At 67.1% G+C, this 907,066-nt stretch carries 834 protein-coding genes, 22 tRNA genes, 1 other RNA gene, 2 pseudogenes and 5 riboswitches (1 of these 864 cut by a window edge); of the genes and pseudogenes, 521 read left to right on the forward strand and 338 right to left on the reverse strand.

The annotated features are described in order from the left end of the window. The 3 genes from uraH to OHZ10_RS04530 form a co-directional block, all read left to right on the forward strand. On the forward strand, positions 1–253 hold the 3' portion of the coding sequence (gene uraH / locus OHZ10_RS04520; protein ID WP_059235698.1) for a hydroxyisourate hydrolase. 83 nt of this gene lie to the left of the window's left edge; 253 of the gene's 336 nt are visible here — the last part of the coding sequence; the start codon falls outside the window, past its left edge; its stop codon occupies positions 251–253. Between the two features lie 23 nt (positions 254–276). Then, complete coding sequence (locus tag OHZ10_RS04525; protein ID WP_059235696.1) at positions 277–744, forward strand: nucleoside deaminase; 468 nt, start codon at positions 277–279, stop codon at positions 742–744. A 367-nt stretch (positions 745–1,111) separates the two neighbouring features. Then, entirely contained in the window at positions 1,112–1,444 is a 333-nt protein-coding gene (locus OHZ10_RS04530) for a hypothetical protein (protein WP_059235694.1), read from the forward strand. 243 nt (positions 1,445–1,687) lie between these two features. On the opposite strand, the gene OHZ10_RS04535 is transcribed toward OHZ10_RS04530, so the two are convergent. Next, positions 1,688–1,762: transfer RNA gene (locus tag OHZ10_RS04535), tRNA-Gly, on the reverse strand. Between the two features lie 300 nt (positions 1,763–2,062). Here OHZ10_RS04535 and OHZ10_RS04540 point away from each other — a divergent pair. Both OHZ10_RS04540 and OHZ10_RS04545 read left to right on the forward strand, forming a co-directional pair. Next, entirely contained in the window at positions 2,063–2,407 is a 345-nt protein-coding gene (locus tag OHZ10_RS04540) for a cupin domain-containing protein (protein WP_059235692.1), read from the forward strand. A gap of 283 nt (positions 2,408–2,690) precedes the next feature. Beyond that, positions 2,691–3,857: an enolase C-terminal domain-like protein gene (locus OHZ10_RS04545; protein ID WP_059235690.1), complete on the forward strand. Its 1,167-nt coding sequence runs from the start codon at positions 2,691–2,693 to the stop codon at positions 3,855–3,857. Positions 3,858–3,860: 3 nt separating this feature from the next. On the opposite strand, the gene OHZ10_RS04550 is transcribed toward OHZ10_RS04545, so the two are convergent. The 3 genes from OHZ10_RS04550 to OHZ10_RS04560 form a co-directional block, all read right to left on the reverse strand. Beyond that, complete coding sequence (locus OHZ10_RS04550) at positions 3,861–4,490, reverse strand: LysE/ArgO family amino acid transporter (protein WP_340623878.1); 630 nt, start codon at positions 4,488–4,490, stop codon at positions 3,861–3,863. A gap of 107 nt (positions 4,491–4,597) precedes the next feature. Continuing rightward, positions 4,598–4,939 carry a DMT family transporter gene (locus OHZ10_RS04555; protein WP_342703765.1) on the reverse strand — a complete coding sequence of 114 codons (342 nt, stop codon included), beginning with the start codon at positions 4,937–4,939 and terminating at the stop codon, positions 4,598–4,600. Between the two features lie 122 nt (positions 4,940–5,061). Beyond that, the gene (locus OHZ10_RS04560) at positions 5,062–5,991 is read right to left on the reverse strand and encodes a LysR substrate-binding domain-containing protein (RefSeq protein ID WP_059235685.1); all 930 of its coding nucleotides are present in this window, start codon (positions 5,989–5,991) and stop codon (positions 5,062–5,064) included. A 170-nt stretch (positions 5,992–6,161) separates the two neighbouring features. Here OHZ10_RS04560 and OHZ10_RS04565 point away from each other — a divergent pair, with 170 nt between their 5' ends. The 3 genes from OHZ10_RS04565 (at position 6,162) to scpB (OHZ10_RS04575) (ending at position 9,575) form a co-directional block, all read left to right on the forward strand. After that, positions 6,162–7,484, forward strand: a complete 1,323-nt coding sequence (locus tag OHZ10_RS04565; protein WP_059235683.1) for an MFS transporter — start codon at positions 6,162–6,164, stop codon at positions 7,482–7,484. Positions 7,485–7,545: 61 nt separating this feature from the next. Then, on the forward strand, positions 7,546–8,769 hold the full coding sequence (locus OHZ10_RS04570) for a CaiB/BaiF CoA-transferase family protein (protein ID WP_342703768.1): 1,224 nt from the start codon (positions 7,546–7,548) through the stop codon (positions 8,767–8,769). Further along, the gene (gene scpB, locus OHZ10_RS04575; RefSeq protein WP_342703770.1) at positions 8,766–9,575 is read left to right on the forward strand and encodes a methylmalonyl-CoA decarboxylase; all 810 of its coding nucleotides are present in this window, start codon (positions 8,766–8,768) and stop codon (positions 9,573–9,575) included. The genes OHZ10_RS04570 and scpB (OHZ10_RS04575) overlap by 4 nt, the downstream gene beginning before the upstream one ends. A 32-nt stretch (positions 9,576–9,607) precedes the next feature. Here the strand turns inward: scpB (OHZ10_RS04575) and OHZ10_RS04580 are convergent, their stop codons facing one another. The 3 genes from OHZ10_RS04580 to OHZ10_RS04590 form a co-directional block, all read right to left on the reverse strand. Next, entirely contained in the window at positions 9,608–10,150 is a 543-nt protein-coding gene (locus tag OHZ10_RS04580) for a chromate transporter (protein WP_340623880.1), read from the reverse strand. Further along, positions 10,147–10,758, reverse strand: a complete 612-nt coding sequence (locus OHZ10_RS04585; RefSeq protein WP_256085654.1) for a chromate transporter — start codon at positions 10,756–10,758, stop codon at positions 10,147–10,149. Before OHZ10_RS04585 ends, OHZ10_RS04580 begins: the two co-directional genes overlap by 4 nt. Positions 10,759–10,872: 114 nt before the next feature. Next, on the reverse strand, positions 10,873–11,628 hold the full coding sequence (locus OHZ10_RS04590) for a DeoR/GlpR family DNA-binding transcription regulator (RefSeq protein ID WP_342703774.1): 756 nt from the start codon (positions 11,626–11,628) through the stop codon (positions 10,873–10,875). 81 nt (positions 11,629–11,709) lie between these two features. On the opposite strand from OHZ10_RS04590, the gene OHZ10_RS04595 reads away from it, so the two are divergent. The 3 genes from OHZ10_RS04595 to OHZ10_RS04605 all read left to right on the forward strand — a co-directional run bounded on the left by OHZ10_RS04595 (position 11,710) and on the right by OHZ10_RS04605 (position 13,795). Continuing rightward, on the forward strand, positions 11,710–12,309 hold the full coding sequence (locus tag OHZ10_RS04595; RefSeq protein WP_174994310.1) for an NUDIX domain-containing protein: 600 nt from the start codon (positions 11,710–11,712) through the stop codon (positions 12,307–12,309). Then, the gene (locus tag OHZ10_RS04600; RefSeq protein ID WP_342703776.1) at positions 12,306–12,686 is read left to right on the forward strand and encodes a DUF4406 domain-containing protein; all 381 of its coding nucleotides are present in this window, start codon (positions 12,306–12,308) and stop codon (positions 12,684–12,686) included. Before OHZ10_RS04595 ends, OHZ10_RS04600 begins: the two co-directional genes overlap by 4 nt. 185 nt (positions 12,687–12,871) lie before the next feature. Further along, positions 12,872–13,795, forward strand: a complete 924-nt coding sequence (locus OHZ10_RS04605; RefSeq protein ID WP_342703777.1) for an SIR2 family NAD-dependent protein deacylase — start codon at positions 12,872–12,874, stop codon at positions 13,793–13,795. A gap of 37 nt (positions 13,796–13,832) precedes the next feature. On the opposite strand, the gene OHZ10_RS04610 is transcribed toward OHZ10_RS04605, so the two are convergent. Further along, a complete protein-coding gene (locus OHZ10_RS04610) occupies positions 13,833–15,044 on the reverse strand; it encodes a S53 family peptidase (RefSeq protein ID WP_342703779.1) in 1,212 nt (403 codons plus the stop codon). Positions 15,045–15,446: 402 nt separating this feature from the next. Here OHZ10_RS04610 and crcB point away from each other — a divergent pair, with 402 nt between their 5' ends. Then, positions 15,447–15,833, forward strand: coding sequence for a fluoride efflux transporter CrcB (gene crcB / locus OHZ10_RS04615; RefSeq protein WP_059235665.1), 387 nt, complete (start codon positions 15,447–15,449; stop codon positions 15,831–15,833). A gap of 23 nt (positions 15,834–15,856) precedes the next feature. Continuing rightward, a complete protein-coding gene (locus OHZ10_RS04620) occupies positions 15,857–16,207 on the forward strand; it encodes a DUF190 domain-containing protein (protein WP_059236869.1) in 351 nt (116 codons plus the stop codon). 10 nt (positions 16,208–16,217) lie between these two features. Here the strand turns inward: OHZ10_RS04620 and OHZ10_RS04625 are convergent, their stop codons facing one another. Together OHZ10_RS04625 and OHZ10_RS04630 are read right to left on the reverse strand one after the other, a co-directional pair. Further along, positions 16,218–16,781 (reverse strand): YggT family protein, encoded by a 564-nt coding sequence (locus tag OHZ10_RS04625; protein WP_059235663.1) that lies wholly within the window; start codon positions 16,779–16,781, stop codon positions 16,218–16,220. Positions 16,782–16,856: 75 nt separating this feature from the next. Continuing rightward, complete coding sequence (locus tag OHZ10_RS04630) at positions 16,857–17,786, reverse strand: Rossmann-like and DUF2520 domain-containing protein (protein ID WP_256085658.1); 930 nt, start codon at positions 17,784–17,786, stop codon at positions 16,857–16,859. Positions 17,787–18,300: 514 nt separating this feature from the next. Here OHZ10_RS04630 and OHZ10_RS04635 point away from each other — a divergent pair. Beyond that, positions 18,301–18,609, forward strand: coding sequence for a hypothetical protein (locus OHZ10_RS04635; RefSeq protein ID WP_050011620.1), 309 nt, complete (start codon positions 18,301–18,303; stop codon positions 18,607–18,609). A 118-nt stretch (positions 18,610–18,727) separates the two neighbouring features. Here OHZ10_RS04635 and OHZ10_RS04640 read toward each other — a convergent pair whose 3' ends face one another. Next, complete coding sequence (locus OHZ10_RS04640) at positions 18,728–19,396, reverse strand: LysE family translocator (protein ID WP_174994313.1); 669 nt, start codon at positions 19,394–19,396, stop codon at positions 18,728–18,730. Positions 19,397–19,454: 58 nt separating this feature from the next. Next, a complete protein-coding gene (locus OHZ10_RS04645; RefSeq protein WP_256085659.1) occupies positions 19,455–21,011 on the reverse strand; it encodes a UbiD family decarboxylase in 1,557 nt (518 codons plus the stop codon). Between the two features lie 596 nt (positions 21,012–21,607). Between OHZ10_RS04645 and OHZ10_RS04650 the strand changes: the two genes are divergently transcribed. Continuing rightward, positions 21,608–22,735 (forward strand): transglycosylase SLT domain-containing protein, encoded by a 1,128-nt coding sequence (locus OHZ10_RS04650; protein WP_059235653.1) that lies wholly within the window; start codon positions 21,608–21,610, stop codon positions 22,733–22,735. A gap of 108 nt (positions 22,736–22,843) precedes the next feature. Here the strand turns inward: OHZ10_RS04650 and OHZ10_RS04655 are convergent, their stop codons facing one another. The 5 genes from OHZ10_RS04655 to OHZ10_RS04675 form a co-directional block, all read right to left on the reverse strand. After that, on the reverse strand, positions 22,844–24,040 hold the full coding sequence (locus OHZ10_RS04655; RefSeq protein WP_059235652.1) for a pyridoxal phosphate-dependent aminotransferase: 1,197 nt from the start codon (positions 24,038–24,040) through the stop codon (positions 22,844–22,846). Positions 24,041–24,110: 70 nt separating this feature from the next. Continuing rightward, the gene (nusB, locus tag OHZ10_RS04660) at positions 24,111–24,548 is read right to left on the reverse strand and encodes a transcription antitermination factor NusB (RefSeq protein ID WP_021157083.1); all 438 of its coding nucleotides are present in this window, start codon (positions 24,546–24,548) and stop codon (positions 24,111–24,113) included. Next, entirely contained in the window at positions 24,545–25,063 is a 519-nt protein-coding gene (gene ribH / locus OHZ10_RS04665; RefSeq protein ID WP_011351235.1) for a 6,7-dimethyl-8-ribityllumazine synthase, read from the reverse strand. Before ribH ends, nusB begins: the two co-directional genes overlap by 4 nt. A 53-nt stretch (positions 25,064–25,116) precedes the next feature. Next, positions 25,117–26,259 (reverse strand): bifunctional 3,4-dihydroxy-2-butanone-4-phosphate synthase/GTP cyclohydrolase II, encoded by a 1,143-nt coding sequence (gene ribBA, locus OHZ10_RS04670; RefSeq protein WP_059235650.1) that lies wholly within the window; start codon positions 26,257–26,259, stop codon positions 25,117–25,119. Positions 26,260–26,451: 192 nt separating this feature from the next. Then, complete coding sequence (locus OHZ10_RS04675; protein WP_059235648.1) at positions 26,452–26,970, reverse strand: DUF1993 domain-containing protein; 519 nt, start codon at positions 26,968–26,970, stop codon at positions 26,452–26,454. A gap of 272 nt (positions 26,971–27,242) precedes the next feature. Between OHZ10_RS04675 and OHZ10_RS04680 the strand changes: the two genes are divergently transcribed. Next, entirely contained in the window at positions 27,243–27,845 is a 603-nt protein-coding gene (locus OHZ10_RS04680) for an O-methyltransferase (protein WP_256085661.1), read from the forward strand. Then, positions 27,842–28,525, forward strand: a complete 684-nt coding sequence (locus tag OHZ10_RS04685; protein WP_256085662.1) for a GntR family transcriptional regulator — start codon at positions 27,842–27,844, stop codon at positions 28,523–28,525. The genes OHZ10_RS04680 and OHZ10_RS04685 overlap by 4 nt, the downstream gene beginning before the upstream one ends. Before the next feature lie 93 nt (positions 28,526–28,618). On the opposite strand, the gene OHZ10_RS04690 is transcribed toward OHZ10_RS04685, so the two are convergent. The 4 genes from OHZ10_RS04690 to OHZ10_RS04705 form a co-directional block, all read right to left on the reverse strand. After that, positions 28,619–29,248, reverse strand: coding sequence for a riboflavin synthase (locus OHZ10_RS04690; protein WP_059235644.1), 630 nt, complete (start codon positions 29,246–29,248; stop codon positions 28,619–28,621). A gap of 14 nt (positions 29,249–29,262) precedes the next feature. Further along, a complete protein-coding gene (gene ribD, locus OHZ10_RS04695; protein ID WP_174994315.1) occupies positions 29,263–30,384 on the reverse strand; it encodes a bifunctional diaminohydroxyphosphoribosylaminopyrimidine deaminase/5-amino-6-(5-phosphoribosylamino)uracil reductase RibD in 1,122 nt (373 codons plus the stop codon). A gap of 15 nt (positions 30,385–30,399) precedes the next feature. Further along, positions 30,400–31,683, reverse strand: a complete 1,284-nt coding sequence (hemL, locus tag OHZ10_RS04700; RefSeq protein ID WP_014897811.1) for a glutamate-1-semialdehyde 2,1-aminomutase — start codon at positions 31,681–31,683, stop codon at positions 30,400–30,402. Between the two features lie 185 nt (positions 31,684–31,868). Continuing rightward, the gene (locus OHZ10_RS04705) at positions 31,869–32,321 is read right to left on the reverse strand and encodes a hypothetical protein (protein ID WP_342703793.1); all 453 of its coding nucleotides are present in this window, start codon (positions 32,319–32,321) and stop codon (positions 31,869–31,871) included. A gap of 248 nt (positions 32,322–32,569) precedes the next feature. On the opposite strand from OHZ10_RS04705, the gene OHZ10_RS04710 reads away from it, so the two are divergent. Continuing rightward, positions 32,570–33,787, forward strand: coding sequence for a Bcr/CflA family multidrug efflux MFS transporter (locus OHZ10_RS04710; RefSeq protein WP_059235637.1), 1,218 nt, complete (start codon positions 32,570–32,572; stop codon positions 33,785–33,787). Between the two features lie 99 nt (positions 33,788–33,886). Here OHZ10_RS04710 and OHZ10_RS04715 read toward each other — a convergent pair whose 3' ends face one another. The 3 genes from OHZ10_RS04715 to zwf all read right to left on the reverse strand — a co-directional run bounded on the left by OHZ10_RS04715 (position 33,887) and on the right by zwf (position 38,031). Further along, complete coding sequence (locus tag OHZ10_RS04715) at positions 33,887–35,815, reverse strand: bifunctional transcriptional regulator/glucokinase (protein ID WP_059235635.1); 1,929 nt, start codon at positions 35,813–35,815, stop codon at positions 33,887–33,889. Next, positions 35,793–36,473: a 6-phosphogluconolactonase gene (gene pgl, locus OHZ10_RS04720; RefSeq protein ID WP_059235633.1), complete on the reverse strand. Its 681-nt coding sequence runs from the start codon at positions 36,471–36,473 to the stop codon at positions 35,793–35,795. Before pgl ends, OHZ10_RS04715 begins: the two co-directional genes overlap by 23 nt. An 88-nt stretch (positions 36,474–36,561) precedes the next feature. Further along, the gene (zwf, locus tag OHZ10_RS04725) at positions 36,562–38,031 is read right to left on the reverse strand and encodes a glucose-6-phosphate dehydrogenase (RefSeq protein ID WP_256085667.1); all 1,470 of its coding nucleotides are present in this window, start codon (positions 38,029–38,031) and stop codon (positions 36,562–36,564) included. 430 nt (positions 38,032–38,461) lie between these two features. Here zwf and OHZ10_RS04730 point away from each other — a divergent pair, with 430 nt between their 5' ends. The 4 genes from OHZ10_RS04730 (at position 38,462) to OHZ10_RS04745 (ending at position 42,864) form a co-directional block, all read left to right on the forward strand. Further along, entirely contained in the window at positions 38,462–39,709 is a 1,248-nt protein-coding gene (locus OHZ10_RS04730) for an ABC transporter substrate-binding protein (protein ID WP_059235629.1), read from the forward strand. A 138-nt stretch (positions 39,710–39,847) separates the two neighbouring features. Then, positions 39,848–40,786 carry a carbohydrate ABC transporter permease gene (locus OHZ10_RS04735; protein WP_174994316.1) on the forward strand — a complete coding sequence of 313 codons (939 nt, stop codon included), beginning with the start codon at positions 39,848–39,850 and terminating at the stop codon, positions 40,784–40,786. Continuing rightward, complete coding sequence (locus OHZ10_RS04740) at positions 40,776–41,633, forward strand: carbohydrate ABC transporter permease (protein WP_043181722.1); 858 nt, start codon at positions 40,776–40,778, stop codon at positions 41,631–41,633. Before OHZ10_RS04735 ends, OHZ10_RS04740 begins: the two co-directional genes overlap by 11 nt. A gap of 112 nt (positions 41,634–41,745) precedes the next feature. Next, positions 41,746–42,864 (forward strand): ABC transporter ATP-binding protein, encoded by a 1,119-nt coding sequence (locus tag OHZ10_RS04745; RefSeq protein WP_059235625.1) that lies wholly within the window; start codon positions 41,746–41,748, stop codon positions 42,862–42,864. A 95-nt stretch (positions 42,865–42,959) separates the two neighbouring features. Here OHZ10_RS04745 and OHZ10_RS04750 read toward each other — a convergent pair whose 3' ends face one another. The 3 genes from OHZ10_RS04750 to trxB all read right to left on the reverse strand — a co-directional run bounded on the left by OHZ10_RS04750 (position 42,960) and on the right by trxB (position 45,447). Further along, positions 42,960–43,610: a trimeric intracellular cation channel family protein gene (locus OHZ10_RS04750; RefSeq protein WP_049030589.1), complete on the reverse strand. Its 651-nt coding sequence runs from the start codon at positions 43,608–43,610 to the stop codon at positions 42,960–42,962. Continuing rightward, on the reverse strand, positions 43,570–44,349 hold the full coding sequence (locus tag OHZ10_RS04755; RefSeq protein WP_340623889.1) for a Smr/MutS family protein: 780 nt from the start codon (positions 44,347–44,349) through the stop codon (positions 43,570–43,572). The genes OHZ10_RS04750 and OHZ10_RS04755 overlap by 41 nt, the downstream gene beginning before the upstream one ends. A 135-nt stretch (positions 44,350–44,484) precedes the next feature. Then, on the reverse strand, positions 44,485–45,447 hold the full coding sequence (trxB, locus tag OHZ10_RS04760) for a thioredoxin-disulfide reductase (protein WP_340623890.1): 963 nt from the start codon (positions 45,445–45,447) through the stop codon (positions 44,485–44,487). A 439-nt stretch (positions 45,448–45,886) separates the two neighbouring features. Between trxB and OHZ10_RS04765 the strand changes: the two genes are divergently transcribed. The 3 genes from OHZ10_RS04765 to OHZ10_RS04775 all read left to right on the forward strand — a co-directional run bounded on the left by OHZ10_RS04765 (position 45,887) and on the right by OHZ10_RS04775 (position 50,406). Beyond that, positions 45,887–48,196 carry a DNA translocase FtsK gene (locus OHZ10_RS04765; RefSeq protein ID WP_059235616.1) on the forward strand — a complete coding sequence of 770 codons (2,310 nt, stop codon included), beginning with the start codon at positions 45,887–45,889 and terminating at the stop codon, positions 48,194–48,196. 46 nt (positions 48,197–48,242) lie between these two features. Continuing rightward, the gene (lolA, locus tag OHZ10_RS04770) at positions 48,243–48,932 is read left to right on the forward strand and encodes an outer membrane lipoprotein chaperone LolA (RefSeq protein WP_174994317.1); all 690 of its coding nucleotides are present in this window, start codon (positions 48,243–48,245) and stop codon (positions 48,930–48,932) included. 163 nt (positions 48,933–49,095) lie between these two features. Further along, positions 49,096–50,406, forward strand: a complete 1,311-nt coding sequence (locus OHZ10_RS04775; protein WP_174994318.1) for a replication-associated recombination protein A — start codon at positions 49,096–49,098, stop codon at positions 50,404–50,406. Positions 50,407–50,451: 45 nt separating this feature from the next. On the opposite strand, the gene OHZ10_RS04780 is transcribed toward OHZ10_RS04775, so the two are convergent. After that, a complete protein-coding gene (locus tag OHZ10_RS04780) occupies positions 50,452–50,721 on the reverse strand; it encodes a DUF2164 domain-containing protein (protein ID WP_059235611.1) in 270 nt (89 codons plus the stop codon). A 250-nt stretch (positions 50,722–50,971) separates the two neighbouring features. On the opposite strand from OHZ10_RS04780, the gene serS reads away from it, so the two are divergent. From serS to OHZ10_RS04800, 4 genes are all read left to right on the forward strand, one after another. Beyond that, entirely contained in the window at positions 50,972–52,273 is a 1,302-nt protein-coding gene (gene serS, locus OHZ10_RS04785) for a serine--tRNA ligase (RefSeq protein WP_256085668.1), read from the forward strand. Positions 52,274–52,390: 117 nt separating this feature from the next. Beyond that, positions 52,391–52,481: transfer RNA gene (locus OHZ10_RS04790), tRNA-Ser, on the forward strand. A gap of 198 nt (positions 52,482–52,679) precedes the next feature. Beyond that, positions 52,680–53,624, forward strand: coding sequence for a phosphatase PAP2 family protein (locus OHZ10_RS04795; RefSeq protein WP_063805258.1), 945 nt, complete (start codon positions 52,680–52,682; stop codon positions 53,622–53,624). Positions 53,625–53,753: 129 nt separating this feature from the next. Beyond that, complete coding sequence (locus OHZ10_RS04800) at positions 53,754–55,289, forward strand: methyl-accepting chemotaxis protein (protein WP_342703804.1); 1,536 nt, start codon at positions 53,754–53,756, stop codon at positions 55,287–55,289. 63 nt (positions 55,290–55,352) lie between these two features. Here OHZ10_RS04800 and OHZ10_RS04805 read toward each other — a convergent pair whose 3' ends face one another. Beyond that, on the reverse strand, positions 55,353–56,513 hold the full coding sequence (locus tag OHZ10_RS04805) for an alkane 1-monooxygenase (RefSeq protein ID WP_059235603.1): 1,161 nt from the start codon (positions 56,511–56,513) through the stop codon (positions 55,353–55,355). Between the two features lie 558 nt (positions 56,514–57,071). On the opposite strand from OHZ10_RS04805, the gene OHZ10_RS04810 reads away from it, so the two are divergent. The 5 genes from OHZ10_RS04810 to OHZ10_RS04830 all read left to right on the forward strand — a co-directional run bounded on the left by OHZ10_RS04810 (position 57,072) and on the right by OHZ10_RS04830 (position 60,355). Then, entirely contained in the window at positions 57,072–57,695 is a 624-nt protein-coding gene (locus tag OHZ10_RS04810; RefSeq protein ID WP_233464347.1) for a GNAT family N-acetyltransferase, read from the forward strand. A gap of 169 nt (positions 57,696–57,864) precedes the next feature. Next, entirely contained in the window at positions 57,865–58,650 is a 786-nt protein-coding gene (minC, locus tag OHZ10_RS04815; protein ID WP_059235601.1) for a septum site-determining protein MinC, read from the forward strand. Between the two features lie 60 nt (positions 58,651–58,710). After that, the gene (gene minD / locus OHZ10_RS04820) at positions 58,711–59,526 is read left to right on the forward strand and encodes a septum site-determining protein MinD (RefSeq protein WP_059235599.1); all 816 of its coding nucleotides are present in this window, start codon (positions 58,711–58,713) and stop codon (positions 59,524–59,526) included. 12 nt (positions 59,527–59,538) lie between these two features. Then, positions 59,539–59,793, forward strand: a complete 255-nt coding sequence (gene minE, locus OHZ10_RS04825) for a cell division topological specificity factor MinE (protein ID WP_006476634.1) — start codon at positions 59,539–59,541, stop codon at positions 59,791–59,793. A gap of 160 nt (positions 59,794–59,953) precedes the next feature. Beyond that, a complete protein-coding gene (locus tag OHZ10_RS04830; protein ID WP_256085672.1) occupies positions 59,954–60,355 on the forward strand; it encodes a YXWGXW repeat-containing protein in 402 nt (133 codons plus the stop codon). Positions 60,356–60,471: 116 nt separating this feature from the next. On the opposite strand, the gene OHZ10_RS04835 is transcribed toward OHZ10_RS04830, so the two are convergent. Continuing rightward, entirely contained in the window at positions 60,472–62,040 is a 1,569-nt protein-coding gene (locus OHZ10_RS04835) for a chloride channel protein (RefSeq protein ID WP_256085673.1), read from the reverse strand. A gap of 171 nt (positions 62,041–62,211) precedes the next feature. Here OHZ10_RS04835 and waaC point away from each other — a divergent pair, with 171 nt between their 5' ends. After that, a complete protein-coding gene (gene waaC / locus OHZ10_RS04840; RefSeq protein ID WP_342703807.1) occupies positions 62,212–63,210 on the forward strand; it encodes a lipopolysaccharide heptosyltransferase I in 999 nt (332 codons plus the stop codon). 27 nt (positions 63,211–63,237) lie between these two features. Here waaC and OHZ10_RS04845 read toward each other — a convergent pair whose 3' ends face one another. From OHZ10_RS04845 to rph, 9 genes are all read right to left on the reverse strand, one after another. Then, positions 63,238–63,417 carry a hypothetical protein gene (locus OHZ10_RS04845; RefSeq protein ID WP_059235594.1) on the reverse strand — a complete coding sequence of 60 codons (180 nt, stop codon included), beginning with the start codon at positions 63,415–63,417 and terminating at the stop codon, positions 63,238–63,240. A gap of 104 nt (positions 63,418–63,521) precedes the next feature. Further along, positions 63,522–64,832: an MFS transporter gene (locus OHZ10_RS04850; protein WP_174994324.1), complete on the reverse strand. Its 1,311-nt coding sequence runs from the start codon at positions 64,830–64,832 to the stop codon at positions 63,522–63,524. A gap of 302 nt (positions 64,833–65,134) precedes the next feature. Beyond that, positions 65,135–65,626, reverse strand: coding sequence for an energy transducer TonB family protein (locus tag OHZ10_RS04855; RefSeq protein WP_174994325.1), 492 nt, complete (start codon positions 65,624–65,626; stop codon positions 65,135–65,137). 299 nt (positions 65,627–65,925) lie between these two features. Beyond that, positions 65,926–66,219: a hypothetical protein gene (locus OHZ10_RS04860; RefSeq protein ID WP_059235588.1), complete on the reverse strand. Its 294-nt coding sequence runs from the start codon at positions 66,217–66,219 to the stop codon at positions 65,926–65,928. A 171-nt stretch (positions 66,220–66,390) separates the two neighbouring features. Beyond that, the gene (locus OHZ10_RS04865) at positions 66,391–66,786 is read right to left on the reverse strand and encodes a hypothetical protein (RefSeq protein WP_059235586.1); all 396 of its coding nucleotides are present in this window, start codon (positions 66,784–66,786) and stop codon (positions 66,391–66,393) included. Between the two features lie 139 nt (positions 66,787–66,925). Continuing rightward, positions 66,926–67,013: transfer RNA gene (locus tag OHZ10_RS04870), tRNA-Ser, on the reverse strand. A 44-nt stretch (positions 67,014–67,057) separates the two neighbouring features. Beyond that, positions 67,058–68,272, reverse strand: coding sequence for a radical SAM family heme chaperone HemW (gene hemW, locus OHZ10_RS04875; protein WP_059235584.1), 1,215 nt, complete (start codon positions 68,270–68,272; stop codon positions 67,058–67,060). A 34-nt stretch (positions 68,273–68,306) separates the two neighbouring features. Further along, positions 68,307–68,933, reverse strand: coding sequence for an RdgB/HAM1 family non-canonical purine NTP pyrophosphatase (gene rdgB, locus OHZ10_RS04880; protein ID WP_059236860.1), 627 nt, complete (start codon positions 68,931–68,933; stop codon positions 68,307–68,309). Further along, a complete protein-coding gene (gene rph, locus OHZ10_RS04885; protein ID WP_059235582.1) occupies positions 68,926–69,666 on the reverse strand; it encodes a ribonuclease PH in 741 nt (246 codons plus the stop codon). The genes rdgB and rph overlap by 8 nt, the downstream gene beginning before the upstream one ends. 173 nt (positions 69,667–69,839) lie before the next feature. Between rph and OHZ10_RS04890 the strand changes: the two genes are divergently transcribed. The 4 genes from OHZ10_RS04890 (at position 69,840) to OHZ10_RS04905 (ending at position 74,145) form a co-directional block, all read left to right on the forward strand. Next, positions 69,840–70,763 carry a YicC/YloC family endoribonuclease gene (locus tag OHZ10_RS04890; protein WP_059235579.1) on the forward strand — a complete coding sequence of 308 codons (924 nt, stop codon included), beginning with the start codon at positions 69,840–69,842 and terminating at the stop codon, positions 70,761–70,763. 6 nt (positions 70,764–70,769) lie between these two features. Further along, on the forward strand, positions 70,770–71,453 hold the full coding sequence (gmk, locus tag OHZ10_RS04895) for a guanylate kinase (protein ID WP_059235577.1): 684 nt from the start codon (positions 70,770–70,772) through the stop codon (positions 71,451–71,453). Positions 71,454–71,511: 58 nt separating this feature from the next. Continuing rightward, positions 71,512–71,715, forward strand: a complete 204-nt coding sequence (rpoZ, locus tag OHZ10_RS04900) for a DNA-directed RNA polymerase subunit omega (RefSeq protein WP_006025620.1) — start codon at positions 71,512–71,514, stop codon at positions 71,713–71,715. Positions 71,716–71,778: 63 nt separating this feature from the next. Then, positions 71,779–74,145, forward strand: a complete 2,367-nt coding sequence (locus OHZ10_RS04905) for a RelA/SpoT family protein (RefSeq protein WP_059235575.1) — start codon at positions 71,779–71,781, stop codon at positions 74,143–74,145. 163 nt (positions 74,146–74,308) lie between these two features. Here OHZ10_RS04905 and OHZ10_RS04910 read toward each other — a convergent pair. The 3 genes from OHZ10_RS04910 to OHZ10_RS04920 all read right to left on the reverse strand — a co-directional run bounded on the left by OHZ10_RS04910 (position 74,309) and on the right by OHZ10_RS04920 (position 74,668). Next, a tRNA-Arg gene (locus OHZ10_RS04910) sits at positions 74,309–74,385 on the reverse strand. A gap of 61 nt (positions 74,386–74,446) precedes the next feature. After that, positions 74,447–74,523 (reverse strand) — tRNA-Arg (locus OHZ10_RS04915). Positions 74,524–74,591: 68 nt separating this feature from the next. Continuing rightward, positions 74,592–74,668 (reverse strand) — tRNA-Arg (locus tag OHZ10_RS04920). A gap of 129 nt (positions 74,669–74,797) precedes the next feature. Here OHZ10_RS04920 and greB point away from each other — a divergent pair. Further along, positions 74,798–75,361, forward strand: coding sequence for a transcription elongation factor GreB (gene greB / locus OHZ10_RS04925; RefSeq protein WP_059235573.1), 564 nt, complete (start codon positions 74,798–74,800; stop codon positions 75,359–75,361). An 88-nt stretch (positions 75,362–75,449) separates the two neighbouring features. Here the strand turns inward: greB and OHZ10_RS04930 are convergent, their stop codons facing one another. After that, positions 75,450–76,601 (reverse strand): porin, encoded by a 1,152-nt coding sequence (locus tag OHZ10_RS04930; RefSeq protein WP_059235572.1) that lies wholly within the window; start codon positions 76,599–76,601, stop codon positions 75,450–75,452. 501 nt (positions 76,602–77,102) lie between these two features. After that, the gene (locus OHZ10_RS04935) at positions 77,103–77,369 is read right to left on the reverse strand and encodes a hypothetical protein (RefSeq protein ID WP_256085677.1); all 267 of its coding nucleotides are present in this window, start codon (positions 77,367–77,369) and stop codon (positions 77,103–77,105) included. A 393-nt stretch (positions 77,370–77,762) separates the two neighbouring features. Between OHZ10_RS04935 and OHZ10_RS04940 the strand changes: the two genes are divergently transcribed. Both OHZ10_RS04940 and OHZ10_RS04945 read left to right on the forward strand, forming a co-directional pair. Beyond that, positions 77,763–77,966, forward strand: a complete 204-nt coding sequence (locus OHZ10_RS04940; protein ID WP_006476615.1) for a cold-shock protein — start codon at positions 77,763–77,765, stop codon at positions 77,964–77,966. Positions 77,967–78,107: 141 nt separating this feature from the next. Then, on the forward strand, positions 78,108–79,235 hold the full coding sequence (locus tag OHZ10_RS04945; RefSeq protein WP_342703816.1) for an exonuclease domain-containing protein: 1,128 nt from the start codon (positions 78,108–78,110) through the stop codon (positions 79,233–79,235). Positions 79,236–79,263: 28 nt separating this feature from the next. On the opposite strand, the gene OHZ10_RS04950 is transcribed toward OHZ10_RS04945, so the two are convergent. Beyond that, a complete protein-coding gene (locus tag OHZ10_RS04950) occupies positions 79,264–79,857 on the reverse strand; it encodes a chorismate mutase (protein ID WP_174993453.1) in 594 nt (197 codons plus the stop codon). A 223-nt stretch (positions 79,858–80,080) separates the two neighbouring features. Continuing rightward, positions 80,081–80,227: a hypothetical protein gene (locus OHZ10_RS04955; RefSeq protein WP_009690993.1), complete on the reverse strand. Its 147-nt coding sequence runs from the start codon at positions 80,225–80,227 to the stop codon at positions 80,081–80,083. A gap of 198 nt (positions 80,228–80,425) precedes the next feature. Between OHZ10_RS04955 and OHZ10_RS04960 the strand changes: the two genes are divergently transcribed. From OHZ10_RS04960 to OHZ10_RS04975, 4 genes are all read left to right on the forward strand, one after another. Further along, positions 80,426–80,815, forward strand: a complete 390-nt coding sequence (locus OHZ10_RS04960) for a DUF2946 domain-containing protein (RefSeq protein WP_059235564.1) — start codon at positions 80,426–80,428, stop codon at positions 80,813–80,815. Positions 80,816–80,940: 125 nt separating this feature from the next. Continuing rightward, positions 80,941–83,286, forward strand: a complete 2,346-nt coding sequence (locus OHZ10_RS04965; RefSeq protein WP_342703819.1) for a TonB-dependent receptor — start codon at positions 80,941–80,943, stop codon at positions 83,284–83,286. Further along, a complete protein-coding gene (locus tag OHZ10_RS04970; RefSeq protein ID WP_342703820.1) occupies positions 83,274–84,551 on the forward strand; it encodes a sialidase family protein in 1,278 nt (425 codons plus the stop codon). Before OHZ10_RS04965 ends, OHZ10_RS04970 begins: the two co-directional genes overlap by 13 nt. Beyond that, complete coding sequence (locus tag OHZ10_RS04975) at positions 84,548–85,030, forward strand: TlpA disulfide reductase family protein (RefSeq protein ID WP_340623897.1); 483 nt, start codon at positions 84,548–84,550, stop codon at positions 85,028–85,030. The genes OHZ10_RS04970 and OHZ10_RS04975 overlap by 4 nt, the downstream gene beginning before the upstream one ends. Positions 85,031–85,109: 79 nt before the next feature. Here the strand turns inward: OHZ10_RS04975 and OHZ10_RS04980 are convergent, their stop codons facing one another. The 7 genes from OHZ10_RS04980 to pepN all read right to left on the reverse strand — a co-directional run bounded on the left by OHZ10_RS04980 (position 85,110) and on the right by pepN (position 92,989). Next, positions 85,110–85,364: a GlsB/YeaQ/YmgE family stress response membrane protein gene (locus tag OHZ10_RS04980; protein WP_059235555.1), complete on the reverse strand. Its 255-nt coding sequence runs from the start codon at positions 85,362–85,364 to the stop codon at positions 85,110–85,112. Positions 85,365–85,617: 253 nt separating this feature from the next. Next, entirely contained in the window at positions 85,618–85,839 is a 222-nt protein-coding gene (locus tag OHZ10_RS04985; protein WP_256085679.1) for a hypothetical protein, read from the reverse strand. Next, positions 85,836–87,581, reverse strand: a complete 1,746-nt coding sequence (locus tag OHZ10_RS04990; RefSeq protein WP_256085680.1) for an FAD-dependent oxidoreductase — start codon at positions 87,579–87,581, stop codon at positions 85,836–85,838. The genes OHZ10_RS04985 and OHZ10_RS04990 overlap by 4 nt, the downstream gene beginning before the upstream one ends. Positions 87,582–87,743: 162 nt before the next feature. Further along, the gene (locus tag OHZ10_RS04995; RefSeq protein WP_174993456.1) at positions 87,744–88,553 is read right to left on the reverse strand and encodes a helix-turn-helix transcriptional regulator; all 810 of its coding nucleotides are present in this window, start codon (positions 88,551–88,553) and stop codon (positions 87,744–87,746) included. Between the two features lie 165 nt (positions 88,554–88,718). Beyond that, positions 88,719–88,794: transfer RNA gene (locus OHZ10_RS05000), tRNA-Thr, on the reverse strand. Positions 88,795–89,000: 206 nt separating this feature from the next. Continuing rightward, on the reverse strand, positions 89,001–90,014 hold the full coding sequence (locus OHZ10_RS05005) for a class 1 fructose-bisphosphatase (RefSeq protein ID WP_006485729.1): 1,014 nt from the start codon (positions 90,012–90,014) through the stop codon (positions 89,001–89,003). 281 nt (positions 90,015–90,295) lie between these two features. Beyond that, a complete protein-coding gene (gene pepN / locus OHZ10_RS05010; protein ID WP_256085681.1) occupies positions 90,296–92,989 on the reverse strand; it encodes an aminopeptidase N in 2,694 nt (897 codons plus the stop codon). A gap of 187 nt (positions 92,990–93,176) precedes the next feature. On the opposite strand from pepN, the gene OHZ10_RS05015 reads away from it, so the two are divergent. Continuing rightward, on the forward strand, positions 93,177–93,875 hold the full coding sequence (locus tag OHZ10_RS05015; RefSeq protein ID WP_342703826.1) for a DUF4136 domain-containing protein: 699 nt from the start codon (positions 93,177–93,179) through the stop codon (positions 93,873–93,875). Between the two features lie 52 nt (positions 93,876–93,927). On the opposite strand, the gene OHZ10_RS05020 is transcribed toward OHZ10_RS05015, so the two are convergent. The 7 genes from OHZ10_RS05020 to OHZ10_RS05050 form a co-directional block, all read right to left on the reverse strand. After that, positions 93,928–94,500, reverse strand: coding sequence for a TMEM165/GDT1 family protein (locus tag OHZ10_RS05020; RefSeq protein WP_174993458.1), 573 nt, complete (start codon positions 94,498–94,500; stop codon positions 93,928–93,930). A 94-nt stretch (positions 94,501–94,594) separates the two neighbouring features. Continuing rightward, a riboswitch (yybP-ykoY riboswitch) is annotated at positions 94,595–94,716 on the reverse strand. Positions 94,717–94,858: 142 nt separating this feature from the next. Continuing rightward, positions 94,859–96,178 (reverse strand): guanine deaminase, encoded by a 1,320-nt coding sequence (gene guaD, locus OHZ10_RS05025; RefSeq protein WP_059235542.1) that lies wholly within the window; start codon positions 96,176–96,178, stop codon positions 94,859–94,861. A 371-nt stretch (positions 96,179–96,549) separates the two neighbouring features. Continuing rightward, entirely contained in the window at positions 96,550–97,575 is a 1,026-nt protein-coding gene (locus tag OHZ10_RS05030; protein WP_059235539.1) for an adenosine deaminase, read from the reverse strand. Between the two features lie 18 nt (positions 97,576–97,593). After that, positions 97,594–98,598 (reverse strand): xanthine dehydrogenase accessory protein XdhC, encoded by a 1,005-nt coding sequence (gene xdhC, locus OHZ10_RS05035; RefSeq protein ID WP_342703830.1) that lies wholly within the window; start codon positions 98,596–98,598, stop codon positions 97,594–97,596. Positions 98,599–99,210: 612 nt separating this feature from the next. Then, positions 99,211–99,723 (reverse strand): disulfide bond formation protein B, encoded by a 513-nt coding sequence (locus tag OHZ10_RS05040; RefSeq protein WP_059235535.1) that lies wholly within the window; start codon positions 99,721–99,723, stop codon positions 99,211–99,213. A gap of 138 nt (positions 99,724–99,861) precedes the next feature. Next, positions 99,862–101,238 carry an amidase gene (locus OHZ10_RS05045; RefSeq protein WP_342703831.1) on the reverse strand — a complete coding sequence of 459 codons (1,377 nt, stop codon included), beginning with the start codon at positions 101,236–101,238 and terminating at the stop codon, positions 99,862–99,864. A gap of 7 nt (positions 101,239–101,245) precedes the next feature. Further along, positions 101,246–101,926 (reverse strand): GntR family transcriptional regulator, encoded by a 681-nt coding sequence (locus OHZ10_RS05050; protein WP_059235531.1) that lies wholly within the window; start codon positions 101,924–101,926, stop codon positions 101,246–101,248. Between the two features lie 278 nt (positions 101,927–102,204). Here OHZ10_RS05050 and OHZ10_RS05055 point away from each other — a divergent pair, with 278 nt between their 5' ends. Both OHZ10_RS05055 and OHZ10_RS05060 read left to right on the forward strand, forming a co-directional pair. Next, positions 102,205–103,395: a gamma-glutamyl-gamma-aminobutyrate hydrolase family protein gene (locus OHZ10_RS05055; protein WP_059235529.1), complete on the forward strand. Its 1,191-nt coding sequence runs from the start codon at positions 102,205–102,207 to the stop codon at positions 103,393–103,395. 115 nt (positions 103,396–103,510) lie between these two features. Beyond that, positions 103,511–104,200: a DUF2968 domain-containing protein gene (locus OHZ10_RS05060; RefSeq protein ID WP_342703833.1), complete on the forward strand. Its 690-nt coding sequence runs from the start codon at positions 103,511–103,513 to the stop codon at positions 104,198–104,200. 76 nt (positions 104,201–104,276) lie between these two features. Here OHZ10_RS05060 and OHZ10_RS05065 read toward each other — a convergent pair whose 3' ends face one another. Then, the gene (locus tag OHZ10_RS05065; RefSeq protein WP_342703834.1) at positions 104,277–105,212 is read right to left on the reverse strand and encodes a hypothetical protein; all 936 of its coding nucleotides are present in this window, start codon (positions 105,210–105,212) and stop codon (positions 104,277–104,279) included. A 206-nt stretch (positions 105,213–105,418) separates the two neighbouring features. Beyond that, positions 105,419–105,565 (reverse strand): hypothetical protein, encoded by a 147-nt coding sequence (locus OHZ10_RS05070; RefSeq protein WP_155627165.1) that lies wholly within the window; start codon positions 105,563–105,565, stop codon positions 105,419–105,421. Between OHZ10_RS05070 and OHZ10_RS05075 the strand changes: the two genes are divergently transcribed. Next, on the forward strand, positions 105,564–106,859 hold the full coding sequence (locus OHZ10_RS05075; RefSeq protein ID WP_059235522.1) for an MFS transporter: 1,296 nt from the start codon (positions 105,564–105,566) through the stop codon (positions 106,857–106,859). The two genes, OHZ10_RS05070 and OHZ10_RS05075, sit on opposite strands and share 2 nt — an antisense overlap. 82 nt (positions 106,860–106,941) lie before the next feature. On the opposite strand, the gene OHZ10_RS05080 is transcribed toward OHZ10_RS05075, so the two are convergent. Continuing rightward, complete coding sequence (locus OHZ10_RS05080) at positions 106,942–108,780, reverse strand: tetratricopeptide repeat protein (protein ID WP_425394776.1); 1,839 nt, start codon at positions 108,778–108,780, stop codon at positions 106,942–106,944. Positions 108,781–108,910: 130 nt separating this feature from the next. Between OHZ10_RS05080 and OHZ10_RS05085 the strand changes: the two genes are divergently transcribed. Continuing rightward, positions 108,911–110,557 carry an FAD-dependent monooxygenase gene (locus tag OHZ10_RS05085; RefSeq protein WP_059235519.1) on the forward strand — a complete coding sequence of 549 codons (1,647 nt, stop codon included), beginning with the start codon at positions 108,911–108,913 and terminating at the stop codon, positions 110,555–110,557. Between the two features lie 8 nt (positions 110,558–110,565). On the opposite strand, the gene OHZ10_RS05090 is transcribed toward OHZ10_RS05085, so the two are convergent. The 4 genes from OHZ10_RS05090 to OHZ10_RS05105 are packed head-to-tail and all read right to left on the reverse strand — an operon-like array spanning position 110,566 to position 115,865. Continuing rightward, positions 110,566–110,817 carry a formate dehydrogenase subunit delta gene (locus tag OHZ10_RS05090; protein ID WP_059235517.1) on the reverse strand — a complete coding sequence of 84 codons (252 nt, stop codon included), beginning with the start codon at positions 110,815–110,817 and terminating at the stop codon, positions 110,566–110,568. Between the two features lie 7 nt (positions 110,818–110,824). After that, a complete protein-coding gene (gene fdhF / locus OHZ10_RS05095) occupies positions 110,825–113,776 on the reverse strand; it encodes a formate dehydrogenase subunit alpha (RefSeq protein ID WP_059235514.1) in 2,952 nt (983 codons plus the stop codon). Positions 113,777–113,793: 17 nt separating this feature from the next. Further along, positions 113,794–115,368, reverse strand: a complete 1,575-nt coding sequence (locus tag OHZ10_RS05100) for a formate dehydrogenase beta subunit (RefSeq protein ID WP_342703838.1) — start codon at positions 115,366–115,368, stop codon at positions 113,794–113,796. Next, complete coding sequence (locus tag OHZ10_RS05105; protein WP_059235511.1) at positions 115,365–115,865, reverse strand: NAD(P)H-dependent oxidoreductase subunit E; 501 nt, start codon at positions 115,863–115,865, stop codon at positions 115,365–115,367. Before OHZ10_RS05105 ends, OHZ10_RS05100 begins: the two co-directional genes overlap by 4 nt. A 131-nt stretch (positions 115,866–115,996) precedes the next feature. Here OHZ10_RS05105 and OHZ10_RS05110 point away from each other — a divergent pair, with 131 nt between their 5' ends. The 3 genes from OHZ10_RS05110 (at position 115,997) to OHZ10_RS05120 (ending at position 118,187) form a co-directional block, all read left to right on the forward strand. Then, positions 115,997–117,103, forward strand: a complete 1,107-nt coding sequence (locus OHZ10_RS05110) for a substrate-binding domain-containing protein (protein ID WP_342703840.1) — start codon at positions 115,997–115,999, stop codon at positions 117,101–117,103. A 101-nt stretch (positions 117,104–117,204) separates the two neighbouring features. Continuing rightward, on the forward strand, positions 117,205–117,474 hold the full coding sequence (locus OHZ10_RS05115; protein ID WP_059235507.1) for a hypothetical protein: 270 nt from the start codon (positions 117,205–117,207) through the stop codon (positions 117,472–117,474). Between the two features lie 362 nt (positions 117,475–117,836). Continuing rightward, the gene (locus OHZ10_RS05120) at positions 117,837–118,187 is read left to right on the forward strand and encodes a DUF4148 domain-containing protein (RefSeq protein ID WP_059235505.1); all 351 of its coding nucleotides are present in this window, start codon (positions 117,837–117,839) and stop codon (positions 118,185–118,187) included. A 277-nt stretch (positions 118,188–118,464) separates the two neighbouring features. Here the strand turns inward: OHZ10_RS05120 and ssrA are convergent. From ssrA to ompA, 4 genes are all read right to left on the reverse strand, one after another. After that, positions 118,465–118,834, reverse strand: a transfer-messenger RNA (tmRNA) gene (ssrA, locus tag OHZ10_RS05125). A gap of 17 nt (positions 118,835–118,851) precedes the next feature. Next, positions 118,852–119,565, reverse strand: a complete 714-nt coding sequence (gene gph / locus OHZ10_RS05130) for a phosphoglycolate phosphatase (RefSeq protein ID WP_059235503.1) — start codon at positions 119,563–119,565, stop codon at positions 118,852–118,854. A 13-nt stretch (positions 119,566–119,578) separates the two neighbouring features. Continuing rightward, positions 119,579–120,277 (reverse strand): bifunctional 2-polyprenyl-6-hydroxyphenol methylase/3-demethylubiquinol 3-O-methyltransferase UbiG, encoded by a 699-nt coding sequence (gene ubiG / locus OHZ10_RS05135; protein WP_059235501.1) that lies wholly within the window; start codon positions 120,275–120,277, stop codon positions 119,579–119,581. Positions 120,278–120,431: 154 nt separating this feature from the next. After that, the gene (gene ompA, locus OHZ10_RS05140; protein WP_006476579.1) at positions 120,432–121,100 is read right to left on the reverse strand and encodes an outer membrane protein OmpA; all 669 of its coding nucleotides are present in this window, start codon (positions 121,098–121,100) and stop codon (positions 120,432–120,434) included. 549 nt (positions 121,101–121,649) lie between these two features. Between ompA and gyrA the strand changes: the two genes are divergently transcribed. From gyrA to cysM, 16 genes are all read left to right on the forward strand, one after another. After that, positions 121,650–124,253 (forward strand): DNA gyrase subunit A, encoded by a 2,604-nt coding sequence (gene gyrA / locus OHZ10_RS05145; protein ID WP_059235499.1) that lies wholly within the window; start codon positions 121,650–121,652, stop codon positions 124,251–124,253. 83 nt (positions 124,254–124,336) lie between these two features. After that, positions 124,337–124,936 carry a DUF2059 domain-containing protein gene (locus tag OHZ10_RS05150; protein WP_059236858.1) on the forward strand — a complete coding sequence of 200 codons (600 nt, stop codon included), beginning with the start codon at positions 124,337–124,339 and terminating at the stop codon, positions 124,934–124,936. A gap of 155 nt (positions 124,937–125,091) precedes the next feature. Beyond that, on the forward strand, positions 125,092–126,174 hold the full coding sequence (gene serC / locus OHZ10_RS05155; RefSeq protein ID WP_059235497.1) for a 3-phosphoserine/phosphohydroxythreonine transaminase: 1,083 nt from the start codon (positions 125,092–125,094) through the stop codon (positions 126,172–126,174). Positions 126,175–126,207: 33 nt separating this feature from the next. Beyond that, positions 126,208–127,290 carry a prephenate dehydratase gene (pheA, locus tag OHZ10_RS05160; RefSeq protein ID WP_059235495.1) on the forward strand — a complete coding sequence of 361 codons (1,083 nt, stop codon included), beginning with the start codon at positions 126,208–126,210 and terminating at the stop codon, positions 127,288–127,290. Positions 127,291–127,474: 184 nt separating this feature from the next. Further along, complete coding sequence (locus OHZ10_RS05165) at positions 127,475–128,401, forward strand: prephenate dehydrogenase (protein ID WP_256085707.1); 927 nt, start codon at positions 127,475–127,477, stop codon at positions 128,399–128,401. Positions 128,402–128,414: 13 nt separating this feature from the next. Then, positions 128,415–129,719 carry a 3-phosphoshikimate 1-carboxyvinyltransferase gene (gene aroA / locus OHZ10_RS05170; protein ID WP_059235492.1) on the forward strand — a complete coding sequence of 435 codons (1,305 nt, stop codon included), beginning with the start codon at positions 128,415–128,417 and terminating at the stop codon, positions 129,717–129,719. 13 nt (positions 129,720–129,732) lie between these two features. Next, complete coding sequence (gene cmk, locus OHZ10_RS05175; RefSeq protein ID WP_059235490.1) at positions 129,733–130,419, forward strand: (d)CMP kinase; 687 nt, start codon at positions 129,733–129,735, stop codon at positions 130,417–130,419. Positions 130,420–130,561: 142 nt separating this feature from the next. Next, positions 130,562–132,274, forward strand: coding sequence for a 30S ribosomal protein S1 (gene rpsA / locus OHZ10_RS05180; protein WP_059236854.1), 1,713 nt, complete (start codon positions 130,562–130,564; stop codon positions 132,272–132,274). Between the two features lie 22 nt (positions 132,275–132,296). Further along, a complete protein-coding gene (locus OHZ10_RS05185; RefSeq protein WP_006486894.1) occupies positions 132,297–132,620 on the forward strand; it encodes an integration host factor subunit beta in 324 nt (107 codons plus the stop codon). 208 nt (positions 132,621–132,828) lie between these two features. Next, positions 132,829–133,122 (forward strand): lipopolysaccharide assembly protein LapA domain-containing protein, encoded by a 294-nt coding sequence (locus tag OHZ10_RS05190; protein WP_059235488.1) that lies wholly within the window; start codon positions 132,829–132,831, stop codon positions 133,120–133,122. A 53-nt stretch (positions 133,123–133,175) separates the two neighbouring features. After that, on the forward strand, positions 133,176–134,348 hold the full coding sequence (gene lapB / locus OHZ10_RS05195) for a lipopolysaccharide assembly protein LapB (RefSeq protein WP_059235486.1): 1,173 nt from the start codon (positions 133,176–133,178) through the stop codon (positions 134,346–134,348). 90 nt (positions 134,349–134,438) lie between these two features. Continuing rightward, positions 134,439–135,839, forward strand: coding sequence for a UDP-glucose dehydrogenase family protein (locus tag OHZ10_RS05200; protein WP_256085708.1), 1,401 nt, complete (start codon positions 134,439–134,441; stop codon positions 135,837–135,839). A gap of 7 nt (positions 135,840–135,846) precedes the next feature. Then, positions 135,847–136,797 (forward strand): D-glycero-beta-D-manno-heptose-7-phosphate kinase, encoded by a 951-nt coding sequence (gene rfaE1, locus OHZ10_RS05205; RefSeq protein ID WP_342703852.1) that lies wholly within the window; start codon positions 135,847–135,849, stop codon positions 136,795–136,797. A 64-nt stretch (positions 136,798–136,861) separates the two neighbouring features. Next, positions 136,862–137,854, forward strand: a complete 993-nt coding sequence (gene rfaD / locus OHZ10_RS05210; RefSeq protein WP_059235479.1) for an ADP-glyceromanno-heptose 6-epimerase — start codon at positions 136,862–136,864, stop codon at positions 137,852–137,854. A gap of 73 nt (positions 137,855–137,927) precedes the next feature. Further along, positions 137,928–138,272 carry a ComEA family DNA-binding protein gene (locus OHZ10_RS05215; protein WP_059235478.1) on the forward strand — a complete coding sequence of 115 codons (345 nt, stop codon included), beginning with the start codon at positions 137,928–137,930 and terminating at the stop codon, positions 138,270–138,272. A gap of 213 nt (positions 138,273–138,485) precedes the next feature. Continuing rightward, the gene (gene cysM, locus OHZ10_RS05220) at positions 138,486–139,388 is read left to right on the forward strand and encodes a cysteine synthase CysM (protein WP_059235476.1); all 903 of its coding nucleotides are present in this window, start codon (positions 138,486–138,488) and stop codon (positions 139,386–139,388) included. A 76-nt stretch (positions 139,389–139,464) separates the two neighbouring features. On the opposite strand, the gene mltB is transcribed toward cysM, so the two are convergent. Further along, a complete protein-coding gene (mltB, locus tag OHZ10_RS05225; RefSeq protein ID WP_342703855.1) occupies positions 139,465–140,808 on the reverse strand; it encodes a lytic murein transglycosylase B in 1,344 nt (447 codons plus the stop codon). 43 nt (positions 140,809–140,851) lie between these two features. Here mltB and OHZ10_RS05230 point away from each other — a divergent pair, with 43 nt between their 5' ends. Then, complete coding sequence (locus OHZ10_RS05230; RefSeq protein ID WP_342703857.1) at positions 140,852–141,775, forward strand: histone deacetylase family protein; 924 nt, start codon at positions 140,852–140,854, stop codon at positions 141,773–141,775. A 29-nt stretch (positions 141,776–141,804) separates the two neighbouring features. Here OHZ10_RS05230 and OHZ10_RS05235 read toward each other — a convergent pair whose 3' ends face one another. Then, entirely contained in the window at positions 141,805–142,725 is a 921-nt protein-coding gene (locus OHZ10_RS05235; protein ID WP_342703859.1) for a lysophospholipase, read from the reverse strand. Between the two features lie 216 nt (positions 142,726–142,941). Between OHZ10_RS05235 and OHZ10_RS05240 the strand changes: the two genes are divergently transcribed. The 7 genes and pseudogenes from OHZ10_RS05240 to OHZ10_RS05270 all read left to right on the forward strand — a co-directional run. Beyond that, entirely contained in the window at positions 142,942–143,976 is a 1,035-nt protein-coding gene (locus tag OHZ10_RS05240; protein WP_059235467.1) for a methionine ABC transporter ATP-binding protein, read from the forward strand. Continuing rightward, entirely contained in the window at positions 143,966–144,619 is a 654-nt protein-coding gene (locus OHZ10_RS05245; RefSeq protein ID WP_059235465.1) for a methionine ABC transporter permease, read from the forward strand. The genes OHZ10_RS05240 and OHZ10_RS05245 overlap by 11 nt, the downstream gene beginning before the upstream one ends. 29 nt (positions 144,620–144,648) lie before the next feature. Then, complete coding sequence (locus tag OHZ10_RS05250; RefSeq protein ID WP_059235463.1) at positions 144,649–145,443, forward strand: MetQ/NlpA family ABC transporter substrate-binding protein; 795 nt, start codon at positions 144,649–144,651, stop codon at positions 145,441–145,443. Positions 145,444–145,670: 227 nt separating this feature from the next. Then, on the forward strand, positions 145,671–146,420 hold the full coding sequence (locus OHZ10_RS05255) for an electron transfer flavoprotein subunit beta/FixA family protein (protein WP_174993472.1): 750 nt from the start codon (positions 145,671–145,673) through the stop codon (positions 146,418–146,420). 16 nt (positions 146,421–146,436) lie between these two features. Further along, positions 146,437–147,372, forward strand: coding sequence for an electron transfer flavoprotein subunit alpha/FixB family protein (locus OHZ10_RS05260; RefSeq protein WP_059235460.1), 936 nt, complete (start codon positions 146,437–146,439; stop codon positions 147,370–147,372). Positions 147,373–147,517: 145 nt separating this feature from the next. Then, positions 147,518–148,738: an ISL3 family transposase gene (locus OHZ10_RS05265; RefSeq protein WP_059233026.1), complete on the forward strand. Its 1,221-nt coding sequence runs from the start codon at positions 147,518–147,520 to the stop codon at positions 148,736–148,738. A 74-nt stretch (positions 148,739–148,812) separates the two neighbouring features. Then, positions 148,813–148,920: pseudogene (locus OHZ10_RS05270) on the forward strand (acyl-CoA dehydrogenase N-terminal domain-containing protein); the annotation flags it as partial. A 191-nt stretch (positions 148,921–149,111) separates the two neighbouring features. Here OHZ10_RS05270 and OHZ10_RS05275 read toward each other — a convergent pair. Continuing rightward, positions 149,112–150,398, reverse strand: a complete 1,287-nt coding sequence (locus tag OHZ10_RS05275) for a D-amino acid dehydrogenase (protein WP_059235458.1) — start codon at positions 150,396–150,398, stop codon at positions 149,112–149,114. Positions 150,399–150,543: 145 nt separating this feature from the next. Between OHZ10_RS05275 and OHZ10_RS05280 the strand changes: the two genes are divergently transcribed. Continuing rightward, a complete protein-coding gene (locus OHZ10_RS05280) occupies positions 150,544–151,032 on the forward strand; it encodes an Lrp/AsnC ligand binding domain-containing protein (RefSeq protein ID WP_012492860.1) in 489 nt (162 codons plus the stop codon). A gap of 102 nt (positions 151,033–151,134) precedes the next feature. Continuing rightward, positions 151,135–152,301, forward strand: coding sequence for a PA0069 family radical SAM protein (locus tag OHZ10_RS05285; RefSeq protein ID WP_342703863.1), 1,167 nt, complete (start codon positions 151,135–151,137; stop codon positions 152,299–152,301). A gap of 51 nt (positions 152,302–152,352) precedes the next feature. Here OHZ10_RS05285 and OHZ10_RS05290 read toward each other — a convergent pair whose 3' ends face one another. Both OHZ10_RS05290 and OHZ10_RS05295 read right to left on the reverse strand, forming a co-directional pair. Continuing rightward, the gene (locus OHZ10_RS05290) at positions 152,353–152,820 is read right to left on the reverse strand and encodes an NINE protein (protein WP_059236852.1); all 468 of its coding nucleotides are present in this window, start codon (positions 152,818–152,820) and stop codon (positions 152,353–152,355) included. Positions 152,821–152,929: 109 nt separating this feature from the next. Next, positions 152,930–154,069, reverse strand: coding sequence for a PQQ-dependent sugar dehydrogenase (locus tag OHZ10_RS05295; protein ID WP_059235454.1), 1,140 nt, complete (start codon positions 154,067–154,069; stop codon positions 152,930–152,932). Positions 154,070–154,221: 152 nt separating this feature from the next. Between OHZ10_RS05295 and rpsP the strand changes: the two genes are divergently transcribed. The 6 genes from rpsP to OHZ10_RS05325 all read left to right on the forward strand — a co-directional run bounded on the left by rpsP (position 154,222) and on the right by OHZ10_RS05325 (position 158,351). After that, positions 154,222–154,476, forward strand: a complete 255-nt coding sequence (gene rpsP, locus OHZ10_RS05300) for a 30S ribosomal protein S16 (protein WP_006476550.1) — start codon at positions 154,222–154,224, stop codon at positions 154,474–154,476. 42 nt (positions 154,477–154,518) lie between these two features. Continuing rightward, positions 154,519–155,196, forward strand: coding sequence for a ribosome maturation factor RimM (gene rimM, locus OHZ10_RS05305; protein ID WP_342703865.1), 678 nt, complete (start codon positions 154,519–154,521; stop codon positions 155,194–155,196). Position 155,197: 1 nt separating this feature from the next. Next, positions 155,198–155,992, forward strand: a complete 795-nt coding sequence (gene trmD, locus OHZ10_RS05310) for a tRNA (guanosine(37)-N1)-methyltransferase TrmD (protein ID WP_043181891.1) — start codon at positions 155,198–155,200, stop codon at positions 155,990–155,992. A 133-nt stretch (positions 155,993–156,125) separates the two neighbouring features. Continuing rightward, positions 156,126–156,518: a 50S ribosomal protein L19 gene (gene rplS, locus OHZ10_RS05315; RefSeq protein WP_059235450.1), complete on the forward strand. Its 393-nt coding sequence runs from the start codon at positions 156,126–156,128 to the stop codon at positions 156,516–156,518. Between the two features lie 87 nt (positions 156,519–156,605). Continuing rightward, entirely contained in the window at positions 156,606–157,292 is a 687-nt protein-coding gene (locus OHZ10_RS05320; protein WP_059235448.1) for a CoA pyrophosphatase, read from the forward strand. Positions 157,293–157,412: 120 nt separating this feature from the next. Further along, positions 157,413–158,351 (forward strand): CobD/CbiB family protein, encoded by a 939-nt coding sequence (locus tag OHZ10_RS05325; protein WP_059236850.1) that lies wholly within the window; start codon positions 157,413–157,415, stop codon positions 158,349–158,351. Between the two features lie 64 nt (positions 158,352–158,415). Here the strand turns inward: OHZ10_RS05325 and OHZ10_RS05330 are convergent, their stop codons facing one another. The 3 genes from OHZ10_RS05330 to OHZ10_RS05340 form a co-directional block, all read right to left on the reverse strand. Continuing rightward, positions 158,416–158,733 (reverse strand): putative signal transducing protein, encoded by a 318-nt coding sequence (locus tag OHZ10_RS05330; protein WP_011351362.1) that lies wholly within the window; start codon positions 158,731–158,733, stop codon positions 158,416–158,418. 65 nt (positions 158,734–158,798) lie between these two features. Further along, positions 158,799–159,740, reverse strand: coding sequence for a ribosome small subunit-dependent GTPase A (gene rsgA / locus OHZ10_RS05335; protein WP_059235446.1), 942 nt, complete (start codon positions 159,738–159,740; stop codon positions 158,799–158,801). After that, entirely contained in the window at positions 159,737–160,996 is a 1,260-nt protein-coding gene (locus OHZ10_RS05340) for a M48 family metallopeptidase (protein WP_059235444.1), read from the reverse strand. Before OHZ10_RS05340 ends, rsgA begins: the two co-directional genes overlap by 4 nt. Positions 160,997–161,113: 117 nt before the next feature. Here OHZ10_RS05340 and orn point away from each other — a divergent pair, with 117 nt between their 5' ends. Beyond that, positions 161,114–161,734 (forward strand): oligoribonuclease, encoded by a 621-nt coding sequence (gene orn, locus OHZ10_RS05345; protein ID WP_049030222.1) that lies wholly within the window; start codon positions 161,114–161,116, stop codon positions 161,732–161,734. A 16-nt stretch (positions 161,735–161,750) separates the two neighbouring features. On the opposite strand, the gene mog is transcribed toward orn, so the two are convergent. Continuing rightward, positions 161,751–162,368 (reverse strand): molybdopterin adenylyltransferase, encoded by a 618-nt coding sequence (mog, locus tag OHZ10_RS05350; protein ID WP_174993476.1) that lies wholly within the window; start codon positions 162,366–162,368, stop codon positions 161,751–161,753. Beyond that, positions 162,352–162,954, reverse strand: a complete 603-nt coding sequence (gene yjgA, locus OHZ10_RS05355) for a ribosome biogenesis factor YjgA (protein WP_320205732.1) — start codon at positions 162,952–162,954, stop codon at positions 162,352–162,354. The genes mog and yjgA overlap by 17 nt, the downstream gene beginning before the upstream one ends. A 127-nt stretch (positions 162,955–163,081) precedes the next feature. Between yjgA and pmbA the strand changes: the two genes are divergently transcribed. After that, a complete protein-coding gene (pmbA, locus tag OHZ10_RS05360; RefSeq protein WP_059235437.1) occupies positions 163,082–164,452 on the forward strand; it encodes a metalloprotease PmbA in 1,371 nt (456 codons plus the stop codon). 91 nt (positions 164,453–164,543) lie between these two features. Here the strand turns inward: pmbA and OHZ10_RS05365 are convergent, their stop codons facing one another. Both OHZ10_RS05365 and OHZ10_RS05370 read right to left on the reverse strand, forming a co-directional pair. Continuing rightward, positions 164,544–165,044: a dihydrofolate reductase gene (locus OHZ10_RS05365; protein WP_059235435.1), complete on the reverse strand. Its 501-nt coding sequence runs from the start codon at positions 165,042–165,044 to the stop codon at positions 164,544–164,546. A gap of 281 nt (positions 165,045–165,325) precedes the next feature. Then, positions 165,326–165,652: a hypothetical protein gene (locus tag OHZ10_RS05370; protein WP_174993478.1), complete on the reverse strand. Its 327-nt coding sequence runs from the start codon at positions 165,650–165,652 to the stop codon at positions 165,326–165,328. 501 nt (positions 165,653–166,153) lie between these two features. Between OHZ10_RS05370 and OHZ10_RS05375 the strand changes: the two genes are divergently transcribed. Beyond that, on the forward strand, positions 166,154–167,551 hold the full coding sequence (locus OHZ10_RS05375) for a sigma-54 dependent transcriptional regulator (RefSeq protein WP_059235431.1): 1,398 nt from the start codon (positions 166,154–166,156) through the stop codon (positions 167,549–167,551). A 41-nt stretch (positions 167,552–167,592) separates the two neighbouring features. Further along, positions 167,593–168,564 carry a thymidylate synthase gene (locus OHZ10_RS05380; protein WP_342703869.1) on the forward strand — a complete coding sequence of 324 codons (972 nt, stop codon included), beginning with the start codon at positions 167,593–167,595 and terminating at the stop codon, positions 168,562–168,564. A 100-nt stretch (positions 168,565–168,664) separates the two neighbouring features. Here OHZ10_RS05380 and OHZ10_RS05385 read toward each other — a convergent pair whose 3' ends face one another. Further along, positions 168,665–171,238 (reverse strand): DUF6600 domain-containing protein, encoded by a 2,574-nt coding sequence (locus tag OHZ10_RS05385; RefSeq protein WP_342703870.1) that lies wholly within the window; start codon positions 171,236–171,238, stop codon positions 168,665–168,667. Positions 171,239–171,400: 162 nt separating this feature from the next. Beyond that, complete coding sequence (locus tag OHZ10_RS05390) at positions 171,401–172,108, reverse strand: ArsR/SmtB family transcription factor (RefSeq protein ID WP_059235428.1); 708 nt, start codon at positions 172,106–172,108, stop codon at positions 171,401–171,403. A 189-nt stretch (positions 172,109–172,297) separates the two neighbouring features. Here OHZ10_RS05390 and OHZ10_RS05395 point away from each other — a divergent pair, with 189 nt between their 5' ends. Together OHZ10_RS05395 and OHZ10_RS05400 are read left to right on the forward strand one after the other, a co-directional pair. Further along, positions 172,298–172,438: a hypothetical protein gene (locus OHZ10_RS05395; protein WP_174993482.1), complete on the forward strand. Its 141-nt coding sequence runs from the start codon at positions 172,298–172,300 to the stop codon at positions 172,436–172,438. 131 nt (positions 172,439–172,569) lie between these two features. Next, complete coding sequence (locus OHZ10_RS05400) at positions 172,570–173,082, forward strand: acyl-CoA thioesterase (RefSeq protein ID WP_012328135.1); 513 nt, start codon at positions 172,570–172,572, stop codon at positions 173,080–173,082. A 46-nt stretch (positions 173,083–173,128) separates the two neighbouring features. On the opposite strand, the gene fumC is transcribed toward OHZ10_RS05400, so the two are convergent. The 3 genes from fumC to OHZ10_RS05415 form a co-directional block, all read right to left on the reverse strand. Then, positions 173,129–174,523, reverse strand: a complete 1,395-nt coding sequence (gene fumC / locus OHZ10_RS05405) for a class II fumarate hydratase (RefSeq protein ID WP_059235426.1) — start codon at positions 174,521–174,523, stop codon at positions 173,129–173,131. A 145-nt stretch (positions 174,524–174,668) separates the two neighbouring features. Continuing rightward, a complete protein-coding gene (norM, locus tag OHZ10_RS05410; protein ID WP_059235424.1) occupies positions 174,669–176,057 on the reverse strand; it encodes a multidrug efflux MATE transporter NorM in 1,389 nt (462 codons plus the stop codon). 137 nt (positions 176,058–176,194) lie between these two features. After that, positions 176,195–176,413: an RNA-binding S4 domain-containing protein gene (locus tag OHZ10_RS05415; RefSeq protein ID WP_006486208.1), complete on the reverse strand. Its 219-nt coding sequence runs from the start codon at positions 176,411–176,413 to the stop codon at positions 176,195–176,197. Positions 176,414–176,681: 268 nt separating this feature from the next. Between OHZ10_RS05415 and OHZ10_RS05420 the strand changes: the two genes are divergently transcribed. Beyond that, positions 176,682–177,083, forward strand: a complete 402-nt coding sequence (locus tag OHZ10_RS05420) for a hypothetical protein (RefSeq protein ID WP_059235422.1) — start codon at positions 176,682–176,684, stop codon at positions 177,081–177,083. 131 nt (positions 177,084–177,214) lie between these two features. Here the strand turns inward: OHZ10_RS05420 and OHZ10_RS05425 are convergent, their stop codons facing one another. From OHZ10_RS05425 to fdxA, 8 genes are all read right to left on the reverse strand, one after another. Next, positions 177,215–177,997 (reverse strand): DUF4088 family protein, encoded by a 783-nt coding sequence (locus tag OHZ10_RS05425; RefSeq protein ID WP_059235420.1) that lies wholly within the window; start codon positions 177,995–177,997, stop codon positions 177,215–177,217. A gap of 161 nt (positions 177,998–178,158) precedes the next feature. Then, the gene (locus tag OHZ10_RS05430; RefSeq protein ID WP_174993483.1) at positions 178,159–178,497 is read right to left on the reverse strand and encodes an AzlD domain-containing protein; all 339 of its coding nucleotides are present in this window, start codon (positions 178,495–178,497) and stop codon (positions 178,159–178,161) included. Then, positions 178,494–179,261: an AzlC family ABC transporter permease gene (locus OHZ10_RS05435; RefSeq protein ID WP_059235416.1), complete on the reverse strand. Its 768-nt coding sequence runs from the start codon at positions 179,259–179,261 to the stop codon at positions 178,494–178,496. The genes OHZ10_RS05430 and OHZ10_RS05435 overlap by 4 nt, the downstream gene beginning before the upstream one ends. Before the next feature lie 127 nt (positions 179,262–179,388). After that, positions 179,389–180,294, reverse strand: coding sequence for an AraC family transcriptional regulator (locus OHZ10_RS05440; RefSeq protein ID WP_059235415.1), 906 nt, complete (start codon positions 180,292–180,294; stop codon positions 179,389–179,391). 62 nt (positions 180,295–180,356) lie between these two features. Beyond that, the gene (locus tag OHZ10_RS05445) at positions 180,357–180,842 is read right to left on the reverse strand and encodes a CreA family protein (RefSeq protein WP_059235413.1); all 486 of its coding nucleotides are present in this window, start codon (positions 180,840–180,842) and stop codon (positions 180,357–180,359) included. A 126-nt stretch (positions 180,843–180,968) separates the two neighbouring features. Further along, positions 180,969–181,044, reverse strand: a tRNA-Asn gene (locus OHZ10_RS05450). A gap of 71 nt (positions 181,045–181,115) precedes the next feature. Beyond that, positions 181,116–181,191, reverse strand: a tRNA-Asn gene (locus tag OHZ10_RS05455). A 110-nt stretch (positions 181,192–181,301) separates the two neighbouring features. Continuing rightward, on the reverse strand, positions 181,302–181,625 hold the full coding sequence (gene fdxA, locus OHZ10_RS05460) for a ferredoxin FdxA (protein WP_059235411.1): 324 nt from the start codon (positions 181,623–181,625) through the stop codon (positions 181,302–181,304). Between the two features lie 287 nt (positions 181,626–181,912). Here fdxA and pncB point away from each other — a divergent pair, with 287 nt between their 5' ends. The 5 genes from pncB (at position 181,913) to rmuC (ending at position 187,883) form a co-directional block, all read left to right on the forward strand. Further along, on the forward strand, positions 181,913–183,112 hold the full coding sequence (gene pncB / locus OHZ10_RS05465) for a nicotinate phosphoribosyltransferase (protein ID WP_059235408.1): 1,200 nt from the start codon (positions 181,913–181,915) through the stop codon (positions 183,110–183,112). Between the two features lie 88 nt (positions 183,113–183,200). Continuing rightward, on the forward strand, positions 183,201–183,863 hold the full coding sequence (locus OHZ10_RS05470) for a LutC/YkgG family protein (RefSeq protein WP_059235406.1): 663 nt from the start codon (positions 183,201–183,203) through the stop codon (positions 183,861–183,863). A gap of 43 nt (positions 183,864–183,906) precedes the next feature. Next, positions 183,907–185,337, forward strand: coding sequence for a sodium:proton antiporter (locus OHZ10_RS05475; protein WP_059235404.1), 1,431 nt, complete (start codon positions 183,907–183,909; stop codon positions 185,335–185,337). 81 nt (positions 185,338–185,418) lie between these two features. After that, entirely contained in the window at positions 185,419–186,408 is a 990-nt protein-coding gene (locus OHZ10_RS05480) for a D-glycerate dehydrogenase (RefSeq protein WP_342703878.1), read from the forward strand. Then, complete coding sequence (gene rmuC, locus OHZ10_RS05485) at positions 186,405–187,883, forward strand: DNA recombination protein RmuC (RefSeq protein WP_059235401.1); 1,479 nt, start codon at positions 186,405–186,407, stop codon at positions 187,881–187,883. Before OHZ10_RS05480 ends, rmuC begins: the two co-directional genes overlap by 4 nt. 104 nt (positions 187,884–187,987) lie before the next feature. On the opposite strand, the gene OHZ10_RS05490 is transcribed toward rmuC, so the two are convergent. The 6 genes from OHZ10_RS05490 to OHZ10_RS05515 all read right to left on the reverse strand — a co-directional run bounded on the left by OHZ10_RS05490 (position 187,988) and on the right by OHZ10_RS05515 (position 195,244). Then, the gene (locus tag OHZ10_RS05490; RefSeq protein ID WP_174993488.1) at positions 187,988–188,473 is read right to left on the reverse strand and encodes a GNAT family N-acetyltransferase; all 486 of its coding nucleotides are present in this window, start codon (positions 188,471–188,473) and stop codon (positions 187,988–187,990) included. Continuing rightward, entirely contained in the window at positions 188,470–188,745 is a 276-nt protein-coding gene (locus OHZ10_RS05495) for a hypothetical protein (RefSeq protein ID WP_006476519.1), read from the reverse strand. The genes OHZ10_RS05490 and OHZ10_RS05495 overlap by 4 nt, the downstream gene beginning before the upstream one ends. A 39-nt stretch (positions 188,746–188,784) precedes the next feature. Beyond that, positions 188,785–190,080 carry a gephyrin-like molybdotransferase Glp gene (glp, locus tag OHZ10_RS05500; protein WP_174993489.1) on the reverse strand — a complete coding sequence of 432 codons (1,296 nt, stop codon included), beginning with the start codon at positions 190,078–190,080 and terminating at the stop codon, positions 188,785–188,787. A 110-nt stretch (positions 190,081–190,190) separates the two neighbouring features. Next, the gene (mobA, locus tag OHZ10_RS05505) at positions 190,191–190,808 is read right to left on the reverse strand and encodes a molybdenum cofactor guanylyltransferase MobA (RefSeq protein WP_174993490.1); all 618 of its coding nucleotides are present in this window, start codon (positions 190,806–190,808) and stop codon (positions 190,191–190,193) included. A 28-nt stretch (positions 190,809–190,836) separates the two neighbouring features. Further along, positions 190,837–191,949, reverse strand: coding sequence for a GTP 3',8-cyclase MoaA (gene moaA / locus OHZ10_RS05510; RefSeq protein WP_342703881.1), 1,113 nt, complete (start codon positions 191,947–191,949; stop codon positions 190,837–190,839). A 130-nt stretch (positions 191,950–192,079) separates the two neighbouring features. Next, positions 192,080–195,244 carry an Rne/Rng family ribonuclease gene (locus OHZ10_RS05515; protein ID WP_340623914.1) on the reverse strand — a complete coding sequence of 1,055 codons (3,165 nt, stop codon included), beginning with the start codon at positions 195,242–195,244 and terminating at the stop codon, positions 192,080–192,082. Positions 195,245–195,966: 722 nt separating this feature from the next. Here OHZ10_RS05515 and OHZ10_RS05520 point away from each other — a divergent pair. From OHZ10_RS05520 to OHZ10_RS05535, 4 genes are read left to right on the forward strand one after another with little or no spacing between them, the layout of a single operon-like run. Then, entirely contained in the window at positions 195,967–196,971 is a 1,005-nt protein-coding gene (locus tag OHZ10_RS05520; protein WP_059235388.1) for an RluA family pseudouridine synthase, read from the forward strand. Positions 196,972–196,976: 5 nt separating this feature from the next. Continuing rightward, the gene (locus OHZ10_RS05525; RefSeq protein ID WP_059235386.1) at positions 196,977–197,636 is read left to right on the forward strand and encodes an HAD-IA family hydrolase; all 660 of its coding nucleotides are present in this window, start codon (positions 196,977–196,979) and stop codon (positions 197,634–197,636) included. Next, on the forward strand, positions 197,633–198,034 hold the full coding sequence (locus OHZ10_RS05530) for a Rieske (2Fe-2S) protein (protein ID WP_059235383.1): 402 nt from the start codon (positions 197,633–197,635) through the stop codon (positions 198,032–198,034). The genes OHZ10_RS05525 and OHZ10_RS05530 overlap by 4 nt, the downstream gene beginning before the upstream one ends. Positions 198,035–198,046: 12 nt before the next feature. Further along, positions 198,047–199,039, forward strand: coding sequence for a S49 family peptidase (locus tag OHZ10_RS05535; protein WP_059235382.1), 993 nt, complete (start codon positions 198,047–198,049; stop codon positions 199,037–199,039). Between the two features lie 58 nt (positions 199,040–199,097). Here OHZ10_RS05535 and OHZ10_RS05540 read toward each other — a convergent pair whose 3' ends face one another. Both OHZ10_RS05540 and OHZ10_RS05545 read right to left on the reverse strand, forming a co-directional pair. After that, on the reverse strand, positions 199,098–199,820 hold the full coding sequence (locus OHZ10_RS05540) for an SAM-dependent methyltransferase (RefSeq protein WP_059235380.1): 723 nt from the start codon (positions 199,818–199,820) through the stop codon (positions 199,098–199,100). Continuing rightward, positions 199,817–200,449 (reverse strand): Maf-like protein, encoded by a 633-nt coding sequence (locus OHZ10_RS05545; RefSeq protein WP_059235378.1) that lies wholly within the window; start codon positions 200,447–200,449, stop codon positions 199,817–199,819. The genes OHZ10_RS05540 and OHZ10_RS05545 overlap by 4 nt, the downstream gene beginning before the upstream one ends. 230 nt (positions 200,450–200,679) lie before the next feature. Between OHZ10_RS05545 and OHZ10_RS05550 the strand changes: the two genes are divergently transcribed. The 22 genes from OHZ10_RS05550 (at position 200,680) to nagZ (ending at position 220,444) form a co-directional block, all read left to right on the forward strand. Further along, positions 200,680–201,315: a DUF177 domain-containing protein gene (locus OHZ10_RS05550; RefSeq protein ID WP_059235376.1), complete on the forward strand. Its 636-nt coding sequence runs from the start codon at positions 200,680–200,682 to the stop codon at positions 201,313–201,315. Between the two features lie 98 nt (positions 201,316–201,413). Next, entirely contained in the window at positions 201,414–201,593 is a 180-nt protein-coding gene (gene rpmF, locus OHZ10_RS05555; RefSeq protein ID WP_006051932.1) for a 50S ribosomal protein L32, read from the forward strand. Positions 201,594–201,722: 129 nt separating this feature from the next. Next, positions 201,723–202,829 carry a phosphate acyltransferase PlsX gene (gene plsX / locus OHZ10_RS05560; protein WP_006476507.1) on the forward strand — a complete coding sequence of 369 codons (1,107 nt, stop codon included), beginning with the start codon at positions 201,723–201,725 and terminating at the stop codon, positions 202,827–202,829. Beyond that, positions 202,830–203,819 (forward strand): beta-ketoacyl-ACP synthase III, encoded by a 990-nt coding sequence (locus OHZ10_RS05565; protein WP_034186497.1) that lies wholly within the window; start codon positions 202,830–202,832, stop codon positions 203,817–203,819. It begins immediately after the preceding gene. An 84-nt stretch (positions 203,820–203,903) separates the two neighbouring features. Then, positions 203,904–204,836, forward strand: coding sequence for an ACP S-malonyltransferase (gene fabD / locus OHZ10_RS05570; RefSeq protein ID WP_342703883.1), 933 nt, complete (start codon positions 203,904–203,906; stop codon positions 204,834–204,836). Between the two features lie 36 nt (positions 204,837–204,872). Continuing rightward, a complete protein-coding gene (gene fabG, locus OHZ10_RS05575; RefSeq protein WP_034183095.1) occupies positions 204,873–205,622 on the forward strand; it encodes a 3-oxoacyl-ACP reductase FabG in 750 nt (249 codons plus the stop codon). Between the two features lie 144 nt (positions 205,623–205,766). Then, positions 205,767–206,006, forward strand: a complete 240-nt coding sequence (gene acpP / locus OHZ10_RS05580; protein ID WP_004197638.1) for an acyl carrier protein — start codon at positions 205,767–205,769, stop codon at positions 206,004–206,006. 164 nt (positions 206,007–206,170) lie between these two features. Next, a complete protein-coding gene (gene fabF / locus OHZ10_RS05585) occupies positions 206,171–207,403 on the forward strand; it encodes a beta-ketoacyl-ACP synthase II (protein WP_059235373.1) in 1,233 nt (410 codons plus the stop codon). An 11-nt stretch (positions 207,404–207,414) separates the two neighbouring features. Continuing rightward, entirely contained in the window at positions 207,415–207,879 is a 465-nt protein-coding gene (locus OHZ10_RS05590) for a hypothetical protein (RefSeq protein ID WP_059235371.1), read from the forward strand. 91 nt (positions 207,880–207,970) lie between these two features. Next, entirely contained in the window at positions 207,971–208,570 is a 600-nt protein-coding gene (rpoE, locus tag OHZ10_RS05595) for an RNA polymerase sigma factor RpoE (RefSeq protein ID WP_006490873.1), read from the forward strand. A gap of 86 nt (positions 208,571–208,656) precedes the next feature. Further along, positions 208,657–209,280 carry a sigma-E factor negative regulatory protein gene (locus tag OHZ10_RS05600; RefSeq protein WP_174993494.1) on the forward strand — a complete coding sequence of 208 codons (624 nt, stop codon included), beginning with the start codon at positions 208,657–208,659 and terminating at the stop codon, positions 209,278–209,280. Between the two features lie 5 nt (positions 209,281–209,285). Next, complete coding sequence (locus tag OHZ10_RS05605; RefSeq protein ID WP_174993495.1) at positions 209,286–210,338, forward strand: MucB/RseB C-terminal domain-containing protein; 1,053 nt, start codon at positions 209,286–209,288, stop codon at positions 210,336–210,338. Positions 210,339–210,354: 16 nt separating this feature from the next. Further along, on the forward strand, positions 210,355–211,854 hold the full coding sequence (locus tag OHZ10_RS05610; RefSeq protein ID WP_059235364.1) for a DegQ family serine endoprotease: 1,500 nt from the start codon (positions 210,355–210,357) through the stop codon (positions 211,852–211,854). Between the two features lie 7 nt (positions 211,855–211,861). Further along, on the forward strand, positions 211,862–212,098 hold the full coding sequence (locus tag OHZ10_RS05615) for a glutaredoxin family protein (RefSeq protein WP_059235362.1): 237 nt from the start codon (positions 211,862–211,864) through the stop codon (positions 212,096–212,098). Between the two features lie 196 nt (positions 212,099–212,294). After that, the gene (lepA, locus tag OHZ10_RS05620) at positions 212,295–214,088 is read left to right on the forward strand and encodes a translation elongation factor 4 (protein WP_059235360.1); all 1,794 of its coding nucleotides are present in this window, start codon (positions 212,295–212,297) and stop codon (positions 214,086–214,088) included. A gap of 16 nt (positions 214,089–214,104) precedes the next feature. Continuing rightward, the gene (gene lepB / locus OHZ10_RS05625; protein WP_011544943.1) at positions 214,105–214,998 is read left to right on the forward strand and encodes a signal peptidase I; all 894 of its coding nucleotides are present in this window, start codon (positions 214,105–214,107) and stop codon (positions 214,996–214,998) included. A gap of 153 nt (positions 214,999–215,151) precedes the next feature. Beyond that, positions 215,152–216,375 (forward strand): ribonuclease III, encoded by a 1,224-nt coding sequence (gene rnc, locus OHZ10_RS05630; RefSeq protein ID WP_059235358.1) that lies wholly within the window; start codon positions 215,152–215,154, stop codon positions 216,373–216,375. A gap of 60 nt (positions 216,376–216,435) precedes the next feature. Next, on the forward strand, positions 216,436–217,335 hold the full coding sequence (gene era / locus OHZ10_RS05635; protein WP_059235356.1) for a GTPase Era: 900 nt from the start codon (positions 216,436–216,438) through the stop codon (positions 217,333–217,335). Then, the gene (gene recO / locus OHZ10_RS05640) at positions 217,322–218,158 is read left to right on the forward strand and encodes a DNA repair protein RecO (RefSeq protein ID WP_059235354.1); all 837 of its coding nucleotides are present in this window, start codon (positions 217,322–217,324) and stop codon (positions 218,156–218,158) included. Before era ends, recO begins: the two co-directional genes overlap by 14 nt. After that, complete coding sequence (gene pdxJ, locus OHZ10_RS05645; RefSeq protein WP_031400031.1) at positions 218,155–218,931, forward strand: pyridoxine 5'-phosphate synthase; 777 nt, start codon at positions 218,155–218,157, stop codon at positions 218,929–218,931. The genes recO and pdxJ overlap by 4 nt, the downstream gene beginning before the upstream one ends. Before the next feature lie 33 nt (positions 218,932–218,964). Further along, entirely contained in the window at positions 218,965–219,399 is a 435-nt protein-coding gene (acpS, locus tag OHZ10_RS05650) for a holo-ACP synthase (protein ID WP_059235352.1), read from the forward strand. Positions 219,400–219,415: 16 nt separating this feature from the next. Beyond that, complete coding sequence (gene nagZ / locus OHZ10_RS05655; RefSeq protein WP_342703892.1) at positions 219,416–220,444, forward strand: beta-N-acetylhexosaminidase; 1,029 nt, start codon at positions 219,416–219,418, stop codon at positions 220,442–220,444. Positions 220,445–220,615: 171 nt separating this feature from the next. Here nagZ and OHZ10_RS05660 read toward each other — a convergent pair whose 3' ends face one another. From OHZ10_RS05660 to earP, 3 genes are all read right to left on the reverse strand, one after another. Then, positions 220,616–222,001 carry a sigma-54-dependent transcriptional regulator gene (locus OHZ10_RS05660; protein WP_059235348.1) on the reverse strand — a complete coding sequence of 462 codons (1,386 nt, stop codon included), beginning with the start codon at positions 221,999–222,001 and terminating at the stop codon, positions 220,616–220,618. A 268-nt stretch (positions 222,002–222,269) separates the two neighbouring features. Beyond that, the gene (efp, locus tag OHZ10_RS05665) at positions 222,270–222,827 is read right to left on the reverse strand and encodes an elongation factor P (RefSeq protein ID WP_047900193.1); all 558 of its coding nucleotides are present in this window, start codon (positions 222,825–222,827) and stop codon (positions 222,270–222,272) included. A 126-nt stretch (positions 222,828–222,953) separates the two neighbouring features. Next, a complete protein-coding gene (earP, locus tag OHZ10_RS05670) occupies positions 222,954–224,147 on the reverse strand; it encodes an elongation factor P maturation arginine rhamnosyltransferase EarP (protein ID WP_342703894.1) in 1,194 nt (397 codons plus the stop codon). Positions 224,148–224,223: 76 nt separating this feature from the next. Between earP and uvrC the strand changes: the two genes are divergently transcribed. The 7 genes from uvrC to OHZ10_RS05705 all read left to right on the forward strand — a co-directional run bounded on the left by uvrC (position 224,224) and on the right by OHZ10_RS05705 (position 228,274). After that, the gene (gene uvrC / locus OHZ10_RS05675; protein ID WP_059235344.1) at positions 224,224–226,281 is read left to right on the forward strand and encodes an excinuclease ABC subunit UvrC; all 2,058 of its coding nucleotides are present in this window, start codon (positions 224,224–224,226) and stop codon (positions 226,279–226,281) included. Positions 226,282–226,379: 98 nt separating this feature from the next. Next, positions 226,380–226,967 carry a CDP-diacylglycerol--glycerol-3-phosphate 3-phosphatidyltransferase gene (gene pgsA / locus OHZ10_RS05680; protein WP_011544951.1) on the forward strand — a complete coding sequence of 196 codons (588 nt, stop codon included), beginning with the start codon at positions 226,380–226,382 and terminating at the stop codon, positions 226,965–226,967. A 146-nt stretch (positions 226,968–227,113) separates the two neighbouring features. Continuing rightward, positions 227,114–227,189 (forward strand) — tRNA-Gly (locus tag OHZ10_RS05685). A 53-nt stretch (positions 227,190–227,242) separates the two neighbouring features. After that, positions 227,243–227,318, forward strand: a tRNA-Gly gene (locus OHZ10_RS05690). A 51-nt stretch (positions 227,319–227,369) separates the two neighbouring features. Then, positions 227,370–227,445: transfer RNA gene (locus OHZ10_RS05695), tRNA-Gly, on the forward strand. Between the two features lie 99 nt (positions 227,446–227,544). After that, positions 227,545–227,618: transfer RNA gene (locus OHZ10_RS05700), tRNA-Cys, on the forward strand. A gap of 137 nt (positions 227,619–227,755) precedes the next feature. Next, positions 227,756–228,274, forward strand: coding sequence for a GNAT family N-acetyltransferase (locus tag OHZ10_RS05705; RefSeq protein WP_342703897.1), 519 nt, complete (start codon positions 227,756–227,758; stop codon positions 228,272–228,274). A gap of 43 nt (positions 228,275–228,317) precedes the next feature. Here OHZ10_RS05705 and OHZ10_RS05710 read toward each other — a convergent pair whose 3' ends face one another. Together OHZ10_RS05710 and OHZ10_RS05715 are read right to left on the reverse strand one after the other, a co-directional pair. Continuing rightward, on the reverse strand, positions 228,318–228,866 hold the full coding sequence (locus OHZ10_RS05710) for a GNAT family N-acetyltransferase (protein ID WP_256085726.1): 549 nt from the start codon (positions 228,864–228,866) through the stop codon (positions 228,318–228,320). A gap of 50 nt (positions 228,867–228,916) precedes the next feature. Further along, complete coding sequence (locus tag OHZ10_RS05715; protein WP_340623919.1) at positions 228,917–229,540, reverse strand: helix-turn-helix domain-containing protein; 624 nt, start codon at positions 229,538–229,540, stop codon at positions 228,917–228,919. Positions 229,541–229,687: 147 nt separating this feature from the next. Between OHZ10_RS05715 and OHZ10_RS05720 the strand changes: the two genes are divergently transcribed. Continuing rightward, positions 229,688–229,924 (forward strand): ParD-like family protein, encoded by a 237-nt coding sequence (locus tag OHZ10_RS05720; RefSeq protein WP_027783949.1) that lies wholly within the window; start codon positions 229,688–229,690, stop codon positions 229,922–229,924. Then, on the forward strand, positions 229,924–230,730 hold the full coding sequence (gene map / locus OHZ10_RS05725; RefSeq protein ID WP_059235336.1) for a type I methionyl aminopeptidase: 807 nt from the start codon (positions 229,924–229,926) through the stop codon (positions 230,728–230,730). Before OHZ10_RS05720 ends, map begins: the two co-directional genes overlap by 1 nt. Before the next feature lie 91 nt (positions 230,731–230,821). Here the strand turns inward: map and OHZ10_RS05730 are convergent, their stop codons facing one another. Together OHZ10_RS05730 and OHZ10_RS05735 are read right to left on the reverse strand one after the other, a co-directional pair. After that, positions 230,822–231,325: a GAF domain-containing protein gene (locus tag OHZ10_RS05730; protein WP_059235333.1), complete on the reverse strand. Its 504-nt coding sequence runs from the start codon at positions 231,323–231,325 to the stop codon at positions 230,822–230,824. A gap of 79 nt (positions 231,326–231,404) precedes the next feature. Further along, on the reverse strand, positions 231,405–232,322 hold the full coding sequence (locus OHZ10_RS05735; RefSeq protein WP_059235332.1) for a LysR family transcriptional regulator: 918 nt from the start codon (positions 232,320–232,322) through the stop codon (positions 231,405–231,407). A gap of 111 nt (positions 232,323–232,433) precedes the next feature. On the opposite strand from OHZ10_RS05735, the gene OHZ10_RS05740 reads away from it, so the two are divergent. Both OHZ10_RS05740 and OHZ10_RS05745 read left to right on the forward strand, forming a co-directional pair. Then, positions 232,434–233,300, forward strand: coding sequence for a pirin family protein (locus OHZ10_RS05740; protein WP_174991999.1), 867 nt, complete (start codon positions 232,434–232,436; stop codon positions 233,298–233,300). Positions 233,301–233,444: 144 nt separating this feature from the next. Beyond that, positions 233,445–233,930 carry a GNAT family N-acetyltransferase gene (locus OHZ10_RS05745; RefSeq protein ID WP_059235328.1) on the forward strand — a complete coding sequence of 162 codons (486 nt, stop codon included), beginning with the start codon at positions 233,445–233,447 and terminating at the stop codon, positions 233,928–233,930. Between the two features lie 22 nt (positions 233,931–233,952). Here the strand turns inward: OHZ10_RS05745 and OHZ10_RS05750 are convergent, their stop codons facing one another. The 3 genes from OHZ10_RS05750 to OHZ10_RS05760 are packed head-to-tail and all read right to left on the reverse strand — an operon-like array spanning position 233,953 to position 235,923. Continuing rightward, positions 233,953–234,822, reverse strand: a complete 870-nt coding sequence (locus OHZ10_RS05750; RefSeq protein ID WP_059235326.1) for a cytochrome c oxidase assembly protein — start codon at positions 234,820–234,822, stop codon at positions 233,953–233,955. A gap of 10 nt (positions 234,823–234,832) precedes the next feature. Continuing rightward, positions 234,833–235,279: a copper chaperone PCu(A)C gene (locus tag OHZ10_RS05755; RefSeq protein WP_059235324.1), complete on the reverse strand. Its 447-nt coding sequence runs from the start codon at positions 235,277–235,279 to the stop codon at positions 234,833–234,835. Between the two features lie 8 nt (positions 235,280–235,287). After that, the gene (locus OHZ10_RS05760) at positions 235,288–235,923 is read right to left on the reverse strand and encodes an SCO family protein (RefSeq protein ID WP_226196946.1); all 636 of its coding nucleotides are present in this window, start codon (positions 235,921–235,923) and stop codon (positions 235,288–235,290) included. Positions 235,924–236,204: 281 nt separating this feature from the next. Here OHZ10_RS05760 and otsB point away from each other — a divergent pair, with 281 nt between their 5' ends. After that, complete coding sequence (gene otsB, locus OHZ10_RS05765; RefSeq protein WP_059235321.1) at positions 236,205–236,957, forward strand: trehalose-phosphatase; 753 nt, start codon at positions 236,205–236,207, stop codon at positions 236,955–236,957. Continuing rightward, on the forward strand, positions 236,954–238,339 hold the full coding sequence (gene otsA, locus OHZ10_RS05770) for an alpha,alpha-trehalose-phosphate synthase (UDP-forming) (RefSeq protein WP_342703902.1): 1,386 nt from the start codon (positions 236,954–236,956) through the stop codon (positions 238,337–238,339). Before otsB ends, otsA begins: the two co-directional genes overlap by 4 nt. 78 nt (positions 238,340–238,417) lie before the next feature. Here the strand turns inward: otsA and OHZ10_RS05775 are convergent, their stop codons facing one another. Next, positions 238,418–240,250: an ABC transporter ATP-binding protein gene (locus OHZ10_RS05775; RefSeq protein ID WP_059235317.1), complete on the reverse strand. Its 1,833-nt coding sequence runs from the start codon at positions 240,248–240,250 to the stop codon at positions 238,418–238,420. Between the two features lie 566 nt (positions 240,251–240,816). Here OHZ10_RS05775 and OHZ10_RS05780 point away from each other — a divergent pair. The 3 genes from OHZ10_RS05780 (at position 240,817) to OHZ10_RS05790 (ending at position 243,431) form a co-directional block, all read left to right on the forward strand. Continuing rightward, the gene (locus tag OHZ10_RS05780) at positions 240,817–241,881 is read left to right on the forward strand and encodes a glycosyltransferase family 4 protein (RefSeq protein WP_059235315.1); all 1,065 of its coding nucleotides are present in this window, start codon (positions 240,817–240,819) and stop codon (positions 241,879–241,881) included. Positions 241,882–242,117: 236 nt separating this feature from the next. Next, positions 242,118–242,927, forward strand: coding sequence for a hypothetical protein (locus OHZ10_RS05785; protein WP_059235312.1), 810 nt, complete (start codon positions 242,118–242,120; stop codon positions 242,925–242,927). 39 nt (positions 242,928–242,966) lie between these two features. Beyond that, entirely contained in the window at positions 242,967–243,431 is a 465-nt protein-coding gene (locus OHZ10_RS05790) for a DUF2214 family protein (protein ID WP_059235310.1), read from the forward strand. A 91-nt stretch (positions 243,432–243,522) separates the two neighbouring features. Here the strand turns inward: OHZ10_RS05790 and gudD are convergent, their stop codons facing one another. Beyond that, the gene (gudD, locus tag OHZ10_RS05795) at positions 243,523–244,875 is read right to left on the reverse strand and encodes a glucarate dehydratase (RefSeq protein WP_059235308.1); all 1,353 of its coding nucleotides are present in this window, start codon (positions 244,873–244,875) and stop codon (positions 243,523–243,525) included. Between the two features lie 359 nt (positions 244,876–245,234). Between gudD and OHZ10_RS05800 the strand changes: the two genes are divergently transcribed. After that, positions 245,235–245,984 (forward strand): FadR/GntR family transcriptional regulator, encoded by a 750-nt coding sequence (locus OHZ10_RS05800; protein ID WP_059235306.1) that lies wholly within the window; start codon positions 245,235–245,237, stop codon positions 245,982–245,984. Positions 245,985–246,120: 136 nt separating this feature from the next. On the opposite strand, the gene OHZ10_RS05805 is transcribed toward OHZ10_RS05800, so the two are convergent. The 3 genes from OHZ10_RS05805 to pdxY form a co-directional block, all read right to left on the reverse strand. Next, entirely contained in the window at positions 246,121–247,269 is a 1,149-nt protein-coding gene (locus OHZ10_RS05805; protein ID WP_174992006.1) for a branched-chain amino acid ABC transporter substrate-binding protein, read from the reverse strand. A 637-nt stretch (positions 247,270–247,906) separates the two neighbouring features. Beyond that, complete coding sequence (locus tag OHZ10_RS05810; protein ID WP_174992007.1) at positions 247,907–250,051, reverse strand: phosphocholine-specific phospholipase C; 2,145 nt, start codon at positions 250,049–250,051, stop codon at positions 247,907–247,909. A gap of 267 nt (positions 250,052–250,318) precedes the next feature. Beyond that, positions 250,319–251,179, reverse strand: coding sequence for a pyridoxal kinase PdxY (pdxY, locus tag OHZ10_RS05815; RefSeq protein ID WP_041492785.1), 861 nt, complete (start codon positions 251,177–251,179; stop codon positions 250,319–250,321). A gap of 173 nt (positions 251,180–251,352) precedes the next feature. Between pdxY and OHZ10_RS05820 the strand changes: the two genes are divergently transcribed. Then, entirely contained in the window at positions 251,353–252,414 is a 1,062-nt protein-coding gene (locus OHZ10_RS05820) for an alpha/beta fold hydrolase (protein WP_174992008.1), read from the forward strand. Positions 252,415–252,450: 36 nt separating this feature from the next. On the opposite strand, the gene OHZ10_RS05825 is transcribed toward OHZ10_RS05820, so the two are convergent. Next, positions 252,451–253,449: an LLM class flavin-dependent oxidoreductase gene (locus OHZ10_RS05825; RefSeq protein WP_342703909.1), complete on the reverse strand. Its 999-nt coding sequence runs from the start codon at positions 253,447–253,449 to the stop codon at positions 252,451–252,453. Positions 253,450–254,090: 641 nt separating this feature from the next. On the opposite strand from OHZ10_RS05825, the gene hpnI reads away from it, so the two are divergent. The 5 genes from hpnI to OHZ10_RS05850 all read left to right on the forward strand — a co-directional run bounded on the left by hpnI (position 254,091) and on the right by OHZ10_RS05850 (position 259,422). Then, positions 254,091–255,266, forward strand: coding sequence for a bacteriohopanetetrol glucosamine biosynthesis glycosyltransferase HpnI (hpnI, locus tag OHZ10_RS05830; protein ID WP_059235302.1), 1,176 nt, complete (start codon positions 254,091–254,093; stop codon positions 255,264–255,266). Positions 255,267–255,400: 134 nt separating this feature from the next. Continuing rightward, entirely contained in the window at positions 255,401–256,843 is a 1,443-nt protein-coding gene (hpnJ, locus tag OHZ10_RS05835) for a hopanoid biosynthesis associated radical SAM protein HpnJ (protein WP_338083541.1), read from the forward strand. Between the two features lie 3 nt (positions 256,844–256,846). Then, positions 256,847–257,731, forward strand: coding sequence for a hopanoid biosynthesis-associated protein HpnK (hpnK, locus tag OHZ10_RS05840; RefSeq protein ID WP_059235298.1), 885 nt, complete (start codon positions 256,847–256,849; stop codon positions 257,729–257,731). Further along, entirely contained in the window at positions 257,728–258,777 is a 1,050-nt protein-coding gene (locus tag OHZ10_RS05845; protein ID WP_342703912.1) for an HpnL family protein, read from the forward strand. The genes hpnK and OHZ10_RS05845 overlap by 4 nt, the downstream gene beginning before the upstream one ends. An 87-nt stretch (positions 258,778–258,864) precedes the next feature. Beyond that, positions 258,865–259,422, forward strand: a complete 558-nt coding sequence (locus tag OHZ10_RS05850) for a hypothetical protein (protein WP_059235294.1) — start codon at positions 258,865–258,867, stop codon at positions 259,420–259,422. Positions 259,423–259,425: 3 nt separating this feature from the next. Here the strand turns inward: OHZ10_RS05850 and OHZ10_RS05855 are convergent, their stop codons facing one another. Then, a complete protein-coding gene (locus OHZ10_RS05855) occupies positions 259,426–259,722 on the reverse strand; it encodes a BrnA antitoxin family protein (RefSeq protein WP_342703914.1) in 297 nt (98 codons plus the stop codon). Beyond that, on the reverse strand, positions 259,706–260,002 hold the full coding sequence (locus OHZ10_RS05860; RefSeq protein WP_342703916.1) for a BrnT family toxin: 297 nt from the start codon (positions 260,000–260,002) through the stop codon (positions 259,706–259,708). Before OHZ10_RS05860 ends, OHZ10_RS05855 begins: the two co-directional genes overlap by 17 nt. 398 nt (positions 260,003–260,400) lie before the next feature. Here OHZ10_RS05860 and OHZ10_RS05865 point away from each other — a divergent pair, with 398 nt between their 5' ends. The 11 genes from OHZ10_RS05865 to OHZ10_RS05915 all read left to right on the forward strand — a co-directional run bounded on the left by OHZ10_RS05865 (position 260,401) and on the right by OHZ10_RS05915 (position 273,047). After that, positions 260,401–261,090: an ABC transporter permease gene (locus OHZ10_RS05865; protein ID WP_059235291.1), complete on the forward strand. Its 690-nt coding sequence runs from the start codon at positions 260,401–260,403 to the stop codon at positions 261,088–261,090. Next, entirely contained in the window at positions 261,087–261,800 is a 714-nt protein-coding gene (locus tag OHZ10_RS05870; protein WP_059235289.1) for an ABC transporter permease, read from the forward strand. The genes OHZ10_RS05865 and OHZ10_RS05870 overlap by 4 nt, the downstream gene beginning before the upstream one ends. Before the next feature lie 20 nt (positions 261,801–261,820). After that, the gene (locus OHZ10_RS05875; protein ID WP_059235287.1) at positions 261,821–262,615 is read left to right on the forward strand and encodes an ABC transporter ATP-binding protein; all 795 of its coding nucleotides are present in this window, start codon (positions 261,821–261,823) and stop codon (positions 262,613–262,615) included. Positions 262,616–262,637: 22 nt separating this feature from the next. Further along, on the forward strand, positions 262,638–263,678 hold the full coding sequence (locus OHZ10_RS05880) for a GlxA family transcriptional regulator (RefSeq protein ID WP_059235285.1): 1,041 nt from the start codon (positions 262,638–262,640) through the stop codon (positions 263,676–263,678). 1,073 nt (positions 263,679–264,751) lie between these two features. Then, positions 264,752–265,984 carry an aspartate aminotransferase family protein gene (locus OHZ10_RS05885; protein ID WP_043182068.1) on the forward strand — a complete coding sequence of 411 codons (1,233 nt, stop codon included), beginning with the start codon at positions 264,752–264,754 and terminating at the stop codon, positions 265,982–265,984. Between the two features lie 30 nt (positions 265,985–266,014). Beyond that, positions 266,015–267,067 (forward strand): arginine/ornithine succinyltransferase subunit alpha, encoded by a 1,053-nt coding sequence (aruF, locus tag OHZ10_RS05890; protein ID WP_059235281.1) that lies wholly within the window; start codon positions 266,015–266,017, stop codon positions 267,065–267,067. Further along, positions 267,064–268,095, forward strand: coding sequence for an arginine N-succinyltransferase (gene astA / locus OHZ10_RS05895; protein WP_059235279.1), 1,032 nt, complete (start codon positions 267,064–267,066; stop codon positions 268,093–268,095). Before aruF ends, astA begins: the two co-directional genes overlap by 4 nt. A gap of 7 nt (positions 268,096–268,102) precedes the next feature. Next, positions 268,103–269,566, forward strand: a complete 1,464-nt coding sequence (gene astD / locus OHZ10_RS05900; protein ID WP_059235277.1) for a succinylglutamate-semialdehyde dehydrogenase — start codon at positions 268,103–268,105, stop codon at positions 269,564–269,566. A 14-nt stretch (positions 269,567–269,580) separates the two neighbouring features. Then, positions 269,581–270,921: an N-succinylarginine dihydrolase gene (gene astB, locus OHZ10_RS05905; protein WP_174992012.1), complete on the forward strand. Its 1,341-nt coding sequence runs from the start codon at positions 269,581–269,583 to the stop codon at positions 270,919–270,921. 7 nt (positions 270,922–270,928) lie between these two features. Further along, the gene (gene astE, locus OHZ10_RS05910) at positions 270,929–271,972 is read left to right on the forward strand and encodes a succinylglutamate desuccinylase (protein WP_174992106.1); all 1,044 of its coding nucleotides are present in this window, start codon (positions 270,929–270,931) and stop codon (positions 271,970–271,972) included. Positions 271,973–272,252: 280 nt separating this feature from the next. Continuing rightward, the gene (locus tag OHZ10_RS05915) at positions 272,253–273,047 is read left to right on the forward strand and encodes an ABC transporter substrate-binding protein (protein ID WP_059235270.1); all 795 of its coding nucleotides are present in this window, start codon (positions 272,253–272,255) and stop codon (positions 273,045–273,047) included. A 92-nt stretch (positions 273,048–273,139) separates the two neighbouring features. Here OHZ10_RS05915 and OHZ10_RS05920 read toward each other — a convergent pair whose 3' ends face one another. Beyond that, complete coding sequence (locus OHZ10_RS05920; RefSeq protein WP_059235268.1) at positions 273,140–274,630, reverse strand: HDOD domain-containing protein; 1,491 nt, start codon at positions 274,628–274,630, stop codon at positions 273,140–273,142. A 25-nt stretch (positions 274,631–274,655) separates the two neighbouring features. Then, the gene (gene cdpA, locus OHZ10_RS05925) at positions 274,656–276,398 is read right to left on the reverse strand and encodes a cyclic di-GMP phosphodiesterase CdpA (RefSeq protein WP_196486604.1); all 1,743 of its coding nucleotides are present in this window, start codon (positions 276,396–276,398) and stop codon (positions 274,656–274,658) included. A gap of 279 nt (positions 276,399–276,677) precedes the next feature. Between cdpA and OHZ10_RS05930 the strand changes: the two genes are divergently transcribed. Continuing rightward, positions 276,678–277,226: a peroxiredoxin gene (locus OHZ10_RS05930; RefSeq protein WP_059235263.1), complete on the forward strand. Its 549-nt coding sequence runs from the start codon at positions 276,678–276,680 to the stop codon at positions 277,224–277,226. Positions 277,227–277,313: 87 nt separating this feature from the next. On the opposite strand, the gene OHZ10_RS05935 is transcribed toward OHZ10_RS05930, so the two are convergent. Further along, entirely contained in the window at positions 277,314–277,943 is a 630-nt protein-coding gene (locus OHZ10_RS05935; protein WP_059235261.1) for an NAD(P)H-binding protein, read from the reverse strand. 329 nt (positions 277,944–278,272) lie between these two features. Here OHZ10_RS05935 and OHZ10_RS05940 point away from each other — a divergent pair, with 329 nt between their 5' ends. Then, entirely contained in the window at positions 278,273–279,733 is a 1,461-nt protein-coding gene (locus tag OHZ10_RS05940; protein ID WP_342703922.1) for an NYN domain-containing protein, read from the forward strand. A 75-nt stretch (positions 279,734–279,808) separates the two neighbouring features. Here the strand turns inward: OHZ10_RS05940 and OHZ10_RS05945 are convergent, their stop codons facing one another. The 8 genes from OHZ10_RS05945 to OHZ10_RS05980 all read right to left on the reverse strand — a co-directional run bounded on the left by OHZ10_RS05945 (position 279,809) and on the right by OHZ10_RS05980 (position 293,825). Further along, positions 279,809–280,192: a VOC family protein gene (locus OHZ10_RS05945; RefSeq protein WP_059235257.1), complete on the reverse strand. Its 384-nt coding sequence runs from the start codon at positions 280,190–280,192 to the stop codon at positions 279,809–279,811. Between the two features lie 106 nt (positions 280,193–280,298). Then, positions 280,299–283,607 (reverse strand): efflux RND transporter permease subunit, encoded by a 3,309-nt coding sequence (locus OHZ10_RS05950; RefSeq protein WP_059235255.1) that lies wholly within the window; start codon positions 283,605–283,607, stop codon positions 280,299–280,301. A 104-nt stretch (positions 283,608–283,711) separates the two neighbouring features. Next, entirely contained in the window at positions 283,712–286,825 is a 3,114-nt protein-coding gene (locus OHZ10_RS05955) for an MdtB/MuxB family multidrug efflux RND transporter permease subunit (RefSeq protein ID WP_059235253.1), read from the reverse strand. 15 nt (positions 286,826–286,840) lie between these two features. Beyond that, positions 286,841–288,202, reverse strand: a complete 1,362-nt coding sequence (locus OHZ10_RS05960; protein WP_340623930.1) for an MdtA/MuxA family multidrug efflux RND transporter periplasmic adaptor subunit — start codon at positions 288,200–288,202, stop codon at positions 286,841–286,843. A gap of 255 nt (positions 288,203–288,457) precedes the next feature. Next, positions 288,458–289,282: an IclR family transcriptional regulator gene (locus OHZ10_RS05965; protein WP_059235249.1), complete on the reverse strand. Its 825-nt coding sequence runs from the start codon at positions 289,280–289,282 to the stop codon at positions 288,458–288,460. Between the two features lie 625 nt (positions 289,283–289,907). Continuing rightward, complete coding sequence (locus OHZ10_RS05970; RefSeq protein ID WP_059235248.1) at positions 289,908–291,872, reverse strand: PhoX family protein; 1,965 nt, start codon at positions 291,870–291,872, stop codon at positions 289,908–289,910. Between the two features lie 159 nt (positions 291,873–292,031). After that, positions 292,032–293,225: an ammonium transporter gene (locus OHZ10_RS05975; RefSeq protein WP_059235246.1), complete on the reverse strand. Its 1,194-nt coding sequence runs from the start codon at positions 293,223–293,225 to the stop codon at positions 292,032–292,034. A gap of 264 nt (positions 293,226–293,489) precedes the next feature. Beyond that, positions 293,490–293,825 carry a hypothetical protein gene (locus OHZ10_RS05980; protein WP_174992017.1) on the reverse strand — a complete coding sequence of 112 codons (336 nt, stop codon included), beginning with the start codon at positions 293,823–293,825 and terminating at the stop codon, positions 293,490–293,492. A 193-nt stretch (positions 293,826–294,018) separates the two neighbouring features. Here OHZ10_RS05980 and OHZ10_RS05985 point away from each other — a divergent pair, with 193 nt between their 5' ends. The 4 genes from OHZ10_RS05985 (at position 294,019) to OHZ10_RS06000 (ending at position 296,484) form a co-directional block, all read left to right on the forward strand. Then, positions 294,019–294,447 carry a hypothetical protein gene (locus OHZ10_RS05985; protein WP_059235242.1) on the forward strand — a complete coding sequence of 143 codons (429 nt, stop codon included), beginning with the start codon at positions 294,019–294,021 and terminating at the stop codon, positions 294,445–294,447. Between the two features lie 90 nt (positions 294,448–294,537). After that, a complete protein-coding gene (locus OHZ10_RS05990) occupies positions 294,538–294,993 on the forward strand; it encodes an Rrf2 family transcriptional regulator (RefSeq protein ID WP_059235240.1) in 456 nt (151 codons plus the stop codon). A 139-nt stretch (positions 294,994–295,132) separates the two neighbouring features. Further along, complete coding sequence (locus tag OHZ10_RS05995) at positions 295,133–295,774, forward strand: NAD(P)-dependent oxidoreductase (protein WP_342703925.1); 642 nt, start codon at positions 295,133–295,135, stop codon at positions 295,772–295,774. A gap of 239 nt (positions 295,775–296,013) precedes the next feature. Further along, positions 296,014–296,484: an Lrp/AsnC family transcriptional regulator gene (locus OHZ10_RS06000; RefSeq protein ID WP_059235236.1), complete on the forward strand. Its 471-nt coding sequence runs from the start codon at positions 296,014–296,016 to the stop codon at positions 296,482–296,484. Between the two features lie 39 nt (positions 296,485–296,523). Here the strand turns inward: OHZ10_RS06000 and OHZ10_RS06005 are convergent, their stop codons facing one another. Genes OHZ10_RS06005 through OHZ10_RS06015 form a run of 3 tightly spaced genes read right to left on the reverse strand, consistent with a single transcriptional unit; the run spans position 296,524 to position 300,023 of the window. After that, positions 296,524–297,255: an ABC transporter ATP-binding protein gene (locus OHZ10_RS06005; protein ID WP_155627193.1), complete on the reverse strand. Its 732-nt coding sequence runs from the start codon at positions 297,253–297,255 to the stop codon at positions 296,524–296,526. Positions 297,256–297,301: 46 nt separating this feature from the next. Further along, complete coding sequence (locus OHZ10_RS06010) at positions 297,302–298,990, reverse strand: ABC transporter permease (protein WP_174992019.1); 1,689 nt, start codon at positions 298,988–298,990, stop codon at positions 297,302–297,304. Then, a complete protein-coding gene (locus tag OHZ10_RS06015; protein WP_342703927.1) occupies positions 298,980–300,023 on the reverse strand; it encodes a Fe(3+) ABC transporter substrate-binding protein in 1,044 nt (347 codons plus the stop codon). The genes OHZ10_RS06010 and OHZ10_RS06015 overlap by 11 nt, the downstream gene beginning before the upstream one ends. Before the next feature lie 242 nt (positions 300,024–300,265). On the opposite strand from OHZ10_RS06015, the gene OHZ10_RS06020 reads away from it, so the two are divergent. After that, positions 300,266–300,427: a hypothetical protein gene (locus tag OHZ10_RS06020; RefSeq protein ID WP_009688068.1), complete on the forward strand. Its 162-nt coding sequence runs from the start codon at positions 300,266–300,268 to the stop codon at positions 300,425–300,427. 147 nt (positions 300,428–300,574) lie between these two features. Here the strand turns inward: OHZ10_RS06020 and OHZ10_RS06025 are convergent, their stop codons facing one another. Together OHZ10_RS06025 and OHZ10_RS06030 are read right to left on the reverse strand one after the other, a co-directional pair. Continuing rightward, entirely contained in the window at positions 300,575–301,942 is a 1,368-nt protein-coding gene (locus tag OHZ10_RS06025) for an amino acid permease (protein WP_059235229.1), read from the reverse strand. 291 nt (positions 301,943–302,233) lie between these two features. Next, positions 302,234–304,525 carry an FUSC family protein gene (locus tag OHZ10_RS06030; RefSeq protein ID WP_256085740.1) on the reverse strand — a complete coding sequence of 764 codons (2,292 nt, stop codon included), beginning with the start codon at positions 304,523–304,525 and terminating at the stop codon, positions 302,234–302,236. Between the two features lie 182 nt (positions 304,526–304,707). On the opposite strand from OHZ10_RS06030, the gene recC reads away from it, so the two are divergent. From recC to arfB, 4 genes are read left to right on the forward strand one after another with little or no spacing between them, the layout of a single operon-like run. After that, positions 304,708–308,046 (forward strand): exodeoxyribonuclease V subunit gamma, encoded by a 3,339-nt coding sequence (gene recC / locus OHZ10_RS06035; RefSeq protein WP_342703929.1) that lies wholly within the window; start codon positions 304,708–304,710, stop codon positions 308,044–308,046. Next, complete coding sequence (gene recB, locus OHZ10_RS06040) at positions 308,043–311,753, forward strand: exodeoxyribonuclease V subunit beta (RefSeq protein WP_342703931.1); 3,711 nt, start codon at positions 308,043–308,045, stop codon at positions 311,751–311,753. Before recC ends, recB begins: the two co-directional genes overlap by 4 nt. Continuing rightward, on the forward strand, positions 311,750–314,068 hold the full coding sequence (locus OHZ10_RS06045; RefSeq protein WP_342703932.1) for an AAA family ATPase: 2,319 nt from the start codon (positions 311,750–311,752) through the stop codon (positions 314,066–314,068). The genes recB and OHZ10_RS06045 overlap by 4 nt, the downstream gene beginning before the upstream one ends. Next, a complete protein-coding gene (gene arfB, locus OHZ10_RS06050; protein ID WP_059235220.1) occupies positions 314,065–314,469 on the forward strand; it encodes an alternative ribosome rescue aminoacyl-tRNA hydrolase ArfB in 405 nt (134 codons plus the stop codon). The genes OHZ10_RS06045 and arfB overlap by 4 nt, the downstream gene beginning before the upstream one ends. Positions 314,470–314,519: 50 nt before the next feature. On the opposite strand, the gene OHZ10_RS06055 is transcribed toward arfB, so the two are convergent. The 5 genes from OHZ10_RS06055 to thiC form a co-directional block, all read right to left on the reverse strand. Further along, positions 314,520–315,800, reverse strand: coding sequence for an EAL domain-containing protein (locus OHZ10_RS06055; RefSeq protein ID WP_059236838.1), 1,281 nt, complete (start codon positions 315,798–315,800; stop codon positions 314,520–314,522). Between the two features lie 466 nt (positions 315,801–316,266). Further along, positions 316,267–317,193 (reverse strand): DMT family transporter, encoded by a 927-nt coding sequence (locus OHZ10_RS06060; RefSeq protein WP_059235218.1) that lies wholly within the window; start codon positions 317,191–317,193, stop codon positions 316,267–316,269. A 143-nt stretch (positions 317,194–317,336) separates the two neighbouring features. After that, on the reverse strand, positions 317,337–317,591 hold the full coding sequence (locus tag OHZ10_RS06065; RefSeq protein WP_059235216.1) for a hypothetical protein: 255 nt from the start codon (positions 317,589–317,591) through the stop codon (positions 317,337–317,339). A 211-nt stretch (positions 317,592–317,802) separates the two neighbouring features. Continuing rightward, complete coding sequence (locus tag OHZ10_RS06070) at positions 317,803–318,015, reverse strand: glycine zipper 2TM domain-containing protein (RefSeq protein WP_059235214.1); 213 nt, start codon at positions 318,013–318,015, stop codon at positions 317,803–317,805. 233 nt (positions 318,016–318,248) lie between these two features. After that, positions 318,249–320,180 (reverse strand): phosphomethylpyrimidine synthase ThiC, encoded by a 1,932-nt coding sequence (thiC, locus tag OHZ10_RS06075; RefSeq protein ID WP_059235212.1) that lies wholly within the window; start codon positions 320,178–320,180, stop codon positions 318,249–318,251. Between the two features lie 124 nt (positions 320,181–320,304). Next, positions 320,305–320,421: riboswitch (TPP riboswitch) on the reverse strand. 270 nt (positions 320,422–320,691) lie between these two features. Between thiC and OHZ10_RS06080 the strand changes: the two genes are divergently transcribed. The 3 genes from OHZ10_RS06080 (at position 320,692) to OHZ10_RS06090 (ending at position 322,490) form a co-directional block, all read left to right on the forward strand. Further along, the gene (locus OHZ10_RS06080; protein WP_059235209.1) at positions 320,692–320,964 is read left to right on the forward strand and encodes a pentapeptide MXKDX repeat protein; all 273 of its coding nucleotides are present in this window, start codon (positions 320,692–320,694) and stop codon (positions 320,962–320,964) included. A 75-nt stretch (positions 320,965–321,039) separates the two neighbouring features. Continuing rightward, complete coding sequence (locus tag OHZ10_RS06085) at positions 321,040–321,672, forward strand: cytochrome b/b6 domain-containing protein (RefSeq protein ID WP_059235208.1); 633 nt, start codon at positions 321,040–321,042, stop codon at positions 321,670–321,672. 29 nt (positions 321,673–321,701) lie between these two features. Next, positions 321,702–322,490, forward strand: a complete 789-nt coding sequence (locus tag OHZ10_RS06090; protein WP_059235206.1) for a molybdopterin-dependent oxidoreductase — start codon at positions 321,702–321,704, stop codon at positions 322,488–322,490. A gap of 25 nt (positions 322,491–322,515) precedes the next feature. On the opposite strand, the gene OHZ10_RS06095 is transcribed toward OHZ10_RS06090, so the two are convergent. Together OHZ10_RS06095 and OHZ10_RS06100 are read right to left on the reverse strand one after the other, a co-directional pair. Further along, positions 322,516–322,797, reverse strand: a complete 282-nt coding sequence (locus OHZ10_RS06095) for a helix-turn-helix domain-containing protein (RefSeq protein ID WP_059235204.1) — start codon at positions 322,795–322,797, stop codon at positions 322,516–322,518. Next, entirely contained in the window at positions 322,794–323,147 is a 354-nt protein-coding gene (locus tag OHZ10_RS06100) for a type II toxin-antitoxin system RelE/ParE family toxin (protein WP_256085745.1), read from the reverse strand. The genes OHZ10_RS06095 and OHZ10_RS06100 overlap by 4 nt, the downstream gene beginning before the upstream one ends. 525 nt (positions 323,148–323,672) lie before the next feature. On the opposite strand from OHZ10_RS06100, the gene OHZ10_RS06105 reads away from it, so the two are divergent. Further along, positions 323,673–324,836, forward strand: a complete 1,164-nt coding sequence (locus OHZ10_RS06105) for an EamA family transporter (RefSeq protein ID WP_342703936.1) — start codon at positions 323,673–323,675, stop codon at positions 324,834–324,836. Between the two features lie 21 nt (positions 324,837–324,857). Here the strand turns inward: OHZ10_RS06105 and OHZ10_RS06110 are convergent, their stop codons facing one another. The 9 genes from OHZ10_RS06110 to OHZ10_RS06155 form a co-directional block, all read right to left on the reverse strand. After that, entirely contained in the window at positions 324,858–326,057 is a 1,200-nt protein-coding gene (locus OHZ10_RS06110; protein WP_342703938.1) for an MFS transporter, read from the reverse strand. A 506-nt stretch (positions 326,058–326,563) separates the two neighbouring features. Beyond that, positions 326,564–327,388 carry a phosphodiesterase gene (locus OHZ10_RS06115; protein WP_342703939.1) on the reverse strand — a complete coding sequence of 275 codons (825 nt, stop codon included), beginning with the start codon at positions 327,386–327,388 and terminating at the stop codon, positions 326,564–326,566. 87 nt (positions 327,389–327,475) lie between these two features. Continuing rightward, positions 327,476–328,507, reverse strand: a complete 1,032-nt coding sequence (locus OHZ10_RS06120) for an ABC transporter ATP-binding protein (RefSeq protein ID WP_342703940.1) — start codon at positions 328,505–328,507, stop codon at positions 327,476–327,478. A 13-nt stretch (positions 328,508–328,520) separates the two neighbouring features. Further along, positions 328,521–329,417, reverse strand: a complete 897-nt coding sequence (locus tag OHZ10_RS06125; RefSeq protein ID WP_342703942.1) for an ABC transporter permease — start codon at positions 329,415–329,417, stop codon at positions 328,521–328,523. Between the two features lie 10 nt (positions 329,418–329,427). Then, the gene (locus OHZ10_RS06130; protein WP_059235192.1) at positions 329,428–330,252 is read right to left on the reverse strand and encodes an ABC transporter permease; all 825 of its coding nucleotides are present in this window, start codon (positions 330,250–330,252) and stop codon (positions 329,428–329,430) included. Positions 330,253–330,269: 17 nt separating this feature from the next. Next, complete coding sequence (locus OHZ10_RS06135) at positions 330,270–331,298, reverse strand: ABC transporter substrate-binding protein (RefSeq protein WP_174992029.1); 1,029 nt, start codon at positions 331,296–331,298, stop codon at positions 330,270–330,272. A gap of 77 nt (positions 331,299–331,375) precedes the next feature. Next, positions 331,376–332,401, reverse strand: coding sequence for a substrate-binding domain-containing protein (locus tag OHZ10_RS06140; protein ID WP_059235187.1), 1,026 nt, complete (start codon positions 332,399–332,401; stop codon positions 331,376–331,378). Between the two features lie 1,095 nt (positions 332,402–333,496). Beyond that, positions 333,497–335,140 carry a serine hydrolase domain-containing protein gene (locus OHZ10_RS06150; protein ID WP_342703944.1) on the reverse strand — a complete coding sequence of 548 codons (1,644 nt, stop codon included), beginning with the start codon at positions 335,138–335,140 and terminating at the stop codon, positions 333,497–333,499. Positions 335,141–335,159: 19 nt separating this feature from the next. Further along, positions 335,160–337,538: a TonB-dependent receptor gene (locus tag OHZ10_RS06155; protein ID WP_342703946.1), complete on the reverse strand. Its 2,379-nt coding sequence runs from the start codon at positions 337,536–337,538 to the stop codon at positions 335,160–335,162. 262 nt (positions 337,539–337,800) lie between these two features. Between OHZ10_RS06155 and OHZ10_RS06160 the strand changes: the two genes are divergently transcribed. Together OHZ10_RS06160 and OHZ10_RS06165 are read left to right on the forward strand one after the other, a co-directional pair. Continuing rightward, a complete protein-coding gene (locus tag OHZ10_RS06160) occupies positions 337,801–338,793 on the forward strand; it encodes an ATP-binding protein (RefSeq protein WP_059235160.1) in 993 nt (330 codons plus the stop codon). 126 nt (positions 338,794–338,919) lie between these two features. Then, positions 338,920–340,386, forward strand: a complete 1,467-nt coding sequence (locus OHZ10_RS06165) for a M81 family metallopeptidase (protein ID WP_059235158.1) — start codon at positions 338,920–338,922, stop codon at positions 340,384–340,386. Positions 340,387–340,419: 33 nt separating this feature from the next. On the opposite strand, the gene OHZ10_RS06170 is transcribed toward OHZ10_RS06165, so the two are convergent. From OHZ10_RS06170 to OHZ10_RS06200, 7 genes are all read right to left on the reverse strand, one after another. Further along, on the reverse strand, positions 340,420–342,081 hold the full coding sequence (locus tag OHZ10_RS06170) for a serine hydrolase domain-containing protein (protein WP_174992032.1): 1,662 nt from the start codon (positions 342,079–342,081) through the stop codon (positions 340,420–340,422). 9 nt (positions 342,082–342,090) lie between these two features. Further along, entirely contained in the window at positions 342,091–343,140 is a 1,050-nt protein-coding gene (locus OHZ10_RS06175; RefSeq protein ID WP_342703950.1) for a dipeptide epimerase, read from the reverse strand. Continuing rightward, positions 343,133–344,356 carry an MFS transporter gene (locus OHZ10_RS06180; RefSeq protein ID WP_342703951.1) on the reverse strand — a complete coding sequence of 408 codons (1,224 nt, stop codon included), beginning with the start codon at positions 344,354–344,356 and terminating at the stop codon, positions 343,133–343,135. The genes OHZ10_RS06175 and OHZ10_RS06180 overlap by 8 nt, the downstream gene beginning before the upstream one ends. A gap of 162 nt (positions 344,357–344,518) precedes the next feature. After that, positions 344,519–344,947, reverse strand: a complete 429-nt coding sequence (locus OHZ10_RS06185) for an ExbD/TolR family protein (RefSeq protein WP_059235150.1) — start codon at positions 344,945–344,947, stop codon at positions 344,519–344,521. A gap of 28 nt (positions 344,948–344,975) precedes the next feature. Next, positions 344,976–345,407 carry an ExbD/TolR family protein gene (locus OHZ10_RS06190; protein ID WP_059235148.1) on the reverse strand — a complete coding sequence of 144 codons (432 nt, stop codon included), beginning with the start codon at positions 345,405–345,407 and terminating at the stop codon, positions 344,976–344,978. A gap of 3 nt (positions 345,408–345,410) precedes the next feature. Then, positions 345,411–346,199: a MotA/TolQ/ExbB proton channel family protein gene (locus OHZ10_RS06195; protein WP_059235145.1), complete on the reverse strand. Its 789-nt coding sequence runs from the start codon at positions 346,197–346,199 to the stop codon at positions 345,411–345,413. A 55-nt stretch (positions 346,200–346,254) separates the two neighbouring features. Then, positions 346,255–346,890, reverse strand: a complete 636-nt coding sequence (locus OHZ10_RS06200) for an energy transducer TonB (protein WP_059235143.1) — start codon at positions 346,888–346,890, stop codon at positions 346,255–346,257. 326 nt (positions 346,891–347,216) lie between these two features. On the opposite strand from OHZ10_RS06200, the gene OHZ10_RS06205 reads away from it, so the two are divergent. Then, a complete protein-coding gene (locus tag OHZ10_RS06205) occupies positions 347,217–347,975 on the forward strand; it encodes a response regulator transcription factor (protein ID WP_342703952.1) in 759 nt (252 codons plus the stop codon). Between the two features lie 13 nt (positions 347,976–347,988). Here OHZ10_RS06205 and OHZ10_RS06210 read toward each other — a convergent pair whose 3' ends face one another. After that, positions 347,989–349,323, reverse strand: coding sequence for a LysR family transcriptional regulator (locus OHZ10_RS06210; protein WP_342703953.1), 1,335 nt, complete (start codon positions 349,321–349,323; stop codon positions 347,989–347,991). On the opposite strand from OHZ10_RS06210, the gene OHZ10_RS06215 reads away from it, so the two are divergent. The 6 genes from OHZ10_RS06215 (at position 349,213) to OHZ10_RS06240 (ending at position 356,291) form a co-directional block, all read left to right on the forward strand. Then, complete coding sequence (locus OHZ10_RS06215) at positions 349,213–350,130, forward strand: alcohol dehydrogenase catalytic domain-containing protein (RefSeq protein ID WP_342703955.1); 918 nt, start codon at positions 349,213–349,215, stop codon at positions 350,128–350,130. The genes OHZ10_RS06210 and OHZ10_RS06215 overlap by 111 nt on opposite strands. Positions 350,131–350,604: 474 nt before the next feature. After that, positions 350,605–351,837: a 3-methyl-2-oxobutanoate dehydrogenase (2-methylpropanoyl-transferring) subunit alpha gene (locus tag OHZ10_RS06220; RefSeq protein WP_124454032.1), complete on the forward strand. Its 1,233-nt coding sequence runs from the start codon at positions 350,605–350,607 to the stop codon at positions 351,835–351,837. 2 nt (positions 351,838–351,839) lie between these two features. Continuing rightward, positions 351,840–352,880, forward strand: coding sequence for an alpha-ketoacid dehydrogenase subunit beta (locus OHZ10_RS06225; RefSeq protein ID WP_059235136.1), 1,041 nt, complete (start codon positions 351,840–351,842; stop codon positions 352,878–352,880). A 1-nt stretch (position 352,881) separates the two neighbouring features. Then, complete coding sequence (locus OHZ10_RS06230) at positions 352,882–354,192, forward strand: dihydrolipoamide acetyltransferase family protein (protein ID WP_342703958.1); 1,311 nt, start codon at positions 352,882–352,884, stop codon at positions 354,190–354,192. 5 nt (positions 354,193–354,197) lie between these two features. Beyond that, the gene (gene lpdA / locus OHZ10_RS06235) at positions 354,198–355,589 is read left to right on the forward strand and encodes a dihydrolipoyl dehydrogenase (protein ID WP_059236832.1); all 1,392 of its coding nucleotides are present in this window, start codon (positions 354,198–354,200) and stop codon (positions 355,587–355,589) included. 36 nt (positions 355,590–355,625) lie between these two features. Further along, the gene (locus tag OHZ10_RS06240; protein WP_342703959.1) at positions 355,626–356,291 is read left to right on the forward strand and encodes an AraC family transcriptional regulator ligand-binding domain-containing protein; all 666 of its coding nucleotides are present in this window, start codon (positions 355,626–355,628) and stop codon (positions 356,289–356,291) included. Here the strand turns inward: OHZ10_RS06240 and OHZ10_RS06245 are convergent. After that, positions 356,263–359,853 carry an ESPR-type extended signal peptide-containing protein gene (locus OHZ10_RS06245; RefSeq protein WP_342703961.1) on the reverse strand — a complete coding sequence of 1,197 codons (3,591 nt, stop codon included), beginning with the start codon at positions 359,851–359,853 and terminating at the stop codon, positions 356,263–356,265. The two genes, OHZ10_RS06240 and OHZ10_RS06245, sit on opposite strands and share 29 nt — an antisense overlap. A gap of 457 nt (positions 359,854–360,310) precedes the next feature. Between OHZ10_RS06245 and OHZ10_RS06250 the strand changes: the two genes are divergently transcribed. Next, a complete protein-coding gene (locus OHZ10_RS06250; RefSeq protein WP_342703962.1) occupies positions 360,311–360,940 on the forward strand; it encodes an NAD(P)H-binding protein in 630 nt (209 codons plus the stop codon). A gap of 27 nt (positions 360,941–360,967) precedes the next feature. Here the strand turns inward: OHZ10_RS06250 and OHZ10_RS06255 are convergent, their stop codons facing one another. Continuing rightward, positions 360,968–361,885: a LysR family transcriptional regulator gene (locus OHZ10_RS06255; protein ID WP_059235127.1), complete on the reverse strand. Its 918-nt coding sequence runs from the start codon at positions 361,883–361,885 to the stop codon at positions 360,968–360,970. A gap of 129 nt (positions 361,886–362,014) precedes the next feature. On the opposite strand from OHZ10_RS06255, the gene speB reads away from it, so the two are divergent. The 5 genes from speB (at position 362,015) to OHZ10_RS06280 (ending at position 367,210) form a co-directional block, all read left to right on the forward strand. After that, a complete protein-coding gene (speB, locus tag OHZ10_RS06260; RefSeq protein ID WP_059235125.1) occupies positions 362,015–362,983 on the forward strand; it encodes an agmatinase in 969 nt (322 codons plus the stop codon). Continuing rightward, positions 362,976–363,440 (forward strand): GNAT family N-acetyltransferase, encoded by a 465-nt coding sequence (locus OHZ10_RS06265; protein ID WP_059235123.1) that lies wholly within the window; start codon positions 362,976–362,978, stop codon positions 363,438–363,440. Before speB ends, OHZ10_RS06265 begins: the two co-directional genes overlap by 8 nt. Positions 363,441–363,570: 130 nt before the next feature. Beyond that, a complete protein-coding gene (locus OHZ10_RS06270) occupies positions 363,571–364,248 on the forward strand; it encodes an SOS response-associated peptidase family protein (protein WP_059236830.1) in 678 nt (225 codons plus the stop codon). A gap of 302 nt (positions 364,249–364,550) precedes the next feature. Then, entirely contained in the window at positions 364,551–365,981 is a 1,431-nt protein-coding gene (locus OHZ10_RS06275; protein WP_059235121.1) for a purine-cytosine permease family protein, read from the forward strand. Between the two features lie 158 nt (positions 365,982–366,139). Beyond that, a complete protein-coding gene (locus OHZ10_RS06280) occupies positions 366,140–367,210 on the forward strand; it encodes a porin (RefSeq protein ID WP_342703963.1) in 1,071 nt (356 codons plus the stop codon). A 58-nt stretch (positions 367,211–367,268) separates the two neighbouring features. On the opposite strand, the gene OHZ10_RS06285 is transcribed toward OHZ10_RS06280, so the two are convergent. After that, the gene (locus OHZ10_RS06285; RefSeq protein ID WP_059235116.1) at positions 367,269–368,225 is read right to left on the reverse strand and encodes a LysR family transcriptional regulator; all 957 of its coding nucleotides are present in this window, start codon (positions 368,223–368,225) and stop codon (positions 367,269–367,271) included. A gap of 189 nt (positions 368,226–368,414) precedes the next feature. On the opposite strand from OHZ10_RS06285, the gene OHZ10_RS06290 reads away from it, so the two are divergent. The 4 genes from OHZ10_RS06290 (at position 368,415) to OHZ10_RS06305 (ending at position 372,468) form a co-directional block, all read left to right on the forward strand. After that, positions 368,415–369,725, forward strand: a complete 1,311-nt coding sequence (locus OHZ10_RS06290; protein WP_174992041.1) for an MFS transporter — start codon at positions 368,415–368,417, stop codon at positions 369,723–369,725. Between the two features lie 31 nt (positions 369,726–369,756). Beyond that, positions 369,757–371,028 (forward strand): Zn-dependent hydrolase, encoded by a 1,272-nt coding sequence (locus OHZ10_RS06295; protein ID WP_342703964.1) that lies wholly within the window; start codon positions 369,757–369,759, stop codon positions 371,026–371,028. Positions 371,029–371,053: 25 nt separating this feature from the next. Continuing rightward, on the forward strand, positions 371,054–372,076 hold the full coding sequence (locus OHZ10_RS06300) for a histone deacetylase family protein (RefSeq protein ID WP_059235110.1): 1,023 nt from the start codon (positions 371,054–371,056) through the stop codon (positions 372,074–372,076). Positions 372,077–372,180: 104 nt separating this feature from the next. Next, the gene (locus OHZ10_RS06305; protein ID WP_340623955.1) at positions 372,181–372,468 is read left to right on the forward strand and encodes a hypothetical protein; all 288 of its coding nucleotides are present in this window, start codon (positions 372,181–372,183) and stop codon (positions 372,466–372,468) included. Between the two features lie 16 nt (positions 372,469–372,484). Here OHZ10_RS06305 and OHZ10_RS06310 read toward each other — a convergent pair whose 3' ends face one another. From OHZ10_RS06310 to OHZ10_RS06335, 6 genes are all read right to left on the reverse strand, one after another. Continuing rightward, positions 372,485–373,447 carry a spore coat U domain-containing protein gene (locus OHZ10_RS06310; protein ID WP_340623956.1) on the reverse strand — a complete coding sequence of 321 codons (963 nt, stop codon included), beginning with the start codon at positions 373,445–373,447 and terminating at the stop codon, positions 372,485–372,487. Beyond that, complete coding sequence (locus OHZ10_RS06315; RefSeq protein WP_342703966.1) at positions 373,444–375,741, reverse strand: fimbria/pilus outer membrane usher protein; 2,298 nt, start codon at positions 375,739–375,741, stop codon at positions 373,444–373,446. The genes OHZ10_RS06310 and OHZ10_RS06315 overlap by 4 nt, the downstream gene beginning before the upstream one ends. A gap of 94 nt (positions 375,742–375,835) precedes the next feature. Then, positions 375,836–376,555, reverse strand: a complete 720-nt coding sequence (locus OHZ10_RS06320; RefSeq protein ID WP_059235102.1) for a fimbrial biogenesis chaperone — start codon at positions 376,553–376,555, stop codon at positions 375,836–375,838. Positions 376,556–376,570: 15 nt separating this feature from the next. After that, positions 376,571–377,068: a Csu type fimbrial protein gene (locus OHZ10_RS06325; protein ID WP_081051856.1), complete on the reverse strand. Its 498-nt coding sequence runs from the start codon at positions 377,066–377,068 to the stop codon at positions 376,571–376,573. A 563-nt stretch (positions 377,069–377,631) separates the two neighbouring features. Next, complete coding sequence (locus tag OHZ10_RS06330; protein WP_340623959.1) at positions 377,632–378,837, reverse strand: MFS transporter; 1,206 nt, start codon at positions 378,835–378,837, stop codon at positions 377,632–377,634. Between the two features lie 755 nt (positions 378,838–379,592). After that, positions 379,593–380,504, reverse strand: coding sequence for a LysR family transcriptional regulator (locus tag OHZ10_RS06335; RefSeq protein WP_059235096.1), 912 nt, complete (start codon positions 380,502–380,504; stop codon positions 379,593–379,595). Positions 380,505–380,666: 162 nt separating this feature from the next. On the opposite strand from OHZ10_RS06335, the gene OHZ10_RS06340 reads away from it, so the two are divergent. Beyond that, the gene (locus OHZ10_RS06340; RefSeq protein WP_059235094.1) at positions 380,667–381,587 is read left to right on the forward strand and encodes a pyridoxal-phosphate dependent enzyme; all 921 of its coding nucleotides are present in this window, start codon (positions 380,667–380,669) and stop codon (positions 381,585–381,587) included. Between the two features lie 340 nt (positions 381,588–381,927). On the opposite strand, the gene OHZ10_RS06345 is transcribed toward OHZ10_RS06340, so the two are convergent. Further along, positions 381,928–383,172 carry a DUF2242 domain-containing protein gene (locus OHZ10_RS06345; protein ID WP_342703971.1) on the reverse strand — a complete coding sequence of 415 codons (1,245 nt, stop codon included), beginning with the start codon at positions 383,170–383,172 and terminating at the stop codon, positions 381,928–381,930. Positions 383,173–383,288: 116 nt separating this feature from the next. Next, positions 383,289–384,182 carry a LysR family transcriptional regulator gene (locus OHZ10_RS06350; protein WP_256085769.1) on the reverse strand — a complete coding sequence of 298 codons (894 nt, stop codon included), beginning with the start codon at positions 384,180–384,182 and terminating at the stop codon, positions 383,289–383,291. Between the two features lie 108 nt (positions 384,183–384,290). Between OHZ10_RS06350 and OHZ10_RS06355 the strand changes: the two genes are divergently transcribed. Next, entirely contained in the window at positions 384,291–385,043 is a 753-nt protein-coding gene (locus tag OHZ10_RS06355) for a TerC family protein (protein ID WP_059235088.1), read from the forward strand. Positions 385,044–385,133: 90 nt separating this feature from the next. Then, positions 385,134–385,454, forward strand: coding sequence for a zf-TFIIB domain-containing protein (locus tag OHZ10_RS06360; protein WP_174992049.1), 321 nt, complete (start codon positions 385,134–385,136; stop codon positions 385,452–385,454). 120 nt (positions 385,455–385,574) lie between these two features. Here the strand turns inward: OHZ10_RS06360 and OHZ10_RS06365 are convergent, their stop codons facing one another. Both OHZ10_RS06365 and OHZ10_RS06370 read right to left on the reverse strand, forming a co-directional pair. Beyond that, positions 385,575–385,985, reverse strand: coding sequence for an Hsp20/alpha crystallin family protein (locus OHZ10_RS06365; RefSeq protein ID WP_256085771.1), 411 nt, complete (start codon positions 385,983–385,985; stop codon positions 385,575–385,577). Positions 385,986–386,001: 16 nt separating this feature from the next. Then, complete coding sequence (locus tag OHZ10_RS06370; protein WP_059235082.1) at positions 386,002–386,442, reverse strand: Hsp20/alpha crystallin family protein; 441 nt, start codon at positions 386,440–386,442, stop codon at positions 386,002–386,004. A 246-nt stretch (positions 386,443–386,688) separates the two neighbouring features. Here OHZ10_RS06370 and OHZ10_RS06375 point away from each other — a divergent pair, with 246 nt between their 5' ends. After that, the gene (locus OHZ10_RS06375; RefSeq protein WP_059235080.1) at positions 386,689–387,606 is read left to right on the forward strand and encodes a 3-hydroxyacyl-CoA dehydrogenase NAD-binding domain-containing protein; all 918 of its coding nucleotides are present in this window, start codon (positions 386,689–386,691) and stop codon (positions 387,604–387,606) included. 25 nt (positions 387,607–387,631) lie between these two features. Here OHZ10_RS06375 and OHZ10_RS06380 read toward each other — a convergent pair whose 3' ends face one another. Next, the gene (locus OHZ10_RS06380; protein WP_059235078.1) at positions 387,632–387,910 is read right to left on the reverse strand and encodes a DUF4148 domain-containing protein; all 279 of its coding nucleotides are present in this window, start codon (positions 387,908–387,910) and stop codon (positions 387,632–387,634) included. 165 nt (positions 387,911–388,075) lie between these two features. Beyond that, positions 388,076–388,924, reverse strand: coding sequence for a LysR substrate-binding domain-containing protein (locus OHZ10_RS06385; RefSeq protein WP_059235076.1), 849 nt, complete (start codon positions 388,922–388,924; stop codon positions 388,076–388,078). Between the two features lie 328 nt (positions 388,925–389,252). Between OHZ10_RS06385 and madL the strand changes: the two genes are divergently transcribed. From madL to OHZ10_RS06440, 11 genes are all read left to right on the forward strand, one after another. Then, complete coding sequence (madL, locus tag OHZ10_RS06390) at positions 389,253–389,648, forward strand: malonate transporter subunit MadL (RefSeq protein ID WP_059235074.1); 396 nt, start codon at positions 389,253–389,255, stop codon at positions 389,646–389,648. Between the two features lie 11 nt (positions 389,649–389,659). Then, positions 389,660–390,427, forward strand: a complete 768-nt coding sequence (gene madM / locus OHZ10_RS06395; protein ID WP_342703975.1) for a malonate transporter subunit MadM — start codon at positions 389,660–389,662, stop codon at positions 390,425–390,427. A 134-nt stretch (positions 390,428–390,561) separates the two neighbouring features. Further along, the gene (gene mdcA / locus OHZ10_RS06400; protein WP_059235071.1) at positions 390,562–392,208 is read left to right on the forward strand and encodes a malonate decarboxylase subunit alpha; all 1,647 of its coding nucleotides are present in this window, start codon (positions 390,562–390,564) and stop codon (positions 392,206–392,208) included. A 10-nt stretch (positions 392,209–392,218) separates the two neighbouring features. After that, a complete protein-coding gene (gene mdcC / locus OHZ10_RS06405) occupies positions 392,219–392,533 on the forward strand; it encodes a malonate decarboxylase acyl carrier protein (protein ID WP_174992053.1) in 315 nt (104 codons plus the stop codon). Continuing rightward, on the forward strand, positions 392,530–393,465 hold the full coding sequence (locus OHZ10_RS06410; protein WP_059235067.1) for a biotin-independent malonate decarboxylase subunit beta: 936 nt from the start codon (positions 392,530–392,532) through the stop codon (positions 393,463–393,465). Before mdcC ends, OHZ10_RS06410 begins: the two co-directional genes overlap by 4 nt. Beyond that, entirely contained in the window at positions 393,452–394,159 is a 708-nt protein-coding gene (gene mdcE / locus OHZ10_RS06415) for a biotin-independent malonate decarboxylase subunit gamma (protein WP_256085774.1), read from the forward strand. Before OHZ10_RS06410 ends, mdcE begins: the two co-directional genes overlap by 14 nt. After that, positions 394,146–394,814 (forward strand): malonate decarboxylase holo-[acyl-carrier-protein] synthase, encoded by a 669-nt coding sequence (gene mdcG / locus OHZ10_RS06420; RefSeq protein ID WP_174992055.1) that lies wholly within the window; start codon positions 394,146–394,148, stop codon positions 394,812–394,814. Before mdcE ends, mdcG begins: the two co-directional genes overlap by 14 nt. Continuing rightward, positions 394,811–395,677 (forward strand): triphosphoribosyl-dephospho-CoA synthase MdcB, encoded by an 867-nt coding sequence (gene mdcB / locus OHZ10_RS06425; RefSeq protein WP_340623970.1) that lies wholly within the window; start codon positions 394,811–394,813, stop codon positions 395,675–395,677. Before mdcG ends, mdcB begins: the two co-directional genes overlap by 4 nt. Further along, positions 395,674–396,606 carry an acyltransferase domain-containing protein gene (locus OHZ10_RS06430; RefSeq protein WP_342703980.1) on the forward strand — a complete coding sequence of 311 codons (933 nt, stop codon included), beginning with the start codon at positions 395,674–395,676 and terminating at the stop codon, positions 396,604–396,606. Before mdcB ends, OHZ10_RS06430 begins: the two co-directional genes overlap by 4 nt. A gap of 117 nt (positions 396,607–396,723) precedes the next feature. After that, entirely contained in the window at positions 396,724–397,245 is a 522-nt protein-coding gene (locus tag OHZ10_RS06435; protein ID WP_059235059.1) for a phospholipase D-like domain-containing protein, read from the forward strand. Between the two features lie 125 nt (positions 397,246–397,370). Then, positions 397,371–398,015 carry a phosphoribosyltransferase gene (locus OHZ10_RS06440; RefSeq protein WP_059235057.1) on the forward strand — a complete coding sequence of 215 codons (645 nt, stop codon included), beginning with the start codon at positions 397,371–397,373 and terminating at the stop codon, positions 398,013–398,015. 7 nt (positions 398,016–398,022) lie between these two features. Here the strand turns inward: OHZ10_RS06440 and OHZ10_RS06445 are convergent, their stop codons facing one another. Further along, positions 398,023–399,240, reverse strand: a complete 1,218-nt coding sequence (locus tag OHZ10_RS06445) for a polyhydroxyalkanoate depolymerase (protein ID WP_059235055.1) — start codon at positions 399,238–399,240, stop codon at positions 398,023–398,025. Positions 399,241–399,381: 141 nt separating this feature from the next. Here OHZ10_RS06445 and OHZ10_RS06450 point away from each other — a divergent pair, with 141 nt between their 5' ends. Both OHZ10_RS06450 and OHZ10_RS06455 read left to right on the forward strand, forming a co-directional pair. After that, entirely contained in the window at positions 399,382–400,011 is a 630-nt protein-coding gene (locus OHZ10_RS06450; protein WP_059235052.1) for a glutathione S-transferase family protein, read from the forward strand. 173 nt (positions 400,012–400,184) lie between these two features. Next, entirely contained in the window at positions 400,185–400,391 is a 207-nt protein-coding gene (locus tag OHZ10_RS06455) for a hypothetical protein (RefSeq protein WP_059235050.1), read from the forward strand. A gap of 110 nt (positions 400,392–400,501) precedes the next feature. Here OHZ10_RS06455 and proP read toward each other — a convergent pair whose 3' ends face one another. Further along, a complete protein-coding gene (gene proP / locus OHZ10_RS06460; RefSeq protein WP_059235048.1) occupies positions 400,502–401,992 on the reverse strand; it encodes a glycine betaine/L-proline transporter ProP in 1,491 nt (496 codons plus the stop codon). Between the two features lie 541 nt (positions 401,993–402,533). Between proP and OHZ10_RS06465 the strand changes: the two genes are divergently transcribed. Beyond that, a complete protein-coding gene (locus OHZ10_RS06465; protein ID WP_059235046.1) occupies positions 402,534–402,866 on the forward strand; it encodes a YnfA family protein in 333 nt (110 codons plus the stop codon). 27 nt (positions 402,867–402,893) lie between these two features. Here the strand turns inward: OHZ10_RS06465 and dnaQ are convergent, their stop codons facing one another. The 3 genes from dnaQ to OHZ10_RS06480 are packed head-to-tail and all read right to left on the reverse strand — an operon-like array spanning position 402,894 to position 404,919. Beyond that, a complete protein-coding gene (gene dnaQ / locus OHZ10_RS06470; protein ID WP_059235044.1) occupies positions 402,894–403,628 on the reverse strand; it encodes a DNA polymerase III subunit epsilon in 735 nt (244 codons plus the stop codon). 38 nt (positions 403,629–403,666) lie between these two features. Further along, positions 403,667–404,110: a ribonuclease HI gene (gene rnhA, locus OHZ10_RS06475; RefSeq protein ID WP_059235042.1), complete on the reverse strand. Its 444-nt coding sequence runs from the start codon at positions 404,108–404,110 to the stop codon at positions 403,667–403,669. Further along, positions 404,107–404,919: a class I SAM-dependent methyltransferase gene (locus tag OHZ10_RS06480; protein ID WP_059235039.1), complete on the reverse strand. Its 813-nt coding sequence runs from the start codon at positions 404,917–404,919 to the stop codon at positions 404,107–404,109. Before OHZ10_RS06480 ends, rnhA begins: the two co-directional genes overlap by 4 nt. 18 nt (positions 404,920–404,937) lie before the next feature. On the opposite strand from OHZ10_RS06480, the gene gloB reads away from it, so the two are divergent. From gloB to OHZ10_RS06520, 8 genes are all read left to right on the forward strand, one after another. Further along, a complete protein-coding gene (gloB, locus tag OHZ10_RS06485; RefSeq protein ID WP_256085778.1) occupies positions 404,938–405,744 on the forward strand; it encodes a hydroxyacylglutathione hydrolase in 807 nt (268 codons plus the stop codon). Positions 405,745–405,895: 151 nt separating this feature from the next. Next, entirely contained in the window at positions 405,896–407,455 is a 1,560-nt protein-coding gene (locus OHZ10_RS06490) for a transglycosylase SLT domain-containing protein (RefSeq protein ID WP_342703983.1), read from the forward strand. Between the two features lie 158 nt (positions 407,456–407,613). Next, a complete protein-coding gene (locus tag OHZ10_RS06495) occupies positions 407,614–408,831 on the forward strand; it encodes an MFS transporter (RefSeq protein ID WP_342703984.1) in 1,218 nt (405 codons plus the stop codon). Between the two features lie 355 nt (positions 408,832–409,186). Further along, positions 409,187–410,332, forward strand: coding sequence for a glutamine-hydrolyzing carbamoyl-phosphate synthase small subunit (carA, locus tag OHZ10_RS06500; protein ID WP_059235031.1), 1,146 nt, complete (start codon positions 409,187–409,189; stop codon positions 410,330–410,332). A 36-nt stretch (positions 410,333–410,368) separates the two neighbouring features. Then, a complete protein-coding gene (gene leuE / locus OHZ10_RS06505) occupies positions 410,369–411,028 on the forward strand; it encodes a leucine efflux protein LeuE (RefSeq protein WP_059235029.1) in 660 nt (219 codons plus the stop codon). A gap of 49 nt (positions 411,029–411,077) precedes the next feature. Then, positions 411,078–414,332 carry a carbamoyl-phosphate synthase large subunit gene (gene carB / locus OHZ10_RS06510; RefSeq protein ID WP_059235027.1) on the forward strand — a complete coding sequence of 1,085 codons (3,255 nt, stop codon included), beginning with the start codon at positions 411,078–411,080 and terminating at the stop codon, positions 414,330–414,332. Positions 414,333–414,450: 118 nt separating this feature from the next. Continuing rightward, positions 414,451–414,927 carry a transcription elongation factor GreA gene (gene greA, locus OHZ10_RS06515; RefSeq protein WP_059235025.1) on the forward strand — a complete coding sequence of 159 codons (477 nt, stop codon included), beginning with the start codon at positions 414,451–414,453 and terminating at the stop codon, positions 414,925–414,927. 14 nt (positions 414,928–414,941) lie between these two features. Beyond that, on the forward strand, positions 414,942–415,400 hold the full coding sequence (locus OHZ10_RS06520; RefSeq protein WP_021163361.1) for a DUF4149 domain-containing protein: 459 nt from the start codon (positions 414,942–414,944) through the stop codon (positions 415,398–415,400). A gap of 48 nt (positions 415,401–415,448) precedes the next feature. Here the strand turns inward: OHZ10_RS06520 and OHZ10_RS06525 are convergent, their stop codons facing one another. Further along, positions 415,449–415,976, reverse strand: coding sequence for a YhbY family RNA-binding protein (locus OHZ10_RS06525; protein ID WP_059235023.1), 528 nt, complete (start codon positions 415,974–415,976; stop codon positions 415,449–415,451). Positions 415,977–416,169: 193 nt separating this feature from the next. Between OHZ10_RS06525 and OHZ10_RS06530 the strand changes: the two genes are divergently transcribed. The 11 genes from OHZ10_RS06530 to phoR all read left to right on the forward strand — a co-directional run bounded on the left by OHZ10_RS06530 (position 416,170) and on the right by phoR (position 428,407). Then, positions 416,170–416,832 carry an RlmE family RNA methyltransferase gene (locus OHZ10_RS06530; protein WP_059235021.1) on the forward strand — a complete coding sequence of 221 codons (663 nt, stop codon included), beginning with the start codon at positions 416,170–416,172 and terminating at the stop codon, positions 416,830–416,832. Positions 416,833–416,998: 166 nt separating this feature from the next. Further along, positions 416,999–418,897, forward strand: a complete 1,899-nt coding sequence (gene ftsH / locus OHZ10_RS06535; RefSeq protein ID WP_059235018.1) for an ATP-dependent zinc metalloprotease FtsH — start codon at positions 416,999–417,001, stop codon at positions 418,895–418,897. 30 nt (positions 418,898–418,927) lie between these two features. Next, a complete protein-coding gene (folP, locus tag OHZ10_RS06540; RefSeq protein WP_059235016.1) occupies positions 418,928–419,869 on the forward strand; it encodes a dihydropteroate synthase in 942 nt (313 codons plus the stop codon). Between the two features lie 27 nt (positions 419,870–419,896). After that, positions 419,897–421,252: a phosphoglucosamine mutase gene (gene glmM / locus OHZ10_RS06545; RefSeq protein ID WP_059235014.1), complete on the forward strand. Its 1,356-nt coding sequence runs from the start codon at positions 419,897–419,899 to the stop codon at positions 421,250–421,252. Positions 421,253–421,706: 454 nt separating this feature from the next. Beyond that, complete coding sequence (gene pstS / locus OHZ10_RS06550; RefSeq protein ID WP_256085780.1) at positions 421,707–422,741, forward strand: phosphate ABC transporter substrate-binding protein PstS; 1,035 nt, start codon at positions 421,707–421,709, stop codon at positions 422,739–422,741. Positions 422,742–422,835: 94 nt separating this feature from the next. Continuing rightward, complete coding sequence (gene pstC, locus OHZ10_RS06555; RefSeq protein ID WP_059235009.1) at positions 422,836–423,819, forward strand: phosphate ABC transporter permease PstC; 984 nt, start codon at positions 422,836–422,838, stop codon at positions 423,817–423,819. After that, positions 423,816–424,709, forward strand: a complete 894-nt coding sequence (gene pstA, locus OHZ10_RS06560) for a phosphate ABC transporter permease PstA (protein WP_059235007.1) — start codon at positions 423,816–423,818, stop codon at positions 424,707–424,709. Before pstC ends, pstA begins: the two co-directional genes overlap by 4 nt. A gap of 15 nt (positions 424,710–424,724) precedes the next feature. Further along, complete coding sequence (gene pstB / locus OHZ10_RS06565; protein WP_034186662.1) at positions 424,725–425,573, forward strand: phosphate ABC transporter ATP-binding protein PstB; 849 nt, start codon at positions 424,725–424,727, stop codon at positions 425,571–425,573. Between the two features lie 18 nt (positions 425,574–425,591). Beyond that, positions 425,592–426,296, forward strand: a complete 705-nt coding sequence (gene phoU / locus OHZ10_RS06570; RefSeq protein WP_059235005.1) for a phosphate signaling complex protein PhoU — start codon at positions 425,592–425,594, stop codon at positions 426,294–426,296. A 32-nt stretch (positions 426,297–426,328) separates the two neighbouring features. Then, complete coding sequence (gene phoB / locus OHZ10_RS06575) at positions 426,329–427,030, forward strand: phosphate regulon transcriptional regulator PhoB (RefSeq protein WP_006750313.1); 702 nt, start codon at positions 426,329–426,331, stop codon at positions 427,028–427,030. A gap of 57 nt (positions 427,031–427,087) precedes the next feature. Further along, a complete protein-coding gene (phoR, locus tag OHZ10_RS06580; protein WP_059235003.1) occupies positions 427,088–428,407 on the forward strand; it encodes a phosphate regulon sensor histidine kinase PhoR in 1,320 nt (439 codons plus the stop codon). A 100-nt stretch (positions 428,408–428,507) separates the two neighbouring features. On the opposite strand, the gene ppk1 is transcribed toward phoR, so the two are convergent. Next, the gene (ppk1, locus tag OHZ10_RS06585; protein WP_059235001.1) at positions 428,508–430,571 is read right to left on the reverse strand and encodes a polyphosphate kinase 1; all 2,064 of its coding nucleotides are present in this window, start codon (positions 430,569–430,571) and stop codon (positions 428,508–428,510) included. 279 nt (positions 430,572–430,850) lie between these two features. Here ppk1 and ppx point away from each other — a divergent pair, with 279 nt between their 5' ends. Beyond that, positions 430,851–432,362 carry an exopolyphosphatase gene (ppx, locus tag OHZ10_RS06590; RefSeq protein WP_059234999.1) on the forward strand — a complete coding sequence of 504 codons (1,512 nt, stop codon included), beginning with the start codon at positions 430,851–430,853 and terminating at the stop codon, positions 432,360–432,362. A 90-nt stretch (positions 432,363–432,452) separates the two neighbouring features. On the opposite strand, the gene OHZ10_RS06595 is transcribed toward ppx, so the two are convergent. Together OHZ10_RS06595 and OHZ10_RS06600 are read right to left on the reverse strand one after the other, a co-directional pair. After that, positions 432,453–432,887, reverse strand: coding sequence for a hypothetical protein (locus OHZ10_RS06595; RefSeq protein WP_059236827.1), 435 nt, complete (start codon positions 432,885–432,887; stop codon positions 432,453–432,455). Between the two features lie 209 nt (positions 432,888–433,096). Continuing rightward, a tRNA-Pro gene (locus OHZ10_RS06600) sits at positions 433,097–433,173 on the reverse strand. 172 nt (positions 433,174–433,345) lie between these two features. Here OHZ10_RS06600 and sixA point away from each other — a divergent pair. Together sixA and OHZ10_RS06610 are read left to right on the forward strand one after the other, a co-directional pair. Beyond that, a complete protein-coding gene (gene sixA, locus OHZ10_RS06605) occupies positions 433,346–433,807 on the forward strand; it encodes a phosphohistidine phosphatase SixA (RefSeq protein WP_174992063.1) in 462 nt (153 codons plus the stop codon). A gap of 170 nt (positions 433,808–433,977) precedes the next feature. After that, positions 433,978–434,784: a GNAT family N-acetyltransferase gene (locus OHZ10_RS06610; RefSeq protein ID WP_034206968.1), complete on the forward strand. Its 807-nt coding sequence runs from the start codon at positions 433,978–433,980 to the stop codon at positions 434,782–434,784. Positions 434,785–434,987: 203 nt separating this feature from the next. Here OHZ10_RS06610 and OHZ10_RS06615 read toward each other — a convergent pair whose 3' ends face one another. Further along, positions 434,988–435,158: a hypothetical protein gene (locus tag OHZ10_RS06615; RefSeq protein WP_174380017.1), complete on the reverse strand. Its 171-nt coding sequence runs from the start codon at positions 435,156–435,158 to the stop codon at positions 434,988–434,990. A 136-nt stretch (positions 435,159–435,294) separates the two neighbouring features. Here OHZ10_RS06615 and OHZ10_RS06620 point away from each other — a divergent pair, with 136 nt between their 5' ends. Beyond that, entirely contained in the window at positions 435,295–435,471 is a 177-nt protein-coding gene (locus tag OHZ10_RS06620) for a hypothetical protein (RefSeq protein ID WP_174992064.1), read from the forward strand. 18 nt (positions 435,472–435,489) lie between these two features. On the opposite strand, the gene OHZ10_RS06625 is transcribed toward OHZ10_RS06620, so the two are convergent. The 5 genes from OHZ10_RS06625 to OHZ10_RS06645 form a co-directional block, all read right to left on the reverse strand. Further along, positions 435,490–436,869 (reverse strand): MATE family efflux transporter, encoded by a 1,380-nt coding sequence (locus OHZ10_RS06625; protein ID WP_174992065.1) that lies wholly within the window; start codon positions 436,867–436,869, stop codon positions 435,490–435,492. 10 nt (positions 436,870–436,879) lie between these two features. Further along, positions 436,880–437,203 (reverse strand): DUF2288 domain-containing protein, encoded by a 324-nt coding sequence (locus OHZ10_RS06630; RefSeq protein ID WP_342703994.1) that lies wholly within the window; start codon positions 437,201–437,203, stop codon positions 436,880–436,882. Between the two features lie 73 nt (positions 437,204–437,276). Next, entirely contained in the window at positions 437,277–438,896 is a 1,620-nt protein-coding gene (locus OHZ10_RS06635; protein WP_342703996.1) for an acyl-CoA synthetase, read from the reverse strand. 369 nt (positions 438,897–439,265) lie between these two features. Next, positions 439,266–439,967 carry a peptidoglycan DD-metalloendopeptidase family protein gene (locus OHZ10_RS06640; RefSeq protein ID WP_059234987.1) on the reverse strand — a complete coding sequence of 234 codons (702 nt, stop codon included), beginning with the start codon at positions 439,965–439,967 and terminating at the stop codon, positions 439,266–439,268. Between the two features lie 132 nt (positions 439,968–440,099). Then, complete coding sequence (locus OHZ10_RS06645; protein ID WP_256085784.1) at positions 440,100–441,011, reverse strand: aldose epimerase; 912 nt, start codon at positions 441,009–441,011, stop codon at positions 440,100–440,102. A gap of 479 nt (positions 441,012–441,490) precedes the next feature. Between OHZ10_RS06645 and OHZ10_RS06650 the strand changes: the two genes are divergently transcribed. Both OHZ10_RS06650 and OHZ10_RS06655 read left to right on the forward strand, forming a co-directional pair. Continuing rightward, positions 441,491–442,321 (forward strand): undecaprenyl-diphosphate phosphatase, encoded by an 831-nt coding sequence (locus tag OHZ10_RS06650; protein ID WP_059234982.1) that lies wholly within the window; start codon positions 441,491–441,493, stop codon positions 442,319–442,321. Between the two features lie 180 nt (positions 442,322–442,501). Then, a tRNA-Arg gene (locus tag OHZ10_RS06655) sits at positions 442,502–442,578 on the forward strand. Between the two features lie 50 nt (positions 442,579–442,628). On the opposite strand, the gene glmS is transcribed toward OHZ10_RS06655, so the two are convergent. From glmS to OHZ10_RS06690, 7 genes are all read right to left on the reverse strand, one after another. Further along, positions 442,629–444,446 carry a glutamine--fructose-6-phosphate transaminase (isomerizing) gene (gene glmS / locus OHZ10_RS06660; RefSeq protein WP_059234976.1) on the reverse strand — a complete coding sequence of 606 codons (1,818 nt, stop codon included), beginning with the start codon at positions 444,444–444,446 and terminating at the stop codon, positions 442,629–442,631. 48 nt (positions 444,447–444,494) lie between these two features. Beyond that, entirely contained in the window at positions 444,495–445,583 is a 1,089-nt protein-coding gene (locus OHZ10_RS06665) for a hypothetical protein (RefSeq protein ID WP_342703999.1), read from the reverse strand. Between the two features lie 92 nt (positions 445,584–445,675). Continuing rightward, positions 445,676–447,826: a polysaccharide deacetylase family protein gene (locus OHZ10_RS06670; RefSeq protein ID WP_342704001.1), complete on the reverse strand. Its 2,151-nt coding sequence runs from the start codon at positions 447,824–447,826 to the stop codon at positions 445,676–445,678. Between the two features lie 335 nt (positions 447,827–448,161). Continuing rightward, complete coding sequence (locus tag OHZ10_RS06675; RefSeq protein WP_059234970.1) at positions 448,162–448,932, reverse strand: hypothetical protein; 771 nt, start codon at positions 448,930–448,932, stop codon at positions 448,162–448,164. A gap of 13 nt (positions 448,933–448,945) precedes the next feature. Beyond that, positions 448,946–449,959, reverse strand: coding sequence for a YaiO family outer membrane beta-barrel protein (locus tag OHZ10_RS06680; protein ID WP_174992070.1), 1,014 nt, complete (start codon positions 449,957–449,959; stop codon positions 448,946–448,948). A gap of 11 nt (positions 449,960–449,970) precedes the next feature. After that, on the reverse strand, positions 449,971–450,966 hold the full coding sequence (locus OHZ10_RS06685; RefSeq protein ID WP_059234966.1) for a polymer-forming cytoskeletal protein: 996 nt from the start codon (positions 450,964–450,966) through the stop codon (positions 449,971–449,973). A 3-nt stretch (positions 450,967–450,969) separates the two neighbouring features. Further along, a complete protein-coding gene (locus tag OHZ10_RS06690; RefSeq protein ID WP_059234964.1) occupies positions 450,970–452,514 on the reverse strand; it encodes a glycosyltransferase family 2 protein in 1,545 nt (514 codons plus the stop codon). Between the two features lie 1,195 nt (positions 452,515–453,709). Between OHZ10_RS06690 and wecB the strand changes: the two genes are divergently transcribed. The 7 genes from wecB (at position 453,710) to OHZ10_RS06725 (ending at position 463,416) form a co-directional block, all read left to right on the forward strand. Next, positions 453,710–454,927 carry a non-hydrolyzing UDP-N-acetylglucosamine 2-epimerase gene (wecB, locus tag OHZ10_RS06695; RefSeq protein WP_059234962.1) on the forward strand — a complete coding sequence of 406 codons (1,218 nt, stop codon included), beginning with the start codon at positions 453,710–453,712 and terminating at the stop codon, positions 454,925–454,927. A gap of 340 nt (positions 454,928–455,267) precedes the next feature. Next, positions 455,268–456,278, forward strand: a complete 1,011-nt coding sequence (locus OHZ10_RS06700; protein WP_342704005.1) for a zinc-binding dehydrogenase — start codon at positions 455,268–455,270, stop codon at positions 456,276–456,278. Positions 456,279–456,725: 447 nt separating this feature from the next. Beyond that, positions 456,726–457,187, forward strand: a complete 462-nt coding sequence (locus OHZ10_RS06705; RefSeq protein ID WP_059234957.1) for a (2Fe-2S)-binding protein — start codon at positions 456,726–456,728, stop codon at positions 457,185–457,187. Then, on the forward strand, positions 457,184–459,508 hold the full coding sequence (locus tag OHZ10_RS06710; protein WP_342704007.1) for a xanthine dehydrogenase family protein molybdopterin-binding subunit: 2,325 nt from the start codon (positions 457,184–457,186) through the stop codon (positions 459,506–459,508). Before OHZ10_RS06705 ends, OHZ10_RS06710 begins: the two co-directional genes overlap by 4 nt. A 72-nt stretch (positions 459,509–459,580) precedes the next feature. Then, the gene (locus OHZ10_RS06715; RefSeq protein WP_174992072.1) at positions 459,581–460,348 is read left to right on the forward strand and encodes a class II aldolase/adducin family protein; all 768 of its coding nucleotides are present in this window, start codon (positions 459,581–459,583) and stop codon (positions 460,346–460,348) included. Between the two features lie 109 nt (positions 460,349–460,457). Then, positions 460,458–462,287, forward strand: a complete 1,830-nt coding sequence (locus OHZ10_RS06720; protein ID WP_342704009.1) for an acyl-CoA dehydrogenase — start codon at positions 460,458–460,460, stop codon at positions 462,285–462,287. 148 nt (positions 462,288–462,435) lie between these two features. Next, the gene (locus OHZ10_RS06725; RefSeq protein WP_256085801.1) at positions 462,436–463,416 is read left to right on the forward strand and encodes an NADPH:quinone oxidoreductase family protein; all 981 of its coding nucleotides are present in this window, start codon (positions 462,436–462,438) and stop codon (positions 463,414–463,416) included. Between the two features lie 91 nt (positions 463,417–463,507). Here OHZ10_RS06725 and OHZ10_RS06730 read toward each other — a convergent pair whose 3' ends face one another. Continuing rightward, positions 463,508–464,425: a LysR substrate-binding domain-containing protein gene (locus tag OHZ10_RS06730; protein WP_342704378.1), complete on the reverse strand. Its 918-nt coding sequence runs from the start codon at positions 464,423–464,425 to the stop codon at positions 463,508–463,510. Between the two features lie 179 nt (positions 464,426–464,604). Between OHZ10_RS06730 and OHZ10_RS06735 the strand changes: the two genes are divergently transcribed. Together OHZ10_RS06735 and OHZ10_RS06740 are read left to right on the forward strand one after the other, a co-directional pair. Beyond that, on the forward strand, positions 464,605–465,303 hold the full coding sequence (locus OHZ10_RS06735; RefSeq protein WP_059234947.1) for a pirin family protein: 699 nt from the start codon (positions 464,605–464,607) through the stop codon (positions 465,301–465,303). Between the two features lie 50 nt (positions 465,304–465,353). Further along, positions 465,354–465,770: a DoxX family protein gene (locus OHZ10_RS06740; protein ID WP_059234945.1), complete on the forward strand. Its 417-nt coding sequence runs from the start codon at positions 465,354–465,356 to the stop codon at positions 465,768–465,770. A gap of 104 nt (positions 465,771–465,874) precedes the next feature. Here OHZ10_RS06740 and OHZ10_RS06745 read toward each other — a convergent pair whose 3' ends face one another. Continuing rightward, positions 465,875–466,411 carry a PadR family transcriptional regulator gene (locus tag OHZ10_RS06745; RefSeq protein ID WP_059234943.1) on the reverse strand — a complete coding sequence of 179 codons (537 nt, stop codon included), beginning with the start codon at positions 466,409–466,411 and terminating at the stop codon, positions 465,875–465,877. Between the two features lie 151 nt (positions 466,412–466,562). Here OHZ10_RS06745 and OHZ10_RS06750 point away from each other — a divergent pair, with 151 nt between their 5' ends. After that, positions 466,563–468,587 carry an NADPH-dependent 2,4-dienoyl-CoA reductase gene (locus tag OHZ10_RS06750; protein ID WP_342704013.1) on the forward strand — a complete coding sequence of 675 codons (2,025 nt, stop codon included), beginning with the start codon at positions 466,563–466,565 and terminating at the stop codon, positions 468,585–468,587. A 42-nt stretch (positions 468,588–468,629) separates the two neighbouring features. Then, a complete protein-coding gene (locus OHZ10_RS06755; RefSeq protein WP_059234939.1) occupies positions 468,630–469,070 on the forward strand; it encodes a nuclear transport factor 2 family protein in 441 nt (146 codons plus the stop codon). A gap of 45 nt (positions 469,071–469,115) precedes the next feature. Here OHZ10_RS06755 and OHZ10_RS06760 read toward each other — a convergent pair whose 3' ends face one another. The 5 genes from OHZ10_RS06760 to OHZ10_RS06780 are packed head-to-tail and all read right to left on the reverse strand — an operon-like array spanning position 469,116 to position 474,161. Next, entirely contained in the window at positions 469,116–470,183 is a 1,068-nt protein-coding gene (locus tag OHZ10_RS06760; protein WP_342704014.1) for an alpha/beta hydrolase family protein, read from the reverse strand. A 13-nt stretch (positions 470,184–470,196) separates the two neighbouring features. Continuing rightward, positions 470,197–471,855, reverse strand: a complete 1,659-nt coding sequence (locus OHZ10_RS06765; RefSeq protein ID WP_342704015.1) for a bifunctional 3-(3-hydroxy-phenyl)propionate/3-hydroxycinnamic acid hydroxylase — start codon at positions 471,853–471,855, stop codon at positions 470,197–470,199. Positions 471,856–471,905: 50 nt separating this feature from the next. Beyond that, the gene (locus OHZ10_RS06770; RefSeq protein ID WP_342704016.1) at positions 471,906–472,973 is read right to left on the reverse strand and encodes a maleylacetate reductase; all 1,068 of its coding nucleotides are present in this window, start codon (positions 472,971–472,973) and stop codon (positions 471,906–471,908) included. Positions 472,974–472,980: 7 nt separating this feature from the next. Beyond that, a complete protein-coding gene (locus OHZ10_RS06775; RefSeq protein ID WP_059234932.1) occupies positions 472,981–473,283 on the reverse strand; it encodes a Dabb family protein in 303 nt (100 codons plus the stop codon). Continuing rightward, entirely contained in the window at positions 473,280–474,161 is an 882-nt protein-coding gene (locus OHZ10_RS06780; protein ID WP_342704017.1) for an intradiol ring-cleavage dioxygenase, read from the reverse strand. Before OHZ10_RS06780 ends, OHZ10_RS06775 begins: the two co-directional genes overlap by 4 nt. A gap of 118 nt (positions 474,162–474,279) precedes the next feature. On the opposite strand from OHZ10_RS06780, the gene OHZ10_RS06785 reads away from it, so the two are divergent. The 6 genes from OHZ10_RS06785 to OHZ10_RS06810 all read left to right on the forward strand — a co-directional run bounded on the left by OHZ10_RS06785 (position 474,280) and on the right by OHZ10_RS06810 (position 481,420). Next, complete coding sequence (locus tag OHZ10_RS06785) at positions 474,280–475,203, forward strand: LysR family transcriptional regulator (RefSeq protein WP_059234929.1); 924 nt, start codon at positions 474,280–474,282, stop codon at positions 475,201–475,203. Between the two features lie 161 nt (positions 475,204–475,364). Next, positions 475,365–476,273 carry a SphA family protein gene (locus OHZ10_RS06790; RefSeq protein WP_059234928.1) on the forward strand — a complete coding sequence of 303 codons (909 nt, stop codon included), beginning with the start codon at positions 475,365–475,367 and terminating at the stop codon, positions 476,271–476,273. A 236-nt stretch (positions 476,274–476,509) separates the two neighbouring features. Next, the gene (locus OHZ10_RS06795; RefSeq protein WP_174992112.1) at positions 476,510–478,600 is read left to right on the forward strand and encodes a TonB-dependent receptor; all 2,091 of its coding nucleotides are present in this window, start codon (positions 476,510–476,512) and stop codon (positions 478,598–478,600) included. Further along, positions 478,600–479,397, forward strand: a complete 798-nt coding sequence (locus OHZ10_RS06800) for an ABC transporter ATP-binding protein (RefSeq protein WP_059234926.1) — start codon at positions 478,600–478,602, stop codon at positions 479,395–479,397. The genes OHZ10_RS06795 and OHZ10_RS06800 overlap by 1 nt, the downstream gene beginning before the upstream one ends. Then, positions 479,394–480,383, forward strand: coding sequence for an ABC transporter substrate-binding protein (locus tag OHZ10_RS06805; protein ID WP_340623997.1), 990 nt, complete (start codon positions 479,394–479,396; stop codon positions 480,381–480,383). The genes OHZ10_RS06800 and OHZ10_RS06805 overlap by 4 nt, the downstream gene beginning before the upstream one ends. Continuing rightward, on the forward strand, positions 480,380–481,420 hold the full coding sequence (locus OHZ10_RS06810; RefSeq protein ID WP_059234922.1) for a FecCD family ABC transporter permease: 1,041 nt from the start codon (positions 480,380–480,382) through the stop codon (positions 481,418–481,420). Before OHZ10_RS06805 ends, OHZ10_RS06810 begins: the two co-directional genes overlap by 4 nt. Positions 481,421–481,478: 58 nt before the next feature. On the opposite strand, the gene OHZ10_RS06815 is transcribed toward OHZ10_RS06810, so the two are convergent. After that, positions 481,479–482,855, reverse strand: a complete 1,377-nt coding sequence (locus OHZ10_RS06815; RefSeq protein ID WP_059234921.1) for an ATP-binding protein — start codon at positions 482,853–482,855, stop codon at positions 481,479–481,481. Next, positions 482,856–483,581 carry a response regulator gene (locus OHZ10_RS06820; RefSeq protein ID WP_059234919.1) on the reverse strand — a complete coding sequence of 242 codons (726 nt, stop codon included), beginning with the start codon at positions 483,579–483,581 and terminating at the stop codon, positions 482,856–482,858. 245 nt (positions 483,582–483,826) lie between these two features. On the opposite strand from OHZ10_RS06820, the gene OHZ10_RS06825 reads away from it, so the two are divergent. The 3 genes from OHZ10_RS06825 to OHZ10_RS06835 all read left to right on the forward strand — a co-directional run bounded on the left by OHZ10_RS06825 (position 483,827) and on the right by OHZ10_RS06835 (position 485,734). Further along, a complete protein-coding gene (locus OHZ10_RS06825; RefSeq protein ID WP_174992113.1) occupies positions 483,827–484,573 on the forward strand; it encodes a MipA/OmpV family protein in 747 nt (248 codons plus the stop codon). A 269-nt stretch (positions 484,574–484,842) separates the two neighbouring features. Beyond that, the gene (locus OHZ10_RS06830; protein WP_059236824.1) at positions 484,843–485,172 is read left to right on the forward strand and encodes a hypothetical protein; all 330 of its coding nucleotides are present in this window, start codon (positions 484,843–484,845) and stop codon (positions 485,170–485,172) included. An 82-nt stretch (positions 485,173–485,254) separates the two neighbouring features. Then, positions 485,255–485,734, forward strand: a complete 480-nt coding sequence (locus OHZ10_RS06835; RefSeq protein WP_342704021.1) for a hypothetical protein — start codon at positions 485,255–485,257, stop codon at positions 485,732–485,734. A gap of 31 nt (positions 485,735–485,765) precedes the next feature. Here OHZ10_RS06835 and OHZ10_RS06840 read toward each other — a convergent pair whose 3' ends face one another. The 3 genes from OHZ10_RS06840 to OHZ10_RS06850 form a co-directional block, all read right to left on the reverse strand. Next, on the reverse strand, positions 485,766–486,983 hold the full coding sequence (locus OHZ10_RS06840; protein ID WP_342704022.1) for a transglycosylase SLT domain-containing protein: 1,218 nt from the start codon (positions 486,981–486,983) through the stop codon (positions 485,766–485,768). Positions 486,984–487,380: 397 nt separating this feature from the next. Further along, positions 487,381–488,541 (reverse strand): porin, encoded by a 1,161-nt coding sequence (locus OHZ10_RS06845; RefSeq protein WP_059234912.1) that lies wholly within the window; start codon positions 488,539–488,541, stop codon positions 487,381–487,383. Between the two features lie 260 nt (positions 488,542–488,801). Beyond that, entirely contained in the window at positions 488,802–488,984 is a 183-nt protein-coding gene (locus tag OHZ10_RS06850) for a hypothetical protein (protein WP_155627158.1), read from the reverse strand. Between the two features lie 40 nt (positions 488,985–489,024). Between OHZ10_RS06850 and OHZ10_RS06855 the strand changes: the two genes are divergently transcribed. The 4 genes from OHZ10_RS06855 to OHZ10_RS06870 are packed head-to-tail and all read left to right on the forward strand — an operon-like array spanning position 489,025 to position 493,975. Continuing rightward, positions 489,025–489,534, forward strand: a complete 510-nt coding sequence (locus OHZ10_RS06855; RefSeq protein WP_059234910.1) for a sigma-70 family RNA polymerase sigma factor — start codon at positions 489,025–489,027, stop codon at positions 489,532–489,534. 3 nt (positions 489,535–489,537) lie between these two features. Beyond that, positions 489,538–490,524, forward strand: a complete 987-nt coding sequence (locus tag OHZ10_RS06860) for a FecR domain-containing protein (protein ID WP_256085866.1) — start codon at positions 489,538–489,540, stop codon at positions 490,522–490,524. Between the two features lie 54 nt (positions 490,525–490,578). Beyond that, entirely contained in the window at positions 490,579–493,146 is a 2,568-nt protein-coding gene (locus OHZ10_RS06865) for a TonB-dependent receptor (RefSeq protein ID WP_342704025.1), read from the forward strand. Positions 493,147–493,201: 55 nt separating this feature from the next. Continuing rightward, positions 493,202–493,975, forward strand: a complete 774-nt coding sequence (locus OHZ10_RS06870; RefSeq protein WP_342704027.1) for a hypothetical protein — start codon at positions 493,202–493,204, stop codon at positions 493,973–493,975. A gap of 15 nt (positions 493,976–493,990) precedes the next feature. On the opposite strand, the gene OHZ10_RS06875 is transcribed toward OHZ10_RS06870, so the two are convergent. Continuing rightward, complete coding sequence (locus OHZ10_RS06875) at positions 493,991–494,881, reverse strand: LysR family transcriptional regulator (protein ID WP_342704029.1); 891 nt, start codon at positions 494,879–494,881, stop codon at positions 493,991–493,993. Positions 494,882–494,993: 112 nt separating this feature from the next. Between OHZ10_RS06875 and OHZ10_RS06880 the strand changes: the two genes are divergently transcribed. Continuing rightward, positions 494,994–495,419: a VOC family protein gene (locus OHZ10_RS06880; protein WP_059234901.1), complete on the forward strand. Its 426-nt coding sequence runs from the start codon at positions 494,994–494,996 to the stop codon at positions 495,417–495,419. A gap of 130 nt (positions 495,420–495,549) precedes the next feature. Continuing rightward, positions 495,550–496,134: a flavin reductase family protein gene (locus OHZ10_RS06885; RefSeq protein ID WP_342704031.1), complete on the forward strand. Its 585-nt coding sequence runs from the start codon at positions 495,550–495,552 to the stop codon at positions 496,132–496,134. Positions 496,135–496,173: 39 nt separating this feature from the next. Here the strand turns inward: OHZ10_RS06885 and OHZ10_RS06890 are convergent, their stop codons facing one another. Continuing rightward, positions 496,174–497,070 (reverse strand): LysR family transcriptional regulator, encoded by an 897-nt coding sequence (locus OHZ10_RS06890; RefSeq protein WP_342704032.1) that lies wholly within the window; start codon positions 497,068–497,070, stop codon positions 496,174–496,176. A gap of 97 nt (positions 497,071–497,167) precedes the next feature. Between OHZ10_RS06890 and OHZ10_RS06895 the strand changes: the two genes are divergently transcribed. Genes OHZ10_RS06895 through OHZ10_RS06905 form a run of 3 tightly spaced genes read left to right on the forward strand, consistent with a single transcriptional unit; the run spans position 497,168 to position 500,176 of the window. Continuing rightward, positions 497,168–498,466: a citrate:proton symporter gene (locus OHZ10_RS06895; protein WP_342704034.1), complete on the forward strand. Its 1,299-nt coding sequence runs from the start codon at positions 497,168–497,170 to the stop codon at positions 498,464–498,466. 40 nt (positions 498,467–498,506) lie between these two features. Beyond that, positions 498,507–499,865, forward strand: coding sequence for an acyclic terpene utilization AtuA family protein (locus OHZ10_RS06900; RefSeq protein WP_342704035.1), 1,359 nt, complete (start codon positions 498,507–498,509; stop codon positions 499,863–499,865). Further along, positions 499,865–500,176, forward strand: coding sequence for an AtuA-related protein (locus OHZ10_RS06905; RefSeq protein ID WP_059236821.1), 312 nt, complete (start codon positions 499,865–499,867; stop codon positions 500,174–500,176). Before OHZ10_RS06900 ends, OHZ10_RS06905 begins: the two co-directional genes overlap by 1 nt. Positions 500,177–500,212: 36 nt before the next feature. On the opposite strand, the gene OHZ10_RS06910 is transcribed toward OHZ10_RS06905, so the two are convergent. The 3 genes from OHZ10_RS06910 to OHZ10_RS06920 all read right to left on the reverse strand — a co-directional run bounded on the left by OHZ10_RS06910 (position 500,213) and on the right by OHZ10_RS06920 (position 503,039). Next, on the reverse strand, positions 500,213–501,034 hold the full coding sequence (locus OHZ10_RS06910) for a carbon-nitrogen hydrolase family protein (protein WP_059234891.1): 822 nt from the start codon (positions 501,032–501,034) through the stop codon (positions 500,213–500,215). 266 nt (positions 501,035–501,300) lie between these two features. Further along, the gene (locus OHZ10_RS06915) at positions 501,301–502,128 is read right to left on the reverse strand and encodes a helix-turn-helix transcriptional regulator (RefSeq protein WP_342704036.1); all 828 of its coding nucleotides are present in this window, start codon (positions 502,126–502,128) and stop codon (positions 501,301–501,303) included. Between the two features lie 107 nt (positions 502,129–502,235). Continuing rightward, positions 502,236–503,039, reverse strand: coding sequence for a LuxR C-terminal-related transcriptional regulator (locus OHZ10_RS06920; RefSeq protein WP_342704038.1), 804 nt, complete (start codon positions 503,037–503,039; stop codon positions 502,236–502,238). A 106-nt stretch (positions 503,040–503,145) separates the two neighbouring features. Here OHZ10_RS06920 and OHZ10_RS06925 point away from each other — a divergent pair, with 106 nt between their 5' ends. Both OHZ10_RS06925 and OHZ10_RS06930 read left to right on the forward strand, forming a co-directional pair. Continuing rightward, a complete protein-coding gene (locus OHZ10_RS06925; protein WP_174992096.1) occupies positions 503,146–503,901 on the forward strand; it encodes a hypothetical protein in 756 nt (251 codons plus the stop codon). Between the two features lie 56 nt (positions 503,902–503,957). Continuing rightward, positions 503,958–504,782, forward strand: coding sequence for a hypothetical protein (locus OHZ10_RS06930; protein WP_059234887.1), 825 nt, complete (start codon positions 503,958–503,960; stop codon positions 504,780–504,782). Between the two features lie 42 nt (positions 504,783–504,824). Here OHZ10_RS06930 and OHZ10_RS06935 read toward each other — a convergent pair whose 3' ends face one another. Together OHZ10_RS06935 and OHZ10_RS06940 are read right to left on the reverse strand one after the other, a co-directional pair. After that, the gene (locus OHZ10_RS06935; RefSeq protein WP_059234885.1) at positions 504,825–505,754 is read right to left on the reverse strand and encodes a phosphatidate cytidylyltransferase; all 930 of its coding nucleotides are present in this window, start codon (positions 505,752–505,754) and stop codon (positions 504,825–504,827) included. 41 nt (positions 505,755–505,795) lie between these two features. Then, a complete protein-coding gene (locus tag OHZ10_RS06940) occupies positions 505,796–506,428 on the reverse strand; it encodes a lysophospholipid acyltransferase family protein (RefSeq protein WP_174992097.1) in 633 nt (210 codons plus the stop codon). 457 nt (positions 506,429–506,885) lie between these two features. On the opposite strand from OHZ10_RS06940, the gene OHZ10_RS06945 reads away from it, so the two are divergent. The 4 genes from OHZ10_RS06945 to OHZ10_RS06960 are packed head-to-tail and all read left to right on the forward strand — an operon-like array spanning position 506,886 to position 511,169. Further along, positions 506,886–507,491 carry a CDP-alcohol phosphatidyltransferase family protein gene (locus tag OHZ10_RS06945; RefSeq protein ID WP_059234883.1) on the forward strand — a complete coding sequence of 202 codons (606 nt, stop codon included), beginning with the start codon at positions 506,886–506,888 and terminating at the stop codon, positions 507,489–507,491. A 59-nt stretch (positions 507,492–507,550) separates the two neighbouring features. Beyond that, positions 507,551–509,320, forward strand: a complete 1,770-nt coding sequence (locus OHZ10_RS06950; protein WP_342704040.1) for a bifunctional alpha/beta hydrolase/class I SAM-dependent methyltransferase — start codon at positions 507,551–507,553, stop codon at positions 509,318–509,320. After that, on the forward strand, positions 509,317–510,717 hold the full coding sequence (locus OHZ10_RS06955) for a phosphatase PAP2/dual specificity phosphatase family protein (RefSeq protein ID WP_342704041.1): 1,401 nt from the start codon (positions 509,317–509,319) through the stop codon (positions 510,715–510,717). The genes OHZ10_RS06950 and OHZ10_RS06955 overlap by 4 nt, the downstream gene beginning before the upstream one ends. After that, the gene (locus tag OHZ10_RS06960) at positions 510,717–511,169 is read left to right on the forward strand and encodes a hypothetical protein (protein ID WP_174992100.1); all 453 of its coding nucleotides are present in this window, start codon (positions 510,717–510,719) and stop codon (positions 511,167–511,169) included. Before OHZ10_RS06955 ends, OHZ10_RS06960 begins: the two co-directional genes overlap by 1 nt. A 16-nt stretch (positions 511,170–511,185) precedes the next feature. On the opposite strand, the gene OHZ10_RS06965 is transcribed toward OHZ10_RS06960, so the two are convergent. Next, positions 511,186–512,208 carry a sensor domain-containing diguanylate cyclase gene (locus OHZ10_RS06965; RefSeq protein WP_407045092.1) on the reverse strand — a complete coding sequence of 341 codons (1,023 nt, stop codon included), beginning with the start codon at positions 512,206–512,208 and terminating at the stop codon, positions 511,186–511,188. 464 nt (positions 512,209–512,672) lie between these two features. On the opposite strand from OHZ10_RS06965, the gene bcsB reads away from it, so the two are divergent. The 9 genes from bcsB (at position 512,673) to OHZ10_RS07010 (ending at position 527,673) form a co-directional block, all read left to right on the forward strand. Next, positions 512,673–515,006: a cellulose biosynthesis cyclic di-GMP-binding regulatory protein BcsB gene (gene bcsB / locus OHZ10_RS06970; protein ID WP_342704044.1), complete on the forward strand. Its 2,334-nt coding sequence runs from the start codon at positions 512,673–512,675 to the stop codon at positions 515,004–515,006. A 3-nt stretch (positions 515,007–515,009) separates the two neighbouring features. Then, complete coding sequence (bcsZ, locus tag OHZ10_RS06975; protein ID WP_342704045.1) at positions 515,010–516,230, forward strand: cellulose synthase complex periplasmic endoglucanase BcsZ; 1,221 nt, start codon at positions 515,010–515,012, stop codon at positions 516,228–516,230. Continuing rightward, complete coding sequence (locus OHZ10_RS06980) at positions 516,215–520,126, forward strand: cellulose synthase subunit BcsC-related outer membrane protein (RefSeq protein WP_342704046.1); 3,912 nt, start codon at positions 516,215–516,217, stop codon at positions 520,124–520,126. The genes bcsZ and OHZ10_RS06980 overlap by 16 nt, the downstream gene beginning before the upstream one ends. A 321-nt stretch (positions 520,127–520,447) precedes the next feature. Next, entirely contained in the window at positions 520,448–522,397 is a 1,950-nt protein-coding gene (gene bcsE, locus OHZ10_RS06985; protein WP_342704048.1) for a cellulose biosynthesis protein BcsE, read from the forward strand. After that, positions 522,394–522,600 carry a hypothetical protein gene (locus OHZ10_RS06990; protein ID WP_059234863.1) on the forward strand — a complete coding sequence of 69 codons (207 nt, stop codon included), beginning with the start codon at positions 522,394–522,396 and terminating at the stop codon, positions 522,598–522,600. The genes bcsE and OHZ10_RS06990 overlap by 4 nt, the downstream gene beginning before the upstream one ends. Next, the gene (gene bcsQ, locus OHZ10_RS06995) at positions 522,597–523,376 is read left to right on the forward strand and encodes a cellulose biosynthesis protein BcsQ (protein ID WP_059234861.1); all 780 of its coding nucleotides are present in this window, start codon (positions 522,597–522,599) and stop codon (positions 523,374–523,376) included. Before OHZ10_RS06990 ends, bcsQ begins: the two co-directional genes overlap by 4 nt. After that, a complete protein-coding gene (bcsA, locus tag OHZ10_RS07000) occupies positions 523,373–525,910 on the forward strand; it encodes a UDP-forming cellulose synthase catalytic subunit (RefSeq protein ID WP_342704049.1) in 2,538 nt (845 codons plus the stop codon). The genes bcsQ and bcsA overlap by 4 nt, the downstream gene beginning before the upstream one ends. Before the next feature lie 27 nt (positions 525,911–525,937). After that, complete coding sequence (gene bcsG / locus OHZ10_RS07005) at positions 525,938–527,494, forward strand: cellulose biosynthesis protein BcsG (protein ID WP_342704051.1); 1,557 nt, start codon at positions 525,938–525,940, stop codon at positions 527,492–527,494. Next, entirely contained in the window at positions 527,476–527,673 is a 198-nt protein-coding gene (locus tag OHZ10_RS07010) for a hypothetical protein (protein ID WP_059234857.1), read from the forward strand. Before bcsG ends, OHZ10_RS07010 begins: the two co-directional genes overlap by 19 nt. A gap of 55 nt (positions 527,674–527,728) precedes the next feature. On the opposite strand, the gene OHZ10_RS07015 is transcribed toward OHZ10_RS07010, so the two are convergent. The 4 genes from OHZ10_RS07015 to OHZ10_RS07030 are packed head-to-tail and all read right to left on the reverse strand — an operon-like array spanning position 527,729 to position 530,952. Continuing rightward, positions 527,729–528,613 carry a pirin family protein gene (locus OHZ10_RS07015; RefSeq protein ID WP_059234856.1) on the reverse strand — a complete coding sequence of 295 codons (885 nt, stop codon included), beginning with the start codon at positions 528,611–528,613 and terminating at the stop codon, positions 527,729–527,731. A gap of 31 nt (positions 528,614–528,644) precedes the next feature. Next, complete coding sequence (locus tag OHZ10_RS07020; protein WP_342704052.1) at positions 528,645–529,037, reverse strand: OsmC family protein; 393 nt, start codon at positions 529,035–529,037, stop codon at positions 528,645–528,647. Between the two features lie 48 nt (positions 529,038–529,085). Continuing rightward, a complete protein-coding gene (locus OHZ10_RS07025; protein WP_174994395.1) occupies positions 529,086–530,666 on the reverse strand; it encodes a cation:proton antiporter in 1,581 nt (526 codons plus the stop codon). Positions 530,667–530,691: 25 nt separating this feature from the next. Continuing rightward, positions 530,692–530,952: a XapX domain-containing protein gene (locus OHZ10_RS07030; RefSeq protein WP_034186741.1), complete on the reverse strand. Its 261-nt coding sequence runs from the start codon at positions 530,950–530,952 to the stop codon at positions 530,692–530,694. 275 nt (positions 530,953–531,227) lie between these two features. Here OHZ10_RS07030 and OHZ10_RS07035 point away from each other — a divergent pair, with 275 nt between their 5' ends. Further along, on the forward strand, positions 531,228–531,914 hold the full coding sequence (locus OHZ10_RS07035; protein ID WP_342704054.1) for a hydrolase: 687 nt from the start codon (positions 531,228–531,230) through the stop codon (positions 531,912–531,914). A gap of 63 nt (positions 531,915–531,977) precedes the next feature. On the opposite strand, the gene OHZ10_RS07040 is transcribed toward OHZ10_RS07035, so the two are convergent. After that, on the reverse strand, positions 531,978–532,901 hold the full coding sequence (locus tag OHZ10_RS07040; protein WP_174994397.1) for a LysR family transcriptional regulator: 924 nt from the start codon (positions 532,899–532,901) through the stop codon (positions 531,978–531,980). A 98-nt stretch (positions 532,902–532,999) separates the two neighbouring features. Between OHZ10_RS07040 and OHZ10_RS07045 the strand changes: the two genes are divergently transcribed. From OHZ10_RS07045 to OHZ10_RS07070, 6 genes are read left to right on the forward strand one after another with little or no spacing between them, the layout of a single operon-like run. Continuing rightward, positions 533,000–533,167, forward strand: coding sequence for a DUF1427 family protein (locus OHZ10_RS07045; protein ID WP_048244185.1), 168 nt, complete (start codon positions 533,000–533,002; stop codon positions 533,165–533,167). Positions 533,168–533,185: 18 nt separating this feature from the next. Then, a complete protein-coding gene (locus OHZ10_RS07050; protein WP_342704057.1) occupies positions 533,186–535,078 on the forward strand; it encodes an amidohydrolase in 1,893 nt (630 codons plus the stop codon). A 1-nt stretch (position 535,079) separates the two neighbouring features. Continuing rightward, a complete protein-coding gene (locus OHZ10_RS07055; protein WP_342704059.1) occupies positions 535,080–535,541 on the forward strand; it encodes a DoxX family protein in 462 nt (153 codons plus the stop codon). 26 nt (positions 535,542–535,567) lie between these two features. Continuing rightward, positions 535,568–536,485 (forward strand): glyoxalase, encoded by a 918-nt coding sequence (locus OHZ10_RS07060; RefSeq protein WP_059234842.1) that lies wholly within the window; start codon positions 535,568–535,570, stop codon positions 536,483–536,485. After that, positions 536,482–537,177 (forward strand): YoaK family protein, encoded by a 696-nt coding sequence (locus OHZ10_RS07065; RefSeq protein ID WP_059234840.1) that lies wholly within the window; start codon positions 536,482–536,484, stop codon positions 537,175–537,177. Before OHZ10_RS07060 ends, OHZ10_RS07065 begins: the two co-directional genes overlap by 4 nt. Continuing rightward, positions 537,174–538,718 carry an alginate export family protein gene (locus OHZ10_RS07070; RefSeq protein WP_342704061.1) on the forward strand — a complete coding sequence of 515 codons (1,545 nt, stop codon included), beginning with the start codon at positions 537,174–537,176 and terminating at the stop codon, positions 538,716–538,718. Before OHZ10_RS07065 ends, OHZ10_RS07070 begins: the two co-directional genes overlap by 4 nt. Positions 538,719–538,810: 92 nt before the next feature. Here OHZ10_RS07070 and OHZ10_RS07075 read toward each other — a convergent pair whose 3' ends face one another. Beyond that, positions 538,811–540,397 carry an acid phosphatase gene (locus tag OHZ10_RS07075; RefSeq protein ID WP_059234837.1) on the reverse strand — a complete coding sequence of 529 codons (1,587 nt, stop codon included), beginning with the start codon at positions 540,395–540,397 and terminating at the stop codon, positions 538,811–538,813. 224 nt (positions 540,398–540,621) lie between these two features. On the opposite strand from OHZ10_RS07075, the gene OHZ10_RS07080 reads away from it, so the two are divergent. The 3 genes from OHZ10_RS07080 to OHZ10_RS07090 all read left to right on the forward strand — a co-directional run bounded on the left by OHZ10_RS07080 (position 540,622) and on the right by OHZ10_RS07090 (position 542,978). Next, positions 540,622–542,007 carry a cytochrome-c peroxidase gene (locus tag OHZ10_RS07080; protein WP_256085888.1) on the forward strand — a complete coding sequence of 462 codons (1,386 nt, stop codon included), beginning with the start codon at positions 540,622–540,624 and terminating at the stop codon, positions 542,005–542,007. Between the two features lie 102 nt (positions 542,008–542,109). Next, positions 542,110–542,496: a hypothetical protein gene (locus OHZ10_RS07085; protein WP_059236811.1), complete on the forward strand. Its 387-nt coding sequence runs from the start codon at positions 542,110–542,112 to the stop codon at positions 542,494–542,496. 11 nt (positions 542,497–542,507) lie between these two features. Continuing rightward, a complete protein-coding gene (locus OHZ10_RS07090; protein ID WP_256086040.1) occupies positions 542,508–542,978 on the forward strand; it encodes an NUDIX hydrolase in 471 nt (156 codons plus the stop codon). A gap of 107 nt (positions 542,979–543,085) precedes the next feature. On the opposite strand, the gene OHZ10_RS07095 is transcribed toward OHZ10_RS07090, so the two are convergent. Further along, positions 543,086–544,795, reverse strand: a complete 1,710-nt coding sequence (locus OHZ10_RS07095) for a glutamine--tRNA ligase/YqeY domain fusion protein (RefSeq protein WP_059234830.1) — start codon at positions 544,793–544,795, stop codon at positions 543,086–543,088. 253 nt (positions 544,796–545,048) lie between these two features. Here OHZ10_RS07095 and OHZ10_RS07100 point away from each other — a divergent pair, with 253 nt between their 5' ends. Beyond that, complete coding sequence (locus OHZ10_RS07100; protein ID WP_006497729.1) at positions 545,049–545,258, forward strand: ornithine acetyltransferase; 210 nt, start codon at positions 545,049–545,051, stop codon at positions 545,256–545,258. 190 nt (positions 545,259–545,448) lie between these two features. Further along, complete coding sequence (locus tag OHZ10_RS07105) at positions 545,449–545,997, forward strand: RBBP9/YdeN family alpha/beta hydrolase (protein ID WP_059234828.1); 549 nt, start codon at positions 545,449–545,451, stop codon at positions 545,995–545,997. A gap of 33 nt (positions 545,998–546,030) precedes the next feature. Here OHZ10_RS07105 and OHZ10_RS07110 read toward each other — a convergent pair whose 3' ends face one another. Beyond that, positions 546,031–547,251 carry a CaiB/BaiF CoA-transferase family protein gene (locus OHZ10_RS07110; protein ID WP_342704078.1) on the reverse strand — a complete coding sequence of 407 codons (1,221 nt, stop codon included), beginning with the start codon at positions 547,249–547,251 and terminating at the stop codon, positions 546,031–546,033. Between the two features lie 253 nt (positions 547,252–547,504). Here OHZ10_RS07110 and alaS point away from each other — a divergent pair, with 253 nt between their 5' ends. Further along, on the forward strand, positions 547,505–550,129 hold the full coding sequence (gene alaS, locus OHZ10_RS07115; RefSeq protein ID WP_174994405.1) for an alanine--tRNA ligase: 2,625 nt from the start codon (positions 547,505–547,507) through the stop codon (positions 550,127–550,129). 131 nt (positions 550,130–550,260) lie between these two features. Here alaS and OHZ10_RS07120 read toward each other — a convergent pair whose 3' ends face one another. Continuing rightward, the gene (locus tag OHZ10_RS07120; protein WP_174994406.1) at positions 550,261–551,175 is read right to left on the reverse strand and encodes a LysR family transcriptional regulator; all 915 of its coding nucleotides are present in this window, start codon (positions 551,173–551,175) and stop codon (positions 550,261–550,263) included. Positions 551,176–551,298: 123 nt separating this feature from the next. Between OHZ10_RS07120 and OHZ10_RS07125 the strand changes: the two genes are divergently transcribed. From OHZ10_RS07125 to OHZ10_RS07160, 8 genes are all read left to right on the forward strand, one after another. Then, positions 551,299–552,567, forward strand: a complete 1,269-nt coding sequence (locus OHZ10_RS07125; protein ID WP_342704081.1) for a YbfB/YjiJ family MFS transporter — start codon at positions 551,299–551,301, stop codon at positions 552,565–552,567. A 121-nt stretch (positions 552,568–552,688) separates the two neighbouring features. Next, positions 552,689–553,225 (forward strand): NUDIX domain-containing protein, encoded by a 537-nt coding sequence (locus tag OHZ10_RS07130; protein WP_059234819.1) that lies wholly within the window; start codon positions 552,689–552,691, stop codon positions 553,223–553,225. Between the two features lie 139 nt (positions 553,226–553,364). Further along, positions 553,365–553,802 (forward strand): acyl-CoA thioesterase, encoded by a 438-nt coding sequence (locus OHZ10_RS07135; protein ID WP_059234817.1) that lies wholly within the window; start codon positions 553,365–553,367, stop codon positions 553,800–553,802. A 9-nt stretch (positions 553,803–553,811) separates the two neighbouring features. Then, positions 553,812–554,747 (forward strand): branched-chain amino acid ABC transporter permease, encoded by a 936-nt coding sequence (locus tag OHZ10_RS07140; RefSeq protein WP_059234815.1) that lies wholly within the window; start codon positions 553,812–553,814, stop codon positions 554,745–554,747. Next, on the forward strand, positions 554,740–555,969 hold the full coding sequence (locus tag OHZ10_RS07145; RefSeq protein WP_342704084.1) for a branched-chain amino acid ABC transporter permease: 1,230 nt from the start codon (positions 554,740–554,742) through the stop codon (positions 555,967–555,969). Before OHZ10_RS07140 ends, OHZ10_RS07145 begins: the two co-directional genes overlap by 8 nt. Next, the gene (locus OHZ10_RS07150; RefSeq protein WP_059234811.1) at positions 555,966–556,718 is read left to right on the forward strand and encodes an ABC transporter ATP-binding protein; all 753 of its coding nucleotides are present in this window, start codon (positions 555,966–555,968) and stop codon (positions 556,716–556,718) included. Before OHZ10_RS07145 ends, OHZ10_RS07150 begins: the two co-directional genes overlap by 4 nt. Beyond that, a complete protein-coding gene (locus OHZ10_RS07155; protein WP_342704086.1) occupies positions 556,715–557,401 on the forward strand; it encodes an ABC transporter ATP-binding protein in 687 nt (228 codons plus the stop codon). Before OHZ10_RS07150 ends, OHZ10_RS07155 begins: the two co-directional genes overlap by 4 nt. A gap of 168 nt (positions 557,402–557,569) precedes the next feature. After that, the gene (locus OHZ10_RS07160; RefSeq protein ID WP_342704088.1) at positions 557,570–558,316 is read left to right on the forward strand and encodes a glucose 1-dehydrogenase; all 747 of its coding nucleotides are present in this window, start codon (positions 557,570–557,572) and stop codon (positions 558,314–558,316) included. A gap of 44 nt (positions 558,317–558,360) precedes the next feature. On the opposite strand, the gene OHZ10_RS07165 is transcribed toward OHZ10_RS07160, so the two are convergent. From OHZ10_RS07165 to OHZ10_RS07185, 5 genes are all read right to left on the reverse strand, one after another. Then, on the reverse strand, positions 558,361–558,855 hold the full coding sequence (locus OHZ10_RS07165; RefSeq protein WP_174994411.1) for a heme-degrading domain-containing protein: 495 nt from the start codon (positions 558,853–558,855) through the stop codon (positions 558,361–558,363). Between the two features lie 98 nt (positions 558,856–558,953). Further along, entirely contained in the window at positions 558,954–559,772 is an 819-nt protein-coding gene (gene iolB / locus OHZ10_RS07170) for a 5-deoxy-glucuronate isomerase (RefSeq protein ID WP_059234804.1), read from the reverse strand. Positions 559,773–559,808: 36 nt separating this feature from the next. After that, entirely contained in the window at positions 559,809–560,738 is a 930-nt protein-coding gene (gene iolE / locus OHZ10_RS07175; protein WP_059234801.1) for a myo-inosose-2 dehydratase, read from the reverse strand. A 62-nt stretch (positions 560,739–560,800) separates the two neighbouring features. Next, positions 560,801–562,684 (reverse strand): 3D-(3,5/4)-trihydroxycyclohexane-1,2-dione acylhydrolase (decyclizing), encoded by a 1,884-nt coding sequence (gene iolD, locus OHZ10_RS07180; RefSeq protein WP_342704091.1) that lies wholly within the window; start codon positions 562,682–562,684, stop codon positions 560,801–560,803. A 46-nt stretch (positions 562,685–562,730) separates the two neighbouring features. Beyond that, the gene (locus OHZ10_RS07185; protein ID WP_059234798.1) at positions 562,731–564,689 is read right to left on the reverse strand and encodes a bifunctional 5-dehydro-2-deoxygluconokinase/5-dehydro-2-deoxyphosphogluconate aldolase; all 1,959 of its coding nucleotides are present in this window, start codon (positions 564,687–564,689) and stop codon (positions 562,731–562,733) included. 306 nt (positions 564,690–564,995) lie between these two features. Between OHZ10_RS07185 and OHZ10_RS07190 the strand changes: the two genes are divergently transcribed. From OHZ10_RS07190 to OHZ10_RS07225, 8 genes are all read left to right on the forward strand, one after another. Then, positions 564,996–565,922, forward strand: a complete 927-nt coding sequence (locus OHZ10_RS07190) for a sugar ABC transporter substrate-binding protein (protein WP_059234796.1) — start codon at positions 564,996–564,998, stop codon at positions 565,920–565,922. Between the two features lie 68 nt (positions 565,923–565,990). Next, on the forward strand, positions 565,991–567,574 hold the full coding sequence (locus OHZ10_RS07195) for a sugar ABC transporter ATP-binding protein (RefSeq protein WP_256085896.1): 1,584 nt from the start codon (positions 565,991–565,993) through the stop codon (positions 567,572–567,574). A 27-nt stretch (positions 567,575–567,601) separates the two neighbouring features. Then, positions 567,602–568,627, forward strand: a complete 1,026-nt coding sequence (locus tag OHZ10_RS07200; protein ID WP_059234792.1) for an ABC transporter permease — start codon at positions 567,602–567,604, stop codon at positions 568,625–568,627. 47 nt (positions 568,628–568,674) lie between these two features. Next, entirely contained in the window at positions 568,675–569,586 is a 912-nt protein-coding gene (locus tag OHZ10_RS07205) for a sugar phosphate isomerase/epimerase family protein (protein WP_059234791.1), read from the forward strand. A gap of 59 nt (positions 569,587–569,645) precedes the next feature. Further along, positions 569,646–570,659, forward strand: a complete 1,014-nt coding sequence (locus OHZ10_RS07210) for a Gfo/Idh/MocA family oxidoreductase (RefSeq protein ID WP_059234789.1) — start codon at positions 569,646–569,648, stop codon at positions 570,657–570,659. A 39-nt stretch (positions 570,660–570,698) separates the two neighbouring features. Further along, on the forward strand, positions 570,699–571,625 hold the full coding sequence (locus OHZ10_RS07215; RefSeq protein WP_059234786.1) for a TIM barrel protein: 927 nt from the start codon (positions 570,699–570,701) through the stop codon (positions 571,623–571,625). 31 nt (positions 571,626–571,656) lie between these two features. Then, positions 571,657–572,829 carry a Gfo/Idh/MocA family protein gene (locus OHZ10_RS07220; RefSeq protein WP_174994415.1) on the forward strand — a complete coding sequence of 391 codons (1,173 nt, stop codon included), beginning with the start codon at positions 571,657–571,659 and terminating at the stop codon, positions 572,827–572,829. A 279-nt stretch (positions 572,830–573,108) separates the two neighbouring features. Further along, entirely contained in the window at positions 573,109–573,993 is an 885-nt protein-coding gene (locus tag OHZ10_RS07225; RefSeq protein WP_059234782.1) for a MurR/RpiR family transcriptional regulator, read from the forward strand. A 57-nt stretch (positions 573,994–574,050) separates the two neighbouring features. Here the strand turns inward: OHZ10_RS07225 and OHZ10_RS07230 are convergent, their stop codons facing one another. Beyond that, positions 574,051–575,571 (reverse strand): CoA-acylating methylmalonate-semialdehyde dehydrogenase, encoded by a 1,521-nt coding sequence (locus tag OHZ10_RS07230; RefSeq protein WP_342704093.1) that lies wholly within the window; start codon positions 575,569–575,571, stop codon positions 574,051–574,053. 109 nt (positions 575,572–575,680) lie between these two features. Here OHZ10_RS07230 and OHZ10_RS07235 point away from each other — a divergent pair, with 109 nt between their 5' ends. The 7 genes from OHZ10_RS07235 (at position 575,681) to OHZ10_RS07265 (ending at position 582,979) form a co-directional block, all read left to right on the forward strand. After that, positions 575,681–576,616, forward strand: a complete 936-nt coding sequence (locus OHZ10_RS07235) for a LysR family transcriptional regulator (protein WP_059234778.1) — start codon at positions 575,681–575,683, stop codon at positions 576,614–576,616. Positions 576,617–576,740: 124 nt separating this feature from the next. Next, the gene (locus OHZ10_RS07240) at positions 576,741–576,968 is read left to right on the forward strand and encodes a sulfurtransferase TusA family protein (protein WP_006402122.1); all 228 of its coding nucleotides are present in this window, start codon (positions 576,741–576,743) and stop codon (positions 576,966–576,968) included. 195 nt (positions 576,969–577,163) lie between these two features. Next, positions 577,164–577,598, forward strand: coding sequence for a peptidase (locus OHZ10_RS07245; RefSeq protein WP_174994650.1), 435 nt, complete (start codon positions 577,164–577,166; stop codon positions 577,596–577,598). 268 nt (positions 577,599–577,866) lie between these two features. Next, complete coding sequence (locus OHZ10_RS07250) at positions 577,867–578,571, forward strand: response regulator transcription factor (protein ID WP_006490421.1); 705 nt, start codon at positions 577,867–577,869, stop codon at positions 578,569–578,571. After that, a complete protein-coding gene (locus tag OHZ10_RS07255) occupies positions 578,568–579,929 on the forward strand; it encodes a FecR family protein (protein ID WP_174994649.1) in 1,362 nt (453 codons plus the stop codon). Before OHZ10_RS07250 ends, OHZ10_RS07255 begins: the two co-directional genes overlap by 4 nt. Positions 579,930–579,939: 10 nt before the next feature. Continuing rightward, positions 579,940–582,327 (forward strand): CHASE2 domain-containing protein, encoded by a 2,388-nt coding sequence (locus OHZ10_RS07260; RefSeq protein ID WP_059234773.1) that lies wholly within the window; start codon positions 579,940–579,942, stop codon positions 582,325–582,327. A 37-nt stretch (positions 582,328–582,364) separates the two neighbouring features. Continuing rightward, on the forward strand, positions 582,365–582,979 hold the full coding sequence (locus OHZ10_RS07265) for a DUF4136 domain-containing protein (RefSeq protein WP_174994648.1): 615 nt from the start codon (positions 582,365–582,367) through the stop codon (positions 582,977–582,979). A 52-nt stretch (positions 582,980–583,031) separates the two neighbouring features. Here the strand turns inward: OHZ10_RS07265 and galU are convergent, their stop codons facing one another. Then, entirely contained in the window at positions 583,032–583,916 is an 885-nt protein-coding gene (gene galU / locus OHZ10_RS07270) for a UTP--glucose-1-phosphate uridylyltransferase GalU (RefSeq protein WP_059234769.1), read from the reverse strand. 87 nt (positions 583,917–584,003) lie between these two features. Then, the gene (locus OHZ10_RS07275; RefSeq protein WP_174994647.1) at positions 584,004–586,871 is read right to left on the reverse strand and encodes a valine--tRNA ligase; all 2,868 of its coding nucleotides are present in this window, start codon (positions 586,869–586,871) and stop codon (positions 584,004–584,006) included. 224 nt (positions 586,872–587,095) lie between these two features. Between OHZ10_RS07275 and OHZ10_RS07280 the strand changes: the two genes are divergently transcribed. Then, positions 587,096–589,459 carry a UvrD-helicase domain-containing protein gene (locus OHZ10_RS07280; RefSeq protein ID WP_174994646.1) on the forward strand — a complete coding sequence of 788 codons (2,364 nt, stop codon included), beginning with the start codon at positions 587,096–587,098 and terminating at the stop codon, positions 589,457–589,459. Next, a complete protein-coding gene (locus OHZ10_RS07285; RefSeq protein WP_342704138.1) occupies positions 589,456–590,253 on the forward strand; it encodes a 5'-methylthioadenosine/adenosylhomocysteine nucleosidase in 798 nt (265 codons plus the stop codon). The genes OHZ10_RS07280 and OHZ10_RS07285 overlap by 4 nt, the downstream gene beginning before the upstream one ends. 66 nt (positions 590,254–590,319) lie before the next feature. Here OHZ10_RS07285 and OHZ10_RS07290 read toward each other — a convergent pair whose 3' ends face one another. Further along, positions 590,320–591,558: an MFS transporter gene (locus OHZ10_RS07290; RefSeq protein ID WP_059234761.1), complete on the reverse strand. Its 1,239-nt coding sequence runs from the start codon at positions 591,556–591,558 to the stop codon at positions 590,320–590,322. Between the two features lie 402 nt (positions 591,559–591,960). Between OHZ10_RS07290 and OHZ10_RS07295 the strand changes: the two genes are divergently transcribed. After that, positions 591,961–593,634 (forward strand): methyl-accepting chemotaxis protein, encoded by a 1,674-nt coding sequence (locus tag OHZ10_RS07295; RefSeq protein ID WP_340624050.1) that lies wholly within the window; start codon positions 591,961–591,963, stop codon positions 593,632–593,634. Positions 593,635–593,859: 225 nt separating this feature from the next. Then, positions 593,860–594,852, forward strand: coding sequence for an EpsG family protein (locus OHZ10_RS07300; protein ID WP_342704140.1), 993 nt, complete (start codon positions 593,860–593,862; stop codon positions 594,850–594,852). A gap of 36 nt (positions 594,853–594,888) precedes the next feature. Here OHZ10_RS07300 and OHZ10_RS07305 read toward each other — a convergent pair whose 3' ends face one another. From OHZ10_RS07305 to OHZ10_RS07320, 4 genes are read right to left on the reverse strand one after another with little or no spacing between them, the layout of a single operon-like run. Beyond that, positions 594,889–595,764: an efflux RND transporter periplasmic adaptor subunit gene (locus tag OHZ10_RS07305; protein WP_014897260.1), complete on the reverse strand. Its 876-nt coding sequence runs from the start codon at positions 595,762–595,764 to the stop codon at positions 594,889–594,891. Between the two features lie 12 nt (positions 595,765–595,776). Continuing rightward, positions 595,777–595,980: a DUF1656 domain-containing protein gene (locus OHZ10_RS07310; RefSeq protein ID WP_011351756.1), complete on the reverse strand. Its 204-nt coding sequence runs from the start codon at positions 595,978–595,980 to the stop codon at positions 595,777–595,779. Beyond that, positions 595,977–598,181 (reverse strand): FUSC family protein, encoded by a 2,205-nt coding sequence (locus OHZ10_RS07315; RefSeq protein WP_342704141.1) that lies wholly within the window; start codon positions 598,179–598,181, stop codon positions 595,977–595,979. The genes OHZ10_RS07310 and OHZ10_RS07315 overlap by 4 nt, the downstream gene beginning before the upstream one ends. Before the next feature lie 14 nt (positions 598,182–598,195). Continuing rightward, a complete protein-coding gene (locus OHZ10_RS07320) occupies positions 598,196–599,770 on the reverse strand; it encodes an efflux transporter outer membrane subunit (RefSeq protein WP_342704143.1) in 1,575 nt (524 codons plus the stop codon). 157 nt (positions 599,771–599,927) lie between these two features. Here OHZ10_RS07320 and OHZ10_RS07325 point away from each other — a divergent pair, with 157 nt between their 5' ends. Both OHZ10_RS07325 and OHZ10_RS07330 read left to right on the forward strand, forming a co-directional pair. Continuing rightward, positions 599,928–600,869: a LysR family transcriptional regulator gene (locus OHZ10_RS07325; RefSeq protein ID WP_059234751.1), complete on the forward strand. Its 942-nt coding sequence runs from the start codon at positions 599,928–599,930 to the stop codon at positions 600,867–600,869. 117 nt (positions 600,870–600,986) lie between these two features. Continuing rightward, a complete protein-coding gene (locus OHZ10_RS07330) occupies positions 600,987–601,139 on the forward strand; it encodes a hypothetical protein (RefSeq protein WP_006476208.1) in 153 nt (50 codons plus the stop codon). Between the two features lie 58 nt (positions 601,140–601,197). Here the strand turns inward: OHZ10_RS07330 and OHZ10_RS07335 are convergent, their stop codons facing one another. From OHZ10_RS07335 to wrbA, 4 genes are read right to left on the reverse strand one after another with little or no spacing between them, the layout of a single operon-like run. Continuing rightward, on the reverse strand, positions 601,198–602,028 hold the full coding sequence (locus OHZ10_RS07335; protein ID WP_342704149.1) for a metallophosphoesterase: 831 nt from the start codon (positions 602,026–602,028) through the stop codon (positions 601,198–601,200). A 25-nt stretch (positions 602,029–602,053) separates the two neighbouring features. Continuing rightward, positions 602,054–603,475 carry an FAD-binding oxidoreductase gene (locus tag OHZ10_RS07340; RefSeq protein WP_059234747.1) on the reverse strand — a complete coding sequence of 474 codons (1,422 nt, stop codon included), beginning with the start codon at positions 603,473–603,475 and terminating at the stop codon, positions 602,054–602,056. An 18-nt stretch (positions 603,476–603,493) separates the two neighbouring features. Further along, on the reverse strand, positions 603,494–603,886 hold the full coding sequence (locus tag OHZ10_RS07345; protein WP_059234745.1) for a DUF2069 domain-containing protein: 393 nt from the start codon (positions 603,884–603,886) through the stop codon (positions 603,494–603,496). Further along, the gene (gene wrbA, locus OHZ10_RS07350) at positions 603,883–604,503 is read right to left on the reverse strand and encodes an NAD(P)H:quinone oxidoreductase (RefSeq protein ID WP_059234743.1); all 621 of its coding nucleotides are present in this window, start codon (positions 604,501–604,503) and stop codon (positions 603,883–603,885) included. Before wrbA ends, OHZ10_RS07345 begins: the two co-directional genes overlap by 4 nt. A gap of 145 nt (positions 604,504–604,648) precedes the next feature. Between wrbA and OHZ10_RS07355 the strand changes: the two genes are divergently transcribed. Then, positions 604,649–605,980 carry a YihY family inner membrane protein gene (locus OHZ10_RS07355; RefSeq protein WP_059234741.1) on the forward strand — a complete coding sequence of 444 codons (1,332 nt, stop codon included), beginning with the start codon at positions 604,649–604,651 and terminating at the stop codon, positions 605,978–605,980. Positions 605,981–605,996: 16 nt separating this feature from the next. On the opposite strand, the gene OHZ10_RS07360 is transcribed toward OHZ10_RS07355, so the two are convergent. Beyond that, entirely contained in the window at positions 605,997–606,314 is a 318-nt protein-coding gene (locus tag OHZ10_RS07360; RefSeq protein ID WP_059234740.1) for an Mpo1-like protein, read from the reverse strand. A gap of 157 nt (positions 606,315–606,471) precedes the next feature. Here OHZ10_RS07360 and OHZ10_RS07365 point away from each other — a divergent pair, with 157 nt between their 5' ends. From OHZ10_RS07365 to aroC, 3 genes are all read left to right on the forward strand, one after another. Further along, the gene (locus OHZ10_RS07365) at positions 606,472–606,933 is read left to right on the forward strand and encodes a CBS domain-containing protein (protein ID WP_059234738.1); all 462 of its coding nucleotides are present in this window, start codon (positions 606,472–606,474) and stop codon (positions 606,931–606,933) included. Between the two features lie 139 nt (positions 606,934–607,072). Then, positions 607,073–609,007: an MFS transporter gene (locus tag OHZ10_RS07370; protein ID WP_342704151.1), complete on the forward strand. Its 1,935-nt coding sequence runs from the start codon at positions 607,073–607,075 to the stop codon at positions 609,005–609,007. Between the two features lie 252 nt (positions 609,008–609,259). Continuing rightward, a complete protein-coding gene (gene aroC, locus OHZ10_RS07375) occupies positions 609,260–610,360 on the forward strand; it encodes a chorismate synthase (RefSeq protein ID WP_059234733.1) in 1,101 nt (366 codons plus the stop codon). A 147-nt stretch (positions 610,361–610,507) separates the two neighbouring features. On the opposite strand, the gene OHZ10_RS07380 is transcribed toward aroC, so the two are convergent. After that, complete coding sequence (locus tag OHZ10_RS07380) at positions 610,508–612,181, reverse strand: electron transfer flavoprotein-ubiquinone oxidoreductase (protein WP_059234730.1); 1,674 nt, start codon at positions 612,179–612,181, stop codon at positions 610,508–610,510. A 178-nt stretch (positions 612,182–612,359) separates the two neighbouring features. On the opposite strand from OHZ10_RS07380, the gene OHZ10_RS07385 reads away from it, so the two are divergent. Both OHZ10_RS07385 and OHZ10_RS07390 read left to right on the forward strand, forming a co-directional pair. Beyond that, positions 612,360–613,142 carry an SDR family oxidoreductase gene (locus OHZ10_RS07385; protein ID WP_059234728.1) on the forward strand — a complete coding sequence of 261 codons (783 nt, stop codon included), beginning with the start codon at positions 612,360–612,362 and terminating at the stop codon, positions 613,140–613,142. Between the two features lie 32 nt (positions 613,143–613,174). After that, positions 613,175–613,615: an acyl-CoA thioesterase gene (locus tag OHZ10_RS07390; protein ID WP_340624056.1), complete on the forward strand. Its 441-nt coding sequence runs from the start codon at positions 613,175–613,177 to the stop codon at positions 613,613–613,615. 114 nt (positions 613,616–613,729) lie between these two features. Here OHZ10_RS07390 and OHZ10_RS07395 read toward each other — a convergent pair whose 3' ends face one another. Further along, positions 613,730–614,275, reverse strand: coding sequence for a PAS and helix-turn-helix domain-containing protein (locus OHZ10_RS07395; RefSeq protein ID WP_174991402.1), 546 nt, complete (start codon positions 614,273–614,275; stop codon positions 613,730–613,732). A 223-nt stretch (positions 614,276–614,498) separates the two neighbouring features. On the opposite strand from OHZ10_RS07395, the gene OHZ10_RS07400 reads away from it, so the two are divergent. The 14 genes from OHZ10_RS07400 to OHZ10_RS07465 all read left to right on the forward strand — a co-directional run bounded on the left by OHZ10_RS07400 (position 614,499) and on the right by OHZ10_RS07465 (position 627,977). Further along, positions 614,499–615,203: a CoA transferase subunit A gene (locus OHZ10_RS07400; protein WP_012328363.1), complete on the forward strand. Its 705-nt coding sequence runs from the start codon at positions 614,499–614,501 to the stop codon at positions 615,201–615,203. Between the two features lies 1 nt (position 615,204). After that, positions 615,205–615,846, forward strand: a complete 642-nt coding sequence (locus OHZ10_RS07405; RefSeq protein ID WP_006476194.1) for a CoA transferase subunit B — start codon at positions 615,205–615,207, stop codon at positions 615,844–615,846. 201 nt (positions 615,847–616,047) lie between these two features. Next, a complete protein-coding gene (locus OHZ10_RS07410) occupies positions 616,048–616,944 on the forward strand; it encodes an alpha/beta fold hydrolase (RefSeq protein WP_059234722.1) in 897 nt (298 codons plus the stop codon). Positions 616,945–617,025: 81 nt separating this feature from the next. Continuing rightward, on the forward strand, positions 617,026–617,379 hold the full coding sequence (locus OHZ10_RS07415; RefSeq protein ID WP_021162422.1) for a RidA family protein: 354 nt from the start codon (positions 617,026–617,028) through the stop codon (positions 617,377–617,379). Between the two features lie 44 nt (positions 617,380–617,423). After that, positions 617,424–619,658, forward strand: a complete 2,235-nt coding sequence (locus OHZ10_RS07420; protein WP_342704157.1) for a bifunctional (p)ppGpp synthetase/guanosine-3',5'-bis(diphosphate) 3'-pyrophosphohydrolase — start codon at positions 617,424–617,426, stop codon at positions 619,656–619,658. A gap of 85 nt (positions 619,659–619,743) precedes the next feature. Further along, positions 619,744–619,820 (forward strand) — tRNA-Val (locus OHZ10_RS07425). Positions 619,821–620,091: 271 nt separating this feature from the next. Beyond that, positions 620,092–621,999: a threonine--tRNA ligase gene (gene thrS / locus OHZ10_RS07430; protein WP_340624057.1), complete on the forward strand. Its 1,908-nt coding sequence runs from the start codon at positions 620,092–620,094 to the stop codon at positions 621,997–621,999. Positions 622,000–622,048: 49 nt separating this feature from the next. Beyond that, complete coding sequence (gene infC / locus OHZ10_RS07435) at positions 622,049–622,573, forward strand: translation initiation factor IF-3 (protein ID WP_071734130.1); 525 nt, start codon at positions 622,049–622,051, stop codon at positions 622,571–622,573. 190 nt (positions 622,574–622,763) lie between these two features. After that, the gene (gene rpmI, locus OHZ10_RS07440) at positions 622,764–622,961 is read left to right on the forward strand and encodes a 50S ribosomal protein L35 (protein ID WP_004191477.1); all 198 of its coding nucleotides are present in this window, start codon (positions 622,764–622,766) and stop codon (positions 622,959–622,961) included. Between the two features lie 30 nt (positions 622,962–622,991). Next, on the forward strand, positions 622,992–623,351 hold the full coding sequence (gene rplT, locus OHZ10_RS07445) for a 50S ribosomal protein L20 (protein ID WP_004192938.1): 360 nt from the start codon (positions 622,992–622,994) through the stop codon (positions 623,349–623,351). Between the two features lie 149 nt (positions 623,352–623,500). Next, entirely contained in the window at positions 623,501–624,514 is a 1,014-nt protein-coding gene (pheS, locus tag OHZ10_RS07450) for a phenylalanine--tRNA ligase subunit alpha (RefSeq protein ID WP_059234715.1), read from the forward strand. Between the two features lie 96 nt (positions 624,515–624,610). Continuing rightward, complete coding sequence (pheT, locus tag OHZ10_RS07455; protein WP_342704161.1) at positions 624,611–627,040, forward strand: phenylalanine--tRNA ligase subunit beta; 2,430 nt, start codon at positions 624,611–624,613, stop codon at positions 627,038–627,040. 72 nt (positions 627,041–627,112) lie between these two features. Then, positions 627,113–627,499, forward strand: a complete 387-nt coding sequence (locus OHZ10_RS07460) for an integration host factor subunit alpha (RefSeq protein ID WP_046545481.1) — start codon at positions 627,113–627,115, stop codon at positions 627,497–627,499. 61 nt (positions 627,500–627,560) lie between these two features. Beyond that, a complete protein-coding gene (locus OHZ10_RS07465) occupies positions 627,561–627,977 on the forward strand; it encodes a MerR family transcriptional regulator (RefSeq protein WP_059234711.1) in 417 nt (138 codons plus the stop codon). A gap of 83 nt (positions 627,978–628,060) precedes the next feature. On the opposite strand, the gene OHZ10_RS07470 is transcribed toward OHZ10_RS07465, so the two are convergent. Beyond that, the gene (locus tag OHZ10_RS07470; RefSeq protein ID WP_342704163.1) at positions 628,061–630,271 is read right to left on the reverse strand and encodes a hypothetical protein; all 2,211 of its coding nucleotides are present in this window, start codon (positions 630,269–630,271) and stop codon (positions 628,061–628,063) included. Positions 630,272–630,565: 294 nt separating this feature from the next. After that, the gene (locus OHZ10_RS07475) at positions 630,566–631,558 is read right to left on the reverse strand and encodes a tyrosine-protein phosphatase (protein ID WP_226196594.1); all 993 of its coding nucleotides are present in this window, start codon (positions 631,556–631,558) and stop codon (positions 630,566–630,568) included. A gap of 216 nt (positions 631,559–631,774) precedes the next feature. Between OHZ10_RS07475 and OHZ10_RS07480 the strand changes: the two genes are divergently transcribed. From OHZ10_RS07480 to OHZ10_RS07495, 4 genes are all read left to right on the forward strand, one after another. Beyond that, positions 631,775–632,488 carry a class I SAM-dependent methyltransferase gene (locus OHZ10_RS07480; protein WP_059234707.1) on the forward strand — a complete coding sequence of 238 codons (714 nt, stop codon included), beginning with the start codon at positions 631,775–631,777 and terminating at the stop codon, positions 632,486–632,488. Between the two features lie 134 nt (positions 632,489–632,622). Then, positions 632,623–632,699 (forward strand) — tRNA-Pro (locus tag OHZ10_RS07485). Between the two features lie 141 nt (positions 632,700–632,840). Then, the gene (gene bamC, locus OHZ10_RS07490) at positions 632,841–634,049 is read left to right on the forward strand and encodes an outer membrane protein assembly factor BamC (protein ID WP_059234704.1); all 1,209 of its coding nucleotides are present in this window, start codon (positions 632,841–632,843) and stop codon (positions 634,047–634,049) included. 578 nt (positions 634,050–634,627) lie between these two features. After that, positions 634,628–634,918, forward strand: a complete 291-nt coding sequence (locus OHZ10_RS07495) for a putative quinol monooxygenase (RefSeq protein ID WP_059236805.1) — start codon at positions 634,628–634,630, stop codon at positions 634,916–634,918. A 42-nt stretch (positions 634,919–634,960) separates the two neighbouring features. Here the strand turns inward: OHZ10_RS07495 and OHZ10_RS07500 are convergent, their stop codons facing one another. The 3 genes from OHZ10_RS07500 to OHZ10_RS07510 form a co-directional block, all read right to left on the reverse strand. Beyond that, positions 634,961–635,218, reverse strand: a complete 258-nt coding sequence (locus OHZ10_RS07500; RefSeq protein ID WP_059234702.1) for a hypothetical protein — start codon at positions 635,216–635,218, stop codon at positions 634,961–634,963. A 136-nt stretch (positions 635,219–635,354) separates the two neighbouring features. Next, positions 635,355–635,633 carry a hypothetical protein gene (locus OHZ10_RS07505; protein WP_059234700.1) on the reverse strand — a complete coding sequence of 93 codons (279 nt, stop codon included), beginning with the start codon at positions 635,631–635,633 and terminating at the stop codon, positions 635,355–635,357. A 221-nt stretch (positions 635,634–635,854) separates the two neighbouring features. Then, positions 635,855–636,571: a YdcF family protein gene (locus OHZ10_RS07510; RefSeq protein WP_059234698.1), complete on the reverse strand. Its 717-nt coding sequence runs from the start codon at positions 636,569–636,571 to the stop codon at positions 635,855–635,857. A 160-nt stretch (positions 636,572–636,731) separates the two neighbouring features. Here OHZ10_RS07510 and OHZ10_RS07515 point away from each other — a divergent pair, with 160 nt between their 5' ends. Then, positions 636,732–637,049, forward strand: coding sequence for a hypothetical protein (locus tag OHZ10_RS07515; protein ID WP_059234696.1), 318 nt, complete (start codon positions 636,732–636,734; stop codon positions 637,047–637,049). A gap of 197 nt (positions 637,050–637,246) precedes the next feature. Here the strand turns inward: OHZ10_RS07515 and OHZ10_RS07520 are convergent, their stop codons facing one another. Both OHZ10_RS07520 and OHZ10_RS07525 read right to left on the reverse strand, forming a co-directional pair. Beyond that, on the reverse strand, positions 637,247–637,498 hold the full coding sequence (locus OHZ10_RS07520; protein WP_059234694.1) for a hypothetical protein: 252 nt from the start codon (positions 637,496–637,498) through the stop codon (positions 637,247–637,249). A gap of 201 nt (positions 637,499–637,699) precedes the next feature. Further along, positions 637,700–638,095, reverse strand: a pseudogene (locus OHZ10_RS07525) (transposase); the annotation flags it as partial. 431 nt (positions 638,096–638,526) lie between these two features. Between OHZ10_RS07525 and OHZ10_RS07530 the strand changes: the two are divergent. From OHZ10_RS07530 to truB, 9 genes are all read left to right on the forward strand, one after another. Further along, positions 638,527–639,429 carry a LysR family transcriptional regulator gene (locus tag OHZ10_RS07530; RefSeq protein ID WP_059234692.1) on the forward strand — a complete coding sequence of 301 codons (903 nt, stop codon included), beginning with the start codon at positions 638,527–638,529 and terminating at the stop codon, positions 639,427–639,429. A gap of 75 nt (positions 639,430–639,504) precedes the next feature. After that, positions 639,505–640,707, forward strand: a complete 1,203-nt coding sequence (locus OHZ10_RS07535) for a pyridoxal phosphate-dependent aminotransferase (RefSeq protein WP_342704168.1) — start codon at positions 639,505–639,507, stop codon at positions 640,705–640,707. Between the two features lie 272 nt (positions 640,708–640,979). Then, positions 640,980–642,020, forward strand: coding sequence for an SMC-Scp complex subunit ScpB (scpB, locus tag OHZ10_RS07540; protein ID WP_174991416.1), 1,041 nt, complete (start codon positions 640,980–640,982; stop codon positions 642,018–642,020). Between the two features lie 60 nt (positions 642,021–642,080). Beyond that, on the forward strand, positions 642,081–643,835 hold the full coding sequence (gene rluB / locus OHZ10_RS07545) for a 23S rRNA pseudouridine(2605) synthase RluB (RefSeq protein WP_059234687.1): 1,755 nt from the start codon (positions 642,081–642,083) through the stop codon (positions 643,833–643,835). Between the two features lie 456 nt (positions 643,836–644,291). Beyond that, on the forward strand, positions 644,292–644,750 hold the full coding sequence (gene rimP / locus OHZ10_RS07550) for a ribosome maturation factor RimP (RefSeq protein WP_011351796.1): 459 nt from the start codon (positions 644,292–644,294) through the stop codon (positions 644,748–644,750). Next, positions 644,750–646,225 carry a transcription termination factor NusA gene (gene nusA / locus OHZ10_RS07555; RefSeq protein WP_059234685.1) on the forward strand — a complete coding sequence of 492 codons (1,476 nt, stop codon included), beginning with the start codon at positions 644,750–644,752 and terminating at the stop codon, positions 646,223–646,225. The genes rimP and nusA overlap by 1 nt, the downstream gene beginning before the upstream one ends. A gap of 91 nt (positions 646,226–646,316) precedes the next feature. Beyond that, on the forward strand, positions 646,317–649,256 hold the full coding sequence (gene infB / locus OHZ10_RS07560) for a translation initiation factor IF-2 (RefSeq protein ID WP_342704172.1): 2,940 nt from the start codon (positions 646,317–646,319) through the stop codon (positions 649,254–649,256). A gap of 114 nt (positions 649,257–649,370) precedes the next feature. After that, on the forward strand, positions 649,371–649,769 hold the full coding sequence (gene rbfA, locus OHZ10_RS07565) for a 30S ribosome-binding factor RbfA (protein WP_034190142.1): 399 nt from the start codon (positions 649,371–649,373) through the stop codon (positions 649,767–649,769). 13 nt (positions 649,770–649,782) lie between these two features. Next, the gene (gene truB, locus OHZ10_RS07570) at positions 649,783–650,715 is read left to right on the forward strand and encodes a tRNA pseudouridine(55) synthase TruB (protein WP_342704175.1); all 933 of its coding nucleotides are present in this window, start codon (positions 649,783–649,785) and stop codon (positions 650,713–650,715) included. A 103-nt stretch (positions 650,716–650,818) separates the two neighbouring features. Here the strand turns inward: truB and OHZ10_RS07575 are convergent, their stop codons facing one another. From OHZ10_RS07575 to OHZ10_RS07590, 4 genes are all read right to left on the reverse strand, one after another. Next, entirely contained in the window at positions 650,819–652,378 is a 1,560-nt protein-coding gene (locus OHZ10_RS07575; protein WP_059234678.1) for a DHA2 family efflux MFS transporter permease subunit, read from the reverse strand. Between the two features lie 28 nt (positions 652,379–652,406). Beyond that, entirely contained in the window at positions 652,407–653,621 is a 1,215-nt protein-coding gene (locus tag OHZ10_RS07580) for an HlyD family secretion protein (protein WP_059234676.1), read from the reverse strand. Between the two features lie 52 nt (positions 653,622–653,673). Beyond that, the gene (locus OHZ10_RS07585; protein ID WP_059234673.1) at positions 653,674–655,170 is read right to left on the reverse strand and encodes an efflux transporter outer membrane subunit; all 1,497 of its coding nucleotides are present in this window, start codon (positions 655,168–655,170) and stop codon (positions 653,674–653,676) included. Between the two features lie 87 nt (positions 655,171–655,257). Next, complete coding sequence (locus OHZ10_RS07590; protein WP_174991418.1) at positions 655,258–655,749, reverse strand: MarR family winged helix-turn-helix transcriptional regulator; 492 nt, start codon at positions 655,747–655,749, stop codon at positions 655,258–655,260. 327 nt (positions 655,750–656,076) lie between these two features. Between OHZ10_RS07590 and typA the strand changes: the two genes are divergently transcribed. The 6 genes from typA (at position 656,077) to OHZ10_RS07620 (ending at position 665,759) form a co-directional block, all read left to right on the forward strand. After that, positions 656,077–657,903 (forward strand): translational GTPase TypA, encoded by a 1,827-nt coding sequence (gene typA, locus OHZ10_RS07595; protein WP_059234670.1) that lies wholly within the window; start codon positions 656,077–656,079, stop codon positions 657,901–657,903. Between the two features lie 318 nt (positions 657,904–658,221). Then, positions 658,222–661,086: a 2-oxoglutarate dehydrogenase E1 component gene (locus OHZ10_RS07600; RefSeq protein ID WP_059234668.1), complete on the forward strand. Its 2,865-nt coding sequence runs from the start codon at positions 658,222–658,224 to the stop codon at positions 661,084–661,086. Between the two features lie 135 nt (positions 661,087–661,221). Beyond that, positions 661,222–662,496, forward strand: coding sequence for a 2-oxoglutarate dehydrogenase complex dihydrolipoyllysine-residue succinyltransferase (gene odhB, locus OHZ10_RS07605; RefSeq protein WP_059234666.1), 1,275 nt, complete (start codon positions 661,222–661,224; stop codon positions 662,494–662,496). Between the two features lie 81 nt (positions 662,497–662,577). Next, positions 662,578–664,008 (forward strand): dihydrolipoyl dehydrogenase, encoded by a 1,431-nt coding sequence (lpdA, locus tag OHZ10_RS07610; RefSeq protein ID WP_059234664.1) that lies wholly within the window; start codon positions 662,578–662,580, stop codon positions 664,006–664,008. Positions 664,009–664,106: 98 nt separating this feature from the next. Beyond that, entirely contained in the window at positions 664,107–665,204 is a 1,098-nt protein-coding gene (gene zapE, locus OHZ10_RS07615) for a cell division protein ZapE (RefSeq protein WP_059234662.1), read from the forward strand. A 144-nt stretch (positions 665,205–665,348) separates the two neighbouring features. Further along, positions 665,349–665,759, forward strand: a complete 411-nt coding sequence (locus OHZ10_RS07620) for a transposase (protein ID WP_059234660.1) — start codon at positions 665,349–665,351, stop codon at positions 665,757–665,759. Positions 665,760–665,862: 103 nt separating this feature from the next. On the opposite strand, the gene OHZ10_RS07625 is transcribed toward OHZ10_RS07620, so the two are convergent. From OHZ10_RS07625 to OHZ10_RS07640, 4 genes are all read right to left on the reverse strand, one after another. Next, positions 665,863–666,324 carry a DUF2147 domain-containing protein gene (locus tag OHZ10_RS07625; RefSeq protein ID WP_059234658.1) on the reverse strand — a complete coding sequence of 154 codons (462 nt, stop codon included), beginning with the start codon at positions 666,322–666,324 and terminating at the stop codon, positions 665,863–665,865. Between the two features lie 166 nt (positions 666,325–666,490). Further along, positions 666,491–668,176, reverse strand: coding sequence for a ShlB/FhaC/HecB family hemolysin secretion/activation protein (locus tag OHZ10_RS07630; protein WP_059234656.1), 1,686 nt, complete (start codon positions 668,174–668,176; stop codon positions 666,491–666,493). A gap of 145 nt (positions 668,177–668,321) precedes the next feature. Further along, positions 668,322–669,737, reverse strand: coding sequence for a collagen-like triple helix repeat-containing protein (locus tag OHZ10_RS07635; RefSeq protein WP_059234653.1), 1,416 nt, complete (start codon positions 669,735–669,737; stop codon positions 668,322–668,324). Between the two features lie 40 nt (positions 669,738–669,777). After that, on the reverse strand, positions 669,778–671,523 hold the full coding sequence (locus OHZ10_RS07640; RefSeq protein ID WP_342704179.1) for a collagen-like triple helix repeat-containing protein: 1,746 nt from the start codon (positions 671,521–671,523) through the stop codon (positions 669,778–669,780). A gap of 676 nt (positions 671,524–672,199) precedes the next feature. Here OHZ10_RS07640 and OHZ10_RS07645 point away from each other — a divergent pair. The 14 genes from OHZ10_RS07645 to OHZ10_RS07710 all read left to right on the forward strand — a co-directional run bounded on the left by OHZ10_RS07645 (position 672,200) and on the right by OHZ10_RS07710 (position 685,663). Next, positions 672,200–672,370, forward strand: a complete 171-nt coding sequence (locus OHZ10_RS07645; protein WP_059234649.1) for a Flp family type IVb pilin — start codon at positions 672,200–672,202, stop codon at positions 672,368–672,370. Positions 672,371–672,456: 86 nt separating this feature from the next. Continuing rightward, positions 672,457–672,951: an A24 family peptidase gene (locus tag OHZ10_RS07650; RefSeq protein WP_059234647.1), complete on the forward strand. Its 495-nt coding sequence runs from the start codon at positions 672,457–672,459 to the stop codon at positions 672,949–672,951. Beyond that, complete coding sequence (locus tag OHZ10_RS07655) at positions 672,948–673,442, forward strand: TadE family protein (RefSeq protein WP_342704181.1); 495 nt, start codon at positions 672,948–672,950, stop codon at positions 673,440–673,442. Before OHZ10_RS07650 ends, OHZ10_RS07655 begins: the two co-directional genes overlap by 4 nt. Before the next feature lie 95 nt (positions 673,443–673,537). After that, positions 673,538–674,437 (forward strand): Flp pilus assembly protein CpaB, encoded by a 900-nt coding sequence (gene cpaB / locus OHZ10_RS07660; RefSeq protein WP_342704182.1) that lies wholly within the window; start codon positions 673,538–673,540, stop codon positions 674,435–674,437. Between the two features lie 53 nt (positions 674,438–674,490). Beyond that, complete coding sequence (locus OHZ10_RS07665; RefSeq protein ID WP_059234640.1) at positions 674,491–675,822, forward strand: type II and III secretion system protein family protein; 1,332 nt, start codon at positions 674,491–674,493, stop codon at positions 675,820–675,822. A gap of 75 nt (positions 675,823–675,897) precedes the next feature. Further along, entirely contained in the window at positions 675,898–677,136 is a 1,239-nt protein-coding gene (locus OHZ10_RS07670; protein WP_256085920.1) for a fimbrial protein, read from the forward strand. A 3-nt stretch (positions 677,137–677,139) separates the two neighbouring features. Then, positions 677,140–678,483 (forward strand): CpaF family protein, encoded by a 1,344-nt coding sequence (locus OHZ10_RS07675; protein ID WP_059234636.1) that lies wholly within the window; start codon positions 677,140–677,142, stop codon positions 678,481–678,483. After that, positions 678,476–679,456, forward strand: a complete 981-nt coding sequence (locus OHZ10_RS07680; protein ID WP_342704185.1) for a type II secretion system F family protein — start codon at positions 678,476–678,478, stop codon at positions 679,454–679,456. Before OHZ10_RS07675 ends, OHZ10_RS07680 begins: the two co-directional genes overlap by 8 nt. Before the next feature lie 4 nt (positions 679,457–679,460). Further along, positions 679,461–680,456: a type II secretion system F family protein gene (locus tag OHZ10_RS07685; protein ID WP_342704186.1), complete on the forward strand. Its 996-nt coding sequence runs from the start codon at positions 679,461–679,463 to the stop codon at positions 680,454–680,456. Positions 680,457–680,485: 29 nt separating this feature from the next. Then, a complete protein-coding gene (locus tag OHZ10_RS07690) occupies positions 680,486–681,313 on the forward strand; it encodes a pilus assembly protein (protein WP_059236803.1) in 828 nt (275 codons plus the stop codon). Positions 681,314–681,336: 23 nt separating this feature from the next. Beyond that, positions 681,337–681,672, forward strand: coding sequence for a DUF3613 domain-containing protein (locus OHZ10_RS07695; protein ID WP_342704187.1), 336 nt, complete (start codon positions 681,337–681,339; stop codon positions 681,670–681,672). Positions 681,673–681,684: 12 nt separating this feature from the next. Beyond that, positions 681,685–683,496: a TadG family pilus assembly protein gene (locus tag OHZ10_RS07700; RefSeq protein ID WP_059234628.1), complete on the forward strand. Its 1,812-nt coding sequence runs from the start codon at positions 681,685–681,687 to the stop codon at positions 683,494–683,496. 13 nt (positions 683,497–683,509) lie between these two features. Beyond that, entirely contained in the window at positions 683,510–684,901 is a 1,392-nt protein-coding gene (locus tag OHZ10_RS07705) for a sigma 54-interacting transcriptional regulator (RefSeq protein ID WP_059234627.1), read from the forward strand. Between the two features lie 54 nt (positions 684,902–684,955). Continuing rightward, positions 684,956–685,663 (forward strand): DUF2968 domain-containing protein, encoded by a 708-nt coding sequence (locus OHZ10_RS07710; RefSeq protein ID WP_059234625.1) that lies wholly within the window; start codon positions 684,956–684,958, stop codon positions 685,661–685,663. Positions 685,664–685,741: 78 nt separating this feature from the next. Here OHZ10_RS07710 and hfq read toward each other — a convergent pair whose 3' ends face one another. Continuing rightward, positions 685,742–686,320: an RNA chaperone Hfq gene (gene hfq, locus OHZ10_RS07715; RefSeq protein ID WP_059234622.1), complete on the reverse strand. Its 579-nt coding sequence runs from the start codon at positions 686,318–686,320 to the stop codon at positions 685,742–685,744. Positions 686,321–686,615: 295 nt separating this feature from the next. Here hfq and OHZ10_RS07720 point away from each other — a divergent pair, with 295 nt between their 5' ends. Continuing rightward, positions 686,616–686,897, forward strand: coding sequence for a PXPV repeat protein (locus OHZ10_RS07720; RefSeq protein WP_059234620.1), 282 nt, complete (start codon positions 686,616–686,618; stop codon positions 686,895–686,897). Positions 686,898–686,924: 27 nt separating this feature from the next. On the opposite strand, the gene OHZ10_RS07725 is transcribed toward OHZ10_RS07720, so the two are convergent. The 4 genes from OHZ10_RS07725 to OHZ10_RS07740 form a co-directional block, all read right to left on the reverse strand. Continuing rightward, positions 686,925–687,839, reverse strand: coding sequence for a DUF1571 domain-containing protein (locus tag OHZ10_RS07725; RefSeq protein WP_342704190.1), 915 nt, complete (start codon positions 687,837–687,839; stop codon positions 686,925–686,927). Between the two features lie 29 nt (positions 687,840–687,868). Next, positions 687,869–689,623 carry an AMP-binding protein gene (locus OHZ10_RS07730; RefSeq protein ID WP_340624071.1) on the reverse strand — a complete coding sequence of 585 codons (1,755 nt, stop codon included), beginning with the start codon at positions 689,621–689,623 and terminating at the stop codon, positions 687,869–687,871. Positions 689,624–689,784: 161 nt separating this feature from the next. Beyond that, positions 689,785–690,606 carry a TetR/AcrR family transcriptional regulator gene (locus OHZ10_RS07735; RefSeq protein ID WP_043182625.1) on the reverse strand — a complete coding sequence of 274 codons (822 nt, stop codon included), beginning with the start codon at positions 690,604–690,606 and terminating at the stop codon, positions 689,785–689,787. 215 nt (positions 690,607–690,821) lie between these two features. After that, positions 690,822–692,042 (reverse strand): MFS transporter, encoded by a 1,221-nt coding sequence (locus OHZ10_RS07740; protein WP_059236799.1) that lies wholly within the window; start codon positions 692,040–692,042, stop codon positions 690,822–690,824. A 294-nt stretch (positions 692,043–692,336) separates the two neighbouring features. Between OHZ10_RS07740 and OHZ10_RS07745 the strand changes: the two genes are divergently transcribed. The 3 genes from OHZ10_RS07745 (at position 692,337) to OHZ10_RS07755 (ending at position 695,385) form a co-directional block, all read left to right on the forward strand. Beyond that, the gene (locus OHZ10_RS07745; protein WP_340624072.1) at positions 692,337–692,879 is read left to right on the forward strand and encodes a GNAT family N-acetyltransferase; all 543 of its coding nucleotides are present in this window, start codon (positions 692,337–692,339) and stop codon (positions 692,877–692,879) included. Between the two features lie 125 nt (positions 692,880–693,004). Continuing rightward, positions 693,005–693,631 (forward strand): ParB-like protein, encoded by a 627-nt coding sequence (locus tag OHZ10_RS07750; protein WP_059234614.1) that lies wholly within the window; start codon positions 693,005–693,007, stop codon positions 693,629–693,631. Between the two features lie 23 nt (positions 693,632–693,654). Further along, positions 693,655–695,385: a SulP family inorganic anion transporter gene (locus OHZ10_RS07755; RefSeq protein WP_059234612.1), complete on the forward strand. Its 1,731-nt coding sequence runs from the start codon at positions 693,655–693,657 to the stop codon at positions 695,383–695,385. A 22-nt stretch (positions 695,386–695,407) separates the two neighbouring features. Here OHZ10_RS07755 and OHZ10_RS07760 read toward each other — a convergent pair whose 3' ends face one another. The 5 genes from OHZ10_RS07760 to OHZ10_RS07780 form a co-directional block, all read right to left on the reverse strand. Next, the gene (locus OHZ10_RS07760; RefSeq protein WP_342704194.1) at positions 695,408–696,346 is read right to left on the reverse strand and encodes a carbohydrate kinase; all 939 of its coding nucleotides are present in this window, start codon (positions 696,344–696,346) and stop codon (positions 695,408–695,410) included. A 131-nt stretch (positions 696,347–696,477) separates the two neighbouring features. Next, positions 696,478–697,422 carry an ABC transporter substrate-binding protein gene (locus OHZ10_RS07765; RefSeq protein WP_059234610.1) on the reverse strand — a complete coding sequence of 315 codons (945 nt, stop codon included), beginning with the start codon at positions 697,420–697,422 and terminating at the stop codon, positions 696,478–696,480. Between the two features lie 83 nt (positions 697,423–697,505). Next, on the reverse strand, positions 697,506–698,543 hold the full coding sequence (locus OHZ10_RS07770; RefSeq protein WP_059234608.1) for an ABC transporter permease subunit: 1,038 nt from the start codon (positions 698,541–698,543) through the stop codon (positions 697,506–697,508). Between the two features lie 40 nt (positions 698,544–698,583). Beyond that, a complete protein-coding gene (locus tag OHZ10_RS07775) occupies positions 698,584–700,137 on the reverse strand; it encodes a sugar ABC transporter ATP-binding protein (protein ID WP_256085927.1) in 1,554 nt (517 codons plus the stop codon). Then, positions 700,124–701,371: an ROK family protein gene (locus tag OHZ10_RS07780; protein WP_059236793.1), complete on the reverse strand. Its 1,248-nt coding sequence runs from the start codon at positions 701,369–701,371 to the stop codon at positions 700,124–700,126. Before OHZ10_RS07780 ends, OHZ10_RS07775 begins: the two co-directional genes overlap by 14 nt. A gap of 580 nt (positions 701,372–701,951) precedes the next feature. Here OHZ10_RS07780 and OHZ10_RS07785 point away from each other — a divergent pair. Then, positions 701,952–702,257: a hypothetical protein gene (locus OHZ10_RS07785; RefSeq protein ID WP_342704197.1), complete on the forward strand. Its 306-nt coding sequence runs from the start codon at positions 701,952–701,954 to the stop codon at positions 702,255–702,257. Positions 702,258–702,297: 40 nt separating this feature from the next. Here the strand turns inward: OHZ10_RS07785 and OHZ10_RS07790 are convergent. From OHZ10_RS07790 to OHZ10_RS07805, 4 genes are all read right to left on the reverse strand, one after another. Further along, positions 702,298–702,384: transfer RNA gene (locus OHZ10_RS07790), tRNA-Leu, on the reverse strand. Between the two features lie 243 nt (positions 702,385–702,627). After that, a tRNA-Leu gene (locus OHZ10_RS07795) sits at positions 702,628–702,714 on the reverse strand. A gap of 110 nt (positions 702,715–702,824) precedes the next feature. After that, positions 702,825–703,814: an aliphatic sulfonate ABC transporter substrate-binding protein gene (locus OHZ10_RS07800; protein ID WP_256085928.1), complete on the reverse strand. Its 990-nt coding sequence runs from the start codon at positions 703,812–703,814 to the stop codon at positions 702,825–702,827. Between the two features lie 188 nt (positions 703,815–704,002). Beyond that, a tRNA-Leu gene (locus OHZ10_RS07805) sits at positions 704,003–704,089 on the reverse strand. 250 nt (positions 704,090–704,339) lie between these two features. On the opposite strand from OHZ10_RS07805, the gene rnr reads away from it, so the two are divergent. The 6 genes from rnr (at position 704,340) to OHZ10_RS07835 (ending at position 711,565) form a co-directional block, all read left to right on the forward strand. Then, positions 704,340–706,832: a ribonuclease R gene (gene rnr, locus OHZ10_RS07810; RefSeq protein WP_059234602.1), complete on the forward strand. Its 2,493-nt coding sequence runs from the start codon at positions 704,340–704,342 to the stop codon at positions 706,830–706,832. 148 nt (positions 706,833–706,980) lie between these two features. Continuing rightward, positions 706,981–707,724, forward strand: a complete 744-nt coding sequence (gene rlmB, locus OHZ10_RS07815) for a 23S rRNA (guanosine(2251)-2'-O)-methyltransferase RlmB (protein WP_059234599.1) — start codon at positions 706,981–706,983, stop codon at positions 707,722–707,724. Between the two features lie 96 nt (positions 707,725–707,820). Beyond that, positions 707,821–708,693, forward strand: coding sequence for an N-acetylmuramoyl-L-alanine amidase (locus OHZ10_RS07820; RefSeq protein WP_059234597.1), 873 nt, complete (start codon positions 707,821–707,823; stop codon positions 708,691–708,693). 91 nt (positions 708,694–708,784) lie between these two features. Then, positions 708,785–709,480: a ribose-5-phosphate isomerase RpiA gene (gene rpiA / locus OHZ10_RS07825; protein WP_340624077.1), complete on the forward strand. Its 696-nt coding sequence runs from the start codon at positions 708,785–708,787 to the stop codon at positions 709,478–709,480. 280 nt (positions 709,481–709,760) lie between these two features. Further along, positions 709,761–710,477, forward strand: coding sequence for a FadR/GntR family transcriptional regulator (locus OHZ10_RS07830; RefSeq protein ID WP_059234593.1), 717 nt, complete (start codon positions 709,761–709,763; stop codon positions 710,475–710,477). Positions 710,478–710,578: 101 nt separating this feature from the next. Further along, positions 710,579–711,565, forward strand: coding sequence for a Gfo/Idh/MocA family protein (locus OHZ10_RS07835; protein WP_059234592.1), 987 nt, complete (start codon positions 710,579–710,581; stop codon positions 711,563–711,565). A 52-nt stretch (positions 711,566–711,617) separates the two neighbouring features. On the opposite strand, the gene OHZ10_RS07840 is transcribed toward OHZ10_RS07835, so the two are convergent. From OHZ10_RS07840 to OHZ10_RS07870, 7 genes are all read right to left on the reverse strand, one after another. Further along, positions 711,618–712,310, reverse strand: coding sequence for an amino acid ABC transporter permease (locus OHZ10_RS07840; protein WP_006484207.1), 693 nt, complete (start codon positions 712,308–712,310; stop codon positions 711,618–711,620). A 122-nt stretch (positions 712,311–712,432) separates the two neighbouring features. After that, positions 712,433–713,227, reverse strand: coding sequence for a cystine ABC transporter substrate-binding protein (locus OHZ10_RS07845; protein WP_059234590.1), 795 nt, complete (start codon positions 713,225–713,227; stop codon positions 712,433–712,435). Between the two features lie 100 nt (positions 713,228–713,327). Continuing rightward, a complete protein-coding gene (locus OHZ10_RS07850) occupies positions 713,328–714,365 on the reverse strand; it encodes a quinone-dependent dihydroorotate dehydrogenase (RefSeq protein WP_059234588.1) in 1,038 nt (345 codons plus the stop codon). Positions 714,366–714,463: 98 nt separating this feature from the next. After that, positions 714,464–715,294, reverse strand: a complete 831-nt coding sequence (locus OHZ10_RS07855; protein ID WP_059234587.1) for an arginyltransferase — start codon at positions 715,292–715,294, stop codon at positions 714,464–714,466. A 33-nt stretch (positions 715,295–715,327) separates the two neighbouring features. Beyond that, on the reverse strand, positions 715,328–716,092 hold the full coding sequence (aat, locus tag OHZ10_RS07860) for a leucyl/phenylalanyl-tRNA--protein transferase (RefSeq protein WP_059234585.1): 765 nt from the start codon (positions 716,090–716,092) through the stop codon (positions 715,328–715,330). An 11-nt stretch (positions 716,093–716,103) separates the two neighbouring features. After that, entirely contained in the window at positions 716,104–716,649 is a 546-nt protein-coding gene (locus OHZ10_RS07865) for an NUDIX hydrolase (RefSeq protein WP_011351855.1), read from the reverse strand. Between the two features lie 185 nt (positions 716,650–716,834). After that, positions 716,835–716,911 (reverse strand) — tRNA-Met (locus tag OHZ10_RS07870). A gap of 197 nt (positions 716,912–717,108) precedes the next feature. Between OHZ10_RS07870 and OHZ10_RS07875 the strand changes: the two genes are divergently transcribed. The 3 genes from OHZ10_RS07875 to OHZ10_RS07885 are packed head-to-tail and all read left to right on the forward strand — an operon-like array spanning position 717,109 to position 719,134. Next, the gene (locus tag OHZ10_RS07875) at positions 717,109–717,606 is read left to right on the forward strand and encodes a heme-degrading domain-containing protein (RefSeq protein WP_059234583.1); all 498 of its coding nucleotides are present in this window, start codon (positions 717,109–717,111) and stop codon (positions 717,604–717,606) included. 9 nt (positions 717,607–717,615) lie between these two features. Then, entirely contained in the window at positions 717,616–717,948 is a 333-nt protein-coding gene (locus tag OHZ10_RS07880; RefSeq protein WP_404823581.1) for a DMT family transporter, read from the forward strand. Between the two features lie 31 nt (positions 717,949–717,979). Further along, complete coding sequence (locus OHZ10_RS07885; protein ID WP_342704213.1) at positions 717,980–719,134, forward strand: enoyl-CoA hydratase/isomerase family protein; 1,155 nt, start codon at positions 717,980–717,982, stop codon at positions 719,132–719,134. A gap of 120 nt (positions 719,135–719,254) precedes the next feature. Here the strand turns inward: OHZ10_RS07885 and OHZ10_RS07890 are convergent, their stop codons facing one another. After that, on the reverse strand, positions 719,255–719,683 hold the full coding sequence (locus OHZ10_RS07890; protein ID WP_174386647.1) for a hypothetical protein: 429 nt from the start codon (positions 719,681–719,683) through the stop codon (positions 719,255–719,257). A gap of 341 nt (positions 719,684–720,024) precedes the next feature. Here OHZ10_RS07890 and ssuD point away from each other — a divergent pair, with 341 nt between their 5' ends. The 8 genes from ssuD (at position 720,025) to OHZ10_RS07930 (ending at position 725,131) form a co-directional block, all read left to right on the forward strand. Beyond that, positions 720,025–721,182 carry an FMNH2-dependent alkanesulfonate monooxygenase gene (gene ssuD, locus OHZ10_RS07895; protein ID WP_059234577.1) on the forward strand — a complete coding sequence of 386 codons (1,158 nt, stop codon included), beginning with the start codon at positions 720,025–720,027 and terminating at the stop codon, positions 721,180–721,182. 17 nt (positions 721,183–721,199) lie between these two features. Next, positions 721,200–722,012, forward strand: a complete 813-nt coding sequence (ssuC, locus tag OHZ10_RS07900; RefSeq protein ID WP_059234575.1) for an aliphatic sulfonate ABC transporter permease SsuC — start codon at positions 721,200–721,202, stop codon at positions 722,010–722,012. Then, positions 722,009–722,968 (forward strand): ATP-binding cassette domain-containing protein, encoded by a 960-nt coding sequence (locus OHZ10_RS07905; protein ID WP_256085932.1) that lies wholly within the window; start codon positions 722,009–722,011, stop codon positions 722,966–722,968. Before ssuC ends, OHZ10_RS07905 begins: the two co-directional genes overlap by 4 nt. A 57-nt stretch (positions 722,969–723,025) precedes the next feature. Next, positions 723,026–723,241 (forward strand): TOBE domain-containing protein, encoded by a 216-nt coding sequence (locus OHZ10_RS07910; RefSeq protein ID WP_006476104.1) that lies wholly within the window; start codon positions 723,026–723,028, stop codon positions 723,239–723,241. A gap of 144 nt (positions 723,242–723,385) precedes the next feature. Further along, positions 723,386–723,583 (forward strand): hypothetical protein, encoded by a 198-nt coding sequence (locus tag OHZ10_RS07915; RefSeq protein ID WP_059234572.1) that lies wholly within the window; start codon positions 723,386–723,388, stop codon positions 723,581–723,583. 55 nt (positions 723,584–723,638) lie between these two features. After that, positions 723,639–723,884, forward strand: a complete 246-nt coding sequence (locus OHZ10_RS07920) for a hypothetical protein (protein ID WP_174991443.1) — start codon at positions 723,639–723,641, stop codon at positions 723,882–723,884. Between the two features lie 130 nt (positions 723,885–724,014). Then, positions 724,015–725,001, forward strand: coding sequence for a tRNA dihydrouridine(20/20a) synthase DusA (gene dusA, locus OHZ10_RS07925; RefSeq protein ID WP_059234568.1), 987 nt, complete (start codon positions 724,015–724,017; stop codon positions 724,999–725,001). Positions 725,002–725,055: 54 nt separating this feature from the next. Further along, positions 725,056–725,131 (forward strand) — tRNA-His (locus OHZ10_RS07930). Positions 725,132–725,218: 87 nt separating this feature from the next. On the opposite strand, the gene OHZ10_RS07935 is transcribed toward OHZ10_RS07930, so the two are convergent. The 20 genes from OHZ10_RS07935 to OHZ10_RS08030 form a co-directional block, all read right to left on the reverse strand. Next, positions 725,219–726,259, reverse strand: coding sequence for a tyrosine-type recombinase/integrase (locus tag OHZ10_RS07935; RefSeq protein WP_342704222.1), 1,041 nt, complete (start codon positions 726,257–726,259; stop codon positions 725,219–725,221). Then, positions 726,241–726,447, reverse strand: a complete 207-nt coding sequence (locus tag OHZ10_RS07940; RefSeq protein WP_342704224.1) for a DUF4224 domain-containing protein — start codon at positions 726,445–726,447, stop codon at positions 726,241–726,243. The genes OHZ10_RS07935 and OHZ10_RS07940 overlap by 19 nt, the downstream gene beginning before the upstream one ends. Position 726,448: 1 nt before the next feature. Continuing rightward, entirely contained in the window at positions 726,449–727,042 is a 594-nt protein-coding gene (locus OHZ10_RS07945; RefSeq protein ID WP_342704225.1) for a hypothetical protein, read from the reverse strand. Between the two features lie 14 nt (positions 727,043–727,056). Next, positions 727,057–728,817, reverse strand: coding sequence for a DNA cytosine methyltransferase (locus OHZ10_RS07950; protein WP_342704226.1), 1,761 nt, complete (start codon positions 728,815–728,817; stop codon positions 727,057–727,059). Further along, positions 728,814–729,824 carry an RNA-directed DNA polymerase gene (locus tag OHZ10_RS07955; RefSeq protein ID WP_342704385.1) on the reverse strand — a complete coding sequence of 337 codons (1,011 nt, stop codon included), beginning with the start codon at positions 729,822–729,824 and terminating at the stop codon, positions 728,814–728,816. The genes OHZ10_RS07950 and OHZ10_RS07955 overlap by 4 nt, the downstream gene beginning before the upstream one ends. A gap of 343 nt (positions 729,825–730,167) precedes the next feature. Next, on the reverse strand, positions 730,168–730,524 hold the full coding sequence (locus tag OHZ10_RS07960) for a four helix bundle protein (RefSeq protein ID WP_124909499.1): 357 nt from the start codon (positions 730,522–730,524) through the stop codon (positions 730,168–730,170). A gap of 14 nt (positions 730,525–730,538) precedes the next feature. Further along, the gene (locus OHZ10_RS07965) at positions 730,539–731,003 is read right to left on the reverse strand and encodes a DUF1566 domain-containing protein (RefSeq protein WP_342704227.1); all 465 of its coding nucleotides are present in this window, start codon (positions 731,001–731,003) and stop codon (positions 730,539–730,541) included. 30 nt (positions 731,004–731,033) lie between these two features. Continuing rightward, the gene (locus OHZ10_RS07970; RefSeq protein WP_342704228.1) at positions 731,034–731,396 is read right to left on the reverse strand and encodes a DUF1566 domain-containing protein; all 363 of its coding nucleotides are present in this window, start codon (positions 731,394–731,396) and stop codon (positions 731,034–731,036) included. 89 nt (positions 731,397–731,485) lie between these two features. Beyond that, entirely contained in the window at positions 731,486–732,100 is a 615-nt protein-coding gene (locus OHZ10_RS07975; protein ID WP_342704229.1) for a 1-pyrroline-5-carboxylate dehydrogenase, read from the reverse strand. Then, complete coding sequence (locus OHZ10_RS07980) at positions 732,097–732,777, reverse strand: lambda exonuclease family protein (protein WP_342704230.1); 681 nt, start codon at positions 732,775–732,777, stop codon at positions 732,097–732,099. Before OHZ10_RS07980 ends, OHZ10_RS07975 begins: the two co-directional genes overlap by 4 nt. Then, the gene (locus OHZ10_RS07985) at positions 732,774–732,977 is read right to left on the reverse strand and encodes a hypothetical protein (RefSeq protein WP_342704231.1); all 204 of its coding nucleotides are present in this window, start codon (positions 732,975–732,977) and stop codon (positions 732,774–732,776) included. Before OHZ10_RS07985 ends, OHZ10_RS07980 begins: the two co-directional genes overlap by 4 nt. Continuing rightward, the gene (locus OHZ10_RS07990) at positions 732,970–733,944 is read right to left on the reverse strand and encodes a RecT family recombinase (RefSeq protein WP_342704232.1); all 975 of its coding nucleotides are present in this window, start codon (positions 733,942–733,944) and stop codon (positions 732,970–732,972) included. The genes OHZ10_RS07985 and OHZ10_RS07990 overlap by 8 nt, the downstream gene beginning before the upstream one ends. Positions 733,945–733,991: 47 nt before the next feature. Beyond that, positions 733,992–735,173, reverse strand: a complete 1,182-nt coding sequence (locus OHZ10_RS07995; RefSeq protein ID WP_342704233.1) for a hypothetical protein — start codon at positions 735,171–735,173, stop codon at positions 733,992–733,994. Further along, a complete protein-coding gene (locus OHZ10_RS08000) occupies positions 735,170–735,337 on the reverse strand; it encodes a hypothetical protein (RefSeq protein ID WP_342704235.1) in 168 nt (55 codons plus the stop codon). Before OHZ10_RS08000 ends, OHZ10_RS07995 begins: the two co-directional genes overlap by 4 nt. Next, positions 735,334–735,516, reverse strand: coding sequence for a hypothetical protein (locus tag OHZ10_RS08005; protein WP_342704237.1), 183 nt, complete (start codon positions 735,514–735,516; stop codon positions 735,334–735,336). The genes OHZ10_RS08000 and OHZ10_RS08005 overlap by 4 nt, the downstream gene beginning before the upstream one ends. Next, the gene (locus OHZ10_RS08010) at positions 735,516–735,839 is read right to left on the reverse strand and encodes a hypothetical protein (protein ID WP_342704239.1); all 324 of its coding nucleotides are present in this window, start codon (positions 735,837–735,839) and stop codon (positions 735,516–735,518) included. Before OHZ10_RS08010 ends, OHZ10_RS08005 begins: the two co-directional genes overlap by 1 nt. Positions 735,840–735,975: 136 nt before the next feature. Next, on the reverse strand, positions 735,976–736,401 hold the full coding sequence (locus OHZ10_RS08015; RefSeq protein ID WP_342704241.1) for a hypothetical protein: 426 nt from the start codon (positions 736,399–736,401) through the stop codon (positions 735,976–735,978). Between the two features lie 33 nt (positions 736,402–736,434). Then, positions 736,435–736,815: a DUF1566 domain-containing protein gene (locus OHZ10_RS08020; protein ID WP_342704242.1), complete on the reverse strand. Its 381-nt coding sequence runs from the start codon at positions 736,813–736,815 to the stop codon at positions 736,435–736,437. A 538-nt stretch (positions 736,816–737,353) separates the two neighbouring features. Beyond that, positions 737,354–737,554 carry a hypothetical protein gene (locus OHZ10_RS08025; protein ID WP_342704243.1) on the reverse strand — a complete coding sequence of 67 codons (201 nt, stop codon included), beginning with the start codon at positions 737,552–737,554 and terminating at the stop codon, positions 737,354–737,356. Positions 737,555–737,567: 13 nt separating this feature from the next. Then, the gene (locus tag OHZ10_RS08030; RefSeq protein ID WP_342704245.1) at positions 737,568–738,365 is read right to left on the reverse strand and encodes a S24 family peptidase; all 798 of its coding nucleotides are present in this window, start codon (positions 738,363–738,365) and stop codon (positions 737,568–737,570) included. Here OHZ10_RS08030 and OHZ10_RS08035 point away from each other — a divergent pair. The 42 genes from OHZ10_RS08035 to OHZ10_RS08240 all read left to right on the forward strand — a co-directional run bounded on the left by OHZ10_RS08035 (position 738,348) and on the right by OHZ10_RS08240 (position 770,091). Next, positions 738,348–738,722 (forward strand): hypothetical protein, encoded by a 375-nt coding sequence (locus tag OHZ10_RS08035; protein WP_342704246.1) that lies wholly within the window; start codon positions 738,348–738,350, stop codon positions 738,720–738,722. The two genes, OHZ10_RS08030 and OHZ10_RS08035, sit on opposite strands and share 18 nt — an antisense overlap. A gap of 135 nt (positions 738,723–738,857) precedes the next feature. Further along, positions 738,858–739,265: a hypothetical protein gene (locus OHZ10_RS08040; protein ID WP_342704247.1), complete on the forward strand. Its 408-nt coding sequence runs from the start codon at positions 738,858–738,860 to the stop codon at positions 739,263–739,265. 145 nt (positions 739,266–739,410) lie between these two features. Further along, the gene (locus OHZ10_RS08045) at positions 739,411–739,650 is read left to right on the forward strand and encodes a hypothetical protein (protein WP_342704248.1); all 240 of its coding nucleotides are present in this window, start codon (positions 739,411–739,413) and stop codon (positions 739,648–739,650) included. 85 nt (positions 739,651–739,735) lie between these two features. Beyond that, positions 739,736–739,894, forward strand: a complete 159-nt coding sequence (locus OHZ10_RS08050) for a hypothetical protein (RefSeq protein WP_342704249.1) — start codon at positions 739,736–739,738, stop codon at positions 739,892–739,894. Then, positions 739,891–740,841 (forward strand): hypothetical protein, encoded by a 951-nt coding sequence (locus OHZ10_RS08055; protein ID WP_342704251.1) that lies wholly within the window; start codon positions 739,891–739,893, stop codon positions 740,839–740,841. The genes OHZ10_RS08050 and OHZ10_RS08055 overlap by 4 nt, the downstream gene beginning before the upstream one ends. After that, positions 740,801–741,427: a hypothetical protein gene (locus OHZ10_RS08060; RefSeq protein WP_342704253.1), complete on the forward strand. Its 627-nt coding sequence runs from the start codon at positions 740,801–740,803 to the stop codon at positions 741,425–741,427. Before OHZ10_RS08055 ends, OHZ10_RS08060 begins: the two co-directional genes overlap by 41 nt. Further along, positions 741,424–741,963, forward strand: a complete 540-nt coding sequence (locus OHZ10_RS08065) for a hypothetical protein (RefSeq protein WP_342704254.1) — start codon at positions 741,424–741,426, stop codon at positions 741,961–741,963. The genes OHZ10_RS08060 and OHZ10_RS08065 overlap by 4 nt, the downstream gene beginning before the upstream one ends. Continuing rightward, positions 741,960–742,373 (forward strand): recombination protein NinB, encoded by a 414-nt coding sequence (locus OHZ10_RS08070; protein ID WP_342704256.1) that lies wholly within the window; start codon positions 741,960–741,962, stop codon positions 742,371–742,373. The genes OHZ10_RS08065 and OHZ10_RS08070 overlap by 4 nt, the downstream gene beginning before the upstream one ends. Continuing rightward, positions 742,373–742,954: a recombination protein NinG gene (locus tag OHZ10_RS08075; protein ID WP_342704257.1), complete on the forward strand. Its 582-nt coding sequence runs from the start codon at positions 742,373–742,375 to the stop codon at positions 742,952–742,954. Before OHZ10_RS08070 ends, OHZ10_RS08075 begins: the two co-directional genes overlap by 1 nt. Then, positions 742,951–743,370 carry a hypothetical protein gene (locus OHZ10_RS08080; protein ID WP_342704258.1) on the forward strand — a complete coding sequence of 140 codons (420 nt, stop codon included), beginning with the start codon at positions 742,951–742,953 and terminating at the stop codon, positions 743,368–743,370. The genes OHZ10_RS08075 and OHZ10_RS08080 overlap by 4 nt, the downstream gene beginning before the upstream one ends. Before the next feature lie 451 nt (positions 743,371–743,821). Next, on the forward strand, positions 743,822–744,496 hold the full coding sequence (locus OHZ10_RS08085; protein WP_342704260.1) for a hypothetical protein: 675 nt from the start codon (positions 743,822–743,824) through the stop codon (positions 744,494–744,496). Further along, the gene (locus OHZ10_RS08090; protein WP_342704261.1) at positions 744,451–745,809 is read left to right on the forward strand and encodes a hypothetical protein; all 1,359 of its coding nucleotides are present in this window, start codon (positions 744,451–744,453) and stop codon (positions 745,807–745,809) included. The genes OHZ10_RS08085 and OHZ10_RS08090 overlap by 46 nt, the downstream gene beginning before the upstream one ends. Further along, on the forward strand, positions 745,810–747,267 hold the full coding sequence (locus OHZ10_RS08095; RefSeq protein ID WP_342704262.1) for an anti-CBASS protein Acb1 family protein: 1,458 nt from the start codon (positions 745,810–745,812) through the stop codon (positions 747,265–747,267). 3 nt (positions 747,268–747,270) lie between these two features. Next, positions 747,271–748,107, forward strand: a complete 837-nt coding sequence (locus OHZ10_RS08100; RefSeq protein ID WP_342704263.1) for a hypothetical protein — start codon at positions 747,271–747,273, stop codon at positions 748,105–748,107. Between the two features lie 34 nt (positions 748,108–748,141). Next, entirely contained in the window at positions 748,142–749,977 is a 1,836-nt protein-coding gene (locus OHZ10_RS08105) for an NUDIX domain-containing protein (RefSeq protein ID WP_342704387.1), read from the forward strand. A 3-nt stretch (positions 749,978–749,980) separates the two neighbouring features. Continuing rightward, positions 749,981–750,577, forward strand: coding sequence for a hypothetical protein (locus OHZ10_RS08110; RefSeq protein ID WP_342704265.1), 597 nt, complete (start codon positions 749,981–749,983; stop codon positions 750,575–750,577). 12 nt (positions 750,578–750,589) lie between these two features. Further along, on the forward strand, positions 750,590–751,615 hold the full coding sequence (locus tag OHZ10_RS08115; RefSeq protein ID WP_342704267.1) for a DUF2184 domain-containing protein: 1,026 nt from the start codon (positions 750,590–750,592) through the stop codon (positions 751,613–751,615). Between the two features lie 79 nt (positions 751,616–751,694). Continuing rightward, positions 751,695–752,213 carry a hypothetical protein gene (locus tag OHZ10_RS08120; protein ID WP_342704269.1) on the forward strand — a complete coding sequence of 173 codons (519 nt, stop codon included), beginning with the start codon at positions 751,695–751,697 and terminating at the stop codon, positions 752,211–752,213. A gap of 1 nt (position 752,214) precedes the next feature. Then, a complete protein-coding gene (locus tag OHZ10_RS08125; RefSeq protein ID WP_342704270.1) occupies positions 752,215–752,673 on the forward strand; it encodes a hypothetical protein in 459 nt (152 codons plus the stop codon). Further along, positions 752,673–753,119: a hypothetical protein gene (locus OHZ10_RS08130; RefSeq protein WP_342704271.1), complete on the forward strand. Its 447-nt coding sequence runs from the start codon at positions 752,673–752,675 to the stop codon at positions 753,117–753,119. Before OHZ10_RS08125 ends, OHZ10_RS08130 begins: the two co-directional genes overlap by 1 nt. Then, the gene (locus OHZ10_RS08135; protein ID WP_342704272.1) at positions 753,103–754,062 is read left to right on the forward strand and encodes a hypothetical protein; all 960 of its coding nucleotides are present in this window, start codon (positions 753,103–753,105) and stop codon (positions 754,060–754,062) included. The genes OHZ10_RS08130 and OHZ10_RS08135 overlap by 17 nt, the downstream gene beginning before the upstream one ends. A gap of 5 nt (positions 754,063–754,067) precedes the next feature. After that, the gene (locus tag OHZ10_RS08140) at positions 754,068–754,376 is read left to right on the forward strand and encodes a hypothetical protein (RefSeq protein WP_342704274.1); all 309 of its coding nucleotides are present in this window, start codon (positions 754,068–754,070) and stop codon (positions 754,374–754,376) included. A gap of 18 nt (positions 754,377–754,394) precedes the next feature. Continuing rightward, entirely contained in the window at positions 754,395–755,717 is a 1,323-nt protein-coding gene (locus tag OHZ10_RS08145; protein ID WP_342704275.1) for a hypothetical protein, read from the forward strand. A 12-nt stretch (positions 755,718–755,729) separates the two neighbouring features. After that, entirely contained in the window at positions 755,730–756,176 is a 447-nt protein-coding gene (locus OHZ10_RS08150) for a hypothetical protein (protein ID WP_342704277.1), read from the forward strand. Beyond that, positions 756,173–756,784 carry a hypothetical protein gene (locus OHZ10_RS08155; RefSeq protein ID WP_342704278.1) on the forward strand — a complete coding sequence of 204 codons (612 nt, stop codon included), beginning with the start codon at positions 756,173–756,175 and terminating at the stop codon, positions 756,782–756,784. The genes OHZ10_RS08150 and OHZ10_RS08155 overlap by 4 nt, the downstream gene beginning before the upstream one ends. A gap of 120 nt (positions 756,785–756,904) precedes the next feature. Then, a complete protein-coding gene (locus OHZ10_RS08160) occupies positions 756,905–758,650 on the forward strand; it encodes a lytic transglycosylase domain-containing protein (RefSeq protein WP_342704280.1) in 1,746 nt (581 codons plus the stop codon). A 1-nt stretch (position 758,651) separates the two neighbouring features. Continuing rightward, positions 758,652–759,386 (forward strand): hypothetical protein, encoded by a 735-nt coding sequence (locus tag OHZ10_RS08165; protein WP_342704282.1) that lies wholly within the window; start codon positions 758,652–758,654, stop codon positions 759,384–759,386. Continuing rightward, a complete protein-coding gene (locus tag OHZ10_RS08170) occupies positions 759,383–759,661 on the forward strand; it encodes a phage baseplate plug family protein (protein WP_342704283.1) in 279 nt (92 codons plus the stop codon). The genes OHZ10_RS08165 and OHZ10_RS08170 overlap by 4 nt, the downstream gene beginning before the upstream one ends. 3 nt (positions 759,662–759,664) lie before the next feature. Next, complete coding sequence (locus OHZ10_RS08175) at positions 759,665–760,636, forward strand: hypothetical protein (protein ID WP_342704284.1); 972 nt, start codon at positions 759,665–759,667, stop codon at positions 760,634–760,636. Beyond that, entirely contained in the window at positions 760,629–761,282 is a 654-nt protein-coding gene (locus OHZ10_RS08180; RefSeq protein ID WP_342704285.1) for a hypothetical protein, read from the forward strand. The genes OHZ10_RS08175 and OHZ10_RS08180 overlap by 8 nt, the downstream gene beginning before the upstream one ends. Before the next feature lie 12 nt (positions 761,283–761,294). Then, positions 761,295–761,642 carry a hypothetical protein gene (locus OHZ10_RS08185; protein WP_342704287.1) on the forward strand — a complete coding sequence of 116 codons (348 nt, stop codon included), beginning with the start codon at positions 761,295–761,297 and terminating at the stop codon, positions 761,640–761,642. Positions 761,643–761,659: 17 nt separating this feature from the next. Further along, positions 761,660–763,054 (forward strand): baseplate J/gp47 family protein, encoded by a 1,395-nt coding sequence (locus OHZ10_RS08190; RefSeq protein ID WP_342704289.1) that lies wholly within the window; start codon positions 761,660–761,662, stop codon positions 763,052–763,054. 3 nt (positions 763,055–763,057) lie between these two features. Further along, on the forward strand, positions 763,058–763,957 hold the full coding sequence (locus tag OHZ10_RS08195; RefSeq protein ID WP_342704290.1) for a hypothetical protein: 900 nt from the start codon (positions 763,058–763,060) through the stop codon (positions 763,955–763,957). Between the two features lie 14 nt (positions 763,958–763,971). After that, positions 763,972–764,706 (forward strand): gp53-like domain-containing protein, encoded by a 735-nt coding sequence (locus OHZ10_RS08200; protein ID WP_342704291.1) that lies wholly within the window; start codon positions 763,972–763,974, stop codon positions 764,704–764,706. Continuing rightward, positions 764,675–765,307 (forward strand): hypothetical protein, encoded by a 633-nt coding sequence (locus OHZ10_RS08205; protein ID WP_342704293.1) that lies wholly within the window; start codon positions 764,675–764,677, stop codon positions 765,305–765,307. Before OHZ10_RS08200 ends, OHZ10_RS08205 begins: the two co-directional genes overlap by 32 nt. A gap of 40 nt (positions 765,308–765,347) precedes the next feature. Continuing rightward, a complete protein-coding gene (locus OHZ10_RS08210) occupies positions 765,348–767,168 on the forward strand; it encodes a NosD domain-containing protein (RefSeq protein WP_342704294.1) in 1,821 nt (606 codons plus the stop codon). A 22-nt stretch (positions 767,169–767,190) separates the two neighbouring features. Continuing rightward, the gene (locus OHZ10_RS08215; protein WP_342704295.1) at positions 767,191–767,559 is read left to right on the forward strand and encodes a hypothetical protein; all 369 of its coding nucleotides are present in this window, start codon (positions 767,191–767,193) and stop codon (positions 767,557–767,559) included. Continuing rightward, positions 767,556–768,173 carry a glycoside hydrolase family 19 protein gene (locus tag OHZ10_RS08220; protein ID WP_342704296.1) on the forward strand — a complete coding sequence of 206 codons (618 nt, stop codon included), beginning with the start codon at positions 767,556–767,558 and terminating at the stop codon, positions 768,171–768,173. The genes OHZ10_RS08215 and OHZ10_RS08220 overlap by 4 nt, the downstream gene beginning before the upstream one ends. A 60-nt stretch (positions 768,174–768,233) precedes the next feature. Continuing rightward, positions 768,234–768,785 (forward strand): hypothetical protein, encoded by a 552-nt coding sequence (locus OHZ10_RS08225; RefSeq protein WP_342704298.1) that lies wholly within the window; start codon positions 768,234–768,236, stop codon positions 768,783–768,785. A gap of 3 nt (positions 768,786–768,788) precedes the next feature. Continuing rightward, a complete protein-coding gene (locus tag OHZ10_RS08230; RefSeq protein ID WP_342704299.1) occupies positions 768,789–769,004 on the forward strand; it encodes a hypothetical protein in 216 nt (71 codons plus the stop codon). A gap of 41 nt (positions 769,005–769,045) precedes the next feature. Continuing rightward, on the forward strand, positions 769,046–769,513 hold the full coding sequence (locus OHZ10_RS08235; RefSeq protein ID WP_342704300.1) for a hypothetical protein: 468 nt from the start codon (positions 769,046–769,048) through the stop codon (positions 769,511–769,513). Then, positions 769,510–770,091, forward strand: coding sequence for a lipase family protein (locus OHZ10_RS08240; protein ID WP_342704301.1), 582 nt, complete (start codon positions 769,510–769,512; stop codon positions 770,089–770,091). The genes OHZ10_RS08235 and OHZ10_RS08240 overlap by 4 nt, the downstream gene beginning before the upstream one ends. A gap of 1 nt (position 770,092) precedes the next feature. Here the strand turns inward: OHZ10_RS08240 and OHZ10_RS08245 are convergent, their stop codons facing one another. Then, complete coding sequence (locus OHZ10_RS08245) at positions 770,093–771,280, reverse strand: acyltransferase (protein WP_342704302.1); 1,188 nt, start codon at positions 771,278–771,280, stop codon at positions 770,093–770,095. Positions 771,281–772,027: 747 nt separating this feature from the next. On the opposite strand from OHZ10_RS08245, the gene OHZ10_RS08250 reads away from it, so the two are divergent. Both OHZ10_RS08250 and OHZ10_RS08255 read left to right on the forward strand, forming a co-directional pair. Beyond that, positions 772,028–772,258 (forward strand): DUF6566 family protein, encoded by a 231-nt coding sequence (locus OHZ10_RS08250; protein ID WP_059234434.1) that lies wholly within the window; start codon positions 772,028–772,030, stop codon positions 772,256–772,258. Between the two features lie 532 nt (positions 772,259–772,790). Next, entirely contained in the window at positions 772,791–773,306 is a 516-nt protein-coding gene (locus OHZ10_RS08255) for a GNAT family N-acetyltransferase (protein WP_059234432.1), read from the forward strand. An 87-nt stretch (positions 773,307–773,393) separates the two neighbouring features. Here OHZ10_RS08255 and OHZ10_RS08260 read toward each other — a convergent pair whose 3' ends face one another. After that, on the reverse strand, positions 773,394–773,858 hold the full coding sequence (locus tag OHZ10_RS08260) for a plasmid fertility inhibition factor family protein (RefSeq protein WP_059234430.1): 465 nt from the start codon (positions 773,856–773,858) through the stop codon (positions 773,394–773,396). A gap of 301 nt (positions 773,859–774,159) precedes the next feature. On the opposite strand from OHZ10_RS08260, the gene OHZ10_RS08265 reads away from it, so the two are divergent. Next, complete coding sequence (locus tag OHZ10_RS08265; protein ID WP_059234429.1) at positions 774,160–774,555, forward strand: hypothetical protein; 396 nt, start codon at positions 774,160–774,162, stop codon at positions 774,553–774,555. A 707-nt stretch (positions 774,556–775,262) separates the two neighbouring features. Here the strand turns inward: OHZ10_RS08265 and OHZ10_RS08270 are convergent. Further along, on the reverse strand, positions 775,263–776,006 hold the full coding sequence (locus tag OHZ10_RS08270; protein WP_342704303.1) for a DUF695 domain-containing protein: 744 nt from the start codon (positions 776,004–776,006) through the stop codon (positions 775,263–775,265). A 184-nt stretch (positions 776,007–776,190) separates the two neighbouring features. On the opposite strand from OHZ10_RS08270, the gene OHZ10_RS08275 reads away from it, so the two are divergent. From OHZ10_RS08275 to OHZ10_RS08285, 3 genes are all read left to right on the forward strand, one after another. Beyond that, positions 776,191–776,499 carry a phosphatidylserine/phosphatidylglycerophosphate/cardiolipin synthase gene (locus tag OHZ10_RS08275; protein WP_059236776.1) on the forward strand — a complete coding sequence of 103 codons (309 nt, stop codon included), beginning with the start codon at positions 776,191–776,193 and terminating at the stop codon, positions 776,497–776,499. A 46-nt stretch (positions 776,500–776,545) separates the two neighbouring features. Then, positions 776,546–776,785, forward strand: a complete 240-nt coding sequence (locus OHZ10_RS08280; RefSeq protein ID WP_081051840.1) for a hypothetical protein — start codon at positions 776,546–776,548, stop codon at positions 776,783–776,785. A gap of 288 nt (positions 776,786–777,073) precedes the next feature. Continuing rightward, positions 777,074–777,547 carry a VOC family protein gene (locus OHZ10_RS08285; RefSeq protein WP_059234425.1) on the forward strand — a complete coding sequence of 158 codons (474 nt, stop codon included), beginning with the start codon at positions 777,074–777,076 and terminating at the stop codon, positions 777,545–777,547. A gap of 85 nt (positions 777,548–777,632) precedes the next feature. Here OHZ10_RS08285 and OHZ10_RS08290 read toward each other — a convergent pair whose 3' ends face one another. Further along, positions 777,633–778,604: a sensor domain-containing diguanylate cyclase gene (locus OHZ10_RS08290; protein ID WP_340624086.1), complete on the reverse strand. Its 972-nt coding sequence runs from the start codon at positions 778,602–778,604 to the stop codon at positions 777,633–777,635. Between the two features lie 43 nt (positions 778,605–778,647). Here OHZ10_RS08290 and OHZ10_RS08295 point away from each other — a divergent pair, with 43 nt between their 5' ends. Next, entirely contained in the window at positions 778,648–778,827 is a 180-nt protein-coding gene (locus OHZ10_RS08295) for a hypothetical protein (RefSeq protein ID WP_059234421.1), read from the forward strand. A 39-nt stretch (positions 778,828–778,866) separates the two neighbouring features. Then, positions 778,867–779,094, forward strand: a complete 228-nt coding sequence (locus tag OHZ10_RS08300; protein ID WP_059234419.1) for a hypothetical protein — start codon at positions 778,867–778,869, stop codon at positions 779,092–779,094. A gap of 149 nt (positions 779,095–779,243) precedes the next feature. On the opposite strand, the gene OHZ10_RS08305 is transcribed toward OHZ10_RS08300, so the two are convergent. Together OHZ10_RS08305 and OHZ10_RS08310 are read right to left on the reverse strand one after the other, a co-directional pair. After that, entirely contained in the window at positions 779,244–779,867 is a 624-nt protein-coding gene (locus OHZ10_RS08305; RefSeq protein ID WP_174991448.1) for a phospholipase D family protein, read from the reverse strand. Positions 779,868–780,203: 336 nt separating this feature from the next. Then, entirely contained in the window at positions 780,204–780,692 is a 489-nt protein-coding gene (locus OHZ10_RS08310) for a winged helix-turn-helix transcriptional regulator (RefSeq protein WP_059234416.1), read from the reverse strand. 187 nt (positions 780,693–780,879) lie between these two features. On the opposite strand from OHZ10_RS08310, the gene OHZ10_RS08315 reads away from it, so the two are divergent. Together OHZ10_RS08315 and OHZ10_RS08320 are read left to right on the forward strand one after the other, a co-directional pair. Further along, positions 780,880–781,317: a PaaI family thioesterase gene (locus OHZ10_RS08315; RefSeq protein ID WP_059234414.1), complete on the forward strand. Its 438-nt coding sequence runs from the start codon at positions 780,880–780,882 to the stop codon at positions 781,315–781,317. Positions 781,318–781,460: 143 nt separating this feature from the next. Continuing rightward, the gene (locus OHZ10_RS08320; protein ID WP_256086018.1) at positions 781,461–782,513 is read left to right on the forward strand and encodes an NADP(H)-dependent aldo-keto reductase; all 1,053 of its coding nucleotides are present in this window, start codon (positions 781,461–781,463) and stop codon (positions 782,511–782,513) included. 77 nt (positions 782,514–782,590) lie between these two features. Here OHZ10_RS08320 and OHZ10_RS08325 read toward each other — a convergent pair whose 3' ends face one another. Continuing rightward, complete coding sequence (locus OHZ10_RS08325; protein WP_059234410.1) at positions 782,591–783,877, reverse strand: MFS transporter; 1,287 nt, start codon at positions 783,875–783,877, stop codon at positions 782,591–782,593. Positions 783,878–783,912: 35 nt separating this feature from the next. Further along, positions 783,913–785,334 (reverse strand): M20 family metallopeptidase, encoded by a 1,422-nt coding sequence (locus OHZ10_RS08330; RefSeq protein WP_342704307.1) that lies wholly within the window; start codon positions 785,332–785,334, stop codon positions 783,913–783,915. A gap of 166 nt (positions 785,335–785,500) precedes the next feature. Between OHZ10_RS08330 and OHZ10_RS08335 the strand changes: the two genes are divergently transcribed. The 4 genes from OHZ10_RS08335 to OHZ10_RS08350 all read left to right on the forward strand — a co-directional run bounded on the left by OHZ10_RS08335 (position 785,501) and on the right by OHZ10_RS08350 (position 789,220). Next, positions 785,501–786,454 carry a LysR family transcriptional regulator gene (locus tag OHZ10_RS08335; RefSeq protein WP_059234407.1) on the forward strand — a complete coding sequence of 318 codons (954 nt, stop codon included), beginning with the start codon at positions 785,501–785,503 and terminating at the stop codon, positions 786,452–786,454. A 64-nt stretch (positions 786,455–786,518) separates the two neighbouring features. Beyond that, the gene (mnmH, locus tag OHZ10_RS08340; RefSeq protein WP_342704309.1) at positions 786,519–787,646 is read left to right on the forward strand and encodes a tRNA 2-selenouridine(34) synthase MnmH; all 1,128 of its coding nucleotides are present in this window, start codon (positions 786,519–786,521) and stop codon (positions 787,644–787,646) included. Continuing rightward, positions 787,643–788,701, forward strand: a complete 1,059-nt coding sequence (locus OHZ10_RS08345) for a permease (RefSeq protein WP_342704311.1) — start codon at positions 787,643–787,645, stop codon at positions 788,699–788,701. Before mnmH ends, OHZ10_RS08345 begins: the two co-directional genes overlap by 4 nt. A 96-nt stretch (positions 788,702–788,797) precedes the next feature. Further along, positions 788,798–789,220, forward strand: coding sequence for a hypothetical protein (locus tag OHZ10_RS08350; RefSeq protein WP_059234401.1), 423 nt, complete (start codon positions 788,798–788,800; stop codon positions 789,218–789,220). Between the two features lie 36 nt (positions 789,221–789,256). Here the strand turns inward: OHZ10_RS08350 and OHZ10_RS08355 are convergent, their stop codons facing one another. Together OHZ10_RS08355 and nodI are read right to left on the reverse strand one after the other, a co-directional pair. Then, positions 789,257–790,090, reverse strand: a complete 834-nt coding sequence (locus tag OHZ10_RS08355) for an ABC transporter permease (protein WP_174991453.1) — start codon at positions 790,088–790,090, stop codon at positions 789,257–789,259. A gap of 6 nt (positions 790,091–790,096) precedes the next feature. Then, on the reverse strand, positions 790,097–791,011 hold the full coding sequence (gene nodI, locus OHZ10_RS08360; RefSeq protein WP_059234397.1) for a nodulation factor ABC transporter ATP-binding protein NodI: 915 nt from the start codon (positions 791,009–791,011) through the stop codon (positions 790,097–790,099). A gap of 331 nt (positions 791,012–791,342) precedes the next feature. Here nodI and OHZ10_RS08365 point away from each other — a divergent pair, with 331 nt between their 5' ends. Beyond that, complete coding sequence (locus OHZ10_RS08365) at positions 791,343–791,840, forward strand: universal stress protein (RefSeq protein WP_059234395.1); 498 nt, start codon at positions 791,343–791,345, stop codon at positions 791,838–791,840. An 87-nt stretch (positions 791,841–791,927) separates the two neighbouring features. Here OHZ10_RS08365 and OHZ10_RS08370 read toward each other — a convergent pair whose 3' ends face one another. Genes OHZ10_RS08370 through lexA form a run of 3 tightly spaced genes read right to left on the reverse strand, consistent with a single transcriptional unit; the run spans position 791,928 to position 793,674 of the window. Then, on the reverse strand, positions 791,928–792,635 hold the full coding sequence (locus tag OHZ10_RS08370) for a DUF2939 domain-containing protein (RefSeq protein WP_059234394.1): 708 nt from the start codon (positions 792,633–792,635) through the stop codon (positions 791,928–791,930). 29 nt (positions 792,636–792,664) lie between these two features. Continuing rightward, entirely contained in the window at positions 792,665–793,000 is a 336-nt protein-coding gene (locus OHZ10_RS08375; protein WP_006476078.1) for a hypothetical protein, read from the reverse strand. Positions 793,001–793,026: 26 nt separating this feature from the next. Further along, positions 793,027–793,674, reverse strand: a complete 648-nt coding sequence (gene lexA, locus OHZ10_RS08380; RefSeq protein ID WP_006759459.1) for a transcriptional repressor LexA — start codon at positions 793,672–793,674, stop codon at positions 793,027–793,029. 264 nt (positions 793,675–793,938) lie between these two features. Between lexA and OHZ10_RS08390 the strand changes: the two genes are divergently transcribed. From OHZ10_RS08390 to OHZ10_RS08465, 16 genes are all read left to right on the forward strand, one after another. Next, positions 793,939–794,976, forward strand: coding sequence for a sulfate ABC transporter substrate-binding protein (locus tag OHZ10_RS08390; RefSeq protein ID WP_342704316.1), 1,038 nt, complete (start codon positions 793,939–793,941; stop codon positions 794,974–794,976). Positions 794,977–795,098: 122 nt separating this feature from the next. Next, positions 795,099–795,992 (forward strand): sulfate ABC transporter permease subunit CysT, encoded by an 894-nt coding sequence (cysT, locus tag OHZ10_RS08395; RefSeq protein ID WP_059234389.1) that lies wholly within the window; start codon positions 795,099–795,101, stop codon positions 795,990–795,992. Beyond that, positions 795,989–796,930 (forward strand): sulfate ABC transporter permease subunit CysW, encoded by a 942-nt coding sequence (gene cysW / locus OHZ10_RS08400; RefSeq protein WP_342704318.1) that lies wholly within the window; start codon positions 795,989–795,991, stop codon positions 796,928–796,930. Before cysT ends, cysW begins: the two co-directional genes overlap by 4 nt. Positions 796,931–796,943: 13 nt before the next feature. Further along, a complete protein-coding gene (locus OHZ10_RS08405) occupies positions 796,944–798,002 on the forward strand; it encodes a sulfate/molybdate ABC transporter ATP-binding protein (RefSeq protein WP_059234385.1) in 1,059 nt (352 codons plus the stop codon). A gap of 75 nt (positions 798,003–798,077) precedes the next feature. After that, complete coding sequence (locus OHZ10_RS08410) at positions 798,078–799,004, forward strand: CysB family HTH-type transcriptional regulator (RefSeq protein WP_059234383.1); 927 nt, start codon at positions 798,078–798,080, stop codon at positions 799,002–799,004. A 333-nt stretch (positions 799,005–799,337) separates the two neighbouring features. Next, positions 799,338–799,724 carry a DUF805 domain-containing protein gene (locus OHZ10_RS08415; protein ID WP_059234381.1) on the forward strand — a complete coding sequence of 129 codons (387 nt, stop codon included), beginning with the start codon at positions 799,338–799,340 and terminating at the stop codon, positions 799,722–799,724. Between the two features lie 324 nt (positions 799,725–800,048). Then, a complete protein-coding gene (locus OHZ10_RS08420) occupies positions 800,049–800,999 on the forward strand; it encodes a sugar ABC transporter substrate-binding protein (protein ID WP_059234379.1) in 951 nt (316 codons plus the stop codon). Positions 801,000–801,144: 145 nt separating this feature from the next. Beyond that, complete coding sequence (locus OHZ10_RS08425) at positions 801,145–802,758, forward strand: sugar ABC transporter ATP-binding protein (protein WP_059234377.1); 1,614 nt, start codon at positions 801,145–801,147, stop codon at positions 802,756–802,758. Beyond that, positions 802,755–803,774 (forward strand): ABC transporter permease, encoded by a 1,020-nt coding sequence (locus tag OHZ10_RS08430; protein ID WP_059234375.1) that lies wholly within the window; start codon positions 802,755–802,757, stop codon positions 803,772–803,774. Before OHZ10_RS08425 ends, OHZ10_RS08430 begins: the two co-directional genes overlap by 4 nt. Positions 803,775–803,809: 35 nt before the next feature. Continuing rightward, positions 803,810–804,841 (forward strand): LacI family DNA-binding transcriptional regulator, encoded by a 1,032-nt coding sequence (locus tag OHZ10_RS08435; RefSeq protein WP_059234373.1) that lies wholly within the window; start codon positions 803,810–803,812, stop codon positions 804,839–804,841. Beyond that, positions 804,838–805,767: a ribokinase gene (gene rbsK, locus OHZ10_RS08440; RefSeq protein ID WP_174991455.1), complete on the forward strand. Its 930-nt coding sequence runs from the start codon at positions 804,838–804,840 to the stop codon at positions 805,765–805,767. Before OHZ10_RS08435 ends, rbsK begins: the two co-directional genes overlap by 4 nt. Before the next feature lie 289 nt (positions 805,768–806,056). Next, positions 806,057–807,811: a methyl-accepting chemotaxis protein gene (locus OHZ10_RS08445; RefSeq protein WP_059234369.1), complete on the forward strand. Its 1,755-nt coding sequence runs from the start codon at positions 806,057–806,059 to the stop codon at positions 807,809–807,811. A 547-nt stretch (positions 807,812–808,358) separates the two neighbouring features. Next, a complete protein-coding gene (locus OHZ10_RS08450; protein ID WP_059234367.1) occupies positions 808,359–810,281 on the forward strand; it encodes a PrkA family serine protein kinase in 1,923 nt (640 codons plus the stop codon). A 125-nt stretch (positions 810,282–810,406) separates the two neighbouring features. Further along, positions 810,407–811,675, forward strand: coding sequence for a YeaH/YhbH family protein (locus OHZ10_RS08455; RefSeq protein WP_059234365.1), 1,269 nt, complete (start codon positions 810,407–810,409; stop codon positions 811,673–811,675). Further along, positions 811,672–813,351 (forward strand): SpoVR family protein, encoded by a 1,680-nt coding sequence (locus tag OHZ10_RS08460; protein WP_059234363.1) that lies wholly within the window; start codon positions 811,672–811,674, stop codon positions 813,349–813,351. The genes OHZ10_RS08455 and OHZ10_RS08460 overlap by 4 nt, the downstream gene beginning before the upstream one ends. Positions 813,352–813,584: 233 nt before the next feature. Then, a complete protein-coding gene (locus OHZ10_RS08465) occupies positions 813,585–814,889 on the forward strand; it encodes an MFS family transporter (RefSeq protein ID WP_059234361.1) in 1,305 nt (434 codons plus the stop codon). A gap of 75 nt (positions 814,890–814,964) precedes the next feature. On the opposite strand, the gene OHZ10_RS08470 is transcribed toward OHZ10_RS08465, so the two are convergent. Further along, complete coding sequence (locus OHZ10_RS08470) at positions 814,965–815,894, reverse strand: LysR family transcriptional regulator (RefSeq protein ID WP_059234359.1); 930 nt, start codon at positions 815,892–815,894, stop codon at positions 814,965–814,967. Positions 815,895–815,995: 101 nt separating this feature from the next. Between OHZ10_RS08470 and OHZ10_RS08475 the strand changes: the two genes are divergently transcribed. The 9 genes from OHZ10_RS08475 to OHZ10_RS08515 all read left to right on the forward strand — a co-directional run bounded on the left by OHZ10_RS08475 (position 815,996) and on the right by OHZ10_RS08515 (position 825,510). Further along, entirely contained in the window at positions 815,996–817,033 is a 1,038-nt protein-coding gene (locus tag OHZ10_RS08475) for an agmatine deiminase family protein (RefSeq protein WP_059234357.1), read from the forward strand. A 45-nt stretch (positions 817,034–817,078) separates the two neighbouring features. Then, positions 817,079–817,993 (forward strand): N-carbamoylputrescine amidase, encoded by a 915-nt coding sequence (gene aguB, locus OHZ10_RS08480; protein WP_059234355.1) that lies wholly within the window; start codon positions 817,079–817,081, stop codon positions 817,991–817,993. A 10-nt stretch (positions 817,994–818,003) separates the two neighbouring features. Continuing rightward, the gene (locus OHZ10_RS08485) at positions 818,004–819,116 is read left to right on the forward strand and encodes a polyamine ABC transporter substrate-binding protein (RefSeq protein WP_233464112.1); all 1,113 of its coding nucleotides are present in this window, start codon (positions 818,004–818,006) and stop codon (positions 819,114–819,116) included. Between the two features lie 50 nt (positions 819,117–819,166). Further along, positions 819,167–820,279 carry an agmatine deiminase family protein gene (locus OHZ10_RS08490; protein ID WP_059234351.1) on the forward strand — a complete coding sequence of 371 codons (1,113 nt, stop codon included), beginning with the start codon at positions 819,167–819,169 and terminating at the stop codon, positions 820,277–820,279. Between the two features lie 151 nt (positions 820,280–820,430). Then, entirely contained in the window at positions 820,431–821,954 is a 1,524-nt protein-coding gene (locus OHZ10_RS08495; RefSeq protein ID WP_342704325.1) for an agmatine deiminase family protein, read from the forward strand. 277 nt (positions 821,955–822,231) lie between these two features. Continuing rightward, on the forward strand, positions 822,232–822,924 hold the full coding sequence (locus OHZ10_RS08500; RefSeq protein WP_059234349.1) for an alpha/beta hydrolase: 693 nt from the start codon (positions 822,232–822,234) through the stop codon (positions 822,922–822,924). Positions 822,925–823,149: 225 nt separating this feature from the next. Next, positions 823,150–823,965: an ABC transporter substrate-binding protein gene (locus OHZ10_RS08505; RefSeq protein ID WP_059234347.1), complete on the forward strand. Its 816-nt coding sequence runs from the start codon at positions 823,150–823,152 to the stop codon at positions 823,963–823,965. Positions 823,966–824,059: 94 nt separating this feature from the next. Next, positions 824,060–824,782: an amino acid ABC transporter permease gene (locus OHZ10_RS08510; protein WP_059234345.1), complete on the forward strand. Its 723-nt coding sequence runs from the start codon at positions 824,060–824,062 to the stop codon at positions 824,780–824,782. A 2-nt stretch (positions 824,783–824,784) separates the two neighbouring features. Beyond that, positions 824,785–825,510, forward strand: coding sequence for an amino acid ABC transporter permease (locus OHZ10_RS08515; RefSeq protein ID WP_174991458.1), 726 nt, complete (start codon positions 824,785–824,787; stop codon positions 825,508–825,510). Positions 825,511–825,544: 34 nt separating this feature from the next. Here the strand turns inward: OHZ10_RS08515 and OHZ10_RS08520 are convergent, their stop codons facing one another. Continuing rightward, on the reverse strand, positions 825,545–826,807 hold the full coding sequence (locus tag OHZ10_RS08520) for a M23 family metallopeptidase (RefSeq protein WP_340624090.1): 1,263 nt from the start codon (positions 826,805–826,807) through the stop codon (positions 825,545–825,547). 338 nt (positions 826,808–827,145) lie between these two features. Then, the gene (locus OHZ10_RS08525) at positions 827,146–827,793 is read right to left on the reverse strand and encodes a TetR family transcriptional regulator (protein ID WP_174991460.1); all 648 of its coding nucleotides are present in this window, start codon (positions 827,791–827,793) and stop codon (positions 827,146–827,148) included. Positions 827,794–827,942: 149 nt separating this feature from the next. On the opposite strand from OHZ10_RS08525, the gene OHZ10_RS08530 reads away from it, so the two are divergent. The 8 genes from OHZ10_RS08530 to OHZ10_RS08565 all read left to right on the forward strand — a co-directional run bounded on the left by OHZ10_RS08530 (position 827,943) and on the right by OHZ10_RS08565 (position 840,869). Further along, positions 827,943–829,142, forward strand: coding sequence for a MexX/AxyX family multidrug efflux RND transporter periplasmic adaptor subunit (locus tag OHZ10_RS08530; RefSeq protein ID WP_059234296.1), 1,200 nt, complete (start codon positions 827,943–827,945; stop codon positions 829,140–829,142). A 14-nt stretch (positions 829,143–829,156) separates the two neighbouring features. After that, on the forward strand, positions 829,157–832,294 hold the full coding sequence (locus OHZ10_RS08535) for a multidrug efflux RND transporter permease subunit (RefSeq protein WP_340624092.1): 3,138 nt from the start codon (positions 829,157–829,159) through the stop codon (positions 832,292–832,294). Further along, the gene (locus OHZ10_RS08540; protein WP_342704331.1) at positions 832,291–833,754 is read left to right on the forward strand and encodes an efflux transporter outer membrane subunit; all 1,464 of its coding nucleotides are present in this window, start codon (positions 832,291–832,293) and stop codon (positions 833,752–833,754) included. The genes OHZ10_RS08535 and OHZ10_RS08540 overlap by 4 nt, the downstream gene beginning before the upstream one ends. A gap of 948 nt (positions 833,755–834,702) precedes the next feature. Next, complete coding sequence (locus OHZ10_RS08545; protein ID WP_059234292.1) at positions 834,703–835,215, forward strand: fimbrial protein; 513 nt, start codon at positions 834,703–834,705, stop codon at positions 835,213–835,215. Positions 835,216–835,338: 123 nt separating this feature from the next. Continuing rightward, a complete protein-coding gene (locus OHZ10_RS08550) occupies positions 835,339–837,792 on the forward strand; it encodes a fimbria/pilus outer membrane usher protein (protein WP_342704390.1) in 2,454 nt (817 codons plus the stop codon). A 16-nt stretch (positions 837,793–837,808) separates the two neighbouring features. Next, a complete protein-coding gene (locus tag OHZ10_RS08555; RefSeq protein WP_342704334.1) occupies positions 837,809–838,555 on the forward strand; it encodes a molecular chaperone in 747 nt (248 codons plus the stop codon). After that, a complete protein-coding gene (locus OHZ10_RS08560) occupies positions 838,552–839,574 on the forward strand; it encodes a fimbrial protein (RefSeq protein WP_059234287.1) in 1,023 nt (340 codons plus the stop codon). Before OHZ10_RS08555 ends, OHZ10_RS08560 begins: the two co-directional genes overlap by 4 nt. 107 nt (positions 839,575–839,681) lie before the next feature. After that, positions 839,682–840,869, forward strand: a complete 1,188-nt coding sequence (locus OHZ10_RS08565) for a calcium-binding protein (protein WP_174991462.1) — start codon at positions 839,682–839,684, stop codon at positions 840,867–840,869. Between the two features lie 114 nt (positions 840,870–840,983). Here the strand turns inward: OHZ10_RS08565 and OHZ10_RS08570 are convergent, their stop codons facing one another. Together OHZ10_RS08570 and OHZ10_RS08575 are read right to left on the reverse strand one after the other, a co-directional pair. Beyond that, complete coding sequence (locus OHZ10_RS08570; protein ID WP_256084830.1) at positions 840,984–841,715, reverse strand: class I SAM-dependent methyltransferase; 732 nt, start codon at positions 841,713–841,715, stop codon at positions 840,984–840,986. A gap of 45 nt (positions 841,716–841,760) precedes the next feature. Continuing rightward, on the reverse strand, positions 841,761–842,288 hold the full coding sequence (locus OHZ10_RS08575; protein ID WP_342704338.1) for a DedA family protein: 528 nt from the start codon (positions 842,286–842,288) through the stop codon (positions 841,761–841,763). A 284-nt stretch (positions 842,289–842,572) separates the two neighbouring features. On the opposite strand from OHZ10_RS08575, the gene OHZ10_RS08580 reads away from it, so the two are divergent. Further along, positions 842,573–843,238 carry a response regulator transcription factor gene (locus tag OHZ10_RS08580; protein ID WP_059234279.1) on the forward strand — a complete coding sequence of 222 codons (666 nt, stop codon included), beginning with the start codon at positions 842,573–842,575 and terminating at the stop codon, positions 843,236–843,238. Further along, positions 843,235–844,620, forward strand: coding sequence for an ATP-binding protein (locus OHZ10_RS08585; protein WP_342704339.1), 1,386 nt, complete (start codon positions 843,235–843,237; stop codon positions 844,618–844,620). The genes OHZ10_RS08580 and OHZ10_RS08585 overlap by 4 nt, the downstream gene beginning before the upstream one ends. An 82-nt stretch (positions 844,621–844,702) precedes the next feature. Here the strand turns inward: OHZ10_RS08585 and OHZ10_RS08590 are convergent, their stop codons facing one another. Together OHZ10_RS08590 and OHZ10_RS08595 are read right to left on the reverse strand one after the other, a co-directional pair. Beyond that, positions 844,703–844,840: an HHHH-motif protein gene (locus OHZ10_RS08590; protein WP_014897078.1), complete on the reverse strand. Its 138-nt coding sequence runs from the start codon at positions 844,838–844,840 to the stop codon at positions 844,703–844,705. A gap of 44 nt (positions 844,841–844,884) precedes the next feature. Beyond that, positions 844,885–845,136: a hypothetical protein gene (locus OHZ10_RS08595; RefSeq protein ID WP_059236765.1), complete on the reverse strand. Its 252-nt coding sequence runs from the start codon at positions 845,134–845,136 to the stop codon at positions 844,885–844,887. A 293-nt stretch (positions 845,137–845,429) separates the two neighbouring features. On the opposite strand from OHZ10_RS08595, the gene OHZ10_RS08600 reads away from it, so the two are divergent. From OHZ10_RS08600 to OHZ10_RS08630, 7 genes are all read left to right on the forward strand, one after another. Continuing rightward, positions 845,430–846,086 carry an RNA polymerase factor sigma-70 gene (locus OHZ10_RS08600; RefSeq protein WP_059234274.1) on the forward strand — a complete coding sequence of 219 codons (657 nt, stop codon included), beginning with the start codon at positions 845,430–845,432 and terminating at the stop codon, positions 846,084–846,086. 86 nt (positions 846,087–846,172) lie between these two features. Continuing rightward, positions 846,173–846,415, forward strand: a complete 243-nt coding sequence (locus OHZ10_RS08605; RefSeq protein ID WP_059234271.1) for an MbtH family protein — start codon at positions 846,173–846,175, stop codon at positions 846,413–846,415. A gap of 44 nt (positions 846,416–846,459) precedes the next feature. Next, a complete protein-coding gene (locus OHZ10_RS08610; protein WP_059234269.1) occupies positions 846,460–847,467 on the forward strand; it encodes a TauD/TfdA family dioxygenase in 1,008 nt (335 codons plus the stop codon). Next, complete coding sequence (locus tag OHZ10_RS08615) at positions 847,467–848,315, forward strand: ABC transporter ATP-binding protein (protein WP_342704341.1); 849 nt, start codon at positions 847,467–847,469, stop codon at positions 848,313–848,315. Before OHZ10_RS08610 ends, OHZ10_RS08615 begins: the two co-directional genes overlap by 1 nt. Next, complete coding sequence (gene fhuB / locus OHZ10_RS08620; RefSeq protein ID WP_342704343.1) at positions 848,312–850,402, forward strand: Fe(3+)-hydroxamate ABC transporter permease FhuB; 2,091 nt, start codon at positions 848,312–848,314, stop codon at positions 850,400–850,402. Before OHZ10_RS08615 ends, fhuB begins: the two co-directional genes overlap by 4 nt. Continuing rightward, positions 850,399–851,199: a siderophore-iron reductase FhuF gene (gene fhuF, locus OHZ10_RS08625; protein WP_342704344.1), complete on the forward strand. Its 801-nt coding sequence runs from the start codon at positions 850,399–850,401 to the stop codon at positions 851,197–851,199. The genes fhuB and fhuF overlap by 4 nt, the downstream gene beginning before the upstream one ends. Continuing rightward, positions 851,196–852,227 (forward strand): iron-siderophore ABC transporter substrate-binding protein, encoded by a 1,032-nt coding sequence (locus OHZ10_RS08630; RefSeq protein ID WP_342704345.1) that lies wholly within the window; start codon positions 851,196–851,198, stop codon positions 852,225–852,227. Before fhuF ends, OHZ10_RS08630 begins: the two co-directional genes overlap by 4 nt. A 112-nt stretch (positions 852,228–852,339) precedes the next feature. Here OHZ10_RS08630 and OHZ10_RS08635 read toward each other — a convergent pair whose 3' ends face one another. Next, positions 852,340–854,085 carry a cyclic peptide export ABC transporter gene (locus OHZ10_RS08635; protein ID WP_174991467.1) on the reverse strand — a complete coding sequence of 582 codons (1,746 nt, stop codon included), beginning with the start codon at positions 854,083–854,085 and terminating at the stop codon, positions 852,340–852,342. A gap of 272 nt (positions 854,086–854,357) precedes the next feature. On the opposite strand from OHZ10_RS08635, the gene OHZ10_RS08640 reads away from it, so the two are divergent. The 11 genes from OHZ10_RS08640 (at position 854,358) to bamE (ending at position 878,658) form a co-directional block, all read left to right on the forward strand. Further along, positions 854,358–864,032 (forward strand): amino acid adenylation domain-containing protein, encoded by a 9,675-nt coding sequence (locus tag OHZ10_RS08640; protein WP_342704347.1) that lies wholly within the window; start codon positions 854,358–854,360, stop codon positions 864,030–864,032. Positions 864,033–864,041: 9 nt separating this feature from the next. Beyond that, positions 864,042–869,027, forward strand: a complete 4,986-nt coding sequence (locus OHZ10_RS08645; protein ID WP_342702075.1) for an amino acid adenylation domain-containing protein — start codon at positions 864,042–864,044, stop codon at positions 869,025–869,027. Then, positions 869,017–870,048, forward strand: coding sequence for a GNAT family N-acetyltransferase (locus OHZ10_RS08650; protein ID WP_174991470.1), 1,032 nt, complete (start codon positions 869,017–869,019; stop codon positions 870,046–870,048). Before OHZ10_RS08645 ends, OHZ10_RS08650 begins: the two co-directional genes overlap by 11 nt. Positions 870,049–870,080: 32 nt before the next feature. Further along, a complete protein-coding gene (locus OHZ10_RS08655; RefSeq protein WP_059234253.1) occupies positions 870,081–871,457 on the forward strand; it encodes a lysine N(6)-hydroxylase/L-ornithine N(5)-oxygenase family protein in 1,377 nt (458 codons plus the stop codon). Between the two features lie 22 nt (positions 871,458–871,479). Next, positions 871,480–873,747: a TonB-dependent siderophore receptor gene (locus tag OHZ10_RS08660; RefSeq protein WP_342702080.1), complete on the forward strand. Its 2,268-nt coding sequence runs from the start codon at positions 871,480–871,482 to the stop codon at positions 873,745–873,747. 86 nt (positions 873,748–873,833) lie between these two features. Further along, positions 873,834–874,673, forward strand: a complete 840-nt coding sequence (locus OHZ10_RS08665; RefSeq protein WP_059234249.1) for a N(5)-hydroxyornithine transformylase PvdF — start codon at positions 873,834–873,836, stop codon at positions 874,671–874,673. Further along, on the forward strand, positions 874,673–875,689 hold the full coding sequence (locus tag OHZ10_RS08670; RefSeq protein WP_340624103.1) for a GNAT family N-acetyltransferase: 1,017 nt from the start codon (positions 874,673–874,675) through the stop codon (positions 875,687–875,689). Before OHZ10_RS08665 ends, OHZ10_RS08670 begins: the two co-directional genes overlap by 1 nt. A 250-nt stretch (positions 875,690–875,939) precedes the next feature. Beyond that, positions 875,940–876,200, forward strand: coding sequence for a type II toxin-antitoxin system VapB family antitoxin (vapB, locus tag OHZ10_RS08675; RefSeq protein ID WP_059234245.1), 261 nt, complete (start codon positions 875,940–875,942; stop codon positions 876,198–876,200). After that, positions 876,197–876,613, forward strand: coding sequence for a PIN domain-containing protein (locus tag OHZ10_RS08680; protein ID WP_340624105.1), 417 nt, complete (start codon positions 876,197–876,199; stop codon positions 876,611–876,613). Before vapB ends, OHZ10_RS08680 begins: the two co-directional genes overlap by 4 nt. Positions 876,614–876,789: 176 nt before the next feature. Beyond that, a complete protein-coding gene (locus OHZ10_RS08685) occupies positions 876,790–877,953 on the forward strand; it encodes a M20 aminoacylase family protein (protein ID WP_342702084.1) in 1,164 nt (387 codons plus the stop codon). Between the two features lie 165 nt (positions 877,954–878,118). Then, complete coding sequence (bamE, locus tag OHZ10_RS08690) at positions 878,119–878,658, forward strand: outer membrane protein assembly factor BamE domain-containing protein (RefSeq protein WP_342702086.1); 540 nt, start codon at positions 878,119–878,121, stop codon at positions 878,656–878,658. Between the two features lie 26 nt (positions 878,659–878,684). Here bamE and OHZ10_RS08695 read toward each other — a convergent pair whose 3' ends face one another. The 4 genes from OHZ10_RS08695 to cobA are packed head-to-tail and all read right to left on the reverse strand — an operon-like array spanning position 878,685 to position 881,812. Next, positions 878,685–879,989 carry a cobyrinate a,c-diamide synthase gene (locus OHZ10_RS08695; RefSeq protein WP_342702087.1) on the reverse strand — a complete coding sequence of 435 codons (1,305 nt, stop codon included), beginning with the start codon at positions 879,987–879,989 and terminating at the stop codon, positions 878,685–878,687. Positions 879,990–879,991: 2 nt separating this feature from the next. Beyond that, positions 879,992–880,594: a cob(I)yrinic acid a,c-diamide adenosyltransferase gene (gene cobO / locus OHZ10_RS08700; protein WP_342702088.1), complete on the reverse strand. Its 603-nt coding sequence runs from the start codon at positions 880,592–880,594 to the stop codon at positions 879,992–879,994. A 34-nt stretch (positions 880,595–880,628) separates the two neighbouring features. Beyond that, a complete protein-coding gene (locus OHZ10_RS08705) occupies positions 880,629–881,006 on the reverse strand; it encodes a cobalamin biosynthesis protein (RefSeq protein WP_059234232.1) in 378 nt (125 codons plus the stop codon). Beyond that, positions 881,003–881,812 carry a uroporphyrinogen-III C-methyltransferase gene (gene cobA, locus OHZ10_RS08710; protein ID WP_425394768.1) on the reverse strand — a complete coding sequence of 270 codons (810 nt, stop codon included), beginning with the start codon at positions 881,810–881,812 and terminating at the stop codon, positions 881,003–881,005. The genes OHZ10_RS08705 and cobA overlap by 4 nt, the downstream gene beginning before the upstream one ends. Before the next feature lie 110 nt (positions 881,813–881,922). Beyond that, a riboswitch (cobalamin riboswitch) is annotated at positions 881,923–882,158 on the reverse strand. Between the two features lie 113 nt (positions 882,159–882,271). After that, positions 882,272–882,535, forward strand: a riboswitch (cobalamin riboswitch). Positions 882,536–882,723: 188 nt separating this feature from the next. On the opposite strand from cobA, the gene OHZ10_RS08715 reads away from it, so the two are divergent. From OHZ10_RS08715 to OHZ10_RS08750, 8 genes are all read left to right on the forward strand, one after another. Then, complete coding sequence (locus tag OHZ10_RS08715; RefSeq protein WP_256084846.1) at positions 882,724–883,782, forward strand: HoxN/HupN/NixA family nickel/cobalt transporter; 1,059 nt, start codon at positions 882,724–882,726, stop codon at positions 883,780–883,782. Between the two features lie 26 nt (positions 883,783–883,808). Further along, a complete protein-coding gene (gene cobW / locus OHZ10_RS08720) occupies positions 883,809–884,897 on the forward strand; it encodes a cobalamin biosynthesis protein CobW (protein WP_174991483.1) in 1,089 nt (362 codons plus the stop codon). A gap of 6 nt (positions 884,898–884,903) precedes the next feature. Then, the gene (gene cobN / locus OHZ10_RS08725; RefSeq protein WP_342702092.1) at positions 884,904–888,713 is read left to right on the forward strand and encodes a cobaltochelatase subunit CobN; all 3,810 of its coding nucleotides are present in this window, start codon (positions 884,904–884,906) and stop codon (positions 888,711–888,713) included. Further along, complete coding sequence (locus OHZ10_RS08730) at positions 888,710–889,786, forward strand: ATP-binding protein (RefSeq protein WP_059234226.1); 1,077 nt, start codon at positions 888,710–888,712, stop codon at positions 889,784–889,786. Before cobN ends, OHZ10_RS08730 begins: the two co-directional genes overlap by 4 nt. Before the next feature lie 140 nt (positions 889,787–889,926). Continuing rightward, positions 889,927–890,463 carry a vWA domain-containing protein gene (locus OHZ10_RS08735; RefSeq protein ID WP_233464120.1) on the forward strand — a complete coding sequence of 179 codons (537 nt, stop codon included), beginning with the start codon at positions 889,927–889,929 and terminating at the stop codon, positions 890,461–890,463. Between the two features lie 55 nt (positions 890,464–890,518). Beyond that, a complete protein-coding gene (locus tag OHZ10_RS08740) occupies positions 890,519–890,971 on the forward strand; it encodes a YaiI/YqxD family protein (protein WP_011351963.1) in 453 nt (150 codons plus the stop codon). Positions 890,972–891,156: 185 nt separating this feature from the next. Next, a complete protein-coding gene (locus tag OHZ10_RS08745; RefSeq protein WP_196486574.1) occupies positions 891,157–891,729 on the forward strand; it encodes a DUF1993 domain-containing protein in 573 nt (190 codons plus the stop codon). Between the two features lie 31 nt (positions 891,730–891,760). Next, entirely contained in the window at positions 891,761–892,087 is a 327-nt protein-coding gene (locus tag OHZ10_RS08750; protein WP_059234220.1) for a low molecular weight protein tyrosine phosphatase family protein, read from the forward strand. Between the two features lie 21 nt (positions 892,088–892,108). On the opposite strand, the gene OHZ10_RS08755 is transcribed toward OHZ10_RS08750, so the two are convergent. Next, complete coding sequence (locus OHZ10_RS08755) at positions 892,109–892,531, reverse strand: NUDIX hydrolase (RefSeq protein WP_059234218.1); 423 nt, start codon at positions 892,529–892,531, stop codon at positions 892,109–892,111. A 150-nt stretch (positions 892,532–892,681) separates the two neighbouring features. Next, positions 892,682–892,939: a hypothetical protein gene (locus tag OHZ10_RS08760; protein ID WP_342704391.1), complete on the reverse strand. Its 258-nt coding sequence runs from the start codon at positions 892,937–892,939 to the stop codon at positions 892,682–892,684. A 279-nt stretch (positions 892,940–893,218) separates the two neighbouring features. Between OHZ10_RS08760 and OHZ10_RS08765 the strand changes: the two genes are divergently transcribed. From OHZ10_RS08765 to OHZ10_RS08780, 4 genes are all read left to right on the forward strand, one after another. Continuing rightward, the gene (locus OHZ10_RS08765; protein ID WP_174991487.1) at positions 893,219–894,379 is read left to right on the forward strand and encodes a CaiB/BaiF CoA transferase family protein; all 1,161 of its coding nucleotides are present in this window, start codon (positions 893,219–893,221) and stop codon (positions 894,377–894,379) included. Between the two features lie 126 nt (positions 894,380–894,505). After that, entirely contained in the window at positions 894,506–895,807 is a 1,302-nt protein-coding gene (locus tag OHZ10_RS08770) for a citrate:proton symporter (RefSeq protein ID WP_342702097.1), read from the forward strand. 142 nt (positions 895,808–895,949) lie between these two features. Continuing rightward, positions 895,950–897,116 (forward strand): acyl-CoA dehydrogenase family protein, encoded by a 1,167-nt coding sequence (locus OHZ10_RS08775; protein ID WP_340624112.1) that lies wholly within the window; start codon positions 895,950–895,952, stop codon positions 897,114–897,116. A 61-nt stretch (positions 897,117–897,177) separates the two neighbouring features. Beyond that, positions 897,178–897,921: an IclR family transcriptional regulator gene (locus OHZ10_RS08780; RefSeq protein WP_059234208.1), complete on the forward strand. Its 744-nt coding sequence runs from the start codon at positions 897,178–897,180 to the stop codon at positions 897,919–897,921. Between the two features lie 129 nt (positions 897,922–898,050). Here OHZ10_RS08780 and OHZ10_RS08785 read toward each other — a convergent pair whose 3' ends face one another. Beyond that, positions 898,051–899,406 carry a chitinase gene (locus OHZ10_RS08785; protein ID WP_059234205.1) on the reverse strand — a complete coding sequence of 452 codons (1,356 nt, stop codon included), beginning with the start codon at positions 899,404–899,406 and terminating at the stop codon, positions 898,051–898,053. Between the two features lie 250 nt (positions 899,407–899,656). Then, the gene (locus tag OHZ10_RS08790) at positions 899,657–900,559 is read right to left on the reverse strand and encodes a LysR substrate-binding domain-containing protein (protein ID WP_059234202.1); all 903 of its coding nucleotides are present in this window, start codon (positions 900,557–900,559) and stop codon (positions 899,657–899,659) included. A 94-nt stretch (positions 900,560–900,653) separates the two neighbouring features. On the opposite strand from OHZ10_RS08790, the gene OHZ10_RS08795 reads away from it, so the two are divergent. Further along, complete coding sequence (locus OHZ10_RS08795) at positions 900,654–901,859, forward strand: MFS transporter (protein WP_059236758.1); 1,206 nt, start codon at positions 900,654–900,656, stop codon at positions 901,857–901,859. A 6-nt stretch (positions 901,860–901,865) separates the two neighbouring features. On the opposite strand, the gene cobJ is transcribed toward OHZ10_RS08795, so the two are convergent. From cobJ to cobG, 4 genes are read right to left on the reverse strand one after another with little or no spacing between them, the layout of a single operon-like run. Next, positions 901,866–903,575 carry a precorrin-3B C(17)-methyltransferase gene (gene cobJ / locus OHZ10_RS08800; RefSeq protein ID WP_342702101.1) on the reverse strand — a complete coding sequence of 570 codons (1,710 nt, stop codon included), beginning with the start codon at positions 903,573–903,575 and terminating at the stop codon, positions 901,866–901,868. Then, a complete protein-coding gene (locus tag OHZ10_RS08805; RefSeq protein WP_059234199.1) occupies positions 903,572–904,306 on the reverse strand; it encodes a precorrin-2 C(20)-methyltransferase in 735 nt (244 codons plus the stop codon). Before OHZ10_RS08805 ends, cobJ begins: the two co-directional genes overlap by 4 nt. After that, entirely contained in the window at positions 904,303–904,929 is a 627-nt protein-coding gene (locus OHZ10_RS08810) for a precorrin-8X methylmutase (protein WP_174991495.1), read from the reverse strand. The genes OHZ10_RS08805 and OHZ10_RS08810 overlap by 4 nt, the downstream gene beginning before the upstream one ends. Next, positions 904,922–906,286, reverse strand: a complete 1,365-nt coding sequence (gene cobG, locus OHZ10_RS08815) for a precorrin-3B synthase (RefSeq protein ID WP_342704392.1) — start codon at positions 906,284–906,286, stop codon at positions 904,922–904,924. Before cobG ends, OHZ10_RS08810 begins: the two co-directional genes overlap by 8 nt. 107 nt (positions 906,287–906,393) lie before the next feature. After that, positions 906,394–906,584, reverse strand: a riboswitch (cobalamin riboswitch). 146 nt (positions 906,585–906,730) lie between these two features. Here cobG and OHZ10_RS08820 point away from each other — a divergent pair. After that, positions 906,731–907,027, forward strand: coding sequence for a hypothetical protein (locus OHZ10_RS08820; RefSeq protein WP_256084857.1), 297 nt, complete (start codon positions 906,731–906,733; stop codon positions 907,025–907,027). The last annotated feature ends 39 nt before the right edge of the window (positions 907,028–907,066 follow it).

Consider the following 907,066-nt stretch of genomic DNA (forward strand, 5'->3'; position numbering starts at 1 on the left):
CGTCACGCCGCCCAGGTTGCTGAACCGGACGGTCAGCAACGCGGACGGGCGCACCGACGCGCCGATGTTGCGCAGCGAAGCGGCGCGCGCCGGGCAGTTCGAGTTGCGTTTCTCGATCGGTGCGCACTTCAAGGACGCGAGCGCGCTGTCCGACGTCGTGCCGGTCCGCTTCACCGTATTCGATCCGGCACAGCACTATCACGTGCCGCTGCTCTGCTCGCCGTGGTCCTTCTCGACGTACCGCGGCAGTTGATCTCACCTGAATGGAGAAGTGCCATGTCTCAAACCGATACCTACCTCGTCGACTCGATCCGCCTCGCGATGGAGAACGTGCGCGAGCGCAAGACCTGGCCGTTCGGCGCCGTGCTCGTCCGTGACGGCAAGGTGCTCGCGCGTTCGGTCAATGAAGTGGAGGCGACGTGCGATCCGAGCGCGCATGCCGAGATGCAGGCCGTGCGTGCCGCGAGCAAGGCGCTCGGCAGCACGGATCTGGGCGGCTCGGTCATGTATGCGAGCGGGTATCCGTGCTCGATGTGCCTGTCGGCGATGTATCTGGCGGGCGTCAGCGAGGTGTATTACGCGTACTCGAACGAGGAAGGCGAGCCGTACGACCTGTCGGCCGCGCGCGGGTATGTGGAGATCGCGCGTCCGCTGGAAGAGCGCGAGATGAAGCTCGTCCATCGCCGTGCGCGCGATGAAGGGCCGGACCTGTACGAGGCCTGGCAAGCAGTGCACGGTCGCTGAAGGACGGGCTCGCACCACGCAAGGTTGATCGGTGCTGGCGCTAACGGCGCACTCCCCGGCACCGGTTTTGGGACATGCTTTCCTGGTGAGGGAAGGGGTGTCCTTTTTTTCTTTGGGCGGTTCGGGATTGTTCGGGCGATTGAGTAGAATCGCTGACGCAACCGGCATGACCGGATGCGCGAGACGCGTGCGCAACGTGATGACAATGAACAGTGCGCGTTTCGTTCGATTGCTCGCGGCCAGAATGACAAGAGGCGATGACGGCCGCCATGACGCTTCATGTTCCGCATGTGGTTGCTCCGGCAACGATGGTGAGAGATGACGCGTGGGCATGATCCACGACCAATGGCCTTTGGGGAGAAAAGCCATGAGTGAAACAACTTCCGGACGTCGCAAGATCGGTAGCGGCCCGGCGACGCTCGCGCTCGCCGAGTGTGCGATTGCCGGCATCGTCGGCATTTCGATCTTTAATAATCCGGATGCCTTTGCCGGGGCGTCGGGGTTCGGCGCGATCGGGACTGCGCTGGCTGTTGTCGTCCTGTGCTGCATCGTTTCGCTCGGCGGTCTCGTCTGGGCGATCGGTGCGCTGCTGAATGCCGATCGCGATGCCGGAGCGAGTGCGATGCCGGCGTATTGCGCGATCGTGCTTCATGGCCTGCTGTGCTTGCCCCTCCTCATCGTGATGTTGCGGGCGGCATGAGGTAGGCGTTGCGCGCACGGGGCGGCCTTCGCACGTCGTTGGACGAGGGAGGCTGGAGGTGTGTTGCGGATGGAGCAGCAGGCGCCGGACTTTCCATTGCGGGCTACCGATCCGCAGATCTTGCGACGGGCGCGCGAAGGAGATGCCCCCGTGGCACACATTCAGGATCGGTTAGCGCTGGAAGAGGGGCAGTGACTGCCGGAGAACCCTGCAAGCCTTGTGTGGCGAGGGTTTGAGATGGTGTGGAGCGGGCGATGGGAATCGAACCCACGTCATCAGCTTGGGAAGCTGAGGTAATGGCCATTATACGACGCCCGCAGAACGCGTAATTCTACAGGGTTTGGCCGCGGTGTTGCAAGTGAGGCGTGTTGGCGGCTGGAAAACGGCTTCGCGCCCCCCGATGGCGCGCCATCTCGATACGCCGGCTACACGAGGAGGGCGGCACTGAAACGCGAGGCGCCATCGCGACACCTAGGCCGAACGAAACGCACCGCCGGCACGTTAGCACGCAAGCCCGTGTCGAAAATAGACGAGTCGGTGTCGGAAGCATACAAGTCCCGGCAACGCTTTCGAACTAACGTGACAAGCCTCATTTACGATCGTTAGTCTGGAGCTGATATGTCCGATTTCATCACCGTTCTGCGCGAAACCTGCCCGACGCCGGTCCTTGATGCGACCAAGTGGAAGCGCATCGGCGGCGATCCGCACACCGTGAACCTCAACGCGTACCTCTCCAAGGACGGCAGCAAGATCATGGGCACGTGGATCTGCACGCCGGGCAAGTTCGAGGTGAACTACGAGAAATGGGAGTACTGCCACTTTCTCGATGGCTACTGCATCATCACGCCGGAAGGCGAGGCGTCGGTGCACCTGAAAGCCGGCGACGTGTTCGTCATTGAACCCGGCATGAAAGGGACGTGGGAAGTGGTGGAGACGGTGCGCAAGTACTTCGTCTTCGCGTGAGCGGGCCGGTAGAGTCGATCCACGCTTGTCTTGGTCACCCGACACCCGCCCGGTTCACGGAGCAGGGAGGCAAGCAGGGGATTCCGCCTCAGTAAAACCCGATCCGGTTCGAAAACAGCTCGCCGAGCGTGGTTGCACGCTCGGCCGGTTTCGCCCCCTCTCGCGATCGCGCCCGGTGCCTGCAAGACATCGCGCAAGCGCCTATGATGCGACGATCCGCCCGTCGCACCGGCCGTCGCGTGCATGGCCTGCGAGCACCGCATGTTTTCCCGGAACCCCGACCATGCGCATCACCGCGATCCACGAGCAAGCGATTCCCGTGTCCCGCTATGCCGACCCGGCGATTCCATCCGGGGGCCTGACGACGAGCGTCGTCGCGGTCGTCACCGACGTCGTGCGCGACGGCCGTCCGGTGACGGGTTACGGCTACGCATCGATCGGCCGCTTCGCGCAGGGCGGCCTGATCCGCGAACGGTTCGCGCCGCGCCTGCTGGCTGCGGCCGGCACGCTCGCAGACGAATCCGGCACGAACCTCGACCCGTTCCGCGCCTGGCGCGCGATGATGGCAGGAGAAAAGCCCGGTGGACATGGCGAACGCTGCGTCGCAGTCGGCACGCTCGACATGGCGATCTGGGACGCCGCCGCGAAAATCGCCGACCTGCCGCTCCATCGCTTGCTCGCCGACCGGCTCGAACGCGCCGCCGCACCGCGCGTGCGCGTGTACGCGGGCGGCGGCTATCGTTATCCGCATGACGATCTCGCGCGCCTGTCCGACGAGATGCGCCGTATCGTCGATCTCGGCTACACGCACGCGAAGATCAAGATCGGCGGCGCGGATCTCGACCAGGACCGGCGCCGCATCGAAGTTGCTGCCGCGCACCTTGCAGGGGCTTCGCATCTCGCGGTCGACGCGATGAACACGTACGACGCGATGACTGCCCGCACGGCCGCCGAGAGCCTCGCGCCCTTCGATCTCTGGTGGTTCGAGGACATCTGCGATCCGCTCGACCTGCCGCTTCAGGCGGACATCGCCACGCGATACGCTTCGCCGATCGCGGCCGGCGAAGCGCTGTTCTCGCTGGCGGAAGCAAAGCTGCTCGACCGCTACGGCGGGTTGCGTCACGACCGCGACATGCTCGTGTTCGATCCCGTGCATTGCTACGGACTGCCGGGCTATCTGCAGATCGTCGATCACTTCGTGTCGCGCGGCTGGCGGCGCGACGCGTTCTGGCCGCACGGCGGTCATCTGTTCTCGCTGCACGTCGTCGCGGCGCTCGGGCTCGGCGGCGCGGAAGTCAGTCCGTTCGCGTTCCATCCGTTCAGCGGACTGGCCGATGGCGAAGCCGTCGACGCGGGATACGCGCGCGTGCCGCAGGCGCCTGGCATCGGTTTCGAACTGCATGGCAATGCACACGACACGTTCCGCACGATGTCGATATCCGGCCGCTGACACCTAAAGCGCATCGATCGCGAATCGAATCGCGAAGCCGAGCATCATCACGGCAACAAAGCCGTCGAGCACCCGCCACGCGAGCGTGCGAGCGAACCACGCACGGCACGCGCGTGCGCCATAGGCGAGCATCAGGAACCATGCGAGCGACGCGGTCATCGCGCCGATCGCAAACGGCGCGCGCGTGGACGGCGTGTGACTCACGATCACGGTACCGAGCAGCAGCACGGTATCGATCCACGCATACGGATTGAGCAGCGAAACGGCTGCGGTTGCCAGCACCGTGCGTGACAGCGTGGGCTCGCCGCTGCCGGCGCGTGTACCGTCGACATGCCCGGGCTGCCGTCTCACGATCGCCGAGCGCAACGCGAGCAGGCCGTAGCCGGCGAGATACGCGATACCGGCCCACAGCGCGGCCGACACCACGGCGGGATGCCGCGACAGCAACGACGACAATCCCTGCGCGCCGAGCGCGATCAGCAGTGCGTCGCTGCCCGCGCAGACAAGGGCAATAGAGAGCAGATGGGGGCTCGAGATCGAGCGCTTGATGACGAAGGCGTCCTTGGGGCCGACCGACGTGAACAGTCCGGCGCCAAGCAGCAGGCCTTCGATGAAGGCAGAGGTGTCGAGCACGAGCGGGCCGACAACCTCTTAAGCTGAACCGGTGATGGTTACGATGGGAGCAACGTTAAGGGGCGCCGGGGGGCGTTGTCAATGCCCCGCCGGGCGCCTGCGCATCGCTATCGCGTTGCCGCATCGCCGAGGTTGAGCGTGACGAGCGCGCAGACGGTCAGCGCGATGCCGGCGAGCTTCAGCGACGACACCGATTCGTCGAAGCAGACGATGCCGATCACGGCGGTGGCCGCCGTGCTGGCAGCGGCCCAGCTTGCATAGGCGAGCCCCATTTCGAGCCGCTTCGTCGCGAGCGCCATCAGCCACACGGCGCACGCATAGCAGACGACCGTGATCGCGGACGGCAGCGGGCGGGAAAAGCCGGCCGACAATTTCAGGCCGACGGAGCCGAGCACTTCGGCGAGAACACTGACGCCCAGCAGAAGCCAGGCAGACTGGAGCGGGGACACGAACGGCCTCCTTCCCCCGACGCTTGTACCGAGCGGCGAAGAGAAGTGGCAGTGTCAGCGGTACCCAGGTGGAAGGAGCTTAGTACGCGCGGCGGGGCCGCACAAGGTACGGGCGGCGCCGGTCACGCGCGATCGCCATTGCCGGCCGCCCATTCGGGCCGCTGCCCGAGCGTGTCGAACAGCCGGACGATCTCGGCCTTCACTTTCTGCACCGCGTTGCTGACGAGCGCGGTGTCGTGCCAGCACAGCGACAGGTCGCGCGCGAACAGGCGGTGCGCGACCGTCGACAGCTTGAGCTTGCGCTCCTCGATCTCGACGTGCGCGGCCGTCCACGGCAGGATCGTCACGCCGAGTTGCGCCATCACGGCCGCGAACAGCAGCCCGGTCGAACTCGCCTCGAAGCTGATTTCGTACGACAGCCCGGCCTCGCGCATCGCCCAGTCGACGCGGTTGCGGATCGTGTTCGGCGCGCTCGGCAGCACGAGCGGCATTCGCGCGATCGCATCGAGCGGCACGGGATCGTCCGGCACCTGGAATCCGGGCCACGTGATCAGGTACAGCGTTTCGGTCAGCAGCCGGTGGATCGCGATGCCGCGCGTGTCGACCGCATCGACGACGATCGCGAGATCGAGCCGCGTGCGTTCGAGCAGCGTGTCGAGATCGGCGCTCGGCGCCTCGATCAGCTCCAGCATGATGCCCGGATAGCGGTCGCGCACGGCGCGGGCGAGCGGAATGGCCAGCACGCGCGCGGTGCTCGACGGCATCCCGACCGTCACGCGGCCTTGCGGCGTTTCGGCGTCGCGGCGCAGCAGCTCGCGCGTGCCGTCGGCCTGGCGCAGCAGTTCGAGCGCGTGCTGATACAGCGTGCGGCCGGCGGCGGTGGGTGCGACGCCGCGCACGCTCCGCTCGAGCAGCTGCATCCCGAGATCCTGTTCGAGATTGCGCATCTGCTGGCTCACCGCAGGCTGCGCGACATGCAGCGCCTCGCTCGCATGCGTGACGTTGCCGCATTCGACGACCTTCACGAAATAGCGCAACTGTCTCAAGTCCATCGCCGCCGTCTCCCGATTCAAGCCATAAGCCAATCCGATCGAGCAAGATGAATATCATATTTTTCCGCGATCGATGGTGTTTCTATACTCGTCTCACAAAAGAGCCCGACTGCCGGCCATCCCGGACCGGACGCGGCGAACGTGCCGGCCCCGCCGGCAAGGAGACGAAGATGTTCAAGGCGATCGACGCGCCGGCGGCCGGCGCGAAGCCGCGGCGTACGCCGCTCACGCGCGAGCAGGTGAAGGGTTTCTGGGCCGTGTACGCGGGCTGGGTGCTCGACGGCGTGGATTCGGTGATCTACGCGCTCGTGCTGATTCCCGCACTGACCGAATTGCTGCCGGCCTCCGGTATCGCGGCGACGCCCGCGAATCTGGGGATGTACGGCTCGATCCTGTTTGCGCTGTTCCTGATCGGCTGGGGCTTGTCGTTCATCTGGGGGCCGCTTGCCGACCGCTTCGGCCGCGTGCGCACGCTTGCCGCGAGCATCCTGATCTACTCGGTGTTCACCGGCGCGGCCGCGTTCGTGCACGACGTATGGGCGCTGGCCGCGTGCCGGCTGATCGCCGGGATCGGCGTCGGCGGCGAGTGGGCGCTCGCGGGCACCTACGTCGCCGAGAGCTGGCCCGAAGACCGTCGCAAGATGGGCGCCGGCTACCTGCAGACGGGCTACTACTTCGGCTTCTTCATCGCCGCCTGCCTGAACTACACGATCGGCGCGACCTACGGCTGGCGCGCGATGTTCCTGTGCGGTCTTGCGCCCGCCCTGCTCGCGGTGTTCACGGTGATGCGCGTGAAAGAGCCGGGGCAGTGGCGCCGGCACGACGCGCGCGATGGCGACGTGGCCGACGCGCGGCGTGCGCATCCGCTGCGCGAGATCTTCGCGCCCGCGTTCCTGCGCCGCACGCTGACGAGCGCGAGCCTCGTCGGCGTCGCAATCGTCGGGCTGTGGGCCGGCTCCGTCTACGAGGCGAGCGCGGTCAGCACGCTGGCGGCGCGGGCGGGCATCGATCACGTCGGCGCGCTGCGGCTCGCGTCCATCGGCGCGGCGATCCTGTCGTGCGCGACGATCGCGGGCTGCCTGGTTGCCCCGTGGCTGTCGGAACGGCTCGGCCGGCGCACCGCGCTCGGCGTGTATTTCGCGGGGATGGCCGCATCGATCGTGTTCGCGTTCGGCTGGGCGTTCTACCAGCCGAACGGGCTCACGGCCTTCATGGTGTCGCTCGCGTTCCTCGGTTTCTTCGGCGGCAACTTCGCGATCTTCTCGCTGTGGCTGCCCGAGCAGTACCCGACGCGCGTGCGGGCCACCGCGTTCGCATTCAACGCATCGGTCGGCCGCTTCATCGGTGCAGGCGTGAACTTCCTGCTCGGCGCCGCGATTCACGGCTACGGATCGCTCGGCGTGCCGGTCGCGTGGACCGCGGCCGTGTTCGGGCTCGGCATCCTGATCCTGCCGTTCGCGGTCGAGACGCGGCATCAGACGCTGCCCGAATGAACGGCGCACGTCCCGTGTTCATATCCACGCCATACCCAGTCATCAATATCAGGAGTCCGGAATGCAGGCATTGAAGGGAATCAAGGTCGTCGATCTGAGTCGCGCGCTGTCGGGGCCGTTCTGCTCGATGGTGCTCGCCGATCTCGGCGCCGACGTGATCAAGGTCGAGTCGGGGCCGCACGGCGACATGAGCCGCACCTGGGGGCCGTTCGATCGCGGCGTGAGTACGTACTACCTGTCCTGCAACCGCAACAAGCGCGGCATCTGCGTGGACTTCCGGCAGCCGGCCGGCCTCGACGTCGTGCGGCGCCTGATCGCACAGGCCGACGTCGTGATCGAGAATTTCAAGGCCGGCACGATGGACGCGATGGGGCTCGGTTATGCCGCGCTGAGCGCGCGCGATCCGCGGCTCGTGATGGGCAGCGTCACCGCATTCGGCCCGCGCGGCCCGCTGCGCGACTGGCCGGGTTTCGACCAGATCGCGCAGGGCTATGCAGGGCTGATGAGCCTGACCGGCTTCCCGGACGGCGAGCCGACCCGCACCGGCACCGCGATTGGCGATCTCAGCTCGGGGATGTGGGTGGCAACCGGCGTGATGGCCGCGCTGTTCGAGCGCGAGCGCACCGGGCGCGGCCAGCATGTCGGCACGTCGTTGCTGGAAAGCCTCGTGTCGCTGCTGAGCGTGCACGGGCAACGCTACCTGAGCCTCGGCGACGTGCCGCGCCGCACCGGCAATGCGCATGCGGTGATCGCGCCGTACGGCGTGTTCGAGACGGCCGACGGCCCGCTCAACCTCGCGCCGATCACGACCGACATGTGGCTGCGGCTGTGCCAGTTGCTGGATCTGCCCGAGCTGCCGAACGATCCGCGCTTCGCGACCAACGATGCGCGCGTCGCGCACCGTGACGAACTGAAGGCGTTGCTCGAAAGCCGGCTGCGCACGCGCGGCAAGCGCGAATGGACGCAGCGTTTCGTGGAAGCCGGTTTGCCGGCCGGGCCGATCAATACGCTCGACGAAGTGTTCGACGATCCGCAGCTCGCGCATTGCGGGCTGGTCGAGCCGGTCGCCCATCCGACGCTCGGCACGCTGCGCCAGGTCGTCACGCCGCTCGGCGGGATGGGCGACGACGTGCCGGCGCCGCGCACGCGCCATGCGCCGCCGCTGCTCGGCGAGCATACGGTCGACGTGCTGCGCGAAGCGGGCTACGGCGACGATGCGATCGACGAACTGCTGGCCGCGCGCGCGATTTTCCAGGCGGAAGCCGTGACGGAGACCGTGCAATGACCGACATGACGAAACACGACAGCGCGTCGGCCGTGACGGTCGAGATGGTCGGCGAGCGGATTGCGCGCGTGCGGTTCGCGAATCCGGCGCGGCGGCATGCGCTCGACGCACCGTTGCTCGATGCGCTGGTCGCGTGCCTCGACGCGCTCGCCGGACACCGTCCGCCGCCCGTCGTGATCCTGTCGAACGACGGCAGCGGCGACGTGTGGAGCGCGGGGCACGACCTGCGCGAACTGGCCGACGATCGCGATCCGCTCGCATATGGCAAGCCGCTTGAACGCGCGCTGCGGCGTGTACGGACCTATCCGGGGGCAGTGATCGCGGCGGTGGCCGGGTCGGCGTGGGGCGGGGCGGTCGATCTCGTGATGAGTTGCGATCTTGTCGTCGCGGCGCGCGATGCGTGTTTCGCGATGACGCCGGCGAACATCGGCCTGCCGTATTCGACGAGCGGCCTGCTGCGTTTCTACGACAACCTGCCGATTCACGTGCTGAAGGAAATGTTCTTCTGCGCGCAGCCGCTCGACGCGGAGCGCGCCGCGCATCACGGGCTCGTGAACCGGCTGGCCGAGCCGGGCGGTGTCGACGACGCGGCGCTCGACGTCGCACGCACGATTGCCGCGAAGGCGCCGCTGGCCGTGCATGCGGTGAAAGAGCAGTTGCGCGTGCTGCAGGACGCGCGGCCGCTGCCTGCCGATGCGTTCGAACGCATCGCCGAGTTGCGCCGGCAAGCGTGCGAAGGCGCCGATTTCGACGAAGGGCTGCGTGCGTTCGCGGAGCGTCGCGCGCCGCAGTTTCGCGGCGCCTAGGCGTACCGGTCGCGCTGCGACGGCGGTGTGCGCTACACGCCGCCGAGTGCGTGCATGCCGACGAGCAGCAGCGCGCCGATCGCGATCAGCAGCAGCGCATGAAGGCGCGTGTAGATCACGCACAGCGTCGATGCAACCGCGATCGCGCGCGCGCCCCAGCCGCCGTCGAGCGCCTGCAGCAGCACCCACACCGACGCGAGGATCATGCCGGCCGCGACCGGGCGCAGGCCGGTTTCGAGCGCAATCTGCCAGCGCGCGCCCTGGTGCCGCCGCCACAGATGCGCGACACCGTAGATCAGGAAAGCCGTCGGGCCGAACAGCGCGAGCGTCGCGATCACCGCGCCCCAGAAGCCGGCCACCTGCCAGCCGATCAGCGTCGCCAGCAGCGAGCCGGGGCCCGGCGCCATCCGCGCGATCGCGAAGTCGTTCACGAATTGCGTGGCGGTCATCCAGTGATGGACGTCGACGACCTGCCGCTGGATATCGGCAATGATGGCCTGCCCGCCGCCGATCGTCGCGATCGACAGCGGCGCGAATACGCCGAACAGGGCGGCATAGCGCGCAGACGCGTTCATCGTGCGTCGCGCTCGGCCGATGTAGCGGCCGCGCGGCGGTATTCGAGCGCGACGCTCAGCGTGCCGCCGATCAGCACGGTCCACACGAGCGGCCAGTGCAGCACCGCAACCGACACGAACGTGAGCGCCATCACGGCGAACGGCAGCACGCGACGCGGCAGCCGGCGCACGGCGGTGATCGCCATCGAGATCGACAGGCCGATCGCCGCGGCCGCCGCGCCGGCGAGCGCGACGTGCGTGAGCGGAAAGCGCGTGAGGGTCGAGAACGCGACGCCGAACAGCACGATCAGCACGGCCGGCGGCGCGATGATGCCGGTGAAGCCGGCCACCGCGCCGCGCCAGCCGGCGAGGCGGTAGCCGATCCAGATCGCGAGGTTCTTCACGTTGACGCCCGGCAACGCCTGCGACAGTGCGAGGCCGTTGAGGAACGCCTCTTCGTCGAGCCAGCGCCGTTCGTAGACGAAATCGCGCATCATCCGCCCGCTCAGTCCGCCGCCGAAGCTGGTCAGGCCGATTTGCGTGAACGCGATGAACAGCGCGAGGATGCCCGGCGGCGGTGCGTCGCCTGCGGGCGGTGCCGGTGGAGTCGTGGCGGAGGGCGGGAGCATCGGGCGGGGAGCACGTGGCGATCGGGCGATCGCCCATGTTAGCAAGGGCTGCCTGTCAGCACGCTGACATGGGCTGGGCGCCGGCGCGACGACACCCGCAACCGGTTCGACGCATTAGGCGCGCACGACCGTCACGCCTGCCGCCTCGATCGGCTTCGTCAGCGCGGCTTCGGTTTCCTTTTCGACGACGATCGTCTGCGCGAGCGTGATCTCGCCGATCACGAATTGCGACGCCGCGCGCAGTTTCGATTGCGACGCGAGCACGACCGTCTCGGCCGCGCGTTCGGCCAGCGCGCGCTTGATCGCCGCTTCCTCGAAGTCGCCGGTGCTCAACCCGGCGACCGGATGGGCGCCCGTGACGCCCATGAAGTACAGGTCCGCATGAATGCGCGCGATGCCTTCCATCGCCGCCGCGCCGACCGCGACGATCGAATGCTTGTACAGCCGCCCGCCGATCAGGATCACGTCGATCGACGGATGCGCGGCCAGCGCGACCGCGACGCTCGGGCTGTGCGTGACGATCGTCGCGCGCAGGTCGGCCGGCAGCTGGCTGACGAGCAGTGCCGAGGTCGTGCCGCCGTCGACGATCGCCACCTGGCCGGGCGCGATCATCTCCGCCGCGCGCCGCGCGATGCGCCGCTTTTCCGCCGTCTCGAGCGTCTCGCGCTGCGCGAACGGCGCGACGGCCGGCGACGCCGGCAGCGCGCCGCCATGCACGCGCTGCAGCAGACCTTCGGCCGCGAGTTCGCGCAGGTCGCGACGCACCGTGTCCTCGGACACGCCGAATTGCGCGCTCAGTTCGACGGCCAGTACCTGGCCGTCGCGTGCGAGCGCATCGAGGATCGCCTTCTTGCGTTGGGTCGTCAGCATCGTGGTTGCACGAAAATTCTTGAAGTTGCACGAATCTGCACGTTACCATGGGCGCCGTCTTTTGTCGAACGGGAGGCTGCAATGGCTGCAACGCGTGACCGGGTGCGCATCGTCGATACGACGGTGCTGTCCGATGACTGGTATGTGCTGAAGAAGGTGACCTTCGATTTCCTGCGCCGCGACGGAACGTGGCAGCGCCTGAGCCGCGAGACCTACGATCGCGGCAACGGCGCGACGATCCTGTTGCGCAATGCCGGCACGGGCGACGTGTTGCTGACGCGGCAGTTCCGGATGCCGGCGTTCGTGAGCGGGCACGACGGCATGCTGCTCGAAGCGGCGGCCGGCCTGCTCGACGATGAGACCCCCGAAGTGCGCATCCGTGCGGAGGCCGAGGAGGAGACCGGCTATCGCGTGCGCGGCGTGCGCAAGGTGTTCGAGGCGTTCATGAGCCCGGGTTCCGTCACGGAGAAGCTGCATTTCTTCGTCGGCGAATACGATGCGTCGCTGCGCACCGGCGACGGCGGCGGCGTCGCGGAAGAGGGCGAGGATCTCGAGGTCGTCGAGATGCCGCTGCGGGCCGCGCTGGATGCGGTCGAGCGCGGCGAGATCGTCGATGCGAAGACGATCATGCTGCTGCAGTACGTCGCGCTGCGGGAAACCGCCGGCGCGCGCGCCGCATGACGCCGCGGCTCGTGCTGGTCGCCGGCCCCTATCGCAGCGGCACCGACGGCGACCCCGCGCGCATCGCCGCGAACCTGCACCGGCTGGAAGCGGCGGCGCTGGCCGTGTATCGGCGCGGGCACGTGCCGATGATCGGCGAGTGGGTGTCGCTGCCGCTTGCGGCCGCGGCCGGGTCGACACAGGTCGGCGACGCGATCGGCGAGGCGTTCCTGTATCCGGCCGCACACCGGTTGCTGCGCCGCTGCGATGCGGTGCTGCGTATCGAGGGCGCGTCGCGCGGGGCCGACATGGACGTCGGTCTGGCGCGGCAGCTCGGCAAACCGGTCTATTTCACGGCCGACGAGATTCCGGTCGCGCGGGACGATCCGGATAGCTGACCAGGATGGGCGGCGCCGGGCCGGCGCACCGCAGGCCGCGTTGCTGTATCGGCCGCTTGTCTGCATGGCAGATGACCGGACGAGCACGGCGTCGTGCCGCTGCATCGCGCATGCGGCGCGGCGCCCGAACGGGCGTATGATCGCGACGCCACTCGCGCACCGTTCGACGCTACCGCCGCCCCATCATGCCGTTCTCCGATCCCGCCGATCCCGCCGATCCCGCCGATCCCGCCGATCCCGCCGATCCCGCCGATTCCGCCGACGCCACTGCCGCCACCGCCGCGCCACTGCCCGCCGATCTCGTCGCATCCGCCGTCGACGCGCTCGCGCGCGCCGACGCATTGCTCGTGACGGCCGGCGCGGGTATCGGCGTCGATTCCGGGTTGCCCGATTTTCGCGGGTCCGACGGCTTCTGGCGCGCGTATCCGGCGCTGCACCACGCGCGTTTCGAATTCCACGAGATTGCGTCGCCGCATGCATTCCGTGCACGTGCGCCGCTTGCGTGGGGGTTCTATGGGCACCGTCTCGCGCTCTACCGCGCGACGGTGCCGCATGCGGGTTTCGCGATCCTGCGCCGCTGGATCGACGCGATGCCGAACGGCGGCTTCGTGCTGACGAGCAACGTCGACGGCCAGTTCCAGAAAGCCGGCTTCGATCCGGCGCGCATCGTCGAGATCCACGGGTCGATTCATGCGCTGCAGTGCCTGCGGCCGTGCTCGGACGACACGTGGGATGCGGCGCCGTTCGTGCCCGATGTCGACGAAGCCACGTGCCGCCTGGTCGGCGACATGCCGCGCTGCCCGTACTGCGGCGGCCTCGCGCGGCCGAACATCCTGATGTTCGGCGACACCGGCTGGCTCGGCGAGCGCTATGACGCGCAGGAACGCGCGCTGGAAGACTGGATCGCGCAGGCCGGGCGCGTCGCCGTGGTCGAGATCGGCGCGGGCACCGCGATTCCGACCGTACGCCTGCTGAGCGAACGGCTCGGTGCGGACGTGATCCGCATCAACGCACGCGAAGCGCATGCGCGCCGTTCGGACGTGATCGGGCTGAAGGGGAGCGCGCTCGCGACGTTGACCGCGCTCGATCGCGCGTGGCGCGGCGGCTGAGTCCCGCGCCACGGGCCTGCCGGCGGCAAACGCCAGGTTACGGACGGGCGACGAGCGCCTGCACGAGCGCCGACGCGACGGGCGAACCGAGCCCCGTCACGTAGTCGTAGCCGCCCGCAGCGTTGCAGATGCTGCCGCAATTGCCGTTCGACCCGGTCGTCACGTCGTGAAAGTCGCTGCCGTATGCGTTTTTGCCGACCGTATAGAGCGCGTCGTAGGTGCCGCTCAACGACTTCTTGCCGGCCGCCGTGCGCAGCGAGTTCGCGATCGCGACGAGCGCCGACCATTGCGGCGCGCCCGCGCTCGTGCCGCCGACCTGGAACCAGCCGGCCTGCCCCTGATAGGTGACCGAGTCGTACACCGCGAAACCGCTGGACGGACTCGCGTCGTAGCTGACGTCGGGCACGCCGCGCTTGCCGGCCACCGGAATCGGCCAGGCGGTCTGGCCGGCCGGCTCGGCCTCGGTCGTGCTCACGCCGCCGCCGCTGCCGCTCCATGCCGCTTCGCCGACATAGCTGCCGGCCGAATCGGACGACAGCGTCGTGCCGCCGACCGACACCACGTAAGGCGACGCGGCCGGGTACTCGGTCCCGGTGCCGCTGTCGCCGGACGACGCGACGAAGGTGACGCCCGCGACGTTGAAGTGGCTGTCGAAGCCGGTCTCGGTGCTGAATTCGCTGCCGCCGAAACTCATCGACACGACCGACGCGCCGCGCTTGACCGCGACGTCGACCGCGGCCAGCAGGTCGCTGAAGCTGGCCGAAGCGGCCTCGACCAGCACGATCTTCGCCTTCGGCGCGATCGCGTGCACCCATTCGACGTCGAGCGACATCTCGAGCGACCAGCCCGAATCGGTCTTCGGCCGCGCGCCGTGTGCGTACACCTTGGTGAAACAGCCGTTCGACGACGTGCAGGCCGGCAGCGAGAATGCGTTGCTGAACACGCCGAGATCGGACTCGATCTTCGGGTCGTCGTACGCGTCGACGATCGCGACGGTCATCCCGTCGCCCTGGTTGGCGGTCGAATCGAATCCGTACGCGTGCCGCGTGAGCGCGGGCGTGAGGCCGGCGATCGTGGCCGTGCTCGCGCGCTGCTTCGTGTGGAACGGCGGGCGGGCGAATCCTTTCGGCGCGCGGTTGCCCTCGACGTAGGAGGGTGGCCCGTTGCCGTCGGCGAGCGCGACAGTCGATGCGAGCAACGACGCGCACAGCGCCGGAATCAACATGGATGACAGGCGGATATTGTTCATTTTTCGAGTCTCCATGTCGATGGAATAGCGTGGCGAATCAATTTTACGAAATCGGTGGAGTCGATTGAATCGAATATCGGCCGGATACGGGAATGTCTGATAAGGGAAAGTACGTGTAACCCTTGTGAGAAGGGTGTTTTGCAGGGTTGACCTGTGTCGGGGTGAATCGCATTCTCGATTTTAAAAAAGCCCATAAATAATCAGCCGATTCAAAATCAATTCGTAATGTCAGATGTAATTATTCGGAAATGATCGACGGCGATGCGCGCGTGGAAATAATGAAACGCATCGCGCGGTTGCCGTTCGATCGAGTGCGTGCCGGCATTGCCGCCGTCGCGCGATTCCGCATACAGTTCAGCGTAAGCCGCGCCCGCCGCGCAGCGGCATCAATGAGGGGTGTCCTTGTTCTATTCGATCGTCGCGATCTTCGTCGGCGCGGGGCTCGGCGCGTTGCTGCGCTGGTTCCTGAGCCTCGCGCTCAACGAATTCTTTCCGGCCGTGCCGCTTGGCACGCTCGCGTCGAACCTGATCGGCGGCTACGTGATCGGCGTGGCCGCCGTCGTGTTCACGGCGCGCGTCGGGTTGCCGCCCGAGTGGCGATTGTTCGTGATCACGGGCTTCCTCGGTGGCCTCACGACGTTCTCGACCTATTCGGTCGAAGTGATGACGCATGCGCTCGAGGGCGAATTCGGATGGGCGTTTGCGGTGGCTGCCCTACACTTGACTGGATCGTTCGCGCTCACGGCGCTCGGCATGTGGACCGCGCGCGCGTGGCTCGCGGCGGCCTGAGCGTGCCGCCACCGGAGGGTGCGATGGACAGGGTCTTCTTGCGCTTCTATGTGCACGAGCAGCACCGGCTGCACTGGAAGCCGCTGTGGGAATGGTTGCTGGAGGAGGCGAGCCGGATGGGCGTCGCGGGCGGGTCCGCGTTTCGCGCGATGGCCGGTTTCGGCCAGCATCGCGTGCTGCACGAGGACCGCTTCTTCGAACTGCAGGGATCGCTCGCGATCGAGGTCGAATTCATCGTCACCGAGGACGAAGCGCGGCGGTTGCTCGAGCGGCTGTCGCACGAGAAGGTGCGCGTGTGCTACGCGATGATGCCGGCGCAGTTCGGCGTGATCGATACGCTCGGCGCACCGCCGGCACCGGGGCCGGCGGCGTAGCGGAGCCGAATCAGATACCGAACATCGTCAGCGACACGGCAGCGCGCGTGACGATCATCAGCAGGACCTGCACGATCACGAACAGCAGGATCGGCGACAGGTCGATGCCGCCGAGGTTCGGGATCACCCGGCGCAGCGGGTTCAGGAACGGTGCGGTGAGCTGGAAGAGGATCGGCATCGCCGGCGAGCGCGGATTGAGCCACGACAGCAGCGCCATCAGGATCGTCATCCAGATGACGAGATTGAGCGCCCACTTCACGACGGTGAGCAGCGCGACCACGACGAGCGTCGCGATCACCGCGGCCGGATCGAAGCCGGCCATCACGACCATCAGCACGACGTACACGAGCGCGGTGAGCAGCGCGGCGGCGACGCTGGCCCAGTCGATGCCGCGTACGCCCGGGATCACGCGGCGCAGCGGCAGCACGAGCCAGTTGGTCGCCTGCAGCACGGCCTGCGTGACGGGGTTGTACGGCGGCACGCGGACGGCCTGCATCCAGACGCGCAGGATCAGCGCGGCGCCGAACAGCGTGAAGACGGTATTGAGCAGAAAACGGGCGATCTCGCCGAACATCGTTGGCATCCTTTTTATACAGTCAGTAGCGCGCGGCCGCCAACGCCGGTTGGCGGCGCATCGGCCGACACCTTATCACGCCTCGTCTTGCGACGGGGAGGGGTGCGCGGCCGCGCGCGCGAGCGACGTTTCGACGGCTTCGGCCAGCGCCGGCAACGACGCCGGCGGCGTGGCACGCTTCGCCGCGAGCGCGACCGCGCGGCGTGTCAGCAGGGCATACAGCGCCGCGTGATCGCCGCCGCGCGCTTCGAGCAGCGCGAGCTGGCGTTCGACGATGCCCGTATCGCCGCGCGACACCGGGCCGGACAGTGCATTCGCGAGCCCCTTGTCGCGCGCGGTCTCGATCGTGCCGGCGAGCATCGGCAGCAGCGCGCGCAGCGCGGCGTCCTCGTCGAAGCCGAGGCCGCGCCACAGCTCGACCGCTTCCGACAGCCCGCACAGCGCGAAGCTCGCCGCGTAGTGTGCGGCCGCGTGATAGAGCATCCGGCCACCGGCCGGAATCGACAGCGGATGACAGCCGAGCGCGGCAGCAAGTCGCAGCAGCGTCGCGTGCAGTGCACCGTCCGCTTCGATCGTGACCGAGCAGCCGTCGATGCGCGCGAGGTCGGCGTCGGTGCCGCCGAACAGGTACAGCGGATGGAAGCCGCCGGTGGCCGCGCCTTGCTGCTTCGCCGGATCGAGCAGCGCGACCGCCGATGCGCCGCTGCAATGAACGACCGCCTGGCCGGCGGCGCGCGATGCGTCGAAGCGGAGCGCCGCGGCGGTCGGGGCGAGATGGTCGTCGGGCACCGTCAGGAAGATCAGGTCGGCCGCATCGACAACCTGCTGCGGCGTGTCGACTGCCTGGCAGCCGTCGATGCGCGCGGCAAGGCCGGCGGCCGACGCAGGCGTGCGGCTCGCGATTGCCGCGACGGGGAAGCCGGCCTGCGCGAAGCGCTGCGCGACACAGCGTGCGAGGCGGCCGGCGCCGATGAAGCCGAGGCGGGGTGTGTCGGGAAGGGACATGGCAGCGCACGTAAGCAAAAACGAAGCAACCGCCAGTATCGCAGGAATGTCGGGTGGGTCGTGGAAGGGTGGTCGCCGTGCGCCGCAGGTATTCATTACCGACGTGCGGCCCGCTCCCCGTGCGGATCGGTGCCCGGCGTCACGGCCGGATCACGATCGTGGAATCCGACCCCGAAATAGCGCGTGCGCATATCCCGCTTGAAATGTCGGCATCTTGTCTCAAATTTGTAATCGTTCATTACGTACGCGAGCCCGCTGTGCGCGCCGTATCCGGTAAGACTGACCGGCCTTGATGTTGCAACCCGAGTCGTCGGACGGAATCGCGCGACCGGCAAGGGGCGCGGCCGGTTCCGGACGCCGCGCCGCAAGGCGGCTCCAGCCGCGTGCAATTGCAATTTGCAACAAATGCACGATACGCGAGGGGCGGGTTTTCGCTACATTGCTTCCATGCGACGTGCATGCCCGCCGTTGCCGACAGGAGCGCCTAAAATACCGCTCCAGCAGGAGAATCGAAGTGAAAAAGCTCATTCCGTTCATCGCCGCCGCCGCGCTGGGCCTGGGTGCCGCAAGCGCCGCGCAGGCTCACGTGTCGATCGGGGTCGGCATCGGTATCCCGGTCGCACCCGCGTACCCCGTCTATGCACCGCCGCCGCCCGTGTACTACGCGCCGCCGCCTCCGCCCGTCTACTACGCGCCGGCGCCGGCCTACTATGCGCCGCCGCCCGCCGTGGTCGTCGGCGGCTACGGTGGTGGTTACTACGGTCGCCCGTACTGGCGACATGGTTACGGCGGCTGGGGCCATCACGGCTACTGGCGTCGCTGATTCGTCCCGCGCGGCCTGACCGCGCGTGGCAAAACGGCGCATCGTCCCGCGAGGGGCGCTGCGCCGTTTTTCTTTTGGGGCTGCCGCTTGCTGCGCGGCCCGTGCGGGCCGGCTTCGCTTACACCGCGTGCACGATCAGGTCGCGGTAGCCGCCGACGATCACGCTATACGAGAAATACGCGAACAGCAGCGCCGACGCGATATGGCACGCGCGCATCAACCCGGCGCCCGCGCGCTTGCGGCCCTGGCTCGCGAGCGTGCACATGAAGAGCGTCCAGGCGAGGCCGCCGAGGAAGAAGCCCGACAGGAACACCGACGCGGTGACCGGCGTCGTCGCGCCGGCCTTCGCGATCAGTGCGCCGCCGACCGCCGCGAACCACAGGATCGCGCTCGGCGACGACATCGCGAGCAGCATTCCGCGCAGGAAGCTGCGCCGCGCGCTTGCCCGCGGCTGCGGGGCGTCGTCCGCATCGTCGTCGGCCGCGCGGGCCGGCGCCAGCGCTTCGCGCGCCATCTTCCACGTGAGAAACAGCAGCACCGCGCCGCCGCCGATCCACACGATCCAGCGCACCGGCTCGAACTGCAGCAGCACGGCCATCCCCGCGAGCGCGAGGGCCGCGTAGACGAGATCGCCGACGCACGAGCCGACGCCGAGCCAGAAGCCCGGCCGGAAGCCGTGCGACAGCGTCAGCGACAGCATCGCGACGTTCACGAGGCCGATGTCGAGACAGAGCGACAGCGACAGGAAGAAACCGTCGGACAGCATGGAGGCGGGCGGAAAGCTCATCTTCGTCGTGCTTGTGGCAATTGCGCGGCACGGGCCGGCGCGTGCCGGCCGCGTGGCTTCAGAGGCCGATCTCCTGCCAGAGCCGGTCGACGCGCGCCTTCACGGCCGCATCCATCTCGATCGGGCGGCCCCATTCGCGATTCGTCTCGCCGGGCCACTTGTTGGTCGCGTCGAGCCCCATCTTCGAGCCGAGTCCGGCCACCGGCGATGCGAAGTCGAGATAGTCGATCGGCGTGCTGTCGACCATCACCGTGTCGCGCACGGGGTCGACACGCGTCGTGATCGCCCAGATCACTTCCTTCCAGTCGCGGATGTTCACGTCCTCGTCGACGACCACGATGAACTTCGTATACATGAACTGCCGCAGGAAGCTCCACACGCCGAACATCACGCGCTTCGCGTGGCCTGCGTAGCTCTTCTTCATCTGGACGATCGCCATCCGGTAGCTGCAGCCTTCGGGCGGCAGATAGAAGTCGGTGATCTCGGAGAACTGCTTCTGCAGCAGCGGCACGAATACTTCGTTGAGCGCGACGCCGAGCACGGCCGGCTCGTCGGGCGGCTTGCCCGTGTAGGTCGAGTGGTAGATCGCGTCGCGGCGCATCGTGATGCGCTCGACGGTGAACACCGGGAACCACTCCTGCTCGTTGTAATAGCCGGTGTGGTCGCCGTACGGCCCTTCGAGCGCGTGCTCGTAGGCCGCCGACGCATTGCCGGCCGGCCGCGGCGGGGCGCCGGCCGGAGCAGGGGCAGGCGCGCCTTCCTGCGGGTAAATGAAGCCTTCGAGCACGATCTCCGCGCGCGCGGGCACCTGCAGCGTGTCGACGCCGGGCGTCAGGCACTTTGCGAGCTCCGTGCGGCTGCCGCGCAGCAGGCCGGCGAACTGGTATTCGGACAGCGAATCGGGCACGGGCGTCACCGCGCCGAGCGTCGTGGCGGGATCGGCGCCGAGCACGACCGCGACCGGATACGGCTTGCCGGGGTTCTGCAACGCGAACTCGCGAAAGTCGAGGGCGCCGCCGCGATGCGCGAGCCAGCGCATGATCAGCTTGTTGCGGCCGATCAGCTGCTGGCGGTAGATGCCGAGATTCTGGCGCGACTTGTTCGGCCCGCGCGTGACCGTCAGGCCCCACGTGACGAGCGGCCCCGCGTCGCCGGGCCAGCAGGTCTGGATCGGCAGCTTGTTCAGGTCGACGTCGTTGCCTTCCCAGACGATCTCCTGGCACGGTGGCGACGACACCGACTTGGGCGCCATGTCCCACACGGCCTTCGCGAGCGACAGCAGCTTGCCGGCGTCCTTCAGGCTCTTCGGCGGATCGGGTTCTTTCAGCGCGGACAGCAGCCGCCCGAGATCGCGCAGCGAATCGAGCGCGGCGTCGTCGCCCGCGTCGACGCCCATCCCGAGCGCGACGCGGCGCGGCGTACCGAACAGGTTGCCGAGCACCGGAAACGCATGGCCGGGCGGCGCGTTGAACAGCAGCGCAGGGCCGCCGGCGCGCAGCACGCGGTCGCACAGCTCGGTCATTTCGAGCACGGGCGACACGGGTTGCGTGACGCGCCGCAGTTCGCCGAGCGCCTCGAGGCGCTGGATGAAATCGCGTAAGTCTTTGTATTTCATGAAGAAGGTCCGGGCCACCCGCGTGGCGGGCAGCGATGGGCGGGCGCAGCGGCCGGCTGCGGCCCCGAATTGACCGACGATTCTACCCGGGCCGCCGCGCGGCCGCCCGGCGGAGAAAAAAGTCGACCGCGCGCAAACCCCCTACGGCACGGGACTTGCGATCTGAAGACCGTTCTTAAATTACTTTTTGTTATAATTTCGTAGTTTTATAGTGTTGACGATCTATAAAACCCTGCTAGAATCCGCTCACATTGGCTGCAGGGTAAAAGGCTTCGAGCCGCCAATCACCGATCTTTGACGCAGCGCGTCACCGTCCGCCGAATCCTGCACGGCGTATCCGACGGCCTTAGTCGTAGTCCTCGCCAGCGCTACCAGACGCTGGTTTTTTGCGTGGGTGCCACCGCGTATGCCCGCCTCGCCCAGTGTGCGAAGGCGCCGGCCCTCTTACACCGTGGCCTCGAACGGTACTTATACCGTTTCCCCGATGCTTGCGCGTCCCAACCAAGGCGTGCGGCGTCGTGATTCCGCGGCGCGTTTTCTGTCTCGCCATCGAGCTGAGCGAGCCGCACGAGTCATGTTCATGGGAGATGATCTGAATGAACGCTTGGTTATCGTGGCGTCCCAATGAGCAGCATGCGCAGATCGTGCGCAACATGCTGCGTCGCGGGACGCGTGTCAGTCACCATCTATTCAGCGTTGTCGGCTGTTTCGCTGTCGCGGTTGCGCTTGCACTGTGGCTGCTGCCAACCGTCCGCGGCACGCTTGCCGCGAAGCTGATGCCGGTCGTATCCGCGGCCGTGCAGGCCGGGCCAGCCCGTTTGCTGTCCGGTCATCCGCTGCCGAACTTCGCGCCTGCCGGTGCGCAGCCGCAGCAGGAAGAGACGCCTGAAACGGACGCGCTTGCGGTCGGCCTCGATGTCGCACCGGAAGCCGCCGCACAGGGTGCCCAAGGCGATGCGTCGGATCCGGCCCGCAATGGCCCGTCGCCGGTCGCACTGGCCAAACTGATTCCGACCCAGCGGGTGGCGGCCGATGCGCGCGACGATCGTGCGCTCGCGTCGAACCGCGAACAGGCACTCGTCGCGACCTATCTGTCGCGCCGTTACCGCGTCGCGCAGGAGCCGCTCGGCCAGCTCGTCAAGGCTGCGTTCCAGACCGGCCGCGATGTCGGACTCGATCCGCTGCTGCTGCTGTCCGTGATGGCGATCGAATCGGGCTTCAATCCGTATGCCGAAAGCGGCGTTGGTGCGAAGGGCCTGATGCAGGTCATGTCGAAGGTCCATTCCGACAAGTTCGAGTATTTCGGCGGCACCGACACCGCGCTGCAACCGCTCGCGAACCTGCAGGTCGGCGCACTCGTGCTGAAGGACTGCATCGCGCGCGGCGGCTCGCTGGCGAACGGCCTGCGCCTGTACAACGGTTCGACGAATCCCGACGACACCGCATACGGCTCGAAGGTGATGGCCGAACGTGGCCGGCTGCGCGACGTGTCGCACGGCCGCAGCGTGCCGGTCAACGCGCCGCAGGCGCCGGCGCAGCCGGCGAAGCCGATCGTCACGGCGGCCGTGACGGGCGCGGCAGGCGGCGCGAAGCGCGTGCATGCGACGCTCGACGGCGCGACGTCTGTCAAGGCGGCAGCGCCGAAGGAAACCGCACCGCAGGACGACGCGAGTGTCGATACCGCGAAGCAGTCGCACGGCGTTCATTCGGAGCTCGGCGCGTAACATTCCGCGTGCCGCCCGGCTCTGGCCGGCAGGCAATGAAAAAGGCACCCGATCCGGGTGCCTTTTCTTTTTGCGGCGTGTGAAACAGCCGGTGTGCCGGCTGCGGCGTCAGTGCTGCCCGAACAGGGTCGCGAGCCGGTCGACCGCCTCTTCGAGCCGCGAGTACGCCGTTGCATACGACAGGCGGATATAGTCGCGCGGCGCATGGACGCCAAAGTCCATGCCGGGCACCAGCACGACGCCGGCGTCATGCAGCATCGCCTGCGTGAGCGCGGCGCTGTCGCCGGCTGCCGGATGGGCGACGCCGCCGCAATGCGCATATACATAGAACGCGCCGTCCGGCATCACGGGCACCCTGAAGCCGAGCCGTTCGAGCGCCGGCGCGATGAAATCGCGGCGGCGCTTGAATTCGAGGCGGCGCGCTTCGTAGAGTTCGAGCGTGGCCGGTTCGAAGCACGCGAGTGCTGCGTGCTGCGCGAGCGCGGACGGGCAGATGAACAGGTTCTGCGACAGTTTTTCGAACGTGCCGACCAGCGCGGGCGGCACGACGAGCCAGCCGAGCCGCCAGCCCGTCATGCTGAAATATTTCGAGAAGCTGTTCACGGTGATGACGTCATCGCCGAACGACAGCGCCGATACGGGCGCCGCATCGTAGCTGAGCCCCTGGTAGATCTCGTCGACGATCGTGAAGCCGCCGCGGGCGCGCACGGCTTCGACGATCCGTTTCAGTTCGTCCGGTTCGAGCGACGTGCCGGTCGGGTTCGACGGCGACGCGAGCAGCACGCCGCGCGTGCGGTCGTTCCAGTGCGTGCGGACGTCGTCCTCGGTGAGCTGGAAGCGCGCGTCAGGGCCGCTCGGCACGAGCACCGCGCGGCCTTCGGCCGCCGCGACGAAATGCCGGTTGCACGGGTACGACGGGTCGGGCATCAGCACTTCGTCGTCACGACCGACGAGTGCGAGGCACGCGAGCAGCAGCGCGGCCGACGCGCCGGCCGTCACGACGATCCGCTCCGGGCTGATCGTGAGGCCATACGCGCGTGCATAGTGCGCGGCGATCGCCTCGCGCAGCGGGGCAATGCCGAGTGCGCTCGTGTACTGCGTGACGCCGCGGCGCAGCGCGGCCGCGGCGGCTTCGACGACCGGCTCCGGCGCGGTGAAATCCGGCTCGCCGATGCCCATGTGGATAACATCGCGCCCCAACGACTCGAGCCGCTGTGCCTCCTTCATCAGTTCCATCACATGGAAGGGCTGGATCGCGTCGACGCGTGCGGCGAGCGTGACGAGCGAATCGGCGGTGGTATTCATCGGCGGGCAGGGCGGGGGAGAGGAAGAATGAAAAACGGGCGCTCGCGCGCCCGTGGACAAACTAACGGTGTCAGCCGTTGCGGCGTGCCTGCGTTTCTGCAGGGCGCAGCTTCGCGGCGAGCTTGTCGAGCACGCCGTTCACGTACTTGTAGCCGTCGGAGCCGCCGAACGTCTTCGCGAGTTCGACAGCTTCGTTGATGATCACGCGGTACGGCGTTTCGACATGGTGCGTGAGCTCGAACGTCGCGATCAGCAGCACTGCGCGTTCGACCGGAGACAGCTGGTCGATCGGACGGTCCAGCGACGGTGTCAGCGCTTCGACGAGCGTGGCGTGCTCGCGGATCACGCCGTGCAGGATCGCGTCGAGCAGCTCCTTGTCAGCCTTGTCGTAACCGAGCGCGCCGCGCAGTTGCGCGTCGATCTCGCCGGAGGACGCGTTCGACAGCAGCCACTGGTAGAGGCCTTGCGTCGCCAGCTCGCGCGATTGTCGGCGGGCGCTCTTCTTCATGCGCGCTCCTCTTCGTCGTCTTCGTCTTCCTCTTCGTCCTCGTCGTCATCGCCGAGCTGGTCGAGGGCCATCGTCAGGTTGGCCATCTCGACGGCGACGCGTGCGGCGTCACGACCCTTTTCGGTCATGCGCGCGACGGCCTGCTCGTCGTTTTCGGTCGTGAGGACCGCGTTCGCGATCGGCAGGTTGAAGTCGAGGCCGATGCGGGTGATGCCCGCGCCGCTTTCGTTCGACACGAGTTCGAAGTGGTAGGTCTCGCCGCGGATCACCGCGCCGAGCGCGATCAGCGCGTCGAACTGGCCGCTTTCGGCGAGCTTCTGCAGCGCGAGCGGGATTTCCAGCGCGCCGGGCACCGACACGAGCAGCACGTCTTCACCGGTGACGCCGAGGCGTTCCAGTTCTTCGACGCACGCGTCGGCGAGGCCGTTGCACACGGGCTCGTTGAAACGCGATTGCACGATGCCGATACGCAGGCCGTCGCCTTCGAGATTCGGTTGGTATTGTCCGATTTCCATGATCTGGTCCGTGGTGTGGATGAACGGTTATAGGGCGAAAGCGCCGTGGCGGGTTACGCGTTGGACGCCGGGCAGGACTTGGCTTCGCCGCCGGGCATCGGAATGAAGCCCGTGACTTCGAGGCCGTAGCCGGACATGCTGCCCAGCTTGCGCGGATTCGACAGCACCTGCATCTTGCTGACGCCGACATCGCGCAGGATCTGCGCGCCGATGCCGAACGTCTTGAAATCGACCGGCCGGCGCTTGAGCGCAGCAGCCTTTTCTTCCTCGTCGAACGCCTTGAAGACGTCGATCAGGTGTTCCTTCGTGTCGCCGCAGTTGAGCAGCACGATTACGCCGAGGTCGCGCTCCGCGATCTCGCGCATGGCGGCGTCGAGCGTCCACGAGTGCGTCGACACGCTCGTCTCGAGCAAGTCGAGCACCGACAGCGGCTCGTGCACGCGCACCGGCGTATCGACGTCGGGCGACGGTGCGCCGCGCACCAGCGCGATGTGCGGCGAGCCGCTCGGCTGGTCGCGGTACAGCACCGCGCGGAACGTGCCGTGCGCGGTCTGCATCGTGCGCTCGGCGATCCGCTCGATGATCGATTCGGTGCGGCTGCGGTACTGGATCAGGTCGGCGATCGTGCCGATCTTCAGGTTGTGTTCCTTCGCGAATTCGATCAGGTCCGGCAGGCGCGCCATCGTGCCGTCGTCCTTGATGATCTCGCAGATCACCGCGGCCGGCGTGAGGCCCGCGAGCGCGGTGAAGTCGCAGCCGGCTTCGGTGTGGCCTGCGCGCACGAGCACGCCGCCCGGTTGCGCCATGATCGGGAACACGTGGCCCGGCTGCACGATGTGCTCGGGGCGCACGTCGTGAGCGACCGCCGTGGCGATCGTGTGCGCGCGGTCGGCGGCCGAGATGCCGGTCGTCACGCCCTCGGCCGCTTCGATGCTGACCGTGAACGCGGTGCCGTACTGCGTGCCGTTGCGGTAGGTCATCAGCGGCAGGTGCAGCTGCTTGCAGCGCTCCTGCGTCAACGTCAGACAAACCAGGCCGCGGCCGTACTTGGCCATGAAGTTGATCGCTTCCGGCGTGACGAATTCGGCGGCGATCACGAGGTCGCCCTCGTTTTCGCGGTCTTCTTCGTCGACCAGGATCACCATCCGGCCGGCTTTCAGCTCGGCGATGATGTCGAGCGTGGAGGCGAGCGTCATAAGGGGGCGAGAAAGAGGAAAGTGCGTATTTTACGCCAGCCGGGCGGCGTTTCGGCTGGCGCGGACCGCGCACGTCGGGCAAGCACGCCGGAAAGCGTTGCGGGCGGCCTGCGCGGCAGGCCCGGCGGCCCGCCGCGCGTGGCCAGCACGCGGGTGCGGACGGTTGCGGGCCGGGCGTTTCCCGGCCGCGCGTCACGCGTGCTGGTCGCGCCCGCCGAGGTAGTCGAGCTTGCCGAGTTCGACGCCGCTGTGGCGCAGGATGTCGTAGGCGGTCGTCACGTGGAAGAAGAAGTTGGGCAGCACGAAATTCAGCAGGTACGACTGGCCCGTGAATTCGATCGGGCCGACGCGCATCTTCAGCACGATCTGGCGCGCCTCGCTGCCGTCGATCTGTGCGGCGTCGAAGCTCTTCAGGTAATCGATTGTCTTCTGGATGCGCGCATGCAGTTCGTCGAAGGTTTGCTCGACGTCCGGGTAGCTCGGGATCTCGGCGCCGGCGAGCCGCGCGGCGCAGCCCTTCGCCGTGTCGGTCGCAATGTAGACCTGCCGGACGAGCGGCAGCATGTCCGGGTAGAGGCGTGCACCGATGAACACCGACGGATCGATCTGCTTCTCGGCCGCGTGCGCTTGCGCCTTGCCGAGGATGTGCTGCAGGTTGGTCAGGCCGCGGATCAGGACGGGCAGCGAAGCCTGGTGCATCGAGATGGACATGGGAACGACTCCTGTGGGAAGAGGGGTGGCCGGTGCGCGGCGCGTCGTGCGTTGTGGCGTTGAAACCGCCGTCGATGCATCTTAGCGCGACGGCATGACCCGTGCGCGCCGTTGGCCATTCGGCCGGGAATCGTTAGAGCAAACGGCCGCCAGCCGGGCCGGAGCGGTTTCAATCACGCCGGAACGGCGGTCCTCGTGGGCACCGGGCATCGATCCGAAAATCGTCGTATCATGAAACACGAAACACGAAATATGAAGCAATGGAGACCCGCATGATCGAACTCGACAGCGCCGCGTCGGCCGTCCTTGCCCGGCTGGCGTCCTTCGGCCAGGAAAACGATGCGCAGATGGCCGACCGCAGCCGCAAGATGCTCAATCTCGAGCTGCCCACAGCCGAGCTGCTGTACCTGCTCGTCACCGGCGCGCGGCGACGGCGCGTGCTCGAGATCGGCACGTCCAACGGCTACAGCGCGATCTGGCTTGCGCATGCCCTGCGCGAAACGGACGGGCAGCCGCTCGTCACCGTCGAGTTTTCGCCGGAGAAGGCCGAGCAGGCGAGGGGCAACCTGCGCGCGGCGTCGCTGCAGGACTGGGCGCAGGTGATCGAAGGCGAGGCGACGCAGGTCTGCGCGGCCGTGACGGGCCCGTTCGACTGCGTGTTCTTCGACGCCGATCGCGTGAGCGCGCCGCAGCAACTGGCGCACCTGTTGCCGAAGCTGACCGCCGACGCGCTGCTCGTCGCGGACAACGCGCTGTCCCATCCGGACGAGATCGCCGGCTATCTCGCCGCGGTCGACGCTACGCGCGAGTTCGACACGACGCTCGTGCCGGTCGGCAAAGGGCTTCACATTGCGCGTCGCCGGAGGCCGGCATGACGCGCGCCACGCTCGAACGGACGACGCTGGGGCGCGACGCGTACGGTGCGATCCGGGAGATGCTGGTCGACGAAGCGCGCTTCGCGGCGGGCGAGAAGATCAGCATCGAAGCGCTGTCGCGCGATCTCGGCATCAGCCGCTCGCCCGTGTGGGCGGCGGTCTCGCGCCTGGAAGCCGAGGGGCTGCTGCAGGTCGTGCCGCGCCAGGGCGTGTTCGTGATCGCGTTCGATCGCGCGCGGATCGTGGCCATCTTCGAGGCGCGGGAAGCGCTCGAAGGCATGGCGGCGCGTCTGGCGGCGCAACGCCTGACGCCCGACGATCGCGCGATGCTGGACGAAGCGCTGGTGCGGCAGGCGCGCGCGGTCGACGCGCGCGACGGCGATGCCTACCGCGTCGCGAATCTCGACTTCCACCATGGGCTGCTCGCCACCGCGCGCAACGCGACGATCGAGACGTCGCTCAGGGCGCTGTACGCGCAGGTGCAGACGATGTGTGCGGGCGGTGCGAGCCCGATGGACGACTGGACGCGGCTGGGCGGGAATGTCGCCGAACACCGGCAGGCGTTCGACATGATCGCGAAACGCGATGCGGATGGCGCCGAGCGCGCGGCACGCGAGCATGTCCGGCAACTGCTCGACACGATTCTGGCGCGGGCGGGCGGAGAAGGGACGGATGCCTGATCGCCGGCGGAACACCGGCGGGCGATGCGGGCAGGATGAGGAAAAGCGGCGACTGCCGATACCCGGACATCGAGCCGTCAGCCGTCGCTGCGATCAGTCCTGATGCGCGCCCTGCGACGACGACAGCATCCGTTCGACGTAGCGCGCGATCATGTCGACTTCGAGATTCACCTTGTCGCCGGCCTTCACGTGGCGCAGCGTCGTGACCTCGACCGTATGCGGAATCAGGTTGATCGAGAATTCGCAGCCGTCCGCGCGATCGTCGATCGTGTTGACGGTCAGGCTCACGCCGTTGACCGTGATCGACCCCTTGTACGCGAGATAGCGGCCAAGCTCGCGCGGCGCGACGATGCGCAGTTCGTGCGATTCGCCGACCGGCGCGAAGCGCGACACGGTGCCGAGGCCGTCGACGTGGCCCGACACGATGTGCCCGCCAAGACGGTCGTGCGCGCGCAGCGCCTTCTCGAGGTTCACTTCGCCGGGCTGCGCGAGACCGACTGTGCGGTTCAGGCTTTCGCGCGACACGTCGACGTCGAACGCGGTGTCGCGCTTCTCGATCACCGTCATGCACGCGCCCTGGATCGCGATGCTGTCGCCGAGTGCGACATCGGCGAGATCGAGCCCGCCCGCCTGCACGGTCAGGCGCACGCCTGCATCGGCCGACGTGCCGAGCGGCTCGATCGATTCGATGCGGCCGACGGCCGCGACGATTCCGGTGAACATCGTGACGATTCCGTTCAGTGTGGGGTGTCGGGCGGCGTGAACCGCGCGAGGATCCGCAGGTCGTCGCCGATCCGCTCGAACCCGTGGAACGACAGTCGCGTGCGAGCATCGAGATTCGCCGGCGCGGCGAGGTCGAACATGCCGGCCGCATCGGCGCCCAGCAGGCTCGGTGCGAGGTAGACCAGCAATTCGTCGACGCACCGTTCGCGCAGCAGCGAGCCGTTCAGCTTGTGGCCGGCCTCGACGTGCAGCTCGTTGACGCCGCGCGCGCCGAGTGCCGCCAGCATCGCGGGCAGGTCGACCTTGCCGTGCGCATTCGCGAGCGGCACGATTTCCGCGCCGCGCGACTTCAGCACGTTCGCACGCATTTCACCGCCGGCGTCGAGCCGTCCGCAGAAGATCAGCAGCGGGGCACCTTCGAGCAGCCGCGCGTCAAGCGGCAGGTCGAGGCGGCTGTCCACCAGGATGCGTTGCGGCTGGCGCGGCGTGTCGATGCCGCGCACCGTCAGCAACGGATTGTCCTCGCGCACGGTGCCGATGCCGGTGAGGATCGCGCACGCGCGGGCGCGCCACGCATGCCCGTCGAGGCGCGCGGCCTCGCCGGTGATCCACTGGCTTTCGCCGGACGGCAGCGCGGTGCGGCCGTCGAGCGACGCGGCCGTCTTCATCCGCACCCACGGGCGGCCGCGCGTCATCCGCGACACGAAACCGATGTTCAGCTCGCCGGCTTCATGCGCGAGCAGCCCGCAGCGCACGTCGATGCCCGCGTCGCGCAGCATCCCGAGGCCGCGCCCCGACACCTGCGGGTTAGGGTCTTCCATCGCGGCGACGACCTTCGCGACGCGCGCTTCGATCAGCGCGTTCGCGCACGGCGGCGTGCGGCCGAAATGGCTGCACGGCTCGAGCGTCACGTAGACGGTCGAACCCGCGACGTCGTAGCCGCGCGAGCGTGCATCCTTCAGCGCCTGCACTTCCGCGTGATCCTGGCCGGCTGGCTGCGTGAAGCCTTCGCCGATCACGTCGCCGTCCTTGACGATCACGCAGCCGACGCGCGGATTCGGCGCCGTCGTGTACATGCCGCGCGCCGCGAGCGCAAGCGCGCGCTCCATGTGGGCGAAATCGATATCCGAGAACATGCGCGCGGCCCCGGATCAGGCGGCGAGTGCCGCGAACGCGCGGCGCGCGGCCGCGAGCGTCGCGTCGATCACCGCGTCGTCGTGCGTGCTCGACACGAAACCGGCCTCGTAGGCCGACGGTGCGAAGTACACGCCCTCGTCGAGCATCAGGTGGAAGAAGCGGTTGAAGCGCTCGGTGTCGCTCTTCGTGACTTCCGCGAAGCTGGTCGGCACGCGCTCGGCGAAGTAGAGGCCGAACATCGCGCCGATCGAGTCGGCCGCGAACGGCACGCCGGCCGCGCGCGCTTCCGCCGCGAGGCCGTCGGCGAGCCGCTTCGTCTGCGCGGTGAGCGCGTCGTAGAAGCCCGGCGCCTGGATCAGCTGCAGCGTCTTCAGGCCCGCGGCGACCGCGATCGGGTTGCCCGACAGCGTGCCGGCCTGATACACGCCGCCGAGCGGCGCGAGGTGGGCCATGATGTCGCGGCGGCCGCCGAATGCAGCGGCCGGCATCCCGCCGCCGATCACCTTGCCGAGGCAGGTGAGGTCGGCCGTGATCCCGTAGTACGCCTGCGCGCCGCCGAGCGCGACGCGGAAACCGCACATCACTTCGTCGAAGATCAGCACGGCGCCGTGCTTCGTGCACAGCGCGCGCAGCGCGTTCAGGAATTCGGGCGTGCCGCGCACGAGGTTCATGTTGCCTGCGACGGGCTCGACGATCACCGCGGCAATCTCGTCGCCGAACGCGCCGAAGGCTTCCTCGAGCGCGGCGACGTTGTTGTACTCGAGGACGGTCGTGTGTTTCGCGATGTCGGCGGGCACGCCGGCCGACGTCGGGTTGCCGAACGTCAGCAGGCCCGAGCCGGCCTTGACCAGCAGGCTGTCCGCGTGGCCGTGGTAGCAGCCCTCGAACTTGACGATGCGGCTGCGGCCCGTGAAGCCGCGCGCGAGACGCAGCGCGCTCATCGTGGCCTCGGTGCCGCTCGACACCATCCGCACCTGCTCGATCGACGGCACGAGCTTGCAGATTTCCTCGGCGATCTCGATCTCGGCTTCGGTCGGCGCGCCGAACGAGAAGCCGTCGGCGAGCACGTTCTGCACGGCCGACAGCACTTCCGGATGGACGTGGCCGACGATCATCGGGCCCCACGAGCCGATGTAGTCGATGTACTGCTTGCCGTCGGCATCCCAGAAATACGGGCCTTGCGCGCGTGCGACGAAGCGCGGCGTGCCGCCGACCGAACGGAATGCGCGCACCGGCGAGTTGACGCCGCCGGGAATGGTCTTCTGGGCGCGTTCGAAGAGGATCTGATTGTTGGACATGAGCGAAACCTGCGAGAGAAGGGCGCGGGGGCCTGTGCACGGGCCGCGGCGCCTGGGCGGAACGATCGTCTGATTGTACCGGAGACGCGCGCGGCGGGCCCGTCAGCGCTTGTGCGGCCTTTCGGCGCGTGGAGAGCGGCATCGACCGGAAACGAGGGCCGGATTCGGTCCGGCACCCGGCCCGGCTAGCGCGGCGGCTTGCGCTTGCCGGTCAGCTCGGCCCAGCGTTTCTCGAGCGGACCTTCGACCATCGGCTTGATCGACGTGCCGGACGTCTGCGCATCCCAGGTCTGTACCGAATACGGGTGGACGCGCAGCGCGTTGCGCGCGATCACGACCTCCTGGTGCGCGTCGACCAGCCAGTCGTAGACGAAGTCGATGCACAGCCGGTAGCCGCGCTTCGTCGACGGATCGGGCACCTCGTACGGCGCGCGCGTCACGTAGCCGGAGCCGAACACGCCCTTGGGCTCCTTCGCGACGCGGTGCAGGAACACGCGGTCGCCCGGCAGGATGCTGCGCGCGAAGCCGCAGCCCCACACGTCATGCACGGCCTCGCCCGCCTTCACGCGCGCGGCGACGTCGGGCAGCTCGGGCCACGGCCATTTCTTGGGGCTCCAGATCAGCAGGAAGGCGGTCATCGGTTCGGTCGTACGTCGAATTGATCAGACGAGAAGGGCGGGAAGCCGCAAGCTTAATCGAATCCGCCCGCAATCCCGCGCGGCACATGCGTTGCGCCGGAGTTTCGCGGCGTGCCGCCGCACGCGGCCCAAGGCGCGCAAACAAGTTGCGCGTACAATCATGGGCCTGAACGCACCGCTTGCGGCGCGGCCTCCCGTCTTCACCGCCACGCGCGCCCCGATGCGCGCGGGCTCCATTCCGGATACCCATGTCTCACGTCGTCCGGCGCCGGCCCGATGCCCGGCTGATCCTGTTGCTCGGCGCGCTCGCGGCCTGCGGGCCGATCGCCACCGACATGTACCTGCCGAGCCTGCCGTCGATCGCCGACGGCTTTTCCGTCAGCCCCGGCGCCGCGCAGCGCACGCTGACGAGCTTCATGGCCGGCTTCTCGGTCGGCATGCTGCTGTACGGCCCGCTGTCCGATACGTGGGGCCGCCGCCCCGTGCTGCTCGGCGGCATCGCGCTGTTCACGCTCGCGAGCATCGGCTGCTTCGTGTCGGGCTCGATCGACATGCTGATCGTCGTGCGTTTCCTGCAGGCGCTCGGCGCCGGCGCCGCGTCGGTGCTCGCGCGCGCGATCGCACGCGACGCGCATGAGCCGAGCGACGCGGCGAAGGTGCTGTCGATGGTCGCGATCGTCACCGCGGTCGGGCCGCTGCTCGCGCCGCTGATCGGCGGCCAGATCCTGCGCTTTTCGGGCTGGCGCGGCGTGTTCGTCGTGCTGGCCGTGTTCGGTGCGATCTGCGCGGCGACTGCCTACCTGCGCGTGCCCGAAACCTGGCCGAAGGAGCGGCGCAAGAGCACGGCCGTGCTCGCGTCGTTCGCGTCGTACGGGCGCATCCTGTCGGACCCCGTCGCGTGGGGGCACATGCTGTGCGGCGGGATGGCGTTCGCGGCCATGTTCTCGTACATCACGGCGACGCCGTTCGTGTACATCGAGTATTTCCACGTATCGCCGCAGCACTACGGGCTGCTGTTCGGCCTGAACGTCGTCGGGATCATGATCGGCAACTTCGCGAACACGCGCCTCGTCGGCCGCATCGGCTCGCTGCGCATCATCGCTGCCGCATCGCTCGTGAGCGCCATCGCGTCGCTCGCGGTGGCGTTCGTCGCGCTGACCGGGTGGGGCGGGCTGTGGTCGATCGTCGTGTGCCTGTTCTTCGTCGTCGGCGTGGTCGGGATCCTGTCCGCGAACTGCACGACCGACCTCATGCACCGCTATCCGCACAACGCGGGCGCGTCGGCCGCCGTGTTCGGCGCGATGCAGCTCGCGCTCGGCGCGCTCGCGAGCGTCGCGATCGGCGCACTCGCGGACGGCACGCCGTTCGCGATGGGCGTGACGATCGGCGTGTCGGGCGTGCTGTGTTTCGGTGGCCGCTACCTCGTGCTGCGCTGGCACGGCCGGCCGGTGAAAGCGGGGGCTTGAAACGCCAGCCTCGCCACTCAAAGAAAAACGCCACCGGCGCATCGCGCGCGGTGGCGTTTTTCTTTGAGGCGCAGGAAGCGGCTGACGCCGCACCGCGCCTCAGTCCCGCGCGACGTCCTTCGCCGCCGGCGAGGCGCCGTGGCTCAGCCAGTCGAGCACGTCGGCCGTTTCGTCGTCGCTTGCGCGCGCCTTCGCTTGCGCAACCGCCTCGGGCACCTCGCCGTTCGTCGATGCGCGGCGGATCGCGACGCCAACCGCGAGGATGTCGATCATCAGCAGATGCAGGATCCGCGAGATCATCGACAGTTGCGACTCGCGCATCTCGATGTGGTCGGTTTCGAGCGCGACGGTTGCGCGCTTCGCGAGCGGCGTGTTGCTCGACGTGATCGCGATCACCTTCGCGCCGGCCTGCATCGCGACGTCGAGCACGCGCAGCAGCTCGGGCGCGCGCCCCGACTTCGACACCGCGACGATCACGTCACCCTTGCCGAGCAGCGCGGCCGATGCGGCCTGCATGTACAGGTCGCCGTACGCGATCGTCGGGATGCCGAAGCGGAAGAACTTGTAGTGCGCGTCCTGCGCGACGATGTTCGAGTTGCCGAGACCGTAAAACTCGATGCGCCGCGCGCCGTTCAGGATCTCGATCGCGTTCTCGACGTGCTCGAAATTCAGGTGCTCGCGCAACTGCAGGATCGCGGACACCGTGTTGTCGAGCACCTTCGCGCCGAAGTCGGTGGCCGTGTCGCCGAGATGCACCTGGCTGTGGCTCATCGGGATCGTGCCGGTCAGGCCGGTGGCGAGCTTCAGCTTGAAGTCCGACAGCCCCTGGCAGCCGAGCGAACGGCAGAAGCGGATCACGGTCGGCTGGCTCACGTCGGCCTTGCGCGCGATATCGACGATCGGGTCGTTGATGATCGAGCGCGGATGGTTCAGCGCGAGATCGGCCACGCGGCGCTCGGCCGGCGTCAGCGCGTCGCGCATCTGGCGGATCCGTTCGAACACGGCCGACGATGCCCCGCCCGAGCGGTTCGACAACTGCTCGGCGAGAATCGCCGACACGCCGAGGAACGCCGGGTATTCGGCGGTGATCAGGTAGGTCGGGATGTTCTCGAGGTAGTGCGTGAAGCGGCCCTTCGCCTCGAAGCGCGCGCGGAACGACGAGCGCGTGAACAGTTCGCCGAGCTTCAGCGCGACGCCGCCGCCGATGTACACGCCGCCGAGCGAGCCGAGCGTCAGCGCGACGCTGCCCGCGAACGCGCCGAGAATCCCGCAGAAGCATTCGACCGTCTCGAGCGCGAGGGCGTCGCCCGCATGCGCGCGCTCGACGATCTCGACCGTGTCGACGGTCGCGGCGACACGCTTCTTGTCGCGCGCGGCGAGCGCACGATAGATGATCTCCATGCCGGGGCCCGCGCACACGCGTTCGAACGACACGTGCGGAAACTTCTTGCGCGCGTACTGCAGCACCAGGTCCTCGCGCTCGTCCTGCGGCGCGAACGACGCGTGGCCGCCTTCGCTGCCGAGCGCGATCCAGCGGTCGTCGGCCGGAATCAGCCCCGATACACCGAGGCCGGTGCCGGGCCCGAGCAGCCCGATCACGCTGTTCTGGCGGCGCGTGCCGCCGCCGACCTGCACGCGCTGTGCGTCGGTCAGGCCCGGCAGCGCCATCGCGAGCGCGGTGAAATCGTTGACGACGAGCAGCGTGTCGAAGCCGAGCGCACGGCGCGTCGCCTCGATCGAAAAGCTCCAGTCGTGGTTGGTCATCGTGACCTGGTCGCCGTCGACCGGATTGGCGATTGCGATCGCCGCGTGGTTCACGCGGCTGATCTTCACGTCCTTCAGGTACTTGCGGATCGCGTCGGTGAGCGTCGGATAGTCGGCGCCGGGATACACGCGAATCTGCGTGATTTCGCCCGGGCCGGTTTCCAGCGCGAAGCGCGCGTTGGTGCCGCCGACGTCCGCGAGCAGGCGCGGACCGTCGGCATGCTGACCCGCGACGACCGCCTTACTTTGCGCACCAGTAGACATCGAGCTGGGTCCCCTTGTCGTTGGCCAGTTGGGAAATCGCGTTCTTCTGCAGCGACGCGGCCGCGGCGTCGAGCACCTCGCGCTTGCGAGCGCCCGCGATCAGCAGGAACAACCGGTCGACGCGCTTCAGCGCATCGAGCGAATAGCTCACGCGCGCATGCGGCGCGGCGCCCGGATGGACGGCGACGAAACGTGCTTGTGTCGCGATCGCGTGGTCCCATTCGGGCGCGTCGGCGAAGATCGACGCGGTGTGGCCGTCTTCGCCCATGCCGAGCACGGCGATGGTCGGCACGCGGTAGTCGGCGTTCGCGTTCAGCGCGGCGACATGCGCGTCGAGCGTGCTGCGCGTGTCGACGAGCGGCAGGAAGCGGGCAGGGGCCGCCGCGTGTTGCAGCAGCGTGTCGCGCACGAGCTGCGCGTTGCTGGCCGCGTCGTCCTCCGGCACCCAGCGGTCGTCGACCAGCGTGACGTCGACGCCGGCCCAGTCGAGCGCCGCGTGCGACAGCGTGTGCAGGAACGGGCGCGGGCTCGTGCCGCCGGACACCGCGAGCGTCGGGCGCGCGGGGCCGGCGAGCGCGGCGCGCAGCGCCTCGCCGACGGCGCGCGCGAGCGCTTCGCTTTGCGCTTCCTGGGTGTCGAAAGCGTGAATCTCGATCACATCTCCTCCGGACTGCTTTGTCTGTTCAAATCGTACGAATCGTGGGGCACGTTGCCGCGGACGGTGGCGCGCGCGGCAACGGTTTGCATCAGTTTTCTTCTTCGAGCCAGCAGGTGTCGTGCTGCGCGAGCATCGCGCTCGCCGCGGCCGGCCCCCAGGTGCCCGCCGCGTACGGCTTCGGCGGCTTCAGCGTGCGCGCCCATTCGTTCAGGATAGGCTCGACCCAGCGCCATGCGGCTTCCTGTTCGTCGCGTCGCACGAAGAGGGCGAGCCGGCCGTTGATCACGTCGAGCAGCAGGCGCTGGTACGCCTCCATCTGCCCTTCCTTGAAGAACTGGTCGAACGCGAGGTCGAGGTGCACGCTCGCGAGGTTCATCCCTTCGCCGGGCTGCTTCGCGAGGCAGTACAGGCGGATCGTCTCGTTCGGCTGCAGCCGGATCACGAGGCGGTTCGAGCCGGGGCGCAGCGCAGTGGGGCCCAGCGCCGAGTGCGGCACCGGGCGGAAATTGACGACGATCTCCGCGACGCGGTCGGCGAGACGCTTGCCGGTGCGCAGGAAGAACGGCACGCCGGCCCAGCGCCAGTTCTCGATCTCGACCTTCAGTGCGACGAAGGTTTCGGTCTGGCTGTCGGGCTTCACGCCCGGCTCGGTCGCGTAGGCCGGCACCTGCGCGCCCTTGATCACGCCCGCATGATACTGGCCGCGCACGGCCACCTTGCCGATATCGCGCGGATCGACGGGTTTCAGCGCGCGCAGCACGCGCAGCTTCTCGTCGCGCACCGAGTCGGAATCCATCGAATGCGGCGGCTCCATCGCGACGATCGACAGCAGTTGCAACAGGTGGTTCTGCACCATGTCGCGCAGCGCGCCGGTATTGTCGTAGAAATCGCCGCGCGCCTCGACGCCGAGCTCCTCGGCAATCGTGATCTGGATGCTCTCGACCCATTCGCGGCGCCACAGCGGCTCGAACAGCGCGTTGCCGAAGCGCAGCGCGAGCAGGTTCTGCACCGGCTCCTTGCCGAGGTAGTGGTCGATCCGGTAGATCTGGCCTTCCGCGAAGATCTCGCCCACCGCATCGTTGATCGCGTTCGACGATTTCAGGTCATAGCCGAGCGGCTTCTCGAGCACGATGCGCGCGCCTTCGTTCAGGCCGACCGACGCGAGTGCCTTGCAGATCGGCACGAACAGCGACGGACCCGTCGCCAGATAGAACACGCGGATGCCGGGCAGCGCCGCGATCGCGTCGCGCAGCACGACGTAGTCTTCCGCGCGGCCGAGGTCGAGCTTCACGTACTCGATGCGATCGAGGAAGGACTTCCACGCGGCGTCGTCGAACGCCTTACCGGAGGCCTTCGCCGCATGCGGCTTCACGTGCGTATCGACCCATTCGAGATAGGCCGCCCGATCCGATTCGTGCCGCGCCACGGCCACGATCCGGCCGCTCGCCGCGAGCATGTTCGCGCGGTGCGCTTCGAATAGCGCGGGCAGGATCTTGCGCATCGACAGATCGCCGGTGCCGCCGAAAAGTACGAAGGTAAAGCTGGAATCGGTATGCATGTGTCTCCGCCGTGTTGGGGGTGCTGGGAAGCGATCCGTAGTGCGATAAAAATATTTTTGACACTGAATTGTAGTTTAACTACAATCCGCCGCAAGGGGTAGCACCTGGGCGAAGAAAAAAAGATGTGCGGCCGATGAGCTGCGCGAGCTTCGCCTTCGGGAGCGCCTTGTGCCGAATGTTATCGGACATTGGCGGCGCGCATCGTCAGCGCGCCGTCGGCCCCGGGCTCGCGTCGCAGCATCGCGGCGGGCCAGAAACACAAAGAGGAGACACGCCGTTGAATCTCGATTCACGCTTTCTGTAAGAGCCCGGCCGGTCATCGGCCCGTACGCTGCATGCGTCCCGCGGCTCGATTTCCCCGTCGTTATCAAGAAGCCGGTTCCCGGTCAGGGAACCTCACGAGTTGATTCAGTCTGGAGGAGATAAGTAATGAAAGTTCGCTCGATCATGGGTGCGCTCTGCGCCGCGGGTCTGATGGCTGGCGCCGTGGCGGCGCAGGCAGCCGAGAATGTAACCGTGCTGCACTGGTGGACCTCGGGTGGCGAGTCGAAGGCCGTCGGCGTGCTGAAGGACGACGTGCAGAAGCAGGGCTACGTGTGGAAGGATTTCGCGGTCGCAGGCGGCGCCGGCGCCGCGGCGATGACGGCACTGAAGACCAAGGTGATCAGCGGCGACGCACCGTCGGCCGCGCAGATCAAGGGCCCGCTGATCCAGGACTGGGCCGACCAGGGCGTGCTCGTCAACATCGATTCCGCCGCCGGCGACTGGAAGCAGAACCTGCCGCCGGAAATCGACAAGATCATCAAGTACAAGGGCCATACCGTCGCCGCACCGTTCTCGGTGCACCGCGTGAACTGGCTGTACATCAACAAGGCCGCGCTCGACAAGGTCGGCGCGAAGGTGCCGACCACCTGGCCCGAATTCTTCGCGGTGGCCGACAAGCTGAAGGCCGCGGGCATCCAGCCGGTCGCGATGGGCGGCCAGCCGTGGCAGGACCTGACGCTGTGGGAAGACGTCGTGCTGTCGCAGGGCCCGGCGTTCTACAAGAAGGCGCTGGTCGACCTCGACCAGGCGACGCTGACGTCGCCGCAGATGCTGTCGGTGTTCGACACGGTGCGCAAGATCCAGGGCTACTTCGACACGGGCCGTAACGGCCGCGACTGGAACCTCGCGACCGCGATGGTCATCAACGGCAAGGCCGGCATGCAGTTCATGGGCGACTGGGCGAAGGGCGAGTTCGAGAACGCCGGCAAGAAGTCGGGCAAGGACTACATCTGCGCACCGGTGCCGGGCACGGCGAATGCGTACACGTTCAACGTCGATTCGTTCGTGTTCTTCCAGCAGAAGGGCGAGAAGGCGGCGACGCCGGGCCAGCTCGCGCTCGCGAAGACGATCATGACGCCGGACTTCCAGGAGCAGTTCAGCCTGCTGAAGGGTTCGGTGCCGGTGCGTCTCGGCGTGAAGATGGACAAGTTCGACGACTGCGCGAAGAAGTCGTATGCCGACGAGCAGACCGCGATCAAGTCGGGCGGCTTCGTCCCGTCGCTCGCGCACGGGATGGCGCAAAGCGACGCGACCGCCGGCGCGATCACGGACGTCGTGACGAAGTTCATGAACTCGCAGCAGGATTCGAAGAGCGCGGTCGCCGCGCTCGCGAAGGCCGCGAAGGTCAAGTAACGCGCGACAGGCGCCCGGCCGGAAGCGCTTCATCGGCCGGGCGTTTTTGCATGTGCAGCAAACGGGCTCGCCCGCGGGCCCGTGCCGTACCTGGCGCCGGCCCGGCCTGCGTCGCCCTCGTTCCAGGAGTCGAATCAAGTGGCTGCCCCTCTTAGCGGAAACGGATCCGGCGCTGCCGCCGCACGGCGTACGTCGCCGATGTCGGCCTTCGCCGATCGCTGGATCCCGAAGCTCGTGCTTGCGCCGAGCGTCGCGATCGCCGTGGTGTTCATCTACGGCTTCATTCTGATTACCGGCTATCTGTCGCTGACCAACTCGCGACTGTTGCCGAACTACGAATTCGACGGCTTCGGCCGTTACTCGGACCTGTTCCAGAACGACGTGTGGTGGACCTCCGCCGCGAACCTCGGCTGGTTCGGGATCCCGTTCATCGTGGTCTGCGTCTCGCTTGGGCTGTTCCTCGCGATCCTGCTCGACCAGCGAATCCGCAACGAAGGCGCGCTGCGCGCGATCTTCCTGTACCCGATGGCGCTGTCGTTCATCGTGACCGGCACCGCGTGGCAGTGGATCCTGAACCCGGGCCTCGGCCTCGAGAAGGTGATGCACGACTGGGGCTGGACGAGCTTCTCGTTCGGCTGGCTCGACGATCCGGACAAGGCGATCTTCTGCGTGGTGATCGCGGCCGTGTGGCAGTCGACCGGCTTCGTGATGGCGCTGTTCCTCGCGGGGTTGCGCGGTGTCGATGCGGAAATCTTCAAGGCCGCGCAGGTGGACGGCGCGACGCTGCCGACCATCTACCGCAAGATCGTGATCCCGAGCATGCGCCCGGTGTTCTTCTCGGTGCTGCTGATCCTCTGCCACATCACGATCAAGACCTTCGACCTCGTCGTTGCACTGACGGCAGGCGGCCCCGGCACGTCGTCGTCGCTGCCGGCCATGTTCATGTACACGTTTTCGTTCAACCGCGGCCAGCTCGGGCTCGGCGCGGCGTCCTCGGTGATGATGCTCGCGACCGTGGTCGCGGTGCTGGTGCCGCTGATGTATATGGAATCGAGGAGCACCCGCAATGCAGCCTAAGATGACGATCAGCCGGGCAGTGATCTATGCGGCACTGATCCTGTTCGCGCTGTATTTCCTGTTCCCGATCTACGTGATGCTGTCGACGTCGTTCAAGGATCTCGACCAGCTGCGCACCGGCAACCTGCTGACGCCGCCCACCACGTGGACCATCGACCCGTGGGTGAAGGCGTGGAGCGGCGCCTGTACCGGCGTGCGCTGCGACGGGATGAAGCCGTTCTTCCTGAACTCGCTGCAGATGGTGATCCCGGCCGTGCTGATCTCGTCGCTGATCGGCGCGTTCAACGGCTACGTGCTCACGCACTGGCGCTTTCGCGGCGCGGACGCGCTGTTCACGATGATGCTGGTCGGCTGCTTCATCCCGTTCCAGGTGATCCTGCTGCCGATGGCGCGCCTGCAGGGGATGCTGGGCCTCGCCAACACGATTCCGGGCCTCGTGTTCGTGCACGTCGTGTACGGGATCGCGTTCACGACGATGTTCTTCCGCAACTTCTACGTGAGCGTGCCGGCCGAACTCGTGAAGGCCGCGCGCATCGACGGCGCGGGCTTCTTCACGATCTTCACGAAGATCCTGCTGCCGGTGTCGCTGCCGATCTTCATGGTGTGCCTGATCTGGCAATTCACGCAGATCTGGAACGACTTCCTGTTCGGGATCGTGTTCTCCGGCGTCGATTCGATGCCGATCACGGTGGCGCTGAACAACCTCGTCAACACGTCGACGGGCGTGAAGGAGTACAACGTCGACATGGCCGGCGCGATCATCGCCGCACTGCCGACGCTGCTCGTCTACATCGTCGCCGGCCGCTACTTCGTGCGCGGGCTGACGGCGGGCGCGGTGAAGGGGTAAGCGCGGCTTTATCCGATACGACGAACCGGCCGCGCACGACGCGCGGCGCATCGAAACGAACCCGACGCGGCGCCCGAGTGCGCCGCGCGAGACGAGACAGAGGATTCACAGCATGGCAAGCCTTTCCATCCGTGACGTGTACAAGACCTACCCGAACGGGGTGCCGGTCCTGAAGGGTGTCGACATCGAGATCGAGGACGGACAGTTCCTGATCCTGGTCGGCGGGTCGGGCTGCGGGAAATCGACGCTGCTCAACATGATCGCCGGGCTCGAGACGGTCACGAGCGGCGAGATCTGCATCGACGGCAAGGTCGTCAACGACCTGTCGCCGAAGGATCGCGACATCGCGATGGTGTTCCAGTCGTACGCGCTGTATCCGTCGATGACGGTGCGCGAGAACATCTCGTTCGGCCTGAACATCCGCAAGGTGCCGAAGAACGAGCAGCAGCAGATCGTCGACCGCGTGTCGCAGATGCTGCAGATCCAGCACCTGCTCGACCGCAAGCCGGGCCAGCTGTCCGGCGGCCAGCGCCAGCGCGTCGCGATGGGCCGTGCGCTCGCGCGCGATCCGTCGCTGTTCCTGTTCGACGAGCCGCTGTCGAACCTCGACGCGAAGCTGCGCATCGAGATGCGCGCGGAAATCAAGCTGCTGCACCAGCGCCTCGGCACGACGATCGTCTACGTGACGCACGACCAGATCGAGGCGATGACGCTCGGCGACCGGATCGCGGTGATGAAGGACGGCGTAGTCCAGCAGTTCGGCGCGCCGCAGGAGATCTACGATTCGCCGTCGAACCTGTTCGTCGCGGGCTTCATCGGCGCGCCGCCGATGAACTTCATCAACGGCAAGCTGGTCGAGCAGGGCAGCGGGATCGCGCTCGAGATCGACACGGGCCTCGCGCGCAGCGCGCTGAACCTGCCGTTCGACGCGAAACGGATGAACGGCCACGTCGGCCGCGAGGTGATCCTCGGGCTGCGCCCGGAGCGCATCACCGACGCGCGCAACGCGCACCACGGCGAGGCGTCGAAGCTGCAGCCGATCGACGTGCGCGTCGACGTGACCGAGCCGACCGGGCCGGACACGCACGTGTTCGCACAGGTGAACGGCAAGCGGATCGTGAGCCGCGTGCATCCGGCCGCGAACCCGCAGCCGGGGCAGACGCAGTCGCTGCTGTTCGACGTGTCGAAGGCCGTGCTGTTCGATCCGGCGTCGGAAGAGCGGATCGCGTAAAGCGGCGGTTACGCCGAGCGTTGGAGAAAGGGGCCGTGTCGAACGGCCCCTTTTTTGTTTCGGCGATGCGGCTGACGTGGCCGCGGTCGTGGCGATCAGTGCGGCAACCGCACGTCGAACTTGAACGTCGCGAGCCGCGCGACGAGGATGAAGCCGGTCGCGAGCAGCACGCTGTATACCGAGTCGAACTGCAGCCACACGAGCAGCAGGTAGAACCAGCAGCCGACGAATGCGCAGGTCGCGTACGGCCGCGAATCGCGCAGGATCAGCGGGATGTCGTTGCACAGCACGTCGCGGACGATTCCGCCGACCACACCGGTGATCACGCCCATCATCACCGCGATGAAGCGCGGCATCTCGGCGTCGAGCGCGATCGCCGTGCCGGAGATGCTGAAGATGCCGAGCCCGATCGCATCGGCGATCAGCAGCAGCCGTTCGGCCGACAGCCGCGACAGCATTCGCAGCACGAACGGCGCGAACAGCGCGAGCACGAAGATCGCGATCACGTAGTCGTCGTGCACGACCCAGTAGAACGGCCGGCGCTCGAGCAGGATGTCGCGCAGCGTGCCGCCGCCGAACGCGGTCGCGAGCGCGACGACGAACGTGCCGACCGAATCGAGGCGGTTCTTGCGCGCCTCGATGAAACCCGAAATCGCGAAGGCCAGCGTGGCGATCGCCTCCAATACCGCGATCGCGAGCGTCAGCCTAGGATGCGGCACGCGGCCCCCGCTCGGCCGGCGCCGCATGCGGCTGCAGCAGCACGAGCACCGCGCCGGCACCGCCGTCGTTGCCGCGCGCTTCGCAGAACGCGATCACTTCTTCCTTCTGCACGAGCCACGCGCGCACCTTGCCTTTCAGCACGGGCTCCTTGCCGATCGAGCCGAGCCCCTTGCCGTGGATCACGCGCAGGCAGCGCAGCCCCTTCTTGCCGGCTTCGCGGATGAATTCGGCGAGCGCATCGCGTGCCTCGTCGCGCCGCATTCCGTGCAGGTCGATCTGCGCCTGCACGATCCACGCGCCGCTGCGCAGCTTGCGCACGACGTCGCGGCTGATGCCGGGGCGGTGGTAGTACAGCGAGTCGTCGCTGTCGAGCAGCGTCTCGGGATCGAATTCGTCGGACAGCGTCGCGTTCAGCACGGCTTCCTCGTCGCGCTGCGTCTGCTTCGGCACCGGGTCCGGCGGCGTGCGGCCCGCCGACGCGCGCGGCGGGGCGTTCAGCGGCCGGATCGAGCCGATTTCGTTGCGGAACAGGTTCGCGTCGGCTTCCGCCTTGCGCTCGGCTTTCGCGGTTTCGACGCGCACGCGTTCGCGGCGGTCGGCTTCGCCTTGCAGCGACTTGCGCAACGCGCCGAGGCCCGCGAGGCCCTGGCCGCGCAACGCGGCCGGATCGGGCGCGGGCGGCGGGGCGGCCGGCGCGGGGTTCGCGGGACGGGCAGCGATCTTCCGCTTCGCGGGATCGCTCGGATGGGGCTGGTTCTTCGCCATGATTCGGTAGCAGGGCAGGCGCGTTCGGGCGCGCGGGCAAAAAAAAGCCGCTGCACGGCGGCAGCGGCTTTCCGGTCGAGCCCGCTTCGCGGCAGCGGACGCCATTGTAGCGCCCGGCGCGGCAAGGCTCGCGGCTTACTTCTTGTCGTGCAGGCTTTCGAGGTAGCGTTGCGCGTCGAGTGCGGCCATGCAGCCCGTGCCTGCGCTCGTGATCGCCTGGCGATACACGTTGTCCTGCACGTCGCCTGCAGCGAACACGCCGGCGACGCTCGTCGACGTCGCGTTGCCGTGCAGGCCGCTCTTCGTCAGGATGTAGCCGTCCTTCATCTCGAGCTGGCCCTGGAACAGGTCGGTGTTCGGCTTGTGGCCGATCGCGACGAACACGCCCTGCACCGCGAGGTCTTCCGTCGTGCCGGTCTTCACGTTCTTGATGCGCAGGCCCGTGACGCCCGAATCCTCGCCCGTCACTTCGTCGAGCACGTGATCCCACTTGATGTCGACGACGCCTTCCTTTTCCTTCTCCAGCAGGCGGTCGATCAGGATCGGTTCCGCGCGGAACTTGTCGCGGCGATGGATCACCGTGACCTTCTTCGCGATGCCCGTCAGGTAGAGCGCTTCCTCGACGGCCGTGTTGCCGCCGCCGATCACCGCGACTTCCTGGCCGCGATAGAAGAAGCCGTCGCAGGTCGCGCAGGCCGACACGCCCTTGCCCATGAACAGTTCTTCGGACGGCAGGCCGAGATACTGGGCCGACGCGCCGGTCGCAATGATCAGCGAGTCGCACGTGTATTCGCCCGAGTCGCCGATCAGGCGGATCGGCTGCTCGTGCAGCTTCGCCGTGTGGATATGGTCGAAGACGATTTCGGTGTTGAAGCGCTCGGCGTGCTCGAGGAAGCGTGCCATCAGCTCCGGACCCTGCACGCCTTTTGCGTCAGCCGGCCAGTTTTCGACATCGGTCGTGGTCATCAGCTGGCCGCCCTGTGCGATGCCGGTGATCAGCACCGGGGACAGGTTGGCGCGTGCTGCATAGACGGCAGCCGTGTAGCCGGCGGGGCCGGAACCGAGAATCAGGACTTTGGCGTGTTTGGGCGTGGACATGTGCGAATCCGTAAAAGGCGGCCGCGGCGGGCGGGGTAGGGCTCGCCGTACGATCCGGAGTGACCGGGATGCCGTCATAGATGGGTATCAGACGCGCATTATAAAGGTCCCGTTGCTGCGTTGCCGAACGAGAGTTTCAATCGCGGCGATAGTGTCGCGCGGTGCAACGGCCGCGCATGCTGGGCGGGCAGGGCGCGCGGCGGCGCGTTGCCGCACGTGCACGGCGGGGCGCGGCGCCGAATCGCGGTGGCGGACCGGCGGCGCCCGACGGCCGGTCGGACCGGAGCGAAAGGGCGGCTGCGAAGCGCATCCGGCGCGCCGGCCTGACCCCGGCCCCGTTATGTAACCGTCATTTACACTTGGCGGCCCGGTGCAGCGCTTACAATATGCGGGATCGAACGACAGGCGGGCCCGCAGCCCGTCCTCTTTATACGGATTCATGGCAAAAGCTCCTTATTCCGCCCAGGCACAGGCGTTGCCGCACCGGATGTCGAAGCTCCTTACGGAGATCCGCTGGATTCTCCAGGTTGCGCTCTGTGCGTTTCTGGTGATGGCCCTGCTGAGCTACAGCCGGCGCGATCCGAGCTGGACGCACGCCGCCCAGGTCGATCACATCTCGAACTGGGCCGGCCGCGTCGGCGCGTGGACGGCCGACATCATCCTGCTGCTGTTCGGCCTGTCGGCCTACTGGCTGATCGTGCCGCTCGGGCGGCGCATCGCCGCGAACTACCGTCGCATCACGCGCCACGAGGCGATTCCCGACGAACCCGAGCGGCCGATCGGCTGGCTCACCGAAATCTTTGCGTTCGTGCTGGTCGTGCTCGCGTGCGACGGCATCGAGGCGCTGCGCATGTGGTCGCTGAAGGTGCAGTTGCCGCGCGCGCCGGGCGGCGTCGTCGGCGAGGCCGTCGCGGGCGCGATGTCGCATGCGTTCGGCTTCACGGGCGGCACGCTGCTGCTGCTGATCGCGCTCGCGATCGGCCTGTCGCTGTATTTCCGCTTCTCGTGGCTGTCGGTCGCCGAGCGCGTCGGCGGCGCGATCCTGTCCGCCGTCAACGTCGCGAAGCTGCGCCGCGAGGCCGAGCGCGACCGCAAGCTCGGCGAGGCCGCGGCCGTGCGCCGCGAAGGCAAGGTCGAAGAGGAGCGCGTGCGCATCGAGGATCACGAGCCGGTGACGATCGTGCCGCCGGTCGTCACGCCGGCGAAATCCGAGCGCGTCGAGCGCGAGCGCCAGGTGCCGCTGTTCACCGACCTGCCGGGCGATTCGACGCTGCCGCCGGTGTCGCTGCTCGACCCCGCGCCGAAGACGCAGGAAGCGATTTCCGCCGATACGCTCGAATTCACGTCGCGCCTGATCGAGAAGAAGCTGAAGGACTTCGGCGTCGAGGCGAGCGTCGTCGCCGCGTATCCGGGCCCGGTCGTCACGCGCTACGAGATCGAGCCGGCTACCGGCGTGAAGGGCAGCCAGATCGTCAACCTCGCGAAGGATCTCGCGCGCTCGCTGTCGCTCGTGTCGATCCGCGTCGTCGAGACGATCCCCGGCAAGAACTACATGGCGCTCGAGCTGCCGAACCAGCGCCGCCAGACCGTGCACCTGTCCGAGATCATCGGTTCCGAGGTGTACGCGGCCGCGTCGTCGGCGCTGACGCTGAGCCTCGGCAAGGACATCGGCGGCAAGCCGGTGTGCGCAGATCTCGCGAAGATGCCGCACCTGCTGGTGGCCGGCACGACCGGTTCGGGCAAGTCGGTCGGGATCAACGCGATGATCCTGTCGCTGCTGTACAAGGCCACCGCCGAACAGGTGCGCCTGATCCTGATCGATCCGAAGATGCTCGAAATGAGCGTCTACGAAGGCATTCCGCACCTGCTGTGCCCGGTCGTCACCGACATGCGCCAGGCCGGCCATGCGCTGAACTGGACGGTCGCGGAGATGGAGCGCCGCTACAAGCTGATGAGCAAGCTCGGCGTGCGTAACCTCGCCGGCTACAACAACAAGATCGACGACGCGGCGAAGCGCGAGGAGAAGATCCCGAATCCGTTCAGCCTGACGCCCGAGGATCCGGAGCCGCTCGGCCGCCTGCCGAACATCGTCGTCGTGATCGACGAGCTGGCCGACCTGATGATGGTCGTCGGCAAGAAGGTCGAGGAACTGATCGCGCGGATCGCGCAGAAGGCGCGCGCGGCCGGCATCCACCTGATCCTCGCGACGCAGCGTCCGTCCGTCGACGTGATCACGGGCCTGATCAAGGCGAACGTGCCGACGCGGATCGCGTTCCAGGTGTCGTCGAAGATCGACTCGCGCACGATTCTCGACCAGATGGGCGCCGAATCGCTGCTCGGGATGGGCGACATGCTGTATCTGGCGCCCGGCACCGGGCTGCCGGTGCGCGTGCACGGCGCGTTCGTCGCCGACGACGAAGTGCATCGCGTCGTCGAGAAGCTCAAGGAGCACGGCGAACCGAACTACGTCGAGGGCCTGCTCGAAGGCGGCACCGCCGACGGCGACGAGGGCTCGGCCGGCGCGGGAACCGGTGAAGGCGGCGACGAGTCTGATCCGCTGTACGACCAGGCAGTCGAGATCGTCATCAAGAACCGCCGCGCGTCGATCTCGCTCGTGCAGCGTCATCTGCGGATCGGCTACAACCGCGCGGCGCGGCTGCTCGAGCAGATGGAACAGTCGGGGCTCGTGTCGGCGATGTCGTCGAGCGGCAACCGCGAAATTCTTGTGCCGGCGCGCGACGCGGAATGAGTCCGCGGCGCCCGCAGCGCCGGCCACCCAGGGAGAAAACCGCATCATGCAGCAACTTTCGTTCGCCCCTTCCCTTCGTTCGACGCGGCGCTGGCTCGGCGCGGCGCTCGCCGGCGCATCGCTGATGCTCGCGGCGACGCACGCGTTCGCGGGCGGTACCGAGCAGCTGAAGGCCTTCGTGTCGCAGGTGCGTTCGGCGAAGGGCGATTTCACGCAGCAGATCGTCAAGGCGCCGGCCAAGGGCGCGAGCGCCGCGCAGGCCGCACCGAAGCCCACCGACAATTCGAGCGGCACGTTCGTGTTCGCGCGTCCCGGCAAGTTCATCTGGACGTACCAGAAGCCGTACCAGCAGGTGCTGCAGGCCGACGGCGACAAGCTCTACGTGTACGACCGCGACCTGAACCAGGTCACCGAGCGCAAGCTGAACGGCGCGCTGGGCGCGAGCCCCGCCGCGATCCTGTTCGGCAGCAACGATCTCGACAAGAACTACACGCTGCGCGATGCCGGCGAGAAGGGCGGCATCGAGTGGCTCGAGATGTTGCCGAAGGCGCAGGACACGCAGTTCCAGCGGATCGGCATCGGTTTCCGGAACGGCACGCTCGCCGCGATGGAACTGCACGACGTGTTCGGCAACGTCACGCTGCTGACCTTCACGAACATCCAGACGAACCCGCCGCTGAAGGGCGATACGTTCAAGTTCGTGGTGCCGAAGGGCGCCGACGTGATCACCGGCTGACCGGCGCCGCGCGCCGCTCTTGCGCAACGGGCCTGCCGGTGACGGCAGGCCCGTGTTGTTTCCGGGCGCGGGCACCGGGCGCGGCGGTGCCGTCGCGCGGCTGTCATAATGTCGGGTCCGGCGGCCGGTTCGGCCGCCATCGTTTGATGTGGAGCGAGGGTTCATGTCCGACCTGTTTCAAGTCGAGCCGCGCCGCCCGCTCGCCGAGGCGCTGCGGCCGAAGACGCTCGCCGAGGTGATCGGCCAGACGCATTTGCTGGGCGAAGGCAAGCCGCTGCGGCTCGCGTTCGAGTCGGGCAAGCCGCATTCGATGATCCTGTGGGGGCCGCCCGGCGTCGGCAAGACGACGCTCGCCCGGCTCACCGCGCTTGCGTTCGACTGCGAGTTCATTGCGCTGTCCGCGGTGCTCGGCGGCGTGAAGGACATCCGCGAGTCGATGGAGCAGGCGAGGGACACGCTGAACCGCACCGGCCGCCACACGATCCTGTTCGTCGACGAGATCCACCGCTTCAACAAGGGGCAGCAGGATGCGTTGCTGCCGTTCGTCGAGTCGGGGCTCGTGACCTTCATCGGCGCGACGACCGAGAATCCGAGCTTCGAGGTCAATTCGGCATTGCTGTCGCGGGCGCAGGTGTACGTGCTGAAGTCGCTGGACGACGACGAGATGCGCCAGTTGCTGAAGCGCGCGCAGGAAATCGCGCTCGACGGCCTGTCGTTCGACGACAAGGCGATCGATACGCTGGTCGGCTATGCGGACGGCGACGCGCGCCGCTTCCTGAACCTGCTCGAACAGGCGCAGACGGCGGCGACGTCGGCCGGCACCGCGACGATCGATGCCGAATTCGTCAGCAGCGCGATGACGCTGAACGCGCGGCGCTTCGACAAGGGCGGCGACAACTTCTACGACCAGATCTCGGCGCTGCACAAGTCGGTGCGCGGGTCGAGCCCGGACGGCGCGCTGTACTGGTTCTGCCGGATGATCGACGGCGGCGCCGATCCGAAGTATCTCGCGCGGCGCATCGTGCGGATGGCGTGGGAAGACATCGGCCTCGCCGATCCGCGCGCGCTGCAGATGGCGAACGACGCGGCCGAAACCTACGAGCGGCTCGGCTCGCCGGAAGGCGAACTCGCGCTCGGGCAGGCGGTGATCTATCTTGCGTGCGCGGCGAAGAGCAACGCCGGCTACAACGCGTTCAACCAGGCGATGGCGTTCGTGAAGCAGGACAAGTCGCGCGAGGTGCCCGTGCATCTGCGCAACGCGCCGACCAAGCTGATGAAGGAACTCGGCTACGGCCATGCGTACCGTTACGCGCACGACGAGCCGAACGCGTATGCCGCCGGCGAGACGTACCTGCCGGACGGAATGCGCGAGCCGCGCTGGTACCAGCCGGTGCCGCGCGGGCTCGAATCGAAGATCGCCGACAAGCTTGCGTGGCTGCGCGAACTCGACCGTGAGGCCGGCAAGAAGGACTGACGCGGCAACGCGTGGGCCGGTCGGGCCTGCGCGGCGGCCGCTGCGTCAGCGCTTGCGGCCCGGCTGCTGTTTCTTCCAGTATTCGAACGGCTCCTCGTGACATTCGATGTCGAGTTCGGCGACGCGCGCGTGCAGGCGTTCCTGCGCGTCGGCGATCGCGAGGTTGTAGATCGCCGGCGCGATGTCCTCGATGAAGAAATGCAGCAGTGCGCCGGCCTGGATGTTGCCGATCGGCTCGTCCATGTTTTCTGTGAAATAGCGTTGCAGCGACGCGACTGCGCGATCGCGGACATCCTTGTCGAGCTCGATGGCCATCGGGTTCCCCGGGGTTGCGGTGATGCGGAGCCGGCGCTTCGCGCGATCCCTTGCCGCCAGCCGGCACCGGCATTTGCGATCGGCAACCGTGCGACGCGCCGCGATTCGCCGGCAGCCGACGTTGCGGCCCGGCAAGGCCATACTGCCACGGCCGCCGCCCGTTTGCGGCATTGTCCGTCCGGCCAATGCCGTGGCGGCCGCGCGGTGCGTTAGAATTCCCGTCTTACACAACGATTTTCCAAGTCCTCCCATGCTCGACATCCAGTTGCTGCGCAAAGACCTCGACGGCGTCGCGAAGCGCCTCGCCGATCGCGGCTACACCCTCGACGTCGCCGCGTTCTCCGCTCTCGAAGCGGAACGCCGCGCGATCCAGACCCACACCGAAGAGCTCCAGGCGCGCCGCAACAGCCTGTCGAAGCAGATCGGCGCGATGAAGGGGAAGGGCGAGGACACGTCGGCCGTGATGGCCGAGGTCGGCGGGATCGGCGACGACATGAAGGCGTCGGAAGCCAAGCTCGGCGACATCCAGGCGCGTCTGTCCGACCTGATGCTGGGCATGCCGAACGTCGCGCACGAAAGCGTGCCGGTCGGCAAGGACGAAGCCGACAACGTCGAGGCACGCCGCTGGGGCACGCCGCGCCAGTTCGACTTCGAGGTGAAGGATCACGTCGATGTCGGCACGCCGCTCGGCCTCGATTTCGAGACGGGCGCGAAGCTCGCCGGTGCGCGTTTCACGATGCTGCGCGGCCCGATCGCGCGCCTGCACCGCGCACTCGCGCAGTTCATGATCGACACGCACACGCAGCAGCACGGCTACACCGAGACGTACACGCCGTACATCGTGAATCCGGAGATCCTCTACGGTACGGGCCAACTGCCGAAGTTCGCGGACGACATGTTCCGCGTCGAGAAGGGCGGTGCGGAGAACACGGTCACGCAGTACCTGATTTCCACGTCCGAGATCTCGCTGACGAACACCGTGCGCGAGTCGATCGTCGACGCAGCCGCGCTGCCGATCAAGCTGACCGCGCATTCCCCGTGCTTCCGCTCGGAAGCCGGTTCGTACGGCCGCGACACGCGCGGGATGATCCGCCAGCACCAGTTCGACAAGGTCGAGATGGTGCAGGTCGTCGCGCCGGAAGCATCGTATGCGGCCCTCGACGAGATGGTCGGCCACGCGGAAGCGATTCTGCAGAAGCTCGGCCTGCCGTACCGCGTGATCACGCTGTGTACCGGCGACATGGGTTTCTCGGCCGCGAAGACGTTCGATCTCGAAGTGTGGCTGCCCGCGCAGAACACCTATCGCGAGATCTCGAGCTGCTCGAACACCGAGGCGTTCCAGGCGCGCCGGATGCAGGCGCGTTTTCGCAATGCGCAGGGCAAGCCGGAGCTCGTGCATACGCTGAACGGTTCGGGCCTTGCAGTTGGCCGCACGCTCGTCGCGGTGCTGGAGAACTACCAGAACGCCGACGGTTCGGTCACGGTGCCGGAAGCACTGCGTCCGTACATGGGTGGCATGGCGCGCATCGACGCGCCGGCACAGGCGTCGTAACGCAGGCCTTCGAAGCCCTCGTAAAATAATTTGCACAAAGGGCTTGTCATCCTCGAAGAGATCGTCTTATAATCTTTTCTTTCGCGGAAACGACCAACCGCGAAATGCAGCAAGGAAGGAGAGGTGGCAGAGTGGTCGAATGTACCTGACTCGAAATCAGGCGTACGGTTTCCCCGTACCGTGGGTTCGAATCCCACCCTCTCCGCCAAAATACGAAGCCCCGTGATCTGAAAGGATCACGGGGTTTTTCGTTTTTGGGTCTGTAGTGCGACTGCATCGTTGGCGATGCCTTGGCAGCACGCCGGCTACCGGCGCACCGTATCGTGCTGATACGATGGCGACCAACTGCGCGCACGATGCGTGCCGCATCTTCGATGCAGTCTCGCTGCGTGACGCACCTCACTCCATGACGAACCGACTGTCGAAAGTCCTGACGGCCATTGCACTGCTGACTGCCGTCATCGCAGTCGTGGACATCCGCGGCGCGCACCGCGCAGGCATTGCGCTGGTGGTCGGCAATGCGGTGTCCGTTGCAGGGCTGGCAGCAGGTGCCGCCACCGTCGTGCTGATCGCGTTGTCGCACAAGAGGCGCTATCGCGAGCACGCACGCGCAGGGTGGCTGCGCGAATCGGTGCTGGCGCTGCTGTGCATCGTGGCGATTGCCGCCTTCAGCCAGGCCATCGTCGTGCTCGACTACCTGTGTGTCGCACTCGCGCCGCCGTCGATCGAAGCCGGTCTCGTCCGGTTCGACGCATTGCTCGGTTTCCACTGGCTCGACTTTTATCGCTGGGTGAATGCGCATGCGGAACTGCACCGCGTGCTCGAGTTCGCGTACCGCAGCAGCATCGTGCAACTGATCGCCGTCCCGTTCATTCTCGCCACCACGCGGCGGCATGACGACCTCGCCGAATTCATCGCGCTGTTCGCCGTCGCGCTGCTGATCGTTGTCCTGATCTCGACGCCGTTCCCGGCACAAAGCGCATTTGTCCATTTCGGCGTCACCGAACCGGGCACGGTGTCGACCGTGTCTCACTACGACCTGCTGCGTAACGGACAGCTTCGGCAATTCAACCTGTCCGAATCGCAGGGGCTCGTGTCGTTGCCGTCATTTCACGCGATGCTCGCGCTGTTGCTCGCCTACGCGGTGCGGCATGTGCGTTATGTGTTTCCCGCGGCGGCCGTCCTGAACGCGACGATGCTCGCGGCGACCCCGACACAGGGCGGCCATTACCTGGCCGACGTGATTGCCGGGATCGTATTCGGCGGGGTGTCGATCGCCGTCGTGCGCCGCTGGACGGCGGGCTCACGCACCGCCGCGGCAGCCGGGCCGCGCGCAACGCATCCGACCTGAGCAGCCCGTGCCGCACCCCGGGCTGTACCGCTTTCCTCAGTTTTAAGCCTTCGATCCCGGCGCCGTTAACACGGTGCGGCGGCCGGCATCCAAGCCGGGCCGCATCGTTCTCCGTCGATTCAAGGTCCCATGAAGCTGAGCTACAAGATTCCCCTCGCATTCGCCGTCGCGCTGTTGCTGATGTTCTGTGGCGCGCTGTACGGTATTCACATCCTCAACCGTTCGATCGATACGTTCGCCGAAGACGTGCAGGCGAACGTCGGCGACGAACGGCTTGTGTCGGCCACGCTCGTGCAGTTCAAGCTGCAGGTGCAGGAATGGAAGGACACGCTGTTGCGCGGCAAGCAGCCCGACAATCTCGACCGGTACTGGCAGGCGTTCCAGACGCGCGAACGTGCGGTCGATTCGCTCGGCGCGCAGCTCGTCCGCCAGTTGCCGCCCGGCAACAGTCTCGCTCTCGTCGAGCAGTTCATGCGCGCGCATACGGCGATGGGCGATGGCTACCGGCGCGGCTTCGACGCGTTCAAGGCCGCCGGTTTCGAGTCATCGGCCGGCGATGCCGCCGTGGCGGGCGTCGACCGCGAACCCGCGGCACTGCTGGAGCAAGCGGCAAAGTCGATCGCTGCCGAGAGCGCCGCCGTGTCGGCGCAGGCGAGTCGCGACGCGCGGCACGCGACCACCGCGAGCCTCGCGCTGATGCTGGTCGTGCTCGGCGTCGCGATGGCCGGCGCGTTCCTGTTCAGCCGTGCGATCCTGCGTCCGCTCGACCGTGCGGTGGCGTGCGCGCAGGCTGTCGCCGAAGGCGACCTGACGCGCGACGTCGACGCAACCGGCCGCGACGAGATCGCCGATCTGCTGCGCGCGCTGCAGACGATGCAGGCGAGCCTGTCCGGTGTCGTGCTCGAGGTGCGTACGCATGCCGAAGCCGTCGCAACCGCGAGCGCGCAGATCGCGTCGGGCAATCACGATCTGTCGGCGCGTACCGAGTCGCAGGCCGCGTCGCTCGAGGAGACGGCCGCCAGCATGACCCAGTTGACCGGCATCGTGCGCCAGTCGGCCGAGCACGCCCAGCATGCGGCGCAGCTGGCGCGCGACGCGTCGCATATCGCGTCGGCCGGCGGCGGCGTCATGACGGACGCGGTCCACACGATGAACGGCATCGCCGACAGCGCGGCGAAGGTCGGCGAAATCATCACGGTGATCGACGGTATCGCCTTCCAGACCAACATCCTCGCGTTGAACGCGGCGGTGGAGGCGGCGCGCGCGGGCGAGCAGGGGCGCGGCTTCGCAGTCGTCGCGGCGGAAGTGCGCACGCTTGCACAGCGCAGCGCGTCGGCTGCGAAGGAGATCAAGGGGCTCATCGAGCAATCGACGCAGCGGGTCGACGAGGGCGCCGTGCTGATCGGCCGCGCGGGCGAATCGATTCACGAGATCGTGGGCGCGGTGCAGCGCGTGACGACGATCGTCGGCGAGATCTCGTCTGCGTCGCAGGAACAGAGCGGCGGCATTCAGCAGGTGAATGTCGCGGTCACGCAGATGGACGAGGCGACGCAGCGCAACGCGGCGCTCGTCGAGCAGGCCACGGCCGCGACGCAGGCACTGGCCGAGCAGGCGAGCGCACTGCGGCACGCGGTGGCCGTGTTCAGGCTGCGGGAGCCTGCGTAACGGGACCGCGGTCGGGCGCCGGCTGAACCGGATGCCGGCGTCTCCCCGGCGCTTGCCCGCCCATCACGCCGCGGCCGGATACTGCGCGAGCACCCTGGCGCGGATCGACGGCTTGATGTTCGAATGCGCCATGTCGCCGCGATAGTGCGCGACGACGCGCGGATTCATCACGCGATACCAGAGCGGCGGCACGTACGCGAACAGGATCATCGTCGCGTAGCCGGCCGGCAGTTGCGGCGAATCGTCGAAGTGGCGCAACGCCTGGTACGAGCGCGTCGGGTTCGCGTGATGGTCGGCGTGCCGCTGCAACTGGTACAGGAACAGGTTGGTGACGACGTGATTGCTGTTCCACGAATGCTGCGGCGTGCAGCGTTCGTAGCGGCCGCTCGGCAGCTTGCGGCGGCCGAGCCCGTAGTGCTCGACGTAGTTCACGACTTCGAGCAGCGAGGCGCCGTAGACGGCCTGGATCACGAGGAACGGGATCACCACCTTGCCGGCCATCGCGATCGCGATGCCCCAGACGACGACGGTCATCGCCCATGCGTGCAGCACTTCGTTGCGCCAGGTCCACGGCGAATGTCCGAGCCGCTCGAGGCGGGCCTTTTCGAGCCGCCATGCCGAACGGATGCTGCCGGTTACCGTGCGGGGCAGGAACGCCCAGAACGACTCGCCGTAGCGCGCGCTCGCCGGATCCTCGGCTGTCGCGACGCGCACGTGATGGCCGCGATTGTGCTCGACGTAGAAGTGGCCGTACGCGACCGGCGCGAGTGTGATCTTCGCGAGCCAGCGTTCGAAGCGGTCGGTCTTGTGCCCGAGTTCGTGCGCGGTATTGATCGAGATGCCCGTCGCGGCGCCGAGCGACAGCGCGAAGCCGACATAGTCGTACCACGCGAGCGCGTGCGTGCCGACGATCCACACGCAGGCGAAGAACGCGACGTATTCGACGAAGGTCGCGAGATAGACGATGTACCGGTAATAGCGCTCGCGTTCGAGGTGCGGCACGACGGCCTCGGGCGGATTGTCGCGATCGTCGCCGATCAGCGTGTCGAGGACCGGGATCACGCCGAACGCGAACAGCGGGCCGAACCACCAGAACACGTGCAGGCCCGTCGACAGCGCGAGCTGCGCGGCGAGGATCGGCAGCGTGATCGTCAGTGCGCCGAGCAGCCACAGGTAACGCTTCCCATCCGACCAGCCCGAAGCCGATCCGTCGGTCATTGCCATTGTCTCCCTCCAGTCGGCCGGCCCGCGGGCGGCCGCATGCACGGTTGTTCGAATCCTCGTGGGTCCGCGACGCGCGCGCGGCGGCACCGGATCGTTGCCCGGTTCTGCCTGTTATACGACTCGCGCGCACGCTTGCCAAACGCCAGCGCTAGGCACGGCGCTCCAAACGAACGGGGGGCGTGCGGCGCATGCGGGGAAGGGCCGGCGCGCGCTGATTGAAACATGCTTGCGAGGCCGGATCGACCCGCAGGCTGCGCAGATTGTCAGAAGAATGGCGTGACAGGCTGCGCGCGCGTGCGAGGTTGGCGGGTCCGCAACAAATGTTGCATCGCAATAAAGAGCGCGAGACGAAGATGGGCGAACCGCGATTTTTGTTTGCCGGTATTACGCGGCGTTACGGCCGCGACGGGGCGACGCAATGCGACCCGAAACCCGACGGCCGCGCATCGCAAGGCGAACGGGGCGAAGCGCCGGGCGACGGCCCTGCGATTGCCGCCCGGCAGCCTGCGTCGATGCACCGATGCTGCACCTGCACACCGATGGGCCTGCATCGCGCTGATGACAACTGCTGCCTTTCAATCCGCGCCGCCATTTGAAAATAACGATTTGACTCATGCCCCGCTTTCGGTTGAAGCTAATAGCTTGCTGTCCGAAGGGGGCTGTGCCTGCATGAGTTCGACCTTGACCGTTCGTCGTATCGTTGCCGACCAGGGCGGCGTGTATCGCGAACTCCGCGCCGCATCGCTGCGTGAGCCCTACGCGCCCGGCGAAGCGCCGGAGGCCGAATTGCTGAACGTCGAAACGGACGCAGCGTCGGCGATTGCCGCGCAGCGCGCCGTGTCCGACGAGTCGACGACTTTTCTGCTGTACACCGAAGGCCATCCGGCCGGCATGATCGGCGCGTATTTCGACAACACGCCCGATCGGCGCGCGTTCGTCAGCGAGCTGTGGGTTGCGCACGCGGTGCGCCATCTGCGCGGCGGCGTGCTGCTGCTGGAGACGGCCACCGCATGGCTTGCCGAACGCGGCGCCAGCGATGTCTACGCATGGATCGCCGATGCGAACCGCAACGCGATCCGCTTCTACGAGCGCGCGGGTTTCGGCAACACCGGCGAACATGCGCCGATCGCGCGGATGCCCGGCGCGATGAAATCGTTGTTCGTGTCGCAGGTGAAGCACTGACGCGACGTCAAAACGCGGGCTGCACGGCGCGATGAACATCGAATCGCCCGCTGGCCTGCCCGCCTGCCGGTTGCGTACCCGTCCGGGCCGCCGCAACCCCGAGTCCCAAAAATAATGGCTGCGCGCGTGGACGCCTGTAAAATACGCAAAAAATTTTTGCAGAGTGTCCATGTCGCTTAAAAAATCGCCATTCTTCGAGCTGCGCAGCGGATCGGTCGATACGTTGCTGTTCACCGTGAAGACGACCGATCTCGACGCGTTGCGTACCGAACTGGTCAAGCGCTTCGAAGCGACTCCCGAGTTTTTCGCCGACGATGTCGTCGCGATCGACGTCCGCCGCCTGGCTGACGGCGAACGCGTCGCGCTCGCGGACATCCGGCAGATGCTGAACGACGTGCGGATGCGCCCGGTGGGCGTCGTCGCACTGGCAACGCAGGGCTGGGCGGGGGAAGCCGGCCTGCCGTTGCTCGAGGCGCGCGACCGCCGCGCGCCGGCCGCGAAACATGCCGACGAAGCGGAACCGGCGGCTGTGCCAGCCGTCGGGACCGCCGCCGCTCCGGCAGCCGCAGCGGCGCCTGAACAGTCGTCGGAACCCGCGCCGACGCTCTTGCAGGCCGGCGGCCAGACACTGGTGATCGACCGGCCGTTGCGTTCGGGGCAGCAGATTTACGCGAAAGGAGACCTCGTGGTGCTCGCGCCGGTCAGTCACGGTGCGGAAATCATCGCGGAAGGCAATATCCACATCTACGCGCCGTTGCGCGGCCGCGCACTCGCGGGCGTGCACGGCAATCACGACGCGCGCATTTTCTGCACGTGTCTGGAGCCGGAACTGATTTCGATCGCGGGTATCTATCGAACAACCGAGAACCCGCTGCCCGCCGAAGTACTGGGCAAATCGGTGCAGATCCGGCTCGAAGAGGAAAAACTGATGATCGAACCGCTGCGCCTGACGTAAATTCACGCGGTGCGCTCCGGATCGATCGGCTCTCATTGACGAACACAGGGTATTGGGTAAATGGCAAAAATCATCGTGGTGACCTCGGGCAAGGGCGGCGTGGGCAAGACGACGACGAGCGCAAGCTTCGCGTCGGGCCTCGCGCTGCGCGGCCACAAGACGGCCGTGATCGACTTCGACGTCGGCCTGCGCAACCTCGATCTCATCATGGGCTGCGAGCGTCGCGTCGTGTATGACCTCGTGAACGTGATCCAGGGCGAAGCGAACCTGAACCAGGCGCTGATCAAGGACAAGAAGTGCGAGAACCTGTTCATCCTGCCGGCGTCGCAGACGCGCGACAAGGATGCGCTGACGCGCGACGGCGTCGAGAAGGTGCTGAACGACCTCGTCGCGATGGACTTCGAATTCATCGTCTGCGATTCGCCGGCCGGTATCGAGGCGGGTGCACTGCACGCGATGTACTTCGCGGATGAAGCGCTGATCGTCACGAACCCGGAAGTGTCGTCGGTGCGCGACTCGGACCGCATTCTCGGCATCCTGTCGTCGAAGACGAAGCGCGCGACCGAAGGCAAGGATCCGATCAAGGAGCACCTGCTGATCACGCGTTACAGCCCGAAGCGCGTGAGCGAAGGCGAGATGCTGTCGCTCGAGGACATCAGCGAGATCCTGCGCATCAAGCTGATCGGCGTGGTGCCGGAATCGGAAGCCGTGCTGCACGCATCGAACCAGGGTCTGCCGGCCGTCCATATCGACGGTACCGACGTCGCCGAAGCGTACAAGGATGTCGTCTCGCGCTTCCTCGGCGAGGACAAGCCGCTGCGCTTCACCGATTACCAGAAGCCGGGCCTGCTGCAGCGCCTCTTCGGCAGCAAGTAACGGAGGCCGCCCATGTCCATTCTTTCGTTTCTCCTCGGCGAGAAGAAGAAGTCTGCATCGGTCGCGAAGGAGCGCCTGCAACTCATCATCGCACACGAGCGGGTCGGTGGCCGGCCGCCGGCCGATTACCTGCCGGCGCTGCAGAAGGAGCTGGTCGCGGTCATCTCGAAGTATGTCCATATTTCGGACGATGACATCCGCGTGAGCCTCGAGCGCCAGGACGACCTCGAAGTCCTCGAAGTGAAGATCGAGATCCCGCAAGCCTGACGCTTGCCGGAGTCCCTCCGCACGGCGGCACCCGCCGCCGTGCGCGTCTTACGCCCTGTTGCACTTTCGGGCACGCCGTAACACGGCGCCTGTCGGCCGTAATCGACCCTCCCGCATTGAACGAATACGCTCGCGTTACTTGTTCAACCAGGAGGTTGTGATGGCTGTCTCTCATGTTCAACGTCGTATCGTTTCGCTCGCCCTGTTTGCCGCGGGCTTGTCAGCCGTCGTCGCGCCGTTTGCCGCGCATGCGGACGAAATTCTCGTCGGCACGCCCGTGATCGCGCCGCAGGGGCGTGTGGTTATCGCCGAGCCGGTCGCCGTGCGTACCGAGGAAGTCGTCATCGTCTCGCCGAATGCGCCGCCGCCCGTGCGCTACGAGGTCGTGCCGACCGCGCGTGTGGGCTACGTGTGGGAGCGCGGGCACTGGCGCTGGGAGCAGGGCCGCTATGTGTGGATCGGCGGCCACTGGGAGGCCGAGCGCGTCGGCATGCAATGGGTGCCGGGCCACTGGGACCAGCGCGGTCCGAACTGGTTCTGGACGCGCGGCCACTGGGCGTGATGGAGCCGCGTGATGAAAAGAACCGTCATCGCCATCGCGCTCGTCGCGATCACGCTGGCCGGGTGCGTCGTCGTGCCGGCGCGTCCCGTCTACTACCGGCCGGCCCCTGTCGTGATCTACTGAGCGTCGCGCGGGCCGTGTTGCGCCGGCCCGTTCGCGCCGGACGCAGCCGGTCCGGCATCGTGCGGGGCCGCCGGGTGCGCCGCGCCTTCGTCCGGGGCCGCAGCCGCGGGCGCGGTACGGTCTTCGTCGCGCAGCGTGTCGAGCGGATCGGCGGGGACCGAGGTTGCATCCTGAGGTTCGGTCACGTCGGTCACGTCGGTCGCGGCGGTCGTCGCGGTTGCAGCCGCAGTGGTTGCCGCGGCAGGTTCGGCGGCCGCGACGGGCGGCGCGAGATAGCGCTGTGCGAGCGTTTCATAGAGCGGCGGCGCGAAAAAGCGCGATACGCGGCTCGACACCAGCGCGGTAGCCATCAGCGAGATCACCAGGGCATGACCATTGATCATCTCCATCACGATCACGAACGACGTGATCGGCGACTGCGTGACGGCCGCAAGATAGCCGACCATCGCGAGCGCGATCAGCATCGGCAGGCTCATGTTGCTGAACACGATGTGCAGCAGGTTGCCGAATCCGGCGCCGATCGACAGCGACGGCGCGAAGATCCCGCCCGGGATGCCCGGCAGGTACGACGCGACCATCGAGATCATCTTCAGGAACGGATAGAACACCGACAGGTGCTGGCTGCCGTCGAGCAGGCCGCGCGCCTCGGCGTAGCCGCTGCCGAAGGTCGTGCCGCCCGACACGAGGCCGACCACGGCGATCGCGAAACCGCACAGCGCGGCGAACGTGACTGGCCGTTCGCGGTACAGGCCCAGCAGGTGCGCGGGCAGCCAGCGCCCGGTGTTGAGCAGCAGCCAGCAGAACAGGCCGCCCGCGATTCCCGTCACGATCGCGGTGACCAGCACCGCGACCGCCAGCAGCTTCGGGAAATGGGGGCCGGTGTCGATCGTACCGAAGTACGTGTAGTTGCCGTTCAGGCCGAGCGCGACGACGCCGGCGAGGATGATCGCGGTGATCAGCACGCCGCTGGCGCGCGCGGAGAAGCTGCGCGTCAGTTCCTCGATCGCGAACACGATCCCGGCGAGCGGCGTGTTGAACGCGGCCGACAGCCCGGCCGCCGCGCCGGCCAGCACGAGCTGGCGTTCGATCTGCGCATTGGAGCGCGGGTAGAAGCGCCGCAGGTTGAACATCAGCGCCGCGCCGACCTGCACGGTCGGCCCCTCGCGGCCGATCGTGAAGCCGCCCAGGATGCCGAGGAGCGAGATCAGCACCTTGCCGAACAGGATGCGCAGCGTCAGCAGCCGGGCGCCGAACGCGCTCGGGCGCGCATGCAGGGTGGCGATCACCTGCGGGATGCCGCTGCCTTCGGCGCCGCGGAAGAACCGTCGCGTGAGCCAGACCGACGCGGCGGCGATGGCCGGCGTCAACAGCAGCGGCAGCCACACGGCGTGATCGCGCATCGCCCGGAAGGTCTCGTAGCCCCAGTCGATCAACCGCGCGTAGAGCACGGCCGCGAGGCCGACGACGATTGCGCCGAGCCAGAAGACACCGTACTGGCGCCAGATGCGCAGCGAGCGGCGAGTGAGGGCGGGAAACAGGGCGGGAATGGCAGGGCGTGGCATCGGCGGGGGCCATCAGGCAAAGGACCGATTATAAAAAGAACCGGCGCCGCGCAGTCGGGTGACAATGTTTTGCAAGCTTGTAGCATTTCGTTGCAAATGTAATTTAAGAGTAATGCTCGCGACGGGCATCCGTCGTTAGCATCCCCAAATGGCTGGCTCTTCCCCGCAAACGTGAAACGCATCCTCATCGTGAAAGTGACGTCGCTCGGCGACGTCGTCCAGACGCTGCCCGTCGTCGCGGATCTGCATTGCGCCTTTCCCGGCGTGACGGTCGACTGGGCCGTGGACGAGTCGTGTGCCGAGGTCGTGCGCTGGCATCCGGGCGTGAGCGCCGTGCTGTGCGCGCCGCTGCGCCGCTTCAAGAAGCTCCGCAACGCCGGCGACCTGAAGGCGATTTCGGCGTCGATCGGCGCGTTGCGGGCGCATCGCTACGATGCGGTCATCGACCTGCATGGCGTGTACAAGAGCGCGATCATTTCGGCGCTGGCGCGTGCGGCGCGCCGTGTCGGCTACCAGACCCAGGATCTCGGCGAAACGGGCGCGCGTTTCGCGTATTCGCATCGTTTCGGCCCGCGGCCGGACTGCGATGCGTGGCACGGCATGCGCGTGAGCGCCGGCGAAGCGCTCGGCTACCGGCCTGAAGGTCTCGCCGCCTATGGCATCGTACCGCCGCAGGGCGTGAGCCTGCCGCCCGCCGTGACCGACGGCGCGCCGTTCATGCTGCTGTTCCACGCGACGTCCAACCCCGACAAGAAATGGCCGGCCGATCACTGGGCCGCGCTTGCCACGCAGATGATGGCGCGCGGCGTGCGCGTGCTGTTGCCGTGGGGATCGGCGGCCGAGCACGACGATGCGCAGGACATCGCCGCCCGTGCGCCGGGCGCGCTCGTGTTACCGGCGATGACAGTGCGTGAGCTTGGCGCGACGCTGGGCCGGGCCGCGCTCGTGGTGGGGGTCGATACGGGGTTCGTACACATGGCGCACGCGCTGCAGCGGCCGACCGTGATGATTTTCGTCGCGACGTCGCGCCACCATTGCGGCATCGGCGGCGCGCCGAATGCGCTGTCGATCGGCGAGCCGGGCGCGATGCCGACCGTCGATGAGGCGGTGGACGCGATCGATGCGGTCGGCCCGGCCTACGGCGCGCTGCGCGCGCGGCTGTCCGCCTGACGCAACGCACCGCAGGCGGGGCCGGGTTCAGGCGAGCAGCACCTCGACCGTGACGACGGCGGCGATTGCCGCCAGATTCGCCAGCAGCGCCTCGAACAAGAGGCCGCGCCATGTCTTCGGCCGGAACCGCAGCGCGAGCAGCAAGGCGCCGCCCAGCGCGAGCGCGAGGATCAGGATGAGATCGGCATTGCCGAGGCGGATGTTCATGGCGGCGGCTCCTGTCGGGGCGAGATCCCCGGGCGCGCAGCGGCGCGCCCAGGATCGAGTATAGGCAGCGCCGGCCGCCGCACAACCCGGGTCGCCCCGGAGGTTCAGACGAGCGACGCGTCGCGCGTTTCGCGCATCAGCAGCACGCCGATCAGGCTGATCGCCGCCGCGACCGAGACATAGCCACCCACCCACGACAGCCCGCCGCGCGCCGCCAGCAACTGCGCGATGTACGGTGCGATCGACGCGCCGAGGATCCCGCCGAGGTTGTATGCGACGCCCGCGCCCGTATAGCGGACGTTGGTCGGGAACAGTTCCGGCAGCAGCGCGCCCATCGGGGCGAACGTCACACCCATCAGGAACAGCTCGATCGTGAGGAACAGCGCGACGAGCGGCATCGAGCCGCTGCCGAGCAGCGGCTCCATCGCGAAACCCGACAGCAGCGCGGCGATCGCGCCGACGATGAGCACCGGCTTGCGGCCGAAGCGGTCCGACGCCCATGCGGAAAGCGGCGTCGCGAGCCCCATGAACACGACGGCCAGGCACAGCAGGCCGAGGAAGCTCTGGCGCGGAATATGCAGTGCCGACACGCCGTACGACAGCGAGAACACCGTCGAGATGTAGAACAGCGTGTAGCAGACGACCATTGCGAGCGCGCCGAGCAGCGTCGGCTGCCAGTGCTGCGTCACGAGCGTCGCGACCGGCACGCGCACGCGCTCGTTGCGGTCGAGCGCGGCCTGGAACGCGGGCGTCTCGGTGATCTTGAGCCGCACATACAGGCCGAGCGCGACGAGCACCGCGCTGACGAGGAACGGGATGCGCCAGCCCCAGCTGCGGAACTGCTCGTCGGACAGCGACAGCGCCAGGGCGAAGAACAGGCCGTTCGACATCAGGAAGCCGACCGACGGCCCGAGCTGCGGGAACATCCCGAACCAGCCGCGCTTGCCCTGCGGCGCGTGCTCGGTCGCGAGCAACGCTGCGCCGCCCCATTCGCCGCCGAGGCCGATCCCCTGGCCGAAGCGCAGCACGCACAGCAGCACCGGCGCGAGCGCGCCGATCGCGTCGTAGCCCGGCACGAAGCCGATTGCGGTGGTGGACACACCCATCACGAGCAGAGACGCGACGAGCGTCGACTTGCGGCCGATGCGGTCGCCGAAGTGCCCGAACAGGAACGAGCCGATCGGGCGCGCGATGAACGCGATGCCGAACGTGACGAACGCGGACAGCGCCTGTGCGGTCGCGGAACCATGCGGGAAGAACACGGGGCCGATGACGAGCGCGGCGGCCGTCGCGTACACGTAGAAATCGTAGAACTCGATCGCGGTGCCGATGAAGCTCGCGAACACGATGCGCCGGTGGCTGACGGCGCCGGCCGAACCGGTTGCGTGAGCAACGGTCGGGGGGGATGCGGACATGGATGTCTCCGTTTTGTCGTTGGGGCGGTCGGCTGAGCGTGCGGTCAGGCAGGCAAACGCCTGCCGGGAGCAGCCGAGCGGATGATGCGGATGACGCGGTGGCGGCGTGAGCGCGTACCGTGGCGCGGACGTCACCCGCCGGTCGACGATGGAGACGGGTACGTCGCCGCCGCCCGGTGCCGGCGTGGTCGGCTCGCATGCCGGGTGGGGCGCGCGAGCGCACGCGCGGCGTGATGGCTGCGCGATTGCGGAAAATTATAGCCAGCGCCGCCGTACACCGGCAATCGCGCGGCGGCGGCGCGTCAGTCGATCGATTGCGCCTGCGCGGACGCAGTGCTTTGCAGCTGGAAGTGACCGTCGTCGTTGAAGAGCCAGCCTTCCATCAATTCGAGCCGGCCGTTGCCGTCGAGCAGGCGCGACGGCGGCGCCGGCAGCGGCGCCGAGCGGCGCAGCGACGCGAGCGCGAGCGTTTCCGCTTCGCTGTCGCCGTTGCTGCGATAAACGGACGCGTTGACGAGGCGGCCGCTGCCGTCGACGGTGAAGGACACGACGACGAGCGAACGAAGCATCGCTTGCGGCGTGCCGTGCAGCATGCCGGACGGATTGCGTGCGGCGATACGATTCGCGACCTCGACGCGATACTGGTCGAGGCTCCCGCTGCGCGTGATCGAAGGAATCGTCAGGACCGAGTGTAGCGACGCGGGGGGCGTGATCGTGCACGCGGCAAGCAGGGCGGCGACGGCCAGCGCAGCAATGCGCAGCCGGTCGACGCGCGGACGGAGAAGGGCGGGCATGAGGAGATGGCCAGGAGGGACGATAAAAAAATGATAGGCGCACCGACGCGAGACGACATGGGGGGAAACGCATAGCGCGCGACACCGGGCGCGGCGATCGCTGATGATGACGGCCGCGTGCTGCATCGCACATCGCGACGTGACGTGGCGTGACATGCGACAGCGTGCTCTGCGGGCGCGGGTTGTTGCACGGTTGAAAGGTGCGGCATGCGGCGATCGTCCGGCGGTGCGTGACGGCCTGCCGATGCGGCACCGCGGCCAGCCGCACACGCGACTGCAAGCGATGCCGCCCGTGCGCGTCAGAAGCCGTGCGTCACGAGCGACAGGACCGACAGGTCGGGGTGCGTACCGTCGATGATGCTCTTGCCGATGTGCACGGCCTCGTGCACCGCCTCGTCGAGGCTCGCGAAGCTTTCTTCGCCGTCCGCGTGGAACGGCACCGCGTGGTCGGGCAGTGCGGGATTCACGCCCGGATGGCACACGTAGCCGGTGTAGGTGTAGCGGGTGTCGCTGCCGGGCACGGCGGCCGGCACGACATGGATCTCGAAGCCTTCGTAATCGACGTGTTCCGTCGCGCTCGGCAGTTCGGTCATGGCGATCTCCGTGTGCCGCGCGCAGGGGTGGCGCGTGCGGCATCGAGTACGCGGCGGCGTTTGTGTCGCCGTGTTGAACGAATTCTAGGCGATGGCGGGGCGGGCCGGGAGGCGTCCGGCGCGGTACGGTCGCGCGTTCCGTCCCGACTGACGGCTACGCGCGCGGCGGCATCATTGCTTGCAGCGTGCGTCCTTGCGCTGCACGACGACGATCACCGGATACTTCTGGCCGTGGTCGAGTTCCACGCGCGCAACGACGCTCAGCGTCGCCGGGTCGGAATCGTCGTACACGCTGACCTGTTCGTTCCGCAGGTAGGTCACGCCGGTGCAGTTCGACGTGCGTCCGTCGTCCGCCACCTTGCACTGGAGCTCGTTGTCCTTCAGGTAGTTGTAGGGTGACGGGCTCGCGAGATATTCGCTCAGGCCGCGCGGCGAACCGCCGACGCCGGTCACGTATGCAATCGCGCATGACGCCGGCGCGTCGCTGCCGGAGGCGGTGTCGGCCGCTGCATGCGTGCTGACAGCGGCCAGCACGGCGACGAGCGACGAGACGATGAAGGGCTTCATGACGTGGATTTCCCGTTTCGCGAATCGGAGCGCGGGATTGTAACGGGATCCGGCGCGGCGCGTCGGAACGTGCGGGGAAGGCGCACGGATAAACAAAAACCCCGTCATTCTGCAAATGGACGGGGTTGGGTGTGCTTCCTGGCGGAAGCGGTGAGATTCGAACTCACGGACAGTTTCCCGTCGCCGGTTTTCAAGACCGGTGCCTTAAACCGCTCGGCCACGCTTCCACACGAGGCGGCATTGTAACCGAAATGCCGCCTCGCTCATGCCTTCAATCGTCGCGCAGGAACAATTCCTGCAGGTCGTTGAGGAAACGCTGGCCGAGCGGCGTCGGCGCGATCTGCGTGAAATCGCGCGTGATCAGCCCGCGTCGCTCCGCTTCCTTCAGCGCCGGCTCGATCGTGCTCATCGGCAGGCCCGTGCGTTCGGCGAAGCTGTGCACCGGGAAACCCTCGACGAGCCGCAGCGTGTTCAGCATGAACTCGAACGGCAGGTCGCGCGCACCGACTTCACGCTCTTCCTGCACGGCGTTGCCGGCCTTCGCCTGCTCGATGAAGGTGGCCGGATGCTTGTGGCGCGCCTGCCGCAGGATCCGGTTCGGGAACGACAGCTTCGTGTGTGCGCCCGCACCGATCCCGAGATAGTCGCCGAAACGCCAGTAGTTCAGGTTGTGCTTGCACTGATGATTCGGCTTCGCATACGCGGACACTTCGTAGCGCCCGTAGCCGGCTTCGGCCGTGCGCGCATGAATCCATTCCTGCATGTCGGCCGACGCGTCGTCGTCGGGGACGACCGGCGGGAACTTCGCGAACAGCGTATTCGGCTCGAGCGTCAGGTGGTAAAGCGACAGATGCGGCGGCGCGAACGACAGCGCGGTCTCGATGTCGGTGCGGCATTCGTCGAGCGTCTGGTTCGGCAGCGCGAACATCAGGTCGAGGTTGAAGTTGTCGAAGTTCTTCGCGGCGATCTCGACGGCCGCGCGCGCCTGCGCGGTGTCGTGAATCCGGCCGAGCGCCTTCAGGTGCGTTTCGTTGAAGCTCTGGATGCCGACCGACAGGCGGTTCACGCCGCTCGCGCGGAACTGCGCGAACTTCGCGGCTTCGAACGTGCCCGGATTCGCCTCGAGCGTGATCTCGGCGTCGGCGTCGAGCGGCAGCAGCGCGCGCACGTCGGACAGCATCCGGTCGAGGCCGGCCGCCGACAGCAGGCTCGGCGTGCCGCCGCCGATGAACACGGTATGCACCTGCCGCCCCCAGACGAGCGGCAGCGCCTGCTCGAGATCGGCACGCAGCGCGTCGAGGTACTCGGTTTCCGGAAACCGTTCGCCTTTCCATTCGTGCGAGTTGAAATCGCAGTACGGGCACTTGCGCACGCACCACGGGAAATGCACGTACAGCGCGAGCGGCGGCAGCGACGTGAGCCGTACCTGGCCGGGCGACGTGAAGGTCGCGACGACGCGCGCGCCGGTTTCCGCAGCCTGGCTCATGCACCCCCCTGGAGCGAACGGGTATCGGGCACGCTCATGCTTCCTCCGCGAGCCGCGCCAGCAGCGCCTTCAGCGCCAGCGCGCGATGGCTGTGCGTGTTCTTCACGGCCGGATCGAGTTCCGCGGCCGTCGCGCCGAGCGCCGGCAGGTAGAAATACGGGTCGTAGCCGAATCCGTGCTCGCCGCGCGGCGTGTCGACGATCTCGCCGGCCCAGCGGCCTTCGGCGAACAGCGGTTCGGGATCGTCCACGTGGCGCACCAACGCGAGCACGCAGCAATAGTATGCGCGCCGGTCGTCGACGCCGCGCAGCTGCTCGACGAGATACGCGTTGTTCGCCGCGTCGCCCTTGTCGCGGCCCGCGCGCTGCGCGTAGCGCGCCGAATAGACGCCCGGCGCGCCGCGCAGCACGCGCACGCACAGGCCCGAATCGTCGGCGATCGCCGGCAGCCCGGTGAGGCGCGACGCGTGACGCGCCTTCGTCAGCGCGTTCTCGATGAACGTGCCGAACGGCTCTTCCGCTTCGGGCACGGCGAGGTCGCCCTGCGGGACGATCTCGATGCCGACCGTCGAGAACAGCGCGGTGAATTCGCGCAGCTTGCCGGGATTGTTCGACGCGAGAACGATGCGCGACAGCGGCGCGAGGGTGCGATCGTCAGGCATGGTCGGCGCCCAGGACGTCCTTCTGCAGCTGCACGAGCGCGGCGATCCCGCCCTGCGCGAGGTCGAGCAGCGCGTTCATCTCGGCGCGCGAGAACGGCACGCCTTCGGCCGTGCCCTGGACTTCGACGAAACCGCCGGCGCCCGTCATCACGACGTTCATGTCGGTGTCGCACTGCGAATCTTCCGCGTAATCGAGGTCGAGCACCGGCGCGCCTTCGTACACGCCGACCGAGATCGCGGCGACGTGGTCGGTGATCGGCGAGCGCGCGAGCTTGCCGGCCGCGATCAGCTTCGACACGGCGTCGTGGGCGGCGACGAAGGCGCCGGTGATGCTCGCCGTACGCGTGCCGCCGTCGGCCTGGATCACGTCGCAGTCGATGTGGATCGTGCGCGGGCCGAGCGCCTCGAGATCGAACACCGCGCGCAGCGCGCGGCCGATCAGGCGCTGAATTTCCTGCGTGCGGCCCGTCTGCTTGCCGCGCGCGGCTTCACGGTCGCTGCGCGTGTGCGTCGCGCGGGGCAGCATCCCGTATTCGGCGGTCAGCCAGCCTTGCCCGCGGTCGCGCAGGAAGTCGGGCACGCGTTCGGAGACGCTCGCGGTGCAGAGCACCTTGGTGTCGCCGAATTCGACCAGGACCGAGCCTTCGGCGTGTTTCGTGTAGTGGCGCGTGAGGGCGACCTTGCGCAGTTCGTCGGCGCGGCGGCCGCTCGGGCGGGAAACGGAAGACGTCATGGGGAAATCGCGGAAGGAGAGGAAACCCCGATTTTAGCGCCGAACGGCGGGCGTGCCCGGCGGGGTGGTCCGCAAAAATGGGATAATGCGCGCTTCCCGCCCCGCGCTTTCCGATGCGCCGGGCGCCTCGACATATCCCTGCCCGCGAGGGCACCCAGACGGCGAGACGAACCATGATCTACAGCATGACGGGCTACGCGAACGCGACGCGCGAACTCGCAACGGCCACCGGCAACGGCGGCACCAGCGTGTCGGTCGAACTGCGCACCGTGAACTCGCGCTTCCTCGACCTCAATTTCCGGATGCCGGACGACGTGCGCGCGTGCGAACCCGCGCTGCGCGAAATGCTGATGAACAAGCTGTCGCGCGGCAAGGTCGACGTGCGCATCAACCTGCAGCGCGGCGAGCAGAGCATCGGCGCGGGCGCGCTGAACCAGTCGGCGCTCGGCCAGCTTGCCGATCTCGAGCGCGCGGTGCTCGACTCGTTCCCGGGCGTCGGCCGCCTGCGCGCGGGCGAAATCCTGCGCTGGCCGGGCGTGCTGGCCGAGAGCGGCGTGTCGGCGGAAGCGATCCGCGATGCGGTGCTCGCGTGCGGCAAGGAAGCGATCGGCGAGCTCGTCGTCGTGCGTTCGCGCGAAGGCGCGCAACTGGCGGCGATGCTGCTGTCGAACGTCACCGAGATGGAAGCGATCGTCGCGCGCATCACGCCGCTCGTGCCGGAGCTGATCGCGAAGCATCAGCAGAAGATCGTCGAACGGCTGCAGGAAGCGCTCGGCATTGCAGCGCCCGAAGGCAGCGCGGCGATCGTCACGCGCGAGGAAGCCGCGGAACGCATTCGTCAGGAAGTGACGATGTACGGGATCCGGATCGACATCGCGGAAGAACTGTCGCGTCTCACCGCGCACCTGAACGAAACGCGTCACGTGATCGAGAAGGGCGGCCGCGTCGGCAAGCGTCTCGACTTCATGATGCAGGAACTGAATCGAGAAGCAAACACGCTCGGCTCGAAGGCGGCGGCGAAGGAGCTGGCCGACGCATCGATGGCGCTCAAGCTGTTGATCGAGCAGATGCGAGAGCAAGTGCAAAACCTGGAGTAAAGCATCATGACCGAATCCACCCGCGACGGCCACGCGTCGCATTCGCTGCACGGCGGCGTCTATCCCGGCAACCTGTTCATGGTCGTCGCGCCGTCGGGCGCCGGCAAGTCGACGCTCGTGAATGCGCTGCTGTCGAAGGACAGCGACATCTGCCTGTCGATTTCGTACACGACGCGCAAGCCGCGCCCGGGCGAACAGGACGGCCAGCACTATCACTTCACGACCGTCGACGATTTCCGCACGCGTCACGCGGCGCACGAATTCCTCGAGAGCGCGGAAGTGCACGGCAACTATTACGGCACGTCGCGCGTCTGGATCGAAGAGCAGATGAAGAACGGCCACGACGTGCTGCTCGAAATCGACTGGCAGGGCGCACTGCAGGTGAAGAAGCAGTTCCGCAACGCGGTCGGCATCTTCATCCTGCCGCCGTCGCTCGATGCGCTCGAGGAACGTCTGAAGAAGCGCGGCCAGGACGAGCCGAACGTGATCACGCGGCGCTTGCTGGCTGCCGGCAGCGAGATCGCGCACGCGTCGGAAGCGGAATACGTGGTGATCAACGAGAATTTCGAGCGTGCGCTCGCAGAGCTCGAATGCATCGTCGCGGCGACGCGCCTGCGCTTCGCTTCGCAGTACGCGCGACACACCGAGCTGTTCATCGAGCTCGGCATCCATCTGCCCCACGCGGAATGACGCGGGGGCCGAGGGACATAAGGTAGAATAACGACTATATTCAGAAGGAATTACCAACATGGCTCGCATTACCGTCGAAGACTGCCTGAAGCAAATCCCGAACCGCTTCGAACTGGCGCTCGCCGCCACCTACCGCGCGCGGCAGCTCGCGCAAGGCCATACGCCGAAGATCGAAAGCCGCGACAAGCCGACCGTCGTCGCGCTGCGCGAAATCGCTGCCGGCCAGGTCGGCGTCGAGATGCTGAAGAAGGTGCCGGTGTAACGCGCATCCGGCCCGTTCCAGCCATGTAATCCACGCGCGCAACGACTCGACCTGGAGGCGAATATGAGCACCACCCCATCGTCCGCCTCCGCGGATTCGACCACCGAAGCCACGGCCCAGTCGCCTGCGCGCCAGTACATCGACGCGGTCCTCGAACAGTCCTTTCGGCATCTGTTCGGGCCGACCGCCACTCCGGAGCAGCCGCGCAAGCACGGCGTCGTTTCGATCGCGAAACTGACGACCGTACTTGCCGAGTATCTCGCCCCGGACGAAATCAAAGAGGTCAAGGCGGCGTTCCACTTCAGTGACGAAGCCCACCTCGGTCAATATCGCCAGAGCGGCGAGCCCTACATCACCCATCCCGTCGCCGTCGCGGAAATCTGCGCCGGCTGGAAGCTCGACGCGCAGGCCGTGATGGCCGCGTTGCTGCACGACGTGATGGAAGACCAGGGCGTGACCAAGAACGAGCTGGCCGAGCGGTTCGGCCCGAAGGTCGCCGAACTGGTCGACGGCCTGTCCAAGCTCGACAAGATGGAATTCCGCAGTCGCGAGGAAGCGCAGGCGGAAAACTTCCGCAAGATGCTGCTCGCGATGGCACGCGACGTGCGCGTCATTCTCGTCAAGCTCGCCGACCGCCTGCACAACATGCGCACGCTCGGCGCGGTGCCGATGGAAAAGCGCCGCCGCGTCGCGCGCGAGACGCTCGACATCTACGCGCCGATCGCGCACCGGCTCGGGTTGAACAACACGTATCGCGAGCTGCAGGACATGAGCTTCGCGAACTTCAACCCGCATCGCTACGCGACGCTCGAGAAGGCCGTGAAGGCCGCGCGCGGCAACCGCCGCGAAGTGATCAGCAAGATCCTCGAGGCCGCGCAGCGCGCGATGGCCGACGCGAAGATCGACGCCGAAATCACCGGCCGCGAGAAGACCATCTACAGCGTCTATCGCAAGATGCGCGACAAGCAGCTGTCGTTCTCGCAGGTGCTCGACGTGTACGGTTTCCGCGTTGTCGTCGACAGCCCGCTCGACTGCTACACGTGCATCGGCGCATTGCACGCGCTGTACAAGCCGGTGCCCGGCAAGTTCAAAGACTACATCGCGATCCCGAAGATCAACGGCTATCAGTCGCTGCACACCACGCTCGTCGGCCCGTTCGGCGCGCCGATCGAGTTCCAGGTGCGCACGCGCAAGATGCACGAGATCGCCGAGGCGGGAGTCGCCGCGCACTGGCTGTACAAGAACGGCAGCGCGGATCTCAGTGACGTGCAAAAGCGCGCGCACCAGTGGCTGAAATCGCTGCTCGACATCCAGAGCGAAGCCGGCGATTCGAGCGAATTCCTCGAGCACGTGAAGATCGACCTGTTCCCCGACGCGGTCTACGTGTTCACGCCGAAGTCGAAGATCATGGCGCTGCCGCGCGGCGCGACGGCGCTCGATTTCGCGTATTCGATCCACAGCGATCTCGGCAACCAGTGCGTGGCCGTGAAGATCAACAACGAGCTGCTGCCACTGCGCACCGAGCTGAAGAGCGGCGACATCGTCGAGGTGATCACCGCGCCGTATTCGAAGCCGAACCCCGCATGGCTCGGCTTCGTGCGGACCGGCAAGGCCCGTTCGGCGATCCGCCATTACCTGAAGACGATGCGCCTGAACGAGTCGGTGCAGCTGGGCGAGCGGCTCGTCGACCAGAGCCTGAAGGGCTATGGCCTCGCGCTGGCCGATGTCGAGCCGGAAGTGTGGGAGAAGCTCGTGCAGTGGACGGGCAACAAGAGCCGTCAGGAAATCTTCGCGGATATCGGCCTCGGCCGCCGCGTGGCCGCGGTGATGGCCAAGCGCATCGAGGTGTTGATGAGCGGCCGCGACGCGGACGACGATCTGCCGAAGTCCGAGCGGCATCCCGCGCATCATGCGCCGCCGGTCGTGATTACCGGCACCGAAGGGATGTCCGTGCAGTTGTCGGCATGCTGCCGGCCGATCCCGGGCGACGCGATCATGGGCTACATCGGCATCGGCCTGGGCATGGCGATTCATACGACCGATTGCCGTGTCGCGCAGCGTATCCATCGCCGCGATCCGGGCCGCTGGATCGACGTCGAATGGGCGCCGCAACCGGGCCGCCTGTTCGATGTCGCGGTGAAGGCGCTCGTGAAGAACACGAAGGGCATCTTCGCACGCGTCGCGGCGGACATCACGTCGGCCGACGCGAACATCGTGCATATCGCGATGGACGAGGATCTGACGCACGAATCGACGGTGCTGCGCTTCGTGATCCAGGTCAGCGACCGCGTGCATCTCGCGAACGTGATGCGGCGCGTGAGAACCAATCCGGACGTGATGCGGATCATGCGCGAGCGCTCGACCGACGACGGCGCGCATGCGCGCCACGACGGCGGCATGCGTATCGAGCGCGAGCGGCAGGATTATTGACGCCGCGCGCGAGCGGGCAATTGATCGACGGCGGCCAGTGGCCGCCGTTTTCATTGGCGCCGTGCAACGAGTGTGCGCCGCCGCCGGGGCGGTGCGATGGTGCGAGCGAGGGAAGGGGGGCGGAAAAGAAAAAGGGCTTTCCCGGAGGAAAGCCCTTTTAAGGTGGCGCGGCTGGCAGGATTCGAACCCACGACCCCTTGGTTCGTAGCCAAGTACTCTATCCAACTGAGCTACAGCCGCACGCAAAACGGTACTGCTTCAACTGTCGGAACCTTCTGCGATGGGAAGGCCCCCAAAAAAGTGGCGCGGCTGGCAGGATTCGAACCCACGACCCCTTGGTTCGTAGCCAAGTACTCTATCCAACTGAGCTACAGCCGCACGCAAAAACAAGACTTCTACTGCTTCGAACTGAAAGGGCCTTCGATTCGGAAGGCCCTCGAAAAAAGTGGCGCGGCTGGCAGGATTCGAACCCACGACCCCTTGGTTCGTAGCCAAGTACTCTATCCAACTGAGCTACAGCCGCACGCAGAAGCGGAAGTATAGCAGGGTTGTATAAAAAGGGAAGCCTTATTCGCGAATTAGGTGCCATGACCTTGCCGGGGCGCCCTTCGTGTACCCTTGGAGCATCAGTCATCCATGTTGAATCCGCATCATGAACAAGGCGTTTGTCAAAGAGTCGGACGGCGACGACGACGATCTCGACCAGGCTCAACCCGCGATTCCTGCGGGCTCGAAGAACTACATCACGCCGGCCGGTCACAAGCGGCTGCGCGACGAGCTGCTGAACCTGATCGACGTCGAGCGTCCCGAGGTCGTGCGGCTCGTGTCGTGGGCCGCGTCGAATGGCGACCGGTCGGAGAACGGCGACTACATCTACGGCAAGCGGCGGCTGCGCGAGATCGATCGCCGCATCCGCTTCCTGACGAAGCGGCTCGATCTCGCCGAAGTCGTCGACGCGAGCCGGCAGGAGAATGTCGACCAGGTGTTCTTCGGCGCAACGGTCGATTACGAGACGCCGGACGGCGAGGATCACACGGTGACGATCGTCGGCATCGACGAGGTCGATCTCGACCGCGGCTGCGTCAGCTGGATTTCGCCGGTCGCCCGCGCGCTGATCAAGGCAAGGATCGGCGATACCGTCACGCTGATGACGCCGGCCGGCCCGCAGCCGATCGACATCCTCGACGTCCGGTATCCGGCGCGGAGCGACGCCTGAGCGACAGCCGGCCCGGTGGTGCGGTAAAGAAAAAGCGCCCCGGTGGGGCGCTTTTTTTCTTCCGGCGTACGGTGGAGTTGCCGGTTGCTCAGAAGCGATGGCGCAGGCCGGCCGTGACCGCGATCTGCTTGTTGGTCGACGACGCGCCACCGAGGCCATTGACATAGGCACCGATGCCCAGGCCGTCCGTGCTGACGCGCTGATACACGCCTTGCACGTACACGTCGGTCCGCTTGGACAGCGCGTAGTCGGTCTGCAGGTTGAACTGATTCCAGCCCGGATGACGGCCGTCCAGGAAGCCCGCGGTGTACGTGTACGACCCGGCCAGCGACAAGGCCGGCGTGAGCGCGTAGCGTGCGTTCACTTCGTAGTTGTTGAAGCGGGCAAACGTGCCGTCGAGACCCAGGCCGCTCGACACGCCCGAGGCACCCGCAGAGATGCCGAGCGCCCGGTTCACGCGCGATTGCGTGAACACGAAGCCGGCCGTTGCCGGGCCGAACGTGTAGTTCAGGCCGCCGCCGAACACGCGCTGACGCTTGCCGACGAACGTGTTGTCACCTGCCACCGCGCCGCCGCTGTTGGTGACCGCAGCCGACGTGAGGCCCGAAATGTCATTGTTCAACTGCAGGTAGCCGGCGCCGATATTGAAGCCGGCGTAGGTGTACGACACGCCCGCGCTGTATGCGCGATTGTTTGAGAACTGGTTGCTGTTCGAGAAGCCGTACAACGCGCCGAACTTCAGGCCGCCGTAATTGACGCTCGTATACTTGACGGCGTTATTGATCCGGAACGAATTGTTCAGGTTGTCGTTATCGAACGGGTGGGCAAACTGGGTGCCGCCAAATTGGGTACCGGTCAGCGACAGCGGCCCGATGTAGTCGACGACGCTATCGTACTGGCGACCGAGGGTCACGGCGCCGAGCTGGTCGTGCGACAGGCCGACGAACGCCTGGCGGCCGAATTCGCGGCCATTCTGGCCGAGCGTGCCGTTGGCGATGTTGAAGCCGTTTTCCAACACGAAGATCGCTTTCAGGCCGCCGCCGAGATCTTCCGTGCCGCGCAGGCCCCAGCGGCTGCCGTTGATCTGGCCACTGCGTTCCGACCACGAGCTGTGGCCGCCCTGGTTGTTGGTGTAGGTGATGCCGGCGTCGATCAGGCCGTACAGCGTGACGCTGCTTTGAGCATGTGCTGCGGTAACGATTACACCCGACAACGCGGTGAAGATCAGGGTTTTTTTCATGGATCTGTCTCCAAACAGGATGATATCGATCGAACCTGCGGTGGACTGGCCGTGTTTTGCTTGACGCTGCAGCCGGTCCGGCAGAACGGCGGTGCGCTTATCGGAAAGCCATCTGCAGTGTACGGAGTGCGCGGAGTGGGGACGGTTCGCGCTTTAAGCAATAATGTATTTTGGAATCCGCAAAGATCGAAAAAATCGCGCAAACGATTGCCTGTCAAGGCTTTGCGGCAGTGCAGCGGAAGAATGGGGCGATCAGGACTACGTAACGGGCGTTGCGCGATTGCGACAGGTGGTCAGCAGCAGGCAGGGGTGCCCCTAGCGCGATTATTGACACATCGGCAATAGAGGTTTGTGTGGAGCATGGATAATGAAAGGTTGTTCTCTCGCTATACTGCGATCTCTGCTTTCCGAAGCAGACTTTTTCGTTGACGGAAAAGATCTCCAAACCTTTGTCGGCGCGACTTCCCAGTCGCGCTTTTTTTTTGCCCCGCTTTCCGTGCGCTATTGCGTGTACGAGCGCCGCTTGCGCTTGGCCGCAGGCGCGGCTTCCTCTGCTTCGACCGGCGGCGGCGTGTAGGTCCAGTCTTCCATCACGTAGTGACGGGCATCCAGGGGCGATGCGAGCAGGTTCTGCCAATGATCGCCGTGCCACGTCGTATCGAATTCGCTGTCGCACGGCGCCTCGCGAGCGGACTCGGTCAGGGCGCGGGACTTGCGGCGTACGCGTCCGAAGCGGCTCGCGAAGCGCTTGATTCCGTCCAGCCACATGACCTTCTCCTTCCTTTCGGCGTTGAGTCAGCATCGCAATGTCCCCGGGTTTCCGCAACCCGGAAAAAACCCGATGAATTTACCGGGTTGATTTGTCCCCGGTAGGAATTTCATACCTGCGATTATTGACAATCTGATCCCGGTAATATTGACAGGTTTTTCAGGTGAATCAATTAATCAAAGGCGATGGTGTACCGATTCCAGTGGTATTAGCGTCCTTTTGATAAAACTATCGTTAAAAATTTTCTTGACGCACCCGGATTGTCCAATTTATAAAGTCACCACTCCGTCCTCGGGCGGCGTGCTGGTGCGGGTGCTGGCGCAATGTTTCGGGATTTCGGGAAACGGCTATAAAAATAGCTTTTTTGATCTAATCGAGTGGGGAACGAAGACATGGATACCGGTATCGTGAAATGGTTTAACGATGCTAAAGGTTTTGGTTTTATTACGTCGGACAATGGTGGTGAAGATTTGTTTGCGCACTTTTCCGAAATCCGCATGGACGGCTTCAAGACGCTGAAGGAAAACCAGCGTGTTTCGTTCGACGTCAAAGTCGGGCCGAAAGGCAAGCAGGCAGCGAATATCCAGGCCGTCTGACGCGCCACGCATTGCCGATCACGTCTGGCCCCCGCATGGCGGGGGCTTTTCGTTTTTCGGGGACAGTACATTCGGGCCCGGGCTGGCCGCGGGCATGCATGCCGGTGCATACTCACGGAAGCATCGTTTCCCTGTCTTTTCATGTCCGATTCCCGTCCGTCCGATCCCGCGAGCGAACAGCCGCTCGTTTTCGTCGACCTTGAAACCACCGGCGGCTCGTCCGCCGAACATCGCATCACCGAAATCGGCGTCGTCGAAATCGGGCCGCTCGGCGTGTCGACGTGGACCAGCCTCGTCAATCCGGGGCAGGCGATTCCGCCGTTCATCCAGCAACTGACGGGCATATCGGATGCGATGGTGCGCGACGCACCGACGTTCGCGTCACTCGCGCCGGCGCTGTTCGAGCGGCTCGACGGCAAGCTGTTCGTCGCACACAACGCGAGTTTCGACCGCGGTTTCCTGCGCACCGAATTCGAGCGCGCGGGCTTCGCGTTCAATCCCGATGTGCTGTGTACGGTGCGGCTGTCGCGCGCGTTGTTTCCGCGCGAATCGCGGCACGGGCTCGATGCGTTGATAGAACGGCATGGGCTCGTTCCGGCCGCGCGCCACCGGGCACTGGCGGACGCCGACCTGCTCTGGCAGTTCTGGCGTCAACTGCACGACATCGTGCCGCTCGAGCGGCTGCGCGACCAGATTGCGTTGACGACGCGGCACTTCCGCCTGGGCGGGGAGCTGACCGAAGCCTGGCTCGATACCGCGCCGGCGGGATGCGGCGCGTACGCGCTGTTCGGAGAAGGGGATGCTGCGCTGTATGTCGGCCGCAGCGTGCGCGTGCGGCAGCGGCTGCGCGCGCTGCTGACCGGCGAGCGCCGCTCGTCGAAGGAAATGCGGCTGGCGCAGCAGGTGCGGCGCGTCGAATGGCGCGAGACCGGCAACGAGCTGGGGGCGATGCTCGCCGAAGCGCAATGGATTGCCCAACTGCGCCCGTCGTACAACCGGCGCCCGGCGGCCGATGCCGCCCGCGCGGGCGGCGCGCCCTGGCCGTTCGAAGGCGCTGTCGCGTTCGAGGCGCACGGCGAGCGCCATCTGTTTCATGTGATCGACGGCTGGCGTTATCTCGGCGCGGCGGAATCGCTCGATGCGGCCGCGCGGCTCGTGGCCGACGGAGTAGCCGGCGCGTTCGAACCCTTTACCCACCGTCTGCTGCAGACGCATCTCGCGCGTGGTCTGCAAGTGATTCCGCTCACGGCGCTCACGCCGGCGGACTGAGCGCCGGCATCATCCACGCCGCGTCGCGTCAGCCGATCGCGCTGGCGCCGCCGCCGGAGCAGACGTGTGACAGCGCGGTATCGAGTGCCTGCGACTGTGTGGAATCGTAGCGCGTGAGCGTCTTCCAGTTCGCGATGCTGCGCGCGAGCCGCGCCTGGCAATCGGGCGCATCGCGAAGCGGCGCGACCCGTGCGAGACCCGTGAGCATTTTCTGCGTCAGACGGTCGAGTGCCGGCCGCGTGCTGGTCGCGAGATCGGGCGGCGTGCCTTCCGGCGGCTGCGTCGCGCGCCAGGTCGCGAACAGGGCGTTCTGCACGTCCTTGCTTGCCGTGATCTGATCCTCGAAGAACGTGCGCGCGAACGCGGGATCGACGCCGGCCTGTCCTGCGCGCTTTTCGACTGCGGTGAGCAGCGCTGCTTCGCGCGGCTGATCCTCGATCGCCTTGTGATTTGCCCATTTCCATCGTGCGACCGGTTCGGCGAGCGCGAGGCGCTGCGACGCGAGCGCAACGATGTTGGTGAGGGCGGTGTCGTCGCCGTCTGCGCGGGCGATATGCGGAGACGCAAGGAGGGCGACGCCGAGCGCGGCGACAGCGAGGCTGGCACGAATGGCTTGCTTCATCGGAACGATCGGGAGAGCCGGGCGGGCCGGACGTGGAAAACCAGAAGGATAGACGAAGACAGTCGCGCGGCGTAGCGTCGCGACAGGAGAATCAGCAGGCGAGCTGATCCGGCACCGTCAGGCTGTTGCAGCCCGGGTGCGAGGCGAATTGCGCGCGATGCGCAGGGATGAACCGCACGATAGCGATGATCGACACGTGGCGGTTACAGATCCGAACTGTCGTTCACTTCGGCGAGTACAGCTTGTGCTGCTCGTCGAAGAATGCCCGAACGTGTTCGGGCAATTCGGCGAGGAATTCCACGCCGACGGGTTCCGGATCCGGGCTCATCACTTGCTCGGGCGGTGGCATGCGAGTTGGTCTTTCGTCCATGATCGTTTCTCCAGCAGGTTCAATGATTATCAACCTCGCGCTTGGATTTATGCCAGTGGCGAATCGTTAGATTTTGTCTCTGTTGTATTAACGGCACATGCGCTGCGATGCGAGGTGTGATGGCCGCTATTGCATCCTGCGCAGTCGGCAGCGAACGGGTCGCTTGCTATACTTGCGCGCACTTTTTCCTGGACCGCGATGAGACGAACGACGCGATGGATCGGCCTCGTATGGCTGGCGCTGGTACTGAACGTACTGTCGCCCGTCGTCGGCTACGCGCGTCTTGCGTCGAGCGGCTCCGGCGCGCTCACGCTCGAATTGTGCAGTGCGGCAGGTGCGCGCCAGGTCGTGCTCGCGCAAGCGGGCGGCGACGCGGGCACGTCGTCGTTCGACCATGCCGGCGTGCCGCACTGCGTGTACTGCCCCGGCTTTGCGGCGAACCTCGCGCTCGGCACGAGCCTGCCCGAGATGCCGGGCTTCGTGCGGACGTTCGCCTATCGCGTGGCCGCACCGGCCGTTCCCGATTTTCCCCGCAAGGGCATCCGTCTCGCGCAGCCGCGCGCCCCGCCTGAAAACGCCCCGATCTGATTGATGTCGTCCGCGCGCCCCGGTGGCGTGCGAGCCGCCCGCGGCCGGGTCCGCGTGTCGCGCCGTGCGTGCGCGGTGCGCGCCCGTGTCCGGCGGCGTCCGATCACGTTTTCAGGAACTCACTCATGTCGTCTACCTTTGCCGCGCGGCCGTCGCGCGGCCGGCTCGCGCTCGCATGCGCGGCCGCTTTCGCGTGGCCGGCCGCGCACGCCGCCTCGACGGACGAGGCTCGCGCCGAGGCGGCCCGCGCGGGCGCCGATCGTCCCGCTTCCGCCGGCGTCGTCGCGCCGGCTGCACCGGCCGGCGATACGCTGACCGCCGTCAGCGTGACCGCGCAGCGGCAACCCGTCGATCCGGATACGCCGGCCGTCGTCACGTCGATCACGCGCGAGCAGATCGAGTCGCACACCAACGTCACCACCGAGGACGCGCTGAAGTACGCGCCGAACCTGATGGTCCGCAAGCGCTATATCGGCGACCGCAACAGCGTATTCGCGGGCCGCGACTTCAACGAGCTGCAGAGTGCGCGCGGGCTCGTCTATGCCGACGGCGTGCTGCTGTCGAACCTGCTCGGTTCGAGCTATGCGTATCCGCCGCGCTGGTCGCTGATTCCGCCCGACGACATCGCGCGTGTCGACGTGCTCTATGGCCCCTTTTCCGCGCTGTATCCGGGCAACTCGATCGGCTCGACCGTGCTGCTCACCACGCGCCGCCCGGAGAAGCTGGAGGCGTCGCTGTCGACGCAATTCTTCACGCAGCGCTACCACGACGGCTACGGGTTCGCGGACAGTTTCGGCGGCAATCATCAGACCGCGCGGATCGCCAACCGCGTCGGCCGGTTCTGGTTCGCCCTGTCGCTCGACCGGCTGGAGAACGACGGCCAGCCGATGCAGTATGCGAGCCCCAATTCCGCCTACAACCCGAAGCTGGGCGCCGCCGTGCCCGTGACGGGCGCCGCGACCGACATCGGGCCCAATGGCAAGCCGCGGACGATCGTCGGCGCGCAGACGATCGAGCGGACCGAACAGCTCAACGAGACGGTCCGCATGGGTTACGCGTTCACCGACCGCGTCGAGGCGACGCTCACGCTCGGGCATTGGGAAAACCACTACCGCCAGCACGGCGAAACCTTCCTGCGCGACGCGGCCGGCAATCCGGTCTACGGCGGCAACGTATCGATCGGCGGCCAGAACATGACCGTCGCGCCGAACGCGTTCGCGCCGCAGCGCGGCGACCAGGAGAACTGGCTGTACGCGCTCGGCCTGAACGGCCGGCTCGATTCGGGCTGGCGGCTGTCGGGCGTCGTGTCTGCATACGATGTGTCGCGCGACGTGCTGCGCGCGGCGTCGACCGTGCAGGGCGGTGCGGGCACGCTGTTCCAGGGCGACGGCACGGGCTGGCGCACGCTCGACCTGAAGGCCGAGGCGCCGGAGGTGAAGGGCCACACGTTCACGTTCGGCTATCACTACGACAACTACTTCCTGCGCAACGTCACGTACAACACGGCCGACTGGCTGGCCGGGCCGAGCACGTCGCTCGCGAGTGTCTATCGCGGCGATACGCGCACGCAGGCGCTGTTCGGGCAGGACGCGTGGCGTTTCGCGCCGGGCTGGCTCGCGACGCTCGGGCTGCGCTACGAGCGCTGGGATGCGTATGGCGGCGCGCTCGGCAATTCGGGCGGCACGCTGGGTTACGCGGACCGCGGCGCAAACGCGCTGTCGCCGAAGGTCGCGCTGCAATGGGATGCGACGGACGTGTGGCGCTTCCGGCTGTCGTTCGCGACCGGCACGCGGTTCCCGACGGTCGGCGAGCTGTTCCAGGGCACGATCTCGAACAACGCGATCGTCAACAACAACCCGAACCTGCGGCCGGAAAAGGCGATCGACTGGGACTTCACGGCCGAGCGCGACGTGGGCGTCGGTGTCGTGCGCGCGAGCGTGTTCCAGAGCGACCTGCGCGACTCGATCTACAGCCAGACGACGGTGTCGGGCGCGACGACCGTCACCAACATCTCGAACGTCGACCGCGTGCGCGTACGCGGCGTCGAACTCGCGTTCAGCGGCGAGAACGTCGGGCTGAGGGGGCTCGCGATCGACGCGAACGTGTCGGCAAGCAATGCGCAGATCCTCGCCGATGCCGCGAATCCGGCCTACGTCGGCTCGCGCTTCCCGCGCATTCCGCGCATGCGCGCGAACCTGCTCGCGTCGTATCGCTTCGACGAGCACTGGCTCGCGAGCGTCGGCGTGCGCTACTCGGGCCGCCAGTTCAACACGCTCGACAACAGCGACGTGAATCCGGATGTCTACGGCGGCACGAGTTCGTTCACGGTCGTCGACCTGAAGGCGCGCTACCGCCTCGATCGTCACTGGAGCGCGTCGCTCGGCATCGACAACCTGACGGACCGCCGCTACTACGTGTTCCATCCGTATCCGGGCCGCACCTTCTATGGAGAATTGAAATGGTCGCTGTGAAGTCGTTCGCGGCAGGCTGCGCGCTGTGGCTCGCGGTGCTGACGCCGGCCGGCGCGCATGACGCGCATGACGCGCACGATGCGTCGAAAGCCGCCGATCCGCATGCCGCGCACATGAACATGCAGGCCGCGCCTGCCCAGCAGAAGCAGCCGCTCGCGACGGGCGCCGCGTTCGATGCGCGTCACCGGCTGTGGGTCGCGTGGGTCGAAGGCGCGCATGTCGTCGTCGCGCATTCCGACGACGCAGGCCGCACGCTGTCGGCGCCTGTTCCCGTCAACGCGATGCCGGAGCCGGTCTACACGAGCGCCGAGAATCGTCCGAAGATCGCGACGAGTCCGGACGGGCGTGCGGTGTACGTGTCGTGGTCGATGCCGCTCGATGCGCCGTACACGGGCATGGTGCGTTTCTCGCGCTCGCTCGACGGCGGCGCGACGTGGAGCGTGCCTGTTACCGTGCACCGTGACCGGCAGGCGATCACGCACCGCTTCGACATGATGGCCGTCGATCCCGCCGGCAACATCGCGATTGCATGGATCGACAAGCGTGATCTCGTCGCGGCGAAAGCGGCGGGGCAGGCGTACGAAGGCGCGGCCGTCTACTACGCGGTGTCGCGCGACGGCGGCGCATCGTTCGAACCCGAGCGCAAGGTGACCGATCACACGTGCGAATGCTGCCGGATCGCGATGGCGATCGATCCGGCCGGGCGCATCGAGGCCGTATGGCGCAACGTGTTCCCGGGGCAGATTCGCGATCACGCGCTCGCGGTGCTGCCCGTCGTGGCGTCGGAGCAGGTCGTGCCGGTGCGCGCGACGTTCTCGAACTGGCATGTCGAGGCATGCCCGGAGCACGGGCCGGCACTGGCCATCACGCCGGACGGCACGCGCCACCTCGCATGGTTCGGCGTCGTCGACGGCCGGGCCGACGTGTTCTATTCGCGCATCGGCGCCGATGGCCAGCCGCGCGGCACGCCCTGGGCGTTCGGCGCGAATCCTGCCGCACCGGGCGAGCAGGCGTCGCATGCGGCGCTCGTCGCGCGCGGCGACGTCGTTTGGCTCGCATGGAAGGCGTTCGACGGCGACACGATGCAGATCAAGCTGCGCCGGTCGGACGATCGGGGCGAGCACTGGTCGGCGCCGCGCGTGATCGCGTCGACGTCGGGCGCGAGCGACAACCCGCAACTGCTCGACGATGCGGGCCGCCTCTATTTGTCGTGGCGCACGCGTAACGACGGTTACCGGCTGATCGCGGCGGAGGGGGCGCAATGAAGCGGCTGATTGGGTTGATCGGCATCGTGCTCGCGAGCATGCCCGCGTGGGCCGGCGGCGAACTGCAGCCGCTGCGCGCGGCCGACGTCGCGCGGTTGGTTGCAACCGCGCACGAGCGGCCGCTGGCGATCGAGATCTGGTCGCTCGATTGCGGATACTGTCGCGAGAACGCCGCCCATCTGGTCGCGTGGCAGCGCCGTCATCCGGACGTGCAGCTCGCGATGGTGGCGATGGATGCGTATGACGACAACGGTGCGGCGATCGCGCAGGCGCTTGCGCAGATGAACCTGCCGCCGCAGGTTGCGCAGTATGCGAACGCGGAACCGATGCCCGAGCGTTTGCGCGCGGCACTGGATGCCGGATGGCGGGGGGAAATGCCGCGCACCGTGTGGATCGGGCGCGATGGCGCACGCGAGGCGCGCAGCGGATTGCTGACGGCCGACGTGCTCGATGGCTGGTTGCAGCACGCGAAGCGTTGAACGCGCGGGGGGCGCGCGGCGAACGGGCCGCGCGCCGGCCTGATGCGAAAACGCGCCCGAAGGCGCGTGGAGAGAAGCGTCAGGCCGCTCGCTTGAATAGCCGGATCACGAACAGCAGGATCACCGCGCCGACGACCGCGACGATCACCGAGCCGATGAAGCCGCTGCCGACGCTGATGCCGAGTATCCCGGCGAGCCAGCCGCCGATCACCGCGCCGACGATCCCGACGATGATGTCGACGATCAGCCCGAAGCCGCCGCCCTTGACGAGCAGGCCGGCAAGCCAGCCGGCGATTGCGCCGATGATGAGCCACATAATCAAGCCATGAGTCATGGTGGTCCTCTCCTTGGGTTGAGTCGAAATGACCGGACGCCGGCTGTCGCGCCGCAAGCTGGTTGAAAGCGGCGTGCGACCCGCCGCGCCGCCCACGCAATGTAACGCGATAGGCGGGTCAGAATCGTTAAGTAATGTTATGCACCCTTAAGCGGATTTTCCAGGGAATTCGTCTGGATACGGCGCGGTTCGTGCGGGGACGATGCGCGACGAAATGAATCTGTAAGAAATGGCTGCCGTCGAAGTGCGTCGGTCACGCGTGTGACCGCCCGTGCGTTGTTGCCGGCAGGTGCGCGTCGGGCAGACCGTCGCCCGCATCGGCGATCAGTCGCGCGACAGTTGCGGCATCGCCGATCGCTTCGATCGACAGCAGTGCGAAACGGGCGAGAAAGAGCGACGCATCGGCTTCGCCGATCCGGGTCATCGTGTGGCACAGGTCGGTGTAGAGCGTGTCGCGTTCGGTGTCGGTCATCATGCGGTCTCCTGACGATCGGTTTCGGTTTCGGTGGATGTGCGCGGATGGAGCGCATGATCGAGTGCGGTGGCCAGATCGTCGGCATGCGCGTCGTGCCAGCGGCCGAGCACGTGCCCGTCCGGACGGACGAGATAGACGGTGCCGTTGCGTGCACCGTACAGGGCGAACAGCCTGCCGTCGTCGTCATGGCCGCTGCACGCCGGGTGCCGTGGTGCAGCATGCCGCGCGAGCGTGACGAGTGCGAACGGCACGTGCGCCTCGTGCAGGCGTTGCTCGAGCGCGGCGAGCGACGGATCGGGTACGCCATCGCTCGTGAAGCAGAACGCGGTGAAGCGTGGTGCGACGAGATCGGTCAGGTGGCCGCGGCGTGTGTCGTCGCCAGGTGCCGCATACAGCGTCAGCGGACATTCGGCGAGTACCGTGCCGGGTGCCGGGCCGGCCGCGAACGTGTCGCGTTCGGCTGCGTTGAGCGGTGACGCCGCATACGCGATGGCCGATGTCTGGCGCGGATTGATCAGCGAACGCAGTGCCGGATGCCGGACCGCGAGCGTCAGCACGGCCTTGCGCATCAGTTCGAATGCAAACGACGGCGGTGCCATGAACTCGGTGCTCTTCGTGCCGTAGCGCAGGTTCTCGTGCGTCGCGAATACGCGCTCGTCCGAGTAGCTGTCGAGCAGGGCGTCCGACGCGATGCCGCGGATCACGTACGCGAGTTTCCACGCGATGTTGTCGGCATCGTCGATACCCGAATTCGCGCCGCGCACGCCGAAGATCGGCACGAGGTGCGCGGCGTCGCCGCAGAACAGCACGCGGTCGTGCCGGTAGCGTTCGAGCGTCAGTGCGTTCGCCTTGTAGATCGTGATCCAGATCGGCGACCATGCGCCGCGCTCGCCCATCATGTCGAGCAGGTTCTGCACGCGCGGGATCACGTTCTCGGGCTTCACGGCCGCCTCGGCATCCTCGTCGTCGCGCAACTGGTAGTCGATCCGCCACACGTTGTCGGGCTGCTTGTGGACGAGCACCGTCGAGCCCGGGTTCGACGACGGATCGAAGTACGCGAGGCGCTCGGTGGGCCGGTCGCTGTCGAGCGCGATGTCGACGATCACGTAGCGGCCCTCGTAGCTCGTGCCCTGGAGCGACAGGCCGAGTGCATCGCGCATCGTGCTGCGTCCGCCGTCGCACGCGACGACCCGGTCGGCATCGAGCGCGTAGCCGCCGAGCGGCGTGTCGACGTCCAGGCGCACGCCGTCCGGTTGCCGCGTCACACCGGTGACCTTCGTCTGCCAGCGGATCTCGATGAGATCGGGGCGGCGGCGCGCGGCGTCCAGCAGGAACTGCTCGATGTGATACTGCGCGAGGTTCACCATCGGCGGCAGCTTCTGGTTCCCGTCCTGCGGCATCGTGAAATGCAGGACTTCATCGCGACGGTAGAAGCTGCGTCCGCCGGTCCACGGCAACCCGACGCGCAGGAAATCGTCGAGCGCGCCGAGCCGTTCGATGATCTCGAGGCTGCGGCGCGAGATGCAGATCGCGCGGCTGCCGTGGCAGACCGAGTCGTCGGCTTCGATCAGCACGCTGCGGATGCCGTGATTCGCGAGGCCGAGCGCGACGGCGAGACCCACGGGGCCGCCGCCGACGATCGCAACGCGATGCCGGTGCGTATCGATGCCGTCGACGCAATCCGGCAGATGCGCGGGATGGCGCTCGGCGACGAACGGATAAGGTTTGAACGTGATGCTCATCGTTGGCTTCCACCGTGGTCGGGTTCGATGCGCACGCATCGATCGACGCGTGCAGCAGGTCGATGCAGTATGAAAGCCGGTCGTGCCGCCGGTGTCCCCATTTCGGGTACGGCGAAACACGGCGCGCGTGGCCGCGCTACGCCCGGCGCGAACGGAAACGCGTCAGGGCTGCAGGCACAGCGCAAACAGCTCGCGCTGGCTCGAAATGCCGAGGCGCCGGTACGCGCGCTTCTGGTAGGTGACGACGCTCGATGCCTTCACGCCGATGGTCTCGCCGATCTCGTGCGCGGTCTGGCCGTCGAGCACGCCGCGCAGCACGTCGAGTTCGCGCTTGGACAGGTCGGGGCACGCATGACGCAACCGCGCGAGCATCCGTTGCGGAATGCCGATCTGCGTCGCGCCGGCGAGCGCGTAGTGATGTTTCGCGGCCTGGGCGATCAGCGGCGCGAGTGTTTCGATCGCCGCGATCTCGCGCGGCTGGAACGCGCCGCTGCGATGCGCGCGGTACAGGTTGATCGACAGCCACGTCGCATCGTCGGGCTGCATCAGCAGCGCCAGCCGGTCGGATACGTCGGGGCCGCGATAGCATGCCGCGCGATACGCTTCGTGATCGATCTCGTCGCCGGCCTGCCGGTGCAGCAGCAAGTCGTGCCGGTGCGTGCCGCGATGGGCGGTCGATACGATCTGCTGGTTGCCGTCGAGTGCGTAGAAGTGCCGCGCGTAGGTGTCGGCGACGTCGCGCAGGTAGCGGCCGCCGCGACGATCGGCGACCGAGATCGTGCGCGGACGATTGCCGAACTCGTACGCGAAGATCGTGCATTGCGTGATCGACAGTGCATCGTCGAACAGCGTCAGGACTTCGGCCGCGAATGCGTTCGGCTCGCTGCCGCCGATCGCGGCGACGAGCCGCGTCGCGCGGGACACGTCCAGCTGTGCGTTGAGAGTCGGTCGCTCGAGACGCCAGGTGCGCATGATGCGGGGAAGGGGCGGAATGGTCCGGCGATTGTAATCGGCGGCACGCGGCGCGTGAGTCGGGGGATGCCCGCAAGCGGGGTGAGGCGGGGAAGGGCGCGCACGATTTCGGCGCCGGAAAAGAGAAAAGGTCTGACAAGCGATGCTTGTCAGACCTTTATGTCTTGGTGCCGGAGATAGGAGTCGAACCTACGACCTTCGCATTACGAATGCGCTGCTCTACCAACTGAGCTACACCGGCAGCAGAGAAATGAAATTATATGGTGAAATCCGAGATCTTGGCAATAGGTTTTGCGAACTTTTTTTCAGCTTGCTGCTGCTGCTTCGCGAAACCCTCGATCCGGCGGACTTCCCGCTTTCACTTCACTGTGATGCGACCGGTCAGGGCCACATCAAGAGGCGCGATTGTACTTGTGCATCGCACCTCCGTCTAGTGCTGCAGTGCAATTATTTTGCTTCGTCGTGATAGCCGGTGACGCGCTCGACTTCGTTCTTCGAGCCAAGGAACACGGGCACGCGCTGGTGCAGGCCCGTCGGCTGCACTTCCATGATGCGCTGCGTGCCGGTCGTCGCGGCGCCGCCTGCCTGTTCGACGATGAACGACATCGGGTTCGCTTCGTACATCAGGCGCAGCTTGCCCGGACGATCGGGCGTGCGCTTGTCGGCCGGGTACATGAAGATGCCGCCGCGGTTCAGGATCCGGTGCACGTCGGCGACCATCGATGCGATCCAGCGCATGTTGAAGTTGTCGCCGCGCGGGCCGTCCTTGCCGGCGTTCAGTTCGTCGACGTAGCGCTTGACCGGGTCGTACCAGTGGCGCGCGTTCGAGGCGTTGATCGCGTATTCGCGCGTGTCGGCCGGGATCTGCATGTTGCTCTGCGTGAGCACCCACGAGCCGACTTCGCGGTCGAGCGTGAAGCAGTTCACGCCGTTGCCGGTCGTCAGCACGAATACCGTTTGCGGGCCGTAGACGGCGTAGCCGGCCGCGACCTGCTGCGTGCCGGGCTGCAGGAACGACTCTTCGGTCGCCTGCTTGCCGTCCGGGCAGCGCAGCACCGAGAAGATCGTGCCGATCGACACGTTCACGTCGATGTTCGACGAGCCGTCGAGCGGATCGAACACGAGCAGGTATTCGCCGCGCGGATAGTTCGCCGGGATCGGGAAGAACGTTTCCATTTCTTCCGATGCCATCGCGGCGAGGTTGCCGCCCCATTCGTTCGCGTCGAGCAGGATTTCGTTCGACAGGATGTCGAGCTTCTTCTGCACTTCGCCCTGGACATTCTCGCTGCCGGCAGTGCCGAGCGCTTCGCCGAGCGCGCCTTTCGACACGTTGTAGCTGATCGCCTTGCACGCGCGTGCGACGACTTCGATCAGCAGGCGCAGGTCGGCGGGGAGGTTGTTGGTCTCACGTTGCTGTTCGATCAGGAACTTCGACAGCGTGGTGCGGCGGGCAATGGACATGACAGACTCCAAAAGGCCAAAGAGAATCCTTGAATGGCCGCAATTTTACCTGTCGCGCCTCCCGTGCCGCCGGCTTTTTTCGTCCGGTTACATCGCCGGGCGGCCGAACCGGCCGGGTTTCCGGCGGCACCGGCGGGCGGGTCGCGCGTCGCAGCGCCGGCCGGCCGTGCGGTCAGACCCCGTGACCGAGCCCGGTTTCAGCCGCGCTCGCGCAATAAAAAAGCCGGCGCCGCATCAGGCGGCACCGGCTTCATCGCGCGAATGCGACGCGAGCGGCGGCGTTACGCGAGCGCCTTCTCGACGATCTCGCGCACGTCGCGCGACTTCGCGCCGGCCGCGACCTGCTCGAGCGCTTCGCGCATCCGCTCGCGCAGTGCCGGCGTGAAACGGCGCCACAGTTCGAGCGAGCGCGCGAGGCGTGCCGCGACCTGCGGGTTGATCGCGTCGAGCGCGAGCACCTGTTCGGCCCAGAACGCGTAACCCGAGCCGTCCGCCGCGTGGAATTGCGCGGGGTTGGCCGCGCAGAAGCTGAAGATCAGCGAGCGCGCGCGGTTCGGATTCTTCAGGTTGAACGCCGGATGCGCGAGCAGCTTGCGCACTTTCGCGAGCGTCGGCTGCGCGGGCGTGCCGCGTTGCGCCGCCTGCATCGCGAACCACTTGTCGATCACGAGCGCTTCCTTCTCGAAACGACGATAGAAATCGTCGAGCGCCTGCTCGGCCGGCCCGCTCGCGCCCGCGGCGGCGGCGGACAGCAGTGCGCCGAGCGCGGCCGCGCGATCGGTCATGTTGTTCGCCGCGTCGTACTGCGCGGTTGCGAGGCGCACGGCATCGGCCGGATCCTCGAGTTCGGCGAGATACGCGAGCGCGAGGTTCTTCAGCGCGCGGCGGCCGGATGCCTCCGGCGTCGGCTCGTAGGCGCCGGGCGTCTGGTGCTGCTCGTACGCGGCGAGCCAGTCGGCGCGCAGCGCGGTCGCGAGCTGGCGGCGCACGAACTGGCGCGCACGATGCACGGCGGCCGGATTGGCTTCGGCCATCTGGTCGGCGAGATAGGTTTCCGACGGCAGCGTCAGCGCGAGTTCGCGGAACGCCGGCGACAGCGTCGCGTCGGTCAGCACGCGGCGGAACGCGGCGACGAAGTTCTCGCCGAGCACGAGCGGCTCGTTCGCGGCGGCACGCGCGGCGAGTGTCAGCAGCGCGCGCGTCGCGAGGCGCTGGCCGGCCTCCCAGCGGTTGAACGGATCGCTGTCGTGCGCGAGCAGGAACGCGAGATCGTCGTCGCTGTAGTCGTACTCGACGATCACCGGCGACGAGAAGTTGCGCAGCAGCGACGGCAGCGGCGCCTCCGGCACGTCGACGAACGTGAAGGTCTGCTCGGTGTCGGTGAAGTCGAGCACGCGCGTCGTGCCCGATGCGGCGGCTTCGCCGTCGAGACGCAGCGGCAGGTCGCGGCCGTCGCGGCCGATCAGGCCGATCGCGAACGGGATCAGCAGCGGCCCCTGCTGCGTGTCGCGCGCGGCCGGCGACGCGTCGCCGTAACCCTGCGCGAGCGTGACCGTGTAGCGGCGCGCGGCCGCGTCGTACGCGGTGCGCACCGATACGCGCGGCGTGCCGGCCTGGCTGTACCAGCGCTCGAACTGCGCGAGGTCGCGCCCGTTCGCGTCGGCCATCGCGTGACGGAAGTCGTCGCAGGTCACCGCGTGGCCGTCGTGACGCTTGAAGTACAGGTCCATCCCCTTGCGGAAGCCGTCGCGGCCGAACAGCGTCTGGTACATCCGCACGACTTCCGAGCCTTTCTCGTAGACCGTCATCGTGTAGAAGTTGTTGATCTCGACGTAGCTTTCCGGGCGCACCGGGTGCGCCATCGGGCCGGCGTCCTCGGCGAACTGCAGCTGGCGCAGCACGCGCACATCCTCGATGCGCTTGACCGCGCGGGCCGCCGATTCGACGTCGTCACCCGCGGCCATGTCGGCCGAGAATTCCTGGTCGCGGAACACCGTCAGGCCTTCCTTCAGGCTCAGCTGGAACCAGTCGCGGCAGGTCACGCGGTTGCCGGTCCAGTTGTGGAAGTACTCGTGGCCGACCACCGATTCGATGTTCGCGAAGTCGGTGTCGGTCGCGGTCTCTGGGTTCGCCAGCACGTACTTCGTATTGAAGATGTTGAGCCCCTTGTTCTCCATCGCGCCCATGTTGAAGTCGCCCACCGCGACGATCATGAAGCGGTCGAGATCGAGCTCGAGGCCGAAGCGCTTTTCATCCCAGCGGATCGAGTGGATCAGCGAATCCATCGCGTGACGCGTCTTGTCGAGATCGGCCGGCTCGACCCATACCTGCAGCAGCTTTTCCTTGCCCGAGCCGGTCGTGATCTTCTCTTCGATCGCGACGAGCTTGCCGGCGACCAGGGCGAACAGGTAGCTCGGCTTGCGGAACGGGTCTTCCCACTTCGCGAAGTGGCGGCCGTCGGGGAGGTCGCCCGAATCGACGAGGTTGCCGTTCGACAGCAGCACCGGGTACGCGGCCTTGTCGGCACGCAGCGTCACGATGTACGAGGCCATCACGTCGGGGCGGTCGAGGAAGTAGGTGATGCGGCGAAAGCCTTCGGCTTCGCACTGCGTGAAGAAGTTGCCGCTCGACACGTAGAGGCCCGACAGCGTCGTATTCTGGTCGGGTGCGCACGCGCTTTCGAGCGTCAGCTCGAACGCGTCGGGCACGTTCTCGACCGTCAGCCCGTGTTCGTGCGCGCGTACCGCACCGTGCGGCGCGCCGTTCAGCCAGGCGCCGAGGCATTCGAGCGCTTCGCCCATCAGTTCCAGGTGCGGCGTAGGCGCGGCATCCGGATTGCGGCGCACGCGCATCGTATTCCTGACGATCGTGCGGGCCGGCGCGAGATCGAATTCGAGCGCGACGGAATCGATGAGGAAGGCCGGCGGCGTGTAGTCGGCGCGGCGGATCACGGTGGAGGAGGCGTTGTCGGACATGGTCGTCGAGATCGGTGGAGTGGGGGACGGGCCCGTTGCGCGGGCCAGGCGAACCGGGCCATTGTACAAAGGCTTGCGGCCGCGTGCCGGGCGAACTTTTTACCGCTTTCGGCAGTCCGCGTATTATCGGCATCCCGTTACGGTTCGCGCGGTGCGACGAACGGGTGACGGATCGACGAGGATCAACATGAAACGCGATTGGATTATTCGCGGTACGGGCTGGGCGGCGGCGCTGTGCGTGGCGCTGCTGACGGGCTGCACCAGCTATGTGACAACCCAGGTCACGGCCTTCTCCGACTGGAGCGGCAGCGACGCGACACGCACCTATGCGTTCACGCGCACCGATGCGCAGAAGAACAGCATCGAGCAGTCGACCTACGAGCCGATCGTCGCGAACGAGCTGTCCGCGTATGCGTTCCGGCAGGTGCCGCCGGCGCAGGCGCGCTATCTCGTCGGGCTGACCTATGCGGTCGGCAGCGATCTCGTGACGGTGCCGCAACCGGTCTACTACGATCCGTGGTTTGCGCCCGGGCCGTACTGGCGGCGCGGGCCGTGGGGCCCCTGGGGCCCGTGGGGGCCGATGCCGGCCGGCTATGTCGCGCAGACGTACCAGGTGTTCGACTACACGCTCGGGATCCGCATCACCGAGCGCGCGACGGGCAAGGAGGTGTACAACGTGTCCGCGCGCACGACCGGCGACAACGGCACGCTGCTGTATGCGATGCCGTTCCTCGCGCGCAGCGCGCTCGCCGATTTCCCGCTGTCGAACGGCGCGGTCCGCTCGGTCCGGCTGCCGGTCGACAAGCGCGGCGGGCCGGCGGCGCCGGCCGCCAACGAGCGCGCGGTGCCGGCTGCACCGGCGTCGGGCGCGGCCGTCGCGAAGTAGCGCAGTATCCCGCTCGGCGCGGCCGTCCGGCCGCGCCGGCCATTCCCCTCCGTCAGACCCCGATACCCAGCAGCGCCAGCGCGCCGAGCACGACGAACAGCACGGCTGCGATCCCGTGCACGAGCTTGGTCGGCAGGCGGTGCGCGAAGCGGTCGCCGAGCAGGATCGCCGGCACGTTCGCGAGCATCATCCCGAGCGTCGTGCCGGCCACGACGCCGATGTAATCCTGGAAGCGTGCGGCCAGCGCGACGGTCGCGATCTGCGTCTTGTCGCCCATTTCCGCGAGGAAGAACGCGACGAGCGTCGCGCCGAATACGCCGAGCCGCGAACGGTTGGCGTTGGCTTCGTCGGCATCGAGCTTGTCGGGCACGAGAATCCACAACCCCATCGCGATGAACGAGAACGCGAGCGCCCAGCGCATGATCGACGGCGTGACGAGCGCGCCGAGCCATTCGCCGAGTGCGCCTGCGAAACCGTGGTTCACGAGCGTCGCGACGAGCACGCCGAGAATGATCGGCACCGGCTTGCGATAGCGCGCGGCCAGAACGAGGGAAAGCAGTTGGGTCTTGTCGCCGATTTCAGCGAGGGCGACGGCGCCGGTGGAGATCAGGAAAGCTTGGGACACGGATGGGGTTCCACGGGCCGATGTTGTGCGTGCGAGCGACGATCCACGCCGCGCCGGGCCCTGATGCGGCGCGCTGTGAACCATCGGTCTCGCCAGGCCAACGTGGCTGCGTCCGCCATGGCCAAACGGCCAAGTCTGTTGACGGACGCCTCCGTCACGATGCGCGCCGGGGGCGCGGGACATCGAGCGGAGCGGCTACTCCCCAATGAGCGGCGAATTCTAGCACGGCGGATTGCGTGCGGGAAAGCGGCCGGGCCGGTGTGGGGCCCGATCGGCGTGTGGCGCGTCGGGCTGCCCGGCAAGCGCGGCGGCGAATGCGCCGCGCCTGCCGGGGCAGCGTTCCGGCACGCCGCTACCGTTACGCGGTGGCCGCGCGGCGCGCGGCGCCGCGCTCGTGGACGAGTTCGCCGGCTGCGTAGGTGCGGTACACCGCGCGGTCGTCGCCGAGCAGCGCGAACGCGAACAGCAGTTCCTCGAGTGAATCCGCGCGCTTCGTGCGACGCGCGAGCAGCGGCGTGGCCTGCGGGTCGAGCACGACGAAGTCGGCTTCGGTGCGCGGCTTCAGCGTGCCGACCGTGTCGGCGAGGTCGAGTGCCTGCGCGGCGCCGGCCGTCGCGAGCCAGAACATCCGCGTGGCGGTCAGGTGGTGGCCCGACAGCCGTGCGACCTTGTGCGCCTCGTTCATCGTCTGCAGCATCGAGAACGACGTGCCGCCGCCGACGTCGGTCGCGAGCGTGACCGGCACGTCGTGTTCGCCGGCCTTGTCGAAGTCGAACAGCCCGCTGCCGAGGAAGAAGTTCGACGTCGGGCAGTGCGCGACGACGGTGCGCGTCTCGGCCATCCGGCGGCGGTCCTCGTCGTCGAGGTGGATGCAGTGGCCGTACACCGCGCGCGGACGCAGCAGCCCGTAGCGGTCGTAGATGTCGAGATAGCTGCGATGGCCGGGGAACAGTTCGGCCACCCATTTCACCTCGTCGACGTTTTCCGCGACGTGGCTCTGCACGAACACGTCCGGATGGCGGCGCGCGAGTTCACCGCACGCCTCGAGCTGCGCCTCGGTCGACGTCGGCGCGAAGCGCGGCGTCAGCGCATACATCTGGCGGCCCTTGCCGTGCCAGCGGTCGATCAGCTCGGCGCTGTCGTCATAACCCGATTGTGCGGTGTCGCGCAGGAACTCGGGGCAGTTGCGGTCCATCAGCACCTTGCCCGCGATCATCCTCAGGTCTCGCGCGTCGCTCGCCGCGAACAGTGCATCGGCCGACTGCTTGTGCACCGTGCAGTAGACGAGCGCGCTCGTCGTGCCGCACGCGAGCAGTTCGTCAACGAAGAAATCGGCGACTTCGCGCGCATGCTCGGGATCGCCGAACTGGCGCTCGGTCGGGAACGTGTACTTGTCGAGCCACGGCAGCAGGCCCGGCGCCGGCGACGCGATCATGTCCGTCTGCGGATAGTGGATGTGCGTGTCGATGAAGCCCGGCACGATCAGCTTGTCGCGCAGGTCGTGGACGACCGCGTCGCGCGCGAGCGTTGCCGCGAGTTGCGCGTACGGGCCGGCCGCGACGACCTTGCCGTCGGCGACGATCAGGAGGCCGTCGGTCTCGTAGTTCGCGGCCTGGCTCGATTGCGCCGGGTCGCCGTTGAAGGTCAGCAGCTGGGAACGGAAAGCGGTTTGCGTCATGACGAATGGTCCTGCATCAAGGTAAGGCGAACAGAAGAAAGCGATCGACGCCGCACGGGGGCGGGACGGTGCTTCGCGAGCGGTGGCGGCACGCTGCGTGCGGCACGACCGGAGGCGATTGCGCGGGCGAATGCGGCGGCCGAAGCCGCCAGCCAGTGGTTGCCGGCTAACCTCGCGACCGTTGCGCTCGCGACCGATGCGGCGGCGAACGGAACGGCACACCGCGACGGCAGGCACCGGCGAGCGACGACGCATAGCGCCGTCGTCACTCGCGCACGCACGCGAGCGGCCCGGCGCAAGGCCGGACCGGTGGTCGCGAGGCGGATGCCGTTGCCGTGTCTCATCTGTCTAGCGTTCCTCGATGCGGGCCGTCACGCGGCCTGCCAGTACGCGTCGAGGCGCGCGTACAGTGCGTCGCGCTGCGCCGGTTCGATGAACGACGCCTCGAAGCCGTTGCGGATCACCGCGTGGACTTCCGCATCCGTGAGCTGCAGCCCTTCGGCCGTCGCGAAGTAGTTTTCATTGACGTAGCCGCCGAAATACGCCGGATCGTCGGAGTTGATCGTTACCGCGACACCGCGGTCGAGCAGCGCCTTCAGCGTGTGCTTCGCCATGTCGTCGAATACGCACAGCTTCAGGTTCGACAGCGGGCAGACGGTCAGCGCCGTGCGCGTTTTCGCGAGGCGTTCGACGAGTGCGGCGTCTTCGATGCTGCGCACGCCGTGGTCGATCCGGTCGACCTTCAGCACGTCGAGCGCTTCGTAGATATAGGCCGGCGGGCCTTCCTCGCCTGCGTGTGCGACGAGCTTCAGCCCGAGTGCGCGCGCCTTTTCGAACACGCGTGCGAACTTGGTCGGCGGATGGCCGAGCTCGGACGAGTCGAGGCCCACGCCGATCAGCCGGTGGCGATAGCGCTCGAACAGCGGCAATGCGGATTCGAACGTCGCGAGCGCATCCTCTTCGGACAGGTGGCGCAGGAAGCACAGGATCAGCTTGCTCGACAGCCCGCGCTGCTCGGCATCGGCGAGTGCGCGCTCGATGCCCGCGACGACCGTCCCGATCGGCACGCCGCGCTCGGTGTGCGTCTGCGGATCGAAGAACAGCTCGGTGTGGACGACGTTGTCGGCGAGCGCGCGTTCGCAGTACGCGGCCGTCATGTCGTAGAAATCCTGCTCGGTCAGCAGCACGCTCGCGCCGGCGTAATAGATGTCGAGAAACGACTGCAGGTCGGTGAACGCGTACGCCGCGCGCAGCGCGTCGATCGAGTCGTACGCGAGCTTCACGCCGTTGCGCTGCGCGAGCGCGAAAATCAGTTCGGGCTCGAGCGAGCCTTCGATATGGATGTGCAGCTCCGCTTTCGGCGCGCGGGCTATCTTGTCCTTGAATGTCGGGGTCATGGCGTCGTTCTTGGTCGGTCAGTAGGTAGGGGAAGCCTGCGCGGACGCATTCGCCTCGACGGCCTGCAGCAATTGCGCAGCCACCGAGATCGCGATCACTTCGGGCGCCTTGTCGATGATGCCTTCGACACCGATCGGGCAGCGCATCCGCGCGACCTGGGCCGGGTCGATGCCGATCGCCGCGAGGCGATGATCGAACTGCACGCGTTTTGCGTGCGAGCCGGTCATCCCGAAGTACGCATAGTCGCCGCGTCGCAGGATGCGCTCGGCCAGCACGAAATCGAGCGCGTGGTCGTGCGTCATCACGACGAAGTAGGACTGCGGCGGCGCTGCGTCGACCGCGTCGGCCGGGGCAGCGGCCGCGTCGATCGCGAGATTGCCGATGCCGGCGAGCGCGTCGGCTGGCGGGAACACCGCATCGGGCCCGTCGATCCAGCGCACGTGGCACGGCAGCGTCGCCAGCACCTTCACGAGCGCGGTGCCGATGTGCCCGGCGCCGAACAGCATGACGGGGAACGCATACGGCGCGATCGTTTCGGTCATCAGCGATACGCCGCCGGTTTCCCACAGCAGGCAGTCGGCATGCGCGGCTTCCGATTCGGGCTCGCTCAACAGCGGCGCGCCCGGCGAGGGGCCGAATGATACGCTACGCACGGTCGCGGTGCCGGCCGCGACGCGCTTCGAGAGCGACATGATCCAGCCGAGATCGCCGACGTCGAGCCGCTCGAACGCGAGCACCACGGCGCCGCCGCAGCACTGGCCGAGACTCGGACCGAGCGCGAGCCGCTCGAGCCTGCGTGCGTGCGGCACGTGCGCGCCATCCTTCAGCAGATGCCGTGCAATCTCGATCGCCTTCCATTCCAGATGACCGCCGCCGATCGTATGGCGGGCCGTGTCGCGCGTGACGAGCATCTTGGTGCCGGCTTCGCGCGGCGCGGAGCCGTCGGTATGCGCGACCGTCACGAGCACGGCCGCTTCGCCGTGCGCGAGCAGTTGCTGCAGATCGCCGAGCCAGGCTTCCATCAGCACACCCCGTTCGGAACGACGCGGCACGACACGCGGCGCGGGCTGGCGGGCGTGGCAATGACGAGGACGGACGGGAACGGGGCAGGCCGGCCGCACGCTTGAAGCGGTGCGACGGCAGCGCGCCGACGGCGCGCGCGAACGGCGCCGCCGGACTCGCGGACGCCATGAGGGTGACGGATGCGGATGGTTTGCGTTGTCATGATGAATCCAGTCGACATTGCGGATCGGGCGCGCGTTACGCAGGGGTGGTGAGACCGCCTGGCCTCGCGCACGTAGATCGCCATCCAGTCCCGAAGATAGCACCGCCACGCGGCGCGAACATGGCCGGGCGGTGATCCGGGCTATCAGGAGGCGATCATGTCGATCATAGGCCCGCCGCGCGGGATCGGGGCGCCGATGCGTGCACATCGGGCTGGAACGCATGCGTGACGGGGCGTGGGCGCGACGGTCGCGCGACGCGCGTTCGCCCGGCGATCCGGGCGGCGGCGGAGTAGGTGTTTACGCGTGGCCGGCCGGAGAGGGCCGGCGAAAGCGCCGGTTGGCGTCGTCGGCGCACGGCCCGCGCGAGCGGGCCGTGCATGCCGGGTGGCCGGCAAAGCGGCCGGCCGGTCAGCCCGCGAGCTTGCGGCGATGGCGCCAGAGGCTCGAGACGGCCGCCACCAGGATCACGGCGAAGCCGATCAGCGCCCAGCCGGGCAGCAGGATGCCGAAGATCGGCGGGTAAACGGTCTCGCACAGGCCGGCGACCTTGAACATGCCGGGGAACCACTGCGCGGGCGGCAGGCTGTCGACGATCGGCTGCAGCGTGTCGAAGCCGCAGCTGAAGCCCGGATTCATCTGGATCGACAGGTGCCGCGCGGCCGTGCCGACGCCACCGGCCGCGGCGATCGCGATCAGCAGTTCGAGCACCCAGACGCCGCGCCAGTTGCGGATCCCGGCGGCCAGGAACGCGAAGATCCCGATCGCGGAGAAGAAGTAGCGCTGGATGATGCACAGCGGGCACGGATCTTCGTTTTTCACGTACTGCAGGTACAGCGCGCCAGCCAGCAGGGCGATGCACGCCCATCCGAGCAGCATCAGCAGGCGGCGTTCACGGCGTAGCGCAAGCGTGTAGTCGTTCATGTCGGCGGGGTTCCTCGTCGGTCGGTCCGGAAAACAATCGCGCGATTTTAGCGCGAACGGTCTGGCACGAAACTGACAGCGCGCGTGCGGCAACCTGCCGCACCGCGCGCATGGCCCGCCGGCGCCGGGCTGGCGCGGTCAGCGGATCGTGTTCAGCACGGCCTCGACCGCCTGGCCGATCGCAAGCAGCGCGTCGTCGCGATGCGGCGCCGCCGTGAGCATCAGGCCGACCGGCGCCGCGTCGCGCGGATGGCACGGCAGCGACAGGCCGCACGCGTCGAGGAAGTTGAACGCGCTCGGGTTGCGCAGGATCAGCGCATTGGTGCGCGTGAACGCGTCGTCGTCCGTTTCGAGGTCGGCGATGCGCGGCGGCACGACCGGCACCGTCGGCGCGACGAGCGCATCGAAGCGTGCCCAGACCGTGTGCGCGGCTTCGTCGAGCATCGCGGCGCGCGCGGCGAGCAGGTCGAGGTAGTCGGCCGCGCTCGCGGGTTCGCCCTTCAGGATCCGCGTGAGCACGCGCGGGTCGTACTGGTCGCGATGCTGGGCGAGCAGCGGGCGATGCCATGCGTACGCCTCGATCGGCGAGAAGCCGAAGCGGTTGATCTCCGGCAGCCGGTCGAGTGCGGGGAAGCGCACTTCGGTGACGATCGCGCCGGCGGCTTCGAGATGCTTGAGCGCGGTGTCGAGCGCGGCTGCAACGTCGGCGTCGACGCCGTCCGTCACGTAGTTCGTCAGCACGCCGAGCCGCACGCCTTCGAGCGGCCGGGCGGCCGGCACGTGCGGCTCGAGGCCCGCGAGCATCCGGTCGACGAGCGCGCAGCACGCGACCGTCAGTCCGATCGGGCCGAACGAGTCGAGCGTCGTCGACAGCGGCACGCCGCCTTGCGTCGGGATCCGGCTCGCGGTCGGCTTGAAGCCCGTCAGCCCGCACAGCGCGGCCGGGATGCGGATCGAGCCGCCGGTGTCGGTGCCGAGCGCGACGGCGGCCATCCCGTCGGCGACGGAGGCGGCCGCCCCGGACGACGAGCCGCCGGAAATCCGCGCATCGCCCGGCACGTCACGGTGATACGGCGAGCGCGGATGGCCGAAATGCGGATTCAGCCCGAGCCCCGAGAACGCGAATTCGCTCATGTTGGTGCGGCCGACCAGCACCGCGCCCGCCCGCTTGAGCCGCGCGACGGCGACCGCATCGGTACGCGCCGCCGGCGCCCCGTCGAGCACGCGCGACCCCGCGCGCGTCACCTGGCCGGCGACGTCGAACAGGTCCTTCACCGACACGGGAATGCCCGCGAGCGGCGACAGCACGGTGCCCGCGGCGCGCAGCCGGTCGTGCGCGTCGGCGGCGGCGCGCGCGTTGTCGGCGTCGACTTCGGTGAAGACGGCCGCGCCCTGACCCGACGGATCGGCGATCCGCTCGAGCGCGGTGTCGACGAGCGCGCGGCTGGTGGTGCGGCCGGCCGCGAGATCGGCGGCGAGCTGGGCGAGCGGGGGGAAGGGCGTGAAAGTGGTCATGGGCGGCTCAGGGGCGAAGATGTTGAAGAAGCGTGGAGCGGAACGAATCGATATGGCCTTCGACGGCTGCGCGTGCGCCGGCGGCGTCGCGCGCGGACAGCCGCCCGAACAGCTCGCGGTGTTCGTGCTGGACGTCGGCGAGATGGTGCGGTTCGGACAGCGTGACGAACCAGAAGCGCAGCGAGCGCTCGTGCAGCGCGCGCAGGATTTCGGCGAGGACCGCGTTGCGCGCGGCCGCGGCGATCGCCTGATGAAACGCGCGGTCGAGCTCCATCATCCCCTCGACGTCGTGCGTATCGACGCAGGCCTGCCCGTCGTCGAGCAGCGCGGCCATGCGCGCGAGATCGTCCGGCGTCGCATGGCGCGCGGCGAGTTCGGCGCAGTGCGCTTCGTTGATGCGCCGCACGTCGATCACCGCGACGATGTCGTCGAGCGACAGTGGCTGCACCATCAATCCCTTGCGCGGCATCACGGACAGCAGCCCTTCGAGCACGAGCCGATGCACGGCCTGGTGCACCGGCGTGCGGCCGATCCCGGTGCGTGCGACGAGGTCGGCTTCGTTGAGCGCGGCGCCCGGCTTCAGGCGCATCGTGATGATGTCGCGCTGAATCAGCGCGTACGCGCGGTCGGCGAGGCTGGCGGCCGGCGCGGCGGGCCGCTCGCGGGTGACGTCGGGCAGGGTACTCATGCGGGGTGCGGCGCGGCGGCCGAACGGGGCGCGATCATGGCGCGGGCAAACGGGATCGGGGGCGATGCATGGATATTATTGTGATATATCACCGGTGTCCAGTGCGGGCGACGAGACGCCGGTGGCGCCGGCACGCAAACGGGGACGCGCCCCGGCGCCGCGTGCGTCGAGTTGCAACAATATCGACAGGATGTTGCAGGTTTGCCGTGCGATCGTGCACTGAAGCATAATGAATCCTCGTCTATCCATACGCGCGAGCGACGTACCAGACCATCGTCATGAGCGAAAACACGTCTTCCCCGGCCGGTCTGCCCGGCACCTTTTCCGCTTCTTCCGATTCCCCCCGTCCCGATCCGGCGAAAACGCCCGATGCGCCGGCAGCCCAGGCTGCCGCGCAGAACGTCGCCGCGGACGGCGCGTCGCCGGTCACGGCGGCATCCGAGCCCGGTGCGCCTGGCGCGGCGGCTGCCGCCGTCGATGGCGTTGCCGCTGCGGCGGCGCCGAAGCCTGGTGCGCCCCCGCCCGGTTTCGGCGCGCAGCCCGATTTCGATTCGCCGCGGCCGCCGCCCGCGAGTGCGCAGAATGTGCCGCCGGCCTACCTGAAGCAGAGCGATACGCCGTGGTCGGTGTTCGGCCGGATCGTCGCGGCCCGTGCGCGGCGGCTGTTCGACCGCGCGGGCCAGCGCATCACGCAGCGCACGCTGCGCATCGGCGTGTCGGCGCGGATCTTCCATCCGGAGCCCGGCGCGAAGGGGTTGCGCGGCAAGACGCTGCAGTATCTCGAGGAATCGATCGCCCACTGGGTGATGTCGCGCGACGTGCTCGTGTTCATGATTCCGACCGTCGGCCACCAGGGCATGATCCACCCGAGCAACATCCGCCTGCGCGACTACGCGAAGCATCTCGACGGCCTGTTGCTGCAGGGCGGCGCCGACGTGTCGCCGCAAACCTACGCGGCATCGGATGTGCGCCCCGAATGGCCGGGCGATCGCGTGCGCGACATGTACGAACTCGAGCTGCTGCATGAATTCGTCGAGTCCGGCAAACCCGTCCTCGGTGTGTGCCGCGGCTGCCAGCTGATCAACGTCGCGTTCGGCGGCTCGCTGTACCAGGACATCGCCACCGATGTGCCGACCGCGAATGCGCACGTGAGCGAGCACTACGACCAGCATCGTCACGCGATCCGCTTCCCGGATTCGTCGACGCTGGCGAGCATGTTCCCCGGGCGCAGCGAAGCGATCGTCAACTCGATCCATCACCAGGCGATCCGCGATCTTGGCCGTGACCTGAACATCGAAGCCGTGTCGGCCGGCGACGGGATCATCGAGGGCATCCGCCATCGCCGTTCGCCATTCGTCGTCGGCGTGCAATGGCACCCGGAGTTCCATCGTGCGGGCGGCTCGGAGCTGCTCGACTGCACGCCGCTGCTCGATGCATTCCTGCGCGCGGCGCGCGAAACGCGCCTGTAGCAAGCCGTCTGCTCCGCGTGGCGCGAGGGCCGGCCGCATCCCGATTAATTCGAGATGCGGCCGTTTCGTTTTGAACGATAATCGCGAGTCCCGATTCGTTCGCCGGAGTCTGACGTTGGCTTTCCGAAATTTTTCCCCTGCACGATGCGCGACGTGGATCGTTGCGCTGGCGGCCTGCGCGCAAGCGGGCGTGGTCTGGTCTGCCGACGCGACCGCCCCCGTCGCCGGTACGCGTCCGGCGGTGACGAGCCTGAGCGGTGGCACCGCGCCGGCAGCTGCGTCGGCTGACGCCGCCACGCAAGGCAACGTTGCCGAGCTGACGCAGATGCTGCGCGACGGCCGGATCGTCGAGATGCGTACCACGTACAACGGCAGTTACGGTGCGAGCCTGCTGTTCGATCCGCGCGAGATGACGTATTACGTCGCGCTGTTCCAGGACAAGAATCTGTGGCGCGTGATCCGCTCGCAGGAGAAGAGCCGCGCGGAGATGGTGTACGCGAACTTCGTCCAGCAGACCGTGCAGCTCGCCGATATCGAGATCCGCCGTACCGAACTGCAGGCGCAGAAAGCGTTTCTCGAACGCGTGATCGCGCTGCAGGCGAATCGTGCGCAGCAACTGCAGGCCGACCTGAGTGTCGCGCGCAGCCAGCAGGCCGAAGTCGCGCAGCGGCAGAAGTCGGCGCAGGAGCAGACGCAGGCGCTGCAGGTCGAGAAGCGCGCCGCGCAGTTGCAGTTGCGCGATCTGCAGGAGCAGGTGCGGCAACTCGAGAAGCAGACCGAGACGGGGCTGCCCGCGCACAAGTAACGAGGGGGCAGACGGACGGCAGAGACGAGCGAAACCCGGCGAAGCGAGCTTCGCCGGGTTTTTTATTGGGCGGCCGTCAGTGCGCGAACGCGTCCGGCATGTCGGTCATGCGGCGGTGCGACAGTTGCGACGTCCAGTCGAAACCGGCAGCGCTCGCGTGCGTTGCGCGGGCGGGCTCGGTGCCGCGCAGCGCGTTTGCCGTCGCGATCAGCGTGAGCGGATCGTCGAGCGTGTCGGTCGCAAGCGGCGGCGGAGCGTGCCGTTCGCGTGCCGGCAGGGTGACTGCAATGTGCTGGCGCGGCGGCCGTGCGGCGAGCCGCCTGACGGTCGGCGTTGCGGCCGCGGGCGGTGCCGGATGAGGATCGTTTGCCCGATGCGGCGATGCCGCGGCAGTGCGCTGCATGTCGGACGTTGCCTTCGGGGGAGGGGGCGCCGGACGACGTGCGACGCCGTGCGGGGCCGGCCGTGATTCGACTGTTTTCGTGACAGGTGTCGCCGCCGTGCGCGGCGGCGCAGCGTGCGTCGACGGGCCGGGCCGATCCGCGGCGGCGCGCACGGTGCCGGTGAGCGACGTAGCGTGATCCGGCGCGGTGCTCGCCATTGGAATCGTGAACACGGGCCCGACACCTGCGGACGGTTCATGCGCGGCGATCAGCCAGCCGATGATGCCGAGCGCGCCGAGGCTCCAGCAGATGGCGTACATCGCGCGCCGGTCATGCGGGCCGCCGGCCGTATGCCGGAAGCGCCGGCCCGCAGCAGCCGGCGTAATGGGCGAACCTGCGGAAGCGGGCACCGGCGTCATCACGGGTAACGGCTGCCAGCGACACGCGCGATGCGGCCGGTCGACGTCGATACAGGATGTCGTCAGTGTCGCAAGGCAGTTCTTGCTGGGCCGCGCGCCGGGCGCGCCGCGAAACTTCCATTCGCGGCCGAACGGCGGCACGCGGTCGAGCGGGGCGACGCGAGGGCGGGCGAGCGCGCCTTCGACGGGAACGAGGGGCGATGGAGTCATGAGGGCGGTGCGCGGTGCGACACGGGTAACCGTGCCGGCGCGGCGCGGAAGTGTCGTCGCAAATCGTGACATTGTGGTCAGCCGGCGAAGGCCGGTCGATCTGATCAATCTGATTCTTGTGCCTGTTTCGGGCCGACTTGTACGAGGCGGATACCGCGACGGCAACGACCGTGCCGGTACAAGGCAAATGTCGGCTTCGCGTGGCATCATTCGCGAATCATGCCGGTGCACGCGTCGTTGTGCGATGCGCCGCCGGCGGGCAGCGATGCCCGTGCGCGCCGGCCCGGTGCGTCGCGCATCGCCGGGTCCATGCGGCGCGGATTCGCGCCATCCGAGCTGAGCGAGAAAAACATGTCCACAGCGTCACACGCCATCGCGCAGGAATCGAAAGTCCGCACCGTGTTCCGGGTCGTCAGCGGCAACTTCCTGGAAATGTACGACTTCATGGTCTACGGGTATTACGCGTCGGCCATCGCGAAAACCTATTTCCCGAGCGGCAACGCATTCGCGTCGTTGATGCTGTCGCTGTCGGTGTTCGGCGCGGGCTTCCTGATGCGGCCGGTCGGTGCGATCGTGCTCGGCGCGTACATCGACCATCACGGTCGTCGCAAGGGGCTGATCCTGACGCTCGGGCTGATGGCGATCGGCACGCTCGCGGTGGCCGCGATACCGGGCTACGCGACGATCGGCGTGCTCGCACCGGTGCTCGTGTTGCTCGGCCGGCTGCTGCAGGGTTTCTCGGCGGGCGTCGAACTCGGCGGCGTGTCGGTCTACCTGTCGGAGATCGCGACGAAGGGGCACAAGGGGTTCTATACGTCGTGGCAGTCGGGCAGCCAGCAGGTGGCCGTGGTGTTCGCCGCGCTCGTCGGCGTGCTGCTGAACCGCGCGCTGCCGGTCGAGGAGATGACGGCGTGGGGCTGGCGCATCCCGTTCCTGATCGGCTGCCTGATCGTGCCGTTCCTGTTCCTGATCCGCCGTTCGCTGAAGGAGACCGACGAATTCCTCGCGAAGCGTCATCGTCCGACGATGGGCGAGATCATGCGCTCGATGCTCGACAACTGGGGCGTCGTGGTCGCCGGCATGGGGATGGTGATCATGACGACGGTGTCGTTCTACATGATCACCGCGTATACGCCGACCTTCGGCAAGGAAGTGCTGCACCTGTCGTCGCTCGACGCGCTCGTCGTGACCGTCTGCGTCGGTATCTCGAACCTCGTGTGGCTGCCGCTGTCCGGCGCGCTGTCCGACCGCATCGGCCGCCGCCCGGTGCTGATCGCGTTCACCGTGCTGACGCTGTTGACGGCTTACCCGGCCGTGCTGTGGCTCGTCGGCGATCCGTCGTTCCTGCGGCTGCTCGCGGTCGAGCTGTGGCTGTCGTTCCTGTATGCGTCGTACAACGGCGCGATGGTCGTCGCGCTGACCGAAGTGATGCCGGCCGACGTGCGCACGGCCGGCTTCTCGCTCGCATACAGCCTTGCGACGACGATCGGCGGGTTCACGCCGGCAATCTCGACGCTGCTGATCCACCAGACGGGCAACAAGGCGGCGCCGGGGCTGTGGCTGAGCGTGGCCGCGGTCTGCGGGCTGATCGCGACGCTCGTGCTGTATCGCACGTCCGAGGCGCGCAACCAGTACAAGGCGGCCTGACGGGCGTCAGCCCGTTGCGCGGCGCTGGCCGTGCATCGCATCGACAAAGGGAGCGCCGTGCGCTCCCTTTGTTCATTTGCGTTCAGGCGTCGCGCAGCTTGCCGGCAACCTTGGCTGCCACGTCGAGCCATTCGCCGGCCGCGGGCTGGCGCGCGATCCTGGCCTGCGGATACCACGGGCAGTCGTCGCCGGTGAACCAGCGCCAGTCGGGCGCGAACGGCAGCATGACCCACAGCGGCTTGCCGAGCGCGCCCGCGAGGTGCGCGACAGCCGTGTCGATCGTGACGACGCCATCGAGCCGCTCGATCAGTGCGGCCGTGTCGGCAAAGTCGTTCAGCCGGCCGTCGAGGCGATGCACGCGCGGATGCGCGTCGACGCGTGCACGTTCGTCGTCGTCGAGGGCGGGCTGCAGCACGATCCAGTCGATGTCCGGCAGCGCGAGCAGCGGCGCGAGCGCGTCGAACGGCATCGAGCGATTTTCCTGCGCCTGCCGGCGCCCCGACCACGCCAGGCCGAACTTGCGCTTCGACTGTCCGCCGAGCGAGCCGCGAAAGCGCCGGCGGGCGCCGTCGGGCGCGTCGAGGTAGCGCGAGCCGCCGACGATGTCGTCCGGCTGAAGCCCGAGCAGGAACGGCAGGCTCATCAGCGTGCAGGCGACCTCCGCAGCCGGCGGCTTGGCGGCACCTTGCGCGACGAGCGTCACGCGCCAGCGCGACGCGGCCGGCGCCAGCAGCGCGACGAGTTCCGGCTGGACTTCGAGCACGACGTGCGCGCAGCGTGCGCGGGCCAGCGGCACGAAGCGGACGAACTGCAGCGTGTCGCCGAACCCCTGTTCCGCCCGGATCAGCAGCGTACGCGACGCAATCGGCTCGCCTTGCCAGCGCGGCAGCGTGCCGAGCGACGTCGCGCCCGGCGTCTCGTGGCGCGCTTCGTAGGCGGGCAGGCCGCGCGTGAAGTCGCCGAGCGTCAGCAGCGTGACCGCGCGGTGCAGCCGCGCGAGCGTGAGATCGGGGGCGACCCGCAGCGCCTGGTCGAACGCGCGCAGCGCCATCTCGTGTGCGCAGAGCGCGTGATGCGCGTTGCCGAGATTGAGCCATGCGAGGCCGAACGACGGATCGAGGCCGACGGCGCGCTCGTAATAGGGCAGTGCGTCGCGATGGCGTGCCTGCGCGCAGAGCGCGTTCGCCAGCCCGAACAGCGCGAGCGGAAACGGCGGGTGCAGCGCGAGCGCGGTTTCGAACGCGGCGGCCGCTTCGGCATGCCGGCCGACTGCTTCGAACGTGTTGCCGAGATTGAAATGCGCGGCGACGAAGCGCGGCTGCGCGGCGATCGCGGCCTGGAAGTGCGTGATCGCGTCGTCGGCGCGGCCCATCGCGTTCAGCGCCATCGCGAGGTTGTTGTGCGCGCCCGCATGCCCGGGGCGCAGCTCGAGCGCACGGCCGAACGCGGCAAGCGCTTCGTCGTGGCGGCCGAGCGCGTTCAGCGCGTTGCCGAGATTGTTGTAGATCGATGCGTCGTCGGGCGTGAGCCGTAGCGCGCGGCCGAACGCATCGATCGCATCGTCGTGACGCTGCAGTGCCGCATACGCGTTGCCGAGGTTGTAGTGCGCGAGCGGAAATTCGGGCGCGAGCGTCAGCGCGTTGCGGAAGCGGTCGATTGCTTCGTCGAGGCGGCCGAGCGCTTTCAGCGCGTTGCCGAGATTGAGCTGCAGCGCGGCATCGCCCGGACGCAGCGCGACGGCGCGCCCGACGAGATCGGCTGCCTCGGCGTGCTGGCCCTGCTGGTGCCGCAGCACGCCGAACAGGTGCAGCGCGTCGGCGTCGGCGGGGTTGGAGGCGAGCGCGTTGCGATAGCCGTGCTCGGCCTCGGCGAGGTGGCCTGCGCGGTGTGCGGCGTACGCCCGGTCGAATGCGGAATCCATGACGCGAAAACTGACGGAAAGCAGGTATTTTCCCACACCGCGCGATGATGCCGCGCATCGGCCGGTCGGCATATGGCCCCGTCACGCGGAGCGGCGTAGACTTGCAGGATCGCGTGTCATCGAGGTTCGCATGGCTGACACACTGTCCGATATCCCGCCCGTGCTGATCGTCGGCGCGGGGCCGACCGGTCTTGCCGCGGCGATGAGCCTCGCGCGGGCCCGTGTGCCGGTGCGCATCATCGATCGCCTCGCGGCACCCGCGCCGCATTCGCGCGCGATCGGCATCCAGGCGCGCACACTCGAGCTGCTGGAGCAGCATCGCGCGGTCGAACCGTTTCTCGCGCTCGGCCATCGCGCGCATGCGGCCGCACTGCACGCCGACGGCCGCGTGATCGCGCGGCTCGATTTCGATCCGCTGCAAACGCGCTATCCGTATCTGCTGTTTCTCGACCAGAGCATCACCGAGCGGCTGCTCGCCGAGCACCTGGCTGCGCTGGGCGTGACCGTCGAGCGCGGCGCGGTACTGGCCGCATGCGACGCAGGCGGCACATCGCTCGGCGTGACGATCCACCGCGCCGATGGCCGCGACGAGTCGTTCGCACCGTCATACCTGATTGCCGCCGACGGCGCGCACAGCACCGTCAGGCATCTGCTCGGTCTGGGCTTTACCGGGCATGCGTTCGAACAGACTTTCCTGCTGGCCGATTTCGCGGCGATACCCGACTGGCCGGATGAAGAGATCCACCTGTTCGCAACGCCCGAAGGCATGGCGGGCCTGTTTCCGATGGGCGACGGCCGTTACCGGCTCGTCGCCGACCGGCCGCCCGGCAGCGACGCGTCGCCCGACGCGCCGACGCCGTCGCTCGCGGAATGCGATGCAATCGTTCGTGCTCGCGTGGGCGTATCGATCTCGCCGAGCGATCTCGCGTGGTCGTCCTATTTCCACCTGCACAGCCGGATGGTCGACCGGCTGCGCCACGGCCGCGTGTTCTTCGCGGGCGACGCTGCGCACGTCCACAGCCCGGCCGGCGCGCAGGGCATGAACACCGGCATCCAGGAGGCGTTCAACCTGGGCTGGAAGCTCGCGCGCGTGCTCGGCGCGGGCACGCCCGAGCGGTTGCTCGACACGTATCACGCGGAGCGCCATCCGATCGAGCGCGATGTGTTGCGGCAGACCAGTTTCGTCACGCAGGTCGTCGAAGCCGAGCGCGGCGCGATGAAGCTGCTGCGCGATCATGTCGTGCCGCTGCTGGCGTCGTTCGGGCCGATGCGCGATGCGGTAAGGCGCACGGTCAGCGAGCTCGGCGTGCAGTACCGGAAGAGTCCGCTCACGCTGGAGCGCGTGCTCGACGGCGGTCCACGCGCAGGCGAGCGGGCGCCCGATGCACTCGTGCACGTGCTCGACGGGCCGCTCGGTCGCGCGCCCGGAACGGCGCGGCTATACGATCTTCACGATCCGGCGAGCTTCACGCTGTTGCTGCTGGAAGATCCGGTGAATGCCGCCACCGGCGAAGTGCCGCCGATGCCGGCCGATGCGCAGGCGCTCGTGCAGGGGCTCGAACGGGTCATGCCGGACGCGGTGCGCGTGTGGCGCGTCGCCGATGCCGAGGGCGACGGCGCCGCCGGGCTGGCGCAGGAATACGGCCGCTCGCGGCCGTCGTTCTATCTGCTGCGGCCCGACGGTTATGTTGCCGCGCGCGGGCGCACGGCAACCGACGCGAACGGGCTGCTGCGCCACTGCGAAAGCTGGTTCGCGGGCATGACGCAGTCCGCGTAGCGGCGCGATCAGGCGCTCGCGGCGGCGGGCACGAGCGATGCGCGGTAGGTGGCGATCGCGTCGCGCACGATCGGTGCCGCGCGTTGCGCGCCTTCGCCCGACGGATCGTCGAGCGCGGCGAGCAACGCGCGGCGCATCCGCGGTTCCCAGAAGCGCCGGATATGGTCGGCGATGCCGGCCAGCGCTTCGTCGCGATCGGGCATCGACTCGAAGAATGCGCCGATCTGGTTGGCCATGTCGATCAGGTGTTCGTGGTTCATCGCGGCCTCACTTGCCTGTCGTCACGGTATCGGGCGTGGCCGCGCGGCGCTCGAGCAGGTCGATCTGCTCCGCATTGAAGCGCGCGTACGCGCGTTGCCAGTCGGAAGGCTGCGCAACCGGCATCACCTGCACGGCCGTCACCTTGTACTCGGGGCAATTCGTCGCCCAGTCGGAGCTGTCGGTCGTGATCACGTTCGCGCCCGATTCGGGGAAGTGGAACGTCGTGTACACGACACCCGGCTGCATGCGCTCCGTCACGAGCGCGCGCAGCACCGTATGCCCGGCGCGCGATTCGATGCCGACCCAGTCGTCGCTCCGGATCCCGCGATCCTGCGCGTCGTGCGGATGGATCTCGAGGCGGTCCTCTTCGTGCCACCGGACGTTTTCCGTCCGGCGCGTCTGCGCGCCGACGTTGTATTGCGACAGGATGCGGCCCGTCGTCAGGATCAGCGGATAGCGCTGCGTGACCTTCTCCGGCGTCGGAATGAACTGGGTGATCACGAACCGGCCCTTGCCGCGCACGAACGCGTCGATGTGCATGGTCGGCGTGCCTTCCGGGGCGTGTTCGTTGCACGGCCACTGGATGCTGCCGAGTGCGTCGAGCTTCTCGTACGACACGCCCGAGAAGGTCGGCGTGAGCCGCGCGATCTCGTCCATGATTTCCGACGGATGCGTGTAGTGCATGTCGTAGCCGAGCGCCTGCGACAGCAGCAGCGTCACTTCCCAGTCCGCATAGCCCGCGAGCGGCGGCATCACCTTGCGCACGCGCGAGATGCGGCGCTCGGCGTTCGTGAACGTGCCGTCCTTCTCGAGGAACGTCGAGCCCGGCAGCAGCACATGTGCGTATTTCGCGGTCTCGTTCAGGAAGATGTCCTGCACGACGATGCATTCCATGGCCGACAGCGCGGCCGCCACGTGCTGCGTGTTCGGGTCCGACTGGACGATGTCCTCGCCCTGGCAGTAGAGCCCCTTGAAGCTGCCGTCGAGCGCCGCGTCGAACATGTTCGGGATGCGCAGCCCCGGTTCCGGTTGCAGCGTGGCCGACCACGCCTGCTCGAACTGCGTGCGTACGACCGCGTCGCCGATGTGCCGGTAGCCGGGCAGTTCGTGCGGGAACGAGCCCATGTCGCACGAACCCTGCACGTTGTTCTGGCCGCGCAGCGGATTGACGCCGACGCCTTCGCGGCCGAGGTTGCCGGTTGCCATCGCGAGGTTCGCGATGCCCATCACCGTCGTCGAGCCTTGCGCGTGTTCGGTGACGCCCAGCCCGTAATAGATCGCGGCATTGCCGCCCGTCGCATAGAGGCGTGCGGCTTCGCGCACGCGTTCGGCCGGCACGCCCGTCACGCCGGCGGTCGCCTCCGGAGAATTCTCTTCGCGCGACACGAATTCGCGCCATTGCTCGAATGCGCGCGTGTCGCAGCGCTCGGCGACGAACGCGTCGGCAACGAGCCCTTCGGTGACGATCACGTGCGCGAGCGCGTTGACGATCGCGACATTGGTGCCGGGGCGCAGCTGCAGGTGGTGCGTGGCCTTCACGTGCGGGCCGTCGACGACGTCGATGCGGCGCGGGTCGATCACGATCAGCTTCGCGCCTTCGCGCACGCGGCGCTTCATCCGCGAGCCGAACACCGGGTGGCCGTCGGTCGGGTTCGCGCCCATCACGACGATCACGTCGGCCTGGCCGACCGATGCGAACGTCTGCGTGCCGGCCGATTCGCCGAGCGTCGTCTTGAGACCATAGCCGGTCGGCGAATGGCACACGCGTGCGCAGGTATCGACGTTGTTGTTGCCGAACGCGGCGCGCACGAGCTTCTGCACGAGATAGGTTTCCTCGTTCGTGCAGCGCGACGACGTGATGCCGCCGATCGAATCGCGGCCGTACTTCTGCTGCAGCTTGCGGAATTGCGTTGCCGCGTAGGTGAGCGCTTCGTCCCAGCTCACTTCGCGCCACGGGTCGGTGATCTTCTCGCGGATCATCGGCTTCGTGATGCGGTCCTTGTGCGTTGCATAGCCCCACGCGAAGCGTCCCTTCACGCACGCGTGGCCTTCGTTCGCGAGGCCGTTCTTGTGCGGCGTCATGCGAACGACCTGGGTGCCCTTCATTTCGGCCTTGAACGAGCAGCCGACGCCGCAGTACGCGCAGGTCGTGACGACCGAGTGTTCGGCCTGCCCGAGCTGCACGACGGATTTTTCCTGCAGCGTGGCAGTCGGGCATGCGGCGACGCATGCGCCGCACGACACGCATTCCGACGCCATGAACGATTCGCTTTCGCCCGCGGCCACACGCGATTCGAAACCGCGCGCGGCGATCGTCAGCGCGAAGGTGCCCTGCGTTTCCTCGCATGCGCGCACGCAGCGATTGCAGACGATGCACTTCGACGGGTCGTACGTGAAGTACGGGTTCGATTCGTCCTTGCGGTCCTTCAGGTGATTCGCGCCGTCGAAGCCGTAGCGCACCTCGCGCAACCCGACGACGCCCGCCATGTCCTGCAGCTCGCAGTCGCCGTTGGCGGGGCAGGTGAGGCAGTCGAGCGGATGGTCGGAGATGTACAGCTCCATCACGTTGCGGCGCAGCGACTGCAGCCGGTCCGATTGCGTGCGCACCTTCATGCCGGCTTCGGCAGGTGTCGTGCACGACGCCGGATAACCGCGCCGGCCTTCGATCTCGACGAGGCACAGCCGGCACGAGCCGAACGGTTCGAGCGAATCGGTCGCGCAGAGCTTCGGGACATTGACGCCGGCCTCGATCGCCGCGCGCATCACCGACGTGCCGGCCGGCACCGTGACCGGCTGGCCGTCGATTTCGAGCGTGACGTCGGTATCGGCATGCCGTTGCGGCGTGCCGTAATCGGTATCGTCGAACGGGTCGCGGGCACGCGCCTGCGCGGCGCTCTTGCATGCGCATTGGCCTGAGCCGCAGCCGCCTTGGCGGACGTTGTTCGTGTCGAGGGACATGCAGGGCTCCTTCTGGGTCAGGCCGCGGCCTTGACCGGGCCCGACGCGGCATCCTTGCCGGCGAGCCCGAAATCTTCGGGGAAATGATCGAGCGCGGACAGCACCGGGTACGGCGTCATCCCGCCCATCGCGCACAGCGAACCGGCCAGCATCGTGTCGCACAGGTCGCGCAGCAGCGTGACCTGGCGCTCCGACGTATCGCCGTCGCGAATGCGTGCGATCGTCTCGACGCCGCGCGTCGAACCGATCCGGCACGGCGTGCACTTGCCGCACGATTCGATCGCGCAGAACTTCATCGCGTATTCGGCCAGCTCGGCGAGGTTCGACGTGTCGTCGTGCAGTACGATGCCGCCATGACCGACGACCGCGCCGATCGCCGTGTAAGCCTCGTAGTCGAGCGGCACGTCCCACTGATGGTCGGGCAGGTAGGTGCCGAGCGGGCCGCCGACCTGTGCGGCGCGAGCGGGCCGGCCGCTGGCCGTGCCGCCGCCGAAGTCGAACAGCAGCTCGCGCAGCGTGACGCCGAACGCAAGCTCGACGAGACCGCCGTGACGGATGTTGCCCGCGAGCTGGAACGGCAGCGTGCCGCGCGAGCGGCCCATCCCGTAGTCGCGATAGAACGCGGCGCCGCGCGCGAAGATCACGGGCGCCGTCGCGAGCGTGATCACGTTGTTGATGACGGTCGGCTGGCCAAACAGGCCCGCCAGCGCGGGCAGCGGCGGCTTCGCGCGCACGACGCCGCGCTTGCCTTCGAGCGATTCGAGCAGCGCCGTTTCCTCGCCGCATACATACGAGCCCGCGCCTTTCGCGACGTGCAGCTCGAATGCGTGCGCGGAGCCGAGCACGTGCTCGCCGAGCCAGCCGGCTTCACGCGCGCGGACGATCGCGGCTTCGAGCGTCGCGATCGCGTGCGGGTATTCGCTGCGCACGTAGATGTAGCCGATCGTCGCGCCCGTCGCGATGCCCGCGATGATCATCCCTTCGATCAGGCAGTACGGATCGCATTCCATGAGCAGGCGGTCGGAGAAGGTGCCCGAATCGCCTTCGTCCGCGTTGCAGACGATGTACTTCTGCGCGGCGCGCGCGTTCCGCACGGTGCGCCACTTGATGCCGGCCGGGAATGCCGCACCGCCGCGGCCGCGCAGCCCCGATTCGAGCAGCGTTTCGCACGCGGCATCGCCGTCGAGCGCGAGTGCGTTCTTCAGGCCGGCGAGGCCTTCGTGCTGCAGGTAATCGTCGATCGACAGCGGATCGGTCAGGCCGATGCGCGCGAACGTGAGCCGCTGCTGGCGCGCGAGATAGGGCAGTGCGTCGACGAGGCCGACGGCGCTCGGATGCGTGCCGCCTTCGAGCCAGTTGGCGTCGAACAGGGCCCGCACGTCGGCGGCCGACAGGTTCGCATAGCCCACGCGGCCCGCGGCCGTGCCGATCTCGACGAGCGGCTCGAGCCACAGCAATCCGCGCGAGCCGTTGCGGACCAGTTCGATCGCGACGCCGCGCCGTTCGGCTTCCGCGACGATCGCGGCGGCAAGCGCGTCGGCGCCGAGCGCCAGCGCGGACGAATCGCGCGGAACGTAGATGCGGGTCGTCATGCGGCCTCCGGCGTGTGGGCGACCGCGTCGGCGAGCAGCGCGTCGAATTTTTCCGGTGTGACTTTCGCGTGCAGCACGCCGTTGACCGTCAGCGACGGCGATTGCGCACACAGACCGAGGCAGTAGACCGATTCGAGCGCGACGGCGTCCGGCGCGTGTGCGGCCGCGGCCTCGTCGTGCGCCGCGTCGAACCGGCAGCCGGTGCGCGCTTCCGCGTGAGCGGCCAGCGTTTCGCAGCCCATGCTGCGGCACGCTTCGGCGCGACACATCTGGATCGTCACGCGCGCGGGCGGCGCAGTGCGGAAGTGGTGGTAATAGGTCAGTACGCCGTGCACTTCGGCACGCGACAGGTTCAACGCTTTGGCGAGCGGCGCGACGCAGCCCGGCGGCACGTAGCCCGCGTCGTCCTGGATCGCGTGCAGGATCGCGACGAGCGACCGGCCGGCGCGCGCATGGCGCTCGACGAGCGCGTCGGGCGCAGGGGAATTCGGGGACATCGGTTATGCTCCTCCAAAGTCTCATATGCGCTCGAAATTCATATAGTGCGCATCGCGACTTCGTTCTGATTGATTTTGACCAACGATAAGCGGAAGATTTGGCAGTCGCAATAGGAAATCGGAGTGCATAATTGATTCGAATCGAATGCGACGCGTATCTGACCGTACGCGACACGGAGGGCCGTTCGGCCAGCCTGTCAGACGTCGCGCCGCTGCTGGAACTCGTGGCCGACACGGGCAGCATTGCGCAGGCGGCGCAAGCCAAGGGGCTGTCGTACCGGCACGCGTGGGGCATGCTGCGCGCGCTGGAGTCGTGCATCGGCGGTGAGCTGATCGAAACCGCGCGCGGCAAGGGTTCGACGTTGTCGGCGCTCGGGCAGGCCGTCGTCGATGCGCAGCGTCTCGTACGCAGCCGGCTCGACGGAAACTTGCGCACGCTGGCGGCCGAGGTGGCGAGCGACCTGAACCGGCGTCTCGCGCAGCGCGACGGCGCCGTGCGAATCCACGCGTCGCACGGCTACGCGGTCGCGACGCTCGTCTCCGCGCTCGTCGATGCGCAGGCGGCCGTCGACATCAAGTATCGCGAGAGCGTCGAGGCCGTGCAGGCACTCGCCCGCGGCGAGTGCGACCTCGCCGGCTTCCATTTGCCGCGCGGCGCGTTTCGCGCGCAGTGTGCGCAGATCTACCGGCCCTGGCTCGACGACACGCGCCATGTGCTGATCCACCTGACGCGCCGCCAGCAGGGGCTGTTCGTCCCGCGCGGCAACCCGAAGCAGGTCAGCGGGCTTGCGGACCTCGCGCGCAACGACATCCGCTTCGTCAACCGGCAGCCGGGGTCGGGCACGCGCATGCTGCTGGATCTCGCGCTGCGCGCGATCGGCATCGATCCGGAGCGCATCGACGGCTACGCGTCGGCCGAGCTCACGCATTCGGCGATCGCGGCGTTCGTCGCGAGCGGGATGGCCGACCTCGGCTTCGGCGTCGAGCCGGCCGCCCATCATTTCGGGCTCGACTTCATCCCGGTCGTGGACGAAGACTATTACTTCGCATGCGAACGCGCGCGGCTCGATGCGCGGCCGCTTGCCGGCGTGCTGGCGCTGCTGCGTGACGCGCGCTTCGTCGAGCGCGTCGCGCATCTCGACGGTTACGATCCGGCCGCATGCGGCACGCTGACGAGCATCGCGACGGGATTGGCCGGCGGCGACGGCACGTACGCGCAGGACGGCAATTCGCGGTAACGGGGACGCGATCGAGCCGCGCTGCAACAGCAGGGGATTTGCGCTACGCTTGCCGCTTGATCAACGTTCCAACAAGCACGCCGTTCAGGCGTCATTCCGCCATGAAATTTTCCGTTCCCCTCGCCGCGGCAGCGTTGACCGCGGGGCTGTTGGTCGTCGCTTCGCCGTTTGCGTTTGCGCAGAATTCCCCGGGCGTGCCCGGCGGCATCCTGAGCGAACAGTTTCGCCTGAACGAGCATCCGCAGATGCCGTTCGCGGCGTCGGCGCCGTCGCAGAAATACCAGGGCAGCAAGAAGTCGGCGTTGCGCCGCAAGGGCGACCTGGGCGACCCGAACGGCTGCAACCTGAAGTGCCCGATGGATACCCGGTAAGGCTCTGACTGGCGTATTCGTGCCGGGACGGCGCGGGCGTGCTTGTGCACAACGACCCGATCGCCTGACCGACGGCTGTACGCGTTCCGTTCCGAACCTGGCTGTGATCGAGCCCCGCGAAGCGTTGCTGCTTCGCGGGGCTCGTGCTTTTCGGCAGGCCCGCACGCAACGCGGCGCCATGTGAAGCCGCCGTTTTCACGCGTTGCCGCTTCGCCAGCCAATCTAGGGTTAACCCGTAATTCAGGAAGGATGTCTTCCAGAAACCTGCCTTATTCTTAAGCATCCGCCTACATAAACTTCGGGTTGTCAGCGATGAACAAGGTGTTCACCGCGAACACAGACAAATCTGGAGGTAGGTCATCATGAAGTCGCTCGTTCAAGCTGTTGTCGTTGCCGCTGCTCTCGTTGCCCCGGTCGTGTCGTTCGCCCAGTCGGGCTCGACGATCACCCGCGCGCAGGTCCGTGCCGAACTGGTCCAGCTCCAGCAGGCCGGTTACAACTCCGCCCGCGGCGAAGATCCGCACTACCCGGAAGCGATCCAGGCAGCGACGGCCCGTGTTGCAGAGCAGCAGCGTGCACTGGCGCAGGCGCAAGGTGCCGACGCCAGCGGCTACGGTGCGCAGGCACAGGGCGCATCCGCATCGGGTTCGCGTGCAATGGGCGTGCGCCCGGCCAGTGCTGAAGAAATGAAGTCGCTGTATCGCGGCAGCTAAGCTGCACGTCGCCCGATCTGCACGAGCATGGGGGCGGCGATGCGCTGCGCCCGAAGCCGGGGCAACCGGGCTGGCCGCTGCCCGGTGCAACCGATGACTGCGCGGGCGCGGCAGAACACCTGTCACCTCCTGCCGCCGGAGCACCGGTGGCATTCCGCCCGGCCGCCCGTCCGTGGTCGGGCGCTTTTTCGGCAGGAGAGGGATGCATGCGTGTCGCCGGCAACAAAAAACCCCGCAGACTTGCGTCATGCGGGGTTCGTGCGGCGAACGCGGAATTTGGTGGAGGCGGCGGGAATCGAACCCGCGTCCAGAAGCGCTCCACGACTAGTTCTACATGTTTAGTCCAGTCTTTTGATTTAACCGCAGCGACGCGGACGAACACGCTGCACTACGGCGATTCGCTAGATTTTCGACCCTGGCGTCGCGACGCCGACAGAGCTTAACTGACGTAAATGACCTCTGGCGGTATTGCTACCGGTCTTGCGACACTAGCCCGTCAGTGAACTAGGCAGAGGACGGCGGCCGTTAGGCTGCCAGTGCGAACGTATCGTCGTTTGCAGTTACGATTTTCCCATTGATTAACGAGGTGACGGGTCCTCGACATGCCCTAGCCGCTTCACAACCCCTGTCGAAACCAGGTCGCCCCCGCGGATAAGATCTAGCATTATAGCCCAACATCGCGCAGCAGTTCGCGCAGTTCCTGCGTCGTGTCGACGAGATGCTGCGCCTGCCAGTCGGCCGGCGCGACGCCGTCGCCGCAATAGCCGTACGCGGCTGCGACCGTCGCCATGCCGGCCGCGCTGCCGGCCTGAATGTCGCGCAGGTCGTCGCCGACGTAGACGATGCGCGCGGGGGCGAGCGTCAGCTGGTCGGCCGCATGCAGCAGCGGGGCCGGGTGCGGCTTCGGGTGCGGCGTCGTGTCGCCCCCGACCACGCAGGCGGCGCGCGGGGCGAGGCCGAGCAGCTCGACGAGCGGCGCCGTGAGGCGCATCGCCTTGTTCGTGACGATGCCCCAGCGCACGCCGCGCGCATCGAGTTCGTCGAGCACGTCGCCGATGCCGGGAAACAGCGTCGTATGTACGCAGAGGTCCGTCGCGTAGTTGGTCAGGAACTCGTCGCGCATCGCGTCGTAGCCGGGCGTGTTCGGATCGATGCCGAACGCGCCGCCGAGCAGGCCGCGCGCGCCGGCCGAGGCCAGCGGGCGCAACACGTCGAGCGACGTTTCGGGCAGCCCGCGATCGCGCTGCATCCTGTTGACGGCCGCCGCGAGATCGGGCGCCGTGTCGGCGAGCGTGCCGTCGAGGTCGAACAGCACGGCATCGCAGTGCAGCAGGCGCGGTTCGTCTGCTACCCGCGCGGTCGAAAGGGGAGTCGTCATGCCGGTCGGGGGGTCACGCGCCGCGGCGGCACGCGATGAGGTAGTTGATGTCGGTGTCGTTCGACAGCGCGAAGCGCTTGCCGATCGGATGATACGTGATGCCCTTGATCTCCACGATGTGCAGATCCGTCGCGCGCACGAAGCCGGCCAGTTCCGACGGGCGGATGAAACGCGCATAGTCGTGCGTGCCCTTCGGCAGCATCTGCGCGATGTACTCCGCGCCGATCACCGCGAACAGGTAGGACTTCAGGTTGCGGTTCAGCGTCGAGAAGAACACCCAGCCGCCCGGTTTCACGAGCGTCGCGCACGCGGCGACGACATCGCCGGGCGACGGCACGTGCTCGAGCATCTCCATGCACGTGACGACGTCGTAGGTGCCCGGTTCGCGCGCGGCGATCGCTTCGGCGGCGATGGCCTCATAGTCGACCGAGATGCCGCTTTCGAGGCTGTGCAGGTCGGCGACGCCGAGCGCTTCGGTCGACAGGTCGATGCCCTTCACCTGGGCGCCGAGCCCGGCCATCGATTCGGACAGGATGCCGCCGCCGCAGCCGATGTCGAGTGCACGCTTGCCGGCCAGGTGTGCGTGCGCATCGATCCAGCCGAGCCGGACCGGGTTCAGGTCGTGCAGCGGCTTGAATTCGGCATTCGGATCCCACCACCGGTGGGCGAGGTCGCTGAATTTCTGGAGTTCGTGCGGATCGGCGTTGGTCATGTCGGCAAACGGGCTACGGGAGGAGGGCAGTGCTGCGGTTCGTCAGACCCGAGTATATAAGAAGCGGACGAGCGGCGAAGCGACGAGCGCCCGGACGGGCGTCAAAGAAAAAGCCCCGCCGGAGCGGGGCTTTGAAGCAGTCGAAAACCGCGGCTCAGTTTGCCGGAACGGTCGTCTTCTGCACTTGCTGCGTACCCACCACTTCGACTTCCACGCGGCGATCCGGTGCGAGGCAGGCGATGAGTTGCTTGCGGTTCTTCTGGTTGCAGCCAGTCGTAACCGGGTTGCGCTTGCCCTTGCCTTCCGTGTAGATCTTGTTGGCCGGCACACCCTTGCTGACCAGGTACGACTTCACGGCTTGCGCACGGCGCAGCGACAGACGGTCGTTGTACTTGTCCGAACCGATGCGGTCCGTGTAGCCCGTTGCGACGACCACTTCCGTGTTCATGCCTTCGATCTTCGAAGCCAGTTCGTCCAGCTTTTGCTTGCCCAGCGGCTTGAGCGTTGCCTTGTCGAAGTCGAACAGTGCGTCAGCTTGATACGTGATCTTCTGGCTCGTGATGGCCGGAGCAACCGGAGCGACCGGCGGCTGCGGTGCCTGGGCGACCAGTGCGCCATCGCACTTCGCGTTGGCGGTGGCCGGCGTCCAGAACGCATCGCGCCAGCAGAGCTCGTTCGTGCCGTTCATCCACACCCATTCGCCCGTGCCGTTCACCCAGTTGTCATTGACGGCTTGACGCGACGCCGGCACCGACTGTGCCGAAGCGGATGCAGCCATAACTGCGGTAGCTGCAATGAACGCGAGCTTTGAAAGTTTATTCATATTTCTCCTCTCGAAATTGAGATTACCGCAGGTTTACTGCGAGCCTGTTGACGGTGACAAGTCATACATTGCTCGAAGTATAACATTGGTGCGGCACAAAAAACGCGGCGCGCTCCTGTGTAGACTTCGAGCAGCGTCTAACTTTCAGTGCGTTGGCATTTTGCCATATCGTTCCCTTCCTACGAAAAAAAATCCTCCCCACCCTAAGATCGCTCCAACTTTGTGGTGCATGCGCAACACCGGCCTGCCGCAACTTTTAGAGATTGTCAAGAGTGTGTCGGCGAAATTGCGCGGGTGTGTGCATTTGTTTACTCGTGCGCGTGAAACAAGCTGCTCGTGCGCGTGAAACAAACCGGATGCGATTGGCTGCGACGTCGCGTCGCGCGCGATTTGGGCCAATTCGCCGTCGCCGCGATTTTTGCTATTTATATATAGAGGGGGAGGCGAATTGGCGGCTGATGGGCGCATGTTAGAATCTCGCGTTGCGTTGCGCATGCAGCGCCCACGCGAAAGGCGTTCGCCGTCTTCGCTCCGAAACGATACGGATACATGGATCAATTCGCCAAAGAGACCCTGCCCACCTCCCTAGAGGAGGAAATGCGCCGTTCGTATCTCGATTACGCGATGAGCGTGATCGTCGGACGTGCCCTCCCGGATGTCCGCGATGGCCTGAAGCCCGTGCACCGGCGCGTATTGTTCGCGATGCACGAACTGAACAACGACTGGAACCGCGCGTACAAGAAGTCGGCGCGTATCGTCGGTGACGTGATCGGTAAGTACCACCCTCACGGTGACACCGCGGTCTACGACACGATCGTGCGGATGGCGCAGGATTTCTCGCTGCGCTACATGCTGATCGACGGGCAGGGCAACTTCGGCTCGATCGACGGCGACAATGCCGCGGCGATGCGTTACACCGAAATTCGCATGGCGAAGATCGGTCACGAGCTGCTCGCCGACATCGACAAGGAAACGGTCGATTTCGAGCCGAACTACGACGGCAACGAAACGCAGCCGTCGGTCCTGCCGTCGCGCATCCCGAACCTGCTGATCAACGGCTCGTCGGGTATCGCCGTCGGGATGGCGACCAACATCCCGCCGCACAACCTGAACGAAGTCGTCGACGCGTGCCAGCACCTGCTGGGCAACCCGGAAGCGACGATCGACGAGCTGATCGAGATCATCCCGGCGCCGGATTTCCCGACGGCCGGCATCATCTACGGCGTCGCCGGTGTGCGCGACGGCTACCGCACCGGGCGCGGCCGCGTCGTGATGCGCGCGGCCACGCACTTCGAGGAGATCGACCGCGGCCAGCGGATGGCGATCATCGTCGACGAGCTGCCGTACCAGGTGAACAAGCGCTCGCTGCTCGAGCGGATCGCCGAACTCGTCAACGAGAAGAAGCTCGAGGGCATCTCCGACATCCGCGACGAGTCCGACAAGAGCGGCATGCGTGTCGTGATCGAGCTCAAGCGCGGCGAAGTGCCGGAAGTGGTGCTGAACAACCTGTACAAGGCGACGCAGCTCCAGGACACGTTCGGCATGAACATGGTCGCGCTCGTCGACGGCCAGCCGAAGCTGCTGAACCTGAAGGAAATCCTGCAGTGCTTCCTGTCGCACCGACGCGAAGTGCTGACGCGCCGCACGATCTACGAACTGCGCAAGGCCCGCGAACGCGGCCACGTGCTCGAAGGTCTCGCGGTCGCGCTCGCGAACATCGACGAGTTCATCGCGATCATCAAGGCCGCGCCGACGCCGCCGATCGCGAAGCAGGAGTTGATGGCGAAGCCGTGGGATTCGTCGCTCGTGCGCGAGATGCTGACGCGCGCCGAAGCCGAGAATGCATCGGCAGGCGGCCGCTCCGCGTATCGTCCGGAAGGCCTGAACGCGGCGTTCGGCATGCAGAACGACGGGCTGTACCGCCTGTCCGACACGCAGGCCCAGGAAATCCTGCAGATGCGCCTGCAGCGCCTGACCGGCCTCGAGCAGGACAAGATCATCGGCGAGTACCGCGAAGTGATGGCCCAGATCGCCGACCTGCTGGACATCCTCGCGCGCCCCGAGCGGATCACGACGATGATCGGCGAGGAGCTGACCTCGGTGAAGGCCGAATTCGGCGACGCGCGCCGCTCGAAGATCGAACTGAACGCGACCGAGCTGAACACCGAGGATCTGATCACGCCGCAGGACATGGTCGTCACGATGTCGCATGCGGGCTACGTGAAGTCGCAGCCGCTGTCCGAGTACCGCGCGCAGAAGCGCGGCGGCCGCGGCAAGCAGGCGACGCAGATGAAGGAAGACGACTGGATCGAGACGCTGTTCATCGCGAACACGCACGACTACATCCTGTGCTTCTCGAACCGCGGCCGCGTGTACTGGGTCAAGGTCTATGAAGTGCCGCAGGGTTCGCGCAACTCGCGCGGCCGCCCGATCGTCAACATGTTCCCGCTGCAGGAAGGCGAGAAGATCAACGTCGTGCTGCCGGTCAAGGAATTCTCGGCCGACAAGTTCATCTTCATGGCGACGTCGCTCGGCACCGTGAAGAAGACGCCGCTCGAAGCATTCAGCCGTCCGATGAAGAAGGGCATCATCGCGGTCGGCCTCGACGACGGCGACTACCTGATCGGTGCGTCGATCACCGACGGCGCGCACGACGTGATGCTGTTCTCCGACGCCGGCAAGGCCGTGCGCTTCGACGAGAACGACGTGCGTCCGATGGGGCGCGAGGCGCGAGGCGTGCGCGGCATGCAGCTCGAGGACGGGCAGCAGGTCATCGCGATGCTGGTTGCCGGCAGCGAGGAGCAGACCGTGCTCACCGCGACCGAGAACGGCTACGGCAAGCGCACGCCGATCACCGAATACACGCGTCACGGCCGTGGCACGAAGGGCATGATCGCGATCCAGACGTCCGAGCGCAACGGCAAGGTGGTGGCCGCGACGCTCGTCGACGCCGAGGATCAGATCATGCTGATCACGACGGCCGGCGTGTTGATTCGCACCCGTGTATCGGAGATTCGCGAGATGGGGCGGGCTACGCAAGGTGTTACACTCATCAGTCTCGATGAGGGTACCAAGCTCTCCGGCCTGCAGCAGATCGCGGAGGCTGAAGAGGGCGATGGCGAGGCCGACGAGGCGTCGGACGGCGAAGCCTGAAGAACGGATGAGACTCTAGCCGCCGCGGGCGAAAAGCGCCGCGGCCGGCGAGCAACCATTCATATTTCCAAAAGGGAGTGATGATGCAAAAGCAATTCAAGCAACTGGTTCTGCTGGCTGCACTGGTGCCGACGTTCGCGATGGCGCAGGCGCTGTCGAATTCCGCACCGGCTGCTCCGGCGGCAGCTGCGCCGATCGACGCCGACAAGAAGGCAGCGATCAAGGATCTGCTCGACGCGATCGATGCGCCGAAGCTCGTGTCGGCAATCGGCAACAGCGCCGAAATGCAGGCCAAGCAACTCGTGCCGGCAATCCTGTCGGACGCGCTGTCGGAAAACAAGACGCTGAACGACAAGCAGAAGCAGGCTGCCGTTCCGACGCTGCAGAAGAATTCGGTGCCGAAGCTGGTTGACGGCGCAGGCAAGGTGTTCGGCACGCAACAGTTCCAGAACGACGCGATGTCGGCTCAGTACGACGCCTACGCGAAGTACTACAGCACGTCGGAGATCAAGGATCTGACGACGTTCTACAAGAGCCCGACGGGCCGCAAGTTCATCCAGGTTCAGGATCAGGTCGGTCGCGACGTGGTCAACGGCCTGATGCAGAAGTACATGCCGCAAGCGATCCAGGCAACGCGTACGCAGGCTGACAAGGAAGTCGCAGCAGTCAAGCCGGGCAAGTAAAGCTGTCCGGGCACGCCACCGGCCGTTCGGCCGGGTTTGGCGGGAGCCTGACGACAGTGCGATAATGGCCGTTTGCGCGTGAGCGCAAGCGGCCATTTCTTTTCTGGCGCGTTCTGCCGGCGGCGAGCCGGTCGCGTCCCTCCGAGGTTTTCACGATGCGCGTCTTTAATTTCTCCGCCGGCCCTGCGGCGATGCCCGAGGAAGTGCTGCGGCAAGCTGCCGACGAAATGCTCGACTGGCACGGCAGCGGCATGAGCGTGATGGAGATGAGCCATCGCGGCAAGGAATTCATGTCGATCCACGAGGCTGCGCTGACCGATCTGCGCGACCTGCTCGGCGTGCCGGCCAGCCACCGGGTCCTGTTCCTGCAGGGCGGCGGCATCGCGGAAAACGCGATCGTGCCGATGAACCTGCTCGGCTCGCGCAAGACCGCCGACTTCGTCGTGACGGGCTCGTGGTCGCAGAAATCGTTCAACGAGGCGAAGAAGTTCTGCACGCCGCATCTCGCAGCGAACGGCAAGACGGACGACGGCTTCACGCGTGCGCCCGCGCGCGCCGAATGGCAGCTGTCGGACGATCCGGCCTACGTGCATCTATGCACCAACGAGACGATCGACGGCGTCGAGACGTTCGAGATCCCCGATCTCGGCGACGTGCCGCTGGTCGCGGATGTCTCGTCGCACATCCTGTCGCGCCCGATGGATGTCGCGAAATACGGCGTGCTGTTCGGCGGCGCGCAGAAGAACATCGGGATGGCCGGCGTGACGGTCGTGATCGTGCGCGAGGATCTGCTCGATCGCGCGCTGTCGATCTGCCCGTCCGCATTCGAATGGAAGACCATCGCCGCGAACAACTCCCTGTACAACACGCCGCCCACCTACGCGATCTACATCGCGGGCCTCGTGTTCCAGTGGCTGAAGCGGCAGGGTGGCCTCGAAGCGATCGAGGCCCGCAATATCGAAAAATCGAAGCTGCTCTACGACACGATCGACGCGAGCAGCTTCTATCTGAACAAGGTCGAGCCGGCAGCACGTTCGCGGATGAACGTGCCGTTTTTCCTGGCCGACGAAACGCGCAACGAAGACTTCCTTGCCGGCGCAAAGGCGCGCGGGCTGCTGCAGCTGAAGGGCCACAAGTCCGTCGGCGGCATGCGGGCGTCGATCTACAACGCGGTGCCGCTCGAGGGCGTGAAAGCGCTCGTCGAGTACATGAAGGACTTCGAGCAGCGCGGCGCCTGACGGCGGCGCTGTTCAAACAGCACGGCAAAACGCATGGACGACGAACTGAATTCCCGCCTGAAACCGCTGCGCGATCGCATCGACGCGATCGATGCGCAGCTGATCGCGCTCCTGAACCAGCGCGCCGCGGTGGCGCTGGAGGTGGGCGAGGTCAAGAAGCATTTCAACGCGCCGGTGTTCCGGCCGGAGCGCGAGCTGCAGGTGATCGCGCGGCTGCAGGACATGAGCGCCGGGCCGCTCGCGAGCGAGCACATCAGCGCCATCTGGCGCGAGATCATGGCTGCGAGCCGCGCGCTCGAGCAGACGATCCACGTCGCGTTCCTCGGGCCGGTCGGCACGTACAGCGAACAGGCGATGCTCGAGTATTTCGGCCAGTCGATCGAAGGGCTGCCGTGCCCGTCGATCGACGAGGTGTTCCGCTCGGTCGAGGCCGGTGCGTCCGCATTCGGCATCGCGCCGGTCGAGAATTCGACCGAAGGTGCCGTGTCGCGCACGCTCGACCTGCTGCTGCAGACGCAACTGCTGATCAGCGGTGAGCTCGCATTGCCGATCCACCACAACCTGCTGACGCAAAGCGGCACGCTCGACGGCGTGAAGCGCGTCTGCGCGCATGCGCAGGCGCTTGCGCAATGCCAGCAGTGGCTCGCCGCGAATGCGCCTCAGCTCGAGCGGCAGGCCGTGGCGAGCAACGCGGAGGCCGCGCGTCTCGCGGCCGCCGATCCGACCGTCGCGGCGATCGCGGGCGACCGCGCAGCCGCGCATTACGGTTTGCAGATCGCGTTCTCGCTGATCCAGGACGATCCGCACAATCGCACGCGCTTCGTGATCGTCGGCAAGCAGCCGGCGGGCCAGAGCGGTCACGACCAGACGTCGCTGATCGTGTCGGTGAAGAACGAGCCGGGCGCCGTGTTCAAGCTGCTCGAGCCGCTCGCGCGGCACGGCGTGTCGATGACGCGCTTCGAGTCGCGTCCGGCGCGCGTCGGCACGTGGGAGTACTACTTCTACATCGATATCGAAGGGCACCGCGACGATGCGGCGGTGGCGGCCGCGCTCGCGGAACTCGGCCAGAAGGCCGCGTTCCTGAAGATACTCGGTTCGTATCCGAGCGCACGCTGAGGCGCGCTGGCCCGTCGCCGGGTCACGCAGGTGACGGAGAGGCGGGCAGGGCAGGCCGGTCGGCGCTGCCGAAGGCGGGTTCGGGCGGCACCCGGTGCAGGTTGCGCCGGGTGCGGGCTCGTTGCCCGGAATCTGGAATTCCGCATGCGGGGCGTCGTGCCGCACGCATAACTTGGCTCTTGTCGTGTCAGGCTTTGCATTCAACAAACTGGTCATCTTCGGCGTCGGCCTGATCGGCGGATCGCTGGCCCGCGCGTTGCGCGAGCGCGCGCCGGGCGGCGCGGGCGAAATCGTCGGCGTGGGCCGCTCGCGTCGCTCGGTCGAGCGCGCGCTGTCGCTCGGCGTGATCGACCGCGCAGCGGCGCTCGACGACGACGCGCAATTGCGCGACGCGCTCGCCGGCGCCGATCTCGTGCTGCTGGCCGCGCCCGTCGCGCAGACGGGCCCGTTGCTGGCGCGCATCGCGCCGTGGCTCGACAATGCGACGATTGTCACCGACGCGGGCAGCACCAAGTCCGATGTCGTCGCGGCCGCGCGCGACACGCTCGGCGCGCGAATCGCGCAGTTCGTGCCGGGGCATCCGATTGCCGGCCGCGAGTCGAGCGGCGTCGAGGCCGCGTTGCCGGACCTGTACGTCGGTCGCAACGTCGTGCTGTGCCCGCTGCCGGAGAACGCGCCCGAATCGGTCGCGCGCATCGACGCGATGTGGCGCGCAACCGGCGCCGACGTGCGCACGATGAGCACCGGGCAGCACGATCGCGTGTTTGCGTCGATCAGCCACCTGCCCCACGTGCTGTCGTTCGCGCTCGTCGAGCAGATTCTCGGCGAGGCCGACGCGGAACTGAAATTCTCGTACGCGGCGGGCGGTTTCCGCGATTTCACGCGCATCGCGGCGTCGAGCCCCGAGATGTGGCGCGACGTGTGCGTCGCGAACCGCGCGGCGCTGCTCGACGAACTCGACGGCTACACGCGCGTGCTCACGCGGCTGCGTGAGGCGATCGACGCCGGCGACGGCGCGGCGCTCGAAGCGGTGTTCACGCGCTCGCGCGCCGCACGCAAGGCATGGCAGGAGCGCGGCGGTGCGCCCGCTGCCGAACCGGTCAAGAAATAACAGGACGATTCCCATGGACTATCTCGATCTCGGCCCGTACTCCAGCGCATCGGGCACCGTGCGCCTGCCCGGCTCGAAGAGCATTTCGAACCGCGTGCTGCTGCTCGCGGCGCTGGCCGAAGGCGAAACGACGATCACGAACCTGCTCGACTCCGACGATACGCGCGTGATGCTCGACGCACTCGGCAAGCTCGGCGTGAAGCTCGCGCGCGATGGCGACACCTGTGTCGTGACGGGCACGCGCGGCGCATTCACCGCGAAGACGGCCGACCTGTTCCTCGGCAACGCGGGCACGGCCGTGCGGCCGCTGACCGCCGCGCTCGCGGTGAACGGCGGCGACTACCGCGTGCACGGCGTGCCGCGCATGCACGAACGGCCGATCGGCGATCTCGTCGACGGCCTGCGGCAGATCGGCGCGCAGATCGACTACGAGCTGAACGAAGGTTATCCGCCGTTGCGCATCAAGCCCGCGACGATTTCGGTCGATGCGCCGATCCGCGTGCGCGGCGACGTGTCGAGCCAGTTCCTCACGGCACTCCTGATGACGCTGCCGCTCGTGAAGGCGAAGGATGGCCGGACCGTCGTCGAAGTCGACGGCGAGCTGATCTCGAAGCCGTACATCGACATCACGATCCGGCTGATGGAGCGCTTCGGCGTGACCATCGAGCGCGATGGCTGGCAGCGTTTCGTCGTGCCGGCCGGCGTCCGCTACCGCTCGCCGGGGCGGATCATGGTCGAGGGCGACGCGTCGTCCGCGTCGTACTTCCTCGCGGCCGGCGCGCTTGGCGGCGGCCCGCTGCGGGTCGAAGGCGTGGGGCGCGCGAGCATCCAGGGCGACGTCGGTTTCGCGAACGCGCTGATGCAGATGGGCGCGAACGTGACGATGGGCGACGACTGGATCGACGTGCGCGGCATCGGCCACGACCACGGCAAGCTCGAGCCGATCGACATGGACTTCAACCTGATCCCCGATGCGGCGATGACCATCGCGGTCGCGGCGCTGTTTGCGAACGGGACGAGCACGCTGCGCAACATCGCGAGCTGGCGCGTGAAGGAGACCGACCGCATCGCCGCGATGGCGACCGAGCTGCGCAAGGTCGGCGCGATCGTCGAGGAAGGCCCCGACTATCTCGTCGTCACGCCGCCGGAAAAGCTCACGCCGAACGCGGCGATCGATACGTACGACGATCACCGGATGGCGATGTGCTTCTCGCTCGTCAGCCTGGGCGGCGTGCCCGTGCGGATCAACGATCCGAAGTGCGTCGGCAAGACGTTCCCCGACTATTTCGACCGCTTCGCCGCGCTCGCCAAAGCCTGACCCGACTGTTCCGATGAAATCGACCCGACCCTTTCACCCGACTCCCGTCATTACGATCGACGGCCCGACCGCCTCCGGCAAGGGCACCGTCGCGGCGCTCGTCGCTGCGAACCTTGGCTTCCACCTGCTCGACAGCGGCGCGCTGTATCGGCTTGCCGCCCTCGCGAGCGTGCGCTACGGCATCGCGGCGGAGGACATCGACGCGCTGGTGAAACTGATCGACGATCTGCACATCACGTTCCGCGAAGGCTGTGCGCAGCTCGACGGCGTCGACGTGTCGAACGACATCCGCGCCGAAGCGGTCGGCAATCGTGCATCGGCCATTGCCGTGCACGGGCCCGTACGCACCGCGCTCGTCGCGCGCCAGCGCGCGTTCCGCAAGACGCCGGGCCTCGTCGCAGACGGGCGCGACATGGGCACCGTGATCTTCCCGGACGCCGTGCTGAAGGTGTTCCTGACGGCCAGCGCCGAGGCTCGCGCGACCAGACGGCATAAGCAATTGATGCAAAAAGGTTTTTCTGCTAATATAGATGACTTGCTCCGGGATCTTCGTGAACGTGACGCGCGCGACAGCAATCGCGCAGCCGCGCCGCTGAAGCCTGCAGCAGATGCCGAGCTGCTCGATACGTCGGCACTTTCGGTCGATGAAGCCGTCGACCAGGTGCTGCAGTGGTACCGGGCACTCGGCCAGCCCGCCTGAGAAGGCGGGTAGCGGTAGGTGCTCCGTGCCGCAAGCGCGGAGCGTGTTTTGAACCCTTAACCCCGTGTGGTCTTCGATCTGGCCCTTTCAGCCTGCCATTCCGGCCGGCGTGGCACAGCGAGCCATGCACAATCAGATTTTTATGTCCGACCTGCAAACCTCCACCCCGAATACCGAATCCTTTGCGGCTCTGTTCGAAGAGTCGCTGACCCGCCAAGACATGCGCGCCGGCGAAGTGATTTCCGCCGAAGTCGTGCGCGTCGACCACAACTTCGTGGTCGTCAATGCAGGCCTCAAGTCCGAGGCTTACATTCCGATCGAGGAATTCCTGAACGATCAGGGCGAGGTTGAGGTGCAGTCGGGCGATTTCGTGTCCGTCGCGATCGACGCGCTCGAAAACGGCTACGGCGACACGATCCTGTCGCGCGACAAGGCGAAGCGCCTTGCATCGTGGCTGTCGCTGGAAAAGGCACTCGACAACAACGAACTCGTCACCGGCACGATCACCGGCAAGGTGAAGGGCGGCATGACCGTGATGGTCAACGGCATCCGCGCGTTCCTGCCGGGTTCGCTGGTCGACACGCGTCCGGTCAAGGACACGACCCCGTACGAAGGCAAGACGCTCGAGTTCCGCGTGATCAAGCTCGATCGCAAGCGTAACAACGTCGTGCTGTCGCGTCGTGCAGTGATCGAAGCAACCCAGGGCGAAGAGCGCGCGAAGCTGCTCGAGACGCTGAAGGAAGGCGCGATCGTCAACGGCGTGGTCAAGAACATCACCGACTACGGCGCGTTCGTCGACCTCGGCGGCATCGACGGCCTGCTGCACATCACCGACATCGCATGGCGTCGTGTGCGTCACCCGAGCGAAGTCCTGTCGGTTGGCCAGGAAGTCACCGCGAAGATCCTCAAGTTCGACCAAGAGAAGAACCGCGTCTCGCTGGGCATCAAGCAACTGGGCGACGATCCGTGGGAAGGCATCTCGCGCCGTTACCCGTCGGGCACGCGCCTGTTCGGCAAGGTCACGAACATCACCGACTACGGCGCATTCGTCGAAGTGGAATCGGGCATCGAAGGCCTCGTCCACGTGTCGGAAATGGACTGGACGAACAAGAACGTTGCACCGTCGAAGGTTGTCCAGCTGGGCGACGAAGTCGAAGTCATGGTCCTCGAGATCGACGAAGACCGCCGTCGTATCAGCCTCGGCATGAAGCAGTGCAAGCCGAATCCGTGGGATGACTTCAGCCGCAACTTCAAGAAGGGCGACAAGATCACGGGCGCAATCAAGTCGATCACCGACTTCGGCGTGTTCATCGGTCTGCCGGGCGGCATCGACGGCCTGGTCCACCTGTCGGACCTGTCGTGGAGCGAAACCGGCGAAGAAGCCGTTCGCAAGTACAAGAAGGGCGACGAAGTCGAAGCCATCGTGCTCGGTATCGACGTCGAGAAGGAGCGCATTTCGCTCGGCATCAAGCAGCTCGAAGGCGACCCGTTCAGCAACTACGTTGCAATGAACGACAAGGGCTCGATCGTCGACGGCGTCGTGAAGACGGTCGATGCGAAGGGTGCGGTCGTCACGCTGACGGGCGACGTCGAAGGCTACCTGCGTGCGTCGGAAATCTCGCAGGATCGCGTCGAAGACGCACGCAACGTGCTGAAGGAAGGCGACAAGGTCAACGCGATGGTGATCAACATCGATCGCAAGTCGCGCGGCATCAACCTGTCGATCAAGGCGAAGGATTCGGCTGAACAACAGGAAGCGATCCGCGGCCTGCAGTCGGACTCCAGCGCTGCTGCGACCGGTACGACCAACCTCGGCGCGCTGCTGAAGGCGAAGCTCGACGGCCAGAACCAGTAAGCCTCACGAGGTCTGCTGAAGTATGACCAAATCCGAGTTGGTCGCGCAGCTGGCATCGCGATTTCCGCAACTTGTCCTCAAGGATGCGGATTTCGCGGTGAAAACGATGCTCGATGCGATGTCCGACGCCCTGGCGAAAGGGCATCGCATTGAAATTCGGGGTTTCGGCAGCTTTGGCCTCAACCGTCGCCCGGCGCGCGTCGGACGCAACCCGAAGTCGGGGGAGAAAGTGCAGGTGCCCGAGAAGTTTGTGCCGCACTTCAAGCCTGGCAAGGAATTGCGTGAACGCGTCGACGGCCGCGCGGGTGAACCGCTGAAGGCTGACGATCCGGACGACGAGCGTTGAGCGTCGTTCGGTGTGCCCGGAACCTGTCCGGCGAAGGCTGAAAAGAAAAGCGCCCCTTGGGGCGCTTTTTTCATTTCCGGCGGCAGCGGCGCAACGCCTGGCGCAGGATGTGCGCAGCCGCGGAAACGCTTCCTTTACAATACGGGTCGATTCGGTGCGACGAAGGGGAGTCGCGCGCCGCGGCAAACCTCAACAAAGAGAGGGCTTCATGAAGTTTATCGTCTGGCTGATCCGGGTATTGGTGTTCGTCCTGCTGCTGGTGCTGGCGCTGGCCAATACGCAAACCGCGACGCTGAATTTCGTTGCCGGCTACGCATGGCAAGCGCCGCTGATCCTGATCGGCCTGGCATTCTTCGCCGTCGGGTTGCTGGCCGGCCTGCTGTCCGCGCTGCCTTCGATCTTCCGCCTGCGTCTCGAGAACGGGCGTCTGAAGCGCGATCTGCGCGCGGCGCGTGAAACGCCCGCGATCGTCGACCAGCCGCCGATGCCGCCCGTCATTTAACACGGACGCCGCGCGATCATCGCGCGGTTTTCGTCTCTGCTTCGATATTTCGCATGGATCTGGATTTCTGGTGGTTGCTCGCGATTCCGGTCGCATTCGCGCTCGGTTGGGCGGCGTCACGCTATGACCTGAAGAATCTCCTGTCGGAGAGTGCCAACCTGCCGCGCTCGTATTTTCGCGGCCTGAATTTTCTGTTGAACGAACAACCCGACAAGGCGATCGACGCATTCATCGAGGTCGCCAAGCTCGATCCCGAGACGGTCGAGCTGCACTTCGCGCTCGGCAACCTGTTTCGCCGCCGCGGCGAGACCGACCGCGCGATTCGCGTGCACCAGAACCTGCTGAGCCGCACGGACCTGCCGGTCAACGAGCGCGACCACGCGCTGTACGAGCTCGGCCAGGACTTCCTCAAGGCCGGCCTGCTCGATCGCGCCGAAGAGGCGTTCCACAAGCTCGCCGGCGGCGACTACGCGCTCGGTGCGCAGCGGGCGCTGCTGACGATCTACGAGATCGAGAAGGACTGGAACAAGTCGATCGATACCGCGAAGCGCATCGAGTCGATGAGCGACAAGCCGCTCGGTACCGAAATTGCGCAGTTTCACTGCGAACTCGCGCAGGACGCGCTGCAGCGCAAGAATGCGGCAGCGGCAGCCGAACAGCTTCGGCTCGCGCTGACCGTGAACCCGCAGAACGTCCGCGCGACGATTCTGTCGGGCGACGCAGCCGAGGCGGCCGGCGATCACGCGGCCGCGATCGAGCACTGGAAGCGCGTCGAGGCGCAGAACCCCGCGTATCTGCCGCTCGTCGCCGACAAGCTGATGAAGGCGTACGTGGCGCTCGGCAAGAACGTCGAGGGCGCCGAACTGCTGATGGGGTATGTCGACCGCTATCCGTCGAACGACCTGCTCGACATCGCGTACCAGCACATTGCCGGATTGCGCGGTCAGGATGCGGCGCACACGCTCGCACGTGCGCAGATGGAGAAGTCGCCGAACCTGTCGGGGATGCTGCACCTGCTCGATGCGCAGATCGCGGCGGCCGACGAACCGCGCCGTAAGGAACTTGAAATGATGCGTGCGCTGATCAAGCAGCGCACGAAAAATCTCCCGCGGTATACGTGCCAGAATTGCGGTTTCCGGGCACGGCTCTTCTACTGGCAGTGCCCTGGATGCAGCGGCTGGGAAACCTATGCGCCGCGCCGCGTCGAACCTGCGATGCCGGGCTGATCCCGGCACGCGGAGCCAACGCGCTGCGGTTGCCGCCGGGCTTGTCCCGGCGGCCAAGTTAGTCAATTACCGGGAAGTACCGGAACATCTATGAAAATCACCATCATCGGCACCGGCTATGTCGGTCTCGTCACGGGCGCCTGCCTCGCGGAGATCGGTCACGACGTCTTCTGTCTCGACGTCGATCCGCGCAAGATCGACATCCTGAACAACGGCGGGATGCCGATTCACGAACCGGGGCTGCTGGACATCATCGCGCGCAACCGCGCGGCAGGGCGCCTGCGCTTCTCGACCGACATCGAGGCGAGCGTCGCGCATGGCGAGATCCAGTTCATCGCAGTCGGCACGCCGCCCGACGAGGACGGCTCGGCCGACCTGCAATACGTGCTCGAGGCCGCGCGCAACATCGGCCGCCACATGACGGGCTTCAAGGTGATCGTCGACAAGTCGACGGTGCCGGTCGGCACCGCGCAGCGCGTGAGCGCCGTGGTCGACGACGCGCTTGCCGCGCGGGGGCTCGGGGGCAGCGTCGCGCATCGATTCTCGGTCGTGTCGAACCCCGAGTTTCTGAAGGAAGGCGCTGCGGTCGAGGACTTCATGCGTCCGGACCGGATCATCATCGGCGTCGACGACGACGAGACCGGCACGATCGCGCGCGAGAAGATGAAGAAGCTCTACGCGCCGTTCAACCGCAACCACGAGCGCACGATCTACATGGACGTGCGTTCGGCCGAATTCGCGAAGTATGCGGCGAACGCGATGCTCGCGACGCGCATCTCGTTCATGAACGAGATGTCGAATCTCGCCGACAAGGTCGGCGCTGACATCGAGGCCGTGCGCCGCGGGATCGGCTCCGATCCGCGCATCGGCTACCACTTCCTGTATGCCGGCGTCGGCTACGGCGGCTCGTGCTTCCCGAAGGACGTGCAGGCGCTGATCCGCACCGCGAGCGAGAACGGCCAGCCGCTGCGCATCCTGGAGGCCGTCGAGGCGGCCAACCATGCGCAGAAGGACGTGCTGATCGGCAAGATCGAGCAGCGTTTCGGCGCGGATCTGACCGGCCGTGAATTCGCGGTCTGGGGCCTGGCGTTCAAGCCGAACACCGACGACATGCGCGAGGCGCCGAGCCGCCGGCTGATCGCCGCACTGCTCGAACGCGGGGCGACCGTGCGCGCCTACGATCCGGTCGCAGTCGACGAAGCGCGGCGCGTGTTCGCGCTGGATTTCGGCGACGATGCGGCGGCGCTGGCACGACTGCATCTCGTCGAGACGCAGGACATCGCCGTCACGGGCGCGGACGCGCTCGTGATCGTGACCGAGTGGAAGGAATTCCGGAGCCCCGATTTCACGCGCCTGAAGGCGGAGCTGAAGGCGCCGGTGATCTTCGACGGGCGCAACCTGTACGAGCCGGATGCGATGGCTGAGCTGGGCATCGACTACTACGCGATCGGCCGGCCGTATGTCGATCCCCAGTCGTCCTCCCGTGGCTGAGCGCACGATGAATACTCCTCGCGAAGTCGTTCCGGTGCCGCGTGCGCAGCTCGCGCGCTCGCGCGTGCTCGTCGTCGGCGACGTGATGCTCGACCGCTACTGGTTCGGCAACGTCGATCGCATTTCGCCTGAAGCGCCGGTGCCGGTCGTGCACGTGCAGCGTCAGGAGGAGCGGCTCGGCGGCGCGGCCAACGTCGCGCGCAACGCCGTGACGCTCGGCGGCCAGGCCGGGCTGCTGTGTGTTGTCGGTTGCGACGAACCCGGCGAGCGGATCGTCGAGCTGCTCGGCAGCAGCGGCGTGACGCCGCATCTCGAACGCGATCCGACGCTGCCGACCACGATCAAGCTGCGCGTGCTCGCGCGCCAGCAGCAGCTGCTGCGCGTCGACTTCGAGGCGATGCCGACGCACGAGGTGCTGCTCGCGGGGCTCGCGCGCTTCGATGCGCTGCTGCCGCAGCACGACGTCGTGCTGATGTCGGATTACGCGAAAGGCGGCCTGACGCACGTCACGACGATGATCGAGAAGGCGCGTGCGGCCGGCAAGTCTGTTCTGGTCGACCCGAAGGGCGACGACTGGGCACGCTATCGCGGTGCTTCGCTGATCACGCCGAACCGCGCGGAACTGCGCGAAGTGGTCGGCCAGTGGAAGTCGGAAGACGATCTGCGCGCGCGCGTCGCGAATCTGCGCGCGGAACTCGGCATCGACGCGCTGCTGCTCACACGCTCGGAAGAGGGCATGACGCTTTTTTCCGCCACCGGTGAACTGCACGCACCGGCCCTCGCGCGCGAGGTGTTCGACGTGTCGGGCGCGGGCGATACCGTGATCGCGACGGTCGCGACGATGCTCGGCGCCGGCGTGCCGCTGGTCGACGCGGTCGTGCTCGCGAATCGCGCGGCAGGCATCGTGGTCGGCAAGCTCGGCACGGCCACGGTGGATTACGACGAACTGTTTCACTGAGCCCATTGGTGCGGCGCGACGAGCGCGCCGCACCAATGGCTCGCACTTTTCAGGCAGGACGATCATGACCCTCATCGTCACCGGCGCAGCCGGTTTTATCGGCGCGAACATCGTCAAGGCGCTCAACGAGCGCGGCGAGACGCGCATCATCGCGGTCGACAACCTGACGCGCGCGGACAAGTTCCGGAATCTCGTCGATTGCGAGATCGACGACTATCTCGACAAGACGGAATTCGTCGAGCGCTTCGCGCGCGGCGATTTCGGCAAGGTGCGCGCGGTGTTCCACGAAGGCGCCTGTTCGGACACGATGGAAACCGACGGCCGCTACATGATGGACAACAACTTCCGCTACAGCCGCGCGGTGCTCGATACCTGCCTCGCGCAGGGCACGCAGTTCCTGTACGCATCGTCGGCTGCGATCTACGGCGGCTCGACGCGTTTCGTCGAGGAGCGCGAGGTCGAGGCGCCGCTGAACGTGTACGGCTATTCGAAGTTCCTGTTCGACCAGGTGATCCGCCGCGTGCTGCCGAGCGCAAAGAGCCAGATCGCCGGCTTCCGCTATTTCAACGTGTACGGCCCGCGCGAGACGCAAAAGGGGCGCATGGCGTCGGTCGCATTCCACAACTTCAACCAGTTCCGCGCGGAAGGCAAGGTCAAGCTGTTCGGCGAGTACAACGGCTATGCGCCGGGCGAGCAGACGCGTGACTTCGTGTCGGTCGAGGACGTGACGAAAGTGAACCTGTTCTTCTTCGATCATCCGGAGAAGTCGGGCATTTTCAACCTCGGCACGGGCCGTGCACAGCCGTTCAACGACATCGCGTCGACGGTCGTGAACACGCTGCGCGCGCTCGACAACCAGCCGGCGCTGACGCTCGCGCAGCAGGTCGAGCAGGGGCTGATCGAATACGTGCCGTTTCCCGATGCGTTGCGCGGCAAGTACCAGTGCTTCACGCAGGCCGACCAGACGAAACTGCGCGCGGCCGGCTACGACGCACCGTTCCTGACCGTGCAGGAAGGTGTCGATCGCTACGTTCGTTGGCTATCCGGCCAGGTTTAAACGCAAGGGCTGCATCGATAGACTGGGTCTCACGGTCGGCAGCCGCCGGCCGGTTTCTTCGGAGATCCAGCACATGATCAGGAAATGGTTTGCCGCAGCGGTCATGCTCGGCGCAGTCGCGTCAGCCTGGGCTGCCGTCGACGTCAACACCGCGAACGAGGATGCGCTCATCGGCATCAAGGGCATCGGCCCGGCGCGTGCGAAGGCGATCGTCGACGAGCGCGGCGCACGCGGTCCGTTCAGGAATGCGGAAGATCTCACCGCGCGCGTGAAGGGAATGGGCGGGCATACCGTCGAGCGCCTCCAGCAGGAAGGGCTGACGATCGGTACGGCCGGCGCAGGCGCGACCCAGCAGGCCGCAGGCAAGCCGGCGGCCGCGAAGCCTGCCGCCGCACCGGCCCGCACCGCACAGAAGTAACGCGTCGCGCGCGACCGACAAAAGGCTCCTTCAGTCGCCGTCGTTACGACGGCTTCCCGCGGCATGCCGCGGGTTTTTTGCGTGATGCGGCGTGCGCGGCAAGCGCGAATCGCGCGGCACGCGTATTCCATCGCGGTGAAGGGGTTGCCGGCGCGAGCGGCGGTGCTGGTTTACAATCGATTGATTGATCGGCCTCGTACTCACGGTATACCCATGGCTTACAAAACTATCGAAGACACGATCGGCAACACGCCGCTCGTGCAACTGGTCCGCTTGCCGGACGACGAGATTCGCGCGCGCAACAACGTGGTGCTCGCAAAGCTCGAAGGCAACAATCCGGCCGGTTCCGTGAAGGATCGTCCGGCGCTGTCGATGATCAGCAAGGCCGAGGCGCGCGGGCGCATCAAGCCGGGCGATACGCTGATCGAGGCGACGAGCGGCAACACGGGCATTGCGCTCGCAATGGCAGCGGCGATCCGCGGCTACAAGATGGTGCTGATCATGCCGGAGGACCTGTCGGTCGAGCGGCGTCAGAGCATGGCGGCTTACGGCGCTGAAATCATCCTGACGCCGGTGAAGGGCGGGATGGAACTGGCACGCGACCTCGCGGAGCAGATGCAGCGCGAAGGCAAGGGCGTGATCCTCGACCAGTTCGGCAACCCCGACAATCCCGTTGCGCACTACGAAGCGACGGGGCCGGAGATCTGGCGCGATACGGAAGGGCGCATCACGCACTTCGTGTCGGCAATGGGCACGACGGGCACGATCATGGGCACGTCGCGCTACCTGAAGGAACAGAATCCGGCGATCGAGATCATCGGTGCGCAGCCGGAAGACGGCTCGCGCATTCCGGGCATCCGCAAGTGGCCGGAAGCGTATATGCCGACCATCTTCGATCGCAGCCGCATCGACCGCGTCGAGAATGTGAGCCAGGCTGCGTCGGAAACGATGACACGCCGGCTGGCGGCCGTCGAAGGCATCTTCGCGGGCATTTCGTCGGGCGGCGCATGCGAAGTCGCGATGCGCATCGCACGCCAGGTCGAGAATGCGACGATCGTGTTCATCGTCTGCGATCGCGGCGACCGCTACCTGTCCACGGGCGTGTTTCCTGCCTGAACATCGGCTGGCGCGTCGCGCGCCGGCAATAAAAAAGCGCCGCTTGTGCGGCGCTTTTTCTTTGGGCGGCCAGTGCTTACTGCGACTGTGCCTGGGTAGCAGCGGGTTGCAGCGCGCCGGTCGCCTCCATCTGCGCCTTCACGGCTTCGCCGAGCTGGTACACGGTGAGCGCGTAGAAGAAGCTGCGGTTGTAGCGCGTCAGCACATAGAAATTCTTCAGGCCGAGCATGTACTCGGTCGCACGCCCCGGCGACGGCAAATCGACCACGGTCACCGGCGTGCCGGCTTCGGTCGTGATGTTGACCGTCGGCTCGTTCAGCGTCATGCCGGCGCGCAGCAGTTGCGATAGCGCCCAGTGCGGTTCGGGCTGGCCGTCGGCGGCGGCCTGTGCGATGCCCAGGCTGCCCGTGTCGGGCGTGATCTGCCAGACCACCGGGCGGTCGGTTTCCCAGCCGTGCTGCTTCAGGTAGTTCGCGACGCTGCCGATCGCATCGACAGGACTGCTGCGCAGATCGACATGGCCCGTGCCGTCGAAGTCGACCGCATACTCGCGGATGCTGCTCGGCAGGAACTGCGGGATCCCGATCGCGCCCGTATACGAGCCGAGCACGGTGGTCGGGTCGAGTTGGTTGTCGCGGGTCCAGACCAGGAAGTCCTCGAGGTTCTTGCGGAACGTGGCCTGGCGGCTGTCGCGATTCGGCGTGTCCGGGTAGTCGAAAGTGAGCGTCGTCAGCGCGTCGAGCACGCGGAAATTGCCCATGTAGCGGCCATAGATCGTCTCGACGCCGATGATGCCGACGATCACCTCGGGCGGCACGCCGAACTGCTCGGACGCGCGCTGCAGCGTTGCCTGGTTCGCCTTCCAGAACTTCACGCCCGCGTTGATGCGGATCGGCTCGATGAAACGCGAGCGGTAGACGCGCCAGTTCTTGACCGTCGGCGATGCGGCGGGCCTCACGAGCTTGACGGCCGTCGCCGAATAGCTGATGCGCGAGAACAGCGCATGCAGGCTCGCCGAGTCGAAGCCGTTGCGGCTCACCATCTCGTCGATGAACGTGTCGACCTTCGCATTGTTCGCGTAACGCTGCGGAACGATTTCCTCTTCGAAGGTCTGGCCTTGCGGCACCGGCTGTTGCGGCTGGGCCTGTGCGACGAGCGTGCCGGCGGGCTTCGCGGGCTGCGTCTGCGCGCCGGCAGGCGCGATGCCGAGGGTCGCCGCGACGGCAGCGACGGCGAGCGGCGCGCGAACACGGAACAGCGCGGAGAGAAGGGCGGCAGGCTTGCTGGAATTCATGTCGAAGCGGGCGGACAGGGCGATTGGGTTCGGCGCAGTATACCCGACGCATCCGGCGTGCCGGGGCGAAGCTGGCCCCCGTTGTGGTAAGTTAGCGGCGAATTCGCGGCAGACGATGGACATCATTGATGGAGACCTGCGGCGCACCGTGCGCCGCGGATGACAGCTTATGGCAACCGCTTTCTATACGCACCCCGACTGCATGCTGCACGAGATGGGGGAATGGCATCCGGAATGTCCGGCCCGCCTGTCGGCGATCCAGGATCAACTGATTGCGAGCCGCATCGACGATCTGATCGTGCACGAAACCGCGCCGTTCGCGAGCGAGGTCGCGCTGGGCCGCGTGCATACGCAGGCGCACATCGACTACATCCGGAGCATGACGCCGGTCGACGGCTACGTCGAGATCGATCCCGATACGCTGATGAATCGCGATACGTGGCGCGCGGCGCTGCGCGCGGCCGGCGCCGCGATCGCGGCGACCGACGCGGTGATCGAGGGCCGCTACGCGAATGCGTTCTGCGGCGTGCGTCCGCCCGGTCACCATGCGGAACCAGCGCGCGCGATGGGCTTCTGCTTCTTCAACAACGTCGCGATCGCCGCGCGGCATGCGCTCGACGTACACGGTCTCGAGCGCGTCGCGATCATCGATTTCGACGTGCACCACGGCAACGGCACCGAGGCCGCGTTCGCGAACGACGAGCGCGTGCTGATGTGCAGCTTCTTCCAGCATCCGCTGTATCCGTTCTCGGGCGTCGATCACCAGGCGCCGAACATGGTCAACCTGCCGATGCCCGCGCGCAGCAACGGGATGGCGATCCGCGAAGCCGTCGACATGTTCTGGGTGCCGCGCCTCGACGCGTTCAAGCCGCAGATGCTGTTCGTGTCGGCCGGCTTCGACGCGCATCGCGAGGACGACATCGGCAACCTCGGCCTCGTCGAGGCCGACTTCGAATGGCTGACCGCGCAGATCGTCGACGTGGCACGCCGGCATGCGCAGGGCCGCATCGTGAGCTGCCTCGAAGGCGGCTACAACCTGTCCGCGCTCGGGCGCAGCGTCGTCGCGCACCTGCGCGTGCTGGCCGGTATCTGATTCCTGACGAGCGGCCGGGCCGCGCGCACTCAGCGCGCCGGCACGCGCGCGTGGATCCATGCGATCAGCGCGTCGATCACGCGGTCGCGGTCGAGATCGTTCATCGTTTCGTGGAAACCGCCTTCGTACAGCGTCAGCGTACGATCGGGCGAGCCGACGCGCGCGCCGAACGCGCGGCTGCCGTCGGGTTCGGTCAGCTTGTCCTCGGTGCCGTGATAGACGAGCACCGGCACGCGGAGCGCGCCGCGGCCGCTTTCGATGCGCGTCATCGCGTCGAGGATCTCCGCACCGGTGCGTGCGGGCACCGCGCCGTGATGCACGAGCGGATCGGCGCGATTGGCCGCGACGATGGCCGGATCGCGCGACAGCAGCGCCGCATCGATCTTGATGGCGGGGAAGGTCGGCCAGGCCCGGCTGATGATGCGGCTGACCGCGAGCATCCAGCGCGGCACGTCGCGCCCGGGCGCGAGCGCCGGGCTCGACAGTACGAGGCCCGTCAGCGCATGGCCGCGAGCCGGCGCGCGTTCGATCGCGTAGAGCGCCGCGACTGCGCCGCCCATGCTGTGCCCCATCAGGAACAGCGGCGTATTGCCGCGTGCGGCTTCGGCGACCAGCGCGTCCGCATCGTTCAGGTAGCCGTCGAAACGCTCGGCCCACACGCGCTTGCCGGGCGACTGGCCGTGCCCGCGCAGGTCGATCGCAAGTACGTCGATGCCGGCGGCATTGAGCCGCCCGGCGAGCGCGGCATAGCGGCCTGCATGCTCGGCGAGGCCGTGCACGAGCGCGATCGTCGCGCGCGGCACCGCCGTGCCGCCACCGGCCGGCCAGCGGTACGACGCCAGTTCGAGCCCGTCCGCGGTACGCAGCCGGCCCATTTGCGGCGCGGGCGGCGCGGAAGGCGCCGATCCTGCAGTGGCGGGTGCGGCGGCCGGCGTGGTGGTGGCGGTCATCTGGCGTGTCCCCTGTTCGTTGGTCGGTGTTCCGGATCATAGTCGCGGCCCTCTCGCGACGGGCCAGCGGCACTCCTCTAATTTCGTGTGGTTATGAAAAGATCGAAATCGATTATTAAGGGGAATGAGGGGTTTGCGGTAAAATCGACGGTTATTCCAGATGCATCGGCGGCTGACTGGCGGGCCAACTCGCCAGCCGGTCGCCGTTTTGTTTACATGATCGAATTACGCAATCTTTCGCAGCGTTTCCCCGGGCCGAGCGGCTGGGTCGACGCGTTGCGCAACGTCAACCTGACGATCCCGCAGGGCGAGGTGTTCGGCATCATCGGCCGAAGCGGCGCCGGCAAGAGCACGCTCGTACGCACCATCAACCTGCTCACGCGGCCGACCGAGGGCAATGTCGTCGTCGGCGGGCGCGATTTGATGCTGCTGCCGGCAGGCGCGCTGCGCGAAGCGCGGCGCGAGATCGGCATGATCTTCCAGCACTTCAACCTGCTGTCGTCGCGCACGGTATTCGACAACGTCGCGCTGCCGTTGGAACTGGCCGGTGCTAGCCGCGCTGAGATCGAGGCCGCCGTGCTGCCGCTGCTCGATCTCGTCGGGCTGTCCGCGCAGAAGGATCGTTATCCGTCGCAGATCAGCGGCGGGCAGAAGCAGCGTGTCGGCATTGCCCGCGCACTGGCGAGCCAGCCGAAGGTGCTGCTGTCGGACGAAGCGACGTCCGCGCTCGATCCCGAAACCACCCGTTCGATCCTCGATTTGCTGAAGCGCATCAACCGCGAGCTTGGCCTGACGATCGTGCTGATCACGCACCAGATGGAAGTGATCAAGCAGGTGTGCGATCGCGTTGCAGTGCTCGATGCGGGGCGCGTGGTCGAGGAGGGCCGCGTGATCGACGTGTTCCTGCAGCCGCATCACGAAGTGACGCGCGCGCTGATCGGCGACGTGATCGCGCAGGAACTGCCGCCCGCGCTGAAGGCGCGCGTGGCCGAGCGGCTGAAGACGGGCCGCGGGCATCTGCTGCGGCTCGCATTCACGGGCTCGGGCGTCGACCAGCCGATCCTGTCGGAGACGATCCGCCGGTACGAACTCGATTTCAACATCCTGCATGGCCAGATCGACGAGATCCAGGGGCAGGCATTCGGTTCGCTCGCGGTGCTCGCGGGCGGCGAGCCGGGCAAGGTCGGGCAGGCGCTCGCGTTCCTGCGCGAGCAAGGTGTGGTGGTAGAGGAGCTTTCGTATGTTGAGTGAGATGTTCGATATGTTCGTGCAGTCGTTCTGGGAGACGCTGATCATGGTCGGCATCTCCGGAGTGGTCGGCGCGCTCGTCGGCCTGCCGCTCGGCGTGCTGCTCTACCTGACCGATCGTCAGGGCGTGCTGCAGAACCTTGCGGTAAATCGCGTGCTCGGCGGCATCGTGAACGCCGTCCGCTCGACGCCGTTCATCATCCTGCTGGTCGCGGTGATTCCGTTCACGCGTCTCGTCACCGGCTCGTCGATCGGCACGGCCGCGGCGGTCGTGCCGCTGACGCTCGCGGCCGCGCCGTTCGTTGCGCGTCTCGTCGAAACGGCGCTGCGTGAAGTCGATCGCGGGCTGATCGAGGCCGCGCAATCGATGGGCGCGACCACGTCGCAGATCGTCTTCAAGGTGCTGTTGCCCGAATCGCTGCCGGGCGTCGTCGCGGGCCTGACGATCACGTTCGTGTCGCTGGTCGGCTACTCGGCGATGGCCGGCGCGATCGGCGGCGGCGGGCTCGGCGATCTCGGGATCCGCTACGGTTACCAGCGCTATCTGCCGGAAGTGATGTGGACGGTCGTCGCGATCCTGATCGTGTTCGTGCAGATCGTGCAGTCGTTCGGCGACTGGCTGGTCCGCCGGCTGAGCCACAAATAAGACCAGATTGATCCGATAGGGGAGACACGATGCAACGACGCTTCATGCTGAAGTTCGCGGCGGCACTGGGTGCGGCCGCGCTGTTCGCGGGCGCCAACGCGCAGGCCGAAACCATCAAGGTAGGCGTGACGGGCGGCCCGCACGCGCAGATCATGGAAGCGGTGAAGAAGGTCGCGGCGAAGAGCGGCCTGGATATCCGCATCGTCGAATTCTCCGATTACGTGCAGCCGAACGCCGCGCTCGCATCGGGCGACCTCGATGCGAACAGCTACCAGCACGATCCGTATCTGCAGGCGCAGGTGAAGGATCGCGGCTACAAGCTGATCAAGATCGCGGATACCGTCACGTTCCCGATGGGCATCTATTCGAAACGCGTGAAGTCGCTGGCCGAGCTGAAGCCGGGTGCGCGCATTGCGGTGCCGAACGATCCGACCAACGGCGGCCGCGCGCTGCTGTTGCTGCAAAAGCAGGGGCTGCTGAAGCTGCGTGCGGATGCGGGATTGAAGGCGACGCCGCTCGATATCGTCGACAATCCCCGCAAGCTGAAGATCGTCGAACTCGATGCGGCGCAGATTCCGCGCTCGCTCGGCGACGTCGACGCGGCCGCGATCAATACCAACTACGCGATGGAAGCGGGGCTGAAACCGAAACAGGACGCGATCGCGATCGAGGGCCCGAACGGCCCGTACGCGAACATCCTCGCGATTCGCGAGGCGGACCGCAACAAGCCGTGGGTCGCAAAACTGGTCGCGGCCTATCATTCGGCCGACGTGAAGCAGTTCATCGAAGGCAAGTTCGGCGGCGCGGTCATTGCCGCCTGGTAACGGGCAGAGCACGGGCGCCCGGCGGGTTTAGAGTTGATGATCGAAAACCCGGGCTTTGCGTCCGGGTTTTTTCTCTTTTAAAATAGAACGACCGTTCGCTATCATTGGCGCGTCGCCAAGAAGCGGTATCCTCGACAACCACGATGGTTGGGTCCGCTTGGCCGCGCAGTCATGAGGCCTCGCTATAAAATGGCCTCTGGTCGTATTCGTAACTTTGGAGCGTGTGCATGAAAATCCTGGTGCCAGTGAAAAGAGTGGTCGATTACAACGTGAAGGTCCGCGTGAAGTCGGACAACACGGGCGTCGACATCGCGAACGTGAAGATGTCGATGAACCCGTTCGACGAAATCGCGGTTGAAGAAGCGGTGCGCCTGAAGGAAGCGGGCGTGGCGACCGAAGTGATCGCCGTATCGGTCGGCGTCACGCAAGCGCAGGAAACGCTGCGTACGGCGCTGGCGATCGGCGCGGATCGCGCGATCCTCGTCGAGTCGACCGACAGCGTCGAGCCGCTGGCCGTCGCGAAGATCCTGAAGGCGCTGGTCGACAAGGAACAGCCGCAACTGGTGATCCTCGGCAAGCAGGCGATCGACGACGATTCGAACCAGACGGGCCAGATGCTGGCCGCGCTGGCCGGCCTGCCGCAAGCGACGTTCGCGTCGAAGGTGACGGTGGCCGACGGTAAGGCAACGGTCGCACGCGAAGTCGACGGCGGCGCTGAAACGCTGTCGCTGACGCTGCCGGCGGTGATCACGACCGATCTGCGCCTGAACGAGCCGCGCTACGTGACGCTGCCGAACATCATGAAGGCGAAGAAGAAGCCGCTGGAAACCGTGAAGCCGGAAGACCTGGGCGTGAACGTCGCGCCGCGTCTGAAGACGCTGAAGGTGGTCGAGCCGCCGAAGCGCGCAGCCGGCGTGAAGGTGCCGGACGTGAAGACGCTGGTCGAGAAGCTGAAGACCGAAGCCAAGGTGCTGTAAGAGGGAGCGCAAGAAAATGACGATTCTGGTGATTGCAGAACACGACAACGCGTCGGTCAAGGCCGCGACGTTGAACACGGTGGCGGCGGCAGCGAAGATCGGCGGCGACATCCACGTGCTGGTCGCGGGCCACAACGCGCAAGCAGCGGCAGACGCGGCAGCGAAGATCGCAGGTGTGTCGAAGGTGCTGCTGGCCGATGCGCCGCAGCTCGAAGCGGGTCTGGCGGAAAACGTCGAAGCGACCGCGCTGAACATTGCGAAGGACTACTCGCACATCCTCGCGCCGGCGACCGCCTACGGCAAGAACATTGCACCGCGTATCGCCGCGAAGCTGGACGTCGCGCAGATCTCGGACATCACGGCGGTCGATTCGGCCGACACGTTCGAGCGCCCGATCTACGCGGGCAACGCGATCGCGACGGTGCAGTCGAGCGATCCGATCAAGGTGATCACGGTGCGTGCGACGGGCTTCGATCCGGTTGCGGCCGAAGGCGGCAGCGCGGCGGTCGAGAAGATCGAGGCGGCGGCCGATGCAGGCAAGTCGCAGTTCGTGAGCCGCGAAGTGACGAAGCTGGACCGTCCGGAACTCACGAGCGCGAAGATCATCGTGTCGGGCGGCCGCGGTCTGGGCAGCGGCGAGAACTACACGAAGGTGCTGGAGCCGCTGGCGGACAAACTGTCGGCCGCGCTCGGCGCGTCGCGCGCGGCAGTCGACGCCGGCTACGTGCCGAACGACTACCAGGTCGGCCAGACCGGCAAGATCGTCGCGCCGCAGCTGTACATCGCGGTCGGCATCTCGGGTGCGATCCAGCATCTGGCCGGCATGAAGGATTCGAAGGTGATCGTCGCGATCAACAAGGATCCGGAAGCACCGATCTTCAGCGTGGCCGACTACGGCCTCGTCGGCGATCTGTTCGCGCTGGTGCCGGAGCTCGTGAGCGAGCTCGGCTGACGCGGCATCACGCTTCAGCGTTAGGTACACGGGAAAAGGGGCGCGACGAGCGCCCCTTTTTTTTGGTTCATCGCAGGAAACCGTGGAGCCTTGAAGAGCGATTGCGTAACCTGACGCCTGACTTTATGGAGGTCAGGAGGCAGAATTGCTCGATCGCAAGGCACTTCAGGCACTGGGTTGCTGGACAGGCTATCGGCTGGAGCGGGTGGAGTGGCCGCAGGGCGATAGCCGCACGCTGTCGCTGTACTTGAAGCCGGTCAGCAAGGTCATGTACTGCGAGCAATGCGGAGCGCGTTGCCAGCAAATCCACGAGACGACGGTTCGTCGGGTGCGCGATCTGCCGCTGTTCGAGTACCGGGTGGTGTTGCATGTGCCTCGTCGCCGGGTCTGGTGCGAACGCTGCGGCGGGCCGAGGCTGGAGAAGCTGGACTGGCTGGGACGCTACCAGCGGGTGACGGAGCGATTCGCCAAGGCCTGCGAGAAGCTGCTGCAAGCGGCCAGCGTGCAAGCGGTAGCGGCCTTCTACGACCTGGGCTGGCATACGGTCAAATCGATCGACAAGATGCGCTTGCGCGCACGCGTGGCCGAGCCGGACTGGTCAACGATCCGCTATCTGGCGATGGACGAGTTCGCGCTACATAAAGGCCATCGCTACGCCACGGTGGTGGTCGATCCGATCGGCCGGCAAGTGCTCTGGATCGGACAGGGGCGCTCTCGCGAGACGGCCAGGGCCTTCTTCGAACAACTTCCCGCGGGCGTCGCCGAGCGCATCGAAGCGGTCGCGATCGACATGACCACGGCCTACGAGTTGGAGATCAAGGCGCAGTGTCCACAAGCCGAGGTGGTCTACGACCTGTTCCACGTCGTCGCCAAGTACGGGCGCGAGGTCATCGATCGGGTGCGCGTTGATCAGGCCAATCAGTTGCGCCACGACCGGCCGGCCCGGAAGGTTCTGAAGTCCAGTCGCTGGCTGCTGCTGCGCAACCGTCGCAACCTGAAGCAGGAACAGGCCGTGCATCTGAAGGAACTGCTGGCCGCCAATCAGCCGTTGCTGTGCGTCTACGTGCTACGGGACGAACTCAAGCGGCTCTGGTTCTACCAGAAGCCAGCTTGGGCGCAAAAAGCCTGGGAGCAATGGATCGAGCAAGCACGGCAAAGCGGGATTGCCGCGCTGCAACTGTTTGCGCAGCGTCTGCAGAGTTACTGGCACGGAATCCTCGCCCGCTGCCGCCATCCGCTCAATACCAGCGTCGTCGAAGGCATCAACAACACCATCAAGGTCATCAAACGCAGGGCCTACGGGTACCGCGACGAGGAATATTTCTTCCTCAAGATCCGCGCCGCGTTCCCCGGTAATCCTCGATGAACCTTTTTTTTGCGCCCTCGACGGAAGAGAGAAGAGGGAGGCGCACCAGGGGTGATGTCGCACCGGTCACGAGCATGCTGTTCGTGTTGGAGGAACTCGCGGGCATCGACGCCGTTGCGCGGTTGCCGGGTTTCGAGGATGCCGGCTACGACACGGCGCAGGCCGTGCTCGGCGAGTCCGCGTAGGTCTGCGGCGAGGTGCCGGCTCGCTCGGGACGTCGATCGTCAATGCGAAGGGCAACGCGAGCGGGCTCGCGTTGACGGACGCCCCGTTCTGACCGCGCGCAACGCTCTCGACGCAATGAAAAAGGCGCCCCGAGGGGCGCCTTTCTTTTTGTCGCCGACCGGCCCGCGTGGCGGCAGGCCGTCGCGGCTCAGGCGTAGGCGGGGCGCGTCTGGCCGGCCACGTCCTTCAGGTAGCGATGCACCGACAGGTCGTCGGCCTGGATCGCAGGCATCTTGCCCGAGATCAGGTCGGCGAGCAGCTGGCCCGAGCCGCACGACATCGTCCAGCCGAGCGTGCCGTGGCCGGTGTTCAGGAACAGGTTCGACACCGGCGTGCGGCCGACGATCGGCGTGCCGTCCGGCGTCATCGGGCGCAGGCCCGTCCAGAACGTCGCCTTCGACGTGTCGCCACCGCCCGGGAACAGGTCGTTCACGCACATTTCGAGCGTTTCGCGGCGTGCGGCGCGCAGCTTCTTGTCGAAGCCGACGATTTCCGCCATGCCACCGACGCGGATGCGCTGGTCGAAACGCGTGATCGCGATCTTGTAGGTCTCGTCGAGCACGGTCGACACGGGCGCCGCCGCTTCGTTGACGATCGGCGCGGTGATCGAATAGCCCTTCAGCGGATAGACGGGGATCTTCATCAGGTTCGAGATGAAGTTCGTCGAGTACGAGCCGAGCGCGACGACGTACGCGTCCGCGCGCACCGTCTCGCTGCCGCACTGCACGCCGGCGATCCTGCCGCCCGCGATCGCGAGCGCATCGATCGGCGTGTTGTAGCGGAACTTGACGCCGAGCGATTCGGCGAGCGCTGCGAGGCGCGTCGTGAACAGCTGGCAATCGCCCGTTTCGTCGCCCGGCAGGCGCAGGCCGCCCGTCAGCTTGTGCGAGACGGCCGCGAGTGCCGGTTCGGCGTGCTTCAGTTCGGCCGGCGACAGCAGTTCGAACGGCACGTTCGCTTCCTGCAGCACGGCGATGTCCTTCGCCGCGCCGTCGAGTTGCTGCTGCGTGCGGAACAGTTGCAGCGTGCCGCCCGTGCGGCCTTCGTACTCGATGCCGGTATCGGCGCGCAGCGCCTGCAGGCAGTCGCGGCTGTATTCGGCGAGGCGGACCATGCGGCCCTTGTTGACCGCATAGCGCTCGGCCGTGCAGTTGCGCAGCATCTGGTACATCCACTGGAGCTGGAAACGCGTGCCGTCGAGGCGGATCGCGAGCGGCGCATGCTTTTCGAACATCCACTTGACGGCCTTCAGCGGCACGCCAGGCGCGGCCCACGGCGCGGCATAGCCGGGCGAGATCTGGCCTGCGTTCGCGAAGCTCGTCTCGAGCGCCGGGCCGGCTTCCCGGTCGATCACGGTGACTTCATGACCGGCGCGCGCGAGGTAATACGCGCTTGCCACGCCCACCACACCACTGCCCAGAATGACGACTCGCATAGCTGCTCCAGATGGAAGGGACCAGGTCGAGGCCGGGCGCATGTGCGGCTCCGTGTAACCTCTAGCTGATCTAGTTTTTTGCGCTATGGTATTGTCGAATGTGCAGGTTTTGTTATCGTATTTTTCAGGTTTTCAGCATAAAAAAATGAGAACGCAACGTCAGCCAGTACGCTCGCTCGACAAGCTCGACCGGCGCATCCTGAAACTGCTCCAGGACGACGGCCGGATGGCGATGAAAGACCTCGCGGAACAGGTCGGACTGACCGTCACGCCGTGCATCGAGCGTGTGCGGCGCATGGAGCGCGACGGCGTGATCACCGGCTATCACGCGCGGGTCGACCCGGGCCAGCTGGGCGCCGCGCTGCTGGTGTTCGTCGAGATCACGCTCGGCCACAAGGGCGGCAACATGTTCGAGCAATTCCGCCGGGAAGTGATGAAGATCGACGAGGTGCTCGAGTGCCATCTCGTGTCCGGCGACTTCGACTACCTGATCAAGGCGCGGATCGGCGAGATGGCCGACTACCGGAAGCTGCTCGGCGACATCCTGTTGCAGCTGCCCGGTGCGGTGCAGTCGAAGAGCTATGTCGTGATGGAAGAAATCAAGGAGACGCTGACGATTGCCGTCGGCGAGTGACGTGCCGGCGGCCTGTTGTCGGGCCCCTTATCCCGCCCTTGGCATGCCGCACCCAATACTGTATAAATGTACAGTATTGGGTGCGGGCGAAGGGGTGGGCACATGGACGATCGGTCCGACAATGAATTTCCGATAGCGCCGCCGGTGCCCCGCAAGGGGCGCGGCGCGGTCGACAACCTGCAGGGGCGGTATGAAATCGCGCAGCGCGAAGCGGTCGACGACGGCTGGGCGCACGAGTCCGGCGACGACGATTTCGCCGCGCCGCTGCGCACGCAGGTATTCGAGGAGCGGGCGAAGAGCATCCTGACGCACAACCAGTCGCCCGATATCCCGTTCAGCGTGTCGCTCAATCCGTATCGCGGCTGCGAACACGGTTGTATCTACTGCTTCGCGCGGCCGACACACAGCTATCTCGGCCTGTCGCCGGGGCTCGATTTCGAAAGCCGCATCTACGCGAAGGTCAATGCGGCCGAACTGCTCGAGCGCGAGATTTCGCGCAAGCGCTACGTGCCGGAACCGATCGCGCTCGGCGTCAATACCGACGCTTACCAGCCGGTCGAACGCGACCTGCGCATCACGCGCAGCGTGATCCAGGTAATGCACGATCGCGGGCTGCCGTTCGCGGCGATCACGAAATCGTCGCTGATCGAGCGCGATCTCGACCTGCTCGCACCGATGGCCGAGCGCGGGCAGGTGATGGCGGCGGTCACGATCACGACGCTCGATGCGGATCTCGCGCGGACGCTCGAGCCGCGTGCGGCCACGCCGGCACGACGGCTGCGCACGATCCGCGCGCTGCGCGACGCGGGCGTGCCGGTCGGCGTGAGCATTGCGCCGGTGATTCCGTTCGTGACCGAACCCGACATGGAGCGCGTGCTCGAGGCCTGCGCGGAAGCCGGCGCGACGTACGCGAGCTACATCATCCTGCGGTTGCCGTGGGAGGTCGCGCCGCTGTTCAAGAGCTGGCTCGCCGCGCATTTTCCCGATCGTGCGGAGCGCGTGATGAACCGCGTGCGCGACATGCGCGGCGGCAAGGATTACGACTCGGATTTCTCGAAACGGATGAAGGGCGAGGGGGTCTGGGCCGACCTGTTGCGCCAGCGCTTCCGCCAGACCGTCAAGCGGCTGGGGCTGAACGAGCGCACGAACGGCATTCTCGATCTGTCGCAGTTTCGCGGTGCGCCGGCCGCTGTCGCGCCGGCGCCGCGTGTTGCCGTGCGTTCGGCCGGCGCGCAGCCGCGCGACGACATGCAGTTGAATCTGTTCTGACACGCGAGCGAAGCCGTCGCGTGTCGACCGCGGATGCCGCCTGCGTTGTGCTTACTGCGAAAGCTGCTTCGCCGCTTCGACCTGCGATTCGAAGTACGTCTGGAACGACAGCGCGAGGGCGGTCATCAACAGGAATGCGCCGATCAGCAGCGAGAAGATCACGACGAAGATCACGGTCCAGCCCGACTTGCTGTGCTTGCCGGTGTCCGCGTTGAACTGCGCATCCCATTTCTCGTCGGGGCGCAGCCCGTAGACGAGTGCGGCGAGGAACGCCGCCAGCAGCGAGATCGCTCCGGGTACCGCGAGCCACCAGCCGAGGCCGGCGCTGCGTTGGGTCGCCGCGAGCAGGAGGAAGCCCGGAATGCCGACGATCGTCGCGAGCAGGTGTGCCCAGCCGTACACGTCGCGGAAGCCATACAGATAGAAGCGGTGCGCGCCGAGCGATCCGAGCAGGAATGCGAGGGCGGCGGTGAGCGTCTTGGAGCGGAAGCGGCGGGACGGTGCGGTGCTGCTGGACATGGATGGCGGCGTATTGTCGTTGGCATGGGCGGCCGGCGGGCCGGCGCGGGCGCGCGGCCCGGCACGCATTCTACGATGCCCGGTCGGACCCGGTCACCCCTTGCCTGCGTCAAGGTGCCGCATAGGTCACGCGGTAGATCGCGCCCGCGTAATCGTCGCTGACGAGCAGCGAGCCGTCCGGCAGCGGCAGCACGTCGGCGGGGCGGCCCCATACCGTGCCGTCGGGCCGCAGCCAGCCGGTGACGAATGGCGTCTGGCGCGCCTGGCTGCCGTCCGCCGATACGACCACGCGCATCACGCGGTAACCGACCTTCGTGCTGCGGTTCCACGAGCCGTGTTCGGCAATGAACACGTTATTGCGATACGACGCCGGAAACATCGGCCCGGTATAGAAGCGCATGCCGAGCGCGGCAACGTGCGCACCGAGTTTCAAGACGGGCGGCACATAGCGGCGGCAGACGTCGGCGCTGCCGAATTCGGGGTCGGGCGTATCTCCGCCATGGCAATATGGAAAGCCGAAATCGAGGCCGGCGCGCGGCGCACGGTTCAGCTTGTCGTCGGGTACGTCGTCGCCCATCATGTCGCGCCCGTTGTCGGTGAACCACAGCTCGCCCGAGTCGGGATGCCACGCGAAGCCGACCGTATTGCGCACGCCGCGGGCGACCACCTCGCTGCCGCTGCCGTCGGCCTTCATCCGCGCGATGATTGCGTAGCGGCTGCGATCGGCGAGGCAGACGTTGCACGGCGCACCGGTCGGCACGTAAAGCTTGCCGTCGGGGCCGAACGCGATGAATTTCCAGCCGTGATGGTGTTCGGTCGGCAGCGCGTCGGTCACGACGACCGGGGCGGGCGGTTTGGCGAGCCGGTCGTCGATATGATCGAGGCGCAGGATGCGCGACACGGCGGATATATAGAGGGCGCCATCGCGGTAGGCAACGCCGACCGGCATGTCGAGCCCGGAAGCGATCACGTAACGCGCACTGATCCGGCCCTCTTGCATCACGAATGCATGGACGCGTCCTTCCCGCGTGCCGACATACAGGATGCCGCGCGGCGACCACGCCATTTCGCGCGCGGCCGGTACCGCGTCGGTAAGGACTTCGACGTGGAAGCCGGGCGGTACGACGAGTTCGCTCACCGGCAACGGCGCGGCAAACACCGGTGCGGACGCGAGGCAGGCAAGGCCGGCGAGCAGCGCCGTGAGACGGGGCTGCGCGCGGCGCGTCGAGGCGGCGCGAAGGGACGGCATGACGGTGGGAAACGTCCAGGACACGACGATTGTATGCCCGCCCGACAGGCCGACCGCGGATTTTTTGCGCGTAAGTGTTTGTTGTACCTCTGGTTTCCGGCTATAATCGCGTGTTTCAGTAGTTTCGAACCCGGTTTTCCGAAGGACATCATATGGTTATCATCCGTCTGGCTCGTGGCGGCTCGAAGAAGCGCCCGTTCTACAACATCGTTGCTACCGATTCGCGTAACCGTCGTGACGGCCGCTTCATCGAGCGCGTCGGCTTCTACAACCCGGTCGCCACGAAGGGCGAATCGCTGCGTATCGCTCAGGATCGCCTGACGTACTGGCAAGGCGTTGGCGCGCAACTGTCGCCGACCGTCCAGCGTCTCGTGAAGGAAGCGCAAAAGGCGCAACCGGCTGCCTAACATGGCACGGTGTGCCGGTCGTGCCGGCTGTGAGGTGCATTGATGGCGGGTCACGATTCCGGTAATGCAAGGCGCGGGCGTGCGTCATTCGGCGCATTCGTCCGCAAGCCGGTCGAGCGCGACGCTGTCGCGAACGCCGGTGAGGCTGCCGAGCAAGGTAGTCTCGATACGACGCAAGCTTGGCCCGACGATGCCGTCGAGGTCGGGGCGGTCGTCGACGCCTACGGCCTGAAGGGCTGGGTCAAGGTGGCGACGCATGCCGATGCCGGTCGCGGCGGCGATGCGCTGCTCAACGCGCGTCGCTGGTGGCTGGAGCGCGGTGCGGAGCGGCTTTCCGTCCGCATCATGCAGTCGAAGACGCACAGCGACACTGTCGTTGCGCAACCCGCGGGCGTCAGCGACCGCGATGCTGCGCTTGCCATGCGCGGCTTTCGCGTGTTCGTGCGCCGGGAGGATTTCCCGGCACTGGCCGCGGACGAATTCTATTGGGTCGACCTGATCGGTCTCGAAGTCGTCAACGAGCAATCGGTGGCGCTCGGGAAGGTGAGCGGGATGATCGACAACGGCGTGCATTCGATCATGCGTGTCGAGTATCCGGCGACCGGCAAAGACGGTCAGCCGACCATCGACGAGCGGTTGATTCCGTTTGTCGGCGTATACGTCAAAACGGTGGATCAGGCGGCGCGTCGTATCGTCGTCGACTGGGAAGCCGATTACTGAAATGAACCAGGTTACCGAGAGCGCGGTGCAGTTCGACGTCGTCACGCTCTTTCCCGAGATGTTTCGCGCGCTGACCGACTGGGGAATCACCAGCCGGGCCGTCAAGCAAGGGCGCTTCGGGCTGCGCACCTGGAACCCGCGTGATTTCACGACGGACAACTACCGCACGGTCGACGATCGTCCGTACGGCGGCGGTCCGGGCATGGTGATGCTGGCCAGGCCGCTCGAAGCTGCGATCGATGCCGCGAAAGCGGCGCAGGCGGAGCAGGGCATCGCGAGCACGCGCGTCGTGATGATGTCGCCGCAGGGCGCGCCGCTCACGCACGATCGTGCGGTGCGGATGGCGCAGGAGCCAGGTGTCGTCGTGCTGTGCGGCCGCTATGAAGCGATCGACCAGCGTCTGCTCGACCGGTGCGTCGACGAGGAAATCAGCCTCGGCGATTTCGTGCTGTCGGGCGGCGAACTGCCGGCGATGGCGATGATGGATGCGGTCGTGCGGCTGCTGCCCGGCGTGCTGAACGATTCGCTGTCGGCCGTGCAGGACAGTTTCGCCGATGGCCTGCTCGATTGTCCGCACTACACGCGCCCCGAGGAGTATGACGGCGTGCGCGTGCCGGACGTGCTGCTCGGCGGGCATCATGCCGAGATCGAGCGGTGGCGGCGGCAGGAAGCATTGAGGAATACGTTGCGGAAGCGGCCGGACCTGATCGTCCGGGCGCGCCGCGAGAAGTTGCTGAGCCGGGCCGACGAGGCGTGGCTTGCGAACCTCGCACGCGAAGCGAAGAACGCCTCCTGAGGCGGCTGCGCGAGCGGGAATTGGCGGTGTCGTGCATGCGTGCGCGGCGCCTGATGTGAATCCATCCTCTATCGGGGCCAGGCCTGGAAGCAGGCGGGTGCCAACGCCGACAAGATGGCATAAGGAGTCAGTAATGAATCTGATCGCAAAACTTGAGCAGGAAGAAATCGAGCGCGCGCTCGCCGGCAAGACGATCCCCGATTTCGCCCCGGGCGACACGGTGATCGTGAACGTGAACGTGGTTGAAGGTACCCGCAAGCGCGTTCAGGCTTACGAAGGCGTCGTGATCGCGATTCGCAGCCGTGGTCTGAACTCGAACTTCATCGTCCGCAAGATCTCGTCGGGCGAAGGCGTCGAGCGTACGTTCCAGACGTACTCGCCGCTGCTGGCAAGCATCGTCGTGAAGCGTCGCGGCGATGTGCGTCGTGCGAAGCTGTACTACCTGCGCGAGCGTTCGGGCAAGTCGGCTCGTATCAAGGAAAAGCTGGTGTCGAAGGATCGCGCCGCAGCAGCTTCCCAAGAGTAAGAGCTGTAAGGAAAAAGCACCCAACCGGGTGCTTTTTTCATTCTGGCGCGACAATATGCTCGATACGACACGACCCCGAGAGCCCCATTGAATCGCCGCCCCATCATCGATCCCGAAGTCCTGCCGGTCGAAGGCACCGGCGCCGGCCTGCCTGTCATCGATCCCCGCCTGATGACGCCGTCCGGCTTGCGCGAACGTTTCGCGCGCACGCTTGAATGGAGCGTCGAGCCCGGCGAAGCGAGGCTGCAGGAAGGCGTCGATCCGCGGAGCGCGGCCGTCCTCATGCCGCTCGTTGTTCGCGAGTCGGGCCTCACCGTGCTGCTGACCCAGCGCGCCGACCACCTGAACGACCACGCCGGACAGATCAGCTTCCCCGGCGGCCGTCGCGAACCGTTCGATCGCGATGCCACGGCCACCGCGTTGCGCGAGGCGAAGGAAGAGATCGGGCTGGCCGCGGAGCGCGTCGAGATTCTCGGTGCGCTGCCCGACTACCTGACCGGCACGGGTTTCTGCGTGACGCCGGTGGTCGGCCTCGTGCATCCGCCGTTCACCGTGCAGGCCGACACGTTCGAAGTCGCCGAGATTTTCGAAGTGCCGCTCGCGTTCCTGATGAATCCCGCGAACCACCAGGTCCGCGTGTTCCGCTGGGAAGGCGGCGAGCGTCGTTTTTTTGCGATGCCTTATCCGAATGGCGAACCGGCCGGGCATTACTTCATCTGGGGCGCAACTGCCGCCATGTTTCGCAATCTCTACCGCTTCTTGGCCGCCGGCTAGGTGCATGCACCGGCCGGCGCGCGCCGCCGGCCGCCGGGCGACCGCGCCGGCAGCCATGCGGGGCTTACGCTGTGCTATCGTTATGCAAAAAATGACATAACTCCGAAGACGGCGCCACGCATGACTTTCTTTTCGGTTCTCCTCGCCCTCATCATCGAACAGGTCCGCGCGTTATCACCGAGCAATCCGGTGTTTGCGCTGTTCCAGTTTCATGCGGAAACCGTCGCGCATGGCCTCGACGCCGGCAAGCAGAAGCACGGCATCCTCGCATGGCTCGCGGTCGTGCTGCCGTGGGTGCTGATCGTCGCGCTGATCTATTTCCTGCTGTTCAAGGTGAGCTTCGTGCTCGCGTTCCTGTGGAACGTCGTCGTCGTGTATTTCACGCTCGGCTTCCGCCAGTTCAGCCATTACTTCACCGATATCCACCTCGCGCTCAACAACGACGACGTGCCGCGTGCGCGCGAAATCCTCCACGAGTGGACGGGCATCGACACGGTCGACATGCCGGTCGGTGAAATCGTCCGCCACACGCTGATCCACGCGGTTGTCGCATCGCACCGCCACGTGTTCGGCGTGTTCTTCTGGTATGTGCTGCCGATCGGCCCGGCCGGCGCCGTGCTGTACCGGATTTCCGAATACCTCGCGCGCACCTGGTCGACGCCGGGCGACGACCGCACGGCTGCGTTCTCGACGTTCGCGCAGCGCGCGTTCTTCGTGATCGACTGGATTCCCGCGCGTCTGACGGCGCTCGGCTTCGCGATCGTCGGCAATTTCGAGGATGCGATCTACGCGTGGCGCAATCACACGCGCCAGTGGCCCGACCCGAACGACGGCGTGCTGCTCGCAGCCGGCAGCGGCGCGCTCGGCGCGCGTCTCGCGGGGCCGCTCGCGGAGCCGTCGAGCCTCGATGCGCTGGCGGTCGGCGACAGCGGTCCTTTGACGGTCGGTGACGATTGCACGCCGCGAACGCTGCAGTCGGCGGTCGGCCTTGTCTGGCGCGCGGTGATCCTGTGGATGATCCTGCTGCTGATGCTGACGCTCGCCGTCTGGGTGTCGTGACGGAGCACCGCAATACCCGATGAAAGAACAAGGCCGGCTTGATGCCGGCCTTGTTGCTGTGGGGTCAGTCGTCGAGCGGATCGCGCACGGCGCCGCATTGCCAGCACGCGGTGAACTGCGCTTCGAGCGCTTCGCCGCACTGCCGGCAGCGCCACGGCGCTGCGCCGGCCGACGGGCCGTGCGACGCGGCGTCGAGGAGCCGGCGGGCGAGCGCGTCGTCGCGTTCGTCGTCGAGCCACAGTTCGGGCGTGCACGCATCGGCCGGCAGGCCGCCGAGCGCGCCCGTCGCGTAGCAGTTATGCAGCTCGCAACCGATGCCGGCCACCTGAAGCACGTTGGCCCAATGCTGCGCGGTCGCGAGATCGGGTGCCTTGAAACGCATCGCGGCTCCTGTCGGTGAAGGCGGGCCCGCAGCGTGCCGGCCGGCGCCGCGCGCGTTCCGCGCGCTCAGCGGACGATCTGGCTCGCTTCGTGCACGAGCTGCGCGTACAGCGCGTGCCGCGTCGGTGCGATGCGGCCATCGGCGACGGCGTCGAGAATCGCGCAGCCGGGCTCGTGCAGATGATGACAATTATAGAAACGGCAGTCCGCGAGTAGCGGACGGAACTCCGGAAACGCACGTTCGAGGCGGCCTTCGGTCAGGTGGTAGAGGCCGAATTCCTGGAAGCCCGGCGAATCGATCAGTGCGCCGCCGCCTTCCAGCGGGTAGAGGCGCGTGAACGTCGTCGTGTGGCGGCCGCTGTTGAGCGCGGCCGAAATCTCGCGCGTGGCGGCCTCGGCGTCGGGCACGAGCAGGTTCACGAGCGTCGATTTGCCCATCCCGGACTGACCGAGCAGGATCGTCGAATGTCCGGCGAGGTGCGGCATCAGTTGCGCACGCGCGTCGTCGGGCGAACCTTTCACCGACAGCTCGAGCACGTCGTAGCCGAGCGCACGGTAGGGGGCGAGGCGTTCGCGCGCGACCGGCAGTGCGGCCTCGACGTCGATCTTGTTCAGCACGACGAGCGGCTTCAGCTCGTTCGCCTCGGCGGCGATCAGCGCGCGGCCGAGCAGATCTTCGCTGAAATAGGGCTCGGTCGCGAGCACGATCAGCAACTGGTCGAGGTTGGCCGCGAACAGCTTCGACTTGAACTGGTCGGAACGGTACAGCAGGTTGCGTCGTTCGCCGATCTCGACGATCACGCCCTGGTCGGCCGATGCGAGTTCGTACACGACGCGGTCGCCGACCGCGATGTCGCTCTTCTTGCCGCGCGGGAAGCACTGCAGCATCGGACCGCCGTCGTCGGGTGCGACGATGTAGTGGCGCCCGTGCGCCGCGATCACGCGGCCTTCGGCCCGTTGCGCGTTCGACGCGCGCGGGGCCGGCTTGCGGGAAGTCGGGCGGCTCATGCGTGTTGCAGCAGGCGGTCGATCCGCTGCGACGCAGGCGGATGCGAGTAGTAGAAGGCCGTGTAGACGGGGTCGGGCGTCAGCGTCGACGCGTTGTCCTCGTACAGCTTCACGAGCGCGCTGACGAGATCCTGCGCGTCGGTCTGGCTGGCCGCGAACGCATCGGCCTCGAATTCGTGCTTGCGCGACGTCAGGCTGCTGAACGGCGTCGCGAAGAACAGGAACACCGGAATCGCGAGGAAGAACAGCACGAGCGCCGCGCCCGCGTTGCTGGTGTCGAGCGACGGTATGACGCCGAGCCCGGTGTAGAACCACGTGCGTTGCGCGAGCCAGCCGAGCAGCGCGAGCAGCACGAGGCTCAGCACGAACGACACGAGCATGCGCTTCATCACGTGGCGGCGCTTGAAATGGCCGAGTTCGTGCGCGAGCACGGCCTCGATTTCCTGGCCGGACAGGCGCGCGAGCAGCGTGTCGAAGAAGACGATCCGCTTCGATGCGCCGAAGCCCGTGAAATACGCGTTGCCGTGCGCGGAGCGGCGGCTGCCGTCCATCACGAACAGCCCCTTCGCCGCGAAACCGCAGCGCTTCATCAGCGATTCGATGCGCGAGCGCAGCGCGTCGTCCTTCAGCGGCTCGAACTTGTTGAAGATCGGCGCGATGAAGGTCGGGTAGATCAGCAGCACGAGCATCTGGAACGCGACCCAGACGATCCAGGTCCACAGCCACCACAGGCTGCCGGCCTGGTTCATCAGCCACAGCACGACGAACAGCAGCGGCAGGCCGAGGGCCGCGCCGAGCAGCGAGTTTTTCAGCATGTCGGTGAAGAACAGCCGTTTCGTCATCCGGTTGAAGCCGAATCGCTGCTCGATCCCGAACTGGCGGTAGTACTCGAACGGGATGTCGATCACGCTGGTGATCACGAGCACCGCGGCGACGAGCGCGACCTGCTGCCCGTAGCCGCGCCCGAGCCAGCCGGTCAGCAGCGTGTCGAGCGCACCGACGCCGCCGAGCAGCGTGAGGCCGACCAGCACGGCTGCGCTGACGACGATTTCGAGCATCGTCAGCCGGGTGCGCTCGACCGTATAGTCGGCCGCGCGCTGGTGGGCGGTCAGCGGGATGGTCGCGCTGAACTGCGCGGGCACGCCGTTGCGGTGCGCCGCGACGAAGCGGATCTGCCGCGACGCGAGCCACAGCTTGGTGACGACCATCGCGAGTACGGCGATCGCGAACAGCAGGGTGAACGAAAAGGGTGACATCGAAGGCGCCAAAGGGTTCTATGCGAGAATTATATGTTCTTGCGGACCGGCCCCGCTGATGCGATGCCGCCCGCCCGGGCGGCGCCGCGCGCCGTCCGCCATTTTCCAGGATGACTCATGACCGATACCGCCGCTTCCGCCAGCCAGCCCGCGCTCGTGCGCAACGAGTTGAACCTCGTCTGGCTCGACATGGAGATGACGGGCCTCGACCCGGATAACGACCGCATCATCGAGATCGCGGTCGTCGTGACCAATTCCACGCTCGACATCGCGGTCGAAGGCCCGGTGTTCGCGATCCACCAGAGCGACGAAACGCTTGCGAAGATGGACGACTGGAACAAGTCGACGCACGGCCGCTCGGGCCTGATCGACCGCGTGCGCGCGTCGACGGTGACCGAGGCGGAAGCCGCCGCGCAGCTGCAGGCGTTCCTCGCGCAGTACGTGTCGCCGGGCAAGTCGCCGATGTGCGGCAACTCGATCTGCCAGGACCGCCGCTTCATGGCGCGCTGGATGCCGGAATTCGAGCGGTTCTTCCACTACCGCAATCTCGACGTCAGCACGCTCAAGGAGCTGTGCCGCCGCTGGCAGCCCGCGATCTACAAGGGTTTCCAGAAGCGTGCGATGCACACGGCGCTCGCGGACATCCACGAGTCGATCGACGAGCTGAAGTATTACCGCGAGCATTTCCTGATTCCGGCCGCATCGGCGCCGGCAGGCGAGTCCGCGCCGGCCGCCTGAGCGGGCCGGCACGCGCTCAACGCGGCGCGCGCTGCGCGCTTTTCGGCCGGAACGCCGCGACCACCGCGGCGTCGGTCTCGATGTACGGGCCGCCGATCAGGTCGATGCAGTAGGGCACCGCGGCGAAGATGCCGGGCACGGTCGACTTGCCGTCGGCATCGCGCAGCCCTTCGAGCGTTTCCCGGATCGACTTCGGCTGGCCGGGCAGGTTGATGATCAGCGCCGCATGGTCGGCCGTCTCGCGGATCACCGCGACCTGCCGCGACAGGATCGCGGTCGGCACGAAATTCAGGCTGATCTGCCGCATCTGCTCGCCGAATCCCGGCATTTCCTTCGTCGCCACGGCCAGCGTGGCCTCGGGCGTCACGTCACGGCGCGCGGGGCCCGTGCCGCCGGTCGTCAGCACGAGGTCGCACCCCGCGACGTCGACGAGCTCGGCGAGCGTGGCGGAAATCGTCGGCGCATCGTCCTGGATCAAGCGCGTTTCGGCCCGCCACGGCGAAACCAGCGTGCCGGCGAGCCACTCCTGCAGTGCCGGAATGCCCTTGTCTTCGTAGACGCCCGTGCTCGCGCGGTCGCTGATCGACACGAGGCCGACGACCAGCTCGTCCGGGTGGTTACGCTTCGTCGTCATGGTCGTCTTCGGTGTCGTCCGGCGCCTCGTCACCCGCATCGGGCGTGCCGCTTGCGGTCTTGATCCACTGGAACAGCTCGCGGAAATAGCGCGGCGGCTTGCCTTGCTGCGCTTCCTTGCGTGCGTTGCGGATCAGCGTGCGGCCTTCCTGGATATCCGCTTCCGGGTGCTGGCGCAGGAAGTCGGTCAGTGCGTCGTCGTTGGCGAGCAACTGGTCGCGCGTGCGCTCGATCCAGTGCAGGCGGGCCGTCGCGGCCTTGTTCACGCCGCGTTGTGCGTCGAGTGCGGTGCGCAGCGCGGCCGTTTCGTCGTCGGTCAGCGAGCGCATCACGCGGCCGACGTACTGGAGCTGGCGGCGCTTGCCTTCGTGATCGGTGATCCGGCGTGCCTCGCGAACGGCATCCGAGAGACTTTCGGGCATCGGCATGCGCTTGAGGGCGTCTTTCGGCAGATCGACGAGCGCCTGGCCGAGCACCTGCAGCTCGTGCATCTCGCGCTTCAACTGGGATTTGCTGGGGCGATCGTAGCCGTTGTCGTCGTCCTCGACGGCATGCTCGATCGGCTGGATTCGGGTTTTGCGTGTCATAGGCGGCATTGTATCGCGGCGCGGACACCCCAAGCTTGTCGGTGCGCGGCCCCGGACCTTGCTATGATCGCGGGATACGCAACATTTTGACCATGCGGGCGCCCGCCCGCCACCGGATACCAAGACGATGGCAGCCAATCTCGACGTACAAGCGCGCTATTTCCCGCACACGCAGGACCAGCTCAAAGAAATCGCGTCGGACATCCTTCGCCATGCGAAGGCGCTCGGCGCGTCGGACGCCGCGACCGAAATCTCCGAAGGCGACGGCCTGTCGGTGTCGGTGCGCCGCGGCGAAGTCGAAACGATCGAACACAACCGCGACAAGATGGTCGGCGTGACCGTGTTCATCGGCAAGAAGCGCGGCAACGCGAGCACGTCCGATTTCTCGCCGGCCGCGATCAAGGATACCGTCGCCGCCGCGTACAACATCGCGCGCTTCACGGCCGAGGACGAAGCAGCCGGTCTCGCCGAGGCCGAACTGCTCGAAACCGACCCGCGCGATCTCGACCTGTACCACCCGTGGGCGCTGACGGCCGACGAGGCCGTCGAGCTCGCCCGCCGCGCGGAAGACGCCGCCTTCGCGGTCAGCCCGCAGATCCGCAATTCGGAAGGCGCGAGCGTGTCGGCGCAGCATTCGCAGTTCGTGCTCGCGACGTCGCGCGGCTTCCTGTCCGGCTACCCGTACTCGCGCCACTACATCGCGTGCGCGCCGATCGCGGGCAGCGGCCGTCACATGCAGCGCGACGACTGGTATTCGTCGAAGCGCAGCGCGATCGATCTCGCGGCGCCCGAAGCGGTCGGCCGTTACGCGGCCGAGCGTGCGCTCGCACGGATGGGCGCACGCCGTCTCGACACCCGCAAGGTGCCCGTGCTGTTCGAGGCGCCGCTCGCGGCGGGCCTGCTCGGCGCATTCGTGCAGGCCGTGAGCGGCGGCGCGCTGTACCGCAAGACGTCGTTCCTCGTCGACAGCCTCGGCAAGCCGGTGTTCGCACCGCACATCCAGGTCGTCGAGGATCCGCACGTGCCGCGCGCGATGGGCAGCGCACCGTTCGACGAGGAAGGCGTGCGTACGCGCGCGCGCAGCGTCGTGAAGGACGGTGTCGTCGAAGGCTACTTCCTGTCGACCTATTCGGCACGCAAGCTCGGCACGCAAACCACCGGTAACGCGGGCGGTTCGCACAACCTCGCGCTGCGCAGCTCGAGCACGCAGGCCGGAGACGATTTCGACGCCATGCTGAAGAAGCTCGGCACGGGCCTGCTGCTGACCGAGCTGATGGGGCAGGGCGTGAACTACGTGACGGGCGACTATTCGCGCGGCGCGGCGGGTTTCTGGGTGGAGAACGGCGTGATCCAGTATCCGGTCGAGGAAATCACCGTCGCGAGCACGCTGCAGGAAATGTTCCGGCACATCGTCGCGATCGGCGCCGATTCGATCGTGCGCGGTACGAAGGAAACGGGCTCGGTGCTGATCGAGCAGATGACGATCGCGGGGCAGTAAGCGACGCGCGGCGTCAGCCGCCATCCAGCGAAAAAGCCCGACCGGCTCAAGCCGGTCGGGCTTTTTTCATCGTGCGTGACTGCGAAACGCGTCAGCCGCGCTTGCGCGCGTAGACGACGAACGCATAGCCGAACGTATTCGGCGCGGCGGCCTGATGCGCATCGCGCGACACTTCCTGCCAGTGTGCGGCGTCGGGCGCGGGGAACGACGCGTCGCCGTCGAAGTCGGCATCGATCTCGGTGACGACCAGCTTGTCGGCCAGCGTGAGGCCTTCCGCATACAGTTGCGCGCCGCCGATCAGGAATGCCTCGGGCACATCGTCTTGCGCGGCCAGCGCCAGTGCATCGGCAAGCGACGTGACCGTGTCGCAGCCGTCGAAGCGGCGCGTGGCGTCGCGCGTGACGACGATATTGCGGCGGCCCGGCAGCGGCCGGCCGATCGATTCGTGGGTCTTGCGGCCCATTACGATCGGCGCGCCCATCGTCGTGCGCTTGAAGAATGCGAGATCCTCGGGAAGTTTCCAGGGCAACTGGTTGTCGCGGCCGATGATGCCGTTGCGGGCACGCGCGACGATCAGGGTCAACGTCGTCATGAAGGTCTGGGAACAGGGAAAACGGAATGGCGCCGATTCTACCGGAACGGCGGCGCGTGCCGGATTCCGCGCACACGCGCATCGGCTTGCCTGCGCTGCGCGCCGCGACGCGTCATGTCATGCGTCGCGGCGGCGATCCGAATAAAAAGAGTGCCCGCCGGGGGACGGAGCACAAAAACGTGTCGCGTGCGAGATCGGCGATGCCGTTCCGGCCGATGACATCCGGCCTGGTTCGATCGTCAATTCAGTACGTCATCCTTATTGATTTTTCCGGTGCAGCCTCACTGACGTGTATTGCCCTGAGCATTGCCTTCCATCGCATGCTGCATGTCGCCCGGTTGCGGTACCGGAAGCGGCATCGGCAACTGGGGCGGCGGCGGGATCTCGTCCCACAGCGTCACGGAAGCCTTGCCGGCCGGCAGCGGTTGCGGTGCCGACACGGTCACGATGCCGAACCCGTTGCCGTGCTGCATGCTCGGCGCGATATCGGCGAGCAGCATGGCGCGATCCGGCTGCGCGGCTTCGTCCGCGCGGGCCGGCGCAGGCGGGCCGGCGGCCGTGAGCGCAAGCGCCAACGGCACGAAAGAAAGTAAAAGATGTTTGCGCATGATGGCCGTCTCCGATCGTTTGCGTATTCAGCGAAATACATGCCATCGTGCCGGGATCGTTGTCGCCATTGCGATTCGCGCTCAAGCGTTGCGAATTGTGGCTGAAAACGCCTGAAAATGTTTCAGGCCTGAAACGAAGGGGGTCGGGAATACTGCGGATTCAATCGGCGCGCTTCAAGGATGAAAATCGGCCCGTGTGTTGATGAAGGCTCCTTCGCTGCGCAAGTGCTATGTGCAGATGATTGACCTGCATCGACCTGTTGAGCGATCGGGCCGCATCGCCATCGGCACTGAAACGGGTTTGTCGTATTCGGTGCCTATAACTAAGCTGTCTTGATCAAAAAGAACTGGACGCGAGATAAGCGCCATCATGCGAGGCTTTGTCGTTGCCGCGCATCGGCATGGCGAATCGAGCCACCTCTGGCTGACCCGATTCGATCCTTTTTCACGTGACTTGACGTGTGCGGCAATCGTTAGACGGTTGATGAACGGGGTGAGCATATGGGAGCCGATCAGCGGCACGTGATCTACTATTCGCGCGAACCGAACGACGCGTTGCGCGGTCATTTCGACGAATGCGGCTGGAGCGTCGATCTCGCGGAGACCGTGCGCGATGTGCGGCGCGTCGTGCAGCATGGTGTCGCCACGGCCGGCCTGCTCGATTTCTCGCCGGGCTTCAAGCCGTCGGATCTGCGCGAACTCGAAACCTGCCTGAGCATCCAGCACATCGGCTGGATCGCGGCGACGCGGCGCGGCCAGTTGCAGGACGCGACGCTGCGCCATCTCATTCGCGATTATTGCTTCGACTACGTGACGATGCCCTACGAAACGTCGCGGATCGTCGAGACCGTCGGTCATGCGCACGGCATGGTCGCGCTGACCGATCCCGTCGCGCCGCCCGTCGGCGCCGGACGCAGCGAAGGCGAGATGGTCGGCACCTGCGACGCGATGCTCGGGCTGTTCAGGACGATCCGTCGCGTCGCGGCGACCGACGCACCCGTGTTCATCTCCGGCGAATCGGGCACCGGCAAGGAGCTGACGGCGGTCGCGATTCACGAGCGTTCGTCGCGCGCCCAGGCGTCATTCATCGCGATCAATTGCGGCGCGATTCCGTCGACGCTGCTGCAGGCCGAACTGTTCGGCTATGAACGCGGCGCGTTCACCGGTGCGAACCAGCGCAAGATCGGCCGCGTCGAGGCCGCCAACGGCGGCACGCTGTTTCTCGACGAGATCGGCGATCTGCCGCTCGAAAGCCAGGCGAGCCTGTTGCGTTTCCTGCAGGAAGGCAAGATCGAACGGCTCGGCGCGCACGTGTCGGTGCCCGTCGATGTGCGCGTGATCTGCGCGACGCACGTGGACATGGAGACGGCGTTGCGTGAAGGGCGCTTCCGCGAGGACCTGTACCATCGCCTGTGCGTGCTGAAGATCGAGGAGCCGCCGCTGCGCGCGCGCGGCAAGGACATCGAGGTGCTCGCGCGGCACATGCTCGAGCGTTTCAAGGGCGATGCGCATCGTCGCCTGCGCGGTTTTTCCCCTGACGCGGTCGCGTCGCTGTACGGCTATTCGTGGCCGGGCAACGTGCGCGAACTGATCAACCGCGTGCGCCGCGCGATCGTGATGTCGGAGGGCCGGATGATCACCGCGGCCGATCTCGAGCTGAACGACTTCGCGACGCTCGCGCCCGTGTCGTTGCTGGAGGCGCGGGAAGCGGCCGAACGGCAGGTGATCGAGCAGGCGCTGCTGCGCCACCGCGGCCGGTTCGCGGATGCCGCGCGCGAGCTTGGCGTGTCGCGCGTGACGCTCTATCGGCTGATGTGTGCGCACGGGATGCGCGATCGCGGCGACACGCTGGCAGGGTTTTCGGCGCCGTTGCCGGAGCTTCCTCACCACGCTTGCTAAAATTGGCGGGTACGGCCGCCCTCGCGGCCGAAGGAACCCGCATGAAACAGTATCTCGATCTCGTTCGTACCATTCTCGATACCGGCACCTGGCAGGAAAATCGCACGGGGATCCGCACCATCAGCATGCCGGGCGCGATGCTGCGCTTCGACCTGCAGCAAGGCTTTCCGGCCGTGACGACCAAGAAGCTCGCGTTCAAGTCCGCGATCGGCGAGCTGGTCGGCTTCCTGCGCGCGTCGCGCAGCGCGGCCGATTTCCGTGCGCTCGGCTGCAAGGTGTGGGATGCGAACGCGAACGAGAACGCGCAGTGGCTCGCGAACCCGTATCGCCAGGGCGTCGACGATCTCGGCGACGTGTACGGCGTGCAATGGCGCCAGTGGCCGGGCTACAAGGTGCTCGACGCGGGTGCCGACGCGCAGATCGCCGATGCGACGCGCCGCGGCTACCGGATCGTCACCCGTTTCGACGAAGACGGTGCGCCGAAGGTACTGCTGTACAAGGCGATCGACCAGTTGCGCCAGTGCCTGGACACGATCATGGAGAACCCGTCCGACCGTCGCATTCTGTTTCACGCGTGGAATCCGGCCGTGCTCGACCAGATCGCGCTGCCCGCATGCCATCTGCTGTACCAGTTCCTGCCGAACGCAACGAAGCGCGAAATCTCGCTGTGCCTGTATATCCGCAGCAATGACGTCGGCCTCGGCACGCCGTTCAACCTGACGGAAGGGGCCGCGCTGCTGGCGCTCGTTGGCCGGCTGACGGGCTACACGCCGCGCTGGTTCACGTATTTCATCGGCGACGCGCACATCTACGAGAACCAGCTCGACATGCTGCAACAGCAGCTCACGCGCGAGCCGTACGAAAGCCCGCAGCTCGAGATTGCCGAGCGCGTGCCCGACTACGCGAAGACGGGCATCTATGCGCCCGAATGGCTGGAGCAGATCGAGCCGTCCGATTTCTCGCTGGTCGGCTACCGTCACCATGAGCCGCTGACCGCGCCGATGGCGGTCTGAGCGCACGCCCGGGGCGTGCGGTTTCATCGATCCGCACCCCGATAAAAAAGGCCCGACCGGCTGATACCGGGCGGGCCTTTTTGTTTCACATTTGCGGCACTTACTGGCGATGCCGCTCATCGTGACCGCCTGGCGGCGGCGAGTTGCCCGGGTGCGGCGCCTCGACGTGCGGCGCCGGTTGCGGCCGCGGTTCCATGCGAGGGGCGGGCATCGACGGGCGCGGTTCCATACGGGGTGCCGGTTGCGGTCGCGGCTCCATACGTGGCGCGGGTTGTGGCCGAGGTTCCGTACGCGGCATCTGCGGTTGCGGACGCGGCATGTCGTGCACGGCGGGGGCCGGCGGGCGGTACTCGTTCACGCGCGGCGGAGCGACATCGCGATGCGGCGCCGGTTGCGCGAAGTCGGGATGCGGCGGCTGCGCCGGGATGGCTCGTTCCGGTTGCGGTTGCGCGTGCTGGGCCGGTGTCTGGAAATCGGGGCGCGGACGCGGCTGCGAAAGCTGCGCCGTGTTGTCGATCCTCGGTTGCGGCAGCGCGCGCGGCGCTTCGTTCCGGCCGCCGGGCGGCATGCCTTCTTGAGCCGCTACGCCGCCCGGATGCGGCACGGCCGCGCTGCGCACGGGCGGCAGCGCATTCTGGCCTGCCGCGTGCAGCGCGGTCGGCGGGGCGGGGCGCTGACGTTCCATCGGCGTGTGCGGCTGCATCCATGCGGGTGACGGCGCGTCGGCTGCGTGCGCGTTGCCGATGCCCGACGGCATGTTGTTCGCTACCGGCGGATGCGGGACGCCGTTGCCTGGCGCGAATGCCTGATGCGGCATCGGGTTGCCGGGGGCCTGAGGCAAGCCGCCGTTGGCGAAACGCGGCGCGCCGGGGTTTTCGCCGTTCGCCGGCCGTCCGGCATTCGGCACGCCCGGCACCGGTGCACCCGGCCGCCCGGCCTGCACGGCGGCCGGCTGACCTTCGCGCGGCGCGCGCGACGGCTGCACGACGGGGCCGTGCGGATTCACGAGCTGCACGTTGTGCATCGCCCACGCGCCGCCGCCGGGATTGCCCGGCACGCGAACCGGGCGTGCCCGGTAGTCGGCCGGCACGCTCGTCTTCACGACAGGTGCGCCGGCGCCCGGCACGCGTCCGCCCTGGTGCGCGAGGCGGGCAGCGGCCTGGTCGCGATACGCGGCCGGCACGGCGGGGTTGCGCGTCGCGACATACGGGTGCTGCGCGATCGCCGCCGGCGGACGGTAGCTGGCGTTGCGCAGCCCGCCGGTAAAGCTCTGGCGTACCGGAGCGATGCCGGGCGTGCCCGGCGTGACGTGCGCGTTGCGCCATTGCTGCGGATCGACGTGCTGCGAGAAGTGCGCGACCGGCTGGCCATGCACGAACGCGGAGGCTGGGACGGCCGTGATCGCGTGCGGTGCGCGGAAGTTCACGTACGTCTTGTTGACGTTGGTGATGTTGGTGATGTTCGTCACGTTCACGGTCTTGTTCACGTTGACGTTGTTCACCACGATGTTGCGATTGACGCGGTCGTAGTAATGCGGACTCCAGCCGCCCCAGCCCGGGTGCCACGGTTCGCCGGGGCCGAGCGCGAACCACGCGCAACCGGCCGCGGCGACGCCGCCGACCGTGAGCGCGACGCTCCAGTCGGGACCGCCGCCACCACCCACGAACGCGACGAGCGCCGGTGCATAGACGGGCGGCTGGCTGACGACCATCGGGCCCGGCACCCATGCCCAGCTATCGTCCACGTAGGCCCAGCGGCCGTAGTGATACGGCGCGAAGCCCCACGGTTGGTCGTCGACCCAGGTCCAGCCCCACGGCGCCTGCCAGATCCAGTGACCGTCGTGATACGGCGCCCAGTCGGCCGGCGTGTCGTTCGGCACCCAGACCGAGCCGTAATTCGGGGTTTCGCGCCACGTGCCGTTCGCGTCGAGATCCTGGTAACCGGGCACGTCACGCGACACGTAGCGGGCCGACACCGAGCGCTCTTCGGCCGCGTCGCGGCTGGCGGCCCATTGGTCGAGCGGGTCGGGGCCCGGCGCCGCCGATTGCTGCGCGACCTGCAGGTCGGTGCCCGTGAACACGACCTGCTGCCCGGGCGACAGCGGGTACTGCCCGTTGCTGCCGTACACGGTCGCGCTGCCGCTGCGTACCGTCACGGTCGTGCTCGCGCCGTTCGGCGCGACGTCGACGCGATAGTCGCCGGGGCCCGTGATGCCGAGCGCGAGGTTCGGCGTATCGATTTCGTACGATCCGCCGGCAGGCAGGGCGCGCACGTGCGTCGAGACGGTGCCGAGGCCGACTTTCAACTGCGTCGTCGTGTCGTCGAGATTGAGTACCGACAGGCTCGTCGATTCGCCGAGCCGCACCGCGGACGAGCCGATGTGCAGTTCCGAGCGCGCGCCGGCATCGTTCCAGAGCTGGTCGCCGGTCGTGAGCGGCCGGTTCACGGCCGCATACGACCACGTATCGCTGCCGGCCGGTTCGGTCGTGACGGCACCCGACAGGTAGTTGAGCCGCGCGACGCGGCTGGGCGGGTCGCCGCCCGGTTGCCGTGCAGCGGCCGCGTACTGAGGGGCCGCGGCCGATTGCGCGAATGCGGGCGGTAGTGCCGCAAGCGCGGCGAACGCGAGCAGCGTGCAGCGGGCGGTTCGCTTGAGCGTGAACTGGGTGGCCATGGTGAGCGTGATCGTCGTTGTCGCGGCGCGTCGATTCGTGCCGTTGAATTCACAATATCCGCTTGGCCTGTTTCAATGCTCGGTGTTTTGTAAGTCGGATGGCACGCGATGTAACAAAACCTGTCCATCGCGTGCCGTTGTCGTAGAGACGCAATGCAGGCGTCAAGCGGACGTAAGCCACCCTTCGAAAACCTGCTGGCCGGGCACCGTGACGCGCAGCACGCGCGGCCGCGCGGAGCGCTCGATCCAGCCGTTTTCACAGAAGCTCTCGAGTAGCGCCGCGCCGAGCGCGCCGCCGAGATGCGAGCGCCGCTCGCTCCAGTCGAGGCAGCCGCACGCGAAGCGGCGCCGGCGCGTGCGCTGCTGCGCGACGTCGATGCCCCATTGCGCAAGGGCCTGCGTGCCCAGCTCGGTGGCTTCGATCGCGTCGCCGTCCGCGAGCAGCCAGCCGCGCGCGGTGAGCCCGTCGAAAATGCGCACCGCAAGTTCGCCGGCCATGTGGTCGTAGCAGGTGCGCGCGTAGCGCAGTTCGGCCGGGACCGTGCGCGACGGCGGCGGAACCGGGCGGTGCGGTGCGGCTGCGCGGGCGACGTTCGCGAGCGCTTCGAGCGACGCCGCGATGTCGGCCGACGCGATGCGGTAATAGCGGTGCCGGCCGCGCACGTCGAGGGCGAGCAGGCCGCCTTCGGTCAGGCGCGCGAGGTGTGCGCTGGCCGCGGACGGCGACAGCCCCGCGATCATCGTCAATTCGCCGGCCGGCCGTGCGCTGCCGTCCATCAGCACCCACAGCATCGCGGCGCGCCCGGGATCGGCGATCAGTGCGCCGATGCGGCTCAGGCCCGGAAAGTGGTGGTCGTCTTGGTCGGTCATCGTCGTGTCTCGTCAGCCCGGATGATTGGCAGTGTAGTCGGTGCGGGCATTCGATGTTTCGCTTCCGGATGAAATGTCGGATGCAGCGATGCCGTCTCGGCGGCGGGCCGGACTGCGGCCCGTTGCAGGGCGCGCGTAGAATGGCCTGACGCGGCGGCAGCGGGCCGCCGCACGGGACACGATGCAACGATGAAGACGATTTTCTGTGTATTGGCAGCCGCGCTCGTCTGCGCGGCCTGTGCGCAGGGCGGCGCGGGCGCCACCGGCGGGCAGGGCGGCAGTATCGAGATGTACGGGACGATCGACCAGGGCATCACGGTGCGCCGCTGATCGGAGCCGGTCAGCGGGCGTGTCGGGCATGGCCGCCACAGCCGCGCCACACGGGGTTTGCCGCGACGCGTTGCCGCAGTGCAACGTATAATGGCCCGATTACAGCGCCCCTGCCGCCTGGAGCCAGAACGATGTCCCAACCGTCCCCCGTGCCGGCCGCCCTCGACCGCACCGAAACCGTATTCCGCTTCCTTGCCGAGCCTTCGTCCGTGAACTTCGGCGGCAAGGTGCATGGCGGCGCGCTGATGAAGTGGATCGACGAGGTCGCGTATGCGTGCGCGGCCGTCTGGTCGAGCCGCTATTGCGTGACGGTCAGCGTCGGCAACATCCGTTTCCAGCGTCCGATCCTCGTCGGCAATCTGGTCGAGTTGAAGGCGCGCGTCGTGGCGACGGGCCGCACCAGCATGCACATCCATGTGTCCGTGCACGCCGGCGATCCGAAGGGCGGCGTGCTGCGCCAGACGACCGATTGCCTGGTCGTGTTCGTCGCGGTCGACGAGAACGGCAACCCGGTGCCGGTGCCGCCGTTCGTGCCCGAGACCGACGAGCAGAAGGTGCTCGCGAAATATGCGGCCGACGTGCGGGCCGCGCTCGACAAGATCGTCGAGATGAAACCGGAAGAGGTCGCGAAGGGCGCGGTCTGACCGCGACGGGCGCCGCGCTCGACGCGCCGCGCCCGCTGTCCTGCCTTTACTGCGTCCCGATCATCTGTTCGGGGCGTACCCACGCATCGAATTCCGCCTCGGTCAGATAGCCGAGCGCGAGTGCGGCCGCTTTCAGCGTCGTGCCTTCCTTGTGCGCCTTCTTCGCAATCTGGGCGGACTTGTCGTAGCCGATGTGCGGATTGAGCGCCGTCACGAGCATCAGCGATTCGTTCAGCAGCAGGTCGATCCGCGAACGGTTCGGCTCGATGCCGACCGCACAGTGATCGTTGAAGCTCTGCGCGCCGTCGGCGAGCAGCCGCACCGACTGCAGCACGTTGTGCGCGATCATCGGCCGGAACACGTTCAGTTCGAAATTGCCGCTCGCGCCGCCGACGTTGACCGCGACGTCGTTGCCGAACACCTGGCAGCACAGCATCGTCACGGCTTCCGACTGCGTCGGGTTCACCTTGCCCGGCATGATCGAGCTGCCCGGCTCGTTCTCCGGAATCGACAGTTCGCCGAGCCCGCAGCGCGGCCCGCTCGCGAGCCAGCGCACGTCGTTGGCGATCTTCATCAGGCCGGCCGCAACCGTCTTCAGTGCACCGTGCGCGAACACCAGCGCGTCGGCGGCCGCCATCACCTCGAACTTGCTCGGCGCCGTCACGAACGGCAGCTTCGCGAGCCGGCCGATTTCGTCGGCGACACGCACTGCGAACTCCGGATGCGCATTCAGCCCGGTGCCGACCGCAGTGCCGCCGAGCGCGAGCTCGTACAGGTGCGGCAGCGCCGATTCGACGTGACGGATGCTCTGGTCGAGCTGCGCGACGTAGCCGGAAAATTCCTGGCCGAGCGTGAGCGGCGTCGCGTCCTGCAGGTGCGTGCGGCCGATCTTCACGATGTCGGCGAACGCCTTCGACTTCGCGTCGAGCGTCGTGCGCAGCGTGCGCAGCGCCGGCAGCAGGTGGTTGACGATCGCGTACGCGGCCGCGACGTGCATCGCGGTCGGGAACACGTCGTTCGACGACTGGCCGCGGTTCACGTCGTCGTTCGGATGCACCTTGCGCGCTTCGCCGCGCTCGCCGCCCATCAGCTCGCTCGCGCGGTTCGCAATCACCTCGTTGAGGTTCATGTTGGTCTGCGTGCCGGAGCCCGTCTGCCACACCGCGAGCGGGAATTCGCGCGGATGCTTGCCGGCGATGATCTCGTCGGCCGCGTCGATGATCGCGCGCGCCTTGTCGTCGGCGAGCACGCCGAGCGACTGGTTCACGGCTGCCGCGGCGCGCTTGACGATCGCCAGCGCGTGGATCAGCTCGGGCGACTGCTTCTCGGTCGAGATCCGGAAATTCTGCAGCGAGCGCTCGGTTTGCGCGCCCCAAAGTCGGTCGGCCGGCACGGCGATTTCGCCGAACGTATCGCGTTCCATCCGAACTGCTTCGTTCATGATGCACTCCTCCTGGAAAGGGGAAAGGCCGCGCGTCGTCGCGCGGCATCAGACGTATCGTGAGGCAGTCGCGCCGCTCGCGCGGCGTCTCGAGGTGTTCAACCGACAAGCATAGCGCCGGCCGCGATTTCGCGTCGTGTCGCGCCTAGTGCGCCGCCGCAATGAGCGACGCGGTCTTGCGGTGAAAGCGCCATGCCATCAGCGCGGCGACGCTCGCGAGGCCGGCCGCGAGCCCCCACCACAGGCCGCGCGCGCCGAGGCCCGCGTGGAACGCGAACCAGTAGCCGGTCGGAAAGCCGATGCCCCAGTAGCCGAAGGTTGCGGCGAGCATCGGAATGCGCGTGTCCTTCAGGCCGCGCAGCGCACCCGACGCGACGGTCTGCATCCCGTCGACGATCTGGAACACCGCGGCGATGCCGAGCAGCGACGCGCCGAGCGACACCGTGGCCGCGTTGGCCGGGTCGTCGAGGTGCAGGTACAGGCCGACGATCGTATGCGGCGCGACGATCATCACGACGCCCGACAGCGACATGAACGCGACGCCGAGCGCGAGTGCGACGAAGCCCGCGTGCCGTGCGGCGACGGGTGAGCCCGCACCGACCCAGTAGCCGACGCGCACGTTGGCGGCCTGGCCGATCGCGAGCGGCACCATGAACGACACCGACGCGACGTTCAGCGCGATCTGGTGCGCGGCGAGCGACGTCGCGCCCAGCACGCCGACCGTGAGGCCGGTGGCGAGGAACAGCGTCGATTCGACCCCGTACGTGATCGCGACAGGCCAGCCGATGCCGATCAGTTCGCCCATCATGGGCAGCTTCGGGCGCGACGCAGTCACGAAATGGCGGAAGCGCTGCCGGCCGTGCAGCAGCCAGATGAGTGCGAGCGCGGTGAGCCAGATCGTGATCGTCGTCGCGACCGCCGAACCGAGAAAGCCGAGGCGCGGCAGCCCGAATGCGCCGTGGATCAGCCCGTAGTTCAGCACGCCGTTGACGCCGACGCCGCCGATCGACACCCACAGCAGCCGCTTTGCGGCGCCGATCGCCGGCAGGAATGCACGCATCAGCCCGACGCCGATCAGGCTGCCGAGCGCCGCGTAGCGCAGGATCCCCGTGTATTCGCCGACGTGATGCGCGAGCAGCGGCGGCTCGTGGAACATCAGCAGGATCGTTTCGGACAGCGACAGCGCGACGATCGCCGGAATCGCGAGCAGCACGGACAGTGCGAAGCCGGTCCAGTAGATGTGCGGCACGCGGTGCTCGGCCTGCGCGCCGCGCGCATGCGCGACGCTCACGCTGACCGACGACAGCACGCCTTGCAGGATGGTCACGATGACGAAGAAGAAGTTCGCGCCGAGCCCGCCCGCCGCGAGCGAATCGGGGCCGAGCGAACCGAGCAGCACCGTGTCGGTGACGCTCATCGCCATCTGCGAAAGTTGCGCGATCGCGAGCGGCGCGGCGAGGCGCGCGGTATCGGCGGCGTGACTGGATAGCGACGGCGGCGCAGCGACCGTCCGCGTAAGACCGGAATGCGACATGGAATGGGCGCTCGCGCGGGTGCGGGCCCGCGCTGTATGTATTTATTTTGAGAGACGCTTAGCTTACGGCTTTATTCAAACCGTGTCGAACGCGTGCGCCGATGGCCATGTCGCGGACAGGGGGAACGACGCGAGTGCTAGGCCTCGCGCACCGCGATGCGCGTGTCGCCAAGCAGCACGACCTGGCCCGCGCGGATCTTGCAGGTCTTGCGCAGCTCGACCGCGCCGTCGACTTTCACCGCGCCGGACGCGACGATCAGCTTCGCGGTGCCGCCGCTGTCCGCGAGGCCGGTGATCTTGAGAAGGTTGTGCAGCTCGACGTATTCGCCGGTCAGCGTGAAATCCAGGTTGGGCATGACGAAGAAGGTGCGCAAGGCGCGGGAGGAAACGCTCCGCATCATACGGCACCGCGGCCCGGCACGCGAGCGCGGGCCGCTGCTGCGGGCAGTTGTTAAGGACTGTGAGCGATTCGTCAGCAAATGCAATGGTGGGTAACAGTCTGAGAAATCGACGAACCGGCCGTGCGGGCGGCGGGTCTTCTGTCGTACCTGCTGCGTGTTGCGGCAGGGACGCGACGGGCCGCATCGCTGCGGTCCGGGCTCACAACTCTTGAGGAGAATTGCCATGTCCAAGATTCGTACGATGCTGATCGGTGCCGCGCTGACGGCGTTCGCCACTTCGGCCGCGTTTGCCCAGACGGGTACGGCGGCGCAGGGTGCAGCCGGTGCCGGCGTGCAGGCGCAAGCTCCGGCGGCAGGTGTCGGCGCAGGCGTGCAGGGCGGTGCCGGCGCGAACGCGTCGGGCAATGCGGCCGGCGGTGCGACCGATGCGGTCGGCGCGGCCGCCGACGGCGCGAAGGATTCGGCGACGTCGACCGTCCATTCGGCCAAGAAGCACACGAAGCATGCCGCGAAGTCGGCCAAGGGCCATGCCGGTTCGGCCAAGGCGAAGGCCGGCGAAGCGACCGAAGGCGGCGCCTCGGTCGGCGCGGAGGGCGGTGCATCGGCCCAGGGCGCCACGCAGTAAGCGGGTGCCCGGCGCCGTCGCGATGTTCGCCGGAAGCGGTGTTGCGACGGCGGTTGTCAAAAGGCCCGGTTCGCTTTGCGCGAACCGGGCCTTTTTCATCGCGTCGTGTTGTCAGCGGAACGGGCGTGCGGTCACGGCCGGCGCTGTCCTTGCCCTTGTCCCTGCCCCTGGGCCGGTCGCACCGCCGCAGGTGTGAATACGCTGCGCAGCCATGCAGCGAGCCGCGCGAAGACGTCGTACGGTTCCTCGACGAAGATCTCCGGTTTCAGCAGCCGCAGGTATTCCATGATCTGCTGCGCTTCCTGCTTCTGGAACGACCCGTGCGCGAGCCCGAGGCGCAGCAGCCCGCGCAGTTCGCCGAGCTTGTCGCGCGCGGTGCTGCCGACGCTCATCTCGCACGCGAGCTTGGCCTCGTAGATCCGCTGCCGCAACGATTCCGCGAGCCGCCACGCGGGCGTCTGCATCAGTTCCTCGAGCGTCTGGATGTCTTGCGCCGCGCCCTTGATCTGCGATGCGAGCGGATCGATCAGCGACGGGTCGCCCTGCGCTTCGGCGACGATCGCCTTCGCCCAGTCGCGGCACGCTTTCGCGAGTTCGTCGGGGGTCCATTCGGAGCGCGACGCAAAGCCGAAGCCGAATTCGCCGGCCTGCCGCATCAGGATCGCGACGACGTCCGGAAATTCCTTGTCGAGCGTGCGCTTGGCCCACGCGTACTGGCCGCCCTGCAGCATCCGCTGCACCGCGTGCTCGGTCAGCGGCACCATGTTGTCGAGCAGCTTCGCGCGCAGGAAATCCTCGAACGACGGCGTTGCGAACTGCGGGTCGAGTTTCAGCGACACGCGCACGAATGCGTCGTAGTCCTTGCGCAGGGACTCGAGCGTGTCGTCCTTGAGGGAAAGGGTGATCTGGCCCATGAATCGTCTCGATGGCGGCCCGCGCAAGCCGACGGCCGGCACGGCGCACCGGGGCGGGCGCCGTGTCGACTGACCGGTGCGCGCCGAGGCCGGTGGCGGGTCTTCATTCCCTATATCGGCGCGCCGGGCGGAAACTTGAGCGCGCGCGGTAGAGCGTGTGCTCAGGCGGGCAGCCAGTGCGGGATCACGACCCCTTGCCAGAAGAAGAACACCACGAGCCCGGCCGCGATCGTCACGAGCGGGCGGCGGGTTGCCGCCGACACGAGCACGGCGGCGAGCGCGCCGACGAGCTGCGGATTGCGCCAGGTCAGCTCGGCCGTGCCGCCGTGCGGCGAGACGGCCATCGGCACGATGATCGCGGTCAGGACGGTGACCGGCACGAAGCCGAGCGCGGTCCGCACGAGCGGGGGGAACGTCAGCCGCTCGCCGAACAGGAACAGCGTCGAGCGGATCGCGTACGTGATGACGGCCATCCCCAGGATCAGCAGCGCATAGCTCACGATGCAGCCTCCCTGCGCGAGCCGGCACGCGTGCGTTCATGCAGCAGCGTGAGCGCAACGCCGATCGCGACGCCGGCGGCGACCGCGCCGAGCAGCCCGAGCTTGTACGGCCAGCCCTGCCAGAAGTACGCGAGCGTGCCGGCCGTCGCGGCCGCCGCGAAATAGCGCAGCGTGCCCAGCTGCGGGACGACGATCGCAATGAAGGTGGCCGCCATCGCGAAATCGAGGCCGAGCGACTGCAGGCCCGGGAACGCCGCGCCGAAGCCGATGCCCGCGAGCGTCCAGACCTGCCAGTTCAGGTACATCGCGAGCCCGGAGCCGAAAAAGTAGTGGGGGCCGATCGCGCCGGGCGGGAAGTGCCGGTAGTGCGCATAGGCGACCGCGAACACCTCGTCGGTCATCAGCGCGCCGAGCGTTGCGCGCCAGCGCAGCGGCAGATGCGCGACATAGGGCGCGAGCGTCGCGCTGTACAGCAGGTGGCGCAGGTTCACGATCAGGGTCGTCGCGAGCACGACGACGAAGCTCGCGCTGCCGGCGATCAGGCCGAGCGCGATGAACTGCGCGGAGCCCGCGAACACGGCGAGCGACATCAGTGCGCCGTGCCATGCGGCGAGCGGGCCGCCGCCGACGAGCGTGCCGAAAATCACGCCGAACGGTGCTGCGCCGATCATCATCGGAATCGTGTCGCGCGCGCCGTCGAGCCACTCGTTGAGCGGGCGGCGCGGGGGCGATGCGGGTGTCGGGTTCAAAGAGCGCTTCTCCATGAATTGGAGGATAGCGAGCCGGTGGCGGGCCGGCTTGTATGTTCTTGCGCTCGCGGAATCGGGGGCGGGGCTCGCGTGCCGGCCGGCGCGGGGTGCGTCGCGGTTGCCGGCCGCGGGGCGCCGCGGGTCAGCTCGCCTGCCAGCGGCCGGGCGGCACGCCGAACATCCGTTTGAAATGCCGCGTGAAGTGGCTCTGGTCGACGAAGCCGCTGGCTGCGGCGACGTCGGCGACGGGTACGCCCGCGCGCAGCGGCGCGAGCGCACGTTGCAGCCGCAGCTGGTTGCGCCACGCATGCGGCGGCATGCCGGTCGTGCGCGTGAACAGGCGTGCTGCGTGGAACGGCGACAGGCCGGCCGCCTGCGCGACGTCGTCGAGCGTTACCGTGGCCATCAGGTCGGCGGCGAGCCGCTCGCGCATCGCCTCGACGCGCGGTTCGTCGGACGCGAGCGGCGCCGGTCGCGGCAGCGCGTCGGCGTGACGCACGATCAGCGTCGACAGCGCGTCGAGCATCGCCGTTTCGGCGGCGAGCGGATCGTAGATGCGCGATGCGGTGTTGGCCGGGTCGTCGGCCGCTTGCCCCGGCGCATGCGCATTCGAAGACAGCGCGCGGTCGCTGCCGGCTTCCATCATCCGGTGCGCGAGCGTGAGCCGGGCTGCGAGATCGGCATCGTGAATCACGTCGGGGGCGAACCACGGCGCGTCCTGCTGGCGGCCGGCGATCGCACTCGTGAGTTCGCGGATGAATTCGACGGGCATGTAGCTGACGCGATAGCACCAGCCTTCGTCGGCTGCGCGCGACCCCGTATGCACTTCGCCGGGATTGATCACGGGCACGCTGCCCGTTTCGGCGACATAGCCGTTGCCGCGATAGGTGAAGCGTTCTGCGCCTTCGAGAATCACGGGGATCGTGTACGCGTCGTGCCAGTGCGGCGCGAACGTGTGGTCGCGATAGGTCGCCGTGACGAGATCCGCCTCCGGCAGCAGCGGCGTGCGCCAGTAGCGTGCGGAATCCGGAAGGTGGGCGGCGGACATGATCGGGCGCGGGAGCGGTCGAACCGACAGTGTATCGCTCGCGCGCCCGGCCGGTGTGCGTGTTACTTGACCGGAATCGTAGTGCCGGCCGGCATCGGCACCGCGGTGACCGCGTTCTTCGGGCTGCCGCTGACGATGCGGTCGCTGTAGGTCAGGTAGACGATCGTGTTGCGCTTCTTGTCGACGACGCGCACGACATGCAGCGTCTTGAAGATGAACGACATGCGTTCGCTGAACACGTCGGTCTGCTGCTTGAGCGGTTCCTTGAAGCTGATCGGGCCGACCTGCCGGCAGGCGATCGACGCTTCGCTCGGATCCTCGGCGACGCCGAGCGTGCCCTTGATCCCGCCGGTGCGCGCGCGAGACACGTAGCAGGTCACGCCGTTCACGACCGGATCGTCATACGCCTCGACGACCACGCGGTCGGAGCCCGTGACGCGGAAATGGGTGTTGACGCTGCCGACTTCCTCCGCGTGCGCGAGCGGTGCCGCGGTGAAGGCGGAGAGCAGGAGGGCGAACGGGGCGGAACGGAGGAGGCGATGCTTCATCGACGGAACCGGATGCGAATGCGGGACAGAGACTCTAGCATGCGCGTGACCGGGCGATGAAAGGCGGAACGCGAGAGGGCGGCCGGAAAAACAAAAGGCCCGTCGAATGACGGGCCTTTCGCTGTCTGGCTCCCCGACCTGGGCTCGAACCAGGGACCTACGGATTAACAGTCCGGCGCTCTACCGACTGAGCTATCGGGGAATAAATCGGTATATCTGCGTGCGTTGTTTCCAACAAAAAACCCGTCCACTTTCAACGGGCTTGTGTGTTTTTGGCTCCCCGACCTGGGCTCGAACCAGGGACCTACGGATTAACAGTCCGGCGCTCTACCGACTGAGCTATCGGGGAACAAACAACAACAGCAGAGAAACGAGATTGTATGGAGTGTTCGCTAACCTGTCAACACTTTTGGGCCGCGGCACACAAAAATTTTATGCGGCGCGCGGCGCGCGGCGCGATCAGCGCTCGAGCAGGTGCAGCTTCTCCTGCACGTCCTTCCACTCGTCCGCGTCGGCCGGGGCCGGCTTGGTCTTCGTGATCGACGGCCAGCCCTTTGCCAGCTCGGCGTTCAGCTCGGTGAACTGCTGCTGGTCGCCCGGAACGTCTTCTTCGGCATAGATCGCATTGGTCGGGCACTCGGCCACGCACACGGCGCAGTCGATGCACTCGTCCGGATCGATGGCGAGAAAGTTGGGACCTTCACGGAAGCAATCCACCGGGCACACATCCACGCAATCCGTGTATTTGCACTTGATGCAGCCTTCGGTCACAACGTGAGTCATTAAAACGCTCCTGCTTGGCGGTATATATGGGGTGGCGTTTGCGCCAAAAGCGGCATTGTAACTGAAGCGCAAAACCCGCATGGCGTGGTCGGCTATCCGGCTTATATCGTTTCGTGATTAGTTTATGGGGTGGGCAAAGCCCATCCCCGCACACGGGCGCCGGCGCGACGGGGCAGGGCGGCGGGCGGTTTCGCGATGGTCGGGCCCGCATTCGGGTAACATGACCGGCAGACCGGGCGGCGCGCGGTGCGCCGGGGCCCTGTCACGATATTGGCGGTGCCGTAATCATGATCATCACTTCGCTGCTCGACACGGATCTCTACAAGTTCACGATGATGCAGGTCGTCCTGCATCACTTTCCCGCCGCAAGCGTCGAATACCGTTTCCGGTGCCGTACGCCGGGCGTCGATCTCGTGCCGTACATCGACGAGATCCGCGACGAGGTGCGCGGCCTGTGCGCGCTGCGCTTTTCGGACGTCGAACTCGACTACCTGCGGCGGATGCGCTTCATCAAGAGCGATTTCGTCGACTTCCTCGCGCTGTTCCATCTGAACGAGAAATACATCTCGATCACGCCGTCGCCGAGGGGCCATGGCGAGATCGACATCGTGATCGAGGGGCCGTGGCTGCACACGATCCTGTTCGAGATCCCGGTGCTCGCGATCGTCAACGAAGTCTATTTCCGCAACACGCAGCGCGAGCCCGACTATCGCGAGGGCCGCGAGCGGCTGCGCGAGAAGATCACGCTGCTCGGCGCGAAGCCCGAGTTCGCCGACTGCAAGATCGCCGACTACGGCACGCGCCGGCGCTTCTCGAAGGTCTGGCACGAGGAAGTCGCGCTCACGCTGCGCGACGGGCTCGGCCCGCAGTTCGCGGGCACGAGCAACGTGCTGTACGCGATGAAGCACGACATCACGCCGCTCGGCACGATGGCGCACGAGTACCTGCAGGCGTGCCAGGCGCTCGGCCCGCGGCTGCGCGATTCGCAGATCTACGGCTTCGAGATGTGGGCGAAGGAATACCGCGGCGACCTCGGGATCGCGCTGTCGGACGTCTACGGAATGGATGCGTTCCTGAACGACTTCGACATGTACTTCTGCAAGCTGTTCGACGGCGCGCGCCACGATTCGGGCGATCCGTTCGACTGGGGCGAGCGGATGCTGCGCCACTACGAGGCGAACCGCTGCGATCCGCGCACCAAGGTGCTCGTGTTCTCGGACGCGCTCGACATCCCGAAGGTCATGCAGTTGTACGAACGGTTCCGCGGTCGCTGCAAGCTTGCGTTCGGCGTCGGCACGAACCTCACCAACGATCTCGGCTACGTGCCGCTGCAGATCGTGATCAAGATGGTCCGCTGCAACGGCCAGCCGGTCGCGAAGCTGTCGGATTCGCCGGGCAAGAGCATGTGCGACGACAAGGCGTATCTCGCGTACCTGCGCCAGGTGTTCGGCATCGCGCAGCCGGTCGAGGAAGACGCGTCGAAGTAAGCACCGGCCGTTCGGCCGAAGGTGCGTGGCGGCAGGGGTGGCCGGTATAATCGGACGGTATTGCACGCCAACGTCACGAGGACCGTTCATGGACACTTCCGCTGCCCGTCGCCAGATCCTCGCGCGCATCCGCGCGGCGCAGGGGCGCGCGGCCGAACCCGACGCAGCAGAGCGCGACGGCGTCACCGACTACCTCGCACGGCATCCGCAGGGTCCGCGCCCGCCGGCGCCGGCCGACCTCGTCGCCGCCTTCGTCGACGAAGCGGCGCGCCTGTCGACCACGATCGACGAAGTCGCGACGCTGGCCGACGCGCCCGCCGCCGCCGCCCGCTATCTTGCCGCTCAAGGCCTGCCGACGCAGGCTGTCGCCTGGCGCACGCTGGCCGATTTCGACTGGGCCGGCGCCGGCCTGTCGGTCGAATGCCGCAAGCCGCGCGACGGCGATCTCGTCGGCCTCACCGGCTGTTTTTGCGCGACCGCCGAAACGGGTTCGCTGGTGCTGCTGTCCGGCCCCGACACCTATGCGTCGGCCGGCCTGTTGCCGGAAACACACATCGCAATCGTACCGGCTTCGCGGATCGTTGCCGGGCATGAAGACGCGTTCGCGCTGATTCGCACGGAGCGCGGCGAATTGCCGCGCGCGGTCAATTTCGTGTCGGGCCCGTCGCGCACGGGCGACATCGAGCAGACCATAGTACTGGGTGCGCACGGCCCGTACCGCGTGCACGTGATCATCGTACGGGGCGCATGACGCACCCGCTGCATCCTCTACCACTCGAACAAGGAAGTTCTGCATGAAACGACATGCCGCCTGGGCGGGCATGGCGTCGGGAATCGCGCTTGGCGCGGCTCCCGCGCTTGCATCGGCCGCCACGCTCGACGGCGCCACGCTGTCCGCACTCTGGGGCATCCCGTTCGCCGGGATCCTGCTGTCGATCGCATTGTTCCCGCTCGTCGCGCCCGTGTTCTGGCATCACCACTTCGGCAAGATCGCCGCCGGCTGGGCGGTCGTATTCCTGGTTCCGTTCGCGTTCGCGTTCGGTGCCGGCACCGCGTTCGGCACGCTCGTGCATGCGCTGCTCGAGGAATACATTCCGTTCATCGTGCTGCTCACCGCGCTTTATACGGTTGCGGGCGGCATCTGCGTGAACGGCAACCTGCACGGCTCGCCGAAGCTGAACACCGCGATCCTCGCGCTCGGCACGCTGCTCGCGAGCGTGATGGGCACGACGGGTGCCGCGATGCTGCTGATCCGGCCGCTCCTGCGCGCGAACGACAACCGCAAGCATGTCGTGCACGTCGTGATCTTCTTCATCTTCCTCGTCGCGAACGCGGGCGGTTCGCTGTCGCCGCTCGGCGATCCGCCGCTGTTCCTCGGTTTCCTGAACGGCGTGAGCTTCTTCTGGACCACCACGCATCTCGCGTTGCCGATGCTGTTCATCTGCGTCGTGCTGCTGACGCTGTTCTTCGTGCTCGATACGTACTTCTACCGGAAGGGCGGCGAGGAGCGGCCGGCCGCGCTCGACCCGACACCCGACGGCGCGGCGCTGTCGATCGACGGCAAGATCAACTTCGTGCTGCTCGCGGCCGTGATCGCGCTCGTGCTGATGAGCGGCGTCTGGAAGCCGGGCATCACGTTCGACGTGTGGGGCACGCACGTGGCGTTGCAGAACCTCGTGCGCGACGTCGCGCTCGCGGGCGTGACGCTCGCGTCGCTTGCATTGACGCCGCGTTCCGCGCGTGAAGGCAATGCGTTCAACTGGGCGCCGATCGAGGAGGTCGCGAAGCTGTTTGCCGGGATCTTCGTGACGATCGCGCCGGTGATCGTGATCCTGCGCGCGGGCGCGGACGGCGCGTTTGCGCAGATCGTCCATCTCGTCACGGGGCCGGACGGCAAGCCGGTCGATGCGATGTACTTCTGGGCGACGGGCCTGCTGTCGTCGTTCCTCGACAATGCGCCGACCTATCTGGTGTTCTTCAACCTCGCGGGCGGCGACGCGCAGGCGCTGATGACGACGGGCGCGTCGACGCTCGCCGCGATTTCCGCGGGCGCGGTGTTCATGGGCGCGAACAGCTACATCGGCAATGCGCCGAACTTCATGGTGAAGGCGATTGCGGAGTCGCGCGGCGTGAAGATGCCGAGCTTCTTTGCGTACCTCGGCTGGGCACTCGTGATTCTGGTCCCCGTGTTCCTGCTGACGTCGCTGATCTTCTTCCCGGCGTAACCTGACAACTTTCAACCCAGCGCGGGCGATCCCGGCGGCGCGACGCGCGTCTCGATCGGCCCGCAGCATACGGAGATGGCGATGCAGAAGATCCTGGTCGCACGTCCGATCTTTCCGGACGTGATCGAACGGCTCGAGCAGTATTTCGAGGTCGACTGGAACAACGGCGACGCGCTCGCGCCCGATGCGCTCGCCGCGCGTCTGGCCGACAAGGACGGCGCACTGACGGCCGGCGACCCGGTCGGCGCGGCGACGCTCGCGGCGGCCCCGCGCCTGCGCGTCGTGGCGAACATGGCGGTCGGCTACAACAACTTCGACATGGCCGCGTTCAACGCGGCGAACGTGCTCGGCACCAACACGCCTGACGTACTGAACGAGTCGACCGCCGATTTCGGCTGGGCGCTGATGATGGCTGCTGCGCGGCGGATCGCCGAATCCGAGCACTGGCTGCGTGCCGGTCACTGGCAGAAGTGGGCATACGACGGTTTCCTCGGCACCGACATCTACGGCTCGACGCTCGGCGTCATCGGGATGGGCCGCATCGGCCAGGCGCTCGCGCGCCGCGCACGCGGCTTCGGGATGCAGGTGATCTATCACAACCGTTCGCGGGTCGCGCCCGAGATCGAGGCCGAGCTGAGCGCCGAGTACGTGTCGAAGGAGGCGCTGCTCGCACGTGCCGATCACGTCGTGCTCGTGCTGCCGTACACGAAGGAGAATCATCACACGATCGGTGCGGCCGAGCTCGCGCAGATGAAGCCCACGGCGACGCTGACCAACATCGCGCGCGGCGGGATCGTCGACGACGCGGCGCTGGCTGCCGCGTTGCGCGACGGGACGATCGCCGCGGCCGGCCTCGACGTGTACGAGGGCGAGCCGGCCGTGCATCCGGCGCTGCTCGAGGTGCCGAACGTCGTGCTGACGCCGCATATCGCGAGCGCGACCGAACAGACGCGCCGCGCGATGGCGAACCTCGCTGCCGACAACCTGATCGCCGCACTGGGCGAGGGGGCGCGCGCCGGGCAGCCGCCGAATCCGATCAACCCTGACGTGATCGGGAAGCCGCGCGCATGACGATGACGTTGTTGCTTGCGGCGGTCGTCGTGCTGGCCGTTGCGCTCGCGGTGGCGGTCGTCGCGCTTGTGCGCGGCGGCGGCCGCCACGATGATGTGGCCGTACTCGGCGACCAGATCGAGGACGCCGCGCATGCGCAGGCGCGTGCGGTCGAGCGGCTCGAACGCGAATTGCGCGGCGAGATCGTCGAGAACGCGCGCGGCTCGCGCACCGAGCTGGCCGGCAGCTTTGCGCAGCTTCAGCAGACGCTCGCCGCGCAGCTGACGAGCGTGGCGACCGTGCAGAACAACCAGATCGAAGGCTTTGCGCAGCAGCTCGGCAAGCTCGTCGCCGGCAATGCGCAGCAGTTCGACGCGATGCGCGAGAGCGTGCAGCGCCAGGCACAGCAGGCGCGCGAGGAGCAGACGGGCGCGCTGCGGCTGTTCGGCGATACGTTGAACCGGCAGCTCACGCAGCTGACCGAGGCGAACGATCGCCGGATCGGCGAAGTGCGCGCGACGCTCGAACAGCGGCTGAAGGAAATCGAGACCAACAACGCGGCGAAGCTCGAGGAGATGCGCCGCACGGTCGACGAGAAACTGCATGCGACGCTCGAGCAGCGTCTCGGCGAATCGTTCAAGCTCGTGTCGGACCGGCTCGAACAGGTCCATCGCGGGCTCGGCGAAATGCAGACGCTTGCGGCCGGTGTCGGCGACCTGAAGAAGGTGCTGACCAATGTGAAGACGCGCGGCACCTGGGGCGAAGTGCAGCTCGAGGCGCTGCTCGAACAGATGCTGACGCCCGACCAGTACGCGAAGAACGTCGCGACGGTGCCGAAGAGCACCGAGCGCGTCGAGTTTGCGATCCGGTTGCCGGGGCGCGACGCCGGCACGCGCGATGCGCCGCCCGTGTGGCTGCCGATCGATGCGAAATTCCCGCGCGAAGATTACGAGCGGCTGATCGATGCGCAGGAGCGCGCCGATGCGGTGGCCGTCGAGGAGGCGGCCCGTGCGCTCGAGGCGCGCGTGCGGCAGGAAGCGCGCACGATCGCCGAGAAGTACGTCGCGCCGCCGCACACGACCGATTTCGCACTGCTGTTCCTGCCGACCGAAGGGCTCTACGCGGAGATCCTGCGTCGCCCCGGCCTGACTGATCTGCTGCAGCGCGACTATCGCGTGACGGTTGCCGGGCCGACGACGCTCACCGCGCTGCTGAACAGCCTGCAGATGGGCTTCCGCACGCTCGCGATCGAGCAGCGCTCGAGCGAGGTGTGGCAGGTGCTGGGCGCGGTCAAGACGGAGTTCGGCAAGTTCGGCGACGTGCTCGCACGCACGAAGGCGCAGCTCGAAACGGTCACGCGCTCGATCGAGTCCGCCGAGCAGCGTACGCGCGTGATGAGCCGCAAGCTGAAGCAGGTCGAGGCGCTGCCGGGCGACACGGCGGCCGGGCTGCTCGGTGCGGAAGGTGCTGATGGCGCCGATGCGGACGACGCGTGACGTGTGGTTGCCGGCAGCAACCGGAACGAAAAAAACGGGCGCCGAGGCGCCCGTTTTCTTTTGAAGCAGTTTCCGACGTGTTCACCGGCGCGGCCGGCCCGCGCTCATCGTCCGGCGAGCGTATCCAGCGCGTCGCCCGTTACGCGAACGATGCGCCAGTCGGGCAGCACGGTTGCGCCCATCTTCTCGTAGAAATCGATCGCGGGCTGGTTCCAGTCAAGGACCGACCATTCGAAGCGGCCGCAACGGCGCTCGACGGCCAGCGCCGCGAGGTGACGCAGCATCGCGGTGCCGAGGCCCGTGCCGCGCTGCGACGGCTGCACGTACAGATCCTCGAGATAGAGGCCGCGACGGCCGAGGAACGTTGAATAGTTGTGGAAGAACAGCGCATACGCGACGATCGCGCCGTCCTGCTCGGCCACCCGTGCTTCGGCGGCGGGGTGTGCGCCGAACAGCGCGTCGGCGAGATCGGCTTCCGTTGCAACGAACAGATCCGTGAGCTTCTCGAACTCGGCCAGCTCGCGCATCAGCGCGAGGATCGCGCCGACGTCGCGCGATTCGGCTGCGCGGATCCGCGGCATGCCGCTCACGCTTCCTCCGGCGGATCGGACAGCACGATCTCGATGCCGCCGAAGCGCGACGCGACCCAGTTGTACGCGTGGCATGCGATCCACAGCAGCACGAAACCGAGGATCGCGTTCAGCAGCAGCGCGCTCAGGATCGTGCTCAGTTCGACCATCCCGTAGCGGATGTACGCGACGAGAATGCCGAGCAGCACGATCGGCACGCTGAACGTCAGGTAGACGAGGATCAGTGCCTTTGCGGTCTGCCCCGCGGCGATCGAGGAGATTTGTTTCTTCATGTGTGGATTGCCCCCGTAGAGATATACCGATAGTGGAATTCAGATCAGGCCGTCGAGCGGCAGGATGTCGACCGGGGTGCCCGCGTCGACTGCCGCGGTATCGTGGCCCAGGACGATGAAACAGTTGGCGGCCGCGAGGCCGCTCAACGATGCGGAGCTCTGCGAACCGGCCGGTGTGACATGCCAGCGGCCGTCGGCGGCGCGCGTCGCGATGCCGCGCAGGTATTCGGTGCGGCCGGGGCGTGTCTTCAGCGCATGCGTGCTGAGCGCCGTGTACATGGCCGGCGGCGGTGTCGGTGCGCCGGCCAGCGTCAGCAGTGCCGGGCGCACGATCGCGTAGAACGTCACGGCGGACGCGACCGGATTGCCGGGCAACCCGAAGAACAGTGCGTGTCCGGCGCCGCCGGCCGCGCGAGCGAGCGTGCCGCAGGCGAGCGGGCGGCCGGGCCGCAGCGCGAGGCTCGCGAACGTCACGTCGCCGAGTGTCGCCATCACGTCGCGCGTGAAGTCGGCTTCGCCGACCGACACGCCGCCCGACGTGATTACCGCGTCGGCCTGCGCGGCGACGGCGTCGCGCAGTGCGGCTTCGAGCGCGGCCGGATCGTCGCGGACGATCCCGAGATCGATCGCGTCGACGTGCAGCCGTTCGAGCATCGCGATCAGCATCCCGCGATTGCTGTCGTACAGCGTGCCGCGGCCGAGCGGCTCGCCGGGCTCGCGCAGTTCGTCGCCGGTCGAGAACACGGCGACGCGCACGCGGCGGCGCACCGTGACGTCGGTGCAACCGAACGAGGCGAGCAGGCCGAGATCGGACGGGCGCAGAATGCGACCCGCGGCGAGCGCGCAGGCGCCGCGCGCGAGATCCTCGCCGGCCTTGCGGCAGTTCGCGCCGCGCGCGACGTCGTGCGCGGCAAAGCGGATCGTGTTGCCGTCGACGCGCACGCGCTCCTGCGGAATCACCGTGTCGCATCCGGCCGGCATCGGCGCACCCGTCATGATGCGAACGCATGCACCGGCTGCCGTCACGCCGTCGAACGGATGGCCGGCGAACGCGGTGCCGGCGACCGTCAGCGCGACGTCGCCCTGCGGCGACGCGTGCGTGGCGCTGCCGTCGAATGCATAGCCGTCCATCGCCGAGTTGTCGTACGCGGGAATGTCGAACGGCGCGTTCACGTCGGCCGCGAGCACGCGGTCGAGCGCGTCGCGCAGCGTCACCGTGTCGCACGCGTCGACCGGCACCGCGAAACGGCACGCGAGCGCCTGCGCGTCGGCGAGCGACAGCGGCGCATCGGAATCGGGTGCGGTTCGGGAGGCGGGCGAGGATTGCGTGATCATCAGTCGGACTGCGCCGCGAGGCGTATCGGGTTCGTGGCCGGTGGCGCGAGGGGGGCCCTGGGCGCGGGTTGCGCGTGTGGCGGGCGCCGGGCGGGAACGGCGCGGGCGCTTCAGCGGCGGGCCAGCGCAGCGAGTTCCTGCCAGGAGTTGGCATTGTAAAACGCACGCTCGTCGCGAAACTCGACTTCGACCGTCTTGTGGCGTGCGTACCACGCACGCACCTTGCGGTCGCCGGCCGCGAGCCGGGCCGCCAGATCGTCGGCCAGCGACGTGCGCAGCAGCGCGAACGTCGGCTGCGGCGAGCGCACCTGCTGCGCGTCGACGGTCACGGCCATCGCGATGTCGGCCTGCTGGGCGTCGAGCGCTGCGTGCAGCCGTGCGACGAGGTCGGCGGGCAGATACGGCGTGTCGCACGGCGAGCTCGCGACGAGCGGCGCGCGCGCCGCCCGCAGGCCGGCGAGCAGGCCCGCGAGCGGGCCGGGGAAGTCGGGCGTTTCGTCGGCGACGATGCGCGCGCCGAACGGCGCACCCAGCTCGGCATAGCGATCGGCGTGGCGATTCGCGCTGATCAGCGTCTCGTCGACCTGCGGCGACAACCGGCGCAGCACGTGCAGCGCGAGCGGCGTGTCGTCGAGCAGTTGCAGGCCCTTGTCGACACCATCCATGCGCGTGCCGCGCCCGCCTGCGAGCAGCAGGCCGGCGATCGACGGAGAAGCGGAAGCGGGCATCGTACGAAGGCGAAAAGGGCGGCGCGCGTCAGCCGCCGATGTAGGACATTTCGACGCGCTTGCCGGCGCCGTCGGGCAGGGCTTCGGCCGACGCGCTGCCCCGCAGCTGCGAATAACGGTCGGTACGGGCCTGCCAGATGCGCGCGATCGCGGTCGCGATTTCGGCATCGCTCGCGCCGCCGCGCACGAGCGCGCGCAGGTCGTGGCCGGTCGATGCGAACAGGCACAGGTACAGCTTGCCTTCGGTCGACAGCCGCGCACGCGTGCAGTCGCCGCAGAATGCCTGGGTGACGCTCGAGATCACGCCGATCTCGCCGCTGCCGTCCGCATAGCCCCAGCGCTGTGCGGTTTCCGCCGCCGTATGCGGCTCGAGCGGCACGAGCGGGAAATGTTCGGCGATCCGTGCGACGACGTCGGCCGACGGCAGCACCTCGGTCATGTTCCAGCCGTTCGACGTGCCGACGTCCATGTATTCGATGAAACGCAGGATCACGCCGGTGCCGCGGAAACGCTCGGCCATCGGCAGGATCTCGCTGTCGTTGGTGCCGCGCTTCACGACCATGTTGACCTTGACCGGCGCGAGGCCCGCGGCCTGTGCGGCAAAGATGCCGTCGAGCACGTCGGCGCTCGCGAATTCGGCATCGTTCATGCGCTTGAACAGCGTGTCGTCGAGCGCGTCGAGGCTGACCGTCACGCGCGTGAGCCCGGCGTCCTTCAGCGCGCGCGCCTTGCGCGCGAGCAGCGAGCCGTTGGTCGTCAGCGTCAGGTCGAGGGGGCGGCCGGCGTGCGTCGTCAGGCGTGCAAGGCGCTCGATCAGGAATTCGAGATTCTTGCGCAGCAGCGGCTCGCCACCCGTGATGCGGATCTTCTCGACGCCGTGTGCGACAAAAAGCCGCGCCACACGTTCGATTTCCTCGTGCGTGAGCAGCGCGCTGTGCGGCAGAAACGGGTAGTCCTTGTCGAAGACCGCACGCGGCATGCAGTACACGCAGCGGAAGTTGCAGCGGTCCGTCACCGAAATGCGGAGGTCGCGCAGCGGCCTGGCGAACGTGTCGGCCAGCGTGCCGTCAGGGGCATGCGCGACGCCGGAGACGTCCGGCATCCCGCTGACGTCGGCGAGAGGAATGATGCGTCGGGACATGGTGAATGAAGTGCGAACCGGACTTCTATTTTAGCCGCAAGCGGCCGGCTGGTCCGGTGGGCGGAAACCCGCAGCGCGGACATGAAAAAGCCCGCCGGGGGGCGGGCTTTTCCTGGTCAGGCGATGCGACTTAGTGATGCGTCGTTTCGACCTGCTGCATCGGGGCCGTATCGGCCGGCGGCAGCGTCTTGCGTTCGCGCGGCACGCGGGCTGCGCGCGGAAGTTGCGACGCGGCTTCCTGCGCAGCTGCGAACTTGTCGGCGTCCGTGTTCACCCAGACGAGGCCGGCTTGCTCCAGCACGACATCCAGGCTCGCCGAAGCGGGCGCGGCTGCCGATTGCGCGGGAGCCGGTGCCGGTGCTGCGACAGCCTCGACCGGTGCAGCTTCGACCGGTGCCGGCTCGACAGCCACCGGAGCGGCTTCGGTCGTCGCGGCCGGTGCGGCTTGCTCGACGGGTGCGGATTGCGGCGCCTCGACAGCGGCCGGGGCCGCCGCCGGGACTGCCGGCACTTCGAACGCGTCGGTCGGCGAAACCGCGACCGGTGCCGGGCCGCTTTCCACGACGGCAGGGGCGACCGGTGCCGGTTCTGCTGCCTGGACAGCGACGGCGGGCTCGGCCGGGGCGGCCGGAGCGGCTTCGGCGTGTGCCGGTGCCGGCTGGGCTTCGACCGCGACCGGGGCAGCATGCTGCTCGACGACGGCTTCCACGACGACGGCGCTTGCCACGGCTGCGACGACTGCCGGTGCGGCCGTGTGGGCCGGTTCGGCGGCAGCCGGTGCTGCCTGCGTCACGGTTTGCACGGCGGCTTCGTCATCCGCGCCTTGCTCGGCCTGGTCGACGATTGCGCCGTCTTCCTCGCGCTCGCGACGACCGCCGCGGCGGCCGCGGCGGCGGCGGCGGCGTTCTTCGCCGTCACGCGCGCCGGCTTCCGAATCGGCTGCCAGCTCGGCGTCGGGCAGGGCCTCTGCAACGGCCTTGTCGTCTTCCGCTTCCGGGTGGTTTTCGCCACGGGTGACGGTTTCGAGCGTGGCCGCATGCTGAGTCGGCTTGCGGCGCTCGCGACGCTCACCGCGTTCCTGGCGCTCGCCACGGCCGCCTGCCTCGACGCCTTCCGGCTGCTCGGCACGCTCGCGCGGCTCGCGGTTTTCGCGCGGCTCACGGCTTTCACGCGGCTCACGGCCTTCGCGCGGCTCACGGCCTTCACGCGGCTCGCGGCCTTCGCGCGGTTCGCGACCTTCGCGCGGGCCACGGCCCTCACGACCTTCGCGGTTTTCGCGACCTTCACGCGGTTCACGGCCTTCACGCAGTTCACGACCCTCGCGCGGCTCGCGGCCTTCACGCGGCTCGCGCACTTCCTTGCCTTCGCGCTCCTGGCGTTGCGGCTGGCCACGGCCTGCCGCTGCCTGGTCGCGGCCGCCTTGCGCCTGCTGCGTGCCGCCGCGACGGTTGCGGTTGCGATCGCCGCCGCGCTGCTCGGTCTTCTCGGTCCGCTCGCGGGCCGGGCGGGCTGCCTGCTCCTTCGCCGGTGCCGGAGCAACCGGTGCGGGCGCCGGTGCCGGCGACACGCCGAACAGGCCCTTCAGCCAGCCGATGAAGCCGCCGCTTGCCGCGGCGACAGGGGCGGGCGCGGCAACCGGTTCGACCGGGCGCTGCGGTGCCGGGCTCGGGGCCGGACGCTCGGGCGTGATGCCCTTGACCGCGGCTTCCTGCTTCGGCTTCACTTCTGCGGCGCGCTTGCTGTAGCCGGTTTCCGACTCGAGTTCGCGAGCGGCTTCCTCGGCCATCTTCCACGACGCGCGCGGATCGTCGAGGCGCGCATCGTCGTGACGCAGGCGCTCGAGCTTGTAGTGCGGCGTATCGAGGTGCTTGTTCGGGATCAGCACGATGCCGACCTTGAAGCGCGATTCGATCTTGTTGATTTCCTGACGCTTTTCGTTGAGCAGGAAGGCGGTCACCTCGACCGGCACCTGGCAGTGGATCGCCGCGGTGTTTTCCTTCATCGCTTCTTCCTGAATGATCCGCAGGACCTGCAGTGCGGACGATTCGGTGTCGCGGATGTGGCCGGTGCCGTTACAGCGCGGGCACGTCACGTGGCTGCCTTCCGACAGGGCCGGACGCAGGCGCTGGCGCGACAGTTCCATCAGGCCGAAGCGGGAGATCTTGCCCATCTGCACGCGCGCACGGTCGTGCTTGAGCGCGTCCTTCAGGCGTTGCTCGACTTCACGCTGGCTCTTGGCCGATTCCATGTCGATGAAATCGATCACGATCAGGCCGCCGAGGTCGCGCAGGCGCAGCTGGCGGGCGACTTCGTCGGCCGCTTCGAGGTTCGTGCGGGTCGCCGTTTCCTCGATGTCGGCGCCCTTGGTCGCGCGCGCCGAGTTCACGTCGATCGCGACGAGCGCTTCGGTGTGGTCGATCACGATCGCGCCGCCCGACGGCAGCGGCACCGTGCGCGAGTACGCGGTTTCGATCTGGTGCTCGATCTGGAAGCGCGAGAACAGCGGCACGTCGTCGTGGTAGCGCTTCACCTTCGCGACGTTGTCCGGCATCACGATGTCCATGAATGCGCGGGCCTGATCGTGGATTTCGTTCGTATCGATCAGGATTTCGCCGATATCGGGCTGGAAATAGTCCCGGATCGCGCGGATCACGAGGCTCGATTCCAGGTAGATCAGCATCGGCTGGCCGGCATTGCCGCTTTGCGATGCCGCTTCGATCGCGCGCCACAGTTGCAGCAGGTAGTTCAGGTCCCACTGCAGTTCCTCGGCGCTGCGGCCGATGCCCGCGGTACGGGCGATCATGCTCATGCCGTCCGGAATCTGCAGCTGCGCCATCGTTTCACGCAGTTCCTGACGCTCGTCGCCTTCGATCCGGCGCGACACGCCGCCGCCGCGCGGATTGTTCGGCATCAGCACGAGGTAACGGCCGGCGAGCGAGATGAAGGTGGTGAGGGCGGCGCCCTTGTTGCCACGCTCTTCCTTCTCGACCTGGACGATCAGCTCCTGGCCTTCGCGCAGGGCATCCTGGATGCGCGCGGAGCGCATGTCGATGCCTTCCTTGAAGTACTGGCGGGCGACTTCCTTGAACGGCAGGAAGCCGTGGCGGTCTTCGCCGTAGTTGACGAAGCACGCTTCGAGCGACGGCTCGATGCGGGTGATGACACCTTTGTAGATATTGCCTTTGCGCTGTTCGCGCCCGGCTGTCTCGATGTCGATGTCGATGAGCTTTTGCCCATCGACGATGGCGACGCGCAGCTCCTCCTGCTGCGTCGCATTGAACAGCATGCGTTTCATGAACGACTCCAGGCGGCTCCGCTGCCGGCGCCTCGCGGTTGTCAGGCGCGAGGGCGGGAACGACGGCAGGCCGCACCTTGTTGTGTTGTCACAAGCACGCTGGAGCGGGAACGATGGCGGGGAGAATTGCCTGAAGAGGCGCTTGGGCCCGAAACATGGGGCCGGCGGCCATAGGGCACCTGCGAATACGGTTTCAAAGCACGGCGTTCACACACCGCACGCTGCAAAAGCGCGCTAAGCCTGAGTCCGGGCATTGCCACGGGCGCGCGCAATGCGTCGCGCGCACCGACGGGCGGCAGATGCTGCGGCTTGGGCCGCAGCGGGGAGTATCGAATCCAGCCCGACTTTCCCGCTTGGGGTGTACTTCCCTGGTTTGACGTCGCCAAGCCCCGCACGCTTCGCGGGACCAAATCGGGCGCAACGCCGTAATTTTCGCAACCGGCAGCCTGCGGACGCACCTCGCGCCGTCGGGCTGCCGATCAAATTCTTTTCAACCAACTTTCCGTTACCGCGGCGCCTTGCCGACCGAATCCGCCTGTGGGCGCGATCCTTGCCGACGGGCGGCGCCGTGCGTGCAACTTGCTGCATCTCTTTGATTAGGGGCGAGCAGCAGACCCCCGGCGCAAGTAAAATAACGGTTTCCGCTTGCGCCTTGCCCGACTCGGTCGGGGCCGGCCGGTCAGGCCACCCTCAACGTCAGGCTGGGCAAAATTATATTCAGTATGAATGAGTTAGGCAAAATATCCCAGAATTCAGTCGCAAGCGGCCAGGTATCGATGATCGAGATCGACGAAAACTCGGCCGGTCAGCGGATCGACAACTTCCTGTTGCGCGTCTGTAAAGGCGTGCCGAAAAGCCATATTTACCGGATCCTCCGCAGCGGCGAAGTGCGCGTGAACAAGGGTCGGATCGATGCGCAGTACCGCCTGGCCCTGGGCGACATCGTCCGCGTGCCGCCCGTGCGCGTGGCGGCGGCGGACCTCGCGCGCGCCGACACGCTCATCGTGCCGCCGGCCAATTTCGACGTGCTGTACGAGGACGACGCGATGCTCGTCATCGACAAACCGGCCGGCGTCGCGGTCCACGGCGGCAGCGGCGTCGCGTTCGGTGTGATCGAGCAGATGCGCCAGGCGCGCCCGCGCGCGAAATTCCTCGAACTCGTGCACCGGCTCGACCGCGAGACGTCCGGGGTCCTGATGCTCGCGAAGAAGCGCACGGCGCTGGTCGGCCTGCATGAGCAGATCCGCGAGAACCGGATGGACAAGCGCTACTTCGCGTGCGCGCACGGCGAATGGCAGCCCGACTGGGGCCGCCGCCGCGCGGTCAAGGCGCCGCTGTTCAAGTATTCGACTCCGGAAGGGGAGCGCCGCGTGCGCGTGCAGGACGACGGGCTGCCGTCGCATACGGTGTTCAACCTCGTCGACCGCTGGTCCGACTATGTGCTCGTCGAAGCGGAACTCAAAACGGGTCGGACCCATCAGATCCGCGTGCACCTCGCGCATCTCGGCCTGCCGATCGCCGGCGACGCCAAGTATGGCGATTTCGCACTGAACAAGGCGCTGGCGCGTGCGAACGCGCAACCGTCGCTGAAGCGGATGTTCCTGCATGCGCACCGGCTGCGGCTTGCCCATCCGCTGACTGGCGAGGCGCTGCAGTTCGACGCGCCGCTGCCGGACGAATGCCGGCGCTTCCTCGATCAACTCAGCGCATTGCGCGATACCGCCTGAACCGCATGGCCCGACAGCAATTTGACCTGATCGTCTTCGACTGGGACGGCACGCTGATGGATTCGACTGCGCACATTGCGCACAGCATCCAGGCCGCATGCCGCGATCTCGGCCTGCCTACGCCGTCCGACGAGGCGTCGCGCTACGTGATCGGCCTCGGCCTGCGCGATGCGCTGCAGATTACCGCTCCGACCCTCGATCCATCCGAGTACTCGCGACTCGCCGAGCGCTACCGCTATCACTATCTGCTCGACGACCAGCGCATCGAGCTGTTCGCCGGCGTGAGGGAACTGCTCGCCGAGCTGCGCGATACGGGCTACCTGCTCGCGGTGGCGACCGGCAAGGGGCGGGTGGGGCTGAACCGCGTGCTCGACCAGTCGAAACTGACGAGCCTGTTCGATGCGACGCGCTGCGCGGACGAGACGTTCTCGAAACCGCACCCGGCGATGCTGCACGAGTTGTCGCGGGAATTGGGGCAGGACCTGGCGCGCACCGTGATGATCGGCGATACGACGCACGACCTGCAGATGGCCGCGAGCGCCGGTGCGGCGGGCGTCGGTGTCGCGTATGGCGCGCACACGGCCGATGCGCTGGCGGCGCTCGCGCCGCGCTTTGTTGCGCCCGATGTCGCGGCGCTGGCCGCATGGCTGCGGGAGCACGCATGAGCGCGGCGCCGGACGCCGTGCGCGTGTGCGCATCGGACGCGCTGAGCGACGGCGGCGCCGGCGTGCGCGTCGATGCGACGCTGCGCGGCGAGCAGGCCGTCGTGTTCTTCGTGCGCTACGACGGTCGTGCGTACGGCTACCTGAACCGCTGCGCGCACGTACCGATGGAACTGGACTGGGCCGAAGGGCAGTTCTTCGAGTCGTCGGGCCTCTATCTGATGTGCGCAACGCACGGCGCGATCTATGCACCGGATACCGGCAAATGCGTCGGTGGCCCGTGCCGCGGCGGCCGTCTGCGGCCGGTCGAGGTCGACGAACGCGACACGCCCGACGGCCGTGCGGTATTCTGGGTGCCCGATGCCGACCTGCATCCCGCCACTCCCGCCACGACCGACTGACGACACCACTGCATGGCCGACCAACCGAATTCCCCGGAATCCTCCTCCCGTCCCGACAGCCGTGAACCGAACTGGGAGCGCGCGGCGCTCGAGCGGATCGCGCTCGCGGCCGTCAAGGAACAGCGCGCGGCACGGCGCTGGAAAATCTTCTTCCGCTTCGCGTTCCTCGGCGTGTTCGTGCTGTTCGCATTCGCGCTGATCGATTTCTCGAGCGATTCGAAATTCTCGTCGAGCGGGCGGCATACCGCGCTCGTGACGATCGACGGCGAGATCGCGGCCGGCGTCAATGCGAATGCCGACGACATCAACACGGCGCTCGACGCCGCATTCGACGACGACGGTACCGCCGGCGTCGTGCTGCGGATCAACAGCCCGGGCGGCAGCCCCGTGCAGGCCGGCATGGTCTACGACGAGATCCGGCGGCTGCGTGCGAAGCACCCGGACAAGCCGCTGTACGTCGTCGTGACCGACATGTGCGCTTCGGGCGGCTATTACATCGCGGCCGCGGCCGACAAGATCTTCGTCGACAAGGCGAGCATCGTCGGGTCGATCGGCGTGCTGATGGACGGTTTCGGCTTTACCGGCCTGATGGGCAAGCTCGGCGTCGAGCGCCGCCTGCATACGTCGGGCGAGAACAAGGGCTTCTACGATCCGTTCTCGCCGGAAACGCCGAAGATGGATGCGCATGCGCAGGCGCTGCTCGACCAGGTGCACGCGCAGTTCATCAAGGCCGTGAAGGATGGCCGCGGCAAGCGGCTGCACGAGACGCCCGACATGTTCTCGGGCCTGTTCTGGACCGGTGAGAAGAGCGTCGAGCTCGGGCTCGCCGACGGCTACGGCACGACCGACACGGTGGCGCGCGACGTGCTGAAGGCGCCTGATCTCGTCGACTACACGGTGAAGGAAAGCCTGACGAACCGTGTCGCCCGCAAGTTTGGCGCGGCCGTCGGCGGCGCCGCAATGAAGGCGCTGACGGCCGGCGGCGCATCGGTCAGCCTGCGCTGACTGGCCGGCGGCGGGCCGCAACGGCCCGCCCCGAGTCACTAGTTCATCGGCCGCGGCTTCAGTTCGCGAGCAGCAGGAAGATTGCGGGGCGCTTGTGCAGATTCGGCGCAGGCGCCTTTTTCCAGTCGGTCACGGTGCGGCTCGCGATCGTCTCGGTCGCGAGGGTCAGATCGGCCGCGACGCAGATCTGCGTCGACGGCGCGCAGGTCGCGACCAGCGTGTCGAGCATCGCCTGATTCCGGTACGGCGTTTCGATGAAGATCTGCGTCTGGCGCGCCTTGCGTGACAGTTGCTCAAGTTCGCGCAGGCGTTTCGCGCGCGCGGCCGCATCGACCGGCAGGTAGCCGTTGAACGCAAAGCTCTGGCCGTTCAGGCCCGACGCCATCAGCGCGAGCAGGATCGAACTCGGCCCGACGAGCGGCACGACCTTCACGCCGCGCTCGTGTGCGCGGCGCACCAGCAGCGCGCCGGGATCGGCGACGGCCGGGCAGCCGGCCTCCGACACGAGGCCGGCGTCCGCGCCGGCCAGTATCGGCGCGAGCAGCCGGTCGATGGCGCCGGCCGGCGTATTGACGTTCAGTTCGCTGATCTCGATTTCCTGGATCGGGCGCGTCGTGCCGATCTTCTTCAGAAACGCGCGCGTCGTCTTCGCGTTCTCGCCGATGTAGTAGCCGAGCGTGCCGGCGCGAGCCTGAACGGCCGCGGGCAGCACGGCGGCGAGCATCGATTCGTCGCCTTCGCCGAGCGTGTTCGGGACGAGGTAAAGCGTGCCGGCGGTCATGCGCGGTCTCCACGGGTGGTTGCAAACAGCGGGTATTCGGCGGCGCGCAGCATCCGCGTGAGCGCGATCAGCGGCAGGCCGACGAGTGCGGTCGGGTCGTCGGAGTCGATCGCGTCGAGCAGCGCGATGCCGAGCCCCTCGGATTTCGCGCTGCCGGCGACGTCGTACGGCGTTTCCGCGCGCAGGTAGGCGTCGAGTTCGGCCTCGGGCAGCGAGCGGAAGCGCACGTGCGTGACGACGTCCTCGACCTGGGCTTCGTCCGTGCGGCTGTCGTACAGGCACAGCGCGCTATGAAATTCGACTTCGCGGCCCTGCATCGACACGAGCTGCGCGAGCGCGCGCTCATGCGTGCCGGGCTTGCCGATCTGCAGGCCGTCGAAGGTCGCGACCTGGTCCGACCCGATCACGAGCACGCCGTCCGGCGCGTCGAGCGTCGCGGCCACCGCGCGCGCTTTCGCGCCGGCGAGGCGCAGCGCGGTCGCGGCTGGCGTTTCGCCGGCAAGCGGGGTTTCGTCGAGGTCGGGCGACAGGACGTCGAACGGCACGCCGAGGCGCTCGAGGAGCGCGCGGCGGTAACGGGAACTGGAGGCGAGAATCAGCCGCGGCGGGCGGCAAACGGTATCCGGCATGGTCGGTTGGATCGGTGAGTCGTCAGGTGTGGCGCGGCGTTGCGCGGACGCAAGCTTAAGTGATTGACCGCAAAAGGTAAAACAGGTATGCTTTCCCGCTTTTCGTCGGCAGGCTTTCGTTGTGGTGGCGCCTGCCGGGTCTTCGGAAGTAAAGTACGTCATCCGCGGATGAGCCGTACGCGAGCGGTAGCAAGCCGGATTCGCAAGTCAGCCTGTAGGCAGGAGCGCACATGAACACTTCTTCTGGCAAACCTGCGGCGGCGCTTGATCCGCACGCGGTCGACCTGTTCGAGTTCGCCCGCAGCGGGCGGCAGGCAGCAGGAGCGGTGCACCTCTCGCAACTGCCGCGCATGTTAAACGAAGTGCCGGCGGACGCGCCAGATCGCGACACGGTCTTCACTTGGCAGGCGGAAGGGTTCACGCAGAAGGAGTTGCAGGACGACGGCGCCGATGGGCAGCAACCGTACCTGCGCCTCGCGGTGCATGGCCATGCGTGGCTCACGTGCCAGCGTTGCATGACCCCGTACGACCAGGCGTTCGGCGTCGACATGACGTACCGGGTCGTCGCGACCGAAGAAGAAGCTGAAGAATTTCCGCTCGACGACGATGAAGCCGATGTGATCGTGGGCTCACGCCAGTTCGATCTCGTCGACTTGATCGAAGAGGAATTGCTGCTTTCGTTGCCGCTCGTGCCCAAGCACGAGGTTTGCCCGGCAGTTCACGAAAGCCTCGTGTCGGGTGCGAGCGGTCCCGCGGAAGAGACGGACGAGGAGTCCGACGAAGCCGGGGACGAAGGCAAACGGCCGAATCCGTTCGCAGCGCTGGAAGCGTTGAAGAAGGACGGTGACGGCACCAAGAAACACTAAGCAGTTGTGGCGCGGGAAGGCGTAAGGGCTTTGGGCCAGGGTAGTTAAGCGCCGGATCGGGCTGTGTTAGAATCCGGAAAATTATTTAGGAGTTAGTCATGGCAGTCCAGCAAAACAAGAAGTCGCCGTCGAAGCGCGGCATGCATCGTTCGCACGATTTCCTGACGGCAGCGCCGCTGGCAGTCGAGCCGAGCACGGGTGAAGTGCATCTGCGTCACCACGTCAGCCCGAACGGCTACTATCGCGGCAAGAAAGTCGTCAAGACGAAGAACGACTAAGCGTCAAGTCACGCGTTGCGCGCTACGTTCGCCGTTCGCGTGACAACTGGTTCGCTTGACACTTTCCTGGCGCAACAAAAAGGCGGCATTCAACTGCCGCTTTTTTGTGCCTGAAATTCGTCGCATTCCATGACCGTAAAGCTCACTATCGATTGCATGGGAGGCGACCACGGCCCGTCCGTGACCGTTCCCGCGGCAGTCAAGTTCGTCCGCGCGCATCCCGATGCGCACCTGATGCTCGTCGGCATCGAAAGCGCGATCCGCGCTCAGCTGAAGAAGCTGAAAGCCCTCGACGATCCCGCGCTGACCATCGTTCCCGCCACCGAAGTCGTGGCGATGGACGACCCTGTCGAAGTGGCGCTGCGCAAGAAGAAGGATTCTTCGATGCGCGTCGCGCTCAACCACGTCAAGGAAGGCGCGGCGCAGGCCTGTATCTCCGCCGGCAACACCGGCGCGCTGATGGCCGTTTCCCGTTACGTACTCAAGACGCTGCCCGGCATCGAGCGGCCCGCGATTGCGTTCGCACTGCCGAACCCGACCGGCTACACGATGATGCTGGACCTCGGCGCGAACGTCGACTGCGAACCGCAGCACCTGCTGCAGTTCGCGGAGATGGGGCACGCGCTCGTGGCCGCGCTCGAAGGCAAGGAACGCCCGACGATCGGCCTGCTGAACATCGGCGAAGAGGTCATCAAGGGCAACGAGACGATCAAGCGCGCAGGCGAACTGCTGCGCGCCAGCACGCTCAATTTCCGCGGCAACGTGGAAGGCAACGACATCTACAAGGGCACCGTCGACGTGATCGTGTGCGACGGCTTCGTCGGCAACGTCGCGCTGAAGACGTCGGAGGGGCTGGCGCAGATGCTGTCCGACATCATCCGCGAGGAGTTCGGCCGTTCGCTGATGTCGAAGCTGATGGCGCTGCTCGCGCTGCCGGTGCTGATGCGTTTCAAGAAGCGCGTCGACCACCGCCAGTACAACGGCGCAGCGTTGCTGGGGCTGAAGAGTCTCGTGATCAAGAGCCATGGTTCGGCCGACGCCTACGCGTTTGAGTGGGCGATCAAACGCGGGTATGATGCCGTCAAAAACGGCGTGCTGGAGCGCCTCGCGCGCGCGATGGCGGATAATTCAGTGTCGCTCGGCGACGGCGAACACGACGCGGGCGGCGCGGGCCAAGCAAGCCCGGCCGCAGGCCATCACGCCGAACCTTCCGCTGCGCAATCCTCTAAAGCATAAATGGCCCAATCGACTCTCTATTCCCGCGTGCTCGGCACGGGCAGCTACCTGCCGCCCGACCGCGTCACGAACCAGCAGTTGACCGATCGTCTTGCGAAGGAAGGCATCGAGACGAGCGATGAGTGGATCGTTGCGCGCACGGGCATCCATGCGCGCCATTTCGCCGCACCGGACGTCACGACGAGCGATCTCGCGCTCGAGGCGTCGCGTCGAGCGATCGAAGCAGCCGGTGTCGATCCGCAGTCGATCGACCTGATCATCGTCGCGACTTCGACCCCCGATTTCGTGTTCCCGAGTACCGCGTGCCTGCTGCAGAACAAGCTCGGCATCAAGAACGGCGGCGCGGCATTCGACGTGCAGGCCGTGTGTTCGGGCTTCGCCTATGCAATGGCGACGGCCGACAGCTTCATCCGCAGCGGCCAGCACCGTACGGCGCTCGTGGTCGGCGCGGAGACGTTCTCGCGCATTCTCGACTTCAAGGACCGCACGACCTGCGTGCTGTTCGGCGACGGCGCGGGCGCGGTGATCCTGTCCGCATCGGAAGAGCCGGGCGTGCTCGGCAGCGCGCTGCACGCGGACGGCAGCTATTCGCACATCCTCTGCACGCCGGGTAACGTCAACCGCGGCGTGATCGAGGGCAGCGCGTTCCTGTACATGGACGGGCAGGCCGTGTTCAAGCTCGCGGTCAACGTGCTCGAAAAGGTCGCGATCGAGGCGCTCGCGAAGGCGAATCTCGCGCCCGAGCAGATCGACTGGCTGATCCCGCACCAGGCCAACATCCGCATCATGACCAGCACCTGTCGCAAGCTCGGCCTGCCGCAGGAGCGCATGGTCGTGACGGTCGACCAGCACGGCAACACGTCGGCCGCGTCGATCCCGCTGGCGCTCGACACCGCGGTGCGCGACGGTCGCATCCAGCGTGGCCAGCACGTGCTGATCGAAGGCGTCGGCGGCGGCTTCACCTGGGGCGCGTCGGTCTTCCGCTTCTGATCCGCGGCGCGCGACAAGCTGCGCGCGGATCCCATCGGCGCGCCGTTCGTGCGCGCCGTCCGAATCGATTCAATTGGGGACGATATGAAATTTGCATTCGTTTTTCCGGGGCAGGGCTCGCAGGCGATCGGCATGCTCAACGCATTCGCCGATCTGGCCGTCGTGCGCGAGACGCTCCAGGAAGCGTCCGATGCACTCAATCAGGACCTCGGCAAGCTGATCGCCGAAGGCCCGGCCGAAGAGCTGAACCTCACCACCAATACGCAGCCCGTGATGCTGACCGCCGCCTACGCGTGCTACCGCGCGTGGCAGCAGGCAGGCGGCCCGGCGCCGTCGATCGTCGCCGGCCACAGCCTCGGTGAATACACGGCGCTCGTCGCCGCGGGTGCGCTCGCGTTCAAGGACGCGGTACCGCTCGTGCGCTTTCGCGCGCAGGCGATGCAGACGGCCGTGCCGGTCGGCCAGGGCGGCATGGCCGCGATCCTGGGCCTCGACGACGACACGGTGCGCGCGGTGTGCGCCGAAGCCGCGGAAGCGGGCGTCGTCGAAGCGGTGAACTTCAATGCGCCCGCGCAGGTCGTGATCGCAGGCAGCAAGGCCGCGGTCGAAAAGGCGTGCGAGATTGCGAAGGCGAAGGGCGCGAAGCGCGCGCTGCCGCTGCCGGTATCGGCGCCGTTCCATTCGTCGCTGCTCAAGCCGGCGTCGGATCAACTGCGCGACTATCTCGCGAACGTCGACGTCAAGGCGCCGCAGATTCCGGTCGTCAACAACATCGACGTGGCCGTGGTCAGCGATCCGGCTGCGATCAAGGACGCGCTGGTGCGCCAGGCCGCGGGCCCGGTGCGTTGGGTCGAGTGCGTGCAGCACATCGCCGGCATCGGCGTCACGCACGTGATCGAATGCGGTCCGGGCAAGGTGCTCACCGGCCTGACGAAACGCATCGACGGCAACCTGACGGGTGCGTCGGTGTTCGATCCGGCGTCGCTTGACGAAGCCCTCAAGCTGGTGACCGCCTGACGCGGCGCCTTTTTTCAAGAGACGGATATTCGATTCATGGAAAAGACTCTCGATAAACAGGTCGCGATCGTGACCGGCGCGTCGCGCGGCATCGGCCGTTCGATCGCGCTCGAACTCGCGCGCCTGGGCGCGACGGTGATCGGCACGGCAACGAGCGAATCGGGCGCCGCCGCGATCACCGCTGCATTCGCGGAAGCGGGCGTCACGGGCCGCGGCGCGGTGCTGAACGTCAACGACGCGGCTGCCGCCGAGGCACTGATCGATGCGACCGTGAAGGAGTTCGGCGCGCTGAACGTGCTCGTCAACAACGCAGGCATCACGCAGGACCAGCTCGCGATGCGGATGAAGGACGAGGACTGGGACGCGGTGATCGACACCAACCTGAAGTCGGTGTTCCGCCTGTCGCGCGCGGTGCTGCGCCCGATGATGAAGGCACGCGGCGGCCGTATCATCAACATCACGTCGGTGGTCGGCTCGGCCGGCAACCCGGGTCAGGTCAACTACGCGGCCGCGAAGGCCGGCGTGGCGGGCATGACGCGTGCGCTCGCGCGCGAGATCGGCAGCCGCGGCATCACCGTGAACTGCGTCGCGCCGGGCTTCATCGATACCGACATGACGAAGACGCTGCCGGAAGAACAGCAGGCCGCGCTCAAGACCCAGATTCCGCTCGGCCGCCTCGGCAGCCCGGAAGACATCGCCCATGCCGTCGCGTTCCTCGCATCGCCGCAGGCCGGTTATATCACCGGCACGACGCTGCACGTGAACGGCGGCATGTACATGTCGTAACGGTTTTCGTTTACCATCCGCGCCGTATCCCGTTTTTCAGTCGGATCGGCGCTTGATCGACCATCAAGCCAACGCGCGTTTTGGCGTCAGCAAACCTGATAAAATGCGCGCACTTGTAATTCTGAACTTTCCCTCGGAGGGGTAATGGACAACATCGAACAACGTGTCAAGAAGATCGTCGCTGAACAACTGGGCGTTGCGGAAGCCGAGATCAAGAACGAAGCTTCGTTCGTGAACGACCTGGGCGCCGATTCGCTCGACACGGTCGAACTGGTGATGGCTCTGGAAGACGAGTTCGGCATGGAAATCCCGGACGAAGAAGCAGAGAAGATCACGACCGTTCAGCAAGCGATCGACTACGCTCGCGCAAACGTCAAGGCGTAAGCGCCTTTCGCGCTTGTCCGCCACGTCGCCGCGATCTTCGCGATTGACGCGTCATCCAGCCGGCTTCGCGCCGGACGGACTAACAGCCACAGGGCTCGCAGGGCTGATTCCTGTGGCCACTGTGGCTTTTGTTTTTGTCATCCAATAATGGAAAAGAGGTTACCGTGAGCCGCCGTCGTGTTGTCGTTACAGGCCTGGGGCTGATTTCGCCTGTTGGCAATAGTGTTGCCGACGGCTGGGCCAATCTCGTCGCCGGCAAGTCCGGCATCGCCACCGTCACGAAGTTCGATTCGTCGAACCTCGCCGTCCATTTCGCGGGCGAAGTGAAGGGTTTCAACGCCGAGGAATACATCCCGGCGAAAGAAGCCCGGAGCATGGATACGTTCATCCATTACGGCATCGCCGCCGGCGTCCAGGCCATCAAGGACAGCGGGCTGGAAGTGACCGAAGCCAACGCGGAACGCATCGGCGTGATGGTCGGTTCCGGCATCGGCGGCCTGCCGATGATCGAAGATACGCACCAGACCTACGTCGATCGCGGCCCGCGCCGGATTTCGCCGTTCTTCGTGCCGGGTTCGATCATCAACATGATCTCGGGCCACCTGAGCATCATGTTCGGCCTGAAAGGCCCGAACCTCGCGGCCGTGACCGCCTGCACGACCGGCCTGCACAGCATCGGCCTCGCCGCGCGCCTGATCCAGGCCGGCGACGCCGACGTCATGGTCGCGGGCGGCGCCGAATCGACGGTGTCGCCGCTCGGTATCGGCGGTTTCGCGGCAGCGCGGGCGCTGTCGACCCGCAACGACGATCCGGCCGCGGCTTCCCGTCCGTGGGACAAGGATCGCGACGGCTTCGTGCTGGGCGAGGGCGCGGGCGTGATGGTGCTCGAAGAGTACGAGGCGGCGAAGGCACGTGGGGCCAAGATCTACGCGGAAGTCTCGGGCTTCGGCATGACGGGCGACGCGTACCACATGACCGCGCCGAACATGGACGGCCCGCGCCGCTGCATGGTCGCGGCACTGCGCGACGCCGGCGTGAATGCCGACGAGGTCCAGTACCTGAACGCGCATGGCACGTCGACGCCGCTGGGCGACAAGAACGAGTCCGACGCGGTGAAGGCAGCCTTCGGCGAGCATGCGTACAAGGTCGTCGTGAACTCGACGAAGTCGATGACGGGTCACCTGCTGGGTGGCGCGGGCGGCCTCGAATCGGTGTTCACGGTGCTGGCGCTGCACAACAACGTGTCGCCGCCGACCATCAACATCTTCAACCAGGACCCCGAGTGCGATCTCGATTACTGCGCGAACACCGCGCGTGACATGAAGATCGACGTCGCCGTGAAGAACAACTTCGGCTTCGGCGGTACCAACGGCACGCTGGTGTTCAAGCGCGTCTGACGCTGAATCGCTTGACGAGTCCATTCGATGCACCGGCCGGGCGTCCGCAGCGCTTTGCGTTGCGGGCCTCGGCCGTGTCGTATCTCGTGCTGGCCGCGTTCGTCGCGGCGGCTGCCGCGTCGGCATACCTGTTCTGGGCGCCGCGCGCGGGCGCTGCTGCCGGCGCAGGCGTGTCCGCCGCGACGGCCGCGCTGCTGGCCGTGTGTGCGGCGCGGGCCTGCGCCCGCCGGCTGCCGGCCGAGCTGCGGATCGATGCATTCGGGGAGATCGCGGCGTTTGGCCGCACCGGGCGGTTGCTGGCCCGCGGCCGCGTGACCGGCCATGCGCACTGGAGCAGCCTGCTGCTGGTGCTGTCGGTCGGGCAGGGCGCCCGGCGGGCCCGGCCGCTGCTGATTCCGGCCGATGCGCTCGACGCGGCGTCGTTCAGCGCGCTGTCCGTGCTGGCGAGAACCGCGGGCGCGGCGGGGCGGCCATGACGGCGGCACGGTTACCGACCGTAACCAGCGGTCGGCGCCGGAACGCTACAATGATGCTCCGCGTTGCATCCCTAGTTAACGGATTTGTCAGGTGAGTGAAAAAGAAATCGATCAGGCTCTGGTCGAACGCGTACAGAAGGGCGACAAGGCGGCGTTCGAACTCCTGGTCTCCAAATACCACCGCAAGATCATTCGGCTGATCTCGCGCCTCGTGCGGGATCCCGCCGAGGTCGAGGATGTGGCCCAGGACGCGTTCATCAAGGCGTATCGTGCGCTGCCGCAATTTCGCGGCGAATCGGCGTTCTATACGTGGTTGTACCGAATTGCCGTCAACACGGCGAAGAACTACCTTGCGACGCAAGGCCGCCGGGCGCCGACCTCGACCGAGGCCGATGCAGAGGAAGCGGAAACTTTCTCCGACGCAGACCAACTAAGGGATATCAACACGCCAGAGTCGATGTTGATGAGCAAGCAGATTGCCGAGACGGTCAACGCTGCGATGGCTCTGCTGCCCGAAGAATTGCGCCAGGCAATCACGCTGCGCGAGATCGAGGGCCTGAGCTACGAAGAGATCGCGGAAATGATGGGCTGTCCGATCGGGACGGTCCGGTCGCGGATCTTCCGCGCGCGCGAAGCAATCGCTGCCAAATTGCGTCCGCTGCTCGATACGCCCGAAGGCAAGCGCTGGTAAGCGCCTGGGGTGGAACGACGCGGGTCGGGGTCTAGTTACGGATAGAGTCGTGAAGTCACGACGGGGTGTGCAAGATGGGGAGCATCATGGGGTCGGTCAATACGCAATCGCAATCGCAGGCGGGCTCGCGCGGCGAGCGCCTTTCCGCGCTGGTTGACGGCGAAATGTTCGATGGCCCGGACCACGGGCAGTTTCTGGCTGAGCTCGACCGCGCGGACCGCGCTACATGGGCCCATTACCACCTGATCGGCGATGCGCTGCGCTCGGACGAGCTCGCGCTGTCGCCCGCGTTGAGCGTCGCGTTCACCGCGCGCATGTCGGCTGCGCTCGAAAGCGAGCCGCACCTGCTCGCGCCGGCGGCCGCGCCGGTCGCGCGCAAGCTGCTGTCGCTGCGCCGGCGCGTCGTGCCCGCGTTCGCGGTGGCGGCCGCGGCGGCCACGCTGACGTGGATCGTCGTCCCGCAGATGCAGACGGCCGGTGCCCCGGGCGCCGTCCAGGTCGCGTCGGCCGGTGCGCAGCAAGGCGGTAGCCTGCAGCGCGTGACGGTTGCGCAGGCATCGGCCCAGCCGGGCCTGCAGGACGTCAACATCATTCGCGATGCAAGCCTCGACCAATATCTTGAAGCGCACCAGCAATTCGCGCAGCAGCCCGTCGTCACGGGTTCGATGCCGCTGATCCGCGCAGCCGTGACCACCACGCCAGGCCAATAAACCCGATGCGGACATTGCAGTTGAATCACGCCATCTCCGGATGGAAGCGGCTGCCGGCCCTCCTGCTTTGCGCAGCCGCCCTGTTGTCCGTTCAATCCCTTCCCGCCAGCGCCCAGCAACCGGACGATCCCGTCGCGACCCGCAAGGGCGCCGCGGACTGGCTCGACCGCGTCCAGCAGGCGGCGCAGCAGCAGAGCTACGAAGGCACGTTCGTCTACCAGCGCGGCGGATATGTGCAGTCGTCGCGCATCGCGCACGTCGCGTCCCGCGACGGCGAATTCGAGCGGATCGAGACGCTCGACGGCAAGCCGCGCAAGCTGCTGCGGCATAACGACGAGCTGTACACGTTCGTGCCCGAGCGCAAGCTGTGCGTGGTCGAACGCCGTCAGACGCGCGACTCGTTCCCCGCGCTGCTCGGCGCGAGCGGCGAGCACGTGATGTCCGTCTACGATGCGAAGTCGCTCGGCAAGGACCGCGTGGCCGGGATCGACGCGCAGGTCGTCGAGCTCGTGCCGAAGGATGCGTACCGCTTCACGTACAAGCTGTGGGCCGACACGCGCACCGGGCTGCTGCTGCGTTCGCAGACGCTCGATGCGAACGATCACGTGCTCGAACAGATTGCGTTCTCCCAGTTGCAGGCGGGCGGCGCGAGCGGTGACAAGGCCGCGATCGCGGCCGGCATGCGCAACCTGAGCGGCTGGACGGTCGTGCGGCCGCCGGTCGCGGCGGTCGACATGGAAGCGCAGGGCTGGCAGCTCGCCCCGAGCGTCGCCGGTTTCCAGAAGATTCGTGAAGTGCGCCGGCCGATGGCTGCGCGCGATGCGGGCGATCCACCGATCGCGGTCGATCAGGCTGTCTTCACCGACGGTCTCGCGACGATCTCGGTGTTCATCGAGCCGGCCGAGAAGAATACGCGCAAGGAAGGCGCGGGCAGCACCGGTGCGACACACGTTCTCGTGAAGCGTCGCGGCGACTACTGGATCACCGTGCTCGGCGAAGTGCCGCCGGCTACGTTGCAGCAGTTCGCGTCTGCCATAGAATACAAGGCTTCCAAGTAACGCTACGGCTTCCGACATGATGAAACTCACGCTGCGCAAATGGTTCGCGGCGGCGGCGCTGTCTGCCTGCCTGCCGCTCGTGCCGCATACCGCGTTCGCCGTGACGGCTCCCGCTGCCAGCCTGCCCGACTTCGCCGATCTGGTCGAAAAGGTCGGGCCGGCCGTCGTGAACATCCGGACCACCGCCAACGTGCCGACGAGCAGCGGCCCGCGCGGGATGCTCCCGCCGGGCTTCGACAACGGCGACATGTCGGAATTCTTCCGGCGCTTCTTCGGCATTCCGCTGCCGCAGGCGCCCGGCAACGGCGGCGGCAACGGCAGCAACCCGAAGAACGCGCCGGCGCCGGACAATCCGCCCGATACCGAGCAGAACCGCGGCGTGGGCTCGGGCTTCATCGTGTCGGCCGACGGTTACGTGATGACCAATGCGCACGTCGTTGACGATGCGGACACCATCTACGTGACGCTGACCGACAAGCGCGAATTCAAGGCGAAGCTGATCGGTGTCGACGACCGCACGGACGTCGCGGTCGTCAAGATCCAGGCGTCGAACCTGCCGGTCGTTGCGATCGGCGATTCGAACAAGGTGCGCGTTGGCGAGTGGGTCGTTGCGATCGGTTCGCCGTTCGGCCTCGACAACACGGTGACGGCCGGTATCGTCAGCTCGAAGAGCCGCAACACGGGCGACTACCTGCCGTTCATCCAGACCGACGTCGCCGTGAACCCGGGCAACTCGGGTGGCCCGTTGATCAACATGCAGGGCGAGGTGATCGGCATCAACTCGCAGATCTACAGCCGTACTGGCGGCTTCATGGGCATCTCGTTCGCGATTCCGATCGACGAGGCGATGCGCGTGGCCGATCAGTTGAAGGCGACCGGCAAGGTCACGCGCGGCCGGATCGCGGTGGCGATCGGCGAGGTGACGAAGGACGTGGCCGATTCGATCGGGCTGCCGAAGGCCGAAGGCGCGCTGGTCAGCAGCGTCGAGCCGGGCGGCCCGGCCGACAAGGCGGGTATCCAGCCGGGCGACATTATCCTGAAGTTCAACGGCCGTTCGGTCGATACGGCGTCGGATCTGCCGCGCATGGTTGGTGACACGAAGCCCGGCGCGAAGGCGACGGTCAGCGTGTGGCGCAAGGGTCAGGCACGCGATCTGCCGATCACGATCGCGGAGACGCCGGCCGAGTCGACGGCGAAGGCCGAGCAGCGCAAGAACGTGCCGCAGAAGCCGCGCCAGACCAATTCGCTCGGCCTGACGGTCAGCGACCTGACGGCCGATCAGATGAAGACGCTGAAGTTGAAGAACGGCGTGCAGATCGACGGCGTCGACGGTCCGGCCGCGCGTGCAGGCCTGCAGCGCGGCGACATCGTGCTGCGCGTCGGCGACACCGACATCACGAACGCGAAGCAGTTCGCCGACGTGACGGCGCAGCTCGATCCGCAGAAGGCGGTCGCGGTGCTCGTGCGGCGTGGCGACAACACGCAGTTCGTGCCCGTGCGGCCGCGCCAGAAGTAACGCGCCGATGTTCACGCTCTACGGCCGCGGCTGGTGCCACCTGTGCGACGACATGCGCGACGCACTGGCGCCGGTGGCGGCCGAATTCGGCGTCGTGGTCGAATACGTCGACATCGATGCGGATGCGGCGCTGGTTGCCCGTTATGACGAGGACGTGCCCGTGCTGTTGCTGGACGGGGCGGAAGTGTGCCGTCACCGGTTCGACGACATGCGGGTGCGCGACGCGCTGGCAGCCCGGCGCTGAGCCTGGCCAGCCGCCGGCCGGCGTCGCCTGGCACGGGGCTCGACCCGGGGGCGCCTCCGGCGGGCCGCTGCGCGGCCCGGCGTCCGAAATCCCGCCCGTCGTAAGCCTTTTCGGCTAAAATAGGCTGTTTTTTCACCGACTTACAAGGCGTGCTCCGCAGTCGTCGAGCGCGCCTTTTTCGCTTGATCGGCACTGAATGGATCATATTCGCAATTTCTCGATCATCGCGCACATCGACCATGGCAAGTCGACGCTCGCGGATCGCATCATCCAGGTATGCGGCGGTCTCGCCGACCGTGAAATGGAGGCGCAGGTGCTCGACTCGATGGATATCGAGCGCGAGCGCGGCATCACGATCAAGGCACAGACGGCGGCATTGTCCTATCGCGCGCGCGACGGCAAGGTCTACAACCTGAACCTGATCGATACGCCGGGGCACGTCGACTTCTCGTACGAGGTCAGCCGCTCGCTGTCCGCGTGCGAAGGCGCGCTGCTGGTCGTCGATGCCAGCCAGGGCGTCGAGGCGCAGACGGTCGCGAACTGCTACACGGCGATCGAGCTCGGTGTCGAAGTCGTGCCCGTGCTGAACAAGATCGACCTGCCGGCCGCGAACCCCGAGAACGCGATCGAGGAGATCGAGGACGTGATCGGCATCGACGCGACCGACGCGACGCGCTGCAGCGCGAAGACGGGGCTCGGCGTCGAAGACGTGCTCGAAGCGCTGATCGCGAAGGTGCCGCCGCCGAAGGGCGACCCCGACGCGCCGCTGCAGGCGCTCATCATCGATTCGTGGTTCGACAACTATGTCGGCGTCGTGATGCTGGTGCGCATCGTCAACGGCACGCTGCGTCCGAAGGACAAGATCAAGATGATGGCGACCGGCGCGCAGTATCCGGTCGAGCACGTCGGTGTGTTCACGCCGAAGTCGCGCAATCTCGATTCGCTGTCGGCGGGGCAGGTGGGCTTCATCATCGCCGGCATCAAGGAACTGACGGCCGCGAAGGTCGGCGATACCGTCACGCATGTGACCAAGGCCGCCGCCGAAGCGCTGCCGGGCTTCAAGGAAGTGAAGCCGCAGGTGTTCGCCGGACTCTACCCGGTGGAAGCGAACCAGTACGACGCGCTGCGCGAATCGCTCGAGAAGCTGAAGCTCAACGATGCGTCGCTGCAGTACGAACCGGAAGTGTCGCAGGCGCTCGGCTTCGGTTTCCGCTGCGGCTTCCTCGGGCTGCTGCACATGGAAATCGTGCAGGAGCGCCTCGAACGCGAATTCGACATGGACCTCATCACGACCGCACCGACGGTTGTCTACGAGGTCGTGATGAACGGTGGCTCGATCGTCAAGGTCGAGAATCCGGCGAAGATGCCGGAGCCGCCGAAGATCGAGGAGATCCGCGAACCGATCGTCACGGTGAACCTGTACATGCCGCAGGACTACGTCGGCTCGGTGATCACGTTGTGCGAGCAGAAGCGCGGCTCACAGATCAACATGCAGTATCACGGCCGCCAAGTGCAGCTGACCTACGAAATCCCGATGGCCGAGATCGTGCTCGATTTCTTCGATCGCCTGAAATCGGTGTCGCGCGGCTATGCGTCGATGGATTACGAGTTCAAGGAATACCGGTCGGCCGACGTTGTGAAGGTCGACATGCTGATCAACGGCGACAAGGTCGACGCGCTGTCGGTGATCGTCCACCGGTCGCAATCGCAGTATCGCGGCCGCGAAGTGGCGGCGAAGATGCGCGAGATCATTCCGCGCCAGATGTACGACGTGGCGATTCAGGCGACGATCGGTGCGCATATCATTGCACGCGAGAACATCAAGGCGCTGCGCAAGAACGTGCTGGCGAAGTGTTATGGCGGCGACATCACGCGTAAGAAGAAGCTGCTCGAAAAGCAGAAGGCCGGCAAGAAACGCATGAAGCAGGTGGGTTCGGTCGAGATCCCGCAGGAAGCGTTCCTTGCGATCTTGCGCGTCGAAGACAAATAACAGGACTGTTCCTTTTATGAATTTTGCGCTGATTCTTTTTGTGCTCGTCGTCGTGACGGGCGTAGCGTGGGTGCTGGACAAACTGGTGTTCCTGCCGCGGCGACGCAAGGCAGCCGACTCGGCGATCGAGGAGTTCGATCGCCAGCAGTCGCGCATCGACAAGCGTTTCGCGGATGAAAACGCGGTGCAGACGCGTTCGAAGCTGCGTGACGAGAAGCTGCGCCAGCCGTGGTGGCTCGAGTACACCGCGAGCTTCTTCCCGGTGATCCTGGCCGTGTTCGTCGTGCGTTCGTTCGTCGTCGAGCCGTTCAAGATTCCGTCGGGCTCGATGGTGCCGACGCTGCTCGTCGGCGATTTCATTCTCGTCAACAAGTTCGAATACGGGCTGCGCCTGCCCGTCACGAACACGAAGATCACGCAGGGCAGCCCGCTGTCGCGCGGCGACGTCGTCGTGTTCCGTTATCCGAAGGACGAGTCGGTCGACTACATCAAGCGCGTGATCGGCCTGCCGGGCGACACGGTCGCGTATCAGGACAAGCAGCTCACGATCAACGGCCAGCCGGTGCCTGAGACGCCGCTGCCGGATTTCTTCGACGACGAGCGCCAGAATTACGCGAAGCAGTTCGAAGAAACGATCGGCAACAAGAAGAACGCGATCCTCAACAACCCGGCCGTGCCGCCGTTCGTGATGGGCGCCTACGACTATCCGTATCGCGACAACTGCACGTACAACAGCCGCGGCGTGATCTGCAAGGTGCCGCCGGGTCACTACTTCATGATGGGCGACAACCGCGACAACAGTGCGGACAGCCGCTACTGGGGTTTCGTGCCGGACCAGAACATCGTCGGCCGCGCGTTCTTCATCTGGATGAACTTCAGCGACCTGAAGCGCATCGGTTCCTTCAACTGATCGCAGTCGACTCGCACGCAATACGCGACGCACGGGCCGCGTCGCGTATTGCCGAACTACTTTAAGAACTGGCGGTAACACCGCCTCGTCACGCCTTTTCGCGTCCGGCCGAGCCGTTTCGGCCCGACCGGCGCCCGCGTTATACTCCTGCACATGCCCCTATCCCAGTTGGAAAGCCGGCTGCGCTACGAATTTCGCAATGCGGAATTGTTGCGCCAGGCTTTGACCCATCGCAGTCACAGTGCCACGCACAACGAACGGCTCGAGTTTCTCGGCGACTCCGTTCTGAATTGCGCGGTGGCCGCCCTTTTGTTCCAGCGTTTCAGCAAGCTGGACGAAGGCGATCTGTCGCGCGTACGCGCCAATCTCGTCAAACAGCAGTCGCTGTACGAAATTGCTCAGGCCCTGAATATTTCGGACGGACTGCGGCTGGGCGAGGGCGAGCTGCGCAGCGGCGGGTTCCGGCGCCCGTCGATCCTCGCGGACGCGTTCGAAGCCATCATCGGGGCCGTGTTCCTCGATGGCGGCTTCGAAGCCGCCCAAGGGGTCATCAAGCGCCTCTACATCCCGATTCTCGACCACATCGATCCGCGCACGCTCGGCAAGGATGCGAAGACGCTTCTGCAGGAATACCTGCAGGGGCACAAGATCGCACTGCCGACCTACACGGTCGTCGCCACGCATGGTGCGGCGCACAATCAGCAGTTCGAGGTTGAATGCACGGTGCCGAAGCTGGACGTGAAGGTCTCGGGCTCCGGCGCGAGCCGGCGCGCGGCCGAGCAGGCCGCCGCGAAGAAGGCGCTCGACGAAGTGATGGCCGCCGCGCCGATGCTGGCCGCGAAGCCGAAGCGCTCGAAAAACGCGCGCGGATCGAAGCATGTCGAGCCTGAGATCGTGCCGGGCGTGAAGGGGGTGCAGGAAGCACTCGACTTGCGCTCGCCCGAGCGGAAGGAACGCGCGGCTGCACGCGAGGCCAGGGCGGCCGCCGGTGCGGCGCCCGCGGCAACGGCTGCGACCGGCGCCGAGCCGTCCGTCGCGCCGATGGCCGCGATTCGCGCGGCGCATGTCGAGCCGGCTGCCGACAAGGGCGAACGGGCGGCGAAGCCGGCGACCGACAAGGTGGCCGACAAGCCGGCCGAGCGGCTCGACAAGGCCGTGGAAAAGCCCGTCGACGCCACGCCGCGTGCAGCCGACAAGCCGGCCGGCCAGGCGGCCGATCCGGCATCCTCGTCCGCCGACAAGTCTTCCGCCGGGTCCGACCCCGCTGCGCGCCCGACCGCACGTGTACGCGACGCCGCTGCACCGGACGCCGAGACGCCGCCGGGCGGTTCGAGCCTCGCCGCCGCGCAGGCGCGCGTGGCCGATGCCGACCACTGAATTGCCCAGCGATCGTGCCGCGCGCCGCGCGGCCGTTTCCGAACCTGTCTCCCAAACGATATGAACACTCCCGCTCCTACCGGCTTCCGTTGCGGCATGATCGCGATCGTGGGCCGCCCGAACGTCGGCAAGTCGACGTTGATGAACGCACTCGTCGGCCAGAAGATCAGCATCACGTCGCGCAAGGCGCAGACGACCCGCCACCGCATCACCGGTATCAACACGTTCGACGACGCGCAATTCGTGTTCGTCGACACGCCGGGCTTCCAGACCCGTCACAGCACCGCGCTGAACCGTTCGCTGAACCGCGCGGTCACGTCGACGCTGACGTCGGTCGACGTGATCCTGTTCGTGATCGAGGCCGGCCGCTTCGGGCCCGACGACCAGAAGGTGCTCGACCTGATCCCGCCCGGCATGCCGACGCTGCTGATCACGAACAAGATCGACCGGGTGGCCGACAAGGCCACGCTGTATCCGTTCATGCAGAAAATGAACACGCTGCGCGAATTCGCCGAGCTCGTGCCGCTGTCGGCGCAGCAGCCGGACGACATCAAGCGGCTGCTGGAGACGATCAAGCCGTACCTGCCGGAAGGCCAGCCGATCTACGGCGAGGACGAGCTGACCGACCGCAGTTCGCGTTTTCTCGCGGCTGAAATCCTGCGCGAGAAGGTGTTCCGCTGGACCGGCGACGAACTGCCGTACACGAGCACCGTCGTGATCGACAAGTTCGAGGAAGAAGGGCGGCTGAAGCGCATCTTCGCGACGATCCTCGTCGAACGCGATTCGCACAAGGCGATGGTGATCGGCAAGAAGGGCGAGAAGCTCAAGCAGATCAGCACCGAGGCGCGGATGGACATGGAAAAGCTGTTCGACGGCCCCGTGTATCTCGAGACCTTCGTGAAGGTGAGAAGCGGCTGGGCAGACAACGAGGCCGGACTGCGCGCCTATGGGTACGAATGACGCGCTGACGTCGACTGAAGACGCGGTGACGGCCGGCGCGAACGACGCGCCGCTGCCGGCTCCGCCCGAGCCGCCGCGCAAGGCGCGGCGCGCGACGTCTCGCACGTCCGATTTCCGCGTCGCCGAGCAGCCGGCGTTCGTGCTGCACAGCTATCCGTATCGCGAAACGAGCCTGATCGTCGACGTGCTGACGCGCGATCACGGCCGGCTCGCGCTCGTCGCGAAGGGCGCGAAGCGCCCGCACTCCGCGCTGCGCGGCGTGCTGCAGACGTTCCAGCCGCTGCTGCTGTCCTGGTCCGGCAAATCCGAGGTGCGCACGCTGACGGGCGCCGAGTGGGTTGGCGGCATGCTGCCGCTCGGCGGCGACGGGCTGCTGTGCGGCTTCTACGCGAACGAGCTGCTCGTCAAATTCTGCGCACGCGAGGATCCGCAGCCGCCGCTGTTCAATCACTACGTGCTGACGCTCACGCGCTTGGCGCACGGCGAACCCGCGGTGCAGGTGCTGCGCTCGTTCGAACGCGTGCTGCTGCGCGAGACCGGCTATGCGATGGCGCTGAACCGCACGGTCGCGCGCCGCGCGGTCGAACCGGACGGCCGTTACGTGTTCGATCCCGAGCGCGGCGTGCGCCATGCGGACGACGATGTGCCGTCGCACTGGCCGGTCATCACCGGACAGACGTTGCTCGACATGGAGCAGGACGATTACCATCGAGCCCAGACGGTTGCGCAAAGCAAGACGCTGATGCGCTTCCTGCTGAACACCTATCTTGGCGGTACGCCGCTCGCCACGCGTCAGATCCTGATCGACCTGCAAAACCTATGAGCTTCTTCCTGACAACGCCCACCGCCATCGACCTCGGCGTGAACATCGACCACGTCGCGACGCTGCGCAATGCGCGCGGCACGACTTATCCCGATCCGATCCGCGCGGCGCTCGCCGCCGAAGAGGCCGGTGCGGACGCGATCACGCTGCATCTGCGCGAGGATCGCCGTCACATCGTCGACGCCGACGTGCGCAAGCTGCGCCCGCTGCTGAAGACGCGCATGAATCTCGAGTGCGCGGTGACGGCCGAGATGCTGGACATCGCATGCGAAGTGCGCCCGCACGATGCGTGTCTCGTGCCCGAGAAGCGCGAGGAGCTGACGACCGAAGGCGGCCTCGATGTCGCCGGGCACTTCGAGGCCGTGCGTGCGGCGTGCAAGCAACTGGCCGACGTGGGCGTGCGCGTGTCGCTGTTCATCGATCCGGACGAAACGCAGATCCGCGCCGCGCACGAAGCGGGCGCACCGGTGATCGAACTGCATACGGGCCGCTACGCGGAAGCGCACGACGAAGCCGAACAGCAGCGCGAGTACGAGCGCATCGTCGCAGGCGTGCAGGCCGGCGCGCAGCTTGGCCTGAAGGTCAATGCGGGTCACGGGCTGCATTACACGAACGTGCAGCAGATCGCCGCGATCGACGGCATCGTCGAGCTGAACATCGGTCACGCGATCGTCGCGCACGCGATCTTCGCGGGCTGGGACAACGCGGTGCGCGAGATGAAGGCGATCATGGTCGCCGCCCGCGTCGCCGCGCTGCACGGCGGCGCGCGCTGAAGATGGCATACGGCCGCGTCCGCGCGTACTGACATGGCGATCTACGGCATCGGTACCGACATCGCCCAGGTGAGCCGCGTCGCGGCCGTGCTCGAACGCACGGGCGGCCGGTTTGCAGAGAAGGTGCTGGGCCCAGACGAATTGCGCGTGTTTCATGCGCGCCGCGCCCGCTCCGAGGCGCGCGGCATCGCATTTCTCGCGACGCGTTTCTCCGCGAAAGAAGCGTTCTCGAAGGCGATCGGGCTCGGCATGCACTGGCCGATGACGTGGCGTGCGCTGCAGACGCTCAACCACCCGAGCGGCGAGCCGTACGTGGTCGCGTCGGGCGAGCTGGCCGACTGGCTTGCCGCGCGCGGCATCACCGCGCGCGTGACGGTCAGCGACGAACGTGACTACGCGGTGTCGTTCGTGATCGCCGAAACGGACGCTGCGCCTGCCCCCGTACCTGTTTCCCGAACCTCCTCCTGACGGAATTCCCGATTCGATGAAAACGACTCCCGGCCCGGTCATGCTCGACGTCGTCGGCACGGCCCTGTCGCGCGACGATGCGCGGCGCCTCGCGCATCCGAATACCGGCGGCGTGATCCTGTTCGCGCGGCACTTCCAGAATCGTGCGCAGCTGACCGCGTTGACCGACTCGATCCGCGCGGTGCGCGAAGACATCCTGATCGCCGTCGATCACGAAGGCGGGCGCGTGCAGCGGTTCCGCACCGATGGCTTCACGGTGCTGCCCGCGATGCGCCGCCTCGGCGAGCTGTGGGATCGCGACGTGCTGCTCGCGACGAAGGTCGCGACCGCCGTCGGCTATATCCTGGCCGCCGAACTGCGTGCGTGCGGGATCGACATGAGCTTCACGCCCGTGCTCGACCTCGACTACGGGCACTCGAAGGTGATCGGCGATCGTGCGTTCCATCGTGACGCGCGCGTCGTCACGCTGCTCGCGAAGAGCCTGAACCACGGACTGTCGCTCGCCGGCATGGCGAACTGCGGCAAGCATTTCCCCGGGCACGGCTTCGCGGAAGCCGATTCGCATGTCGCGCTGCCGACCGACGACCGCACGCTCGATGCGATCCTCAAGCAGGACGTCGCGCCGTACGACTGGCTCGGCCTGTCGCTGTCCGCGGTGATTCCCGCGCACGTGATCTACGCGCAGGTCGACAAGCGGCCGGCCGGTTTCTCGCGCGTGTGGCTGCAGGACATCCTGCGCGGAAAGCTCGGTTTCACGGGCGCGATCTTCAGCGACGATCTGTCGATGGAAGCCGCCCGCGAAGGCGGCACGCTCACGCAGGCGGCCGACGCCGCGCTCGCCGCCGGTTGCGACATGGTGCTCGTCTGCAACCAGCCGGAGGCGGCCGAGGTCGTGCTGAACGGGTTGAAGGCGCGGGCATCGGCCGAGTCGGTGCGGCGCATCAAGCGGATGCGCGCGCGCGGCAAAGCGCTCAAGTGGGACAAGCTGATCGCGCAGCCGGAGTATCTGCAGGCGCAGGCGCTGTTGAAAAGCGCACTGGCGTAAGCGGAGAAGGAGGGCGCGCGGTGCGCGTCACCCGGGCACCGGAACAAAAAAGCCGCGCAATTGCGCGGCTTTTTTCATGGATTGCAGCAGGTTGAATCAGGCGATCGCCGGAGTGGATTGAACGCAACTAACGGTCAGATCTGGCCAGCGCCTCCGGTCATCGCGGCCCGCTCAATTCACCTTCATCCGCTGCAGCTTGTTGTACAGCGTCTTCGGGCTGATGCCGAGCAGCGTGGCCGCACGATGGCGCGTGCCGCCGACCGCGTCGAGGGTCGCGCGGATCAGCAGATCCTCGACGTCGGACAACGGCGTGCCGACCTTGATCTGCACGCTGCTGCCGTTCAGCGCGGCGCCGGAGGAGAAGCTCGGCTCGCCTGCGCGCAGCGTCTCGATGAAATCGCCCGATGCGTCGTATGCGAAGCGCACGCGCTCCTGCAACTCGCGCACGTTGCCGGGCCACTCGTAGGACACGCATTCGCGCACGAAACCCGGGGCCGCGCGCTTGTCGGTGGTGCTGCGGCCGGTTGCGCGCGCTTCGCGGTTCAGTTCGTCGATCAGCGCGTCCGCAATCGCGAGCGCATCGCCGTCGCGCTCGCGCAGCGGCGGCATCGTGATCGACGCTGCATCGAGGCGCAGCCACAGATCCTCGCGCAGCGTGCCGTTCGCAACGGCTTCGCGCGCCGGGCGGCGCGTGGTCGCGATCAGCCGGAAGTCGCTCGTGATCGAGCTCGTGCCGCCGATCCGCATGAAGTTCTGCGAGTCGAGCGCATGCAGCAGCGCTTCCTGCAGCACGAGCGGCAGCGCGGTGATCTCGTCGAGGAACAGCGTGCCGCCGCCGGCCTGTTCGAACAGGCCCGATTCTCGGCGCTCGGCGCCGTCGAACGCGCCGCGTTCATGGCCGAACAGCACGCTGTCGAGCGATGCGCCGTGCCGGCCCGCCTGCGCGATCATCCGGCAGTCGAACGATACGAACGGCCCTTTGCGGCGCCGGCTCAGCTCGTGCAGCGTACGCGCGGCCAGCTTCTTGCCGGTACCGGCTTCGCCCGAGAACAGCACGGCCGTTTCAGTGCCGGCGTTGTGCTCGATCATGTCGTACACGTGCTGCATCGCGTCGCTGCGGCCGACGAGCGAGCCGAAGCGGCCGAGATGGCGCAGCGACGCGCGCAGCGACTGCACTTCGTCGATCAGTTCGTACGGGCGGGGGATTCGCGCGAGCAGGCTGCGCAGGCGCGGAATGTTGATCGGCTTCAGCAGGTAGTCCCAGATGCCGTGGCGCAGGCCCTCGATGGCGCTCTCGACCGTCGCATTGCCCGTCAGCACGATGACGGGCAGCGAGCCGTTCGGCTGTTGCTGCGGCAGGTGCTGGAGCAGGTCGAACCCGCTGCCGTCCGGCAGGTTCAGGTCGACCAGGACGACATCGGGAATCGAGCGGCCGAGCGCCGTGCGCGCTTCCGCGAGCGAAGTGGCCGTGTCGACCGAGAAGCCGTCTGCGGCGAGCAGCGCGGTGAGGCCGGAGAGACTGTTGGGATCGTCTTCGACAATCAGGGCGTGTGGCATGGTGGACGCGAGTCGAGTCAAGAGAGGCGGGCTGTCGGCCATCGGGGCCGCAGCCGCATGTCAGATTAAAAACTGATTTTATGCCCCACCGAACGCGTAACGAGCATTATTTCTCCCGCGCTATAAAACAGTTACCGATGATACAAATTGAATATCTTTACCGGTGGATTTTGTGCTTCTTCTAGCGCTGGCTGACTGCCGCTGTTGGCGCCAGACAAACAAAAAGCGCCCCGAAGGGCGCTTTGTTCGATGCGGGAATCGCTGACGATTACGCGCGGCTGCGGTATTCGTTCGTGCGCGTATCGATTTCGATCTTGTCGCCGGTGTTGCAGAACAGCGGAACTTGCAGTTCGAAGCCCGTTGCGAGCTTGGCGTTCTTCAGCACCTTGCCCGACGATGTGTCGCCCTTGACGGCCGGTTCCGTGTAGGTGATCTCGCGAACGAGGACCGTCGGCAGGTCGACCGAGATCGCCTTCTCGTTGTAGAACACGACTTCGCACGCCATGCCGTCTTCGAGGTAGTTCAGCGCTTCGCCCATCATTTCGGCTTCGACTTCGTACTGGTTGTAGTCGGCGTCCATGAACACGTACATCGGATCGGCGAAGTACGAATACGTCACTTCCTTGCGGTCGAGCACGACGACGTCGAACTTGTCGTCTGCCTTGTAGACCGATTCCTGGCCTGCGTTCGTCAGCAGGTTCTTCATCTTCATCTTGACGACGGCGGAATTACGGCCCGACTTGTTGTATTCCGCCTTGGCGATGACCCAAGCATCGCTGCCGATCTGCACGACGTTGCCTACGCGGAGTTCCTGTGCGGTCTTCATAAAAACTGTCCTGATCAAATCAAATAAATAGGTGCCTGAGCGTTGCGCAACGGCTGACGGCGCAAGCGGCGCGTTCCGGTGGACGCCAAAAGCGAGCGCTTGCCTGGTCAGCCGTCGGATAACCGCTTATTTTAACTGAGATTTTGCGTATTCCGCCAGCTTTCCGGCGAGATCGCCGACGGCCGCGAGCGCGTCGGCCCAGCGGGCAGCGTTGGCGTCGAGCGCTGCGCGGTGTTGCCAGAAATCGGCCCAGTCGGGCGTGCCGACGCCGTTCCATGCGTGCCAGAACCGCTCGAGCGCCGCGCGCGGCGCGTCGGCGAGGCCGGCCGACAGGTGTGCGAGCGCGGCATCGAGCTTCGGCAGGTGCACGTCGTCGGCCTGCGGGTAGATGTGCCACACGAACGGCTTGCGTGCCCACTGCGCACGGACGAACGAATCCTCGCCGCGTACGAAATTGACGTCGGCAGCCCACAGCAGTGGATCGTAGTCGGCTTGCGGGACGAATGCGAGCCCGTGAGCGACCAGGTTGCCGGCGCTCGCGCGGGCGCCCCCCGCGAACGACTCGACCCCGAAAAAGCGTGCGACGGCCGGCGACAGGCGGCCGGCCGGCACGAGCGCGACGACGGGAGACGGGCCGTCGCGCCACTGCGCGAGCAGCGCGTCGACGGCCGGATTCTCGTACGCGAACAGGCTGACGACCGTCGTGCCGGGCGCCGGCGGCGCGCCGCCGGTCGCGCGCCGCCACCATGCGGCGCGGGCTGCCGGGTCGGTTGCGAAAGCCGTGCGGCGCGCGTCGAGGTCGCGTTCCTTCGGCACGCCGCCCGTGCCGGCCGACAGGCCCGGGAAGAAGAAGGTTTTCAGCAGCCGGTAGCGCGGATGCGGCGACGGCCGCAGATGGAAATCGGCGACCCAGTCCTCGGCGCTCAGGTATTCGAGGTTGATCCACACGGGGCGACGCTCGCGGCGCGCCATCGCCGCGAGATACGCGCCGGGCAGCTCGCACGCGAATGCCTCGATCACGACATCGGCGATCTCCAGCGCGTCGCCGACTTCCGCATGCCAGTGCTCGATCGCGATCGAATCGACCGTCTGCCGCCCCGCGTCGGGGTCGACCCCCGGCAGCAGGCGCGCGAACGTGTGCAGGTCGTCGACGAACAGGCGAACCTGCCAGCCGTGCTCGTGCGCGAGCTGGCGCGCGACGCGCCAGCACACGCCGATGTCGCCGAAATTGTCGATCACCGTGCAGAAGAGGTCGCAGGCGATCGGTTCGCCCGGCGCGAGCGGCACGGTGGAGAGTGGGGCAGCGGTGGTGCGTGGCATCGAAGCGGGACGGTGAATGCTCTAAACTGGCGATTCTAATAGACCCGTTCCGCGTTACAAGGCGCCCGGATCACGCATGACATCCCCAGAAGCCTCCGATACTCCGTTCGAACCGAAGAAGATCCTTGCGCAGTTGCCGCACATGCCGGGCGTCTATCGTTATTACGACACGGCGGGCGCCGTGCTCTACGTCGGCAAGGCGCGCGACCTGAAGAAGCGCGTATCGAGCTATTTCACGAAGACGCAGCTGTCGCCGCGCATCGCGATGATGGTCACGCGCATCGCGCGCATCGAAACGACCGTCACGCGCTCGGAAGCCGAAGCGCTGCTGCTCGAGAACAACCTGATCAAGGCGCTCGCGCCGCGTTACAACATCCTGTTTCGCGACGACAAGTCTTATCCGTACCTGAAGCTCACCGCGCACCGCTTTCCGCGGATGGCCTACTACCGCGGGTCGGTCGACAAGCAGAACCAGTATTTCGGGCCGTTTCCGAGCGCGTGGGCCGTGCGCGAGAGCATCCAGATTCTGCAGCGCGTGTTCCAGTTGCGGACCTGTGAGGATTCGGTGTTCAGCAACCGCACGCGGCCGTGCCTGCTGCACCAGATCGGGCGCTGCACGGCGCCGTGCGTCGGTGCGATCTCCGGCGAGGATTACGCGGTCGACGTGTCGAACGCCGCGCGGTTCCTGCTCGGCCGGCAGTCCGAAGTGATGAAGGAGCTCGAGCAGAAGATGCATGCGTTCGCGGCCGAGCTGAAATTCGAGCAGGCGGCGGCCGTGCGCAACCAGATGAGCTCGCTCGCGACCGTGCTGCACCAGCAGGCGATCGAGGTCGGCAGCGACAGCGACGTCGACATCCTGGCCGTCGTCGCGCAGGGCGGGCGCGTGTGCGTGAACTTGGCGATGGTGCGCGGCGGACGGCATCTCGGCGACAAGGCGTATTTCCCGACGCACGTCGAAAGTGCGCTGACGCTCGCCGAAGGCGGTCTCGGCGACGAGTCCGAACTGGCGGAGGCAGCCGATGCGGCCGTCGCAACGGGCGCGGCCGCCGACGCGGCGCCGGACCAGCCGGCGGAAGAAACCGGCCGCGCGCGCGGTGGCGCGGCGGCGTCAGCGTCGGTCGAGGCCGAGGTGCTCGACGCATTCATCGCGCAGCATTATCTCGGCAACCGCGTGCCGCCCGTGCTCGTCGTCAGCCATGCGCCCGCGAGCCGCGACCTGCTCGAGCTGCTGTCGGAGCAGGCCGGCCACAAGGTATCGCTGGTGCGGCAGCCGCAGGGGCAGCGGCGCGCGTGGCTGTCGATGGCCGAACAGAATGCACAGATCGCGCTCATGCGGCTGCTGTCCGAGCAGGGCTCGCAGCAGGCGCGCACGCGTGCGCTCGCGGACACGCTCAGTTACGACAGCGACGATCTCGCGACGCTGCGGATCGAATGTTTCGACATCAGCCATACGATGGGCGAGGCGACGCAGGCGTCGTGCGTCGTCTATCACCATCACAAGATGCAGTCGGGCGAATACCGCCGCTACAACATCACGGGCATCACGCCGGGTGACGATTACGCGGCGATGAGGCAGGTGCTCACGCGCCGCTACGAGAAGATGGTCGAGCAGGCTGCGCAGGCGGCCGCGGTGGACGAAGCGGCCGGCATCGACGGCGAGTCGACGCGCCAGGCCGAGGCGTCGAGCCTGCTGCCGAACATCGTGCTGATCGACGGCGGCAAGGGTCAGGTCGAAATCGCGCGCCAGGTGTTCACCGAGCTGGGGCTCGACACGTCGATGCTGGTCGGCGTCGCGAAAGGCGAGGGGCGCAAGGTCGGCCTCGAGACGCTCGTGTTCGCGGACGGCCGCACGCCGCTCGAACTCGGCAAGGAAAGCGCCGCGCTGATGCTGGTCGCGCAGATCCGCGACGAGGCACACCGCTTCGCGATCACCGGCATGCGGGCAAAGCGGGCGAAGGCGCGCCAGACCTCGCGGCTCGAGGAGCTCGAAGGTGTCGGCGCGAAGCGCCGGCAGCGGCTGCTCGCGCGGTTCGGCGGATTGCGCGGCGTGGTGGCCGCGAGCGTCGAGGAACTCGCGAGCGTCGAGGGCATCTCGCACGCGCTCGCCGAACAGATTTACAAGCAGCTTCACTGACACGGCCGTGCGGCCGGCTGCCTCGCGCGCTTTTTCGCGTTCTTGTGGCAGGCCGGTCGACACGGCACAATTGCGAATCCTTTACTGTCCCGCATGCCATGCCGTTCAATTTCCCGATTTTCCTGACGTGGGTACGGATCGTGCTGATTCCGCTCGTCGTCGGCGTGTTCTATCTGCCGGACACGGTGATGGGCGGCGCGCACCGCAATCTCGCGGCGGCGGCGATCTTCATCCTCGCGGCGCTGACCGACTGGTTCGACGGCTTCCTGGCACGCAAGTGGAACCAGACATCGTCGTTCGGCGCCTTTCTCGATCCGGTGGCGGACAAGCTGATGGTGACGGCCGCGCTGCTGATCCTCGTGCAGATTTCGCGAGTCGACGCGGCGATCGCGCTCGTGATCGTCGGCCGCGAGATCGCGATTTCGGCGCTGCGCGAATGGATGGCGCAGATCGGCGCGTCGAAGAGCGTCGCGGTGAACCAGCTCGGCAAGTTCAAGACTGCGTGCCAGATGGTCGCGATCCCGATGCTGCTGTTCTACGGGCCGCTGCCGCTCGGCGTCGTGACGATCGACACGCGTGTGTGGGGCGAGTGGCTGATGTATCTCGCGGCGGTGCTGACGATCTGGTCGATGCTGTACTACATGAAGCTCGCGTGGCCGCAGATTCGCGAGCGCGGCGGCGCGTGAGCAGTACGTCTCGCGTGCCGGCGAGCACGTTTTTGGAAAAAGGGCTGGAAAAGCCCTTGACACACGAATGTGCCTTCGACATAATCTCGCTTCTCCGCTGCACGACGAAGTAAGTGTGTGACGGGGAAGCAGTAGTGCAGCAATACGCGGGAGTAGCTCAGTTGGTAGAGCGCAACCTTGCCAAGGTTGAGGTCGCGAGTTCGAGACTCGTCTCCCGCTCCAGATTTTTTCTGGCAGCGCGTGGTACGGCGAAGCGCTGCAGATGCAGGACACATGCGGGAGTAGCTCAGTTGGTAGAGCGCAACCTTGCCAAGGTTGAGGTCGCGAGTTCGAGACTCGTCTCCCGCTCCAGATTTTTCTGGCAGCGTGTGGTACGGCAAAGCGCTGCAGGTGCAGGACAATGCGGGAGTAGCTCAGTTGGTAGAGCGCAACCTTGCCAAGGTTGAGGTCGCGAGTTCGAGACTCGTCTCCCGCTCCAAGTCATGGGGAAGCCAAGCTTCCCTTTTTATTTGATGGACTTCCGGTCCTCGAATGAAAATCTGTCGCTTGCCTCACGGCATCCGGACAGTCCGCTTTTGGCGCGATAGCAAAGCGGTTATGCAGCGGCCTGCAAAGCCGTTTAGGCCGGTTCGACTCCGGCTCGCGCCTCCAGCAAGAAAAGAAAAGCCCCGCTTCGGCGGGGCTTTTCTTTTTTCTGCGTACGTTGCGGAGAGGGGCCGGCGGGCACATGCGGTAGCCTGGCACGATGCCCGGGCTTTCGAAGCCTGCCCGAGACGTCGAGGTGATCGATGACGTACCACCATCTCCCGTACTTCGCGATGTTTTGCTGGATTGGCGGCGTCAAGCCGCATATATCCGCGACCCACGATCGAAAGGGCGGGCGAGCGTTGCCGGAGGAATCGCAAGGAATTTCCCGGGAACTCGCAACGAGGGAAACGCGGCTGTCTGATTGCGTTGAAATCGTGATGCTGCTGCATCAGCCCGGATATGAAGCGACGCTCGCGCTGAATCACGAAAAGCTGCACGCGTTGGCCGGCAGTCCATGCGACCGGATTTACGTGGCGACCGTGGATGACGAGTTCGTCGGCGGCATCAGCCTGCCCATCCTCCCGCTCTTTCATGCGAACGGGAATCTCGGGCGCATCACGAGCATGGTCGCCGACGCGCGCTGCAGAGGAGGCGGGATCGGCGGTGCGCTGACGGCGGCTGCGGAACGCTGGTTCGAGAATGGCGGATGCGTTCGTAGCCTACTGAGCAAAAAAGCCCGCTTTGTGCGGGCCCTTTTTCGACGCACGCGGCTCGAATGACGTGTCGGCCACATGGTGTCTCAGATGTCGTGGCGACGCCTGATCAACCATCCACCGGCTGCGCCGGCGTCTCGAGCTTCAGCTGATAGAACGCCGCATCGAGCCAGCGGCCGAACTTGAATCCCGCCTCCGTGATCGTGCCCGAGTGCACGAATCCCAGCTTCGTATGCAGCGCGATGCTTCCGGCATTGGTCGCATCGATGCAGCCCACCAGCACGTGCACCTGCGCTTCGCGCGCACGCCGGACCACTTCGCGCAGCAGCAGTTCGCCGAGCCCGCGGCCGCGCTGGTCGCCGCGCACGTAGACGCTGTGTTCCACCGTGTACTTGTACGCGGGGAACGCGCGGAACGTGCCCCAGCTCGCGAAGCCGAGCAGCGTGCCCGATTCGTCGACGGCGCCGATGACCGGAAACCCGCCCGCGCGCTTCGTCGCGAACCACGAGACCATCGCTTCCGGCGGGCGAGGCCGGTAGTCGTACAGCGCGGTCGAGTTCGCGATCGCGTCGTTCAGGATCTCGAGGATGGCCGCTGCATGCTCGGCCTCGCTGCAATCGATCAGGCGCACGTCGTCGCGCTGTTTCGGGGAATTCATACGGGCTCCTTCCTGTTGGCTCTAAACCGATTGCGCACACGCGGTGCGCATCACGCGCTCCGCACGCCGGCGGCGGCGGATGCATCGCAGATCACGACGACATAGCGCGCGGCATGCGACGACGGGTTGCTGAAGATCAGCGGCTGGTCGAGCCGCATGGCCAGACAGTCGCCTTCGTGAAGTTCGTGAAGCGCATCGCCGAACGTGACGTCGACGCGGCCGCTGATGATCCATACCTGCTGGTGCAGCGCGCTTTCGCGCCCGCCACTGTCGTATGCGACGCGCGCGCCGGGCGGGAAATCGACCTCGACGAGCTGAATCGGCGACGGCCAGCCGGCCGGAGAGAGGTTGCGCCGCACATAGCCGGACGCCGGATCGCGCCATTCGGCCTGCTGCGCGCGCCGGGCCAGCGGCTGCGCGGGCGCGTCGTCCCGGTCGCCGCCGAACAGCCCGGCCAGCGAGACGCCGAGGCCGGCCGCGAGCTTGTCGAGCACGACGGCTGTCGGGCTGGCCGACGCGCGTTCGATGAGCGAGATCATCGAACGGCTGACGCCGGAGCGCGCGGCCAGCGCATCGAGCGTGTAGCCTCGAACGGTGCGCAGGTCGCGCACGCGTCGGGCAATGCGCTCGTTGATGCCGGTGTCGTCGGCCGTGGTGATCGCTGTTTCTTTCATGATGGATTTATTTTCCAGCAAACTGGAATCCGATGTCAACGGCATTTGTCGCGACCGGCGAAGGGGGGGCGGAAATTGGACGGCTTGCCCGGCAGGCGTACGCAGCGTAATATACGAAACAGCTACGTTTCGTTTAATTGGGGATATATGGGAATCATCAAGATTTCCGAGCACATGCATGAACGGCTGCGCTCGACGAGCACGGCGCTGAGCCGTTCGATCAACGCGCAGGCCGAGCACTGGCTGCGTGTCGGAATGCTGGCGGAACTCAACCCGGCGCTGTCCTACGGCGACATCTGCAAGATGCTGATCGAGGCCGAAGCGCGGGGCGGTGACGTGGGACCGGCTGAACCGGTCGCGCAGCACATCGAGCAGGTGGCGTAATGGCGAAGCGAGAAATTCCGATCCGCGGCGCCGCGGAAATCGCCAAGTCGCGCGAAGCCGCGAAGCTCGCGTCGCAGGTGCTGACGATGATCACCGAGCACGTGAAGCCGGGCGTCACGACCGACGAGCTGGACGCGCGCTGCCGCGAATACATCGTCGACGAACTCGGCGCGATTCCGGCGAACATCGGGTATCACGGCTATCCGAAGACACTGTGCACGTCGGTCAACCACGTGGTCTGTCACGGCATTCCGACGTCGCGGCCGATGCGCGACGGCGACATCGTGAACCTCGACATCGCGGTGATCAAGGACGGCTGGTTCGGCGATACGAGCCGCATGTATTTCGTCGGCGAGCCGAACGAACTCGCGCGGCGGCTCGTCGCGGCGACCTACGAGGCGATGCACGCGGGCATCCGCGCGGTGCGTCCGGGCGCGACGCTGGGCGATGTCGGCTACGCGATCCAGCAGGTCGCGCATCGCGAAGGGTTCAGCGTGGTGCGCGAGTACTGCGGGCACGGCATTGGCGACGTCTATCACGACGAGCCGCAGGTGCTGCACTACGGCCGCCCGGGCACCGGCGTGCCGCTGCGGCCGGGGATGATCTTCACGATCGAGCCGATGCTCAATGCGGGCAAGCGCGACACGCGCGTGCTGGGCGACGGCTGGACGGTCGTCACGAAGGACCATTCGCTGTCCGCGCAATGGGAGCACATGGTCGTGGTGACGGAAACGGGCTTCGAGGTGCTGACCGAGGATGCGAAGCCGCAGGCGTTCGCGGCGCTTTCAGGCACGCACGCGGCCTGACGGCGCAGCGCTGCAACGAAACGGGCCCCTTCGCGGGGCCCGTTTCGTTTGAGGTTGCGCAGCATCCCGCTGCGCGACGCGTAACGGCCGTTCAGCCGCGCGCCTTCTGCCACGCGTGTTCGACGAACACGCGGCACAGCGCTTCCATCCCTTTGCGGTCCTCGTCGTCGAAGCGCGCGGCGACCGGGCTGTCGACATCCCACACGCCGATCAGCGTGCCGTCGCCGGCCACCAGCGGTACGACGATTTCCGATTCCGATGCCGCGTCGCATGCGATGTGGCCCGGGAAATCGTGCACGTCGCGCACGACCTGCGTCTCGCGCGTCTGCGCGGCCGTGCCGCACACGCCCTTGCCGAGCGCGATCCGCACGCACGCGGGCTTGCCCTGGAACGGCCCGACCACGAGTTCGGTGCCGTCGAAGAAGTAGAAGCCGGCCCAGTTGAGGCGATCGAGCGAGTGATAGACGAGCGCGGAGAAATTCGCGGCGTTTGCCGTCAGGTCGCGTTCGGACTCGACGAGGGCGCGTGCCTGCTCGACGAGCGTCGCGTATTGATCGGCCTTGGAGGCGTTGGGGTCGTTGGACAGCGTGAACATGACGGGAAAGCGATAAGGGTTGTGAAAATGCGCGTGGCGCGTACCGCAGTCTACGGCACGCGCGCGCGGCCTGCAGCGCTCAGTCGGGGTCGAGTTCGGCAAACCGCTCCGCCAGGAAGTCGAGCAGCGCGCGCACCGCGGGCAGCAGCCCCCGGCGCGACGCGAACACCGCATGCACGATCTCGCGACGTGGTGCCCAATCCGGCAACACCGTGACCAGTTCGCCGCGTGCGACCTCGTCGCGCACCATCATCGTCGGCAACTGCACGACGCCGACACCCGCGACGGCCGCCGCGCGCAACGCGAGCATGCCGCCCGTCACGAAGCGCGGCTGGTGATGGATTTCCGCGTGCGCACCATCAGGCCCGCGCAGCCGCCATACGTGTGTGGACTGCGGCGCGCCGTGATCGAGGCTCGGCACGCGTGCGAGATCGGCGGGAACGGCTGGCGCGCCGTGCTCGCGCAGCAGCGCGGGGCTCGCGACGAGGCACTGGCCGCGTTCGGCGAGCACGCGCAGCGCGAGATCGCTGTCCTCGAGCGGCGGCGGGCGCACGCGGATTGCAACGTCGATCCCTTCACCGACCACGTCGACGCGCCGGTTGGTCGCTTCGAGGTGGATCTCGACGCGCGGGCATGCGGCCATGAACGCGGCGATCATCGTGCCGACCAGCGAATCGAGCAGCACGACCGGGCAACTGACGCGCACGATGCCGCGCGGCTCCTCGTGCAGCAGCGCGATCGCCTCGTCGGCCGCATCGGCCTCGACGAGCATCGCGCGGCAATGTGCGTAGTACGTCTGGCCGACGTCGGTGACCGTGAAACGGCGCGTCGAACGCTGGATCAGCCGCATCCCGAGCCGGGCCTCGAGCAGCGCGATACGGCGGCTCAGCTTCGATTTCGGCATGTCGAGCGCACGCCCGGCCGGCGCGAAGCCGCCGTGTTCGACGACCTGCACGAAATAATAGAGATCGTTCAGATCCCGTGCTTTATCGTTCATGAAATAGAACGCTGAGTGTGATTTCGGCAGTCTACCGGATCGATCGTTCCACCTCTATATTGCTACTCATGGATGCGAAACACGTGTTTCGCCGCAATTTGGAGAAGGGCAATGAAGAAGATCCAGGGTGTGTACAGTGCGCCGCGCGGCCATTGGGTCGGCGACGGTTTCCCGGTGCGTTCGATGTTCAGCTACCAGTCTCACGGCACGCACCTGAGCCCGTTCCTGCTGCTCGACTACGCCGGCCCCGCGACGTTCGAGCCGGCGACGGCGCCGCGCGGAGTCGGCCAGCATCCGCACCGCGGGTTCGAAACGGTGACGATCGTCTATGACGGCGAAGTCGCGCACCGCGACTCGACCGGCGCGGGCGGCGTGATCGGCCCGGGCGACGTGCAATGGATGACGGCCGCGAGCGGGATCCTGCACGAGGAATTCCACTCGGAGGCGTTCACGAAGCGCGGCGGTGCGCTCGAGATGGTGCAGCTGTGGGTGAACCTGCCCGCCGCGGACAAGATGGGCGCGCCCGGCTATCAGACGCTGCTGGACGCCGACATCCCGGTGGTCGAACTGCCGGACGGCGCAGGGCGCGCGCGGATCATCGCCGGTGAACTCGACGGGCGGCGCGGCCCGGCCCGTACGCATACGCCGATCGACGTGTGGGACGTGCGGCTCGTGGCAGGCGGCCATGCGCGGTTCCCGGTCGCCGAAGGGCGTACGCTCGCGGTGGTCGTGCTGAGCGGCACCGTGCAGGTGAATGGCGAGACGGTCGCTCGCGAAGCGCAGTTCGTGCAACTCGGCCGCGACGGCAGCGACGTCGAGATCGAAGCGAACGGCGATGCGAAGCTGCTGATCCTGAGCGGCGAGCCGATCGACGAGCCCGTCGTTGGCTACGGTCCGTTCGTGATGAACTCGCAAGCGGAGATCCGCACCGCGATCGAGGATTTCAACGGCGGCCGCTTCGGCCAGATGCCGGCATGACTGTCATGACGGCATGACGAACAGGCCCCGCACCATGCGGGGCCTTTTTTTCGCGCGCGGGCAGGCGGTCGCGCGCGATGTGCGCTTCGAGGCATAATCGACGGTTGCCGCGCGCCGGCCGGCGCGCTTGAATCAGGACCGCACATGAACGCATCCGCCGCATCCCCGGGCGCCGCCGATCTCGACTGGCGCTGGAAATCCTTCGACGCGCTGACGGCGCGCGAAGTCTATTCGATCCTCGAAGCGCGCAGCGCCGTGTTCGTGGTCGAGCAGAACTGCGTGTATCGCGACATCGACGACGCGGACCAGGCCGCGTGGCACCTGGCCGCATTCGATCCGGCCGGCCGCCTGGCCGGCTATCTGCGCGTGCTGCTGCCCGACGCGCAAAACACCGACGTGCGGATCGGCCGCGTGCTGACGACCGCCGCGTTCCGCGGTGCGGGCCTCGGCAACGGGCTGCTGTCGCGCGCGCTCGAGCATATCCGCGCGCAGTGGCCGGATACGCCGGTGAGCCTGCATGCGCAGGCTCACTTGCAGCGTTTCTACGGCGCATTCGGCTTCACGCCGAGTTCGGACGTGCACGACGAGGACGGCATCCCGCACGTGTGGATGAGCAGCGCGCGCGCATGACGCGTGCCGCGCCGCGCAGCGCTCAGTGCGCGGCGTGCGGTACCGGCGGCTTGTCCGCGCGCTGCACCGCACGTTCGCCGATCAGGCGTCCGCGCGCGGACAGCCGCAGCCAGTGCCGCAGCGCGATCAGCGCGCCGATCACGCTCATCATCGAGCCCGGAATCCACAGCAGCAGCCCGCCGATCTGCTGATCGCGCAGCGGGCTCAGCCACGTGAACGCGCGGCCGCAGATCGAGTAGATCGGATACAGCTCGTGCGGCGTAAAGAAAATCAGCGCGCCGAGCGCGATCTGCGGCGGGATCGCCGCGACGACGATCAGGATCCGGCGGCCCGGCGACAGCCGCGCGGGCGGCGCGGGCCGCGGATCGACGACGAGCCACCAGAACAGCAGCCCGTCGATCACCATGCTCCAGTTCATCACGCGATAGAGACGCCAGTCGAGCATCGCGATGAAGTGGATCGGCGACAGCAGCCAGAAATAGATCAGCCCGACGAACAGCACGACCGCGACGACGGGATGGAACACGACGTCGAGGGTCGCGCGCACGGGCGCCCACGCGAGCGCGGGGCGCACGAAGCGCTGCCGCCAGCTGAACGGGATGCCCGCGCGGATCGCCGCGCCCGGATACGACAGCGCGATGAAGAACGGCCCGAGGTGATGCAGCACGAGATGCTGCGCGCGGTGCAGGAAGAACTCGTGCTCGAAGAAATAGTCGAGCCGCGTATGCAGTGCGATATAGAGCGCCGTCAGCCCGAACCAGAACGAGAACTGCCGCAGCGGCGTCACCTTCGCCTTCTTCACGCCGCGCGCGAACAGCACGGCGGCGGTCAGCACCGCGATGACGACCGTCGGCGACGGTTCCCACGGATCGAGCCAGTACAGGAGGTTCATCGCGCGCGGATCACTTCGTCTGGGCCGGCGACTTCACGGCGAACGGTGCGTCGACCGTTTCGCCGTCGGAGAATTTCAGGCGCAGGTGCACGGTGTCGCCCGGCTTGATCGCGTGCTTCGGTTCCTCGAGCATGAAGTGATAGCCGCCCGGCGCGATGTCGACCTTGCCGCGTGCGGGGATCGTCAGCTTGTCGACCATTTCCATCTTCTGCGTCGAACCGTTCGACACGGTCTGGTGCAGCATCGCCATCCCGTAGTCGGGGCTGTCGACGTCGACGAGATCGATCGGCTTGTCGCTCGTGTTCACGAGCGTCACGTAGCCGCCCGCGGGCAGCTTGTTCGGCAGCCAGCGCACCCAGGCGTTCTGCGCGGTGATCGCGCCGGCGGCATACGCGTGGGCGCCGACGCACAGTGCGGCGAGGAGGGCGAACGTCTTGAGAGTCGTTTTCTTGTTCATGTCGGAATTCAGGTATGGGAGGCGGTGTCGATGATCCGGCGCACATCGGCGGCGATGGCGTCGGGCGAATCGCGATCGGTCGCGAGCAGGCGCGCGCGGCCGGTTGCGTCGAAGATGTAGACGGCCGAGCTGTGCGTGACTTCGTAGCCGCCGGACGGATCGCGCTGTTCCATCTGATACGCGACGCGATAGCGTTTCGCGAGCGATTCGATCTGGCCGTCGGTGCCGGTCAGCCCGCGCGCATGCGCGGCGTCGAACGCGGCGACGTACGACTGCATCATCTGCGGCGTGTCGCGCGCGGGATCGACCGACACGAACAGGATGCGCACGTCATCGGCCCGCGGGCCGAGCTTGGCGAGCACTTCCATCAGCCGCGCCATTGTTTCGGGGCAGACATCGGGGCAGTGCGTGTAACCGAAGTAGACGAGCGCGATGCGGCCGTGGAACGCGTCGGCGTCGACGGGATGGCCGTCGCCGCCTGTCAGCGTGAACGACAGGTCGGGCAGGTGGCCGGTGACGTTGGTCAGGTTCCAGCGCGGCTCGTCGTGCGTGCACGCGGCGAGCGCCACGGCGGCGGCGACGGCCGCGACCGTGTGGATGAGGCGGGACAAGCGCCGGTGCGGCGCGGGACGGGCAGACGACATCCTGGGGCTCGATCGGACGGAAAGGTGGCCGGCCGGCGCGATGCCATGCGTCGCGCGGCAGGCGGTTGCGACTGTAGCGCAATTCGTCCGTCCGCGTCCTTTCGAAACCCGTACGGGGCGCGCGAGCGGGGCAATATGTCGCAGTTGACGCAACGGGTCGCGTGAGGCTGGCAATGCACCGGTTTCGCCCATCTCGGTGCGCAGGCGCGGTAAGATGCGCACAATTCCATTCGCGCAGCGGCGGCCTGCGTTTGCCGGCCGACCCCCAGACTATCGAATCGATGCAATCCGTTCCGGCTTCCCTGTCCCTGACCGATACCGCGTTCTTCTTCGACTTCGACGGCACGCTCGTCGAACTGGCGCCGACCCCCGACAGCATTCACGTTCCGTCGTCGTTGCTGACGCTGCTCGACGAGCTGCGCCGCCGCTCGCACGGCGCGGTCGCAGTCGTGTCCGGACGCGGGATCGACAACCTCGACACGTTCCTGAAGATGCCCGATCTGCCGATCGCGGGCCTGCACGGCGCGGAGCGCCGCGATGCGAACGGCGACACGCAGCGTATCGGCTTCAACGACGAACGCCTCTTGCGCATCGAGCGCGAGCTTGCGGGCGTCGTCGACCGTCATCCGGGCATGCTCCTCGAAATCAAGGGCGCGGCCGTCGCGCTGCACTTTCGCAATGCGCCGGAGCGCGAGGCCGTGGCGCGCGAAGCGGCCGAGCGTCTCGTCGCCGACTATGCCGATGCGTACGTGCTGCAGCCCGGCAAGATGGTGTTCGAGATCAAGCCGAAGGGCGTCGACAAGGGGCGCGCGCTGGCCGCGTTCCTCGACGAGCCGCCCTTTGCGGGGCGCGTGCCGCTGTTCGCGGGCGACGACCTGACCGACGAGAAGGGCTTCGCGGTGGTCAACGCGCGCGGCGGCCTGTCGATCAAGGTCGGCGCCGGCGAGACGTCGGCCCGTACGCGGCTCGATTCGGTCGACGCGCTGCATGAGCAGATCGCGCGCTGGCTCGGCGCGGGGCAGCCGCACGCATGAGCCGGCTCATCATCGTTTCAAACCGCGTCGCGCCGATTTCGGAAGGCGAACCGGCGGCGGGCGGTCTCGCGATCGGCGTCTACGACGCACTGAAGGAGACGGGCGGCATGTGGTTCGGCTGGAGCGGCGAAGTGGTCGCGTCCGGTGCGCCGCAGCCGCAGATCCGCGTCGAGGAGCGCGGGCCCGTGACGTTCGCGACCGTCGGGCTGTCGCGCCGCGATTACGACCAGTATTACCGCGGTTTCTCGAATGCGACGCTGTGGCCTGCGTTCCATTACCGCGCGGACCTGATTCAGTACGACCGGCACGAATTCGACGGCTACCGTCGCGTCAACGTGTGGCTCGCGCAGCAGCTCGTACCGCTGCTGCAGGACGACGACGTGATCTGGGTGCACGACTATCACCTGATCCCGTTCGCGCGCGCGCTGCGCGATGCCGGCGTGAAGAACCGCATCGGCTTTTTCCTGCACATCCCGTTTCCGGCCGCGCAGGTGCTCGTCAACGTACCGCCGCACCGCGAGCTCGTCGAGTCGCTGTGCGCGTTCGATCTGCTCGGCTTCCAGACCGAGCCCGATCTGCGCGCGTTCTGCGACTACGTCGAGTTCGAGGCGGGCGGCGAGGTCGAGCGCGACGGGCACACGGTGCGCGTGCGCGCGTTCGGCCAGACGCTGTGCGCGGCCGCCTATCCGATCGGCGTGTATCCGGACGAAATCGCGTCGCTCGCGCAGGCGGGCGAGCATGGCAAGGCCGTGCGCACGCTCGCGACGTCGCTGCGCGGGCGGCAGCTGATCATGAGCGTCGACCGGCTCGATTACTCGAAGGGGCTCGTCGAGCGCTTCCGCGCATTCGAGAAGCTGCTCGAGCACCAGGCGTCGATCCGCAACCGCGTGTCGTTCCTGCAGATCGCGCCATCGACGCGCGCGGACCTGCGTGCGTACCAGGACATCCGCCTGCAGCTCGAAGCGGAGTCGGGGCGCATCAACGGGCGCTACGCGGAGCTCGACTGGGCGCCGATCCTCTACATTCACCGCCAGTACGACCGCCAGGTGCTGGCGGCGCTGTACCGGCTTGCGCGCGTGGGGTTCGTGACGCCGCTGCGCGACGGGATGAACCTCGTCGCGAAGGAATACGTGTCCGCGCAGAATCCGGACGATCCGGGCGTGCTCGTGCTGTCGCGTTTCGCGGGCGCCGCGCGCGAGCTGACGGGCGCGCTGATCGTCAATCCGATCGACATCGACGGGATGGCCGATGCGCTGTCGCAGGCGCTGACGATGCCGCTCGCCGAGCGGCGCGCGCGCTACACGGACATGATCGCGCAGCTGCGCGAGAACAACGTGTCGGTGTGGCGCGACAATTTCCTGCGCGATCTGCAGCACGTCTGACCGGCTGCTTCCGGTGCAATGAAAAAAGCCGCCGTGCGTGATGCACGGCGGCTTTTTTGTCGGCTGGATGCCTGCGCGTCAGGCGACGCGCTCGCCGGTCGGCGTGTTGCCGTCGGGTGCGGCGTGATGGCGGCCGTGCTGCTTCGCGAGCAGGTCGCGATACAGGCCGGGGCGGTTGCGCAGCACGTCGGGCGGGCCGTCGTCGATCACCTTGCCGTTGCTCATCACGATGATCCGGTCGAAGTTGCGCAGCGTCGACAGGCGGTGCGCGATCGCGATCACCGTGCGGCCGACCATCAGGCGGTCGAGTGCGCTCTGGATCGCTTCCTCGGACGCGCTGTCGAGTGCCGACGTCGCTTCGTCGAGCAGCAGGATCGGCGCATCCTTCAGGATCGCGCGCGCGATCGCGATGCGCTGGCGCTGGCCGCCGGACAACTTGACGCCGCGATCGCCGACGATCGTGTCATAGCCTTCCGGCATGGCCTCGATGAACTCCGCGCAGCGCGCGTCGCGCGCGGCGGCGAGCACTTCGTCGCGGGTCGCCTCGGGGCGGCCGTACGCGATGTTGTCGTAGATGGTCCGGTGCAGCAGCGAGATGTCCTGCGGCACGAGCGCGATCGCATGGCGCAGGCTGTCCTGCGTGATCGTCTTCACTTCCTGGCCATCGACCTTCACGGCGCCGTCCTGCGTGTCGTAGAAGCGCTGCAGCAGGGCAAGCACGGTCGACTTGCCGGCGCCCGACTTGCCGATCAGGCCGACACGCTGGCCCGGTTCGATATGGAGGTCGAAGTGGTCGAGGATCGCGCGGCGGTGCGGGTACGCGAACGTCACGCGCTCGAAGTCGACGCGGCCGCCCGTGGCCGACAGCGGTTGCGCGTCGGAGCGGTCCGGCATCCCGTGCGGTTCGAGCAGCGTCTTCACGGCCTCGGAGAGGCGTGCGACGTGCTGCGTGACGTCGACAAGCGCGACCGCGAGGTCACGCGTGCCGTGCAGGATCGTGAAGCCGAGCGAACTGACGAGCACGATGTCGCCCGACGTTGCGCGGCCCTGGTCCCACAGCCACAGCGCCCAGCCGAGCAGGCCGGCCGACAGCATCGCGGTGATCACCGCGTGCAAGAGGCGCAGCTTTTCGAGATAGAGCAGGCTTTGCTGGCGCGCGTCCATCTCGGCCTTGACCGTCGCGCCGAAGCGCTTCTGTTCGCGCAGCGTCATGCCGAACGCGCGCACGAGGCCCATGTTGCCGATCACGTCGACGAGCTCGCCGTCGACCGCGGCGGCTTTCGCCGCGAACGCATGATGGCGAGCCGAGCCGCGCCCGGCGAGCTTGAACAGGATGACGGACAGCACGGCCGAACAGCCGAGCAGGCCGGCGGCCATCAGCGGATTGACGACAATGATCATCAGGATCGCGCCCATCACCGCGATGCACGGCGGCAGCACGTTCCACGCCATCGTGTTCTCGGACGTGTAGACCGCGTTCGACGTGGCCGTGATGCGGCTCGCGAGCGTGCCGGGCTGCTTCTCCGAGTAATACGTCGGCGAATGGCCGATCAGGTACTGGAACAGGTCGCGCCGCAGGTCGCCTGTCACCGCGACGAACGTGTGCGCGGCGACCCAGCCGCCGACGCGCCACAGCAGGTTGTCGGCCGCGATCAGCCCGACGAGCAGCGCGAACGCGCTCCACAGCGGGCCCGGGTGATGGCGCCCGGTCGCGAGTACGTCGATCAGGTGCTTGATCGCGTATTGCGAGCCGAGCGCGCAGCCGACGGCGGCCAGCACGCTGCAGAACACGATGAGGTGCGCGACGGGGTGGAGACGGATGTAGCGGAACAGGAACGCGATCGGCCGGTGCGCGTAGCTCGACAGCTCCGCGTTGTGGGCGTTGCGCTGGGCAGGGGTGAGAGATTCCAAAATATGCGTGCGGTGATTCGGTGATTGAGCGTTGCGGCTGGATCGCATGCCGGCGTTCGCCCGGACTGAATAATCCGGCATTGTAAACAAGGCCGTGCGTCGCGCTGCGCGAATCTTGCCTTGGCCAGGGGGCTCGCGATCGATTTTGAGATAAAATCCGGCATCCCGTCCTGCCTCATGTGCCGGAATCGTGCTGCCGGCAGCCACGGGTGACCTGGATCGCCAAAAGGGCCTTCCACTCTAGAACGGACACCCAAGTCCGCGGGTTGCAAAGTGTTGCACCTTTGTAACAAAGTAAAGTGTTTGAAATGTTGTGCGCCGTATCAGGATTAACCCTAGATAATCGGCTCCGGGTTCGATTCCAGGTTTTTTTACGAACCCCTGTCAACGGGTCTTCGTTTCAAACGTTCTATGCCTGTCGCGTCGCCGACGCTCCTTGAGCAGCGCGGGTTCGACGCCCCCGGCAGGCTGATTCGTCTGATTGTCGGACGAGATGCTTCCAGCCCGGACCGCCGGCAGGTTGCCGACCCATACCTGGTTTTTAGCCGATTTTTTAGGAGTTACGCATGCGAATCGCCCAAATCGCTCCGTTGCATGAAGCGGTGCCCCCGAAACTGTACGGTGGTACCGAGCGAGTGGTGTCCTACCTCACCGAAGCACTTGTCGAGATGGGGCATGACGTCACGCTCTTCGCGAGCGGCGATTCGCAAACCTCCGCAAAGCTCGAAGCGTGCTGGCCGCAGGCACTGCGCCTCGACCCGACGATCCGCGACGTGATGGCCCCGCACATGCTGCTCCTCGAGCAGGTGCGCCGCCGCGCGGAAGAGTTCGATGTCCTGCACTGCCACATCGACTACTACCCGTTCTCGCTGTTCTCGCGCCAGCCGGTCCCGCATCTGACGACGATGCACGGCCGTCTCGACCTGCCGGAACTGCAGCCGATCTTCAATGCATTCAACGACGTGCCGGTCGTGTCGATCTCCGACAACCAGCGCATCCCGCTGCCGCAGGCGAACTGGCTGTCGACCGTGTACCACGGCCTGCCGGAAAACCTGCTGACGCCGATCCCGAACGTGAAGCCGAGCTACCTCGCGTTCCTGGGCCGCATCTCGCCGGAGAAGCGCGTCGACACGGCGATCCGCATCGCCGAACAGGCCGGCCTGCCGATCAAGATCGCCGCGAAGCTCGACAAGGCTGACCGCGCGTACTACGAAGAAAAGATCAAGCCGCTGTTCGCGCTGCCGCACGTCGAGTACATCGGCGAAATCAGCGAGTCCGAAAAGACCGAATTCCTCGGCAACGCGCATGCGCTGCTGTTCCCGATCGACTGGCCGGAGCCCTTCGGCCTGGTGATGATCGAGGCGATGGCATGCGGCACGCCGGTGATCGCGTTCAAGCGCGGCTCGGTGCCGGAAGTGATCGACAACGGCGTGTCGGGTTTCGTCGTCGAAGACGAACTGTCGGCCGTCGCGGCGCTCAAGCGCCTCGATACGCTGCCGCGCGAGAAGGTCCGCGCCGCGTTCGAAGCACGTTTCTCGTCGAAGGTGATGGCGCAGAACTACGTGAAGGGCTACGAGGAACTGCTGCGCCAGAAGCGCCGCACGGTGCTCCGCGAAGTCAACGCAAGCTGATTGCGGGCCGCTGCCGCGCTGCGGCGCGCGGCCGTCATCGACGCCCCGTCCGGGTTTCCGGCGGGGCGTTGTCACATCCGCGGCGCGGATGTGTTGTATTCTCGCCGCGCCCGGCGCCGCGAACGACCCTCGAAGCGGCCCGGCACGCCATCCAGCCGTCTGTCCAGCCGGTAATGTCCCTATAATGGCCGTGCCGTGAAATCCGGCCCTGTACGAATATCCAGAGGAGAGCAGTCTTGGCGAGAACGAAAACCACGCGCGCAGCGCCGGCCCCCGGCGCCGGTGTGATCTTCGCGTTGCGCGCGATCGGTCTCGTGCTGCTCGCGCGCTGGCTGTTCTCGATGTCCCAGATGGGCTATCGCTCGTCGCTGTCCGCGATGGTGTCGTCGCCGTGGGCGTTCGTCTACCTCGTGCTGATCTTCCTGCTGCTCGCGCTGCCGGGCGCCGCCGCGCGTGCCGAGCGGCCGTTTCATCCGCTGCCGCAGTGGCTGCGTCAGGCGCTGCGCGTCTTCGCGCTGATCGGTTTCCTGTTCGCGGTCTGGTCGATCGGCATGTTCGCGTGGGTGGCCGGCTGGCGCCACGCGCTGCATGCGGTGACGGCGACCAACGGCTGGCTCGTCGCCGCGCCGGCGCTCTACGCGGCAATCGTCTGGATCTGCCGCCCGCGGCCGCTGTGGCGCACCAACGTGGCCGCTCGCCGCTTCGCGGTCGGCCGGTATGCGATTTCACTCGACGTGCTGACGCGCACCGCGATCGTCTGGATGGAAAGCCGCAAGGTCGGCCAGTACGACGCGCGCGAGCTGTCGGTGCGCTGGCCCGGCCGGGCGGCACCTGCCGTTGCGGGCGAGGGCGCGCTGGAGACGCAGCCGGCAGTCGTGCCGCCGCGTCGCGGCAGCCTGTTCAATCGGCCGAAGGTCGAACTGCTGTGGGATTCGCCGGCGGCCGTCGGCCATAACCGGCAGATCGTGATGCGCGCGCGGCTCGCGACCGAAGGTGACCGCGTCGCGGTGCTCGCGCTCGACGCCGCGCTCAAGCAGATCGTCTGACAGGGCCTGCGCACCGGGCGCGGGCGACAAGGAGGCGCGATGATCGTCCGCTGGTTGCTGGCTGCCATTCACCTGAGCGCATTCGGCGTCGCGTTTGCCGCGATCGCGGGGCGTAACCGCGCATTGCGCCGGCTCATTGCGTCCGCGCAGGCCGCCGACCTGCCTGGCGTCTTCAAGGCGGATGCTGCATGGGGAGTGTCCGCGCTCGTGCTGGTCGTGACGGGCCTCATGCGCGCGTTCGGCGGTTTTGAAAAAGGCGCCGCGTACTATCTGCACGAGCCACTCTTTCACCTGAAGATGACAGCGCTCGTGCTGATCCTGCTGCTCGAGGTCGTGCCGATGCTGGGGCTGATCCGATGGCGCGTTGCCGCGCGGCAGCAGCAGATGCCCGATCTCGGCCGTGCGCGCACCTATGTGCGGATCGGCCATTGGCAGGCCGTGCTCGTGATCGTCATCGTGTTCGCCGCGTCGGGGATGGCGCGGGGGATCGGGCTGGCCGGGTAGGTGCGGCCGGCCAGGCCCGACCAGGTCGTCGTGGCCGGCAAGGGCCGGTCACCGGTCACCGGGCGGCCCTGCCGCCCGGTTCGTCCCGCGCTCAGCGCACGAGACAGGGGCGCTTGTTGTTGAACGTCCACCCCGGGATCAGATACTGCATGGCCGCCGCATCGTCGCGGGCGCCGAGGCCATGCTGCTTGTACAGTTCGTGCGCGACCGCGACCGCATCCATGTCGATGTCGACGCCGAGACCCGGGCGTTTCGGCACTTCCACCAGCCCGTCCTCGATCTTCAGCGGCTCGCGCGTCAGCCGTTCTCCGTCCTGCCAGATCCAGTGCGTGTCGATCGCGGTGACCTGACCCGGCGCGGCGGCCGCGACATGCGTGAACATCGCGAGCGACACGTCGAAGTGGTTGTTCGAATGCGAACCCCACGTGAGGCCCCAGTCGCGGCACATCTGCGCGACGCGTACCGAACCCTGCATCGTCCAGAAGTGCGGGTCGGCGAGCGGGATGTCGACGGCCTGCAACTGTACGGCGTGGCCCATCTGCCGCCAGTCGGTCGCGATCATGTTGGTCGCCGTCGGCAGCCCCGTCGAGCGGCGGAATTCGGCCATCACCTCGCGGCCCGAGTAACCGTTCTCCGCGCCGCACGGATCTTCCGCATACGCGAGCACGTGATGCTGATCGCGGCACAGTCGCACGGCCTCGTCGAGTGACCATGCGCCGTTCGGGTCGAGCGTCACGCGTGCGTCGGGGAAGCGCTCGGCGAGCGCCGTCACGGCCTCGATCTCGCTTGCGCCTTCGAACACGCCGCCCTTCAGCTTGAAGTCGTTGAAGCCGTAGCGCGCATGCGCGGCCTCGGCGAGCCGCACGACGGCCTCGGGCGTCAGCGCGGCTTCGTCGCGCACGCGGGTCCAGTCGTCGGTCGCGCCGCTGCCGTCGCGATAGGCGAGTGCAGTTTTAGTGCGGTCGCCGACGTAGAACAGATAGCCGAGCATTTCGACGCGCTCGCGCTGCTGGCCTTCGCCGAGCAGGGCGGCGACCGGCACGCCGAGATGCTGGCCGAGCAGGTCGAGCAGCGCAGCTTCGAGTGCGGTGACCGCGTGGATCGTCGTGCGCAGGTCGAAGGTCTGCAGCCCGCGGCCGCTCGCGTCGCGGTCGGCGAAGGTGCGCCGCACGTCGTTGAGCACCGCGTGGTAGTTACCGACCGGCTGGCCGACGACGAGCGCGCGTGCGTCGTCGAGCGTGCGGCGGATGCTTTCGCCGCCGGGCACTTCGCCGACGCCGGTCCGGCCCGCGCTGTCCTTCAGGATCACGAGGTTGCGGGTGAAGAACGGACCGTGCGCGCCGCTCAGGTTGAGCAGCATGCTGTCGTGGCCGGCGACCGGAATCGCTTGCAGGTCGACGATGCGCGGCGTGTCGTGGGAAGGCGAGGCTGTGACGGCGTTCATGGGCGGCGATGGCAAAAGAGTGGGGCAATGCCGTGCGGCAAAAGCTTTGCCGCGCGCGGCGGGAGGTGCGATCATTCGACAACCGACGTGCGCGGCGCGCAAGGCCCGCATGTCGACGCAACCCGAAACGGGGTGGGAGCGACAACGAGACCAGCAAAGCGCAGAACGCGAACACTGGCCGATCGTAAGGCATGGGACCGGGCGGCGCTGGAATGCCGGCCTGAGTCGACAGGAGATCCGTGCACCGATCATCAGTCGTCGGATGACTTGTGACGCAGTATAATGAATCATCGGCTTTCGCTCAAACCCCGCGTAAACCCTCGGCTCACATTACGATCATTCAAAAAGGAACCGGCCTCATGTCCGTGCCTACGCTTCCCGCAGCGCCGCGCCGTCGCGCACGCAGCCTCGCACAAGATGTCGTCGACGCGCTGACCGCGCAGATCGAAAACGGCACGCTGCGCCCTGGCGACAAGCTGCCGACCGAAACCGAAGTCATGGCGGCGCAGGGCGTGAGCCGTACGGTCGTGCGCGAGGCGATCTCGCGGATGCAGGCGAGTGGCCTCGTCGAAACGCGCCACGGCATCGGCAGCTTCGTGCTGGAGCCGTCGCGCCGCCAGGCGCTCGGCATCGATCCCGCGACGATCACGACGCTGCGCGACGTGCTCGCGGTGCTGGAACTGCGCATCAGCCTCGAGAGCGAGTGCGCGAGCCTGGCCGCGCAGCGCGCGAACGATACCGACCTCGCCGCGCTGCGGCGTGCGCTCGACGCGATCGCGACGGGGGCGGGCGGCGGGCGTGACACCGCGCAGCTCGACTTCCAGTTCCACCTGCAGATCGCGCAATCGACCGGCAACCGCTATTTCGTCGACATCATGACGCAACTCGGCACGTCGATCATCCCGCGCACGCGCGTGAATTCGGCGCGCTTCGCGGGCGACGATCTCGAGCGCTACGTCGGCCGGCTGAATCACGAGCACGAGGACATCTACGAGGCGATCGCGCGCCACGACCCGGAAGCCGCGCGCGCCGCGATGCGCACGCACCTCACGAACAGCCGCGAGCGGCTGCGCCGCGCGCACGAGGCGGCGGAAGCCGAGGCCGGCTGACCGTTGCATGACGAGGCCCGCGTTGCCGCGGACCCAGCCGAATTGCGGCAACATCAGTCGTCATACGAGATCGGTGTCGCGTCATCGATCTGCGCGGCCAGGCGGCGCATCCGCCGCCGGCCGCCGAACCCGCCGATCAGCCTCCCTTCGTCACGATCGTCTTCCACGCGCCGCTCTTCACCTGGTACAGCGTCGACATCCCGCTCTTCAGCGAGCCGTCGTTCGCAAATGAGATGCGGCCGGTCACGCCTTCGAAGTCGATCTTCTTCAGCGCCGGGCGATAGACCTTCGGGTCGGTCGAGCCGGCCGCCTGCATCGCCTTGATTGCCGCCCACGCCGCGTCGTAGCCGAACTGCGCATACGACAGCACGTCGACGCCGAAGCGCTTCTTGAACCGCTGTTCGAAATCCTTCCCCTGCGGCAGCTCGTCGAGCGGCCGGCCGTATTCCCACGCCATCGCGCCTTCGGCGGCCGGGCCCGCGATCTTGATGAACTCGTTGTCCTTCACGCCGCCGCCGCCGACGAACTGCGCATTCAGCCCAAGCTGACGCATCTGCTTGATGAAATTCGCGGCGAGCGAGTCGAGGCCGCCGAAGAAGATCAGGTCGGGGTTCTTGCCTTTCAGGCTCGTGATCTGCGCGCGGAAGTCGACCGCCTGGTTGCTGGTGAACTCGCGGCCGATGATGTTGCCGCCGGCGGCCTTCACGGCCTTCTCGAATTCGTCGGCCTCGCCCTGGCCGAACGCCGTGCGGTCGTCGATGATCGCGATGCGCTTCGCCTTCGTCACGTCGACCGCGTACTTGCCCGCGTTGCCGGCGTTCTGGCCGTCGGTCGCGATCACCATGAACATGTTCGCGAGCCCGCGCGACGTGAGCGTCGGGTTGGTCGCGGCCGGGTCGATCACCGGGATGCCGGCCTTGTCGTAGACGACCGAGGCCGGAATCGTCGTCCCCGAGTTGAAGTGACCGACCACGACCGACACGTTCTGGTCGACCAGCGCCTGCGCGGCCTGCACGCCGATGCGCGGGTCGGCCTGGTCGTCCTGCACGACGAGATTGAAGTGCGCGGGCTTGCCGGCGATCTGCACCTTCTGCGCGGCGGCATCGTCGAGCGCGAGCTGCACGCCGTTCTGCAGATCCTTGCCGTAGCCGGCGTTCACGCCCGTGAGCGGCGCGGCGAAGCCGACCTTCACGTCGGTTGCGTCGGCGGCCTGGGCGGCCTGTTGCGAGAGGAGGGCAAGCGCGGATGCAATCGACACCGACAGCAGGGAATGACGGAATTTCATGTTGTTCCTCTTGTTCGACACCTGCGAGTGGGTACCGCGCGCGTCCGGGCGGGCCGGGCGCGTGCGACGGGCGGGCGGTTCGACCGCTTCTCGGAATCGGGCGGGGAGGTCGGCATCGTGATCCTCGGAAGAATCTCCCGTCAGGCTCCGTAAGAAGCCCCGATCGCCTCGATATATAGGTCGCCGATATGCCCGGGTCTTGGCAATTTGCCGCGCATTCGGTGCGGATTTGCGCATAGCTTCCGCGCGAGCGGGATCGACCGGTATCGGGAGTTTCCCGTCGGGAACGGAGCGGGCGGAGAGGCGGAGAGGCGGAGAGGCGGAGAGGCGGAGAGGCGGAGAGGCGGAGAGGCGGAGAGGCGGAGAGGCGGAGAGGCGGAGAGGCGGAGAGGCGGAGAGGCGGAGAGGCGGAGAGGCGGAGAGGCGGAGAGGCGGAGAGGCGGAGAGGCGGAGAGGCGGAAAGGCGGAAAGGCGGAAAGGCGGAAAGGCGGAAAGGCGGAAAGGCGGAAAGGCGGAAAGGCGGAAAGGCGGAAAGGCGGAAAGGCGGAAAGGCGGAAAGGCGGAAAGGCGAAGAGGCGGAGAGGCGGGGCAAAGACGCGGCGCGGCCCGCCGGGGCCGCGCCGCGCGCGGGAGGCCGTCAGTCGGACAGGGCGTCCGATGCGGCTTCGGCGTCGTCGTGCGACGCGTGCGTGCGGATCAGCGGATCGCTGGTGCTCGGGCGGCCCGTTTCGACGTGGCCCGCGAAGCGGCGCAGGAAGCCGAGCAGCCGGCCGTCGCTGACGGTCAGGTCGTACCAGCCGTGGCTGCCGCGCAGATCCCAGTAGTCGTCGACGTGCGCGCCCGGCGCGAGGTCGAACGTGCGCGAGCGGCCGTGGCCGTACGCGTTCGTGACCTTGAGCCGCACGGCCTTGTGGCCGCGGTTCATCAGGCGCAGCGTGATGTTGCCGTTCGCAACGTCATAGCCGTAGATCACTTCGGGGTTCACGTTCGCGCTGCCGACGCCGGTCGCGAACGGGCCGCGGAAATGGCAGTAGAAGCCGTTCGGGCCGTACACGTCGAGGTCGTACAGGCCGAGCGATGCCGCAGCGCTCCACGTGTCGGCAACCCGCTTGCCGGCTTCGACCGTGTAGGCCCACGGACCGTCGAGGCGGTTGCGCGACTGGACCTGGAACGCGGCGCCTGCGCGGCCCGTGTTCGCGAAGGTCAGCCGGAACTGGCCGTTCACGGATTCGACGCGGCCGTGCACGAACAGCTCGTACGGCAGCGCGCGCGCCGGACGCAGCCCGGCCTCCTGCTTCGGCAGCTTCTGCAGCACCGGCGGCGCCGGGATGTAGTCGGGGTGGCGGGTGCGGTCGGGCGGCGCGTAGCTGCTCGTGTCGGGCAGCGTCGGCCACGCGGCATCGGACGTCGCGAAGTCGAACGCGGCGGTCAGGTCGCCGCACACCGTGCGGCGCCACGGCGACACGTTGGCGGCCGTAACCGGGTATTGCGCGCCGAACCGTGCCTCGATGAATTGCAGCAGCGACGTGTGATCGAAGGTCTGCGAGCAGACCCAGCCGCCCTTGGTCCACGGCGACACGACGAGCATCGGCACGCGCGGCCCGAGCCCGTACGGGCCGGCCATGTGCGACGCGTCGCCGGGGAACACCTCGTTGGTCGTCGCGACCGTCGACAGCCCGTTGTCGCGCGACTGCGGCGCGAACGGCGGCTGCACGTGATCGAAGAAGCCGTCGTTTTCGTCGTACGTGATGAACAGCGCGGTCTTGCTCCACACGTCGGGATTCGACACGAGCGCCTTCAAGACCTGCTCGATGTACCACGCGCCGTAGTTCGCGGGCCAGTTCGGGTGCTCGGAATACGCTTCCGGTGCGCAGATCCACGACACCTGCGGCAGCGTGCCGTTCTTCACGTCCTGCTGCAGCACGTCGAACAGCGTGCCGCCGGCGCTGATGTTGGTGCCGGTGCGCGCCTTGTCGTACAGCGGCGTGCCGGGCAGTGCGGTGCGGTACTGGTTGAAGTAGAGCAGCGAGTTGTCGCCGTAGTTGCCGATGTACGGGTTTTGCGTCCAGCCCCACGAGCCGTTCGCGTCGAGCCCCGTGCCGACGTCCTGGTAGATCTTCCACGACACGCCGGCCTGTTCGAGCACTTCCGGATAGGTCTTCCAGCCGTAGCCCTTTTCCTCGTTGCCGAGCACCGGGCCGCCGCCCGTGCCGTCGTTGCCGACGTAGCCCGTCCACATGTAGTAGCGGTTCGGGTCGGTCGAGCTCGGGATCGCGCAGTGGTATGCGTCGCAGATCGTGAATGCATCGGCGAGCTGGTAGTGGAACGGGATGTCGTCGCGCTTCAGGTACGCCATCGTCGTGGTGCCCTTGTTCGGCACCCACTGGTCGTAGCGGCCCTTGTTCCACGCGGCGTGCATGTCCTGCCAGCCGTGCGGCAGGTCCTGCAGGAACTGCAGGCCGAGCTTGTCGGCGCCCGGGTGGAACGGCAGCAGTTCGGCCGGGCCGACAGGCTGGTGGAACACCGACTTGCCGTTCGCGAGGCGCAGCGGGCGCGGGTCACCAAAGCCGCGGACACCGCGCATCGTGCCGAAGTAGTGGTCGAACGAACGGTTCTCCTGCATCAGGATCACGATGTGTTCGATGTCGCGGATCGTGCCGGTGCGGCGGTTCGCGGGAATCGCGAGCGCATCGCGGATCACGGGCGGAAACAGGTTCAGCGCGGCGGCGCCGGCAGTGCCGGCGGCGACGCGCAGGAAGTCACGACGGTTCGATCGGGTCATGGTCGTTATCGTGCGGTAAAGGGGGGAGCCGATTGGCGGGACCTACGGGAAGGCGCGCACCGGGGCGCAGGATGCGGCTGCGCCGGTTCGTGCCGCCGCGAGCATAGCGAGGAATCGGTGTCATTCATGTGAAGTCCGGAAACGTTTGCATGTGCGGCGAAGCGGCATCGGGACGTATGTCGTCAACGGTCGTGAACAGCAGGGGGAAGCAGGAAAGCGGCGCGGCGCGAGCGGTACGCCGGCGAAGCGGAGGGCGGTGCCGGTGCGTCAGGCGTCGGTCACCCACGCGCCGAACCATTCGCTCGGGCGTGCGATCTCGTCCTGCGCGGCGACGAGTTCGAGTTCGTAGCGGCGTGCATCGTAGGTGGCCTTCACGACCGCATGCACGGCCGCGAGCGTGTGTTCGAATGCGGCGCGCACGGAGTCGCCGCGTAGCCGGCACGCGACGAAGATCGCGCTGGTCAGGTCGCCGACGCCGACGGGATGGCGCGGAAACGCATACAGCGGACGCTGGCCGATCCACGCTTCGGTTTCGGTGACGGCGAGCATGTTGAAACGGTCGGCCGGACTGTTGCGGTCGTGCAGGTGCTTGACGAGGATGATCTGCGGGCCGCGGCGGATCAGTGCGCGGCAGGCTTCGACGGCTTCGGCGACGGTTTCGATGCGCCGTCCGGCGAGTTTCTGCAGCTCGGTGTGGTTCGGCGACATGCCGTCCGCGAGTGCCGGCATTTCCTGGACCATGAACTCCTCGACGCCGGGCTCGGGCCGGATACCGCCCGTCTGGCCCATCGCCGGATCGCAGAAGTACCACGCATTGGGGTTCATCGCCTTCACCGAGCGGACGATCTCGACGGCCGCGCGCGCTTGCGGCGGCGAGCCGAGGAAGCCTGACAGCACGGCGTCGCAGCGCTTGAGCGCGCCGATCGCGGCGATGCCGTCGACGAGCTGTTCCATCTTCGCGGCATCGATCGCGCTACCGGCCCAGTGGCCGTACTGCATGTGATTCGACAACTGGACGGTGTTGAGCGGCCAGACGTTGATGCCGAGGCGCTGCATCGGGAACACGGCCGCACTGTTGCCGGCATGGCCGTAGATGACGTGCGACTGAATGCTGAGGACGTTTTTCATGGGAATTCGCCTGCACGCGTTTCAGGGTCACGTCACACGATACCCGAGTTCGTCATACGCGCGAAAGTCGCGCGGCCCCGGAGTGTTGCGCGCCGTCGTCACGCGACCGCGTAGAATCCCGGGGCGCGGGGCAGCCCGGCTGCCCGCGTGCATCTCCAATCACAGTGATCGCCATGCTTTCGATTTGCAAGATGTTGTCTGTCGCGCGCGCCGCCGTGCTCGGCGCGGGTATCGCTGCTGCGTGCGCCATGCCTGTTGCGGGCGTCGAAGCGGCGCCCGCCGCCAATGACGGTCCCGTGTACGGCCCGCGCCTGGAAGGGTTCGCCTATCCGGCGCCCGTGCACGCGTACGCGTTCGTGTCGCAGCGCGAAACCCTCGAGATGGCGTTTCTCGACGTGCAGCCGGCGCACCCGAACGGCCGCACCGTCGTGCTGCTGCACGGAAAGAACTTCTGCGCGGCGACCTGGGAGGACACGATCGGCGTGCTGAGCCGTGCCGGCTATCGCGTGATCGCGCCGGACCAGATCGGCTTCTGCAAGTCGTCGAAGCCCGAGCGCTATCAATACACGTTCCAGCAACTCGCGCGCAACACGCACGCGCTGCTTGAATCGATCGGCGTGAGATCGGCGACGATCGTCGGCCATTCGACCGGCGGGATGCTCGCGATCCGTTACGCGCTGATGTATCCGAAGTCGACCGACCAGCTCGTGCTCGTGAACCCGATCGGCCTCGAGGACTGGAAGGCGCTTGGCGTGCCGCCGCTGTCGGTCGACTACTGGTACGCGCGCGAACAGAAGACCACGGCCGACGGCATCCGCCGCTACGAGCAGGGTACGTACTACGCGGGCAAGTGGTCGCCGTCGTACGAGCGCTGGGTGCAGATGCTCGCCGGGATGTATCGCGGCGCCGGTCGCGATGCGGTCGCATGGAACTCGGCGCTGATCTACGACATGATCCTCACGCAGCCGGTGGTCTATGAACTCGGCGCGATCCGCGTGCCGACGCTGCTGATGATCGGCGACAAGGATACGACCGCGATCGGCAAGGACGTTGCGCCGCCCGACGTGCACGCGAAGCTCGGTCATTATCCGGAGCTCGCGAAGCGCACGCAGGCCGCGATTCCCGGCGCGCAGCTCGTCGAATTCCCGGCGCTCGGCCATGCGCCACAGATCCAGGATCCGGACGCGTTCCACAAGGCGCTGCTCGACGGGCTGGAGGCCGTGCACCCGCAGTGATGCGGGGCAGGCCGCCGGCGGCGCGCGGCCGTGCCGTCAGCGCGCCTCGTTCGCGAGTTCGTCGCGGATCTGCGCGGCCAGTTCGAACGAACGCAGCCGCGCGGCGTGATCGTAGATCTGCGCGGTGATGATCAGCTCGTCGGCACCCGTTTGCGCGATGCGGTCGCGCAGCTTGTCGCGCACCGTGTCGCGCGAACCGACTGCCGCGAACGACAGCGAATGCGCGACGGTCGCGAGTTCGAGTTCATTGGCCTCGAGCACGTCGACGGGCGGCGGCAGCTTGCCCGGCGTGCCGCGCCGCAGGTTGATGAACTGCTGCTGCAGCGACGTGAACAGGCGCCGTGCCTCGTCGTCGGTCTCGGCCGCGAACACGTTGACGCCGACCATCGCATGCGGCTTCGGCCATGCGGCCGACGGCCGGTACTGCGCGCGATAGATCTCGAGTGCGCGCATCAGGTAGTCCGGCGCGAAGTGCGACGCGAATGCGAACGGCAGCCCGAGCATCGCGGCAAGCTGCGCACTGAACAAACTCGAACCGAGCAGCCACACGGGGACGTCGAGCCCCGCGCCGGGCACCGCGCGCACGCGCTGGCCGGGCACCGGCTCCGCGAAGTAGCGCTGCAGTTCCGCGACGTCATCCGGAAACGAATCGGCGCTGCCGATCAGGTCGCGGCGCAGCGCGCGCGACGTGGTCTGGTCGGTGCCGGGCGCGCGGCCGAGGCCGAGGTCGATGCGCCCCGGGTACAGCGATGCCAGCGTGCCGAACTGCTCGGCGATCACGAGCGGTGCGTGGTTCGGCAGCATGATGCCGCCCGAGCCCACGCGGATCGTCTGCGTCGCGCCCGCGACATGGCCGATCACGACGGCGGTGGCCGCGCTCGCGATGCCCGGCATGTTGTGATGCTCGGCCAGCCAGTAGCGCTGGTAGCCCCAGCGCTCCGCGTGCTGCGCGAGATCGACGGAATTGCGGAACGCCTGGGAGGCGTCGACGCCCGCCGGAATGGGGGCGAGATCGAGTACGGAAAACGGTGTCATCGGGTGGCCTTCGAAACGGGGGAGCGCGGTGATGCGCTGACGCAACAAATGCCAAGGATTTTGCCAAAGGGTTCCGGAACGTGCTGGCGACGCGCCGATACCCATGCGCCTTACAGGGGTGCAGGGTCGAATACCTTGATTGTTGCAAAAATCAATTCAATCGCGGATTAATTACTAATCTTTACGGCGATTGGCCGTGAATCCGCATCGACGTACAAATTTGCACGAAACGTTTGATTTTCAAGACTGCAATACGCCTGCAAAGTGCTTACGCTAATGTGAACGTGGCTGTGCCGATAAGGTTCGTCGACCACTCAGCTTTGCCGGAACTGCACCAGTCCGTTTCTCGTAGTGCCGAGCGCGGGGTGCCGCAGACTGCTAAAATCCGGCGCCTGCCCATGTTGTGCCGATGGTAGCCATTCGAGTCTTCCCGCATCCCGACCGGGTAGTGCGCGGAGAGATGCCACGCGAAGCCGGGCATGGCCGTACCCGAAGAACGGGTCGTGCTTCCCCCAAATTACAGACGCTGCTGGAACAAGGAGTCGGGTCGTGCCCGCGTTCGTCGTTGTCGGAATACCGCATCACGCTCAATCAAGCTCAAGCGTTCTCCATGGCGTTCAGGTCGCCGGGAGGCGTTGCGCATGACGCCAACCGCAACGTTGCTCGACTGGCTCCTGATCGTGTTCACGCTGGCCGCGGCCGGCTATGCGCTCGTCGCCGCGTTCGCGCCGCGGCCGCGTACGCCGCGTACCGCCGCGCGCGACGGTTTCGAGCCGGTCAGCGTGCTCAAGCCGCTGTGCGGCGCGGAGCCGCACCTGTACGAAAACCTCGCGACGTTCTGCGAGCAGCGCCATCCGCGCCATGAGGTGCTGTTCGGCGTCGCGTCGTCGGCCGATCCGGCTATCGCGGTCGTCGAGCGGCTGCGCGCCGATTATCCCGAGTGCGACATCACGCTCGTGGTCGACGCGCGCGTGCACGGCAAGAACCTGAAGGTCAGCAACCTGATCAATCTCGCCGAGCGCGCGAAGTACGGCCGCATCGTGATCGCGGACAGCGACATCGCGGTGCAGCCCGACTATCTGGAGCGCGTGACGGCGCCCCTCGCCGATGCGTCGGTCGGGGTCGTCACGTGCCTGTATCATGCGCGCAGCGTCGGCGGGTTCTGGACGCGGATCGGCGCGCAGTTCGTCGATGCGTGGTTCGCGCCGTCGGTGCGGATCACGCACCTCGGCCGCTCGAGCCGCTTCGGCTTCGGCGCGACGCTCGCGCTGACGCGCGACACGCTCGAGCGGATCGGCGGCTTTTTCGCGCTGAAGGATGAGCTGGCCGACGATTTCTGGCTGGCCGAGCTGCCGCGCCGCCTCGGGCGGCGCACCGTGCTGTCGGAAGTCGAGGTCGCGACCGACGTGATCGAACCGTCGTTCGGGCCGCTGTGGCACCGCGAGACGCGCTGGCTGCGCACGATCCGTTCGCTGAATCCGGCCGGCTTCGCGTTCCTGTTCATTACGTTCACGGTGCCGTGGCTCGCGATCGGCGCGGCGCTCGCGCTGCGTCTGGATGGCACCTTCGCCGGCACGCTGGCGGGCGGGGCGGCTGCGGTCGGCGCATTCGGGCGGCTCGTGCTGCATGCGCGCGGCGAGGACGGCTGGCGTGCATTCTGGCGCGACCTGCCGCTCGTCGCGGTGCGCGACACGCTGCTCGCGCTCGAGTGGCTCGCGGCCGCGTTCGGTACGCACGTCGTGTGGCGCGGCGCAAGGATGACGGTCGTCGGCGGCGAACGCGCGACGGCGGCAGTGGAAGCAGTGGACGGCCGCTAGGGCCGTCGCTCGAACCCGGCCCGAGGGCCGAGACGCGTTGCGCGGCGAAACCGCGCGGCGCGACATGACAGAGAGGCGGGCGCCGGTACGGCGGCCCGCGGTTTTTTGACTGAATCGTTGTGACGAATCGAACTATGCAGGCTACCGGAGCATTCATGAAAACGCTGTTCTTGCAGGCCCCTTCGTATGACGGCTTCGACGGCGGAGCCGGCTCGCGCTATCAGGCGAAGCGCGAAATCCGTTCCTTCTGGTATCCGACGTGGCTCGCGCAGCCGGCCGCGCTCGTGCCGGGCAGCCGCGTCGTCGATGCGCCGGCCGACGGCCTGTCGGTCGAGGAAACGCTGAAGATCGCCAACGACTACGACCTCGTGATCATCCACACGAGCACGCCGTCGTTCCCGACCGACGCGATGTTCGCGCAGGATCTCAAGAAGATGAAGCCGTCGATGCTGGTCGGCATGGTGGGCGCGAAGGTGATGGTCGATCCGCACAACTCGCTCACGGCGAGCGAGGCAATCGACTTCGTGTGCCGCGAGGAATTCGACTACACCTGCAAGGAAATCGCCGAAGGCACGCCGTTCCCGCAGATCAAGGGCTTGAGCTGGCGCGCGAAGGACGGCTCTATCGAGCACAACGAAGCGCGTCCGATCCTCGAGAACATGGACGAACTGCCGTTCGTCGCGCCCGTCTACAAGCGCGACCTGAAGATCGACAACTACTTCATCGGCTACCTGAACTATCCGTACGTATCGATCTACACGGGCCGCGGCTGCAAGTCGCGCTGCACGTTCTGCCTGTGGCCGCAGACGGTCAGCGGCCATCGCTACCGCACGCGCTCGGTCGAGAACGTGCTCGCGGAAGCGAAGTGGATCCGCGACAACATGCCGGAAGTGAAGGAACTGATGTTCGACGACGACACCTTCACCGACGACCTGCCGCGCGCCGAAGCGATCGCCATCGGCCTGGGCAAGCTCGGCATGACGTGGTCGTGCAACGCGAAGGCGAACGTGCCGTACAAGTCGCTGAAGATCATGAAGGAAAACGGCCTGCGCCTGCTGCTGGTCGGCTTCGAATCCGGCGACGACCAGATTCTCGTGAACATCAAGAAGGGCGTGCGCACCGATTTCGCGCGCCGCTTCAGCGCGGACTGCAAGAAGCTCGGCATCAAGATCCACGGCACCTTCATCCTCGGCCTGCCGGGCGAGACGCAGGAGACCATCAAGAAGACGATCGAGTACGCGAAGGAAATCAATCCGCACACGATCCAGGTGTCGCTCGCCGCGCCGTATCCGGGCACGACGCTCTACAAGCAGGCCGTCGAGAACGGCTGGATGGAAGAGAACAAGACCATCAACCTGGTCAGCAAGGAAGGCGTGCAACTGGCGGCGATCGGCTATGCGCACCTGTCGCGCGACGAGATCTATCACCATCTCGAGCAGTTCTATCGCCAGTTCTACTTCCGTCCGTCGAAGATCTGGGAAATCGTCCGCGAGATGCTGACGAGCTGGGACATGATGAAGCGCCGTCTGCGCGAAGGCGTCGAATTCTTCCGCTTCCTGCGCGCGCACGAGGCCTGATTCGTGACGACGCAGCGGGCGGCGCGGGCGCTGATCTTCACCGCGGACGACTTCGGGCTGCACCCGCGCGTCAACGCGGCGGTCGAGCGCGCGCATCGCGACGGCGTGCTGAACGCCGCGAGCCTGATGGTCGGCGCGCCCGCCGCGCAGGATGCGATCGAACGCGCGCGGCGGCTGCCGTCGCTCGCGGTCGGCCTGCATCTGGTGCTCGCGGACGGGCCCGCCACGCTGCCCGCGCATGAAATTCCCGCGCTCGTCGGCGCCGACGGGCGGTTCGGCGACGCGATGGCGAAGGACGGCTGTCGCTTCTTCTTCCTGCCGCAGGTTCGCGCGCAACTGCGCCGCGAGATCCGTGCGCAGTTCGACGCGTTCGCGGCGAGCGGCCTGCCGCTCGACCACGTGAACGCGCACAAGCATTTCCACCTGCATCCGACCGTGCTGTCGATGATCATCGAGATCGGCCGCGACTACGGGCTGCGCGCGGTGCGGTTGCCTTACGAGACGAGCGCCCCCGCGCTGCTCAAGCCGTGGATCGCGCTCGTGCGTGCGCGGCTCGACCGCGCGGGGCTCGCGCACAACGACTACGTGGTCGGGATCGAGCACACGGGCGCGATGGACGAGGCCGTGCTGCTCGATGCGCTCGCGACGCTGCCGCCGGGTGTCGGCGAGATCTACTGCCATCCGGCCGAGGCCGGCGACGGCCCGATCACGCCGACGATGGCGGCCTACCGTCCGGTCGACGAACTCGATGCGTTGCTGTCGCCGCGTGTCGCGGCCGCGCTGCAGGCGGCGGGCGTCGCGACCGGCGGCTTTGCCGACGTGTTCGGTCAGCCCGCGGCACGGCGCGGCACGCCCGCGTCGCGCGCACCGGGAGCGCAGCCGTCGTGAGCAAGTTGATCAAATGGCTCGGCTGGCCGATCGGCATTGGCATCCTGCTCGCGCTGGGGTTGCACGAGGGCGTCGGCGACGTGTCGCAGATGCTCGCGCGCGCCGGTTATGCGCTGCTGTGGCTCGTGCCGTTCCATGGGCTGCCGTTGCTGCTCGATGCGTACGCGTGGCACCTGCTGCTCGACCGGCGCAGTTCGCTGCCGTTCCTGTGGTGGATCGCGACCGTGCGCGAGGCCGTGAACCGGCTGCTGCCCGTGGTCGGGATCGGCGGCGAGATCGTCGGCATCCGGCTCGCGCGCTGGCAGGTGCCCGACGCGAGCCGCGTCACCGCGTCGGTGATCGTCGAGGTACTCGTGACGATCGTCGTCCAGTATGCGTTCGCGGCGCTCGGCCTCGTGCTGCTGCTTGCCTCGACGGACAACATGGGCGGCGGCACGATCGGCCTCGCGCTGCTGCTGACGCTGCCGTTGCCGGTGCTCGGCGTCGTGCTGATGCGGCGCGGCGGCATCTTCCACGCGATCGAGCGTTTCGCGGGCCGCCTGCTCGGCGATTCGCACCGGCTGCTGCAGGGCGTCGACGGCCGCCGGCTCGACGCCGACATCGATTCGCTGATGTCGCGTACGGGCCTGCTGTTCAGCGCATTCTTCTGGCAGCTGGCCGGTTACGTGCTCGGCGCGCTCGAAATCTACTGGGCGCTGTCGCTGCTCGGCCATCCGGTGTCGATCGGCGGCGCGATCGCGATCGAGGCGATGACGCAGGCCGTGCGGCATGCGGCGTTCATGGTGCCGGGCGGGCTCGGCGTGCAGGAGGCGACCGTCGTGCTGCTCGCGCAGATGTTCGGCGTCGACCGCGAGACGGCGCTGTCGCTCGCGCTGGTCAAGCGCGGCCGCGAGGTGCTGTTCGGCTGCCTGGCGCTCGGCTCGTGGCAGCTGGCCGAGCTCGTGCGCACGCGCCGCCGCCTCGGCGCGCCGCCGGCCGTGCCGCGTGCGCCGCACCCGGCGAACCGTGTGCACGACGCTGAAACGGAAACCGAAACGACGCATTGAACGAGAGACGGGCCGCGCGCCCGTCTCGCGCTTTTGGCGCTGCGCGGGTATCCTTGCCGCGTGTTTTCTCCACGCGCATTTCTTCCGATGACTTTTCGTTTCCGGCTGCTTCCCGTGACGATGCTGGCCGCCGCGCTGGCGCTGACCGGCTGCGACGACAAGCAAGGCAATCTCGACGTGCAACGCATCAGGGACTTCTTCACCGCGATCAAGCCCGCGCCGCTGCTGCTCAAGGGGCTGAAGGCCGGCGAATCGACCGAGGCCGACGTGCGCGGCACGATGGGCAAGCCCGAGACCGTGCGCGAGTTCACCGACGGCTCGAAGCGCTACGAATATCCGCGCGGCCCGATGGGCAACCAGACCTGGTTCGTCGATCTCGATGCGAACGGGCGCTACACGGGCGCGACGCAGGTGCTGACCGCCGAGAATTTCGCGAAAGTGCGCCCGGGGATGAACGAGGACGAGGTGCGGCGCCTGCTCGGCAAGCCCGGCGACATCGCGCAGTATCCGTTGAAGCCGGAGACGGTCTGGAGCTGGCGCTGGCTCGAGGACGGCGTCAACACCGACGCGTTCTTCAACGTCCATTTCGGCCCGGACGGGCTTGTCTATACGACTTCGCGCTCTGACATCCTCAAGGGGCGCTGACGTTCACGCGCGGCGCTTCTTCAGCCATTCGCGCAGCGCGTCGTTCATGCGCGTCTGCCAGCCCGGGCCCTCTGCCCGAAACGCGGCGAGGATATCGGCGTCGTAGCGGATGCTGACCTGTTCCTTCGGGTGTTCGAGTTTCGGACGCCCGAATTTTTTCGCGACGACTTCGACGAATGGCTCCATCGCATCCATTTCTTCGTCGCTGAGTGCATGAGCATCCGGATCGGCGGCGATGCCGCGCGCGATCGCCGCTTCTTCCCCGGGCGTGTTGCATATGAATTTAACCGCCTTCTTCATATCGACTCATCTCTCGGTTGTTGGCTTTTCGCAGGCTGACGACACGTAGTGTGCGGCCGCGCGGGACGACGATCGCCGCGTGGAGGCGAGCGCCGATCGGCACCAGGCAGATCCACCGCGTCTCGCCGCAATCGCGGCGGGTGTCCGGCCACACGCACGCTGCTTCCCACTCGGCGAGTTCCGCCATTCGCAACGATTTGCCGTGTTTCAGCCGGTTCGACAGATCCTTGGCATCGTCGAAAACGAACGGAATTTCGACTAATTGTGGATGCGAAAACATCAGATGCCAAGAGGTTTTCGTAGATGCAGAAATGGAGCCCTGTCGCGGGTGGCATCGACTACGCGCGCATCGTGTCGCGGGGATGAGCGAGCGATTGTGTGGCGTGGGCCCGGATGTGCCTGTTCGGCCCGATGGCCAGTCCGGCGCTATATCGAAAAAGCGACCGGAAAATTGCAAAAAGTCTGCTTCCCTGCGTGTCATCTGACTGTCAGGGAGCGGCTTTTTTCCTTTTGAAACAGCGGAGTAGGTTGCGGTTGTAAATGATGGGACGGATTGCTGCGATGCAGCAACCGCACGCAAGGTGATTTGAGGCAATCCATTTCGCTTGCGACTATCCGCGTCAGCCCGGCGCGGGACACGCATACGCGTCGGCATTCATTCCAACTCTGGAGACGCGCGTGTTCCTTTACGGCTTTGGTCCTGTCCTCTGGGCCGGCACCGTGCAGACCATCGAGCTGTCGGTGCTGTCGCTCGCCACTGCGGTGGCGCTGGGGCTGATCGGCGCGGTGGCGAAGCTGTCGCACAACCGGGTGCTGCGAGCGATCGCGACCGGTTATACGACGCTGATCCGCTCGGTGCCCGATCTTGTGCTGATGCTGCTGCTGTTCTACAGCATCCAGATCTGGCTGAACCAGTTCACCGACCTCGTCGGCTGGGACCAGATCGACATCGACCCGTTCGTGGCCGGCGTGCTGACGCTCGGCTTCATCTACGGCGCGTACTTCACCGAGACCTTCCGCGGCGCGTTCCTGTCGGTGCCGCGCGGCCAGCTCGAGGCCGGCGCGGCTTACGGGATGAGCGGCGCGCGCGTGTTCGTGCGGATCATGTTCCCGCAGATGATGCGCTTCGCGCTGCCGGGGATCGGCAACAACTGGCAGGTGCTCGTGAAGGCGACCGCGCTGGTGTCGATCATCGGTCTTGCGGACGTCGTGAAGGCCGCGCAGGACGCCGGCAAGAGCACGTTCAACATGTTCTTCTTCATCCTCGTCGCGGCGCTGATCTACCTCGCGATCACGACCGTTTCCAACCTCGTGCTGATCCAGCTCGAGAAGCGTTATTCCATGGGCGTGCGGCACGCAGAACTATGATCGAGATCCTCCAGGAATTCGGCAAGGCGTTCCTTTTCTGGGACGGCCAGCGCCTCTCCGGCCTCGCGGTGACGCTGTGGCTGCTCGTTGCGTCGATCTCGCTCGGCTTCGTGTGCGCGGTGCCGCTCGCGGTTGCGCGCGTGTCGAAGAAGAAGTGGGTGTCGATGCCCGTGCGGTTCTACACGTACGTGTTTCGCGGCACGCCGCTCTACGTGCAGCTGCTGCTGATGTACACGGGCATGTACAGCCTCGAGTTCGTGCGTTCGCACTCGCTGCTCGACGCGTTCTTCCGCAGCGGTTTCAACTGCGCGATTCTCGCGTTCGCGTTGAACACCTGCGCGTACACGACCGAGATCTTTGCCGGCGCGATCCGTGCGATTCCGCACGGCGAGGTCGAGGCGGCGCGTGCGTACGGGATGTCGCCGTTCACGATGTACTGCCGCGTGATCCTGCCGTCGGCGCTGCGCCGTGCGCTGCCGCTCTACAGCAACGAGGTGATCCTGATGCTGCACGCGACGACCGTGGCGTTCACGGCGACCGTGCCGGACATCCTGAAGGTCGCGCGTGATGCGAATTCCGCGACCTACATGGCGTTCCAGTCGTTCGGAATCGCCGCGCTGATCTATCTTGCGGTATCTTTCGCACTCGTCGCGGCGTTTCGCCGCGCGGAGCGCCACTGGCTCGCGTATCTCGCGGCCGCCCGTCATTGATTCACTTCGAGGAGAGCCAGTTGGCCGAGATCACTCAAACGAGCGCTGCCACCAAGCTTGCGGCGCTCGACATCCACAAGCGCTACGGTGACAACGAGGTGCTCAAGGGCGTGTCGCTGAACGCGAAGGCCGGCGACGTCATCAGCATCATCGGTGCGAGCGGCTCGGGCAAGAGCACGTTCCTGCGCTGCATCAATTTCCTCGAGCGACCGAATGCGGGGCAGATCGTCGTCGACGGCGAGGCCGTGCGCACGAAGGCCGACCGCGCCGGCGCGCTCGAAGTCGCCGATCACAAGCAGTTGCAGCGGATCCGCACGAAGCTCGCGATGGTGTTCCAGCACTTCAATCTGTGGGCGCACATGAACGTGCTCGAGAACGTGATGGAAGCGCCCGTGCACGTGCTCGGCATTTCGAAGAAGGAAGCCGAGGACCGTGCGCGCGAGTACCTGGAGAAGGTCGGCTTGCCGCCTCGCGTCGAGAAGCAGTATCCGTCGCACCTGTCCGGCGGCCAGCAGCAGCGCGTGGCGATTGCGCGTGCGCTCGCGATGCATCCGGACGTGATGCTGTTCGACGAGCCGACGTCGGCGCTCGACCCGGAGCTGGTGGGCGAAGTGCTGAAGGTGATGCAGAAGCTGGCCGAGGAAGGCCGCACGATGATCGTCGTCACGCACGAGATGGGTTTCGCGCGCAACGTATCGAACCACGTGATGTTCCTGCATCAGGGGCGGACCGAGGAAGAGGGTGATCCGAAGGAGGTGCTGGTGCGCCCGCAGAGCGAGCGGCTCAAGCAGTTCCTGTCGGGCAGTCTCAAGTAACGCGACAGGGCAGGTTTCAGCCGTGGTACCGGTGTCTCGTCCCGCAGGCGCCACCCGCACGACGCAGGTGGCGATCGTTGCATTGCCGCCCGTGTCGATGTCGGGCGTGGGTCCGATCGTCGATGCGTTGAATCTGGCGAACGAGATCGACGGGCGGTTGTTGTACCGCTGGCAGGTGTGTTCGTGGGACGGGCGGCCCGTGCCGCTCGCGGGCGGTGCGCAGTGGCATGCCGATGCGGCGTTCAACGATGCGATCGCGTGCGACTGGCTGATCGTCGTGACGGAGCGGTTCCAGCAGTTTGCCGATTACCGGTTGTTTCTCGCGAGTCTCGCGCGGGTCGGGCAGCGGACGCCGGTCGTGACCGGGATTCACCACGGCGTGTGGTGGCTTGCGATGGCCGGGCAGCTTTCCGGGTATCGCGTGAGCGTGAACTGGGAGACGTATCAGCAGTTCGCCGAGCAGTTCGAGCGGTCGATCGTCACGCAGCAGATCTTCGAGATCGATCGCGATCGGGCGACCTGTGCCGGTGGGCAGGCTACCGTCGATTTCATGTTGGCCATGATTGGCCGGGAACATGGGGCGGACCTCGCGGAGCGGATTGCCGATGCACTCGGGGTCGGGACTTTGCGGAGTGGTGAGGAACGGCAGCGGATTCCTTTTGTGACTGCGCCGGGCGAGCGGCATCCTCGGTTGAACGATGCGTTGCAGTTGATGGAAGCCAATGTCGAGGATCCGCTGACTACCGATGAAATCGCCGAGTTGGTTGGCGTGTCACGCCGGCAGCTGGAGCGGCTCTTTCGACAGTATCTCGGGGCGATGCCCTCCAAGTATTACCTCAATCTTCGATTGCTCAAGGCTCGTACCCAGTTGCAGCGGACCAGCAAGTCGGTCGTGCAGGTTAGCCTCGCCTGTGGGTTTTCTTCTGCTGCGCACTTTTCTAATGCGTACCGCGAAAGGTTTGGGGTCACGCCTCGGGAGGATCGGCGAGCGTGGCTCGAGAAGCAGACTGGCGGGGGGAGTGAGCCTCGCGGGGGCGCGTTGGTCGAGCGCGGGAAGGATTGATCAAGGTTTCTGCGGGGCGCTGGTGTTTTCGCGAAGCACCTGTGATCGTGTCGGTCTATTTGCGTCGCCCCTGCGCGGGGCGGCGGTTACTTTTCTTTGTCTTGCCAAAGAAAAGTAACCAAAAGAAAGGCGCTCGGAGAACGCATGACTTCCCGGTGCCGCAGTCCACGGAGTGGACCCCGCCTAAGTGTCCGCGCCAGTCAGGATGCCGGAGTGGTTCGAGCAATGGTTCCGACACCACTCACCCCCCAACAGACCGGTATACCTCCCGCTCGCTCCATCCTCGCTTCGCTCGGCTGCAAGATACTTCAGGTCGGGCGGTTGAGCTTGGTGCTCTCCTGTTTGGACGTGTCGCCTGCCGGGCATTTCCTCCATTCACATCATTCGTGTGACCACGTCGTTTGCGGATCGATAATTGCTCGATGGTGTGTTGGCTGCCCGATATTTATTGGCAGGGCAGCAGACCTCGTACCTATTGAAAACGGTGGTCCGTCCATGTGTGGGCGTTCGTTGATCGACGACGATTTTTGAGGGGGTGTACCTGTCGGCCGAGCGAAGCGAGGATGGAGCGAGCGGGAGGTATACCGGTCTGTTGGGTACTGGTGGGTGTCGGAACCATTGCTCGAACCACTCCGGGTTCCTGGCTGGCGCGGACACTTAGGCGGGGTCCACTCCGTGGACTGCGGCACCGGGAAGTCATGCGTTCTCCGAGCGCCTTTCTTTTGGTTACTTTTCTTTGGCAAGACAAAGAAAAGTAACCGCCGCCCCGCGCAGGGGCGACGCAAATAGACCGACACGATCACAGGTGCTTCACGAAACCGCCGGCGAGCCGCCCCAAAAGCCTCCATTCACGAAACCGCCGGCGAGCCGCCCCAAAAGCCTCCATTCACGAAACCGCCGGCGAGCCGCCCCAAAAGCCTCAAAATACCGACACCCAGCAACGAACCCACCCGCCCGAGAGGGCAAAACCAAAACCTTCCGATAGAACCCGTCGCAAATCCGCAAGACGCTTGCGTCACCCTTACCTAAACTTGATCCTGTTGAACCCTCTTACGAAACCGAAAGGAACGACCATGACGACCTCGACCGTGAACCGCCAGACATTCGACGAAGTGATGGTGCCGGTATTTTCACCCGCCCCGTTCGTGCCGGATCGCGCAGAGGGCTCCCGCGTGTGGGACACGGCCGGCCGCGAGTACATCGATTTCGCGTGCGGCATCGCAGTAACGTCGCTCGGCCACGGCCACCCGGAACTGCTGAAAGTCCTGGACGAACAAAGCCGCAAGCTCTGGCACATCGGCAACGGCTACACGAACGAGCCGGTGCTGCGCCTCGCGAAGCGCCTCGAATCGCTGACCTTCGCCGACCGCGCATTCTTCGCGAACTCCGGCGCGGAAGCGAACGAAGCCGCCCTGAAACTCGCACGCCGCGTCGCGTTCGACCGCCACGGCGCCGACAAGGCAGAAATCATCTCGTTCGTGCAGTCGTTCCACGGCCGCACGTTCTTCACGGTCAGCGTCGGCGGCCAGCCGAAATACTCGGAAGGCTTCGGCCCCGTGCCGGCCGGCATCAAGCACCTGCCGTACAACGACATCGAAGCGGCGAAAGCCGCGATCGGCCCGCAAACCTGTGCCGTGATCGTCGAACCCGTGCAAGGCGAAGGCGGCGTGATCCCGGCCGATCCGGCCTTCCTGAAGGCGCTGCGCGAAGCGTGCGACGCACACGGCGCACTGCTGATTTTCGACGAAGTGCAAACGGGCGTCGGCCGCACGGGCCAGTTCTACGCGTACATGGACACGGGCGTCACGCCGGACATCCTGACGACCGCGAAAGCACTCGGCAACGGCTTCCCGATCGGCGCAATGCTGACGACCAACGAACTCGCCGCCCACTTCAAGGTCGGCGTGCACGGCACGACGTACGGCGGCAACCCGCTCGCATCGGCCATCGCGGACAAGGTCGTCGAACTGATCGGCGATCCGGCACTGCTCGAAGGCGTGCGCGAACGCAGCGTGCGCCTGAAGGGCGCGCTCGAACGCATCAACGCACGCTTCGGCATCTTCAAGGACGTGCGCGGCAAGGGCCTGCTGGTCGGCGCCGAACTCACCGCCGCATTCGACGGCCGTGCGAAGGACTTCGTCACCGCCGCCGCCGAGAACGGCCTGATCATGCTGATCGCCGGCCCGAACGTGCTGCGCTTCGTCCCGTCGCTGGTGATCCCGTTCGACCTGCTCGACGAAGGCATGAAGCGCTTCGAGAAGGCAGTCGAACAAGTGCTCGCCGCACAGGAAGCCACCGCGCGCTGATCGGCGCCCCCATCGCAGACAGGAACGACGATGCTATTTGTTCGCCCCGGCAAACTCACGGATCTCGATGCGCTCGCGCACATGGCGCGCACCGCGCAGCCGGTCCTGCACTCGCTGCCGCACGACCGCGCGGCGCTCGAAGCGCGCGTGGCGCTCTCCGAAGATTCGTTTCGCGCGGACGTCGACTTCGCCGGCGAGGAGTTCTACCTCTTCGTGCTCGAGGATTCGTCGACGGGCAAGCTGCTCGGCACGGCGAGCATCGTGGCCGCGGCCGGCTACTCGGAACCGTTCTACGCGTTCCGTAACGACGCGCTGATCCACGCGTCGCGCGAACTGCACGTGAACCGCAAGATCCACGCGCTCACGATGTCGCACGAGCTGACTGGCAAGAGCCGGCTCGCGGGCTTCTACGTCGATCCGTCGCTGCGCGGCGACGCGGCCGCGCACCTGATCTCGCGCGCCCGGATGATGTACATCGCCGCGAACCGACGCCGCTTCACGCCCGAAGTGTTCACGCTGCTGCTCGGCGTGAGCGACGGCAACGGCGCATCGCCGTTCTGGGAAGCGGTGGGGCGCAAGTTCTTCGGCCGCAACTTCACCGACGTCGACATCGCATCGGGCGGCCGCAGCCGCACGTTCATCGCGGAAGTGATGCCGGCCTATCCGCTCTACGTGCCGCTCCTGCCGGAAGCCGCGCAGCGCGTGCTCGGCGAGCCGAACGAAACGGCCTTGCTCGCATACGACATCCATCTCGAGGAAGGCTTCGAGCCCGACCGCTTCGTCGACATCTTCGACGCGGGCCCGGTGCTGACCGCGCAGGTCGACCGCACCGCATGCGTGAAGCAGGCGTCGGAGCGTATCGTGCGCGAGGCCGCGCACCAGCAGGGCGACGTCGCCTACATGGTGTCGACGGGCAGCGGCGAATCGTTCCGCTGCGTGCTGGCCGACCTGCCGGGCGACACGGCCGACGCGCCGCTGGCCGGCGACGTGCGCGCGGCGCTCGATGTGAAGGATGGCGATGTCGTGCGCTGCGTGCCGCTGCACCGCCGCGACGATGAAGATTTGACGGGAGACGCAGCATGATCGTCGTTCGGGTCGTACAAACGGGCGATGTCGACGCGCTCGTGTCGCTCGCGAAGGAAACCGGGCCGGGCCTGACCACGTTCAAGCCCGACCGCGACGCGCTCGCCGCGCGCATCGAGCGCTCGCGCCGTACGCTCGACGGGCAGGCGGCGCCGGGCGAAGCCGGCTACTTCTTCGTGATGGAAGAATCGAAGACGGGCGACATCGCGGGCGTGTGCGGGATCGAAACGCAGGTCGGCCTCGAACAGCCGTTCTACAACTATCGCGTGAGCACGGTCGTGCACGCGAGCCAGGAACTCGGCGTGTGGACGCGGATGTCCGCGCTGAACATCTCGCACGACCTCACGGGCTACGCGGAAGTGTGTTCGCTGTTCCTGAGCCCGCGCTATCGCACGGGCGGCGTCGGCGGCTTGCTGTCGCGCTCGCGCTTCATGTTCATCGCTCAGTTCCGCGAGCGCTTTCCGGAACGCATCTGCGCGGAACTGCGCGGCCACTTCGACGAGGACGGCACGTCGCCGTTCTGGCGCGCAGTCGGTTCGCACTTCTACCAGATCGATTTCAACGCGGCCGATTACCTCAGCTCGCACGGCCGCAAGTCGTTCCTCGCGGAACTGATGCCGCGCTACCCGGTGTATGTCGACCTGCTGCCGCAGGACGCGCAGGACGCGGTCGGCCTCACGCACCGCGACACGCTGCCGGCCCGCAAGATGCTCGAAGCGGAAGGGCTGCGCTACCAGAATCACGTCGACATCTTCGACGCGGGCCCCGTGCTCGAATGCCATGTCAACGATCTGCGCACGGTGCGCGAGAGCGTCGTCGTGCCGGTCGCGATCGGCGTGCCGGACGCACGTGAAGATGGGCCGAAGTCGCTCGTGTCGAACACGTCGCTCGGCGATTTCCGCGTCGGCGTCGCGCCGGGCGTGGTCGCGAACGGCGCGTTCGTGCTGTCGGCCGACGATGCCGTCGCGCTCGACGTGAAGGCCGGCGATCCGGTCCGCGTACTGCCGCTCAAAGTCAAACAGGGATAAACGAATCATGACGGAACTCTTCATCGACGGCGCCTGGGTCGCAGGCTCGGGCCCCGTCTTCGCTTCGCGCAACCCGGGCACCGACGAGATCGCATGGCAGGGCGAAAGCGCGTCGGCGGCCGACGTCGACCGTGCGGTCGCGAGCGCACGGCGCGCATTCGCCGGCTGGTCGGCGCTCGACTTCGAATCGCGCTGCGCGATCGTCAAGCGTTTCGCCGCATTGCTCAACGAACGCAAGGAAGCGATCGCGACCGCGATCGGCCGCGAGACGGGCAAGCCGCTGTGGGAAGCACGCACCGAAGTCGCGTCGATGGCCGCGAAGGTCGGCATCTCGATCCAGGCGTACCAGGAACGCACCGGCGAGAAGCGCCAGGACATGGCCGACGGCGTCGCGGTGCTGCGCCACCGTCCGCACGGCGTCGTCGCGGTGTTCGGCCCGTACAACTTCCCCGGTCACTTGCCGAACGGCCATATCGTGCCTGCGCTGATCGCCGGCAATGCGGTCGTGTTCAAGCCGTCGGAACTCGCACCGGGCGTCGCGCGCGCGACGGTCGAAGTGTGGAAGGAAGCCGGGCTGCCGGACGGCGTGCTGAATCTCGTGCAGGGCGAGAAGGACACGGGCATCGCGCTCGCGAACCATCGGCAGATCGACGGGCTGTTCTTCACGGGCAGCTCGGACACGGGCACGCTGCTGCACAGGCAGTTCGGCGGTCGCCCGGAGATCGTGCTCGCGCTCGAGATGGGCGGCAACAACCCGCTCGTGATCGGCGAAGTCGAGGATATCGACGCGGCCGTGCATCACACGATCCAGTCGGCGTTCCTGTCGGCCGGCCAGCGCTGCACGTGCGCGCGCCGCATCTTCGTGCCGCAGGGCGCCTTCGGCGACCGCTTCCTCGCACGCTTCGCCGACGTCACGTCGAAGATCACGGCCGACGTGTTCGATGCCGATCCGCAGCCGTTCATGGGCGCGGTGATCTCGGCCCGTGCGGCCGCGAAGCTGGTCGACGCGCAGTCGCGCCTGATCGAGCAGGGCGCGAAGCCGGTCATCGCGATGACGCAGCGCGATCCGCGCCTCGGCTTCGTGAACGCCGCAATCGTCGACGTGACGAACGTCGCGAACCTGCCCGACGAAGAACATTTCGGCCCGCTCGCGCAGATCGTCCGCTATGCGACGTTCGACGACGCGATCGAGCGCGCGAACGACACGGCGTTCGGCCTGTCCGCCGGCCTGCTGGCCGACGACGAGAAGGCATGGGAACACTTCCGCCGCACGATCCGCGCCGGGATCGTCAACTGGAACCGGCCGACCAACGGTGCATCGTCCGCCGCGCCGTTCGGCGGCGCGGGCCGCTCGGGCAACCATCGCCCGAGCGCGTACTACGCGGCCGACTATTGCGCGTACCCGATGGCGTCGGTGGAAAGCACGCAACTGACTTTGCCCGCGAGCCTGTCGCCGGGCCTGCATTTCTGATCGAGGGAACGACGATGAACGCACAAGAAGCCAATTTCGACGGGCTCGTCGGCCCGACCCACAACTACGCCGGCCTGTCGTTCGGCAACGTGGCGTCGCTCAACAACGAGAAGTCGGCCGCGAACCCGAAGGCCGCCGCGAAACAGGGGCTGCGCAAGATGAAGCAGCTCGCGGATCTCGGGTTCGCGCAGGGCGTGCTGCCGCCGCAGGAGCGGCCGTCGCTGCGCCTGTTGCGCGAGCTCGGTTTCTCGGGCAAGGACGCGGACGTGATTGCGAAGGCCGCGAAGCAGGCGCCCGAGCTGCTCGCCGCGGCGAGTTCGGCGTCGGCGATGTGGACCGCGAACGCGGCCACCGTCAGCCCGTCGGCCGACACGAGCGACGGCCGCGTGCACTTCACGCCGGCGAACCTGTGCAGCAAGCTGCATCGCGCGATCGAGCACGACGCGACGCGTCGCACGCTGTCGACGCTGTTCGCCGATCCCGCGCATTTCGCGGTGCATGAAGCGCTGACGGGCACGCCGGCACTCGGCGACGAAGGCGCGGCGAACCACACGCGCTTTTGCGCCGAATACGGCAAGCCGGGCATCGAGTTCTTCGTGTACGGCCGCGCGGAATACCGCCGCGGGCCCGAGCCGAAGCGCTTCCCGGCACGCCAGACCTTCGAGGCGAGCCGCGCGGTCGCGCATCGCCACGGTCTGGCCGAAGAAGCGACGGTCTATGCGCAGCAGGATCCGGACGTGATCGACGCGGGCGTGTTCCACAACGACGTGATCTCGGTCGGCAACCGCGACACGCTGTTCACGCACGAGCGCGCGTTCGTCAACAAGCAGGCAATCTACGACACGCTGACCGCTGCGCTCGACGCACGCGGTGCGCGCCTGAACGTGATCGAGGTGCCGGAAGCTGCCGTGAGCGTGAACGACGCGGTGACGTCGTACCTGTTCAACAGCCAGCTGCTGTCGCGCGCGGACGGTTCGCAAGTGCTCGTCGTGCCGCAGGAATGCCGCGAGAACGCGAACGTTGCCGCCTATCTCGACCAGCTCGCAGCTGGCAACGGCCCGATTCACGACGTGCTCGTGTTCGACCTGCGCGAAAGCATGAAGAATGGCGGCGGGCCCGCGTGCCTGCGCCTGCGCGTCGTGCTGAACGACGCGGAGCGCGCGGCCGTCACGTCGAACGTGTGGATCAACGACACGCTGTTCGCGTCGCTCGACACGTGGATCGACAAGCACTACCGCGATCGCCTTGCACCGTCGGACCTCGCCGATCCGGCGCTGCTCGAGGAATCGCGCACGGCGCTCGACGAGCTCACGCAGATCCTGCACGTCGGTTCGCTGTATGACTTCCAGCGCTGAGGCACGGATGCCGCCCACCGCGCTGCTCGACGATTTTCTCGCGTTCACGCTGGACGGCAGCGTGCCGGCCGAGCAGCACGGTAGCTGCGCGGGCGGTGCGGTGCGCTGGCGGTGGCCCGGCGACGGGCTGCTCGTGCTCGAACCGGCGGCAGCCGACGCGGCGGCTCGCCCGAGCGTGCTCGTGTCGGCCGGCGTGCATGGCGACGAGACGGCGCCGATCGAGCTGCTGTCGATGCTCGTGCGCGATCTCGCGTCGGGCGCGCTGCCGCTCGCGTGCCGGCTGCTCGTCGTGCTCGGCAACGTGCCGGCGATGCGCGCGGGCGAACGCTATCTCGACGACGACCTGAACCGCCTGTTCAGCGGCCGTCACGCGCAGGTGCCCGCGAGCCGCGAAGCGCCGCGCGCCGTGCAGCTCGAAGCGGCGGCCGCCGCGTTCTTCGCGGCCGCGCCGGCAGGCAGCGCACGCTGGCATATCGACATGCATACGGCGATCCGCGCATCGGTGTTCGAGCAGTTCGCACTGCTGCCGCACACGGGCACACCGCCGACGCGCACGATGGTCGAATGGCTCGGCGATGCGCGCATCGCGGCCGTGCTGCTGCATACCGCGAAGGGCAACACGTATTCGCATTTCACGGCCGAGCACTGCGGCGCGCTCGCGTGCACGCTCGAACTCGGCAAGGTGCGGCCGTTCGGCCAGAACGACCTGACGCGTTTCGCACCGGCCGACCGGGCGGTGCGCAAGCTGGTGTCGGGGGCGTCGACGGATGTTGATGCGCGAGGCGGCCATCCGTCGCTGCCGCGCGTCTTCACGGTGATCGACCAGATCACGAAGCAGAGCGACGCGCTCGAGCTGTTCGTCGCGGCCGACGTCGCGAACTTCACCGCGTTCGCGCGCGGCACGGTGCTCGCGCAGGACGGCGACTACCGCTACACGGTGACGCACGACGAGGAGCGGATCGTGTTCCCGAATCCGACGGTGAAGCCTGGCCTGCGCGCCGGTCTGCTCGTGATCGACACGACGCGCGAGACGATTGCGGCACTCGTCTGACCGATCGGCACGGCCGCACTCGGCGTGCGACCCCGCCTTGCGTATTTGCGACATCGTCTTGCAAGTTTGGCGGCCGGCCCGGACGGCGTTGCGTGCGCACCGCAGCATCGTGCGCCGACGGCCGCTTTGCCATACCGGGCCGCGCGGATTGGTACAATCGCGGCCTTGCGGCTGTTGCGCCGCATCACGGCGCGGCAGCCGCATTGCCGTGGTCATCTGACCCTGCAATGATGCATGTGCCCGTAGTTCCGGAACATTCGAGTATCGAGGAGAACACCTGATGAAGTTGGATTGGCGTAAAGTGGCCGCGCATGCGGTGGTGGCGGCATCGGCGGTGGCGGCAGGCAGCGCGGTTGCCGCGGATCTCAAGGAGATCCGGTTCGGCGTCGAGGCCTCGTACGCACCGTTCGAATACAAGACGCCCGACGGCAAGCTGACCGGCTTCGACATCGACATCGGCAACGCGGTGTGCGCGAAGCTGAAGACGAAGTGCGTGTGGGTCGAGAACGACTTCGACGGCCTGATCCCTGCGCTGCAGGCACGCAAGTTCGACGCGATCAACTCGGACATGACGATCACCGATCAGCGCAAGCACGCGATCGCGTTCACCGACCCGATCTATACGATTCCGAACCAGCTGATCGCGAAGCAGGGCAGCGGCCTGCTGCCGACCCCGCAGTCGCTGAAGGGCAAGCGCGTCGGCGTGCTGCAGGGCACGATCCAGGAAGCGTACGCGAAGAAGAAGTGGGCGCCGGTCGGCGTTGAAGTCGTGCCGTACCAGACGCAGGATCTGGCCTATGCCGACCTGAAGTCGGGCCGTCTCGACGCGACGTTCCAGGATTCGGAAGCCGGCTCGAAGGGCTTCCTGACGAAGCCGCAAGGCCAGGGCTTCGCGTTCGCGGGCGGCACGGTCAGCGACACCGAGATCCTCGGCTCGGGTGTCGGCTTCGGCCTGCGCAAGAACGACGCGGCGCTGAAGACCGCGCTCGATCAGGCGCTGAAGGACCTGAAGGCCGACGGCACGATCGACAACCTCGCGAAGAAGTACTTCAGCGTGCCCGTGACGCTCAAGTAAGCGTTTCGTTCGAACGCACGATGCAAGCAAACCGGCCGCTGATGCGGCCGGTTTGTTTTTGCGGAGCGCAAACGCCGGAGGCGGCCCGGGCGTCAGCCGTGCTGGGCGGGGAAGAACCGCCCCAGCTCACGCGCGAGCTCGTTGAGGATGCTCATTTCCTGTTGCGAGATCTTGCGGGCCGGCTGCGCGCCGGCCCAGTCGCCGTACAGCAGCGCGACCGTGGTCGTATCGACGCGCACCGGCAGCAGCACGAACGCGCGCGTGTCGTCGAACACGTCGAGGTACCACGCGGGCAGGCGCTTGAGCATCTTCGGTTCCTGCGCCTGTTCGATGAAGATGCCGACCGAATTGGTGATCGCGAGATGGAACACGTCCGGCTCGAAGCGCTCGTCGAAGCGCAGCCGGTAGAGCGCCGCGTCGACGCCGGGACCGAAGCCCAGGCGCGCGGCGAAGGTGCCGTCGTCGTGCCGGACGAACATCACGGTGCGCGTGAATGCGAGGCTGGCGAGCAGGCTTTCCGACGCGAGCGCGAGCACCGGCGTCAGCACATGCTCGGACGGCAGCGCACGCAGGTCGGCGAGGCCGGCTTCGAGGCAGGCCTCGGGTTCGGCCTGGGCTCGCGCGATCGCATCGGCGTTCGCGCGCAGTTCGACGATCTCGCGCATCACCGTGTCGCTCGCTTCCTCGTGCGCGAGCTGCTCGGCGATCTCGACGAGTGCGTCGGGTTCCGTGTCGAGCGCCAGCGCATAGTGCTGCGCAAGCGCGTCGATGTGCGCATCGCGCTGCGGACTGTCGGGCATCGCGAGCGCGCTCGCGACGTCGGTCGAGCAGCGGCTCACCGCACGCAGCCAGTTCACGCGCTCGATCCGCTCCTCGTCGGCGGGGAGTTCGCGGCCGAATGCGTCGACGCGGTTCAGATGGTGGTGATCGTCGGCGATGCCGTCCCGGATCGTGTCGGGCAGCCGCCAGCGCGTGGCCGCCTCGAGCCCGATCTCGTCGAAGCCGACGCCGAGCACGGCGACGCAGGCGGCCGATTCGTCGCCATGCATCTCCGCTGCGCGGCGGCGGATCTTGTCCCATTCGCTGTCGAGATAGCAGACCACCAGCAGCTTGCCGACCTGGCGCATCAGCGTACAGACGACGGCTTCCTCGCCCGCGCGCAGGTCGGCGCGCTCGGTGAGCTTGCGTGCGACGCAGCCGGACAGCAGCGCACGGTTCAATTCCAGCTTCGCGTCGATGCGCCGCGGCGTGCTGTGGTGGAAATGGTCGACGAGCTTCAGCCCGACGACGAGATGGCCGACGGCGTCCATGCCGAGCACCATCAGGGCGCGGGTCACGGTCGTGATGTTGCCGCCGAACGCCATGTACATCGCGGAATTCGCGAGCCGCAGCACTTTCTGCGTGAGCGCGAAATCCGACAGCACGACGCGCACGAGCGCGGTGAAGTCGAGGTCGTCGTTCTTCATCGCGGCCATCGTGGCGCGCAGCGATTCCGACAGCAACGGGAAATCGCCCCGTTCGTTCATCCGGGCCCACAGCTTGTCGAGCAACGCAGTGCGGGGCAGGTGTTCGGTGATTGACATACGGATCTGTCCGGTTCGCCGCGCGTCAGGCGGCGGCGTGCAGGTGCAGCTGCTGCGCCTCGAAGCGCCGCGCGAGCTCCTCGGACGGCAGCGCCTGGCAGACGAGCCAGCCCTGGATGTGATTGCAGCCCATCTCCGTCAGCAGCTCGCGCTGCGCCTCGGTCTCGACGCCTTCGGCGACGAGCTCGAGATCCAGTGTTTGCGCGAGGCCGACCACTGCCGACACGATCGCGCGGTCGTTGCGCGACGTCAGCAGGTTCTCGACGAAGCTGCGGTCGATCTTCAGCTTCGCGAGCGGGAAGCGCTGCAGATAGGCGAGGCTCGAGTACCCGGTGCCGAAATCGTCGATCGCGAAGCGGATGCCGAGATCGGTCAGCTCCTCGAGCAGCACTTTCGCGTGCGCGGGATCGTGCATCAGCAGGCTTTCGGTGATTTCGAGCACGATGCGGCGCGGGTCGATGCCCGTCAGCGCGATCGCCTCGCGCACGCTCTGCGTGAAGCGCGGGTCGCGGAACTGCTGCGGCGACACGTTGACGGCCACGTATTGCAGCGCGAGCCCCTGGCCGTCCCAGGCAACGAGTTGCATGCACGCGGCCTTGAGCACCCAGTTGCCGAGGTAGTTGATCAGGCCGATCGATTCGGCGAGCGGAATGAAGGTCGCGGGCGGCACGAGGCCGTGCACCGGATGGCGCCAGCGGATCAGCGCCTCGACGCCGACCACCGCGCCCGACTGGCTGCGCGTGATCGGCTGGAAATGGAGCGAAAACTCGCCGTTGCGCACGCCGTCGTACAGGTCGGCTTCGAGCTTGAGCCGCTCGGCGTCGGCCGGATCGTCGACGGGCGCATGGAAGGCGAGCGCGTTGCCGCCCGATGCCTTCGCTTGCGCGAGCGCATGGTCGGCGCGGCGCAGCAGCGGACTGTGATGCTGCGCCCGATGCGGCGCGGCACGTTCGTCGGGGTAGAGCGCGATGCCGATGCTCGCCGACAAGTGCACGGTCTGCCCCTGGTACACGTAGGGCTCGCGCACCGCGGCCTGCAGCCGGCGCGCGAGCGCGTCGGCGGTATTGCTCGCCTGCGTGCGGCCGGAGGCGCTCAGCACGACCGCGAACTTGTCGCTCGCGACGCGCGCGAGCTGCTCGTTCGGCGTGACGAGCGCCTTCAGCCGCTGCGCGGTCTCGCGCAGCAGCGTGTCGCCCGCGTCGTAGCCGAGCGCGCGGTTGATCCGCTGGTAGTCGTCGAGGTCGAGCAGCAGCAGCGCCGCGCAGGTGCCGTCCTCGTCGGCGGTCTGCTGCGCGCGCATCAGCGCCGGCACGAGCGCGGACAGGTTGTCGAGCCCCGTCATCGGATCGTGGTGCATTTCATACGTCAGCTTTGCTTCGAGCGCGCGCCACGACGACACGTCGAACGCCGCGATCGCGAAGCCGTCGACGCCGTGATGGCGGCTCTTGAACGCGCGGATCTCGACGTCCAGCGGGTAGGTGAGCGACTTGACGATGCACATCGTCGCCTTCTCGACCTGGCCGGAACGCGCGGCGCGGGCAAGCAGCCCTTCGAGCGCCGGGGTATCCTGTTCGGCGATGAGGTCGCGCAGCGTCAGCGTGTGCAGATAGTCGCGGTGATAGCCGATGAAGCGCAGGCTCGCGTCGGAGACGTACAGAAAGCGCAGCTCGCGGTCGACATGGGCGAGGAAGTCCACCGTGCCGACCGTCTGTTCCAGCCAGTTGCGCACGGAATCGTCGCGGCGCGGCGCGCCGGCGCGCGCGGGCATCAGCGCGCCGCCCGACCAGGCGAAGCGGCGCAGCGTATGCAAGGCGCTGCGCCAGGAGCCCTTGCGTGACGTCTGTTTCCTGTTGGCTTCCATGTTTCTCGCTGACGTGAAGGGCTGGAACCGGTTGTCCGCAAGGAATAACGGCAGACTGTGCGGAATCTTTAACGGACCGGCCGCGGCTGGCGCTGCCGGCGGTCCGGATCGTATGCGCAGGTGTTCGACAGGCGAACGCCTACGTGGCCTACATCGAGGCTGACTTTATAAGAAATGAGGACGCAGATGAAGCGAAAACTGTTGCTGGGCGCCGTTGCGGCGCTGGTGGCCGGCCATGCGCTGCTGGCGCAGGCGGAACTGAAGCCGGGCGCCGCGGCGCCCGATTTCACGACGCAGGCGTCGCTGGGCGGCAAGACTTACACGTACTCGCTCGCGGACGCGCTGAAGCAGGGGCCGGTCGTGCTGTACTTCTACCCGGCCGCGTTCACGAAGGGCTGCACGATCGAGGCGCATGCGTTCGCGGATGCGGTCGACCGTTACAAGGCTTACGGCGCGACGGTGATCGGCGTGTCGGCCGACAATATCGACACGCTGACGAAGTTCTCGGTGAGCGAGTGCCGGAGCAAGTTCCCGGTCGCGGCCGACCCGGACGCGAAGATCATCCGCGAATACGACGCGAAGCTGCCGGCGCTCGACCGCGCGAACCGCGTGTCGTACGTGATTTCGCCGGAAGGGAAGGTTTTGTACGAGTACACGAGCCTGTCGCCCGACAAGCATGTGGAGAACACGCTCGCCGCCGTGAAGGCGTGGGCCGACGCGCATCCGAAGCAGTAAGCGGCGGCGCCTGGCGTGAAAGCGGCCCGTCGTGCGGGCCGCGGGCATGCGCGTACGCGCCGCCGGGCGGCGGCGCGCGGCGGGGCGTTACGCGCGCAAGGCCTGTTCGATCGGCACGCTGCCGCCGACGAAGCCGACGATCTTGCGCGAGATGCCGAGCTTGATCGCCTCGATCGCGGCCCAGGCAACGTCCTGGCGCGACACGGGCGGTGCGGGATCGAGCCATGCGTCGGTCAGCGCGATCTTGCCGACGCCCGGATCGTCCGTGAGCGGGCCCGGGCGCAGGATCACGTAGTCGACACCCGACGCGATCACGCGATCGTCGCCTTCGCGTTTCATCTGCGAATAGTGGCGAATGGCATCCGGCGCCTGCTCGGGCCGGTAGGCCGACAGCGAACTGATCACCACGAGCTTCTGCGCGTTGTAGGCCAGCGTGTATTCGGCCGCGCGGGCCACCGCGTCGCGGTCGACCTGTTCCTCTTCGGCCGCGCCCTCCGATTCGGCCGAGCCGGCCGCGTAGATCACGTGCGTGATGCCCTGGAATGCGTGCGAGAAATCGTTCGTCAGATCGGCCTCGACGACCCGTGCGCCCGCCAGCGCATAGCCGTGGCGGCGCACGAGCGCCGTGACCTCGAACTCCGGCTGCTTGAGCAGCAGATCCGCGCAGGCCTGGCCCGTTCGGCCGGTCGCGCCAATCAGCAGTACCTTCGTTGTCATGAAACCGCTCCTTGCTCGATGCGTCATCCATCCAGATAGGGACGGACGACGGATAACTCAAGTGTAATGTCGAATTGGCCCGGCCGCGGGTGCGTATTAAGGGGCGTACCGGCGTCGGGCGTACCGGCATCGGGCGTACCGGCGTCGGGTATATCGGCATCGGGCGCAAGCAGGGCGGCGCGGGCACGCGATCTGCGGTGTCGCGGCTGGCGTTCGGGCGTTCATTCATGCAACGGATGCGGGAATGACGCGCCGACCGGCTATCATGTGCGCGATGGATTTTTCGCCGTGACGCGTGATAACGCGCCGGCCCACCGGTTGGAGTACACATGGCATTACCCCTGGACAACGTCAGCATGGCCGTGTTCTGCGACTTCGAGAACGTTGCGCTCGGCGTGCGCGACGCGAAGTACGAGAAATTCGACATCAAGCCCGTGCTGGAGCGCCTGCTGCTGAAGGGCAGCATCGTCGTGAAGAAGGCCTATTGCGACTGGGATCGCTACAAGGGCTTCAAGGCGTCGATGCACGAGGCGAGCTTCGAGCTGATCGAGATTCCCCACGTGCGCCAGTCGGGCAAGAATTCGGCCGACATCCGGCTCGTCGTCGACGCGCTCGACCTCTGCTACACGAAGTCGCACGTCGATACGTTCGTGATCATCAGCGGCGATTCCGACTTTTCGCCGCTCGTATCGAAGCTGCGCGAGAACGCGAAGAAGGTGATCGGCGTCGGCGTGAAGAAATCGACGTCGGACCTGCTGGTCGCGAACTGCGACGAATTCATCTTCTACGACGACCTGGTGCGCGAGCAGCAGCGCGCGCTCGCGAAGCGCGAACAGCAGCAGCGTGCGGGCAACGGCGGCGCGAAGCGGTCCGACGAGCCGTCGTCGCGGAAGCACGATCTGGACGCACGCAAGGCCGAGGCGATCGCGCTGGCGGTCGAGACGTTCGACGCGCTCGCGTCAGAGCGCGACGACGTCGGCAAGATCTGGGCGTCGGTGCTCAAGAGCGCGATCAAGCGCCGCAAACCGGATTTCAACGAGTCGTACTACGGGTTCCGCGCGTTCGGCAACCTGCTCGACGAAGCGCAGGCGCGCGGCCTGCTCGAAGTGGGGCGCGACGACAAGTCGGGCGCGTTCGTGTCGCGGGCCCGCCAGCCGGCGGTCGTGGAGCATGTCGCGACGGGCGGTGAAGGCGGCACGCACGGCGGCGAGCACCACGGTCACGGTACGCGTGCGGCCGAGCCGGCGCGGGCCGGGCGCAATGCGCAACGTCGCGGGCAGCGGGCGGAAGCGGTCGTGCACGAAAGCGTGCAGGTCGAGGCGGACGAGGAAACGGTTGCCGAGGCCGTCGAGGCGGTGACGCCGCCGGCTGAAATAGCCGAAGCGGCCGACGCGCATGGCGATGCGAAGGATGGCCGCAAGCGTGCGCGCAAGAGCGCGGCGAAGAAGACCGGCGCGAAGAAGGGCGTGGCCGCGAAGGGCGCGGGCCGTCACGCGGCCGGGAAGAGCGGCGACGCTGCCCGCGATGCGGCGACGCACGCGCACGGCAAGCATGCCGACGACGCGCACCGCGACGCGGAGCAGGGCGGCGAGCGGCACGTCGCGGTGGCGCACGCCGAGCCGGCAGCCGGCGATGTCGGCGGCGAGGTTGCCGCCGCCCAGCCGTCGCACGACGCGGCGCCGGCCGAAGCGGCTGCCGAAGCGCCGGCTGCTGCCAAGAAGAAGCCGGCCCGCAAGGCGGCACCGCGCGCGCGCCGTCCGCGCAAGACGGCGGCCGACGCTGCCGAGTAACGCCGGCCGGGTGCCTTCCCGGGCGGAGCGGCACCCGCACCGCGATACGGGCCGGCGCAACGCCGGCCTGCCGCGCTAGCCGTTCAGCGCATACGGCCGCGTCATCACTTCGAGGAAGTGGCCGTCCGGATCGTCGAAGTACACGCCGCGTCCGCCGTTGTGGCGGTAGATGTCATCGGGTTGCCGCTTCGCCGGATCGGCCCAGTGCGCCAGCCCGCGCTCGCGGATGCGCGCCAGCACGCGATCGAAGCCGGCTTCGTCGAGCAGGAACGCGTAATGCTGCGACCGGATTTCCCCCGCCTGTTCGTAAAAATCGAGCGACACGCCGTTGTCGAGCGCGACGACCAGCATCGCGCCGAACGGCGTCGGCGGCGGCAATTCCAGGAGTTCGGTGAGGAAGCGGCTCGACGCACGCTTGTCGCGGCACCAGACGATCGTATGGTTCAGCTGGACGTTCATGGTGTGTCCCCGTGAAGGGCTCCGCGGTGGGCATGGACTCACGATAGCCGATCGTCGCTGGCGTTCAAGCGCAAAAAAATGGCCGCCCACCGGGCGGCCGCTTTCATCACTCGCCGGCGACTGCCGGCCCGCCGGTATTGCCGCGGCGGTTGCGCCGCTTCTCGCCCCACACGCGGAACCGGTCCATGTACAGGTAGACGACCGGCGTCGTATAGAGCGTCAGCACCTGCGACACGATCAGGCCGCCGGCGATCGCGATCCCGAGCGGCGCGCGCAGCTCGGCGCCGTCGCCGCTGCCGAACGCGAGCGGCAGCGCGCCGAGAAGCGCCGCCATCGTCGTCATCATGATCGGGCGGAAGCGCAGCAGGCACGCCTCGTGGATCGCGTCGAACGACGATTTCTGGTTGTTGCGCGTCTGGTCGATCGCGAAGTCGACCATCATGATCGCGTTCTTCTTCACGATGCCGATCAGCAGGATCACGCCGATCAGCGCGATGATGCTGAACTCGGTCTTGAACAGCAGCAGCGCGAGCAGCGCGCCGACGCCGGCCGACGGCAGCGTCGACAGGATCGTGATCGGGTGGATGTAGCTCTCGTACAGGATCCCGAGCACGATGTAGACGGCCAGCAGCGCGGCGAGGATCAGGATCGGCTGGTCGTTCATCGACTGCTGGAACGCCTGCGCGGTGCCCTGGAAGCTGCCGACGATCGTCGGCGGGACGCCGACCTGCGCCATCGTCTGGTAGATCACCTGCGTCGCCTGCGACAGTGACACGCCCGGCGGCAGGTTGAACGAGATCGTCGTCGCGACGAACAGCCCCTGATGGTTGACCGACAGCGGTGTCGTGCTCGGCCCGAACGTCGCGATCGCCGACAGCGGGATCATCGTCGACTTCGACGTCGACACCGACGCGCCCGACGACGCGCTCGACTTGCCGCTCGCCGCGATCGAGTTGAGCGCCTGGTTGCGCGCGGAATCGGACGCGATCGCCGCGGCACTTTGCGTGGCCGTGCCGGCGCTCGACGTGCCGGCCGACGTCGCGACATAGGTGCCGGCCGCCGCGTTGGTGGTCTGCGAGCCGTTCGCGCTGCCGCCCGACGTGCTGATCCACACCTGGTTCAGCATCTCGGGGCTCTGCCAGTATTTCGGCGCGACTTCCATCACGACGTGGTACTGGTTCAGCGGGTTGTAGATCGTCGAGACCTGGCGCTGGCCGAACGCGTCGTACAACGTGTTGTCGATCTGCGCGGGCTTGATGCCGAAGCGCGCGGCCGTCGCGCGGTCGATCGTCACCATCGCCTCGAGGCCGCCTTGCTGCTGGTCGGAGTTCACGTCGGTCAGCTCCGAGCGCTTCTGCAGCGCCTCGGTCAGGATCGGCCCCCACTTGTACAGGTCGGCGCTCGAATCGCCGAGCAGCGTGAACTGGTACTGCGCGTTGCTCTGCCGGCCGCCGACGCGGATGTCCTGCGCGGCCTGCAGGAAGGTGCGCGCACCCGCGACGTCCGCCAGCGGCGGGCGCAGCTGCTGGATCACCTGGTCGGCCGACAGCTTGCGCTCGGTGCGGTCCTTCAGCGTGACGAACATGAAGCCCGAGTTGGTCTGCGTGCCGCCGGTGAAGCCCGCGACGCTCTTCACGTTCGGGTTGCTCTGCACGATCCGCATCATCTCGGAGAACTTCAGCTTCATCGCCTGGAACGACGTCGACTGGTCGGCCTGGATGCCGCCGATCATCAGCCCGGTGTCCTGCTGCGGGAAGAAGCCCTTCGGCACGACGATGTACAGGTAGACGTTCAGCCCGATGGTCGCGAACAGCGTCAGCAGGATCAGCAGCGGCCGGCGCAGCGCCCACGACAGCGAGCGCTCGTAGCCGCGCTGCATGCGCGAGAAGCCGCGCTCGAGGAAGCGCCCGAAGCGGCCTTCGCTTTGCGGGTCGTGCGACTCGGGCAGCAGGCGCGCGCACATCATCGGCGTGACCGTGAGCGACACCGCGAGCGACACGGCGATCGCGAGCGACAGCGTCAGCGCGAATTCGCGGAACAGGCGCCCGACGATGCCGCCCATCAGCAGGATCGGCAGGAACACCGCGACGAGCGAGATGCTCATCGACAGCACCGTGAAGCCGACCTCGCGCGCGCCGTCGAACGCGGCCTGCATGCGCGACTTGCCGTTCTCGATGTGCCGCGAGATGTTCTCGAGCACGACGATCGCGTCGTCGACGACGAAGCCGGTCGCGACGATCAGCGCCATCAACGACAGGTTGTCGATCGAGAAACCGAGCAGGTACATCGCGCCGAACGTGCCGATGATCGAGATCGGTACCGCGACACTCGGGATCAGCGTCGCGCGCCAGTTGCGCAGGAACAGGAACACGACCATCACGACGAGGCTGACCGCGATCAGCAGCGTGTGCTCGGTGTCCTTCAGCGACGCGCGGATGGTGGTCGAGCGGTCGAGCACCGGCGTGACCGTGATGTCGGCCGGCAGCGACGCGGTGAGCTGCGGTAGCGCCGCGCGCACGCGGTCGATCGTGTCGATGATGTTCGCGCCGGGCGAGCGGTAGAGGATCACGAGCACCGCGCGCTTGCCGTTCGACAAACCGAGGTTGCGCAGATCCTCGACCGAATCGACGACGTCCGACAGGTCGGACAGCCGCACGGCCGAGCCATTGCGGTAGGCGACGACGAGGTCGCGGTATTGCGACGCCTGGGAGGCCTGGTCGTTCGTATAGAGCTGGTAGTGCTGCGGGCCGAATTCGATCGCGCCCTTCGGCGCGTTGGCGTTCGCGGAAGCCAGCGCCGCGCGCACGTCCTCGAGGCCGATCCCGTAGTGGAACAGCGCCTGCGGTTCGAGCTCGACGCGCACGGCCGGGTTCGCGGAGCCGCTCACCGTGACCTGGCCGATCCCGTCGATCTGCGACAGCGACTGTTGCAGCACCGTCGACGCGGAGTCGTACAGCTTCGCGGGCGACGACGTTTCCGACGTCAGCGACACGATCATGATCGGCGAATCGGCCGGGTTGACCTTGCGGTAGGTCGGGTTGCTCTTCAGCGCGGCGGGCAGGTCGGCGCGTGCCGCGTTGATTGCGGCCTGCACGTCGCGCGCCGCGCCATCGATGTCGCGGTTCAGGCCGAACTGCAGGATGATCCGCGCATTGCCGACCGTGCTCGTCGACGTCATTTCGGACACGTCGGCGATCGAGCCGAGGTGCCGCTCGAGCGGGCTCGTCACGCTGGTCGCGACCGTTTCCGGGCTCGCGCCCGGCAGCGACGCCTGTACCGAGATCGTCGGGAAGTCGACCTGCGGCAGCGGCGACACCGGCAGCTTGATGAACGCGAACAGGCCCGCGAGCGCGACGCCGAGCGCGAGCAGCGTCGTCGCGACGGGGCGGGTGATGAAGGGGCGCGACAGGTTCATGTCGGCACTCGCTGGGCCGCCGCGTGTTCCGACGGATGCGTTTTCGGGAGATGGGGGGGCTGCGCCCCCCCACGCGAACGAAGTGAGCGTGGGGGTCGTTTCATTTACGCATCCGTGCGCGTGTCGGCACCGGGGCCGTGGCGTTCGAACCAGCCGCGCACGCGGCGCGCGAGCGAGTCGAAGCCGAGGTAGATCACGGGCGTCGTGAACAGCGTCAGCACCTGCGACACGATCAGGCCGCCGGCGATCGCGATCCCGAGCGGCTGGCGCAGCTCGGAGCCCGCACCGGAGCCGACGATCAGCGGCACCGCGCCGAGCAACGCGGCGAGCGTCGTCATCAGGATCGGCCGGAAGCGCAGCAGACACGCCTGGTAGATCGCCTCGCGCGGCGGTTTGCCTTCGACGCGTTCGGCTTCCAGCGCGAAGTCGATCATCATGATCGCGTTCTTCTTCACGATACCGATCAGCAGCACGATGCCGATGATCCCGATGATGTCGAGGTCGTGCCCGGTGATCATCAGCGCGAGCAGCGCGCCGACGCCGGCCGACGGCAGCGTCGACAGGATCGTGATCGGGTGGATGTAGCTCTCGTACAGCACGCCGAGCACGATGTACATCGTGATGACCGCCGCGAGAATCAGGAACAGCTGGTTCGACAGCGATGCCTGGAACGCGAGCGCCGCGCCCTGGAAGCGCGTCTGGAACGACGCGGGCAGGTTGATGTCCTTCTCCGCAGCCTCGATCGCCTTGACCGCTTCGCCGAGCGACGCGCCCTGCGCGAGGTTGAACGAGATCGTCGTCGACGGGAACTGCGACAGGTGCGCGACCAGCAGCGGCGACGGCCGTTCGTGGAACGACGCGATCGACGACAGCGGCACCTGGCCGCCACCGGCCGACGGCAGGTAGATGTCGTTCAGCGATTGCGCGTAGTGCTGCTCCTTCGGCTCCGACTCGAGAATCACGCGGTACTGGTTCGACTGCGTGAAGATGGTCGACACGATGCGCTGGCCGAACGCGTCGTACAGCGCGTTGTCGACGGTCGCCGGTGTGATGCCGAAGCGCGCGGCGCTCGCGCGGTCGATCTCGATGTACACCGACTGGCCGTTGCTCTGCAGGTCGGTCGCGACGTCGGCGAGCGACGGCTCCTGCTGCAGCCGCGCGACGAGCTTCGGCACCCAGGTCGCGAATTCGTCCGAGTTCGGGCTCGTCAGCATGAACTGGTACTGCGTCGGGCTGACGGTCGAATCGATCGTCAGATCCTGCACCGACTGCATGAACAGCGAGATGCCGGTGATGTTCGACACGCGGTGCTGCAGGTCGCGGATGATCTGCGCGGCCGTTTCGGAACGGTCGTCGCGCGCCTTCAGGTTGATCAGCATCCGGCCGCTGTTCAGCGTGATGTTGCTGCCGTCGACGCCGATGAACGACGTCAGGCTGTCGACGTTCGGATCCTTCAGGATCTCGGCCGCGAGCGCCTGCTGGCGTTCGGCCATCGCGCCGTACGAAATCGACTGCGGCGCCTGCGTGATCGCCTGGATCACGCCGGTGTCCTGCGCGGGGAAGAAGCCCTTCGGCACGTACACATAGAGCAGGGCGGTCAGCCCGAGCGTCAGCAGCGCGACGACGAGCGTCGAGCGCTGGCGGTTCAGCACCCATTCGAGCGCGACCGCGTAGCGCGCGATCACCCAGTCGATTGCGCGGTGCACGCGTGCCTCGAAGCGGTGGCTCTCGGGCGGCGGCGAATGGCGCAGCAGCTTCGCGCACATCATCGGCACGAGCGTGAGCGACACGATCGCCGAGATCACGATCGTCACCGCGAGCGTGATCGCGAATTCGTGGAACAGGCGCCCGACCACGTCGCCCATGAACAGCAGCGGGATCAGCACCGCGATCAGCGACACCGTCAGCGAGATGATCGTGAAGCCGATCTGCCGGGACCCTTTCAGCGCGGCCTCGAGCCCCGTTTCGCCTTCCTCGACGTAGCGCGCGATGTTCTCGATCATCACGATCGCATCGTCGACGACGAAGCCGGTCGCGATGGTGAGCGCCATCAGCGACAGGTTGTTCAGCGAGAAGCCGGCCATGTACATCACCGCGAGCGTGCCGATCAGCGACAGCGGCACCGACAGGCTCGGGATGATCGTCGCGTAGACGTTCGCGAGGAACAGGTACATCACGAGCACGACGAGCGCGACCGCGAGCAGCAGCTCGAACTGCACGTCGCGCACGGCCGCGCGGATCATCGTCGTGCGGTCGGTGACGATCTCCACGTCGAGCGCGGCCGGCAGCGTTTCCTGCAGCTTCGGCAACTGCGCCTTGATCGCGTCGACCGTCTGGATCACGTTCGCGCCGGGCTGGCGCTGCACGTTCAGGATGATCGCGGGGTCCGAATTCACCCACGCGCCGAGCTTGGTGTTCTCCGAGCCGGCGACGACCGTCGCGACGTCGGTCAGCATCACCGGGCGGCCGTTCTTGTACGCGACGACCGCGCTGTTGTACTGGTCGGCGCTCGTCAGCTGGTCATTCGCGTTGATCGTGTACGCGCGCGTCGGGCCGTCGAAGTTGCCCTTCGGCGTGTTCACGTTCAGGTTCGAGATCGTCGTGCGCAGGTCGTCGAGGTTCATCCCGTACTGCGCGAGGGCGGTCGGGTTCGCCTGGATCCGCACGGCCGGGCGGTTGCCGCCCGACAGGCTGACGAGACCGACGCCCGCGATCTGCGAGATCTTCATCGCGAGGCGCGTGTCGGCCAGGTCCTGCACCTGCGTGAGCGGCAGCGTCTTCGACTTGACGGCGAGCGTCAGCACCGGCGCATCGGCCGGGTTGACCTTCGCGTAGATCGGCGGGGCTGGGAGGTCGGACGGCAGCAGGTTGCCGGCCGCGTTGATCGCGGCCTGCACTTCCTGTTCGGCGATGTCGAGCGGCAGGTCGAGCGAGAACTGCAGCGTGATCACCGACGAGCCGGCCGAACTCTGCGACGACATCTGGTTCAGCGACGGCATCTGCCCGAACTGGCGTTCGAGCGGCGCGGTGACCGACGAGGTCATCACCTCCGGGCTCGCGCCCGGATAGAAGGTCTGGACCTGGATCGTCGGATAGTCGACTTCCGGCAGCGCGGCGAGCGGCAGGAAGCGCAGCGCGACGAGACCGGCGAGCAGGATCGCCGCCATCAGGAGCGCGGTGCCGACCGGCCGGAGAATGAAGAGGCGGGATGGATTCATCGAGCGGCCCGCGCGTTATTGGGCCGCTGCTTGCGACGCGCCGTGCTTGTGTCCACCGCGATGGCCGGCTGCGCCCGATGCAGCCGATGCACCCGACGCCGCACCGGCGCCGCGCGCGCCCGACGCACTCTTCGGCTTGTCGGCCGGAATCGAGATCTTCGAGCCTTCGCGCAGGCGGTCGGAGCCGTCGGTCACCACGCGTTCGCCGAGCGTCACGCCGCTGGCGATGCTGGTGCGCTCGCCGTCGACCGGGCCGATCGTGACCTTGCGTACCGTGACCGTGTTGTCGGGTTTCACGACATAGACGAACTGGCCGATCGAACCCGTCAGGACGGCGGACGTCGGCACGATCGTCGCGTTGCGCAGCACGTCGACGAGCAGCCGCGTGTTCACGAACTGATTCGGGAACAGCATGCCTCCCTTGTTATCGAAGTTCGCGCGCAGCTTGACCGTGCCGGTGCTCGTGTCGATCTGGTTGTCGAGCGTCGCGAGCGAACCCGTCTCGAGCGGCACCGTGTTGTTGCGGTTGTAGGCGGTGACCGACAGCTTCTGGCCCGCGTTCACCTGCTTGAGGATCTGCGGCAGGTTGTCTTCCGACGTCGTGAAGATCACGCTCATCGGCTGCAGTTGCGTGATCACGACGAGGCCGTTGGCGTCGCCCGGCGTCACGTAGTTGCCCGGGTCGACCTGGCGCAGGCCGACGCGGCCCGAGACCGGCGCCGTGATGCGCGCATACGTGAGGTTCAACTTCGCGGAATCGATCGCGGCCTGGTCGGTCTTCACCGCGCCTTCGTACTGCTTGACGAGCGACGCCTGCGTATCGACGGTCTGCGACGCGATCGAGTCCTGCGACAACAGCGTCTGGTAGCGCTTCAGGTCGAGGCGCGCCGTTGCGAGCAGCGCCGAGTCGCGTGCGTGCGTGCCTTCGGCGTTCTCGAGCGACACCTGGTACGGGCGCGGGTCGATCTGCGCGAGCACGTCGCCTTTCTTGACGATCTGGCCTTCCTGGAACGACACCGACTGCAGGTAGCCCGACAACTGCGTCTTGACCGTCACGTTCGCGAGCGGCGTCACGGTGCCGAGCGCCGACAGCACGATCGGCATCTCGCCCTGTGTCGCGGTCGCGACCTGTACCGGCTGCGGAACGTTCGCCATCGCAGCGGGGCCGCCGCGGCCGCGATGGCCGCCTGCGCCGCTGGCGCCCGCGCTTTGCGCCGTGCTGCCGGCTGCCGGCGTGCGGTTCCACGGGTGCCACCACAGCAGGCCGCCGATGACGACGACCGCGATCGTCCCGATCATCAGCGTGCGGCGCGGGCGCTGCGCGGCGGGGGACGCGGGGTCTTTCGAAGGGGGCGTGGGCTTTTGTTCGTTATCCATCGTGTTCTGTCAGGAAGACGGCGCGGCGTGCCGGAAATCGGACTGCTGGGCTGCGCGTGGGCGGGCGGGTGACGGGACGGGGTGGCCCGGCTCGGTCCGGGACCCCGCCGACTCGCGCGGGAAAAGAGCGGTGCGCACCGCGAATGCGGCGCGACGATGGGCATGATCCTACGTCCCGTCCCCGTTACAGTCCAGTGGTCTATCTTTCAACGGGTTACTGTCGTTACAGAACGCGACAGGACGGTGACGGAACGATTACACGCTGATGCGCCGGGCCGGAGCGCCGCCGATCTCACGGGTGATTTTCGCGATGCATTCGTGCAGCGCGGGCACGACGTGTTCCTGCAGCCATTCGGGCGAACACTGGTGCGCCGCGCCGCCGCAATTCACCGAGTAGCGCTGGCCCGACGGGCCGACGAAACCGGCTGCCACCGCATTCAGGCCCTCGCGCCATTCGCCGATCGCGATCGCGTGGCCGTCGCGCATCGCTTCGTCGAGCGCGGGGGTCAGGCGTGCGGACACGTGCGGCCAGTCGTCGCCCGCCGTGGTGCGCAGCGACTCGAGCAGCAGGCGCCGCTCGTCTTCCTCGAGTGCGGCGAGATACGCGCGGCCCACGGCCGTGCGGGCGATATCCATCCGCGAGCCGATTTCGAGGCGCGTGACGAGCACGGCCGAGCGCGGCCGGATCACGTCGATCGCGACCATGTCGAGCCGGTCGCGCACCGCGAGGTGCACGGACAGCGACGTGCGTTCGGCCAGCTCGATCATGAACGGCCGCGAACGCGCGCGAATGTCGAAGTTGCGCAGGAAGCCGTGGCTCAGTTCGAGTACCGACGCGGTGAGCACGAAGCGCTCGCTGTCGGGCAACTGGAACAGGAAGCCGGCACTGACGAGCGTCGCGGTGATGCGCGAGACGGTCGGCTTCGGGATGCCGGTCAATTCGGTCAGTTCGCGGTTGCTGACGGGGGCGTCGGCAGCCGCGATGCGGCGCAGCACGGCGAGGCCGCGGGCGAGGGCGGTGATCTCGTCGGGTGACGATTCACGGTCCCGCGACGCGGGAGAGGTTACAGTTGTCGACACGAGGGATTCTCTCTAATTCCGAAACTCGATTTCAATTTTGTTGGTATTGTAGGACTATTGTCAAAAGATGCATGTTCCGCGGGCGAACCGGTCATTGGATGAGATTTTACGGGTTCACCCTTGGTTTATTAGGAAAACGCTCAAATGAGCGTTGCCGGAAAGTGCATGAGCCGGTGCAAATACCGCTTGACTTGTCGGGCGGAAACGGAAAGAATGTCTCACGTTTTCGAAACATCGTTTCAAGAGTTTAACCGGCAACGATGTTTCGCGCAGTCTCTCAGGTTCTAGCACGGCCCTCGGAATGGCTAGAACTTTTTTAGCGCCACGGTCTCCGTGGCGCTTTTTTTTGCCCGTCTTTTTGACTGTCCGCCCGGACGCGTCAGACCCGCATTATCCCCCGATCCTCGGAAGCGCCCGTCCAACGCCCGTGTGGGCGCGTCCGGCGTGCGCTTGTGCGCGCGACCGGCGCCCCGCACGCGTGCCGCTCACGCGATTCGCTCGCACAAAAAAAAGCGCGATGCCCGCACTGGGCATCGCGCATGAAACGGCGTGGAGCGCCGACGAATGAACGGTGATGAAGAAACGGGGCGCCCGGGTAACGGGCACACTCCCTCGCGCGACCCGGTCAGGCCTTCGCGAGCTTGATGCTGGTCTGCTCGGCCGTCAGGTAGCCGACGCTGGCGCCGAAGCGGTCCTTGAAGTTCGCGCGCACGAGCGGATCGAGCGTCGGCTTGACCTTGTCGTGCAGCGGCGATTCCCAGTCGCCTGCGTGCTGGAAGTTGCTCATGATGTACGTCCAGCCGTTGATCTCGTCGACCGCGTGCAGGCCCGTCGATTCGGCGCCGGCCGGGCACGACAGCACGCGCACCAGCGACTTCGTATCGACGTTGTACGCCCACAGGAAGTTGTTCACGTGCATGCCCGAGTCTTCGCCGATGAACAGCGTGCGCAGCTTTTCGGAGAACTTCAGGTTGTCCGGGTTGGCGATCTTGTCCGGGTTCGCGAGGTTGCCGAGCCCGTCGGCCGCGGCGAGGTCCTCGCCGACGAGCGCGGCCGGCGCGCCCATGTCGACCGGTACCCATTCGCTGTCGATCGCGCCGCCCGTCGTGTCGCGCTGGCTGGCCTTCAGGTTCAGTGCGTAGACGGCACCGGCGGCGATCTTCTTGTCGACCGCGACGTCGCGCGACACCGCATTGCCCTTGACCATCGACGTTTCGATCCGCGACATCGCCGTGTAGACGATCTTGTCCTTCGCGTTCACGGTCGTGCCTTCGAGCTTCGTGAAGCCCATGCTGCCGCCGACCAGCGCCGCATAGCGGTGCGTCTCGAGGAACGCGGCCGCCTTTTCCATCCCCGGCTTTACGCGCATCCAGTTGAACTTGCCGCCGAAGTGGATCTTCGTGTAGCTCGCGTCGTTCGGGTCGGCGGTCACCAGGTCCATGATGTCCGACGCCTTCAGCGTGTTCGCGAGCGCTTCGATCTCGCTGCTGGTCGCGTGGCCGATCTTGATCCACGTGAGCGTCGCGGTGCCGGCGCCGGCGGACGACGTCTGCGTCCACTTCGCGACGTACAGCGTGCCGGCCGACAGGTCGGCCGCCTTGTCGGCGACGAACATGAACAGGCCGCCGTTGGTGGCGTCGTCACCCATCATCACGGTGCGCTGGTCCGGCATCACCTGGATCAGCTCGTGCGAGATGCGGCCGAGGCAGTAGTGCTTCTTCACGGTGCCCGAGCCGTCCGGGTTCACGGTGATTTCGGGCAGGTGGCCGTAGTGGTAGGGGTTCGCCTTCGTCTCGTCGCCGAACGTGTTCTTGCTGAACGCCTTGAACTGCGCGTCGGTTGCGACCTTCGTCGCGTCCGGCTCGTATTCCTCGCTCGACAGGTGCGTGCCCCACGGCGACAGGCTCGCGCCGCAGGTGATCCACAGGCCGTGCGCCTTCGACGTGTCGACGTTGTGGTACTTCACGACCTTCAGCGCGCCGGTGGCCGGATCCTGGTCGAGCGAGAGCACCGCGATCGGCGACGGCAGCTGGCCGTACTGCGATGCGCTCGCCTGGTCGCGCGTCGTGTATTCGAACTGCACGACCGCGAACACCGTGTTGCCCTTCACGCCGGGCACGTTCGCGTTCTTCAGCGTCAGCAGCGAGCTGCCGTCCGGGCAGTCGGAATAGAACTGGCGCTCCTTGCCGGCGACCGAGCGATCGATGATCGGCTGGTTGTTGATGTCGTAGTAGCCGCCCGCGAGCGTCGTGCCGCCCTTGCCGTCCGGCACCATGTCGCCCGTCACGAAGAACGGCCGGTACGCGAGCTTGAAGTTGCGCGACGAGCCGTCCGAGAACGACACCGACAGCGTCGAGCCGACCGTCGTCGTGGCCATCGCGGCCGCGTTGTCGAGCGTCGGCGCGGCCATCGCCGAGAACGTCGCCGACGTGTACGCGGCGGCGACCGGGGCCGGCGTCGATGCGGGATTGTCGTCGCCGCCGCAACCCGTCAGCAGGGCCGGCAGCGCGAGACCGGAAAGGGGAAGCATCGGCGCGCCGGCGAGGATCTTCAGGGCCTGACGACGGGAAGCATTGGGCAACGCGGGCATGTGGAGTCCAGTTTCAGTTGTTGGAAGAATGGCCTTCGCGAAGCAGGCGCTCGGCAAGCTTCGCGAAGGCATATTGAAAACTGGACGGAAGTGTAAGGACGCTCGATGAAAGTTTTTTGAATTGAAAACGTAATGATGCGTCGGGCGTTCGTCAGACGGTCAATCGCGCTCCGGTGTCGCCGAGATGCGGTGGATCGACAGGTCGGCCCCGTCGAATTCGGCTTCGCGGCCGAGGCGCAGCCCGACGGTCGCTTTCAGCGCGCCGTAGACGAGCGTGCCGCCCGCAGTCGCGATCGCGATGCCGCCGAGCGTGCCGACCAGTTGCGACAGGAACGACACACCGCCGAGACCGCCGAGCGCGGGGAGCCCGAACACACCGGCCGCGAGGCCGCCGAGCGCGCCGCACATGCCGTGCAGCGGCCACACGCCGAGCACGTCGTCGATGCGCCACTTGTTCTGCACGCAGGTGAACATCGCGACGAACAGCACGCCGGCGGCCGCGCCCGTGACGAGCGCGCCGATCGGATGCATCACGTCGGAGCCGGCGCACACCGCGACGAGGCCCGCGAGCGGCCCGTTGTAGGTGAAGCCCGGGTCGTTGCGGCCAGCCATCCACGCGGCGAGCGTGCCGCCGACCATCGCCATCAGCGAGTTCACGGCGACGAGGCCGCTGATCTTGTCGAGTGTCTGCGCGCTCATCACGTTGAAGCCGAACCAGCCTACCGCGAGCACCCACGCGCCGAGCGCGAGGAACGGGATGTTCGACGGCGGGTGCGCGGCGATCCGGCCGTCCTTCGCATAGCGGCCGTGGCGCGCGCCGAGCAGCAGTACGGCCGGCAGCGCGACCCAGCCGCCGAACGCATGCACGACGACCGAACCGGCGAAATCGTGGAACGGCGCACCGAACGCGTGCGTGAGCCAGGCCTGCACGCCGAAGCGCTCGTTCCACGCCATCCCTTCGAAGAACGGATAGATGAAGCCGACGATGATCAGCGTCGCGACGAGTTGCGGGTTGAACTTCGCGCGCTCGGCGATGCCGCCGGACACGATCGCGGGAATCGCCGCCGCGAAGGTCAGCAGGAAGAAGAAGCGCACGAGCGCATAGCCGTTGTGCTGCGACAGCGTGCCGATGTCGTCGAAGAACTCGACGCCGTACGCGATCGTGTAGCCGATGAAGAAGTACGCGAGCGTCGACACGGAGAAGTCGACGAGGATCTTCACGAGCGCGTTGACCTGGTTCTTCTTGCGGACCGTGCCGAGTTCGAGAAATGCGAAGCCCGCGTGCATCGCGAGCACCATGACGGCGCCGATCAACAGGAACAGTGTGTCGACGCCGGATTTCAGACCATCCATGCCGTGGCTTCCTTGCGCAAAAAACGGGCAAGGAACGCAAGTATCGAGCCAACTTGGTGAACGGCTGCGTGGAGTTGGTGCCTGCGCGCCGCGCGGTGCGGCATTCCGGTGAATCGTGCACGAGGTGAGGGCGCGGCCGGCGACGGTTGGTGGAGGCGCCGGGTGCACGCGCGTGGTGCGATGCGTGCTGAACTGGTGCGTGCGGTGGGTGGGGTGGTGCGGCGTGGTGCGCGGCGGTGCATGATGACGCACCCATTTGGCGCGTCAGTGGCGGGCGAACAGCGTGGGCGGCCGGCGCAGCTGCAGCGCGCGTGCCGACCAGTAGGCGGCGACGGCCGACAGGCCGAGCGCGGCGAACGCGAGTGCCGCGAAGCCTGCAAGCGACTGGCCGTCGCCGTCGGGGCCGAGGATGCCTTCCATGACGATCAGCGCGGCCGTCCAGAAACCGATCAACGCCTGCGTGAGCAGGCGCGCGCACGCGATGCGGCGCGGACGCCCGGATTCGGCGAGGCGGCGCGCCGACGGTGCGCGCAGGCAAAGGAAGAGGATGGCGGCGAGCAGCGCGGCCAGGGCGATGAGCCAGTCGACAAGGAAAGCCATAGGAAAAAGGGGACACGGACAAAGTGGATTGAAGCGTGCCCACTTTAGAGGCGTAGCGCCTGCGATTGAATCAGACAAGTCCGAAATTGAAAGGCATTTTTAATGATGGGTCGTTATTTGGCCTGTTCCACAGGCGGTATCATCGACACCGGTCCAACCACGAGGCCGTGCGACGCACGGCCGGAGATTGCTGATGAACATGAAGACATCGCGGGCGCGTCGCGTGCCCGGGTCCGTGCTGGCGGCCGTGGCCGCCGGTGCGCTGCTGTTGCTCGCGGGCTGCGAGAAGTCCGGCACGCCGGCCGCCCAACCCGATACGGCCGCGAGCGCGGCCGCCGATGCCGCGAACAATGCGGCGAAGGCGCTCGACCAGGTGGCGAGCACCGTCAACCAGCAGCTCAACGCTGCGAAGGCCGGTATCGCGTCCGCGGCGTCGGCGGTGCCGCCGCTGTCCGCAAGCGGCCTCGCGTCGGCCGCACAGGCGCAGATCGATGCGGCTGCCTCCGCGGTCGTCGCACATGCGGCGTCCGAGGCAGGCGCGAAGATCGCGGAAGCCGGCAAGAAGCTCCAGCAGTGGAGCCAGCAGAACGCTGCGGGTGCCAAGCCCGCGAGCGGTGAGTGACGCGGGCTTGCACGATCCGCAAAATGTAATTATGATGGTTACACATGTCGCCGGTTGCAGTTCGGGCCGGCGTCGCCGAGTGAGTCAGGAATGAATACCAGCAGCCGGTTCGCGTTTGCCGTTCACGTGCTCACCTTGCTGTCGATGAAGGAAGGCGTGCCGTTGTCGTCCGACATCATCGCGGGCAGCGTGAATACGAATCCGGCACTGATTCGCCGGTTGCTGTCGATGCTGGCGGCGGCGGGGCTGACCACGTCGCAGCTCGGTGCGGGCGGCGGTGCGCTGCTGGCGCGCGAGCCCGACGAGATCACGCTGCTCGACGTGTATCGCGCGGTCGACGATGCGCAACTGTTCGCGCTGCATCGCGAGGCACCGAATCCCGCGTGTCTCGTCGGGCGGCACATCCAGGGTGTGCTGACCGGCTATATCGGCGATGCGCAACGCGCGATGGAGGCATCGCTTGCCACGCGCACGCTGGTCGACGTGACGGCCGATCTGCTGGATCTCGAACAGCGCACGCAACGGGCCGCACGCGCCGGCGGGTGAGCGGCGGCAGGCAGGGCAGGAGGCCGGACGGCGCGCAGGCGCGCAGGCGCGCGACCGGCGCAACGGGGGCTTTGCCCCGTTTTTTTCGGATTTAAGTGTAATTAAAATTGTTACACATTTTTCTTTGTGGAGAATCGACATGACGCAACGTTCCCTGAATATCGCGCTGTTCGGCGCAACCGGCACGATCGGCTCGCGCATCGCCGCGGAAGCCGTGCGACGCGGTCATCGCGTCACGGCGCTGTCGCGCCATCCGGGCGCCTCCGTTGACGGCATCACCGCGAAGGCGGCCGACCTGTTCGACGCGGCCAGCATCGCGGCCGCGCTGCCGGGACATGACGTCGTTGCGAGCGCATACGGCCCGAAGCAGGAAGATGCGGCGAAGGTCGTCGAGGTGGCGAGGGCGCTGGTCGCCGGCACGCGCCAGGCTGGCCTGAAGCGGCTCGTCGTGGTGGGCGGCGCCGGTTCGCTCGAAGTTGCGCCCGGCAAGCAGCTCGTCGACAGCGAAGGCTTCCCGGAAGCGTACAAGCCACCGGCGCTCGCGCACCGCGATGCGCTCAACTACCTGAAGACGGTCGCCGATCTCGACTGGACGTTCTTCGCGCCGGCCGCGCTGATCGCCCCGGGCGAGCGCACGGGCACGTTCCGCACGGGCGTCGGCAAGCTGATCGTGGACGCGCAAGGCAACAGCAAGATCTCGGCGGAAGACTACGCGGTCGCGTTCGTCGACGCGCTCGAGCAGGACAGCTTCGTGCGCGAGATCGCGACGGCCGCGTACTGAGCGGTGTGACGGCCGGCAGCGAATACGGGCCAGTCCGGCCCGGGCGCTGCAGGCACGTGCCAGCGCGCAGGCATTTCAGGCGATTCCTCCTTGACGGGAGGTGTCGCCTGTTTCGTCTGGTGATGCGGAATCGTTGCGGATTGGTATTTATACCGGTCGACGCGGCTAAGCCGTTTTCATATTGTTCCCCGTTGTGCAGGATGAATAGAATAAATTTCTATCGACGAGGGAATGGAGAAATGGACGCCATCGATCGCAAGCTGCTGGAGCTGCTGCAGGCGGATGCCACGCTGCCGATCGCGGAACTGGCACAGCGCGTGAACCTGTCGCAGACGCCGTGCTGGAAGCGCGTGCAGCGGCTCAAGGAAACCGGCGCGATTCGCGCGCAGGTTGCGCTGTGCGATCCGCGCAAGCTCGGGGTCGGCACGACCGTGTTCGTCGCGATCCGCACGAACCAGCACACCGAGGAGTGGGCGCAGCGCTTCACGCAGGCCGTGCGCGACATGCCGGAAGTGGTCGAGGTCTACCGGATGAGCGGCGAGACCGACTACCTGCTGCGCGTCGTGGTGGCCGGCATCGACGACTACGACCGCGTGTACAAGCAGCTGATTCGCGCGGTGCCGCTGTTCGACGTCAGTTCGTCGTTCGCGATGGAGCAGATCAAGTATTCGACCGCGCTGCCCGTGCGCGATCTTGCCGAGCCGACCTGACGGGCAGGGCTGGCGCGCCAGCCCTGCCGGCGGCGCGGGTCAGCGGCCGCGCGCCAGTGCGCGCGCGCGTTCGTCGGCCAGCGCGTCGCGACGCACGAAATCCGCGACGAACGGGCTGGCCGGATGGTGATGCAGCGCATATGGCGTATCCCATTGCGCGAGCTGGCCGTCCTTCATCACGCCGATCCGGTCGGCGATCGCGAACGCTTCCGCCTGATTGTGCGTGACGAGGATCGCGGTGTGACCCGTGTGCTTCAGGATGTCGCGCAGCTCGAACGCGAGCCGCTCGCGCGTATCGACGTCGAGATTCGAGAACGGCTCGTCGAGCAGCAGCAATTCCGGTGACGGCGCGAGCGCGCGCGCGAGGGCGACGCGCTGCTGCTGGCCGCCCGACAGTTCGTGCGGAAACGCGTCGCCTGAATCGGCGAGGCCGACGAGTTCGAGCATTTCCGCGACGCGCATGCGCCGTTCGGTTTTCGCCATGCGCCGCAAGCCGAACGCGACGTTGTCGGCCGCGCTCAGGTGCGGGAACAGCGCGTAGTCCTGGAACATCATGCCGATGCGCCGCCGCTCGGGCGGCACGTCGAGCGACGGTGCCGCGACGGGCGCGCCGTCGAGCACGATGCGCCCCATGCGCACGGGCTCGAAGCCGGCGATCGCGCGCAGCACGGTGGTCTTGCCGCAGCCGGACGCGCCGAGCAGGCAGCCGATCTCGCCGCGCGGCAGCGCGAGGCTCAGCCCGTCGACCACCGTGCGGCGGCCTTGCGGCATGTCGTAGGCGATGCAGAGGTCGTCGAGTTCGAGCAGGTTCACGGTGTCAGGCTCCGATCTTGTGGCGGGTGCGCGCGAGCAGGATCACGGGCACGAGCCCGGCCAGCACGATCGCGAGCGCGGCGACCGCGCCTTCTTCATAGGTACCGCGCGCGGCTTCCGCATACAGCCAGGTCGCGAGCGTGTCGAAATTCAGCGGGCGCAGCAGCAGCGTGGCCGGCAACTCCTTCATCGCGTCGACGAACACCAGCAGCGCGCTCGTCGTGAGCGCGGGCCGCAGCAGCGGCAGGTGAACGCGGCGCAGCGTGCCGCCGGCCGTTTCGCCGAGCGAACGCGCAGCCTGTTCGAGCGACGGCGGAATGCGGGCGAGGCCGGCCTCGATGCCGCCGGCCGGGATCGCGAGAAAGCGCACGGTATAGGCGATCACGAGTGCGGTCGCCGAGCCCATCAGCAGTAGCCCGTCGCGGCCGAGCGCCGCGCCGAACAGCCGGTCGGCCGCGGCGAACGGGATCAGCAGGCCGATCGCGAGCACGGTGCCCGGCACCGCATAGCCGAGGCTTGCGATCCGCGCGCACAGGCGGGCCGGGCCCGCACGGGCGCTGTCGCGTTGCGCACGCGCGGCCCATGCGACGACGAGCCCGCACGCGAGCGTTGCAGCAGTGGCGGCGGTCGCGATCGTCAGCGTGTTCGCCAGCCCCGTCATCAGTTGCGCGGACACGCCGCCGACGAGATGCAGCCGCTTGCCGGTCTCGACCGCGAGGTACGCGGCCGGTGCGCCGAAGCCGATCAGGACGGGCAGCCAGCCGAGCACGGCGGCGCCCAGTGCGGCCGCGCCCGTCAGGCGGCGCGGCGCGATCGGCCGCATGCGCCGGCCGTGCGCGTAGCGCTGGCGGCGGCGCCCGTAGCGCTCGAGCCCAATCATGCCGACAACGATCGCGAGCATCGCGAGCGCGATCTGCGCGGCGCCGGCAAGATCGGAGCGCGTGATCCACGTCGTGTAGACCGACACGGTCAGCGTCTGCACGCCGAGGAATTCCGATGCGCCGATGTCGTTCAGCGTTTCGAGCAGGGCGAGGCTCATGCCGACCGCGATCGCGGGCCGCGCGAGCGGCACGACGACGCGCCAGAACGTCGCGATGCGCCCGGCGCCGAGCGTGCGCGCGGCTTCGAGCAGGCTTGCGGACTGCATGACGAACATCGCGCGCGTGCTCAGATACACATACGGATACAGCACGAAGCCGAGCACGAAGATCGCGCCGGGCAGCGAGCGCAGGTCGGGCAGGCGGAACTGGCGCGGGCTGTCGAAGCCGAGCAGCCAGCGGATCGCGCTCTGGACCGGGCCGATCGGGTGCAGCAGGTCGAGATACGCGAACGCGACGATGTAGGTGGGGACGGCCAGCGGCAGCAGCAGCGCCCACGTCAGCATCCGGCGGCCGGGAAAATCGTAGGCGGTGACGAGCCACGCGCAGCCGGTGCCGATGATCGACACGATCGTGCCGACGCCCGCAAGCAGCAGCAACGTATTGACGAGCGCCTGCGGCAGCACGAATTCAGCGAGATGCGCCCAGTGCGCGAGATCGGCATCGAACGCGGCGGCGACGAGCACCGCGAGCGGCGCAGCGACCGCCGCAGCGATCGCCAGCGCCGCGAGCAGCCACAGGCTGCCCGCGCGTGGCCGCAGGCGCGGCCGGGAGGGTTCGCGGCGCGCGCCGGCGGACGATGCGTCAGTTGTCAAAGCCGACCTTGTCGACGAGCTGGCTGGCCTGCTTGCGATACTTTGCGATGTCCGTCAGCGACAACGGATCGACCTTCAGCGCGCCGAAGCTCGCGATTACCGGATCGAGCTTCACGTTCGCGCGCACCGGGTATTCGTAGTTGGCCTGCGCATACAGCGACTGCGCTTCCGGCGACACCAGGTATTCGAGCAGCTTCACCGCGTTGGCCTTGTGCGGCGCGTGCTTCGCCACCGTCGCGCCGCTGATGTTCACGTGCGTGCCGCCGCTCTTCGCGTTCGCGAACGTCGGCCGCACGACCTTGATCGCGTCGCCCCATTTGCGCGCGTCGCTGCCCGGCTCCGCATTCTTCATGTGGCCGACGTAGTAGGCGTTCGCGAGGCCGACGTCGCAGATGCCGCCGAGGATGTCGCGCGCGACGTCGCGGTCGCCGCCGGTCGCCTTGCGAGCGAGGTTCGCCTTCACGCCGCGCAGCCACTTCTCGGTCGCGGCTTCGCCGTCGTGCGCGATCATCGCCGCGACGAGCGCCGTGTTGTACGGATGCTGGCCCGAGCGGATGCAGACCTTGCCCTTCCATTTCGGATCGGCGAGATCTTCATAGCGGAACGCATCGACCTTCAGGTCCTTTTCGACGTACAGCACTCGATCGCGCAGCGACAGTGCGTACCAGTCGCCGTTCGCGCCGCGCAGGTTCGCGGGAATCGCGTCGTCGAGCGCCTTCGAGCGCACCGGTTGCGTGACACCGCCATCGACGAGGTCGAGCAGGTTGCCGACGTCGACCGTCATCAGCACGTCGGCCGGCGATTGCGCGCCTTCCACCTTCACGCGCTCAAGCAGGCCGTCCTTCACGAATACCGTGTTGACCTTGACGCCGCTCTGCTTCGTGAACGCGTCGATGAGCGGCTGGATCAGCTTCGGCTCGCGGGTGGTGTACAGGCTCACTTCCTCGGCCGCGTGGGCGAGCGGCGCGAAGGCGGCCGCGGCCAGGGCGAGGGCGCCGGCGAGCGGCAGCAGGCGGGTGCGCGGATTCGACATGAAGACTCCGGTGGGGCAGGTGGACGAGGGGGCGTTCCGGGGCGCGCCTGCCGCCCGAGCATCCGGAACATTACAAAATGAAAGACTCCGGATTCTAGATCGAAATGGGAACGATTACCAAATGAAAGCTTGCGGAAAGCCGCGGCGAAGGTGCAGGCGGGGATCGGGAAACGGGACGTCGCAGTGCGGGCGCAAGCGCGTAGAATGCCCGCTTCGACGAATTTGACGGAGACGCACCGACCATGAACGATCAGCGCAAGAAGAACCCTGTCCGCAACGTGAGCATCCTGATCGTCGTGGCCGTGCTGCTCGTGATCGGGACGATCCTGTACAACGCGATTTCGCAGAAGCGCGCGTACGACGAGGCCCATCCGGCCGAGGCCGCGAGCGCGGCGTCGCACTGACGTGCCGGTGCGTGGCCCGGTCGGGCCGCGCTTGCGGGGCAGATGCAGGGGGAGATTCCGCGGTTTCCGGCGCGACAGATGCCGCGCGGAACCGGGACGGTAGCGGGCGCCGAAGCAGGCGCGCCGCGCAGGCAGGTCAGCCGTGCGTCAACGTGACGCAGCGGCGAATTTCGGACGTATCCGGGCGTAGAACACGACCGCGAGCAGCGCGAGCCACGCCGCGCCGACATACAGCGCGACGCGCGTGTCCTCGAACCAGCCGAGCATCACGATCACGAAGCCCATGAACGCGATCGTCAGCGCCGGCGCGACCGGCCACAGCGGCACCTTGAACTTCAGCGTCGCGACTTCGGCGCTCGACAGGCGGCGGCGCATCGCAACCTGCGACAGCAGGATCATCAGCCAGACCCACACGGTCGCGAACGTCGCGATCGCGGCGACCATCAGGAACACGTCCTTCGGCATCAGGTAGTTCAGCACCACGCCGACGAGCAGCGCGCCGGCCATCACGAGCACCGTGACCCACGGCACGCCGTGCCGCGACGTCGTCATCAGCACGCGCGGCGCCTGGCCCTGACGCGCCATCCCGAACATCATGCGGCCCGCGCCGAAGATGTCGCTGTTGATCGCCGAGATCGCCGCGCTGATCACGACCAGGTTGAGGATCGTCGCGGCCGACTTCACGCCGAGCGCCGAGAAGATCTGCACGAACGGGCTGCCGTCGCCGCCGACGCCCGTCCACGGGCTGATCGACATCAACACGACCATCGTCAGCACGTAGAACAGCAGGATGCGCGCGGGCACCGCGTTGATCGCGCGCGGAATGACGCGCTCCGGGTCCTTCGCCTCGCCGGCGCTCATCCCGATCACCTCGATTCCGCCGTACGCGAAGATCACGACCGACAGCGATGCGATCAGCCCGCCGACGCCGTTCGGCAAGAAGCCGCCATGGTTCCACAGGTTCGCGAACGTCGGCACGTCGGCCGAATGGCCGAAGTGCATGCCGGTCAGCAGGATCGCGACGCCGCCGCCGATCATCGCGACGATCGCGCCGACCTTGATGATCGACAGCCAGAACTCGAGCTCGCCGAACACCTTCACGTGGCACAGGTTCAGCCCGCAGATGATCGCGACGACGCCGAGCACCCAGATCCATTGGGGGACATCCGGAAACCAGAAGCCCATGTAGATGCCGAATGCCGTGATGTCGGCGATCGCGACGATCACCATTTCGAGCGTGTAGGTCCAGCCGGTGACGAATCCCGCGAACGGGCCAAGGTTCTCGGTCGCGTAATGGCCGAACGAACCGGCGACGGGTTCGCGCACGGCCATCTCGCCGAGCGCGCGCATCACCATGTAGACGGCCGCACCGCCTAGGATGTACGCCAGGATCACGGCCGGGCCCGCGAGCTGGATCGCGGACGCCGAGCCGTAGAACAGGCCCGTGCCGATCGCCGAGCCGAGCGCGAGAAAGCGGATGTGCCGCGCGCTCAGGTGGCGCTGCAAGTTTTTCATCGAGTCTCCGATATCGTTATGCGACGGACCGGGCGAGCGGGGCCGGTCCGATTGGCTCAAGTTGTCTATACAACTTGAATGTGAACGAATGATAACAAGCCAGGCCCGGTGACCGGAATCGGGTATTCCCTGACTGGCGCGGCGAGCGGAATAGGGCGTGGGGCGGTCGCGCGGCGGGCGAGCGGGCCGCGTGAGGCAGGCGGGTCATGCTGCGGGTGATCGTTGAATCGGGCGCGCCGGTGGCCGATCCGCGGCGTGCGCGGGCCGGCCCGCCGGCAGGAACATTCGGGGTCAGGCGGGCAGGCGGATCACGCTCGCATCCTTGCGGATCAGCAGCGACGACGCGAGCATCTGCTTGCACTGGTGCGCGAGCACTTTCAGGTCGTGCGTGAGTTCGGCGCCGACCGCCTCGGATTTTTCCGCGGACACGACCATCGCGTCGAGGTCGCGCGTGATCTGCTTCGACGCTTCGAGCTGGTCGGCAGGCGGCGGCTCGCCGGCCTCGGCCTTCTCGAGATTGTCGAGCACGGCGGCGAGGCCGCGCCGCAGCGCGTCGTCGTGCTCGAGGCCGCCGTCGGCTGCGCATGCGTTGCGGATCAGCGGCGCAGCGGCCGTGATCTGCGCGCCGAGCACGTGCGTCTGCACGAGCAGGTCGTTCAGCTCGGGCACGAAGCGCTGGTGCGCCTTCGGCTCGATCATCATCCGCTGGAACGCCTGCCCGAGGTTCGCGAATGCGATGTGCACGTCCTTGCGTGCAAGGCGGTAGCGGTAGTCGTCGTCGAGGCTCGCGGCGGGCGATTCGACGACCGCCGCCACGCCCGGGACGACGGCCGCGCCGTCGGCGGCCGGCACTGGCGGCGGCGACATGCCGCGCCCGGCGCGCCACACGGCTTCGAAATACTTGCGGGTGGACGTCAGCATGTCGGTGACGAGCTTGCCCATCAGCCGGTATTCCCAGTACGGGAACAGCCGGCTCGCGGCGATCGCGATCATGCAGCCCACCACCGTGTCGATCGCGCGCTCGCCGATGATCCGCATGCTGCCCGGTGCGAGCAGGTGGAACATCAGCAGCACGTACGATGACGTGAACACGACGCTGGCCGCGTAGTTGAACAGCAGCAGGCTGTAGCTCATCACCATCGACCCGAACATGATCGCGATCAGCAGGTGCGGCTCCTTCACCGTGTAGATCAGCGCGATGCTCGCCGCGCAGCCGATCAGCGTGCCGATGATCCGCTGCGCGTTGCGCTGTTTGGTCAGCGAGTAGCCGGGCTTCAGGATGATGATGGTCGTCATCACGATCCAGTACGCGTTCGTGAGCGGCAGCAGCCGGCCGATCCAGAAACCGACTGCCACGGCGATCGTCACGCGCAGCGCGTGGCGGAAGCTCGGCGAGCGCATGTTCAGGTTCGAGAAGATCAGCAGCGGCGACATGCGGCGGCGCTGCAGGAAGCGGGTGAGCGCCTTGTCGATCTTCAGTTCGGTTTGCTGCGGATCGGCATGGCCCGACAGGTTGCGGCGCATCCGGTCGATCAGGCGCGTCGCGCTCCAGATGCGCCGGAACGTCGCGAGCACGGCCGCATACGCTTCCGCGTTGGTGGCCGCGAAGTTCTTCTTGCGCATCAGCTCGATCTCGTACTCGATCGCGCGCAGCTCGGCCTTCACGCTGATCCGGGAATGCGGCGCACGGTTCTCGAGCACCGCGAGGCCGATCTCCTCGAGATCGGCGGCGGCCTTGCGGATCAGGTCGCGGTAGAAAATGATCAGATCCGAGCCGCCGAACGTATTGCGCACGAGCGGGTAGTCGGTATGCGCGCCGACGAACAGCTCGTGAAGATCGACGCTGTTGATGAACAGGTTGTACATCGTCGTGCGGCCGGGGTCGAGCTTGCCGCGCCGCAGCTTCGGCAGGTTGCGCAGCACGATGTCGCGCGCGGTTTCCTGCGTTTCGACCGCGGTGATCTGCCGGGCGACGAGGTTGCGGTAGCACTCGTCGAGGTCGGCATCGAGATCGTAGAACTGCGCGCGCGCGAGCAGGTAGTCGGCACAGGCGAACAGGCTCTCGGCCAGCGCCTGCTGCTCGATCCGGCGTGCCTGCCATTGCGACACGAGCGTGGCCCAGTACGTGTACCAGAGGCCGCCCGCGAGAATCCAGCCGGCGTTGATGAACGCCTGCAGCGGCGTGAACTTCTCCTCGAGCGTCATCACCATCATGAACAGCGTCGCGAAGCTGATCTGCGGCCAGCGGTTGCCGTAGACGACGATCAGCGACAGCACGAACGTGAGCGGCACGATCGTGAGCCACAGCGCGAAGATGTTCGGTGTCGCGAGGCCGGTGGCGAGCGCGGCCAGGAAGCCGATCACGCTGCACGCGAGCATTTCGTTGTGCTTGTACTTGAGCGGGCCCGGCATGTCGACGACGCAGGCGCCCAGCGCGCCCGTCGAGATCGTGAAGCCGAGCTCGCGGTTGTGAAACACGATCAGGCAGAGCACGGCCGGCAGCGATACGCCGACGGCGATCCGCAAGCCGCCGAAAAAGTACTGGCTGTAGAAAAACTTTCTGATTTCGACCGAATAGCGCATCGATGGGCTGAATGGCAGACGAAGACGCCCGGGAGCGGCGTATTGACTGGCGACGAGTCTATCGTATTTCGCGGTCCGCAAAACCTGGCTTTCCGGCAGAGCTTCGCGGCGGCGGTCCATTTGCTATCCTTGGTGATCTTGTTCGCCCGGTCCGGCCGGTGCGAGGTTCCGACGCCCGCTTCATGCTCCATCTCTTCTATTCGAACCGTCACGAAACGCTGGCCGACGCGCTGCTCGAGGATCTGGCTGCGTTTCCGGCCCGCAACGGCCCGTGGGCGCAGCAGCAGGTCATCGTGCCGAGCGCTGCGCTGCGTCGTCGTCTCGAGCTCGACATCGCCGCGCGCAACGGCGTGTGTGCGAACGTCGAGTTCACGTATCTCGCGCAGTGGCTGTGGGCGCAGATCGGCCGCGTGCTGACGGTGCCCGCGCGCTCGCCGTTCGCACCCGACCGGCTCGTGTGGCGCTGCTACCGGCTGTTCGCGCAGGCGGCCGACGGCGCGCCGTGGCTCGCGTCGCCGCGGCTCGCCGCTTACCTGTCCGCGTCCGACGATGCGATGCGCTACGAGCTTGCGCAGCGCGTCGCGGCCGTGCTCGATCACTACCTGACCTATCGCCCCGAATGGCTGGCCGCGTGGCAGGCCGGCGAATCCGTGCTCGCGGGCGATGGCGCGCCGCGCGGAATCAGCGATGCCGCACGCGACGACGAGCGCTGGCAGGCCGCGCTGTGGCGCGCGCTGCTCGCTGAACTGAGCGACAGCGGCACGCCGCCCGCACACCGCTTTCTCGTCGAAGCGCGCCATCTCGATGCCGACGCGCTCGCGCGCGCCGACTGGCCCGAATCGGTCAGCGTGTTCGCGCTGCCGACGATGCCGCCGCTGCATGTCGCGTTGTTGCGCGAACTGTCGCGCTGGATCGACGTGCGCGTCTATGCATTGAACCCGTGCCGCGAATTCTGGTTCGACATCGTGACCGCCGCGCATGCCGAGGCGCTCGACGCCGCCGGGCGCCTCGACTACCAGGAAGTTGGCCATCCGCTGCTCGCCGAATGGGGCCGGCAGACGCAGGCGCAACTGCACATGCTGCATGAGCTGACTGAAAGCGCTGCGTCAGGCGATGCGTCGCGTTTCGTCGAGAATCCCGCGCCCACGTGGCTCGCGCGGGTGCAGAACGCGATCCTCGCATTGCAGCCGGAGGCCGAAACCGGCGACACGCCAGCCGAGCGCGGGATCGAGGTGCATGTGTGCCACAGCCTCGCGCGCCAGCTTGAGGTGCTGCACGACCGGTTGCTTGCTTGGTTCGACGCGGACGCAAGCCTGCAGCCGTCCGACGTGCTCGTCGCGGTGGCCGATCTCGCCGCGGCCGGGCCGCTGATCGACGCGGTGTTCGGCACGGCCGGCGCAGGCGGTTCGCGCGTGCCTTACCGGATCACCGGCCTGCCGCCGTCGCAGGCGAACCCGGTTGCACGCGTACTGCTCGACTGGCTCGCGCTGCCGGAGCGGCAGGTCGGCGCGCCGGAGCTGGTCGAATGGCTGCGCGTCGATGCGGTGGCGGCGCGCTACGACATCGACGCAGCCTCGCTCGAGACCGTGCAGACCTGGCTCGCGGCGGCCGGCGCACGGCGCGGGCTGTCGCCGCTCGTGAGCGACGACGCGGCCGTGCCCGCGCCACGTCATACGTTCTCCGATGCGCTCGCGCGGCTCTTTCTCGGCTATGCGATGCCCGAAGGCGCGGCGCCGATCGGCGCGTGGCTGCCGATCGAGGCGGCCACGGGCAGCGAGGCCGAACTGCTCGGCCGGCTCGCGCGTTTCACCGACGATCTCGACGGTTTCGCGCGGCGGCTTGCCGAATCGCACACGCCGCGCGGCTGGAGCGAACTGTTTGCCGACACGCTCGCGCGCTTCTTCGATTCGGGCGCCGTGCATGCCGACGCACTGGCCGGCGTGCGCGATGCGCTCGACGCGATGCTGGCCGCGATGGCGGAAGGCGCGCCTGACGAGGCATTGCCGGCGGCGGTCGTCCGCGCCGGGCTGGCTGCGGCGCTCGACGATCCGGCACGCGGCGGCGTGCCGTGGGGCGGCGTCACGTTCTCGTCGCTGACGAGCTTGCGCGGCTTGCCGTATCGCGTCGTCTGCCTGCTCGGGATGGACGACGGCGTGCTGCCGAGCCTCGCGCGCGCGGACGAATTCGACCTGATGGCCGTGCTGCCGAAGCTTGGCGACCGGCAGCGCCGCGACGACGAGCGCAACCTGTTTCTCGACCTGCTGCTCGCCGCGCGTGACCGGTTGCTGATTGCCTATACGGGCCGCAGCATTCGCGACAACGCACCGTTGCCGCCCGCGGCGCTCGTCGACGAACTGCTCGATCATCTGGCGATCGTCACCGCCGGGCCCGATGCGGCGCCGGACGCAGTCGATGCCGCGCGGCGCGCGTTCATCGTCGAGCATCCGCTGCAACCGTTCGCTGCCGCGTATTTCCAGCCCGGCAGCGCGCTCGTTTCGTATGACGCCGAGCGGGCGACGCTCGCGTCGCTGCTCGCCGCCGAAGCGTCGCGCGACGGGCCGCGCGAGCAGCCGTTCTTCGCGCAGCCGCTGCCGGCGGAGCCGGTCGAGCCCGTCGCGTTCAGCGAATTCGAGCGCTTCTGGCGGCATCCGGCGCGTGCATTGCTGCGCGGCCGGCTCGGCATCGTGCTGGCCGACGCGCAGGCCGAACTGCGCGACACCGAGCCGTTTTCGCTCGACTTTGCCGGCAGCGATGCGCTCGCCGAACGTGTGTTGCCGCTGTTGATCGAAGCGGACGAGGGCGGCGTGCACGATCACGCGCTGCGCATTGCAGACGCGAGCCCCGAGCTGCCGGGCGGTGCGACGGGCGCCGTGTGGCGCGACCAGGCGCTCGGCTCGATGACGCAGTTGGCGTCGAACGTGCGCCGCGCGCTGGCCGACGGCATCGAGCGGCGGGCATTCTCGCTCACCGTCGTGCCGGCGTGGCCCGACACCGGGCAGGCCCTGTTCGGCACCGATGACGCGATGCTGTCGGCCGACGCGGTGAGCGCGCCGCTCGAACTGAACGGCACGCTGAACCGGTTGACGCCGGCCGGTCAGATCATCTATCGCTATGCACGGCCGAGCGCGCGCGACTATCTGTCCGCGTGGCTCGCGCATCTCGTCTACTGCGCGGTCGAGCCCGACGGCCCGCGCCGCACGCTGTGGTTCGGCAGCGGCGGCGCGTTCGAGCTGACGCCCGTCGCGGCGTCGCTCGAGCAGCTTGCACCGCTTGCCGCGCTGTTTCGCGCGGGGCGGCGCATGCCGCTGCGGTTCTTTCCGCGCAGCGCGTGGGCGAGGGTATCCGACGGCGAGGCCAAAGCCGCGAGCGTGTGGATCAATGAACGCGTCGTGAGCGAAGCCGACGATCCGGCCATCGCGATCGCATGGCGCGGTGCGCATCCGTCGCTCGACGAGCCGTTCGGCACCCTTGCGCGGCTCGTGTTCGAACCGCTGATCGCGCATCTGAAGGAGGTCGCATGAGCGCCGTGTCGCAGCCGCAGCAGGCGCTCGAACTCGACGTGTTCGCGTGCCCGCTCGACGGCGTCAACCAGATCGAGGCGTCGGCCGGCACCGGCAAGACCTGGAACATCTGCGCGCTGTATGTGCGCCTGCTGCTCGAAAAAGATCTCGGCGCGGACGAAATCCTCGTCGTGACCTTCACGAAAGCAGCGACGGCCGAACTGCACGAGCGGATTCGCAGCCGGCTCGCGCAGCTTGCGCATGCACTCGACACGGGCGACGACGGCGGCGATCCGTTCATCGCGCGCCTGCTCGAGACCACGCTTGGCGACGAAGGCGCGCTCGATCCCGAGACGGCCGCGAAGCGGATCCGGCGCGCGCTGCGTGCGTTCGACCAGGCCGCGATCCATACGATCCACGCGTTCTGCCAGCGCGCGCTGCAGGAAGCGCCGTTCGCGGCGGCGATGCCGTTCGCGTTCGACATGGAGGCCGACGACGCGTCGCTGCGCTTCGAACTCGCGGCGGATTTCTGGCGCACGCGTGTCGAACCGGCGGCCGCACGCTGGCCGGGCTTCGCCACCTGGCTCGTCGAATCGGGGGCCGGCCCGGCCGCGCTCGATGCGCAGCTCGCGCGCCGGCTGAAGAAGCCGCTCGCCGCGCTGCGCTGGGACGGCGTGACCGAGCCTGACGAATCGGCCGAAGCGGCCGCGGCCGAATGCTTCGCCGAGGCGGCGCGGATGTGGGCGGCCGAGCGCGATGCGATCGATGCGCTGCTGCGCACCGCGCAGCCCGTGCTCAATCAGCGTTCGCACAAGCCCGACGCGGTCGCCGATGCGCTGGCTGCATGGACGGCGCATTTGGCGCAGGGCAATGCGACGGCCGCACTGCCGAAAGCCGCACTGAAGCTCACGCAAACCGCGCTGACGAAGGCGACGAAAAAGGGCGGGTCAACGCCCGCGCACGCGTTCTTCGATGTCGCGGACGCGCTCGACGCCGCAGTGGCCGCCGCCGAGGCCGCGCAGCGCGCGCGCTGGCTCGCGCTGATCGCCGAATGGCTCGACATGGCGCCCGGCGAGCTGGCCGAGCGCAAGCGCACGCGTCGCGTCGTGTCGTTCGACGATCTGCTTGCGAACCTGTATCACGCGCTGCATGCGCATCCGTGGCTGGCCGAGACGCTGCGCGCGCGCTATCCGGCCGCGCTGATCGACGAGTTCCAGGATACCGACCCGCTGCAGTTCGCGATCTTCGACCGGATCTTCGCGCCGGGCGGCCCGCTGTTTCTCGTCGGCGATCCGAAGCAGGCGATCTACAGCTTCCGCGCGGCCGATCTGCATACTTATCTTGCGGCGCGCGCGAGCGCGAGCGCGTGCTACACGCTCGCGGTCAACCAGCGTTCGACGCCCGCGATCGTCGATGCGTGCAACCGCTTCTTCATGTCGAATCCGCGCGCCTTCGTGCTCGACGGGCTCGACTATTACGCGGTGCGCGCCGGCGCGCGCGCGCGCGCACCGTTCTTCGACGAAACCGATCCGGGCCCGGCCGGCGATTTCCGCGTGTGGGCCCTGCCCGGCGGCGAACGCACGCTGCTCAAGCGCGACGCCCAGGCGCAGGCCGCGCAGGCCTGCGCGGCCGAAATCGCGCGGCTGATGCGCGGTGCGCGCGAAGGGCGCGTGCGGCTCGGCGACAAGCCGCTGTCGCCGGGCGACATCGCGGTGCTCGTGCAAACGCACCGGCAGGGCAGTCTCGTGAAGCGCGTGCTTGCCACGTGGGGCATCGGCAGCGTCGAACTGGCACAGGCGTCGGTGTTTTCCACCGGCGACGCCGAGCAGCTCGAGCGCGTGCTGGCGGCGATCGATGCGCCGGGCGACCTGCGGCGTCTGCGCGCGGCGCTCGCGTCCGACTGGTTCGGCCTCGATGCCGGCGCATTGTGGCGCATGGAGCAGGGCGACGGCGATGCCTCCCGCGACGCGTCGGCGGCCGACGGCGCCGATGCGATGAGCTGGGTCGAGCGCTTCTCGCGGTATCGGCTGTTGTGGCGCGAACGCGGTTTCGCGGTGATGTGGCGCACGTTCACGCGCGAGCTGCGGATCGCCGAACGGCTGATGGCCGGTGCGGACGGCGAGCGTCGCGTGACGGACATCAACCATCTGGCCGAGCTGACGCAAGCGCGCGCATCCGCGCAGCCGGGTATCGCGCCGACGCTGCGCTGGCTCGCCGCGCAACGGCTCGACGGTGGCGGCGAGGAGGCGCAGTTGCGGCTCGAATCGGATCGCAACCTCGTGCAGATCGTGACCGTGCACAAATCGAAGGGCCTCGAATACGCGGTCGTGTTCTGTCCGTTCCTGAACGACGGCGGGTTGCGCGAGCCGCCTTCGTCCGCGCTGCCCGATGCGCGCGAGTATCACGACGATGCGGGCGACGCGGTGCTGCATTACGGATGCGACGACGAGGCGGCCGCGCATGCGGCGCGGCAGGCATTGCGCGAGCAGGCCGCGGAACGTGCACGGCTCGTCTACGTGGCGCTCACGCGCGCGGTCTATCGCTGCTACGTGGTCGCGGGGCCGTACCTGTCGTCGCGTTCGACGCGCGAAGCGCGGCGCAGCGTGCTCAACTGGCTTGTCGCCGGCGCCGGCCAGTCGTTCGATGCGTGGCTCGACGAACCGCCCGACGAAGCTGCGCTCGACGCGGCGTGGCAGGCGCTCGCGGGCGGCCCCGTGTGCGTCGCGCCGCTGCCGGCGCCCGCGCGCCGCGAGCGTCTCGCGGCCGGGCACGACGCCTCGCAGACGCTCGCGGCGCGCCATGCGACGCGCGTGCTGCGCGATGCGTGGCGGATGGCGAGTTTCAGCTCGCTGACCGCGTCGATGGCGCGCGAGGAGGCGGGTGTTGCGGCGGTACCCGACGACGAGCTGCGACCCGATCACGATGCGCTTGCCGAGGTGACGCCGGACGGCGAATGGCTGTTCGCCGATCCGGTCGTGGCCGAGCCGCCGGACGACGACATCCTCGTGTTCCCGCGAGGAGCGGCCGCCGGCGAATGCCTGCACCGCCTGTTCGAACTCAGCCGGTTCACGGAACCCGAATCGTGGCACAAGGCCGCGCTCGGCGCGTTGCACGACCGGCCGGTCGAGGCCGAACCGGAACTCGCGACGCGCCTGCCGGCGATGATGGCGCAGCTCGTCGACGATGTCGTGCACACCGAGCTCGTGCCGGGCATGCGGCTCGTCGATCTCGATCCGGCGAAGCGGCTCGACGAAATGGGTTTCCTGTTCCCGGCGCCGTCGCTCGACCTGACGGCGCTGCGCCGGCTGCTGGTCGCGCACGGTTATCCGGACGTTGCACTGGAGGCGGGCATGCTCGCCGGTTTCATCAAGGGTTTCATCGACATGATCGTCGAACACGACGGCCGTTTCTGGATCGTCGACTGGAAGTCGAACCATCTCGGCACGACGCCGGATGCCTACGGCCCGCGCGCGCTCGACGTCGCGATGGCCGATCACGCGTATCACCTGCAGGCGCTGCTCTACACGGTCGCGCTGCATCGCTACCTGCGCGGGCGGCTGCCCGATTACGACTACGACACACACATCGCGGGCTATCTGTACCTGTTCGTGCGCGGCGTGCGGCCGGGCTGGCGCAGCAGCGGCGAGCCGGCCGGCGTGCATGCGCGGCGGCCCGCGCGCGCGCTCGTCGACGCACTCGACCGGATGATGGAAGGGGGCCGCGCATGAATGCGTCCGACGACATGCTCGAATTCACCGGCGGCCTCGTCGCACGGCTGCCCGAGCCGGCCGATTTCGGCATCGCGCTCGCGGAAGGGTTTGCACGGCGCATCGGCGATCTTGCGCGGCGTGCCGGTGCGCCGTCCGCGTCGGCACGCTGGGCGGCGCGCGCCGCGTTCGCGACGAGCCGCGCGACCGCGGGCGGCCACGTATGCGTCGCGCTCGGCGCACTCGCGCAGCGCTACGAAGCGCCGCTCGACGAGGTGCGTGCCGCGCTCGCGGCAAGCGGCGTGGTTGCGTTCGGCACGCTCGCGCGCGGCGACGAGCGGCCGCTGATCGTCGACCGGCACGATCACCTGTACCTGTCGCGCTATTTCGATTACGAACGGCGTCTGGCCGATGCGCTCGTCGCGCAGGCCGGCGTTGCCGCGCCCGACGAAGGCCTGTCGCCCGACCGGTTGCGCGACAGCCTCTCACGATACTTCGGGCCGGCCACCGGCGAAGTCGACTGGCAGCGCGTGGCGGCGATCGTCGCGCTGACGGGGCGCGTGACGATCGTCAGCGGCGGTCCCGGCACGGGCAAGACGACGACCGTCGTCGGCGTGCTGGCTTGTCTGCTCGACGCACACCCGGGGCTGCGCGTCGCGCTGGCCGCGCCGACCGGCAAGGCCGCGCAGCGGATGCAGGAGGCGCTGCATGCGCGCGCCGGCGATCTGCCGCCCGAACTCGCGGCGCGCCTGCCCGACACGTCGTACACGCTGCATCGGCTGCTGGGCGGTGGCGGGGCGGCCGGCTTCCGGCATCATCGCGACAATCCGTTGCCGTACGATCTGATCGTCGTCGACGAGGCGTCGATGATCGACGTAGCGCTCGCCGCGCATCTGCTCGACGCGCTCGCGCCGGGCGCGCGGCTCGTGTTGCTTGGGGACAAGGATCAGCTGGCCGCGGTCGAGGCCGGCGCCGTATTTGCGGAGCTGAGCGCGCGACCGACGTTCACCGCTGCGGCGCGCGCGCGCATCGCGCAGGCACTCGGCATCGACGACGCGTCGTTCGCCGCGGCATTGCCGGTGCCGGACGAAGCTGCGCCGGCGATGGCGCCCGCTGCGAGTCCGGCTGCCGCAGCCGTTCGCGCGCCGGCGTCGCCATCGGCGTCTGCTTCCGCTTCCGTTTCACGCATGCCGGCGTCCCGGCCGAAAGTCGATCCGCGACAGGCATCTCTGTTCGACGACGAACCGCAGGATGACGAAGGTTCGTCGGCCGGGACGGTATCGCCACCGCTCGCCGTAACGGCGCCGGCTGATATCGGCGGCGCCGTTTCAGCAGGCGGCACACCCGCATGGATCGAGGTCGACGAACTCGCCTGGCTCGATGACGTCGAACTGCCGCCGTTCGACGCGGGTGATATGGCGCTTGCGTCGGTCACGGCAGCCACATCGGCATCGACCGACGAAGCCGCCGCCGCGTCCGGCATCGTGCTCGCTCCGGCGCCGCTCGCCGACTGCGTCGTGTGGCTCGAGCGCAATTACCGCTTCGGTCTCGATTCGCCGATCGGGCGGCTGTCGCTGGCGATTCGCAGCGGCGACGTGCAGGCCGCACTCGATGCACTGCCCGCGGACGACGCAGCCGCGGCGTCCTTCCACGACGATGCGGGCGATACGCTTGCGTCGTCGACGGTCGAGCGGCTCGCACGGCGATTCGGCGCATACCTCGACGCATTGCGCGACGCGCTGGCCGCGCCGGTGCCCGATCCGCTGCCGCTGTTCGATGCGCTCAACCGGTTCCGGATCCTGTGCGCGACCCGCAGCGGCTCGCGCGGCGCCGAACACGTCAATGCGCTGGTGGCCGCGCACGTGCGGCATGCGGCGCGCGTGCCGCTCGCGGTCGGGGCGCACTGGTTCACCGGGCGGCCGATCATGGTGACGCGCAACGACTATGCGCTGGGGCTGTTCAATGGCGACATCGGCATCGCGCTGCCCGACGCGCACGGTGTGCTGCGCGTGTGGTTCCGGCGCGCGGACGGCACCGCGCGCGCGGTGTCGCCCGCTGCGTTGCCGCCGCACGAAACGGCATTTGCGCTGACGGTGCACAAATCGCAGGGCTCGGAATTCGACGAAGCCGCGCTCGTGCTGCCGGCATCGTTCGGCCGGGTGCTCACGCGCGAGCTCGTCTATACGGCCGTCACGCGCGCCCGCACGCGCGTGCAGGTGATCGGGCCGCGGCGCGTGCTGGCGCAGGCGGTCGCGACGCGCACGCAGCGCGATTCGGGGCTGGCGGCACGCGTCGACGAGGCGCTCGCACGGCGCCGCAAGGAGGCATCGCGATGATGATCCGCTACACGCTCGATCCGGCCGACGTCGAATGGACGGCCGTGCGCGCGCAGGGTGCGGGCGGGCAGAACGTGAACAAGGTGTCGAGTGCGATTCATCTGCGCTTCGACATCCGCGCGTCGTCGCTGCCGCCGGTCATCAAGGAGCGGCTTCTCGCGTTGTCGGACCAGCGCATCACGCGCGACGGCATCGTCGTGATCAAGTCGCAGGAATATCGCACGCAGGAGAAGAACCGCGAGGCCGCGCTCGCGCGGCTCGATGCGCTGATCGGCGGCGTCGCGTATACGCCGCGCGCACGGGTGGCGACGCGGCCGACGCGTGCGTCGAAGGAGCGGCGGCTCGAGCACAAGTCGCGCCGTAGCGTGGTGAAGTCGGGACGAGGGAAAGTGGTCGACTGACGAGCGAATGGCCGGCGGCCCTCGCAGGCCGGCGTCCACCGCCTGCGCGGCTAGCGCATCACGGTCCCCGCGCTGTCGAGCACGAAGTCGACGCAGAACACGACGAGCCGGCGCTGTGCGCGGATCGCGACGGCGGCCGTATAGCAGTCGCGGCCTTCCGTCAGCGAGAAGTGCGGGCCCATCAGCGCGACGCGCCCGGGTGCGGCGATCGCGCGCTGGAAGTATGGGCGGCGCGACCAGTTGCTGTGGGTTTCCGGGAACAGCGGCGCGAGGCGGGTGACGCTCGCCTGGTTGTCGTCGGCAGGTGCGCCGATCGACGGCAGGAACTGCTCGCCGATCTCGTCGGTGACGAACACGCGACGCGCGGCCGGCACCGCGAACACGCGTTGCGCGGCATCCTGCAGGTTGCCGCTCGCCGAAAACGCGGCCGCACCGGTGAGTACCAGCCGTTCGATTGCGTCGAAGCCCGGCTGCTCGGCGACGACGGGCGTGTGCCGGCGGGCGATGAAGCGCCGCCACGCGGCGTCGAGCATCGCGGGCGCTGCCGCGCTTGCGTGCGCGATCGATGCATCGGGCTGGCCGAACTGGAAACCCTGCACGAAATCGATGTCGGCTTCCATCAGCGCCTGCAGCGCGTCATCGCTTTCGACGCCTTCGGCCAGCACCATCGCGCCGGCCTGGTGCAGCATCGACACGAGGTGATGCATGATGCGGCGGTCGTCGGCCGAGCCGGTCGAACGCTCGACGAGCGAGCGGTCGAGCTTGACGATGTCGGGCCGTGCCCGCCACACGCGGTCGAAGTTCGAGAAACCGGTGCCGAAATCGTCGATCGCGATCAGGAAGTCGCGATGCTGGATCATGTCGATCGTGCGGGCGAGCGCGGCTTCGTCGCGCGCCGGCTGTTCGACGACTTCCAGCACGATGCGGTTCGGCGGCAGCGCGAAATGCCGGCACAGCGCCTCGACGAACTCGCGCTGCACGAGGCCCGTATCGAGCACGCGTGGCGTCACGTTCAGGAACAGCCAGCCGTCGCCGATGCCCTGTGCAACGAAGTTGGCCGTGTGCAGGCAGCGCGCGAGCCGGTCGAGCAGCAGCGCGTCGGCGTCGGCGCGCGTCCGGTCGAAGAGGGCGGTGGGCGATATCAGCGCGCCGTTCGCGTCGACGACGCGCAGCAGCGCCTCGTAACCGACGACGCGCTTGTGCGTGATCGACAGCACGGGCTGGAATACGCTGCGCAGCGTCGTCGTGCGATAGGTGGCGACCCAGCCGCCGGGCGTCGGCGTGAGGCGTTCGAGCAGGGAGTCGAGCGATAGGTCGCGGGCGGGCTTCATGTCAACGGTGCCCGGGAGCGAGCGGCGGCACCCCACCACGCTGATGCAGTCGCATGCGCAGGCGGGCGCGAGAGAACGTGAGGCATCGAGACCGCCTTCTGCGGATAGGTTTCCCGAGTGTAACGGGATTGCGGCGGCGCGCGTATCAGGGAAACTCCAGACGCAAACGGTACACCGCGCCATCCCGGCCCGTGCGCAGCGGCGATCCGCGCCGCACGCGTGCGCGCCTTGCATGACCGCCACGAAGCGGAGGGCGCTGCAGCGGCCGATGACAATCCCGCGCAATGCCGGTGGCATGACCGTGCGCTGCGGGTGCTGGATGTGCAGGTGATGCGGGAAATCCCGGCGGCCGGGCGTCGCCGTCAGACGAATGCCGATGCGCTGCGGTGCCATTCGCGGCGCGTCGGCAGACCGGTGCCGCATCGCCATCGCTGCACGCCGGGCGACGATGCGCGCACGCGGACCGTCAGGTCGCTTCGCCGCCGCGCGGCCGGATCCCCGGAATCCGCTTGATCACGCCGGTCGCGAGCGCGGTGCCGACGAGTACGATCGCGCAGCCTTCGATCATCACGGCCGACACGTGTTCGCCCAGGAACAGCGCGCCCCACAGCAGCCCGAATACGGGGATCACGAACGTCACGGTAATCGCGCGGGCGGGGCCGACATGCGCGATCAGGTAGAAGAAGATGAAATACGCGATGCCCGTGCACGCGATGCCGAGGGCAAGTACCGAGCCCCATGCGTGCACGCCGACCGGCGCGGACGGCCAGGTGGCGATCGCGAACGGCAGCAGCAGGACGGACGAGCCGATCATGCTGCCGGCTGCATTGACGAGGGGATCGACGCCGCTGAGCTTGCGCTTCGTGTAATTGGCCGCGATGCCGTACAGCAGCGTCGCGCCGAGCGCCGCGGCGGCGGCGAGCGCGGTTGCGCTGGCGCCCGTGTCGCCGTGCGCGTTCGCGATCTGGTTCCACACGAGCGTGAGCACGCCGGCAAACCCGATCACGAGGCCGAGTGCGCGCGGCAGCGACAGCTTGTCCTTCAGCCACAGGTACGCGACGAGCGCGCCCCACAGCGGCGTCGTCGCGTTGATCACCGACGTCAGGCCGGCCGACAGCGTCAGTTCGGCGAACGCGAACAGGCAGAACGGGATGCCCGAATTCAGCGCGCCGACGACGAACAGCGGCCACGCGTGACGGCGCAACCGGGTGCCGAGGTCGGCGGGTTTGAAGCGCGTGAGCGCGAAGCCGGTGAGAAACAGCGCACCGATGCCCACGCGCAGGGCCATCAGCGGCGCGACGCCGAAATCGACCACGCCGATCCGGATGAACAGGAATGATGCGCCCCACAGGGCAGCGAGCACGGTCAGCAGGAAAGCATTCTTGGGCGACATCGTTTGGCGAGGGCGGGGACGGGATGCGAAGAATCTTACACCGCGTTACCACGCCGTCGTTTCACAATGGGATGAAACGACAAGAAACGGGAATGGGGCCGGTTGCGGGGGCCGGGCGGCCGTCCGTCGACGGCCGTGCCCGGTCAGTGATGGCGCCAGCCGCCGCGCCCGCCAAAGCCGAAATTGAGCGACAGCGCCGGTCCCCAATAACCGCCCCACGCGGGTGCATACGCGGGGGCCGGATAGTAGTAGGCGGGGCCGGGGTCGACGTACACGGGCGCCGGCTGCACCGGCACCGGTGCGGCCGTGTAATAGCCGCCAGGATAGTAGCCGTACGGGTAGTAGCAGCCGGCGAGCGTCGTGCAGGCGAGCGCCGCGGCGACGAGGGTCCTGTTCATGATGTCTCTCCGGCGGAGCCGGCAATCGGCAGATGCTTAAGCTTAGGCCGCGCGCCGATGACACGGTGTGCAAAACGGTAACGGATCATTTCCGGGCGCGGGCGGGCATATTGCGGTGCCGCATGCGAAAACGGCGCTTCCGCATCGCGGAAACGCCGTTGGACCGGCCAGGCTGCCGCCGCGCATTGCGCGGCGGGCCGTGACCGGCGGCTTACTTGCCGACCTGGTTACCGATGATGCCGCCGGCTGCCGCGCCGCCCAGCGTCGACAGCGCGCTGCCGCCGATCGCTGCGCCGGCGACGCCGCCGACACCCGCGCCGATTGCCGTGTCGCGCTGACGCCTCGTCATCGAATCGCAGGCCGACAGACTGGCCACCGTCGTGACGAGGAGAGCGCATACCCCAATACGCCGAATCGAAATCATGATCGTTGTCCTTGTGGTAGTGAATGGAGGGCGCGTGACCGGCTGGCGGCCACGCATGCCCCCAATCTACGCGCCGCCTGGCGGGGCTGCTGTAAGGACTTGTTAAGGCTCGCGCGGTTTCGTAATCAATTGTTTCCCGTGCATCGGCAGGCACACGACATGCGCAAAAAAGCCCGCTCGAAAGCGGGCTTCGTGCATCGCGAGGCGATTCCGGTGCGGATCGCCGCGGGTGCTTACTGACGGTGATAGATCTCGGCGCCGGTCTTCACGAACTCGACCGCCTTCACTTCCATCCCCTTCTTCAGCGCTTCGGTTTCCGACACGCCTTGCTGCGCCGCGAACTCGCGCACGTCCTGCGTGATCTTCATCGAGCAGAAGTGCGGGCCGCACATCGAGCAGAAGTGCGCGACCTTCGCCGAATCCTTCGGCAGCGTCTCGTCGTGGAATTCGCGCGCCTTGTCCGGATCGAGACCGATGTTGAACTGGTCTTCCCAGCGGAACTCGAAGCGTGCCTTCGACAGCGCGTTGTCGCGAACCTGCGCGCCCGGGTGACCCTTCGCGAGGTCGGCGGCGTGCGCGGCCAGCTTGTACGTGATGATGCCTTCCTTCACGTCGTCCTTGTTCGGCAGGCCGAGGTGCTCCTTCGGCGTCACGTAGCACAGCATCGCGGTGCCGAACCAGCCGATCATCGCGGCGCCGATGCCCGACGTGATGTGGTCGTAGCCCGGCGCGATGTCGGTCGTCAGCGGCCCGAGCGTGTAGAACGGCGCTTCCTTGCACCAGTCGAGCTGGAGATCCATGTTCTCCTTGATCAACTGCATCGGCACGTGGCCGGGGCCTTCGATCATCACCTGCACGTCGTGCTTCCACGCGATCTGCGTGAGTTCGCCGAGCGTCTTCAGTTCGCCGAGCTGCGCTTCGTCGTTCGCGTCGTAGATCGAGCCGGGACGCAGGCCGTCGCCGAGCGAGAAGCTCACGTCGTACGCCTTCATGATCTCGCAGATCTCTTCGAAGTGTTCGTACAGGAAGCTTTCCTTGTGATGCGCGAGGCACCACTTCGCCATGATCGAGCCGCCGCGCGACACGATGCCGGTCATCCGGTTCGCGGTGAGCGGCACGTACTGCAGGCGCACGCCCGCATGGATCGTGAAGTAGTCGACGCCTTGCTCGGCCTGCTCGATCAGCGTGTCGCGGAAGATCTCCCAGGTCAGGTCCTCGGCCTTGCCGTTGACCTTTTCCAGCGCCTGGTAGATCGGCACCGTGCCGATCGGCACCGGGCTGTTGCGGATGATCCACTCGCGCGTTTCATGGATGTGCTTGCCGGTCGACAGATCCATCACCGTGTCGCCGCCCCAGCGGATCGCCCACGTCATCTTGTCGACTTCCTCGCCGATCGACGACGTGACGGCGGAGTTGCCGATGTTCGCGTTGATCTTCACGAGGAAGTTGCGGCCGATGATCATCGGCTCGGATTCCGGGTGGTTGATGTTCGCGGGGATGATCGCGCGGCCGCGCGCGATTTCGTCGCGCACGAATTCGGGCGTGATCTCGGCCAGCGCGTTTGCGCCGAAGGCCGCGGCGCCGAACGCCTGGCCCGGGTGCTGGCGGCCCATCATCGCGGCGAGCTTCGCGCCGTTCGGGCCGCTCGACTTCAGGCTCTCGAGGTATTCGGCGCGGCGCTGGTTCTCGCGGATCGCGATGTATTCCATTTCCGGCGTGATGATGCCCTGGCGCGCGTAGTGCATCTGCGTGACGTTCCTGCCGGCCTGCGCGCGGCGCGGGTTGCGGTGCAGGCCCGGGAAACGCAGGTCGGCGGTGGCCGGGTCGGCCGCGCGTTCGAGGCCGTAGCGGCTCGACAGGCCGGAGAGCACTTCGGTGTCGCCGCGCGCTTCGATCCAGCCCTGACGCAGCGCGGGCAGGCCCGCGCGGATGTCGATCTTGGCTTCCGGATCGGTGTAGGGGCCCGACGTGTCGTACACGTAGATCGGCGGATTCTTTTCGCCGCCGAAGCCGGTCGGCGTGTCTGCCTGCGTGATTTCGCGCATCGGCACGCGGATGTCGGGCTGCGAGCCGGTGACATAAACCTTGCGCGAATTCGGCAGCGGCGCGACAGCGGCGGCGTCGACGTGAGCGTCGGCGGACAGAAACTTCGGATTGGCGTTCATGCAATCTCCTGTGTGAGCGCCGGACAGGCGCGTCGGCGCTTGCCCGGAGCCCTTGACGTATGTGGGGCTCGAGCTAAGCAGGAGACGAGGCTTGGTGAGGCGGCGGATTTCGTCAGAAGGATGGCGGCGAAATCCGTACGCTTCCCTGCGCTGGCATTATCCAGATCAGGTTCAAAGGGTATTTCTCACCCGCAATGCCGGTTGTTTGACCGAACGCATTGCAGGACCCCCGCGTTAGCAAGGGCACACGATACACCGGGTTTGCGGCGGTTTCAACCGGGCGTAGAGTGGTTATCCCGGTGCAGCCGCAACATGGCGGGCGGCGCGGCAGGCCGGGTGCACCGCAGCACATGCCTTTGCCGATCGGTCCGGCAGCCCGGTCGGCGGCGGCCGAGCGGTGCAGCATGACGGGTTGTCCGGCCGGCATAAAAAATATTTTCAGAGCGGCTGTCATTTCCCGCGACGTCGTCCGTCTATTCGGCTCCTCAAACCCATGTTTCGGAGAGATGTCATGAAAAACGTACTGATTGCCGCTTGCGTCGCCGCTCTTGCCACGTTCGCAACGGGCGCCTATGCGCAGAACGATGCGATGTCGAAGGACGGCACGTCGATGTCGAAGGACGCGATGGGCCACGACGCGATGGCGAAGGATGGCGCGATGAAGAAGGACGGCATGAAGAAGCACGCGATGAAGAAAGACGCGATGAAGAAAGACGCGATGGGCCACGACGCGATGTCGAAGGGCGACGCGATGAAGAAGGACGCAATGAGCCCGTCGAACTGACGGATGCGTGCGGGGCGCGGCCAGCCGGCTGCACGCGCGCATCGCGTCCCGTCGCATCACCCCGGAGTCTTCATCATGCAAACCGTTCCTGCAACGGATCGCGCGCCTGCGACGCCACCGGCACGCCCGATCCATCCGCCGTGGGTGCGCGTGAGCCACTGGCTCAACGCGCTCGCGGCGATCCTGATGGCGCTGTCCGGCTGGCGCATCTACGACGCGTCGCCGATCTATCCGTCATTCACGTTCGCGCATGGCATCACGATCGGCGGCTGGCTCGGCGGTGCGCTGCAATGGCATTTCGCGGCGATGTGGCTGCTGGTCGTCAACGGGCTGTTCTACCTCGCGATGTCGATCGCGACGGGGCGCTTCGCGCGCAAGATGCTGCCCGTCACGCCGGCGTCCGTGTGGCGCGACGTGCGCGCCGCGCTGGGCGGGCGGTTGTCGCACAACGACCTGAGCGTCTACAACGCGGTGCAGCGTGCCGCGTACCTGACCGCGATCGTCGATCTCGTCGTGCTGGTGCTGTCGGGACTCACGATCTGGAAGTCCGTGCAATTCCCGTTGCTGCGCGAACTGTTCGGCGGCTACGACAACGCGCGCGTCGTGCATTTCTGGGCGATGTCGCTGCTCGTCGCATTCTTTGTCGTTCATGTCGCGATGGCGCTGCTGGTGCCGCGCTCGTTGCTCGCGATGCTGCGCGGCCGCTGACCCGCAAGCCGCGGGCGAAGGAAATCATCATGTCGGAATCCGAAAACAGGCGCGGCGAGCCGCGCTGGACGCTCGACCGAAAGTCGCTCGAACTCGATGTGCGCCGCGAGCTCGAGATGCCGTCTCGGCGCCTCTTCAACCGGCGCGTGCTGACGCTCGGCGGCCTCGCGATGCTGACCGGCTGCACGCTGCAGGACGACGCGTCGGTCAACACGTTCCTCGAGAAAGTGTCGCGCATGAACGATCGCGTGCAGGCCTGGCTGTTCAGTTCCGACCGGCTCGCGCCGACCTACACCGAAGCCGACATCACGCGCCCGTTCCCGTTCAACGCGTACTACGGGATCGACGACGTGCCGCACGTCGACGAGTCGACGTACCGCCTCGTGCTGTCCGGCCGCGTAACGGGCAAGCGCGTGTGGACGCTCGACGAACTGCGCGCGCTGCCGCATGCGGAACAGATCACGCGGCATATCTGCGTGGAAGGGTGGAGTGCGATCGGCCGCTGGGGCGGCACGCCGTTCGGCGCGTTCCTCGCGCGTGCCGGCGCCGACACGCGGGCGAAATACGTCGGCTTCAAGTGCGCGGACGATTACTACGAGAGCATCGACATGCCGACCGCGCTGCATCCGCAGACGCTGCTCGCGCTCGAGTACGACGGCCGCCGGTTGCCGCCGGAATTCGGCTTCCCGATGAAGCTGCGGATGCCGACCAAGCTCGGCTACAAGAACCCGAAGCACATCATGGAAATCTTCGTGACCGATACGTATCCGGGCGGCTACTGGGTCGATCAGGGGTACAACTGGTTCGGCGGATCGTAAGCGGCGCGCGTGACGCGCTCACGCGTCACGCCGATTCGCGCACCTGGAGATCGACGCGCAGGCCCACGGCCGCCGCCATGTTCACGAGCGCGTCGAGCCCGAACAGGTTGATCTTGCCGCGCAGCAGGTCGGAGACGCGCGGCTGCGTGACACCCAGCCGTTGCGCTGCCTGGGCCTGGCTGAGCTCGAGCTGCGCGATGCGCTGCTTGAGCGCGATCATCAGTTCGGAGCGCAGCTTCATGTTCTCGGCTTCGGCCGGCTGGCCTTCGATTGCGTCCCAGACGTTGGTGTAGCGTTCATCGGTCATCGTTTCAACTCCATCATCGGCGTGCGATAACGCCGGGCGGCCAGGCCGATATCGGGTTTGCTCGTGCGTGCCGATTGTTTCCGGAAGCAGTGAAGCACGTAGACGGCATCGGCGAATGTCGCGACGTAGACGATCCGGAACGCGCCGCTCGCATCGCGCAGGCGAATTTCCCGCACGCCGGCGCCGATGGTGCGCATCGGCTTCCAGTCGTCGGGCGCAAGGCCGCGCTGTACCTGGTCGATCTGGTGGCCGGTGTCGCGCCGCGCGGGCAGCGGAAAGCCACGACGATCGTCAGGTGCGCTGCCGACGAAAACAACCGGCTTCGGCGGAAGGAGCGTTGAATCATACAAAATTTTGTATGGGTGGTACGGGTTTCGAAGGGCGGCTGTGGACCGCTAGAACAGGGCGTGTCGCCCGTCACGATAAGCGCGAAGCAGCGGCCGGCGCGCTTGATTGGCCGTCCGGCCGATGGTTGGTTCGGTCGGGGCGGATTGCGATGGATTGCGTGTGGAAGCTGCACCGACGCCGGCAACGCGCGCGCATTGTGAATCCGGCCCCGGATTTCACCGGCCCGCCGACCGAAAGCCCGCCGGCCGAAAAATGTCGCGCCGAAACGTCAGTCGCTATCCTTTCAGACAGGTCTGACGATGCTTTCGAATCCTTGATGCCATAATGCCGAGCGTGTGCAGCCGAAGCGGTTGCGCGCATTTTTTTTGTCCCTCTGCCGCCGCTTGCCGGTTCTCTTTCGTCGCCGTTCGCACTGCCATGTCGTTCCGCACGTTCGCTCTGCCTTCCCGGTCCCGCCAGGACCGTTTGCCGGCATCGCCGGCGTCTCTCAGCGGAGCACGTGGCGCGACGTGCGGGCGGGTTGCACGATGACCCCGCTCGACCGCCTCCTCGATTTCTTCGCCCGCTTTTCGTTCCGGATCCGCCTGCCGCAAAGCCGCGGCGGCCGCGTCGCGCTGGCGCTCGTGTTCATCTATTTCGTCTGGGGTTCGACCTACAGCGGCCTGCATTTCGCGCTGCAGTCGTTCCCGCCGCTGTTGCTGTCGGGGCTGCGCAACCTGCTCGGCGGGATCGGCCTGTTCATCTTCGCGCTGCGCCGCAAGCCCGAATGGCCGACGCTGCTGGAGATCCGCAACGCGGGGATCGTCGGCACGATGCTCGTCGCGCTGTCGTCCGGCACGATCGCGCTCGGGATCAGCTCGGTCAGCAGTGGCTCGGCTGCGGTGATGGTGGCCACGGTGCCGCTGTTCGCGACGGTGATCGCGGCGGTGGCCGGCCGGCCGGTGACGAAGGGCGAGTGGGCGGCCGTCGCGCTCGGGATGGTCGGTATCGTCGTGCTGAACTCGGGGGGCGCGGCCGCCCAGAATTCGGCGCTCGGCACGATCTGCGTGCTGGCCGGCGCGCTGTTCTGGGCAGGCGGCGCGCACCTCGCGACGCGGCTCAAGCTGCCGTCGGACCTGTTCCTGTCGACGTCGCTCCAGATCGGCCTCGGCGGCCTGATGTCGACGCTCGTCGCCTGGCTGATCGGCGAACGCATCGAACACGTGATGGCGGGGCCGGTATTCGCGTTCCTGTACCTGATGGTGTTCTGCACGATGGCCGCGTATGTCGCGTACGGCTATCTGATCCGCCACACGAGCCCGATCATCGCGAGCAGCTGCATGTACGTGAACCCGATCGTCGCGGTTGCGCTCGGTGCGCTGCTGCTCGGCGAGCCGGTGACGATGGCGACCGTGGTCGCGACCGTCGCGATTCTCGGCAGCGTCGGATTGTCGTTCGTATTCGATCCGGCGCGTCGACCGGCGGCGCGTGCGGCGGCAGTGGCGGCCGAGCCGGCGCAGACGGCGGACGTTGCGTCCGCACCCGAGCAGATTGCGATTCCCGAAGCGGCGCCGATCCTCGCGCCGTCCGCCGTTCCGCTGGCGGTGCCGACGCCGGCGGCCGTGATGGATCCCGCCGCGGTGATCGACCCGGCACCGGCCTTTGCGCCGCCGCCCGTCGAACAACCGGCCGCGTCGCGCACCGACGTGTGACGCCGCCGTGGCCGGACGCGCTCAGCCGCGCCGGCCGCCGCGATGGTGGAACCAGCCCGCGAGCGCGGTAAACAGCAGCCCGGCCGTGCACATGCCGATCCAGCCGAACGCATGCCATGCGGCGACACCGGCCGACGAGCCGAGCGCGCCGCCGATGAAATAGCACACCATGTACACCGTGTTCACGCGGCTGCGCGCCTCGGGCTTCAGCGCGTAGATGCGCGACTGGTTTGAAATCTGCGCGGCCTGCACACCGACATCCAGCACGATCACGCCGATCACGAGCCCGACGATGCTCGAACCCGACAACGCAAAGATCACGAACGACAGCGCGAGCAGCGCGATCGCGAGCGAGATGATCGCGCGCGGGCCGCGCGTGTCCGCGAAGCGGCCCGCGTATGGCGCCGCGAGCGCGCCCGCCGCACCGACGATCCCGAACAGGCCGGCTGCCTGCGGACCGAGATGGAACGGCGCACCGGCGAGCAGCAGCGTGAGCACCGGCCAGAACGCGCTGAACGCGGCGAACAGCGCGGCCCCCGTCAGCGACGCCTCGCGCAGCCCGCGCAGTTCGACGGCCAGGTGCCACATCGAGCCAAGCAGCTTGCCGTACGGCAGCGTCGACGTGGGCGTGCTGCGCGGCAGCCGCATCACGATCACGGCGGCGAGCGCGACGAGCGCCGCGACGGATGCGCCGAACACCGCGCGCCAGCCGAAATACTCGGCGACGAAGCCGGCGGCCGTGCGTGCGAGCAGGATGCCGAGCAGCAGGCCGCTCATCACGGTGCCGACCGCATGCCCGCGTTCGGCAGGCGGCGCGATTTCGGCGGCGAACGGCACGGCCTGCTGCGCGATGGTCGCGAGGATGCCGATCGCGAGGCTCGCGCAGGCGAGCACGGCAAGCGACGGCGCGGTGGCCGCCATAATCAGCGCGACCGACAGGCCGGCGATCTGCAGCAGGATCAGCCCGCGGCGATCGAAGCGGTCGCCGAGCGGCGCGAGCAGGAACATGCCGGCCGCATAGCCGAGCTGCGTCGCGGTTGGTACCGCGCCGATCCATGATGCGCCGTCGGGAAAGGCCGCGCGGAAGCTGTCGAGCAGCGGCTGGTTGTAGTAGATGTTCGCGACCGACACGCCTGCGATCGTCGCGAGCAGCAACAACAGGCTGCGCGAGTAGTGGGGCGAGGCGGCGTCGGTCGGACGGTCGGTGGAGGCGGTGGACATGGCTGCGCGGACGAAGTGGGACGGCGTGGCAAGCGGCGCACGCGCCGGGAGGCGCAGGCGGGCCGGGCGCCGGTCGAGGCTGCCGATCATACCGGAGCGACGTGAATCCTGCCGGGCGTGCGGCGAACCGGCCGCCGCCCGTCATCGTGTGAGCCGCAAGCCGCAAGCCGCGAGCCGCGAGCCGCAAGCCGCAAGCCGCGAGCCGCGAGCCGCGAGCCGCAAGCCGCAAGCCGCGAGCCGCGAGCCGCAAGCCGCGAGCCGCAAGCCGCAAGCCGCAAGCCGCAAGCCGCAAGCCGCAAGCCGCAAGTCACAAGCCGCGAGCCGCAAGCCGCAAGCCGCAAGTCGCAAGTCGCAAGTCGCAAGTCGCAAGTCGCAAGCCGCAAGCCGCAAGCCGCAAGCCGCAAGTCGCAAGTCGCAAGTCGCAAGTCGCAAGTCGCAAGTCGCAAGCCGCGAGCCGCGTGCCGCCTGCCGCGTGCCGCAAGTCGTAAGCCGCAAGCCGCAAGCCGTCAGTCGACCAGCTCGCCCGTCGGTTCGTAGAACGGATACGGGCCGGCGCCTTCATCGACATATACGTGATGCGACGTCATCCCCGTATCGGGGGTGTAACGATGAACCGCGAACGCCGGCGGTTCGAGCCGGAATGCGGACGGCGCGTCGGTCCGCAGGTCGAACGCGACCTGGTGCGCAGGCGAAGGCACCGCCGACGCGAGCGTGCCGCCGAAGCGCGCGAACATCGTGCGGTGCACGTGACCGCACAGTACGCGCTCGACGTTCGGATGCCCGCGCAGCAGCGCATCGAGTTTCTCGGCGGCGGCGGGCGCGAGACGCAGCTTGTCCATATGGCCGATGCCCGCCACGAACGGCGGATGATGCAGCGCGACGATCACGGGCCGGTCGCGCGCGGCGTCGAGCTGCGCGGCGAGCCACGCGAGCCGTGCGTCGCACAGGTCGCCGTGGCTTGCGCCCGGCACCTGGGAGTCGAGCGCGAGGACGCGCACCGCGCCGACGTCGAGCGCGTACTGGATGAATTCGCCGTTCTGCAGCTCGGCGCGCTCGGCAAACGCGCGGCGCAGCCCGGCACGGTCGTCGTGATTGCCGATCATCAGGTAGTACGGGATCTCGAGCGCCTCGAGCAGCCCGCGCAGGTTGCCGTACTCTTCATCGTGGCCGAAGTCGGTCAGGTCGCCCGTGACGAGCACGGCGTCGGGACGCGGCGCGAGCGCGTTCAGCTTCGCGATGCAGCGCGCGAGCGCGGCCGTCGTGTCGACGCGCCGGTACGCGAGCTGGCCCGGACGCTTGATGTGGAGATCGCTGATTTGAGCAAGCAGCATCGTCGTTCCTCGGAATTGTCTGGTTGTTGTCGCGGCGGCGTCGTGCGCCGCGGTGGGGGGCTGCATGAATGATGCCCGAACGACGGATTACGCGCCGAGCGCGATCAGGCCTTCCGGGGCGATCGTGAGGCCGACCGCCGTGCCGCGCGCGAGCGCGACGCGGCCGGGCACGTCGATCACGAGTGCGTCGGGCGCCGCATGCTCGATCGTGAGCCGCGTGCGTTCGCCGAGGAATGCGCATGCGCCGACCGCGCCGCGCAGCGGCGCATGCGCGGGATCGGCGAGCTGTGCGTCCTCGGGGCGGAAGAACCATTCGTCGGCCTCATGCGGCGTGACGATCGCGCCGCCCGTCGTTTCGAGCGCGCCATTGCGCCACTGTCCCGCCAGCCGGTTCAGCGTGCCGATGAACTGCGCGACCGTGCGGTTCGCCGGGTGGTAGTAGATGTCGCGCGGCGTGCCGATCTGCTCGATGCGGCCCGCACCCATCACGACGATGCGATCGCCGAGCTCCATCGCTTCGGCCTGGTCGTGCGTCACGTAGACGGTCGTCACGCCGAGTTCGCGCAGCAGCGCGTTCATCTCGCGGCGCAGCACGTCGCGCAGCTTTGCGTCGAGCGCGGTCAGCGGTTCGTCGAGCAGCAGCACGCGCGGGCGCACCGCGAGCGCGCGCGCCAGCGCGACACGCTGACGCTGGCCGCCCGACAACTGATCGACCGGTTTGTCCGCATGCGCATCGAGCCGCATCATTGCGAGCAGCTCGTCGACGCGTTCGCGCAACGCGCGTGGCTCGGTCTTGCGGATCTTCAGCCCGTATCCGACGTTGCCGCGCACCGTCAGGTTCGGAAACAGCGCGTAGTTCTGGAACACCATGCCGACCTGCCGGCGCTCGATCGGCAGCGCGGTGACGTCGTCGTTGCCGAACGCAATCGTACCGCCGGCATCCGGCGTGTCGAGGCCCGCGATCAGGCGCAGCGTGGTCGTCTTGCCGCAGCCCGACGGCCCGAGCAGCACGAGCGTTTCCCCGGCGCCGATCGACAGGTCGAGCGGTTCGAGCACGCGTGTGCCGCGGAACGTCTTCGCGCAGCCGGTCAGGGTGATGGGAGTGGAATCGAGTTTCATGTCTGCGAAAAATTCAGCGCGAGCGCTTCTTGAGCGCGCGCGTGCCGGACGGGTCGACGCCGAGCCACTGCATTGCGACGAGCAGCGGCAGCGTCATCAGCAGGAACAGGATCGTGTAGGCGCTGCCGACTTCGAGGCGTAGCGAAGCGTAGGTATCGGCGAGCCCGACCGGCAGCGTCTTGGTGTCGGGCGTATGCAGCATCCACGTGAGGTTGAATTCGCCGATCGACAGCGTGAGCACGGCGAGCGCACCGGCGACGATGCCGGGCCGCAGGTTCGGCAGCACGATCGTGACGAAGCGCGTGACGAACGATGCGCCGAGGCTCGCCGCGCCTTCCTCGAGCGTGCGCAGGTCGGCGCCGGCCGCGACGGCTGCGACCGCGCGCACCATGAACGGCAGCGTGAACACGACGTGGCCGACGACGATGAACCACAGGCTCATCCGGAACGCGGTGAAGCCGCCGTACACGACCAGCAGCGCGAGCGCCGAAGCGAGGCCGGGCAGCGCGACCGGCAGCACGAGCGCTTCCTCGATCGCACGCGCGACGCGGCTTTTGCTGCGCGCGAGCGCATAGCCGGCCGGCACGCCGGTGACGAGCACGATCGCGAGCGTCGCGAACGCGACGTAGAGCGACAGCGCGACCGAGCCGTGATACTGCTGCCACACCTGTTCGAGCCAGCGCAGCGTGAGGCCGCTCGACACGCCGCGGAAGTAGTTGACGGTCAGGCCCGCGAGCACGGACATCACGACGGGCACGATCAGGAACGCGCACAGCAGCAGCGTGACGCCCCATTGCAGCGCGGCAATCGCGCGTGCGCCCGTGACGCGCGGCGCGCGACGTGCGGCGCAGTGTGCCTGCGCGGGAGCGGGCGCCGGTGACGGCGCGGAAGAGCCGGAAAGCGATGGCATGCGGGAATCCTCAGGCCGCGGCGGCGGCGGTGTGGCCGGTGAAGCGGCGCGCGAGCGCGAGCACGGCCCAGGTGACGATGCCGAGCACGATCGACAGGCCGGCCGCCGTCGCGATGTTCGCGTTCAGCGTGAACTCGGTATAGATCGTCATCGGCAGCACGTTCAGGTCGGTGGCGAGCGTGAACGCGGTGCCGAATGCGCCCATCGCGGTCGCGAAGCAGATCGCGCCGGCCGCGATCAGGCCCGGCGCGAGCGCGGGCAGCACGATATCGATGAAGATGCGCCACGGCGAGGCGCCGAGCGAACGGGCGGCTTCCTCGAGCGACGCGTCGAGCTTCGACGCGGCCGCGATCACGGTGACGATCACGCGCGGAATCGAGAAGTACAGGTAGCCGATGAACAGGCCCGCAACCGAGTACGCGAAGACCCACTTGTCGCCGGTGAGTTTCGCCGACAGCATCCCGATCAGCCCCTGGCGCCCGGCGAGCATGATCACCATGAAGCCGACGACGACGCCCGGAAACGCGAGCGGAAACGTGAGCAGCGCGAGCAGCACGCGCTTGCCTGCGAACTCGCGGCGCGCGAGAAGCAGGCCGGAGATCGTCGACAGCGCGAGCGTCGCGAGCGTGACGCCCGCTGACAGCGCGACCGTCTCGCCGAGACTCTTCATGTAGCGCGCATTGCCGAGCAGCGCCGCATAGTGCGGAAAGAACGCGCCGTCGGCGGATACCTGCACGAGCGCCGCCATCGGCAGCAGCCAGAATGCGGCGAACACCGCAAGCGCCGGCGCGACGAGCGCGACGCGCCAGCGCAGCGGGAAAGTCAGGTCGAGCATCGGTTGCGTCCTGCCGCTTACTGCATCACTTGCAGGTATTGCTGGCCGAATGCCTGCTGGCCGGCCGCCATCTTGCCGAAGTCGACCGACTTCGCCCGCGCGTATTCGCTTGCCGGCAGGAACTTCGCGGCGATGTCGGCGCCGAGCGTCTGCGCGCGCACCGGACGCAGGTACGCGTTGGCCCACAGCTTCTGGCCTTCGTCGGACAGCACGAAGTCGAGCACCTTCTTGCCGTTCGCGTCGTGCGGCGCACCCTTCACGAGGCTCATCACGTATGGCACGGCGATCGTGCCTTCCTTCGGAATCACGAACTCGACGTTCGCGTTGTCCTTGTATTTCGCGCGATACGCATCGAAGTCGTAGTCGAGCAGGATCGGAATCTCGCCGGACAACACGCGCGCATACGCCGTTTGCTTCGGCACGATCGGCGCATTTGCCTTCAGCTTGCGGAACCAGTCGAGCGCCGGCTTGAAGTTGTCGAGGCTGCCGCCGAGCGCCTGGTTGACGGCGACCGCGCCGGCATAGCCGACGAACGCGCTCGACGGATCGAGATAGCCGACCATGCCCTTGTATTCGGGCTTCAGCAGATCGGCCCACGAGCGCGGCACCGGCTTGCCGTCGAGTGCGTCCTTGTTCACGAAGAAGCCGAGCGTGCCCGAGTGGATCGCGAACCAGTAGCCTTGCGGATCCTTCAGGTTCGCGGGAATGTCGTTCCAGTGCGCGGGCTTGTACGGCGCGATCACGCCCTTGTCCTTCGCCTGGAACGCCGACGACACGCCGAGGTAGACGACGTCGGCGACCGGGCTCTTCTGCTCGGCGATCAGTTGCGCGATCGACTGGCCGGAGTTCTTGTTGTCGAACGGCACGCGGATGCCGGTCTTCTGCTTGATCGCGGCGATCTGCGCGGCCCAGTCGGCCCATTCGGGCGGGCAGTTGTAGCAGATCGCCGTTTCGTCGGCGTGGGCGGCGGGTGCGCCGGCGATGAGCGCGGCGCAGGCGAGCGGCGCGGCGAGCGCGCGCAGCAGCGAGGTCAGGCGAAGGGACACGGTGGGTCTCCGGGCGAGTGGGTGTAGCGCTGGTGTGGTGGCGTGGTTGTTCGTGTGCGTCGCGGCGCGACCGGCGTTCAGGCCTCGCGCAGGTGCAGCTCGGCGGCCGGCGGCGCGACCGTCGCGCCGTCGCGCACCGCATGCGGCAGGATCATCGACGTGCGTTCGATCGCCGTTCCGCCGATGCATTCGACGAGACGCTGCCATGCGTGGCGGCCGATGTCGCGGTTCGGCGTCGCGACGCTCGCGAGCGGCGGCGCGAGCAGTTCGCCGATCGCGATGCCGTCGAAGCCGAGCACCGACAGGTCGTCCGGGATCGAGAAACCCGCGCGGCGCAGGCCGCGCATCACGACCATCGCGAGCAGGTCGTTGCTGCAGAAGAGGGCGGTCGGGCGCGTTGCATGTGCGGTGAGATGCGCGAGCACCGCGTCGGGCAGTTCAGGTGCGTTGAAGTCGACTTCGACCGGCGGCAGCGTGGCCACGCCGCTTTCCTCGAGTGCCTGCGCATAGCCGAGATGGCGCTGGCGCGCGCGGTCCGACGCGGCGAGCGAGCCGGCCAGCATCAGCACGCGACGGTGACCGCGCGCGGTCAGCAGCCGTACGCCGTCGTAGGCGGCACGGCGGTTGTCGACCGATACCGACGGACGGCGCTGCGTGTCGTTGTGCATCAGCACGTAGTGCGGGCCGTCGTGGTCGAGCATGTCGAGCAGCGGGTGCGTATCCGCATCGGCGACGGTGAGGATCAGCCCTTCGACGCGCTGCTCGCGCAGCGTCTCGATCGCGTGGCGTTCGCGCGCCGCGTCGTACTCGGTCGTCATCAGGATCAGCTTGAAGCCGGCCGCGGTCGCGAGCTCGTCGATGCCTTGCAGGCAGTCGGCGAACACCGGGTTCGACAGCGTCGGCACGACGACGCCGACGAGCCGCGTACGCTCGCCGCGCAGTTGGCGGCCGAGCGGGCTCGGGCGGAACTGCAGCGTGTCGATCGCGGTGCGGATCGTTTGCAGCGTGGCGGGGCTGACGGTATGCGGTGCATTGATCGCACGTGAAACGGTGGCGATCGAGAAGCCCGCGAGGGCAGCGACATCCTTGATGGTCGAGGTCATGAAATAACGCGATGTAAACGTTTTCGGCTGGAAAATTATCGAAAACGTTTGTGACTTCGCGATGACGCACGCGACGCTTGTTTCGCAAAAAGCACGACACAAACGTCTGACGGTTGGGGCCGCCGGACGACGCGGACTCGATTGTATCGGGGATGGTGCGGCGCGGGAGGAAATCGCTGGCGGTGTCGTATCGGTGTCGAATCCGCGGGCGAAATCCATGCGACGGCGGCCGGTGTCGCGATGCGGCGGCGCAGAATAAGGGAACGCATGCGCAAGCAATGGTAGAATCGCGTCCGCCCTCTTGCCGGGGTGATGAAATTGGTAAACATAGCGGACTTAAACGATTGAGTGCCCGGTCGGAAACGGTCGGTGCAGAACCCTTCAAATTCGGTGAAACCCCTGATGCGCGCATCGAGGCAACGCCGAGCCAAGCCTCGCGGCACACGCGAGGAAGGTGTAGAGACTAGACGGGGGGCGCCTAAGGCGCACGGGCAGCGGTCACGCCCGCGCGCGACGGTGAAGGCATAGTCCAGCGCACGAACGGTTACGCTTACGCGACGCCGGCTTTGAAAGAAGCAGTGTGACGAAAATCCGCCGCCTTAACTGGCTTGCCGGTTCAAGTCCGGTCCCCGGCACCACGACTATCCACGCGCATCGACATCGAGCGTCGAGATCCTTGTCCATCAAGGATTCAACAACTATCGGCGGGCTGTGCCTTCCGGTTTCCGCACAACGCTTTCTCCAAGCTCCCCCAGCATTGCGCACGGGGTTGCGCATGGCATCGATTACCCGGTGTAGGTCGGGGGCGTGCGGGACTCACAGGTGTGCAGCGCGACGCGCTGGCCTGGGCCTTCATCGCGCACTCGATGGCAAGACGCCTGTCGATCGTATTGCGGAGCCGCGCGAAATCACGTCTCTTGCGGACGAGGTGGGGATGGCTTGAGGCGAAACGAGGGAGCGGAGCCGGCAACGCGAATGGCGCGTCGGCACCACCCTCGGCGAACACTACCGGCACGTGGTGGAACTTGCGCCTCCTGACGGGGCCGCGAGTCCCACCGTTCAACGAAAACGGCACGCCGGGATGCGGCGCGATGTCTATGAATCACACCGCTCGCGCATGAAGTTCAGATTGCGCGTGCGCGCCGTGTCGATGCGAAAGCGCGTCACCTCGTTTCCCGAGCGTTCCACCGTCAAGACGCCGTGCATGACGGCCAGCTGACCGGCCGGGTCGAACGTGAAAATGTCGTCGGCGACGGGCTCCAGCCGGTACCCGACACTGCCAGCGACGCCGTTCATGGTCATGGTGAGTTCGCCGTTCGTCACGGCGATCGTCGCACGTGCCGCAGCATCGTGACTGCGATACGTACCGGCCAGGCCTGCCGACGCATCGGCGAATGGCGGTGCGTGATCGGGCAAGCGCTCGAGCGTCTCCGCGTGGCCGCAGTCCACCAATTCGAGCGCCGTCACGCGTGCCGTTGCCGTCGACGCGCAAGGTTTGATCAGCAGCGCGCCGCCGGCCCCGTCGTCAACCCGCAATCCGGCCTCCGTCTCGATGAGCGGCTGGGGCATCTGCTTGACGTGATGGAAGCTCGCGATGACCTGCCCGTCGTGATCGCCGATCACGCAATACGTCCCGGACGCGCGCGAGTGGTACTTGCCGAGCAAGGTTTCGTGGCCGGCAGTTTGCAGGGGCGCGGCAAGCTTCGCGCCAAGGATCGCATCGCCCAGAACGATATCGACGATCTGCGTAGCCAGTTCAACCGGATTGGCCGCGGCGCCGTTGGTGAGCACGATGACATCCAGTGCGTGGCTGGCCACGGTCAACATCTGACAGGCGCCACCGAACACACCGCCAGCATGATGCAGCAGCTCCACGCCGCGATGGGGCGTGCGCATCAGCCCGAGGGCATAGACGCCTTCCGCACCGCTCGAATAGTGCGGTTTGGCCAGCATCTGGCGCCAGCTTGCTTCGCTGCCGAGACGCTTGGGGCTGCGCAAATGCGCGAGCCAGAGCAGCATGTCGTCGACCGTCGACACGATCCCGCCTTCGCCGAGCACTTCCCATGTCGGAAAGAGGCCGCGCATGAAGCCGCCGTTTCCATCCGGCACATGCTGGGTCGCCATGCGCGGGCGGATTTGCATGTCATCGGCGACCGACTCCGTATCGGCCATGCCGATCACATTGAAGATGCGCTCCTTCAGAAACGTCTCGAAGGGGATGCCGCTGACCCGTTCGATCGCGAGCGACAGCAGGTGATATCCGCCGTTGCAGTAGATCATCCGTTCGCCCGGCGGGAAATTGACGTCGCGTTGCCGGACTTCCGCCGCCAGCGCGCCACCGCGCGGCAGCGTCGCCACGCCTTGCGCGAGCAGCGTGAGGTCGAGATAGCAGCGGTAGCCGCCGGTATGCGTCATCAGTTGGCGCAAGCTGGGGGCGCCTGCCAGCGGCGGCAGCTCGGGCACGTACGTGCGAATTCCGGCGTCGATGTCGAGCTTGCCGTCTTCGGCGAGCAGGAGTGCGGCGAGGCAGGTGAAGTGCTTGCTCGTCGAGCCGATGCGCAAGCGTGTGGCCGGTGTATTGGCGACGCCGTGCTCCAGGCTTGCCATGCCGAAGCCTCGCCGGTAGAGGACTTCGCCGCGATGGGCCACGGCCACGACGAGGCCGGGTTCGTCGCACTTGTTGAAACGTTCGAACAGGGCATCCAGTTGCTTCACGATGTCGCGCGATTCTTGTTTCATTGTAAGTTATCCATATGAATTAGAACGGAACGGTAAGCGCCGCGCCGATCGTGCGGGGCTGAATCACGCTGACGAGCGCCGGGCCGCCGAGCGGCATCAGCGACGTACCGGCCGCGATCAACGCGCGACGGTCGAGCAGGTTGCGAACATAGAACGCCAGGCTGAACTTCTTGAAGTCCACACCCGCTTGCAGATCCGTGATTGCATAGCCTGGCAACGGGTAGTCCGGCCGGCCGGAGCTGGCGTCGAACCCGCTATGGCGCCGACCGACAAAGCGCTGGGTAATACCCGCATACGACGGATACCCGTGTGCGGTGAACAGATAGGTGCCCGAGAGTGTCGCGGCGAACCTGGCCGAGTTCGGCAATGGCGCGCCCGCAGTCGTACCCGCGCTGGCATTGCCTGTCGTCAAGCTGGCGTCGATGAGCGACAGGTTCGCACTGAAGTTCCAATGCGGGCCGGGGCGGAACGTGCCGGAGAACTCCAGGCCCTTGATTCGCGCGTTACCGGCGTTGATGACCTGGTTGACGCCGTCGACAGTGCCGAGCTGCTGGATATTCTTCCACTCGATGTCGTAGACAGACGTCTCCAGCGATAGCCGCTTGTCGAACAGATCGGCCTTGTAGCCGGCCTCATAGCTCCACAGCGTGTCGGGCGCGAAGGTCGGGCTACCCGCCGCGCGTACGCCGGTGAGGGGATCGATCAGCAGTGCATTCGGGCCACCGGGCCGGTATCCGCTGGCGATGCGGACATACGCATTGCTGTTGGAAGTCAGCGCATAGCGCGCGGTGAACATGTAGGTCTTGCTGGTGTCCGACGACGGCGCCGAGACGGTCTGTGTCGGGCCGGCAAGCGTACCGGAGGTCGTCTGGTCATAGGTCTGGGTGTTGTGCGCGATCCGGACGCCGCCGGTCAGCGAAAGACGCGGCGTGAGGTGATAAGTCAGGTCGCCGTATGCCGCGTACTCGTTGTACGTGCTGGGCGCCTGGATCTCCGACAGGTTGGGGCCGGGCGTGCCGTCCGGCAACGTCGTCAGAAAGCCCTCGTTCAACGTGCTGCGCTCGTGCGTATAGAAGAGTCCGGCCAGCCACTCGAGCCGCCGGTTGCCCGGGGAGGTCAGGCGAAACTCCTGGGTAACCTTGTTCGTGGTGGCGACATCCTTCGCCACCACCGAGCCCAGGTTCAGCCCCTGGGCGGCAAACAGCGGCCCATAGACGCCGGTCAGGTCTTGCGGCGCGCTCGAGTTGATTCTTTGATACGACGTGATCGAGTTCAGGCGCGCCCAGCCGAGTTCGTATTCCACCCCGGCCGAATAGAGTTGAATGTTCTGGTGAAAGGGTTGCGGGGCGAACTGTTGCGTTGTCAGGTCCCCGCGGACAGGCTGCCCGTCGGGGCCGTATTCAACGTAGTTCGGATCGTTGCGGTTGATGTTTTGCGAGACCGCGGTCAACCGGACCGTCAAATCCCTGGTCGGCGTCAGTAGCAACGACGCGCGGGCACCGTAAGTGTCGCCGCGATCGATGTGGGAGCCGGCCACGGGGCCCATTGCGTCGACATAACCGCCGTCGTGCTGCCCGAAGACGGAAACGCGCAGCGCAGCAACGTCGGTCTTCAGCGGGATATTCAACGCTGCGTTGGCCGTTCCGCTCACGCCGCCATGCGCGGTTCCCGACACGCCGGTGCCGACTTGCCCGGAAAATTGCCCCGAGTCCGGTTCGTTGGTCACGTATTTCAGCAGGCCGCCCATCGCACCCGCGCCATACAACGTGCCCTGCGGACCCCGCAGGATTTCAACGTGATTGAGGTCGAGCAGGCTCATGTCGAGCGCGAACGTTGCACTCTGGGAGAACAAGGTGCTGCCGCCGAACGCGACGTCGTCGATATACATGCCGACCGTCGGCCCTGTCTGAATGCCTGTCGTCACGCCGCGGATACTGACCTGACCGGAACCGCTGCCGCCACTGGCGTTCAAGTCGACACCCGGCTCCGAGGACAGATAGTCGGACATCGTTTTCGCGCCGCTCTTCTGCAGTTCGTCGGCCGAAAGCACATTGACCTGCATGGGTACTTCGCGAGCCGGTTCACGTCGGCGTGTCGCGGTAACCACGACGGTATTGAGCGTCGCGCCACCTTTGCCTTGCGCCTTCGACATCTCGGCTGCAGGGGCATTCGGCACCGCGGTGCCGGACGCAGTGGCAGGCGTCGCAGCGGACGCCGCATCGGGCGCGGCGATCTGTTGAGTCTGCATGGGCGTTTGCGCCTGTTCCTGCGCGTGGACGCCCAACGATACCAGCCCGAATACCGGTCCGACGAAGAGGGGGGCGTAACGCCCGCCGTGCCGCAGCGGTAGCGTTGCCGAAACCGCCGTGTGCTTCGTCCGGTTTTTCATCTTCACCATTGTCTCCTCCTGATTTTGCGATCTACTGAACGCGGTGCCGCGTCGCGCAACTCAGGGTGAACGGTAAGTGCCGGTTATTTCTGGTTCATGTGGCGTTTGTATCGTCGCTGATACAAACGATCGGGGAGGGCGAAGAGCGGACAGGCAGGCAGATGGAGCGGACCCGGGACGACGACTTGTTTCGGGTTTGCAATAAAGGGCACACATGGCGCCTACATTCACGGGTAATAATTGAAACTATCGCTCGCTGTCGGCCAGGACCATGCACAGACCCCGCTTCGATTCAGCCTTCTACCGCCTGTTTTTCGTGATGATCTCGATCATCCTCGTGATGCAGATCAGTGCCGGCCTGCTGCTCTTCAAGCTCTACAGCACCGCTCCGTTCAAACCGCCTCCCGGGATGAGCGCATCGTTGCAGTGGGGCGCCGCCGTGATGATCCAGGTCATGCCGGCACTGATCTCGTCATGGATCGGCGCGCGCATGCTGGCCGCTCCGTTCCGCTCGCTGGCCGTAGGGGCCGCCGAGTTGTCGAGGAATATCGATGCGCCGCCCATCGAGGAAATCGGCCCTGTCGAGGCGCGTCAGGCCGCCAGCGTGTTCAACACGATGCAGGCGTCGCTGCGGCGGCAAATGAGTGAGCGCAACCGCTTTCTTGCCGCCGTGTCGCACGATCTGCGTACCCCGCTGACACGCATGAAGCTGCGTCTTCGATCCGCTCAGGATACCGAATTGAGTGAGCGTCTCAGAGACGATATCGACGAGATGACGCAGCTTCTGGAGGCGACCCTGTCGTTTCTGCGCAATGAAGAAGTGGTCGAGGCGTTCAGTCCGGTCGACATCAATGCACTGGTCGATGCAATCGCGGAGGATGCGGCCGAACACGGTCAAAAGGTGACGATCAGCGGCGAGGTGCCGCCGATATCCGCTCAACCGCTCGGCCTCAAACGCTGCCTGACGAATCTGGTTGCCAATGCGATCCGATACGGCGAGGACGCGCACATCCGTCTGTTCGACGCACCGTCGTGTGTGCGCATCCAGATAGCCGATCACGGCCCGGGCATACCGGAGTCGCAACTGGAGCGGGCCCTGGAGCCGTTCTACCGGGTGGAAAGTTCTCGCAACAGGAACACGGGCGGGACGGGGCTGGGCCTTGCCATCGCGAACGACGTCGTGAAACGTCACGGCGGGGAACTGGTGTTGCGCAACGGGACGGAAGGCGGGCTGGTGGCACAGGTCACGTTGCCGCGTCGATAGGGCGGGCGGCCGGGGCGGCCGTCGGCGCAGCTCTGTTTCACGCTTGATACAGATTGCTCACAAAGCGGAAACAGCGCGTGCTTATAGTCGTTTCACGTCCTTCAATCCTATTCGGCAGACTTCACCATGAAGCTATATACGGCCCAGCTTTCGACCGAAACCAATACATTCGCACCGTGCCCCACCGGTTGGGGCGGCTTCGAAGAGAGCACCGTCTTTCACGGCGACGCGAGTTTGCGCGAGCCTGACGGCATGGGTCACGTGCTCGCGGAAGTGCGGCGCCTCGCGGAGGGTGACGGCCATGAAATCGTTGAAGGTCTGTGTGCCGAAGCCCAGCCGTCCGGCCGCACGATTCGTGCGGTCTACGAGTCCCTGAGGGACGAAATTCTCGGTGGCGTAAAGGCCGCGTTGCCGTTGGATGCCGTGATCCTGCTGCTGCACGGAGCGATGGTGGCCGAGGGTTACGACGATTGCGAGGGTGAACTGCTTGCCGGCGTTCGCGCGGTTGTCGGACCGGACGTTCCAGTGCTGGTCACGCTCGACCCGCACTGTCATTTCACGCAACGGATGAAGGCATCGGCAGATGTCCTGATTGCTTACAAGGAGTATCCGCATATCGACGCCATCGACCGGGCGCGCGACGCCTACCGGTTGGCGCTCGATATGGCGGCAGGACGCATCCGTCCGACGATCGGCGTGTCCGACTGCCGGATGGTCGGCGCCTGGCACACGACGAGCGAACCGATGGCGGGGTTCGTCCGGCGCATGCAGTCGCTCGAAGGACACGACGGCGTGCTGTCGGTGTCGCTCGGCCACGGGTTCCCGTGGGGCGACGTGCCGGAAGCCGGCGCGAAACTCTGGGTGGTGACGGACAACGATCCCGTCAAGGCCGAGGCGCTGGCGGCGCAACTGGCGCGCGAGTTCTGGGAACTGCGCGACGCGACCGCCCCCGCATGGCTCGATATCGATTCCGGACTGGATCGTGCGCTGGCCGTCGAGGGCGGCCCGGTCGTGCTGGCGGATGTCGCGGACAATCCCGGCGGTGGCGCGCCGTGCGACAGCACGTTCATCCTGCGTCGCGTGGTCGAGCGACGGATTGCCGATGTCGCGATCGGGTGCTTCTGGGATCTCGGTGCCATTCAGATTTGCAGGGACGCCGGTGTCGGGGCAACGCTGACTCTGCGCATCGGCGGTAAATGCAGTGTGTACTCCGGGGACCCGGTGGACCTGCGCGTCACCGTGCGCGGTGTGGTCGAGCATCATGCGCAAAGCATCATGGGTCTCGAGCAGCCGCTTGGCCGCGCGGTGTGGGTAGAGGCCGACAACGGGCTCGACATCGCGCTGATATCGGTTCGCACCCAGGTGCTGGGCGTGGACGCATTCACTGGCCTTGGCATCGACTTCGCCGGCAAGAAGCTGGTGATCGTGAAATCGACGCAGCATTTTCAAACCGATTTCGCGCCGCGCGCGAAGGCCGTGTTTCATATCGCTGCGCCAGGCGCGCTCTCGACGGATTTTGCCGGACTGGACTATCGGCATCGTGATCTCAACTACTGGCCGCGCGTGTCGAATCCGTTTGCGACGGGGATGTGAAACCTGGCCGGCGCCGTTCGGCGCCGGCACGCATCAGGCGTCGGCGTGCAGCCGTGTGAAGGCCAGATGCCGGGTACGCGGAGTATCGACGCGCAGGCCGGTGATGTCTGCGCGCGTCGGGTCGCGCGTCAGCGTGACGATCCCGGTCATGATGTCCATGGGATCGGCCGGTACCAGCCCGAACACATCGTGGGCGACCGGCGTGAGGCGGTAGTCGCAACGGCCCACCGCGCCGTGCATGCGAAGGAAGAGTGCGTTGTTGTCGAGTCGAATGACCGCGCGGGCATTGGCGTCGTGGCTTGCGAATGTGCCGGACATCGCGGCGACGAGCGACGGCGACACCTCCGGCGCTTCGTCGAGTCGTACGAACGTCTCGACATGGCCGCAATGCACAATGCGCAGGCTGGCGGGATCGTCCGGCGTGCAAGACGATCCCCAACGCACTGCCAACGGCCCGTCTCCGCCCGCTTCGACCTGGACGTCGTTCAGCGCATCGGCGCTATCGTAGAGCGTCATCGACGGCCTGGGGCAAAGCGGTCCCGTCAATACCAGGGCGCCTTCACGATCTTCCAGTGCATACACGGCGCTGGTGCTGGACGACCGGTAGCTGCCGAGGCGCGCGACATGGTCGGCGGCGCGCGCCGCGACAGGTGGGCCATCGCTGCCAAGCTCATCCGCGAGCACGATGTCGACGACACGCTTCGACAGTTCGAGCGGCGCGTCGAGCGCGCCGTTGCCGAGCAGTATGACGTCGAGCCCGTGCGCCGCCGACACGAGCATCTGGCAAGTCCCGCCGACGACACCGCCGGAATGGTGGATCAGCTCGACACCGCGATAGCGGCTCTGCGTGAGACCCAGCGAGTATTGGCTGCGCTGACCGCTGGAGAATACGGGCAACGCCAGCATCTGGATCCACGTATCGGCGTTGCCGACAATCTTGTTGCTGCATCGCAGGTGGGCAGTCCATCGCAGCATGTCATCGACGGTCGACACGATCGAGCCTTCACCGAGCACGTCCCATGACGGAAAGATGCCGCGCCGGAATCCACCGTTGCCGTCCGGAACATGCATGGTCGCGATACCGTGCCCGATCGTCATGTCGTTGGGCACGCACGCGGTGTCGCGCATGAGCATGGGGTTGAAGACATGCGTCGTGAGGAAGGCGTCGAACGGCATCCCGCTCGCGCGTTCGACGGCGAGCGAAAGCAGGTGATAGCCGCCGTTCGAATACATCATGCGTTCCCCCGGCGGGAAGTTTTCGTCGCGTTGACGTTGCTGCGAGGCCAGGAGTGCGCCATGCGGCGACATGGCGAGACCTTGCGTCAGCAGTGCGAGATCCAGTGCGCATCGCTGCCCGCCGCGATGCGACATCAACTGCCGCAGCGTCGGCAGGCCGGCGGCCGGCGGCAGCTCGGGCAGATACGCGCCGATGGGGGTGTCGGCGTCGAGAACGCCGTGCTCGCACAGGAGCAGCACGGCGAGGCAAGTGAAATGCTTGCTGACCGAGCCGATACGCATGCGCGTGGCCGGTGTGTTGGCGATGCCGTGTTCGAGGCTGGCCATGCCGAAACCGCGTCGATACAGCAACTGGCCGCGATGGACGATGCCGGCGATCAATCCGGGGGCATCGGCGCGACGATAACGCGTGAACAGCGCGTCGAGCTGCATCGTCGTGGTGAGTGAATCCGAGGTCATGTCGATGGCTCAGCGTGAGGAATCCGTGGCGCTCGCGTGCTCCCAGACCTGGGGCGGACAGTGCAGCAGGCCGTCGACGTACGCGACACCTGGCTCGCGATCGCGCGCGAGGAAGATCGGTCCGTCGAGATCGACGTGATCGCACTGTTGCCCGAGCAGAAAGGCGGGAGCGACCGCCAGCGAGGTGCCGGCCATGCAACCGACCATCACGGACAAGCCCGCTTCGCGTACCCGCGCGGCCAGGTCGAGCGCGCGCGTCAGGCCGCCGCATTTGTCGAGCTTGAGGTTGACGATGTCGTAGCGGCGCGCGACGGCGGGCAGGTCGCCGAGATCCTGAAACGATTCGTCGGCCGCGAGCGGGATCGGACAATCGATCTGCTCGAGACAGGCGTCCGCACCGATCGCAAACGGCTGTTCGAGCATGCGAACATCAAGCTGTTGCAACACGGGGATCATCGCGTCGAAGTGCGCGTGCGACCAGCCCTGATTCGCGTCGACGGCGAGCGGTACGTCCGGGCGCACCTCACGGATTGCCGCGAGGCGCGCGGCGTCGGCGGCGCTGCCGTCCAGCTTGACCTTCAGCGCCCTGGCGTGGGGCAGTCGTTGCGCGGCCGCGGCCATTGCGTCCGGCTTGTCCACGCCGATCGTCATCGTGGTCAGCAACGGGCGAGGCGCGGCGAGGCCGGCCATGCGCCAGACCGGCATGGCGTGCTGGCGCGATTCGAGCGCCCACAATGCCGCATCGATCGCATTGCGCGCGCCGCCGTTCGGCAATACGTCGAGCAACTGCGCGCGCGTGATGCCCGCTTCGATCGACATTCGGACGCTTTCGATTTGCGCGACGATGGATTCGGGTGTCTCGCCAAGATAAAAGACCCCGGAGGCTTCGCCGTTGCCGGCGTGGCGTCCGTCGTCGATGGTCACGCTCACGAGGCGGGCGGCGTCGATGACGTGGCCGGTGATATGGAACGGCGCAGCCAACGGCCAACGTTCGATGCGCAGCGAGAGGGAGAGCGTGCGGGGCGGCATGGGAGCGGGAGAAAGATGAGCGTTACGCATAGCGTTCGATTGCCTCGCGGACACCGCGGCCGGCTGCGCGCATCAGGATGCAGGCGGCAAAGAAGCCGAATGCCGCGACACAGACGATCGACCACAGCAAGCCCTGGCTGAACGCATGCAGACGATCCGACATGAAACCGATAAACACGGGGCTGCCGGATTGCACGACGATCGACGTCAGCGCGCCAATCGCCGCCACGCGCGAGCGCAGGTGCGCGGGGCAGATGTTCTGCATGATGGTGGGAAACAGCACCATGCCTGCGACCATGCAGGCGAGCTGCACGCCGAAGAGCGCGTAGACCGGCGTGAGGGAGCCCACGGCCAGATAGAGGAACGACAGGCCACCGGCGACCAGCGCGCCACATTCGCAGACACGCAGTGGCGCGAGCACGCCGAAGCGCGCTTTCATGCGGCCGGCAACGAGGCCGCCGAGCACGCAACCCGCGATACCGCCGGCCATCGCCGCCACGCCCATGCCGCCGCCGGCTTCGGCCGGCGTCGCGCCGAAGGTTCGCACCGCCACGACCGGCATCCACGTCGCCACGCCGCCGAACGACAGATTGACCAGTCCGATGGCGCCGAAGAACTTGAGCATCATGATGGCTTCACGCCGGAAGTAGACCGGTGCGGACGGCAGCGGCGCGGAAGGCCGATGACGACCGGCGGATGCTTCCGTGTCGCCATGCCTTCCGGGTCGAATCAGCAGAATCAGCACGACCAGTACGGGGGCAGGCAACGCAACGGCAAAAAACGCGAGCCGCCACGGCGCGAGATCGGCGAGCCCGGCCGGTAACGCGCCGTGCACCGCCGCGATGCCGTGCATCAGTGCGCCGCCGAGCGCCATCCCCGCCCCTGCGCCCAACAGGTTGGCGAGCGCGAAGATTGCATTGGCGAGCACCCGCTGGCGGGCGGGGAAAAGATCGGGAATCAGGCCGTAGATCACCGGCACCAGTCCGGCTTCGCCGATCCCCAGCCCGACGGTGGCGATGAACAACTGCCAGAAGTGGGTGGTCATGCCGCAGATTGCGGTGGCAGCGGTCCAGACGAGAACACATGCTGCCAGCACCGCACGGCGGTCCAAGCGATCGGCGACCCAGCCGATCGGCAACGAAGCGACGCCCGCGAACAGCGCGATGCCCGCGCCTTGCATCAGGCCGATTTGCGTGTCGGTCAACCCGAAATCGTGGCGGATAGGCTCCGTCAGCAGGATCAGCATCTGACGGTCGACGAACGCGAAGAACGCCACGATCACGAGAATCGCCAGACCGAACCACGCGAGCGGCCCGGCGGGTGAATCCGACGGCGGGTGTTGGCCCGCCACGGGGGCGGGCACGTCGAGGTTGGAGTCGAACATGAGGGCTCTGTGATGAGGAAGCGGTTACTGCATGAACTGCTCGTTACCCACGAGCCCGATGCGGGTCGCGCCGAGCCGCTGCGCGGACGCCATGACCATTGCGACAGCGCGATAAGGCGCCGCCTTGTCGGGCCGCAAATGCAGTTCGGTCGGCGCGGGGTTGGCGGCCACGTCGCGCAATCGCGTTTCCAGTTGCTCGCGCGAACCCAGCGTCTCGCCATTCCATGCGATGGCGCCGTCGGCCGCGATATCGATCTGCACCACGGGCGGTGTCTGCCGTTGCGACGGCGGCGTGCCGGACGGCATGTCCAGCTTGACCGCGTTCGTCTGAACGGGAATGGTGAGGATCAACATGATGAGCAGGACGAGCATCACGTCGATGAGCGGCGTGGTGTTGATCTCGATCATCACGTCGGCTTCGTCGGCGCTGCCGGTGGGCATCGTCATTGCCATCTCGGGACTCCTTGTCGGTGTGGATGGATCATTGGCGCGGTGGCGGTTCGGTGATGAAGTCGACCTTGACGATGCCCGCCCGCTGGCAGGCAAACACGACCCGGCCGATGGCGGCGTAGCGCGCGTCGAGATCGCCGCGGATGTGGACTTCGGGTTGCGGCGATTGCACCGCGACCGCCTTGAGTTTCTCGACGAGCGTTGCCGCGTCGGGCACGCGCCGTTCGTCCCAGAACACGTCGCCTTCCTTCGTCACCGCGAGAATCACGTTCTGCGGGGTCGTTTGCAGCGGCTGCACGGTCTCCTTGGGCAACGTGACCGGCACGGTGTGCGATACCACCGGAATCGTGATGAGGAAGATGATCAACAGCACCAGCATCACGTCGACCAGTGGCGTCGTGTTGATGGACGACATGGTCTCGTCGTGATCGTCGCCGTCGCGGGATCCTGTGGTCATGGCCATGGTTCACCCCACGCGGGAGAGGGCAGCGGCCTTGGTCGCGGCGGCGGCCCCGGCCGTGGTCGTGCCGGTCAGGATGACGATGTGCAGTTCCGTCGAAAACCCGCGCACGCGTTCCATCACGGCCTTGTTGCGGCGCACGAGCCAGTTGTAGCCGAGCACGGCAGGCACGGCGACGGCCAGGCCGATCGCGGTCATGATCAGCGCTTCGCCGACCGGCCCCGCGACCTTGTCGATGGAGGCCTGGCCCGCGATGCCGATGGCAGTCAGCGCGTGATAAATGCCCCACACCGTGCCGAACAGGCCGATGAACGGCGCGGTCGAACCGACGGTGCCGAGAAACGCGAGGCCGTCCTGCAAGCGGCTCGAGACTGACGTGGTCGCTCGCTCGATGGCGGCCGCGACCCAATGGTTGAGGTCGACCTGTTCGAGCAGCGCGCCTTCGTGGTGGTCGAATGCTGCGAGGCCTGTTTCGGCGATGAAGCGGAACGGACTGCCGGTGTCCAGTTGACGCGTGCCTTCGCCGAGATTGGCCGCCTTCCAGAAACCCTTCTCTGCCGCCTTCGCGCGGCGCAGCACCCGCGTTTGCTCGAGCAGTTTCGCGACGATGATGTACCAACTGCCCATCGACATGACGACCAGAATGAGCAGCGTGCCGCGCGCGATGAAGTCCCCGCCTTTCCAGAGCGCATCGAGGCCGTAGGGGTTCGTCACCGTATCGGTGGCGGCGTGGGCGGCGCTGGCCGCGAGGAACAGGGCCGTCACCAAGGCGGCCTTGCGGGTACGGTTGATCATGAATGTCTCCTGAAATGCGTTGGCATGAAAAAAGGAACGGCGGTCGCGGGCGCCTTCAATCGAGCTTGAAAGAGAAGGGCACTTGCACGCGGACTTCCTCGCCCTGAGCGACGCAGTGGAACTGTCGAACGGCGTTTTCTGCTGCCCTGTCGAGAACGGGCGCGGCTGACTGGGTCACGCTCAGGTCCTTGACGTTGCCGTCGGTGCCGACCACGAACGTCACGACGACGTCGCCGGTCAGGTTGTCCTTGAGCGCTTCACGCGGATAGCGAATCGCGGCGCGGACTTGTGTCGAGTTGGGACACACCACGCCGACGCTCGTCGACACCGGCGCGGCAGCGGCGGGCGGCGCCGGCGGCGCGACGGGGGCTGACGGCGCAGGCGTGGCCGACTGCGTGGCGATCGCGTTCGGCGATGGAGGCGCGGCGACATGCACGTCGGGCGGCGGCGCGAACGGCGGCGGCGGTGCGACGTGCTTCGGCGGTGGCGGCGCGATCCGCTTCGGTGGCGGTGGTGGGGGCGGCGGCTTGATCTCTTCGATGATTCGCGTCTCGATCGGCTGACGAATCACGTCCACGACTTTCGTCGCGAGACCGGTGAGCAATGCGTAGACGATCGCCGCGTGCAATCCGACCACGAAGGCGATGCCGCCAATGCGCCGGACCGGTGGCTTGGGTTGTGCGTAGTTCATGTCCCGCGTGTCTCCTGCGTCGAGATGACTTGGGAGCCACGTTAAAACCCGGGCATTTCTGTTTCATATCGGCTTTGTATCCGCGCTGACACAAAGTCTTTCCGGTTGGGCAATATCGCGGCACGACGCGCAAAACCAGACGGGGCGGCACAGGCGGACGACGCGCGGGAGCGCGTCTCCGGGAAAATACCGGGCGGGTTATCCATGACGTGAATCCTCGTCAGGCGTCCCGATTTCTCCGCATGACCTTGCGGGACAAGGTGCGGGGGCAATTATTTCAAGGCCGCAACAATTCGTGCAAATAGCCCTTATATTGGCGGGCAATAATGAGTGCGGGGCACACCTCACCGCCGCAACATCGGAGACAAGACGCCGTGAACAAAGCGATTCGTATTCTCGTCGTCGACGACGACTCGCAGATTCGCAGCCTGTTGTGCGACTGCCTTGCAGACTTCGGCATGACGACCGAGCAAGCCGGCACCGGCGCGGAAATGCATCTCGCGCTCGGCGAGGGCGGCTTCGATCTCGTGGTGCTCGACCTGATGCTGCCGGACGACGACGGCCTCAATCTCTGCCGCGAGATTCGTGCGACTTCGGAAATTCCATTGATCATCCTGACCGCGCGCGGCGAGATGACCGACCGGATCGTGGGGCTGGAACTGGGGGCCGACGACTACATCGTCAAGCCGTTCGAGCCGCGTGAACTGGTCGCGCGCATCCAGACGATCCTGCGCCGCGTACGCGCGCAAACGCAAGGCCGGACGCGGGCGCAGGAGGAAAGCCGCTTCGCCGGATGGCGGCTGCATCAAATCGGCCGTCACCTGATTGCTGCCGACAATACGGTCATTCCGTTGTCGAACGCGGAGTTTCGCCTGCTCAACGCCTTCCTTGCCGCGCCGGGGCGTGTGCTGAGCCGCGAATACCTGATGGATACCGCTCGCGGCAAGTCGATCGACACGTTCGACCGCAGCATCGACGTGCAGATATCACGCTTGCGTCAGAAGTTGCGCGAGGACATCAAGGAGCCGCGCCTGATTCGTACGATTCGCGGGGAAGGCTACATGCTGGATGTGGGGCATCGTTAGGTGTGCGTGCGGTTCATTGCCCCGACCGCGCAAGTGCCGGATCGGCGCCCGCCGATCGAACCCGCAACGTCTCGATCAGCGCACGCAGCCCGCCGGACACATGACGATGCCCGGGGTAGTACAGGCACAGTCCCGGCATGACCGGACACCAGTCGGTCAATACGCGTTCGAGCCGTCCGTCGTCGAGCGCAGCGCGGACGAGATGATCGGGCACGAACGCGATCCCGATGCCGTCGATCGCGGCGTCGACCATCAACGGTTGATCGGTCAGCGTGAGCGGGCCGCCGACATTCACCGTTTCGACGACGCCGCGCCGCTCGAACTCCCAGCGGTAGATCGCGCCGCTGTCGAATCGAAATCGGATGCAGTCGTGTCGATGCAGATCCTGCGGCACGGCGGGGCGCCCGCGCGCGGCGAAATAGGCCGGTGACGCGACGGCGGCGAACTGCACCGGTTCGGACACGCGCACCGCGATCATGTCTTGCGGCACGGCCTCGGCCAGCCGGATCCCCGCATCGAATCCGCCGGCGACGATGTCGCCGAGTGTCCCGTCGGTCACGATGTCGAGATGGACCTGCGGATAGTCGCGCAGGAAGCGCGCGAGCACCGGCTTCAGCACCATGCGGATCGCGCCTTCGCTGGCGTTGATGCGCACGGTGCCGCTGGGCGTGTCGCGCATTCCGTCGACCGCGAGCATCGCGTCGGCAACCGACGAAATCGCGGGGCGGAGCTTCTCGACGAGCCGCTCGCCGGCATCCGTCAGCGACACGCTGCGGGTCGTGCGGTTGAACAGGCGAACCCCCAGGCGCTGCTCGAGGCTCTTGATCGAATGGCTGATCGCCGACGGCGTGACGTCGAGCTCGATCGATGCCGCGCGAAAGCTGAGGTGCGTTGCCGCGACAAGGAACACGTTGAGCGAGAACAGATCGCCGCTTTTCAATTGATGAGCTGAATTCATCTGGACGTAAAGATTGGCGAGATTGTCATGATAATGCGCCTTTTCTAGACTAGGGCGTTCGTCATCGCGACGGCCGGCCGCGGCCGCGGTCGCGGCGACGCAGCGGCTGCGCGGGCTGACGGGCTGCGCAATGAACCCTACGTTCGGTTGAACAAGGAGCAAGCAATGAAGATGAAGGCGGTCGTGATGACTGGCGCCAATCGGCCCTGGGAAGTGCAGGAAGTGCCGGTTCCGGTAGCCGGGCCGGGGCAGGTGCTGGTGAAGGTTCATGCGTCCGGGATGTGCTACACGGACGTCTGGGCCACGCAAGGCTTCGGCGGCGACATTTACCCGCAGACGCCCGGCCACGAGGTCGTCGGCGAAATCGTCGAAGTGGGCGCGGGCGTGCATGCGCGCAGGGTGGGTGACCGGATCGGCACGACATGGGTGCAGTCCGCATGCGGTCGTTGCGCGTACTGTCGCGAGAATCGCCCGCTCTCCGGCCAGACGGCCGTGAACTGCGACACGCCGCGGACCACCGGGTTTGCGTCGCAGGGCGGACATGCCGAGTACATCGCCGTGGCGGCGGAAGGGACGGTGCTGTTGCCCGACGGGCTGACGTACGTCGATGCCGCGCCGATGATGTGCGCCGGCTATACGACGTGGAGCGGCTTGCGCGATGCGGCGCCGCAACCGCACGAGAAGGTCGCCGTGCTCGGCATCGGCGGACTGGGGCACGTGGCGCTGCAACTGTCACGCGCGTGCGGCTTCGAGACCATCGCGATCACGCACTCGGCGGACAAGCGCGACCTGGCGATCCGGCTGGGCGCCGACCAGGTCGTCGCAAACGGCGCGGAACTTCGCGAGGCGGGCGGTGCGGACGTGCTGCTCGTCACGACCAACGAGTTCAGTACTGCAGAGGAAGCGATGGCCGGATTGCGGGTCGACGGCCGGGTGATCCTCTGCGGGCTCGACTTCAGCAAGCCATTCTCGATCGCGTCGCAGCGCAAACCGTTCCACATGATGCGTCAGCAGGTCATCGGGTCGACGCACGGCGGCTTGCGCTACCTGAGCGAGGTGCTCGAGCTTGCCGCCAGGGGCAAGGTCAAGCCGATCGTCGAGACGTTTGCGCTCGACCAGGCCACCGAAGCGTACGACCGTCTTGCGTCGGGGAAGATGCGCTTTCGCGGCGTGTTCACGCCCGCTGGGCGCCACTGAAAGCCGACAGGCGCCGGGGGATGCGGGGACGCATGCCCCCGGCCAGCGCGCGTTGCGTTCACGTGAAGCGCCTCGGCGCGTGACCGGCATGACGCGGGCCCGATCGATCGCGATCCTCCGGGCGCGGCATCCCGCCCGGGACCGGCTGTGTCCCGCTGCGGGGCCGGCCGCCGATTTCGTCCGACGCATCCGGTAGCGACCGCGGCCGCCCGCGCATTCCAGCCCGGACCCGGCTCGAAGCCGCACGGCAACGCGGGTCCGCCCGCCGCGGCAACCCTGCCCGCTGGCCATCCCGTACCCGCCATGGCAAATCTGCTCACCGCAATCGAGCGGCTTGGGCATCGACGTCCGGCGCGGCAAGGCATAGATTTCCAAGGTTGACGTGCCTATCCGCGCGTCAGCCCGCGCGCAGGCCGGCAACCGGCCGCGCGTTCCCAAACAGCGTGAGACACAATCGAGCGTGGAGACGACACGATGAGCCTGTCAGAGCCATTGCGTCTGCATGTGCCGGAGCCCACTGGGCGCCCGGGCTGCAAGACGGACTTTTCCTATCTGCATCTATCGCCGGCCGGCGCAGTCCGCCGCCCGCCGATCGACGTAGCCGCGGCGGACACCGCCGATCTCGCCCGCAGCCTCGTGCGCGTGCTCGACGACAGCGGCAAGGCCGTCGGCCCGTGGGCCCCCGATCTTGACGATGCGCGTCTGATCGCCGGGTTGCGCGCGATGCTCAAGACCCGCATTTTCGACGCGCGCATGATGATCGCGCAGCGCCAGAAGAAAATCTCCTTCTACATGTTGAGCCTCGGCGAGGAGGCGATCGGCACCGCGCACGCGATGGCGCTGCGCGACGGCGACATGTGCTTCCCGACCTACCGGCAGCAGAGCATCCTGATCGCGCGCGACGTGTCGCTCGAGCGGATGATCTGCCAGCTGATGTCGAACGAAGGCGATCCGCTGAAGGGCCGCCAGCTTCCGGTGATGTACTCGGACCGCGAAGCCGGCTTCTTCTCCATTTCCGGCAACCTCGCGACGCAGTTCATCCAGGCGGTCGGCTGGGCGATGGCGTCCGCGATCAAGGGCGACACGAAGATCGCGTCCGCGTGGATCGGCGACGGCGCGACGGCAGAAGCCGACTTCCACACAGCGCTCACGTTTGCGCACGTGTATCGCGCGCCGGTCGTGCTGAACGTCGTCAACAACCAGTGGGCGATCTCGACGTTCCAGGCGATCGCGGGCGGCGAAGGCACGACCTTCGCCGGGCGCGGCGTCGGCTGCGGGATCGCGTCGCTGCGCGTCGACGGCAATGACTTCCTCGCGATCTACGCGGCGTCGAGCTGGGCGGCCGAACGCGCGCGTCGCAATCTGGGCCCGACGCTGATCGAGTGGGTGACGTACCGCGCGGGTGCGCATTCGACGTCGGACGATCCGACCAAGTACCGGCCGAGCGACGACTGGTCCCATTTCCCGCTCGGCGACCCGATCGAGCGCTTCAAGCGCCACCTGATCGTGAAGGGCATCTGGTCGGACAGCGCCCATGACGCGCTGACGGCCGAGCTCGAAGCCGAGGTGATCGCCGCGCAGAAGGAAGCGGAGAAATACGGCACGCTGGCCGACGACCGGATTCCGTCGCCGGCCTCGATGTTCGACGACGTATACAAGGAGCTGCCCGCGCACCTGCGCCGTCAGCGCCAGGAACTGGGAGCGTGATCATGGCGCAACACGAGACAGATACGGCGACGCAGCCGATGACGATGATCCAGGCGCTGCGCTCCGCAATGGACGTGATGCTCGGGCGCGACAGCGACGTGGTCGTGTTCGGGCAGGACGTCGGTTACTTCGGCGGCGTGTTCCGCTGTACCGAAGGCTTGCAGAACAAATACGGCAAGTCGCGCGTGTTCGATGCGCCGATCTCCGAAGGCGGGATCGTCGGCGCGGCGGTCGGGATGGGCGCGTACGGGCTGCGCCCCGTGTGCGAGATCCAGTTTGCCGACTATTTCTACCCGGCGTCCGACCAGATCGTGTCGGAAGGCGCGCGGCTGCGCTATCGCTCGGCCGGCCAGTTCATCGCGCCGATGACGATCCGGATGCCGTGCGGCGGCGGCATCTACGGCGGCCAGACCCACAGCCAGAGCCCGGAGGCGATGTTCACGCAGGTGTGCGGGCTGCGCACGGTGATGCCGTCGAATCCGTACGACGCGAAAGGGCTCTTGATCGCGTCGATCGAGAACGACGATCCGGTGATCTTCCTCGAGCCGAAGCGGCTGTACAACGGGCCGTTCGACGGCCATCACGAGCGGCCCGTCACGTCGTGGCTCAAGCATCCGGCAAGCGCGGTGCCCGAGGGCTACTACACGGTGCCGCTCGATACGGCCGCCATCGTGCGGCCCGGCAACGACGTGACGGTGCTGACGTACGGCACGACCGTGCATGTGTCGCTCGCCGCGGCCGAGGAGACGGGCATCGATGCGGAGGTGATCGACCTGCGCACGCTGTGGCCGCTCGATCTCGACACGATCGTCGCATCGGTCCGCAAGACCGGGCGCTGCGTCGTGGTGCACGAGGCGACGCGCACTTGCGGCTATGGCGCGGAACTCGTTTCGCTGGTTCAGGAACACTGCTTCTACCACCTCGAAGCGCCGGTCGAGCGCACGACGGGCTGGGACACGCCCTATCCGCATGCGCAGGAATGGGCGTACTTTCCGGGCCCGGCCCGGGTCGGTGAAGCGTTGCGACGCGTGATGGAGGCGTGAGATGGGGATTCATGTCATCAAGATGCCGGATATCGGCGAAGGGATTGCCGAGGTCGAGCTGGTGGCCTGGCACGTGGAAGTCGGGCAGATGATCAAGGAAGACCAGCCGCTCGCCGACGTGATGACCGACAAGGCGGCGGTCGAGATTCCGTCGCCGGTGACGGGCAAGGTGATCGAGCTGGGCGGCCGGATCGGCGAGATGATGGCGGTCGGCAGCGAGCTGATTCGCCTCGAGGTCGAAGGCGGCGGCAACCTGAAGGCCGGTGCACCGGTGCGAGAATCAAAGGTGGAAACCGCACCGGTCGCGGCGGCGCCGTCGAAGCCGGTGGCCGACGTGCCGGCCGAACCGCCTGTCCGGCCGGTGGCGAGTCACGCTCCGGCGAAGCCGCGCCGTGCGGAACCTGCGACGCAGCCGCGCGCGGCGCTCGCGCCGGGCGAACGGCCGCTTGCGTCGCCGGCCGTGCGTCAGCGCGCGTGGGACATGGGCATCGAGCTGCGCTATGTGCGGGGCACCGGTGAAGCAGGGCGGATCCTGCATGCGGATCTCGATGCGTATGCGGGCACGGGTGGCGGCGCGGCGCGACCGTCGCACGCCCACGGCTACGACGAACGCAACGACGAAACCGAAGTGCCGGTGATCGGCTTGCGGCGTGCGATCGCGCGCAAGATGCAGGAAGCGAAGCGCCGCATCCCGCACTTCAGTTACGTCGAGGAAATCGACGTCACCGAGCTCGAATCGTTGCGCACGGAACTGAATCGCCGCTACGGCGATACGCGCGGCAAGCTCACGCCGCTGCCGCTGCTGATCCGCGCGATGGTGATCGCGCTGCGCGACTTCCCGCAGATCAACGCGCGCTTCGACGACGAAGCGGGCGTCGTCACGCGCTACGGCGCGGTGCACATGGGTGTTGCCACGCAGACGGACGGCGGCCTTACGGTGCCGGTGCTGCGTCATGCCGAAGCGCGCGACGCGTGGTCGATCTCGGCGGAAATCGCGCGGCTCGCCGACGCGGTGCGCGCGAACCGCGCGCAGCGCGACGAGCTGAGCGGATCGACGATCACGATCTCGAGCCTCGGCGCGCTCGGCGGCATCGTGTCGACACCGGTGATCAATCATCCGGAAGTGGGTATCGTCGGCGTGAACCGGATCGTCGAACGCCCGATGATCCGCGACGGCGCGATCGTCGCGCGCAAGATGATGAACCTGTCGTCGTCGTTCGATCATCGCGTCGTCGATGGCGCGGATGCGGCCGAATTCATCCAGGCCGTGCGCGCGGTGCTCGAGCGCCCGGCACTGCTGTTCGTGGAGTGAGCGCGATGAAGAACGAACACACCACACTGCTCGTCATCGGCGGCGGCCCGGGCGGCTACGTCGCCGCGATCCGCGCCGGCCAGCTCGGCATTCCGACCGTGCTGGTCGAGCGCGACCGGCTCGGCGGCACGTGCCTGAATATCGGCTGCATTCCGTCGAAGGCGCTGATCCACGTGGCCGACGCATTCGAACAGGCGTGCGGTCATGCGGGAGAGGGCGCGCTCGGGATCCGCGTGCACAAGCCCGAGATCGACATCGGGAAAAGCGTCGCGTGGAAGGACGGCATCGTCGACCGGCTGACGCGCGGCGTCGGCGCGCTGCTCAAGAAGAACGGCGTGCGCGTGCTGCATGGTGACGCACACGTGGTCGACGGCAAGACCGTCGACGTCGTCACCGGCGGGCACTCGGTGCGGATCAGTTGCGAACACCTGCTGCTCGCGACGGGTTCCGAGCCGGTCGAACTGCCGACGATGCCGTTCGGCGGGCACGTCGTGTCATCGACCGAGGCATTGTCGCCCGCGACGCTGCCGAAGCGGCTGGTCGTCGTCGGGGCCGGGTATATCGGGCTCGAACTCGGGACCGTCTATCGCAAGCTTGGCGTCGACGTCAGCATCGTCGAAGCGGCCGAGCGCGTGCTGCCTGCGTACGATGCGGAACTCGGGCGGCCGGTTGCCGATTCGCTTGCGCGGCTCGGTGTCCGGCTGTGGCTCGGCCACAAGGTGCTCGGGCTGGCGGAGCATGGCGCGGTGCGCGTGCAGGCCGCCGACGGCGCGGAGCAGACGCTGCCGGCCGATCGCGTGCTGGTTGCCGTCGGCCGCCGGCCGCGCGTCGACGGCTTCGGGCTCGAGACGCTGCAGCTCGATCGTAACGGCCGTGCGCTGCGTATCGACGACGAATGCCGGACGTCGATGCGCAACGTGTGGGCGATCGGCGATGTCGCGGGCGAGCCGATGCTCGCGCATCGCGCGATGGCGCAGGGCGAGATGGTGGCCGAGCTGATTGCCGGCCGGCGCCGCCAGTTCGTGCCTGCGTCGATTCCGGCCGTGTGCTTCACCGATCCCGAGATCGTGACGGCCGGCTGGTCGCCGGACGATGCGCACGCGGCCGGCGTCGATTGCCTGAGCGCATCGTTTCCGTTCGCGGCGAACGGGCGCGCGATGACGTTGCAGGCGACCGAGGGGTTCGTGCGCGTTGTCGCGCGGCGCGACAACCACCTGATCGTCGGCTGGCAAGCGGTCGGGCGCGGTGTGTCGGAGCTGGCTGCCGCGTTCTCGCAGTCGCTGGAGATGGGGGCGCGGCTGGAGGACATCGGCGGTACGATCCACGCGCACCCGACGTTGGGCGAAGCACTGCAGGAGGCTGCGCTGCGTGCGCTCGGGCATGCGTTGCACGTCTGACGTGCGGTTTGCCTGAAACGGAGCCGCCGGTGCGCAATGTGCGCACCGGCTGAAGCAGCTTGCCGATCCGGATTTCACGGTGCTGGCTGCGCAGGAGCTGGCCGTCGCGTCGAACCTGCTGACCTGACCGCCGTCGAGGCCGGTATCGGCCTGAAGGTCGGCCTGCCGGCATGCGGGCTGCTCGGCTATGGGTTGTTGAGCAGCGCTACGGGCATGAACGCCGTCGCGCTCGCCGGCCGCTATCTGGCGCCGACCTATACGTTTGTCGGGATGACGTTCCGCCGCGTCGGGCCGCACGATGCGATTCGGTTCGACGCATGGCCGGAGCTCGCTGCCAACGTGCAGCGTTTCTTCGTCGAACGTGCGATGGGGGCGACATGCCGCGTATTGCGCGACGTGATCGGCAGCGCCTTCGAACTCGCGACGTTCGACCTGGCGTACGACGCCGGCGCCGGCACCGAAGCGAAACAGATGGTGTTCGGCGCGAAGATCCGGTACGGCCAGCCTGCCAGTACGCCCACGTTCGAACACGCGCATCTCGAGCGGCCGCTGCGTAGCACGCGATCCGGCACGACTGCGCCGATGAAAAAAGCCCGTGAACGATCTGACGTTCACGGGCTTTTCCGTTTTGCGGCGGAGCGGGCCGGCACGTACCGCTGCGGCCCGCGCGGCATCACCACGAATGTCCGATGCCGCCGTTGACCATCATGCGCGAGCCGTTCACCGTGCCGACGCCGAGCTTGATCACGGTGTTCTGCGTGATCCGCGCGCTGCCGCCGACGGCGATCGCCGTATAGCCGCCGTAGTTGCCGAATCCGGCGCCGACCGAGACGACCTTGCCCGGATCGACCTGCGGCATGCCCGCGAGCGCGCCGGCGATCGCGATCCCCGAATACGCGTTGCGCGCGAGATCGTTCACGCCTTGCTGAATCGCGCCGACCCGCTGGTCGGTGTAGCGGTTCGCCGATTCCGTCGCCGTCGTCAGCTGGTTCAGGTTGACCGCGTCGGTACCCTGCGTGCCCGGTGCGACGTTGACGATCTGGCGCTGCTGTTCGGCGGTGCCGACCGAGACCACGTTCGAGCGGCCACCGTCGTTCGAGTTCGCGCCGATCGCGACCGAATTGGAGCCGGCCGTGACGGTCGGCGCATCGGTGCCCGAGCCGTTCATGTCCGCGGTGATGCCCGTGTTGCGCGATGCCGACGTCGACAGGTTGTTGATCTGCGTGTTGATGTTCGTCACGCTGGTCGACAGCGACGACACGCGGTCGTTGGTCGTCGACAGGCCGGTTGACAGCGACGTCACGCTCGTCGACGTGGACGTCGACAGCGAGCCCAGCGCTTCGTTGGTCGACGACAGGCCGGTCGACAGCGAACCGATGCTGGTCGACGTCGACGTGGACAACGACGCGAGGTTGCTGTTCGTCGAGCTGAGCCCGGTCGACAGCGACGCGACGTTCAGGTTGGTCGCATGCAGTTGGCTGCCGTTGATCGCATCGGTGCTGTCGGCGCTCACGCGGCCGGCCGCGACGTTCTGGATCTGGCGTTCCTGGCCCGGTGCGCCGACGCTGAACACGCCGAACGGGTTCGCGCCCGCATACGCGCCGAAACGCAGGTCGCCGATGGCCGACGACGACACGCCGACGGCCGCGCCGGTGACCGAGCGGTTGCCGATCGCCACCGAGTTGTCGAGGTTGGCGACCGCGTTCGGGCCGATCGCGACGCTGTTCGCGCCGGTGGCCTGGCTGTCGGCTTCGGTCGAGTTCGCGTGGAAGTACTTCGCACCCTTCGCGTTGAGATTGTCGATCGCGTCGCCCACGTTGGTGTGGGTCGTCGTCGTGCCGTCGTTGTTGTACGTCACGTACGACGGCGCGGTGATCTTCCCGGTCGCCGGATCGTACGTGGCGCCGCCGCCGAGCGCGTCGGCCGTGCTGTTGCCGAGGTTCGTCGTGTTGACGGTGACCGAACTGATGCTCGTCGACAGCGAGCCGAGGCCCGACGAGGTCGACGTGGACAGCGACGTCATCGTGCTGTCGGTCGCGCTGAGGCCGGTCGACAGCGAGTGGATGCCCGTCGATGCGGACGTCGACAGCGACGCGAGCGTGCTGTTGGTCGTCGACAAGCCGGTCGAGGCCGACGTCGACAACGACGTGACGGTGTCGTTGGTCGTGCTCAGGCCGGTCGACAGCGACACGAAGCCGGTCGACGTCGAGGTCGACAGCGAGACCAGATTGTCATTCGTTGTACTGATCGTGGTGGACAAGGAACCGGCGGTCGTCGACGTTGCGGTCGACAGCGACGTCAGGTTCTTGCCGAGCGTGTCGATCCCGGTCGATGCCGACGTGGACAGCGAAACCAGCGTGTTGCGGGTCGTCGACAGGCCGGTGGACGTGGCGGTCGACAGCGATGCGACGGTGTTGTCGGTCGTGCTCAGCCCGGTCGACAGCGAAGCCATGTTGCTGTCGACGATGCGCAGGCTGTCGGCGGTCGAGGTCGACAGCGACGTGAGCGTGTCGTTCGTCTTGGAGAGGCCGGTCGACGTCGACGTCGACAGCGACGCGATCGACGATTCGGTCGAGGTCGACAGGCTCGCGAGATTGGAGCCGACCGTGCTGAGTTCGACGTTGGTCGCGTTCAGCTGCGAGCCGTTGACGGCGTCGGTGCTCTTCTCGGCCAGCCGGCCTGCGGCGACGTTGGTCACGGTACGTTCACGGCCGGCCGCGCCGACACTGACGGTCGAGGCGGGGGCGGTGCCGGCGAAATCGTACGCGGTGCCGTTGATCGTCGCGCCGCTCGTGCCGATGGCCGCCGCGGTCACGGAGCCTGAGCCCAGTGCGACCGCGCCGGCGTCGGCAGCCGTTGCGCTCGCACCGAGTGCGACCGCACCGGCGCCCGACGCGATGGCACGCGGGCCGATCGCGCTCGCAGCCTGTGCGCTGGCGTTGGCCTGCGTGCCGACCGACACGCTGGTGGCGGCCGAACTCGTCGCGCGGTCACCCAGCGCGAGTGCGCTCGTCGCGGTGGCGGCGGCGGACGAGCCGGCGCCCAGCGCGCCGCGCGCGGTGGCTTCCGCCGCACGGCCGAGTGCCGTGCCCGTGTGGCTCGACGACGCGTTGGCGCCGATGGCCATGCTGTTCTCCGTGGCCGAGCTGTTGTAGCCGATCGCGGTGGCGCCGGTGTAGCCGCCCGTGCCGGCCTTCGCGCCCGCGCCGAGCGCGATCACGCCGAAGCCGCCGCCCGTCGTGACCGCACTGGCGTCCTGGCCGATCGCGACGTTGCCGGCGCCGGTCGAGCCGCTGCTGCTGGCCGCGCCCGCGCCGATTGCGACGTCCGCCTGGCCGGCTGCCGATGCGTTCACGCCGGCCGCGAGCGCGTTGAGGCCCGTGGCGCCGTCGTTGTTGTAGTTCGCGCCGGCCGTGCCGCCGTCGTTGACGCTGTAGTAGCGCGTGGTCGCGGCATCGATCGCGGCCGACGTGGACGTCGACAGCGAAGTGAGGCCGGTCGCGACCGACGTCGACAGCGACGTCATCGTGGTGCCGGTCGTGCTCAGCCCGGTCGACAGCGACGTGAGGCCGGTCGATGCCGCTGCGTCGACGGCGGCCAGCTGCCGGACGTTGACGGCATCGGTGTCCTGCGTGCCGCCGGCGACGCGGGTGATCTGGCGTTCCGCGCCGGCGCTGCCGACGGACACGACGCCGTTCGATGCGACGGCCGCGTCGGAGAAGCGCTCCGTGCCCGAACCGGTGCGGTCGGCGATGGAACCCTGGCCGAGCGCGACCGCGTTGGCGACGCTTGCGTTCGACCGGTAGCCGACGGCGACGCCGCCGTGACCGGATGCGGTGGACTTGCCGCCCATCGCGAGCGAGCCTTCGCCGGTGGCGTTGGCCTCGGCAGCGAAGGCCGCGGCATAGGTGCCGCCGGTTGCCTTCGAGCGCGAGCCGACCGACGTCAGGAAACTGGCCGTCGTTGCGCCGGCGCGGTTGCCGGTTTGCGTCGCCGTGGCTTCATCGCCGATCGCGACGGACCAGTAGTCGGCGCAGGCTGCCCACGTGCCGGAGCAGGGGTAGCCGGTGTCGCCGCCGACGGAGACGTAGGCGAGGCTGTCGAGGGGGATCAGGGCGGCGGCGGCGACGGAGAACGTGGCGGCAACGCGTGCGGAAGCCGAGACCTTGCTCGAGGTTTTCTTGCCGTTGGCGCGGGTGGTTTCGGAGGTGGCGACCCAGGCGCCCAGTGCGTCGTTCCAGATCGTACGGAAAGTGCGGTTCATAGACTGTCTCGGAAAAAAGAGGACGCCGCACCGCGATACGATGACTTGAAGAATTAAGACAGCTGGATGGGCGTTCCCGGGTGAATTAGGAGATAAAGAATGAGATGAATCTTACAGAATGAAATGTATTTGTAATGTAAAACAACGAAAAATGAATGCGTTTTCTTGCACTGTTTGACATTATTTGTCGTATAAACATCGAATAAATCGACGTTTTTAGAGATAGGGTGCGATGAAAATAGCGAAAATGCGTGAAAAGGTGCGACGAATTGCTGCATCGGTGAACCTGCGAACAGAAGCCGGCGTGGGTAAATTCGAGATATGTAGTGAGCGCGGTCTGTAATTTTTCGAGATGCGGGAAGGTTGTCGGCGCGAGGTCGGCCGACGATCATGTCGATAGCCGGAAACCGGGCCGCATCGGGCCCGCCAACGCAGGCTCCTCACGGAAGAACCGGACATGAAACTGCTGCTCGTCGGCGCGACCGGACTCGTCGGACGCCACGTCCTCGAAGTCGCGCTCGCCGATTCGCGGGTCGATCAGGTGGTCGTCCTCGCGCGCCGGCCGCTGTCGCCGCATCCGAAGATGCGCGCGCTGGAGGTCGATTTCGACCAGTTGCCCGCCGCGGCCGACGGGTGGCGGCCCGATGCGGTCATTTGTACGCTCGGCACCACGATGCGGGCCGCCGGTTCGCAAGCGGCCTTCCGGCGCGTCGATCACGACTATCCGCTCGCGGTCGCGCGGCTCGCGCACCGGCACGGCACGCCGACCTACGTGCTGAATTCCGCGCTCGGTGCAGACGCCGCGTCGCGCATCTTCTACAACCGCGTGAAGGGCGAGGTCGAGCAGGCGCTGGCGGGTATCGGGTTCGCGTCGCTCACGTATGTGCGGCCTGGCCTGATCGGCGGCAGCCGCGACGAATTCAGGTTCGGCGAGCGGCTGTTCGTGTTCGCGCTGAACGCCGCCGGGCCGATGCTGCCGGCGAAGTGGCGCGTGAATCCGGCGTCGCGGATCGCGCGTGCGCTGGTCGATGCCGCGATCGACGCGCGGCCGGGCGTGCACGTCGTCGCATCGGACCGGCTCGCCTGACGCGGCACGGGCAGGGGGCCGGCCTGGCTATCCGCCTGCGCACCCGTCAAGCTCGCCGAACTGTTCGGCGAGCGCAGCGGTGAACGCATCCAGCGCTTCGCTGCCGTCGCAGTTCCTCGGTGTCGCGAGCTGGAATTCGACCGTATGGCTCAGCTTGCTCGCGAGCAGCCGGCGCATCTTTCCGGCGGCGACCCACGGCGCCGCGACGTGGTCGGGCAGGAAGCCGACATGCGCGCCGGACAGGATGAAGATCACGTCGGCGTCGACGTTTTCCGAAAACGCGGTCGGCTGCGCGTTGCGCAGCGCCGCACCCGACGTGTTCGTCTTGTAGAGCCGCGCGACGTTGCTCGTGCGCGCGATGTCGTTGACCGACACGCTTTTTTTCGCAAACAGCGGATGGCGTGCGCCGCAATGCAGCGACTGGTGTTCGACGAACAGCGGTGCGTAGTGCAGGCCGGCCTGGTGGCCGGAGAAATAGCCGATCGCGAGTTGCAGTTCGCCTTTCAGCAGCCGGCGCTCCAGTTCGTCGGGCGGTATCGCAATCATCTCGATCAGCACGTCCGGTGCCTGTTCGCGAAAACGGCCGACGGCCGCTGCGATCGATTCGACGACGTCGGGCGCGAGCCGCTCGGACAGGCCGATGCGCAACTCGCCCAGCATCGTGTCCGATACGTGTTGCGTATCGCGCGTGAACACGTCCATTGCCTGCAGGAGCCGGCGGGTCGACTGCAGCACGCGTTCGCCCTTCGGCGTCAGCCGGAAGCCGCTTTTGCCGCGATCGCACAGCCGGAACCCGAGCCGGGTCTCGAGCTTGGCCATCTGCGTGCTGATGGTGGACGGCGCCATCCCGAGCGTGCCTTGCGCGGCGCTGAAGCCGCCGCTCTCGACGATCGTCAGGAAGAGCCGCAGCAATTGCAGATCCATGTCTCGGAGTCGGGTCAGCATGGCGATACATCGCATTTCGTGAAGTTGGCTTATGTTAGTTCATATTTTTCGTCGGATGCCGCGCGGGCAGAATCGGGTTCGAGGTCGCCAGCCGCGCGGCCGTGTCCCCCTTCAGACAGGATTCCGACGATGAGCCAGAACGATTTCGCGTTCACGCGCGACAGCCTCTACGGCACGCAGGCCGAACCGACCTTCGCGGGCGCGACGAGCTTCATGCGCCGGCGCTTCAGCCGCGATCTCGACGGCGTCGATCTTGCGATCACGGGCGTGCCGTTCGATTCCGCCGCGTCGCACCGGCCCGGCACGCGATTCGGCCCGCGCGGGCTGCGGATCGCATCGACGGGCATCGCATGGGAGCGCCCGTGGCCGTGGTCGTTCGATCCGTTCGACGTGCTGGCTGCGGTCGATTATGGCGATTGCGCGTTCGATCTCGGCCAGCCCGAATCGGTGCCGGGAGCGATCGAGCGGCATGCCGATGCGATCCTCGCGAGCGGCTGCGCGATGCTGACGCTTGGCGGCGATCACTTCATCACGTATCCGCTGCTGAAGGCGCATGCGAAGGTGCACGGCCCGCTGTCGCTCGTGCATTTCGACGCGCACACCGACACGTGGCCCGACCGCGACGTGAAGCGCATCGATCACGGGACGATGTTCTGGCACGCGGCGCGGGAAGGGTGGGTCGTGCCCGAACGGTCGGCGCAGATCGGCATCCGGACGACCAACGACGAGCCGATGGGATTCGACATCCAGGATGCGCGCCGCGTGCATGCGTCGACGCCGGCTGCGGTCGCCGCACGGATTCGCGAGCGCGTCGGCGATCATCCGGTGTACCTGACGTTCGACATCGACTGTCTCGATCCGGCGTTCGCGCCGGGCACCGGTACGCCGGTGTCGGGCGGCCTGTCGAGCCATCAGGCGTTCGAGATCCTGCGCCACCTCGACGGCATCAATCTGGTCGGCATGGACGTGGTCGAAGTGTCTCCACCGTATGATCATGCGGAAATCACATCGCTGGCCGGCGCGACGATCGCACTCGAACTGATCTGCCTGTATGCATCGCGCCGGCGGCAAACCAGGGAAGCTTCGATCGATGGATGACCTCATCTGGCGCAAGGCCGTACCCGGCGACGCGGCCGCGTGCATCGCACTGCGCGGGCGGACGCGCGAGAACGCGTTGACGGAAGCGCAGTTGCGCGATCTCGGCATCACGGCCGAAAGCTGGGACGCCGGAATTCGCGACGGCCTGTTTTCGGGCCATGCCTGCTTTGCGAACGGAACCATGGTCGGCTACTGCTTCGGCGACACCGGTTCGGGCGAGATCGTCGTGCTCGCGATGCTGCCTGCGTACGAAGGGGCGGGGATCGGCAAGCGGCTGCTGCGGCGCGTGATCGACGATTTCGCGGCAAGCGGCTTCACGTCGTTGTTTCTCGGTTGTTCGACCGACCCCGCGTCGCGCTCGTACGGGTTCTACCGGCATCTCGGCTGGATTCCGACCGGGCAGCTGGACGAGGCCGGCGATGAAATCCTCACGCTCCGGGTCGGCTCGAGCACCTGACGGCATGCGTTGTCCCGATCGTGGCACTTCACGCGATCCGTAAAACTGTTTCGTCATACAAAACAATAGATCAATGGCGGCGTGCTCGCTGATCTACGATGGAAACATTGCTTCCATCGTCAGCCGAGCCGTGTGCACTCACTACCGCGCTCCGGGCGAAGACCCGGGCATCAGCGAACTGAAGATCGGCATCGGCGATCTGTATCGCCGCGACCCGTGGGCACCCGACGTGTATCCCGACTACGCGGCACCGGTCGCATGCGCCGAAGGCGACAGCCTTGCGGTCGTGGGGGCCGTGTTCGGTTTCTGGCCGAAATTCATGCAACCCGAGCGGCTCGACGAGCACGGCCGGAAGAAAAAGAAGCTCGATACGGTGAACGCGCGCACGGAAACGGTCGGCTCGTCGCGGCTCTACGGCAAGGCCTGGCGCAATGGCCAGCGTTGCCTGATTCCGGTGCGCTGGATCTGCGAGCCGTGCTACGAAACCGGCCGCAATGTGTGGCACCGGATCGGCGTCGACGGCTGGCAGCCGTACTGCGTCGCCGGTATCTGGCGCCGCTACGAAGACAGCGACGGGCGCGCATGCATCGGCATGACGATGCTCACGGTAAACGCCGACGATCACCCGCTGTTCGCGCGGATGCATCGGCCCGGCGACGAGAAACGAGGCGTCGTGATCCTGCGCCATGACGATTACGACGAATGGCTGCACGGGCGCGACATCGAGGCCGCACGGCGCATGCTGAACCTGCTCCCCGCCGGCGACATGACGGCGGCGCCCGATCAGGCACCGCCGGCCGCCACCTGACCTTTCATTTTTCCGACGTCCGGCTTGCGGCAAAACGACCGGCCGTGTCGCGATTATTCGGACAATTTCGAAAGCCGGTCGATACCGGGTAATCACCGATATCTCGCAAGTTGTATATACAAGATTATCCGCTGGCAATGTCGGCGCACGTCGTGCCGCTTGCGCGCCAGCGTGCAGACCGTGCGTGCGTGGCGCATGCCGGCGATCCACGGCGCCCCGCACCCGCAGAGCCGAAAGGGCGGCTCGCAGCATCCTGTCCCGTTTAAACCATGTGTGGTCCTGAGTATTTTGGAGATTGACTCGTGTCAACGAATTCCAGTGGAAAAGCCGGCGGACTGATCGAGGTACGCTCGATCGACTTCATTCCCGATGCCGAGCGACACGGCGGCCTGCTGAGCCAGTTCACGCTGTGGCTGTCCGCGAACATGCAGATCACGGCCATCGTCACGGGCGCGCTCGCGGTCGTGCTCGGCGGCGACGTGTTCTGGTCGCTGGTCGCGCTGCTGCTCGGCCAGCTCGTCGGCGGCGCGGTGATGGCGCTGCACGGCGCGCAGGGGCCGCAGCTCGGGCTGCCGCAGATGATCTCGAGCCGCGTGCAGTTCGGCGTGTACGGCGCGATGATCCCGATCGTGCTCGTGTGCCTGATGTACATCGGCTTCTCCGCCAGCGGCTCGGTGCTGGCCGGGCAGGCCGTCGCGCAGTTGCTGCACGTCGACGACGCAGCCGGCATCCTGCTGTTCGCAGCCGTGATCGTCGTGCTGACCGTGTTCGGCTATCGCGCGATCCACTTCGTCGGCCGGATCGCGAGCGTGGTCGGCATCGTCGCGTTCGTCTACATGTTCACGCAGCTGTTCGCGAACCACGATGTCGGCGCGCTGCTCGCCAACCGCCATTTCTCGCTCGCGAGCTTCCTGCTGTCGATGTCGCTGTCCGCGTCGTGGCAGATTGCGTTCGGTCCGTACGTGGCCGACTATTCGCGCTACCTGCCGCGCTCGACGTCGTCGGTCGCGACGTTCCTCGCGGTTGGCCTCGGCTCGGTGATCGGTGCGCAGGCGGCGATGGTGTTCGGCGTGTTCGCGGCCGCACTGGCCGGCGGCCAGTTCGCACACCATGAGGTCGCGTATATCGTCGGGCTCGGCTCGACGGGCGCCGTGGCCGCACTGCTGTACTTCAGCATCGCGTTCGGCAAGGTGACGGTCACGGCGCTCAACGCATACGGCAGCTTCATGTCGATGGCGACGATCGTCAGCGGCTTCCGCGGCAAGGGCGCGGTGTCGTCGAAGAGCCGCCTCGTGTACATCTTCGGGATGATCTGCGTATCGACGCTGATCGCGCTTGCGGGCCGTCATTCGTTCCTGAAGGAGTTCACCGCGTTCATCCTGTTCCTGCTCGCGTTCTTCACGCCGTGGAGCGCGATCAACCTGGTCGACTACTACTGCTTCACGCGCTCGCGCTACGACGTGCCGGCGCTGTCCGATCCGGACGGCCGCTACGGCCGCTGGAATGCGATGGCGATCACGATCTACGTGGTCGGCATCCTCGTGCAGCTGCCGTTCATGTCGACGCACATCTACACGGGGCCGCTCGTCGATGCCCTTGGCGGCACCGACATCTCGTGGATTCTCGGGCTGATCGTGCCGGCCGTGCTGTATTACATCGGCGCGCGCGCGTCGCGTCGCAGCATCCCCGAACGCCTGATCCTGCCGCTCGAACGCGGCGAAGTGCACCACTGACGACACGTCTCGCGCATCGGGCCGGCAAGCCGCCGGCCTGAGCGTCGAGCCCGGCGCAGCCTGCGCCCGGCTCTGTCAACACGATCCCGTATCCCGCGATACCGGTGCGGCATGCACACCGCGCCCGGTGTCGTTTCATTCCTGGACTATTGAATAGTATGACTAAACAAATTGAAGCGCGCGGCAGAGATTGCAGCGTGCGGCCGGTGCACGCCGGGCTTCGCATGACGGTCGCGGTTGCCTGCCTCGCCGGATCGGGCACCGCGCTCGCGCAGGACGGCGTGACGCTGTACGGCGTGATCGACGAATTCGCGCAGTACGTGAATACGGGCAACGGCTATACGGCGGCGATCAACTCGGGCGGCCAGTGGGGCAGCCGGTTCGGATTGAAGGGCGGCGAGGATATCGGCGGCGGGCAGAAGATCGAGTTCGCGCTGGAAAACGGCTTCAACCCGAATGACGGCTCGCTCGCGAGTGCGGGCAGCATGTTCAACCGGCAGGCGTGGGTCGGCCTCGCAGGGCAGTGGGGCAAGGTGCGTGCGGGCCGCCAGAATTCGCCGCTGTTCAACGACCAGGGCGGGCAGGACGCGTTCGGCGGTGTCACGCAGGCGTCCGGCATGGACAACCTGACCGTGTTCGCGTTCCGCACGAGCAACACGTTGTCGTACCAGAGCCCGGAGATCGCGGGTTTCCAGGGCGGGATGTACTTCGGATTCGGCGACGCGGGCGGCGTGCGCTCGGCGGGTTCCAGCCAGCAGTTCGATCTGACCTACGAACACGGGCCGTTCGGCGCGTTCGTCGCGGGCCAGTGGCTGAAGAACGCGACGGCGGCCACGACCGATCGCACGATCATGGCCGGCGCGTCTTACGAGATCGGCAAGGCCACCGTGTACGGCGGCTTCTCGGCGGTGAAGTGGGCCGACTTCGGGATCGATTCGCGCGTGTACGGGCTGTCGGTCAAATACCAGTTCAACCCGGCGAACACCATCGCGCTCGGCTATGCGTATCTGCACGACCAGTCGTCGCAGGGCAACAACGCGGAGCAGCTCGGGCTGATGTACGAGTACGACCTGTCGAAGCGCACGAGCTTCTACGGCGCGCTGTCGTACCTGCGCAACCGCAACCAGGCTGGCTACACGCTCGCAGGCGCGGCGAACCCCGGCTTGCCGCTTGCGTATCCGGGCGCGAATGCGCGCGGCGTGCAGCTCGGCATCGTGCATCGCTTCTGACGCGTGCGACGCGCCGGGCCGTGTGCGCCCGGCGCTTTCCTTCGGCGCATTCGCGCCGTTACTTCCCCAGCCGCTGCGCGAGCGAATAGCGCTGCATGCAGCGTTCCATCGCGTCGAGAAACGCATGCTCGGCCGCATTCATCTTGCGGTCGCGGTGCCACAGCAGGAACACGTCGACATCGACGAGCCCGTCGTCGGGCGGCAGCCGCCACAGCCGCTGCTGCGCGATGTCGTCGCGCACGATGTGCTCGGGCAGGCAGCCGATCCCGTAGCCCGCGAAGATCAATCGCCGCACTTCCTCGAGGCTCGGCGACGACGCGACGATGCGCCCCGTGAAACCCTTCTGATCGCGGAACACGGTGAGCGGCGACAGGCTGTCGCCGATCTGGTCGCTCGTGAACGACACGAAATTCTCCGCGAGCAGATCGTCCATCCGCAGTTGCGTCTGCCCGAACAGCCGGTGATGGCGGCCGCAGTAGATCGCATAGCGCTGGCGCAGGAAACAGCGCATCTCCAGTTTGTCGTGCGGCGTACGGCACAGGCCGAGCCCGGCCGTGGCCGTCTTCTGCAGCAGCGACGACAGGATGTCCGACGAGCGCATCACTTCGATCTGCAGGTCGATGCGCGGATACGCGCGGTGGAATTCCGCGAGGAATTCGTCGTAGACGGGCGATTCGATGCGGCTCACCGTCAGCAGCCGGATCGACCCGGTCAGGTCGGCCGTACTGTCGTCGATTTCCGTTTCGAGGCGCGAGATGCCGCCGTAGATGTCGCTCGCGATCCGGTACACGGCTTCGCCGGCCGGCGTCGGCGCGAAGTGCGCGCCGCGCCGCTCGATCAGCCGGCGTTCGAGCGTCTCCTCGAGCCGCCGCAGCGCCTGACTCACGGCCGGCTGCGTCACGTGCAGGCGCGCGGCCGCACGGCTCACGCTGCGCTCCTGCATGATCACCAGGTAAGTGCGCAACAGGTTCCAGTCGAGTCGGTCGTTCAGGAACGGGGCGAGGTCGGGGCGCATCGGGTCTCCGGGCGAGGCGTCAGGGTAGTCATTAGTTGAATTTATGCAGCGAATAATAACTTGAAATTTGACTAATGATTTGCGGTCGCCGATAAAGGAGGGGTGCCGCAGCGTGCGGCGCGAGGCCGCGACAGACGGCCGTCACACGATATTGCGCGTCGCCCGCAGCGGCGCGCGTCAGGAGCCCGCATGACCCAGTCCCTTCCTTCCGCCCGCCAGCCGGGACGCGCCGCGACGGCCGCGTTCATCGGCACGATGATCGAGTGGTACGACTTCTACATCTACGCGACCGCCGCCGCGCTCGTGTTCGGCGAACTCTATTTCCCGTCGCATGACCGCTTCGTCAGCACGATGGCGTCGTTCGCGACGTTCGCGGTCGGCTTCTTCGCGCGGCCGCTCGGCGGCGTGATCTTCGGTCACCTCGGCGACCGCATCGGCCGCAAGAAGGCGCTGATGACGACGCTGATGATGATGGGCGTCGCGACCGTGTGCGTCGGGCTGCTGCCCGATTATTCGAAGGTCGGCATGCTCGCGCCGGTGCTGCTCGTCGCGCTGCGCGTCGTGCAGGGGATCGCGGTCGGCGGCGAATGGGGCGGCGCGGTGCTGATGGCGGGCGAGCATGCGCCGCAGGGGCGCCGCACGTTCTTCGCGTCGTTCGCGCAGCTCGGCAGCCCGGCCGGGCTGATCCTGTCGCTGATCGCGTTTCGCGCGGTCACGTCGATGGACAAGGCCGACTTCCTCGCGTGGGGCTGGCGCCTGCCGTTTCTCGCGAGTTCGGTCCTGCTCGTGGTCGGCATCCTGATCCGGCTCGGCGTGAACGAATCGCCGGAATTCGCGCGGGTGAAGGCAACCAACCGCACGGTGAAGCTGCCGGTCGCGGAAGTGTTCCGTTCCGCGTCGGGGCTCGTGCTGCTCTGCATCGGCGCGAACACGATCGGCATCGCGGGCGTCTATTTCACCAACACGTTCATGATCGCGTACACGACGCAGTACGTCGGCGTCTCGCGCTCGCTGATCCTCGACAGCCTGTTCGCAGTCGCAATCATCCAGTTCATCGCGCAACCGATCGCCGCATGGACCGCCGAGCGGATCGGCGGCGCGCGCTTCCTGAAGATTGCGGCGCTGCTCGCGATGCTGTCGCCGTATCCGATGTTCATGCTCGTGCAGGGCGGCACGTCCGCGTCGCTGATTGCAGGCATCGCGCTCGCCGTCGTCTGCATGGCGGGCTTCTATTCGGTGATCGCGGGCTTCGTCAGCGACGTATTCCCCGCACACGTGCGCTATTCGGCGATCTCGCTTGCGTATCAGATCTGCGGCGCGATCGCAGGCGGCCTGACGCCGCTCGTCGGCACGTGGCTCGCGCATCGCTTCGCCGGCCAATGGTGGCCGCTCGCGGTGTTCTACACGTGTCTCGCCGGCGTTTCGCTGCTTTGCATCGTCGCGCTCGACGCGCGCCGGGCGGCGCAACCGGCCGCCGCCGAAGCGCTCGGCTCGCACTGAACTTCAACGAACGAATTCATCCGGAGTGCACATGAAAGACCTGCTGGAAATCGACGGCGCCCGTTTGTGGCAGAGCCTGGCCGACATGGCGCGCGTCGGCGCGACGCCGCGCGGCGGCGTGCGGCGCCTCGCGCTTACCGATGACGACCGGCGTGGGCGCGACCTGTTCGCGCAATGGTGCCGCGACGCGGGAATGGCGGTGAGCGTCGATGCCGTCGGCAACCTGTTCGCGCGGCGCGACGGCGCCGATGCGCAAGCGGCGCCCGTGTTGATCGGCAGCCATCTCGACACGCAACCCGAAGGCGGCCGCTTCGATGGCGTCTACGGCGTGCTCGCCGCGCTCGAACTCGTGCGCACGCTGAATGATGCAGGAATCGCGACCGGCAAGCCGCTCGAGATCGTGTCCTGGACCAACGAGGAGGGTGCGCGTTTTGCGCCGGCGATGCTCGGTTCGGCCGTGTCCACGGGCGCGTTGCCGCTCGACGAGGCCCTCGCGACGCAGGACGCCGACGGCGTCGCGCTCGGCGCGGCACTCGACGCGTGCGGCTATCGCGGTACGCGCGCAACGGGCGGCGCGGTCGACGCATATTTCGAAGCGCATATCGAACAGGGGCCCGTGCTCGAAGCGAACGGTACGACGATCGGCATCGTCACGGGCGGGCAGGCGATCCGCTGGCTCGACGTGACGGTGACGGGCGTGGCCGCGCATGCGGGGACGACGCCGATGCCGTATCGCAAGGACGCATGCTTCGCGAGCGCGCAGATCGCGCTCGAACTCGAACGGATCGTCGCCGGCTATGCGCCGCGCGGGCTCGCGACGATCGGGCAGGTCGGGATCCGCAACGCGTCGCGCAACACGATTGCCGGCGACCTGACGTTCACGGTCGACCTGCGTCATCACGACGATGCCGAAGTCGACGCGATGGAGCGCGACCTGCGCGATGCGTGCACACGCATCGCTGCCGCGCGCGGCGTGCGGGTCGCGATCGATACCTGCTGGCGCAGCCCGGCGACACCGTTCGACCGTGACTGCGTCGAACTGGTTGCGCAGGCAACCGAAGCGTTCGGCTACACGAACGAGCGGATCGTCAGCGGCGCCGGCCACGATGCAATCCTGCTCGCGCGCCGCGTCCCGACCGCGATGGTGTTCATCCCGTGCGTCGACGGCCTGTCGCACAACGAGGCCGAGGACGCGCTGCCCGACGACGTGACGCGCGGCACGAACGTGCTGCTCCATGCGGTGCTGGCGCGCGCAGGCATCGCAGCGCGCGTCGAAGCGGCGGCCACCGCGCACGATGCGTGACGCGGCGAATCGACGAGGACGAACGATGAAAACCTATTTCCATCCCGAACAACTGCTGCACCATCCGCGCAGCTACCTGTCGCGCGGCCAGATGCGCGAGCCGCAGGAAGTGCCCGAACGCGCGGCCCGGCTCGTCGCGGCGGTGCGTGCGCTCGACTTCGACGTGCGCGAGCCGGCCGACCGCGGCACCGCGCCGATCGCGGCCGTGCACGACATGAACTACCTGCGCTTTCTCGAAGAGGCGCACCGCGACTGGAAGCAGATGCCCGACGACTGGGGCGACGAAGTGATGTCGAACGTATTCGTGCGCGACCCGAACCCGTTGCGCGGCGTGCTCGCGAAAGCCGCGCGCTACCTCGCCGACGGCAGTTGCCCGGTCGGTGCGAACACGTGGCGCGCTGCGTACTGGTCCGCGCAGGACGCGCTCGCGGCCGCAGCGGACGTCAACGACGGCGCACGCGAGGCCTACGCGCTGTGCCGGCCGCCCGGTCATCACGCGCGCCGCGATGCGGCCGGCGGCTTCTGCTACCTGAACAATGCGGCGATCGCCGCGCAGTCGCTGCTGGGCCGCCATCGCCGCGTGGCGGTCCTCGACACCGACATGCACCACGGGCAGGGCGTGCAGGAGATCTTCTACGGCCGCGACGATGTGCTGTACGTATCGATCCACGGCGATCCGACCAACTTCTACCCGGTCGTCGCGGGCTATGAGGAAGAGACGGGGGCGGGCGCCGGCGACGGGTTCAACCTCAACCTGCCGATGCCGCACGGTTCGCCGGAATCGGCATTCTTCGCGCGGCTCGACGACGCGTTGCGCGCGCTCGCGCGGTTCCAGCCCGATGCGCTCGTGCTCGCGCTCGGCTTCGACATCTACAAGGACGATCCGCAATCGCAGGTTGCCGTCACGACCGACGGGTTCGGGCGGCTCGGCGGTGCGATCGGCGGGCTCGGGTTGCCGACGGTGATCGTGCAGGAGGGCGGCTATCACCTCGACAGCCTCGATGCGAACGCACGTGCGTTCTTCGGCGGGTTCGCCGCCGCACGCTGACCGTTTCAGCGGGGCCGGATCGCGTGCGCGCGGCTTCAAGTTTTCCGTGCGTACGCCGATAATTCGCGCATATGCTGAATGGATGCACGAAGGAGGGCCGCACGATGACAGCCGGCCAAATCAGACGCGGTGCGCTCGCGCTCGCGGTGCTGGGCACAGGGTCGCTCGCGCACGCAGCGGAACCGTCGATTCCGCTGCGCGTCAGTCTCATCATTCCGGAAATCTGCACGATCGGTTCGGGCGCACGGGGGGCCGCCGACGCCGACATGCCGAGCGTCAGCTGTGTGCACGGCACGCCGTTCGTGCTGAGCCACGCACCGCTGCCCGACCTGCGATCGGCGCCGCGCAGCGTCGGCACGGGCGCGCCGCCCGCATGGACCGTCACGTTCTGACCGCCCGCCATTCCCGCTAGAAGCTGATCGTCGCGGTGATCTTGTCGCTGTAGTTGCCGGGCGCGGGCGTGGTTTGCGCCGGCACCGCGCCATATACGGTCACGACCTGCGACGTGCCCGTGCCGACACCCGTGGCCGTCGAGCTGCCGCCCGTGCCGTCGCCCCACGCGATCGAGCGCGCGGCATCCGTGTAAAGCCCGTAATTGATCGTGCCGCCGCCGCCGCTGCGCTGCATCCCGCGTGCCGTCACGTTGCCGGTGCTGCCGCCGTCCAGCGCGATTTTCCACGCGTCGCCGTTCGTGCACTGCGCGGTGATCGAGCCGGTTGCCGTGAGCGTGCCGGACAGCACGCTCGCGGTGCCGAAGCTGACGTTGGTCGCGCTGATGTTGCAGTTGTTGATCACGTTCGCGGTCGCGCTGAACGGGAAGGTACCGTTCGACGTCGTCAACGACGCGCAGGTCGGCGCACCGAGCAGGTAGAACCCGGCGTTGAGCGACGTCGTGTTGCCGCCGAACGTCTGCGAGTAGGTCGTCGTGTTGTTGCCCGTTGTCGGCACGGTCGGCTGGTTCGACGTGATCTGTCCGTAGATCGTGACCGTCGCGCTCGCGCTCGTGCCGAGCGCGGGTTTGGCGAGCGTGACGGACGCCGGTGTGGTGCCGGAATACACGGAACCCCATGCGACCGAATGCCCGCCGTCGAGATAGAGGTCGTACTGCATCGCGTTGGCGCCGTTGACGAGGCTGCGCGGGCTCGTGCCGCCGAGATTCAGGCACACGAGCACGTTCGGCGTCAGCGAGACGGCCGACCACGTGCACGTGATGCTGACGGTGCCGGTCGCGGTGACCGGCGCGAGCGAGATCGGGCTGACCGAGCCGAAGCTGACCGTTGATGCGGTGGCCGTGCAGGTCTCGGCCTGCGCGTGACGCGGCACGCCGCACCACGCGGCGAGCGCCAGGACGAGCAGCAGCACGATTCTCATGGCGCCGCCCGGCAGGTGAGCGGCCCGACGGTCGGCAGCGTGCCGTTGCCGGGCGCGGTGAACGCGAATGCCACGGCGCAGCGTTGCGTGCCGTAGTCGATCGCGAGATGGTTGTCGTCCTTCAGCCCGTCGATGAACGTGAGCCCGTCATAGCCGACGATCGTGTCCGCGCCGCTTTCGGCGTGATGCACGCGCGCACCGGCCGGCAGCGGATTCCCGGCGGCGTCGCGCAGGATCACCGACGCGGCGCGATAGCGCGACACGCCGAAATGCGCGACGACGCCCGATTGCGCCTGCGGCACGATCGTCATCGACGTGCGGGCGATTCGCGCATCGGCCGGCAGCTTCATCGAATCGATCGCGACCTGGTTGTTCTGGTACGCGTTCAGGTCGGGCACGAGCAGATGCCCGGCGCGATCGGTCGTGCCGATCACGCGGTTCTCGTGCAGCACGGGGATGCCCGCGACGCCGTCGGTCGACACCAGCGCGAAGCCGTCGTCGATGCGGCGCGACAACTGCAGGCTGCTGTCCATGAACACGAGCGCGCCGCTCACGTCGAGCGATGCGCCGGTCTGGCGGTCGATGCTTTGCGCGGCCGCGATGACCTCGCCCGCGCGGCCGAGATAGCGCACCTGCGCCTGCCGGTAGGGCACCGCGCCCGTGCCGCCGGTCTGCACGCCCCAGCCCCAGCCGCCGTCGTAGTCGGGCGGACGGTTCGCGTCGACGGTGTAGTTCGACTGGCCGCGCTGGCGGCCGACGGTCGCGTTGACCGACGTGTTGTGGCCGAGCCCGATGTTCAGCGACACGAAGGCGCCGTTCGCGCCCTGCTGCGCGAAATCGCGGTAGGCGCTCACGCTCAGCGATGCGAGATCGCCGAGGCTCAGCGTGTACGACACGGTGCCGATCCGCGCGCTCGGGCCTTGCGGCAGCCGGAAGCCGATATAGCTGAGCGACAGCGTCTGGCGGTGCATGAACGGCAGCGCGAGCGTCGCCTGGTCGGTCGCCGACGGCACCGGTGAACCGTCGCGCGATGCCAGGTCGCCGTAGCGGCCGAACGCGCGGATCGTCTGCGCGTTGATCGAGAAGCGCGGTTCGATCAGCTGGTAGCCGACGCTCACCTGCGTGCCCGGATAGCGGCCGACGCTGCCCGCGACCGCGCCGCTCACCACGCCCGCATAGCCGAGCCGCATCAGCGCGCCGACGCCGGCGTTGAGCACGCCGCCCGTCGCTTCCGCATGCCCCTCGACGGTCAGCGTATCGCTGACGCCGCGCCGCATCGAGCCGCTGACGGCCGGCCGCGCGTCGTAGTCGAACGACTGCAGCGCATAGTTGCGGCGCAGGAAGCCGGCCTCGAACGAATAGCTCGACAGCCCGGCCGACAGCATGCGCGTGTCGACATAGAGCGGCACGGACGTCGCGACGGTGCGCCCGAGCGCGTCGCGCGTGATGAGGGTCGCCTGGCCGGCGCCGGTGATGCCCGGCACGTCGTGGATGATGAACGGGCCGCTCGGCACGTTGCCGGTGTACTGGCGCACGTTGTTGACGTACAGGTCGACCGCCGACGGTACTGCGGCGGAACCCGCGAGCGACGGAATCGGGAACGTCACGAGATCGGGCCGCAGCGCGAAGTTGCTGCGCCACTGGAAGCCGCCGAGGCGCACGGAGCGCGTCCACGCGAGCGATCCCGAGATCGCGTCGCCGATCTGCGTCGTGCTCGGCCGCGCCGGGTCCGAGCGGCTCCATGACGTATCGAAGCGCGTGTAGCGCCGCTGGCCGTTGTAGAAATACGCGGTGCCGGTGGTGTTGAACACGCCGTCCGGATCGAAGTAGCGCACGCCGGTGTAGAGCGAGAACTGCCGGTCGCCGATCGTCTGCGCGTACGCCTCGTAGTTGATCGCGAGCCCGCGCGACGCGGTGGCCGCCTGCGTGGCCGGCAACGCGCGGCTGTCGACCGCGTACGGACGGCGCAGCGTGTCGGCCATCTCCAGGTCGACACGCTGGTGCGCGGCGTCGTAGCGATAGCGCAGGCCGGGAATCGTGCCGAGCTCGACGGTCGCCGCGTCGGCGATGCCGAGCCGGTCGGTCGCGAAGCCGATCGTGCGCAGGTCGGCGCCGCTCGCCGACAGATGGCCGTCGCGTTCGCGGAAATGCGCGAGCAGCGTCGTGCTTTCGCCGTTGATGCTGACTTCGAGGATGACGTCGTGGATGCTGTCGGCCATCACGAGCGCCGCCGGTTCGTCCGCGCGAGCCGCGCCGTGCACGAGCAGGCGCCCGGCCACGACGGCGACGAGCACGATGCGCCGGGCGCGCCGCGACGTTCTGCGTCCGTTGACCGGAAACGTGCCGGCGCGTGGCGAAGGGGAAGGGGCCGGGCGGCGCACCGGCGGTCTAGCCCGGCGGCTCCACCGCGACGACCGCGCTGGCCGGCTGCGAATTGACGGCCGCGCGCACCGTGACCTTGCCGCCGAGCGTGAGGCCGGCCGGCAGCGGCACGCTCCACTGGCCGGTGCGGCCCGCGAGCGCGTAGCCGAGCAGCCCGTGCGTGAGCGGGTACGCGCGGCCGTCGCCGGTCACGAGCTCGACCGATGCCAGCTGCGCGCGGCGTGCGCCCACGTTGCGTACACGCAGCACCCAGCCGCCGTTTTGGCGCGCGAGCGCCCAGTCCAGCTGCGGCGCGCCGTTGGTCGGCGGTTCGACGAACACCGGAATCGAATAGCGTAGCCGGATCGACACGCCGTTGGTCGGCGCTTCGCCGGGCGGCGGCAGCTCGTCGATCAGCAGCCGGTAGCTCTGCTCGACACCGGATGGCGTGCGCGACGCGCGCACGACGCGGATCAACTGGTCGGACTGCGTGCCGACCTCGATCAGCGGCGGGCTCGCGACGAGGTCCTGCGTGGGCGTCAGCGTGTCCTGGCCGTCGGCCTGGTCCCAGCGGAACACGCGCACCTGTCCGTACACGGGACGATCGCCCGGATTGCGCAGCGTGATGCCGGTGGCCGTGTCGTCGGCGCCGAATTCGATCGTGACGGGGGAGATCTGCAGCGACGCGGCGTGCGCGGCGCCGGCCGCGCACAGCAGCGCGGCGAGCGTTCGACGTAATGCGATCATGCGTGGCGGCGCCGGTCAGAAGTAGACCGTTGCGGTGACGGTCGTCTGATAGGTGTCCGGCTTCGGCGTGGCCTGCGTCGGCACTTGGCCGTAGACGGTCAGCGCCTGCGCGGAGCCCGTGCCGGTACCGGCGACCGTGTCCGTCCCCTGCGTGTTGCCCCATACGGTCGTGCGGCCGGCGTCCTGGTACAGCTGGAAGCCGACGGTCGTCGTCGTATTGCCGGTCGCCGTGCCGGCCATCAGGCGGCTCGCGACGGTCGACCCCGTGACCGTGCCGGCATCGAGGCCGACGTTGTACGGCGTCGTGTTGGTGCAGGTGACGCTGACGGTCGTCTGCTGGTTGATCGCGGCGGAGAGCACGCCGTTGGTCCCGAAGGCCAGCGGGTTCGCGGTGATCATGCAGTTCGGCTGCAGTGTCAGCGTGACGTTGAAGGTGGCGGTCGCGGTGCCGTTCGAATAGGTAGCGGCGTCGGCGGCAGGTGTCGAAAGGCCGATTGACAGCGCGAGCGACAATGTCGTGGAAGCGATGGCGACTTTCACTCTGAATCCTCCCCGGTCGGTTTTTCATTGGATTTATGCCGCGCTCCGCGCGCCACGGCCGCTTGAATGCTGATACGAATCGAGGAGTCTTTCAATCTTAAAGTTTTGGCTGTTTCATTTTGTTACAGTTTGATCGATTAATGATTGAATAAAACCGGTAAGCATTGCGCTTTTCGATTTTGTCCGGCGCGTCGGGCGAAATATTTTCTTGTGGAGCACAAATGGCTGCGGGGCTTATGCGGGGTGCGACTCGATTTTCAGATTAGTGTGGCGGATTGAATCGACCGGTGCGGAATGGATAATTGCGGTGTGTGGTGAATTGGAAATGACGTGCGTCGAATCATTTCAGGGCATTGAATCGATCCCGGTAATCCGTGAGTGGATTCAATTTTCAATTCGGGTGTAGAAGGAGGAGGGAGTGATATTCGGGATTTATCCCGATTGAAGAATCGGCGGATCCGGATTGGCGGCGGAAAACGAAAACGGCCGCATTGCGCGGCCGTGAGCGTCGGTACGTCGGATTGCCCGGATTGCGATTACGAATTCGCGGTGGCCGGTGCACGGCGGCGCTGCGCAACCTGCAGCACCACGAGCGCGAGTCCGGCCGCGGCGATCAGCCCGCCGACGAGCGGCACGGCTGCGTAGCCGAAGCCTGCCGAGATCGCCGCGCCGCCGGCAGCCGCGCCAACCGCATTGCCGAGGTTGAACGCACCGATGTTGACGGCGGACGCGAGGCCCGGCGCTTCGTGGGCGGCGCGCATCACGCGCATCTGCAGCGGCGGCACGACCGCGAACGTTGCGACACCCCACACGAGCAGCGTGACGGCGGCGCCGACATGCGTGCTGGCGAGCAACGGGAACGCAGCCATCGTCGCGATCAGCAGCAGCAGGAAGCCGGTCAGCGTACCGTCGAGCGAGCGGTCGGCGAGGCGGCCGCCTGCGATGTTGCCGATCGAGAAACCGACGCCGATCAGCACGAGCATCGCGGTCACGAAGCCGGGCGTCGCGCCAGTCAGGTGTTCGAGCGTCGGGGCGACATACGTGTAGAGCGTGAACATCGCGCCGGCGCCGAGCACCGTCGTCCCGAGCGCGCCGAGCACGACAGGGCGCGTCAGCACCGAGAGTTCGGCACGCAGGTTGGGCATCTTGCCGGCTTCGCCCTTCGGCAGCGCGGCGAACAGGCCGGCGATCGCGATCAGGCCGAGGCCCGCGGTTGCCGCGAACGACATGCGCCAGCCGATGATCTGGCCGAGCCAGGTTGCGGCCGGCACGCCGCCGACGTTCGCGATCGTGAGGCCCATGAACATCGTCGCGACCGCGCTCGCCTGCTTTTCACGCGGCACGAGGCTGGCCGCGACCACCGAGCCGAGCCCGAAGAACGCGCCGTGGTTGAGGCTCGTCACGAGGCGGGCGAGCAGCAGCGTCGTGTAGTCCGGCGCGACGGCCGACAGCAGGTTGCCGATCGTGAAGATCGACATCAGCGCGATCAGCGCCGAACGGCGCGACCAGCGCGCGAGCAGCAGCGTCATCAGCGGCGCGCCGACCATCACGCCGATCGCATACGCGCTGATCAGCATGCCGGCCTGTGGAATCGACACGTGCACGCCGTCGGCGATCACGGGCAGCAGGCCCATCGGCGAGAACTCGGTCGTGCCGATGCCGAACGCACCGGCGGCGAGCGCCAGCAGCGGCAGCGCGGCGCTGCCGCCCGGGCGGGAACGAGAGGAAGTCGTGGGGTTCACGCGGTGGGCTCCTGTAATCGAAGGACAACGGCACGGGACCGTTGAGGACAGGGCGAAGTTTGCCTGCATTACTTTTGCGGAAAAAGCCGCATGCGGGCGAAATTATCTTGATTTCATGTCAACAATGCGGAGCAGGGGCGACATGCGCGCGAGGCTTGTGGATGATGCGTCGGCGGGGGCTGCCGAACGAGGCTGGGATTGGCGAAAGATATTCGTAAGATGAAAGGGCGGAGCTTGCGGTCGCGCGGCCGCGATCCGGTGAGGGTGTGCGGCGAATGGGCGGCCGCCCGGGGCGATGCGCCGGGCGCGGTCCGGCCGCCGTGCGGCGACCTGCAGCCGGGTGGTCCGGGCGCGCGGCCCAGGTATCGGCGAGCGCCGGTGGCAGACATCGTGCGTTGGCCGGAAACCCTTTCCCCGCAAGGCGCAAGCGCAAAAAAGCCCCGACCACAGGGGGACCGTGGCCGGGGCGGAAAAGCATCCTCTCTTTGGCACGAGGGTTGGATGCGGGCGCAGTATATTTCGGCCCGTGACAATTCGAATCGGCGTTAAACGGCCGTTTTGGGTGTCAATTTAAGAATTCCGGTGCTGCAGTGTCGTGCGTCAGTTTTTTGAAAGCTTTTTTATGGGCTCGACGGTGTCGTTCAACGCGCTGAAGCAGCCGGAGCGACGGTATGGCGGAGGGGCGGTTACGCTCGCCGGCCCGAGTTGCAAGCCGCGTTGCCCGATTGCGTGCCGGACGCGCCCCCGGCATCCGTTCAGCCCGGTTCGCCGGCCGCATCGCGTACGGCCGCGAGAAACCGTGCGACGACGGGGGACGGTGCCGCCGCCGCGCCGTCGAACACGAACTCGATGTCGAAGCGGCTCGCAAGCTCGTCGAGCGCGACGAGCCGGACCGTGTGCGGGCAGGTCGGCGACGCGCTTTCGGGCACGAACGCACAGCCCATCCCGGCCGCCACGAGGCCGATCAGCGTCGGGATGTCGCTGCCGACCTGCGCGATGCGCGGCGTGAAGCCGGCCTGCTGGCACTGCGCCATCAGGAACCGGTGGTGCGCGGCGGAGCGCTGTGCGTCGAACCAGACGAACGGTTCGTTTGCGACATCGGCCAGCGTGCGCGGCGCGTTGAAGCCGCCGCCCGGCGGCGCGGGCATCGCGAGCACGAAGCGGTCGCTCAGCAGCCGCACACCCGACAGGTGCGGCGCCTCGTCGCGACGCCAGGCCATGATCCCGGCGTCGAGCTGGCCGCGCATCAGCGCGCTCGCCTGTTCGGCCGACAGCATCGGCGCAATCGACAGTTTCACATCGGGGCATGCGTCGCGAAACGCCTTGAGCACGTTCGCGACGATCGGCAGCGGCAGGCAGTTCGGCAGCGCGCCGAGCCGCAGTTCGCCGAGCTGGCCGGCCGCGCTGCGCAATGCGCGCTCGCGGCTGTCCTGCAGCGTGGCGAGCAGGCCGGTCGCATCCTGCAGGAAGCTCGCGCCGGCCGCCGTGAGCGTGACGCCCGTTGTGCGGCGGATCAGCAGCGGCGTACCGATCGCGTCCTCGAGCTCGCGGATCTGCCGCGACAGTGCAGGCTGGACGATGCCGGCCGCGCGGGCGCCAGCCATCACGCTGCCGGCCTGTGCGACGGCGACGAAGTAGCGCAGGTGACGCAATTCGATCTGGCGCATGCGGTGTCCGTTCCGGTTTGTTGATATGCCTGTCAAGCATAGTAAACGCCATTTGATGGTATTGGAAAGCATGGCGAGCCTGCCGTACGATAACCGTCCCTGCCGCACGCGTGTGCTCACGAGTCGCGTGCGCTTCCCTCCGTTTCCACAGCGTTCCGTCCCATGCCGCTTCATATCCCGACCCCTTATATCCGCTCGCAAATCGCGTCCCGCCGGCTCGGCAGGACCATCCGGCTGAAGCTCGATGCGCTGCAGCCGTCGGGCTCGTTCAAGCTGCGCGGCATCGGTGCCGTCTGCGAGGCGCAGCATGCGGCCGGCGCGCGGCGGTTCGTGTCGTCGTCGGGCGGCAACGCGGGTATCGCAGTCGCGTATTGCGGCCGTGAGCTTGGCGTGCCGGTGCGAGTCGTGGTGCCGGAAAGCGCATCGGCCCGCGCGCGCGAACTGATCCAGGTCGAGGGCGCGGAACTCGTCGTGCACGGTGCGAGCTGGGCCGAGGCGAACGCGTTCGCCCAGTCGGCGCTCGGCGAGCACGATGCGTTCGTGCATCCGTTCGACGATCCCGTGCTGTGGCAGGGCCACGCGACGATGATCGACGAGATGGCGGCGGCCGGTCCGAAGCCCGACGCGGTCGTGCTCGCGGTCGGCGGCGGCGGGCTGTTGTGCGGCGTGCTCGAAGGGCTTGCGCGCAACGGCTGGCACGACGTGCCGGTCGTCGCGGCCGAAACGGAAGGCGCCGACTGCTACGCGCGTTCGGTTGCGCAGGGGCGTCCGGTCGAATTGCCGGCGATTGCGAGCATCGCCACGTCGCTCGGCGCGAAACGGCCGTGCGACGCGGCGGTCGAGTGGGCGACGCGCCACGAAATCCATCCCGTCGTCGTGTCCGATGCCGACGCGGTGGCTGCGTCGCTGCGGTTTCTCGACGAGCACCGGATCGTCGTCGAGCCCGCGTGCGGCGCGGCGCTGGCCGCACTCGAGCGGCCGGTGCCGGTGCTGGCGTCGGCGTCGGACATCGCCGTGATCGTCTGCGGCGGCGTGACAGCGACCGTCGAGTATCTGCAGACGCTGCGCGCGACGTTGCGGTAACGCGGTAACGCGGGAAAGCGGGAAAGCGGGAAAGCGGGAAAGCGGGAAAGCGGTAACGCGGGAAAGCGGGAAAGCAGGAAAGCAGGAAAGCAGGAAAGCAGGAAAGCAGGAAAGCGGGCGGGGCGGTCGGGAAATGGCCGGGCGGCTTGCGATCGTCGCGTGCGGAGCTTAGGGAATCGGCCGTGTCGGGCCTGCCGAGCGGCGTCGGCGTTGCTGGTCCGTCATCACGGCGTGGTCAGATGGCCGGATGCGCGGACATGGCTTGGGGAAATGACGCGGAGGGGACGCGTATCGCCGCGCTGAGCCCGGTGCGGCCGGGCGCGGCGATACGACAGATCGATCAGTTCGCGGCTGGCGCGCTCGCGCCGGAAGGCGCGGAAGATGCGACGGGGTTCACGGCGGCAGGCGACGCGCTCGACGGTGCCGATGCTGATGCAGGCGCGGAGGCTGCCGACGAAGGCGCCGGCGTGGCCGATGCCGGGGTGGCTGGGGCCGACGGTGCCGCCGGACCCGAAACCGAGGCGGGCGCGGAAACCGGTGCGGCCGCCGGTGCGACCGCCGGTGCGACCGCCGAACCGGCGGCCGGCGAATGGGCCGAGGCCGGCGAGGTAGCCTGACCGGAGGAAGCCGACACGGGTGCCGAAGCGGGCGCAGGCGCGACAGCCGACACGGGCGCAGGTGCGACAGCCGGTGCGGGCGACGAACCGGTAGTCGATGCGGGTGCCGAAGCCGGTGCGGGCGCGGCGCCGGAGGCGGAAGCCGGGACCGCAGCAGCAACCGGCACCGACGCGGAACCGGACGCCGCCATCGGCGCGGCCGCGCGCACCGTGGCCGGCACGACGACAGCCGATGCCGCGGCCGGCACGGCGTTCGCGCCCGGCTCGGGCGCCACACCCGGCACCGAAAGCGGCACCGGCGCCGCGGGCGGCGTCGGCACGACCGGCGTCGTCATCTTGATCGGTTCGCCTTGCGGCGTCGGCGCGGGTTCGGGCAGCGGCGCGACGGGTTCCTTCTCGGCCGCCTTCACGGTTGCGCGATCGCGGCGTGCCGGGTCGATCTTCAGGAAATGGTCGACGAGATTGAAGAAGCGTTCATAGAACACGCCGGCGGGAATCGTCTCGCTCGCGGTCTTGACGAGCGCATCGTCGCTCGACCCGATCGGCAGCGACAGCGAGCCGAACACGCTCAAGCCGACGCTGGCCGACGTATTCGACTTCTTCAGCGTGTAGCGGTCCTGCACCGCATTCACGTACGCGATGCTCGACGAGCCGTCCGCGTTCGCATCCGCGCACACGACGTGAAACTCGATCACGACGTGCATGTCGTTGTTCGGCTGGAAATTCTTGCTGCCGTCGACCGCATCGTTGCGCGACGACGACACCACGTAGCCCTGGCTCAGCAGCGCCCGCCGCGCGGCCTCGCAGGCCGCGTCGGATTTCGAGTGGAACGTGTGCGCGTACGGGCTGCTCGTCGCGTCGAACTGTTCCTGCTGGTAGATCGGCTTGGGCGGCGACGAGCACGCCGCCAGCACGGTCGCGGCCGCGAGCGCGCACGAAACGGAAAACAGGCGAAATCGGTTGTGCATGGCGTCTTTCAGAAGGCTTGGCGAGAGGCTGCGCAATGGCGGTGCCTGGGGTGATGCGCGTGCACATCTCGTAAGGCCGGGGCGTCATTATAGTTTCGTTTGATGTCGCGCTCGCTTCAGTCGGCCGGTGCGCCGCGCGCCGCGGCGAGCAATTGCGACGTCAGCGGATGATGTTCGCCGCGCCGCGAGCGGATCGCGTGGATTTCCTCGGTCACGTCGCCCGCGCGCCCGAGCCGCCTGAGCCCACGCAGCAGCGACGCGTCGTTCGCGCCGAGCTCGCTCAGCGGAAACACGCCGAGGCCGCGCGCCGCGAACACGGCCATCAGCGCGCTGTCCTCGAATTCCCCGGCCACGCGCGGCACGATCCGTTCGCCTTCCAGCCACACGTCTAGGCGTGCGCGCAGCGCCGAATGGGCGGTCGGCAACAGCACGGGCAGATCGGCCAGGCACTGCGGAAAGCGCTGCCGTGCCGCCGGCGTGACGAGCGCCGCGGGCCCGTACCAGTCGACCGGCGAGGCGACGAGCCGCTCGCTCGTCACGCGCAGGTTCGACCCCGACGGCGCGCCCTGGCCGGCCAGCACGAGATCCAGATGATGCAGCGCAAGCTCCGCGAGCAGCGCATCGTGTTCGCCCTCGTGGCACAGCAGCCGCAGCGTGGGCGTGTCGAGCACCGGTGCCAGGATCGCATGCGCGGCGAGCTTGGAGATGCCGTCCGCGAGGCCGACCGCGAGCCGCACGGTCGGCTGGCTGGCCGCCGCGCGCACGTCGTCGGGAATCAGCCGCCCCATCTCGAAGATGACCTCCGCACGCGCAAACGCGGCCTGGCCCGCGTCGGTCATCGTGACGCCGCGCCCGGCCGGGCGCAGTAACTGGTGCCCGAGCGATTTCTCGAGCTCGCGCACCTGCGCGCTGATCGTCTGCACGGCCATGTCGAGCCGGCCGGCGGCGCGCGCGAAGCCGCCTTCCTTCACGACGACCCAGAAGTAGTACAGATGTCGGAAATTGAGCATCGGATCGATATATCGAAAAAACCGAACTTAAAGTCAGATTCTCTCTGATTTTTACGAAGTTCGGGGCGGCATATCATCTGGCTTTCCACTTTCGTATCGGCCCATTTCATGGACTACCTGCTGACGCTTGCCGCCGACCCCGCCGTCTGGGCCGCGCTCCTGACGCTCGTCGTGATGGAAGTCGTGCTCGGCATCGACAACCTGATCTTCATCTCGATCCTCAGCAACAAGCTGCCCGAGGCGCAGCGCGCCCGCACGCAGCGCCTCGGCATCGCGCTCGCGCTGGTGATGCGTCTTGCGCTGCTCGGCAGCGTCGCGTGGATCGCGAGCCTGACCGAACCCGTGTTCACGCTGTTCGACCACGCGTTCTCGTGGCGCGACATGATCCTGCTGTCGGGCGGCCTGTTCCTCGTGTGGAAGGCGACCACCGAGATTCATCACCACGTGTCGCATGACGGCGGCGCGGGCGGGGCGAGCGGCGCGGCCAGCCTGACGGTATGGGCCGCGATCGGCCAGATCGTGATGCTCGACATCGTGTTCTCGATCGACAGCATCGTGACCGCGATCGGCATGACCGAGCACATCCCGATCATGTTCGTCGCCGTGATCGTCGCCGTGGCCGTGATGCTGTTTGCCGCACAGCCGCTCGCACGCTTCATCGATCGCAACCCGACCATCGTGATGCTGGCGCTGTCGTTCCTGGTCGTGATCGGCATGACGCTGATCGCCGAAGGTTTCGGTTCGCACGTGCCGAAGGGGTACATCTACGCGGCAATGGCGTTCTCGGCCTTCGTCGAGGGCATGAACATGCTGGCGCGGCGCGCGAAGGCGAAGCGTGCGGCGCAAGGGGAAGGCGACTGAGCCGCTGCGCGTGACGCCGGCCGCCGCGGCGGCCGGCTCGCGCGCCTCGTACGGAATCCAGACGAAATTCGCACGGAAAGGAGAAACGCGATGAAATGCCCTGTCTGCAAGACGCCCGACCTGCTGATGGCCGAGCGCCAGTCGATCGAGATCGACTACTGTCCGACGTGCCGAGGCGTGTGGCTCGATCGCGGCGAGCTCGACAAGCTGATCGCCCGCGAAACCGGCGATGCGCCGGCCCGCCGCGACGATTCGCCGACGCAGCACAACGCACCGGCGCAGCACAACGCACCGGCGCAGCGCGGTCGCGACGATGGCTGGGGGCGCGACGGCCGCTCGCACGACGATCGTCACCGGCACGACGGCCAGCGGCGCAAGAAGTCGGTGTTCGACCTGTTCGACTTCGATTGAATCCGGATACGGCGTGCCTGCACGCACGCCGGTCGATAAAAAAGCCCCGCCCGGCATCGCGCCGGGCGGGGCTTTTTTCATGCGGGTCGCGACACGTCACATCGCGACCCGCACCAACGCTCACGCGTTGCCGGCCGTCACGTCGATGCGGCGCGGACGCGTTTCCTCGCGGCGCGGAATCGTCAGGGTCAGCACGCCGTCGCGCAGGTTCGCGTCGATCCGCGACGTGTCGAGATCGGCGCTGAGCACGAACGACCGTGCATAGCGTGTCGAGCGCACTTCGGCGTGTCGCACGCGCAGGTCTTCCGGCGTATCGAGGTGCGTACCGGCTTCGATCGTCAGCGTCGTGTCGTGCACCTTCACGTCGAGGTTCTCGCGCGGCACGCCGGGCAGGTCGGCGCGCAGCGTGACGCCGCGATTGTTCTCGACGATGTCGACGGCCGGCGTGATCGCGGGCCGGTGCGCGGCTTCGGCAGCAGCAGGGTGAACGGTGTTCGTGTGGCGTTCGGCCAGGGTCGGGTTCGTATTCATGTCGGTATCCTGAAGATTACTGAACGGTGATCGCACGCGGCTTCGCGGCTTCGCGCCGGCCGACGCGTATCAGCAGGCAGCCGTTTTCGTAGCGCGCGCTGACCTGGTCGGGATTCGCGTCGCGCGGCAGTTCGACGACGCGGCGGAACGCGCCGTGAAAGCGCTCCTGCGCGTAGGTCCGCACGTCTTCGCCTTCGGTACGCGGCACCGGCTTGCGCTCGCCGCTGATCGTCAGCAGGTCCTTGTCGATCGACACGTCGAAATCGCCTGCGGCCATGCCGGGTGCGAATGCAACGATCTCGATCGCGTCGTCGGTGGCGCCGACGTTGAGTGCGGGAAAGGCGCCCGGACGCACCGCGCGGATGCCGGACGGGCGCTCGCCGAGCAGGTTCGCCACTTGCCGCTGCACGCGGGCGAATTCGTCGAACAGGTCGTTGCCGAAATGGATACCGCTCATGTTGGTCCTCCTGAACAGGGAACACGGGAGACGTGACGGCGCGACGCCTGCGGCGGGCGCGACGGGTGGCTCCACTGGATCGAAACGGGGGCGGTGCAAGAGATGAAGCACGGCCCGACGACGGTTAATTAGTGGCCGCTGCCGCGCATTTCAAGAGGGAATCTGCAATCTGCGTCAACGCATGCGCACAGGATTCGATGCGACAATCGCCGCGAGATATCTGCAGACCAACCACACGGGACAACCATGGACATTCGACGTATCGCGATCGTCGGCGCCGGCGTGATCGGCGCGAGCTGGGCGGCTTTCTACCTGACGCAGGGTTTCGACGTTGTCGCGACCGATCCGGCGCCGCAAGCCGACGCGCGGCTGCGCGACGCGCTGGCCGCGTTTCTCGGCGAGCGGGCCGCCGAACTCTCCGCGCGGCTGTCGTTCGACGCCGATCTCGTGCGCGCGCTCGCCGGCGTCGATTTCGTGCAGGAAAACGGCCCTGAGCGCCTCGATCTGAAGCGCGCGCTGTACCGGCAGATGGACGACGTGCTGCCGGCACACGTGCCGATCGCATCGAGCTCGTCGGGGCTGAAGATGTCCGACATCCAGACCGCGTGCGCGAAGCATCCGGAGCGCTGCCTGATCGCGCATCCGTTCAATCCGCCGCACCTGATTCCGCTCGTCGAGCTGGTCGGCGGCGATGCGACCGGCCAGGACGTGATCGCGCGCGTGAAGGATTTCTACGATGCGCTCGGCAAGCAGACGATCGTCCTCAACAAGGAGATGACCGGCCATGTCGCGAACCGGCTCGCGGCCGCGCTGTTCCGCGAGGTGTATCACCTCGTCGGCGAAGGCGTCGTGAGTGTCGCCGATGCGGACAAGGCCGTCGCGTGGGGGCCCGGCCTGCGCTGGGGGCTGATGGGGCAGTGCCTGACCTACCACCTCGGCGGCGGCGCGGGCGGGATCGCGCACTTCCTCGAACACCTGTCGGGGCCGATCACGAGCTGGTGGGACGACCTCGGCACGCCTTCGTTCGATCCGGACGTCGATCGCAGGCTGAACGACGAACTGCGCGCGATCCAGGGCGAGCGTTCGATGCAGGAACTGGCGGCCGAGCGCGACCGTCTGCTCGTCGAATTGATCGACGCGCGGCGCCGCAGCTTCCTGCCCTGAGCGCGCCGGAGCGTCAGCGGTCCGGCTATTGCTGCGACGTCGATTGCGGCGCGGGCGGCGTCTGGGCCAGCCACGCGGGGCTCGCGGCCTGCACGAGTTCGCGGTTGCGTGCTCGCGTCGCGGCATTCGGCGGGTAGTTGCTGTCGTTCGTCGGCAGCTCGCCGTCGAGATAGGCCTGCTTGAGCTGGGCGATGACTTCCGCGCGGGTCAGGCCCGGCGCGGACGCAGCGGCGTCGGTCTGGGCAAAGGCGGGGGACAGCAGGGCGGCTGCGGCGGTCGCGACGGCGAATCGCAAAACGTTCATGGCGGGCTCCGATCAAGGGGACGGGGAACCGGAGGTGCGCGGCGGTTTGCCGTGCATTCCGATGGGTCCCATTGTCGCGAGCGGGTGCTGCGCGGACGATGACGCGTTCCGGGCAAAGCTGTCAGGTGCGGGCGCGGCCGCGCAGGCGTGCGGCGCCCGGTGTCGTCACAATTCGGCCGCCGCCGCGATCAGCGTCGCTTCGAGCGCGAGCGTGGATCGCGATGCGGCCGCCGGCCGGTCGATCACGTATTCGAGTTCGCCGAGCTCGGGCAGCCCCGCGTCGAGCCGCGCGAGCCCGGCCGGGATCACGTAGCCGGCAAACGCGCTGACCCCGAGCCCCGCGCTCGCGGCCGCGCGCAACACCGCGACGCTGCTGCTCACGACCGCAATCCGGTACGGCCGCCCGACGGCCTCGAGCGATTCGAGCACGCGGCGGCGCGACACGCTCGGTTCCGGATGCATCGCGAGCGGCAGCACGGTCTCATGGCCGGTGAGCCGCGATTCGGGGCCGGTGCACCAGTACAGCGGTTCGCTGCGGATCACGCGGCCGCGCCGGCTGCCGGCGATGCGCTTCGCGAACACGAGATCGTGCCGGCCTTCGTCGAGCGCGTCGAACAGGTCGCCCGACAGCCCGGTCGAGATCGCGAGCTCGACGTCCGGGTTGCGCTGCACGAAGCTCGCGAGCGCGGCAGTCAGGTGCGCCGAAGCGAAATCCTCCGACATCGCGAGCCGCACCTTGCCCGACAGCGGCGGCCCGCACACCGACGTGACGGCTTCGTCCATCAGTTCGAGGATGCGCACCGCGTAGCGGAACAGCGCGTCGCCGTGCTGCGACAGGTGCACGTTGCGCGTGTCGCGCTCGAACAGCGGCCGGTCGAGCAGCTCCTCGAGGCGGCGGATGTGCTGGCTGACGGTCGATTGCGACAGGCTCACGCGCTCGGACGCGGCGGTGAAGCTGCCGGACTGGGCGACGGCGACGAAGCTGCGCAGCAGCTCGGGCGGTAACGGGCGCATTGCTAAATCCACTGAATCGGTTTCGACAACTTCATAAATGGCCGGATTGGGCGGCGCTAGTATCGGATCACGCGCCGGTGCGTGCCCGCAGCGGGGCGTACCGGACGCGTAGCCCGCGTCGTGCCGGCGGCTGCTTCGTTCAGTCTACGGCATCCGGCGTCCGGGCCGAAACCGCATCATCCCATCGACCGCCCGAGAACGGGCCCGCCAGACGGGCCGCCGGGCCGCGGCGCACCGCCGCAGGAGACAAGTCCGCGCCCGGGACCGGCGTGCGGGCCCGGTTCCTGCACGCGTCCGGCGCCCGTCACGAAGAGACTGGAGACGACTCATGATCATCTACGGAACCGCGCTGCTGGCGTTTTGCCACCTGGCCGGACTGTTCCTCGGCGACCTGCTCGGCAGCGCGATCGGCGTGAAGACCAACGTCGGCGGCGTCGGCATCGCGATGCTGCTGCTGATCTGCCTGCGCCTGTGGCTGCACCGGCGCGGCTGGATGCCGAAGGAGACCGAGGCCGGCGTCGGTTTCTGGGGCGCGATGTACATCCCGGTCGTCGTCGCGATGGCCGCGAACCAGAACGTCGTCGCCGCGCTGAAGGGCGGCCCCGTCGCGCTGCTGGCCGCGGTCGGCGCGGTCGCGATCTGCGCATGCTGCATCGCGGTACTGGTGCGCACCGGGCGCGACGACACGGCCTTCGCGGGCGTGCCGCAATTCGAAGAACAGTAACGGAGGCCGCCATGCTGCAGATGCTCGAAAAAACCGTCGCCCACAACGGGCTCGTCGCGTCGTTCGCACTGGTCGGCCTGATCATGTGGCTGTCGTCGATCGCGTCGTGCAAGCTCACGTTCGGCCGCGTGCACGGCTCCGCGATCGCGATCGTGATCGGTCTCGTGCTCGCGTACGTCGGCGGCGCGTTCACCGGCGGCGAGAAGGGAATCGCCGACGTGCCGCTGTTCGCGGGCGTCGGCCTGATGGGCGGCGCGATGCTGCGCGATTTCGCGATCGTCGCGACCGCGTTCGAAGTGCAGCCGGCCGAGGCGCGCAAGGCCGGGCTCGTCGGCGTCGTGTCGCTGCTGCTCGGCACCGTGCTGCCGTTCATCGTCGGCGCGTGCATCGCGCGCGCGTTCGGCTATACCGATGCGGTCAGCATGACGACGATCGGCGCGGGCGCCGTCACCTACATCGTCGGGCCCGTCACGGGCGCGGCGATCGGGGCGAGCTCCGACGTGATCGCGCTGAGCATTGCGACCGGGCTCGTGAAGGCGATCATCGTGATGGTCGGCACGCCGGTCGCGGCGAACTTCATGGGCCTGAAGACGCCGCGTTCCGCGATGATCTTCGGCGGCCTCGCGGGCACCGTCAGCGGCGTGAGCGCGGGGCTCGCCGCGACCGACCGCCGGCTCGTCCCGTACGGCGCGCTGGTCGCGACGTTCCATACGGGCGTGGGCTGCCTGCTCGGCCCGTCGGTGCTGTACTTCACGACGCGCGCGCTGGTCGGCGCATGAGGCCAGGCGGTGCGGCCTGCGCGTGCGGGCCGCATCCATCGCGGCGTCCTCTGAGTCGCATTCGTCAACATCATCAATCGGCGGCGGCGCCAGGCTTAGAATGCCGCTGAACCATCGAAGCGGGAGAACTGTTCATGACGGGATGGAATCACGCGCGGCAGGCGCGCGATGCACGGCTCGCGGCCGGCGCGGTTTACGCGCAGGGCAAGCGGGTCGATGCGCGCGACACCGTCGCGTTGCTCGAAGCGGTGCTGCGGCCCGGCGACCGCGTCTGCCTCGAAGGCGACAACCAGAAGCAGGCCGACCTGCTCGCGACGGCGCTTGCCGACGTCGACAGCGCGAAGATCCACGACCTGCACATGGTGCAGTCGGGCGTCGTGCTGCCCGAGCATCTCGATGTGTTCGAGCGCGGCATCGCGAAGCGTCTCGACTTCGCATATTCGGGCCCGCAGTCGCAGCGCATCGCGAAGCTGCTGTTCGGCGGCAAGATCGCGCTCGGCGCGGTGCACACCTATCTCGAGCTGTTCGCGCGCTACTTCATCGACCTCACGCCGCAGGTCGCGCTGATCGCCGCGGTCAGCGCCGATCGCGACGGCAACCTGTACACGGGCCCGAACACCGAGGACACGCCGACCGTCGTCGAAGCCACCGCGTTCAAGGACGGCATCGTGATCGCGCAGGTCGACCGCATCGTCGACAAGGTGCCGCGTGTCGACATCCCGGGCGACCGCGTGCACTTCGTCGTCGAGGCCGGCCGGCCGTTCTACGTCGAGCCGCTGTTCACGCGCGATCCGGCTGCGATCACCGAAACGCAGATCCTCACCGCGATGCTCGCGATCAAGGGCATCTACCAGCCGTACGGCATCAAGCGCCTGAACCACGGGATCGGCTTCAACACGGCCGCGATCGAGCTGCTGCTGCCGACCTACGGCGAGAAGCTCGGGCTGAAGGGCAAGGTCTGCACGCACTGGGCGCTCAATCCGCACCCGACGCTGATTCCCGCGATCGAGTCGGGCTGGGTCGAGCAGATCCACTGCTTCGGCTCCGAGGTCGGGATGGACGACTACATCCGCGAACGTTCCGACGTGTGGTTCACGGGCCCCGACGGGTCGCTGCGCTCGAACCGCGCGTTCTGCCAGACGGCCGGCCTCTATGCGTGCGACATGTTTATCGGCTCGACGCTGCAGATCGACCTGTCCGGCCATTCGTCGACGGTCACGGCCGAGCGGATCGCGGGCTTCGGCGGCGCGCCGAACATGGGCAGCGACGCACGCGGCCGGCGCCATCCGAGCGAGCCGTGGCTGAAGGCCGGCGCGGAAGCCGACCCCGACACGCCGGCGGCGCTGCGGCGCGGCCGCAAGCTCGTCGTGCAGATCGGCGAGACGTTCGGCGACAAGAACGTGCCGATGTTCGTCGAGAAGCTCGACGCGCTGAAGCTTGCCGACAAGCTGCAGCTCGACCTCGCGCCGATCATGGTCTACGGCGACGACGTCACGCACATCGTCACCGAGGAAGGGATCGCGAACCTGCTGATGTGCCGCGACAAGGACGAACGCGAGCATGCGATCCGCGGCGTCGCCGGCTATACGGACGTCGGCCGCGGCCGCGACCGGAAGATGGTCGAGCGCCTGCGCGAGCGCGGCGTGATCCGCCGCCCGGAGGATCTCGGCATCGATCCGCTCGACGCCGACCGCCGCTGGCTCGCCGCGCGTTCGATCAAGGATCTCGTGCACTGGTCGGGCGGGCTCTACGCGCCGCCGGCCCGGTTCCGCAACTGGTGAGGAAGAGGGCATGGAACAGTTGAACTATCGCTTCACCGCGCGCGAACGCGCGAAGGGCGAGCAGGCCGCGGCGCTCGTCGGCGTGGTCGCGTCCGGCAATCTCGAGGTGCTCGTCGAGCGCGTGCTGCCGGGCAACGAATGCGAGATCGACATCCGCACCGCGGCGGTCGGTTTCGGCGCGGTATGGCAGGCCGTCGTGTCGGATTTCGTCGAACGGCGCACGCCGGGCGGCCTGAAGCTGTCGATCAACGACGGCGGCGCGCGGCCCGACATGGTGTCGTTGCGGCTCGCGCAGGCCGTGCGCGCGATCGAGGGGGAGGCATGATGAGCGACGTGATCCACGACGCGCCGGCGTTCGTCGCGAACGGCGCGAGCTGGTACGAAGCGTCGGCGCGGCAACGCATCGACGGGCTGCTCGACGCGGGCAGTTTCAGTGAATTCCTCGGGCCGGCCGAGCGCGTGACGAGCCCGCACCTGCCGCTGTTCGACCTGCCGCAGCAGTTCGACGACGGGATGGTGGTCGGCCACGGCCGGCTCGACGGCCGGCCGGTGTTCGTCGCCGCGCAGGAAGGCCGCTTCATGGGCGGCGCGTTCGGCGAAGTGCACGGCGCGAAGCTCACCGGGCTGCTGCGCGCCGCACGCGAAGTCGGCAAGCCGGTGCTGATCCTGTTCGATACGGGCGGCGTGCGGCTGCAGGAAGCGAACGCGGGCGAGCTTGCGATCGCCGAGATCATGCGTGCGCTCGTCGAAGCGCGGGCAGCCGGCGTGCCGGTGGTCGGGCTGATCGGCGGGCGTGCGGGCTGTTACGGCGGCGGTGGATTGCTCGCCGCGTGCTGTTCGGCGCTCGCGGTGTCGGAACAGGGGCGCATCAGCGTGTCGGGCCCCGAAGTGATCGAGACCAATCGCGGCGTCGAGGAATTCGATTCGAAGGATCGCGCGCTGATCTGGCGCACGATGGGCGGCAAGCACCGGCGGCTGATCGGCGGTGCCGATCGTTACGTGGCCGATACGCCGGACGCGTTCCGTGCGGCGGCGCTCGACCTGATCGGCCGCGCGCCGGCGTTCGACGCGGCGATGCTGCGCGCGGAACAGGCGCGTCTCGAAGCGCGTGTCGAACGGTTCGGCGCGTGCAAGGATGCGCGCGACGTGTGGCGTACGCTCGGGGCCGACAAGCCGGAAGCGATCCCGGGCATGCCCGACGACGCATTCGCGAAGCTCGCCGACCAGTTACAGGAGCCGCAGCATGACGCTCGATGAAGTCCTGAATTCGCTGTTTCCCAACGGTCATTCGATCGCGCGCGACGGCGGCCTGCTGACCGGCCACGCGGAACTGGCCGGCACACGCGTCGACGTGATCGGCGTCACCGACCGCTTGCCGTTCGGCATCGACGAAGCGCTGACGCTCGCGTCGCGCGTGCTCGACACGATCGCGCGCGGCGGTGACACGCCGATCGTCGTGCTCGTCGACAGCGACAGCCAGCGGATGAGCAAGCGCGACGAACTGCTCGGCCTGAACGAAGGGCTGTCGCACCTCGCGAAGTGCCTGATGCACGCGGATCTCGCCGGGCACCGGACGATCGGCGTGCTGTACGGCCATACGGCGGCCGGCGCGTTCATCGCGACCGCACTCGCGACGCGCACGCTGCTCGCGGTGCCGGGCGCCGAGCCGGAGGTGATGGACCTGCCGTCGATGTCGCGCGTGACCAAGCTGCCGATCGACGTGTTGAAGGAGATGTCGCGTTCGACGCCGGTGTTCGCGCCGGGGCTCGACAACCTCGTGAAGATGGGCGCTGTCGACGCCGTGCTCGATCCGGCCCGCGCGCTCGACGCACAGGTCGGCGAATGGCTCGGCAAGCCGTTGGATCGCGTCGACCGGCGTGCGTCGCGCGGCCGGCCGGTTGCGACCGACGTCGCGCAGCGCGTCGAGGCACTCGCGCGTGCCGCACGCTGAGCTGCCGCTGCGCCGTCACACGCTCGTCACGCTGACGGCGGCCGGATGGGGCGCGGCATTCGCGCGCGACCCTGCACTTGCGGGCGATCCGCTCGTGCGCGCATGGGCCGAACGCGGCTGGCCGTTGATCGTGCGCCGTGCGTCGCCGGATGAAGCCGATGCCGGCCGCGTGCCGCTCGGCCTGCCGCTGCCGCCTGCGGCGGGCAAGCGGCGCATTGCGCTGAACGTCGCCGCCGACGCGCTCGCGACGGTCGGCCCGCTGCCCGCGCTGGCCGACGTGCTCGCCGCCGCGCCCGACGCATGGCACGTGCCGTTGCGCGCGCTCGACGCGCTCGGCGCGCGCTGCGGCGTGCCGGGCCGCGTGTTCGGCAGTCTTGCGTGGCAGGCGCTGACGGGCGAGCCGTACCTGGCCGCATCGTCCGATCTCGACATCGTGTTTCCGCTGCCGGCCGCCGAGTCGCTCGCCGCGCTGCTCGACGGCCTCGCGGCGATCGACGCGCGTGCGCCGATGCGGATCGACGGCGAGCTGCTGCGCGCCGACGGCGCGGGCGTCAACTGGCGCGAACTGCACGCGCGGCTGCCCGACGTCGCGGTGAAGACCGCGATCGGCGTCGAATTGATGACGGCCGACGCATTCACCGGAGCCGCACGATGAGCGCATGGGCTGCCTGTCGCGTACCGGCGCCGTCCGATGCGGAGCGTATCGCCGCGCTGGCCGAGCGCAGCCTCGTGCTCGAGATCGAAACCTTTCCGAAGCCGGGCCTCGTCAGTCACGTCGACAGCGGCAGTCACACCGACATGGACGCTGCGACGTTCGCGCGCAGCGCCGCCGTGCTGCGGCCGTACTTCGCGGAGCTGGCCGACGCGGGCGCGCGCGACGCGGACATGACCGTGCTGCGCAAGATCGGCCTGCGTGCCGAACACGCGATGCTCGCCGCGACCGGCGGCGTCAATACGCATCGCGGCGCGATCTTCGGGCTCGGGCTGCTGTGCGCGGCCGCGGGCCGGCGCGCGATGCCGGGCGCCGTACCGGACGGGACGACGCTCGGCGCGTTCGTCTCCGGCCGCTGGGGCACCGATATTCTCGGCGGCCCGCGCTTGCCCGACAGCCACGGCGAGCGGGCCAGCCACCGCTACGGCGTCGGCGGCGCGCGTCGTGAAGCGGCAGACGGCTTCGCGACCGTGTACGCGGTCGGGTTGCCCGCGTTGCGCCGCGCGCAGCGCGATCTGCCGGACGACCCGGAGGCCGCGCGCGTGGCAGCGTGCTTTGCGCTGATCGCCGCGCTCGACGACACGAATCTGCTGCACCGGGGCGGGCAGGGTGGCCTCGATTTCGCGCGGGCGACTGCCCGCGCGTTCGTCGCACGCGGCGGCGTGCGGTCGCGCGACTGGCGGCTGCGCGCGGCCGCCGCGCACCGTGCATTCGTCGCGCGCCGGCTGAGCCCGGGCGGCGCGGCCGACCTGCTTGCGATGAGCGTATTCGTCGATGCGCTCGAAGCCGACGGGGGCCCGCGATGACGCTGGCCATCCTCTGTTCAGGACAAGGCGCGCAGCGCGCCGACATGTTCGACCTGACGGGGGCCGCGCCGCAGGCCGATGCATTGTTCGCGTACGCCGGCCGGCTCCTTGGCGACGATCCGCGCACATGGGTCCGGCAGGCCGGGCCGGACGCGCTGTGCGAGAACCGCGCTGCGCAGATCCTCTGTACGGTCCAGGCGCTCGCGGCCGCCGCGCTGCTCGACGCGGCGTGGCCGCGCCGGCGCTGCGTCGCGGGCTACAGCGTCGGCGAGGTCGGCTCCTGGAGTGTGGCGGGGATGATCGAGCCGCACGACGCGCTCGATCTGGCCGACGCGCGTGCACGCGCGATGGATGCCGCAAGCGGCGGCGACGAGCGGATGGTGTTCGTGCGCGGCCTGACGCGCGCGCAGCTTGCGCAACTGTGCGACGGCCGCGATGCGGCCATCGCGATCGCGAACCCCGGCGATGCGTTCGTGGTCGCGGGGCGGCACGCGGATGTCGAGGCAGTGGCCGACGACGCGGCGCGTGCCGGCGCACAGCGCGTGGCGCCCGTCTGCGTGCGGATCGCGTCGCACACGCGCCGGCTCGCGGCGGCCGTGCCGGTATTTCGCGCGTCGCTCGCCGCGGCGCACGTGCGGCGGCCGTTGCCCGGCACGCGGCTGTTCTCGGGGATCGACGGCGCGTCGGTGCTCGATATCGACGCGGGCCTCGACAAGCTCGCGCGGCAGATCGCGGAGCCGGTCGAGTGGGCGGCCTGTCTCGCCGCCTGCGTGGAGGCAGGCGCCACCGCGTTTCTCGAACTCGGCCCCGGGCGGGCGCTGGCCGAGATGGCCGGCGGCGCGTATCCCGCGTTGCCCGCGCGCAGCCTCGCGGATTTTCGGTCCGTCGACGGCGTGACGAGCTGGCTCGCGCGCGTCGCGGCCGGTTGATCGACCGTCTGAAATACGGCCCGGAACACAGCCGCCAGGCCCTCGTTCCGCATTGGGTGTTGCGCCGGCGCAGCAGCGTCGCAGGCGCCCCTTGCCACGCGAATTGGCGCCGCTACAATGGCGCCCGCCATGAGACCAGCCGCCTTCTTTTTCGCCGTGTTCTGCTGCGTGACGAGCGTCCACGCGAGCCAGATTCCGTCCGACGCCGCATCGGTCGGCACGTACTTTTCGTATGACAACGCGGCGGCCGACGCGACCGTCGACCTGATCGAACAGGCGCAGCGCCGCGTGTTGCTGGCCGGCTATACGCAGGTGCCGCCGGTTGTCGCGAGCGCGCTGCGCGCGGCCCGCGCGCGCGGGATCGAGGTACGCGTGGTGCTCGTGCGCACGCCGCGCGCGGGCCGGTACAGCGGCGCCGGCTATCTGAAATCCGCGGGCATCGACGTCGCGATCGATTCGCGGCATGGCGACCCCGCACCGCGCTTCGTGATCGTCGACGACAGCGTCGCGCTGACGACGCTGTCCGACGGCGCGGCCGCGCATGCCGAGACGGTGAACGTGTTCCGGCGTGCCCCCGAACTCGCGCAATCCTACGCGCAGTCTTTCTGGCGGCTATACCGGCAGGCCGGCGGCCTCTGACCCTTGCCTGCGGCGTGTCCTGCGCCGGTGTGACCCTGCTTGCATCGGCGCGGCCGATGAACCATGCTCGATGACAGGCGCCGGCGCGGGTTCCGCGCATCCGGCGCAACGGCAGGGAGCCGATCGTGACCGAATATTTTGCCGATCGCGCCGATGCCGGCCGCCAGCTGGCCGACGCGCTGCGCGAATACGCGGGGCGCAGCGATGTCGTCGTGCTCGCGTTGCCGCGCGGCGGCGTGCCCGTCGCGTATCCGGTCGCCTGCGCGCTGCGCGCGCCGCTCGACGTGCTGGTCGTGCGCAAGCTCGGCGTGCCGCACGATCCCGAGCTCGCGATGGGCGCGATCGCCACGGGTGGCGCGATTCACCTGCAACGTTCGGTGCTCCGCTCGATGGGGGTCTCCGACTCGCAACTCGCCGACGTGATCGTGCGCGAAACGGTCGAACTGCATCGTCGCGAAGCGTTGTATCGCGGCGCCGTGCCGCCGTTGCCGGTGGAAGGGCGCATCGCGATCGTCGTCGACGACGGTGTCGCGACCGGCGCATCGATGTGCGTCGCGCTGCAGGCATTGCGCGCGCGGCGCCCCGCGCGGGTCGTGGCGGCTGCGCCGGTTGCGCCGGCGGGTACGCGGCACGTGTTCGACGGCCTGGCCGACGCGTTCGTCACGGTGTCGCAGCCGCTGCGGTTCTTCGGGATCAGCCAGTTCTACGCACGCTTCGAGCAGACGAGCGACGACGAGGTGCGCGCATGGCTCGACGCGGCCCGGTCCTGACGCGTCGTCACGTTCGCCGGATGCGGCGCGGGCGCGGCCGGCCGGCCTCGGCCAGCGCGAACACGCGCTGCAGCGCCGGATGGACGGTGCCGTGCCAGCGCGCCCCGATAAACAGCCCGTAGTGATCGCAATCGTCGACGTCGATACGGTGACGCTCGCCGGCCGACAGGCCGCTGCACAGGTCGAGCGCCGCGTGCGTCTGGCCGGCGCCCGTGACCGTGTCGCAGGCGCCTTCGACGGTCAGCAGCGCGACGCCGCGCAGCCTGGCCGGTTCGACGCGCCGGCCGCCCACGTCCCACGTGCCGGTCGCGAGACGCATGCGCTGGAACACGATGTCGACCGTATCGAGGAAATAGTCGGCCGGCATGTCGAGCAGCGCCGTGTATTCGAGCAGCGCACGCCGCGCGCCGGCGAGCCCGGTCAGGTCGAAGCGCGATGCGGCCAGCGCGTAGGCCTCGATCAGCGTCAGGAAGCGTTTCGGATACAGCAGCGCGATCTCGCCCTGCTGCAGATAGGTCGGAAACACGTGGCGGCCGTGCCCCGCGAAGCCGGGCGGCACGATGTCGATCAGATGACGCCGGCACCAGTCGAGCGAATGGCTGGCGGCGGCGGTGCCGAGCGCGCTCGGATTCAGGCGCGCATCGAGCGGGCCGCCGATCAGCGTGACGCTCGCGGGCGGCGCGAGGCCGCGCGCGGCACGCAGTGCGAGTGCGCCGAGCGCCGGTACGGTTGCCTGGCACACGGCGACGACGTGCAGCGGCCGGCCGTCGTGCTGGAGTGCGTCGACGAAGCCGTCGAGCATCGCGACATATTCGTCGAGCCCGAAACGGCCTGCCGCGAGCGGCACGTCGCGCGCATTGCGCCAGTCGGTCACGCAGACGTCGCCGTCGGCGAGCAGCGTCTCGGCGGTTTCCCGCATCATCACGGCCGCGTGCCCGGCGAGCGGCGCGCACAGCAGCACCGTGCGGCGCGCATCGGCGTGCGCGAAGCGCCGCAGGTCGCAAAACGGCGTATGCGCGACGATCCGCTCGCCGATGGCGGGCCAGTCGATGTCGAAGCACGGCGGGGCGGCCGGCGGCCCGAGCAGCGGTTCGAACAGGTCGTCGTAGCACGACGACGCGGCGTGCGGCAGCGAGGCCGCGGGCCACGCATCGAAGGCGTACCGTGTCGCCGCGCGCCAGGCGCGCATCCATTCCCGCTGCTGCTCGACGAGGGCATACCACATGGCGGACCTTGGGGCGGAAGGGGCGTGAACTTGCATTATGGTCACTGTGGCCGGGCAGCGGGAGCCGGATGAGGCCCTAGGCGGCACCGCGCGACGCTGCTACAGTCGTCGGTCCCATTCTCCTCAAGCGGAGCGTTTGCGATGAAGCTGATCGGCATGCTGGATTCCCCGTTCGTGCGCCGCGTCGCCATTTCGGCGAAGCTGCTCGACCTGCCGTTCGAACACGAGTCGATCTCGGTGTTTCGCCATTTCGAGCAGTTCAGGACGGTCAACCCGGTCGTCAAGGCGCCGACGCTCGTGACCGGCGACGGCGCGACGCTGATCGATTCGTCGCTGATCGTCGACTATCTCGATCACCTGGTGGCGCCGGAGCGGCGCCTGCTGCCGGACGCCGCCGAGGCGCGGCTGCGAGCGCTCGTGCCGGTCGGCTTCGCGCTGGCGGCCGCCGAGAAAACCGTGCAGGTCGTCTACGAGCAGGCGCTGCGCCCGTCCGACAAGCAGCACGCGCCCTGGATCGAACGCGTACTGAGCCAGCTGGAAGGCGCGTACGGCGCGCTGGAGCCGCTCGTCGCGGCCGCGGACGGCTGGTTCGGCGGCGCGCGGCTGCTGCAATCCGACGTGACGGTCGCGGTGGCCTGGCGTTTCACGCAGTTCATGGCGGCCGATTATCCGGTGCTTGCGCGGATCGATCCCGCCCGTTATCCGGCGCTCGCCGCACATTCGGCGCGGGCGGAAGCGCTGCCGGCATTCGTCGAAACGCCGCTCGTCTAGGCCCGGCAGTGCGGCGCCATGCCGCGCCACGCCGCGTTTCGTCGTCCGTCCGGCCTTGTCCGGCAGGCCGCTGCCGATTGTTCGCAGCGGCTGACAAGTGACTTCGCATTCGCGCTGTTTATCCGGAAGCGGCCGGTCCCTAAAATCCACTCCATCGAATCACGCCTTGCCAGATGGAGCCGATGATGAAAGCCTTGATCGAATCGAGCCTGTACCACCCGTCCGTCGTGTTGCCGCTTGCCGCGCTGACACAGCTGATGGTCGAGCGCGACTTCAATCTCGGCCAGGTCGGGTTGATCATGGCGACGCGCGGCGCCCAGGCGGCCGTGTCGCGTTCGCGCGCGCTGATCTTCTGCCGTCATTGCGAAGTGCGCGCGTGAAAGCGTTCGCGTCGAAAGGATAAAAAAATGCCCGGCCGGCGCAAGCCGGTCGGGCGGATCGGGTTCGATCGGGCCCCGGCTTCGGCCGGGGCTTTTTCATGGTGCGGCGCTCAGGCGCGTGCCGGCGTCGCGACGCCATACATCTCCGGCGCGTCGTCCTCTTCGCGCAGCTTGCGCGCAAGCTGGTGCGCCTCGCGGCGCGTCGCGACGGCGGGCGGCGAGCCCTTCAGCGGCTGGCGCGCGGTTTCGGCGAGCGCGACGACCGATACGATGCCGATCACGGCGGCGCCCATCATGTAGTACGCGGGCATCATCAGGTTGTGCGTCACGTCGACGAGCCACGCGGTCATCAGCGGCGTCGTGCCGCCGAACAGCGACACCGACACGTTGAAGCCGATCGCGAGCGCGCCGTAGCGGATCTCGGTCGGGAACAGCGCGGGTAGCGCCGACGGCATCACGCCGGTGAAGCACGACAGCAGCACGCCGAGGATCAGCAGGCCGCCGAACACCGACGCGGTGGTGCCTGCATGGATCAGCATCATCGCCGGCATCGACAGCACGAGCAGGCCGACGCAGCCGGCGAGCATCACGGGCTTGCGGCCGATCTTGTCCGACAGGCGGCCCGCGTACAGCGTCATCGGCATCATCAGCACCATCACGATCAGCACGAGCACGAGGCTGTGCGATTCGTCGAAGTGCAGCGTCGACGACATGAAGCTCGGCAGGTACGACAGCACCATGTAGTCGGTCACGTTGAAGATCAGCACGAGGCCGACGCACAGCAGCAGCGCACGCCAGTTGCGCATCAGCGTTTCGCGGAAGCGCGCTTTCGGCACGGCCTTGTCCTGGGCTTCACGTTCTTCGGCCTGGCGCTTGAACGCCGGCGTTTCCTCGAGCTTCATCCGGATGTAGAGGCCGATCAGGCCGAGCGGGCCCGCGATCAGGAACGGCACGCGCCAGCCCCACGACAGCAGCGCTTCCTGCGACAGCGACGCGGTGAGCAGCGCGACGACGCCGGCGCCCAGCACGTACCCGATCAGCGTGCCGAATTCGAGGAAGCTGCCCATGAAGCCACGGCGCTTGTCGGTCGAGAATTCGGCGATGAAGGTGGCCGCGCCGCCGTATTCGCCGCCGGTCGAGAAACCCTGCACGAGGCGGGCGACCAGCAGCAGCACGGGCGCCATGATGCCGATCGACGCGTAGCTGGGGATCAGGCCGATCGCGAAGGTGCCGACGGCCATCATGATCATCGTCGCGGCGAGCACGCGCTGGCGGCCGATACGGTCGCCGAGCGGGCCGAACACCATGCCGCCGAGCGGGCGCACGAGAAACGCGGCCGCGAACGTGCCGAAGGTCGCGAGCAACTGCGCGGACGGGCTGCTGGACGGGAAGAACACCTTGCCGAGCGTGACGGCGATGTAGCTGTAGACGCCGAAGTCGAACCATTCCATCGCATTGCCGATGGCCATCGCGCTGACGGCGCGCTTGAGCAGGCTCTGGTCGACGACGGTAATGTCGTCCGCGGCGAGCGGAGCTTCACCGGACGGCGAAGCGGAGGAAGAAGCAGCGGTCGGGCTGACGTGTGTTGCGGTCAAGGTCATGCACTCCTTTGACTGCGCCGGAACGGGCGGGCCGTCCGACACGGTTTGCCGGCGAGCGCGGTGTCGCGTGCTGCGCGTCGGGGCAAACCTTTAAGCACTTACTGCACAACGGGCGGTAAAGGGCCGTAAGGGGCTGCTTCGACGCGGGCCCGATGGGCCGTCGCGACAGTGCGCTCATGAAGAATGGGCCGCGTGATGCAGGCGGCAGATGCCGGTGCGGACGATGTGTCCGGCGTTCCGGCAACGCCCCGGAGGGGCAACGAAACGAGAAAAGCGGGCCTGTCGGGCGGGCTTTCCTGTGGATGCAATTTCGGTCGAAGCGCCGGCCCGCAACGTGCGGACGGACTTCTCTCGAAATCGAATAGACAGAGATTGAATGTTGAAACAGGCGACATGATAGCACGATGGCGGATGATCGTGCAAATTGCCGGGAAACGCCCGTCTGGCGGGGCGTTCGGCGCGGCCTGCTCGGGTATGATCGGCGGCGCGCGGCGGGGCCGTGCGGCCCCCGGGAGCAGGGGGCGAATTCGCGAGAAACCGGATGACCGAACTGATGAAGATCGCGGCGCTGTTCGCCGCCACCGCGCTGGCCGAAATCGTCGGCTGCTACCTGCCGTGGCTCGTGCTGAAGGGCGGCCGCCCGGTCTGGCTGCTGGTGCCGGCCGCACTGTCGCTCGCGCTGTTCGCGTGGCTGCTGACGCTGCACCCGAGTGCGGCGGGGCGCACCTATGCCGCGTACGGCGGCGTGTATATCGCGGTGGCGCTGGTCTGGCTGCGGGTGGTCGACGGCGTCGCGCTGACCCGCTGGGACGTGGCCGGCGCGGTGCTCGCGCTCGGCGGGATGGCCGTCATCGCGCTGCAGCCGCGCGCGTAAGCGCGGCCGCAGTGCGTGCGGCGGGCGTCAGGCCGATTCGGCGGCGCCCGCGTCGGCGGACTGGCGCCACACGCAGGTGCCCTTGACCGACTTGTCGAGCTCGTCGAGCTGCGCTTGGTGCGCGGCGAGCTCGTCGTCGCTCGCGGCCACCACGGCCAGGTCGAGCGCGGCGAGCGATACGCGCTGCCCGCTCGCGGCGCCGCCGCCCGCGCCCGCGTCGTCGAGCATGTCGATCACGAGGCTTTCCTGGCCGCGCGTCATCGCGAGATACACCTCGGCGAGCAGCTCCGAGTCGAGCAGTGCGCCGTGCAGCGTCCGGTGCGCATTGCTGATGCCGAAGCGGTCGCACAGCGCGTCGAGCGAGTTGCGCTTGCCGGGGAACATCTGCTTGGCCTGCACGAGCGTGTCGATTACGCCGCCGCACTGTTCGGTGAACGGCGGCAGGTTGAGCCGCGCGAATTCGGCATCGAGGAAGCCAAGGTCGAACGGTGCGTTGTGGATGATCAGCTCGGCGTCCTTCACGAAGTCGCGGATCTGGTCGGCGACTTCCGCGAATTTCGGCTTGTCGCTGAGGAATTCGGTCGTGAGGCCGTGCACGGCCAGTGCCCCCGGATCGCTGTCGCGCTCGGGGTTCACGTAAAAGTGCAGGTTGTTGCCGGTGAGCTGCCGGTTCAGCAGCTCGACGCAGCCGATTTCGATGAGGCGGTCGCCGGTGCGGGCGTTCAGGCCGGTAGTTTCGGTATCGAGAATGATCTGGCGCATGTCGGGGAAAACGAAGAAAACAGGGGAACGGCCGGCGTTCAGGCCGTGAGCGATTCGACGCCGCGATTCGCGAGCGCGTCCGCGCGCTCGTTTTCGGGATGGCCCGCGTGACCCTTGACCCAGCGCCACTCGACCTCGTGCTGCGCGACAAGCGCGTCGAGCCGCTTCCACAGGTCGGAATTCTTCACGGGCGTTTTCGCCGCGGTGACCCAGCCTTTCTTCTTCCAGCCGTGGATCCACTCGCTGATGCCTTTCTGCACGTATTGCGAGTCGGTATGCACGACCACCTGGCACGGCCGCTTCAGCGCTTCGAGCGCAGCGATCACGCCCATCAGCTCCATGCGGTTGTTGGTCGTGTTCGGCTCGCCGCCGAACAGTTCCTTCTCCTGGTTGCCGTAGCGCATCAGTGCGCCCCAGCCGCCGGGGCCGGGGTTGCCCTTGCAGGCGCCGTCGGTATAGATGTCGATGGTATCGGTAGTCATGAATGTTCTTGATGGGTAGTCGGGGAGGCCGCCGGCGTCAGGCCCGGTGCGAGCACGGGCTTCTTCATCTTGATCTGGCCGACGAGACGCATGCCGCGCACGCGCTTGACGGCCGTCACCATGTAGACGGCGCCGAAGATCGGCCACCAGCGGTCGCCGGCGGCCTCCATGAAGCCGTAGCGGCCCAGCCACTTGTCGGTGACGAGCGGCGGCCGGTAACAGCCGAAGCGGCCGCGTTCGAGGTCGAAGCCGAGCAGCTTGATCCAGTCCTTGAGCCGGATGAACGCGATCTGGTCGCGCGTGGCCGGCACGAACGGGCGGTTCGCCATGCGCCCGAACGATTGCCGCATGCCCCACAGGCTGAGCGAGTTGAAGCCGGTGATCACGAGCTGGCCTTCCGGCATCAGCACGCGCTCGGCCTCGCGCAGCAGGCGGTGCGGATCGGACGTGAATTCGAGCGTGTGCGGCATCACGATCAGGTCGACGCTCTGCGACTCGAACGGCAGGTCGAGCAGGTCGCACCAGGTCGTGCTGCGATCGGCGGGTGCGTGCTCCGCCGCGTGCGCCTCGCGCGCCCACGGAAACTGGTAGGGCGCGCTCGCGCCGCTCGCCGGATCGAGCACGAGGCCGCGATACGGCATGCGGTTCTCGCGCAGCGCGTCGAGTTGCGGCAGGCCGAGCTGCAGCGCATGAAACCCGAAGACGTCGGACACGATCCGGTCGAGCTGCGCCTGCTCCCAGTCCAGCACGTAGCGGCCGGGAGGCGAGTCGGTCCAGGCGGGCCAGTCTATAATTTGACGATCAGACATAACGATGATTGCGCGCCCATGAACGAGCTGGAATACGTGCCGGTTCCGGCATTCGATGACAACTATATCTGGCTCGTCTCGGACGGCCGCGATGCGATCGCCGTCGATCCGGGTGAAGCCGCGCCTGTACGCCGGGTTCTTGCCGAACGTGGCTGGCGGTTGACCGCTATTTTACTCACGCACCACCACGCCGACCACGTCGGCGGTGTCGAGGCGCTGCGCGATAGCCAACCGGACAATGCTCCGCTGACCGTTTACGGCCCTGCGGCCGAAGCGATCGGTGTGGTCACGCGGCCGCTTGCGGGCGGCGATCGCGTGACGCTCGACGCACCGACCGTCGAATTCGACGTGCTCGACGTACCGGGTCACACGCGCGGCCACATCGCCTATTTCCAGGCGGCCGGGCAGCACAACGCGGCGCCGCACGTGTTCTGCGGCGACACGCTGTTCTCGTGCGGCTGCGGCCGCCTGTTCGAGGGCACGCCCGCCCAGATGCTCGCTTCGCTCGACGCGCTCGCGGCACTGCCGGGCGACACGCGCGTGCATTGTGCACACGAATACACGCTGTCCAATATCCGCTTCGCGCTCGCGTGCGAGCCGGGCAATGCGGCGCTTGCCGCGTGGCGCGACGAAGCGCAGGCGCTGCGCGCGCGCGGCGTGCCGACGCTGCCCACTACGATTGCACACGAGCGTGCCGTTAACCCGTTCATGCGGGCGGACAGCGCGGCCATTCATGCCACGCTCGAGGCCGAGCTGCACGAAACAGTGCCGGATCGTCTGGCGGCATTCACGCTGATGCGCGAGTGGAAAAACCGGTTCCGATGATGATTTCCGGAGGACTCCAAAGCTCAAGCGGTGTCTGTAAAAATTGCTCCAAATGTAGGATTTCGCTGAGTTTTCGGTGTTTTTATTGACGTGAAGCACGCACTTCCGTAGTATCGCCTGCAATTTCCAGCCGTCGGAAGCCGAGATTTTCATGCGACTTATATTGAGTGCGATGGTGGTCCTGCTACTCGCCGCTTGTGCGAGCCAGGCCCCTGTCGCCAACAACGCCGCCGATTCGCAGGCGACGTCCAACTACCTCCGTAAATCAGCCACCGCCAAAGAAACTGTCGACGTCGACAAGCAATCGGTCGGCGATCTGACCAGTGCCGACTCCGATCTGTGGGGGCGCATCCGCCGCGGCTTCCAGATGCCCGACCTGCAGAGCGACCTCGTCGACATGCAGACGACCTGGTACACGCAGCGGCCCGATTACGTGCAGCGCATGACCGAGCGCTCGCAGAAGTACCTGTATCACATCGTCGAGGAGCTCGAGGCGCGTCACATGCCGACCGAGCTCGCGCTGCTGCCGTTCATCGAGTCCGCGTACAACCCGCAGGCGCTGTCGGTCGCGAAGGCGGCCGGCATGTGGCAGTTCATGCCCGGCACGGGCCGCACGTACAACCTGAAGCGCAACATGTGGCAGGACGAGCGCCGCGACGTGCTCGCGTCGACGAGCGCCGCACTCGACTACCTGTCGCGCCTGCATGACATGTTCGGCGACTGGTATCTGGCGCTGGCCGCGTACAACTGGGGCGAGGGCAACGTGCAGCGCGCGATTGCGCGCAACCAGGCGGCCGGCCTGCCGACCGACTACCAGAGCCTGCGGATGCCGAACGAGACGCGCAACTACGTGCCGAAGCTGCAGGCGGTGAAGAACATCATCGCCAGTCCGCAGCAGTACGGGCTGGCGCTGCCGGATATCCCGAACCACCCGTACTTCGTGACGGTGACGACGTCGCGCGACATCGACGTGGCGGTGGCCGCGAAGCTCGCGAACCTGTCGCTCGACGAGTTCCGCTCGCTGAACCCGTCGTTCTCGAAGCCCGTGATCCTCGGTGCGACCGATCCGCAGATCCTGCTGCCGTTCGACAACGCGTCCGCGTTCGAGAAGGGCCTGAAGGCCTACAACGGCCAGCTGTCGACGTGGACCACCTATACGGTCAGCGAACGTGCGCGCCCGGCCGCGATTGCCGAAAAGATCGGCGTCGACGCCGATACGCTGATGTCGGTCAACAAGATTCCGGCGGGCATGCGCCTGAAGCCGGGCTCGACGATCGTTGTGCCGCGCGGCGATGACGACGACGAGGACATCAGCGCAGACGTCGCCGAAAACGGCGCGCTCGCGATGGAGCCCGACGTACCCGATACGCGCAAGATGCTGATCCGCGTGCGCCGCAAGCAGTCGATGGCGGCGATCGCCGGCCGCTATGGCGTGTCGGTCGGTCAGCTGAAGGCGTGGAACCGCACGCACCGCGATCTCGCGATGCCGGGTCAGGCGCTCGTGCTGCACGTGCCGGTCGGCCGTTCGGTGCCGGCGGAACCCGGTCCGGAGCGGATCGCGACGTCGGCCGGCGGTGCGCACATCGAGCGCGCAAGCCTGGCAGTGGGCGGCAGGTCGCACGGCGCGAAGCGCGGTGCTGCAAAGCCGGCCGCCAAGTCGGCGAAGGCAGCGCCGGCCAAGGCTGCTACCCACAAGGGCAAGAAGAAGTAACGCGGCGGCCACGCGCAGCGGCCGGCCGGTCCGGTTCCCGCAATTGCGCTATCATCCGACGAATTGCGACGAAACGCCGTCACCGAGGTGACGGCGTTTTCGTTTGTGCGCGGCGCGGGGGCGCCGCGTCGCGCGTCTTCATATAACAAGGGGAAGTGATGTCGTCGGTGCAGGTGAGGGTGCTCGCGCTGTTTTCGGTCGGGTATTTCGTGTCGTATGTGTTCCGCGGCGTCAATCTGGGCTTCGCGCCGTTCGTCACGCACGAGCTCGGGCTGTCGGCTGCCGATCTCGGCCTGCTGACCAGCCTCTATTTCCTCGGCTTCGCGGGTGCGCAGATTCCGGCCGGCGTGATGCTCGACCACTTCGGCCCGCGCCGCGTGACGGCCGGCATGCTGCTGTTCGCGGCGGCCGGCGCGGCGGTGTTCGGCGCCGCGCACAGTCTCGGCACGATGATGGTCGGCCGGCTGCTGATCGGTGTCGGCGTGTCGGTGTGCCTCGGCGCGGCGTTCAAGGCGCTCGCGCAGCATTTCCCGGTCGGCCGGCTGCCGCTCGTCAACGGTCTCGTGATGGCCGTCGGCGGCCTCGGCGGCGTGATGGTCGGCTCGCCGCTGACCTGGCTGCTCGGCTGGACGAGCTGGCGCGCGATCTGTTTCGGTCTCGCGGTGCTGACGGTGGTCGTCGCGGCGTCGATCGGCCTGGCTGCGCCCGAGGCGCCCCGGGTACGCCACCAGGGCAGCCTCGTCAGCCAGTTCAAGGGCACGTGGCACATCCTGAGCAGCCGCGCGTTCTGGAGGATTTCGTCGTTCTCCATCGTCACGCAGGGCGTGTTCTATGCGATGCAGTCGCTGTGGGTCGGGCCGTATCTGCGCGATGTCGCCGGGTTCGATGCGCCGCACGCCGCGCGCCTCGTGTCGGTGCTCGGCTTCGCGATGATGGCCGGCTGCGTCGGCTTCGGCGCGGCGGCGCGCGTGCTCGAGCGGCGCGGCGTGTCGGTCTATGCATTCTGCGGCGTCGGGATGGCGCTGTTCGTCGCGACGCAGGTCGCGATCGTCGCGCGCGTGCCGCTGCCGCCGGCCGTGCTGTGGGCGGCATACGGGATGTTCGGCGGGGTTGGCATCCTGACCTATGCGGTGATGGCCGGGCACTTTCCCGCTCACCTGATCGGCCGCGCGAACACGACGCTCACGCTCGTGATCTTCCTGCTGATTTTCGCGTTCCAGATCGGTGTCGGCGCGGTGCTGTCGCACTGGCCGGCGGTCGACGGCCGCTATCCGGCCGTCGCGCACTTCACCGCATGGGGCGTGCTGCTCGCGCTGCAGCTCGCGAGCGCGGTCTGGTACGTGTGGCCTGCGCGCGGCACTGGCCAAGCGCACTGATCCGGCGGTACGCTGACGGGTAGGGCGGCCGCGGAAACGGGGCCGCAGCGCGTTGCGCCGCTCGGCGCGTGCATGATCGGACGGCCATATCGATTGAAGATAAGGCCATTTTCAGGCTATAATTTGAAAGTTTGTGCTGATCAACCTCGCACCCTAGCGCCTACCTCATTCATCCCGTTCATCCGCCGCACGCCGCCTGCCGGGCGATGCCGCGAAGCCTCGTGCGCCACGCGCCGGGTTCGCGACTCGACAGCGCAGGCCGCGTCCAGCAAGCGACCACGCGCGCCCACGCAGCGCGGCGCTCGCGCGGCAGGGTAAACAGGTCGGCAGCAGGGTGTTCCCCAAGGAGCCTCCCGTGTTGCCGTCTTTTTCTCCCGCCTTGCTTGCACTCGCCGACGGCACGGTCTTTCGTGGTTATTCGATCGGGGCCGAAGGCCACACGATCGGCGAAGTCGTGTTCAATACCGCGATCACCGGCTATCAGGAAATCCTGACTGATCCGAGCTACTCGCGCCAGATCGTCACGCTCACCTACCCGCATATCGGTAACGTCGGCGTCAATGCCGAAGACGTCGAAGCCACGAAAGTCCATGCCGCCGGCCTGATCATCCGTGATCTGCCCACGCTCGCATCGAACTTCCGCATGGACCGCACGCTCGGCGATTACCTGCGCGACGAAGGCATCGTCGCGATCGCCGGCATCGACACCCGCAAGCTGACCCGCATCCTGCGCGACAAGGGCGCGCAGAGCGGCTGCATCCTGGCGGGCTCCGATGACGAAGCGAAGGCGATCGAGCTCGCGCGCTCGTTCCCGGGCCTCGCGGGCATGGATCTCGCGAAGGTCGTGTCGACCGCCAAGCCGTTCGAATGGAAGCAGACGGAATGGCGCCTCGAAGGCGGCTACGGCATGCAGGAAGCGCCGAAGTACCGCGTCGTCGCGTACGATTTCGGCGTCAAGTACAACATCCTGCGCATGCTCGCGGAGCGCGGCTGCCACGTGACGGTGCTGCCGGCACAGGCCAGCGCGGAAGATGCGCTGGCGCTGAATCCGGACGGCATCTTCCTGTCGAACGGCCCCGGCGATCCGGAGCCGTGCGATTACGCGATCGCGGCCACGAAGCAGTTCATCGAACGCGGCGTGCCGACCTTCGGCATCTGCCTCGGCCACCAGATCATGGGCCTCGCGGTCGGCGCGAAGACGCTGAAGATGAAGACGGGCCACCACGGCGCGAACCATCCGGTGAAGGATCTCGGCGACGGTCGCGTGGTGATCACGTCGCAGAACCACGGCTTCGCGGTCGACGCCGATTCGCTGCCGGCCAACGCGCGCGTGACGCACGTGTCGCTGTTCGACGGCACGCTGCAGGGCTTCGAGCTGACCGACAAGCCGGCCTTCTGCTTCCAGGGCCACCCGGAAGCGTCGCCCGGCCCGCACGACATCGGCTATCTGTTCGACCGTTTCACCGCGCTGATGGACGCGGCGAAGCAGCGCAACGCTTAAGTCACTGACGCAACCGAAGGACGGGAGATTCGCATCATGTTCGGCCACGCACTCGGCATCACGGATATCTGGACCTACGTGTTCGGCGTGATCTTCATCATCCTGCTGCCGGGGCCGAACTCGATGTACGTGCTGTCGCTCGCGGCGCAGCGCGGCGTGAAGGCCGGTTATCGCGCGGCCTGCGGCGTGTTCGTCGGCGATACGGTGCTGATGGTGCTGTCCGCCGCGGGCGTCGCGTCGCTGCTGAAGGCGAACCCGCTGCTGTTCTCCGTCGTCAAGTACGGCGGCGCCGCGTATCTGCTCTACATCGGCACCGGCATGCTGCGCAGCGCGTGGCAGAAGCTGCGCGCGCCGGCGAATGCGCCGGCCGGGGCAGCGCCCGCGGTGGACGGCGAACGGCCGTTCCGCAAGGCGCTGATCGTGAGCCTGCTGAATCCGAAGGCGATCCTGTTCTTCATCTCGTTCTTCATCCAGTTCGTCGACCCGGCATTTCCGCATCCCGCGCTGTCGTTCGTCGTGCTCGGGGCGATCGCGCAATGCGCGAGCTTCCTGTACCTGAGCACGCTGATCTTCGCGGGCGCGCGGCTCGCCGAGCATTTCCGCCGCCGCCGCAAGCTTGCGGCAGGCGCGGCGAGCAGCGTGGGCGGCCTGTTCATCGGTTTCTCGGTGAAGCTTGCGCTCGCGACCATGAGCTGAGCGCTGCCGGCCGACCCACGACAACGATTACTTATTGAATTCACAAGCCATGCCAAAACGCACAGACATCAAGAGCATCCTCATCATCGGCGCCGGCCCGATCATCATCGGCCAGGCGTGCGAGTTCGACTATTCGGGCGCGCAGGCTTGCAAGGCGTTGCGTGAGGAGGGCTACAAGGTCGTTCTCGTCAACAGCAACCCGGCGACGATCATGACCGACCCGAACACGGCCGACGTGACCTACATCGAGCCGATCACGTGGGAAGTCGTCGCGCGCATCATCGAGAAGGAGCGCCCGGACGCGATCCTGCCGACGATGGGCGGCCAGACCGCGCTGAACTGCGCGCTCGACCTGCACCACCACGGCGTGCTCGAGAAGTTCGGCGTCGAGCTGATCGGCGCGTCGCCGGAAGCGATCGACAAGGCGGAAGACCGTCAGAAGTTCAAGGAAGCGATGACCAAGATCGGTCTCGGTTCCGCGAAGTCGGGCATCGCGCATTCGCTGGAAGAAGCGACCCAGGTGCACGCCGAGATCATGGCGCTCACCGGCGGCAGCGGCTACCCGGTCGTGATCCGTCCGTCGTTCACGCTCGGCGGCTCGGGCGGCGGCATCGCGTACAACCGCGAAGAGTTCGAGGAGATCTGCAAGCGCGGTCTCGACCTGTCGCCCACGCGCGAGCTGCTGATCGAAGAGTCGCTGCTCGGCTGGAAGGAATACGAGATGGAAGTCGTGCGCGACCGCGCCGACAACTGCATCATCGTCTGCTCGATCGAAAACCTCGACCCGATGGGCGTGCACACCGGCGACTCGATCACGGTCGCGCCGGCCCAGACGCTCACCGACAAGGAATACCAGATCCTGCGTAACGCATCGCTCGCGGTGCTGCGCGAGATCGGCGTCGACACGGGCGGCTCGAACGTGCAGTTCTCGATCAACCCGAAGGACGGCCGCATGGTCGTCATCGAGATGAACCCGCGCGTGTCGCGTTCGTCGGCGCTCGCATCGAAGGCGACGGGCTTCCCGATCGCGAAGGTCGCCGCGAAGCTGGCGGTCGGCTACACGCTCGACGAGCTGAAGAACGAAATCACCGGCGGCCAGACGCCGGCGTCGTTCGAGCCGACGATCGACTACGTCGTCACGAAGATCCCGCGTTTCGCGTTCGAGAAGTTCCGTGAAGCCGATTCGCGCCTGACGACGCAGATGAAGTCGGTCGGCGAAGTGATGGCGATCGGCCGCACGTTCCAGGAATCGTTCCAGAAGGCGCTGCGCGGCCTCGAAGTGGGCGTCGACGGTCTCGACGAGAAGTCGACCAACCGCGACGAGATCGCGATCGAGATCCACGAGCCGGGCCCGGACCGCATCTGGTACGTCGGCGATGCATTCCGCATCGGCATGACGGCCGCGGAAATCTTCGCGGAAACCGCGATCGACCCGTGGTTCCTCGAGCAGATCGAGCAGATCATCCTGAAGGAAAAGGCGCTGTCGGGCCGCACGCTCGCGTCGCTGACGTTCGACGAGCTGCGCTACGTGAAGCAGAGCGGCTTCTCCGACCGCCGCCTCGCGAAGCTGCTCGGCGCGACGCCGGAAGACGTGCGCAAGCGCCGCGTCGAACTGAACGTGCGTCCGGTCTACAAGCGCGTCGATACCTGCGCGGCCGAGTTCGCGACGAAAACGGCGTACATGTACTCGACCTACGAGGAAGAGTGCGAGGCGCAGCCGACCACGAACAAGAAGATCATGGTGCTGGGCGGCGGCCCGAACCGGATCGGCCAGGGCATCGAGTTCGACTACTGCTGCGTGCACGCGGCGCTCGCGATGCGCGAGGACGGCTACGAAACGATCATGGTCAACTGCAACCCGGAAACGGTGTCGACCGACTATGACACGTCCGACCGCCTGTACTTCGAGCCGCTGACGCTCGAAGACGTGCTCGAGATCGTCGACAAGGAAAAGCCGGTCGGCGTGATCGTCCAGTACGGCGGCCAGACGCCGCTGAAGCTCGCACTCGACCTCGAGGCGCACGGCGTGCCGATCGTCGGCACGTCGCCGGACATGATCGATGCGGCCGAAGACCGCGAACGCTTCCAGAAGCTGCTGCAGGACCTTGGCCTGCGCCAGCCGCCGAACCGCACCGCGCGCGCCGAAGACGAAGCGCTCGCGCTGGCAGACGAAATCGGCTACCCGCTCGTCGTGCGTCCGTCGTACGTGCTCGGCGGCCGCGCGATGGAAATCGTCCACGAGCCGCGCGACCTCGAGCGCTACATGCGCGAGGCCGTGAAGGTGTCGAACGATTCGCCGGTGCTGCTCGACCGCTTCCTGAACGACGCGATCGAATGCGACGTCGACTGCATCTGCGACGGCGAAGCCGTGTTCATCGGCGGCGTGATGGAGCACATCGAGCAGGCTGGCGTCCACTCGGGCGACTCGGCATGCTCGCTGCCGCCGTACTCGCTGTCGAAGGAAACCGTGGCCGAGCTGAAGCGCCAGACGGGCGCGATGGCGAAGGCGCTGAACGTGGTCGGCCTGATGAACGTGCAGTTCGCGATCCAGCAGGTGCCGCAGGCGGACGGTTCGAAGCAGGACATCATCTACGTGCTGGAAGTGAACCCGCGCGCGTCGCGCACGGTGCCGTACGTGTCGAAGGCAACCAGCCTGCCGCTCGCGAAGATCGCGGCGCGCGCGATGGTCGGCCAGAAGCTCGCGCAGCAGGGCGTCACGAAGGAAGTCGAGCCGCCGTACTTCAGCGTGAAGGAAGCCGTGTTCCCGTTCGTCAAGTTCCCGACCGTCGATCCGGTCCTCGGGCCTGAAATGCGTTCGACCGGCGAAGTGATGGGCGTTGGCCAGACGTTCGGCGAAGCGCTGTTCAAGTCGCAGCTCGCGGCCGGTTCGCGCCTGCCGGAGTCGGGCACGGTGCTGCTGACCGTGATGGACGCAGATAAACCGAAGGCCGTCGAAGTCGCGCGCATGCTGCACGACCTCGGCTACCCGATCGTCGCGACGAAGGGGACGGCTGCCGCGATCGAAGCGGCCGGCGTGCCGGTGAAGGTCGTGAACAAGGTGAAGGACGGCCGTCCGCACATCGTCGACATGATCAAGAACGGCGAGATTGCCCTCGTGTTCACGACGGTCGACGAGACGCGCCAGGCGATCGCCGATTCGCGTTCGATCCGCATGAGCGCGCAGGCGCACAAGGTCACGTACTACACGACGATGTCGGGCGCGCGCGCGGCTGTCGAAGGTTTGCGCTACCTGAAGGATCTGGAAGTCTATGATTTACAAGGTCTTCACGCTCGCCTAAACTAAGCAGTCAGTTACCTGTCGAAGCAACACGTGCCGCGATTAGGCGGTGTTTCCAGTGCATCGGAAACGCGCTTAATCGCGGTGATTTTTTTTATAGCCGTTTTTAGCGATTGAGCCGTTTATGAGCACCATTCCGTTGACAAAGCGTGGCGCAGGGCAACTGCGCGATGAATTGCAGCGCCTCAAGTCCGTCGAGCGGCCGGCCGTGATCAACGCGATCGCGGAGGCACGCGCACAGGGCGATCTGTCCGAAAACGCCGAATACGATGCCGCGAAGGAAAAGCAGGGTTTCATCGAGGGTCGCATCGCGGAACTCGAATCGAAGCTGTCCGCCGCGCAAGTCATCGATCCCACGGTGCTCGACGCCGATGGCCGCGTGGTGTTTGCCGCGACGGTCGAACTCGAGGATCTCGAGTCGGGCGACACCGTCAAGTACCAGATCGTCGGCGACGACGAAGCCGATATCGATCACGGCCTGATCTCGGTCAGCTCGCCGATCGCGCGCGCACTGATCGGCAAGTCCGAGGGCGACGTCGCGGCCGTGCAGGCGCCGAGCGGCGTGCGCGAGTACGAAATCATTTCGGTCAGCTACGTCTGAGACGGGGCGACGTGATGCCGCATCGCGTGTTCCGTCTGCTGTCGGCCGTGTGGGTCGGCAGCCTGCTGACGATCGGGTATGCGGTCGCGCCCGTATTGTTCAAGACGCTGGAGCGGATGACGGCCGGATCGGTCGCCGCCCAGCTGTTCCGTATCGAGGCGATCCTCGGTGTCGTGTGCGGCGTGCTGCTGCTCGCGTTGTCGAACCAGCAGGTACGGCGCGGCAGCAGCGAATATCGCCGCGTGCGCTGGGTCGTTGCCGCGATGGTCGTGTGCGTGCTGGTCGGGTATTTTGCGCTGCAGCCGTTCATGAACGCGCTGCGGGTGGCCGCGATGGATGCGGGCACCGATATCGCGAACTCGCCGTATGCAAGCCGCTTCGGGATGCTGCACGGCGTCTCGAGCGTGTTCTATCTCGTCGAGAGCGTGCTGGGGCTGATGCTGATCTGGCGTCTGCCGGCGCGCGACGCCTGAGCGCCGCGCGGGCAGGGCGGCACGGGATGCCCCGTGCCGCATGCGTGATTACTTGTCCTGGAACGGACGCTTGGTGCTGGCCTGGCGCTTTTTTGCACGCTTCACGGTGCCGCCTGCCGTCACGCGCTCGTTGCCGCGCACGACGACCTTCGTCGGCTTCGGGCGGCGCACGGGGCTTGCGTTCGGCGACACCTTGACGACCTTGACCGTGCGCGGTGCGCGGCCTTTCTTGTCGTCGACGGCTTCGGCCGCGCTCGGCAGCGTGCCGGCACGACGGCCGCGGGCCGGGGCCGCTGCGGCGGCTTCCGGCTTCCAGATCACCAGCAGCTTGCCGATGTGCTGGATCGGCGCCGCGCTCAGGCGGTCGCAGATCTCGTCGTAGATCGCGATGCGTTCGTCGCGTTCGTCGCCGAACACGCGGATCTTGATCAGCTGGTGCGCATTGAGGTGCACCTTGATTTCCTTCAGCACGGCGTCGGTCAGCCCTTCGGCGCCGATCAGCACGACGGGCTTGAGCGCATGGGCCTGGGAGCGCAGCGCGGAGCGCTCGGCGGGAGAAAGCGAAAGGGCGGGCATGGAAATGTCGAAATCTAAATAAGGGCGCGCTGACTGAATGGAGATTGCGGGAAGTTACCGCGTCAGCCGTGCGCCGAAACCACGTAAAATCGCGGCTTGGGCCCGAAAAGGGGCCGCAGCCGCGCGAAGAAGACGCGTATTATCCGCTAAAAGCGCGGCTTCACGAAGCAATTGGCAGCAATCTCTCTCTCGAATGGCAAAAAACCGCTTCAACCAGCACTGGCTGCACGACCACATCAACGACCCGTACGTCAAAATGGCGCAGCGGGAGGGCTATCGCGCGCGTGCCGCGTACAAGCTGAAGGAAATCGACGAACAGGACAAGCTGATCCGTCCGGGCCAGGTGATCGTCGACCTTGGCGCCACGCCGGGCAGCTGGAGCCAGTATGCCCGCAACAAGCTCGCGCAGGGCAAGAAGCGTGACGCGGAGCGCGAAGGCGGCATCGACGGCACGATCGTGGCGCTCGACATCCTGCCGATGGAGCCGATCGCCGACGTTCACTTCCTCCAGGGCGACTTCCGCGAGGACGACGTCCTCCAGCAACTCGAGGAAGTGCTCGAAGGGCGCGAGGTGGACCTTGTTATTTCCGACATGGCCCCCAACCTCTCCGGCGTGGCCTCGGCAGACGCGGCGCGCATCGAGCATCTCTGCGATCTGGCGCTCGAATTCGCGCAGAACCATCTGAAGCCGGACGGTGCGCTGCTCGTGAAATGCTTTCACGGCAGCGGCTACAGCCAGATCGTCGAGAAGTTCAAGCAGCAGTTTAAGGTTGTCGCGCCGCGCAAGCCCAAGGCATCCCGCGACAAATCGTCCGAAACGTTCATTTTGGGTCGGCAGCTGAAGCATCCGCGTTGATGCGGGGCACGATGCCGCAAACGGGCTCCGGCCCTTGCCAGACAAGCGAAGCGCTATCGCGCCGGTTGTCAATGCTTATGGCGAGGGTGGTCGGACTGGATTAGAATGACCGAGGGGCGCCGCAAGGAAAATGTAGGCGCTCGTCTACGAGTGAAGGAGTGGTGCTTTGAACAACAATATGTTTTCGAAGGCAGCGGTGTGGCTGGTGATCGCACTGGTGCTGTTTACGGTGTTCAAGCAGTTCGACAAGCCCCGCGTCCAGGAAGGCGTGTCCTATTCGCAGTTCATGGACGACGCCAAGAGCGGCAAGGTCAAGAACGTCATCGTTCAGGGGCGTAACCTCACCGTCACTCCGGCTGATGGCCAGAAATACCAGATCGTGTCGCCCGGCGACATCTGGATGGTTGGCGATCTGATGAAGTACGGCGTGCAAGTCAGCGGCAAGGCCGACGACGAGCCGAACGCGCTGATGTCCGCGCTGTACTACCTCGGGCCGACGATCCTGATCATCGTGTTCTGGTTCTACATGATGAGGCAGATGCAGGGGGGCGGCAAAGGCGGCGCATTCTCGTTCGGGAAATCGCGTGCGCGGCTGATCGACGAGAACAACAACGCGGTGAACTTCTCCGACGTCGCGGGCTGCGACGAAGCGAAAGAAGAAGTGTCCGAGCTCGTCGACTTCCTGCGCGATCCGCAGAAATTCCAGAAGCTGGGCGGTCGCATTCCGCGCGGCGTGCTGCTCGTCGGTCCTCCGGGTACCGGCAAGACGCTGCTGGCCCGCGCGATCGCGGGTGAAGCGAAGGTGCCGTTCTTCAGCATCTCGGGTTCGGACTTCGTCGAAATGTTCGTCGGCGTCGGCGCGGCCCGCGTGCGCGACATGTTCGAGCAGGCGAAGAAGCATGCACCGTGCATCGTGTTCATCGACGAAATCGACGCGGTCGGCCGTCATCGCGGCGCCGGCATGGGCGGCGGCAACGACGAACGCGAACAGACGCTGAACCAGATGCTCGTCGAAATGGACGGCTTCGAGGCGAACTCGGGCGTGATCGTGATCGCCGCGACCAACCGTTCCGACGTGCTCGACAAGGCGCTGCTGCGTCCGGGCCGTTTCGACCGCCAGGTCTATGTCGGCCTGCCGGACATCCGCGGCCGCGAGCAGATCATGCGCGTGCACCTGCGCAAGGTGCCGATCTCGAACGACGTCGATGCCGCAGTCATCGCACGCGGTACGCCGGGCTTCTCGGGCGCCGATCTCGCGAACCTCGTGAACGAGGCAGCGCTGTTCGCCGCACGCCGTGGCAAGCGCATCGTCGAGATGCAGGATTTCGAGGACGCGAAGGACAAGATCTTCATGGGTCCGGAACGCAAGTCGGCCGTGATCCGCGAGGAAGCGAAGCGCGCAACCGCCTATCACGAGTCGGGCCACGCGGTGATCGCGAAGCTGCTGCCGAAGGCCGACCCGGTGCACAAGGTCACGATCATTCCGCGCGGCCGTGCGCTGGGCGTCACGTGGCAGCTGCCGGAGCATGACAACGAGACGTACTCGAAGGACTACCTGATGGATCGCCTCGCGATCCTGTTCGGTGGCCGCGTGGCGGAAGAGCTGTTCATGAACCTCGTCAGCACCGGCGCGTCGGACGACTTCAACAAGGCAACGCAGACGGCGCGTGCGATGGTCGCCCGGTTCGGCATGACCGATGCACTCGGGCCGATGGTCTACGTCGACGACGAGAACGACGCATCGCCGTTCGGCCGTGGTTTCACGCGCACGATTTCGGAAGCGACGCAGCAGAAGGTCGACTCGGAAATCCGCCGCGTGCTCGACGAACAGTACAGCCTTGCGCGGCGCCTGCTGGACGAAAACCGCGACAAGGTCGAAGCGATGACGGCTGCGCTGATGGAGTGGGAAACGATCGACGCCGATCAGATCAACGACATCATGGAAGGCCGTCCGCCGCGCTCGCCGAAGAGTTCGCCGGCTGTTGGCGGCGATTCGTCGGGCGGTGGCAGCAGCGCCGAGGTCAAGCCCGGCAACGCGCCGGCGCCGGCTTCGCCGGCGGCGTAATCCCTCCGCTTTAGCACCGTTCACGGGCTGGTGTGGCTTCACACCGGCCCGTTTTGCATTCATCCACGCCAGTCGCTCGTGTCCGATTCCGCAGTGTCCCCGTCCATTCCCGCGCCACTCCAGTGCGGCCGCTTCGAGCTGACGTTCGAACGCCCGCTCGTGATGGGCATTCTCAACGCTACGCCCGATTCGTTTTCCGACGGCGGCCGCTTCCTTGCGCGCGACGATGCGTTGCGCCAGGCCGAGCGGATGATTGCCGAAGGTGCGGACCTCCTCGACATCGGCGGTGAATCGACGCGCCCCGGCGCGCCGCCCGTGCCGCTCGACGAGGAGCTCGCGCGCGTGATCCCGCTCGTCGAGGCGCTGCGACCGCTGAACGTGCCGCTGTCGATCGACACCTACAAGCCGGCCGTGATGCGCGCGGCGCTGGCCGCCGGCGCGGACCTGATCAACGACATCTGGGGGTTCCGCCAGCCGGGCGCGATCGACGCCGTGCGCGACGGCAACAGCGGGCTGTGCGCGATGCACATGCTCGGCGAGCCGCAGACGATGCAGATCGGCGAACCCGACTACGGCGACGTCGTGACCGACGTGCGCGACTTTCTCGCCGAGCGCGCGCAGGCGCTGCGCGATGCAGGGGTGGCGGCGGAGCGGATCTGCGTCGATCCCGGCTTCGGGTTCGGCAAGGCAGTGGTCGACGACAACTATGCGCTGCTGGCCGCGTTGCCGGACACGGCGCCTGCGCGGCCCGACGGGCGCGCGTATCCGATACTCGCGGGCATGTCGCGCAAGTCGATGCTCGGCGCGGTGATTGGCGGCAAGCCGCCGCTGGAGCGCGTCGCGGCGAGTATCGCGGCCGCATTGTGCGCGGTCGCGCGTGGCGCCGCGATCGTGCGCGTGCACGACGTCGCGGCGACGGTCGATGCACTGAAAGTCTGGAATGCCGTGCGCGAAGCCGCGCGGCAACGATAAGTCAGAAAACGAAGGAGGAAGGACCCCATGGGACGTCGATATTTCGGCACGGACGGCATTCGCGGCACGGTGGGCGACGCGCCCATCACGCCGGATTTCGTATTGCGCCTCGGCTATGCGGCCGGCAAGGTACTGGCCGGCTCGGCCGACGTCGCGGCAGGCTCGCGTCCGACCGTGCTGATCGGCAAGGACACGCGGGTGTCGGGCTACATGCTCGAAGCCGCACTCGAGGCCGGGTTCTCGGCGGCCGGCGTCGACGTGATGCTGGCCGGCCCGATGCCGACGCCGGGCGTCGCCTATCTGACGCGCGCGCTGCGCCTGTCGGCCGGCGTCGTGATCAGCGCGTCGCACAACCCGTATCACGACAACGGAATCAAGTTTTTCTCGGCTGACGGCAACAAACTGCCCGACGACACCGAAGCCGCGATCGAAGCGTGGCTCGACAAGCCGCTCGAATGCGCGTCGTCCGACGGTCTCGGCAAGGCGCGCCGCCTCGACGACGCAGCCGGCCGCTACATCGAGTTCTGCAAGAGCACGTTCCCGGCCGCGTTCGACCTGCGCGGGCTGAAGCTCGTGATCGATTGCGCGCACGGCGCCGCGTACCAGATCGCGCCGCACGTGTTCCACGAACTCGGCGCGGATGTCATCCCGATCGGCGTCGCGCCGAACGGCTTCAACATCAACGACGGCGTCGGGGCGACCGCGCCGGACGCGCTGGTGCGTGCGGTGCGCGCGAACCACGCCGATCTCGGCATTGCGCTCGACGGCGATGCGGACCGCCTGCAGGTCGTCGACGCGGCAGGGCGCCTGTACAACGGCGACGAGCTGCTCTACGTGCTGGTGAAGGACCGGATCGCGACCGACGGCAAGGTCGACGGCGCGGTCGGCACGCTGATGACGAACCTCGCCGTCGAAGTCGCGCTGCAGCGCGAGGGCGTGAAGTTCGTCCGTGCGGCGGTCGGCGACCGCTACGTGCTCGAGCAGTTGCGCGAGCACGGCTGGCAGCTCGGCGCGGAAGGGTCGGGGCACATCCTGTCGCTCGACCGGCACTCGACCGGCGACGGCATCGTGTCGGCGCTGCTCGTGCTGGCCGCGCTGAAGCGCAGCGGCCGCACGCTCGCGCAGATGCTCGACGGCGTCACGCTGTTCCCGCAGAAGCTGATCAACGTGCGGATGAAGCCGGGCGCCGACTGGAAGGGCAGCGCATCGATTCGCGCGGCGATCGATGCAGCCGAAGCCGCGCTCGCCGGCAGCGGCCGCGTGCTGATCCGCGCCTCGGGCACGGAGCCCGTGCTGCGCGTGATGGTCGAAGCGCAGCAGGCCGCCGATGCGGTGCGCCACGCAGAGACGATCGCGGACGCGGTGCGCGCTGCGACAACCTGAAGCAGGTTGCCGGTGCGAGGTGGGGTTGCCGCCCGCGCACCGGCATCTCGCGAGACGGCAAGCGGCGCCCTCGAGGCGCCGTCATTTCGTCAGACGCAAAGGTTTGCGATATTAATAGAAGTGCGTTTCCACGCACGCATTCGTTCGACCAGATAAATCCTCCGACCCCGAATCTCCGGCCGCTGCCGGCGGGGGCTTCCCGCGCTGCCGACGCTGCGCTACGATCCGCCGGCGCACCCGCGAAACGGGTGCCCGCGACGTCCTTCCCGGGCAGGCAATTCTTGCCGCCATTGCCGCTTCGGCGCCGTCCAGACAGCGCCCGCGCAGCGCCCGCTACTCCCTTTCAACCAGTCATGTTACTGTCACGCCAGTTTCATCGATTGTCACATTACCGTCATGAGCAGCCCCTAACCTTCGCGGTGCCGTAGTCATCCGCTCACACACTGGAGGTCTCATGAAATTGATGCAAACCGCGATTGCCGGCCTGGCTGGCGCGCTTTTCGCCGTCGCCGCCCACGCTGCCGACATCACGGGCGCAGGCAGCACGTTCGCGATGCCGATCTATACGAAATGGGCTGCCGACTACCAGCAGTCCGGCGGTTCGAAGGTCAACTACCAAGGTATCGGCTCGTCGGGCGGCCTGAAGCAGATCGTCGCGAAGACGGTCGATTTTGCCGGTTCGGACGCTCCGCTGAAGGATGACGAGCTCGCGAAGGAAGGCCTGTTCCAGTTCCCGACGGTGGTCGGCGGCGTGGTGCCGGTCGTCAACGTGCCGGGCCTGAAGGCCGGCGAACTGACGCTGTCGGGCCCGGTGCTCGGCGACATCTACCTCGGCAAGATCAAGAAGTGGAACGACCCGGCGATCGCCGCGCTGAACCCGAAGGTCAAGCTGCCGGATACGGACATCGCCGTGGTTCGCCGCGCTGACGGTTCGGGCACGAGCTTCATCTGGACGAACTACCTGTCGAAGGTCAACGACGAGTGGAAGTCGAAGATCGGCGAAGGCACGACGGTCAACTGGCCGACGGGCACGGGCGGCAAGGGCAACGACGGCGTCGCAGCCTTCGTGCAGCGCCTGCCGGGCGCGATCGGCTACGTCGAATGGGCGTACGCGAAGAAGAACAACATGGTCTACACGGCCCTGAAGAACTCGACGGGCACGGTGGTCGAGCCGAAGACGGAAACGTTCAAGGCCGCTGCTGCAGGCGCGAACTGGTCGAAGTCGTTCTACCAGATCCTGACGAACCAGCCGGGCAAGGAAGCATGGCCGGTCGTCGGCGCGACGTTCGTGCTGCTGCACGCGAAGCAGGAAAAGCCGGAGCAGGGCGCCGAAACGCTGAAGTTCTTCAGCTGGGCGTTCAAGAATGGCGAGAAGGCTGCTGACAGCCTCGATTACATCTCGCTGCCGTCGGCTGTCGAGACGGAAATCCGCAAGCAGTGGAAGGCGAAGGTGACGGACGCTTCGGGCAAGCCGGTCGCCGCCGAGTAAGCAATGCAGCGGTTCGCTGCCCGGCCGTGCCGGTCGGGCAGTGTGTGCGGTAAAGCCGGGCGTTATGGCGCCCGGCAATCAAAAGCAGGCACCCATGTCTGATATTTCCTACACGTCCTCCCGATCGCCCGACGGTGCGCAGCACGCGCCGAGCCGTCTCGGGGATGTCCTGTTCGGCGGCCTCGCTCGGCTCGCCGCGATCGTGACCCTGCTGCTGCTGGGCGGGATCATCGTTTCCCTGATCATTGCGTCGATGCCGACCATCCAGAAGTTCGGCCTCGGCTTCCTGTGGCAATCCGAGTGGGATCCCAACTCGGACGTCTACGGCGCACTCGTGCCGATCTACGGCACGATCGTGACGTCGGTCATTGCGCTCGTCATCGCTGTGCCGGTCAGCTTCGGCATCGCTCTGTTCCTCACCGAATTGTCGCCCGTCTGGCTGCGCCGTCCGCTCGGCATCGCGATCGAGCTGCTCGCCGCGATTCCGTCGATCGTGTACGGCATGTGGGGCCTGCTCGTGTTCGCGCCGATCTTCGCCGAATACTTCCAGAAGCCGCTCGGCCGCCTGTTCAAGGACGTCTGGGTGCTCGGTCCGCTCACGTCCGGCCCGCCGATCGGCATCGGCATCCTCGCGGCCGGCGTGATCCTCGCGATCATGATCATCCCTTACATCGCGTCGGTGATGCGCGACGTGTTCGAGGTCACGCCCGTGCTGCTGAAGGAATCGGCGTACGGGATCGGCTGCACGACCTGGGAAGTGATGTGGAAGGTCGTGCTGCCCTATACGAAGACCGGCGTGATCGGCGGCGTGATGCTCGGCCTCGGCCGCGCGCTCGGCGAGACGATGGCCGTGACCTTCGTGATCGGCAACACGAACCTGCTCGACAGCGTGTCGCTGTTCGCGCCGGGCAACAGCATCACGTCGGCGCTCGCGAACGAATTCGCCGAAGCGCAACCGGGCCTGCATACGTCCGCGCTGATGGAACTGGGCCTGATCCTGTTCGTGATCACGTTCATCGTGCTGTCCATCTCCAAACTGCTGTTGCTTCGTCTCGAGAAGGGAGAGGGCAAGAAATGAGCGAGCCCATCATGAATTTCCCGGGGGCCGACGGCGCCGTGCTCGAAGCGATGCGCAACCGCCTGCAGCGCAAGCGCAAGGCCGTCAACGCGATCGCGCTCGCGGCGGCGCTCGGTGCGATGGCATTCGGCCTGCTGTGGCTCGTGTGGATTCTCTACACGACGATCCACCTCGGTATCGGCGGCCTGTCGCTGCAGCTGTTCACCGAATCGACGCCGGCACCGAACACGGAAGGCGGCGGTCTCGCGAACGCGATCGTCGGCAGCCTGCTGCTGTGCGGTTTCGGCACGCTGGTCGGCACGCCGATCGGCATCCTCGCGGGCGTCTATCTCGCCGAATACGGCCAGAAGAACCTGCTGGCAAGCACGATCCGCTTCATCAACGACATCCTGCTGTCGGCGCCGTCGATCGTCATCGGCCTGTTCGTGTACGCGATCGTCGTCGCGAAGTCGGGGCGCTTCTCGGGCTGGGCCGGCGTGATCGCGCTCGCGCTGCTGCAGATTCCGATCGTGATCCGCACGACCGAGAACATGCTGAAGCTCGTGCCGAACGCGCTGCGCGAAGCGGCCTTCGCGCTCGGTACGCCGAAGTGGCGCATGGTGCTGAAGATTACGCTGCGCGCATCGGTCGGCGGGATCGTGACGGGCGTGCTGCTCGCGGTCGCACGGATTGCCGGCGAAACGGCGCCGCTGCTGTTCACGGCCCTGTCGAACCAGTTCTTCTCGTGGGACATGAGCCAGCCGATGGCGAACCTGCCCGTCACGATCTACAAGTTCGCGATGAGCCCGTTCGCAGAATGGCAGTCGCTCGCATGGGCGGGCGTGTTCCTGATTACGCTCGGGGTGCTCGGACTCAACGTCCTGGCGCGCTCGATCTTCTCGAAAAAGTAACGGCGGAGCAATCCGATGAATATGGCAGAGAGCCACCTGAATCCCGTCGAGCGCACCGCTGCGCCCGCCGGCACGCATGACGCGGCGAACGATCGCCCGCTCGCGCCGCTGAACGCGAAGATCGAGGTCAACAACCTCAACTTCTTCTACAACAAGTTCCATGCGCTGAAGAACATCAACCTGCGCATTCCGGACGGCAAGGTGACCGCGTTCATCGGTCCGTCGGGTTGCGGCAAGTCGACGCTGCTGCGCACGTTCAACAAGATGTTCGCGCTCTATCCGGAGCAGCGCGCCGAAGGCGAAATCCTGATGGACGGCGAGAACCTGCTGACGACGAAGCGCGACATCTCGCTGCTGCGCGCGCGCATCGGCATGGTGTTCCAGAAGCCGACCCCGTTCCCGATGTCGATCTACGACAACATCGCGTTCGGCGTGAAGATGTTCGAAAAGCTCACGCGTTCGGAAATGGACGATCGCGTCGAGTGGGCGCTCACGAAGGCCGCGCTGTGGAACGAAGTGAAGGACAAGCTGGGCCAGAGCGGCTACGGCCTGTCGGGCGGCCAGCAACAGCGTCTGTGCATCGCGCGCGGCATTGCAATCCGTCCGGAAGTGTTGCTGCTCGACGAGCCGTGCTCGGCACTCGACCCGATCTCGACGGGCCGCATCGAAGAGCTGATCGCGGAGCTGAAGAGCGACTACACGGTCGTGATCGTCACGCACAACATGCAGCAGGCCGCACGCTGCTCGGATTACACGGCCTACATGTACCTGGGCGAGCTGATCGAGTTCGGCGAAACCGAAAAGATCTTCATCAAGCCGGTACGCAAGGAAACGGAAGACTACATCACCGGCCGCTTCGGCTGATGACGGAGAACAACAGCCATGTCGGATAAACATCTGTCGAGCCAGTTCGACGCGGACCTGAATGCCGTGTCGTCGAAGGTGCTGGAAATGGGCGGGCTCGTCGAGTCGCAGATCGTCGGCGCGATGCACGCGCTGAACGAATTCGACCGCGATGCCGCCGAGAAGGTGATCGCGAACGAAGAGATCCTGAATACGATGGAAGTCGACATCGACCAGGAGTGCGGCAACATCATCGCGCGGAGGCAGCCTGCTGCGCGTGACCTGCGCCTTTTGATGTCGATTTCGAAAACGATTACGAACCTCGAGCGCGCCGGCGACGAAGCCGAGAAGATCGCGAAGCGCGTGCGCCGCCTGGTCGACGAGCCGGCCGCGCGCACGGTCAACATCGCCGAGATCAAGGTGTCGGGCGAGATGGCCGTGACGATCCTGCGCCGCGCGCTCGACGCGTTTGCACGCCTCGACACGGTCGCGGCCGCGCAGATCGTCAAGGACGACAAGGAGATCGACCTCGAATTTCGCGCGTTCGTGCGCAAGCTCGTGTCGTACATGCAGGAAGATCCGCGCACGATCTCGGTCGGTCTCGAGTACCTGTTCATCGCGAAGGCGATCGAGCGGATCGGCGACCACGCGAAGAACATCGCCGAATTCATCATCTACATCGTGAAGGGCACGGACGTGCGGCACCAGCCGCGCGACACGCTCGACCGTGAAGCCAACAGTTAACACGACCCAGCACAGGAAAAAAAGAGGTGCCGATGCCCAGCAACATTCTCGTCGTTGAAGATGAGCCCGCGATTTCCGAACTGATCTCGGTGAATCTCCAGCACGCCGGTCACTGCCCGATCCGTGCGTACAACGCCGAACAGGCGCAGAACCTGATCAGCGATGTGCTGCCCGATCTCGTGCTGCTCGACTGGATGCTGCCGGGCAAGTCCGGTATCGCGTTCGCGCGCGACCTGCGCAACAACGAACGGACCAAACACATTCCGATCATCATGCTGACTGCTCGCGGCGACGAGCAGGACAAGGTGCTCGGCCTCGAAATCGGCGCGGACGACTACGTGACGAAGCCGTTCTCGCCGAAGGAGCTGATGGCGCGGATCAAGGCCGTGCTGCGCCGCCGCGCGCCGCAGCTGACCGAGGACGTCGTGTCGATCAACGGCCTGCGTCTCGACCCGGCCACGCATCGCGTCGCCGCGCACGGCGACGGCAGCGAGATCAAGCTCGATCTCGGTCCGACCGAGTTCCGCCTGCTGCATTTCTTCATGACGCATCCGGAACGCGTGCACAGCCGCACGCAGCTGCTCGACCAGGTGTGGGGCGACCACGTGTTCGTCGAGGAGCGTACCGTCGACGTGCACATCAAACGATTGCGCGCGGCCTTGAAACCGGCCGGTTGCGATGCGATGATCGAGACCGTGCGCGGCAGCGGCTACCGGCTCGCCAAGCACGCGTAACGTATCCGGACATGCCGTGTGCCGCGGCATGCCGTTCATTCTTTCGGACGCTGAATCATGAACATCATCTGGGCGCGCTTTCTGGTGTCGCTCGTGCTGCTCGTGCTGATCGGCGTATTGGTCGGCGTCTTCGCCGGCCCGACCGCGGGCCTCGTGTTCGTGGTCGTGATGCTGATCGCGCAGGGCTTTTTCAGCACCTTCCATACGCAGCGTCTGTGGCGCCTGCTCGACGCGCCGGTCTACGGCGAAGTGCCGAGTGCGCCGGGCATCTGGGGCGAGATCTACTATCGCCTGCACAAGCTCGCGAAGCAGTGGCATGCGCAGGTGCGGCAGGTCGAACAGCAGCATTCGCGCTTCATCCAGGCGATCCAGGCGTCGCCGAACGGCGTCGCGATGCTCGACGACCACGACCAGATCGAGTGGTGCAACGCGATCGCCGAGGTTCATTTCGGCCTCGATGCGAAGCGCGACCTGCGCCAGCACATCACGAACCTGGTGCGCCATCCCGATTTCGTCCGCTACCTGAATGCGCAGCATTACGACGAGACGCTCTTGATGCGCGGCATGGGCGATTCGCGACAGAACGTGCTGGCCGTGCAGGTGTTCCCGTACGGCGAGAACCGCAAGCTGCTGCTCACGCAGGACATCACCGAGCTCGAGCGGACCGACGCGATGCGGCGCGACTTCGTCGCGAACGTGTCGCACGAGCTGAAGACACCGCTCACCGTGCTGTCGGGCTTCCTCGAGACGATGCGCGAACTGCCGCTGAACGAGGAAGACCGCGCGCGCTATCTCGACATGATGGAGCAGCAGGCGTCGCGGATGCGGCACATCGTGACCGACCTGCTGGTGCTCGCGAAGCTGGAAGGCGAGAGCAAGCCGCCGCTCGATCGCGCGATCGACATGCGCGCCGTGTTCGATCATCTGAAGGAGGACGCGCAGACGCTGTCGAACGGGCATCACGACATCGCGTTCTCGATCGACGAGACGCTCGGCGTCACGGGTGCGCAGACGGAGTTGTTCAGCGCGTTCGCGAATCTCGTCACGAACGCGATCCGTTATACGCCGGACGGCGGCAAGATCGTCGTCACGTGGCGGCGCGAGGGCGCGCAGGGCGTGTTTTCCGTCACGGACAGCGGCTTCGGGATTCCGGCCGCCGACCTGCCGCGGCTCACCGAGCGCTTCTACCGTGTCGATCGCAGCCGCTCGCGCGATACGGGCGGCACGGGCCTCGGGCTCGCGATCGTCAAGCACGTGCTGCAGCGGCACGACGCGCATCTGTACGTGCAGAGCGAGGAAGGACGCGGCAGTACGTTCACCGCGCGGTTCCCGGGTTCGCGCATCATCGCGATCCGGCCGGCGGCTTACGAAGCATGATTGCGTAGCGGCATGTCCGGTCAACAAAAAAAGCGCAGCCCGCGGGCTGCGCTTTTTTTTCGATGACCGTGCGGCGCGCGACCGGCGCGCCGCGGCCGCATTACGAACAGAACTTCGCGAGCAGCCCGAGTTGCGCGTTGCGGATCGTCTTGCCGGCGCGGCGGCGGCGGTAGTGCCCGTCGCTGTGCATCTGCCACGCCGACTGGTTGTCGCCGAGGCACACCGACAGCCCTTCGGCGATCACGCGCCGCTTGAGCTTGCGCTCGCGGATCGGGAATGCGACTTCGACGCGGCGGAACAGGTTGCGGTCCATCCAGTCGGCGCTCGACAGATAGACGTCCTCTGCGCCGCCCGCGTGGAAGTAGTAGATCCGGTGGTGCTCGAGGAAACGGCCGACGATCGAGCGCACCGTGATGTTTTCCGACAGCCCCGGCACGCCGGGCTTCAGCGCGCAGACGCCGCGCACGATCAGGTCGACCTTGACGCCGGCCTGCGACGCTTCGTACAGCGCGGCGATCACCGACGGCTCCAGCAGCGCGTTCATCTTCGCGACGACGCGCGCGCGCTTGCCGGCGCGCGCATTGTCGATCTCCACGCGGATCGCGTCGATGATGCGCGGATGCAGCGTGAACGGCGACTGCCACAGCTCGTGCAGCGTGAGCTCGCCGCCGATCCCCGTCAGTTGCTGGAACACGTGATGGACGTCCTCGCAGATCTTCTGGTCGGCCGTCATCAGCCCGAAGTCGGTGTAGAGGCGTGCGGTGCGCGGATGGTAGTTGCCGGTGCCGAGGTGCACGTAGCGGCGCAGCGACGCCTTGCCGGCCTGCACGACGCGCCGCACGATCAGCATCATCTTCGCGTGGCACTTGTGGCCGACCACGCCGTACACGACATGCGCGCCGACGGCTTCGAGCTGCGACGCCCAGTTGATGTTGGTTTCCTCGTCGAAGCGCGCGAGCAGCTCGACGACGACGGTCACTTCCTTGCCGTTGCGCGCGGCTTCCATCAGCGCGTCCATCAGCGGCGAGTCGGTGCCGGTGCGGTAGATCGTCTGCTTGATCGCGACGACGCTCGGGTCTTTCGCGGCCTGCTGCAGCAGTTCGAGCACGGGCTGGAAGCTCTCGTACGGGTGGTGCAGCAGGACGTCGCCGTTGTCGATCGCGTCGAACATCGTCGGCGCGTTCGTGACCGCGGCCGGAATCGACGCGGTGAACGGCGTGAACTTCAGGTCGGGGCGGTCGACGAGATCGGGAATCTGCATCAGCCGCACGAGGTTCACGGACCCGGCCACGCGATAGCAGTCCTTGTCGCCGAGCTCGCTTTCCTCGAGCAGGCGCCGCACGATATGCGGCGGCGTGTCGGCCGACACTTCGAGGCGCACCGCGTTGCCGAGGTGGCGCGCGGGCAATTCGCCCTGCAGCGCGACGCGCAGGTTCGTGATTTCGTCTTCGTCGACGAACAGCTCGCTGTTGCGCGTGATGCGGAACTGGTTGCAGCTCTTCACGACGAGTTGCGGGAAGAGTTCGCCGACGAAGCGCTGCATGAACGAGCTCAGCAGCACGAAGCCGTGCTCGAAACCCGACAGCGCATGCGGCATGCGCACGACGCGCGGCAGCGCGCGCGGCGCCTGCACGATGCCCATCACGGCCTGGCGGCCGAACGCGTCGCGGCCTTCGAGCTCGACGACGAAGTTCAGGCTCTTGTTCAGCACGCGCGGGAACGGGTGGGCCGGATCGAGGCCGATCGGCGTCAGTACGGGCAGCAGCTCGTCGAGGAAGTAGTGCCGCGCCCATTCGAGCTGCTCGTCGTTCCACGTGTCGCTCGCGTGGAAGTAGATGCCTTCCTGTTCGAGCGCGGGCAGCACGGTTTCGTGCAGCATCGTGTACTGTCGATGGACGAGCCGCTGCGCGCGTTCGACGACGAGGTCGTAAGCATGCTGTAACGACATGCCGTCGGGCGTCAGCGCGCCGGGGTTGTCGCGGATCTGCTCCTGAAGGCCGGCCATGCGGACTTCGAAGAATTCGTCGAGGTTGCTGCTGGTGATGCAGATGAAGCGGAGGCGCTCGAGCAACGGGACTTGAGGATCGGCCGCTTGGGCCAGCACGCGCTCGTTGAAACCGAGGATGCCGAGTTCACGATTGAGAAGCGGGTAACGGACGGACATCGGCAGAGTAGGGGGTGATTCAGGCGATGATTCGAAAGGACGCTCGGAAACTCTCACGGTACGATGACGTGCTGATGACAATAATGGTTTTATATCGGCAAATTCTACGCTGTAACCCTTTCGTCTCATAAATGTTTCGGCGATATGGAATCAAGCAGTGTGCATGCCCGTGAAGCGTGGCAACGGCAAGCGTTCCACGCTTAAAATGTCGCCTTTGATTGATCGCCCTGGGCTGCCGGTCCGGCTGCCGCGGGTGAACGCGCACGGAGCCCCCTTCTGATGGTTACAACTCCCCACTTGCTGGCTGCCGTGGATCTCGGCTCGAACAGCTTCCGGCTGATCGTCGGCCGCGTCGAGGAAACGCCGGCGGGCAGCCAGATCTATCCCGTCGACGCGCTGCGCGAGCCCGTTCGGCTGGCCGCGGGCCTGTCGAGCGACAAGATGCTCGATCGCGCGTCGCAGGAGCGTGGCTGGGAGGCGCTCAAGCGGTTCGGCGAGCGCCTGCGCGATTTCCATCCCGACCACGTGCGCGCGGTGGCGACCAATACGCTGCGCGTCGCGAAAAACGCGGGCGAATTTCTCGGCGAGGCCGAAGCGGCACTCGGGTTCCCGATCGAAGTGATCGCGGGCCGCGAAGAAGCGCGGCTGATTTATGCGGGCGCCGCGCACTCGGTGCCGGCGAGCGCCGGCAAGCGGCTCGTCGTCGACATCGGCGGCGGCTCGACCGAATTCATCATCGGCTCGCACTACACGCCGATCGTGATGGAGAGTCTGTATATCGGCTGCGTGAGCCACAGCCGCACGTTCTTTCCGGCCGGCAACGTCGACGAATACACGATGCGGCAGGCCGAACTCGCGGCCAAGCGCGAGATCCAGATCATTTCGAGCGAGTACAAGAAGGCGGGGTGGGACCAGGCGATCGGTTCGTCCGGCACCGCGCGTGCGCTCGCGGAACTCGTCGAGGCGAACGGCTTCAACGATCCGGGCATCACGCACGGCATTTCGCGCGGCGGCCTCGAGCGCCTGAAGCGTGCGCTGATCAAGTCGGAGAACGTCAACCGGCTGAAGCTGATCGCGCTGAAGCCCGATCGCGTGCCGGTGCTCGCGGGCGGCCTCGCGATCATGCTCGCGGTGTTCGAGGAACTCGGCGTCGACTATGTCGATACGACCGACGGCGCGCTGCGCCTCGGCGTGCTATACGACCTGCTCGGCCGGACGCAGCACGAAGACATGCGCGCCGTAACCGTCGAGGGCTTCACGCGCCGCTACGGCGTCGATCGTGCGCAGGCCGAGCGGATCGGCGCGCTCGCGGGGCGTTTCTACGACGAGCTCGAGGAAGACGACGAGGCGCGCGAGGAAGGGCGGATGTTCATCGGCTGGGCGGCCGCATTGCACGAGATCGGCCTGTCGATCTCGCACAGCGCTTATCACAAGCATTCTGCCTATATCGCGAGCAACGCGGACATGCCGGGTTTTTCGCGCACCGACCAGGCGCGGCTTGCCGCGCTCGTGCTCGGTCATGCAGGCAAGCTCGGCAAGCTGTCGCAGGCGCGCGAGGTCGAGTGGCCGCTGCTGTTCTGCCTGCGGCTCGCGGCGCTGCTGTGCCGGCGCCGGACCGATGCGGGGCTGCCCGACATTTCCGTTTCGCAGATGAAGAAGGGCGGGTATGAAGTGCGTCTGCCGAGCGCATGGGTCGAGCAAAACCCGCTGACCGACTACAGCCTCAGCCAGGAGGCGGCGGAGTGGGAGAAGGTCGGTATCCCGTATCGCGTGGTGTATACCGGCGCGTAACGGGCCGATTGCGGGGCCCACGAGGCCGTTGAACGGGAGGGTTGGTGGTGGCGCCCTCAGGCGTGCCGCACGGCCGTCCTGACGGCGCGCTCAATCCGACGAGCAGACGATCGCGGTCAGGAACGGGAACGCCTGCTTGACGGTCGCGTCGCTGCCGGCCTTGCGCACGGCTTCTTCCACCGAACTCTTCGTGCCGCGCACCACGACGCCGTAGGCCCAGTCGCCAATCGGCGTGCCGTCGCCCGGGCGGAAGATCGGGTCGTTCGCCTGATAGCCCAGCACGACATAGACGCCGAAACCGTATGCGGTCAGCGAGCGGTTCGTGCGGAACGCGTTCACGGAATTCGATTCGACGTGCATCGGCTCCGACTGGATGTCGCCGGCGGCGAGCAGCGGCGCGACGAACTTGTGGCCGGTCGAATGGCAGTCGAGCGCATCGTCGAGCGCCTTGGCCGACGCGTGGCCGGCGGTCGCCAGCGCGAGCAGCGACGCGCAGAGGGCGGTCTTGAGAATGTTGTTTTTCATGCGCGGGTGCGGGTTGTTCACGCGCATTATCGCGTGTTCCCGAAAGTGCCGCGCGCGGGTTGCGGGCAGAGGCGCGTGCGTTGTCGCGTCGGCGCCCCAATGAATCCCTACAATGAATTGAAGTGCGCGAGCCGGGAATCCGTGCGGGTGGTTCAGGGCCCAGAAACGGAAAAGGGGCTACGGTGTTTAACCGTAACCCCTTGATTCCTTGGTCGGAGCGATAGGATTCGAACCTACGACCCTCTGATCCCAAATCAGATGCGCTACCAGGCTGCGCTACGCTCCGACGAGCCAAAGATTATATCGGTACATATCCGATTCGGTCAATCACCGTCTGCGGGTAAATGTCGCGGCGGCGAACCGGCCGCGATTTGGCCGCAATTTGCGACAATCCACCGGATGATCGGCCGGCCCGTGCGCATCGGCGCGCGGCCGCTCGCCGAAGCAAGGAGAACATCATGATGAACCTGATCCTGTGGCGCCATGCCGAAGCCGAAGACTACGCGACGAGCGATCTCGCGCGCCAGCTGACCGTCCGTGGCCGCAAGGACGCGCAGGCGATGGCCAAATGGCTGCGCGGCCGGCTCGAAACGAACAGCGTGATCCTCGCGAGCCCGGCGGCCCGCACCGTGCAGACGGTCGAGGCGCTGACCGACCAGTACCGGACCGTCGACGCGCTCGCCCCGGGCGGCAGCGTCGACGACGTGCTGGCGGCGGCCGGCTGGCCGGAGGGGATCGCACCGACGGTCGTGATCGTCGGACACCAGCCGACGCTCGGCAGCGTCGCCGCGCAGCTGATCGCCGGCGGCGACGACAGCTGGAGCGTCAGGAAGGGCGGAATTGTGTGGCTCGCAAGCCGCACGCGCGACGGCAGCCGGCAGGCCGTTTTGCGGGCGGTATTGACGCCCGAACTGGTGTGAAGCCCGGCTGAATTGGTTTGAAGGGATTGATCATACGGTTTCGCAAGCTTTCTGCTAAAGTCATTTCGGCGACACGTCATTGAAAGGACACGGTCGTGCCACATAACGGTCACGGCCGATTACTACATTGGCGGGCATGTCGCCTTATTCCTTACGACCAGGAAAGCCTAATGCGAGAACTGCCGACGCCTACGCTCCCTTTTGCCTCGCTGCCCCTCGACACGTCGCGGCGCCACCTGCCGCGCGCCAGTGAAACCGTCACATCGGAGTATCGCCTGCGCGCCGCATGGGCGCGTACGGAAGACGAGTTGCGGGAAGCCCAGCGCTTGCGCTATAGCGTGTTCGCCGAAGAGATGGGCGCGCAGGTCAGTGGCCCCTCCGGTCTCGACGTCGATCCGTTCGACGCGTACTGCGACCACCTGCTGGTTCGCGATCTCGACACGCTGAAGGTTGTCGGCACGTACCGCGTGCTGCCGCCGCACCAGGCGGCGCGTGTCGGCCGTCTGTACGCCGAAGGCGAATTCGACCTGTCGCGCCTCACGCACCTGCGCGGCAAGATGGTCGAGGTCGGCCGCTCGTGCGTGCATAGCGACTACCGCAGCGGCGCCGTCATCATGGCGCTGTGGGGCGGTCTGGGCGCGTACATGATGCAGAATGGCTACGAGACGATGCTCGGCTGCGCGAGCGTGTCGATGGCCGACGGCGGCCATTACGCGGCGAACCTGTACCAGTCGCTGTCGGCCGGGTCGCTGACGGCGCCCGAATATCGCGCGTTCCCGCACACGGCACTGCCGGTCGACGAACTGCAGACGGGCACCGTCGTCGCACCGCCGCCGCTGATCAAGGGCTACCTGCGTCTCGGCGCGAAGATTTGCGGCGCACCGGCCTGGGATCCCGATTTCAACTGCGCGGATTTCCTGACGCTGTTCCGCCTGTCGGACATCAACGCGCGCTACGCCCGCCACTTCCTGGGCTGAGCCGTCCGAATCGCGTCGCGCCCGTCGTGGCGCGCGCAAGCGAACGCCGCCGCGCGGTCAGTGCCGCGCGGCGGCGTTCGTGTATCCGGTTGGCGAGCGCGTATCGGGCCCCGTTAATTTCAGCGATACGCAGCCGCTATCGTGCCGCAGGACGGTACGTTTGCGAACGGCCCGTGGGCGGGCCGGACCGCAGCGCGGCTCGCTCAGTGCTTGCGCCGCCAGTCGAGCAGGTGATGCTCCGCCATCCAGTGGTGGATCATCCCTTCGCCGTCATGGCTCCGCTTGTATTCGCGCGACTCGAAGTACGACAGCGCGACCAGCACCATCAGGCCGATGAACAGGCCGATCAGGCCTGCAATTTCCTCAGACGACATGGCAGCCTCCTTTCCACGGCACAGCGCCATGCGTACATAGTAGGACATGCGCGGCGCGACCCTGAAACCGGATTTCCGCTAGACTCGGCGCGGTCCGGCGCGCGATAAGGCACGCCGCTTTCCGGAGCCATACCCGATGACCCGTTTCATGCTGGCCGTGCTGGCCGCATCCCTCCTTGCCGCCTGCACCAGCGATCCTCGTCAGGCGCGCCGTGGCCACCCGCCGGAAGATCCGGCCGACTATCACGGCGTGCCGACCGACATGACGCCGCCGTCGATGCTCGACGCGCCGCCGCCGAAGCCGGTGCAGTAACGCTCGCCGGGCCCGGTGTCAGGCGCGTGCCGTTGACGCGGCATGCGCGTCGGCGCCGATGTGCCGCAACAGCCCCGGCAGGTAGCACGCGAGCGTCGCGCCGCGCGCGGCCATGAACAGCAGCAGCGCGAACCAGAGTCCGTGATTGCCGAGCGTGCCGACGGCGGCGAGCGTGGCCGCGATGAAGATCGAGAACGACACGACCATCGCGCGCATCAGCGATTGCGTCTGCGTCGCGCCGATGAACACGCCGTCGAGCAGGAAGCCCCAGACCGACACGATCGGCGAGATCGCGGCCCACGGCAGGTAGCGCAGCGCGACGGCACGGATCTCGGCCTGGTCGGTCAGGCGCGCGACGATCCAGCCGCCCGCCGCCCAGTAGACGAGCGCGAACAGCAGCGCGCCGAGTGCCGACCAGAACAGCGTGACGCGCACGGCCTGCCGGAATGCGCGACGGTCGCGCGCGCCGGCTGCCGCGCCGACGAGCGCCTCGGCCGCATGCGCGAAGCCGTCGAGGCCATACGCCATGAAGGTCTGGAAATTCAGCAGCAGCGCGTTCGCGGCAAGCGTCGCGTCGCCTTGTTTCGCGCCGAGGTGCGCGAACCAGCCGAAGGCGCCGAGCAGGCACAGCGTGCGCAGGAAGATGTCGCGATTGAGTACGATCAGCCGTTTGAGCGCGACGCGGTCGGCGAGCGCGCGTACCGCGAGCGGCGCCAGGCCGCGCGGGCGCAGCCGCCACAGTATCCACGCACCGAGCGCGAAGCCGCATGCGTCCGCGGTGGCGGTCGCGGCGCCGATGCCGGCGATGCCCCAGCCGAAGCCGTACACGTAGAGCAGCACGGCGCCGATGTTCACCGCATTGATGAACACCTGCGCGACGAGCGCGAGCCGCACGCGCTGCATGCCGAGCAGATAGCCGAGCACGACGTAGTTCGCGAGCGCGAACGGTGCGCTCCAGATCCGTGCATGGCTGTACGCGAGCGCCGTCGCGCGCACGGCATCGCTGCCGCCGAGCGCGGACAGCGCGAACGACAGCAGCGGCACCTGCAGCGCCAGCACCGCGGCGCCGAGCGCGAACGCGACGATCAGCGCGCGCAGCAGGTTCAGGCGGATCCCGGCGTCGTCGCCGGCGCCGTGCGCCTGGGCGACGAGGCCGGTCGTCCCCATCCGCAGGAAGCCGAACCCCCAGAACACGAAATTGAAGAACAGCCCGCCGAGCGCGACGCCGCCGAGGTACTGCGCGCCGTCGAGGTGGCCGGCGACGGCCGTGTCGACCGCGCCGAGGATCGGCTGGGTCAGGTTCGCGAGGACGATCGGGAACGCGAGCGCGAGGACGCGCCGGTGCGTGACGGTGGCCGAGCCGGTGCCGGCCCCGTGCGGTAACGCGGATTCGGACATGGCGGACGCGTCAGGCGCGTTCCTGCACGCAGACCCATGGCGAGACGACGACCGCCCACAGCTCGGGGTTGCGCGCCGCGTAGTCGGCGGCGGTATCGGACGGCATGCGCGCGACGAGGCCGGCCGACAGCCAACGTGTGACCTGTTCGGCATCGTCGCTGGCAACCGCTTCCGCGACGCTGACGAGATCGAGGTCGCGCGCGACGGACAGCAGCTTGCCCTGCGCGAAGAAGCGTTCGAGATCGCACCAGTCGATCTTGGCGGTCTCGCCGAGGAGTTTGGCGTAGAGCGGGCTGTGCGACGCGCCCGCGGCGGCGTGGTGTTCGGAGGACATCGGATTCTTGGAAAGACTGCGTGGCGCCACTATAAACCATCCGGCCGGGCAGGCCGAGCGTGCGGCGGGCCGCTCACGCGTCGCGCAGCGCGCGGCGCACGATCTTCCCGGTCGCGGTCATCGGCAGGCTGTCGACGAACGCGATCGCGCGCGGATACTCGTGCGCGGCGAGCCGCGTGCGCACATGCGCCTGCAGCGCGCCGACGAGCGCGTCGTCGCCGGCGTGGCCGGGGTTCAGCACGACGAACGCCTTGACGATTTCGGTACGCGTCGCGTCGGGCACGCCGACGACGGCCGCCATCCGCACCGCCGGATGCGTGAGCAGGCAGTCCTCGATCGGCCCCGGGCCGATCCGGTAGCCGGCGCTCGTGATCACGTCGTCGTCGCGGCCGACGAAGCGCACGAAGCCGTCGGCGTCGATCGTGCCCGTATCGCCGGTGAGCAGGTAGTCGCCCGCGAACTTGTCGCGCGTCGCATCCGGGTGGCGCCAGTATTCGATGAACATCACCGGGTCCGGGCGGCGCACCGCGATGCGGCCTTCCATGCCGGGCGGCAGCGGCGTGCCGTCCGCATCGACGATCGCGACCGCGTGCCCGGGCACCGCCTTGCCGATCGCGCCGGGCTGCGCGTCGAACAGCGCCGCGCACGACGACAGCACCATGTTGCACTCGGTTTGCCCGTAGAACTCGTTGATCGTCACGCCCAGCGCGTCGCGGCCCCAGGCGGTCAGCTCGGTGCCGAGCGATTCGCCGCCGCTCGCGACCGATTTCAGCGACAGCGCGTAGCGTTCGCGCGGTGCCTCGACGGCGCGCATCAGCTTCAGCGCGGTGGGCGGCAGGAAGGCGTGGGTGACGCCGTGACGCGCCATCAGCGCGAACGCTGCGTCACCGTCGAATTTTTCGAAGCGGCGCGCGAGCACCGGCACGCCGTGATGCCATGACGGCAGCAGCACGTCGAGCAGTCCGCCGATCCATGCCCAGTCGGCTGGCGTCCAGAACAGGCGCGCGTCGCGCGGGAAGCATTGCTGCGACATCTCGACGCCCGGCAGATGGCCGAGCAGCACGCGATGAGCGTGCAGCGCGCCTTTCGGTTTGCCCGTCGTGCCGGACGTGTAGATGATCACCGCCGGATCATCGGCGGCCGTATCGGCCGGCACGAAGTCCGGCGTTTCGGCGGCAAGCGCCGTGTCGTAGCGCTGTACGCCCGGTGCGTCGGGCGCGTCGTCGCCGATGCAGTAGACGGTGTGCAGCGCCGGCAGTTGCGCGCGCAGCGGCGCGATTTTCGCGTAGCCGGCCGCGTCGGTCACGAGCGCGGCGGCCTCGCTGTTCGCGAGCCGGTACTCGAGCGCATCGACGCCGAACAGCGTGAAGAGCGGCACCGCGATCGCGCCGAGCTTGTAGGCGGCGAGGTGCGCAATGGCCGTTTCGGGACCCTGCGCGAGAAAGATGCCGATCCGGTCGCCGCGTCGCAGGCCGGCTCGCGCAAAGCTGTTCGCGAGCCGGTTAGAAGCATTCTTCAGGTCGTCGAACGTGATTCGAAAAACGTCGCCTTGCGCCGTTTCGTGGATCAGCGCGAGGCGTCCGCTGCCGTCGGCCCATTTGTCGCAGACGTCCACGCCGATGTTGTAGCGCGCCGGAATGTCCCACTGGAAGCGGGAGAGCAGGTCGTCGTAGCGGTCGGCGTCGGGCAGCATCGCGTTGTCTCCTGGGTGTCGAACGTCGCGTCGGTCGCGCGGCTTACATCAGCGTTTCACGCAGACGAATCCACAATGGTGTCTGCTGATAGGGAATGTTCGGACTCGTCCAATAGCCAAGGCTCAGTGCACGATTCCACAATGACGCATAAGATCACGACAAAACAGTGATGTGACCATGGATTTGCTTCTGATAGCTGCGGGGTTCAGCCTGATCGGAATCGGTGTGCTGGTGGCGTTTGCTCGTCACGTCGATCCGTTGTCCGGCCGTTTCACCGGACGTCTGCGCAAGCGCTGACTCAACTTTTCCCGTTTTTCGCCGCGACGGCACGCGATGCGCGCCGGCATCGCGTGTCGCCTGTCGGGCGCTCAGCGCGCCGGCAGGTAGCGTGACGGGTCGATCGAGCGGCCGCCGTAGCGCAGCTCGAAATGCAGCGCGACGCGCTCGCTGTCGCTGTTGCCCATCTCCGCGATCGACTGCCCCTGTGTAACCGACTGGCCTTCCTTCACCAGCAGCGCGCGGTTGTGCGCGTAGGCGGTCAGGTAATCCGCGTTGTGCTTCAGGATGATCAGGTTGCCGTAGCCGCGCAGCCCGTTACCGGCATAGACCACCACGCCGGGCGCGGCCGCAACCACCGGCGTGCCCGGCGCGTTCGCGATGTCGATCCCCTTCGATTTCGAGCCGTCGAACGTGCGGACCACATTGCCGGCCGCCGGCCAGATCAGCGCAATGCTCGTGGCCGGCTTGACGGCCGATTCGACCGGCGCGGAAGGTGCCGGGCGCGCGCGGCCGGCGCTGCCGGTGCCGGTGGTCGACGGCGTCGATGCAGTGGTCGTGCCGGGCGGCGGCGCGACGCGCAGCACCTGGCCGACTTCGATCGCGTCGGGGTTCGCCATCTGGTTCCAGCGCACGACGTTCTGTACCGACGTGCGGTTGTCGCGCGCGATCTTGTAGAGCGTGTCGCCACGTTCGACGCGATAGAAACCGGGGCCGACGGGCGCGGAGCCGCACGCGGCGAGCAGGGCGGCGCAGGCGGCTGCGAAGAGTCGCTTCGTTGTTGTTCCGAACATTGAACCTCGCAAAACCTTGCCGCGCGTGACGCGGCAGGCAACACAAAACGTCCGATTTTAACGGGTTCGACCCGCGCACCGCAGTTTCGGTCGTTGCCGGGGCCGTCGCGTGCCGGTTCGGCGCGCGGCAAATCAGCCCGCGAGCGGGGTCACGCGAATCCGCAGCGCGGCCGTTTCGGTCGCGCCCGGCGCGAGCATGCGCAGCCCGAGACCGTTGTGGATCGCGTCGGGCAGGCCGAGCCACGGCTCGACGCAATAGAAGTCCGACTCCGGTTTTTCGGTCCAGGTCGTGACCGCGTACCACGGGATCGAGCCCGGTACGTCGAGCGCGATCTCGATCGTGCGGCGGCGGCCCGGCATCACGATGCGCACCGGCGTGGACGGTTCGCCGTCGAGGCAGTGGAAGCGGTCGAGGATGTCCGGATTGTCGAGGCGGTAGTGCGCTTCGCCGGGTTCGAGCGGGCTGATCGAACCGTCCGGGCGCTGCTGGCAACGGCGGGTCGGCGGCAGCTCGAGCGTGGTGTCGGCCCGTTCGCCGTGCGGCAGCGCGAAATAGAAGTGGTGGCCGGCGTAGTAGGGCAGCGGTGTGTCGCCGCGATTGGTCGTCGTCAGCGCGACGTCGAGCGTGTGCGCGTCGGCCAGCCGGTAGGTCGTCTCGAACCGGAAATCGAACGGATAGCTCGCGCGCAGCGCGTCGGTTGCGTCGAGCGTCATCGACAGGGCGGCGCCGTCGGTCGACGGGTGCGCGTCGAACGGCAGGTCGCGCGCGAAGCCGTGCATCGGCAGGTCGCGGACCACGCCGGCGGTGTCGCGCCAGCGGCCGAGTTCGCCGTCGACGCGGTGGCGGCCGAGGAACGGGAACAACAGCGGATTGCCGCCGCGTACGCGTGCGAGGTTGCTCCAGTCGGCCGTTTCCGGCCAGAAGATGACCGGTTCGCCGTCGACGTGCCAGGACAGCAGGCGGCCGCCGAATTGCGGAGCGACCCGGACGAGCGACGGGCCGGCGTGAAGTTCGTGGATATCGTGTTGCTGGAAAGTCGGCATGGCGAATCGGGTTGGGCGGGTGGACGGAGCAACGCGCGTTCCATTATCGGGCCGCGACGGCTCGGGGAAAACCCTTCTCGGGAAATTGCGAGTTTTTAACATTGTCAACGGTCCGGATAATGCCTCTAAACCGGTGAGGTTGCCGGGTCATGACACTTCGAGGAGGGGGCCATGGATCTGGCAATGGCAATGGGTATCGCACTGTTCGGGATGTTCACCGGCAGCACGGTATTATTTTTCTATCAGCTCGGCCGCTGACGGCAATTCCTGCCGAAGTCGACAGGCCCGCCATGCAAATGGCGGGCTTTTTGCTTTCTACATGCTTACAAATTGCAAGCGTTTGTGTGCATTGCCGCAATAACCTGCCAAATGCCTTGGCGCAGTAATCCTGGCTCGGCATAATCGGGGCGCGTTTTTTCGGACGCGCATCGCGTCGTCCGTCTTTCTTCCCGCTTAATCTCGACTAAAAGGACCGACGCGTGAGTCTCTGGTTTCTGGTATTCCTGAGCGTCCTGCAGGGCGTCACCGAACTCTTTCCCGTCAGCAGTCTGGGCCATACGCTGCTCGTGCCGGCGCTGTTCGGCATGCATATCGACAAGCACGCGCCGCAACTGCTGCCGTTCCTCGTCGCTCTTCACCTCGGCACCGCGCTGGCGTTGCTGTGGTACTTCCGTGCGCGCTGGATCGCGTTGATCGGCGGCTTCTTCGCGCAGCTCGGCGGCCGCAAGAACGACGACGGGCACCTGATGTGGGCGCTGATCATCGGTACGATCCCGACCGGCATCGTCGGGCTGCTGCTCGAGAAGCGTATCGAACGCGTGTTTCACGACCTGCGGATCGTCGCGATCGCACTGATCGTGAACGGCGTGCTGCTGTGGCTCGGCGATCGCATCCAGCGCAGCCGCGCGCACCAGGCGCCCGAAAAAATGACCTTCAAGCAGGCGTTCTTCGTGGGTCTCGCACAGATCGGCGCACTGATTCCGGGTTTTTCGCGTAGCGGGCTGACGATGATCGCCGGCAATGCGGCCGGGTTGACGGCCGAGAAGGCCGCGGAATTCTCGTTCCTGCTCGGCACGCCGATCATCTTCGCGGCGGGTGTGCTCGAACTGCCGAAGCTGTTTCATGCGCGCGGCCAGCTCGCCGATGCGCTGCTCGGCGGCGTGCTGACGGCGATCGCCGCGTACCTGAGCGTGCGGTTCCTGATGCGCTACTTCGAAGGGCGTGGCCGGCTCGCGTCGTTCGGCGTGTATTGCGTGATCGCCGGCGTGTTCTGTCTCGGCTGGTTCATGCTGCATCCGCAGCCGCTTTAAGGGTGGGATGGCTCGCCTCGCGTGATGTGGCGCGATGATCGGGTATAATTTCGGGCTCGGTTCCATACCGGGCCCGTTTTGTTTCGGGGCTTCGAGTGAGGTGGTGCGGTTGCCTTTACGCGCGACTCGAATGCCCGACGCCGAATGCGGTCCGCGTCAGGCCGTGTCTTTTCTCCCCGACCGCCCTTAGCTCAGTTGGATAGAGCAACGGCCTTCTAAGCCGTAGGTCACACGTTCGAATCGTGTAGGGCGGGCCAGTTTGATCGATTGACGACGTTCGCGGGCCCGCCAGGGTGACTTCACCGCATCACTCCACCGTCACCGATTTCGCCAGATTCCTCGGCTTGTCGATATCCGCGCCGCGCAAGCACGCCGCGTGATACGCGAGCAACTGCAACGGCACGACGTGCAGGATCGGCGACAACAGGCCGTAGTAATCCGGCATCCGCAGTACCGACACGCCTTCGCTGTTGTCGATTCGCGTATCCGCATCGGCGAACACATAAAGCTGCCCCCCGCGCGCCCGCACTTCCTGCATGTTCGACTTGAGCTTTTCGAGCAGCGCGTCGTTCGGCGCGATGGTCGCGACGGGCATCGTATGCGTCACGAGCGCGAGTGGCCCGTGCTTCAGCTCACCGGCCGGATAAGCTTCCGCGTGGATATACGAAATCTCCTTCAGCTTCAGCGCGCCTTCGAGCGCGATCGGGTAGTGCAGCCCGCGCCCGAGAAACAGCGCGTTTTCGTGCTGCGAGAATTCCGCCGCCCAACGCTCGATCTGCGGCTCCAGCCCGAGCACGTCTTCGAGCGCACCGGGCAGTCGCCGCAACTGCATCGTGTAGCGCGCGAGCTGTGCGTCGTCGACGTAGCCGCGCAGCCGTCCGAGCGTCACGGCGAGGATGAACAGCGCGACGAGCTGCGTCGTGAATGCCTTGGTCGACGCGACACCGATTTCCGGGCCGGCCCGCGTCAGGAAGCGCAGGCCGGTCTGGCGCATCATCGCGCTGGTCGGCACGTTGCAGATCGCCAGCGTATCGATATGGCCGAGCGCCTGCGCGTACTTGAGCGCGGCGAGCGTGTCGGCGGTTTCGCCGGATTGGGACACGCTGACCACCAGCGTGTTCGGCATCGCGAGCGCATCGCTGTAACGGTACTCGCTCGCAATCTCGACCTGAGCAGGGATGCGTGCGATCGTTTCGAGCCAGCGGCGCGCGGTCAGGCCGGAATAATGACTCGTGCCGCACGCGAGAATCAGCACGTTGTCGATCTGCTCGAACGCACGCGCCGCATCAGGACCGAATACGGCCGGATCGAACAACCCGGCATCCGGGATCGTCGCGGCCACCGCCTGCGGCTGCTCGAAAATCTCCTTCTGCATGAAGTGCCGGTATGGCCCGAGTTCGACCACACCCTGCGCGGATGAAACGGTTTGTATCGCGCGTTCGATCGGCGCGCCGGTGCGATCGAGCACCCGCACGCCACCTGGCGTCAACTCGACGATGTCGCCTTCCTCGAGAAAGATGAAGCGGTCGGTGATGCCGGCAAGCGCGAGCGCATCGGACGCGAGAAAGCATTCGCCGTCCTTCACGCCGACGACAAGCGGCGAGCCGGCCCGCGCGCCGATCAGCCGCTGCGGCTCGTGTTTGCTGAACACCGCGATCGCGTAGGCGCCGTGCAACTGCGACGTCGCATCGCGCACGGCGGCGAGCAGGTCGCCGCGATACTTGCTGTGGATCAGATGCGCGACGACCTCGGTGTCGGTCTGCCCGTCGAATTCGTAGTGCTCGTCAGACAGTTGCTTGCGCAACGTTTCGTGGTTCTCGATGATGCCGTTGTGCACGAGTGCGATCTCGTCGCGCGAAAAGATCGGGTGCGCGTTGCAGGTTGCCGGTGCGCCGTGCGTTGCCCAGCGCGTGTGCGCGATGCCGGTGCTGCCGGTCAGGCCGGCGCTGCGCACATGCGCGTCGAGATCGGCGACGCGCGACATGCTTCGTTCGCGGCGCGCCTGGCCGTCGACGACCGTCGCCACCCCACATGAATCGTAGCCGCGATATTCAAGGCGGCGCAAACCTTCAATCAGAATCGGAACGATGTCCCGTTGCGCGACCGCGCCGACGATGCCACACATGACACGTCTCCTTCCCTGTCAAGCCTGTTGGACCACATGCACGCTGTGTCAGCGCGACGCAGTCTCCGTTGCCTCCGCCGTCGTGAAGCCGCATTGAGCGGGCGCGACGGGGTCGGCCATCCTGCTTTCGAATGCGAGATAAAGCGATTCCTCCAGTACGTTCCAGTGCGCGCCGTGCCGGTACGGGCCCGATCGCGCATGCCAGCAGGCGACCGTGCTCCAGTCGTTCATCTTGAAGGCGACCAGTGCGATCAGCCCCCACGGGTAATCGCTGCCGGCGAGTTGCAGCCAGGTCTTGCCGTATTTCTGCATCCACTGCGCGTAGATTGTCTCGTTCGACTGGTCGGGAACATGAATCCCGGACAGGAGCGGGAAGATCTGCGCGACTTTCGCCGGATAGAAGCTCGTATCGCTGATGCGTTGCGTGCTAGCGCGAAAGCCGGATTGCGTGCCGCGCCAGAACACCTTCAGGATCGCGGACGAGAGCCGGTCGGCGCGCTGGCTCCACGGGCCCGCATGCGTGTAGTCGGCATGCCGGACGTAGTACGCGGCGAGCGCCTGGAACGCGCTGTGTACCTCGACGTTGTCCATCAGCAGCGCGACGTGCAGCGTCGACGAGATCTGATAGACGCCGGCCGGCTTGCTGAGCAGCGTATCCAGATGCGCGCCCGCGCGGTTCAGGCTGAGTTCCCACGCGGCGGGCATGCCGTCGGGCGGCGCGAAGCGGGAGAGCAGCTCGATCCACGTCGCCATCATCGAGTCGTCGGCGTCGGCTTCCGCGCATGTGCTGTACTGGCCGCTCTTCACGCAGTAGCGATCGAAGCCGCCGTCGGGGCGCTGACGCGGCAACAGCCACGCGATCCACGCGAGTGCGGCCTGGTGGGCGTCGAGCCCGGCGTCGGCGGCGGCGAGCAGCGCCTTCGCCGCAAAATACGGATCGATGCCGGCGCCATTCAGGCGCACGGTGATCGCACCGTCGGGGCGCTGGTACAGCCCGTTGAGCTGGAGTTCGGCGGCGCTCGCATGCAGCGCGAAGCCGAATGCCGAGACACAGCAGGCAACGCACCACAGACGGCATAGCCGGGCGGTGGCCGCCAGGCGTGCGCGTGCGGCCGGGAAAAGCGCGGGCCGGTTCATGATCGGGGGCTCCTGCGCGGTGGTCCTGCGCAAATCCCGCCGGGCGCGGCGTTGGCCGCGTCGCGCGCCGGCGGGTGGGTCGACGTTGCGGCTCAGTTCACCTTGGCGCTGGTGAACTTGATGCTGGTGCCGCTGTTCGCGGTGACGAGCCAGTATGTCGAGTCGGTGATGACGACGCTGCCGATGCCTTGTGTGATGACGGGCAGGGCGAAGCCCTTCTTCGGCAGCAACCAGGTCATGTTCGCGAGGCTCGTCGGGTGGCTGGCGGCGAATGACCAGCTACTGCCCGTGTCGGTGGCCGACCACGTGACGTTCAGGCGCGCGCGATCGAAGATCGTGATGTCACTCATCGTGTACCACTTGAACTGACCGAGCAGCTTCAGCGTATTGGCTTGCGAGAAGATCGCCGACAGCGTGGACGTGTAGGACGAAGCGCCGAGCGGGTGCGCATAGATCAGCCGGCTCGTGCGGTTTGCGACCACGAAGTTCATCAGGGCTGCGTACCAGTTGTTCACGTCGCTCGTCGGCACCGCATACTGCTGGAACTCCTCGAACGTCGCGTACTTGCCGAACGGCATCACGGGGTAAGCCCACAGGCCCGGGTTCAGCAGCGCGCCGTTGCGGTATGCGCGGGTCGGTGCCGAGCCGGTGTGGCCGGTGAAGTAGTACCCGTTGAAGCCGTTGGCTTCGAGCCAGTTGACCGACCAGGTCGGCGTGTTGCCTTCCGGCGCCGCGTATTCGACGTCCGGCTGGCCCGTCGCTGCCTGGATGGCCTGATGGTTCATCACCAGATACTGCGTGAACGTGCTCGCGTTCGTTTCGCTGGCATTTGCCCCCCAGTAGTCGTGAATCCAGCCGCCGTGGCTGCCGACGTGATGGCCCTTGCTCAGGAAGTACTTCACGAGGCTCTGCGCGGTGGGGTTGTTGGCGAGGTTCACGCCGTCACCGTCGCCGAAGGCCGCTTCGTCAGGGCCGGCCGTGATCACGAGCGAGAACGGCCCGTTGTTCCACACGCCGAGGTTCTTCAGCTGGAGCGCAGGCTGGATCTGGTCGCCCGCACAGAAGTGCCAGTTGAACACCAATCCGGCCATCGCCTTCGGCAGCGGCGACAGCGACGGCAGGTTCAGCATCTGCGTGCCGAAATAATGCAGGTAGCCGTGGATCAGCATCCCGTCGGTCTGGCCGTCGAGGTAGGCGAGCGGCAGGTTGACGAACAGCACGCCGCCGTTGCCGTACGTGTTGTAGCCGGACACCAGCCCGAACGTCGGAGACGTCAGGATCGTCGTGCCGGTGTACGTGCCCTGAGTGACGAAGCTCGGATAGGTGAGGAAGCCGTACACGTAGCCGGAGATGCCTTCGAGCGTGTCGGTGGTCGTCGCCATCGTGGACGCGAGCGCGGTGGCCGCCTTGCCGGTCGTCGTGCTGACGAGCGAGTTGGCGCTATACGTGCCGGACTTCACGAGCTTGCCGTTCGCGACGCCGTTCAGCTTCGGGGCCGTCTGGTTCAGCACGCCGCTGCCTGCAGGCGACGTGTCGTACTGGAACCATGCACCGTGGTTGTAGTTGGCGAGGCCACCGGGGTTCGACGGGCTGCCGGACAGATAGAGCGCGGTACCGGTCGTCGGCTTCGACGAGTTGTTCGACTTCGAGTTGCTGGTGGTTGCCGCGGCCATGACGCTGGCGGTCGTCGTGGTCGAAGCCGTCGTGGTCCACGTCATGGACTTGCCGGGAGGCACCTGGAGCGTGCGCAGCCAGCTGCTCATGCCGGTCACGTTGCCGAGACCGATCATGTTGCCGCCCAATTGGTCATACAGTACGTAGTCCACACCGACCATGTTGCTGAAACGAGATTTCGGGCTCACGTAGAAGCCGGCCGAATTCAGCACGCCGAAATCGTAGACGAGCATCACCTTGCCGCCGTTCAGCGCGTAGTTCTGGATCGCCGTGACGAGCGTGTCGTCGGCCGTCGTGTGCACCTGGTCCGGCAGGATCAGGCCGGGATACTGCGATAGCGACGCGCCGGCCGCCATGAACTGGCTGTCGGTCATGACCGTGATCTGCAGCCCTTCCTCCTGCGCGGTGTCGAGCCATGCGGACACACGCGGATCGGGCAGCGTCAGCGTATTCGGCACCAGCAGGATGAGCTGGTTGGTGGCCGCCTGAACGCCGCCCGGACTGAATGCGAACGCCAGCGCGAACAACGCGAACAGGATCCGCAAGAACTTGCCTGACTTTGCCAACATGGTGTGCTCCTCGCTCAAGGGATGGGGGCGCGCGGCAACCGTGATGCGCGTGCGGCCAGGTCGTCCAATCCTGCCCCGTAAGTGTGTGCGGCTGTCCGGTTCGTCGGGCATCGAGCGGTGCTTGTCGAAAGCAGCCGGACATGCGCAAACGTGCACGTTTGCCGCGCTGCCTTCGCCGATGAGAGGACTCGATGCGACGAAATGAAAGAAGCGAACAACGTGCCATTTGCCGTGGAAGCCCGGTCCTGCTGGCTTCTTGCGGCGCGGGGCGGATGCGGTGGTCGCAAACGCAACGGATTCGTTTCATCGCTGATACGGCGCGTTTGTACGCGATATCAGCAGACGGAATCGCGGTCGCGCGTCAGTGCGCCGGGCCAGCTTGCGCAGTAGGTGTAGAGCGTGACGAGCAGGCCGATCAGCAGCGGCCCGCCGAGCAGGAAATAGCAGAACGGCAAGAACAGCAGCGAGCCGTGATGGATGATCATCGCGTGCAGCAGCATCACGAACGGCAGCGCGAGCACGAAGTAGCCGAGCACCAGCAGCGATGCGGCGGTCTTTTGCAGCAGCGAGAAATCGAGCGGGTAGTACAACGCGGCCATCACCAGCGGGATCAGCGCGATCGCCGCGCCGTTCAGCACGAACATGTCGCGCAGGTGCAGCAGCGGGACATACGGGAACGTGCCGGGCGAGAGCCAGAAGTATGCGCAAATCAGCAACTGGGTGAAGCTCGCGATACGTAACAGATATGCAACGGGCAGCCAGTTGGTGCGCCGGATGAACGACGCGGCGAAGCCGGCCGCGCAGAGCGCGGCGGTGACGGCCAGCAGCACGCCGCCTGGCATCCGGGCCGCGACGTCGATCGACAGCAGCGGCACGCGTGGCGCGTCGGGCGGATAGCCGATCACGACCACATGGAGCGCCGGATCGATCTGGTGCGCGCCCCAGACCATGACCGCGCGCCAGTAGCGCCAGGCCAGCGGCAGTCCGAACCACAGCGATGCATACAGCGCGGGCGTCAGCAGTGCAATCGACGACAGCCAGCGCTGCGGATACGCGTGGATGCGAAGCGAGCGATCGACGGGAGGACGGACGGGATGCGTCTGCATGGCGCCCGCCCGGTTACCAGCGATAGAACACGCTCAGCTCGCCGCCGATCCGTGAGTAGTACGGGTTGTGGTAGTAGTCGAATTCGACCTGCGTGCCCCACTTGCGCGTGAACCAGTAGCGCCATTTCGCTTCGATCTCGTGACTGCGGAAATCGGCGATCTGCGAGCCGGAGCCGGTGACCTGATAGGCCTCGCGGCCGAACCCGCCGCGCAGCACGATCACGCTCTTGCCGACTTCGCCGTAGGTGACGGCGCCATAGTAGGCGGGCGCCTTCACCGAACCGGGCGAATCGACCGTGTAGTTCGTGCCCGCCTCGAAAATCCACTTCGGCAGCGCATACCAGATCACGCCGGCGTGATAGAGCTGATCGCGGTGGCCGCTGCGGTTCCACGCGTAGCCGGCGCCCAGCGACACGACCAGCGAACGATCGGACAATAGCTTGCGATTGATCGACAGGTCGACGCGTGCGCTCGGCAGGATCGTCCCCGACGTGGTGCCCGCGAAGCCGATGCCGCCGAACCAGTCGGGCCCCATGTCCTGCACGTAGGTCAGCGCGCCGAGCTGCGTGTTCTCGCCGAAGCGGTGCAGTTGCGCCAGTTCGCCGAGCACGGTGCGGCCGCCATCCTGATAGACGCCGCGCAGATGCACGCCGTACCAGTCGCCGTAGCCGTGCGTCAGGTGTGCGCTCGAATAGCCGAGCGACAGTTCGGTATGCGTCTCTTTGGGCGCCTGCACGTGTGTGACGACTGCATCGGGCAGCGGTGGCCGGTTCGTATCGTCCGGCGTGAACTCGGCGAGCGATACGCCGTCCGGGAGGCCGTCGGCGCTCACGCGTACGAATGTGGACTCGTCGCGCGGCCGTGGCGTAATGACGGTCCCGGCGTCCGGCGATTGCGCAGGTGGCATCGCGGCGGCGTCGTCCTGCGGTGCCGCCAGTACCGGGGGCGCGCCGAAGGCGACGCCGCACAGCATCGCGAGGGCGGCAACCGGCACGCGCGGGCCGCGATGGCAGGGGCGATCGGACATGAGGGCGCTCCTTAACGGGATGCGTGGAACCAGCCGCTGCGCCACGCGACGAGGTCGCCGTGCACGCAGGCATGGCCGACGACCGAGACGTCGCGCGCGCATGCGCTGACAGGGTGACCGGCGACACCGATGCGCGCGCCCGTCAGCCGCAGCAGGCCACCGGCCGACACGACGCCGTCGATGCAGCTCGCGTTCGCGAGCAGCACGTCGTCGCGCGCGAACACGGCGCCGTGCAGCAACGCGTGACGTTCGAGTTCGACACGATGCGCCTTGACGCTGCCGCGCAGCACGCAGCCTTCGCCGAGTACAAGCGTGCCGTCGACGATCAGGTTGCCTTGCACGACCGTGTGCGCGGGCAGGCGAACGTCGCAGTTCAGCAGGTAACGGCCGTGCAGGAAGCGATGCGGTAGCGATGCGAAATGGCGGGTGAGCGAGATTGCGCGACGCGGAGCGGCAGGCGTGCCGGCCGGCCGTGCGCTCGGCGCCGCGCCGAAGACGACCGGTTCGCCATACAGGCACGAGAAGCCGCCGGCGCCGTGCAGGTGCACCGTGTTGCCGACCACGACACCGCGCAGCACCGCGCCGTCGATGTCGATCTGCGGCGCGTGCGCGAGCGTGCCGATCGTCGCGCCGGCGTGAATGTCGATGCGCTCGTCGGCGAACGCATAAGCGGCCCGGGCGCCGTCGTCGAGCGTGATCGCGCGATGAGCGTAGAGCACGTCGTCGCGATGCTCGTCGCGTGCGACGTGGATCGCATCGGCGTGCTGCACGGCGAGCCCGAGCACCTGCCAGGGCAGTGCGGCGGAAGGATCGGCCGGCGGCTCGCCGGCCACGTGCGCGCGCAGCGCGTCGTGCCATCGTGCGGCGAGCAGCGCCTGGTCGACGAACGGGCCGTCGCCGATCGGCAGGGCCGCGACGTCGCTGCGCCGGATCAGTTCATGGAGCATCGGCAGGAACGGCAGGCTGAGTACGCCGGCCACCGGCACCATCACATTGAAGGTCGTCATCGATCATCGCTCCGGTTTCAGTTGCCGGCGAAAACGCTCGGTCTTGTCCCATTTGAGTTCGCGGCGAAATGCAGCGTCGAGCGCGAGCCCCCATAGCGCGGAGACGACCGCGGCGATCGTCACGCAGAAGCCGACAACATTGACCGGCACGAGCCGCAGGCGCGTCGCGCGGCCGTCGAGCCGCGCGGCGACGACGATCTCGAAGAACACGCCGAAGTTGCCGAAGGTGCTGAACGAGAACAGCGCGAACAGCGACACGATCAGGCCGAGCGCGGTCGAGTTGACGCCGTTGAACAGATAGAGCGCGAGCGCGGCGCTCCATGCGATCGCGAGGAGCGCGGGCATCACGAACACGCCGAGCAGCAGCGCACCGTCGAGCCGGCAGCGCCGCGAGATCAGCGGATTGCGCAGCACCGGGACCAGATAGCGCAGCAGCGTCTGGTTGTGGCCCTTCGCCCAGCGCGTCAATTGCCGGGCGCGCACGGCCCAGCGTTCCGGCACTTCCTCATAGCATTCGGCGTGGTTCAGATAGACCGTGCGCCAGTCGCTCAACAGCAGCCGGTAGGTCATGTCGGTATCTTCGGCGAGCGTGTCGTCGCGCCAGCCGCCCACCGCGTCGAGTGCGCCCTTGCGGATGCCGCCGACCGTACCGCCGTACTGCGGTACCAGGCTGAGGTTGTTGCGGGCCTGCTGGTTGACCTGGTAGCCGCCGGCGCGCTCGAGATCGAGGAGCCGCGCGAGCAGGTTGCTGTCGGCGTTCTGCGGCACCACGCGGCCCATCACCGCGCCGACCTCCGGATCGAAGAACGGTGCGACCAGTTCCTTCAGCAGCCCCGGACGTGGCAGGTAGTCGGCGTCGAACACCACCATGATGTCGCCGCGGATGAACTGCAACGCATCCTTCAGTGCGGCCGCTTTGCCCGGCTTGCCGGATTCGCGGTGAAACGGCTGGATGAGGTCGGGCGCGCGTGTCCGGACCTCGTCGATCAGCGCACGCGTGTTGTCGGTCGAGCGGTCGTTGACCGGAATGATCGTCAGGCGGTCGCGCGGGTAGGTCGTCGCCAGCAGCGCCATCAGGCAATCGACGACGACGGCTTCCTCGTTGTGGGCGGCGACGAAGACCGTGAGCCGCGGCCATTCGCCGTGGGTAATCGTCCGGTAGGGCGCGTGTTGCGGCTTGAACAGGCGGTCGAGGCTGAACGCGTAATGCCGCGCGGCGTACACGCACGTCAATAGCGTGAACAGCCACAGGTAGGCGACGCAGGGTATCAGCAGCAGGTCGGGGTCGAGCGCGATACCCGGTGCGACGGCGGGCGGCAGCTCGAGCGAAGCATCGGCGGCGGGCGAGGCCTGCATGGGGATCGAGAGCGGGGCGCTGTCGAGCGCGGTGCGTTCCACCGCGACCGCGGCGTTTGCGGCAGGCATGACGAGCCGGACCGGTTCGACGGCCGCCTGCAATGCGGTGTCGCGCACGATCAGCGAGCAGGCAAGCACGATCAGCAGCAGAATGCCTTGCTCGCAGAGTGACGCCGTCCGCGTTTTCGTCATGTTCCGATCCCCGTGTCCGCGACGACGACCGATGAGAGCTGAAGGCGCTCCGTGGATCGCGCGGATATCAATGGAAAGCGGCGGCGCGTTTGTCGCGCTGGGGCGGATGTCGGCCGCCCCGGACCGACGCGTCGTGTCGCTTTCCGGCTTCGTTGCTTTGGCGTCCCCGTCTGTCTGCTGCCGTGCGAGTGCTTCGGGACGCACCTGTCTGACATTAAGCAAGGCGTGAGCCATCGGCCGCGATGCCCCGCGCAGCAAGGAGCGGGGCGCGGAGCACGGTTGCCGCGGCAGCGGCGGCGACGTGTTTTGATTCACTGACGAATCAGCGTTTGCGCACGACATCCGACCCCGAGCGGCCGGCGCGGTGCATCGAATACGTCGCACGGCGGGCCGTTTGTCTGACGAGTCCATGCCGCTTTGCCGGACGCGGCCTTGCGTGACGCGACATCGCGCGTCGTGCGTCGAATGTGTGTCGGCCAGAATGCCGGCGCGCGTCACGCCGTCTCATGCGAAAAATAGACCGGACTCCGATGTATTTTCCCGCTCCGGATCCGCGTTACACATTCGCAACATTTCCCGCGCATCGATTCGTGTGACGCAAACGCCGCCGCATGCCCGGGAAATCCGGCGTGCGCGGCCGCGACAGGCAACCGGGCGCGCGGCTTGCGCTGCACAGACAAAAGTGGCGAATCGAGGCGACGTAAAGCGCCTCGAAAGATGCACGCGATTCGAGGCACGATCGAACACCGGCATTCCTGCGTCATTCATCGGACGACGTCGTCAGACGGATCGCGCGAGCGGCCGGCTGTTTATCGTTGTCGTGCTCGCCGTGCGATGCGACAGCCCGTAGCAGTTGTGAAACATTCCGTAACGCACCTTATGTGTGCGATGCGCGTCGAATGAAGCGGGCCCGGATCCGGGGCGGCTGGTTTGAATATTGCTGTAGTGGGAGTGCGTGACGAACTGACGTGACGCTCGACACAGCGAGGAACGACTCATGACGTGATGGATCCGTGCAACGGGACGCCGGTAGTACGACGATTCGCGTGGCCCAGACCGCGCGGACAAGACGGCGCGCTCGCCCCGCGACACTGCCGCGTGTTGACCGCGTGCGAGTACGGGAAGCGCCGCCTGAATACATGCTTCGCGCCGCGTGCAGGGTCGTCCGGCGCGAAGTGGCTAAACGAGGATAACGATGAAGAAGATCTTGCTTGTGTTCGGGACTCGGCCGGAGGCCATCAAGATGGCACCGCTGGTGCGTGCGTTGAAGGCGCAAGCGGATGTCGACGCCAGGGTGTGCGTGACCGCCCAGCATCGGGAAATGCTCGATCAGGTGCTGACGCTGTTCGATATCAAGCCCGACTACGATCTCAACCTGATGCGGCAAAGCCAGACGCTGACCGACGTGACGACCGGCATTCTTCAGGCGATCGGCATGGTCTTCGACGACTTGCGTCCGGACGTCGTGCTCGTGCACGGCGATACGACGACCACGCTCGCGGTCAGCCTGGCGGCGTTCTATCGCTATCTTCCGGTCGGCCACGTGGAGGCCGGTTTGCGCAGCGGCGACATCTGGTCGCCGTGGCCGGAGGAGCTGAATCGCCGTGTGACCGACGCGGTGTCGTCATGGCATTTCGCGCCGACCGGGCAGGCACGCGACAACCTGCTGAGCGAGGGCGTGCCGGGTGGGGCGGTCTCGCTGACCGGCAACACCGTGATCGATGCGTTGCACGAGGTCAAACGCATGCTGGACCGTACCAGTGCACTCTCGGACAAGGTTGCCGCGTATTTTCCGTTTCTCGAGCCGTCGCGGCGCGTCGTGCTGATCACCGGGCATCGGCGCGAAAGTTTCGGCGAACCGTTCCAGCATTTCTGCGAGGCGCTGTGCACGCTGGCGAGCCGCTATCGCGACGCGCAGTTCGTCTATCCGCTGCACATGAATCCGAACGTGAGGGAGCCGGCGCGCGCACGGCTCGGCGGCGTGCCGAACATCTACCTGATCGAGCCGCAGGAGTACCTGTCGTTCGTATTCCTGATGTCCCGTGCGCATTTCATCATCACCGATTCGGGCGGCATTCAGGAAGAAGGGCCGGCGCTGGGCAAGCCGGTGCTCGTCACGCGCGAGACGACCGAGCGGCCCGAAGCGATCCAGGCGGGCACCGCGCGGCTCGTCGGTACCGACCAGGAGCGGATCGTGTGGGAGGCATCGCGCCTGTTCGACAGCGAGAGTGCCTACGAGGAAATGTCGCGCGCGAGCAATCCGTACGGTGACGGTCATGCGAGCGAGCGGATCGTTCACGCGCTGATGCGTACGCCCGGGGTGACCACGAAGACGACGAGCTTCTCGATGGGGGCAGCGGAGATGCCGTTCAACGCGCTCACGCTGGGGCTGCAGGCGTTGCGGTCGCCGTGATGGGGCGTGCGCGGTAGCGCCTTCCGGGGCATTCGACCCGGAGTCGGACGTACAAGGATCCGGTCCGGCCGCAAGGCCGGCCGGATCGTTTCATTGATGCGACCTGGAACGAATTCTCCCGACGCATTCAAAAGTGTTTTCGCGGAAAGTCCCTTTTCCGGTGTGATGCCGTGCACCGATACTTCAGCGGATATCCACCCCGCATCTTCCGGACATCGCATTGACGACCAAATGCGCGATGCCGGGGTTTCCTTGCACGCGAGCGCCGATCGTCCGTGGCGACGCGGACGGCACTGGCGCGGCCTCGACGCCTGCCGCGTCTCACTTCATCCCAATCTCCATGACTCGATCCAATCATCAAGCTTCGTTGCCGGCCCGCTATCGGGCGTGGACCTGGCAAGGCTGCGAGCACCCCGGACAGTTGCGTCTCGAACAGCGGGCGATGCCGGTACTGAAGCGCGGCCAGGTACTGGTCCGCAACCACGCAATCGGCCTCAATCCGGTCGACTGGAAAGTGCTCGGCGGTGCGCTGGTGACCTGGCATCCCGGGCATGTGCCCGGCGTCGACGGCGCAGGCATGGTGGTCGCGGTCGCGGACGACGCGATGAACCATCTGCTGGGCCGTCGGGTGGCGTATCACCAGGCGCTCGGCGAGCACGGGAGTTTCGCGGAATACACGCCGATTGCCGCGTCCGTGCTGTTGACGGTGCCCGAATCGCTGGATTTCGAAACGGCGGCGAGCGTGCCGTGCCCGGCGCTGACCGCCTGGCAGGCGCTCGAGAAAGTCCCGTGTCGCGTGTCGACGGAAATCCTCGTCAGCGGAGCAGGGGGCGCGGTCGGCAACTATCTGGTGCAGCTTGCCGCCGAGCGCGGGTTCGTGGTGTCGGTGTCGAGTCACGAGCGCCATTGGGAGCGCCTGCGCGCGCGCGGCGCAAGCCGATTCCTGAGCGGCCCGGGCGATGAAGCGATCGGCGCGACGCATGAACTGGCGCGGCACTTCCATGCGGTGTTCGACAGCGTCGATGCGCAACACGCTGCCCGGTGGGCGCCGGCGGTTGCCGCCAACGGGCACATCGTCTGTATCCAGGGGCGCTTCGACGCGCCGCCGCTGCCGCCGTTTACATCGAGCGTGTCGCTTCATGAGGTCGCGCTGAACGCGTTGCACGTGTATGGCGACGACGCAGCATGGCTCGAGACGACCGCGGCGGGCAGCATGCTGCTGGCCTGCATCGCGAACGGCCGGATGCAACCCGAAGCGCGCGTCACGGGCGACTTCGACACGTTGCCCGTGCAACTCGAAGGGCTCAAGCAGCGGCAGTTTTCCGGCAAGCCGGTGGTGCGCGTCGGATAGCGGGAGCGATCGACGCGTGTGACACCCCGCATCGGGGCGCATCCGGTGCGGCGGCGCAAAACCGCAGCACATCAGTTAAAGTTGGAGTCCGGCTCATTCCCCATACGATTCCGCCCGTCCGGGCGCGGTCGAAGCCGCGTCGGCGGGACGTCGCGCGCGGGTGCCGGCGGTCCGGCGCGCCGTTTCTGGCAGCCCGGACAGGGGCGCGTTGCTTGCGTGACGGGTTGCATGGGGCAGAATCGGGCCCGCGGGGCGCCCGCTTTCGAGCGGAGTCGTGCGCCCGGCGCGCCCGATACGGTGGTCCCCGGCACGCTGCAGCACCGATCACGCATTGACAGCAGTCCACCAGGCGGTGCCGGAGCGGCGCAGTCGAACGCGCCCGGCACCGTACGAATCCCCACACGGCACCCGTGGTGCGACGCGGGCGCCTCGACCAAGAGGTGAACGATGATTACGCTGACCATCAACGGTAGCGAGCAGCACTTCGACGGCAATCCCGACATGCCGTTGCTCTGGTATCTACGCGACGTCCTCGGCCACACCGGCACCAAGTTCGGCTGCGGCATGGCGCTGTGCGGCGCGTGCACCGTGCATCTCGACGGCGCGGCGATCCGGTCGTGCATCACGCCGGTCGCAGCGGCTGCCGGCAAGCGCGTGACGACGATCGAGGGACTGTCGACGGACCTGACGCATCCGCTGCAGCAGGCGTGGCAGGAACTGAACGTCGCGCAATGCGGCTACTGTCAGTCCGGGCAGATCATGCAGGCCGCGTCGCTGCTGAAGACGAATCCCCATCCGACCGACGCCGACATCGACGATGCGATGTCCGGCAACATCTGCCGCTGCGGCACCTACACGCGCATTCGCGCGGCGATCCGGCTGGCCGTGCGTCGCGGAGGTGCCGCATGAGCGCGCCCGAACTCTCCGCCCACAACGAAAGCCGTCGTGCGCTGCTGCTCGGCTTCGCTTCCGGCGGGTTGTTGCTCGCATTCGGCGTGCCGTCGCTTGCGCGTGCGGCCGCGCCGGTGCAGCCGCCCGTCAGCGCGAATCCGCAGTATGGCGGCGCGGGAATGCCGCACGGGTTGCGCGACGATCCGAACCTGTTCGTTGCGATTGCACCGGACGGCACCGTCACCATTACCTGCATCCGCTCCGAGATGGGGCAGGGCGTGCGCACGAGTGTCGCGCTCGTGGTGGCGGACGAACTGGGCGCGGACTGGGCACGCGTGAAGGTCGCGCAGGCCGTCGGCGACGAACCGCGCTACGGCAACCAGAACACCGACGGTTCGCGCAGCCTGCGCCAGAGCTTTGCCGCACTGCGCCGCGCGGGTGCGGCTGCACGCACGATGCTCGAGCAGGCTGCCGCCACCGCGTGGGGCGTCGATGTCCGGCAGGTCAAGGTGACGGTGCACGAGGTCGTCGATACGAAGAGCGGGCGCAAACTCGGTTTCGGCGAGCTTGCGTCGCAAGCCGCCGCGCTGCCGGCGCCCGATACGAAGACCCTCCCGTTGAAAGCGCCGGCCGAATTCCGCTTCATCGGCAAGGGTAAGACGGCGCTGATCGACGGACGCGACATCGTTGGCGGCCGCGCGCATTACGGGATCGATACGCGGCTCGACGGCATGCTGTATGCGGTCGTCGCGCGACCGCCGGTGTACGGCGACACGGTAGCGTCGTTCGACGCGTCGGCGGCCGAGAAGCTGCCGGGCGTCGTCAAGGTCGTGCAGCTTGCATCGACGCCGCTGCCGTCCGGTTTCCAGCCGCTTGGCGGCGTGGCCGTCATTGCGCGCGACACGTGGACGGCCATTCAGGCCCGCGCGCAGTTGAAGCTCGACTGGACGCGCGGACCCCACGCGAACTACGACTCGGCGGAATACCGCAAGACGCTCGAAGCGGCCGCCGCGCAGCCGGGCGACGTGATCCGCAACGACGGCGACGCGACGGCAGCGCTGGCCGGCGCCGCGAAACGCGTGCGTGCGACGTATTACATCCCGCATCTCGCACACGCGACGATGGAGCCGCCCGCGGCCGTCGCGCGCGTGGCCGACGGCCGCTGCGAAGTGTGGACCTGCACGCAGGCGCCGCAAACCACGCGTGACGAAATCGCGAAGGCGCTCGGGTTGCCGGCCGAACGCGTGACGGTCAACGTCACGCTGCTCGGCGGCGGGTTCGGCCGCAAGTCGAAGCCAGACTACGTGGTGGAAGCCGCGCTGCTGTCGAAAGCGGCCGGCGCGCCCGTGAAGCTGACGTTCACGCGCGAGGACGACATCGCGCACGACTACTTCCACGCGGTGTCGCTCGAAGCGTTCGACGGCGGGATCGATGCATCGGGGAAGGTAGTCGCGTGGCAGCATCGCACGGTCGCGCCGTCGATCCAGTCGACGTTCCGGGCGGGCGTCGTGCACGAGCAGCCGGGCGAACTCGCGCAAGGGATCGTGGATCTGCCGTTCGCGATTCCGAACGTGCGGATCGAGAATCCGGCCGCGGAAGCGCACACGCGGATCGGCTGGTTTCGCTCGGTCTACAACATTCCGCACGCGTTCGGCATCCAGAGTTTCGTGTCGGAGCTCGCGCATGCGGCCGGCCGCGATCCGAAGGATTTCCTGCTCGAGCTGATCGGGCCCGCGCGGCGTTTCGAGCCGCACCTCGCGGTGAAGAACGTGAACTACGGCGAGGATCCCGCGCTGTATCCGGTCGATACGGGCCGGCTGCGGCGGGTGGTGGAGACGGTTGCGCGCGAAGCCGGCTGGGGGCGCACGCTGCCGAAGGGGCACGGGCTCGGGATCGCCGCGCATCGCAGCTTCGTGTCGTACACGGCGGCGGTGTGCGAGGTGCAGGTCGGCGCGGACGGCAAGATCACGGTGCCGCGCGTCGACATCGCGATCGATTGCGGGCCGCAGGTCAATCCGGAGCGTGTGCGCTCGCAGCTCGAGGGGGCGGTGGTGATGGGGCTCGGCATCGCGTTGCACGGCGAGATCACGTTCAAGGACGGCCATCCGGAACAGCGCAACTTCAACGGCTTCCAGGTGCTGAGAATGAACGAGGCGCCGCGTGAAATCCGCGTGCATCTCGTCGCGCCGGACGACTTCGCGACGCCGCTCGGCGGCGTCGGCGAACCGGGCTTGCCGCCCGTGGCGCCGGCGCTGACCAACGCGATCTTCGCGGCGACCGGCACGCGCATCCGCAGCCTGCCGGTTGCCGATCAGCTCGCGAAGCCGCCGGCGGATTGACGCACAATATCCCCCGCGCCGGGCCGCATCGTGCGGCCCGGTCCGCATCGACCCCTGAACAAGGAGTGTGACGTGGCCTCATCCGATGTCAGTGTGAAGCAGACGGTTTCTCCCGCCGAATGGGATGCACGAGTCAACCTGGCGGCCGCGTATCGCCTCACCGCGCTGTTCGGCTGGGACGATCTCGTGTTCACCCATATCTCCGTGCGCGTGCCCGGCCCGGAACACCATTTCCTGATCAACCCGTACGGGATGATGTTCGACGAGATCACGGCGTCGTCGCTGGTCAAGATCGATCTCGACGGACGCAAGGTGTCCGAATCGCCGTACGAGATCAACCCGGCCGGCTTCACGATTCACAGCGCGGTGCATGCGGCCCGCGACGACGCGCTGTGCGTGATGCATACGCATTCGATCAACGGCGTCGCCGTGTCGGCGCAGGAAGCGGGCTTGCTGCCGCTGTCGCAGCAGTCGCTCGGCGTGCTGGCGTCGCTCGGCTATCACGACTACGAAGGCATCGCGCTCAACGAGGGCGAGAAGGCGCGCCTCGTGCACGACCTCGGCGGCAACACGAACCTGATGCTGCGCAACCACGGGTTGTTGACGGTCGGCGCGAGCCCGGCCGACGCGTTCGTCGCGATGTACTTCTTCGAGGCGGCGTGCATGATCCAGGTCCGCGCGCAGGCCGGCGGCTCGGCGCTGCGGCCGATCGCGCAGCCGATTCTCGACGGCATCAGGCAGCAGATCGCGGCGGTCACGCGCGGGATGGGCGCCGGCGCGCTCGTCTGGCCCGGGTTGCTGCGCCGGCTCGATCGACGCAATCCCGGCTACGCGGACTAGCTCGCCTGCCGTTGTCGTTTGCGAACGACCGTGCTAAATTCCTGCCAGCACTTGCGGTCACGGAACCCTTCATTCGGCTGACAAAGCCGGCACCCCGGGAGGCAGCACGATGAGCCTGTTGATGTCGCGACGCGATCTCGCGTTCCTGCTGTATGACTGGCTCGACGCCGAATCGCTCGTCGCGCTGCCGCGCTTCGCGGAGCACAGCCGCGAGACCTTCGACGCGGTGCTCGATACCAGCGCGCGGATTGCCGAGGATCTGTTCGCGCCGCATGCGGCGCGCGGCGATCGCGAGGAACCGCATTTCGACGGCGAGCGCGTGACGCTGATCCCCGAAGTCGAACCGGCGGTGCGCGCGTTCGCGGACGCCGGGCTGATCGCCGCGGGCCATGACGAAGCGCTCGGCGGCATGCGGTTGCCGAAGCTCGTCGAAGCCGCGTCGTTCCTGTTCTTCCAGGCCGCGAACATCGCAACGGCCGCCTATCCGTTTTTGACCGTCGCCAATGCGAACCTGCTCGTCGCACATGGCAGTCCCGCGCAGATCGACGCGTTCGCGCGCCCGGAGCTGGAAGGGCGTTTCCTCGGCACGATGTGCCTGTCCGAGCCGCAAGCGGGCTCGTCGCTGTCCGACATCGCGACGCGCGCGGATTTCGAGGGCGACTCGCCGCTCGGGCCGCGCTACCGGCTGACGGGCAACAAGATGTGGATTTCCGGCGGCGAACACGAGCTGGCGGAGAACATCGTCCACCTCGTGCTCGCGAAGATTCCCGACGAACACGGCCGGCTGCAGCCCGGTACGCGCGGCATCTCGCTGTTCATCGTGCCAAAGTTCCTGACGGGAGCGGACGGTAGCGCGCAGGGCGAACACAACGACGTCGTGCTCGCCGGGCTGAACCACAAGATGGGCTACCGCGGCACGACCAATTGCCTGCTGAATTTCGGCGAAGGCACGCGCTATCGTCCGGAAGGGCGCGCGGGCGCGATCGGCTACCTGATCGGCAAGCCGAATCAGGGGCTCGCCTACATGTTCCACATGATGAACGAGGCGCGCATCGGTGTCGGCGCGGGCGCGGTGGCGCTCGGCTACACCGGCTATCTGCACGCGCTCGACTACGCGCGCAACCGGCCGCAGGGGCGCCCGCTCGGGCCGGCCGGCAAGGATGCGGCCGCGTCGCAGGCACCGATCGTCGAACATCCGGACGTGCGGCGCATGCTGCTCGCGCAGAAGGCCTATGTCGAAGGCGGTCTTGCACTGATCCTGTACTGCGCGAAGCTGGTCGACGAAGCGCGCGCGCACGACGATGCGGACGTGCGCGCCCATGCCGCGCGCCTGCTCGACATCCTCACGCCGATCGCGAAAAGCTGGCCGTCGCAGTGGTGTCTCGCCGCGAACGACCTCGCGATCCAGGTGCACGGCGGCTACGGCTACACGCGCGACTACGCGGTCGAGCGGCTCTACCGCGACAATCGGCTGAATCCGATTCACGAAGGCACGCACGGCATCCAGGCGCTCGACCTGCTGGGCCGCAAGGTCGCGCAGGACGATGGCGCGCTGTTGCGCGCGCTGGGCGGGCGGATCGGCGCGACCGTCGAACGCGCGCGGCCGCTGGATGCCGGCACGCGCGAGCAGGCCGATGCGCTGGCACGGCGCTGGGCGCGGTTGTGCGACGTCACGCAGCAGTTGGGCACGATCGACGATCCGCAGCGGCGGCTGGCGAACGCGAGCGTCTATCTCGAAGCGTTCGGCCATCTCGTCGTTGCATGGCTCTGGCTCGACGTGACGCTCGCCGCGCACGGGCACGACGATGATTTCCACGACGGCAAGCGTGCAGCGGCCCGCTATTTTTCCCGCTGGGAATTGCCGAAGGTGGATGCGCAGCTCGATCTGTTGTCGAGCGTCGACACGACGCCGCTCGACATGCACGACGCGTGGTTCTGAACGGTATCGCACCGACATTCCGGAATGCTGACGATGTCGCGAACGCCGCCTCCGGTGACCGTCGGACATTCGTCTTGAACCGGCCGCGCGGGGGTATCCCGCCGGCCGCACCGAGGCGCGGCCATGCCGCGCAAGGAGAGAGAAGCGCATGAAAGCCCTGTTGTGTACCGCATTCGGCCCGATCGACAGCTTGCGTATCGAAGATGTGGCGATTCCCGAACCGGCTGCCGGCCAGGTCCGGATCCAGGTGAAGGCCGCGTCGCTCAATTTTCCCGACGCGCTGATCGTGCAGGGGTTGTATCAGGTGAAGCCGGCGTTGCCGTTTTCGCCGGGCGCCGAGTTTGCCGGCGTGATCGACGCGGTGGGCGAGGGCGTCACCGCATGGCGGCCCGGCGATTCGGTGGTTGCATTCACCGGGCACGGCGGGTTCGCCGAGCAGTGCGTGGCCGACGTGCACCAGATCGCCGCGCTGCCGCCGGGAATGGCGTTCGAGCAGGGTTCGGCGCTGGTGCTGGCCTACGGCACGTCGCTGCACGCGTTGCAGCAGCGTGCGCGCCTGCAAGCGGGCGAGACGCTGCTGGTGCTGGGTGCGGCGGGCGGCGTCGGGATCGCCGCGATCGAGATCGCGAAGGCGCTTGGCGCGCGCGTGATCGCGGCGGCGTCGAGCGCGGACAAGCTGGCGCTGTGCCGCGAAGCAGGTGCCGACGAGACGATCGACTATGCGGCCGAAGACCTGCGCCGCCGCGTGGACGAACTGACCGGCGGGCGCGGCGCCGACGTCGTCTACGATCCGGTGGGCGGTGCTTGCAGCGAAGCGGCGCTGCGCGCGACCGCGTGGCGCGGCCGGTTCCTCGTGGTCGGCTTTGCGGCCGGCGAGATCCCGAAGATCGCGCTGAACCTCGCGCTGCTCAAGGAGCGCGACATACTCGGCGTGTTCTGGGGCGATGCGATGCGCCGCGACCCGGCGCAGCATGTCGCGAACATGCGGTTGCTCGCCGAATGGTTCGCGGCCGGCAAGGTGCGTCCGGCGATTACCGAGCGCGTGTCGCTGGCCGGTGCCGCCGATGCGATCGCACGGATCGCAAACCGGCGCGTGAAGGGCAAGGTGGTGATCCTGCCCGGCGCATGATCGGGGCCCGGCGCGCGGCGGCGCGATGCGCGTCGCGCGTCCGGTGACGGCGCGCGCAGTTGCGGCGCGCGTGCGGCTGCATTGGCGGCCGCTACGCGACCCGGTTCAGTTCCTCGAAGCCCGCGACGAGCGCGTCGAGCAGATGGCGAACGGCGGGCACCATCCCGCGCCGGGTCGGGAAGATCGCGTGGACGAGCGCCGTCGGTGCCGACAGCGCGGGCAGCAGGTGGAGCAGCCGGCCGGCCTGAAGGTCGGCGTTCACCAGTTCGCGCGGCAATTCGGCGACGCCGATACCGTCGAGCGCGGCAAGGCGCAGGGTCGCCAGATCGTCGGTCGCCAGTCGCGGCCGGTGGGCGAAGGCGAGGGCGCGCCCGTCGGCGTCCGTCAGGCTCCACACGAACCGGTCGCCGCTGCCGGCAGTCGACACCGTTGGCCAGTCCTTCAGGCTGTCGATCGACTCGGGCGCCGGAAAGCGGGCGGCCAGTGCCGGGCTCGCAACGAGAATCCGGTACGACAGTCCCAACTGCCGAACGGCGAGATCGGTGTTCTCCAGCGGCGGAACCCGCGCACGAATCGCGAAATCCAGCCCTTCCTCGATCACGTCCACGCGCCGGTTGGTTGCATCGAGCCGCACCTGAACCTGCGGATGGCGCTCGATGTAGCGTGCGACGATCGCGGCGACACCCGAACTCAGCAAACCGACCGGGCAACTGATGCGCACGGTGCCCTGCGGCTGCGTGCGCGTGCGATCCACGATGTCCTTCGCGGCTTTCGATTCGGCGACCAGCGCGACGCAATGCTGATGGAACTGCCGCCCGGTTTCCGTCAGCGACAGGCTGCGGCTCGTGCGATTGAGCAGCCGCACGCCCAGTTCTTCCTCGAGCGCGCGAATGCGCCGGCTGAGCTTCGACGTTTGCACGCCGAGGCTGCGGGCGGCCGCCGTAAAGCTCCCGTGTTCCACCACTTCCGCGAATAGCCGGAGATCGTTCAGGTCGGCGATGGGGTTCATGGCGGCGGCTCCGTTCGAATCGATCGTTCTACTGGGGGCAATGATACGTTGCCATTCAGGAGATATGCGATCGATCTTTGCGAAATTAGCATTCATTCCACGTTCGGTGCCGCGCAGAAACCGGCAAGGCACCGCCAGGCAACCGCCCGCCGTCCGGGCAGCAGGAACAGGAGTCGAACATGTTGACGCATCGGCGTTGGGCATCGCTGGATACGGCGAATCACGGCTGGCTGCGCGCGAAATTCCATTTCGCGGTGACGGCCGACGGTACGCCCGGGCACGCGCCGCTGGGCCCGCTGATCGTATGGAACGACGACGAGATCGCCGTCGGCAGCGGGTTCCCGATGCACGGGCACCGCGACATGGAAATCATCACGTACGTGCGGCAAGGCGTGCTCGGCCATCGCGACACGCTGGGTTCCGAAGGCACGATCCGCGCGGGAGGCGTGCAGGTCATGAGCGCGGGCACCGGCATCCGGCATGCGGAGTTCAACGGCGGCGACACACCGCTCAAGGTCTACCAGATCTGGCTGCTGCCGCGAGCGAATGGCGGCGCGCCCGGGTGGGGCACGAAGCCGTTTCCGAAGGGCGACCGGTCCGGGCGTTTCGTCGTGCTGGCGAGCGGCTACGCCGGCGACGACGGCGCGCTGCCGATCCGTGCCGACGCGCGCGTGCTCGGCGCAACGCTGAGGGCGGGCGAGCGGGTCGGACACGCATTGGGCGCATCGCGCCGTGCGTATCTCGTTGCGGCATCGGGGCGCATCGACGTGAACGGGGAACGCGTGGGATCGCTCGACGGGGTCGCGATCACGAACGAGGCCGCGCTCGACATCGTCGCGCTCGAGGATTCCGAGCTGGTGATGGTGGACGCCGGCTGAGTGCCTTGATTTTTTTAGTCTGCCGAATCATTTCATTTCAGGAGTGCATCATGAATCGTTACACGTATCTTCCGCTGCTCGGCCGCATTCTGATCGGCGCGCCGTTTCTGATGAGCGGGTTGAGCAAGCTGGCCGCGCACGCGACCACCGTCGGCTACATCGCCTCCGTCGGCCTGCCGGCGCCATCGCTCGCATTCGTGGTCGCGGTGCTCGTCGAGGCGGGTGGCGGGCTGCTGCTGATGGCGGGTTACCGGGCCCGCCCGGTGGCGCTGGCGATGGCGCTGTTCAGCCTCGTGACGGCCGTGTTCTTCCACCACAACTTCGCCGACCAGAACCAGATGATTCACTTCCTGAAGAACGTGATGATGGCCGGCGGCCTGCTGCAGATCGCGTACTTCGGCGCGGGCGCATTCAGCCTCGACGCACGGAACGCACGTGCCGCATTGCGTGTCGCTGCGGCGGCATGAGCGGGCCGGCCCGCATGTGTGGTCGGGGCGAACCGGCCGCGCGCAGGGCGAACCCGCTGTCCGGTTGAACCGCGCAGGCCCTGCACGGCAGGGGCCAAGCCGGTTCAATCCTTCGGCAGACGCAAGGTGTCGAGCGCGTCCTGCGAAAACTCGACCCAGAACCGCTCGTTCGCAATGCCGGCCTGCAGCACCAGATGCTGCAGGCGCTTCGCGCGCGAATCGTCGGGCGCCGAAAAATCGCGCGCCTCGATCTGCAGATACAGGTCGAGCTTCTCCTGGTGAAGCGCGATGCGCCGCCTGATTTCGTCCTCGAGGCCGGACGGGCCGAGTACCGCTTCTGCCCGCAGGCGCACCATCAACGCCTCGCGCAGCGGCGTCGGATCTTCCTGTTCGGCGATCCAGCGCCGAAGCTCCTTCTTGCCGGCGGGCAGGATCCGGTACGCGCGCTTGCGGCCACGCCCCGATTCGGCGGGCAGCGATTCGATCCAGCCCGTTTCCTCGAGACGCCCCAGCTCACGATAGATCTGCTGATGCGTCGCCTGCCAGAAATAGCCGATCGAACGATCGAAGCGGTCGGCGAGCTCGGACCCCGAACCGGGACGTTCGGCGAGTGCGGTGAGGAGTGCGTGAGGCAGGGACATGTCGGATCGGAGGAGGCCGCAGAATGAATCGCATCTTGCCATATCGGGGCCACAGTACAAGCCAGGGATCATGTTTATGCAACGTGTTGCATAAACGAGGGCGGTGAACTACCATCTGTGCAACTTGTTGCATAAAAAATGGAGCCCCCCGATGACACCCCGTTATCTGCATTTGACGACCCCGCTCGAACTCGGCTTCACGTCGCTCAGGAACCGCGTGTTGATGGGGTCGATGCACGTCGGCCTCGAGGAAGCGCCGAACGGCTTCGAGCGGATGGCGGCGTTCTATGCCGAGCGCGCGCGAGGCGAGGCCGGCCTGATCGTCACGGGCGGATTTGCACCGAACGAGCGCGGCCGTCCGGCGCCGGGCGGCGCGATGCTGACGACCGAGGCGGAAGCCGAACGTCATCGCGTCGTGACGCGCGCGGTGCATGCGGAGGGCGGCAAGATCGCGCTGCAGATCCTGCACTTCGGGCGCTACGCGTATCACCCGGCGCTGGCGGCGCCCAGCGCCTTGAAGGCGCCGATCAACCCGTTCACGCCGCATGCGTTGAGCAGCGACGAAGTCGACGAGACGATCGCCGATTTCGTGCGATGCGCGGCGCTCGCGCAGCATGCGGGCTACGACGGGGTCGAGATCATGGGGTCCGAAGGCTACCTGATCAACGAATTCATCGCCGCGCGCACGAACCATCGCGACGACGCGTGGGGCGGCGCGTACGACAACCGGATCCGCTTCGCGGTCGAGATCGTGCGGCGCGTGCGCGCGCGCGTGGGCACGAACTTCATCGTCATCTACCGACTGTCGATGCTCGATCTCGTCGAAGGCGGTTCGACGCTCGACGAGGTGATCCGGCTCGCGCAGGCGATCGAGGCGGCCGGCGCGACGATCCTCAATACCGGCATCGGCTGGCACGAGGCGCGCATCCCGACCATCGCGACCAAGGTGCCGCGCGCCGCGTATGCATGGGTGACGCGGCAACTGATGGGCAAGGTCGGCATCCCGCTCGTCGCCACGAACCGGATCAATACGCCGGAAGTCGCCGAACAACTGCTTGCCGACGGCTATTGCGACATGGTGTCGATGGCGCGGCCGTTTCTCGCCGATGCCGAATTCGTCCGCAAGGCGCGGGAAGGGCGTGCGGACGAAATCAACACGTGCATCGGCTGCAACCAGGCGTGCCTCGACCACACGTTCAGCGGCAGGATCACGTCCTGCCTCGTGAATCCGCGGGCATGCCATGAAACCGAGCTCGTGATCCGCCCCGCACGGCAGCGCAAGCGGATCGCCGTGGTGGGCGCCGGGCCGGCGGGCCTCGGCTTCGCGGTCACGGCGGCCGAGCGCGGTCATGCGGTGACGCTGTACGAAGCCGCCGCCGAGATCGGCGGCCAGTTCAACATCGCGAAGAAGGTGCCCGGCAAGGAAGAGTTCAACGAAACGCTGCGCTATTTCCGCCGGCAGATCGAATTGCGCGGCATCACGCTGCACGTCAATACGCGGGCGACCGCCGAGATGCTGCTGCAGGGCGCTTTCGACGAAGTGGTGATCGCGACGGGCATCGTGCCGCGCACGCCGCCGATCGACGGCGCCGGGCATCCGAAGACGCTCGGCTATCTCGACGTGCTGCGCGACGACAAGGCCGTGGGCCGCCGTGTCGCGATCGTCGGCGCGGGCGGCATCGGCTTCGACGTCGCGGAGTATCTCGTGCATCGCGACGGCGGCGAGCGTGGCGACGCGGACCGGTTCTTCAGCGAATGGGGCGTCGACCGGTCCTATGCGCATGCCGGCGGCCTGGGCCGTGCGCAACCCGAGCCGGCTGCGCGGCAGGTGCATCTGCTGCAGCGCAAGGCGTCGAAAGTCGGCGACGGGCTCGGCAAGACCACCGGCTGGATTCACCGCACGGCGCTGAAAGCGCGCGGCGTCGGGATGTCGTCGGCGGTGACGTACCGGCGCATCGACGACGAAGGATTGCACGTGACGATCGACGGCGTCGAACAGACGCTGCCGGTGGACAACGTGATCATCTGCGCGGGGCAGGAGCCGTTGCGCGAACTGGCCGTGCAACTGGAGGCGGCCGGATGCAAGGTTCACGTGATCGGCGGCGCATACGAGGCCGCCGAGCTCGACGCGAAGCGTGCGATTCACCAGGGCACGACGCTCGCCGCGACCCTTTGAGACCGCTCGTTTCTTTTCCATCAGACGATACAGGAGACTTCGATGACGCACGCACCGCTCAATGTTCATCCCGCTGTTGCGAAATCGCTCGACGCGTGGCACGCGATGATCGAAAACAAGGACTTTGGCGCGCTGGATGCGATCGTCCATCCGGATGCCGTGTTCCGTTCGCCGATGGCGTTCAAGCCGTACGGGCCCGCGCCCGCGCTGTTGATGGCGCTGCGTACGGTGATCACGATCCTGCAGGATTTCACGTATCACCGCCAGTTCGTTACCGACGACGGCAAGAGCGTGGTGCTGGAGTTCAGCGCGGCCGTCGGCGACAAGGCGCTGAAAGGGATCGACATGATCCGCTTCGACGACGACGGGCTGATCGTCGAATTCGAGGTCATGATCCGGCCGTTCAATGCACTGCAGGCGCTCGGCGCGGAAATGGGCGCGCGGCTCGGGCAGCAGTTGCCGACGTTCAAGATCGGCGGTTGAGCGGGGCGGCGGCTGCCGTGTCGCCCGGCCCGCCGCCGCCTGCCGTTAAGCCCGCGTCAGCCGCTCGACGAACCAGTCGCACACGAACGCGGTGCGCTCGGACGCGTGGTTGTAGATCGTATGCTCGCCGTCTGGCCAGACCTCGAGCGTCGCATCGCCGCCCGTCGCCGCATCGAGAAACGGCTGCTGGTCGTCGAGCCGGATCAGCGGATCCTCGCCGCCGTGCAGCACCAGCAGCGGGCATGCGATGCGGTCGCGTCCGGACGAGAAGCTCATCCGCGCGAAGTTCGCCGCCACCGCGTCGGGATCGTCGTTGCCGAGCATCGCCGCGGCCTGTTCGACGAACGTGCGGAACGGCAGCAGCGACGGCGCCGCCAGCGCGCCGTTCACGCAACAGGCCGCGATCCGCCGGTCGCTCGCCGTGGTCGAAGCGGCCCACAATCCGCCGATGCTGTTGCCCCAGATACCGATCGGCCCGGGCACGCGTTCGGCGACGTGATCGACGAAGCGCCGATAGGCCGCGCTCATATCGACGTCGACGAAGATCCGCTGTTCGAGCCGCGTTTCGCCCTGGCCGGGCCCTTCGGCGAGCAGCGTGGCGATGCCGCGTGACGCGAGCGCGCGTGCGATCGGCCAGTACGCGAAGCCCCAGCCGCTCTGGCCACCGAACACGATCACGGTGCCGCGCAGGTGTTCCACCGGCGGGCGAACCAGCCAGCCGATCAGGCGGGCATCGCCGAACGGCACTTCGACGCGTTCGATCCGTTTGTCGGACCAGCGCGCGAGTCCGTACGACGCGTCGACGAGCCGCGCATAGAGCGCGCGCTTGCGCGGCACGTCGTGGTTGAACGCCATCTGCGCGAACAGCAGACCGGCGATGGCCATCGCCTGCGCGTCGGCGGCGGTGACAAGATGGCCGGCATCCGCCGCCTGCGTGGCGCGCGCGAGCTGCGCGTCGGCGAGCGCCTCGGCCGCGACATCCCAGGGCTCGCCGGCCGACGTGCGTGCGTGCAGTGCGATCGCGTCCGCGTAGTCCATTCCGCAATCGAGCAGGCGCGTGACGGGCATCGCGCGTTGCAGGGACAGCGCGAACGGTGACAGTTCGGTCGTCATGCGTGCATCTCCGTTACGAGGCGTGTGCGGTGGTGGCCATGGCGGCGGACGGTTCGCCGGACGGCGCCGACCAATGCAGCTTGTCGCGCAGCGCATCGACGAGCGCGCCGAGATCGCGCAGGTCGGCCACCGAACCGAACACGAGGAAATCGGGCCGCCGGATATACGCGCCGATGCCGTGCGCATCCATGAACGCGCGCTGTTCGCCGTCGAGATCGATCACCGCATCCGGCGTGCACACGTCGTCGGCCAGCACGGCCACGTGACAGCCGAGCTGCGCGAGGAACGCGCGCTGCGCGTCGTCGAGATGGCGGCAAGGGTGCTCGCGCGTGACGAGCTGGAAGCCCTGGCCGACCACGTCGTCGAAGCGGCCGTCGGCCGCGCCGCGCCGTGCGCGCCCTTGCGGTGCCGGTGCGCCGGTCGTCGGCAGCAGCGTGCCGTCGGCTTCGGCGTGCAGGATGCCATGGCCGAGCTTCGGGAACGGCGGCATCGGCGGCATGTTGCCGGAGCGGAATGCCGCGTCACGCTCGGCCACCTTGCGCGGATCGTCCTCGTTGACGACCTGGCCGAGAAACAGCGACATCTGCGTGATCGCGGTCACGTGCGGGCGGCGCTCGGCTTCGTAGGTGTCGAGCAGGTCGGCGGATGCGCGGCCGGTCAGCACGAGATCGAGCTTCCACGCGAGGTTGATGCCGTCGCGCATGCCCGAGCATGCGCCTTGCCCCATGTACGGCATCATCGTGTGCGCGGCATCGCCCGCGAGCAGCACGCGGCCGGAGCGCCAGTGTTCGGCCATGCGCGTCTCGAACGTGTAGACGACATGGCGCAGCAGCTTCAGGTCGTCCGGGCCGTAGCCGTAGTGGTCCTTCAGCCACTTCCAGCCGGCTGCCTCGGTTTCCCATTCGGCCGTCGATTCGTCCGGCAGCACGCGCAACTCGAAACGCGTGCGCTTCGTGCCGATCGGCATGTGCATGTACGCACGTGCCGGATCGCAGTAGATCGTCGTGCGCGCACAGCCGTCGCCGAGATCACGCTTGTTTTCCGAATCGAGATTGAGCCAGCGCTCGTTGTAGCCGAAGTCGGAACGTTCGATGCCGAGCGTGCGGCGTACGAGGCTGTTCGCGCCGTCCGCGCCGATCAGGTAGCGCGCACGCATGGTGCGCGGCTGGCCGGTCCATTGCGCATCCTGGCCGCCGCGCCACGGGCGTGCCGTGAGCGTCACGCCGTCGTCGTCCTGCTGCAGCGTGTCGACTTCCCAGCCGCGCAGGATCGTTACGTTCCGGAAGGTGCTGGCGCGCGCATCGATCGCATCCTCGATGTCGGGCTGGTAGATCGAGATGTGCGCGGGGTAGCCGCATGCGCGGCCGGTCCAGTTCAGTTCAAGCAGCAGGTCGCCGTTCGCGTCGCGGTAGTGGTAGGTATCGACGGCCTTCGCGTTGCGCAGCGCATGATCGACGTCGGCGCTGGCCTGCACGATGCGCGCGGTTTCGCCGTCGATGTGCGTGAGGCGAGGCAGCCCGTAAGGCGTCGGCCAGCGTTCGAGGACGATCACGCGGTGGCCGGCGCGGCCCAGCATCGATGCGGCGACGAGGCCGGTCGGGCCGTAGCCGACGATCGCGACGTCGCACGACTCGACGGCGCCGTGACCTTGGCCGCTCGGTTCGGTATTCATGTGGGTTGTCTCCATGACGGGTTCGTTTGTTGGTGTGTCGTGTGGGCGCCTCAGTGCGCGGTCGAGCCGGGCAGGTTGCCGTCGAAGGCATCCTGCAGCAGCGCGCGCAGGCCGTCGCGTTCGATCGGGCGCGGGTTCCAGTACGGATTGGCGGCCGCGAGATCGGCCGCGCGATCGAGATCGGTTTCCTGCATGCCGATCGCTTTCAACGAAACCGGTGCGCCGTTGTCGAGCGCCAGTGCGTAGAGGCCGCGCGCCGCGTCGTTCGTGCCGATCGCGCGGGCGATCCGCTGCATCGCGTCAGGCGCGTGCGCCGCGTTGTATGCGAGCGCATGCGGCAGCACGACCGTGTGGGTCGGCGCGTGCGGCAGATTGAAACTGCCGCCGAGCGTGTGACAGAGCTTGTGGTGCAGCGCCATGCCGACGTTGCCGAGCACCATTGCGCACAGCCAGGCGCCGTAGAGGGCGTCGCTGCGCGCGGCGAGATCGGCGGGATCGCGCCGCACACCGGGCAGGCCGTGCGCCAGCGCGCGAATGCCTTCCTCGGCCACGAGGCTCATGACCGGATTCGCGTTGCTCGCGTACAGGCCTTCCGCTGCGTGCGCGATCGCATTGAGGCCGCTCGTCACCGACAGCTCGACCGGCAGCGTCACGGTGAGCGCGGGATCGTAGATCACCGTCTTCGGCAGCACGCGTGCGTCGGTGCCGGTGCGCTTGAGGCCGCCTTCGGTCAGCCCGTAGATCGGCGTCATTTCGCTGCCGGCGTACGTCGTCGGTATCGCGAGGATCGGCAGGCTGCTTTCGAGCGCGATCGCCTTGCCGAGGCCGATCGTCGAGCCGCCGCCGATCGCGATCGCGCAATCGGCGTCGCATGAACGGGCGAACGCCTGCGCATCGCGGGCGATCTCGATCGGCACGTGCATCGTCGCGCGGTCGTACAGCCCGGCGGCACGCGCGCCGAGTCGCTCGACGATGTGTTGCGCGAGCTCGCGCTGCTCCGGCGTGCAGAGCACGATCGCCCGTTGCGCGCCCAGTTCCAGCACTTCGCGTTCGAGGTGGTCGAGGCTGCCCGCGCCGAATATCACGCGTGCGGGGCGTGCCTGGTAGATGAAGTTCATGTCGTCGTTACTCCGTTGCGTAGTCGACCTGATGGCGCGCGATGCGCAGGCCTGTCAGTGCGTCGCGTACGCGTGCGTGTTCGGGATGTGCCGCGTAACCGTCCAGTGCTTCGCGCGATTCGAAATCGGCGACGAGAATCAGGTCGCACGCGTAATCGGTCGCGCTGAAATCCGCGCCGACCTCGAGGTGCGTCATTCCCGGAATCCGGCCGCGCAGGCTTTCGAACGCAGTTTTCACGCTGGCGCGCGCCTCGGCGCGCTCGCGGTCGGTTGCGCCGGCAACCTTCCACATCACGACGTGCCGGATCATGCGGCACGCTCCGCGGGATTCAGCACGAAGTCGTAGTCGAGCGTGTAGAACGGCGTGTCCATCCGCGATCCGTCGGGCGCGCTGCCCGGCGCATGCCGGACCCAGTCGGCGACGAGCGTCGAGCGCACGCCGAATACCGCGTCGGAGTCGAGATAGCGGTCGCCGTCGCGGAACACGTGCGTGATCAGCGTTTCGTAGCCGCGTGCCTGGATCATGAAGTGCAGGTGTGCGGGGCGCCACGGGTGGCGGCCGAGCGCATCGAGCATCGCACCGACGGGGCCGTCGTGCGGAATCGGATACGGCTCGGCGAGGATCGAGCGGAACGCGTAACGGCCGTCGGCGCCGCTGCGCAGCCGGCCGCGCGCGCGATGCGTGACCGACCCGTCGCCGGCCGGCTGCTGCACGTCGTAGTGGCCGTCCTCGTCGGCTTGCCAGACTTCCAGCGACGCGTGCGCGATGGGCGTGCCGTCGATGCCGCGCACATGGCCGGACACGAAGCAGGGCTCGCCGCATGCGCCGTTCGCGATGTCGTCGAACATCGCGAACTCGGGGCTGCCGTCGACGTAGAACGGGCCGAACACGGTCGCCTCGGTGCAGCCGGCCGGTTTCGCGTGGTTCTGCGCGGTGACGAGCGTGGACAGCCCGAGCACGTCGGACAGCAGGATGAACTCCTGGCGCTTGTCGTCGGTGATGTGGCCGACGGCCGTCAAAAAGCCGATCGCCGATTGCCATTCGGCCTCGGTGAGCTGCGTTTCGCGGGCGAATGAATGCAGGTGCTGGACGAGGCTTGTCATGACCGTGCGCAGCCGCTCGTCGCGACAGCCGGAGAGCGACGCGATCACGGCCTGCGTGATGGTGTCTTCGTTGAGATTGCGCATAGGGGTTGTCTCCTGATGTCGTTCGATGGCGCGTTGACGTAACATTAATTCCTCCCGGGATCGTAAAAAAGATGATTTGGAGGAGTTTTGTTCTCCGCCAGGTGGAAGAATCGAACGCATGGACAAGTGGACGCAGATCGAGTTTTTCGTACAGGTGGCCGAGCTGGGCAGCCTGTCGAAGGCCGCCGAACGGCTCGGCATGTCGAGCGCGGCGGCGAGCCGCTGCCTGAATGCGCTGGAAGAGCGGCTGGGCGCGCGGCTCGTCGAGCGCACCACGCGCCGGCTGTGGCTGACCGACGCGGGGCATGAGTACCACCGGCGGTGCGTCGCGATCCTGACGGAGTTGTCGGAAGCCGATGCGGCCGTCAACGAGGCGAGCGTCAACCCGGCCGGCACGCTGCGCGTGACGGCGTCGGTGTCGTTCGCGTCGATCTACATCGCGCCCGCGCTGCCCGAGTTTCACCGGCGCTATCCGAACCTGAACGTGCAGATCATCGCGGCAAACCGCTACCCGGATTTCATCGAGGCCGGCATCGACGTGGCGATCCGTACGCGCGAGCACGAGGCCGATTCGGGCATCACCGTGCGCAAGCTCGCCGAGACGCGGCGCGTGCTGGCCGCGTCGCCCGGGTATCTGGCGAAGCACGGCGCGCCGGCGACGCCCGATGCGCTGGGCGACCACCGGCTGCTGGTGTACAACCTCGCGAACGATCCGTACGTGCTGCATTTCCGCCACGGCGCGAAGACGCAGTCGGTCACGATCAAGAGCGTGCTCGATGCGAACGAAGGGCAGGTGATCCGTGCTGCGGCGCTCGCCGGGCTCGGCATCCTGATCCAGCCGCTCTACATCGTCCACGACGACATCGTCGCCGGGAAACTCGTGCCCGTGCTCACCGACTGGCAACTGCCGGCGCTCACCGTCAACATCGCGTACCAGAGCCGCCGCCATCAGCCGGCGAAGATCCGCGTCTTCACCGAGTTCCTGATCGAGCGCTTCGAACGCCTCGGGCTCGCGCGCAAATGGAAGGAAGTCGGCCGCTGATCGCAAGCGGCCCGGCGCTGTCGCGCATTTCTCCGCATGACGGAGAACTGTTCTCCCGATCGTCGTCTTTTTCGCCGCCGTCGTGCGATTTACATTGCGTCTCCCCGGGCCAGCAGCGCCCGGCTCGCGATTACACGATAACAATCCGGTCTGGAGACGACATGAAACATGCATTGCGACGAGTGCCGTTGGCACTCCTGATCGCCGGGGCCATTCACGTGCCGGCGCTGGCCACGGAGGGCGGCCAGATCAGCTATCCGTTCGGCGTCAACACGGTGCTGAACGGGCTGCTGCCGCCGCCCGGCAACACGCAGTACTTCAACTATTCGCTGTATTACTCGGCGAACCGCTTTGCCGGGCCGGACGGCGGCAGCGCGGTGCCGGGGTTCCACCTGAGCGTCGTCGCGGAAACGCCGCGCGTCGTGCATACCTGGGGCGCGACGTTCGGGCCGTTCTCGCTGTCGAGCAGCGCAATTGTGCCGATCGTGCACCTGCATCTGTCGACGCCGGGCGGCACCGGCAACCGCACGTCGCTCGGCGACGTGATTCTCGAGCCCTTCATGGTCAATTACGCGAATGCGTCGAAGACGTTCTTCGCGTTCTTCTCGCCGTCGTTCGCGGTGCCGAGCGGTGCGTACTCGGTGAACCGGATCGCGAATCCGGGGCTGAACACGTATGCGTTCCTGCCGTATCTCAGCATGACGTGGTTGCCGGGCCGCGACTGGGAGATGTCGACGACCACGCTGGTGGAGCTGAATTCGCCGAACCACGCGACGCGTTACCACTCGGGCGCGGTCGCCGTGCTCGACTACCTGATCGGTTATTCGATCGGCCGGCGCGTGCAAGTGGGCGTGCAGGGCACGTTCCTGAAGCAGTTCACCGACGATACGCAGGACGGCGTGAAGGTCGGCTCCGACGGCTTTCGCGGGCAAACCGTCGCGATCGGTCCGCAGTTGCGCTACATGTGGGGGCCGGCGTCGGGCGTGGTCGTGAAGTATCAGCACGAGTTCGCGGTGCGCAACCGGCCGCAGGGCGACAAGCTGTGGGTGCAGTTCAGTTTCCCGTTGTAAGCGCGCGGTGAAGGGGGAAGCTGACAAAACCCTGACGAATCAAGTTGATATAATGTATCATCCGAGGTTTTCGTCGCCGGCGGCTGGCGACGACATCCAACGAAGATCGATACGACGTGACGAAATCCGGAAACCACCCGGCGCGCGGGGAGCGGCACCATGCCGCGCCGCACCGGAACACGGGCGCCTGGCGTGCATGCGCGGCGCGCAGCTGCACGACGCTGCTGGGCTGTGCAATGGCCACGTCCGGCGTGCTGGCCGCCGAAGCCGCGGCCCCCGCGCCGGACGACCGGCGCGCGCTGCCGGCCATCAACGTCACGGCTTCATCCGCACCGGCCGATCCGCTGACGCAGCCGCTCGAAACGGGCTCGCGGCTCGGGCTGGCAAGCCTCGATACACCCGCGAGCGTCGAAACCGTCACGGCCGACACGATCGAAGCACGCGGCGATCGCACGGTGCTCGATGCGGTCACGCGCACGGCCGGCTTTTCGAGCGCGATGGCGCCCGGCACCGGCGGCACCGCATTGAGCGTGCGCGGCTTCAGCGGGCAGGAATCGGTGATGACGCTGCTCGACGGCGTGCGGCTGATGCCGGCGGCCGGCACGATCACGTTTCCGTTCGATACGTGGTCGGTCGAGCGCATCGAGGTGCTGCGCGGCCCGGCGTCGGTGCTGTACGGCGAAGGGGCGATCGGCGGCGTCGTGAACGTCGTGCCGAAGCGGCCGCAGCGCGAGAGGGAGACGACGCTGCAGGCCGGCGTCGGCCCCGACGGCGCGAAGCGCTTCGGGTTCGATACGACGGGCGCGCTCGGCCCGCGGCTGTCGTACCGCTTTTATGCGAGCGATGCGCGCGCGAACGGGCTGGCCGAACGGGCCGATACGCATACGACGGCAATCGGCGGCGCGCTGAAATTCGACGTGAGCCCGCAGCTCACGCTGACGCTCGACTACGACTACGGCCGCCAGATGCCGGCGACGTACTATGGCGTACCGGCGCCGAACGGCGTGCTCGATCCGTCGCTGCGCAAGCTCAACTACACCGTCGGCGATGCGACGATTTCGTACTATGACCAGTGGACGCGCCTGTCGGCCAGCTACCGGCCCACGGCCGGCGTGACGATCGACAACCAGCTCTACTACCTGACGTCGAACCGCCACTGGCGCAATGCCGAATCGTATGCGCTCGATGCGGCGACGGGACGTGTCACGCGCAGCGACTATCTCGACATCGGCCACCACCAGCGGCAGATCGGTGACCGGCTGAGCGCGCGCTTCGACGGCATGCTGTTCGGCCGCGCGAACCGCTTCGTCATCGGCACGGAGTTCAGCCAGATCACGTTCAGCGGGACCAACAACTCGCCGTACGGCGGCGCATCGACGGTGGCCGCGCACGGCTTCGATCCTGGCGTGTTCACGAGCCCCGATCCGACCGTGCCGCAATTCAGCACGCGGGCGCGACAGGCCGCGGTGTTCGCGGAGAACCGGCTCGAAGTGCTGCCGCGGCTCGCGTGGGTGAGCGGCCTGCGCTACGACCACATCGCGTTCAGCCGCGAGCAGGCGGCGACCGGGGCGGGCTTCGACAAGCGATTCGCGAACGTCGGCTGGCGCACCGGTTTCGTGTTCGAGGTTGCGCCGACGCTCAGCGCATACGCGCAGTACACGACGGGCGCGGAGGGGCTCGGCTCGCTCGTGACGCTGTCGGCATCGCAGGCGAACACCCGGCTCGCAACCGGCGAACAGTGGGAAGCCGGGCTCAAGCAGACGCTGCTCGACGCTCGCGCGTACTGGACGTTCGCCGTGTACGACATCACGAAGCGCAACCTGCTCAGCACCGATCCGTTCAATCCCGCGCTGCGCCAGCAGGTCGGCCGGCAATCGTCGCGCGGCGTCGAGCTGACGGGCGGCGCGCGGCTGCCGCACGGCTGGACGATCGATGCGAACGTCGCGCTGCTGCGTGCGCGCTACGACGCGTTCAACCAGACGGCCGGCGGCGCGACGGTGTCGCGGGCCGGCAACGTGCCGTCCAACGTGCCGCAGCAGACGGCGAACCTGTGGCTCGGCTGGGCATTCGCCGAGCGCTGGCAGGCGAATGCGGGCGTGCGCTACGTCGGCGCGACCTACGGCGACGATGCGAACCGCGTGCAGGTGCCGTCGTATACGGTGTTCGATGCATCGCTGCGCTGGCAGCCGACGTCGCGCACCGAGCTCGCGCTCTACCTGCGCAATCTCGCGAACCGCACGTATGCGGTGACGACGTCGAACGGCGGCGAGCAATGGCTGCTCGGTCCGTCGCGTTCGGCGGAGCTCGTCGCGACGATGCGCTTCTGATGCGGCGCGACGTGCATCCCGTTACCCGCATGCTCGACATCGAGCGCGTGAGCTGGTCGCCCGGCGGTGCGGTCACGGTGCTCGATTCGGTGGCGCTGACCGTTGCCGCCGGCGAGTTCGTCGGGCTGGTCGGTCCGAACGGCAGCGGCAAGACGAGCCTGCTGCGCTGCGTGTTCCGCTACGCCCGGCCCGACGCGGGCCGTGTCGCACTCGATGCGCAGGACGTGTGGCGCATGCGACCGCGCGCGGTCGCACAGCGCATCGCGGTGCTGCAGCAGGAGGCGCCGGACGATTTCGGGCTGACGGTGGACGAACTGGTCGGCATGGGCCGCACGCCGCACAAGCGGCCGTTCGACGCGGAATCCGCCGACGATCGCCGGATCGTCGAGTCCGCGCTGCACGACGTCGGCCTCGTCGAGCGCCGCGCGCAACGCTTCGCGTCGCTGTCGGGCGGCGAGAAGCAGCGCGCGCTGCTGGCCCGTGCGCTCGCGCAGCAGCCCGAACTGCTGCTGCTCGACGAACCGACCAACCATCTCGACCTGCGTCACCAGCTCGAACTGCTCGCACGCGTGCGCCGCCTCGGCATCGCGACGCTCGCGACGATTCACGACCTCAATCTCGCGGCTGCGTATTGCGACCGGCTCCACGTGCTCGCGCACGGCCGGGTCGTCGCGTCCGGCGTGCCGGACGACGTGCTGACCGAAGCGCTGCTGCGCGACGTGTTCGGCGTCGCCGCGCTCGTCGATCGCCATCCCGTCACGGGCCGGCCGCGCATCACGCCGCTTCATCCGGAATGACCGCCATGCCGTTTCCTTTGTCCTCTGTTGCACGCCGGCTGGTTGCCGCCGCCGTGCTCGGCTGTGCCGCCGCTCACGCGGGCGCCTATCCCGTCACGGTGCGCAGTTGCGACCGCGACGTGACGTTCGATCGCGCGCCGACGCGCGCGGTGAGCAACGACGTGAACCTGACCGAGATGATGCTCGTGCTCGGCCTGAAGGACCGGCTCGTCGGCTATACGGGCATCGGCGGCTGGAAGACGGGCACCGCACGCGTGCGCGACGCATTGCGCGGGGTGCCCGAGCTGGCGAGCCAGTATCCGTCGCTCGAGGTGCTGGTCGCCGCACGCGCCGACTTCTATCTCGCGGGCTGGAACTACGGGATGCATGTCGGCGGCCCGGTGACGCCCGCGACGCTCGCGCCGTTCGGCATCCGCACGTACGAGCTGACCGAGTCGTGTTCGCACGTGATGAAGCAATCGGCCGCGTCGTTCGACGACGTGTTTCGCGACCTGAACACGCTCGGCCGGATCTTCGGTGTCGATGCGCGTGCCGCGCAGGTGGTCGCCGCGATGCGGGCGCGTCTCGCGGCGGTGTCGCGCGCGATCGGGCAGCCTGCGCCGCTGCGCGTGTTCGTCTACGACAGCGGCACCGACAAGCCGATGACGGCAGGCGGGCTCGCGATGCCGACCGCGTTGCTGGCGGCGGCCGGCGCGCGCAACGTGATGGACGACCTGCCGCGCAGCTGGACGCAGGTGAGTTGGGAGAGCGTGGTCGCGCGCGATCCGCAGGTGATCGTGATCGTCGACTATTCGGCCGTGACGGCCGCGCAGAAGCAGCAGTTCCTGCTGAGTCAGCCGGCGCTTGCGCGCGTGGCCGCCATTCGCGACCGGCGCTTCGTCGCGATTCCGTACGATGCGGCGACGCCGGGCCCCGAGAACGTCGCGGCGGTCGAGACGCTCGCGCGCGCACTGTATCCGGCCGCATTCGCCGGGCCGGCGCGATGAGCGTGGGCGGGCGGGTGGCGCGGCCCGGCATGCGCGTGGCGCTGCCGGTGCTGGCCGTGCTGCTGAGCGTGTCGATCGTCGTGTCGGCCGCGTTCGGTCCGGCGCCGGTCGCGATGCCGGATGCGGTGCGGATCGTCGCCATGCACGTCGCGTCGGCATTCGGCGAGGCCGGTGCATTCGCGCCGGGAGCGGGAGACGACAGCATCGTGTGGCTGATCCGGATGCCGCGCGCACTGCTGGCCGCGATCGTCGGCGCGACGCTGGCGGCGGTCGGCGTCGCGTTGCAGGCGGCGACCGCGAACCGGCTGGCCGATCCGCACCTGCTCGGCGTGAGCGCAGGCGCGATGCTCGGCGCCGTCACGGTCACGGTGGTGGTGGGCGCGGCATTCGGCCCGTTCACGTTGTCGGCCGCCGCGTTCGCCGGCGCGCTCGCGGCAACCGCATGCGTCGTCGCGCTCGCGCATCGGGGCGGCCGGCTCGAATCGGACCGGCTGCTGCTCGCGGGCGTGTCGGTGTCGTTCATGATGGCCGCGTTCGGCAACCTGTTGCTGTATCTCGGCGACCAGCGCGCCGCGTCGTCGGTGCTGTTCTGGATGCTCGGCGGCGTCGGGCTCGCGCGCTGGGATCTGCTGCCGGTGCCGGCCGTATGCGCGGCGCTCGCCGGCGGCGCGCTGTACGCACGCCGGCGGGAACTGAATGCGCTGATGTCGGGCGATGTCGCCGCGGCGTCGCTCGGCGTGCCGAGCGCGCGGATGCGGCGCGAGGTGTTCGTCGTCGCATCGTTCGCGACGGGCGCGATGGTCGCGGTGAGCGGCGCGATCGGCTTCGTCGGGCTCGTGACGCCGCATCTGTGCCGTCGCGTCGTCGGCGCCGAGCACGGCCGGCTGCTGCCGGTTGCCGCGCTGACGGGCGCGATCCTGCTCGTGTGGGCCGATGTCGCGGCCCGCACGCTTGCGGCGCCGGAGGATTTGCCGATCGGCATCGTGACCGCGATGTTCGGCAGCCTGTTCTTCGTCGCGTTGCTGCGCCGCCGCTGAGCGGCGCAATCCCGTCAGATCCGGTGGGCGACGGCGGGGCGGCCGCCCGCCGTGCAACTTATCGCGACGGCGTGGCCGTGCGCTTGCCGTCGCCGGGCGTGCCGGCACGTGAATCGATGCTCGCCACGTCGAAGAGGCTGTCCGGCAGTGTCAGCGGGGGCAGCGTGATGACGAAGCGTGCGCCGCCGAGCGGCGAATCTTCGAGCCGCACGTCGCCGCCGTGCACCTGCGCGACGCGCCGCACGATCGCGAGCCCGAGGCCGAAACCGCCGGTCTGCCGGTCGCGGCTGGAGTCGAGCCGCTGGAACGGCTCGAACACGCGCGCGCGTTCGGCGGCCGGAATGCCGGGGCCGTCGTCGTCGACACTGAGCACGAGCGCGCCGGTCGCGTCGCTGGCAGCGGCCAGCACGACCTTGTGCGATGCGTAGCGTGCGCCGTTGCGGATCAGGTTCAGCAGCGCGCGGGCGACGAGCTTCGGGTCGCACACGTGGGTCGCGGGCGCGCCGAGCGCCGAGACGTCGAGCGTGATCCCGCGATCGGCGACGTCGTTCGCGACGTTGCCGGCGACGCTGTCGATCAGCGCATCGACGACGATTTCCATCGGCGCGAGCTCGCTCGCACCCTGTTCGAGCCGGCCGATCGTCAGCAGTTCGGTGACGAGTTCGTCGAGTTCGCGCACGTCGCGCCGCAGTGCATCGCGGCGCTCGCGCATCCGTCCCGTTTCGTCGGGCTCGGCAAGCAGCGCAAGCCCGAATTCGAGCCGTGCGAGCGGCGTCTTCAGCTCATGCGAGATACCGTGCATCATTTCGCGCTGCTGCTTGATCGACGCCTCGATGCGCGCGGCCATGTCGTTGAACTGCTGCGACAGGTCGTAGATGTTCGACTTGCCCGACAGCTTCACGCGCGTCGACAGCGTGCCGGCGCCGAACGTGCGGGCCGCTTCCTGCAGCCTGCGAATGTCGCGCCAGTGATAGTGAATCCACAGCACCACCGCGAACAACGTCGCGAGCGCGAGCAGCATGTACGCATAGATCCGGATGTCGAGGTCCGGCGGCTCGATCGGGCGCGCATGCAGCACCGAGCCGTCCGCGAGCGGCATGTAGTAATCCTTGCCGTTGTAGCTGATCGCGATCCTGCCGGCATCGAGATCGCGCAGCGGCGCGCCGTTCAGTTGCGCGCGCGCGTCGGCCATCGACATGAAGCCGAACCCTTCGTTGCCGTGCAGCGCGAGTTCGCGCAGCGCGAGCGCGCGCTGCGCGCCCGGATGGCGCTCGAGGTAGTCGTTCAGCACGAACGAATAGGTCGTCAGCGAGTCGCGCTGCGCCTGCGCGACCCGCTCGTAGAAGATCCGGTCGAACGCCAGCTGGATGAAGACGATCGATGCGGCGACGCACACGATCACGATGAGGTACAGCCTGATCAACGGGCGCAGCATTTATTCGTCCCACGCGGAAGGGCTGAACAGGTAGCCGCGACCCCAGATCGTCTTGATCTTGTGCGGCTCCGACGACGCGTCCTCGAAGCGGCGGCGCAGCTTCGAGATGCCGGAATCGACCGAGCGGTCGAGCCCGTCGAATTCGATCCCGCGCAACTGCTTCAGGATGTCGTCGCGGCTCAGCACGGTGCCGGCCGCGCGCGCGAGGATCAGCAGCAGGTTGAATTCGGCCGTCTTCAGGTCGACCGGCTCGCCGCGCCACGTGACGGTGCGGTTCGGCGGCGAGATCGTCAGTTCGCCGAACACGAGCGCGTCGGGCGCGGCAACGGGCGTTTCGATCGCGGCCGGCTGCGCGCGGCGCAACAGCGCACGGGCGCGCGCGACGAGCACGCGCGGTTCGAGCGGCTTCGTCACGTAGTCGTCGGCACCCGTCTCGAGGCCCGCGACCTGGTCGTACACGTCCGCGCGTGCGGTCAGGATCAGCACGGGGATATTCGTGAACGCGCGAATGCGCCGGCAGACTTCCATGCCGTCGAGATTCGGCAGCATCAGGTCGAGTATCACGAGGGCCGGCTGGTGCTCGCGCACCGCCGCGACGGCGAGGTCGCCGCGCCGTACGACCGTCACCGCGAATTCGTAGCCGTCGAGGTATTCGCGGACGAGCTGCGCGAGGCGGTCGTCGTCCTCGATCAGCAGCACACGGTATTTGAGCGGATTGTCGTTCATGGTCTCCTCAGGATGCACGCGCCATTTCACACCCGGCAGGCTGTTGCGCGGCGTGGCACGCGAATTCTATCCGGCGTTCCGGAGGCGGGGACAGCGGCACGACAATCTCGAACAATCGAACACAATTGAGCACAGATTCTCCGCAGATTCTGGACAGTCTTGGGGCAGGGCGGCACCTAGACTGCGGGCTCCGTCACTCTTATCTCAATATTGTGCGCCCATTACTTCGCCGCTACCGCTATTGCGTGCCGCTCGCCGGCCTGACCCTCGCCGCCGCCGCCCACGCGGAAAACCAGTATTCGCTGTCGCTCGGCGGCGGTTTCGCACCGCGCTACCAGGGCAGCAACCAGTATCGCGGCGTCGTTGCGCCGTCGTTCTCCGCGAAGTTCGGCAACGGCTTCTTCATCGACGGCACGCAGGGCGCCGGCTACCGGCTGGACCTGCCGCATGGGGTGTTCGTGTCGGCGGCCGTCAGCTACGACGCGGGCCGCGCGGACGAGAACCGCTTCGACCTGCCGGGCTCCGACTACCTGAAGGGCATGGGCCGGATTCCGGGCTCGGTGCTCGTCGGCGTGCGCGCAGGCGTGACGCTTTTCAATGCAGCCGAGCTGAGCGTCACGATCGATTCCCCGGTGACGCACACGTCGCGCGGCGTGTCGGGGCACATGGATCTCGCGGTGCCGGTGTTCAAGACGTCGCAGCACGAGATCGTCGTGACGGGGACCGTGCATGCGGGCTCGGGACGCTACATGCAGACGTTCTACGGCGTGACCGACGCACAGTCGATGACGAGCCGGTTCCGGCCGTATTCGGCGAGCGGCGGGATCGACAGCGCGTCGATGGCGGTCGCGTGGAACTGGACGCTGTCGCAACACTGGTCGGTGCTCGCGACCGGCGGTGTGACGCGGCTGCTCGGCCGTGCCGGCGACAGCCCGATCGTCCAGTCCCGCAGCAACTACTACGGCATTGCAGGCGTGACCTACACGTTCTGAGCGTGCTGTCGCGGCAGGCGTGACCCGGCGCAATCGCCGTGCATGCGCGGTCGCGCTGCATGGCGTGCGGTAACATGCAGGCGGCTTCGGCAGCGGGCCGAACCCGCGGCTGCGGTGCGCCGAATCGGCGCGGCCGGCGCGCGCGAGGCTGCGGTTGGCCGGCCGGCATCTTCCGGAAACGGCCGGCGGCGCGGAACCGATCATGCATGCAACGCCCGCTCGGCGAGGAACGCCGCACCAGTGTCGCCGGGCGCGAAAGGGAGAAACCGATGAAGAAGACGATCGCGATGATGACGGCGCTGGTTGCGAGCGCAACGTTTGCGGGATGTGCGGACATGAACACGAAAATCTCGAGCGCGGGCGGCACGCCGGCGAATGGCGGGCCGGCGGGCGCGGCGCAAGCCTGCAAGGCGGACGCAGGGCCGGACGATGCGCTGGTCGGCAGGACCGAGGCCGATGCGAAGGCGCAACTGGACGGCTGCCTGTGGCGTGTGCTCGAGCGCGATGGCCAGTCGCTGCCGGGCACGATGGATTACCGGCCGGAGCGCCGCAATCTCGGCATTCGCGGCGGGAAGGTGATCTGGGTGCGGCGCGGGTGACGGCGGCTGCCGGCGTGACGCGCCAGCGCGTGTCGTCGCCGGGCACGTGCCGCCCGGCCCCGCGGGTCGTGCGGGGCCGTCGATGAGCGCCAGGGCAGGGGCGCTCGCTTTGGCGCTGACGATGCCGGGCGTGCTCGCCGCGTGCGGTCCGCATGATGGCGAAATGGCGGCGACGCGGCGCACCGTATGCATCACCGGATACAACGAGTACGACCGCAAGCTTCACGAATTCTGGCTCGACAACGAGCACCGGTCGGGATGCTTCGGCAATCCGTCGGCGCGGGATGCGGGCGAGGCCTTCGGCGGCGGTGGCGGGTTCGCCTGCGGCTGCAAGGTCACGCCGGGGCAGCAGGTGAAGCTGTCCTGGCTATTCGCGCAGCCGCTCGACGACATTCAGCGCGGTATCCCGGCCGAGCACAAGACGATCGACGTGACGATTCCACAGCCGGAATCGGCGACGTCGCGTTACCTGCGCGTGTATTTCAGGAACGACGGCACGGCCGAACTGCAGTGGGTGGACGACATGAACGCGCCCGAGCTGCCGCCGACTGCGCAGCAATGATCGCCGCGCGACGCGCGCGATCGACGGCGCGTCACTTCGAGATGTACCACAGTGCGTCCGTGCTGACGCGCGCGGGCTGAGCGGCCGCAGCCGGCGCCTGGACCGGTGCGGGCGGCGGCGTGTTCGACGTGATCGCCGTCGGCAGCGTGGCGGGAAGGTTTGCCGTCGACGGCGAGGCCGCCGTCGTGCCCGACGTCGACGGCGTATTCAGATACCACAGCGCGTCGGCCGACGCCGTGCGTTTCGCCGGCGTACCGGTTGCCGTGTTCGTGGCCGCATTCGTCGCCGTACCGGCGGCCGGCTTCTTCGATGCCGCGGCCGGGGCCGCACCTGCCGTGCCGGCCTGTGCGGTCATGCCCGCGGCCGCTGCACTGCGCTGCGCGCGCGCTTCGAACGCGCCGAGCTGGAAGATTAACGTTTGCGCGGGACGCGTCAGGACGGCATACGGAAACTGCAGCTCCCATGACATCAGCACGCGCCCGGCCGACGTCTCGGTGAAGATCGCCGGCACGTGCTTCATGTCGCTGAACTGCACGTAGATCCGCGCACCGTCGTCGAACACCTGGGTCGGCTTGGCCTGGTCGGCGCCCGTGACCGACCAGCCGAAGTTGTACGTGCCGGCCGGACCGGCGGGGCCGCCCTGCGGCGGCGGAGGCGGCGGGGCCGGAGACACCGTGCGCGGGCGCGTGACCGTCGACGCCGGCACGCTCAGGCTCGCGAACGGGTTGTACGCCTGTGCCTGTTGCGGCGGCGTAAAGGAAGGGGGCAGGATAGGCATGGGGGTATCCGGCGAATCCGGCATGGTCCGGATTGCATCATAGACCTTGCGCGCATACGCGAGGCGCTTGTCGGGCGACGCGGAGTTGTACGCGCCGATCGCGTTCCAGTTGGGGCCGAGCTGGCGGATGTTCTGCGACAGGATCCACGCGCCGACATACGCGTTCGTGCACGCATCGAACAGGCTTTCCCGCGTGATGCCCTCGCGCGCGAGCGTCGGCAGCCACGTGCTGTTGATCTGCATCAGCCCGATGTCGACCGTGCCGTTGGTATTCGTGTTGACCGCGTTCGGATTCATCCCCGATTCGACCTGCGCGATGCCGCGCATCAGGCTGACGCTCACGTGCTGGAACGTGGCCGCGTCGTCGAGGCAATCGGCCCGCGCGACACCGTGCAGCGCGCACGACATCGCAATCGTCGAGGCGATTTTCAGTGTTTCGCGGCTGATCGAACAGGTGGTATGACGCGGCATGGCAGGATGGGGCGGAATCCGGCCGCCCGGTGCAAGGAAATTACGCAGACGCGAAGTGTGCCATAGCGAGCAGACAAATGGCTCGCGTCAAACTTTCCTTTGCATTTGCCCGGGCGTTCGTCGCGCCTTTTTATCGCGCCGGATCATGCGGTGCGACGATCTCCGGCCGGTAAAAATGGCCGGTATTTGGCGCGAGCGCCAATACGATGGCGCCGACCGAAACCTGACGCGTTACGTCAGTCGTGGGGTGAAGCCGGCGACGAATCGCGCGAAAGGGAAATCGCCCGGCGGCGATTGGCGCGGTGAACGCACGCGATATAAAAAAACGGCGGCCGAAGCCGCCGTGTGCGCAATGCGGATTCGACCGGCCGCGCGCCGCGCAGCCGGCCGTTCGACATCAGAAGCGGTGACGCAGGCCGAGGTTGACCATCGTCTGCGAACTCGTGCCCGCGTAACCGTACGAGCCGATCGATGCCTGCGCGGCCATCGAGCCGCCCTTGCCGTCGCCGGTCTGGCCGCTCGCGTGCTGATACGCAGCGGTCAGGTAGACGTCGGTGCGCTTCGACAGGTTGTAGTCGGCGCCGGCCGATACCTGGTGATAGGTCGCCGACGTGTCGCCGCCCGAGCGCGTGTAGCTGTAGCCAACGCCGACGAGCAGCGCATTCGTCGCCTGGTAGTTCACGAAGCCTTGCCCCGTGTTGTAGTGCTCGTTCGAGCCGAACACCGAGCTTGCGTCGCGGCGGTACTGCGCGTTGCTGTAGCCGAGGCCGAACGTGAACGGGCCGGCGACGTACTGGCCCGCGATGCGCGCGATGCCGATCGAGTGGGCGCTCGCATAGCCGTTGTTGATCGGGCCGTCGAAGGTGCCGTCCGACGAGCTGGTCCAGCCGTTGCGCAGGCCGCTCGACGCGGGGCTGTTGGTCGCATGGAAGTAGCCGCCCGCGACGCTGAACGGCCCGTTGTTGTACGACACGGCAGCCGAGTACGACTGCGCGGCGCCGGTGCTGCCGGCAATGCCGCCGAACGAATACATCGCCGAGAACTGCAGGCCCGAATAGACGGCCGACGTGTACTTCACCGCGTTGTCGACGCGGAAGCTGTTGTCGTAGTTGTCGACGTCGCCCGGCGTCGCGAATACGCTGCCCAGATAGTTGTCGGCGGTGATGCCCTGCACGAGATCGACGAGCGGATCGTACTGGCGGCCGAACGTGAGCGTGCCGTAGCGGTCGCTCGTCAGCCCGACGAACGCCTGCCGGCCGAACATGCGGCCGCCCTGGCCTTGCCGGCCGTTGCTCGGGTCGAAGCCGTTCTCGAGCTGGAACAGCGCCTTCAGCCCGCCGCCGAGATCCTCGGTGCCTTTCACGCCCCAGCGGCTGCCGGCCAGGTTGCCTGCGCTGCTGTTGCCGAGCATCCACGCGTTGTCCTTGCCCTGCGCGTGGTTCACATAGGTGATCGACGTGTCGATCACGCCATACAGCGTGACGCTCGACTGCGCATGCGCGACGGGTATCGCCGCGAACGACGCGACGGAAATCAGCGAGAGGGTCGTGCGTTTCATTTCATCTCCTTGCGCATTGGCTTGTGTTCGTGATCCGGAATGGCAGGAGACTACAGAGCCGGAATAAAACGGCAAAAATGAAATTCTCCGGTGTGGTCTGATGCAGACGGAGACGTTCTTCGAAATTCACCATTGAGGGATTTGAATTATTGACGATCGCGTATCAATTGGTTTTCATTTCGCGATTTTCTCAGGGCATTTTGCGTCGCGCGTGATAATTCCGGGTGATTTTCGAGGGAATTGCCGTCGGCGGAATATTGTTATTGATCCGTCAAATCATTATTTAATGAATTGAATTGGCCGGGCTGTAATGAATGTGATAAACGCGCGCCGCGCGCGACCGCCGGCGGCATCGCGTCGTCGCGATCCGTCGCCGCCTCGTGGTCGTCGCGCACCGAAACCCGGGCTGCAAGCTTACTTTTGTATATAATAATCATTCTCATTTACAGAATCGTTGACGCCTGCGCACCCCGGAACCCGGCCATGTCCGCTGACAAGCTGTCTCTCCATCGAGAAATCGACGCCCTCTATGCCGGCCATCACGCGTGGCTGCGCGGCTGGCTGAGCCGGAAGCTCGGTTGCGCGCACCGCGCGGCCGATCTGGCGCACGACACCTTCATGCGCCTGCTTGCACGCGACGAGCCGATCGGCGCCGACGAGCCGCGCGCGTTCCTGACGACGGTCGCGCAGCGCGTGTTGAGCAATCACTGGCGGCGCGAGCAGATCGAGCGTGCGTATCTCGACGTGCTCGCGCAGCGCCCGCAGACGTATGCGCCGTCGCCGGAAGAGCGGGCTGTCGTGCTCGAGACGCTGCTCGAGATCGACCAGCTGCTCGACGGCCTGCCGCTCGCGGCGAAGCGCGCGTTCCTGCTCGCGCAGCTCGACGGGCTCACGCAGGCCGAGATCGCGCGCGAACTCGGCGTGTCGCTCGCGACGGTGAAGCGCTATCTCGTGAAGGCCGGCACGCAGTGTTTCTTCGCGATGGCGGCCTGACCGATGGCCGCCCCGGGAGCGCCGGCGGTCCCGCCGCACGTCGCGCGTCGCGCAGTCGAATGGTGGGTCGACGGGCAGTCCGGCCGTCAGGACGAAGCGTTCGCCGCGGCGCTCGCGCGCTGGCGCGCGGAGGATCCGTCGCACGACGCGGCCTGGCGTCATATCGAAACGATGCAGGGCCGCTTCGGCCGGCTCGCGGCCGGGCTCGACCCGCAGGCCGCGCACGCGGCGCTGCTGCCGCCGCGTGCGAGCCGCCGCCGCGCGGCCGTGAAGGCGCTGGCCGTGCTGCTGTTCGCGGGCGGCGCCGCGTGGATGGCCGAGCCCGCGCGGCGTGCGGCGATCTGGCCGGCCGACCTGCGCACGGCGGTCGGCGAGCGGCGCACGGTGACGCTCGCGGATCGTACGGTCGTCGTGCTCGATACCGACACGGCGCTCGACGTGCGTTTCGACGACGCAGCGCGCCACCTGCGCCTGCTGCGCGGCACGATCATGGTGACGAGCGGCCACGACGATCGCGTGCCCGCGCGGGCGCTGGTCGTGGCGACCGCGCAAGGCGAGTTGCGGCCGCTCGGCACGCGCTTCGCGGTACGGCAGCGCGACGATGCGACGCGCATCGAGGTATTCGCCGGCGCCGTGCGCGTACAGCCGGCCGACGGGGCGGCCGGCGCGCGCGTGATCGCGGCGGGAGAGGGCGCGGAGTTCACGCGCGACGCGATCGATGCACCGGCGCCGCTCGATCCGTATGCGTCCGCGTGGACGGGCGGCATGCTCGTCGCGTCGCGGATGCGGCTGGCCGATCTCGTCGCCGAGCTCGACCGTTATCGCCGCGGCACCCTGCGCTGCGATGCTGCCGTGGCCGACCTGCGCGTGTCGGGCACCTTTCCGCTCGACAATCCCGCACGCGTGCTCGACACGTTGAAGGCGACGCTGCCGATCGACGTTACCTACCTGACGCGTTACTGGGCGACCGTCGTGCCGGCCCGTTCGTGAGCTCATCGAAAAAAACTTTCGCCGGCCTGAGCTGTTTCTCGATGTTCGCGTGACATGGGTATTGAAAGCAGCACTGGCCCATCGCCCACCGACTCTTCGATCATGGTTTCCATCCGCCTCACGTATCGGCGCCGTCCGGCGCCCGCCCGTCACCTGCCGCGCGCATCGCGCCCGGCCGCGCCGGGCTGTCTTGCATGCCGACTGGCCGGCGCCGTCCTGCTGTCGGCGCTGCTGCCGCTCCCCGCGCTGGCCGACACCGGCGCCGACGCGGCGCCCGCCGCGCAGCGTGCGTCACGCCGCGCGTTCGACATTCCGGCCGGCCAACTCGAAGCGGCGCTGAACCGGTTCGGGCGCGAGGCGGGCATCCTGCTCGCGTTTCCGGCCGAGATGACGGCCGGACTGACGAGCGGCGGCGTGCGCGGCCGGTTCGACGTCGACGGCGCGTTCGACCGCCTGCTGGCCGGCACGGGGCTCGTCGCGCTGCGCCAGCCCGGCGGCGGCTACACGCTGACGCGCGCCGGCGGTTCGGCGGCCCGGCCCGTGGCGGCGGGCGCCGCGCCGGCCGCCGAGTTGCCGGCGATCGACGTGCGCACCAGCGCGTTGCGTGCCGAAAGCTATCGCGCGCCGAAGGAAGCCGGCGTGCTGCGCTCGGAGATTCCGTTGCTCGACACCGCACAGGCCGTCAACATCGTGCCCGCGCAGGTATTGCGCGACCAGCGGCCGCGCAATCTCGACGACGCGCTCGGCAACGTGAGCGGCATCACGCAGGGCAACACGCTCGCGGGCACGCAGGACACGATCATGAAGCGCGGCTTCGGCGGCAACCGCGACGGCTCGATCATGCAGAACGGCATGCCGCTCGTGCAGGGCCGTGCGTTCAACGCGGCGGTCGACAGCGTCGAGGTGCTGAAGGGGCCGACGTCGCTGCTGTACGGGCTGATGGATCCGGGCGGCATGATCAACGTCGTCACCAAGCAGCCGCAGCTCAAGCGTTACAACGCGATTTCGCTTGGCGCGTCGACGTTCGGGCACGGCAAGAACGGCGGCAGCGTGACGTTCGATTCGACCGGGCCGGTCGGCGATTCGCGACTCGCGTACCGGCTGATCGTCGACCAGTCGAACGAGCAGTACTGGCGCAACTTCGGCGAGAACCGGCAGACCTTCGTCGCGCCGTCGCTCGCATGGTACGGGCGCGATACGCAGGTCGCGGTGTCCTACCAGTACCGCAAGTTCCATTCGCCGTTCGATCGCGGCACCGCGCTCGATCCGCGCACCAATGCGCCGCTCGACATTCCCGCGCGGCGGCGGATCGATGAGCCGTTCAACAACATGGACGGCGAATCGCATCTCGCGCAACTGACCGTCGATCACCAGTTCAACGCGGACTGGAGCGCGCACTTCGGCTACAGCTACAACCGCGAAACCTACGACGCGAACCAGTTGCGCACGACGGGCGTCGATCCGGTGAAGGGCACGATGACGCGCAGCAACGATGCGACGCACGGCTCGCTCAGCACCGACAGCTACGGGATCGGCTACGTGAACGGCAAGCTGACGCTCGCGGGGATGCGGCACGACGTGCAGGTCGGCTTCGATACCGAATACCGCCGCATCTATCGCAAGGACATGCTGCGTCAGGCCGTGAAGACGCCGTTCAGCTATGTCGATCCGGTGTACGGGCTGCTGCCGCCGTCGAGCACGGTGTCCGCGAGCGACAGCGACCAGACCGACACGCTGCACGATGCGTCCGCGTTCTTCCAGGATACCGTTCACCTGACCGACAAGTGGATCGTGTCGGGCGGGATCCGCTACATCACGTACAACCAGGTCGCGGGGCGCGGCCGGCCGTTCAAGGCGAACACCGACCTCAGCGGCTCGAAGTGGCTGCCGCGCGCGGGCATCGTCTACAAGTGGACCGATGCGTTCTCGCTGTACGGCAGCTATTCGCAGTCGCTGAAGCCGTCGTCGTCGATCGCGCCGATGACGGGCTACATCATCGACGGCGCGACGCCGCCCGAGGAAGCGACCGCGTGGGAAGTGGGCGGCAAGCTCGACCTGCCGGGCGGGATGACCGGCACGCTTGCGCTGTTCAACATCGACAAGAAGAACGTGCTCGTGTCGCAGTACAACGACACGACGAAGCTGACCGACTGGCGCACGTCGGGCAAGGCGCGCTCGCGTGGTGTCGAGCTCGACGTGTCGGGCAAGATCGGCGAACGCGTGAACGTGATCGCGAGCTATGCATACATCGACGCGAAAACGACCGAGGATCCGCTGTATGCGGGCAACCAGCTGTGGAACGTCGCGCGCCACACCGCGTCGCTCGCGGCCGTCTACGACTTCGGCACGGTGACCGGCGGCGACGACCTGCGCATCGGTGCGGCCGCGCGCTATGTCGGCGCACGGCCCGGCGATTCGGCGAACAGCTTCACGCTGCCGTCGTACGTGCTCGCCGACGCGTTCGCGACCTACGACACGCGGATCGGCAAGCAGAAGCTGTCGTTCCAGCTCAACGTGAAGAACCTGTTCAACCGCACCTACTACCCGTCGAGCGCGAACCGTTACTTCGTCGCGATCGGCGACGCGCGACAGGTGTCGCTGCTGACCACGCTGCAGTTCTGACCATGCACTTGCCGCGCGGCCGCCATGCCGGCGCGCGGCGTCGGAGAACCCCCTGATGAACCTGAAGATGAAGACCGGCGCCGCGCGCGCCGTTGCCGACGGCGCACGGCGCCGCGCATTGCGCGCGATCGCGGGCTCGGTGCTCGCACTGTCCGCTGGCCTCGGCGCCGGCGTCGCGGTGCCCGCGTGCGCCGCCGATGCGCCGCCGGCGGTTACGCGCGTCGCGATGCTCGTGCAGTTGCGCGGCCCGAACCTGAAGGTCGACGAACGCATCAGCCAGCATCTCGGCGAACGCGGCTACGCGGTGCGCCTGATCGACGAGTCGGCCACGCCCGATGCGGCGCGCGACGCCGACGTGATCGTGATCTCGTCGACGGTATCGTCGAAGAACGTGCGGCCCGGCTGGCGCACGCTCGACAAGCCGCTCGTCACCTGGGAAAACGACCTGCTCGACGATCTCGCGATGACGGGCAAGCGGCACGACGTCGACTTCGGCGAAACCGGCAAGGAGCGCTACCTGTGGCTCGTCAATGCGCCGCATCCGATTGCGGCCGGCTTGCCGGCCGGCGCAACCAACGTGTACGGCAAGCAGGCGCCGATGAGCTGGGGCAAGCCGGGGCTCGGCGCGATCACGATCGCGACCGTGTACGGGCAGCCCGACAAGGCCGCGATCTTCGCGTACGAGAAGGGCGCGACGATGGACTACGAAGCGCTCGCGCCGGCGCGGCGCGTGATGTTTTTCCTCGACAACGACACGTTCACGAACCTGTCGCCGGCGGGCGTCGCATTGTTCGACGCGGTGCTCGACTGGGCGGCCGGGCGGCGCTGAGCCGCCACGCGCAGGTCAGGCCGGCCGCGGCGGCGCGCCGACCCGCGACGCGTCTTCGATCAGTTGCACCAGCTGCTGCGCAGGTTCCGACATCGTGCGCCGCGCGCGATGCACGAGCCCGATGTCGCGGTGGAACGTGTGATGCCCGAGGTCGATCGCGCGGACGCCGGCAGGCCAGCGGCGATACACGGCGGTCTGCGGCACGATCGCGACACCCACGCCGTTCTCGACCAGCTTGACGATCGCATCGAGTTCGTCGAGTTCGCAGGTGTCGCGCACCGCGATGTGCATCTTGCGCAGAAAGCGATCGACCTGGCGGCCGCCGAACGACGCGCGGTCGTAGCGGACGAACGGCTCGCTCGCGAGCAGCTCGGCCCAGTCCTTGCCTTTCACGCCGCGCGGCACGATCAGCCGGAACGGTTCCTGCGCGAGCGTCGTCCAGTGCAGGTCGCTCTGCAGCGAAAACGGCGGGCGGATGATCGCAGCCATGTCGATCTCGCCCGCATCGACCCGGTTGACCAGCTCGATCGACAACCCCGGGATCACGCGTGTCCGGCACGCGGGATGCCGGCGATGGAAATCGGCCAGCGCGGCCGGCAGCAGCGCGCTCTGCACCGACGCGATCGCGCCGATCGTCACGCGCACGGCGGCGGGCGAGCCGGGCGCCGTCGAGCTCAGGTTCTCGTACAGGCCGATCAGCGCCTGCGCCTGGTCGAGCACGTGATGACCCATCTCGTTGAGCCGCGCCGACCGGCCTTGCCGGTCGAACAGCGCGAAGCCGAGCTCGGCCTCGAGGCGCTGCATCTGCGCGCTGACGGCCGCCTGCGTGAGCCCGATACGATTGCCGGCGGCGGCGAACGTGCCTTCCCGGGCGACGGCGACGAGGGTTTTCAGCTCGCGGATCATTCATCAATTCCGTTTGTGAATCGCGAAATTATATATTGATTTAATTTTTGCTTGACCTTGTCTACCATGGTGCCGTCCTCGCGCCACGCGAGCGTTCCTTCACGAGGCAACCATGAGTCTTTCCCCGTTTCACCTGGCGATTCCGGTCTACGACCTGCCGGCCGCGCGCGATTTCTACGGCCGCGTGTTCGGGCTGGAAGAGGGGCGTTCGAGCGCGCAGTGGGTCGACTTCGACTTTTACGGGCACCAGCTCGTGATCCACGCGCATCCGAAGACCGCGTCGCAGGAAGGCGCGCACACGAATGCGGTCGACGGGCACGACGTGCCGGTGCCGCATTTCGGGATCGTGCTCGACTGGCCGAGCTGGGAAGCGCTGGCGGAGCGGCTGCGCTCGTTCGGCGTGACCTTCGTGATCGAGCCGTATGTGCGCTTTCAGGGGCAGGTCGGCGAACAGGCGACGATGTTCCTGTTCGATCCGTGCGGCAATGCGCTCGAATTCAAGGCGTTCCGCGACATCGGCCAGCTGTTCGCGAAGTGACCGGCGGCGCCGTCAGCGCCGATTGAATTTGGGTGCGAGAATGCGGCCTCCGGCACGTGCGCGCAGGTGCGCCGGCCGGCGCCGCGCCGCACGGCATCCGTCCGTGCGCGCCGTTCTCCAAGGAACCCGTATGGACCGTCACATCGCTCCGGTGGAGCTGAAGAAAGCCTACCGTCTCCTCAACCACGGCCCGACCGTGCTCGTGTCGGCCCGTCACGGCGGCGTCGACAACGTGATGGCTGCCGCGTGGGCGTGCGCGCTGGACTTCCTGCCGCCGAAGCTGACGGTCGTGCTCGACAAGTCCGCGAAGACGCGCGAGCTCGTCGAGCGCAGCGGCACGTTCGCGATCCAGGTGCCGACGGCCGCGCAACTGCAGCTCACGCATGCGGTCGGCAGCCACAGCCTCGCGGAGCGGCCCGACAAGCTGCGCGAAGCGGGCGTCACGCTGTTCGACGTCGAAGGGCATGACCTGCCGTTCGTCGCCGGCTGCTCGGGCTGGCTCGCATGCAAGCTGATTCCCGAGCCGCACAACCAGCAGACCTACGACCTGTTCATCGGCGAAGTGGTTGGTGCATGGTCCGATACGCGCGTGTTCCGCGACGGGCACTGGTATTTCGAATCGGCCGATCCCGCGCTGCGCAGCCTGCACTACATCGCGGGCGGCAATTTCTATGCGATCGGCGAATCGCTGCACGTCGATCCGGACGCGCAGTAAGCGCCGGGCGACCGGCCATTCCCCATCAGGGCGCGCGATTCACGCGCGCTTGTTCAATTCCGCGAGCATGGTTTCGGCGAACGCCTGCGCGACGCGCGGCAGCGTGCGCCCGCGTTTCGTGACGAGCGCGATCGGCCGCACGAACGCGGGATCGTCGATCGGCTTCGCGACCAGCTCGGGCTCGGCGCGCACCTCGCGCGCGGTCGCGGGCAGGATCGTCACGCCGAGGCCGCCGCGCACCATCGCGACGGCCGTCATCATGTAGGTCGGTTCGCACGCGATGTCGGGGGTGCAGCCGGCCGCCTCGAGCGCGGCATCGACGACGCTGCGCACGCTGGTGCCTTGCGCGGTGAGCACGAGCGGCACGCCGGCGACGTCGGCGGTGGTGACGCGCCGCTTGCGCGCGAGCGGATGATCCTTCGGGCACACGGCAACGAGCCGGTCGGTGCCCGCATACAGCACCTCCAGCGACGCATCGAACGTGTCGCCGCCGGTCAGCCCGAGATCGGCTTCCTCGTTGCGCACGAGCGCGGTGACGAGACTCGCGACGCCATCGCGGATCTCGAAACCCGCGCGCGGCACGTCGCGCCGGAACGACTGGATCAGCTCGGGCAGCATGCTGGATGCAAAGGTCGGCAGGCACGCGAGCCGCACCGTGCCGCTCGTGCCTTCGCCGAGCGCGCGCGCATCGCGCAGCACGCGCTCCATGTCGTCGAGCGAGCGCTGCAGCAGCGGCAGCAGTTCGCGCCCGGTCTGCGTGAGCGCGACGCTGCGGCTGTTGCGGTCGAACAGGCGCGCGCCGACGATTTCCTCGAGCCGGCGGATCTGCACGGTCAGCGCCGGCTGCGACAGGTGCAGGCGCGCGGCCGCGCGCGTGAAGTTGCCGGCCTGCGCGACGGTGACGAACGCGCGAATGTCGCGAAGATTCAGATCCATAACGGTTCGTGATTGCTGCGATCAAATCATTTCAATTGTGCTATCGCTGCGCCGACCTTACGCTCGTCTCCAACAAAAGACAAGGTAGGAGACACGGATGCTGCCGTTACTCGGGCTTGGCACGATCGTCGTGCTGCTGGCCGCGATTCTGTCGAAGCGGATGTCGCCGCTCGTCGCGCTGATCATCGTGCCGATCGCCGCGTCGCTGATCGGCGGCTTCGGGCTGCACACCAGCAAGTTCGTCATCGACGGGCTGAAGGGTCTCGCGCCCGTCGTCGGGATGTTCGTGTTCGCGATCCTGTATTTCGGGACGATTACGGATGCCGGCACGCTCGACCCGATCATCGACCGGATCCTGCGCGCGGTCGGCACGCGGCCGACGCGCATCGTGATGGGCACGACGCTGCTCGCGCTGCTGATCCACCTCGACGGCTCGGGCGCCGTCTGCTTTCTCGTGACGATTCCGGCCGTGCTGCCGCTGTACGACCGGCTGAAGATGGACCGGCGCGTGCTGGCCGCCGCCGTGTCGATGGCGGCGGGCATCAATTTCCTGCCGTGGACGGGGCCGATGATCCGCGCGTCGGCGTCGCTGCACCTGCCGGTGTCGGCGCTGTTCAATCCGCTGATCCCGGTGCAGGCGATCGGGCTCGCGTTCGTGTTCGGCGTCGCGTACTGGCTCGGGCGGCGCGAGGAGAAGCGGCTCGGCCTGTCGCGCGGCGATGCGTCGATCCCGCTGCCGACACGCGAACTGACGCCCGACGAACTGGCGCTGCGCCGGCCGCATCTGTTCTGGTTCAACCTCGTGCTGACGCTCGTCGTGCTCGGCACGATGGTCGTGATGGGCGAGAAGATCCCGCCCGCGATCATGTTCATGGTCGGGCTGTGCATCGCGCTGATGGTGAATTACCCGGACGTCGACATGCAGCGAAAGCGCATCGACGCGCATGCACGCGCCGCGCTGATGATGGCCGGCATCCTGCTCGCGGCCGGCGTGTTCACGGGGATCATGCAGGGCAGCGGGATGCTGAAGGCGATGGCGCAGGCGGCGGTCGGCTTCGTGCCGCCGTCGATGGCCGGCCACATTCCCGTGGTGCTCGGCCTTGCGTCGATGCCGCTCAGCATGCTGTTCGACCCGGATTCGTTCTACTTCGGCGTACTGCCGGTCATCGCGGAAGTGGCCGGCCAGCTGGGCGTGCCGGCCGTTCAGGTCGGACAGGCCGCGCTGCTCGGCCAGATGACGACCGGGTTTCCGGTCAGTCCGCTGACGCCCGCGACGTTCCTCGTCGTCGGCCTGTGCGGCATCGAGCTGGCCGAGCACCAGAAATTCACGTTTCCGCTGCTGTTCGGCGCGTCGATCGTGATGACGATCGCATGCGTCGTGCTGGGCATCTTTTGATTTTTACCGGCGGCGCAAGCCGCCGGACGACGGGACGGACATGACAGCAAAGCAACCTGAACGGCGCGTGCGCATCGGCGCGGGCGCCGGCTACTCGGGCGACCGGATCGAGCCCGCGGTCGAGCTGGCCGAACACGGGCAACTCGACTATCTCGTGTTCGAATGCCTGGCCGAGCGCACGATCGCGATCGCGCAGCAGGCGCGGCGCAAGGATCCGGCGCTCGGCTACGACCCGTTGCTCGACGCGCGGATGCACGCCGTGCTGCCGGTCGCGGCGGCGAAACGCGTGCGCATCGTGTCGAACATGGGCGCCGCGAACCCGCGCGCGGCGGCGCGGCACACCGCGCAGATCGCGCAGTCGCTCGGTATCGCGGGGCTGAAAGTCGCGGCAGTCGAAGGCGACGACGTGCTCGACGTCGTGCTGCGCGGCGCGTTCCGTTTCGAGGAGTCGGGCGACGAAGTCGCCGCGTATCGCGATCGCATCGTGTCCGCGAATGCGTACCTCGGCGCCGCGCCGATCGTCGACGCGCTCGCGGCAGGCGCGGACATCGTGCTGACCGGGCGGGTCGCCGATCCGTCGCTGTTTGCCGCGCCGCTGATCCACGCGTTCGGCTGGCGGATGGACGACTGGGACACGCTCGGGCAGGCGACCGTCGTCGGCCATCTGCTCGAATGCGCCGGGCAGGTGACGGGCGGCTATTTCGCGGATCCCGGCTACAAGGACGTGCCGAACCTGGCGCGGCTCGGCTTCCCGATCGGCGAAGTCGCGGCTGACGGTTCGGTCGTGGTCACGAAGGTGCCGCACGCGGGCGGCCGCGTGAGCGCGGCGACCTGCAAGGAACAGCTGCTCTACGAGATTCACGATCCGGCGCGCTATCTGCAACCCGATGTCGTCGCCGATTTCACGCATGTGGCGGTTGCCGAGGAGGCGGCCGACCGCGTGCGCGTGACGGGCGGCCGTGGAAGCGCGCGACCCGATACGCTGAAGGTGTCGGTTGCTTACGTCGACGGCTGGATCGGCGAAGGCCAGATTTCGTACGGCGGGCCGGGCGCGCTCGAACGTGCGCGCCTCGCGCGCGACATCGTCCGCGAACGGCTGGCGCTGACCGGCGTCGCGGCGACCGAGTGGCGCTTCGACCTGATCGGCATCGATTCCCTGTATGGCGACGCAACGCCGGCCGAGCGCGGCGAGCCGGCCGAGGTGCGCGTGCGGGTGGCCGGCCGTACGGCGAGCGCCGCCGAAGCCGCGCGGATCGGCAATGAAGTCGAGACGCTCTATACGAACGGGCCGGCCGGCGGCGGCGGCGCGTTCAAGTCGGCACGCGAGGTGATCGCCGTGCAGTCGGTGCTGCTGCCGCGTGCGGCCGTGACACCGTCGTTTTCATTCGTGGAGGCATGATGCAACTGCGTGAACTCGCGCATGCGCGCACCGGCGACAAGGGCAATACGCTGAACGTATCGGTCATCTGCCGCGATCCGCGTCATTTCGATCATCTGCGCGCGCATCTCGATGCGCAAGCGGTGAAGGCATGGCTCGCGGGCATCGTGCACGGCGACGTCGTGCGCTACGAACTGCCGGCGCTCGGTGCATTCAACTTCGTGCTGCGCGATGCGCTCGGGGGGGGCGTGACGCGTTCGCTCGCGCTCGACGCGCACGGCAAGTCGGTCAGTTCGGCGCTGCTGGCGATCGAGGTGCCCGATCCGGCGTGACGCGTGGCGTCGCCGCCGCGGGCAGGCAGGTGCGGGTCACGGAATCAGCAGCTCGCGACGTCCGTTCGCGTGCTCGATGCGTTCGCCAGCGATATGCAGGCGCTGATCTCGCCGATAGTCGTAGACCGCGCGCGATGCGGCGAGCTGGTCGAAGTCGAGTTCGAGCGCATGACGCGATTCGGTGTTGCCGGCTTCGAACATCACGTTGCCGTACGGATCGACCGCGAGGCTGCCGCCCGCGAACACGACGTCGTGCGTGCTGTCGCCGACGCGATTGGCGACTGCCGCGAACACCTGGTTCTCCATCGCGCGCGCCGACACCGACGTGCGGTGGACGTTGCGGTACGGCTCCATGTTGCCGTCGGTCACGAGGATCAGCTGGGCGCCGAGCGCGGCGAGTGCGCGGCCGGTTTCCGGGAATTCGCTGTCGTAGCAGATCAGCAAGCCGATCCGGACGCCGCGCCATTCGACCGTTGCGTAGCGGTCGCCCGGCAGCACGACGCCGTGCTCGCTCACCCACAGGTGCGTCTTGCGATAGCGCAGCGCGATGCCGTCCGGCGTGACGAACACGGTCGTGTTGTAGAAGCGTCCGCCGTCGTTCTCGATCAGCCCGACCACAACCGCCACGTCGCGTGCGCGCGCAGCCGCAATGACCGCGCCGACGCTCGGGCCGTCGAGCGGCTCGGCGACTTCCGCGAGATTCGACGGATCGAGGAAGCCGGTGAGCTGCGCTTCCGGAAACATCACGATGTCGGTGCCGGGCGCGCAGGTCGCGATGGCGTCGAGCGTGCGCTGCAGGTTGTAGTGCGTGTCGCCGTCGCGGCCGGCGAGCTGGACGATGTCGAGCTTCAGTTTCATGGGCGGTTTCGGGAGCAGTGGCCCGTCGCGACACGCGGCGGAGCGGTTGGAAACAGGGCCTAGTATGCGCCGATCCTTACGGTTTCCCATCCCGCCGACGCGTTAACCCGTCGGGGGTATTGAACTCGCGACAGGTATCGACGGAGGCGTGAACGGATACGGAAATCAGTGGCTGCCGGAGGGCGTCGTGAACGGGCGAGTACCGACCGAATCCGCAAGGACGCCCGGACGGCGCGGTCGATAGACGGGATCGGCGCGCGAAACGCTCAGCCGTCGATCAGCGCCCAGTCGAACAGCGCGCTGCGCGTGCGCACGCCGAGCTTCGCGAACGCGCGCTTCACGTAGGTTTCGGCGGTCGAGTGGCGGATGTCGAGCAGGGTTGCGGCTTCCGGCACCGAGCGGCCGCTCAGCAGAAGCTTGCAGATTTCCTGCTCGCGGCGCGACAGGCGCACGTCCTGGCGCGCGATGCGCGTGTCGAAGCCGTGATGCGACGGCGCGTGGCTGGCCGCCGGCGCGATGCGGCGCGCGGCGCACGAGCGCGCATGCATTTCGAGCAACGGGAACAGCAGGTCGGACATCTGCCGCAGGTGGAACAGCTCGTCGCGGCTGAATGCGGCCTGGCCGGTCGAGCGCGTGACCGACAGCGCATACTGGACGTTCGCATTGCCGTGCACGAGCATGCATTCCTGCGTGACGCGCTGTTCGTCGAAGAAGCGCCGGCGGAAATCGCCGTCGGGCAGTCCGCCGACGTGCCGCTGCAGCAGCAGCGTGCCGGTCGTGCCGCGCACCGGCTCGATGAGCGGATCGGTTTGCCAGAAATCCAGATAGTACGCATCCATCAGCGCGCACAGCTCCTGATACCGGTCACCCCAGCTCCCGAGCCATTCGATCAGATAACCCGACGCGGCGCCCGGGTCGGGCCGCCAGCGTTCGAGATGGATCGCGTCGGTGACGAGGCTCTCGTTGACGAAGCGGGCGACGGCATCGGCGAACCCGGCGGTGCCGGCCGCCCGGATCGTATTGCCGAGTGTCTGCGGCCGCACGCCGATGACAGGGCCGGCGTGGCCGGGTGAAGCGGGTGGAGAGAGGTGCATCGCGGGGTGCCCGGGAGGCTGAACGATACGCGGACCTTACGCGAGCGGCGTGCGGACGTCAGCCGGGGATTGCCCGCGTCTGGGCCAGATCGCGGCGGCGCTGCGCATCACGCATCGGTCTGCGCCTTCAGGAACAGCGAAAACAGTTCCGACTGCGAATTGATCGAGAGCTTGGCGTAGATGTTGCGCCGGTGCACCTTGACGGTTTCCGCCGAGATTTCCAGCTTGTTTGCGACTTCCTTGTTCGAGCGACCGCTCAGGATCAGCCGGATCACGTCGAGTTCGCGGGCGGTGAGCGGGGTGCCGAGCCTGGCCATCGCGTGCTCGAAGCGGTGACTCGCGTCAGCACCGGCGCCGGCCGGGCGCGACGGCGCGGATTCGGCGGGTGTCCGCTCGTACGCGAGGCGCTGGCGCATCAGCGCGACGATCCACGGCCGCACCAGGTCGAGCAGTGCCACTTGTTCGGGGCTGAAGCGCCGCTTGCTGCCGAGCGACAGGCACAGCGTGCGCGTGTCGTCGAGCACGACGTTGAACTGCACCTCGTCCTCGACGACGTTGTGCGTGAAATAGCGCGTGTAGTACTCGGTGTCGCGAAAGCACTCGGGCGCGACGTCGGACAGCCGGAACAGGCCGCTGGCCGGCGCATCGCGGTTCGCGATGTAGAACGGATCCAGCAGGTACAGGCCCTGCACGTAGTCGCGAAACAGCGGGTCGGGGCCGCCGCCTTCGTACGCGCATTCGGCGAACACCAGCGGGCGGCCTTCGCCGAACATCAGCGCCACCCAGCTGTCGACCGCGACGTATTCCTCGATCAGCCGGATCAGCGACAGCCAGAAGCCCGGCTGGTCGAGCGACTCGATGAGCCGCCCGACCGAGCGGTGCCAGGCGACGTCCTGCAAGGTCAGGTTCATGCGTGTGTCCATGTCGGGCCGGCGATTCGACGCTTGCGGTGCCGCGCCGTGCGTGTACGCTACGGCCTCGCGGACCGATTCCCGCGTGCATCGAACGGAGCCTGGAGTGAAGAACGAGATCGTAACGCCGGCCGGCGCGAATGGCGAGGGCATGCGTCGCGGCCGGTGTGCGGCACTCGCCGTGGGCGCCGGGCTGGCGTGCGCGGGCGTGCTGGCCGCGCAATCGGCGGCCGCTGCGCCGCCGGCGTCGTGCAACGCGCAATTGACGGCGCTGATCGTACCGGCGCTGCGGCAGACCGCGATGGCGCGGCACGACATCCATGCCGACGTGGACGAGCGCAACGGCCATCTCTACCGCATCCGGCTGTTCACGGTGCCCGACCACCCGGGCACGCCCAATCGCGAAGCGACGATCGGCTGGGTGACGCTCGATACGCAGGCGATGCGCGCACTCGACATCACACGCGATCCCGACCGGCCGGACGTGCTGAAGATCGACCGGCGCGCGCTGTCGCGTGCCGTGTCGGCGTGCGATGCGCCGGCTGCGCCGGTGCGCGGTGCCGTCGATTGCGACGCGCTGAACCGCCGCGCACAGGGGCAGGGTGATTTCGTGACAGGTAGCGACGCCGGGCGTGTCGTCACCGGCAAGGGGCGCCTGCCGTTCTTTTCCGCGCCGGACGACGCATGCCGGATCGACGGGCTGTTCATCGTCGAGCACGACCACGTCGATGCGCGGACCGAATATGGCCGTTTCACGTCGATTGTCTACCTGAATCCGCGCACGCGCGGCATGGCCGAGGGATGGGTGTCAACCGCGCGGCTGAAGCCGGACGGCACCGGCATCGCGCCACGGCAACCGTGATCGGGCGCGCCCGCAACCATTCACCGCCCATCCTTCCGACCAGAACGAACCTCGTCATGACAGTCCCGCACCGGAACACACGTCTCAAGCCGCTCGCGGCTTCGCTTGCTGCACTGGGTGCACTCGCGGTACTGACGGCGCTCTCCGCGCTGTCGCCCGTTTATGCCGTCGAGCCGGCCCAGCCCGACCATCAACTGAAGACCTTCATCCACGACACTTACGGCAACTGGCGTGCGGACCGCAAGGGTTGGCAGGCGGACGGCGACGATTTCATCTACGCGCCGTGCGGCTCGCTGCGCGTCGCGACCGCGGACGGCGCGCGCACGCTGCTCGCGGTGTGCGGCGAAACCGAAGCGGCCGTGCAGAACGGAACGCCGGGCATGGATGCGGACGCGTCGACCGGCACGATCGACCTGTACGTGCTGAAGCCGACGGCCGACGGCAAGACGCTCGAGCCGGTCGTGAAGAAAACGGAGATCGCGTCGGGCACGCGCGGCGAGCCGGGCACGGTGCGCATCGAGCGGCTCGGGCCGCACGTGTTCGGGTTCGTCATCGGCGAACGCGACATGCGGCAAGGCTATACGCAAAGCTTCCGCTCGATCTGGCTGCCGTACGGCAACGCGCTGGTGCAGGCGGCGGCGCGCATCGACGAGGCGCTCGACAACGCGGAGTCGACCGAATGTGCGAACGCGCACGCTCGCTGCGAGGAGCGCCGCTTCGAGATCGTGCCGGACCTGACCGGCACCGGCGACGTCTATCCGCTGACGGTCAGCGAAACGGGCACGCGCGGCGACAAGGCCATCCGCGCACGCCATACGGTGACGTTCGACGCGGCACGCGGCCGCTACGTCGTGCCGAAGGCATTGCGCGACGGCTACTGAGCCGTCGCGCGCGGGAACGGGCGGCGTGGCGCCGCCCGTGCATCACACGTACAGGTAGCGGACGAGGTGGAAGAACACCGGCGCGGCGAAGCAGATCGAGTCGACGCGATCGAGCATCCCGCCGTGGCCCGCGATCATCGAGCCCCAGTCCTTCGTGCCGAGCGAGCGCTTGACGGCCGACAGCACGAGCCCGCCGACGAAGCCCGCGATCACGATCGCGAGCGAGATGCCGAAGGCCGCGCCGAAGCTGAACGGCGTCACGCGATACAGCGACGCGCCGCACAGCGTGGCCAGCAAACCGCCGCCGACGAAGCCTTCGATCGTCTTCGACGGCGACAGCTGCGGCGCGATCTTGCGGCGCCCGAACAGCTTGCCGACCACATATTGCAGCACGTCGCTGATCTGCACGACGAACAGGAAGAAGAACAGCAGCAGCGCGTTCTGCCCCGCGTAGCGCGGAATATCGAGGATCAGCACGGCCGGCGCATGGCTCAGGCCGTACACGCACACCATCAGCGCCCAGTTGATCTTCGCGTTGCGGCTCAGGAATTCGCGCGTGTCCTGCGTGAGCGCCGAGACGAGCGACATCGCGAAGAACAGGTGCACGGGCACGAAGATCGAATACATCCCGTACCAGTTGATCCCGAGCAGCAGGTACTGCACGGGGATCGCGACGAAGAACGCGATGAAGAGCGTCGTATGGTCGCTCGCGGTCGTCGGCGTGAGCGTGATGAATTCGCGCAGCGTCAGGTACGACAGCAGCGCGAACACGAGATACGTGACGTTGTTGCCGAGGCCGATCGCGATGGCCATGATCGCGATCATCGCCCACCACGCGCGGATGCGCTGGTTCAGGTTGACGATGGTCGAGCTCTGGCCGCCGCTGCGCGCGCCGAGGATCGCGCCGATCACGGTCGCGACGACGAGCACGCCCGTGACGCCCGCGACCAGTTCCCAGAAGATGGTTCGCATTGTTGTTGGTATCCGGAAAAAGGGAGAAAAGGGCGGCGCGTTCAGCCGGCGGGCCGCTGCGGCGGCGCGAGCGCGACGACCGCGTCGCGCATGCGGGCGAGGAAGGTCGGCTTCTCTTCCTGGTCGCCGAGCGCGTCGTTCGCCCCGAAATGCACCTTGCAGATCAGCGGCACGGGCCAGATCGCGCCCTTCGGCATGATGCGCTGCAGGTTCTCGAGGTAGACGGGCGCGAGCGCGACGTCCGGGAATTCGGTCGCGAGATGGAACAGCCCGCTCTTGAACGGCTGCGGCAGCACCTCGGCGCCGCGCGTGCCTTCCGGGAAGATGATGATCGAATGGCCCTGCCGCAGCGCGTCGCGCACGGGGTCGAGCGGGTCGCCGCCGGATTCGCGGTGGCGGTCGATCAGCACGACGTTCAGCAGCTTCTGCGCGATGTGCCGCTTCATGTCGCTGCTGTCCCAGTAGTCGCGCGCGGCGACCGGCCGCACGACCGCGCGCACGTTGCGCGGCAGCGCGGCGAGGATCGCGAGCGTGTCGATGTGGCTCGTGTGATTCGAGAAATAGATTTTCTGCGTCGGGGACGGCGGCGCCTGATGCCAGACCGGATACGCGCCGGCGACGAGTCGCACGATGGACAGCAGGAAGTCGCGCTGCCAGACATTGAGGATGTTCATCGGCGCAGTGCCTCCTGCCTGCATGCCCGGCCCGCTGCGCAAGCGCGGCGGGCGGAACCCCGGAATGCCGGCGCGGCAGGATGCGCGCCGGACGGCTCTTGTTTAAATTTTTTCAAATTCGTGGCTGCCTGTCGCAGGTCCGCGATAATCGGACGATTCGCCGTCGCACGCTGTTGCGTCGCGGCGAATGCGCCGGTCGGCGGCGTGATAATCGGCTGTTGCACGAGTGCCCGTCTGCAGTTCGAATGGATCTCACCGCGATCGGGCCAGCGGATTATCGCGAGTTTCGCTGAAAAACGCCAGATTCGCGCCGCGCGGGCGTGCCGGGCCGCAGGCTTGACGCATCGGGGCCGCTCGGCGACGATTAGGGCCGTCCAATGAAGGCTGACGAAGGCCGTTTCGCCGCCCGGGGCAGGGCGGCGGGAAACGTATCCGACTGTGCCGCGCAAATAAAACGATGAGCCTCTACGCACTCAAACCCAAATTCCAGAACCGTCTGCGCCCGTTCGCGAATTCGCTCGCCGAACGCGGCGTCACGGCCAACCAGGTCACGCTGTTCGCGGCCGGCGGCTCGATCGTCGTGGGCGCGCTCGCCGGCCTGGGCGTGTTCGCCCGTGCGCTGTTCCTGCTGATTCCGCTGTGGCTGTTCGCGCGGATGGCGCTCAACGCGATCGACGGGATGCTCGCGCGCGAGCACGGGCAGAAGAGCACGCTCGGCGCGTACCTGAACGAGCTCGGCGACATCGTGTCCGACGTCGCGCTCGTGCTGCCGTTCCTCGCCATGTCCGCGTTCGCTCCGGCGGACGTCTGGCTGTTCGCGCTGACGGCGGTGATCGTCGAATGCGCGGGGCTGATCGGCCCGCTCGTCGGCGCGACGCGCCGCTACGACGGCCCGTTCGGCAAGAGTGACCGGGCGCTGGCCCTCGGCGCGTTCGCGCTGTGGATCGGCCTCGGATTCCCGGTCGGCAGCGTCGCCGCGTGGCTGTGGCGGCTGCTGATCGTGCTGTCGATCGTGACGGCGGTGCGGCGCGTACGGGCCGGGATCGCCGAAGCGGGCGGCTGATGGCCCGGGCGCCGGAGGGCGGCGCCACACAATTCGAATAACGAAACGAGAGAAATCGCATGAGCGCACGCACGGCACGTGAGGCCGACTTCATCACGCACGACGGCGAAACGCTGTTCTATCGGCACTGGCCCGCAACGGCACCGCATTGCCGCGGCGCCATCGTGCTGCTGCATCGCGGCCACGAACATTCGGCGCGCGTCGCGCACCTCGTCGACGAGCTCGACCTGCCGGATTTTGCATTTTTCGCGTGGGACGCGCGCGGTCACGGCCGCTCGCCGGGCGCGCGCGGCTACAGCCCGAGCGCGGCCGCGTCGGTGCGCGACCTGCAGACCTTCGTCGAACATATCCGCGACACGCACGGCATCGCGATCGAGGACATGGCGGTCGTCGGCCAGAGCGTCGGCGCGGTGCTCGCGGCCACCTGGGCGCACGACTATGCGCCGCCGATCCGCGCGCTCGTCGTCGCGTCGCCGGCATTCCACATCAAGCTTTACGTGCCGTTCGCGCGGCCGGGGCTGCGGCTGATGCACAAGCTGCGCGGGCTGTTCTACGTGAACAGCTACGTGAAGCCGAAATTCCTCACGCACGATCCCGAGCGGATCGCGAGCTATGCGTCCGATCCGCTGATCACGCGGCCGATCGCGGTCAACATGCTGCTCGACCTGCACGACACCGCGCAGCGGATCGTCGCCGACGCGGCCGCGATCACCGTGCCGACGCAGTTGCTGATCTCGGGCGCCGACTGGGTCGTGCGTCGCGGCCCGCAGGATCGTTTCTTCGAACGGCTCGGCGCGGCGCGCAAGGAGCGCATCGTACTGCCGGGCTTCTATCACGACACGCTCGGCGAACGCGACCGCGCACAGGCGCTCGCGCCGCTGCGCGCGTTCGTGCTGCGCGAGTTCGACGCGCCGAGCCCGCGCGTGTCGCTCGCCGATGCCGACCGGCGCGGCGCGTTCCACGACGAATACGCGGCGCTCGGCCGGCCGCCCGCGAACGTATTCGCGCGGGCGTACTGGGCGCTCACGCGCGCCGGCCTGAAGGCCGGCGGCGCGCTGTCGGACGGCATCGCGCTCGGGCTGCGGCTCGGCTTCGATTCGGGCTCGACGCTCGACTACGTGTACCGCAACCGTGCGCAGGGGCGGCTCGGCGTCGGCGCGCTGATCGACCGCACGTATCTCGATTCGCCGGGCTGGATCGGCATCCGCCAGCGCAAGGTGCATCTGCAGGAACTGATCGGCACGGCGATCGGCCGCCTGCGCGGGCACGGCTCGCCGGTGCGGATCGTCGACATCGCGGCCGGTCACGGGCGCTATGTGCTCGACGCGATCGCGTCGGCCGCCGAGCGCGACGGCGCGGCGCCCGACGACATCACGCTGCGCGACTACAGCCCGCCGAACGTCGAGGCCGGGCGCGTGCTGATCGCGCAGCGCGGCCTCGAGCCGATCGCGCGCTTCGAGCGCGGCGACGCATTCGACGAGACAGCGCTCGCGACGCTCGAGCCGCGCCCGACACTCGCGATCGTGTCGGGCCTGTACGAACTGTTCGGCGAGAACGCGCTGATCGAGCGCTCGTTGCGCGGGCTCGCGCAGGCCGTGCCGCCGGGCGGCTATCTCGTCTATACCGGGCAGCCGTGGCATCCGCAGCTCGAATTCATTGCGCGCGCGCTGAACAACCACCGCGGCGAGGCGACCTGGGTGATGCGCCGCCGTTCGCAGGCCGAGATGGACGAGCTCGTCGCGCGTGCAGGCTTCCGCAAGCTCGAGCAGCGGATCGACGAGATGGGCATCTTCACGGTCAGCCTCGCGCAGCGGGTCGACGCGTCATGAGCGCGTTCGGCGGCGGCGCGGGCGGCCTTGCCGAACCGGCGGCCGGCGCGCGCGACGCGTCGTTCGCACTGCGCTTCGGCTGGCTCGCGGCGATGGGCGCGGTGTTCTTCTCGACGTACGGCTTCGCGAACTGGCTCGCCGCGCGCCGCGCGGCAGTGCCGACGTTCGCGTTCGGCTGGGAGCATGCGATCCCGTTCGTGCCGTGGACCATCGTGCCGTACTGGTCGATCGACCTGCTGTATGCGCTGTCGTTCTTCTTCTGGACGCGCCGCGCCGATCTGCTCGATCACGTGAAACGGCTGCTGACCGTGCAACTGGTGTCGGTCGCCTGCTTCATCGTGTGGCCGCTGCGTTTCGGGTTCGAGCGGCCCGACGCGGGCGGCGTGGCCGGCGCGCTGTTCACGCTGCTGATGGGCTTCGACAAGCCGTTCAACCAGGCGCCGTCGCTGCATATCGGCTTGCTCGTCGTGCTGTGGGCCGTCTACGCGAAGCACCTGCGCGGCACGTTTGCGCGCGCCGTGCTGCATCTGTGGTTCGCGGCGATCGGCGTATCGGTGCTGACGACCTACCAGCACCACGCGATCGACGTGCCGACCGGCGCGGCCGTCGGTTGTCTCGCACTGTTCCTGTTTCCGCTGCGCGATGCGGCGGGCCGCTTGCCGGGCGCCGACGCGTTGCCGGGCGCGGCTGGCCGCGCGCTCGCGCGGCGCTATGCGCTCGGCGCCGCACTGGTGGCGCTGGCGGCCCTGTGGTGCGTGCCGCGTGCGCCGGGCTGGGCGCTGGCGGCAGGGTGGATCGCGCTGGCGCTGACGTGCGTGGCATGGGTCTACCGGCGTGGCGCGCCCGGCGCATTCCAGAAGGATGCGCACGGCCGGTTGCCGGGCTTCGTTCGCTGGCTGCTCGCCCCGACGATTGCCGGTGCGTTCGTCAATTCGCGGCTGTGGACGTTCCGGCAGCCGGCGCCGGTGCGGATCGACGCACGCGTGTCGATCGGCCGTACGCCGACGACGCGCGACCTCCGGCGCCACGGTTTCACCGCGCTGGTCGACCTGACTGCCGAGATGCCGCGCTGGGCGGCGGCCGATGCGTCGCTCGCGTATGCGTCCGTGCCGCAGCTCGATCTGGTCGCGCCGACGCCGGCGCAGCTCGCGCAGGCCGTCGCGGCGCTCGAACGCCTGCACGGGGACGGGCGCGACGTGCTGGTCTGCTGCGCGCTCGGCTACGGGCGCAGCGTGCTGTGCGCGGCCGCGTGGCTCGCCGCGCGGCGCGGGCTGGGCGATGCGCGCGACGCGCTGGCGGCGGTGCGCGCGGTGCGGCCGCATGCGGTGTGGTCGGATGACGGCGTGGCCGTGCTGCAGGACTGGATCGATCGCCGTCGCGACATGGGACGGGCGTGATGCGCGATCCGTCCGCTCCGTTCAGGATTGCCGCCGCGCGCGGCGCGCTCGATGCGGGTGCATGGGCGATCGCGGCGGCGCTGGCCGCGGCGGGCGCGGGCTGGTGGATCGCGGCGGGCTGGGCGCCGGCGACGCTCGCCCGCGGGCTGCTGGCCGTCGTCAGCTCCGGGTCGGGGATTGCGGCGTTGTGGTACGCGGTGCGCATCGCGATCGACCGCCGGCTGTTCGCGGCGCTCGCGCGGGCGGCCGCGGGCGACGGGGCGCTCGACGACGGGCTCGAGGCGCTCGACCGCGCGCTCACCGATCTCGGCTGGATCGACGCGACGAAGGCCGGGCGCGCGCTCGACGCGCGCGTGCGCGGCGCGGTCGGACTGTGCCGCGCCGGCGTGCTCGTCGCGATCGTGCAGTGGCTCGTGGTCGGGATCGCGCTCGCGGTGCCGCTGACCGGCTAGCGTCGCCCGTCAGGCGTTACGCGTGCGCGGTGCGCTGCGACCGCGTCCGCTTGGCTTCGTACATCGCCTGATCGGCGTGCTCGATCAGCGCGTTCATGTCGGTGCCGTCTTCCGGCAGCATCGCGATTCCGACGCTGACGCCGAGCCGCAGCGCGTGCCCCTCGAATTCGAACGGTTCGCCGACCTGCCGCGCGAGCCGCGTGCTTTGCGCGTGCGCATCGTCGCGGGTGCCGATGTTCGGCAGGATCACCGCGAATTCGTCGCCGCCGACGCGCGCGACCGTGTCCGAGCGCCGTACCACCCCCTGCATCCGCGTGGCGATCTCGCGCAGCGCGGCGTCGCCCGCGCGGTGGCCGAACCCGTCGTTGATCGGCTTCAGTCCGTCCATGTCGATGTTGAGAATGCCGAGCCGGCCGTTTGCGCGCAGCGCCGTGTGCATCGACTGGCGCAGGCGGTCGTAGAACAGCGCGCGGTTAGGCAGGCCCGTGAGCGCATCGTGCGTCGCGCGCAGGTACAGCTCGTTCGCCTCGTTGCGCGCCGCGTGGAACATCGCGGCGGCAATCAGGTCGGCCATCAGCCGCAGCGTGCCGGCGTCGGCCTGCGAGAAGCCGTCGACGTTCGGCGACATCACCTTCAGCACGCCGACCGTCGTGTCGGCATGCGTGAGCGGCATCACGAGCATCGAGCGCAGGCCGACGCGGCGGCATGCGTCGCGATCGACGCGCGGGTCGATTTCCGAATCGACGCAGTGCAGCAATTCGCCTTGCTGCACGCACAGGCCCGACAGGCTGCCCGAGCGCCGCAACCGCAGCCCGAGCATCCCGGCAGCCGTGCCCGACGCGGCGCGGTACACCATGTCGTCGCCCTCGGCGAATTCGACCGCGGCGGCGCTCGCGCCGGTGAGCTGCGGCACCTGCTCGGCCACGTAGGCCATCACGCTGCCGAGGTCGAGACCGAGTTTCGCGATTTCGGTCTGCGTCGCGATGATGCGCAGCAGCGTGTCGGAGGAAGGGGGGGCGGGGTCGATGATTTGATTCAAGTCAGTTTTCCGTGAAAGAAAGCACGTCCGGCGTCGCGGGTTTGCGGTAGCATACGCGCCGCTCCGCGGCAGCGCGTTCCGGGCGGTCTGCAACGGACCGCCGCACCGCGCCGGCAGTATGCCGTTCGACCCGTCTGGCGACAACGGCGCAATTCTTACCATTCGTACCGCATGCGCAGCATTTCCGACCGGATTGAGGTTTTTTTCGCTTCGCCGTCGCGAAGCGGCGTTAGTTTTGTCCCATTTTTGAGATAGTGTGACGAATGCGCGTGCGCCAGTGCCAGGCGCGCGGAGCACGACGACGGCCATGAAAGGATTTGCCGCGTCGTTTCGATAAATGCATCAGGCCAGTTCGCCATATGAGGGGAAGCAGTGGGGATGTGCACTCACGGGCATAGCTGCTTAGCGCGCGTCGGTTCCGACACGCTTGATGACCGGATCAGCCAGACGAAACGGAGGGGCGCATGAAGCCGTCCGCGTCGCTGCTCGTCCTGTCGGTCGCCATGGTTGGCGCTTTCCACACGGCCGCGTTGTCGGCCGCGCCGATGCCGGCAGTGCCGGCCGTCGCGTCAGGCCCCGGTCCCGGTCAAGCGGCGCCACCTGCCGAGGCAGCCGCGCCGACGCTCGCGGCTGCGCCGCCGGCGGCCAGCGCGCCGGCCGCCGGCCTGCCGGCCACGACCGTGCGTCTGCCGTTCGCGTCGCTCGGCGCGTTCGATCCGCTGCGCCTGCGCGGCGCCGACGACGCCCGCACGATCAACGCCGGCGTGCGGCTCGACCGCGTGGTCACGGGCGCGCGGCTGCGCCTGACCTACGCGTATTCGCCGTCGCTGATATTCCCGATGTCGCACCTGAAGGTGTCGGTGAACGGCGAGGTGATCGCGACCGTCCCGTTCGACGCCGCGCGCGCGGGCCGCACGGTCACGCAAGAGATCCCGATCGATCCGCGCTACTTCTCGGATTTCAACCAGCTCGGCTTGCGCCTGATCGCCCATTACACGCTCGACCATTGCGAGGATCCGGCGAACTCGGCGCTGTGGGCCGACGTGAGCCCGACGAGCGAACTGATCCTCGACGAATCGCCGGTGCGCCTGCCGAACGATCTCGCGCTGCTGCCTGCGCCATTCTTCGACCGGCGCGACAACGGTCGCGTGCGGCTGCCGTTCGTGCTGCCGGCCACGCCCGATTCGGCGACGCTGCGCAGCGCGGGCGTGCTCGCGTCGTGGTTCGGCGCGCTGGCCGACTACCGGCATGCGCGCTTCCCGGTGTCGTCCGGGCTGCCGGCCGACGATCAGGCAGTGGTGGTCGGCACGGCCGCGACGCTGCCGGCCGGCCTCGCGCTGCCGTCGGTCAACGGCCCGCTGCTCGCGGTCGCCGACAACCCGGCCGCACCGGGGCGCAAGCTGCTGGTCGTCACGGGCCGCACGGCGGCCGAAGTCGACGACGCGGTGGCGGCACTCGTGCTCGGCCGCGCGGCGCTGTCGGGGCCGGCGGCCACGGTCGCGCACGTCGATCTCGGCGCGCCGCGCAAGCCGTACGACGCGCCGCGCTGGCTGCCGGTGAACCGGCCGATCACGTTCCGCGAGCTCGTGAACGATCCGCGTCAGCTGGAAGTGCGCGGCACGACGCCCGATGCGATCCGGCTGAACCTGCGCGTGCCGGCCGACCTTCACTCGTGGAACGGCGCGGGCGTGCCGATCACGCTGCGCTACCGCTACACGGCGCCGACCGTGCAGGACAACTCGACGCTCGCCGTCGAGATCAACGACCAGCTCGTGAAGTCGTACCGGCTCGGGCCGGCCCAGGCCGAGGACGCGCGCGGCCGCATGCAGCTGCCGCTGCTGTCGGTGCCGGAAGGGCGCGTGACGAGCGATGTCGACATTCCTGCGTTCCGCGTCGGCAGCGGCAACCAGCTGCAGTTCCACTTCACGCTCGATTCGCAGAAGACGGGCCTGTGTTCGAGCACGGCCACCGAGCCGCAGCGCGCGGCGATCGATCCCGATTCGACGATCGACTTCTCGCACTTCGTCCATTACGCGCAACTGCCGAACCTCGCGTTTTTCGCGAACAGCGGCTTCCCGTTCACGCGCTTCGCGGACCTGTCGCAGACAGCCGTCGTGCTGCCCGACCGGCCGTCGCCGCAGGAGCTCGAGGCCTACCTGACGATGCTCGGCCACATGGGCGAATGGACCGGCTTCCCGGCGCTGCGCGTGCAGGTCGCGCGCCCCGGCGACGTTGCCGCGTTGGCGGGCAGCAAGGACCTGCTCGTGATCGACGGCTCGCCTGCGTCGCCGCTGCTTGCGCACTGGCGCTCGGCGCTGCCGCTCGCGATCGGCGAGCAGGGCGGTGCGGGCGGCGGCGCGACGCGCGTCGCGTTCACGGTGAAGGAGCGCTGGCGCAACGGCGTCGGGCTTGCCGACGGCGGCGCGCATATCGAACAGAGCGGCCCGCTCGCGGCGCTCGCCGGTTTCGAGCTGCCGGGCAGCCGTGGCCGCAGCGTCGTCGCGCTGACGGCGACCGACCAGCCGCGCCTCGGCGATCTGCTCGACGTGTTCGAGAACGCCGGGCTCGTGTCGCAGCTGCAGGGCGACCTCGCAGTGGTGCGGCCGGGGCAGGTCGACAGCCTGCGGGTCGGCGAGCCGTACGTGGTCGGCTTCGTGCCGTGGTATGCGCGCGTATGGACGCATGCGGCGCGGCATCCGGTCGCGCTCGGCGCGGTTGGCGTCGTCGCGGGGCTGCTGCTCGCGCTCGGCGTGTTCAGCGTGCTGCAGAGAATCGCTGCGCGTCGACGGGGGATGTAACGGATGGCGCGGGCAATGACGAAGCGACGGGCAGCGCAGCCGGCGCGGCGTGTCGGCGCGACACTCGCGCTCGCGGTTGCGGTGACGTGCGCGGCGGCCGGCGTGGCCACGCGCGCGCACGCCGCGGGCGCCGCCGCGCCCGATGCGGGATGCAGCGCGGCGTGGCCGCGCTGGGACGCGTTCAAGCGCGATTTCATCTCGGCCGACGGCCGCGTGATTGACGTCGGTTCGGCCGATTCGCGCACGGTGTCGGAGGGGCAGGCGTATGGGCTTTTCTTCGCGCTGGTCGCGAACGACCGGCGCATGTTCGACACGATCCTCGCATGGACCGAGAACAACCTCGCGCAGGGCGACCTGAGCGCGCACCTGCCCGCGTGGCTGTGGGGCCGCGCGCCCGACGGCGCGTGGCGCGTGCTCGACCCGAACGCGGCATCGGACGCCGATCTGTGGATCGCGTATGCGCTCGTCGAGGCCGGGCGGTTGTGGCGCGAGCGCAGCTATACGGCACGCGGCGCGCTGCTCGCGAAGCGCGTGCTCGACGACGAGACGGCGGCCGTGCCGGGCCTCGGCCTCACGCTGTTGCCGGGGCCGACCGGGTTCAAGCTCGCCAACGGCCAGTTCCGCGTGAATCCGAGCTATTCGCCGCCGCAGGTGATTCGCGCGCTCGGCGCGCGCCTGCCCGACGACCGGCGCTGGGCCGCGCTGGTCGCCAGCACCGGGCGCGTGCTGCTCGACACCGCGCCGAAGGGTTTTTCTCCCGACTGGGCGCTGTATCGCGCGGGCACGGGCTTCGGACCCGATCCCGAAACGCATGCGGAGAGCGCGTACAACGCGATCCGCGTGTACCTGTGGGCCGGCATGCTCGATCGCACCGATCCGCTTGCCGCGCCGCTGCTCGCACGCTTCGCCCCGTTCGCCGACTACATTGCCGCGCATGGCGCACCGCCGGAGAAAGTCGATACGACGACGGGCGTCGCGGGGCCGAACGACGGCAATGGCGGGTTTTCGGCGGCGGCCGTGCCGTTCCTCGACGCGCGCGGCCAGCGTGCGCTCGCGGATGCGCAGGCGGCCCGCGTCGAGACGCTCGCGCGCCAGTCGGCGCCCGGCTATTACACGAGCGTGCTGACGCTGTTCGGCCTCGGCTGGCGCGACGGACGCTATACGTTCGGCGCGGACGGCACGCTCGACACGCGCTGGGGAGGCCGCTCGTGCGCCGCCCGCTGAAACGCGCCGTGCCGCACGTCGCGGGATTCGCGTGGCTCGCGTCGTCGGTGTGCGCGGCGGCGCCGGGCACCCCATCCGGCGGCACGGCGATGGCGAACCCCGCGGCGCCGGCGACCTCCGCTTCCGCCGACGCGCTGCGTCAGCTCGACACCGCGCGGATGTGGGGCACCAAGCATCGCGACGACCTTGCCCGCGATGCATTGCGCAAGGGGCTGCTGATCGCGCCGGGCGATCCCGAATTGCTGGCCGAACAGGTCCGCGTGCTGCTGCGGCTGGGCGACGCGAAAGGCGCGCAGGCATCGCTCGCGCGCCTGCAGGCGCAGTCGCCGAATGCGCCCGCCACGCGGCGGGTGGCCGACGAATACCGCGTCGCGACGAGCGGGCGCGGCGAGATGGCGCAGATCCGCCTGCTCGCGCGCAGCGGCCGTGCGGACGAGGCGGCCCGGCGGATCGTCGCGCTGTTTCCGAACGGCGCGCCGTCCGGTGCGCTCGGCGCCGAGTACTACCAGATCGTGTCGAATGGGCCGGGTGGCCGCGAGCCGGCGATCGCCGCGCTGCGTCGCGCGGTCGCGGCCGATCCGCAGGACACGAGCGCGTCGATGGCGCTCGCGCGGCTCTTGAACCAGCGCGCCGACACGCGCCCGGAAGCGAACCGGATTGCATGGTCGCTCGCGCAGCGCGCCGATGCCGACCATACGGAGTCGATGGCGCTGTGGCGCCGCGTGTTGCAGTCGGCCGGTAACGATCCCGCGTATCTCGATGCGTTGCGCGCGTATCTCGCGCTCGTGCCGGACGATACCGAATTCCGCGACCGCATCACGGCACTGGATCGGCAGCGCGATGCACAGCGCCGTCTTGAACGCGATCCCGACTACATTGCGCAGCAGCGCGGGTTGCAGGCGCTGTCGCGCGGCGACCTGGCCGCCGCCGATCCACTGCTCACGCGGGCCGCGCGGACGCGCGCGGACGATGCCGATGCGGTCGGGGGGCTCGGCCTGCTGCGCCTGCGCGAAGGGCGGCACGACGAAGCGCGCACGCTGTTCGCGCGGGCCGCGACGCTCGCGACCGACCAGCGCGGCAAATGGCAAAGCCTCGCGCGTACCGCGCAGTTCTGGGGACTGCTCGCGCAAGGCCGCGAAGCGGCCAATGCGGGACGTCCGCAGGATGCCGAACGTGCAGCGCGGGCGGCGCTCGCGATGCAACCGGGCAGCCCGGACGCGAAGCTGCAACTTGCCGATGCGCTGCTCGCCCAGCGCGACTGGGCGCACGCGGAGCCGTTGCTGCGCGAGTTGCTGGCCGCGCGTTCGCCGAACCTGTCGGCCATCCGCGGCACGGCCACGCTGTATGAAAACACCGGCCGCGCAGACAAGATCGGCCCGCTGCTCGACGCGCTGCAAGGGCGTGTGACCGGGCACGACGATCGCCGCGCACTCGACGGCCTGCGGGCCGACCTGCTCGCGAACCAGGCGCGCGCATTGGCCGACAAGGGCGAGCGCGGGCCCGCCGCGCAACGCTACGAAGCGGCCGTGCGCGCGGCGCCCGACGCGGCGTGGACGCGTTTCGCGCTCGCGCGCCTCTATCGCGACATGGGGCTGCCGCAGCTCGGCCGCACGGTGATGGACGACGGGCTGGCGCAGAGCGATACGCCCGAGATGCGCTACGCGACCGCGCTGTACCGTCATTCGCTCGACGATGTCGCGGGCGCGCAGGCTGCGCTTGCTCCCGTCGACGACGCGCATCGTTCGGACGGGATGCGGGCGCTTGCGCGCAAGCTCGAAGCCGAACGCGCGCTGGCCGACGCACGCGGCGCGCTCGCGCGCGGCGACCGCACGGCCTTTGCCGCGTCGCTCGCGCAGGCGCAGGCGAGCGCGCCGGACGATCCCGACATGCTCGCCGCGATTGGCGCGCAGTGGATCGACGCGGGCGAACCCGATCGCGGTCTTGCACCGCTGCACGACTGGATCGCCGCGCATCCGCGCGAAGCCGATGCGGACGTGCGGCTGCGCTACGGCGACCTGCTCGGCAGCGCGGGGCGCGACGACGCGCTCGCCGCGTGGCTCGATACGCTGCGCCGCGACCCGTCGCTGACGCCTGCGCAGACGACGCGGCTCGAGGATCAGTCGCTGCGGCTCGTGCTGCGGCAGACCGACGACGCGATCGCGCAGCGGGACTATGCACGGGCGCGCACACTGCTCGATCGCGCGAGCCCGGCCGGCCGCGCGGACACGCGCCATGCGCTCGAGCTGGCCGATCTCGAACGCGCGCAAGGCCATTACGGCGCGGCGCGCGACGCGCTCGCGCCGGTCGTTGCGCGCACGCCGGACGACGCCGATACCCAGCTCGCGCTTGCACGGATCGACGAGGACAGCGGCAACCGGGCCGCCGCGCTTGCACGTGTGCAGGCGGTCCTCGCACGCACGCCGGACGACGACGTCGACACACAACTGTCGGCCGTGCGCCGCCTGAACGCGCTGCGCCGCGCCGACGAAGCCGCGCAGGTGACCGACCGGCTGCACGCCGCGTATCCGGAGCGCGCCGACGTGACGGTCGCGGCCGGGCGGGTGGCCGAGGCACGGGGCCGCTACGACGACGCGGCGTCGCTGTACCGGCTGTCGCAGTCGCAGGAACGCGCGACGGGCGTGAGCCCGGGCCGCGACGGGCTCACGCCCGCGCAGGCCGCGTTCGCGGATCTCGAGCAGCGCCGCAATCCCGAGATCGAAACCGGCTGGACGCCTGCGTACAAGTCGGGCGACGAAGGCATCTCGTCGTATCGCGCGCAGCAGGTGCCGATCTACCTGCAGATGCCGATCCGTTACGACGGGCACGTGTTCGCGCAGATCGACACCGTGCATCTCGATCCGGGCACGCTCGACACGAGCGACCCGAACGCGTATTCGCTGCAGACGTTCGGCACCTACGCAGCGCTCAAGGGGCTGAACGGGCTGCCGCCGCCATTCCAGCTGAATCAGCCGGCCGCCGCCCTGATTGCGAATCCGCCGGGCTCGCTGCACCAGTCGATGACGGGCGTCGCGCTCGGCGCGGGCTACCTGTCGGACGCATGGCGCTTCGATCTGGGCACGTCGCCGCTCGGGTTTCCCGTGCACTACCTCGTCGGCGGCGTGCGCTACCGCTTTGAAGCGGGCCCGGCGAGCTTCAGCGTGAATGCGTCGCGGCGACCGGAAACGAGCAGCGTGCTGTCGTATGCGGGGATGCGCGACCCGTGGTCGGGCGCGGTCTGGGGCGGCGTGCGCCGCGACGGCGTGAACCTGCGCGCGTCGGTCGACGTCGGCCGCACGAACCTGTTCGCGGAACTCGGCGCGGGCGTGCTGTCTGGCCGGAACGTCGAACGCAACGCGGAAGTCACGCTGCGCACCGGCTTCACGGTGCCCGTGTACGAGCGCGCGACGATGAAGGTCAGCACCGGGCTCGTCGGCAACGCGTGGCACTACGCGCAGAACCTGCGCTATTACACGTACGGGCAGGGCGGTTATTACAGCCCGCAGCGCTACCTGTCGCTCGGCGTGCCGATCGAATGGGCGGGGCGCCACGATGCGCTGTCGTGGGACCTGACTTTCACGGGCGGGATCTCGAACAGCTACGAGAAGGATTCGCTGTATTACCCGACGTTCAAGGACCTGCGGGCCGAGCAGGTCGCGGCCGGGTTCGTGTACGCGGGCAGCTCGACGCGCGGCGTGTCGTTCTCATACGGCTTCAACGGCATCGTCGAGTACCGCGTGAATCCGCACCTGAGTGTCGGCGCGCAGTTGCATATCGACCGGTCGCACGACTATGCGCCGAGCTCGGCGCTCGTGTACCTGCGCTATGCGTTCGAGGCGCGCGCGCAGCGCAGCTGGCTCGTCACGCCGACGCCGGTGCGGCTTTATTCGGATTACTAGGGGCTGTTTCCGTATGGAACACACATGCGAATGCCCGAAATCGCTCGTCCCGCAACGGGACTTCCGGCGGGGCGTAGGGCAGGAAGTGAGGCGCGCCGGTTGGCCGCGCCAAACAAGCGACGAGCGACGCCGCCATACGGGCGATTTCGGGCCTTCCCGCGGAATGAATTTTTTGATCAGGGGTTGCCGCGAGAACGGCTGCTCGTCGCGTTGCGCGCCTTGCGAATACGTCGGTATTCGTGGCGTCACGCGCCGCGCGAGCGGCCGTTTTCGCGGCAACGCATGGGTGTTCCAGATGGCAACAGACCCTAGGGGAACGTCGTGAATACGGAAATCGATGCCACCCGTCCCGCGCTCGGCGCCGCCGGCCTGCTGGGCCGCCTGCGCGCGCTGCTGCGCATGGGGCCGGCTGGCGGCCGCGTCGGCACGCTGAGCCGGCTCGCGATCGACGGCCTGCCCGACACCTGGACGCAACTGGAGGCGGGCGGCCTGTACGCGATCTATGCGGCCGGCGGCACGCCGGCGTGCGATGCGCTCGTCTGGGAAAGCGCGCGGCAGGCGCGCACGCGCGACGTGACGGTCGTGCTCGCGCGCGATGCGGCACGCGTGGCCGACCAGATGGACGCGCTCGGATTCGCGGGCGGCGCGCAGCCGGCCGGCTGGCCGCGCAACCTGAACGTGCTGGCGATGCCGCCGGCCGCGGAGCCGGCCGACGATGGCGCCGGCACGACCGGCGCCGCGCCGCGCCGCGCGGCACCGGGCCCGTTCGCGCGGTTGACCGGCGGCCTGCGCGCGATGAAGCGCTACGGTTTTCGCGCGCGTTCGCTGTATTTCGTGGAAGGGGCCCAGCGCTGGTTCAGCTGGGACGATCCGGTCGCACTCGCGGAAGAAGCACACGCGCTGGCCGACTGGTGCCGCACGCGCCGGATCGCGCTCGTGCTGCTGCTCGACCCCGAAGCGGCGCGTGCGGGCGACGACGCGCGCACCGACGATGCGCCGCTCGTGCGCGATGCGGACCGGACGCCGCGCAGCGGCTTCCACGGCATCTGCTCGGGCGTCGCACAGTTGCAGCGCACGCACGGCGAACTGCTGTGGATCGTCGATTTCTGGCGGGCGGGCGACACGCTCGCGGCCGGCGAAGTGCGGCCGCTGCGCTTTGCGCCGGGCGGCCGGTTGTCGGCGAGCATCGACGGCGGTGCGACCGAACCGGCGCACCGGATGAAGCTCGCGAGTGACGAGGATCGTGTCATCGTCAGCCGCGCGGTACTCGACGGCACGAATCGCATGCCCGGCGACTGGGAAGTCGTCGAAGACAACGCAGCCGTCGTCGCGGCCTGCGCGCACGCCCAGGCCGCAACCGCGGTGCTCGCGTTCCGCTCGCATGCGCAGCTCGAGGCGTTGTGCGCGGACGTGCATGCGCTGCGCCGGCAGTGCGGCGGTGCGCTGAAGATCGCGGTCGTCGAGCGCGGCGAAGTGCTGCGCCAGCAGTTCGAGATGCTCGTGCTGAGCGTCGGCGCGAACCGCGTCGTCGCGCGCGATTTGCCGGTCTCGCGAATGCAGGCCGCCGTGCATGCGCTGCGTGGCCAGCTCTACGCGCGGCCTGTCGCACCCGACTATCGCGCGGCGCTCGCGGCCGCGCTCGGTGACTCGGTGCTCGGCTATTTGCCGGTCGGCGCGTTCTGCCTGCGCATTCGCGCGGTGCTCGATCGCGGCGCCGTGCTCGCGTTGCCGCACACGCTCGCGAAGATCACGCTGCTGCCGGGCGTGTCGCACGTCGACGCGTTGCGGCACTGCCGCCCACGCCGCGCGGGCGACGTCGTGACGGCCGATCCCGGGCACCTGTTCGTGTTCCTGTTCGCGTGCGAACCGGTCGACGCGGAAGACGCGCTCGCGCGGATCTTCGACGTGCCGGTCGATACGCTGTCCGACCGCGTCGTGTGTCTTGGGCAGGGCAGCATCAACTCCGAGCTCGATGCGTTGAAGGCCGAGAACCGGCGTGCGCCGATCGCCGACTACAGCGACCTGTTCGCGGCGACGCACCCGGCGGGCAGCGTGCGCAAGCCGCCCGCGGGCGCCGATCTCGGCGTGACGCCGGCCGAAGCAAGCAAGGCGATCGAAGCAATCGATGCCATCGTCGCGCTCGAGGCGATCGGTGAGACGCCGGCGCCCGAAGCCGTCGACGCGCCGGCGCCGCATCCCGTCATTCCCGCCGCGCGTGCGCGCGGCGCCACCCGCAGCGTGATGCCGCTGCGCAAGCAGGAGCGCGCATGATTGCCGTACTCGTCACCGGTTTCATCGTCGGCATCGTGGTTGCGGTGCCGGTGTGGATCGTCGCGCAGCACCTCGGCATCGGCCGTGGTTTCCATGCCCCGCGCGGGATCGACCGGCACGGCGCGGTGCCGTGCGAACTCGTGCCGGTCGCGCTGCGCGGCCGGTTGCTGCCCGGCGCCGGCGCCGACAAGGCGGCGCGATGAAGACGATTGCCATTACGTCGACGACCGGCGGCGCGGGCCGCACGACGCTTGCGGCCGCGCTCGCGGTGCTGCTCGCGCGCCGTGGCCGGCCGGTCGTCGCCGTCGAACTCGATCCACAGAACCTGATGGGCGCGACGCTCGGCCTCGACACGCTGGCCGAACACGGCCTCGCGCAGAGCGTGCTCGGCGGCGCCGAGCCGTGGCATGCGCATACGTGGCGTAATGCCGACGGCGTGCTGTTCGTGCCGTACGGGCACGTCGATGCCGCCGGTGCGGCCGCATGCGATGCGCGGCTCGTGGCCGATCCCGCGTGGCTGTCGCGCGCGCTGGACGAGATCGGGCTGCCGGCCGACGGCGTCGTGCTGGTCGACACCGCGCGCTATCCGTCGCCGCAGGCCGAGCAGGCGATTCGCTGCGCGGACCTGACGCTCGTCGTCGTGCCGCCGGAGCCGATCGCCTGCGCGACGACGGCCGCGCGGCTCGGTGCGCTCCGGGCCGGCGCGGGTGAACTGCAGATCGTCGTGAACCGGCTGAACCCGGCGCGCGACATGCAGCGCGACGCGCTCGCGATGCTGCGCGCGGTCGCGGGGCCGGCATCGATGCTCGAGCAGCGCATCCACGTCGATGCGGCGGTGCCCGAAGCACTAGCGCGCGGCAGCTGGATCTTCGACGACGCCCCGTATTCGCAGGTGTCGCACGACCTGAACGGCATCGCGAACTGGGTCCATGCGTGGCTGACGGCCGTCGCCGCGGGCCGCACCGGAGCGGTGCGATGAAGGCCGCGTTCGCGTCGCGACTGCGCACGCTCGGCCGCCGTGCGGCCGACTGGTGCGCGCGCGGCATCGGGCTGCCGGCGGAACGTACGCTGGTCGATTGGCTCGTGCGGCTGTTCTTCCACGCACCGCCGCCCGGCCGGCCCGATCACGTGCGCCGCTGGGTGCGCGTCGGGTTCCTGCGGCTCGCGCACGACTGGGGCGTGCTGCAGCCGCTCAGCGTGCGCGAATGGCTGTGGCGTGCGATCGTGCGTGCGCCGCGCGCGGCCGACGGCCGGCCCGCGCGCGATCCGCTCGCGTGGTTCGACAAATACGTGGTGCCCGTCTACGTGGCCGGGCGCGCGGTCGCCCGGCGCATCAACGCGCTGCTCGAACGTTTGCCGTGGGTGCGCTGGGGCGGGTGGCTCGATGCGCGCGCGAACGGCGTCGGCCGGCACCGCTGGCTCGCGCCGCTGCTGCTCGTGGCCGGTGCGGTGCTGTGGGCCGCGGCCGGGATGTCGCCGCTGATGCCCGGTGCGCAGTTCGCCTTCTTCGCGATCGTCGCCGTGCTGGCGCTCGCGCTGCGCCGCCTGCCGGGCCACCTGCCGACGCTCGCGCTCGCGTCGCTCGCGCTGCTCGCGACGGTGCGCTACGTATGGTGGCGCACGACGCAGACGCTCGATTTCCGCAGCCCGGTCGAGGCCGTCGCGGGCTACCTGCTGTACGGCGCCGAAGCCTATACGTGGATGATCCTGCTGCTCGGCTTCGTGCAGACCGCGTGGCCGCTCGACCGGCCGATCGTGCCGCTGCCCGACGATCCCGACACCTGGCCGACCGTCGACATCTATATCCCGACCTACAACGAACCGCTGTCGGTCGTGAAGCCGACGGTGTTCGCCGCGCAGAGCATCGACTGGCCGACGGCGAAGCTGCGCGTGTACCTGCTCGACGATGGCCGGCGCCCCGAGTTCGCGGCGTTCGCGGCCGAGGCGGGCATCGATTACCTGACGCGCGACGACAACCGCCACGCGAAGGCCGGCAACATCAACCGCGCGCTGCCGAAGACGCACGGCGAATACATCGCAATTTTCGACTGCGATCACGTGCCGACGCGCTCGTTCCTGCAGACGACGATGGGCGTGTTCCTGCGCGACCCGAAGTGCGCGCTCGTGCAGACGCCGCACCATTTCTTCTCGCCCGATCCGTTCGAGCGCAACCTCGGCACGTTCCGCGAGATCCCGAACGAGGGCAACCTGTTCTACGGCCTCGTGCAGTCGGGCAACGACCTGTGGAACGCGACGTTCTTCTGCGGCTCGTGCGCGGTGCTCAAGCGTACCGCGCTGGAGGAGGTCGGCGGCGTCGCGGTCGAGACCGTGACCGAGGACGCGCACACGGCGCTCAAGCTGCACCGGCGCGGCTATACGTCGGCGTACCTGCCGACCGTGCAGGCGGCCGGCCTCGCGACCGAAAGCCTCGCGGGCCACGTGAAGCAGCGCACGCGCTGGGCGCGCGGGATGGCGCAGATCTTCCGCATCGACAACCCGTTCTTCGGGCGCGGGCTCGGCCTGATCCAGCGGATCTGCTACGGCAACGCGATGCTGCACTTCTTCTACGGGATTCCGCGGCTGGTGTTCCTGACGATCCCGCTCGCGTACCTGTTCTTCCACCTGTATTTCATCAACGCGTCGTCGCTCGCGCTCGCGAGCTACGTGATCCCGTACCTCGTGCTCGCGAACGTCGCGAACTCGCGGATGCAGGGACGCTACCGCCATTCGTTCTGGGCCGAGGTCTACGAATCGGTGCTCGCGTGGTACATCGCGCTGCCGACCACCGTTGCGTTCTTCAGCCCGAAGCATGGCAAGTTCAACGTGACCGACAAGGGCGGCAAGATCGACGAAGGCTATGTGGACTGGTCGACGTCGAAACCGTATCTGGTGCTGTTCGGGCTGAACGTGCTCGCGATCCTCGCCGGCCTGTGGCGGCTGGTGGCCGACCAGGGCGACGAGGCGTCGACGATCCTGATCACGCTCGGCTGGACCGTGTACAACCTCGCGATGCTCGGCGCGGCGCTGGCCGTCGCGCGCGAGACCAAGCAGGTGCGCGTCACGCACCGGATCGCGATGCGCGTGCCGGCCATGCTGGTGCTCGCCGACGGGTCGACCGCCGCGTGCTTCACGAGCGACTATTCGACCGGTGGCCTCGGCCTCGAAGCGGTGCCGGGGCTGCCGCTCGCCGTCGGCGACACGGTGACGGTGTGCGTGACGCGCGGCGACCGGGCGTTCCCGTTCTCGGTCCGCGTGACCCGTGTGACACCGACCCATGTCGGCGTGAGCTTCGAGGAACTGACGCTCGAACAGGAACGCCAGCTCGTGCAGTGCACGTTCGGCCGCGCGGATGCGTGGCTCGACTGGCACGAAGGAGAGCGTCTCGACACGCCGCTCGGCGGGCTGAAGGAAGTGCTGCGGATCGGGCTCGACGGTTACGTACGGATGTGGAAGGGTGCGGCGCGCGGCGTGCAGGCGATGCTCGCGCCAAAACTCGATCGGGCGCGCGACTGACGCGGCGCTCATCATGGAGCGGTTTAGATGACATTCTGGAATCTGTATTTCATCCTGAAGTTCGCGCTGTTCGCGACCGGGCACCTGCAGCCGTTCTGGCTCGCAAACCTCGCGTTCGCGGTGGCGCTCGTGGCAAGCGCGCCGATCCGGCAGCGCGCGTGGCGCATCGTCCGGCAGGTCGTGGCGATCGCGATCGCGGTGCCGCTGCTCGCGCGCGAAATGCATGCGCCGCCGCTGGCCCGTCTCGTCGATGCCGCGCGCGAAGTGAGCACGTTCCGCCTCGACTACTGGATGGAACTGCTGCCGCGCCTGCTGCCGCCGTTGCTGGTACTCACGGTCGTCGGCGCGCTGATCGTCTATTTCATCGTCAATCGCTGGCTGCGCGTCGCGACGTTCGTGCTGGCCGTGCTGATCGTGATGCCGCTGTGGCAGGCCGGCAACGGGTTGATGGCACGCGTCGTCGCGCCGGCCCAGCAGCAGGCAAACGCAACGGGCGCCACGCGCGCCGACCAGCCCGAGGATCACAACGCGGCGCTCGCGACATTCCGTGCACAGGAGTCGCAGCGGCAGGTTGCGTTCGGTCATCTCGGCGACGATCCGGCCGCGCAGTTCGACGTGATCGTGCTGCACATCTGCTCGCTGTCGTGGGACGACCTCGATGCGGCCAAGGTGCGCAACCACCCGATGCTGAGCCACTTCGACTACCTGTTCACGAACTTCAGCACGGCGGCGAGCTACAGCGGCCCGGCAGCGATCCGCGTGCTGCGCGCGAGCTGCGGGCAGGAAGCGCACGCGGACCTGTACAAGCCCGCGCCGCAGCAGTGCTATCTCTTCTCGCAACTGGCGCGCGCCGGCTACTCGGTGCAGTCGCTGCTGAACCACGACGGTCATTTCGACAACTTCCTGCAGGTGATCCACGACAACATCGGCGTGCCCGATGCGCCGTTGATCTCGAACGCGGCCGCGCCCGTTGCGATGCACGCATTCGACGGCTCGGCGATCAAGGACGACTACTCGACGCTCGCGAACTGGTACGCGCAGCGCGCGTCGGTGCCGGGGCCCGTCGCGCTGTACTACAACACGATCAGCCTGCACGACGGCAACCGTGTCGTCGGCAGCTCGCTGACGAGTATCGACTCGTATCCGCAGCGCGCGACGAAGCTGATGAGCGACTTCGACCACCTTGCCGACCTGATCGCGCAATCGGGCCGTCGTGCGGTGATCGTGTTCGTGCCCGAGCACGGTGCCGCGCTGCGCGGCGACAAGAACCAGGTCGCGGGGCTGCGGGAGATCCCGACGCCGCGCGTCGTGCACGGGCCGGTCGGCGTGCGGCTAGTCGGCTTTGCGGGCAACCACGGCGCGACGACCGTGATCGACCAGCCGACCAGCTTCCTCGCGCTGTCGCAGTTGCTGTCGAACCTGGTATCGAACAGTCCGTTCAAGCCGGGCACGACCCTCGCGCAATACGCGGCGGACCTGCCGCGCACGCGGATGGTCGGTGAGAACGAGGGCACGGTGACGATGCAGACGGCCGCGGGCTACGCGGTGAAAACTCCGGACGGCGTATGGATCGACGAACAGTAATCCTTCCCGGCGACGGCGACCTCGATCGCCTGTCGCAACCGAACGACGTGATCGGTCTCGCGCGGCATCTGCCCGCGCTCGATCCCGAGCGTTATGTCGACGAGCAGGCGCGCCGCGCATTCGTCGAGTCGCTCGACCGCTGGCCGACGCTCGCGAAGCTGATGGGGTTGACGCCGTAAACGAACGACGGCCGGCGTGGGTGCCGGCCGTCTTCGGTGGGGCGGGCGACCCCGCTTACTGCGCCTTGCGTTCCGGCTGGCGGGTCCATTCGTTTTCTTCGCCCGGTACCTTGCCGAACGTCTGAGCGGCCCAGGCAGCACGCGCCGCGTCGATCTTGGCACGCTCGCTCGAGACGAAATTCCACTCGATGAACCGCTCGCCCGGCAGGTGTGCACCGCCGAGCAGCATTACGCGCGCGCCGTTCGCGCTCGCCAGCGCCACGGTCGCGCCCGGTTCGAGCACGGCCATCGTCGCGGAGGCGAGCGGCGTGCCGTCGATGCTCAGATCGCCGTCGACGAGATAGATGCCGCGTTCGTCGTGCTCCGCATCGAGCGCGAGTTGCCCGCCCGACGCAAATTCCGCATAGGCGTAGAGGGTCGACGAGAACACGGCGACCGGCGACGTGAGCCCGAACGCGGTGCCCGCGATCACGCGCACGTTTACGCCGTTGCGCGTGAACGACGGCAGCGTGTCGGCGGCATGATGAACGAACGCGGGCGTCGTGTCCTCATGCTCGACCGGCAGTGCCACCCAGGTCTGGATCCCGTGCACCGGCTGATCGTGCGGCCGGTCTTCGTCGGGCGAGCGTTCCGAATGCACGATGCCGCGACCGGCCGTCATCCAGTTCACGTCGCCCGGCACGATCTTCTGCCGGAAACCGAGGCTGTCGTGATGCATCAGCGAGCCGTCGAACAGGTAGGTGACGGTCGCGAGCCCGATGTGCGGATGCGGCAGCACGTCGATGCCGCGGCCGGCCGGCAGCACGGCCGGGCCCATTTCGTCGAAGAAGATGAACGGGCCGACGAGGCGCGCGGCGCGTGCGGGCAGCACGCGGCGCACGACGAGGTTGCCGATGTCGCTTTCGCGCGGCGTGAGCAGGGTCTTGATCGAGGCGGACATGATGGGGACTTTGTGGTCGGTGCGGAAAGCGTCAGGCGATCGCCGTGTCGATCGTGATCGGGTGCGTGAGGATCTTGTGCACCGGGCATGCGTTGGCGATCTGCAGCAGACGCTCGCGTTGCTCGTCGGTCAGGTCGCCGTCGAGCGTGATGCGGCGCACGATCGTGCTGCCCGCGCTGCCCGATTCGTGTGCGAGCTTCACGTGCACTTCGGTGAGCGGCCAGCCTTTTCGTTGCGCATACATCTTCAGCGTGATCGCGGTGCATGCGCCGAGGCTCGACAGCAGCAGCGCGACGGGCGTCGGTGCGGCATCGCCGCCGCCGAGCGACGCCGGTTCGTCGGCGCGCCACTGGTGGACGCCATCGCTGAAGTGGACGAGGTAATCGACCGAGCCGATGCTCGCTTCGACGGACAGTTCGCTCATTGCAGTTCCAGGTGGGGAAAGGGGGCGGGCCGGCGGCGTGGCCGGCCGTTACGGTTCGAGCAGCCGCTGCAGCCGCAGTTCCTCGAAATCGAGTTCCGATTCTATGCGGTGCAGCGTCGCGTCGTCGACCTTGCCGTCGCGGTGCAGGTCGAGCAGCGCGCGCCGCGACACGCCGACGAGTTCGAGCTCGACGCGCAGCATGCGGGCCCGCACGCCGGCGGGCTCGGCGCCTTGCCGGTGCGCGCGTTCGTTGAACGTGACGCGGTTGCGGTATTCGGCGAGCAGGCGGTCGAGCGACTGGCGTTCGAGATCCGATCCGCGCTGCTCGCGCGCGTCGAGTTCGGCGAGCGCCGCGCCGAACGTGTGCGCACGCACCGCATGCTCGGACATCGTGTGGCGCGCGGCCGGGCGCAGCTTCAGCACGCGGATCAGCGGCGCGAGCGTGCCGCCCTGCACGACGAGCGTCGCGATGATCAACAGGAACGTGCTGAACAGGATCAGGTCGCGACCGGGGAAGTTGCCCGGCAGCGCGATCGCGGCCGCGAGGCTCACGACGCCGCGCATGCCCGACCAGCCGAGCACGACGGCTTCGCGCCACGACCACGGCGTGTGACCTGCGCGCGGCGCGCGCAGGCGGCCCGGCAGCCACATCGCGACGAATACCCACACGACACGCGCGCCGATCGCGGCGGCGGTGGCGGGCAGCGCGACGCGCAGGCCGGCCATCAGCACCGCGCCTTCGTGGTTCACGCGCGCGAGGATCGCGTGCAGTGCGAGACCGATCAGGATGAACACGAGGGCGTCGAGCACGAACACGATCGCTTCCCACGTCGCTTTCGCCTTGATCCGCATGTCGGCGTCGAACACGCGATGCTGGCGCACGCCGAGCACGAGGCCGCAGGTGACGACCGACAGCACGCCCGAGCCGTCGACGGCCTCCGCGATCCCGTAGCTGCCCCACGCCATCGCGAAGGTGACGACGATGCCAAGCATCGGGTCGCGCAAGCGCGGTAGCACCCAGCTCATCGCATGGCCGCACGCCAGGCCGACCGCGATGCCGATCAGCGTGAGCGAGAAGAACAGGCCGGTGGCGCTCGCGGCCGTGATCGACACCGCGAGCGCGGCCGATACGGCCATCTGGTAAAGCAGCAGGCCCGATGCGTCGTTGACGAGGCTTTCGCCTTCGAGCACCGCGACGAGCCGTGCGGGCAGCGGGTGGCGTTGCAGGATCGCCTTCGCGGCGACCGCATCGGGCGGCGACACGATCGCGCCGAGCGTGAAGCACGCGGCCCACGGCAACGCCGGGTTCGCCGCATGCACCGCGAGGGCGACCGCGACGGTCGTGAACGCCACCGCGCCGAGCGCGAGCGACGCGATCGATGCCAGTTGCTCCCGGAATTCCTTCCACGCGGTGTAGAACCCGCTCGACATCAGCAGCGGCGGCAGCACGGCCGCGAGCAGCAGCGCCGGGTCCATGTCGGGCACGCGCTTGCCGGCGATCGCGATCACGCAACCGCCGAGCAGCAGGACGACGGCCGGCGGAATCGAAATCCGTTCGGCGAGCCACGTGAGCGCGCCCGCGCCGCAAATCAACAACAGCAGGTAATGGAACAGTTCGACGTTGGTCATGCGCGGCGGGTCGTGAAAGAGGGCATCACGACGGCTTGCGGTCGTTCGTCGTGCCGCCCGGCAGCGCGCCGAACATGTGCTGGCTGCACTGCGCGTCGCGCCATGCGGTATTCAGCCGGTGGCCCGACAGCATCCGGCGCGCGACCGGCAGGATCTGTTCGCCGGCCAGCATGCCGAGCAGGCCGGTGAGCGCGATGATCGGCGGCGCCGGCGAGTTCACGCCGAGTGCGCCGTAGATGACGCCGGCGAGGATGCCGGCGAGCAGCGACAGGAAATACGGTTTCATGGTGAGCCTCCCGTGATGGCGGACGAGCGGCGCAGTGCACGTCGTCAAGGTCTTGAAAGCGTATCGGGTTTGCGTGAAGAAAAAAAGGGCGGGGCGCCCCGATCGGGCATCGATTCCGGAATCGGATCGATTCCGTTTCTTGGGTGTTCGCGCCGCGCGTTTGCGGATTAAATATTTCGAGCCGGATGACGATCCGGCGCCGACGTACCCCGGCTCCTCCCGTTTTCACGGTCGAGGCAGGCCCCCCTTTTTTCGTTCACAGGACACCTTGCGCCATGAGCAATCCGAAACTTGAAGTACTGACGCCGCAGAACAGCCAGCTGATCTTCATCGACCAGCAGCCGCAGATGGCGTTCGGCGTGCAGTCGATCGATCGCCAGACGCTGAAGAACAACGTCGTCGGGCTCGCGAAAGCCGCGAAGGCGTTCAACATTCCGACCACGATCACGACGGTCGAGACCGAGAGCTTCTCGGGCCATACGTTCCCCGAGCTGCTCGACGTGTTCCCGAACCAGAAACTGCTCGAACGCACGTCGATGAACTCGTGGGACGACCAGAAGGTCCGTGATGCGCTCGCCTCGAACGGCCGCAAGAAGGTGATCGTCTCGGGCCTGTGGACCGAGGTCTGCAATACGACGTTCGCGCTGTGCGCGATGCTCGAAGGCGGCTACGAGATCTACATGGTGGCCGACGCATCGGGCGGCACGTCGCAGGCCGCGCACGATTTCGCAATGCAGCGGATGGTGCAGGCCGGTGTCGTGCCCGTCACGTGGCAGCAGGTCGTGCTCGAGTGGCAGCGCGACTGGGCGCGCCGCGATACGTACGACGCGGTGATGTCGCTCGTGCGCGAGCACTCGGGTGCGTACGGGATGGGGGTCGACTACGCATACACGATGGTCCACAAGGCAGCGCAGCGCACCGCGACGCCGCACGAGTCGCTCGCGGCAGTCCCGGCGAAGTAACGGGCCGCCGGCTGCGATCGTCGCGCGGGATGCGGCGGTCGCCTGCCATCGGCCATCGCGCGATCAGGTGTTGGGCAGCGCCCACGGCGCGTGCGCGAAGTGCTCCGCGAGGAAGTCGAGCAACACCGTCACGCGCGCGGCGCGCAGCATGCCGGGCGGCGTGACGAGGTTCACGTTGATGTCGGCGATCTTCCAGTCGTTCATCACTTCCTCGAGCTCGCCGCGCTGCATCGCATCCCACACGAGGAATTCGGGCTGCAGTGCCAGGCCGTGACCGGCGACGAGCGCGGGAAGGATCACGTCCGCGTTGTTGGTGCGAATCCGTCCGTGGACGGACACGCCGACTTCGTCACCCGAGGCCGGGTGACGGAAGCGCCAGTGCTCGGGTGTCGGCAGGTTCGTGTAGGTGAGGCACACGTGCTGTTCGATGTCGCGCGGGTGCGCGGGGCGGCCGCGCCGGTCGAGGTAAGCCGGGGCCGCGACGAGCGGCCGGCGTACTGCGCAGAGGCGGCGCGAGCGCAGCGACGAATCGTTGAGTTCGGCGATGCGGATCGCGACGTCGAAGCCGCCGGACACGATGTCGACGATGTGGTCGGTGAGCACGAGGTCGATGTCGATGCGCGGATAGCGTTCGAGAAACGCGGGCAGCACCGGCGACAGGTGGCGTAGCCCGAACGACATCGGCGCGTTCACGCGCACGAGGCCGTGCGGTTCGAGCGCCTGCGCGGACGCTTCGTTCTCGATCAGCTCCGCGTCGGCGAGCAGGCGGATCGCGCGGTCGCGCAGCAGTTCGCCGGTCGGCGTGAGCGACAGCTTGCGCGACGTGCGGTACAGCAGCATCGCGCCGAGACGCTTTTCGAGGCGCGCGATCGCCTTCGACACGGTCGGCTGCGACACGCCGAGCAGGTCGGCGGCTTTCGCGAACGAACCGGTCTCCGCGACGCGCGCAAAGATGGCCCAGGCTTCGAGATCAGGAAGGAGTTGCATGGTCGGAATGAATGGCAGGGAAGCGAAACGGATGCGACGTGCCGCGAAGGCGGGCGCGCGATGCAGGTGATTCTAATCCGGCCGGGAGAAAAATCGTTATGGAATCTTATCTACTTTCGTTGGGCGCCGGCGTGTTGATCGGCGTCGTATACAGCGTGATCAAGGTGCGCTCGCCGGCACCGCCGCTGATCGCACTGGTGGGCCTGGCCGGCATGCTGGTCGGCGCGCAGGCGATTGCGCCGGTCCGTCACTGGCTCGGCTTCTGACCGCATCGAGGACACTTCATGAGCGCAACCGATACTCAACCCGATCTCATCCTGCACAACGGGCGCATCACGACGCTCGATCGTGCGAACCCGGTCGCGACGGCCGTCGCGATCAAGGACGGCCGCTTCGTCGCGGTCGGCGGCAACGCGGACATCGTACCGCTCGCAGGCCGCGCGACGCAGGTCGTCGACCTCGATGGCCGCACCGTGCTGCCGGGCCTGATCGACAACCACACGCACGTGATTCGCGGCGGCCTGAATTACAACCTCGAACTGCGCTGGGACGGCGTGCGTTCGCTCGCGGTCGCGATGGAGATGCTGAAGCGCCAGGTCGCGATCACGCCCGCGCCGCAGTGGGTGCGCGTGGTCGGCGGCTTCACCGAGCACCAGTTCGCCGAGAAGCGCCTGCCGACGATCGACGAACTCAATGCGGTGGCGCCCGATACGCCCGTGTTCATCCTGCACCTGTACGACCGCGCGCTGCTGAATGCGGCCGCGCTGCGGGTGGTTGGCTATACGAAGGACACGCCCGAGCCGCCGGGCGGCACAATCCTGCGCGACGCAGCAGGCAACCCGACCGGGCTGCTGCTCGCAAACCCGAACGCGACGATCCTCTACGCGACGCTCGCGAAAGGACCGAAGCTGCCGTTCGACTATCAGTACAACTCGACGCGCCACTTCATGCGCGAGCTGAACCGGCTCGGCGTGACGGGCGTGATCGATGCGGGCGGCGGCTCGCAGAATTATCCCGACGATTACGAAGTGATCCGCAAGCTGCACGACGCGGGCGAGATGACGGTGCGGATCGCGTACAACCTGTTCACGCAGAAGCCGAACGCGGAGAAGGAAGACTTCGTGAACTGGACGAAGAGCGTCACGTATCACGACGGCACCGACTACTTCCGCCACAACGGCGCGGGCGAGATGCTGGTGTTCTCGGCGGCCGACTTCGAGGATTTCCGTGTCGCGCGGCCGGATCTGCCCGCGCAGATGGAAGACGATCTCGAAGGCGTCGTGCGCGTGCTCGCCCAGAACCGCTGGCCGTGGCGCATGCATGCGACGTACGACGAAACGATCAGCCGCGCGCTCGACGTGTTCGAGAAGGTGAACCGCGATATTCCGCTCGACGGACTGAACTGGTTCTTCGATCATGCGGAGACGGTCTCCGATCAATCGATGGACCGGATCGCCGCGCTCGGCGGCGGCATTGCCGTGCAGCACCGGATGGCATACCAGGGCGAATACTTCGTCGAGCGTTACGGCGCGCAGGCGGCCGAGGCGACGCCGCCCGTCGCGAAGATGCTCGACAAGGGGCTCAAGGTGTCGGCCGGCACCGACGCGACGCGTGTCGCGTCGTACAACCCGTGGGTGTCGCTCGCGTGGCTCGTGACGGGCAAGACGGTCGGGGGCTTGCGGATGTATCCGCAGCGCAACCTGCTCGATCGCGAGACCGCGCTGCGCATGTGGACCGAGTACGTGACGTGGTTCTCGAACGAGGAGGGGAAGAAAGGGCGGATCGCGGTCGGTCAGCTTGCCGACCTGATGGTCCCGGATCGCGATTTCTTCACATGCGCGGAGGACGATATCGTGGACACGTCCGCGCTGCTGACGGTGGTCGGCGGCAAGATCGTGTGGGGCGCGGGGCCGTTCGCATCGCACGACGCGCCGATTCCGCCCGCGATGCCCGACTGGTCGCCGGTGCGCGAGTATGGCGGTTACGGCGGTTGGGGGGCGACGCGGCGCAACGGCGCACCGCTGCAGCGTGCAGCAGCGGCGGCCGCCGCGTGCGGCTGTTCGAGCGCGTGCAACGTGCACGGCCATGCGCATGCCGGTGCGTGGGGGCCTGCGTTGCCGACGTCGGATGCAAAGGGCTTCTGGGGCGCGTTCGGCTGTTCGTGCTGGGCGGTCTGACATGGCGACTCCGACCCATTCCGTCGGCGTCGGCAACCCGGCGTGGGTGCGCATGCTGCTGGCGCGGCCGGCGGTCCTGCCGCTCGTGCGTCTGGCGCTGGTGTCCGCGTACCTGATCGGCGGCGTCGCGAAGGCGCTGGACTTCGACGGCGCGGTGGCGGAGCAGGCGCATCTGGGTCTGCATCCGGCCGCGCTGTGGGCGGCGCTCGCGATCGCGGTCGAGATCGCCGGCTCGCTGTGCGTGGTGTTCAACCGCTTCACGTGGCTCGGCGCCGGCAGCCTCGGCATGTTGACGCTGGTCGCGATGGCGGTGGCGAACGACTTCTGGAACCGCACGGGCGCCGAGCACTTCATGGCGCTCAACAGCTTTTTCGAGCATCTCGGACTGATCGCGGCACTCGTGCTCGCGACGCTGCTTGCCGATACGAAGCACGCGGCCGGCGACGGCCGCACCACTCGATGACGATAAAACAACCAGGAAACCCCTTCATGAAAATCATTCGTTCCGTGTTGCTCGCCGCGATGATCGCGGGCGGTCTCGCCGTCGCGCCTGTCGCATTCGCGAAGACGCCGGTCGCAAAGGCCGTCACGACACCGGCCGTCGCGGTCGGCCCGCAGTACGACACGACGCACGTGTGCGTGTCGCCCGACGATTTCGACCGTTTCACCGACAGCTTCGTCGCGACGTTCGGCGGCAAGAAATCGAAGCAGGGCGTATTCCAGGTCACGCCGACGCCGAGCCAGACGATGTCGCAGCTCGTGCTCACGCCGGTCGGCACGATCTCGGTGTTCGGTTTCAAGACGCCGATCCCGTATCCGTTCTGTGCGGAGCGCACCGGCTATCTCGTCACCGATCTCGACGTCGCGGTGAAGTCGGCGCGCGCGCACGGCGCGGACGTGGTCGTCGACACGTTCCCCGATCCGATCGGGCGTGACGCGATCATCCGCTGGCCGGGCGGCGTGAACATGCAGCTGTACTGGCATACCGAAGCGCCGCACTACGACGCGCTGGAGACGGTGCCCGAGAACCGCGTGTATGTGTCGCCGGAAAGCGCCGACACGCTCGTGCGCGACTTCGTCGCGTTCTCGCACGGCAAGGTCGTGTCCGACGTGCGCAACGCGCCGGGTGTCGAGATCGGCCGGCCGAACGACACGTACCGACGCATCCGCATCGAATCGGGCTTCGGCAAGATGACCGTGCTCGCCACCGACGGCCATCTGCCTTACCCGTTCGGCCGCGATATGACGGGGTACGAAGTGCCCGATCTCGCCGCGACGCTGAAGAAGGCGCAGGCCGCGGGCGTGACCGTGCTCGTGCCGGCGTTCACGTCGGCCGGCCGCGACGCGGCGCTCGTGCAGTTCCCGGGCGGCTACGTCGCCGAGATCCACGCGGGCGCAGCGCGATGAAGCACGAGGACACGATCCTTGCCGCGGTGGCCGGCTTCGTCGACACACTGAGCTTCGTCGCGCTGTTCGGGTTGTTCACCGCGCACGTGACGGGCAACTTCGTGCTGATCGGCGCAGGCATCGCGGGCTTCGGCCAGGGTGTCGTGCTGAAGCTCAGCGTGTTTCCCGCATTCGTGTGCGGCGTGATCGCGAGCAGTCTGATCGCGCGGTCGATGTCCGCGCGGCCTGCGTGGCAGGGCACACGTGCGCTGCATGCGGTGCAGGCCGTGCTGCTGCTCGGCTTCTGCGCGGCCGGCGTGTGGGCGACGCCCGTCACGCAGCCCGACAGCCTGCCGGCGCTCGTGGCCGGTATCGTCGGCACGTTCGCGATGGGCGTGCAGAACGCGCATCCGCGCGTGATCCCGCGTGCCGGCGTGCCGAACACCGTGATGACCGGCAACGTCACGCAGGCGATCCTCGACGTCGTCGACATGCTGTCCGCCGGCACGGCCGACAACGTGCGCGCGGCCGCACGCGCGCGCTTCGCGAAGATGCTGCCGGCGATCGTCGCGTTCGCGCTCGGCGCGGCGTGCGGTGCGCTCGGGTTCCGCTACGTCGGGTTTCTGGCGCTGCTCGCGCCGGTCTGCGCGCTGGCGGCGCTCGCGCTGTGCGCGTCGCAAGGGGCCGTCACCGTCAAGCAGGAGCGCGCATGAGCCGGTGGCGGGAACGGAATCGCCGCGCGCGCCGCTTCGGCAGTGCGGCACGTGCGTCGGTCGTCGCAGGTCTGCTGATCGCGGGGGCCGATGCTGCGTTCGCGGCCACCGCAACGGCAACGGCAACGGCAACGGCAACGGCAACGACAACGGCAACGGCAACGGCAACGACAGCGGCACCGGCACCGGCACCGGCACCGGCCTCTGACGGCACCGCGTCGACGTGTACGGCCAAGCGGCCGACCGTACTGTTCAACCGCTGGCAGGAAGACTGGTCGGTGCTCGCGAATCCATGCGTGCCGCGCGCGCCGCTCGACGGGTTGAAGTACATTCCGCTCGGCAACGATCCGGCCTCCTATCTGTCGCTCGGCGTGAACCTGCGCGAGCGCCTCGAAACGAACGACGCGCCGCTGTTCGGCATCGGCTCCGCTCAATCGGATACGTACCTGATCCAGCGCGTCGAAGTGCATGCCGATGCGCATCTCGGCCAGCACTGGCAGTTCTTCGTGCAGTTGCAGGACGATCGCGCGTACGGCAAGAACACCATCTCGCCGGTCGACAGGAATCCGCTCGATCTCGAACAGGCGTTCGCGACCTACACGGGCGCGCTCGGCGGCGGCACGTTCAAGTTCCGCGTCGGCCGCCAGGAGATGGCGTTCGACCTGCAGCGCTTCATCGCCGCGCGCGACGGCCCGAACGTGCGGCAGGCGTTCGATGCGGTGTGGGCCGACTACGAGTACCAGAAGTGGCGTTTCATCGCGTATGCGACGCAGCCGGTGCTGAACCGCACCGTGTCCGCATTCGACGACGTGTCGAACCGCGACCTCACGTTCAGCGGCGTGCGTTTCGAGCGGCAGTCGGTCGGGCCCGGCGACCTGTCGGGCTACTGGTCGCGCTACAACCGCAGCAACGCGCGCTTTCTCGACGCGAGCGGTGCCGAGCGGCGCGACGTATGGGACGTGCGTTACACCGGTACGCAGGGCCGCTTCGACTGGGACTTCGAAACGATGCTGCAGACGGGCACGGTCGGCAGCAGCTCGATCCGCGCGTGGGCAGTGGGCTCGATCGCCGGCTACCGGCTCGACGCGCCGTGGTCGCCGCGCGTCGCGCTGCAGGTCGATGCGGCGTCGGGTGACCGCAATCCGCACGACGGCCGCGTCGGCACCTTCAACCCGCTGTTTCCGAACGGCTATTACTTCACGCTGGCGGGCTTCACGGGCTACTCGAACCTGATCCACGTGAAGCCGTCCGTGACGCTGAAGCCGTCGCCGAACCTGTCGCTGCTCGGCGCGCTCGGCTTCCAGTGGCGCGAGACGACCGGCGACGCCGTCTACCAGCAAGGCAACGTGGTGGTGCCGGGCACGGCAGGCAAGGGCGGGTTGTGGACGGGGATGTACGTGCAGCTGCGCGCGGACTGGACGATCGCCGCGAACCTGATCGGTGCGATCGAGGCCGTGCATTTCCAGGTCGGCGATGCGATCCGGCAGGCGGGCGGGCACAATGCCGATTACGTCGGTGTCGAGCTCAAGTACGGCTGGTAACCGGCACGCGTGCGCATGAAAAAGGGCGGCCCGGAGGCCGCCCTTCGTGCGCTCGGGCCGGCGATGCCGCCGGCCCGTTCGTCGCGATGCCGTTACAGGTTCGGCGACAGCGCGAGCGCGTTCGTCAGGTCGCCCATCGGCTGGCCGCCGTTCGCCTTCAGCGCGTCGTCGCGCTGCTGCAGGCCCGCGAGGCGCGGCAGCGAGAAGCGGCGCGTGATGAAGCGCAGGATCGACGCGGTGTCGTACTGCGTGTGGTCGACGAAACCCTTCTTCGAGAACGGCGACACGATCAGCGCCGGAATACGCGTGCCCGGGCCCCAGCGATCGCCCTTCGGCGGCGACACGTGATCCCAGAAGCCGCCGTTTTCGTCGTACGTGACGACCACGACCATGTTCTTCCACTGCGGGCTTGCCTGCAGGTGGGCGATCAGGTTCGCGATGTGCTGGTCGCCGCTCGACACGTCCGTGTAGCCCGCGTGTTCGTTCAGGTTGCCCTGCGGCTTGTAGAACGCGACTTGCGGCAGCGTGCCCGCGTCGATCGCCTTGATGAACTCGCTGCCGTCGGTGCCGCCGTCGAGCAGGTGCTGCGCGCGGCTCGTGCTGCCCGGCGCCTGATTCGCGTAGTAGTTGAACGGCTGGTGGTGCGGCTGGAAGTTCGGCGCCGTCATGTTCGGGCCGTAGATCACGTTGGCCGTGCCGCTTTGCGCGGCCTGCAGTGCCTGGTTCCATGCACCGCCGTACCATGCCCACGACACGCCGGCGTTGGTCATCAGGTCACCGATGTTCTGCTGCGACTGCGGCGGCAGCGTCGACGCGGCCGACGGATCGGCGAGGTTCGGATCGCCGCCGGAAGCCGCCTTGTTGCCGCTCGGCTGATACGGCGGCTGCATCGTGTTGATCGCGTAGAAGTCCGGCGTCAGGTTGCCCGAGTTCACGAACTTCGGAATGCCGTCGAGTGCGGACGCCGGCGAGTTGGTCGCGAGCTGCAGCGACTTGCCGTCGGCGGCGACGGCCGAGATCGACCCCGCGGCCGGGCTCTTGTCCGCATTCGCGTAGAACGGCGCGCAGGCGCAGATCAGGTACTGGTGGTTCAGGAACGAGCCGCCGAACGCGCCCATGAAGAAGTTGTCGGCCAGCGTGAACTGCTGCGCGATCTTCCACAGCGGCAGCTTCGTCGCGTCGGGCGTGTAGTGGCCCATCACGAGGCCGCCGGAGTCGGCCCAGGCGGCGAACATGTCGTTCTTGCCGCCGTTGATCTGCATCTGGTTCTCGTAGAAGCGGTGATACAGGTCGCGCGTCGTCACGCTCATCGGCGTGTTGAAGCCGCTCGGATCGTCGATCGCGAACGGTGCGTTCGGCAGGTTCGCCGTCATCGCTTCCGTCACGGCCGGCGTCACGCCCTTCGCGGTCAGGCCGCCCCAGACCTTCGGCAGCGTCGCGAGCGGCTGGCCGTTGCGGTCCTTCTGCTGCGCGCTGGCCGCGGTCACGTTCTGCAGACCGTTCGCGCCCGGGAAGTTGCCGTACAGGTTGTCGAAGCTGCGGTTTTCCGCGTAGATGACGACGACGTTCTTCACCGTCGACAGGCCCTGCTGCTGCACGTCGTCTCCGCCGCAGGCGGTGAGGGCGGCGGCCGCGGCTACGGCGATCGGTGTAAAGCGAATCCAGGCGTGGTTTTTCATCCGTTGTACTCTCTATCTCTCTCTTGTCGCGTGGGGAACCGGCGCATTCGTGTACCGCCGGTTCGCGAGGTGACCGTGGCATGTCCGGCTGCACGCATTTTGAGGGTGCGATTTGACAGGCGGGTGTAGGCGTCCTTTCGATTAGCTGTCGGCGAGGCGTCATGTAACGGTCATGCGGCTGACATAAACTCCGGCCGCTCATGAACCCACTTTCCGACGAATCGATGAAGCCTCGCCAACCGACAGCCGGCGCGTTCGCGCGTTCGTGGCTGCATCTCGCCGGCGCATTCGCGCTGGCCACCACGCTCGTCACCCTTGCCGGCTGTGACGGACAGCCCGGTGCCGGCACGCCGTCCGCGCAAGCCGCCAGCGCGGCGAGTGCGCCGGGCGCTGCGAGCCTGGTTGCGTCCGCAACGGTTGCCGCGAGCGGCGCCGTGGTCGCGACGAACCAGCCGCAGACGCGGGCACAAGTTTACGAAGGCGTGCGCCGGATGACGGCGCTCGGCAAGCAACTTTTCTTTGACCCTACGCTGTCAGGTTCCGGCAAGCTGGCGTGTGCGTCCTGCCACAGCCCCGATCACGCGTTCGGGCCGCCCAATGCGCTCGCCGTGCAGTTCGGCGGCGACGACATGAAGCGGCCGGGCTTTCGTGCGGTGCCGTCGCTGAAGTACCTGCAGGGCGTGCCGCAGTTCACCGAGCACTTCCACGATTCCGACGACGAAGGCGACGAGAGCGTCGACGCGGGCCCGACGGGCGGCCTCACGTGGGATGGTCGCGTCGATACGGGCGCCGAGCAGGCGCGCATTCCGCTCACGTCGCCGTTCGAGATGAACAGCTCGCCCGCGAAGGTCGTGCAGGCCGTGAAGGCTGCGCCGTATGCGGACGAGTTCCGGGCGGTGTTCGGCGTGAAGGTGCTCGACGACGACGCGGCCACGTTCAAGGCCGTGTTGCGCGCGCTCGAAACGTTCGAGCAGACGCCCGAGCTGTTCTCGCCGTATACGAGCAAGTACGACGCGTATCTCGCGGGCCGTGCGCAGCTCACGCCGGCCGAGCTGCGCGGGCTGCAGCTGTTCAACGACGAGAAGAAGGGCAATTGCGCGAGCTGCCACATCAGCCAGCGCGCGCTCGACGGCACGCCGCCGCAGTTCAGCGATTTCGGGCTGATCGCGATCGCGGTGCCGCGCAACCGCGCGCTGCCCGTCAACCGCGACCCGCGCTTCTTCGATCTCGGCGCGTGCGGCCCCGAGCGCACCGACCTGAAGGGCCGCGACGAATTCTGCGGACTGTTCCGCACGCCGTCGCTGCGTAACGTCGCGCTGCGCAAGACCTTCTTCCACAATGGCGTGTATCACACGCTCGAGGACGTGATGCGCTTCTACGTCGAGCGCGACATCCATCCGGAGAAGTTCTACCCGGTCGTGCACGGCAAGGTGCAGATCTACGACGATCTGCCGAAGCGCTACTGGCCGAACATCAACCGCGAAGCGCCGTTCGACCGCAAGCGCGGCGAGCCGCCGGCGCTGAACGCGGCCGAGATCAAGGACGTGATCGCGTTCCTCGGCACGCTGACTGACGGATATCCGCAAACGGCCGCGCCGGCCGGGCACTAGACATTGCAGCACGCATGCTATGCTCGCTCGCTGACGGGCGCGGTGCGTGCTGGTTCGCCGGCCTGCACCGCGCCGTTCGACCGAACATCCAAGGAGAACAACATGTCGATGCGTGCATCCCTTTCCGTCGTCACGCGTGTGCTGGCCGGCGCCGCGTGCGCAGCCGCGATGCTGCCTGCCCATGCGCAGAACAACCTGAACTTCCTGAACGACACGCCGATCAGCTATTTCAGCAAGACCGACCGTGCGTCGCTTTCGAAGGCAGTCGTGCAGGCGCGCGACGAGGGCAAGGACGGCGAAGTCACGACGTGGCAGAGCAGCGGCCGCGGCACGCAGATCGACGCGAAGCTCACGCCGGCCACGACCGAGACGGATGGCAAGACCTGCCGCGAAATCACCACCGAAGTCACCGCGAAGGGCCAGACGATGACCCTCAAGCCCGTCTACTGCAAGACGGGCGCGGGCAAGTGGCAGCTGCAGAAGCGCTGAGCACGCGTGCGATGAAGCGGGGCGGCGCGCCGCGCACGGTGTCGTGCGGCGTCGTGATCCTCGACGCGGCGGGTCGCGTGTTCCTCGCGCACGCGACGGATACCACGCACTGGGATATCCCGAAGGGGCAGGGCGAGCCCGGCGAGACGCCGGCCGACGCCGCGCTGCGCGAACTGCTCGAGGAAACCGGCATCGAGTTCGCGCCCGCGCGGCTGCTCGATCTCGGCCGCTTCGCGTACCGGCACGACAAGGATCTGCACCTGTTCGCGGTGCGGGTGGCCGAAGGCGAGATCGATCCCGCGCAGTGCACGTGCACGTCGCTGTTTCCGAGCCGTCGCGACGGCTCGATGATTCCCGAGATGGACGCGTACCGCTGGACCGTGCTGGCCGACATCGACGCGTATGCGAGCCGCAGCCTCGCGCGGCTGTTTCGCACGAAGCTGTCGCTGGCGGACCTGCATCGGCGGTTGTCGGGCGGGTGAATGTTCCGCTTCGATGCACGCAATGAAAAACCGGCCCTTGGGCCGGTTTTTTATTGGTCGCGCGACGGCGGCTGTCGAAGCCGCCCGCCGCCGTGCGGAGCAGGCCGTCAGGCCGGCTTGCCCCAGCTGTCGCGCAGCCCGACGATCCGGTTGAACACCGGCTTGCCCGGCTTCGAATCGACCCGGTCGGCAACGAAGTAGCCGTGGCGCTCGAACTGCAGGCGCGTTTCCGGCGCAATGTCGCCGTTGCCCGGCTCGACGTACGCCTGCACGATCTTCTTCGAATCGGGGTTCAGCGCCTCGAGGAAGTTCGCGCCGCCCGCGTCCGGATGCGGCTCCTTGAACAGGCGGTCGTAGATCCGCACTTCGGCCGGCTGCGCATGCTTCGCGCTGACCCAGTGGATGTTGCCCTTGACCTTGTACGTGTTCGCGCCTTCCGTGCCCGACTTGCTGTCCGGGAAGTAGTTGCAGTGCACGGCCGTCACGTTGCCTTCGGCGTCCTTGTCGAAGCCCGTGCACTCGATCACGTAGCCGTAGCGCAGGCGCACCTTGTTGCCCGGGAACAGGCGGAAATAGCCCTTCGGCGGGTTTTCGACGAAATCCTCGCGCTCGATCCACAGCTCGCGCGAGATCGGGAACGTACGCACGCCGCGATCCGGGTGGTGCGGGTGCACGGGCGCCGTGCACGCTTCCTCGAGGTCTTCCGGATAATTGTCGATCACGAGCTTCAGCGGATCGAGCACCGCGACCGTACGCGCGGCCTTGTCGTCGAGGTCGTCGCGCAGCGCGCCTTCGAAGATGCTCATGTCGATCCACGAATCGATCTTCGTCACGCCGATCCGTTCGCAGAACAGGTGGATGCTCTCCGGCGTGAAGCCGCGGCGGCGCACGCCGACGATCGTCGGCATCCGCGGGTCGTCCCAGCCGTCGACGTGGCCTTCGGTGACGAGCTGCAGCAGCTTGCGCTTGCTGGTGATCGCGTACGTGAGGTTCAGGCGCGAGAATTCGATCTGTTGCGGCAGCGGGCGCGTGAACATGCCGGCTTCCGCGAGTTCGTTCAGCACCCAGTCGTACAGCGGGCGGTGATCCTCGAATTCGAGCGTGCACAGCGAATGCGTGATGCCTTCCAGCGCATCCGAGATGCAGTGCGTGTAGTCGTACATCGGATACACGCACCATGCGTCGCCGGTGCGGTAGTGGTGCGCGTAGCGGATCCGGTAGATCACCGGGTCGCGCATGTTCATGTTCGGCGAAGCCATGTCGATCTTCGCGCGCAGCACGTGCTCGCCTTCCTTGAACTCGCCGGCCTTCATGCGGCGGAACAGGTCGAGGTTTTCTTCCGGCGTGCGCCCGCGGAACGGCGACGGCTTGCCGCCTTCGGTGAGCGAGCCGCGGTTCGCGCGCATTTCATCGGCGCTCTGGCTGTCGACATACGCCTTGCCGCGCTTGATCAGCAGCTCGGCGAACTCGTACAGCTTGTCGTAGTAGTCGCTCGCGAAATACTGATGATCGACCGCGTCCTTGCGCCAGTCGAAGCCGAGCCAGCGCACCGCGTCGACGATCGAGTCGACGTACTCGACGCTTTCCTTTTCCGGGTTCGTGTCGTCGAAGCGCAGGTGGCACACGCCGCCGTAGTCGCGCGCGACGCTGAAGTTCAGGCAGATGCTCTTCGCATGGCCGATGTGCAGATAGCCGTTCGGCTCCGGCGGGAAGCGCGTCTCGACGCGGCCGCCCCATTTGCCGGTGCGGTTGTCGTCGTCGATGATGTTGCGGATGAAATTGGAAGCCGCGGGGGCGTCGTTGCGTTCGGTGCTCATGCGGTTGGCGTCAGGTTGTGTCGGCGCGTCGCGCCGGTTTAATCCTGTAATTCTACCTGACCGGGGTCCGTCCCGCGCGGGTTGCGGGTCCGGCACCCTGCGTTCGCAATGCGTAACGCAATATATCGAGTCTGTGTCGGCTGTAACACGACGTAAATCGGATTGCCCGCGCCGTTCGGGTTTTCCTATGATGGCTTTACCGATACAACGCCGCCAGTCGTATTTTTTTCCGGGCGGAAGGAAGCCAATAACCATGATGAAGAAGACCACTTTTCTCGTTCGTACCGCAGTGATCGTCGCGGCCCTGTCGCAACTCGGCGCATGCGCGATGACGCATACGCAACGTAATGCCGGTATCGGCGCGGCCGCGGGCGGCGCGCTCGGCTACCTGATCACGGGTGGCCCGGTCGGCACGGTCGCCGGTGCGGCGGCAGGCGGCCTGGTCGGCGCCGGCGTACGCTGATCCCGGCCGGCGGATGCCCGCGACGCGGGCGCCGCTGAACGCCGGCCGGTCGTGACGCCGGTCTGAACGCGTCACGGCCCGCATGAATTTCACGCACATCCCCGGATTTTGACAGGCAGCATCAGGGAGAGGAGGGTGTGCGACACTTCGTCGACGCCACATCACGATTCCATTCGTCGACGAACCCTCCATGAGCGACCCCTTCGTTTTCGTCCTGCCGGGCTACGGCAATTCCGGCCCGCTTCACTGGCAAAGCCGCTGGGAGCGCGCCGATGCGCGCTTTTCGCGTGTCTCGATGCCCGACTGGGACCGCGCGTTCCGCAACGGCTGGTGTCTCGCGCTCGACCGCGCGGTCGAAGCCGCGCGCGGGCCGGTACTGATTGCCGGCCACAGCCTCGGCACGCTGACCGCCGCATGGTGGGCGACGCGCTATGCGCGCCCGGCCGCGCTCGCGAAAGTGCGCGGCGCGCTGCTCGTCGCGTTGCCCGATCCCGCCGGGCCGGCGTTTCCGGCCGGCGCGCACGGTTTCGGCCCGGTGCCGCACGAGCGGCTGCCGTTTCCGACCTGCGTCGTCGCGAGCAGCGACGATCCGTACGGTTCGCTCGCGTTCGCGCGCGGCTGCGCGCACGCGTGGGGCAGTGAATTCCGTGAAATCGGCCCGCGCGGCCACATCAACGCGGACAGCGGGCTCGGCGACTGGCCGGCCGCGCGCGGCTGGCTCGACGCGCTCGCGCGGTAGGCGGGCCGTCCGCCATCGCGCGAGCCTGGCACGTCAGATCGCCTGCTTCGCCTTCAGCGCGGCAATCTGCGCGTCGTCGTAGCCGAGCATGTCGCGCAGCACGTCGCCGGTCTGCGCGCCGAGCAGCGGCGGGGCCGTGCGCGCGTCCGGCGGCGTCGCGCTCATCCGGATCGGGTTGCGCACGAGCTTCACGTCGGCGCCGCACGGGTGCGGCAGCGACAGCTGCATCCCGCGCGCGATCACCTGTTCGTTGTCGAACACTTCGTCGAGATCGTTGATCGGCCCGCACGGCACGCCGGCCGCTTCGAGCACGGCGATCCAGTCGGCCTTGCCGCGCGTCTTCACCATCTCCGCGAGGATCGGCACCAGCGTGTCGCGATGGCGCACGCGCGACGGGTTCGTCGCGAAGCGCTCGTCGTCGGCCAGTTCGGGCCGGCCGCCGGCCTCGACGAACTTGCGGAACTGCCCGTCGTTGCCGACCGCGACGATGATCCAGCCGTCGCTCGTCTGGAACGTCTGGTACGGCACGATGTTCGGATGCGCGTTGCCCCAGCGCACCGGCGGGTTGCCGCTCGCGAGGAAGTTGGTGTTCATGTTCGCGAGCAGCGCGACCTGAACGTCGAGCAGCGCCATGTCGATGTACTGGCCTTCGCCGGTCCGGTCGCGGTGCGCGAGCGCGGCGAGCACGGCGATCGTCGAATAGAGGCCGGTCGCGAGATCGGCGATCGCGACGCCTGCCTTCTGCGGGCCGCCGCCCGGCTCGCCGTCGCGCTCGCCGGTGATGCTCATGAAGCCGCCGATTCCCTGCACGATGAAGTCGTAGCCCGCGCGGTGCGCGTACGGGCCCGTCTGGCCGAAGCCGGTGACCGAGCAGTAGACGAGATCGGGCTTCACCGCGCGCAGCGAGTCGTAATCGAGCCCGTATTTCTTCAACTGGCCGACCTTGTAGTTCTCGAGCACGACGTCGCTTTGCGCGGCGAGTTCGCGCACGATCTGCTGGCCCTCGGGCGTCGCGATGTCGATCGTCACCGAGCGCTTGTTGCGGTTCGCCGCGAGATAGTAGGCGGCCTCGGCGGTATCCGCGCCGTCCGCGTCCTTCAGGTACGGCGGCCCCCAGTGGCGCGTGTCGTCGCCGGCGCCCGGGCGCTCGACCTTGATCACGTCCGCACCGAAATCGGCAAGCGTCTGCGCGCACCACGGGCCCGCGAGCACGCGGGTGAGGTCCAGCACGCGGATATGGCTCAGGGCACCCATCGTCGAATCGTCTCCTTTCATGGCTGGCCTGCCTTGTCGGGCAGGGCCGATTGGCATGCCGAGCATCTTAAGGCGAATCGGCCATCCGGGTGGCCCAGCCGGGCCGTCCGGATGGCCGAGCCGCTTTGCCGGCGCTTTGCCCGGAAGCCGGCCCCGATCCCGTATAATCGATCGTTTCCGAATCCATGCCGTCGAGCGCCCACCAAGGGCGCCGGCGTTTGAAGCCGTCTTTGCCAGACTGTCCCCGCACGCCATGAAAGCTGCCGAAATCCGCGAGAAATTCCTCAAATTCTTCGAATCGAAGGGCCACACGATCGTCCGCTCGTCGAGCCTCGTGCCCGGTAACGACCCCACGCTGATGTTCACGAACTCGGGCATGGTCCAGTTCAAGGACGTCTTCCTCGGCACGGACCCGCGCCCGTACTCGCGCGCCACGACGGCGCAGCGCAGCGTGCGCGCGGGCGGCAAGCACAACGACCTCGAGAACGTCGGCTACACGGCGCGCCACCACACGTTCTTCGAGATGCTCGGCAACTTCTCGTTCGGCGACTACTTCAAGCACGACGCGATCAAGTTCGCGTGGGAGCTGCTGACCACGGTCTACCAGCTGCCGAAGGACAAGCTGTGGGTCACCGTCTACCAGGAAGACGACGAGGCATACGACATCTGGGCGAAGGAAGTCGGCGTGCCGACCGAGCGCATCATCCGCATCGGCGACAACAAGGGCGCGCGCTACGCGTCGGACAACTTCTGGACGATGGGCGACACCGGCCCGTGCGGCCCGTGTACCGAAATCTTCTACGACCACGGCCCGGACGTGTGGGGCGGCCCGCCGGGATCGCCCGAAGAAGACGGCGACCGCTACATCGAGATCTGGAACCTCGTGTTCATGCAGTTCAACCGCGACGCGCAGGGCAACATGACGCGCCTGCCGAAGCAGTCGGTCGACACCGGCATGGGCCTCGAGCGCCTCGCCGCGGTACTGCAGCACGTGCACAGCAACTACGAGATCGACCTGTTCCAGAACCTGATCAAGGCCGCCGCGCGCGTGACCGAGATCAGCGACCTCACGAACAACTCGCTGAAGGTGATCGCCGATCACATCCGCGCATGCTCGTTCCTGATCGTCGACGGCGTGATTCCCGGCAACGAAGGCCGCGGCTACGTGCTGCGCCGGATCGTGCGCCGCGCGATCCGCCACGGCTACAAGCTCGGCCGCAAGGGGTCGTTCTTCCACAAGCTGGTGGCCGACCTCGTCGCCGAGATGGGCGTCGCGTATCCGGAGCTGAAGGAAGCCGAACAACGCGTGACCGACGTGCTGCGCCAGGAAGAAGAGCGCTTCTTCGAGACGATCGAGCACGGGATGTCGATCCTCGAAGGCGCGCTGGCCGACGTCGAGGCGAAGGGCGGCAAGGTGCTCGACGGCGAACTCGCGTTCAAGCTGCACGACACGTACGGCTTCCCGCTCGACCTCACGGCCGACGTGTGCCGCGAGCGCGGGATGACGGTCGACGAGCCGGCATTCGACGACGCGATGGCGCGTCAGCGCGAGCAGGCGCGCGCGGCCGGCAAGTTCAAGGCCGCACAGGGCCTCGAATACACGGGCGCGAAGACCACCTTCCACGGTTACGAGGAAATCGCGTTCGACGACGCGAAGGTCGTCGCGCTGTACGTCGACGGCTCGTCGGTCAACGAGGTGAAGACCGGCCAGGATGCGGTCGTCGTGCTCGACCACACGCCGTTCTACGCGGAATCGGGCGGCCAGGTCGGCGACCAGGGCGTGCTCGCGAACGCCGCGACGCGCTTCGCGGTGGCCGACACGCTGAAGGTGCAGGCCGACGTGATCGGCCATCACGGCACGCTGGAGCAGGGCGCGCTGAAGGTCGGCGACGTGCTGCGCGCGGAAATCGACGCGCATCGCCGCGCCCGCACGCAGCGCAACCACTCGGCCACCCACCTGATGCACAAGGCGCTGCGCGAAGTGCTCGGCGCGCACGTGCAGCAGAAGGGGTCGCTGGTTGACGCGGAGAAGACCCGCTTCGACTTCGCGCACAACGCACCGATGACCGACGACGAAATCCGTCGTGTCGAGCAGATCGTCAACAACGAGATCCTGGCCAACGCGCCGGGCATCGTGCGCGTGATGCCGTACGACGAAGCGGTGAAGGGCGGCGCGATGGCGCTGTTCGGCGAGAAATACGGCGACGAAGTGCGCGTGCTCGACCTCGGCTTTTCGCGTGAACTGTGCGGCGGCACGCATGTGCATCGCAGCGGCGACATCGGCTTCTTCAAGATCGTCGTCGAAGGCGGCGTCGCGGCCGGCATCCGCCGCGTCGAGGCGATCACCGGCGACAACGCGGTGCGCTACGTGCAGGAACTCGACGCGCGCGTGAACGAAGCGGCGGCCGCGCTGAAGGCGCAGCCGTCGGAACTCACGCAGCGCATCGCGCAGGTGCAGGACCAGGTGAAGTCGCTCGAGAAGGAGCTGGGCGCGCTGAAGTCGAAGCTCGCCTCGAGCCAGGGCGACGAGCTCGCACAGCAGGCAGTCGACGTGGCCGGCGTGTACGTGCTGGCCGCGACGCTCGACGGCGCCGACGCGAAGACGCTGCGCGAAACGGTCGACAAGCTGAAGGACAAGCTGAAGAGCGCGGCGATCGTGCTGGCGGCCGTCGAAGGCGGCAAGGTCAGCCTGATCGCGGGCGTCACGCCGGATGCGAGCAAGAAGGTCAAGGCCGGCGAGCTCGTGAACTTCGTCGCGCAGCAGGTCGGCGGCAAGGGCGGCGGCCGTCCGGACATGGCGCAGGCAGGCGGCACCGAGCCGGCAAACCTGCCGGGCGCGCTGGCTGGCGTGAAGGGCTGGGTCGAAGAGCGGCTCTGATCGTGACGCGATAGATGCGATGCCGTGTCACTGACGGCATCGCATGAATGGAAAAACGACCCGATCGGCAGGCGCCGGTCGGGTCGTTTTGTTTGTGCGCGTCGATCGGTGCGGCGACGCGCGAACACGGGTCAGGCCGTCACGGTCGCCGGCGGCTTCGTCGCGTCGCCAGGCGGCCGCGCGGCTTCCGTGAGCGCATCGCGCAGCGCGGCGAGCGCCGCCGACGCGTAGCCCTGCCGCCACGCGAGCAGTGTGTCGATGCCTTCGAGGTCGGGGATCGTGTGCGCGGTGATGTTGCCGGTCTCGGGTTGCAGATCGAGCACCGAACGCGGCGCGACCGCGATGCCCGCGCCGGCCGCGACGCACGCGACGATCGCGTGATACGAGCCGAGTTCGAGCACGCGCGCCGGCTTCACGCCGTGTGCCGCATACCACTGTTCGACGTACTTGCGATACGTGCAGCCGCGCTCGAACGCGATCAGCGTCGGCAGGATCACGTCGCGCGGCGTGCGCACCGGCGGATGGCCGCGCGGCGTCAGCAACACGAGGTTCTCGCGGAAGATCGGCACCGTCTCGAACGTGTCGGGCAGTGACGCCGGCTCGGGCGGGCGCGCGAACAGCGCGGCGTCGATCTCGAAGTCGCGCACCCGGTCGATCAGCCAGCCCGTCGTGCCGGTCAGCAGTTCGAGCGATACGTCGGGCCACGCGTGGTGATAGTGCGCAAGTATGGTCGGCAGCCGGCTGGCCGCCGTGCTTTCCATCGTGCCGAGCCGCAGGCGGCCACGCGGCGTGTCTTCGCGCACCGCGTCGCGCGCTTCGTCGGCGAGCGCGAGCAGGCGCTCCGCGTACGGCAGCAGCGTGTGGCCGGCCGGCGTCAGCACGAGCCGGCGGCCGTCGCGCACGAACAGCGCCGCGCCGAGTTCTTCCTCCAGCTGCTTGATGCGCGTCGTGACGTTCGACTGCACGCGATTGAGCTTGGCCGCCGCACGCGTCACGCCGTTCTCGCGCACGACCGCCCGGAATATCGCCAGCGCGGCCAGATCCATGATTCTCTCCAAGGGATGGGTCGATTCTCAATTATTCATTTTTCGAGAACGTTTGGTCAAGCTACGATGCAAACATTCCGATTTCCGATCCGGCCGGCGCGCTGAGTGCCGGCCGCTGCCGCCATGTCCCGCTTCGATGCCCCGACCGCCGCTGCCGGCGTGCTTTCGTCCGATCAGGCCGACCGCCGTGCCCGCGCGGCCGCGCTGGCCTGCATGATCGGCCTCGCCGTCGTACTCGGCGTCGGCCGCTTCGCGTTCACGCCGCTGTTGCCGCTGATGCTTGCGGACGGCTCGATCGGCCTGAAGGCCGGAAGCTGGCTCGCGTCGGCGAACTATGCGGGCTACTTCGCCGGTGCGGTCAGTTGCGCGGCGTTGCGCGTCGCGCCCGCGCGGATGGTGCGCTTCGGGCTCGCGGCCACCGTGCTGCTGACCGCCGCGATGGGCGTCGGCCACCTGCTGCCGGTGTGGCTCGCGGTGCGTTTCGTCGCGGGCGTCGTCAGTGCGTGGACGTTCGTGTTCATGTCGCAATGGGGATTGCGGCGTCTGGCCGAGCTGTATGCGCCGGAGTGGAGCGGGGTGATCTACGCGGGGCCGGGCGTCGGCATCGTCGTGACGGGGCTGCTCGGCAGTGCGCTGGCCGGCCAGCGCGCGGCGGCGGGCTGGCTGGGTTTCGCGGCGCTGTCGGCGGTGCTGTCGGTCGCGATCTGGCGCACGTTCGGCACGACGCGGGCGAACGCGGCGCCGCCGGCGGCCGCCGCGCCGCATGCGGCCGCCGGAGCGACGGCAGCTGCGACGGTACCTTCAACGCCACCTGCCGCCGGCAGGCGAAGCCATCGCGCGGACGCCGCGTGGCTCGTCGGGCTGTACGGCGCACCGGGCTTCGGTTACATCATCACCGCGACGTTCCTGCCGGTGATCGCGCGCGCCGCACTGCCGGCCGGTTCGCCGTGGCCCGACCTGTTCTGGCCGATGTTCGGCGCGGCGCTGATCATCGGCGCGATCACCGCCGCGCGGCTGCCCGGGCACTGGGACAACCGGTTGCTGTTGGCGGCCGGTTGCGCGACGCAGGCGCTCGGCATCGCAGCCGGAATCGTGTGGCCGAATGCGGCCGGCTTTTCGGTCGGCAGCGTGCTGCTCGGCCTGCCGTTCACCGCGATCACGCTGTTCGCGATGCGCGAGGCGCGGCGCCTGCACGGCGAGCGCGCGGCCGGGCTGATGGGTTATGCGACCGCCTCGTACGGTGTCGGGCAGATACTCGGGCCGCTCGTCGCAGCGCCGCTGGCCGCGCATTCCGGGTCGTTTACGCCCGCGCTGTGGGTCGCGGTGGCCGCGTTGCTGACCGGCGCCGCCGGCTTCGCGGCCACCGCCGCACGCGGGCGCCGGCAATTCTGACGCCGGCGGGGCCGGATCGTCTGCGGCGCGGGCAAACTCGCTAGAATGAAGCCTTTCCCGCGCCGAGCGGGTGCGCGGGCAGCCGGCTGGCGGCCGTCCGGCGCTCGCCAGATCCCCATCGATGACCACCGCCGACTACCGCTTTTGCCCGCGCTGCGCGAGCCCGCTGACCGAGCGCGCCGATCCCGAACATGAAGGCGGCCGCATTCGCCAGGCATGTCCCGACGACACCTGCGGCTATGTGCACTGGAACAACCCGCTGCCCGTCGTCGCGGCGATCGTCGAGCTCGACGGCAAGATCCTGCTCGCACGCAACGCGGCCTGGCCCGAAGGGATGTTCGCGCTGATCACCGGTTTCCTCGAAAACGGCGAAACGCCCGAGGACGGCATCGCGCGCGAGGTGTTCGAGGAAACCGCGCTGAAGGCCGAGCACGTGTCGCTCGTCGGCGTGTACGAATTCATCCGCAAGAACGAGCTGATCATCGCGTACCACGTGCGTGCGTCGGGCTCGGTGTCGCTGTCGCCGGAATTGCTCGAATACAAGCTCGTCGATCCGCCGTTGCTGCGCCCGTGGCGTGCCGGGACGGGTATCGCGCTCGCCGACTGGATGCGCGCGCGCGGCCTCGATTTCGAGTTCGTCGACCGGCCGGGCCAGTGACGGGCCGGCCTGCCCGCAAGGTTTCATCCGCCGCACCGCGAGCGATCGCGGCACGGCGGCGCGTTTCCCGCCGCCGTGCCGCGCCTTACGGCCGCCGCGCGTCGTCCTCATCGCTCCCATCGTCCTGACCGCCATCGCCATGTCCGACAAGCCGCAGCCGCGTCCGCGCGACGCCTATCGCCACTTCCTGCCGATCACGACCCGCTGGATGGACAACGACGTCTACGGGCACGTGAACAACGTCGTCTACTACAGCTACTTCGACACGGTCGTGAACGCGTACCTGATCCGCGCGGGCGTACTCGATGTCGAGCACGGGCAGACGATCGGGCTGGTGGTCGAGACGCAGTGCAACTATTTCGCGCCGCTCGTGTTCCCGCAGTCGGTCGACGCGGGGCTGCGCGTCGTGAAGCTCGGCACGTCGAGCGTGCGCTACGAGGTCGGGCTGTTCGCGCAAGGCGATGCGTCGCCCGCCGCGCAAGGGCATTTCGTGCACGTGTACGTCGATCGCGCGACGCGCCGCCCCGTGCCGCTGCCCGATGCGTTGCGCGCCGCGCTCGAGCCGCTCACGGTCTGACGGCTCGCGGTGCACGCGTTCGCGCTCCAGGCCTTCAACGGCCTCAGCTACGGCTTGCTGCTGTTCATGCTGTCGGCCGGCCTCACGCTGATCTTCAGCGTGCAGGGCGTGCTGAACTTCGCGCATGCGAGCTTCTACATGCTCGGCGCGTATGTCGGTTACAGCATCGCAGCCCACGCGGGCTTCTGGCCCGCGCTCGTGCTCGCGCCGCTCGCGGTCGGGCTGCTCGGCGCCGGCTGCGAACGCGCGCTGCTGCGCCGCGTGCAGGCGCGCGGTCATACGAGCGAGCTGCTGCTGACCTTCGGTCTCGCGTACCTGATCGGCGAGGGCGCGAAGCTCGTCTGGGGCCTCGCGCCGCTGCCGGCGCCCGTGCCGCGGTTGTTCGACGGCGCACCCGCGACCGTCTTCGGCCTCGCATTGCCGCGTTACCGGCTGTTCATGATGGCGATGTCCGCGACGATGCTGGTCGCGCTCGGCGCGCTGCTGCGCGTGTCGCGCATCGGGCTCGTCGTGCGTGCGTCGCTCACGCATCGCTCGGCCGTCGAGGCGCTCGGCTACGACGTGCCGCGCGTGATGACGGCGTTGTTCGGCGCGGGCACCGCGCTCGCCGCGCTGGCCGGGGTGATCGGCGCGCCGCTCGCGGTGATCGAACCCGCGCTGGCCGAGACCGTCGGGTCGGTCGTGTTCGCGGTCGTCGTGATCGGCGGGCTCGGCTCGCTCGGCGGCGCGTTCGTCGCGTCGCTCGCGGTCGGTTTCGCGCAGACCTTCGCGGCCGCGAGCGACACGTCGCTGCGCGACCTCGCGCAATGGGCCGGCATCGCGCTGCCTGACAGCGTGGCCGCGGTGTCGATCGCGCAACTCGCGCCGCTGGTGCCGTACCTGCTGCTCGTCGCGGTGCTGGTCGCGCGGCCGCGCGGACTGTTCGGAGAACGTGCCGATGCGTAGCCGCATGCTGGCCGGATGCGTGCGCTGGGCGCTGTTCGCCGCGTGCTTCGCGCTGCCCGCGTGGCTGTGGCCGCATGGCGCGGTGCTCGGCTATCTCGCGCAGACGGCCGCGCTCGTCGTGCTCGCGCTGTCGTACAACCTGCAGCTCGGCACGACCGGGCTGCTGTCGTTCGGTCACGCGGCGTTCGCGGGCCTCGGCGCGTTCGCGGCCGCGCACTGGTTCAACCATCTGGGCGGCCCGTTGCCGCTGCTGCCGCTCGTCGGCGGTGTGGCCGGCGCGGGATTCGGGTTCGTCGCGGGGCTGCTCGCGACGCGCCGTTCCGGCACCGCGTTCGCGATGATCACGCTCGGGCTCGGCGAATGCGTCGCGGCGGCCGCGTGGAGCGTACCGGCGTGGTTCGGCGGTCTCGGCGGCGTGCCGATCGACCGCGCGAGCGGCACGCCGTGGGGCACCTGGCATTTCGGCGCGCCGGCGCACGCGTATGCGGTGATCGCCGCGTGGTGCGTCGTGTCGGCGTGGGCCATGCACGCGCTGACGCGCACGCCGCTCGCGCGGCTCGCGAACGCGGTGCGCGACAACCCGGCACGCGTCGCCGCGCTCGGCACCGATCCGCGCCGCGTGCGGCTTGCGATGGTCACGTGCGCATCGTTCTTCGCGGGCATCGCCGGCACGCTGACGTTGATCGACATCGAGATCGCGACGCCCGACAGCGTATCGATGGCGCGCTCGGCAACCGTGCTGATCGCCGCGGTGATCGGCGGCACCGGCGCGTTCTTCGGGCCGGCCGCCGGCGCGGCGGTGCTGACCGCGCTGAGCATCGGCGTCGCGGGCGTGTCGCGGGCGTGGGCGCTGTATCTCGGCGTGCTGTTCGTCGCGATCGTCGTGGCCGCGCCGCGCGGGCTCGCGGGCATCGCGCAGGCGCTCGCGCGGGCGATGCGGCGCGATGCCCCGGCGCCCGAGCGGTGGCGGATGCTGTGCGCGGTCGGCGCGTGCGTGTTCTGGGCCGTCGCGATCGTCTGCGCGGCCGAACTCGGCTATGCGTGGCGCTTCGCGCAGGACGACGGCACGGGCCTCGCATTCGGCGCATGGGGCATCGACGCCGATACGCCGGCCGGCTGGGCCGTCGCGTGCTCGGCGGCCGGCATCGGTACGCTGCTGTGGGGCTGGCGCGCCCGGTTCGTGCAGGGCGGGCAGGCCGGCAAGCGGGAGGATGCGCGATGAACGGCAACGCGATCGCGCTGCATGGCGTCGTGCAGCGCTTCGGCGCGCAGACCGTGCTCGACGGTGTCGAGCTGAGCATCGCGGCCGGCGAGCGTCATGCGCTGATCGGGCCGAACGGCGCGGGCAAGTCGACGCTGTTCGGCGTGATTGCGGGGGCGACGCGGCCGACGCGCGGGCGCGTCGTGCTGCATGGCGTCGAGCTGCGCGGACGCGGGCCGGTCGTCGCGAGCCGCCTCGGCATCGGCCGCAGTTTCCAGCAGACCAGCGCGTTCGCGCGGCTGACGGTATTCGACAACCTGCGTTGCGCGGCGCTGCATGCGCCGGCCGAACGGCGGCGCTGGTGGAACCGGCTGCGCGAATCGGCGTCGGTCGATCTCGCGGCCGCGCGCGTGCTGCACGACATCGGTCTCGACGCGCGGCGCGACACGCCGGCCGCCGAACTGAGCTATGCGGAACAGCGCGCGCTCGATCTCGGGATCGCGCTCGCGAGCGGCGCGCGCACGCTGTTGCTCGACGAGCCCACGGCCGGCATGAGCCGCGCGCAGGCGGCGCGGATGATCGCGCTGATCCGCGCGACGACGCAGGGTCGCACGGTGCTGATGATCGAGCACGACATGGACGCGGTGTTCGGCTTCGCGGAACGCATCACGGTGCTCGTGCGCGGCACGGTGGTCGCGACCGGTGCGCCCGATGCGATCCGTGCCGATCCGCGCGTGCGGGCCGCGTATCTGGGCGAGGGCCGCGCATGAGCGCGCTGCTCGACATTCGCGGCCTGCGTGCGTGGTACGGATTGCAGCCCGTCCTCGACGGTGTCGATCTCGCGCTCGCGCCGGGCGAGACGCTCGCGCTGCTCGGCCGCAACGGCTCGGGACGTTCGACGCTCGCGAAGGCCGTGATGGGGCTCGTGCGCACGGCCGGCTCGGTGCGCATCGCCGGTGCGGAATGCGCGGGCGCGAGGACGTTCGAGATCGCGCGGCACGGCGTTGCTTACGTGGCCGAAAGCCGCGACGTGTTCCCGCTGCTGACGGTCCGTGACAACCTGCGGCTCGGGTTGCGCGGCGCTAGCGGCCTGGCCGAACGCGCGGCGCTCGACCGCCTGTTCGACCGCTTTCCGCTGCTGGCCGCGCGCGCGGACGTGAAAGCCGGGCGGTTGTCGGGCGGCGAGCAGCAGGTGCTCGCACTGGTGCGCGCCCTGGCCGGCAGCCCGCGCGTGCTGATCGTCGACGAGCCGGCCGAAGGGCTCGCGCCGCTCGCGGTCGACGAAGTCGGCGCGTGCCTCGCCGCGCTGCAGGCCGACGGCGTCGCGATCCTGCTGATCGAGCAGCGGCTGCAGTTCGCGCCGCGGCTGATGGGGCGCGGACGGATCGTCTACGACGGCGCGCTCGACGGCCTGGGCGGCGAAGTCGCCAATGCCTGGCTGAGCGCCGGGTGACGGCGCGCGACCGATTGTTCGGCAAACTCCGCCAGTCAATTCGCTTCGGGCCGCTTTATCGCTGCGGTGCCGCAAAGTAAATTTCCAGTCAGGCCGGTTGCCATGGCGCCGCATCAGCGCGGCAGCCGGCGCCAACCATCGAACGTCTTCTGACCGAGGAATGAAATCATGAGCAAGCTGGCAGGCAAGGTAGCGATCGTCACGGGCGCATCGAAGGGCATCGGCGCGGCAATCGCGAAGGCACTGGCCGTCGAAGGCGCGTCGGTCGTCGTCAACTACGCGAGCAGCAAGGCGGGCGCCGATGCGGTCGTGAGCGCGATCGTCGAAGCGGGCGGCCGCGCAGTCGCGGTCGGCGGCGACGTGTCGAAGGCGGCCGACGCGCAACGCATCGTCGATACGGCGATCGACACGTACGGCCGTCTCGACGTGCTCGTCAACAATTCCGGCGTGTACGAATTCGCGCCGATCGAAGCGATCACCGAAGAGCACTATCGCCGTCAGTTCGACACGAACGTGTTCGGCGTGCTGCTGACCACTCAGGCGGCCGTCAAGCATCTCGGCGAAGGCGCGAGCATCATCAACATCAGCTCGGTGGTGACCAGCATCACGCCGCCGGCCAGCGCCGTGTACAGCGGCACGAAGGGCGCGGTCGACGCGATCACCGGCGTGCTCGCGGTCGAACTCGGCCCGCGCAAGATCCGCGTGAACGCGATCAACCCCGGCATGATCGTGACCGAAGGCACGCACAGCGCGGGCTTCATCGGCTCGGATCTCGACAAGCAGGTGCGCAGCGAGACGCCGCTCGGCCGCCTCGGCGAACCGGACGACATCGCGTCGGTGGCCGTGTTCCTCGCATCGGACGATGCCCGCTGGCTGACCGGCGAGCACCTCGTCGTGAGCGGCGGGCTGAACTGATCCGGCGGGATTGCGCGATCGGCGCGCGTGCGCCGATCGCGTCGTTACGCGAGCATCGCCAGCGCGTTCGCGCCGACGTGCCACTGCAGGCTCTCGACGACGAGCGCGTGATTGTCTTCGGAATCGAGCCCTGCGATCGTCATCGCGCCGACGATGCCTGCGCTGGCGATCCGCAACGGTACGCTGCCGCCGTCGAGCGCATAGTCGTCGTCCGACAAGCCCTGCGATTGCAGCGACCAGCCGGCGCGGCGAAAGCGCGCGCCGACCGCGAGCGAACTCAGGCCGAAACGCAGCACCGTGTTCTGCCGGCGGCGGATCGCGTCGCTGTCGTTTGCATCGCTGCCGTCGAGCGCGCAGTAGAACAGCGGCGCCTCCTCGCCGACGATGCTCACCGCGATCGGCAGCCCGCGCCGCGTCGCGAGGTTGACCGCGATTTCGCCGATCTGGCGTGCGACGGCCGCATTGAAGCGCGGCAGCGCCGGATTCGACGCGTCGTCGTCGAAGGGATGGGGTTCGAGGCGAAAGAGGGTCGTCACCATGGCGGCTCCGTGGCGTCGCCGGCTCAGTGTGCGCGTGCCGGGCGTCGCATCGTCACGGGCCGCGCGCGGGCCCGTCGTCCGTTCAGTGCTGCGGCATGTCAGCGTTTTGGCGCCGCGTCGAGCATCCACTCGTGCGCGGGGTCATTCTTGAACGCCCACGCGCGGCTCGGCCCGGCCATCACGTTCAGGTAGTACAGGTTGTAGCCGTGCGGCGCGACGACCGGATGGTAGCCGCGCGGCACCATCACGACGTCGTGGTTCTCGACCGCGCATGCTTCGTCGAGGCTGCGGTCGTCCGTGTACACGCGCTGGAATGCGAAGCCCTGCGGCGGGTCGATCCGGTGATAGTAGGTTTCCTCGAGCGAGGTTTCGTCGGGCGCGGCGTCGCGGTCGTGCTTGTGCGGCGGATAGCTGCTCGAATGGCTGGCCGGCGTCACGACTTCGACCACGAGCAGCCGGTCGGCGGCCGGGTTGTCGCCCATCAGGATGTCGCACACGTAGCGCGTGTTGGTGCCTTGCCCGCGCACCGAGCGGCGCATCCGTTCGCCGTCGAGGCGCCGCACGGGCTTGTCGCCGCTCGCGTACGGCGCGGTGCACAGCGCGATTTCCGCATCGCGCGTCGCGATCAGCGTGACGCGCTTGCCGCCCGGCACGTACAGCGCGTCCGGCGAGACCTCCTCGAACACGCTGTCGCGCTTGCCGAGCGCATCGTAGGTTGCGCCGTCGACTTCGGCACGCACGGTGCCCGTCAGCACGACGACGCACAGCTCGCGCGTGCCGGTGTCGAGCGTTTCGGCGTCGCCGGCCTTCAGGCGCAGCGCGCGAAAGCCGACATGCTTCCAGCCGGCCGATTCGGGCGTGACGTTGCAGATTTCGCGGTCGGCGGATGCCTTGACCAGCAGGGGAGAAATCGTCATGGGGAGGGGCTCCGCAATAGGGTAGGGCTCACGCGCTCAAGCACTCAACCGGTCGACGATCGCACGCAGCGACTCGTAGCCCTTTTTCGCATAGGCATAGCTCGGCGCGACGGCCGGATCCTGCTCGGCCTCGACGACGAGCCAGCCTTCGTAGCCGGCGTCCTTCAGCGTGCGCAGCGTCGCGTCGTAATCGAGCGCACCGTCGCCCGGCACGGTGAACGTGCCGTTGATCACGCCGTTCAGGAAGCTCCAGCCGTCGTTGCGCGCCTGCGTGACGACCTGCGGCCGCACGTCCTTGCAGTGCACGTGCGCGACACGCGACACGTGCTTCTTCAGCAGCGTCACCGGATCGGTCGCACCGCCGAAATACGCATGGCCCGTGTCGAACAGCAGGAACACCTTCGCCGGGTCGGTCAACGCCATCAGCCGGTCGACGTCGTCCGGCGACTCGACGTATGCGCCCATGTGGTGATGGTAGGCGAGCTTGATCCCGTATGTGTCGAGCAGGTGCGCGCCGAACGCATCGAGGCGCGCCGCGTAGCGCTGCCAGGCTGCGTCGTCGACGAAACGCGGCCGTTTCGCGACCGGCGTCTCGATGTTGCCCTGGATCGTGCCCGCGCATTCGCCGTAGACGACGACCTTCACGTCGTTGAACTGCAGCTTCGTCATGTGCGCGCGGCAGCGCTCGATCTCTGCCGCGACCGCGTCGGCGTCGCTCATGCCCGGCGCGACTTCCGCGAGGAAGCCCGAATACCAGCCGGACACGCACACGAGGCCGAACTCGGCGAGCTTCGCCTTCAGCTCGGGGCCCGTCTTCGGAAACTTGTTGCCGAGCTCGAAGCCCGCATAGCCGATTTCGGCGCCTTCCTTCAGTGCCGTTTCGAGCGGCGTCTCGCCGCCGAGCGACGGCAGGTCGTCGTTCATCCACGACAGGGGATTGATGCCGATGCGGACGTTCCAGCTCATGACGTGCTTCCTTGGTTCGAATGATGGGGGGTGCGGGGCGGGTTCGTGGACAGCGTTCGTAGTCAACGCCGCTGCCGGGTCTTCGCGTCGAGATACGCGCGGTGTGCGGCGTCGACGCCGGTGCGTTCGGACACCTGCGGCACCGCGACTTCCCACCACGCGCCGCCGTCGTCGGTCGTGCGCCGGTGCGTGGTGTCGATCACGAGCACCTGGCTCTTCTTCGCCGCGCGGGCGCGCGTCATTTCCCGGCGTAGCTCGGCGATGTCGCGCACGTGCACGGCTTCGGCGCCCATCGCGCGGGCATGCATCGCGAAGTCGATCGTCGAGCGCTCGCCGCCTTCCGGCACGCAGTCGTCGAGCATGTTGTTGAAGCTCACCCCGCCGCAGTTCAGCTGCAGCCGCTCGATGCAGCCGTAGCCGCGGTTGTCGAGGATCACGACGATCAGCTTGCGGCCGAGCATCACGGACGTCGCGAGTTCGGCGTTGAGCATCATGTACGAGCCGTCGCCGACGATCACGATCACTTCGCGTTCGGGCCGCGCGAGTTTCGCGCCGAGGCCGCCTGCGACTTCGTAGCCCATGCACGAGTACGCATAGTCCATGTGATAGTTGCCCGGCACGCCGCTGCGCCACAGCTTGTGCAATTCGGCCGGCAGCGTGCCGGCCGCGCAGACGACGAGATCGTCGCGTGCGCTGTCGCGTCCCGCGTCGGCCGCGGAGTCGCGCACCGCGCCGATCACTTCCGCGTCGTACGGCAGCGTGTCCGCCGGAATGCGCGTCGTCAGCTCGGTGACGCGCGCGTTCCACGCGGCGGCCTGGTCGCGATTCGAGGCCGTCCACGCGGGGTCGGCATGCCAGCCGGCCAGCGCGGCCGACAGCTGGCCGAGGCCCGTGCGTGCGTCGGCGATCAATTGCCGGCCGCGTTTCTTGCCGGCGTCGAACGGCTGCACGTTCAGGCTCAGCAGCGTCGCGTTGCCGAACAGCGCATGCGAGCCGGTCGTGAAATCCTGCAGCCGCGTGCCGACCGCGAACACGACATCGGCCTGCGCGGCCGCGCGGTTCGCGGCGGGCGAACCCGTTACGCCGATCGAGCCGAGGTTCAGCGGGTGATCCCACGCGAGGCTGCCCTTGCCGGCCTGCGATTCGGCGACCGGCACGCCGTGCGTGTCGGCGAACGCGCGCAGCGCGTCCCACGCCTGGCTGTACAGCACGCCGCCGCCAGCGACGATCAGCGGCTTCTTCGCGGCTTTCAGCACGTCGAGCGCGTCGGCGAGTTCGAGCGCGTCGGCCGGCGGCCGGCGCATCCGGATCACCGGCGGCGCGAAGAAATCCTCGGGCCAGTCGTATGCGAAGGTCTGCACGTCCTGCGGCAGCGCGAGGCACACCGGGCCGCACTGCGCGGGGTCGGTCATCACCTGGATCGCGCGCGGCAGCGCGACGAGCAGCTGCTCGGGCGACGTGATGCGGTCGAAGTAGCGTGTCACGGGCCGGAAGCAGTCGTTCGCGCTGACGTCGCCCTGTTCGAAATCCTCGACCTGCTGCAGCACCGGGTCGGGCAGCCGCGACACGAACACGTCGCCGGGCAGCAGCAACAGCGGCAGCCGGCCGACGTGCGCCAGCGCGGCCGACGTCAGCATGTTGGTTGCGCCGGGGCCGATGCTCGACGTCGCGGCCATCATCCGCTGGCGGAAATTCGCTTTCGCGAACGCGACGGCCGCGTTGGCCATCCCTTGCTCGTTGTGTGCGCGGAACGTCGGCAGCCGGTCCTGCTCGGCATGCAGCGCTTCGCCGAGCCCGGCCACGTTGCCGTGGCCGAAGATCGCGAACACGCCGCCGCAGTACGGCAGGATTTCGGTCCGGCCGTCGGGCTGGACGACTTCGGCGCGCAGGGCGGCCAGGTAGCGCACGAGCGCCTGGCTGACGGTCAGTCTCACGGTGGTGGTCATCGTCGGTCGATAGAGAGGAATCGGGTGGTCGTCACGGGCACGGTCATCAGGCTGCTGCGGCGGCGCGCGCGGCGGCGCGGCGGCCGAGCCACGCGTCGACCAGTTGCGCGAAATTGCCGGCCACTTCGTCGATCAGCGCCTGGTCGTCGATGCGGCCGGCGAACCAGTTCAGCGACGCATCGGCCCACAGCGTGCGCCCGACCATGAAGCCCTTGACGATCGGGTTGGTCGCCGAGCGGAAACTGTCGACGAGGTATTGCAGCGGCTGGTTCAGGCCGAGGATCACCGCGCCGCGGCAGTGCGGGTCGCGCTCCGCGATCAGCGCGGCGAGCCGTGTCCAGCCGTCCGCGCTCAGCGGCGTGAGCTTCCACCATTCGGGCTTCACGCCGAGGTTGTAGAAGCGCGCGACCGTGCGCAGCACCGCGTCGTCCTCGGTGCCGGCCGGCGTGACCGCGCGCGGCGGAATCATTTCCAGCAGCAGTTCGTTGCCGCTGGCCCGCGTGGCTTCCCACAGTTCCAGCACGCGCTGTTCCTGTTCGACGCGCAGGTCGACGTCGTCGTCGGGGTGATAGTGGACGAGGCACTTCACGACCTGTTCGGTCGGCCAGTGCGTGAGCGACGAGCCGACCGAGCGCGTTTCGTCGAACCGCAGCGGCCGCGAGCCCGGCAGCTCGACCGGGCGGCCGACCCACCAGCCGCGCCCGGTGGCCGACGCGAGTGCGTCGCTGCCGTAGGCGCCGCCGTCGATCAGCACGCCGACGTGGCCTTCGATATGACGATCGCGCTCGACCTGCTCGACCGCACGCACGAGCAGCCGCTTCAGCGTCTTGACCCGCGCTTCGTCCGCGCCGGCCTGCACCGCGAGTTCGTAGAACTGGCTGCGATGGTCGAATGCCATGACGCACAGGTCGTCCCATTCGCGGCGCGGCACCGTCACGCGATGCAGGTGCGCGAGCGTGCGGTCGGCGTCGACCACCGGATTGCGGCTGCCGTCGAACCAGTGCGCGAGTTCGGCCGGCGTCGGCATCGCGGCCGAGCACGCATGGCGCGACACGACGATCGCGCCGCACGCGTTCGCGATGCGCGTCGATTCGCCCCAGTCGCGCCCGCGCAGCAGCCCCGACAGCAGGCCCGACAGGAACGCGTCGCCCGCGCCGAGCACGTTGAGCACCTCGACACGTTCGCCGAGGAAGGTCGGCGCGTCGTCGATGCTGGCCGGAATGCCGCCTTCGATCACGCAGCAGCCGAGCGCGCCGCGCTTGACGACCAGCGTCGCGTTCGTGATCGCGCGCACCGCTCGCAACGACCCGGTCAGGTCGTGCGGCACGCCGCCCGCGATCAGGAATTCCTCTTCGGTGCCGACCAGCAGGTCGAATTCGCCGAGCACCTGCTGCAGTTGCCGCGTCACCTGCGCGTCCGGCACGTAGCGGTTTTCGCCCGCGCCGCGCGCGGTCAGGCCCCACAGCACGGGGCGGTAGTCGATGTCGAGGATCCGCACGACGCCGTGGCGGCGCGCATAGCCGAGCGCGGTCAGCGACGCTTCGCGCGTGGCCGGTGTCGACAGGTGCGTGCCGGTGATCGCCAGCGCGCGGCAACCGGCGATGAAATCCTCGCTGATCTCGTCGGCGCGCACGGCCATGTCCGCGCAGTTTTCGCGCACGAACAGCAGCGGAAACGTGTCGCGATCCTTCAGCCCGAGCAGCACCAGCGCGGTGAGGCGCTCGCGGTCGGTCTGCAGCTGGCTCGTGTCGCAGCCTTCGCGCTCGAGCGTTTCGCGCAGGAAGCGGCCCATCTGCTCGTCGCCGACGCGCGAAATCATCGCGGTCTTCAGCCCGAGCCGGGCGACGCCGAACGCGACGTTGCCCGACGAGCCGCCGAGATACATCTGGAAGCTGCGCGCGTCTTCGAGGCGGCTGCCGTACTGCTGCGCATAGAGATCCACGGCCACGCGGCCGAGGCAGGCGAGATCGATGGGGCGGTCACTCGGAAAGTTCAGCAGGCTCATATCACGTGTCACGCTCGCGGCCGGCGTTCGGCGCTGCCGGCAGATTAGGGGACCGATCCTGTGGCCACGGTCCGCAACGTGCGCTGCACGACGCGGGACTGCCTGCCGCAGGAAATCGGGCTACGAACGCAGTCTAGACTTTTTGGAAATCCAGTTCCCTAGGTGAAATCACGTAGAAATAAATTTCCAAATTTTCGAGGAAGTGATCTACAGTTTCATCCGGATGCTTCAGTCCGTATCGGACTCGGCCCGGCGGCGCGCAACGCGCCGTCTTCCGCCCCCCGGAGATGAGGAGACAGATTGATCATGAAGACCAAGCTGATGGCCGTCGCGGCCGCCGCGATCCTGGCTGCGCCGCTCGCGCATGCCGAGAAGATCGGCGTGACGATGGCATCGTTCGACGACACGTTCCTGACCATCCTGCGCAACAGCATCGCCGATTCGGCGAAGAAGGACGGCGCGACGGTGCAGATCGAGGACGGCGGCAATGACGTCGGCAAGCAGTTGAGCCAGGTCCAGAACATGATCGCGCAGAAGGTCGACGCGATCATCGTGAACGCGGTCGATACCGACGCGACGCCGAAGATCACGAAGATGGTGACCGCCGCGAAGATTCCGCTCGTCTACGTGAACCGCAAGCCGGTCGACTTCGACAAGCTGCCGGCGGGTGTCGCGGTCGTCGCGTCCGACGAGAAGCAGTCGGGCACGCTGCAGGCGCGCCAGGTGTGCAAGCTGCTCGGCGGCAAGGGCGACCTCCTCGTGCTGATGGGCGAGCTGTCCAACGAATCGGCGCGCGCCCGCACCAAGGACATCGAGGACGTGATCGCGACGAAGGATTGCTCGGGCATGAAGATCGTCGACAAGCGCGAAGGCAAGTGGAGCCGCACGCAGGGCCAGGACATCACGATGAACTGGCTGAGCTCCGGGACGAAGTTCGACGCGATCGTGTCGAACAACGACGAAATGGCGATCGGCGCGATCAATGCGCTGAAGGCCGCGCGCAAGTTGACGCCGAAAACCGTCGTCGCGGGTATCGACGCGACGCCGGACGGTCTCGCGTCGATGAAGGCCGGCGAGCTGAAGGTGTCGGTCTACCAGAATGCGGCCGGGCAGGGTGCGCAGGCGGTGGCCGCCGCGCTCAAGCTCGCGAAGAAGCAGCCGGTCGACCGCTACGTGAACGTGCCGTTCGAGCTCGTGACGCCCGAGAACATGAGCCAGTACGCGAAGCACTGACCGGTGATCCGTTGAACTGCGCGGGCCCGGCACGGCCGGGTTCGCGCGCGACTTGTCGAGGAACGTCCATGTTTACAGCCAGAGTCGCGCGCCCGATGGCCGGCGGCGACGCGCCGGCCGCTTCGTCCGGCGCGGCCGGCCAGTCCGGTGCGCCGGCTTCTTCCGCGGCCGACTGCGTGCTCGAGGTGCGCGGCGTCGGCAAGTCCTTTCCCGGCGTCGTCGCGCTCGACGGCGTGCAGTTTCGCGTGCGCCGCGGCACCGTTCATGCGCTGATGGGCGAGAACGGTGCCGGCAAGTCCACGCTGATGAAGATCATCGCGGGCGTCTACACGCCCGACCAGGGCGAGATCCTGATCAACGGCGAACCGGTCGTGCTGAACGGCCCGCTCGATGCGCTCGACCGCGGGATCGCGATGATCCACCAGGAACTCAACCTGATGCCGTACATGACGGTCGCGGAGAACATCTGGATCCGCCGCGAACCGAAGAACCGCTTCGGCCTGATCGATCACGCCGAATTGCGCCGCCGCACGGCCGCGCTGTTCGAGCGGCTGTCGATCGACATCGATCCGGAAACCGACGTGCGCACGCTGACGGTCGCGAGCCGCCAGATGGTGGAGATCGCGAAGGCCGTGTCGTTCGACTCCGACGTGCTGATCATGGACGAGCCGACCTCCGCGCTGACCGACAAGGAAGTCACGCACCTGTTCCGGATCATTCGCCAGCTGCGCGAGCAGGGCAAGGGCATCGTCTACATCACGCACAAGATGAACGAGCTGTTCGAGATCGCCGACGAGTTCTCGGTGTTCCGCGACGGCAAGTACATCGGCACGCATGCCTCGAGCGACGTCACGCGCGACGACATCATTCGCATGATGGTCGGGCGCGAAATCACGCAGATGTTCCCGAAGGAAGAAGTGCCGATCGGCGATGTCGTGCTGTCGGTGAAGGATCTCGGCGTCGACGGCGTGTTCCGCGACGTGAGCTTCGATCTGCGCGCCGGAGAAATCCTCGGCGTCGCGGGCCTCGTCGGCTCCGGGCGCTCGAACGTCGCGGAGGCGCTGTTCGGCGTCGTGCCGGCCACGTCGGGCGAGATTCGCATCGACGGCAAGCCGGTGCGGATCGCGACGCCCGCACAGGCGATGAAGCATGGGATGGCGTTCCTCACCGAGGATCGCAAGGACAGCGGCTGCTTTCTGAATCTCGACCTGCTCGCGAACATGGAAGCGGCCGTGCTCAGCAGCCGCTACGTGAAATTCAACTTCGTGCAGCAGGCGCAACTGAAGCGCGACTGCGAGGAAATGAGCCGGACGCTGCGCGTGAAGTCTCCGGGGCTGCACGAGGAAATCCAGAACCTGTCGGGCGGCAACCAGCAGAAGGTGCTGATCGGCCGCTGGCTGCTCACGCAGCCGCGCATCCTGATCCTCGACGAACCGACGCGCGGCATCGACGTCGGCGCGAAGGCCGAGATCCACCGGCTCGTCAGCGCGCTCGCCGGCAAGGGCGTCGCGGTGCTGATGATCTCGTCGGAGATGCCGGAAGTGCTGGGGATGAGCGATCGCGTGATGGTGATGCACGAAGGGCGCATGACCGGCATCGTCGATCGCAAGGACGCCGACCAGGTCCGCATCATGGATCTCGCGTCGCGCTGAGCCGTAACAAGATTGGAGACAACTGAAATGGGCAACCTGAACCCGGTCGCGGATGCGCAGACCATGACACTCAAGTCGCGGCACACGAAGTGGCCGCCCGAGCTGAGCATCTTCCTCGTGCTGGTCGGCATCAGCCTGTTCTTCGAGATCGTCGGCTGGATCGTCGTCGGCCAGAGCTTCCTGTTCAACGCCGAGCGGCTCGAGATCATCGTGCTGCAGATGGCCGTGATCGGCATCATCGCGGTTGGCGTGAACCTCGTGATCATCACCAGCGGGATCGACCTGTCGTCGGGATCGGTCGTTGCCGCCGCTGCCGTCGTATCGGCGAGTCTCGCGCAGGTGTCGGATTTCCCGCGCGCGGTGTTTCCGCACCTGACCGACCTGCCGATCATCTGGCCGGTGCTAGCCGGCGTGTGCGTCGGGCTGCTGGTCGGCCTGCTGAACGGCACGCTGATCGCGATGACGGGGATCCCGCCGTTCATCGCGACGCTCGGCACGATGGTTGCCGCGCGCGGCTTCGCGAAGTGGTTCACCAACGGGATGCCGGTGTCGATGCTGACCGACCCGTTCGCGGCGATCGGCGCGGGCGCCAATCCGGTGATCATCTTCCTCGTGATCGCCGCGATCTTCCACGTCGTGCTGCGCTACACGCGCTTCGGCAAGTACACCTATGCGATCGGCGCGAACCGCCACGCGGCCGTCGTGTCGGGCATCAACGTCACGCGGCACCTGATCTTCGTCTATGCGATCGCGGGCCTCCTGAGCGGTATCGCAGGCACCGTGACCGCGGCACGCGCGATCTCCGGCCAGTCGGGCATGGGCGTGATGTACGAGCTCGATGCGATTGCGGCTGTCGTGATCGGCGGCACGTCGCTGTCGGGCGGCCTCGGCCGCGTGACGGGCACCGTGATCGGCGTGCTGATCCTCGGCGTGATGACGTCGGGCTTCACGTTCATCCGCATCGACGCGTATTACCAGGAGATGGTGAAGGGCGCGATCATCGTCGCGGCCGTGATCGCCGACCAGTACCGCAACAAGAAGACGCGCCGCTGAGCGGACGCACGCGTCGAGCCGGTAACCGCATTCGCGAAGGAAGCCTGATGAAGATCGCGCTGGACCCTTACATGATTCGTCACCTGCCGCTCGACCGGCTGCCGCACGCGGTGGCCGAGCTCGGCTACGACCAGATCGAATTGTCGCCGCGCAGCGACTTTCTCGACTGGTGGGTGATGCCGCGCGCGACGCGCGAGCGCATGGCCGCGTTCCGTCAGGCGATGCGTGCGAGCGGCGTCGGCCTTGCGTCGCTGCAGCCGATGTACCGCTGGGCGAGCCCGTTCGAGGACGAGCGGCAATGGGCCGTGCGGTGCTGGAAGAAGGCGATCGAAGTGGCGGTCGAGATGGAGTGCGCGCTGATGGTGTCGGAGTTCGGGCGCGGCGCGTCGCCCGAGCGTTCGGTCGGCGAGCGGCCGGGCGCGAACCCGAAGGAGCTGTGCGAGGCCGCGTGGTTCCGGTCGATGGACGCGCTGCTGCCGATCCTCGAGCGCGAACGCATCGTGCTGTCGGTCGAACCGCATCCGGAGGACTGGATCGAGCAGCTGCAGCCGGCGATCGACATCGTCACGAATCTCGCTTCGCCGTCGCTGAAGCTGTCGTACATCGCGCCGCACACGTTCTACTACGGCGACGACATGGCCGTGATGATCGCGCAGGCCGCGCCGCTCCTGGCGCACGTGCGCGTGGCCGATACCTTCGACCACCGCAAGAGCAGCCAGCTGCGCTACATCGTGAACCCGCCCGGCTCGACCCAGATCCGCGTGCACCAGCATCTCGACATCGGGCAGGGCGAGATCGACTGGGACCTGTTTTTCGGCGCCCTCGGCGCGGCAGGCTTCGACGGCGTGATGTCGTCGTGCGTGTTCGCGTGGGAGGACCGCGCGGAGGTGTCGTCGCGTTACATGCGCGACACGATCCAGCGCTACGTCGATCGTCATTTCGATCGCACCGCGCGCTGACCCAATGCTGACCGGCGCGGCACGGGCCGCGCCGCTGATGAACGACTGGAGACTCGTAGATGACCTTGCAAATCGGCGTGATCGGCTGCGGCGCGATCGGCCAGGACCATATCCGCAGACTGACCCGCACGCTGTCCGGTGCACGCGTCGTGGCCGTCAACGACATCGATCCGCAGCAGGCGCGCGACGCGGTGTCGAAATACGGCCTCGATGCCGAGATCTACGGCGACGGCCATGAAGTGGTCGCGGCTGCCGACGTGCAGGCCGTGCTCGTCACGTCGTGGGGGCCGACGCACGAAGCGTTCGTGCTCGACGCGATCGCGCACGGCAAGCCCGTGTTCTGCGAGAAGCCGCTCGCGGTGACGGCCGACGGCTGCATGCGGATCGTCGAAGCGGAAGTCGCGCACGGCAAGCGGCTCGTGCAGGTCGGCTTCATGCGGCCGTACGACGAAGGCTATCGCGCGCTGAAGCGCGTGATCGACAGCGGCGAGATCGGCGCGCCGCTGATGCTGCATTGCGCGCACCGCAACCAGTCGGTCGGCGAGCGCTACACGACCGACATGGCGATCACCGATACGCTGATCCACGAACTCGACGTGCTGCGCTGGCTGCTCGGCGAAGACTACACGAGCACGCAGGTCGTCTATCCGAAGAAGACGCGCCATGCGTCCGCGCATCTCGCCGATCCGCAGATCGTGCTGCTGGAAACCGCGAGCGGTGTGCGCATCGACGTCGAGATCTTCGTGAACTGCCAGTACGGCTACGACATCCAGTGCGAGGTGGTCGGCGAGCAGGGCATCGCGAAGCTGCCCGATCCGCCGGCCGTCGGGCTCAAGCATGCGGCGCGGCAGTCGGTCGAGATCATGACCGACTGGAAGGAGCGTTTCATCGCGTCGTACGACGTCGAGCTGCAGGCGTTCATCGACGGCGTGCGACAGGGCGCGCTCACCGGGCCGTCCGCATGGGACGGCTACGCGGCGGCGGTCGCGGCCGACGCCTGCGTGCGGGCGCAAAAGAGCGGCGCGGTCGAGCCGATCGCGATGGCCGAGCGTCCCGCGTTCTATCGCGGCTGACCCGAGGCCGCGCGCCACTGACCTGCCGGGAAGACCGACATGACGATGAAGATTGGTTGCGCCCCGTGCTGCTGGGGCGTCGACGACGTGAAGAACCCGCATCTGCCGCCGTGGCGGCATGTGCTCGCCGAGGCCGCGCAGGCCGGCTACTCGGGCATCGAGCTCGGGCCGTACGGCTATATTCCGCTCGAACTCGACGTGGTGAGCGCGGAACTCGAGCGGCAGCGCCTGAGCATCACCGCCGGCACGATCTTCGACGATCTCGTGTCGCCGGAGAACCTGCCGAACCTGCTGCGCCAGACGCGCGACATCTGCGCGCTGATCACGCGGCTGCCGAAGCTGCCGACGCAGGATGGCCAGCGTTACGCGGCGCCATACCTGGTCGTGATGGACTGGGGGCACGAGGAGCGTGACTACGCGGCCGGTCATGCCGATCGCGCGCCGCGGCTGTCCGGCGAGCGCTGGGCGGGCATGGTCGACCATATCCGGCAGATCGCGACGATCGCACGCGACGAATTCGGCGTGCGCGCGGTGATCCATCCGCATGCGGGCGGCTACATCGAGTTCGCGGACGAGATCGACCGGATCGTCGCCGATATTCCCGCCGACACGGCCGGCCTCTGTCTCGACACCGGCCACCTGCATTACTCGGGCATGGACCCGGAAACGTGGCTGCGTCGCCACGCGGCGCGTCTCGACTACGTGCATTTCAAGGATATCGACGCGGCCGTGTACGACACGGTGATGGGCGAGCACATCGCGTTCTTCGCCGCATGCGCGCGCGGCGTGATGTGCCCGATCGGCACCGGCGTGCTCGACTACCGTTCGATCCGCCAGGCGCTCGACGACATCGGCTACGCCGGGTACATCACGATCGAACAGGAGCGCGATCCGCGCAATGCCGGCACGAGCCTGCGCGACGTCGCCGCGAGCCGCGCGTTTCTCGCGTCGGCCGGTTTTGCATGACCCCTGAACCCGCACCAGGAACACCACCATCATGATTGACGGACAGATTCTGCTTGGACATTCGATTCGCTGGGGCATGGTCGGCGGCGGGCTCGGCAGCCAGATCGGCTACAGCCACCGGTCGGCCGCGTTGCGCGACGGCAGCTTCCAGCTGGTCGCCGGCGCATTCGACATCGACCCCGAACGCGGCCGCCAGTTCGGCGTGAAGCTCGGCGTCGCGGCCGAGCGCTGCTATCCCGACTACGCGACGATGTTCGACGCCGAGGCGCGCCGCCCGGACGGTATCCGCGCGGTGTCGATCGCGACGCCGAACAACACGCATTTCGAGATCTGCCGCGCCGCGCTGCATGCGGGGCTGCACGTGGTCTGCGAGAAGCCGCTGTGCTTCACGACCGAGGAGGCCGAGGCGCTGCAGCGCCTGTCGGTCGAGAAGAACCGGATCGTCGGCGTCGCGTACGGCTATTCCGGACACCAGATGATCGAACAGGCGCGCGAGATGATCGCCCGCGGCGATCTCGGCGAGATCCGCATCGTGCAGATGCAGTTCGCACACGGGTTCCACAGCGAGGGCGTCGAGGCCGCGAGCGCGGCCGCGCGCTGGCGCGTCGACCCGAAGTTCGCGGGCCCGAGCTACGTGCTCGGCGACATCGGCACGCATCCGCTGTACATCTCCGAGGTGATGGTGCCCGGGCTGAAGATCCGGCGGCTGATGTGTTCGCGGCAGAGCTTCGTGAAGAGCCGCGCACCGCTCGAGGACAACGCGTTCACGATCATGGAATACGACACCGGCGCGGTCGGCTACGTGTGGTCGAGCGCGGTGAACGCGGGCTCGATGCACAGCCAGAAGGTGCGCGTGATCGGCTCGAAGGCGAGCGTCGAATGGTGGGACGAGCACCCGAACCAGCTGCGCTACGAAGTGCAGGGGCAGCCCGCGCAGGTGCTCGATCGCGGGATGGGCTACCTGCACCCGGCGGCACTGCGCGAGGACCGCATCGGCGCCGGGCATCCGGAAGGGCTGTTCGAGGCGTGGTCCAATCTCTACGCGCGCTTCGCGCTCGCGATGGATGCGGCCGATCGCGGTGACGTCGACGCATTGAAGCAGATCCGTTATCCGGACGTTCATGCGGGTGTGGAAGGTGTCCGCTGGGTCGAGAATTGCGTGCGCTCCGCCGACGCGGGCAGCGTGTGGGTCGACTATCGGTGAGCAGGGCAGGCCGGCTGCGCGGGCGACGCCAGGTTGCCCGTCGACAGCCGGCCTCGGTACACACCCTAATCTTTACGACGCCGCGAGAGCGTTGGACAATCGCTTCCAGTCTTGCCGTGGAGCGTGTGCAAGTGATGATCGAGCGCGTGGGAGCGAGCGCGCGGCGCGGGCCGTGCCGCAAACGTGATTAAATTCGCCCTTCATGCATGTATCCAGTCGAGTCCCGGGCCGCGCCTGCCAGTATCGCGCGCATCGGGGCCGTCAACTTCGCGCTATCCGATGAGTTCATCCGAGAAACCTCCCGCCACCGTCGAGCAGTTCCTGCAGCATCTGACGCAGGAATACGACGGCCTCAGCAATCGCCTGAAGGTGATTGCGCGCCACGTGGAAACGCATCGGGACCAGCTTGGGCTGGAAGGCATCCAGTCGCTCGCGGAGGCGTGCGGCGTCCAGCCGTCGGCCGTCGTGCGTTTCGCAAAGCACTTCGGCTTCTCCGGGTTCTCGGAGATGCAGCGGCTGTTCCGCGAAGGGCTCGCGCAGCAGATCGCGCCGGGGCGTGCCTACAACCTGCGGCTGCGCGACGTGATCGAAGCGGGCTCGTCGAGCCTGCAGCCCCAACAGATCGCCGACGAATTCATCAAGGGCAGCATTGCCGGCATGCAGCAGCTGCGGCAGACGCTCGATTCGCAGGCGCTCGCGCAGGCCGTCGACCTGCTCGCGAACACGCAGGCGATCTGGATTGCCGGTTCGCGGCGCGCGTTTCCGATCGCCGTGTATCTCGACTATGCGCTGCAGCACACCGACAAGCGCATCGGGCTGTTCAGCGCGCTCGGCAGCATGCATCTCGGGCAGATCCGCTCGGTGCGCGAGGGCGACGTGATGATCGTGATCTCGTTCATGCCGTATGCGGAGGAAACCGTCCAGGTCGCGCAGCAGGCCGTGCAGCGCGGCGCGCGCGTGATCGCGATTACCGACAGCCGGATGAGCCCGCTCGCACGGGAGGCCGAGGTGACGCTGATGGTGCAGGACAGCGAGACGTTCGGCTTTCGCGCGCTGACGGCCACGATGGGCCTCGCGCAGAGCCTGTTCGTCGCGCTCGCGTACCGGCTCGAACTGTCGTACCTGCCGACCGCCGATGGCGCGCACGGCTCGAAAGCCGGTTGACCTTGACTGCCGGCGTACCGCCCGCGACCCCGATCGGCGGGCGGCACACCGGCCGGCTTACTTCGCGGTCGGCATCGCGAATTCGGCGCCCTTGCCGATGCTCGACGACCAGCGCTGCATCACCGACTTCTGGCGCGTGTAGAAACGCACGCCTTCCTCGCCGTACGCGTGCATGTCGCCGAACAGGCTCTTCTTCCAGCCGCCGAAGCCGTGCCAGGCCATCGGCACCGGGATCGGCACGTTGATGCCGACCATACCGACCTGGATGCGCCGCGCGAATTCGCGCGCGATGCCGCCGTCGCTCGTGAAGCACGCGACGCCGTTGCCGAACTCGTGCGCGTTGATCAGGTCGACCGCTTCGCCGAAATCCTTCGCGCGGACGCAGCCGAGCACCGGCCCGAAGATTTCTTCCTTGTAGATCCGCATGTCGGGCGTCACGTGATCGAACAGCGTGCCGCCGGTGAAGAAGCCGGCCTCGCGGCCCGGCACGCGCAGCCCGCGGCCGTCGACCACCAGTTGCGCGCCTTCGTTCACGCCTTGCTCGATATAGCCTTCGATGCGCTTCAGCGCTTCGCCGGTGACGATCGGGCCCATCTCGACTTCCGGCGACATGCCGTCGCCGATCACCAGCTGGCGCGCACGCTCGGCCACCGCCGGCACGATCCGGTCGGCCACATCGCCGACCAGCACCGCGATGCTGATCGCCATGCAGCGCTCGCCGGCCGAGCCGTACGCGGCGCCGATCAGCGCGTCGACGGCCTGTTCGATGTTCGCATCGGGCATCACGACCAGATGGTTCTTCGCGCCGCCGAGCGCCTGCACGCGCTTGCCCGACTGCACCGCGCGCTGCTGCACGTAGGCTGCGATCGGCGTCGAGCCGACGAAGCTGACGGCCTGCACGTCGGGGTGGTCGAGCAGCGCGTCGACCGCACCCTTGTCGCCCTGCACGACGTTGAACACGCCGGCCGGCAGCCCGGCCTGCGTGAGCAGGTCGGCGATGAACAGCGCGGCCGACGGGTCGCGCTCGCTCGGCTTCAGCACGAACGTGTTGCCCGTCGCGATCGCGACCGGGAACATCCAGCACGGCACCATGCACGGGAAGTTGAACGGCGTGATGCCCGCGACGACGCCGAGCGGCTGGCGCATCGTCCAGTTGTCGATGCCGGTGCTGACCTGGTCGGTGAAGTCGCCCTTCAGCAGTTGCGGCACGCCGCACGCGAATTCGACGATGTCGATGCCGCGCGCGACTTCGCCCTGCGCGTCGGAGAACACCTTGCCGTGCTCGGCCGTGATGATCGCCGCGAGCGTGTCGCGGTGCTCGTTCATCAGCTGCAGGAAGCGGTGCAGCACGCGTGCGCGGCGGATCGGCGGCGTCGCGGCCCAGGCCGGGAACGCGGCGTGGGCCGATGCGACGGCCTGCTGCACTTCGCTGTCGTCGGCGAGTGCGACGCGGCGTACCGCGCGGCCGAGCGCCGGATTGAGCACGTCCTGGAAGCGGCCGCTGCGGCCGGCAACGGGCGCGCCGTCGACATAGTGGCCGACGTCGGCGTCGGACGTGTACGCGGGAACCGGATTCATCGTGTCTCCTGGGGGTGAGGGGGGAACAGGACCCAGTCTAGGGAAACCGGCAGGGCGGGAGAAGGCCGCGAAACTTGATTCACTGTTCAGAATTCTGAATAATCAGTGGATGAATCAGCAAAATGTCCAGGCGCTCTGGCCGCATATCCATTCGCTGACGGTGCTGGCCGCGGCCGGCAGTTTCACGGCGGCCGCGCAGCGGCTCGGCATCAGCAAGGCCGCGATGAGCCAGCGCATCGCCGATCTCGAAAAGGCGGCCGGCGTGCCGCTCGTGCGCCGCACGACGCGCAGCGTGCGGCTCACCGACGCGGGCCAGACGCTCGTCGACAGCACACGCGACGCGTTCGAGTCGATCGGCCAGCACTTCGCGCGCGTGAAGGATCTGGCCGGCGAGCCGCGCGGGCTGCTGCGCGTGACGGTGCCGGTCGCGCTCGGGCGCCAGCAGGTCGTGCCGCACCTGCCCGATTTCCTGCGGCAGCATCCGGGCGTGCAGATCGAGCTCGACCTGTCGGACCGGCTGCATTCGCTGACGCAGGAAGGCTTCGACCTCGCGATCCGTCACACGACCACCGCGCCGCAAACCCACGTCGCGTGGAAGCTGTGCGACACGCGCTCGCTGCTCGTCGCGAGCCGCGACTACCTCGACGCGCGCGGCGCGCCGCGTCATCCGAACGAACTCGTCGACCACAGCTGCCTGTGCTACCTGCGCGACAACGAGCCGGCCGCCTGGAGCTTCGAGCTGCACGGCCGGCGGCGCGAGCGCGTGAGCGTGCCGGTGCGCGGCAGTTTCGCGGCGAACAACAGCGAGGCGATGCGCGAGGCCGCGCTCGGCGGGCTCGGCATCGCGCTGCTGCCGGATTTCAGCGCGCAGCGCGATCTCGACGCCGGACGGCTCGTCGCGCTGCTCGACGGCTGGCGGCCGTCGGGCGCGTTCGGCGATCACATCTTCGCGATCCGCCCGTACAGCCCGGTCGTGCCGAGCGCGGTGCGCGCGCTCGTGCGGCACCTGCGCGAACGGCTCGCGGGCGGTTTCGCGGGCGCGTGAGCGCGGCGCCCGCAGGCGCCGGGCCGCGGGCCGCGGGCGGCCCGGGCAGGCGCGGCGGCGCTGCGGTAAAATCGCGGCTTCCTCCCGCGCCATGTGTGGCGCGTCATTCGAAGGTCGAAAGCCGATGCAGATTCACAAGGAAGTGGATGCGCGCGGGCTCAATTGCCCGTTGCCGATCCTGCGTGCCAAGAAAGCGCTCGCCGATATGGAAAGCGGACAGATCCTCAAGGTGCTTGCGACCGATCCGGGCTCGCAGCGCGATTTCGCCGCGTTCGCGAAGCAGACCGGCAACGAAATCGTCGAATCGACGACGCAGGACAAAACCTTCGTGTTCCTGATGCGCCGCCGCTGACGGCCGCATCGCCCGTCATGCCGCGCCCGCGCGCTGGCCGGGCCTCTCTGACAATTCTTAAACCTCGCCATGCGACGGGCTGCGTATACTGACCCGGCCGGTCGTCCGCTCCCAGCGGAGGCGCCGGCCACGGTACGTCGCAAGGCGGGCACGGGGGCCATGCCTGACGCTACCGTCGTACAACGGGGAGAGGACATGTCCTTCAGACCAGGGACCCTTCGAAGTCCGTCCGGAGCGGAAAGCATTGCGCCCGCGCGCAGATCGGAATTGAGCCGGATCGAGCTCGATCCGCAACAGGACCGCCACGCGCGTGCCGCGCTGGAGGCGTATGCAGATTCGGCCGCGGCCGAGATGCCGTGGCTGGCCGAGTGGCTCGACGAACGGCTGCGCGATGCCGCGCAGGACGACGGCTCGGGCCTGACCTACTGCGGTGCGACGGTCGAACGCGTGTTCGATCTGGCGCAGGCGTGGGCGGCGGGCCAGCCCGACTACGCGGCCGGCGCGTGGGAACGGGTGCGCGGCCAGCTGCAGCGGATGCTTGCGCAACCGCCGCTGCCGGAGCCGCCGTCGCCACGCGTGCCGTCCGACGATTTTGCCGAGCCGGTGGCCGGCATCGCGGGTGCCGATTAGGCGTCCGATTGCGCAACAGAAAGGATTATTCGAAGAAAGGACGATAGTCCGCGCAATTTCTTGGCGAATTTCATACTACTATGATGAAATCGCCGGTTCGTCCGTGCCCCGTTTTTGAGATATTTAGCCGGGGTCGCCGGTTTGCGCAGGTGGCGCGAACGGCGAACGACGGCTCTCCGGCCGATATCCGGATGCCGCGTGCGTGCTGCGCGGCCGGGGGCAGGCGCGGGAGCTGAATGGACGAATCGCTTTCGATTTGCGGGGTGCTATGAGAATTGCTGTACTGGATGACGATCCGGCCCAGACGGATTTCGTCAGTCAAACGCTGACGGCCGTTGGCCATACGTGCTATGCGTTCAAGGAAGGCAAGGCCCTGAAGAAGCGTCTGCAGCGCGAGACGTTCGATCTGCTGGTGCTCGACTGGAACGTACCCGACATGTCCGGCGAGGAAGTGCTCAAGTGGGTGCGTGCCAACCAGACCGAGCACAGCCTGCCGATCATCTTCATGACGAGCCGCGACGACGAGGCGGGGATCACGCAGATCCTCAACGCCGGCGCCGACGACTACGTGGTCAAGCCCGTGTCGGGCCCGATCCTGCGCGCGCGCATCGGCTCGCTGCTGCGTCGCGCGTATCCGGTCAATGCCGAGGCGACGGTCCGCGAATTCGATCAGTTCCGTTTCGACGTGAACCTGAAGCAGGCGTACGTCGGCGACAAGGCCGTGAGCCTCACGCAAAAGGAATTCGAACTCGCGCTGCTGCTGTTCCAGCATCTCGACCGGCCGCTGTCGCGCGCGCACATTCTCGATCTCGTGTGGAAGCAGGCGACCGACATTCCGTCGCGCACGATGGATACGCACATTTCGATGCTGCGCACCAAGCTCGGCCTGCGGCCCGAGAACGGCTACCGTCTGGCGCCGATCTACGGGTACGGCTACCGGCTCGAACGGGTCGGCCAGGGAGAACCGGAGTGACCACGCGAATCACGCAGCGCACGGCAAACCTGCGCACGGCGGCGCTGCGCGCGGCGTGCGCGGTCGCGGTTGCGTTCGCCGCGCAGCAGGCCGCGGCACAGCCGCCCGCTGCCGCGGGCAAGATGGTCGTCTATCGCACGCAGGCGGGCGACACGCTGTACGACGTCGCCGCGCGCTACCTGCAGGGTGCGGACGACTGGCAACTGCTTCAGCAGATCAACGGCGTGCCGGCGCCGAAGCACCTGCAGCCCGGCATCGCGCTGAAGCTGCCGGTCGCGCGCCTGCGCAAGGAAAAGCTCACCGCGCGCGTGATCGCGGTGCAGGGCACGGCGGAACGCGCGTCCGGCGACGCCTACGCGCCGCTCGCGAACGATGCGACGCTCGCCGAAGGCGATCGCGTGCGCACGGGCCCGAACGGCTTCGTGACGCTGGAGCTGGCCGACGGCACGCACATGAGCCTGCCGCCCGACAGCCAGCTCGACCTGAAGTCGCTGCGCCGCACCGTGCTGACCGGCACGCTCGATCGCGAATTCGAACTCACGCGCGGCTCGGTCGACAGTGAAGTCACCCATTTGAAGAAACGCGACGACCGCTTCCAGATCCGCTCGCCGTCGGTCGTGGCCGGCGTGCGCGGCACGCACTTTCGCGTGAACTACGACGCGGCCGGCAATGCATTGACGCGCGTCGAAGTGCTCGACGGCACCGTCGGCGTCGCAGGCGGCCGGCAGGCGGCCGATCCGACGCTCGTGCACGCGAATTTCGGCAGCGTCGCGACGTCGTCCGGCGCGGTTGGCGCGCCCGTCGAGCTGCTGGCCGCGCCCGCGCTCGCGCATCCGGACAAGGTGCAGGACGAGCCCGACGTCGCGTTCGACGTCGCACCGCTCGCGCAGGCGCATGCATATCGCGTGCAGCTCGCGCACGACGCGGGGCTGCTCGACCTGTTCCGCGAAACCCGCACCGATTCGCCGCGCGCGGTGTTCCGCGACGTGCCGAACGGGAACTACTTCGTGCGGATCGCCGCGATCGATGCGAACGGCCTCGAGGGGCGCCCGCGGACCTACGCGTTCGAGCGCCGTGTGATGGGCCTCGACGCGAGCGCGTCGCAAGGCGCCGGCGGATACGAGTTCCGCTGGTCGCCGAACGGTTCGGGCAAGGATGCGCGCTACCGGTTCGTGCTGTCGCGCTCGAAGGACCTGAGTGCGCCGGTCGTCGACCAGGTCGGCCTGCATGCGCGCCAGCTCACCGTCGCGCATCTGCCGCCGGGCGACTATTTCTGGGCCGTGACCGTCGAGGAATTCGAAGGCGGCAAGTTCTACGAGAAGACCAGTCCGGTCAGCGCGTTCACGCTGTCGCGCTGACCCGCGGCGCATGAAACCCGACTCCGTTTCCCCGCGGCGGCGGCTCGGCCGCCGCTTCCTGATCGAGTGGATCGCGATCGGCTGCCTCGGGATCGCGGTGATCCTCGTGTGCGCGCTCGGCCGGCTGTCGTCGAGCGTCGACGGGCTGATCTACGACCGGCTGCTGATGCTGCGCAGCCTGCCGCTGTCGCCCGACGTGGTGGTGGTCGACATCGACAACCAGAGCGTGTCCGCGCTCGGCCGCTGGCCGTGGCCGCGCGACGTGCATGCGCGGCTGCTCGACACCCTGGCGCGCGCGCAGCCGGCGGCGGTCGTCTACGACGTGCTGTTTACCGAACCGTCGCCGGAGGATCGCGCGTTCGCGGACGCGATGAGCCATGTGCCGACCTTCCTGCCGGTGCTGTTGAGCCCGGAGCAGGAGGACGGCACCCGGTCCGTCGATCCGCCGGTCGCCGCGCTCGCGGCGCGCGCGACGGGGCTCGGTCACATCAATCTCGAAGTCGATCGCGACGGCATCGTGCGCAGTGTCGCGCTGTTCGAAAGCGACGGCCGCGTGCGCTGGCCGCAACTGATGGTGCCCGTGTACCGCGCAATCCAGGCCGGCCGGCTGCATCCGGTCGGCGGCACGCCCGGCCCGAACGCGCACGACCTGTCGCGCGACGCGGCCGGCGAGGCCCGCTACCTGATTCCGTTCAGCCGCAACACGCCCGCGTATCCGACGCTGTCGTTCGACGACGTGCTCGAAGGGCGCGTGAAGCCCGACGCGCTGCGCGGCAAGATCGTCGTCGTCGGCGTGACGGCGTCCGGGCTGTACGACCGCTTCGCGACGCCGGTATCCGGCGAGTTCGGCCCGCTTGCCGGCGTCTATATCCATGCGAACGTGCTCGACATGCTGGCGACCGGCAGCGCGATCTCGCCCGCATCGCGCGTGGGGCTGTTCATCGCGTCGCTGCTGCCGCTCGCCGTACTGCTCGGCGGCTTCCTGATGCTGTCGCCGTGGCGCTCGCTGCTGCTGACCCTGAGTCTGGCCGCGCTCGCCGTCGTGGCGAGCCTGGCGCTGCTGTTCGAGGCGCGCATCTGGTTGTCGCCGGCCCCCGCGATCTTCGGGCTGGTCGCCGTCTACCCGATCTGGAACTGGCGGCGCCTCGAGATGACGATGTCGTACCTGCGCCGCGAGCTGCAGCGGCTCGCCGACGAGCCGCACCTGCTGCCCGAGGCGCCGCGCACGCGCAGTGTCGGCGGCGATGTGCTGGAGCGGCAGATGGCGCTGATGGCACAGGCCGCGCAGCGCGTGCAGGACATGAAGCGCTTCGTGTGGGACAGCCTCGACAGCATGCCCGAGCCGATCTTCGTGACCGACCTCGCCGGCACCGTGCTGATCGCGAACCATGCGGCGAAGCGCTACGGCTCGCGGCTCGCGCTGCCGCTGCCGGAAGGGCGGCCGTTGCGCACCGCGCTCGGCGAGCTGACGTTCATGAAGACGGTCGACGGCAATGCCGAGCACGACGCGGCGATTCGCGAGCACTGGCCGGCCGTGCTCGACCCGACGCTCGAGGCCGAGCACGATGCGATGGCGCGCGGCATCGAGGTGCGCGATCGCGACGGGCTCGACCATCTGTTACGCTACGCGGCGTGTACGAACGCGCAGGGCCGGGTGACGGGCTGGATCGCCGGCCTCGTCGACGTGACCGAGCTGCACGCGGCCGAGCGGCAGCGCGAGGAAGCGCTGCACCTGCTGTCGCACGACATGCGCTCGCCGCAGTCGTCGATCCTCGCGCTCGTCGAGATCGAGCGCGACCGCGTCGAGACCGATGCGGTGCGCGCGCTGCTCGCGCGGATCGAGCGCTATGCGCATCGCGCGCTGTCGCTTGCCGACGAGTTCGTGCAACTGGCGCGCGCCGAGTCGCAGGTCTACCAGCTCGAGATCACGAGCCTCGTCGACGTGCTGATCGATGCGAGCGACGAGGTGTGGCCGCAGGCGCAGGCGAAGCATATCCGCGTCGAGACCGGCGTCGGCACCGACATGTGCTGGGTGCGCGCGGACCGCTCGCTGATCACGCGCGCCTTTGTGAACCTGCTGAACAACGCGGTCAAATACAGTCCGTCCAACACGGTGATCACGTGTACGCTGACGGTCGAGCACGCGTCGAAGCGGTTGTTCTGTACGATTCGCGATCAGGGATACGGCATTGCGCCGGAAGATCAGCGGCATCTGTTCGAGCGTTTCAAGCGATTCCATGCCGGCGAGCGGCCCGAAATTTCGGGTTCCGGGCTCGGCATGGCGTTCGTGAAGACGGTCGTCACGCGCCATGGGGGCAGCGTGTCGGTCGACAGCGAAGTGGGTGTCGGCACCGCGGTGACGGTGTCGCTGCCCGCGATCGACGAGCCGTCCGCCTGACAGGGCCGGGCACGACGGCAGGCATTTGGGGAAAGCCATGAGAAAGGAATGGGCAGCGGCCGCGCTGGCGGTGTCGCTGTTGACGGGTTGCGCCGGCGTGACGAGCGGCGTGAGCGCGGTCGGGCAGCCGAATGCATTTGCATCCGGTGCGCACGGCTACGAATTCGCGCGGACGGCCGCGCAGGCGGGCGATGCCGAGTACCGGCAGATCGAGACGCTGGTGCGCGACGAGCTTGCGCACCGCGGCTTCGACGCGCAGTCGCTCAAGGACGCGCGCTACCGGCTGTCGATCGCTTACGCGACGCAGCCGGCGTCGGTCGCGACGAGCGCCGACCGGTGCGGCGCCGCGAGCAGCGCCTGCGTGACGGTCGACGGGCCGGCGCCGTTCGCGCTGCCGTTCATGGGCCGTGTGTACCGCCATGTGCTGACGCTGCGTTTCGTCGATGCGAAATCGGGCGCCGACGTCTATCGCGTGTCGGCCGCGCTGCGCGATCGCGACCCCGGCACGCAGCAGGCCGCGCCCGCGCTCGTGAAGAGCGCGCTCGCGAAGGTGCCGTTCGGCGACGGCAGCGGCTGGCTCGTCAAGACGAAAAAAGACGACGCGGGCGGGATGCCGGGCGTCGTCTCGGTGAAGCCGGCCGAAACGCGCTGAGCGCCGGCCGGTGTGGTGAGGGCGGGCCCGCCGGGGCGAGCCCTTGCCGCGTTCAGGCGGCCGGTTGCGTGCCGCCGCGCGTGCGCAGGTACGCGTCGAATTCGGCGCTGACTTCCGGGTGGCGCAGCGCGAATTCGACCGTCGCCTTCAGGTAGCCGAGCTTGCTGCCGCAGTCGTAGCGCGTGCCCTGATACTTGTAGGCCAGCACCTGTTCGTCGGCGAGCAGCGCCTGGATCGCGTCGGTGAGCTGCAGCTCGCCGCCCGCACCGGGCTTCAGCGCACGCAGGTGCTCGAAGATCCGCGGCTTCAGGATGTAGCGGCCGACCACGCCGAGGTTCGACGGCGCGACTTCCGGCGCCGGCTTCTCGACGATCGCCGACATCTTGACGATCGACTCTTCCCATTCCTTGCCGTCGACGATCCCGTACGACTTCGTTTCCGACGGCGGGATCTCTTCGACGCCGATCACCGAGCTGTGATAGTGGTCGAACACGTCGACCATCTGCTTCATGACCGGCGGGTTGCCGTCGAGCAGGTCGTCGGCGAGGATCACCGCGAACGGGTTGTCGGCGACGAGCTTCTCCGCGCACAGCACCGCATGGCCGAGGCCGAGCGCTTCCGGCTGGCGCACGTAGAAGCAGTCGACGTGACTCGGCTTGATGCTGCGCACGAGTTCGAGCAGCTTTTCCTTGCCGCGCGCTTCGAGTTCGGCCTCGACCTCGTACGACTTGTCGAAGTGATCCTCGATCGCCCGCTTGCTGCGCCCGGTGACGAAGATCATCTCGGTGATGCCGGCGGCGATCGCTTCCTCGACAGCGTACTGGATCAGCGGCTTGTCGACGACCGGCAGCATTTCCTTCGGGCTCGCCTTAGTTGCCGGGAGGAACCGCGTGCCGAGACCGGCAACGGGGAATACCGCCTTGGTGACTTTCAACATGATCGAACCTTTATTCCTGTAATCGACTTGTCAGACGGTCTATGTTCACGTTCGCATTATAGTGAACGCAAACGACCTTACCCTTTGTTACGCAGGCAACCGATCGAGCTGCGCACGCAGTTTTTCGAGCGTGCTCTGGAATTCCGCGACGCGTTTCTGCTCCTGTTCGACCACGGCCGGCGGCGCTTTCGCGACGAACGCCTCGTTGCCGAGCTTCGCGTTGCACTTCGCGATCTCGCCGGTCAGGCGCGCGATTTCCTTCGACAGGCGCTCGCGTTCGGCCGCGACGTCGATTTCCACCTTCAGCACCAGCTTGTTCGGGCCGACGATCGCGATCGGCGCACCGTGCGCTTCCTTGTCGAGCGTCGCTTCGTCCGCGAGGATCTGCACTTCCGACAGGCGCGCGAGCGCCTGGACGTACGGCGCGAACGAGCGCAGGCGCTCGGCATCGCCGGCGGCGAGCAGCGGCACCTTGGTCGCCGGCGACAGGTTCATTTCGCCGCGCAGGTTGCGGCATGCGTCGACGATCGCCTTCAGGTCGGCTGCCCACTGTTCGGACGCCTCGTCGAGCTTCTGCAGGTTCGCGACCGGATACGGCTGCGTCATCAGCGACGCTTCGCCGTCGGTCTTGCCCTGCGGATAGCGGCCGGCGAGCGGCGCGACCTTCTGCCAGAGCGCTTCGGTGATGAACGGGATGATCGGGTGGGCGAGGCGCAGCACCGTTTCCAGCACGCGCAGCAGCGTGCGGCGCGTCGCGCGCTGCTGTTCCGGCGTGCCGTTCTGGATCTGCACCTTCGCGAGTTCGAGGTACCAGTCGCAGTACTCGTCCCACACGAACTTGTAGATGCTGGTCGCGATGTTGTCGAAGCGGTAATCGGCGAAGCCCTTCGCGATGTCGGCTTCGGTGCGCTGCAGCAGCGACACGATCCAGCGGTCGGCCGCCGAGAAATCGAGGTAGCCGCCGGGGCCGCAGTCGCCCGCGCCGCACACTTCCGGCTTGTCGGTGCCGCAGTCGTGGCCTTCGCAGTTCATCAGCACGAAGCGCGTCGCGTTCCACAGCTTGTTGCAGAAGTTGCGATAGCCTTCGCAGCGCGCGAGGTCGAAGTTCACGTTGCGGCCGAGCGTCGCCATCGACGCCATCGTGAAGCGCAGTGCGTCGGCGCCGAACGCGGGAATGCCGTCCGGGAACTCCTTGCGCGTCTTCTTCTCGATCGTCGCGGCCTGCTTCGGGTTCATCAGGCCGGTGGTGCGTTTCGCGACCAGCGTCTCGAGGTCGACGCCGTCGACGATGTCGATCGGATCGAGCGTGTTGCCCTTGCTCTTCGACATCTTCTGGCCTTCGGCATCGCGCACGAGGCCATGCATGTACACGGTGTGGAACGGCACCTTGCCCGTGAAGTGCGTGGTCATCATCACCATCCGGGCGACCCAGAAGAAGATGATGTCGAAGCCCGTGACGAGCACCGACGACGGCAGGAAGTGCTGCAGCTCAGGCGTTTCGTTCGGCCAGCCGAGCGACGAGAACGGCACGAGCGCCGACGAGAACCACGTGTCGAGCACGTCTTCGTCGCGCTTCAGCGCACCCGTGTAGCCTTGCGCGGCGGCCTTCGCGCGCGCGTCTTCCTCGCTGCGCGCGACGAATACCTCGCCGTTCTCGCCGTACCATGCGGGGATCTGGTGGCCCCACCACAGCTGGCGCGAGATGCACCAGTCCTGGATGTTCTCGAGCCACTGGTAGTAGGTCGTCGTCCAGTTTTCCGGCACGAACTTGATCTGGCCGTCGCGCACGACGTCGAGCGATACCTCGGTGATCGACTTGCCCGGATGGAACGTGCCTTCCGGTGCCGGCTTCGTCATCGCGACGAACCACTGGTCCGTCAGGAGCGGCTCGATCACGACGCCCGTGCGGTCGCCGCGCGGCACCATCAGCTTGTGCGGCTTCACCGAGTCGAGGAAGCCCTGCGCGTCGAGGTCGGCGACGATCGCCTTGCGCGCGTCGAAGCGGTCGAGGCCGCGATACTGCTCGGGGCCGTTGTCGTTGATCTTCGCGTCGAGCGTCAGGATCTCGATCGGCGCGAGCGAGTGGCGCAGGCCGACCTGGTAGTCGTTGAAGTCGTGTGCGGGCGTGACCTTCACGACGCCCGTGCCGAACTCGCGGTCGACGTAGTCGTCGGCGATCACGGGGATCTCGCGGCCCGTCAGCGGCAGCGTGACGAGCTTGCCGATCAGGTGCGCATAGCGCTCGTCTTCCGGGTGGACCATCAGCGCGACGTCGCCGAGCATCGTTTCGGGGCGCGTGGTGGCCACCGTCAGCGAGCCCGAACCGTCGACGAGCGGGTAGCGGATGTGCCACAGGTGGCCGTTTTCCTCTTCGCTGACGACTTCGAGATCCGACACCGCGGTGAGCAGCACCGGATCCCAGTTGACGAGGCGCTTGCCGCGGTAGATCAGGCCCTGTTCATGGAGGGTGACGAACACGTCGCGCACGGCGGCCGACATCTTGTCGTCCATCGTGAAGTATTCGCGCGACCAGTCGGTCGACGCGCCGAGGCGGCGCACCTGGCCCGTGATCGTCGAACCGGATTTCTCCTTCCATTCCCACACGCGCTCGACGAACGGCGCGCGGCCGAGGTCGTGGCGCGACACGCCCTGCGCGTCGAGCTGGCGCTCGACGACGATCTGCGTGGCGATCCCCGCGTGGTCGGTGCCGGGCACCCACAGCGTGTTTTCGCCGAGCATCCGGTGGTAGCGGGCGAGGCCGTCCATGATCGTCTGGTTGAACGCGTGGCCCATGTGCAGCGTGCCCGTCACGTTCGGCGGCGGCAACTGGATCGCGAAATCGGGGCGGGACGGATCGAATGCCGGGGCGGCATAGCCGCGTTTTTCCCACTCCGGCCCCCATTGGGACTCGATGGTGTGGGGCTCGAAGCTCTTCGCAAGCGTGTTGTCGCTCATGTTGGAAATCTGCCGAAAAATGCGTGAATTGGATGCCGAATCTGACAATTATAAATGGATGCCCATCGGCCAGCCATCGCCTTGCCGCCACGGGCCTGTCGCGACGGGGCCGCAACCTGCCGGCAACGCGTCCGCAACGCGCGGTCGAACGGATCGGGAACGGCATCGCGCGGCCGACTTATAATGTCGGGTCCGCATTTTTCTCGCCCGTCCGCTGCCGCTCCATGCCCGATCTGCTCGCCAATCTGAACCCCGAACAATTCGCCGCCGTCACGTTGCCGAACGAACCGGCGCTGATCCTTGCAGGGGCGGGCAGCGGCAAGACCCGCGTGCTGATCACGCGCATCGCGTGGCTGATCCAGCAGGGCTATGCGTCGCCGCCCACCGTGCTTGCCGTCACCTTCACGAACAAGGCCGCGCGCGAGATGATGGCGCGCCTGTCGGCGATGATGCCGATCGATACGCGCGGGATGTGGATCGGCACGTTCCACGGCCTGTGCAACCGGATGCTGCGTACGCACTGGCGCGACGCCGGCCTGCCGCAGACGTTCCAGATCCTCGACACGGCCGACCAGCTGTCCGCGATCAAGCGGCTGATGAAGGCCGCGAACGTCGACGACGAAAAGTATCCGCCGAAGAACGTCCAGTACTTCATCAACAACGCGAAGGAGCAGGGGCTGCGCCCGGACAAGGTCGACGCGACCGACAACTTCAACCGCAAGTTCGTCGAGCTGTACCAGGCGTACGACCAGCAGTGCCAGCGCGAGGGTGTCGTCGATTTCCCCGAGCTGCTGCTGCGCTGCTACGAGCTGCTCGCGTACAACGCGCCGCTGCGCGCGCACTACCAGGCGCGCTTCCGGCACATCCTCGTCGACGAGTTCCAGGACACCAACAAGCTGCAGTACGCGTGGCTCAAGATGCTGGCGGGCGGCGAGAACGCGATCTTCGCGGTCGGCGACGACGACCAGTCGATCTACGCGTTCCGCGGCGCGAACGTCGGCAACATGCGTGATTTCGAAGACGAATTCCGTGTGCGCAACCTGATCAAGCTCGAGCAGAACTACCGGTCGCACGGCAACATCCTCGACGCGGCGAACCAGCTGATCTCGAACAACGCGCACCGCCTCGGCAAGAACCTGCGCACCGACGCCGGCCACGGCGAGCCCGTGCGCGTGTACGAAGCCAGCACCGATTCGCAGGAAGCCGGCTGGATCGTCGAGGAGATCCGTTCGCTGATCAACACCGGGATGGCGCGCAGCGAAGTGGCCGTCCTGTACCGCAGCAACGCGCAGTCGCGCTCGATCGAGCACACGCTGATGTCGTCGGGCATCCCGTACCGCGTGTACGGCGGCCTGCGCTTCTTCGAGCGGCAGGAAGTGAAGCACGCGCTCGCGTACCTGCGCCTGATCGACAACCCGAACGACGACACGGCGTTCGTGCGGGTCGTGAACTTCCCGACCCGCGGGATCGGCGCGCGCTCGATCGAGCAGCTCGCCGACGCCGCGCGCCTGTACGGCTGCTCGATGGCCGCCGCGATTCCGTACGTGACCGGCAAGGCCGGCACGAGCCTCGGCGGGTTCGCGAACCTGGTCGCGAAGATGCGCGCCGACACGCAGCACATGAACCTGCCCGACACCGTCGAGCACATCGTGCGCGCCAGCGGTCTCGCCGATTTCTACCAGGGCGAGCGCGAAGGCCAGGACCGCCTCGAGAACCTGCAGGAACTCGTGAACGCGGCCACGGCGTTCATCGCCGAGGAAGGCTACGGGCTCGATACGCCGGCCCGCTCGATCCCGCTGCGCGCAGGCGCGATCGCCGCGCCCGAGCTCGGTACGGCGACGGACGATCCGGCGGTGGACGTGCTCGATCCGGCGTCGCCCGCCGACCCTGCGCAGAACCCCGACACGATGACGCCGCTTGCCGGCTTCCTGTCGCATGCGTCGCTGGAGGCCGGCGACAACCAGGCGCAGGCCGGCCAGGACGCCGTGCAGCTGATGACGGTCCACGCGGCGAAAGGGCTCGAGTTTTCGGCCGTGTTCATCACGGGTCTCGAGGAAGGGCTGTTCCCGCACGAGAACAGCGTGCTCGAATCCGATGGCCTCGAAGAAGAGCGCCGGCTGATGTACGTCGCGATCACGCGCGCGAAGGAGCGGCTCTACCTGTCGTTCGCGCAGAGCCGGATGCTGCACGGCCAGACGCGCTACAACGTGCGCTCGCGCTTCTTCGACGAACTGCCGGAGCACGTGCTGAAGTGGCTGACGCCGAAGGTCGAGGCCGGGTCGCGCTGGGGCGGGCGTTCGGACAACGCCGGGTACGGGCGCGACTGGTTCGCGCGGCCGGGCGGCGGCAGCCGCGAGCAGATCGTCGACGCGGCCGTGTCGGCGCCGCTGCCCGCGTTCGCGGACAAGCAGCGCGCGGCCGGCGCCGGCTTCCGGGTCGGCCAGCAAGTGTTCCATACCAAGTTCGGCGAAGGCACGGTCACCGCGCTCGAAGGCAGCGGCACCGATGCGAAGGCGCAGGTGAAGTTCAAGCGGCACGGCGAGAAATGGCTCGCGCTCGCGGTCGCGAAACTGCAGGCGGTGGAATGATGGGCATCGACGGGGTTTCTGCGCCTTCGGGCCGCCCGCTCGGCATTCTGGCCGCGCTGCCCGAGGAACTCGGCGACCTGATCGCCGCGATGCGCGCCGACGGCGCGATGAAGACGGTCACGCTCGGCCGCCGCGATTATCACGTCGGCACCGTGCACGGCGCGGCCTGCGTCGTCACGCTGGCGCGGGTCGGCAAGGTCGCGGCCGCCGCGACGGTCAGCGCGCTGATCCACGTGTTCGGCGTGTCGGGCGTCGTGTTTACCGGCGTCGCGGGCGGCGTGTCGCGCACGGTGCGGGTCGGCGACGTCGTCGTGGCCGATATGCTGCTGCAGCACGATCTCGACGCATCGCCGCTCTTTCCGCGCTACGAGGTGCCGCTGCTCGGCATCACGCGCTTCGCGACCGACGCGGTGCTGACGGCGCGGCTGCGGGCTGCGTGCACGCTGTTCGTCGAGGAAGAGGGCGCGCAGTTCGCCGAGCGTTTCGGGCTCGCCGGCGCCGCGCTGCACGCGGGGCTCATCATCAGCGGCGACCGCTTCGTGTCGAGCGAGCGCGAGGTCGTCGCGCTGCGCGACGCGCTGCCGGACGCGCTTGCGGTCGAAATGGAAGGCGCCGCGATTGCACAGGTGTGCGCGGAGCACGACGTGCCGTTCGCGATCGTGCGCACGATCTCCGATACGGCCGACGACCACGCGACGCAATCGTTCTCGCACTTCCTGTCGGCGATCGCGAGCAGCTATTCGTCCGGCATCCTCAAGCGTTTCCTGACGCTGCATGCGACGACGGCGGCCTGAAGCCGCCGTCGTACGCTCCCTTCCAGCCTGTCGGCCGGCCGCGGCGCGCACGCCGCGGCCGGTTCGTCACGCCTTCTTGCGCCGGCTGCTTTCGAGGTTCGGCAGGAACACCGTCAGCACGCCGATCAGCGGCAGGAACGAACACACCTTGTAGACGAACGTGATGCTCGTCGCGTCGGCGAGCTGGCCGAGCACGGCCGCGCCGACTCCGCCGAGCCCGAACGCGAAGCCGAAGAACAGGCCCGCGACCATCCCGACCTTGCCGGGCATCAGTTCCGTCGCGTAGACGAGGATCGCGGCGAACGCCGACGCCAGCACGATGCCGATGATCACGGTCAGCACGCTCGTCCAGAACAGGTTCGCGTACGGCAGCAGCAGCGTGAACGGCGCGACGCCGAGGATCGACACCCAGATCACATACTTGCGGCCGATCCGGTCGCCGACGGGCCCGCCGATCAGCGTACCGGCCGCCACGGCCGCGAGGAACACGAACAGGTGGATCTGCGCGGCCTGCACCGACAGGTGGAACTTGTCGATCAGGTAGAACGTGAAATAGCTGTTGATGCTCGCGAGGTAGAAGTACTTCGAGAACACGAGCAGCACCAGCACGCCGATCGCGGCCATCACGCGGCCGCGCGACAGCGTCGGATGGCCGGCCGCCACGGCTTTTTTCTTCATCGACGGATGCTTCTTGTACCAGTGGCCGATCTGCGTGAGTACGATCATCGCGACGAGCGCGGCTGCCGAGAACCACGCGATGCTGTGCTGGCCGTGCGGGATGATCACGAGCGCGGCGAGCAGCGGCCCGAGCGCGGAGCCCGCGTTGCCGCCGACCTGGAACACCGACTGCGCGAGCCCGTGCTGGCCGCCCGACGCCATCCGCGCGACGCGCGACGATTCGGGATGGAACACCGACGACCCGCAGCCGACGAGCGCCGCGGCGACCAGCAGCATCGGGAAATTCGACGCGACCGACATCAGCAGCAGCCCCGCGAGCGTGAAGCCCATGCCGACCGGCAGCGAATACGGCTTCGGACGCTTGTCGGTATAGAGGCCGATGAGCGGCTGCAGCAGCGACGCGGTGATCTGGTAAGTGAGCGTGATCAGGCCGATCTGCGCGAACGACAGCGCGAACTGGCTCTTGAGCATCGGGTAGATCGCGAGGATCAACGACTGGATCATGTCGTTGAGCATGTGCGAGAAGCTGATCGCGCCGAGCACCGGATACACGGTGCGAGTGGCGGGGGGCGCGGACGGCTGCGCGGCGGCTGCGCCGGCGGATCCGGTGTCGAGACTGGTTTCCATGTGAGCTGAACGAGTTGAGGTGGCGGGCGCGCTCTGCTGGGGGCGGCGCGTGTTGATTCGTTGCTGCGTCAAAGAAGTGTAATGTGGCGTATCAAGAATGTCAGGCCAAGTTTTATCGCGAATCGGACATTCATGTGACGGATCGTCCGGTGCCTGTTTTTTTGGACGGGTATAACGCTGGCGGCGCGTCCGCCCGCCGGCGGGCCGCGCCGGAGCCCGGTGGGTGTTTTACCGGACTCAAGAAACGGCGGTGGCGGCCGTAGAACGACCCAATGACAACAGGTGCGCCGCGTCCGGCCCCGGCTACCCGCCGGGAGGGCGCAGGATGCGCGGCATGGCCAGCCATCGCGGGAATGCCGGGACCGACCTTTCCGGCAGCGTGATCCATACGGGGATAGATCGATGAAAGCAGCATCTTTGCATCCACGGCCGGGTGCGGCCGCCGCCGCACCCGACGTTGCCGCCGGTCGCGCCACACGGCGCACGCGTGCGGCGCGGCGCGAGCGCCGGCCGTGGACCGTCAAGGCGACGTTGCGCGCCGCATTCGCGATCCTGCTGGCCGGCACGCTCGCGATCGGCGTGTTTTCGCTGTGGCAGATCAGCCGGCTGAACGCGTCGATCGCGTCGGTCTACGAGCAGGGCCACGTCGCGAGCCGTGCGGCGCAGGAGGTCCGGGCCGAGGTGCTGCGGGCGAGCCGCGCGCAGAAGATGCTGCTGACCGCGACCACCGCCAAGGAGCGCGACGAACTCGGCGCCGAGGTCGGCGCGGGGCTCGCGTCGATCGGCCAGGCGCTCGGCACGCTGCAGCGTTACGCGGATCCGGCCGACGCCGGCGATTCGGCGCGGCTGCGCGCATTCTCGACGGCCGTCGGCGCGTGGAGCGCGCATCTGCGCGATTTCGTCACGCTCGTGCGCGCGCAACCGCTCGACCTGTCGCAGATGAACTGGCAGGTCGGCACGCAGGACGTGTCGCTGCTGGTCGAAACCGGCAAGCTCGAGAAACTCGTCGCCGAACTCGTGAAGACGCGCGGCGAAAAATCGAAGGCGACGCTCGATGCGTCCGCCACGATCTTCTCGTCGTCGTTCGCGATGATCGCGGCGATGACGGCCGCGCTGATCGTGCTGGCAATCGTGATCGCCGAGCGCGTCGTGCGGCGTCTCGCGTCGCAACTCGGCGGCGAGCCCGCTCATGCGAAGGCGATCGCGGCGGACATCGCGCGCGGCGACCTGACGCGGCAAATCACGCTCGGCCGGCACGACCGCGACAGCATGGTGCGTGCGCTGGCCGAGATGCAGACGGGGCTCGCGGCGACCGTCGGCGAGATCGCCGTCAGCGCCGAGGCCATCGCGGCTGCGTCCGGCGAGATCTCGACCGGCAACCTCGACCTGTCGCGGCGCACCGAGCAGCAGGCCGTCGCGCTCGAACGCACCGCGGCCAGCATGGAGCAACTCACGTCGACCGTGCGGCAGAACGCCGAGAACGCGCGCCAGGCGAGCGCGCTCGCGGCCAGTGCGTCGGAAGTCGCGGAGACGGGCGGGGAAGTGGTCGGGCGCGTGGTCGCGACGATGAGCGAGATCGACGACAGCGCGAAGAACATTCGCGACATCATCGGCACGATCGAGGGGATCGCGTTCCAGACCAACATCCTCGCGTTGAACGCGGCGGTCGAGGCGGCGCGCGCCGGCGAACAGGGGCGCGGCTTCTCGGTGGTCGCGGGCGAGGTGCGCCTGCTCGCGCAGCGCGCGGCAACGGCGGCGAAGGAAATCCGCGCGCTGATCGGCGCGTCGGTCGAGCGCGTCGCGAACGGCGCGGCGCTCGCGCACGACGCGGGCCGCACGATGGGCGACGTCGTCCGTGCGGTCAAGCGCGTGACCGACATCATCGGCGAGATTTCGGCGGCGTCGGACGAGCAGAGCGCCGGGATCGACGAGATCGGCCGCGCGGTCACGCAGATGGATGCCGGCACGCAGCAGAATGCGGCGCTCGTCGAACAGGCGGCCGCTGCCGCGAATGCCCTGGACGAACAGGCGCAGGCGCTGAAGTCGCTGGTCGGGCGTTTCCGCATCGCGGCCTGAGCGCCGCACGGTCGCGGGCCGGCCGCCCGCGACGCGCGCACGTCACCGGCTGCCGGCAGATCGATGACGAAACCGGCAGCCGCCCGCCGCGCAATCCCCTACAATGCGCTTCCACACAGCTGGGGGCCAGAACCCGCGGTGCGTGCGCATCCACACAGGTGCGGCACGCCGAGCGGGTCATCCATAACAATGACATCGACGATTTACCTGAGCGGATACCTGTGCATGCTCGTTTCCGCCGCGATCGGCATGCGTGCGCGCATCGCCGCGTGGCGGTGGCTCGCGGCGGGCATCGCACCGGCCGCCACGTTCGCCGTGCTGCGCGGCCGGACGGGCACCGACACGGCGATTTACCAGAACATCGTGGCCGGCATCTGGGGCGGCAACCTGAAGGTCGTGCCGCGCACGCTCGAGCCCGGCTTCGTGTGGCTCGTGCGTGCGCTCGAATGGGCAGGGCATGATCCGCGCATCGCGATCGCGATCCTGTCGCTGCTGATCGTCATCGCATGTGTCGTCGCGTTCGGGCGGACCGCCGAGGATGCTTGCGTATTCGCCACGCTGATCTTTCCGTTGTTCTTCTACGACATGGCGATGAGCGGGCTGCGCTACGGCCTCGCGTTCTGTGCGGCGAAGGGTGCGTCGGACATCTGGGCGCGCAGGCGGCACGGCGCGTCGATTGCGCTGGCGGCCGTGGCGGCCAGCCTGCATGTGTCGGCGGTGCTGCTCGTCGTGCTGCTGCAGGTCCGGCGGCTGCGCGTGCTGCGCTACGCGGGGCTGGCGGCTGCGGTCGGCGGCGTGCTGTTCGCCATGCACCACGACGCGCTGCTCGCGAAGGTCGGCCTCTATTCAGCCTTCACGCCGCCCGCGCAGATGTCGGGCAGCGCGCCGCTTGTGCTGGCGCTGCTGACGTTCGCGGCCGGCTGGGCGCTGCTTGCGCGCCTGCCGCGCACGCTCGCGTTCCTGTTCGTCTGCGAGCTCGCGAGCTTCGCACTCGCACGGGTCAGCTATGCGGGGTTGCGGTTCCAGTGGCTCGTGCTGTTCGCGATGGGCTGCCAGTGCGTGCCGCTGCTGCGCGTGCCGGGGGTGCGGCGCGCGCACGTGATCGTCGCGCTCGTCACGATCGGCGCCATCGGCTTCGCGATGCGGTTGCGCAACATGCTCGGCGAATACGGGCTCGGCCCGTCGCCGTTCCTGCCTTACCGGTTTTTCTGGGAATAAGGCAGCCGGGCGGCGTGCCGCCCGGCCGTCATGCGCTTACGACTTCTTCTGCTTGTCGGGATCGATGATGACCGTGCAGGTCGTACCCGCCGACAGCACCACGTCGGCCGGCACTTCGTCGATCCTGATGCGCACCGGCACGCGCTGCGCGAGGCGCACCCAGTTGAAGGTCGGGTTCACGTCCGCGACGAGGTCGCGGCTTTGCGGGTTGTCGCGATCGTAGATGCCGCGCGAGATGCTCTCGACGTGGCCCTTCATCACGCCGCCGCTCATCAGCCGCATTTCGGCCGGTGCGCCGATCTTCACGCGCGGCAGCTTGGTTTCCTCGAAATAGCCGTAGACCCAGAACGAGTGGCTGTCGACGATCGCGAGCTTCGCCTGGCCGGCCACCGCATAGTTGCCCTTGAACGTCTGCAGGTTCGTGATGTAGCCGTCGACCGGCGCGACGACGCGCGTACGCTCGAGGTTGAGCTTCGCGGCGTCGAGCGCGGCGATCGCCTGCTGGTACTGCGCATCGGCGCTCGACGCACTGTGCGCGGCGTTCTCGCGGTTTTCCTTCGACACGACGAGCGCATCGAGGTCCGCGCGGCGGGCCGCGTCGTCGCGGCGCATCTGCAGTTCCGCACGGCGGGCGGCCACGGCCGCCTGTGCCTGTTCGACCGCGATCTGGTAGTGCGACGGGTCGATCTGCATGATCAGGTCGCCTTTCTTCACGAGCTGGTTGTCATGCACCGGCAGCTCGACGATCGCGCCCGACACGTCCGGCGCGACGTTGACGATCTCGGCGCGCACGCGCCCGTCGCGCGTCCACGGATCGTCCATGTAGTGCACCCACAGCGAGCGCCCGATCAGGATCGCGACGAGAAGGATGACGGCGGTCGCGACGAAGCCGAAGAGTTTTCTGAGAATCATGATGGTTCGGAATCAACGGTAGACGGCGAGACTCAGTCCGCCGCAAATACAGACGAGAAGGCAGGCCCGGAACAGCGACGGGTGCCAGACGAGACGGTAGAGGCCCGTGTAGGCGAGCAGGCGGTCGACGGCCCAGGTCGCGAGCGCGCCCAGGACGAACATCAGGACCACCGTGGGCATGTAGGCATCGAGAATGGCGATTTCACGCGGCATCATGACGAGGCTCCTGGTTGGGGACGCACGGGGCGGTTGCGGTTGAGCGGCTCGAGCGGCGATTCCGGATCGAGCAGCGCGGTACGCACGAAATGCAGGTGGCTCAGGATGCGCTGCAGCCGGTGGCGCTCTTCGCGCGACGGCTCGAACGCGTCGAGCGTCTGCCGGGTCGCATCGATCGCCGCATTGGTCGCGGCGAGCGTCGCATCGAAACGCGCGGCGCTCGGCTTCGAGAACAGCGCAGACAGCGCGCTGCGCATCGACTCGATCGCGCGACGCCACGGCATCGCCGGCGCATAGCGCGAGTCGGGCGGCAGCGTCGCCAGCTCGTGGCGCAGGTCGATCGTCGCGTTGCCGGTTTCGAGCACCGCGAACATCCAGCGCAGCGCGTCGCGCTGCACGTCGGGCTGGTCGGCCGACAGCGTGTGCGCCTGGTACATCAGGTCGCGCGCGCCGCTTTCGAAGCGTGTGCGCAAGCCCGCGAGCCGCGCGTGGCCGGCCGCGACGGCCTGGTGGCGCAGGTCGGCGAACAGGCGCTTCTTGAGCCACGGCGCGGTCGGCGGGAACAGCACCGCGAACGCGATCGCCGACACCAGCATCGACAGCACGAGCGCGAGCGAATCGTTCATGAAGCTGGTCGGATCGTAGTGCGTGATGTTGTCCGGGCCGGCGAGGAAGCTGAAGAAGATCAGGTAGCCCATCCCGTAGCCGGCGAGCTTCGGCTTCAGCGTCATGTAGATGCCGATCGCGAGCAACGGTGCGAGCGCGACGCACAGCAGCGGGAAACCGTCGATGTGCGGATAGATGCCGAACGTCAGCAGGAAGCCCGTACAGACGGCGAGCGCGGTGCCCATGCCCATCTGCGCGGACATCGCGGTCGGACGCGGCGTCGACGACGCGAGCGCGCAGGTGGCCGCCGCCGTCAGCGTGAGCGTCACGCCGCTCGGCCACGCGGTCTCGATCCAGAACCACCCGAGCACGAGGATCACGGTCGCGGTGCGAATCGCCGCGATCACCATCGCCGTCACGTTGGTGCGCGGCTCGTAACGCTCGATCCAGCGTTCGCGCTCGTGCGTCGCGGTCGACAGCGACGCGTAGGTGGCCGCGTACTCGTGCAGGTCGGTGATGAAGCGGTACAGCAGTTCGGCGGCCGTATCGAAATCGAGCAACGGAAAGTCCGGCTGCGTTTCGAGCGCCGCGCGGGTCGCACGGATGCGGCGCGGCAGCGCATCGCGCCACGTGAGCAGTTGCTCGGCCGCGTGGCCCGCATCGGTCGACGAGCGCACCGGTTCGCCGGCGGGCGTCAGCAGCAGCGGGGCGATTTCGCGGAAGTACGGCTCGATCGCGTCGATCGCGGCCTGCGCGCCGGCCGCATGCAGCCGGTTCATCAGCTGGTGCAGCGCATGGAAGCGACTCGATGCGCTCATGAATTCGCTGTTCAGCCGCGCGAGGCGGCCGCTGCGCATCCGCGTGTCCGGATCCTCGAACACGGCCATGCTGCGCGCGGCCTCGAACCCGACCACGTCCGCCACGAAGCGCGTGTGGATGGTTTCGATATGCGCGCGGTCGAGCGAGCCCGACAGCGCCGATGCGACGTAGTCGACGAAGCTGCCGAAGCGCTTGCGTACCGTCGTGCGCATCTGCTCGCCGGTGGTCTGCGGAAACACGAGTGAGCTGACCACGCCGGCCGACACGATCCCGACCATGATTTCGGCCACGCGCGTCATTGCGCTCATGAACGCGCCGTCCGGGTGCTGCGACGCGGGCAGCCCGATCAGCGCGGTCGTATAGCCGGCCAGCAGGAAGCCGTAGCTGCGGAAGTTGCGGTTGCGCGCGGCGCCGGCCGTGCACAGCGCGACCCACAGCGCGACCGCCAGCAGGAACAGTTGCGGCTGCTGCGGGAACAGTCCGACGAACGTGAGCGTCGCGATCAGCCCGAAGATCGTGCCGGCGACGCGGTAGAAGCTCTTCGCGAGCACCGCGCCGCTTTGCGGCTGCATCACGATGAATACCGTCGTCATCGCCGTTTTCGGCGCGGGCAGGTCGAGCCGCATCGATACGCCGGTCGCGATGAACGCGGCGAGCAGCGCCTTGAACAGGTAGAGCCACGCGGCGCCGTCGGTGCGGGCCCAGTCGCCGAATGCGGCATACCAGGCCGCGACCGGACCGCCGGCGGGCGTGGAAGCGGGGGAGGAGGCTGACATGGCGGCGCTCCGCGTTACCGTGCGGCCGTTGCGCCGGACGCACCGGCGGTCGCGACCTGCGCGGGCCGGGCGGCGGCCACGGGCTTCGTGCCCGACGCGGCAGCCGGCGCGGCGGCGCCGGCCGTCTCGTCCTTCGGTACGTCCGTGCCCGTCTCGACTCCGCCGCCGAGCGCGGCCATCAGCTGCGCATGCGCGGCGAGGCGTTCCGCATCGATGCGGGCGGCCGTCTCCTGCGCGCGCAGCAGCTGCTGTTGCGCGACCAGCACGTTCACGTAATCGGTCAGCCCGCGGCGGAAGCCTTCGCGCGACAGCTGGTAGCTGCGGTCGTTGGCGGCCACCGAGCGCGCGGCGTCCTTCTTCTGCGTATCGAGCGAGCGGATCCGCACGACCTGGTCGGCGATGTCCTTGAGCGCGCCGACGATCGTCTGGTTGTAGCGCTCGACCGCCTGGTCGTAGCCCGCGTTCGCCGCGCCGAGCTGCGCACGCAGCCGGCCGCCTTCGAAAATCGGCAGCGACAGCGCGGGGCCGGCCGTCCAGCCGCCGTTCATCGCGCGCAGGAAGTCGGTGAACGGCGCGGTCACGCCGAAGCCGCCGACCGTCGCGAGCAGGTCGATGTTCGGGTAGAACGACGCCTTCGCGACATCGATGCCGCGGGCCTGCGCGTCGACCGTCCAGCGCGCCGCGACGACGTCGGGGCGGCGGCCGAGCAGATCGGCCGGCATTGCCGACGGCAGCCCGGCCGGCGCATCGAGCGACAGTTGCGGCCGCTTGATCGCGTCGCCGGCGCCCGGGCCCTTGCCGGCCAGTGCGGCGAGCTGGTGGCGCGCGAGCTGGACCGCTTCCTCATAGCTGTCGATCTGGCGCTCGTAGTCGGGCAGCGTCGATTCCGCCTGGCTCACTTCGAGCTGCGTGCCGAGGCCGGCCTGCAGCCGCTTGCGCGCGAGATCGGCGAGCGAACGCTGGCGTTCGAACGTTTCATGCGCGAGGTCGAGCAGCGCGTAGTTCATCGACATGCCGACATACGCGCGCACGACGTTGACTTCGAGCTCGAGCTTCGCCGCTCGTGCATCGGCCGCGGTCGCATGCGCGGTGTCGAGCGCGCGTTCGGTCGCGTTCTTGTCCTTGCCCCACAGGTCGAGGTGATACGACAGGCCGAGCGTGCCGGTGTTGTTCCACGTGTCGGCGTTCGCGAGCGGGCCCGGGCCGTAGAACACGTTGTCGGGCCAGTGCTCGCGCGTCAGCGACAGGTTGCCGTTGATCTGCGGCAGTTCGGCCGAGCGGGCGACGCGCGCCATCGCCTGCGCTTCGCGCACGCGCGCCTCGGCCGCCGCGAGGGTCGGGTTGCCGGCCTGGGCGGCGGCGATCCACGTGTCGAGCTGCGGATCGCGATAGGCTCGCCACCAGTCCGCCGCGGGCCAGCCCGCGTCGCGGTCGGCCGCGCGGATCGCGGCGCCGGCGTCGAGCGCGTTCGCCTCGATGCGGGCCGATTGCGGCTTGTTGTTGTCGCCCATGCTCGCGCAGCCGGCCATTATTAATGAGACTGCAAGAACCGCCAGTGCGAGCGTCCCTTTTGTCGCCGGAGACTGCACGATTTTCTCCCTTTCGGATATAGATGAGTCGGATGCGATTATATTTTTCAGTGATTCCTGAATAAATGGACAACGGTGCAAGTCATTTTTACGAATCCTGAGATAATATTTGTTGGCCCCTGTGCAACAATCCCTCCGGATTCAAACGGGTAATGGGATGGATACGTTACAAAACATGCGGGTGTTCGTCCGCGTGGTCGACGCGGGAAGCTTTACCGCGGCCGCCCAGCAGATGAATTCGACCACCGCCTACGCGTCGCGCGCAGTCTCGGATCTCGAGGCGCACCTGCGCACGCGTCTCCTGAACCGCACGACGCGCCGGATCGCGTTGACCGAAGCCGGCGAGCGCTACCTGCAGCGCTGCGAGCAGATCCTGGCGTACGTCGACCAGGCCGAAGCCGAGGCGGGCGACGCGCATGCGCGCCCGTCGGGCAAGCTGAAGGTCCATTGCTTCACGAGCCTCGGCCAGCACTACCTGGTGCCGGCGATCGCGCGCTACCGCGAGCGCTACCCGGACGTGCACGTCGAGCTGACGCTCGCGCAGCGGATGCCCGACCTGCTCGACGAGGGGTACGACGTCGCGATCGTCGTCGGCCGCGACCTGCCCGATTCGGGGCTCGTGTCGCAGCGGCTCGGCGAGAGCTACAGCGTCGTCTGTGCGTCGCCGGGCTACGTCGAGGCGCACGGCGTGCCGCAGCGGCCGGCCGATCTCGCGCAGCACGTGTGCCTCGGGATGGTCGCGCCGGGTTTTCACTTCGACGAATGGGCGCTGGCGGGGCCGAACGGCGACGAGGTCGTGCCGATCACGGCGCCGCCGTTCCGCGTGAACGTCGCCGAGGCGCTCGCGGTGGCCGTGCGGGAGGGGATGGGGGTCGGCGGGCTGCCGCTCTATTCGGCGATCGGCTGGCTGCGCAGCGGGCACATCGTGCGCGTGATGCCGGAGTACCGGTCGCACGTGATGAACATCTACGCGCTGTATCCGTCGCGCCAGTACCTCGACGCGAAAATTCGCACCTGGGTCGATTTCCTGCGCGACGAGTTGCCGGCCACGCTCGAAGCGGACGAAGCCGCGCTCGAGCAGTACACGCGTGCGACATGACAGCGCGGTTGGCGGCTATCTGACGAGATTTGTCCTTCACGCAACATTTTTTTACGAACGTGTGTCAGACAGTTTGATACTGTGGGAATTAACGAGATACACCACACCGGAGTAGCAATGGATACGCACCTGATGATCGGCCTTGGCGTTCTGCTGGGCGCGGCTGCCGCCGCCGCGGCGACCCGCGACCTGCTGCGTGCGATGAAGGCGAAGGCGCAGATGAAGCCGGTTCCGGTGCGCGTGCGCGAGCCGCGCCGCCCGGGCCGCTGATCCTGCCGTCACGCTTCAGGTCGGGAAGGCCGCGCAACGCGGCCGCCCGGGCCGGCGCTCAGTCGAGCTCGACGACCTTGTCCCACGCGAACGCGGCATTTTCCCGTTCGCCGGTGCGCCGGTGGATGTAGCCACGCGGGTTGCACACCACGCGCGTGCCGCCGTCCGCAACATAGTCGAATGACGTATGCGTGTGGCCGTGGAGCCACAGATCCACCGGCGGCCGCACCAGTTCCGCCATGTCCGTCACAAACCCCGCCGAAGCGAGATCTTCCGCATAGCGTTCTGCCAGCGAACGCCGGTGCGGCGCATGATGGGTGACGACGATCGTCTTGCCCGCGAACGGCGTCGCGAGTTGCGCTTCCAGCCATGCGCGGCCTTGCCGGTGCAGCGCGATCGCGTCGGCCGGCGAGAAATCCCGTTCCGGCGTGCCCGGCGCCGCATGCAGCGCCGCGTCGTGCGGCCAGGTCACCTGGATCAATCCCTTGAAATCGAGCATCACGCGCAGCGCGGCCTCGATTGCGCCCGTCACGCTGGCGTCGTCGTTGCCGAACAGCGAAAAATCGGCCCAGAGCGTCGTGCCGAGCACGCGGAAGCGCTGCCCGGGATCGACGTAGACGCCATTGTTCAGGTAATGCACGTTGTCGAGCGCATGCGCCGCGTCGCGCATTGCCGTCTCGAGCGCCCCGAATTCCCCGTCGTAATACTCGTGGTTGCCCGGCACGTAGACCACCGGCACGGCCGGGTCGAACGTTTCGGCGGCCCAGCGCAGGCCTTCCGCGTGATTGTGGATGTCGCCGGCCAGCACGACGAGATCCGCGTCGGCATGCGCGATCACGTCGGGCTGGTTGCTTTCGAGGTGCAGGTCGGACAGGACGCGGACTTTCACGGGCGGGGCTCCGGAGTGGATGGCTTCAGCGCAGGACCTTGCCGGGATTCATCAGGCCGCGCGGGTCGAGCGCGGTCTTCAGCGTGCGCATCAGCGTCGTTTCGACCGGCGACTTGTAGCGCTGCGCGTCGTCGATCTTCAACTGGCCGATACCGTGTTCCGCGCTGATCGTGCCGTGATGGCGGTGCACGTTGTCGTAGACGATCCGGTTGATCGGCACCTGGAACGCGGCGAGGAATGCCTTTGCATCGCCGCCTTCGGGCATCTGCACGTTGTAGTGGAGGTTGCCGTCGCCGAGGTGGCCGAACGTGACCATCCGCGCGCCCGGCGCGGCCTGCTGGATCGCCGCGTCGGTCTCGTCGATGAAGCGCGCGACCGACGAGATCGGCACCGCGATGTCGTGCTTGATGTTGAGCCCTTCGTCGGCCTGCGCGAGCGGGATGTGCTCGCGCAGGTCCCAGAACGCGCGCGACTGCGCGAGGTTCTCCGCGACCACCGCGTCGACCACGAGCCCGGCCTCGAACGCTTCTTCCATCAGTTTCTCGAACAGCGCGCGCGCATGCGCTTCGCTTTCGTTGTCGGACAGCTCGAGCAGCACCGTCTGCGCATGCGTCTGCGCGAACGGGTAGCGCAGCTGCGGGTAGTGCTTGCCGACCAGCTGCATGCAGAAATCCGACATCAGCTCGAAGCCGGTCAGGAGCGGACCGGCCGCGCGCTGCGCGAGCGACAGGAAGTCGAGCGCCGCGTGCGGCGATTCGAGCGCGGCGAGCGCCGTGACCTGTGCGGCCGGCAGCGGATGCAGCTTCATCACGGCTGCGGTGATGATCCCGAGCGTGCCTTCCGCCCCGATGAACAGGTCGCGCAGGTCGTAGCCGGTGTTGTCCTTGCGCAGTCCGCGCAGGCCGTCCCAGATTTCGCCCTGCGGCGTCACGACCTCGAGCCCGAGGCACAGCTCGCGCGCGTTGCCGTAGCGCAGCACCGCGGTGCCGCCCGCATTGGTCGACAGGTTGCCGCCGATCGTGCAGCTGCCTTCCGCCGCGAGGCTCAGCGCGAACAGCCGGCCGCCTTCGCGGGCGCGCGCCTGCACGTCGGCGAGGATCACGCCGGCTTCGACGGTGATCGTGTTGTTGTGTGGATCGAGCGCGCGCACGCGGTTCAGGCGCGCGACGCTCAGCACGGCCTGGCTGCCGCTCGCATCGGGCGTGGCGCCCCCGGCGAGGCCCGTGTTGCCGCCTTGCGGCACGAGCGCGATGCCGTGCGCGTTGGCCAGCTTCACGAGCGCGGCGACTTCGGCGGTGTTCGCGGGCTTCAGCACGGCGCACGCGGCGCCCTTGTAGCGGCGGCGCCAGTCGGTCAGGAACGGTTCGGTATCGTGCGGGGCGGTCAGCACGTAGTCGGCGCCGATCGCGTCGCGGCACGCGGAAACGAAAGCTTCGGAGGACATCATCACCTTGTCGCGTAAGGGTCAGGACGCGGCGCGCGACTGCTTGGCCGCGCGCTTGAACGGCGCGACGTATGCCAGCGCCGCCACGAAGAAGCCGACGGCAAGCGCGGTCTCGCACCAGCCGAGCGTCGCGGACAGCCCGCGATCGGACATGCCGCGCACGATGCCTTCGGCAAAATAGACGAGGATCAGCATGCTCGCCCACTGCATCGTATAGATGTTACGCCGCCAGACGCCGGGCAGTGCGAGCGCGAGCGGCACGGCCTTGAGCATCAGCGCGGAGCCGCCCGGGCGCAGCGGCGCGAGCCACAGCTCCCAGGCGAGCGACAGCGCGATCAACGCGACGAGGCACGCGGCGGCGGCCAGCGCGTAGCGCGGCCGGGCTGCGACGGCGGGGCGGGCGGGGGCGTTCATGCGGCCTCGGCGCCTTGGGCGGCTGACAGGGCGGCCGCCGCGCGCGCAAGCCGCACGCCGAGCGCGGCCGCGAGCGCCTTCTCGTCCGCGGACAGCCCGCCGGACGCCGTACGATCGTGGTGCGCGACATGCGACGCGCCGTACGGCGTGCCGCCGGTGCGCGTGGTGCTGAGTGCCGATTCGGTGTACGGGATCCCGACGATCATCATCCCGTGATGGAGCAGCGGGAGCATCATCGACAGCAACGTCGATTCCTGGCCGCCGTGCAGGCTGCCCGTCGACGTGAACACGCTCGCGGGCTTGCCGGTCAGCGCACCCGACAGCCATTGCGGTGTCGTGCCGTCGAGGAAATACTTGAGCGATGCGGCCATGTTGCCGAAGCGGGTCGGCGAGCCGAGCGCGAGGCCCGCGCATTCCTCGAGGTCGCGCAGTTCCGCGTAAGGCGGGCCGTCGGCGGGGATGTCGGCGGCAGTGGCTTCGCAGACGGTCGATACGGGCGGCACGGTGCGGATGCGCGCCTGCATGCCCGGCACGCTGTCGATGCCGTTCGCGATGGCGAGCGCGAGATCGCGCGTGGCGCCGTGGCGGCTGTAATAGAGGACGAGGATGTCTTTCATGGGCGACGGAGCCGCGTGCGGCCGCGCGCGTGCCCGGTGCAGTCGGCCCCTGCTGGAATCGAGCGGCTATTATAGGGGCTGAAGCCGTCGCGCAGCGCGGCGGCGGCGCGCCGTGAGGCGCGCGGCATCGAGAAGGAGAAGCCGTTTGCCGAAGTTGAGCGTCGATCTCGACACCATCAAGCGCCTCGCGCAGTTCGCGGCCCGGCGCAGCGCCGAGGATCGCATCCCGCAAGTGGCGGGCAGCCTGACCTTCACGACGATGCTGGCACTCGTGCCGCTCGTGACGGTCGCGTTCGCGCTGTTCACCGCGTTCCCGATGTTCGCGTCGTTCCAGATCTCGCTGCAGGGGTTCCTCGCGGACCACCTGATGCCCGCGCAGTTCAACATCCAGATCTTCAAGTACCTGAACCAGTTCGCGTCGAAGGCCAAGGGGCTGACGACGGCCGGCCTGATCGTGCTCGTCGTCACGTCGGTGATGACGATGATGACGATCGAATCGGCGTTCAACCTGATCTGGCGCGTGCGCAAGCCGCGGCCGTTCGCGCAGCGCGTGCTCGCCTACTGGGCGTTGATCACGCTCGGCCCGCTGCTGTTCGGCGTGAGCCTGTCGATCTCGTCGTACCTGTTCACGCAGTCGCTCGCGTTCACCGGCGCGGGGCCGTCCACGTCGATCGTCGAGTGGCTGCTCGCGCTCGCGTCGCTGCCGCTGACGGTGCTCGCGTTCACGCTGCTGTACGTGTACTTGCCGAACTGCGCGGTCGCGTGGCGCGACGCGGTGATCGGCGGGCTGTTCGCGGCCGTCGCGTTCGAGCTCGCGAAGCGCGGCTTCGGCTACTACGTGCGGCGCATTCCGACTTACACGGCCGTCTACGGCGCGTTCGCGGCGCTGCCCGTGTTCCTGCTGTGGGTGTACCTGAGCTGGTTCATCGCGCTGCTCGGCGCGATGGTGGCGTCGGCGCTGCCGGCGATCCGCGTCGGGCAGTTTCACCGCATCCACTATCCGGGCAGCGACCTGCTCGACGCGCTGGAACTGCTCGCGCGGCTGGCCGAAGCGCGCGCGGCCGGCAAGCGCGGCTATACGGCGATGCGGCTCGCGACGATGCTGCGCTGCGACATGGAAACCGCGCAGCGGTTGCTGACGACGATGGAGGAGCGGGAATGGATTGCGCGGCTCGACGGCGGCGGCGAGACCACGCCGCGCTACATCCTGCTCGCGAATCCGGAGCAGCTGACGCTCGCGCAACTGTTCGACGTGCTGGTGATCGACCGCACGGAGCTGACCTATCAGCTGCAGCGGCGCCGCAGCCACGTCGAAGGCGCGGCGCTGCTCGCGGTGCTGTCGAGCGACCGGTTCGACGTGTCGCTCGCGTCGCTGATCGCCGCGCACCGGCTCGCGGGCGCACAGCCGGCCGGGATCGCCGGGCAGGCGCCGGACGCCGTGCCCGACCCGCACGCGCGGCCGCCGCGGCCTGCGTGAAGGCGGATTCCGGCGGCTACAGCGGAATCTTGCCGGTGCAGATGTCCTTGAACATCACCCAGTCGCCCATCAGGCTGTAGATCGGGTGCCGGAACGTGGCCGGGCGGTTCTTCTCGAAGAAGAAGTGTCCGACCCACGCGAACCCGTAGCCGCAGACGATCGCCGCCGGCAGCCACAGCCAGTAGCCGGTCGCGATCGCCATCGCGACGCAGCCGATCACGCCGAGCGAGCCGATGAAATGCAGCCGCCGCGACGTCAGGTTCTGGTGTTCGTTCAGGTAATACGGGTAGAAATCAGCGAAGCTGGCGAATTGCTCGGAATGCGTATGCGCCATGGCCGTCTCCTCGGGCCGCCGTCGATAGGGCCATTGTGCGGCGGCCGGCCCGTGTCCGCAAGCGGGGGCGGGCCGCCGCGCGGGGCCGCGCTTTCCTTTTGACAGGCTTTCCGATAGGATCGAAAGAGATTTTGCATTCAAGCATGAGGGGACTACGATGCGCGTCAGCGATATTCTGAAAGTGAAGGGCAACACGCTGTTTACGGTGACGCCCGATAAGCCGCTGCGCGAAGCGGTCGATACGATGGCCGAACACGATATCGGTTCGCTCGTCGTGATGGAGTACGGCGATCTCGTCGGGATGCTGACGTTTCGCGAGATCATCCTGCGCCTGCACGTGAACGGCGGCGCGATCGGCGACGTCCAGGTGCGCAAGGTGATGGACGAGCCGCTCACGTGTACGCCGGAAACCGACGTCAACGAAGTGCGCCGGATGATGCTCGAGCGTCACGCACGCTACATGCCGGTGCTCGACAAGAAGGTGCTGATGGGCGTCATTTCGTTCTACGACGTCGCGAAGACGGTCGTCGAGGCGCAGAGCTTCGAGAACCGCATGCTGAAGGCGTACATCCGCGACTGGCCGGAGTCGGAATCGGAAGCCGAAGCGCACAAGCCGTGAACCACGCCGCGCCCGGCACCTGGATGCATGGGCGCCGCCATCCGGCACACGGCGGCGCAGGCTTGTCCTGCGCCGCCTTTTTTTCAACGACAACACAAGGCCCGCGCAGCTTCGCCAAGACGATGCGCGCGTATTCCGCATGAGCGATCAAACGCAAGCTTCTTCGGAGCGGCGCGACGAACGTCGTGCCCACGCGTCGCAGTTCGACCTGCTGCGCGAGCGCCGTTTCGCGCCGTTCTTCACGACCCAGTTCCTCGGTGCGCTGAACGACAACGTCTTCAAGATCGGCTTCACGTCGCTCGTCACCTATCACACCGCGCGGTTCTCCGGCGTCGACGCGAAGACGGCCGCGTTCCTGATCTCCGCGATCTTCATTCTGCCGTTCGTGCTGTTCTCGGCGACGTCCGGCCAGATCGCCGACAAATACGACAAGGCGACCCTCACGCGCTTCGTGAAGACCTTCGAGATCGTGCTGATGCTGGTCGGCGCGGCCGGCTTCGTCACGCACAGCGCGACGCTGCTGTATCTGTGCACGTTCATGATGGGGATGCACTCGACGCTGTTCGGGCCCGTCAAGTATTCGTACCTGCCGCAACATCTCGGCGAGCATGAGCTGGTCGGCGGCAACGGCCTCGTCGAAATGGGCACGTTCATCGCGATCCTGATCGGCACGATCATCGGCGGCGCGGCCGCGGGCATCGAAGGCGCCGGCGAGCGCGTGCTCGCGGTGAGCGTCGTCGTGATCGCGCTGGCGGGGCGGCTCGTCGCGCAGCGCGTGCCGTCGACGCCGGCGCCGCAGCCCGATCTCGTGATCAACTGGAATCCGGTCAGCGAGACCTGGCGCAATCTCGCGCTCGCGCGCCAGAACCGCACCGTGTTCCTGAGCCTGCTCGGCATCTCGTGGCTGTGGTTCGTCGGCGCGACGTTCCTCACGTCGTTCTTCAATTTCGCGAAGGACGTGCTGTCCGCGAGCCCCGACGTCGTCACGATCCTGCTCGCGACGTTCTCGGTCGGTATCGGCCTCGGCTCGCTGCTGTGCGAGCGGCTGTCGCAGCGGCGCGTCGAGATCGGCCTCGTGCCGCTCGGCTCGATCGGCATCAGCGTGTTCGCGATCGAGCTGTATTTCGCGAGCCACGCGCTGCCGTCGCCCGGCCACCTGCTGTCGGTCGGCGAATTCCTGGCCGGCGCACGCCACTGGCGCATCCTGGCCGACCTGTTCCTGCTCGCGATGTTCGGCGGCTTCTACAGCGTGCCGCTGTACGCGCTGATCCAGAGCCGCAGTGCGCCGACGCACCGCGCGCGGATCATCGCCGCGAACAACATCCTGAACGCGTTGTTCATGATCCTGTCGGCCGTGATGGCGATGGGGCTGACCAAGGCCGGCGTCGACATCCCGGGGCTGTTCCTCGTCACCGCGCTGCTGAACGTGATCGTCGCGACGTATATCTACCTGCTCGTGCCCGAGTTCCTGCTGCGCTTCGTCGCGTGGGTGCTCGTGCACACTTTCTACCGGATCCGTCTCGTCCACGGGGAGCGGATTCCCGCGGAAGGGGCGGCCGTGCTCGTGTGCAACCACGTCAGCTACGTCGACGCACTCGTGCTGGCTGCCGCGAGCCCGCGCCCGATCCGTTTCGTGATGGATCACCGGATCTTCAAGACGCGCTTCGCGAGCTGGGTGTTCCGGCACGCGAAGGCGATCCCGATCGCGCCGCGCCACGAGGATCCCGCGATGCTCGCGCGCGCCTACGACCTGTGCGAAGCCGCGCTGAAGGAAGGCGAACTCGTGTGCATCTTCCCCGAGGGCAAGCTGACGAAGACGGGCGACATCAACACGTTCCACCATGGCATCACCGAGATCCTCGGCCGCACGCCGGCGCCGGTGATCCCGATGGCGCTGCGCGGGCTGTGGGGCAGCTATTTCTCGCGGCATTCCGATGCGCGGATGCCGCGCCCCATCAAGCGCGGCGTGATGAGCCGGCTGACGCTGGCGGTCGGCGAGCCGGTCCCGGCGTCGGTCGCGACGCCCGAGTCGCTGCAGGCGGCGGTGACCGAGCTGCGCGGCGCGCGGAAGTAGGCGGAAGTAGGCGGGCGCCGGCCGGTTCCGTGCCGGCATCCGCTGGCCGCCGGGCCGGAACGGCCGTCGGGCGGCACTGGCCGGGCTGCCCGTGTACGTGTCGTGCGCCCGGCCGGCATGTCATGCGGCCCGCGGGCCCGGGACGGCTGGCATAATAGCGGCTTACCTCTTTTTCTCGACCGGCAAACGATCGACCTGCCCGCGGCCCGGGTAGCGCATCGGTTTGCCCATTTCACTTTGGGCGGTTCCATCATGTCCGGCAATACCCTCGGCACGCTTTTCACTGTCACGACCTTCGGCGAGTCGCACGGTCCCGCGATCGGCTGCGTGATCGACGGCTGCCCGCCGGGGATGGGGCTGACCGAAGCCGACATCCAGGTCGAGCTCGATCGCCGCAAGCCCGGCACGTCGCGGCACGTGACGCAGCGGCAGGAGGCCGACGAGGTCGAGATCCTGTCGGGCGTGTTCGAAGGCGTGACGACCGGCACGCCGATCGCGCTGCTGATCCGCAACACCGACCAGCGCAGCAAGGACTACGGCAACATCGTCGAGACGTTCCGTCCCGGTCACGCCGATTACACGTACTGGCAGAAATACGGCATCCGCGACTATCGCGGCGGCGGCCGTTCGTCCGCACGCCTGACCGCGCCGATCGTCGGTGCGGGTGCCGTTGCGAAGAAGTGGCTGCGCGAGCGCTTCGGCGTCGAGGTGCGCGGTTACATGAGCGGCCTCGGCGAGATCGACGTGCCGTTCGTCGACTGGTCGCACGTGCACGAGAACCCGTTCTTCTCGCCGAATGAGGCGGTCGTACCGGAACTCGAGGCGTACATGGATGCGCTGCGCAAGGATGGCGATTCGATCGGCGCGCGCATCGACGTCGTCGCGTCGGGCGTGCCGGTCGGCTGGGGCGAGCCGGTGTTCGACCGTCTCGATGCCGATATCGCGAAGGCGATGATGAGCATCAACGCGGTGAAGGGCGTCGAGATCGGCGCGGGCTTCGACAGTGTCGCGCAACGCGGCTCGGTGCACGGCGACGAACTGACGCCGGGTGGTTTCGTCGGCAATCACGCGGGCGGCGTGCTCGGCGGGATTTCGACGGGGCAGGACATCACCGTGTCGATCGCGATCAAGCCGACGTCGAGCATCCGTACGCCGCGCCGTTCGATCACGAAGGCCGGCGACGAAGCGACGGTGGAAACGTTCGGCCGTCACGATCCGTGCGTCGGCATTCGTGCGACGCCGATCGCCGAGTCGATGCTCGCGCTGGTGCTGATCGATCATGCGCTGCGCCATCGCGCGCAGTGCGGCGACGTCGAGACGCCGACGCCGAAGATTGCCGGCAGTGCGACCTGACGCAAACGGGCGGGGCGCGTCGCCTGGCGGACGTGCCGGGAATGCAAAACGGGGCGCTGCTTCAGGCAGCGCCCCGTTTCGTTTTCAGCGACCCCAAAAAACGCGCCGCTCGTGGCGGCGCGTTCCGGCGGATCGGCGGTGGTCCGATTACATGTTCGGGTAATTCGGCCCGCCGCCGCCTTCAGGCGTGACCCACACGATGTTCTGCGTCGGGTCCTTGATGTCGCAGGTCTTGCAGTGCACGCAGTTCTGCGCGTTGATCACCAGGCGATCGCTGCCGTCGTCGTTCTTCACGAACTCGTACACCGCCGCCGGGCAGAAACGCCCCTCCGGCCCCGCGTACGTGCGCAGGTTCACGTTCACCGGCACGTTCGCATCCTTCAGCGTCAGGTGCGCCGGCTGGTTCTCTTCGTGGTTCGTGTTCGAGATGAACACCGACGACAGCCGGTCGAACGTCAGCTTGCCGTCCGGCTTCGGATACTCGATCGGCTCGCACTGCGACGCCGGCTTCAGCATCTCGTGGTCCGCATGCTTGTGGTGCAGCGTCCACGGCACGTTGCCGCCCATCACCTTCTGCTCGAGCCCGACCATCAGCGTGCCCAGGTACAGGCCCTTGGCCATCCACTGCTTGAAGTTGCGCGCGCGATACAGCTCCGTGTACAGCCACGACTGCTTGAACGCGTCCGGGTACGCGTTGAGTTCATCGCTCTGGCGGCCGGCCTGCACCGCGTCGAACGCGGCGTCGGCCGCCAGCATGCCGGTCTTGATCGCCGCATGGCTGCCCTTGATCCGCGATGCGTTCAGGAAGCCCGCGTCGTCGCCGATCAGCGCGCCGCCCGGGAACACCGTCTTCGGCAGCGACAGCAGGCCGCCGGCCGTGATCGCGCGCGCGCCGTACGACACGCGCTTGCCGCCTTCGAGAAACGCGCGGATCGACGGATGCGTCTTGTAGCGCTGGAATTCCTCGAACGGCGACAGGTACGGGTTCGTGTAGCCGAGGCCGACCACGAAGCCGACCACGACCTGGTTGTTGTCCATGTGATACAGGAACGAGCCGCCGTACGTATCGGACTTCAGCGGCCAGCCGGCCGTGTGGATCACGAGGCCCGGCTTGTGCTTCGCGGGATCGATTTCCCACAGTTCCTTGATGCCGATCCCGTACGCCTGCGGCTCCGCGTTCGCGTCGAGCTTGAACTTCGAGATCAGCTGACGGCCGAGGTGGCCGCGGCAGCCTTCGGCGAACAGCGTGTACTTCGCGTGCAGCTCCATGCCGAGCTGGAAGTTCTCGGTCGGCTCGCCGTCCTTGCCCACGCCCATGTTGCCGGTCGCGACGCCTTTGACCGAGCCGTCGTCGTTGTACAGGATCTCGGCGGCCGGGAAGCCCGGGAAGATCTCGACGCCCAGCGCTTCGGCCTGTGCCCCGAGCCAGCGCGTGACGTTGCCCAGCGAAATCACGTAGTTGCCGTGGTTCTGGAAGTTGGCGGGCAGCGCCCAGTTGGGCGTCGTGACCGCGCTTTTCTCGGACAGGAACAGGAAGCGGTCTTCCGTCACCTCGACGTCGAGCGGCGCACCCCGTTCCTTCCAGTCGGGGAACAGTTCGTTGATCGCGCGCGGGTCCATCACCGCGCCCGACAGGATGTGCGCGCCGATCTCGGAACCCTTCTCGAGCACGCACACGCCGATCTCGGTGCCTTTCTCGGCGGCCAGCTGCTTGAGCCGGATCGCCGCCGACAGCCCGGCGGGGCCGCCGCCGACGATCACGACGTCGTATTCCATCGATTCGCGCGGGCCGTATTGCTCGATGAGGCTTGCGGGGGTCATTGGCGTTCCTCTAACCGTTAGAATGCTTTTATTCGGGAGCGTATTGTCTGCGAAACGAAACGCTTGCCGCAACAACATGCGGGTAGATTAGCACGATCGTTCTATTTTTGTGCTAGGGTAAGGCTGCCCGGGCTGTGCCGCCCGGGCGGGTGAAACGACATCGAAAGGGGATGTGCAAATGGGTCGATCGATCAATCTGGAAGGCAAGGTTGCGCTGGTCACGGGCGCGTCGAGCGGCCTCGGTCAGCGCTTTGCGCAGGTACTGTCGCAGGCCGGCGCGAAGGTCGTGCTCGCGAGCCGCCGCGTCGAGCGCCTGAAGGAACTGCGCGCGGAGATCGAGGCGGCCGGCGGCGCCGCGCATGTCGTGTCGCTCGACGTGACCGACATCCAGAGCATCAAGGCGGCCGTCGCGCATGCGGAGACGGAAGCCGGCACAATCGACATCCTTGTGAACAATTCGGGCGTCTCGACGATGCAGAAGCTCGTCGACGTGACGCCGGAGGATTTCGAGTCCGTGTTCGATACGAACACGCGCGGCGCATTTTTCGTCGCACAGGAAGTCGCGAAGCGGATGATCATGCGCGCGAACGGGAGCAGCAACGGCAAGCCGCCTTGCCGGATCATCAACATCGCGTCGGTGGCCGGGTTGCGCGTGTTCCCGCAGATCGGGCTGTTTGCGATGAGCAAGGCCGCGGTCGTACAGATGACGCGCGCGATGGCGCTCGAGTGGGGGCGCCACGGGATCAACGTCAACGCGATCTGTCCGGGCTATATCGATACCGAAATCAATCATTACCTGTGGGAATCCGAGCAGGGCCAGAAGCTGCAGTCGATACTGCCGCGCCGGCGCGTCGGCAAGCCGCAGGATCTCGACGGGCTGTTGTTGCTGCTCGCGGCCGACGAGTCGCAGTTCATCAATGGCTCGATTATCTCCGCCGATGACGGCTTCGGCCTCGCCTGAGCGGATGACATTCAGCAACAAAGAAGACTGCAATGAGTGAAACAAGCGATTACTCCCCCGTTTTTGAGATGTCGATGCCGATCCGCTGGGGCGACATGGACGCGTTCGGCCATGTGAACAACACGGTCTATTTCCGCTACATGGAGCAGGCGCGGATTTCGTGGTTCGAGCAGCTCGGCATCGCCGGCGGCAACGGCGAGGGGCAGGGGCCCGTCATCGTCACGGCGTCGATGGAATTCCTCAAGCAACTGCACTATCCGGGCGACGTGATCGCGAAGATGTCGGCCGCGAAACCGGGCCGAAGCAGTTTCGACACCGGGTTCGAACTCACGCGCGCGGATGATCCGCAGCATGTCTATGCGCGTGGCAACGCGCGTTGCGTGTGGGTCGATTACGCGCTCGGCAAGTCGGTGGAACTGCCGCACCTGCTGCGCGACACGATCGAGCGCGCGCTCGCGGCGAAGGTCGGCTGAGTGCCGATGCGGTGACGCCGGCACGGCGTGCCGGTGAGTCGCCATGCCTGTTGTCACCCGAATCGGCCGCCATGCGCGGCCGATCGCCATTCGGGCGCGCGATCCATTGCGCGTTCACTGCCCGAGCAGGCGCTGCAGCAGCTCCGGCGTATTGCTCGTTCCGTACTTGCGCATCAGCCGTGCGCGGTAGATGTCGACCGTGCGCGAGCTGATGTCGAGCACGCGCCCGATCTGCTTGCTGGTCTTGCCGGTGGCGAGTTGCGCGGCGATCTCGCGCTCGCGCGGGGTCAGCTCGACCGCGACGCGGCGCGTCGCGCTCAAATCCTCGAAGGTCCACACGCCGGCCGCGAGCGGCGCGGTGCGGTCGAGTGCGCGGCCCGTCACGTGGCACCAGAACAGCTCGCCGTCCGCGCGCTTCATGATTCTGTCATCCGAGTAGATGCCGTTCGCGGCCATCACGCGCGCGATGCGCTCGCCGATGCGCTGGAATTCGTCCGTCGACGGGTAGAGCACCTCGTACGATTTTCCGATCAGGTCGGCCCGCGCGCAGCGGAAGATCGACGCGAGCGCGTCGTTGCAATCCTCGATCACGCGGTCGCGCGACAGCACGAGACCGAGCGGCGCGAGGTGGAAGGCAGTCTGGTAATCGAGAGCGGGCATGGCGCGGGCAAGCGGAGGCAAACGCTTATGTATTTTTGCGTATTGTGCCGCATCCGCGCCGCATCGTACCCTTTCAGGCATCTCGTGGCGGGTTGCCGCGACATAAAAACAGCGCGCTTCGACGCAGGCACTGCCGCGCATGCATAGAATGATGCGGCAGGCTTGCGGCCCAGGTGGGCGCGTGAACCGGTTTTGCTGGTTTCCATAGAGGAAGGGACAACTGATGAACAAAGTCTATCCAAGCGCGGCTGCCGCGCTGGAAGGGATCGTCCGCGACGGACAGACCTTCGCGGTGGGCGGCTTCGGCCTGTGCGGGATTCCCGAGGCGCTGATCGCGGCATTGCGCGATTCGGCCGTCAAGGGCATCACCTGCATCAGCAACAATGCGGGCGTCGACGGCTTCGGCCTCGGTCTGCTGCTGGAAACGCGCCAGATCAAGAAGATGATCTCGTCATACGTCGGCGAGAACAAGGAGTTCGAGCGTCAGTACCTGGCCGGCGAACTCGAGCTCGAATTCACGCCCCAAGGCACGCTCGCCGAGAAGCTGCGCGCGGGCGGCGCGGGCATTCCCGCCTTCTTCACGAATACCGGCTACGGCACCGTGATCGCGGAAGGCAAGGAAACGCGCCAGTTCGGCGACCGCCACTACGTGCTCGAGCCGTCGCTGACGGCCGACGTCGCGCTCGTGAAGGCGTGGAAGGCCGACAAGTCCGGCAACCTGATCTACCGCCGCACCGCGCGCAACTTCAACCCGATGTGCGCAATGGCCGGCAAGATCACCGTGGTGGAGGTCGAGGAGATCGTCGAGAACGGCGCGCTCGATCCGGACCAGGTCCATACGCCGGGGATTTTCGTGCAGCGCATCGTGCTGAACGCGACGCCGGAAAAACGCATCGAACAACGCGTCGTACGCGCGAAAGGAGACTGACATGGCCTGGAATCGTGACCAGATGGCCGCGCGCGCGGCGAAGGAATTGCAAGACGGCTTCTACGTGAACCTCGGCATCGGCCTGCCGACGCTCGTCGCGAACCACGTGCCGGAAGGCGTCGAGGTGTGGCTGCAGTCGGAGAACGGCCTGCTCGGCATCGGCCCGTCGCCGACCGAAGACGAAGTCGACGCCGATCTGATCAACGCCGGCAAGCAGACCGTCACGACGCTGCCGGGCTCGTCGATCTTCTCGTCGGCCGACTCGTTCGCGATGATTCGCGGCGGCCACATCAATCTCGCGATCCTCGGCGCGATGCAGGTCAGCAAGCAGGGCGACCTCGCGAACTGGATGATCCCGGGCAAGATGATCAAGGGAATGGGCGGCGCGATGGACCTCGTTGCGGGCGTCGGGCGTGTCGTCGTGCTGATGGAGCATGTCGCGAAGGGCGACCAGCACAAGATCCTCGAAGAGTGCAACCTGCCGCTGACGGGTGTCGGTGTGGTCGACCTGATCATCACCGATCTCGGCGTGATCGAAGTGACGCCGGCCGGCCTGAAGGTCCTCGAGCTCGCCGACGGCGTGAGCGCCGACGAGATCCAGGCGAAGACGGGCGCGCCGCTCGACGTCAGCGCGGTCGCATAAACCCGCCGCACATCGGCGCGGATTCGACGCCCCGCCTGCCGGCCGACGGCAGGCGGGGCGTTTGTCATTGCGCCTCGGCGGGATGCCGGTTCGGGGCCCGATGAGCCGACCCGTGCGACGGAAGCGGTTTACAATCGTTGGCATCGGGCGTCGCAAGCGTTGCCCCGCGCGTCGCCCCCCGTTCTCGACAGGATGCCAACGATGCCAACGACCCCAGCGAATCCTCCGGTTCCCCGCCAGCGGCGCGTGCAGTGTGCGAGTGCCGCCGGCCTTCATCGCATCGCCTATACCGAGTGGGGCGATCCCGCCAATCCGCGTGTGCTGGTCTGCGTGCATGGCCTGACGCGTTCGGGGCGTGATTTCGACCGGCTCGCCGCCGCGCTGTCCGATACGTATCGCGTCGTCTGCCCCGATGTCGCCGGACGTGGCCGGTCTGACCGGCTGGCCGATCCGCGGCTCTATGCGATTCCGCAGTACGTGGCCGACATGGTGACGCTGATCGCACGGCTCGACGTCGAATCGGTCGACTGGTTCGGCACGTCGATGGGCGGCCTGATCGGCATGGCGCTCGCGGGGCTGCCCGGTTCGCCGCTGCGCCGGATGATCGTCAACGACGTCGGTCCGCGCATCGAGCCCGATTCGCTGACGCGCATCGGCGAATATCTCGGCGTGCAGCCGCGCTTCGACACCGAGCAGGAGGCCATCGACTATCTGACGTCGCTGTCGTTGCCGTTCGGCGCGCTGAGTGCCGACGAGTGGCGCGAGATCAACGGGCCGTTGCTGCGCGAGCTGCCGGAAGGCGGCTGGACGATGCGCTACGATCCGCGCATCGCCGAGCCGTTCAAGGCGACAACGCCCGAACTGGCCGCGCTTGGCGAGGCCGCGCTGTGGCATGCCATCGAGACGACGGAGGCGTCGCTGCTCGTCGTGCGCGGCGAGACGTCCGACTTGCTGTCGCGCGAGACGGTGGCCGACATGGTGCGTCGCGGCCGGCATGTGACGCACGCGGAGATTCCGGGTGCCGGCCACGCGCCGGCATTCGTCAGCGCCGACCAGATTGCGCTCGCACGGCGGTTTTTCGTCGAAGGCGACGCATAAACGCGTCATAATATGCGGTTCGGCGGCACGCGGGCCGTGCTGCCGTCCGATTTCCTTACCCATTCACGACCGGAACATTCCATGGCAGTCATTCGTCACCACGTCGGGGCCCGTCTCTCCGAAACCGCGATCCACAACGGTACCGTGTATCTGGCCGGCCAGATCGCCGAAGACACCACGCAGGACATCAAGGGCCAGACGCGCGAAGTGCTCGGCCACATCGATCGCCTGCTCGCCGAAGCGAACAGCGACAAGGCGCATTTGCTGTCGGTGCAGATCTACATCTCGGATCTGGCGAACTTCGACGGCATGAATGCGGAATGGGACGCATGGGTCGCGCAGGGCAACACGCCGCCGCGCGCGACCGTCGAGGCGAAGCTCGCGGATCCGGCGCTGCTCGTCGAAATCGTGGTGGTCGCCGCGCAGCGGAGCTGAACTGGGCGTTACCCGACGATGACCGTATTCCGCCAGGCCGTGCAATGACCGAGTTCGTTTCCGCTTCCCCCGTCGCTGCGCCGTCGTTCGACGACGTGCTCGCGTTCGTGCGCGAGCGGGCCGGCGACGCGCGCCTGTCGTCCGGTGAGCTGCTCGCCGATCACTCGGCGGGCACCGCGGCGATCATGCGTACGCTGAACGTCGATCCGTCCGCGATGCAGGCCGCCGCGCTGTTCGTGCTGACGCCGCACCTGAGCAATCCGGAGCGTGAGCTCACCGAGCGTTTCGGCGAAGAAGTGGCGCGGCTCGTGTCCGACGTGCGCAAGCTGCTGAGGCTCGGCACGGTCAGCCTGCGTGCCGCGCAGAATGCCGTGCCCGACGCCGGGCGCGACGCGGCGGAGGAGCGGCGCACGCAGATCGAGGCGCTGCGCAAGATGCTGCTCGCGTTCGCGCAGGACATCCGCGTGGTGTTGATCCGGCTCGCGTCGCGGTTGCAGTCGCTGCGCTACTACGCGGCCATGAAGATCGACCCGCCGCCCGACGTTGCGCGCGAGACGCTCGAGATCTATGCGCCGCTCGCGAACCGTCTCGGTATCTGGCAACTGAAGTGGGAGCTCGAGGATCTCGCGTTCCGCTTCGAGGATCCCGTCACCTACAAGCGGATCGCGAAGCTGCTCGACGAGAAGCGCATCGAGCGCGAGGCATACGTCACGCAGGCGATCGGGCGGCTGCAGCACGAGCTGGCGGAAGCGAACATCCAGGCCGACGTGAGCGGCCGGCCGAAGCATATCTACAGCATCTGGCGCAAGATGCGCGGCAAGGAACTGGATTTCTCCGAGCTGTACGACGTGCGCGCGTTTCGCGTGATCGTGCCGGACATCAAGGATTGCTACGCGGTGCTCGGCATCGTGCATCACCTGTGGCAGCCGGTGCCGAAGGAATTCGACGACTACATCTCGCGGCCGAAGCCGAACGGCTACAAGTCGCTGCATACGGTCGTGATCGGTGACGACGGTCGTGCGTTCGAGGTGCAGATCCGCACGCAGGAGATGCATCGTTTCGCCGAGTACGGCGTGGCCGCCCACTGGCGCTACAAGGAGGCCGGCGCGCGCGGTTACGGCGGCCAGTTCTCGGCAAGCGACAAGTACGACGAGAAGATCGCGTGGCTGCGCCAGTTGCTGGCGTGGAAGGACGACGTCGAGGACGGCACCGAGGTGTCGGGCGACCAGGCGTGGGCGCAATTGCGCGAGACGTCGCTCGACGACGACCACATCTACGTGCTGACGCCGCAGGCGCGCGTGATTGCGCTGCCGCAGGGCGCGACGCCGGTCGATTTCGCGTACCACCTGCACAGCGAGCTTGGCCACCGTTGTCGTGGCGCACGTGTCGACGGCGTGATGGTGCCGCTGAACACGTCGCTCGCGAACGGCCAGACGGTCGAGATCGTCGCGGTGAAGGAGGGCGGACCGTCGCGCGACTGGCTGAACGTGCAGCTCGGCTACATGAAGAGCCCGCGCGCGCGGCAGAAGGTGCGTGCGTGGTTCAACTCGATCGAACAGGAAGAAAACGTCGCGCACGGCCGGGCGCTCGTCGAAAAGACGTTGCAGCGCGAAGGCAAGACGTCGGTCAGCCTGGACAACCTCGCCGCGAAGCTCGGCTTCAAGTCGCCCGAGGAGCTGTTTTCGGTCGTCGGCAAGGAAGAGTTCAGCCTGCGCAACGTCGAGCACGCACTGTCCGATGCGCCGCCGCCGGAACCGGCGCCCGAGGCGCCAGCCGATTTCGAGAAGCGCAGCAGCGGTGCAAGCGTGGCGCACGGCGCGTCCACCGGTGTGCTGGTGGTGGGCGTCGACGCGCTGCTGACCCAGCTCGCGCGCTGCTGCCGTCCGGCGCCGCCCGATCCGATCAGCGGTTTCGTCACGCGCGGCAAGGGGATGTCGATTCACCGCACCGACTGCCCGACGTTCCGCCGGATGGTCGAGCGCGCGCCGGAGCGCGTGCTGCAGACGACCTGGTCGGCCGACGTGCTGGGCGGGCGCGGTGCGTCCGTCTATCCGGTCGACCTGATGATCGAGGCGAGCGATCGGCAAGGGTTGCTGCGCGACATCTCCGAAGTGTTCGCGCGCGAAAAGATGAACGTCGTGGGCGTGAAGACGCAGAGCCGCCGCAATGCGGCATTCATGCAGTTCACGGTCGAGGTGTCGAATTCGGCGCAGGTGCAGCGCGCGTGCACGCTGCTCGGCGAGGTGCAGGGAGTGGTGCGGGCGGGGCGGAAGTCATGATGGGGTTGGCGCCCCATTATTTTGCTGCGACCGCATAAAAACGCTTGCCAAACCTGTAGCAGCTCCATATAATCTTAGCTTCTCTAGGCTCGTAGCTCAGCTGGTTAGAGCACCACCTTGACATGGTGGGGGTCGTTGGTTCGAGTCCAATCGAGCCTACCAACGAATTGAGAATGCCCGGCCTCCGGGTGTTCGATGCAGTAAATTACTCAACGCGAACAAGGCGAATACGGTTATGACACCGCGAACGTTGACCGAAACTACTTCGGAGCGACGCTAGTCGAGGAACGTTTTCGCCCTTTCAGTTTGAGTGAAGTATCGAATGCGGCCCCTCGAAAGCGGGGCCGCATTTTTTTTGTCGCGAAATTTTCACGCGTGATTTTCATTCCGCGTACCTGGTCTGCCGCCCACTGTCGGCATCACGGAGATTGCTATGGTTTCGATACGCTTGCCTGACGGCTCAGTTCGACAATACGAGCATCCGGTGACAGTTGCCGAGGTTGCAGCCTCGATCGGTCCCGGCCTTGCAAAGGCTGCGCTTGGTGGCAAGCTCGATGGCGAGCTCGTTGACGCGTCGACGGTGATCGACCGCGACGCATCGCTCGCGATCATCACGGACAAGGATGCCGACGGTCTCGACATCATCCGTCACTCGACGGCGCACTTGCTCGCCTACGCGGTGAAGGAACTGTACCCGGATGCGCAGGTGACGATCGGCCCGGTGATCGACAACGGCTTCTATTACGACTTCTCGTACAACCGCCCGTTTACGCCCGAAGATCTGGAAAAGATCGAAAAGCGCATGCAGGAGATCGTGAAGAAGGACGAGCCCGTCACGCGCCGCGTCGTGTCGCGCGACGAGGCGGCCGGTTACTTCCGCAGCATTGGCGAGAAGTACAAGGCCGAGATCATCGAATCGATTCCGCAAAGCGACGAAATCAAGCTGTACTCGCACGGCGGCTTTACCGACCTGTGCCGCGGCCCGCACGTGCCGTCCACCGGCAAGCTGAAGGTCTTCAAGCTGATGAAGGTCGCGGGTGCGTACTGGCGCGGCGATTCGAAGAACGAGCAGCTGCAGCGCATCTACGGCACGGCCTGGACCAAGAAGGAAGACCAGGACCAGTACCTGCACATGCTCGAGGAAGCGGAAAAGCGCGACCACCGCAAGCTCGGCAAGCAGCTCGACCTGTTCCACATGCAGGAAGAGTCGCCGGGCATGGTGTTCTGGCATCCGAAGGGCTGGGCGCTGTGGCAGCAGGTCGAGCAGTACATGCGCCGCCGCGTGAACGACGCCGGCTACCTCGAGATCAAGACGCCGATGATCATGGACCGGTCGCTGTGGGAAGCGTCGGGCCACTGGCAGAACTACCGCGAGAACATGTTCACGACGGAGTCGGAGAAGCGCGACTACGCGATCAAGCCGATGAACTGCCCGGGCCACGTCCAGGTGTTCAAGCATGGTCTGCGTTCGTACCGCGATCTGCCGCTGCGTTACGCGGAGTTCGGCTCGTGTCACCGCAATGAGGCGTCGGGCGCGCTGCACGGCCTGATGCGCGTGCGCGGCTTCGTGCAGGACGATGCGCACATCTTCTGTACGGAAGACCAGTTCATCTCGGAATCGATCGCGTTCAACACGCTGGCGATGAGCGTGTACAAGGATTTCGGTTTCGATCACATCGACATCAAGCTGTCGTTGCGTCCGGAGCAGCGCGCGGGCACCGACGAGACGTGGGATCGCGCGGAGCAGGGCCTGCGCGACGCACTGACGGCCTGCGGCCTCACGTGGGAAGAGCTGCCGGGCGAAGGCGCGTTCTACGGCCCGAAGATCGAGTACCACATCAAGGATGCGCTCGGCCGTTCGTGGCAGTGCGGCACGCTGCAGCTCGACATGGTGCTGCCGGAGCGCCTCGGCGCCGAGTACGTGGCGGAGGACAACAGCCGCCGCCGGCCGGTGATGCTGCACCGCGCAATCGTCGGTTCGATGGAGCGATTCCTCGGCATTTTGATCGAGCACCATGCTGGTGCAATGCCCGCCTGGCTCGCGCCGTTCCAGGCAATTGTGCTGAATATCGCCGAAAGTCAGGCCGAATATGCGCACTCTCTGGCCCAAACGTTGCAAAAACAAGGGGTTAGAGTGGCGGCCGATTTGCGCAACGAGAAGATTAGCTATAAAATACGCGAGCACACGCTGGAAAAGGTGCCTTATCTCCTCGTCGTGGGCGATAAGGAGCGTGATGCGCAAACGGTAGCCGTGCGTGCCCGTGGCGGCGTCGATCTTGGCGTAATGCCGGTCGAAGCCTTCGTTGAGCGTCTGCAGGAAGACCTGCGCTCGTTCAAGTAACCGCCCTGGCAGCGCGGCTCGTTTTTTTAATTTTTAGAGGAAACGTAACATCGCTACTGATAAGTCGTCGCACCGCATCAACGGTGAAATCACTGCGCCGGAAGTGCGCCTGGTCGGGATCGAGAACGAACCGCTCGGTATCGTAAAACTCGCTGATGCTTTCCGTAAATCGGAAGAACTGGATGTTGACCTGGTGGAAATCGCGCCGCAAGCGGTTCCCCCGGTTTGCCGTCTGATGGATTACGGCAAGTTCAAGTACCAGGAATCGAAGAAGCAGCACGAAGCGAAGCTGAAGCAGAAGGTCATCCAGGTCAAGGAAGTCAAGTTCCGCCCGGGTACCGATGACGGTGACTACAACGTCAAGCTCCGCAACCTCGTGCGCTTCCTCGAAGAGGGCGACAAGACGAAGATCACGTTGCGTTTCCGCGGCCGTGAAATGGCTCACCAGGAGATCGGTATGCGGATGCTTGAGCGTCTGCGCACGGATCTCGAGGAAGTCGGCCAGGTCGAGCAGATGCCGAAGATGGAAGGGCGCCAGATGATCATGGTGCTCTCGCCGAAGAAAAAGAAGTAACGGGCCCGCGCGCGTTGCGCGCTGGTTCGACAGTGGTTCGGCGCGTTGCCCGGTCAGGGCGGCGCGCCAACAATGACGGCGGCTGCGCAAGCGGCACGCCGTACACAAGTGGACTGGGTTTCGAAGGGCGGGTCAAGGGCGCAAGCCAACCGCACACCCATCGCCATCTAATAAACTGGAGTTGTTCGTCATGCCTAAGATGAAGACCAAGAAGAGCGCTGCAAAGCGCTTCGTGGTGCGTCCGGGCGGTACCGTCAAGCGCGGTCAAGCCTTCAAGCGCCACATCCTGACCAAGAAAACCACGAAGAACAAGCGTCACCTGCGCGGCGCAACGGCAGTTCATGATTCCGATCTGAACTCCGTCCGCGCGATGCTGCCGTTCGCGTAACCCCTCAACTGATACTCTAAGGAGAGAAACATGCCTCGAGTCAAACGTGGGGTAACCGCACGGGCCCGCCACAAGAAGATCATCAACCTGGCCAAGGGTTATCGCGGCCGCCGCAATAACGTCTACCGCATCGCCAAGCAAGCGGTGATGCGCGCTGGTCAGTACGCGTACCGCGACCGCCGCAACAAGAAGCGTGTGTTCCGCGCACTGTGGATCACGCGTATCAACGCGGCAGTTCGTCAGCACGACATGACCTACAGCGTGTTCATCAACGGCCTGAAGAAGGCGTCGATCGAACTCGACCGTAAGGTGCTGGCTGACATGGCGGTGTTCGACAAGGCTGCTTTTGCTGCGATCGTCAAGCAGGTGAAAGCCGCCGTTGCAGCCTAATTGCGAAATTAGCACTGCGTGGTTAGTTGCAGCGATGTTCCGGTAGTCTCGGCCGCTGCAGCGAAAACGGGGCTCTTCCGAGCCCCTTTTTTGTTTGGTGGAGCAGTTTCGCTCGCCAAGACCGAATGACGTTGGAAATGATGGGATCTATGGATCTGGACCAGATTGTCGCCGACGCGCAGCAGTCCTTCGAACAGGCTGCCGACATCACCACGCTCGAAAACGAGAAAGCACGATTTCTCGGCAAGTCGGGTGCGCTGACCGAGTTGCTGAAGGGCCTCGGCAAGCTCGATCCCGAAACGCGCAAGACCGAAGGCGCACGCATCAACGTCGTGAAGCAGCAGGTTGAAGCCGCGCTGACCGCCCGTCGCCAGGCACTGGCCGACGCGCTGCTGAATCAGCGCCTCACTGCCGAAGCGATCGACGTGACGCTGCCGGGCCGCGGCGCCGGCGCAGGCAGCCTGCACCCCGTGATGCGCACGTGGGAGCGGGTCGAACAGATTTTCGGCTCGATCGGTTTCGATGTGGCCGACGGCCCCGAAATCGAGACGGACTGGTACAACTTCACGTCGCTGAACAGCCCGGAGAACCATCCGGCGCGTTCGATGCAGGACACCTTCTACGTCGAAGGCAAGGATGCCGACGGCCGCCAGCTGCTGCTGCGCACGCACACGAGCCCGATGCAGGTGCGTTATGCGCGCATGAACCGTCCGCCGATCAAGGTGATCGCGCCGGGCCGCACGTATCGCGTCGACAGCGATGCGACCCACTCGCCGATGTTCAATCAGGTCGAGGGGCTGTGGATCGACGAAAACATCAGCTTCGCCGACCTCAAGGGCGTCTATACCGACTTCCTGAAAAAATTCTTCGAGCGCGACGACATCCTCGTGCGCTTCCGTCCGTCGTATTTCCCGTTCACGGAACCGTCGGCCGAGATCGACATGATGTTCGAGCAAGGCAAGAACGCGGGCAAGTGGCTCGAGATCTCCGGCTCGGGGCAGGTGCATCCGACCGTGATTCGCAACATGGGCCTCGATCCCGAGCGCTATATCGGCTTCGCGTTCGGCAGTGGCCTCGAGCGTCTGACGATGCTGCGCTACGGCGTCCAGGATCTCCGGCTGTTCTTCGAGAACGATCTGCGTTTCCTGCGCCAGTTCGCATAACGCCGCTCGCCGCGCCGACCTGTGCCCGCGCACGCCCCGACGGACGATCCGACGGGGCCCGGGCGTCGATCTAACCTGTTTCGAACGTAGACATCCATGCAATTCCCTGAATCCTGGTTGAGAACCTTTGTCGACCCGCAGCTGACGACCGACGAACTGTCGCACGCGCTGACGATGGCGGGGCTCGAAGTCGAATCGCTGAGCAAGGCTGCGCCGCCGACGTCGAAGATCGTCGTTGGCCGCGTGCTCGAAGTCGTCAAGCATCCGGATGCGGACAAGCTCAATGTCTGCCAGGTCGACGCCGGTACCGGCGCGACGCTGAACATCGTCTGCGGTGCGCCGAACGTGGCGCCCGGCATCAAGGTGCCGGTCGCGCTGGTCGGTGCGGAACTGCCGCCGGCGGAAGAGGGCGGCAAGCCGTTCGCGATCAAGCTGTCGAAGCTGCGCGGCGTGGAGAGCCAGGGGATGCTGTGCTCGGCGCGCGAGCTGAAGCTGTCCGAGGATCACAGCGGCCTGCTGATCCTGCCGGAAGCCACGCCGGTCGGCCAGGACATCCGCGAGACGCTCAATCTCGACGACACGGTCTTCGAAATCAAGCTGACGCCGAACAAGGCCGACTGCCTGTCCGTGTTCGGTATCGCGCGCGAGACGGCCGCGATCACCGGCGCGCCGCTGACGCCGGTCGACATCCGTCCGGTGCGCGTCGAGCTCGACGAAACGTTGCCGGTGCGCATCGCCGCGCCGGATCTGTGCGGCCGTTTCTCGGGTCGCGTGATCCGCGGCGTGAACGCGCACGCGAAGACGCCGCAGTGGATGGTCGAGCGCCTCGAGCGTTCGGGCCAGCGCAGCGTGTCCGCGCTCGTCGACATCTCGAACTACGTGATGTTCGAGCTCGGCCGCCCGTCGCACGTGTTCGATCTCGACAAGATCCACGGCGGCATCGAGGTGCGCTGGGGCAAGCGCGGCGAATCGCTGAAGCTGCTCAACGGCAACACGGTCGAACTCGACGAAACGGTCGGCGTGATTTCGGATGACCGCCAGGTCGAGAGCCTGGCCGGCATCATGGGCGGCGACAGCACGGCCGTCACGCTCGACACGACCAACATCTATCTCGAAGCTGCGTTCTGGTGGCCGGACAGCATCCGCGGCCGCGCGCGCAAGTACAACTTCTCGACCGATGCGGCGCATCGCTTCGAGCGCGGCGTCGACTACGCGACGACCGTCGAGCACGTCGAGCGCATCACGCAACTGATTCTCGAGATCTGCGGCGGCAAGGCAGGCCCGGTCGACGATCAGTCGGTGAACCTGCCGCAGCGTGCGCCGGTGAAGATGCGCGTGTCGCGCGCGAACCGCATCATCGGCGTGAAGATCGGCGCCGACGAGATCGCCAGCATCTTCACGCGCCTCGGCCTGCCGTTCGAGCGTGAAGACGACGCATTCCTCGTCACGCCGCCGTCGCACCGCTTCGACATCGAGATCGAGGAAGACCTGATCGAGGAAGTGGCGCGCATCTACGGTTTCGAAAAGATCCCGGCGCGTCCGCCGGTCGCGACGAGCGAAATGCGCGCGACCAACGAGACGCGGCGCTCGATCCACGACATCCGTCACGCGCTTGCTGCGCGCGACTACGCGGAAACCGTCAACTTCAGCTTCGTCGATGCGGAGTGGGAGCGCGATTTCGCGGGCAACGACAACCCGATCCGGCTGCTGAACCCGATCGCGAGCCAGCTTTCGGTGATGCGCACGACGCTGTTCGGCAGCCTGATCGCCGTGCTGCGCCACAACCTCAATCGCCGCGCCGATCGCGTGCGCGTGTTCGAATCGGGCCGCGTGTTCCTCACGGATTCGTCGGTGAAGGCCGGCGAACTGGCGGTCGAAGGTCATGCGCAGCCGAAGCGTGTCGGCGCGCTGGCGTACGGTCCGGCAGTCGACGAGCAGTGGGGTGTCGCCACCCGAGCGGTCGATTTCTTCGACGTGAAGGGCGATCTCGAGGCGCTGCTTGCGCCGGCGGCCGCACGCTTCGTGAAGGCTGAGCATCCGGCCCTTCATCCGGGCCGCAGCGCACGCGTCGAGGTCGATGGCCGTGCGGTCGGCTGGATCGGCGAACTGCATCCGCGCCTGATGCAGAAGTACGAGCTGCCGCACGCACCGGTGATGTTCGAAATCGACGCGGACGCGCTGATCGCGCGTGCGCTGCCGGCACCGGCCGACGTGTCGAAATTCCCGCCGGTGCGTCGCGATATCGCCGTTGTCGTCGATCAGGCGGTCGAGGTTCAGGCACTTTTCGACGAAATGAAGAAGGCGCTTGCCGAAGAGGCCTGCCGATTCGTTCAGAAGGTTGTACTCTTCGACGAATTTCGTGCAAAATCAAATACTTCCGGTGGTCTTGCCGCGAACGAGAAGAGCCTTGCCTTCCGCGTGACGCTGCAGGATGCGGCTGGCACGCTACAGGACGAGGTCGTCGATCAGGCGATCCAGACGCTGGTCGAGCGGATGGCTCGTGCTGGTGCGCGCCTGCGCGGCTAAGGAGAGGATCCGCCCGTTCGCGGGCGGCTTTTCCCCATCGTAAGTTTTGATTCAACGCGCTGTATGGCAGATATGAACGACATGACCTCGAGTGAATTCGAAGCCCTCCTGACGGCGCAACGCAGCGCCATGAACCGCGACGCTTCGGCGCCGGCGTCCACCGAGACGCCCACGCTGACGAAGGCGGAGCTGGCGGAGCTGCTGTTCGACAGCGTCGGGCTGAACAAGCGTGAAGCGAAGGACATGGTCGAGGCGTTTTTCGAGGTGATCCGCGACGCGCTCGAGAATGGCGAAAGCGTCAAGCTGTCGGGCTTCGGCAACTTCCAGTTGCGCGACAAGCCGCAGCGTCCGGGCCGCAATCCGAAGACGGGCGAGGCGATTCCGATCGCGGCCCGCCGGGTGGTAACCTTCCACGCGAGCCAGAAACTGAAGGCACTGGTCGAAAACGGCACGGAGTAAGCTCCTCGCGCTGATGCCCCCGCGCGGCCGCCGCGCACCCTTTACCGACGGTTAACCGACGATGACCACTACGGTTGAGAAAGTCGTCTTGCCTCCGATTCCCGCGAAGCGCTACTTCACGATCGGTGAAGTCAGCGAACTGTGCGGGGTCAAGCCGCATGTGCTGCGTTACTGGGAACAGGAATTCACTCAGCTGCGGCCGGTGAAGCGGCGCGGCAATCGCCGGTATTACCAGCATCACGAGGTCCTGCTGATCCGGCGGATTCGCGAGTTGTTGTACGAGCAGGGGTTCACGATCAACGGTGCGCGCAACCGGCTCGATTCGCCGGGTGGCCAGCGGGCCGCGGCAGAGCGGGTCGAGCCCGACGGGCAGGCTGCCGTCGATACGCGTGTGCCGGGCAAGCCGGGCACAACCGTCGACGTCATTGCGTTGCGGCAGGCGTTGCTCGACGTGCTCGACGGACTGAAGCACGACTGAGCGCGCAGCGCGAACGAGATGCATGGAAAAGCCCGGTTGGCAGTGCGCCACCGGGCTTTTTTCATGCGGGCCGCACACGGTGATCAGCGCGACGCGAGCGGATTCTTCTGTCCCATGTCGACGACCAGCGTGCCGTCCGGCAGCATCCGCACCGAGCCTTGCGCGACCTGGCTGCGGTAGCCGTACAGGTCGAAACGCATCGGGCCGGCCTCGGCCGTATTCCGGATCAGTGCGCGCACGTTCAGTTCGAGCACGTTGAACATCTTCATGTCGCCGCCTTCCATCCACATGTAGCTCGGTGCATCGATCTGCGGCGGCTTCGTTGCGGGCGCGCCCGCCGCGCGCCGGAACGTGAGGCGCAGTCCGTCGCGTTCGACCGTCGCCTGCCCGAGCTTGCCGTTCAGCATCGGCGGCGGGAACACGGTGTACTGGTCGAGCACGAGCGTGTCACCGCGCAGTTCCGCGCCGCGCCGCTGCAGCGGCGTCAGCGACGCGAGCTCGATGCCGAGCGAGCGCAAGAGCTTCGCCTGCGGAATGCCGAGCACCGCCACCTGCGACGGCTTGAACGCGAGGTGGCGGTCGTCGAGCACCGTCAGCGAGCCCTTCATGTCGGTCGGCAGCCAGACCCCCGGCACGTGATTCCACAGCTTGATGCCGCCCTGGACGCGCAGGTTAGGGCCATCCGCGCTCAGTTGCAGATCGTTCAGTGAGCGCGGCGAGTAGTCGAGCAGGTAGTTGTTGAACAGTGCCGACATCGCCTTCCACGACTCAACGACCGTGCCGCCGAGTATGCGGATGTCGTACTGGTTCGGATCGTCGAGATCGACGGGCTCGCCGGGCCGCTTCGACACGAGTTCGACGTCGAGATCCTCGACATGAAAGCCGATATCGCCGGACAGGTTGAAGTCGACGTTGCGCAGATGGATCGTCGGATTGCGGTTCGACACGTGCCGTTCGTTGAACGGGGTGGTCGACGTGCGCCGCATCGCGACCTTCTGCATGCCGGGTCGCACGGCGTCCGCCGCGAGCGCGTAGGCTTCCCAGTGCTGGCGCACGTCGCGCAGCGCCGTCTGCTGCGCGGCGAGGAAGCTGTCGTTCAGGCGCGCCCCCGCATTGCCGAGCAGTGCGCCGCTGGCCGGGCCCGTGTACGAAGGCATCCGGATCGCCATCGCGCCGCTTTCGTCGAAATTGAAGTAGCCGGCCGACACCTGGTCGCGATAGTGATACAGGCCGAACACGAACGTCTGGTCGCGCTTCGACGGATCGACCGGACCGATCAGGATGTCCGCGTTCATCGGCATCGAGCGCATGAACTTCACGTCGCCGCCGCGGATGTACATCGCCTGCTGCGGCGCGTTCGCGGGCATCGCGAAGCCGGCATGCGTACCGTCGTCGAGCTTCAGGTCGAGGCCGGCCGGCGTTACGCGCAGCGCTGTGATCGTGAGCTTCAGGCGCGGCGGCGGCATCAGCTTGTCGACCGCCATCACGAGATCGTCGCCGGCGAGCTGCGCGATCGGCGTCTGGACCTTCAGCAGGTCGGCCATTTTCACGTTGGCCGCGCGCATCACCGGCTGCGCGTTGATGCCCGACACGCGCACGCCGGTCGGGTGGAACACGAGCTGGCTGCCGTCGCGGATCGTGAGCGTGCCGGTCAGCGAGAACGGCACCCAGCCGTCGCGCTGCATCTCGCCTTGCAGGTGGATCACGCCGTCGCCGGCCGAGACGGCCAGCTTGCGCAGCGGCGCGTTGCGGTAGCCGAAGATGTAGGTGTTGAAGAGGGCGGTCAGCTTCGCGTTGTCGAGCGTGACCGTGCCTTCGTGCACGTCGATCTGGAAGCTCGTCGGATCGTCGAATACGATGGGCGCGCCGGCCTGCGTCGGCACGAGCGTGGCCGACAGCTGATGGATGAAGAAGCCGAGGTTGTTGACGATGCGGAAATCGACGTCGCGCAGGAACGTCATCGCACCGTTCTGGCCGGAGTCGCGCAGCGTGAACGGGCGCGGTTGCGTGAGGCTGATCGATGCGAGCGACGGCACGGTGCGCGCGACCTGCTGCTCGCGTGCGAGGCGTTCGGCCTTGGTGCGTTCGATCTTCGTCGACGCGGCCGGCGGGTTGCCGTCGCGCTGCGCGGCCGATTCCGCACAGCCTGCGCAGAGCAGCGCGAGCGCCAGTGCGCCGCAGCCGAACACGCGGGATGGCGAGTGCGACACCGGACCGGGCGTGCGCCGCAGGCCGGAAAACCAGTTGAAAATTGCCAAAGGCGAGCGATGGCCGCGCCGGACCGCATTCCGCATCGTCTGTCTCCATGTCTTGTCGTGATCGACGGCGGCGCGTGCCACTGCACGGCGCGAGCGTCGATGCCGTGCAGTGTGTCATAGCGCGCTAGAGCGGCGTTACCAAACAACGGACGCCTAGGCGGGGCGTGCCGGCGGGCTGCGGGACAATGGATTCGGGAGGGACGGACGGCCGGTTCAAACGGTCGTTTGGTTTGTGCGGGGGCACCGGCCCGCGTCATTCGAGGCGGCGGTGAAACCCGCGGCCGGCCTTGGCCGGCGCGGATTTCACCGGATGCGCGGCGTGGCGGCCGGTTACACCAGCATGCGCTGCCGGATCGCGTTCTGCGTGGCCTGGTCGAGCTGCAGGCCGCTCTCGATATACGACGCCATTGAGCCGTACGACGCGGCGACCTGATCGAATGCCGCCTGCAGATAGTCGGCATGGGCGCCCTGGAGCGCGGTCATCATGTCCGCCGCATTTTGCCCGCCGGCTTGTTGGGCATGGGCGACGGAAGCGGCGATATCGGCTGCGCTGTAGGTGTTGGTCAGCAGGTAGTCGTCGACGATCGTTTGCTGCGGGATACCGAGGATCGTGTGCAGAATGGCGGTCGCCCAGCCGGTGCGATCCTTGCCGGCCGTGCAGTGGAACACCAGGTTTTCGCCGGTGCCGGCGAAGCCGCTGAACAGCGCGTGATAGCTTGCATGCGCGGTATCCGACGTCACGAATGCGCGGTACATGCTCAGCATGAAAGCGGTCGCGGTTGCGCCGCTGGTGGGGAGCGGATCGATGCTGGCGGCGCCGAGCACGTTGAGGTTTTGCCAGGCGGCGCCGGCGAGTGTCACATCCGGTTGCGTCTTGATCTCGGCCGGCGTGCGCAGGTCGCAGATCTGCCGGATGCCGAGCGTCCCGACGGTCGCGACATCGGCGGCGGACAAGGCGAGCGCGGACGAGCGATAGATCACGCCTTTCTTCATCTTTGCGCCGCCGGTCGTCACGTAGCCGGTTCCGTCCGGTCCGGCCGTGTCGCGAAAGTTCGACGCGGAAGCCAGTCGCGGTGTCGCGACCGGTGCGACCGACATCGAGTCGCCTCCGCATGCCGATAGAAACGAGGCGCTCCCCAGCGCTACGCCTATCGTGCCGGCGCTCAGCCGGAGAAACTGTCGACGGGAAATTTCGTTTTTCTGATGCATTCGATGCCCTGTGTCGAAGAGGGTGACAAGAAGCCGCGACCGCGGCGGCGACCGGAGCCGCACCCTGCTTCCCGCTCGACGCGGCAAAGCCGGACGGGCCGGATCGATCGGCATGCAGTCGGACGGCGCGCCGCGCACGCCAATCTCGCGCCGGCTAAGCGCACGGTAGCGATTTGCGGCGAAGCGGCCATCGTCTTTTTCGACTAGGGGTGCATGCGGATTGTCGGTGCGAGCCGGGCATCGACGGATACGATCGGCGGCGATGGCGAGGTAAGATCGGCGTCAGTGGCTGGTTCGATCACAACACGGTAGCCATCACGGGGAAACGCCATGGATCTCAAGGAAGTCGACGTACTGGGTTCGGGGGTGGGCGATCACTGGTACTACGCGTCGAAGGCGAGCGCAATCCGCCGGTTCCTCGGCGCGTCGGGCGCGAACCGGATTCTCGACGTCGGTGCGGGCTCCGGCTTTTTCTCGAAGCATCTGCTCGAACGCACGCAGGCGACGGAAGCATGGTGTGTCGATACGAGCTACGCCGACGACAGCGATGGTGAGACGGCCGGCAAGCCCATTCACTTTCGGCGGTCCGTCGATCGATTCGATGCCGATCTCGTGTTGCTGATGGACGTGCTCGAGCATGTCGACGACGATGTCGGGCTGCTGACGCAGTATGTGAAGGGGGCGCCTTCCGGCAGCCGGTTCCTGATCACGGTTCCCGCGTTCCAGTTTCTCTGGAGCGGCCACGACGATTTCCTCGAGCACAAGCGCAGGTATACGCTCGGCGGCCTCGAGGAGGTAGTCCGGCGTGCGGGGCTCGACGTCGAGCACGGCGCTTATTATTTCGGCCTGACGTTTCCGCTTGCGGCCGCATTGCGGCTGGGAGAGCGTGCGCGCGCGCATCCGCGCGAGCCTGCGTCGCAATTGCGCCGCCACCATCCGTTCGTCAATGGCTTGCTCAAGGCGATCTGCCGCGTCGAATTGCCGATGTTCCGCTTCAATCGCGTCGCCGGCCTGACGGTCATGTGTGTCGCGCGCAAGCGGTGAGTGCGATGCGGATGCCGATGGTCGGCATTCGCGCGTCCGCCTGCCGTCACGCCAAAAAATTTCACAAGAACATCCACAAAATGCATGCGACCCGATTCTAAATCTGAAAAGTGTCTGTTATACTTTTCTTCTTTCGGGGCGTAGCGCAGCCTGGTAGCGTACCTGCATGGGGTGCAGGTGGTCGGAGGTTCAAATCCTCTCGCCCCGACCAGACAAAGAACCCGCGTCAGCTCAAGCTGACGCGGGTTTTTTCTTGCCCGTCGCTTTTTTGCACATCGTGGCGCGGCCCCGGTAAAATGCAAGGTTGATCCACGGAAAGCGCCGTGATTTAGCGGAAGAGGATTCCCCGAACATGACTGATCTTCGTCTTACCATGCGGTTCGCTGCAGTGCTCGCCACCGGCGTACTCGTCGCCGGTTGCGGTACGTCGTCGCCCACGAAAGTGGACTACAAGAGCGATTCGAAATCGAAGGAAGCGTCGCTCGCAGTGCCGCCCAACATGCTCGACGAGACGGCCGATCAGCGTTCGCTGCCGCCCCAGGGCGGCGCGACTTCCCTGTCCGCGCTTCAGCAGGTCCAGCAGGCAGCGCCTGCGCTGGACACCGTCGCACCGGCCGTGGCCGGCATGCATATTCAGCGTGACGGCACCGAAAGCTGGCTCGTGATCGACGGCAAGCAGCCGGCCGCGATCTGGCCGCAGGTTCGCCGTTTCTGGCAGGAGCAGGGCTTCCTGCTCGTCGTCGACCAGCGCGACAAGGGCGTGATGGAAACCGACTGGAACGAAACCCATCCGCAGATCAACGACGGCCTGATCCGCAGCGTGATCTCGAAGGCGATGGGCAATTCGTACGTGACGGCCGAGCGCAACAAGTACCGCACGCGTCTCGATACGGCGCCGAATGGCGGCACCTACGTGTTCATCAGCCAGAAGGGGATGCGCGAGGCGATCACCGGCGCGAACAACGATTCGAGCAAGTGGGAGCCGAAGCCGAACGATCCGGCGCTCGAGACCGAATACCTGAAGCGGCTGATGGCCGTGCTCGCACAGAACGAGCAGCGCGCGAAGAACGGCGAGCCGCCGGTCGCGAACATCAAGGACAACACGGTACCGAAGGACAAGAAGGCCGACGCCGACGCATCGTCGAAGGCTGCCGCAGCGATTGCGGCGCAGAACGTCACGCGTACGTCGGCGCAAGGCAACGATGCCGCTGACGCGGCCGTGCCGTCCGAAGTCACGCTCGGCGAGCCGTACGACCGGTCGTGGCTGCACGTCGGCCTCGCGCTCGATCGCGCGAACTTCACGGTCGACGATCGCGATCGCACGAAGGGCCTGTATTTCGTGCGCTACGTCGATCCGAAGGATCTGACCTCGGCCGAGCAGGGTTTCTGGAGTCAGCTGTTCCATGGCAAGAAGGAAAAGCAGGCGAAGCAGTACCGTGTCAACGTGAAGGCGCTGACGGCCGACCAGACGCGCGTTGCAATCGTCGACGATGCGGGCGGGATCGACTCGTCGTCGGCGGCACGCCAGATCATGGGGCTGCTCGTGAATCAGCTTCGCTGATCCCGGCACTTCTCCGCATCATTGAAAAAGCCCGCCTTTCGGCGGGCTTTTTTCATGGCCGTTCGCCGGCGCATGTGCGTGTCCGGGTCGTTCGGTTCCTGCTCGTGACGTTACGTAACATCCGCGCGTTACGACGGCAGAACACCTGTCACATTGTCGCCGACGTTAAAAAATGTCCTTTTAAATCAACGAAATGATCGGCATGAGTTGGCTGGCACGCAACCTGCTTTATATGTTGGAATTGTTGAAACAGGGAGGATGACGTCAGATACCGGGCGTGCGCAGCGAGCGCCGGATCAACGGTATCGGCGTCTTCACATGCCGGCGCGACATGCGTCGGCGCAACCGATGACGATCCGCGCCAGCGTGCGGATCTCGATGGCCCCGTCGCCTATCCTCGTAGGGCGACGGTTTCGCCCGCGCTTCTCTGAAGCGCGGGCTATTTTTTTGGCGGCCCGCCGTCGTGCCGTGTCTTATCTGCGCGGCCGATGCGCGATGCGCGATGCGTGATTCGCGATGCGTGATTCGCGATGCGTGATTCGCGTATTCTCGAACTTTTTCGGATGAAGGAGGCGGGAATGGCGGAAATTGCAGTCGTGGCGCTGATCGTGGCGAAGCCGGGCGCCGAGGAAAAGCTGCGCATTGCGCTCGAAGGGATCGTCGAGCCGACCCGCAACGAAGCCGGCGCATTGCAGTACGACCTGCATCGGGATCTGAGGGAGCCCGCGCGATTCGTATTCGTCGAGCGTTGGGAGAGCGAGGAGGCGCTGGCCGTCCATGCGCGTTCTGCGCACATCCTCGCTTATCGCGAAGCGGCCGCGGACTGGATCGAACGTTCCGAAATCCGCGTGCTGTCGAAGCTCGTCTGAGCCGGATGGGGGCGACCGGACGTGTCCGGTCGCAGCGGCGCGTCAGTGCGACGCGCTGGGGACGTCGAGGATCAGGATGATCGTCCAGTCGGCGTCGCCGTCATGGTGATACTGGCGCTCGGCCACGATGAACGGTTGCTGCTTGCCTTGCGGGCCGAGGAACAGCACGTCGCCCTCCATCGGCAGGCACTCGATCGGCGGCAGCGCGAGGAACGCGTCGGTCGAGCCGCGGGGCATCAGTTGCTTGATCTGGCGAGTGGCGGCTTCGGTCCACTCGATATCGAGTTGAATGTTGCTCATGCTGTCCTCCGCACCGGGGTGCGCACGGGTGGAAAATTTCGGTGCGCGACTTTAGCACAGCGCGCGGGCGCCGCAACCAAAAAAGCCGAACCCGGTTGCCCGGATTCGGCTTTTCGCATGTGCGGTGCCGCCGAACTTACTGGCTGGCAGCGTCTGCAGCCTTGGCAGTCTTCTTGCCGGCCTTCTTCGCCCCTGCCTTGTGATGAGCAGCCTTCTTGCCGTGGTGATGCTCTTCCTGCATCGCCGGCTGAGCGGCTTCGGCCGCTTGCTGCTGTTGCAGCGCTTGTGCGCGCTGCTCGATCTCGGCGATCTTGGCCGGATCGGTGATGGTCTGGATCTGCGTGCTCTCTTGCGCATACGCTGCGCCAGTCAGCGCCGACATCGCTACCAGGATAGCCAGGGACGTCTTCTTCATTGCTTTACCTCCGCTAAGTGGTGATGAACCCGAGTGTTGCCGTTGAGTCTGGCGACTGCAATCGAGTGCGTGTCGAGTGTAACAAAAGTGACGGATCAATGTGCACCGGATCGCGGCGCGATGCAAGGCCCCGTTGAAGTCGCGCAACACTTCTTGCACTTCGTCACGCGCGTGCCATCCGGGGCGGGGCGCTTGTTTCCGCGCCCGTTTTCGCGCTGTCTTCAAAACCATCCAAGCCATCGATAGACGTGGAATTGTGCGATGCCGACCAGCTCGTGCAGTGCCTGTTCGGCGTTGGCCACATTGCGCCAGCGCGGCAGCCAGCCCGTTTGCGCGCGTCGGAGATTTGCATAAACAGGCTGCGGATCGATGCCGAAACGGTGGAAATCGAGCAGGGCGCGGCGCATCTGGTACGACGACGTGACGAGAATGCGTGCGTCGTCATACTGTGAGCGTAGTATAGACGCAGTGAATTTCGCATTTTCGTAGGTTGTGCGGCTGTTGGGTTCGAGCACGAGGTCGGCGGAGGCAACGCCTTCCGCCATGAGTTGGCGCCCGTATACGGCCGCCTCGGTTTCGCCGTGATGCTGCGGGTCGCCGCCCGACATCACCACGGTGCAGCGCTCGGCCCGCTGCAGACACGTGCGATAGAGCGCGGCAACCGTATGGATGCGCGCGACGCCGTCGGGTGGCGGTTGCAGCCCCGTGTCGGTGCGGCGTGTGCCGGCGCCGATGAGGATCAGCGTGGTCCGCCCGTGCATGTCCGGGTGCTCGACCGGCGTGACGCCGGCCTCGGTCCAGGCGATCAGCGGCGCTGCGAGCCAGCCTGTCGCAAGCAGCCAGAACAGCGCAACGGCGACGATCGAAATGGTTCGACGCTGCTTGCGGCAGAGCATGAAACAGATGAAGAGAAGTACAAATGAATCGAACAGAATCAATTTGATTGGGGTAAGGTGTCTTTTTATGGACGGCTGACGATCCGGCCCTGACGCGACGCCGAAGAACGTCGGCCTCCAGAATCGGTGGCGGTTTCGGCGGGCGGAAACCCCGCCCGGCGCGCCGCTTCGCATTGTCGCTGCACTTTAAGAAAGAATCGAGATGGCCACGTATTCCAACGAAGCGGTGCTCGACGCATTGAGACGAGTGCAGTACCGCCAGGTACCGTGGGCACGCCGCCCGGGCGTGTTCGAGTATCTCCGTTCGCTCGGGTTGATGGACACGGTCAGGCAGAAGACCGTTGCCCCCGCGCCGGGTTTTCATGCTCCGGTCGACATCGCCATACTGACCGACAGTGGTCGAGCCGAATTCTCGCGCCTCGAGCGCGACGAGAAATTACTTTCCTGGACTGATCGCCGTATGGACGACTACGCATTGAGCGAAGCGAGCGCCGTGGCGATTCTCGAAAGCCGCCTGTAGCGCCCGCACCATCCCGCCCCGTGCATCGTCGCGCAGGCCGGCGATGCAAAAAAAAAGCCCGTATCGCGAGGATACGGGCGTACCGGATACTTTTGCTGTTGCCACGCTGTGCTCATGGCAACGGATGTGACTCGCCGTATGCGGCGCAGTTCCCGAAAGCGGGCATTTTCTTTGGCGAATTCCTGAAATTGGCGGGACTACGGATGACGCGGCACGTCGGACGGCTGCGAGCCGATGCGCGCCCGCGCGTTGCTGGCGATGTCGCCGCGCAGGTCGCCGCGCGGCACGGTTTGCCGGCTGGAGGCATTTGCGGACGGTGGCTGGCGAAGGGTGTTCCGGTGATCCTGCTGGCGATGGGGCGGCTTCGCGCGATCGTCGGCGTGGGCAGGGGCGGTCAGCGCCATGGAAACGACAATGCCGCATGCGACGAGCAGTGACATTGGTTTCATGGCGGGGCTCCCTTCAAGCCGTCGGCGCGGCCTGTTGATATGTCGCTAAGGTAAGCGTGGGAGTGCAGGCTTGCTGTAAATATTGGTAAATAGATGTATCGCGGCACGACAACGGTAATGAACGGCAATGCAGGCGTCGCGAAAAAGTCGCGTCGCAGAAAACAACCGGGCGGCCGAAGCCGCCCGATCGAGCATGCGTTACGCCATCTTGACGGGCGCGCGCCAGGATTCCGGATTGGTCCAGAAGGCGCCGCGCAGCCGGTCGCGGCTCGGCGGTGCGGGCGGCTTCGCGGCGCTTGCGCCGATGCGTCCGCGCAGCGAGATCTGCCGGCCGCTCGTGCCGAGTCGTTTCACGATTTCGGCGAGCGTGCCGTCCGCCTGCCATTCGTCGAAACGGCGGCGGCAGGTCGGCGGCGACGGGTAGCGGCCCGGCAGCTTCGACCAGCCTTCACCCGTCGACAGCACCCACAGCACGGCGTTTACCACCGAGCGGGCTTCCACGCGGGGACGGCCGCGCCGCTCACTCCGTGCGGGTTCCGAGCAAAACAGACCCTCGACCAGCGCCCACTCGTTATCTCTCAAATCGTCGAACAGCATCATGTCCTCACCTCAGCGAAGCTAACTCCGGTGCGCTGCCCTGCGCCGCGCACTCTTCAAGCACTCGATCATTGAGTGCCGGGTGGGGGCGTCCGGTTGGCCGGCAGCGGCGTTTCTGCTCTTCCGTCCGACGAAACCTGCGCCCTGTGCGCCAGGTAATGCACGAAGCGTGCCATGTCGGAGGCCAATCCCTCGAGAGCCGCTTGGCAGCGAGCTAACGGCTAAGTCAGCTAGGGGCGTATAAGACGCCAAAATAACCTGGCAGCAAATCGGGACAATCACCAATCTTGTGCAGTTCGCCCGTACCACGTGCGTTTGCGAATGTATTGCACCGCAGCGAAACATTCGCGGAAGGTGCCGGATTCGGCCGCCGAGGCCCGATTCGCGCATTACAATCCTGCATCGATATCGACGATTGATGAGGTCAGGGGATGAACGTCACGCTGCGTCAGCTTCGCGTATTCATCGAGGTCGCGCGGCTCAGGAGCTTCAGCCGCGCGGGCGACGAGATCGGGCTCACGCAGTCCGCGGTCAGCCGCTGCGTACGTGAGCTCGAGGCCGAACTCGGGCTGAAGCTGATCGATCGCACGACGCGCGACGTGCAACTGACCGACGTCGGCGCGAACCTGATCGCGAGCGTGTCGCGCCTGATCGACGATCTCGACGACACGCTGCGCGAGATTCGCGAGATCGGCGAGCAGCGTCGCGGGCGGGTGATCGTCGCGGCGAGCCCGACGATCGCATGCAGGCTGATGCCGCGCGTGGTGGCATCGTGCGAACGCCAGTTCCCCTTCGTGACGCTCGGCCTGCGCGACGACGTGCAGAGCGACGTGCTGCGCAAGGTGAAGTCGAGCGAAGTCGATTTCGGCGTCGTGATCGGGCCGCTGACGGTCGCCGATCTCGTGTGCGAGCCGCTGATGACCGACTCGTTTTGCCTCGTCGCGCGCGCCGACCATCCGCTCGCCGCGCGTGCCGAGGTGCCGTGGACGGCGCTGGACGGCGAGCGTCTCGTGCTGCTCGATCATGCGTCGGGCAGCCGGCCGCTGATCGACGCGGCGCTGGCCACCCATCGCGTCAACGCGACGGTCATGCAGGAGCTCGGGCATTCGGCGACCGTGTTCGGGCTGGTCGAGGCCGGCGTCGGCGTGAGTGTGCAGCCGTGGCTGTCGCTGCCGCTGCCGGCGGGCTCGACGCTCGTCGCACGGCCGCTCACGCCGCGCACCGAACGCACCGTCGAGCTGGTGCGCCGCCGCGACCGGTCGTTGTCGCCCGCGGCGCAGGCGATCTGGGAGCTGGTGCGGCAGATGCCGGCGAGGGCGGAGGATCTCGACTGACGCACGCAGGCATGCGCCGGTCCGGCTTGTCGGCCGGTACACTACGCGGATCGTGTTCCTCGGCGGTGGTTCTCGATGACGCATTCTGCAGATTTCCTTCCGATGACCGGTGAGCCGGCGGCGCGCGCCGCGGTGCATGCGCTGCGGCCGTCGCTGATCCGGGAAGTGGCGAACGCCGGCTTCGGCGTGCCGGACATGCTGCCGTTCTGGTTCGGCGAATCCGACCGCGTGACGCCGGATTTCATCCGCGACGCCGCCGCAGCGGCGCTGCGCGACGGCGCGACCTTCTACACGCACAATCTCGGCACGGCGCCGCTGCGCGATGCGATCGCAGCCTACGTTGGCGCGCGTCACGGCGCGACGGCGGCCGATACGGTCGCCGTGACGAGTTCGGGGGTGAGCGCGCTGATGCTGGCTGCGCAGCTGGTGGCCGGTCCGGGGGATCGCGTCGTCGCGGTCACGCCGCTGTGGCCGAACCTCGTGGAGATTCCGAAGATTCTCGGCGCGCACGTCGAATGCGTGCCGCTCGGCTATGGCGACGCAGGCTGGCAGCTCGATGTCGGCCGGCTGCTCGAGGCGCTGACGCCCGATACGCGGATGCTGCTGATCAACTCGCCGAACAACCCGACCGGCTGGACGATGTCGCGCAACGAGCAGCAGGCCGTGCTCGCCCATTGCCGTCGTCACGGCATCTGGCTGGTCGCGGACGAAGTGTACGAGCGGCTTGCGTTCAAAGAGGGCGGTGCGCCGTCGTTCCTCGATATCGCGTCGCGCGACGAGCGGGTCGTGGTCGTGAATTCATTCTCGAAAGCGTGGGCGATGACGGGCTGGCGGCTCGGGTGGCTCATTGCGCCGGCAGCGGTGATGGGCGACCTGTCGAAGCTTGTCGAATACAACACGTCGTGTGCGCCGGGCTTTGTGCAGGCCGCTGGCGAGGTCGCGTTGCGCGACGGCGAGCCGTTCGTGCGGTCGTTCGTCGCGGCGCTGCATGACGCGCGCGATCACCTGGTCGCCGCGCTGCGGACGCTGCCGGGTGTCGAGGTGCCGCCTCCGCCGGGTGCGATGTACCTGTTCCTGCGCCTGCCGGGCGCGGCCGACAGCCTCGCGTTCTGCAAGACGCTGGTGCGCGACGCGGGGCTCGGGCTTGCGCCCGGGCGCGCATTCGGCCCGGAGGGGGAAGGGTTCGTGCGCTGGTGCTATGCCTGCGATCCGGCGCGACTCGACGCGGGCGTCGAGCGGCTGCGCCGGTTCCTCGCGCGCGGCGCAGCCGGCCGCTGAAGCAGGGCCGGAGCGGACGCGCCGCACGGGCGGTGGCCTGCTCGGCTCATCTTTACGCACCGGGCAATTTTGCGTAATATGGCGCTCAGTCACGCGGTTCCGTCGTTGAGCCGTGCTGTTCCGTCCGGTCTGGGCCTGGCCTTGAGTTGGTTCGCCGCCCCCGGTTCGTGCTCCCATCAATATGACCGATCAGAATCGGGCGAGCGCGTCTTCCGTTCCTTTCGTCTGTTTGTTGATCCGGTTCGTTTGACCACAGGGTCTGGCCTAGCTGCATGAATACCCAAGAGGCGAAGATCGTCCTCGAGACTGCTTTGATCTGCGCGCAGGAACCGCTGAAGCTCGGCGATTTGCGCAAGCTCTTTGCCGACGGCGTGTCGGCTGACACGGTCCGCACGTTGCTCGAAGATCTGAAACAGGATTGGTCCGGTCGCGGCGTCGAACTGGTGGCGCTGGCGACCGGGTGGCGCTTTCAGAGCAAGCCGGCGATGCGTCATTATCTGGATCGCCTGCATCCCGAGAAGCCGCCGAAATATTCGCGCGCGGTGCTCGAAACGCTCGCGATCATCGCGTACCGGCAGCCCGTTACGCGCGGCGACATCGAAGAGATTCGCGGCGTCACGGTCAATACGCAGGTGGTCAAGCAGCTCGAGGATCGTGGCTGGATCGAGGTGATCGGTCATCGCGACGTGCCGGGGCGTCCGGCGCTGTATGCGACGACCAAGCAGTTCCTCGACGATCTCGGCCTGAAGGCGCTTGACGACCTGCCGGCGCTCGAAGAGCCGGCTGCGAACATCGAGGCTGCGCTGCTGGCGCAGCAGGCAATGGATTTCGACGGCGACATGCCGGTTGCCGACGACGCAGCGGGCGACGTGCCGCAGACGCTGACGGGTGAAGTGCCCGCCGGCCAGTCGGCCGAATTGCCGGGCGAGGATGGGGCGGCCGACGTCGCGTCGACGCAGGAAATCGCGGGCCGCGATACGCTCGAGGCTGATCGCGGGCAAACGGAACAAACGGAACAGGTTGGCGCCGAAGCAGTGCCGACCGGTGTACAGCCCGAGCCGCTGCGCGCGGATTGGAGCGAGGAAGATCGCAAGCCGGCCGCCGAAGCGGCTGCCGGAGGCGGAGCGGAAGCGGCCGGCGACATGCCCGGCGAGGTTGGCCAGGCCAACGCCTCCCGTTCCGGTCCCGCGGACGACGAGATGCTGGACGACACGTCCGACAGTCTCGCGGATGCCGTACGAAGCGCCAGTGCGCCCATCGGCGCCGACGCGCTGCCGGACGACGAAGCAGAACCCAAACAGCGTCGCGCCTGATCGCGGCCAACTTCTTGCCGCGCCCGCGCCGGGCGCGAGACCTGACATTTTGAGGTTGTTTTGACAGATATCCACGATATTGAATCGTCCGCGCCTGCCGTGCAGGCAGCGCGCGCCGACGATGCGCCGGAGCAGGACGCTTCGGCCGGTGGCGACGAGCGTCCCCGCCGCGGTTTGCGGCGAGGCCCGCGCAGCCTGATCGCGCGGCGTCGCGCGGCAGCCAAGTCGAAGGGCGCCGAAGGCGAGCAGCCGGGCGGCGAAGGCGCGGATGCGCAGCCGGCCGAGGCGGCCGAAGCGCAGCCGGCGCGCGCGCCGCGCAACAAGGAAGGTGCGGCCAAGGGTGCCCGCAAGCCGGCCGGCAAGCGCGAAGGCGCGGCGAAGACTGGCCAGGGCGGGCAGGGCCGACGCGGCGCTCCGAAGGCTGAAGGCGCTCCGGCGAAGGCGGAAGGCGAGGCGTCCCAGGACGAGTTGTTCGCTTACGTGACGTCGCCCGCATTCGACGCGGACAACTCCGCGGGCGGTAGCGGCGTGCGTGCGCCGATGCTGCGTCGCGGCCGCAACCAGCCGGCGAACAAGCGCGTGCTGTCGCCGGACGACGATGCGCCGAAGCTCCACAAGGTGCTGGCGGAAGCGGGCATGGGCTCGCGCCGCGAAATGGAAGAATTGATCGTCGCCGGCCGCGTGTCGGTGAACGGCGAGCCCGCGCACATCGGCCAGCGCATCATGCCGACCGACCAGGTGCGGATCAACGGCAAGCCGGTCAAGCGCAAGCTGCCGAACAAGCCGCCGCGCGTGCTGCTGTATCACAAGCCGACGGGCGAGATCGTCAGCCACGCGGATCCGGAAGGCCGCCCGTCGGTGTTCGATCGCCTGCCGCCGATGAAGACGGCGAAATGGCTTGCAGTGGGCCGTCTCGACTTCAACACCGAAGGTCTGCTGATGCTGACGACTTCGGGTGACCTCGCGAACCGCTTCATGCATCCGCGCTACAGCGTCGAGCGCGAGTACGCGGTGCGCGTCGTCGGCGAGCTGGCCGAAGGCATGCGGCAAAAGCTGCTGCACGGCGTCGAACTCGACGACGGTCCGGCGAATTTCCTGCGCATCCGCGATGGCGGCGGCGAAGGGACGAATCACTGGTATCACGTCGCGCTGGCCGAAGGCCGCAACCGCGAAGTGCGCCGGATGTTCGAGGCGGTCGGCCTGATGGTGAGCCGCCTGATCCGTACGCGTCACGGCCCGATCCCGTTGCCGCGCGGCCTGAAGCGCGGCCGCTGGGAGGAGCTTGACGATGCGCAGGTGCGCAAGCTGATGGCGACCGTCGGCCTGAAGGCGCCGACCGAGGAGAAGGGCAAGCGCGGCGGTGCCGGCCAGGTCGAGCGCCGCCAGCCCGATCCGATGGAGACGTCGATGGGTTTCATCGGTCGTGAGCCGGTGCTGACGACGCACGGGCAGCTCGACCAGCCGCGTCGCGGTGGCGGCCGGCGCGGCGGGCCGGGCCTGCCGGGCCTGAGCGGCTACGGCAGCCTGCCGGTTTCGCCGTCGGGCTACGGTAACCGTGCCGGCGGCGCTCGTGATGGCAACCGCGGCGCGGGTGGCCGTGACGGCAACCGCCCTGGTGGCGGCCGCGACGTCGACGGCAATCGCGCATCGTACGGCGCGGGCCCCAAGCGCGAAGGCGCGGGCGGCAAGCGTGGTGGCAGCAAGGCTGGCGGCAATCGCAATCCGAACGGCAATCGGGCTGAAGGCGCCGGCAACGGCGGCGGCGGCCCGCGCGGCGGCCAACGTCCGCAGCGCAGCCGCCCGCGCAGCCGCTAAACGCGTATCGGCGCACGGCGGCGCAAGGCCGCCGGCATGCCGGCCCGATCGGCGTCTGGCCGATTTTTGCCGGTGCGCCGCATTGCGCCGATCGCTTTCGACTATATATGTCGCGTGCCGCTGCGCCGCAGCGGGCATGACCGATCTCCGGCCTGGCAGGAAGGGGCCGGCTGATCGGATAACCCGATTTCGTATTTTTGGTCCGTAAAGGCGCGCGACGCGCTGCTTTTACCGGCTGGCTTGGCGTTTGCGCCAAAAATCGCTATAATCGCGGAGTCGCTGGGCGTACGGATTCAATGTGCGGCTCAGGTGCGACCACCAGTAAGAAGATGGGCGTTCCGCCCATTTTTTTTTGCTGAAACGGTTAGGCATCTCGGGTAGCGCTTCCTGCGCCGGCTAAGGCGCGCGCCCGCGGGTGAATCGCGAGCGGCGGGCGCGAACACCTGAGAGGACACAGTGCAACTGACGGAACTGATAGAAACCACGGTCACCGGGCTCGGCTACGAGCTGGTGGATCTCGAGCGCACCGGGCGCGGCATGCTTTGCATCTATATCGATCAGCCTGCCGGCATCTCGCTCGAAGATTGCGAAAAGGTCACGCGTCAGCTCCAGCACGTCTTGACGGTCGAAAACATCGATTACGAACGGCTCGAAGTCTCGTCCCCGGGGCTCGACCGCCCGTTGAAGAAGCTGGCCGACTTCGAGCGCTTCGCTGGCAGCGAAGTCTCCGTGACCTTGAAAAAGCCGCTGGACGGGCGCAAGACGTACCGGGGCATTCTGCACGCGCCGAATGGCGAAACGATCGGTTTGGAATTTGAGGGGAAGAAGGGCGAGGCAGCCATGCTGGATTTCACGCTGGCCGATATCGATAAAGCCCGCCTGATTCCGCAAGTTGACTTTAGGAGCCGCAAATAATGAGTCGCGAAGTGTTGATGCTGGTGGATGCGCTGGCGCGCGAGAAAAACGTCGACAAGGATGTGGTGCTGGGCGCCCTCGAGGCTGCGCTCGCTTCCGCTTCCAAGAAGCTGTTCGACGAAGGCGCCGAAATCCGCGTCCATATCGATCGCGAAAGCGGCGAGCACGAAACCTTCCGTCGCTGGCTCGTCGTGCCCGACGAGGCAGGCTTGCAGGAGCCGGATCGCGAGATCCTGCTGTTCGAAGCACGTGAGCAGAATGCCGACGTCGAAGTCGGCGAGTATGTCGAGGAACCCGTTCCGTCGATCGAGTTCGGTCGCATCGGCGCGCAGGCCGCGAAGCAGGTGATCCTGCAGAAGGTGCGCGACGCGGAACGCGAGCAGATCCTGAACGACTACCTCGAGCGTGGCGAAAAGATCATGACCGGTACGGTGAAGCGCCTCGACAAGGGCAACTTCATCGTCGAATCGGGCCGTGTCGAGGCGCTGCTGCGCCGCGATCAGCTGATCCCGAAGGAAAATCTGCGCGTGGGCGACCGTGTGCGTGCGTACATCGCGAAGGTCGACCGCACCGCGCGCGGCCCGCAGATCGAGCTGTCGCGTACGGCGCCCGAGTTCCTGATGAAGCTGTTCGAGATGGAAGTGCCGGAAATCGAGCAAGGCCTGCTCGAGATCAAGGCGGCTGCCCGCGACCCGGGCGTGCGCGCGAAGATCGGCGTCATCGCCTACGACAAGCGGATCGATCCGATCGGCACCTGCGTCGGCATCCGCGGTTCGCGCGTGCAGGCCGTGCGCAACGAGCTCGGTGGCGAAAACATCGACATCGTGCTATGGTCGGAGGATCCCGCCCAGTTCGTGATCGGCGCGCTCGCGCCGGCAGCTGTCCAGTCGATCGTCGTCGATGAAGAAAAGCATTCGATGGACGTCGTCGTCGACGAGAACGAACTGGCTGTCGCGATTGGCCGCAGCGGTCAGAACGTTCGCCTCGCCGGTGAACTGACCGGCTGGCAGATCAACATCATGACGCCGGACGAATCCGCCCTGAAGCAGGGTGAAGAGCGCGACCGGCTGCGTGCACTGTTCATGGCGCGTCTCGATGTCGACGAAGAAGTTGCCGACATCCTGATCGACGAAGGCTTCACGAGCCTCGAAGAGATCGCCTACGTGCCGCTCAACGAAATGCTCGAGATCGAAGCGTTCGACGAGGACACCGTGCACGAACTGCGCAACCGCGCACGCGATGCGCTGTTGACGATGGCTATCGCGAACGAAGAAAAAGTCGAGAACGCAGCGCTGGATCTCAAGAGCCTCGACGGCATCACGCCGGAGCTGCTCGCGAAGCTGGCCGAACACGGTGTGCAGACGCGAGACGATCTCGCCGAGCTTGCAGTGGATGAACTGGTCGACCTGACCGGAATGGAAGAGGATGCCGCTAAGGCGTTGATCATGAAAGCACGTGAACATTGGTTCCAGTGAGAAATGACCATGGCGCACTGATTTGATGGCGGCCGTATGGCCTGACCCGATGCTAACAGCAAGGAATCGGTCCTTGCACTAAGAGGAATGAATGGCGAGTAACAACGTAGCCCAATTTGCCGCGGAACTGAAAATGCCTGCTGGTGTGCTGCTCGAACAGCTGCAGGCAGCGGGCGTCCAGAAAGCGAGTGAAGACGATGCGCTGTCCGAAACGGACAAGGCGCGTCTGCTCGATCATTTGCGCAAGTCGCACGGCGCAACCGACGGCGACAAGCGCAAGATCACGCTGACCCGCAAGCATACGTCGGAGATCAAGCAATCTGACGCGACGGGCAAGGCTCGCACCATTCAGGTCGAGGTCCGCAAGAAGCGTACGTTCGTCAAGCGCGACGACGTGAGCGAGGGTGCGGAACAGGGTCAGGCGCAGGTCGCCGAAGCGGACGACGATGCAGAACTGAAGCGTCGCGAGGAAGAAGCGCGCCGCGAGGCCGAGCTGCTCGAGAAGCAGGCGCAGGAACTGCGCGAGCGCCAGGAACGCCTGGAGCGCGAGGAAGCCGAACGCCGCGCCCGCGAGGAAGCGGCTGAAGCGGAGCGCCGTCGCGCCGAGGAAGAAGCGGCTGCGAAGCGTGTCGCGGCCGAAGCCGCTGCGGCCCAGCAGCAGGCAGCAGCGCAGCAGGCCGCCGCGGCCGAGCAGGAAACGGTAAGCGCACCGTCCGCCCAGGCGCAGTCCGCGCAGGCGCAGGACGAAGCGCGCGCGGCCGCCGAACGTGCGGCCCAGCGTGAAGCGGCGAAGAAGGCCGAGGACGCAGCCCGCGAGGCGGCGGACAAGGCGCGCGCCGAGCAGGAAGAGATCAGCAAGCGTCGTGCGGCGGCAGAAGCCGAGGCGCGCGCGATCCGCGAAATGATGAACACGCCGCGCAAGGCCGTGGTCAAGGCGGTCGAGCCGCCGAAGCCGGTCGAGCCGCCGAAGCCGGCCGAAGCGAAGGGTACGCTGCACAAGCCGGCGAAGCCGGAAGGCGCGCAGGCGCGTCCGGCCGTCAAGAAGCCGGCCGGCGCTGCCACCCCGGCAACGACGCAGGCGCCGGCAGGCGCGGGCGACCGCAACAAGAAACCGGGCGCAGGCAAGGGCGGCTGGCAGGACGACGCGTCGAAGCGCCGCGGCATCAAGACGCGCGGCGATTCGAGCGGCGGCGTCGACCGCGGCTGGCGCGGCGGCCCGAAGGGCCGTGGCCGTCACCAGGACAGTTCGACGTTCCAGGCGCCGACCGAACCGATCGTCCGTGAAGTGCACGTGCCGGAAACCGTGTCGGTTGCCGATCTCGCGCACAAGATGTCGATCAAGGCCTCCGAAGTCATCAAGGTGATGATGAAGATGGGCCAGATGGTCACGATCAACCAGGTGCTGGACCAGGAAACGGCGATGATCATCGTCGAGGAACTGGGCCACCGCGCGGTTGCCGCGAAGCTGGACGATCCGGAAGCGCTGCTCGTCGAAGGCGAAACGGGTACCGATGCGGAGCAACTGCCGCGTCCGCCGGTCGTCACGGTCATGGGTCACGTCGACCACGGCAAGACCTCGCTGCTCGACCACATCCGCCGCGCGAAGGTTGCCGCTGGCGAAGCGGGCGGCATTACGCAGCACATCGGCGCTTATCACGTCGATACGCCGCGTGGCGTCATCACGTTCCTCGACACGCCGGGTCACGAAGCGTTCACGGCAATGCGTGCACGCGGCGCGAAGGCGACCGACATCGTGGTGCTGGTGGTGGCAGCCGACGACGGCGTGATGCCGCAGACGAAGGAAGCCATTGCCCACGCGAAGGCGGGTGGTGTCCCGATCGTCGTGGCGATCAACAAGATCGACAAGCCGGATGCGAACCTCGATCGCGTCAAGCAGGAGCTGGTCGCGGAAGGCGTCGTGCCGGAAGAGTACGGTGGCGATTCGCCGTTCGTGCCGGTGTCGGCGAAGACGGGCGCGGGTATCGACGATCTGCTCGAGAACGTGCTGCTGCAAGCCGAAGTGCTGGAACTGAAGGCACCGGTCGAAGCGCCGGCCAAGGGCATCGTGATCGAAGCGAAGCTCGACAAGGGCAAAGGCCCGGTCGCAACGATCCTCGTGCAGTCCGGTACGCTGAACCGCGGCGACATCGTGCTGGCCGGTACGGCTTACGGCCGTGTTCGCGCGATGCTCGACGAGAACGGCAAGCCGACGAAGGAAGCCGGCCCGTCGATCCCGGTCGAAATCCAGGGTCTGTCGGAAGTGCCGGGCGCGGGCGAGGAAGTGATCGTGCTGCCGGACGAGCGCAAGGCGCGTGAAATCGCCCTGTTCCGTCAAGGCAAGTTCCGCGACGTCAAGCTTGCGAAGCAGCAGGCCGCGAAGCTGGAAAGCATGCTCGAGCAGATGGGCGAAGGCGAAGTGCAGAACCTGCCGCTCATCATCAAGGCAGACGTGCAGGGTTCGCAGGAAGCACTCGTGCAGTCGCTGCTCAAGCTGTCGACCGACGAAGTGCGCGTGCAGATCGTGCACAGCGCGGTGGGTGGCATCAGCGAAAACGACGTCAACCTCGCTACGGCATCGAAGGCGGTCATCATCGGCTTCAACACGCGTGCGGATGCACAGGCGCGCAAGCTGGCCGAATCGAACGGCATCGATATCCGCTACTACAACATCATCTATGACGCAGTGGATGAGGTGAAGGCGGCGATGTCGGGCATGCTGGCGCCGGAGAAGCGCGAAGTCATCACCGGCATGGTCGAGGTGCGCCAGGTCTTCAAGGTGCCGAAGATCGGTGCGGTCGCCGGCTGTATGGTGACGGACGGCATCGTCAAGCGCTCGTCGTCGGTGCGCGTGCTGCGCAACAACGTCGTGATCTTCACGGGCGAACTCGAATCGCTGAAGCGCTTCAAGGACGACGTGAAGGAAGTGAAGCAAGGCTTCGAGTGCGGTATGTCGGTGAAGAACTTCAACGACATCGTCGAAGGCGACCAGTTCGAAGTCTTCGAAGTGACCGAAGTCGCGCGGACGCTGTAATCGTCGCGCATCGGCTCATGGGCGGGGCAGGCTTGGGCCTGTCCCGCCCATTTTCATGGTGGTGTGCCAATCGTGGCCGCCGCTTTATCCTGATAAACGGATCACGGATCGATCATGTCCAGGAAACGTACTTCCCCCAATCGCAACGTTCAGATCGCCGACCAGATTCAGCGCGATCTGTCCGAACTCATCATGCGCGAGGTCAAAGACCCGCGTATCGGCATCGTGACCATCCAGAGCGTCGAGCTCACGCCGGACTATGCGCATGCGAAGGTCTATTTCACTGCGCTCACCGGCGATCCTGAAAAGACGCAGGAGGCGCTGAATCATGCGTCGGGTCACTTGCACAACCTGCTGTTCAAGCGTCTGCACATTCATACGGTGCCGACGCTGCATTTCCACTACGACCAGACGATCGAGAAGGCCGTCGAGATGTCGCGCCTGATCAAGGAAGCGAACTCGACGCGCGCGAAGGACGACGACGAGGCCGACGCGCCGGCCAAGGACGACTGAGCTCGACCGGCCTATGACGAATGCAGCACCCCAACGTCCGCGCGTGCCCCGGCGCGTGCTGGACGGCGTCCTCCTGCTCGACAAGCCGGTCGGCCTGTCGAGCAACGACGCGCTGATTCGCGCGAAGCGCCTGCTTCTCGCAAAGAAAGCCGGTCACACCGGCACGCTCGATCCGCTGGCTTCGGGCCTGCTGCCGCTGTGCTTCGGCGAGGCGACGAAGTTCTCGCAGGATCTGCTCGAGGCCGACAAGACCTACGAAGCGACGATGCGTCTTGGCCAGCGTACGGCCACCGGCGATGCGGAAGGCGACGTGATCGACACGCGGCCCGTCGAATGCGACCAGGCGGCGGTGGAAGCCGCGCTCGTGCGCTTCACGGGTGAGATCGTGCAGGTCCCGCCGATGTATTCGGCGCTCAAGCGCGATGGCAAGCCGCTGTACGAATACGCGCGTGCGGGTCAGGCCGTCGAGCGCGAAGGCCGCAATGTGACGATCCATGTACTCGAGCTGCTCGCTTGCGAACTGCCCGACGTGACGTTTCGCGTGACCTGCAGCAAGGGCACGTACGTGCGCACGCTCGCGGAGGATATCGGCGAGGCGCTGGGTTGCGGTGCGCATCTGACGATGCTGCGTCGCACGGGCGTGGGTGCGCTGACGCTCGAACATGCGGTGACGCTCGACGCGCTGTCGGATGCGGCCGAATCGGCTCGCGATGCATGGCTGCAGCCGGTCGATGCGTTGCTGTCGACGTTTCCGTCCGTTCGTCTCGACGAGGCATCCGCGAAGCGGTTCCGGCATGGCCAGCGCCTGCCGCTGTCGGAACTCGGGCCGCTCGAGGCGGCTGATGGCGAGCGCGTGCGCGTGTACGACGCAACGCGGTTGCTCGGCGTGGCACGCAAGGCGAATGGCGTGCTCGCACCTGAGCGGCTCGTCGTGACGGCTGCATGATGCGGCGGCGCAAGCGCTCGGTAGCATAAAAAAAACCCGGTCGAAATCGACCGGGTTTTTTGTTTGGTGCGTGTGATCGCGCGGCGCTGCGGCCGGACGGCGTTCAGTGTGCCGCGGATGCGGCCGCTCCGGCATCGCCGCCGCCCGAGCGTTCGGGCTTGGTGATCCAGATCAGCGCAATCAGCAGCACGAAGATCGCCGCCGAGATGTAGAACAGATCGTTCACACCGAGCTGTGCGGCCTGTTGCGTCGCCAGGTTGTTGATGAGTCCGTGCGCCTGGTCCTGCGTCAGCCCGAGGTTGCCCATCTGCGTGACGGCCTGGTTGAACGTCGGGTTGTACACGTTCGTCTGCTCGACCAGTTGCGCGTGATGGAAGTTGTTGCGGTGGTCCCACGCGGTCTGGAAGATCGACGTACCGATACCGCCGCACATGATCCGCACGAAGTTCGACAGGCCGGATGCCGCGGGAATGCGGTGGCCGGGCAGGCCGGACAACGTGATCGACACGAGCGGGATGAAGAATCCGGCCATCGCGATACCCTGTACGAGCGTCGGCAGCGTCAGCGACCACTCGTCGACACCTGTCGTGTAGCGCGAGCGCATCCAGAAGCACAGTGCGAACGTCAGGAATGCGGCGGTCGCGATGTAGCGCGGATCGGTGCGCGGCAGGAACTTGCCGGTCAACGGCGACAGCAGGATCGCGAACAGCCCGACCGGTGCCATCACGAGGCCGGCGTCGGTCGCCGTGTAGCCGATCTGGGTCTGCAGCCACAGCGGCAGCAGCACGAGGTTGCCGAAGTAGAGCCCGTAACCGACTGCCAGTGCGACCGTGCCACCCGTGAAGTTGCGCCGACGGAACAGCGACAGGTCGACGACGGGGTGCTCGGCGGTCAGTTCCCAGATCACGAAGAACGCGAACGAGATGATCGCGATCAGCGCAAGCGCGACGATCGTCGTCGACGAGAACCAGTCCAGATCCTTGCCCTTGTCGAGCATGATCTGCAGCGAGCCGACCCACAGCACGAGCAGCGCGAGGCCGACACCGTCGATCGGTGCGCGGCGTATCGTCGATTCACGCGTGCGATAGATCGACCACGTGGCGAGCGCGGCGGCGATGCCGACCGGGATGTTCACGTAGAAGATCCACGGCCACGAATAGTTGTCCGAGATCCAGCCACCGAGGATCGGGCCCGCGACCGGTGCGATCAGCGTCGTCATCGACCACAGCGCCAGCGCCATCGGCGCCTTCGCGCGTGGATAGCTCGACAGCAGCAGCGATTGCGACAGCGGAATCATCGGCCCCGCGACCGCGCCCTGCAGCACGCGCGATGCGAGCAGGAACGGCAGGCTCGGCGCGAGGCCGCACATCCACGACGAGATGACGAACAGGATGATCGATGCGAGGAACAGGCGGACCTGTCCGAAGCGATCGGTCAGCCAGCCCGTCAGCGGCACCGAGATCGCGTTCGCGACCGCGAACGACGTAATGACCCACGTGCCCTGGTCGGACGACACGCCGAGATCGCCCGAGATGGTCGGGATCGCGACGTTCGCGATGGACGTGTCGAGCACGTTCATGAACACCGCGAGCGATACCGCGATCGTCCCGAGCAAAAGTTTCCCGCCCTGCAGGGGCGGGTACGAGACAGGAGCCTGTGCCATGTCGGTTGTCTTTCCGGAGTCGGAACGGTTACATCATTTTCGCGGCGCTGTTCTGCTTCGCCGCGGCCGGGGCCGGCGCATTGCCGCCTGCGTTCTCGGCGATGACGCGTGCGATTTCGGCGTCGGCTTCGTCGCCGTACTTCGCGAACACGTTGGTCTCGTAGACGGTGTTCGGCGCGTTGACGAGCTGGTCGCCGCGTTCGTCCTTGATGTCCACGTCGACCTGCATCGACAGGCCGATGCGCAGCGGATGCTTGTCGAGATCCTTCGGATCGAGTTCGATCCGCACCGGCAGGCGCTGCACGACCTTGATCCAGTTGCCGGTCGCGTTCTGCGCCGGCAGCAGCGAGAACGCCGAGCCCGTGCCGGCCGAGAAGCCGACGACCTTGCCGTGGTACGTGACCGACGAGCCGTAGATGTCCGCCGTCATTTCGACCGGCTGGCCGATGCGCATGTGCTTCAGCTGGACTTCCTTGAAGTTCGCGTCGACCCACACGGCATTCAGCGGCACCACCGACATCAGCGGGTTGCCGGGCGACACGCGCTGGCCGACCTGCACCGAGCGCTTCGCGACATAGCCGGTGACCGGCGCCGGCAGCACGTTACGCGCGTTCGCGAGGTAGGCGTCGCGAACCTTCGCGGCGGCGGCCATCACGTTCGGGTGCGATGCGATGGTCGTGTTCGCGGTCAGCGCGCGATTCGACGCGAGCTGCTGCTGGGCGGCATCGACCGATGCCTGCGCGGCCTTCACGGCGTCGCGTGCGTGCGAGATTTCTTCCTGCGACACGGCGCCCGTCTGCGCGACGGCCATGCGGCGACGCAGGTCGTCCTGGGCCTTCGACAGGTCGGACTGGCGCAGCGCGACCTGCGCGCGGTACTGGTCGTCGTTGACGAACAGGCCGCGCACCTGGCGCACCGTCTGCGCGAGGTTGGCTTCCGCCTGTTGCAACGCGACCTGCGAATCGGCCGGGTCGAGCACGACCAGCGGATCGCCGGCCTTGACCGTCTGCGTATCGTCCGCCTTCACGGCGATCACGGTGCCCGTTACCTGCGGCGTGATCTGCACGACGTTGCCGTTTACGTACGCATCGTCGGTACCTTCATGGAAGCGTGCGACGAGGAAGTAGTACAGGCCATACGCGATGGCCGCGATCACGATGACCGCGACGAGTAGCGTCATCATTCGTTTGCGCTTGCCGTTGCCCTGCGGCTGCGCGCTGGCGGCGTTTTGTTGGTCGCTCATGGCGATTTTCTCCGTCCGTTATTTCGAGTGTCTGCGTAGTGGTGGCGCCGGATCAGTTGGCGGCCTGTTTTGTCGGCTTGGTGGTGTCGGGCGCGGCGAGCGGCGTACCGGTCGCATCGAACCCGCCACCCAGCGCCTTGATCAGTGCGAGCTGCATGTCGCGGCGGCGCATCTTCAGGTTGGTCACCGTCTGCTCCGAGGCGAGGCGGTTGCTGTCCGCCGTCAGCACCTGCAGTTGCGGCGACAGCCCGGCCTTGTAACGGATCACCGCGAGATCGTAGGCGCGCGTCGACGCGTCGAGTGCGCGTTGCGCGTCGCCCATCTGGCGATCGACCGCGCGGATCGACGCGACCTGCGTCGCGACGTCGTTCAGCGCGCTGATCAGCGTCTGGTTGTAGTTCGCCACCGACAGGTCGAAGTCCGCGTAGCGGCCCTTGAGCTGGGCGCGCAGCGCGCCGGCGTCGAAGATCGGCAGGTGGATCGCCGGGCCGAACTGCGCCTGGCGGCTCGCGAAGTTCAGGAATTTGCCCCAGCCGAACGCATCGAAGCCGAAACCGGCCGCGAGGTTCACGTCGGGGTAGAACTCGGCCTTCGCTTCCTTCACGTCGTGCATCGCGGCCTCGACCTGCCAGCGCGCGGCGACGATGTCGGGGCGGCGCGACACGAGATCGGCCGGCAGGTTGCCGGGCAGCGCGACTTCGCCGCTCGGGTTCATCACGGGCGCCGCGATCTGCAGCCCGCGATCCGGCCCCTTGCCGAGCAGCGCGGCGAGCTGGTAGCGCACCGTCGTGATCTGGCCGTCGAGGTCGGACAGCGAAGCCTGGGTCGTCGCGATGTTGCCGCGGGCCGTCTGGCGTTCGACGTTGGTGTCGAGGCCGGCCGACACGCGGCCGTCGGTGATCTTGCCGACCGTCTCGCGGTTGGTGATCTCGCGTTGCGCGATGTCGCGCAGCGCATAGAGCTGCGCGAGCGAGTTGTAGCTACGCGCGACCGACGACGCGAGCGTGATGCGCGCCTGCTGCATGTCGGCTTCGGCGGACTTTTCCTGCGACACGGCCGTGTGCAGGCGTTCGCGGTTCTTGCCCCACAGGTCGAGTTCCCACGACGCGCTCGCAAGCGCGTTGTTTTCGCTGTACCACTGGCCGCCGTACGGGGGCGGGAACAGTGCGTTCGACGAGTACAGCTCGCGTGTCCACGAATAGCTGGCTTCGGCCTTCGGCATCAGGTTCGAGCGCGACGATTCGATGTACGACGATGCCTTCGCGATGCGTGCCTGCGCCTGCGCAATCGACGGATTGCCTTGCAGCGCTTCGTCGATCAGCTTCGGCAATTGCGGATCGCCGAACTGGTTGGCCCAGTCGAGCGCCGGCCACTGGCCACCCTGGGCCGGCAGGCTCTGGGCGGATTCGAATTGCGACGCCGGGGCGATCTGCTTGTCGCTCTTGATGCCGAAGTAGTTCGCGCAGCCCGCCAGCGCCAGTGCGGCGACCGCGGCGGCGACGGCGGCGCGGCACGATCCGGCGCGCTCGGACAACGGGGAGGATTTCATCGCGCTAACCCCTGACTCGGAATGAATGATGGACACTGCAAGGATTTCCTTACATTAATCTGTCAAAAGTAATTGTTATGGCAACTATTACGCGATGCTGGCGCCAGCCGTCTCGCAATAGTTGCTGAGAATGCGGCGCAACATGCTCTTCAGGAACCCGACTTCTTCCGGCGTAAACCCGTCCAGCACCTGATCGAGCACGCTGCGGAAAATCGGCGGCAGCCGTTCGGCAAGCGCACGGCCTTCGTCGGTGAGTTCGAGGCGCACGACGCGCCGGTCCTCGATACTGCGGACGCGGGACAGCAAGCCGCGTTTCTCGACCCGGTCGAGCAGGCGCGTGACCGCGCTTGCGTCGATCCCGTATTCGCGGGCGAGTTCGGCGGCCGTCGAGCACTTGCCGACCGCGATCATGAACAGCATGCTCGCCTGCGTGCCCGTGATGCCGAGCTCTTCCTGCGTGCGTTGCGTGACGAGGTTGGTCATCACCGACTTCACGCGCGACATCAGATAACCGACGCTGTCGTTCATCTGATACGTGGACAGTGGCGAAACGGGCGGTTGGGTAGGAGAATCCGACATAAAACCCTGAAGCTGCAATAGTTGACTAGGCAGCAGTATAGGCACAATTGCTTGCCGCGGCAAATGTTAATCGAACGGCAAAGGGCGTGCTTCGTCGCTCGAGAATCCCTTGTCTCGATAAGGTTTTTGGCGCCGCTGCGGGCGGCGGGGCCGGATGGGTTGCCGGTTTCGGGGGAGGGCGGAGCAGTCCGTCTTGGCACGTTACATCGTGTCGGTCAGCTCTCGACATTCTCACGTGCTATAATTTGTGGCTTTCCAAGCTGCAACAGCGCGCGCCCGTGAAAACGAGCGGGCGCGTTTGCGCGTTCAAACGATTTCCAGGTTTCTATGACCCGCGCCCTTCGCAATATCGCCATCATCGCTCACGTCGACCACGGCAAGACGACGCTCGTCGACCAACTGCTTCGCCAGTCCGGCACCTTCCGCGACAACCAGCAAGTCGCCGAGCGTGTGATGGACTCGAACGACATCGAAAAGGAACGCGGGATCACGATTCTCGCGAAGAACTGCGCGGTCGAATACGAAGGCACGCACGTCAACATCGTCGACACCCCGGGGCACGCGGACTTCGGCGGTGAAGTCGAGCGCGTGCTGTCGATGGTCGACTCGGTGCTGCTGCTGGTCGACGCGGTCGAAGGCCCGATGCCGCAGACGCGCTTCGTCACGAAGAAGGCGCTGGCGCTCGGCCTGAAGCCGATCGTCGTCGTCAACAAGATCGACCGCCCGGGCGCGCGTATCGACTGGGTGATCAACCAGACGTTCGACCTGTTCGACAAGCTCGGTGCGACCGAAGAGCAGCTCGACTTCCCGATCGTCTACGCGTCGGGCCTGAACGGCTATGCGTCGCTCGACCCGGCTGCGCGCGATGGCGACATGCGCCCGCTGTTCGAGGCGATCCTCGAGCACGTGCCGGTTCGCCCGGCCGATCCGGAAGCGCCGCTGCAGCTCCAGATCACGTCGCTCGACTATTCGACGTACGTCGGCCGGATCGGCGTCGGCCGTATCACGCGCGGCCGCATCAAGCCGGGCCAGCCGGTCGTGATGCGCTTCGGCCCGGAAGGCGACGTGCTGAACCGCAAGATCAACCAGGTGCTGTCGTTCAAGGGCCTCGAGCGCGTGCAGGTCGAGTCGGCCGAAGCGGGCGACATCGTGCTGATCAACGGTATTGAAGACGTCGGCATCGGCGCGACGATCTGCGCGATCGACACGCCGGAAGCGCTGCCGATGATCACCGTCGACGAACCGACGCTGACGATGAACTTCCTCGTCAACTCGTCGCCGCTCGCGGGCCGCGAAGGCAAGTTCGTGACGAGCCGCCAGATCCGCGACCGCCTGATGAAGGAGCTGAACCACAACGTCGCGCTGCGCGTGAAGGATACGGGCGACGAAACGGTGTTCGAAGTGTCGGGTCGCGGCGAGCTGCACCTGACGATTCTCGTCGAGAACATGCGTCGCGAAGGCTACGAGCTGGCCGTGTCGCGTCCGCGCGTCGTGATGCAGGAAATCGACGGCGTGCGTCACGAGCCGTTCGAGCTGCTGACCGTCGACCTCGAAGACGAACACCAGGGCGGCGTGATGGAAGAGTTGGGTCGCCGCAAGGGCGAAATGCTCGACATGGCGTCGGACGGCCGTGGCCGTACGCGTCTGGAATATAAGATCTCGGCACGTGGCCTGATCGGCTTCCAGAGCGAATTCCTGACGCTCACGCGCGGCACGGGCCTGATGAGCCACATCTTCGATTCGTACGCACCGGTCAAGGACGGTTCGGTCTTCGAGCGCCGCAACGGCGTGCTGATCTCGCAGGACGACGGCGCAGCGGTGGCCTACGCCCTGTGGAAGCTGCAGGATCGCGGCCGCATGTTCGTGAAGCCGGGCGATGCGCTGTACGAGGGCATGATCATCGGCATCCACAGCCGCGACAACGACCTCGTCGTGAACCCGATCAAGGGCAAGCAGCTGACCAACGTGCGTGCTTCGGGTACCGACGAAGCCGTGCGTCTCGTGCCGCCGGTCCAGATGTCGCTGGAATACGCGGTCGAATTCATCGACGACGACGAGCTCGTGGAAGTGACGCCGCAGTCGATCCGCCTGCGCAAGCGCTTCCTGAAGGAGCACGAGCGTCGCCGCGCGAGCCGCGAAGGCGCGGTCGACTAAGCATTTCGACCGTTCGCTGCATCACGGAAAAGGCTGCCTTCGGGCAGCCTTTTTTGCACCTGCGCGATGTGCAACCGGATGACCTGCAAAACACTGTTCCCGCAGGTCGTGGCAATCCGGCAAAACCCCGTCGCGCGGTGCTTTCAGGCACATTTCGCCGTGAACTCCGGTATCGGTTCTGTGATATGCTGCGCGCACGCAAGTTTTAGGTCCTTCCAAGCAAGACTTGATTCGCAATCCGCTAAACGGTCAGGCCGTGTCGCGGAAGGTTGAGTAACCCGCTATTTCTCGAGAAGCTCGAAGAAAGGTGAGCGTAAAATGTCAGATGTAATGAAGCAGTTTCAGCTGAACTCCTATCTGTTCGGCGGCAATGCTTCGTACGTTGAAGAACTGTACGATGCATACCTCAACAATCCGGCGTCGGTGCCGGAGAATTGGCGAGAGTATTTCGACGCGCTGCAGAATGTGCCTGCAACGGACGGCTCGAGTGCCAATGACGTCGCTCATTTCCCGATCGTCGAATCGTTCGCCGAGCGTGCGAAGGCCAATGCCTTCATCCCGCGCGAAAGCACGAGCAACCTCGCGACCGCGCGCAAGCAGGTCCATGTTCAGTCGCTCATCAGCGCCTATCGCTTCCTCGGCTCGCAATGGGCCAATCTCGACCCCCTGAAGCGTCGCGAACGTCCCGCCATTCCCGAACTCGAACCCGCGTTCTACGACTTCTCCGAAGGCGACCTCGACCAGACGTACAGCGCAAGCAACCTGTACTTCGGTTTCGACCAGGCTTCGCTGCGTGACATCGTCAAGGGTCTGCGCGACACGTATTGCGGCACGATCGGCGCCGAGTACATGTACATCAGCGATCCGGAGCAGAAGCGCTGGTGGCAGGAGCGCCTGGAGTCGACCCGTGCGACGCCGGCATTCTCGTCCGACAAGAAGAAGCACATCCTGAATCGCCTGACGGCGTCGGAAGGTCTCGAACGCTACCTGCACACCAAGTACGTCGGCCAGAAGCGCTTCTCGCTCGAAGGCGGCGAAAGCTTCATCGCGGCGATGGACGAAGTCGTCCAGCACGCGGGCAAGAGCGGCGTGCAGGAAATCATCATCGGCATGGCCCACCGCGGCCGTCTGAACGTGCTGGTCAACACGCTGGGCAAGATGCCGGCCGACCTGTTCGCCGAATTCGAAGGCAAGCACGTCGACGACCTGCCGGCCGGTGACGTGAAGTACCACAAGGGCTTCTCGTCGGACGTGTCGACGGAAGGCGGCCCGGTCCACCTGTCGCTCGCGTTCAACCCGTCGCACCTCGAAATCGTGAACCCGGTGGTCGAAGGTTCGGCGAAGGCGCGGATGGACCGTCGCGGCGACGAAGACGGCCTGCAGGTGCTGCCGGTGCAGATCCACGGCGACGCGGCCTTCGCTGGCCAGGGCGTCGTGATGGAAACGCTGAACCTCGCGCAGACGCGCGGTTACGGCACGCACGGCACGCTGCACATCGTCATCAACAACCAGATCGGCTTCACGACGTCGGACCCGCGCGATGCGCGCTCGACGCTGTACTGTACCGACGTGGTCAAGATGATCGAAGCGCCGGTGCTGCACGTGAACGGTGACGATCCGGAAGCTGTCGTGCTCGCGATCCAGATCGCGATCGACTACCGGATGCAGTTCCACAAGGATGTCGTGATCGACATCGTCTGCTTCCGCAAGCTGGGTCACAACGAGCAGGACACGCCGGCCGTCACGCAGCCGCTGATGTACAAGAAGATCGCGCAGCACCCGGGCACCCGTGCGCTGTACGCCGAGAAGCTCGTGCAGCAGGGCGTGATCACCGCGGAAGACGCCGACAACTACGTGAAGGCGTACCGCAAGGCGATGGACGACGGTCACCACACGGTCGACCCGGTCCTGTCGAACTACAAGAGCAAGTACGCAGTCGACTGGGTTCCGTTCCTGAACCGCAAGTGGACGGATGCAGCCGATACGGCCGTGCCGCTCGCCGAACTGAAGCGCCTCGGCGAACGCATCACGACGGTCCCGGAAAACTTCAAGGTTCACCCGCTCGTCGAGCGCGTGATCAACGACCGCCGCAACATGGCGCGCGGCGACCAGCCGCTCGACTGGGGCATGGGCGAACACCTCGCATTCGCGTCGCTCGTCGCATCGGGCTACTCGGTGCGCCTGACGGGCCAGGACTCGGGCCGCGGCACGTTCACGCACCGTCACGCGGTGCTGCACGACCAGAACCGCGAGCGCTGGAACGACGGTACGTACGTGCCGCTGCAGAACATCGCCGAAGGCCAGGCGAAGTTCACGGTGATCGACTCGGTGCTGTCGGAAGAGGCGGTGCTGGGCTTCGAATACGGTTACTCGACCGCCGAGCCGAACACGCTCGTGCTGTGGGAAGCGCAGTTCGGCGACTTCGTCAACGGCGCGCAGGTCGTGATCGACCAGTTCATCTCGTCGGGCGAAGTGAAGTGGGGCCGCGTGTCGGGTCTCACGATGCTGCTGCCGCACGGCTATGAAGGGCAAGGTCCGGAACACTCGTCGACGCGTATCGAGCGTTTCCTGCAGCTGTGTGCAGATCACAACATGCAGGTCGTTCAGCCGACGACGCCGGCGCAGATTTTCCACCTGCTGCGCCGCCAGATGATCCGCCTGTTCCGCAAGCCGCTGATCGTCGCAACGCCGAAGTCGTTGCTGCGTCACAAGGAAGCGGTGTCGGACCTGTCGGAACTGGCGAAGGGTTCGTTCCAGCCGGTGCTGGGCGAAACCGACGGCGGCATCGACGCGAAGAAGGTCAAGCGCGTGCTGGCGTGCTCGGGCCGCGTGTATTACGACCTCGTCGCGCATCGCCGCGAAGCGAAGGCGAACGACGTCGCGATCATTCGTATCGAGCAGCTGTATCCGTTCGCGCACAAGCAGTTCGAAGCCGAAATGAAGAAGTACGAGAACGCGACTGAAGTGGTCTGGGTGCAGGACGAGCCGCAGAACCAGGGCCCCTGGTTCTACGTCGAGCACCATCTGAAGGAAGGCATGAAGGAAGGGCAGAAGCTGGCATACAGCGGCCGTCCGGCTTCGGCCTCGCCGGCGGTTGGCTACTACGCGAAGCACTACGAGCAGCAGAAGGCCCTGATCGAAGGTGCTTTCGGCCGCCTGAAGAGCGGATCGATCGCGAAATAACCGACGGAAGCGAAACGGGAAGGCGCGCGGCGCTTTCCCGTCTCTTTTGGCCTGCCGGGCGCGTGGCGCGCCGCACCGGCCGAAGGAATCGCACGAACCTCGTCATTACCCAGATTAAGCATCCAGGAAAATCACATGGCTATCGTAGAAGTCAAAGTCCCCCAGCTTTCGGAGTCGGTTTCGGAAGCGACCATGCTGCAGTGGAAGAAGAAGCCGGGCGAAGCAGTCGCGCAGGACGAAATCCTGATCGAACTCGAGACCGACAAGGTCGTGCTCGAAGTGCCGGCACCGGCAGCGGGCGTGCTCGCGCAAGTGCTGCAGAACGACGGTGACACCGTGGTTGCCGATCAGCTGATCGCGACGATCGACACCGAAGCGAAGGCAGGTGCTGCCGAAGCAGCGGCTGGCGCCGCCGAAGTCAAGCCGGCCGCAGCGCCTGCTGCCGCCGCACCGGCCGCACAGCCGGCCGCCGCAACGGCATCGTCGGCAACCGCATCGCCGGCTGCCTCGAAGCTGCTGGCCGAGAAGGGCCTGTCGGCGGGCGACGTCGCAGGTTCGGGCCGCGACGGCCGCGTCACGAAGGGCGACGCACTGTCCGCAGGCAGCGCACCGAAGGCCGCTCCGGCCGCCGCACCGGCCAAGGCCGCTGCCGCGAAGCCGTCGCTGCCGGAAGTGAAGGTGCCTGCGTCGGCAACGACCTGGCTGAACGACCGTCCGGAACAGCGCGTGCCGATGTCGCGTCTGCGTGCGCGTATCGCCGAGCGTCTGCTCGAATCGCAGCAGACCAACGCGATCCTGACGACGTTCAACGAAGTCAACATGCAGCCGGTCATGGACCTGCGCTCGAAGTACAAGGACAAGTTCGAGAAGGAACACGGCGTGAAGCTCGGCTTCATGTCGTTCTTCGTGAAGGCGGCCGTGCACGCGCTGAAGAAGTTCCCGCTCGTGAACGCGTCGATCGACGGTAACGACATCGTCTACCACGGCTACTTCGACATCGGTATCGCTGTCGGCTCGCCGCGCGGCCTCGTCGTGCCGATCCTGCGCAACGCGGATCAGCTGAGCCTCGCCGAGATCGAAAAGAAGATCGCCGAATTCGGCCAGAAGGCGAAGGACGGCAAGCTGTCGATCGAGGAAATGACGGGCGGTACGTTCTCGATCTCGAACGGCGGCGTGTTCGGCTCGATGCTGTCGACCCCGATCATCAACCCGCCGCAGTCGGCCATCCTCGGCGTGCACGCGACGAAGGAGCGCCCGGTTGTCGAGAACGGCCAGATCGTGATCCGCCCGATCAACTACCTCGCGCTGTCGTACGACCACCGCATCATCGACGGCCGCGAAGCCGTGCTGTCGCTCGTCGCGATGAAGGATGCGCTGGAAGATCCGGCACGTCTGCTGCTCGACCTGTAAGCCGAGTCTCACTGCATTGACCCGTTCCGCAGGTTCGCGCACGCGCGCGAACCTGCGGACGTACAAGTAGAAAGGATTGTCATGTCCAAGGAATTTGACGTCGTCGTGATCGGTGCCGGCCCCGGCGGCTACATCGCCGCGATCCGCGCCGCGCAGCTCGGCAAGACCGTTGCCTGTATCGAGAAGTGGAAGAACCCGGCCGGCGCGCTGAAGCTCGGCGGCACGTGCCTGAACGTCGGCTGCATTCCGTCGAAGGCGCTGCTCGCATCGTCGGAAGAGTTCGAGAACACGTCGCATCACCTGGCCGACCACGGCATCACGGTCGACGGCGTGAAGATCGACGTCGCGAAGATGCTCGGCCGCAAGGATGCGATCGTCGAGAAGATGACGAGCGGGATCGAGTTCCTGTTCAAGAAGAACAAGATCACCTGGCTGAAGGGCCATGGCAAGTTCACCGGCAAGACCGATGCCGGCGTGCAGATCGAAGTGAGCGGCGAAGGTGAAACCGAAGTCGTCACCGCGAAGAACGTGATCATCGCGACGGGTTCGAAGGCGCGTCACCTGCCGGGCGTCCCGGTCGACAACAAGATCGTGTCGGACAACGAAGGTGCGCTGACGTTCGACTCGGTGCCGAAGAAGCTCGCCGTGATCGGCGCAGGCGTGATCGGCCTCGAGCTCGGCTCGGTGTGGCGCCGTCTCGGTGCCGAAGTGACGGTGCTCGAGGCGCTGCCGGCATTCCTCGGCGCAGCGGACGAAGCGCTCGCGAAGGAAGCGGCCAAGCTGTTCAAGAAGCAGGGCCTCGACATCAATCTCGGCGTGAAGATCGGCGAAGTGAAGGCGACCGCGAACGGTGTGTCGATCGCCTACACGGACAAGGACGGCAACGCGCAGACGCTCGACGCCGACCGCCTGATCGTGTCGGTCGGCCGCGTGCCGAACACCGACAACCTCGGTCTCGAGGCAATCGGCCTGAAGGCGAACGAGCGCGGCTTCATCGACGTCGACGACCACTGCCGTACGGCGGTGCCGAACGTGTACGCGATCGGCGACGTGGTGCGTGGCCCGATGCTCGCGCACAAGGCGGAAGACGAAGGCGTGCTGGTCGCGGAAGTGATCGACGGCCAGAAGCCGCACATCGACTACAACTGCATTCCGTGGGTGATCTACACGTACCCGGAAATCGCATGGGTCGGCAAGACGGAGCAGCAGCTGAAGGCGGAAGGCCGCGAGATCAAGACGGGCAAGTTCCCGTTCTCGATCAACGGCCGCGCGCTCGGCATGAACGCACCGGACGGCTTCGTGAAGATGATCGCCGATGCGAAGACCGACGAACTGCTCGGCGTGCACGTGATCGCCGCGAACGCGTCGGACCTGATCGCGGAAGCCGTGGTGGCGATGGAATTCAAGGCGGCGTCGGAAGACATCGCCCGCATCTGCCATCCGCACCCGTCGATGTCGGAAGTGATGCGCGAAGCGGCGCTCGCCGTCGACAAGCGCTCGCTGAACAGCTGAGCACGGACTAGCGCCTGCCGGCCATCGGCCGGCGCAGCCGTCTCATGACGAAGGCGGGCGGGGTTTCCCGCTCGCCTTCGTTCTTTCTGGTTTGCCCGATGAACGTCACCGAATACTACGCGCGCGAACTGACCACGCGCGGCTATCAATCCGATCCCGCTCAGCGTGCGGCCGTCGATCGCCTGCAGCGCTGTTTCGACGAATGGGTCGAATACAAGGCGCGCCGCTCGAACGCGTTCAAGAAGCTCATCAATCATCCGGATCTCCCGCGCGGCGTGTACATGTGGGGCGGGGTCGGCCGCGGCAAGAGCTTCCTGATGGACAGCTTCTACGCAGTGGTGCCCGTGCAGCGCAAGACGCGCCTGCATTTCCACGAGTTCATGCGTGAAGTGCACCGCGAACTCGAGGAACTGAAAGGGCAGGCCGATCCGCTCGACGAACTCGCGCGGCGCATCGCGAAGCGCTACCGCCTGATCTGCTTCGACGAATTCCACGTGTCGGACATTGCGGACGCGATGATCCTGTACCGTCTGCTCGACCGCCTGTTCAACAACGGCGTGCAGTTCGTGATGACGTCCAACTACGATCCCGACGACCTGTACCCGGACGGCCTGCATCGCGACCGCATGCTGCCGGCGATCGCGCTGATCAAGGACCGGCTCGACGTGCTGAACGTCGACGCGGGCGTCGATTATCGCCAGCGCACGCTCGCGCAGGTGAAGATGTATCACACGCCGCTCGGCGCGGATGCGGATCGCGAACTGCGTCACGCGTTCGGCAAGCTCGCCGCGGTGCCCGACGAAAGCCCGATCCTGCATATCGAGAAGCGCGAGCTGAAGGCGCTGCGCAAGGCGGACGGCGTGGTCTGGTTCGACTTCGCGACGCTGTGCGGCGGCCCGCGTTCGCAGAACGACTATCTCGAACTGGCGAGCCGTTTCCACGCAATCGTGTTGTCCGAGGTGCCGCAGATGTCGCCGCGGATGGCGTCCGAGGCGCGCCGCTTCACGTGGCTCATCGACGTGCTGTACGACCACAAGGTCAAGCTGCTGATGTCCGCGGCGGTGCCGGCGGAGCAGTTGTACATCGAGGGTCCGATGGCCAACGAATTCGCGCGCACGGTGTCGCGCATCGTCGAGATGCAGTCGAAGGAATATATCGAAACGCCGCGTCGCATCGTCGATACGTCGCTGACCTGATTGCGCTTTCTGGCAATTGACGGGATTCAAACGTCAATTCCGGTCAAATTCACGCAATCTCGGGGTATTTTCGGATTTGTCTTATATTCATCGTTGAGGTGAGCCGATATCGTTGTGTCATGGTTACTAAGGCTGGAGATGTCCATGACACCGTATCGCGATCTGACCGACCACGAGTGGCGCTGCGTTGCGCCGCTTCTGCCCGAAATGCAGCCGCGCACCGAGTTGCGCGGCCGTCCGTTAGCCAATACGCGGGGCGTGCTGAACGGCGTGCTCTGGGTGATCTACAGCGGCGCAACATGGTCGGCCATACCGCGCCGTTACCCGTCGTATCAGACATGCCATCGCCGCTTCAAGGTCTGGCACGACACGGGCACGCTGATGAATGTGATGCGTGCGCTTTATGGCGATGCCGGCATGAATCTGTGCAACGAATTGTCCGCGCGGATGCGCAAGCACGCGCAATCGAAGGCGGCCGAGGCGCGTAGCAACGCGGCACCCGCGTATCGCTCCCCCGGCGACTATCCGCCCGATTCGCTGAAGCATGCTGCGTGATGCTGATCGGTTTCCGTTGCGTCCGCACCCAAAGAAAATCGGCCTGACGACTTCGTCGCAGGCCGATTTTTTCATTGAGCCGCGCGAGTCGGCGCGTGCTGCGTTATTGCTGGCGAACCCAGGTCTGCGAGCGGCCGAGCAGCGATACGCCGATATAACCGCGCACCACGAGCTTCTGGCCGCCGTCTTCAAGCGTCATCTTGCACTTGTAGACCTTGCCGTTTTCCGGGTCGAGAATGTTGCCGCCGTCCCAGTGGTCGCCTTCCTTCTTCATCGCCTTGATGATCGTCATGCCCTTGATGAGCTGATCCTTGCGCTCGTCCGTGCAGGCGGTACAGCGGCGATCGGGCGTATCGTTCGCGCCGAGGCCCTTGACGACCTTGCCCGTCAGCGCGCCGTCGCCGTCTTCCGCGATCTGCACGAGTGCCTTCGGCTGGTGGGTGTTGTCGTCGATCGTCTGCCACATGCCGATGGGATTGTCGGCTTGTGCGAACGTGGGGGCTGCGCACGCGAGCAGGGCGCCGGCGATGGCGATTGCACGCAACGGGCGGGTCAGTTGAATCATTGTCATCCTCCTTGTTTTGCATGTCGTGTTCGATTCGCCCGCACGACCGTCTGCATGGGGCGGGCATGTTGCGAGCTTCGCCAGAATACGTGAAACCGCGCGCCACGTTTGATAGAGGGGACTCTAATCGAAACAGCCCGCGTGGCGCGGGCTGTCGGGTGACCGATCAGTTGAGCTGATACGAGAATGCGGCGTTGATGCGTGGGCTGCGCGATGCGCTTTCGACCGGCGCATCGCCGATCGGCTTCGCGACGTTCAGGTCGAGACTGTAGAAGCGGCTGTCGGAAAACCGCACACCGATGCCGACCGACGACATGCGGTTCGGTGACGGCGTACCCGAGTGCAGGTATACGCGCGCCATGTCGTACGCGACGTACGGCGTGATCGATTTCAGATACGTCCAGCCCGGCGTGAAGCCGCGGTTGACCTCCAGCGACATCCCCCAGCCAGAGTCACCCGACGCTTCGCCAGGCTGATAGCCGAGCGCGTAGCGCGTCGAGCCGAATGAGATCTGTTCGGACGTCGGCAGCGAGTCGGGGCTGTATTGGCCGGTCAGCGAAACCGACGTGCCGATCCGGAACGGCCATTCGTTGGTTTGCGTGACAGTCGCGCCGGTGCGGACGAAGGTCAGCGAAGTCGGATCGGCATACGTGACCCCCACGCCGTTAACCAGGCCGGTCTGTGATTTCGAGGCACCGAGGATGTCGAACGCCTTGGCCACGTTGACGCTCAGTTTTCGCACCTGCTTCGGTTCGACACTGGTGTAGTCGAGTTGCAGTTGCAGCACGCGGACTTGAGACCGGTTGTCGAGCGTATTGCCGTTGATCTGGCTTTGATAGCGGTCTTCGTTATGCGCTGCGTAGCCCGATACCGTGCCGAGCAAGCTGCGTTGGTTGTTCAGCAGTATTGGGTAGGATGCCGAAAGACCGAGCTTCTCGTTCTTCACGGTACGCTCGACAGATGACGGCAACCCCGGGTTGTTGGTCGGCTTGCCGCGATACGTACTGGCATCGAGGCGCGTGATCAGGCCGTTGCTGCCGACGGGCACCGCGCCGCTGAACGCGAAGTAGGTCTGCTTGTCGCGTCCCGGCGGCGCGAGCGCGGAGATGCTCAACTGCTCGCCGAACGACGTGAGGCCGTTTTCGGTCGCGGTGATGAGGCCCTGGACGCCCGGGTGGTTGAAGTCGATCCCGGTGCTGACGTTGAACGGCTTGCGGTCGACCGCAAGATCGAGCGTCGTGGCGCCGTCGGTGGTTTGCGGCGGCGGGACATTCGCCTTCACCGTGAGGCCGGGCAGCAGGCCGAACGTGTTCACGTAGCGCTCGAACGTCGCGCGGCGCAGCGGGCGGTCGGCCGTGATATGCGCGGCAATCGCACGAATCTTCGATTCCATCGCGCCGGGCTTGCCGGTGACCTTCACATCCGACACGTAGCCTTCGACAACCGTGATGCGCACGACGCCGTTCTCGAACGTCTGCGCGGGAACGAACGCGAACGACAGCGCGAAGCCGCGCTCCTGGTACAGCTTCGTCACGCCGTTGGCGGTTTCGATCAGTTCGCCGATCGTGATGTCCTTGCCGACGAGGGGCGTGAAGCGGCGCGTGATTTCCTCGAACGGAATCGACTTCACGCCTTCGACCTGGAACGTCTTCGGCGTCAGGTGACGCGACAGCAGCTCCTGCAACTGCGGCGCTTGCGGTGCGACCTGTACGGTGACGTTCGGGCCTGTCTTCGGTGCGTTGATCTGGGGAAGGGAGTCGAGCGGGTTACCGCCGACGCGCGTTTGTGCCTGTGCCGTGCCTGCCGCCGCGATGACGAGCAGCATCATCCATCTGTCGAGTCTGGATTTCATTGTTCTTCCTCGTAGGCCTTGCTTTTGTGTCTTCTTTGTAATGCCGGCGCGCGACACCCAGGTGTCGCGCGCCGCGTGCCGCCATGCCGGTTGTGTGTGTACGGCCGCGCCATCCGCTCCGGCTGCGATAGTGCGACCGTCCTCCTTACTTGCCAACGCTACCCAGCGTACCCAGCAACCCCGTTACCGGTGCCAGCAGGCCCGTCGAACCGCCGCCCGACGATGCGGTACCCGTGACGCTGCCGACCAGCGACGTGACCGGCGCGAGCGGGCTCGAGCCCCCGGATGCACCGCCCACTGCTCCGGTGACAGTATTCAGCAATCCGGTGACCGGCGCGAGAGGGTTTGCACTGCCTGCGCCACCCGTTGCGCCACCCAGCGTGCCCGTGACCGTCGACACGAGATTCGTGACGGGGGCGAGCGGGCCGCCGTTGCCGCCTGCCGCGCCGCTCAGTGCACCCGTGACCGTCGAGACGAGGCCCGTGACCGGTGCGAGCGGGCCGCTGCCCGAGCCGCCCGTTGCACCGCCGAGGGCGCCCGTGAGCGAGCCGAGCGGCGTGGAACCCAGACCCGACAGCAGGCCGCCGAGCGGGTTCGTCGAGCCGGAACCCGACGACGTGCCGTTCTGGACGGTCGCCGTCGAGCCGCCGACGAGGCTCGTGATCAGGCCGGGGATCGGCGCGGCACCGTTCGGGCCGTTCGGGTTGACGAGGCCACCCGCGTTGGTCACGGTGTTGCCGACCGCGGTCACGAGCTGACCGACGTCGCCGACGAGCGGCTGGCTCGACGTGCCGCCGACCTGCTTGCCGGCCGAGCTGATCGCGCCGCCGATCTGGCCGAGCAGGCCCGAGACGGGTTGGCCGAGGCCGGTCGTCGTGCCGACCTGCTGGGTGACCTGGCCGGCGGTGATCACGAGCGGCGTGATCGCCGAGCTGATCGGTTGCGTGACCTGCTGCACGGCACCGGACGACAGCGTGGAACCGATCGTCGTACCGGCGGCCGTCAGGCCGTTGGCAACCGTATCGAGCACGGTGCCGACCGGGGTCGTGACCGGTGCGAGCGGGGCGAGCGGGCCCGTACCCAGCGCCTTGACCGTCGAGCTCAGGCCGGACACCGTGTTGCTCGTCGCGCCGACCACGTTGCCGAGACCGGCAACCGTCGTGCCGACCGGATCCTTCGTCGAGCCGATCTGTCCCAGCCCGTTGCTGACGGCATCGGCCGCCGCGCCGACGATCGTGCCGGTGCTGGAGAGCGTGCTGCCGACGCCCTTCGTCACGCCGTCGCCGAGGCCGGGCAGGCTGATGTTGCCGACCGTGCTGCCGAGGTCGGTGGCCGTCTGGCCGACCGTGCTGACGACACCCTTGGTGCCGGTCGGCGAGCCGCTGGTGCCGCTCGTGCTGGGCGTACCGCTCGTGCTCGGATTGTTGTTGTTGCTGCTGGCCGGCGGCGAGCTCACGCCGCCACCGCCGCAGGCGGCCAGCAGGCAGGCTGCGGCGAAGGCGGTGAGGGGCACGCGCCACTGGCGCAGGGCGACCGTCGTGATTGAACGTTGCTGGGACATGATGGACTCCTCGCTGTCTTGTCGATGAATGGATACCGGATTACTTGCCGTGCGTGCCGCCGAGCAGGCCGCCGATCAGCGACGTGACAGGCGCGAGCGGATTCGACGACGAGCCCGCGTTCGTGACGGCGCCCGTGCCGCCGCTCAGTGCGGGTGCGCCGACCGCGCTCGTGACCGTGGATACCGCGTTCGTCACCGGGGCGAGCGGGCTGCCGCCGCCTGCGCCACCGAGTGCGCCCGTGACTGCGCCGAGGAGGCCCGTGACCGGTGCGAGCGGACCGCCGCTCGTGCCGCCCGTTGCGCCGCCGAGTGCGCCGGTGACCGTCGAGACGAGGCCCGTGACCGGAGCGAGCGGGCCGCCGCTGCCGCCTGCCGCGCCGCCGAGTGCACCGGTGACCGTCGAGACGAGGCCCGTGACCGGAGCGAGCGGGCCGCCGCTGCCGCCTGCCGCGCCGCCGAGTGCACCAGTGACCGTCGAGACGAGGCCCGTGACCGGGGCGAGCGGGCCGCCGCTGCCGCCTGCTGCACCGCCGAGTGCGCCGGTAACCGTCGAGACGAGGCCCGTGACCGGGGCAAGCGGGCCGCCGCTGCCGCCTGCCGCGCCGCCGAGTGCGCCGGTCACGGTCGAGACGAGGCCGGTGACTGGTGCGAGCGGGCCGCTGCCGCCACCCGTTGCGCCGCCGAGTGCGCCCGTGACCGTGGAGACGAGGCCCGTGAGCGGGGCGAGCGGGTTGGTCACGCCGCCGGTGCCACCGGTGAGCAGGCCGCCGACGGCCTTCACGGTGTTGCCCGTCGACGAGACGGTGTTGCCGAGGCCCGTGGTGACCGGGTTGCCGCCCGTCGATGCGAGCAGCGCGCCGGCCTGGTTCAGACCGTTGCCGATCGTGCCGAGCAGCGTGTTGACCGGCGCGCCGAGGCCGGTCGCCGAGCCGATCGTCTGGGTCGTCTGGCCGACCATCGTCGTGATCGGCGTGATGGCCGAGCTGACGGTTTGCGTGACTTGCTGGATCGGGCCGGTCGACAGTGCGTTGGTGAGCGTGTTGCCGCCGTTCGCGACGGCGCCGCCGAGCGTCGACACGAGGCCGCCGACGGCACCCGTGACCGGGGCGAGCGGCGACAGCGGGCCGCTGCCGAGGCTCGTGACCAGGTTGCCCGTTTGCGTAACTGCGCCGCCCAGCTGATTGACCACGCCGCCCGTGCTGGCGAGCGTGGTGCCGAGCGGATCCTTCGTTGCGCCAAGCTGGCCGAGACCGTTGCCGAGACCGTTGCCCAGCGCGGTGACGGCGCCGCCCACGTTCTGCACGATGCCGCCGGCGGCTTGCGTGGTGGCCGGGTTGACGCCAGGCAGGCTCTGGCTGCCGATGACGGAGCCGAGACCCGAGACGGTGCTGCCGACACCCGTGACGATATTGCTGCTGTTTGCGAGGACATTTCCCACTGGGTTCGACGACACACCCGAGGTGCCGGACGTACCGCTCGTGCCGGAGGTACCGCTGGTGCCGGAGGTGCCGGAGGTGCCGCTCGTGCCCGAGGTGCCGGAGGTACCGCTCGTACCCGAGGTGCCGCTGGTGCCCGACGTGCCGCTCGTCCCCGAGGTACCGCTCGTGCCGGACGAGTTGCCGCCCGACGTGGAGATCGAATCGCCGCCGCCCGAGCTCGAGCCGCCGCCGAGACCTTGGCTGATGGAGCCGGAACCGCCGCACGCGGAGAGGGAAAGCATGGCTGCAACGGTGGCCGCGATCAGAGTCGTCCGGAACACGCCATGAGGGATAACCTTAATGTCCATTTTGTCCTCGCATTAAAGATGTGTTGTGAACTGCGTTGTGTTGAGTGGTGCGAGGACTACTCTGCAACAGTCGTGCCATTCCGATGCCCGACGGTTCGACAACAGGTTTTAAACGAGGCAATTCCTTGTCGGAAAAGGAAGTTATGGAAATTGAAAGATTGTTGAATCTGTTTAAGTGCAGACGAATGAGAACGGTTTCGGCCGTTTCGTAACGTAACGTCACAACATTGGCGTTACGCGTGCGGCGTAACGTGGGGCCCATGCAGGCTTGGTGGACGAGGCAATTGTTTTACTGGTGGATTAGGCGTGCACATCTAACCTATCGTAAATCCTATGTGTAAGTCGTACCGAAACGCCGTACAAATACGTTGTGCTCCTGAAGATTTTTTTCCGACAGAGTCGCTAAAGAGGTTGGAACTTAAATAGGATCGGATATAGAATCCGGAGCAGATGTAAGGAAATGTACGGTTCGGTACACAACGTTCGAGGAGGGTCACTATCGCGAATGTTAACTTGCATCAAATTGTGAGCCATGCCCTTCGGGGCGACCTATAAAGAAAGCGCACCCGACTGTCGTTACAGCAGATGTAGCGAACGGCTCGGGGCAAGGGCCGGATATGCGGGGACGTATACGTATAAAAGGCCAAAAAACGTAAATACAGGCACGAGGAATAAAATGAAAGCAATCATCAAGCGTTTCCTTAAAGAAGAAAACGGGGTTACCGCAGTCGAGTACGGACTCATCGCCGGGCTGGTCGCCGTTGCCCTCGTCACTGCCGTTGGCACGTTGACGGGCGGTATCTCGGGGGCGTTCTCCTACATCGCGAACCAGCTGCCGAAGGCATAACGAACGGGCTTTTGCTCACTCCCTGTTGTTAGGGGCGCGGATTGCTTCGGCAATCCGCGCGGTAAGTTTTGCCGCTCGGGGCGTAAATGATCCTGCTAACTGGCGTCGGGGTTTTCCTCGCGTGGGCGGTGCTTGTCGCGCTCGAGGACATCCGTCATAGGCGTATACCGAATTCACTGGTGATCGGTGGATTCGTATCTGCATTTCTGCTCTCCGGACATAATCCATTCGGCATTTCCGTGAATCAGGCGCTCATTGGCGTACTGATCGGCTTTGTCAGCCTTTTTCCGTTTTTCGTGCTGCGCGTCATGGGCGCCGCAGATGTCAAGGTATTCGCGGTATTGGGCGCGTGGTGCGGCCCGCATGCGCTGCTGTGGCTCTGGATCGTGGCGAGCCTGCTTGCATTCGCGCATGCCGGTACGCTGGTCTTCGCCACCCGTACGCCGGTATCCGCGTTGTGGCAGCGGCATGCTCCGACGATGGAGATCGCCGGGTTCCGGGCGTCGCCGTATGCCGCGTTTCTCGTGATTCCGGCAGCACTGTGGTGCCTGTACCGGATCGCCACCGGGGGGATGCAATGACGGCCGTTCGTCCCGTGTCGGGCTGGCGGCGTCGCGAGCGTGGCGCGACGGCCATCGAATTTGCACTGATGCTGCCGGTGTTCTTCCTGATCCTGTACGCGATCGTCACGTACGGGATGATCTTCGCCGCGCAGCAAAACCTGACGCTGGCGGCAACGGAGGGCGCGCGCGCCGCGCTGAACTATCAGCAGGTCGGAGCGGCCGCATCGGTGCAGGCGGCACAGCAGGCTGCGCTTGCGGCGCGGGCCCAGGCCGCCTGCACGGCCGCAACGAACCTGACCACGTGGCTGAAAGGATCGACGTGCACGCCGACGCAGCAAGGCACCTGTTCGTACGACGCGACGATGCTGTGCGTGCAGATCACGCTGACCTACCCATATTCGCAGAACCCGCTGATCCCGTCGTTCCCGCTGCTCGGTGCGCTGTTGCCGGTGCCGTCGACACTCACCGGAACCGCGATGGTGCAGATCAGCCCGGTCAACATCATATAAACGGCAGCGATCGCGTCGTGCCGGGTGGAGGGCGCCCGGCCGGCAAGGTTGCGCGGAGAATTCAATCGTGAGTAGCGGGGAAACATAACAACACCATGGCCAACAACCTGACCAAGATCATTGCCGGCTTGCTGATCGCGATCGCGGTCCTGCTCGGCGTCTATGCATGGATGCTCGGCCGCAAGCCGGCCGACGTCGCGCCGGTTGCGGCGACGGTCGCGACGCAAAGCGTACCGGTCGTCGTGGCGACACGGCCGTTGCAGGCCGGCCAGCCGATCCCGGCCGATGCGCTGAAGGTGCAGCAGTCGGCCGCCGCGCCGCAAGGGGCGTTTGCCGATCCGCTGCAACTGGTCGGCCGCATTCCGGCAGCCGACATTCCCGCGCAGGCGGCCGTCGTCGCCAGCGCATTGTCGTCCGGGCTTGCCGAGCAGATCGCCCCGGGAGAGCGCGCCGTCGCGATCAAGGTCGACGAGACCAACGCGGTCGGCAACCGCGTACGGCCCGGCAACTATGTCGACGTGTTCCTGAACCTGAAGCGCGACGGGACCGGCGTGGCGATCGGCGGAACGTCGACGGCCGAGATCGCGAATACGCAGGCACGGCTGCTGATGTCGAAGGTTCGCGTGCTGTCGTTCGGCGATGCCACGACCGAGCGGGACAGCTCGAACGGCTCGGTGGTCGGGATGCGGACCGCGGTGCTGGCCGTGCCGACCGCACAGGTTGACGCGCTGACGCTCGCCGAGCAGAGCGGCCGGCTCGTGCTCGCGCTGCGTAACCCGCGCGACGACGATATCGCGGCGCAGACCGTCGCGGTTCGTGCCGGCGACGACAAGACCCCGTCGGCGCTTGCAGCCGCCGGCGTGATGCTGGGCGATCTGTCGAAGAGCGCGACGAGCCCGGCGCCGCGTGCGCCGCCGCGGGTGGTCACGCGGCATCCGGGCGGCGGCGGCATCGAAGTGATTCGGGGTGGGCGGGCCGAAACGGTCGCCTATTGAGCGGGACGAAGACGACAACCAGAGAAGGGGGGCGGACCGATGCCTCCAAAACAATGAAAAAGAAACTGATTGGATTGGCTATTGCATTGAGCGCGCTGGCGATGCCGCCGCTGTCGGACGCGGCCGACACGAGCGGGACGATCAGCCTGGCGATCGGCGCACAACGGCAGCTTGCGACGGGGCGTACGCTGCAACGGGTTGCGGTCGGCGATCCGTCGGTCGCCGACGTGCTCGTCGTGAAGGGCGGGCGCGGCGGCGTGCTGCTGATCGCGAAGAACGCCGGCGCGACGAACGTGATGATCTGGGAGCGCGGCCGCGACGAACCGACCGTCTACAACGTGAACGTCACGAGCGGCGCGGCGCGGGCGCTGCTCGACAGCGGATCGCCGAGCGTGAATACGTACGGGGGCACGACGGTGATCGGCGGCGCGTCCGGGACGCTCGAAGGGCACCAGCGGGCGGTTCATGCGGCGAAGTCGGTCGGCGGCAAGGACGCGACGACCGTCGATGCGTCGACGATCTCCGGCAAGAACGTCGTGCAGGTCGACGTGCGCGTCGTCGAATTCAGCCGTTCGGTGCTGAAGCAGGCGGGCCTCAACTTCTTCAAGCAGAGCAACGGCTTCTCGTTCGGCGCATTCGCGCCGACGGGGCTGACATCGATTACCGGTACGCCGGGCGGTTCGCTCACCTACAACACGAGCGTGCCGATTTCGTCGGCGTTCAACCTCGTCGTCAATTCGGTGTCGCACGGGTTGTTCGCAGACCTGTCGATTCTCGAGGCGAACAATCTGGCCCGCGTGCTCGCGCAGCCCACGCTTGTCGCGTTGTCCGGCCAGAGCGCGAACTTCCTCGCGGGCGGGGAAATTCCGGTGCCGGTGCCGCAATCGCTCGGCACGATCTCGATCGAGTGGAAACCCTACGGCGTCGGGCTCACGGTCACGCCGACCGTGCTGAGCCCGCGGCGGATCGCGCTGAAGGTCGCGCCCGAGTCGAGCCAGCTCGACTTCGTGCATTCGATCACGATCAACAGCGTCCAGGTGCCTGCGCTGACGACGCGGCGCGCGGACACGACGGTCGAGCTCGGCGACGGCGAAAGCTTCGTGATCGGCGGCCTGATCGACCGCGAGACCACGTCCAACGTCAACAAGGTGCCGTTCCTGGGCGATCTGCCCATCATCGGCGCGTTCTTCAAGAATCTGAGCTACCAGCAGAACGACAAGGAGCTCGTGATCATCGTGACGCCGCATCTCGTTGCACCGATCGCGCAGGGCGCGCCGCTGCCGGCAACGCCGGGCGAGCTGTCCGAGCAACGCGACGGTCCGGTGTGGCGTTCCTACCTGGGCGGCATGGCATCGCCGGATGCAGGACCGGGGTTCTCGAAATGAGCGCGCCGAATCGTTACGGGACAGCGCAGGCCGTCGCGCACAACGCGATGCCTTGCTTCATTGGGAGTATCCAAGATGAATGCGAGAACCTATTCTTTGGCTGAGCCCGCCGTCACCGACCACTTCGTATGCGCATCCTCGCTTGCGGAGCACGTGCATTGGCTGTCGCAGTCGCTGCTTTCCGCCGGCGCGGTCGAGGGTGCGCCGCTCGACGGCGCGGCGCTGTCGCAGCGTATCGGCGTGTTGAACCCGGCACTGGTATTCATCGATTTTTCGAGTGATTGCGTGGCCGCGAGCACGGTGGTCGCGGCGGTGCGCGTGTCGCATCCGGGCGTGCCGGTGGTCGCGCTGGGCTCGCTCGCGCAACCGGAAGGCGCGCTTGCCGCGCTGCGCGCGGGGGTGCGCGATTTCGTCGATTTTTCCGCCCCGGCCGACGAGGCGCTGCGGATCACACGCGTGTTGCTCGACAACGTCGACGAGCCGGTGAACCGTCACGGCAAGGTCACCGCGTTGCTCGGCGCGCGCGCCGGGATGGGCGTGAGCACGCTCGCCGCGAACCTGTCGGTGCTGATGCAGCGGCGGCCCGCCGATCCCGCGCACACGGCGGCGCTCCTCGATCTCGGGTTGCCGGCCGGCGACGGCGCGTTGTTCCTGAATACGCGCTGCGAATTCCATTTCGTCGAAGCCGTGCGCAACCTGCGCCGGATCGACCGCACGTTCGTGACGACCGCGCTCGCGCGCCATTCGAGCGGCGTCGCACTGACGACGCTGCCGCCGAACCTCGCCGAGCTGCGCGAGGTGGCGACGGCGTCGTGCGCGGCGTTGCTGAACCGGCTGCGTGCGTTCTTCGATCACCAGATCGTCGACCTCGGCGGCTTCCCGAATCGCGAATTCATCGCGCAGGTCGTGAACCTGGCGGACGAAGCGTGGCTCGTGTGCGACCAGGGGGTGGCATCGATCATATCGGCCGTCGAGATGCTGGACGGGCTGCGCGAGGCAGGCGCCGCGACCGAACGGATCCGGCTCGTGGTCAACCAGTTCGACGCCGAGCTCGGGCTGTTGCCCGCGCAGATCGCCGAACGGCTGGAACTGTCGCTGGTCGCGACGCTGCCGTCGCGGCGCGTGTCGATCGGGCATGCGGCGAACCAGGGCAAGCTGATTGCCGAGGTCGCGGAGCGCGATCCGTACGTCCGCGCGCTCGGGCCGCTGGTCGAGCGCCTCGCGGGCGCGCCGGCGCCGGGAGCGGCGCAGCGTGCGGCCGGCGGCCTCTCGGCGCTCAGGCGAATCATTCAATCCTCTACGAAGCGGTCGTAAGCGATGGCACACGACATTCAATTTGCCGACGGCGCAGCGCCGTTCTCGCAAACGCAACAGTTCCACGACATCAAGAATGCCGCACACGAGCATCTGCTCACGCGGATCGAGGAGCTGGGTGCCGAATTCGGCCGCTGGTCGCGGCAGGCGATCAACCAGTTCGTCGATCTCGAGATCGACAGCTTCGTGCGGCTGCGGCGGATCCCGCTCAACGAGAGCGAGGTGCGTGCGGTTGCCGAGGCGCTGACGAAGGAGTTGGCCGGCTTCGGGCCGATCGAGGACCTGCTGGCGGACCCGCACGTCGAGGACATCCTGATCAACGGCTACAACGACATCTACGTGTCGCGGCACGGGATCCTGTCGAAGCTGCCGATCCGCTTTACCGACAACGCGCACCTGCTGCGGATCGTGCGACGGATTCTCGCGCCGGTCGGCCGGCGGCTCGACGAATCGAATCCGATGGTCGACGCACGGCTGCCCGACGGCGGGCGTGTCAACGTCGTGATCGAGCCGCTGTCGATCGACGGCCCCGTCGTGTCGATCCGGAAGTTCCGCAAGGATCCGCTGAAGCCCGAGGACCTGCTGGGCAACGGTACCTACAACGAGGAAATCGGCCGGCTGCTCGAGGCCGCGGTCGAGGCGCGCTGCAACGTACTCGTGTCGGGCGGCACCAGCTCGGGCAAGACGTCGCTGCTGAACGCGCTCGCGTTCCACATCCCGATGGCCGAACGCGTCGTGACGATCGAGGATACGGCCGAACTGTCGCTGAATCACCCGCACGTCGTGCGGCTCGAGAGCCGTCCCGGCGGGTTCGACGGCAGCGGCGTCGTGTCGATTCGCGACCTGCTGCGCAACACGTTGCGGATGCGGCCGGACCGGATCATCGTCGGCGAAGTGCGCGGCGGCGAAGTGCTCGAAATGCTGCAGGCGATGAATACCGGTCACGACGGATCGATGGGCACCGTGCACGCGAGTTCGCCGCGCGAGTGCCTGTACCGGCTCGAGATGCTGGCCGGCTTCGCCGGTTTTCAGGGTACCGAAGCAAGTCTGCGCCGGCAGATCGCCAATGCGATCGATTTCATCGTCCAGATCGGCCGGCTGTCCAACGGTCGCCGGCGGATCCTGTCGATCACCGAAGTCACCGGCATGTCGGACAACATCGTGTCGACGCAGGAACTGTATCGCTACGAGGCGCGCGTCACGCCGGAGGGCGACGAGATCGATCACTGGGAATCGCTCGGCATTCATCCGCATTCGCCGAAGCTCGCACGTTTCCGCAACACGCTGGTGTCGAGCGGCGGCGGGTTCGGCGGCAACTTCGGGCGAGGCGGGGGCTTCAATGTCTAGCGCCACCTTGCTCGCGCTGATGTTCGCGCTGATCTGCGCGGCGGCCGGGCTGCTGCTGTGGCGCGGAAGCCAGGTGCGGGAAGGGCGCGCGCATACGCAACGGTTCTTCGACAGCCAGGTGGGACAGGGTGCGCGCACCGCCGCCCCGGCGGGCGACACGCGTACCGTGCGTGCCACGGCGGCCGGTGCGGCGAATGCGCAGGAACCGGCACAAGGGTTTGCGCGCTGGCGTGCGTCGGTGTTCGAAGCGTGGAGCGTGTTGTCCGACCGCGCGGGCCTCGACGAAGTGCGCGCGGGCCTCGTGCTGGCGGTCGCGATCGTTGCGCTGCTCGCGCTGTGGGCCGGCGTGGCCGGCGGGGTGCTCGCCGCGGTTGCTGCGATCGTTGCGGGCGGGGTGCTCGTCGTGCTGTGGATCACGTCGCGCATCGGCCGGCGCCGCCTGAAGATCGTCCGGCAGTTGCCGTCGTTTCTCGACGGGATCGTGCGGCTCGTGACCCTCGGGAACAGCGTGCCCGCGGCGTTCCAGTCGGCGCTGCAGACGGCCGAGATGCCGCTGCGCCGCTGCCTCGACGACGTGTCGCAGATGCTGCGCTCCGGCGTCGAGATCGATCGCGCGATGCTGCACATCGCGCACACGTACCGGATCCGCGAATTCGAACTGGTCGGTGCGGTGCTGCGTCTGTCGGTCCGCTACGGCGGGCGGGCGGACGTGATGCTCGACCGGATGTCGACGTTCATGCGCGATCTCGAGCAGGCGGAGCGCGAATTGTCCGCGATGTCGGCCGAGACCCGGCTGTCAGCCTGGGTGCTGGCGCTGTTGCCGATCGCGGTCGGCAGCTTCGTCATCGCCACGAGCCCGCGCTATTTCACGGTGATGTGGAACGACGATGCCGGGCGTCAGCTGATCTATCTGGCGTTCGCGCTGCAGGCGATGGGCGGTTTCTGGCTGTACCGGCTCGCGCGGCTGAGGTGAATCGATGGATGCAAACCGTTTAGGCGCACTGGCGCTGGTGCTCGGATCGGTCGGCGTGCTGCTGCTGGCCGCGCTCGCAATCGTGCGCGTCGTGCTCGTGCAGCGTGCCGAGCGCGCGCTGGTGAACGCGCTCGAACGCCGGACCGCGGCCATCGAAGCGGCCGCCGCGCGCGCCGGCGCCGCAGAGCCGGTGCGCGAGGCGCCGCCGCCAGTGTCGCGCCCCCGTTTCGCGGGGTTGCGCGCACGCTTCGAAGACGCCGGGATGCGGTGGCTCGAGACCGGCTTCAGCCGCTACCTGATCGCCGACGAGGATCGCCAGTTGCTCGAACAGTGCGGCTTCGTCGACGTTCGTGCGCGCGCGCTGTTCGTCAGTGCGCGCATCGTCTGCGCGACCCTGCTGCCGGCGCTCACCTTGCTGATACTGGTCGGCCGCGGACACGGGACGCGCTGGCCGCTCTGGCTCACCGTCTCGCTCGTGACCGGCTACATGCTGCCGAAAATCTACGTGCGCCGTCGCGCCACCGCGCGCCGGCAGAGCATCGCGGCCGAGTTGCCGCTGCTGGTCGACATGTTGCGGCTGCTGCAGGGCGTCGGCCTGTCGCTCGACCAGAGCATCCAGGTCGTCACGCACGATTTTCAGACCATGCTGCCGGTGCTGTCGTGGGAGCTCGGCGTCGCGCAGCGGCAGTTCGCGGCTGGACGCACGCGCGAGCAATCGCTGCAACGCCTGACGAACAGTTTCGACAACGAGGATCTGCGGGCGATCGTGCGATTGCTGATTCAGGTGGACAAGCATGGCGGCGCGGTACAGGAGCCGCTGAAGCAGTTCGGCGACCGTCTGCGCGAAGGGCGTCGTGCGACGCTGCGCGAGCAGATCGGCCGCCTGACGGTGAAGATGACCGGCGTGATGATCATTACGCTGTTGCCGGCATTGCTGATCGTGACCGCGGGGCCCGGCATCATGACCGTGCTGTCCGCGCTCGCTGCGATTCAGCGCTGATGCGGCATGAAGGGAAGGAGCGACACAAGATGAATCGATTGAGTTGGATCGGCACGATCGCAGGCGCGACGGCGTTCGCGTTGCTTGCCAGCGGGTGCTCGCTGTTCAAGGAGTCCGGATACGGAATCGGTGCGCAGGCCGAACGCGGTGCGCTGATGCAGGCCGCCGCCGACAAGAATGCGAAGCCGGATACGCCGGGCATGTATCTGGGCCTGATCGACCGCATGCAGGCGCAGGGGCTGTATTTCGCGTCGCTCGCGCACATCGATCAGTACGAGAAGCAATATGGCGCCTCGCCGGACACGATCCTGCTGCGCGCCGACGCATTGCGCGCGACCGGCCAGTACGACGCGGGCGTGGCCGCCTATACGAAGCTGCTGACGACGCCGCTTGCCGCGCGCGGCTATCGCGGGCTGGGTCTGACCGCCGGCGCCCGCGGCGATTTTGCGCTTGCCGCGCAGCAACTCGAACAGGCGACGGCGCTTGCGCCGACCGATGCGGCAACGCTGTCCGATCTCGCGTATTCGCGGATGCGCGAAGGCGACCTGGCGGGCGCACGCGTGCCGCTGCTGAAGGCGGCCGAACTCGAGCAGAAGAACCCGAAAATCCTCAGCAACTTCGTGCTGTACCTGCTCGCGACCGGTCACGCGAAGGACGCGCGGCGGCTGATGGATCAGCAGAAGCTTTCGCCTGCGGTACGCAGCCAGATTCACGACGACGAGACGAAGGTCGCGGCCGCGGTGCGCGCGCAGCAGCGCGCGATTGCCCGTGCGCCGGCCACGACGTCCGCGCCGGCGGTGGCGAGCAGCGACAACTTCGATCTCGCCGTGCCGCTGCTGCAGCGTTTCGCGCGATAACGACGATATTCACGGAGGCCATCATGTTTCACCTTTCCTCAATCCGCGTGCGGGCCGTGTGCGTCGCGTTCGCATGCGCGCTGGGTGCGGGCATCGCGCACGCGCAAAGCGACACGCCGGCGTCCGAGATCGGTCATGCGACGAACGCGCTGCTCGACCTGCAGCGTTCGAATCGTGCGGCCGCCACGCCTCAGCCGATCGACGGCGCGGCCGGCACGTATGCCTATCAGCGCTACATCGACACGTTCAAGACGCCGATTCCGCAGTGGTTCGGCACGATGTCGACGGCGGGCGGCGGCGGCAGTGGCGGCAGTGGCGGCGGCAGCGGCGGATCGTCCGGTGGCGACCTCGCGCGCTGACGGAGCAAAACGGTGAATACCCGGCACAGTGGCGGCGCAATCCGCCGCGCGTCACGACAGCGCGGCGCGTTCTCGGTGATGGCGATCATCGCGACGCTGATCGCCATCACGACGCTTGGCGCGATCGGCGTCGGTAACCTCTTTTACCAGCGCCGGGACGTGCAGCGGATTGCCGACATGGCCGCGCTCGCGGCCGTGCAGCGGATGGACGATGCCTGTTCGCAACCGACCGCCACGGCGACCAGCAACGCGCAGTCGAACGGGCTCAATGCGTCGAACGGCGACACGATCAGCATCGAATGCGGCCGCTGGGACACGTCGGTCAATCCGAAACCCAGCTACTACGCGACTGCGACTCCGGGGACCACGCAGTTGAACGCGGCGAAGGTGATCGTCACGCGTCAGGTGCCGTTCTTCTTCGTCGGACCGCCGCAGACGGTGTCGGCGGTATCGACCGCGCGTTCGACGAACATCGATACGTTCTCGGTCGGGGCGACCCTCGCGGCGCTCGGCGGCGTCGGTTGCGCGGGCGGATCCGCGCCCGTGTCCGGCAATCCGGGGCTCGTCAACGGACTGATCGGCGGGTTGCTCGGCGCCAACCTGAACCTGAACATCGGGTCGTATCAATCGCTGGCCTGCACGAACGTGACGGTCGGCGATCTCGTCGTGGCGGCGGGCGTCGGCACGGTCGATCAACTGCTCGCGCTGAAGCTCACGTTGCCGCAACTGGTCCAGTTGATGGTGAACGCCGCCACGCAGACGGCCGTCGCGAACGCCAACCTGCAGGCGAGCCTCGCCACGCTGCAGGCGATCCTGAGCGCCAACATTCCGGGGACGACGATCGGCCTCGGCGGCGCCGGCGGCTTGCTGAACGTCGCGCTCGCAGATACGCAGGCGGCGCTCAACGCGCAGGTGGATCTGCTCGACCTGCTGCTCGTCGGCGCGGAGATCGCGGCAACGGGCAAGCCGGCGGTCACGGTCAATGTGCCGTCGCTGAATCTCGGCGGGCTGACGGGGACGCAGCTGCAGGTGCAGATCATCAGCCCGCCGTCGATCGGCATCGGCGAGGGCGGGATCGATCCGTCGACGGGAACGTGGCGCACGAAGGCGTCGACCGCGGCGGTGGGCGTGTATCTCAATGTCGATCTCGGCACGGCGCAGTTGCCGCTGCTTGGCGCTTTGCTGACTTTGCTGAGCGTGAATGTCGACGTCAATCTGCCGATTTATCTGCAGGCAGGTACCGGCACTGCGACGTTGAACTCGACCCAATGCGCCTCCACGCAGGCGGCAAGCACGGTCGTCATTACCGCACAACCGGGCGTGGCCAATCTGTGCATCGGCAAGCCTCCGCTCAATGCGTCCGGCCAGATCAGCCTGTCGTCGAGTTACAGCTGTACATCGCCGGCTCAGATCATCAACGCCAATGTTCTCGGGATTGCCCAGTTGACGGCTTCCATGTCCAACATCTCGGTTCAGGTGCAAGGCGCGTCCCAATCGCATACGTTCAATGGCGTACCGGGAATCGATGCGAATTACTGGACCGTGAACTCGAATGCGCTCGGCTCGGCGCTCAGTTCGGCATTGACGCAACTCGCGGCCGCAAATATCACCGTCAACGTCGGCCTGTTCGGCGCCAGCATCCTGACGGTTCCGGGGAACTTCGTCTCCACGTTGCTCAGCTTTTTGAGCGGTCTGCTCGGGCCGCTCCTGTCGAGCCTTGACGCAGTCCTCGTTCCGCTGCTGAATCTCCTCGGCGTCCAGGTTGGCGCGGCGACGGTCCATCAGATCTCGCTCAATTGCGGGGTCGCCCAAACGGTTTACTGAAGAAGCAGATCAGATGAGAAATACGCCCGCAATCGAAGAGCTCGACCTGTATGTCTGGGAAGGCAAGGCGGACATCGTCGACCGCGTCGCCCGGTGCATGGCGAGCTTCGACGTCGAAGTGATCCGCGCCGACAACGCGGTGGTCTCGCCCGAGCGCGCCGCGATGCGGCGGTCGCTGGCGATCATCAGCGTGACGATGATCGAAGGCGGCGCAGCATTCCTGCGCGACTGGCAGGCCAACATCGGCATGCCGGTCGTCTGGGTCGGCGCGGCGCGCGATCACGACGCGTCGCAGTATCCGCCCGAGTATTCGCACGTCCTGCCGCTCGACTTCACGTGTGCCGAACTGCGCGGCATGATCGGCAAGCTCGTCACGCAACTGCGCGCGCACGCGGCCGAAACGTTGCAGCCGTCCGAACTCGTCGCGCATTCGGAATCGATGCAGGCGCTGTTGCACGAAGTCGATACGTTCGCCGACTGCGACACCAACGTGCTGCTGCATGGAGAAACCGGCGTCGGCAAGGAGCGCATCGCGCAACTGCTGCACGAAAAGCACTCGCGCTACCGGCACGGCGAATTCGTGCCGGTGAACTGCGGCGCGATTCCCGACGGCCTGTTCGAATCGCTGTTCTTCGGGCATGCGAAAGGATCGTTCACCGGCGCGGTTGTTGCGCATAAAGGCTATTTCGAGCAGGCTGGCGGCGGCACGCTGTTCCTCGACGAAGTCGGCGATCTGCCGCTGTACCAGCAGGTCAAGCTGCTGCGTGTGCTCGAGGACGGCGCGGTGTTGCGGGTCGGTGCGACGGCGCCGGTCAAGGTCGATTTCCGCCTGGTCGCGGCGAGCAACAAGAAGTTGCCGCAGCTCGTGAAGGAAGGGCTGTTTCGCGCCGATCTCTACTACCGGCTCGCGGTGATCGAGCTGAGCATTCCGTCGCTGGAAGAGCGCGGCGCGGTCGACAAGATCGCGTTGTTCAAGTCGTTCGTCGCCGAGGTGGTCGGCGAAGAGCGGCTCGCCGAGTTGTCCGATCTGCCGTACTGGTTGACGGATTCGGTCGCGGACAGCTATTTCCCCGGCAACGTGCGCGAACTGCGCAACCTCGCGGAGCGCGTCGGCGTGACGGTGCGGCAGACGGGCGGGTGGGATGCCGCGCGGCTGCAGCGGCTGATCGCACACGCACGGAACTCGGCCCAGCCGGTGCCGGCCGAAAGTGCGGCCGAGGTCTTCGTCGATCGCAGCAAGTGGGACATGAACGAGCGCAGCCGCGTCATCGCGGCGCTCGACGCAAACGGTTGGCGGCGTCAGGACACGGCGCAGCAGCTCGGCATCAGCCGCAAGGTACTGTGGGAAAAAATGCGCAAATATCAGATCTTCGACGAAGAGCCCGAGACACGCGAAAGCGAGTAATTAATGAGATAAAATCGCGCTGAATTACAACGACTCGGGCGGGAATAAAACTTCATGAGCCATATGACGGGGTTGGGGCGGGTGGGCGTGTTGCTCGCCATGGTGGGAGGCATGCAGGGCGCGTTCGCGCAGGGGCTGGCAGGCAGCGATCCGTCGGCAGTGCAGCAGGCGTCTGCGCCGGTGGCTGCGATTCCGGTGATCGATTCGCAGGTCCAGGCGTCGGTGCAGCCGCAGGCGGGCGAGACGACGGGGCAAAGCACGGTCGACGACCTGCAGCGCCAGATCCAGGCACACTCGCTGACGGAAATGCGAACGAGCTACAACGGCAGCTATGGCGCAAGCCTGCTGTTCAACGTAAAGGACGGCGCGTACTTCGTTGCGCTGTTCCAGCAGAAGGCGTTCTGGCGCGTGATCAAGACGTACGACGAAACGCGCGCGGAAGCGATCTATCGCGATTTCTCGCGCCAGGCCGAGCGGCTGGCGGTCAACGAGCTGCGCGCGGCAAAGCTGGAATCGCAGAAGGCGCAGACGGACAAGCAGATCGAGGTCACGCAGGACCGTGCGCGGCGTCTGCAGGCCGACATCTCGATCGCTCGCCAGCAGCAGGCGGCCGTTTCGGACCGCCAGAAGAGCGTACGCAGCGAGACGGTTGCGCTGCAGGCGCAGCAGGCCGAACTGCAGTCGCAACTGCGCGCCTTGCAGCAGCAGGTGCGCTCGCTGCAGCGCGAGGCCAACGCGGGCCTGCCGGCGACGGCGCGCTGAGTGTCGGCGGCGGTGCGGCGACATGCCGCGCCGGCCGTACAAGTAAAAAGGGCAAGCCGTTTGGCTTGCCCTTTGGTTTTACTGGCCGTCCGGCACGATTCGCCGGCGGCGCGTCACGATCACCGGCCCGTTGCCGCCGCGGGAATCCGGCGACGACGTGTTGCCTGATGCATCGCCGGTGTCGCGCGGCGCGCCGTAGCTTTCGCGCGGCTCACGGGGTTCGCGCGGTGCGCCGTAGCCTTCGCGCGGCTCGCGCGAGCCGTAACCCTCGCGCGGTTCACGCGAACCATAGCCTTCACGCGGTTCGCGGGAGCCGTAGCCGCCGTCGCCGCGCGATTCGCGCGAGCCGCCGTGCGAGCCGTACGGGCTGTGACCGCCGCCTTCACGGCCGCCGGGGCGACCGCCGGTGCGCGGCCCGCGGGGGCCGCTGCCGCCCGGGCGCGAGCCGCCGGTGTCGAGCTGGATCGTGGAAATCGCACGCTTGTAGATGCCTTGCAGACCCACGGGGGTGCGCAGCATCACCAGATACTGGTCGAACGACTCAATACACCCCGTCAGACGAATGCCGTTGACGAGATAGATTTCAACGCGCTTACGTTCCTTGCGCGCCGAATTGATGAAGTCGTTTTGCGGATGGGATTCTGCGGGATTGGCCATTGAGGTGCGGCAGGAGCCTGCGTCAGAGAATATGTTGTGCGTGTGTGTGGCGTGTTCGTCCACAAGGCGTTTGGCGGGATTCTACCCTGTTCGATAGGCAAGCGCGCAGTCGTGATTGTGTCGAACCGTAACCCACTATAGACGTTCCGGCGCATTTTCGCGATTCGGCCGAACGGCCAAAGCCGTTTCGTTACGTTGCGTTACGACTCTCGCAGCGCGGTATCACCTCGGCGCGGGCGCCATCCTTATATTGCTTGCGTGAGCCGGGCGGGCCGGCTTGTCAGGGATCCGCAGCATGAACAAGAGACAAGTGGCAGGGGTGATCGGGAGCATGGCATGGCTTGTTTCCGGCAGTGCAATGGCGCATGTCGACCTGTCGGTCGGCATCGGCGTACCGGTCGCACCGGTCTATGTCGAGCCGGCACCGGTCTATGTGGCGCCGCAGCCGGCCATCGTCGCCTATCCGGGCTACGGATACGGCTACTACGGCGATGACGACGACGATCGTTACCGGAAGTGGCGCAAGCACTACTACAAGCATTGGCGCAAGCACCACGGCGACGACGATGACGATTGAACCCGAGGCCCGCACCGGCGGCGCGAATCAGAACGCGTAGTCGGGGTTTTTCGGGTCGAATGCGGTGTCGTCGAGGGTCGCCGGCGCGATTTTCTCGATGACGATCCGCTCGAAGATCTTGCCGTCGTTGTCATAGGACTCGACGGTCCGGAAATACGGGGCGTGCAGGTCGAGCCCGAGGATTTCCTTTTTCGCATAGAACTGCGGCCGGCCGGTCGGCGTTTCGTAGGTGAGCGTGACAACACGTACGCCGCTGATCGTTCGGACTTCCACATTGGTTGGCCGCTGCACGCCGGCTTCCAGGTATTTCTTCCCTTCGGTCAGGTACAGGTTCGTGATGAACTCGGTGCCGAGATCCTTCACCTGGTGATTCGACTGGGCGCGCGCCAGTGCGCCGTCGATCGCCGTCCACAGCGGAATCTTGCCGAGCAGGCCGCCGAGATGGCCGTACATCTCGTCCTTGCGCTGGGTCGTATCGTAGATGGTCTCCTGTCCGTCATGGGCGCCGCCCGGCAGCCATTTCGCATACACGCGCAGCGGCTCGCGGGTCGTCTTCACGAGCATGCGGTCGGGCGTGTCGGACCATTTTCCGCTGATGCGCTCCTGGCGCACCATCGTGAACTGGTACGACGGATAGCCGTTGGGACCGTTACGGATGTAGAGCGGCACGGCGAGCGGATCGAGCGCCTTGAAGAGCGCCGTCAGCGTCGCGTCGTCGAGCTGCGCGAGCGTGCCGTGCTGGGCTGCCGTGCGCAACCAGCGCGCCTGTTGCGCGAGTGGCTCGTGCGTGACCTTCGCGAGGTCCGCCGGCAGCGCGACTTCCTGTGCCGCGCTCGCGGCGCCGGCCGTTTCCTGAGCATGCAGGCCCGCGTGCGCGAGCGACAGCACGCAAGCGGCTGCCGTGGCGGCATGCCGCGTACGGCGCTTCATTCCTTCGTTCATCGACAGCATCTCCCGGAGCGATGGATCGTTCAGCCTTGCTTCGCGGCCTTGATCCTGGCGAGTTCCTCGTCGCGCAGCGCGCGGCGCAGGATCTTGCCGACGTTGGTCTGCGGCAGCGCGTCGCGGAACTCGACGAATTTCGGCATCTTGTAGCCGGTCAGGTTCTTGCGGCAGTGCGCGAGCACGTCGTCGACCGTCAGCGACGGGTCGCGGCGCACGACGAACACCTTGATCCGTTCGCCCTGTACCTCGTCGGGAATGCCGATTGCCGCGGCTTCGCTGATGCCGGGATGCATCACGAGCACTTCCTCGATCTCGTTCGGATACACGTTGAAGCCCGACACGAGGATCATGTCCTTCTTGCGGTCGATGAGGCGGATGAAGCCGCGCTCGTCCATCACGCCGATGTCGCCGGTGCCGAGCCAGCCGTCGGCGTCGATCACCTTGGCCGTCTCGTCGGGGCGCTGCCAGTAGCCGCGCATCACCTGCGGGCCATGCACGCACAGCTCCCCCGGCTCGCCGATGGCGGCCCAGGTGCCGTCCTCGCGGCGAAAGCGCACGACGGTGGACGGCGCGGGCAGGCCGATCGACCCGCTGAATGCGGCCATGTCGTTCAGGTCCACGGGATTCATCGTGACGATCGGCGAGCATTCGGTGAGGCCGTAGCCTTCGACGACCGGCCGCCCCGTCACCTGCTGGAAACGCTCCGCGACCGCGCGCTGCATCGCCATCCCGCCCGCCATCGCGAGCTTGAGCTTCGAGAAATCGCGCTTGCGGAATTCCTCGTTGTCGAGGAACGCGTTGTACAGCGTGTTGATGCCGGTGATCCCCGTGAACGTTTCGTTGCGGATGATCTTCATCACCATCTTCATGTCGCGCGGGTTCGCGATCAGGATGTTGCGCCCGCCGAGTCCCATGAAGATGAACGCGTTCACCGTCAGCGAATAGATGTGATAAAGCGGCAACGGCGTGAGCACGGTTTCGACGTCGCCCGACACCTGGTCGGCGATCCAGGCCTTTGCCTGCAGCAGGTTCGCGATCAGGTTGCCGTGCGTGAGCATCGCGCCTTTCGCGACGCCGGTCGTGCCGCCCGTGTACTGCAGGAACGCGAGGTCGTCGCGCGTCGTCTGCACGCGCTGCGGCTTGCCGCGTGCGCCGAGCGCGAGGGCGGAGCGCAGCCGGATGGCCTGCGGCAGGTGATAGGCGGGCACGAGCTTCTTCACGTACTTCAGGACGAAATTGATCAGGCGTCCTTTCGCATTGAAGCCGTCGGCGAGCAGGTCGCCGAGCGCGGTGACGACAATGTTCTTCACCTGCGTTTCCGGCAGCGCATCCTGCAGCGTGCGCGCGAAGTTCTCGAACACGACGATCGTCTGCGCGCCGCTGTCCTTCAGCTGGTGCGCGAGTTCGCGCACAGTGTAGAGCGGGTTCACGTTGACGACGATCGCGCCGGCCTTCAGCGTGCCGAACAGCGCGACCGGATACTGGAACGTGTTCGGCAGCATGATCGCGACGCGGTCGCCCGGCTTCACGCCGAGGCTTTGCAGGTACGACGCGAATGCGTCGACCTTCCGGGCGAGCGTGCGATAGGTCATCGACGCGCCGGCGCTCACGTACGCGACGCGGTCGGCGAAGCGGGTCGTGCATTCGTCGAAGAACTGCACGAGCGACGCGTATTGCGCGACGTCGATTTCGTGCGGGACGCCGGGCGGGTACGACGCGTACCAGATGCCGTCGGTGTTCGGCGGAACCTGGGCCGCGGTGGTTGCTGCGGAAGATGACATGACGTGTCTCCGGTCTTGGCTCTCGGCGAGGGCAGGCGGGCGCTTCGGCGCCTGCCCATGCCCCGTGCTTCGCGGCCGGTCGGTGCGGGCGCCTCGACGCCCTGCATGACCGCGCGTATCAATCAAATCGTGAACAGGAAGCCGCGCGTGGCTTCGCGCGCTCAGTTCGTGGAATGCAGCGTCGCCGTATCGGCGGTCGTCGCGCCCGACTGCGGCAACCCGAACGCTTCGCTCGCACCCGCGTCGTCGAGTACCGCCGCGAAGATCGACAGTTGCGCGCTGTCGGGCATCGGCGCCTTCAGCGCGGCGACGATCAGCGACGACAGCCGCGCGATCATCTGCACGTCGTTCATCGTGCGTCCTTGCGAGAACTCGTCGATCAGGCTTTCCGTTTCGGCGCCCGCGAGCGCGCCGGACAGCGCGCCGATCGCGAAGTGCAGCCGCCAGCCGAGCTCGGTGCGCGGCAGATGCGGCAACGCGCGCTGGAACGCGTCGAAGAAGCGGCCCGCGACGCTCGCGTAGTGCGCGGTCAGGAAGTTGCGCACGAACGGCGACGGATCGGTGTACGCGCGGCCGATCAGCCGGAGAAACCCGGGCCCGCCGCGCTCGGGATTGCGCGACGCCTTCAGCGCGGGAATGAACATCGCGCCGAGCACGTGCTCGCAGGTGATGTGCGTGCCGAGTTGCGCATCGAAGCGGTCGAGGATGCCGAGGCGCTCCTGGTTGAGCTGGTCGAGCCGGCGCGACAGCATCGCGTGGATCAGCGCTTCCTTGCTGCCGAAGTGGTAGTTGACCGCCGCGAGGTTGACCGCCGCGCGCGACGTGATCTGCCGCATCGACATCGCTTCGAAGCCGTGCTCGATGAAGAGATCCTCGGCCGCATCGAGGATGCGCGCCTTCGTCCCGCCGGTCTGCCGAGTGCCGGATGACCGTGCCCCGGACGGCCGTCCCGCGGATGGCCGCCCCTCCTGACTTACTGCCATGTTCCGCCTCCCATGCCGGTTTCCCGGCCGCGAACAGGTGATTTGATTATCTGATTCAAACAGTCGTTTTTATTAAGATAAAAAATCGCGGGCGGAGCGGGCAAGCGGGGAATCTGGACAAATTCCTCTAGTTCGATGTGCGAATGCGGAAAGTGCGGTGCGCGACCCCGGCGGGACGGGGCGCGCGCGATGATGCGGTGCCGCAAGGTGCGGGTTTAGCCGACCGTGCTACGCGTATTGACCGATTGCGTCATGTCGATACCGCGCCGTTCGCGGCTGAACAGGATCAGCACGGCGATCGCAACGGCGACGATGCCGGCCACGAGCGCGAGCGCGAAGCCGTAGTTGTTGCCGTTCGAAACGGCGAGCGACGCCTGCATCGTCGCGTTGCCGGACGCGAGCAGGTTGCCGAGCTGATAGACGACGCCGGGGAAGGTGGCCCGGATTTCGTCGGGCGAGATCTCGTTCAGGTGAACCGGAATCACGCCCCACGCGCCCTGTACCGAGATCTGCATCAGGAACGCGCCTGCTGCGAGCGCAACCGGGCCGCTCGAGAACGCCCACAGCGGCAGCACGGGCAATGCGATCAACGCGGCGATGAAGACCGCGCGGCGCCGGCCGATCCGCTCCGAGATCGCACCGAACGACAGGCCGCCGACGATCGCGCCGATGTTGAGCACGATCGTGATCCACGACACGGTATGCGGATCGAAGTGATGCTGTTCGCGCAGGAAGGTCGGATAGAGATCCTGCGTACCGTGCGAGAAGAAGTTGAACGCGGTCATCAGCACGATCGCGTAGATCGTGAGCTTCCAGTTCTGCTTCAGCGTGGCGCCGAGGCTCGGGCGCGGGCGCTTCTCCATCTGCTTCCACGCCGGCGATTCGGGCACGTGCGCCCGGACGTACAGCACGAGCAGCGCGGGCAGCACGCCGACCATGAACATGCCGCGCCAGCCGATGGTTTGGTAGAACAGGCCGAACACGACGGACGCGAGCAGGTAGCCGCTCGGGTAGCCGGCCTGCAGCAGTCCCGACACGAAGCCGCGCGCATGGGTCGGCACGGTCTCCATCGTCAGCGCGGAGCCGACGCCCCATTCGCCGCCCATCGCGATGCCGAACAGCGCGCGCAGTACGAGCAGCGCGGTGAGGCTCGGCGCGAAACCCGACGCAAGTTCGAGCAGCGAGTAGCACGCGATATTGACCATCAGTGTCGGGCGGCGCCCGAAGCGGTCGGCAAGCCGGCCGAAGATCAGCGCGCCGAGCGGGCGCATCGCGAGCGTCAGTGTGAGTGCGAACGCGACCGCGGGGATCGTCGACGCGAATTCCGCGGCGATATCCTTCAGCACGAAAACCATCAGGAAAAAATCGAACGCATCGAGCGTCCAGCCCAGGTAGGCGGCGATCGTGACGTTGCGTTGTTCGCGGGTCCAGCTCATGTCCGAGGTCTCCACGTTGGCTTGTGCGCGCACGATGTGCATGCGGATTGTGCATGCGGATGCCGGCCCGGCCGGCGCGCGGCGCGGGGGCATGGATCGAGTGTAGGCGTCCGCGCTGCGCGATGCGGGGCGCGATACCCCCGAATCGGGAATAATCCCTACGAAATGAACTGTTTCGGAAACGGAAACGGGGCCGCGCGAGACCCGCGACAGGTGTCTGTATCATTCCGGAAGGCTTTTTGTATCCATTCTGTAATGCGTTCGATGCGCATCGTCACCGAATCAGGAGTCCGGATGAATGAACGTTCCGCCGCCGAATTGCCCGTGCTCGAAACAGCCAGGCTGTGGCTGCGTCCGCGCGTGCTGGCCGATCTCGATGCGTGCCTCGCGATGGATCGCGATCCAGAGGTCACGCGGCACATCGCGGGCCCGTGGCACGACCCCGTCGAGCATCGCCGCTTCGTCATGCACCGGATCACGCGCGACTATCCGCCGGGCCTCGGCTACTGGTCGATCTTCGAGAAGACGGCGCCCGATGCATTCGTCGGCTGGATCCTGCTGATTCCCGACTATGTGGACGGGGCGCACGACGTCGAGATCGGCTGGCGGCTCGTGCGCGCGACCTGGGGGCGCGGCATCGCGAGCGAGGCCGCGCAGGCCGTCGTGCGGCACGCGTTCGACACCGTGCGCCTGCCGCGCGTGATCGCCGACATCGCGGAAGCCAACAGCGGCTCGCTGAACGTTGCGCACAAGCTCGGGATGCGCCGCGTGAGCGTCGTGAACGACGGCATTCCTTACATTCGCCATCGTCTCGAACGCAACGATCTGCGCACGTAACGCCGCGTCGTGCGCGCGGCGGGTGTCAGAGATCGTCAACCGCACGCGTATCGAGGTCATGACGTATTAACGGCTCGCGCGATCAGGAGTATCGTTGCCGGAATTTCGCAACATGGGGTACGACCATGGCACTCGGCAACGACGTTCATCTCATTCCCGTCCGGCTCGACGCGTTGCGTCCGACGCAGATGACGGTGGGCTATCGCGAAGTCAAGGCGAAGCGCAAGCACTGGAAGGCGCTCGACAAGCGTGCGCGCAAGGCCGCGATCGAATCGCACTGGTTCCCGGCGATCCTCGGCCCGGACGGGATGCACTACATCACCGATCATCACCACCTCGGCCTCGCGCTGATCGAGGAGGGCGAGTCGCGCGTGAACGCGATGCTGCTGAAGGATCTGTCGTGGCTCGACGACACGATCTTCTGGCGGATGATGGAACACAACCAGTGGGTGCATCCGTTCGGCGCGGACGGCTCGCGGCGCGACTATGCGCACTTGCCGAAGGCGCTGACCGGGCTCGAGGACGATCCGTACCGCAGCCTCGCCGGCGAGCTGCGCACGGCGGGCGGCTATGCGAAGGACGCAACGCCGTTCAGCGAATTCCTGTGGGCCGATTACCTGCGCCAGCACGTGTCGCTCGACCAGATCCGCAAGAATTTCGCGAAGGCGCTCGACGTCGCGCTGCATCGCGCACACGAGCAGGATGCGCGCTATCTGCCCGGCTGGTCGGGCGTCATCGCCGTCAAACCCTGACCGGCGCACGGCGCCGACCGCTCATGACGACTGCCCCGATCCGCCCCGACGCCGGCCCGCAGCATGCGGACCATTTCGCCGCGCTCGATGCGGCTTCGCCGCCGCCCAGGCGGCGCATCGGCCTCGATGCGCTGGCCGGCCTGTCGATCGCCGGGCTGCTGATTCCCGAAGCGGTCGCGTATGCGGGGCTCGCCAACCTGCCGCCGCAGGCCGGCCTGATCGCGCTGCTGTCGGGGCTCGTCGTCTATGCGCTGACGGGCAGCAGCCGCTTCGCGATCGTGTCGTCGACGTCTTCGTCGGCTGCGGTGCTCGCGGCAACCGTGCTCGCCGAATCGGGGATGGCACTGGCCGCGCAGCTCGCGCTCGCGGCGGCGCTCGTTGCGATGACGGGCGTGCTGTTCATCCTCGCGGGCGCCGCGCGGCTCGGCGGCATGTCGGATTTCGTCGCACGGCCCGTGCTGCGCGGCTTCACGTTCGGTCTCGCGCTGACGATCGTCATCAAGCAGTTGCCGAAGATCCTCGCGATTTCCGTGCAGCACAGCGATGCGCCGCGCGTCGCGCTCGACCTGATCACCGGCGCGCCGCATGCGAACCTCGCGAGCGTCGTGCTCGGTGCGCTCGCGCTGGCGTTGCTGTTCGCGCTCGGGCGCCGCTCGCGCGTGCCCGCGACGCTCGTCGTGATCGTGCTGTCGATCGCGGCCGGCTATGCGATCGACTGGCAGCGATACGGGATCGCGATCGTCGGCCATATCGACTTCCGGCACCTCGAATTCGGCCTGCCGCGTCTCGACCGCAACGCGTGGATGCAGACGGTCGAACTCGCGTTCGCGCTGATGCTGATCCTGTATGCGGAGTCGTACGGTTCGATCCGCAACTTTGCGCTCAAGCATGGCGATACCGTGTCGCCGAACCGCGACCTCGTGGCGCTCGGCTGCGCGAACCTCGTGTCTGGGCTGCTGCACGGGATGCCGGTGGGCGCCGGCTATTCGGCGACGTCGGCGAACGAGGCGGCCGGTGCGCAGTCGCGCTTTGCCGGCCTGTGGGCGGCCGGCGTGGTCGCGCTGATCGTCTGGCTGCTGCTGCCGCAACTCGCGCGCACGCCGGAGCCCGTGCTTGCCGCCATCGTGATCTTCGCGGTCAGCCACTCGCTGCATCCGTCCGTGTTCCGGCCGTACTGGGCGTGGCATCGCGACCGGCTCGTGGTAATCGCGGCGCTGCTCGCGGTACTCGTGCTCGGCGTGCTGCACGGCTTGCTCGCGGCCATCGGCGTGAGCCTGCTGCTGACGCTGCGCAAGCTGTCCGAACCGAACGTCAGCGTGCTCGGCCGGCTGCGCGACAGCCACGACTTCGTCGACGTCGCGAGCCATGCCGACGCGAAGCCGGTGCCGGGCGTGCTGATCGTGCGGCCCGAGGCGCAACTGTTCTTCGCGAATGCGGACCGGATGCTGAATCGCGTGCGTGCGCTGATGAAGGCCGCGCCGGACACGCATACCGTGATGCTGAGTCTCGAGGAAACGCCGGATGTCGACGGTACGACGATCGAATCGTTGCGTACCTTTGCGGCCGAATGCGCGGCGCGCGGATTGCGGCTCGCGATCGTCCGGCTCAAGGTGCATGCGCTGCATGCGCTGCGCCGCGCGGCGGACGATACGCTGCACGACGACGCGATGTCGGAACTGAGCGTCGACGAGAGCCTGCAACTGCTGACGGCAGGCATGCCGCCGGACGGCAGCGACGGAACGACCGCCGCCTGACACGGCGGCGCGACGGCGCCGTCTATTGCGAAAGCGCGGCGGCGCTGGCCGTGCGATCGATCATGCCGGCCACTTCCCCGGCCGTCGGCGCATAGGCGCCTGCATGCGCGCAGGCCACCGCCGCGCAGGCGGCCGCGTAGCGCAGATGTTCGACGGCCGTCGCATCGGGGCGCGTAAGCTGGCTCGCGAGCCAGCCGCCGACGCTCGCGTCGCCGCAACCGACCGTGTCGGCGACTTCGGTCGGGAATGCAGGCTGGAACAGCACGGTGTCGCGATGCAGGAGTTGCATGCCCGATGCGCCGCGCGTGACGAGCATCGTCGCGTCGGGCGCCCATTCGCGCAGTTGCGCGAGCGCGGCCGCCTCGTCGAGTTCGGGAAACAGCCCGCGCAGATCTTCGTCGGATACCTTGATCCAGTCGGCGAGCGCGGCCAGCCGGCGCAGCGTGTCGCGATACGACGGCGCAGCCATCGGCACCCGGAAGTTCGGGTCGAACGAAATCCGCTTGCCGGCCGCACGCGCGGCCTGTGCGAGCTCGATCAGGCGTGACGCGAGCGGCTCGCGCACGACGCCGAGCGAGCCGACGTGCATGATCTCCGCCGCGTCGAAGGATCCGGCGGGCAGGTCGGCCGGATCGAATGCGAGATCGGCGCTGTTCTCGCCGATGAAGAAATAGTGGGGCGGCTGCTTCGACACGACCATCGCGAGCAGCGGCGCGCGGTCGACCTGCCGGATGAAGCGCATGTCGAGCCCGGCGTCGGCGCTCTTGCGCATCAGCTCGTCGCCGAAGGTGTCGCGGCTGACCGTGCCGGCGAAGGCCGTCGGCACGGCGAGCCGCGCGCCGACGCGTGCGACGTTCCAGCATGAGCCGCCAGCGACGCTGTGCCAGTGCTGTGCGTCGTCGCGGATGAAATCGGTCAGCGCTTCGCCGAATACGATCAGGCGGGGGAACGTCGTCGTCATGTCGAAACCTTGTGCCGTGGCGTTGCGCACGGCCGTACGGCGGTTGATCCAAGAAAGCGGGCAGTGCGGGCCGTCGCGCATGGCGCGCGGCCCCGCACCGCCCGGGTTCGGCGGGCAGCGGGGCGGCGCGATCAGCGCGGCGTGCTCCAGCCCTTGTAGGTCTTCACGTTGTCGCGCGTGATGAGCGTCGGCTCGATCAGGATCATCGGATTGGCCGGCTTCTGGCCGTTCATGATCCCGTAGCCGACGTTCACGGCCTGCTGCGCCATCGCCCACGGATCCTGGCTCGACGACGCCTGCACGAGCGTGTTGGACTTGAGCGCGACCTCGATGTCGGGTGCGCCGTCGACCGACGTGATCACGATGCCCGGACGGTTCAGTTGCTTCGCGGCGAGGTCGCTGCCGATCGCCTGCGGGTCGTTGATCGTGAACACCGCGTCGAGTTTCGGAAAGCGCGTCAGGTAGCCTTGCATCGCGTTCATCCCGCCTTCGCGCGAGCCCTTGCCGTCCTGGTCGCTCGACAGCAGCTTGATGCCGGCGTTTTTCGCGAGCACGGTCTTGCAGCCGTTGACGCGATCGATCACGGCCGATACCTGCGGGCCGTTCTCGATGATCACGTTGCCCTTGCCGTTGAGCTTCTTCGCGATGTAGTCGCACGCGAGTTCGCCGGCCTTCACGTTGTTGGTCTGTACGGTCGCATTCGCGCCGGCCGCGGCGACGTCGATCGCGACGACCGTGATGCCGGCCGCCTGCGCCTTCTTCACCGCCGGTTCGATCGCCTTCGGATCGGTTGCGTTGAGCAGGATCATGTCGACGTGTGCGGAGATGAAGTTGTCGATCTGCGTGAACTGCTTGTTCAGGTCGTAGTCGGCCGAGACGGCCGTGACCTTCGCATTCGGATTGAGCTGCTTCGCGCGTGCTTCGGCGCCCTTGACGATCGTGACGAAGTACGGGTTGCCGAGCGACCCGACCGTGACGCCGATCGATTTGAGCGGCTTGTCGGCCGCATGGGCGGCGGCAGCGCCGAAGGCGAGCGCGCAGGCGACGGCGGTCAGGGCGGCGGTGTGCTTGAACATGTCGTGGTGTCTCCGTGAGGTTTGTTGGCGAACGGGCGCAGGCGGTCCGGCCTGCGCCGCAAGGTGGAATCGACGGGAAGGGGTCAGGTGCGTGCGGAATCGCGCTGGCGATAGCGATCGAGCGCAACGGCGCCGATGATCACGAGCCCCTTGATGATGTACTGCCAGATGTCGGACACGCCGAGCAGCACGAGGCCGTTCGTCAGGACGGCGATGATCAGCGCGCCGATCAGCGTGCCGACGATCGAGCCGACGCCGCCGACGAAGCTCGTGCCGCCGAGGATCACCGCGGCGATCGCGTCGAGTTCGTAGGACTGGCCGAGCTGCAGGCCGTTGGCCGCATAGAGCCGCGCGGCCGACATCACCGCGCCGAGGCCGGCCAGCAGCCCCGACGCCGCATAGACGAACATCTGGATCGCCCGCACGTTGATGCCCGACAGGCGTGCGGCTTCCGGATTGCCGCCGACCGAATAGATCCGCATCCCGAGCACCGTGCGGCGCAGGATGAACCACGAGATCGCGATCACCGCGCATGCGATCACGACGAGCCACGGCACGCCGAGGATCGAGCCGTTGCCGATGAACGCGAACGGCAGTTGCGGATTGAACACGGTCGTGTCGTTGCCGATCAGGCGCGCGACGCCGCGCACGGCCGTCATCGCGCCGAGCGTGACGATGAACGGCGGCAGGCGCAGGAACGAGATCAGCCCGCCGTTGATTGCGCCGAACACGAGGCCGACGACGAGTGCGAACGGCACGCCGAGCCAGCCCCAGCCGGGAATCGTCGACGCGAGCAGCGCGGCGACGGCCGCAGCGGCGAGCACCGAGCCGACCGACAGGTCGATGCCGCCCGTCAGGATCACGAAGGTCATGCCGGCCGCGAGCACGATGTTGATCGATGCCTGCTGCGTGACGATCGACAGGTTCTGCAGCGTGAAGAAGCCGTCGGTCAGGAAGCCGAAGCCGACGCACAGGATCAGCAGCACCGGCAGCATGCCGGCCGTGCGGATCAGCGATTGCATGCGGGCGCGATGATCGGCGCCGCGCATCAGGGGCGTACGGTTGGCCACCGGATGGGCCGTCGCGGAAGCGAGGTTCCGCTGCTTGGTCGGGTTGATCATTTCGGTAACCTGAATGTAAGAGTGAAATGAAGGGGCGGGCTCAGTGCGCGTCCGCGAGTTCGGCCTGCGAGCCGGTGGCGAGCGCGATGATCGCTTCCTGCGTGATGGGCGTGTGCGTGTGGCCGCCGAGTTCGCCTGCGATCTCGCCTTCGCGCATCACGAGCACGCGATCCGCGACGCCGATGATTTCCGGAAGCTCGCTCGAGATCACGATCACACCCACGCCGGCACGGGCCAGTTCGTTGATGATCCGGTAGATCTCGGATTTCGCGCCGATGTCGACGCCGCGCGTCGGTTCGTCGAGGATCAGCACGCGCGGCTTCGTCTCGAGCAGCCGCGACAGCAGCACTTTCTGCTGGTTGCCGCCGGACAGCGCGCCGACGTTGACGTTCGCGTGGGGGACGCGGATCGACAACGACGCGATCGCGTCGCGCGCACGTTCGGCGCCGCGTGCGAGGTCGAGTGCGCCGAGCCGGGCGTCACGGTTGCACACCGAGATGTTGATGTTGTCGCGCACGCTCATGTCGAGGAACAGGCCCTGGCGCTTGCGGTCCTCGGTCAGGTAGACGAGCCCCGCGTCGATCGCGTCGCGCGGCGAGTGTGCGCCGAACGTGCGGTCGCCCAGCTTCACGTCGCCGCGCACGCGCGGTTCGGCGCCGAAGATCAGCCGCGCGAGTTCGGTGCGGCCCGCGCCGACGAGCCCCGCGACGCCGAGTACTTCGCCGGCGTGCAGGTCGAGGCTGCAGCCGCGCACGCGTGCGCCGTCGGCGATGTCGCGGACCGACAGCAGCAGGTGGCCGGGGTCGTACTGCGCGTGCTCCTTCTTGTAGAAGCCGGAAATGTCGCGGCCGACCATCATCGCGACGAGCCGATCGGCCGACAGCGAGGCGCGTTCGAGCGTACCGACGTACGCGCCGTCGCGCAGTACCGACACGCGGTCGGACAGTTCGTAGATCTCCGCCATCCGGTGACTGATGTAGATGATCGCGAGGCCTTCCTCGCGCAACTGGCGGATCAGGCTGAACAGGTGTTCCGTTTCGCGCGACGACAGCGGAGTGGTCGGTTCGTCCATCACGAGGATGCGGGCGCGGGTGTGCACGGCGCGCGCGATTTCGACGAGCTGCTGTTCGGCGATCGACAGCGTATCGACGAGCGTGTCGGGCCCGAACGGCGCACCCAGGCGCGCGAGCACGTCCTGGCAGCCGCGCGCCATCGCCGCGCGGTCGATCGTGCCCCAGCGCCGGTTGCCGCGCCGCAGTTCGCGGCCGATGTAGATGTTTTCCGCGACGGTCAGGTTCGGCGACAGGCACAGCTCCTGGTAGATCACCGCGACGCCGGCATCGCGCGCGGCGAGCGGGCTGTCGATGTCGATGCGTTCGCCGTCGATCAGGATCTCGCCGCCGGCATCGGCGCGATACGCGCCCGACAGGATCTTCATCAACGTCGATTTGCCCGCGCCGTTCTCGCCCATCAGCGAATGGATCTCGCCGGGATAGACGGTCAGGCTGACGTTGTCGAGCGCGCGTACGGCCGGGAACGTCTTGCTGATCCCGCGCATCTCGAGCAAAGGACGGGGCGACTCAGATCGCGACATGGTTGACCTCCTGCGAGTCGGTGCGGGCGCCCTTGAGGATGCCGGCCCGCGGGGAGAAGTTGAAGAACATCGGCAGCGTGGCCGCGCCGATCGCGCCGGCGTCGGCGCCGAACGTACCGCGTACGAGCGTCGGCGTGCCGCGCGCTTCGGGCGCGGTGGCGACCAGCGCCGAGCGCAGGCGCGTCGTGACCGCGTCGAGCAGGCCCGCATCGGTGTCGGCGTCGAGCACGACCACCGGCGCATCGACCACGCACAGCACCGCGCGCAACGCGGGCGCAAGCGCGTCGACGCAATCGTCGATCCATTCGTCGACGGCCGGCAGGCCGCGGGCGATGCATGCTTCGAGATCGGCGCGGTTGTCGACCGTCTCGCCGTGATGGCGCAGATGGCGCACGAGTGCATGCAGCGACGCGCGCGCGAGCAGGATGTCCCACGGGCCGCGCGGCGGCGGCGCGGAGGCGAGCCGGCTCGGCGGTACCGGAATCACGGCGATGTCGCCCGCATTGCCGGTCACGCCGCGCAGGCAGTCGCCATCGATCGCGATGCCGCCGCCGATCGCCGGCCCGATGAACAGGTAGACGAAATCGTCGCACTGCCGGCCGTATCCGTAGAACAGTTCGGCGATCGCGGCCGCGTTGCCGTCGTTTTCGCCGAAGACCGGCAGCGACAGCGTGCGGCCGAGGTCGGCCGCGAAATCGACGTCTTCCCATGTACGGAACGTGTCGGGCGCGAGGCCCAGCTCGCGCATCCACGCGCCGAGGTTGTAGGGCTGCGCGACGCCGATGCCGGTCAGGCGCGCGCGTTCATGGTCGGGGAGCAGGGCCTGCATCGCGCCGATGTCGTGACGCACGATTTCGAGCACGTCGGCGGGGGGCGGCAGCAGCGTGTCGTGCGAGCGGCGGCCGAGCACGTCGCCTGCAAAGTTGACGAGCGCGGTCTCGATGCGCATCCGGTCGAGATGGACGCCGATGCCGAACGCGCCGCGCGGGTCGAGGCGGATCAATGAGGCGGGCTGGCCGCGCTGGCCTTCGGTGCGGCCAGCGAATTCGATCAGCTTCGCGTCGGCGAGCGATTCGATGATGCTGCCGACCGCCGTGCCCGTCATGTTCGCGAGACGGGCGAGGTCGGCCTTCGACGCGCTGCCCACGCGGCGCAGCGTCTTCAGCAGCAGGCGCTCGTTGTAACGGCGCACGTTGGCCGAATTGCTTCCCTGGCCGAAGTGCGGGCTTCTCATGGCGTCTCCTTCCATGTCGCACCGCTTGGCGGCGCATTAAATAAATCACGTTGATTTATTTAACCGCGTGAGCGCCGGCATGTCAGCCTAGGGAAATCCCGGTTTTGTCTTGTGACGGGGAGGGTACGTGCCGGCATGGGGAACCGGGGATCGATCGCGAGTGCCTGGAAATCGGGAAATGTGGCATTCGTCTGATGAGCCGGGATGGACCAGCACGCTACGATTTCCCGCGGGATTGCGCGTGTCGCCGTAACCCGCACGAGGCGAAGCCCGGCGGTGCCGGATCGTACGGTTCGGAATCGCTCTTGAACATCCGGCATGGTGCGATCGGGATCGCGCCGTGTCTTCTTCCGCGAGAAACCCATGCAACGCACGACACGACCTTCAGTGTCGTTGCCTGATCGCTTGCCGGCAGCGAGCCGCTGCTGCTTTACACGACGACGGTCGTCGTCACCGGTGGCGAATCGGCGCACGGCCGATCGTCCGGGCGCGCGCGTGGCATCGAGCGAACGCGACCTGTCGTTGCGTTTGCCGATGGAATTGGGTGGTGCGCGCGGCGGCACGAACCCGGAGCAGGTGTTTGCCGCCGGGTTTTGCGGCATGTTTTCACGGTGCGCTGACGCTGGTCGCGATGAAGCGCAGGATTCGCTTGCCGACGGATCTGGCGATCTCGGCGAGCGCAACGATTCAGCGCGATCCGTCGGATGGCCTGTTCGAGATCGAACTGGATGTCGAGGTCGGCATGCCGGGCGTCGATCTTGATGATCGCGCGTGCGCTGGTCGCGGAAACCGAAGCGGTATGTCCGTATGCGAAGATGGCGAGAGGCGGCATCCGGCATGCGGTGCGCGTGATCGGGGCGAGGTGCGATTCTGGCGCCGGAAATGAAAAAAGGCCGGCTAAAAGCCGGCCTTTTTTCTCAATCGAGTGGTGCCCAGGAGAGGACTCGAACCTCCACGATGTTGCCACCGCTAGGACCTGAACCTAGTGCGTCTACCAATTCCGCCACCTGGGCACATTTTGCAGTGAGCTGCTTGCTGCAAAGAAGCGAAATTATAGCGCGTCTATCGAGGCTGTCAACACTATTTGAGGTCGCGAACGAAAATAATTGGTCGGGCGTGTTCGGGCGGGGCGGGCAGTGCGTGCAAGCGCGTGGCGGCGAACGTAAGTCATCGATGTCGGTGCGCGCATGCACATCGATTCCGGTGCCGGAAATGAAAAAAGGCCGGCTAGAAGCCGACCTTTTTTCTCAATCGAGTGGTGCCCAGGAGAGGACTCGAACCTCCACGATGTTGCCACCGCTAGGACCTGAACCTAGTGCGTCTACCAATTCCGCCACCTGGGCACGTTTCGCTTGCTGCAGTGCGAAGACCGCTATTCTAGCGTGTCGGCGGAGTCTGTCAACACAATTTCATCCGAAGCGATAAAAATATGGCGCCCGTGCGTGGCGGGCCTTCATGCGCGGACCGGCTCCGCACGTTTCGCCGTGAAATTCCAGCGCTGCGCCTGGCCGGTATCGACGCGGGCGGGCAGCAGTCCGGCCGCGAGGAACGTGTCGGCGATCTTCTGCTGTTCGCCGAAGTTTTGCGCGGCCACGGCGCGGACGAGGTAGCTGCGTCGCGCATTCGCGCGTGCGATTGTCGCAGCGTCGAGCCCCCAGATCGGCGCGAGCGTTTCCGCGGCCTCCTGCGGATGGTCGCGCAGCCACGTGCCGGCCTGCGACAGCTGGTCGAACAGGATCTGGACGACGCCGGGCCGCGCAGCAGCGAAACTGCTCGATGCAAGGTAGTAGCGCTGGTACGACGCGAGTCCGTCGCCGTCGGCCAGAATCCGAACGTCGGGATTCCTGTCGACCGATGCGACATAAGGATCCCAGGTGATCCATGCGTCCACGCTGCCGCGCTCGAATGCGGCGCGGCCGTCTGCGGGTGTCAGGTAGTGGATCGCGGCATCGGCGGGCGCGAGTTTCGCGCGTGCGAGTGCGGCAAGCAGCAGGTAATGGCTGCCGGCCGCCTTCGTGACCGCGATGCGCTTGCCCTTGAGGTCGGCGAGAGTGCGCAGCGCGCTGTCCTGCTTGACGACGATCGCCTGCGCCTTCGGCGAAGGTGCTTCCTGCGCGACGTACACGAAGCGCGCATGTGCGGCTTGCGCAAAGACTGGAACCGTATCGGCCACGTCGGCGCTGAAGTCGACGGCGCCGACGTTGAGTGCTTCGGTCAGCGGCAGTCCGCTCGCGAATTCATGCCATGACACACGCAGGCCGAGCGGTGTCAGCGCCTGTTCGAGCGTGCCGCGTGTCTTCAGCAGCGTGATGAGCGTCGACGACTTCTGATAGCCGATGCGCAGGGCGGCAGGCTCATTTTCGGCGTGCACCCGGACGCCTGCGGCGGTGAGGCCTGCGGCCAGCATCGCGCGCGCGAACGCGCGGCGGTTCATCGACGTCATGAAGCGTGCTCCTCGTTGGATACGTTGCAAGCAAGGCGGCTAACGTAACAACGGGAAGGGCGATTGATAACCGATTAATTCTGCTATCGATCGGAACGGCGGACATAAGGCCGATGACGGCCGCATCGCGATGCGGGCGCGGAAATGAAAAAAGGCCGGCTAGAAGCCGGCCTTTTTTCTCAATCGAGTGGTGCCCAGGAGAGGACTCGAACCTCCACGATGTTGCCACCGCTAGGACCTGAACCTAGTGCGTCTACCAATTCCGCCACCTGGGCACGTTTTGCAGTGAGCTGCTTGCTGCAAAGAAGCGAAATTATAGCGCCCCAATTATTCGTGTCAACACTTTTTTGCGATGCATCGTAAACCGGCTGCCATCGCGCCTGCCGGCGGCATTCCCGTCATTTGGCGACACAGGCGGGTGATAGAATGGGCCGCCGCCGTCAATATAGAACTGTCTGACGGACACCTCTATGTTGATGCCGTGCACCATCAATCAACGCAACGAGAACAACCATCGACAAACCCTTGAGCAAATATCCGTACCCCATTCCGAGCCGTGAAGAAATTCTCGGCGTGCTGCGTACGAGCGACGCGCCGCTGGCCGCCAACGACATCGCCGAAGCACTGTCGATCAAGCGTCAGGAGCGCGAGGGGTTCTTCCGGCGTGTCGCCGCGATGGAACGCGACGGCCAGATCCGCCTCGACAAGCGCGGCCATTACCAGTTGACTCATCCGTCGAACTTCGTCGCCGGGCGCGTGCAGGGGCATCGCGACGGCTACGGGTTCGTGATCCGCGACGACGGTCAGGACGACCTGTTTTTGCCGAACGGCGAAATGCAGAAGGTGATGCACAACGATCGCGTGCTCGCGCGGATCGTCGGCTACGATCGCCGCGGTCGTCCGGAAGGGCATGTCGTCGAAGTCACCGAGCGCGCGAACAAGCGCGTGATCGGCCGTCTGCTCAACGAAAACGGCGCGCTGATCGTCGCGCCGGAAGACAAGCGCATCGGCCACGACATCCTGATCACGCAGAACGTGAAGAAGGCGAAGGTCGGTCAAGTCGTCGTCGTCGAGCTGACCGATTTCCCGAGCCGTCATTCGCAGCCGCTCGGCCGTGTCGTCGAAGTGCTCGGCGACATCGACGATCCGGGCATGGAAATCGAGATCGCGGTGCGCAAGTACGGCGTGCCGCACGAATTCAGCCAGCCGGCGCTCGACGAAGCCGCTGCGCTGCCCGACAAGGTGCGGCCGACCGACCTGCGTTTCCGCGTCGACCTGCGCGACGTGCCGCTCGTGACGATCGACGGCGAGGACGCCCGCGACTTCGACGACGCCGTTTACTGCGAGCCGGTCAAGGTCGGCCGCGGCGACGGCTTCCGGCTGATCGTCGCGATCGCCGATGTGTCGCACTACGTACAGCCGGGCACCGGGCTCGATGCCGATGCGCTCGAGCGCAGCACGTCGGTGTATTTCCCGCGCCGCGTGATCCCGATGCTGCCGGAAAAACTGTCGAACGGCCTGTGCTCGCTGAATCCGCACGTCGACCGCTGCGTGCTCGCGTGCGACATGGTGATCACCGCGCGCGGCGAGATCAAGGCGTACCAGTTCTATCCGGCCGTGATCCATTCGGCGGCGCGCCTGACGTACACCGAAGTCGCCGCCGTGCTGTCGAACACGAAGGGGCCGGAGGCCGCGCGTCGCGCCGATCTGCTGCCGCACCTGCAGGACCTGTACGGCGTCTACAAGTCGCTGTTCGCTGCACGCCAGAAGCGCGGTGCGATCGATTTCGACACGACCGAGACCTACATCGTCTGCAACTCGCAGGGCAAGATCGAACAGATCGTGCCGCGCCAGCGCAACGATGCGCACAAGCTGATCGAGGAATGCATGCTGGCCGCGAACGTCTGCGCGGCCGATTTCCTGAAGCGCAACAAGCATCCGGGCCTGTACCGCGTGCACGCGGGGCCGACGCCGGAGAAGCTCGAGAACCTGCGCGCCTTCCTGCGCGGCATGGGCCTGTCGCTCGGCGGCGGCGACAAGCCGCATGCGAGCGACTACGCGGCGCTGATGGCGCAGATCCGCGACCGGCCCGATGCGCAGATGCTGCAGCCGATGCTGCTGCGTTCGATGCAGCAGGCCGTCTACAGCCCGGACAATATCGGCCACTTCGGTCTCGCCTACGAGGCGTACGCGCACTTCACGAGCCCGATCCGCCGCTATCCCGACCTGCTCACGCACCGTGCGATCTACGCGATCCTGTCCGGCAAGAAGTACGTGCCGAAGGCGCCGGAAGGCTTCGAGTTGAACACGGCGCTGTCGCCGCGCGCCCGCGCAATGCAGCAGGCCGACGACGAATCGCGCGGCCGCTCGCGTTCGAACACGGCGATCTGGGAAGAGCTCGGCCTGCACTGCTCGGCGAACGAGCGTCGTGCGGACGAAGCGTCGCGTGACGTCGAAGCGTGGCTCAAGTGCTACTTCATGCGCGACAAGCTCGGCGAGGAGTACGGCGGGATGGTGAACGGCGTGACGTCGTTCGGCATCTTCGTGCAGCTCGACACGCTGTTCATCGAAGGGCTCGTGCATGTGACGGAACTCGGCTCGGACTACTTCCAGTACGACGAGATCAAGAACGAACTGCGCGGCGAACGAACGGGGATCCGCTACCGCCTGTCGGATCGCGTGCGCGTGCAGGTGAGCCGCGTCGATCTCGATGCGCGCAAGATCGATTTCCGTCTCGTGCGCGATACGCCGGTGAAGGCGCCGCGTCCGTCGCCTGCGCCGGCTGCCGCCGGCGCCGAGCGTAACGGCAGCGGTAACGGCAACGGTCCGCGCGTGCGCGCGCTGCCGCAGGCGGAGGAGTCCGCTCCGCGTCGCAAGAAGGCCGCGAGCGCGCCGAGCGTCGCGGTGAAGGACGCGCGCGCCGCGCGTTCCGCCGCGAAGAAGAAGGGCGGCGGCGGCGGTGGCGGTGCGCCGGCGAAGCCGACTGCGAAGAAGACGCACGCCCGCAAGAAGTATTGAGCGTTCGGGGCGGCGCACGCGCATGCCCTGCAGTATCGAGAGACGCCGCGTCACCGGTCATCGGCCGGCCACGCGGCGCTTTCCTTTTCCATGGATCGCGGCTGCGCACGTCGTGCGGCCGCACGTTTGATCGAAGGTTGTTCCAGTCATGTCACGTCTGAAGGTTCTTTACGGTTTTCATGCGGTGACCGCACGTTTGCGGCACGATGCATCGACGGTTGCGGAGGTGCTGTACGACCAGACGCGCCGCGACCGCCGCATGCAGGACTTCCTGCACACCGCGAAGGAAGCGGGCGTGCGGCTGATCGCGGCCGACGAAACGCGCCTGTGGGGCCTGGCGCACACCGAGCGCCATCAGGGCGTCGTCGCACGCGTCGAGGACGTGCCGCTCGCGCAGAACCTGTCGGAGCTGCTCGACGGCATCCAGGGTCCCGCGCTGCTGCTCGTGCTCGACGGCGTCACCGATCCCCACAACCTCGGCGCATGCCTGCGTGTCGCCGATTCGGCCGGCGCGCATGCAGTGATCGCGCCGCGCGACCGTGCGGTCGGCCTGAACGCGACCGCGGCCAAGGTCGCGAGCGGCGCAGCCGATACGGTGCCGTACATCACGGTGACGAACCTCGCCCGCGCGCTGCGCGAGCTGAAGGAAGCCGGCGTGTGGATCATCGGCACGTCGGACGAGGCGTCGGCGACGCTCTACGAAACGAAGCTCGACGGCCCGGTCGCGCTCGTGATGGGTGCGGAAGGCGAAGGCATGCGCCGGCTGACGCGCGATACCTGCGACGAAGTGATGAGCATCCCGATGGCCGGCAGCGTGGAGAGCCTGAACGTGTCGGTCGCCAGCGGCGTGTGCCTGTACGAAGCCGTGCGCCAGCGGCGCGTGAAGGGCTGACGCAGCCTGTCCCGCGCGACACGCGCGGGCCTCGATGATCCGAACGACGCGTGCGGCGATGCGATGCCGCACGCGGCTCCCCGGAGCCCGCGACCGATGACCTTGTTCCGAATTGGCGCGTCGTGCGCCGTGCTGTGCCTGCTGGCGGCCTGTACGTCGCCGTCGCTCGTCGAACGCGGCACCTACTACGCTGACACCGGCCTGCACGCGCGCGGTGCCGATTCGCGGATCCGCTTTCTCGTGATGCATTACACCGAAAGCGACGAGGCGAAATCGCTGCGCACGCTGACGGGCGATTCGGTCAGCGTGCATTACGTCATCCCGCCGCAGCCGCGCACCGAGCGCGGCATGCCCGTTGTCTACCAGCTCGTTCCGGAAGCGCAACGCGCATGGCACGCGGGCGTCAGCGCGTGGCAGGGCGCGACCGAGCTGAACGCGGTGTCGATCGGCATCGAGAACGTGAACCGCGGCCCGCTCGATCCGCAGAATCGCACGTGGCAGCCCTACCCACCCGGGCAGGTCGACGCATTGACCCGCCTGTCGAAGGATATCGTCGCGCGCTACCGGATTCCGCCGACGCGAGTGGTCGGGCACAGCGACATCGCGCCGCAACGCAAGATCGATCCGGGGCCGCTGTTTCCGTGGCATGCGCTCGCGCAGGCCGGTGTCGGTGCGTGGCCGGACGATGCGACCGTGGCTGCGCGGCTCGGCGGTCGCGATCCGCACGCGCCCGTCGACGTGCGGGAGCTGCAGCTCAAGCTCGCGCGCTACGGCTACGACGTGCCGACCGACGGCGTGCTCGACGCACGCACACGCCACGTGTTCGCGGCGTTCCAGATGCATTTCCGGCCGTCCGACTATGCGGGCAATCCGGACGCGGAAAGCGACGCGATCGCGCAGGCGCTGCTCGACAAGTACTTTCCCGGCACGCAACCGATGGACAGCGCACCGGCGGCCGGCGCGCCCTGAGCGCGCGGCACGTCGCACGCCGAAAAACGCGGGCCGTCCGCCGACTCCGGTAAACTGGCGGTTTCCCGCAATCCCGCAGCATCATCACTCCATGACTCAAGACGAACTCAAACGCCTCGTCGGCCAGGCCGCCGCCGATTACGTGATCCAGAACGTGCCGGAAGGCGCCGTGATCGGTGTCGGCACCGGCTCGACCGCCAACTGCTTCATCGACGCGCTCGCCGTCGTCAAGACGCGCTATCGCGGCGCCGTGTCGAGCTCGGTGGCCACCACCGAACGTCTGAAATCGCACGGCATCAAGGTGTTCGACCTGAACGAGGTCGACTCGCTGCAGGTGTACGTCGACGGCGCCGACGAGATCGACGCGAGCGGCGCGATGATCAAGGGCGGCGGTGGCGCGCTGACGCGCGAGAAGATCGTCGCGTCGGTGGCCGACACGTTCGTCTGCATCGCCGATGCCAGCAAGCGCGTGCCGGTGCTCGGCGCGTTCCCGCTGCCGATCGAAGTCGTGCCGATGGCGCGCACGGCGATCGGCCGGCGCGTGACCGCGCTCGGCGGCGTGCCCGTGCTGCGCGTGACCCAGGACGGCGCACCGTACATCACCGACAACGGCAACGAGATCCTCGACGTGAAGGGGCTGCAGATCGCCGATCCGCGCGGCTTCGAAGCGCAGGTGAACGCATGGCCGGGCGTCGTGACGGTCGGCCTGTTCGCCGAACGTGGTGCGAATCTGTGCTTGCTCGGCACGGAAAACGGCGTTGAAACGATCGTCTATCCGGCTGGCTGAATCTGAATGAGAAGCAGTCCGTAATGGCGTGAAATCGCTTGTAATGGACTGAATGTTTAAATCTTGTGGAAATCGGGGCCCGGCAGGCGCAGCGCGCTTCCCGGGCCTTTTTTTTAGCCGTATAAATCACCCCGTCAAAAAGAGGGATAACCCTGTCAGGTGTTTACCAGATAGCGAAATATCGTCGAACTCATCAACTTATAGATCATAAGAACAGTAGTAACCAGGGCCGGCGGAACTGCGGAGCAGGTGTTCGCAAATCGACGCACGGGGAGGTGTCATGGAGCAGGGCAAAGACCGGTCACTGGTCGCCAAAGTGATGGATGGGCTTGTCTCGGGTATCGTCGAAGACAAGTACGGCGGCATCTTGCCGCCACAGGACGTGCTGTCGAAAGAGTTCGATGTGAGTCGTACGGTGATGCGGGAGGCATTGTCGATGTTGCTTGCGCGCGACATGCTCGACGTGCGTCCGAAGGTCGGCACGCGTGTGCGGCCGATGCGTGACTGGCGCATGATCGACGAAGATGTCGTGAGCTGGCGATTTCGGGCAAAACCCGACCCGCAGTTCATGCGCGACGTCATCGAATTCCGGATGCTGATCGAACCGCGTGCAACCGCGCAGGCGGCGGTGCGTGCGACGGCGACCGACATCGCGGGCATTCGCGAAGCGTTCGATGCGTTCAAGGTGCTGCAGCCGGGCGACCCCGGCTACGACACCGCGGACGAGTTGCTGCATACCCGGATCGTCCAGGCGAGCGGCAACCAGTTCTTCCAGCAGATGGCGGCGATCGTGCGCGGTGCAGTGCGCCTCGTGAATCCGCGCGTCGTGCAGAAGGAAGGCGCGCACGACATCGCGGTGAAGGCGCATGCGCGTGTCGTCGACGCGATCGAGCGGCGCGACCCGCGTGAAGCCGAAGCGGCATCGCTCGCGCTGATCGATTTCAGCGCCGACGAGATTTCGCGCGATTTCTCGGTCGACGTGCCGATGCGAGCCTGACGCGGCACGTGTCGCTCATCCGTGTGCCGCCAGGCCGTTTATCATGACGGCCGGCCGGCAGCGTGCCGGCCATCGCCATACGACCGACACGGAAGATCAGGATGAACGACAACGACCATCGCCCGGTGCGCTTCGGCATCGTCGGCGCAGGCAGCATTGCGCGCCGCTTCGCGCAAAGCCTCGCGCACGTGCCGGGCGCCACGCTCGCCGGTGCATGGGCCCGCCGCGCCGACGCCGCGGCCGCCTTTTGCGGGACTTGCGGCGGCACGCCTGCCGCGAGCCTCGAAGCGCTCCTCGCGAGCGATATCGATGCGGTATACATCGCGACGCTCCATGACAGTCACGCACAGTACACGCTGGCCGCACTGGCCGCCGGCAAGGCCGTGCTGTGCGAAAAGCCGGCGACGCTGAACGCGGCGCAACTCGACACCGTGCTGCAGGCGGCGCGCGATGCCGGGCTGCTCTTCATGGAAGCGATGAAGCCGCCGTTCTTCCCGCTGTACCGTCAGTTGCGTGCGCATCTGCATGACGATCCGATCGGCGAGATCCGGCTCGTACGGGCGGGGTGCGCGTCGTCGTCGGTACCGGAAGATCATGCCGTCTATCGTCTCGATCGCGCGGGCGGCGCGCTGCTCGACATCGGGATCTACGAGACGTTTCTTGCCGTCGACTGGCTCGGCGCGGCGCTCGACGTGCAGACGCTCGGCCGCGTCGGTACGACGGGTGTCGACCTGTTCGCGAGCCTGAACAGCGTGCATGCGAACGGCGGGATCGCGCAGCTCTTTTGCGGGCTCGACGTGATGGGGCGCGGCGACGCGCTGATCGCCGCGGCCGGCGGCCACGTGACGATTCACGAGAAGTGGTGGAACCCCGCGCGTGCGACGATCCGCTACGCGGACGGACGCACCGTCGAACTCGACGCACCGGTCGACGGCGGCGGGCTGAACTACGAAACCGCGCATTTCTGCGACCTGCTGCGCGCGGGCAAGACCGAAAGCCCGATCATGACGCACGACCATTCGCGCCAGATGATCGCGATGACCGACGCGGCGCGAGCCGTGCTCGGCGTGCGCTATTCGGGCGAGTAAGCGGGAAGGAGGAAGCCGGGCGCGCGAGCGCGACCCGGCGGCACCACGCGGCTCAGTGACGCGACGGCAGCGACAGGCGCTTTTCGTACCAGCGCTGCACCCACTCGAGGATCTGGCACAGGATCCAGTACACGGCCGCGGCGGCGAGATAGAGCGGCAGCGGCTGATAGGTCGCCGCGATCACTTCCTGCGCGCTGCGCAGCAGTTCGGTCACGGTGATCACGGACACGAGCGACGTGTCCTTGATCAGGCTGATCAGGCTGTTCGACAGGCTCGGCACGGCGATGCGCAGCGCCTGCGGGCCGATCACGTAACGCAGCGTCTGCCCCCACGACAGCCCGAGGCTGTAGGCGGCGAGCCATTGGCCGCGCGCGATCCCGTTGATCGCGCCGCGCATGCTTTCCGACATGTAAGCCGCGACGTTCGCGGACAGCGCGATGACGCCGGCCGGCGTCGGGTCGAGCGAGATGCCGAGGCTCGGCAGCCCGTAATAGATGACGAAGATCTGCACGAGCAGCGGCGTGCCGCGCATCAGGCTCACGTATGCGCGCGCGAGCCACGCAAGCGCGTTGACCCAGATGCGCTCGAAGCCGTCGAGGGCTTCGCTCTGCCGGATGCCCATCATCGCGAGCACGACGGCGCCAAGCAGGCCGAACACCATCGACAGCACGGCAAACTTGACGGTCAGCACGGCACCCTGAGCGAGTACCGGCAGCGATTGAACGAGCAGGGACGTTGTCGACATGGAATACGAATCGAATGCGTGCGCGAAAGCGCAATCATAAACCGGACCAATAAAACAAAGGGCGGCATCGTTGAGGATGCCGCCCTTTCCGGCCCGCCGTCAGGCGGGAAATGCAGGCGTGCTTACTTGATCGGTTTCGTCACGTCGATGCCGAACCACTTGTCCGAGATCTTCGTGAACGTGCCGTCGGCTTCGAGTTGCGCCATCGCGTCGTCGATCGCCTTCTGGAACTTCGGGTTGCCCTTCTTGAACGGGATGCCCGACGGGTTTGCCGAGCCGACGTTCGCGCCCGGGCGCAGCGGCAGTTGCGAGTTCTTCGTCAGGTACGCGAGCATCAGGCGGTCGTTGAGCGCTGCGTCGAGGCGGCCGGCCGCGAGATCGCGCAGGTACTCGGGCGCACCCGGGTACGTCTTCACGTCGATGCCGGGCACCGACTTCGCCATGTCCATGTAGTTCGTGCCGAGCGCGACGCCGAGCTTCTTGCCCTTCAGGTCGTCCAGCGACTTGAACTCACGCGTGTCGTCCTTGCGCTGGATCAACTGCGCGGACGAGTACGTGTATGCCGGCGAGAAGTCGAGCGTCTCCTTGCGCTTGTCGGTGATGCCGACCTGGTTGGCGATCACGTCGAACTTGCCGGCCTGCAGGCCCGCGATGATGCCGCTCCATTCGGTCGTCACGAATTCCGCCTTCACGCCGAGCTTTGCCGCGACAGCCTTCGCGATGTCGACGTCGAAGCCGACGAGTTCGCCTTGCGGGTTCTTCGAGTTGAACGGGGGGAACGTGCCTTCGAGGCCGATGCGCAGCGTGCCGCGCTGTTTGACCTGGTCGAGGAGGTCGGCCGCATGCGCGGTCGCGGCGGCGAACGACGTGCCGATCAGGCCGGCGACCAGCAGCTTCTTCAGCAGCGAAAATTTCATCGTGTGTGTCCTTGCCCTGTCCGGGTCAATGATTCTGGTAGTAAGGTCGATGATAGCAAAAACGCTATCGACCATTAAATACAGTTTGTTTATGTCTATATTACGCGGTGCGTTCGCGGGCGATCGCCTTCACGCATTCCGACACGAGCGCCGGGCCGCGGTAGATGAAGCCGGTGTAAAGCTGGACGAGCGCCGCGCCGGCCGCGAGCTTCGCGCGGGCGTCTTCGCCCGAGAAAATCCCGCCGACGCCGATGATCGGCACGTCGTTGCCGACTTCGGCGTGCAGCTTGCGGATCACTTCATTCGACGCGTCGAACACGGGGCGGCCCGACAGGCCGCCGGCTTCGTCCGCATGCGGCAGGCCCTGGACGGCTGCGCGCGACAGCGTCGTGTTGGTGGCGATGACCGCTTCGATCTTGTGGCGCAGCAGCGTATCGCCGATTTCCTTGACCTGTTCGTCGTCGAGATCGGGCGCGATCTTCAGCGCGAGCGGCACGAGCTTGCCGTGCAGGTCGGCGAGGCGCTGCTGCTTGTCCTTCAGCGCGGCGAGCAGGGCGTCGAGTTCGCCGGCGCCCTGCAACTGGCGCAGGTTCTTCGTGTTCGGCGACGAAATGTTGATCGTCACGTAGCTCGCGAACGGGTACACGCGCTCGAGGCAGTACAGGTAGTCCTCGGCGGCGCGCTCGATCGGCGTGTCGGCGTTCTTGCCGATGTTCAGGCCGAGGATGCCGCGATAGCGGGCCGCCTGGACGTTCTTCACGAACTGGTCGACGCCGTGGTTGTTGAAGCCCATCCGGTTGATCAGCGCTTCGGCCTGCGGCAGGCGGAACATCCGCGGGCGCGGGTTGCCGGGCTGTGCGCGCGGCGTGACCGTGCCGACCTCGATGAAGCCGAAACCGAGCGCCGCCAGGCCGTCGATGGCCGCGCCGTCCTTGTCGAGGCCGGCCGCGAGGCCGACCGGGTTGCGGAACGTGAGCCCCATCACGGTGCGCGGCGCGTCCGGCACGCGGGCCGACAGCGCGCAGGCGAGGCCCGTGCGGCCGGCCGCGCCGAGCGCGCGCAGCGTAAGGTGGTGAGCGTCTTCCGCATCCATTTTGAACAGGGATGCGCGGGCCAGCGGATAGAGGGAACTGAACACGGGAATTGGGCGGACGGCCGGAATGAATGACAACCCGCTATTTTACCGGGAGTTGGGCGGCAGGGGCGTGCTTCGCTTCGTAGCCGCCGCGGCGTGCATCAACCGGAGCCGGAATGCCCGCCGGGCAGCGGCGCGCGGGCCAGCGCCGCGTCGACGGGCGGCAGGTCGATGCGGTCCGGATCGAGCGTCTTCCAGCGGCCGTCGATCAGCCCCTCGAGCGGATGGAAGTTCGCCTTGTAGGCCATCTTCGGGCTCTCGCGGATCCAGTAGCCGAGGTACACGTACGGCAGGCCGAGGCTTCTCGCCTGTTCGATCTGCCACAGGATGTTGTAGGTGCCGTAACTCGTGTGCTGGTCGTCGGGCTCGAAGAACGTGTAGACCGACGACAGCCCGTCGCCGAGGATGTCGATCATGCTGACCATGCGCAGCTTGCCGGGCTCGCCGCCCGGCGCGTCGAGGTCGCGGAATTCGACGAGACGCGAGTTGATCCGGCTCTGCAGCAGGAACTGCTCGTACTGGTCGCGGCTGTCGCGATCCATGCCGCCGCCCGCGTGGCGCGCGGACTGGTAGCGCATGTAGAGCGCGTAGTGCTCTTCGTCGTAGTGCAGCGGCGAAACCGTCGCAATCAGCGCGCGGTGCCGTTTCCACATCCTGCGCTGGGTGCGTGACGGCACGAACTCGCCGACGGGCACGCGCACCGGCACGCATGCGCGGCAGCCGTCGCAGTACGGACGGTACGTGAAGACCCCCGAGCGGCGGAAGCCGGCCTTCACGAGTTCGGTGTAGATGTCGGAATTGATCAGGTGGCTCGGCGTCGCGACTTGCGAGCGCGCGATGCGGCCGTCCAGATAGCTGCACGGATAGGGCGCCGTTGCATAGAATTGCAGCGCCGAAAGCGGTGAAAGCGGCAGCTCAGTCGGGTGAGTCATGGGCAGCTCTCGATGCAGGGAAGGAGTGCCGCGCTAGCGCTCGGTCCCGGAGGGCGCCGCCGTTTCGGCGGGGCCCGTCAGCGCGGTGAGCACGCGCTTGTCGAACTGCCACGGAATCGGCGGTTCGGCTACCGCGCTGCGCACGTGAGCGACAAAGGCCTTGCGTGCGATCTCGCGGCCGCCGAGCGACGCTAGATGCGACGTATTCTGCTGGCAGTCTATCATCTCCAGCCCCTGCCCGCGAAGGTGCGCGATGAGCGTGGCCAGCGCGATTTTCGAGGCGTCGGTCGCGTCCGCATACATCGACTCGCCGAAAAACATCCGCCCGAACGACACGCCGTACAGGCCGCCGACGCGCCGCCCGTCATGCCACGTCTCGATGCTGTGCGCGTTGCCGGAGCGGTAGAGCGACGTATAGGCGTCGATGATCTCGGCGGTGATCCATGTGCCGCGCTGCCCGCGCCGCGGCGCCTGCGCACAGGCGCGCATCACGCCGGCAAAGTCGTAATCGACGCGTACTTCCCATTCGGGCTGGCGCAGCACGCGCTTCAGCGTCTTGCGCAGCGAAGGCGACACCTTGAATTCGGCCGGCACGAGGATCATGCGCGGGTCGGGGCTCCACCACAGCACCGGCTGGCCGTCCGAGTACCACGGGAAAATGCCGCGCAGGTATGCGTCGATGAGGCGCGACGGCAGCAGGTCGGCGCTCGCGGCGAGCAGCCCGGGCGCGCCGGTCGCGGGACCGAGCGCGCGTTCGATGGACGGAAACGGATCGTCCGGGCCGAGCCAGGGGACCATGGGGCGGGGGCTCAGCCGTTGCGCAGCGAGCGGAAGATATCGCCGGTGTGCACGCCGTAGTCGCCCGCGGCGCGATCGGCGAAGAAGAATCGCAGGGTCTGGCTGACGGTCGGGAACGCAATCTCGTCCCACGGGATGTCGGCTTCGTCGAACAGCTTCACCTCGAGGCTTTCCTCGCCGGCTTCGAACGCCGGATCGGTGAGCCGTGCGAGGTAGAACAGGTGGACCTGGTGCACGTGCGGCACGTTGAGCAGCGTGAACAGGTTCTGCACTTCGACGCGCGCGCCGGCTTCCTCGAGCGTTTCGCGTGCGGCGGCTTCCGCCGTCGTCTCGCCCATTTCCATGAAACCTGCCGGCAGGGTCCAGAACCCGTAGCGCGGTTCGATCGCGCGGCGGCACAGCAGGATCTGGTCGCCCCAGACCGGGACCGTGCCGACCACGTTGCGCGGATTCTGATAGTGGATCGTGCCGCAGTGATCGCAGACGAAGCGCTCGCGGTTGTCGCCCGGAGGAATGCGCGCGATGACTTCGTGACCGCAGACGGAGCAGAATTTCATGTCGAGTGGAAGGGACGAGGTGATGCGAGTGTATCACCGGGGCGCGGCATTCTTGAACGCCAGCGCATGCAGGCGGCACGACGTGCGAAGCGGAGGTGCGCATGCGCGAAGAGGGCGCGGCGCTCGGGCGCGGAAAAACAAAAAGCCCGGCGCTGGGCCGGGCTTTTTGCGTAATTCTGGACGGTTGGTTGCGGGGGTAGGATTTGAACCTACGACCTTCGGGTTATGAGCCCGACGAGCTGCCAGACTGCTCCACCCCGCGTCCGTCGAAGAAATGAATTATATGGGTTATCCCGAATGCGTGCAAGCGCTTTCTGACAATTTCTTGTCGCTGCTTGTGGGGCCGGTACGGCGGGTACGTGCGCTAGAATCAAGCGGTTTGTTTCGTCTCCTATTCAGCGGGGCCATGCGCGATCGCGTCGGCCCCGTTGCGACTCTCATCACTGCATCGACGGATTCATGGACATCGCTCACGATCTGCAATCGATCGGCGCGCAGGAACAGGCGCTCGTGTTTCCCCATTTCGACCCGGCCCGCGCGTGGGCGCTCGGCAACCGGATGCATGCGCTCGCGACGTCGCGCGGCCATGCGGTCGCGATCGACATCGTCACGTTCGGCCAGCCGCTGTTCTACGCGGCGCTCGCTGGAGCCACGCCCGACAATGCCGACTGGGTGCGCCGCAAGCGCAACGTCGTCGCGCATTTCCGCCGCAGCTCGTATGCGATCGGCCTGCGCATGCAGCAGGCCGGCGCTACGCTCGCCGACAAGCACGGGTTGCCGATCGCCGAATATGCGCCGCATGGCGGCTCGTTTCCGCTGACCGTCGCCGGCGCCGGCGTGATCGGCTCGATCACCGCGTCGGGGCTGCCGCAGCGCGCGGATCACGAATTCGTCGTCGAGGCGTTGTGTGCGGAACTCGGCCACGACTATGCCGTACTGTCTCTCGCCAGGAGCTGAGCGATGCAACTGCCCGGTTACGCATGGCTCGCGATCGCGATCGTCGCGGAAGTGGTCGGCACGTCCGCGCTGCGCGCGGCGGACGGCTTCACGCGCTTCTGGCCGTCGACGCTCGTCGTCGCCGGTTACGGCATCGCGTTCTACTGCCTGTCGCTCACGTTGCGCACGATGCCCGTCGGCATCATCTATGCAGTCTGGTCGGGCGCCGGCATCGTGCTGATCACGCTCGTCGCGATGCTGCTCTATCGTCAGGTGCCGGACCTGCCGGCGGTGATCGGCCTGGGGCTGATCATCTCGGGCGTCGTGGTGCTGAACCTGTTCTCGAAGATGCAGGCGCACTGAGCGTGCGACTGCCGTTTGCCGGATGACTCTCATGACCGATTCCACTTCCGCTGCCGTTTCCGCCGAATCCGCCCAGCCCGATGTGCGTGCGTATGTCGCGAACCGCATCGGCTTTCTCGAACTGAACCGGCCGAAGGCGCTGAACGCGCTGTCGGTCGGCATGATCCGGCTGATGCAGCAGGCGCTCGATGCGTGGCGCGACGATCCCGATGTCGTCGCGGTCGTCGTGCACAGCCCGCACCCGCGCGCGTTCTGCGCGGGCGGCGACGTGCGCTTCTTCCACGATGCATGGCAGCGCGGTGACCGCGACGCGGTCGACACGTTCTTCATCGAGGAATACACGCTGAACCATGCGATCTTTACCTATCCGAAGCCGTACATCGCGCTGATGCACGGTGTCGTGATGGGGGGCGGCATGGGCATTTCTCAGGCGGCCCGACATACGGGCGGCCTGCGCGTCGTGACCGACTCGACGAAGATGGCGATGCCCGAAACGCGCATTGGCCTGTTCCCGGACGTCGGGATGAGCTGGTTTCTCGCGCGCACGCCCGGTGCGCTGGGCCGCTATCTCGCGGTGACCGGTGCGGCGCTCGGCGCAGCCGACGCACTGTACGCGCAACTCGCCGACGTCTATCTCCCCGATGCCGCGCTGCCGGCGTTGCTCGACACGCTGCGCAGCGCGCCGATCGACAGCGGCGCGCAGGCCGTCACCTGCGTCGCGGATGCAGCGGCCGCGCACAAGGTCGTGCCGACGCCCGACACGTCGGCGCTGGCCGATGCGCGCGCCGGGATCGACCGGCATTTTGCGCAGCCCGACCTCAACGCGATCCTCGCGTCGCTCGACGCGGAGCAGGATTGCGCGGCCGTCGACGGGTGGGTCGAGAAGGCGACGCACACGATGCGTGAGCAACTGTCGCCGTTGTCGATGGCCGTGTCGCTCGAAGTCGTCGAACGCGCGCGCGGCGCGACGATGGCCGATTGCCTGCGACGCGATCTCGATCTCACGCGCTCGACGTTCGCGCGCGGCGACGTGATCGAAGGCGTGCGCGCGCTGATCGTCGACAAGGATCACCAGCCCGTGTGGCGCTTCAAGTCGGCGGCCGATGTTCAGCGCGCAGACGTGGCGGCGATGTTCGACAGCCCGTGGACGCCCGATACGCATCCGCTGCGGAAGCTGAAGGACTGACGTCGGCCGGGCTGACCGGCACGCGAGACGGAAACGAAAAGGCCGCCTGCAGATGCAGGCGGCCTTTTTTTGCGGAGGTCGACCGGTCCGCGGCCGAAGGGCTTGGTGCCCGTGCGAGCGTTATTCGTCGCCCGCGTTGTCGGACATGAACGCACGCATGAACACGAGCGCGCCGAAGCCCCATACCGCATTCGCCGCGAAGCCGGCCGCGAGCACGGGCATCATGTTGCCCGACGGCCAGATGCCGCGCAGCGGATCGATCGCGAACACGCGGGCGGCCGTCAGCACGATGCCGCCGAACACGAGCGCGCCGATCCACGAGGCCTCGCGCTCAGGCGATACGCGCAGCAGCCACGCCATCGGGATGGCACAGCACGCGCTGATCAGCGCATTCGCGACAAATTCAGGAATGCCGAGCGGCGCGAACGGCTGCGTCGAGAAGCCGGTTGCGGCGATCAGATCGGCCGTGTGAAGGAGGGCGAGCGTCGCCTCGCGGAAGAACAGGGCGGCCAGGAAGCCGGACAGGAATGGCAGGATGACTTTCTGCATCGATGAGTGCACCGCAGGCGCGCACGGCCGAGGCCGTACACGCGGAGTTATTCGGATAGGTGCGTCATTATAGGGCCCGGCCGCGGCGATATTCGCTCCAGCGTCGTGCTAATCAGGAAAGCGGAAAACCTAAGCTCAAAAAAATCGTTCCAAAGCCCTGCACCGATCCCTAGACTGATTTCCCAGAAACAGCCGTGCAATCGCGTCCTCGCCCGCTGCACGGCCTGACCGGCGAGCCATCCCGATTCGAACGCACACCATGCATGCGCCGCGCATCCGCGACGCGAGCAGGGCGATGTTTTTTCAAAATTTCGGCAGTGACAGTCAAGCAGGAGCAGCAGATGAACGTGTTCTGGTTTATTCCCACGCATGGCGACAGCCGCTATCTCGGCACGGCCGAAGGCGCGCGCGCCGCGGATTACGACTACTTCAAGCAGGTCGCGGTAGCGGCCGACACGCTTGGCTACGACGGCGTGCTGCTGCCGACCGGCCGCTCCTGCGAGGATGCGTGGGTCGTCGCGTCGAGCCTTATTCCGGCGACGCAACGCCTGAAATTCCTGGTCGCCGTGCGCCCCGGCATCGCGTCGCCGGGCCTCGCGGCGCGGATGGCCGCGACGTTCGACCGCCTGTCGGGCGGCCGCCTGCTGATCAACGTCGTGACGGGGGGCGATGCGGCCGAGCTCGAAGGCGACGGCCTGTTTGCCGATCACGACACCCGCTACGAGATCACCGACGATTTTCTGAACATCTGGCGCGGGCTGCTGGCCGCATCGCACGACAACGGCGGCTTCGATTACATCGGCAAGCACCTGCAGTCGAAAGGCGGCAAGGCGCTTTATCCGCCCGTGCAGCGTCCGCATCCGCCGCTGTGGTTCGGCGGTTCGTCGCCGGCCGCCCACGCGATTGCCGCCGATCACATCGATACCTATCTGACCTGGGGCGAGCCGCCCGAGGCCGTCGCGAAGAAGATCGCCGACATCCGGGCCCGCGCCGAAGCGCGCGGTCGCAAGATCAAGTTCGGCATCCGCCTGCACGTGATCGTGCGCGAGACCGAGGACGAAGCATGGCGTGACGCCGAACGCCTGATCAGCCGTCTCGACGACGACACGATCGCGCGGGCGCAGCAGGCGTTCGCGAACATGGATTCGGAAGGCCAGCGCCGGATGGCGGCGCTGCACGGCGGCAAGCGCGGCGGTCGCGATGCGCTCGAGGTGTATCCGAACCTGTGGGCCGGCGTCGGCCTCGTGCGCGGCGGTGCCGGCACGGCGCTCGTCGGCAATCCCGAGCAGGTCGCGGAACGCATGCGCGAATACGCGGATCTGGGCATCGAGACGTTTATCCTGTCCGGCTATCCGCACCTCGAGGAGTCGTATCGCTTCGCCGAGCTCGTGTTCCCGCTGATCAAGGGCAAGGGCGCAGAGAAGGCGACCGGCCCGCTGTCGGGGCCGTTCGGCGAGATCGTCGGCAACAGCTATCTGCCGAAGGCGAGCCAGAGCTGAGCGTGAGGAGGCCTGCGATGACAACGAAAACGTCGACGACGGGCGCCGTCGTGGCGGCCCGCGCGTGGCGCGGCGTCGCGCCGTGGCTCGTGCCGCTCGCGCTGCTGGTGGTATGGGAGGTCGGTGCGCGCACCGGCTGGCTGTCGACGCGCGTGCTGCCCGAGCCGGTTGCGGTCGTGCGCGCGGCCTGGTCGCTCGTGACGTCGGGCGAAATGTGGGCGAACGTGAAGGTCAGCACGTGGCGCGCGTTGTTCGGTTTCGCGCTCGGCGGCGGCGTCGGCCTCGCGCTGGGGCTCGCGACCGGCCTGTCGAAAGCGGCCGAAGTGGCGCTCGATTCGACGATCCAGATGATCCGCAACATCCCGGCGCTCGCGATGATTCCGCTCGTGATCCTGTGGTTCGGCATCGACGAGAAGGCGAAGCTGTTCCTCGTTGCGCTCGGCGTGTTCTTCCCGGTCTACATCAATACGTATCACGGGATCCGCTCGGTCGACGCGAACCTGATCGAGATGGCGAAGAGCTACGGCGTGCGCGGTTTCGCGTTGTACCGCGACGTGATCCTGCCCGGCGCGTTGCCGTCGATCCTCGTTGGCGTGCGCTTCGCGCTCGGGCTGATGTGGGTGATGCTGATCGTCGCGGAAACGATCTCCGCGCAGTCGGGCATCGGCTACATGACGATGAACGCGCGTGAATTCCTGCAAACCGACGTGGTGGTGGTCGGCATCCTGCTGTACGCGGTGCTCGGCAAGCTGGCCGATGTGCTGGCGAAATGGCTCGAGCGCGTGACGCTGCGCTGGCACCCCGCGTATCAATCTGGAGCAAAGGCATGAATGCGACGACTTCGGCGGCCGCCTACGGCCCGCTCGCCGGCGCAGACCTCGAGGTCGAGCTGGCGCAGGCGCGCGTCACGGACGGCGACGCGCGTGACGCGGCGATCCTCGAACGTGACGGCGGCGCATCGGTCGTGCCGCTTGCGCGGCGGCGCGCGGGCAGCCCGGCGCCCGACGACGCGGTGACGCTGTCGGGCGTCAGCAAGCGGTTCGGCGCCCGCACGGTGCTTGACGACGTCGAGCTCGGCATCGCACGCGGCAGCTTTGTCGCGATCGTCGGCCGCAGCGGCTGCGGGAAATCGACGCTGTTGCGTCTCGTCGCGGGACTCGAGCAGCCGAGCAGCGGCGCGCTCGTGACGCGCGGCGAGGGCGGCGGCGTGCTCGATACGCGGATCATGTACCAGGATGCTCGCCTGCTGCCGTGGAAAACGGTGCTGCAGAACGTGATGCTGGGCCTCGGGCGCGGTGCACGCGACCAGGCGCGTGCGGTGCTCGATGAAGTCGGCCTGCTGGAGCGCGCGAACGACTGGCCCGCGCAACTGTCGGGCGGCCAGCGGCAGCGCGTCGCGCTGGCCCGGGCGCTCGTGCACAGGCCGCAACTGCTGTTGCTCGACGAGCCGCTCGGCGCGCTCGACGCGCTGACCCGCATCGAGATGCATGCGCTGATCGAGCGGTTGTGGCGCGAGCACCGGTTCACAGCGCTGCTCGTCACGCACGACGTGCAGGAGGCCGTCGCGCTCGGCGACCGCATCCTGCTGATCGAGCAGGGGCGTGTGGCTCTCGACCAGCCGGTGCCGCTCGACCGGCCGCGTGCCCGCGCGTCGGCCGCATTTGCGGCGCTGGAGGATCGCGTGCTGAAGCGCGTGCTCGCCGGCGGCCCTGGCGCGGCCGATCAGTACACGGAGCATGAAGCAGACAACGTTCGACCGGTCGGGCAGATCCGCTGGGCCGTTTAATTCCGGGCGGCTCCGGCCGCCCGTTCTGAGACTTTTTTCTTCGGAGCGATCATCCCGATGAGCATCACTGCAATCAACGTACGTAATCAGTTCAAGGGCAAGGTGAAGGAGATCATTCGCGGCTCCGTGGTGTCCGAGGTCGACGTCGAGACGCCGTTCGGCATCGTCACGTCGGTAATCACGACCCGTTCGGTCGACGAACTCGAACTGAAGGTCGGCGCGGAAGTCGTCGCGCTCGTGAAGTCGACGGAAGTTTCGATCGCGCGTCTCTGAGCGCGCATGTCCTGCGCCGGTGCGGTGTCGGCGGGCGGTGTGCCCGTTGACGCCGCACCGGCATTTCATCGGCGCGTTTGCCTCGGTATTCGACCTCCGGACGAAGTGCTAGGATGGAGCGACACCGACGCCGGAGGCCAACGCATGACCCCCATCCTTTCCCCCGAAGCCATCGAGGCGCTGAAGTGGATCGACCAGTTCGGCGAAAGCCGGCCGGTTCCCGCCGCGTTCGACGACGTCGTCTATGCGTTGCTGAACGAGGGGCTGATCTATCAGGCGACGGCCGACCGGGTCGACCTGACGGCCGATGGCAAATCCTTTTTGTCCAACGAATACGATTGAGCGCACGGCGCCGGCTGCACAGGCGGCCTGGCGCCGCGTCGCCACGGAGCGTGCGATGGAACCGAGAGGCAGCGACCTCGGCGATTTCAGCGAGCCGTACCGCGGTTTCGAGATCGAGGTCAAGACCGAGCAGGTCTGGGATGGCGAGCATGCGCACTACCGCGTGCTGCAGGGCGATGCCGTGCGGATCGACTGGCGGCTCGTCAAGGTCGACGGGATGTTGCTGACCGAGCGGCGCGTGCTCGAGCGCGTGTTCGACGAGGCGCGCCGGGCGGTCGATGCGGAGCTGGGCGACGCGTAGCGCGCTCGCCGGGCAGGCACGGCCCGTATTGCGGTAAAATATCCGGTTGTTTCCGCGCCGCCTGGCCTGTTGCCCGATTTCCATGTCCGTTCCGTCCTCGCTTCCTCCCCGCCGCGTCTCCGTCGCGCCCATGCTCGACTGGACCGACCGTCATTGCCGATCGTTCCACCGTACGCTGACGCGCAATACGTGGCTGTATACGGAGATGATCACGACGGGCGCGCTGCTGTTCGGCGATGCCCAGCGGCATCTCGCGTTCACGCCGAGCGAATCGCCGATCGCGCTGCAACTGGGCGGCAGCGAGCGTGACGATCTCGCGCGCGCCGCGAAACTCGGCGAGCAGTGGGGCTACGACGAAATCAACCTGAATTGCGGATGCCCGTCCGAGCGCGTGCAGCGCGGCGCGTTCGGCGCGTGCCTGATGAACGAACCGCAACTCGTCGCCGACGGCGTGAAGGCGATGCGCGACGCGGTGTCGGTGCCGGTGACGGTCAAGCACCGGATCGGCGTCGACGCGGTCGAGGATTACGCGTTCGTGCGAGATTTCGTCGGCACGGTGGCCGAAGCCGGTTGCGAAACGTTCGTCGTGCATGCGCGCAACGCGATCCTGAAGGGGCTGTCGCCGAAGGAGAATCGCGAGATTCCGCCGCTCAAGTACGACTATGCGTATCGGTTGAAGCGCGATTTTCCGTCTCTGGAGATCGTGATCAACGGTGGCATCACGACGCTCGACGAAGTCGCGCAGCATCTCGAGCACGTCGATGGCGTGATGCTGGGCCGCGAGGCGTATCACAACCCGTTTGTGCTGGCCGAAGTCGATACGCGCTTCTACGGATCGACCGCTGCGGTGCCGACGCGCGAAGAGGCCGAAGCGCAACTGATCGAATACTGCGCGGCGGAACTGAAGCGCGGGACTTACCTCGGTGCGATCGTGCGTCACGCGCTCGGGCTGTATCGCGGCATGCCGGGCGCGCGTGGCTGGCGTCGCGTGCTGTCCGACAACAAGAAGCTCGCACGCGGCGATCTGGCCGTGTTCGACGAGGCGCGCGCGCATCTGATCGAAGCCGAAGAAATTTTTGAAAAAAAGGCTTTGCAAGATTCAAAAGACTTCGTATAATCTTGTTCTTCGCTGCTGAAACAAAACAGCGAAGAGAAGCAAGCAGTATCAGTGGTGGCTGTAGCTCAGTTGGTAGAGTCCAGGATTGTGATTCCTGTCGTCGTGGGTTCGAGTCCCATCAGCCACCCCACAGAATTCCAAGCAGTATCAAGCAGTTAGAAACGGCACTGAGATTTTATCCAGTGCCGTTTTTGTTTTGAAATTCCCAAATTGGGAATTACATTCCTCTCCGTTTTACGATCTTCGTTCGATCGTAGACGCGCGCCGTCGTTGCCGGATTCGCGTGCAGATCCGGTAATGCGCCGCGTTCCGCCTTATGCCGCGTCACGTAATAGGCGCGAAGGTCGTGAAACGTGAACCGCCTTCCGATCTTCTTCAGCTCGAGCGCCTTGCTCATCAGCTTCGACCATTCGGTCTTGAACCCGGCCGGCGTGTAGTGCGTTGCGTACCGGTTCGAGAACACGTACAGGCAGTCGTCCTTGCGAGCCGCGCGCAGTCGCTCGATCAGCTCCGTCAGCGCCGGCGTGATCTCGATATGCTCGATCACCTCGCCGCGCTTCTTGCCGCGCTGCTTCGCGCGCTTCACGCGGATCTCGCCTGCGGCTTCGTCGATCTGCGGCCACGCGAGATCGAGGAACTCGACCTTCCGATTGCCGGCGAGCGCGGCATACTCAGCGGCCATGCCGATGACTGCCTTCTGTCCGCCGAGCGATGCTACCCAGGCGGCGAATGCCCGGAAGTCTTCCGGATCCGGCGCTTCGGTACGCGGCTGTTCTTCGTTGCGGCGGACCTCGCGGCAGGGGTTGTGCTTCGCTTCGCCGCGGTCGATCGCCAGGCCGATCAAGTTCGAGAGCAGGGCGGCCTCACGGTTCGCGCGCACGGGCGCGGCGGCGCGCTCGACGCGCAGGTAGCGCGAGACGTGTGTCGCGTCGATGTCGGCCGCACGCATATCGCCGAACGTTTCGAGCAGTGGCCCGCTGCATTGCTTATAGTCGTCGCGGGTGTACTGCGAATAGCGCTTCCATCCGGGCGTCTCCTGAAACATTTCCCAGAGCCGCGCGATCGTGCCAATGTCATCGCCGGCGCCGAGCATGTCGAGCACCTTGCGGATCGCGATCAGCCGGTCCTGGCCAAGGTTGATCGGCTTCTTGCCGACAGGGTGGTAGCGGTACGTGAAGCCTTCCTTCCGTTTCCGCGCCTCCATGCGCGGCAGGAGGCCGTCACGTTCCCGGTGCTTCTTCATGCTGCGACTCTCCATTTCGGCTGCGTGCGCGGCGTCGCATCGGTGCGCGGCTGGTTGACCTGCTCCCATGTCAGCATGGGATGACCATCCGCCTTTCGCGGCGCATCGATGCCGAGCGCATTCTTGATCCAGCGCGCCTGCGCTGCTCCCTGTTTCAGGCCGCCCGTCAGTTCAACGAGCTCTGCGTTCGTCACGATAGACATGTCACTCTCCCGCGCGTGCGGCATTGATGGCTGCCTTGCCCAGATCGGTGTTGAAGTAGCAAACGGCGGGGAACTGGCCGACGTCGGCGCATGAGCAGCAGGGAGTGCATGGCTCGTCGACCTTACGTTCTTCGATCAGGCCGCACTGCTCTGCGTACCGCTGCAGAGCGTCGCCGTCGACGTCGCCCGGATATCCGTCGTTTCGGTGATCCTTCAGGACCAGCCCGGCGAAGCGCTTCAGTTGGTCGATGGAGGATGCAGGAAGAGCCGATTCAGCGCGTTCGAGTCGGTCGAGCAACGCAAGGATCGTCGCCGGCTTCGCGGCTCGGAAATATGCCTCGGCTGCGCCCGGCTCGGTGCCGACGCCATAAAACTGCACGCCGATCGCGACATGGTCGTAATTGCAGTAATCCGATTCGAACGGAAGACAGCCTTCGCCTTCGCACGCAGGGCATGTGATATAGCTGCCATCGGGCCGGCTTTCGATTCGTTCTGCACCGTCAATGTCCTGCGGCGTAGCTGCGAGCGCCGCCTGTTTCAGCGTCGTTAAGTGCTCTACCGTCAGCGCAGCAGCGCGGCTATTTTCAGTGGTCATGAGGTGGTCCTCGATTACGCCGCGACGTGCGCGAGCTGCTGTTCATGAGAGAAGTTCGCGCGGATCAGCGCGGTTGCAACGTCGGGGCATACGCTGTTACCGATCATGCGCACCTGCGCCGATTTAGACAGCGGCGCGCGCTTCCAGACGACCGGCGCATGTGCTCCCTTGCGCGTGCGCTGCATTGCCTTCTGATTGCGCCGGAGTTCTACCATCGGGTCGAGCACGTAGCTGTCGGGGAAGCCTTGCGCGCGGGCCAGCTCGCGCGGCGTCAGCATGCGCATGCCGATGTCGACGATCGCGTAATCCTCGCCGTGGATCGTGACCAGGCCGATACGGTCGCGGGTCGGGATCGTGTGCATCGGCTCACGCGCGTCCTGCCACTGGCCGCCTTCGCCGTAGTACTTGATCAGGAACGCGCGCACCTCGGCGTGATGCGTGCCGCCAGCGCTGATCGTGTGCAGCGGTTCGTCGGCCGGCTGCCCGTCGCGGCTCGTGCCGCGCAGCTTCACAAGGTTCGACGTGACCAGGTGATGGTGGTCCTGCGTCGTGATCGTGCTGATCGATGCGTCGAGCGCTGAGCCCGGCGACTCATGGCCGCCGTAGTGCTTCGCGAGGAACGCGGTCACGGCGGCATGCTTCGCCGCGCCAGCGACGATGGTGCCGAGCGGCTTGTCGAGGCCCGGAACGCGCGGCGCCTGGCCGGGCCGTTCACCGTAGCCGGTCTGGATCAGCGTAGCGGCAACGACACCCATTGCGTGCGCGGCACCGGCCGGCCGCGCACAATCGCCGCCAGCGGTGACCGTGTGGAGCGGTGCGTCGGCGGCGCTCCCGATACTGTTCGCGCGGAACTTCGTGACATGCGGCACGCAGACGGCGAAGCTACCGCCCTTCGGGTGCGCGGTGACGGTGCGCAGGGGCTCATCACCGGCGTGCACGCTGTCGCGGCCGTTGTAGTGCGCGATCGGCACGATGAACGGCTCTGCGCTGTTCACGACGAACTTCATGATGCCGCGTGCGATGCGGCGCAGTGTCGCGTCCTTCAGCGGCCGCGCCCGCTCGAAGATTGACGGGCAGGGAATCGACCAGTCGATGCAGTCGGCCGCGGTGCGCCACGGCTGCAGCTTGCCGGCGCGCACGGCCGCGCTCTTCGGATCGCCGTGCGTCGGCGTCGGCCAGGCGATCGGAAGCCCGTCGCGCCGCGCGACCAGGAACAGGCGCTTGCGGATCGTCGGCGCGCCGAAGTCGCACGCGCGCAGCTCGCAGTGCTCGACGTGGTAACCGTGGCGTGCGAGGGCGTTCACGAACGAGCGGAACGTGCGGCCGCGATTCTTCGGACACGGCCGGCCGTCGGCGCCAAGCGGGCCCCACGTCACGAATTCCTCGACGTTCTCCAGCATGATCACGCGCGGCTTCACGGTCGCGGCCCACCGGAGGGCAATCCACGCAAGCCCGCGGATCTTCTTCGACACGGGCTTGCCGCCCTTCGCCTTGCTGAAGTGCTTGCAGTCAGGCGACAGCCAGACGAGGCCGACCGGCTGGTTGCCGGTGATCGCGACCGGATCGACGTCGAACACGCTTTCGCAGTAGTGTTTAGTATGCGGATGATTAGCAGCGTGCATCGCGAGCGCTTCGGGATCGTGGTTGATCGCGATGTTGACCGGCCGGCCGAACGCGCGTTCGAGGCCGGTGCTGGCGCCGCCACCACCGGCGAAGTTGTCGACGATCAGTTCGCTGCCGAGATCGAGCGGAAGAGTGATCATGTCGCGCTTCATGCGTGGGAGCTCCGATAGGTTTTTGTCAGATCGCAGTCGATGGCTTTGCCGTGCGACCGGAGAAGATTGGCCAGTTGGACGCGGTCCTGATGGCTGGCGGTTGCCTGGCGCAGCAGCCCGAAATACGAATTCGCGACTGGCATCAGGTCGGCAACTGGCGTCTCGGAGACGCGGCGCAATGCTTCGTTGCGCGTGCGCTTCCGCGTCTCACGGCGCCACGGCTTGATGACCTGGCCGACGAAGTCGATGCCGCGGTCGATCGGCTGCAGGATGGTCTTGCGTGGGTTGATCTGCGCGCCGAGCTGCGCCGGTAGGAAGGCGGTGACGTCGGCGAGGATCGCGTTCAGGCGCGTAGGCGACTCGTGCAGGAACACGAAATCGTCGACGTACCGGATGTAGTGCCGCGCGCCGAACACGTGCTTCGCGCGCTGATCGAGCACGTCGAGGTACACGTTCGCGAAGAACTGGCTCGACAGGTTGCCGATCGGCAGGCCGAGGTGGTCGGCTTGTTCCATCAGGCGCTTGTGCGGCGGCACGAGCTGCATCATCGCCGGGTCGCCGTGGTATTCGAAGTCGGCCCGTGGATCGTGCATCAGCACGCGCTCGGTCAGCGCGCGCCAGAAGGGCTCGGAGATCTTCGCGAGCAGCAGGTCGAGCAGGATCCGCTTGTCGATGCTGACGAAGAAGTTCGCGAGATCGCACTTCAGATAGAACGCGCGCTTCGACCAGTTCTGCGTGATCGAACGCACCTTCGATTCGAGGCGCTGCGCGGCGTACAGGGTGCCGCGCCCCTTGATGCAGGCGCACGAGTCGGCGATGAACGACCGCTCGAAGCGCGGGCCGATCCGGTTGTAAAGCAGGTGGTGCACAATGCGATCGCGAAACGCTGCCGCCCAAACCTCGCGCGGCTTCGGTCTCGTGATGACGAAGCACTTCGAGCGGCCAGGCGTGTAGCTGCCGTCGACCAGCTCGTCGTACAGTCGGCGCAGGTTGCGTTCGAGCCGCATTTCGAACGCAAGCGCTGCATTGCTGTTTCGCTTCGTTCGCCGGCAGTCGAGATACGCTTCGACCAGCTCGGCGAACGAAAGTGGCCCTCGATCTGCGGACGGCGCGGGCGCGCAACTCGTTGTTCTGGTGGTTGTTGTTCTGGTTGCCATTGTTGAAGTTCTGGTACCACGCCCAGCCGGAGGTATCGTGCGATCTACGTCGCTCGGCCGATTGCTCAGCCGGGAAACTGCGCTGGACCTTTCCGCACGCCGGCGGCCGGTTTCCTCATTGCGCATGGCGGTGGCCTTGTGGGCCAGCGGCACGACCAGATTGATATATCGCTCAGCCGCGAAGGCCTTGACCTTAGCGGAGCGGGCGACGGTTTGCGGCGTTTTTCCAGCCGTTGGCCTGCTTTCCGATGCTCGTCGTTTTCTCGACGGCGCCCGCGTACCCGTCACGGGCGATCAAGCGCTTGTCCATGCTGAGACGAAGAAGCAGCTCGATCACCTGCAGGCGCTCGAGCAATTCGACGAGGTGCGGCGCTTTGTCGGCCGCGACGTTCGCGCGGAACACCAGCACCATGATCTCGATGCACTCCGCGCTGATCTTCTCGCCGATGCTGCGCTTGAAGTCGCGGGGCATGTTCTTGACCAGGGTGGTGACGTCATCGAGCAGCCCGTAGGCCGCTCGATATATCGGGAGTTGGTTGTGCAGAGCCACGGTGGGTCAAATGATCAAAAGACTGAAGGGATAAATCTGCGGACGGCGCGGGCGCGCAACTCGCTGCACTGGTGGTAGCTGAGCTGGGTGCCATTGTAGAAGATCTGGCACCACGCCCAGCCGGAGTTGGATTCGTGACGCTCGCCGGACCAGTACCAGGTCGACTCGAATTCCCCCTTCAGGTTGGCGAACAGGAGCGACTGTTCGCGCCGCGTCGGCAGTTCGCCGCCGCGCTCGGCTGCCCACGCCTTCGCCGCTTCCCAGTCCAGATCCTCGGCATCGCCAGGCAAAAGGATCAGGTAGTGGCTCAGCGAGCCGTCCTCGAGGAGGATCTGCCCGGCGATGCGCTCGCCAGCGGCCAGCGGGATCGTCACCGCGTCGACGTGGTACTCGGTTGCTCGCGGCTGCTTCTTGAACTCGTCGATCATCGCGCCGATGCGCGCGTGATCTGCTTCGAGCTGTTCCAGCGTGATCGTCATTGCATGCTCCGTTGGGAAATGGACGAAGGGTTAAATGGGCAATCTGCGGACGGCGCGGGCGCGCAACTCGCAGTTCTGGCGGCTGCCGTCCTGGTGGCCAACGTCGAAGTACTGGAACCACGCCCAGCCGGAGTAGCCGGGATCGGTGTCGGGCTGGTTCGACCAGTAGGCAGCCTGCTCGAACAGGTCGCGGTGCTGCTCGTATGCAATCACGAGCTCGGCCCGCGTCGGCAGATCACCGCCGATGCTCTTGGCCCACTCCATCTGCTCCTGCCACGAGGCACGACCGTTGTCGCCGGGAAGGAGGATCGTGTGCGTGACATCGCCGTTCTTGTCGACAAAGCCGCCGAGGTAGATCTCGCCTTCAGCGAGCGTGGGAAGCTGGATCTGCATGGTTTCTCCGGAAAAGAGAAGGGCGCCGATCGGCGCCCTTCGAATGCCGCGCGGACCGAGGTAAGCCGCGCGGGATAGGCTCTGTTGAATCAGCGAGGCATCCACTGCGTCCCGCGCACGATCCGGCCGACCGGTTCGAGCACGAGCACCTCCGATTCCTGTTCACTGCGTACGAGCGCGCTGCCGCGTTGCTGCGCTTTCTCGAGCGACGTGTGACGCTTCGGTTTGCATTTGCGACCGACCGTCACGAACAGCGGCGCATGTGCGCCGACCGGGCCCAGCGTCAGCTCGTCGATCCGTGCCTCGAGCGTCGCGGCGTTCGCGCGCCAGGTGTCGGCCTTCAACTGCGCGGCGTCGCGCTCGGCGGTGAGGCGGTCGATGTCGGCCAGCAGGTCGCAGATGCGGACTTCGGCGTCGACAACACCGACCGCTGCGGGCGGCAGGTTCGCGACAGCCTCGGCCAGCGAAGCCGGAGCGGCCGGGGGCGTGTTGCCGCCCTGCGGTGCGGGCTTCGCCGCACCCGCGAGCCAGTACACGTATTCGTTGCCGCCGCCCGCGCGCTTCTCGCGCTCGACCGTGCCGACGCCGGTCATTTTGTGCAGGGCCTTCGTGATGTCGATCTGGGGGAGGCCGACCGCATTGGCGATCGCCTTCGCCGTGGCCTCGCGCACGTCGCCGAGGTGCTTCTCGATCACTTCGATCATGCTGCCTTCTCCTTCAGACGCTTGATCATGGCGTTCACCTCGGCCTCGAACTGCAGCAGGCCGGGCAGCAGCACGCCGTCGATGTACGCGTCGTCGCGCAGCACGATCTGCGTGTAGAGGCTGTACGGCTCGGGCACGCGCGGGTCGTACGACGCGAACAGCCACCAGCGACGCCCGGTGACGAGCATGCCGCCTTGCACCTGGTCGACGTGGTCGGCCGGCATGCCGTTCAGCAGCGTGTTGATGTGCACGGCCTCATCCATCGGGCATTTCGATTCATAGCCGCCGTCGTCGCTGATCAGACCGTCCGGCGACGCGCCGAGGAACTCGTATCGCGGGTGCGTGAAGAAGCCGCCGGGCGCGATGATGTAGCCGGTCGTGAGCTCGGCCTGCTCGCGACCGAAAGGCTCGACTTCCTCGCCCCATTTCGTCGCGCGGCCGCCGACCTCGTGCGTCGACGTCGCGGCGAGCCGCTCGAACACGATCTCGCGCATGTACTTGTCGCGCGCGCCGGTGGACTGGCGCGGCTTCGGCTGGCCCTTCTTAGGGCCGGTTTTGTACACGTCGCCGGGCTCGCCGCCCGTGAACGCGATCGCGTCCGCGAAGCGGCTTGCCGTGATTCGGCCGGCGCGCGCCGCGTACCAGGCATCGGTTCGCTGGTCTATGCTCGTTCTCATGCGGCGCTCCATTGCTCGTCGGTGAGCTCGGGCCGCGGATCGACGTATCCGTCGACGCGGCAGCGCTGCTTCGGCAGCAGGATGGACGGGTGAGCCTTCGGCCGAACCTCAGCGCAGCGCGGACATGGCACGCAATACTTCGCGCGCAGAGCCTTACGGTGGTCACCCATCGCGCGATAGATCTCGACGGCTTCACTCATCGTCGCCGCCCGGTTCGCGTTCGGACTGCTCGCCGTCGGCGCCGCCCTTGGCTTCCGGATCCACCTCGTGGCCCTCTGCCTGAGGCGTCGCGTCCGTCGCAGCCAGCTTCTTCAGCCGGTTGAGCTCGTCGGTGCCGATAGCCTTGCGGTCTTCCTTCGTGAGCTTGGCCCACGATTCGGCGAGCGCGTCAGAGCCGTATTGGTTCGCGACGTTCTCGAGCTGCTTGATGATGTCGGCGTGCTGGTCGTTGCGCTCGACGCGCGTACTGTCGGCCGCCTGCCGCGCGATCTGCGTCGGCGTTGCGCGCGGCGTGCTGATCGGCTGGCCGGTTCCGTAGTCGATGCCGTCCTGCAGCTCGTCGGGCGTATACACGCCGAGGATGACGTCCGGTGCGTGCAATCGGCCCCAGCGCTTTGCGGCGAGATAGGCGAGCTGCTGACGCGGATCGGCTTCCCAGTTCGGGGAGTTCCGCACCTTGCCGACCTGCGCCATCGACACACGAAGCACACGCGGCTCGGTCTCGCCTTTGACAGTGGCCCAGACTTCGGCCCAATGGGAGGCATTGTTGTCGGTCTTGCCGACAACGCCGTCCCAGTTGTCCGACCAGGCATAGTTGAGGCGTGTCGCGAGCGCCGGCGACGAATTCATCACGGCGATGACGAGCTGCGCCTCATACCCGAGCGTGTCGCCGACAAGGTGCGTTTTCTGCGCGACCGCGAACGGGTTCATGCCCCACTGCATGGCCTGCATGCACACCGCGAAGCAGTCGCCCGGCTTCTGCTGCAGATGCTTCGGGATCGTTGCGCGGCCGCTCGCCATCATGTCGGCGATGCGGAGCATGCGCTCCATCGCGTCATCGCTGAGAACAAGCGACGCCGAGCTGAAGTTCGCCGGTACCGACGTGTTCGGGATCTCGGTGATCGGCGTGATGTTCTCGATCGGGGTGAGGGTGGTCACTTCGGACATTGCGTTTTCTCCATGTGCGCGAGACTCGGCCGCGCGTTGTGGGTGGGTCAGGCTGCTGCGGGTGCGGTTGTAGCGGGAACGTCGTAGAGGAACAGCCAATAGAGGACCGTCGACTGTTCGACGCTGTAGTGCGCGGCGAGCGTCGCGACGATCGCGTCGAGCCCCGGGCCTTGCACGAGGAAATCCTCGCGTTCGCGCTTCGCCTGTTCGCGAGCGGTGGCTTCGTCGCGTTCACGGGCCTCGCGCGCGCGGCGTTCTTCTTCGGCGCGTGCAGCGGCTGCTGCCGCTTCCTCACGCTCACGCTGCTCACGTTCGGCGCGGTCGAGTTCAGCCTGGCGGCGCTCCTGCTCGGCGCGCTGCTCGGCGAGCCGCTTTTCTTCGGCCTGCGTCGCGGCGAGGCGCTCCGCGTCCTCGTGCGCTTGTTGTTCACGACGGGCGGCCTCTTCGAATTCGCGGCGCTCGCGCTCGGCGCGTTCCTGTTCCGCGCGCGCGGCGGCCTCGGCACGCTCGCGCTCGGCGCGGGCCGCGGCTTCGACGCGCTCACGTTCCGCGCGCTCGGCGTCTTCGCGCTGGCGCTGCGCTTCCAGCTCGGCGCGTTCGCGCTTCAGCGCTTCGCGCTCGGCGGCGAGTCGCGCCTGTTCGGCTTCACGTTCGACGGCGGCCGTATGCAGCTCGCGCAGCTTGTCGAGCGTTGCGCCGCGCACGGCCTCGGCCTCCCCGGTCAGCTCGGCGAAGCGGTCGAGGGTGATGCCGAGCGCTTCCAGATCCTCGATCTCCGTTGCGATGACGTACGAGGCGAAGCTGACGGCGCGCACGGCGATCGCGCGGATGTCGTCGATGTGCTCGCGGATCGCCGCGACGCGCCGCTGCTCGGCTTCGATCTTCTGGCGCTTCTCGGCTTCGCGCGCCTCGTCCCACACGTCGCGCATGCCGATCAGGCGCGTTTCTTCCGGTTCGATCAGCGCGACGAGGCGGTCTTCCTCGGCGATCACTGCCTTCGAGAATTTCGTCGCGTCGTCGCGTGCATCCTTGCCGACCTTGCGGATCGACGTGCGCGCGGTGCGTAGCAGCATCGCCGCGGCATGGCACTGATCGCGGCCAGCCGCGTTCTTGATCTCGACGATGTCGTTCGATTTCGCGACCAGCGCGAGCATTTCCTTCTCGCGCTCGCTCGCGCCGAGCGCGACGGCGGCGCGTTCAACGACGGTCAGTTCGGTGGTGATGGTCATGCGGTCCTCACAGGAATGGATACGACGGACGAGCCGTCCTGATTGAGCGCCGCGATCGCGAGCATGCACACGAAGGCGATGACGATCATCAGTGCGATGGCGCGGACGGGATGGCGCTCGTACAGGCGATCGAGCGCCGCGCAGGCGTGGTCGATCAGCGTCATCCGAGGCTCCGCAGATAGGGGCCGGCGAGCAGCGAGCCATACCAGAGGCCCGCGATCGCAAAGCCATATGCGGCCATCCACGCGCCGGCCTCGGCAGCGCGGCGCATGCGTGGAGCACGCGTGGCGGTGCGCAGAAGCGAGTTGTCGGCCGCCGGGCGATAAATCGAAAGGGCGCGCATCACAGGTTTTCCCCGCAGATGCGCACGTGGCGAAGGGAATCCGGCATCGGCGCCGAGATACCCGCTTTTCCGAGTGCGGCGTCGACAACAGCGCGGATGCCGGATGTGAGCACGGTCTTCGATGCGACTAGGCGCAGCGCAGTCACGAGGTCGGGCGACGCCGCGCACAACTTCGCGTTCGCCCTCGATTCGTCGCTGGTGCCGAGCACGATGCAGATGCGAACGTCGTCGCCGAGCACGACGATGCAGTTGCCGTCGTAGTCGAGGTAATCGCCAGGCTCGCATGCTTCCCACGACCCCGACGTGTGGTTGGTCTGTCCCATGTGGTCTCTCGGTGTGATTGTTGCGGCTCAGCCGCGGTGGTGCTCGTCGTCGTTCCAGTGCTTGAGAGCGAGGGCGATCTCGACGACGAACCAGAAGATCAGGAGGGCGATCGCGCCCACGACGAAGCGGGCCATGTCACGCTCCATGCAGCAGGCGCAGCGCCGGCGCGCCGTGATCGCTGCAGTGGCTGATGCCAGCATTGCCCGGTCCGAGTTCCGCGCCGCATGATGAGCAATACGTCATCGCGAAGCGCGGCGCGACAGCCGAGAGGTCTGCGGCCGCGATGCGGCGCGCGATCTCGGCAGCGCGCGCGGTGACAAGGATTCCCCACACCGCATACACGTCTTCGATGCGCCCGCGCGCCAGCGCAGCATCGATCACCGCGCAGTCAGTCGTCGAGATCTCGAGCGTGTCGAACGTGACGCGCTCGGCGATTTCTTCATTGCGCTCGTCGCGCGCCAGCGCCGCATCGTCGGACGCTGCTTGTTGGCGTTCGGCGCTCGCATCCTTCCGTGCCGGGAGGGTGCGGACGTTTCCGACCGTCGAATTGTTCAGATGCATCGCACCCTCCATGCAGTTGAAATGGATGAAGGGTTAAATGGGCAATCTGCGGACGGCGCGGGCGCGCAACTCGTCGTCCTGGCGGGTGTAGTACTGGCTGCCAGTGGTGAAGTTCTGGTACCACGCCCAGCCGGAGTAGCCCGGGTCGGTATCGGGCTGGTTCGACCAGTAGGCGTCCGGCTGGAACTGATCACGGTGATTCGCCAACAGGAACAGGTGTTCGATGCGCGTCGGCAGGTCGCCGCCAATCGATTTCGCCCATTCCATCTGCGCCTGCCAGGTGGCGTCGTCGTTGTCGCCGGCCAGCAGAATGACGTGATGCAGCTCGCCGGCTGTGTTGGCGACGACGCCGACGTAGATCTCACCTTCGGCGAGCTGGGGAATCGTGGCAGCGGTGGGGGTGGGCATGTTCATGGAAACTCCAGATCGGAAGAACTACTAAGTAAATTGGGATGTTAAACGTCGAATGCTGCTCTCTGCTCCAGCTCTCACCGGTGGCGCCTCGGAGATCGAACCGCCACCGGTCAGAACTGCTTCCACTCGCGCGCCCGGCTACTCCCGGCCGTGCCGGCTCCGGGCCGCGCGAGGTTGTGTGCCGATTACCATGCCATCGGTCACGTGCTGCTGGCTGTCTTGCATCAGGTTCGTTCAGATATCTGTCCGGTAGCCAGCGTCGGCCTAGCGCGGTTCATCTGTCCTGATTCACGACGCTGATCGCGCCGGCAGGGCGAGTCCCGTGAGGGAGGCTCCTGCGTACCTTCGGTTGTTAAAGAGCGGTTCCGCCGGAGCGGTGCAGCGATCAGTGCTGCGATGGACTCCATTAAACACCATGTTTATACGACTGTCAAACGCGGTGTTTATGTTTTTTTGTGTAGGGAAAGCGGGAAGGGTCGGGCGGGCGCAAAAAAGCCCGCGCGCGGCGGGCTTGGATAGGGTGAAGCGGGCGATCGGGCTAGCGGTACTTCCACCAGGTCAGTGCGCGAGCGAACAGGCGAATGCCGACGCCGAGCGCGATTCCCCAGACGGCAAGTCGGCTATGGCCTGGGATCGAATTCATGAAGATGAGAAAGACCGACCCGATGATCACAAGGCTGCCGAACAAAGAGAGCATCTTCGCATCCTTCCCGGTTGCTTGGATCGTTTGATTTTTCATGGTCTCACCTATCTCAGTTGCCGCCGGCCGGCCCTGATCCCGAACGATACATGACTTCGCCAGCGATCTGAAGGCTCGCGAGCTGGTCGGCCGCGATGACGCGATCCGGGAAATCAGTGTTGTATGAATGCAGGCGCAGCGCGCCCTCGGGCTCTTTGAAGACCTGCTTCACGAGCGCCTCTTCTTCGAAGTACACCGCGTAGATCCGGCCATCGCGCACCTGGTTGCGCGTGGTGCAGATCATCATAAGATCGCGATTGAAGAGGTAGGGCTCCATGCTCGGGCCGTGCACCTGGGCGAGCTTGCAATCCTGCGGCTTGACGCCGAGCGCCTTGAAAAAGCCGATGTCGAACGGCAGTGCCTTCTTCTGGCGAATCTCCCACTGAATCAAGCCTGTCCCCGCCGAGAATCTGTAGTCATAGCGGTCGATCCAGACTCGATCCTCGTCGGGCTCGAGATCTTCCGGCCGCTCCCATGTCACGACATTACCCTTGTCGTCTGGAAGCAAACGCTTAATAAGCGCCTCATCTTGGCGCATGCCCGCCCCACCGGTCGCACCGGATTTGTGCTCAGCGGCGGTGAACATCGCACCGGCCCCTTCCTCAATCCAGGTCGCGCTGATCCCCAGCTCTTTCTGAGCCAGCAGGCGCCCCTGTTTCGATACCCCATTCCCGCGATACGACCAGTTGTTGATCGTCTGCTCACTCTGGTTGAGCGCGCGCGCCAGGTCGGCTGGCGTCTCGATATCCGAACGGGCTTTCTTGGCGGCTTCGAATAGCCGACGCGCCGTTTCATGCATCACTTTTTCCATGGCGCGATTCTCTCGCGAGTAAACGTCTTGTTGATACACGCGGTGTTTGCAAATTTCCTAAACATGACGTTTAATATCGGCATGGATACGAACGATACCGCCCCGCACCCGGACTGGCAGCTCATCGAGCGCCTGGGAGGTGCCTCGAAAGTTGCCCGACTCCTCGGCTACGCCGAAAAGGGAGGCGCGCAACGCGTCCACAACTGGAAGTACCGCGGCATTCCACCGGAGGTGAAGCTGCAGCACCCCGATCTGTTCCTTGCGGATCTGATTGAGCGAGCAAAGGCATCGGACGATGTCCAGCCTCCCGTCGGCCGCATTGCCGACGACTCGAAGCTCTCGAAGATGGTTGCGTGAATAGCGCATAGCCCATTGTTTTTTTCTTGTTCGGATGACCCAGATCATCCTTTTTTTTCGCCACCGTGCGGAACCCTATCGGACCCTAAAACGCGTTTTTCTTGCGGGGGCAGTAGGGGTCAATGGGGTAAAGGTATGCAGACCAAATTGTTCTACGAAGATGAATTCGAAGCGCTGCAGCTGATGGTCAGCAACAGCGGCAAGACCATCAAGGAAATCGCATGCCACCTCTGGCCGGACATGCGACCGGAAAGCGCCTACGCGAAGCTGAAGGCCTGCCTCAACCCGAAAGGCGACGAGAACTTCAAGTTCAGCCAGGTCATCGCGCTGATGCGGTTCTGCAACTGCTACGACCCGCTGTACTACATCTGCGACGAAACGCTGCACGCGCGGCCCGACCGCAAGGTTCCCGAAGACGACGTCGTGAAGCTGACGGAAGCGATCAATGGCGCGATGGACGTCGTTCTGAAGGCGACGAATGCGCTCGAGCGGATCCGCGCGCAGACGACCGAGATGCGTCAGGTGCCGCGGAGGGTCGCATGATTTTCGAACTCTTCATCGACATGTGGGTGCGCGCGCTGATCGCGTTCGCCTTTGGCGTGTACGGGGGTGGGGAATGAAGCGCCCCTCAAAATCCGCAATCGCGCAGGAGAACGTCAGCCGACTCGCGTCGATCGGGCTCAGCTCGATGGAAGTCGAAACGCTGCGCGCCGCGCGCGAGGCAGCATTGCGCATCCTTCGAAAGACTCGCCGCGAGCATCGCGAAGATTGGGACGGCGCCAACATTGACGAACACGAATGCGTGCGGCCGGATCGCGCCGACTATGACCGGCTGGCGGCCGGCTATAAGAATGCGCACGCGCGGTTCCAGCGCGAGATGAAGCGCTATCGCGAATGGCTCGCCGAGGTGAACGGAGGTGCAGCATGACGCCCCTGCAAATCGCGACCGTCGCATGGCTCGGCCTCGTCGTCGCGCTCGTGCTGCTGCTTCGTTGGCTGATGCGCAAATAGGCATGCCCGCGATCCCGAATCCTCTCACCGAATCCGACGCGCAGAAAGTGCGCGACGCGATTCAACTCGTTTCCACGCTGAGCAACCAGCAGGCCGCGGCCGCGATGATGGCCCGGCTGCTGATCCTGCTCGCTCAACGTGGCGCCGCGGAGGCGCAGTGACTGCAATCCCATACCCGCCGGATACGCGCGCGAAGGGCTGGCGCTTCGAGCTCGATCTCGAACGCATCGAGCGATCCGATACCTGGGCCCTCACGCCGGCCGACCTGCGGCCGTGGCTGCTGATGCTCTGGTCGACCGCCTGGCAGCAGGAGCCGTGCGGCTCGCTTCCCGCAAACGACGAACTGATCGCCGCGCGCATCGGCATGAAGACGACCGTCTTCGTGAAGAACCGCGACAAGCTCATGCGTGGCTGGTGGCTGGCTGACGACGGGCGCCTGTACCACAACACGATCGTGACGCGCGTGCTCGAAATGCTCGCGGCGCGCGAGAAGGAGCGTGCACGGAAGGCAGGACAGCGTGAACGGAAAAGGACTGCCGGACCTTCCGATGATGTCCCGGATTTGTCCCACGGGACAGGCGAGGGACAAACTCAGGACTCCACTCGGAGTCACGGCACCGGAACCGGAACCGGAACCGGAAGTAAACCTAAACCCGAGGGTTCTAACGACGGCGTAGGTGCAGCTTCGCGCGTGAGCACGTGCGACGGCACGCTGTCCGCCGCCGAGATTTCCACTTCGCTGCGGGAATGGGAGCGTGAGCGTGGCAAGGCAGTGCGCAACCTCATGCCGAGCCAGCAGCAGGTGATCGATCTCGCAGGCATGGCCATCACGCCCGCCGAGCTGCGCAAAGCGTACGAGCTCGCAGTCGAGGAGCGCGACAACGACAACGATCCGGGGCCGATCAATGCCAGCTTCGTGCGTTCGAAGATCGAGCGCGTGCGCCGGCCGCCGCGCGCATCGCCGGCCGCTAACGGGCATCGCAGCTATCACGACGACCGTGCCGACACGATCGCCGAACTCACCGGACGCAAACGCGCCCACGACAAACCCGAACCCGAGGTCATTGATGTCGAACTTCACGCTATCGCCGGACGACTGGGAAGCTGACCCCGCGTGGCCAGTTCAGGCCGTGCCGCAGAAGTGGGTCGAGACGATCTTCGCGACCATGGCCGCGTTCTACGGCGCGCGCTTCGCGGATCTCTGGCGCGGCTCGAAGACGGCCGAGGTCAAGCGCGTGTGGGGCGTCGAGCTCGCGAAGCTCAGCGCCGATCAGATGCGTGCTGGCCGCGAGAATCTGACCGCGCTCCCGAAGCCGCCTACGCTCCCCGAGTTCGTCGGGTTCTGCCGGCAGGCTCGATCGGAACAGGCGGCATCAACGGCGCCGCAAATCACCGACCAGAAGCCGGCTGATCGCGCGACGGTCGAGGCGAACCTCGGCACGATTCGACGCGCGCAAGAGCGCGTGCTGCGCCGCGAGCCGACGGCGGAATGGGCGTTCAAGCTGCTTATGCGTGGAAAGTCCGTCAGCGGGGCGGCGCTGCCATCCGAAGTCGTTCGTTGCGCGCGCGACGCGATCGCATCATCGGCTGGGTTCAAGGTCATAGGCGCATGCCAGCAACCGGAACTGCGCCGCGAATATCAGACGATCCGCGATGCGGCGCTGGGCGAAATGGAGGTGGAGGTGACAGCATGAAAAACGATTGGAAAACGACGGAGATCGCCCTCTTGCGCGAATGCTACGCCACTGCACCGTCGTGCGCGGAATTGATGGCGATGTTCCCGCGGCACACCCCGGGATCGGTGCGCAGGATGGGTCGTCAGCTCGGGCTTGAGCGGCCCCGCGCCGGCGTCGTCAAGTTCCGGCCGGGCCGCGATCGGCTGCTGAAGTTGCTCGACGCGGAGGGCATGCTCACGACGCAGGAGATCGGCGAGCGCCTGGGAATCAGCCATGGCGGCGCTCAGGAGCTCAAGCGGATGTACCGGACGGAGTTGCGTGTCGCCGGGTGGAAGCCGCCCGCGCACATGGGGAAATGGGCCCCGAAATGGGGTATCGCCAACGGTATGCCGGATGCACTCAAACCGTTCACGCCCAAGGGAACGAAGGCCGGCCGGCGGTCGAAGAATCCGTTCGCAGTCGCATCCGGTCTTATCGATGCGCCCACCGAAAATATGGCAGGGCGTCGCATTCACAACCTCTGGGATGATCACGATCGCCTGGAGGCGGCATGAGCACCGCCCTTTACCGCGAATTCACCCTGCGCGACGGCGGCATCTGGACGCATGTCGTCGCCTTCGTGCGCGCGAACGCGCAGTCATTCGCCGAGCGCGGCGAACCGCTGCGCGTCATCGTGACGGCCGAAGAGAAGCAACGAAACGAGCAGCAGAACCGCTTCTATTTCGGTGCCGTGTTGAAGGCGATCGCCGAGCAGGCATGGGTCGAGGGACGCCAGTTCGACAAGGATGCCTGGCACGAATACTTCGCGCGGAAATTCGGCATTTCGGACGAGCTGACGCTACCCGATGGCGAGATCATCCTGCGCCGCAAGTCGACGTCGAAGATGAGCGTCGGGGAGTTTTCGGCATACCTGAACCAGATTCAAGCCTATGCCGCCACCGAGCTCGGGGTGGAATTTTGCTGATGCGCACCACCCTGAAGCCGAAGAAGTGCCGCGAATGTGGCCTCATCTTCACGCCCGCGCGCTCGCTGCAAAAGGTCTGTTCGCCGGCCTGCGCCATCGCACTGACCGAGAAGGACAAGGCGCGCAAGGCGGCTCGCGCGCAGCGCGCCGAACGCAAATCGCTTCGCGAGGCACTGGAGAAGGCCAAGACGCGCGGCACGCACCTGCGGGAACTGCAGGCTGTGTTCAACCGGTGGATCCGCGCGCGTGACGTCGGTTTGCCCTGCATCTCCTGCGGCCGGCCGGCGACATGGCAGGGGCAGTGGGACGCCGGCCACTATCGATCGGTCGGATCGAATCCCGCCAGCCGCTTCGATCCGCTCAACGTGAACAAGCAATGCGGCCCGTGCAACATGCACCTGTCCGGCAACCTGATCGCCTACCGCGCCGGACTGGTCCTGAAGATCGGCACCGAGGCAGTCGAACATCTCGAAGGCCCGCATCTCCCGTTAAAGCTCACCGTCGCTGAAATCCTCGAGATGAAGGCGACCTACCGCGCCGAGCTTCGAAAAATCACCAACAACCAAACGGAAACACGATGAACGCTACCGAAACCTTCACCGCAGCCGCCGCCGTCGCGCTTCCGCAATACGACGAGATCGACGAGATCCTGTATCACTGGTACCGGTGGTCGAACGGCTTTGCCGAGGTCCGATCATACGCCGGCTCGGATTCGACCTGCCGCGATTTCCGGATCAGCCGGCAGTTTATGGATCATTCCGACCTCAACGATCTCGTCGACTACCAGATCCGGAAGACCATCGGCGAGCGCGTCGAGCCGTTGATCCACAAGCTCGGCATCAAGCACCGGGTCGCCGTGAATGTCGCCATGAAGAACATGGACGTCGGCGCGAAGGTGTGGCACAACGCACGGTTTCCTGACTCGCGGGAAGAGGACTACGACGAGGCGAAGGCAATGCTTCGGCCGAAATTTGTTGCGGAGGGGCTTGTAAACTGATGCGGGATGAACTATTCTCGCGAATGAAGCGGGAGAGTCGCGCCCGCAGAAAATAGCCCGCCAGGTGAAAGCCTCGCGGGTTTTTTCGTTTTCACTCATGGCGATTGCCGACAGGGCCAGCAGAAATGCGCAACCTCCGGCGTTACCCCGGAGCGTCAGTCGCCAGCCGTGAGAGCGAACGCGCCATCGCCGCGGAAACGGGCGGCTTGTAGCCGGAGATCAGCGCCGGCCGCTCTCTTCAATGTCTCCATCGCGCGCCACCCCGTGCGATTCGCCCGCCTCGAGCGGGCTTTTTCTTTTCCCCTTCTGGCGCAAAGCTAGACCGCCCGGCGCGGTAAGCGGTGAGTGTGCGTCGGATCACGGCGATAACCGCCGCTGTCCGTGATGTGGCGTTCCGGTGGCAGTCCTCGCTGCCGCGAAAACGGCAGGCGCGGGCAAACCCAGAATTGTCATGAGTGAACAGAAGCCGATCGATTGGGAGCGCATAGAGGCGGAATACCGCGCCGGCGTGCTGTCTCTCCGCGAGATCGCTGCGCTCCATGAAGGCGTCAATCACGTCGCCATCGCGCGCCGCGCGAAGAAAGAGGGATGGACCCGCGACCTTGCCGCGAAGATCAAGGCGAAGGCCGAAGACCTTGTAACACGTCAGGCTGTAACGCCAGAAGTAACAGCCCAGCGGGCTGTAACGGAGCGTGAGGTCGTCGAAGCCAACGCGGCGCGTATCGCGCAAGTTCGTGGTGAACATCGCAGCGACATAGCCCGTGCGCGTGGCCTGACGATTCGGCTACTCGCCGAACTCGAAGGGCAGACCGATAACTTCGAACTGTTCGAGCAGCTTGGAGAATTGTTACGCGATCCGGACGACAAGGGCTTGGACAAGCTGAACGACATGTACCAGAAGGTCATTTCGCTGCCTGGCCGTGTCGATGGAATGAAAAAGCTGTCCGAGACGCTGAAGAATCTGATCGGGCTCGAGCGCGACGCCTATGGTATCGGCGAAGCGGCGCTTACTGATCCTGGTGCTGGTGGCACCGCTCCCGGATATATCGTCACTCCGGCCGTCGCGGCCAGCATGGAAGAATGGACGCGCAAAGCTCAGTCGCAGCCAACCAAGCCGGTCGGATAATCTGGCGCCCACAACCGGGCCCGCAAACTCTGCTGCTGTCATGCCCTGTCGAAGACGTTCTCTTTGGCGGCGCGCGTGGGGGCGGAAAATCCGATGCGCTGCTCGGCGACTGGGCGGCGCACGCCGGCCGCAGCAACGGCTATGCGAGCGGCTTGATCGTGCGGCGTACGACGCCGCAGCTTGAGGAAATCATCCAGCGGTCGAAGGCCATCTATCCGGGTCTCGGCGCTTCATGGTTGGCAGGTATTCGCACGTGGATCATGCCGTGCGGATCGCGTCTGAAGATGCGATTCCTCGAGCGGGATGAGGATGCCGATAACTATCAGGGGCACCAGTACACCTGGATCGGCGTTGACGAATCAGGGACTTGGTCGAGCCCGGATCCGATAGACAAGCTGCGCGCAACGCTGAGATCGCCATATGGCGTCCCATGTGTCATGCGCTCGACAGCGAACCCCGGTGGACCCGGGCATCAGTGGCTCAAAGAGCGCTACGTGATGCCGGCGCCCCCGATGACACCGTTCTTCGACAAAGAGCGGAATTGCTGGCGCGTATTCATCCCGTCGCGCGTCACCGACAATCAGATGTTGCTTGACGCCGATCCGAACTATGTAGAGCGACTGAAGTCATCCGGGCCGCCGTGGCTCGTGAAGGCGTGGCTTGACGGTGACTGGGATGCGAGCGCGGGTGACAGCTTCTTCCCCGAATATTCGCTGTTGATCGAAGGCGCTGCGCCGGAATATCCGAGCCGCTGCGATCAGGTTTTCGCTGTTGTCGATACTGCGTTGAAAGATGGCCTGCAACATGACGGCACAGCGGTTACGTATTTCGCGCGCAACAAAATTACCGGCACCCCCCTGACGATCCTCGATTGGGATGTGCTTCAGATTGAGGGTGCGCTGCTCGACGCCTGGCTGCCGAGCGTAGCTGTTCGTCTTGAGCAATTGGCCGCAGCCACGCAAGCCCGCGAGGGCAGTATCGGCATGTGGATCGAGGACAAGGCCAGCGGAATCGTGCTGCTGCAGCAGGCTGCGCGCCGTGGGATTGCCGCATACCCGATCGACGGCAGACTCGTCGCGCTCGGCAAGGAAGGCCGCGCATTGAACGTGAGCGGCCATGTGTTCGGCGGCAAAGTGAAGATGAGCCGCCATGCATACGACAAAGTCGTGACATACAAGGCGCAGACGCGCAATCACTTTCTGTCGCAAATCTGCGGCTTTCGCCTCGGCACGAAAACGCCGCACCACATGGACTTGCTGGACACCTTTACCTACGGCGTGGCGATCAGCCTCGGCGATTCTGAGGGCTATTGAATGGGCGGTTTCTACGGCGATGCTGACGAGGGCTCGCAAGCGAGTCTGAACGTCGGCACGGCGATGTCCGCCGAGTTGATGCGGCTGCTTGGCGCTGATGATCTGCAGCCCGGTTCGCCGCCGTCGTACGAGATGTGCAAGGTCATCTACAGCTACCACCCGCTGGGCGCGAAGATGGCCGAGGCGCCCTACGAGGAAGCGCTGTCGCAGGAACGCGAGATCACGATCCCCGGCGCGCCCGAGGACGATCTCGTTGCCGCCTTCCGCAAGGAATGGAAGAAGCTCGGTGGCGTGGGTGCCGACGAGATCATCAAGAGCTTCATGACGCTCAAGCGTGTCTATGGGATCGCATCGCTGATCGTCGGCGCGCGCGATTTTCCGACGGACGAGCCGCTGCCGGTCGAACGCATGCACGAGCTCGATCTGTACTTCAACATCCTTGACCCGCTGAATACGGCCGGCTCGCTGGTGCTGAACCAGAACCCGAACGCGCCTGACTTCCAGAAGCCGCAGTTCCTGAAGGTAGCGAACCACGACTACCATCCGTCGCGCGCGGTGATCGCGCTGAACGAGGCGCCGATCTACATCGAGTGGACGAACAGCGCATTCGGCTTCGTCGGCCGTTCGGTCTACCAGCGCGCGCTGTACCCGATGAAGTCGTACGTGCAGGCGATGATCACGAACAATGCGATCATCGAGAAGGCCGGCCTGCTCGTCTACAAGATGAAGTCGCCGGGCGCAGTGCTCGATAAGGTCGCGCTCGCCTGGGGTAGCCTGAAGCGCCGCATGCTGAAGGGTGCGAAGACCGGCAACGTGATGTCGATCGGCCTCGAGGAAAGCATCGAGTCGATCGACCTGAAGAACATCCGCGATGCCGCCGAGTTCGCGCTGAACAACGTGAAGAAGGACATCGCGACGTCGGCGAAGATGCCGGCCGTGATGCTGAACCAGGAAACGCTGACCGAAGGGTTCGGCGAGGGCACCGAGGACGCAAAGCTGATCGCCCGCTTCATCGACCGCGTGCGGATCGAAATGGGGCCGGCCTACGACTTCCTCGATCCGATCGTGATGCGCCGCGCATGGAGCCCCGAGTTCTACGCGTCGATGCAGCGCAAGCATCCGAGCCTGTATGGCCAGATGCCCTACGAAACGGCCTTCTACGAGTGGAAAAATGCTTTCACCGCTACCTGGCCGAATCTGCTGGTCGAACCCGACAGCGAGCGCATCAAGGTCGACGACACCATCACGAAGGCGGCAATCGCAGCGGTCGAAGTGCTCGCGCCGCTGTTGGATCCTGAGAACAAGGCGAAGGCCGCGTGCTGGCTGGCGGAGATTCTGAACGAGCGGAAGCTGATGTTCTCGATGCCGCTTGAGCTGGATTATGACGCGATCGCCAGCTACGTGCCGCCGCAACCGATGGCCGAGCCGCACCCGATCGTCGAATCGTCGCACGAGTAGGCGATGAGCGTCCGTCCCGCAATCAACCGCACGTTCCACGACGTGCTGACCGAGGCCATCCGCGACATCTCCGAATACGGTTATGACGACCCGGCTCGTCTGCAGGAATGGCTGCGCCGGCTGCGATTCGCCGCAATGGCCGATCTGCCGACCGACGCCGAGATGCGCAACCGGATGCAGAGCGCGATGGATGCGGTGTTCCACCGCACGCTATCGAAGACCGGCGCGCTGCGGTATCACCCGGGCGTGCCGCGTTTCACGATCGAGCGGATCACGCCGTCGCTGCGCCCCGAGCTCGACAAGCGCGTGCGCGCGAGCGTCGATCTGATCAAGCTGAACCGCGAGCGCGCAGTCGAGCAATCGCTGCAGCGTCTCGCCGGCTGGGTGTCGTCGGTGCCCGCCGGCGGCTCGCGCGCAGTCGAAAAGGCTGACGTGCGCGAGAGCATCGCCAAGCCGATCCGGCAACTGCGCTACGAGGAACGCCGCGTCTCGATTGATCAGGGGCACAAGCTCATGTCGTCGATCAACGCGGTCATCGCCGAGCAGACGCAGGCGATCGCGATGATGTGGCGATCGCACTGGCGCCAAGCCGGTTACGACTATCGGCCCGACCACAAGGAGCGCGACAAGCGCTTCTACGTCGTGCGCGGCTCGTGGGCGCTTCAGCAGGGGCTGATCACGAAAGGCGACGGCTACCTCGACGAGATCACGCAGCCGGCCGAGGAACCTTTCTGCCGCTGCTACGGCGTGTACGTGAACAACCTGCGCGACCTGCCGCCCGAGATGCTGACCGAGAAGGGCCGGCGCGCGCTTGAAGAAACCCGAATCCGGAAACCCTGAAATGCCGACTGTGAGCGAGAAGCAGCACCGCGCGATGGAAGCCGCGGCGCACGGCCACAGCACGCTCGGCATTCCGAAGGCGGTCGGTGAAGAGTTCGTGAACGCCGATACGGCGCGCGCGGACGCGCAGACGTCCGCCGAATGCGCCGGCATCCTATTCCGCGCGCCGGGCCCGCTGTTCCTGCTCGTGCAGCGCAGCGACACCGGCGAATGGGAACAGCCTGGCGGCCATGCCGAGGGCGACGAAACGCCCGAGCAAGCCGCGGTGCGCGAGACGGTCGAGGAAATCGGCGGGTGCCCGGAAGGGATGCGCTGGGCCGCGCGGCGCAACGCAATTCCCGGAGGCGCGGGCGAGTACACCTGCTTCCTGCAGAACGTTCCCGAGCCGTTCAAGGCCGTCCTGAACGACGAGCACACGGCATGGCAGTGGGTCGCGCCCGGCAGCCTGCCCGAGAAGATGCATCCGGCAGTCGCGCAGACGATCGAGCTGCTGACCGGCAACGAGCTGGACATCGCGAAGCGCATGGCGGCCGGCGAGTTGCTGTCGCCGCAGCGATACGAGAACGTCTGGCTGTTCGACCTGCGCATCACCGGAACCGGCACCAGCTACCGCACCGAGCACGACGAGTTCGTGTATCGACCGCCCGAGAACTTCCTGACCGAGGAATTCCGGCAGCGGTGCAACGGGCTGCCAGTGATCTTCGAACACCCGAAGAAAACGATCCTCAACAGCGACGAGTACCGCGACCGGTCGATCGGCACGATCTTCCTGCCGTACCTGACCGACACGGAAGTGCGCGGCGTCGCGAAAGTATTCGACGACGACGCGGCCCGGCTGATGCCGACGTCGCACGCGTCGACCAGTCCCGCGGTGATCTTCCGCGACGCGGGCTCAGCCGAAGCCGTCGAGATCGACGGTAAATCGGTCCTCATTGAAGGCAAGCCGTCCTATCTCGACCACCTCGCAATCTGCGAAGAGGGCGTGTGGGACAAAGGCGGCGAGCCCAGCGGAGTCAACACAGGAGATCCTGAAATGGATGGTATGGAAGAACAGGCCCCGGCATGGGCCGATGCGCTGACGAAGCGCCTGGACAGCGTCTGCTCGCGTATGGACGCCATCGAGAACAAGGGCGGCGACCAGATGCCAGCGAAGCCGCTCGCAGCGGATGCCGCTGATCCGACTGCCGCTGCGGCAGCGGGCGCAGCCGAGCACGAGGACGAGGAAGCCGCCGCGCGCGCGCTGGCCGAAGCCGAGGCTGCCGGTGCCGCCGAACGTCGCGCCGATTCGGCGGAAACGTCGGAAGAGAAGGAAAAGCGCGAGAAGGAAGAGAGGGAAGAGAAGGAGCGCGCCGATTCCGCAGCGCGTGCTGACTCGCAACGTCGCCTCGAGACCGAAAACGCCGACCTGCGCGCGCAAATCAAGCGCATGGACGGAACGCTGACCACGCTGACGAAGCCGCTGTCGATCGAAGACCGTGACGCATTGGCCAGCGCGCAGATGCGCGCCGATTCGGTGATGCAGATGTTCGGCCAATCGGCTGCAGTGCCGCTGCATGGCGAAAGCCCGATCGACTACCGTCGCCGCCTCGCCTCGAAGCTCGCGCCGCACAGCGCCGACATGAAGGGCGTCAAGCTCGACGCGCTCGACGGTGCCTCGTTCAAGGTGATCGAGGACAAGATCTACGCCGATGCGCAAGTCGCGGCGCGCAATCCGGCATCGGCTCCGGCCGGGCGCCTCATCCCGATCGTCTCGCGTGACGAAGCGGGCCGTCAGATCACCCGCTTCACGGGCGACATTGCTTCCTGGATGCAGCACTTCACTGCACCCGGCGTCGTCTGCAAGCTCAACCGCCAAGCCAAGGGGGCATAAGCCATGTCGATTTCGTTCAACCCGATGGTGACGAGCTCGCCGACTGGCACCTTCCGCGTCGATACGGAAGGCTATGTCCAGGGCGCCGTCATGGACGATCCGTCGTCGAACATGTGGCTCGCGAGCGCGATTATCGCTGCGTCGGTTACGCAGCCGATCTGGGGCGGCATGGCCGTCACCGAGAACGTCGCCGCGCCGAACCAGAACGGCCTCGGCAACTCGCTGGTGATCGCCGCGAACAACGCCGGTGTGACGGGCTTCACCGTCATCAACCGGTCGTACAACGCGATCCTGACGCCGGGCAACAACGTGCCGCAGCTCAGCGCGGGCATGACGGCGATGTTCTATCGTCTCGGCTCGAATGCGCGCATCGCGGTGCAGTGCGATGCGACGCTGGCCGGCAACCTGGACACTGGCGCGATCAACCAACAGGTCTCGTGGGACTTCACGAACCAGAAGCTGGTCGCATACAGCTCGGGCGCCGGCGCACTTCCGTGCAAGGTGCTGTCCGTCAACACCAACAGCAAGATCGTCAGCTACAACTCGGGGACCGGTGCGCTCACCTGGACCCAGGGTGCTGCAGCGATCATCCAGATCTAAGGGGTTTCCGACATGGCAAATTACTTTCCGGCCCAGGCAAAGGTCGCGCCGAGCTTCTCGGAGCCCGAGCTGATCGTCACCTATGCGCAGGCATCCGGCGCCTTCAATGCGCTTCCGGGCGGCAAGCCGCGCGTGAAGATCGGCAGCGAAGACCTGTTCGTCTACATCAACGCGCTCGACCTGCGCACCGAAACGCAGGCATCGCAGGGCGCACCGAACCTGCTGCCGTCGGCGACGCTGACCGCCACGTACTACTCGACGGCCACGTACCTGATCCGCACGCGCGCGATGTGGGATCACCACGACACGGCTGCCGCGGCTGCGTACTCGATCGGCCTGCCGGCCGCGCAGGATCTCGCGCAGCGTCAGGGTATCTTCCAGCAGATGCGCACGGGCCTGCTGTACGGCTTCAATCCGGCGAACGGCGAGGGCCTGCTGAACACCGTCGGCGCCACCGCCGTGACGCTGCCGCCGGACAGCTACGGCAACACGACGGTGACAAACTACGACAACGGCGAGATGGCCGAGTGGGTTCTGACGCAGATCGTCGGTCTCAAGATGCGCATGTTCCAGTCGGGCGGGACGATCAAGAACAAGATCCGCATCATCAGCCCGCAGCGCATCTTCTATCCGCTGATGTACAGCTCGATTGTGCAGGTCGTGCAGTATCAGCGGCCCGGCGCCGGTACGGCCACGGTCGGCCAGGTCATTCAGAACATCGTCGAGGAAATGGGCGACGAGATCGAATGGTTCTTCGACGACACGCTGCAAGGCAAGGGTGCGGGCGGCTCGGACGCGGTGATCCTCACGATCCCCGAGATCGAGAAGCCGGACATTCCGGGCATCAATACCAACGTGGCGGCGGACATCACGCCGAACATGAAGGCGGTGAACCTGATGTACGCGGACGCCGCGGCGCCGATCAAGATCCCGACGCCGATCCCGGATGGTGGTATCACCGAAGTGCAGGAGCTGCGCGTGACGTCCGGCTGGGGCGTTCGCCCCGAGGGCATCACGATCCTGTCGATGCCGCACTAAGCAGCACCGTAGCAAGAGTCTGTATCACCACCCTGAAGGGGCACCTGCGCGGTGCCCCTTTCTTTTTCCCGAGGACGACATGTCGATTTTCATCGCCAACTGCACGAAGCAGCATCTCGATCACCACTTCCGCTCGCCCGAACATGCCGGCAAGGCGCAGGTCGTGCATATCCCGTCGGGCCAGCAGCGCGAGATCGCGCGCGGCGCGTCGGGTGCCGTCATCGAGGCGCTGGTGCGACACCTCGAGCAATTCGGGTTCGTCGACGCTTCGCAGGTGAACGGCAAGATCAGCGAGTTCTCGGGCTACCTCTACCGCGTCGGCAAGCCCGTCACGGAGACGCACATCGTCACCGCGCACGATCAGCTCGTCGACACGCAAGAGCATCGCTCCGCGCAGGAAGCGACGCGCAGCGCGCTCGCCTTCGACAGTGCCACGCGCGACAAGAAGGGCGGCGGCAAGGGCCGACGCATGGCGAGCGTGACCTCGGTCGAAGTGAAGCAGGACGTCCCGCCCGGCCAGAAGCCGACCGGTGACGAAGTGAACTTCTCGTTGTCGGTGACGCCGGACGGCCGCACCGACACCAAGCTTCCGGTCTGAAATGTCCTTCGTCGACCCGACCCAGCCGAATCTCGCGGACTTCACGACGTTCGTCTACAACCAGGGCGTGCCTCAGGCCGACCTGCCGACGAACTCGCAATATCTGCAGTGGGCGTACACGATGGCGGTCAACCTTGCGTTGTCGCCGCCGTGTGACCTCCCGGCGATCGTCTACGTGCTCGCCGTGTACAACCTCGGCATGCACCGGCTGCTGAAGGTCGCGCAGGACATTCCGCCATCTACGTTCTTCACGACGCAGCGCACGAACTTCAAAATGATGGCGTTCGTAGCGGGCGTCGTGCAGTCGTCGGCCGACAACGGCACGTCGAATTCGCTCGTCGTGCCGGATTTCATGAAGAACCTGACGATGCAGGATCTTGACCTTCTGAAGACGCCGTGGGGAAGGGAATACCTCGCCTACGCGCAGCAGTTCGGACCGGACATCGTCGGGGTCTCCTGATGCTCACGCTTCACCTCGGCGTCATCGACGTTGCCTACACCGGCGCCGGCGCGAAGCCGGGCGTCACGACCGGCGACGTCGCGACGTTCATCGAGGACGAGTATCACGTGATGCGCATCTTCCTCGAAATGTACGAGGAAGAAATCGGCGAGCTTCTGGCGAACGAGGTGGCAGGCGAGATCGAGAGCCTTGCGCAAGGCAAGCCGGTGCGCGGGCTGGCGCTGGACGTGTCGACTGGGAAGATTGGCGAGCTATTCCGCGACTTCCTCGATGCGCGCGAATGGAAGGGCACCAGCGGACAGGCGATCGCGGCTGCCGACGAAGGCGTGAACCACCGGAAGAAGCGGCCGTACGCAGCGGAAAACCCCGCGCGCGCGGAGTTCGTTGACACGGGCCTGTACCAGGCATCGTTTCGTGCATGGATAACCAATGGGTCTGATCGATGAAGCGGCGGCCGCGCCGGGCGATCTCGCCGCGGCGCTCGAGGCCGGCGTCGAGCAGCTCTCGCGCAACCAGACTGTCACGTTCCAGCAGTACACGAAATCGACGCTTCCCACGGACGGCTACGTCTTCTGGGTGGCGGCCGGCACCGCGCAGCAGTTCAGCGGTTCTCTGCACATCCTGACCGATCGCCGGCAGGACGAAGACCAGACGATCGCTGCGAATAAGCTGCTGTTCACGGCCGAGCAGGAAATTGCGCAGCTCAACACGATTTCGCCGGGCACGATGTGGATCGGCACGTGGCAGGTCGACGGTGCGACGCTGCAGGTCGCGTTCGCCGAGACCGGACTGAACTACCAGCAAGCCGGCCTGTGGCACTACCGCGGCTTCGCGGTGTATCCGGCGCTGGCTTCGCAGCTCGTCGCGAGCGCAGCCGATCTGCCGGTCGAGCCGATCGTCTCGAACAGCCTGCCAATCTGGCTGGCGCTGACGAGCCTCGCCGGCGCGCCGGTGTACCCGTCGTTCCTCGTGCCGGACAACGTCGAGCCGCCGTATGTGACGGCGCACATCGAGCCGGGCGAGACGACCGCGCTGCAGGCGTTCCCGACGTACGCGTGGCCGGGCGCGCCGACGCCGCCGACGGCGCTGCAGCAGATGACGAGCGCGCAGCTCATGCGCGACACCGTGCGGCTCACGTTCTATGGATTCACGAATCAGCGCGCGATCCAGTTCTACGCGGCGCTGATCGACTACTCGCTGAACACCGACGATTTCGGTTTCTGCAATTCGCCGGCGATTCGCGACGAGAAGCGCACGCAGGTTGAGATCGCTGCGCTCGCGATGAAGAAGACCCTGACGATCCTCGCGTCGTACTACCAGGGAACCGCTGACGCGATCGCGCGGCGGCTGATCCTGTCGGCCAGCATCACCACCACCATCCAGGAGTAATCGAAATGCCCCAGAACCCCATCGTCCCGCGCCCGGGTGGCGCGTTGTCGGCGCTCGACGTCAGCGCCGCAACCGTCGTCAAGAATTCTCCCGGCACGCTCGTGCGCATCACGGTGCTCGCCGTTGCGACGGGCGGCACGTTCGGCGCGTATGACGCTACCACGACCGGCGCGGCCGCAACGGCCAACGCGATCGTTCAGTATGCAAGCGGCTATCCGGCCGTGGGCTCGGTGATCACGCTGGAATGGCCGTGCGCCAACGGGATCGTGATCAATCCGGGCACCGGCGGCGCTGTCTCCGTCGCATACGCATAACCCCAGGAGCCGCCCAACATGGCGCAGACCATCACCTCGACGATCGTCAATCTGAACGTCACCGTCACCCGGGCGCCCGTGCCGTCGCAGCTTCAGCGCAGCGGTGCGGCGGTCTCGGTGGGCGGCACGAACCTCACACCCGGCACGTATCAGTACATCGGCCTGCAATCCGATCTGACGGCAATCCAGAGCGGTGCCGGCAACTCGACCGAGCTCGCGAACATGGCCGCGACACACTTCGCCCAGGGCTCGGCCGTCGGCTTCTACGTGCTCGAACTCGGCGCCGAGACCGGCGTCGATCAAGGCATTGGCCTGCTGACGACGTGGATCTCGAACAACCCGAACGTGTTCTACGCGTACCTCGTGCCGGCGGCATGGGATTACTCGAAGGACGAGGTCGGCAGCGTCATCGTGTCGAATGGCGGGTCGGGCTACACGTCCGCACCTTCGGTTACGTTCTCCGCGCCGACTTCGGGCGCGACCGCGACCGGCACGGCCATCGTGCAGAACGGCAAGGTCGTCGCGATCACGATCACGAATCCGGGTTCCGGCTACACGGCGGCGCCGACCGTCTCGTTCTCGGGCGGAGGTGGAACGGGCGCGGTCGCAACGTCGAACCTCGCCTCGGCACTGAACATCCTCGCCGGCCTGTACTCGTCACCGACCAGCAAAACGTATTTCTTCGTCACGACGAGCTCGACGAACCTCGCGAACTACTCGACGCTGAAGTCGGTGTTCGCGGTGGTGCCGAGCCCGCTCGCGCCGTCGACGGAGTTTACGGCGGCCGCGTTCTTCTACCAGTGGCTGGTCAACCAGCCCGGCGCGTCGAACAAGCTGGCGCCGATGGCTTATCGCTATCTGTACGGCGTCACGCCGTGGCCGGCGCAGGGATACAACGCGCAGATCACGTCGATCCTGAGCGGGTACGGGAACATCGTGCTGACGGGCGCCGAAGGCGGCATTTCGACGGCGTGCGTATTCAAGGGCACGCTGATGAGCGGCGACCAGGCGAGCTGGTGGTACGGGATTGACTGGTTTCAGATTCAATCGAAGCAGCGTATCGCAGCCGCGATCATCAACGGCTCGAACAGCAATCCGCCGCTGCTTTATGACCAGCCCGGTATCAACACGGTGGAGTCTGTTGCCGAAGGCGCGGGCTCGAGCGCCGTCACCTTCGGCTGCGCGCAATCGGTATCGATCACCGCGACCGATTTCCAGACGTACACGACGCAGAACCCGGGCGATTACGCAGCCGGTATCTACAACGGCCTCGCCGCGACGGTCGTCGGCCAGAACGGTTTCCTGACCGTGACCTTCAACATCGACGCAGTGCAGTTCTAAGGAGAGCCTCAGATGGCAACCAATCCGCTTGTCAGCCAAGGCACCCTGAACCGCGTCCGGTGCTCGGTCATCGTGCCGGCGTTCACGTCGCTGAACATCACCGCGCCGTACATGGGAAAGTCATTCGCTCGCATTGCGTTCGAAGGTGACTTCACCGACCAGACGGGTACCGGCACGGGGCTGGTGAACTCGCCGGCGCCGTATGTTCCGGCGACGATCTCGGTCGGCATCCTGCGCACACAGGCGCTGTCGATGGCATGGCGCGCGCAGTGGGAAGCGAATAGCGTGCTCGGCCAGGTCAAGATCAACAGCGATTCCGCCGCGTTCGACTCGTTCACGCTGTATGACACCGCGATCCGCCACTTCGACCCGAATGCGTTCGACGGCATGGACGCGGTCTGCATGCTGGTGCTGCGCGGCACGTACTACACCAACAACAACCTGTGGAGCATGACGTGATCCAGATCAATGAGGCGATGAACCTCGTCGTGCCGGTGGTCAGCGATGACACCGGCGTGCGCGTGTGGGCCTACCACACGCCGATCGCACGGCAGGTGTTCGAATCGAACTATCGCGTGCTTGCCGCGACGAAGGCGTCGCTGATGAGCCGCGGCGGCATCTACATGATGGACTCGGGCCCGCGCATCGCGGCGCTGACGCTGATCGACGAAGGCAAGCGCGAGGCCGAGGCGCGCGGCAGCTACGCGAAGGACGGGAAGACCGTCGTCGACGATGTGACGCCGGCGCTGATGGCCGAGATTCGCCGCCTGACGATGGTTCTCGTGCCGGGCCCGGGCGGCTGGGATCTCCTGCCGATCGAGAGCGCGGTCGCGGCCGGCAAGATCGATGACGAGGATCAGGCCGAGGCGGAGTCGGCGATCGTTTTTTTTACCTGCATCTGTGCGCTCGCGAGCAAGGCGGAACGGAAGAAACAGGCGAGCAGCACGGCTTCCCTGCTGAAGGGGTCGATTACCTCCTTGTCGCCTATGGAATTCGCCGATTCCTTGCCGAGCTCGACGAAGGCCGCGCCTTCGGCGCAACTGGCGGTGTCGTCGGTTCCATCCTGAAGTTCGTGGCCAGCGAGGGCTTCGCGGAGACGGTGCAGCGCCACGGCTTCGAATACCGCAGCGCGCGAGACTTCCGTGATCGCAACATTCTCGAGCTGATCCGAACCCTGGGGGGCGCAAGTGGCTAACAAGTCGATCATTCCGATCGAGATCAACGACGCGCAGTTCAAGGCGTTCTACGAACTGTTCGAGCAGTTCGAGTCGAAGATCCAGAGCATGCCGAAAGAGTGGCAGCAGATCGACGCGTCGATGCGTCGGAACGCGGCCACTGCGAAGACCCTATCGAGCGGAATTCAGTCGGCGACCGAGGCGCAGCGCCAGTTCAATGTCATGGCGCGCGAAGGTCTGCACACGATGTCGAAGATGGCGAAGGAGGCGGCCAGCGTCGGCCGCGCCGTGTTCGACATCGGGAAATGGCTGCTGAAGTTCGGTGCAATCGGCGGCGGTATCGCCGGCCTGGGCGGCATCCTCGGCGCGATCAGCCTGCGCGATCTCGCGCATTCGGCCGTAACGGATCAGCGTGGCGCGCGTGGCGTCGGGCTGACGCCGGGCCAGTACAAGGCGTTCGGGATGGATTTCGGGCGCTTCCTCGATCCGAGCATCCTGTCGCACGTCGCGGACGCGCAAAATAGCTACCAAGGCCGCGTATGGCTCGGCCTAGCGACCGGCCTCGGCTCGCAGGCTGTCTCGAACCAAGGCCCCGACCAGCTCGCGATGCGTCTCGCCACGCGCGCGCATGACTGGTGGACGAAGACGCCGGCCTCGCAGCGCACCGCAGAGAACCTGTCGGCGGCCGGCTTCACGCAGTCTGGCCTGACGCTCGAGGACATGCGCAGGCTCGGCAATACGCCGTTGTCGGAATTGAACGCCGCGCGGTCGCAGTACAGCAGCGACCAGCGTTCGCTGAACGTCAGCAATGGCACGACCCAGGCATGGTACGAATTCGACCGTCAGATCACGCTCGCCGGCCGCGCGCTGGAAACGTCACTGACGAACCGGCTTGTCGAGCTCGCGCCGTCGCTGCGCGCGTTCGTGACGACGCTCACGAAGGATGCCGACCAGCTGATCAACGACATCTTCACGCCGAAGAACCTGAAATCCGTGTCGGACGGCATCAGCGGCATGACGGCGTATCTCGGTTCGCCGACCTTTCAGCAGGACATGAAAGACTTTGCCGGTCTGATCGGCTTGGTCGCGAATGCAATCAGGAAGGCGGCGCGGTTCCTCGGCATCGACACGTCATCGTCATCGAATGCCGAAGTCGGGGATTTCGATTTCGGATCCGGGCCGAACGACTGGAATACGGGCGGGATTTCAGGCGCCGACAAAGCGCTCGGATATACGCGGCATGCGCTGACAATGCCGAGCGATCCGGCCGGCTATCTTGCGGGTATCGAGAAACAGCGTGGGCTTCCTCCAGGAACGCTGTCGCGCATGTGGCAGGTCGAGTCGAAATCGGGGAAGAATCTGATCGGCCCGCTCCTGAAGAACGGCGATCAGGCGATCGGTGACTTCCAATTTACGTCGTCGACCTGGAACGATTGGGGCAACGGCGGAGATCGTTTCAACTTCAAGGATTCGGCCGGCGCTTCGGGTGGCTACATGCAGTCCCTGATGAAGAAGTACGGCGGCGATATCCGCAAGGCACTCGCCGCGTACAACTGGGGCCCGGGCAATCTCGACAAGGACATCGCGAAGAATGGCGGTCAGTGGGATTCCCACCTTCCCGCCGAGACGCGCAATTACATCGCGCAGATCGCTGGCGAAGTCGCCAAGCGCAACGCGGTGAAGGTATCGGTCCAGGTTAGCAACAACACGTCCGCGCGCGTCGCCGTGCAGGCCAACGCAGCAGCACCGGGAATGTGACATGGCTGGACTCGACCTCTCTTCAGGCTTCCGCTCGGCGTACGACCTGTCGTTTCAGGTATCGCCGATCATCCTGAACGGCGGGATCGTCGCGAACACGCTCGGCGGCATGATGCCGATCATCGGGCTGGTCGGACAGCTCGGCGCGCTCGCGCAGAGCATCCTGTCGAGCGGAAGCGTGAGTCTCGACAACTTTTTCGCGCGGTTTGTGGTGTTGCCCGGTGGCACGATCATCAACAACGCAGTCGGCACGTATCCGTTCGCGAATCAGCAGGTCGCCGGGAATGCGATTGTGATGCAGCCGAAGAACGTTTCGCTGCTCATGATCGCGCCGGTGAAGGACATCGGCGGCTATCTGACGAAGCTGGCGATCTTCACGTCGCTGCAAAGCTCGCTTGAGGCCCATTGCGCGGCGGGCGGCACGTTCCATGTTGCCACGCCGGCGCGCATCTACACGAACTGCATTCTGACGTCGATGACGGACGTCACGAGCGGCGAGGGCAGGCAGCAGCAGATTCAGTGGCAGCTCGATTTCGTTCAGCCGCTGCTGACGCAGCAGGCGGCGAGCAGCGCTTTCGGCGCGCTGATGAGCAAACTCGCGGGCGGCCAGCAGGTGACGTCGCCGGCATGGTCCGGTGCTGTGGCGGCCGCCGGCTCGGCCGTACAGGGCGCGCTCGAAGGCATCGGCAACATGGCCGGCGTCGTGAATCAGTTCCTTTCGCAGCCCGCGCTATGACGACGCTCATTGCTTTTCAGCCGTCGAACGCCACGACGCCGCCGTTCCAGACGACTGTCACGCTCGACGACGTTTCGTACGCATTGTCGGTGACGTGGAACATCGCCGGGCAGCGCTGGTATGTGACGCTGACCGACCAGAACGGCAACGTCGCATGGTCGGGCGGGATGGTTGGCTCGCCCCTCGGTATCGATATCCCGCTTGCGCCTGGCATCTTCTCGACGTCGACGTTGCTGTACCGCGAGGACACCGGCAATTTCGAAGTCAACCCCTGATCGATGCGCTACTACGACATCACCATCACGCCGGAAGGCGGCACGAAGCCATTCCGGCGCTGGACGTCGCACCAGAATGGCGCGTTCGATCCCGGTGCGCTGAACATCGAATTCGACATTCCTGTGGCGACGTACGGTACGCCGATGGGCGGCCAATCGATCCTGATCGAGGGCGTCCCGCTTGAGGATCTGCTGCAGGCGCAGCAATTCGCCGGCATGAACCTGTCCATGAAGGGTGGGATGCAGGCAGGTCTGCCGCTCGCGAATCCTAAGCAGGCCGGCCTGCTCGCTGCAGGTCAGGTGTGGCAGTCCTTCGGCAACTGGGAAGGCACCGAGATGACGCTCGATCTGGTACTAAACCCGGCGGTGTACACGCTCGATCAGCCCGGCAACATCGTGTTGAACTGGACGGCGGGTATGCCGTTGGCGCAGGCGTTGAAGCAGACGCTGTCAGTTGCCTATCCGATGATGTCCGCGTTGGTCAACATCAGCGACAAACTGGTGCAATCGCATGACGAAGTCCATCGGTGCTCGACGCTTGAGCAGCTTGCGCAGCTGCTCGCCGAGATCACGCAGGGGAACTTCCTCGGGGCCGAGTACGCGGGCGTGCAAGTCACGATTCAGGCCGGCCAGATCGTCGTCTACGACAGCACGTATCAGCCGAACACAGTGCAGCTTGCGTTCACGGACTTCATCGGTCAGCCGACGTGGATCGCGCCGAACGTGATGCAGGTGAAGCTGGTGATGCGCGCTGACATCCAGCTCGGCACCGAACTGCTGATGCCGCAGGGGCTGCAGAACACGCCCGGTATCGTGCTGACGTCGGCGGCTGCGCTGCCGTCGAACCTGAAGTACAAGAGCGCGTTCCAGGGCAAATTCTCGGTGATCGAATTGCGACACATCGGCAATTTCCGCGCGCTCGACGGTGCGTCGTGGGTGACGGTCGCGAACTGCGCGGTGATGAGCAATGGCTGACAACTACGCAAAGCTGCCACTTCAGAAATCGCTGAATCGACTGGCGATCGATCGTGCAGCGAAGGCGATCGAAGATACTGGCAATGCACTGCCGTGCCGCGTGACGGCCGTTTCCGGCTCGATTGTCACGGTCGAGTTCGAGATGCAGGGCACGTGGACGCTTCCACCGGTGCGGATCCCGAAGGCCGAAAGCCCGTGGATCCGCAATCCGACGCAGGTCGGCGACAAGGGCGTCACTATGCCGGCCGACGCGTATCTGGGCGGCATTTCCGGGCTCGGGGGTGGCACAGCCGATTTCCGGCGCCGCGGCAATCTGACCGCTCTCGTGTTCGTGCCGACCAGCAATGCGGCATCGCCGCCGGATGACCCGAACGCGGCGCAGGTATGCGGCCCGAACGGCATGATCGCGCGCACCACGCAGGGAACGCCGTCGTCGTGCGTCGTGAACCAGAACGGCGTGACGATGGAATATGGCGGTGCATCGCTCGCGCTCACCGCGTCCGGCATCGTGATGAGCTTCGGCGGCCGCACGATCACGCTTGACACGTCGGGCCTGTCGATCGACGGCAACAGTTACGAGGACCATACGCACGGGTATTTCCCGGGCACCGGATCAAAGGTTCAAAGCGATCCGCCCATCAATTGAGGGAGCAAAAACGTGCGCACGTGGGGCAGGATCTACAACGCAGACGGCACGTATCGATGGGTTTCAGTCACGACAGACGCCAACGGCTACAACGACAACGTCTACCTGACGGATCTTTGTCAAGTGCTGAAGCTGAATCTCGGCGAATCGCCGTTCTACGCAAATTACGGAATACCGGCGCAGCAGACCGTCGTCACGCAGGTTTTCCCCGACTTCTATGCGATGGCGACGCAGCAACAGTTTGCGCCGTATTTCGCGTCTCTCGCGATTGTGCGAGCGCCCGGTAGTTTCCCGCCCGTCTACAACATCCAGGCCGTCGCGCATAGCGGCGCGCTACTGAACGCGACCGTAGCCATATGAGCTCGATTCCCCTCGTCATGACAGCAGCCGGCCCGGTTGCGACCGATCCGGCCACGCTGCGGCAGAACCTCGTCAACGGCGTGGCCGCCGAGGTGCCGGACTATACGGCCAATCTGCCTGGCAGCCTGATCGAGGACATCGCTTCGACTGACGTCGGTGCGCTGACGACCATCGACCAGGCGCGCGTCGAGGCAGTGAACAGCGTTACGCCTTTCGGTGCGAATGCTTTCGTGCTCGCGCAGCTCGGCGCGCAGTTCGGCGTCCCGCAGGGCGTCAGCGCGAACGCGAGCGTCTACGTCGTATTCAATGGCCCCGCAGGCTACGTCTTTCCGGTCGGCTTCGTGGTCGGTGATGGCGCGCACCAATACGCGCTTCAGGACGGCGGCGTGATTCAAGCGAGCGGGCAGTCCGCGCAGCTTTATGCAGTGTCGACCACCAGCGGTTCGTTTGCGATCCCGCAAAACACCGTCAACCAGATCATTACGTCGCTGCCGAGCGAATACGTCGGCGCGATCACGGTGAACAACCCGCAGGCCGGCACGGCCGCGACGAGTACCGAAAGCCCGCAGGACTACCGCAGCCGCGTGATGCTGGCGGGGCAGGTGACGTCCGTCGGCACGCCGGCATTCCTCAAGACGCTGCTCGGCAAGATCACGGGCGTGCAACAGCGCCTGATCTCGATCAACCAGGTGACGGGCGGCTGGCAGGTCGTATGTGGCGGCGGTGATGCATATGCGGTCGCCGCAGCGATCCTGCAGGGCACGCCGGACATCGCGCTATTGAAGGGCTCGCAGCTCAGTATCACCAGCATGTCGAATGCGAACCCCGTTGTCATCCAGACAAATCTGGGCAGCGGATATGCGGTCGGCCAGACGTTCGCGGTGACGGGAGCGACGCCGAGCGCGTTCAACGGCACCTATACCGTTGCTTCGATCTCGGGGAATGCGATCACCACGTCAACGAATGGCGCGGGTTTCGGCACGTACACGGGCGGCGCGAGCTTCTCGCCGAATCCGCGCAACGTGAACGTGTCGCTGTTCCAGAATCCGAATACCTACAACATCCCGTTCGTGAATCCGCCGCAGCAAGTCTTGACGCTCGCGGTGACGTGGAATACGACGCTCCCATCGTTCACAGCCGGCAGTTCGGTGAATCAGCTCGCGGCGCCGCAGTTGCAGTCATACCTGAACTCGATCTATGCCGGCCAGCCGATCAACCTGAACGAGATGACGGCGACGTTCCTCTCGGCAGTCGCCCCGGTGATCGATGGTCCGAATGTGACGACGCTCGAATTCGCGGTAACGATCAACGGCGTGGCCGTAACGCCGGCGGCGGGCACCGACATCATCCTGTCCGACCCGGAAAGCTATTTCTTCTGCTCGGATACGGGCGTGACCGTCGCGCAGGGGTGACGCATGCAGATTGAGTCATTTGGCACCCAGCCGCTGCAGAAGGTCATTCCGTCGTATCTCTACAAGGAATATGAGGACGATCCGTCGCTGCAGGCTTTTGTCGACAGCTTCAACGCGCTCTCGCAGGGTTATCTCGACTGGTTCAATCAGACGCCGCTCGGTCTGTATACATCGCCGTTCATCACCGGCGCGCTGCTGGATTGGATCGGACAGGGCGTCTACGGCATTCGCCGGCCGGTGCTCGCATCGCAGACGTCGGTACGGTTCGCTGGGTACAACGCGAATCCCTACAACACGATCGCCTACAACGCGCAGTATTACTCCGCGAGCCAGACGGCATCGGTCGCGAATGACGACATCTACAAGCGCGTGCTGACGTGGCACACATACCGCGGCGACGGTATGCAGTTCTCGATGCAGTGGTTGAAGAATCGGATTTCGCGTTTCATCAACGGGGTGAACGGCAGCGACTATCCGGTGCTGAACGATCCGCCGATGATCACGGTCACGGGCACCGTGTTCGCCGTGACTGCGCTCGACAGCGTCGGGTTCGATGCGCTGCAGCTCTGCTATGAGAACGGGGCGCTCCAGTTCCCGTTCGAGTACCAGCTGCAGTTCAACATCGTCAAGTTCTTCAACGATGGCGGCGTGCTCACGATGCCATTCGCGTTCACGTATCCGACCAGCCCTGTCGGTCTCGCACCGGGCGCCGTGTATTGGAACGGTGGTCTGATCTCGGTCGTGCCGGGCGTCACGCCGAATCCGTCGGCGCCCCCGCTGTACTTCGACACGACCTTCCCGCTCGAGCTTCTCGCGCTCGGCGGCGGCAATCTTCCGCTGACGCCGCCGACAACCGGCACCGGCCAGCTCTGGAATAACTTCGGCGCCATCTCGATCGCATAGCCTGGAATTCACACATGCCATCCCTTTTCACGTTCGCCAACAACGTCAGCACCACGTTGGCGGGGGCGATCTCGTCTACTGCTACCTCGCTCACGTTGTCGAGCGCGGCCAATCTTCCGACGTCGATCCCGGCCGGCAAGGCGCTTGTCATCACGCTCAACGATCAGGCCACGCGCCAGCAGTTCGAAGTGATCTACGCGACGTCCATCACGGGCGCAACGCTGAGCGGCCTGCAGCGCGGCCAAGAGGGCACGACAGCGCAGGCATGGTCGGCAGGCGATTACGCATACTGCGCGCCGACCATGGGTCAGATGCAAGCCTTCGGACAACTCGGGGACACGAATACGTGGACTGGTCCGAATACGTGGACTGGACCGGGCGCATTCTCGGATCCCCTCGCAATCGGCAATGCGGCGCTACCGGGTCAGGCTCTGGCGCTCGGACAGCTCGCGTCCCTGATCGGACCGAGTGGGTATTTGACGATCCCCACGTATTACAGCGGCGCGTTGATCAACCTGTTCCTCGAATGGGGCCCGACGCCGATCGTTCCTGGATCTGGCATAGCCTCCGTGACGTTCGCTGCGCCTTTCGTGAATAAGCTGTTCGCGTTCGTGCCGGTCGGCGGCAAGAACATCACGAATCAGGGTAGCGCGCTTGTCGCGGGCACATCGAGCCTGACGGTTGGTGCACTGGTCAACATCGGCCCGAATCAGGTCGATGCAGGGTCATATATCGCGATCGGCTACTGAGCCAGCAACCGCATCTCATCGAGCCCTCTTCGGAGGGCTTTTTTATTGTCAGGACGCCATGAAAAAGACTCTGCTCGCTTTGCTGATCGCGCCCGCGATCGCATTCGCTCAAACGTATCCGTCGCCGATCTTCAACAACATCACGGTCAACGGGACAGCGGCCCTGACGAACGCGACGTTCACGAACACGCCGACTTTCACCGGCGGCCTGCCGCTGAGCAGCCTATCGAACATCGCGGCGAACACCGTGCTTGCAAACGTGACGTCGGCTGCTGCCGGTGTGACCGCATATGCGATGCCGTCATGTAGTGGTTCGGGTAGTGCACTGAATTACACGAGCGGAACGGGCTTCGCATGTGCGACTGGGCTCGCGCCGCTCGCTTCGCCGACCTTCACCGGAACGCCGGCCGCACCCACCGCGACGACCGGTACGAATACGACGCAGATCGCGACGACCGCGTTCGTGAACAGTTCGATCACGGGCATGCCGTCGGCCACGTTCGGATCGCTCTATCTCGCATGGTTCAACGGTCTGTCAACCACGCTACCGGCAACGTCCGGCGTCCTTTGGAACAACGGCGGAATTCTGTCGAAGTCCTGATTCTTGCGACGAACCTGCGATTGACCACGAGAACAACCTCATGAAGAAACTGCTCATTCTGCTGTTTGCGCTGCCGGCACTGGTATTCGCGCAATCGTATCCCTCGCCGATTCTGAATAGCTTGACGCTGCAGAACCCGCTGACGACGGCAAACGGTGGCACCGGGACGACCACGGCAACAGGCAGTGGGTCGGTTGTGCTGTCGAGCGCGCCGACTATCGCGAATCCCACGATCTCGGGTTCACTGACGGCGACCGGCGCTGTTTCCGTCAGCTATCCCAGCCCGACGTTCACGATCAATGACTCGACCGGCGCCAATGCCGCATATCTGAATTTCGGGAAATCGGGCGCCACCGAATGGTCGGTGCATGCGAACTCGGCCGGCGGCCTGTATCTCGATCGCTATGTATCGGGTTCGTACGCCGATACGCCGTTCTCGATCTCGACGTCGACGGGTCTGGTGACGCTGGTGGATGGTTTGTCGGTCACTGGCACTGTCAGCGGCTCGGGCTTCGACAACTACATCACGAGCGCGAACACGCGCGGCCTGATCGACTCGATGACCAACGCGAAAGCGTATGGTGCGCTCGGGAATTCGAACGGCACGCACGGCAACGGCAACGACGATACGACCGCGTTGCAGAATGCGCTGAATGCGTCGGCCAACGGGATCCTGCATATACCGTGCGGCACGTACCGCATCACGGCGTCTCTGCAGGAATCGTCGACGAACAACTATTGGATTCAGGGCGACGGTCAGTGCACGAAGATCTACAACGATGCGTCGACTGCCGTTCCCACGTTCCGATTCAATCCGAGCACGTATAACGGCAACACGAACCCGACGATCAAGATCACGGGGATCAACTTCATCACGCCGAACGTAACCGGCGGCGGCCAGACGGCCGTGACGTTTCAGAACGAATCGGCTCCGCAATTCACGGGCAATATCGTGCAGGGCTACCAGGTCGGGCTGTCGTTCACGACGACCTACGGGCCGATCATCGATCACAACTCGTTCTACAGCACCAAGGGTGCCGCGATCGACTGTTCGATCGATGCAAGCTGCAACAATGCGCAGATTCATCAGAACGGTTTCTTCAGCAACGGGATCACGAACTCCGATGCTGCGATCAAGATGTCGTCGCCGACGAACATCAATGGCTTCTCGATCATCGGGAACGACATCGAAGGCAACTACGGCGGCATCATCTCAAGCAACGTTTCCGGCGGTGTGATCGCGGGAAACTACATCGAGAACCAGACCGGCTATAACCTGTGGTTCGCGTCCGGAAACTCGTCTATCGACATCAACGGAAACTGGCTCGGCGCGTCGCCGACGCTCACGCTCCAAGGCTTGTCGAACAGCGTGTTCCAGAACAACGCGATGTACAACTATACGATCGGGCAGGGTACGACGACGAGCGTACGGCAGATCAACAACACCACGACGGGAACCGCCAGCATCACGCTTCCATCGGTCGGGCAACTCAACACGAATACGACCAGCGGAACGTCGATGACGACCAACACACCGGTCAACTGCACATCGATCAACCTCCCGCCGGGCACATGGGACGTGATGGGCGTCGTTCAATTCGCTCCCGCTTCGACGACGGTCGTCAACTACATGCACGCGAGCATCAGCCTCACTTCGGCAACGATGGGGTCGCAGCCGTATCGGACGGACGTGGGTGGCATCAGCGCGACGGGCAGCAACGTCGGATCGATGTCGCAATCGACGCCAGTCGTGCGCGAGACATTCGCATCGACGACGACGGTCTATCTCATCGGCAACTCGCAGTTCACGACGAGCACTCAGACGTGCAACGGGTATATCCGCGCCACGCTTGTCCAATAAGGCGCATCGAACTTCCAACAAGATGACCAGCCGCCTCCGGGCGGCATTTTTCATACCGGGGCCCATGAACCATCCACATGCACACGCGGACGGCGCAGTGACGCCTGCCCGCATCACGGATCTGGAGATTCGGATGAGCACTCTCGAGCAACAGGTCAGCTCCTATCACGATGAACTTTCGCGTAACACGCAGGTGACGCAGAAGGTCGAGTCGAATACGGCCGAGCTGATCGCGCTGATGCAGTTCGCGAACACCGGTATCAGCTTCTTCGCTGGCCTCGGCCGATTCCTTCGGCGGCTGGTGATCTGGCTCGGGCCATTCATCACGATCGGCGGCGTGATCTGGGCGATTGTGCATGGCAAGTGGCCGGAATGGCCGGGGCAATCATGAATCTGACGACCGCGATCATCGCTGCCGGCTGCGGCGCATCGCCGGCACTCGCAGCGCAGTGGCTCGCGCCACTTCAAGCTGCGTGCGATGCGCACCAGGTCAACACGCCGCTACGCGCGGCCGCGTTTCTGGCGCAGATCGGCGTCGAGAGCGCGCGCCTGTCCGCCGTCTCCGAGAACCTGAACTACAGCGCGGAGGGGTTACTCGCGACTTTCCCGAAGTACTTCAGCGAAGCCGAGGCGCAGCAGTATGCGCGCCGGCCGCCGGCCATCGCGAATCGCGTCTATGCGAGTCGGTACGGGAACGGCAATGAGGCAAGCGGCGACGGCTGGCGGTATCGGGGCCGCGGTCTGGTGCAGATCACTTTCCATGACAACTACCAGCTCTGCGCCGTTGCGCTCGGCCTGCCGCTCGTTCAGCAGCCTGACCTGCTCGCCGTGCCGGTGAATGCCGCGGCATCGGCTGCCTGGTGGTGGGCCGCGCATGGCTTGAATGCGCTGGCCGACGCCGGCCAGTTCCAGCAGATCACTCGCGTGGTCAACGGCGGCCTGAACGGCTATTCGCAGCGCCTGTACCTGTACGGTGCGGCAAAAAAAGCGCTCGGCGTGACCTGAACCCTCAATCCTTCAATTCCGCCCGGCCGTGCGCCGGGCTTTTTCATTTCTGGATCAGACATGACCCGATGCAGCCATGACATGCCGCTCGAGCATCCGTGCGAGCACTGCACAGCCGAGGGGCTCGCGAAAGTCACGCAAGCACACACCGAGAAAGAGACGCTCTCGGTGGCCGTGAACATCCCGGAGCATGCCGAACGCAAGACGACCGCGCTGTTCGAGCGCACACGCAAGGATCTGATCGCGCGTGAGGGCGCCCGCTGCTTCATATGCAATGCGACGGCCGAGGAATCCGGCCATCCGCTCGAGGCCCACCACCACCCGATCGAGCGGTCGCTGGCCGAGTTGATCGACTGGGAGCGCTTCAAATTCGACGCGCAGGCCGGATTCTGGGGCGAGCACATCAAGGCGTTCGATTGGGATGGCTTTACCGACTGGACGCAGTTCGTCGACGACATGACCGTGAATGGCATGTTGCTCTGCAAGGCGCACCACATCGGGAAAGACGAGGGATTGCACGCGATGCCTTTCCCTCTCTGGATCGCCCAGAAATACGCGAAGGAGGGCTATCAGTTCTCCGACGTCGAAGTCATCCACCACAACCAGGAGTAAGCCATGCCCGCACCCACCTCGAGCATCGTAACCGGCGGCGTCACGATCAGTGCCGCAACGGTCGAACCCGCCGTGCAATGGGCGCTAACGGCGCTGTTCCATACCTCAGTCCCGGAGAGCGTCTCGGTCCTCGTCACCGGTCTGGTCTGCGCAGCGGCACATGCTGCCATCAACCGACTGATCACGCGTAATGCCGTTCCGGCAGCACCCCAGCAGTAACCGACCGCCGCACACCGCGGCACCACTCCCGAAGGAACCCCATGAAGAAGCTCATGCTGCTCGCGGCAGGCATTGTCGCGTCCGTCGCACTCGTCGCCGGCTGCAAATCGTTGCCGACTCTGCAGGAACAGTTCACGCAGGCCTGCCCGATCGTCAATGCCGACCTGAAGATCATCGCCGCATCACCGCTGCTCACGCCGGCGCAGCAGCAACTGCTGAGCGGCGCCCCGGGCGATGCCACGAAGCCCGGCGTCATCGCCTCAAACGAAGCCATCTGCGCAGCCGGCGCGCAGCTCAACGTCACGGACCTACGCACGATCCATGACAGCCTGCTGCCGATGGCGATCACGATCGTGCAGGCCGTCCCGGCGCTCCCGCAGCAGCAGGTCGTGCTGCTCGCGCTCCAGACGTTCGGGCCGCTCGTGCAGGGGATGATCGATCAGCTCATCACCGCCGCAACCGCGCCGACCGCCGCCTCGACGCCGCTCGCGGGCGCGCCGCTGAAATGACCCCGCGCGATTACGCGCTGCTTGCGCAGGAGGCGTATTCCGCGAAGCCGGACATCGGCAATGCGGACAGCGCCTCGCGCGCGATCGTGCGGCAGACGGCCAGCGGCCTGGTCGTCGCCTTCCCAGGCACCGACAACCTCGATTGCGTCGCGGCCGATCTGGACGCCCATCCGATCGACGTGATCGGCATCGGCCAGGTGCATCACGGATTCTGGAAGGCATGGGGCGCGATCGCGGTTGACGTGCTCGCTGCGATCGGTGGCCGGCCGGTGACGCTCGTCGGTCACTCGCTCGGCGCGGCGATCGCGATCATGGCCGCGTCGGCGATGGTGGTTGGCGGCAACGCGCCGGCGGCGGTCTACGGTTTCGAGCCGCCACGCGTGAGCACGAACGACAGCGTTGCATCGCTACTTACGAAGGTGCCACTCAGCCTGTACAAGAACGGGAACGACATCGTTCCGGATCTGCCACCGGACTGGTGCCATGCCGGCGCCATCCAGCAGATCGGCCGGCCGGCGCTACCGTTCGCGAACGTGACCGATCATGCAATCGCGCGCGTGATTGCCGCGCTGACGTAGGTCAATGCTCGGCACGCTGCCTAAGGTCCTGTGCCGATGCGGCAACGCGCGCCGGAGCGAACAACCGATCGAACGCGTTGACGATCGTGCGCCGGCACCGCGTTTCAACGAGCGCCCAGAGGCCATAGGAGAAGACCAGCACCATCAGCCAGAAGACGATGATCTGAGTCAGGTTGTCTCCGAACTTCGGGAAGGTCGTCGTGCGCAGCAGCGCGCGGAACACGATCTGGTGCGTCATATACATCGCGAAGCTGATCTCGCCCAGCCGCACGAAAAGCTTCGGTGACAACGCACGCGCGAGGATGCCCGTGCTGAACGCCATCGCGAAGATGATCCCTGCGAAAATGATCGCGTTGCCGCATTCGTACCACCACTTATGCGCCGCCGGCGGCATCAGGTGCGGGCGATACATGCCGATCAGGTCGGCGACGCCCGGGAAGTAGTGCGCCGCTGCCAGTCCACCGAACAGCACAGCCGCCTGCGCGATGCCGATCGTCAACGTTGGCCACCCTCCAATCCGATCCTTCAGTCTCAGGTACAGGGATCCGGCCGCCACGCCCAGCGAAAATTCGAAGATACGGGCCACAGGAAAGATATAGACCAGGGAGTCGTAACTGACCTTGTCCTCACCTTCGACCAAGCCTGTCGCGCCGATATGCGTCGCATACCAGATCATGAACATGGCACCGCTCGCGCATAGCGCGATCTTCCACCACCACGTTCGATCCCATCGCCAGATCAGGAGCGGGAACATCGCGTAGAAGAACGACTCAGTCGAGATGCTCCATGACAGCTCGTTGAAGGAATAGAAGTGCGTCGGCCGTGGCGTCCAGCTTTGCAGCAACAGGACGTTCTGTAGAAGCGGCGGATTCGTCAGCCCCTCCGCGAAGTAGCCCCATGGCCACGGGAAGAACACGAGGATCAAGAAAATCAGCGTGACATGAGCTGGCCAGATCCGCGCAATTCGCGCGACCCAGAATCGACCCCATTCGCGGAACGTCGGCAACTCCGGGTGGCTATAGAAGAGCACAAAGCCGGACAGGACGAAGAAGAAGGAAACGCCTTGGTCGAGGGGGACATGCTGTCGAAGCCACGCGCCGTATCCAAAATACGCGCCGGTGTGATGCACGACGATCGCCGCGGCGGCCAGGAACCGCAACGAAGTCAGGGCGGGGAGGTTATCTCGCATTTTTCATCTGATGAAATTTCATGCGCATTCTAACCGACCTCCGTCGTCAGGAGAACCGCAGGCGTTCGCTGCTGTCGGTCAGAAATAGCGCAGCGCCAGCGCGTCGCAGGTCTCGTCGTCCAGCTCGTCGAGGCCCGTCGCGCGCGTCCAGCAACTGCACCCGTGGTAGGGCTGAACGCGCATCGGCGAGCACTTCGGATGCGTGCAATGTGCGACGCCTGCGCCCGGCTCCGCGGTGCCGGCCCAGTGTTCGCAGGTCCAGCATGTGCACGTGACGGTGCGGACGTGCAGGCCAATATATGGGGTCGCATTGAGTGGCACGATGGGCGAAATTCACTGTATGAATGTACAGTGTAACGCACCGGGAAGTGATGGGAATGAGGTTGAAAAAAGCCTGTTGAATCAAGGGCAAGTTTTACGGTAAAATTCCCACTTACGCTCCTGTGAGGCTTGCTGCATATGGATGACACACTAGGATTGTGATTCCTGTCGTCGTGGGTTCGAGTCCCATCAGCCACCCCAACAAATTCAAGCAAAAAGCCCGGTTCATCGAACCGGGCTTTTTGCTTTCTGGCGCTCGGACGCAGGCACGGCGTAGTGGTTTTTCGTCAGGGCGTCTTTGACGAAGTTGTATGTGCGCATTCAACTCATCGAGCGCAGCGTAGTTTCGGCGTTGATCTTCAAAAGAGCGGCTTCGTAAAGCCGCTTGTCCGACAGCAACATCGGGCGAATGTGCGGGGACACCATATGCACGAAAGAATCGAATGCCATTTCGACGAATTCGATGGTTGCGAAATCATCGTCGAGTCCGTGCAGCCGGCACCCGGCAGCACGTGGATGGCGAACGTTCGGGTTCGCAAAGACGGAGTCGAATCGCCCAGACGATATGACTTCGACACCGAGTACGAGACCTCGGAAGAGGCGAAGCGGGCAGGCTTCGAAATTGGGCGCGCGATCGTGCGCGACATCAATCGATAGCCCCACTTCCTTGAACTCTGCAATGTGGATGGCGCGGAGGCAAAAGAAGGCCCGAGCCCGATTCGCGCCGCGTTTCCTTTTCGTTGCGCCAGCAACGTTCACACCCATTCGCCTGCGGCACTTCTTCTCCTGCCTAAGGTTTGCCCGCGCCGTGCCGTTATCTTCCCTGGACAGCCCTCGTGCCTCGAATGCTGATCCGTTTTCTTGCCTGCTCGCGTTTCGCGCGAGCAGGCTTTTTTCGTTTAGCGCGGCCCGTTGTTGCGTGATTGGCGGAATCGAGCAGGGACTTGGCACGAACCGACAAAGCGCAACGTGCTTACGTTGGTGTAATGTATTGCCTTCCTCGTGCCCTCATGCTTTGCAGGGCCGTTCGATCCCGATGACCGGAGAAGGTGTCGGGATTTTTTTTGCCTGTGCCTACTGCGCGTCGATTTCCCGGCAGCGAGCCACTGCGAAAGGTATGCCGCAAAGCACGGTATATTGTGCGACGAGACATGCCGAGCACCAGCACCAGCAGAAGGAGTTGCCACCGATGCCGGACACCCGGACCACGCTGCGCACCGCGACGCCTCGCGACGCGAGCCACATCGCTCGCCTGCACACGCTGAGCTGGCAAACCGCCTACAGCCATATCCTGCCGGCTGCCTATCTGTCCGACGAGGTGCCGACGGAACACGCGGTCCGGTGGCGCAAGTATCTCGATCGCAATGAGGACGAGTGGGGCCTCGTGCTGATCGCCGAATCGAATGGCGAACCCGTTGGCTTCGTCAGCGCGGAGCGTCCCGTCGATCCGGCGCTCGGTGTGCTGCTCGACTGCCTGCACGTCCATCCTTCGCATCACGGCAGCGGCACGGGCAAGCGCATGATCGAAGCCGTGCGCGCGTGGGCACGGTCGATCGGCGTGGACAAGGTCCACCTGCAAGTGCTTGACGGCAATGTCCGTGCGATCGGCTTCTACGAACACAACGGCTGGCAACTGGTCACCGTCGAAACGAGCCGCATCGGCCAGACGGAAGTCACCGACCGGATTTACGCGATACAGGCTTGAAGGGCTGCCGGCATCGGCGCGAGCGGCGGCGGCGAATGCACCCGCGCCCAGCCGCCATGCAGGGCGAAAGCCGAGCGCAATTGGCCGTTACTCGCCGCAATACCGCATCAGCAAATCGGCCTCGGTTTCGTGGATTTCGACGGGCAAGGTCGTCGCGCCGGCATAGGCGAGATAGCGCGCGCGATGCTGGCCGTTACGGAACGACGCAACGCCGATTTTCGACAGGCCGGGGATGCCGAGCAGCGTGCGCGCTCTCGTCTCGCGAAACGTGATGAATGGCATGTCCGGAATCCGATCCTGGTCCGGATCGAGGAATTCGCGAATGCCCGCGGCTTTTCCAGGGGCCCAGTATTGAACCGATGGCAGCACATAGTCCGTGGTATCGCGGTCGGCGCACGCCAGCAGCTTCTTCAGGTCGATCGTCACGACCCGGTGTCGCGAGTCGTCGGACGAGAATACCCGCTTGAGGTGCGTATAGGCATAGGGGGTATGGCCGGGAAGCTGGATGATCCAGACATCTACGCCGCTCTGTTGTGCGTGGGCGAGTGTCATTATTTCCTCTGGTGGCGCAAGCGGTCTCGGTGGTCCGAGTTTAGCAGTGCGATTAACGCTGCGGAGCAGGTCGATACCGGAAATAGGAAAGCGGAGCGACCTGCAGCGGAACCGGAAGCGCGGAACGGACGGATGCGGCCATGCGGTTGCAATCCATATCGACAGGCCACGCGGATATCGTGATACTGCCAGCGGGAATGACGCGTTGCGTGACATTCATGCAAGATTCACACTGTGCCGCGAAGTGCGTCAGGCGCCGGGCTTCATTAGAACCGAGAGGGCAGATTGAGCGGGGAAAGCGATGTCATCGAAATTTGAGATCGAATATCTCGATTACTGTTTCACCGCGGCGCTCGAAATCAGGGCGTCCGGCCGTACCGCCGTTGTCGACTGGCAGCTCGCATCCGATGCGCGAAGCAAGACGCTCGCGTGGCTCGTGTTCGACCGCTTTCTCGAACGAAATGATTTCGCCGACGAAGAGGATGCGCGTGCCAATATCGTCGACTGGCTGGAGCGGCTTGCCGATCCGAGGTCTGGTGCATCGGCCGAAATCGGGAAGGCGAGTGCGGTTGCTTCGGGGGCGCTGGCAACAGACTCGTCGACTGCCGATATCGTCGGCGAGACCGTCATTGAAATCGTTAGCGATCTCGACTGGATCGATATGGTTGCCGACTGGTTTTCCAGTGGTTTGTCTTAATGAAAAAGCGGGTTTTCATGACGAAAGTCATTGTATTCGCGAAATTCGGCACGAATGAATGAAGCTGGAATTGCATCGCTCAAAAAATAGAATAATCCTGCTTTGACAGTGCCGGTGACTTATCCGACACTGCGCGCGGGGCTGAAAAATCCACTCGAATTAAAACAACGCGTACTGCCGGAAATGAAATGAAAAGAAGGGCGCTGCCGACAGGCTGCACTGCGATGCCGGTCGTCGTCAGCGAAAGCGGCAAGACATGCGTCGCGCCCGAGCCATGACGTTCCCTGGCGGCACGCGAGCGGGCCGGTTGCCGTCACCTTGTCACCAAAGGGTGAGTTGCCGCACAGACCGTCGCGCGACCCGCGATCACAATCCGAACGGTTGACCGTTCTTCCCCGGCCCGGTCAACCGTTTCCCCGCTCGCTCGCGCAGGAGCGGGGGCTTTTTGCCCGCCCGACGCCGGAAGGCTGCGTCGGGGGAACCGGGCAGGCGTTCGGCAGGCTGCACAACGGTATTGATTGCGCGCCCGGGCATCCGATCGCCTGACCCGCACGAATCGCTTTCCTCGTGCCTGAGCGAACCCTCAGGCCCGTCGCCGGTTTCGGCCGGCGATGCCTTGATCCCGGCGGCGCGTAACAACGCTGCCGGGATGTTTTTTGCGCCGCATGCATGGGATCGTGCGGTGCGCAGCGGTCATGCCGATTCGTTCAACCAGCCTGTTCGACGCTGGTTTCCCATCCGTCGTAGTCCCCTCCGAGCGCGCGCACTTCGCGATTGATCGCGAGCGTATGGCGCGTGATGTCTGCCAGCGTCGTCGCGCCTTCGTGCGAAAACCGCACGGCCGACTTGCCGTCTTCGGTCGGTGCGACCGATTCGACCGGATAGCCTTTCGCTTCGGCCCAGTCCGCGAACTGGTGCGCGTCGCTCGGGTCCGGGAAGTACGCCCAGTGCATTACGCGCCGGCTCACGTCGCCGGCATCGCCTTGCTGGCGCAGCGCATCCAGCACGCGCATGTCGCGCATGATCTGCCAGTCGTCGTCGGTCGGGTAAAGGGTCTGCCAGTAGGTTGCCTTGTCCGGATCGTCCTGATGGGCGTACTGAAGCGCATAGGTCGTCTGGTCGGCCAGCGCGTCGACGATCTCCGCCGCGGCCTCTTCGTCGAACGGCACGTAGAAAAGAAAATCCCGGTTGCCGTCGACGGTGATGCGGCCGACCTGCACGCCGCCTTTCGCGGTGATCGCAGCATCGAGCAGATCCTCGATCTTCGCGAGATCGGCGAATTCGTCGCCGGTCGGCAGGCCTTCGGGCGACGGATGCGCGAAGGGCACGCGGACGCTGAGCAGCGACGTGCGCGGATCGCCTTCGGCGATTTCCGCAAAGCCGTGATTGAAGCTGATGAAGGCCTGATGGTCGCCCATTCTGGCAGGGAAGGTTCCCCAGGCGTCGCTCATGTGTTTCTCCCGTACACGATTGTCTGTTGACGGTTGCAAAGCGTCCCAATGTATCATCGAAAATCGCGTTGGCCGGAGCAGCGCGCATGATCGCGGGCCGTGCGGGTAAGGTCTGCGCGTTCCGGGCTGTCCGCGATTCGCCGCCCGTGTGCGGCGGACCGCGAAAAATTCAAGGGAGATGCCGATGTCGACGTTTGCAGTGAATGGTGTCCGAATCGATCCGCTCAGCGCGCGCGTGACGCACGTGCGCTGGGCGGCCGTGAATCCGGTCGATCGCTCGTGGGCGGCGGCGCCGAGCGAAGCGCCGGTGGCAGACGTGGCGCGCGCACTCGCGTCCGGCAACGATGTTCGCGCGATCTTCTCGGCATCGGACGCCACCGCGATCGGGCCCAGACTGAAACGCGTGCTGTATCGCGATGCGTCGGAAGGCATCGAGCTCGACATCGATGCAACGAGCGAGTCGCGCACGTTGCGCGATTTGCCGCAGATCTGACGGCGAGCCTGTACCCGACGCACATCGCGCCAACGCGCACGCAACCGTGCTCCGATCCGTCATCGGCCCGTCAGCATTCGCGCTGTGTCTGGCGCTTACCGCCTGCCAGGCCGCGTCCGAGCGGGCGCCCGTTCAACCGTCGCCCGAAACCGCGTCGGCAACCGTTCCTGCGTCGTCGCCGGCCGCGACGATTCGCGGCATCGGCCTGGCCCCTTCTCTGGCAGGGCAGAGTCACTGGGCCGTCGGTCAATGCACGAGCAACGGCACCGTCAAGGTATGTAATTGACCGGCGTCGGCGGAGCGGAGCCTGATCCGTGCAAGCGAGCGCGGTACTCTGCCATGGCGCCGCGTCGATGGGCCGATTGCCGTCAGTTCGGAAGGCAGGACGACGAGACTGACAGAACGGGCCGATGAGGCCCGCACTGCGCGCCGCGCACCGCGGCACTCAAGAAAACAAAAAAATCCAGGGTGCCATGTCGATTTCCGTCGGGGTCGTCCGTCGTAGCATCGGAGGCGTGCGCATCGCGCGTCCGTCCCGATTTTCGATACGACAACCGACTGAAGGAGCGACACCATGTCCACGTCCGTCAAGCCGATCCCGGAAGGGATGCGCACGCTGACACCGCATCTGATCTGTGCGGGCGCGGCCGCAGCCATCGATTTCTACAAGCGCGCATTCAATGCGAGCGAACTGTTTCGCCTCGCGATGCCCGACGGCAGGCTCGCCCACGCGTGCCTTGCGATTGGCGATTCGACACTGATGCTGGTGGATGAAATGCCCGAGCACGGCGCGCTCGGGCCGAAGGCGCTGAAGGGCACGTCGGTCTGCCTGCACCTGTACGTGCCGGACACCGATGCGGCGATCGCGAAGGCGGTCGCGGCCGGCGCGACGGTCACGATGCCGGCCGCCGACATGTTCTGGGGCGATCGGTACGGACAGGTCGAGGATCCGTTCGGGCATCGCTGGTCGCTCGCGACGCACCAGCGCGACCTGACACCCGAACAGATCGCGGCGGCAATGGCCAGCGCGCCGCCGTGCGGGAGCTGAACAGACGCGGTCACACAGTCGCGTAGCCGCGGTCGAGCGACTGCGCGGCGGCCCGGGCCGCCGCGCGCGCCCGGACCGATCACGGTCATGCGCCGGCTGTCTTGCCGCGCTGCTTGTCTTCGTACATCCGGCGATCGGCCGATGCCAGCAGGTCGGCGACGGTGTGATGGCGTGCGGGATCGTAGGCAACGTGCCCGACGCTGAACCGGATCGCGTAGCCGCGTGCGTCGGCTGCGTTGCGCAATGCGAGCGCCTGCGTCACGCGTTCGACCGGCTCGGCGACGTCGGCCGGATCGGCGGCGCTCAACAGCACGACGAACTCGTCGCCGCCGAGCCGTGCGATGACGTCGCTGTCGCGCAGCGCGCCCGTCAGCGTGTCGGCGAACGCCTTGAGCGCGCGGTCGCCTTCGGCATGGCCGAAGCGGTCGTTGATCGCCTTGAAATCGTTCAGGTCGAAGAACAGCAACACGGCGTGACGACCGAGGCGATCGCACAGGCTCAGCACGTGGCGGGCGAGGATCTCGAAGCCGCGCCGGTTCGTCAGTTGCGTGAGTTCGTCGGTGGTCGCGAAATGCAGCGCGGCGATTTCGCGCTCGGTCATGTGGGCGAGATCGCCGAGCAGCGCGAGCTCTTCGGGCTCGAGGGAGCGCGGCCGCGTGTCGATCAGGCACAGCGTGCCGATGGGCGCGCCGTTCGGCGCGGCGAGCGGCCGGCCGGCGTAGAAGCGGATGCCGGGCGTGCCGGTGACGAGCGGGTTATCGTGGAAGCGGTTGTCGTTCAGTGCGTCCTGAATCACCATCGTGTCGCCCGAGAGCAGGGCGTGAGCGCAGAACGACACGTCGCGCGACGTCTGCGCGGCGTCGAGACCTGCATGGCTCTTGAACCACTGGCGATTCTCGTCGACGAGGCTGACGAGGGCGATCGGTACGTCGAACAGCCTGCGTGCGAGACGCGTCAGGCGGTCGAAACGCTCTTCGGGCGGCGTGTCGAGGATCGACAGCGAATGAAGCGTATCGAGCCGGGCCGCCTCGTTGGCCGGTTTCGGTGCGATTTGCATGGGCCTGGCCTTGTCCCGGCTGCATCGCCGGTCACGGGATCGTATGTCGGACAGTATCGCGCATTTGTCGATGCCTCGCCACGTCGCGCGTCTCGCCGCGGTGTGGATCGGCTCTGTCGGGATCGGTGAAGATGCGGTGAGAAGCGGTGGTCATCGGTCCACGTTTCGTTCCGATGCGGAATCGGATGCGCGATACCTCAAGGTGGTCGTCGCCGTGCCGTAAATAGGGCGAGTCCAATCGTTCATCGCATCCCATCGCACCATGGTTCGAATTCTGTACGCGGGCTATCTCGCGTTTGCGCTGTATCTCATTTACCCGATGGTCCAGAGCGCGCTGGCATTCAGCACCGATTGCGTGAGCAACGTGCTGCCGGGAGGCGCTCACGGCCTGTCTGCGAACTCGGCAAGCGGCGCGGACGGGCACGCGAACCGCTGCGCGCCGTCGGCACATGCCGGCGCCGCGACCGGGCGGGCGCCTGACATCCATTAATGCAGCGACGTCGTGCGCGACGGGCAATCCGCGGTGCGGTGCGCTGGCCATTTGGCCGAATTGAACGCCGCGCCACGCTCGCCGATCATTTGCGACAGGGCGGATCGAATGCAGCCGGTCGGGCGCCGGTTGAGCGCGCGTGTCGTGCGTCAGTAGCTGGAGCGGTACGGCGTGCCCTGGTCGAAGCGGCTTTGCCAGTGCGTGAGATAGCGCGACGCGAGTTGCGGATTGTTCCAGACCACGACGACGTTCTCGGAGTTGCGGCTCGCGGCCGACGCGCTGTAGTTGAATGAACCCGTTTCGACGTGTTCGGCGTCGATCACGAGGTACTTGTCATGATGGATCGCATACGCGTCGATCGTGCGCGTCGGGATCCCCGCATTGACGAGCAGGTTCAGCGCCTGCTTGCTGCTCTTCGCGCGATTGCCCTTGTCGTCGACCACCACCGCGACATTGACGCCGCGTCGTTTGGCGTCAAGCAGCGCGCGCGTGACGGGTGGCGACGTGAACGAATAGGCGGCGACGCGGATCGAGCTGCGCGCAGCCCCGATCGCTTTCAGCACGAGCGCCTCGGCACCGCCGTCGGGCGAGAACGCCGATTCGACGACCTGGGTTGCGGGGGCTTCGTGAGTGGGGGCCGGCAGCCATCGCGACACGAGGTCGATCGCCTGCTGGAGCAGCGATTCACTTTGCGTCTTGCCGAAGGCGGCGAAGGGTGTGGCGAGCAGGGAAGCGGCGAGACAGGCAGCGGCGAGGCGATTGCGCGACAACATCGTGGACAGCGAACAATTTCGAGACAGCGGGCCGTGAGTGTAACGCACACGCAGTGGCCCGGTCACGCGCGGATGCGAAGCGATTGCTCGCGCGAGGATTGGCCGCAGTGGCGGGGGTGACGCAAAGTTGCGTTGTGCGGTCCGCGGGTGCGATCGGGGCGATCAACGGAGCATGTAGGCGAAGGTGAAGGCGGTGCGATTGCGTTTGCCGTTGCAGGGCATCGGCGTGCGATCAGTACGCGCGCAGTCGGGCGGACTCGACTCGAAACGGTCCGCAGTCGAAGCGCGCGCAACAGGCGATTCGGAGGCGTCGGCCGATCATCCGCATGTTGCACATCAATCCGTGACTGCGGGTGCCCCGGTTTCGCCGGTGGCGACCCACCCGGGGCCCGGCTCGGGTTGCACGTCGCGGGCGTCGAGCGGTTCGCCGCAGGCCGAGCATACGGTGACGGCGTGCATCAGCTGGCCGCAAGTCCGATGGCGCAATTGCACCGGCGGCCCCTGGCCGTCGTCCTTCCAGCGGTCGCCCCACGCCATCAGCGCGAGCAGGGCCGGGTAGAGGTCGAGGCCTTTTTCCGTCAGCCGGTATTCGAAGCGAGGCGGGCGGTCCTGATAGGCACGCTTGACCAGCACGCCTTCTTCGACGAGCCGTGCGAGCCGTTCGGCCAGCACGTGACGCGTCAGGCCGAGCTGGGTCTGGAACGCATCGAAGCGGCGGCAGCCGAGGAATGCGTTGCGGAGGATCAGCATGGTCCAGCGGTCGCCGAGCACGGCGAGCGTGCGCGCGACCGAACAGTTCAGCGTGCCGATGTCATCCCATTTCATCGTCGAGTCTCTTGCCTGTTGCGGCGGTCTTGCGGCGGTTCAGCGAAATAGCGGGTTCGATTATAGAACCCGCCTTCGGTCGCAACCGGCCAATCCGCGTTGACAACCACCGGTATCGTTGACAATAATGAGTTCCAATTTAGAACTTACTCGCGCGGCGACGCGCTTTCAACCCGGAGACAACCCGATGAATCCGCTTTCCCTGTCTGGCCTCGATCTGCTGCGCGCCGCCGTGTCGGGCGATGCGCCGCTGGCGTCGATTTCCGAGACGATTCCGATGCGTCCGCTCGACGTCGAGCTCGGTTATGTGAAGTTTTCGGCGCGGGCGGACGGCAGGCACTTGAATCCGCTGGGTGGCGTGCACGGCGGGTTCGCTGCGACGGTGCTCGATTCAGTCACGGGGTGCGCGGTGCATTCGATGCTCGACGCAGGCATCGGCTACGGCACCGTCGATCTGCACGTGAAGATGCTGCGGCCCGTGCCGCGCGACGTCGACCTGGTCGCGGAAGGGCGCGTGATTCACCTGTCGCGTTCGCTGGGCGTCGCGGAGGGCACGTTGAAGACGCCGGACGACAAGATCGTCGCGCACGCATCGGCGACCTGCTTCATCCAGCGGCCGCAGTAACGGCGGCAACGTCGCCGCGTGGGCTGGAGCGTGGCCGTCCGGGGCGGGGCCGAAGGCCGCCTGTAAGCGTTCGCGGCGCCTGTCTGAAGCGACCGCTTCAATGTGATAGCGTCTCTGCTTTCCACCGACGCGACAGGAACAGCATGGAATACCGCACACTCGGCGATTCGGGCATCGAGGTCAGTCTGATCGGTCTCGGTACGATGACGTGGGGCGAGCAGAATTCGGAGCGCGACGCGCACGAGCAGATCGACTACGCGATTGCGCAGGGCGTGACGCTGATCGATGCCGCGGAGATGTATCCGGTGCCGCCGAAGCCCGACACGCAGGGGCGAACCGAGCAATACATCGGGACCTGGCTCGCGCAGCATCGTGCACAGCGCGACCGCATCGTGCTCGCGACGAAGATCGCCGGGCCGGCGCGGCAGCCGCACAATCCGCGTCATATTCGCGGCGAAGGCAACCAGTTCGACCGCAAGAACCTGACCGAAGCGCTCGACGGCAGCCTCAAGCGCCTGCAGACCGACTACGTCGACCTCTACCAGCTGCATTGGCCCGATCGCAGCACGACCACGTTCGGCCGTCCCGCCTATCCGTGGGTCGACGACGCGTACACGGTGCCGATCGAGGAAACGCTCGGCGTGCTCGCGGAATTCGTGAAGGCCGGCAAGGTACGCGCGATCGGCGTGTCGAACGAAACGCCGTGGGGCGTCGCGCAGTTCCTGCGCGCGGCCGAGACGCTCGGGCTGCCGCGCATCGCGAGCATCCAGAATCCGTACAGCCTGCTGAACCGTACGTTCGAGAATGGATTGTCGGAGTTCACGCATCGTGACGGCGTCGGCCTGCTCGCGTATTCGCCGCTCGCGTTCGGCTGGCTGTCCGGCAAGTACGAGAGCGGTGCGCGTCCGGCCGGTGCGCGCATCACGCTGTTCGAGCGTTTCCAGCGCTACAGCAAGCCGCAGGCCGTGGACGCGACGTCGCGTTACGTCGCACTCGCGCAGCGTCACGGGCTGTCGCCTGCGCAACTCGCGCTCGCGTTCGTCAACAGCCGGCCGTTCGTGCGCAGCAACCTGATCGGCGCAACGTCGCTCGAGCAGTTGAAGGAAAACATCGGCAGCATCGACGTGAAGCTGTCCGACGAGATCCTCGCGGAGATCGACGTGCTGCACGAACGTCAGCCGAACCCGGCGCCGTAAGCGGCGCACGGCCCGCGCGGCAGCGATGCCGCGACGGGCCGCACCGGCGGCGCATCGCTGCGCCGTCGCTTCAGGTGTTATCGCATCTTGAGCCGCGTGCGCGCGACCAGCAGCGCGACGAGGCTCAGCACCGCACACCCCATTAGATAGAGCGCCGGCGACAGCCGGTTGCCGGTCGTGCTGATCAGCCAGGTGATGACGAACGGCGCAAAGCCGCCGAACAGCGTGACGCCCGTGTTGTAGCTGACCGCGAGCCCCGTTGCGCGCGTCTGCGACGGGAACAGCTCGGCCATCAGCGCCGGCAGCGCACCGCAGTACATCGCCTTCAGCACGCCGATCCAGACCAGTGCGGCGAGCATCGTCGCGAACGACGCGTGGCGTGTCAGCCACGCGAACGTCGGCCACACGGTGACGAGCATCAGCAGTGCCGCGACCGCCATCATGCGGATGCGTCCGGTGCTGTCGGACAGGTGGCCGACGATCGGCGTGACGAGCGTCAGCACGAAGCCGGTCGCAAGCGTCGCGGCGAAGCCCGTCGACGCAGGCAGTCCGAGCTGCTTGATCGCGTAAGTCGGCATGTACAGGATCATGTAGTTGATCGCGGTCGAGATCACGAGCGCGCCGATCGACAGCAGCACCCGCACCTTCTGTTCCGCGAACAGCTCGCGCACCGGTGCTTCGGAGCGCGCCTGCGTCTTGAACTCGACGCCTTCGTCGACGTAGCGGCGGATATACAGCCCGACCGGACCGATCGCGAGACCGAACAGGAACGGCACGCGCCAGCCCCAGCTTTCGAGTTGCGCGGGTGTCAGCGTGGCCGTCAGCAGCGCGCCGAAGCCCGATGCGAGCAGCGTCGCGAGGCCCTGGCTCGCGAACTGCCAGCTCGACATGAAGCCGCGTCGCTGCGGTGCGTGTTCGACGAGGAACGCAGTCGAGCTCGCGAATTCGCCGCCGGCGGAAAAGCCCTGCATCAGCCGCGACAGCATGATCCCGAGCGGCGCGAGAATGCCGATCGATGCGTAGGTTGGCATCAGCGCGATCAGCAGCGTGCCGACCATCATCATCGCGATCGACAGCAGCAGCGATGCCTTGCGGCCCGCGCGGTCCGCGTACGCGCCGAGCACGAAGCCGCCGATCGGCCGGATCAGGTAGGACAGCCCGAACGTGCCGAGCGTCAGCATCAGCGACGTCGCTTCGCTCGTCGCGGGGAAGAACAGCTTGGCGATCGTCACCGCGAAGAAGCCGTAGACGATCAGGTCGAACCATTCGAGCGCATTGCCGATCGACGCCGCGAAGATGAGGCGCCGGATCTTCGCGGCGCTGGGACGCGCGGCGTCCTGCGAGGTCAGGGTGGTCGTGTTCATCGTATGTGCAGGTCCCGTAAAAGGGGCGAAGCGCGTTACAGGGCGGCGCCGGCCGCGGCGGGTGCCGCGCGGCGAACGGGCGGCGCGTCGTCGCCGAGATCCCAGAAGAGGCCGGCCATCATCTGCAGCCCCTCGCTGACGACGCTCGCGAGCAGGTGCTCGTCGGGCGCGTGCTGCGAGCACGCCGGGTACGAGTGCGGCACCCACAGCGTCGGCAACCCGAGCGTGTCGGCGAACACCTCGTTTGGCAGCGTGCCGCCGAGATTCGGCAGGATCGCGGGCTTCTTGCCGGTGGTGCGCGCCAGCGACGCAACGGCCCAGCGGACCCACGGATCGTCCGGCGGCACGCGCGTTGCCGGGGCGCCGCGTTCGACGTCGATCTCGATGTCGGCGAAACCGTGCGCATCGAGGTGCGCGCGCAGATGTGCGGGCAGCGCTTCCCAGTCGGTGCCGACAACGAAGCGCAACTGGCAGTGCGCATGCGCGACGGGCGGGATCGCATTGACGGGGTGCTCGGGATTGCCGGCCTTGAACGCGAGGATTTCGAACGTGTTCCAGCCGAACACGCGCTCGGCCGCGGACAGGCCGGGCTCTCCCCAATCGGCGTCGAGCGCCGGATCGCCGGGACCGCCGCCGACGACAAGATCGGCGAGCGCGTCGCGCACGGCGGCCGGGATCGGCGGCGGGCGCAGCCCCTCGACGCGAATGGTGCCGCGCGCGTCGACGAGGCTCGCAAGCGCATGCGCGAGCACGATCGCCGGATTGCGCAGCAGTCCGCCCCAGTTGCCGGAGTGATGCGCGCCGTCGCGGGCGCGCAGGCTCAGCTTGAAATTGACCGATCCGCGCGAGCCGAGGAACACGGTCGGGCGTGCGGCGGCGATGCGTGGGCCGTCGGACGCGATCAGCACGTCGGCCGCGAGCGCGTCGCGTTCCTGGCGGCACAGCGCGTCCAGGCCCGGCGACCCGGTTTCCTCGCCCATCTCGATCAGCAGCTTCGCGTTGAAGCCGAGCCGGCCGGCGCGCGCGTCGAGCACGCTGGCGAGCGCGGCCAGGTTGATCGTGTGCTGGCCCTTGTTGTCGGCGCTGCCGCGGCCGTACCAGCGGTCGCCGTCGGCCGTCAGCGTCCACGGCGACAGCGGTGCGCGCCACTGCGCATCGTAGCCGCGCACGACGTCGCCGTGGCCGTAGATCAGCACGGTCGGCAGTGCGTCGTCTTCATGGCGCGACGCGAGCAGGAACGGGCCGCCGCCGTCGACGGGATTGTCGACGATTCGCGACGTGAAGCCGAGGCGGGCCGCCTCGGGCGCGATCTCGTCGGTCAGATAGGCGCGCAGCGCGGCTTCGTTGCCGCTGTCCTGGCTTTCGGTGCGCAGGCCGACGCGGCGGCTCAGGGTCGTGAAGAACGCACCGGATTCGAACTGGTTCAGCGCGTGCTGGATGGCGGCGGTACGGCTCAAGTCGTGTCTCCTCTGACGGGGGGCGCTCCGCGCGCGGATCGCGCACGCAACGTGAAGTGCGATCGATTCTAGAAAGCCGTTTTTTTTGTCACAATGATCGAATTTCGAACCTTTCTTTGCCGAAAAGGCAAAGCAGAGCGGCCGGATGTGGCCCGGGGACAGAACGATGGCGGCTTTCCTGCATGGTCTGGCGTTGCGGTATTTCGTCGAAGTGGCGCGCACCGGCTCGATCAGCGACGCGTCCGCGCGGCTGCACGTGGCCGTGTCGGCGATCAGCCGGCAGATCGCGAAGCTGGAAAGCGAACTCGGTGCGCCGCTGTTCGAGCGCCGGCCGCGCGGCATGGCGCTGTCGGAGGCCGGCGAGCGGCTGCTGGCGTTCGCGCAGCGCAGCCTGCTGGAAGCCGAGCACGTGATGAAGGACATCGGCGGGCTCGACGCGCTGCACGGCAGCCTGCTGAAAATCGCCTGCTCCGAAGGGTTCGCGATCGATTTTCTGCCCGGGGCGCTCGCGTGCTTCAAGGCGCGCCATCCGGGCGTCGATTTCACCGTGTGGGTGGTGTCGCCGGCGGAAGCGACGCGGCGCGTGCGCGACGGCGATGCGGACATCGCGTTGACCTTCAGTCTCGCGCCGGAGAAGGGGGTACGCGTCGAGCACACCGAGCGTGCGCCGGTCTTCGCGCTGGTGCGGCACGATCATCCGCTCGCGGCGTGCGACGCGGTTTCGCTCGCCGATGTCGCACGGCACGCGCATGTGCTGCCCGAGGCCGGCACGACGGTGCGCCAGCTGATCGACATTGCATGCGCACTCGACGGGCTGCTGCTCGAGCCCGAACTGACGAGCAACAACACCGCGGCGATGTACGGCTACGCACGGCGCACGGGCGCGGTGATGTTCACGGGGCTGCTGTCGGTGCGCGACCGTTTCGATGCGGACGGCTTCGTCGTCGTGCCCGTGACGAACCCGCAACTGCGCGAGCGCAGCATCCAGGTGCAGACGATGGCGGGGCGCGATCTGCCCGCGTCGGTACGCGCGTTCCGCGATCACCTGATCGACGCGATGCAGGTCGCATCGGTGCCGCCGACTGCCGTGCGCGGCCCGAGACGCCCGCCCGTGAGATAATCGTCAATCCGCCTTCCGTGTCCATGCGGCTCATCGAGCCGCATCGCCCCTGTTCGACGCCAAATTGAAGAACCTGATTGTCACCCTCGATCGCGCCGGCGAGTTCGACGAGATCATCGACGTGCGCACGCCGCTCGAGTTCGCCGAGGACCATATTCCCGGCGCGCTGAACGCGCCCGTGCTCAGCAACGAAGAGCGCGTGCTCGTCGGCACGATGTACCGCCAGGTGTCGCCGTACGAGGCGACGCGCGTCGGCGCGGCGATCGTCGCGCGCAACATCGCCCGCCATCTCGACACGACGTTCGCCGACCGGCCACGCAACTGGCGGCCGCTGATCTACTGCTGGCGCGGCGGCAAACGCTCGGGCTCGATGACGACCTGGTTCAACCTGATCGGCTGGAAGGCGCGCCAGCTCGACGGCGGCTACAAGGCGTACCGCCAGTCGGTGTGCGCGACGCTCGATTCGCTGCCGACGCGCTTTCGCTACGTCGCGCTGGTCGGCCATACGGGCTGCGGCAAGACGCGCCTGCTGAACGCGCTGCACGACGTGGGTGCGCAGACGCTCGATCTCGAGGCGCTCGCATGCCATCGCGGCTCGCTGCTCGGTGCGCTGCCGGGCAAGCCGCAGCCGGCGCAGAAGGGGTTCGATTCCGGGCTCGTCGAAACGCTTGGACGTTTCGACCCCGAATGGCCGGTGTTCGTCGAATCGGAAAGCCGCAGGATCGGGCTCGTGCAGTTGCCGATCGCGCTGATCGAAGCGTTTCACGCGGGGCCGTGGGTGCATGTCGACGCGGCGCACGACGAGCGGATCGCGTTTCTTCTCGATGATTACGCGCACCTGTTCGACGAACCGGACGCGTTCAAGGCGCAGCTCCATCGGCTGATCGGCCTGCATAGCCGCGAACAGGTGACACACTGGAAGGCGCTGATCGATGCGAACGCGCGCGCCGAACTGTTCTCCGAGCTGATCGACAAGCATTACGATCCCGCCTACGCGCGGACCTATCGCGCGGCCTATAACAAGCCGAACCGGGCGCTGACGTTCACGTTCCGGCCCAACGCGGCCGACGTGCGCGACCAGGCGCGCGCACTGCTGGCCGAACTCGCGCAAACCGGGTTGCCCGCATCGGCCGCGCTTGCCGCAGGCGCGAAATCCGCAACCGACACAGACCAATCGACGACCACACGATGACGACCACACGCACCCAACCCAGTCCGGCCCTCGGCTGGATGACCTTCCTGTTGATCGCGGTCGCGGGACTGTTCTATGTGAAATGGTTTCCGTACTACAACAAGGCGTTCGTCGCCGCCGAGCACCATTCGATCGGCCAGTCGATCCTGATGGGCACGTCGGCGACCGCCCCCGAGCCGTCGCTGAAGGCTGCGCTCGATTACGCATGGGCGTACGGCAAGGCGATCTGGCAGGCGATGGTGCTCGGCCTGCTGCTCGGCTCGGCCGTGCAGGCGCTGTTGCCCGCACACTGGGTCGCGCGTGCGCTCGGCCGTACCGGGTTCGGCAGCGTCGCCGCGGGCGGCCTGCTGTCGCTGCCCGGAATGATGTGCACGTGCTGCGCGGCGCCGGTCGTCGCGGGCCTGCGTGCGCGCCATGCGTCGCCGGGCGGTGCGGTCGCGTTTTGGCTCGGCAACACGGTGCTGAATCCGGCCGCGCTGGTGTTCATGGGCTTCGTGCTCGGCTGGCACTGGAGTGCGTTGCGCCTCGTGCTCGGCATCGCGATGGTGTTCGGGATCGGCTATCTGCTGAACCGCATTGCGCGTCCTGAAGACCGCAGCATCGACGACGCGCAGCTCGCCGCGCTGGCGGCCGAGCAGGCCGCGGCCGGCAATCCGTTCGTCCGCTGGGTGAAGCTGCTCGCGCGCATGGCCGTGCGGCTCGTGCCCGAATACATCGTGCTGGTGCTGCTGCTCGGCGCGGCGCGTGCATGGCTGTTCCCGCATATCGGTCCGGACATCGGCAATCATCTCGGCTGGATCGTCGCATTCGCGGTCGCGGGCATGCTGTTCGTGATTCCGACGGCCGGCGAGGTGCCGATCATCCAGGCGATGCTGTCGCTCGGCATGGGCGTTGGCCCGGCCGCCGCGCTGCTGATGACGCTGCCGCCGATCAGCGTGCCGTCGCTCGCGATGCTCGCGCGTTCGTTCAAGCCTTACATGCTGGCGATCGTTGCGACGCTCGTCGTCGTGTTCGGGATCGTGAGCGGCCTGCTCGCGATCGCGTTCGGGTTCTGACGCGCGCCGGCCCGGTTCGATAGCCGTATCCATATTCATCCGGCGCCGCCGCTTTACGCGTGCGGCGCCCTTTACAAGTAGCAAACAGGAAAACGCATGACCCAACCGAAGATTCATCCTCGACTCGAAAAGGCGCTGACGCGCGGCGATCTCGCGATCCGCCAGGCCAATTCCGCGCGGGCGACTGCCGTGCTGAACGCACTCGGCACGATGATCATCGAGGCCTCCGCAACGATCGGTGTCGATGCCAGCATCGAAATCCCGCAGGGCGACCGCATTTACGATCCCGTCAACGGCCTGTGGCCGCAGAAGATGCTGGTGTCGTTCGACGGCCCGGTGGACGAGGCCGAAAAGGAAGAGCTGCGCTCGGTCTATCTGGTGGCCGACGATCCGGGTACGCAGTTCCGCGTCGAATGGCATCGCGCGGACGGCAAGCTCGGTCGCCAGGAAGGCGGCCCGCTCGCGACCGTCGCGTTCCTGACCGACGTCGAGATCCCGTGGAGCGACGACGACGAGTAACGTCGTCGCAGGAGCCGGCGCCCGGTGCGCCGGCCGTCAGCGCATCATCCGCCGCCGGAACAGCCACGCGGACAGCAGGAATCCGCCGACCGCGTAGCCGGCGAGCACCGCGACGTGCAGCGCGATGTCGGTCGCCGGCCGGCCGAGCATCGCGGGCCGGATCAACTCGACCGCGTTCGCAAGCGGCAGCGCTTGCGCCGCGTGCTGCGCGACCGGCGGCAGCTGCGTGATCGGGAAGAACACGCCCGACAACAGCAGCATCGGCGTCAGCACGAGCGTCTGATAAAACATGAAGAAATCGTAGGACGGCGCAAGCGCCGTGACGATCATCGCGATGCTGGCGAACGCGAGGCCCGCGAGCGCGATCACGGGCAGCGCCACGAGCATCGACGGAAACTGCGCATAGCCGAGCGCACCCGCGACCAGCATGATCGCGACCCCCGACAGCATCGCCTTGCTGGCGCCCCAGACGATCTCGCCGAGCACGATGTCGCCGAGCGCGAGCGGCGTATGCATGATCGCTTCCCATGTGCGCTGCACGTGCATCCGCGAGAAACCCGAATACATCGACTCGAAGCTCGCGGACATCATCACGCTCGACCCGACCGTGCCGGCCGCGAGGAACGCGATATACGACACGCCGTCGACCTGGCCGAGCATCAGCCCGAGCCCGAAGCCCAGCCCGAACAGATAGATCATCGGATCAGCAAGATTGCCGAACATCGACGCAAGCGCGAGCTTGCGCCAGACGAGATAGTTGCGCCGCCAGACGGCGATCCAGTTGATTGCGTTCGCGGGCATCGCGATCGCGAAGCGTGACGCGCGCGGCGGCGCGGACGGTGTGGCGGCGGAATAGTTGCGCACGTCCATGATCGATCAGTCCTGCATTTCGCGGCCCGTGAGCCGCAGGAACACATCCTCCAGATTGGCCGGGCGATGCAGATAGCGCAACCCAGTACGACCCTTGAGTCGCGCGCTGAGCGGTTCGGGGTCCGTCACATAGCAGAACAGCGTCTCGCCGCTGATCTCGGTGTGCTTCGCGAATGCCGACAACTCGTCGCGCAGCGTGGCCGGATCGGGCCCGTAGATCTCGATCACGTCGCAGCCGATCTCCGATTCGATCAGCGCGTGCGGCGCACCTTCGGCGATCTTGCGGCCTTCCTCGATCACGCACAGGCGATCGCACAGTCGTTCGGCTTCTTCCATGAAGTGCGTGGTGATCAGGATCGTCTTGCCGCGCGCGAGCAGCGAACGCAGCCGCTCCCACATCAGATGCCGCGCCTGCGGATCGAGGCCCGTCGTCGGCTCGTCCAGCACCAGCACGTCGGGATCGTTGACGAGCGCGCGGGCGAGCGTGAGGCGGCGTTTCATGCCGCCCGACAACTCGCCGACCTTCGCATCGGCCTTGTTTTCGAGCTTCGCGAATTCGAGCAGCGGCTGCACGAGTGCGCGTGCGGCCTGCGCCGACATCCCGAAGTAGCGGCTGAACACGAGCAGGTTCTCGCGCACGGTGAAGTCGGGATCGAGATTGTCGAACTGCGGGACGACGCCGACGCGCTGGCGTGCATGCCGCGCGCGCGATGGAACCGGTTCGCCGCATAGGGAGATGGTGCCGGCATCGGGGTGCGTGAGGCCGAGCAGCATTTTCAGGGTGGTGGTCTTGCCGGCGCCGTTCGGTCCGAGCAGGCCGTAGCATTCGCCGGCCTGGACGTTGAAGGACAGACCGTTGACGACGAGCTTGTCGCCATAGCGCTTTTCGACGTTGCGGAAATCGATCGGTGCGACGGACATGGGCATGTTGTCGTTGTGAGCGGGTGCGTTCCGCTGCCCGCCGGCTGGCCGGTTGGCGAACGGATCGGACGAATGCGTGTCACATGGGCATGACCGAAGCGAACGACGCCGGCGCGATATGACCCGCTGGAGTACGGACGAGCCATTCTAGTGCATCGGCTGCGTCTCTTCAGGGCATGCCTGCACGGTGCGATGCATGCGCGCACCGATCGTGCACTGCATCATCGCGCACGCGCCGCGCGGGGCGAATCAGCGTTTTCCATCCCTTGCGTCCTGAATTGCGGCGCACCATGATGAATGCGTAGGCTCGTTGTCGCGATAGGGAGGTTTCATGGCTAGCTACAACAAGATTTTGCTGTGTTACGACGGCACGCTCGAAGGGCGCAAGGCACTGCGCTGCGGCGCTAATCTCGCAATGGACCTGAAGGCCGAAACGCACTTGCTGTCGGTCGTCGACATGCGTTCGAGCATTGCGCAAAGTGCAGGTTTGCTGACCGATGTCGCATGCGGCCGCTTCGAGGAAACCGCGCGCGAAATCCTCGAGGAAGGGGTGAACTGGCTGCGCGAGCGTGGCGTGCAGGCCGAAGGCCATTTCGCGTTCGGTTATCCGATCGACGAAATCGCGAATCTTGCGTCGGAACTGAAGGTCGACCTCGTCGTTGTCGGCCACCGGTGCCGCAGCGGACTGTCGCGATGGTGGATGGGCTCGGGCAATACGCAACTGCTCGACCGCGTGAACTGCAGCATTCTGGTGGCGTGCTCGTCGGCGGAAGAGCAGAAAGCCGAAATCGCGCGCGAGCGTGAAGCGGCCACGGCGAACGGCAAATGATCTAAAGACGCGATGGTTGCCTGGTCGGCAATGCGTGCTGGTCAGGCGCCGCACCGCTTCAGCGGTGCGGGCGTCGAGCGCGGCCTGTTATGCGTGCAGGTCGATCGCGGACAATTTCCACGAAAACAGCCCGAAGCGGTGGAATACCGCCGCATAGCGCGTGCCGTCGGCGCTGCGCTGATACGTCACGACGAATTCATCGATATTCCGGTAGCCCGCGCTGGTTTGCTGCGGATGCGTCGCCTCGCTCGGGCTCGCCGGCGTGGCAGGCGCGGGCACCGCTGACGACGCGGTCGCAGCGGATGCGTTACTGCTCGCAGCGGCGGCACTTGCCGGCGCCGGATTGGCCGGCGTTGCGGCTGGTGCGCCGCCCGGTGTATTGCCTTGCGGCAGATTCGACAAATCAGGCGGGCGCTCGCCCGGATTGCCGCGCGGCGGCAATCCGCTCATCAGCGCGGCCACGCCCTCCGGGGTCGCGTACGCATCGACCAGCGGGCCGATCAACGCGGACCCGATCAGCGCGCCGATCACCGCAAACGGGTTGTTCTTCTTCACAGCGTCGATCCGGCGCATCAACTCTTCCGTGACCTGCTGTTTGAGGCTGATGCGTAGCGACGGAAAATCGACATACTCGCTGATCGCCTGCGCATCTCGCGCATCGATCGCCGATTTCAGGCGACCGAGCGCGACGTACGGCGACGCGTACGCATAGCCGATCGCCGCAATGACGACGACGATCAGCGCGACGATCAGCAGGGGCTTGAGTCGCCATGCGCGGCTCGGCGATCCAGTCACGTTGCCTCCGGTGCGGGGATGTTCCGCAATCAGAGACCGCCCGGCGTAGCCGATCGTTCCTCCGCGATGCAGCGATCGATCATCCGGCACACGGCATCGATCGTGCCGACCATGATCAGGCGCGACCGGCCGTGATAGACGCGCACCGGTGCGCGACGCGCGGGTTCCGCGTGATTCAGGCCGGCGTTCAGCGATACCCGGGCGAACGCGGGGAGCGCTGACGGCAGCAGGGACGCCTGCCGTTCGACTGCGACTTCTTCTTGCACGGGCGCGGCCGCGGACAGCGGTGCGCAGGGCGTGCGGCCGCGCAGATGACGCAGGCGGCCGAATTGACGGAAAGGCAGCAGACGGGCAAGGCGTTCCATGATGTTCTCCTCAGCGAGACGGAATGTCAGAGTTCGCCCGAGCGGATCAGCCCGACGGCGATGCCTTCCAGCGCGAATTCGGCGCTGCCGGCCTTGACGAAGATGTTTTCGTAATCCGGGTTCTCCGCGATCAGCTCGAGACCGCCCGGCCGGCGCATCAGGCGCTTGACCGTGACGTCGTCACCGAGACGCGCGACGATGATCTGGCCATCCTTCGCTTCCGTGCGCTTCTGCACGGCGAGGAGATCGCCATCGAGGATGCCGGCGTCGCGCATCGACAGGCCGCGCACCTTCAGCAGGTAGTCGGGCTTGCTCGTGAACAACGCGGGATCGCATGCGTAGTGCTGCGAGATGTGCTCCTGCGCGAGGATCGGGCTACCGGCTGCGACGCGGCCGACGAGCGGCAGCGACAACTGCATCAGGCCGGCGTGCGGCAACGTGAACTGGTGCGGGGCATCTTCGATGCCGAGCAGGCGGATGCCGCGCGACGCGCCGGCCGCCAGCTCGATCACGCCTTTGCGCGCCAGCGCGCGCAGGTGCTCCTCGGCCGCATTCGGCGAGCTGAAACCCAGTTCGGCCGCGATCTCGGCGCGGGTGGGCGGGAATCCGGAGCGCTCGATCGCGCGACGGATCAAGTCGAACACTTGCTGCTGACGGGCGGTGAGTTTGGTCATGGCTCAACTGTATGGATAGACAGTGAGCTGTATTTTTATACAGTACTTCGCGAATTTCAAGTGTTACGTGAGGTTCGACGCGATCACGCCGGTTCCGGCGTGATTTCGCGACGTCCGGACGGCGGTTTATCTGCCGCAACCGTCCATCCCGTCTGCGTTAGCACTTTTGAGTATTAAAAAATGAAGAACGATTATTTTTAATCATGTAACCCGTTCGTTAGACTGGCCCGACATCGCAACACCGACAACACTGGAGAACCAAGGATGGCGAAGCGCAATACGGGGCTGGTGGGCGGAGTGGGCCGCCTGATCGCAACACTCGCGCTGGGCGCGGCGGCGGCGCTGGGCGTCGCGACGCATGCCCAGGCCGATACGACGTTCCTGAACGTGTCGTACGACCCGACGCGCGAGCTGTATCAGGACTTCAACCAGGCGTTTGGCAAGGAGTGGAAGGCGAAGACGGGCGAGACCGTGAACTTCAAGCAGTCGCACGGCGGGTCGGGCGCGCAGGCGCGTTCGGTGCTCGACGGCCTGCAGGCCGACGTCGTCACGCTGGCGCTCGCGTACGACATCGACGCGCTCGCGAACAAGGGGCTCGTCAACAAGGACTGGCAGAAGCGCCTGCCCGACAACGCGTCGCCGTACACGTCGACGATCGTGTTCCTGGTGCGCAAGGGCAACCCGAAGGGGATCAAGGACTGGGACGACCTGACCAAGCCGGGCATCTCGATCGTCACGCCGAACCCGAAGACGTCGGGCGGCGCGCGCTGGAACTACCTGGCCGCATGGGCGTACGCGGTGCACAAGCCGGGCGGCAACGAGCAGACGGCCAAGGAATTCGTCACGAAGCTCTACAAGAACGCAGGCGTGCTCGATTCGGGCGCGCGAGGCGCGACGACGAGCTTCGTGCAGCGCGGGATCGGCGACGTGCTGATCGCATGGGAGAACGAGGCATTCCTGTCGGTGAAGGAATTCGGTACCGACAAGTTCGAGATCGTCGTGCCGTCGGTGAGCATCCTGGCCGAGCCGCCCGTCGCGGTGGTCGACAAGGTGGTCGACAAGAAGGGCACGCGCAAGCTGGCCGACGCGTACCTGAACTTCCTGTACAGCCCGCAGGGCCAGGAAATCGCGGCGCGCAACTACTACCGGCCGCGTTCGAAGAACGTGCCGGCGGAACTGACGAAGCAGTTCCCGAAGCTGAAGCTGTACACGGTCGACGACACGTTCGGCGGCTGGACGAGTGCGCAGAAGACGCATTTCGCGGACGGCGGCGTGTTCGACTCGATCTACAAGCCGCAGTAACGCCATAACGACAGCGGCGCGCCACGACAGCGCGCCGCATCCCCGATTGCCCGCCGGCGCGATTCACTGCGCCGGCGTTTGCGTCGGACCCATGAGCAGCATCGACCCAGCAAGAGCATCCGATGACGACGTACACCTTTCGCAAGCCGAGCGCGCTGCCCGGTTTCGGCGTGACGCTCGGCATCACGGTGGCCTATTTGAGCCTCGTGGTGCTGATCCCGCTCGCCGCCACGTTCCTGAAGACCGCGACGCTGTCGTGGGACCAGTTCGTCACCGCCGTCACGTCGCCGCGCGTGCTCGCGTCGTACCGGCTGACGTTCACGTCCGCACTTGGCGGCGCGCTGATCAACGCCGTGTTCGGCTTCCTCGTCGCGTGGGTGCTCGTGCGCTACACGTTTCCGTTCAAGCGCCTCGTCGATGCGATCGTCGACCTGCCGTTCGCGCTGCCGACGTCGGTCGCCGGCATTTCGCTCGCGGCCGTCTACGCGACCAATGGCTGGGTCGGCCAGTATCTCGCGCCGCTCGGCATCAAGATCGCGTTCACGCCGGCCGGCGTGCTGGTCGCGCTGACCTTCATCGGGCTGCCGTTCGTCGTGCGTACCGTGCAGCCGGTGCTCGAGGATTTCGAGCGCGAGCAGGAAGAAGCGGCCGCGTGCCTCGGCGCGTCGCGCTGGCTGACGTTCCGCCGCGTCGTGCTGCCGGCCGTGCTGCCGGCGCTCCTCACCGGTTTCGCGCTCGCGTTCGCGCGTGCGCTCGGCGAATACGGCTCGGTGATCTTCATTGCCGGCAACGTGCCGATGAAATCCGAGATCACGTCGCTGCTGATCATCACGAAGCTCGAGCAGTACGACTACGCGGGCGCGACCGCGCTGGCGGTCGTGATGCTGGTCGTGTCGTTCCTGATGCTGCTGCTGATCAATACGCTGCAGTGGTATCTGCAGCGCCGCACGAGCAAGGGCGCCAGCGGCCCCGCGCCCGCCACCGTCACCGCCGTCGCGGCAGGAGGCCAGCAATGAGCCAGGAGGCCACCGTCGTGCTGAAAACCCCGTCGCCGGCCGCGCGGGCCGCGAAACGGCTCGACCCCGTCAGCGAGTCGCGCGTCGTGCGCTGGCTGCTCACCGGCATCGCGCTGGCGTTCCTCGCGTTCTTCCTCGTCGTGCCGCTCGCCGCGGTGTTCGTCGAGGCGCTGCGCAAGGGCGTCGGCTTCTATCTCGAATCGCTGGCCGATCCCGATGCGTGGTCGGCGATCAAGCTGACGCTGACCGTCGCCGTGATCGCGGTGCCGCTGAATCTCGTGTTCGGCGTGTGCGCGTCGTGGGCGATCGCGAAGTTCGAATTCCGCGGCAAGGCGCTGCTGACGACGCTGATCGACCTGCCGTTCTCGGTGTCGCCGGTGATCTCGGGCCTCGTGTACGTGCTGCTGTTCGGCGCACAGGGCTGGCTCGGGCCGTGGCTGCAGGATCACGACGTGCAGATCATCTTTGCGGTGCCGGGCATCGTGCTCGCGACGATCTTCGTCACGTTCCCGTTCGTCGCGCGCGAACTGATTCCGCTGATGCAGGCACAAGGCACCGACGAGGAAGAAGCCGCGCGCGTGCTCGGTGCGTCGGGCTGGCAGATCTTCCGCCGCGTGACGCTGCCGAACGTGAAGTGGGGCCTGCTGTACGGCGTGATCCTGTGCAATGCGCGCGCGATGGGTGAATTCGGCGCGGTGTCGGTCGTGTCGGGCCATATCCGCGGCCAGACCGACACGATGCCGCTGCACGTCGAGATCCTGTACAACGAATACAACTTCGCGGCCGCATTCGCGGTGGCGTCGGTGCTGGCGCTGCTCGCGCTCGTCACGCTCGCGCTGAAGCTGATCGCCGAGCGTCACCTCGCCGCCGAACTGGGCGCGCGCGACGCCGTTCCCGCACATGCCGGCCCCGTCGCCGCCGTTTCGTCGAAATCGTAAAGAGGCAACCAGAATGGGTATCACCGTCCGTAACCTTCAGAAGCGCTTCGGCGATTTCACCGCGCTCGACAACGTGTCGCTCGATTTTCCGCCGGGAGAGCTGGTCGCGCTGCTCGGTCCGTCCGGCTGCGGCAAGACTACGCTGCTGCGCGTGATCGCGGGCCTCGAGCACGCGGACGCCGGCCAGGTCGTGTTGCAAGGGCTCGACGTCGCGTCGGTCGGCGCGCGCGACCGCCAGGTCGGCTTCGTGTTCCAGCACTACGCGCTGTTCCGTCACATGACCGTATTCGAGAACGTCGCGTTCGGGCTGCGCGTGAAGCCGCGCCGCGAGCGGCCGTCGGAAGCCGTGATTCGCGACAAGGTGCACGAATTGCTGAAGCTCGTGCAGCTCGACTGGCTCGCGCAGCGCTATCCGTCCGAGCTGTCGGGCGGCCAGCGCCAGCGCATCGCGCTGGCCCGCGCGCTCGCGGTCGAGCCGAAGGTGCTGCTGCTCGACGAGCCGTTCGGCGCGCTCGACGCAAAGGTGCGCAAGGAGCTGCGCGGCTGGTTGCGCCGGCTGCACGACGACCTGCACATCTCGACGATCTTCGTCACGCACGACCAGGAGGAGGCGCTGGAAGTCGCGGATCGCATCGTCGTGCTGAACCGCGGCCACGTCGAGCAGGTCGGCAGCCCGCAGGACGTCTACGATCATCCGCAGAGCGCGTTCGTGTACGAGTTTCTCGGCGCGGCCAACCGGCTGCCGGGCACGGTGGCCGGGCGTGGCTTCGTTGCCGAGGGCGCGGCTGCGCCGATCGCGGTCGACGCCGATTTCGCGGGCCCCGCGAATGCCTATGTGCGGCCGCACGATCTGCAGCTGTGGCCGGCGGGCGAAGGGCATCGCGACGGCATCGCGGTGGACGTGCGCCGCGTGATCCCGCTCGGCGGATCGGTGCGCGTGGAGCTCGAGGCGCGCGCGGGCGGTGCGCTCGAGGCGGAGCTCGATCGCGACGCATGGCGTGCGCTGTCGCTGCAGGTCGGTGACGGTGCGACGGCCGTGCCGCGCGCGGTGCGTGTGTTTCCCGCGCATTGACGAGAAAATGCAGGGCAGGGGGCGGAACAGGCTCCAGATCGACAATCAAACAACGACAGCCTAAGAGGCATACCCATGAATTTTCAGCAATTGCGGTTCGTGCGCGAAGCGGTGCGCCAGAACATGAACCTGACGGAAGTCGCGAACGTGCTGTACACGTCGCAGTCGGGCGTGTCGAAGCAGATCAAGGATCTCGAGGATGAACTGGGCGTCGACATCTTCATCCGGCGCGGCAAGCGGCTGACGGGGCTCACGGAGCCCGGCAAGGCCGTGCACCAGTTGATCGAGCGGATGCTGCTCGACGCGGAGAACCTGCGCCGCGTCGCGCGCCAGTTCGCCGACCAGGACAGTGGCCACCTCGTCGTCGCGACGACGCACACGCAGGCGCGCTATGCGCTGCCGAAGGTGATCCGGCAGTTCACCGACGTGTTCCCGAAGGTGCATCTGGCGCTGCGCCAGGGCAGCCCGCAGCAGATCGCGCAGATGATCCTGAATGGCGAGGCCGATCTCGGCATCTCGACCGAGGCGCTCGACCGCTATCCGGACATCGTTACGTTCCCGTGCTATTCGTGGCATCACACGGTCGTCGTGCCGAAGGGCCATCCGCTCGTCGGCCGCGAGAGCCTGACGCTCGAGGAAATCGCCGAGTATCCGATCATCACGTACGACCAGGACTTCACGGGGCGCTCGCACATCGACCAGGCGTTCACGCAGGCGGGCGCCGTGCCGGATGTCGTGCTGACCGCGATCGACGCGGACGTGATCAAGACCTACGTCGAGCTCGGAATGGGGATCGGCGTCGTTGCGGCGATGGCCTACGATCCGCAGCGCGACACCGGGCTCGTCGCGCTCGATACACAGCACCTGTTCGAGGCGAGCACGACGCGCGTCGGGCTGCGCAAGGGCGCATTCCTGCGTGCGTATGCGTACCGGCTGATCGAGATGTTCGCGCCGCACCTGAACGAAGCGGAAATCGCGGGGCTGTTGCGCGAAGCCGTTTGACGGCAGTGCGCATCGGGCGCCGTCCGGGCCGTTACCCCGGATGGCGTCGATGCGCGCGCACGAAGCCATGCGCCGGGCGGCGGCCGCGCAATGGCCGCCGTCACGGTTGCCTGATTCAGCGAGCCATGGGGTGCGGCCGCCGCTCCTGGCCCGGTTCTTCCCCGCGTGGGGCGATCGACACGCGTTCTCGTGCCAACAGAAAAACAAGACGGCACATGCTGACGTTTCGATCCGGTGTCGGCCATCCCGGCCGGGCCATTTCTCGGAAGATATGATTCAATGCGCGCATTGTCCGATGGCGGCCATTCGCGCCGCACGACGAAGAGGCGAACAATGAATCTGAAATGGTTTCTCTTTTCCTTCAAAGGCCGGACCGGGCGCCTGCCGTGGTGGATCTACTCGCTGGTTTCGGGGTTGATCGGCGCGTTCTTCGATGCGGGTTCGCGCGGTTCGTCGAACGACGACCTGCCGCTGCTGGTGCTGCTCGTCGCGGTTGCGATCGCCGTCGTCGCGATGTGGTCGTGGATTGCGGTCACCGTGAAGCGGCTGCACGACATCGACAAGTCGGGATGGTGGATGCTGCTGATCTGCGTGCCGGTCGTCGGTGCGATCGCGTTGTTCGTGATGAACGGGTTCATCGCCGGTACGTCGCATGCGAACCGCTTCGGCGAGCCGCCGACGGTCGATGAAGACGAACCCGCGCCGCAGAATCCGGCCTGATGCGCGGCGCCCATGCGAGTGTCGTATTTGCGCGTCGTGCAGCACGATCGCGCGCTCCGAATAAACCCTTAAATATTGATCAGACAGGTTGCGCGCCGAAGCGAATCGGTACAGCATAGCCCTCACTCTGCCGGCGTCACGCCGGCGGCGGCGCGTCAACGACAGCACGCGCCAGGCAGTCGGCCGTCTGCCTTGCTTCCATTCCGTGGTACCGACAGCAGCATCGATGGCCATTGCCCGGGTAGTGTGGCGCAAACGTTTGCACACATTAAAACAACAGTCAAACAACAGTCCGGCCTACGGGCCAGTCGCCAGGAGATGTGTATGAATGTCCGCTTTCGCCGTCGCTTCCTGACCGCCGCGCTTGCCGCCGTCGCGGTCGCTGCTGCACCGGTCGTCCACGCGCAATCTGCGGCCAAGCCGAAGGTCGCGCTCGTGATGAAGTCGCTCGCCAACGAGTTCTTCCTGACCATGGAAACGGGCGCGAAGGAATACCAGAAGCACAACGCGAATCAGTTCGACCTGATCACCAACGGCATCAAGGACGAGACCGATACTGCGAACCAGATCCGCATCGTCGAGCAGATGATCGTGTCGAAGGTCGACGCGATCGTGCTCGCGCCGGCCGATTCGAAGGCGCTCGTGCCGGTCGTGAAGAAGGCCGTCGACGCGGGCATCATCGTCGTGAACATCGACAACCGGCTCGATCCCGACGTGCTGAAGTCGAAGAACCTGAACGTGCCGTTCGTCGGCCCCGACAACCGCAAGGGCGCGCGCAAGATCGGCGACTACCTCGCGAAGCGGCTGAAGGCGGGCGACCAGGTCGGCATCGTCGAAGGCGTGTCGACGACGACCAATGCGCAGCAGCGCACGGCGGGCTTCCAGGACGCGATGAAGGCGGGCGGGATGAAGGTCGTGTCGGTGCAGTCGGGCGAATGGGAAATCGACAAGGGCAATGCGGTCGCTGCCGCGATGCTCAACGAATACCCGAACCTGAAGGCGCTGCTGTGCGGCAACGACAACATGGCGATCGGCGCCGTGTCGGCCGTGCGTGCGGCTGGCAAGCAGGGCAAGGTGCTCGTGGTCGGCTATGACAACATCAACGCGATCAAGCCGATGCTGAAGGATGGCCGCGTGATCGCGACTGCCGACCAGTACGCGGCGAAGCAGGCCGTGTTCGGCATCGACACGGCGCTCAAGGCGATCGCCGAGCATCGCAAGCAGGCCGACATGTCCGGCGTGGTCGAGACGCCGGTGGATCTCGTGACGAAGTAACGCCGCGCCGATCCGGCCGCCACCCTCAAGAATCCGTCGTGGCGGCCGTTATCCGGAGTGAGCGCGATCACGGCCACTGCATGCACATGCACTTGTGAGCGTCACACCCGCGCGCCGCGTGCGCGCGGCCGCAACCAGGATCGCGATGGAACCGACCTTCCAACCCTCCCGTTCAGCCCACCCCGTGCTGTCCGTATCCGGCATCGGCAAGACCTATGCCGAACCCGTGCTCGCCGACGTCACGCTGACGCTCGAGGCGGGCCAGGCGCTCGCGCTGACGGGTGAGAACGGCGCCGGCAAGAGCACGCTGTCGAAGATCATCGGCGGGCTCGTCGATCCGACGACCGGCACGATGCAGCTCGGCGGCCAGGCGTATGCGCCGACGAGCCGCACGCAGGCCGAGGCGTTCGGCGTGCGCATGGTGATGCAGGAACTGAACCTGCTGCCGACGTTGACGGTTGCCGAAAACCTGTTCCTGAATCGCCTGCCGCGGCGTTTCGGGATCATCGACCGCGCGCGGTTGCGCGAGGACGCGCGCGCCGCGATGGCGCAGGTCGGGCTCGACGCGGTCGATCCCGATACGCCGGTCGGCGCGCTCGGCATCGGCCACCAGCAGATGGTCGAGATCGCGCGCAACCTGATCGGCGACTGCCGCGTGCTGATTCTCGACGAACCGACCGCGATGCTGACTGCGCGCGAAGTCGAGCTGCTGTTCGAGCAGATCGACCGTCTGAAGAAACGCGGTGTCGCGATCGTCTACATCTCGCACCGGCTCGAGGAACTCGCGCGGGTCGCCGAGCGCGTCGCAGTGCTGCGCGACGGCCGGCTCGTGCACGCGGGCGAGATGGCGGCGACGACGTCCGACGGGCTCGTCACGCTGATGGTCGGGCGCGAGATCGGCGAGCACATCGATCTCGGCGAGCGCCATTTCGGCGCGCCGCGGCTCGTCGTGTCGGGCCTCACGCGCGGGACGGCCGTGCGCGACGTGTCGCTCGAGGTGCGTGCGGGCGAGATCTTCGGCATCTCGGGGCTGATCGGGGCGGGGCGAACCGAACTGCTGCGCCTGATCTACGGCGCCGATACGCCGGATGCCGGGATGATCGCGGTCGGCCAGCCGCTGAAGCCGGCGCAGATCGCGTCGCCCGTCGATGCCGTGAAGCTGGGCATCGCGCTGATCACCGAGGATCGCAAGGGTGAAGGGCTGCTGCTGTCGCAGTCGATCACCGCGAACGTGTCGCTCGGCCAGCTCGATCGGCTGGCGCGTGGTGGCGTCGTCGATTCCGCACGCGAAACGGCGCTCGCCGAGCAGCAGATCGACGCGCTGCGGATCCGCACGCACGGCGCGGCGCAGGCGGTCGGCGAACTGTCGGGCGGCAACCAGCAGAAGGTCGTGATCGGCCGCTGGCTCGCGCGCGACATGGGCGTGCTGCTGTTCGACGAACCGACGCGCGGGATCGACGTCGGCGCCAAATTCGAGATCTACACTTTGATGGGCGCGCTCGCACGTGAAGGCCGCGCACTCGTGGTCGTGTCGAGCGACCTGCGCGAGCTGATGCTGATCTGCGACCGGATCGGCGTGATGTCGGCCGGCCGCATGACCGCCGTGTTCGAGCGCGGCAACTGGACCCAGGATGGGCTGCTGGCCGCGGCGTTCGCCGGCTTCGGCCGCGAGACGCCGGCGGACGGCGCGCCGCATCCGGCCGCGGGGCAGGCGCCAGGCGCCGCTCCGGGCAATTCGACGACAGGACGACAGCAATGACCCAGCCTCCCGTATCCCCGACCGGCGCCGGCGCCCAGCAGGACGTGACGGGGCGCCGCGCGCGCACGCTGTCCGGCACGCGGCTCGGCCTGTCGAACTATCTCGGGCTCGCCGGCGCGCTCGCCGCGATGATCGCGCTGTTTTCCGTGCTGAGCTCGCATTTCCTGACCTACGACACGTTCAGCACGATCGCAAACCAGATTCCCGATCTCGTCGTGATGTCGGTCGGGATGACCTTCGTGCTGATCATCGCCGGGATCGACCTGTCGGTCGGCTCGGTGCTCGCGCTCGCCGCGTCGATGGTCAGCGTCGCCGCGCTGAAATGGCAGTGGGGGCCGCTGCCCGCCGCGCTGATCGGGATCGCGGTCGCAACCGCGACCGGCGCGCTGACCGGCGCGGTCACGGTCGGCTGGCGGATTCCGTCGTTCATCGTGTCGCTCGGCGTGCTGGAGGCCGCGCGCGGCCTCGCGTACCAGCTGACGAATTCGCGCACGGCCTACATCGGCGACGCGTTCGATTTCCTGTCGAACCCGATCGCGCTCGGCATCTCGCCGGCGTTCCTGATCGCGGTCGCGGTGATGATCGCGGCCCAGTTCGTGCTGACGCGCACCGTGTTCGGGCGCTATCTGGTCGGGATCGGCACGAACGAGGAAGCCGTCCGACTTGCAGGGGTTAACCCGCGGCCGTATAAAATTCTCGTATTCGCATTGATGGGCGCGCTCGCGGGGCTTGCGTCGCTGTTCCAGATTTCACGGCTCGAGGCGGCCGACCCGAACGCGGGCTCGGGCCTCGAACTGCAGGTCATCGCCGCCGTCGTGATTGGCGGCACGAGCCTGATGGGCGGGCGCGGCTCGGTGATCAGCACGTTCTTCGGCGTGTTGATCATCTCCGTGCTGGCCGCGGGGCTGGCGCAAATCGGTGCGAACGAGCCGACGAAACGGATCATCACCGGCGCGGTGATCGTGGTGGCGGTCGTGCTCGATACGTATCGTAGCCGGCGCTCGCGCGCGCGGTAGAAAGACAGACAGAACAGACCAGAGAGAAACGGGAAATGGCGACGATCAAGGATGTGGCGGCCATGGCGGGCGTGTCGTTTACGACCGTCTCGCACGTGGTGAACAATTCGCGGCCGGTGTCAGCGGATGTGCGTGCGAAGGTCGAAGGCGCAATCCGCGAGCTGAATTACGTGCCGTCGGCCGTCGCGCGCTCGCTGAAGGCGCGTGCGACGGCGACCATCGGCCTCGTCGTGCCGAACAGCACGAATCCGTACTTCGCCGAGCTTGCGCGCGGCATCGAGGATCAGTGCGCGGCCAACGGCTATTGCGTGTTCTTCTGCAACTCGGACGACGATCCCGTGAAGCAGCGCAATTACCTGCGCGTGCTGCAGGAAAAGCGCATCGACGGGCTGATCGTCGCGTCGGCCGGCGAGGACGCGGTGCTCGCGCAGACGCTCGCGGATATCCACGCGCCGCTCGTCGTCGTCGACCGCAACATCGAGGGGCTCGCGGCCGACCTCGTGCAGATCGACCACGAGCGCGGCGCTTACCTGGCGACGCGTCACCTGCTCGAACTCGGGCACGCGAAGATCGGCTGCATCACGGGGCCGACCGACACGGCCGTCAGCGCGATGCGCGTGCACGGCTTCATCCGCGCGATGGCCGAGCGCGGGGTCGACATCGTGCCGGGCGCGATCGCGGAAAGCGACTTCTCGTGCCTCGGCGGCTATCACGCGGCGTCGCGGCTGTTCGAATCGGTGCGGCCGAGCGCGATCTTCGCGGGCAACGACCTGATGGGCGTCGGCGCGCTGCGCGCAGCGGCCGAGCGCGGGCTGCGCGTGCCGGACGACTGCTCGATCATCGGTTTCGACGACATCGAGTTTTCCCGCTACACGTATCCGGCGCTGTCGACGGTCGGGCAATCGGTACGCGCGCTCGGCGAAATGGCCGCGCAGACGCTGATCGAACGGATCGGCGGCGGCTCGACGGCCGTGCCGAGCCGCCGTCGCGTCGTCTCGCCGCGCCTCGTGCTGCGCGAATCGACGGCGATCTACCGCGAGCCGGCCGCATCGGGCGGTCGCGCATGACGGCGAGCGCAGCGGGCGCCGGCCGCGTGACGGTGGTCGGCAGTCTCAACATGGATCTCGTGGTGCGGGCGCCGCGGCTGCCGCTGCCGGGCGAAACGCTCGCCGGGCACGCGTTCGCACAGGCGGCGGGCGGAAAGGGCGGCAACCAGGCCGTCGCCGCCGCGCGGCTCGGTGCGCAGGTCGCGATGATCGGCTGCGTTGGCGCGGATGCGCACGGTGCAGCGCTGCGCGCGGGCCTCGAGGCCGAAGGGATCGACTGCACGGGGCTCGCGACGAGCGCATCGGCGTCGACCGGCGTCGCGCTGATCGTCGTCGACGATGCGAGCCAGAACGCGATCGTGATCGTCGCGGGCGGCAATGGCGAAGTCACGACCGGCACGGTCGCGGGCCACGAGGCCGCGCTGGCGTCGGCCGACGTGCTGATCTGCCAGCTCGAGACGCCGCCGGATGCGGTGTTCGCCGCATTGTCGGCCGGGCGCCGGCTCGGCCGCACCGTGGTGCTCAATCCGGCCCCGGCCGTCGCACCGCTGCCGGACGGCTGGCTGCCGCTCGTCGATTACCTGATCCCGAACGAGGTCGAGGCGGCCGCGCTGACCGCGCTGCCGGTGCGCGACCCGGCCGAGGCCGAAGCCGCTGCACGCGTGCTCCAGGCCGGCGGCGCGCGCAACGTGCTCGTTACGCTCGGCGCGCGCGGCGTGCTCGCGCTGACAGCCGACGGCACCGCGCGGCACTATCCGGCGCCGGCCGTGCAGGCCGTCGATACGACGGCGGCCGGCGATACCTTCATCGGCGGCTTTTCCGCGCGGATTGCCGCCGGCGCGGACGTCGATACGGCCATCCGCTTCGCGCAACGTGCGGCCGCGCTATCGGTCACGCGCGCGGGCGCACAGCCGTCGATTCCGACGCTCGCCGAACTGGCCGGCTAGGCCCGGATCACCGGCTTCCGGCCGCATCTCGCGGCCGGCCCTCCGCCGAAGACGGCCGGCCGACCTTTCGGCAATGTGCCGGCGCATTGCCGGACTATTCTCCCGTCTCTCGAACTGGCCCGAATTCGCATCGATTGTTCAGGTATTTGTAATATACAGACGAATAATTCGAAAAAATGCGCTGAAATCCATCAAGTTGTGCGTTGCACGGTCGTAAATGAGTCAGGTGAAGCAATGCTTCGAGCCAACGGGCCGGGCCCGTTCATGACGACGCAACACAGGATGGATGATGGTGTTCAGGAACCTGACGATTCGTGCGCGCATCGGTTTGACGATGGCGTTTCTGGCGGTGCTGCTGGGCGTAACCGGCGTGCTCGGGGTGTATGGGATGACGCGTTCGAACGACTCGACGCGCGAGATTTTCACGAACCAGATGCCGAGCGCGGTCGACGTGGCAGTCGCGGAAATGTTCGCTGCGCGCGAACGCCTCGCGCTCGACCGTGCGGCGCTGCTGGCCGGTACGCCTGACTCGGCGGCCGCCGTGGAGCGCAGCCGCGGGATGCGCACGCAGTCCGACGCATGGTGGCAGAAGTACCTCGCGTTGCCCCGCGGCCCGGAAGAAGACCGGCTCGCGCAGGACGTCGCCGCGAAGCGTCAGGCGCTGCAGCGCGCCTGTGACGCATTCTCGAGCCTCCTCGCGGCGGACCAGCGCGATCGCATCGGCGACGGCGCCAAGCAGCTTCAGGCGCTCTACAACGACCTCGCGGTGTCCAGCGAAGCGTTGCGCAATTTCCAGTTCACCGATGCGCAGGCGAGCTTCGACCAGGCGGAATCGGTATTCGACACGCTGCGCGTGCTGTCGATCGTCGCGCTGCTGGCCGGTATCGGCGCCGCGCTGCTGTCGTGGCTGACGCTGAGCCGCGCGATCGGCCGCCCGATTGCCGACGCGCTGTCGCACTTCGACGCGATCGCCGCCGGCGACCTGCGCCGTCCGATCGTCGTGGACCGGCGCGACGAGATGGGCCAGCTCCTCGAAGGCCTCGCGAAGATGCAGCGCGGGCTGGTCGACACGGTGCGCACCGTGCGCGGCGGCAGCGAGTCGATCGCGACCGCGGCCCGCCAGATCGCGGCCGGCAACATCGATTTGTCGTCGCGCACCGAGGAACAGGCCGCGGCGCTGCAGGAAACCGCGTCGAGCATGGAGCAGTTGACCGGCACCGTGAAACAGAACGCGGACAATGCACGCCAGGCAAGTTCGCTGGCCGCGAATGCGTCGGAGATTGCAAACAAGGGCAATACGGTGGTCGGCCAGGTGGTCGGCACGATGGGCGAGATCAACGACAGCTCGGCGAAGATCGCGGACATCATTGCGATCATCGAGGGAATCGCGTTCCAGACCAACATTCTTGCGCTGAATGCAGCCGTCGAAGCCGCGCGTGCGGGCGAGGAGGGGCGCGGCTTCGCGGTCGTGGCCGGCGAGGTGCGCAGCCTTGCGCAGCGTTCGTCGAGCGCGGCGAAGGAAATCAAGGCGCTGATCGACGCGTCGGTGGAGCGTATCCGGACGGGCTCGACGCTGGTCGACGAAGCGGGGCGCACGATGAGCGACGTGATCGGCGCGGTGCAGCGCGTGACCGACATCATGGGCGAGATCGCGGCGGCGTCCGAGGAACAGAGCGGCGGGATCGACCAGGTGGCACGCGCGGTCGCGCAGATGGATGAAGTCACCCAGCAGAATGCGGCGCTCGTCGAGGAAGCGGCGGCGGCCGCGCAGTCGCTCGACGAACAGGCCGGGCGCCTGCGTGAAACGGCGGCGGTATTCCAGCTCGATGACGAGGCAGCACGCGCTGTCGCTCCGGTGGCGGCGCGTCACGCGTCGCGCGCGCCTTCCGCGGCGGTTGCCGCGCCCGTACCGGCCGCTGCGCGCGACGAGCGCGATGCGCCGCCGAAGCGCGCAGCCGCAGCGATGCCGGCACGCAAGCCCGCCGCGGCCGCTGCGGCGCCGGCTACCGCTACCGCCGGCGGCGACGACTGGGAGACTTTCTGATTCGCGCGCGCCGCGTATCTATCCCCATTTGGTGACGAACGACGCCCGCGACCTGCGGGCGTTGTCGTTTCTGCGACAGACGAAATGTGACAGTGCGAACGATCCGATTGCACATCGTCACGTGCGTCGCGCGTCGCGCATCGACGGACGGGCGCACGCGCGTTGCATCACGTTCCCGCGTTCGTCGTACGGGTATCTCCGTAAGGGCGCTGCGAAAAAAATTTGTAACGGTGCGCGCGGCGTGTCATCGCACGCGGCTGCTCGAACGTATAGGGATGAGGGGAGGCAGTGACGACGTCGGAAGTGTCCAACGCACAAGACGTTCCGTTGTTCGACGAGACGCGGCGGATGCAGTTTCTGCGGCTCGGGAGATCAATTGTAAAACGACGAAATGCGTTGTCCAAGCGGTGTTGTCGAGAATAACGAACTTCATACGAAGAGTTCGTGAAAAAAAAACAGAAAGGGTTTAGGATGAATTCGAACGCGCTTGCTTCTGCGCAGTCGTACGAAGGCAGGCACGTCTTCAGACTCAGGCGAGGGAGGTAGCATGGATATTTACAGCAGCTTCGCGAACCGCTTCGAAAAAACGCGAGAGGAAGAGCTCTCGCTGGAGGAGTATCTCGCGCTCTGCAAGAACGATCCATCCGCGTACGCGACGGCTGGTGAACGCATGCTGGCAGCAATCGGGGAACCTGAACACATCGATACCCGCAACGATCCGCGCCTGTCGCGCATCTTTGCGAACAAGGTCATCAAGGTCTATCCGGCATTCCGTGAGTTCTACGGAATGGAGGAAGTGATCGAGCAGGTGGTCGCGTACTTCCGCCACGCTGCGCAAGGGCTCGAAGAGAAGAAGCAGATCCTCTATCTGCTGGGCCCGGTGGGCGGCGGCAAGTCGTCGATCGCCGAGCGTCTGAAGCAACTGATGGAGCGCGTGCCGTTCTATTCGCTGAAGGGCTCGCCCGTCAACGAATCGCCGCTCGGGCTGTTCGACTACGACGAGGATGGCCCGATCCTCGAGGAACAGTACGGCATCCCGCGCCGCTACCTGAAAAGCATCCTGAGTCCGTGGGCCGTCAAGCGCCTGCACGAATACAACGGCGACATCCGCCAGTTCCGCGTGGTGCGTCGTTACCCGTCGATCCTGCGGCAGGTCGGCATCGCGAAGACCGAGCCGGGTGACGAGAACAACCAGGACATCTCGTCGCTGGTCGGCAAGGTCGATATCCGCAAGCTCGAACAGTACGCGCAGGACGACGCCGACGCATACAGCTACTCGGGCGGCCTGTGTCTCGCGAACCAGGGCCTGCTCGAATTCGTCGAAATGTTCAAGGCGCCGATCAAGGTGCTGCACCCGCTGCTCACTGCGACGCAGGAAGGCAACTTCAAGGGTACTGAAGGTTTCGGCGCGATCCCGTTCGACGGCGTGATCCTCGCGCACTCGAACGAGTCGGAGTGGAAGGCCTTCCGCAACAACCGCAACAACGAAGCACTGCTCGACCGGATCTTCGTCGTGAAGGTGCCGTACTGCCTGCGCGTGTCGGAAGAGACCAAGATCTACGAGAAGCTGATCCGCAACTCGTCGCTGGCCGAGGCCGTGTGCGCGCCGGGCACGCTGAAGATGATGTCGCAGTTCTCGGTGCTGTCGCGCCTGCACGAGCCGGAGAATTCGAGCCTGTTCTCGAAGATGCAGGTGTACGACGGCGAAAACCTGAAGGACACCGATCCGAAGGCGAAGTCGTATCAGGAGTATCGCGACTACGCGGGCGTGGACGAAGGGATGACGGGCGTGTCGACACGCTTCGCGTTCAAGATCCTGTCGCGCGTGTTCAACTTCGATTCGAGCGAGGTCGCGGCCAACCCCGTGCACCTGATGTACGTGCTCGAACAGCAGATCGAACGCGAGCAGTTCCCGCCGGAAACCGAGCAGAAGTACCTGTCCTTCGTGAAGGACGTGCTCGCGTCGCGCTACGCGGAGTTCATCGGCAAGGAGATCCAGACGGCTTACCTCGAATCGTATTCGGAATATGGCCAGAACATCTTCGACCGCTACGTCACGTATGCGGACTTCTGGATCCAGGATCAGGAATTCCGCGATCACGATACGGGCGAGAGCTTCGACCGCGCCGCGCTGAACGCGGAGCTGGAGAAGATCGAGAAGCCGGCGGGCATCAGCAATCCGAAGGATTACCGCAACGAGATCGTGAACTTCGTGTTGCGGGCACGGGCGGCGAACGCCGGCAAGAACCCCGTGTGGACGAGCTACGAGAAGTTGCGCGTCGTGATCGAGAAGAAGATGTTCTCGAACACCGAGGAACTGTTGCCGGTGATTTCGTTCAACGCCAAGGGTTCGGCGGAGGAGCAGCGCAAGCATGAGGACTTTGTGAACCGGATGGTCGCGAAGGGCTATACGCCGAAGCAGGTGAGGCTGCTTTGCGACTGGTACCTGCGCGTGCGCAAGTCGTCATGACGCGCGCGGTACCGCGCCCGTACGGCGAGTCCGTACGGGCGCTTTCAGAGACGCCGCCCGCATGACGGGAGACGGCATGTGCGGCGAGCGTCCCGGCGTATCGACTTTCGAGCGGGAGACCGGGAGTGCTTCATCAAATCATCGACCGCAGGCTGGCCGGCAAGAACAAGAGCATCGCCAATCGCGAACGCTTTCTGCGTCGCGTCAAGAACTACATTCGTCGTGCCGTGTCCGACGCGGTACGCGACCGTAGCATCAAGGATATCCAAAGCACGCAGAGCATCACGATCCCGCGCAAGGACATCGCGGAGCCGAATTTTCGGCACGCGCCTGGCGGGCGTCGTGAGTACGTGCACCCCGGCAACGAGGACTACGTGCGCGGCGACAAGATTCCGCGCCCGCAGGGCGGCTCGGGTGGCGGGGGCAGTCAGGCGAGCAACGAGGGCGAAGGGCAGGACGACTTCGTGTTCGAGTTGTCGCGCGACGAGTTCATGCAGTACTTCTTCGACGATCTCGAACTGCCGCGCCTCGTGAAGACGCACCTGCTGACGGTGCCGAGCTGGAAGAATGTGCGCGCGGGCTGGTCGGCGGAAGGCACGCCGAACAACATCGACGTCGTGCGTTCGCTGCGCAGCGCGCTCGGCCGGCGCATCGCGCTCGGCTCGCCGCTCGTCAACGAATTGCGCGAGCTCGAGGCGCAGCTCGAAGCGATGAAGAACGACCCCGAGGATCGCCGCGCGGAAATCGCGGTGCTCGAGGCCGAGATCCATCACCTGAAAGGGCGCATCTGGCGGATTCCGTTCATCGATCCGTTCGACCTGCGCTACATCAACCGCGTGAAGCAGCCGCAGCCGTCGAGCCAGGCCGTGATGTTCTGCCTGATGGACGTGTCGGGCTCGATGGACGAGCAGCGCAAGGATCTCGCGAAGCGCTTCTTCATCCTGCTGTACCTGTTCCTCAAGCGCAACTACGAGCGTATCGAGGTCGTGTTCATCCGTCACCACACGCGCGCCGAGGAAGTCGACGAGGACACCTTCTTCCATTCGACCGAAAGCGGCGGCACGGTCGTGTCGAGCGCGCTCGAACTGATGCGCAAGGTGATGAACGAGCGCTACTCGCCGACCGAGTGGAACATCTACGGCGCGCAGGCGTCCGACGGCGACAACTGGACCGACGATTCGCCCAAGTGTCGCAAAATCCTGGAAGAGGATATCCTCACGAAGACGCGTTACTTCGCGTATATCCAGGTCGCGCCGGAAGAGCAGAACCTGTGGCTGGAATACGCACAGCTGGCGTTGTCGCAGCAGCATCTCGCGATGAAAAAAGTGGAATCGGCTGCCGACATTTACCCGGTGTTTCGCGAATTGTTCGAAAAGCAGGTGGAAACGTCATGACGACCCGCCATCTGCACAACGAGTCGCGCGGCTACGCGCCGCGCCCTTCCGGCGACGACACGGCCAGTCCTGCCGCAGCGCAGCAACGCGCGCAGGCCGAACCGCCGCCGCCGGCCGCCGACTTGCCCGGTTCCGGGCAGAAGGAAGCGCGTATGAACGTTGCCGAACGCAAGCCGCTGCCGTGCCCGTCCGACTGGACGTTCGAGCTGCTCGAGGAATACGACACGCACATCTCGCAGGTTGCCGAACAGTACGAGCTCGACATCTATCCGATCCAGCTCGAACTGATCAGCGCCGAGCAGATGATGGACGCGTATGCGTCGGTCGGGATGCCCGTCAACTACCGTCACTGGTCGTTCGGCAAGCACTTCCTCGCGACCGAGAAAAGCTACCGCCGCGGCCAGATGGGCCTCGCGTACGAAATCGTCATCAATTCGAATCCGTGCATCGCGTACCTGATGGAAGAGAACACGATGACGATGCAGGCGCTCGTCATCGCGCACGCGGCGTACGGGCACAACTCGTTCTTCAAGGGCAACTACCTGTTCCGGCTGTGGACCGACGCGCACGCGATCATCGACTATCTCGTGTACGCGAAGAACTACGTCGCGGAATGCGAGGAGCGCTACGGCCTCGATCGCGTCGAGGAGTTGCTCGATTCGTGCCACGCGCTGATGAATTACGGCGTCGACCGTTACAAGCGCCCGCAAAAGCCGTCGCTGTCGAAGGAGTCGGCGTTGCGGCGCGAGCGCGAGGCGTACCTGCAGTCGCAGGTGAACGAGCTGTGGCGCACGCTGCCGGGCAAGAAGCCCGAGCTGATGGAAGAGCAGGAAGACCGCTATCCGCCCGAGCCGCAGGAGAACCTGCTGTATTTCGCGGAGAAGAATGCGCCGCTGCTCGAGCCGTGGGAGCGGGAAGTGATCCGCATCGTGCGCAAGATCGGCCAGTATTTCTATCCGCAGCGGCAGACGCAGGTGATGAACGAAGGCTGGGCGACGTTCTGGCACTACACGCTGCTGAACACGCTGTACAACCAGGGGAAGCTGGAAGACGGCTTCATGATGGAGTTCCTGCATTCGCACAGCAACGTGGTCTACCAGCCGCCCGTCACGAAGCCGTACTACAGCGGGATCAACCCGTATGCGCTCGGTTTCTCGATGATGAGCGACATTCGAAGGATCTGCGAGGCGCCGACGGAGGAAGACTACAAGTGGTTTCCGGAGATCGCGGGCACCCCGTGGCTGCCGGCGATGCACTACGCGATGCGCAACTTCAAGGACGAGAGCTTCATCGCACAGTACCTGTCGCCGAACCTGATCCGCGAGATGCGGCTCTTCTCGGTGCTCGACGACGACATGCGCGATTCGCTCGAAGTCTCGGCGATCCACGACGATTCCGGCTACCAGTACGTGCGGCAGGCGCTGTCGCGGCAGTACGACATCCATCACCGCGAGCCGAACATCCAGGTGTGGGCCGTCAACACGCGCGGCGACCGCAGCCTCACGCTGCGCCACTTCATGACCGACAACCGCCACCTGTCGAACGACAGCGACGAAGTGCTCAAGCACATGGCGCGGCTCTGGCAGTTCGACGTGTACCTGGAAAGCGTCGACGAGGCCGGTACCGTGCGCAAGCGCTACGAGTGCCGCTACGTGCCGCCGGAGATCCGCGTTTGACCGGTGTCTTCGAAAATGCTTGCATCGGACGCCAGCCTGAAGGCTGGCGTTTTCATATGACGAACGCGTGGCAGGAGAAAAATTTTCTACATCCGGACGAACCCGGAGTGCTTGTTACTTTACATTTCGCTAAAATCCCGTGGCGCCGTGCGCCGGAACCGGTGCCACGTGCGACCGCATGCGGCGGCCCCAGCCGTCTCGCCCAGAAAGTACTAAAAGGAACAGACCAACCCATGGACGTCCAGACCGACCAAGCTGCGCTGTCCGCGCATGACACCCGGCGGCGCGTGTTCGCCATCGTCGGCGCCTCATCGGGCAACCTCGTCGAGTGGTTCGACTTCTATATTTACTCGTTCTGCGCGCTGTACTTCGCGCCGGCGTTCTTCCCGAGCGGCAACACGACGACGCAATTGCTGAACACGGCAGGCGTGTTCGCGGCCGGCTTCCTGATGCGCCCGATCGGCGGCTGGCTGTTCGGCCGCATCGCCGACCGTCACGGCCGTCGCGCGGCGATGATGATCTCGGTGCTGATGATGTGCGGCGGATCGCTCGTGATCGCGGTGCTGCCGACCTACGCGCAGATCGGCGCGCTCGCGCCGGCGCTGCTGCTGGTCGCGCGCCTGTTCCAGGGCCTGTCGGTGGGCGGCGAATATGGCACGAGCGCGACCTACATGAGTGAAGTCGCGCTGAAGGGCCGTCGCGGCTTCTTCGCGTCGTTCCAGTACGTGACGCTGATCGGCGGCCAGCTGTGCGCGCTGCTGGTGCTCGTGATCCTGCAGCAAACGCTGTCGGCCGGCGAACTGAAGGCGTGGGGCTGGCGCATTCCGTTCGTGGTCGGCGCGGCGGCCGCGCTGATCTCGCTGTACCTGCGGAAATCGCTCGACGAGACGTCGACCAGCGCATCGCGCGACAAGAAGGACGCCGGTACGATCCGCGGCGTGTGGCAGCACAAGGGGGCGTTCTTCACGGTGGTCGGCTTCACGGCCGGCGGCTCGCTGATCTTCTACACGTTCACGACGTACATGCAGAAGTACCTCGTGAACACGGCCGGCATGCATGCGAAGACGGCCAGCAACGTGATGACCGTCGCGCTGCTCGTCTACATGCTGATGCAGCCGGTGTTCGGCGCGCTGTCCGACCGGATCGGCCGCCGCACGTCGATGATCCTGTTCGGCTCGTTCGCGGTGATCGGCACGGTGCCGCTGATGCACGCGCTGAAGGACGTGACGAGCCCGGTGGCCGCGTTCGTGCTGATCACGGTTGCGCTGGCGATCGTCAGCTTCTACACGTCGATCAGCGGCCTCATCAAGGCCGAGATGTTCCCGCCCGAAGTGCGCGCGATGGGTGTCGGCCTGTCGTACGCGGTGGCGAACGCAATCTTCGGCGGCTCGGCCGAATACGTCGCGCTGTGGTTCAAGTCGATCGGCAGCGAGGAAACCTTCTACTGGTACGTGACCGTGCTGTGCGCGATCTCGCTGATCGTGTCGTGGCGAATGCGCGACCCGAGCAAGGAAGGGTACCTGCGTCACGAGCCGTGATCGGCTGCGCATCGTGCGCATGGGCAACATGACGAACGTCCCGCCAACCGGCGGGACGTTTTTTTTTGCGCGCGATTACGCGGACGGCGGCGTTGCGTGGTCGGGTGCCGGGCTGGCAGCGCTCGACAGGATGCCTTGCTCGACCAGCCAGTCGAACATCTGCTCGACGATCGGCGAGCGCGACGGGCCTTCCATCCGTGACAGCCACCATGTGGTGCCGGGCAGGCGCGGGTAGTCGGCGAGCACGGTCAGCGCATGCTGGTCGAGGCCGGCCTGCGCGACGAGGCGCGGCAGGCACGCAATGCCGCGGCCGCGCTGCACGGCGTCCAGTACGAGCCGCTGATCGTCGTAGATCGCCTGCATCCGGAAGCCCGACAGCTGCTCGCGAAAGACGGTCGCCATACGCTCGTCGGTCAGGCTCGCTTCGAGGCAGACGAGCCCCGCATGCCGGGCGTGTTCGGCGCGCGGCACGCGGGCGAGCGTCTCGGCCAGCGGCGTCGCGCATACCGTCACCCATTCGTCGCGCATGAACGGGATATCGACCAGGCCGGGCTGCAGCATCGGCCGCGTGCCGATCGTCATGTCGACGTCGATCTCGTCGACATAGCGCGCGGTTTCGTCGGTCGACAGCAGCGGGCACAGGTCCGGCAGCACCTGCTGCAACTGCTCGAGGCGCGGCTGCAGCCAGCCGTGCAGCAACGGCGCAGGGCACACCAGGACGACGAGCCCCGGGTTCAGGTAGGTCGCGATGCGGTCGAGCCCGCCGCGCAACGTGTCCATCGCGCGCTGCACGCTGCGCTGCAGGACCTCGCCGGCGATGGTCAGCTCGACGCCGCGGCCGCGCCGGCGGAACAGCGGCTGCCCGAGTTGCGCTTCGAGCTGCTGGATCTGATGGCTGATCGCCGACTGCGACAGGTGCAGCTCGTCGGCCGCGCGCGAGAAATTGCCCAGCCGGGCTGCGGCTTCGAAGCCGGTCAACAGTTTCAGGGACGGAACGCGTTGCATCGAGGTATGAGGTGAATTGATTGATTCGGCCAAAAAATATCAATATTCATCAAGTTTAACCTGGCGGACAATCGCTCATCAATCACAACGGAGTCGGATCGATGGGTCGCTTTGATGCTCGCCAGCGCGGTTACCGGATGCCCGCCGAATGGGAAGCCATGCATGCCACGTGGCTCGGATGGCCGGTTCTCGAAGACCGCGAGGATCTGTGGGGAACGCATTACGCGCAGGTCTGCCGCGAGTTCGCGCTGGTCGCGCGGACGATCGCGCGCTACCAGCGCTGCGTGGTCGCGGTGCACCACAGCCAGGCCGACGCCGCCCGTGAACTGCTGGGCGCGAGCGTCGAGGTGCTGCCGGTCGCAGCCGAGGACAACTGGCTGCGCGACTGCGGGCCGATCTTCCTCGTCAGCGAGCAGCACGGGCTCGGCGCGGCCGTGTTCCGCTTCAACTGCTGGGGCGAGAAGTACCAGCCGTACGACGGCTGCCAGCAGGCCGGGCAGGACATCGCGCGCGCGGCCGGAGCCGAGATCTTCAATTCGCACATGGTGCTGGAGGGCGGCTCGTTCTACGTCGACGGGCAGGGCACGCTGGTCACGACCGAAAGCTGCCTGCTGCATCCCAACCGCAATCCGCACCTGAGCCGTGCGGAGATCGAGGCAGAGCTGCGCCGCATGCTGGGCGTCGAGAAGATCGTGTGGCTGCCGGGCAACCCCGACGAAGTGGAAACGAACGGGCACGTGGACGGCATCGCGTCGTTCATCGCGCCGGGCCGGATGCTGTGCCAGACCGCGCTGCCGGAGCAGGGCGACTATTTCCGCGTGATGCGCGAGAACCGCCGCGCGCTGGAACTCGCGACCGATGCGGCGGGGCGCCGTTTCGAGCTGCTCGACCTGCCGTCGCCGATCGTCAGCGAACGCTTCGGCTCCGAGCGTTACTGCGATTGCTATGCGAACTACATTCTGGTGAATGGCGCGGTGATCGTGACCGCGTTCGGCGTCGAGCAGGACGACGCCGCCCGTGACGCTTTCAGTCGCGCGTTCCCGGGGCGCAAGGTGGAGATGCTGCCGATCCCGACGCTGTCGATCGGCGGCGGCAGCATCCACTGTTCGACGCAGCAGCAACCTTCCGTCGCACGCTGAGCGACGTTTCATCAGCGGTTTCCGGTCTCACCGAGGAGCAACGCAATGCCGTCCAAACACATTACCGTCGCCGCCGTGCAGATGGCGTCGGGCAGCTGGAATCTCGAAGACAACATGGCCACCGCGGAGCGCCTGATCCGGGCGGCCGCGGCCCAGGGCGCGAATCTCGTGCTGTGCCCGGAACTGTTCGCGATGCCGTACTTCTGCCTCGACCAGAACGTGCGCCATCTCGAACTCGCGCAGCCATTCGAAGGCAATGCGCAGATCGCCCGGTTCGCGGCGCTGGCCGGCGAGCTCGGCATCGTGCTGCCGATCGGCTTCTTCGAGCGCGCAGGCAATGCCGCGTACAACTCGATCGCCGTGGCGGACGCGGACGGGCGCGTGCTCGGCGTCTACCGCAAGACGCATATTCCGGACGGGCCGGGCTATACGGAGAAGTTCTATTTCACACCGGGCGACACCGGCTTCAAGGTGTGGGACACGCGTTTCGGGCGGATCGGCATCGGCATCTGCTGGGACCAGTGGTATCCGGAGACGGCGCGCAGTCTCGCGCTGATGGGCGCCGAGATCCTGTGCTTTCCGACCATCATCGGTTCGGAGCCGTTCAGCAGCGAGTTCGATTCGGCCGGCCACTGGCAGCGCACGATGCAGGGCCACGCGGCGGCCAACATGGTGCCGGTCGTGGCGGCCAACCGGATCGGCCGCGAAACGGGTTTCGGCAACGGCAATCCGCACCAGCAGGGGCTCACGGGCGTGTTCTACGGGTCGAGCTTCATCGCGGATCACACCGGCGAGAAGCTGGCCGAGGCGGGCCGTACCGATGAAGCGGTGCTGGTGCAGACGTTCGACCTCGACGCGATCCGCGCCGACCGGCAGTCGTGGGGCTTTTTCCGCGATCGCCGCCCGGAGATGTATCGCACGTTGCTGACCAGCGACGGCGTGTCGTCCTGTTATCGATAAGGGATTCGCAATGAAACGGAAAGGATGGCTGCGCGTCGCGGCGCCGGGCCTCGCGCTGTGCGTGCTGGCCGGTGCGGCCCGCGCCGACGAAGAGAAGGTGCTGAACCTGTACAACTGGAGCAACTACTTTGCGCCGGATACGATTTCCGCGTTCGAGAAGGAAACCGGCATCAAGGTGCGCTACGACGCGTACGACAGCGACGAGACGCTGCAGTCGAAGCTGCTGACCGGCAACAGCGGCTACGACCTCGTGTGGCCGACCAACGACTTCATGGCCAAGCAGATCCAGGCCGGCGTGTACCGCAAGCTCGACAAGGGCCGGCTGCCGAACCTGAAGTATCTCGATCCGTCGCTGCTGAAGCAGATGGCGCAATCCGATCCCGGCAACCAGTACGGCGTGCCGTACATGTGGGGCACCGTGGGCGTCGGCTACGACCGCGCGAAGGTGCGCGCGATCCTCGGCAAGGACATGCCGGCCGACAGCCTCGACCTGCTGTTCAACCCGGCGATCGCGGCGCGCGTCGCCGCGAAATGCGGGCTCGGCCTGCAGGACTCGGCGAGCACGGTGCTGCCGCTCGCGCTGCGCTACATCGGCCGCGATCCGATGCGTCCGTCCGCGCAGGATTACGCGGCCGCGCAGGCGATGCTGATGAAGGTCCGGCCGTTCATCCGCCAGTTCGTCGGCTCGTCCGATGCCAACGAGCTGATCGAGGGCGAGCTGTGCGTGACGGTCGGCTTCTCCGGCGCGATCAACCTGGCCGCGCAGAAGGCCAGGGCGCGCGATCCGAAGCGCGACATCGTGTACGACATCCCGCGCATCGGCAGCCTGATGTGGTTCGACGCGATGGTGATTCCGGCATCGTCGAAGCATCCGGACAACGCGCATGCGTTCATCAACTACATCCTGCGTCCGGACGTGATCGCGAAGATCTCGAACTCGACGCGCTACGCAAATGCGAACCAGGGCGCGCTGAAGCTGATGGACCCTGCGCTGGTGCGCGATCCGGGCATCTATCCGGACGACGCGACTCGGCGCACACTGTTCACGCCGATCGCCGAGTCGCCGGCCGCGATGCGCCTGGAAGGCCGGACCTGGCTCGGCTTCAAGACCGCGCGGCCGTGACGGCCCGCCCTGCAACACTCGAAGTAACCGGCAAGCAAAGGAGGAATGCCATGACCACACGACGTCAACTGTTGAAACGCGGCCTGTCCGTATCGGGTGCGGCGCTGGCCGCCAGCGCGATGGGCGGGTTGTTCGGCCGCGCCGCGCACGCGCAGCAGGGCGCCGCCTGGCACATGCCGGACGAAGGCGCGCCGCACACGGCGACCTGGATGGCGTTCGGCCCGAGCGAGGATATCTGGGGCGCACGGCTGTTGCCCGTGGTGCGGGAGAATCTCGCCGCGGTCGCGAAGGCGATCGCCGCGCACGAACCGCTCAAGATGCTGGTGCGGGAGCAGGACTATGCGATCGCCTCGCGGCTGTGCGGTTCGTCGGTCGAGCTCGTCCAGCATCCGGTCGACGATCTGTGGATGCGCGATACGGGGCCCGTGTTCGTGAAGAGCGCGTCGGGCCAGCTCGGCGGCGTGAGCTTCAATTTCAACGGCTGGGGCAACAAGCAGGAACACGACCAGGACGCGGAAGTCGCACCGTTCGTGGCCGAACGCGCCGGCGCGCGGCTGATCGACACCAAGCTCGTGCTGGAAGGCGGCGGCATCGAAGTGGACGGCGAGGGCACGGCGATCATCACGCGCAGCTGCGTGCTCAATTCGAACCGCAATCCGGGCGTCAGCCAGGCCCAGTGCGAGGCGGAACTGAGCCGTCTGCTCGGGCTGAAGAAGATCATCTGGCTGCCCGGCATCGCGGGCAAGGACATCACCGACGGGCATACCGATTTCTACGCGCGTTTCACGAGCCCGGGCGTCGTGGTGGCCGGGCTCGATACGGATCCGTCGTCGTACGATCACGCGGTGACGCGGCAGCATCTGGAAATCCTGCGGAAATCCACCGATGCGAAGGGGCGAGCGCTGAAGGTCGTCGTGCTGCCGGGGCCGAAGACCGTCCGGCACACCTACGAGAACGCGGAATTCGCGGCCGGCTACATCAACTTCTACGTGTGCAATCGCGCGGTGATCGCGCCGCAATTCGGCGACAGCCGCGCCGACCGCAATACGCGCGACACGCTCGTCGACCTGTTTCCCGGCCGCGAAGTCATCCAGCTGAACATCGACGGCATCGCCGCGGGCGGCGGCGGCATCCACTGCACGACGCAACAGCAGCCGGCCTGAGCACGGCCCCGGGCCGGTCCACGCGACCGGTCCGCATGCTGCTTCAATTTTCCAGTCTTTCCGGACTACTGAAAACAATGCGGAATCCGTCCCACGGGACGGAAGCCGGCGCGCACGCCTGCGCGCCGTCCGCGCAATGGAGTTGAAATACATGACGAAGAAAGGAAACAACGCGAGCACGAACCCGCACGCGTCGCCCATGCCGGATGCCGGCCGACGCGGATTCATCCGCTGTTCGGCTGCGTGGCTCGGCATGCCGCTGCTGGGCAGCCTGGCCGCGTGCGGTGGCGGCGACGGCGACGGCGGCAGCGGCGGCGTATCCGGCCCGGGGGGCACGCCGGGCCCGACGCCATCGGCACGGCAGGCCGCATACCGGCTGCCGGCCGAAGATGCGCCGCACGCGTTGACCTACATGACCTTCGCGTCCGGCGTGGACGGCATCTGGGCGCCCGTCACGTCACAGAGCACGGACGCCGGCATCGACCGCGTGCGGGCCGACCTGATGGACGTCGCGAAGGCGATCGGCGCAACCGAACCGGTCAACATGCTGGTGCTGCCGGTCGATCTGGACGCGGCCCGCGCGCTGCTCGCGACTGCAAGCGCCGCGAATCCCGACCTGCATGCGCGCTATGCGGCGCGCGCCGCAGGCACGGGCGGGATCACCCTCGTGCCGCTCGCCGACGGCTTCAACGATTTCTGGGTGCGCGACACGGGTTGCGTGTTCGTCAGGGATACGACGAACGGCAATGCGCTGAACGCGATCGGCTTCAATTTCAACGGCTGGGGCAACGCGAACACCGACGGCGCCGGCCAGAGTGCGGGGACGATTCCGCCGGCGCTCCTGGCCGCGAGCAACCGGTCGAAAGCGGGCAAGTTCTTCCAGGCGTTCAGCCAGGACAGCCGGGTGGCGGGCTGGATGGCGCAAACCAAAGGCGCAAACCTGATCCGCAGCACGTTGACGCTCGAAGGCGGCGCGATCGAATTCGATGGCGACGGGACGGCGATCCTCACCGAATCGTCCGTGCTGCACGTGAACCGCAATCCGCAACTGTTCGACATCCCGAACGGCGCGATCGCCAACGCAACGCTGCGGCCGACGGCCCGCGATACCGTGCTGGCCGAACTGCAGCGCACGCTCGGGGTGCGGAAGATCATCTGGTTGCCAGGCACGGCGACGTTTCCGCGCGGCAGCGGCGTCGGTGGCGCGGGCGGCGCGTCGACACCGGCCGGCGAAAGCGACATCACGAACGGCCACGTCGATTTCTACGCACGCTTTCTCGCCCCCGGCGTGGTCGCGTGCTGCTACGACGCGTCGAATTCGACCGGCGAACGCGCATTGACGGACGCCAACCGGCAACGCCTGGCCGGCCAGACCGATGCAAACGGCCGGCCGCTGAAGCTCGTCGAGCTCGTGCCGCCGGTCAGCTACGGCACGTCGGCGGGCACGACGCTGAACGAGCGGCAGATGTCGCATTTCGCGGCCGGCTACATCAACTTCTATACGTGCAACGGCGCGATCGTCGTGCCGAAGTTCAACGACGCGGCGGCCGACGCGGCCGCGGTCGCCGCGATCCGGCCGTACGCGGGGAATCGTGCGATCGTGCAGGTCGACATTCTCGGCATCGCGTCGGGCGGCGGCGGCATTCACTGTTCGACCCGCGAGGTGCCGGCGTGAGCGTGTCCCGTCATATCGATATGGAAATCGATTCGTTGTCCGTTTCAGGCGATTTCCTTAATCTGGGCCTGTAGTTCGTGTGACACCTCCTTGACTGGGATTCGCGCCCGCTGCGTGCAGCGGGCGTCTTTTTTTGTGCGCTGCATCTCACGCCGGCCCCGGCAGGGTTGGTGGCGCGCGTCGGCTCGCCTATGCTGGTTGCTGCGTGTCCGCGCGACGGTCCGGATCGGCCGGGCCGGTGACGGTTCGATGACATGCCACGTCAAGGAGATACACGATGAGCAAACCCGCGATCGTGCTCGTGCACGGCTTCTGGGGCGGCGCCGCGCACTGGGCAAAAGTAATCGTCGAACTCGCACGAAAAGGCCATACATCGCTGCACGCGGTCGAGGTACCGCTGACGTCGCTCGCCGACGATGCCGAACGCACGCGCAAGATGGTCGCTCAACTGACCGGCCCCGTGCTGCTGGTCGGCCATTCTTACGGCGGCGCGGTGATCAGCGAGGCCGGCAACCTGCCGAATGTCGCGGGCCTCGTGTTCATCGCCGCGTTCGCGCCTGACGCGGGCGAAAGCCCCGGCGGGATCACGCAGGAACACCTGCCGGTGGCGGCGCCGAATCTCGCGCCCGACAGCGACGGCTATCTGTGGCTCAAGCCCGACAAGTTCCACGAGAGCTTCTGCCAGGATCTATCGTCAGACGAAGCGCTCGTGATGGCCGTCACGCAGAAGGCACCGCTGGCGAGCACGTTCGCGGACACCATCGGCACGCCCGCATGGCGCTCGAAACCGTCGTGGTACCAGATCTCCAGCGAGGACCGGATGATCGCGCCGGAGAACCAGCAACGGATGTCGGCGCGGATGGACGCGCGCAAGATCATCACGCTCGACGCGAGCCATGCGTCGCTTGCATCGAAACCGGTGGCGGTCGCCGCGCTGATCGACGAGGCCGCGACGGCGCTTGGCGGGTAAAGGTCAGGAAGCGGGGCATGGCGGGAAGGGCACGGCGCGATGCCGCGCCCGTGCCCGCCGCGGCTCATCACGAAACCCGCAGAGCAAAGCACCATTTGTTGGTTCGGATTCGCTGCACGCGCTGATACGTTAGCGGCTTCGCGACGACACACTCCGTCGCGATGTTCTTCGAACCGGGCCGCCGCGCGATCCGCGGCGGCCTTCATAACAAATCAGGTCGTGCTCATGAAATTCCACACTCTCGCTACGTGGCTCGTCGGGGCTGCGCTCATTACCGCCGGCACCGTCGCGCATGCGGACCGGCTCGACGACATCAAGAAGGCCGGCGTGCTGCGCGTCGCGACGTTCGACAGCAACCCGCCGTTCGGCTATGTCGATGCGAAGAACAACCACGTCGTCGGCCTCGACGTCGATTATGCGAAGGCGCTCGCCGACAAGCTCGGCGTGAAGCTGCAACTGCAGCCGACCAATCCCGCGAACCGCATCCCGTTCCTGACGTCCGGCAAGGTCGATCTCGTGCTCGCGAACTTCACGATCACCGACGAGCGTGCGAAGCAGGTCGACTTCAGCATTCCGTACTTCTCGTCGGGCCAGCAGTTCCTCGCGAAGAAGGGCGTGCTGAAATCGGCCGAGCAGCTGAACGGCCTGCGCGTCGGCGCGGACAAGGGCACAACGAACGAGATCACGCTGCGCGAGAAATTCCCGAAGGCGACGATCGTCGCGTATGACGACACGCCGTTCGCGTTCGCCGCGCTGCGCGCCGGCAACGTGCAGGCGATCACGCAGGACGGCCCGAAGCTGATCGGCCTGCTGGCGAACGTGCCCGACAAGCAGAACTACGAGATCCCGGCGTTCACGATCTCGAACGACTACATGGGGGTCGGCGTGCCGAAGGGCGAGACGCGCCTGCTCGGCTTCGTCAACGACACGCTGAAGGGGCTAGAGGCGAACGGCCGCGCCACGCAGATCTACGACGCATGGTTCGGGCCGACGACCAAGACGCCGCTCACGCGCATCTTCCGGATCGGCGACAAGACCTGATCTTCGCTGCACGCGCGCCGCGACGGGCCGGCACACCGGCTGCGCGGCGCTTTCCGTTTTCTTCCGATCGCGTGCTTCTCACGCGCACCCCAGCATGCTCGGGTTGGCTCCCAAATATCTGTCCTGGCTCTGGCAGGGCTTCCTGCTGACGCTCGGCCTCGCGGCCGCGTCGGCCGTTGCCGCAACGGCCGGCGGGCTGTTGCTCGCGGTCATGCGTCACGCCCGCGGCACCGTCCCGCGCGCGACCGCCGCCGCGTACGTCGTCGCATTTCGCAACACGCCGTTGCTCGTGCAACTGCTGTTCTGGTATTTCGGCGTCGCGTCGTTGCTGCCCGACACGTGGATCGCGTGGCTCAATGCGCGCCATGCCGTGAGCGCGGGCCCGTTCACGCTCGCGTGGCCGTCGTTCGAATTCGTCGCGGGCTGGGTCGGCTTGAGTGCCTATACGGCCGCGTTCGTCGCCGAGGAATGCGAAGCCGGCCTGCGCGGCGTGCGTCGGGCACAACATGACGCGGCAGCCGCACTCGGCCTCACGCCGATGCAGTCGCTGCGTTACGTCGTGCTGCCGCAGGCCGTGCGTATCGCGTTGCCGCCGCTGTTCGGTCAATACATGAATCTCGTGAAGAACTCGTCGCTCGCGATGGCGATCGGCGTGGCCGAGCTGTCGTATGCATCGCGGCAGGTCGAGACGGAGACGTTCAAGACATTCGCCGCGTTCGGCGTCGCGACCTTGCTGTACATCGCGGCGGTGGCCGCGATCGAGGCCGGTGCGTACGCCGCCACGCAATGGCGTGACCGGCTCGGAGCGGGGCGCTGACGATGGATCTTTCGCTGCTCTTCTCCAATCTGCCGTACCTGCTCGTCGGCGCGTTCCCGGAAGGCCCGCTCGGCGGCGCCGCGCTGTCGCTGGTGCTGGCGATCGCGTCAGCCATCGCGTCGGCCGTGCTCGGCGTGGCGCTTGGCGTTGCGATGGCGCTCGCGCGCGGGCCGGTGCGCGTGCTGCTGCTCGCGTTCATCGGCTTCTTCCGTGCGATTCCGGTGCTGATGCTGATCTTCTGGACGTATTTCCTGATGCCGGTGCTGCTGCACATGGATGTGCCGGGACTCGCAACGGTCGTGTGTGCACTGGCGCTGATCGGCGGTGCGTATCTCGCGCATGCGGTGCATGCGGGCATCGTCGCGGCAGGAGACGGTCAATGGCAGGCGGGGCTGTCGCTCGGGCTCACGCGCTGGCAGACGGTGCGCTACGTGCTGTTGCCGCAGGCGATCCGGATCATGACGCCGTCGTTCGTCAACCAGTGGGTCGCGCTCGTGAAGGACACGTCGCTCGCGTATATCGTCGGCGTGCCGGAACTGTCGTTCGTCGCGACGCAGGTGAACAACCGGCTGATGGTGTATCCGGCGCCGATCTTCCTGTTCGTCGCCGTGATCTATCTGGTGCTGTGCACGTCACTCGACGGCGCCGCGCGCTGGCTGCTGTCGCGCCGCCCGCGCGCGGAGCGCGCCGCGCAGGCGGCCGCCGAGTACACCGAACCCGCGCGGTAACGGCGCACCGCGGCCGCGGCGGGCGACGCGGGCGTCACGACGCCGAGTAGTGCGTGTTGAAGACTGCGCGCAGCGTCGATTTGTCGGTGGCGAAGTCGCCCCACAGCGGTCCGTCGTTCTGCGCGAACGCAAACGGCGCCGTACTGATCGACGCGAGGCGGAAGCGCCATTGCGCGGCTTCCTGGCGGAACGCGGTGAGTTGCATGTCGGACAGCGCCGTCTGCGCGCTGGCGAGCGTGACGAGCGGATCGACCGGATCGTTCGCGACGCGCACCTCGAAATGCAGGTGCGGGCCCGTCGCGGCGCCCGTCATCCCGACCGCGCCGATCCGCTGGCCCTGCTTCACGGTTTCGCCGGTCTTGAGGCCGCGAGCGAACGCGGACAGGTGCGCGTAGTAGGTCGAATATCCGTCCGCGTGATCGACGATCACGTAGCGGCCGTAGCCGCCCGGATCGGTGCCGACGAACGACACGACGCCGTCGGCCGCCGCATCGACGGGCGTGCCGCTCGGCGCGGCGAGATCGACGCCCGTGTGGAACGCCATCGCCTGCGACAACGGATGGATGCGCTCGCCGAAGAACGAGCTGATGCGCGTCCACTTGACCGGCATCGTGAACGCGGCGGCTTCGAGCGGCGAGCCGTCGAGCGCGTAGTACGCGCCGTGCTCGGCGCCCGGCGCGCGGAACCAGATCGCGCCGAAGGTGCGGCCGGCGACGCGCAGTTCGAGCGCGGTGAGGCGCGGCGTGCCGCCGTTCGTGTCGAACGCGACGCGGTAATAGTCGCCGCGCTGCGCACTCGCGCGCATGGCGACCTTGCCGGTCACCAGATCGCCGAGCTGGATGCGCACTTCAGGCGGCACGTCGAGACGGTTCAGCGTATCGGACAGCGTGAGTTCGATGTCGCCCGCACGCATCCCTTGCTGGTTCTCGGGCGCCGCGAACTGGAACAGGCTCGCATAGCCGAGCATGTCGTTGCGGTGCGCGCTGAGCGGCGCGAACAGGCCCGGTTGCAGGCTGCGGTCGTTGCGATCGACGTGTTCGTTGCGCTCGCCGATCGTGCGCGCGAGTTCGCTCGTCACGAAATGCTGCGCGGTGGGAAACGGCGTGTCGGACAGCACGCGCTGCGGCAGCGCGGCCGTGCCCGAGTCGACAGCGCCTGGCAGTTGCGATACGGCCGGCAGGGCGGCGGCAAGGCCGAACGCGGCGAGGGCGCCGAGCACGGCGGCCGGCACGAGCGCGCGCACGACGCGCTGCGCGCGGCCGGGCGCGAAAGCAGGGGTAGCGGCAGAGTTGACCAAGGTGTCCACATCCAGGAAAGCGGTTCAAAGGGGTGTGGGCAGGGGCCGCCGGCGGCTCATCCGTCGAACGGCGACGGGGCGGGTGGCGGGCGTGCAACAAAACAGGCCCCGCCAGGGGCCTGTGTCGTTTCCGTTCGACCCAACACACGGGGCGGGCCCGCTTCGAACGGCGGCGTGCATACCGGGTCGAACCCGGTTATCACGAAGACGCTAAAGAAAGATGACAGCGTCAGTCTACCGATGTTCCGCGAAACGTTAAAAATTTTAAAAGGGGTCGGCTCACTCGTTTCGCAGTGCGGTAAATCGGGTTAAATCAGCATTTGTTACGACGTTTTTCGTCAGTCTGGCAATTTTTGCGCGCGAACGTGCAGCGCGGTGGAGGTGCGGACGGTATCGAAGCCGGCGTCGAGCATCGCTTCGGCGTCGTTCCACAGGTTGCCGCGCAGCCGGTTGGTCCAGATCATCGACGCGAACACGCCTTCGAGCAGCGACACGAGATAGACGGCGGCCAGGTGCACGTCGAGATTGGCGGCGATCTCGCCGGCCGCGATCGCGCGGCGCAAGAGCGCCTTCGTGATCCGCAGCATCTGCAGTTCGAGCAGCATGCGGCGCCGCTGCAGCGCGCCGTTCTCCTCGCTCTGCTCGCACTTCGTATAGAGAATCACGAGCACGCGCTGCATCGGGCCCGGCTCGCCGCATTCCTGCAGATAATGCGATGCGGCGCGTCGCAGCGTGGCGAGCGGCGGCAACCCGTCGCCCGCGTCGAAACCCTCCGACGTGCGCGCGAACGCGCGGTCGCAGATCGCAAGACACACCTCCATCTTGTTGCGGTAGTGGCCGTAGACGGCGCCCCGCGACATTCCGGCCGCCTCGGCGAGGTCCGCCATCGCGGTTTGCGCGACGCCTTTTTCGAGCAACACGAGCTCGGCGGCGTCGAGGATCCGGTGCTTGATGGCGAGTGATTCTTCCCGGGTCTTGCGGGCCATGTCGTGAATTTCCTTACAGTTCGCTGTCGTTTTATGGAGACAGTGTCGCGGTCAGATTGAAACCGCATGTATTTAATCAGTCGTGACTGATTATAATCGGCCACCCTGAGCCGCCGCATTTTATCGGCGGCGAACGATCCGAGGTCTATATGAATAACAATCGCTCCCTGTCGCGCCACGGTCTGGCGCCGTTCGCGTTGGCGGCCGTGCTGGCCCTGGCCGGATGTGGAAAGGGCGACAAGGACGCCGCGCCGGAGACCGCGAAGCAGGCCACCGTCGTGACGGTGCACCCGACAGCCGTGCCGATGACCGTCGAGCTGCCGGGCCGGCTCGATGCGTACCGGCAGGCGGAAGTGCGCGCGCGGGTCGCGGGCATCGTCACCGCGCGGACTTACGAGGAAGGCCAGGAAGTGAAGCAGGGCGCGGTGCTGTTCCGCATCGATCCCGCGCCGCTGAAGGCCGCACGCGACGCCGCGCAGGGCGCGCTCGCGAAGGCGCAGGCCGCCGCGCTCGCGGCGAGCGACAAGCGCCGCCGTTACGACGATCTCGTGCGCGATCGCGCGGTGAGCGAACGCGACCACACCGAGGCCGTCGCGGCCGACACGCAGGCGAAGGCCGAAGTCTCGTCCGCGAAGGCCGAGCTCGCGCGTGCGCAGCTGCAACTCGACTACGCGACCGTTACCGCGCCGATCGCGGGCCGCGCACGGCGCGCGCTCGTGACCGAAGGCGCACTCGTCGGCCAGGACCAGGCGACGCCGCTCACGACCGTCGAACAGCTCGATCCGATTTACGTGAACTTCTCGCAGCCGGCCGCCGATGTCGATGCGCTGCGCCGCGCAGTGAAGAGCGGACGTGCGACGGGCATCGCGCAGCACGACGTCGCGGTGACGCTGCTGCGCGCCGACGGCACCGCGTATCCGCTGAAGGGCAAGCTGCTGTTCAGCGATCTCGCGGTCGATCCGACCACCGACACCGTCGCGATGCGCGCGCTGTTCCCGAATCCGGAGCGCGAGTTGCTGCCGGGCGCGTACGTGCGGATCGCGCTCGACACGGCGGTCGACCAGCGGGCGATCCTCGTGCCGCGCGACGCGCTGCTGCGCACGACCGACCGCACGTCGGTGCGCGTGGTCGGCACGAACGGCAAGGTCAAGGACGTCGAGGTCACGGCCGACCAGATGAGCGGCCATGACTGGCGCATCACGCGCGGCCTCGCGGGCGGCGAGCGCGTGATCGTCGACAACGCCGCACAGTTCGCGCCCGATACGGCCGTCAAGCCCGTCGAGAAGGCGTCGCCGTCGCAGGCGGCGCCGGCAGCAGCCGCTTCGCAGGCGGCCGCCCGTCAAACCTGACCGGTTAAACCAACATGGCACGTTTCTTTATCGATCGCCCCGTCTTCGCGTGGGTGATCGCCATCTTCATCATGCTGGGCGGCATGTTCGCGATCCGCGCGCTGCCCGTGGCGCAGTACCCGGACATCGCACCGCCTGTCGTCAGCATCTATGCGACGTACCCGGGCGCGTCCGCGCAGGTCGTCGAGGAATCGGTGACCGCGCTGATCGAGCGCGAGATGAACGGCGCGCCGGGGCTGATGTACACGTCCGCGACGAGCAGCGCCGGGATGGCGTCGCTGTACCTGACGTTCAAGCAGGGCGTCAACGCCGATCTCGCGGCCGTCGAAGTGCAGAACCGGCTGAAGACGGTCGATGCGCGCCTGCCCGAGCCGGTGCGCCGCGACGGCATCCAGGTCGAGAAGGCCGCCGACAACATTCAGCTGGTCGTGTCGCTGACGTCCGAGGACGGCCGGATGACCGCCGTGCAGCTCGGCGAGTATGCGTCGGCGAACGTCGTGCAGGCGCTGCGCCGCGTCGAGGGGGTCGGCAAGGTGCAGTTCTGGGGCGCCGAGTATGCGATGCGGATCTGGCCCGACCCGGTGAAGATGGCAGGGCACGGCCTCACCGCATCGGACATCGCATCGGCCGTGCGTGCGCACAACGCGCGCGTGACGATCGGCGATATCGGCCGCAGCGCGGTGCCGGACAGCGCGCCGATTGCGGCGACCGTGTTCGCCGATGCGCCGCTGAAGACGCCCGCCGATTTCGGCGCGATCGCGCTGCGCGCGCAGGCCGACGGCTCCGCGCTGTTCCTGCGTGACGTCGCACGGATCGAATTCGGCGGCAACGACTACAACTATCCGTCGTACGTGAACGGCAAGGTCGCGACCGGCATGGGCATCAAGCTCGCACCGGGCTCGAACGCGGTGTCCACCGAGAAGCGCGTGCGCGCGACGATGGACGAGCTGTCCGCGTACTTCCCGCCGGGCGTGAAATACCAGATCCCGTACGAGACGTCGTCGTTCGTGCGCGTATCGATGAACAAGGTCGTCACGACGCTGATCGAGGCCGGCGTGCTGGTGTTCCTCGTGATGTTCCTGTTCATGCAGAACCTGCGCGCGACGCTGATTCCGACGCTCGTCGTGCCGGTCGCGCTCGCGGGCACCTTCGGCGTGATGTATGCGGCGGGCTTCTCGATCAACGTGCTGACGATGTTCGGGATGGTGCTCGCGATCGGCATCCTCGTCGACGATGCGATCGTCGTCGTCGAGAACGTCGAGCGGCTGATGGTCGAAGAGGGGCTGGGGCCCTACGACGCGACCGTCAAGGCGATGAAGCAGATCAGCGGCGCGATCATCGGGATCACCGTGGTGCTGACGTCGGTGTTCGTGCCGATGGCGTTCTTCGGCGGGGCCGTGGGCAACATCTACCGGCAGTTCGCGCTGTCGCTCGCGGTGTCGATCGGCTTCTCGGCGTTCCTCGCGCTGTCGCTGACGCCCGCGCTGTGCGCGACGCTGCTCAAGCCCGTGAACGGCGACCATCACGAGAAGCGCGGCTTCTTCGGCTGGTTCAACCGCTTCGTTGCACGTGCGACGCAGCGCTATGCGACGCGCGTCGGCGCGATGCTGAAGAAGCCGGTGCGCTGGCTGGTCGTGTACGGCGCGCTGACCGCGGCCGCGGCATTGATGCTCACGCAGCTGCCGACCGCGTTCCTGCCGGACGAGGACCAGGGCAACTTCATGGTGATGGTGATCCGCCCGCAAGGCACGCCGCTCGCGGAAACGATGCAGAGCGTGCGCGAGGTCGAGTCGTATATCCGCAAGGACGAACCGGCCGCGTATACGTTCGCGCTCGGCGGCTTCAACCTGTATGGCGAAGGGCCGAACGGCGGGATGATCTTCGTCACGCTGAAGAACTGGAAGGAGCGCAAGGCCGAGCGCGATCACGTGCAGTCGATCGTCGCGCGCATCAACGAGCGCTTCGCGGGCACGCCGAACACGACGGTGTTCGCGATGAACTCGCCGGCGCTGCCCGATCTCGGCTCGTCGAGCGGCTTCGACTTCCGGCTGCAGAACCGCGGCGGGCTCGACTACGCGACGTTCAGCGCCGCGCGGGAGCAACTGCTCGCGGCAGGCGGCAAGGACCGCGCGCTCACCGACCTGATGTTCGCAGGCACGCAGGACGCGCCGCAGCTGAAGCTCGACATCGATCGCGCGAAGGCGTCCGCGCTCGGCGTATCGATGGACGAGATCAACACGACGCTCGCGGTGATGTTCGGCTCCGACTATATCGGCGACTTCATGCACGGCACGCAGGTGCGGCGCGTGATGGTGCAGGCCGACGGGCTGCACCGGCTCGATCCGGACGACGTGAAGAAGCTGCGCGTGCGCAACGCGCGCGGCGAGATGGTGCCGCTCGCGGCGTTCACGACACTGCACTGGACGCTCGGGCCGCCGCAGCTCACGCGCTACAACGGCTATCCGTCGTTCACGATCAACGGCTCGGCGGCGGCAGGCCACAGCAGCGGCGAGGCGATGACCGCGATGGAGCGGATCGCCGCGAAGCTGCCGGCCGGCATCGGCTTCGCGTGGTCGGGGCAATCGTTCGAGGAGCGGCTGTCGGGCGCGCAGGCGCCGATGCTGTTCGCGCTGTCGGTGCTCGTCGTGTTCCTCGCGCTCGCGGCGCTCTACGAGAGCTGGTCGATTCCGTTCGCGGTGATGCTGGTCGTCCCGCTCGGCGTGATCGGCGCGGTGCTCGGCGTCACGCTGCGGATGATGCCGAACGACATTTATTTCAAGGTGGGGCTGATCGCGACGATCGGGCTGTCCGCGAAGAACGCGATCCTGATCGTCGAAGTCGCGAAGGATCTCGTTGCGCAGCGCATGTCGCTCGTCGACGCCGCGCTCGAGGCCGCGCGCCTGCGGCTGCGGCCGATCGTGATGACGTCGCTCGCGTTCGGTGTCGGCGTGCTGCCGCTCGCGTTTGCGTCGGGTGCGGCGTCGGGCGCGCAGATGGCGATCGGCACCGGCGTGCTCGGCGGCGTGATCACGGCGACCGTACTCGCGGTGTTCCTCGTCCCGCTGTTTTTCGTGATCGTCGGCCGCCTGTTCGACGTCGGCCCGCGCCGGCGTGGCGGGGCGCAGCCGGCGACGATGGAGGGTTCGCAATGAAGTTTGCGCTGAATGCACGCGCCGCGCTGCGGGTTCAGCTCGCGCTGGCCGCCGCGCTCGCGCTCGCCGGATGCTCGCTCGCGCCGCGTTACGAGCGGCCGGCGGCGCCGGTGCCGGCGACGTATGCGCCGGTTGAAGGCAGCACGGCGCCGGCCGCCGAACCGGTTGCCGCACAGGATGCCGCGCAGCTCGACGACTGGCATGCGTATTTCACCGATCCGGCGCTGCAGGCGTGGATCGACGCAGCGCTCGCGAACAACCGCGACCTGCGGATCGCAGCCGGCCGCCTCGAGGAGGCACGTGCGCTGTATGGCGTGCAGCGCGCGGACCTGATGCCGTCGGTCGACGCGAATCTCGGCTATGAACGCGTGCGGCAGTACGATCCCGTCGTGCGCGAAAGCGCGATCAGCGGACTGTATCGCGCGGGCGTCGGCATCAGTGCATACGAGCTCGATTTGTTCGGCCGCGTGCGTAACCTGTCCGATGCCGCGCTGGCCGAATATTTCGCGACGGCCGATGCGCAGCGCGCGGTTCGCATCGGCGTGATCTCGGAAGTGGCGGGCGCCTACGTATCGGAGCGTTCGCTGCACGAGCAGCTTGCGCTGGCGCAGCGTACGCTCGACGCGCGCGAGCGCATGGCCGCGCTCACGCAGCGCCGCTACGCGGCCGGCACGAGCGACGCGATCGAGCTGCGTTCGGCCGAGATGCTGGTGGCGTCCGCGCGCGCATCGCAGGCCGCGCTGCAGCGCGAGCATGCGCAGGCGGTACGGGCGCTGCAGCTGCTGGCGGGCGACTTCGCGCGCAACGTGCCCGACGACGCAACCGCGCTCGACGCGCTGTCGATCGCACCGGTGGCGCCGGGCGCGCCGAGCGAATTGCTCGAACGGCGGCCGGACATCCGGCAGGCCGAAGCGCGGCTCAAGGCCGCGAACGCGCAGATCGGCGCCGCGCGCGCGGCGTTTTTTCCGCGTATCGCGCTGACGACCGATTACGGTTCGGTGAGCGACGCGTTCTCGAGCCTGTTCGCGGCCGGCACGAGCGTGTGGACGTTCGCGCCGCGCATCACGCTGCCCATTTTCGCGGGCGGACGCAATCGCGCGAACCTCGATGTCGCGAACGCGCGCAAGCACATCGCGGTGGCCGAGTACGAAAAGACCGTGCAGACGGCGTTCCGCGAAGTGGCCGACGCATTCGCCGCGCGCGACTGGATCGATCGCCAGCTTGCCGCGCAGCAGGACGTGTATGCGGCGGACGGCGCGCGGCTGAAGCTCGCGGAGCGCCGTTATGCCGGCGGCGTCGCGACCTATCTCGAACTGCTCGATGCGCAGCGCAGTACGTACGAGTCGGGGCAGGAGCTGATCCGGCTCAAGCAGCTCAGGCTCGCGAACGCGATCGCGTTGTACCGTGCGCTCGGCGGCGGCTGGTCGCCGGCATCGGCGGAGGCCGCAGCTTCCGCGTGATGCGCGACGCGTTGCCTGGCGCCGCAGTGCATCGGGTGACGTAACGGCGGCCGCACGATTCGACGTGCGGCCGCCGGTTCACCAGTCGTGCTGCCCGCCGTATCGCCGATCATGTTCGGCGCTTCCTTTCGCTGTCCAGCGAACCATCCAGACGTTTTTTTTCTCGCGGCGGTGCGCGCTAAGCGGCATCCCGCATCCCTCGACCGGCGACCGGCGACCGGCGACCGGCGACCGGCGACCGGCGACCGGCGACCGGCGACCGGCGACCGGCGACCGGCGACCGGCGACCGGCGACCGGCGACCGGTCGTGTCGCTCTCCGGCGCAAACGTGTGCGCGCATCTTCGTGGTTTCCTCTCGGCCATTCAGGCTCGCAAATTTCGTATCGGCGACTGCGCCCGCGTGAGATTCACGATCGGGAATTGAAGATCGGATTAATCAATGAATTGGAATTAATGAGGGCGGCAAAGTGTCGCAGTAAAACGTTTGTATTCATTTCGCAATCGTTTGCGCGGTAAATAGAGATTGGAGAAACGCCTCATTTAATTTCCTGTCAGTTGAAAATGATTTGATATGGGCGTTGTCGCCGGGCAACGATGGCGGCGTTGGACAATATTTTGTCTTTTGCGCAACGGATCTTTGCCGGGCTAGTGCTGGCAAGGCAGGGCGAGGTGTCGATGGTTATCGGCAAGAAATTCCCTTAATCTTCAATTGGTTCCGGAAAATAAAAAAGGACTGCGGACAAAATATCCGCGATTGAAAATCATGAAGAAAGAATGCGGTTTTAGAGGGGTAAATCGAACATTGTCAGAAGCGTTTGACAATGATTTACAGAAATCTTTCACGATTATCTCGATAATGCCGCCTCGTGTCGGACGGGAGCCAGCACACGCTGCCGTTTGTGTCCGCCACGTCGTCCACTCCATTTGCAGTCCTTAACGGGAAACGTCATGAAAAAAACCATCCTGACCGCTGTCGCACTCGCGGCCCTGTCCACCTCGGCCTTCGCAGCGGGCACCGGCACGATCAACTTCACGGGCGAGATCGTCGCGGGCGCATGCGGCATCGATTCGGGCTCGGTCAACCAGACCGTGAACCTCGGCAAGGTGCCGACCAACGTGTTCAAGCAGGCTGGCGACAAGTCCACGCCGACCAACTTCGACATCAAGCTGACCGACTGCGACACGAGCATCGCGAAGAACGCGTACTTCACGTTCACGGGCACGTCGAGCGCAGGCCAGCCGAAGCTGCTCGCCACGATCGGTTCGGCAACCAACGTCGGCATCCGCCTGCAGGCAGCGTCGGGCGAATACCTCGACAACGGCGCCGAGCAGAAGGCACCGACCGTGCTGCAAAACGGCACGAACATCGCACGCTTCGCAGCCATGTACGAAGCGACGGCAGCCGGCGTGACGCCGGGTACCGCCGACAGCGTCGCGAACTTCACGGTCCGCTACCAGTAAGCGCCCGTACCGGAGGAGGGATGCGTGCTTCCCTCCCTCCTTCTTCCGTCCTCCCGTTTTCCCTTCTCCTCGGACTTCCGGTAGCGCCGCGTGCGAATCAGACATTCCTTCCTTTGCGTCTCCGTGCTGGTCGTCGGCAGCCAGAGCCATGCGACGGAATTCAATTCGTCGTTCCTGAACATCGACGGCACGAACAATGTCGATCTGTCGCAGTTCTCGGAGGCGGACTTCACGCTGCCGGGCGAGTACATGCTCGACGTGCAGGTCAACGACCTGTTCTACGGGCTGCAATCGATCGAGTTCATCGCGATCGATGCGTCGGGCGCGGGCAAGCCGTGCCTGCGGCCGGAACTCGTCGCGCAGTTCGGGCTGAAGCCGGCGCTTGCGAAGGACCTGCCGCGCTTCCAGGGCGGACGTTGCGTCGACCTCGGCGCGATCGAGGGCGCAACCGTGCGTTACCTGAAAAGCGACGGACGGCTCAAGATCACGATTCCGCAGGCCGCGCTCGAGTTCACCGATTCGACCTACCTGCCGCCGGAGCGCTGGTCCGAAGGGATTCCGGGGGCGATGCTCGACTATCGCGTGATCGCGAACACGAACCGCAACTTCGGCGCGGGCGCCAGCCAGACGAATTCGATCCAGGCCTACGGGACGGTCGGTGCGAACTGGGATGCGTGGCGCTTTCGCGGCGACTACCAGGCGCAATCGAACGTGGGCAACACGGCGTACGCGGATCGCACGTTCCGCTTCAGCCGGCTGTATGCATTTCGCGCGTTGCCGTCGATCCAGTCGACGGTAACGTTCGGCGACGACTACCTGACCTCCGACATTTTCGACACGTTCGCGCTGACGGGCGCGTCGATCCGCAGCGACGACCGCATGCTGCCGCCTTCGTTGCGCGGCTATGCGCCGCTGATCGCGGGCGTCGCGCGCACCAACGCAACCGTGACCGTGTCGCAGGCGGGCCGCGTGCTGTACGTGACACGCGTGTCGCCGGGCGCCTTCGCTTTGCAGAACATCAACACGAGCGTGCAGGGCACGCTCGACGTCGCGGTCGAGGAAGAGGACGGCAGCGTGCAGCGCTTCCAGGTGACGACGGCCGCCGTGCCGTTCCTCGCGCGCACCGGGCAATTGCGCTACAAGGCCGCGGTCGGCAAGCCGCGCCTGTTCGGCGGCGCCGGCATCACGCCGTTCTTCGGCTTCGGTGAAATCGCGTACGGCCTGCCGTTCGACATCACCGCGTACGGCGGCTTCATCGCCGCGTCGGGCTATACGTCGGTCGCGCTCGGCGTCGGCCGCGATTTCGGTGCATTGGGCGCGGTGTCGGGCGACGTCACGCATGCGCGTGCACGGCTGTGGTGGAACGGCGCGACGCGCAACGGCAACTCGTATCGGATCAACTATTCGAAGCACTTCGACGGACTCGACGCCGACGTGCGCTTCTTCGGCTATCGCTTTTCCGAACGCGACTACACGAACTTCGCGCAATTCTCGGGCGACCCGACCGCGTACGGGCTCGCCAACAGCAAGCAGCGCTATTCGGCGACGATGTCGAAGCGCTTCGGCGACACGTCGACCTATTTTTCGTACGACCAGACGACCTACTGGGCGCGTTCGTCCGAGCAGCGCGTCGGCCTCACGCTGACGCGAGCATTCTCGATCGGCACGCTGCGCAACGTGAACGTCAGCGTGTCGGCATTCCGCACGCAGAGCGCCGGCGCGAGCGGCAACCAGTTCTCGGTTACCGCGACGTTGCCGATCGGCGGCCGCCACACCGTCACGTCGAACCTGACGACGGGCAGCGGCAGCACGAGCGTGAACGCGGGCTACATCTACGACGATCCGGCCGGCCGCACCTACCAGGTCAACGCGGGCGAAACCGACGGCCGCGCGTCGGCGAACGCGAGCTTCCGCCAGCGCACGACGGCGTACCAGCTCACCGCGCAGGCGTCGACCCTCGCGAACGCCTACGCGGCCGCCTCGCTCGAAGTCGACGGCTCGTTCGTCGCGACGCAGTACGGCGTGTCCGCGCATGCGAACGGCAATGCGGGCGATACGCGCCTGCTGGTGTCGACCGACGGCGTGCCCGACGTGCCGCTGTCCGGCTCGCTCACGCACACCGATTCGCGCGGCTATGCGGTGCTCGACGGCATCTCGCCGTACAACGTGTACGACGCGACCGTCAACGTCGAGAAGCTGCCGCTCGAAGTGCAGGTCACGAACCCGATCCAGCGCATGGTGCTGACCGACGGCGCGATCGGCTTCGTGAAGTTTTCCGCCGCGCGCGGCAGCAACCTGTACCTGACGCTGACCGACGCGGCCGGCAAGCCGCTGCCGTTCGGTGCATCGGTGCAGGACGCGGCGAACGGCAAGGAACTCGGCATCGTCGGCGAGGGCGGCGCGGCGTTCCTGACCCAGGTTCAGCCGAAGTCGACGCTGGCGGTGCGGGCGGGCGAACGTACGCTCTGCACGGTCGACACACTGCCGAACCGGCTCCAACTCGAAGGCACGCCGATTCCGGTGACGTGCCAGACGCCCGGCGAGTCGCATGCAGCGGCCGCGCGGGCCGAACGATGATTTCACGGATCCAGCGATGAAAAACACTTTCTCCGTTTCTTTTCGGCGACGCGCGTGGTGCGTGCTCGCAACCGCCGGCGCGCTGCTCGCGGGCGCCGCGCACGCGGCGATCGTGCCCGATCGCACGCGCGTGATTTTCAACGAAGGCGAACAGGCCGCGATCGTCACGATCACGAACAAGAGCACGACGTATCCGTATCTCGTGCAGTCGTGGCTCGAGGACGCGAAAGGCAACAAGATCACGTCGCCGCTGATGGTCGTGCCGCCGCTGCAGCGCGTCGAGGCGAACGAGCGCAACGTGCTGCGGATCGCGAAGCTGCCGGGCACCGAGCTGCCGGCCGATCGCGAATCGGTGTTCTACCTGAACATCCGCGAAGTGCCGCCGAAAACCGATACGCCGAACACGCTGCAGATCGCACTGCACACGCAGATGAAGCTGTTCTACCGGCCGAAGGCCGTGCAGCCCACGCGCGACGAGGACTGGACGCTGCCGATGACGCTGCGGGTGGATGCGGCCGCGCACAAGCTGGTGTTCGACAATCCGACGCCGTACCACGTGACGGTGGTCGACGTGAGCGCGGGCGCGCAGAAGACGCCGGTGCCGATCGAGCCGGTGATGGTGAGCCCGATGAGCACGGCCGACGTGCCGTTCAAGGCCGCGACGCCGGCGACGCTGTTCGTCACGCATATCGACGATTACGGCGGCCAGGTGGCGGTCGAGTATGCGTGCGAGGCCGGTGCTTGCAAGAGCGTGAAGAAATGAGCGGCGGTATGCGCCACCAGGGATCGCCGGCCGCATGGCTGCGCTGGATCGTGCTTGTGTTGCTGGTCGCGGCAGTGCAGCCGGCATGGGCACTGCGCTGTCTGACCAACAGCGGCGCGACTTCGTTGACGGAGCCGATCGGCGGCGTTGCGTCGTATCCGACCGATGCGCCCGACGGCTATGTGATCTGGGTGTCGCCGGTGCGAACGACGTCGGGGTATTGCTACAAGGATCTGGGTGACGACAGCAGCCTGAAAGTCGTCGACAACATCTATTTCTACGCGAATCCGAATCGCACGAATCCTGCCGCCTGGGGGCTCGAGATCGGCATCCGTTACAAGGGTATCGATTATTTCGACAAGACCAGCAACCGAGGCGGCGGGGTGTTCACCGGGTATTCCGTGCCGCCGTGCAGCAAGTACGACTTCGATCGAGGGCGCTGCGAGCAGACGCGAATCAGCATCGACTACCAGGTCGTGGTGCGCAAGCGGGGCAACTGGGTCCAGCCGCCGAGCGACATCTACACGGTATTTCAGTTCGACGGCGAGTTCGGGCTGAACGCATACAACCCGAGCTTCCAGTACCGCCTGAGCGGCCTGCGTAATCTCAAGCCGACGCCGTGCTTCGTCGACGTGCTGGTGACGCCCGAGCCGGGCATCGTCAATTTCGGACAGGTGCAGGCGGTGGGCAACGGCTTCATGCCCGCGGTGCCGCGCAAGCGGTTTTCGCTGTCGCTGACGAAGAAATGCAACGTCGCGGTACGTGTTGACGGGTACTTCGAAACCAGCTTCCCGGTGCAGAACGGCTTGCTGGTGCCCGCGAAGGACAGCAATTTCGGGATCGGCATCGAGGACAGCCAGGGCAAGGCGATTCCGTTCAACGAACAGTTCAACCTCGCGCAATTCCCGTCCAACGTCATGAACCAGAGCGTACTGATGGACGCGGTGCTGAAGTCGTTCGGACCGCCGAAGATCGGGCGGTTCGACGCGACGGCGACGATCCGGTTGTTCATCTATTGATATCGACGGCGACACCGTCGTCGGCTCGCGCAACGGATGTACGGCTTGCGTCGTAGCCCGACGATGGTGGATGACCATTCGGGTTTCAGTCCATGGAGGAGACGCACATGCAAACGCGGTATCGGGTGGTGGCAACTTCGATCGCGATCGCGCTGATGCTCGCCGGCGGCCACGCGCAAGCACAAGTGCCCGGTGCAATATCGCTGACCCGGCTCGGCGATCTCGGCGGGATGCGGGATCGTACGAACCAGGTCAGCGGCGTCAGTGCGGACGGCAAGACCTTCGTCGGTTCTTGCTCCAGTTACACGAATCCGGCCGAACCGGGGCGTGCATTCTCATGGTCGGCGCAGACTGGCTGGCAACGGCTGGCTTCACCGTCCGATGAACGCTCGTCAAGAGCCAATGCCGTGTCGTCTGACGGGCGCGTTGTCGTAGGGTCGCTCGCCCAGCCCGGTCCGTATGGCAACGATGCGGTATCGGCTGTCCGTTGGCCCGGGGATGGCAGCGTGCAACCCATTGCACCGTCGACGGCAACGCGGTATTTCAGCGACGCCAGCGTGATGAACCGCGACGGCTCGCGCATCGCGGGTAGCTACACGACGACCGACGGGCACAATGCGCTGTTTCTGTGGGACAGTCGCAGCGGTTTCAACCGTATCACCACCGATGAGGACTTCGCCGCGAGCGCGGTTCACATGAATCAACCCGGCGACGCAGTGGCAGGAAGCGTCGGGAATGTGGGCGGTGTCTATGGCTCGCGCGCTTTCGTCTGGACGGTGCGCTCGGGCGTTCGGCTGCTGCCGGCCATTTCCTCGGCTCCTGCGCTCATGGACCGGGCTATCAGTGTAAGCGACGACGGTCAAACTGTCGTGGGGAATGCCGGGACCGGGCGATCGTTGCCGTCGCCGTGGGGCGAGAGGGAGGGCACCGTCGCGGTCCGCTGGCTGAATGGCGGGAACACGATCGAACAACTCGGCATGCTCGACGGCGACAACTACAGCTATGCCGAACACGCCAATGCGGACGGCAGCGTCGTGGTGGGCCAGTCGGGGAACACCGAACGCGACACTGTCAGGACGTTCATCTGGACGCAGGGCGTCGGCATGCGAAGTCTGCCGGCGCTGCTGGACGCCGCGGGCGTATCGCGCGGCGGGCTGCGGCTGGATACGACGCTGGCGATCAGCCCGGACGGCAGCCTGATCACCGGGCAGGAGTATCTGGACGACAACTATCGTCCGTTGTTCTGGCAGATACGCATCGCGCTGTCCTCGCTGCGGCCGGCGCCACGCCAGTAGCGTCGACGCGGGCCGCGGAAAAGGCGTCGGGGAACCGGCGCCTCGTTTCGCTGTTCGCCGGAAAGAAGCAGGAAAGTCATGGCGGGCGGAATCGCAACCGACCTCCGATCACATTCAGGATGGCGAACTTCTACCTGTTGCCGGCCCGGTATGGCACGGTCCGGGTGCGGAGATACGGGACGATCGGCTTGCGTCGATACCGTGCAAGGCAGGGGCGTCGGCAACGGCTTCGCGAAGCGGCCGTGCGTTGTGCCGATGACAGCCGTCCGCCTCGCTGCATCGTTCGAACCGATACACGACGGCCGGCGGAAAATTCATCCACGCGACACCGACCCGCACGGCGCGAATGCGCAGGGCTTCCAGATAGCGTGCCGGAATCGGGCAGCGCGGCACATAGGTGAATTGATAGAACGCGCCACCGGCGGCCAGGTGGCGCGCGAATGCGCAGTGCACGATCGCGACGGCCTGCTCGACCGGCATCGCGACGAGCGGCAACCCGCTCACGATTGCATCCGCGCGTTCCCCGCCGAAGAAGTCACCCGTCATCCCGAGCTGGGCCGCATCCATCTGCATGATCCGCAACGCGGGGAACTGATGCCGCAGCGCGTTGGCAAACGCGGGATCGGCTTCCACCAGCACGAGCCGGTCGCTCGCGACGCCGCGCGCGAGCAGCGCACGTGTGAACACGCCGGTGCCGGCGCCGAGCTCGATCACGGACGCGCGTTCGCGCGGGACATGCGCGGTGATCAGCGCGGCGAGCGCCGGGCCGGACGGCGCAAGTGCGCCGACCCGGCGCGGATTGCGCAACCACGTACGCAGAAACAGCATCCATTCGGGGATTCGCATCGACAGGCTCCTGGCGGGATCGATCGGGGGCAATGACAGGCGCGGTTAGCCGGCCGCTTGCGCGGCGAGATAGCCGGCGGTGATGAACAACGTGTTCCAGAGCGCGATGCCGGCCGCCGCCCCCGACGCGAAGCGCGCGAAGCTCGTTTGCAGCAATCCGGCGAGCGCCGGCGCGACGAGCCGGACGAACGGCACCAGTTGCGACCAGAGTGCGAGCCGCGTGGGCCGCGCGCGGATGCCTTCGATCAGCGCGTCCATTCTGGCGGGCTGCAGCCTGCCCAGCGGCGCGACGCGGCGCAGCAGGGCCAGCACGCTGTCTTCAGGCCACAGATTGCCGAGCGCGTAATGAAGGAGGCAGCCGGCGAAACTGCCGAGCGCCGTGACGACGATCGCTTCCGGCAGTGTCCATGCGCCTTGCGCACCGGCGACACCGATCATCGCGAGCAGCACGTGGGAGGGCAGCACGGGGATCAACCGTTCGATCAGCGACAGGCCGGCGAGGCAGGCGATGCTGTTGGCGCCGGCCAGGCCGAGCGCGAGGCCGAACGGGACGAGCGCGGCGACTTGGTTCATCGAGCCGCTCCCGCGCGGCGCGCGCGCAACGCACGCAATGCGGGCGGCCTTTCATGCCAGAATGCCCGGCACCGGGACGGCGCGAAGCGGGCGCGCCGTGCCGTCTTGCATCGCAGCAACGGAATCGAAGGACAGAACACGGTCATGGCGGGCCTCTCGGGAAAGCGCCAACTGCATTGCACCGGCAATGCGGCGATCGACACGCATCGTGGCCCCCCGGCTTTAAGAAGTTTTTAATCGCGGTCCGTCAGGCTGGCGACCTCGCCATTCGAGGAGCGAAACCGATGCAGATCCTGCTGGTGGAAGACGACGCGATGCTGGCCGACGCCGTGCGGGCCGGCCTGGCCCAGAACGGCTGGCGCGCGGACTGGGTGACCGACGTGCCGGCGGCTCGGCTCGCGCTCGTCGGTCGCGACTACGACGCGGTACTGCTCGACCTGCAGTTGCCGGGCGCATCCGGTTTCACGCTGCTCGCCGCGATGCGCGCGAACTACGACGCGACGCCAGTATTGATCGTGACCGCCCGCGATCAGCTGAGCGACCGTATCCGCGGGCTCGACGCCGGCGCCGACGACTATCTCGTGAAGCCGTTCCAGCTGGACGAGCTCTATGCGCGGCTGCGCGCGCTGACGCGCCGCAGCCAGGGCCGCGTATCGGAGCGGCTGGTCTACCGCGATATCCACGTCGATCCGTCACGCAAGGAAGTCACGCGCGCCGGCGAACCCGTCGCGCTCAGCATTCACGAGTACCGGACGCTGGTCGCGCTGATGGAACGGCAAGGACGCGTCGTCACGCGGACGCAGCTTGAAGCGCGCGTGTATGGCAACGACGGCGCCATCGAAAGCAACACGATCGCGGTGTACATCCATCAGCTTCGGCGCAAGCTCGGCGACGAACTGATCGTGACGGTGCACGGTTTCGGCTATCGCGTCGGGGAGGGCACGGCATGAGGTCGCTGCGCATGCGCTTGCTCGCCACCGTGATGGCGACGGTGGTCGTGTTCTGGGCGAGCTGGGGCGCGGTCCTCGGCGTCGGCCTGTGGCGCGAGCAGCGCGGCTGGCGCGACGGCTTGCTCGAGGGCGCCGCGCAACTGCTGCTGCTGTCGCTGCCCGATGCAATCGACCGCCTGCCCGAAGCCCGCGCCCAGGCGGTGTTGCCGAAAGCCGCGTACGGCAAATACGACGTCGCGTTCCAGATCTGGATCGACGGCCGCAACGTCATGCACAGCGCGGATGCGCCGGGGCCGGCGCTCAAGGCCGACATGCAGGACGGATACGGGGTGAGCAGCGGGCGCGGCGTTGCGCACGACGAGACCTGGCGGGTCTATTCGCTGTCGGATCCGGCGGGCCGGATCCGCGTGCAGACGGGCGGGCCGGCCACGACCTGGCAGGAGAAGGCGAACAATGCGCTGCAACTCGGCCTGTTCAATACGGCGGTGCTGCTCGGCATGCTGGGCGTGGCGATCTGGTGGGGGATCCGCTGGTCGTTCGGGCCGGTGCGCGACGTTCAGCGGGCGATCCAGCACAAGGCCGCATTCGATTTCTCGCCGTTGCCGCTGATGACGCTGCCACGCGAGCTCCGGCCGCTCGTCGAGTCGTTCAATCGCCTGCTCGCGCGGCTGAGCCAGGCCGTCGATACCGAGCGCCGTTTCATCGGCGATGCGGCGCACGAGTTGCGCATTCCGCTGGCCGCGTTGTCGGCGCAGGCGGAAGTCGCGTTGCGGGCGGACAGCCCCGCGGACAAGGACGCCGCGCTGCGCCGTCTGGCAACGGGCGTCGAACGCAGCGCGCGGCTGTCAGGACAATTGCTCGAGCTGGCGCGGCTCGATGCAGGATCGCGCGCCGAGCAGCACGGGCCGGTGGACCTGTCGCGGCTCGTTGCGCTGATCGCGAGCGACTTCGATGCGGCCGCGCATGCGCGCCGGCAGACGGTGCGGGTGGCGGTCGAGCCGGTGTGCGTGTGGGGCGATCTGGATGAAATCGCGATCGCGGTGCGCAACCTGATCGACAACGCGCTGCGTTACGGCCATGAAGGCGGGCGGGTCGAGATCGCGTGCGACGGCCTGGCCGGCACGGACGGGGCGCGCGTCAGGTTGCGTATCGCGGACGACGGGCCGGGCGTGCCGGTCGACGAGCATGCGCGGATCTTCGAACGCTTTTACCGGGTCCCGGGTACGGCGCAGCCGGGTAGCGGCATCGGCCTGTCGCTGGTCGCGCGCATTGCCGAGTCTCACGGCGGGGCGGTCGACGTGGCGGCCGGTATCGATGGGCGTGGACTGGCGGTGATCCTGTCGTTTCCGATCTGGCTGGCGCCCGAGCGCTGGCAGCGTTAGCGCGAGCGCCTGCGCTGCCCGAGTCGCAAGAACAAAAAAAGCGCCGGCGAGCCGGCGCTTTTTCACCTCTACCGCGCAACGCTCAGCGCACCCAGCGGCACACCTTGTGATGGTGATGCTCGAAGTGGCACACGCGGTGCGGATGCGCTTCGGCAATCGCCGGCACGAGTACGGCGGCGGCAACGGCGGCGGCGGTCAGGGTTTTCAGTAGCGTCTTCATGTTGAGGTCCTGTCGTTGAATGGCGGATTGCGGGAGCGACGGCATTACCACTGCGGCCGCTGATCGTCGTGCCGGTCGTCCCGGCGCTCGTCTCGACGATCGTCGCGGCGCTCGTCACGCGGGCCGGGATGCTGGGCTTCCCAGTCACGGCGTTCCCAGTAGCGATTCCCGTCCCAGTAACGATCGCCATGCCAGCCGATCGTGACTTCGGCAGGGCCAGGGTAGGCCACGCACCCGCCGAGCATCACGCTCGACAGCACGCCAACCATGACTGCGGATAACACGATGGATTTCATGTTGTTCTCCCTTGGAAACAGCAAGTCGATCGTACGAGCCCCCAAAATTTCACGTGGTAAGAAGTTGCTACCGCCCGTGACAGGTGCAGGCGTTTCGTCAGATGCGTGAAAGCATGCGTGGACGCGGCACAAGCGGTGCGCAACGGCCGGTACACGGCGCATCCGCCCCGACAACGATTTCGTCAATTGTTCAGACAAATCCTGACAACTGAAAGGGTCATCCGGTAATCGGATTGAGAATGATTTGCGTTTACGTTAAATTGCGCTATCTCGGAATTTGACGGAGCAGATCGATGGCCATGGCGGAAGTGCTTGACCGACCGGCGGCGGCAGCGGCAAACCCGTTCCTCGGCAGTTATCCGGACCTGCCGCCGCGTGCGCGCCGGGCCGCGGAGCCCCGTGCGCAGGGTGCGCTGCTCGACGTGCTGATCTCTCATCGCTCGATGCTCGTCAATGTCGCGCGCGGCTTCGTCGGCTGCGCGAGCCGTGCGGAGGACGTCGTGCACGACGTGTTCGTGAAGCTCGTCGAATTCCCGAACCAGGATGCGGTGCGCCAGCCGGTCGCATACGTGACGCGGATGGTGCGCAATGCGTCGATCGACGCATGCCGCCGGCAAAGCCTCGAGAACGTCTATCACACGGAAGAGGACGACGGTTTCGACGTGCCGTCGCCCGAGCCGACGCCGGAAGCCGCGCTGATGACGCGCGATACGCTGCGGCGCGTGTGGGCCGCGCTCGACGACCTGCCGGCCCGCAGCCGCGCGGCCTTCGAGATGGTGCGGCTGCGCGAGGAAACGCTGCAGACCGCGGCGCGCGCGCTGAACGTGTCGCAGACACTCGTGCATTTCATGGTGCGCGACGCGGAGCGCCATTGCGCGGAATGCCTCGACGCATGCCAGCGCGGCGTCGCGTGCCCGGTGTTCCTGGGCGGCCGCGCGCGGCGGCGGTAAAAAAACGCGCCGGCCAACCGTCTATCAGACAGGAGCGGCCGAAACCGCCGCTTCGCCTCCTTCAACCGTCTCAGCGATTTCCGATCATGACGCAAGCCCCGACGCCTTCCGCCGACACCGACGATCTCGTCTACACGGTCGTCATCAACGACGAAGAACAGTATTCGATCTGGCCGACGTTCCGGCCCGTGCCGGCCGGCTGGCGCGAGGTCGGCGTGAGCGGCCCGAAGGCCGACTGTCTCGCCCATATCGAGGCCGTCTGGACCGACATGCGCCCCGCGAGCCTGCGCCGCGCGATGGACGGCGAGCGCGCGTCGCGCGCATCGTGACCTGCTGCGCCGCGATCCGGCGCGCCACCTGAAGAGGACGTTGCATGACCCTGCTTTCGTTGCCGACGCTCGACGATCTGCGTATCGAGCCGGGGCTGCCCACCGTCGTGTCGCCGCGCGGCAGCGACGGGATGTCGATCGACGACGTCGCGCCGCTGGCGCGCGAGATCGCGGCCGACACGCTCGAACGGGCGGGCGGCGTACTGTTCACGGGCTTTCACGTGCCGTCGATCGACGCGTTTCAGCAGTTCGCGGCATCGTTCGGCGATCCGTTGATCGGCTATGAATATGCGTCGACGCCGCGCAGCCAGGTCGAAGGCGCCGTCTACACGTCGACCGAATACCCGCCGCACCGCGCGATTCCGCTGCACAACGAGCAGTCGTACACGCGCGAATGGCCGCTGCGGATCTGGTTCCACTGCGCGCTCGCCGCGCCGAAGGGCGGGGCGACGCCGATCGCGGACAGCCGCGCGGTGTATCGCGCGCTCGATCCGGCGCTCGTCGCGCGCTTCGAAAAACGCGAGCTGCTGTACGTGCGCAATTTCGGGCAGGGGCTCGATCTGCCGTGGCAGCAGTCGTTCGGCACCGACGAGCCGGCCGAGGTCGAACGGATGTGTGCGGCGCGCGGCATCGAATGCACGTGGCGCACCGACGATGACGGCGAATTGCTGCTGCGCACGCGCGAACGCTGCCAGGCCGTTGCACGCCATCCGCGCACCGGCGATCGCGTGTGGTTCAACCAGGCAAACCTGTTTCACCTGTCGGCGCTCGACGACGACATGCAGGAAGCACTCGTCGACGCGGTCGGTCTCGAGAACGTGCCGCGCAACGTGTACTACGGCGACGGCGAACCGCTCGAGGCCGGCGCGCTCGCGGAGATCCGCGGCGTGCTCGACCAGCAGCGCATCGTGTTCCCGTGGCGCACGGGCGACGTGCTGATGCTCGACAACATGCTGACCGCGCATGCGCGCGACCCGTTCGAGGGGCCGCGCAAGGTCGTCGTCGCGATGGCGCAGAGTTATACGGTCCCGCGCGACCGAACGGAGGCTTGATGACGCGTAGTACCGCCGCGCTTGCCGCGCGCGGGCTGTCGGTAGGATATCGCGACCATGTCGTGATCGACGGGCTGGACCTGTCGATCGCGGCCGGCCGCGTAACCGCGCTGTGCGGCCCGAACGGCTGCGGCAAGAGCACGCTGCTGCGCACGCTCGCGGGCCTGCAGCCCGCGCGTGCCGGCCATGTCGACGTGAACGGCCAGCCGCTCGCATCGTTTCGCCGTCGCGCGCTCGCACGCGAGCTGACGATGCTCGCGCAGTTCAACCAGATTCCGTCGGGCCTGACCGTGCGCGAACTCGTCGCCTACGGGCGCTATGCGTACGGCGGCTTCCTGCGTGGCCTGTCGCGGGCCGACCATGCGGCGATCGACGAGGCGCTCGACACGAGCGGCCTCGCCGGTGACGCGGAGCGCGACGTCGGCGCGCTGTCGGGCGGCGAACGCCAGCGCGCGTGGATCGCGATGGCGCTCGCGCAGCAGGCGCCGATCGTGTTGCTCGACGAACCGACGACCTATCTCGACATCCATCACCAGCTCGACATCCTCGACGCACTGCGCACGCTGAATCGCACGCGCGGGCTGACGATCGTGTGGGTGCTGCACGACCTGAACCAGGCGGCTGCGTACAGCGACGAGATCGTGCTGATGCGTGCGGGCCGTCTCGTCGCGCAGGGCACGCCCGACGCGATGCTCGATCCGGCGCGGCTGCGTGCGGCGTTCGGCGTCGAGATGCTGAAGCTCGCGCATCCGCAGACGGGCGCACCGATGTGCGTGCCGGCCTACGGTCCGGCAACCGACGGCGCGCCGCAGGCGGCCGGCATCTTCGACCGGGATCTCGCCGTATGACGACGTTCGCGATGCGCAAGCGCCTCGCGGCGACCGGGAAGGGGGCAGCCACCGGACGGGCCGGCGCGATCGCGTTCGGCCTCGTCGCGTTGATCGCGATCCTCGCGGCGCTGCGCGTCGCGCCCGACCTGCGCGTGTGGTGGGGCGCGGTGCCCGGCAGCGATGCCGCGTCGCTCGCACACGTGTTCCTGTTCGACCTCAACCTGCCGCGTGTCGCAGCGGCGCTCGTCGCAGGCGGCTGCCTCGGCATGGCGGGCGCGCTGTTCCAGTCGCTCACGCGCAATCCGCTCGCGTCGCCCGACCTGCTCGGCGTGACGGGCGGCGCGCAGCTCGGCCTGCTCGCGGCGATGCTCGTGCCGGCATTGGCGGGCGTCGCGACGGTGCCGCTGCTGTTCGTCTGCGGGCTCGCTGCCGCCGCATGCGCGATCGTCGCGGCGGGCGGTTGGCGCGCGACGCCGTTGCGGCTCGTGCTCGCGGGCAGCGTGTGCATGCTGCTGTTCGCCGCGCTGTCGACGCTCGTGCTCGCGTTCTTCGAGCAGAACATCGCGGGGGCCGCGCTGTGGACCAACGGCAGCCTGTACCAGCCTGGCGCGACGGGCCTCGCGCTCGCCGCGCGCTGGCTCGTCGTGCCGCTGATCGCGCTGCCGTTCGTGATCCGGCCGCTGAATCCGCTCACCCTCGGCGATGACGCAGCGGCCGCGGCCGGCGTGCGCGTCGATGCGACGCGGCTGGCCGCGACGATCGTCGCGGTTGCGTTCACCAGTGTGGCCGTCAGCATCGCGGGCCCGCTGTCGTATGTCGGCCTCGTCGCGCCGAACCTGCTGCGCCAGGTGCGCGGCGCGCGCGCGGCGCGGCTCGGCGTGCTGGTGCCGTTGTCGGCGCTCACCGGCGGCGCGCTCGTGCTCGTCACCGACAGCGCGGTGCTCGCGTCGGGTCTCGACGCGACGCTGTCGACCGGCGTCGCGATCGCACTGGTCGGTACGCCGCTGATGCTCGCGATGATCCGGCGCGGCGCTGCCTGGTCGGGCGTGCTCCATGCGGATGCCGAACGTGCGGCGGGCGGCGGGTCGACGCGGCTCGTCGGCTGGCTCGAACGGCTCGGCTGGCCGTTGCGCACGGCGCTGTTCGTCGCTGTCGGCGCGCTCGCGGTGTGGGGCGGCGTGTCGGCCGGCCCCGAATGGCTGTCGCCCGCGCGCTGGTCCGCCGCGCTGTCCGGTCACGATGCGCTCGCGCGGATGCTGATCGACCTGCGCATGCCGCGTCTGCTGTGCGCGTTGCTCGCCGGCGCATTGCTTGCCGTCAGCGGCGTCGCGATGCAAAGCGTCGTGCGCAATCCGCTCGCGGGTCCCGAAGTGCTCGGCGTCACGCAGGGCGCAGGGCTCGTCACGCTGTTCGCATTGTCGACGTGGCCGCTGATGGGGCACGTGACGCTCGCGGCCGCCGCGTTGATCGGCGGTGGCCTGTCGCTCGCGATCACGCTCGCGCTGAATCACCGGCATCGCTACGCGCCGCTCGCGGTCGCACTGACCGGTATCGTGATCGGCGCGCTGTGGACGACACTCGCACAATGGCTGATCACGCAGGAAAGCGTGCAGCCCGCGCGCTTCGTCGTGTGGCTCGTCGGCGGCACCTATGGCCGCAGCTGGGGCGAAGTGTCGATGCTGCTGCCGTGGTGTGTACTCGCTGTGCCCGTGTTCGCATGGCTCGCGAAGCCGCTCGACATGCTCGCGCTCGGCGACGACCAGGCGGCCGCGCTCGGCCTGCCGGTGGCCGCGCTGCGGCCGCTCGCGTTGACGATCGCGACGCTCGCCGCGTGTGCGGCCGTCGCGGCGGTGGGGCCGGTCGGCTTCATCGGACTGATGGCGCCGCACGTCGCGACGATGCTCGGCGCACGCCGGCATCGCACGCGGCTGTGGCTCGCGGCTGCGTGCGGCGCGCTGATCCTCGGTGTCGCGGATCTCGCGGCGCGCACGGTCGTCGCACCGCGCGAAGTGCCGGCCGGCGTGCTGACCGCGCTGATCGGCGCGCCTTACCTGCTCGGGCTGCTGATTCTCGAGGGGCGCCGCGCCCGGCGCGCAGGGCGATGACGCCGGCGCTCGACGATACGCGCGCCACGCGCTTTTCGGCGTTCGCGCCGGAGCCGTTCGCCGAACATCTCGACGTTGTCTGGCTCGGCATGCCCGAAGACGTACGTGCGCCGGGCCGCATCGTCATACCCGTCAGTGCATTGCCAGCCCATCGCGACGCAGTGCTCGACGCGATGGTCGGCCACTACGGCGGCGATCCCGCGCAGCATGCACGCGCGCTGATGTCGCAATGGAGCAAATACTATTTCGGCCGCGCGGCGCCGGCCGGCGTCGTCGCCGCGCTGACGCTCGGCCGGCCGCTCGACATGAACCCGGAGCGCACGTTCGTCGCGCTCGACGACGGGATGCCGGCCGCGCTGTATTTCGCGGCGGACGCGCTCGGCGCGCCGTGCGACGATCCCGCGCCCCGCTATGCGGGACTCGTCGCGCATCTCGGCGCGGTGATCGACCTGCTGGCGGCAATGGGCCGCGTCACGCCGCGCGTGCTGTGGAGCAATGCGGGCAACCTGCTCGACTATCTGCTCGACACGTATCGTTCGCTGCCGTGCGCGGCCGATCCCGTCCGCGATGCGGACTGGCTGTTCGGGTCGACCTGTATCCGGGGCGAATCGAATCCGCTGCGCCAGCCCGTGCGCGATGCCGTGCCGCGCTCGGCGCTGCTGCCGACGCCGTTTCGCGCGCGCCGCGTGTGCTGCCTGCGCTATGAAATTCCTGGAGAAACGCAACTGTGTGGAAGCTGCCCCCTGCTACTGACGATGGACGACGCGGCGCTGGCCGAGCAGGACGCGATCCGGTGACGCACGCCGGCCGCCGGCATGCGCTCGGCGTACTCGCGGCGGCACTCGGTGCCGCGTGTTGCAGCACGTTCCCGGCATCGGTCGCCGCTGCGTCCGTTGCCAACGATGCACGCGGCGCGCAGGGCGCCGTGTCGCTGGCCGGCAACCCCGTCGTGTCGCAGGCGAGCGCGACGATGCCCGTGCGGCCGCAGCGCGTGGTCGCGCTCGACTTCATGTTCGCGGAAAGCGTGATCGCGCTCGACATCGTGCCGGCCGGGACGGCGGACACGGCGTTCTATCCGGGCTGGCTCGGTTACCAGAGCGAGCGGCTCGCGAACGTGACCGACATCGGCTCGCGGCAGGAGCCGGGGCTCGAGGCGATCGCTGCGGTCAAGCCCGATCTGATCATCGGCGTCGGCTTCCGCCATGCGCCGATCTTCGACGCGCTCGACCGGATCGCGCCGACGATCCTGTTCCAGTTCAGCCCGAACGTGTCCGACGGCGGCGTGCCCGTCACGCAGCTCGACTGGATGCGGCAGATCTTCCGGACCATTGGCGCAGTGACGGGGCGCGACGCCCGCGCACAGGCGGTCGACGCGCAGCTCGACGCCGGGATCGCGCGCAATGCGGCGCGGCTCGCCGCCGCGGGGCGCAAGGGTGAGCGGATCGCGCTGCTGCAGGATCTCGGCTTGCCCGATCGTTACTGGGCCTATACGGGCAACAGTACGTCGGCGGGCCTCGCGCGTGCGCTCGGGCTCGATCCGTGGCCGAAGAAACCGACGCGGGAAGGCACGCTGTACGTGACGTCGGCCGATCTGCTCCGGCAGCGCGACCTGGCCGTGATGTTCGTGACGGCATCGGGGATGGACGTGCCGCTGTCCGCGAAACTCGATTCGCCGGTGTGGCGCTTCGTGCCCGCGATGAAGGAACGGCGGATCGCGCTGATCGAACGCAATATCTGGGGGTTCGGCGGACCGATGTCGGCGCTGAAACTGGCCGACGTGATGACCGACACGATGCTGAAGCTGCCGGCCGTACGCAAGACGTGACGCGCAGGGCGCCGTGACCGGCGCGCCGCGCATCGGCAATAATCCCTTCCGAAATGCAAATCGCCGACGCGCTGCCATCGCAGCGCGTCGGCGATTTTTTGTCGACCGTCTCTCAAGCGCTCAGCGCATCGACGTCATCCTGCGCACGCAGGCGCGCGGGTTGCGTGTCACTGACGATGCGCCCGTTGTCGAGCTTCAACAGCCGGTCGGCGAGATCGAAGTAGCGATCGTCGTGCGTGATCACGATCACGGCCTTGCCGCGCGCGCGCAGCTCGGGCAGCAGTTGTTCGTAGAACACGGCCTTGAACGACGGGTCCTGGTCGGCGGCCCATTCGTCGAACAGATAGAAGGGGCGATCCTCCAGGTACGCGACGACGAGCGCGAGCCGCTTGCGTTGCCCGGTCGACAGCGCGCGCGTCGAGAACGCGCCGTCGACCACTTTCACCTTGTGGTCGAGCGCGAGTTTCGCGACGAGCGCGTTCGCCCGTGCATCGGCCTGCGCGCGCGACGGATCGTCGGGATCGACGATGCCGAGCAGCGCATCGAACAGGTGGAAATCGTTGAATACCGCGCTGAAACGTTGCCGGTACGCGGCCCGTTCGCGCCAGCCGATCGTGTGGCCGTCCACCTCGATCGTGCCTTCCTCCGGCTCGTAGAGCCCCGTCAGCACCTTCGCGAGCGTCGTCTTGCCGCTGCCGTTGCCGCCGACGATGAACACGAGCTCGCCTGGTTTGATCGTCAGGTCGATCGGCCCGATGCTGAACATCCGTTCGTCGCGTTCGTGGAAGTACGCGTGCGTGACGCCGCGCAGCGTGACGGCGCCGGCCGGCGGCACGTCGGGGGCGTCGGCCGCGGGCGGCACCGTGCGCAGTGCGCCGAACTCGGCCATCACGCCTTCGATCCGCGTGAGCGAGACGCGTGCCGCATTCACGGTCGGCAGGTTGTTCAGCAGGCCGTCGAGCGGCACGAGCATGAACAGGAACACGACGACGTAGCCGGCCGCGGTGGCCGGGTCGGCATGCACGCCGAGTTGCGGCCAGAACGACGCAACGCCGAGGAACACGTAGAACAGGAAGATGATCCAGCCGACCCCGACCGCATACGCGCTGAACGCGCGGCGGCGGTGGTCGCGCACTTCGCCGATCGCGGCGCCGAGCTGGCCGTCGACGAACTGGCGGGCGCGCGCATCGTGCAGCTTCAGCTCCTTCGCGCCGGAGAACAGCGAGCCGAGATAGCCGAACAGGCGGTCCTGCGCGTGGCCGGCCGCTTCGAGCGACGCAATCGCGCGGCGGTCGCCGGTGTGATAGCCGAGCGAGCCGGCGATGATCGCGGCCAGCGCCAGCAGGCACACGGGCCACGACAGCCACGCAAGGTAGCCGAGGCAGCCGAACACGATCGAGCCGTGCATGACCAGGTTCGGCAGCGCGAAGAACAGCATCGACACGTTGGTCGCGTCGTCGGTCAGCACCGACTGCACGGGCGCCGCGCCGATCCGCTCGATGTCGCGCAATTCGGCGGCGCCAACGCGTCGCGCAAGGTGCACGCGCAACCGCGCCATCGTGTCCTGCGACAGGCGGGCGAACAGCGTGCCCGACACGATCCGCGTGATGAGCGCGATCACCGCGCACAGCGCGAAGCGCCACGCGAGCGACGCATCGGCCGCGCCCGGTTGAGAGAGCGCGCGGTTCAGCGTCGCGACGAGCAGCACGCTCGCGATACCGTTCAGTACGCACGCGGTGAGGGCCAGCGTGAACGACACGCGGCTTTCGCGCAACAGCGCAAGGATCAGGCGCGCGGCGGGGCGGCCGGGGGAGGCGTCGAGGGACGGCGGGGAGGAAGGCTCGTGGGCGGCTGTCATCGGCAACGTCGGTAAAGGGAAGGCAGGCAAAAACGCGGAAACGGCAAATCTGACGCGAAAGCGGCGGGCGAGGCGGTGCCCCGTTCCGGCTTTCCTCCCTGATAGACGAACGGGCCGCGCAAATATTTAGCAACGCCGTCAAAAAAAGCGGCCGCAAGCACTTTGAGCGCAAAACGGTAAAAAATCGGCCGCGCCGTTCGTCACACCAGTGAAGCCGCCCCAAGCGGCCCCGAGACTTGGCCGAAGCGGCCGGACCGAAGGACTTCACGCACATGACGAGTTTCCCGACTGCGCTGCATCACCGAATCCGCGAACTGGCGCGCATCGCGCCCGACGCACCCGCCATCGCGGTCCCTTTCCAGCATGACCTGCGCCTGTCGCGCGGCGCGCTCGACGCACGGGCGTCGCACCTGGCCCGGCAACTGCGCGCGGCAGGTGTCGGCGCGGAAGTGCGGGTCGGCGTGTGTGTCGAGCGTTCGTGCGAACTGTTCGTCGCGCTGCTGGCCGTATTGAAGGCGGGCGGCGTGTTCGTGCCGCTCGATCCGCGCCATCCCGCCGCGCGCCTCGACTGGATCGTGCAGGATGCGCAACTGCGGCACGGCATCGTCGACGCGGCCGGCCGTGCAGCGCTCGGCACGCCGTTCGAACAGGCGTTTGATCCGGCCGCGGAAGCAACCGGCGAGCCGGGTCTCGTCGCCGACGACGAAGAAGTGCCGGTTCACCCGCGTTCGGCCGCCTACATGATCTATACATCGGGCTCGACCGGCACGCCGAAGGCGGTGGTCGTCGAGCACGGGCCGCTCGCCGCGCATTGCGACGCGCTTGCGGCCGCGCTGCCGATCGAGGCCGGCGACCGTCTGCTGCATTTCGCGTCGGTCAACTTCGACGCCGCGCACGAATGCTGGCTCGCACCGCTCGCGATCGGCGCAAGCATCGTCGTGGCGCCGCCGCAACCGTTCGCGCCGGACGCCGCGCATGCGCTGCTGGTGCGCGAGTCGGTCAACGTCGCCGCGTTCCCGCCTGCCTACCTGCGCGAATTCGCAGCCGTCGCCGCGCGCGAAGGCGTGCCGCCGGCGCTGCGCGTGCTCGCGTTCGGCGGTGAAGCGCTGCCGCAGCAGGCATTCGAATTCGTGCGCGGCACGTTCCCGTCGGTACGGCTGATCAACGGTTACGGGCCGACCGAGGCCGTGATCTCGCCGATGCTGTGGCCGGTCGAGCCGGGCGAGACGCCCGTGCTGGCCGCCGACGATGCGTATGCGTCGCTGCCGATCGGCCGCGTGATCGGCCCGCGCGTCGCGCGTATCGACGGCGCCCGGCACGACGGCGTGGGCGAGCTGCTGCTCGGCGGCGTCTGTGTTGCACGCGGTTATCACGGCCGCCCGGCCTTGACGGCCGAACGCTTCATTCCCGATGCGGACGGTGAGCCGGGCGCGCGCGTCTACTGCACCGGCGATCTCGCACGACTGCGCGACGACGGCGCATTCGACTATCTCGGCCGCCTCGACGATCAGGTCCAGGTGCGCGGCGTGCGCGTGGAACCGGCGGAAATCGCCGCGTGCCTGCGCTCGCATCCCGCCGTGGCCGACGCGGCCGTGGTCGCCGAAACTGGCAGCGGGCCGACGCGGCTGATCGCGTGCGTCGTGCTGCGCGCGGCGGCTGACGACGAGGCGTTGAAAGCGCACGTGGCCGCGCAATTGCCGGCCGCGTGGCAGCCGCACCGGTTCGTGCGTGGCGACGCGCTGCCGTATACGTTGAACGGCAAAATCGACCGTGCAGCACTGCGCGAGCGGATTGCCGCGGCGCGCGACACGACGCAAGGTACCGGCGATGCGCCGCGCTCGCCGACCGAACAGCAGATCGCCGGCCTCTGGCAGACGCTGCTGGGCCTCGATGTCGTGCCGTCGCGCGACGACCGCTTCTTCGCGCTGGGTGCCGACTCGCTCGCCGCGATGCAACTGCAGGCCGCGATCCGTGCGGCCGTGCGCGTGAATCTGCGACTCGACACGCTGTTTGCCGATCCGGCGCTCGCCGAACTGGCTGAGCAGGTCGATCGTGCGGAGCGCGAGACCGGCGAACCGCTGGCCGCCATCGGCGCGCGCCGCACGCCGGCCGACGCCGCTGCATCGGGCGCACCGCACGTCGATCGCGCGGCCTCGCTCGCACAACAACGCTTCTGGGTACTCGCGCAAACGCGTGATGCGAGTGCCGCGTATCACATCGCCGCGCACTGGACGATCGATGGCGCGCTCGACCGCGACGCGCTGCAGCGCGCGCTCGATCACGTGATCGAGCGTCATGAGGCATGGCGCACGACGCTCGTCGACAACGACGACGGCGTCGTGATGCAGCGGATTCATGCGCACCTGCCGGTGTCGATCGCCGATGTCGACCTGCGCGACCAGCCGCCGGCCGCGCGCGATGCGCAAGCCGCGCGTCTCGCCGAGCGCGACGCGGCCGAACCGTTCGACCTCGCACGCGGCCCGCTGCTGCGCGCGACGCTCGTTGCGCTCGCCGGCGATCGCCACCGCCTGCTGCTGACCGCGCATCACGCGATCACCGACGGCTGGAGCTCGCGCTGCGCGTTCGACGAACTGTCGGGGGCGTACCGCGCATATGCCGAAGGGCACAAACCGTCGCTGCCTGAACTGCCGATCCAGTACGCCGACTATGCGGACTGGCAGCGCGACATGCTGGCCGGCGGCGAGGGCGAGCGCCAGCTCGACTACTGGCGTGGCGCATTGCGCGACGTGCCGGGCCCGCTCGCGCTGCCGGTCGACCGTCAGCCGGGCGCCGTGCGCACGCTGCAAGGCGCGCGCGTGTCGGTGCGCCTGCCCGATGCGGCCGCGGCCGACGTGCGGCAACTCGCGCGCGATGCGCAGGCCACCGTCTTCACGGTGCTGCTGGCCGCGCTCGACGCGTGGCTGTCGCGCCTGACCGGCGCAACGGATGTCGTCGTCGCGGTGCCGGTCGCGCATCGCCAGCGCCCCGAAACGCGCGCGCTGCTGGGCCTCTTCCTGAATACCGTCGCGCTGCGCGTGCGCGTGGCGCCGACGCAGCCGTTCCGCGCGCTCGTCGATGCGGCGCGCACGGCGGCGCTCGACGCGGTCGCACACCAGGACGTGCCGTTCGAGCGCGTCGTCGATGCGGTGAAGCCGCCGGTCAAGCGTGGCGACGAATGGCTGCGCGTGAAGTTCGCGCAGCAGTTCGACGCACGGCACGACAGCGTGCTGCCGGGTGCCACGGCGGTCGCGACGCCGGGGCCGGATCTCGCCGCGCGCTTCGACTTCGCGCTGGATTTCACCGACGACGCGAACGGCATCGAACTCGTCGCAGCCTATGCGACCGACTGCATCGACGCCGAGACGGCGCGCGCGTGGCTCGACAGCTATGCGACCCTCGTCGGCGCGGCTGCGCACGATCCGCAGCACACGACGGCCGCGCTGCCGTGCGATGCATCGGCTGCTTCGCGCCAGCCGCGCGACGGTCGTGCGCTGCGCGTCGAGCACGCCGACATCGTTGCCGCGTTCGCGCGGCAGGCGGCCGCCTATCCGCATCGTGTGGCGCTTGCCGACGCATCGGCATCGCTGACGTTCGCCGAACTCGACGACGCATCGAACCGCATCGCCCGCGCACTGACGCAGCGTGGCGTGACCGCAGAAGCGTCCGTGATCGTCTGCATCGAACGATCGGCGCGTTTCGTCGTCGGCCTGCTCGGCGCGCTGAAGGCCGGCGCGCTCGCCGTGCTGCTCGATCCGGCGCAACCGGCCGCACGGCTTGCCGCGGCGGCAACCGATTGCGGCGCACGCTGGGCGCTCGTCGCGGACACGGCCGCGTGGCCGGCCGGCATCGACACGCAGCCGCTCGACGTCGACACGCTCGCGCAGGATGCGACGCTCGCCCATGCGGGCGGCGTACGCGTCGCGCCGCACCCGGAACAGGGCGCGTACCTGATCTATACGTCGGGCTCGACCGGCACGCCGAAGGGCGTCGTCGTGTCGCACGGCGCACTGGCCGACTACGTGCAGGGGATGCTCGACGAACTCGCGTTCGCCCCCGACGCATCGTTCGCGATGGTGTCGACCGTCGCGGCCGACCTCGGCCATACGACGCTGTTCGGCGCGCTGTGCGCGGGCCGCACGCTGCACCTGTTGCCGGCTGCCTGCGCGTTCGATCCGGACCTGTTCGCCGGCGAAATGCGCCGCCGTGAAGTTGGCGTGCTGAAGATCGTGCCGAGTCACCTGCAGGCGCTGCTCGACGCGTGCGTGCCGGCCGACGTGCTGCCGCGCCATGCGCTGGTGACGGGCGGCGAAACGCTCACGTGGGCGCTCGTCGCGCGCCTGGCCGCGCTCGCGCCGGCTTGCCGCGTGATCAACCACTACGGGCCGACCGAAGCGACGGTCGGCGCGATCGCCTGCGACACGGCATCGATTGCCGCCGATGCACGCGATCCCGCGAGCGGCGTGCCGCTCGGCCAGCCGTTGCCCAATGCGCGCGCGCTCGTGCTCGACGCGTTCGGCGCCTGCGTGCCGGCCGGCGCGACGGGCGAGCTGTATCTGGGCGGGCCGGGTGTCGCGCGCGGCTACCTCGGCCGCCCGGCGCAAACCGCCGAGCGCTTCGTGCCCGATCCGTTCACGCCAGGTGCGCGGCTGTATCGCACGGGCGACCGCGTGCGGTTGCGCGCCGATGGCCGCCTCGCATTCCTTGGCCGCATCGACGACCAGGTGAAGATCCGCGGCTACCGTGTCGAACCCGGCGAGGTGAGTGCGGCGGTGCGCGCGGCCGGCCCGATCGCGCAGGCCGAGACGCTTGCAATCGAACACGACGGCCGCTTGCGGCTCGCGACGTTCGTCGTGATGCGCGATGGCGCGGCGTTCGACGAAGCCGCCGTGCGTACGGCGCTGGCCGCGAAGCTGCCCGATTACATGGTGCCCGCGCAGTTCGTCGCACTCGCGCGCCTGCCGGTGACGGCGAATGGCAAGATCGATCGCGCGGCGTTGCGTGAAGTCGCGGCCGCGCCGGTTGCGGTCGCGTCCGGCGATGCACCGCAAGGCGCGGTCGAAACGGTGCTCGCCGAAGTCTGGCAGGCCGTGCTGAAGGCGCCGCACGTCGGCCGTGGCGACAACTTCTTCGAACTTGGCGGCGATTCGATCCTCGTGTTGCAGGTGATCGCCCGTGCGCGCAAGCGCGGCGTGCGCTTCACGCCGAAGCAACTGTTCGACGGCCCGACGGTCGCGGAACTGGCCCGCATCGCGAAGACGGACGACACGGCCGCTGCCGCTCAGCCTGCGAACGCGGTCGCACCCGCAGCGGCAACGCCGGCTGCCGCGTCGATCCTGACGCCCGCACAGCAACGCTTCTTCGCGCTCGATGTTCCGCACCCGGGCCACTGGAACCAGTCGGTTGCGTTCGACGTGCGCGGTTCGTTCGACGCCGACGCATTCGCGCGCGCATTCGACGCGCTGCTGACGCATCACGACGTATTCCGCCAGCGTTTCGCGCGCCGCGCGGACGGCACGTGGCACGCGAGCGATGCCGCGAACGCGTACGATGCGCTGCCGTTCGTCGAAGTCGCCGCACGCGATGAAGCCGACGCGCTCGCACGCTTCGACGCGCTGCAGCGCCGTCTCGACCTCGGCCGCGGGCCGCTCGCCTGCGCGTGTGCGGCACGGCTGCCGGACGGCTCGACGCAGCTGTATCTCGCGATTCATCATGCGATCGTCGACGGCGTGTCGTGGCGCATCCTGCTCGACGACCTGGACTCGGCCTACCGCGCCGCATGCGAACGCACGCCGGTCCGCCTGTCGCAACCGGGCCTGCGCGCGGACGCCTGGGCCGCGCGGCTCGCGCGCGCCGCGACGGAACCGGCATCGCCGTTCGCGGGCGAAGCCGCGTACTGGGCCGGCATGGCGCAGGGCGACGATCTCGTACCCGATCATCCCGACGCAGCGGCGACGAACGCCGATGCAGCCGTCGTCGTGCAGACGCTCGATGCGGCATTGACCCGCGCCGCGCTGACCGACGCGCATGCCGCCTACCGCACGCAGACGATCGAATTGCTGGGCGCGGCGCTTGCGCTGGCAATCGCCGGCGCTCGTGGCGCCGCATCGTGCCGCGTCGAGCTGGAGGGACATGGCCGCGAAGCACTGTTCGACGACGCAGATGCGAGCCGGACGATCGGCTGGCTGACGAGCCATTACCCGGTGATGCTGCCGGTCGCCGCGACCGCACGCGACACGCTGTGCGCCGTCAAGGACACGCTGCGCGCGGTGCCGCACAAGGGGCTCGGTTTCGGCGTGCTCGCACACTACGGCGATGCGACGACGCGTGCGGCGCTGGCCGCCGTGCCGCGCCCGCGCGTCACGTTCAACTACCTCGGCCAGTTCGACGCGCCGCGCGATGCAACGCTCGTGCCGCGTTTCGGCGGCACCGGCGTCGAGCGCGATCCGCAAGGCCCGCTCGGCAATGCGCTCGCGATCCACGCGTACCTCGATACGGATCGCGACGGCGCACGTACGCTGAAGGTGCACTGGGTCTACGGCGCGCCGCAATTCGAGCGCGCGACGATCGACGCGTTCGCCGAACGCTTCGCGTCGGCGCTGCGCGAACTCGTCGAAGCGTGCGCGTCGCGCATTGCACATCGCGGTGCCGGTGCGACGCCGGGCGATTTCCCGCTCGCGCAGGCCGCCGGCCTCACGCAGGCCGCGATCGAACGCACGCCGCTCGACTGGCGCGCGATCGACGACGTGTATCCGCTGTCGCCGATGCAGCAGGGCATCCTGTTCCATGCGCTGTTCGCGCCCGGCCACGCAAGCTACGTGAACCAGCTCGTCGCGACCGCGACTGCGCTCGACGCCGACCGTTTCGCCGCCGCGTTCGACGCGTCGGTCGCGCGTCACGACATCCTGCGTACGAGCGTGATGCCGGACGAAGCCGCGCCGCTGCAGTGCGTGCATCGTCATGCCCGGATGCCGGTCGAGCAGCTCGACTGGCGCGAGCGCGGCGCCACGTTCGACACCGATTTCGACGCATGGCTCGCGGCCGACCGCACGCGCGGCTTCGACTGGCGCGAGCCGCCGCTGATGCGGCTGACGCTGATCCGCGTGACGGACGACGCATGGCGCGTCGTGTGGACGCGTCACCACGTGCTGCTCGACGGCTGGAGCACCGCGCGCCTGCTCGCCGACGTGCTGCGCGACTATCGCGATCCGGACGCCGTGTCGCCGTTCGCGACCCGCCCGGCGCTGCGCTATCGCGACTTCATCGCGTGGCTCGGCACGCGCGACCGCGGCGCCAACGAGCGCTTCTGGACCGAGCGTCTCGCGCGCCTGGATGCGCCGACGCTGATTGCCGAGCGCACGGCCGATCGCGCCGATGCCGAGATGGTCACGTGGCGCGCGACGCTCGATGCGGACACGATGGCGCGTGTCGTGCAGACGGCGCGCGCGCTGAAGCTGACCGTCAACACGCTGGTGCAGGGTGCATGGGCGCTCGCGCTGCAACGGATGACGCACCAGCCGGCCGTTGCATTCGGCGCGACCGTCGCGGGCCGTCCCGATGCGCTCGCGGACGTCGACGCGGTGCTCGGTCTGTTCATCAACACGCTGCCGGTCATCACCGCACCGGCGCCGCAGCATCGTGCGGCCGACTGGCTGCAAACGCTGCAGCGCGAGAATGCGGCCGCCGCCGAGCATGCGCACACGCCGCTCGCCGACATCCAGCGCTGGGCGCGCGGAGCGGGCGGCGCTCTGTTCGATACGCTGGTCGTGTTCGAGAACTACCCGGTCGACGAGTCGGTGCGCGATGCCGATCCGCGTGCGCTGGCATTGAGCGGTGTACGCAGCATCGAATCGACCGATTTTGCGCTGACGCTCGTGATCGAGAGCGGCGCCGAACTGACGATCGACTACGGCTACGACACCGCACGCGTCGATGCGCGTCAGGTCGAGACCTGGCACCGCGCATTTGCGTGCGCGCTCGATGCGCTGGCCCGTACGCCGGACGCGCTGCTCGGCACGCTGTCGATCGCCGACGACGCCACTCGCGACGCACTGGCGCTCGCCCAGAACACCGCGCATGAATGGCCGGCGTCGCAGCGCCAGCCGCTGCACCGGCAATTCGCCGATGCGGCGCAGGCAGCGCCCGATGCGATCGCGCTCGAATACGCGGACGTTCACGGCGGCGTGCATCGCGCGACCTATCGCGAACTCGATGCCGGCACGTCGCGCATTGCAGCCGCTTTGCGCCGGCGCGGCGTGCAGCCCGACACGCCGGTCGCGCTGTGCGTCGAGCGTTCGTTCGACATGGTGATGGCGCTCGTCGGCGTGCTGAAGGCAGGCGCCGCGTACCTGCCGGTCGATCCCGACTATCCGGCCGAGCGTATTGCCTACCTGCTGCGCGACGCGCGGCCGGCCGTCGCGATCACGCAGGCTCACCTGCGCGAGCAGGTCGAGGCCGCGCTGGGCGAAGGCTCCGGCACGCAGCTGCTGACGGTCGCGGACCTGCTTGCCGATGAAGCCGGCGAAGCCGACGGCACGCCCACGGACGCAGCCGCCGCGATCGACGACGCGCAGCTCGCGTACCTGATCTACACGTCCGGTTCGACCGGCAAGCCGAAGGGCGCCGGCAACTCGCACGGCGCGCTCGCGAACCGCATCGCATGGATGCAGCACGCATACCGGCTGACGCGCGACGACGTCGTGCTGCACAAGACGCCGTTCGGCTTCGACGTGTCGGTCTGGGAATTCGTGTGGCCGCTGGCGATCGGCGCAAAGCTCGCGATCGCCGCGCCCGGCGACCATCGCGATCCGGCGCGTCTCGCGGCCGCGATCCACGCGCACGGCGTGACGGTGCTGCATTTCGTGCCGTCGATGCTGGCCGCGTTCGCCGCGCATCTCGACGATTTTTCGGCCGCTGCGCAATGCGACAGCGTGCGTCTGATCGTTGCGAGCGGCGAGGCGCTCGCGCCCGAACTCGTCGCGAAGATGGCGCGGCTGCTGCCGCACGCGACGCTCGTGAACCTGTACGGACCGACCGAAGCTGCGATCGACGTGTCGCACTGGACCTGCGGCCCCGACGACGCGCATGCGGTCGCGGTGCCGATCGGCCATCCGATCGCGAACCTGCAACTTCACGTGCTCGATGCCGCGTGGCAGCCGGTGCCGGCCGGTGCGACCGGCGAACTGTATCTCGCGGGCGCGGGTCTTGCGCGCGGCTATCTCGGCCGTCCGGCGCTGACCGCCGAGCGCTTCGTGCCCGATCCGTTCGTGCCGGGCGCGCGCATGTACCGCACGGGCGATCTCGCGCGGCGCCGCGCCGACGGCGCGCTCGACTACCTCGGCCGCGTCGACACGCAGGTGAAGCTGCGCGGCCAGCGGATCGAGCCGGGCGAGATCGAGGCGCTGCTGCGCGCGGCGCCCGGCGTGAACGATGCGGTCGTGATCGTGCGCGACGAGCAACTGATCGGCTATGTCGCCCGCGTCGACGCGGGCCCGCTCGACCGTGCGGCGCTGCTCGACGCACTGCGCGCACAACTGCCGGCGTACATGGTGCCGTCGCAGCTGATCGAGCTGGACGCGTTGCCCGTCACGCCGAACGGCAAGTGCGACCGCCATGCGCTTCCGGCACCGGTGCGCGAAACGGCCGAAGCCGTCGAGCTCGCGACCGACACCGAGCGCGCGCTCGCGGAAATCTGGCAGCGCGTGCTGCATGTGGACACGATCGGCCGCGACGGCGATTTCTTCCTGCTCGGCGGCCATTCGCTGCTCGCGACGCAGGCCCACGCGCAGGCGAACCTGCACTGGGGGCTCGCGCTGCCGCTGCGCACGCTGTTCGACACCCGCACGCTGGCGCGCTGCGCGCAAGCGATCGACGCGGCCTGCGCGGCGCGCGGCGAGACCGATGCGGCGAGCGCGATCGACGCGTTGCTCGGCGAACTGGAAACCCAATAAGGACGACGGATGACGAAGGCTCAACCCGACTGGCTTGCGCTCGCGACGCGTTTCGCGCAACTGCCCGACGCGCAGCGCGCGGTCTTCATCGACAAGCTCGGTGCGGCCGGCATCGACTTCCGTGTGCTGCCGATTCCGCCGCGCACGCCGCGCAGCGACCGCGTGCCGGCGTCGTTCGCGCAGACGCGGCTGTGGCTGCATGCACGGCTGATCGACGCACCCGACGCGTATCACATCACCGAGCGCCTGGCGCTGACGGGCGCGCTGGACGTGCATGCGCTGAGGCTCGCGTGCGATGCGCTGATCGCACGCCACGAAGCGCTGCGCACCACCTTCGACGAAGCGCAGGATGGCGTGGCGCAAACGATCCACGCACCGCTGCGCTGCCCGTGGCGCGAGACCGATCTGGAAGCGTTGCCGGACGCGCAGCGCGTCGCGCGTGCGGAGGCCGTCGCGACGGCCGATGAGGCCGAGCCGTTCGATCTCGGGGCGGCGCCGCTCGTGCGTGCACACCTGGTGCGCTTCGACGCGACGCATCACTGGCTCGCGCTGACCGTGCATCACATCGTATCGGACGGCTGGTCGTCGGGCGTGATGCTGGAAGAACTCGCGGCGTTCTATCGCGCGTATGCGTCCGACCGGCCGGTGCCGCTCGGGCCGCTGCCGATCCAGTACGCCGACTACGCGCTGTGGCAGCGCCGCTGGCTCGATGCCGGCGAGCGCGACCGCCAGCTCGCGTTCTGGCGCGACCGGCTCGATCCGCAGCGCGGCGTGCTGACGCTGCCGGGCGCAACGGCCAGGCCGGCGCGCCGCAGTGCGCGCGGCGCGCGCCATGTGTTTTCGCTCGACGCACGCGTCGGCGCGCAGCTGCGCGCATTTGCTGCTGCATCGGGCGCCACGCCGTTCGCCGTGCTGCTGGCCGCGCTCGATGCGTTGCTGGCGCGTGCGACCGGCGATGCGCGGATCTGCGTCGGCGTGCCGGCCGCGAACCGCGAGCGCGCGGAAGTCGCCGGCCTGATCGGCTTCTTCGTCAATACGCTGGCGATCGACGTCGACGTACCCGCACACGGCGATTTCTCGTCGCTGGTCGCCCGCACGCAGCGCGCGCTCGTCGACGCGCAGATGCACCAGGACGTACCGTTCGAACAGGTGGTCGACGCGCTCGGCGTGCCGCGCAGCGCGAGCCACCATCCGCTGTTCCAGGTGATGGCCGCGTACGGCGAACGCCGCGCGCTGCCGGCGCTCGGCGCGGCGGCGGCAGCGTTGCTGCCGTCCGGCACGCCGTCCGCGAAGTTCGACCTGACGCTGTCCGTCGAAGCGACGCCGGACGGCACGTTCGCCGCCGCGTTCATTTACGCGCTCGACCTGTTCGACGCGAACGCAATTTCACGGCTGGCCGTACGCTTCGTCACGCTGCTGACCGATGCGCTTGCACGCCCCGACATGCCGGTCGGCGATCTCGACTGGCTGCCCGCGGACGAGCGGGCGCAGCTCTTTGCATGGAACGCGCCGGCCGGCGCGACCGGCGCCGAGCCGTTCGTTCCCGTGCATGCCCGCATCGCCGCGCATGCGCAGGCGCGGCCCGATGCACGCGGCGTCGCCGATATCGATCGTGCGTTGACGCGCGGCGAAGTCGATGCACGTGCGGCGCGCCTCGCGCGCCATCTGGTGGCGGCCGGCGTACGGCCCGAGATGCGCGTCGGCGTTGCGCTGCAGCGCTCGGTCGACCTGCTGGTCGCGCTGATCGCGGTGCTGAAGTCGGGCGCCGCGTTCGTGCCGCTCGATCCCGCGCATCCGCGCGAACGGCTCGCGCAGATCGTCGGCGACGCGAACATCGCGCACGTGCTGACCGACGGTGCGAGCGCGGCATCGCTGCCTGAATTGCCGGCGCTGCGCGTGTGGCGTGCCGATGCGGTCGACGCGCTCGACGAAGCCGCGCACGTCGCGCTGCCGGACGTGCTGCCGGGCCACGCGGCCTACGCGATCTACACGTCGGGCTCGACCGGCAAGCCGAAGGGCGTGATCGTCGACCATGCGTCGTTCGCGCTGCATTGCGCAGCGATCGCCGAGCGCTACGGCGCGGGCGAGAACGACGTGTTCCTGCTGTTCCAGTCGGTCAATTTCGACGGCGCACACGAAGGCTGGTTCTCGCAATACATGTCGGGCGCCGCCGTGTCGGTGACGGCCGATGTGCTGTGGCCGCCCGCGCAGACCTGCGCAATGATGGTCCGCGACGGCGTGACGATGACCTACGTGCCGCCCGGCTGCGCCGCCCAGCTTGCCGAATGGGCGCTCGCGCACGGTGCGCCGCCGACGCTGCGTTCGTTGACCGTTGGCGGCGAGGCGACGTCGCGCGAAGCATTTGCGATGCTGCGCCGCGCGTTGCCGAACGTGCGGGTGGTCAACGGCTACGGCCCGACCGAGACGGTCATCACGCCGACGCTGTGGATGTTCCGCCCCGGCGACGATTTGGCGAAGCTCGGCGACGCCGCCTATCTGCCGATCGGCACGCTGGTCGGCGCGCGTACCGCGCACGTGCTCGACGAGCGGCTGCACCCGTTGCCGGTCGGCGTGATCGGCGAGCTGTACCTGGGCGGCGAGGGGATCGGCGTCGCGCGCGGCTATCTCGACCGTCCGGCGCTGACGGCCGAGCGCTTCGTGCCCGATCCGTACGGCGCGCCGGGCGCGCGCCTGTACCGCACCGGCGATCTCGTACGACGCCGTGCGGACGGCGTATTCGACTTCATCGGCCGCGTCGATCACCAGGTGAAGCTGCGCGGGCTGCGCATCGAACTCGGCGAAATCGAGGCGCAGCTGGCCGCGCACGATGCGGTGCGCGAGGCCTGTGCGGTCGTGCACGGGCAGGGCGCGCTCGCGCAGCTCGTCGCGTATGTCGAGTTGACCGCCGATGCACAGGCAGCGGTGCAGCCGGTCGAAGCGGCGATGCTCGACGCGCACCTGCGCCGCACGCTGCCCGACTACATGGTGCCCGCGCAACTGATCGTGCTCGACGCGCTGCCGCGCAACGCGAACAGCAAGGTCGACCGTGCGCGGCTGCCGGCGCCGGTGCGCGTCGAACGCGCATACGAGGCGCCGCATGACGGCGACGAAGCCGCGCTCGCGGCGATCTGGTGCGACGTGCTGAATCTCGGGCGTGTCGGCCGCGGCGATCACTTCTTCGATCTCGGCGGCCATTCGCTCGCGGCCGTACGCGTGGCGACGCGCGTGGCGGAACGGTTGGGCCGCGACGTGCCGGTGCGCGTGCTGTTCGAAGCGCCCGTGCTCGCACAGTACGCGCTGCAGGTGGCCGATGCGCCGCGCGCCGCGCAGGCCGGCGCCGCAGCGCCGGGTGTCGCGGTGGCCAAGCCCGACGCACACGGCGTGTGGCCGCTGTCGCCCGCGCAGCTCGGCCTGTGGTTCCTGTGGCGCGCGCAGCCGGACAGCGCCGCGTACAACATTCCGGTCGCGCTGCGCGTGCGCGGCCCGCTCGATGTCGATGCGCTGCGCGCCGCGTTCTCGGCGACGGCAGCCGTGCATCCGGCGCTGCGTGCGCGGCTCGTTGCCCGCGACGGCGCGCTGCCGGGCCAGCGGATCGACGCGAACATTGCCGTCGAACTGCCGGTGATCGACCTGTCGGCCCAAGCCGATGCGCTTGCCCGCGCGGCCGCGCTGACCGACGAGGATGCACTCGCGCCGTTCGACCTCGCGGCCGACGCGCCGCTGTGGCGCGCCCGCGTGCTGCGGCTCGGCGCGGACGACCACGTGCTGTCGGTGACGATCCATCACATCGTGTCGGATGGCGAATCGATCGAGCTGTGGCTCGACGCCGTGCGCGCATGCTATGTCGCCCGCATGCAGGGCAGCGCCGTGCCGGCCGACGAATCCGTTCAACTGGCCGTGCCGCTCGTGCTGCCCGCACCGTGCCATCCGGCACGTGTCGCGTACTGGCGCGATGCGCTCGCCGATCTGCCGTCGCGTGTCTTGCCGCAGCGCGACGATGCGCCGTCCGTGCCGCAATGGCGCGCGGCACGTATCGCGTTCGATTTCGACGCATCGCTGATTCGCGCCGCGCGCGACGCCGCATCGGCGTCGCACGCCACGCTGCCGATGCTGCTGCACGCGGCGCTCAACACCGCGCTGTTCCGCGCGACGGGCGCGGCCGACCAGCCGGTCGGCGTGCTCGCATCGACGCGCGAACTCACGGGGGATGCGGCCCGCGATGCGCTCGGCCTCTTCATCAACTCGGTCGTCGTGCGTACGCGGATCGACCCGGCCGCGCGCCGCGCGGACGTGCTCGCGCAAGTACGCGATACGGCGCTCGCCGCGTATGCGCACGCCGACGTGCCGTTCGCCGACGTCGTTGCCGCGTTGCGTACGCCGCGGGCCGCACAGGCCAATCCGCTGTTCCAGGTGATGTTCAACTACCTGCGTCCGACCGGTGCCGCCGCGCGCGACTGGGCCGGCCTGTCGCTGGCCGGATTCGACGACGTGCGTCATCGCGTCGTGTTCACGCTCGAACTGGACGTCGTCGAACATCCGGACGGCCGCGTGAGCGCCGCGTTCTCGTATGCGGACGAATTGCTCGAGCGCGGTTTCGTCGACGCGCTTGTCGATGTCTATCACGACGAAGTCGCGCGTTTCGCCGGCGCGTCCGAAGCGGCGCTCGGCGCGCCCGATGCGCATGCGTCCATGCACACTGCGTCCGGCGCACTCGCAAGCGGCGACGCACGGGCGCACGCCCGACCGTCGCACGCCGCGGCCGCACTCGCGGCGCTGTGGTCGGATACGTTTGCGACGGCCGCCCCCGAGCCGGACGCGGACCTGTTCGAAGCCGGCGCGACGTCGTTCGACGTCGTGCGCTTCATCGACGCGGCGGTCCGCGCCGGCCACGCGCTGACGATCGCCGACGTGTTCGCATCGCCGACGCTCGCGGCACTCGGCGCGCGGTGCGATGCGCCAGCGGAAACGGGACAGGAGGCGCGCCATGCTGGCTGAAGTGCGTCCGGACGGATTCACGATGCTCGATACGTACCGCCTCGCGTTCGCGGACGGCCTGTTCGCCGTGCGCGACGGCGCCGAGATCCGCGTCGCGCAGGGCGATGGCATCAGCGCGCAGTTGCTGCGCGCACAACTCGGCGACGATGGCGCACTGCGTCTCGTCGCCTACAACCATCGTGCGGCGCCGGCCGACCAGCGGCGTGCGCTGCTGGCCGCGCTGGCCGCGGCGTTTTCGGACAGCGCGCGCCACGCGGCGATCCGGCTCGACCCGGCCGCGTGGCCCGCGGTCGCGCTCGATGCGCTGCGCGCAAGCGGTGTGCTCGCCGACGGCGGGCGCTGCCTGCGCGACGGCTGGGCGCAACAGGCCGACCTGTGGCTCGTCGGCCCGCATCTGCCGTGCGCGACGCTGCACACGTTCACCGGCGGCCGGCGTCATCCGCGCCGGCCGCCCGCGCCGCGCGGCGACGTCTACGCGCGCGACCTGCCGGCGCTCGGCGTGCGCTTCACGCTGCGCGGCTGGCAGCCGGCCGAGGACGCCGAACGGCTCGCGCGCTGGTTTGACGAACCACGCGTGCGCGACGGCTGGCCGGGTGCGCAGCCCGCGCAATGCGGCACGGCAGGCGCACCGGAAGCCGATCCGCACGTCACGCCGCTCGTCGGCTGCTTCGACGGCGAACCGTTCGCGTATTTCGAGGCCGTCTGGCTGAAGGAAGACGCGCTCGCGCCGCACGTCGCGGCGCGCGACTACGACCGCGGGCTGCGGATGCTGGTCGGCGAATCGCGCTGGCGCGGCCCGCACTGCGTGGCCGGCTGGCTGCCGTCCGTCGTGCATTACCTGTTTCTCGACGACCCGCGTACCGAAGCGGTCGGCTGTGCCGTTCCGGCCGGCCACGCGCGGGTTGCCGACCATCTCGCGCGGCATGGCTTCGCGCGGCAGCGCCGTCTGGCGCTGGCCGACGCGCAGCCGCTGTGGATGCGCACGCTGCGCGAGACGTTCTTCTCCGGCCGTCACGTCTGACGGGCCGGATTCACCGACAAGGGAGCTGAGACATGCAGAGAGAAACCGTATTCGACCTGATCGGCGTCGGCTTCGGGCCGTCGAATCTGGCGCTGGCCGTGCGCCTCGCGGAGCGCAGCGGCGCGCGCACGTTCGCCCATTGCTTCGTCGAGCGCCAGCCGGAATTCGGCTGGCATCGCGGGATGCTGCTCGACGATTGCCGGATGCAGATTTCGTTTCTGAAGGATCTCGTCACGATGCGCGATCCGAAAAGCCGCTACACGTTCATCAACTACCTGTTCGAACGTGGCCGGCTGAACGAATTCGTCAACCTGAAGAACTTCTATCCGACCCGTGTCGAATTCCACGATTACCTGAGCTGGGTTGCCGAAGCGTTCGACGAGCGCGTCCATTACAGCGAAACCGTGCTGGCGATCGAGCCCGTGCGCGGCGACGGCGCGAAGATCGATGCGCTGCGCGTGCTGTCGCGCGACGCGGCCGGCCACGAGCGCCAGCGCGTCACGCGCGCGCTGTCGGTCGGCGTCGGCGGCACGCCCGCGATTCCGGACGCGTTCGCCGCGCTCGGCCGCGACCGCGTGATCCATTCGTCGTCGTATCTGACCGACATCGACCGGCTCGTCGCATCGCCCGACGGCGAGCGCCGCCGCGTCGCGGTGATCGGCGCGGGGCAGAGCGCGGCCGAGGTTTTCATCGATCTCGCACGCCGCTTCCCGCACGTCGACGCGAGCCTCGTGATGCGCGCCGGCGCATTGAAGCCGGCCGACGACAGTCCGTTCGTCAACGAAATCTTCAGTCCCGAGTTCACCGACGTCGTCTATGCGCAGCCGCACGACGCGCGCCGCGCGCTGCTCGAGCGCTATCGCGACACCAACTACGCGGTGGTCGACCGGCCATTGATCGAGCAGATCTACGAAATGCTGTACCTGCAGCGCATCGACGGCACGCCGCGTCATGCGCTGCTCGCGAACAGCGCGATCGAGGCCGCCGTGCGCACGGCCGACGGCCGTATCGAACTGACGCTGCGCGACCGGATGAGCGGCGCCACGCGCGTCGAGCGTTTCGATGCGCTCGTGCTCGCGACCGGCTACCGCCGCGACACGCATTCGGCGCTGCTCGAAGGGCTCGCGCCGCACCTGGGCGATGCGCTCACGCGCGGCGACGTCACGCGCGACTACCTGCTCGCGACGCCCGAGCACTTCGCGCCGCGCATCTACCTGCAAGGCTGCTGCGAAGACAGCCACGGATTGTCCGACACGCTGCTGTCGGTACTGGCGCGCCGCGCGGACGAAATCTGCGCGTCGCTCGAAGACGGGATCGCGCCCGCCCATGACGAAGGCGCGACCCGGGCATCGCACGAAAAACGACAGGAAAACGGGGTGAGCGCGGGCCGGATGGCTTTCGCTCTTTGACAAAGGCGCGGTCGGAGACCGCATGAAAAAAGTGGAGCAGAGAAAGATGGAGTGGGCAACAGGCACGCGTTTGCGTGCGATCGCGGCCGCGGCAAGCGTGGCGTTCGGTACGGCGGCGGCAGGGCACGCATACGCCCAGACGGCGCCGGCCGTGAACGCAGGCGCCGCGGCGTCGGCCAGCAGTGCACCGAACGGCGCGGCGGCCAGTGCGTCGACCAGCGCGCAGAGCGGCACGCTGCCGGCGATCACCGTCAACGCGGCCTCGGCAAGCGACGGCACGGTCGGGCTCGTCGCGAAGCGCAGCAGGAGCGGCACCAAGACCGACACGCCGCTCAACGAGATCCCGCAGACGATCAACGTCGTCACCGCGCAGCAGATCGAGATGACCGGCGCCACCGACGTGAACGCGGCGCTGCGCTACGTGCCGGGCTTCTCGTCGTATGGCTCGGACAACCGCTCGGACTGGTACGCGGCGCTGCGCGGCTTCACGCCGACCGCCTACGTGAACGGGCTGCAGGTGCCGAACACGATCAACCTCGCGAGCTGGCGCGTCGATCCGTACATGATCGACAGCATCAGCGTGCTGCGCGGGCCGACCTCGGTGCTGTACGGCGCGGGCGATCCGGGCGCGATCATCGACGTGCAGACCAAGCTCGCCGACGGCGAGCGCGTGCGTGAAGCCGGGGTGCAGATCGGCAACTACGCGCGCAAACAGTTCATGATCGACGTCGGCGACAAGCTCGACCCGGACGGCAAGTACGCGTACCGGTTCGTCGGTGTCGCACGCGACGGCAATGCGCTGACCGGCCCGAACAACGACCAGCGCGTCGCGCTCGCGCCGTCGTTCCGCTGGCGCCCGAACGCGGATACGTCGCTGACGCTGTCCGCGACGTACCTGCAGGACTGGGGCGACATCTCGTCGAACTTCCTGCCCGCGCAGGGCACGGTGCTGCCGAACCCGAACGGCCAGATCAACAAGGACGTCTACGAAGGCGATCCGAACTTCAACTACTACCGCAAGAAGCAGTGGTCGGTCGGCTACCAGTTCGAGCAGAACCTGACGCCGACGTGGACGTTCCGCCAGAACACCCGCCTGATGCACCTGTCGCTCGACAACGGCTCGGTGTGGGGCAACGGCTTCGTCGACGGCAGCACGACCGACGTGTCGCGCTGGGCCGGCGTGTTCCAGATGAACTACAGCCGCTTCGACATCGACAACAACGTCGAGGGCCGCTTCGCGACGGGCCCGCTGCAACACACGCTGCTGCTCGGCTTCCAGTACAACCGGCAGACCGCGACCGACAGCGAATGGATTGCCGCTGCGCCGCCGCTGAACATCTACAACCCGGTCTATGCCCCCGTGACCACGTCGGTGTTCTCCAATCCGGATGCCACCGGCCGCACCAACACGTACACGACGATGAACACGTTCGGCCTGTACGCGCAGGACCAGATCAAGTGGAACCGCTGGACGCTGACGCTCGGCGGCCGCGAGGACTGGGTCAACATGCGCCAGGACGATCGTGCGGCGGGCACGTCGACGAAGGCGGACGTCACGGCGTTCACCGGCCGCGTCGGCCTCACGTACCAGGGCGACTACGGGCTGTCGCCGTACATCAGCTACGCGACGTCGTTCAACCCGCTGATCGGCGTGAACATGCTCGGCGGCGGGCTGCCGCAGCCGACGCGCGGCAAGCAGATCGAGGCCGGCCTGCGCTGGCAGCCGCCCGGCAAGAACCTGATGCTGAACGCGGCGATCTACCAGATCAACCAGACCAACGTGCTCACGTCGGCGCTGCCGAGCCAGGACACCACCGGCACGAAGTCGGTGCAGACGGGCGAGGTGCGTTCGCGCGGGATCGAGCTGAGCGCGACCGGCAAGGTCACGCGGAACCTGTCGGTGATCGCGTCGTACGTCTATCAGGACGTGAAGAACGTGCAGGCCAACGACGTATCGCTGAACAACTGGCCGGTCGACATTCCGCGTCCGCGCCAGATGGCGTCGCTGTGGACCGACTGGACGTGGCACACGGGGCCGCTCGCGGGCTTCGGTCTCGGCGGCGGCATTCGCTACCAGAGCGCGTCGGCCGGTGCGGCCGACAACTCGCTGACGGTATCGAGCGTCACGCTGTTCGACGCGGGCCTGCATTACGACACGCGTAACTGGCGCTTCGCCGTGAACGGGACGAACCTGTTCAACCGGCACTACATCAGCGGTTGCCAGTCGATGAACGTCTGCATTTTCGGGACCGACCGCACGGTGATCGCGACCGCGAAATACAACTGGTGATGTTGCGCGCCGCGGCCTGCCGGCCGGCCTTCATGGCCGGTGCGGGCCGGCCGCGGCGCCTTCGTCCGCTTTTCCACGACGCCTCCATGCCGAAGAAAAATCTCGTCTACATCCAGTCGCTGCGCAACGGCGCGGCCGATCGCGCCGGCCAGCCGGTCGCCTATCAGGGCAGCACGCGCTACATGAAGGCGCCGCTCGAATTCCTCGTCGAACGCCTGAACGATTCTCCGCTCGGCGAGCGCTATACGCTCCAGGGCGTGATCGTCGACGACGACGACGGGTCACCGGCCGACCGCGCGAAAGTGGCCGACTACGGCTTCGCGCGCACGCCGGGCCGCCCGTGGATCCTGCCGGAAGGGCTGACGGTGCAGGGCCGGCCGGTCGACGAACTGTTCTGCTCGATTCCGTCGACGTACCGGCGGCTGCCGCGCGACGCGCGCGAGCGCGTGGCCGGCAAGCAGGCGTTCGAGCGGCGCCTGCTCGAGCGTTTGCTCGAACTCGACGCCGACATCGTCGTGCTCGACGGGCTGCTCGTGATTCTCGACGAGCTCGTGCGGCCCGGCGCGCGCTTTCACCGGCGCATCGCGAACATCCACCCGGGCATCACGGCCGACGATTCGCCGTACCAGCGGCGCGGCGCGTGGGCGACGCTCGACGCGCTGCACGGCGCGCGCGGCGAACGGGTCGACTGGGCGAACGGCACGACGTCGTCCGTCGAGCCCGTGACGATGACGGGCGCGTCGTTTCACTACGTCGACAACGGCATCGATTCCGGCGAGGTGATCAGCGACGTGCTCGACACGCCGATCGCGCCGGACGACACGATTCTCGAGCTGCGCTGGAACAACTTCCAGCGCAGCCTGTTTCCGGCGCTCGAGCGCGGGCTGCACGTCCTCGCCGACCGCCATGACGCGGGAGCACTGTGATGGAAGACACGCTGACGAAACCGGCTGGCGTCGCGGACGCCGTCGAAGGGGAAGTGGCCGCCGCGCTGGACGGCGCCGCGCACGGGCAGGCTGCGGCCTTCGTCGAGCATACGCTCGACACATGGCGGCCCGACGCTTCGCCGGACGCGCTGCTCGCGACGTTCGTCGCGCTGTTCAACACCGATACGCGCCATGACGCGGCGACGATCTCGGTGCCGCTCGGCGGCGCCGATGCGGCGGCCGTCGCGTCGTACGTCGCACGCGCGGTGCGCGAAGGCGTGATCGACGGCGCGCAGGTGGCCGGCGACACGCTGCGGCTCACCGTATCGCGCACCACGTTCTGGCAGAACCCGCGGCCGTGGCTGAAGGCCCCCGCGTCGGGCGGGATGCCGCTGCGCCACGTGATCACGAACGGCCACCGGCACCCGGTGCGCCCGCCGTCGCCGGCCGGCGAAATCTATGCGCGCTACATGCCGCAGGTCGGGATGACGTTCAGCCTGCGCACCGTCGACATCGACGCGCACGCAGACCTGTTCAGCGGCTGGATGAACCTCGATCGCGTCGCGCATTTCTGGGACCAGCGCGGCACGCGCGACGAGCATGCGGCGTATCTCGCCGAACGGCTTGCCGATCCGCACATGCACCCGATGATCGGCTATTTCGACGACACGCCGTTCGGCTATTTCGAGTTCTACTGGGCGAAGGAGGACCGCCTCGCGCCGTTCTACGACGCGCACGACTACGATCGCGGGCTGCACCTGCTCATCGGCGACTCGCGTTTCCAGAGCGCGGGCAAGCTGCATGCGTGGTGGAGCGGGGTGCTGCACTACATGTTCGTCGACGAACCGCGTACCCAACGGCTCGTCGGCGAGCCGCGCGTCGATCACGTGCGGCACATCGCGTACATGCACCGGCTCGGGTTCTACACGCTGAAGGAATTCGACTTCCCGCACAAGCGCGCGGCACTCACCGTGATCGAGCGCGATACGTTCTTTGACACTTTCCGGCTGCCGTGACGGCGCGGGTGCGCAGCGTCGGCGCGACGTTGCGCGCGGTCTGGTGCCGCACCGGCATCGGCCGTTCGGGATATGGACCGCGAGGCCTGCGTCGTGAAGAATCGATCTCACTCTTCATCGACGACAGGCCGGCAACATGACCCGAACCTCCGCGACAGCGTGGGGCACGACGTCCGATTCGCACCCCGTCAAATTGACATATGCCGACATATGCCTAGAATGGACGCATCGTACTCCGCTGGAGTGGCTCATGCGCACCGTTTCCATTTTCAAGAACGCCCGTAATCAGGCAATCCGCATCCCGAAGGACATGGAGTTCGAGGGGGTGACGGAACTCGAGATCCGCCGCGAGGGCGACACGTTGCTGCTGAGGCCGGTACGGCCAACGTGGCTGTCGTTCGCGAACGAACCGCTGGCCGATGCCGATTTCCTTGCCGAACGCCCGGCCGTCATCGAGTCCGGCCGCTTCGACCTGTCCGACGCCGACGCGCCGACGGAGTCCAACCGGTGACCACGCTCTACATGCTCGATACGAACATCTGTTCGTTCATCATGCGCGAGCGGCCCCCCGTGGTGCTGTCGCGGTTGCAGTCGTGCGTGAATGCGCAACACCGGATCGTCGTGTCGGCCATGACCTACGCCGAGATGCGGTTTGGCGCGGTTGGCAAGAAGGCGTCGCCGAAGCACGCGGAACTCGTGACGGCGTTTGTTTCGCGGCTCGATGGCGTGCTGCCATGGGATACGGCGGCCGTCGATGCCACGGCCGCGATTCGTGCCGATCTCGCCGCGCGCGGCACGCCGATCGGCACGAACGATGCGTCGATCGCGGGGCATGCGATTGCGGCCGGCGCGGTGCTCGTCACCCATAATGGCCGCGCATTCGGCCGTGTCGCGGGGTTGTCGCTCGAGGATTGGGCGGCCTGAGCACGGCGGGGCCAACCTGTAAGCGTGTCGCGCCCGGTTCACTTTTCAGCGTGCGCACCAGGCATCGCACCAGCGGCAACTGCAGGTTGCTACCGCGACGACTTTCCGTCTGCCCGGTTGCCGGCGAACCGACTATCCTTGCCTGCACATTCCCCGCAGAAACAGGAGACGAAACCGTGACGCACAGCGTGATCCCCGCAGGCCTCGCCGACGAAATGATCGAGATCCGGCACCGCATCCATGCCCATCCCGAACTCGGCTTCGAAGAATTCGCAACGAGCGACCTCGTCGCCGAGCAACTGCAGTCGTGGGGCTACACGGTGCATCGCGGGCTCGGCGGCACGGGCGTCGTCGCGCAGTTGAAGGTCGGCACCGGCACGCAGCGCCTCGGCCTGCGCGCCGACATGGATGCGCTGCCGATCCACGAGGCCACGGGCCTGCCGTACGAGAGCAAGATCGCCGGCAAGATGCACGCGTGCGGCCACGACGGCCACACGGCGATGTTGCTCGCGGCCGCGAAGCATCTCGCACGCGAGCGCCGCTTCTCGGGCACGCTGAACCTGATTTTCCAGCCGGCGGAAGAAGGGCTCGGCGGCGCGAAGAAGATGCTCGACGAAGGGCTGTTCGAGCTGTTCCCGTGCGACGCAATCTTCGCGATGCACAACATGCCGGGTTTCCCGACCGGCAAGTTCGGCTTCCTGCCGGGGTCGTTCATGGCGTCGTCCGACACCGTCGTCATCGACGTGCAGGGCCGCGGCGGCCACGGCGCGGTGCCGCACAAGGCGATCGATCCGGTCGTCGTGTGCGCGCAGATCGTGCTGGCGCTGCAGACGATCGTGTCGCGCAACGTGTCGCCGCTCGACATGGCGATCGTCACGGTCGGCGCGATCCACGCGGGCGAGGCGCCGAACGTGATTCCCGATCGCGCGCAGATGCGCCTGTCGGTGCGCGCGCTGAAACCCGACGTGCGCGACCTGCTGGAGACGCGCATCAAGGAAGTCGTGCATGCGCAAGCTGCCGTGTACGGCGCGACCGCGACGATCGACTACCAGCGCCGCTACCCGGTGCTCGTCAACGATGCGGAAATGACCGAGTTTGCGTGCAGTGTTGCGCGCGAATGGGTGGGCGAAGCGAACCTGATCGACGGGATGGTGCCGCTCACCGGCAGCGAGGATTTCGCGTTCCTGCTCGAGAAGCGGCCGGGCTGCTACCTGATCATCGGCAACGGTGACGGGGAGGGCGGCTGCATGGTGCACAACCCGGGTTACGACTTCAACGACGCGGCGCTGCCCACCGGCGCGTCGTATTGGGTCAAGCTGGCCGAGGCGTTCCTGGTTTGAAGAAGCAGCGCGGCGGCGTCGCAGCCGCCGTTCGACGTGCGCGTCCGTGAAACGGGGCGCGACAGGACGCGCGTGAATTTGACGCTCCTTGACATCGACGGAACAGGTCGCGTGCTACGCTGCGCGCGACGCCGGATCGGCTCGATGAATACAGGTGTGGATGACATGCGAAAACAGCTTCTGAGCGTGCTGGCGGCTTGTGCGGTCGGCGTTCTGGCAGCCGGGTGCGACGACCAGAAGGTGGCCGACGCGGTGAACGCGATCAAGCCCGATCCAATGGCGTTCGGCAAACTGCAGCCGGGCGTCTCGACGACCGAGGACGTGCTCCGCCAGGCGGGCAAGCCGGAAATGGTCAGGCAGGGCGACGACGGGTCGCAGCGGTTCGAGTATCCGCGCGGCCCGTACGGCACGAGCACCTACATGCTCGATTTCGGGCCCGACGGCCGGCTCGTGTCGATCACGCAGGCACTGACGGCGGCGAACATCGCGAAGGTCGTGCCCGGGATGTCGAAGGACGACGTGCGGCAACTGCTCGGCAAGCCGACCGAGGTCGCGCAATACGCGCTGAGCCATGAAGAGGTGTGGAGCTGGCACTGGGCCGAGGGCGGCGTATCGGGCGACGCGATGTTCAACGCGCATTTCTCGCCCGACGGCACCGTGATCCGCACTTCGCGTTCGGAAGCGCCGGGCCGCGAAAAGCCCTGACATCGCGGCACCTCGCCGGTTTTCGGTCAGAACGCCGTGCCGCCGAACAGCGCCGCCGCCGCCGCCGGATTCGACGGCCAATACATGTGCATGTACGTCGCGACGATTGCGCCGTGGCGATAGACGGCTTCGCCGCTACCCGGCACGCCGTCGGGGCGTGCCGCATGCGCGACCGGATCGAGCGGCGTCGCGAGCCGCGAGTAGTGGAACGTGTGACCACGCATCGGTCCGGTGCGCGTATCGAGCTGCTGCATGCCGAGCGCGGCGAACCGGCGCTGCATCGTCGCCTGCCCCGGCAGCAGGCCGAGCATCGACGTCGTCGCACCGTCCGCATCGGTCAGCGATTCACTGAGATACACCATCCCCCCGCATTCCGCGACGATCGGCCGGCCGGCCGCCGCATGCGCGCGAATCGTCCGTGCCGTTTCGTCATTCGCCGCAAGCGTCGCCGCATGCAGTTCCGGATAGCCGCCCGGCAGGAACAGCGCGTCGCAATCATCCGGCACGGGTTCGTCGGCGAGCGGCGAGAAGAATCGCAACTGCGCACCGAACGCGTCGAGCAGCGCGAGATTCGCCGGATAGATGAACGAGAACGCCGCATCGCGCGCAATCGCGATCCGCTTGCCGGCGAGCGAGCGCGGCAGCGGCGCCGCGGCGTCCGGTTCCGCGAACGCGACGGCCGGCGGCAATTCAGCCAGCGCCGTCTGCACGAGCACGTCGGCCGCGCGATCGAGCCGTGCCTCGAGATCGTCGATGTCGGCCGGCTGGTGCAGGCCGAGATGCCGCTCCGGCAGCGCGATGCCCGCATCGGCCGGTACGTGCCCGAGCCAGCGGAGGTCGCTGGGCAGCGCCTGTTGCAATAATTCCGCATGACGTGCCGAGCCGACGCGGTTCGCGAGCACCCCGTGAAACGGCAGCCCCGACCTGAACCGTGCGAGCCCGAATGCGATCGCCGCGAACGTCTGCGCCATCGCCTTCGCGGAAATCACCGCGACGACCGGCACGCCGAACGCGGCTGCGAGATCGGCACTGCTTGGCGTGCCGTCGAACAGCCCCATCACGCCTTCGATCAGGATCAGGTCCGCGTCGCGCGCGGCATCGGCAAGCAGCGCGCGGCAGCCGGCCTCGCCGACCATCCCGAGGTCGAGCGCATGCACGGGGGCGCCGCTCGCGCGTTCGAGCAGCATCGGATCGAGAAAGTCGGGCCCGGTCTTGAACACGCGCACACGGCGGCCGAGCCGGCGGTGCAGCCGCGCGAGGCCGGCCGTCACCGACGTCTTGCCCTGGCCCGACGCGGGCGCACTGACGAACAGCGCGGGGCAGGCGGGCATGCTCAGAACTCCACGCCGCGCTGCGCCTTCACGCCTTGCTCCTTGTACGGATGCTTGACGAGCCGCATTTCGGTGACGAGGTCGGCCGCGTCGATCAGCGCATCGGGCGCATGCCGCCCGGTCACGACGACGTGGACCGAAGCGGGGCGCGCGGCAAGCGCCGCGAGCACTTCGTCGAGCGGCAGGTATTCGTACTTCAGCACGGTGTTCAGCTCGTCGAGGATCACCATGCGGTAGTCGCCGCTTTCGATCATCCGGCGCGCCTCGTCCCAGCCCTTGCGCGCGGTCGCGATATCGGCGTCGCGGTTCTGCGTGTTCCACGTATAGCCGTCGCCCATCGTCACGAAATCGCATTCGGCAACCGCGCCGAGGAAGTCGCGCTCGGACGTGTGCAGCGCGCCCTTGATGAACTGCACGACGCCGAGCCGCATGCCATGGCCGAGCACGCGCACGGCCATGCCGAACGCAGCCGTGCTCTTGCCCTTGCCGTTGCCGGTATTGACGATCAGCAGCCCCTTTTCGTGGGTGGCGGCGGCCTGTTTCTTCTCGTGGCCGGCGCGGCGGCGTTCGGTCATCCGCTGATGGGATTCGGCATCGGTCTTCATCGGAAATCGTCCTGTCGAAAGCGAAACAAAGGGTTCAGAGCGGGCCGGCGAGCGCGACCGTCACGCCGTCCCGGATGGACTTGGGGCCCAGCAGGCGGCCACGCGGCGCTGCAAGCTGCGCACAGGGCTCGGCCACGCCCGCAACACCGAAGCGTGCAAGCGCGGCGTCCGACGGACCGCTCGCGGCCAGTTCGGGACGGCTCGCCAGCTGCATCGCGTCGAATGCGACGAGCGGCCAGCCGCGTCGCGCGCACAGCGTGCGCAGCGCACGGGCACGCGCCTTGTCGGCGAGCGTCGCGACGAGCGCCGGTTCGGCGGCCGGGTAACGCGCCAACGCTGCGCGGATCGCGGCATCGAGTTGCGCGGCCGTGACGTCCGCGCGAAAGCCGATGCCGAGCGCGACACGCATCATGCGCGGCCGCCGAGCGCCGCACGCACCGCCGGATCGTCCGCGAGCGCCGCGACGCGGCCGATCACGACGATCGCCGGCGAACCGAGTCCGGTCGCGCCGACGCGTTCGACGAGGCTGTCGAGCGTCGCAAGCACGTGCCGCTGTTCGGGGCGCGTCGCGTTCTCGATCGCCGCGCACGGCGTATCGCCGGGCAGGCCGCCTTCGCGCAGCGCCGCTGCAATCGTGTCGAGCCGGCGGATGCCCATGTAGATCACGATCGTCATGCGCGTGGCCGCGAGCGCGCGCCAGTCGGGCTCGTCGGCGCCAGCGCCATGGCCCGTGACGAAGATCACGCCCTGCGCGTCGCCGCGCTGAGTGACCGGAATGCCGAGTGCGGCCGGCGCGGCGATGCCGGCGGTGATGCCGTTCACGACCTCGACCGGAAAACCCGCCGCGCCAAGCGCGGCCAGTTCCTCGCCGCCGCGGCCGAACACGAACGGATCGCCGCCCTTGAGCCGCGCGACGCTACGGCCCGCGCGCAGATGCGCGAGCATCGCGGCGACGATCGCGTCCTGCGGCGTCGACGCATGGCCGCCGCGCTTGCCGACGTGCTCGATCTGCGCGTCGGTGCGCGCATGGCGCAGCACGTCGGGGTTCACGAGATCGTCGACGAGCAGTACGTCGGCCATGCCGATCGCGCGCACGGCCCTGAGCGTCAGCAGGTCGGCGTCGCCGGGGCCGGCGCCGATGAGCCAGGCGCGGCTCATCGCACGCGGCACGGTACGCACCGTGTCGAAACAGTGGAAAAGAAAAGGCGGGCGGCACATCGGCGGCCGGCGGACAGGCAATGCATGACGGATCGGGCGAAGCCCGCGCGAACGCGGGCGGAATGCGCACCCCATCCGTCCCCCGCGGATCGGGCGTTCGGCGAGCATCGGGCTCGCCCCTTGCGTCGGCCGGTATCCGGGCTGGCCGCTTGCCAGGCCGCAGCCTTCCCGCCCGGTGAAGGGCAGTGGCATCGCGGGCGGCCTGGGCGCGTGCGCGGGGAGCGCGTCGCGCAGGCGGCGTACCGTTGCGGGGACAGCACAGGCCGGGCGGTCATCCGCCTCCTGTTTCCCGTTTAACTGCATGCACGGAATGCGCATGCGAGCACCGAACGCGGCGCATACGATAGCACACGGTTCGCCCGCGCGAACCGGCCACGGAAGGCCTCCGGCGCGGCGCGAGGGCGGTGCGGAACGCAGTCCCGCGGCCCGTGCCGCCTTGACGCTCCTGCCCCCGCCGCCTACACTCGCACGCGTTTTGGTGCTCGCGCGCGCCTTCCGGCGTGCGCAGTTAAACGGGAAACAGGGAGCTTGCCTGCGTCGCAGTCGAGCCAACCTGTGCTGCCCCCGCAACGGTAAGCGAACGCATCGTGCCCGCCGCGATGCAGCGCCGCTTCGCCGCATGCCGCCCGCATGCGGACGACCGCCACTGGATGCCCTGCGCATCCGGGAAGGCGAAGCGGCGTGTTCGTCAGTCCGGATACCGGCCTAAACATTGGGGTTCAGCGCCGCGGGGAGGCGGCGCATCGTCCACGACCGTAGCGTGCCCGACACCCGAGCGTTTCCCGATTCCCGACGTCCGGCCGCCTGCGCGAGTGCGCATGTTCCGGTGCGATGAAGGGCCGGACCGCGCGGGGCCGCGTAGCGACGGCCGTGTTGGCATTCTTCATGTCGACCGTTCGCCAAGGAGCGTCATGCCCGATTCGTTGTTTCGCCTGTTCAACGACAGTCCGTCCGGGTTGCGCGGCAAGATCGTCGCGATCTATGCGCTGCTGATCGCCTTCAACGCAGGCGCGTGGATCTGGGCATTCGCCGCTTTCCACGGCCAGCCCGTGCTGCTCGGCACCGCGCTGCTCGCGTACGTGTTCGGGCTGCGTCATGCGGTCGACGCCGACCACATCGCGGCCATCGACAACGTCACGCGCAAGCTGATGCAGGAGGGGCGCAGCCCGCTCGGCGCGGGCCTGTTCTTCTCGCTCGGCCATTCGACGGTCGTGATCGTGATGTCGGTCGTGGTGACGCTCACGGCCGCGTCGCTCGCGCGCTTCGAGAGCATGAAAGCGTGGGGCGGCGTGATCAGCACGAGCGTGTCGGCGTTCTTCCTGCTGGTGCTCGCGATCGCGAACCTGCTGATCCTGATTTCCGTCTACCGGACCTTTCGCGCCGCGCGGCGCGGCGAGCCGATCGTCGACGCCGATCTCGACATGCTGCTGAACCAGCGCGGCGTGCTCGCGCGCCTGTTCCGCCCGCTGTTCCGGCTCGTGTCGCGCAGCTGGCACCTGTATCCGGTCGGCTTCCTGTTCGGTTTCGGCTTCGACACGGCGACCGAGATCGCGCTGTTCGGTATCTCGGCGGCGCAGGTGCAGGGCGGGCTGTCGTTCTGGTCCGTGATGGCGCTGCCGATGCTGTTCACCGCCGGCATGACGCTCGTCGACACGACCGACGGCATCCTGATGATGGGCGCGTATCGCTGGGCGTACGTGCGGCCGATCCGCAAGATCTACTACAACATGACGATCACCTTCGTGTCGGTGCTGGTCGCCGCGCTGATCGGCGGCATCGAGGTGCTCGCGCTGCTCGCGGACAAGCTGTCGCTGCAGGGCCCGGTGTGGGACTTCGCGTCGATGGTGGCGTCGCACTTCGGCATGCTCGGCTATGTCGTGATCGGCCTGTTCCTCGCATGCTGGCTCGTGTCGGCCCTGATCTACCGGTTAAAGCGCTACGACGAGATCGACGTGACGATCTCGGCCTGACTCTCCCTTACGACCCTGGATATTCCATGACCCTACGCAAGCTTCCCGTCACGATCGTCACGGGCTTTCTCGGCAGCGGCAAGACGACGCTGATGCGCCACATCCTGCAACACGCCGAAGGCCGCCGCATCGCGGTGATCGTCAACGAATTCGGCGAACTCGGCATCGACGGCGAGATCCTCAAGGGCTGCGGCATCGGCTGCGAGGACGCCGATGGCGCGCCGGGCGAAGCGTCCGGCCAGCTGTACGAACTCGCGAACGGCTGCCTGTGCTGCACCGTGCAGGAAGAGTTCTATCCGGTGATGGAAGCGCTCGTCGAGCGCCGCGCGGACATCGACCACGTGCTGATCGAGACGTCGGGCCTTGCGCTGCCGAAGCCGCTCGTGCAGGCGTTCAACTGGCCGACGATCCGCAACAGCTTCACGGTCGACGCGGTCGTGACCGTCGTCGACGGGCCGGCCGCCGCGAGCGGCCAGTTCGCGGAAAACCCGCAGGCCGTCGACGCGCAGCGCCGCGCCGATCCGAACCTCGACCACGAATCGCCGCTGCACGAACTGTTCGCCGATCAGCTGTCGTCGGCCGATCTGGTGATCGTGAACAAGGCCGATCTCGTCGGCGACGCGGAGTTTGCGCAGATCGAAACCGCGATCCGTGACGAGATCCCGCCGCAGGTGAAGATCGTGCGCGCGACACGCGGCGAGCTCGACCTCGCGATGCTGCTCGGCCTCGAATCGGCGTCGGAAGAAACGATCCACCTGCGTCACGACCATCACGGCTCGGCTGACGACGGCGATCACGATCACCATCACGACGATTTCGACTCGGTGGTCGTGTCCGGCGACGCCGGCACGCGCGAAGCGACGATCGCCGCGCTGCAGCGCGTCGTCGAAGCGCACACGATCTACCGCGCGAAAGGCTTTGCCGCGCTGCCCGGCGCGCCGATGCGGCTCGTGATCCAGGGGGTCGGGCGCCGTTTCGACAGCTATTTCGACCGTCGCTGGCAGGACGGCGAAACGCGCGCGAGCCGCTTCGTGCTGATCGGCGAGGATCTCGACGCGGCCGCACTGCAACGCGCGTTCGACGCCGCGTGCGCGGCCGAGCTGCAACAGGCGTAACGCACGATGCATCTGCTGCGCACCACGCCGGGCGGCTTCGTCGACGATACGCAGGGTGTCGTCCGGATCGACCAGCAGCCGGCCGACATCGTGATCCTGAGTTCGGCCGACACGACGCTGTCGCTGCTCGCGAGCGTCGTGCCGCACTTGGCCGAAGGTTTCCCGAGCGTGCGGCTCGCGAACGTCACGTTCCTGCGCCAGCCGGCGTCGGTCGATTTCTATGTCGACGACGTGCTGCGCCACGCGAAGACGGTCGTGATCGATCATCTCGGCGGCGAGGCGTACTGGCCGTACGGGATCGAGCAGGCCGTGTCGCTCGCGTCGAAGCGCGGGCAGCAGCTCGCGATGTTCTCGGGCGATCTGCAGGAAGATCCGAACCTCGTCGCGAAGAGTACCGTCACGCCGGATCTGTGCCGGCTGTGGTGGCGCTATCTGCGCGAGGGCGGCGTACACAACGCCGACGCGCTGCTGCGCAGCATTGCATTCCACACGCTCGGGTTCGGCGACGCCCCCGAGCTGCCGCGCCCGCTGCCGGCCGCCGCGCTGTATCACCCGGCGCGCGACCGCGCGAGCGTCGACGACTGGCAGCCGCGCTGGACGCCCGGCGCGCCCGTCGTCGCGATCCTGTTCTATCGCGCGCACTGGCAGGCCGCGAACACGGCCGTGTTCGACGCGCTGGCCGATGCGCTCGTCGAGGAGGGGCTGAATCCGCTGCCGATCGCGGTGACGTCGCTGAAGGATGCGGTGAGCCGCGAGGTCATCACGCAGCTCTGCGACACGCACGGCGTCGCGCTCGTGTTGAACACGACCGCGTTCGCGGCCGGCGCGATCGACAGCCCCGAACACGACGTGCTTGCCGGCGACGCGCCGGTGCTGCAGGTGATCCTGTCCGGCGGCAATCGCAACGCGTGGGTGGCCGACAACCAGGGCCTGCATGCGCGTGACATCGCGATGCACATCGCGCTGCCCGAAGTCGACGGGCGCATCGTCACGCGCGCGGTGAGTTTCAAGGGGCTCGCATACCGTTGCCCGCACACCGAGGTCGACGTCGTGCGCTACCAGCCGGACGCCGAGCGGATCGCGTTCGTCGCGGCGCTCGCGCGCGGCTGGTGCCGGCTGCGCACGCTCGACAACGCCGACAAGCGCGTCGCGCTGATTCTCGCGAACTATCCGCAAAGCGAAGGGCGGATCGGCAACGGCGTCGGGCTCGACACGCCGGCGTCCGCGCTGCGTGTGCTCGCGACGCTGCGCGATGCGGGCTACGCGGTGGCCGACCTGCCGCCCGACGGCGACGCGCTGATCGCGCGGCTCACCGAAGGCGTGACCAACGACGCGGCCGTGCACGCGTTGCGCCCGGCATTCCAGAGCTTCCCGCTGGCCGACTACGTCGCGCGGTTCGCGCGGCTCCCGGTGGCCGTGCGCGACGCGCTGAACGAACGCTGGGGGCCGCCCGAAGCCGACCCGACGCTGCGGCACGGGCGTTTCACGATCGCCGGCTGGCGCGCGGGCAACGTGTTCGTCGGCATCCAGCCGTCGCGCTCGCGCGGCGAGAACGACTATGCGAGCTACCACGACGCGGATCTCGTGCCGCCGCATGCGTATCTCGCGTTCTATTTCTGGCTGCGCGACGCGTATCGCATCGACGCGGTCATCCACCTCGGCAAGCACGGCAACCTCGAGTGGCTGCCGGGCAAGAGCGTCGCGCTGTCCGACGCGTGCTGGCCCGACCTGACGCTCGGGCCGCTGCCGCACCTGTATCCGTTCATCGTCAACGATCCGGGCGAGGGCAGCCAGGCGAAGCGCCGCGCGCAGGCGGTGATCATCGATCACCTGATGCCGCCGCTCACGCGCGCGGAAAACTACGGCCCGCTGCAGGATCTCGAGCGGCAGGTCGACGAATACTACGAAGCGCTGATGGTCGATGCGCGGCGCGCGAAGCTGCTGCGCAAGACGATCCTCGCAACGATCGCCGAGCATCGTCTGCATGACGAACTGAGCGTGTCGCCGCCGCGCGATGCGGGCGACGAGGATGCGCTGCTCACGCGCGTCGACGCTTGGCTGTGCGAACTGAAGGAAGCGCAGATCCGCGACGGGCTGCACGTGTTCGGCCTGTCGCCGGCCGATCGCCAGCGCCGCGATACGCTGCTCGCGCTCGCACGCTTTCCGGTCGGCGACGGCAAGGGCGCGCGCGCGGGGCTGATCGGCGCGCTGGCGCGCGATCTGATGCCCGGCGACGAGTTCGATCCGCTCGCGGCCGACTGGGCCGCGCCGTGGGCCGGCCCGCGCCCGGCGATCCTGCAGGCGCTCGACGCGTCGCCGTGGCGCCATGCGGGCGATACGCGCGAGCGGCTCGAACGGCTCGCGCAGCAATGGCTGGACGGGCTGTGCGCAGCCAACGGCGCTGACCCTGCCACCGACTCGACACCGCCCGGCGAATGGCCGCATACGCTCGCGGTGATCGAGCGCGTCCGCGCGACGCTGCTGCCCGCGCTCGACGCATGCGGCGGCGAGGAAATGCGTCAGCTGCTGCGCGGGCTCGACGGCCGCTTCGTGCCGCCGGGGCCGAGCGGCTCGCCGTCGCGCGGCCGTCCCGACGTGCTGCCGACCGGCCGCAACTTCTACTCGGTCGACACGCGCGCGGTGCCGACACAGGCCGCGTGGTCGCTCGGCCTGAAATCCGCGCAGCAGCTGATCGAGCGCCATCTGCAGGATCACGGCGACTATCCGCGCGCGATCGGCCTGTCGGTATGGGGCACGGCGACGATGCGCACCGGCGGCGACGACATCGCGCAGGCGTTCGCGCTGCTCGGCGTGCGGCCGAAATGGGCGCACGGCAGCCATCGCGTGACCGACTTCGAGATCCTCCCGATCGAGATCTTCGACCGGCCGCGCATCGACGTGACGCTACGCGTATCGGGCTTCTTCCGCGACGCGTTCCCGAACCTGATGCACCTGTTCGATGCGGCCGTGCAGGCTGTCGCCGCGCTCGACGAGCCCGAGGAACTGAACCCGGTTCGTGCGCGCATCGAGCGCGAACGTGCGAAATGGGTCGCGCAGGGCGTGGCGCCCGACGAAGCGCGGCGCCGCGCCGGCTGGCGCGTGTTCGGCGCGCGGCCGGGCAGCTACGGCGCGGGCCTGCAGGACCTGATCGACCAGCGCCGCTGGCAGAGCGACGCCGATCTTGCCGATGCGTATCGCCAGTGGGGCGGCCATGCGTATGCGCAGAACAGCGCGGGCGACGCGGCCGCCGACGTATTCGGCGAGCGGCTCGCGACGATCGACGTCGTCGTGCAGAACCAGGACAGCCGCGAGCACGACATCCTCGATTCGAACGATTACTACCAGTTCCAGGGCGGGATGACGGCGGCCGTGCGGCACTTGTCCGGGCAGCAGCCGAGCATCTACCACGGCGACCATGCGAACCCGGTCGCGCCGAAGATGCGCACGCTGCGCGAGGAAATCGCGCGCGTGATCCGCTCGCGCGTCGTCAACCCGAAATGGCTCGACGGCGTGAAGCGGCACGGCTACAAGGGCGCGGCCGAGATGGCTGCGACCGTCGACTACCTGTACGGCTATGACGCGACCGCGCGCGTGCTGTCGGACCACCAGTACGCGCTCGTCGCCGACGCGTACCTGTTCGACGATGCCACCCGCGCGTTCTTGGAACGACACAACCCGAAGGCGCTGCACGGCATCTGCGAACGTTTCGTGGAAGCGATGCAGCGCGGCCTGTGGCAACAGCCGGGCGACTATCGCGAGCGGATCGAAGCGGTCTGGCTCGCGAGCGAACAACTCCAGGAAGGGGGACGGCGATGACCGATCCGACGACGCACCGCGCGCGCGCGGTTTTTCCGTTTGCGGCGCTCGTCGCGCAGGACGCGCTGCAGCAGGCATTGCTGCTCGCCGCGATCGACCCGTCGCTCGGCGGCGTGCTCGTGAGCGGGCCGCGCGGCACCGCGAAATCGACCGCCGCGCGCGGCCTCGCGGAGCTACTGCCGGAAGGGCAGTTCGTCACGCTGCCGCTGTCGGCGAGCGACGAGCAGGTGACGGGCACGCTCGATCTCGCGCATGCGCTCGCTGAAAACGGCGTGCGCTTCCGGCCGGGCCTGCTCGCGCGTGCGCACCTCGGTGTGCTGTATGTCGACGAAGTGAACCTGCTCGCCGACGGGCTCGTCGATACGCTGCTGGACGTCGCCGCGAGCGGCGTGAACATCGTCGAGCGCGATGGCGTGTCGCACGCGCACGACGCACGCTTCGTGCTGGTCGGCACGATGAATCCCGAGGAGGGCGAGCTGCGCCCGCAGTTGCTCGACCGCTTCGGGTTGATGGTCGAACTGGAGAACTGTTTCGACGCCGCGCAGCGCGAGCGGATCGTGAAGGCGCGACTTGCGTTCGATCTCGATCCGGATGCCTTCCGCACGCGCCATGCCTCCGCGCAGCGCGAACTCGGCGACCGGATTCATGCGGCGCGTGCGCGGCTGGCCGCGCTGGATTTCGACGATGCGGTGCATGCGCGCGTCAGCGCGCTGTGCATCGACGCGGCCGTCGACGGGTTGCGTGCCGATCTGGTGATGCTGCGCGCCGCGCGCGCACTGGCCGCGCTGGAACAGGCCGACGCGGTGACGGTATCGCAGGTGGAACGCGTGGCCGAAGCGGTGTTGCGGCACCGGCGCCATGCGGGTACGCCGCCGTCGCACGGATCGTCGCAGCACGGTGGCGAGCACGACGATCGTTCGCCGCCGGATGCACGCCAGCGGCCCGACAACCGGCCGGGCGAGACACGCGGCGATGCGTCGGCATCGCAGGGCGACTGGGGTTATCTGCCGCCTGAACCGGCCGGGCTGCGCGACGTGAAAAGCGTGGTGCCGCTGCCGCTAAAAAAACGCTGAGCCATCGAGCCGGCGCCGCCGCGAACGCCGTTCGCGGTCCTCGATGGCAGTCAGGCGCAGCCGCACGCGTACCGGGCACGGCACGCGCCGGCACGGCCGTTGCATGGCCGGCGACGCTCGCCGCGAAACGCGACGGCCGGCTGCATCGCGATCAGCTGCGCTTCCGGAAACGCGCGGGCACGCCGCATGCGCTGCATTGCTTCGTGCTCGACTGCTCGGCGTCGATGCTGTCGCACGAGCGGCTCGCGCTCGCGAAGGGGCTGATCGTCGCGTATTTCGATCAGGCCGCGCGCGACCGTGTCGAAACCGCGCTGATCTGCTTCGGCGGCCACGGCGCCGCGCGGCGCTTCGGCCCGGCCGTGCCGCGCTGGTGGAATGCGCGCTGGCTCGAACCGGTCGACGGCGGCGGCGGCACGCCGCTCGCGGACGGCATCGCCGCCGCCGCGCAGCTGCTCGCGCGCGATGCGCGGCGCGAGCCCGGCAAGCAGCGCTGGCTGTGGGTGCTGTCGGACGGGCGCACGCGCGAGACGCCGGCCAGGCCCGCGGCGGCCGATCACGTCGTGTTCGTCGACTTCGACGATGCGGCCGTGCGGATCGGGCAGGGTGCACGGCTCGCCGCCGCATGGGGCGCGCAGTGGATGACGGCCGACGCGCTTCGCACGGATCTCGCCGGCTGATGGCCGGCCGGCGGTGCGATATGATCGCCGCTTCTGCCCACTGGAAAAACCCGCCATGCAAGTACTGGTCGATGCCGACGCGTGTCCCGCCGTCATCAAGGACATGCTGTTTCGCGCCGCGCGTCGTGCCGAAATCTGCGTGACGCTGGTCGCGAACCAGTTTCTGCGTACGCCGCCGTCGCCGTTCATCAAGGCCGTCCAGGTGCCGGCCGGCTTCGACGTGGCCGATGCACGCATCGTCGAGCTGGTCGAGGCCGGTGATCTCGTGATCACGGCCGACATCCCGCTGGCCGCCGCCGTTCTCGACAAGGGCGCACATGCGCTCGACCCACGCGGCAACTGGTTCAGCCGCGAGAACATCGAGGAACGCCTGTCGACCCGCGCGATGATGGACCAGTTGCGCAGCGCGGGCATCGACACCGGTGGGCCGGCGCCGTTCAGCGCGCGCGACGGCAAGGCGTTTGCATCGCAGCTCGACCGGTTCCTGGCGCGACACGGCAAGCCTTGAGGCCGGGGCGCGACGGCCGCGCGTCGTGATCGTCCCGCGTGTGGGGCGACCCGTACGCGCCACAACGCCGGATCGCCGGACCGCCGGATCCGCATCGAATCGCGCTCGTCGCCCGGGCCGGGGTGCGTGTTTGCGTCGACGCTGCTATCGTGGCGCAAACGACAATCCAACCCAGGAGCGTACGCGTGACACCGACTCAACTTCTCATCCCGACCTTCACCCACATGCTGCGCGCACAGACCGCGTGGCTCGACAAGGCTGTCGCGCACCGGCAGGCTGCGGGCGACGCGCCCGACGCGGCGATGACGCTGAAGCTGGCGCCCGACATGTATCCGCTCGCGGCACAGGTGCGCTTCTCGTGCTTCCAGGCGATGGAGCCCGTCTACCGGCTGCGCGGCGAACCGTTGCCGGCTGCGCTGCTGGCCTTGCGTGAGGCGGGATGGAATGCGGATGCGCAGCCCGGCACGCTCGCCGACGCGCAGGCGATCATCGCGGGCACGCTGGCCTTTCTCGGCGAACTCGCGCCGGATGCGCTCGATGGCGGCACGGCGCTGCCGATCGCACTCGAGCTGCCGAACGGGATCGCGTTCGACATGACCGGCGAGCAGTACGCACGCGACTGGGCGCTGCCGCAGTTCTACTTCCACGCGATCGCCGCGTACGCGATCCTGCGCCATCACGGCGTCGAGCTCGGCAAGGCCGATTACGTGCCGCACATGCTCGCGTACGTGCGGCCGGGCACGATTCCGCAAGGGTAAGCGGGCCGCCAACGGGCGTTCGCGAAGCGACATGACACGGGCACTGTTCATCTGCAGCCGCAACCGGCTGCGCAGCCCGACGGCCGAAGCGGTGTTCGCCGCGTGGCCCGGCATCGAAACCGACTCCGCGGGCCTCGCGCCCGACGCGGACGCGCGCCTGTCCGCCGAGCAGCTCGACTGGGCCGAAATCGTGTTCGTGATGGAGCGGGCGCACAAGGCGAGGCTGTCGACGCTGTTCGGTGCGCATCTGAACGGCAAGAAGATCGTCTGCCTCGACATTCCCGACCGCTACGCGTTCATGCAGCCCGAACTCGTCGCGCTGCTCGAACGCAAGGCCGGCCCGTTCCTGCGCGCGTGACCGGCGCGGGCAGCACCGCCGTCAACGCAGCGGGCCGTTGACGATCGCCGAAAAACAGTCGAGACGCAGCAGTTCGATGATCTTGCGCGTCGGCACGCTCGCATGGAGCGTGTCGAGCCGGTCGACGGTGAACCACTTGCAGCGGGCGATCTCGTTGTTCGCGCGCGGCGTCAGGTATGCCGGCACCTCGGCCACGAACACGTGATGGAGCTTCGTCAGCCCGCCGAACTGCACCGCGTAGTCGAGCACAAGCCCCTCCAGCCGCGTTTCCTCGGCAAGCTCCCGCTGCGCGGCTTCGAGCGGCGTCTCGCCGCGCCGGATCGTGCCACCCGGCAGCGACCAGCGCGACGCCGTGCGGGCGACCAGCAGCACGCTGCTGCGCTGGCGGCACACGATGGTGGCGCGTTCCTTGGTGACGGCGAGGGTATCCGGCCCGATGCTCATGTTCGGCAAAACAGGTGCTGAATCGTGGAGAAAATGCGCGCCGGCAGCGGGTTGTGCGGCACCAGGCCGCGACGGCATACAGGCAGCCGCATCGATGTTACCGGCCGTTCGTGACAGTTCCGTGCACAGCGCAGCGCGCCGGACACGGTGTCACGCATGCGTATAGATCCCGCTGCGCACGGGCTTCGCGCGGTGCGAACGGCGCTTGTGAACGGCGTGCCGCTGATGCGGCGATCGCGCCGTCGCGTGCCGGCGCGCAGGCGCGGGCCGGGCAGCGGATGCACCGGCCCGCGGCGCCGCGGCGGGCATTTGCGTCTGTCCTTCGCCGAAATGGAAAGTCTGGGTTTGCGCGTGTCCGATGCCCAGCATCGACGCCAGCACGAAGGCCGCCAGCCACAACCGTTTCATGAATACTCCGCCTTGTTTTTTCAGGATGAACGTCGTCCGCCAGCTTAGCGAAGGGCGGGGCGCCACCGCAACCGGCCCGCGTTCGGTGTCGTCCCCACTTGCGCACCGGGACGTTATCCGCGCGGCAGCCGGGTGCATCCGGGCTTGACAACATAATTCCTGAATGTGAATATAAATTCACACACAAGAAATATTCGTCGAATCCGGACCGACTGCGCGCCAGGGGCGCCAGGCCGCCGGAGCCGGCAGTCCGATCAACCGGAACCAGGAGCGGGACGCATGGCGGAACACGAGCAGCAGGGCGCGCTGGCAGGATTGCGCATCATCGATCTGTCGCGGGTGCTGGGCGGCCCGTACGCGACGCAGATCCTCGCCGACCACGGCGCGGAGGTGATCAAGGTCGAACCGCCGTCCGGCGACGAGACGCGCACCTGGGGGCCGCCGTTCGACGGCGACACGGCGTCGTATTTCCTCGGCGTGAACCGCAACAAGCTCGGCGTCGCGCTCGACCTGACGCAACCGGCCGACCGCGAGCGGCTGCTCGGCCTGCTCGAGCACGCCGACGCCGTCGTCGAGAACTTCAAGATCGGCACGATGGAGCGCTGGGGCCTCGGTTTCGACGCGCTGCATGCGCGCTTTCCACGCCTCGTCTATTGCCGCGTGTCGGGCTTCGGCGCGGACGGCCCGCTCGGCGGGCTGCCCGGCTACGACGCGGCCGTGCAGGCGCTCGCGGGGCTGATGAGCGTCAATGGCGAAGCGGGCGGCGCACCGCTGCGCGTGGGCGTGCCGATCGTCGATCTCGTCACGGGGCTGAACGCGGCGCTCGGCGTGCTGATGGCGCTGCGCGAGCGCGATGCGAGCGGCCACGGCCAGTTCGTCGAGTCGACGCTGTTCGACTGCGCGCTGTCGATCCTGCATCCGCATACGCCGAACTACTTCCATTCGGGCAACGCGCCCGTGCGCACCGGCAACGCACATCCGAACATCACGCCGTACGACAGCTTTCCGACGGCGGGCGTCGACATCTTCCTGGCGGTCGGCAACAACGGGCAGTTCGCGGCGCTGTGCGACGTGCTCGGCACGCGCGGCTGGCTCGACGATCCGCGTTTTGCCGACAACCGTGCGCGCAGCGCGAACCGCGCCGCGCTGCGCACGTTGCTCGAAACAGCGCTGGCGGCCCACGACGGTGCGGCGCTCGCCGAGCAGCTGATGCGTCGCGGCGTGCCGTGCGCGCCGGTGCTCGGGCTCGACGCGGCGCTCGACCATCCGCATGTCGCACATCGGGCAATGAAGGTCGAGCTGGGCCGGCATCGCGGCATCGCGTCGCCGATCAAGCTCGGCCGCACGCCGGCGACGTACCGGCGGCCGCCGCCCGCGCTGAACGAACACGCGGCACAGGTGTTCGCCGACGGCGGCGACAACGACGGTCGCCGGAACTGACCGGCAGCGTGGCCGCCGGCACGTGCCGCGCTGCGGCGCACGGCCGGCGGGCCGGAACACCATCATTCGGACATCACGCCGGCTTGCGCGCGAAAGACGCACTACCGGCAGAAGAGGAGACGCATCATGCTCGCATGGATCGGCGCGATTGCCATCGTCGCGCTGTTCGGCCTGATCATCACGAAGCGGCTGTCGCCGCTCGTCGCGCTGATCGTCGTGCCGGTGGCCGCGTCGCTCGCGGCCGGTTTCGGGCTGCAGACCGGCAAGTTCATTGTGCACGGCGTGCAGAACATCGGCCCGATCGCCGGCATGTTTGTTTTTGCGATTCTATTTTTCGGAATCCTCACTGACGCGGGAATGCTCGATCCGATCATCGCAGGCGTACTGCGCGTGATCGGCTGCCATCCGCCGCGTATCGTGATGGGCTCGGCGCTGCTCGCGCTGCTGATCCACCTCGACGGCTCGGGCGCGGTCACGTTTCTCGTCACGCTGCCGGCGATGATGCCGCTCTATACCCGGCTCGGGATGGATCGGCGGATTCTCGCGTGCGTCGCGTCGATGGCGGCCGGCGTCAACTTCCTGCCGTGGGTCGGGCCGATGCTGCGCGCGTCTGCGGCGCTGCACATTCCCGGCTCGGCGATCTTCACGCCGATGATTCCGGTACAGATCGTCGGGCTCGTGTTCGTGTTCGGCACTGCGTACGTGCTTGGCATGCGCGAGGCGAAGCGGCTCGGGCTCGACCGTGCCGGCGCGGCGTCGCTGGCGATCGCGCCGCGCGAGCTGACCGACGCCGAACGCGCGTTGCGCCGGCCGGGCCGCTTCGGGATCAACGTCGCGCTGACCCTCGTCGTGCTCGTCACGCTGGTGTCGGGCATCGTCGACCCGATGGTGATGTTCATGCTCGGCACGGTCGCCGCGCTCGTCATCAACTACCCGGACGTGCAAGCGCAGCGCGAGCGGATCGATGCGCATGCGAAGGCCGCGCTGATGATGGCGAGCGTGCTGCTCGCGGCGGGGGCGTTCACCGGCATCATGTCCGGCACCGGGATGCTGAAGGCGATGGCGGAAGTCGTCGTCGCGCACGTGCCGGTCGAGCATGCGCGCCACATGCCGTTCGTGCTCGGGCTGCTGTCGATGCCGCTCAGCCTGCTGTTCGATCCCGATTCGTTCTACTTCGGCGTGCTGCCGGTGCTCGCGGAGAGCGGCAAGCTGCTCGGCGTGCCGCCGATCCAGATGGCGCAGGCCGCGCTGCTCGGCCAGATGACGACGGGCTTTCCCGTGAGCCCGCTGACGCCCGCGACGTTCCTGATCGTCGGCCTGACCGGCGTCGAGCTTGCCGAGCATCAGAAATTCACGATTCCGTTCCTGTTCGCCGCCACCGTGCTGATGGTGTTCGCCGCGGTGATCGCTGGCGTGTTTCCGTTGTGAGCGCGCCAGACGTGCCGCTTCGTGGCCGTGCCCCGAGGGGGCAGTCCTGCGAGGGGACGTTCCGCGGCGCGGCAACCCTGGCGCCGCCTGGCGCTTTCTTGAGAGCGGCGCGGCCGCTCGGCTTTTTCCGGGAGTGCAATCCATGCAGTTCGACCTGACCGACGACCAGCGCGCGATCGAAAGCGCGATCGAGAAAATCTGCGAACGCTTCGGCGACGACTACTGGCTCGAGCGCGATCGCGCAGGCGGGTTTCCGGCCGACTTCCACGCGGCGCTCGCCGACGCCGGCTGGCTCGGCATCGCGATGGATCCGGCCTACGGCGGCGCCGGGCTCGGGATGACCGAGGCCGCGCTGATGATGCGCACGATCAGCGCATCGGGCGCCGGCCTGTCCGGTGCGTCGGCCGTGCACATGAACATCTTCGGGCTGAATCCCGTGCAGGTGTTCGGCAACGAAGCGCAAAAGGCGCGCTTCCTGCCGCCGCTGATCGCCGGGCGCGACAAGGCCTGCTTCGCGGTGACGGAACCCGACGCGGGCCTCGACACCACGCACCTGACCACGCAGGCGCGTCGCGACGGCGACGACTACGTGCTGAGCGGGCGCAAGATCTGGATCTCGACCGCGCAGGTTGCGAACAAGATGCTGATCATCGCGCGCACGACGCCGCTCGACCAGGTCGCGAAGCCGACCGACGGGCTGAGCCTGTTCTATACCGACCTCGACCGTTCGCACGTCGAGGTGCGCGAAATCGAGAAGATGGGCCGCAAGGCCGTCGATTCGAACATGCTGTTCATCGACAACCTGCGCGTGTCGCGCGACGACCTGATCGGCAACGAAGGCGACGGCTTCCGCTATCTGCTGCATGGCCTGAACCCCGAGCGAATCCTGATCGCGGCGGAGGCGATCGGGCTCGGGCAGGCCGCGCTGCGCCGCGCGACGCAATACGCATGCGAGCGTGTCGTGTTCGGCCGGCCGATCGGGCAGAACCAGTCGATCCAGCATCCGCTCGCGCAGGCGTGGATGCAACTCGAGGCTGCGTGGCTGATGGTGATGAAGGCCGCGACGCGCTACGACGCGGGGCAGACGTGCGGCGCGGAGGCGAACGCGGCGAAATACCTCGGTGCGGAAGCCGCGTTCCAGGCGTGCCAGACGGCCGTCGCGACGCTCGGCGGGATGGGTTACGCGAAGGAATACCATGTCGAGCGCTACCTGCGCGAGTGTATGATTCCGAGGCTCGCGCCCGTGAGCCCGCAACTGATCCTGTGCTACATCGCGGAGAAGGTGCTCGGGCTGCCGAAGTCGTATTGACCGTATCGACCCGGCGGCCGGCCCGGCGCGCGGTTTCCCGTTTCCGATTCAAGCGCTCGTCATGGACGTCAAACTCGTTGCCCGCACGCTCGACCTGTTCGAGCTGTTCGCCGCCGAACGGCGGCCGCTGCCGCTCACCGAACTCGCGCGCCTGCTCGATGTGCCGCCGTCGAGCTGCCTCGCGATGGCGCGCACGCTCGTGAGCCGCGGCTATCTGTACGAAGTGCGCAAGCGCGGCGGCTACTACCCGACGCGACGCCTGCAGACGATCGCCGCCGCGATCGATGCGACCGATCCCGTCGTCGACATCGTCCATCCGCACCTCGTCGCGCTGCGCGACGCGAGCCGCGAGACGGCCGTGCTCGGCAAGATCCAGGGCGGGTCGGTCACGTATCTCGACGTCGTCGAGTCGGAGCAGGCGATCCGCTACACGCGCCAGCCGGGCGAGCTGCGTCCGCTGCATGCGAACTCGATCGGCAAGGCGATTTTCGCGGAACTCGCCGGCGCTGCGCAGCAAGCGCTCGGCGCGCAGCTGCCGTTCGAACGCTTCACCGACGCGACGGTGGCCGACCTGCCGGCGCTCGTCGCGCAAACCGCGCGGTTTCGCGAACTCGGCTGGGCCGAGAACTTCGGCGAGAGCGCGCCCGAACTGTCGGCGATCGCGGTCGCGCTGACGCTCGACGGCGACTGGTATGGACTGTCGGTCGTCGGGCCGACCGAGCGGATCCGGCAGCATCGCGATACGCATGCGGCGCTGCTCGTCGACGCGAAGGCCAAGCTGCTGGCCGAGCACGCGCGCGGCTGACGGAAGGCAAGGCGCGCCGGCAAACGGCCCTGCAAGCGGGCCAGCAAGCAGGCCGTCCGCCGGCGATCGGGCAGCGATCGCCGCGAACGGCCATGGATCCGCGAGCCTAACGACGGCCGATACGCGGCATCACGACTTCACCCACACACCGCCCGCACTCGGGTTGTCGCCTTGCGTCCACCATTTCGCGCAATACTTCGCGCCCTGGTACATCACACAGGTGCCGCCTGAATACGCGGTCGTCGCCGACCACGTGGCCGTGCCGCCGCCGACCGGTTTCCATACGGCCGCCTGGCCGGGCACGTCGCCCTGTGTCCACCATTGCGCCTGGTACGTCGTGCCCTGGTAGGTGACCGTCGCGCCGGCCGTGTAGACCTGGCCGGCCGCCCAGGGCGCGCCCGGCTGCGGCGTGCCGCCGTCCGAGCCGCCGCCGTAGTTCGGGTCCTGCGTGACGCCCGCGCCCCATTTGCCGTCCAGCTGCTTGAAGATTGCCGCGAACGCATACGGCTGCTGTGCGACGCCCGAGCAGGTCGGCGACGCATACGTGCCGCCGGACGGGCACGCCTGATCGCGGCCGACCGACCAGTTGCCGAAGAAACCGTAGCCGTTGCTGACCGCTGCATTCAGCACGCTTTGCGCATTCGCGAGCGTGAAGGTTTCGCCCTGTACGTCGTTCACGCCGATCATCGGCGTGACGCCGACCATCTGCCAGAGCTGCGCATGGGTCTTCGGCCGGCCAGCCGACTTGAACGCCGTGTCGAGCTGCGAGTACAGCGCCTGCGCGGCGCTAATCGCGGCGGCGCCCATGTCGATGTTCGCGGGGCCGTAATCCATCGCCATCACGTTCACCGCATCGAACGCGGCCTGGTTCGAGATCGCCGCGTTGACGACGTTCAGGCCGTCCTGCGTGAGCCCGGTCGGCATTGTCGGCAGCGTCAGCGTGACGTGCAGCGGCTTGCCCTTCGCCGCATAGTCGGACTGCAGTTGCGCGACGGCCTGGAAGTTGCGCGCAACCGAGGCCGTGTCCTGCTGCGACGCGCCCTCGATGTCGAAGTCGATATGCGTGAGGCCGTACGTGTCGATCACGGTCTGGTACGCAGTCTTCAGCGCGGGAACCGTCGAGCAGGCCTGCATCAGCGGCGTGCCGTTCGCGCCGCCGAACGACACGGCGATTTCGCCGCCTTTCGCGCGGTAGCTCGCGATCGACGTCGACAGCGCAGTGAGCAGCCCGCCGCTCGCGCCGTTGCCGATCGGCTGCACGCCACCCCACGACGGCACGCAACCGTTGCCCGCGACCACGAACGCGAGCGTGAATTGCTGGATGCCTTGCCGGACGCCGATCTGGTCGACGAGCGGTGTCGGATAGAGCGTCACGTCGACATAGGGCGCATAGACGCCTGCACCGTGGGACACGCTCGCGGCGGCGAGCAGACAACCCGCGGCAAGTGCTCGCGGAATGAAACGCGGCAACACATTGTTGTTCATTGTGTTCTCCAAGTGGAAGAGGGATGCGCTGGCCTGCGTATCGCCGCCGGACGGGCGACCGGGCCTGCCCGGCCGGCGGCGTGCCCATCTTGGAGGATTCGCGCCGAATAGTGAATGGTTAGGTGTTCTTTTTGTTATTTGATTCCCGATACGTAACGATCTTGCCGATTCGACACCGTTGCGCAACACATCGGGCGGGTGATTTTCCCGATCGATTGCATGCCGGTGCGCGAGCGTTGCCGGCGTCGCGTCATGCCGATGCCGGCTGCGCCAGCGAACGCGCGAGTGCGACGAAACGCTCGACGCACGCCGACGAAAACGGCTCGTTCCACGACACGATCTGCTCGACTGCACGCGTGCCGGCGAGCGGCACGTAGACGACGCCCGGGCGCTGCAGCGTCGCCGTGAAGCCCGGCACGATCGCGATCCCGCGTTCGGCGGCGACCAGCGACACGAGCGTCGTGATCTGCGCGGCGGTTGCGCCGATCCGCGGCGCGAATCCGGCCTGCGCGCACAGGTCGTCGAGCGCCGCCGTCAACGCCGAACCGTAACCGGGCGGAAAGGTCACGAAGGTTTCGTCTGCCAGTTCCGCGACGTCGAGGCTCGTACGGTCCGCGAGCGGATTGCCGGCCGGTACGGCCGCGACGAGCGGTTCGCGCGACACGACGAGCGACGCGACCGGCACGCCGGGTGCACCGTCCCACGCCCAGCCGAAACCGATGTCCATCGCGCCGTCGGCGATCTGCTGGCGCTGGCTCGCGGTCGCCGCTTCGCGAAACGCGAGTTCGACGTCGGGCATCGTGCGGCTCGCGGCACGAATCACGTCCGGGAACGTGCCGGACATCGGGATCGAGCTCGCGTAGCCGATCACGATGCGTCCGGCGATACCCTGCGCGATCTTGCGCGCGCTCGCCTCGGCTTCGTCGGCCGCACGGACGACGTTGCGTGCATGTTCAAGGAACAGTTCGCCTTCCGGCGTGAGCCGCACCGCGCGCGTCGAGCGCTCGAACAGCCGGACGCCGAGCTCGCTTTCCAGCGCGGCGATATGGCGGGTCAGCGGCGGTTGCGCGACGCGCAAGCGCAATGCGGCGCGGCCGAAGTGCAGTTCGTCGGCGACGACCACGAAATAGCGAAGGCGGCGCAAGTCGAGCATTGTTGTCGTTCCGGTATCAATCGCGGTGAAAACGGTATTGGCGTGCGCGCGGCGCGCTCGTCAGACTGTCGGCATCGATGACAAGGCATTTCCGATGAACGACAGGACCACGCGCATCGCGTTCTTTCTCTGCGGTTTTGCCGCGTTTCTCAATCTCTATGCGACGCAGGGCATCCTGCACGAACTCGCGGCCGCCTTCGGCGTCAGCGCGGAGCGCGCGGGGCAGGGCGTGAGCGCAACCACGACGGCCGTCGCCATTATCGCGCCGTTCGTCGGCGTGCTGGCCGCACGCATCGAGCGGCGCGTCGCGATCTCGCTCGCGGCGGTGGCCGTCGCGCTGCCGGTCGTGTGGTCCGCGCATGCGGCCGGATTCGCGTCGTTCCTCGGCGCGCGCTTTGCGGCCGGGCTGGTCATGCCGTTCGTCTTTGCGCTGTCGATCGCGTATATCGGCGAACGCTTCGATCGCGGCACGTCGGCCGAGATCAGCGCGCTGTTCGTCGCCGGCACGACGCTCGGCGGGTTCGCCGGCCGCTTCGTGACCAACCTGCTGACGTCGATGTGGGGCTGGCGGCATGCGCTCGATGTCGTCGCGGCGCTGTGTCTTGTCACCGGCGTCGCGATTTACGCGAGCCTGCCGGCGTCCGGTGCGATCGCGCGGCGGGCGTCCGGCAATGGCACGCGGGCGGGTTCGTCGTGGCGCATCGTCACGCGCGGCCCGCTGCTCGCGTCGTTCGCGATCGGCGCCTGCGTGCTCGCGTCGCAGGTCGCGACGTTCACGTTCGTCGGCCTGCGGCTCGCGCGTGCGCCGTTCGGCTTCGGCACGGTCGAAATCGGCGCGATCTATGCGGTGTTTCTGGTCGCGGTGGTCGTGACGCCGCTGGCAGGCCGCCTCGCGCGGCATCGCGGCCCGCGCGCACCGGCGCTCGCCGCGGCCGCGCTCGCGATCGGCGGAGCGTTGCTGACGTTGTCGGACAGCGTGCCGGTGATCCTGGCCGGTCTCGCGCTCAGCTCGACCGCCGTGTTCGTCGAACAGGCGTCGGCCAATACGTTCATCTCGCAGGCGGCGTCGAGCGCGCGTTCGACGGCGATCGGCATTTACCTGTCGTGCTATTACTTCGGCGGCAGTCTCGGCTCGATCCTGCCGGTGCCCGGCTGGCATCGCTGGGGATGGGCCGGTTGCGTCGCGTTCGTGGTCGCGGCGCAGGCTATCGTCGGCGTGCTCGTGTACCGGTTCTGGCGAACCGTCGGCGCGTCCGGCATCGCGCCTGCCGGCACGCGCGACGGCACGCTCACGCGCTAGTCGCGATCAGCGATACCAGCGCGGCGTATAGACCCACTCGCGCGCGTTGCCGATCGCAAAGCGCCGCGTCGTCGACGAGCCGACGATCATCATCGTCCGCATGTCGACCTGGTCGCTGCGCAGCGCGCCGAGCGTCGTTGTCGTCAGCGTCGCGCCTGGCCGGCCGATATCGCGGCCGAGCACGACGACCGTTTCGGCCGCCCGGTGCGCACGCACGATGTCGAGCGCCCGGTCGAGCTGCCACGGCCGGGCGCGCGAGATCGGGTTGTAGAACGCCATCACGAGATCGGCTTGCGCTGCATGCTGCAGGCGCGTCTCGATCACGCCCCATGGCTTCAGGTTGTCCGACAGCGAAATCGCGCAGAAGTCGTGACCGAGCGGTGCGCCGGCCTGCGCGGCCGTCGCGAGCGACGCGGAGATGCCGGGCTCCACGCGCAGGTCGACCGCGGCCCACTGCGGGTCGCGCGCTTCGTCGAGCGCTTCGAGCACGGCCGCGGCCATCGCGAACACGCCGGGGTCGCCCGACGACACGACTGCGACGCGCCGGCCTTCGGCCGCGAGTTCGAACGCATGGCGCGCGCGCTGCATTTCCTCGCGATTGTCGGTGCCGTGCACGCGCTGGTCGTCGCGGAACGGGCCGGCCATGGTTACGTAGGTCGTGTAGCCGAGGATGTCGGTCGCTTCCGCGAGCGCGGCGCGCGCGGCCGGCGTGAGCCATGCGGCACCGCCCGGGCCGAGACCGAGCACCGTCAGGCGGCCGCGTGCGCGGCCGAGCGTGGCGGGATCGACCGGATGCGACGCGACCGCGCATGCGAGGCCGTTCGATGCCGGACGCAGCGCGTGTGCGACACGCAACGTGCGGCCAAGCAGCGTGGCCGCATCGGCAGGCACGCTGCTGTCGGCATCGTCGAAACGCAGCGGCACGTCGAGCGCTTGCGCCGCTTCTTCCAGCGCAGGTTCGCCGATCGCCGATACCGGCGCGACGATGGCCGCGAGTGCCAGCCGCGCGAGACCTTGCGCGGCGAGCAGGGCTTCGATGCGCGCGGCAAGGGCTTCCCCGGCGTTCACGGCATCGATGGCGACACCGATCACCACGCTGCGGGGATGGATCACGAGTTCGTCGCGCGCGCCGTGCCACGCAGCGGGCGTCACGCGAATGGCATGCCCGGCCGCGTCGTCGCGCGGCAGCGCGACTTCGTCGAGCCACGGGGCCGCGCCGTCGACACGCGTCGATGCACCCGCGAGCAGGTCGGATACGAAGCGCTTGCCTTGCGCGAGATCGGCGAGCGCATAGCCTTCGGGCGGATTGAGCACGCAGGCGCCGAAGCGCAATTCGCCGCTGGTCGTGATCGCCGGCGCGACGCCGACGCATGCGGCGATTTCGCGCGCGATCGCGTTGACGCCCGTCAGCCCGCCGAGCAGCGGCACGACGGCCGAGCCGTCTTCCGCGACCGCGAGCACGGGCGGCTCGACGCCCTTGTCGGCGAGCGCGGGCGCGAGGCAGCGGATCACGATGCCGGCCGCGCACAGCGCGACGATCGGCAAGCCGCGCGCATAGAGTTCGCGCAGGTGCGCGCCGAGTTCGTCGAACGGCACGTCGGTGTCGACGCGCGACGCGAGGCCGTGCACGCTTGCGCCCGGGTAGCGCGCCTGGATGCGTCGTGCGGTGTCAAGCGCGCCCGCCCCGAGAATCACGATCGCGGGCGCAGTCGTCATCCTTGCCATTTTTCCCCCGGCACGACGAGCAGCGAGAAATACGGCGACGCCATCGGGTCGACCTGGTCGAGCGGCACGATGCGCTGGTTCGCCATCGTCGCGCGCTCGACGTACAGCGCGCGTTTCGCGAGCCCGAGCTCGTCGAGCACGCGCCGCACCTTGTCGAAATTGCGGCCGAGTTTCATCACGACGGCGGCGTCGGCTCGCGCAAGCCGTTCGCGCAGCTCGTGCTCGGGCAGCACGCCGGACAGCACCGACAGGCTCTGGTTGCGATAGACGAGCGGCTGGCCGAGCACGGCCGTGCCGCCGAGCATCGCGCACACGCCCGGGATAACTTCGGTGTCGTAGCGCGGCGCGAGGCGGTCGTGCAGGTACATGTACGAGCCGTAGAAGAACGGATCGCCTTCGCAGATCACCGCGACGTCGCGGCCTGCATCGAGGTGTGCGGCAACGATCTCGGCAGCCGTATCGTAGAAGTCGGCGATCACGGTCTCGTAGCAGAGCGGCGGCGGCAGCGCTTCGGTCGTCACCGGATAGACGAGCGGCAACTGCGTCTGCCCGTCGAGCAGGTGCGCTTCGACGATGCCGTACGCATTGCCTTTCTTGCCCTTCGCGACGAAATACGCGACCACGGGCGCCGCCTGCAGCACGCGCAGCGCCTTGATCGTCATCAGTTCAGGATCGCCAGGGCCGACGCCGACGCCGAACAGTTGTCCACGCGCGGTCGTCATTCGGCCTCCGTCGCGAGCGCGTTGACCGCGGCGGCGGCCATCGCACTGCCGCCGCGCCGGCCGAGCAGCGCGATGTACGGCACGCCGCGGCTGTCGGCGTCGAGCATCGCCTTCGATTCGGCCGCGCCGATGAAGCCGACCGGAAAGCCGAGGATCAGTGCAGGGCGCGGGGCGCCGGCGTCGATCATGTCGAGCAGGTGGAACAGCGCGGTCGGCGCATTGCCGATCACGACGACGCTGCCCGCGAGATGCGGGCGCCACAGTTCGAGCGCGGCGGCCGAACGCGTGTTGCCGAGGTGCCGTGCGAGGTCGGGCACCTCCGGCTCGCCGAGCGTGCAGATCACGCGGTTGCCGGCCGGCAGCCGCGCGCGCGTGATGCCTTCGGCGACCATCCGCGCGTCGCACAGGATCGGCGCGCCGGCCGCGAGCGCCGTGCGGCCCGCCGTACCGGCGCCGGCCGAAAAACGCAGGTCGTACACGACGTCGACCATCCCGCACGCATGGATCACGCGCACCGCGAGTTTCTCGAGGTCGGGCGGAACCTGCGACAGGTCGGCCTCGGCACGGATCGTCGCGAACGACTGCCGGTAGATTTCCTGCCCGTCGCGAATGTAGTCAAGCATCGGTGGTGTCCTGGCTGTGGCGCGCGCCCGCCAAACGGGCTGCGGCCTGGTCAATCGTCAGATGGCGCGCGAGCGGGGCGCCGAGGCCCTCGGCCGCGTCGCGCCGATAAAGGTCGTAATGCGCGGGCGCCACCGCGACGAGCGTATGCGTCGCGGGACGCGGCAGCGCGCAATGGCGTTCGCAACCGGTCAGGTGCACATCGACCGGATGGCCGATGTGCGCGGCGAGCGCGAGCGCGTCGCGTTTCGTATCGGCGCGCGCTTTCGCGCAGCCCGCGCTGCCGGTGCAGGCGACGAACGTCGCAAGCGGGTCGGATGACTGGCAAACGAGGCCGATCGTCGCGAGTGCGTCGCGCGTGGCCGGTGCGCGTTCGTTCGGCACGCCGTGCAGAAACAGGCCTTGCCACGGCGTCATCGACAGCGTGCCGTCGCCGTCGGCTTCGGCCAATGCGGCGAGCTGTTCCAGTTGCGCCGCGTCGAGCCGCCCGAGTACGCATTGCACGCCGACGCTGCAGCGCGCCGCATCGAGCGACGGGTGCGCGCCGAAACGCAGCGCCGGGTGAGCGGGCATGCGCCGCCAGCCGGCGAGCGCGGGATCGGCCGCGAGCGGGAAGGGCAGGTAGTGCTGTGCGCGCTCGAGTAACGCACGTTCGCCGGCTGTCGCGAGCACGGCGCGCATCCGCGTGACATCGGCCGGCGCGAGTTCGAGGAACGCGAGCAGCAGTGCGCGGACCAGCACGACAGCCTGGTCGGGCGACACGTCGACCGACGCAGGACGGTCGCCATCCGCGACCGGCGGGCAGCCGGACAGCCCGGCCGCGATGCGTACCGCACCGTCTGCGCGGCGCCATGCGGCCAGCCAGATGTCATGCGGATGATCGAGTGCCGCGACCGATTCGCCGCCGTCGAGCTGGATCGAGAACTTCGGCGACAGCTCGCCACGGCGCGGCTCATGCGCGAGCATGTCGAGCAGCGGAAGGGCGAGTGCGTGACTGTCGACGAGCGCGCCGGGATCGTGCCCGGCGAGCGGGCTGAGCAGAAGGTTGCGGACGTCGTCGCTTGCAGCAAGCGCGGCGGTATCGGCGGCCGGGTCCGCGGCCGCATCGACGCGCGGGCCAAGCCCCGCGTCGAGCAAGGTGCGCGTCAGCGCATCGGCAGCGCCGTCGCGAATGCCGCGTAGCTGGAGATTCGCGCGATTGGTCGCGTCGATCGCGCCGGAGCCGTATTGACGCGCGGCGGCGGCGATCGCACGCGCCTGGCGCGCGTCGAGCCGGCCGCCCGGCAGCTTGATCCGGCACAGCCCGCCGTCGGCGGCCGCGACCACGCGCACGAGCCCCGGGCAAGCCGACGGGCGCACGACGGGCGACGCAGGAATCGAATCGGGGGCGGAACTCAACGGGATACCGGGACAGTGTCGCGCCGCGGCCAACGCATCGGTACACCCCGCCCGACGCCGACTGGCACGCACGCACTTTCAGGCCGGCAGGTCTCCTGGCTGACAGGTCGGCACCGGCTCCCGGCCTTCCCGGTGAAACCAGTGGCATGAGGGGGAGATCGGCTCGCTGTCTACAGTTGCGGGGGCAGCCACAGCGGCGCGCAACGCGCCCTGTGTTCCCTCTTCGGCCCCGAAGGGCACCGGCGAACGAACGGCCGTAGGATACCCGATTTCGGCACCGGCCCGACATCGGCGATTGGCGCCGGGACCGTGTCGCAGCATGGCTGTGGCGGACTGCGCGCGGTCGCGTGGATGGTACGATTGGCGGCTCGGCATTCGACCGGCGACGCGCCGGGATCCGCAATGATGAAACTCGGCAGGACGGAGCTGTTCGGCATGGGGATTGCGCTGGCCTTGCTGGCCATTCCCGCATGGATGCTGCTCGCATTCGTGCTGATTCCATTTGCGCCGTCCGCGGAGTGGCCCAAGAATGTCGGGCTCGCCGGCCTCGTCGTGCCGATCGTGGCAGGTGGAACCTGGCTGTTCCGGCGAGGCGGCGTACGGCCGCTCGTGTGGCTGCTGCTCGGCTGGCTGCTGGTCGCATCGATCGCCGGCATGTATCTGACCTTGCTGAACCATCTCGGCGGCATGCCGCGCGGCTGACATCGCTGCCGCATCCGCGCCCGGGCAGGCGGTGGCGGC

This window comes from Burkholderia arboris, from assembly GCF_038723655.1.
Classification (GTDB): Bacteria; Pseudomonadota; Gammaproteobacteria; order Burkholderiales; family Burkholderiaceae; genus Burkholderia; species Burkholderia arboris.

Excerpts from the sequence above, each read along its gene's own strand:
- OHZ10_RS04525 (WP_059235696.1), top strand. The coding sequence starts at position 277 with ATGTCTCAAACCGATACCTACCTCGTCGACTCGATCCGCCTCGCGATG.
- OHZ10_RS04530 (WP_059235694.1), top strand. The coding sequence starts at position 1,112 with ATGAGTGAAACAACTTCCGGACGTCGCAAGATCGGTAGCGGCCCGGCG.
- OHZ10_RS04540 (WP_059235692.1), top strand. The coding sequence starts at position 2,063 with ATGTCCGATTTCATCACCGTTCTGCGCGAAACCTGCCCGACGCCGGTC.
- OHZ10_RS04545 (WP_059235690.1), top strand. The coding sequence starts at position 2,691 with ATGCGCATCACCGCGATCCACGAGCAAGCGATTCCCGTGTCCCGCTAT.
- OHZ10_RS04560 (WP_059235685.1), bottom strand. The coding sequence starts at position 5,991 with ATGGACTTGAGACAGTTGCGCTATTTCGTGAAGGTCGTCGAATGCGGC.
- OHZ10_RS04565 (WP_059235683.1), top strand. The coding sequence starts at position 6,162 with ATGTTCAAGGCGATCGACGCGCCGGCGGCCGGCGCGAAGCCGCGGCGT.
- OHZ10_RS04570 (WP_342703768.1), top strand. The coding sequence starts at position 7,546 with ATGCAGGCATTGAAGGGAATCAAGGTCGTCGATCTGAGTCGCGCGCTG.
- scpB (WP_342703770.1), top strand. The coding sequence starts at position 8,766 with ATGACCGACATGACGAAACACGACAGCGCGTCGGCCGTGACGGTCGAG.
- OHZ10_RS04580 (WP_340623880.1), bottom strand. The coding sequence starts at position 10,150 with ATGAACGCGTCTGCGCGCTATGCCGCCCTGTTCGGCGTATTCGCGCCG.
- OHZ10_RS04585 (WP_256085654.1), bottom strand. The coding sequence starts at position 10,758 with ATGCTCCCGCCCTCCGCCACGACTCCACCGGCACCGCCCGCAGGCGAC.
- OHZ10_RS04590 (WP_342703774.1), bottom strand. The coding sequence starts at position 11,628 with ATGCTGACGACCCAACGCAAGAAGGCGATCCTCGATGCGCTCGCACGC.
- OHZ10_RS04595 (WP_174994310.1), top strand. The coding sequence starts at position 11,710 with ATGGCTGCAACGCGTGACCGGGTGCGCATCGTCGATACGACGGTGCTG.
- OHZ10_RS04600 (WP_342703776.1), top strand. The coding sequence starts at position 12,306 with ATGACGCCGCGGCTCGTGCTGGTCGCCGGCCCCTATCGCAGCGGCACC.
- OHZ10_RS04605 (WP_342703777.1), top strand. The coding sequence starts at position 12,872 with ATGCCGTTCTCCGATCCCGCCGATCCCGCCGATCCCGCCGATCCCGCC.
- OHZ10_RS04610 (WP_342703779.1), bottom strand. The coding sequence starts at position 15,044 with ATGAACAATATCCGCCTGTCATCCATGTTGATTCCGGCGCTGTGCGCG.
- OHZ10_RS04620 (WP_059236869.1), top strand. The coding sequence starts at position 15,857 with ATGGACAGGGTCTTCTTGCGCTTCTATGTGCACGAGCAGCACCGGCTG.
- OHZ10_RS04625 (WP_059235663.1), bottom strand. The coding sequence starts at position 16,781 with ATGTTCGGCGAGATCGCCCGTTTTCTGCTCAATACCGTCTTCACGCTG.
- OHZ10_RS04630 (WP_256085658.1), bottom strand. The coding sequence starts at position 17,786 with ATGTCCCTTCCCGACACACCCCGCCTCGGCTTCATCGGCGCCGGCCGC.
- OHZ10_RS04640 (WP_174994313.1), bottom strand. The coding sequence starts at position 19,396 with ATGAGCTTTCCGCCCGCCTCCATGCTGTCCGACGGTTTCTTCCTGTCG.
- OHZ10_RS04645 (WP_256085659.1), bottom strand. The coding sequence starts at position 21,011 with ATGAAATACAAAGACTTACGCGATTTCATCCAGCGCCTCGAGGCGCTC.
- OHZ10_RS04650 (WP_059235653.1), top strand. The coding sequence starts at position 21,608 with ATGAACGCTTGGTTATCGTGGCGTCCCAATGAGCAGCATGCGCAGATC.
- OHZ10_RS04655 (WP_059235652.1), bottom strand. The coding sequence starts at position 24,040 with ATGAATACCACCGCCGATTCGCTCGTCACGCTCGCCGCACGCGTCGAC.
- nusB (WP_021157083.1), bottom strand. The coding sequence starts at position 24,548 with ATGAAGAAGAGCGCCCGCCGACAATCGCGCGAGCTGGCGACGCAAGGC.
- ribH (WP_011351235.1), bottom strand. The coding sequence starts at position 25,063 with ATGGAAATCGGACAATACCAACCGAATCTCGAAGGCGACGGCCTGCGT.
- ribBA (WP_059235650.1), bottom strand. The coding sequence starts at position 26,259 with ATGACGCTCGCCTCCACGCTCGACATCATCGCCGAGCTGAAAGCCGGC.
- OHZ10_RS04675 (WP_059235648.1), bottom strand. The coding sequence starts at position 26,970 with ATGTCCATCTCGATGCACCAGGCTTCGCTGCCCGTCCTGATCCGCGGC.
- OHZ10_RS04680 (WP_256085661.1), top strand. The coding sequence starts at position 27,243 with ATGATCGAACTCGACAGCGCCGCGTCGGCCGTCCTTGCCCGGCTGGCG.
- OHZ10_RS04685 (WP_256085662.1), top strand. The coding sequence starts at position 27,842 with ATGACGCGCGCCACGCTCGAACGGACGACGCTGGGGCGCGACGCGTAC.
- OHZ10_RS04690 (WP_059235644.1), bottom strand. The coding sequence starts at position 29,248 with ATGTTCACCGGAATCGTCGCGGCCGTCGGCCGCATCGAATCGATCGAG.
- ribD (WP_174994315.1), bottom strand. The coding sequence starts at position 30,384 with ATGTTCTCGGATATCGATTTCGCCCACATGGAGCGCGCGCTTGCGCTC.
- hemL (WP_014897811.1), bottom strand. The coding sequence starts at position 31,683 with ATGTCCAACAATCAGATCCTCTTCGAACGCGCCCAGAAGACCATTCCC.
- OHZ10_RS04705 (WP_342703793.1), bottom strand. The coding sequence starts at position 32,321 with ATGACCGCCTTCCTGCTGATCTGGAGCCCCAAGAAATGGCCGTGGCCC.
- OHZ10_RS04710 (WP_059235637.1), top strand. The coding sequence starts at position 32,570 with ATGTCTCACGTCGTCCGGCGCCGGCCCGATGCCCGGCTGATCCTGTTG.
- OHZ10_RS04715 (WP_059235635.1), bottom strand. The coding sequence starts at position 35,815 with ATGTCTACTGGTGCGCAAAGTAAGGCGGTCGTCGCGGGTCAGCATGCC.
- zwf (WP_256085667.1), bottom strand. The coding sequence starts at position 38,031 with ATGCATACCGATTCCAGCTTTACCTTCGTACTTTTCGGCGGCACCGGC.
- OHZ10_RS04730 (WP_059235629.1), top strand. The coding sequence starts at position 38,462 with ATGAAAGTTCGCTCGATCATGGGTGCGCTCTGCGCCGCGGGTCTGATG.
- OHZ10_RS04740 (WP_043181722.1), top strand. The coding sequence starts at position 40,776 with ATGCAGCCTAAGATGACGATCAGCCGGGCAGTGATCTATGCGGCACTG.
- OHZ10_RS04745 (WP_059235625.1), top strand. The coding sequence starts at position 41,746 with ATGGCAAGCCTTTCCATCCGTGACGTGTACAAGACCTACCCGAACGGG.
- OHZ10_RS04750 (WP_049030589.1), bottom strand. The coding sequence starts at position 43,610 with ATGCGGCGCCGGCCGAGCGGGGGCCGCGTGCCGCATCCTAGGCTGACG.
- OHZ10_RS04755 (WP_340623889.1), bottom strand. The coding sequence starts at position 44,349 with ATGGCGAAGAACCAGCCCCATCCGAGCGATCCCGCGAAGCGGAAGATC.
- trxB (WP_340623890.1), bottom strand. The coding sequence starts at position 45,447 with ATGTCCACGCCCAAACACGCCAAAGTCCTGATTCTCGGTTCCGGCCCC.
- OHZ10_RS04765 (WP_059235616.1), top strand. The coding sequence starts at position 45,887 with ATGGCAAAAGCTCCTTATTCCGCCCAGGCACAGGCGTTGCCGCACCGG.
- lolA (WP_174994317.1), top strand. The coding sequence starts at position 48,243 with ATGCAGCAACTTTCGTTCGCCCCTTCCCTTCGTTCGACGCGGCGCTGG.
- OHZ10_RS04775 (WP_174994318.1), top strand. The coding sequence starts at position 49,096 with ATGTCCGACCTGTTTCAAGTCGAGCCGCGCCGCCCGCTCGCCGAGGCG.
- OHZ10_RS04780 (WP_059235611.1), bottom strand. The coding sequence starts at position 50,721 with ATGGCCATCGAGCTCGACAAGGATGTCCGCGATCGCGCAGTCGCGTCG.
- serS (WP_256085668.1), top strand. The coding sequence starts at position 50,972 with ATGCTCGACATCCAGTTGCTGCGCAAAGACCTCGACGGCGTCGCGAAG.
- OHZ10_RS04795 (WP_063805258.1), top strand. The coding sequence starts at position 52,680 with ATGACGAACCGACTGTCGAAAGTCCTGACGGCCATTGCACTGCTGACT.
- OHZ10_RS04800 (WP_342703804.1), top strand. The coding sequence starts at position 53,754 with ATGAAGCTGAGCTACAAGATTCCCCTCGCATTCGCCGTCGCGCTGTTG.
- OHZ10_RS04805 (WP_059235603.1), bottom strand. The coding sequence starts at position 56,513 with ATGGCAATGACCGACGGATCGGCTTCGGGCTGGTCGGATGGGAAGCGT.
- OHZ10_RS04810 (WP_233464347.1), top strand. The coding sequence starts at position 57,072 with ATGACAACTGCTGCCTTTCAATCCGCGCCGCCATTTGAAAATAACGAT.
- minC (WP_059235601.1), top strand. The coding sequence starts at position 57,865 with ATGTCGCTTAAAAAATCGCCATTCTTCGAGCTGCGCAGCGGATCGGTC.
- minD (WP_059235599.1), top strand. The coding sequence starts at position 58,711 with ATGGCAAAAATCATCGTGGTGACCTCGGGCAAGGGCGGCGTGGGCAAG.
- minE (WP_006476634.1), top strand. The coding sequence starts at position 59,539 with ATGTCCATTCTTTCGTTTCTCCTCGGCGAGAAGAAGAAGTCTGCATCG.
- OHZ10_RS04830 (WP_256085672.1), top strand. The coding sequence starts at position 59,954 with ATGGCTGTCTCTCATGTTCAACGTCGTATCGTTTCGCTCGCCCTGTTT.
- OHZ10_RS04835 (WP_256085673.1), bottom strand. The coding sequence starts at position 62,040 with ATGCCACGCCCTGCCATTCCCGCCCTGTTTCCCGCCCTCACTCGCCGC.
- OHZ10_RS04845 (WP_059235594.1), bottom strand. The coding sequence starts at position 63,417 with ATGAACATCCGCCTCGGCAATGCCGATCTCATCCTGATCCTCGCGCTC.
- OHZ10_RS04850 (WP_174994324.1), bottom strand. The coding sequence starts at position 64,832 with ATGTCCGCATCCCCCCCGACCGTTGCTCACGCAACCGGTTCGGCCGGC.
- OHZ10_RS04855 (WP_174994325.1), bottom strand. The coding sequence starts at position 65,626 with ATGCCCGCCCTTCTCCGTCCGCGCGTCGACCGGCTGCGCATTGCTGCG.
- OHZ10_RS04860 (WP_059235588.1), bottom strand. The coding sequence starts at position 66,219 with ATGACCGAACTGCCGAGCGCGACGGAACACGTCGATTACGAAGGCTTC.
- OHZ10_RS04865 (WP_059235586.1), bottom strand. The coding sequence starts at position 66,786 with ATGAAGCCCTTCATCGTCTCGTCGCTCGTCGCCGTGCTGGCCGCTGTC.
- hemW (WP_059235584.1), bottom strand. The coding sequence starts at position 68,272 with ATGAGCCAGGCTGCGGAAACCGGCGCGCGCGTCGTCGCGACCTTCACG.
- rdgB (WP_059236860.1), bottom strand. The coding sequence starts at position 68,933 with ATGCCTGACGATCGCACCCTCGCGCCGCTGTCGCGCATCGTTCTCGCG.
- rph (WP_059235582.1), bottom strand. The coding sequence starts at position 69,666 with ATGACGTCTTCCGTTTCCCGCCCGAGCGGCCGCCGCGCCGACGAACTG.
- OHZ10_RS04890 (WP_059235579.1), top strand. The coding sequence starts at position 69,840 with ATGATCTACAGCATGACGGGCTACGCGAACGCGACGCGCGAACTCGCA.
- gmk (WP_059235577.1), top strand. The coding sequence starts at position 70,770 with ATGACCGAATCCACCCGCGACGGCCACGCGTCGCATTCGCTGCACGGC.
- rpoZ (WP_006025620.1), top strand. The coding sequence starts at position 71,512 with ATGGCTCGCATTACCGTCGAAGACTGCCTGAAGCAAATCCCGAACCGC.
- OHZ10_RS04905 (WP_059235575.1), top strand. The coding sequence starts at position 71,779 with ATGAGCACCACCCCATCGTCCGCCTCCGCGGATTCGACCACCGAAGCC.
- greB (WP_059235573.1), top strand. The coding sequence starts at position 74,798 with ATGAACAAGGCGTTTGTCAAAGAGTCGGACGGCGACGACGACGATCTC.
- OHZ10_RS04930 (WP_059235572.1), bottom strand. The coding sequence starts at position 76,601 with ATGAAAAAAACCCTGATCTTCACCGCGTTGTCGGGTGTAATCGTTACC.
- OHZ10_RS04935 (WP_256085677.1), bottom strand. The coding sequence starts at position 77,369 with ATGTGGCTGGACGGAATCAAGCGCTTCGCGAGCCGCTTCGGACGCGTA.
- OHZ10_RS04940 (WP_006476615.1), top strand. The coding sequence starts at position 77,763 with ATGGATACCGGTATCGTGAAATGGTTTAACGATGCTAAAGGTTTTGGT.
- OHZ10_RS04945 (WP_342703816.1), top strand. The coding sequence starts at position 78,108 with ATGTCCGATTCCCGTCCGTCCGATCCCGCGAGCGAACAGCCGCTCGTT.
- OHZ10_RS04950 (WP_174993453.1), bottom strand. The coding sequence starts at position 79,857 with ATGAAGCAAGCCATTCGTGCCAGCCTCGCTGTCGCCGCGCTCGGCGTC.
- OHZ10_RS04955 (WP_009690993.1), bottom strand. The coding sequence starts at position 80,227 with ATGGACGAAAGACCAACTCGCATGCCACCGCCCGAGCAAGTGATGAGC.
- OHZ10_RS04960 (WP_059235564.1), top strand. The coding sequence starts at position 80,426 with ATGAGACGAACGACGCGATGGATCGGCCTCGTATGGCTGGCGCTGGTA.
- OHZ10_RS04965 (WP_342703819.1), top strand. The coding sequence starts at position 80,941 with ATGTCGTCTACCTTTGCCGCGCGGCCGTCGCGCGGCCGGCTCGCGCTC.
- OHZ10_RS04970 (WP_342703820.1), top strand. The coding sequence starts at position 83,274 with ATGGTCGCTGTGAAGTCGTTCGCGGCAGGCTGCGCGCTGTGGCTCGCG.
- OHZ10_RS04975 (WP_340623897.1), top strand. The coding sequence starts at position 84,548 with ATGAAGCGGCTGATTGGGTTGATCGGCATCGTGCTCGCGAGCATGCCC.
- OHZ10_RS04980 (WP_059235555.1), bottom strand. The coding sequence starts at position 85,364 with ATGACTCATGGCTTGATTATGTGGCTCATCATCGGCGCAATCGCCGGC.
- OHZ10_RS04985 (WP_256085679.1), bottom strand. The coding sequence starts at position 85,839 with ATGATGACCGACACCGAACGCGACACGCTCTACACCGACCTGTGCCAC.
- OHZ10_RS04990 (WP_256085680.1), bottom strand. The coding sequence starts at position 87,581 with ATGAGCATCACGTTCAAACCTTATCCGTTCGTCGCCGAGCGCCATCCC.
- OHZ10_RS04995 (WP_174993456.1), bottom strand. The coding sequence starts at position 88,553 with ATGCGCACCTGGCGTCTCGAGCGACCGACTCTCAACGCACAGCTGGAC.
- OHZ10_RS05005 (WP_006485729.1), bottom strand. The coding sequence starts at position 90,014 with ATGTCCATTGCCCGCCGCACCACGCTGTCGAAGTTCCTGATCGAACAG.
- pepN (WP_256085681.1), bottom strand. The coding sequence starts at position 92,989 with ATGTCCGACAACGCCTCCTCCACCGTGATCCGCCGCGCCGACTACACG.
- OHZ10_RS05015 (WP_342703826.1), top strand. The coding sequence starts at position 93,177 with ATGAAACGCGATTGGATTATTCGCGGTACGGGCTGGGCGGCGGCGCTG.
- guaD (WP_059235542.1), bottom strand. The coding sequence starts at position 96,178 with ATGACGCAAACCGCTTTCCGTTCCCAGCTGCTGACCTTCAACGGCGAC.
- OHZ10_RS05030 (WP_059235539.1), bottom strand. The coding sequence starts at position 97,575 with ATGACCCCGACATTCAAGGACAAGATAGCCCGCGCGCCGAAAGCGGAG.
- xdhC (WP_342703830.1), bottom strand. The coding sequence starts at position 98,598 with ATGGAAGCCTGGCTCGGCGATCTGCAGCAACTGCTCGCGCACGGCGAA.
- OHZ10_RS05040 (WP_059235535.1), bottom strand. The coding sequence starts at position 99,723 with ATGAACGACTACACGCTTGCGCTACGCCGTGAACGCCGCCTGCTGATG.
- OHZ10_RS05045 (WP_342703831.1), bottom strand. The coding sequence starts at position 101,238 with ATGACCACTTTCACGCCCTTCCCCCCGCTCGCCCAGCTCGCCGCCGAT.
- OHZ10_RS05050 (WP_059235531.1), bottom strand. The coding sequence starts at position 101,926 with ATGAGTACCCTGCCCGACGTCACCCGCGAGCGGCCCGCCGCGCCGGCC.
- OHZ10_RS05055 (WP_059235529.1), top strand. The coding sequence starts at position 102,205 with ATGAGCGAAAACACGTCTTCCCCGGCCGGTCTGCCCGGCACCTTTTCC.
- OHZ10_RS05065 (WP_342703834.1), bottom strand. The coding sequence starts at position 105,212 with ATGACTCCATCGCCCCTCGTTCCCGTCGAAGGCGCGCTCGCCCGCCCT.
- OHZ10_RS05075 (WP_059235522.1), top strand. The coding sequence starts at position 105,564 with ATGTCCACAGCGTCACACGCCATCGCGCAGGAATCGAAAGTCCGCACC.
- OHZ10_RS05070 (WP_155627165.1), bottom strand. The coding sequence starts at position 105,565 with ATGTTTTTCTCGCTCAGCTCGGATGGCGCGAATCCGCGCCGCATGGAC.
- OHZ10_RS05080 (WP_425394776.1), bottom strand. The coding sequence starts at position 108,780 with ATGGATTCCGCATTCGACCGGGCGTACGCCGCACACCGCGCAGGCCAC.
- OHZ10_RS05085 (WP_059235519.1), top strand. The coding sequence starts at position 108,911 with ATGGCTGACACACTGTCCGATATCCCGCCCGTGCTGATCGTCGGCGCG.
- OHZ10_RS05090 (WP_059235517.1), bottom strand. The coding sequence starts at position 110,817 with ATGAACCACGAACACCTGATCGACATGGCCAACCAGATCGGCGCATTC.
- fdhF (WP_059235514.1), bottom strand. The coding sequence starts at position 113,776 with ATGTCCCTCGACACGAACAACGTCCGCCAAGGCGGCTGCGGCTCAGGC.
- OHZ10_RS05100 (WP_342703838.1), bottom strand. The coding sequence starts at position 115,368 with ATGACGACCCGCATCTACGTTCCGCGCGATTCGTCCGCGCTGGCGCTC.
- OHZ10_RS05105 (WP_059235511.1), bottom strand. The coding sequence starts at position 115,865 with ATGTCCCCGAATTCCCCTGCGCCCGACGCGCTCGTCGAGCGCCATGCG.
- OHZ10_RS05115 (WP_059235507.1), top strand. The coding sequence starts at position 117,205 with ATGAAATTTTCCGTTCCCCTCGCCGCGGCAGCGTTGACCGCGGGGCTG.
- OHZ10_RS05120 (WP_059235505.1), top strand. The coding sequence starts at position 117,837 with ATGAAGTCGCTCGTTCAAGCTGTTGTCGTTGCCGCTGCTCTCGTTGCC.
- gph (WP_059235503.1), bottom strand. The coding sequence starts at position 119,565 with ATGACGACTCCCCTTTCGACCGCGCGGGTAGCAGACGAACCGCGCCTG.
- ubiG (WP_059235501.1), bottom strand. The coding sequence starts at position 120,277 with ATGACCAACGCCGATCCGCACGAACTCCAGAAATTCAGCGACCTCGCC.
- ompA (WP_006476579.1), bottom strand. The coding sequence starts at position 121,100 with ATGAATAAACTTTCAAAGCTCGCGTTCATTGCAGCTACCGCAGTTATG.
- gyrA (WP_059235499.1), top strand. The coding sequence starts at position 121,650 with ATGGATCAATTCGCCAAAGAGACCCTGCCCACCTCCCTAGAGGAGGAA.
- OHZ10_RS05150 (WP_059236858.1), top strand. The coding sequence starts at position 124,337 with ATGCAAAAGCAATTCAAGCAACTGGTTCTGCTGGCTGCACTGGTGCCG.
- serC (WP_059235497.1), top strand. The coding sequence starts at position 125,092 with ATGCGCGTCTTTAATTTCTCCGCCGGCCCTGCGGCGATGCCCGAGGAA.
- pheA (WP_059235495.1), top strand. The coding sequence starts at position 126,208 with ATGGACGACGAACTGAATTCCCGCCTGAAACCGCTGCGCGATCGCATC.
- aroA (WP_059235492.1), top strand. The coding sequence starts at position 128,415 with ATGGACTATCTCGATCTCGGCCCGTACTCCAGCGCATCGGGCACCGTG.
- cmk (WP_059235490.1), top strand. The coding sequence starts at position 129,733 with ATGAAATCGACCCGACCCTTTCACCCGACTCCCGTCATTACGATCGAC.
- rpsA (WP_059236854.1), top strand. The coding sequence starts at position 130,562 with ATGTCCGACCTGCAAACCTCCACCCCGAATACCGAATCCTTTGCGGCT.
- OHZ10_RS05185 (WP_006486894.1), top strand. The coding sequence starts at position 132,297 with ATGACCAAATCCGAGTTGGTCGCGCAGCTGGCATCGCGATTTCCGCAA.
- OHZ10_RS05190 (WP_059235488.1), top strand. The coding sequence starts at position 132,829 with ATGAAGTTTATCGTCTGGCTGATCCGGGTATTGGTGTTCGTCCTGCTG.
- lapB (WP_059235486.1), top strand. The coding sequence starts at position 133,176 with ATGGATCTGGATTTCTGGTGGTTGCTCGCGATTCCGGTCGCATTCGCG.
- OHZ10_RS05200 (WP_256085708.1), top strand. The coding sequence starts at position 134,439 with ATGAAAATCACCATCATCGGCACCGGCTATGTCGGTCTCGTCACGGGC.
- rfaE1 (WP_342703852.1), top strand. The coding sequence starts at position 135,847 with ATGAATACTCCTCGCGAAGTCGTTCCGGTGCCGCGTGCGCAGCTCGCG.
- rfaD (WP_059235479.1), top strand. The coding sequence starts at position 136,862 with ATGACCCTCATCGTCACCGGCGCAGCCGGTTTTATCGGCGCGAACATC.
- OHZ10_RS05215 (WP_059235478.1), top strand. The coding sequence starts at position 137,928 with ATGATCAGGAAATGGTTTGCCGCAGCGGTCATGCTCGGCGCAGTCGCG.
- cysM (WP_059235476.1), top strand. The coding sequence starts at position 138,486 with ATGGCTTACAAAACTATCGAAGACACGATCGGCAACACGCCGCTCGTG.
- mltB (WP_342703855.1), bottom strand. The coding sequence starts at position 140,808 with ATGATGTCCATCGTCTGCCGCGAATTCGCCGCTAACTTACCACAACGG.
- OHZ10_RS05230 (WP_342703857.1), top strand. The coding sequence starts at position 140,852 with ATGGCAACCGCTTTCTATACGCACCCCGACTGCATGCTGCACGAGATG.
- OHZ10_RS05235 (WP_342703859.1), bottom strand. The coding sequence starts at position 142,725 with ATGACCGCCACCACCACGCCGGCCGCCGCACCCGCCACTGCAGGATCG.
- OHZ10_RS05240 (WP_059235467.1), top strand. The coding sequence starts at position 142,942 with ATGATCGAATTACGCAATCTTTCGCAGCGTTTCCCCGGGCCGAGCGGC.
- OHZ10_RS05245 (WP_059235465.1), top strand. The coding sequence starts at position 143,966 with ATGTTGAGTGAGATGTTCGATATGTTCGTGCAGTCGTTCTGGGAGACG.
- OHZ10_RS05250 (WP_059235463.1), top strand. The coding sequence starts at position 144,649 with ATGCAACGACGCTTCATGCTGAAGTTCGCGGCGGCACTGGGTGCGGCC.
- OHZ10_RS05255 (WP_174993472.1), top strand. The coding sequence starts at position 145,671 with ATGAAAATCCTGGTGCCAGTGAAAAGAGTGGTCGATTACAACGTGAAG.
- OHZ10_RS05260 (WP_059235460.1), top strand. The coding sequence starts at position 146,437 with ATGACGATTCTGGTGATTGCAGAACACGACAACGCGTCGGTCAAGGCC.
- OHZ10_RS05275 (WP_059235458.1), bottom strand. The coding sequence starts at position 150,398 with ATGCGAGTCGTCATTCTGGGCAGTGGTGTGGTGGGCGTGGCAAGCGCG.
- OHZ10_RS05280 (WP_012492860.1), top strand. The coding sequence starts at position 150,544 with ATGAGAACGCAACGTCAGCCAGTACGCTCGCTCGACAAGCTCGACCGG.
- OHZ10_RS05285 (WP_342703863.1), top strand. The coding sequence starts at position 151,135 with ATGGACGATCGGTCCGACAATGAATTTCCGATAGCGCCGCCGGTGCCC.
- OHZ10_RS05290 (WP_059236852.1), bottom strand. The coding sequence starts at position 152,820 with ATGTCCAGCAGCACCGCACCGTCCCGCCGCTTCCGCTCCAAGACGCTC.
- OHZ10_RS05295 (WP_059235454.1), bottom strand. The coding sequence starts at position 154,069 with ATGCCGTCCCTTCGCGCCGCCTCGACGCGCCGCGCGCAGCCCCGTCTC.
- rpsP (WP_006476550.1), top strand. The coding sequence starts at position 154,222 with ATGGTTATCATCCGTCTGGCTCGTGGCGGCTCGAAGAAGCGCCCGTTC.
- rimM (WP_342703865.1), top strand. The coding sequence starts at position 154,519 with ATGGCGGGTCACGATTCCGGTAATGCAAGGCGCGGGCGTGCGTCATTC.
- trmD (WP_043181891.1), top strand. The coding sequence starts at position 155,198 with ATGAACCAGGTTACCGAGAGCGCGGTGCAGTTCGACGTCGTCACGCTC.
- rplS (WP_059235450.1), top strand. The coding sequence starts at position 156,126 with ATGAATCTGATCGCAAAACTTGAGCAGGAAGAAATCGAGCGCGCGCTC.
- OHZ10_RS05325 (WP_059236850.1), top strand. The coding sequence starts at position 157,413 with ATGACTTTCTTTTCGGTTCTCCTCGCCCTCATCATCGAACAGGTCCGC.
- OHZ10_RS05330 (WP_011351362.1), bottom strand. The coding sequence starts at position 158,733 with ATGCGTTTCAAGGCACCCGATCTCGCGACCGCGCAGCATTGGGCCAAC.
- rsgA (WP_059235446.1), bottom strand. The coding sequence starts at position 159,740 with ATGAGCCGCCCGACTTCCCGCAAGCCGGCCCCGCGCGCGTCGAACGCG.
- OHZ10_RS05340 (WP_059235444.1), bottom strand. The coding sequence starts at position 160,996 with ATGTCACCCTTTTCGTTCACCCTGCTGTTCGCGATCGCCGTACTCGCG.
- orn (WP_049030222.1), top strand. The coding sequence starts at position 161,114 with ATGACCGATACCGCCGCTTCCGCCAGCCAGCCCGCGCTCGTGCGCAAC.
- mog (WP_174993476.1), bottom strand. The coding sequence starts at position 162,368 with ATGACGACGAAGCGTAACCACCCGGACGAGCTGGTCGTCGGCCTCGTG.
- yjgA (WP_320205732.1), bottom strand. The coding sequence starts at position 162,954 with ATGACACGCAAAACCCGAATCCAGCCGATCGAGCATGCCGTCGAGGAC.
- pmbA (WP_059235437.1), top strand. The coding sequence starts at position 163,082 with ATGGCAGCCAATCTCGACGTACAAGCGCGCTATTTCCCGCACACGCAG.
- OHZ10_RS05365 (WP_059235435.1), bottom strand. The coding sequence starts at position 165,044 with ATGACGACGTTGACCCTGATCGTCGCGCGTGCCCGCAACGGCATCATC.
- OHZ10_RS05370 (WP_174993478.1), bottom strand. The coding sequence starts at position 165,652 with ATGCGCAAACATCTTTTACTTTCTTTCGTGCCGTTGGCGCTTGCGCTC.
- OHZ10_RS05375 (WP_059235431.1), top strand. The coding sequence starts at position 166,154 with ATGGGAGCCGATCAGCGGCACGTGATCTACTATTCGCGCGAACCGAAC.
- OHZ10_RS05380 (WP_342703869.1), top strand. The coding sequence starts at position 167,593 with ATGAAACAGTATCTCGATCTCGTTCGTACCATTCTCGATACCGGCACC.
- OHZ10_RS05385 (WP_342703870.1), bottom strand. The coding sequence starts at position 171,238 with ATGGCCACCCAGTTCACGCTCAAGCGAACCGCCCGCTGCACGCTGCTC.
- OHZ10_RS05390 (WP_059235428.1), bottom strand. The coding sequence starts at position 172,108 with ATGACCGACCAAGACGACCACCACTTTCCGGGCCTGAGCCGCATCGGC.
- OHZ10_RS05395 (WP_174993482.1), top strand. The coding sequence starts at position 172,298 with ATGAAGACGATTTTCTGTGTATTGGCAGCCGCGCTCGTCTGCGCGGCC.
- OHZ10_RS05400 (WP_012328135.1), top strand. The coding sequence starts at position 172,570 with ATGTCCCAACCGTCCCCCGTGCCGGCCGCCCTCGACCGCACCGAAACC.
- fumC (WP_059235426.1), bottom strand. The coding sequence starts at position 174,523 with ATGAACGAAGCAGTTCGGATGGAACGCGATACGTTCGGCGAAATCGCC.
- norM (WP_059235424.1), bottom strand. The coding sequence starts at position 176,057 with ATGTCGCATTCCGGTCTTACGCGGACGGTCGCTGCGCCGCCGTCGCTA.
- OHZ10_RS05415 (WP_006486208.1), bottom strand. The coding sequence starts at position 176,413 with ATGCCCAACCTGGATTTCACGCTGACCGGCGAATACGTCGAGCTGCAC.
- OHZ10_RS05420 (WP_059235422.1), top strand. The coding sequence starts at position 176,682 with ATGTCCAAGATTCGTACGATGCTGATCGGTGCCGCGCTGACGGCGTTC.
- OHZ10_RS05425 (WP_059235420.1), bottom strand. The coding sequence starts at position 177,997 with ATGGGCCAGATCACCCTTTCCCTCAAGGACGACACGCTCGAGTCCCTG.
- OHZ10_RS05435 (WP_059235416.1), bottom strand. The coding sequence starts at position 179,261 with ATGGAGAAGCGCTCTTTGAACCCGACACCCGCATCGCCCCCGCGCCGC.
- OHZ10_RS05440 (WP_059235415.1), bottom strand. The coding sequence starts at position 180,294 with ATGTCCGCCGCCCACCTTCCGGATTCCGCACGCTACTGGCGCACGCCG.
- OHZ10_RS05445 (WP_059235413.1), bottom strand. The coding sequence starts at position 180,842 with ATGAAGCATCGCCTCCTCCGTTCCGCCCCGTTCGCCCTCCTGCTCTCC.
- fdxA (WP_059235411.1), bottom strand. The coding sequence starts at position 181,625 with ATGACTCACGTTGTGACCGAAGGCTGCATCAAGTGCAAATACACGGAT.
- pncB (WP_059235408.1), top strand. The coding sequence starts at position 181,913 with ATGATCATCACTTCGCTGCTCGACACGGATCTCTACAAGTTCACGATG.
- OHZ10_RS05470 (WP_059235406.1), top strand. The coding sequence starts at position 183,201 with ATGGACACTTCCGCTGCCCGTCGCCAGATCCTCGCGCGCATCCGCGCG.
- OHZ10_RS05475 (WP_059235404.1), top strand. The coding sequence starts at position 183,907 with ATGAAACGACATGCCGCCTGGGCGGGCATGGCGTCGGGAATCGCGCTT.
- OHZ10_RS05480 (WP_342703878.1), top strand. The coding sequence starts at position 185,419 with ATGCAGAAGATCCTGGTCGCACGTCCGATCTTTCCGGACGTGATCGAA.
- rmuC (WP_059235401.1), top strand. The coding sequence starts at position 186,405 with ATGACGATGACGTTGTTGCTTGCGGCGGTCGTCGTGCTGGCCGTTGCG.
- OHZ10_RS05495 (WP_006476519.1), bottom strand. The coding sequence starts at position 188,745 with ATGAAGAAACAAATCTCCTCGATCGCCGCGGGGCAGACCGCAAAGGCA.
- glp (WP_174993489.1), bottom strand. The coding sequence starts at position 190,080 with ATGATCACGCAATCCTCGCCCGCCTCCCGAACCGCACCCGATTCCGAT.
- mobA (WP_174993490.1), bottom strand. The coding sequence starts at position 190,808 with ATGCCCGCTTCCGCTTCTCCGTCGATCGCCGGCCTGCTGCTCGCAGGC.
- moaA (WP_342703881.1), bottom strand. The coding sequence starts at position 191,949 with ATGTCCCGACGCATCATTCCTCTCGCCGACGTCAGCGGGATGCCGGAC.
- OHZ10_RS05515 (WP_340623914.1), bottom strand. The coding sequence starts at position 195,244 with ATGAAACGCATGCTGTTCAATGCGACGCAGCAGGAGGAGCTGCGCGTC.
- OHZ10_RS05520 (WP_059235388.1), top strand. The coding sequence starts at position 195,967 with ATGAATGAGTTAGGCAAAATATCCCAGAATTCAGTCGCAAGCGGCCAG.
- OHZ10_RS05525 (WP_059235386.1), top strand. The coding sequence starts at position 196,977 with ATGGCCCGACAGCAATTTGACCTGATCGTCTTCGACTGGGACGGCACG.
- OHZ10_RS05530 (WP_059235383.1), top strand. The coding sequence starts at position 197,633 with ATGAGCGCGGCGCCGGACGCCGTGCGCGTGTGCGCATCGGACGCGCTG.
- OHZ10_RS05535 (WP_059235382.1), top strand. The coding sequence starts at position 198,047 with ATGGCCGACCAACCGAATTCCCCGGAATCCTCCTCCCGTCCCGACAGC.
- OHZ10_RS05540 (WP_059235380.1), bottom strand. The coding sequence starts at position 199,820 with ATGACCGCCGGCACGCTTTACCTCGTCCCGAACACGCTCGGCGAAGGC.
- OHZ10_RS05545 (WP_059235378.1), bottom strand. The coding sequence starts at position 200,449 with ATGCCGGATACCGTTTGCCGCCCGCCGCGGCTGATTCTCGCCTCCAGT.
- OHZ10_RS05550 (WP_059235376.1), top strand. The coding sequence starts at position 200,680 with ATGAACACTTCTTCTGGCAAACCTGCGGCGGCGCTTGATCCGCACGCG.
- rpmF (WP_006051932.1), top strand. The coding sequence starts at position 201,414 with ATGGCAGTCCAGCAAAACAAGAAGTCGCCGTCGAAGCGCGGCATGCAT.
- plsX (WP_006476507.1), top strand. The coding sequence starts at position 201,723 with ATGACCGTAAAGCTCACTATCGATTGCATGGGAGGCGACCACGGCCCG.
- OHZ10_RS05565 (WP_034186497.1), top strand. The coding sequence starts at position 202,830 with ATGGCCCAATCGACTCTCTATTCCCGCGTGCTCGGCACGGGCAGCTAC.
- fabD (WP_342703883.1), top strand. The coding sequence starts at position 203,904 with ATGAAATTTGCATTCGTTTTTCCGGGGCAGGGCTCGCAGGCGATCGGC.
- fabG (WP_034183095.1), top strand. The coding sequence starts at position 204,873 with ATGGAAAAGACTCTCGATAAACAGGTCGCGATCGTGACCGGCGCGTCG.
- acpP (WP_004197638.1), top strand. The coding sequence starts at position 205,767 with ATGGACAACATCGAACAACGTGTCAAGAAGATCGTCGCTGAACAACTG.
- OHZ10_RS05600 (WP_174993494.1), top strand. The coding sequence starts at position 208,657 with ATGGGGTCGGTCAATACGCAATCGCAATCGCAGGCGGGCTCGCGCGGC.
- OHZ10_RS05605 (WP_174993495.1), top strand. The coding sequence starts at position 209,286 with ATGCGGACATTGCAGTTGAATCACGCCATCTCCGGATGGAAGCGGCTG.
- OHZ10_RS05610 (WP_059235364.1), top strand. The coding sequence starts at position 210,355 with ATGATGAAACTCACGCTGCGCAAATGGTTCGCGGCGGCGGCGCTGTCT.
- OHZ10_RS05615 (WP_059235362.1), top strand. The coding sequence starts at position 211,862 with ATGTTCACGCTCTACGGCCGCGGCTGGTGCCACCTGTGCGACGACATG.
- lepA (WP_059235360.1), top strand. The coding sequence starts at position 212,295 with ATGGATCATATTCGCAATTTCTCGATCATCGCGCACATCGACCATGGC.
- lepB (WP_011544943.1), top strand. The coding sequence starts at position 214,105 with ATGAATTTTGCGCTGATTCTTTTTGTGCTCGTCGTCGTGACGGGCGTA.
- rnc (WP_059235358.1), top strand. The coding sequence starts at position 215,152 with ATGCCCCTATCCCAGTTGGAAAGCCGGCTGCGCTACGAATTTCGCAAT.
- era (WP_059235356.1), top strand. The coding sequence starts at position 216,436 with ATGAACACTCCCGCTCCTACCGGCTTCCGTTGCGGCATGATCGCGATC.
- recO (WP_059235354.1), top strand. The coding sequence starts at position 217,322 with ATGGGTACGAATGACGCGCTGACGTCGACTGAAGACGCGGTGACGGCC.
- pdxJ (WP_031400031.1), top strand. The coding sequence starts at position 218,155 with ATGAGCTTCTTCCTGACAACGCCCACCGCCATCGACCTCGGCGTGAAC.
- acpS (WP_059235352.1), top strand. The coding sequence starts at position 218,965 with ATGGCGATCTACGGCATCGGTACCGACATCGCCCAGGTGAGCCGCGTC.
- nagZ (WP_342703892.1), top strand. The coding sequence starts at position 219,416 with ATGAAAACGACTCCCGGCCCGGTCATGCTCGACGTCGTCGGCACGGCC.
- OHZ10_RS05660 (WP_059235348.1), bottom strand. The coding sequence starts at position 222,001 with ATGCCACACGCCCTGATTGTCGAAGACGATCCCAACAGTCTCTCCGGC.
- efp (WP_047900193.1), bottom strand. The coding sequence starts at position 222,827 with ATGAAGACCGCACAGGAACTCCGCGTAGGCAACGTCGTGCAGATCGGC.
- earP (WP_342703894.1), bottom strand. The coding sequence starts at position 224,147 with ATGCCACGCACCACCGCTGCCCCACTCTCCACCGTGCCGCTCGCGCCG.
- uvrC (WP_059235344.1), top strand. The coding sequence starts at position 224,224 with ATGACATCCCCAGAAGCCTCCGATACTCCGTTCGAACCGAAGAAGATC.
- pgsA (WP_011544951.1), top strand. The coding sequence starts at position 226,380 with ATGCCGTTCAATTTCCCGATTTTCCTGACGTGGGTACGGATCGTGCTG.
- OHZ10_RS05705 (WP_342703897.1), top strand. The coding sequence starts at position 227,756 with ATGACGTACCACCATCTCCCGTACTTCGCGATGTTTTGCTGGATTGGC.
- OHZ10_RS05710 (WP_256085726.1), bottom strand. The coding sequence starts at position 228,866 with ATGAATTCCCCGAAACAGCGCGACGACGTGCGCCTGATCGATTGCAGC.
- OHZ10_RS05715 (WP_340623919.1), bottom strand. The coding sequence starts at position 229,540 with ATGAAAGAAACAGCGATCACCACGGCCGACGACACCGGCATCAACGAG.
- OHZ10_RS05720 (WP_027783949.1), top strand. The coding sequence starts at position 229,688 with ATGGGAATCATCAAGATTTCCGAGCACATGCATGAACGGCTGCGCTCG.
- map (WP_059235336.1), top strand. The coding sequence starts at position 229,924 with ATGGCGAAGCGAGAAATTCCGATCCGCGGCGCCGCGGAAATCGCCAAG.
- OHZ10_RS05730 (WP_059235333.1), bottom strand. The coding sequence starts at position 231,325 with ATGTTCACGCTGTCCAACGACCCCAACGCCTCCAAGGCCGATCAATAC.
- OHZ10_RS05735 (WP_059235332.1), bottom strand. The coding sequence starts at position 232,322 with ATGAACGATAAAGCACGGGATCTGAACGATCTCTATTATTTCGTGCAG.
- OHZ10_RS05740 (WP_174991999.1), top strand. The coding sequence starts at position 232,434 with ATGAAGAAGATCCAGGGTGTGTACAGTGCGCCGCGCGGCCATTGGGTC.
- OHZ10_RS05745 (WP_059235328.1), top strand. The coding sequence starts at position 233,445 with ATGAACGCATCCGCCGCATCCCCGGGCGCCGCCGATCTCGACTGGCGC.
- OHZ10_RS05750 (WP_059235326.1), bottom strand. The coding sequence starts at position 234,822 with ATGAACCTCCTGTACTGGCTCGATCCGTGGGAACCGTCGCCGACGGTC.
- OHZ10_RS05755 (WP_059235324.1), bottom strand. The coding sequence starts at position 235,279 with ATGAACAAGAAAACGACTCTCAAGACGTTCGCCCTCCTCGCCGCACTG.
- OHZ10_RS05760 (WP_226196946.1), bottom strand. The coding sequence starts at position 235,923 with ATGTCGTCTGCCCGTCCCGCGCCGCACCGGCGCTTGTCCCGCCTCATC.
- otsB (WP_059235321.1), top strand. The coding sequence starts at position 236,205 with ATGCAATCCGTTCCGGCTTCCCTGTCCCTGACCGATACCGCGTTCTTC.
- otsA (WP_342703902.1), top strand. The coding sequence starts at position 236,954 with ATGAGCCGGCTCATCATCGTTTCAAACCGCGTCGCGCCGATTTCGGAA.
- OHZ10_RS05780 (WP_059235315.1), top strand. The coding sequence starts at position 240,817 with ATGCGAATCGCCCAAATCGCTCCGTTGCATGAAGCGGTGCCCCCGAAA.
- OHZ10_RS05790 (WP_059235310.1), top strand. The coding sequence starts at position 242,967 with ATGATCGTCCGCTGGTTGCTGGCTGCCATTCACCTGAGCGCATTCGGC.
- gudD (WP_059235308.1), bottom strand. The coding sequence starts at position 244,875 with ATGAACGCCGTCACAGCCTCGCCTTCCCACGACACGCCGCGCATCGTC.
- OHZ10_RS05800 (WP_059235306.1), top strand. The coding sequence starts at position 245,235 with ATGTCCGTGCCTACGCTTCCCGCAGCGCCGCGCCGTCGCGCACGCAGC.
- OHZ10_RS05805 (WP_174992006.1), bottom strand. The coding sequence starts at position 247,269 with ATGAAATTCCGTCATTCCCTGCTGTCGGTGTCGATTGCATCCGCGCTT.
- OHZ10_RS05810 (WP_174992007.1), bottom strand. The coding sequence starts at position 250,051 with ATGACCCGATCGAACCGTCGTGACTTCCTGCGCGTCGCCGCCGGCACT.
- pdxY (WP_041492785.1), bottom strand. The coding sequence starts at position 251,179 with ATGAAAAACGTCCTCAGCATTCAGTCGCACGTCATCTACGGCCATGCC.
- OHZ10_RS05820 (WP_174992008.1), top strand. The coding sequence starts at position 251,353 with ATGCTTTCGATTTGCAAGATGTTGTCTGTCGCGCGCGCCGCCGTGCTC.
- OHZ10_RS05825 (WP_342703909.1), bottom strand. The coding sequence starts at position 253,449 with ATGACACCGTTTTCCGTACTCGATCTCGCCCCCATTCCGGCGGGCGTC.
- hpnI (WP_059235302.1), top strand. The coding sequence starts at position 254,091 with ATGACGCCAACCGCAACGTTGCTCGACTGGCTCCTGATCGTGTTCACG.
- hpnJ (WP_338083541.1), top strand. The coding sequence starts at position 255,401 with ATGCAGGCTACCGGAGCATTCATGAAAACGCTGTTCTTGCAGGCCCCT.
- OHZ10_RS05850 (WP_059235294.1), top strand. The coding sequence starts at position 258,865 with ATGACTTTTCGTTTCCGGCTGCTTCCCGTGACGATGCTGGCCGCCGCG.
- OHZ10_RS05855 (WP_342703914.1), bottom strand. The coding sequence starts at position 259,722 with ATGAAGAAGGCGGTTAAATTCATATGCAACACGCCCGGGGAAGAAGCG.
- OHZ10_RS05860 (WP_342703916.1), bottom strand. The coding sequence starts at position 260,002 with ATGTTTTCGCATCCACAATTAGTCGAAATTCCGTTCGTTTTCGACGAT.
- OHZ10_RS05870 (WP_059235289.1), top strand. The coding sequence starts at position 261,087 with ATGATCGAGATCCTCCAGGAATTCGGCAAGGCGTTCCTTTTCTGGGAC.
- OHZ10_RS05885 (WP_043182068.1), top strand. The coding sequence starts at position 264,752 with ATGACGACCTCGACCGTGAACCGCCAGACATTCGACGAAGTGATGGTG.
- aruF (WP_059235281.1), top strand. The coding sequence starts at position 266,015 with ATGCTATTTGTTCGCCCCGGCAAACTCACGGATCTCGATGCGCTCGCG.
- astA (WP_059235279.1), top strand. The coding sequence starts at position 267,064 with ATGATCGTCGTTCGGGTCGTACAAACGGGCGATGTCGACGCGCTCGTG.
- astD (WP_059235277.1), top strand. The coding sequence starts at position 268,103 with ATGACGGAACTCTTCATCGACGGCGCCTGGGTCGCAGGCTCGGGCCCC.
- astB (WP_174992012.1), top strand. The coding sequence starts at position 269,581 with ATGAACGCACAAGAAGCCAATTTCGACGGGCTCGTCGGCCCGACCCAC.
- astE (WP_174992106.1), top strand. The coding sequence starts at position 270,929 with ATGCCGCCCACCGCGCTGCTCGACGATTTTCTCGCGTTCACGCTGGAC.
- OHZ10_RS05915 (WP_059235270.1), top strand. The coding sequence starts at position 272,253 with ATGAAGTTGGATTGGCGTAAAGTGGCCGCGCATGCGGTGGTGGCGGCA.
- OHZ10_RS05920 (WP_059235268.1), bottom strand. The coding sequence starts at position 274,630 with ATGTCAATCACCGAACACCTGCCCCGCACTGCGTTGCTCGACAAGCTG.
- cdpA (WP_196486604.1), bottom strand. The coding sequence starts at position 276,398 with ATGCCCGCGCGCGCCGGCGCGCCGCGCCGCGACGATTCCGTGCGCAAC.
- OHZ10_RS05930 (WP_059235263.1), top strand. The coding sequence starts at position 276,678 with ATGAAGCGAAAACTGTTGCTGGGCGCCGTTGCGGCGCTGGTGGCCGGC.
- OHZ10_RS05935 (WP_059235261.1), bottom strand. The coding sequence starts at position 277,943 with ATGACAACGAAGGTACTGCTGATTGGCGCGACCGGCCGAACGGGCCAG.
- OHZ10_RS05940 (WP_342703922.1), top strand. The coding sequence starts at position 278,273 with ATGGCATTACCCCTGGACAACGTCAGCATGGCCGTGTTCTGCGACTTC.
- OHZ10_RS05945 (WP_059235257.1), bottom strand. The coding sequence starts at position 280,192 with ATGAACGTCCAGCTGAACCATACGATCGTCTGGTGCCGCGACAAGCGT.
- OHZ10_RS05950 (WP_059235255.1), bottom strand. The coding sequence starts at position 283,607 with ATGAACCTGTCGCGCCCCTTCATCACCCGCCCCGTCGCGACGACGCTG.
- OHZ10_RS05955 (WP_059235253.1), bottom strand. The coding sequence starts at position 286,825 with ATGAATCCATCCCGCCTCTTCATTCTCCGGCCGGTCGGCACCGCGCTC.
- OHZ10_RS05960 (WP_340623930.1), bottom strand. The coding sequence starts at position 288,202 with ATGGATAACGAACAAAAGCCCACGCCCCCTTCGAAAGACCCCGCGTCC.
- OHZ10_RS05970 (WP_059235248.1), bottom strand. The coding sequence starts at position 291,872 with ATGCCCGCGTTGCCCAATGCTTCCCGTCGTCAGGCCCTGAAGATCCTC.
- OHZ10_RS05975 (WP_059235246.1), bottom strand. The coding sequence starts at position 293,225 with ATGGATGGTCTGAAATCCGGCGTCGACACACTGTTCCTGTTGATCGGC.
- OHZ10_RS05980 (WP_174992017.1), bottom strand. The coding sequence starts at position 293,825 with ATGGCTTTCCTTGTCGACTGGCTCATCGCCCTGGCCGCGCTGCTCGCC.
- OHZ10_RS05985 (WP_059235242.1), top strand. The coding sequence starts at position 294,019 with ATGAACATGAAGACATCGCGGGCGCGTCGCGTGCCCGGGTCCGTGCTG.
- OHZ10_RS05990 (WP_059235240.1), top strand. The coding sequence starts at position 294,538 with ATGAATACCAGCAGCCGGTTCGCGTTTGCCGTTCACGTGCTCACCTTG.
- OHZ10_RS05995 (WP_342703925.1), top strand. The coding sequence starts at position 295,133 with ATGACGCAACGTTCCCTGAATATCGCGCTGTTCGGCGCAACCGGCACG.
- OHZ10_RS06000 (WP_059235236.1), top strand. The coding sequence starts at position 296,014 with ATGGACGCCATCGATCGCAAGCTGCTGGAGCTGCTGCAGGCGGATGCC.
- OHZ10_RS06005 (WP_155627193.1), bottom strand. The coding sequence starts at position 297,255 with ATGCCGCAAGGCCGCCGCACGGTGGTCGACGGGCTGAGCCTCGCGCTG.
- OHZ10_RS06015 (WP_342703927.1), bottom strand. The coding sequence starts at position 300,023 with ATGTCGAATCCGCGCACCCGCCTGCTGCCGCTCGCCGGCGCCCTCGCC.
- OHZ10_RS06020 (WP_009688068.1), top strand. The coding sequence starts at position 300,266 with ATGAACGATCAGCGCAAGAAGAACCCTGTCCGCAACGTGAGCATCCTG.
- OHZ10_RS06025 (WP_059235229.1), bottom strand. The coding sequence starts at position 301,942 with ATGAAAAACTTGCAGCGCCACCTGAGCGCGCGGCACATCCGCTTTCTC.
- OHZ10_RS06030 (WP_256085740.1), bottom strand. The coding sequence starts at position 304,525 with ATGCGCTATTCGGTCGAAATCAGAAAGTTTTTCTACAGCCAGTACTTT.
- recC (WP_342703929.1), top strand. The coding sequence starts at position 304,708 with ATGCTCCATCTCTTCTATTCGAACCGTCACGAAACGCTGGCCGACGCG.
- recB (WP_342703931.1), top strand. The coding sequence starts at position 308,043 with ATGAGCGCCGTGTCGCAGCCGCAGCAGGCGCTCGAACTCGACGTGTTC.
- OHZ10_RS06045 (WP_342703932.1), top strand. The coding sequence starts at position 311,750 with ATGAATGCGTCCGACGACATGCTCGAATTCACCGGCGGCCTCGTCGCA.
- arfB (WP_059235220.1), top strand. The coding sequence starts at position 314,065 with ATGATGATCCGCTACACGCTCGATCCGGCCGACGTCGAATGGACGGCC.
- OHZ10_RS06055 (WP_059236838.1), bottom strand. The coding sequence starts at position 315,800 with ATGAAGCCCGCCCGCGACCTATCGCTCGACTCCCTGCTCGAACGCCTC.
- OHZ10_RS06060 (WP_059235218.1), bottom strand. The coding sequence starts at position 317,193 with ATGTCGCCCAAGAATGCTTTCCTGCTGACCGTGCTCGCTGCCCTGTGG.
- OHZ10_RS06065 (WP_059235216.1), bottom strand. The coding sequence starts at position 317,591 with ATGAACAGGACCCTCGTCGCCGCGGCGCTCGCCTGCACGACGCTCGCC.
- OHZ10_RS06070 (WP_059235214.1), bottom strand. The coding sequence starts at position 318,015 with ATGATTTCGATTCGGCGTATTGGGGTATGCGCTCTCCTCGTCACGACG.
- thiC (WP_059235212.1), bottom strand. The coding sequence starts at position 320,180 with ATGAACGCCAATCCGAAGTTTCTGTCCGCCGACGCTCACGTCGACGCC.
- OHZ10_RS06080 (WP_059235209.1), top strand. The coding sequence starts at position 320,692 with ATGAAAAACGTACTGATTGCCGCTTGCGTCGCCGCTCTTGCCACGTTC.
- OHZ10_RS06085 (WP_059235208.1), top strand. The coding sequence starts at position 321,040 with ATGCAAACCGTTCCTGCAACGGATCGCGCGCCTGCGACGCCACCGGCA.
- OHZ10_RS06090 (WP_059235206.1), top strand. The coding sequence starts at position 321,702 with ATGTCGGAATCCGAAAACAGGCGCGGCGAGCCGCGCTGGACGCTCGAC.
- OHZ10_RS06095 (WP_059235204.1), bottom strand. The coding sequence starts at position 322,797 with ATGACCGATGAACGCTACACCAACGTCTGGGACGCAATCGAAGGCCAG.
- OHZ10_RS06105 (WP_342703936.1), top strand. The coding sequence starts at position 323,673 with ATGACCCCGCTCGACCGCCTCCTCGATTTCTTCGCCCGCTTTTCGTTC.
- OHZ10_RS06110 (WP_342703938.1), bottom strand. The coding sequence starts at position 326,057 with ATGTCCACCGCCTCCACCGACCGTCCGACCGACGCCGCCTCGCCCCAC.
- OHZ10_RS06115 (WP_342703939.1), bottom strand. The coding sequence starts at position 327,388 with ATGCTGCTTGCTCAAATCAGCGATCTCCACATCAAGCGTCCGGGCCAG.
- OHZ10_RS06120 (WP_342703940.1), bottom strand. The coding sequence starts at position 328,507 with ATGAAACTCGATTCCACTCCCATCACCCTGACCGGCTGCGCGAAGACG.
- OHZ10_RS06125 (WP_342703942.1), bottom strand. The coding sequence starts at position 329,417 with ATGCCATCGCTTTCCGGCTCTTCCGCGCCGTCACCGGCGCCCGCTCCC.
- OHZ10_RS06130 (WP_059235192.1), bottom strand. The coding sequence starts at position 330,252 with ATGCTCGACCTGACTTTCCCGCTGCGCTGGCGCGTCGCGCTCGTCGCG.
- OHZ10_RS06140 (WP_059235187.1), bottom strand. The coding sequence starts at position 332,401 with ATGACCTCGACCATCAAGGATGTCGCTGCCCTCGCGGGCTTCTCGATC.
- OHZ10_RS06150 (WP_342703944.1), bottom strand. The coding sequence starts at position 335,140 with ATGAAACAAGAATCGCGCGACATCGTGAAGCAACTGGATGCCCTGTTC.
- OHZ10_RS06155 (WP_342703946.1), bottom strand. The coding sequence starts at position 337,538 with ATGGTGAAGATGAAAAACCGGACGAAGCACACGGCGGTTTCGGCAACG.
- OHZ10_RS06160 (WP_059235160.1), top strand. The coding sequence starts at position 337,801 with ATGCACAGACCCCGCTTCGATTCAGCCTTCTACCGCCTGTTTTTCGTG.
- OHZ10_RS06165 (WP_059235158.1), top strand. The coding sequence starts at position 338,920 with ATGAAGCTATATACGGCCCAGCTTTCGACCGAAACCAATACATTCGCA.
- OHZ10_RS06170 (WP_174992032.1), bottom strand. The coding sequence starts at position 342,081 with ATGACCTCGGATTCACTCACCACGACGATGCAGCTCGACGCGCTGTTC.
- OHZ10_RS06175 (WP_342703950.1), bottom strand. The coding sequence starts at position 343,140 with ATGCGTAACGCTCATCTTTCTCCCGCTCCCATGCCGCCCCGCACGCTC.
- OHZ10_RS06180 (WP_342703951.1), bottom strand. The coding sequence starts at position 344,356 with ATGCTGATCCTGCTGACGGAGCCTATCCGCCACGATTTCGGGTTGACC.
- OHZ10_RS06185 (WP_059235150.1), bottom strand. The coding sequence starts at position 344,947 with ATGGCAATGACGATGCCCACCGGCAGCGCCGACGAAGCCGACGTGATG.
- OHZ10_RS06190 (WP_059235148.1), bottom strand. The coding sequence starts at position 345,407 with ATGGCCATGACCACAGGATCCCGCGACGGCGACGATCACGACGAGACC.
- OHZ10_RS06195 (WP_059235145.1), bottom strand. The coding sequence starts at position 346,199 with ATGATCAACCGTACCCGCAAGGCCGCCTTGGTGACGGCCCTGTTCCTC.
- OHZ10_RS06200 (WP_059235143.1), bottom strand. The coding sequence starts at position 346,890 with ATGAACTACGCACAACCCAAGCCACCGGTCCGGCGCATTGGCGGCATC.
- OHZ10_RS06205 (WP_342703952.1), top strand. The coding sequence starts at position 347,217 with ATGAGTGCGGGGCACACCTCACCGCCGCAACATCGGAGACAAGACGCC.
- OHZ10_RS06215 (WP_342703955.1), top strand. The coding sequence starts at position 349,213 with ATGTGCTACACGGACGTCTGGGCCACGCAAGGCTTCGGCGGCGACATT.
- OHZ10_RS06210 (WP_342703953.1), bottom strand. The coding sequence starts at position 349,323 with ATGCACGCCCGCGCCCACTTCGACGATTTCGCCGACGACCTCGTGGCC.
- OHZ10_RS06220 (WP_124454032.1), top strand. The coding sequence starts at position 350,605 with ATGAGCCTGTCAGAGCCATTGCGTCTGCATGTGCCGGAGCCCACTGGG.
- OHZ10_RS06225 (WP_059235136.1), top strand. The coding sequence starts at position 351,840 with ATGGCGCAACACGAGACAGATACGGCGACGCAGCCGATGACGATGATC.
- OHZ10_RS06230 (WP_342703958.1), top strand. The coding sequence starts at position 352,882 with ATGGGGATTCATGTCATCAAGATGCCGGATATCGGCGAAGGGATTGCC.
- lpdA (WP_059236832.1), top strand. The coding sequence starts at position 354,198 with ATGAAGAACGAACACACCACACTGCTCGTCATCGGCGGCGGCCCGGGC.
- OHZ10_RS06240 (WP_342703959.1), top strand. The coding sequence starts at position 355,626 with ATGTGCGCACCGGCTGAAGCAGCTTGCCGATCCGGATTTCACGGTGCT.
- OHZ10_RS06245 (WP_342703961.1), bottom strand. The coding sequence starts at position 359,853 with ATGAACCGCACTTTCCGTACGATCTGGAACGACGCACTGGGCGCCTGG.
- OHZ10_RS06250 (WP_342703962.1), top strand. The coding sequence starts at position 360,311 with ATGAAACTGCTGCTCGTCGGCGCGACCGGACTCGTCGGACGCCACGTC.
- OHZ10_RS06255 (WP_059235127.1), bottom strand. The coding sequence starts at position 361,885 with ATGCTGACCCGACTCCGAGACATGGATCTGCAATTGCTGCGGCTCTTC.
- speB (WP_059235125.1), top strand. The coding sequence starts at position 362,015 with ATGAGCCAGAACGATTTCGCGTTCACGCGCGACAGCCTCTACGGCACG.
- OHZ10_RS06265 (WP_059235123.1), top strand. The coding sequence starts at position 362,976 with ATGGATGACCTCATCTGGCGCAAGGCCGTACCCGGCGACGCGGCCGCG.
- OHZ10_RS06280 (WP_342703963.1), top strand. The coding sequence starts at position 366,140 with ATGACTAAACAAATTGAAGCGCGCGGCAGAGATTGCAGCGTGCGGCCG.
- OHZ10_RS06285 (WP_059235116.1), bottom strand. The coding sequence starts at position 368,225 with ATGCGCCCCGACCTCGCCCCGTTCCTGAACGACCGACTCGACTGGAAC.
- OHZ10_RS06290 (WP_174992041.1), top strand. The coding sequence starts at position 368,415 with ATGACCCAGTCCCTTCCTTCCGCCCGCCAGCCGGGACGCGCCGCGACG.
- OHZ10_RS06295 (WP_342703964.1), top strand. The coding sequence starts at position 369,757 with ATGAAAGACCTGCTGGAAATCGACGGCGCCCGTTTGTGGCAGAGCCTG.
- OHZ10_RS06300 (WP_059235110.1), top strand. The coding sequence starts at position 371,054 with ATGAAAACCTATTTCCATCCCGAACAACTGCTGCACCATCCGCGCAGC.
- OHZ10_RS06305 (WP_340623955.1), top strand. The coding sequence starts at position 372,181 with ATGACAGCCGGCCAAATCAGACGCGGTGCGCTCGCGCTCGCGGTGCTG.
- OHZ10_RS06310 (WP_340623956.1), bottom strand. The coding sequence starts at position 373,447 with ATGAGAATCGTGCTGCTGCTCGTCCTGGCGCTCGCCGCGTGGTGCGGC.
- OHZ10_RS06320 (WP_059235102.1), bottom strand. The coding sequence starts at position 376,555 with ATGATCGCATTACGTCGAACGCTCGCCGCGCTGCTGTGCGCGGCCGGC.
- OHZ10_RS06335 (WP_059235096.1), bottom strand. The coding sequence starts at position 380,504 with ATGCGCCAGATCGAATTGCGTCACCTGCGCTACTTCGTCGCCGTCGCA.
- OHZ10_RS06340 (WP_059235094.1), top strand. The coding sequence starts at position 380,667 with ATGCCGCTTCATATCCCGACCCCTTATATCCGCTCGCAAATCGCGTCC.
- OHZ10_RS06345 (WP_342703971.1), bottom strand. The coding sequence starts at position 383,172 with ATGCACAACCGATTTCGCCTGTTTTCCGTTTCGTGCGCGCTCGCGGCC.
- OHZ10_RS06350 (WP_256085769.1), bottom strand. The coding sequence starts at position 384,182 with ATGCTCAATTTCCGACATCTGTACTACTTCTGGGTCGTCGTGAAGGAA.
- OHZ10_RS06355 (WP_059235088.1), top strand. The coding sequence starts at position 384,291 with ATGGACTACCTGCTGACGCTTGCCGCCGACCCCGCCGTCTGGGCCGCG.
- OHZ10_RS06360 (WP_174992049.1), top strand. The coding sequence starts at position 385,134 with ATGAAATGCCCTGTCTGCAAGACGCCCGACCTGCTGATGGCCGAGCGC.
- OHZ10_RS06365 (WP_256085771.1), bottom strand. The coding sequence starts at position 385,985 with ATGAATACGAACCCGACCCTGGCCGAACGCCACACGAACACCGTTCAC.
- OHZ10_RS06370 (WP_059235082.1), bottom strand. The coding sequence starts at position 386,442 with ATGAGCGGTATCCATTTCGGCAACGACCTGTTCGACGAATTCGCCCGC.
- OHZ10_RS06375 (WP_059235080.1), top strand. The coding sequence starts at position 386,689 with ATGGACATTCGACGTATCGCGATCGTCGGCGCCGGCGTGATCGGCGCG.
- OHZ10_RS06380 (WP_059235078.1), bottom strand. The coding sequence starts at position 387,910 with ATGAACGTTTTGCGATTCGCCGTCGCGACCGCCGCAGCCGCCCTGCTG.
- OHZ10_RS06385 (WP_059235076.1), bottom strand. The coding sequence starts at position 388,924 with ATGCGCCCGTTACCGCCCGAGCTGCTGCGCAGCTTCGTCGCCGTCGCC.
- madL (WP_059235074.1), top strand. The coding sequence starts at position 389,253 with ATGATCATCTACGGAACCGCGCTGCTGGCGTTTTGCCACCTGGCCGGA.
- madM (WP_342703975.1), top strand. The coding sequence starts at position 389,660 with ATGCTGCAGATGCTCGAAAAAACCGTCGCCCACAACGGGCTCGTCGCG.
- mdcA (WP_059235071.1), top strand. The coding sequence starts at position 390,562 with ATGACGGGATGGAATCACGCGCGGCAGGCGCGCGATGCACGGCTCGCG.
- mdcC (WP_174992053.1), top strand. The coding sequence starts at position 392,219 with ATGGAACAGTTGAACTATCGCTTCACCGCGCGCGAACGCGCGAAGGGC.
- OHZ10_RS06410 (WP_059235067.1), top strand. The coding sequence starts at position 392,530 with ATGATGAGCGACGTGATCCACGACGCGCCGGCGTTCGTCGCGAACGGC.
- mdcE (WP_256085774.1), top strand. The coding sequence starts at position 393,452 with ATGACGCTCGATGAAGTCCTGAATTCGCTGTTTCCCAACGGTCATTCG.
- mdcB (WP_340623970.1), top strand. The coding sequence starts at position 394,811 with ATGAGCGCATGGGCTGCCTGTCGCGTACCGGCGCCGTCCGATGCGGAG.
- OHZ10_RS06430 (WP_342703980.1), top strand. The coding sequence starts at position 395,674 with ATGACGCTGGCCATCCTCTGTTCAGGACAAGGCGCGCAGCGCGCCGAC.
- OHZ10_RS06435 (WP_059235059.1), top strand. The coding sequence starts at position 396,724 with ATGGCGCCCGCCATGAGACCAGCCGCCTTCTTTTTCGCCGTGTTCTGC.
- OHZ10_RS06445 (WP_059235055.1), bottom strand. The coding sequence starts at position 399,240 with ATGTGGTATGCCCTCGTCGAGCAGCAGCGGGAATGGATGCGCGCCTGG.
- OHZ10_RS06450 (WP_059235052.1), top strand. The coding sequence starts at position 399,382 with ATGAAGCTGATCGGCATGCTGGATTCCCCGTTCGTGCGCCGCGTCGCC.
- OHZ10_RS06455 (WP_059235050.1), top strand. The coding sequence starts at position 400,185 with ATGGAGCCGATGATGAAAGCCTTGATCGAATCGAGCCTGTACCACCCG.
- proP (WP_059235048.1), bottom strand. The coding sequence starts at position 401,992 with ATGACCTTGACCGCAACACACGTCAGCCCGACCGCTGCTTCTTCCTCC.
- OHZ10_RS06465 (WP_059235046.1), top strand. The coding sequence starts at position 402,534 with ATGACCGAACTGATGAAGATCGCGGCGCTGTTCGCCGCCACCGCGCTG.
- dnaQ (WP_059235044.1), bottom strand. The coding sequence starts at position 403,628 with ATGCGCCAGATCATTCTCGATACCGAAACTACCGGCCTGAACGCCCGC.
- rnhA (WP_059235042.1), bottom strand. The coding sequence starts at position 404,110 with ATGACTACCGATACCATCGACATCTATACCGACGGCGCCTGCAAGGGC.
- OHZ10_RS06480 (WP_059235039.1), bottom strand. The coding sequence starts at position 404,919 with ATGTCTGATCGTCAAATTATAGACTGGCCCGCCTGGACCGACTCGCCT.
- gloB (WP_256085778.1), top strand. The coding sequence starts at position 404,938 with ATGAACGAGCTGGAATACGTGCCGGTTCCGGCATTCGATGACAACTAT.
- OHZ10_RS06490 (WP_342703983.1), top strand. The coding sequence starts at position 405,896 with ATGCGACTTATATTGAGTGCGATGGTGGTCCTGCTACTCGCCGCTTGT.
- OHZ10_RS06495 (WP_342703984.1), top strand. The coding sequence starts at position 407,614 with ATGTCGTCGGTGCAGGTGAGGGTGCTCGCGCTGTTTTCGGTCGGGTAT.
- leuE (WP_059235029.1), top strand. The coding sequence starts at position 410,369 with ATGTTCGGCCACGCACTCGGCATCACGGATATCTGGACCTACGTGTTC.
- carB (WP_059235027.1), top strand. The coding sequence starts at position 411,078 with ATGCCAAAACGCACAGACATCAAGAGCATCCTCATCATCGGCGCCGGC.
- greA (WP_059235025.1), top strand. The coding sequence starts at position 414,451 with ATGAGCACCATTCCGTTGACAAAGCGTGGCGCAGGGCAACTGCGCGAT.
- OHZ10_RS06520 (WP_021163361.1), top strand. The coding sequence starts at position 414,942 with ATGCCGCATCGCGTGTTCCGTCTGCTGTCGGCCGTGTGGGTCGGCAGC.
- OHZ10_RS06525 (WP_059235023.1), bottom strand. The coding sequence starts at position 415,976 with ATGCCCGCCCTTTCGCTTTCTCCCGCCGAGCGCTCCGCGCTGCGCTCC.
- OHZ10_RS06530 (WP_059235021.1), top strand. The coding sequence starts at position 416,170 with ATGGCAAAAAACCGCTTCAACCAGCACTGGCTGCACGACCACATCAAC.
- glmM (WP_059235014.1), top strand. The coding sequence starts at position 419,897 with ATGGGACGTCGATATTTCGGCACGGACGGCATTCGCGGCACGGTGGGC.
- pstS (WP_256085780.1), top strand. The coding sequence starts at position 421,707 with ATGAAATTGATGCAAACCGCGATTGCCGGCCTGGCTGGCGCGCTTTTC.
- pstC (WP_059235009.1), top strand. The coding sequence starts at position 422,836 with ATGTCTGATATTTCCTACACGTCCTCCCGATCGCCCGACGGTGCGCAG.
- pstA (WP_059235007.1), top strand. The coding sequence starts at position 423,816 with ATGAGCGAGCCCATCATGAATTTCCCGGGGGCCGACGGCGCCGTGCTC.
- pstB (WP_034186662.1), top strand. The coding sequence starts at position 424,725 with ATGAATATGGCAGAGAGCCACCTGAATCCCGTCGAGCGCACCGCTGCG.
- phoU (WP_059235005.1), top strand. The coding sequence starts at position 425,592 with ATGTCGGATAAACATCTGTCGAGCCAGTTCGACGCGGACCTGAATGCC.
- phoB (WP_006750313.1), top strand. The coding sequence starts at position 426,329 with ATGCCCAGCAACATTCTCGTCGTTGAAGATGAGCCCGCGATTTCCGAA.
- phoR (WP_059235003.1), top strand. The coding sequence starts at position 427,088 with ATGAACATCATCTGGGCGCGCTTTCTGGTGTCGCTCGTGCTGCTCGTG.
- ppk1 (WP_059235001.1), bottom strand. The coding sequence starts at position 430,571 with ATGTCCGTCCGTTACCCGCTTCTCAATCGTGAACTCGGCATCCTCGGT.
- ppx (WP_059234999.1), top strand. The coding sequence starts at position 430,851 with ATGGTTACAACTCCCCACTTGCTGGCTGCCGTGGATCTCGGCTCGAAC.
- OHZ10_RS06595 (WP_059236827.1), bottom strand. The coding sequence starts at position 432,887 with ATGAAAAACAACATTCTCAAGACCGCCCTCTGCGCGTCGCTGCTCGCG.
- sixA (WP_174992063.1), top strand. The coding sequence starts at position 433,346 with ATGATGAACCTGATCCTGTGGCGCCATGCCGAAGCCGAAGACTACGCG.
- OHZ10_RS06610 (WP_034206968.1), top strand. The coding sequence starts at position 433,978 with ATGCGAGAACTGCCGACGCCTACGCTCCCTTTTGCCTCGCTGCCCCTC.
- OHZ10_RS06615 (WP_174380017.1), bottom strand. The coding sequence starts at position 435,158 with ATGTCGTCTGAGGAAATTGCAGGCCTGATCGGCCTGTTCATCGGCCTG.
- OHZ10_RS06620 (WP_174992064.1), top strand. The coding sequence starts at position 435,295 with ATGACCCGTTTCATGCTGGCCGTGCTGGCCGCATCCCTCCTTGCCGCC.
- OHZ10_RS06625 (WP_174992065.1), bottom strand. The coding sequence starts at position 436,869 with ATGTCCGAATCCGCGTTACCGCACGGGGCCGGCACCGGCTCGGCCACC.
- OHZ10_RS06630 (WP_342703994.1), bottom strand. The coding sequence starts at position 437,203 with ATGTCCTCCGAACACCACGCCGCCGCGGGCGCGTCGCACAGCCCGCTC.
- OHZ10_RS06635 (WP_342703996.1), bottom strand. The coding sequence starts at position 438,896 with ATGCTGCCCGACGCCGACCGCTACGACGACCTGCTCTCCCGCTTCCAG.
- OHZ10_RS06640 (WP_059234987.1), bottom strand. The coding sequence starts at position 439,967 with ATGTTCGGAACAACAACGAAGCGACTCTTCGCAGCCGCCTGCGCCGCC.
- OHZ10_RS06645 (WP_256085784.1), bottom strand. The coding sequence starts at position 441,011 with ATGCCGACTTTCCAGCAACACGATATCCACGAACTTCACGCCGGCCCG.
- glmS (WP_059234976.1), bottom strand. The coding sequence starts at position 444,446 with ATGTGTGGCATCGTCGGCGCGGTCGCGCAACGGGACATCGTTCCGATT.
- OHZ10_RS06665 (WP_342703999.1), bottom strand. The coding sequence starts at position 445,583 with ATGAACCGGCCCGCGCTTTTCCCGGCCGCACGCGCACGCCTGGCGGCC.
- OHZ10_RS06670 (WP_342704001.1), bottom strand. The coding sequence starts at position 447,826 with ATGTTGGCAAAGTCAGGCAAGTTCTTGCGGATCCTGTTCGCGTTGTTC.
- OHZ10_RS06675 (WP_059234970.1), bottom strand. The coding sequence starts at position 448,932 with ATGCAGACGCATCCCGTCCGTCCTCCCGTCGATCGCTCGCTTCGCATC.
- OHZ10_RS06680 (WP_174992070.1), bottom strand. The coding sequence starts at position 449,959 with ATGTCCGATCGCCCCTGCCATCGCGGCCCGCGCGTGCCGGTTGCCGCC.
- OHZ10_RS06685 (WP_059234966.1), bottom strand. The coding sequence starts at position 450,966 with ATGACGACCTTCAATGTGATGGTGCCGGTGGCCGGCGTACTCAGCCTG.
- OHZ10_RS06690 (WP_059234964.1), bottom strand. The coding sequence starts at position 452,514 with ATGACGAAAACGCGGACGGCGTCACTCTGCGAGCAAGGCATTCTGCTG.
- wecB (WP_059234962.1), top strand. The coding sequence starts at position 453,710 with ATGAAGAAGATCTTGCTTGTGTTCGGGACTCGGCCGGAGGCCATCAAG.
- OHZ10_RS06700 (WP_342704005.1), top strand. The coding sequence starts at position 455,268 with ATGACTCGATCCAATCATCAAGCTTCGTTGCCGGCCCGCTATCGGGCG.
- OHZ10_RS06705 (WP_059234957.1), top strand. The coding sequence starts at position 456,726 with ATGATTACGCTGACCATCAACGGTAGCGAGCAGCACTTCGACGGCAAT.
- OHZ10_RS06710 (WP_342704007.1), top strand. The coding sequence starts at position 457,184 with ATGAGCGCGCCCGAACTCTCCGCCCACAACGAAAGCCGTCGTGCGCTG.
- OHZ10_RS06720 (WP_342704009.1), top strand. The coding sequence starts at position 460,458 with ATGAGCCTGTTGATGTCGCGACGCGATCTCGCGTTCCTGCTGTATGAC.
- OHZ10_RS06725 (WP_256085801.1), top strand. The coding sequence starts at position 462,436 with ATGAAAGCCCTGTTGTGTACCGCATTCGGCCCGATCGACAGCTTGCGT.
- OHZ10_RS06730 (WP_342704378.1), bottom strand. The coding sequence starts at position 464,425 with ATGAACCCCATCGCCGACCTGAACGATCTCCGGCTATTCGCGGAAGTG.
- OHZ10_RS06735 (WP_059234947.1), top strand. The coding sequence starts at position 464,605 with ATGTTGACGCATCGGCGTTGGGCATCGCTGGATACGGCGAATCACGGC.
- OHZ10_RS06740 (WP_059234945.1), top strand. The coding sequence starts at position 465,354 with ATGAATCGTTACACGTATCTTCCGCTGCTCGGCCGCATTCTGATCGGC.
- OHZ10_RS06745 (WP_059234943.1), bottom strand. The coding sequence starts at position 466,411 with ATGTCCCTGCCTCACGCACTCCTCACCGCACTCGCCGAACGTCCCGGT.
- OHZ10_RS06750 (WP_342704013.1), top strand. The coding sequence starts at position 466,563 with ATGACACCCCGTTATCTGCATTTGACGACCCCGCTCGAACTCGGCTTC.
- OHZ10_RS06755 (WP_059234939.1), top strand. The coding sequence starts at position 468,630 with ATGACGCACGCACCGCTCAATGTTCATCCCGCTGTTGCGAAATCGCTC.
- OHZ10_RS06760 (WP_342704014.1), bottom strand. The coding sequence starts at position 470,183 with ATGACGACCGAACTGTCACCGTTCGCGCTGTCCCTGCAACGCGCGATG.
- OHZ10_RS06765 (WP_342704015.1), bottom strand. The coding sequence starts at position 471,855 with ATGAATACCGAACCGAGCGGCCAAGGTCACGGCGCCGTCGAGTCGTGC.
- OHZ10_RS06770 (WP_342704016.1), bottom strand. The coding sequence starts at position 472,973 with ATGAACTTCATCTACCAGGCACGCCCCGCACGCGTGATATTCGGCGCG.
- OHZ10_RS06775 (WP_059234932.1), bottom strand. The coding sequence starts at position 473,283 with ATGATCCGGCACGTCGTGATGTGGAAGGTTGCCGGCGCAACCGACCGC.
- OHZ10_RS06780 (WP_342704017.1), bottom strand. The coding sequence starts at position 474,161 with ATGCGCAATCTCAACGAAGACACCATCACGCAGGCCGTGATCGCGTCG.
- OHZ10_RS06785 (WP_059234929.1), top strand. The coding sequence starts at position 474,280 with ATGGACAAGTGGACGCAGATCGAGTTTTTCGTACAGGTGGCCGAGCTG.
- OHZ10_RS06790 (WP_059234928.1), top strand. The coding sequence starts at position 475,365 with ATGAAACATGCATTGCGACGAGTGCCGTTGGCACTCCTGATCGCCGGG.
- OHZ10_RS06795 (WP_174992112.1), top strand. The coding sequence starts at position 476,510 with ATGGCCACGTCCGGCGTGCTGGCCGCCGAAGCCGCGGCCCCCGCGCCG.
- OHZ10_RS06800 (WP_059234926.1), top strand. The coding sequence starts at position 478,600 with ATGCGGCGCGACGTGCATCCCGTTACCCGCATGCTCGACATCGAGCGC.
- OHZ10_RS06805 (WP_340623997.1), top strand. The coding sequence starts at position 479,394 with ATGACCGCCATGCCGTTTCCTTTGTCCTCTGTTGCACGCCGGCTGGTT.
- OHZ10_RS06810 (WP_059234922.1), top strand. The coding sequence starts at position 480,380 with ATGAGCGTGGGCGGGCGGGTGGCGCGGCCCGGCATGCGCGTGGCGCTG.
- OHZ10_RS06815 (WP_059234921.1), bottom strand. The coding sequence starts at position 482,855 with ATGCTGCGCCCGTTGATCAGGCTGTACCTCATCGTGATCGTGTGCGTC.
- OHZ10_RS06820 (WP_059234919.1), bottom strand. The coding sequence starts at position 483,581 with ATGAACGACAATCCGCTCAAATACCGTGTGCTGCTGATCGAGGACGAC.
- OHZ10_RS06830 (WP_059236824.1), top strand. The coding sequence starts at position 484,843 with ATGAAGAAGACGATCGCGATGATGACGGCGCTGGTTGCGAGCGCAACG.
- OHZ10_RS06835 (WP_342704021.1), top strand. The coding sequence starts at position 485,255 with ATGAGCGCCAGGGCAGGGGCGCTCGCTTTGGCGCTGACGATGCCGGGC.
- OHZ10_RS06840 (WP_342704022.1), bottom strand. The coding sequence starts at position 486,983 with ATGCCGCGTCATACCACCTGTTCGATCAGCCGCGAAACACTGAAAATC.
- OHZ10_RS06845 (WP_059234912.1), bottom strand. The coding sequence starts at position 488,541 with ATGAAACGCACGACCCTCTCGCTGATTTCCGTCGCGTCGTTCGCGGCG.
- OHZ10_RS06850 (WP_155627158.1), bottom strand. The coding sequence starts at position 488,984 with ATGAGAATGATTATTATATACAAAAGTAAGCTTGCAGCCCGGGTTTCG.
- OHZ10_RS06855 (WP_059234910.1), top strand. The coding sequence starts at position 489,025 with ATGTCCGCTGACAAGCTGTCTCTCCATCGAGAAATCGACGCCCTCTAT.
- OHZ10_RS06860 (WP_256085866.1), top strand. The coding sequence starts at position 489,538 with ATGGCCGCCCCGGGAGCGCCGGCGGTCCCGCCGCACGTCGCGCGTCGC.
- OHZ10_RS06865 (WP_342704025.1), top strand. The coding sequence starts at position 490,579 with ATGGGTATTGAAAGCAGCACTGGCCCATCGCCCACCGACTCTTCGATC.
- OHZ10_RS06870 (WP_342704027.1), top strand. The coding sequence starts at position 493,202 with ATGAACCTGAAGATGAAGACCGGCGCCGCGCGCGCCGTTGCCGACGGC.
- OHZ10_RS06875 (WP_342704029.1), bottom strand. The coding sequence starts at position 494,881 with ATGATCCGCGAGCTGAAAACCCTCGTCGCCGTCGCCCGGGAAGGCACG.
- OHZ10_RS06880 (WP_059234901.1), top strand. The coding sequence starts at position 494,994 with ATGAGTCTTTCCCCGTTTCACCTGGCGATTCCGGTCTACGACCTGCCG.
- OHZ10_RS06885 (WP_342704031.1), top strand. The coding sequence starts at position 495,550 with ATGGACCGTCACATCGCTCCGGTGGAGCTGAAGAAAGCCTACCGTCTC.
- OHZ10_RS06890 (WP_342704032.1), bottom strand. The coding sequence starts at position 497,070 with ATGGATCTGAATCTTCGCGACATTCGCGCGTTCGTCACCGTCGCGCAG.
- OHZ10_RS06895 (WP_342704034.1), top strand. The coding sequence starts at position 497,168 with ATGCTGCCGTTACTCGGGCTTGGCACGATCGTCGTGCTGCTGGCCGCG.
- OHZ10_RS06900 (WP_342704035.1), top strand. The coding sequence starts at position 498,507 with ATGACAGCAAAGCAACCTGAACGGCGCGTGCGCATCGGCGCGGGCGCC.
- OHZ10_RS06905 (WP_059236821.1), top strand. The coding sequence starts at position 499,865 with ATGCAACTGCGTGAACTCGCGCATGCGCGCACCGGCGACAAGGGCAAT.
- OHZ10_RS06910 (WP_059234891.1), bottom strand. The coding sequence starts at position 501,034 with ATGAAACTGAAGCTCGACATCGTCCAGCTCGCCGGCCGCGACGGCGAC.
- OHZ10_RS06915 (WP_342704036.1), bottom strand. The coding sequence starts at position 502,128 with ATGCACCTCTCTCCACCCGCTTCACCCGGCCACGCCGGCCCTGTCATC.
- OHZ10_RS06920 (WP_342704038.1), bottom strand. The coding sequence starts at position 503,039 with ATGAACCTGACCTTGCAGGACGTCGCCTGGCACCGCTCGGTCGGGCGG.
- OHZ10_RS06930 (WP_059234887.1), top strand. The coding sequence starts at position 503,958 with ATGACAGTCCCGCACCGGAACACACGTCTCAAGCCGCTCGCGGCTTCG.
- OHZ10_RS06935 (WP_059234885.1), bottom strand. The coding sequence starts at position 505,754 with ATGCGAACCATCTTCTGGGAACTGGTCGCGGGCGTCACGGGCGTGCTC.
- OHZ10_RS06940 (WP_174992097.1), bottom strand. The coding sequence starts at position 506,428 with ATGAACATCCTCAATGTCTGGCAGCGCGACTTCCTGCTGTCCATCGTG.
- OHZ10_RS06945 (WP_059234883.1), top strand. The coding sequence starts at position 506,886 with ATGAGCCTCTACGCACTCAAACCCAAATTCCAGAACCGTCTGCGCCCG.
- OHZ10_RS06950 (WP_342704040.1), top strand. The coding sequence starts at position 507,551 with ATGAGCGCACGCACGGCACGTGAGGCCGACTTCATCACGCACGACGGC.
- OHZ10_RS06955 (WP_342704041.1), top strand. The coding sequence starts at position 509,317 with ATGAGCGCGTTCGGCGGCGGCGCGGGCGGCCTTGCCGAACCGGCGGCC.
- OHZ10_RS06960 (WP_174992100.1), top strand. The coding sequence starts at position 510,717 with ATGCGCGATCCGTCCGCTCCGTTCAGGATTGCCGCCGCGCGCGGCGCG.
- bcsB (WP_342704044.1), top strand. The coding sequence starts at position 512,673 with ATGAAGCCGTCCGCGTCGCTGCTCGTCCTGTCGGTCGCCATGGTTGGC.
- bcsZ (WP_342704045.1), top strand. The coding sequence starts at position 515,010 with ATGGCGCGGGCAATGACGAAGCGACGGGCAGCGCAGCCGGCGCGGCGT.
- OHZ10_RS06990 (WP_059234863.1), top strand. The coding sequence starts at position 522,394 with ATGATTGCCGTACTCGTCACCGGTTTCATCGTCGGCATCGTGGTTGCG.
- bcsQ (WP_059234861.1), top strand. The coding sequence starts at position 522,597 with ATGAAGACGATTGCCATTACGTCGACGACCGGCGGCGCGGGCCGCACG.
- bcsA (WP_342704049.1), top strand. The coding sequence starts at position 523,373 with ATGAAGGCCGCGTTCGCGTCGCGACTGCGCACGCTCGGCCGCCGTGCG.
- bcsG (WP_342704051.1), top strand. The coding sequence starts at position 525,938 with ATGACATTCTGGAATCTGTATTTCATCCTGAAGTTCGCGCTGTTCGCG.
- OHZ10_RS07010 (WP_059234857.1), top strand. The coding sequence starts at position 527,476 with ATGGATCGACGAACAGTAATCCTTCCCGGCGACGGCGACCTCGATCGC.
- OHZ10_RS07015 (WP_059234856.1), bottom strand. The coding sequence starts at position 528,613 with ATGTCCGCCTCGATCAAGACCCTGCTCACGCCGCGCGAAAGCGACATC.
- OHZ10_RS07020 (WP_342704052.1), bottom strand. The coding sequence starts at position 529,037 with ATGAGCGAACTGTCCGTCGAAGCGAGCATCGGCTCGGTCGATTACCTC.
- OHZ10_RS07025 (WP_174994395.1), bottom strand. The coding sequence starts at position 530,666 with ATGACCAACGTCGAACTGTTCCATTACCTGCTGTTGTTGATTTGCGGC.
- OHZ10_RS07030 (WP_034186741.1), bottom strand. The coding sequence starts at position 530,952 with ATGAAACCGTATTTCCTGTCGCTGCTCGCCGGCATCCTCGCCGGCGTC.
- OHZ10_RS07035 (WP_342704054.1), top strand. The coding sequence starts at position 531,228 with ATGAGCAATCCGAAACTTGAAGTACTGACGCCGCAGAACAGCCAGCTG.
- OHZ10_RS07040 (WP_174994397.1), bottom strand. The coding sequence starts at position 532,901 with ATGCAACTCCTTCCTGATCTCGAAGCCTGGGCCATCTTTGCGCGCGTC.
- OHZ10_RS07045 (WP_048244185.1), top strand. The coding sequence starts at position 533,000 with ATGGAATCTTATCTACTTTCGTTGGGCGCCGGCGTGTTGATCGGCGTC.
- OHZ10_RS07050 (WP_342704057.1), top strand. The coding sequence starts at position 533,186 with ATGAGCGCAACCGATACTCAACCCGATCTCATCCTGCACAACGGGCGC.
- OHZ10_RS07055 (WP_342704059.1), top strand. The coding sequence starts at position 535,080 with ATGGCGACTCCGACCCATTCCGTCGGCGTCGGCAACCCGGCGTGGGTG.
- OHZ10_RS07060 (WP_059234842.1), top strand. The coding sequence starts at position 535,568 with ATGAAAATCATTCGTTCCGTGTTGCTCGCCGCGATGATCGCGGGCGGT.
- OHZ10_RS07065 (WP_059234840.1), top strand. The coding sequence starts at position 536,482 with ATGAAGCACGAGGACACGATCCTTGCCGCGGTGGCCGGCTTCGTCGAC.
- OHZ10_RS07070 (WP_342704061.1), top strand. The coding sequence starts at position 537,174 with ATGAGCCGGTGGCGGGAACGGAATCGCCGCGCGCGCCGCTTCGGCAGT.
- OHZ10_RS07075 (WP_059234837.1), bottom strand. The coding sequence starts at position 540,397 with ATGAAAAACCACGCCTGGATTCGCTTTACACCGATCGCCGTAGCCGCG.
- OHZ10_RS07080 (WP_256085888.1), top strand. The coding sequence starts at position 540,622 with ATGAAGCCTCGCCAACCGACAGCCGGCGCGTTCGCGCGTTCGTGGCTG.
- OHZ10_RS07085 (WP_059236811.1), top strand. The coding sequence starts at position 542,110 with ATGTCGATGCGTGCATCCCTTTCCGTCGTCACGCGTGTGCTGGCCGGC.
- OHZ10_RS07090 (WP_256086040.1), top strand. The coding sequence starts at position 542,508 with ATGAAGCGGGGCGGCGCGCCGCGCACGGTGTCGTGCGGCGTCGTGATC.
- OHZ10_RS07095 (WP_059234830.1), bottom strand. The coding sequence starts at position 544,795 with ATGAGCACCGAACGCAACGACGCCCCCGCGGCTTCCAATTTCATCCGC.
- OHZ10_RS07100 (WP_006497729.1), top strand. The coding sequence starts at position 545,049 with ATGATGAAGAAGACCACTTTTCTCGTTCGTACCGCAGTGATCGTCGCG.
- OHZ10_RS07105 (WP_059234828.1), top strand. The coding sequence starts at position 545,449 with ATGAGCGACCCCTTCGTTTTCGTCCTGCCGGGCTACGGCAATTCCGGC.
- OHZ10_RS07110 (WP_342704078.1), bottom strand. The coding sequence starts at position 547,251 with ATGGGTGCCCTGAGCCATATCCGCGTGCTGGACCTCACCCGCGTGCTC.
- alaS (WP_174994405.1), top strand. The coding sequence starts at position 547,505 with ATGAAAGCTGCCGAAATCCGCGAGAAATTCCTCAAATTCTTCGAATCG.
- OHZ10_RS07120 (WP_174994406.1), bottom strand. The coding sequence starts at position 551,175 with ATGGATCTGGCCGCGCTGGCGATATTCCGGGCGGTCGTGCGCGAGAAC.
- OHZ10_RS07125 (WP_342704081.1), top strand. The coding sequence starts at position 551,299 with ATGTCCCGCTTCGATGCCCCGACCGCCGCTGCCGGCGTGCTTTCGTCC.
- OHZ10_RS07130 (WP_059234819.1), top strand. The coding sequence starts at position 552,689 with ATGACCACCGCCGACTACCGCTTTTGCCCGCGCTGCGCGAGCCCGCTG.
- OHZ10_RS07135 (WP_059234817.1), top strand. The coding sequence starts at position 553,365 with ATGTCCGACAAGCCGCAGCCGCGTCCGCGCGACGCCTATCGCCACTTC.
- OHZ10_RS07145 (WP_342704084.1), top strand. The coding sequence starts at position 554,740 with ATGCGTAGCCGCATGCTGGCCGGATGCGTGCGCTGGGCGCTGTTCGCC.
- OHZ10_RS07150 (WP_059234811.1), top strand. The coding sequence starts at position 555,966 with ATGAACGGCAACGCGATCGCGCTGCATGGCGTCGTGCAGCGCTTCGGC.
- OHZ10_RS07155 (WP_342704086.1), top strand. The coding sequence starts at position 556,715 with ATGAGCGCGCTGCTCGACATTCGCGGCCTGCGTGCGTGGTACGGATTG.
- OHZ10_RS07160 (WP_342704088.1), top strand. The coding sequence starts at position 557,570 with ATGAGCAAGCTGGCAGGCAAGGTAGCGATCGTCACGGGCGCATCGAAG.
- OHZ10_RS07165 (WP_174994411.1), bottom strand. The coding sequence starts at position 558,855 with ATGGTGACGACCCTCTTTCGCCTCGAACCCCATCCCTTCGACGACGAC.
- iolB (WP_059234804.1), bottom strand. The coding sequence starts at position 559,772 with ATGACGATTTCTCCCCTGCTGGTCAAGGCATCCGCCGACCGCGAAATC.
- iolE (WP_059234801.1), bottom strand. The coding sequence starts at position 560,738 with ATGAGCTGGAACGTCCGCATCGGCATCAATCCCCTGTCGTGGATGAAC.
- iolD (WP_342704091.1), bottom strand. The coding sequence starts at position 562,684 with ATGACCACCACCGTGAGACTGACCGTCAGCCAGGCGCTCGTGCGCTAC.
- OHZ10_RS07185 (WP_059234798.1), bottom strand. The coding sequence starts at position 564,689 with ATGAGCCTGCTGAACTTTCCGAGTGACCGCCCCATCGATCTCGCCTGC.
- OHZ10_RS07190 (WP_059234796.1), top strand. The coding sequence starts at position 564,996 with ATGAAGACCAAGCTGATGGCCGTCGCGGCCGCCGCGATCCTGGCTGCG.
- OHZ10_RS07195 (WP_256085896.1), top strand. The coding sequence starts at position 565,991 with ATGTTTACAGCCAGAGTCGCGCGCCCGATGGCCGGCGGCGACGCGCCG.
- OHZ10_RS07200 (WP_059234792.1), top strand. The coding sequence starts at position 567,602 with ATGGGCAACCTGAACCCGGTCGCGGATGCGCAGACCATGACACTCAAG.
- OHZ10_RS07205 (WP_059234791.1), top strand. The coding sequence starts at position 568,675 with ATGAAGATCGCGCTGGACCCTTACATGATTCGTCACCTGCCGCTCGAC.
- OHZ10_RS07210 (WP_059234789.1), top strand. The coding sequence starts at position 569,646 with ATGACCTTGCAAATCGGCGTGATCGGCTGCGGCGCGATCGGCCAGGAC.
- OHZ10_RS07215 (WP_059234786.1), top strand. The coding sequence starts at position 570,699 with ATGACGATGAAGATTGGTTGCGCCCCGTGCTGCTGGGGCGTCGACGAC.
- OHZ10_RS07220 (WP_174994415.1), top strand. The coding sequence starts at position 571,657 with ATGATTGACGGACAGATTCTGCTTGGACATTCGATTCGCTGGGGCATG.
- OHZ10_RS07225 (WP_059234782.1), top strand. The coding sequence starts at position 573,109 with ATGAGTTCATCCGAGAAACCTCCCGCCACCGTCGAGCAGTTCCTGCAG.
- OHZ10_RS07230 (WP_342704093.1), bottom strand. The coding sequence starts at position 575,571 with ATGAATCCGGTTCCCGCGTACACGTCCGACGCCGACGTCGGCCACTAT.
- OHZ10_RS07235 (WP_059234778.1), top strand. The coding sequence starts at position 575,681 with ATGAATCAGCAAAATGTCCAGGCGCTCTGGCCGCATATCCATTCGCTG.
- OHZ10_RS07240 (WP_006402122.1), top strand. The coding sequence starts at position 576,741 with ATGCAGATTCACAAGGAAGTGGATGCGCGCGGGCTCAATTGCCCGTTG.
- OHZ10_RS07245 (WP_174994650.1), top strand. The coding sequence starts at position 577,164 with ATGTCCTTCAGACCAGGGACCCTTCGAAGTCCGTCCGGAGCGGAAAGC.
- OHZ10_RS07250 (WP_006490421.1), top strand. The coding sequence starts at position 577,867 with ATGAGAATTGCTGTACTGGATGACGATCCGGCCCAGACGGATTTCGTC.
- OHZ10_RS07260 (WP_059234773.1), top strand. The coding sequence starts at position 579,940 with ATGAAACCCGACTCCGTTTCCCCGCGGCGGCGGCTCGGCCGCCGCTTC.
- OHZ10_RS07265 (WP_174994648.1), top strand. The coding sequence starts at position 582,365 with ATGAGAAAGGAATGGGCAGCGGCCGCGCTGGCGGTGTCGCTGTTGACG.
- galU (WP_059234769.1), bottom strand. The coding sequence starts at position 583,916 with ATGTTGAAAGTCACCAAGGCGGTATTCCCCGTTGCCGGTCTCGGCACG.
- OHZ10_RS07275 (WP_174994647.1), bottom strand. The coding sequence starts at position 586,871 with ATGAGCGACAACACGCTTGCGAAGAGCTTCGAGCCCCACACCATCGAG.
- OHZ10_RS07280 (WP_174994646.1), top strand. The coding sequence starts at position 587,096 with ATGCCCGATCTGCTCGCCAATCTGAACCCCGAACAATTCGCCGCCGTC.
- OHZ10_RS07285 (WP_342704138.1), top strand. The coding sequence starts at position 589,456 with ATGATGGGCATCGACGGGGTTTCTGCGCCTTCGGGCCGCCCGCTCGGC.
- OHZ10_RS07290 (WP_059234761.1), bottom strand. The coding sequence starts at position 591,558 with ATGGAAACCAGTCTCGACACCGGATCCGCCGGCGCAGCCGCCGCGCAG.
- OHZ10_RS07295 (WP_340624050.1), top strand. The coding sequence starts at position 591,961 with ATGAAAGCAGCATCTTTGCATCCACGGCCGGGTGCGGCCGCCGCCGCA.
- OHZ10_RS07300 (WP_342704140.1), top strand. The coding sequence starts at position 593,860 with ATGCTCGTTTCCGCCGCGATCGGCATGCGTGCGCGCATCGCCGCGTGG.
- OHZ10_RS07305 (WP_014897260.1), bottom strand. The coding sequence starts at position 595,764 with ATGATTCTCAGAAAACTCTTCGGCTTCGTCGCGACCGCCGTCATCCTT.
- OHZ10_RS07310 (WP_011351756.1), bottom strand. The coding sequence starts at position 595,980 with ATGATGCCGCGTGAAATCGCCATTCTCGATGCCTACATGCCCACGGTG.
- OHZ10_RS07315 (WP_342704141.1), bottom strand. The coding sequence starts at position 598,181 with ATGTCAGCCTCCTCCCCCGCTTCCACGCCCGCCGGCGGTCCGGTCGCG.
- OHZ10_RS07325 (WP_059234751.1), top strand. The coding sequence starts at position 599,928 with ATGGATACGTTACAAAACATGCGGGTGTTCGTCCGCGTGGTCGACGCG.
- OHZ10_RS07330 (WP_006476208.1), top strand. The coding sequence starts at position 600,987 with ATGGATACGCACCTGATGATCGGCCTTGGCGTTCTGCTGGGCGCGGCT.
- OHZ10_RS07340 (WP_059234747.1), bottom strand. The coding sequence starts at position 603,475 with ATGATGTCCTCCGAAGCTTTCGTTTCCGCGTGCCGCGACGCGATCGGC.
- OHZ10_RS07345 (WP_059234745.1), bottom strand. The coding sequence starts at position 603,886 with ATGAACGCCCCCGCCCGCCCCGCCGTCGCAGCCCGGCCGCGCTACGCG.
- wrbA (WP_059234743.1), bottom strand. The coding sequence starts at position 604,503 with ATGAAAGACATCCTCGTCCTCTATTACAGCCGCCACGGCGCCACGCGC.
- OHZ10_RS07360 (WP_059234740.1), bottom strand. The coding sequence starts at position 606,314 with ATGGCGCATACGCATTCCGAGCAATTCGCCAGCTTCGCTGATTTCTAC.
- OHZ10_RS07365 (WP_059234738.1), top strand. The coding sequence starts at position 606,472 with ATGCGCGTCAGCGATATTCTGAAAGTGAAGGGCAACACGCTGTTTACG.
- OHZ10_RS07370 (WP_342704151.1), top strand. The coding sequence starts at position 607,073 with ATGAGCGATCAAACGCAAGCTTCTTCGGAGCGGCGCGACGAACGTCGT.
- aroC (WP_059234733.1), top strand. The coding sequence starts at position 609,260 with ATGTCCGGCAATACCCTCGGCACGCTTTTCACTGTCACGACCTTCGGC.
- OHZ10_RS07380 (WP_059234730.1), bottom strand. The coding sequence starts at position 612,181 with ATGACCCCCGCAAGCCTCATCGAGCAATACGGCCCGCGCGAATCGATG.
- OHZ10_RS07385 (WP_059234728.1), top strand. The coding sequence starts at position 612,360 with ATGGGTCGATCGATCAATCTGGAAGGCAAGGTTGCGCTGGTCACGGGC.
- OHZ10_RS07390 (WP_340624056.1), top strand. The coding sequence starts at position 613,175 with ATGAGTGAAACAAGCGATTACTCCCCCGTTTTTGAGATGTCGATGCCG.
- OHZ10_RS07395 (WP_174991402.1), bottom strand. The coding sequence starts at position 614,275 with ATGCCCGCTCTCGATTACCAGACTGCCTTCCACCTCGCGCCGCTCGGT.
- OHZ10_RS07400 (WP_012328363.1), top strand. The coding sequence starts at position 614,499 with ATGAACAAAGTCTATCCAAGCGCGGCTGCCGCGCTGGAAGGGATCGTC.
- OHZ10_RS07405 (WP_006476194.1), top strand. The coding sequence starts at position 615,205 with ATGGCCTGGAATCGTGACCAGATGGCCGCGCGCGCGGCGAAGGAATTG.
- OHZ10_RS07410 (WP_059234722.1), top strand. The coding sequence starts at position 616,048 with ATGCCAACGACCCCAGCGAATCCTCCGGTTCCCCGCCAGCGGCGCGTG.
- OHZ10_RS07415 (WP_021162422.1), top strand. The coding sequence starts at position 617,026 with ATGGCAGTCATTCGTCACCACGTCGGGGCCCGTCTCTCCGAAACCGCG.
- OHZ10_RS07420 (WP_342704157.1), top strand. The coding sequence starts at position 617,424 with ATGACCGAGTTCGTTTCCGCTTCCCCCGTCGCTGCGCCGTCGTTCGAC.
- thrS (WP_340624057.1), top strand. The coding sequence starts at position 620,092 with ATGGTTTCGATACGCTTGCCTGACGGCTCAGTTCGACAATACGAGCAT.
- rpmI (WP_004191477.1), top strand. The coding sequence starts at position 622,764 with ATGCCTAAGATGAAGACCAAGAAGAGCGCTGCAAAGCGCTTCGTGGTG.
- rplT (WP_004192938.1), top strand. The coding sequence starts at position 622,992 with ATGCCTCGAGTCAAACGTGGGGTAACCGCACGGGCCCGCCACAAGAAG.
- pheS (WP_059234715.1), top strand. The coding sequence starts at position 623,501 with ATGGATCTGGACCAGATTGTCGCCGACGCGCAGCAGTCCTTCGAACAG.
- pheT (WP_342704161.1), top strand. The coding sequence starts at position 624,611 with ATGCAATTCCCTGAATCCTGGTTGAGAACCTTTGTCGACCCGCAGCTG.
- OHZ10_RS07460 (WP_046545481.1), top strand. The coding sequence starts at position 627,113 with ATGAACGACATGACCTCGAGTGAATTCGAAGCCCTCCTGACGGCGCAA.
- OHZ10_RS07465 (WP_059234711.1), top strand. The coding sequence starts at position 627,561 with ATGACCACTACGGTTGAGAAAGTCGTCTTGCCTCCGATTCCCGCGAAG.
- OHZ10_RS07470 (WP_342704163.1), bottom strand. The coding sequence starts at position 630,271 with ATGCGGAATGCGGTCCGGCGCGGCCATCGCTCGCCTTTGGCAATTTTC.
- OHZ10_RS07475 (WP_226196594.1), bottom strand. The coding sequence starts at position 631,558 with ATGCCGATCGATCCGGCCCGTCCGGCTTTGCCGCGTCGAGCGGGAAGC.
- OHZ10_RS07480 (WP_059234707.1), top strand. The coding sequence starts at position 631,775 with ATGGATCTCAAGGAAGTCGACGTACTGGGTTCGGGGGTGGGCGATCAC.
- bamC (WP_059234704.1), top strand. The coding sequence starts at position 632,841 with ATGACTGATCTTCGTCTTACCATGCGGTTCGCTGCAGTGCTCGCCACC.
- OHZ10_RS07495 (WP_059236805.1), top strand. The coding sequence starts at position 634,628 with ATGGCGGAAATTGCAGTCGTGGCGCTGATCGTGGCGAAGCCGGGCGCC.
- OHZ10_RS07500 (WP_059234702.1), bottom strand. The coding sequence starts at position 635,218 with ATGAGCAACATTCAACTCGATATCGAGTGGACCGAAGCCGCCACTCGC.
- OHZ10_RS07505 (WP_059234700.1), bottom strand. The coding sequence starts at position 635,633 with ATGAAGAAGACGTCCCTGGCTATCCTGGTAGCGATGTCGGCGCTGACT.
- OHZ10_RS07515 (WP_059234696.1), top strand. The coding sequence starts at position 636,732 with ATGGCCACGTATTCCAACGAAGCGGTGCTCGACGCATTGAGACGAGTG.
- OHZ10_RS07520 (WP_059234694.1), bottom strand. The coding sequence starts at position 637,498 with ATGAAACCAATGTCACTGCTCGTCGCATGCGGCATTGTCGTTTCCATG.
- OHZ10_RS07530 (WP_059234692.1), top strand. The coding sequence starts at position 638,527 with ATGAACGTCACGCTGCGTCAGCTTCGCGTATTCATCGAGGTCGCGCGG.
- OHZ10_RS07535 (WP_342704168.1), top strand. The coding sequence starts at position 639,505 with ATGACGCATTCTGCAGATTTCCTTCCGATGACCGGTGAGCCGGCGGCG.
- scpB (WP_174991416.1), top strand. The coding sequence starts at position 640,980 with ATGAATACCCAAGAGGCGAAGATCGTCCTCGAGACTGCTTTGATCTGC.
- nusA (WP_059234685.1), top strand. The coding sequence starts at position 644,750 with ATGAGTCGCGAAGTGTTGATGCTGGTGGATGCGCTGGCGCGCGAGAAA.
- infB (WP_342704172.1), top strand. The coding sequence starts at position 646,317 with ATGGCGAGTAACAACGTAGCCCAATTTGCCGCGGAACTGAAAATGCCT.
- rbfA (WP_034190142.1), top strand. The coding sequence starts at position 649,371 with ATGTCCAGGAAACGTACTTCCCCCAATCGCAACGTTCAGATCGCCGAC.
- truB (WP_342704175.1), top strand. The coding sequence starts at position 649,783 with ATGACGAATGCAGCACCCCAACGTCCGCGCGTGCCCCGGCGCGTGCTG.
- OHZ10_RS07575 (WP_059234678.1), bottom strand. The coding sequence starts at position 652,378 with ATGGCACAGGCTCCTGTCTCGTACCCGCCCCTGCAGGGCGGGAAACTT.
- OHZ10_RS07580 (WP_059234676.1), bottom strand. The coding sequence starts at position 653,621 with ATGAGCGACCAACAAAACGCCGCCAGCGCGCAGCCGCAGGGCAACGGC.
- OHZ10_RS07585 (WP_059234673.1), bottom strand. The coding sequence starts at position 655,170 with ATGAAATCCTCCCCGTTGTCCGAGCGCGCCGGATCGTGCCGCGCCGCC.
- OHZ10_RS07590 (WP_174991418.1), bottom strand. The coding sequence starts at position 655,749 with ATGTCGGATTCTCCTACCCAACCGCCCGTTTCGCCACTGTCCACGTAT.
- typA (WP_059234670.1), top strand. The coding sequence starts at position 656,077 with ATGACCCGCGCCCTTCGCAATATCGCCATCATCGCTCACGTCGACCAC.
- OHZ10_RS07600 (WP_059234668.1), top strand. The coding sequence starts at position 658,222 with ATGTCAGATGTAATGAAGCAGTTTCAGCTGAACTCCTATCTGTTCGGC.
- odhB (WP_059234666.1), top strand. The coding sequence starts at position 661,222 with ATGGCTATCGTAGAAGTCAAAGTCCCCCAGCTTTCGGAGTCGGTTTCG.
- lpdA (WP_059234664.1), top strand. The coding sequence starts at position 662,578 with ATGTCCAAGGAATTTGACGTCGTCGTGATCGGTGCCGGCCCCGGCGGC.
- zapE (WP_059234662.1), top strand. The coding sequence starts at position 664,107 with ATGAACGTCACCGAATACTACGCGCGCGAACTGACCACGCGCGGCTAT.
- OHZ10_RS07620 (WP_059234660.1), top strand. The coding sequence starts at position 665,349 with ATGACACCGTATCGCGATCTGACCGACCACGAGTGGCGCTGCGTTGCG.
- OHZ10_RS07625 (WP_059234658.1), bottom strand. The coding sequence starts at position 666,324 with ATGATTCAACTGACCCGCCCGTTGCGTGCAATCGCCATCGCCGGCGCC.
- OHZ10_RS07630 (WP_059234656.1), bottom strand. The coding sequence starts at position 668,176 with ATGAAATCCAGACTCGACAGATGGATGATGCTGCTCGTCATCGCGGCG.
- OHZ10_RS07635 (WP_059234653.1), bottom strand. The coding sequence starts at position 669,737 with ATGTCCCAGCAACGTTCAATCACGACGGTCGCCCTGCGCCAGTGGCGC.
- OHZ10_RS07640 (WP_342704179.1), bottom strand. The coding sequence starts at position 671,523 with ATGGACATTAAGGTTATCCCTCATGGCGTGTTCCGGACGACTCTGATC.
- OHZ10_RS07645 (WP_059234649.1), top strand. The coding sequence starts at position 672,200 with ATGAAAGCAATCATCAAGCGTTTCCTTAAAGAAGAAAACGGGGTTACC.
- OHZ10_RS07650 (WP_059234647.1), top strand. The coding sequence starts at position 672,457 with ATGATCCTGCTAACTGGCGTCGGGGTTTTCCTCGCGTGGGCGGTGCTT.
- OHZ10_RS07655 (WP_342704181.1), top strand. The coding sequence starts at position 672,948 with ATGACGGCCGTTCGTCCCGTGTCGGGCTGGCGGCGTCGCGAGCGTGGC.
- cpaB (WP_342704182.1), top strand. The coding sequence starts at position 673,538 with ATGGCCAACAACCTGACCAAGATCATTGCCGGCTTGCTGATCGCGATC.
- OHZ10_RS07665 (WP_059234640.1), top strand. The coding sequence starts at position 674,491 with ATGAAAAAGAAACTGATTGGATTGGCTATTGCATTGAGCGCGCTGGCG.
- OHZ10_RS07670 (WP_256085920.1), top strand. The coding sequence starts at position 675,898 with ATGAATGCGAGAACCTATTCTTTGGCTGAGCCCGCCGTCACCGACCAC.
- OHZ10_RS07675 (WP_059234636.1), top strand. The coding sequence starts at position 677,140 with ATGGCACACGACATTCAATTTGCCGACGGCGCAGCGCCGTTCTCGCAA.
- OHZ10_RS07680 (WP_342704185.1), top strand. The coding sequence starts at position 678,476 with ATGTCTAGCGCCACCTTGCTCGCGCTGATGTTCGCGCTGATCTGCGCG.
- OHZ10_RS07685 (WP_342704186.1), top strand. The coding sequence starts at position 679,461 with ATGGATGCAAACCGTTTAGGCGCACTGGCGCTGGTGCTCGGATCGGTC.
- OHZ10_RS07690 (WP_059236803.1), top strand. The coding sequence starts at position 680,486 with ATGAATCGATTGAGTTGGATCGGCACGATCGCAGGCGCGACGGCGTTC.
- OHZ10_RS07695 (WP_342704187.1), top strand. The coding sequence starts at position 681,337 with ATGTTTCACCTTTCCTCAATCCGCGTGCGGGCCGTGTGCGTCGCGTTC.
- OHZ10_RS07705 (WP_059234627.1), top strand. The coding sequence starts at position 683,510 with ATGAGAAATACGCCCGCAATCGAAGAGCTCGACCTGTATGTCTGGGAA.
- OHZ10_RS07710 (WP_059234625.1), top strand. The coding sequence starts at position 684,956 with ATGAGCCATATGACGGGGTTGGGGCGGGTGGGCGTGTTGCTCGCCATG.
- hfq (WP_059234622.1), bottom strand. The coding sequence starts at position 686,320 with ATGGCCAATCCCGCAGAATCCCATCCGCAAAACGACTTCATCAATTCG.
- OHZ10_RS07720 (WP_059234620.1), top strand. The coding sequence starts at position 686,616 with ATGAACAAGAGACAAGTGGCAGGGGTGATCGGGAGCATGGCATGGCTT.
- OHZ10_RS07725 (WP_342704190.1), bottom strand. The coding sequence starts at position 687,839 with ATGAACGAAGGAATGAAGCGCCGTACGCGGCATGCCGCCACGGCAGCC.
- OHZ10_RS07730 (WP_340624071.1), bottom strand. The coding sequence starts at position 689,623 with ATGTCATCTTCCGCAGCAACCACCGCGGCCCAGGTTCCGCCGAACACC.
- OHZ10_RS07735 (WP_043182625.1), bottom strand. The coding sequence starts at position 690,606 with ATGGCAGTAAGTCAGGAGGGGCGGCCATCCGCGGGACGGCCGTCCGGG.
- OHZ10_RS07740 (WP_059236799.1), bottom strand. The coding sequence starts at position 692,042 with ATGAGCTGGACCCGCGAACAACGCAACGTCACGATCGCCGCCTACCTG.
- OHZ10_RS07745 (WP_340624072.1), top strand. The coding sequence starts at position 692,337 with ATGAATGAACGTTCCGCCGCCGAATTGCCCGTGCTCGAAACAGCCAGG.
- OHZ10_RS07750 (WP_059234614.1), top strand. The coding sequence starts at position 693,005 with ATGGCACTCGGCAACGACGTTCATCTCATTCCCGTCCGGCTCGACGCG.
- OHZ10_RS07755 (WP_059234612.1), top strand. The coding sequence starts at position 693,655 with ATGACGACTGCCCCGATCCGCCCCGACGCCGGCCCGCAGCATGCGGAC.
- OHZ10_RS07760 (WP_342704194.1), bottom strand. The coding sequence starts at position 696,346 with ATGACGACGACGTTCCCCCGCCTGATCGTATTCGGCGAAGCGCTGACC.
- OHZ10_RS07765 (WP_059234610.1), bottom strand. The coding sequence starts at position 697,422 with ATGTTCAAGCACACCGCCGCCCTGACCGCCGTCGCCTGCGCGCTCGCC.
- OHZ10_RS07770 (WP_059234608.1), bottom strand. The coding sequence starts at position 698,543 with ATGATCAACCCGACCAAGCAGCGGAACCTCGCTTCCGCGACGGCCCAT.
- OHZ10_RS07775 (WP_256085927.1), bottom strand. The coding sequence starts at position 700,137 with ATGTCGCGATCTGAGTCGCCCCGTCCTTTGCTCGAGATGCGCGGGATC.
- OHZ10_RS07780 (WP_059236793.1), bottom strand. The coding sequence starts at position 701,371 with ATGAGAAGCCCGCACTTCGGCCAGGGAAGCAATTCGGCCAACGTGCGC.
- OHZ10_RS07800 (WP_256085928.1), bottom strand. The coding sequence starts at position 703,814 with ATGACGTCGATGAACCGCCGCGCGTTCGCGCGCGCGATGCTGGCCGCA.
- rlmB (WP_059234599.1), top strand. The coding sequence starts at position 706,981 with ATGTCACGTCTGAAGGTTCTTTACGGTTTTCATGCGGTGACCGCACGT.
- OHZ10_RS07820 (WP_059234597.1), top strand. The coding sequence starts at position 707,821 with ATGACCTTGTTCCGAATTGGCGCGTCGTGCGCCGTGCTGTGCCTGCTG.
- rpiA (WP_340624077.1), top strand. The coding sequence starts at position 708,785 with ATGACTCAAGACGAACTCAAACGCCTCGTCGGCCAGGCCGCCGCCGAT.
- OHZ10_RS07830 (WP_059234593.1), top strand. The coding sequence starts at position 709,761 with ATGGAGCAGGGCAAAGACCGGTCACTGGTCGCCAAAGTGATGGATGGG.
- OHZ10_RS07835 (WP_059234592.1), top strand. The coding sequence starts at position 710,579 with ATGAACGACAACGACCATCGCCCGGTGCGCTTCGGCATCGTCGGCGCA.
- OHZ10_RS07840 (WP_006484207.1), bottom strand. The coding sequence starts at position 712,310 with ATGTCGACAACGTCCCTGCTCGTTCAATCGCTGCCGGTACTCGCTCAG.
- OHZ10_RS07845 (WP_059234590.1), bottom strand. The coding sequence starts at position 713,227 with ATGAAATTTTCGCTGCTGAAGAAGCTGCTGGTCGCCGGCCTGATCGGC.
- OHZ10_RS07855 (WP_059234587.1), bottom strand. The coding sequence starts at position 715,294 with ATGACTCACCCGACTGAGCTGCCGCTTTCACCGCTTTCGGCGCTGCAA.
- aat (WP_059234585.1), bottom strand. The coding sequence starts at position 716,092 with ATGGTCCCCTGGCTCGGCCCGGACGATCCGTTTCCGTCCATCGAACGC.
- OHZ10_RS07865 (WP_011351855.1), bottom strand. The coding sequence starts at position 716,649 with ATGAAATTCTGCTCCGTCTGCGGTCACGAAGTCATCGCGCGCATTCCT.
- OHZ10_RS07875 (WP_059234583.1), top strand. The coding sequence starts at position 717,109 with ATGGACATCGCTCACGATCTGCAATCGATCGGCGCGCAGGAACAGGCG.
- OHZ10_RS07885 (WP_342704213.1), top strand. The coding sequence starts at position 717,980 with ATGACCGATTCCACTTCCGCTGCCGTTTCCGCCGAATCCGCCCAGCCC.
- OHZ10_RS07890 (WP_174386647.1), bottom strand. The coding sequence starts at position 719,683 with ATGCAGAAAGTCATCCTGCCATTCCTGTCCGGCTTCCTGGCCGCCCTG.
- ssuD (WP_059234577.1), top strand. The coding sequence starts at position 720,025 with ATGAACGTGTTCTGGTTTATTCCCACGCATGGCGACAGCCGCTATCTC.
- ssuC (WP_059234575.1), top strand. The coding sequence starts at position 721,200 with ATGACAACGAAAACGTCGACGACGGGCGCCGTCGTGGCGGCCCGCGCG.
- OHZ10_RS07905 (WP_256085932.1), top strand. The coding sequence starts at position 722,009 with ATGAATGCGACGACTTCGGCGGCCGCCTACGGCCCGCTCGCCGGCGCA.
- OHZ10_RS07910 (WP_006476104.1), top strand. The coding sequence starts at position 723,026 with ATGAGCATCACTGCAATCAACGTACGTAATCAGTTCAAGGGCAAGGTG.
- OHZ10_RS07915 (WP_059234572.1), top strand. The coding sequence starts at position 723,386 with ATGACCCCCATCCTTTCCCCCGAAGCCATCGAGGCGCTGAAGTGGATC.
- OHZ10_RS07920 (WP_174991443.1), top strand. The coding sequence starts at position 723,639 with ATGGAACCGAGAGGCAGCGACCTCGGCGATTTCAGCGAGCCGTACCGC.
- dusA (WP_059234568.1), top strand. The coding sequence starts at position 724,015 with ATGCTCGACTGGACCGACCGTCATTGCCGATCGTTCCACCGTACGCTG.
- OHZ10_RS07935 (WP_342704222.1), bottom strand. The coding sequence starts at position 726,259 with ATGGAGAGTCGCAGCATGAAGAAGCACCGGGAACGTGACGGCCTCCTG.
- OHZ10_RS07940 (WP_342704224.1), bottom strand. The coding sequence starts at position 726,447 with ATGTCTATCGTGACGAACGCAGAGCTCGTTGAACTGACGGGCGGCCTG.
- OHZ10_RS07945 (WP_342704225.1), bottom strand. The coding sequence starts at position 727,042 with ATGACCACTGAAAATAGCCGCGCTGCTGCGCTGACGGTAGAGCACTTA.
- OHZ10_RS07950 (WP_342704226.1), bottom strand. The coding sequence starts at position 728,817 with ATGAAGCGCGACATGATCACTCTTCCGCTCGATCTCGGCAGCGAACTG.
- OHZ10_RS07955 (WP_342704385.1), bottom strand. The coding sequence starts at position 729,824 with ATGCGGCTCGAACGCAACCTGCGCCGACTGTACGACGAGCTGGTCGAC.
- OHZ10_RS07965 (WP_342704227.1), bottom strand. The coding sequence starts at position 731,003 with ATGACGATCACGCTGGAACAGCTCGAAGCAGATCACGCGCGCATCGGC.
- OHZ10_RS07970 (WP_342704228.1), bottom strand. The coding sequence starts at position 731,396 with ATGCAGATCCAGCTTCCCACGCTCGCTGAAGGCGAGATCTACCTCGGC.
- OHZ10_RS07975 (WP_342704229.1), bottom strand. The coding sequence starts at position 732,100 with ATGATCGAAGTGATCGAGAAGCACCTCGGCGACGTGCGCGAGGCCACG.
- OHZ10_RS07980 (WP_342704230.1), bottom strand. The coding sequence starts at position 732,777 with ATGAGAACGAGCATAGACCAGCGAACCGATGCCTGGTACGCGGCGCGC.
- OHZ10_RS07985 (WP_342704231.1), bottom strand. The coding sequence starts at position 732,977 with ATGAGTGAAGCCGTCGAGATCTATCGCGCGATGGGTGACCACCGTAAG.
- OHZ10_RS07990 (WP_342704232.1), bottom strand. The coding sequence starts at position 733,944 with ATGTCCGAAGTGACCACCCTCACCCCGATCGAGAACATCACGCCGATC.
- OHZ10_RS07995 (WP_342704233.1), bottom strand. The coding sequence starts at position 735,173 with ATGACCATCACCACCGAACTGACCGTCGTTGAACGCGCCGCCGTCGCG.
- OHZ10_RS08000 (WP_342704235.1), bottom strand. The coding sequence starts at position 735,337 with ATGACGCTGATCGACCACGCCTGCGCGGCGCTCGATCGCCTGTACGAG.
- OHZ10_RS08005 (WP_342704237.1), bottom strand. The coding sequence starts at position 735,516 with ATGCGCGCCCTTTCGATTTATCGCCCGGCGGCCGACAACTCGCTTCTG.
- OHZ10_RS08010 (WP_342704239.1), bottom strand. The coding sequence starts at position 735,839 with ATGGGACAGACCAACCACACGTCGGGGTCGTGGGAAGCATGCGAGCCT.
- OHZ10_RS08015 (WP_342704241.1), bottom strand. The coding sequence starts at position 736,401 with ATGCATCTGAACAATTCGACGGTCGGAAACGTCCGCACCCTCCCGGCA.
- OHZ10_RS08020 (WP_342704242.1), bottom strand. The coding sequence starts at position 736,815 with ATGAACATGCCCACCCCCACCGCTGCCACGATTCCCCAGCTCGCCGAA.
- OHZ10_RS08025 (WP_342704243.1), bottom strand. The coding sequence starts at position 737,554 with ATGAAAAATCAAACGATCCAAGCAACCGGGAAGGATGCGAAGATGCTC.
- OHZ10_RS08035 (WP_342704246.1), top strand. The coding sequence starts at position 738,348 with ATGCATCACTTTTTCCATGGCGCGATTCTCTCGCGAGTAAACGTCTTG.
- OHZ10_RS08030 (WP_342704245.1), bottom strand. The coding sequence starts at position 738,365 with ATGGAAAAAGTGATGCATGAAACGGCGCGTCGGCTATTCGAAGCCGCC.
- OHZ10_RS08040 (WP_342704247.1), top strand. The coding sequence starts at position 738,858 with ATGCAGACCAAATTGTTCTACGAAGATGAATTCGAAGCGCTGCAGCTG.
- OHZ10_RS08045 (WP_342704248.1), top strand. The coding sequence starts at position 739,411 with ATGGAAGTCGAAACGCTGCGCGCCGCGCGCGAGGCAGCATTGCGCATC.
- OHZ10_RS08050 (WP_342704249.1), top strand. The coding sequence starts at position 739,736 with ATGCCCGCGATCCCGAATCCTCTCACCGAATCCGACGCGCAGAAAGTG.
- OHZ10_RS08060 (WP_342704253.1), top strand. The coding sequence starts at position 740,801 with ATGTCGAACTTCACGCTATCGCCGGACGACTGGGAAGCTGACCCCGCG.
- OHZ10_RS08065 (WP_342704254.1), top strand. The coding sequence starts at position 741,424 with ATGAAAAACGATTGGAAAACGACGGAGATCGCCCTCTTGCGCGAATGC.
- OHZ10_RS08070 (WP_342704256.1), top strand. The coding sequence starts at position 741,960 with ATGAGCACCGCCCTTTACCGCGAATTCACCCTGCGCGACGGCGGCATC.
- OHZ10_RS08075 (WP_342704257.1), top strand. The coding sequence starts at position 742,373 with ATGCGCACCACCCTGAAGCCGAAGAAGTGCCGCGAATGTGGCCTCATC.
- OHZ10_RS08080 (WP_342704258.1), top strand. The coding sequence starts at position 742,951 with ATGAACGCTACCGAAACCTTCACCGCAGCCGCCGCCGTCGCGCTTCCG.
- OHZ10_RS08085 (WP_342704260.1), top strand. The coding sequence starts at position 743,822 with ATGAGTGAACAGAAGCCGATCGATTGGGAGCGCATAGAGGCGGAATAC.
- OHZ10_RS08090 (WP_342704261.1), top strand. The coding sequence starts at position 744,451 with ATGGACGCGCAAAGCTCAGTCGCAGCCAACCAAGCCGGTCGGATAATC.
- OHZ10_RS08095 (WP_342704262.1), top strand. The coding sequence starts at position 745,810 with ATGGGCGGTTTCTACGGCGATGCTGACGAGGGCTCGCAAGCGAGTCTG.
- OHZ10_RS08100 (WP_342704263.1), top strand. The coding sequence starts at position 747,271 with ATGAGCGTCCGTCCCGCAATCAACCGCACGTTCCACGACGTGCTGACC.
- OHZ10_RS08105 (WP_342704387.1), top strand. The coding sequence starts at position 748,142 with ATGGAAGCCGCGGCGCACGGCCACAGCACGCTCGGCATTCCGAAGGCG.
- OHZ10_RS08110 (WP_342704265.1), top strand. The coding sequence starts at position 749,981 with ATGTCGATTTCGTTCAACCCGATGGTGACGAGCTCGCCGACTGGCACC.
- OHZ10_RS08115 (WP_342704267.1), top strand. The coding sequence starts at position 750,590 with ATGGCAAATTACTTTCCGGCCCAGGCAAAGGTCGCGCCGAGCTTCTCG.
- OHZ10_RS08120 (WP_342704269.1), top strand. The coding sequence starts at position 751,695 with ATGTCGATTTTCATCGCCAACTGCACGAAGCAGCATCTCGATCACCAC.
- OHZ10_RS08125 (WP_342704270.1), top strand. The coding sequence starts at position 752,215 with ATGTCCTTCGTCGACCCGACCCAGCCGAATCTCGCGGACTTCACGACG.
- OHZ10_RS08130 (WP_342704271.1), top strand. The coding sequence starts at position 752,673 with ATGCTCACGCTTCACCTCGGCGTCATCGACGTTGCCTACACCGGCGCC.
- OHZ10_RS08135 (WP_342704272.1), top strand. The coding sequence starts at position 753,103 with ATGGGTCTGATCGATGAAGCGGCGGCCGCGCCGGGCGATCTCGCCGCG.
- OHZ10_RS08140 (WP_342704274.1), top strand. The coding sequence starts at position 754,068 with ATGCCCCAGAACCCCATCGTCCCGCGCCCGGGTGGCGCGTTGTCGGCG.
- OHZ10_RS08145 (WP_342704275.1), top strand. The coding sequence starts at position 754,395 with ATGGCGCAGACCATCACCTCGACGATCGTCAATCTGAACGTCACCGTC.
- OHZ10_RS08150 (WP_342704277.1), top strand. The coding sequence starts at position 755,730 with ATGGCAACCAATCCGCTTGTCAGCCAAGGCACCCTGAACCGCGTCCGG.
- OHZ10_RS08165 (WP_342704282.1), top strand. The coding sequence starts at position 758,652 with ATGGCTGGACTCGACCTCTCTTCAGGCTTCCGCTCGGCGTACGACCTG.
- OHZ10_RS08170 (WP_342704283.1), top strand. The coding sequence starts at position 759,383 with ATGACGACGCTCATTGCTTTTCAGCCGTCGAACGCCACGACGCCGCCG.
- OHZ10_RS08175 (WP_342704284.1), top strand. The coding sequence starts at position 759,665 with ATGCGCTACTACGACATCACCATCACGCCGGAAGGCGGCACGAAGCCA.
- OHZ10_RS08180 (WP_342704285.1), top strand. The coding sequence starts at position 760,629 with ATGGCTGACAACTACGCAAAGCTGCCACTTCAGAAATCGCTGAATCGA.
- OHZ10_RS08190 (WP_342704289.1), top strand. The coding sequence starts at position 761,660 with ATGACAGCAGCCGGCCCGGTTGCGACCGATCCGGCCACGCTGCGGCAG.
- OHZ10_RS08195 (WP_342704290.1), top strand. The coding sequence starts at position 763,058 with ATGCAGATTGAGTCATTTGGCACCCAGCCGCTGCAGAAGGTCATTCCG.
- OHZ10_RS08200 (WP_342704291.1), top strand. The coding sequence starts at position 763,972 with ATGCCATCCCTTTTCACGTTCGCCAACAACGTCAGCACCACGTTGGCG.
- OHZ10_RS08205 (WP_342704293.1), top strand. The coding sequence starts at position 764,675 with ATGCAGGGTCATATATCGCGATCGGCTACTGAGCCAGCAACCGCATCT.
- OHZ10_RS08210 (WP_342704294.1), top strand. The coding sequence starts at position 765,348 with ATGAAGAAACTGCTCATTCTGCTGTTTGCGCTGCCGGCACTGGTATTC.
- OHZ10_RS08215 (WP_342704295.1), top strand. The coding sequence starts at position 767,191 with ATGACCAGCCGCCTCCGGGCGGCATTTTTCATACCGGGGCCCATGAAC.
- OHZ10_RS08220 (WP_342704296.1), top strand. The coding sequence starts at position 767,556 with ATGAATCTGACGACCGCGATCATCGCTGCCGGCTGCGGCGCATCGCCG.
- OHZ10_RS08225 (WP_342704298.1), top strand. The coding sequence starts at position 768,234 with ATGACCCGATGCAGCCATGACATGCCGCTCGAGCATCCGTGCGAGCAC.
- OHZ10_RS08230 (WP_342704299.1), top strand. The coding sequence starts at position 768,789 with ATGCCCGCACCCACCTCGAGCATCGTAACCGGCGGCGTCACGATCAGT.
- OHZ10_RS08235 (WP_342704300.1), top strand. The coding sequence starts at position 769,046 with ATGAAGAAGCTCATGCTGCTCGCGGCAGGCATTGTCGCGTCCGTCGCA.
- OHZ10_RS08240 (WP_342704301.1), top strand. The coding sequence starts at position 769,510 with ATGACCCCGCGCGATTACGCGCTGCTTGCGCAGGAGGCGTATTCCGCG.
- OHZ10_RS08245 (WP_342704302.1), bottom strand. The coding sequence starts at position 771,280 with ATGCGAGATAACCTCCCCGCCCTGACTTCGTTGCGGTTCCTGGCCGCC.
- OHZ10_RS08250 (WP_059234434.1), top strand. The coding sequence starts at position 772,028 with ATGCACGAAAGAATCGAATGCCATTTCGACGAATTCGATGGTTGCGAA.
- OHZ10_RS08255 (WP_059234432.1), top strand. The coding sequence starts at position 772,791 with ATGCCGGACACCCGGACCACGCTGCGCACCGCGACGCCTCGCGACGCG.
- OHZ10_RS08260 (WP_059234430.1), bottom strand. The coding sequence starts at position 773,858 with ATGACACTCGCCCACGCACAACAGAGCGGCGTAGATGTCTGGATCATC.
- OHZ10_RS08265 (WP_059234429.1), top strand. The coding sequence starts at position 774,160 with ATGTCATCGAAATTTGAGATCGAATATCTCGATTACTGTTTCACCGCG.
- OHZ10_RS08270 (WP_342704303.1), bottom strand. The coding sequence starts at position 776,006 with ATGAGCGACGCCTGGGGAACCTTCCCTGCCAGAATGGGCGACCATCAG.
- OHZ10_RS08275 (WP_059236776.1), top strand. The coding sequence starts at position 776,191 with ATGTCGACGTTTGCAGTGAATGGTGTCCGAATCGATCCGCTCAGCGCG.
- OHZ10_RS08285 (WP_059234425.1), top strand. The coding sequence starts at position 777,074 with ATGTCCACGTCCGTCAAGCCGATCCCGGAAGGGATGCGCACGCTGACA.
- OHZ10_RS08290 (WP_340624086.1), bottom strand. The coding sequence starts at position 778,604 with ATGCAAATCGCACCGAAACCGGCCAACGAGGCGGCCCGGCTCGATACG.
- OHZ10_RS08295 (WP_059234421.1), top strand. The coding sequence starts at position 778,648 with ATGTCGGACAGTATCGCGCATTTGTCGATGCCTCGCCACGTCGCGCGT.
- OHZ10_RS08300 (WP_059234419.1), top strand. The coding sequence starts at position 778,867 with ATGGTTCGAATTCTGTACGCGGGCTATCTCGCGTTTGCGCTGTATCTC.
- OHZ10_RS08305 (WP_174991448.1), bottom strand. The coding sequence starts at position 779,867 with ATGTTGTCGCGCAATCGCCTCGCCGCTGCCTGTCTCGCCGCTTCCCTG.
- OHZ10_RS08310 (WP_059234416.1), bottom strand. The coding sequence starts at position 780,692 with ATGAAATGGGATGACATCGGCACGCTGAACTGTTCGGTCGCGCGCACG.
- OHZ10_RS08315 (WP_059234414.1), top strand. The coding sequence starts at position 780,880 with ATGAATCCGCTTTCCCTGTCTGGCCTCGATCTGCTGCGCGCCGCCGTG.
- OHZ10_RS08320 (WP_256086018.1), top strand. The coding sequence starts at position 781,461 with ATGGAATACCGCACACTCGGCGATTCGGGCATCGAGGTCAGTCTGATC.
- OHZ10_RS08325 (WP_059234410.1), bottom strand. The coding sequence starts at position 783,877 with ATGAACACGACCACCCTGACCTCGCAGGACGCCGCGCGTCCCAGCGCC.
- OHZ10_RS08335 (WP_059234407.1), top strand. The coding sequence starts at position 785,501 with ATGGCGGCTTTCCTGCATGGTCTGGCGTTGCGGTATTTCGTCGAAGTG.
- OHZ10_RS08345 (WP_342704311.1), top strand. The coding sequence starts at position 787,643 with ATGACGACCACACGCACCCAACCCAGTCCGGCCCTCGGCTGGATGACC.
- OHZ10_RS08350 (WP_059234401.1), top strand. The coding sequence starts at position 788,798 with ATGACCCAACCGAAGATTCATCCTCGACTCGAAAAGGCGCTGACGCGC.
- OHZ10_RS08355 (WP_174991453.1), bottom strand. The coding sequence starts at position 790,090 with ATGGACGTGCGCAACTATTCCGCCGCCACACCGTCCGCGCCGCCGCGC.
- nodI (WP_059234397.1), bottom strand. The coding sequence starts at position 791,011 with ATGTCCGTCGCACCGATCGATTTCCGCAACGTCGAAAAGCGCTATGGC.
- OHZ10_RS08365 (WP_059234395.1), top strand. The coding sequence starts at position 791,343 with ATGGCTAGCTACAACAAGATTTTGCTGTGTTACGACGGCACGCTCGAA.
- OHZ10_RS08375 (WP_006476078.1), bottom strand. The coding sequence starts at position 793,000 with ATGGAACGCCTTGCCCGTCTGCTGCCTTTCCGTCAATTCGGCCGCCTG.
- lexA (WP_006759459.1), bottom strand. The coding sequence starts at position 793,674 with ATGACCAAACTCACCGCCCGTCAGCAGCAAGTGTTCGACTTGATCCGT.
- OHZ10_RS08390 (WP_342704316.1), top strand. The coding sequence starts at position 793,939 with ATGGCGAAGCGCAATACGGGGCTGGTGGGCGGAGTGGGCCGCCTGATC.
- cysT (WP_059234389.1), top strand. The coding sequence starts at position 795,099 with ATGACGACGTACACCTTTCGCAAGCCGAGCGCGCTGCCCGGTTTCGGC.
- cysW (WP_342704318.1), top strand. The coding sequence starts at position 795,989 with ATGAGCCAGGAGGCCACCGTCGTGCTGAAAACCCCGTCGCCGGCCGCG.
- OHZ10_RS08405 (WP_059234385.1), top strand. The coding sequence starts at position 796,944 with ATGGGTATCACCGTCCGTAACCTTCAGAAGCGCTTCGGCGATTTCACC.
- OHZ10_RS08410 (WP_059234383.1), top strand. The coding sequence starts at position 798,078 with ATGAATTTTCAGCAATTGCGGTTCGTGCGCGAAGCGGTGCGCCAGAAC.
- OHZ10_RS08415 (WP_059234381.1), top strand. The coding sequence starts at position 799,338 with ATGAATCTGAAATGGTTTCTCTTTTCCTTCAAAGGCCGGACCGGGCGC.
- OHZ10_RS08420 (WP_059234379.1), top strand. The coding sequence starts at position 800,049 with ATGAATGTCCGCTTTCGCCGTCGCTTCCTGACCGCCGCGCTTGCCGCC.
- OHZ10_RS08425 (WP_059234377.1), top strand. The coding sequence starts at position 801,145 with ATGGAACCGACCTTCCAACCCTCCCGTTCAGCCCACCCCGTGCTGTCC.
- OHZ10_RS08430 (WP_059234375.1), top strand. The coding sequence starts at position 802,755 with ATGACCCAGCCTCCCGTATCCCCGACCGGCGCCGGCGCCCAGCAGGAC.
- OHZ10_RS08435 (WP_059234373.1), top strand. The coding sequence starts at position 803,810 with ATGGCGACGATCAAGGATGTGGCGGCCATGGCGGGCGTGTCGTTTACG.
- rbsK (WP_174991455.1), top strand. The coding sequence starts at position 804,838 with ATGACGGCGAGCGCAGCGGGCGCCGGCCGCGTGACGGTGGTCGGCAGT.
- OHZ10_RS08445 (WP_059234369.1), top strand. The coding sequence starts at position 806,057 with ATGGTGTTCAGGAACCTGACGATTCGTGCGCGCATCGGTTTGACGATG.
- OHZ10_RS08450 (WP_059234367.1), top strand. The coding sequence starts at position 808,359 with ATGGATATTTACAGCAGCTTCGCGAACCGCTTCGAAAAAACGCGAGAG.
- OHZ10_RS08460 (WP_059234363.1), top strand. The coding sequence starts at position 811,672 with ATGACGACCCGCCATCTGCACAACGAGTCGCGCGGCTACGCGCCGCGC.
- OHZ10_RS08465 (WP_059234361.1), top strand. The coding sequence starts at position 813,585 with ATGGACGTCCAGACCGACCAAGCTGCGCTGTCCGCGCATGACACCCGG.
- OHZ10_RS08470 (WP_059234359.1), bottom strand. The coding sequence starts at position 815,894 with ATGCAACGCGTTCCGTCCCTGAAACTGTTGACCGGCTTCGAAGCCGCA.
- OHZ10_RS08475 (WP_059234357.1), top strand. The coding sequence starts at position 815,996 with ATGGGTCGCTTTGATGCTCGCCAGCGCGGTTACCGGATGCCCGCCGAA.
- aguB (WP_059234355.1), top strand. The coding sequence starts at position 817,079 with ATGCCGTCCAAACACATTACCGTCGCCGCCGTGCAGATGGCGTCGGGC.
- OHZ10_RS08485 (WP_233464112.1), top strand. The coding sequence starts at position 818,004 with ATGAAACGGAAAGGATGGCTGCGCGTCGCGGCGCCGGGCCTCGCGCTG.
- OHZ10_RS08490 (WP_059234351.1), top strand. The coding sequence starts at position 819,167 with ATGACCACACGACGTCAACTGTTGAAACGCGGCCTGTCCGTATCGGGT.
- OHZ10_RS08495 (WP_342704325.1), top strand. The coding sequence starts at position 820,431 with ATGACGAAGAAAGGAAACAACGCGAGCACGAACCCGCACGCGTCGCCC.
- OHZ10_RS08500 (WP_059234349.1), top strand. The coding sequence starts at position 822,232 with ATGAGCAAACCCGCGATCGTGCTCGTGCACGGCTTCTGGGGCGGCGCC.
- OHZ10_RS08505 (WP_059234347.1), top strand. The coding sequence starts at position 823,150 with ATGAAATTCCACACTCTCGCTACGTGGCTCGTCGGGGCTGCGCTCATT.
- OHZ10_RS08510 (WP_059234345.1), top strand. The coding sequence starts at position 824,060 with ATGCTCGGGTTGGCTCCCAAATATCTGTCCTGGCTCTGGCAGGGCTTC.
- OHZ10_RS08515 (WP_174991458.1), top strand. The coding sequence starts at position 824,785 with ATGGATCTTTCGCTGCTCTTCTCCAATCTGCCGTACCTGCTCGTCGGC.
- OHZ10_RS08525 (WP_174991460.1), bottom strand. The coding sequence starts at position 827,793 with ATGGCCCGCAAGACCCGGGAAGAATCACTCGCCATCAAGCACCGGATC.
- OHZ10_RS08530 (WP_059234296.1), top strand. The coding sequence starts at position 827,943 with ATGAATAACAATCGCTCCCTGTCGCGCCACGGTCTGGCGCCGTTCGCG.
- OHZ10_RS08535 (WP_340624092.1), top strand. The coding sequence starts at position 829,157 with ATGGCACGTTTCTTTATCGATCGCCCCGTCTTCGCGTGGGTGATCGCC.
- OHZ10_RS08540 (WP_342704331.1), top strand. The coding sequence starts at position 832,291 with ATGAAGTTTGCGCTGAATGCACGCGCCGCGCTGCGGGTTCAGCTCGCG.
- OHZ10_RS08545 (WP_059234292.1), top strand. The coding sequence starts at position 834,703 with ATGAAAAAAACCATCCTGACCGCTGTCGCACTCGCGGCCCTGTCCACC.
- OHZ10_RS08555 (WP_342704334.1), top strand. The coding sequence starts at position 837,809 with ATGAAAAACACTTTCTCCGTTTCTTTTCGGCGACGCGCGTGGTGCGTG.
- OHZ10_RS08560 (WP_059234287.1), top strand. The coding sequence starts at position 838,552 with ATGAGCGGCGGTATGCGCCACCAGGGATCGCCGGCCGCATGGCTGCGC.
- OHZ10_RS08565 (WP_174991462.1), top strand. The coding sequence starts at position 839,682 with ATGCAAACGCGGTATCGGGTGGTGGCAACTTCGATCGCGATCGCGCTG.
- OHZ10_RS08570 (WP_256084830.1), bottom strand. The coding sequence starts at position 841,715 with ATGCGAATCCCCGAATGGATGCTGTTTCTGCGTACGTGGTTGCGCAAT.
- OHZ10_RS08575 (WP_342704338.1), bottom strand. The coding sequence starts at position 842,288 with ATGAACCAAGTCGCCGCGCTCGTCCCGTTCGGCCTCGCGCTCGGCCTG.
- OHZ10_RS08580 (WP_059234279.1), top strand. The coding sequence starts at position 842,573 with ATGCAGATCCTGCTGGTGGAAGACGACGCGATGCTGGCCGACGCCGTG.
- OHZ10_RS08585 (WP_342704339.1), top strand. The coding sequence starts at position 843,235 with ATGAGGTCGCTGCGCATGCGCTTGCTCGCCACCGTGATGGCGACGGTG.
- OHZ10_RS08590 (WP_014897078.1), bottom strand. The coding sequence starts at position 844,840 with ATGAAGACGCTACTGAAAACCCTGACCGCCGCCGCCGTTGCCGCCGCC.
- OHZ10_RS08595 (WP_059236765.1), bottom strand. The coding sequence starts at position 845,136 with ATGAAATCCATCGTGTTATCCGCAGTCATGGTTGGCGTGCTGTCGAGC.
- OHZ10_RS08600 (WP_059234274.1), top strand. The coding sequence starts at position 845,430 with ATGGCCATGGCGGAAGTGCTTGACCGACCGGCGGCGGCAGCGGCAAAC.
- OHZ10_RS08605 (WP_059234271.1), top strand. The coding sequence starts at position 846,173 with ATGACGCAAGCCCCGACGCCTTCCGCCGACACCGACGATCTCGTCTAC.
- OHZ10_RS08610 (WP_059234269.1), top strand. The coding sequence starts at position 846,460 with ATGACCCTGCTTTCGTTGCCGACGCTCGACGATCTGCGTATCGAGCCG.
- OHZ10_RS08615 (WP_342704341.1), top strand. The coding sequence starts at position 847,467 with ATGACGCGTAGTACCGCCGCGCTTGCCGCGCGCGGGCTGTCGGTAGGA.
- fhuB (WP_342704343.1), top strand. The coding sequence starts at position 848,312 with ATGACGACGTTCGCGATGCGCAAGCGCCTCGCGGCGACCGGGAAGGGG.
- fhuF (WP_342704344.1), top strand. The coding sequence starts at position 850,399 with ATGACGCCGGCGCTCGACGATACGCGCGCCACGCGCTTTTCGGCGTTC.
- OHZ10_RS08635 (WP_174991467.1), bottom strand. The coding sequence starts at position 854,085 with ATGACAGCCGCCCACGAGCCTTCCTCCCCGCCGTCCCTCGACGCCTCC.
- OHZ10_RS08640 (WP_342704347.1), top strand. The coding sequence starts at position 854,358 with ATGACGAGTTTCCCGACTGCGCTGCATCACCGAATCCGCGAACTGGCG.
- OHZ10_RS08645 (WP_342702075.1), top strand. The coding sequence starts at position 864,042 with ATGACGAAGGCTCAACCCGACTGGCTTGCGCTCGCGACGCGTTTCGCG.
- OHZ10_RS08650 (WP_174991470.1), top strand. The coding sequence starts at position 869,017 with ATGCTGGCTGAAGTGCGTCCGGACGGATTCACGATGCTCGATACGTAC.
- OHZ10_RS08655 (WP_059234253.1), top strand. The coding sequence starts at position 870,081 with ATGCAGAGAGAAACCGTATTCGACCTGATCGGCGTCGGCTTCGGGCCG.
- OHZ10_RS08660 (WP_342702080.1), top strand. The coding sequence starts at position 871,480 with ATGAAAAAAGTGGAGCAGAGAAAGATGGAGTGGGCAACAGGCACGCGT.
- OHZ10_RS08665 (WP_059234249.1), top strand. The coding sequence starts at position 873,834 with ATGCCGAAGAAAAATCTCGTCTACATCCAGTCGCTGCGCAACGGCGCG.
- OHZ10_RS08670 (WP_340624103.1), top strand. The coding sequence starts at position 874,673 with ATGGAAGACACGCTGACGAAACCGGCTGGCGTCGCGGACGCCGTCGAA.
- vapB (WP_059234245.1), top strand. The coding sequence starts at position 875,940 with ATGCGCACCGTTTCCATTTTCAAGAACGCCCGTAATCAGGCAATCCGC.
- bamE (WP_342702086.1), top strand. The coding sequence starts at position 878,119 with ATGCGAAAACAGCTTCTGAGCGTGCTGGCGGCTTGTGCGGTCGGCGTT.
- OHZ10_RS08695 (WP_342702087.1), bottom strand. The coding sequence starts at position 879,989 with ATGCCCGCCTGCCCCGCGCTGTTCGTCAGTGCGCCCGCGTCGGGCCAG.
- cobO (WP_342702088.1), bottom strand. The coding sequence starts at position 880,594 with ATGAAGACCGATGCCGAATCCCATCAGCGGATGACCGAACGCCGCCGC.
- OHZ10_RS08705 (WP_059234232.1), bottom strand. The coding sequence starts at position 881,006 with ATGATGCGTGTCGCGCTCGGCATCGGCTTTCGCGCGGACGTCACGGCC.
- cobA (WP_425394768.1), bottom strand. The coding sequence starts at position 881,812 with ATGTGCCGCCCGCCTTTTCTTTTCCACTGTTTCGACACGGTGCGTACC.
- OHZ10_RS08715 (WP_256084846.1), top strand. The coding sequence starts at position 882,724 with ATGCCCGATTCGTTGTTTCGCCTGTTCAACGACAGTCCGTCCGGGTTG.
- cobW (WP_174991483.1), top strand. The coding sequence starts at position 883,809 with ATGACCCTACGCAAGCTTCCCGTCACGATCGTCACGGGCTTTCTCGGC.
- cobN (WP_342702092.1), top strand. The coding sequence starts at position 884,904 with ATGCATCTGCTGCGCACCACGCCGGGCGGCTTCGTCGACGATACGCAG.
- OHZ10_RS08730 (WP_059234226.1), top strand. The coding sequence starts at position 888,710 with ATGACCGATCCGACGACGCACCGCGCGCGCGCGGTTTTTCCGTTTGCG.
- OHZ10_RS08740 (WP_011351963.1), top strand. The coding sequence starts at position 890,519 with ATGCAAGTACTGGTCGATGCCGACGCGTGTCCCGCCGTCATCAAGGAC.
- OHZ10_RS08750 (WP_059234220.1), top strand. The coding sequence starts at position 891,761 with ATGACACGGGCACTGTTCATCTGCAGCCGCAACCGGCTGCGCAGCCCG.
- OHZ10_RS08755 (WP_059234218.1), bottom strand. The coding sequence starts at position 892,531 with ATGAGCATCGGGCCGGATACCCTCGCCGTCACCAAGGAACGCGCCACC.
- OHZ10_RS08760 (WP_342704391.1), bottom strand. The coding sequence starts at position 892,939 with ATGAAACGGTTGTGGCTGGCGGCCTTCGTGCTGGCGTCGATGCTGGGC.
- OHZ10_RS08765 (WP_174991487.1), top strand. The coding sequence starts at position 893,219 with ATGGCGGAACACGAGCAGCAGGGCGCGCTGGCAGGATTGCGCATCATC.
- OHZ10_RS08770 (WP_342702097.1), top strand. The coding sequence starts at position 894,506 with ATGCTCGCATGGATCGGCGCGATTGCCATCGTCGCGCTGTTCGGCCTG.
- OHZ10_RS08775 (WP_340624112.1), top strand. The coding sequence starts at position 895,950 with ATGCAGTTCGACCTGACCGACGACCAGCGCGCGATCGAAAGCGCGATC.
- OHZ10_RS08780 (WP_059234208.1), top strand. The coding sequence starts at position 897,178 with ATGGACGTCAAACTCGTTGCCCGCACGCTCGACCTGTTCGAGCTGTTC.
- OHZ10_RS08785 (WP_059234205.1), bottom strand. The coding sequence starts at position 899,406 with ATGAACAACAATGTGTTGCCGCGTTTCATTCCGCGAGCACTTGCCGCG.
- OHZ10_RS08790 (WP_059234202.1), bottom strand. The coding sequence starts at position 900,559 with ATGCTCGACTTGCGCCGCCTTCGCTATTTCGTGGTCGTCGCCGACGAA.
- OHZ10_RS08795 (WP_059236758.1), top strand. The coding sequence starts at position 900,654 with ATGAACGACAGGACCACGCGCATCGCGTTCTTTCTCTGCGGTTTTGCC.
- cobJ (WP_342702101.1), bottom strand. The coding sequence starts at position 903,575 with ATGACGACTGCGCCCGCGATCGTGATTCTCGGGGCGGGCGCGCTTGAC.
- OHZ10_RS08805 (WP_059234199.1), bottom strand. The coding sequence starts at position 904,306 with ATGACGACCGCGCGTGGACAACTGTTCGGCGTCGGCGTCGGCCCTGGC.
- OHZ10_RS08810 (WP_174991495.1), bottom strand. The coding sequence starts at position 904,929 with ATGCTTGACTACATTCGCGACGGGCAGGAAATCTACCGGCAGTCGTTC.
- OHZ10_RS08820 (WP_256084857.1), top strand. The coding sequence starts at position 906,731 with ATGAAACTCGGCAGGACGGAGCTGTTCGGCATGGGGATTGCGCTGGCC.